The organism is Neisseriaceae bacterium CLB008 (assembly GCA_041228285.1).
In the GTDB taxonomy this organism is placed as follows: Bacteria; Pseudomonadota; Gammaproteobacteria; order Burkholderiales; family Neisseriaceae; genus JAGNPU01.
Genome location: CP166133.1, coordinates 1,382,523 through 2,305,268, shown reverse-complemented (window position 1 = coordinate 2,305,268; position 922,746 = coordinate 1,382,523). Strand labels below are relative to the sequence as shown.

At 50.4% G+C, this 922,746-nt stretch carries 824 protein-coding genes, 22 tRNA genes, 2 pseudogenes, 2 CRISPR repeat arrays and 3 riboswitches (2 of these 853 running past the window's edge); of the genes and pseudogenes, 498 read left to right on the top strand and 350 right to left on the bottom strand.

The window, feature by feature from the left end:
* Both uvrB and AB8Q18_10590 read left to right on the top strand, forming a co-directional pair.
* Positions 1-576 carry the end of an excinuclease ABC subunit UvrB gene (uvrB, locus tag AB8Q18_10595; GenBank protein XDZ50635.1) on the top strand. Its footprint begins 1,443 nt before the window's first position, so only the last 576 of its 2,019 coding nucleotides appear in the window; its start codon lies beyond the left edge, outside the window; its stop codon occupies positions 574-576.
* Between the two features lie 35 nt (positions 577-611).
* The gene (locus AB8Q18_10590; protein ID XDZ50634.1) at positions 612-1,091 is read left to right on the top strand and encodes a YbhB/YbcL family Raf kinase inhibitor-like protein; all 480 of its coding nucleotides are present in this window, start codon (positions 612-614) and stop codon (positions 1,089-1,091) included.
* Between the two features lie 69 nt (positions 1,092-1,160).
* Here AB8Q18_10590 and mgtA read toward each other — a convergent pair whose 3' ends face one another.
* Both mgtA and AB8Q18_10580 read right to left on the bottom strand, forming a co-directional pair.
* Positions 1,161-3,878 carry a magnesium-translocating P-type ATPase gene (gene mgtA / locus AB8Q18_10585; GenBank protein ID XDZ50633.1) on the bottom strand — a complete coding sequence of 906 codons (2,718 nt, stop codon included), beginning with the start codon at positions 3,876-3,878 and terminating at the stop codon, positions 1,161-1,163.
* Between the two features lie 1,001 nt (positions 3,879-4,879).
* On the bottom strand, positions 4,880-5,227 hold the full coding sequence (locus tag AB8Q18_10580) for a hypothetical protein (protein ID XDZ50632.1): 348 nt from the start codon (positions 5,225-5,227) through the stop codon (positions 4,880-4,882).
* 26 nt (positions 5,228-5,253) lie between these two features.
* On the opposite strand from AB8Q18_10580, the gene AB8Q18_10575 reads away from it, so the two are divergent.
* From AB8Q18_10575 to AB8Q18_10560, 4 genes are all read left to right on the top strand, one after another.
* The gene (locus AB8Q18_10575) at positions 5,254-5,865 is read left to right on the top strand and encodes a LemA family protein (GenBank protein ID XDZ50631.1); all 612 of its coding nucleotides are present in this window, start codon (positions 5,254-5,256) and stop codon (positions 5,863-5,865) included.
* 2 nt (positions 5,866-5,867) lie between these two features.
* The gene (locus AB8Q18_10570; GenBank protein XDZ50630.1) at positions 5,868-6,734 is read left to right on the top strand and encodes a YgcG family protein; all 867 of its coding nucleotides are present in this window, start codon (positions 5,868-5,870) and stop codon (positions 6,732-6,734) included.
* Complete coding sequence (locus tag AB8Q18_10565; protein ID XDZ50629.1) at positions 6,734-7,234, top strand: TPM domain-containing protein; 501 nt, start codon at positions 6,734-6,736, stop codon at positions 7,232-7,234. The genes AB8Q18_10570 and AB8Q18_10565 overlap by 1 nt, the downstream gene beginning before the upstream one ends.
* A gap of 76 nt (positions 7,235-7,310) precedes the next feature.
* Positions 7,311-8,657, top strand: a complete 1,347-nt coding sequence (locus AB8Q18_10560; GenBank protein XDZ50628.1) for a DUF445 domain-containing protein — start codon at positions 7,311-7,313, stop codon at positions 8,655-8,657.
* Between the two features lie 33 nt (positions 8,658-8,690).
* Here AB8Q18_10560 and acs (AB8Q18_10555) read toward each other — a convergent pair whose 3' ends face one another.
* From acs (AB8Q18_10555) to AB8Q18_10530, 6 genes are all read right to left on the bottom strand, one after another.
* Entirely contained in the window at positions 8,691-10,661 is a 1,971-nt protein-coding gene (gene acs / locus AB8Q18_10555; GenBank protein ID XDZ50627.1) for an acetate--CoA ligase, read from the bottom strand.
* A gap of 58 nt (positions 10,662-10,719) precedes the next feature.
* Complete coding sequence (locus AB8Q18_10550) at positions 10,720-12,366, bottom strand: cation acetate symporter (GenBank protein XDZ50626.1); 1,647 nt, start codon at positions 12,364-12,366, stop codon at positions 10,720-10,722.
* The gene (locus tag AB8Q18_10545; GenBank protein XDZ50625.1) at positions 12,359-12,688 is read right to left on the bottom strand and encodes a DUF485 domain-containing protein; all 330 of its coding nucleotides are present in this window, start codon (positions 12,686-12,688) and stop codon (positions 12,359-12,361) included. Before AB8Q18_10545 ends, AB8Q18_10550 begins: the two co-directional genes overlap by 8 nt.
* A gap of 225 nt (positions 12,689-12,913) precedes the next feature.
* Complete coding sequence (gene acs / locus AB8Q18_10540; protein ID XDZ50624.1) at positions 12,914-14,881, bottom strand: acetate--CoA ligase; 1,968 nt, start codon at positions 14,879-14,881, stop codon at positions 12,914-12,916.
* 95 nt (positions 14,882-14,976) lie between these two features.
* A complete protein-coding gene (locus AB8Q18_10535) occupies positions 14,977-16,632 on the bottom strand; it encodes a cation acetate symporter (protein XDZ50623.1) in 1,656 nt (551 codons plus the stop codon).
* Positions 16,625-16,945 carry a DUF485 domain-containing protein gene (locus AB8Q18_10530; GenBank protein ID XDZ50622.1) on the bottom strand — a complete coding sequence of 107 codons (321 nt, stop codon included), beginning with the start codon at positions 16,943-16,945 and terminating at the stop codon, positions 16,625-16,627. The genes AB8Q18_10535 and AB8Q18_10530 overlap by 8 nt, the downstream gene beginning before the upstream one ends.
* A gap of 609 nt (positions 16,946-17,554) precedes the next feature.
* On the opposite strand from AB8Q18_10530, the gene AB8Q18_10525 reads away from it, so the two are divergent.
* A complete protein-coding gene (locus AB8Q18_10525) occupies positions 17,555-17,887 on the top strand; it encodes a YegP family protein (GenBank protein ID XDZ50621.1) in 333 nt (110 codons plus the stop codon).
* Between the two features lie 61 nt (positions 17,888-17,948).
* Here the strand turns inward: AB8Q18_10525 and AB8Q18_10520 are convergent, their stop codons facing one another.
* Both AB8Q18_10520 and AB8Q18_10515 read right to left on the bottom strand, forming a co-directional pair.
* Complete coding sequence (locus AB8Q18_10520; protein XDZ50620.1) at positions 17,949-18,365, bottom strand: hypothetical protein; 417 nt, start codon at positions 18,363-18,365, stop codon at positions 17,949-17,951.
* A 10-nt stretch (positions 18,366-18,375) separates the two neighbouring features.
* Positions 18,376-19,566, bottom strand: coding sequence for an NAD(P)/FAD-dependent oxidoreductase (locus tag AB8Q18_10515; GenBank protein XDZ50619.1), 1,191 nt, complete (start codon positions 19,564-19,566; stop codon positions 18,376-18,378).
* A 572-nt stretch (positions 19,567-20,138) separates the two neighbouring features.
* Between AB8Q18_10515 and AB8Q18_10510 the strand changes: the two genes are divergently transcribed.
* Positions 20,139-21,026 (top strand): LysR family transcriptional regulator, encoded by an 888-nt coding sequence (locus AB8Q18_10510; protein ID XDZ50618.1) that lies wholly within the window; start codon positions 20,139-20,141, stop codon positions 21,024-21,026.
* Positions 21,027-21,124: 98 nt separating this feature from the next.
* A complete protein-coding gene (gene fabG / locus AB8Q18_10505; GenBank protein ID XDZ50617.1) occupies positions 21,125-21,880 on the top strand; it encodes a 3-oxoacyl-ACP reductase FabG in 756 nt (251 codons plus the stop codon).
* A gap of 63 nt (positions 21,881-21,943) precedes the next feature.
* On the opposite strand, the gene mscL is transcribed toward fabG, so the two are convergent.
* The 6 genes from mscL to AB8Q18_10475 all read right to left on the bottom strand — a co-directional run bounded on the left by mscL (position 21,944) and on the right by AB8Q18_10475 (position 26,290).
* On the bottom strand, positions 21,944-22,411 hold the full coding sequence (gene mscL / locus AB8Q18_10500; protein XDZ50616.1) for a large-conductance mechanosensitive channel protein MscL: 468 nt from the start codon (positions 22,409-22,411) through the stop codon (positions 21,944-21,946).
* Positions 22,412-22,483: 72 nt separating this feature from the next.
* The gene (locus tag AB8Q18_10495) at positions 22,484-22,720 is read right to left on the bottom strand and encodes a helix-hairpin-helix domain-containing protein (protein ID XDZ50615.1); all 237 of its coding nucleotides are present in this window, start codon (positions 22,718-22,720) and stop codon (positions 22,484-22,486) included.
* Between the two features lie 9 nt (positions 22,721-22,729).
* Positions 22,730-23,641 (bottom strand): aromatic amino acid DMT transporter YddG, encoded by a 912-nt coding sequence (yddG, locus tag AB8Q18_10490; protein XDZ50614.1) that lies wholly within the window; start codon positions 23,639-23,641, stop codon positions 22,730-22,732.
* A 161-nt stretch (positions 23,642-23,802) separates the two neighbouring features.
* Entirely contained in the window at positions 23,803-24,594 is a 792-nt protein-coding gene (gene fabI, locus AB8Q18_10485) for an enoyl-ACP reductase FabI (GenBank protein XDZ50613.1), read from the bottom strand.
* 116 nt (positions 24,595-24,710) lie between these two features.
* Positions 24,711-25,235: a lytic transglycosylase domain-containing protein gene (locus AB8Q18_10480; protein ID XDZ50612.1), complete on the bottom strand. Its 525-nt coding sequence runs from the start codon at positions 25,233-25,235 to the stop codon at positions 24,711-24,713.
* Positions 25,236-25,459: 224 nt separating this feature from the next.
* The gene (locus AB8Q18_10475; GenBank protein ID XDZ50611.1) at positions 25,460-26,290 is read right to left on the bottom strand and encodes a pyruvate, water dikinase regulatory protein; all 831 of its coding nucleotides are present in this window, start codon (positions 26,288-26,290) and stop codon (positions 25,460-25,462) included.
* 372 nt (positions 26,291-26,662) lie between these two features.
* On the opposite strand from AB8Q18_10475, the gene ppsA reads away from it, so the two are divergent.
* The 5 genes from ppsA (at position 26,663) to AB8Q18_10450 (ending at position 36,399) form a co-directional block, all read left to right on the top strand.
* Positions 26,663-29,056, top strand: coding sequence for a phosphoenolpyruvate synthase (ppsA, locus tag AB8Q18_10470; GenBank protein XDZ50610.1), 2,394 nt, complete (start codon positions 26,663-26,665; stop codon positions 29,054-29,056).
* A gap of 208 nt (positions 29,057-29,264) precedes the next feature.
* Positions 29,265-31,451 carry a TonB-dependent receptor gene (locus AB8Q18_10465; GenBank protein XDZ50609.1) on the top strand — a complete coding sequence of 729 codons (2,187 nt, stop codon included), beginning with the start codon at positions 29,265-29,267 and terminating at the stop codon, positions 31,449-31,451.
* 9 nt (positions 31,452-31,460) lie between these two features.
* Positions 31,461-32,306, top strand: coding sequence for a ChaN family lipoprotein (locus AB8Q18_10460; GenBank protein ID XDZ50608.1), 846 nt, complete (start codon positions 31,461-31,463; stop codon positions 32,304-32,306).
* Between the two features lie 55 nt (positions 32,307-32,361).
* Positions 32,362-34,437 (top strand): prolyl oligopeptidase family serine peptidase, encoded by a 2,076-nt coding sequence (locus tag AB8Q18_10455; protein XDZ50607.1) that lies wholly within the window; start codon positions 32,362-32,364, stop codon positions 34,435-34,437.
* Positions 34,438-35,028: 591 nt separating this feature from the next.
* Positions 35,029-36,399 carry an NAD(P)-binding domain-containing protein gene (locus AB8Q18_10450; GenBank protein XDZ50606.1) on the top strand — a complete coding sequence of 457 codons (1,371 nt, stop codon included), beginning with the start codon at positions 35,029-35,031 and terminating at the stop codon, positions 36,397-36,399.
* Positions 36,400-36,439: 40 nt separating this feature from the next.
* On the opposite strand, the gene AB8Q18_10445 is transcribed toward AB8Q18_10450, so the two are convergent.
* From AB8Q18_10445 to hemA, 3 genes are all read right to left on the bottom strand, one after another.
* Entirely contained in the window at positions 36,440-36,928 is a 489-nt protein-coding gene (locus AB8Q18_10445; protein XDZ50605.1) for a GNAT family N-acetyltransferase, read from the bottom strand.
* A 66-nt stretch (positions 36,929-36,994) separates the two neighbouring features.
* Positions 36,995-38,071, bottom strand: coding sequence for a peptide chain release factor 1 (gene prfA, locus AB8Q18_10440; GenBank protein XDZ50604.1), 1,077 nt, complete (start codon positions 38,069-38,071; stop codon positions 36,995-36,997).
* Between the two features lie 6 nt (positions 38,072-38,077).
* Positions 38,078-39,328, bottom strand: a complete 1,251-nt coding sequence (gene hemA, locus AB8Q18_10435; protein ID XDZ50603.1) for a glutamyl-tRNA reductase — start codon at positions 39,326-39,328, stop codon at positions 38,078-38,080.
* Positions 39,329-39,479: 151 nt separating this feature from the next.
* On the opposite strand from hemA, the gene pdxH reads away from it, so the two are divergent.
* On the top strand, positions 39,480-40,118 hold the full coding sequence (gene pdxH, locus AB8Q18_10430; GenBank protein XDZ52921.1) for a pyridoxamine 5'-phosphate oxidase: 639 nt from the start codon (positions 39,480-39,482) through the stop codon (positions 40,116-40,118).
* A 122-nt stretch (positions 40,119-40,240) separates the two neighbouring features.
* Here the strand turns inward: pdxH and recB are convergent, their stop codons facing one another.
* From recB to nrdR, 4 genes are all read right to left on the bottom strand, one after another.
* Positions 40,241-43,771: an exodeoxyribonuclease V subunit beta gene (recB, locus tag AB8Q18_10425; GenBank protein ID XDZ50602.1), complete on the bottom strand. Its 3,531-nt coding sequence runs from the start codon at positions 43,769-43,771 to the stop codon at positions 40,241-40,243.
* Positions 43,768-47,028: an exodeoxyribonuclease V subunit gamma gene (gene recC / locus AB8Q18_10420; protein ID XDZ50601.1), complete on the bottom strand. Its 3,261-nt coding sequence runs from the start codon at positions 47,026-47,028 to the stop codon at positions 43,768-43,770. The genes recB and recC overlap by 4 nt, the downstream gene beginning before the upstream one ends.
* Before the next feature lie 137 nt (positions 47,029-47,165).
* On the bottom strand, positions 47,166-48,233 hold the full coding sequence (gene ribD / locus AB8Q18_10415) for a bifunctional diaminohydroxyphosphoribosylaminopyrimidine deaminase/5-amino-6-(5-phosphoribosylamino)uracil reductase RibD (GenBank protein ID XDZ52920.1): 1,068 nt from the start codon (positions 48,231-48,233) through the stop codon (positions 47,166-47,168).
* A 140-nt stretch (positions 48,234-48,373) separates the two neighbouring features.
* A complete protein-coding gene (nrdR, locus tag AB8Q18_10410; protein ID XDZ50600.1) occupies positions 48,374-48,832 on the bottom strand; it encodes a transcriptional regulator NrdR in 459 nt (152 codons plus the stop codon).
* 337 nt (positions 48,833-49,169) lie between these two features.
* Between nrdR and AB8Q18_10405 the strand changes: the two genes are divergently transcribed.
* The 4 genes from AB8Q18_10405 (at position 49,170) to AB8Q18_10390 (ending at position 51,614) form a co-directional block, all read left to right on the top strand.
* A tRNA-Leu gene (locus tag AB8Q18_10405) sits at positions 49,170-49,254 on the top strand.
* A 608-nt stretch (positions 49,255-49,862) separates the two neighbouring features.
* Positions 49,863-49,947, top strand: a tRNA-Leu gene (locus tag AB8Q18_10400).
* Between the two features lie 634 nt (positions 49,948-50,581).
* Positions 50,582-50,974, top strand: a complete 393-nt coding sequence (locus AB8Q18_10395) for a VOC family protein (GenBank protein ID XDZ50599.1) — start codon at positions 50,582-50,584, stop codon at positions 50,972-50,974.
* 40 nt (positions 50,975-51,014) lie between these two features.
* Entirely contained in the window at positions 51,015-51,614 is a 600-nt protein-coding gene (locus AB8Q18_10390) for a hypothetical protein (GenBank protein XDZ50598.1), read from the top strand.
* Positions 51,615-51,685: 71 nt separating this feature from the next.
* Here AB8Q18_10390 and AB8Q18_10385 read toward each other — a convergent pair whose 3' ends face one another.
* Entirely contained in the window at positions 51,686-52,156 is a 471-nt protein-coding gene (locus tag AB8Q18_10385) for a hypothetical protein (protein ID XDZ50597.1), read from the bottom strand.
* A gap of 119 nt (positions 52,157-52,275) precedes the next feature.
* Complete coding sequence (gene typA / locus AB8Q18_10380; protein ID XDZ50596.1) at positions 52,276-54,090, bottom strand: translational GTPase TypA; 1,815 nt, start codon at positions 54,088-54,090, stop codon at positions 52,276-52,278.
* A 367-nt stretch (positions 54,091-54,457) separates the two neighbouring features.
* Between typA and radC the strand changes: the two genes are divergently transcribed.
* On the top strand, positions 54,458-55,153 hold the full coding sequence (gene radC, locus AB8Q18_10375) for a DNA repair protein RadC (protein ID XDZ50595.1): 696 nt from the start codon (positions 54,458-54,460) through the stop codon (positions 55,151-55,153).
* A 138-nt stretch (positions 55,154-55,291) separates the two neighbouring features.
* Here radC and mpl read toward each other — a convergent pair whose 3' ends face one another.
* Positions 55,292-56,668 carry a UDP-N-acetylmuramate:L-alanyl-gamma-D-glutamyl-meso-diaminopimelate ligase gene (gene mpl, locus AB8Q18_10370; GenBank protein ID XDZ50594.1) on the bottom strand — a complete coding sequence of 459 codons (1,377 nt, stop codon included), beginning with the start codon at positions 56,666-56,668 and terminating at the stop codon, positions 55,292-55,294.
* A 320-nt stretch (positions 56,669-56,988) separates the two neighbouring features.
* Here mpl and AB8Q18_10365 point away from each other — a divergent pair, with 320 nt between their 5' ends.
* Positions 56,989-58,506 (top strand): DEAD/DEAH box helicase, encoded by a 1,518-nt coding sequence (locus tag AB8Q18_10365; GenBank protein ID XDZ52919.1) that lies wholly within the window; start codon positions 56,989-56,991, stop codon positions 58,504-58,506.
* A gap of 82 nt (positions 58,507-58,588) precedes the next feature.
* Here AB8Q18_10365 and AB8Q18_10360 read toward each other — a convergent pair whose 3' ends face one another.
* A complete protein-coding gene (locus AB8Q18_10360; protein XDZ50593.1) occupies positions 58,589-59,389 on the bottom strand; it encodes an outer membrane protein assembly factor BamD in 801 nt (266 codons plus the stop codon).
* Between AB8Q18_10360 and AB8Q18_10355 the strand changes: the two genes are divergently transcribed.
* The 3 genes from AB8Q18_10355 to AB8Q18_10345 all read left to right on the top strand — a co-directional run bounded on the left by AB8Q18_10355 (position 59,388) and on the right by AB8Q18_10345 (position 62,422).
* Positions 59,388-60,506 (top strand): RluA family pseudouridine synthase, encoded by a 1,119-nt coding sequence (locus tag AB8Q18_10355; protein ID XDZ50592.1) that lies wholly within the window; start codon positions 59,388-59,390, stop codon positions 60,504-60,506. The two genes, AB8Q18_10360 and AB8Q18_10355, sit on opposite strands and share 2 nt — an antisense overlap.
* A gap of 16 nt (positions 60,507-60,522) precedes the next feature.
* Positions 60,523-61,284 carry a peptidoglycan editing factor PgeF gene (pgeF, locus tag AB8Q18_10350; GenBank protein XDZ52918.1) on the top strand — a complete coding sequence of 254 codons (762 nt, stop codon included), beginning with the start codon at positions 60,523-60,525 and terminating at the stop codon, positions 61,282-61,284.
* A 64-nt stretch (positions 61,285-61,348) separates the two neighbouring features.
* The gene (locus AB8Q18_10345; GenBank protein ID XDZ50591.1) at positions 61,349-62,422 is read left to right on the top strand and encodes a 3-deoxy-7-phosphoheptulonate synthase; all 1,074 of its coding nucleotides are present in this window, start codon (positions 61,349-61,351) and stop codon (positions 62,420-62,422) included.
* Between the two features lie 1,185 nt (positions 62,423-63,607).
* On the opposite strand, the gene guaB is transcribed toward AB8Q18_10345, so the two are convergent.
* The gene (guaB, locus tag AB8Q18_10340; protein ID XDZ50590.1) at positions 63,608-65,071 is read right to left on the bottom strand and encodes an IMP dehydrogenase; all 1,464 of its coding nucleotides are present in this window, start codon (positions 65,069-65,071) and stop codon (positions 63,608-63,610) included.
* Positions 65,072-65,276: 205 nt separating this feature from the next.
* On the opposite strand from guaB, the gene uvrC reads away from it, so the two are divergent.
* From uvrC to AB8Q18_10285, 11 genes are all read left to right on the top strand, one after another.
* Complete coding sequence (gene uvrC, locus AB8Q18_10335) at positions 65,277-67,151, top strand: excinuclease ABC subunit UvrC (protein ID XDZ50589.1); 1,875 nt, start codon at positions 65,277-65,279, stop codon at positions 67,149-67,151.
* 33 nt (positions 67,152-67,184) lie between these two features.
* Entirely contained in the window at positions 67,185-67,760 is a 576-nt protein-coding gene (gene pgsA, locus AB8Q18_10330; protein XDZ50588.1) for a CDP-diacylglycerol--glycerol-3-phosphate 3-phosphatidyltransferase, read from the top strand.
* 99 nt (positions 67,761-67,859) lie between these two features.
* Positions 67,860-67,935: transfer RNA gene (locus AB8Q18_10325), tRNA-Gly, on the top strand.
* 13 nt (positions 67,936-67,948) lie between these two features.
* Positions 67,949-68,024 (top strand) — tRNA-Gly (locus AB8Q18_10320).
* A gap of 15 nt (positions 68,025-68,039) precedes the next feature.
* Positions 68,040-68,115, top strand: a tRNA-Gly gene (locus AB8Q18_10315).
* 55 nt (positions 68,116-68,170) lie between these two features.
* Positions 68,171-68,244 (top strand) — tRNA-Cys (locus AB8Q18_10310).
* Between the two features lie 29 nt (positions 68,245-68,273).
* A tRNA-Leu gene (locus tag AB8Q18_10305) sits at positions 68,274-68,362 on the top strand.
* Between the two features lie 403 nt (positions 68,363-68,765).
* The gene (locus tag AB8Q18_10300) at positions 68,766-69,104 is read left to right on the top strand and encodes a hypothetical protein (GenBank protein ID XDZ50587.1); all 339 of its coding nucleotides are present in this window, start codon (positions 68,766-68,768) and stop codon (positions 69,102-69,104) included.
* An 80-nt stretch (positions 69,105-69,184) separates the two neighbouring features.
* Entirely contained in the window at positions 69,185-69,709 is a 525-nt protein-coding gene (locus AB8Q18_10295; protein ID XDZ50586.1) for a dihydrofolate reductase family protein, read from the top strand.
* Between the two features lie 54 nt (positions 69,710-69,763).
* On the top strand, positions 69,764-70,210 hold the full coding sequence (locus AB8Q18_10290; GenBank protein XDZ50585.1) for a hypothetical protein: 447 nt from the start codon (positions 69,764-69,766) through the stop codon (positions 70,208-70,210).
* Positions 70,211-70,354: 144 nt separating this feature from the next.
* Positions 70,355-70,975 (top strand): flavin reductase family protein, encoded by a 621-nt coding sequence (locus AB8Q18_10285; protein ID XDZ50584.1) that lies wholly within the window; start codon positions 70,355-70,357, stop codon positions 70,973-70,975.
* A 68-nt stretch (positions 70,976-71,043) separates the two neighbouring features.
* Here AB8Q18_10285 and AB8Q18_10280 read toward each other — a convergent pair whose 3' ends face one another.
* Together AB8Q18_10280 and AB8Q18_10275 are read right to left on the bottom strand one after the other, a co-directional pair.
* Positions 71,044-71,244 carry a DUF3955 domain-containing protein gene (locus AB8Q18_10280; protein XDZ50583.1) on the bottom strand — a complete coding sequence of 67 codons (201 nt, stop codon included), beginning with the start codon at positions 71,242-71,244 and terminating at the stop codon, positions 71,044-71,046.
* Between the two features lie 131 nt (positions 71,245-71,375).
* The gene (locus tag AB8Q18_10275; protein XDZ50582.1) at positions 71,376-72,149 is read right to left on the bottom strand and encodes an AraC family transcriptional regulator; all 774 of its coding nucleotides are present in this window, start codon (positions 72,147-72,149) and stop codon (positions 71,376-71,378) included.
* A gap of 166 nt (positions 72,150-72,315) precedes the next feature.
* Here AB8Q18_10275 and AB8Q18_10270 point away from each other — a divergent pair, with 166 nt between their 5' ends.
* From AB8Q18_10270 to AB8Q18_10250, 5 genes are all read left to right on the top strand, one after another.
* Entirely contained in the window at positions 72,316-73,269 is a 954-nt protein-coding gene (locus AB8Q18_10270) for a 4-hydroxyproline epimerase (protein ID XDZ50581.1), read from the top strand.
* Between the two features lie 12 nt (positions 73,270-73,281).
* Positions 73,282-74,535, top strand: a complete 1,254-nt coding sequence (locus AB8Q18_10265; protein ID XDZ50580.1) for an NAD(P)/FAD-dependent oxidoreductase — start codon at positions 73,282-73,284, stop codon at positions 74,533-74,535.
* 16 nt (positions 74,536-74,551) lie between these two features.
* Entirely contained in the window at positions 74,552-75,415 is an 864-nt protein-coding gene (dapA, locus tag AB8Q18_10260; protein XDZ50579.1) for a 4-hydroxy-tetrahydrodipicolinate synthase, read from the top strand.
* Between the two features lie 9 nt (positions 75,416-75,424).
* Positions 75,425-76,906, top strand: coding sequence for an aldehyde dehydrogenase (locus tag AB8Q18_10255; protein XDZ50578.1), 1,482 nt, complete (start codon positions 75,425-75,427; stop codon positions 76,904-76,906).
* Between the two features lie 86 nt (positions 76,907-76,992).
* A complete protein-coding gene (locus AB8Q18_10250) occupies positions 76,993-78,450 on the top strand; it encodes an alanine/glycine:cation symporter family protein (GenBank protein ID XDZ50577.1) in 1,458 nt (485 codons plus the stop codon).
* Between the two features lie 161 nt (positions 78,451-78,611).
* Here the strand turns inward: AB8Q18_10250 and AB8Q18_10245 are convergent, their stop codons facing one another.
* On the bottom strand, positions 78,612-79,172 hold the full coding sequence (locus AB8Q18_10245) for a hypothetical protein (GenBank protein XDZ50576.1): 561 nt from the start codon (positions 79,170-79,172) through the stop codon (positions 78,612-78,614).
* 5 nt (positions 79,173-79,177) lie between these two features.
* Positions 79,178-79,810: a uracil-DNA glycosylase family protein gene (locus AB8Q18_10240; GenBank protein XDZ50575.1), complete on the bottom strand. Its 633-nt coding sequence runs from the start codon at positions 79,808-79,810 to the stop codon at positions 79,178-79,180.
* A gap of 206 nt (positions 79,811-80,016) precedes the next feature.
* On the opposite strand from AB8Q18_10240, the gene AB8Q18_10235 reads away from it, so the two are divergent.
* The gene (locus AB8Q18_10235; protein XDZ50574.1) at positions 80,017-80,871 is read left to right on the top strand and encodes an alpha/beta fold hydrolase; all 855 of its coding nucleotides are present in this window, start codon (positions 80,017-80,019) and stop codon (positions 80,869-80,871) included.
* A 74-nt stretch (positions 80,872-80,945) separates the two neighbouring features.
* Here the strand turns inward: AB8Q18_10235 and dmpG are convergent, their stop codons facing one another.
* The 4 genes from dmpG to hcaR form a co-directional block, all read right to left on the bottom strand.
* On the bottom strand, positions 80,946-81,959 hold the full coding sequence (gene dmpG / locus AB8Q18_10230; protein ID XDZ50573.1) for a 4-hydroxy-2-oxovalerate aldolase: 1,014 nt from the start codon (positions 81,957-81,959) through the stop codon (positions 80,946-80,948).
* Positions 81,956-82,849, bottom strand: coding sequence for an acetaldehyde dehydrogenase (acetylating) (locus AB8Q18_10225; protein XDZ50572.1), 894 nt, complete (start codon positions 82,847-82,849; stop codon positions 81,956-81,958). The genes dmpG and AB8Q18_10225 overlap by 4 nt, the downstream gene beginning before the upstream one ends.
* A gap of 24 nt (positions 82,850-82,873) precedes the next feature.
* On the bottom strand, positions 82,874-83,671 hold the full coding sequence (locus AB8Q18_10220; GenBank protein ID XDZ50571.1) for a 2-keto-4-pentenoate hydratase: 798 nt from the start codon (positions 83,669-83,671) through the stop codon (positions 82,874-82,876).
* A 169-nt stretch (positions 83,672-83,840) separates the two neighbouring features.
* Complete coding sequence (gene hcaR, locus AB8Q18_10215; GenBank protein XDZ50570.1) at positions 83,841-84,722, bottom strand: DNA-binding transcriptional regulator HcaR; 882 nt, start codon at positions 84,720-84,722, stop codon at positions 83,841-83,843.
* A gap of 177 nt (positions 84,723-84,899) precedes the next feature.
* Here hcaR and hcaE point away from each other — a divergent pair, with 177 nt between their 5' ends.
* From hcaE to hcaD, 6 genes are read left to right on the top strand one after another with little or no spacing between them, the layout of a single operon-like run.
* Entirely contained in the window at positions 84,900-86,261 is a 1,362-nt protein-coding gene (hcaE, locus tag AB8Q18_10210) for a 3-phenylpropionate/cinnamic acid dioxygenase subunit alpha (GenBank protein ID XDZ50569.1), read from the top strand.
* On the top strand, positions 86,258-86,779 hold the full coding sequence (gene hcaF / locus AB8Q18_10205; GenBank protein XDZ50568.1) for a 3-phenylpropionate/cinnamic acid dioxygenase subunit beta: 522 nt from the start codon (positions 86,258-86,260) through the stop codon (positions 86,777-86,779). The genes hcaE and hcaF overlap by 4 nt, the downstream gene beginning before the upstream one ends.
* Positions 86,779-87,099: a 3-phenylpropionate/cinnamic acid dioxygenase ferredoxin subunit gene (hcaC, locus tag AB8Q18_10200; protein ID XDZ50567.1), complete on the top strand. Its 321-nt coding sequence runs from the start codon at positions 86,779-86,781 to the stop codon at positions 87,097-87,099. Before hcaF ends, hcaC begins: the two co-directional genes overlap by 1 nt.
* Positions 87,099-87,911 carry a 3-phenylpropionate-dihydrodiol/cinnamic acid-dihydrodiol dehydrogenase gene (gene hcaB, locus AB8Q18_10195; GenBank protein ID XDZ50566.1) on the top strand — a complete coding sequence of 271 codons (813 nt, stop codon included), beginning with the start codon at positions 87,099-87,101 and terminating at the stop codon, positions 87,909-87,911. The genes hcaC and hcaB overlap by 1 nt, the downstream gene beginning before the upstream one ends.
* A gap of 38 nt (positions 87,912-87,949) precedes the next feature.
* On the top strand, positions 87,950-88,897 hold the full coding sequence (locus AB8Q18_10190; protein ID XDZ50565.1) for a 3-carboxyethylcatechol 2,3-dioxygenase: 948 nt from the start codon (positions 87,950-87,952) through the stop codon (positions 88,895-88,897).
* A complete protein-coding gene (gene hcaD, locus AB8Q18_10185; protein XDZ50564.1) occupies positions 88,894-90,126 on the top strand; it encodes a 3-phenylpropionate/cinnamic acid dioxygenase ferredoxin--NAD(+) reductase subunit in 1,233 nt (410 codons plus the stop codon). The genes AB8Q18_10190 and hcaD overlap by 4 nt, the downstream gene beginning before the upstream one ends.
* A 58-nt stretch (positions 90,127-90,184) precedes the next feature.
* Here hcaD and AB8Q18_10180 read toward each other — a convergent pair whose 3' ends face one another.
* On the bottom strand, positions 90,185-91,222 hold the full coding sequence (locus tag AB8Q18_10180; protein ID XDZ50563.1) for an NADP-dependent oxidoreductase: 1,038 nt from the start codon (positions 91,220-91,222) through the stop codon (positions 90,185-90,187).
* A gap of 158 nt (positions 91,223-91,380) precedes the next feature.
* Positions 91,381-91,965 carry a TetR/AcrR family transcriptional regulator gene (locus tag AB8Q18_10175; protein ID XDZ50562.1) on the bottom strand — a complete coding sequence of 195 codons (585 nt, stop codon included), beginning with the start codon at positions 91,963-91,965 and terminating at the stop codon, positions 91,381-91,383.
* 270 nt (positions 91,966-92,235) lie between these two features.
* On the opposite strand from AB8Q18_10175, the gene AB8Q18_10170 reads away from it, so the two are divergent.
* From AB8Q18_10170 to AB8Q18_10155, 4 genes are read left to right on the top strand one after another with little or no spacing between them, the layout of a single operon-like run.
* The gene (locus AB8Q18_10170; protein XDZ50561.1) at positions 92,236-94,260 is read left to right on the top strand and encodes a TonB-dependent receptor; all 2,025 of its coding nucleotides are present in this window, start codon (positions 92,236-92,238) and stop codon (positions 94,258-94,260) included.
* A gap of 11 nt (positions 94,261-94,271) precedes the next feature.
* Positions 94,272-95,996, top strand: a complete 1,725-nt coding sequence (locus AB8Q18_10165) for an ABC transporter ATP-binding protein (GenBank protein XDZ50560.1) — start codon at positions 94,272-94,274, stop codon at positions 95,994-95,996.
* 13 nt (positions 95,997-96,009) lie between these two features.
* Complete coding sequence (locus tag AB8Q18_10160) at positions 96,010-97,803, top strand: ABC transporter ATP-binding protein (protein XDZ50559.1); 1,794 nt, start codon at positions 96,010-96,012, stop codon at positions 97,801-97,803.
* A 13-nt stretch (positions 97,804-97,816) separates the two neighbouring features.
* Positions 97,817-99,046: an MFS transporter gene (locus tag AB8Q18_10155; protein ID XDZ50558.1), complete on the top strand. Its 1,230-nt coding sequence runs from the start codon at positions 97,817-97,819 to the stop codon at positions 99,044-99,046.
* A 429-nt stretch (positions 99,047-99,475) separates the two neighbouring features.
* Here the strand turns inward: AB8Q18_10155 and AB8Q18_10150 are convergent, their stop codons facing one another.
* The 4 genes from AB8Q18_10150 to fahA form a co-directional block, all read right to left on the bottom strand.
* Positions 99,476-100,804 carry an MFS transporter gene (locus tag AB8Q18_10150; protein ID XDZ50557.1) on the bottom strand — a complete coding sequence of 443 codons (1,329 nt, stop codon included), beginning with the start codon at positions 100,802-100,804 and terminating at the stop codon, positions 99,476-99,478.
* A 184-nt stretch (positions 100,805-100,988) separates the two neighbouring features.
* Entirely contained in the window at positions 100,989-101,543 is a 555-nt protein-coding gene (locus tag AB8Q18_10145) for a VOC family protein (GenBank protein XDZ50556.1), read from the bottom strand.
* 14 nt (positions 101,544-101,557) lie between these two features.
* Positions 101,558-102,199, bottom strand: a complete 642-nt coding sequence (gene maiA, locus AB8Q18_10140) for a maleylacetoacetate isomerase (GenBank protein ID XDZ50555.1) — start codon at positions 102,197-102,199, stop codon at positions 101,558-101,560.
* A gap of 6 nt (positions 102,200-102,205) precedes the next feature.
* Positions 102,206-103,471, bottom strand: coding sequence for a fumarylacetoacetase (gene fahA / locus AB8Q18_10135; GenBank protein ID XDZ50554.1), 1,266 nt, complete (start codon positions 103,469-103,471; stop codon positions 102,206-102,208).
* A gap of 267 nt (positions 103,472-103,738) precedes the next feature.
* Between fahA and AB8Q18_10130 the strand changes: the two genes are divergently transcribed.
* Positions 103,739-104,524 (top strand): IclR family transcriptional regulator, encoded by a 786-nt coding sequence (locus AB8Q18_10130; GenBank protein ID XDZ50553.1) that lies wholly within the window; start codon positions 103,739-103,741, stop codon positions 104,522-104,524.
* Here the strand turns inward: AB8Q18_10130 and AB8Q18_10125 are convergent.
* Positions 104,521-105,162, bottom strand: a complete 642-nt coding sequence (locus AB8Q18_10125; protein XDZ50552.1) for an IclR family transcriptional regulator — start codon at positions 105,160-105,162, stop codon at positions 104,521-104,523. The genes AB8Q18_10130 and AB8Q18_10125 overlap by 4 nt on opposite strands.
* A 298-nt stretch (positions 105,163-105,460) precedes the next feature.
* Between AB8Q18_10125 and AB8Q18_10120 the strand changes: the two genes are divergently transcribed.
* From AB8Q18_10120 to AB8Q18_10105, 4 genes are all read left to right on the top strand, one after another.
* Positions 105,461-107,749 carry a cytochrome P450/oxidoreductase gene (locus AB8Q18_10120; protein XDZ50551.1) on the top strand — a complete coding sequence of 763 codons (2,289 nt, stop codon included), beginning with the start codon at positions 105,461-105,463 and terminating at the stop codon, positions 107,747-107,749.
* A gap of 152 nt (positions 107,750-107,901) precedes the next feature.
* Positions 107,902-108,249: a YkvA family protein gene (locus tag AB8Q18_10115; GenBank protein ID XDZ50550.1), complete on the top strand. Its 348-nt coding sequence runs from the start codon at positions 107,902-107,904 to the stop codon at positions 108,247-108,249.
* 319 nt (positions 108,250-108,568) lie between these two features.
* Positions 108,569-109,327, top strand: a complete 759-nt coding sequence (locus AB8Q18_10110) for an SdiA-regulated domain-containing protein (GenBank protein ID XDZ50549.1) — start codon at positions 108,569-108,571, stop codon at positions 109,325-109,327.
* Positions 109,328-109,685: 358 nt separating this feature from the next.
* Entirely contained in the window at positions 109,686-110,381 is a 696-nt protein-coding gene (locus AB8Q18_10105) for a lysoplasmalogenase family protein (protein XDZ50548.1), read from the top strand.
* Between the two features lie 75 nt (positions 110,382-110,456).
* Here the strand turns inward: AB8Q18_10105 and metF are convergent, their stop codons facing one another.
* Positions 110,457-111,362 carry a methylenetetrahydrofolate reductase gene (gene metF / locus AB8Q18_10100; protein XDZ50547.1) on the bottom strand — a complete coding sequence of 302 codons (906 nt, stop codon included), beginning with the start codon at positions 111,360-111,362 and terminating at the stop codon, positions 110,457-110,459.
* A gap of 27 nt (positions 111,363-111,389) precedes the next feature.
* Complete coding sequence (gene metE / locus AB8Q18_10095; GenBank protein ID XDZ50546.1) at positions 111,390-113,681, bottom strand: 5-methyltetrahydropteroyltriglutamate--homocysteine S-methyltransferase; 2,292 nt, start codon at positions 113,679-113,681, stop codon at positions 111,390-111,392.
* 83 nt (positions 113,682-113,764) lie between these two features.
* Positions 113,765-113,868, bottom strand: a riboswitch (SAM riboswitch).
* Positions 113,869-114,154: 286 nt separating this feature from the next.
* On the opposite strand from metE, the gene AB8Q18_10090 reads away from it, so the two are divergent.
* The 7 genes from AB8Q18_10090 (at position 114,155) to AB8Q18_10060 (ending at position 123,063) form a co-directional block, all read left to right on the top strand.
* A complete protein-coding gene (locus AB8Q18_10090) occupies positions 114,155-116,149 on the top strand; it encodes a UvrD-helicase domain-containing protein (protein XDZ50545.1) in 1,995 nt (664 codons plus the stop codon).
* A 127-nt stretch (positions 116,150-116,276) separates the two neighbouring features.
* Entirely contained in the window at positions 116,277-116,972 is a 696-nt protein-coding gene (locus tag AB8Q18_10085; GenBank protein XDZ50544.1) for an aspartate/glutamate racemase family protein, read from the top strand.
* A 239-nt stretch (positions 116,973-117,211) separates the two neighbouring features.
* Positions 117,212-118,585: an ATP-dependent RNA helicase RhlE gene (gene rhlE / locus AB8Q18_10080; protein XDZ50543.1), complete on the top strand. Its 1,374-nt coding sequence runs from the start codon at positions 117,212-117,214 to the stop codon at positions 118,583-118,585.
* Between the two features lie 423 nt (positions 118,586-119,008).
* Positions 119,009-119,656: a GntR family transcriptional regulator gene (locus AB8Q18_10075; GenBank protein ID XDZ50542.1), complete on the top strand. Its 648-nt coding sequence runs from the start codon at positions 119,009-119,011 to the stop codon at positions 119,654-119,656.
* A 56-nt stretch (positions 119,657-119,712) separates the two neighbouring features.
* On the top strand, positions 119,713-120,390 hold the full coding sequence (locus AB8Q18_10070; GenBank protein XDZ50541.1) for a DUF2848 domain-containing protein: 678 nt from the start codon (positions 119,713-119,715) through the stop codon (positions 120,388-120,390).
* Positions 120,391-121,716 (top strand): amidase, encoded by a 1,326-nt coding sequence (locus tag AB8Q18_10065; protein XDZ50540.1) that lies wholly within the window; start codon positions 120,391-120,393, stop codon positions 121,714-121,716. It abuts the gene before it with no gap.
* A gap of 30 nt (positions 121,717-121,746) precedes the next feature.
* Positions 121,747-123,063 (top strand): MFS transporter, encoded by a 1,317-nt coding sequence (locus tag AB8Q18_10060; GenBank protein ID XDZ50539.1) that lies wholly within the window; start codon positions 121,747-121,749, stop codon positions 123,061-123,063.
* Here AB8Q18_10060 and AB8Q18_10055 read toward each other — a convergent pair.
* Both AB8Q18_10055 and metB read right to left on the bottom strand, forming a co-directional pair.
* Positions 123,055-123,639, bottom strand: a complete 585-nt coding sequence (locus AB8Q18_10055) for an RBBP9/YdeN family alpha/beta hydrolase (protein XDZ50538.1) — start codon at positions 123,637-123,639, stop codon at positions 123,055-123,057. The genes AB8Q18_10060 and AB8Q18_10055 overlap by 9 nt on opposite strands.
* 81 nt (positions 123,640-123,720) lie before the next feature.
* Entirely contained in the window at positions 123,721-124,911 is a 1,191-nt protein-coding gene (gene metB, locus AB8Q18_10050; GenBank protein ID XDZ50537.1) for a cystathionine gamma-synthase, read from the bottom strand.
* A 172-nt stretch (positions 124,912-125,083) separates the two neighbouring features.
* Between metB and metJ the strand changes: the two genes are divergently transcribed.
* The 7 genes from metJ (at position 125,084) to ghrA (ending at position 133,581) form a co-directional block, all read left to right on the top strand.
* On the top strand, positions 125,084-125,323 hold the full coding sequence (gene metJ / locus AB8Q18_10045) for a met regulon transcriptional regulator MetJ (protein XDZ50536.1): 240 nt from the start codon (positions 125,084-125,086) through the stop codon (positions 125,321-125,323).
* A gap of 198 nt (positions 125,324-125,521) precedes the next feature.
* Complete coding sequence (locus AB8Q18_10040; protein XDZ50535.1) at positions 125,522-127,126, top strand: peptide chain release factor 3; 1,605 nt, start codon at positions 125,522-125,524, stop codon at positions 127,124-127,126.
* 69 nt (positions 127,127-127,195) lie between these two features.
* Positions 127,196-128,068, top strand: a complete 873-nt coding sequence (locus tag AB8Q18_10035) for a mechanosensitive ion channel domain-containing protein (GenBank protein ID XDZ50534.1) — start codon at positions 127,196-127,198, stop codon at positions 128,066-128,068.
* Positions 128,069-128,913: 845 nt separating this feature from the next.
* A complete protein-coding gene (gene nadA / locus AB8Q18_10030; protein XDZ52917.1) occupies positions 128,914-129,927 on the top strand; it encodes a quinolinate synthase NadA in 1,014 nt (337 codons plus the stop codon).
* A 276-nt stretch (positions 129,928-130,203) separates the two neighbouring features.
* On the top strand, positions 130,204-130,971 hold the full coding sequence (gene ddaH, locus AB8Q18_10025; GenBank protein XDZ50533.1) for a dimethylargininase: 768 nt from the start codon (positions 130,204-130,206) through the stop codon (positions 130,969-130,971).
* 125 nt (positions 130,972-131,096) lie between these two features.
* Positions 131,097-132,533, top strand: coding sequence for a basic amino acid/polyamine antiporter (locus tag AB8Q18_10020; protein XDZ50532.1), 1,437 nt, complete (start codon positions 131,097-131,099; stop codon positions 132,531-132,533).
* 106 nt (positions 132,534-132,639) lie between these two features.
* Entirely contained in the window at positions 132,640-133,581 is a 942-nt protein-coding gene (gene ghrA / locus AB8Q18_10015; protein XDZ50531.1) for a glyoxylate/hydroxypyruvate reductase GhrA, read from the top strand.
* Here ghrA and AB8Q18_10010 read toward each other — a convergent pair.
* The gene (locus AB8Q18_10010) at positions 133,575-133,814 is read right to left on the bottom strand and encodes a hypothetical protein (protein ID XDZ50530.1); all 240 of its coding nucleotides are present in this window, start codon (positions 133,812-133,814) and stop codon (positions 133,575-133,577) included. The genes ghrA and AB8Q18_10010 overlap by 7 nt on opposite strands.
* Positions 133,815-133,860: 46 nt before the next feature.
* On the opposite strand from AB8Q18_10010, the gene efeU reads away from it, so the two are divergent.
* Genes efeU through efeB form a run of 4 tightly spaced genes read left to right on the top strand, consistent with a single transcriptional unit; the run spans position 133,861 to position 138,081 of the window.
* Positions 133,861-134,685: an iron uptake transporter permease EfeU gene (efeU, locus tag AB8Q18_10005; GenBank protein XDZ50529.1), complete on the top strand. Its 825-nt coding sequence runs from the start codon at positions 133,861-133,863 to the stop codon at positions 134,683-134,685.
* Between the two features lie 18 nt (positions 134,686-134,703).
* Entirely contained in the window at positions 134,704-135,603 is a 900-nt protein-coding gene (gene efeO / locus AB8Q18_10000) for an iron uptake system protein EfeO (protein ID XDZ50528.1), read from the top strand.
* Positions 135,604-135,653: 50 nt separating this feature from the next.
* On the top strand, positions 135,654-136,793 hold the full coding sequence (efeO, locus tag AB8Q18_09995) for an iron uptake system protein EfeO (protein ID XDZ50527.1): 1,140 nt from the start codon (positions 135,654-135,656) through the stop codon (positions 136,791-136,793).
* Positions 136,794-136,803: 10 nt separating this feature from the next.
* Positions 136,804-138,081: an iron uptake transporter deferrochelatase/peroxidase subunit gene (gene efeB, locus AB8Q18_09990; GenBank protein ID XDZ50526.1), complete on the top strand. Its 1,278-nt coding sequence runs from the start codon at positions 136,804-136,806 to the stop codon at positions 138,079-138,081.
* Between the two features lie 316 nt (positions 138,082-138,397).
* On the opposite strand, the gene AB8Q18_09985 is transcribed toward efeB, so the two are convergent.
* Positions 138,398-139,588 (bottom strand): MFS transporter, encoded by a 1,191-nt coding sequence (locus tag AB8Q18_09985; GenBank protein ID XDZ50525.1) that lies wholly within the window; start codon positions 139,586-139,588, stop codon positions 138,398-138,400.
* A gap of 102 nt (positions 139,589-139,690) precedes the next feature.
* Here AB8Q18_09985 and AB8Q18_09980 point away from each other — a divergent pair, with 102 nt between their 5' ends.
* From AB8Q18_09980 to AB8Q18_09935, 10 genes are all read left to right on the top strand, one after another.
* Entirely contained in the window at positions 139,691-140,596 is a 906-nt protein-coding gene (locus tag AB8Q18_09980) for a LysR family transcriptional regulator (GenBank protein ID XDZ50524.1), read from the top strand.
* 163 nt (positions 140,597-140,759) lie between these two features.
* Entirely contained in the window at positions 140,760-140,849 is a 90-nt protein-coding gene (locus tag AB8Q18_09975) for a potassium-transporting ATPase subunit F (protein XDZ50523.1), read from the top strand.
* Between the two features lies 1 nt (position 140,850).
* Positions 140,851-142,557 (top strand): potassium-transporting ATPase subunit KdpA, encoded by a 1,707-nt coding sequence (gene kdpA, locus AB8Q18_09970; GenBank protein XDZ50522.1) that lies wholly within the window; start codon positions 140,851-140,853, stop codon positions 142,555-142,557.
* An 11-nt stretch (positions 142,558-142,568) separates the two neighbouring features.
* Positions 142,569-144,647 (top strand): potassium-transporting ATPase subunit KdpB, encoded by a 2,079-nt coding sequence (kdpB, locus tag AB8Q18_09965; protein XDZ50521.1) that lies wholly within the window; start codon positions 142,569-142,571, stop codon positions 144,645-144,647.
* A 25-nt stretch (positions 144,648-144,672) separates the two neighbouring features.
* The gene (gene kdpC, locus AB8Q18_09960) at positions 144,673-145,260 is read left to right on the top strand and encodes a potassium-transporting ATPase subunit KdpC (protein ID XDZ50520.1); all 588 of its coding nucleotides are present in this window, start codon (positions 144,673-144,675) and stop codon (positions 145,258-145,260) included.
* Positions 145,257-147,941: an ATP-binding protein gene (locus AB8Q18_09955; GenBank protein ID XDZ50519.1), complete on the top strand. Its 2,685-nt coding sequence runs from the start codon at positions 145,257-145,259 to the stop codon at positions 147,939-147,941. Before kdpC ends, AB8Q18_09955 begins: the two co-directional genes overlap by 4 nt.
* A gap of 3 nt (positions 147,942-147,944) precedes the next feature.
* On the top strand, positions 147,945-148,631 hold the full coding sequence (gene kdpE, locus AB8Q18_09950; GenBank protein XDZ50518.1) for a two-component system response regulator KdpE: 687 nt from the start codon (positions 147,945-147,947) through the stop codon (positions 148,629-148,631).
* Between the two features lie 24 nt (positions 148,632-148,655).
* Positions 148,656-149,108 (top strand): N-acetyltransferase family protein, encoded by a 453-nt coding sequence (locus tag AB8Q18_09945; GenBank protein XDZ50517.1) that lies wholly within the window; start codon positions 148,656-148,658, stop codon positions 149,106-149,108.
* Between the two features lie 401 nt (positions 149,109-149,509).
* Positions 149,510-149,728, top strand: a complete 219-nt coding sequence (locus AB8Q18_09940) for a YdcH family protein (GenBank protein ID XDZ50516.1) — start codon at positions 149,510-149,512, stop codon at positions 149,726-149,728.
* 265 nt (positions 149,729-149,993) lie between these two features.
* Entirely contained in the window at positions 149,994-150,686 is a 693-nt protein-coding gene (locus AB8Q18_09935; GenBank protein XDZ50515.1) for a thermonuclease family protein, read from the top strand.
* A 54-nt stretch (positions 150,687-150,740) separates the two neighbouring features.
* Here the strand turns inward: AB8Q18_09935 and nemA are convergent, their stop codons facing one another.
* The 3 genes from nemA to AB8Q18_09920 form a co-directional block, all read right to left on the bottom strand.
* A complete protein-coding gene (gene nemA, locus AB8Q18_09930; GenBank protein XDZ50514.1) occupies positions 150,741-151,835 on the bottom strand; it encodes an N-ethylmaleimide reductase in 1,095 nt (364 codons plus the stop codon).
* Between the two features lie 153 nt (positions 151,836-151,988).
* A complete protein-coding gene (locus AB8Q18_09925) occupies positions 151,989-152,336 on the bottom strand; it encodes a hypothetical protein (GenBank protein ID XDZ50513.1) in 348 nt (115 codons plus the stop codon).
* On the bottom strand, positions 152,336-152,824 hold the full coding sequence (locus tag AB8Q18_09920; protein ID XDZ50512.1) for a copper resistance protein NlpE: 489 nt from the start codon (positions 152,822-152,824) through the stop codon (positions 152,336-152,338). Before AB8Q18_09920 ends, AB8Q18_09925 begins: the two co-directional genes overlap by 1 nt.
* 234 nt (positions 152,825-153,058) lie before the next feature.
* Between AB8Q18_09920 and gyrA the strand changes: the two genes are divergently transcribed.
* From gyrA to AB8Q18_09905, 3 genes are all read left to right on the top strand, one after another.
* A complete protein-coding gene (gene gyrA, locus AB8Q18_09915) occupies positions 153,059-155,722 on the top strand; it encodes a DNA gyrase subunit A (GenBank protein XDZ50511.1) in 2,664 nt (887 codons plus the stop codon).
* 177 nt (positions 155,723-155,899) lie between these two features.
* Entirely contained in the window at positions 155,900-156,256 is a 357-nt protein-coding gene (locus tag AB8Q18_09910) for a hypothetical protein (protein XDZ50510.1), read from the top strand.
* A gap of 139 nt (positions 156,257-156,395) precedes the next feature.
* On the top strand, positions 156,396-156,758 hold the full coding sequence (locus AB8Q18_09905; protein XDZ50509.1) for a hypothetical protein: 363 nt from the start codon (positions 156,396-156,398) through the stop codon (positions 156,756-156,758).
* Between the two features lie 3 nt (positions 156,759-156,761).
* Here AB8Q18_09905 and cfa read toward each other — a convergent pair whose 3' ends face one another.
* The 7 genes from cfa to AB8Q18_09870 all read right to left on the bottom strand — a co-directional run bounded on the left by cfa (position 156,762) and on the right by AB8Q18_09870 (position 163,168).
* Positions 156,762-157,916, bottom strand: a complete 1,155-nt coding sequence (cfa, locus tag AB8Q18_09900; GenBank protein XDZ50508.1) for a cyclopropane fatty acyl phospholipid synthase — start codon at positions 157,914-157,916, stop codon at positions 156,762-156,764.
* A gap of 234 nt (positions 157,917-158,150) precedes the next feature.
* On the bottom strand, positions 158,151-159,812 hold the full coding sequence (recN, locus tag AB8Q18_09895) for a DNA repair protein RecN (GenBank protein XDZ50507.1): 1,662 nt from the start codon (positions 159,810-159,812) through the stop codon (positions 158,151-158,153).
* A gap of 8 nt (positions 159,813-159,820) precedes the next feature.
* On the bottom strand, positions 159,821-160,708 hold the full coding sequence (locus AB8Q18_09890) for an NAD(+) kinase (protein ID XDZ50506.1): 888 nt from the start codon (positions 160,706-160,708) through the stop codon (positions 159,821-159,823).
* A 152-nt stretch (positions 160,709-160,860) separates the two neighbouring features.
* Positions 160,861-161,397 carry a peptide-methionine (S)-S-oxide reductase MsrA gene (gene msrA / locus AB8Q18_09885; GenBank protein XDZ50505.1) on the bottom strand — a complete coding sequence of 179 codons (537 nt, stop codon included), beginning with the start codon at positions 161,395-161,397 and terminating at the stop codon, positions 160,861-160,863.
* 25 nt (positions 161,398-161,422) lie between these two features.
* Positions 161,423-161,950 (bottom strand): peptide-methionine (S)-S-oxide reductase MsrA, encoded by a 528-nt coding sequence (gene msrA, locus AB8Q18_09880; protein XDZ50504.1) that lies wholly within the window; start codon positions 161,948-161,950, stop codon positions 161,423-161,425.
* 23 nt (positions 161,951-161,973) lie between these two features.
* Complete coding sequence (locus tag AB8Q18_09875) at positions 161,974-162,192, bottom strand: DUF1653 domain-containing protein (protein ID XDZ50503.1); 219 nt, start codon at positions 162,190-162,192, stop codon at positions 161,974-161,976.
* A gap of 22 nt (positions 162,193-162,214) precedes the next feature.
* Positions 162,215-163,168 carry a nucleoside hydrolase gene (locus AB8Q18_09870; protein XDZ50502.1) on the bottom strand — a complete coding sequence of 318 codons (954 nt, stop codon included), beginning with the start codon at positions 163,166-163,168 and terminating at the stop codon, positions 162,215-162,217.
* 51 nt (positions 163,169-163,219) lie between these two features.
* Between AB8Q18_09870 and AB8Q18_09865 the strand changes: the two genes are divergently transcribed.
* From AB8Q18_09865 to AB8Q18_09855, 3 genes are read left to right on the top strand one after another with little or no spacing between them, the layout of a single operon-like run.
* Positions 163,220-164,182, top strand: a complete 963-nt coding sequence (locus AB8Q18_09865; protein ID XDZ50501.1) for a tRNA dihydrouridine synthase — start codon at positions 163,220-163,222, stop codon at positions 164,180-164,182.
* Between the two features lie 50 nt (positions 164,183-164,232).
* Positions 164,233-165,009 (top strand): TrmH family RNA methyltransferase, encoded by a 777-nt coding sequence (locus AB8Q18_09860; protein ID XDZ50500.1) that lies wholly within the window; start codon positions 164,233-164,235, stop codon positions 165,007-165,009.
* A 58-nt stretch (positions 165,010-165,067) separates the two neighbouring features.
* Positions 165,068-165,742: a UPF0149 family protein gene (locus AB8Q18_09855; protein XDZ50499.1), complete on the top strand. Its 675-nt coding sequence runs from the start codon at positions 165,068-165,070 to the stop codon at positions 165,740-165,742.
* A gap of 63 nt (positions 165,743-165,805) precedes the next feature.
* Here the strand turns inward: AB8Q18_09855 and AB8Q18_09850 are convergent, their stop codons facing one another.
* Together AB8Q18_09850 and AB8Q18_09845 are read right to left on the bottom strand one after the other, a co-directional pair.
* On the bottom strand, positions 165,806-166,969 hold the full coding sequence (locus AB8Q18_09850) for a glutathionylspermidine synthase family protein (protein XDZ50498.1): 1,164 nt from the start codon (positions 166,967-166,969) through the stop codon (positions 165,806-165,808).
* Positions 166,970-166,971: 2 nt separating this feature from the next.
* On the bottom strand, positions 166,972-167,691 hold the full coding sequence (locus AB8Q18_09845; protein XDZ50497.1) for a DUF1190 domain-containing protein: 720 nt from the start codon (positions 167,689-167,691) through the stop codon (positions 166,972-166,974).
* Between the two features lie 199 nt (positions 167,692-167,890).
* Between AB8Q18_09845 and surE the strand changes: the two genes are divergently transcribed.
* From surE to AB8Q18_09800, 9 genes are all read left to right on the top strand, one after another.
* The gene (gene surE / locus AB8Q18_09840) at positions 167,891-168,643 is read left to right on the top strand and encodes a 5'/3'-nucleotidase SurE (GenBank protein ID XDZ50496.1); all 753 of its coding nucleotides are present in this window, start codon (positions 167,891-167,893) and stop codon (positions 168,641-168,643) included.
* Positions 168,625-169,305, top strand: a complete 681-nt coding sequence (locus AB8Q18_09835) for a protein-L-isoaspartate(D-aspartate) O-methyltransferase (GenBank protein XDZ50495.1) — start codon at positions 168,625-168,627, stop codon at positions 169,303-169,305. The genes surE and AB8Q18_09835 overlap by 19 nt, the downstream gene beginning before the upstream one ends.
* Positions 169,306-169,394: 89 nt before the next feature.
* Positions 169,395-170,285 (top strand): peptidoglycan DD-metalloendopeptidase family protein, encoded by an 891-nt coding sequence (locus tag AB8Q18_09830; GenBank protein XDZ50494.1) that lies wholly within the window; start codon positions 169,395-169,397, stop codon positions 170,283-170,285.
* A 394-nt stretch (positions 170,286-170,679) separates the two neighbouring features.
* Complete coding sequence (locus tag AB8Q18_09825; GenBank protein XDZ50493.1) at positions 170,680-171,525, top strand: MurR/RpiR family transcriptional regulator; 846 nt, start codon at positions 170,680-170,682, stop codon at positions 171,523-171,525.
* Between the two features lie 76 nt (positions 171,526-171,601).
* Positions 171,602-172,306: a M15 family metallopeptidase gene (locus AB8Q18_09820; GenBank protein XDZ50492.1), complete on the top strand. Its 705-nt coding sequence runs from the start codon at positions 171,602-171,604 to the stop codon at positions 172,304-172,306.
* A gap of 57 nt (positions 172,307-172,363) precedes the next feature.
* Positions 172,364-173,581 carry a DUF819 domain-containing protein gene (locus AB8Q18_09815; protein ID XDZ50491.1) on the top strand — a complete coding sequence of 406 codons (1,218 nt, stop codon included), beginning with the start codon at positions 172,364-172,366 and terminating at the stop codon, positions 173,579-173,581.
* A 242-nt stretch (positions 173,582-173,823) separates the two neighbouring features.
* The gene (locus AB8Q18_09810; GenBank protein XDZ50490.1) at positions 173,824-175,533 is read left to right on the top strand and encodes a thiamine pyrophosphate-requiring protein; all 1,710 of its coding nucleotides are present in this window, start codon (positions 173,824-173,826) and stop codon (positions 175,531-175,533) included.
* A gap of 254 nt (positions 175,534-175,787) precedes the next feature.
* The gene (locus tag AB8Q18_09805) at positions 175,788-176,717 is read left to right on the top strand and encodes a ketopantoate reductase family protein (protein XDZ50489.1); all 930 of its coding nucleotides are present in this window, start codon (positions 175,788-175,790) and stop codon (positions 176,715-176,717) included.
* Complete coding sequence (locus AB8Q18_09800) at positions 176,714-178,045, top strand: MFS transporter (GenBank protein ID XDZ50488.1); 1,332 nt, start codon at positions 176,714-176,716, stop codon at positions 178,043-178,045. Before AB8Q18_09805 ends, AB8Q18_09800 begins: the two co-directional genes overlap by 4 nt.
* Positions 178,046-178,103: 58 nt before the next feature.
* Here AB8Q18_09800 and AB8Q18_09795 read toward each other — a convergent pair.
* The 3 genes from AB8Q18_09795 to AB8Q18_09785 form a co-directional block, all read right to left on the bottom strand.
* Positions 178,104-178,179 (bottom strand) — tRNA-Ala (locus tag AB8Q18_09795).
* Between the two features lie 296 nt (positions 178,180-178,475).
* Positions 178,476-178,961, bottom strand: a complete 486-nt coding sequence (locus AB8Q18_09790) for a peptidylprolyl isomerase (protein XDZ50487.1) — start codon at positions 178,959-178,961, stop codon at positions 178,476-178,478.
* Between the two features lie 98 nt (positions 178,962-179,059).
* Positions 179,060-179,845 (bottom strand): IclR family transcriptional regulator, encoded by a 786-nt coding sequence (locus AB8Q18_09785; protein XDZ50486.1) that lies wholly within the window; start codon positions 179,843-179,845, stop codon positions 179,060-179,062.
* Positions 179,846-179,990: 145 nt separating this feature from the next.
* On the opposite strand from AB8Q18_09785, the gene AB8Q18_09780 reads away from it, so the two are divergent.
* The 3 genes from AB8Q18_09780 to AB8Q18_09770 all read left to right on the top strand — a co-directional run bounded on the left by AB8Q18_09780 (position 179,991) and on the right by AB8Q18_09770 (position 184,117).
* Entirely contained in the window at positions 179,991-181,178 is a 1,188-nt protein-coding gene (locus tag AB8Q18_09780) for an acyl-CoA dehydrogenase (protein XDZ50485.1), read from the top strand.
* A gap of 77 nt (positions 181,179-181,255) precedes the next feature.
* Positions 181,256-182,449, top strand: coding sequence for a CaiB/BaiF CoA transferase family protein (locus AB8Q18_09775; protein ID XDZ50484.1), 1,194 nt, complete (start codon positions 181,256-181,258; stop codon positions 182,447-182,449).
* Between the two features lie 12 nt (positions 182,450-182,461).
* Positions 182,462-184,117 carry an electron transfer flavoprotein-ubiquinone oxidoreductase gene (locus AB8Q18_09770; protein XDZ50483.1) on the top strand — a complete coding sequence of 552 codons (1,656 nt, stop codon included), beginning with the start codon at positions 182,462-182,464 and terminating at the stop codon, positions 184,115-184,117.
* Between the two features lie 45 nt (positions 184,118-184,162).
* Here the strand turns inward: AB8Q18_09770 and AB8Q18_09765 are convergent, their stop codons facing one another.
* The 4 genes from AB8Q18_09765 to dapF all read right to left on the bottom strand — a co-directional run bounded on the left by AB8Q18_09765 (position 184,163) and on the right by dapF (position 186,917).
* Positions 184,163-184,765 carry a LysE family translocator gene (locus AB8Q18_09765; GenBank protein ID XDZ50482.1) on the bottom strand — a complete coding sequence of 201 codons (603 nt, stop codon included), beginning with the start codon at positions 184,763-184,765 and terminating at the stop codon, positions 184,163-184,165.
* Between the two features lie 67 nt (positions 184,766-184,832).
* On the bottom strand, positions 184,833-185,414 hold the full coding sequence (locus tag AB8Q18_09760) for a hypothetical protein (protein XDZ50481.1): 582 nt from the start codon (positions 185,412-185,414) through the stop codon (positions 184,833-184,835).
* A complete protein-coding gene (locus tag AB8Q18_09755) occupies positions 185,411-186,076 on the bottom strand; it encodes a DUF484 family protein (protein XDZ50480.1) in 666 nt (221 codons plus the stop codon). The genes AB8Q18_09760 and AB8Q18_09755 overlap by 4 nt, the downstream gene beginning before the upstream one ends.
* Positions 186,069-186,917, bottom strand: coding sequence for a diaminopimelate epimerase (gene dapF, locus AB8Q18_09750; protein ID XDZ50479.1), 849 nt, complete (start codon positions 186,915-186,917; stop codon positions 186,069-186,071). The genes AB8Q18_09755 and dapF overlap by 8 nt, the downstream gene beginning before the upstream one ends.
* Before the next feature lie 80 nt (positions 186,918-186,997).
* Between dapF and AB8Q18_09745 the strand changes: the two genes are divergently transcribed.
* From AB8Q18_09745 to AB8Q18_09730, 4 genes are all read left to right on the top strand, one after another.
* On the top strand, positions 186,998-187,495 hold the full coding sequence (locus tag AB8Q18_09745) for a DUF4442 domain-containing protein (GenBank protein ID XDZ50478.1): 498 nt from the start codon (positions 186,998-187,000) through the stop codon (positions 187,493-187,495).
* A gap of 111 nt (positions 187,496-187,606) precedes the next feature.
* The gene (locus tag AB8Q18_09740) at positions 187,607-187,999 is read left to right on the top strand and encodes an SgcJ/EcaC family oxidoreductase (GenBank protein XDZ50477.1); all 393 of its coding nucleotides are present in this window, start codon (positions 187,607-187,609) and stop codon (positions 187,997-187,999) included.
* Between the two features lie 189 nt (positions 188,000-188,188).
* Positions 188,189-188,383, top strand: a complete 195-nt coding sequence (locus tag AB8Q18_09735; protein ID XDZ50476.1) for a hypothetical protein — start codon at positions 188,189-188,191, stop codon at positions 188,381-188,383.
* Positions 188,384-188,424: 41 nt separating this feature from the next.
* Positions 188,425-188,886: a YaiI/YqxD family protein gene (locus AB8Q18_09730; protein ID XDZ50475.1), complete on the top strand. Its 462-nt coding sequence runs from the start codon at positions 188,425-188,427 to the stop codon at positions 188,884-188,886.
* A 67-nt stretch (positions 188,887-188,953) separates the two neighbouring features.
* On the opposite strand, the gene AB8Q18_09725 is transcribed toward AB8Q18_09730, so the two are convergent.
* The 3 genes from AB8Q18_09725 to AB8Q18_09715 form a co-directional block, all read right to left on the bottom strand.
* Entirely contained in the window at positions 188,954-190,072 is a 1,119-nt protein-coding gene (locus tag AB8Q18_09725) for a glycosyltransferase family 9 protein (protein ID XDZ50474.1), read from the bottom strand.
* Positions 190,073-190,324: 252 nt separating this feature from the next.
* A complete protein-coding gene (pta, locus tag AB8Q18_09720) occupies positions 190,325-191,971 on the bottom strand; it encodes a phosphate acetyltransferase (protein XDZ50473.1) in 1,647 nt (548 codons plus the stop codon).
* Between the two features lie 64 nt (positions 191,972-192,035).
* The gene (locus AB8Q18_09715) at positions 192,036-193,562 is read right to left on the bottom strand and encodes a helicase HerA-like domain-containing protein (GenBank protein ID XDZ50472.1); all 1,527 of its coding nucleotides are present in this window, start codon (positions 193,560-193,562) and stop codon (positions 192,036-192,038) included.
* A gap of 298 nt (positions 193,563-193,860) precedes the next feature.
* Here AB8Q18_09715 and AB8Q18_09710 point away from each other — a divergent pair, with 298 nt between their 5' ends.
* The 5 genes from AB8Q18_09710 to rfaD are packed head-to-tail and all read left to right on the top strand — an operon-like array spanning position 193,861 to position 198,171.
* On the top strand, positions 193,861-194,232 hold the full coding sequence (locus tag AB8Q18_09710) for a lipopolysaccharide assembly LapA domain-containing protein (GenBank protein ID XDZ50471.1): 372 nt from the start codon (positions 193,861-193,863) through the stop codon (positions 194,230-194,232).
* 4 nt (positions 194,233-194,236) lie between these two features.
* A complete protein-coding gene (gene lapB, locus AB8Q18_09705; protein XDZ50470.1) occupies positions 194,237-195,394 on the top strand; it encodes a lipopolysaccharide assembly protein LapB in 1,158 nt (385 codons plus the stop codon).
* Between the two features lie 4 nt (positions 195,395-195,398).
* Complete coding sequence (pyrF, locus tag AB8Q18_09700) at positions 195,399-196,130, top strand: orotidine-5'-phosphate decarboxylase (protein XDZ50469.1); 732 nt, start codon at positions 195,399-195,401, stop codon at positions 196,128-196,130.
* Between the two features lie 10 nt (positions 196,131-196,140).
* A complete protein-coding gene (gene rfaE1, locus AB8Q18_09695; GenBank protein XDZ50468.1) occupies positions 196,141-197,115 on the top strand; it encodes a D-glycero-beta-D-manno-heptose-7-phosphate kinase in 975 nt (324 codons plus the stop codon).
* Between the two features lie 45 nt (positions 197,116-197,160).
* On the top strand, positions 197,161-198,171 hold the full coding sequence (rfaD, locus tag AB8Q18_09690; protein ID XDZ50467.1) for an ADP-glyceromanno-heptose 6-epimerase: 1,011 nt from the start codon (positions 197,161-197,163) through the stop codon (positions 198,169-198,171).
* 65 nt (positions 198,172-198,236) lie between these two features.
* Here rfaD and AB8Q18_09685 read toward each other — a convergent pair whose 3' ends face one another.
* The 4 genes from AB8Q18_09685 to aroA form a co-directional block, all read right to left on the bottom strand.
* On the bottom strand, positions 198,237-199,604 hold the full coding sequence (locus AB8Q18_09685; protein XDZ50466.1) for an aldehyde dehydrogenase family protein: 1,368 nt from the start codon (positions 199,602-199,604) through the stop codon (positions 198,237-198,239).
* 138 nt (positions 199,605-199,742) lie between these two features.
* Positions 199,743-201,059 (bottom strand): MFS transporter, encoded by a 1,317-nt coding sequence (locus AB8Q18_09680; GenBank protein ID XDZ50465.1) that lies wholly within the window; start codon positions 201,057-201,059, stop codon positions 199,743-199,745.
* A gap of 78 nt (positions 201,060-201,137) precedes the next feature.
* On the bottom strand, positions 201,138-202,454 hold the full coding sequence (locus AB8Q18_09675; GenBank protein ID XDZ50464.1) for an MFS transporter: 1,317 nt from the start codon (positions 202,452-202,454) through the stop codon (positions 201,138-201,140).
* Positions 202,455-202,802: 348 nt separating this feature from the next.
* Complete coding sequence (gene aroA / locus AB8Q18_09670) at positions 202,803-204,125, bottom strand: 3-phosphoshikimate 1-carboxyvinyltransferase (GenBank protein ID XDZ50463.1); 1,323 nt, start codon at positions 204,123-204,125, stop codon at positions 202,803-202,805.
* 179 nt (positions 204,126-204,304) lie between these two features.
* Here aroA and cmk point away from each other — a divergent pair, with 179 nt between their 5' ends.
* From cmk to hflX, 15 genes are all read left to right on the top strand, one after another.
* The gene (gene cmk / locus AB8Q18_09665; GenBank protein ID XDZ50462.1) at positions 204,305-204,970 is read left to right on the top strand and encodes a (d)CMP kinase; all 666 of its coding nucleotides are present in this window, start codon (positions 204,305-204,307) and stop codon (positions 204,968-204,970) included.
* Between the two features lie 177 nt (positions 204,971-205,147).
* Positions 205,148-206,833, top strand: coding sequence for a 30S ribosomal protein S1 (gene rpsA / locus AB8Q18_09660; protein XDZ50461.1), 1,686 nt, complete (start codon positions 205,148-205,150; stop codon positions 206,831-206,833).
* Between the two features lie 8 nt (positions 206,834-206,841).
* A complete protein-coding gene (locus AB8Q18_09655; GenBank protein XDZ50460.1) occupies positions 206,842-207,153 on the top strand; it encodes an integration host factor subunit beta in 312 nt (103 codons plus the stop codon).
* A 207-nt stretch (positions 207,154-207,360) separates the two neighbouring features.
* Positions 207,361-208,491: a cell division protein ZapE gene (gene zapE, locus AB8Q18_09650; GenBank protein ID XDZ50459.1), complete on the top strand. Its 1,131-nt coding sequence runs from the start codon at positions 207,361-207,363 to the stop codon at positions 208,489-208,491.
* Positions 208,492-208,621: 130 nt separating this feature from the next.
* Complete coding sequence (gene ndk / locus AB8Q18_09645; protein ID XDZ50458.1) at positions 208,622-209,047, top strand: nucleoside-diphosphate kinase; 426 nt, start codon at positions 208,622-208,624, stop codon at positions 209,045-209,047.
* A 58-nt stretch (positions 209,048-209,105) separates the two neighbouring features.
* The gene (gene rlmN / locus AB8Q18_09640) at positions 209,106-210,197 is read left to right on the top strand and encodes a 23S rRNA (adenine(2503)-C(2))-methyltransferase RlmN (protein ID XDZ50457.1); all 1,092 of its coding nucleotides are present in this window, start codon (positions 209,106-209,108) and stop codon (positions 210,195-210,197) included.
* 4 nt (positions 210,198-210,201) lie between these two features.
* Positions 210,202-210,660, top strand: coding sequence for a tetratricopeptide repeat protein (locus AB8Q18_09635; protein XDZ50456.1), 459 nt, complete (start codon positions 210,202-210,204; stop codon positions 210,658-210,660).
* Positions 210,661-210,846: 186 nt separating this feature from the next.
* Positions 210,847-211,704, top strand: coding sequence for a helix-turn-helix domain-containing protein (locus AB8Q18_09630; protein ID XDZ50455.1), 858 nt, complete (start codon positions 210,847-210,849; stop codon positions 211,702-211,704).
* A gap of 1 nt (position 211,705) precedes the next feature.
* Positions 211,706-212,983, top strand: a complete 1,278-nt coding sequence (gene ispG / locus AB8Q18_09625) for a flavodoxin-dependent (E)-4-hydroxy-3-methylbut-2-enyl-diphosphate synthase (GenBank protein ID XDZ50454.1) — start codon at positions 211,706-211,708, stop codon at positions 212,981-212,983.
* 29 nt (positions 212,984-213,012) lie between these two features.
* On the top strand, positions 213,013-214,284 hold the full coding sequence (gene hisS / locus AB8Q18_09620; GenBank protein ID XDZ50453.1) for a histidine--tRNA ligase: 1,272 nt from the start codon (positions 213,013-213,015) through the stop codon (positions 214,282-214,284).
* Between the two features lie 3 nt (positions 214,285-214,287).
* A complete protein-coding gene (locus tag AB8Q18_09615; GenBank protein XDZ50452.1) occupies positions 214,288-214,914 on the top strand; it encodes a YfgM family protein in 627 nt (208 codons plus the stop codon).
* Positions 214,915-214,916: 2 nt separating this feature from the next.
* Positions 214,917-216,053 carry an outer membrane protein assembly factor BamB gene (gene bamB, locus AB8Q18_09610; protein ID XDZ50451.1) on the top strand — a complete coding sequence of 379 codons (1,137 nt, stop codon included), beginning with the start codon at positions 214,917-214,919 and terminating at the stop codon, positions 216,051-216,053.
* The gene (gene der / locus AB8Q18_09605) at positions 216,053-217,495 is read left to right on the top strand and encodes a ribosome biogenesis GTPase Der (GenBank protein ID XDZ50450.1); all 1,443 of its coding nucleotides are present in this window, start codon (positions 216,053-216,055) and stop codon (positions 217,493-217,495) included. The genes bamB and der overlap by 1 nt, the downstream gene beginning before the upstream one ends.
* An 81-nt stretch (positions 217,496-217,576) precedes the next feature.
* Positions 217,577-217,834, top strand: a complete 258-nt coding sequence (gene hfq, locus AB8Q18_09600) for an RNA chaperone Hfq (protein XDZ50449.1) — start codon at positions 217,577-217,579, stop codon at positions 217,832-217,834.
* Positions 217,835-217,853: 19 nt separating this feature from the next.
* Complete coding sequence (gene hflX, locus AB8Q18_09595) at positions 217,854-218,945, top strand: GTPase HflX (GenBank protein XDZ50448.1); 1,092 nt, start codon at positions 217,854-217,856, stop codon at positions 218,943-218,945.
* A 74-nt stretch (positions 218,946-219,019) separates the two neighbouring features.
* Here hflX and AB8Q18_09590 read toward each other — a convergent pair whose 3' ends face one another.
* The 3 genes from AB8Q18_09590 to AB8Q18_09580 are packed head-to-tail and all read right to left on the bottom strand — an operon-like array spanning position 219,020 to position 221,085.
* Positions 219,020-219,412 carry a hypothetical protein gene (locus tag AB8Q18_09590; GenBank protein ID XDZ50447.1) on the bottom strand — a complete coding sequence of 131 codons (393 nt, stop codon included), beginning with the start codon at positions 219,410-219,412 and terminating at the stop codon, positions 219,020-219,022.
* On the bottom strand, positions 219,399-219,782 hold the full coding sequence (locus AB8Q18_09585; GenBank protein ID XDZ50446.1) for a hypothetical protein: 384 nt from the start codon (positions 219,780-219,782) through the stop codon (positions 219,399-219,401). Before AB8Q18_09585 ends, AB8Q18_09590 begins: the two co-directional genes overlap by 14 nt.
* Entirely contained in the window at positions 219,775-221,085 is a 1,311-nt protein-coding gene (locus tag AB8Q18_09580; protein XDZ50445.1) for a homoserine dehydrogenase, read from the bottom strand. The genes AB8Q18_09585 and AB8Q18_09580 overlap by 8 nt, the downstream gene beginning before the upstream one ends.
* A gap of 124 nt (positions 221,086-221,209) precedes the next feature.
* On the opposite strand from AB8Q18_09580, the gene AB8Q18_09575 reads away from it, so the two are divergent.
* From AB8Q18_09575 to AB8Q18_09510, 14 genes are all read left to right on the top strand, one after another.
* Positions 221,210-221,578, top strand: coding sequence for an Mth938-like domain-containing protein (locus AB8Q18_09575; GenBank protein XDZ50444.1), 369 nt, complete (start codon positions 221,210-221,212; stop codon positions 221,576-221,578).
* Between the two features lie 95 nt (positions 221,579-221,673).
* Positions 221,674-222,648: a histone deacetylase family protein gene (locus AB8Q18_09570; protein XDZ50443.1), complete on the top strand. Its 975-nt coding sequence runs from the start codon at positions 221,674-221,676 to the stop codon at positions 222,646-222,648.
* Between the two features lie 41 nt (positions 222,649-222,689).
* Positions 222,690-223,115 carry a Spy/CpxP family protein refolding chaperone gene (locus AB8Q18_09565; GenBank protein ID XDZ50442.1) on the top strand — a complete coding sequence of 142 codons (426 nt, stop codon included), beginning with the start codon at positions 222,690-222,692 and terminating at the stop codon, positions 223,113-223,115.
* Positions 223,116-223,176: 61 nt separating this feature from the next.
* Positions 223,177-223,272, top strand: a riboswitch (TPP riboswitch).
* Positions 223,273-223,313: 41 nt separating this feature from the next.
* A complete protein-coding gene (gene thiM, locus AB8Q18_09560; protein XDZ50441.1) occupies positions 223,314-224,165 on the top strand; it encodes a hydroxyethylthiazole kinase in 852 nt (283 codons plus the stop codon).
* 2 nt (positions 224,166-224,167) lie between these two features.
* Entirely contained in the window at positions 224,168-224,965 is a 798-nt protein-coding gene (gene thiD / locus AB8Q18_09555; GenBank protein XDZ52916.1) for a bifunctional hydroxymethylpyrimidine kinase/phosphomethylpyrimidine kinase, read from the top strand.
* A gap of 109 nt (positions 224,966-225,074) precedes the next feature.
* Complete coding sequence (locus AB8Q18_09550) at positions 225,075-225,938, top strand: chorismate mutase (GenBank protein XDZ50440.1); 864 nt, start codon at positions 225,075-225,077, stop codon at positions 225,936-225,938.
* A 395-nt stretch (positions 225,939-226,333) separates the two neighbouring features.
* Positions 226,334-228,106 (top strand): biosynthetic-type acetolactate synthase large subunit, encoded by a 1,773-nt coding sequence (gene ilvB, locus AB8Q18_09545; protein ID XDZ50439.1) that lies wholly within the window; start codon positions 226,334-226,336, stop codon positions 228,104-228,106.
* A complete protein-coding gene (ilvN, locus tag AB8Q18_09540) occupies positions 228,103-228,594 on the top strand; it encodes an acetolactate synthase small subunit (GenBank protein XDZ50438.1) in 492 nt (163 codons plus the stop codon). The genes ilvB and ilvN overlap by 4 nt, the downstream gene beginning before the upstream one ends.
* Before the next feature lie 66 nt (positions 228,595-228,660).
* Positions 228,661-229,677: a ketol-acid reductoisomerase gene (gene ilvC, locus AB8Q18_09535; protein ID XDZ50437.1), complete on the top strand. Its 1,017-nt coding sequence runs from the start codon at positions 228,661-228,663 to the stop codon at positions 229,675-229,677.
* 221 nt (positions 229,678-229,898) lie between these two features.
* Positions 229,899-231,053 carry an ATP phosphoribosyltransferase regulatory subunit gene (locus tag AB8Q18_09530; protein ID XDZ50436.1) on the top strand — a complete coding sequence of 385 codons (1,155 nt, stop codon included), beginning with the start codon at positions 229,899-229,901 and terminating at the stop codon, positions 231,051-231,053.
* 30 nt (positions 231,054-231,083) lie between these two features.
* Positions 231,084-232,376 carry an adenylosuccinate synthase gene (locus AB8Q18_09525; protein ID XDZ50435.1) on the top strand — a complete coding sequence of 431 codons (1,293 nt, stop codon included), beginning with the start codon at positions 231,084-231,086 and terminating at the stop codon, positions 232,374-232,376.
* Positions 232,377-232,607: 231 nt separating this feature from the next.
* The gene (locus tag AB8Q18_09520) at positions 232,608-233,411 is read left to right on the top strand and encodes a basic amino acid ABC transporter substrate-binding protein (protein XDZ50434.1); all 804 of its coding nucleotides are present in this window, start codon (positions 232,608-232,610) and stop codon (positions 233,409-233,411) included.
* A 121-nt stretch (positions 233,412-233,532) separates the two neighbouring features.
* A complete protein-coding gene (locus AB8Q18_09515) occupies positions 233,533-234,336 on the top strand; it encodes a basic amino acid ABC transporter substrate-binding protein (protein XDZ50433.1) in 804 nt (267 codons plus the stop codon).
* 259 nt (positions 234,337-234,595) lie between these two features.
* The gene (locus AB8Q18_09510; GenBank protein ID XDZ50432.1) at positions 234,596-235,132 is read left to right on the top strand and encodes a cysteine hydrolase family protein; all 537 of its coding nucleotides are present in this window, start codon (positions 234,596-234,598) and stop codon (positions 235,130-235,132) included.
* 64 nt (positions 235,133-235,196) lie between these two features.
* Here AB8Q18_09510 and yciH read toward each other — a convergent pair whose 3' ends face one another.
* From yciH to AB8Q18_09490, 4 genes are all read right to left on the bottom strand, one after another.
* Entirely contained in the window at positions 235,197-235,523 is a 327-nt protein-coding gene (yciH, locus tag AB8Q18_09505) for a stress response translation initiation inhibitor YciH (protein ID XDZ50431.1), read from the bottom strand.
* Positions 235,524-235,630: 107 nt separating this feature from the next.
* Complete coding sequence (locus AB8Q18_09500; GenBank protein ID XDZ50430.1) at positions 235,631-236,407, bottom strand: acetoin reductase; 777 nt, start codon at positions 236,405-236,407, stop codon at positions 235,631-235,633.
* A 264-nt stretch (positions 236,408-236,671) separates the two neighbouring features.
* Positions 236,672-238,084 carry a pyruvate kinase PykF gene (pykF, locus tag AB8Q18_09495; GenBank protein XDZ50429.1) on the bottom strand — a complete coding sequence of 471 codons (1,413 nt, stop codon included), beginning with the start codon at positions 238,082-238,084 and terminating at the stop codon, positions 236,672-236,674.
* A gap of 32 nt (positions 238,085-238,116) precedes the next feature.
* Positions 238,117-238,878: a tyrosine-protein phosphatase gene (locus AB8Q18_09490; protein XDZ50428.1), complete on the bottom strand. Its 762-nt coding sequence runs from the start codon at positions 238,876-238,878 to the stop codon at positions 238,117-238,119.
* A gap of 197 nt (positions 238,879-239,075) precedes the next feature.
* Between AB8Q18_09490 and AB8Q18_09485 the strand changes: the two genes are divergently transcribed.
* Both AB8Q18_09485 and AB8Q18_09480 read left to right on the top strand, forming a co-directional pair.
* On the top strand, positions 239,076-240,764 hold the full coding sequence (locus tag AB8Q18_09485; GenBank protein XDZ50427.1) for a glutamine--tRNA ligase/YqeY domain fusion protein: 1,689 nt from the start codon (positions 239,076-239,078) through the stop codon (positions 240,762-240,764).
* A gap of 210 nt (positions 240,765-240,974) precedes the next feature.
* Positions 240,975-241,760, top strand: a complete 786-nt coding sequence (locus AB8Q18_09480; protein XDZ50426.1) for a pyrroline-5-carboxylate reductase — start codon at positions 240,975-240,977, stop codon at positions 241,758-241,760.
* Here AB8Q18_09480 and AB8Q18_09475 read toward each other — a convergent pair.
* Positions 241,757-243,157 (bottom strand): ATP-binding protein, encoded by a 1,401-nt coding sequence (locus AB8Q18_09475; GenBank protein ID XDZ50425.1) that lies wholly within the window; start codon positions 243,155-243,157, stop codon positions 241,757-241,759. The genes AB8Q18_09480 and AB8Q18_09475 overlap by 4 nt on opposite strands.
* On the bottom strand, positions 243,154-243,885 hold the full coding sequence (locus AB8Q18_09470) for a response regulator (GenBank protein ID XDZ50424.1): 732 nt from the start codon (positions 243,883-243,885) through the stop codon (positions 243,154-243,156). The genes AB8Q18_09475 and AB8Q18_09470 overlap by 4 nt, the downstream gene beginning before the upstream one ends.
* A 189-nt stretch (positions 243,886-244,074) precedes the next feature.
* Between AB8Q18_09470 and AB8Q18_09465 the strand changes: the two genes are divergently transcribed.
* On the top strand, positions 244,075-244,548 hold the full coding sequence (locus AB8Q18_09465) for a hypothetical protein (protein XDZ50423.1): 474 nt from the start codon (positions 244,075-244,077) through the stop codon (positions 244,546-244,548).
* A 54-nt stretch (positions 244,549-244,602) separates the two neighbouring features.
* Here AB8Q18_09465 and AB8Q18_09460 read toward each other — a convergent pair whose 3' ends face one another.
* Complete coding sequence (locus AB8Q18_09460) at positions 244,603-246,276, bottom strand: ABC1 kinase family protein (GenBank protein ID XDZ50422.1); 1,674 nt, start codon at positions 246,274-246,276, stop codon at positions 244,603-244,605.
* Positions 246,277-246,377: 101 nt separating this feature from the next.
* Between AB8Q18_09460 and AB8Q18_09455 the strand changes: the two genes are divergently transcribed.
* Both AB8Q18_09455 and AB8Q18_09450 read left to right on the top strand, forming a co-directional pair.
* Positions 246,378-246,962, top strand: coding sequence for a C40 family peptidase (locus tag AB8Q18_09455; GenBank protein ID XDZ50421.1), 585 nt, complete (start codon positions 246,378-246,380; stop codon positions 246,960-246,962).
* A 77-nt stretch (positions 246,963-247,039) separates the two neighbouring features.
* Positions 247,040-247,255, top strand: coding sequence for a hypothetical protein (locus tag AB8Q18_09450; GenBank protein ID XDZ50420.1), 216 nt, complete (start codon positions 247,040-247,042; stop codon positions 247,253-247,255).
* Positions 247,256-247,317: 62 nt separating this feature from the next.
* Here the strand turns inward: AB8Q18_09450 and coaD are convergent, their stop codons facing one another.
* Positions 247,318-247,836: a pantetheine-phosphate adenylyltransferase gene (gene coaD, locus AB8Q18_09445; protein ID XDZ50419.1), complete on the bottom strand. Its 519-nt coding sequence runs from the start codon at positions 247,834-247,836 to the stop codon at positions 247,318-247,320.
* Between the two features lie 5 nt (positions 247,837-247,841).
* Positions 247,842-248,969, bottom strand: coding sequence for a beta-ketoacyl-ACP synthase III (locus AB8Q18_09440; GenBank protein ID XDZ50418.1), 1,128 nt, complete (start codon positions 248,967-248,969; stop codon positions 247,842-247,844).
* Positions 248,970-249,171: 202 nt separating this feature from the next.
* Here AB8Q18_09440 and AB8Q18_09435 point away from each other — a divergent pair, with 202 nt between their 5' ends.
* Both AB8Q18_09435 and AB8Q18_09430 read left to right on the top strand, forming a co-directional pair.
* The gene (locus tag AB8Q18_09435; GenBank protein XDZ50417.1) at positions 249,172-249,534 is read left to right on the top strand and encodes a DUF4870 family protein; all 363 of its coding nucleotides are present in this window, start codon (positions 249,172-249,174) and stop codon (positions 249,532-249,534) included.
* Positions 249,535-249,539: 5 nt separating this feature from the next.
* Complete coding sequence (locus AB8Q18_09430) at positions 249,540-249,929, top strand: DUF4870 family protein (protein XDZ50416.1); 390 nt, start codon at positions 249,540-249,542, stop codon at positions 249,927-249,929.
* Positions 249,930-250,050: 121 nt separating this feature from the next.
* Here AB8Q18_09430 and AB8Q18_09425 read toward each other — a convergent pair whose 3' ends face one another.
* Both AB8Q18_09425 and lgt read right to left on the bottom strand, forming a co-directional pair.
* Positions 250,051-250,431 (bottom strand): YkgJ family cysteine cluster protein, encoded by a 381-nt coding sequence (locus tag AB8Q18_09425; protein XDZ50415.1) that lies wholly within the window; start codon positions 250,429-250,431, stop codon positions 250,051-250,053.
* A gap of 657 nt (positions 250,432-251,088) precedes the next feature.
* The gene (gene lgt / locus AB8Q18_09420) at positions 251,089-251,949 is read right to left on the bottom strand and encodes a prolipoprotein diacylglyceryl transferase (GenBank protein ID XDZ50414.1); all 861 of its coding nucleotides are present in this window, start codon (positions 251,947-251,949) and stop codon (positions 251,089-251,091) included.
* Between the two features lie 291 nt (positions 251,950-252,240).
* On the opposite strand from lgt, the gene AB8Q18_09415 reads away from it, so the two are divergent.
* The 9 genes from AB8Q18_09415 to AB8Q18_09375 all read left to right on the top strand — a co-directional run bounded on the left by AB8Q18_09415 (position 252,241) and on the right by AB8Q18_09375 (position 261,405).
* Positions 252,241-252,597, top strand: coding sequence for a hypothetical protein (locus AB8Q18_09415; GenBank protein XDZ50413.1), 357 nt, complete (start codon positions 252,241-252,243; stop codon positions 252,595-252,597).
* 392 nt (positions 252,598-252,989) lie between these two features.
* Entirely contained in the window at positions 252,990-254,846 is a 1,857-nt protein-coding gene (gene ilvD, locus AB8Q18_09410; protein XDZ50412.1) for a dihydroxy-acid dehydratase, read from the top strand.
* A 164-nt stretch (positions 254,847-255,010) separates the two neighbouring features.
* On the top strand, positions 255,011-255,313 hold the full coding sequence (locus tag AB8Q18_09405; GenBank protein ID XDZ50411.1) for a hypothetical protein: 303 nt from the start codon (positions 255,011-255,013) through the stop codon (positions 255,311-255,313).
* Positions 255,314-255,512: 199 nt separating this feature from the next.
* Positions 255,513-256,409, top strand: a complete 897-nt coding sequence (locus tag AB8Q18_09400; protein ID XDZ50410.1) for a radical SAM protein — start codon at positions 255,513-255,515, stop codon at positions 256,407-256,409.
* 138 nt (positions 256,410-256,547) lie between these two features.
* Entirely contained in the window at positions 256,548-256,844 is a 297-nt protein-coding gene (locus AB8Q18_09395) for a YciI family protein (GenBank protein XDZ50409.1), read from the top strand.
* Positions 256,845-257,044: 200 nt separating this feature from the next.
* Positions 257,045-258,034 carry an alpha/beta hydrolase gene (locus tag AB8Q18_09390; GenBank protein XDZ50408.1) on the top strand — a complete coding sequence of 330 codons (990 nt, stop codon included), beginning with the start codon at positions 257,045-257,047 and terminating at the stop codon, positions 258,032-258,034.
* A 300-nt stretch (positions 258,035-258,334) separates the two neighbouring features.
* Positions 258,335-259,027 carry a M15 family metallopeptidase gene (locus tag AB8Q18_09385; GenBank protein XDZ50407.1) on the top strand — a complete coding sequence of 231 codons (693 nt, stop codon included), beginning with the start codon at positions 258,335-258,337 and terminating at the stop codon, positions 259,025-259,027.
* A gap of 38 nt (positions 259,028-259,065) precedes the next feature.
* On the top strand, positions 259,066-260,523 hold the full coding sequence (locus AB8Q18_09380) for an APC family permease (protein XDZ50406.1): 1,458 nt from the start codon (positions 259,066-259,068) through the stop codon (positions 260,521-260,523).
* A gap of 105 nt (positions 260,524-260,628) precedes the next feature.
* Complete coding sequence (locus tag AB8Q18_09375) at positions 260,629-261,405, top strand: helix-turn-helix transcriptional regulator (protein ID XDZ50405.1); 777 nt, start codon at positions 260,629-260,631, stop codon at positions 261,403-261,405.
* A gap of 39 nt (positions 261,406-261,444) precedes the next feature.
* Here AB8Q18_09375 and AB8Q18_09370 read toward each other — a convergent pair whose 3' ends face one another.
* From AB8Q18_09370 to AB8Q18_09275, 20 genes are all read right to left on the bottom strand, one after another.
* Positions 261,445-262,752, bottom strand: a complete 1,308-nt coding sequence (locus AB8Q18_09370; GenBank protein ID XDZ50404.1) for an ammonium transporter — start codon at positions 262,750-262,752, stop codon at positions 261,445-261,447.
* Between the two features lie 20 nt (positions 262,753-262,772).
* Complete coding sequence (locus tag AB8Q18_09365; GenBank protein XDZ50403.1) at positions 262,773-263,111, bottom strand: P-II family nitrogen regulator; 339 nt, start codon at positions 263,109-263,111, stop codon at positions 262,773-262,775.
* A 510-nt stretch (positions 263,112-263,621) separates the two neighbouring features.
* Positions 263,622-265,304 (bottom strand): 2-isopropylmalate synthase, encoded by a 1,683-nt coding sequence (gene leuA / locus AB8Q18_09360; protein ID XDZ50402.1) that lies wholly within the window; start codon positions 265,302-265,304, stop codon positions 263,622-263,624.
* Between the two features lie 145 nt (positions 265,305-265,449).
* Positions 265,450-266,130 carry a GNAT family N-acetyltransferase gene (locus AB8Q18_09355; GenBank protein XDZ50401.1) on the bottom strand — a complete coding sequence of 227 codons (681 nt, stop codon included), beginning with the start codon at positions 266,128-266,130 and terminating at the stop codon, positions 265,450-265,452.
* Positions 266,131-266,257: 127 nt separating this feature from the next.
* On the bottom strand, positions 266,258-266,452 hold the full coding sequence (gene iscX / locus AB8Q18_09350; GenBank protein ID XDZ50400.1) for a Fe-S cluster assembly protein IscX: 195 nt from the start codon (positions 266,450-266,452) through the stop codon (positions 266,258-266,260).
* 21 nt (positions 266,453-266,473) lie between these two features.
* Positions 266,474-266,812: an ISC system 2Fe-2S type ferredoxin gene (gene fdx, locus AB8Q18_09345; GenBank protein XDZ50399.1), complete on the bottom strand. Its 339-nt coding sequence runs from the start codon at positions 266,810-266,812 to the stop codon at positions 266,474-266,476.
* A 47-nt stretch (positions 266,813-266,859) separates the two neighbouring features.
* Positions 266,860-268,725, bottom strand: a complete 1,866-nt coding sequence (hscA, locus tag AB8Q18_09340; protein XDZ50398.1) for a Fe-S protein assembly chaperone HscA — start codon at positions 268,723-268,725, stop codon at positions 266,860-266,862.
* 57 nt (positions 268,726-268,782) lie between these two features.
* Positions 268,783-269,298, bottom strand: coding sequence for a Fe-S protein assembly co-chaperone HscB (gene hscB, locus AB8Q18_09335; GenBank protein XDZ50397.1), 516 nt, complete (start codon positions 269,296-269,298; stop codon positions 268,783-268,785).
* Between the two features lie 57 nt (positions 269,299-269,355).
* On the bottom strand, positions 269,356-269,676 hold the full coding sequence (gene iscA, locus AB8Q18_09330) for an iron-sulfur cluster assembly protein IscA (GenBank protein ID XDZ50396.1): 321 nt from the start codon (positions 269,674-269,676) through the stop codon (positions 269,356-269,358).
* A 63-nt stretch (positions 269,677-269,739) separates the two neighbouring features.
* The gene (gene iscU / locus AB8Q18_09325) at positions 269,740-270,123 is read right to left on the bottom strand and encodes a Fe-S cluster assembly scaffold IscU (GenBank protein XDZ50395.1); all 384 of its coding nucleotides are present in this window, start codon (positions 270,121-270,123) and stop codon (positions 269,740-269,742) included.
* A gap of 85 nt (positions 270,124-270,208) precedes the next feature.
* Positions 270,209-271,426, bottom strand: coding sequence for an IscS subfamily cysteine desulfurase (locus tag AB8Q18_09320; protein ID XDZ50394.1), 1,218 nt, complete (start codon positions 271,424-271,426; stop codon positions 270,209-270,211).
* 25 nt (positions 271,427-271,451) lie between these two features.
* Complete coding sequence (locus AB8Q18_09315) at positions 271,452-271,919, bottom strand: Fe-S cluster assembly transcription factor (protein ID XDZ50393.1); 468 nt, start codon at positions 271,917-271,919, stop codon at positions 271,452-271,454.
* A 129-nt stretch (positions 271,920-272,048) separates the two neighbouring features.
* Positions 272,049-272,888, bottom strand: a complete 840-nt coding sequence (gene serB / locus AB8Q18_09310; GenBank protein XDZ50392.1) for a phosphoserine phosphatase SerB — start codon at positions 272,886-272,888, stop codon at positions 272,049-272,051.
* Positions 272,889-272,902: 14 nt separating this feature from the next.
* Entirely contained in the window at positions 272,903-274,369 is a 1,467-nt protein-coding gene (gene trpE / locus AB8Q18_09305; protein ID XDZ50391.1) for an anthranilate synthase component I, read from the bottom strand.
* 93 nt (positions 274,370-274,462) lie between these two features.
* A complete protein-coding gene (gene recA / locus AB8Q18_09300) occupies positions 274,463-275,509 on the bottom strand; it encodes a recombinase RecA (protein XDZ50390.1) in 1,047 nt (348 codons plus the stop codon).
* Positions 275,510-275,644: 135 nt separating this feature from the next.
* Positions 275,645-276,043 (bottom strand): hypothetical protein, encoded by a 399-nt coding sequence (locus AB8Q18_09295; GenBank protein XDZ50389.1) that lies wholly within the window; start codon positions 276,041-276,043, stop codon positions 275,645-275,647.
* Between the two features lie 143 nt (positions 276,044-276,186).
* Complete coding sequence (locus tag AB8Q18_09290; GenBank protein ID XDZ50388.1) at positions 276,187-277,578, bottom strand: DASS family sodium-coupled anion symporter; 1,392 nt, start codon at positions 277,576-277,578, stop codon at positions 276,187-276,189.
* A 268-nt stretch (positions 277,579-277,846) separates the two neighbouring features.
* Positions 277,847-278,338, bottom strand: coding sequence for a peptidylprolyl isomerase (locus tag AB8Q18_09285; protein ID XDZ50387.1), 492 nt, complete (start codon positions 278,336-278,338; stop codon positions 277,847-277,849).
* A 21-nt stretch (positions 278,339-278,359) separates the two neighbouring features.
* Positions 278,360-278,917, bottom strand: a complete 558-nt coding sequence (locus tag AB8Q18_09280; GenBank protein XDZ50386.1) for a peptidylprolyl isomerase — start codon at positions 278,915-278,917, stop codon at positions 278,360-278,362.
* A 107-nt stretch (positions 278,918-279,024) separates the two neighbouring features.
* Positions 279,025-279,486, bottom strand: a complete 462-nt coding sequence (locus AB8Q18_09275) for a histidine phosphatase family protein (GenBank protein XDZ50385.1) — start codon at positions 279,484-279,486, stop codon at positions 279,025-279,027.
* Positions 279,487-279,627: 141 nt separating this feature from the next.
* On the opposite strand from AB8Q18_09275, the gene AB8Q18_09270 reads away from it, so the two are divergent.
* The 7 genes from AB8Q18_09270 to ylqF all read left to right on the top strand — a co-directional run bounded on the left by AB8Q18_09270 (position 279,628) and on the right by ylqF (position 284,569).
* Positions 279,628-280,092, top strand: a complete 465-nt coding sequence (locus AB8Q18_09270; protein XDZ50384.1) for a chorismate lyase — start codon at positions 279,628-279,630, stop codon at positions 280,090-280,092.
* Entirely contained in the window at positions 280,089-280,985 is an 897-nt protein-coding gene (gene ubiA / locus AB8Q18_09265; GenBank protein ID XDZ50383.1) for a 4-hydroxybenzoate octaprenyltransferase, read from the top strand. Before AB8Q18_09270 ends, ubiA begins: the two co-directional genes overlap by 4 nt.
* A gap of 191 nt (positions 280,986-281,176) precedes the next feature.
* Positions 281,177-281,623, top strand: a complete 447-nt coding sequence (gene ptsN / locus AB8Q18_09260) for a PTS IIA-like nitrogen regulatory protein PtsN (GenBank protein XDZ50382.1) — start codon at positions 281,177-281,179, stop codon at positions 281,621-281,623.
* 3 nt (positions 281,624-281,626) lie between these two features.
* Positions 281,627-282,589, top strand: a complete 963-nt coding sequence (gene hprK / locus AB8Q18_09255) for an HPr(Ser) kinase/phosphatase (GenBank protein XDZ50381.1) — start codon at positions 281,627-281,629, stop codon at positions 282,587-282,589.
* Positions 282,570-283,421: an RNase adapter RapZ gene (rapZ, locus tag AB8Q18_09250; protein ID XDZ50380.1), complete on the top strand. Its 852-nt coding sequence runs from the start codon at positions 282,570-282,572 to the stop codon at positions 283,419-283,421. Before hprK ends, rapZ begins: the two co-directional genes overlap by 20 nt.
* Before the next feature lie 10 nt (positions 283,422-283,431).
* Complete coding sequence (locus AB8Q18_09245; protein ID XDZ50379.1) at positions 283,432-283,647, top strand: DUF3820 family protein; 216 nt, start codon at positions 283,432-283,434, stop codon at positions 283,645-283,647.
* Position 283,648: 1 nt separating this feature from the next.
* Positions 283,649-284,569 carry a ribosome biogenesis GTPase YlqF gene (ylqF, locus tag AB8Q18_09240; protein ID XDZ50378.1) on the top strand — a complete coding sequence of 307 codons (921 nt, stop codon included), beginning with the start codon at positions 283,649-283,651 and terminating at the stop codon, positions 284,567-284,569.
* Between the two features lie 139 nt (positions 284,570-284,708).
* On the opposite strand, the gene AB8Q18_09235 is transcribed toward ylqF, so the two are convergent.
* The 3 genes from AB8Q18_09235 to gpmI form a co-directional block, all read right to left on the bottom strand.
* Positions 284,709-286,247 (bottom strand): S41 family peptidase, encoded by a 1,539-nt coding sequence (locus AB8Q18_09235; protein XDZ50377.1) that lies wholly within the window; start codon positions 286,245-286,247, stop codon positions 284,709-284,711.
* A gap of 97 nt (positions 286,248-286,344) precedes the next feature.
* Positions 286,345-287,667: a murein hydrolase activator EnvC gene (locus AB8Q18_09230; GenBank protein ID XDZ50376.1), complete on the bottom strand. Its 1,323-nt coding sequence runs from the start codon at positions 287,665-287,667 to the stop codon at positions 286,345-286,347.
* Positions 287,668-287,705: 38 nt separating this feature from the next.
* Positions 287,706-289,223 (bottom strand): 2,3-bisphosphoglycerate-independent phosphoglycerate mutase, encoded by a 1,518-nt coding sequence (gene gpmI / locus AB8Q18_09225; GenBank protein XDZ50375.1) that lies wholly within the window; start codon positions 289,221-289,223, stop codon positions 287,706-287,708.
* A gap of 241 nt (positions 289,224-289,464) precedes the next feature.
* On the opposite strand from gpmI, the gene AB8Q18_09220 reads away from it, so the two are divergent.
* Together AB8Q18_09220 and ruvX are read left to right on the top strand one after the other, a co-directional pair.
* A complete protein-coding gene (locus AB8Q18_09220) occupies positions 289,465-290,031 on the top strand; it encodes a YqgE/AlgH family protein (GenBank protein ID XDZ50374.1) in 567 nt (188 codons plus the stop codon).
* Positions 290,024-290,470: a Holliday junction resolvase RuvX gene (ruvX, locus tag AB8Q18_09215; GenBank protein ID XDZ50373.1), complete on the top strand. Its 447-nt coding sequence runs from the start codon at positions 290,024-290,026 to the stop codon at positions 290,468-290,470. Before AB8Q18_09220 ends, ruvX begins: the two co-directional genes overlap by 8 nt.
* Positions 290,471-290,548: 78 nt before the next feature.
* Here ruvX and AB8Q18_09210 read toward each other — a convergent pair whose 3' ends face one another.
* Entirely contained in the window at positions 290,549-292,576 is a 2,028-nt protein-coding gene (locus AB8Q18_09210) for an LTA synthase family protein (protein ID XDZ50372.1), read from the bottom strand.
* Between the two features lie 144 nt (positions 292,577-292,720).
* Positions 292,721-293,905, bottom strand: a complete 1,185-nt coding sequence (locus AB8Q18_09205) for a fatty acid desaturase (GenBank protein ID XDZ50371.1) — start codon at positions 293,903-293,905, stop codon at positions 292,721-292,723.
* Between the two features lie 262 nt (positions 293,906-294,167).
* Here AB8Q18_09205 and AB8Q18_09200 point away from each other — a divergent pair, with 262 nt between their 5' ends.
* Positions 294,168-295,856 (top strand): YdgA family protein, encoded by a 1,689-nt coding sequence (locus AB8Q18_09200; protein ID XDZ50370.1) that lies wholly within the window; start codon positions 294,168-294,170, stop codon positions 295,854-295,856.
* Positions 295,857-295,915: 59 nt separating this feature from the next.
* Positions 295,916-296,749 carry a bifunctional hydroxymethylpyrimidine kinase/phosphomethylpyrimidine kinase gene (thiD, locus tag AB8Q18_09195; protein XDZ50369.1) on the top strand — a complete coding sequence of 278 codons (834 nt, stop codon included), beginning with the start codon at positions 295,916-295,918 and terminating at the stop codon, positions 296,747-296,749.
* Between the two features lie 62 nt (positions 296,750-296,811).
* Here thiD (AB8Q18_09195) and dapB read toward each other — a convergent pair whose 3' ends face one another.
* Positions 296,812-297,630: a 4-hydroxy-tetrahydrodipicolinate reductase gene (gene dapB, locus AB8Q18_09190; protein ID XDZ50368.1), complete on the bottom strand. Its 819-nt coding sequence runs from the start codon at positions 297,628-297,630 to the stop codon at positions 296,812-296,814.
* Positions 297,630-297,986, bottom strand: a complete 357-nt coding sequence (locus AB8Q18_09185) for an outer membrane protein assembly factor BamE (protein ID XDZ50367.1) — start codon at positions 297,984-297,986, stop codon at positions 297,630-297,632. The genes dapB and AB8Q18_09185 overlap by 1 nt, the downstream gene beginning before the upstream one ends.
* Before the next feature lie 121 nt (positions 297,987-298,107).
* Between AB8Q18_09185 and fur the strand changes: the two genes are divergently transcribed.
* From fur to dapD, 3 genes are read left to right on the top strand one after another with little or no spacing between them, the layout of a single operon-like run.
* Positions 298,108-298,542 (top strand): ferric iron uptake transcriptional regulator, encoded by a 435-nt coding sequence (gene fur, locus AB8Q18_09180; protein XDZ52915.1) that lies wholly within the window; start codon positions 298,108-298,110, stop codon positions 298,540-298,542.
* Positions 298,543-298,563: 21 nt separating this feature from the next.
* Positions 298,564-299,274, top strand: a complete 711-nt coding sequence (aat, locus tag AB8Q18_09175) for a leucyl/phenylalanyl-tRNA--protein transferase (protein XDZ50366.1) — start codon at positions 298,564-298,566, stop codon at positions 299,272-299,274.
* 12 nt (positions 299,275-299,286) lie between these two features.
* The gene (gene dapD / locus AB8Q18_09170) at positions 299,287-300,108 is read left to right on the top strand and encodes a 2,3,4,5-tetrahydropyridine-2,6-dicarboxylate N-succinyltransferase (protein ID XDZ50365.1); all 822 of its coding nucleotides are present in this window, start codon (positions 299,287-299,289) and stop codon (positions 300,106-300,108) included.
* A 115-nt stretch (positions 300,109-300,223) separates the two neighbouring features.
* Positions 300,224-301,271: direct repeats of the CRISPR family, unit length 28 nt; unit sequence TTTCTAAGCCGCCTATGCGGCGGAGAGC.
* A gap of 269 nt (positions 301,272-301,540) precedes the next feature.
* On the opposite strand, the gene cas6f is transcribed toward dapD, so the two are convergent.
* From cas6f to cas1f, 6 genes are all read right to left on the bottom strand, one after another.
* Positions 301,541-302,116, bottom strand: a complete 576-nt coding sequence (cas6f, locus tag AB8Q18_09165; GenBank protein ID XDZ50364.1) for a type I-F CRISPR-associated endoribonuclease Cas6/Csy4 — start codon at positions 302,114-302,116, stop codon at positions 301,541-301,543.
* 3 nt (positions 302,117-302,119) lie between these two features.
* Entirely contained in the window at positions 302,120-303,130 is a 1,011-nt protein-coding gene (gene csy3 / locus AB8Q18_09160; protein ID XDZ50363.1) for a type I-F CRISPR-associated protein Csy3, read from the bottom strand.
* A gap of 17 nt (positions 303,131-303,147) precedes the next feature.
* Positions 303,148-304,056, bottom strand: a complete 909-nt coding sequence (gene csy2, locus AB8Q18_09155; protein XDZ50362.1) for a type I-F CRISPR-associated protein Csy2 — start codon at positions 304,054-304,056, stop codon at positions 303,148-303,150.
* Positions 304,056-305,432: a type I-F CRISPR-associated protein Csy1 gene (gene csy1, locus AB8Q18_09150; protein ID XDZ50361.1), complete on the bottom strand. Its 1,377-nt coding sequence runs from the start codon at positions 305,430-305,432 to the stop codon at positions 304,056-304,058. The genes csy2 and csy1 overlap by 1 nt, the downstream gene beginning before the upstream one ends.
* Positions 305,433-305,641: 209 nt before the next feature.
* On the bottom strand, positions 305,642-308,968 hold the full coding sequence (gene cas3f, locus AB8Q18_09145) for a type I-F CRISPR-associated helicase Cas3f (GenBank protein ID XDZ50360.1): 3,327 nt from the start codon (positions 308,966-308,968) through the stop codon (positions 305,642-305,644).
* Complete coding sequence (gene cas1f / locus AB8Q18_09140; GenBank protein XDZ50359.1) at positions 308,965-309,924, bottom strand: type I-F CRISPR-associated endonuclease Cas1f; 960 nt, start codon at positions 309,922-309,924, stop codon at positions 308,965-308,967. The genes cas3f and cas1f overlap by 4 nt, the downstream gene beginning before the upstream one ends.
* A 709-nt stretch (positions 309,925-310,633) precedes the next feature.
* A CRISPR array of direct repeats spans positions 310,634-312,822; the repeat unit is 28 nt; unit sequence GTTCACCGCCGCATAGGCGGCTTAGAAA.
* A 161-nt stretch (positions 312,823-312,983) separates the two neighbouring features.
* On the opposite strand from cas1f, the gene AB8Q18_09135 reads away from it, so the two are divergent.
* Positions 312,984-314,162, top strand: a complete 1,179-nt coding sequence (locus tag AB8Q18_09135) for an MFS transporter (protein XDZ50358.1) — start codon at positions 312,984-312,986, stop codon at positions 314,160-314,162.
* A gap of 63 nt (positions 314,163-314,225) precedes the next feature.
* Here the strand turns inward: AB8Q18_09135 and alr are convergent, their stop codons facing one another.
* Both alr and AB8Q18_09125 read right to left on the bottom strand, forming a co-directional pair.
* Positions 314,226-315,455, bottom strand: a complete 1,230-nt coding sequence (gene alr / locus AB8Q18_09130; protein ID XDZ50357.1) for an alanine racemase — start codon at positions 315,453-315,455, stop codon at positions 314,226-314,228.
* Between the two features lie 328 nt (positions 315,456-315,783).
* Entirely contained in the window at positions 315,784-316,323 is a 540-nt protein-coding gene (locus tag AB8Q18_09125; GenBank protein XDZ50356.1) for a pyridoxamine 5'-phosphate oxidase family protein, read from the bottom strand.
* Between the two features lie 436 nt (positions 316,324-316,759).
* Between AB8Q18_09125 and AB8Q18_09120 the strand changes: the two genes are divergently transcribed.
* From AB8Q18_09120 to AB8Q18_09080, 9 genes are all read left to right on the top strand, one after another.
* A complete protein-coding gene (locus tag AB8Q18_09120) occupies positions 316,760-316,990 on the top strand; it encodes an autotransporter outer membrane beta-barrel domain-containing protein (protein ID XDZ50355.1) in 231 nt (76 codons plus the stop codon).
* Positions 316,991-317,757: 767 nt separating this feature from the next.
* Complete coding sequence (locus tag AB8Q18_09115) at positions 317,758-318,108, top strand: DNA-directed RNA polymerase subunit alpha C-terminal domain-containing protein (GenBank protein XDZ50354.1); 351 nt, start codon at positions 317,758-317,760, stop codon at positions 318,106-318,108.
* Between the two features lie 160 nt (positions 318,109-318,268).
* The gene (locus AB8Q18_09110) at positions 318,269-318,793 is read left to right on the top strand and encodes a fimbrial protein (protein ID XDZ50353.1); all 525 of its coding nucleotides are present in this window, start codon (positions 318,269-318,271) and stop codon (positions 318,791-318,793) included.
* 56 nt (positions 318,794-318,849) lie between these two features.
* Positions 318,850-319,377 (top strand): fimbrial protein, encoded by a 528-nt coding sequence (locus AB8Q18_09105; protein XDZ50352.1) that lies wholly within the window; start codon positions 318,850-318,852, stop codon positions 319,375-319,377.
* A 71-nt stretch (positions 319,378-319,448) separates the two neighbouring features.
* Positions 319,449-321,926 carry a fimbria/pilus outer membrane usher protein gene (locus tag AB8Q18_09100; GenBank protein XDZ50351.1) on the top strand — a complete coding sequence of 826 codons (2,478 nt, stop codon included), beginning with the start codon at positions 319,449-319,451 and terminating at the stop codon, positions 321,924-321,926.
* Positions 321,927-321,946: 20 nt separating this feature from the next.
* Positions 321,947-322,696, top strand: a complete 750-nt coding sequence (locus AB8Q18_09095) for a molecular chaperone (GenBank protein XDZ50350.1) — start codon at positions 321,947-321,949, stop codon at positions 322,694-322,696.
* Between the two features lie 30 nt (positions 322,697-322,726).
* Complete coding sequence (locus AB8Q18_09090) at positions 322,727-323,344, top strand: fimbrial protein (protein XDZ50349.1); 618 nt, start codon at positions 322,727-322,729, stop codon at positions 323,342-323,344.
* Positions 323,345-323,353: 9 nt separating this feature from the next.
* Positions 323,354-323,917: a fimbrial protein gene (locus AB8Q18_09085; GenBank protein ID XDZ50348.1), complete on the top strand. Its 564-nt coding sequence runs from the start codon at positions 323,354-323,356 to the stop codon at positions 323,915-323,917.
* Positions 323,918-323,946: 29 nt separating this feature from the next.
* Positions 323,947-324,975, top strand: a complete 1,029-nt coding sequence (locus tag AB8Q18_09080; GenBank protein XDZ50347.1) for a fimbrial protein — start codon at positions 323,947-323,949, stop codon at positions 324,973-324,975.
* Between the two features lie 68 nt (positions 324,976-325,043).
* Here the strand turns inward: AB8Q18_09080 and AB8Q18_09075 are convergent, their stop codons facing one another.
* Positions 325,044-325,292: a hypothetical protein gene (locus AB8Q18_09075; protein XDZ50346.1), complete on the bottom strand. Its 249-nt coding sequence runs from the start codon at positions 325,290-325,292 to the stop codon at positions 325,044-325,046.
* A gap of 167 nt (positions 325,293-325,459) precedes the next feature.
* Positions 325,460-326,029 (bottom strand): recombinase family protein, encoded by a 570-nt coding sequence (locus AB8Q18_09070; GenBank protein ID XDZ52914.1) that lies wholly within the window; start codon positions 326,027-326,029, stop codon positions 325,460-325,462.
* Positions 326,030-326,808: 779 nt separating this feature from the next.
* Between AB8Q18_09070 and AB8Q18_09065 the strand changes: the two genes are divergently transcribed.
* On the top strand, positions 326,809-327,486 hold the full coding sequence (locus AB8Q18_09065; GenBank protein XDZ50345.1) for a hydrolase: 678 nt from the start codon (positions 326,809-326,811) through the stop codon (positions 327,484-327,486).
* Positions 327,487-327,856: 370 nt separating this feature from the next.
* Positions 327,857-328,441 carry an FMN-dependent NADH-azoreductase gene (locus AB8Q18_09060; GenBank protein XDZ50344.1) on the top strand — a complete coding sequence of 195 codons (585 nt, stop codon included), beginning with the start codon at positions 327,857-327,859 and terminating at the stop codon, positions 328,439-328,441.
* A 48-nt stretch (positions 328,442-328,489) separates the two neighbouring features.
* On the opposite strand, the gene AB8Q18_09055 is transcribed toward AB8Q18_09060, so the two are convergent.
* The 8 genes from AB8Q18_09055 to AB8Q18_09020 all read right to left on the bottom strand — a co-directional run bounded on the left by AB8Q18_09055 (position 328,490) and on the right by AB8Q18_09020 (position 339,530).
* On the bottom strand, positions 328,490-328,966 hold the full coding sequence (locus AB8Q18_09055; GenBank protein XDZ50343.1) for a hypothetical protein: 477 nt from the start codon (positions 328,964-328,966) through the stop codon (positions 328,490-328,492).
* 124 nt (positions 328,967-329,090) lie between these two features.
* Entirely contained in the window at positions 329,091-330,731 is a 1,641-nt protein-coding gene (hutH, locus tag AB8Q18_09050) for a histidine ammonia-lyase (GenBank protein XDZ50342.1), read from the bottom strand.
* 23 nt (positions 330,732-330,754) lie between these two features.
* The gene (locus AB8Q18_09045; GenBank protein ID XDZ50341.1) at positions 330,755-332,662 is read right to left on the bottom strand and encodes a LysR substrate-binding domain-containing protein; all 1,908 of its coding nucleotides are present in this window, start codon (positions 332,660-332,662) and stop codon (positions 330,755-330,757) included.
* On the bottom strand, positions 332,655-333,974 hold the full coding sequence (locus AB8Q18_09040) for an MFS transporter (protein ID XDZ50340.1): 1,320 nt from the start codon (positions 333,972-333,974) through the stop codon (positions 332,655-332,657). Before AB8Q18_09040 ends, AB8Q18_09045 begins: the two co-directional genes overlap by 8 nt.
* A 114-nt stretch (positions 333,975-334,088) precedes the next feature.
* Complete coding sequence (locus tag AB8Q18_09035; protein ID XDZ50339.1) at positions 334,089-335,735, bottom strand: urocanate hydratase; 1,647 nt, start codon at positions 335,733-335,735, stop codon at positions 334,089-334,091.
* A 41-nt stretch (positions 335,736-335,776) separates the two neighbouring features.
* Positions 335,777-336,868 carry a DUF917 domain-containing protein gene (locus AB8Q18_09030; GenBank protein ID XDZ50338.1) on the bottom strand — a complete coding sequence of 364 codons (1,092 nt, stop codon included), beginning with the start codon at positions 336,866-336,868 and terminating at the stop codon, positions 335,777-335,779.
* A gap of 35 nt (positions 336,869-336,903) precedes the next feature.
* Complete coding sequence (locus AB8Q18_09025; protein XDZ50337.1) at positions 336,904-338,148, bottom strand: Zn-dependent hydrolase; 1,245 nt, start codon at positions 338,146-338,148, stop codon at positions 336,904-336,906.
* Positions 338,145-339,530 (bottom strand): dihydroorotase family protein, encoded by a 1,386-nt coding sequence (locus AB8Q18_09020; protein XDZ50336.1) that lies wholly within the window; start codon positions 339,528-339,530, stop codon positions 338,145-338,147. Before AB8Q18_09020 ends, AB8Q18_09025 begins: the two co-directional genes overlap by 4 nt.
* A 380-nt stretch (positions 339,531-339,910) precedes the next feature.
* On the opposite strand from AB8Q18_09020, the gene AB8Q18_09015 reads away from it, so the two are divergent.
* From AB8Q18_09015 to AB8Q18_08980, 8 genes are all read left to right on the top strand, one after another.
* Positions 339,911-341,137, top strand: a complete 1,227-nt coding sequence (locus AB8Q18_09015; GenBank protein ID XDZ50335.1) for a DUF418 domain-containing protein — start codon at positions 339,911-339,913, stop codon at positions 341,135-341,137.
* Positions 341,138-341,441: 304 nt separating this feature from the next.
* Positions 341,442-342,038: a TetR/AcrR family transcriptional regulator gene (locus tag AB8Q18_09010; protein ID XDZ50334.1), complete on the top strand. Its 597-nt coding sequence runs from the start codon at positions 341,442-341,444 to the stop codon at positions 342,036-342,038.
* Between the two features lie 88 nt (positions 342,039-342,126).
* The gene (locus AB8Q18_09005) at positions 342,127-342,321 is read left to right on the top strand and encodes a DUF3955 domain-containing protein (GenBank protein XDZ50333.1); all 195 of its coding nucleotides are present in this window, start codon (positions 342,127-342,129) and stop codon (positions 342,319-342,321) included.
* 265 nt (positions 342,322-342,586) lie between these two features.
* Positions 342,587-343,351, top strand: a complete 765-nt coding sequence (locus tag AB8Q18_09000) for an ABC transporter ATP-binding protein (protein XDZ50332.1) — start codon at positions 342,587-342,589, stop codon at positions 343,349-343,351.
* Entirely contained in the window at positions 343,348-344,220 is an 873-nt protein-coding gene (locus AB8Q18_08995) for an iron-siderophore ABC transporter substrate-binding protein (protein ID XDZ50331.1), read from the top strand. Before AB8Q18_09000 ends, AB8Q18_08995 begins: the two co-directional genes overlap by 4 nt.
* Positions 344,217-346,184 (top strand): Fe(3+)-hydroxamate ABC transporter permease FhuB, encoded by a 1,968-nt coding sequence (gene fhuB, locus AB8Q18_08990; protein XDZ50330.1) that lies wholly within the window; start codon positions 344,217-344,219, stop codon positions 346,182-346,184. The genes AB8Q18_08995 and fhuB overlap by 4 nt, the downstream gene beginning before the upstream one ends.
* A 13-nt stretch (positions 346,185-346,197) precedes the next feature.
* On the top strand, positions 346,198-347,838 hold the full coding sequence (locus AB8Q18_08985; GenBank protein XDZ50329.1) for a multidrug ABC transporter permease/ATP-binding protein: 1,641 nt from the start codon (positions 346,198-346,200) through the stop codon (positions 347,836-347,838).
* Positions 347,839-347,852: 14 nt separating this feature from the next.
* Positions 347,853-349,901: a TonB-dependent siderophore receptor gene (locus AB8Q18_08980; protein XDZ50328.1), complete on the top strand. Its 2,049-nt coding sequence runs from the start codon at positions 347,853-347,855 to the stop codon at positions 349,899-349,901.
* A 195-nt stretch (positions 349,902-350,096) separates the two neighbouring features.
* Here the strand turns inward: AB8Q18_08980 and AB8Q18_08975 are convergent, their stop codons facing one another.
* A complete protein-coding gene (locus AB8Q18_08975; GenBank protein XDZ50327.1) occupies positions 350,097-350,819 on the bottom strand; it encodes an ankyrin repeat domain-containing protein in 723 nt (240 codons plus the stop codon).
* Between the two features lie 516 nt (positions 350,820-351,335).
* Here AB8Q18_08975 and nhaA point away from each other — a divergent pair.
* Entirely contained in the window at positions 351,336-352,472 is a 1,137-nt protein-coding gene (gene nhaA, locus AB8Q18_08970; protein ID XDZ50326.1) for a Na+/H+ antiporter NhaA, read from the top strand.
* 123 nt (positions 352,473-352,595) lie between these two features.
* A complete protein-coding gene (locus AB8Q18_08965) occupies positions 352,596-353,477 on the top strand; it encodes a polysaccharide deacetylase family protein (GenBank protein XDZ50325.1) in 882 nt (293 codons plus the stop codon).
* 74 nt (positions 353,478-353,551) lie between these two features.
* On the opposite strand, the gene AB8Q18_08960 is transcribed toward AB8Q18_08965, so the two are convergent.
* Both AB8Q18_08960 and AB8Q18_08955 read right to left on the bottom strand, forming a co-directional pair.
* Entirely contained in the window at positions 353,552-354,106 is a 555-nt protein-coding gene (locus AB8Q18_08960; GenBank protein XDZ50324.1) for an NADPH-dependent FMN reductase, read from the bottom strand.
* 96 nt (positions 354,107-354,202) lie between these two features.
* On the bottom strand, positions 354,203-355,096 hold the full coding sequence (locus AB8Q18_08955) for a cation diffusion facilitator family transporter (GenBank protein ID XDZ50323.1): 894 nt from the start codon (positions 355,094-355,096) through the stop codon (positions 354,203-354,205).
* Between the two features lie 1,061 nt (positions 355,097-356,157).
* Here AB8Q18_08955 and AB8Q18_08950 point away from each other — a divergent pair.
* From AB8Q18_08950 to AB8Q18_08930, 5 genes are all read left to right on the top strand, one after another.
* A complete protein-coding gene (locus AB8Q18_08950; GenBank protein XDZ50322.1) occupies positions 356,158-356,499 on the top strand; it encodes a DNA-directed RNA polymerase subunit alpha C-terminal domain-containing protein in 342 nt (113 codons plus the stop codon).
* Positions 356,500-356,607: 108 nt separating this feature from the next.
* Complete coding sequence (locus tag AB8Q18_08945; protein ID XDZ50321.1) at positions 356,608-357,198, top strand: common pilus major fimbrillin subunit EcpA; 591 nt, start codon at positions 356,608-356,610, stop codon at positions 357,196-357,198.
* Between the two features lie 69 nt (positions 357,199-357,267).
* Positions 357,268-357,981, top strand: coding sequence for a hypothetical protein (locus AB8Q18_08940; GenBank protein XDZ50320.1), 714 nt, complete (start codon positions 357,268-357,270; stop codon positions 357,979-357,981).
* Positions 357,982-358,100: 119 nt separating this feature from the next.
* The gene (locus AB8Q18_08935) at positions 358,101-361,181 is read left to right on the top strand and encodes a CS1-pili formation C-terminal domain-containing protein (GenBank protein XDZ50319.1); all 3,081 of its coding nucleotides are present in this window, start codon (positions 358,101-358,103) and stop codon (positions 361,179-361,181) included.
* A gap of 9 nt (positions 361,182-361,190) precedes the next feature.
* On the top strand, positions 361,191-362,816 hold the full coding sequence (locus tag AB8Q18_08930) for a hypothetical protein (protein ID XDZ50318.1): 1,626 nt from the start codon (positions 361,191-361,193) through the stop codon (positions 362,814-362,816).
* A 136-nt stretch (positions 362,817-362,952) separates the two neighbouring features.
* Here AB8Q18_08930 and AB8Q18_08925 read toward each other — a convergent pair whose 3' ends face one another.
* The gene (locus tag AB8Q18_08925; protein ID XDZ50317.1) at positions 362,953-363,786 is read right to left on the bottom strand and encodes a helix-turn-helix domain-containing protein; all 834 of its coding nucleotides are present in this window, start codon (positions 363,784-363,786) and stop codon (positions 362,953-362,955) included.
* 163 nt (positions 363,787-363,949) lie between these two features.
* On the opposite strand from AB8Q18_08925, the gene AB8Q18_08920 reads away from it, so the two are divergent.
* The 19 genes from AB8Q18_08920 (at position 363,950) to AB8Q18_08830 (ending at position 386,011) form a co-directional block, all read left to right on the top strand.
* Complete coding sequence (locus AB8Q18_08920; protein XDZ50316.1) at positions 363,950-364,492, top strand: GNAT family N-acetyltransferase; 543 nt, start codon at positions 363,950-363,952, stop codon at positions 364,490-364,492.
* 101 nt (positions 364,493-364,593) lie between these two features.
* Positions 364,594-365,067: an N-acetyltransferase family protein gene (locus AB8Q18_08915; GenBank protein XDZ50315.1), complete on the top strand. Its 474-nt coding sequence runs from the start codon at positions 364,594-364,596 to the stop codon at positions 365,065-365,067.
* A gap of 814 nt (positions 365,068-365,881) precedes the next feature.
* Positions 365,882-366,214 carry a DNA-directed RNA polymerase subunit alpha C-terminal domain-containing protein gene (locus AB8Q18_08910; GenBank protein XDZ50314.1) on the top strand — a complete coding sequence of 111 codons (333 nt, stop codon included), beginning with the start codon at positions 365,882-365,884 and terminating at the stop codon, positions 366,212-366,214.
* A gap of 95 nt (positions 366,215-366,309) precedes the next feature.
* A complete protein-coding gene (locus tag AB8Q18_08905; protein XDZ50313.1) occupies positions 366,310-366,900 on the top strand; it encodes a common pilus major fimbrillin subunit EcpA in 591 nt (196 codons plus the stop codon).
* Positions 366,901-366,970: 70 nt separating this feature from the next.
* Positions 366,971-367,678 (top strand): hypothetical protein, encoded by a 708-nt coding sequence (locus AB8Q18_08900; protein ID XDZ50312.1) that lies wholly within the window; start codon positions 366,971-366,973, stop codon positions 367,676-367,678.
* A gap of 91 nt (positions 367,679-367,769) precedes the next feature.
* Positions 367,770-371,111 (top strand): CS1-pili formation C-terminal domain-containing protein, encoded by a 3,342-nt coding sequence (locus AB8Q18_08895; protein ID XDZ50311.1) that lies wholly within the window; start codon positions 367,770-367,772, stop codon positions 371,109-371,111.
* 167 nt (positions 371,112-371,278) lie between these two features.
* On the top strand, positions 371,279-372,886 hold the full coding sequence (locus tag AB8Q18_08890; protein XDZ50310.1) for a hypothetical protein: 1,608 nt from the start codon (positions 371,279-371,281) through the stop codon (positions 372,884-372,886).
* A gap of 55 nt (positions 372,887-372,941) precedes the next feature.
* Positions 372,942-373,640 carry a hypothetical protein gene (locus tag AB8Q18_08885; GenBank protein ID XDZ50309.1) on the top strand — a complete coding sequence of 233 codons (699 nt, stop codon included), beginning with the start codon at positions 372,942-372,944 and terminating at the stop codon, positions 373,638-373,640.
* Positions 373,641-373,897: 257 nt separating this feature from the next.
* Positions 373,898-373,974: transfer RNA gene (locus AB8Q18_08880), tRNA-Met, on the top strand.
* 68 nt (positions 373,975-374,042) lie between these two features.
* Positions 374,043-374,119 (top strand) — tRNA-Pro (locus AB8Q18_08875).
* A gap of 1,139 nt (positions 374,120-375,258) precedes the next feature.
* Positions 375,259-375,912: a hypothetical protein gene (locus tag AB8Q18_08870; GenBank protein XDZ50308.1), complete on the top strand. Its 654-nt coding sequence runs from the start codon at positions 375,259-375,261 to the stop codon at positions 375,910-375,912.
* Positions 375,913-375,974: 62 nt separating this feature from the next.
* The gene (locus AB8Q18_08865; GenBank protein ID XDZ50307.1) at positions 375,975-376,862 is read left to right on the top strand and encodes a helix-turn-helix transcriptional regulator; all 888 of its coding nucleotides are present in this window, start codon (positions 375,975-375,977) and stop codon (positions 376,860-376,862) included.
* A 254-nt stretch (positions 376,863-377,116) separates the two neighbouring features.
* Complete coding sequence (locus AB8Q18_08860; GenBank protein XDZ50306.1) at positions 377,117-377,461, top strand: hypothetical protein; 345 nt, start codon at positions 377,117-377,119, stop codon at positions 377,459-377,461.
* Positions 377,462-377,546: 85 nt separating this feature from the next.
* Positions 377,547-378,434 carry a dynamin family protein gene (locus AB8Q18_08855; GenBank protein ID XDZ50305.1) on the top strand — a complete coding sequence of 296 codons (888 nt, stop codon included), beginning with the start codon at positions 377,547-377,549 and terminating at the stop codon, positions 378,432-378,434.
* Positions 378,431-380,770 carry a dynamin family protein gene (locus tag AB8Q18_08850; GenBank protein ID XDZ50304.1) on the top strand — a complete coding sequence of 780 codons (2,340 nt, stop codon included), beginning with the start codon at positions 378,431-378,433 and terminating at the stop codon, positions 380,768-380,770. Before AB8Q18_08855 ends, AB8Q18_08850 begins: the two co-directional genes overlap by 4 nt.
* Positions 380,767-381,708, top strand: a complete 942-nt coding sequence (locus AB8Q18_08845; protein XDZ50303.1) for a hypothetical protein — start codon at positions 380,767-380,769, stop codon at positions 381,706-381,708. The genes AB8Q18_08850 and AB8Q18_08845 overlap by 4 nt, the downstream gene beginning before the upstream one ends.
* A 9-nt stretch (positions 381,709-381,717) precedes the next feature.
* Positions 381,718-384,990 carry a DUF87 domain-containing protein gene (locus AB8Q18_08840; protein ID XDZ50302.1) on the top strand — a complete coding sequence of 1,091 codons (3,273 nt, stop codon included), beginning with the start codon at positions 381,718-381,720 and terminating at the stop codon, positions 384,988-384,990.
* Entirely contained in the window at positions 384,990-385,619 is a 630-nt protein-coding gene (locus AB8Q18_08835) for an HNH endonuclease (protein XDZ50301.1), read from the top strand. Before AB8Q18_08840 ends, AB8Q18_08835 begins: the two co-directional genes overlap by 1 nt.
* On the top strand, positions 385,619-386,011 hold the full coding sequence (locus AB8Q18_08830) for a hypothetical protein (protein XDZ50300.1): 393 nt from the start codon (positions 385,619-385,621) through the stop codon (positions 386,009-386,011). Before AB8Q18_08835 ends, AB8Q18_08830 begins: the two co-directional genes overlap by 1 nt.
* A gap of 230 nt (positions 386,012-386,241) precedes the next feature.
* Here AB8Q18_08830 and AB8Q18_08825 read toward each other — a convergent pair whose 3' ends face one another.
* The 5 genes from AB8Q18_08825 to AB8Q18_08805 all read right to left on the bottom strand — a co-directional run bounded on the left by AB8Q18_08825 (position 386,242) and on the right by AB8Q18_08805 (position 391,045).
* Complete coding sequence (locus AB8Q18_08825; protein ID XDZ50299.1) at positions 386,242-386,685, bottom strand: transposase; 444 nt, start codon at positions 386,683-386,685, stop codon at positions 386,242-386,244.
* A 271-nt stretch (positions 386,686-386,956) separates the two neighbouring features.
* Positions 386,957-387,154, bottom strand: a complete 198-nt coding sequence (locus AB8Q18_08820) for a transposase (GenBank protein ID XDZ50298.1) — start codon at positions 387,152-387,154, stop codon at positions 386,957-386,959.
* Between the two features lie 298 nt (positions 387,155-387,452).
* Positions 387,453-388,562 (bottom strand): glycosyltransferase, encoded by a 1,110-nt coding sequence (locus AB8Q18_08815; protein XDZ50297.1) that lies wholly within the window; start codon positions 388,560-388,562, stop codon positions 387,453-387,455.
* A 424-nt stretch (positions 388,563-388,986) separates the two neighbouring features.
* Positions 388,987-389,586 (bottom strand): LysE/ArgO family amino acid transporter, encoded by a 600-nt coding sequence (locus tag AB8Q18_08810; protein ID XDZ50296.1) that lies wholly within the window; start codon positions 389,584-389,586, stop codon positions 388,987-388,989.
* An 88-nt stretch (positions 389,587-389,674) separates the two neighbouring features.
* On the bottom strand, positions 389,675-391,045 hold the full coding sequence (locus tag AB8Q18_08805) for a DEAD/DEAH box helicase (GenBank protein XDZ50295.1): 1,371 nt from the start codon (positions 391,043-391,045) through the stop codon (positions 389,675-389,677).
* 385 nt (positions 391,046-391,430) lie between these two features.
* On the opposite strand from AB8Q18_08805, the gene AB8Q18_08800 reads away from it, so the two are divergent.
* The gene (locus AB8Q18_08800; GenBank protein ID XDZ50294.1) at positions 391,431-392,378 is read left to right on the top strand and encodes a class I SAM-dependent methyltransferase; all 948 of its coding nucleotides are present in this window, start codon (positions 391,431-391,433) and stop codon (positions 392,376-392,378) included.
* A gap of 60 nt (positions 392,379-392,438) precedes the next feature.
* Here the strand turns inward: AB8Q18_08800 and AB8Q18_08795 are convergent, their stop codons facing one another.
* The 4 genes from AB8Q18_08795 to AB8Q18_08780 all read right to left on the bottom strand — a co-directional run bounded on the left by AB8Q18_08795 (position 392,439) and on the right by AB8Q18_08780 (position 395,706).
* Positions 392,439-392,909 carry a methylated-DNA--[protein]-cysteine S-methyltransferase gene (locus tag AB8Q18_08795; protein ID XDZ50293.1) on the bottom strand — a complete coding sequence of 157 codons (471 nt, stop codon included), beginning with the start codon at positions 392,907-392,909 and terminating at the stop codon, positions 392,439-392,441.
* Positions 392,906-394,300 carry an AlkA N-terminal domain-containing protein gene (locus AB8Q18_08790; GenBank protein XDZ50292.1) on the bottom strand — a complete coding sequence of 465 codons (1,395 nt, stop codon included), beginning with the start codon at positions 394,298-394,300 and terminating at the stop codon, positions 392,906-392,908. The genes AB8Q18_08795 and AB8Q18_08790 overlap by 4 nt, the downstream gene beginning before the upstream one ends.
* A 306-nt stretch (positions 394,301-394,606) precedes the next feature.
* The gene (locus AB8Q18_08785; protein ID XDZ50291.1) at positions 394,607-395,080 is read right to left on the bottom strand and encodes a ProQ/FINO family protein; all 474 of its coding nucleotides are present in this window, start codon (positions 395,078-395,080) and stop codon (positions 394,607-394,609) included.
* Between the two features lie 194 nt (positions 395,081-395,274).
* Positions 395,275-395,706: a hypothetical protein gene (locus AB8Q18_08780; protein XDZ50290.1), complete on the bottom strand. Its 432-nt coding sequence runs from the start codon at positions 395,704-395,706 to the stop codon at positions 395,275-395,277.
* Positions 395,707-395,960: 254 nt separating this feature from the next.
* On the opposite strand from AB8Q18_08780, the gene AB8Q18_08775 reads away from it, so the two are divergent.
* Together AB8Q18_08775 and AB8Q18_08770 are read left to right on the top strand one after the other, a co-directional pair.
* Complete coding sequence (locus AB8Q18_08775) at positions 395,961-396,578, top strand: flavin prenyltransferase UbiX (GenBank protein ID XDZ50289.1); 618 nt, start codon at positions 395,961-395,963, stop codon at positions 396,576-396,578.
* A gap of 264 nt (positions 396,579-396,842) precedes the next feature.
* Positions 396,843-397,361, top strand: a complete 519-nt coding sequence (locus AB8Q18_08770) for a hypothetical protein (protein XDZ50288.1) — start codon at positions 396,843-396,845, stop codon at positions 397,359-397,361.
* Here AB8Q18_08770 and AB8Q18_08765 read toward each other — a convergent pair.
* The gene (locus AB8Q18_08765; protein XDZ50287.1) at positions 397,358-398,761 is read right to left on the bottom strand and encodes a DHA2 family efflux MFS transporter permease subunit; all 1,404 of its coding nucleotides are present in this window, start codon (positions 398,759-398,761) and stop codon (positions 397,358-397,360) included. The two genes, AB8Q18_08770 and AB8Q18_08765, sit on opposite strands and share 4 nt — an antisense overlap.
* A 225-nt stretch (positions 398,762-398,986) precedes the next feature.
* Between AB8Q18_08765 and AB8Q18_08760 the strand changes: the two genes are divergently transcribed.
* Positions 398,987-399,274, top strand: a complete 288-nt coding sequence (locus tag AB8Q18_08760; protein XDZ50286.1) for a chorismate mutase — start codon at positions 398,987-398,989, stop codon at positions 399,272-399,274.
* A 52-nt stretch (positions 399,275-399,326) separates the two neighbouring features.
* Here the strand turns inward: AB8Q18_08760 and glnA are convergent, their stop codons facing one another.
* On the bottom strand, positions 399,327-400,745 hold the full coding sequence (glnA, locus tag AB8Q18_08755; GenBank protein XDZ50285.1) for a type I glutamate--ammonia ligase: 1,419 nt from the start codon (positions 400,743-400,745) through the stop codon (positions 399,327-399,329).
* Positions 400,746-401,094: 349 nt separating this feature from the next.
* Between glnA and aroE the strand changes: the two genes are divergently transcribed.
* Positions 401,095-401,919, top strand: a complete 825-nt coding sequence (aroE, locus tag AB8Q18_08750; GenBank protein ID XDZ50284.1) for a shikimate dehydrogenase — start codon at positions 401,095-401,097, stop codon at positions 401,917-401,919.
* A gap of 8 nt (positions 401,920-401,927) precedes the next feature.
* Positions 401,928-402,617 (top strand): monofunctional biosynthetic peptidoglycan transglycosylase, encoded by a 690-nt coding sequence (mtgA, locus tag AB8Q18_08745; GenBank protein XDZ50283.1) that lies wholly within the window; start codon positions 401,928-401,930, stop codon positions 402,615-402,617.
* Positions 402,618-402,763: 146 nt separating this feature from the next.
* Here the strand turns inward: mtgA and AB8Q18_08740 are convergent, their stop codons facing one another.
* The 7 genes from AB8Q18_08740 to AB8Q18_08710 all read right to left on the bottom strand — a co-directional run bounded on the left by AB8Q18_08740 (position 402,764) and on the right by AB8Q18_08710 (position 408,556).
* Complete coding sequence (locus tag AB8Q18_08740) at positions 402,764-403,285, bottom strand: HugZ family protein (protein XDZ50282.1); 522 nt, start codon at positions 403,283-403,285, stop codon at positions 402,764-402,766.
* Positions 403,286-403,828: 543 nt separating this feature from the next.
* Positions 403,829-404,611 (bottom strand): TSUP family transporter, encoded by a 783-nt coding sequence (locus AB8Q18_08735; protein XDZ50281.1) that lies wholly within the window; start codon positions 404,609-404,611, stop codon positions 403,829-403,831.
* Positions 404,612-404,733: 122 nt separating this feature from the next.
* Positions 404,734-405,285, bottom strand: coding sequence for a GbsR/MarR family transcriptional regulator (locus AB8Q18_08730; protein XDZ50280.1), 552 nt, complete (start codon positions 405,283-405,285; stop codon positions 404,734-404,736).
* 193 nt (positions 405,286-405,478) lie between these two features.
* Complete coding sequence (cydX, locus tag AB8Q18_08725) at positions 405,479-405,589, bottom strand: cytochrome bd-I oxidase subunit CydX (protein ID XDZ50279.1); 111 nt, start codon at positions 405,587-405,589, stop codon at positions 405,479-405,481.
* A gap of 37 nt (positions 405,590-405,626) precedes the next feature.
* On the bottom strand, positions 405,627-406,760 hold the full coding sequence (cydB, locus tag AB8Q18_08720; protein XDZ50278.1) for a cytochrome d ubiquinol oxidase subunit II: 1,134 nt from the start codon (positions 406,758-406,760) through the stop codon (positions 405,627-405,629).
* A gap of 19 nt (positions 406,761-406,779) precedes the next feature.
* The gene (locus AB8Q18_08715) at positions 406,780-408,336 is read right to left on the bottom strand and encodes a cytochrome ubiquinol oxidase subunit I (GenBank protein ID XDZ50277.1); all 1,557 of its coding nucleotides are present in this window, start codon (positions 408,334-408,336) and stop codon (positions 406,780-406,782) included.
* 19 nt (positions 408,337-408,355) lie between these two features.
* Positions 408,356-408,556: a hypothetical protein gene (locus tag AB8Q18_08710; protein XDZ50276.1), complete on the bottom strand. Its 201-nt coding sequence runs from the start codon at positions 408,554-408,556 to the stop codon at positions 408,356-408,358.
* A 319-nt stretch (positions 408,557-408,875) separates the two neighbouring features.
* Between AB8Q18_08710 and aroC the strand changes: the two genes are divergently transcribed.
* From aroC to AB8Q18_08690, 4 genes are all read left to right on the top strand, one after another.
* Positions 408,876-409,961, top strand: a complete 1,086-nt coding sequence (gene aroC / locus AB8Q18_08705; GenBank protein ID XDZ50275.1) for a chorismate synthase — start codon at positions 408,876-408,878, stop codon at positions 409,959-409,961.
* 57 nt (positions 409,962-410,018) lie between these two features.
* Positions 410,019-410,393 (top strand): rhodanese-like domain-containing protein, encoded by a 375-nt coding sequence (locus AB8Q18_08700; GenBank protein ID XDZ50274.1) that lies wholly within the window; start codon positions 410,019-410,021, stop codon positions 410,391-410,393.
* A 166-nt stretch (positions 410,394-410,559) separates the two neighbouring features.
* Complete coding sequence (locus AB8Q18_08695; GenBank protein XDZ50273.1) at positions 410,560-410,916, top strand: CidA/LrgA family protein; 357 nt, start codon at positions 410,560-410,562, stop codon at positions 410,914-410,916.
* Complete coding sequence (locus tag AB8Q18_08690; GenBank protein ID XDZ50272.1) at positions 410,909-411,637, top strand: LrgB family protein; 729 nt, start codon at positions 410,909-410,911, stop codon at positions 411,635-411,637. The genes AB8Q18_08695 and AB8Q18_08690 overlap by 8 nt, the downstream gene beginning before the upstream one ends.
* Positions 411,638-411,729: 92 nt before the next feature.
* Here AB8Q18_08690 and AB8Q18_08685 read toward each other — a convergent pair whose 3' ends face one another.
* The 3 genes from AB8Q18_08685 to gabT all read right to left on the bottom strand — a co-directional run bounded on the left by AB8Q18_08685 (position 411,730) and on the right by gabT (position 415,222).
* Entirely contained in the window at positions 411,730-412,296 is a 567-nt protein-coding gene (locus AB8Q18_08685) for a hypothetical protein (GenBank protein ID XDZ50271.1), read from the bottom strand.
* A gap of 123 nt (positions 412,297-412,419) precedes the next feature.
* Positions 412,420-413,871, bottom strand: a complete 1,452-nt coding sequence (locus AB8Q18_08680; protein ID XDZ50270.1) for an NAD-dependent succinate-semialdehyde dehydrogenase — start codon at positions 413,869-413,871, stop codon at positions 412,420-412,422.
* Positions 413,872-413,944: 73 nt separating this feature from the next.
* Entirely contained in the window at positions 413,945-415,222 is a 1,278-nt protein-coding gene (gabT, locus tag AB8Q18_08675) for a 4-aminobutyrate--2-oxoglutarate transaminase (protein XDZ50269.1), read from the bottom strand.
* A 324-nt stretch (positions 415,223-415,546) separates the two neighbouring features.
* Here gabT and yaaA point away from each other — a divergent pair, with 324 nt between their 5' ends.
* Together yaaA and AB8Q18_08665 are read left to right on the top strand one after the other, a co-directional pair.
* The gene (gene yaaA, locus AB8Q18_08670; protein ID XDZ50268.1) at positions 415,547-416,320 is read left to right on the top strand and encodes a peroxide stress protein YaaA; all 774 of its coding nucleotides are present in this window, start codon (positions 415,547-415,549) and stop codon (positions 416,318-416,320) included.
* Positions 416,321-416,413: 93 nt separating this feature from the next.
* A tRNA-Ser gene (locus tag AB8Q18_08665) sits at positions 416,414-416,504 on the top strand.
* 38 nt (positions 416,505-416,542) lie between these two features.
* Here the strand turns inward: AB8Q18_08665 and AB8Q18_08660 are convergent.
* The 8 genes from AB8Q18_08660 to AB8Q18_08625 form a co-directional block, all read right to left on the bottom strand.
* Positions 416,543-417,652, bottom strand: a complete 1,110-nt coding sequence (locus AB8Q18_08660; protein XDZ52913.1) for a tyrosine-type recombinase/integrase — start codon at positions 417,650-417,652, stop codon at positions 416,543-416,545.
* Complete coding sequence (locus AB8Q18_08655) at positions 417,535-417,858, bottom strand: helix-turn-helix domain-containing protein (GenBank protein ID XDZ50267.1); 324 nt, start codon at positions 417,856-417,858, stop codon at positions 417,535-417,537. The genes AB8Q18_08660 and AB8Q18_08655 overlap by 118 nt, the downstream gene beginning before the upstream one ends.
* 56 nt (positions 417,859-417,914) lie before the next feature.
* Positions 417,915-419,639, bottom strand: a complete 1,725-nt coding sequence (locus AB8Q18_08650) for a DNA cytosine methyltransferase (protein ID XDZ50266.1) — start codon at positions 419,637-419,639, stop codon at positions 417,915-417,917.
* A gap of 59 nt (positions 419,640-419,698) precedes the next feature.
* Entirely contained in the window at positions 419,699-420,118 is a 420-nt protein-coding gene (locus AB8Q18_08645) for a hypothetical protein (protein ID XDZ50265.1), read from the bottom strand.
* 358 nt (positions 420,119-420,476) lie between these two features.
* Positions 420,477-420,683, bottom strand: a complete 207-nt coding sequence (locus AB8Q18_08640) for a hypothetical protein (protein XDZ50264.1) — start codon at positions 420,681-420,683, stop codon at positions 420,477-420,479.
* Positions 420,684-420,854: 171 nt separating this feature from the next.
* Complete coding sequence (locus tag AB8Q18_08635) at positions 420,855-421,094, bottom strand: hypothetical protein (GenBank protein XDZ50263.1); 240 nt, start codon at positions 421,092-421,094, stop codon at positions 420,855-420,857.
* A gap of 267 nt (positions 421,095-421,361) precedes the next feature.
* Complete coding sequence (locus AB8Q18_08630) at positions 421,362-421,682, bottom strand: hypothetical protein (protein ID XDZ50262.1); 321 nt, start codon at positions 421,680-421,682, stop codon at positions 421,362-421,364.
* Positions 421,683-421,738: 56 nt separating this feature from the next.
* The gene (locus tag AB8Q18_08625) at positions 421,739-422,011 is read right to left on the bottom strand and encodes an HU family DNA-binding protein (protein ID XDZ50261.1); all 273 of its coding nucleotides are present in this window, start codon (positions 422,009-422,011) and stop codon (positions 421,739-421,741) included.
* Positions 422,012-422,146: 135 nt separating this feature from the next.
* Here AB8Q18_08625 and AB8Q18_08620 point away from each other — a divergent pair, with 135 nt between their 5' ends.
* Positions 422,147-422,755, top strand: coding sequence for a hypothetical protein (locus AB8Q18_08620; protein ID XDZ50260.1), 609 nt, complete (start codon positions 422,147-422,149; stop codon positions 422,753-422,755).
* A 51-nt stretch (positions 422,756-422,806) separates the two neighbouring features.
* On the opposite strand, the gene AB8Q18_08615 is transcribed toward AB8Q18_08620, so the two are convergent.
* The 6 genes from AB8Q18_08615 to AB8Q18_08590 form a co-directional block, all read right to left on the bottom strand.
* On the bottom strand, positions 422,807-423,247 hold the full coding sequence (locus AB8Q18_08615) for a single-stranded DNA-binding protein (GenBank protein XDZ50259.1): 441 nt from the start codon (positions 423,245-423,247) through the stop codon (positions 422,807-422,809).
* Complete coding sequence (locus AB8Q18_08610; GenBank protein ID XDZ50258.1) at positions 423,247-423,894, bottom strand: ERF family protein; 648 nt, start codon at positions 423,892-423,894, stop codon at positions 423,247-423,249. The genes AB8Q18_08615 and AB8Q18_08610 overlap by 1 nt, the downstream gene beginning before the upstream one ends.
* An 89-nt stretch (positions 423,895-423,983) precedes the next feature.
* Positions 423,984-424,211 (bottom strand): hypothetical protein, encoded by a 228-nt coding sequence (locus tag AB8Q18_08605; GenBank protein ID XDZ50257.1) that lies wholly within the window; start codon positions 424,209-424,211, stop codon positions 423,984-423,986.
* Entirely contained in the window at positions 424,211-424,474 is a 264-nt protein-coding gene (locus tag AB8Q18_08600) for a hypothetical protein (GenBank protein XDZ50256.1), read from the bottom strand. The genes AB8Q18_08605 and AB8Q18_08600 overlap by 1 nt, the downstream gene beginning before the upstream one ends.
* Positions 424,471-424,716 (bottom strand): hypothetical protein, encoded by a 246-nt coding sequence (locus AB8Q18_08595; protein ID XDZ50255.1) that lies wholly within the window; start codon positions 424,714-424,716, stop codon positions 424,471-424,473. The genes AB8Q18_08600 and AB8Q18_08595 overlap by 4 nt, the downstream gene beginning before the upstream one ends.
* Before the next feature lie 767 nt (positions 424,717-425,483).
* On the bottom strand, positions 425,484-425,735 hold the full coding sequence (locus AB8Q18_08590) for a helix-turn-helix domain-containing protein (GenBank protein ID XDZ50254.1): 252 nt from the start codon (positions 425,733-425,735) through the stop codon (positions 425,484-425,486).
* Between the two features lie 262 nt (positions 425,736-425,997).
* Between AB8Q18_08590 and AB8Q18_08585 the strand changes: the two genes are divergently transcribed.
* Complete coding sequence (locus AB8Q18_08585; GenBank protein XDZ50253.1) at positions 425,998-426,456, top strand: super-infection exclusion protein B; 459 nt, start codon at positions 425,998-426,000, stop codon at positions 426,454-426,456.
* Positions 426,457-426,507: 51 nt separating this feature from the next.
* On the opposite strand, the gene AB8Q18_08580 is transcribed toward AB8Q18_08585, so the two are convergent.
* The 4 genes from AB8Q18_08580 to AB8Q18_08565 all read right to left on the bottom strand — a co-directional run bounded on the left by AB8Q18_08580 (position 426,508) and on the right by AB8Q18_08565 (position 430,095).
* Positions 426,508-426,605, bottom strand: a tRNA-OTHER gene (locus tag AB8Q18_08580).
* Between the two features lie 1,228 nt (positions 426,606-427,833).
* Complete coding sequence (locus AB8Q18_08575; protein XDZ50252.1) at positions 427,834-428,610, bottom strand: DUF1828 domain-containing protein; 777 nt, start codon at positions 428,608-428,610, stop codon at positions 427,834-427,836.
* Position 428,611: 1 nt separating this feature from the next.
* Positions 428,612-429,103 carry a hypothetical protein gene (locus AB8Q18_08570; protein XDZ50251.1) on the bottom strand — a complete coding sequence of 164 codons (492 nt, stop codon included), beginning with the start codon at positions 429,101-429,103 and terminating at the stop codon, positions 428,612-428,614.
* 296 nt (positions 429,104-429,399) lie between these two features.
* Positions 429,400-430,095 (bottom strand): helix-turn-helix transcriptional regulator, encoded by a 696-nt coding sequence (locus AB8Q18_08565; GenBank protein XDZ50250.1) that lies wholly within the window; start codon positions 430,093-430,095, stop codon positions 429,400-429,402.
* A 126-nt stretch (positions 430,096-430,221) separates the two neighbouring features.
* On the opposite strand from AB8Q18_08565, the gene AB8Q18_08560 reads away from it, so the two are divergent.
* The 22 genes from AB8Q18_08560 (at position 430,222) to AB8Q18_08455 (ending at position 450,931) form a co-directional block, all read left to right on the top strand.
* Complete coding sequence (locus AB8Q18_08560) at positions 430,222-430,452, top strand: hypothetical protein (protein XDZ50249.1); 231 nt, start codon at positions 430,222-430,224, stop codon at positions 430,450-430,452.
* 57 nt (positions 430,453-430,509) lie between these two features.
* Complete coding sequence (locus AB8Q18_08555) at positions 430,510-430,971, top strand: phage regulatory CII family protein (protein ID XDZ50248.1); 462 nt, start codon at positions 430,510-430,512, stop codon at positions 430,969-430,971.
* Between the two features lie 111 nt (positions 430,972-431,082).
* Positions 431,083-431,994, top strand: coding sequence for a hypothetical protein (locus tag AB8Q18_08550; GenBank protein ID XDZ50247.1), 912 nt, complete (start codon positions 431,083-431,085; stop codon positions 431,992-431,994).
* Positions 431,991-432,560: a recombination protein NinG gene (locus AB8Q18_08545; GenBank protein ID XDZ50246.1), complete on the top strand. Its 570-nt coding sequence runs from the start codon at positions 431,991-431,993 to the stop codon at positions 432,558-432,560. Before AB8Q18_08550 ends, AB8Q18_08545 begins: the two co-directional genes overlap by 4 nt.
* Positions 432,550-433,158, top strand: a complete 609-nt coding sequence (locus AB8Q18_08540; GenBank protein XDZ50245.1) for a DUF1367 family protein — start codon at positions 432,550-432,552, stop codon at positions 433,156-433,158. The genes AB8Q18_08545 and AB8Q18_08540 overlap by 11 nt, the downstream gene beginning before the upstream one ends.
* A 38-nt stretch (positions 433,159-433,196) precedes the next feature.
* Positions 433,197-433,871, top strand: a complete 675-nt coding sequence (locus AB8Q18_08535) for a helix-turn-helix domain-containing protein (protein XDZ50244.1) — start codon at positions 433,197-433,199, stop codon at positions 433,869-433,871.
* A gap of 112 nt (positions 433,872-433,983) precedes the next feature.
* On the top strand, positions 433,984-434,520 hold the full coding sequence (locus tag AB8Q18_08530; protein XDZ50243.1) for a hypothetical protein: 537 nt from the start codon (positions 433,984-433,986) through the stop codon (positions 434,518-434,520).
* A 173-nt stretch (positions 434,521-434,693) separates the two neighbouring features.
* Entirely contained in the window at positions 434,694-435,302 is a 609-nt protein-coding gene (locus tag AB8Q18_08525; GenBank protein XDZ50242.1) for a hypothetical protein, read from the top strand.
* Positions 435,303-435,552: 250 nt separating this feature from the next.
* Complete coding sequence (locus AB8Q18_08520) at positions 435,553-435,843, top strand: type II toxin-antitoxin system RelE/ParE family toxin (protein XDZ50241.1); 291 nt, start codon at positions 435,553-435,555, stop codon at positions 435,841-435,843.
* Positions 435,844-435,845: 2 nt separating this feature from the next.
* Positions 435,846-436,142, top strand: a complete 297-nt coding sequence (locus AB8Q18_08515) for an addiction module antidote protein (GenBank protein ID XDZ50240.1) — start codon at positions 435,846-435,848, stop codon at positions 436,140-436,142.
* A gap of 286 nt (positions 436,143-436,428) precedes the next feature.
* Entirely contained in the window at positions 436,429-437,139 is a 711-nt protein-coding gene (locus tag AB8Q18_08510; protein XDZ50239.1) for a hypothetical protein, read from the top strand.
* 2 nt (positions 437,140-437,141) lie between these two features.
* The gene (locus AB8Q18_08505) at positions 437,142-437,963 is read left to right on the top strand and encodes a hypothetical protein (protein ID XDZ50238.1); all 822 of its coding nucleotides are present in this window, start codon (positions 437,142-437,144) and stop codon (positions 437,961-437,963) included.
* Complete coding sequence (locus tag AB8Q18_08500; GenBank protein ID XDZ50237.1) at positions 437,944-438,186, top strand: hypothetical protein; 243 nt, start codon at positions 437,944-437,946, stop codon at positions 438,184-438,186. Before AB8Q18_08505 ends, AB8Q18_08500 begins: the two co-directional genes overlap by 20 nt.
* A gap of 3 nt (positions 438,187-438,189) precedes the next feature.
* Positions 438,190-439,773: a hypothetical protein gene (locus tag AB8Q18_08495; GenBank protein ID XDZ50236.1), complete on the top strand. Its 1,584-nt coding sequence runs from the start codon at positions 438,190-438,192 to the stop codon at positions 439,771-439,773.
* 77 nt (positions 439,774-439,850) lie between these two features.
* A complete protein-coding gene (locus AB8Q18_08490; GenBank protein XDZ50235.1) occupies positions 439,851-440,336 on the top strand; it encodes a hypothetical protein in 486 nt (161 codons plus the stop codon).
* A complete protein-coding gene (locus AB8Q18_08485; protein ID XDZ50234.1) occupies positions 440,336-442,816 on the top strand; it encodes a hypothetical protein in 2,481 nt (826 codons plus the stop codon). The genes AB8Q18_08490 and AB8Q18_08485 overlap by 1 nt, the downstream gene beginning before the upstream one ends.
* Positions 442,817-443,407: 591 nt before the next feature.
* Positions 443,408-444,055: a DUF4760 domain-containing protein gene (locus tag AB8Q18_08480; GenBank protein ID XDZ50233.1), complete on the top strand. Its 648-nt coding sequence runs from the start codon at positions 443,408-443,410 to the stop codon at positions 444,053-444,055.
* A gap of 190 nt (positions 444,056-444,245) precedes the next feature.
* Positions 444,246-444,650, top strand: coding sequence for a hypothetical protein (locus AB8Q18_08475; protein ID XDZ50232.1), 405 nt, complete (start codon positions 444,246-444,248; stop codon positions 444,648-444,650).
* 205 nt (positions 444,651-444,855) lie between these two features.
* The gene (locus tag AB8Q18_08470; GenBank protein ID XDZ50231.1) at positions 444,856-445,527 is read left to right on the top strand and encodes a DUF4236 domain-containing protein; all 672 of its coding nucleotides are present in this window, start codon (positions 444,856-444,858) and stop codon (positions 445,525-445,527) included.
* A gap of 49 nt (positions 445,528-445,576) precedes the next feature.
* A complete protein-coding gene (locus tag AB8Q18_08465) occupies positions 445,577-448,216 on the top strand; it encodes a hypothetical protein (protein ID XDZ50230.1) in 2,640 nt (879 codons plus the stop codon).
* A 269-nt stretch (positions 448,217-448,485) separates the two neighbouring features.
* Positions 448,486-449,379 (top strand): Bro-N domain-containing protein, encoded by an 894-nt coding sequence (locus AB8Q18_08460; GenBank protein XDZ50229.1) that lies wholly within the window; start codon positions 448,486-448,488, stop codon positions 449,377-449,379.
* Between the two features lie 133 nt (positions 449,380-449,512).
* Complete coding sequence (locus AB8Q18_08455) at positions 449,513-450,931, top strand: DUF2971 domain-containing protein (GenBank protein XDZ50228.1); 1,419 nt, start codon at positions 449,513-449,515, stop codon at positions 450,929-450,931.
* A 72-nt stretch (positions 450,932-451,003) separates the two neighbouring features.
* Here AB8Q18_08455 and AB8Q18_08450 read toward each other — a convergent pair whose 3' ends face one another.
* Together AB8Q18_08450 and AB8Q18_08445 are read right to left on the bottom strand one after the other, a co-directional pair.
* Entirely contained in the window at positions 451,004-451,756 is a 753-nt protein-coding gene (locus AB8Q18_08450; GenBank protein ID XDZ50227.1) for a hypothetical protein, read from the bottom strand.
* A 59-nt stretch (positions 451,757-451,815) separates the two neighbouring features.
* The gene (locus AB8Q18_08445; protein XDZ50226.1) at positions 451,816-452,295 is read right to left on the bottom strand and encodes a hypothetical protein; all 480 of its coding nucleotides are present in this window, start codon (positions 452,293-452,295) and stop codon (positions 451,816-451,818) included.
* 74 nt (positions 452,296-452,369) lie between these two features.
* On the opposite strand from AB8Q18_08445, the gene AB8Q18_08440 reads away from it, so the two are divergent.
* Genes AB8Q18_08440 through AB8Q18_08430 form a run of 3 tightly spaced genes read left to right on the top strand, consistent with a single transcriptional unit; the run spans position 452,370 to position 454,202 of the window.
* Complete coding sequence (locus AB8Q18_08440) at positions 452,370-452,675, top strand: hypothetical protein (GenBank protein ID XDZ50225.1); 306 nt, start codon at positions 452,370-452,372, stop codon at positions 452,673-452,675.
* Between the two features lies 1 nt (position 452,676).
* A complete protein-coding gene (locus AB8Q18_08435; GenBank protein ID XDZ50224.1) occupies positions 452,677-453,729 on the top strand; it encodes a hypothetical protein in 1,053 nt (350 codons plus the stop codon).
* Positions 453,729-454,202: a hypothetical protein gene (locus AB8Q18_08430; protein ID XDZ50223.1), complete on the top strand. Its 474-nt coding sequence runs from the start codon at positions 453,729-453,731 to the stop codon at positions 454,200-454,202. Before AB8Q18_08435 ends, AB8Q18_08430 begins: the two co-directional genes overlap by 1 nt.
* Positions 454,203-454,303: 101 nt before the next feature.
* On the opposite strand, the gene AB8Q18_08425 is transcribed toward AB8Q18_08430, so the two are convergent.
* Positions 454,304-454,933, bottom strand: coding sequence for a glutathione S-transferase family protein (locus AB8Q18_08425; protein XDZ50222.1), 630 nt, complete (start codon positions 454,931-454,933; stop codon positions 454,304-454,306).
* Positions 454,934-455,222: 289 nt separating this feature from the next.
* Between AB8Q18_08425 and AB8Q18_08420 the strand changes: the two genes are divergently transcribed.
* The 13 genes from AB8Q18_08420 to AB8Q18_08360 all read left to right on the top strand — a co-directional run bounded on the left by AB8Q18_08420 (position 455,223) and on the right by AB8Q18_08360 (position 468,780).
* Positions 455,223-456,914 carry a hypothetical protein gene (locus tag AB8Q18_08420; GenBank protein ID XDZ50221.1) on the top strand — a complete coding sequence of 564 codons (1,692 nt, stop codon included), beginning with the start codon at positions 455,223-455,225 and terminating at the stop codon, positions 456,912-456,914.
* Between the two features lie 16 nt (positions 456,915-456,930).
* On the top strand, positions 456,931-457,581 hold the full coding sequence (locus tag AB8Q18_08415) for a hypothetical protein (protein ID XDZ50220.1): 651 nt from the start codon (positions 456,931-456,933) through the stop codon (positions 457,579-457,581).
* A 1-nt stretch (position 457,582) separates the two neighbouring features.
* Complete coding sequence (locus tag AB8Q18_08410) at positions 457,583-459,199, top strand: hypothetical protein (GenBank protein ID XDZ50219.1); 1,617 nt, start codon at positions 457,583-457,585, stop codon at positions 459,197-459,199.
* Positions 459,200-459,210: 11 nt separating this feature from the next.
* Complete coding sequence (locus tag AB8Q18_08405) at positions 459,211-459,918, top strand: hypothetical protein (protein ID XDZ50218.1); 708 nt, start codon at positions 459,211-459,213, stop codon at positions 459,916-459,918.
* A 21-nt stretch (positions 459,919-459,939) separates the two neighbouring features.
* Entirely contained in the window at positions 459,940-460,800 is an 861-nt protein-coding gene (locus tag AB8Q18_08400) for a hypothetical protein (GenBank protein XDZ50217.1), read from the top strand.
* Between the two features lie 10 nt (positions 460,801-460,810).
* Positions 460,811-461,308, top strand: a complete 498-nt coding sequence (locus AB8Q18_08395; protein XDZ50216.1) for a hypothetical protein — start codon at positions 460,811-460,813, stop codon at positions 461,306-461,308.
* A 2-nt stretch (positions 461,309-461,310) separates the two neighbouring features.
* On the top strand, positions 461,311-461,733 hold the full coding sequence (locus tag AB8Q18_08390; protein ID XDZ50215.1) for a hypothetical protein: 423 nt from the start codon (positions 461,311-461,313) through the stop codon (positions 461,731-461,733).
* A gap of 8 nt (positions 461,734-461,741) precedes the next feature.
* Positions 461,742-462,617: a hypothetical protein gene (locus AB8Q18_08385; GenBank protein XDZ50214.1), complete on the top strand. Its 876-nt coding sequence runs from the start codon at positions 461,742-461,744 to the stop codon at positions 462,615-462,617.
* A gap of 12 nt (positions 462,618-462,629) precedes the next feature.
* The gene (locus AB8Q18_08380) at positions 462,630-462,920 is read left to right on the top strand and encodes a hypothetical protein (GenBank protein XDZ50213.1); all 291 of its coding nucleotides are present in this window, start codon (positions 462,630-462,632) and stop codon (positions 462,918-462,920) included.
* Positions 462,921-462,990: 70 nt separating this feature from the next.
* Positions 462,991-464,421, top strand: coding sequence for a hypothetical protein (locus AB8Q18_08375; protein ID XDZ50212.1), 1,431 nt, complete (start codon positions 462,991-462,993; stop codon positions 464,419-464,421).
* Positions 464,422-464,423: 2 nt separating this feature from the next.
* Positions 464,424-465,047 carry a hypothetical protein gene (locus tag AB8Q18_08370; protein XDZ50211.1) on the top strand — a complete coding sequence of 208 codons (624 nt, stop codon included), beginning with the start codon at positions 464,424-464,426 and terminating at the stop codon, positions 465,045-465,047.
* Positions 465,048-465,079: 32 nt separating this feature from the next.
* Complete coding sequence (locus AB8Q18_08365; GenBank protein XDZ50210.1) at positions 465,080-468,370, top strand: pyocin knob domain-containing protein; 3,291 nt, start codon at positions 465,080-465,082, stop codon at positions 468,368-468,370.
* Positions 468,367-468,780, top strand: a complete 414-nt coding sequence (locus tag AB8Q18_08360; GenBank protein XDZ50209.1) for a tail fiber assembly protein — start codon at positions 468,367-468,369, stop codon at positions 468,778-468,780. Before AB8Q18_08365 ends, AB8Q18_08360 begins: the two co-directional genes overlap by 4 nt.
* A gap of 44 nt (positions 468,781-468,824) precedes the next feature.
* Here the strand turns inward: AB8Q18_08360 and AB8Q18_08355 are convergent, their stop codons facing one another.
* Positions 468,825-469,580 (bottom strand): glycosyltransferase family 25 protein, encoded by a 756-nt coding sequence (locus AB8Q18_08355; GenBank protein XDZ50208.1) that lies wholly within the window; start codon positions 469,578-469,580, stop codon positions 468,825-468,827.
* Between the two features lie 158 nt (positions 469,581-469,738).
* Here AB8Q18_08355 and AB8Q18_08350 point away from each other — a divergent pair, with 158 nt between their 5' ends.
* From AB8Q18_08350 to AB8Q18_08310, 9 genes are all read left to right on the top strand, one after another.
* A complete protein-coding gene (locus tag AB8Q18_08350; GenBank protein ID XDZ50207.1) occupies positions 469,739-470,230 on the top strand; it encodes a hypothetical protein in 492 nt (163 codons plus the stop codon).
* Positions 470,215-470,661: a hypothetical protein gene (locus tag AB8Q18_08345; protein ID XDZ50206.1), complete on the top strand. Its 447-nt coding sequence runs from the start codon at positions 470,215-470,217 to the stop codon at positions 470,659-470,661. Before AB8Q18_08350 ends, AB8Q18_08345 begins: the two co-directional genes overlap by 16 nt.
* Positions 470,662-470,748: 87 nt before the next feature.
* The gene (locus AB8Q18_08340; protein ID XDZ50205.1) at positions 470,749-472,254 is read left to right on the top strand and encodes a hypothetical protein; all 1,506 of its coding nucleotides are present in this window, start codon (positions 470,749-470,751) and stop codon (positions 472,252-472,254) included.
* Positions 472,255-472,260: 6 nt separating this feature from the next.
* Entirely contained in the window at positions 472,261-473,151 is an 891-nt protein-coding gene (locus AB8Q18_08335; protein XDZ50204.1) for a hypothetical protein, read from the top strand.
* A 177-nt stretch (positions 473,152-473,328) separates the two neighbouring features.
* A complete protein-coding gene (locus AB8Q18_08330; GenBank protein ID XDZ50203.1) occupies positions 473,329-473,859 on the top strand; it encodes a phage antirepressor N-terminal domain-containing protein in 531 nt (176 codons plus the stop codon).
* A gap of 192 nt (positions 473,860-474,051) precedes the next feature.
* Positions 474,052-474,561 (top strand): Rha family transcriptional regulator, encoded by a 510-nt coding sequence (locus AB8Q18_08325; protein XDZ50202.1) that lies wholly within the window; start codon positions 474,052-474,054, stop codon positions 474,559-474,561.
* 15 nt (positions 474,562-474,576) lie between these two features.
* The gene (locus tag AB8Q18_08320; protein XDZ50201.1) at positions 474,577-477,126 is read left to right on the top strand and encodes a hypothetical protein; all 2,550 of its coding nucleotides are present in this window, start codon (positions 474,577-474,579) and stop codon (positions 477,124-477,126) included.
* A 234-nt stretch (positions 477,127-477,360) separates the two neighbouring features.
* On the top strand, positions 477,361-478,029 hold the full coding sequence (locus AB8Q18_08315; GenBank protein XDZ50200.1) for a DUF4236 domain-containing protein: 669 nt from the start codon (positions 477,361-477,363) through the stop codon (positions 478,027-478,029).
* Positions 478,030-478,189: 160 nt separating this feature from the next.
* Entirely contained in the window at positions 478,190-479,863 is a 1,674-nt protein-coding gene (locus AB8Q18_08310; GenBank protein XDZ50199.1) for a hypothetical protein, read from the top strand.
* Positions 479,864-480,054: 191 nt separating this feature from the next.
* Here AB8Q18_08310 and AB8Q18_08305 read toward each other — a convergent pair whose 3' ends face one another.
* Complete coding sequence (locus AB8Q18_08305; GenBank protein ID XDZ50198.1) at positions 480,055-480,393, bottom strand: Arc family DNA-binding protein; 339 nt, start codon at positions 480,391-480,393, stop codon at positions 480,055-480,057.
* A gap of 76 nt (positions 480,394-480,469) precedes the next feature.
* On the opposite strand from AB8Q18_08305, the gene AB8Q18_08300 reads away from it, so the two are divergent.
* Positions 480,470-480,625: an Arc family DNA-binding protein gene (locus AB8Q18_08300; protein XDZ50197.1), complete on the top strand. Its 156-nt coding sequence runs from the start codon at positions 480,470-480,472 to the stop codon at positions 480,623-480,625.
* The gene (locus tag AB8Q18_08295; GenBank protein XDZ50196.1) at positions 480,606-481,649 is read left to right on the top strand and encodes a phage antirepressor N-terminal domain-containing protein; all 1,044 of its coding nucleotides are present in this window, start codon (positions 480,606-480,608) and stop codon (positions 481,647-481,649) included. The genes AB8Q18_08300 and AB8Q18_08295 overlap by 20 nt, the downstream gene beginning before the upstream one ends.
* Positions 481,650-481,694: 45 nt before the next feature.
* Here AB8Q18_08295 and AB8Q18_08290 read toward each other — a convergent pair whose 3' ends face one another.
* Both AB8Q18_08290 and AB8Q18_08285 read right to left on the bottom strand, forming a co-directional pair.
* Positions 481,695-482,687: an HNH endonuclease gene (locus AB8Q18_08290; GenBank protein XDZ50195.1), complete on the bottom strand. Its 993-nt coding sequence runs from the start codon at positions 482,685-482,687 to the stop codon at positions 481,695-481,697.
* Positions 482,688-482,689: 2 nt separating this feature from the next.
* Positions 482,690-483,037: a nucleotide pyrophosphohydrolase gene (locus AB8Q18_08285; protein XDZ50194.1), complete on the bottom strand. Its 348-nt coding sequence runs from the start codon at positions 483,035-483,037 to the stop codon at positions 482,690-482,692.
* 285 nt (positions 483,038-483,322) lie between these two features.
* Between AB8Q18_08285 and AB8Q18_08280 the strand changes: the two genes are divergently transcribed.
* From AB8Q18_08280 to AB8Q18_08245, 8 genes are all read left to right on the top strand, one after another.
* Positions 483,323-483,862, top strand: coding sequence for a phage antirepressor N-terminal domain-containing protein (locus AB8Q18_08280; GenBank protein ID XDZ50193.1), 540 nt, complete (start codon positions 483,323-483,325; stop codon positions 483,860-483,862).
* Between the two features lie 6 nt (positions 483,863-483,868).
* Complete coding sequence (locus AB8Q18_08275) at positions 483,869-484,651, top strand: hypothetical protein (GenBank protein XDZ50192.1); 783 nt, start codon at positions 483,869-483,871, stop codon at positions 484,649-484,651.
* On the top strand, positions 484,648-485,532 hold the full coding sequence (locus tag AB8Q18_08270) for a hypothetical protein (protein XDZ50191.1): 885 nt from the start codon (positions 484,648-484,650) through the stop codon (positions 485,530-485,532). Before AB8Q18_08275 ends, AB8Q18_08270 begins: the two co-directional genes overlap by 4 nt.
* Complete coding sequence (locus AB8Q18_08265) at positions 485,532-486,077, top strand: hypothetical protein (GenBank protein XDZ50190.1); 546 nt, start codon at positions 485,532-485,534, stop codon at positions 486,075-486,077. Before AB8Q18_08270 ends, AB8Q18_08265 begins: the two co-directional genes overlap by 1 nt.
* Before the next feature lie 69 nt (positions 486,078-486,146).
* Positions 486,147-486,572 carry a glycoside hydrolase family protein gene (locus AB8Q18_08260; GenBank protein ID XDZ50189.1) on the top strand — a complete coding sequence of 142 codons (426 nt, stop codon included), beginning with the start codon at positions 486,147-486,149 and terminating at the stop codon, positions 486,570-486,572.
* Between the two features lie 2 nt (positions 486,573-486,574).
* Positions 486,575-487,063, top strand: coding sequence for a hypothetical protein (locus AB8Q18_08255; GenBank protein XDZ50188.1), 489 nt, complete (start codon positions 486,575-486,577; stop codon positions 487,061-487,063).
* A 1,447-nt stretch (positions 487,064-488,510) separates the two neighbouring features.
* Positions 488,511-488,849: a YecR family lipoprotein gene (gene yecR / locus AB8Q18_08250; GenBank protein ID XDZ50187.1), complete on the top strand. Its 339-nt coding sequence runs from the start codon at positions 488,511-488,513 to the stop codon at positions 488,847-488,849.
* Between the two features lie 519 nt (positions 488,850-489,368).
* Entirely contained in the window at positions 489,369-489,620 is a 252-nt protein-coding gene (locus AB8Q18_08245; GenBank protein XDZ50186.1) for a hypothetical protein, read from the top strand.
* A gap of 1,049 nt (positions 489,621-490,669) precedes the next feature.
* Here AB8Q18_08245 and AB8Q18_08240 read toward each other — a convergent pair.
* A complete protein-coding gene (locus AB8Q18_08240; protein ID XDZ50185.1) occupies positions 490,670-491,515 on the bottom strand; it encodes a tetratricopeptide repeat protein in 846 nt (281 codons plus the stop codon).
* 614 nt (positions 491,516-492,129) lie between these two features.
* Here AB8Q18_08240 and AB8Q18_08235 point away from each other — a divergent pair.
* Positions 492,130-492,498, top strand: coding sequence for a hypothetical protein (locus AB8Q18_08235; GenBank protein XDZ50184.1), 369 nt, complete (start codon positions 492,130-492,132; stop codon positions 492,496-492,498).
* Between the two features lie 1,501 nt (positions 492,499-493,999).
* On the opposite strand, the gene AB8Q18_08230 is transcribed toward AB8Q18_08235, so the two are convergent.
* The 4 genes from AB8Q18_08230 to AB8Q18_08215 all read right to left on the bottom strand — a co-directional run bounded on the left by AB8Q18_08230 (position 494,000) and on the right by AB8Q18_08215 (position 497,598).
* The gene (locus tag AB8Q18_08230) at positions 494,000-494,149 is read right to left on the bottom strand and encodes a DUF333 domain-containing protein (GenBank protein XDZ52912.1); all 150 of its coding nucleotides are present in this window, start codon (positions 494,147-494,149) and stop codon (positions 494,000-494,002) included.
* A gap of 104 nt (positions 494,150-494,253) precedes the next feature.
* The gene (locus AB8Q18_08225) at positions 494,254-494,502 is read right to left on the bottom strand and encodes a hypothetical protein (GenBank protein ID XDZ50183.1); all 249 of its coding nucleotides are present in this window, start codon (positions 494,500-494,502) and stop codon (positions 494,254-494,256) included.
* 174 nt (positions 494,503-494,676) lie between these two features.
* Positions 494,677-495,717: a DUF2931 family protein gene (locus AB8Q18_08220; GenBank protein ID XDZ50182.1), complete on the bottom strand. Its 1,041-nt coding sequence runs from the start codon at positions 495,715-495,717 to the stop codon at positions 494,677-494,679.
* Positions 495,718-496,638: 921 nt separating this feature from the next.
* Positions 496,639-497,598 carry a GlxA family transcriptional regulator gene (locus AB8Q18_08215; protein ID XDZ50181.1) on the bottom strand — a complete coding sequence of 320 codons (960 nt, stop codon included), beginning with the start codon at positions 497,596-497,598 and terminating at the stop codon, positions 496,639-496,641.
* 193 nt (positions 497,599-497,791) lie between these two features.
* Between AB8Q18_08215 and AB8Q18_08210 the strand changes: the two genes are divergently transcribed.
* The 3 genes from AB8Q18_08210 (at position 497,792) to AB8Q18_08200 (ending at position 501,710) form a co-directional block, all read left to right on the top strand.
* Complete coding sequence (locus tag AB8Q18_08210; protein XDZ50180.1) at positions 497,792-499,012, top strand: M24 family metallopeptidase; 1,221 nt, start codon at positions 497,792-497,794, stop codon at positions 499,010-499,012.
* 53 nt (positions 499,013-499,065) lie between these two features.
* Complete coding sequence (locus AB8Q18_08205) at positions 499,066-500,370, top strand: MFS transporter (GenBank protein ID XDZ50179.1); 1,305 nt, start codon at positions 499,066-499,068, stop codon at positions 500,368-500,370.
* A 233-nt stretch (positions 500,371-500,603) separates the two neighbouring features.
* A complete protein-coding gene (locus AB8Q18_08200; protein ID XDZ50178.1) occupies positions 500,604-501,710 on the top strand; it encodes a hypothetical protein in 1,107 nt (368 codons plus the stop codon).
* Between the two features lie 52 nt (positions 501,711-501,762).
* Here the strand turns inward: AB8Q18_08200 and AB8Q18_08195 are convergent, their stop codons facing one another.
* From AB8Q18_08195 to purU, 3 genes are all read right to left on the bottom strand, one after another.
* Positions 501,763-502,161, bottom strand: coding sequence for a hypothetical protein (locus AB8Q18_08195; GenBank protein XDZ50177.1), 399 nt, complete (start codon positions 502,159-502,161; stop codon positions 501,763-501,765).
* A 167-nt stretch (positions 502,162-502,328) separates the two neighbouring features.
* Positions 502,329-503,579: a serine hydroxymethyltransferase gene (gene glyA, locus AB8Q18_08190; protein ID XDZ50176.1), complete on the bottom strand. Its 1,251-nt coding sequence runs from the start codon at positions 503,577-503,579 to the stop codon at positions 502,329-502,331.
* A 21-nt stretch (positions 503,580-503,600) separates the two neighbouring features.
* On the bottom strand, positions 503,601-504,452 hold the full coding sequence (purU, locus tag AB8Q18_08185) for a formyltetrahydrofolate deformylase (GenBank protein ID XDZ50175.1): 852 nt from the start codon (positions 504,450-504,452) through the stop codon (positions 503,601-503,603).
* Between the two features lie 244 nt (positions 504,453-504,696).
* Here purU and AB8Q18_08180 point away from each other — a divergent pair, with 244 nt between their 5' ends.
* From AB8Q18_08180 to AB8Q18_08140, 9 genes are all read left to right on the top strand, one after another.
* Positions 504,697-505,971: a sarcosine oxidase subunit beta family protein gene (locus AB8Q18_08180; GenBank protein XDZ50174.1), complete on the top strand. Its 1,275-nt coding sequence runs from the start codon at positions 504,697-504,699 to the stop codon at positions 505,969-505,971.
* 10 nt (positions 505,972-505,981) lie between these two features.
* A complete protein-coding gene (locus tag AB8Q18_08175) occupies positions 505,982-506,293 on the top strand; it encodes a sarcosine oxidase subunit delta (GenBank protein XDZ50173.1) in 312 nt (103 codons plus the stop codon).
* Complete coding sequence (locus tag AB8Q18_08170) at positions 506,290-509,316, top strand: sarcosine oxidase subunit alpha family protein (protein ID XDZ50172.1); 3,027 nt, start codon at positions 506,290-506,292, stop codon at positions 509,314-509,316. The genes AB8Q18_08175 and AB8Q18_08170 overlap by 4 nt, the downstream gene beginning before the upstream one ends.
* Positions 509,309-509,956 (top strand): sarcosine oxidase subunit gamma, encoded by a 648-nt coding sequence (locus tag AB8Q18_08165; GenBank protein XDZ50171.1) that lies wholly within the window; start codon positions 509,309-509,311, stop codon positions 509,954-509,956. The genes AB8Q18_08170 and AB8Q18_08165 overlap by 8 nt, the downstream gene beginning before the upstream one ends.
* 96 nt (positions 509,957-510,052) lie before the next feature.
* Positions 510,053-511,075 carry a GlxA family transcriptional regulator gene (locus tag AB8Q18_08160; protein XDZ50170.1) on the top strand — a complete coding sequence of 341 codons (1,023 nt, stop codon included), beginning with the start codon at positions 510,053-510,055 and terminating at the stop codon, positions 511,073-511,075.
* A gap of 113 nt (positions 511,076-511,188) precedes the next feature.
* The gene (locus AB8Q18_08155) at positions 511,189-511,539 is read left to right on the top strand and encodes a hypothetical protein (protein XDZ50169.1); all 351 of its coding nucleotides are present in this window, start codon (positions 511,189-511,191) and stop codon (positions 511,537-511,539) included.
* Positions 511,540-511,868: 329 nt separating this feature from the next.
* On the top strand, positions 511,869-512,216 hold the full coding sequence (locus AB8Q18_08150) for a hypothetical protein (GenBank protein ID XDZ50168.1): 348 nt from the start codon (positions 511,869-511,871) through the stop codon (positions 512,214-512,216).
* A 39-nt stretch (positions 512,217-512,255) separates the two neighbouring features.
* The gene (locus AB8Q18_08145; GenBank protein XDZ50167.1) at positions 512,256-512,891 is read left to right on the top strand and encodes a hypothetical protein; all 636 of its coding nucleotides are present in this window, start codon (positions 512,256-512,258) and stop codon (positions 512,889-512,891) included.
* 390 nt (positions 512,892-513,281) lie between these two features.
* Positions 513,282-513,584, top strand: coding sequence for a hypothetical protein (locus AB8Q18_08140; GenBank protein XDZ50166.1), 303 nt, complete (start codon positions 513,282-513,284; stop codon positions 513,582-513,584).
* 160 nt (positions 513,585-513,744) lie between these two features.
* Here AB8Q18_08140 and AB8Q18_08135 read toward each other — a convergent pair whose 3' ends face one another.
* Positions 513,745-514,206, bottom strand: a complete 462-nt coding sequence (locus AB8Q18_08135) for an aminoglycoside adenylyltransferase domain-containing protein (protein ID XDZ50165.1) — start codon at positions 514,204-514,206, stop codon at positions 513,745-513,747.
* Between the two features lie 407 nt (positions 514,207-514,613).
* Positions 514,614-514,862, bottom strand: coding sequence for a hypothetical protein (locus AB8Q18_08130; GenBank protein ID XDZ50164.1), 249 nt, complete (start codon positions 514,860-514,862; stop codon positions 514,614-514,616).
* A gap of 443 nt (positions 514,863-515,305) precedes the next feature.
* On the opposite strand from AB8Q18_08130, the gene AB8Q18_08125 reads away from it, so the two are divergent.
* The 5 genes from AB8Q18_08125 (at position 515,306) to AB8Q18_08105 (ending at position 521,827) form a co-directional block, all read left to right on the top strand.
* Positions 515,306-516,646 carry a cytochrome c gene (locus AB8Q18_08125; protein ID XDZ50163.1) on the top strand — a complete coding sequence of 447 codons (1,341 nt, stop codon included), beginning with the start codon at positions 515,306-515,308 and terminating at the stop codon, positions 516,644-516,646.
* Positions 516,643-517,539: a c-type cytochrome gene (locus AB8Q18_08120; protein ID XDZ50162.1), complete on the top strand. Its 897-nt coding sequence runs from the start codon at positions 516,643-516,645 to the stop codon at positions 517,537-517,539. The genes AB8Q18_08125 and AB8Q18_08120 overlap by 4 nt, the downstream gene beginning before the upstream one ends.
* A 348-nt stretch (positions 517,540-517,887) precedes the next feature.
* Positions 517,888-520,662 carry an autotransporter outer membrane beta-barrel domain-containing protein gene (locus tag AB8Q18_08115; GenBank protein XDZ50161.1) on the top strand — a complete coding sequence of 925 codons (2,775 nt, stop codon included), beginning with the start codon at positions 517,888-517,890 and terminating at the stop codon, positions 520,660-520,662.
* Between the two features lie 162 nt (positions 520,663-520,824).
* Positions 520,825-521,265, top strand: coding sequence for a hypothetical protein (locus AB8Q18_08110; protein XDZ50160.1), 441 nt, complete (start codon positions 520,825-520,827; stop codon positions 521,263-521,265).
* An 85-nt stretch (positions 521,266-521,350) separates the two neighbouring features.
* Entirely contained in the window at positions 521,351-521,827 is a 477-nt protein-coding gene (locus AB8Q18_08105) for a hypothetical protein (GenBank protein ID XDZ50159.1), read from the top strand.
* Between the two features lie 59 nt (positions 521,828-521,886).
* Here AB8Q18_08105 and map read toward each other — a convergent pair whose 3' ends face one another.
* From map to AB8Q18_08090, 3 genes are all read right to left on the bottom strand, one after another.
* Positions 521,887-522,654, bottom strand: coding sequence for a type I methionyl aminopeptidase (gene map, locus AB8Q18_08100; protein XDZ50158.1), 768 nt, complete (start codon positions 522,652-522,654; stop codon positions 521,887-521,889).
* Between the two features lie 234 nt (positions 522,655-522,888).
* Complete coding sequence (locus AB8Q18_08095) at positions 522,889-523,026, bottom strand: hypothetical protein (protein XDZ50157.1); 138 nt, start codon at positions 523,024-523,026, stop codon at positions 522,889-522,891.
* 12 nt (positions 523,027-523,038) lie between these two features.
* Positions 523,039-523,326, bottom strand: a complete 288-nt coding sequence (locus tag AB8Q18_08090) for a hypothetical protein (protein ID XDZ50156.1) — start codon at positions 523,324-523,326, stop codon at positions 523,039-523,041.
* 277 nt (positions 523,327-523,603) lie between these two features.
* Here AB8Q18_08090 and AB8Q18_08085 point away from each other — a divergent pair, with 277 nt between their 5' ends.
* The 7 genes from AB8Q18_08085 (at position 523,604) to AB8Q18_08055 (ending at position 527,101) form a co-directional block, all read left to right on the top strand.
* A complete protein-coding gene (locus AB8Q18_08085; protein ID XDZ50155.1) occupies positions 523,604-523,840 on the top strand; it encodes a hypothetical protein in 237 nt (78 codons plus the stop codon).
* 55 nt (positions 523,841-523,895) lie between these two features.
* Positions 523,896-524,225, top strand: coding sequence for a DUF1840 domain-containing protein (locus AB8Q18_08080; GenBank protein XDZ50154.1), 330 nt, complete (start codon positions 523,896-523,898; stop codon positions 524,223-524,225).
* Between the two features lie 71 nt (positions 524,226-524,296).
* Positions 524,297-524,497 carry a DUF3079 domain-containing protein gene (locus AB8Q18_08075; protein ID XDZ50153.1) on the top strand — a complete coding sequence of 67 codons (201 nt, stop codon included), beginning with the start codon at positions 524,297-524,299 and terminating at the stop codon, positions 524,495-524,497.
* 138 nt (positions 524,498-524,635) lie between these two features.
* On the top strand, positions 524,636-524,848 hold the full coding sequence (locus AB8Q18_08070) for a hypothetical protein (GenBank protein ID XDZ50152.1): 213 nt from the start codon (positions 524,636-524,638) through the stop codon (positions 524,846-524,848).
* Positions 524,849-524,963: 115 nt separating this feature from the next.
* Positions 524,964-525,377, top strand: a complete 414-nt coding sequence (locus AB8Q18_08065; protein ID XDZ50151.1) for a hotdog fold thioesterase — start codon at positions 524,964-524,966, stop codon at positions 525,375-525,377.
* Between the two features lie 69 nt (positions 525,378-525,446).
* Positions 525,447-525,971, top strand: a complete 525-nt coding sequence (locus AB8Q18_08060) for a hypothetical protein (protein XDZ50150.1) — start codon at positions 525,447-525,449, stop codon at positions 525,969-525,971.
* A 347-nt stretch (positions 525,972-526,318) separates the two neighbouring features.
* The gene (locus AB8Q18_08055) at positions 526,319-527,101 is read left to right on the top strand and encodes an SDR family oxidoreductase (GenBank protein ID XDZ50149.1); all 783 of its coding nucleotides are present in this window, start codon (positions 526,319-526,321) and stop codon (positions 527,099-527,101) included.
* 426 nt (positions 527,102-527,527) lie between these two features.
* Here the strand turns inward: AB8Q18_08055 and AB8Q18_08050 are convergent, their stop codons facing one another.
* Positions 527,528-528,655: a PAAR domain-containing protein gene (locus AB8Q18_08050; GenBank protein XDZ50148.1), complete on the bottom strand. Its 1,128-nt coding sequence runs from the start codon at positions 528,653-528,655 to the stop codon at positions 527,528-527,530.
* An 81-nt stretch (positions 528,656-528,736) separates the two neighbouring features.
* Between AB8Q18_08050 and AB8Q18_08045 the strand changes: the two genes are divergently transcribed.
* Together AB8Q18_08045 and AB8Q18_08040 are read left to right on the top strand one after the other, a co-directional pair.
* Entirely contained in the window at positions 528,737-529,510 is a 774-nt protein-coding gene (locus tag AB8Q18_08045) for a nucleotidyltransferase domain-containing protein (protein XDZ50147.1), read from the top strand.
* Positions 529,511-529,556: 46 nt separating this feature from the next.
* Positions 529,557-529,841 carry a DUF2798 domain-containing protein gene (locus AB8Q18_08040; protein XDZ50146.1) on the top strand — a complete coding sequence of 95 codons (285 nt, stop codon included), beginning with the start codon at positions 529,557-529,559 and terminating at the stop codon, positions 529,839-529,841.
* 44 nt (positions 529,842-529,885) lie between these two features.
* On the opposite strand, the gene AB8Q18_08035 is transcribed toward AB8Q18_08040, so the two are convergent.
* A complete protein-coding gene (locus AB8Q18_08035) occupies positions 529,886-530,653 on the bottom strand; it encodes a hypothetical protein (protein ID XDZ50145.1) in 768 nt (255 codons plus the stop codon).
* Positions 530,654-531,083: 430 nt separating this feature from the next.
* Here AB8Q18_08035 and AB8Q18_08030 point away from each other — a divergent pair, with 430 nt between their 5' ends.
* Entirely contained in the window at positions 531,084-532,763 is a 1,680-nt protein-coding gene (locus AB8Q18_08030; GenBank protein XDZ50144.1) for a formate--tetrahydrofolate ligase, read from the top strand.
* Here AB8Q18_08030 and AB8Q18_08025 read toward each other — a convergent pair.
* Together AB8Q18_08025 and serC are read right to left on the bottom strand one after the other, a co-directional pair.
* Positions 532,728-532,982 carry a hypothetical protein gene (locus tag AB8Q18_08025; GenBank protein XDZ50143.1) on the bottom strand — a complete coding sequence of 85 codons (255 nt, stop codon included), beginning with the start codon at positions 532,980-532,982 and terminating at the stop codon, positions 532,728-532,730. The two genes, AB8Q18_08030 and AB8Q18_08025, sit on opposite strands and share 36 nt — an antisense overlap.
* A 114-nt stretch (positions 532,983-533,096) precedes the next feature.
* On the bottom strand, positions 533,097-534,200 hold the full coding sequence (gene serC / locus AB8Q18_08020) for a 3-phosphoserine/phosphohydroxythreonine transaminase (GenBank protein ID XDZ50142.1): 1,104 nt from the start codon (positions 534,198-534,200) through the stop codon (positions 533,097-533,099).
* Positions 534,201-534,583: 383 nt separating this feature from the next.
* On the opposite strand from serC, the gene rimP reads away from it, so the two are divergent.
* The 10 genes from rimP to AB8Q18_07970 all read left to right on the top strand — a co-directional run bounded on the left by rimP (position 534,584) and on the right by AB8Q18_07970 (position 547,719).
* A complete protein-coding gene (gene rimP, locus AB8Q18_08015; protein XDZ50141.1) occupies positions 534,584-535,018 on the top strand; it encodes a ribosome maturation factor RimP in 435 nt (144 codons plus the stop codon).
* A gap of 30 nt (positions 535,019-535,048) precedes the next feature.
* A complete protein-coding gene (gene nusA / locus AB8Q18_08010) occupies positions 535,049-536,533 on the top strand; it encodes a transcription termination factor NusA (GenBank protein ID XDZ50140.1) in 1,485 nt (494 codons plus the stop codon).
* Positions 536,534-536,549: 16 nt separating this feature from the next.
* Positions 536,550-539,345, top strand: a complete 2,796-nt coding sequence (gene infB, locus AB8Q18_08005) for a translation initiation factor IF-2 (GenBank protein XDZ50139.1) — start codon at positions 536,550-536,552, stop codon at positions 539,343-539,345.
* Between the two features lie 71 nt (positions 539,346-539,416).
* Entirely contained in the window at positions 539,417-539,833 is a 417-nt protein-coding gene (rbfA, locus tag AB8Q18_08000; GenBank protein ID XDZ50138.1) for a 30S ribosome-binding factor RbfA, read from the top strand.
* A gap of 71 nt (positions 539,834-539,904) precedes the next feature.
* Positions 539,905-540,825, top strand: coding sequence for a tRNA pseudouridine(55) synthase TruB (gene truB / locus AB8Q18_07995; GenBank protein XDZ50137.1), 921 nt, complete (start codon positions 539,905-539,907; stop codon positions 540,823-540,825).
* An 87-nt stretch (positions 540,826-540,912) separates the two neighbouring features.
* The gene (gene rpsO / locus AB8Q18_07990; protein XDZ50136.1) at positions 540,913-541,182 is read left to right on the top strand and encodes a 30S ribosomal protein S15; all 270 of its coding nucleotides are present in this window, start codon (positions 540,913-540,915) and stop codon (positions 541,180-541,182) included.
* Between the two features lie 147 nt (positions 541,183-541,329).
* Positions 541,330-543,435: a polyribonucleotide nucleotidyltransferase gene (pnp, locus tag AB8Q18_07985; GenBank protein ID XDZ50135.1), complete on the top strand. Its 2,106-nt coding sequence runs from the start codon at positions 541,330-541,332 to the stop codon at positions 543,433-543,435.
* 131 nt (positions 543,436-543,566) lie between these two features.
* Positions 543,567-544,094, top strand: coding sequence for an RNA polymerase sigma factor (locus tag AB8Q18_07980; protein XDZ50134.1), 528 nt, complete (start codon positions 543,567-543,569; stop codon positions 544,092-544,094).
* On the top strand, positions 544,091-545,098 hold the full coding sequence (locus tag AB8Q18_07975; GenBank protein XDZ50133.1) for a FecR domain-containing protein: 1,008 nt from the start codon (positions 544,091-544,093) through the stop codon (positions 545,096-545,098). Before AB8Q18_07980 ends, AB8Q18_07975 begins: the two co-directional genes overlap by 4 nt.
* Before the next feature lie 113 nt (positions 545,099-545,211).
* Positions 545,212-547,719 (top strand): TonB-dependent receptor, encoded by a 2,508-nt coding sequence (locus AB8Q18_07970; protein ID XDZ50132.1) that lies wholly within the window; start codon positions 545,212-545,214, stop codon positions 547,717-547,719.
* Positions 547,720-547,772: 53 nt separating this feature from the next.
* Here the strand turns inward: AB8Q18_07970 and ppk1 are convergent, their stop codons facing one another.
* Positions 547,773-549,818, bottom strand: a complete 2,046-nt coding sequence (gene ppk1 / locus AB8Q18_07965) for a polyphosphate kinase 1 (GenBank protein ID XDZ50131.1) — start codon at positions 549,816-549,818, stop codon at positions 547,773-547,775.
* Positions 549,819-550,145: 327 nt separating this feature from the next.
* On the opposite strand from ppk1, the gene greB reads away from it, so the two are divergent.
* Positions 550,146-550,637 (top strand): transcription elongation factor GreB, encoded by a 492-nt coding sequence (gene greB / locus AB8Q18_07960; GenBank protein ID XDZ52911.1) that lies wholly within the window; start codon positions 550,146-550,148, stop codon positions 550,635-550,637.
* Positions 550,638-550,740: 103 nt separating this feature from the next.
* Positions 550,741-551,937: a hypothetical protein gene (locus tag AB8Q18_07955; GenBank protein ID XDZ50130.1), complete on the top strand. Its 1,197-nt coding sequence runs from the start codon at positions 550,741-550,743 to the stop codon at positions 551,935-551,937.
* Positions 551,938-551,989: 52 nt separating this feature from the next.
* On the opposite strand, the gene AB8Q18_07950 is transcribed toward AB8Q18_07955, so the two are convergent.
* Together AB8Q18_07950 and purL are read right to left on the bottom strand one after the other, a co-directional pair.
* Positions 551,990-554,470, bottom strand: coding sequence for an autotransporter outer membrane beta-barrel domain-containing protein (locus tag AB8Q18_07950; GenBank protein ID XDZ50129.1), 2,481 nt, complete (start codon positions 554,468-554,470; stop codon positions 551,990-551,992).
* Positions 554,471-554,742: 272 nt separating this feature from the next.
* Positions 554,743-558,648, bottom strand: coding sequence for a phosphoribosylformylglycinamidine synthase (gene purL / locus AB8Q18_07945; GenBank protein XDZ50128.1), 3,906 nt, complete (start codon positions 558,646-558,648; stop codon positions 554,743-554,745).
* Between the two features lie 229 nt (positions 558,649-558,877).
* On the opposite strand from purL, the gene AB8Q18_07940 reads away from it, so the two are divergent.
* Positions 558,878-559,216, top strand: a complete 339-nt coding sequence (locus AB8Q18_07940) for a P-II family nitrogen regulator (protein XDZ50127.1) — start codon at positions 558,878-558,880, stop codon at positions 559,214-559,216.
* Positions 559,217-559,363: 147 nt separating this feature from the next.
* On the opposite strand, the gene AB8Q18_07935 is transcribed toward AB8Q18_07940, so the two are convergent.
* Positions 559,364-559,510, bottom strand: coding sequence for a DUF3149 domain-containing protein (locus tag AB8Q18_07935; GenBank protein XDZ50126.1), 147 nt, complete (start codon positions 559,508-559,510; stop codon positions 559,364-559,366).
* A 208-nt stretch (positions 559,511-559,718) separates the two neighbouring features.
* Positions 559,719-560,726, bottom strand: a complete 1,008-nt coding sequence (locus AB8Q18_07930) for a 2Fe-2S iron-sulfur cluster-binding protein (GenBank protein XDZ50125.1) — start codon at positions 560,724-560,726, stop codon at positions 559,719-559,721.
* 155 nt (positions 560,727-560,881) lie between these two features.
* On the opposite strand from AB8Q18_07930, the gene trmB reads away from it, so the two are divergent.
* The 6 genes from trmB (at position 560,882) to AB8Q18_07900 (ending at position 566,574) form a co-directional block, all read left to right on the top strand.
* Complete coding sequence (gene trmB / locus AB8Q18_07925; GenBank protein XDZ50124.1) at positions 560,882-561,625, top strand: tRNA (guanosine(46)-N7)-methyltransferase TrmB; 744 nt, start codon at positions 560,882-560,884, stop codon at positions 561,623-561,625.
* Positions 561,626-561,651: 26 nt separating this feature from the next.
* A complete protein-coding gene (locus AB8Q18_07920; protein XDZ52910.1) occupies positions 561,652-562,581 on the top strand; it encodes a hypothetical protein in 930 nt (309 codons plus the stop codon).
* A gap of 195 nt (positions 562,582-562,776) precedes the next feature.
* On the top strand, positions 562,777-563,652 hold the full coding sequence (gene nadC, locus AB8Q18_07915) for a carboxylating nicotinate-nucleotide diphosphorylase (protein ID XDZ50123.1): 876 nt from the start codon (positions 562,777-562,779) through the stop codon (positions 563,650-563,652).
* Entirely contained in the window at positions 563,649-564,626 is a 978-nt protein-coding gene (locus AB8Q18_07910; protein XDZ50122.1) for a tripartite tricarboxylate transporter substrate binding protein, read from the top strand. Before nadC ends, AB8Q18_07910 begins: the two co-directional genes overlap by 4 nt.
* Positions 564,626-565,090: a tripartite tricarboxylate transporter TctB family protein gene (locus tag AB8Q18_07905; GenBank protein XDZ50121.1), complete on the top strand. Its 465-nt coding sequence runs from the start codon at positions 564,626-564,628 to the stop codon at positions 565,088-565,090. Before AB8Q18_07910 ends, AB8Q18_07905 begins: the two co-directional genes overlap by 1 nt.
* Positions 565,091-565,098: 8 nt before the next feature.
* Entirely contained in the window at positions 565,099-566,574 is a 1,476-nt protein-coding gene (locus tag AB8Q18_07900; GenBank protein XDZ50120.1) for a tripartite tricarboxylate transporter permease, read from the top strand.
* Between the two features lie 60 nt (positions 566,575-566,634).
* Here the strand turns inward: AB8Q18_07900 and AB8Q18_07895 are convergent, their stop codons facing one another.
* Complete coding sequence (locus tag AB8Q18_07895) at positions 566,635-567,357, bottom strand: UDP-2,3-diacylglucosamine diphosphatase (protein XDZ50119.1); 723 nt, start codon at positions 567,355-567,357, stop codon at positions 566,635-566,637.
* Positions 567,354-567,713 (bottom strand): arsenate reductase, encoded by a 360-nt coding sequence (locus tag AB8Q18_07890; protein ID XDZ50118.1) that lies wholly within the window; start codon positions 567,711-567,713, stop codon positions 567,354-567,356. Before AB8Q18_07890 ends, AB8Q18_07895 begins: the two co-directional genes overlap by 4 nt.
* A gap of 100 nt (positions 567,714-567,813) precedes the next feature.
* Here AB8Q18_07890 and AB8Q18_07885 point away from each other — a divergent pair, with 100 nt between their 5' ends.
* Positions 567,814-568,494, top strand: coding sequence for a hypothetical protein (locus AB8Q18_07885; protein XDZ50117.1), 681 nt, complete (start codon positions 567,814-567,816; stop codon positions 568,492-568,494).
* Between the two features lie 61 nt (positions 568,495-568,555).
* Here AB8Q18_07885 and AB8Q18_07880 read toward each other — a convergent pair whose 3' ends face one another.
* Both AB8Q18_07880 and AB8Q18_07875 read right to left on the bottom strand, forming a co-directional pair.
* On the bottom strand, positions 568,556-569,476 hold the full coding sequence (locus AB8Q18_07880; GenBank protein XDZ50116.1) for an AEC family transporter: 921 nt from the start codon (positions 569,474-569,476) through the stop codon (positions 568,556-568,558).
* A 164-nt stretch (positions 569,477-569,640) separates the two neighbouring features.
* A complete protein-coding gene (locus tag AB8Q18_07875; GenBank protein ID XDZ50115.1) occupies positions 569,641-570,252 on the bottom strand; it encodes an NAD(P)H-dependent oxidoreductase in 612 nt (203 codons plus the stop codon).
* Between the two features lie 668 nt (positions 570,253-570,920).
* Between AB8Q18_07875 and rnr the strand changes: the two genes are divergently transcribed.
* The 8 genes from rnr (at position 570,921) to AB8Q18_07835 (ending at position 574,313) form a co-directional block, all read left to right on the top strand.
* Positions 570,921-573,377 (top strand): ribonuclease R, encoded by a 2,457-nt coding sequence (gene rnr, locus AB8Q18_07870; GenBank protein ID XDZ50114.1) that lies wholly within the window; start codon positions 570,921-570,923, stop codon positions 573,375-573,377.
* Positions 573,378-573,586: 209 nt separating this feature from the next.
* Positions 573,587-573,678 (top strand) — tRNA-Ser (locus AB8Q18_07865).
* A gap of 5 nt (positions 573,679-573,683) precedes the next feature.
* Positions 573,684-573,760: transfer RNA gene (locus AB8Q18_07860), tRNA-Arg, on the top strand.
* A 25-nt stretch (positions 573,761-573,785) separates the two neighbouring features.
* Positions 573,786-573,860: transfer RNA gene (locus AB8Q18_07855), tRNA-Glu, on the top strand.
* A gap of 72 nt (positions 573,861-573,932) precedes the next feature.
* Positions 573,933-574,007: transfer RNA gene (locus AB8Q18_07850), tRNA-Glu, on the top strand.
* Between the two features lie 38 nt (positions 574,008-574,045).
* Positions 574,046-574,137, top strand: a tRNA-Ser gene (locus AB8Q18_07845).
* 6 nt (positions 574,138-574,143) lie between these two features.
* Positions 574,144-574,220, top strand: a tRNA-Arg gene (locus AB8Q18_07840).
* An 18-nt stretch (positions 574,221-574,238) separates the two neighbouring features.
* Positions 574,239-574,313 (top strand) — tRNA-Glu (locus tag AB8Q18_07835).
* Between the two features lie 1,158 nt (positions 574,314-575,471).
* On the opposite strand, the gene fghA is transcribed toward AB8Q18_07835, so the two are convergent.
* From fghA to gltP, 13 genes are all read right to left on the bottom strand, one after another.
* A complete protein-coding gene (gene fghA / locus AB8Q18_07830; protein ID XDZ52909.1) occupies positions 575,472-576,305 on the bottom strand; it encodes an S-formylglutathione hydrolase in 834 nt (277 codons plus the stop codon).
* A gap of 34 nt (positions 576,306-576,339) precedes the next feature.
* Complete coding sequence (locus tag AB8Q18_07825) at positions 576,340-577,458, bottom strand: S-(hydroxymethyl)glutathione dehydrogenase/class III alcohol dehydrogenase (protein ID XDZ52908.1); 1,119 nt, start codon at positions 577,456-577,458, stop codon at positions 576,340-576,342.
* 154 nt (positions 577,459-577,612) lie between these two features.
* The gene (gene queF, locus AB8Q18_07820) at positions 577,613-578,098 is read right to left on the bottom strand and encodes a preQ(1) synthase (protein XDZ50113.1); all 486 of its coding nucleotides are present in this window, start codon (positions 578,096-578,098) and stop codon (positions 577,613-577,615) included.
* Positions 578,099-578,101: 3 nt separating this feature from the next.
* A riboswitch (PreQ1 riboswitch) is annotated at positions 578,102-578,146 on the bottom strand.
* Between the two features lie 110 nt (positions 578,147-578,256).
* Positions 578,257-578,985: a fimbria/pilus chaperone family protein gene (locus tag AB8Q18_07815; protein XDZ50112.1), complete on the bottom strand. Its 729-nt coding sequence runs from the start codon at positions 578,983-578,985 to the stop codon at positions 578,257-578,259.
* A 94-nt stretch (positions 578,986-579,079) separates the two neighbouring features.
* The gene (locus AB8Q18_07810) at positions 579,080-581,512 is read right to left on the bottom strand and encodes a fimbria/pilus outer membrane usher protein (protein ID XDZ50111.1); all 2,433 of its coding nucleotides are present in this window, start codon (positions 581,510-581,512) and stop codon (positions 579,080-579,082) included.
* A gap of 85 nt (positions 581,513-581,597) precedes the next feature.
* Positions 581,598-582,233: a hypothetical protein gene (locus tag AB8Q18_07805; protein ID XDZ50110.1), complete on the bottom strand. Its 636-nt coding sequence runs from the start codon at positions 582,231-582,233 to the stop codon at positions 581,598-581,600.
* A 130-nt stretch (positions 582,234-582,363) separates the two neighbouring features.
* Positions 582,364-582,978 (bottom strand): DUF1120 domain-containing protein, encoded by a 615-nt coding sequence (locus AB8Q18_07800; GenBank protein XDZ50109.1) that lies wholly within the window; start codon positions 582,976-582,978, stop codon positions 582,364-582,366.
* 39 nt (positions 582,979-583,017) lie between these two features.
* Positions 583,018-583,680, bottom strand: coding sequence for a DUF1120 domain-containing protein (locus tag AB8Q18_07795; protein ID XDZ50108.1), 663 nt, complete (start codon positions 583,678-583,680; stop codon positions 583,018-583,020).
* A 1-nt stretch (position 583,681) separates the two neighbouring features.
* A complete protein-coding gene (locus AB8Q18_07790) occupies positions 583,682-584,329 on the bottom strand; it encodes a DUF1120 domain-containing protein (GenBank protein XDZ50107.1) in 648 nt (215 codons plus the stop codon).
* 17 nt (positions 584,330-584,346) lie between these two features.
* Positions 584,347-584,979, bottom strand: coding sequence for a DUF1120 domain-containing protein (locus AB8Q18_07785; GenBank protein XDZ50106.1), 633 nt, complete (start codon positions 584,977-584,979; stop codon positions 584,347-584,349).
* 35 nt (positions 584,980-585,014) lie between these two features.
* Complete coding sequence (locus AB8Q18_07780; GenBank protein XDZ50105.1) at positions 585,015-585,650, bottom strand: DUF1120 domain-containing protein; 636 nt, start codon at positions 585,648-585,650, stop codon at positions 585,015-585,017.
* 910 nt (positions 585,651-586,560) lie between these two features.
* Entirely contained in the window at positions 586,561-587,907 is a 1,347-nt protein-coding gene (gene xseA, locus AB8Q18_07775) for an exodeoxyribonuclease VII large subunit (GenBank protein XDZ50104.1), read from the bottom strand.
* 104 nt (positions 587,908-588,011) lie between these two features.
* Positions 588,012-589,358 (bottom strand): glutamate/aspartate:proton symporter GltP, encoded by a 1,347-nt coding sequence (gene gltP / locus AB8Q18_07770; GenBank protein XDZ50103.1) that lies wholly within the window; start codon positions 589,356-589,358, stop codon positions 588,012-588,014.
* A gap of 655 nt (positions 589,359-590,013) precedes the next feature.
* Here gltP and AB8Q18_07765 point away from each other — a divergent pair.
* From AB8Q18_07765 to AB8Q18_07720, 10 genes are all read left to right on the top strand, one after another.
* Positions 590,014-590,631, top strand: coding sequence for a MotA/TolQ/ExbB proton channel family protein (locus AB8Q18_07765; protein XDZ50102.1), 618 nt, complete (start codon positions 590,014-590,016; stop codon positions 590,629-590,631).
* Between the two features lie 3 nt (positions 590,632-590,634).
* A complete protein-coding gene (locus AB8Q18_07760; GenBank protein ID XDZ50101.1) occupies positions 590,635-591,063 on the top strand; it encodes an ExbD/TolR family protein in 429 nt (142 codons plus the stop codon).
* Positions 591,060-592,121, top strand: coding sequence for a tetraacyldisaccharide 4'-kinase (lpxK, locus tag AB8Q18_07755; GenBank protein ID XDZ50100.1), 1,062 nt, complete (start codon positions 591,060-591,062; stop codon positions 592,119-592,121). Before AB8Q18_07760 ends, lpxK begins: the two co-directional genes overlap by 4 nt.
* 15 nt (positions 592,122-592,136) lie before the next feature.
* Positions 592,137-592,316 (top strand): Trm112 family protein, encoded by a 180-nt coding sequence (locus AB8Q18_07750; protein XDZ50099.1) that lies wholly within the window; start codon positions 592,137-592,139, stop codon positions 592,314-592,316.
* Positions 592,313-593,086 (top strand): 3-deoxy-manno-octulosonate cytidylyltransferase, encoded by a 774-nt coding sequence (gene kdsB, locus AB8Q18_07745; GenBank protein XDZ50098.1) that lies wholly within the window; start codon positions 592,313-592,315, stop codon positions 593,084-593,086. The genes AB8Q18_07750 and kdsB overlap by 4 nt, the downstream gene beginning before the upstream one ends.
* Before the next feature lie 26 nt (positions 593,087-593,112).
* Positions 593,113-593,766, top strand: a complete 654-nt coding sequence (adk, locus tag AB8Q18_07740) for an adenylate kinase (GenBank protein XDZ50097.1) — start codon at positions 593,113-593,115, stop codon at positions 593,764-593,766.
* Between the two features lie 482 nt (positions 593,767-594,248).
* Positions 594,249-596,057, top strand: coding sequence for a ShlB/FhaC/HecB family hemolysin secretion/activation protein (locus tag AB8Q18_07735; protein ID XDZ50096.1), 1,809 nt, complete (start codon positions 594,249-594,251; stop codon positions 596,055-596,057).
* Between the two features lie 32 nt (positions 596,058-596,089).
* Positions 596,090-604,183, top strand: a complete 8,094-nt coding sequence (locus AB8Q18_07730) for a hemagglutinin repeat-containing protein (protein XDZ50095.1) — start codon at positions 596,090-596,092, stop codon at positions 604,181-604,183.
* Between the two features lie 2 nt (positions 604,184-604,185).
* A complete protein-coding gene (locus AB8Q18_07725; GenBank protein XDZ50094.1) occupies positions 604,186-604,548 on the top strand; it encodes a hypothetical protein in 363 nt (120 codons plus the stop codon).
* Positions 604,549-604,579: 31 nt separating this feature from the next.
* Positions 604,580-604,786, top strand: coding sequence for a hypothetical protein (locus AB8Q18_07720; GenBank protein XDZ50093.1), 207 nt, complete (start codon positions 604,580-604,582; stop codon positions 604,784-604,786).
* A 124-nt stretch (positions 604,787-604,910) separates the two neighbouring features.
* Here the strand turns inward: AB8Q18_07720 and AB8Q18_07715 are convergent, their stop codons facing one another.
* Entirely contained in the window at positions 604,911-606,050 is a 1,140-nt protein-coding gene (locus AB8Q18_07715) for a surface lipoprotein assembly modifier (GenBank protein ID XDZ50092.1), read from the bottom strand.
* 42 nt (positions 606,051-606,092) lie between these two features.
* On the opposite strand from AB8Q18_07715, the gene AB8Q18_07710 reads away from it, so the two are divergent.
* The 15 genes from AB8Q18_07710 to AB8Q18_07640 all read left to right on the top strand — a co-directional run bounded on the left by AB8Q18_07710 (position 606,093) and on the right by AB8Q18_07640 (position 617,545).
* On the top strand, positions 606,093-606,449 hold the full coding sequence (locus AB8Q18_07710) for a hypothetical protein (protein XDZ50091.1): 357 nt from the start codon (positions 606,093-606,095) through the stop codon (positions 606,447-606,449).
* Between the two features lie 76 nt (positions 606,450-606,525).
* Positions 606,526-606,861 carry a hypothetical protein gene (locus tag AB8Q18_07705; GenBank protein ID XDZ50090.1) on the top strand — a complete coding sequence of 112 codons (336 nt, stop codon included), beginning with the start codon at positions 606,526-606,528 and terminating at the stop codon, positions 606,859-606,861.
* Positions 606,862-607,337: 476 nt separating this feature from the next.
* Positions 607,338-607,613, top strand: a complete 276-nt coding sequence (locus tag AB8Q18_07700; protein XDZ50089.1) for a hypothetical protein — start codon at positions 607,338-607,340, stop codon at positions 607,611-607,613.
* A 10-nt stretch (positions 607,614-607,623) separates the two neighbouring features.
* Entirely contained in the window at positions 607,624-607,926 is a 303-nt protein-coding gene (locus AB8Q18_07695; GenBank protein ID XDZ50088.1) for a hypothetical protein, read from the top strand.
* A 176-nt stretch (positions 607,927-608,102) separates the two neighbouring features.
* On the top strand, positions 608,103-608,438 hold the full coding sequence (locus AB8Q18_07690) for a hypothetical protein (protein XDZ50087.1): 336 nt from the start codon (positions 608,103-608,105) through the stop codon (positions 608,436-608,438).
* 486 nt (positions 608,439-608,924) lie between these two features.
* Positions 608,925-609,176 (top strand): hypothetical protein, encoded by a 252-nt coding sequence (locus tag AB8Q18_07685; protein ID XDZ50086.1) that lies wholly within the window; start codon positions 608,925-608,927, stop codon positions 609,174-609,176.
* Between the two features lie 693 nt (positions 609,177-609,869).
* Positions 609,870-610,133 (top strand): hypothetical protein, encoded by a 264-nt coding sequence (locus AB8Q18_07680; GenBank protein XDZ50085.1) that lies wholly within the window; start codon positions 609,870-609,872, stop codon positions 610,131-610,133.
* 148 nt (positions 610,134-610,281) lie between these two features.
* Positions 610,282-610,611, top strand: coding sequence for a hypothetical protein (locus AB8Q18_07675; protein XDZ50084.1), 330 nt, complete (start codon positions 610,282-610,284; stop codon positions 610,609-610,611).
* Between the two features lie 849 nt (positions 610,612-611,460).
* Entirely contained in the window at positions 611,461-611,820 is a 360-nt protein-coding gene (locus AB8Q18_07670) for a hypothetical protein (protein ID XDZ50083.1), read from the top strand.
* Between the two features lie 155 nt (positions 611,821-611,975).
* Positions 611,976-612,497, top strand: a complete 522-nt coding sequence (locus tag AB8Q18_07665) for a transposase (GenBank protein ID XDZ50082.1) — start codon at positions 611,976-611,978, stop codon at positions 612,495-612,497.
* 97 nt (positions 612,498-612,594) lie between these two features.
* The gene (locus AB8Q18_07660) at positions 612,595-612,951 is read left to right on the top strand and encodes a hypothetical protein (GenBank protein ID XDZ50081.1); all 357 of its coding nucleotides are present in this window, start codon (positions 612,595-612,597) and stop codon (positions 612,949-612,951) included.
* Between the two features lie 303 nt (positions 612,952-613,254).
* Entirely contained in the window at positions 613,255-613,698 is a 444-nt protein-coding gene (locus AB8Q18_07655; GenBank protein XDZ50080.1) for a hypothetical protein, read from the top strand.
* A 132-nt stretch (positions 613,699-613,830) separates the two neighbouring features.
* Positions 613,831-614,847, top strand: a complete 1,017-nt coding sequence (locus AB8Q18_07650) for a LacI family DNA-binding transcriptional regulator (GenBank protein XDZ50079.1) — start codon at positions 613,831-613,833, stop codon at positions 614,845-614,847.
* Between the two features lie 95 nt (positions 614,848-614,942).
* Positions 614,943-616,361 (top strand): hypothetical protein, encoded by a 1,419-nt coding sequence (locus AB8Q18_07645; GenBank protein ID XDZ50078.1) that lies wholly within the window; start codon positions 614,943-614,945, stop codon positions 616,359-616,361.
* Between the two features lie 17 nt (positions 616,362-616,378).
* The gene (locus tag AB8Q18_07640) at positions 616,379-617,545 is read left to right on the top strand and encodes an iron-containing alcohol dehydrogenase (GenBank protein ID XDZ50077.1); all 1,167 of its coding nucleotides are present in this window, start codon (positions 616,379-616,381) and stop codon (positions 617,543-617,545) included.
* Between the two features lie 57 nt (positions 617,546-617,602).
* Here the strand turns inward: AB8Q18_07640 and AB8Q18_07635 are convergent, their stop codons facing one another.
* Positions 617,603-618,262 carry a GntR family transcriptional regulator gene (locus AB8Q18_07635; protein ID XDZ50076.1) on the bottom strand — a complete coding sequence of 220 codons (660 nt, stop codon included), beginning with the start codon at positions 618,260-618,262 and terminating at the stop codon, positions 617,603-617,605.
* Positions 618,263-618,479: 217 nt separating this feature from the next.
* On the opposite strand from AB8Q18_07635, the gene AB8Q18_07630 reads away from it, so the two are divergent.
* From AB8Q18_07630 to proP, 10 genes are all read left to right on the top strand, one after another.
* A complete protein-coding gene (locus tag AB8Q18_07630; protein ID XDZ50075.1) occupies positions 618,480-619,514 on the top strand; it encodes a phosphotransferase in 1,035 nt (344 codons plus the stop codon).
* A 27-nt stretch (positions 619,515-619,541) separates the two neighbouring features.
* Positions 619,542-620,783 (top strand): aspartate aminotransferase family protein, encoded by a 1,242-nt coding sequence (locus AB8Q18_07625; GenBank protein XDZ50074.1) that lies wholly within the window; start codon positions 619,542-619,544, stop codon positions 620,781-620,783.
* 111 nt (positions 620,784-620,894) lie between these two features.
* Positions 620,895-621,983 (top strand): extracellular solute-binding protein, encoded by a 1,089-nt coding sequence (locus AB8Q18_07620; protein XDZ50073.1) that lies wholly within the window; start codon positions 620,895-620,897, stop codon positions 621,981-621,983.
* Between the two features lie 102 nt (positions 621,984-622,085).
* Positions 622,086-623,153, top strand: coding sequence for an ABC transporter ATP-binding protein (locus tag AB8Q18_07615; GenBank protein XDZ50072.1), 1,068 nt, complete (start codon positions 622,086-622,088; stop codon positions 623,151-623,153).
* Positions 623,153-624,331 (top strand): ABC transporter permease, encoded by a 1,179-nt coding sequence (locus tag AB8Q18_07610; GenBank protein ID XDZ50071.1) that lies wholly within the window; start codon positions 623,153-623,155, stop codon positions 624,329-624,331. Before AB8Q18_07615 ends, AB8Q18_07610 begins: the two co-directional genes overlap by 1 nt.
* Entirely contained in the window at positions 624,331-625,122 is a 792-nt protein-coding gene (locus tag AB8Q18_07605) for an ABC transporter permease (protein ID XDZ50070.1), read from the top strand. Before AB8Q18_07610 ends, AB8Q18_07605 begins: the two co-directional genes overlap by 1 nt.
* A gap of 29 nt (positions 625,123-625,151) precedes the next feature.
* Positions 625,152-625,886, top strand: coding sequence for an SDR family NAD(P)-dependent oxidoreductase (locus AB8Q18_07600; GenBank protein ID XDZ50069.1), 735 nt, complete (start codon positions 625,152-625,154; stop codon positions 625,884-625,886).
* A gap of 29 nt (positions 625,887-625,915) precedes the next feature.
* Positions 625,916-626,671: a class II aldolase/adducin family protein gene (locus AB8Q18_07595; protein ID XDZ50068.1), complete on the top strand. Its 756-nt coding sequence runs from the start codon at positions 625,916-625,918 to the stop codon at positions 626,669-626,671.
* Positions 626,672-626,911: 240 nt separating this feature from the next.
* Positions 626,912-628,183 carry a RidA family protein gene (locus AB8Q18_07590; protein ID XDZ50067.1) on the top strand — a complete coding sequence of 424 codons (1,272 nt, stop codon included), beginning with the start codon at positions 626,912-626,914 and terminating at the stop codon, positions 628,181-628,183.
* Positions 628,184-628,752: 569 nt separating this feature from the next.
* A complete protein-coding gene (proP, locus tag AB8Q18_07585; GenBank protein XDZ50066.1) occupies positions 628,753-630,255 on the top strand; it encodes a glycine betaine/L-proline transporter ProP in 1,503 nt (500 codons plus the stop codon).
* Between the two features lie 71 nt (positions 630,256-630,326).
* On the opposite strand, the gene AB8Q18_07580 is transcribed toward proP, so the two are convergent.
* Positions 630,327-630,749: an HIT family protein gene (locus AB8Q18_07580; GenBank protein XDZ50065.1), complete on the bottom strand. Its 423-nt coding sequence runs from the start codon at positions 630,747-630,749 to the stop codon at positions 630,327-630,329.
* A 131-nt stretch (positions 630,750-630,880) separates the two neighbouring features.
* On the opposite strand from AB8Q18_07580, the gene AB8Q18_07575 reads away from it, so the two are divergent.
* Entirely contained in the window at positions 630,881-631,411 is a 531-nt protein-coding gene (locus tag AB8Q18_07575; GenBank protein XDZ50064.1) for an O-acetyl-ADP-ribose deacetylase, read from the top strand.
* A gap of 45 nt (positions 631,412-631,456) precedes the next feature.
* On the opposite strand, the gene AB8Q18_07570 is transcribed toward AB8Q18_07575, so the two are convergent.
* The 4 genes from AB8Q18_07570 to AB8Q18_07555 form a co-directional block, all read right to left on the bottom strand.
* On the bottom strand, positions 631,457-632,077 hold the full coding sequence (locus tag AB8Q18_07570; protein ID XDZ50063.1) for a response regulator transcription factor: 621 nt from the start codon (positions 632,075-632,077) through the stop codon (positions 631,457-631,459).
* A 96-nt stretch (positions 632,078-632,173) separates the two neighbouring features.
* Positions 632,174-633,736: a PAS domain S-box protein gene (locus AB8Q18_07565; protein ID XDZ50062.1), complete on the bottom strand. Its 1,563-nt coding sequence runs from the start codon at positions 633,734-633,736 to the stop codon at positions 632,174-632,176.
* 77 nt (positions 633,737-633,813) lie between these two features.
* Entirely contained in the window at positions 633,814-634,359 is a 546-nt protein-coding gene (locus AB8Q18_07560) for an isochorismatase family protein (GenBank protein XDZ50061.1), read from the bottom strand.
* A 24-nt stretch (positions 634,360-634,383) separates the two neighbouring features.
* Complete coding sequence (locus tag AB8Q18_07555) at positions 634,384-634,821, bottom strand: MaoC family dehydratase (protein ID XDZ50060.1); 438 nt, start codon at positions 634,819-634,821, stop codon at positions 634,384-634,386.
* 115 nt (positions 634,822-634,936) lie between these two features.
* Here AB8Q18_07555 and AB8Q18_07550 point away from each other — a divergent pair, with 115 nt between their 5' ends.
* From AB8Q18_07550 to AB8Q18_07520, 7 genes are all read left to right on the top strand, one after another.
* Positions 634,937-636,412 (top strand): malonyl-CoA decarboxylase, encoded by a 1,476-nt coding sequence (locus tag AB8Q18_07550; protein ID XDZ50059.1) that lies wholly within the window; start codon positions 634,937-634,939, stop codon positions 636,410-636,412.
* Positions 636,413-636,496: 84 nt separating this feature from the next.
* Positions 636,497-637,243: an acetoacetyl-CoA reductase gene (gene phbB / locus AB8Q18_07545; protein XDZ50058.1), complete on the top strand. Its 747-nt coding sequence runs from the start codon at positions 636,497-636,499 to the stop codon at positions 637,241-637,243.
* 13 nt (positions 637,244-637,256) lie between these two features.
* Positions 637,257-639,041: an acyl-CoA dehydrogenase gene (locus tag AB8Q18_07540; GenBank protein XDZ50057.1), complete on the top strand. Its 1,785-nt coding sequence runs from the start codon at positions 637,257-637,259 to the stop codon at positions 639,039-639,041.
* A 58-nt stretch (positions 639,042-639,099) separates the two neighbouring features.
* Positions 639,100-640,521 carry an NAD-dependent succinate-semialdehyde dehydrogenase gene (locus AB8Q18_07535; GenBank protein ID XDZ50056.1) on the top strand — a complete coding sequence of 474 codons (1,422 nt, stop codon included), beginning with the start codon at positions 639,100-639,102 and terminating at the stop codon, positions 640,519-640,521.
* Positions 640,522-640,604: 83 nt separating this feature from the next.
* The gene (locus AB8Q18_07530; GenBank protein ID XDZ50055.1) at positions 640,605-641,987 is read left to right on the top strand and encodes a hypothetical protein; all 1,383 of its coding nucleotides are present in this window, start codon (positions 640,605-640,607) and stop codon (positions 641,985-641,987) included.
* 17 nt (positions 641,988-642,004) lie between these two features.
* On the top strand, positions 642,005-643,645 hold the full coding sequence (locus AB8Q18_07525; protein ID XDZ50054.1) for an AMP-binding protein: 1,641 nt from the start codon (positions 642,005-642,007) through the stop codon (positions 643,643-643,645).
* A gap of 319 nt (positions 643,646-643,964) precedes the next feature.
* Positions 643,965-644,213 (top strand): hypothetical protein, encoded by a 249-nt coding sequence (locus AB8Q18_07520; protein ID XDZ50053.1) that lies wholly within the window; start codon positions 643,965-643,967, stop codon positions 644,211-644,213.
* Positions 644,214-644,305: 92 nt separating this feature from the next.
* Here the strand turns inward: AB8Q18_07520 and AB8Q18_07515 are convergent, their stop codons facing one another.
* Positions 644,306-645,157 (bottom strand): MurR/RpiR family transcriptional regulator, encoded by an 852-nt coding sequence (locus tag AB8Q18_07515; protein ID XDZ50052.1) that lies wholly within the window; start codon positions 645,155-645,157, stop codon positions 644,306-644,308.
* Positions 645,158-645,346: 189 nt separating this feature from the next.
* Here AB8Q18_07515 and AB8Q18_07510 point away from each other — a divergent pair, with 189 nt between their 5' ends.
* The 5 genes from AB8Q18_07510 (at position 645,347) to eutH (ending at position 651,627) form a co-directional block, all read left to right on the top strand.
* Entirely contained in the window at positions 645,347-646,726 is a 1,380-nt protein-coding gene (locus tag AB8Q18_07510) for a glutamine synthetase family protein (GenBank protein XDZ50051.1), read from the top strand.
* 35 nt (positions 646,727-646,761) lie between these two features.
* Complete coding sequence (locus AB8Q18_07505; protein ID XDZ50050.1) at positions 646,762-648,150, top strand: aldehyde dehydrogenase family protein; 1,389 nt, start codon at positions 646,762-646,764, stop codon at positions 648,148-648,150.
* Positions 648,151-648,189: 39 nt separating this feature from the next.
* Positions 648,190-649,350 (top strand): iron-containing alcohol dehydrogenase, encoded by a 1,161-nt coding sequence (locus tag AB8Q18_07500; GenBank protein XDZ50049.1) that lies wholly within the window; start codon positions 648,190-648,192, stop codon positions 649,348-649,350.
* Positions 649,347-650,063 carry a gamma-glutamyl-gamma-aminobutyrate hydrolase family protein gene (locus AB8Q18_07495; protein XDZ50048.1) on the top strand — a complete coding sequence of 239 codons (717 nt, stop codon included), beginning with the start codon at positions 649,347-649,349 and terminating at the stop codon, positions 650,061-650,063. Before AB8Q18_07500 ends, AB8Q18_07495 begins: the two co-directional genes overlap by 4 nt.
* 316 nt (positions 650,064-650,379) lie before the next feature.
* Positions 650,380-651,627, top strand: a complete 1,248-nt coding sequence (gene eutH, locus AB8Q18_07490) for an ethanolamine utilization protein EutH (GenBank protein ID XDZ50047.1) — start codon at positions 650,380-650,382, stop codon at positions 651,625-651,627.
* A gap of 93 nt (positions 651,628-651,720) precedes the next feature.
* Here eutH and AB8Q18_07485 read toward each other — a convergent pair whose 3' ends face one another.
* The 10 genes from AB8Q18_07485 to AB8Q18_07440 all read right to left on the bottom strand — a co-directional run bounded on the left by AB8Q18_07485 (position 651,721) and on the right by AB8Q18_07440 (position 662,896).
* Positions 651,721-652,257, bottom strand: a complete 537-nt coding sequence (locus AB8Q18_07485) for a hypothetical protein (GenBank protein XDZ50046.1) — start codon at positions 652,255-652,257, stop codon at positions 651,721-651,723.
* A 135-nt stretch (positions 652,258-652,392) separates the two neighbouring features.
* On the bottom strand, positions 652,393-653,478 hold the full coding sequence (locus AB8Q18_07480) for a sulfate/molybdate ABC transporter ATP-binding protein (protein XDZ50045.1): 1,086 nt from the start codon (positions 653,476-653,478) through the stop codon (positions 652,393-652,395).
* Positions 653,475-654,356, bottom strand: coding sequence for a sulfate ABC transporter permease subunit CysW (gene cysW / locus AB8Q18_07475; GenBank protein XDZ50044.1), 882 nt, complete (start codon positions 654,354-654,356; stop codon positions 653,475-653,477). Before cysW ends, AB8Q18_07480 begins: the two co-directional genes overlap by 4 nt.
* Positions 654,353-655,189: a sulfate ABC transporter permease subunit CysT gene (gene cysT / locus AB8Q18_07470; protein ID XDZ50043.1), complete on the bottom strand. Its 837-nt coding sequence runs from the start codon at positions 655,187-655,189 to the stop codon at positions 654,353-654,355. Before cysT ends, cysW begins: the two co-directional genes overlap by 4 nt.
* 14 nt (positions 655,190-655,203) lie before the next feature.
* Positions 655,204-656,244, bottom strand: coding sequence for a sulfate ABC transporter substrate-binding protein (locus AB8Q18_07465; GenBank protein XDZ50042.1), 1,041 nt, complete (start codon positions 656,242-656,244; stop codon positions 655,204-655,206).
* Positions 656,245-656,261: 17 nt separating this feature from the next.
* Complete coding sequence (gene cysI, locus AB8Q18_07460; GenBank protein ID XDZ50041.1) at positions 656,262-658,007, bottom strand: assimilatory sulfite reductase (NADPH) hemoprotein subunit; 1,746 nt, start codon at positions 658,005-658,007, stop codon at positions 656,262-656,264.
* A gap of 30 nt (positions 658,008-658,037) precedes the next feature.
* Positions 658,038-659,825: an assimilatory sulfite reductase (NADPH) flavoprotein subunit gene (locus AB8Q18_07455; GenBank protein XDZ50040.1), complete on the bottom strand. Its 1,788-nt coding sequence runs from the start codon at positions 659,823-659,825 to the stop codon at positions 658,038-658,040.
* Positions 659,826-659,868: 43 nt separating this feature from the next.
* Complete coding sequence (locus AB8Q18_07450) at positions 659,869-661,173, bottom strand: sulfate adenylyltransferase subunit 1 (GenBank protein XDZ50039.1); 1,305 nt, start codon at positions 661,171-661,173, stop codon at positions 659,869-659,871.
* Positions 661,174-661,215: 42 nt separating this feature from the next.
* The gene (gene cysD, locus AB8Q18_07445) at positions 661,216-662,133 is read right to left on the bottom strand and encodes a sulfate adenylyltransferase subunit CysD (protein XDZ50038.1); all 918 of its coding nucleotides are present in this window, start codon (positions 662,131-662,133) and stop codon (positions 661,216-661,218) included.
* Position 662,134: 1 nt separating this feature from the next.
* A complete protein-coding gene (locus tag AB8Q18_07440) occupies positions 662,135-662,896 on the bottom strand; it encodes a phosphoadenylyl-sulfate reductase (protein ID XDZ50037.1) in 762 nt (253 codons plus the stop codon).
* Positions 662,897-663,161: 265 nt separating this feature from the next.
* On the opposite strand from AB8Q18_07440, the gene cysG reads away from it, so the two are divergent.
* The 5 genes from cysG (at position 663,162) to AB8Q18_07415 (ending at position 668,904) form a co-directional block, all read left to right on the top strand.
* Entirely contained in the window at positions 663,162-664,583 is a 1,422-nt protein-coding gene (gene cysG, locus AB8Q18_07435; GenBank protein XDZ50036.1) for a siroheme synthase CysG, read from the top strand.
* Between the two features lie 68 nt (positions 664,584-664,651).
* Positions 664,652-664,894: a DUF4282 domain-containing protein gene (locus AB8Q18_07430; GenBank protein ID XDZ50035.1), complete on the top strand. Its 243-nt coding sequence runs from the start codon at positions 664,652-664,654 to the stop codon at positions 664,892-664,894.
* A gap of 585 nt (positions 664,895-665,479) precedes the next feature.
* Positions 665,480-666,673 (top strand): NAD-dependent formate dehydrogenase, encoded by a 1,194-nt coding sequence (locus AB8Q18_07425; protein XDZ50034.1) that lies wholly within the window; start codon positions 665,480-665,482, stop codon positions 666,671-666,673.
* A gap of 18 nt (positions 666,674-666,691) precedes the next feature.
* Positions 666,692-667,207: an HPP family protein gene (locus tag AB8Q18_07420; protein XDZ50033.1), complete on the top strand. Its 516-nt coding sequence runs from the start codon at positions 666,692-666,694 to the stop codon at positions 667,205-667,207.
* A 35-nt stretch (positions 667,208-667,242) separates the two neighbouring features.
* Positions 667,243-668,904, top strand: a complete 1,662-nt coding sequence (locus AB8Q18_07415; GenBank protein XDZ50032.1) for an OFA family MFS transporter — start codon at positions 667,243-667,245, stop codon at positions 668,902-668,904.
* A gap of 38 nt (positions 668,905-668,942) precedes the next feature.
* Here AB8Q18_07415 and AB8Q18_07410 read toward each other — a convergent pair whose 3' ends face one another.
* A complete protein-coding gene (locus AB8Q18_07410) occupies positions 668,943-669,851 on the bottom strand; it encodes a LysR family transcriptional regulator (GenBank protein XDZ50031.1) in 909 nt (302 codons plus the stop codon).
* Positions 669,852-670,121: 270 nt separating this feature from the next.
* On the opposite strand from AB8Q18_07410, the gene AB8Q18_07405 reads away from it, so the two are divergent.
* The 3 genes from AB8Q18_07405 (at position 670,122) to AB8Q18_07395 (ending at position 673,228) form a co-directional block, all read left to right on the top strand.
* Positions 670,122-671,063 carry a LysR family transcriptional regulator gene (locus AB8Q18_07405; GenBank protein XDZ50030.1) on the top strand — a complete coding sequence of 314 codons (942 nt, stop codon included), beginning with the start codon at positions 670,122-670,124 and terminating at the stop codon, positions 671,061-671,063.
* On the top strand, positions 671,041-672,003 hold the full coding sequence (locus AB8Q18_07400) for a LysR family transcriptional regulator (GenBank protein ID XDZ50029.1): 963 nt from the start codon (positions 671,041-671,043) through the stop codon (positions 672,001-672,003). Before AB8Q18_07405 ends, AB8Q18_07400 begins: the two co-directional genes overlap by 23 nt.
* 70 nt (positions 672,004-672,073) lie before the next feature.
* Positions 672,074-673,228: an MFS transporter gene (locus tag AB8Q18_07395; GenBank protein ID XDZ50028.1), complete on the top strand. Its 1,155-nt coding sequence runs from the start codon at positions 672,074-672,076 to the stop codon at positions 673,226-673,228.
* Here the strand turns inward: AB8Q18_07395 and AB8Q18_07390 are convergent.
* From AB8Q18_07390 to AB8Q18_07350, 9 genes and pseudogenes are all read right to left on the bottom strand, one after another.
* Complete coding sequence (locus AB8Q18_07390) at positions 673,206-674,345, bottom strand: glycerate kinase (GenBank protein XDZ50027.1); 1,140 nt, start codon at positions 674,343-674,345, stop codon at positions 673,206-673,208. The genes AB8Q18_07395 and AB8Q18_07390 overlap by 23 nt on opposite strands.
* 203 nt (positions 674,346-674,548) lie before the next feature.
* Positions 674,549-675,742 (bottom strand): beta-aspartyl-peptidase, encoded by a 1,194-nt coding sequence (gene iadA / locus AB8Q18_07385; GenBank protein ID XDZ50026.1) that lies wholly within the window; start codon positions 675,740-675,742, stop codon positions 674,549-674,551.
* 24 nt (positions 675,743-675,766) lie between these two features.
* Positions 675,767-676,444 carry a creatininase family protein gene (locus AB8Q18_07380; protein ID XDZ52876.1) on the bottom strand — a complete coding sequence of 226 codons (678 nt, stop codon included), beginning with the start codon at positions 676,442-676,444 and terminating at the stop codon, positions 675,767-675,769.
* A gap of 52 nt (positions 676,445-676,496) precedes the next feature.
* Positions 676,497-677,597: pseudogene (iadA, locus tag AB8Q18_07375) on the bottom strand (beta-aspartyl-peptidase).
* A gap of 24 nt (positions 677,598-677,621) precedes the next feature.
* Complete coding sequence (locus tag AB8Q18_07370) at positions 677,622-678,323, bottom strand: creatininase family protein (GenBank protein ID XDZ52875.1); 702 nt, start codon at positions 678,321-678,323, stop codon at positions 677,622-677,624.
* Positions 678,324-678,379: 56 nt separating this feature from the next.
* Positions 678,380-679,876: a sodium/solute symporter gene (locus AB8Q18_07365; protein ID XDZ52874.1), complete on the bottom strand. Its 1,497-nt coding sequence runs from the start codon at positions 679,874-679,876 to the stop codon at positions 678,380-678,382.
* Positions 679,866-680,147, bottom strand: a complete 282-nt coding sequence (locus tag AB8Q18_07360; GenBank protein ID XDZ52873.1) for a hypothetical protein — start codon at positions 680,145-680,147, stop codon at positions 679,866-679,868. Before AB8Q18_07360 ends, AB8Q18_07365 begins: the two co-directional genes overlap by 11 nt.
* 122 nt (positions 680,148-680,269) lie before the next feature.
* The gene (locus tag AB8Q18_07355) at positions 680,270-681,148 is read right to left on the bottom strand and encodes a MurR/RpiR family transcriptional regulator (protein XDZ52872.1); all 879 of its coding nucleotides are present in this window, start codon (positions 681,146-681,148) and stop codon (positions 680,270-680,272) included.
* 250 nt (positions 681,149-681,398) lie between these two features.
* Positions 681,399-682,586, bottom strand: coding sequence for an MFS transporter (locus AB8Q18_07350; protein XDZ52871.1), 1,188 nt, complete (start codon positions 682,584-682,586; stop codon positions 681,399-681,401).
* A gap of 93 nt (positions 682,587-682,679) precedes the next feature.
* Between AB8Q18_07350 and AB8Q18_07345 the strand changes: the two genes are divergently transcribed.
* On the top strand, positions 682,680-683,636 hold the full coding sequence (locus AB8Q18_07345) for a LysR family transcriptional regulator (protein XDZ52870.1): 957 nt from the start codon (positions 682,680-682,682) through the stop codon (positions 683,634-683,636).
* Here AB8Q18_07345 and AB8Q18_07340 read toward each other — a convergent pair.
* Positions 683,633-684,652 (bottom strand): hypothetical protein, encoded by a 1,020-nt coding sequence (locus AB8Q18_07340; GenBank protein ID XDZ52869.1) that lies wholly within the window; start codon positions 684,650-684,652, stop codon positions 683,633-683,635. The two genes, AB8Q18_07345 and AB8Q18_07340, sit on opposite strands and share 4 nt — an antisense overlap.
* A gap of 92 nt (positions 684,653-684,744) precedes the next feature.
* Here AB8Q18_07340 and AB8Q18_07335 point away from each other — a divergent pair, with 92 nt between their 5' ends.
* Positions 684,745-685,560, top strand: a complete 816-nt coding sequence (locus tag AB8Q18_07335; protein ID XDZ52868.1) for an APH(3') family aminoglycoside O-phosphotransferase — start codon at positions 684,745-684,747, stop codon at positions 685,558-685,560.
* Between the two features lie 141 nt (positions 685,561-685,701).
* On the opposite strand, the gene AB8Q18_07330 is transcribed toward AB8Q18_07335, so the two are convergent.
* The 3 genes from AB8Q18_07330 to AB8Q18_07320 form a co-directional block, all read right to left on the bottom strand.
* Entirely contained in the window at positions 685,702-686,517 is an 816-nt protein-coding gene (locus tag AB8Q18_07330; protein ID XDZ52867.1) for a siderophore-interacting protein, read from the bottom strand.
* A gap of 187 nt (positions 686,518-686,704) precedes the next feature.
* Positions 686,705-688,789, bottom strand: coding sequence for a heavy metal translocating P-type ATPase (locus AB8Q18_07325; GenBank protein ID XDZ52907.1), 2,085 nt, complete (start codon positions 688,787-688,789; stop codon positions 686,705-686,707).
* A 146-nt stretch (positions 688,790-688,935) separates the two neighbouring features.
* Entirely contained in the window at positions 688,936-689,304 is a 369-nt protein-coding gene (locus AB8Q18_07320; GenBank protein XDZ52866.1) for an ArsR/SmtB family transcription factor, read from the bottom strand.
* Between the two features lie 192 nt (positions 689,305-689,496).
* Between AB8Q18_07320 and earP the strand changes: the two genes are divergently transcribed.
* The 5 genes from earP to AB8Q18_07295 all read left to right on the top strand — a co-directional run bounded on the left by earP (position 689,497) and on the right by AB8Q18_07295 (position 694,813).
* Entirely contained in the window at positions 689,497-690,675 is a 1,179-nt protein-coding gene (gene earP / locus AB8Q18_07315) for an elongation factor P maturation arginine rhamnosyltransferase EarP (GenBank protein ID XDZ52865.1), read from the top strand.
* Positions 690,676-690,717: 42 nt separating this feature from the next.
* Entirely contained in the window at positions 690,718-691,278 is a 561-nt protein-coding gene (efp, locus tag AB8Q18_07310) for an elongation factor P (protein ID XDZ52864.1), read from the top strand.
* Positions 691,279-691,458: 180 nt separating this feature from the next.
* Entirely contained in the window at positions 691,459-692,481 is a 1,023-nt protein-coding gene (gene murB, locus AB8Q18_07305; protein XDZ52863.1) for a UDP-N-acetylmuramate dehydrogenase, read from the top strand.
* Between the two features lie 55 nt (positions 692,482-692,536).
* Positions 692,537-693,181, top strand: coding sequence for a TetR/AcrR family transcriptional regulator (locus AB8Q18_07300; protein ID XDZ52862.1), 645 nt, complete (start codon positions 692,537-692,539; stop codon positions 693,179-693,181).
* A gap of 765 nt (positions 693,182-693,946) precedes the next feature.
* The gene (locus AB8Q18_07295) at positions 693,947-694,813 is read left to right on the top strand and encodes a TraB/GumN family protein (GenBank protein XDZ52861.1); all 867 of its coding nucleotides are present in this window, start codon (positions 693,947-693,949) and stop codon (positions 694,811-694,813) included.
* 3 nt (positions 694,814-694,816) lie between these two features.
* Here the strand turns inward: AB8Q18_07295 and AB8Q18_07290 are convergent, their stop codons facing one another.
* On the bottom strand, positions 694,817-695,542 hold the full coding sequence (locus AB8Q18_07290) for a deaminase (GenBank protein ID XDZ52860.1): 726 nt from the start codon (positions 695,540-695,542) through the stop codon (positions 694,817-694,819).
* Positions 695,543-695,562: 20 nt separating this feature from the next.
* Positions 695,563-696,321, bottom strand: a pseudogene (locus AB8Q18_07285) (class II glutamine amidotransferase).
* A 44-nt stretch (positions 696,322-696,365) separates the two neighbouring features.
* Between AB8Q18_07285 and AB8Q18_07280 the strand changes: the two are divergent.
* The 4 genes from AB8Q18_07280 (at position 696,366) to AB8Q18_07265 (ending at position 699,689) form a co-directional block, all read left to right on the top strand.
* Entirely contained in the window at positions 696,366-696,950 is a 585-nt protein-coding gene (locus AB8Q18_07280) for an MFS transporter (GenBank protein XDZ52859.1), read from the top strand.
* An 80-nt stretch (positions 696,951-697,030) separates the two neighbouring features.
* The gene (gene hslO, locus AB8Q18_07275) at positions 697,031-697,924 is read left to right on the top strand and encodes an Hsp33 family molecular chaperone HslO (GenBank protein ID XDZ52858.1); all 894 of its coding nucleotides are present in this window, start codon (positions 697,031-697,033) and stop codon (positions 697,922-697,924) included.
* A gap of 60 nt (positions 697,925-697,984) precedes the next feature.
* The gene (locus AB8Q18_07270) at positions 697,985-698,557 is read left to right on the top strand and encodes an SMC-Scp complex subunit ScpB (protein XDZ52857.1); all 573 of its coding nucleotides are present in this window, start codon (positions 697,985-697,987) and stop codon (positions 698,555-698,557) included.
* A 31-nt stretch (positions 698,558-698,588) separates the two neighbouring features.
* Entirely contained in the window at positions 698,589-699,689 is a 1,101-nt protein-coding gene (locus AB8Q18_07265; GenBank protein ID XDZ52856.1) for a pseudouridine synthase, read from the top strand.
* Positions 699,690-699,767: 78 nt separating this feature from the next.
* On the opposite strand, the gene AB8Q18_07260 is transcribed toward AB8Q18_07265, so the two are convergent.
* The gene (locus AB8Q18_07260) at positions 699,768-701,171 is read right to left on the bottom strand and encodes an L-serine ammonia-lyase (GenBank protein ID XDZ52855.1); all 1,404 of its coding nucleotides are present in this window, start codon (positions 701,169-701,171) and stop codon (positions 699,768-699,770) included.
* Between the two features lie 261 nt (positions 701,172-701,432).
* Between AB8Q18_07260 and AB8Q18_07255 the strand changes: the two genes are divergently transcribed.
* On the top strand, positions 701,433-702,134 hold the full coding sequence (locus tag AB8Q18_07255; GenBank protein ID XDZ52854.1) for an SIMPL domain-containing protein: 702 nt from the start codon (positions 701,433-701,435) through the stop codon (positions 702,132-702,134).
* Between the two features lie 270 nt (positions 702,135-702,404).
* Here AB8Q18_07255 and AB8Q18_07250 read toward each other — a convergent pair whose 3' ends face one another.
* Both AB8Q18_07250 and AB8Q18_07245 read right to left on the bottom strand, forming a co-directional pair.
* Positions 702,405-702,644 (bottom strand): hypothetical protein, encoded by a 240-nt coding sequence (locus tag AB8Q18_07250; protein XDZ52853.1) that lies wholly within the window; start codon positions 702,642-702,644, stop codon positions 702,405-702,407.
* A 77-nt stretch (positions 702,645-702,721) separates the two neighbouring features.
* Positions 702,722-703,618: a LysR family transcriptional regulator gene (locus AB8Q18_07245; protein XDZ52852.1), complete on the bottom strand. Its 897-nt coding sequence runs from the start codon at positions 703,616-703,618 to the stop codon at positions 702,722-702,724.
* Positions 703,619-703,741: 123 nt separating this feature from the next.
* Here AB8Q18_07245 and AB8Q18_07240 point away from each other — a divergent pair, with 123 nt between their 5' ends.
* Positions 703,742-704,614 (top strand): MBL fold metallo-hydrolase, encoded by an 873-nt coding sequence (locus AB8Q18_07240; protein ID XDZ52851.1) that lies wholly within the window; start codon positions 703,742-703,744, stop codon positions 704,612-704,614.
* Between the two features lie 57 nt (positions 704,615-704,671).
* Here the strand turns inward: AB8Q18_07240 and AB8Q18_07235 are convergent, their stop codons facing one another.
* From AB8Q18_07235 to ttcA, 5 genes are all read right to left on the bottom strand, one after another.
* Positions 704,672-705,280 carry a LysE family translocator gene (locus AB8Q18_07235; GenBank protein XDZ52850.1) on the bottom strand — a complete coding sequence of 203 codons (609 nt, stop codon included), beginning with the start codon at positions 705,278-705,280 and terminating at the stop codon, positions 704,672-704,674.
* Positions 705,281-705,591: 311 nt separating this feature from the next.
* Positions 705,592-706,218: an alpha/beta hydrolase gene (locus AB8Q18_07230; GenBank protein ID XDZ52849.1), complete on the bottom strand. Its 627-nt coding sequence runs from the start codon at positions 706,216-706,218 to the stop codon at positions 705,592-705,594.
* Between the two features lie 44 nt (positions 706,219-706,262).
* A complete protein-coding gene (locus AB8Q18_07225; GenBank protein XDZ52848.1) occupies positions 706,263-706,580 on the bottom strand; it encodes a ferredoxin in 318 nt (105 codons plus the stop codon).
* 8 nt (positions 706,581-706,588) lie between these two features.
* The gene (locus AB8Q18_07220) at positions 706,589-707,380 is read right to left on the bottom strand and encodes a polyamine aminopropyltransferase (protein ID XDZ52847.1); all 792 of its coding nucleotides are present in this window, start codon (positions 707,378-707,380) and stop codon (positions 706,589-706,591) included.
* Positions 707,370-708,284 (bottom strand): tRNA 2-thiocytidine(32) synthetase TtcA, encoded by a 915-nt coding sequence (gene ttcA / locus AB8Q18_07215; protein XDZ52846.1) that lies wholly within the window; start codon positions 708,282-708,284, stop codon positions 707,370-707,372. Before ttcA ends, AB8Q18_07220 begins: the two co-directional genes overlap by 11 nt.
* A gap of 198 nt (positions 708,285-708,482) precedes the next feature.
* Between ttcA and AB8Q18_07210 the strand changes: the two genes are divergently transcribed.
* Genes AB8Q18_07210 through recD form a run of 3 tightly spaced genes read left to right on the top strand, consistent with a single transcriptional unit; the run spans position 708,483 to position 712,187 of the window.
* The gene (locus AB8Q18_07210; protein XDZ52906.1) at positions 708,483-709,733 is read left to right on the top strand and encodes a lipoprotein-releasing ABC transporter permease subunit; all 1,251 of its coding nucleotides are present in this window, start codon (positions 708,483-708,485) and stop codon (positions 709,731-709,733) included.
* Positions 709,726-710,412: a lipoprotein-releasing ABC transporter ATP-binding protein LolD gene (lolD, locus tag AB8Q18_07205; protein XDZ52845.1), complete on the top strand. Its 687-nt coding sequence runs from the start codon at positions 709,726-709,728 to the stop codon at positions 710,410-710,412. Before AB8Q18_07210 ends, lolD begins: the two co-directional genes overlap by 8 nt.
* 11 nt (positions 710,413-710,423) lie before the next feature.
* Positions 710,424-712,187 (top strand): exodeoxyribonuclease V subunit alpha, encoded by a 1,764-nt coding sequence (gene recD, locus AB8Q18_07200; GenBank protein XDZ52844.1) that lies wholly within the window; start codon positions 710,424-710,426, stop codon positions 712,185-712,187.
* Positions 712,188-712,249: 62 nt separating this feature from the next.
* On the opposite strand, the gene AB8Q18_07195 is transcribed toward recD, so the two are convergent.
* Positions 712,250-712,912, bottom strand: a complete 663-nt coding sequence (locus AB8Q18_07195) for an XRE family transcriptional regulator (GenBank protein XDZ52843.1) — start codon at positions 712,910-712,912, stop codon at positions 712,250-712,252.
* A 535-nt stretch (positions 712,913-713,447) separates the two neighbouring features.
* On the opposite strand from AB8Q18_07195, the gene AB8Q18_07190 reads away from it, so the two are divergent.
* From AB8Q18_07190 to AB8Q18_07155, 8 genes are all read left to right on the top strand, one after another.
* Positions 713,448-719,228: a YadA-like family protein gene (locus tag AB8Q18_07190; protein XDZ52842.1), complete on the top strand. Its 5,781-nt coding sequence runs from the start codon at positions 713,448-713,450 to the stop codon at positions 719,226-719,228.
* 37 nt (positions 719,229-719,265) lie between these two features.
* The gene (gene bamE, locus AB8Q18_07185; GenBank protein XDZ52841.1) at positions 719,266-720,078 is read left to right on the top strand and encodes an outer membrane protein assembly factor BamE; all 813 of its coding nucleotides are present in this window, start codon (positions 719,266-719,268) and stop codon (positions 720,076-720,078) included.
* 631 nt (positions 720,079-720,709) lie between these two features.
* Positions 720,710-730,201 carry a YadA-like family protein gene (locus tag AB8Q18_07180; protein XDZ52840.1) on the top strand — a complete coding sequence of 3,164 codons (9,492 nt, stop codon included), beginning with the start codon at positions 720,710-720,712 and terminating at the stop codon, positions 730,199-730,201.
* A 38-nt stretch (positions 730,202-730,239) separates the two neighbouring features.
* Entirely contained in the window at positions 730,240-731,049 is an 810-nt protein-coding gene (locus AB8Q18_07175; protein XDZ52839.1) for an OmpA family protein, read from the top strand.
* A 488-nt stretch (positions 731,050-731,537) separates the two neighbouring features.
* Complete coding sequence (locus tag AB8Q18_07170; GenBank protein XDZ52838.1) at positions 731,538-732,071, top strand: fimbrial protein; 534 nt, start codon at positions 731,538-731,540, stop codon at positions 732,069-732,071.
* Positions 732,072-732,144: 73 nt separating this feature from the next.
* Positions 732,145-732,870, top strand: coding sequence for a molecular chaperone (locus tag AB8Q18_07165; protein XDZ52837.1), 726 nt, complete (start codon positions 732,145-732,147; stop codon positions 732,868-732,870).
* A 12-nt stretch (positions 732,871-732,882) separates the two neighbouring features.
* Complete coding sequence (locus AB8Q18_07160) at positions 732,883-735,447, top strand: fimbria/pilus outer membrane usher protein (protein XDZ52836.1); 2,565 nt, start codon at positions 732,883-732,885, stop codon at positions 735,445-735,447.
* Positions 735,437-736,513 carry a fimbrial protein gene (locus AB8Q18_07155; protein XDZ52835.1) on the top strand — a complete coding sequence of 359 codons (1,077 nt, stop codon included), beginning with the start codon at positions 735,437-735,439 and terminating at the stop codon, positions 736,511-736,513. Before AB8Q18_07160 ends, AB8Q18_07155 begins: the two co-directional genes overlap by 11 nt.
* Before the next feature lie 58 nt (positions 736,514-736,571).
* On the opposite strand, the gene AB8Q18_07150 is transcribed toward AB8Q18_07155, so the two are convergent.
* From AB8Q18_07150 to AB8Q18_07135, 4 genes are all read right to left on the bottom strand, one after another.
* Positions 736,572-737,225 (bottom strand): fumarylacetoacetate hydrolase family protein, encoded by a 654-nt coding sequence (locus AB8Q18_07150; protein XDZ52834.1) that lies wholly within the window; start codon positions 737,223-737,225, stop codon positions 736,572-736,574.
* Between the two features lie 88 nt (positions 737,226-737,313).
* Positions 737,314-738,279 (bottom strand): agmatinase, encoded by a 966-nt coding sequence (gene speB / locus AB8Q18_07145; GenBank protein XDZ52833.1) that lies wholly within the window; start codon positions 738,277-738,279, stop codon positions 737,314-737,316.
* A 180-nt stretch (positions 738,280-738,459) separates the two neighbouring features.
* A complete protein-coding gene (locus tag AB8Q18_07140; protein ID XDZ52832.1) occupies positions 738,460-739,869 on the bottom strand; it encodes a PhoH family protein in 1,410 nt (469 codons plus the stop codon).
* A 70-nt stretch (positions 739,870-739,939) separates the two neighbouring features.
* Complete coding sequence (locus AB8Q18_07135) at positions 739,940-740,392, bottom strand: peroxiredoxin (protein XDZ52831.1); 453 nt, start codon at positions 740,390-740,392, stop codon at positions 739,940-739,942.
* Positions 740,393-740,585: 193 nt separating this feature from the next.
* Between AB8Q18_07135 and dnaQ the strand changes: the two genes are divergently transcribed.
* The 4 genes from dnaQ to rpiA all read left to right on the top strand — a co-directional run bounded on the left by dnaQ (position 740,586) and on the right by rpiA (position 743,302).
* The gene (gene dnaQ / locus AB8Q18_07130) at positions 740,586-741,299 is read left to right on the top strand and encodes a DNA polymerase III subunit epsilon (protein XDZ52830.1); all 714 of its coding nucleotides are present in this window, start codon (positions 740,586-740,588) and stop codon (positions 741,297-741,299) included.
* A complete protein-coding gene (gene ispD / locus AB8Q18_07125; GenBank protein XDZ52829.1) occupies positions 741,296-742,012 on the top strand; it encodes a 2-C-methyl-D-erythritol 4-phosphate cytidylyltransferase in 717 nt (238 codons plus the stop codon). Before dnaQ ends, ispD begins: the two co-directional genes overlap by 4 nt.
* On the top strand, positions 742,009-742,494 hold the full coding sequence (ispF, locus tag AB8Q18_07120) for a 2-C-methyl-D-erythritol 2,4-cyclodiphosphate synthase (GenBank protein XDZ52828.1): 486 nt from the start codon (positions 742,009-742,011) through the stop codon (positions 742,492-742,494). Before ispD ends, ispF begins: the two co-directional genes overlap by 4 nt.
* A gap of 133 nt (positions 742,495-742,627) precedes the next feature.
* A complete protein-coding gene (gene rpiA, locus AB8Q18_07115) occupies positions 742,628-743,302 on the top strand; it encodes a ribose-5-phosphate isomerase RpiA (GenBank protein XDZ52827.1) in 675 nt (224 codons plus the stop codon).
* A gap of 84 nt (positions 743,303-743,386) precedes the next feature.
* Here the strand turns inward: rpiA and AB8Q18_07110 are convergent, their stop codons facing one another.
* From AB8Q18_07110 to AB8Q18_07065, 10 genes are all read right to left on the bottom strand, one after another.
* Positions 743,387-743,962 (bottom strand): xanthine phosphoribosyltransferase, encoded by a 576-nt coding sequence (locus tag AB8Q18_07110; protein ID XDZ52826.1) that lies wholly within the window; start codon positions 743,960-743,962, stop codon positions 743,387-743,389.
* A gap of 83 nt (positions 743,963-744,045) precedes the next feature.
* Positions 744,046-744,564, bottom strand: coding sequence for an RDD family protein (locus AB8Q18_07105; protein ID XDZ52825.1), 519 nt, complete (start codon positions 744,562-744,564; stop codon positions 744,046-744,048).
* A complete protein-coding gene (gene miaA, locus AB8Q18_07100) occupies positions 744,561-745,502 on the bottom strand; it encodes a tRNA (adenosine(37)-N6)-dimethylallyltransferase MiaA (GenBank protein ID XDZ52824.1) in 942 nt (313 codons plus the stop codon). The genes AB8Q18_07105 and miaA overlap by 4 nt, the downstream gene beginning before the upstream one ends.
* Positions 745,502-747,382: a DNA mismatch repair endonuclease MutL gene (mutL, locus tag AB8Q18_07095; GenBank protein ID XDZ52823.1), complete on the bottom strand. Its 1,881-nt coding sequence runs from the start codon at positions 747,380-747,382 to the stop codon at positions 745,502-745,504. Before mutL ends, miaA begins: the two co-directional genes overlap by 1 nt.
* Positions 747,379-748,026 carry a DedA family protein gene (locus AB8Q18_07090; GenBank protein XDZ52822.1) on the bottom strand — a complete coding sequence of 216 codons (648 nt, stop codon included), beginning with the start codon at positions 748,024-748,026 and terminating at the stop codon, positions 747,379-747,381. Before AB8Q18_07090 ends, mutL begins: the two co-directional genes overlap by 4 nt.
* Positions 748,027-748,074: 48 nt before the next feature.
* Positions 748,075-749,010: a protein translocase subunit SecF gene (gene secF, locus AB8Q18_07085; protein ID XDZ52821.1), complete on the bottom strand. Its 936-nt coding sequence runs from the start codon at positions 749,008-749,010 to the stop codon at positions 748,075-748,077.
* A gap of 5 nt (positions 749,011-749,015) precedes the next feature.
* Complete coding sequence (gene secD, locus AB8Q18_07080) at positions 749,016-750,929, bottom strand: protein translocase subunit SecD (GenBank protein ID XDZ52820.1); 1,914 nt, start codon at positions 750,927-750,929, stop codon at positions 749,016-749,018.
* 58 nt (positions 750,930-750,987) lie between these two features.
* A complete protein-coding gene (gene yajC, locus AB8Q18_07075; GenBank protein XDZ52819.1) occupies positions 750,988-751,287 on the bottom strand; it encodes a preprotein translocase subunit YajC in 300 nt (99 codons plus the stop codon).
* A gap of 152 nt (positions 751,288-751,439) precedes the next feature.
* Positions 751,440-752,570 carry a tRNA guanosine(34) transglycosylase Tgt gene (tgt, locus tag AB8Q18_07070; GenBank protein ID XDZ52818.1) on the bottom strand — a complete coding sequence of 377 codons (1,131 nt, stop codon included), beginning with the start codon at positions 752,568-752,570 and terminating at the stop codon, positions 751,440-751,442.
* Between the two features lie 67 nt (positions 752,571-752,637).
* A complete protein-coding gene (locus AB8Q18_07065; GenBank protein ID XDZ52817.1) occupies positions 752,638-753,099 on the bottom strand; it encodes a GNAT family N-acetyltransferase in 462 nt (153 codons plus the stop codon).
* A gap of 439 nt (positions 753,100-753,538) precedes the next feature.
* On the opposite strand from AB8Q18_07065, the gene AB8Q18_07060 reads away from it, so the two are divergent.
* The 10 genes from AB8Q18_07060 (at position 753,539) to AB8Q18_07015 (ending at position 761,165) form a co-directional block, all read left to right on the top strand.
* A tRNA-Val gene (locus tag AB8Q18_07060) sits at positions 753,539-753,615 on the top strand.
* Between the two features lie 46 nt (positions 753,616-753,661).
* Positions 753,662-753,738, top strand: a tRNA-Val gene (locus AB8Q18_07055).
* 51 nt (positions 753,739-753,789) lie between these two features.
* The gene (thrS, locus tag AB8Q18_07050; GenBank protein ID XDZ52816.1) at positions 753,790-755,706 is read left to right on the top strand and encodes a threonine--tRNA ligase; all 1,917 of its coding nucleotides are present in this window, start codon (positions 753,790-753,792) and stop codon (positions 755,704-755,706) included.
* Positions 755,707-755,727: 21 nt separating this feature from the next.
* Positions 755,728-756,246 (top strand): translation initiation factor IF-3, encoded by a 519-nt coding sequence (gene infC, locus AB8Q18_07045; GenBank protein XDZ52905.1) that lies wholly within the window; start codon positions 755,728-755,730, stop codon positions 756,244-756,246.
* A 138-nt stretch (positions 756,247-756,384) separates the two neighbouring features.
* Positions 756,385-756,582, top strand: a complete 198-nt coding sequence (gene rpmI / locus AB8Q18_07040; protein ID XDZ52815.1) for a 50S ribosomal protein L35 — start codon at positions 756,385-756,387, stop codon at positions 756,580-756,582.
* 11 nt (positions 756,583-756,593) lie between these two features.
* Positions 756,594-756,950, top strand: coding sequence for a 50S ribosomal protein L20 (gene rplT, locus AB8Q18_07035; protein ID XDZ52814.1), 357 nt, complete (start codon positions 756,594-756,596; stop codon positions 756,948-756,950).
* A gap of 162 nt (positions 756,951-757,112) precedes the next feature.
* The gene (pheS, locus tag AB8Q18_07030) at positions 757,113-758,096 is read left to right on the top strand and encodes a phenylalanine--tRNA ligase subunit alpha (protein ID XDZ52813.1); all 984 of its coding nucleotides are present in this window, start codon (positions 757,113-757,115) and stop codon (positions 758,094-758,096) included.
* Between the two features lie 10 nt (positions 758,097-758,106).
* Entirely contained in the window at positions 758,107-760,467 is a 2,361-nt protein-coding gene (gene pheT, locus AB8Q18_07025; protein ID XDZ52812.1) for a phenylalanine--tRNA ligase subunit beta, read from the top strand.
* A gap of 91 nt (positions 760,468-760,558) precedes the next feature.
* Positions 760,559-760,858 (top strand): integration host factor subunit alpha, encoded by a 300-nt coding sequence (locus AB8Q18_07020; GenBank protein ID XDZ52811.1) that lies wholly within the window; start codon positions 760,559-760,561, stop codon positions 760,856-760,858.
* Entirely contained in the window at positions 760,842-761,165 is a 324-nt protein-coding gene (locus AB8Q18_07015) for a hypothetical protein (protein ID XDZ52810.1), read from the top strand. The genes AB8Q18_07020 and AB8Q18_07015 overlap by 17 nt, the downstream gene beginning before the upstream one ends.
* A gap of 167 nt (positions 761,166-761,332) precedes the next feature.
* Here AB8Q18_07015 and AB8Q18_07010 read toward each other — a convergent pair whose 3' ends face one another.
* Genes AB8Q18_07010 through AB8Q18_06995 form a run of 4 tightly spaced genes read right to left on the bottom strand, consistent with a single transcriptional unit; the run spans position 761,333 to position 765,097 of the window.
* Positions 761,333-761,599 carry a GNAT family N-acetyltransferase gene (locus AB8Q18_07010; protein ID XDZ52809.1) on the bottom strand — a complete coding sequence of 89 codons (267 nt, stop codon included), beginning with the start codon at positions 761,597-761,599 and terminating at the stop codon, positions 761,333-761,335.
* Positions 761,596-762,165: a membrane integrity-associated transporter subunit PqiC gene (locus AB8Q18_07005; GenBank protein ID XDZ52808.1), complete on the bottom strand. Its 570-nt coding sequence runs from the start codon at positions 762,163-762,165 to the stop codon at positions 761,596-761,598. Before AB8Q18_07005 ends, AB8Q18_07010 begins: the two co-directional genes overlap by 4 nt.
* Positions 762,165-763,811 carry an intermembrane transport protein PqiB gene (gene pqiB, locus AB8Q18_07000; protein XDZ52807.1) on the bottom strand — a complete coding sequence of 549 codons (1,647 nt, stop codon included), beginning with the start codon at positions 763,809-763,811 and terminating at the stop codon, positions 762,165-762,167. Before pqiB ends, AB8Q18_07005 begins: the two co-directional genes overlap by 1 nt.
* Positions 763,808-765,097: a PqiA/YebS family transporter subunit gene (locus tag AB8Q18_06995; GenBank protein ID XDZ52806.1), complete on the bottom strand. Its 1,290-nt coding sequence runs from the start codon at positions 765,095-765,097 to the stop codon at positions 763,808-763,810. The genes pqiB and AB8Q18_06995 overlap by 4 nt, the downstream gene beginning before the upstream one ends.
* Positions 765,098-765,276: 179 nt before the next feature.
* Between AB8Q18_06995 and AB8Q18_06990 the strand changes: the two genes are divergently transcribed.
* Positions 765,277-765,672: a DUF1090 family protein gene (locus AB8Q18_06990; protein ID XDZ52805.1), complete on the top strand. Its 396-nt coding sequence runs from the start codon at positions 765,277-765,279 to the stop codon at positions 765,670-765,672.
* Between the two features lie 65 nt (positions 765,673-765,737).
* Here AB8Q18_06990 and leuB read toward each other — a convergent pair whose 3' ends face one another.
* The 12 genes from leuB to folE2 all read right to left on the bottom strand — a co-directional run bounded on the left by leuB (position 765,738) and on the right by folE2 (position 777,374).
* Positions 765,738-766,817 (bottom strand): 3-isopropylmalate dehydrogenase, encoded by a 1,080-nt coding sequence (leuB, locus tag AB8Q18_06985; protein XDZ52804.1) that lies wholly within the window; start codon positions 766,815-766,817, stop codon positions 765,738-765,740.
* Between the two features lie 20 nt (positions 766,818-766,837).
* Positions 766,838-767,479, bottom strand: coding sequence for a 3-isopropylmalate dehydratase small subunit (gene leuD / locus AB8Q18_06980; GenBank protein ID XDZ52803.1), 642 nt, complete (start codon positions 767,477-767,479; stop codon positions 766,838-766,840).
* A gap of 83 nt (positions 767,480-767,562) precedes the next feature.
* Positions 767,563-767,688 (bottom strand): entericidin A/B family lipoprotein, encoded by a 126-nt coding sequence (locus AB8Q18_06975; protein ID XDZ52802.1) that lies wholly within the window; start codon positions 767,686-767,688, stop codon positions 767,563-767,565.
* 100 nt (positions 767,689-767,788) lie between these two features.
* Positions 767,789-769,201, bottom strand: a complete 1,413-nt coding sequence (leuC, locus tag AB8Q18_06970) for a 3-isopropylmalate dehydratase large subunit (GenBank protein XDZ52801.1) — start codon at positions 769,199-769,201, stop codon at positions 767,789-767,791.
* Positions 769,202-769,491: 290 nt separating this feature from the next.
* Positions 769,492-769,848, bottom strand: coding sequence for a hypothetical protein (locus tag AB8Q18_06965; protein ID XDZ52800.1), 357 nt, complete (start codon positions 769,846-769,848; stop codon positions 769,492-769,494).
* A 62-nt stretch (positions 769,849-769,910) separates the two neighbouring features.
* Positions 769,911-770,570: a cytochrome b/b6 domain-containing protein gene (locus AB8Q18_06960; protein ID XDZ52799.1), complete on the bottom strand. Its 660-nt coding sequence runs from the start codon at positions 770,568-770,570 to the stop codon at positions 769,911-769,913.
* A gap of 138 nt (positions 770,571-770,708) precedes the next feature.
* The gene (gene arcC / locus AB8Q18_06955) at positions 770,709-771,653 is read right to left on the bottom strand and encodes a carbamate kinase (protein XDZ52798.1); all 945 of its coding nucleotides are present in this window, start codon (positions 771,651-771,653) and stop codon (positions 770,709-770,711) included.
* A 23-nt stretch (positions 771,654-771,676) separates the two neighbouring features.
* A complete protein-coding gene (dapE, locus tag AB8Q18_06950; GenBank protein ID XDZ52797.1) occupies positions 771,677-772,825 on the bottom strand; it encodes a succinyl-diaminopimelate desuccinylase in 1,149 nt (382 codons plus the stop codon).
* A gap of 31 nt (positions 772,826-772,856) precedes the next feature.
* Positions 772,857-773,672 (bottom strand): squalene synthase HpnC, encoded by an 816-nt coding sequence (gene hpnC / locus AB8Q18_06945; protein XDZ52796.1) that lies wholly within the window; start codon positions 773,670-773,672, stop codon positions 772,857-772,859.
* A 95-nt stretch (positions 773,673-773,767) separates the two neighbouring features.
* Positions 773,768-774,703 carry a 50S ribosomal protein L3 N(5)-glutamine methyltransferase gene (prmB, locus tag AB8Q18_06940; GenBank protein ID XDZ52795.1) on the bottom strand — a complete coding sequence of 312 codons (936 nt, stop codon included), beginning with the start codon at positions 774,701-774,703 and terminating at the stop codon, positions 773,768-773,770.
* A gap of 104 nt (positions 774,704-774,807) precedes the next feature.
* On the bottom strand, positions 774,808-776,604 hold the full coding sequence (gene dsbD / locus AB8Q18_06935) for a protein-disulfide reductase DsbD (GenBank protein ID XDZ52794.1): 1,797 nt from the start codon (positions 776,602-776,604) through the stop codon (positions 774,808-774,810).
* The gene (gene folE2, locus AB8Q18_06930) at positions 776,601-777,374 is read right to left on the bottom strand and encodes a GTP cyclohydrolase FolE2 (protein ID XDZ52793.1); all 774 of its coding nucleotides are present in this window, start codon (positions 777,372-777,374) and stop codon (positions 776,601-776,603) included. Before folE2 ends, dsbD begins: the two co-directional genes overlap by 4 nt.
* A gap of 294 nt (positions 777,375-777,668) precedes the next feature.
* Here folE2 and AB8Q18_06925 point away from each other — a divergent pair, with 294 nt between their 5' ends.
* From AB8Q18_06925 to modD, 3 genes are read left to right on the top strand one after another with little or no spacing between them, the layout of a single operon-like run.
* Positions 777,669-778,445, top strand: a complete 777-nt coding sequence (locus AB8Q18_06925; GenBank protein XDZ52792.1) for a ferredoxin--NADP reductase — start codon at positions 777,669-777,671, stop codon at positions 778,443-778,445.
* Between the two features lie 23 nt (positions 778,446-778,468).
* On the top strand, positions 778,469-780,511 hold the full coding sequence (gene recG, locus AB8Q18_06920; GenBank protein ID XDZ52791.1) for an ATP-dependent DNA helicase RecG: 2,043 nt from the start codon (positions 778,469-778,471) through the stop codon (positions 780,509-780,511).
* A gap of 1 nt (position 780,512) precedes the next feature.
* Positions 780,513-781,364 (top strand): ModD protein, encoded by an 852-nt coding sequence (modD, locus tag AB8Q18_06915; protein ID XDZ52790.1) that lies wholly within the window; start codon positions 780,513-780,515, stop codon positions 781,362-781,364.
* Between the two features lie 64 nt (positions 781,365-781,428).
* On the opposite strand, the gene arfB is transcribed toward modD, so the two are convergent.
* Both arfB and AB8Q18_06905 read right to left on the bottom strand, forming a co-directional pair.
* Positions 781,429-781,845 (bottom strand): alternative ribosome rescue aminoacyl-tRNA hydrolase ArfB, encoded by a 417-nt coding sequence (gene arfB, locus AB8Q18_06910; GenBank protein XDZ52789.1) that lies wholly within the window; start codon positions 781,843-781,845, stop codon positions 781,429-781,431.
* Positions 781,846-782,394: a YaeQ family protein gene (locus AB8Q18_06905; protein XDZ52788.1), complete on the bottom strand. Its 549-nt coding sequence runs from the start codon at positions 782,392-782,394 to the stop codon at positions 781,846-781,848. It abuts the gene before it with no gap.
* A 343-nt stretch (positions 782,395-782,737) separates the two neighbouring features.
* Here AB8Q18_06905 and AB8Q18_06900 point away from each other — a divergent pair, with 343 nt between their 5' ends.
* From AB8Q18_06900 to AB8Q18_06890, 3 genes are all read left to right on the top strand, one after another.
* Positions 782,738-783,892, top strand: coding sequence for an MFS transporter (locus AB8Q18_06900; protein XDZ52787.1), 1,155 nt, complete (start codon positions 782,738-782,740; stop codon positions 783,890-783,892).
* Positions 783,893-783,979: 87 nt separating this feature from the next.
* A complete protein-coding gene (locus tag AB8Q18_06895) occupies positions 783,980-784,756 on the top strand; it encodes an SDR family NAD(P)-dependent oxidoreductase (protein ID XDZ52786.1) in 777 nt (258 codons plus the stop codon).
* Between the two features lie 129 nt (positions 784,757-784,885).
* Positions 784,886-785,515: a TetR/AcrR family transcriptional regulator gene (locus tag AB8Q18_06890; protein ID XDZ52785.1), complete on the top strand. Its 630-nt coding sequence runs from the start codon at positions 784,886-784,888 to the stop codon at positions 785,513-785,515.
* Positions 785,516-785,628: 113 nt separating this feature from the next.
* Here the strand turns inward: AB8Q18_06890 and AB8Q18_06885 are convergent, their stop codons facing one another.
* Complete coding sequence (locus AB8Q18_06885; protein XDZ52784.1) at positions 785,629-786,219, bottom strand: DUF2239 family protein; 591 nt, start codon at positions 786,217-786,219, stop codon at positions 785,629-785,631.
* A 403-nt stretch (positions 786,220-786,622) separates the two neighbouring features.
* On the opposite strand from AB8Q18_06885, the gene AB8Q18_06880 reads away from it, so the two are divergent.
* Together AB8Q18_06880 and AB8Q18_06875 are read left to right on the top strand one after the other, a co-directional pair.
* On the top strand, positions 786,623-787,912 hold the full coding sequence (locus AB8Q18_06880; GenBank protein XDZ52783.1) for an MFS transporter: 1,290 nt from the start codon (positions 786,623-786,625) through the stop codon (positions 787,910-787,912).
* 272 nt (positions 787,913-788,184) lie between these two features.
* On the top strand, positions 788,185-790,845 hold the full coding sequence (locus AB8Q18_06875) for an autotransporter outer membrane beta-barrel domain-containing protein (GenBank protein ID XDZ52782.1): 2,661 nt from the start codon (positions 788,185-788,187) through the stop codon (positions 790,843-790,845).
* Positions 790,846-791,013: 168 nt separating this feature from the next.
* On the opposite strand, the gene AB8Q18_06870 is transcribed toward AB8Q18_06875, so the two are convergent.
* A complete protein-coding gene (locus AB8Q18_06870; protein ID XDZ52781.1) occupies positions 791,014-792,345 on the bottom strand; it encodes an MFS transporter in 1,332 nt (443 codons plus the stop codon).
* 162 nt (positions 792,346-792,507) lie between these two features.
* Here AB8Q18_06870 and AB8Q18_06865 point away from each other — a divergent pair, with 162 nt between their 5' ends.
* From AB8Q18_06865 to AB8Q18_06845, 5 genes are all read left to right on the top strand, one after another.
* Positions 792,508-793,656: an isochorismate synthase MenF gene (locus tag AB8Q18_06865; GenBank protein XDZ52780.1), complete on the top strand. Its 1,149-nt coding sequence runs from the start codon at positions 792,508-792,510 to the stop codon at positions 793,654-793,656.
* A gap of 18 nt (positions 793,657-793,674) precedes the next feature.
* A complete protein-coding gene (locus AB8Q18_06860; protein XDZ52779.1) occupies positions 793,675-794,304 on the top strand; it encodes an isochorismatase family protein in 630 nt (209 codons plus the stop codon).
* The gene (dhbA, locus tag AB8Q18_06855) at positions 794,301-795,074 is read left to right on the top strand and encodes a 2,3-dihydro-2,3-dihydroxybenzoate dehydrogenase (GenBank protein XDZ52778.1); all 774 of its coding nucleotides are present in this window, start codon (positions 794,301-794,303) and stop codon (positions 795,072-795,074) included. The genes AB8Q18_06860 and dhbA overlap by 4 nt, the downstream gene beginning before the upstream one ends.
* Before the next feature lie 64 nt (positions 795,075-795,138).
* Complete coding sequence (locus AB8Q18_06850; GenBank protein XDZ52777.1) at positions 795,139-795,360, top strand: phosphopantetheine-binding protein; 222 nt, start codon at positions 795,139-795,141, stop codon at positions 795,358-795,360.
* Positions 795,361-795,462: 102 nt separating this feature from the next.
* The gene (locus tag AB8Q18_06845) at positions 795,463-796,725 is read left to right on the top strand and encodes a condensation domain-containing protein (GenBank protein XDZ52776.1); all 1,263 of its coding nucleotides are present in this window, start codon (positions 795,463-795,465) and stop codon (positions 796,723-796,725) included.
* A gap of 64 nt (positions 796,726-796,789) precedes the next feature.
* Here AB8Q18_06845 and AB8Q18_06840 read toward each other — a convergent pair whose 3' ends face one another.
* The 6 genes from AB8Q18_06840 to AB8Q18_06815 all read right to left on the bottom strand — a co-directional run bounded on the left by AB8Q18_06840 (position 796,790) and on the right by AB8Q18_06815 (position 805,510).
* Positions 796,790-798,391: a (2,3-dihydroxybenzoyl)adenylate synthase gene (locus tag AB8Q18_06840; GenBank protein XDZ52775.1), complete on the bottom strand. Its 1,602-nt coding sequence runs from the start codon at positions 798,389-798,391 to the stop codon at positions 796,790-796,792.
* 131 nt (positions 798,392-798,522) lie between these two features.
* Entirely contained in the window at positions 798,523-799,632 is a 1,110-nt protein-coding gene (locus AB8Q18_06835; GenBank protein ID XDZ52774.1) for an SIP domain-containing protein, read from the bottom strand.
* Between the two features lie 82 nt (positions 799,633-799,714).
* A complete protein-coding gene (locus AB8Q18_06830; protein XDZ52773.1) occupies positions 799,715-801,094 on the bottom strand; it encodes an MATE family efflux transporter in 1,380 nt (459 codons plus the stop codon).
* Entirely contained in the window at positions 801,091-802,320 is a 1,230-nt protein-coding gene (locus AB8Q18_06825) for an MFS transporter (protein XDZ52772.1), read from the bottom strand. Before AB8Q18_06825 ends, AB8Q18_06830 begins: the two co-directional genes overlap by 4 nt.
* A 92-nt stretch (positions 802,321-802,412) precedes the next feature.
* Complete coding sequence (locus AB8Q18_06820) at positions 802,413-804,662, bottom strand: TonB-dependent receptor (protein ID XDZ52771.1); 2,250 nt, start codon at positions 804,660-804,662, stop codon at positions 802,413-802,415.
* Positions 804,663-804,721: 59 nt separating this feature from the next.
* Complete coding sequence (locus AB8Q18_06815) at positions 804,722-805,510, bottom strand: thioesterase II family protein (protein ID XDZ52770.1); 789 nt, start codon at positions 805,508-805,510, stop codon at positions 804,722-804,724.
* Positions 805,511-805,860: 350 nt separating this feature from the next.
* On the opposite strand from AB8Q18_06815, the gene AB8Q18_06810 reads away from it, so the two are divergent.
* The 5 genes from AB8Q18_06810 (at position 805,861) to AB8Q18_06790 (ending at position 823,440) form a co-directional block, all read left to right on the top strand.
* Positions 805,861-808,794, top strand: coding sequence for a beta-ketoacyl synthase N-terminal-like domain-containing protein (locus tag AB8Q18_06810; protein XDZ52769.1), 2,934 nt, complete (start codon positions 805,861-805,863; stop codon positions 808,792-808,794).
* Positions 808,787-815,545, top strand: a complete 6,759-nt coding sequence (locus AB8Q18_06805; GenBank protein ID XDZ52768.1) for an amino acid adenylation domain-containing protein — start codon at positions 808,787-808,789, stop codon at positions 815,543-815,545. Before AB8Q18_06810 ends, AB8Q18_06805 begins: the two co-directional genes overlap by 8 nt.
* 55 nt (positions 815,546-815,600) lie before the next feature.
* Entirely contained in the window at positions 815,601-820,184 is a 4,584-nt protein-coding gene (locus tag AB8Q18_06800) for an amino acid adenylation domain-containing protein (GenBank protein XDZ52767.1), read from the top strand.
* Positions 820,185-820,252: 68 nt separating this feature from the next.
* A complete protein-coding gene (locus AB8Q18_06795; GenBank protein ID XDZ52766.1) occupies positions 820,253-821,848 on the top strand; it encodes a condensation domain-containing protein in 1,596 nt (531 codons plus the stop codon).
* Between the two features lie 53 nt (positions 821,849-821,901).
* Positions 821,902-823,440: an aminotransferase class V-fold PLP-dependent enzyme gene (locus AB8Q18_06790; GenBank protein XDZ52765.1), complete on the top strand. Its 1,539-nt coding sequence runs from the start codon at positions 821,902-821,904 to the stop codon at positions 823,438-823,440.
* 47 nt (positions 823,441-823,487) lie between these two features.
* Here AB8Q18_06790 and AB8Q18_06785 read toward each other — a convergent pair whose 3' ends face one another.
* Complete coding sequence (locus tag AB8Q18_06785; GenBank protein ID XDZ52764.1) at positions 823,488-824,192, bottom strand: 4'-phosphopantetheinyl transferase superfamily protein; 705 nt, start codon at positions 824,190-824,192, stop codon at positions 823,488-823,490.
* Between the two features lie 102 nt (positions 824,193-824,294).
* Positions 824,295-825,458 carry an MFS transporter gene (locus AB8Q18_06780; protein ID XDZ52763.1) on the bottom strand — a complete coding sequence of 388 codons (1,164 nt, stop codon included), beginning with the start codon at positions 825,456-825,458 and terminating at the stop codon, positions 824,295-824,297.
* Between the two features lie 316 nt (positions 825,459-825,774).
* Here AB8Q18_06780 and AB8Q18_06775 point away from each other — a divergent pair, with 316 nt between their 5' ends.
* Positions 825,775-826,950, top strand: coding sequence for a PLP-dependent aminotransferase family protein (locus AB8Q18_06775; protein XDZ52762.1), 1,176 nt, complete (start codon positions 825,775-825,777; stop codon positions 826,948-826,950).
* Positions 826,951-827,023: 73 nt separating this feature from the next.
* On the opposite strand, the gene AB8Q18_06770 is transcribed toward AB8Q18_06775, so the two are convergent.
* The 4 genes from AB8Q18_06770 to AB8Q18_06755 all read right to left on the bottom strand — a co-directional run bounded on the left by AB8Q18_06770 (position 827,024) and on the right by AB8Q18_06755 (position 836,202).
* On the bottom strand, positions 827,024-828,442 hold the full coding sequence (locus AB8Q18_06770) for a mechanosensitive ion channel family protein (GenBank protein XDZ52761.1): 1,419 nt from the start codon (positions 828,440-828,442) through the stop codon (positions 827,024-827,026).
* A gap of 130 nt (positions 828,443-828,572) precedes the next feature.
* Complete coding sequence (locus tag AB8Q18_06765; protein ID XDZ52760.1) at positions 828,573-831,443, bottom strand: FAD-binding and (Fe-S)-binding domain-containing protein; 2,871 nt, start codon at positions 831,441-831,443, stop codon at positions 828,573-828,575.
* 231 nt (positions 831,444-831,674) lie between these two features.
* Entirely contained in the window at positions 831,675-833,324 is a 1,650-nt protein-coding gene (locus AB8Q18_06760) for a lactate permease LctP family transporter (protein XDZ52759.1), read from the bottom strand.
* A 37-nt stretch (positions 833,325-833,361) separates the two neighbouring features.
* Positions 833,362-836,202: an FAD-binding and (Fe-S)-binding domain-containing protein gene (locus AB8Q18_06755; protein XDZ52758.1), complete on the bottom strand. Its 2,841-nt coding sequence runs from the start codon at positions 836,200-836,202 to the stop codon at positions 833,362-833,364.
* A gap of 319 nt (positions 836,203-836,521) precedes the next feature.
* On the opposite strand from AB8Q18_06755, the gene AB8Q18_06750 reads away from it, so the two are divergent.
* The gene (locus AB8Q18_06750) at positions 836,522-837,145 is read left to right on the top strand and encodes a glutathione S-transferase family protein (GenBank protein ID XDZ52757.1); all 624 of its coding nucleotides are present in this window, start codon (positions 836,522-836,524) and stop codon (positions 837,143-837,145) included.
* 36 nt (positions 837,146-837,181) lie between these two features.
* Positions 837,182-838,243 (top strand): LLM class oxidoreductase, encoded by a 1,062-nt coding sequence (locus tag AB8Q18_06745; protein XDZ52756.1) that lies wholly within the window; start codon positions 837,182-837,184, stop codon positions 838,241-838,243.
* A gap of 66 nt (positions 838,244-838,309) precedes the next feature.
* Here the strand turns inward: AB8Q18_06745 and AB8Q18_06740 are convergent, their stop codons facing one another.
* The gene (locus AB8Q18_06740) at positions 838,310-839,191 is read right to left on the bottom strand and encodes a LysR family transcriptional regulator (protein XDZ52755.1); all 882 of its coding nucleotides are present in this window, start codon (positions 839,189-839,191) and stop codon (positions 838,310-838,312) included.
* 172 nt (positions 839,192-839,363) lie between these two features.
* Between AB8Q18_06740 and AB8Q18_06735 the strand changes: the two genes are divergently transcribed.
* From AB8Q18_06735 to AB8Q18_06695, 9 genes are all read left to right on the top strand, one after another.
* The gene (locus AB8Q18_06735) at positions 839,364-841,121 is read left to right on the top strand and encodes an acyl-CoA dehydrogenase family protein (protein ID XDZ52754.1); all 1,758 of its coding nucleotides are present in this window, start codon (positions 839,364-839,366) and stop codon (positions 841,119-841,121) included.
* The gene (locus tag AB8Q18_06730) at positions 841,118-842,314 is read left to right on the top strand and encodes a CaiB/BaiF CoA transferase family protein (protein ID XDZ52753.1); all 1,197 of its coding nucleotides are present in this window, start codon (positions 841,118-841,120) and stop codon (positions 842,312-842,314) included. Before AB8Q18_06735 ends, AB8Q18_06730 begins: the two co-directional genes overlap by 4 nt.
* A gap of 97 nt (positions 842,315-842,411) precedes the next feature.
* Complete coding sequence (locus AB8Q18_06725; GenBank protein XDZ52752.1) at positions 842,412-843,575, top strand: ABC transporter substrate-binding protein; 1,164 nt, start codon at positions 842,412-842,414, stop codon at positions 843,573-843,575.
* A 72-nt stretch (positions 843,576-843,647) separates the two neighbouring features.
* Positions 843,648-844,517 (top strand): branched-chain amino acid ABC transporter permease, encoded by an 870-nt coding sequence (locus AB8Q18_06720; protein ID XDZ52751.1) that lies wholly within the window; start codon positions 843,648-843,650, stop codon positions 844,515-844,517.
* Positions 844,514-845,476 (top strand): branched-chain amino acid ABC transporter permease, encoded by a 963-nt coding sequence (locus AB8Q18_06715; GenBank protein ID XDZ52750.1) that lies wholly within the window; start codon positions 844,514-844,516, stop codon positions 845,474-845,476. The genes AB8Q18_06720 and AB8Q18_06715 overlap by 4 nt, the downstream gene beginning before the upstream one ends.
* On the top strand, positions 845,460-846,173 hold the full coding sequence (locus AB8Q18_06710) for an ABC transporter ATP-binding protein (GenBank protein ID XDZ52749.1): 714 nt from the start codon (positions 845,460-845,462) through the stop codon (positions 846,171-846,173). Before AB8Q18_06715 ends, AB8Q18_06710 begins: the two co-directional genes overlap by 17 nt.
* Positions 846,166-846,870: an ABC transporter ATP-binding protein gene (locus AB8Q18_06705; GenBank protein XDZ52748.1), complete on the top strand. Its 705-nt coding sequence runs from the start codon at positions 846,166-846,168 to the stop codon at positions 846,868-846,870. The genes AB8Q18_06710 and AB8Q18_06705 overlap by 8 nt, the downstream gene beginning before the upstream one ends.
* A gap of 17 nt (positions 846,871-846,887) precedes the next feature.
* Complete coding sequence (locus AB8Q18_06700) at positions 846,888-848,978, top strand: 3-hydroxyacyl-CoA dehydrogenase NAD-binding domain-containing protein (protein ID XDZ52747.1); 2,091 nt, start codon at positions 846,888-846,890, stop codon at positions 848,976-848,978.
* A 36-nt stretch (positions 848,979-849,014) separates the two neighbouring features.
* A complete protein-coding gene (locus AB8Q18_06695; protein ID XDZ52746.1) occupies positions 849,015-850,211 on the top strand; it encodes an acetyl-CoA C-acyltransferase in 1,197 nt (398 codons plus the stop codon).
* Positions 850,212-850,326: 115 nt separating this feature from the next.
* Here the strand turns inward: AB8Q18_06695 and AB8Q18_06690 are convergent.
* Positions 850,327-850,402, bottom strand: a tRNA-Asn gene (locus AB8Q18_06690).
* Positions 850,403-851,032: 630 nt separating this feature from the next.
* Between AB8Q18_06690 and glpK the strand changes: the two genes are divergently transcribed.
* The 11 genes from glpK to AB8Q18_06635 all read left to right on the top strand — a co-directional run bounded on the left by glpK (position 851,033) and on the right by AB8Q18_06635 (position 860,047).
* A complete protein-coding gene (glpK, locus tag AB8Q18_06685) occupies positions 851,033-852,556 on the top strand; it encodes a glycerol kinase GlpK (GenBank protein XDZ52745.1) in 1,524 nt (507 codons plus the stop codon).
* Positions 852,557-852,651: 95 nt separating this feature from the next.
* Positions 852,652-853,386, top strand: a complete 735-nt coding sequence (gene recO, locus AB8Q18_06680) for a DNA repair protein RecO (GenBank protein ID XDZ52744.1) — start codon at positions 852,652-852,654, stop codon at positions 853,384-853,386.
* A gap of 12 nt (positions 853,387-853,398) precedes the next feature.
* A complete protein-coding gene (pdxJ, locus tag AB8Q18_06675) occupies positions 853,399-854,139 on the top strand; it encodes a pyridoxine 5'-phosphate synthase (GenBank protein ID XDZ52743.1) in 741 nt (246 codons plus the stop codon).
* Positions 854,136-854,516 carry a holo-ACP synthase gene (gene acpS, locus AB8Q18_06670; protein ID XDZ52742.1) on the top strand — a complete coding sequence of 127 codons (381 nt, stop codon included), beginning with the start codon at positions 854,136-854,138 and terminating at the stop codon, positions 854,514-854,516. The genes pdxJ and acpS overlap by 4 nt, the downstream gene beginning before the upstream one ends.
* Positions 854,513-855,301 carry an NUDIX domain-containing protein gene (locus tag AB8Q18_06665; GenBank protein XDZ52741.1) on the top strand — a complete coding sequence of 263 codons (789 nt, stop codon included), beginning with the start codon at positions 854,513-854,515 and terminating at the stop codon, positions 855,299-855,301. The genes acpS and AB8Q18_06665 overlap by 4 nt, the downstream gene beginning before the upstream one ends.
* On the top strand, positions 855,291-855,740 hold the full coding sequence (locus AB8Q18_06660; GenBank protein ID XDZ52740.1) for a hypothetical protein: 450 nt from the start codon (positions 855,291-855,293) through the stop codon (positions 855,738-855,740). The genes AB8Q18_06665 and AB8Q18_06660 overlap by 11 nt, the downstream gene beginning before the upstream one ends.
* An 86-nt stretch (positions 855,741-855,826) precedes the next feature.
* A complete protein-coding gene (locus AB8Q18_06655) occupies positions 855,827-856,096 on the top strand; it encodes an accessory factor UbiK family protein (protein ID XDZ52739.1) in 270 nt (89 codons plus the stop codon).
* Position 856,097: 1 nt separating this feature from the next.
* Positions 856,098-857,588, top strand: a complete 1,491-nt coding sequence (locus AB8Q18_06650; GenBank protein ID XDZ52738.1) for a YifB family Mg chelatase-like AAA ATPase — start codon at positions 856,098-856,100, stop codon at positions 857,586-857,588.
* A gap of 40 nt (positions 857,589-857,628) precedes the next feature.
* The gene (locus AB8Q18_06645) at positions 857,629-858,420 is read left to right on the top strand and encodes an SPOR domain-containing protein (GenBank protein XDZ52737.1); all 792 of its coding nucleotides are present in this window, start codon (positions 857,629-857,631) and stop codon (positions 858,418-858,420) included.
* Positions 858,421-858,530: 110 nt separating this feature from the next.
* A complete protein-coding gene (locus tag AB8Q18_06640; protein ID XDZ52736.1) occupies positions 858,531-859,166 on the top strand; it encodes a thiol:disulfide interchange protein DsbA/DsbL in 636 nt (211 codons plus the stop codon).
* Between the two features lie 59 nt (positions 859,167-859,225).
* Positions 859,226-860,047 carry an undecaprenyl-diphosphate phosphatase gene (locus AB8Q18_06635; protein ID XDZ52735.1) on the top strand — a complete coding sequence of 274 codons (822 nt, stop codon included), beginning with the start codon at positions 859,226-859,228 and terminating at the stop codon, positions 860,045-860,047.
* Between the two features lie 83 nt (positions 860,048-860,130).
* Here the strand turns inward: AB8Q18_06635 and AB8Q18_06630 are convergent, their stop codons facing one another.
* Together AB8Q18_06630 and AB8Q18_06625 are read right to left on the bottom strand one after the other, a co-directional pair.
* Positions 860,131-861,282, bottom strand: a complete 1,152-nt coding sequence (locus AB8Q18_06630) for a pyridoxal phosphate-dependent aminotransferase (protein ID XDZ52734.1) — start codon at positions 861,280-861,282, stop codon at positions 860,131-860,133.
* 310 nt (positions 861,283-861,592) lie between these two features.
* Positions 861,593-862,897 (bottom strand): replication-associated recombination protein A, encoded by a 1,305-nt coding sequence (locus tag AB8Q18_06625; protein ID XDZ52733.1) that lies wholly within the window; start codon positions 862,895-862,897, stop codon positions 861,593-861,595.
* Positions 862,898-863,081: 184 nt separating this feature from the next.
* Between AB8Q18_06625 and AB8Q18_06620 the strand changes: the two genes are divergently transcribed.
* Together AB8Q18_06620 and AB8Q18_06615 are read left to right on the top strand one after the other, a co-directional pair.
* The gene (locus tag AB8Q18_06620) at positions 863,082-863,285 is read left to right on the top strand and encodes a DUF2892 domain-containing protein (GenBank protein XDZ52732.1); all 204 of its coding nucleotides are present in this window, start codon (positions 863,082-863,084) and stop codon (positions 863,283-863,285) included.
* 582 nt (positions 863,286-863,867) lie between these two features.
* The gene (locus AB8Q18_06615; protein XDZ52731.1) at positions 863,868-864,683 is read left to right on the top strand and encodes a siderophore-interacting protein; all 816 of its coding nucleotides are present in this window, start codon (positions 863,868-863,870) and stop codon (positions 864,681-864,683) included.
* Positions 864,684-864,754: 71 nt separating this feature from the next.
* Here AB8Q18_06615 and brnQ read toward each other — a convergent pair whose 3' ends face one another.
* From brnQ to AB8Q18_06570, 9 genes are all read right to left on the bottom strand, one after another.
* Entirely contained in the window at positions 864,755-866,065 is a 1,311-nt protein-coding gene (brnQ, locus tag AB8Q18_06610) for a branched-chain amino acid transport system II carrier protein (GenBank protein ID XDZ52730.1), read from the bottom strand.
* Between the two features lie 101 nt (positions 866,066-866,166).
* On the bottom strand, positions 866,167-867,117 hold the full coding sequence (gene trxB, locus AB8Q18_06605) for a thioredoxin-disulfide reductase (protein ID XDZ52729.1): 951 nt from the start codon (positions 867,115-867,117) through the stop codon (positions 866,167-866,169).
* Positions 867,118-867,189: 72 nt separating this feature from the next.
* Complete coding sequence (waaF, locus tag AB8Q18_06600) at positions 867,190-868,230, bottom strand: lipopolysaccharide heptosyltransferase II (GenBank protein XDZ52728.1); 1,041 nt, start codon at positions 868,228-868,230, stop codon at positions 867,190-867,192.
* Between the two features lie 6 nt (positions 868,231-868,236).
* A complete protein-coding gene (locus AB8Q18_06595) occupies positions 868,237-868,431 on the bottom strand; it encodes a zinc-finger domain-containing protein (GenBank protein ID XDZ52727.1) in 195 nt (64 codons plus the stop codon).
* Between the two features lie 57 nt (positions 868,432-868,488).
* Positions 868,489-869,412 (bottom strand): branched-chain amino acid transaminase, encoded by a 924-nt coding sequence (locus AB8Q18_06590; protein ID XDZ52726.1) that lies wholly within the window; start codon positions 869,410-869,412, stop codon positions 868,489-868,491.
* Positions 869,413-869,728: 316 nt separating this feature from the next.
* The gene (smc, locus tag AB8Q18_06585) at positions 869,729-873,226 is read right to left on the bottom strand and encodes a chromosome segregation protein SMC (GenBank protein ID XDZ52725.1); all 3,498 of its coding nucleotides are present in this window, start codon (positions 873,224-873,226) and stop codon (positions 869,729-869,731) included.
* A gap of 86 nt (positions 873,227-873,312) precedes the next feature.
* A complete protein-coding gene (locus tag AB8Q18_06580; protein ID XDZ52724.1) occupies positions 873,313-873,708 on the bottom strand; it encodes an RNA-binding S4 domain-containing protein in 396 nt (131 codons plus the stop codon).
* On the bottom strand, positions 873,692-875,590 hold the full coding sequence (locus AB8Q18_06575) for an acyltransferase family protein (protein XDZ52723.1): 1,899 nt from the start codon (positions 875,588-875,590) through the stop codon (positions 873,692-873,694). Before AB8Q18_06575 ends, AB8Q18_06580 begins: the two co-directional genes overlap by 17 nt.
* A 25-nt stretch (positions 875,591-875,615) precedes the next feature.
* Complete coding sequence (locus AB8Q18_06570; protein XDZ52722.1) at positions 875,616-876,167, bottom strand: pseudouridine synthase; 552 nt, start codon at positions 876,165-876,167, stop codon at positions 875,616-875,618.
* A 184-nt stretch (positions 876,168-876,351) separates the two neighbouring features.
* On the opposite strand from AB8Q18_06570, the gene icd reads away from it, so the two are divergent.
* Entirely contained in the window at positions 876,352-877,590 is a 1,239-nt protein-coding gene (gene icd / locus AB8Q18_06565; protein XDZ52721.1) for an NADP-dependent isocitrate dehydrogenase, read from the top strand.
* Positions 877,591-877,661: 71 nt separating this feature from the next.
* Here icd and AB8Q18_06560 read toward each other — a convergent pair whose 3' ends face one another.
* Positions 877,662-878,090 (bottom strand): polymer-forming cytoskeletal protein, encoded by a 429-nt coding sequence (locus tag AB8Q18_06560; GenBank protein ID XDZ52720.1) that lies wholly within the window; start codon positions 878,088-878,090, stop codon positions 877,662-877,664.
* Positions 878,060-878,899 (bottom strand): M23 family metallopeptidase, encoded by an 840-nt coding sequence (locus tag AB8Q18_06555; protein ID XDZ52719.1) that lies wholly within the window; start codon positions 878,897-878,899, stop codon positions 878,060-878,062. The genes AB8Q18_06560 and AB8Q18_06555 overlap by 31 nt, the downstream gene beginning before the upstream one ends.
* Positions 878,900-879,254: 355 nt before the next feature.
* Between AB8Q18_06555 and AB8Q18_06550 the strand changes: the two genes are divergently transcribed.
* Positions 879,255-879,797, top strand: coding sequence for an HdeD family acid-resistance protein (locus tag AB8Q18_06550; protein XDZ52718.1), 543 nt, complete (start codon positions 879,255-879,257; stop codon positions 879,795-879,797).
* A 69-nt stretch (positions 879,798-879,866) separates the two neighbouring features.
* Here the strand turns inward: AB8Q18_06550 and AB8Q18_06545 are convergent, their stop codons facing one another.
* The 3 genes from AB8Q18_06545 to AB8Q18_06535 form a co-directional block, all read right to left on the bottom strand.
* A complete protein-coding gene (locus tag AB8Q18_06545; GenBank protein ID XDZ52717.1) occupies positions 879,867-880,712 on the bottom strand; it encodes a DUF2931 family protein in 846 nt (281 codons plus the stop codon).
* A complete protein-coding gene (locus tag AB8Q18_06540) occupies positions 880,713-881,180 on the bottom strand; it encodes a MaoC family dehydratase (protein ID XDZ52716.1) in 468 nt (155 codons plus the stop codon).
* A gap of 64 nt (positions 881,181-881,244) precedes the next feature.
* A complete protein-coding gene (locus AB8Q18_06535; protein ID XDZ52715.1) occupies positions 881,245-882,126 on the bottom strand; it encodes a DMT family transporter in 882 nt (293 codons plus the stop codon).
* A 114-nt stretch (positions 882,127-882,240) separates the two neighbouring features.
* Here AB8Q18_06535 and AB8Q18_06530 point away from each other — a divergent pair, with 114 nt between their 5' ends.
* The gene (locus tag AB8Q18_06530; GenBank protein XDZ52714.1) at positions 882,241-883,575 is read left to right on the top strand and encodes a PLP-dependent aminotransferase family protein; all 1,335 of its coding nucleotides are present in this window, start codon (positions 882,241-882,243) and stop codon (positions 883,573-883,575) included.
* Positions 883,576-884,281: 706 nt separating this feature from the next.
* Here AB8Q18_06530 and AB8Q18_06525 read toward each other — a convergent pair.
* Complete coding sequence (locus AB8Q18_06525) at positions 884,282-885,073, bottom strand: alpha/beta fold hydrolase (GenBank protein XDZ52713.1); 792 nt, start codon at positions 885,071-885,073, stop codon at positions 884,282-884,284.
* Positions 885,074-885,443: 370 nt separating this feature from the next.
* On the opposite strand from AB8Q18_06525, the gene AB8Q18_06520 reads away from it, so the two are divergent.
* Entirely contained in the window at positions 885,444-886,961 is a 1,518-nt protein-coding gene (locus AB8Q18_06520) for a cation:proton antiporter (GenBank protein XDZ52712.1), read from the top strand.
* Positions 886,962-887,405: 444 nt separating this feature from the next.
* On the opposite strand, the gene AB8Q18_06515 is transcribed toward AB8Q18_06520, so the two are convergent.
* The 3 genes from AB8Q18_06515 to AB8Q18_06505 form a co-directional block, all read right to left on the bottom strand.
* On the bottom strand, positions 887,406-887,666 hold the full coding sequence (locus AB8Q18_06515; GenBank protein ID XDZ52711.1) for a DUF2164 domain-containing protein: 261 nt from the start codon (positions 887,664-887,666) through the stop codon (positions 887,406-887,408).
* Positions 887,667-887,669: 3 nt separating this feature from the next.
* Complete coding sequence (locus tag AB8Q18_06510; GenBank protein XDZ52710.1) at positions 887,670-888,902, bottom strand: MFS transporter; 1,233 nt, start codon at positions 888,900-888,902, stop codon at positions 887,670-887,672.
* A gap of 1,179 nt (positions 888,903-890,081) precedes the next feature.
* Positions 890,082-890,270 (bottom strand): hypothetical protein, encoded by a 189-nt coding sequence (locus AB8Q18_06505; protein ID XDZ52709.1) that lies wholly within the window; start codon positions 890,268-890,270, stop codon positions 890,082-890,084.
* 377 nt (positions 890,271-890,647) lie between these two features.
* Between AB8Q18_06505 and AB8Q18_06500 the strand changes: the two genes are divergently transcribed.
* Positions 890,648-891,478, top strand: a complete 831-nt coding sequence (locus AB8Q18_06500; protein XDZ52708.1) for a CoA ester lyase — start codon at positions 890,648-890,650, stop codon at positions 891,476-891,478.
* 60 nt (positions 891,479-891,538) lie between these two features.
* Here the strand turns inward: AB8Q18_06500 and AB8Q18_06495 are convergent, their stop codons facing one another.
* From AB8Q18_06495 to AB8Q18_06480, 4 genes are all read right to left on the bottom strand, one after another.
* Positions 891,539-893,314: an ABC transporter ATP-binding protein gene (locus AB8Q18_06495; GenBank protein ID XDZ52707.1), complete on the bottom strand. Its 1,776-nt coding sequence runs from the start codon at positions 893,312-893,314 to the stop codon at positions 891,539-891,541.
* A 135-nt stretch (positions 893,315-893,449) separates the two neighbouring features.
* Positions 893,450-894,919, bottom strand: coding sequence for an APC family permease (locus AB8Q18_06490; GenBank protein ID XDZ52706.1), 1,470 nt, complete (start codon positions 894,917-894,919; stop codon positions 893,450-893,452).
* 304 nt (positions 894,920-895,223) lie between these two features.
* Positions 895,224-895,748, bottom strand: a complete 525-nt coding sequence (locus AB8Q18_06485) for an OmpA family protein (GenBank protein ID XDZ52705.1) — start codon at positions 895,746-895,748, stop codon at positions 895,224-895,226.
* A 41-nt stretch (positions 895,749-895,789) separates the two neighbouring features.
* Positions 895,790-896,890: an autotransporter outer membrane beta-barrel domain-containing protein gene (locus AB8Q18_06480; protein XDZ52704.1), complete on the bottom strand. Its 1,101-nt coding sequence runs from the start codon at positions 896,888-896,890 to the stop codon at positions 895,790-895,792.
* Between the two features lie 673 nt (positions 896,891-897,563).
* Here AB8Q18_06480 and AB8Q18_06475 point away from each other — a divergent pair.
* The 5 genes from AB8Q18_06475 to phnX are packed head-to-tail and all read left to right on the top strand — an operon-like array spanning position 897,564 to position 902,848.
* Positions 897,564-898,328, top strand: a complete 765-nt coding sequence (locus AB8Q18_06475; GenBank protein XDZ52703.1) for an ABC transporter ATP-binding protein — start codon at positions 897,564-897,566, stop codon at positions 898,326-898,328.
* Positions 898,309-899,931 carry an ABC transporter permease subunit gene (locus AB8Q18_06470; GenBank protein ID XDZ52702.1) on the top strand — a complete coding sequence of 541 codons (1,623 nt, stop codon included), beginning with the start codon at positions 898,309-898,311 and terminating at the stop codon, positions 899,929-899,931. Before AB8Q18_06475 ends, AB8Q18_06470 begins: the two co-directional genes overlap by 20 nt.
* 25 nt (positions 899,932-899,956) lie before the next feature.
* Positions 899,957-900,955: an ABC transporter substrate-binding protein gene (locus tag AB8Q18_06465; protein ID XDZ52701.1), complete on the top strand. Its 999-nt coding sequence runs from the start codon at positions 899,957-899,959 to the stop codon at positions 900,953-900,955.
* 15 nt (positions 900,956-900,970) lie between these two features.
* Positions 900,971-902,056, top strand: a complete 1,086-nt coding sequence (gene phnW, locus AB8Q18_06460) for a 2-aminoethylphosphonate--pyruvate transaminase (protein ID XDZ52700.1) — start codon at positions 900,971-900,973, stop codon at positions 902,054-902,056.
* A gap of 6 nt (positions 902,057-902,062) precedes the next feature.
* Positions 902,063-902,848, top strand: coding sequence for a phosphonoacetaldehyde hydrolase (gene phnX / locus AB8Q18_06455; protein ID XDZ52699.1), 786 nt, complete (start codon positions 902,063-902,065; stop codon positions 902,846-902,848).
* Here the strand turns inward: phnX and AB8Q18_06450 are convergent.
* From AB8Q18_06450 to AB8Q18_06395, 12 genes are all read right to left on the bottom strand, one after another.
* Positions 902,845-905,022 (bottom strand): TonB-dependent receptor plug domain-containing protein, encoded by a 2,178-nt coding sequence (locus AB8Q18_06450; GenBank protein ID XDZ52698.1) that lies wholly within the window; start codon positions 905,020-905,022, stop codon positions 902,845-902,847. The two genes, phnX and AB8Q18_06450, sit on opposite strands and share 4 nt — an antisense overlap.
* 54 nt (positions 905,023-905,076) lie before the next feature.
* On the bottom strand, positions 905,077-905,865 hold the full coding sequence (locus AB8Q18_06445; GenBank protein XDZ52697.1) for a class I SAM-dependent methyltransferase: 789 nt from the start codon (positions 905,863-905,865) through the stop codon (positions 905,077-905,079).
* 10 nt (positions 905,866-905,875) lie between these two features.
* Positions 905,876-906,640, bottom strand: coding sequence for an ABC transporter ATP-binding protein (locus tag AB8Q18_06440; GenBank protein ID XDZ52696.1), 765 nt, complete (start codon positions 906,638-906,640; stop codon positions 905,876-905,878).
* Positions 906,633-907,652, bottom strand: coding sequence for a FecCD family ABC transporter permease (locus AB8Q18_06435; protein ID XDZ52695.1), 1,020 nt, complete (start codon positions 907,650-907,652; stop codon positions 906,633-906,635). The genes AB8Q18_06440 and AB8Q18_06435 overlap by 8 nt, the downstream gene beginning before the upstream one ends.
* Before the next feature lies 1 nt (position 907,653).
* Positions 907,654-908,664 carry an iron ABC transporter substrate-binding protein gene (locus tag AB8Q18_06430; protein XDZ52694.1) on the bottom strand — a complete coding sequence of 337 codons (1,011 nt, stop codon included), beginning with the start codon at positions 908,662-908,664 and terminating at the stop codon, positions 907,654-907,656.
* A gap of 213 nt (positions 908,665-908,877) precedes the next feature.
* A complete protein-coding gene (locus tag AB8Q18_06425) occupies positions 908,878-909,207 on the bottom strand; it encodes a hypothetical protein (GenBank protein ID XDZ52693.1) in 330 nt (109 codons plus the stop codon).
* 12 nt (positions 909,208-909,219) lie between these two features.
* Complete coding sequence (locus AB8Q18_06420) at positions 909,220-910,614, bottom strand: TolC family protein (protein XDZ52692.1); 1,395 nt, start codon at positions 910,612-910,614, stop codon at positions 909,220-909,222.
* Positions 910,615-910,634: 20 nt separating this feature from the next.
* Positions 910,635-912,578 carry a MacB family efflux pump subunit gene (locus AB8Q18_06415; GenBank protein ID XDZ52691.1) on the bottom strand — a complete coding sequence of 648 codons (1,944 nt, stop codon included), beginning with the start codon at positions 912,576-912,578 and terminating at the stop codon, positions 910,635-910,637.
* 1 nt (position 912,579) lies between these two features.
* Entirely contained in the window at positions 912,580-913,773 is a 1,194-nt protein-coding gene (locus tag AB8Q18_06410; protein XDZ52690.1) for an efflux RND transporter periplasmic adaptor subunit, read from the bottom strand.
* Positions 913,774-914,113: 340 nt separating this feature from the next.
* Positions 914,114-914,518 carry a YbaN family protein gene (locus AB8Q18_06405; protein ID XDZ52689.1) on the bottom strand — a complete coding sequence of 135 codons (405 nt, stop codon included), beginning with the start codon at positions 914,516-914,518 and terminating at the stop codon, positions 914,114-914,116.
* Between the two features lie 99 nt (positions 914,519-914,617).
* Positions 914,618-915,193, bottom strand: a complete 576-nt coding sequence (locus tag AB8Q18_06400) for a biliverdin-producing heme oxygenase (protein ID XDZ52688.1) — start codon at positions 915,191-915,193, stop codon at positions 914,618-914,620.
* 232 nt (positions 915,194-915,425) lie between these two features.
* On the bottom strand, positions 915,426-915,875 hold the full coding sequence (locus tag AB8Q18_06395) for a DUF441 domain-containing protein (protein ID XDZ52687.1): 450 nt from the start codon (positions 915,873-915,875) through the stop codon (positions 915,426-915,428).
* 513 nt (positions 915,876-916,388) lie between these two features.
* On the opposite strand from AB8Q18_06395, the gene AB8Q18_06390 reads away from it, so the two are divergent.
* The 7 genes in view from AB8Q18_06390 to pseG are tightly spaced (at most 33 nt apart) and all read left to right on the top strand, a layout consistent with a single transcriptional unit that may run on beyond the window.
* Positions 916,389-917,645, top strand: a complete 1,257-nt coding sequence (locus AB8Q18_06390; GenBank protein ID XDZ52686.1) for a sugar transferase — start codon at positions 916,389-916,391, stop codon at positions 917,643-917,645.
* 17 nt (positions 917,646-917,662) lie between these two features.
* Entirely contained in the window at positions 917,663-918,673 is a 1,011-nt protein-coding gene (galE, locus tag AB8Q18_06385; GenBank protein XDZ52685.1) for a UDP-glucose 4-epimerase GalE, read from the top strand.
* Positions 918,674-918,705: 32 nt separating this feature from the next.
* The gene (gene galU / locus AB8Q18_06380) at positions 918,706-919,560 is read left to right on the top strand and encodes a UTP--glucose-1-phosphate uridylyltransferase GalU (GenBank protein ID XDZ52684.1); all 855 of its coding nucleotides are present in this window, start codon (positions 918,706-918,708) and stop codon (positions 919,558-919,560) included.
* Positions 919,561-919,593: 33 nt separating this feature from the next.
* Entirely contained in the window at positions 919,594-920,592 is a 999-nt protein-coding gene (gene pseB, locus AB8Q18_06375; GenBank protein XDZ52683.1) for a UDP-N-acetylglucosamine 4,6-dehydratase (inverting), read from the top strand.
* Position 920,593: 1 nt separating this feature from the next.
* A complete protein-coding gene (pseC, locus tag AB8Q18_06370) occupies positions 920,594-921,754 on the top strand; it encodes a UDP-4-amino-4,6-dideoxy-N-acetyl-beta-L-altrosamine transaminase (GenBank protein XDZ52682.1) in 1,161 nt (386 codons plus the stop codon).
* A complete protein-coding gene (gene pseF / locus AB8Q18_06365) occupies positions 921,751-922,452 on the top strand; it encodes a pseudaminic acid cytidylyltransferase (GenBank protein ID XDZ52681.1) in 702 nt (233 codons plus the stop codon). Before pseC ends, pseF begins: the two co-directional genes overlap by 4 nt.
* A protein-coding gene (gene pseG / locus AB8Q18_06360) for a UDP-2,4-diacetamido-2,4,6-trideoxy-beta-L-altropyranose hydrolase (protein XDZ52680.1) crosses the window boundary here: on the top strand, positions 922,449-922,746 show its 5' portion. Its footprint extends 785 nt past the window's final position; only the first 298 of its 1,083 coding nucleotides appear in the window; the start codon lies at positions 922,449-922,451; the stop codon falls past the right edge of the window. The genes pseF and pseG overlap by 4 nt, the downstream gene beginning before the upstream one ends.

Sequence of the window (922,746 nt, the reverse complement as noted above, 5' to 3'; positions counted from 1 at the left end):
CACAGCGACATCGACACGGTAGAGCGGGTGGAAATCATTCGTGATTTACGCTTAGGCCTATTTGACGTTTTGGTCGGGATTAACCTCTTGCGCGAAGGCTTGGACATTCCTGAAGTGTCTTTGGTGGCGATTTTGGATGCCGATAAAGAGGGCTTTTTGCGTAGCCACCGCAGCCTGATTCAGACCATTGGCCGTGCCGCGCGTAATGTCAACGGCCAAGCTTTGCTGTATGCTAATAGAATTACCGAGTCGATGCGCTTAGCCATCGAAGAAACCGAGCGTCGGCGTGAGAAACAAATCGCCTTTAACCTAGCCAACGGCATTACCCCTACCCAGATTAATAAGAAGGTGCGCGACCTGATCGACGGCGTGTACGCCCACGACGACGGTAAAAAAGGCAGTAAAGGAAAGCTTAAGGGCACTGACATTCGCAGTGAAGAAGACGCCATTAAAGAAATCGCCAAGCTTGAAAAAGCCATGGCCCAAGCGGCGCGCGATTTGGCTTTTGAAGAAGCTGCGGCATTGCGTGACCGCATCCGCCACATTAAAGAGCACCTGTTGTTTGGTGCAGAATAAGGGCTCAGCCCTTTTGATCAGAATAGGAGTGTGACATGAGTGAATTTCGTTTAAGCAGCCCTTTAGTCGCAGACGGCGGTACCTTGCCGATGAGTGCTGTCTTTGAAGGTGGCAATCAGTCTTTACCCTTGAGCTGGAGCGGTGCGCCAGAGGGCACCAAGAGCTATGCCATCTCTTGCTATGATCCTGATGCCCCAACCGGCTCTGGTTTTTGGCATTGGATGGTGATCAATATTCCGGCCAGCGTGACAGAGTTGCCGGCCGATGCTGGGCGCGTGGACAACAGCTTACTGCCAGCCGGCGCGCGCCAAATGCGCAGCGATTACGGCGACTACTGTTTTGGCGGCGCTAATCCCCCTAAAGGTGATCAGCCGCATCGCTATATTTTCACCGTGATGGCGATCAGCGAAGAGGCTTTGGATTTACCTGCCGACATCACCACTGCGGCCACGGGCTTTAACCTGCATTTCAAAACTTTGGCTAAGGCGAGCTTCACCGCCTATTTTGGTCAGTAAATAAGCTGAATAAAAAACCCAGCCTAGGCTGGGTTTTTTTGCGTTTAGGGCTAAGGCTCGAGAAGGAGCTTAATACCAGGTTTTGAAGCGACGCAGGTAAATCGTTTTCATGCCCTGTGCCACGAGGCAATAGCTCAATAGGGTGAGAACGAGCCAAGGGAAGTAAGACCAAGGCAGCGGCTGTAGCCCCACCATCGCACCTAGGGGCGAGAAGGGGATGTAAATGCCCAGACCCATCACCACGATACTCATCAGCATGACCGGCAGCGTGGCCGTGCTTTGAATGAAGGGGATTTTACGGGTACGCAGCATGTGTACGACCAAGGTTTGCGACAGCAGCCCTTCAATAAACCAGCCAGATTGGAACAAGGACTGGAATTCTGGCGCATTGGCGGCAAATACATACCACATCAGCGCAAACGTGGTCATGTCGAAGATTGATGAGGTTGGCCCAATCCACAGCATGAAGCGGCCAATATTGGGAGCGTCCCATTTACGGGGCTTTTTCAAATATTCTTCGTCGACCGTATCCCAAGGCAATGCCAGCTGGGAAATGTCATACATCAGGTTTTGAATCAATAAATGGATGGCCAACATAGGGAGAAAAGGAATAAAGGCGCTGGCGACCAAAACGGAAAACACGTTGCCAAAATTAGAGCTGGCCGTCATGTTGAGGTATTTCATGATGTTGCCAAAGGTTTCTCGGCCTTTGAGCACGCCTTCTTCCAACACCATCAAGCTTTTTTCTAACAGAATGATGTCGGCTGACTCTTTGGCGATGTCGGTGCCGCTGTCGACCGAAATGCCGACGTCGGCATCGCGTAAGGCCGCAGCATCATTGATGCCGTCGCCTAAGAAACCGACGGTGTGGCCATTTTGCTGTAAGGCTTTTAAAACCCGTGATTTTTGCAGCGGCGTGAGCTTGGCGAAAATGGTGCGTTCTTCTACCACTTGTCGTAGGGCTTCGTCGTCCATGGCCTCGATCTCATGGCCGAGTATCGGCGTGCCCGGCATCAGGCCAACCTGCTGGCACACTTTGGCGCTGATCACTTCGTTGTCGCCGGTGAGGACTTTAACCGTAATGCCGATGTCGCTTAAAGCAGTTAAGGCCGGGCCAGCGGTTTCTTTGGGCGGATCAAGAAAGGTCAGTAGGCCTTCGATGACGAGGCCGTTTTCATCGCTGGTGTGGTAGTTGTCTTTGAGTGCGTCTGGGCCAAAGCGCTTGGTGGCGATCAGCAACACCCGAAACCCATCTTCATTATATTGCTGAGACAGGGCGTTCAGCGTGGCGCTGTTACCGGCATTCAGTGGCTCTACTTGGCCATTGAGCCGAATGTGGGTGCTGATGTGCAGCATTTCCTCTACCGCCCCTTTACAGATGAGCAGATGTTCGTTGGTTTGCTGTTGCACGATGATGGACAGACGCCGGCGTACAAAATCAAACGGCAGCTCATCGACTTTTAAATAGGCGTGGGGCTTGACTAAGTTGTGGTCGGCATCGGCGAACTGAATGACGGCCTTATCCATCAAGTTGCGCATGCCGCTTTGGTGATGGCTGTTCAGCCAGGCTAAGCTGAGGATGTGTGGGTCGGCATGGCCGCTGGTGTTGAGATGGTGGGCCAAGATGATTTGGTCTTGGGTGAGGGTGCCGGTTTTGTCGGTGCACAGCACGTCCATGGCGCCTAGGTTTTGAATCGCATTCAAGCGCTTGACGACGGCTTTGTTTTTGGCCATGGCCATTGCGCCCTTAGCCAAATTGGTGCTGACGATCATGGGCAACATTTCAGGCGTGAGGCCAACGGCTACGGCTAGGGCAAACAAAAATGCCTCGGTCCAATCGCCTTTAGTGAAGCCGTTAATCAATAAGACCACGGGCACCATCACCAGCATGAATCGAATCAACAGCCAACTGACGCTGTTCACGCCCTTGTCAAAAGAGGTTTGTGGGCGGCCGCCGGTAATGGATTTAGCCAAAGAGCCGAAATAGGTTTGCCCGCCGGTGGCGACGACTAGGGCCGTGGCGGTGCCGCTGACCACGTTGGTGCCCATGAAGCAGATATTGGGCTGATCCAGCGGACCTGTGTGCTGGTCGCCAGAGGCGGTGGCTGATTTTTCGGCCACGTCGCCTAATGTGTCGTACTTTTCCACCGGCAGCGATTCGCCGGTGAGGACGGCTTGGCTAATGTACAGATCGCGTGAATCGATGAGGCGGATGTCGGCGGGAATCATGTCACCGGCAGACAAATGGACGATGTCGCCTTTAACTAGGTCGGCCATGCCCACTTCGATGAGTTTTGAGGGAGAGCGTGAATCACGCCGTCGGCGTACCGTGGCCGTGGTTTTGACCATGGATTTAAGCGACTGAGCCGTTTTGGCCGAGCGGTATTCCTGCCAAAACCGCAACAGGCCGCTTAAGATCACCATGGTGAAAATGATTAAGGCGCCGGTGAGGTCGGTTTCTTCACCTTCCTGTAGCGGTAGCCAATAGTCGGTGACCACGCTGATGATGGCCAAGATCAACAGCACAAAGATAAAGGGGTTTTTAAACGCCAATAACAGCTGAATCAGGACAAAAGGCGGTTTGTCATGAGCCACTTCATTGGGGCCATTTTTTTGGAGGCGATCGGCCGCTTCAGCCTGAGTTAAACCGTCAGGATTACTGGCTAAGCGTTGAAAAGAGGCCTCAAGGCTGTGTTGGGTTTCCTGTAGCGCGAGCATGGAAAGTTTGTCTTGCTTGGGGGCGGCTTTGTTGTGTGGGTGAGCCGCGTTGTGTTGGGATTGCGTCATGACGCTTACTCCTTGTCGCAGACACCAACGCGCGACAGGGCGAGCCTAAGGACTAGGCGTCAGCTACGAGCGGTTGATGCGGATGCGAAGCAAATTAATGGGGCACAGGTTAGGTTGAATGCGCTCGACGCCGCTTGCTGTGCCGGCAAGGGCGCGATGAGCGGCCTGGGGTCGTCGTCCATGAGGGTTTCCTTTTTGTGGGTGGGGATAGCGGTTGCCGGCGTCAATCATCCGAGAACGATTGACGCAGCGCGTCCGATGAGGGTGATCATCCAGACGTGGGTGGGCGCAAAGTGTCGCGCCCATAGAGCCTTAGTCAGCGACTAGGGGGTTCTAAAGGGGGCGTGAGCGACGGGCGCAAAAAGGCTAAGGCCAAGCGCCGAGAAGCGAAAAAATAGGGAGTGAAGATCAATGGTTTTTGCATGGTGGTTACTCTGGCCTAAACAGTCGTCAGGCGTTCTGTAACCGAAAAATCGAGCACGAAGCAGCGTGACGAACCGTTAAGCGGGGTTCTTTAAATGAAATGAGGCTGCCGCAGTGGGCGCGCCGGCATAAGCGGGGTCAGGCATGGTGATTCACGTGCTTTCTGTTTATGATAATTAAGTAATGATGACTTAGTGGGTAGTACTTATACGCCCCTCAATGATGAGCGTCAACCATCAGGGTGCGAATGTGTGGCGCGCATGGATTAAGTGTCGTATGGATGCGGCAAGTCCGCTTGAGTCTATGGGGATAAGGCGTAGGACTTTATAATATGTGTTTAAGATTGCGTGTGGCTGAAAATGGTCGCTGTGGCGGGGGTAAAATGAGCTGAAGAAGATGGTTTGTTGGCATTGTGCGGAGGTATCTAAAATATGAAAACAACCGCTACTCCTTCGATTATTTTGCTATTGGTTGAAAGTTGCCTTTAGCTACCTTGTGTGACAACTCACCACGTCTCCATTAGGTGAAGTACCGTCCCCTTTTTAGCCGCCGAGGCGGTTCGTGCAGGGCCGGGGTGGTTAAGGCAAGCATGTTTGAGTATTTGGCCGAAGGCTCAAATATGAGTTCTTGCCGCCGGCAATGCGCGGGCCAACGAGGGCACCCGCGTAGCGGGCGGATAAAGTGGGGTGTTTTTTCTTTGCTTCGTTTCTTTTGGACATCCAAAAGAAATGACGTCGCCCAAGGGGCGAAACAAAACGACTAATCAATAGCGAAATAGCCGAAGCATTATGAAACAAATGATTCAAAATGGTGGGCACGCTACGCTTTGCCCACCCTACAAATGGCCAATAAACCATCCTTACGTTGACAAATAAGGCAATCATCTGTAAATAAATTATATGAAAGATACGTGTTTTACTTTTCATTCACTCCACTAAAAAAGAGGGCTAATATGTTCAAGAAATGGCTATTAATGGCGGTCATGGTGTTGGGTTTAAGCGGTTGTGGTTACAACACCATGCAGCAGCAAGATGAGGCAGCTAATGGCGCTTGGTCAGAAGTCCTGAACCAATATCAACGTCGTGCCGATTTAATTCCTAACCTAGTGAATACGGTTAAAGGTTATGCCAAGCATGAAGAAGGCGTGTTTGTGGCAGTGACCGAAGCGCGCGCCAAAGTAGGGCAAATGCAGATTAATGCCGACCAGCCTTTGGATGAGGCACAGCTGGCACAGTTTCAAGCGGCTCAAGGAGAGCTTAGCTCAGCCCTGTCGCGCTTGTTGGTGGTGTCGGAAAACTATCCTGCTTTGAAAGCCGACGCCAACTTCCGCGACCTACAGGCTCAGCTTGAAGGTACGGAAAACCGCATTGCCTTAGCGCGTAATCGCTACATTGAAACCGTTCGGGTATACAACACTACGGTCCGTTCGTTCCCGACCAACCTCGTGGCTAAAGTGACCGGCATGTCGATCCGCCCACAGTTTAAGGTTGAAAATGAGGCTGCAATCGCCAAGCCTGCGACGGTGAATTTTGATGACGTGGCACCTGCACCTGCAGGTCAATAGGCATGACGACATGGTTTAAATACGGCCTGCTGCTGGCGCTTAGCCTTTCATGGGGCTGGGCGCAGGCAGCCTTGGTGGCGGTGCCCACACTGAATGACCCAGTGATGGACACGGCTCAGATGCTCAGTGCGTCTGAACGCCAAGAGCTGTCGCAGCAGCTACGCACGTTTGCGCAGGAGCAAGGCAGCCAAGTGGTGGTGTTGACGGTGGCAACCATTGAGCCGGAAACGCCATTTGACTACGCCACCCGAGTGATGGATGCCTGGCGTTTGGGCCGTCAAGGCGTGGACGATGGTGTGCTGCTGTTATTGGTACGCGATGAACGCAAGAGCCACATTGCCGTGGGTCGCGGCCTAGAAGGCGCGATTCCCGACATCTACACCAAGCGGATTTTGATGGACACGCTGGCACCCTATATGCGTGAAAACCGTGTGTATGAAGGCTTGGTGGTGGCGACGCACCAATTGCAAAAGCTGATTTTAAATGAAGACTTGCCTGAGATTCAGCAGGGCCAAGCCGCTGATGAAGGCTTTGGCCTAGAGTCAGCGATGGTGCTGGTGTTCTTCTTGTGGGCTTTTGCTGGGCGCATTATTAAGGCTATTTTTGGCAAAACCTTCGGCAGCGTGGTCAGCGGCGGCCTAGGATTTGGTATTGCCTTATTGATGGGGCTGTCGCTGGGCTTTAGTGTTTTGATTGGTCTGGCGGTATTGGGCCTGAGCTTTTTAGTGTCGCCTGCCATTATTGGGTCTGGCGGCTTTGGCGGAGGATCTGGTGGCGGCTTCGGTGGCGGCGGATTCGGCGGTGGCGGTGGCGGCTTCTCTGGTGGCGGCGGCAGCTTTGGCGGCGGTGGTTCGTCGGGGAGTTGGTAATGAATAAAATAATGCGATGGTGTCGACACCTTGTAACGCCGACCTGGCGCGTACGGCAGCTGTTTCCGGAGACACTGTTGCGCGAGATTGAGGCGGGCATCAGTGCGTCTGAGCAGCAGCATCAAGGCCAGCTACGGTTTGTGATTGAGTCGTCATTTAATGCGGCCGCGATTTTTTCGGGCATGACGCCTCGGGAGCGGGCTTTAGAATGGTTTGGTTCGCTGCGGGTGTGGGACACCGAGCACAACAGCGGCGTTTTGGTCTACATCAGTATGGCCGATCATGCGATTGAAGTGATTGCCGATCGGGGCATTAACCGTCAGGTTGACCCCCAAGCGTGGGCCGAAGTGTGCGCTTTGATTCAGGCTAAGTTTGCCCAAAAAGCCTACGCTGATGGGCTGACTGAGGGTTTGGCGGCCATCAATGCTTTGCTGTTGGCCCATCTGCCGCGCGACACGCCGCTGGTGAATGAATTGGCGGATGAGGTGGTGTTAAAATAAGCCTTTGGGTGCACGCCTGCCCTGGGTTAAGAGCTGCCGGCGTGTTAGGCAGCTTTTTTGATGAAAAAGGAAGCGTATGTCTTTTTGGCGAACCAGCCCTCGTGCCTTAAGCATTGACCCTGATCGTGTGGCCAAAGCACAGCTGCGACGAATGCGGTTTTTTGCCACTGGCCTGTTGATTTTGGTGGCCTTGGTGTTTGTATTGGCCCATGTTTTTGGGGCTGCTTGGCAGGGCTTTGTCTATGTGAAAGCCTTTACTGAAGCGGCCATGGTGGGCGCCTTGGCCGATTGGTTTGCGGTGGTGGCGCTGTTTAAGCGGCCACTGGGCTTGCCGATTCCGCACACCGCTATTTTGCCGCGTAAACAGGCGCGCTTGGCGGCGCAAATTGGGGTGTTTATTGAGCGTAATTTCCTGCAGGGCAATGTGATTGCCAATCGGGTTTATCGACTACGTCCCTCGGATAAAGCTTTGGGGTGGCTGGCGCAAGACGCCAATCAGCAGCAGCTGGCAGAGGGTTTAGCCAAGCAGCTGCCGGTGCTGTTGCAGCAAGTGCCGCCAAACGTAATGGCTGAGTTTGCGGGCCAGCTATTAAAAAAACATTACTCGGGCGAGGCTTTGGCCTCTGCCTTGGCCAAGGGCTTAGTGTTTGTGCAAGGGCATGGTCAACACCGTTTGGCCACCGACGTGGTGCTGAAGCAGGCGCAAAAATGGCTACGCCTTGAGGCCACCCAAACCATGTTGGAGCACAACATCAATGAATGGGTGCGTAAGGTGAAAACCGATGCCCCCAGCACGTGGGACAAGATTGTGGCGGCGGTTAAAGGCAGCGCTGTAGACATGGTCGATGATTGGTTGGCCAAGAAAATCTTGGCCTGGGCCGATGATTATCTACAAAATGTCTTAGACAACCCTGAGCATGAGCTGCGGCAAAGCCTTGAGACACGTTTAAGCCTGATTGTGTTGCGGCTGTCGCGCAGTAAAAAATGGGCGCGTCAGCTGGGTGAATGGAAAGATCAGCTCAGCGACGATGCGCAGTTTCAGGCCATGCTGGCCGCGTTTTGGGTCAGCGTACAGGATTGGGCTGAGGCGGATGTGGCCAATCAACAGGGGTTTATGGCCTCGAAAATTCAGGCATTGCTTGGCTATGGCTGCCGCCAACTGCTGGCACAGCCGCGGTTGTTACGGCGCCTGGACATGCGTTTGGCGCTGTGGGTGAAGCAGCTGGTGAATCAGTATAAATCAGTGGTGAGTCAGTTTGTATCGGATAAGGTCGCCGCTTGGGATCAGCGGACCTGGGTGCAGAAGCTGGAGCTGAGTGTAGGCAAAGAACTACAGTACATCCGCATTAACGGGACCCTGGTTGGCGGCTTAGTAGGCCTGCTGATTTATTTTGTGAGTCATTATTTACCGCAGCTGCCCTAAGCTTAGGCCGTCACGTGTGACGGCCTTTTGGGTTTATTGACTGATGACTTTGGCTAACTGGGCCATGATTTGTGGGTTTTCAAGGGTGGAAATGTCTTGGGTCAGTTCTTCTCCTTTGGCTACGGTACGCAGCAGTCGGCGCATGATTTTGCCAGAACGGGTTTTGGGGAGGCCGTCGCCAAAGCGAATGTCGTGCGGCTGAGCGATTTTGCCGATTTCATGCGCCACCCATGTTTTGAGTTCTTGAGCAATGCGCTGAGCGTCTTCTGCTTCGGGTAAGGCGGCTTTAAGCACCACAAAGGCCACGATGGCCTCACCGGTAATCGGATCAGGCTTACTGACTACGGCGGCCTCGGCCACTAAGGGGTTGGCCACTAAAGCCGATTCTATCTCCATGGTGCCCAAGCGATGACCAGACACGCTGAGGACATCGTCGACGCGGCCCATGATCCAAAAATAGCCCTGTTCGTCTCGATAGGCAGAGTCGCCGGCTAAATAGGTTCGGCCACCTAATTCACTGGGGTAATAGGTTTTTTTGAACCGTTCCGGATCACGCCACAGCGTGCGCAATAAAAAGGGAAAGGGCTTTTTGATCACCAAGAGACCGCCCGTGCCTGCAGCCACGGGGTGACCTGCCTCATCCACAATGTCGGCGGCAATGCCGGGGAGCGGCAGGGTGCATGAGCCAGGCTTAGTGTCGACCACGCCTGGCAGGGGCGTAATGGCGTTGGCGCCGGTTTCGGTTTGCCACCAGGTGTCGACGATGGGGCAGCGGCCTTGGCCGACCACGTTGTGATACCACATCCATGCTTCAGGATTAATCGGTTCGCCCACGGTGCCCAAGAGCCGTAGGGAGGAAAGGTCGTGCTGGCTAGGGAAATCGTGGCCAAGCTTGATCAAGGCGCGAATGGCGGTGGGGGCAGTATAGAAAACCGACACCTGATGTTTGGCGATGACTTGCCAAAAACGGTGGGCGTTGGGGAAGGTTGGCACGCCCTCAAAAATGACTTGAGTAGCGCCTACGGCTAAGGGGCCATAGGCCACATAGGTGTGGCCAGTGATCCAGCCTACGTCGGCGGTACACCAAAAGACATCGTTGGCCCGGTGATCAAACACCCATTTCATGGTTAAGATGGCCCCGAGTAAGTAGCCGCCGACGCTGTGTACGACGCCTTTAGGTTTACCGGTGCTGCCTGAGGTGTACAAAATAAAGGCCACGTCTTCGGCGCTGAGCCATTCAGGCGTACAGCTGGCGGCTTCGTTGGCCACCAGCTCATGCCACCAATGATCCCGATGCGTTACCCAGTTAAGCTCAATGTCGGTGTGTCTGAGCACGACGACGGCGGTAACGCTGGGGCATTCGTCTGCCCCCAAGGCTTGATCCACCATGTTTTTTAAGGGAATGTGCTTACCGCCGCGAATGCCTTCGGTGGCGGTGATGACGACTTTGGCCTCAGCGTCTTGAATGCGTTCGCGTAAGGATGTGCCCGAAAAACCAGCAAACACTACGGAATGGATGGCGCCGATGCGGGCACAGGCCTGTATGGCGACAATGGCATCCGGCACCATGGGCAGATAAATCGCGACGCGATCGCCTTTGCCCACGCCCAGTTTTTTTAAGCCATTGGCAAAGCGACACACCCGTTCGTAAAGGCTTTGATAGCTGATGCGTTCGCTGGTGCCGTTGTCGTGTTCAAAAATCAACGCTGTTTGGTCGGCTTTTTCGGGGAGGTGGCGGTCGAGACAGTTGTAAGAGAGGTTGAGGGTGCCATCGCCGAACCATTGATATAAGGGGGCGTTGCTGCCGTCAAAGACTAGGGTAAACGGCGTTTGCCAGCTGATGTGGCGCCGCGCTAGCTGGGCCCAATAGCCTTCGTAATTAGCGTCTGCTTGCTCGCACAGCGCTTGGTATTGCGTCATGCCTTGAACATTGGCCTGAGCGACAAAGTCGGTGCTAGGAGAGAAGCGGCGGGTTTCTTTTAAAACGGAAGTGATGCCAGACATGATGAGTCTCCTTATGCTAGGGCGCACGTCCAGAGAGGGCGTGCGCCGATACGGATGATTAATGTTTTTCAGCGCCAGAGGCACCAATGCCGGTTACTGAGCGTACATATTGTTGTTCAAAGCCTGCTTTGTCGATGCGGGCGCGGTCAGACTTGTCGGTGACCGAGAACAGCCAGGCAACGATGAAGGCGGTCGGGATGCTGAATAAGGCAGGGTTACCGTAGGGGAAAATAGCTTGGTCATTGTGCATCACGGAGACCCAGACGGTGGGGCCCAAAATGATCAACACCACGGCGGCGATAAGGCCTGCAAACCCGCCCACGGTGGCGCCGCGCGTGGTTAAACCGCGCCAGAACATCGACAGGACCAAAATAGGGAAGTTAGCCGAGGCGGCAATGGCAAACGCAAGGCCAACCATAAAGGCCACGTTTTGAAACTCAAACGCCAGCCCCAGCACGATTGCAATCACCCCCAGCGCCAAGGTGGCCATGCGCGAGACCAACAGCTCTTGCTTTTGTGAGGCTTGGCCTTTTTTAATCACCGAGGCGTATAGGTCGTGGCTGACGGCTGATGCGCCGGAAAGGGTGAGGCCTGCGACCACGGCCAAAATCGTGGCAAAGGCCACGGCGGAAATAAAGCCGAGGAAGAGGTTGCCGCCAACGGCAGCTGCCAAATGCACGGCCGCCATATTGATGCCGCCAACCAAGTCTCCACCTTCGCCCATATAGGCAGGATTGTTAGACAAGAACATGATGGCGCCAAAGCCGATGATGAAGGTCAAAATATAGAAATAGCCAATAAAAGCCGTTGCCACAAAGACAGATTTACGTGCCTGTTTGGCGTCTTTGACGGTGAAAAAACGCATCAAAATATGCGGCAGACCCGCAGTGCCGAACATCAGGGCAATGCCGAGCGACAAGGCATCAATGGGATTGGCGACTAGCCCGCCAGGGCCCATGATTTTTTCGCCTTGGGTATGGGCATTAATGGCCGTAGTGAATAGGGTGTCAAAGCTAAAGTCTACGGCGATCAACACCATCAGCGACATAAAGCTGGCGCCAAACAGTAATAAAACGGCTTTGATGATCTGCACCCAAGTGGTGGCCAGCATACCGCCGAACAGGACGTAGAGGATCATCAACACGCTGACGATGATGACGGCCCAGTAGTATTGGATGCCAAATAAAAGCTCAATCAACTTGCCTGCGCCGACGACTTGGGCGATCAAATACACCAAGACGACGGACAAAGTGCCTGAGGCGGACAAAATGCGTAAAGGCGTGGCGCTGAGGCGGTAGGCAGCGACGTCGGAAAAGGTAAAGCGCCCTAAATTACGCAGGCGCTCGGCGATGATGAATAAGACGATGGGCCAACCGACTAAAAAGCCTGTGGAGTAAATTAGGCCATCGTAGCCTACTGCAAACACCATGCCGGAAATCCCTAAAAAGGACGCGGCCGACATATAGTCTCCAGCGATGGCCAAGCCATTTTTAAAGCCGGTGATGCCGCCACCTGCGGTGTAGAAGTCGCTGGTGGATTTATTGCGCTGGGCGGCCCAATAGGTGATGCCCAGCGTGGCGATGACGAAAATAAAGAACATGATGATGGCTGGGATGTTGGCCGCACGGCCATCAGCGGCATAGGCAATACCGGGGTAAAGGCTGAAGCTGAGTAAGGCCCATAGCAGCCCTGTGTGCTTATTCATGCGTCACCTCCGCTTGGGTGACTTCACGAACCACTTTTTGGGTGATGGTTTCATAAATACCGTTGGCGCGATGCACGTAGATGCCGGTAATCAGAATGGCGAACAGAATCACAAATAAGCCAGCATAGATGCCGACGGTGACGGCGCTGTCGCCCACGGTTTGGGCAAAAGTGGCGGGTGAAGCGCCGATATACAAAATATAAATCACGTATATGCTGATCATCATGGCCGTAAGCGACCATCCTAAGATGCTTTTTGCACGAGCCATGGCCTGAAATTCAGGATGCGCCATGACGCGGTGGTCAATATTGTTTTTATTCATCTATAGTCCCCTTTGAATGGCGCAGGATTACGCCAACTTAATTTTTACGGGGTAATCCTTTATGCTGTCTAATTTTTATTTTTGATGACCATCATTTGTGATGATTATGATTATGGAATTTAAAGGGCTGGTGGGGTGAATGGTTGAGGCTAGAGGGGGGAATGTTTTGGGCATAAAAAAGCAGCCCCGATCGGGGCTGCTAGAGGCTGCTGCTGAGGCCTGTGTTTACTTGGCTTCTTCGGACAGCTGTGCCATGATTTGTGGGTTTTCCAAGGTGGAAATGTCTTGGGTAATGGTTTCGCCTTTGGCTAATGAACGCAAGAGGCGACGCATGATCTTACCCGAGCGGGTTTTGGGTAGGTTTTCGCCAAAGCGAATGTCGTCCGGTTGGGCGATCTTACCGATTTCATGGGCGACCCAGCTCTTGAGTTCGGCCGCAATGCGTTTGGCTTCTTCACCTTCTGGACGGTCGTCTTTTAACACCACAAAGGCCACGACGGCTTCGCCTTTAATCTCATGCGGTTTACCCACGACGGCGGCTTCAGCCACCAGAGGGTTGGCCACTAAGGCAGATTCAATCTCCATCGTGCCTAAGCGATGGCCAGAGACGTTCAATACGTCGTCCATCCGACCCATGATCCAGATGTAGCCGTTTTCATCGCGGTAGGCTGAATCACCGGCCACATAGTATTGGCCACCGAACTCATCGGGGAAGTAGGTGCTGGCAAAACGCTTGTCGTCGCGCCAGATCGTGCGTAAGAGCGATGGAAACGGGCGTTTAATCACCAAAAAGCCGCCGTTGCCAGTGTCGACCGCAGCACCAGATTCATCCACAACGTCGGCCATGATGCCGGGCAGCGGTAGGGTACAAGAGCCGGGCTTAATCGCAATCGCGCCGGGCAGCGGGGCGATGCTGTTTGAACCGGTTTCGGTTTGCCACCAGGTGTCGACGATGGGGCAGCGACTGGCGCCCACGGTTTCGTAAAACCACATCCACGCTTCTGGGTTAATCGGCTCACCCACAGAGCCTAGGAGGCGCAATGAGGTCAGATCGTATTTTTTAGGCAGGTCGCTGCCCAGTTTAATCAAGGAGCGAATCGCCGTTGGCGCGGTGTAAAACACCGTGACTTTATGGCGCTCGATCATTTGCCAGAAGCGTCCCGCATCTGGGTAGGTGGGAATGCCTTCAAAAATCACTTGGGTGGTGCCAATGGCCAGTGGGCCGTAGCACACATAGGTGTGGCCGGTAATCCAGCCTACGTCGGCGGTACACCAGAAAACGTCGTTGTCTTTATTGTCGAATACCCACTTCATGGTGGTGATGCCGCCCAATAAATAGCCGCCAATGCTGTGCTGTACGCCTTTAGGCTTACCAGTACTGCCCGATGTGTACAAAATAAACAAAGGGTCTTCTGCACTCATCCATTCAGGCTCACACTCTTTGTCTTTATGGGCAATTAAGTCGTGCCACCAGATGTCGCGCTCGGCAAACCATTCGGTGTCTGAATCGGTGCGCTGTAGCACAACGACTTTTTCAACAGATGGGCATTTGCCATTAGCGACGGCCTCATCGACGGTAGATTTAAGTGGCGTTTTCTTACCCCCACGCAGGCCTTCATTGGCCGTGATGATGATTTTGGCTTCGGCGTCGTTCACGCGATCCGATACGGCACCAGAAGAAAACCCACCAAAAACCACCGAGTGAATGGCGCCAATACGGGCACAGGCCTGCATGGCCACAACGGCATCGGCCACCATGGGCATGTAGATCACCACGCGGTCGCCGCGGTTAACGCCTAGGCTTTTTAGGCCGTTGGCGAATTGGCATACGCGCTCGTATAGCTGTTTGTAGGTAATGTGTTCGCTGGTGCCGTCATCCTGTTCGAAAATAATGGCGGTTTTATTGGCCTTTTCGGGTAGGTGGCGGTCGATACAGTTGTAGGAAATATTCAGTTCGCCATCGGCAAACCATTTGAAATAGGGCGCATTGCTGCCGTCAAAGGTTTGGGTAAATGGCTTATGCCAGTCGATGTGTTCGCGTGCAAGGCCAGCCCAAAACCCTTCGTAATCTTCGTTGGCTTGGTCGCATAAGGCGTTGTATCCTGCCATGCCCTTAACGTTGGCGTGGGTGACGAACTCATCGGATGGATTGAAAATTCGCGTTTCTTTCAATACTGATTCAATTGCAGACATGACAACTCCTTTGTTTTTGTTGTGCAAATGGCGCATCAGGCATCATGTTGACCTGATGCGCCTTTGGTTTTGCTCCGTGCTATGGGTTCAATGCCTTAGTGGTCTTGGGCGTCAGAGGCGCCAATACCGGTCATCGAACGAACATATTGTTGCTCAAAGCCCGCTTTGTCAATTGCGGCGCGCTCAGAGCGATCGGTGATTGAGAACAACCAAGCCACGATGAAGGCCAGTGGAATGGTGAATAGTGCAGGGTTAGAGTAAGGGAAGATGGCTTTTTCATGATGCATCACCGACACCCAAACAGTTGGGCCTAAGATGATCAACACCACCGCCACGATTAAACCGGCTGCCCCACCCACAACGGCACCGCGTGTGGTCAAACCTTTCCAGAACATAGACAAGAATAGGATGGGGAAGTTTGCCGATGCTGCGATGGCAAAGGCCAAGCCCACCATAAACGCCACGTTTTGGTTTTCAAACGCAATCCCTAACACAATGGCCACAACGCCTAAGCCTAAGGTGGTCATGCGTGACACCAACATCTCTTCTTTTTGTGACGCTTTGCCTTTTTTAATCACTGAGGCGTATAGGTCATGGCTAACCGCTGACGCACCAGATAAGGTCAAACCTGCGACGACGGCTAAAATAGTGGCGAAGGCAACGGCTGAAATAAAGCCTAAGAAGAGGTTGCCGCCCACGGCTGCCGATAAATGTACTGCGGCCATATTCACGCCACCGATCAAGACATTGTCGCTGCCAGGCTCCATAAACTGAGGGTTGTTGTACACCAACATGATGGCGCCAAAGCCGATGATGAAGGTCAAAATGTAGAAGTAACCAATAAAGCCGGTGGCCACAAATACTGATTTACGGGCTTCTTTAGCGTCTTTGACGGTGAAGAAACGCATCAGAATATGAGGCAGGCCAGCGGTACCAAACATCAAGGCCAAGCCCAAGGACAATGCATCAATCGGATTGGCGACGAGTCCGCCAGGCTTCATGATGTCGATGCCTTTAGGGTGAACGTCAACGGCTTTCTTGAACATCGCTTCAGGGCTAAAGCCAACGGTTTTCAATACCATGAAGGCCATGAACGAGGCGCCAGACAGCAGCATCACGGCTTTGATGATTTGTACCCAAGTGGTGGCCAACATGCCGCCAAAAAGCACGTACAGCACCATCAACACGCCCACGATGATCACCGCCCAAATGTAATTCATGCCGAACAGTAATTGGATCAACTTGCCTGCACCCACCACTTGAGCAATTAAGTAAATTAACACCACAGACATGGTGCCGCCCGCGGCAAATAGGCGTACGGGGGTGCCTTTTAAGCGATAGGCGACTACGTCTGAAAACGTAAATTTACCTAAGTTGCGTAAGCGTTCTGCGATTAAGAACAGCACGATGGGCCAGCCCACTAAGAAGCCGGTTGAGTAGATCAAGCCATCGTAGCCGGTGGTGTACACCATGGCAGAAATACCCAGAAATGATGCGGCAGACATAAAGTCACCGGCAATGGCCAAGCCATTTTGGAAGCCAGAAATACCACCGCCAGCGGTGTAAAAGTCTTTGGTCGACTTGTTTTGTTTGGCCGCCCAATAGGTAATGTAGAGGGTGGCGGCCACAAAAATAAAGAACATCACAATGGCGGCTATATTGAGCGGTTGTTTTTCGACTTCGCCGGTTAAGGCATCGGCCCAAGCAGGTAAGCTAAAGCCCAATAGGGCAAGGGGTAGTAATTTATTCATGGTTCATAACCTCCTTAACGACTTTGCGCGTTGCGTCTTCGTATTTGCCATTGGCTTTACGAACGTAAATGCCGGTAATGGCAACGGCGAACACGATGATGAACAAACCAGCATAAATGCCAATGGTGGTGGTCATTCCGGCCGCAACGGGTTGGGCAAAGGTTTCGGGGCTAATGCCGATGTATAAAATATAGATCACGTAAAATACAAACATGACGAAGGAAAATGACCAGCCTAGACGGCTTTTTTGCTTGGCCATGGCCTTAAAGTCAGGGTTTTCCAGCACTTTCTTAACGACTTCTTGTTGTTCCATAATCGTTCTCCTGGTTGGTTCTCTCTTTTGTACACTTGACGCACTGATTATTTTGTTTGCGTAGGGCCATTTAAAATAAATTAGTGTAGATTGCCTAATTTTATTTTTTGATAGCGGGCATCGGTTTGGCTGATGATGTCTTATTAGTTGTTGATAAATAAGTTAAAAATGAATTATTTTAAATAAATTTAAGGTTGAAATTATTTATGCTGCACTGCGTTAAAAGGAGCGATAAGATGCGAAATTCATGAATACGGCAGCATGTTGTGGTGAGCTGACGGTGGTGATGTTGCGGATGATTGTGCCTATTGGCTGCTTAAATCTGTTGCTGGGCCAGTAGAGGCTGGTGGGTGAATCACAGCGTGCGCATAAAAACCTCGATGAGGCTTGGTTCGATAGGGGCTTACAGTCATAAAGCATATGGTTGAATGATATATAAATGGTATTTTAAACCACACATGGTGGGGTCAAAAAGCACGGTCGGATCGAAAATATTTACTTTTAATATCAACTGTGTTTAATTGATAAAGTAGGTAAAGTTCTCTGACCAAGCCGTTAAACGGACGGTGTTGGCAGTCATTCGGTTTCATTTTTGAAGGAGTCCAGGCCATGAGCAGCAAGTTCGAGATTTTTCAGAGTGAAAAAAGTAAGGAATTTTATTTTCGATTAAAGGCCGAAAATGGCCAAATCATTTTGCAAAGTGAAGGCTATACAACAAAGGCAAACTGTAAGAATGGGGTGGCTTCGGTCAAGAAAAACGCCCCGCACGATCACGCCTACGTCACCACCGACACCCATTTTAACCTTAAATCTTTGGATAATGGCCAAGTCATAGGCAGTAGCCAAAGCTATGCTTCAGCCAGTACGCGCGACAACGGCATCGCTTCAGTGAAGCGCAATGCCCCCATTGCTGAAGTCATCGATTTGACTGCGAAAGCATAAGCGATAAGGTGGGTACCAAAACAAGCCTCGTGTGTACACGAGGCTTGTTTGATTTTCAGGCCTAGGGCAAAGGCTGTTCGGGAATGCGCTTACCAATGATTTGCAAGGTACGCAGTACCAGAGCGATGCCTCTAAGTGTATCTGGCTGCTTGAGTAGGGCGTAGGTCGAGCGCAGTGTATGCTTCTCTTGGTTAAACTGTAGCTCGGTGTGAGCCATGCTTAGGGCGCTGCCGGCTTCCCATGTGGTGCTGACCACGCCTTCAAAAACGCCAGAGAGTTTTTCGACGATGGCGTTGTCGGAAATGTCTACCAAGTCGGACATGAGAGACAGGACATCGACTAAATTATGCAAGCGGTTGCCGGCGATCAGCGGATGTAATTTGGTCAGCAGCTCAGCCAAACCTTGATCATTCTCTAAGGTTTTTAAGATTGATAAAGGATCAGTATGGGTGCTGTTTGGGGTTGGGGTTTCGTTCATCTGATGCTCCTTAAACCAGACCGCGAATGGCGGCCCAGTATAGTCCACGATTAAAGCCGTTACGCAACATGCCGCCTACCTTGGTGGGCGGGGTTGGGATCACGTCGTTGAGGTAGTCATACTGTAACGGCATCCCAGCATTGAGGCCCATTTGGGCCACGGCCTGTACCTTGCCATCGTAGTGGCTGATGGGATAGCCAATGCGCAGTTCGGCGCAGATGTTGTCAGCAATGACGCCCGCCTGGTTGTGGCAGGTACCGCCAGCCTTGCTGACGGGTAGGTCCACCGTATCGCCGATGACGTAGACGCCCGGTTGGCCGTAAACCTGTAGCGTTTGGTGGTCGGTGGGCAGCCAGCCCTCGCCATTTTCATAGGGGCTGATGCCTAGATTACGCACGGCCTCGACTGCGGTGATCGGCGGCGTACTCATGAGAATGTCAAACGGCTCTTCCGTACCTTCTTTGGAATAGGCAATTTTGCGATCAGGATCTACTCGATCTAAGGTAAAACCGCGGTTGCTCTGGATGCCTTTGCTGGCAAATATGCTGGGCATGGCTTCGCCAACAGGGCGCTGTAAGAATAAGCAGTTGCGTAAGAGCTGAGACACGGTTGGGTAGGTGTAGACGATTTCAATGGCGTCACGAACGCCTCGCTTGCGTAGGTAGTCGTCCAGCATCAGCGTGGTTTCAATCGGGGCGATGCCACACTGGTGCGGCACGTTTGGCGTTTCAGGGAAGGTAACGGTGATGAAAATGCGGCCTTTTTCGATCGTGGCCAGTTTGTCCGCTAATTGGCGTGAAGCAGCGTATTGATAGAAATGGTCGCCCGCTTCGGATAGGCCCTCAATGCGGTCAGGACGAGGGACGCAGCCGGTAGCAAAGACCAAAATGTCGTAGCCGTATTGTTTGCCTGATTGGGTTTTTAAGGTGTTATTGGGTAGGTCGAAAGAAATGGCCTTATCCACAATGAAATTAATTTCTGGGCGCAACAGGCTTTGCTGTGGGCGCTGTAGTTCTTCTTTGAAGAACATATTAAAGGCCACATACATAAAGGCCGGTTTGTAATAGTGGACAGGCGAATCCGAGAGTAGGGTTAAGTCAACCTGTTTACCCAGGATTTCTTTTTGTAGCTTACGGGCCAATAGGTTGGCCAACATGGTACCGCCGGTGCCGCCACCGACGATTAAGATTCTTTTTTTCATGAGTACTCCAGCGTGTATGAAGGACATTAATCGGGACGAAACATGATGAAAGCTGAATAAACGACTGCGTAGGCCAATTAAAAGCTGATTGAATACACTCCTTTTTTGTGATTAAGCTATTGGGTAATCTGATTTTTATCATGTTATATATACAATATGAATGAATAGAACACAGCTGCTGTAAGAATGCAATCTTAACCTTGGTTAATTGAGGGTTTTTACTTGATTGTGGCGAAATTGGTGCAATTGCTCAAGGCTGAGGTGGGCAATGGGTATGTGGCTCAGGTGGGCGAGGGTTGATTGGCTAGATAAAGCACAGCATGGTCATTGATGAGCTTCAAAATACAGGCCTAGAGGACTGGCTGGCTAGAGGGTAATCAAGCTGCCTATAGGGTTTGATGCAGCATGACTCTGGAAAATACGCTGATGTGGTCGTGCGCATGATGGCTTTAAGATTGTGTGCTGCACAAACATTTGGCATAGATGCCCCAATGATTTTAGGGTAAAGTAGAGAGACAAAAAGAATCATAAAACCCTTTGTTCACTAGAGTAAAAGGGGAGAAAGGAGCTTTATGGATTTAAACCAGATCAAAAGTTTCATTGCGGTGGCCAACCACGGTAACCTCACTCAAGCGGCAGAAACCTTGCACTTGTCCCAGCCTGCCGTGACGGCACAGATCAAGGCCATGGAAAAAAAACTAGATGTGGCGCTGTTTTTGCGTACGGCACAAGGCATGGTGCCCACGCCCGCAGGAGCGGCCTTTTTACCTAAGGCCGAGCATCTCTTGAATCAGGTTTATCAAGTTGAACTGTTTGCTAAACGCTTGAGTGAAGACTATGTTGCTCAGGTGAAAATCGGCATGATCCATCCCACTCCTTCACTTAAGATCGGCCATCTGGTGCAGTTTTTACTGCAGCAAATCCCGACTCTAGACATTCAGTTGAGCATCGACATCAGCGGCGCTGTCTTGAATCAGGTGCGTAAAAAAGAATTGGACGCTGGCTTCTACCTGGGTAAAAACCCCTACCGTAACGTGCACAGTCTCGTGTTGTCAGAGTTTCGCTACGTGCTGATTTGCCCGGCTGCTTGGTATGGGGCCTTAGCTGATGCCGAAGATGACGCTTTGGCTCATTATCCATGGATTCAGTTTTCACAGTTTTTATCCCTAGGTAAACTCATGATCGAGTTTTATCGCCAACACAACTTTAGCCCCAAACACGTGACCACCTGCGACCACATCTCTGCCGCCATCGACTTGGTTGCAGCCGAAGTGGGCTTAGCTTTGGTGCGTGAGGATGAGGCTTTAGAGGCGCAGCAAAAGGGTTTGATTAAGGTATTGCCTGCGTATTTTATGACCGAGCAGCTGTCGTTTATTTACCCAGAAGGCCAAGAAGAAAATGAAATGCTACAGCTATTAAAGGCGGGCATTCATCACATCTGGGCGGATGCCGTCGTTTAGGTCAGGGCCAAATCAAGAGGGCGTGGTTGATTGATGGCCAGACGCTGGCTGAGGGATGGCGTAGGTTTGTTATTAATATTAATTAATAGGAGGCGTTAATGTTTAAATTAAATAATCAGGTGGCCTTAGTCACGGGCGGCGCCAACGGCATTGGTTTGGGCATTGCCACCGTATTGGCACGTGCTGGGGCAAAGGTGGTGATTGCCGATATTGACGCGATCGCAGGCCCTCAGGCGGCTGCGGCAATTAATGGGGTATTTAAGCCATTGAACGTCACTGATCAAAAAGCCTGCCAAGACGTGGTCAAAGAGATTGTGGCAGAAGAAGGGCGCTTAGATATTTTGTGTTCGAATACCGGTATTTTCCCGCAGGCCACTTTGGCCGACATGACGGAGGCAGATTGGGATTTAATGCACGACGTTAACCTCAAGGGTATGTTCTTTGTGGTTCAAGCAGCATTAAAAGTAATGGCCTCTCAAGGCTATGGTCGCGTGGTGATTACTTCTTCTATTACCGGGGCCGTGACCGGCTTTCCTGGTTGGAGCCATTATGGTGCGAGTAAGGCTGGCCAGCTCGGCTTTATGCGCAGCGCGGCGCTAGAATATGCCAAGGTGGGGGTTACGGTGAATGCGGTGATGCCGGGCAATATCTTAACCGCTGGCCTACAGGCTCAGGGCGATGCGTATTTAAATCAAATGAAGGCGGCAGTGCCCACCCATACTTTAGGTACGCCAGAGGATATTGGCCATGCAGCCTGCTTCTTAGCCTCTAAAGAGGCCGCATTCATCACCGGCCAAACCATTATTATTGATGGTGGCCAGATTCTGCCTGAGTCGCCAGAAGCCTTGCTGTAAGGATTTTTAGCCATAAATAAAGCCAGCATATGCTGGCTTTATTTATTTAAAAACGCCTAAACCTTATAGGTCAGAAGTACAGTGTGAACAGCGAGTGGCCTTGACCGGAATGTCGCTAGAAAGGCAGCGAGGGCATTCTTTGGTTTCGGGCGCTGGCGCCAGTTCGGCTTCTTTTTTCTGGGCATGGGTGATTTTATTGATGGCCTTAATCAGCATGAAAATGGCGAAGGCCACGATTAAGAAGCTGATGAGGGCATTGATAAAGAGACCAATGTTTAGGGTAACGGCACCGGCTGCCTGAGCGGCGGCAACGGAAGGATAGGGGCCAGCGACCGTGGCGCCTTCTTTAATGGTGAAAAACAGATTGGAAAAATCCACGCCGCCGAGGACATAGCCAATAGGTGGCATGATGACATCGTCCACCAGTGATTTCACGATGCCGCTGAATGCGCCACCGATCACCACACCCACTGCTAAATCAATAACGTTGCCACGCATGGCGAAATCGCGAAACTCTTTAACAAAAGACATGATTGGGTACCTATAAGTAATAGTTGGTTTAAGACAAAGCAATTCTAATCAATATTAGAGTAGAGAGCCAGATTAAATCTGACTTTTTGCATAATTTATTACAGAGGCTATAGCAGCCTTGGCCTGAGGACTGTTGCGCCAGCAGGTAGAACCCGTGATTTCAGACGCCATTTGGGTGATGTCGGCCACATTGGCCTGACTAAGCGCAGCCAAATCGTGAAAGCCCATTTCTTCTAGGCGTTTGATGATGGTAGGGCCGACGCCTTTAAGGGCCAGCAGGGCGGTTTTGTCTTGATCAGAAAAGGGCATGAGGCATCCTTAAGGTTTAATGGGGGGAGTGGGAGCGGGCGAACGAGTGGCTAACCAGCATAAGAGTGAGCCTAGCGTCACCATCAGTACGCCTTGCCAAAACGTCCACGACAGGCTTTGGCTGAGCAAGGTGGCGGCAAAAAAAGTAGACAACACCGGCGTAAAGTAAGACGCGGTGGCCAGTAGGGTGAGGTTGCCGCGCAACATGCCCACGTTCCACAGACCGTTGGCGCAGGCCATAGCTGCGCCAGCAAAGCCAACGGCTATGGCGCCCGACCAGTTAACGTGCAGTGCTGGTTCGTGGCTGGAACCATATTGTATCCACAGGGCCAGGGCAGTCAACATAAAGAAGAAGGTGATGCCATTGTGGCCCTTTGCCAGACGTTGAGTAAGGTTGCAGTAGATGGCCCAGATGACGGCGCCGCTAAAGGCGAGGCCATAGCTTAAGGGGTTGCTGATGACGTTGGCCAACATGTTTTGTGGCGACCAACTGCCTTCACCGCTGAGAATCCAGCCAATGCCAAACAGCGACAGCAGGATACCAGGGTAGAGCCACCAGCGTATTTTTTGACGGTTGAGTATGAGGGCCAGCACGAGGGTAAAGCAGGGCCATAAATAGTTCAGCATGCTGACCTCAATGGCCTGATGGCGATTGTCGGCAAAGCCAAGCGATAGCGACAAACACAGCTCATAAGCGACAAAGAGAAGGCTGCCAAGCCAGAGATAGGCTTTAGGAAATTGGCTGAGCCTTGGGCGACCTAGGACGAGCAATAAGCCAATGCTGCCCACGGTGTAGATCAGCGCTGCGCCACCAATAGGGCCAAAATGCTCACTGACGCTGCGGATCATGCCCACTACGGTGCTCCACAGTAAAATGGCGATTAAGCCGTAAAGGGTGGCTTTGGTGCTCGACGTCGGCATGCTGGCTTTCTGGTCAGGGGGTAGTTAGCAGTATGGCTTGGGCATGTCTGCCTCAGGCTTGCAGCGATTGTGCCATTTTTAAGCAGATTTTCCCAGTATGGGGCGATAAAAAACGACGCCTTAAGGTCAAGGCGTCGTTGTATGGAGTGTCTGATGATCGATTACTGTTCTTCAGGCACGCTTAAGGCATTGACGCTGTAGCCACCGTCAACATAGGTGATTTCACCGGTGACGCCAGAGGCTAAGTCAGACATCAAGAAGGCGGCTACGTTGCCGACTTCTTCAGTGGTCACGTTGCGGCCCAATGGGTTTTGTTCGGCTACGTGGCTCAATAATTTACCAAAGTTGGCGATGCCAGAGGCGGCCAAGGTTTTAATCGGGCCAGCAGAAATGCCATTACAGCGAATGCCGTCTTTACCGACTGCGGCAGCGGTGAAGCGAATCGAGGCTTCTAAGCTGGCTTTGGCCAAACCCATGACGTTGTAGTTCGGAATGGCGCGTACGGCGCCTAGGTAGGTTAAGGCCAATAGTGAGGATTTACGGCCTCGCATCATCGGGCGAGCGGCCTTAGCCAAGGCTGGGAAGCTGTAGCTAGACACATCGTGAGACACTTGGAAAGCTTCGCGGCTGAGGCTGTCTAGGAAGTCGCCGTTAAGTGATTCACGCGGTGCAAACGCAATGGCGTGAACCAGGCCGTCCAGACCATCCCAGTGCTTGGCGAGGTCGGTGAATAGGGCGGTGATTTCGTCGTCGTTCTGAACGTCGCAGCGGAACACCAAATCAGAACCAAACTCGGCGGCCATTTTGCGCACGCGTTCTTCTAATTTATCTACCACGTAGGTGAAGGCCAATTCAGCCCCTTGTTCATGACACGCTTTGGCGATGCCATGCGCAATAGAACGCTCTGAAATCATACCGGTGATTAAGATTTTTTTGCCTTGCAAAAAGCCCATGCTGTGCATCCTTGAGTATCAATAAAGATAAAGTTTGAATTATAGCCAAATACGGCCGTAAACACAAAACCCTATGGGTTTAATTGTTTTTCGACGGCATTATTTCTGGCATAGGGTTACAGCTGGTTGAGGTATTGCTGCACCCGCTGGCGATAATTCTGCGTAGATTGGGTCCAGTTTTCTCGATACAGGCCGCTGTTGTATTCACCGACGGCCGCATCAACGTTGCCCTGATTACGAATCAGATTCTCTTTTAATAAATAGCCGGCGCCAAGTGCGGCATGATAGGAAGATTGATATGGATCAACTTTATACAACTTAATTAAGGCGGCGCGGGTTTTGGGCAGAATTTGGTAGACGGTGCGGGCGCCAGAGCGTGAGATTTGGTTGGCGTTAGAGCGCTCGCCCGCCACACGGATGGCGCCAATTAAGCGGGGGTCTATGTTCAGCTCTAGCCCCACCATCATTTCTAAGCGGTCGTATTCAGGGTCTTGATAAGACAAGACGTGATTTTGATGGTTGTAGTTATAGGCAGTTGAGACTTGGTTCGGGCGGGGTTTAGTGATCGGCTTGGTTGATGATGAACAGCCTGCAACCACTAAAGTGGCCAGTAATAGTGCATATAATAAGTGTGTTTTCATTGTTGATTTTATTCACAAATGAGGGATGAAAAGATTAAATCATGATTGTACTGAGCCAGCAATAGGTAAAAGGTTCCATTGCTGGGTAGGGCAAAAGACGCTGGGTGTTGGGCTAAATACCCCGATATGAATGAGACAAAGCGTGCGGCATAGAAAAAGCGCCACGCCAGCGCTCGTGTGATTTTAGGCTGGGGTGACGCGATGGGAAGCGGGGCTAGCTCAGCTTAGCAGCGGCGCTCTAGGCCTGTTTGCTGCAAAATGCTGGCGGCCAATTCTTCGACCGATTTATGCGTGGTGCTGAGAAACTCAATGCCGTGCTGACGGAACATGGATTCCGCTTCGTTGACTTCAGAGCGACAGTTTTCAATACTGGCGTATTTAGAGTTTGGGCGACGCTCAGTCCGAATTTGGTGTAATCGTGCCGGTTCAATGGTGAGGCCAAACAGCTTGTGGCGGTAGGGCTTAAGCATTTTCGGCAGCTCGCTGCTGCCTAAATCCAAATCGTCAGGGGTTAAGGGATAGTTAGCGGCGCGAATGCCATACTGTAAGGCTAAGTATAAACAGGTTGGGGTTTTACCTGAGCGCGACACGCCCACTAAAATCACGTCGGCCAGCTGTAGCTCTTTCGAGCTGATGCCGTCGTCGTGGTTGAGGGTGAAGTTCACCGCATCCATACGGGCATCGTAGGCTTCTGTATTGCTGATGCCGTGGGTACGGCCGACGGCGCGGGTGGCTTTGGCCTGTAGTTCGTTTTCCATATTGGTGATGAAGGCATCGTAAAAGTCATAGTGAGTGGCCTTACTGGATTTAATTAAATCACGGGTGGCCTGGTCTACGATGCTGGAGAATACCAAGGGGTTCTTTTCGCTTTGGGTGGCCACTTCGTTGATTTTACGCACGACTTCACGGGCTTTTTCTTCAGAATCAACGAAAGGGAAGGTGGTTCTTTTAAATTGAAATTGTTCAAACTGATTTAAAAGCGCATCCCCTAGGCCTTCTGAAGTAATGCCGGTACGGTCGGAGACAAAAAAAGCGTGGCGGATAGGCTGCGTCATGATGGAGGTTCCTGAGTTAGGCTGATGTTGTTAAAAACAGCAGAGCAAAAGGCTTGATCTGGCATAATGTTTTTCCAGATGAATATTTTTCTTTATCTGCTTAAGAATTACGGTTGTTTTTGACATATTATATTAAATACAACGAATTGGTCGTTTTCTGTTTCAGGCCAATTTATGCGACAACTTTTGATTCTACTGTGTTTACAAGTGGATACAACCCCCTTTTAATCTTTATTGATGAAAATCAGCGGACCTTTAAAATTGACTGAGGGATTAAATTGACAAAAGGGCATGACATAAAAGCCTGTAAGGGCTAGAATGTACCCCTGAATTTTCTTTAATTTCCCCAATCTTCCTTCTGGATGTTACAACATGGCTGAAAACTACGTTATTTGGTTTGAAAACTTGCGCATGACTGATGTCGAAAGCGTGGGCGGTAAAAATGCCTCTTTAGGCGAAATGATTAGTCAATTGGCTTCTAAAGGCGTTCGCGTCCCAGGTGGTTTTGCGACCACTGCTGAAGCATACCGTGTCTTTTTGGCGCACAATGGCTTAAATGACAAAATTAACCAAGCATTAGATGCATTAGATGTCGATGATGTGAACGAACTTGCTCGAGTGGGCAAAGAAATCCGCCAATGGATTATCGACACGCCATTCCCAGAGCAGTTGGATGCCGACATTAAAGAGGCTTGGGACAAAATGGTGGCCGATGCTAATGGCGCAGAAATTTCTGTGGCCGTTCGTTCTTCTGCTACGGCTGAGGACTTGCCTGATGCGTCATTTGCGGGTCAGCAAGAGTCTTACCTAAACATTAATGGTTTGGACAACGTTAAAGAAGCCATGAAACACGTATTTGCTTCTTTATACAATGACCGCGCCATTTCTTACCGCGTGCACAAGGGCTTTGCCCATGCCGACGTGGCTTTGTCTGCTGGTGTACAGCGCATGGTTCGCTCTGATAAGGGTGCTTCTGGCGTGATGTTTACCATCGACACTGAGTCTGGTTTTGAAGACGTGGTGTTCATCACTTCATCTTACGGCCTAGGCGAAACCGTGGTTCAAGGTGCGGTGAATCCTGATGAATTCTACGTACACAAACCAACCTTAAAAGCCGGTCGCCCTGCGATTCTGCGCAAAACCATGGGTTCTAAATTAATCCGTATGGAATTCACCGATGCCGCTCAGGCCGGTCGTTCTGTACGCACCGTTGACGTTGATGAAGCTGATCGTAAACTGTTCTCGATCAACAACGAAGAAGTCAACGAATTGGCACAATACGCCTTGACCATTGAATCTCATTACGGTCGTCCGATGGACATCGAGTGGGGTCGTGATGGCTTGGATGGCAAAATCTACATTTTGCAAGCCCGTCCTGAAACCGTTAAATCTCAAGAAGGCCGCGTAGAGACCTTGCGTCGCTACCGCATTAACGAGAAATCTGCGGTGTTGTGTGAAGGCCGCGCGATTGGCCAAAAAGTAGGCCAAGGCCGCGTACGCTTGATTAAAGATGCGTCGCAAATGGATCAGGTTAAGCCTGGTGACGTGTTGGTGACCGACATGACTGACCCAGATTGGGAGCCAGTGATGAAGCGTGCTGCCGCCATCGTGACCAACCGTGGTGGTCGTACCTGTCACGCGGCGATTATCGCCCGTGAATTAGGCATTCCTGCCGTGGTGGGCTGTGGCGACGCTACTCAAGTCTTGACTGAAGGCCAAGAAGTGACCGTGAGCTGTGCCGAAGGCGACAGCGGCTTGATCTACGAAGGTTTGTTAAATGTTGAAGTGATTGATTTGGCCTTGGGCAATATGCCTGAGTCTCCAGTGAAAATCATGATGAACGTGGGCAATCCAGAGTTGGCGTTTAGCTTTGCCAGCCTGCCTAGCGAAGGCATTGGCCTGGCGCGTATGGAGTTCATCATCAACCGTCAAATCGGCATTCACCCGAAAGCTTTGATTGAGTTTGACAAGCAAGATTCTGGTTTGCAACAGGTGATCACTGACCGTATCGCCGGTTACGCCACGCCAGTTGACTTCTTCGTGGATAAAATCACCGAAGGCGTGTCTACTTTGGCCGCCTCTGTGTACCCACGTAAAGTGATTGTGCGCATGTCTGATTTTAAATCAAACGAATACGCGAACTTGATTGGTGGCGCTGCTTACGAACCACACGAAGAAAACCCAATGTTGGGCTTCCGTGGTGCAGCACGTTACGTGTCTGAAGACTTCAAAGACTGCTTCGCTTTAGAGTGCCAAGCCTTGAAACGCGTTCGTGACGAGATGGGTTTAACCAACGTCGAAATCATGATTCCGTTTGTGCGTACCCTAAAAGAAGCTGAATTAGTTGTGGCAGCACTGAAAGAGAATGGCTTAGAGCGCGGTAAAAACGGCCTACGCTTGATCATGATGTGCGAGTTGCCAACCAATGCGATTTTGGCTGACCAATTCTTGGCCTTCTTTGATGGTTTCTCTATCGGCTCTAACGACATGACCCAGCTAACCTTGGGCGTGGACCGTGACAGCGGTGGCCCAATTGCCGCGACCTTCGATGAGCGCGACCCTGCGGTGAAAGCCATGCTGCATTTGGCCATCAGCGCCTGTCGCAAAGCCAATAAGTACATCGGTATTTGTGGCCAAGGCCCCTCTGACCACCAAGACTTCGCTAAGTGGTTGGTTGAAGAAGGCATTGAAACCATCTCTTTGAACCCAGATACCGTGGTGGAAACCCATATGTATTTGGCTAAAGAAATGAATCCAGCAAAATAATCCATGTCTTGTGCATGTAGGAAGCCGCCTCGTTTGAGGCGGCTTTTTTTATGCCTGCCGCTTGGGTGTGACAACGGTGTGAACGAACGCGGCTAAAAAAGATTGCAGATTTACTTCATTCACTATAAACTTCGACCTTTTATTAAAATAATAATCGTTCTCATTCACATTACTATTTGCAATCACACACACCGGGTAGATAAAAATCATGACTGTTTCACCGTTTAAGCCCAATAAGATTTTATTGGGCTTGTTGTTGCCGTTTTTGGGTCAAAACATGGCTTGGGCCGACGAAGCCAAAGCAGAAGCCGACACCGCTAAATTAGACACCGTCGTCGTCATCGGCAAAAAGGTCACGCCTGCCGACAAACCGTTTAAAACCATAGGGGGCGTCAGCCATCGTGGTGAAGATACCCTAGGCGAGGGCGCCACCAGCATTTTAAGGGGCATTCCAGGCACGTTTACCCAGCACGACGTGGGCCAACCAGGGATACAGGTGAACATCCGTGGCATGGAAGGCTTTGGCCGCGTGAATACCATGATTGATGGCGTGCAGCAGGCTGGCTTTCAAAGTAATCCTGCGCATGGCTCTAGCGGCACGACGGCTTATGTTGATGAAAATCTTTTAGTAGGTATAGACGTGCAGCGCGGTGGCGTTAATGGTGCTGATGGTGCTGGCTCTTTGGGTGGTGCCGTGAATTTTAGAACCATTGGCGTAGATGATTTGGTTCAAGATGGCCGCCGCTGGGGGGCAAAGGCTCTGTATCGTTTTGGCAGTAATGGCTATGGTTATAATAATTTACTCAGTGCGGCATTTAAAGAAACCGCTTTTGGCGGGCAGGGTTCTGTGGGTGCCATTTTTGCAGGAACGCAGCGTAAAACGAGTCAGTATGAAAATGCTGCTGGAGAAGAAAATATTTATCAGAGCAGTAATAAAGATGCTCAGTCTGAATTGTTTAAAATTCATATTCGGCCAGATGAAGAACAAAGCATAGAGTTGAGCCATTTGGTGAATCGCAGTGAGTTTGAAAATAACTTAACCCCGATGAAGGTGGTGAATCGAACGAATTATTTGAAATATGAATATGACCCGATGTCTGATTGGGTGAAGGTGGCATTTAACCTCAACTATAATAAAATGTCGCAGTTTTATACGGACAAAAATACCCATGACCGTATGCATGGTAAAAAGACCACTAGCCCTGCTGTGGGGATGACGTTACAGAATACCAGTGAGTGGCAGGTGGGCGATGTAGATTTTAAATGGGTAAATGGCCTTAAGCTGCATCGAGTACGTTATGAAAGTAATTTGGCTCAAGAACAGCAGCGAGACCTATCGCATGGGGAAAGTCTACAAAAAAGCCTGTTTACGGCTTTGGATTGGGAAAAAGGCGCTTGGTCCGGTGCATTTGGGTTGGCTCATAATCGCTATCAGCTTAAAGGAAATACGGCAGCCTGTGGTGAATACGTTTTGGTGTGTGCTCAATTAACGGGTACCTTAGGCGGTGCTCAAGAATACACTAAATCCCATGACTTTAACCCCAGCGTGAGCCTAGCCTATCAGGCTACAGATTGGTTACAAGTTTATAGTAAATGGTCTAAAACAAGCCGTTCACCCACGATACAAGAAGTGTTTTACCCTGATTTGCATAATCGCCCCATTGGGATGAACATCTTTTTAAAGCCTGAAAGCTCAGAGAACCGAGAGCTAGGCTTTAACGTGTTTAAAAATGGATTTTTACACAGCGACGACAGCTTACGTTTAAAAGTAAACTATTTTAATAATAAAATTAAAAATTACATCTTTAATGAGCAGTACTACTTATGTGATACGGGTTTAGGCCTGCCTATCACATGTGGTATTGATGATGATGGCCTCGATGGCGCTTATGGCCTGTATGCAAATGCACCTGGGACATCAACCATTAAAGGTTTTGAGGTAGAAGGACGCTATGACATAGGTCGTGTGTATGCGACGGTGAGCTGGAGTAAAACAGAAACCAATTTGCCACGCGATTTTATGGCCGAATTTGGCGTAGGCCGCATCAGTGACTTGCCTGAAACGTATTGGGATGTAACTTTGGGCAGCCGCTGGCTAAATGATGCGTTGGTTTTGGGTACTCGAATCAGTCACACTGGTCATAGTTTAGCGCCTGGCGGCTATGATTTCGACAACCAAGAGTTAATTGACCAACCTTTGCGTAAAAATCCTAAACTGGTTGATTTGTTTGCGACTTATACCTTTGGTAAAGAGGCCGTTGTGACGGTAAACGTAACCAACGTCGCCAATAAACAGCATTCTCATGCCTTAAGCCGTGCGACCTTGGGTTCGCCTATGGACGCCGGCACCGGCAGCGGCCGTACCTACAGCCTTGGCCTATCAATGAAATTTTAAGGAGGCACCATGTTGAAAAAATTAGCCATCGTTTTGGCCAGCACCTTAGCCTTAAGCGCCTGCAGCAGCATTGCACCGCCGCCAGCGGTGGATCAAGCCAGCCTAGAAGCCGTTGCCAGCAGCGGCCGCATCGTGGATTTACGCACGCAAGCCACGCTGACGCCCGCGCAGTTGGCGGTTGAGTTGGCCAAGGCCGACATCGTGTTGGTGGGCGAGAAGCACGACCAGATCACACACCATCAGATGGAGCAGTGGCTGGTGGCTACTTTACCGCAAGCACGGCCTCAGGGGAGCTTTGTGTTGGAAATGCTGCAGCCCAAGCAACAGGCTAAAGTCAGCAAAACGCAGACATTTTTAAACGGTGGCGGTCATCTGCGTGCGGATAAAGTGGTGCAGGCGACCGACTGGCAAACGGGCTGGACGTGGACGCAGTACCGGGATCTGATGAATCAGCTGCTACGTCAGCCTGCGCCCGTACTGGAAGCCAATCTTGATCGTGAGCCGATGAGGCAGATTTATCAAGACAAACCGGTGCTGTCGGGCCGCTTACATGCTCGTCCCGAAGTGAAGGCTGAATTAGCCAAAGTCATTGATGGCATGCATGAAGGCGCCGACTTAGACGCCATGCTGGCGGTGCAGCAGCACCGTGACCGAAAAATGGCCGAGGCCGTGATGGCGGCACCTAAGCCAACGATGCTGATTGCTGGCGCCTACCATGTGGTGAAAAACCTAGGCGCGCCGCTGCATCTACAGGACTTGGGTAATCGGGCTGAGGTGAAAGTAGTGATTTTGGCCCAGCCCGAGGCCAAAGTATTGCCAGAGCATGCAGATTACGTTTGGTATGCCCCTAATTAAGGGATCAAAACACAGCCGTTGGAAACAGCGGCTTTTTTAATTAAAGTACGCCCATATGAATCAATCTATATCTTCTATTGTACTGCTGGCCGCGATGGCGGCTAGCCTCTCCAACGTTCAGGCGCGCACGCCAGTGAGCGATGACTGGCTGAAAAACAAAGGCGAAGCCTTAAGCGCGCCCGTGGCTGATTATTTGGCTCAAGAAAACCAGCTGAGTCAGGCCTATTTCAAACGCCATGACGGCCTATATCAAACGATTTTGGGCGAAATGCAGGCCCAAGTCAGCCCGCCTCAGGCGCAAGACTGCGACGTGACTTTAAGCGGTGCCTACCAATTGCAAAGCTGCCCCGTGGGCGGCCCACGCAGCGCGCAAAAAGCCTATCAGATCAGGCCGCTGGCTCAGTCTAACCAAGCCGCTCCGTGGCGCTCAGTGTATACGCCAAAGGTAGAAAAGGGCAGGTATTATGCCGCAGGCCAAGCTCGTTTGAATGCGCAAGGCACGGTGTTGGCCATTGGTGAGGATAGAGTGGGGACGCGTGAATACACGCTGCATTTTTATGATGCCCAAACCCAAAAAGCGCTGCCAGAAAAGATCGCCCAAACCAACGGTCAGGCCTATTTTTCACGCGATGGGGCTTGGGTGTATTACGTGAAAAACGAAGCCCAGACCATTCGGCCCTATCAAGTTTATCGCCACCGCTTAGGTTCGCCCGTCAGCGCCGATGTGTTGGTGTATGAGGCCATGAATGATCATCATAATCTGGGCCTGTATCTGAGCACTTCAGACGCCTATTTGGTGATTAATGATTCAGGCGCCACCGCCTCGCAAAGCCTGTTGATTGATCGTGGCCAAAATGCTGCCCAAGCTCAGCCACGCTTGGTACGGCCCTTGCAGGCCAAGGTTGAGTATTATGTGGCGCACGTGGGCGAAGATTTTTATCTGCACAGCAATCGCGATGGTGAGTTTGCGCTGTATACGGCCAAAAATTTGGCCGATGGCTGGCAGAACGTCAGTCAAGGTTTAGGTGAGGTCGAAGATTATGTGGTGTTAAAAGATTGGTGGGTGGTGCTTACCCGTGATCAAGGCCGCCCCGTGTTGACCAAGATTAACCGCCACAGCGCTCAGCGCGAGGCTTTAAGCTTTAATGATCCCAACTATTTGATTGAGTTAAAAACTGGCCACAGCGAGGGGGACAATACCTTACGCTATCAATACACGTCATTAACCACGCCGAGCCGCATTGAGGCGCTGGATTTAAGCAGCAATCACTTGCGCGTTGAGTCAGATAAAGCCGTCGCGAGCTATGTGGCGGCAGACTACGCCAGTGAATACCTGTGGTTGCCCAGCAGCGATGGCGTCAAGGTGCCGGTGACCTTGGTGTATAAAAAAAGCCTGTTTCAGGCGGGTAAAAACCCGTTGATTGTTTATGCCTACGGCGCCTATGGCAGCAATATGGCACCACGCTTTAGTGCCAATCGCTTAAGCTTTTTGGATCGCGGCTTTGTTTACGCCATTGTACACGTACGCGGCGGGGGTGAGCTTGGCAGCGCCTGGCATGAGGCAGGCAAAGGCTTGAGCAAAAAGCACAGCTTTGACGATTTTATTCAAAGCACCATTGGCCTACAGGCAGCCGGCTATGGCGACCCTAAGCGCACCTATGCCATGGGCGAAAGCGCGGGTGGGCTGGTGATGGGCGTGGTGGCGAATGAGGCGCCTGAGCGCTATCGAGCCATCGTGGCGCAGCGCCCGTTTGTGGATGTATTGAATACCTTGATGGACGATACTTTACCCCTGACTAAGCAAGAGTATTCAGAGTGGGGCAATCCTAATCAGCCTGAGTATGGCGCTTATATTCGTAGCTATGCGCCTTATGAGCAGGTTAAAAAACAGGCTTACCCAGCCCTTTTGGTGACTTCAGGCCGTTTTGACACGCAGGTGCCGTACTGGGAGCAGGCCAAGTGGGTGGCCAAACTGAAGCGTCATCAGCAGGGTAAGGCCCCCATCTTATTGCATACCGACATGAATAGCGGCCACAGCTATGGCCAAAATCGGCTCACCGAATTGGCCATGGCCTACAGCTTTATTGTGGCCGAAGACCAGGCTTATACCGGGGTAAAACGGGGTGATTAAGGTTAAAATCATCCTGTTTTAATGATTTTTGAATAAGAAAAGCGGCCGTCAAGGCCGTTTTTTTTTGGTTTTTGGCTGCGTTTTTTAAATAAAAAGGCTTTTTTTGATTGTAAATATTATCGAATATTTAAATATTGATAGTTATTGACAATCAATATAAGTGTGGTTTGACGGCGTTGAGACGGCTCTTTTAACGGCCTGTCGCCGCTATGAAACGGGCGCTTAGAAGTGCTCAAGCCGCAGCTGGATTGGCTTCTGTGTTCGCGGCCTAGGTTTTGGCCATCGATGTGACCTTGATTCGTCGCTAGGCTAGGTGGGCTAGGGGCACTCGCCGATTGAATGGGTGTTAGATAAGAGGCGAGTATGGGCTTTTAAAGGCGTGTTCACGGTGGTCTTTCTCTGGCTCTACCATGCGATTTTAACGGGGTAAAATCATGCCTATGAAATTTTATACTTTTGTCATTTTATGGTGTATTATAGGTGATTGAATAATATGGGGATTAACATGGATGGTGGTGTTTGGCAACATTGTGGCGCAAAAAAAATATCTGTAAGGTAAAGAGCGATTTAGTATGAATGAAGGAGAACCGTTTGAAAAAAAGAGTCGCTATTTTAGGTGCAGGCCCGAGTGGCTTAGCACAGTTACGAGCCTTTGCCGCGATGCGCGATCAAGGCCATGATATTCCCGACATTGTGTGCTTTGAAAAACAGGCCGACTGGGGCGGATTATGGCGTTACAACTGGGAGACCGGTTTGGATCGGCACGGAGAGCCCGTGCACGGCAGTATGTATCGCTACCTGTGGTCGAACGGCCCCAAGGAAGGCCTAGAGTTTGCCGACTATTCATTTGATCAACATTTTGAACAGCCTATGCCCTCGTATTTGCCACGGGCGGTGCTGAAAGACTATATTGTTGGGCGGGTAGAAAAAAACCACATTCGCCAATACATCCGCTTTAATACCGCCGTACGTTGGGTGGACTACTCGGCCGAAACCGAGACCTTTTCGGTCACGGTAATGGACCACGAAAAAGACGAACAGGTTACGGAAACGTTTGACTATGTAGTGGTGGCAACGGGCCACTTTTCCACGCCAAGCTATCCAGAAGTGGCCGGCTTAAGCCGCTTCCCCGGCCGCGTATTACACGCCCATGATTTTCGCGATGCGCAAGAGTTTACCGGCAAGCGTTTACTGCTGGTGGGCAGTAGCTATTCGGCTGAAGACATCGGCTCACAGTGTTATAAATATGGTGCTGATTCCATTGTCTACAGCTATCGCAGCCAACCCTTAGGCTTTGATTGGCCCGAAGGTTTTGAAGAGCGCCCGCAGCTGTCGCGCATTGAGGGCAAAACCGCCTACTTTATTGATGGCAGTCATACCGACGTTGACGCCATTGTATTTTGCACAGGCTATCAGTTTTCGTTTCCGTTTTTACCCGACCATTTACGCTTGCAGACGGATAATTGCCTCTATCCTAAAAAACTGTACAAAGGCATTTTCTATCAAAGCCAGCCTAAATTGATGTATCTGGGCATGCAAGATCAGTATTTCACCTTTAATATGTTTGACACTCAGGCTTGGTTTGCCCGCGATGTGATGTGTGGCCGCTTGCAGTTACCCAATATGGAAGAGCGTCAGCAGGATGAAGATGCTTGGTTGGCCAAATATGCGGCCACGGAAACTGATGATGAACACATTGATTTTCAGGCCGCCTATATTAAAGATCTGTGGGAAAAAACCGACTATCCAGAGTTTCACGTTGAGGCTCAGGGTGAGTTGTTTAAGCAATGGTTGCGTCACAAGCAAGAAGACATCATGGGGTTTAGGAACCGCTGCTATCGCTCAACCGTGACCGGTACCATGGCTCATGCCTTGCCTAAGCCGTGGCTAGACATTAAGGATGATTCCTTGGCTTCGTTTATGGCCCATGATTTTGTGCCCCCAGCAAAAAAATCGGCCTAAGGCTTTGGACGGATGAATATCAAAACCCATTAAGTTAAGCTTAATGGGTTTTTTGTGGATGAATGTCTGAACGCACTAAAGCCAAGCAATGGCTGTTGTGTTCAGAGGTGACGGGTAAAAAGCCATGGCGTTCATAAAAACGGGCTGATGCCTGGGTGCCTGGCGTTCTGAGCGTGAGGTGAGTGAAGTGTGGCACAGCAGCGTTAATTAAAGCCATCAATAGCGCAGAGCCTAGGCCTTGCTGGCGATGGGCCGATAAAACATAAAAGTGGCGTAGCCGACCCTGATGTGGTTTCTGTTGATAAGGGTCTTGATTCAAGCCGCCTATGGCCACCAGCTCATTGTCGTGAGTGAACATGCCGAGGAGGCATTCACCTGCTTGGTCAAAGCGATTGCTGCCTTGCTCATAGGCTTTGAGGAGCTTAGCCACGAAGCGAAAGCCTTCTGCTTGGCTTTCTGATAGTAGAGCATCTAGGCTTGGTGCTGCTAGCTGGGTGAGGGTATCGATACGGTACAGGGGAGACATCATCAGCTTCTGTGAGAGAGAGAAAAAAATACCCCAGCGCGGCTGGGGTAGAAGAATGAGGTTGGGGATTTAATCGCCTAGGCTAGCCAGTAGCTCGGCCTGATGTTCTGAAATCAAGGCGTCGGTCAGTTCGGTAAGATCGCCGTCCATAATGTAGTCTAATTTATGTAAGGTCAGGTTGATGCGGTGATCTGACACGCGGCCTTGTGGGTAGTTGTAGGTGCGGATGCGTTCAGAGCGATCGCCGCTGCCGATGAGGCTCTTGCGTTCGGCCGCTTCTTTGTCTTGCTGTTCGCGCCGCTTGATGTCGTTAATGCGCGCCGCTAAAACGCTTAAGGCTCGGGCTTTGTTTTTATGCTGCGAGCGGTCGTCTTGGCACTCTACCACGATGCCGCTGGGTAAGTGGGTGATGCGAATGGCTGAGTCGGTTTTGTTCACGTGCTGACCACCGGCGCCGCTGGCGCGGAAGGTATCGATGCGCAAGTCGGCTGGGTTTAAAATCACCTCGTCTAGTTCGTCTGCTTCGGGCATGACCGCAACGGTACAGGCCGAGGTGTGAATACGGCCTTGGCTTTCGGTGTCGGGCACACGCTGGACGCGGTGGCCGCCAGACTCAAACTTTAATTTACTGAAGGCGCCAAAGCCTTCAATACGCGCAATCACTTCTTTGTAGCCGCCTAGGTCGGATTCATGTTCAGACACAATTTCCACCTTCCAGCGGTTGCGCTCAGCAAAGCGGGTGTACATGCGTAAGAGGTCGCCTGCAAATAGGGCTGCCTCATCGCCGCCCGTGCCCGCACGCACCTCGATAAAGATGTTTTTGTCGTCGTCGGCATCTTTAGGCAACAGCTGTTTTTGTAGCTCAAATTCAATGTGCTCTAAGCGCTCTTTGGCGCTTTGAAGTTCTTCTTGCGCAAATTCTTTCATGTCCGGGTCGCTGAGCATTTCTTCGGCGTCGACCTGATCTTGTTTGGCCTGTAGGTATTGGTGGTAGGTTTCCACGATGGGGGTAATGTCCGAATGCTCACGAGTAAGCTTGCGGTATTGATCCATATCGTTGGTGGCCTGTTCGCTGGCCAAAAGGTGGGTGACCTCTTCAAGACGCTCAGAAAGGTGTTGAAGTTTCGATAATAAAGAAGCTTTCATGGGTGTTTAATCGTTCCGTAGGTGGTAGACCTGGGCAATGGCTTCTACCGTGTCGTTGTCTTGAGTTTGGGCTTGCGAGAGGGCGCGCGTAGGCGCATGTAAGAGCTTATTGGTGAGCTGCACCGACAAGCGTTCGAGCACGTCTTCAGGAGACATGCCTTTATTGAGCTGTTTGATGGCGTTGGCCAATACGTAGCGGCGCGCGCGCTCGCCTTCGTCTTTGAGCGAGACAATGAGGGGCACGTTTTTGCGTGCGGCCTGCCAGGCCAGAAAATCATGCACGCGCTCATCAATGATGCCTTCGGCCTCAGAAGCGGCCTGCTGGCGTGCTTCTTTGCCGATTTCGACAATGCTGGCAATGTCGTCGACGGTGTATAAGAAAGCGTCGCTTAATTCGCCCACTTCACGTTCAATGTCTAGCGGTACGGCTAAGTCGAGCAAGAACATGGGGTTTTTGCGGCGGCCTTTGAGGGCGCGCTCAACCATGCCTTTGCCGATGATGGGCAAAGGGCTAGCGGTGGAAGAAACCACCACATCGTAGCGGCTTAAAATGTCTGGCAAGTCATTGAGTAAGCAAGCTTGCGCATTTTGGCCAATCATTTGGCACAGTTCTTGCGCGCGCTTAAGGGTGCGGTTGGCGACCATCATGTGTTTGGGGTTTTTGGCCGCAAAATAGGTGGCCACTAGTTCAATCATTTCACCTGCGCCCACAAACAACACGTTTAAATCAGAAATGTCAGGGAAAATACGCTCGGCCATTTTGACCGAAGCGGCCGCCATAGACACCGAGCTTTCGCCTACCGCCGTGGTGGAGCGAACCTCTTTGGCCACTGCAAACGTGCGCTGAAATAAGGTGTTCAGCGTGGTTTCAATGGTGTTTTGTTCTTGCGCTATGCGCACCGCATCTTTAATTTGACCCAAAATTTGTGGTTCGCCCAAAACCATAGAATCCAAACCACAGGACACGCGAAAGGCGTGGCGAATGGTTTTTTCGCTGTCGAGGGTGTATAAATAAGGGCGGATGTCGGCTTCAGGGATGTGGTGGAATTTTGCCAGCCACTGAATGACGTGTTCGGGCTTGGCCACGCAGTAAATTTCAGTACGATTGCAGGTAGACAAGATCGCGGCCTCATTGGCCACGCGCTCTTTGACCATCTCTTGTAAAGCATCAGGCAACACTTGTGCCGCAAACGCCAAGCGTTCGCGAATACTGACGGGTGCTGTTTGATGATTTAAACCAATCACTGATAATTGCATGTCGGGGTCAAGTTTCAAGATAAAACACGGTATTATACGCCAAAAATGACAAGAAAACAAAGCCAAAGCATGCGTTTAAAAAGGCCGCTCTAAGGGCTGAAAACAGCGTATATTGGTGTCACTAATCGCTTTACGGGAGCAGAGAATGAGTTTGGATTTACACGAGATCAGACAGGATTACTCTAAGAAGGAGCTGTCCATTAAAGAGTGTTTGCCGTCGCCGGTGAGTCAGTTTGAAGTGTGGTTAAAAGAAGCCATGAATGCTCAAGTAAACGAGCCCACGGCCATGAATTTGGCCACGGTCGGCGCCGATGGTCGACCGACGGCGCGGGTGGTGTTGCTCAAAGAAGTGGCTGAGGGCGGCTTTGTGTTCTTTACCAATTACGAAAGCCGTAAAGGCCAGGCCTTAGGCGCTCATCCATTTGCGGCGCTGACGTTTTTTTGGCCGGAGCTAGAGCGCTCGGTGCGGATTGAGGGCACGGTGGCCAAGGCCAGCGAAGCTGTTTCAGATGAGTATTTTGCGTCCCGGCCCTATGCCTCTCGAGTGGGCGCTTGGGCCAGTGAACAAAGTAAAACCATCATCGGTAAATCGGTCTTGGTGACTCGTGCGGCTCAGTTTGGGTTAAAACACCCTATGTCGGTGCCGCGTCCACCTCATTGGGGTGGCTATGTACTGACCCCCGATCGGGTTGAATTTTGGCAAGGGCGGCCGAGTCGCCTGCATGATCGGGTGGTGTATTTATTAAACCCGGATCACAATGAGTGGGAAAAAGAGCGCTTAGCGCCTTAGGTTAATATGGTTGAACGAACAGGCCACGACGCATTGTCGTGGCCTGTTCGTTTTGTTTACTAGGGAGGCGCTGCCTAGCCACCGCCTTATTTAAAACTAAGTTAAAGAGACACTTCAGCAGCCTATTCGCTCAAACAGGCCTCTAGCTGCAGCAGCAGCGCCTCGTCTAAATCCCAGGACCAAATGCCATTTTGGCTTTCGGGTAGCAGGCCGCGTAAAAATAAATAGCGAATGTGTAGCGCCGGCAGCGCCATGTGGCGGCTACGGAAATAGCGGCGGGTGGCGACGGCGTAGAGCATGGCCTGTAAATAATAATGGTGTTCTGCCATGGCACCCACTAGCGCTTCGGGCGTGTAGCGCTCGCTCTCATAGCCTAGGTGATTGGATTTATAGTCGATGACGTAAACCGCGCCCTGTTCGTCTTGGCAAATCAGGTCAATGAAGCCGTTGATGTAGCCATTGACCTCTTTAAACGTGAGGGCGTCGATGGCCTGATGCATGGCCTCGGGTAGGCCGAACTGGCTTTGGCGTAGGGTGTGTTTTAACTGTTGCAGATTAAACCCTTGGGCCGAAAACAGGAAGTTGAGTTCGTCTAGTCGCTTACCCGGCTCAATCGCGCGTAGCTGGCTATGTCCAGCCGCGTTTAAATAGGCGCTGCTGGTGGCGTCTAACATCGGCATCAGCGGTTCGTACCAGCTGGGCTCGAAGCCGCTTTGGGCCAAAATGTCGCGCAAGGTATCGATATTAGGCTGATCGGCGGCGGCCAAGCGGAAGTCGTAATGCTCCAATAGACTATGCAGGCAAACGCCGGCATGGGCGCCTTTGGGAAAGGTGAACGAAGTGGGCGTGTCTAAATCGACGGCAGTCGAGAGGGTTTCCACGCTTTGTGTGCTGTGTTCGGCTGGGTCGAGCTGAGGCATGACGTCATCCGAGTTGCTGATGCTTTGGGTGTGGCGGCTGAGGCTGGAAAAGCTGGTGTGCAGCACAAACGGGCGAGGGCTCGCGGTGTAGTGGCGCGCCTGATGGCGCTCGCTGGCGTGGGCCTGAGGCACCTGTAGGGGGTCGTCTTGCGGCTGAGGCTGGCGCTGAAAATAGCGGCCTTCTGCATCAAAATTTAAAGGCTGCTCGGCCAATAGGTATTGAATGGCGCTGTGTTCGGCCGTTTCCGGGTTGCCTAAATTCAGCACCAGCAGTTCTTTCGCGCGGGTTAGGGCGACATACAGTAGGCGCAGCTGTTCAGCCTGCTGTTCCAGCAACACCTGTTCACGGTCTGCGTCGCTGACCTGTTCTTCGGTTAAGAGTAGGGTGCCTTTTTGCGCGTGATGAAGGCTGTAAAAAGCCTGTTGTTGGCGGCTAGGTGATTTGGCGTCCCACAAATAAGGACAATACACCAAGGGATATTGCAGGCCTTTGGAGGCATGAATGGTGATGATCTTCACCAGATGCTCATCGCTCTCTAGGCGCAGCTGCGCCGCTTCGGAGCGGGCCTTGCCTTCATGAGCGGCGATGATTTGCTGCTGTAGCCATTCGTGGAGGCCATGAATGCTGAAGTGCTTCGGTGCCTCTTCCGACAGTAATTCCATCATCTGGGTCAGATTGGTGAGGCTGCGCTCTTGTCGTTGGCTGAGCAGCCGCGCTTGAACCTGATGGCGGGCCGTGAAGTGCTGGTAGGCATAAAACACGCCTTTTCGTTGCCATAAGTCGTGGGCCTGCTGCGCCTCTTCAATCAGCTGTAGGGCCTGTGCTTCATTTTGGTTGAGGGCATAAATGGCCTCGGCGCTGTAGCCAAAAAATAGATTAGCCAGCACCAGCCGCATGCTGGCGTTGTGGGTCGGATTAAGCCACCAGCTGAGCAGCTCATAAATCGCCTTGGCCTCGCTGCTGGCGAAGACGGATTCTTGGCTGAGGGACACAGAGTCGATGTGGCGCTGGCGCAGCGCTTGGGCGATTTGTTTGCCCTGATTGTGGGTGCTGACCAGTACCGCAATGTCGCCGGCCTGTAGCGGCGCATCGCCGAGGCGATAATGGCCGTTGGCCGCAGTGGTTAATTTGACGGCGATGTCTTGGGCGCAATAATCAGCCGAGCGGGCTCGAGCCACGTCTTTATTGAGGTTGGGCTTGTCGTCGTCGGCTGTGTTTAGGCTATAGACCTGAATCGGGGTATCGTAGGGCGACACCACAGGATCGGCGCGGTGGGCCTTGACCTCGTTATAGCTAATATAGGGCAGTAAAAAAGGCTGCGGATGGCGCGTAAACAGCTGGCCAATGCCCTCAACCAAGGCTTGGTGGCTGCGAAAGTTGGTGGCTAAGGTGTAGCGATGATCGGCCGATTGGGCGGCTTCTAAATAGGCAAAAATGTCGGCGCCGCGAAATTTATAAATGGCCTGTTTGGGGTCGCCTACCAAAAACAGCGGCCGTTGGTTGGCGACAAAGGCACGCTGGAAAATGTCGTATTGAATTGGATCGGTGTCTTGGAACTCATCGATCAAGGCCACCTGCCATTCTTGCGCCATGCTGGCCGCCAGGGCTGGGCCTTGCTGCTCATGGCTGATGGCTTGGCCTAAGTCTAAGAGTAAATCATCAAAACGGCGTTGCTGATGGGTGCGGTTATAGGCCAGCATGCCGTCGTTGAGAAAGGCTAAAAAGGCCAGCTTCAGTCGGGTTAATTCATCGTTTACGGCGTTTTGGTAGCCCGACAGTGCGCGCAATAATGGCCCCAGTGGTAGAAACGCGCTGAGGTCTTGTAGCTGCTCAGCCATGCCTTTTTTGGCACCGGCCACCAAGGCTTCAGGGTCTAGCTTTAACAGATTGGCCTGCTGCGGCAGCAGGCGATGGACGTCCTGTTCTTGCTTGGCTCGAAGCAGGGTTTGAAACACGGCCTCGAAGGTGGTTTTGCGGTATTTATTGCCGTTGAGGCAGGCGTGAATGGCCCAAAACTGATCGCTCATGGCGCCGATGTCAGCCTCACTGAGGCTGTGCCACTGGGTTTGTAGTCGCTCAACGGCGTTGGCGAGGCTGCTTTCTGGCTGGTCGGTGATCAAATAAGGCTTACTCAGATGGGCTTTGATGGCCATTAATAAGGCTTGTGGATCGAGCTGGTGTTGATACACCAGTTGCGCCCAGATGGCGTCGTGGCTGACGTGGTGGCGCCAAAAGTCTTCGGCTAGGCGCAGCAAGACGTCATCCTGCTCTTGCACCAGCTTGACCTGAAACGGGCTGGCGCAGACAAAGGCGCTGTCTTTTAAGACCCGCTGGCAAAAGCCGTGAATGGTGTAAATGGCGGCGTTGTCAAACTGGCTGATGGCCGCTTTGAGGCGCAAAACCTGTTGGGGGACAGGCTCTTCGAGCTGGCCTAGGAGGGTGATTAAAAATTCATCCACCTGATCGTTACTGAGGCGACCTTCTAGATAATACAGAGCCTCGTTTAAACGCGCCCGCAGTCGGCTTTTAAGTTCGGCCGTGGCGGCGCGGGTGTAGGTCACCACCAAAATACTGGCCACGGGCAGACGCTGCTGTAGAACCAGCCGTAGGTAAAGGGCGGCAATGCTCCAGGTTTTGCCGGTGCCAGCGCTGGCCTCAACCAGATTAACGCCCGCAATGGGTACCGTCAGTGGGTCAAAAGGCTGGTAGGCAGGGGGGGCGGCTATGCTCATTCGTGTTGTCCTAAGGTCAATACCGGCACCAAAAGGTCGGTGACCAAGCGCATAAATTCTGGGTCGTCTATCGGGTCATGGCCGGCGAACACCATGGCAACTTCTTGGTCTTGCTGTTGGCCTGGGCTGTGGTGGTTGCCGATAAAGCGCTGATAGGCGGTTTTTACGGCCCGTTCTTGCGCCTGTGGTTCGCTGTCGGTTTTTTGTAGGGTTTCCCAATAGGCTTCGGCACAGGATAAGGACGTGCGGGCAAAAAACGGCAGTGGCCGCGCTAGCCCCGCATGATAATAAGCCAGCCACTGCTCGAGTAGATTATGCGCCTGTGGCTGCGGCAGCTCGGCATAGGTTTGGCTGACGCTGTTGCCGTCTTTATCCATGTAAAATACGTGGGTTTCATAAGCGTCGGGGCCTGTGGGCCTAACCGCATTGAGGACAAGGTGCAGCAATAGCTGGTTAATGCGCATGGGCGCGTTCATGCTTTGCGCCGCTAAAAATACTTGACCGGCCTGATGCAGCTCTCCCAGATAGCCGCTGATGAGGGTGTCGTTGACCCTGATTTGAATGGGCGTGTGCGGTAGCTTAGGGCTGAGAATGGCGTCGGGTAAGGCCAGCTTTTTGATGCTGTGCTGGGCGGCCTCGTTGATTAAAACGCCCAGCTCGCCCACAGGGAGGGCGTCGATGGCCTGTAGGTAGGCGCTGGTGTCGGCGTAGTCGTGATGAGCCAGTTTGGCCTGTAAAAAGGCTTGATGCACTCGGGCCTGCTGGCCTGAGTCGAGGCTGAAAGGCTCATGCGGGGTTTGGTCTTTGCCCCAATAGGTCGGGTAGAGGCCTAGCGTTTGGTTAAGCCAGGCGCGCACAGGATTACGCCAAAAGCTGAGGAGGTCGTTTAACGCCAATTGGGGCGATGCGTCTTGCTCGATGCTGAGGGCGTTTAAAAACGGTTGCGGCTCTGTCTCGGGTTGATTCAGGGCGGCGGCTAGGTCTTCGTCGTAGCTGATGAGGCGTGGATTATGCGCGTTGAAATAGCTTTTGGAAAAAGGCTGTAGTGGATGCGCGATGACCCAGTGGTCGTGCAGATCTTGCGGCAGTGCGCCGGTCATATTGGCCACCGTGTCGATGAGTTCGCTGACCAAGGTCGAGGGGGGCAGCGGGTCGTTGTTTTTAATGCTGCGGCCAACGTAGGAGAGATACAGCACTTCACGGGCGCTCATCAGGGCTTCTAAAAAGAGGTATTGGTCGTCATTGCGGCGGGAGCGATCGCCCTTTTTGGGATGGGCAGCGATTAAATCAAAGCTGTCGGCTTTTTCATCGCGTGGAAACTCGCCGTCGTTGAGGCCGATCAGGCACAGCACTTTAAACGGCAGGCTGCGCATCGGCACCATGCTGCAAAAAGTGATGCCGCCGCGTAAAAAGCTGGCGTCGTTTTTGCTATCCAGATAGCGCAAAATGTGGGCTTTAACGATGGGAAAGCCGACCGTCAGCTCATGGCTTTGGGCCAAGTGTACGCTTTCGATGAGTTTTTGCAGGCTTTGTTGCAAATGGCCGTCGGCGGTTTGGTCGTCGTCGGCAAATAAAAATAAGGCCTGGATGCTGTCTTGGATGCGCTGCCACCAGTCGTCCATGCTGGCGGGCTGCTGCCAAGCCTGATGAATGCTGCCTAAGGTGCGTAAGAGGGTGCTGAACTGGGCCAGCACCGTCATGTGTTGATGGCTGAGGCCGCTGGGCGCCTTATTGGCCCACAGCAAAGGGCTGCCGTTGCTGTGGTGGCTGGGGAGCATAAAGCCGAGAATCAGCCGCTCTAAACCCTGAGCCCAGGTAAAGGCATCGTCTTGGCCACCGTATTGGCGCCGCATGGTTTCGTCTAGGCCCCAGTGGATGTTCATTTGGGTGATGTGTTGGCGAATGACGTCAATGTCGCGCTCGGTCAAATCAAAGCGTCGCCGCAGTGGCTCAGCATCGAGCAGTGCCAACACCTGATCCAGTTCGAAACGACCGTCCAATAACTCTAAGAGCGCCGCGAAGGCGAAGAGAAACGGATGGCTGCTGAGGATCTTGGTGTCGGTTAAGGTAAAAGGCAAATAGGGCTGGTCGTCATGCTGGCCAAATAGGGCGTCGATAAAGGGCGCATAAGCGTCAATATTCGGAGTGAGCACGGCAATGTCTTGGTAGCTGAGGCTGGGATCGGCCTCGAGACGTGCCAGCAGCTGGTTTTTCAGAATTTGTAGTTCGCGTAGCGGGCTGTGGGCGCTGTGGATTTGAATCGAGCCATCGTGTAGTCGTGCCTGATGGCTGGCGTCAGGCAGACGTAAATGCAATAGGTCACCTTGTAGCTGTTGCAGCAATGTGCCGTCAGGCGTTTCTTCGAAGACGTCAATGTCGTGGCCCACCGTCATGTCGACGGCGAGGGCATCAAAGAAGTCACGGCCTTGCTTGCCTAGTGACGCCAATAAGGGATGGCCAGTTTCTAAAAGGGATTGTTGTTCGGGCGGCAGCTGTAAAATCATCGCCGGTTCAATCACGTGGCCCCAGTGTTCCGCACTCGGATTCAGGGCAAATAAATGCACGTCAATATACTGGGCCAGTTGATTAAACAGCTCAATGTACATGGGGGCCAGCGTGGCGATGCCAAAAATGTTGATGCGCTCTGGCAGGCGGCCATCGACTTGGGCCTGAGGCAGTGCCGCCAATAGCTGATCCCACATACGCACCCGATGCGGCGCCGGATGCTCGCTTAGGTATTGCCAGAGGCGTGCTTGCCAAGGCTCGTGTTCGCCCAGATCGTTCAGTCGACCCGCTTCCCATGTTTGAATCCAATGAGGGCGATACACCAAGTATTGGTCAAAAATATCCGCCAGCTTGTTGGCAAGATCGAAGGCGGCCTCTTCGCCCAGAGCCAAATAATGGCGCAGCGGTTCAAAAACGGGGTCGATGCTGGGGGCGCTAGGGTGTAGGTGGGCTTGGAAGTAGGCAAACAGGCGCCAAGCCATGGCTTCGGTAGCAAATGGGCTATTGGGTTGCAGGCCAGGCAAGACAGACACCATCAGTTGCCAGCTAAAGCTGGCCGGCAGGGTGAGCTTGAGGTTGGCGGCAATGCCGATTTCTTGAGCCAAAAAAACGTGTAGGTAGCGGCCCATGCCTCGGCTTTGCACCACAATCTGCTCTTTCGCAAACGGATTGCTTAAGGGCTGATTTTTTTGAAACGCCGTAAACGTGTGGGCTAGGTTTTCAAGGCGGTTAGACTGGTGTAAATAAAGCATGGGCAATAGGCTATGAGGTGGGCATCGATGGCCCATTATCACCTAGCTGCTCCTTCCATGCAATCAACCCTATAGGGCATGAAAAAGCCCGAATCAAAGGGATTCAGGCCGCGTTTGATTTGGGCGTGGGTGCAGGGCTAGGGCTGCGGGTGCAGTATCCATTTACTGTCGGCGCCGACAAGGGTGAGGCTTTGGGTCACCCACTGGCTACAGTCGGCCAAAACAGTGGCTTCGTCTAGGGCAAACAGCCCTTGGGCCTGATGGCCCAGAATTTTGGGCGCCTGGAACAGCACGATTTCATCCACCAGATTGGCCTGTAAAAAGGCGCCGTTGAGGATGCTGCCGGCTTCTACCATGAGCTCGCCAATGCCTAAAGCCGCCAGTTTAGTAACCGCGTCGAGTAAGTCTAAACGGTCGTTAACCAACGCCACCACAATGACTTGAACGCCACGATCTAAATAGGGCTGGTGTTGGGCAGCGTCGTTGACGGCTGTCATGATGAGGGTGGGGGCCTGGTGGGTGTCGAGGACTTGGGCGGTGAGGGGGGTGCGTAAATGGGTGTCTAACACCACGCGCGTGGGTTGGCGTAGCGTGGTCATTTCCCGTACGGTGAGTCTAGGGTCGTCGGCTAAAACCGTGCCTACGCCGGTGAGAACGGCGCAGCTTTGGGCGCGTAAGGCCTGCACTTCTTGGCGCGCCTCTGGGCCAGTGATCCATTGGCTGGCGCCGTTGTTGAGTGCGGTTTTACCGTCTAGGCTGGCGGCGCATTTTAAGAAGATAAACGGGCGTTGGCGCTCAATGCGGGATAAAAACCCACGATTCAGCGCGCGTGCGTCTTCTTCCAAGAGGCCGACTTGCGTGATGATGCCGGCCTGTTCCAGCATTTTCTGGCCGTTGCCGGCCACCAGTGGGTTGGGGTCGAGCTGTGCCATTACCACGCGGCTGATCTTGGCGTCGATTAAGGCTTGGGCACAGGGTGGCGTGCGGCCGTAGTGGCTACAAGGCTCTAGGGTGACGTAGGCTGTGGCGCCTTCGGCGGCATCGCCTGCCTGGGCTAGGGCGTGAACTTCGGCGTGAGGGGTGCCGGCCTGAAGATGAAAGCCTTCGCCAATGATCTGATTATCTTTGCTGATGACGCAGCCTACGCGAGGGTTGGGGCTGGTGCTGTTTTTGCCTTTTTCGGCCAGATGCAGCGCGCGGCACATGGTTTGTTGGTCGAATAGGCTAAAGGGTTGGGCATCCGGCGCGGTAATGAAATCAGACAAGGGAGGGCTTTCTATAAGGTGACGACCCTTTATTAGACGACAAGCGCACTGAAAAGTGCGCTTGTCGTCGGGACATTGGTTTATTTGTTTTCTTGGTCTAGCGTGGCGATGGTGTGGGTAAACTCATCTACGTCGGCAAAGCTTCGGTATACCGAAGCAAAACGGACATAGGCCACTTTATCTAGCTTGGCCAGTTCGGCCATGACCATTTCGCCCAGCGCGCGCGAAGTTACCTCGCGCTCGCCTAGTTGTAGCAGCTGTTGGATGATGCGGGCCACGGCTTCATCTACTAAGTGGGTTGAAACGGGTCGTTTGTGTAAGGCGCGCTCAAAGCTGGTTTGCAGCTTTTGCGGGTCAAACTCAGTGCGTTGGCCCGTGCTTTTGATGATATTGGGCAGACGCACCTCGGCGGTTTCAAACGTGTTAAAGCGTTTGTCGCACACGGCGCAACGACGGCGTCGACGCACGCTGTTGGTCTCTTCGATTAAACGAGAATCGACCACCTGTGTTTCAGTATGGGCACAAAATGGACATTTCATAGCGTATCAATATCAATAGTTATAAGTCATCAGAGTCCCTATTCTAATAGAAAATCATGCTTGATGGGAGTGGGTGCTGAAAAAATAGTCAGAAATAAGGGGAGTGTGCGTGGTAAAACTGCTCAGTTCAAGGAGCTGACTAGGGCTTGGGGGCCTTTAAAAGGAAGGGTTTGAGAGAAGGGGCGAAAATAATTGCTGTAATAGGGTTTTGATTTGCCATGGATAATTGTTGATTTGCCCTGAGGTGAATGAAAATAATGCAAAAGGGGCTTGCTAATGCGTGTATCTTTGCCTATAATTCGTTTCCTCAGTAAGGCGAATACGCCAAAGCTGAAATGCGAGAGTGGCGAAATTGGTAGACGCACTGGATTTAGGTTCCAGCGGGGCGACCCGTGAGAGTTCGAGTCTCTCCTTTCGCACCAATTCTAAAAAACCCAAATACGAAAGTATTTGGGTTTTTTACATTTAATATATTAAGTATGGTTTGATTCAGGCTCCAGCGGTGCGACCCGCAAGCGTTCGAGTCTCTCTTTCACGCCACGCTAAAACCCCCAGTACGAAAGTGTTCGGGGGTTTTACATTTAATATATATTGAATATATCAGGTATGGTTTGATTCAGGTTCCAGCGGTGCGGCCCGAAAGCGTTCGAGTCTCTCTTTTCACGCCACGCTAAAACCCCCAGTACGAATGTATTTGGGGTTTTTACATTTAATATATTAAGTATGGTTTGATTCAGGTTCCAGCGGTGCGACCCGCAAGCTTGTAGGGTGGGTAAAGCGCAGCGTGCCCACCGTTTTGCATCATTTTTTTCATAATGTTTCGGTTGTTTCGCTATTGATTGATGGTTTGCTGTAGAAGCGTGGCTGGATTCTGCAAGTAGGGTAGCGCTACTAGGATGCTGCTTGATGGGCATTAATGGTGAAGGGTTTGGGGGCTATCTGTAGGGGTTTGTTTAAAAGGGCTTGTAAGCTAAGAGGACTTATCTTATAATTCCTTTCCTCAGTTCGGCGAATAAGCTAAAGCTGAAAAGCGAAAGTGGCGAAATTGGTAGACGCACTGGATTTAGGTTCCAGCGGGGCGACCCGTGAGAGTTCGAGTCTCTCCTTTCGCACCAATTCTAAAACCCCCAAATACGAAAGTATTTGGGGGTTTTGCATTAAATATATTAAGTATGGTTTGATTCAGGTCCCAGCGGTGCAACCCGCAAGCGTTCGAGTCTCTCCTTTCGCACCAATTTAAAAACCCCCAAATACGAAAGTGTTTGGGGGTTTTGCATTTAATATATTAAGTATGGTTTGATTCAGGTTCCAGCGGTGCAACCGGCAAGCGTTCGAGTTTCTGCTTTCGTACCACATTAACCCCCAGTACAAACGTATTGGGGAGTTTTAAACAGAGTGGATTTTAGTGTGGCGATTCACGTGTGCCCAGGCTGCTTTTTTTATACCGGTGGCGCTAAAGTAGTTAGGTTTAATCAAGCTAAGGCTGAGTGGGTTTATTCGATGGGGCGGTAGGGGCATTACCACATAGAGGTACTGCCACAAGCGCTAAGGAGAAGTGTGGCGAGTGCAAAGCTAATGAACGTTTTATTCATGTCATTGTCCTTTTGTGTTTTTGCTAGCTTATCGCAAGCCTGTGTTAAAATCAATATGACATTGAGTTTTTTAAAAAAGGCGGTCGAAAGTACATCTTTTACCGCAAGGGGCAAAAGTTTGCTACGCTGTCAGGATTACTTATTTAAAGGTTAAATCATGAAGTTTGCTTATGCAATTTTGTATGTGCCCGACGTTTTGGCGGCCGTGGATTTTTTTGAACGTGCTTTGGGCGTGTCGCGCCGATTTGTGCATGAATCGCACACGTATGCAGAGTTGGAAACAGGCGCCACGGCTTTGGCTTTTGCCGATCTTGATGCGGCTCATGCCGTTGTGGCTGATGGCTGCGTGTTTGCGCATGAGTCGGCTAAGCCGCTGGGCATGGAGGTGGCTTTTGTGACCGATGATGTGACCGTGGCCTATGAGCGGGCGCTGGGGGCCGGCGCGGTAGCGGTGCTGGTGCCAACGATCAAGCCTTGGGGCCAGACGGTGGCCTATGTGCGCTCGCCAGAGGGCATATTGATTGAATTGTGTACGGCGGTTGGCGCCTGAAGATAGGGCGGATGGCGTGATGAGTGAAAGGAGGGCGTAAATGAAGTGGTTAGGCGTTAAAGTGGCGATGTTGGCTATGCTGCTGGCCGGCTGTAGCAGTACGGTTGCACCTGAATTGAGCCAGCACTATGAGCCGAGTGAATCGGCGCGTATTCGTCTGTTTGGGCAGAATCAAAAACCAACGACGATGTATGTTCAGGCAGCAGATGAGGCGGCGAAACCCATCAAAATCAGCGTGGGTGGCACAATGGGGGAGGCATTTAGCTCTTTTTTGCGTGTGGTGAAGAATCAAAGCCTTGGTATGGCGGCCACGGAGCATACCCGCAACTTACAGCAAAGAGATGGGATTTTATCTAAGGCTTTTTATCGTGAGTTTGTGATTCCTGCCGGGCGCCCGGTTAAGATCAATAATGCCTTTATTGGTTTGAGTAATGTCCACAATAATCAGGTGACGGGGATGCGGCAGGTGACACGAGAGTCTAGCTGTCGTAGCCAGGACATCACGTTTACGCCTCAGGCAGGTAAGGATTATGAGGTTACGACCTATGCTGATGGGCACCGCTGTGTGGTGCAGGTTTTTGAGCTGGTGGGCGGTGGTGATGGCATCGAGGCTGTTTTAGTGCCTGTATCGCAGCCTTAGCCTCTGTTGAATTTATGAAAATCGCCGGCTGGTATGGCCGGCGATTTTTTGTGGGTTATTTCTTCTCGGTCTTATTCGCCATTGCTGATACGCTGCGGAATTTGTCCTAGAAGGGTGCGGGCGGCTTGTCCGATCTTGTCTTGGCTGTCCACTACTTCACGTCCTTGCCAAACGGGTCGGCCGTTTTTGTCTTTAATGCTGAGGCTGACGTAGTTTTGTTCATAGGTACGGGTTTCGTAGCTGTCCCAGAAGGGGTCGTAGCCTATGCCGCCAAAGCCACCGTGGCGTCCGTGACGGCCATAACCGTAGCCCATGCTGATGTTGCTGCGTCGTGGTTCGGTCACGGTGAGCTTACCGCGCTCGATGTTGAAGCAAAGATCGTACTGTGCTTCTTGGGCGGGCACGACGTCTAGATTGACTAGATATAAATCGGTTTTTAAGCTGTCTAGATCGAGATTTTCATAACAGCTAATCGACACGTTGGCGGCCTGTAGGGGTAGGCTCAATAGGGCCAGCGTCGCGGCCATAAGTAATTTATTCATGCGGCAATCCTTAGTGATGGGTTTGCGTTGCGTCTCTTTGTGAGGCAGGGCTGCTTTGATTATAAGGCACCCAGCCAAAAAAAAGCAGCCCGTAGGCTGCTTTTGATCAAGCGTCGTGATTAATCCAATTTCTTGAAGTGTTTGCGACGTTCGTGTTCTTGTAGGTAGCGTTTGCGTAGGCGAATGCTTTGTGGGGTTAATTCCACTAGCTCGTCGTCAGCGATAAACTCTACGGCACTTTCTAGGGTTAGCTTAACAGGGGTAGTCAAGCGAACGGCTTCATCGGTACCGCTGGCGCGAACGTTGGTCAGTTTTTTGCCTTTTAGAGGGTTCACGATCAAGTCGTTGTCACGGCTGTGAATACCGATGATCATGCCTTCGTATAGTTTGTCGCCTGGGCTGATAAACATACGGCCACGGTCTTCTAAGTTCCAGATGGCGTAGGCTACGGCTTCACCGGCTTCTTGAGAAATCAATACGCCATTGTGACGGCCAGGCATGTCGGCTTTAACCGGTGCATAGTCATCAAACACGTGGGCCATTAGGCCAACACCGCGGGTCAAGGTCATGAACTCACCTTGGAAGCCAATCAAACCACGAGCAGGGATGTGGTATTCAAGACGCGTACGGCCTTTGCCGTCGCTTTCCATATTAACCAATTCACCACGACGACGACCTAGCTCTTCCATGATGGCGCCTTGGTTGCTGTCTTCTACGTCTACGGTTAGGTTTTCGTATGGCTCACATTTTTGACCGTCGATTTCACGGAACACCACGCGTGGTTTGGCTACGGCTAGCTCAAAGCCTTCACGACGCATGCTTTCTAGTAAAATGGTCAAGTGTAGTTCGCCACGACCAGATACGCGGAAGATATCAGCATCTTCAGTGTCTTCTACTTTTAAGGCCACGTTGGTCAATAATTCTTTGTTTAGACGGTCACGAATTTGACGGCTAGTCACAAACTTGCCTTCAGTACCGGCCAATGGTGAGGTGTTCACCATAAAGTCCATGGTCAGAGTCGGTTCGTCAACGGTTAACATTGGTACGCCAACAGGGTTTTCTTTGTCGCAGATGGTCACCCCGATGCCGATTTCGTCGATGCCTGACACGATGATGATGTCACCGGCTTGGGCTTCTTCAACCTCAACACGCTCTAGGCCTTTAATGCCTAAAACTTGGTTGATGCGGCCAGTAGCAACCTGTTTGTCGTGTTCCATGATGGCAACAGCTTGGCCTGATTTGATACGGCCATTCAATACGCGGCCAATGCCTAAGCGACCTGTGTAGGTTGAGTAGTCAAGGGCAGAGATTTGTAGCTGTAAAGGCGCGCTGGCATCACCAGATGGTTCTGGGGTGTGCGCAATAATGGTTTCGAATAGAGGACGCATGTCGCTAGATTCATCTTCTTCTTCTAGTTTCGCAAAGCCGTTAAGGCCAGATGCGTAAATGATCGGGAAGTCTAGCTGTTCGTCAGAGGCGCCAAGCTGGTCGAATAGTTCGAACGTTTGGTCAATCACCCAGCCCGGGCGCGCGCCTGGGCGGTCAACTTTGTTGATCACCACGATTGGGCGTAGGCCAAGAGCCAAGGCTTTTTTGGTCACAAAACGGGTTTGTGGCATGGGGCCTTCTTGGGCATCAACTAGCAGAACCACGCCATCAACCATGCCCATCACACGTTCTACTTCACCACCGAAGTCGGCGTGACCTGGGGTGTCAACGATGTTGATGTGAATGCCTTCGTAATCAACCGAAGTGTTTTTGGCCAGAATGGTAATGCCACGTTCTTTTTCAATGTCACCACTGTCCATCACGCGTTCAACCACTTGCTGGTTGTCGCGGAAGGTGCCGGCTTGACGAAGTAATTGGTCGACTAGAGTCGTTTTGCCATGATCGACGTGGGCGATGATGGCGACGTTACGGATATTTTTGCTCATGTTATTTATTGCTTTGACTTTGAATAAATGGGGGGAAATAAGTTAAGTCGGCCATTCTAACACTAAATTGCGAGATCTGTTTTATTTTTCTTGAATAATCATAAGTAGATGAATGATTTATTTTGTTTTTTGGGTCAGAAAAACGAACGTTTTCAAGGTGTAAAAACCCTGATTTAGGACAAGGTAAAGTGCATTAAGAAAATTGAAGTAAATAAGCTGTTTTGTGGTATTTGTGGTCTTAAATGCTTGTGTGGTCAGTGTTATGCTTTTATCATAACGGTTGATTTATAGGGCGGTAGCCGTTTGGTGGGGTATAGAGGCGGCGATGTGGTTCTATAGCAAGATGGATCCTGATTAGGAGAGTGTGATGAGCATTAAGTCTTGGCCTAAAGCCGAACGTCCGCGCGAAAAATTGCTGGAAAAGGGCGTCACAAATTTGAGCGATGCAGAATTGGTGGCGATTTTACTGCGCGTGGGCGTGCCCGGCAGTAGTGCGGTGGCGGTGGCGCGGCAGTTGATTCAAAAACATCAAACCTTGAGCCGTTTGTTTGCGCTGGGTTTGCCCGAATTTACCGCTGAAAAAGGCTTGGGCGTGGCGCAATATGCTCAGTTTGCGGCGGTGAAAGAGGTGGCGAAACGGATATTGAGTGAGGACATTCAAAGCATTGATGTGTGGCATGAGCCCGAACAGGTGCGCCAATATTTACGTTTGCATTTGGCTAATTTAAAGGTTGAGCAGTTTGTGGCGCTGTTTTTGAATCAGCAAAATCAAATCTTGGCGATAGAGGTGTTGAGCGAGGGCACCGTCAATCAGAACGTGGTTTACATTCGAGAAGTGGTGAAGCGAGCGCTGAATCATCACGCCACTGGCTTGATTGTGGCGCATAACCATCCTTCTGGCGGCCTGAAGCCGTCTACGGCCGACATCAACCTCACCCGAAAACTGGCAGAGGCCTTGTTGTTGGTGGATGTGGTGCTGTTAGACCATTTTGTCGTGTCGCCTGCTGGGATTCTATCGCTACAAGAGGCGGGCTATTGGCCCAAAAACAGCCAAAACGCTTGAGGCGGTTTGGCTGTGTTGAATGTCGCTGCATGACGCACTGTATGGTGCTTAGGGCTAGGCTTAACTCACGCTGACTTTACGCGGGGCAGAGAGATGACCCATGGCCGCAGTGGTTTCTGGGCTACTCCCCTCGAACGGTTAAGCCAGTGCGTCCAATAGTTTTTGGTGAATACCGCCAAAGCTGCCGTTGCTCATTACCAGGATGTGGTCGCCAGCTTGGGCGTAGGCGGCAATGTCTGCGACCATTTGCGCTAAATCTTGGGCGACGTGGCATTTGTCGCCTAAAGGTGCAAGGGCTTCATCTACCGCCCAATTGACGCCACCGGCGTAGCAGTAGACTTGGTCGGCGCCGGCCAGCGAGCCAGGCAGAGCGGCTTTCATGGCGCCTAGCTTCATGGTGTTAGAGCGTGGCTCGAGTACGGCGATGATGCGTGCGGCGCCGACTTTGGCGCGTAGGCCGTCCATGGTTAAAGTAATGGCGGTTGGGTGGTGGGCGAAGTCGTCGTAGACGGTGACGTTATTGACGACGCCTTTGGTTTCCATACGGCGCTTCACGTTTTGGAATTGGCTGAGGGCTTCGCAAGAGACTTCAGGCGTGACGCCAATGTGGCGTGCTGCCGCGATACAGGCAATGGCGTTTTGGCGATTGTGTTCGCCCATGAGCGCCCAGGTGATGCGGCCTTGTTTGGCGTCTTGATGGTAAACATCGAAATGACCGCTCACATGATCGATGTTGTCGGTGTGCCAGCCTGATTCGGTGGCAAAATGAGTCACTGGCGTCCATGCCCCCATGGCCAAGGTTTCATCTAGCGCAGGCGCTTGGCCGTTGCTGACGATGAGCCCGTCGCTGGGAATGGTGCGCACTAAATGGTGGAACTGGGTTTGAATCGCCGCCAGATTAGGAAAAATATCTGCATGGTCGTATTCGAGGTTATTTAAAATCGCGGTACGGGGACGGTAATGAACAAATTTGGAGCGTTTGTCAAAAAATGCCGTGTCGTATTCGTCTGCCTCAATCACAAAGAAGGGGCTGGTGCTCTTCGGGTCGAGCGTCGGTGCTTGGGGCAGGCGAGCGGACACGCCGAAGTTTTCAGGCACGCCGCCAATCAAGAAGCCTGGGGCCAAGCCGGCATACTCTAAAACCCACGCCAGCATGCTGGCGGTGGTGGTTTTGCCGTGGGTGCCGGCAACGGCCAAAACCCAGTGATGCTGTAACACCTGTTCTGAGAGCCATTGTGGGCCAGAGATATAAGGCAGGTTTTGATTCAGAATGGCTTCCATCAAGGGGTTGCCACGCTTGACCACGTTGCCAATCACGTAAACGTCGGGGTTTAGTTCTATTTGCTCTGGGGCAAAGCCTTCAATGACTTCAATGCCTAAGGCTTCTAGCTGGGTGCTCATGGGTGGATAAACCTGAGCGTCGCAGCCGGTAACGCGAAAACCGGCTTCTTTAGCGATGGCGGCAATGCCGCCCATAAAGGTGCCGCAAATGCCCACAATATGGATGTGTTTCATGATTGACTCTAGCAGGATCAAAAAAGAATTCATCATAGCTTAATTTCGGCCGTTTGTGTGGTTTGGCGCAGTAGTCAGAAGGCGTTGATGGGCCTATTCGTGCGTGTGGGTTTTCATGGCTGAAGGACGGCATGGCCGATGGGTTTTACTTTAGTAAAAGCGCTATCTGTGGTATGTTTAAGCCTTTAGTGATGGGCTAGTGCAGGTGCGCTGGCTTTAATTTATAACCAGTTGATCGGTGTCAGCATTGCCTTTAATGGACGTTCGCCCTTAAAGCATAGGCATTCAGTTGGTTTGTCCCAATTGCCTTGAGGAGTTTTCTGTTGAGTTCATTTGCATCATTAGGTTTGTCATCCGAGATTGTGCGCGCATTAGAGGCGCAAGGTTATGTGTCGCCAACGCCCATCCAAGCAGCAGCCATCCCCAAAGCACTTTCAGGCAAGGATCTTCTGGCCGCAGCCCAGACCGGTACCGGTAAAACCGCCGCCTTTATGCTGCCGAGCTTAGAACGCTTAAAAGGTTATGCCAACAGCAGTACATCGCCAGCCATGCACCCAGTGCGCATGCTGGTATTGACCCCGACGCGTGAGTTAGCCGACCAGATTTCGGTGAACACCAAGGCCTACACCGAACACTTAGCATTACGCCACACGGTGATTTTTGGCGGCGTGAACATGAACGATCAAACCAAGGCTTTGCGTGAAGGTTGTGAGATCGTGGTCGCAACCCTTGGTCGCCTCTTGGATCACGTACAGCAAAAAACCATTCAGCTGAATAAGGTTGATATTTTGGTGTTGGACGAAGCCGACCGGATGTTGGACATGGGCTTTATTGATGACATTCGTAAAGTCATCAAGCTATTGCCTAAAAATCGCCAAATCTTGCTGTTCTCGGCGACCTTTGCGCCAGAAATCAAAAAACTGGCGGCTGATTTTATGCAGTCGCCTGAAACCATCGAAGTGGCGCAGCAAAACGCCACCTCAGAGCGCGTAGAGCAACACATCATCGCCGTCGACGGCCACAATAAGCGCAATCTATTAGAGCGCTTGATTGTGGATTTGAAGATGGAGCAGGTCATTGTGTTCTGTAAAACCAAGCAGAGCGTTGATCAAGTGACCCGTGAATTGAAACGTCGTCGTATTTTGGCTGAGGCCATTCATGGCGATAAAAGCCAGAACAGTCGATTAGAAACCTTAGCCGCCTTTAAAGAGGGTAGCCTGCGCGTGTTGGTGGCCACCGACGTGGCCGCGCGCGGCTTGGACGTGACAGAGCTGCCGTTCGTGATCAACTATGAATTGCCTACCGCCCCCGAAGACTACGTACACCGCATTGGTCGTACGGGCCGTGCAGGCGCTGAGGGCGTCGCGATTTCGTTGATGGAAGAGTCAGAGCAGCGCATGTTTGAGTTGATTAAAAAGTTGATCAAAAAACCGTTGCTGGTGGAAAAAATTCAGGGTTTTGAGCCCAGCTGGATGGCGGCCGATGTACCCACGTCAGACAAACCTGTTTACGAAGGCCGTAAACCCAGCGCTGGGCGCGGTGCTCGTCAGCAAGGTGAGCAAACAGGTCGTGAGCGTACCGAGCGTGAACGAGACGGAAATAAAGAGCGCCGCGAAGCTCGTGAGCCTCGTGAGGCGAGGGGTTCTGCCAGTAATGGCCGCTCAGGCAGCCAGCAAAATAGCCGTTCAGCGGCCAATGCCAAAGCTGAGCCAGATGCCGGCGTTTTGTGCAGCAAAATTCCAGGGCGCCAGCGCCGTGGTCGCAAAAACATTGAGCGCTCGGCTCTATTGATGCCAAATTTTGGGGCGCCTAAAGCAGTATCTGCACCAAGCGCTTAAGCGAATAGGGCTCCTTCTATTAAAGGAGCCATAAAAAAAGCTGCCTTGATTCGGGCAGCTTTTTTGTGGCCAACGGGGGCAATTATTTCCAGTAACGCCACCAAGGAGCTTCGATGACTTTCCACGGCGTTTTTAAGTATTCGCTTTGTGGGTAGTTTAATTGCAACACTCGGTAAGCATCGTCACGCAGTTGCGTTTGGTTCATTTGGCCGTAGGCCGCCACCAAAATGGCCAAGCCTTCTTCAACGTAAGGCGTGTTGTTGAATTCTTGAATCACCACTTGGGCGCGGTTAGAGGCTGCCACATAGGCGCCGCGCTTCATGTAGTAGCGGGCCACGCCAATTTCATGGCCGCCAAGAGCGTCTAGTAGCTTGGTCATGCGCTCAACGGCGTCAGGCGTGTAGCGGCTATTGGGGTAGCGGGTCGTCAGCTCTTGGAAGACTCTAAACGCATCACGGTTGGCTTTGGGATCGCGTTCTGACCAGTCTTGCGCCGCTAATTTATTTAAGAAAGATTGATCTTCATTAAACAACACCAAGCCTTTCAAGTACAATACGTAGTCTAAGTTAGGGTGAGCCGGATGATTTCGTTCAAATCGATCCAGCGTGGCCAAGGCCAATTCGGGTTCACCGTCGCGATAGTGCGTGTAGGCCGTGTCTAGTTCTGCCTGTTGGGCATAACGACCAAACGGAAAGCGCGAACCTAAAATATCGTATAATTTAATCGCTCGGGTATAATTACCACTGTTCATTTCGTCATTGGCTTCAGAATAAAGCTTTTCTACGGTCCAGTCGCGAGTGATCTGAGCATCTTTATCTGCAGAACCACTGGCACAACCTGCCATTAATGCAGCCAAACTAATTACAAAAAGTGTTTTTTTCATGAAATCCACATCCTTAAATAATGCTGATGATTATAACGATGATTTTGAGTTTTCGGCAGACTTAAATGAACAAATTTGCAAATTTGTTGTGCCCAATGAACTTGGCGGCATGCGTTTAGACGCGGCTCTGGCCAAGTTAATGCCCGAATACTCTCGTTCTCGTTTGACTACCTGGATCAAAGAGGGCGCGGTTTTGGTGGATGGAAAAGCCGCCGCCCCCAAGCTTAAACTCATCGGCCAAGAGTCACTGGAAGTGACTGTTTTGCCCAGTGAGGAAAATTTAGCGTTCACGCCAGAAGACATCGAGATTCCTGTCGTATTTGAGGATGATACCGTTTTGGTGATCAATAAACCAGCCGGCTTGGTCGTTCATCCTGCTTCAGGCAATTGGACCGGCACTTTATTAAATGGTTTATTGTTCCATTATCCCGATCTGAGCCAAATTCCCCGCGCAGGTATTGTACACCGCTTAGATAAGGATACCAGCGGCCTGATGGTGGTGGCGAAAAGCCTGCCTGCTCAGAACGATTTGGTGCAGCAATTACAGGCGCGCACCGTGAAGCGTATTTATCGAGCCATCGCTGATGGCCTAGTGCCGTTTGATGGCAAAATTGAGACCAAAATTGGTCGCGATCCGCATAATCGCTTGAAAATGGCGGTGGTGAAGTACGGCGGCAAAGAAGCCATTACCCACATTAAAGTGTTGGAGCGTTACTTAAACCATACCTACGTTGAGTGCCGTTTAGAAACCGGCCGCACCCACCAAATTCGCGTGCACATGCGCGAAGCGCGCCATCCATTGAGCGGTGATCCGGTATACGGTAGCCCGCGGCATCAGTGTACCGATGCGGCCAAAGAGGCGGTCAAAGGACTAGCCAGACAGGCCTTACATGCGTATAAATTGAGCTTTATTCACCCTAAAACCAAAGAATTGGTTTCTTTTGAGGCCCCAATGGCGCCAGACATGCACCATGTGCTGTCGGTGCTGCGTCTGGAAAGCGGTAAGGATTCTCCTTTGAGCAGCGAGCCTGAATGGGCTGACGTGGCGATGGGTGAAGATGATGACGATTGGGATGAAGACGACTACGACGTAGAGGTAAGGTATGTCCGAGATTAACCTGTCTTTAAACAGTATGGAGCATGCGTTTGGTTTGGCTAAGCCTGACCAAGCCTTGTTTACCGCCAATTGGCCGGCACCAAAAAATGTCAAAACCTTGATCAGTACCCGTAACGGGGGCGTGAGCAAGGGTGAATACGCCAGCCTAAACGTGGGTGCCCACGTGGGGGATGATCCTCAGGCCGTGGCCGAAAATCGCCGTCGTGTACAGGCTCAAGTGCCGGTGCCTATGGTGTATTTGAATCAGATCCACTCGGCCACCGTGGTGGCCGCTGCCGCGCATCAGGATGTGGTGCCCGATGCGGACGCCAGCGTGGCCCATGATGGGTCAGTGGCCTGTGCGGTGATGACGGCAGACTGCTTACCGGTGCTGTTCTGCGATCGGCAGGGCACGGTCGTCGGCGCGGCGCATGCGGGCTGGCGCGGGCTGGCAGGCGACGTTTTGGCCCAGACCGTGGCTAAAATGGGCTGTGACCCTTTAGACGTTATGGCCTACTTAGGGCCGGCGATTGGTCCAGATGCTTTTGAAGTGGGCCAAGACGTATGGGATGCCTTTTGTGTGCCACACCCACACGCCATTACGGCATTCCAAGACATCGGTAACGATAAGTATTTGGCCAATATGTATGATCTGGCTAAGGTGAAATTAAAAGACATCGGCGTGACCCAAATTTACGGCGGTGATTATTGCACCGTGTTGCAACGCGATTTGTTCTTTTCCTATCGCCGCGACGGCCAAACCGGCCGCATGGTCAGCACCATTTGGCTACAAGATTAAATGAATGATTAACCCTAGCCGTATTGGGCGCCCGCAAGGGATTGAGTTGAAGTAAGGAATGAGGATGATGCAAAAAGACGTACTGAATAACGTACACATCAGTAATGAACAGGTATTGATTACGCCGGCCCAGCTAAAGCAAAAATTTCCCTTGAGCGCCGCCAATCAGCAGCAAATCGCCAGCGCGCGCGCCACCATTGCGGATATTTTACAAGGCCGTGATCATCGGCTTTTGGTGGTGTGTGGTCCCTGTTCGATTCATGATACGGAAGCGGCTTTGGCCTATGCTGAAAAGCTGAAGGTATTGGCAGATGAGTTTCAAGATCAGCTATACATAGTGATGCGGGTGTATTTTGAGAAGCCTCGTACCAGGGTGGGTTGGAAGGGTTTGATTAATGATCCGCATATGGACGGTTCATTTGATGTGGAAACCGGCCTGCACATTGCGCGTGAGCTGCTGTTGAAGCTGACCGATATGGGCCTGCCTTTGGCAACCGAGGCACTAGATCCCAATAGCCCACAGTATTTGGGCGATTTGTTTAGCTGGTCGGCCATTGGTGCGCGGACCACTGAGTCGCAAACGCACCGTGAAATGGCTTCGGGGTTATCGATGCCGGTTGGCTTTAAAAACGGCACCGACGGCAGTTTGGCCACGGCGATCAATGCGCTGCGCGCTGCATCTATGCCGCATCGTTTTATGGGCATTAACCAGGCGGGGCAGGTATGCCTGCTGCAAACTCAGGGTAATCCCAATGGCCACGTGATTTTACGCGGCGGCAAAACCCCTAATTATGGCCAAGAAGACGTACAGGCTTGCGAAGCTCAAATGGCGGCCGCAGGCTTGCGCCCATCGCTGATGGTGGATTGCAGCCACGGTAACTCTAATAAAGATTACCGTCGTCAGGTACCGGTGGCGCAGTCGGTGGTGACGCAAATTTTGGCGGGTAATCAATCCATCACTGGCATCATGTTGGAAAGCCATTTATATGCGGGCAATCAGCCTTCAGAACAGCCGCGTGCCGACATGAAGTATGGCGTGTCGATTACCGACGCCTGTATTGATTGGGACACCACGGATGCCTTATTGCGCGAGATGCATGCCGCGTTGAGCGGCGCCTTGGTTAAACGTTTGGCTTAATCAAGGTTAACGAATCATCCCCAAGCAATAGGCTTGGGGATTTTTTATGGGCGCTGGCGGCGTTTTGCTGTGGGCGGTATGATTTAAAGAATCAGCTTAATGGCACCAATACGGTATGGTTTGTTGTATCGTTCTCTATGCTCTTTTTTACGTCTACAGTGTAGGCCCTTAAGCGTAGGGTGGGTCGTGACCCACGCGGGTTTTAATGTGGGGACCTGAGCACGTTAGAAGTGATGGGTAGGCTACGCTTTACCCACCCTACGCGACGGTTAATAATCCATGGTTTGTTGGCTATTTGCAGGGTGGGCAAAGCGCAGCATGCCCACCGTTTTTAATCTTTTTTCTAATGCTTCGGTTATTATGCTATTGATTGGTCGTTTTGTTTCGCCCTCTGGGCGACGTCATTTCTTTTGGGTGTCCAAAAGAAACGAAGCAAAGAAAAAACACCCCACTTTATCCGCCCGCTACGCGGGTGCCCTCGTTGGCTCGCACAGCGCCGGCGGCAAGAACTCATATTTGGGCCTTCGGCCAAATACTCAGACATGCTTGCCTCAAAGACCCCGGCCCTGCACGAACCGCCTCGGCGGCTAAAAAGGGGACGGGTACTTCACTTAAAGGATACGCAGTGAGCTTAAATTTAAGCAGGTGACATTTTAGCTTGTACAAGACAAAATGTCATAACTGATCATCTAAAAACAACCCTTTAGGTTTGAGTCTAAGGTTTAAGGCTTGTTAATTCACTGATATCAATTTCATCTCACCACCTCAGCCTCCCAGTGACGTACCCGTCCCCTTTTAGTCGCCGAGGTGGCCTTTTCTTTGCGTACTTTCTTTTGGCCACCCAAAAGAAAGTATGTCGCCTACAGGCGAAAGGCAGCCTTTAATCAATAGCGAACTAACCGAAGCATTGAGGTAAGTTTTAACATCTAGAGGCACTCCTAACTTTGTACAAAACAAACCATGGTTTGTTCACTGCCGCATAGGGTGGGTTGCGTGCAGCAAACCCACCGTAATAGCTGAGGGCGTCGCCTAAGGATTCATCTAGTGGCCGTATGCTGTTGTGAGCGTATTGACGCGTTAAGCTCGCTGGATTAAATCTAAACGAAGCGCACGATATCAATCACTGAAGCCAATAAAAAAGCCCTGAGTGAACTCAGGGCTTTTAGGTACCGTCATCAGGTTTGCTTAACGTGCTGTATGGTAGTTAGGCGCTTCTTTAGTGATGGTCACGTCGTGAACGTGGGATTCATTCATGCCGGCAGAGGTGATTTCCACAAACTCGGCTTTTTCATGCATGGCCAAGATGTCAGGGCAACCTAGGTAGCCCATGCTCGAACGCAAGCCGCCGACCAATTGGTGGATGATTTGGGCGATTGGGCCTTTGTAGGCCACGCGGCCTTCGATGCCTTCAGGAACAAATTTGTCGCTATTGGCTTCATTGTCTTGGAAGTAGCGATCAGAAGAGCCTTGGCTCATCGCGCCCAAAGACCCCATGCCGCGGTAAGACTTGTATGAACGGCCTTGGTAAAGCTCAATTTCGCCAGGTGCTTCTTCAGTACCGGCAAACATGCCGCCCAGCATCACGCAGCTGGCGCCAGCGGCTAGGGCTTTGGCGATGTCGCCAGAGAAGCGAATGCCGCCGTCGGCAATCATCGGTACGCCCGTGCCTTTTAAGGCTTCAGAAACATTGTGGATGGCGGTTAGTTGAGGCACGCCCACGCCGGCAATGATGCGGGTGGTGCAGATTGAGCCTGGGCCAATACCCACTTTAACGCCGTCTGCGCCGGCTTCGGCCAAAGCTTTGGCAGCGGCTGCGGTGGCAATGTTGCCGCCGATGACGTCAATTTGTGGGAAGTGTTCTTTTACCCAGCGTACGCGGTCAATCACGCCTTGGCTGTGGCCGTGAGCAGTGTCTACAATCACCACGTCTACGCCAGCGGCGGCTAGGGCGGCCACGCGCTCTTCAGTTTCTTTACCCACGCCGACCGCTGCGCCTACGCGTAGGCTGCCGTTGTCGTCTTTATTGGCGTTTGGGAATTCGCTGGTTTTAAGAATGTCTTTAACCGTGATCAGGCCTTTTAGTTCCCAATTGGCGTTGACCACCAAGACACGCTCAACCTTGTGTTCGTGCATGATTTCACGGGCTTCATCGATGCCGGTGCCTTCAGGTACGGTCACCAATTGTGAACGTGGCGTCATAATAGACGCCACGGTTTGATCTAGTCGTTTTTCGAATCGTAGGTCACGGTTGGTGACAATGCCCACGACAGCGCCATCTTCAATGACGGGTAAGCCGGAAATCTTGTGGCGACGAGATAGGTCAATTAAGTCGCGCACCAACATATTGGGGCCAATGGTGATCGGCTCTTTCACGATGCCGCTTTCATGGCGCTTTACTTTGGCCACTTCGCGAGCCTGTTGCTCAATGCTCATGTTTTTATGGATGATGCCGATGCCACCTTCTTGAGCCAAAGCAATGGCTAGACGGGCTTCGGTTACGGTGTCCATAGCGGCAGAAACAAGGGGAAGATTAAGCGAGATATTACGGGTGAGGGGGGTTTTTAAGCTAACGTCACGAGGCAAGACTTGGGAGTGGGCTGGAACCAATAAGACGTCGTCGAATGTATATGCTTTTTCTATTATTCGCATGAGAGGGTACTTTCGTGTCAGAAGATGCGGGGGGTTGAATAATAGCACCGCATTGTATCAAAGAAATACGAATTAGGGGAAGAGAAATTTTTATGGCTGTGGTAGCGATGGCCTGTGTCCGCTTGATTAATCCTAGGATTGGCCTCATTTGAAAGATGAAGTCTTTTGTCTTAAAAAACGCTACAATAGGCCATCGGCGTGATGGGTGAATGAAGGAAGTGCTTTCTTGGAACAAGAACAGTTTAATATAAAAGAATTTTTAAATACCCTACCTAATTTACCCGGTGTCTACCGCATGTTAGACCGGGAAGGGCAGGTATTGTACGTGGGCAAGGCCATTAGCCTGAAGCGCCGCGTCAGCAGCTATTTTCAAAAAACCGATCTGTCACCACGCATTCAGCTGATGGTGAAACAGGTTGATCGTATTGACGTCACTGTCACCCGCTCCGAAGCCGAAGCCTTGATTTTGGAAAACAACTTAATCAAAGCGCTGGGGCCGAAATACAATATTTTGTTTCGGGACGATAAAAGCTATCCCTATCTGATTTTAAGCGCCCATGAGTTTCCGCAAATGGCTTATTACCGGGGCAGTTTAAAAAAGACCCATCAATATTTTGGCCCTTATCCCAATAGCTATGCGGTGCGGGACAGTATTCAGATCTTACAAAAAGTCTTCCAATTAAGAACCTGTGAGGATTCGGTGTTTCAGCACCGTGACCGGGCCTGCCTGCTGTATCAGATCAAGCGCTGTTCAGGGCCTTGCGTGGGCCATATCTCGGCCGCAGACTACGCCGACAGCGTCAGCGAAGCCGCCGCCTTTTTGAACGGAAAGGCGGATGAACTGTCTGAACGATTGAATCAGAAAATGCAAACGGCTTCAGATCATCTACAGTTTGAAGAGGCGGCCAAGTATCGTGACCAGCTACAGGCGCTCGGCCGCGTGCAGGAAAAGCAGTTCGTCGAATCCAATACCCAATACGGCGTGAAAAACTGTGACGTCTTGGCTGTGGTCACAGATGCTGGGCTGGTGTGCGTGCATTGGGTCAGCATTCGCGGTGGCCGCCACGTGGGCGATAAAAGCTTCTTTCCTAAAGTGCTGGCCGATGAAACGCCGGATTTGGCCGATTATTTAAATGCCTTTGTGGCCCAGCATTATTTGGGCAAGCCTAAGCCTGACATGCTGTTGACGAACCTGCCGTTGCCAGAGAGCCTGTGCGATGCCTTAAGCTCGGACGCGCCCAAAAAAATCTTGTTTGTGCATAAAACGGTTGGGGCGCGTAAGGTGTGGCTGAGTATGGCCGAACAAAATGCGCGCCTGGCGATTCATCAACAGTCGTCGCAAAGCAGCCATCAGCAGGCGCGCCTAGCGGCTCTGGCCGAAATCATGCAGATGGATGATTTGCAGCGCATTGAATGCTTTGACATCAGCCACACTCAAGGGGAGGCGACCATTGCCTCGTGCGTGGTGTATGACCAAGGGGCCATGCAACCCAGTGAATACAGACGCTTTAATATCGAAACCGCCAAGGCGGGCGATGATTATGCCGCCATGCGTGAGGTTTTAACCCGTCGCTATGGTAAACTACAGGCGCAGGCTGAGGCGGCAGAGGCCGCCGGTACACAGCCTGAAGGCAAGTGGCCTGACCTCGTCGTCATCGATGGGGGGAAGGGTCAGATCAGCATGGCGTTAGGCGTGTGGGCCGAGTTGGGCTTACACATTCCATTGGTCGGCGTGGCCAAAGGGCCAGAGCGTAAGGCAGGCTTAGAAGAGTTGATTTTGCCCGACACCAATAGGGTGATGCAGCTACCGCCGCATCATCCCGCTTTACACTTATTACAAACCGTTCGTGATGAATCACATCGGTTTGCGATTACGGGCCATCGCGCTAAACGCGCCAAAGCGCGGGTGACGTCTTCCCTAGAAAGTATTCCAGGGGTGGGCACCAAGCGACGGCAGCGGCTTTTAGCGCGCTTTGGTGGTCTGCGCGGCGTCGCAGCAGCCAGTGCCGACGATTTGGCCCAAGTGGAAGGCATTAGCCATGCCTTGGCCGAAAAAATTTATGAAGCCTTACATTCTTAACATTGTGATTAAAATACGAACAGGTTGGACATCATGCCGCTTAATTTTCCAATTTTATTGACTTGGGTAAGGGTGCTGTTAATCCCTGTTTTTGCCACCTTATTTTATTTGCCTGTGCATTGGATTAACCCTGCCATGGCGAACTGGATCGGCGCCGGTATTTTTGCCATCGCCGCCATCACCGACTGGTTTGATGGCTATCTGGCTCGGCGTTGGAATCAAGCCACTTCGTTTGGGGCCTTCCTAGACCCCGTTGCCGACAAGCTTATTGTGGCGGTGGCGTTGATCTTACTGGTTGATCTAGACCGTACGTATGCGGTGATGGCAATGATCATCATCGGCCGCGAGATCACCATATCGGCTTTAAGAGAGTGGATGGCTCAGATGGGCAAGCGTAATAACGTTGCCGTGGCCCAGATCGGTAAGATTAAAACCACGGCCCAAATGGTGGCCATTGTTCTGTTGCTGATTGGTTCTGAATCCTTTTACGGGATTAATTTCCTTATTTTAGGAAATATTTTGATGTTGGTTGCGTCAATTTTGACTTTGTGGTCAATGTTTTATTACCTGAATGCCGCATTTTCTGGGCATCAGGAGGAAAAAAATTAGTTCAAAACGCTTGACAGATTTTTATTAAACTCTATAATGACGACTCTCTTAAGCGACAAGCCGAAAGGCAAGAAGCAAGAGAGACAAGATACGCAAAATGCGGGAATAGCTCAGTTGGTAGAGCGCAACCTTGCCAAGGTTGAGGTCGCGAGTTCGAGCCTCGTTTCCCGCTCCACATTTTGCTTATTGCGGGAATAGCTCAGTTGGTAGAGCGCAACCTTGCCAAGGTTGAGGTCGCGAGTTCGAGCCTCGTTTCCCGCTCCAAATGTTTTACCCACCGCGGGAATAGCTCAGTTGGTAGAGCGCAACCTTGCCAAGGTTGAGGTCGCGAGTTCGAGCCTCGTTTCCCGCTCCAGTGCGTTTATTTGGCTTGCTTAGAATTGCCCGTTGTTTTGGCGACAACATCCCCTGGCGGGGTGGCAGAGTGGTTATGCAGCGGCCTGCAAAGCCGTGGACGCCGGTTCGATTCCGACCCCCGCCTCCAGTTATGACTTATTGCTTCGGCGGTCAGTCGCCCGGGTGGTGAAATAGGTAGACACAACGGACTTAAAATCCGTCGGCCCTAACAGGCCGTGCCGGTTCGATTCCGGCCCCGGGCACCACAAAGAATATAAAAAACCAGCTTTCGAGCTGGTTTTTTTGCGTCAAAATGGTATGGTTTATCGTATCGTTTCCTATGATTTTTTACGTCTACAGCGTGGGCCCTTAAGCGTAGGGTGGGTCGTGGACCCACGCGGGTTTAAAATATGGGCACGTGAGTACGTTAAGATCGGTGGGTAGGCTGCGCTTTACCGACCCTACGCGATGGTAAATAAACCATAAATTAATAGCGAAATAGCCAAGGCATTGAAACAAATGATTTAATGGCTCAAAGCGGTGGGCACGCTGCGCTTTGCGCCACCCTACAAAGAGTTAATCAACCATGGTTAGGTGGTTCATTGAGCCGTGCTATGCCGCAAGGCTGGTCGTGGCTTATTCTTATAACTTTAAATAAATAATGACCCTATGAATCTACAAAAATACTTAAAAACGTGTGTCTTAGTCCTTTGTCTACAGGCTTCTCCTGCCGTACTGGCCCAAGAGGGTTACCCTAAAGACGTTCAGGCCTTGATTGAGCGTGCCGATGGCTGTGCTGTCGTGGTTGAAGAAATCCGGCAAGAGTCGGGCCAGATGAATCCGCAAGATTTGGAGCGGCGGCTCAGCCTTTACTGTCGTGATTTAGATAAGCAAATAGTGGCGCTGAAGGCGCGCTATCCAGACCGTGCCGATGTCGCCCAGAAGCTGGCTGAATACGATGATGTTTTTCAGATGGTGCATTGGCTTCAGGTCAGTGGCTTGATGTGATGCTTATGACCGTAGCCCTTGACTTAAAGCACACTTAAAGTTGTATCATCAGGCTCACACAACGCTCATAAGGACAAAAAATGGCGATTAAGGGATACATTGCGGTGAGTGCCGATGGCTATATTGCCACAGCAGACGGCAACGTTGATTTTCTGAATGATTTTCAACATATTGACTGCGGTTATGAGGCGTTTATTGCCGGTATTCAAACCGTGGTGATGGGGCGCAAAACCTATGAGGCGATCTTGGGGTTTGGGGTGGATTGGCCCTATCCAGAACAGCGCTGTCTGATCGTCAGCACGCAGGCTGATTTGCCGTTGGCGGCTGAGAACGTGTCGGTGTGGGGGCAGGGGTTGCCGGCCTTAATCGAGGCCTTGCGCCAAGAAGCTTATGGCGATACCTGGGTCGTCGGTGGGGCGCAGCTACAGGCGGCGTTTATTGAACACGATTATCTGGATACCTTAGATGTTTATGAGCTGCCGATTTTCTTGGGCGGTGGGATACCGCTGTTTCCACAGTCTGAAAAAATGCATCTGCGTGCGGTGAAGATTGAGGCTGAGATGATCGATGCGACGATTGTGCATAAAACGCTGCATTTTAAATAGGCCAAAAGCTGGATTCAGCCTCTCTTGCGCCGTTTAACAGATATAGAGAACGATATGAAACAGACGATTATGGCCTTATGCCTAAGCTTGATGCTGTCCCCAGCCTTTGCTAACGAGGCCATCAGCCCTAAGTTGACTCATCTGATTAAGGCCTTGGTGGCCAGTCAGACCGAACGTGGCGTTGATGGTGAGCCCTTGGGCAAGGATGCAGAGGCGATTTTATTGAAGATTGCCCAAGAGGGCATTCATGATCCTGCCAACGCCGCCTTACTGGAACAAGTTGAGCAGGGCAGCTGGCTGCTGTACGTGGCCTTGTTGGCCGAGGTGCATACGCCGGCAGCGTTTTGCTTACATGATGATGTTGTCTGTCGTGAGGCGGTTGCTGCCGATGAAATACCCTTGGGGCAAGGTGACGAGGGTAGGACTGAAGCGGAGCAAGAGGCTTTGTTTCAAAAACGCTGGGCGGCTTTGGGCTTTGATAAAGTACGTTTTGGGCCTTGAACCGCAGCCGATTTGGCCCTTGGTCATCATCACGGGATGAGGGCTAGAGCGAGCTATTAGATTTTAGTCGTGTGATGGATGGGGTTCTTATATTAGGGACGATTAAGCCTGGATGGGCTGTGATTTATTGGATAGAAAAGATTTATGCCTAGCGTCGATGCACACAGTTTTAACGTTAATGAGGTTGGTCCTCCAGCCATTTATAAGCTAATGGTGGGGGCGATTACGCCGCGGCCGATTGCCTGGGTGTCGAGCCTAGGGCCTGATGGCGTGTTGAATTTAGCGCCGTTTAGCTTTTTTACCGTGGCGTCGCGCCAGCCGCCGACGCTGATGGTGTCGATTGGCCCTGGGGTGGAAGAGCGAGAGGGGACGATTAAAGACACGCTGAACAATATTCGTCTAGGTCGGGAATACGTCATCAATATTGCGGGTGAGGCCTTGATGCAAGAGCTGGCGCGCAGTTCGGCGTCGGTGCCATCTGATTGTGATGAGTTTCAGCTGGCGGGCTTAAGCCCCGAGCCATCTAAGCTGGTGAGCGTGCCTTCGGTGCGTGAGGCACCGATTGCGTTTGAGATGGTGTTGGATCAGATCATTCCTGTGGGCAGCGACCACATGATTTTGGGCCGAGTGGTGAACGTGCGCGTTGCCGCTGAGGTGTATGCCGGTCATCATAAGATAGACGTGGCTGCCTTGGCGCCTTTGGCAAGCGTGGTGGATCGCTTCAGCGGCATTACGCCCATGTATCGGCCTGACGAGCGCTCCTAAGCGTCAACAAGCAGCTAATAGGGTTAATCAGGCAATCAGGGCGTCCCGGTGAGGACGCCCTGATTTTTTTACGCCTGTCGTTGACGTTTGATGGTGCGCAAGAAGCGAAATAGGCTGATGCAAACGGCGCCCAACAGCAGCAGATAGCCAAGCGGTAAATAAACGGTGTCATGCAGTACACCATCACCGTCTAGGTAGGTATTTTGGGCATTGTAGACGAAGGCGGCAATGGCCAATAGACACAGCACCACCATGAGTTTAAGCGACATTAGGCGTCCCTATCATTTAAAAAAGAAGGACTATGAGTGTCATCATTTAGGAAAGTTCAGGTCGATGCTAAAGTGCCTGTTCGCAGAAGGTCGCTTGGGCGAAACCGTGGGTGTTTCTTTAAGATGATGGTCTAGAGACGCTTTTTAAACTGGCTGGGCGTTAGTGTGGTTAACTCTTTGAATTTTCGGCTAAAGGCGCTATGGTCGGTGTAGCCGCAGCGGCTGGCGATCTCGGTAATGGAAAGGTTTTGGGCCAGCAGTTCGATGGCGTACTCGAGGCGTTTTTTTTGGATCAGCTGCTGCGGCGTCATTTGAAAAATACTCTTAAACTGGCGGTCCAGCTGTGAGACCGACAGTTCGGCTAGCTCGGCCAAATGCTGTACCTTAATGGCGGTGTCAAATTTCTGGCTGATGTATTTTTCAACTCGGCTTAGCTTGGCGTTGATATTGGGGCGAATCAATTTTTCATCCTGTAAGTCTACCGAAATACCGGCCACGCCCACGACGTTTTGTTTTCTGTCGAGAATGGGGACTTTAGTGGTCAAGCACCAGCCTAATAGGCCAGACTGGTAGGAATGCAGCTCGAGCTGGTTGCTGATGCGTTTTTTGCTGCGCATGACGCCATGATCTTGTTCGGTATAGCCTAGGCCTAAGTCATAGTGGAACACGTCTTCGGCGCGTTTGCCAATGATGTTTTTGAGATGACCCACTTTACAGCGCTTGGCCAGATGCTCATTGGCGAGCTGGTAGCGCGCTTCGGTATTTTTGACAAAAAACGTCACGTTTGGGAGGGCGTTGATGAGGGGCATGATCAGGCCTAGGTGGGCCAAAAGGGCGTTTAAATGGTCCACCTCAAACGCTTGTTCGCCTTGGCTAATGGCCACTAGCTGGTTAATGTTTAGCATGATTTCTCCCGTTTTTATTTTTATATATTTGATTTTTTAGTGATTAATATAGGTTATTTTCACTATTGTGCTGAATTGCGCATCAGTTGAGGTAAAAGATATCAAGACCTAGGGGTTTAAATCAAGCACTCTATAAAAAACAATTCAATAATATAGAGGCGAGATCATGCAACAGCAACGTTATCATAAAATTCGTGTCATTGATTCTCACACCGAAGGTGAGCCCACCCGTTTAGTGGTTGAGGGCTTTCCTGATTTGGGCCAGGGCAGTATGGCTGAGCGCTTAGCCATTTTGCGCACTGAGCACGATCAATGGCGTAAAGCAGTCATTCTAGAGCCGCGCGGCAACGACATTCTGGTGGGGGCGCTTCTGTGCCCACCGCAAAACCCTAAGGCTACGGCCGGGGTAATCTTTTTCAATAATGAAGACTATTTAGGCATGTGCGGTCACGGCACCATTGGGCTGATGGCCTCGCTGCAACATTTGGGCTTGGCCGGCGTGGGCGAACACATCGTGGAAACCCCTGTGGGCGATGTCACCACCACCATTCATGCCGACGGCAGCGTCAGCATTAAAAACGTGTACGCCTATCGCTATCGCAAAGACGTGTCGGTGGACGTGCCGGGCTTAGGCTCGGTGAGCGGCGACATTGCTTGGGGCGGTAACTGGTTCTTCTTGGTCAGCCAAAAATTCATCGACATCAGCCTACAGAATGCGAAGGCATTGACCGACATTACCTTGGCCATTCGCGATGCTTTAGTGGCCCAGGGCATCACCGGTAAAGATGGTCAGATGATTGACCACATCGAATTGTTTCAGCCACACGCTACGGCCAACAGCCAAAGCTTTGTGCTGTGTCCAGGCGGCGCTTACGACCGCTCACCTTGCGGCACCGGCACCAGTGCTAAATTGGCCTGTTTGGCGGCCGATGGCAAGCTGGCCGAAGGAGAAGAGTGGATTCAGGCCAGCGTGATCGGTAGCCAGTTCCGTACCCGCTATGAGCGCGTTGACGCAGACGGGATTGTGCCGACCATTCAAGGCCACGCCTATATTTGTGCCGACAACACCTTATTAATCGATGCCAACGATCCATTTCGTTGGGGCATTGTGGCCAAGTAAGGGAGTAGGCAAATGCAGGCGCAACACAAACATTCTTTTGTCGTGGTCGGAGGGGGCGTGATTGGCTTAAGCATTGCGCTGTCCTTACAGGCGCGCGGCGTGGACGTCTTGCTGCTGGAGCAGGCAGACACCGTTGGCTCTGGCGCTTCTGTCGGCAATGCCGGCCACATCGCCACCGAGCAGGTGTTTCCGATTGCCGACCCGAGCATTTTAAAATCGTTGCCGAGCATGCTGTTTGACCCCTTAGGGCCGTTGCGCTTGGACTGGCGCTATTTATGCCAGATTACGCCTTGGTTTATGCGGCTTTTGGGCAATATGCGGCCTAAGCCTTTTCAACACATTCATGAGGCCTTAACCGCGATCAATGCGGCGGCTTTACCGGCTTGGCAAGCGTTTGCCGATCAATGGCGGCTGAATGATTTAATCCACATTGACGGCTCGCTGCTGGTGGCGGAAAAGGCCGCCACGGTGGCGAAGCTCAAACAGCATGGTGAGGCCTTAAATCGAATTGGCGTACGTAACCAGTGGTTGGACGCCGAAGCTTTAAAGGCACGTGAGCCACAGCTAGCGAATCAGTTGGGCGCCTTGTTTTACCCAGATACTGGCCATGTAGTGGATTTGGCGGCGCTGTTATCGCGGCTAGAGGCTGAGTTTTTAGCCTTGGGTGGTCAGGTATGGACGCAGGCAAAAGTCGAGACGATTGAGCCGCGTGGGCCTGAAAATATTTTGTTGCACAGTAGTAAAGGGCCGGTGTGGGCGAAAAACGTGGTGATTGCCTGCGGTGCTTATGCCAAAGACTTGGTACGCCAGGCCAGCGGCGTCACCGTGCCGCTAGAAACCGAACGTGGCTACCATTTAATGTTGCCACAAGAGACGGGGAGGCTGTCGGTGCCGGTGTCTAGCGCGGATCGGCGCTTCATCATGACGCCGATGACGCATGGCTTAAGACTGGCCGGTACGGTGGAGTACGCCGGGCTAGAGCGACCGGCCAATATGCAGCGGGCGCGTAATTTTGTGCCTCTGGCCAACCCTATGCTCGGCCAAGCGCTAGACACGCAAAGCGCGACTGAATGGATGGGCTTTCGGCCCACGATTGCCGATTCTTTGCCGGTATTGGATAAACAAGATCATTGTTACTTTGCCTTTGGGCATCAACATCTGGGCCTGACTCAGGCAGCCATCAGCGCCAAAGCGATTGTGGCCATGCATTTTAATGAGCCAAGCCCTTTAGATTGCTCAGCGTTTTCGCTGAATCGATTTTCATAACACTTAGGAGAGAAAAATGAATTTTCACGGTATTTTAGTGCCTTTGGTGACCCCATTTAAGGCCGACAAGAGCTTGGATTTAGACACCTTAAAAACCTTGACCGAAGCCTTTATTCAAAAAGGCGTGACCGGCTTAGTGGCCTGTGGCACCACGGGCGAATACTATGCGCTGAATGAGTCTGAGCGTGAGGCCGTGTTGACCACGGTGGCGGGCGTGGCCAAAGGCCGAGTGACCCTCATTGCCGGTATCAACGACTTATCCACAGAAGGCGCTTGCGCCCGTGCCCAGCAGGCGAAAAGCCTGGGTTATGAAGGTCTGATGTTGGCACCGCCACCTTACAGCCTGCCTGACCAAGCGGGCGTGATCGCCCACTACGAAACCGTAGCGGCGGCCACCGATTTACCCATCATCATGTACAACTTCCCAGCCCGTATCGGCATTGAATTGGAATATGAAACCGTGGTGCATTTGGCGAAAAACCCGAACATTGTGGCGATTAAGGAAAGCAGCGGCGACTTTAGCCGTGCCTTACGCTTGCTACAAACTGAGTTCGACGGTTTTGAAGTAATTTGCGGCTGTGACGATCAGCCGGTGGACTTCTTCTTTTGGGGTTCGAAAAGCTGGATTGCCGGCGCGGGCAACGTGTTCCCAGAAGAGCAAGTGGCGCTGTTTAAGGCGGCTCAGGCCGGCGACTGGGATCAAGCGCGCGACATCATGCGGGCGATTTATCCAGCTATTTACTCTATGGAATCGGGCAATTACAACCAAAAAGCCAAGTTGGGCTGCCTCAAAGGTACGCTTAATGTAGGTGCCGTGCGTTTGCCTTTATCTGATTTGTCGGCGGATGAACAAGCCGAATTTCAAGCTTTTTTTAAGTAAGGAGCCATGATGTCATTAACTAAAGAACAAGTATTCGCCCAAGCTCAGGCGGGCGAATTATGGGCAGGTAATTTGATTGCCGGCCATCAAGGTACGGGTGCCAAGTTGGTCAACCATACCCCCATCGACAATAGCTTGATTGGCTATATTGCCGACGGCGATGCCGCCGATGTAAACGCCGCCGTGGCTGTGGCACGCACGACGTTTGAGGCCGGCAGCTGGAGCCATTTGGCACCGAGCGAGCGTAAGCAAGTCATGCTGCGCTGGTCGCAATTGCTAGAGGCACACAGCGAAGAGTTGGCGGCCTTGGATTGCGTAGACGCGGGCAAGCCGATTACCGAGTGTTTGAACACCGACATGCCGGCCACGATTGACACGTTTTACTGGTATGCCGAAGCAGTGGACAAGCTGTTTGGTAAGGTGGCACCGACGGGGCGTGATGCTTTGGGCCTCATCGTGACCGAGCCAATTGGCGTGGTGGGTGCCGTGTTGCCGTGGAACTTCCCTGCCCAAATGTTTGCTTGGAAGGTAGCGCCTGCGCTGACTGCGGGTAACTCGGTGATCGTCAAACCTGCGGAGCTAACGTCTTTAAGCGCCTACCGCATGGTGCAGCTGGCCTATGAAGCTGGCGTGCCAGAAGGGGCTTTGAGCCTGGTGTGTGGCTTGGGCGAAAAAGTGGGTGAGCCTTTAGGCCGCCACATGGACGTCGACATTGTGTCGTTCACCGGCTCAACCGAAGTAGGCCGCTATTTCTTGAAGTATTCGGCCGAGAGTAATCTGAAAGAGGTGGTGCTGGAGTGTGGCGGTAAAAGCCCGCAGGTGGTGTTTGAAGACGCCGATCTGGATGGAGCCGTACCGCATATTTTGGCCGCTGCTTTTTGGAATATGAGCGAAAACTGTAGCTGTGGCTCACGCCTAATCGTACATGAATCAGTGAAAGAAGCGCTATTGGCCAAGCTGATTGAGGGTTTGAAAACGTGGAAAGTGGGCAACCCTATGGACGAATCGGTGTCGATTGGGCCCATGGTGGAAGAAGCGCACTTTAATAAAGTGAAATCCTTCCTCGACGTGACGCCTAAAGAAGGCGGTCGCCTCGTGGCCGGTGGTAAAATCCACGGCGATTTGGGCAGCGGCTGGTATTTAGAGCCCACGATTTTTGATCAGGTGACGGCCGACATGACGTTGTTCCAAAACGAAGTCTTTGGTCCGATTTTGGCCGTGACCACGTTTGCAACCGAGGCCGAAGCGATTGCCTTGGCTAACGATACGCATTATGGCTTGGCTGCTTCGTTCTACAGCCAAGACGTGAAGCGCACCATGCGCGTGGCCCGAGCCATTAAGGCCGGTACGGTGTCGATCAACGGCTTTAGTGAAGGAGACATTTCAACGCCGTTTGGCGGCTTTAAACAGTCTGGTTTTGGTGGTAAAGACAATGGCCTAGAGGCCTTTGAGCAGTATGTACAAACCAAAGTGATTTGGTACGTGAACTAATAACAACAAGACGGCCTGACTTTAGGGACATAAAGCAGGCCGATTTTGAACTATCTACAAATTGAGAAACAACGAAGGAGTACTTTATGGAAGCCATCGTTAACACCATAGTTGGTTATATTTGGGGCAATGCCTTAGTAGGTTTAGCCTTGGGCGTCGGCCTGTATTTCACCATTGCCACGCGGGGCGTGCAGTTCCGCTATTTATTGGAAATGGTCCGTTTATTAAGAGAGAACAAGTCGTCTAAAGAGGGCATCTCTTCATTTCAAGCATTTTGTTTGGCATTGTCTGGCCGCGTAGGCGTGGGCAATATTGCGGGCGTGGCCACGGCCATTGCTGCGGGTGGTCCAGGCGCCATTTTCTGGATGGTGGTGATGGGCCTATTGGGCGGTGCCAGTGCTTTTATTGAGTCGACTTTGGCTCAGGTGTATAAGCAGCGTGCCGACGGCCAGTATCGCGGTGGCTCGCCGTATTACATTGAAAAAGGCTTGAAGCTGAAGCCGTTTGCGATTGTGGTGGCGGCCGTGATTTGCTTATCTTACGGCGTGTTGGTGCCTGGCATTCAAGCCAACACCATTGCCGATTCATTTAAAACCGCGTTTGATATCCCGCCTATGGTGACGGGCATCATCGTGACCGTATTGATGGCGTATTTGATTTTTGGTGGCGTGAAGCGTATTGCCAGCGTGGCCGACAAAGTCGTGCCGATCATGGCCTTGGCCTACATCTTGCTGATGTTCATCATTTTGGGCAGCCACTACGAACAAGTACCCGCTATGTTTAGCCTGATCTTCCGCAGCGCCTTAGGTATGGATGCCGTTTTTGGTGGCATTGTGGGTACGGCCGTTTCTTGGGGCGTACGTCGTGCGGTGTTCTCTAACGTGGCTGGTGCCGGTGAGGCCACCTTTAGCTCGGCCGCAGCCGAAGTCAGCCACCCTGCCAAACAGGGTTTGATTCAGGCATTTTCGATCTACATCGACACGGTGGTGGTGTGTACTGCTTCTGGTTTGATGATGTTGGTAACCAATATGTACAACGTGTTCCCAGACGGCAGCAGCGTGGCCTTGGTTGAATATGTGCCTGGCGTGGCAGCGGGTACGGCGTGGACGCAAATGGCCGTGTCGACCGTGTTTACCGGTGCCGGCTCTGCCTTTGTATCGATTGCCGTGTTCTTGTTCGCGTTTACGACGCTGATGGCTTATTACTATATTGCTGAAACCACCATCGTTTATCTAGACCGTAAGCTGTCTTACCCTGTGTTGAAGCTATTGTTGAAGTTTGTGTTCTTGATCGTGTTGTTCTTTGGCAGCGTTCAGTCGGTGAGCCTGATGTGGAGCCTTGGCGACATTGGCTTTGGCAGCATGAGCTATTTGAACTTCATCGCCATCGTGCTGTTGTCTAAGCCTGCGTTTAGAACCTTGCGTGACTATGAACGGCAGAAAAAAATGGGCATCGACCCGATTTTTGATCCGCGCGTAGCCGGAGTGGAAAACGCCGAGCTGTGGGAAGAATTAAGCGACGAATATAAGAAAAAAGCCAAGTAATCCGTTTTGAGTACTTTCTCTTTTATGCCCATAACCTTGGTCGGTTATGGGCTTTTTTTTGTTATACAGGGTTGGTTGGGGTAGGTAAAGCGCAACCTCTCCACCGTTTTTGAGCCATCAGGCACCAAAACGTGTGGGTTATGACCACCTACGGTTGATGATTAAGTAATGTCACGTAGGTGTTGGTTATTGCTTAAGGCTAAATTAATTTGTTTATCAAATTCTGGCCATTGCTCATGATGGTCGAGAGTGTAGTTTTGATAGAGTTGTAAAAAATGTTGTAAAGCTTGCTGAAAGTCTATTGAGTGGTAGTTATGTAAATCTATTGCGTCATTTAGCCAATAAATAAATTCAAGCTCAGTTTCTGTGATAGTAGGTAGATTTCTTAATTGCCAGAGGTAACGGTCGACTTCTTGAGTTGTATGAGCAGCGGTTGTATAGGTGTGATGGAAATAGCAAAAGAAGGCCCTGATAGGGCAAGCAGATGTGTCATAGTTAAGATAATCATCTAAAATAAAGAGCATTTTCTGTGGAGTTGAGATGTCACATAATGATAGTTCAATTAATACTATATCTGGTACGTTTTGTTTGAGTATTTGGGCATCGGCCCACAGAATTACGTCTTCTGGTATGACAAGGCCAATGGAGAGTGCAGTATGTAGAAAACCAAAAACTGCCTCCGAAGAGTTGCTGGGGTTATTAATGAGTGGTGTGAGGATCATGTTCGTTATTCCTCATCTAGCCCAAACACCGGCGCGAGGGCGCGGCGATACAGCTCGGTTTTTTTCTCCAGCTTAAGCGGATAGGCGCGTGAGGACGAAGGCATGCGGTACAGCCTCAGCGTTTGGCCACGGTATTCGACTTCGACGTATTCGCTGGGCTTGGGGATTTTGGTGAGGCCAAACTGGCCGCAGGCGATGCTCATGGCTTTTTCGCCGGTAGTGAGTAGGGTGCGGCAGTCGGGAAGCTGATCCAGCAGCTGACGAATATTGCGTTCTTCGACGATGTCTAAAAACTGATCGGCGGCGTTGCCTTTGAGCCGATGGGCTTTGTAAACGGTATCGGATAGGGCAAAGCCTACGTGGTTCAAAAAGGCGGCGATGTCGTCGGCCTTAATGCTTTTGTGGGCCAAGTCTAGAAAATGGTCTTTGTCGTTAAAAAAGATCAGGCCCATGATGCGCCACATGTCGTTGGTGAAGTTGGGGTAGTAAAACGATTCGCTCCAGCGCTGGGCTGGTGGCGGAAAGGTGCCCATCATCAACACTTTGGCGTGCTTAGGCATAAAGGGTGCTAATGGATGGGTTTCAACGATTTTGTCGGCGTTGGCTTCGGCCTGGGTGGCAGGCATGGGTTTAGGCATGGTAAGGCTCCATAGTGATGGCCTGACTTTAAGGGGTTTTGCCTAAAATGGGAAGCCCAAGCCTTTTTTGGGGGGGCGGGGCAGCTGGATTGAGTTGATCGTTTCAACGTCTGATCTGAGCGTTATTTCATCTAAAACGGCCGTCTGATCTTGTTTACAATGAGGCTTCAGTGAATAAACTCAGACACACACGATAAGGAGAAATAATGAATAAGATTGCCATTCCTCATTACCAAACCGATGCTTTTTTTGGCTTACAAGATCAGTGGGTTGAAACCGCCGCCGGCGAGCTGACCCACTATCATGAGCTGGGCAGAGGCACGCCGATTTTGTTTTTACACGGCTCGGGTACTGGCGTCTCGGCGGCGGCAAACTGGTGGTTGAACCTGCCTGAGCTGGCCAGCTGTGGGCGCTGTATTGCGATCGATTCGATAGGCTATGGCCAAACCCTCACCCCTGACGATACCCCCTACGGCATTCGTGAGTGGGTGCAGCATGCGGTCCGAGTATTGGATGCTTTAGGGATTGAAAAAACCTGGATTGTGGGCAATTCTTTGGGCGGCTGGTTGGCGTTTCAGTTTGCCATCGATTATCCAGAACGCTTGTTGGGCATTGTGTCCATGGGCACGGGAGGCGCCAAAAAAACGGCGGCCTTGGCTGGCCACGCCAAACCTACTCTAACCGAAGACGGCATTCGCGAAACCTTAAAGCAGTTCGTGGTTGACGATGCGTTGATTACCGATGAGCTGGTGGCCGTGCGTTATCAGGCTGCCCTAAACGATTCGGCCTCCGACCGTTTAGTGAAGGTGATCACCGCTCGCGATCGAGATCGCGATGCGCTGCCGCTTGATTTTGAGGTCTTAGCCAAGCTGACGGTGCCGGTGTTGCTGATTCACGGCACGCAAGACGTGGTGATTCCTGTGTCGCGCACCTGGGATTTACTCAACGTCATCCCTAACGCCGATGCCCACATCTTTAGCCAGTGTGGTCATTGGTCACAAGTAGAGCGGGCGCAAGAGTTTAACCAAGTGGTGAAGCAGTATTTGGCTTTACATGCTTAAGATTTAAACGATTGCCGCCATAGGTAAAAAGGCCGCCCGATGATCCGGGCGGCCTTTTTTGTCGTGGCTTCAGCTTAGCGGGCTTTGGCCATGGTTAAAGCTAGGTCTTCGATCATGTCTTCTTGACCACCCACGGTGCCGCGGCGGCCAAGCTCTAGCAGGATGTCGCGGGCGGAGACGCCATACTGGGCCTCGGCACGTTTGGCGAATAATAAGAACGATGAGTAGACGCCTGCGTAGCCTAGGGTTAAGGCGTCTCGATCAAGGCGAATGGGGTGATCCATGATGGGGACCACTAAATCCTCGGCCACGTCTTGAACTTTAAATAGGTCAACGCCGGTGGTGATGCCCATGCGGTTGCACACAGCCACTAAGGCTTCGAGGGGCGTATTGCCCGCGCCTGCGCCTAGGCCTGCGGCGGCGGCGTCGATGCGGGTGGCGCCGGCCTCAATGGCGGCCACGGAGTTGGCCACGCCCATGGCCAGATTGTGGTGGCCGTGAAAGCCAATTTCTACCGCATCGCCAAAGGTTTGCTTCATTAGGCCGACGCGGGCTTTGACATCTTCAGGCAGCATGTAGCCGGCCGAATCGGTGACGTAGACGCAGTTCGCGCCATAGGCCACCATCAGCTGAGCCTGGCTTAAGAGCTGCTCAGGGCTGGCCATGTGGGCCATCATTAAAAACCCGACCACGTCCATGCCCAACGTTCGTGCCGCGCTGATGTGCTGTTCGGAAACGTCGGCCTCGGTGCTGTGGGTGGCCACGCGAATGCAGTGAACGCCGAGTTCATGCGCCATGTGTAGGTGGGCGGTGGTGCCGATGCCTGGCAGCAATAAAGCCGATACCTTGGCCTGATTGAGTAAAGGAATCACGGTCGATAGATAGTCTTCGTCGCTGTGGGCTGGGAAGCCGTAGTTGACTGAGCTGCCGCCTAGGCCATCGCCGTGGGTGATTTCAATCAGCGGCACGCCGGCGGCATCTAGGCCGGTGGCAATGTTTTTCATGTCGTCCAGCGTCATTTGATGGCGCTTAGGGTGCATGCCGTCGCGTAAGGTCATGTCGTGTAAACGAATCGTGGGTTGGCTCATTGAGATGCCCCTTTCAACATATTATTGGCAAAGATTTCAGCCGTTTTTGCAGCGGCGGCGGTCATGATGTCGAGGTTGCCGGCGTACGTTGGTAAGAAGTCGCCTAGGCCTGCGACCTCTAAAAAGATGGACACACGGTTGCCGTCGAATATGGGACCGTTGACCAGTCGATAGCCAGGGACATAGGTTTGCACCTGTTTGACCATGGCCAGAACCGAGGCGGTGATGGCTGCCTGATCAGGCTCTCCAGCGACCAGGCAATGCACGGTGTCGCGCATCATCAACGGCGGCTCAGCCGGGTTAATGATGATGATGGCCTTGCCTTCTTTGGCGCCGCCGACCTGTTCGATGGCGCTGGCGGTGGTGAGGGTGAATTCATCAATGTTTTTGCGGGTGCCTGGGCCAACCGAGCGGCTGGACACGGTGGCCACGATTTCGGCGTAGTCAACCGGCTGCACCTGAGAGACGGCTGCCACCATGGGGATGGTGGCTTGGCCACCGCAGGTCACCATATTGACGTTCATTAAGTCTAGGCTCAGGCCTTGGGCTAAGTTCACCGGCGGCACGCAAAAAGGGCCAATGGCGGCGGGGGTCAAGTCAATCATCACCACACCCAGCTCGTTGAGCTTGCGGCTGTTTTCAGCGTGGACATAGGCTGAAGTGGCGTCGAAGGCGATTTGAATGCCATCGGCGGCCACGTGCGGCAGCAGACCGTCCACACCTTCGGCAGTGGTTTTCAAACCCATGCTGGCGGCGCGGGCTAAGCCTTCTGAGGTGGGGTCGATGCCGACCATCCAGACGGGTTCTAGGACGGGGCTGCGTTGGAGCTTATACAGTAAATCGGTGCCGATGTTGCCAGGACCGATTAAGGCGCATTTGATTTTGTTCATGTTCCTCTTTCTATTTTTATGGGGTTATCGCACAAATTCTGTCGTCACCGTACCCAGTTGGGCGATGTTGACGCTAAAACGGTTAGGGGCGGTGACGGCCACCATGGGGCCAAGGGCGCCGGTCAAAATGATGTCGCCGGCCAATAGGGGGCGGCCGCGCGCCACCATCAGATCAGCCAGCCAAATGGCGGCATTTAAAGGGTTGTATAGGCATTGGGTGCCTTCGCCGCTGGCCACGATTTGGCCGTTCTGGTCGGTCATCTGCATGGCGCATTCGGCTACGTCTACGTCGCGCAGCAAAACTGGCTGGCTGCCTAAGACAAAGCGTGCGCTGGAGGCATTGTCGGCGACGGTGTCGAAGAGGCTGATGCGCCAGTCGGCGATGCGGCTGTCCACGATTTCAATGGCGGGTAGGGCGTATTCGGTGGCGCCGATGATGTCGGCGTAGGTGTGGCGCTCATGCTTGAGGTCGCGGCCGATGACGAGGGCGATTTCGGCCTCTACCTTGGGCAAAATCAGCGATTGCAGCGATACGGGCATGCCTTGGCCAACGGCCATGTCGGCGAACAGCATGCCAAAATCGGGTTCGCCTACGCCGAGCTGCTGCTGAACTTTGGGCGAGGTGAGGCCGATTTTACGACCGACTAAGCGTTGACCTGCGGCGAGGGCGTGCTCGGTGTTGGCTTCTTGAATGGCGTAGGCGATGTCGATGCTGTGTTGATCAGCACCAAAGCGGGCTTTAATGGGCTCGAGCGGCTGACGTTGCTGTTGAGCCGCGCGTAGAGCCGCCGCGGCGGCTTCAACGGTGAGGGGGGTAGACATAGTGATCCTTGTGTGAACGCAATGAAAACACTAAGAATCGGAAATTATGCCGATTTGCGCCAATACTTATTTTCTTTTAGTTCATAAGCCAGACGTATGAATGGCGTCGACGTAAAAAACCCCGCCGACCTGAAGCTTTGGTGGGCGGGGTGATTGTGGTTGGAATAGCCTAGGCGAAATGCTCTATGACCAAGGCTTTAAAGGCTTTAAGTTCCGGCATGGGGTGGTCTTTACGGGAGACCATCAAAAGGTCGATAGGGGGCGGCGGCGGATTGAGTGGGCGCACGCACACCTTATCGCTGATCAACGCCGTGGTGTAGGCCGGCAGTAGGGTACAGCCTAGGCCCATGCTGACTAGGTTGAGGTTGAGCAAAATATTGCTGGCGTTTTGAACCGTGTTGATGTGTACGCCGTGGTGGTCAAAATACTGGTTGATTAAGGGGTAGAGTCGGCCAGAGTACGCTGGGTCAGAGTGTACAAAGTCGACGTTGTTCAGTGCCGCCACGTCAATGACGGTTTTGGCCGCTAAGGGGTGGTTGGTCGGCAGCAGCAGGGCCAGTGGTTCTTGTAACACCACGGTGTGTTCATACTCATCGTTGTCGATGATTTGGCGCATAAAGGCGATGTCGATTTCGCCATTGAGTAAGGCCTGTTCCTGCTGGCCGGTGGGCAGGCTGTGCAGGTTGACCTCTAGATTGGGGAAGGCCGCGCGCAGCTGGGGAAAAAGGTGGGGGAAGACGCTCACCTCTGCGGCGGGCACAAAGCCGACCGACAAAAGGCGGCTGCGGTTTTGGTGGGCCTGACGCGTGAGCTGAATGGCCCGTTCGGCTTGCTCCAGCGTCAGCCTCGCTTCGCGCAGAAATATTTCCCCTTCGGGGGTCATGTCCACGCGTCGCTTGGTGCGCTCAAACAGCTGCACCCCAATTTCATCTTCTAGGTCTTTGATTTGCTGGCTCAGCGAGGGCTGGGAAGTGAATAGCCGTAAAGCGGCTTTACTAAAGTTCAGTTCCTCTGCCACCGCCACGAAATATCGTAGGTGTCGTAACTCCATCTGGTTCGCCTTTGTTTTTTTAATTATAGAAAAAAAGTATCAAGCGACATAAACAAAATATTTCACAGTTTACGCGTAAAGCTTGATGATCGAATCAGTCTTGTAGACACCTAATAAATGAGCGCTAGTTGGCAAACTGGAAGCGCAATCACGACCAAAAGAGGAGGAGTGCTTATTATGAGTACAACAATTGATTTCAATGCCTTAGTCGATGCAAAAAACGGACGGGTGACGCCGGTCATTTACACGGATCCAGCCATTTATGAGCTGGAGTTGGAACGGGTGTTCGGACGGTGTTGGTTGTTCTTGTGTCACGAAAGCCAAATTCCCAAGGCGGGCGACTTTTTTAATACATTTATGGGCGAAGATCCCGTGGTGATTGTACGACAAAAAGACGGCACAATCAAAGCCTTCCTGAATCAGTGCCGCCACCGCTCCATGCGGGTGAGCTATGCCGACTCGGGCAATACCCGCGCCTTCACCTGTCCTTATCACGGTTGGTCTTACGGTACCGATGGTGCCCTCATCGAGGTGCCGCTAGAAACCCGCGCCTACCCTCACGGGCTGTGTAAAGAAAAATGGGGCCTACAGGAAGTGACGCGCGTGGCCTCATATAAAGGCCTTATTTTTGGCAATTGGGACGAAGGCGCGCCAGATTTGGCGACCTATATGGGCGACATGGCCTGGTATTTAGACGGCGTATTGGATCGCCGTGAAGGCGGCACCGAAATCATCGGCGGGGTACAAAAATGGGAGATCGAGTGTAACTGGAAGTTTGCTGCCGAGCAGTTCGCCAGCGATCAATATCATGCGCTGTTCTCACATGCCTCTGCGGTTCAGGTGCTGGGTGCTAAGCCCGATGACGATGCCGACAAAAAGCTCGGCGCTGGCCAAACGGCCAGACCCGTTTGGGAAACCGCCAAAGACGCGATTCAATACGGCGAAGATGGCCACGGCTCTGGCTTTTTCTTCACCGAACAGCCCGACGCCAACGTGTGGGTGGATGGTGAAGTGTCGCAATATTTTCGCGACACCTATCAAGAGGCTGAGGACCGCTTGGGTGAAGTGCGGGCCTTGCGTTTGGCTGGCCACAACACCTTATTCCCGACTATGTCGTGGCTAAACGGCACGGCAACGCTGCGGGTTTGGCATCCTAAAGGCGCCAATAAGGTAGAGGTGTGGGCCTTTTGTATTGCCGATAAAGACGCGCCACAAGACGTTAAAGATGCGTTTGAACGCAGCGCCACGCGGGCGTTTGGTCCTGCTGGCTTCTTGGAGCAAGATGATTCAGAAAACTGGGTGGAGATTCAAAAAATCTTGCGCGGCCATCGTGCCCGCAACACGCCGCTGTGCATGGAAATGGGCATCGGCAACGAAAAACGTCGTGAAGACGGCATCCCCGGTATCACCAACTATATTTTCTCTGAAACCGCTGCGCGCGGCCTCTATCGCCGCTGGGCCGATCTCTTAATGTCAGACAATTGGGATGAGGTCATCGAACGCACAGAAGCTTTTAAAGCGGAGGTTTTGCAGCCATGAATACGGTCTCTTTAGCGCTTCATCATGAAATCAGCCAGTTTTTATACCATGAAATGACCTTGCTGGACGATTGGCTGTTCCGCGACTGGCTAGACGTGATGGCCAGCGACATTCACTACACCATGCGCACCTGCGTCAACGCCCAAACGCGCGACCGCCGTCGTTCGGTACAGCCGCCGACCACTTGGATTTTTAATGAAGACAAGCATCAGCTGGAACGGCGCATTGCGCGTTTGGAAACGGGCATGGCGTGGGCGGAAGAACCCCCTTCGCGCACCCGCCACTTGCTCACCAATATTCAGGTGACGCCGGTTGAAGGCAGTGAAGATGAGTTTGACATACGTCTAAACTATTTGCTGTATCGCTCCCAAAAAGAGCGAGACGAAACCTATTACGCCGGCATGCGCCAAGACCGCATTCGCCGCACCGACAGCGCCTTGGGTTGGCAGGTGTGCCGCCGCGACATCGTGTTGGATCAGGTTGTTTTAACATCACATAATATAAGCGTTTTATTTTAATGAGTACTCGATTATTGGTCTGCGCCGTGGCAGATTTAGACGAGGGCGAAGCCCTCAAAGTAGCGTGTCAGCCAGAAGCCATTGCGGTGTTTCATTCTGGCGGCAAATTTTACGCCATGAATGACCGCTGTAGCCACGGCAATGCGTCTATGTCTGATGGCTATGTGGAAGACGATGGCACGGTGGAATGCCCCTTACATGCGGCGCGGTTTTGCTTGAGTTCAGGGCAGGCGCTGTGTCTGCCGGCCACTGATCCGATTAAAACCTACCCCGTGGTGGTGGAAAACGATCAGGTCTACGTTGAATTGGGAGAAGCCTAATGGGATGGTTGAGCGAACAGTCGGTGCTGATTACCGGCGGTGGATCTGGCCTTGGGCTGGCTCTGGTGCAGCGCTTTATCGCTGAGGGCGCCAAGGTAACCGTTTTGGAAAAATCGGCCCAAAAAGTGGCCGATCTGCGCCAGCAGTTTGGTGCCGAAGTGGTGGCGGTTGAAGGTGACGTCAGCCGTTACGCTGACAATGAGCGTGCCGTTGCGGCGGCCATTGCGGCCTTTGGGCGCTTGGATTGCTTTATCGGCAATGCCGCGATTTGGGATCACGGTGCCAGCCTAGTGTCTTTATCGGGCGAGGCCTTAGACAGCGGCTTTGATGAGCTGTTTGCGGTGAACTTAAAAGGCTATCTATTGGGCGCTAAGGCGGCCTCGGCGGCTTTGATTGAGTCAGAGGGCAGCATGATTTTTAGCCTGTCTAATTCGGCTTTCTATCCTGGCGGCGGCGGGCCTTTATACACCGCCAGCAAGCATGCCGCCGTGGGCTTGATTCGAGAGCTAGCTTATGAATTGGCGCCTAAAGTGAGGGTGAACGGCGTGGGCCCTTGCGGCATGGCCAGTGATTTACGCGGCCCAGCAGCTCTGGGCCAGGCGGACACCAAAATCATGGATTCACGCACGCCAGAAGCGATTGCCAGCATTTTGCCGCTGCAGTTTTTCCCCAGCCCCGAAGATTTTACCGGGCCATTTGTGCTCTTGGCTTCGCGGGCAAACAACCGCACCCTCACCGGGGTAATGATTCAGGCCGATGCCGGCTTAGGCATACGCGGCATTCGCCATACGGCCGGTGGCTTTGATCTGTAAGCCGCGGTACATAATAAAAACACATCAAGGGAGTAATCATGAGCGTTAAGTTAATGTGCGTGTCGCACACGCCGATGATGGATTTTTGCCATCCACCGGCTGAGGTGGAAGTAGCAGCCAGAGCCGCATTTGCGCGACTGGCTGATGAAGTTAAAGCCTATGATCCCGAGCTTGTCGTGGTGTTTGGGCCCGATCACTTTAATGGTTTTTTTTACGATTTAATGCCGGCCGCCTGCATTGGCGTGCGTGCTCAGGCTGCTGGCGATTGGGACATTGGCTCAGGGCCTATTTCGGTGCCGCAAGATTTGGCGTTGAACTTGGTTGAACACGTTTTGAACAGCGATGTCGACGTGGCTTATTCCTATCAAATGCAGGCCGATCACGGCATGACTCAGCCGTTGACCTTATTGTGTGGCGACATCGATCGCTATCCGACGATTCCCGTATTTTTAAATGCGGCCGCTAACCCTTTAGCGCCTTGTCGACGAGCGGTGGCGTTGGGTCGTTCGGTCGGAAAATGGTTGGCTCAGCGGCAAGAGCGGATTTTGATCTTGGGTTCGGGTGGGCTATCACACGATCCGCCCACACCGCAAATGGGCAGCGTCCCGCCAGAGGTGGAGCAGTTTTTGATTGCAGGGCGCAATCCCAGCGCCGAAGCACGCGCCACTCGCCAGAATAAAATTGTGGCCGTTGGTCAAGCTTTGTCGCGTGGCGAAGGCCCGGCGATTCCGTTGAATCCAGCATGGGATAAAGCCTTGTTGCAAACGTTTAAAGATGGCGATTTTACGCGCTTGGCAGCCTTAAGTAATGAAGAGATTCTGCTTGAAGGCGGCAAGGGTGGGCAGGAAATTCGGGCCTGGATTGCGGCTTTTGCGGCGCTGTCTGAGTTTGGCGCCTACGACGCCACGATTGAATACTATGAGCCGATCCAAGAATGGATTGCCGGCATGGGTATGATGACGGCGGCGCCAGTGGAGTCGGTATGAACATGACTCATCCCATCATCATCGTGGGCGCAGGCCAAGCGGGCAGCATGGTGTGCGTGAACCTACGCCAAAATGGCTACGCTGGGCCCATCGTGCTGATCGGCGCTGAGGGCCATCACCCTTATGAACGTCCACCGCTGTCTAAGGATGCCTTATTGAATCCTGAAGCGGCGCCGACGCCGATCTTGCCGCCGACTTATTTTGCCGAACAAGCCATTGATTATCGTAGCGGTGCCACCGTGGTGGCGATCGACCGCGTGGCCGAAACGGTGACTTTAGACACGGGTGAAGTCTTGGCCTATGCCCAGCTGGTGTTGTGTATGGGGGCACGTATTCGCCAACTGCCGCTGCTGGATGCCTTGGGTACGGATAGAGTGCACACTTTACGTACTTTAGAAGATGCCCATAAACTGCGCTCGGTGCTACAGCCCAATCGGCGCGTGGCCCTGGTGGGTGGTGGTGTGATTGGCCTTGAGCTGGCGGCCAGCGCTATGGCTTTAGGTTGTGCTGAAGTGACGGTGATTGAGCAGGGCGGGCGCGTCATGCAGCGCATTGCGCCGGTGGCCATCAGTGATTATCTCTTGGCCTACCATCAGGCTCAGGGCGTGCGCGTTCACCTAGATGCCGACATCGTCAGTGCGACCAAGGATGCTGCTGGATCGATTCAGCTGACTCTGGCTAGTGGCCAAGTGATTAAGGCGGATGATGTGATTTACGGCATTGGCGTGGTGCCCAATATGGCGCTGGCAGAGGCCGCTGGCTTGGTGACGCAGCAGGGCATCGTGATTGACCACCGCCAAGCGCAAACCAATGACCCCAAAATCTACGCCGCTGGCGATGTGGCCACCTGCTTTAATGCGGCAGAAGGCAGCTACACTCGGCGTGAAACGTGGGAAAATGCCAACCTACAGGCGGCTAAAATCGCCCGTTCGATTTTGGGTTTGGCGCCTACCGAGGATCAAGCGGCCTGGTTTTGGACCGATCAATACACGCTTAATATTCAGTTTGTGGGCGACATGGCGGCCGATCGCTGGGTGTGCCGCGGTGAGATGGCGAATGATCAGTTCATCTTGTTTGGTTTAGATGACGCAGGTGTCTTGGTGGGGGCGGTGGCGGTGAACATGGGTCGTGACGTGCGCTTTTGCCGCCAGCTGATAGCGGCGCAAAAGCCATTAGACGCAACTTTGCTGAGCGATGAGGCGGTGAAGCTCAAAACCTTATGTATTTAAGCGGTCTTCGCGTGAACGCCAAAACCAGCCCTCGGGCTGGTTTTTTGTTGCTGGCGGGCTATTCATCAGGGCCGACCTGAATCACCACTTTGCCAAAATTGTGGCCGTTTAATACGTCGATTAAGGCCTGTGGTGCCTGTTCGAAGCCGTCTATTCTGTGCTCACGGTATTTCACTTGGCCTGAGGCCAGCCATTCGCTCATTTGCTGCATGAATTCAGGAAACTCGGGGCCGTAGTCATCAAACACGATGAAGCCACGCATACTGATGCGCTTGGTCAAAATGGTGGCCATGAGTAGAGACAGACGATCGGGCCCAGGCGGTAATTCGGTGAGGTTGTATTGTGAAATTAAGCCACAAACCGGGATGCGGGCACAGCTATTGAGCAGCGGCAAAACGGCGTCAAACACCTTACCACCGACGTTTTCATAATACACGTCAATGCCTTTAGGGCAGGCGGCTTTAAGCTGTTCGGCAAAGTCCGGCGCTCGATGGTCGAGGCAGGCGTCAAAGCCCAAAACGCCCACGGCGTGTTGGCATTTCTCTGGGCCACCGGCCACACCCACCACTTTTGCGCCTTTGATTTTGGCGATTTGCCCCACGGTGGCGCCGACGGGGCCAGTAGCGGCGGCCACGACCAAGGTTTCACCGATCTTGGGCTGGCCAATGTCGAGTAGGCCCATATAGGCGGTAAACCCAGGCATGCCTAAAATACCCAGGGCGTAAGAAGGGTGGGCTAAATCAGGCGGCAGCTTTAATAAATCGCTGCCGTTGCTGCAAAAATAGTCTTGCCAGCCGCCGTAGGCCACAACCCATTCACCGGCTTCAAAGTCGGGATGCTCCGATTGCTGTACGCGACAAACGGTGGCGCCGACCATGATGCCGCCCACGGCGACAGGTTCGGCGTAGGAAGGCGCATCGCTCATGCGGCCCCGCATATAGGGATCGATGGATAAATACACGGTGCGCAACAGAATCTCGCCGGCTTTAGGCGTCGGCAAGGTGGCTTGGTTTAAGCGAAAATGCTGCGGCTGAGGCTGGCCGTGCGGTCGAGCGGCCAATAGCCATTGACGGTTGTGGTGGGCATTCTGAGACATAGCTTGACTCCTGTAGCAGTGACGTTGTGTACGTCATCATGGGAATGGGCCACGCCATAGGCCCATTTTTAAGTCATTAGCATACAAGATTGGGGCGCAGATGTCAGAAAAATATGCGCTATGGGGTGGGTAAGGCGTAGCGTGCCTGCCGACGTCAACTAATCGCGCGGTGCAAACCCATAAATGATCAGCTGCAGCACATCTTCGGGTAGCTGGGTCAGCTTGTCTTGATACTCAGCCTGTACTGTGGGGCTGTGCATCATCTGATCGATGAGTTGCAGATAGGCGTTCATCAAGGGGACGGGAAAGCGCTCATTGATTAACTTCTTTTGCTGTAAACCGTGAAAAAACTGCGCCATGAAGGCGTATTTATCGGCTTCTAGAGCTTTAAAAAAAGCCGTCAGTTCTGGGTCTTTATGATGGGCCATGTCGTGCAGCATAGGCGGTGAGTACAGTGAATTCAAGGCCTGTTTTTGTAGGGCGTAAATGCCGGTAATAATGGCCTCTAGCGTGGATTCTTGATCGGCTAAGCGGGTGAAGCCGGCGCGGATTCGATCTTTGTGGTCGACCAGAATTTCTTTAAGTATGTCTTTTTTATTTCTAAAATATTTATAAAAGGTTACCCGACTGGTCTGCGCTTCGGCGCAGATGTCTTCAATCGACACCCGTAGCCAGCCGTGTTGCGAAAACAGCACGAGGGCGGCTTGGTAGAGGTCTTGCTGTGTCCGGTTGGTTTTTTGCATGCGGATCTCGGTCTAAGATTTTGTTATTTTTGATGATTGTTGGCCGCATTATATAACGCCCTGTCTAGAGGCGATACCGCGGCGGTGCTGAGTCTGATTTTTTTATGTCGATCTAAATAAGAATGATTTGCAATATTAACATTAAATGAGTATATTTACAAAATTAGTAAATTTATACGTATTTTGTAAAGTATCGTCGGTTCATTTCATCAATCTGTCTTTTAAGCTTGGCCGTGAGTGGCTTAAAAGATCCTTAATATGGTTTGCCTTGTGAACATAAAAAAACTCAGTTTGGCCCTTGCCGCGGGTGTATACACCCTTTCTCAACCCCATGCTTTAGCGGATACGCCAGAGCCGGAAGCGCAGCTGACGGATGTGGTGGTGATGGGCGAAAAAAATAAGCGTACGAAGTTTGACACCAGCACCAGCGTCGACGTTTTTGACCGTAAGCGTTTGAAAACCAGTGCCAATCCCACCACGGCCTCAGACGTATTGAAAATGACGGTCAACACCGTTGATTTAGGTTCGGGCAATGATTTGCCCACGGTTCGGGGCATTGATGGCTCAGGGCCGGCTCAAGGGGCGGTGGCGTTTTTTGCCGGAACGCGGCCACGGCTAAACCTTGCCGTGGATGGCCGTTCGGCCACTTATAATGAATTTGCCTTTGGTAGCCAGTCGCTGTGGGACATCAAGCAAGTTGAGGTTTTACGCGGGCCGCAAAGCTTGGCCCAAGGTAAGAACGCCATTGCTGGCGCCATTGTTTTAACCTCTAACGACCCGAGTGATGTGTGGGAGGGGGCAGTGAAGCTGGGCGTCGGCAATCAAAACAGCAGCCAGACCGCGGCCATGGTGTCGGGGCCGTTGATTGAAGAGGAACTGTCGTTCCGCCTCAGCGTCGACAGGCAAAAGCGTGAGAGCTTTGTGAAGCTGAAATATTACCCCGAGGCCGGTGACCCACGCAAAATTGAAACCACGACGACTCGCGCCAAGCTACTGTTTACGCCGTCAGCCTTCCCCGACTTTTACAGCCGTCTCACGATCAACCATGTGAAATCGCGCGCGCCGCAAAACGAGGCTTTAGACAACCCCGGCAGCATGCGCTATTCGCCCGAGCGCCCGGTGTTCGAAACCTCGGCCACCAGCGGCATTTGGGACGTGCATTATCGCCTCAATCCGCAGTGGTCGTTTGAAAACAAATTCATTTACACCCAGTTTGACAATGATCGCCTCGCTTTGCCGATGCCTAAGGGCACGCCGGCAAAGCTAGATGGACATGAAGTGCAGATCGAGCCGATGCTGCGGTTTAACACTGAAGACAAAAGGCTGAGCGGTTTGGTGGGGCTGCATTATTTTGCCGGTAAGCAGGATGAAACCGTGGATTTGATGCCGAATCGGAATTATTTCGATGACAAAACCAAAACACAGGCGATTTTTGGTGAATTGACGTTTGCCGCCACGCCAACGTTTGACGTGACCTTAGCCAGCCGCATTGAGCGGGAATCGCACCAGCGCCACGGCGGCAGCAACAATGTGCGCGTCGATCTGGATAAAACCCTAACGGTGTTTTTACCTCGCGTGGATTTGGCTTGGAAGCCTTCTGACCAGACGGTGGCGGGCGTTCAAGTGTCGCGCGGCTACAACCCTGGCGGCGCCGGCATTACGTTTGATCAACCCATTGTGAGCTATGCCTTTGATCCAGAATACGTGTGGAATTATGAGCTGTATCACCGTTACCGCAATGATGAGCGCCGCTTTGAGTTAAGCAGCAATGTATTCTTTAATGATTATAAAGACATGCAGCTGCCTTACTACTTGGGCGTGGGCTCGGTGGCGATTCGCAATGCCGAAAAAGTGCATACCTATGGCGCGGAATTTTCAGGCAGTTGGCATGCCACCGCTAAATTGAAAGTACTCGGTTCGGTCGGGGTGTTAAAAACCAAGATTAAGCGCTATGCCGACAGCGGCCTAGAAGGCAATCAGCTGACTCGAGCGCCGTCGTTGACCTTAAGTAGTGGTGTGGACTACCAGTTTGGCAACGGCTGGGACGTGGGCGGCGACGTGCGCTACATCGGTGATTATTACTCAAACTATCAAAACGACAGCCTAGGCAAGATTGATGCCTACACCCAGGTGAATCTGTATGCCGGCTATCGCTTCAAGTCTGGCCGAATTGGTCTTTATGCCCACAATATTTTTGATTCTGGCCACGACATTTTCATTCCTGCAAAAGATCGCCACGATGCGCTGGTACAGCGTCCTCGTGCCGTCGGCGTGACCGCAGAATATCAGTTTTAAAAGGTAGGTTTATGAAACACAAAACAATTTATGCTCCGGTGGCAGGGCAGTTACGCCGCTCGATGGTGCTGACATCGCTGGCGCAAGTCATGAAAATCGCCATTTGGCTGTTGATGGTGGCGGTGATCTACGTCTTGGGCCAAGGCATGGAAGGCAATCATTATTGGCTGGTGGGGGCGCTGTTGGCGCTGACGGTAGCGTATTACACCTTGAAGATTCGCGCCCACGATCAATCGCATTATGCCGCTTTTCGGCTCGAAGAAATTTTGCGCCAGCGGCTGGCTAAAAAAATCAGCCAGCTGCCTATAGGCTATGTGCGCCAAGTGGGGACGGGGGCTTTGGCTAAAGTCATGTTGGACGACGTGCAGGCGCTGCATTCTTATATTGCCGATGCGCCGCCGCTGAAAGCCGAAGCCTACGTGACGCCGGTATTGGTGTTTGTGGTGCTGTTTTACCTCGATTGGCGCCTGGCTTTAGCGGTGCTGGGGTTTTCGGTGTTGGTGTTTGTGACCTTAAAGCTGCTGATGCGCAAAGGCCGCGCCTATCGTCGGCTGTACAGCCAAGCTCTGGCTCAGGTGAATGGCGCCATCATTGAATACGTGCAGGGCATGGCCACGGTGCGTACTTTTGATGCCGGTGAAAGCTCTTACAGTCGCTACCACGATGCGCTGGAAAATTACGATAGCGTGATGCAGCGATGGCTGAATAAGATTGGCGTCACCATGCGCTTGGCGCGTACGCTGTTTACGCCCATGCCGATGCAGATTTTTTTGTTGCTGGTCGGTACCTATTTGTCGTTTCACTACGAGCTGTCGTTTACCACCTTCTTTGCCTTCTTGCTCTTGGCTGCCGGCATTGTGGAAACCATGCATCCCTATATGGGCCTGCACCAGCTGTTGGAAAAGTCGCGCGCGTCGATTGAGCGGATTTTTGAACTAGAAGCGCAGGCGGCTTTGGTTGAGCCTGATGTACCCCAAACCCCCATCAATCATCACATTCGCTATGAAAACGTGTCGTTTCGCTATCATGAGGCCGGCCCAGACGTCTTGAGTCAGGTGAGTCTCAGCATCCCCGAGCATAGCTTTACCGCCATCGTCGGCAGTTCTGGCTCGGGTAAAACCACGCTGATGAATCTGCTGCCGCGCTTTTGGGACGTCAGCGCTGGGCGCATCAGCATCGGTGGGGTAGACGTGCGTGAAATGACGCAGGACGAGCTGATGTCGCGCTGCTCGTTTGTGTTTCAAGACAACTTCTTATTTTCTTGCTCGATCGCCGACAATATTCGCTATGGCCTAGATGCCGATGATGAGGCTGTGGTGGCTGCGGCCAAGCTGGCGGAAATTCACGACTTCATCATGACCTTGCCTGAGCAGTATCACACCAAGGTGGGCGAACGTGGCCAGCTGCTGTCTGGCGGGCAAAAGCAGCGCCTGACGATTGCGCGCGCTTTTTTACAAGACCGTCCGATTTTGGTGTTGGATGAACCAACGGCGTTTTCCGACGCGCAAAATGAAGCCTTGTTGATGAAGGCGTTCAATCAGTTAATGCAGGATAAAACCGTGATCATGATTGCTCATCGACTTTCGACCATCATCCACGCCGATCAGATTGTGTATTTACAAGAGGGGCAGGTGATTGCTCAAGGCCGCCATGCAGCGCTTTTGGCCGAATCTGAGGCCTATCAACAGCTGTGGTCTGACTATCAGCAATCTCAATCGTGGTCACTCACCGTTTAAGGCAGGACAAGTGATGAAAAGAAACTATACCAATCAAAAAACCAGAACCGTGCAAACGGTCTGGAACACCTATGGCCAGCTGATTCATTCGGCCGGCGATCAAAAGGGCAAGCTGCTGCGCTGCCTGGGTTTGGCCACGCTGACAGCGGTGCTGTTCGGGGTGTCGCTGGGCTTACTCTATCCCTTTTTTGAGGCCTTGGTGGCGCAAGATTGGGCTCAAATACAGCCTATTTTAAGCCTGTTGGTGGGGCTGTTGCTGGTCAGCTGCCTCACGCGCATGTGGTCTGAGGATTACGACACTAAGGGCTACGCCAATAAGGCGATTCACCAGCTGCGCCACGATTTAGGCAAGAAGCTACGCGAGATTCCGCTGCTGCATTTGAGTAATCAGCGCTCGGGAGAGATCAACGCCATTTTGGTGCAAAGCGTGAATGAGGCGGCTGGCTATGCCTTTACCCTGATCACCAGCATCATCTACGGCATCGTGATTCCGCTGGCGGCAGCGCTGACCCTAGGCCTATACGACTGGCGTTTTGCCGCCATTATGTTAGTGGTGTTTCCTTTGGCAATCCCGTTATACCTATGGCGTCGGCGTGCGTTTCGGCGCGGCTTCAGTATTTTGGCTGAGGCCAATGGTCAATTGAAAGGCGAAGCGATTGAATACATTCAAGGCCTAGACGTTTTAAAGTCGACCGGCCAGGTCGACAGTAAGCAAAGCCAGTTTAGCCAAGTGGCCAAAGACGTGGCAGCGATACAGAGCTATGGTACCAAAAAAGGCGAAGTGCCGAACCTCATCATTACCTCTACGGTTCAAGTGGGCTTGGTGTTGATCATGCTGTTGGGCATGATTTGGGTGGGCGGTGGTTCGGCGTCGTATTTGCTGTTGGCGACGGCTTTGGTCATCGTGGCACGCGCATCGGACATGCTTAATTTCTTTGTGCAAATGTCGTCGCTGCTGGAGATTTTTGTGATTGGCAGCGAAAAGCTGCAAGACTTAATGGCTCAGCCTAGTCTGGTGGAAAAGCAGTGTGCGCAGATGCCCACACGTTACGACATTAAATTTGAAAACGTGGGCTTTGCTTATGGCGCCGACGCCAAGGCTTCGTTACGCAACGTGAATCTGACCATTCCGGAGCAATCCTTCACCGCTCTCGTGGGCAGCAGCGGTTCGGGTAAAACCACGTTGACGCGGATGATTTTACGTTACGCCGACCCCGATACGGGCTCAGTTAAAATTGGTGGCGTGGACGTGCGTGACATGAGCCAAAGCCAATTAATGAGCCTGATTGCGGTGGTGTTTCAAGACGTCTACCTGTTTCAAGACAGCATTTTGAACAATATTCGCATGGCCAAGCCCAATGCAGGTGATGAAGAAGTGATGGCCGCTGCCAAGCAGGCTCAGTGCCATGAGTTCATCAGCCGCTTACCAGAAGGCTATGCCACGCCTTTGGCCGACATCGGCAGCAGTCTATCGGGCGGTGAAAAGCAGCGCATCGCCATTGCGCGCGCCATTTTGAAAGATGCGCCCATCTTGATCTTAGATGAACCAACGGCTGCCTTAGACACTAAAAACGAATTAGCCGTTCAAAAGGCACTGGATGCTCTGGTGAAAAATAAAACCATCTTGGTGATTGCCCATCGATTGTCCACCGTGGTGGGCGCCCAGCAAATTTTTGTGTTGGACGACGGCGAAGTGGTGGAACAGGGTAGACACGCACAATTGTTGGCGTTGAAGGGCCAATACGCAGGCTTTTGGCAGGTACAACACCAAGGCGTGCTGTGGGGCGACCAGGCGCAAGAGGCCTAGAGAGGACATCGAGATGGGACAAGCAAATATGCGTCGTCGCGATTGGCTGCTGCTGTTGAGCCTGAGCAATTTTAAATTCACCATCGTGGGCTTTTACATGGTGGGCCTCATCACCATGCTTAAGCAAAGCGGCTTTAGTCTAAACCAGCTCAGCTGGGTGTATTTACTGGCGGCGGTGGAGCTGGGCAAGGTGTTTTTTTCCTTATTCATCGAACGCTTTCGCTGGGGCGCACATGGTCATTTTCGGTTTTGGTTGCTGTGCTCAACCAGCGTGATCTGGCTGGCCTTGGGCTTGCTGTGGCTGATTGACCCGCAGCAGCACTACGCCTTGCTGCTGCTGGCCTGTTTCACCCTCAGCGTCATGAGTGTGGTGTTTGGCTGTGCGACCTTGGGCCTGAACTGTGCTTTGCTGTCGTTTCAAGAACGCGGCTTCGGCGGGGTGATTCAAGTCTTGGCGGCGCGTTTGGGCAAGATGATCGGCGGAGGGCTGGTGCTGTTGGTATACCAGCGCTGGGGATGGCATGCGGCGATTGGTTTGGTGATGGGGCTGTCGATGCTGATATGGCTACAGCTGTATCGATACCGTACGCCTTTGGCCGTGCAGGTTGCCGCGAAGAGTGGTTATGGTTGGCGGCAGCTGTGTGGGCGCATTGTGTCGTATTGGCGCCAGCCCAATACGGGCCTGCCGTGGCTGTGGCTGCTGCTGTTTTCATGCATGCCCTATGGCCTGGTGGCGACCACGTTTATTCCACAGCTGAGCGATTTAGGCTGGACGGCCGCAAAAATTGGCACGGTGTTGGCGATTTACGTTCCCATTGCCTGCGTGGCGGTGGCGCCGCTGGCCGGGGTATTGATGCGCCGCTATACGCGCCATCAGCTGGTGTTGAGCATTCTATTGGGGCAGACGGTGATTTTGAGCGGGTTTATTTTTTTAGGCCAGTTATCAAGCCTGCACCCGAACATGATCATGGTGTTGGTGATCGCTTTGAGCATGGGGTATACCCTGTTGCTGCCGATTGTGATGGCTTTATTTATGGATAAGGCCAGCGCCGAATGGGCCACCTTAGACAGTTCGTTACAGTTTACCGTAATGATTGGTGGGGCTTATGTGGCGGGTTTTTTATCGCTGCGCATCGCCAACGCCAGCAGCTATCAAGTGGTGTATGTGCTGTCGACGGTGGTTGGCCTTTTGGTGTGTGCTTTGACGCTATGGCAGGGCAAAAAGCTTTTGGCGCCAGAATAAATGGTTTGACGCTGGTGCCAAACGGTGTCGGCCATAAGCTTCATGGGCTGGCATCTTTACCCTGCCGTTCGCGGCAGGGTTTTTTTTGTTTGGCTGTAGGGTCAGCCGTTGTACTGCATTAGAGCCATGATTAAAGGAGTGTAAAGCTGGCCAGCGCCAAGGCTGAGGTAGGAAAAGACGCCGATGGTCATCATGAGGATTCCTTGTTCATAATTGATTTAAAAGTATTCGGTTTGATTGTAAGCATAAATTCGGTTGCTTGCACGTCTTTGTCGTCGTGGCCATGTTGATGAAGGTCGATATAGGCCGAGGTGGCAATGATGGGTTAAGGGCTGGTCGTGATAGGGCGCTAAGACGATAGGGTTTTTAAGGGGCATAGGCACAAAAACGGCAGGCTAAAGGCCTGCCGTTTTTTGTTTCGAGCTGACTTTAAGCCATTTGGCGACGCTTCAAGCCTGATTTTTGGATCAGCAGCACGGCGATGATGGCCACCGACGGAATCGCGACAAAAATGAACAGCGACGACATGCCCAAGTTCATGGCCACTAATTGGCCGCCCAATACTGGGCCAATCACTGAGCCGATGCGGCCGATGCCCAAGCTCCAGCCCACGCCGGTGGTGCGTAGTTCGGTTGGGTAGAAGTTAGCGGCCAAGGCGTTAATTGCGGGCTGGCTGCCGATTACGGTAAAGCCGGCCACAAAAACGGTGGCGAAGAGGGCGGCGGTTGAGCCTACTAAAGTGCCAATCAAGCCCACTGAGCAAGTGGCCAGAATAAAAGACGGCACCAGAATTTTATAAAAGCCATTCTTATCAATCCAGCGGCCCAATAAGATCGTACCCAATAGCCCGCCCAGTTGCAGCATGGCGCCCAGTAAAACGGCTTGCTCTAAGTCGAAGCCCGAGGTTTTGGCCAAAGTAGGCAGCCAGTTGGATAAAAAGTATAGGCCGATCATGTTCAATAGGCTGATGAGCCAAATGGTCAGGGTGAAGAACGTGCGGTTGTGTTGGAACAACGCCACAAACGGCACTTTCGATTCGGTGCTGACGCTGGCTTCAATTTGGGTGTGCTCATCCATGGCCAAGTGTGGGAAAAACGCACGCAGGGTTTTCTTGATTTTGGGCGTATTTTCTGGCTTGGTTTTCAAGAATTGCAGCGATTCTGGTAGGGTAAACAGCATCAAAATGCTCAATAACATCGGCAGGATGCCGCCGATGATGAACACTGATTCCCAGCCCCAGCGCGGAATGATGGCGGCGGCAATCAGGCCGCCTAAAAGCGCCCCAGCGGTAAAGCCGCCTGAAATCAGCATCATCACTGAGATGCGCTGGTGTTTGGGGGTAATTTCACCCGACAGCGCCATGGCGTTGGGCATGATGGCGCCTAAGCCTAGGCCTGTGATGAAGCGAATCCATGCTAGGTGTTCGACCGTGTCGGCCAATGGCGTGATCAGCATGCACACAGAGAAGAAAAAGGTGGTGGCAATTAAAACCGGACGACGGCCAAGCTTGTCTGAGGCGACGCTGAAAATCAGCGAACCCAGCAACAGGCCAAAGAGGCCGGCACCAAAGATAGGGCCCAGCACTGCCTTGTCTAAATTCCATTCTTGCATGATGGCGGGGGCGACGTAGCCAATGGCCTGAATGTCAAAGCCATCTAAAATCATCAGCAATCCGCACATCAGTAAAATCATGATTTGGCGGCGCCCGAGCTTCTGCTCATCTATGACCGTGGTCACATTGAGGGTGTGGTGATTCATGGTTGATTCCTCCTAAGGGTTCTCTCTTTGTCGATGTTTCGTGCCCCGTTTTGACTATGATTATGGGGTGGCACGTTTTGGTTTTGTATTCTTATGATTATGGGTGATGCTTTGACGCTCCTTCGCCGAATAAGGTGAGGCGCATGCCTAGGCGCCTAGGCATGCGGGTAACCAATGCTGCGGCTTAATGGCTGCCGTCTAGTTCACTGGCGTGTAAAAAGTGTGTGTGTTTGGGTGCGCGTTTGGTTTGTGACCATTCTTCGAGCATTTCTTGCTTTAGTTCTTCGGTGATGCGGCTGATTTTTTCCGGCGCGGCTTCGTCGTCGTAGGTTAATTCAAGACGATGGCCGTTCGGGTCAAAAAAGTAAATCGAGTGGAAAATACCATGATTGGTGACGCCCAGTACTTTAACGCCGTTGGCTTCCAAATGGTCTTTGGCCTTAATCAGCTCTTCGCGGTCGGCCACCAATAGGGCCAAATGCTGTACCCATGACGGCGTGTTTTCATCGCGGCCCATGTCTGGCTGGGTGGGTAGCTCAAAAAAGGCCAAGACGTTGCCCATGCCGGCATCGAGGAAGACGTGCATATAAGGGTCGAAGGCTTTAGTCGACGGCACATGGTCTTCGGCAAAGGCCAAAATGAAGTCCATATTAAGCATTTTTTTATACCATTCGACGGTTTCTTTGGCGTCTTTGCAACGGTAGGCGACGTGGTGAATTTGTTTGATTTTAAAGCTCATTTTAGTTCTCCTTGTTAGACCGCATCGGGTTGATGTTCTGGTGCAGCTTGTTGGAATGCGTCTAGGGTGTGGCAATGCTGATCAATGCGCATCAGGGTGGGATAGGCGCTCAGATCAAGGTTAAAACGTTTGGCGTTGTAAAGCTGCGGTATTAAGCAGCAGTCGGCAAAGCTGGGCGTATCGCCAAAGCAAAACGGGCTGTCGCTGCCGCTCAACTGGGCTTCAAGGGCGCTGAAGCCTTGTTGTACCCAATGGGCGTACCAGGCTGACTTCTGTTCGGCGCTAACGGCCAACTGTTGGCTTAAATAGCCCAGCACGCGCAGATTGTTTAAAGGGTGGAGGTCGCAGGCAATGCTGGCGGCAAAGGCCCGTACCCTTGCTCGATCAGCCACTGGCTGCGGCAGCAGGGCAAGCGTGTGTGGATAGGCCTCCTCTAAATACTCGAGGATGGCCAGCGACTGACCCAAGGCCAAGTCGCCGTCCACCAGCGTCGGTACCAAGGCGCTGGGGTTCAGCGCCTTATAGGCATCGCTGCGTTGCTCGCCGCCGTTATTGAGTAAATGCACGCCTACGTGTTCATAGGTCAAACCTTTTAGGTTTAAGGCAATGCGCACGCGATAGGCGGCCGAGCTGTGAAAATAGCCATAGAGCTTCATGCGATATTAGGCCTGAAAAGGAAAGCTTAAGGCGGGTAAAATCTTGCCGCTGACTTCGCCAAAGCCCACTCTTAAACCTTCTTTTTGACAATGGCCACGCATGATTAACGTGTCGCCATCGGCAATAAAGGTACGCTCTTCACCGTTGTGTAGGGTGATGGGTTCGGTGCCGTTCCAGGTTAATTCCAAGAGGCTGCCGCGTGAATCCTTAGTGGGGCCAGAAATGGTGCCCGAGCCCATGACGTCACCGACGCGGACGTTACAGCCAGCGATGGTGTGGTGGGTCAGCTGTTGGGCCATGCTCCAATACATGTATTTGTAGTTGGTGTTGGCGATCACGGTATCGCCGCCGTCTACCGCAATGGAGACCTGTAGGTTGATGTCGTAATTGCCTTCGCCGCTGGTTTGTAAATAGGCCAAAGGCTTGGGGTCTTGCTCAGGGCCAGCGCAGCGAAACGGCTCTAAGGCGGCCATGGTGACGATCCAAGGAGAAATGGATGTGCCAAAGGTTTTGGCGTTAAACGGGCCTAGGGGCACGTATTCCCACTGCTGTAAATCACGTGCCGACCAGTCGTTTAACAACACCATGCCAAAAATATGGGCTTCGGCGTCATCGATGCTGATGGTTTCGCCTAGCTGGGTGGTTTTACCCACAATGAAGCCGGTTTCCAGTTCGATGTCTAGTTTACGACAGGCGCTGAATACGGGGCGCTCTTGATCCGGTAGCTTGATCTGGCCGCTGGGGCGCACGATGTCGGTGCCGCTGACGACCACAGAGCTGGCGCGACCGTTGTAGCCCACCGGCAGTTCGCTCCAGTTGGCGAGTAAAGCATTTTTGGGGTCGCGGAACATGCAGCCCACGTTGTAGGCGTGTTCTTTAGACGAATAAAAGTCAGTGTAGCCCGGTACGTCAACCGGTAAATGCATGGTGACATCGGCTTGCGGAATCAGCGCCTGAGCGCGCAAGTCGGCATCGTCGCGTAAAGTGGCCGTGTCGGCCGCCAATAGCTGCTGTAGCTCGGCGCGGGTGCGTTGCCACGTGTCGCGACCAAGGTCGATGAAGGCATTGAGCGTGGGTTGGTTAAATACGGGGGTGCTGCTGGGCTGTAACAGGCCACGCGCTTCTAGCAGCGCCAAGTCTAAGACGTAATCACCGATGGCTACGCCGGCTCTAGGAGCTGAGTCCTGTTGGCTGAAGATGCCGTAGGGCAGGTTCTGGATCGGAAAGTCGCAGTCAGGGGCGACGGCCACAAAAGAAGATTTTGGGGACATTGAGTGGTTCTCCTCTGTCAAAAATATTCGAAGTATGAATTTTTATTATTGTGGGTTGATTGTTTGTCAAACCGCTAGATCAAACAATGGCGTTTGTGTGCCCATTATATTCACACTATTTTGAATTACGCAAACAGTAATTTGATTACGAATAGCGTAATTTATTGTTATAATGGATTCAGAGCCGCAGCTGTCGTGGATCGCTTTCATTTGTGGCGGGTGTGGATAAGTTGGTACAATTCCGAAAGAATAATCTGGAAAGGTCGTATGCAAAAAGAAATCAAACAGCCGACGGGCGTGCAGTCGTTAGAGGTGGGCCTATCGGTATTTGACGTGTTGGCGACCGAGAGTCGGCCCATGATGTTGAAAGACATTGCCGAACAAATCGACATGCACCCGGCGAAAGTGCACCGCTATTTGGTTAGCTTAGTGCGCAGTGGCTATGCCCAGCAGTTCAGTAATGGCCGTTATGGCGTGGGTGATAAGGCTTTGGTCTTGGGCTTGGCCACGGTACGGCGCACCGAACATTTACAGCAGGCGCAAAAAGATTTACTGGCGTTGCAGCAAGAGATCAATGAGTGTGTGCAGGTGGCGAAATGGACGTCGCTTGGGCCGCTCGTGGTTCAGTTTTTGGAGCCGAATCATCCTGTGGTGATCACCGCTCGGGTGGGGTCGCTGATGCCGGTTTTGCGTTCGGCCACGGGCAATGTGTTTGCCAGCTATTTGCCTGAACACATGGTCAAACCGCTGATGCAGCAAGAGTGGGCAGAAAGCGCCGCTGGTGGCGTGGTGATTCGGCCGCGTGACTGGGCTGATTTTGAGCGGATGAAAGCACAGATTTTGCAAGAAGGTGTGGGCGCGATTGAGGGCAATCTGATCAGCGGCGTGAACGCCTTGAGTGCGCCTATTTTTGACGCCAACGGGGAAATGGTGTTCGCCATTACCTGCATGGGCAACGCCGAACACATACAGCTAGACCCTGAAGGCGCTCACGCCCAGGCGATTAAGGCCACAGCCGCCAAAATTTCCCGTCAACTCGGCCATCAGGCCTAAATTAACCGTTTGGCTGCCTCTTGCAATAGGGGCAGTACAGCGTCTACGTCCAAAGCCGACATCGTCACTAAGCCAATGGCCATGTGACGATGCGCCAGCGGCACAAATAGGCCGATGGCCCCAGGCTGTAACACATTTTCAGAGTGGGCATAGCCTAAACGCCTAGCTTCAACAACTTCAATCGGATCATCAGCTTGCGGTGCAAACGTGCTCATGACGGCCACGCCGGCTGCAGCTAAGCCCATGGGGTGGCGCGTGCCTAAACGATAGGTCACCTGTAAGACGGCGGTATTCTGGGCAGCCGTTTTAACCACCACGCACTCTGCTTGGTCGGCCATGACCAGGGCCGTACTGGCATTGGTTTGTAACGACAGCTGATCCAGCAAGGCCTGGCTATTGTAGGGCAGCTTTTGTTCAAACTGCTCATACAGATGCAGTATTTTGGCGCCGACTGAGAGGCCATCACGACCGTCTTGTTCGACATAGCCTTGCGCCTGCAAGGTTTTGACGATGCGATAGGCGATGGTGCGGTTTAAATCCAAGGCCAGCGCCAGCTTGGCGACCGTCAACTGTCCCTGTTGTTGGGCAATCACTTCCAAAGCCTGTAGGCCTCTTTCCAGCGTTTGTAATGTTTTCATTCCCCACCTTTAACGTGTGTTTCTGCTTCTATGGCCTTTATGAGCCGCCAAGGGCATTTGGTTCAGCCCCGATGGTACCTGTTTTACCCTTGGATAAACAGATGGCTCGGGCGTCCTGAAGCCAATTTAATCTGATTCAGCCATTCGGCGCCAGCCAAGCTGACGATGGCTGAGACTATTTTGCTGCTTGACAAAGCGATTGATATGGTTAATATTTCGTCCTGTGGTGCTAATATAGAAAATAATGTTCGATAATAGAACAGCCATAGAGAATAATCAACATCAAGAGGAGACACACATGAACCACGTTGACGCTGGGGCCAAAGGGTGCCCATTTCACGCAGCCCATGCTGCATCGACTTCAACTCAAGCACGCGATTTTGACATGTTTGACGCTGCCTACCAGGCTAATCCAGCCGAATCTCTGCGCTTTTCACGCGAAGGCGAACCGGTTTTTTACGCCGAGAAAATGGGCTATTGGATCGTCAGCCGCTACGAAGACGTGAAGGCTATTTTTCGCGATCCGATTACATTTTCACCGTGTAATGTTTTGGAAAAACTCGCGCCGGCCACGCCTGAAGCGAGTGAGGTTTTAAAATCCTATAATTACGCCATGAACCGCACCTTGGTGAATGAAGACGAGCCTGTGCACATGGCCAGACGCCGTGCGCTGATGGCTGCTTTTGAGCCGGCTAAGTTAGAGGTGAAGCGCGACATGGTGCGGCAGATGGTGGCCAAGCTGGTCGATGGTTTTGTGCATCAAGGTAAGGCCAACCTGATGCAGGAAATGCTGTGGGAAGTGCCGTTGGTGGTGGCGCTACAGTTTTTGGGCGTGCCCGACGACGACGTGGAAGAACTGAAAAAATTCTCAGTGGCGCACACGGTGAATACCTGGGGTCGACCCAGCGTGGCAGAACAAGTGCATGTGGCCACCGGCGTGGGGCAGTTTTGGGATTACTCAGGCAAGCTCTTGCAAAGAATGCGCGCCAACCCCAACGGTGAGGGTTGGATGTACGACATGATTGCGCAAAACCGCACCATGCCGGACATCGTGACCGATAACTATCTTCATTCTATGATGATGGCCATTATGGTGGCGGCGCATGAAACCACCTCTTTGGCTTCGGCCAACGCCATTAAAGAGTTGCTGTCACAGCCGAGCTTATGGCGTCGCCTTAGCGAGCAGCCTGAGCTGATTCCTGCGGCGGTGGAAGAATGTTTACGCCATTCTGGCTCAGTGGTGGCGTGGCGCCGTCAAGCCACTGTTGATACTGAGGTCGGTGGCGTGCGCATCCCAGCGGGGGCTAAAATTTTCATCGCTTCAGCGTCGGCCAACCACGATGGCCGTCACTTTGAAAATCCGGATGAACTAGACATCTATCGCGATAATGCGGTAGAGCATCTGACGTTTGGCTACGGTGCACACCAGTGCATGGGTAAGAACATTGGCCGTATGGAAATGTGCGTTTTCATTGAAGAGCTGAGCCGTCGTTTGCCCAATCTGCGCTTGGCCGAACAAACCTTCACCTATTTGCCCAATACGTCATTCCGTGGGCCGCAGGCATTGTGGGTGGAGTGGGATGTGGCCGAGGTTGTGTCAGACGCAGCGCCAACGGTCTTCCCTGTGGGCGCGCCAGACACCAAAAACCTCACTCGTTCGGTGTTGGTGAGCGACACGTTTGCCATGGCTAAAAACGTGATGGGCGTGCGCCTACGCGCCTTATCGGCTGAAGGGTTGCCTAAATGGACGCCTGGCGCCCACGTGGAGCTGATGCTGCCTAATGGCGACAGCCGTAAATATTCCCTATGTGGCCTGCCTGAAGAGGATGAATACCTCATTGCGATTCAAAAAGAGGTGGATGGGCGCGGCGGCTCTGTGTGGCTGCACGAGCATCTGCATACCGGCATGACGCTGGCGATTAAGGGACCGAAAAACTTCTTTAAATTAGATGATGATGCCCCTAACCATCTGCTTGTGGCCGGCGGGATCGGCATCACCCCCATCATCACCATGGCCAATCAGCTGCGGGCGCAAAATAAACCTTATCAACTGGTGTACTGTGGCAGCGAACGTGCCCGTATGGCTTTTTACCAAGAGGTAGAGGCGCATGGTCATACGGCGTCTATTTATGTGGCTGAGGAAGGTTGCCGTGCAGATTTGGCGGCTCTATTGGCGGCCTTGCCGGATCGCAGTCAAGTGTGTGCCTGTGGTCCCGAACGCTTGTTGGATGGTTTGAGTGCGCTGTTGGCCGATCAGTCGCGGTTGCGTCTGACGATTGAGCATTTCACCCCTGTGAATACGCTCTTGGATCCTGAGAATGAAACCGAGTTTTCGGTGGCACTGTTGGACAGCGGCATTACTTTGACGGTACCGAAAGACCGAACCTTGCTGGAAGTACTGCAAGAAAAAGGCATTGATGTAGCCAGCGATTGCTGTGAAGGCCTCTGCGGCAGCTGTGAAGTCAGCGTGGAAGAAGGCGAGCTAGATCACCGCGATCGGGTGCTGTCGGCGGCTGAAAAAGCCGATGGCCGCATGATGATGAGCTGCTGCTCTCGTGGTAAGGGCACGCTGCGCCTGCGCCTCTAAGCCTTACAGAACGGTATGGAGCCTTAGCCACTATTGGCTAAGGCTTTTTTTATGGGGCATAGGGTGATTAAACTTTAAGCCCTAATCCGTGTCTATACATCATGGCCACGTCAACTTGACTAGCCGGTATCCTGAATGAGGAGGGGTAGAGCATGACATCAACGCATCAATCGTATGATGACGAGCGTTTTTGGCGTAAAGTGCAGCGCTACGCGGTCAAAATGGGTGAAGTTGTTTTAGACCCAGCGCTGCGGCTGTATTATGCGGCTAAGGATCAAGACACGCCCAAGTGGGCGCGCGCCACCATTTATGGGGCTTTAGCCTATTTTATTTTACCCGTAGACGCCATTCCTGACGTGTTGCCGGGCGTGGGCTATAGCGATGATTTAAGCGTGTTGATGGCGGCTTTGGCCACCACGGCGGCCTACGTTAAAGCCGAGCACATAGCAGAAGCGCAACGGCAGCTGCAAAAATGGTTTCATGGCGGCGCTGTTGACTAGCGCTTCGGCGGCGTTGCTGAAACCAAAGTAAAGACAGGTAATAATCTCCCCCCAGCTTATTCAAAAGCCAGTATCATTGCATGCTGGCTTTTTTACTGCTGATTTTAAAGATAGGTTTGAATAACCAATGTATGCCGTTTCTCCCAAGAATGTAACCCGCTTATGCCGAGGTTTAGTCGTATTTTTATGCCTGTTGGTGGTGGGCTGGTGTGTGTTTGCGGCGGTGCGCTTTTTTCATTTAGATTACCAAATTAAATGCACTTTTTCTCGATGTGACACCCAGGAGCTGTCTACTTTAGAGAGGGGCCCGGCATCTGGCTTGAGCCTGAATGATTTGGTTTTTTACGTTTATGATCAGCCGATTCCAGAAGTCGACAAAAACCTATCAGGCTTGGCCTATATGCCTGAGCACGATCAGCTGGTGGCGGTGGTGAATCGTCCCGGTACGCTGTTGGTGTTAAGTACTGAAGGCAAACTACTGCGACGCCATCCACTCACGGGGGTGTCGGACACCGAAGGCGTGGCCTATTTAGGCCAAAATAAAGTGGCGGTGATGCAAGAAAAAAAACGCACGATTGCGGTTTTAACCTTGCCGAGCCAGGATGGTGTAGGCATTGTTGCGGATAAGGCACAAATGTATCCATTACCCATGCCCAAGCAAAGAAACAGCGGTCCAGAAGGCATTGGCTATGATGCTGAGACTGACACGCTGTATGTGGTTAAAGAAAAAGACCCGACCGGGCTATATGCGGTTCAAGGCGTTGGGCGAGGCGGCCCGATTGTGCACACTGATTTAAGCCATCTGCTGGCGCAAGCCGGGTTTGCCACCGACTTATCCAGCGTTGAATTCGATCCTGTGGGCCGGCGCTTGCTGTTGCTCAGTGACGAGGCTCAGGCCTTATTTACCTTATCTTTAGACGGTAAGGTTTTACAAAGAAAAAGCCTGTGGCCTAGTAAGGGCAGTGGCTTTGAGCTGCCCATGCCACAGCCTGAGGGCGTGGCCATTGGGGCCAATAGTTTTGTGTATGTGGTCAGCGAGCCGAATTTATTTTCGGTGTTGGGGCCAGCAAAGCATTGATGGTCTGGCTAGGCCAATCAGAGGCGTTGTTTGTGCGTTGTCTTAACCTTCATACGAGCCATTAGGGGGCCGCTTTATTATGGACCACTTTGAAAGAGATTGAATTAAAACCCGTCAAGCCGCAGAAGAGCTTGACGGGTTTTTTAGTGGTCAGGCCGTTTAGGCTTGTAGGCTTATTCGGCGGTAGTGGCGTATTGAGCCGCCGCTTTGAACAGCTGATCATTAAAGCAATAAGACGCTACTCTCGAAAACAGCCGCTAAAGTGTTGAATAATGAGGGCCTCAATGCCATGATGACGAAAACCTCAGCGTCGGCACAACGGCGCCCGCCTCTGGACTGTTTTGAAAGGTGAACTCATATGATGATCTTATTGCTGCTGGCTTTGGCTTTGGCCATGGTTTATACGGTGTATAAAACCCAAAAAATCAATGCGACCACCGTGGGCTTGAAAATGCTGTGCAGCACGGCGTTTTTGCTGATCCCGATTTGGGGTGGGGCCTTAGCAGGGCCTTGGGGCTATCCTCATTATGTATTTGTGGGCTTGGTTTTGGCTTTTTGGGGCGATTTATGGCTTGAACTGAAATTGTTGTGGGTTAAAACCGATGCTGTCTATAGCTATTTAGGCTTTGGCTCGTTTATTTTGACTCATCTGTGCTACCTCATGGCGTTGACGGTGGCGTTCGAGCCGCCCGTCGGCGTCTGGGGGGTGGCGGTGGCGGTGGCGCTATTGATTGTGGCCTTTGTTAAGCTTACCGAACGGCCTATGGGCCTAGACTATGGCCGCTTTCGGCCGATTACCTTGGTGTATACGGGGGTTTTGGGCTGCGGTTTTGCTTTGGCGCTGCTGTTGGCGTGGCAAAGCTCTGCGTTGGCGCCGGGCCAAGACTGGTTTTTGGCCGGCATTATTTTATTTTTGGTGTCGGATTTAGCCTTGAGTCAGCTGTATTTTGGGGCTCAACGCTGGGTGAAGAGCCACATCGCGGTGAATTGCCTGACGTATTACGTTGGCCAAATCGCCATCGCCTACAGCACGGTTTTGTGGGTCGGGCATTAAATGGCGACGAGGCTCGTCACGGCATAAAAAAACGCCCAGTGTCATCACTGGGCGTTTGTCTGGATCGTTGGTTGCTTAAGCCACGGCGGGCTCATACTCTGGCCGTAGGCCTAAGGTGTGGCAAATGGCGTAGGTGAGCTCGGAACGATTTAAAGTATAAAAATGAAAGTCCTTAACTCCTTCCTTACTCAAAACCCTCACCATGTCGATGGCGATACTGGCACCCACTAGGCTTCTGGTTTGTGGATCTTGGTCTAAGCCCTGGTAGCGTTGGTGAAGCCAGCGAGGGATTTTAATCCCCTGCGGCTGTGCAAACTTAAGCAGGGTGTTGTAGTTAGACACCGGTAAAATACCGGGAACAATTTCCGCATCAATGCCAACGGTGGCGCAGCGATCTCTAAAGCGTAGATAAGCATCCACGTCAAAGAAAAACTGGGTAATCGCCTGATTGGCGCCGGCATCGACCTTACGCTTGAGGTTAATTAAATCCGCTTGAGCGCTTTTGGCACCAGGGTGTACTTCGGGGTAGGCGGCCACTGAGATGTCAAAATCGGCCACGCCCTTGAGTAAACCCACCAGATCATTGGCGTAGACGTTGGGTTCTGCCACGCCGGACGGTACGTCACCGCGTAAAGCTAAAATATTGCGAATGCCGTTGTCCCAATAGTCTTTGGCGATGCCTTTGAGCGTTTCTGGATCAGCGTCAATACAGGTGAGGTGCGGCGCGGCCACGAGGCCGGTTCGATCCTGTATGTCTTTGATCACGTTGTGGGTACGATCCCTGGTACTGGCGTTGGCACCGTATGTCACCGAGACAAACTTAGGCGCCAATACCTTGAGTCGATTGATCGAATGCCATAGGGTCTGTTCCATCTCTTCGCCGTTTGGGGGGAAGAACTCAAAAGACACCTGAATGTCACCGGTCACATCTGCCAACGATTGGTTTAATGCTTCTACTTGAAGCGCGCTGCTAAAGCCCATGTTTGTCTCCTTTTCAATACCGTTTAACTAAGCTTCAGCATGAGCGTCGCGCAAGGCTTTTGCCGCAGACACCACATGACGTAAGGCTTCTCGTGTTTCAGGCCATTTGCGGGTTTTTAGGCCGCAGTCTGGATTGACCCAGATGCGCTCTTTAGGCAGGCGCTCTAAGGCTTTTTCTAATAGCTTGGTGACCTCCGTTGTGGTGGGCACGCGTGGCGAGTGAATGTCGTAGACGCCAGGGCCAATGTCGTTCGGATAAGCGAAGTCACGGAATACGTCCAATAGCTCCATGTCTGAGCGCGAGGTCTCAATGGTGATCACGTCGGCATCTAGGCGGGCGATGGATTCAATGATCTCGTTAAACTCCGAATAACACATATGGGTGTGAATCTGGGTGCCGTCGTTGACGCCAGAGGCGCTCAAGCGGAAGGCTTTTTCGGCCCAGTTTAAATAAGCTGGCTGCAAGGCCTTGCGTAAAGGCATGAGTTCACGAAACGCCGGCTCGTCAATTTGGATGATGCCCACGCCGGCGGCCTCTAAGTCGGTGACTTCGTCACGTAAGGCCAAAGCAATCTGGTAGGCGGTGTTGACGTCGCTTTCATCTTCGCGTGGGAACGACCAAGACAGAATGGTTACCGGGCCAGTCAACATGCCTTTGACTGGGCGGTCGGTCAGCGATTGAGCGTATTGCGTCCAGCCGACGGTCATGGCGTTGGGGCGCGACACGTCGCCATAAATCACTGGCGGCTTCACGCAGCGAGAGCCATAGCTTTGTACCCAGCCAAACTTGGTGAAGGCAAAGCCGTCCAGCAGCTCACCAAAGTATTCCACCATGTCGTTACGCTCGGCTTCGCCGTGTACTAAGACGTCTAGATCCAAAGCCTCTTGTTCTTCAATGGCCTGTTTGATGTGGGCCTGAATGCCTGCTTGATAAGCATCGGCATTGATTTCGCCCGCTTTGAATTCGCGCCGGATGGTGCGGATTTCTGGCGTTTGTGGGAAAGAACCAATAGTCGTGGTGGGAAACAACGGCAGGCCAAGTTTTTGCGCCTGAGTTTGGCTGCGGATGGCAAAAGCTGAGTCTCGCTGGTCGTCGCCGGCCTTAATCGCGGCCACGCGGGCGGTGACGCTGGCGTTGTGGATGCGTTTTGAGGCTTTACGGGCGGCTTGAATCTGGTCTGAATGGGTCAATTCGGCGGCAATGGCGGCTTCACCTTGATTCAGGCCGCGGGTAAGGGTGGCCACTTCGGTGATTTTTTGGGTGGCAAAAGCCAGCCAGGAAGTCAGTTCGGCATCAAGGTCGGTTTCTGAGGCCAAGTCTACCGGTACGTGCAGCAGCGAACAGGATGGGGCTACCCATAAATTGTCGCCATAGCGTGCGGCTAACGGCTGTAGGGCGTTCAAGGAGGCGCGTAAATCGTTGACCCAAATATTGCGGCCATTCACGATGCCCACCGACAATACCTTGTCTTGTGGCCAGGCCTGGGCAATGGTGGCTAAATCGTCGCCTAAAACGGCGTCAACGTGTAGGCCGGCTACGGGCAAGGCCTTAACCGTGTCTAAATTGTCGCCAATAGGGCCAAAATAAGTTGTTAATAGCAGTTTGATCTGGCTATTGGCTAGGGTTTGATAAGCCTGAGTAATCGCCTGCTGCCATTCAGGCGCTAGATCCAGCACCAAAACCGGCTCGTCGATTTGCACCCAGGTGACGCCTTGCTCGGCCAAGCGTGCCAAGATGGCTTGGTAGGTGGTCAATAAAGCGGGCAATAAGCTTAAGCGATCAAATGCGGTGCCTTTGACTTTGGCTAGGTATAACCAAGTCACGGGACCCAGCAAAACGGGTTTAACTTGATCGGCCTGTTTGGCCTCGGCTTGGGCTTCTTGTACTAAGTCAAACAGGCGTTGACTGGCGATGCGGAAGGTTTGGTCTTGGGTCAGTTCTGGGACTAAATAATGGTAGTTGGTGTCGAACCATTTGGTCATTTCGCTGGCAAAGGTGTCTGCGCCAGTGGGGGCTTGACCACGGGCCACGCGGAAGTAGGTGTCGAGGCTGACGTCGGTTTGAGGGTCTTGCGTAAAGCGTTCAGGAATCACGCCCAATAGCGCGCTGGTGTCGAGTACGTGGTCGTAGAGTGAGAAATCGCCAGCGCTTTGAATGTCTAACGCTGCTTGGCGTTGACGGTTGGCGGCGCGGGTGGCGGCGGCCACGTCCTGTAGGTCGCTGGCGCTGGCCTGTTTGCTCCAATAGGCTTCTTGGGCAAATTTTAATTGGCGGCGATCGCCGACGCGTGGAAAGCCTAGATTATGTGATAAAGCCATGATTGTTTTCTCCCATAGAGTAAATGTGATTGCTTGCGTTCTGAGCAGTTAAACCTTGTCAAAAGTGCGGGCATGGGAGCCGTTACTTATCTTTTAGGTCTTAGTTGGCCTAAAGGGAGCACCTTAATGATGTCATCAGGTTGCTGGGTTTCATGGGGTCTTGTCCCTTAACCACTCTTGATAAGATATTTAGCCATCTAGATGTCTAGTTGGTGTGTATTGAATATAGACGTCTTTACGGCTAAATGCAATGATTAAAAAAATCATTAGTCATTTTTTGTGGGCGATTTATGCTTTCTTGCTTATTTAGTTGTTTTAAATCAGTAGTTTGTTTTGTTTTGATGTTGTGGTTTATTTGGTCGGTGCGTCACGTTTTTGGCTTGTACGCTATCAATGCCGCCAGAGGCGTGGCGTTTGTGGCACAATTAAGGGCACCGATAAAAGAATAAATGATCAAAGAAAGTTAAAAACACATGAGTGCCAAGTTGAATCAGCCCCAGCAGGCCGCCATTGCCTATTTAGATGGGCCGCTATTGGTTCTGGCAGGAGCGGGCAGTGGTAAAACCCGGGTGATTACCCATAAAGTGGCCCATTTGATTAACGACATGGGCTATCAGGCCCACCACATTGCCGCCATTACCTTTACCAATAAGGCCGCCAAAGAAATGGGTGAGCGCTTGAACGCTATTTTGCCTAAGGCCAGCCTTAAGGGCTTAACCGTGTGTACCTTTCATGCCTTGGGGATGAAAATCTTGCGCGAAGAGGCCGCTCATGTGGACTATAAGTCAAAGTTTTCGGTATTGGATGGCACCGATGCGCAAAAAATATTGGTGGAGCTGATTCAAACCACTGGTAAAGAAGTGTTGTTTAACGCCCAAGGTCAGATTTCCAAGTGGAAGAATGAACTGATTAATCCTGAACAGGCCTTGATCTTGGCAGAAAATGAGTGGGAGCGGCAGATGGCTCAAGCCTATGCCAGCTATCAAGACACGCTGCGCGCCTATCAGGCGTTTGACTTTGATGATTTAATCAAAATTCCGACGGAATTACTGCGCGACAACGCCATCATTCGCAGCAAGTGGCAAAGCCGCCTGCGCTACATGCTCATCGATGAGTATCAAGACACCAACACCTGCCAATACGAATTAGTGAAGCTCTTGGCTGGAGACCAAGGGCTGTTTACCGCTGTAGGCGATGACGATCAGAGCATTTACGCTTGGCGCGGCGCCAATGTGGAAAACCTACGTCTCTTGCAAATGGACTTCCCTAGCCTGAAGGTCATTAAGCTGGAACAAAACTATCGTTCGACGGCGCGCATTCTAAAAGCGGCCAACCAAGTGATTAAAAATAACCCCGATAAGCTGTTTGAGAAAAAGCTTTGGAGTGAATTTGGCATGGGCGAAATGATCGACGTCATCGCCTGTACCAGTGAAGATCATGAGGCAGAAGTGGTGGTGAGTCGATTGCTGCGCCACAAAACCCTGCACAATAAGCTGTTTCAGGACTATGCGATTTTGTATCGAGGCAATCATCAAGCGCGTATTTTTGAGCAGGCGCTGCGCAATCAGCGCGTCCCATATCAGCTTTCTGGAGGCCAGAGCTATTTCGACAAGGCTGAGATCAAAGACGTGTTGGCCTATGTGCGCCTCTTGCAAAACCCTGATGATGATCCAGCCTTTATTCGAGCCTTAACCACGCCCAAGCGCGGCGTGGGCAATACCAGCTTAGAGAAGCTGAATCACTACGCGAAAGCGCATAATTTTAGCCTCTACGAGGCGGCTCAGCTGCCGGAGGCGATTGACGCTTTAGGCAAGGGGCCCGCCGAGTCGGTGTTGGCCTTTATGGACTTATTGCGTGACACCACGCGGGCGGCCGAGCGTGGTAATGCGGGTGACGTTTTACAAAAGTTGTTGTTGCAAATTGATTATGAAAACCATCTTTACCGTACTGAAGAATTGAAGCCAGCCGAAATTAAATGGCGTAATGTCCAAGACCTGTGTGCGTGGCTGGGGCGTAAAAGCGATGAAGACGATAAAAGCCTCATTGACCTAGCCCAAACCATGGCCTTGATGAGCCTATTAGAAGGGCAAAGTGAAGAAGAACAAGACGCCATTCGCCTGTCGACGCTGCACGCTTCTAAGGGCTTGGAATATCCACACGTGTATTTAATCGGCTGCGAAGAGGGCATTTTACCGCACGCCGAGTCGCAGGAACCGGGCAAGATCGAAGAAGAACGCCGCCTCATGTATGTGGGCATTACCCGCGCTAAAAGCACGCTGACCGTCAGCTATTGCGTGAAGCGCCGCCGTGCGGGCACCTGGCATTTTCCACAGCCGTCGCGGTTTATTGCCGAAATGCCGCAGGAAGACTTGATGATTTATGGTCGTAAAGGCAGCGCGCCGATTGTGAGTAAGGAAGAAGGCAAGGCGCGCCTGAGCGGTTTACGCGATATGTTGGCTAAAAAATAAGCCCATTGGGTCCAGAGGTATGATGGCTGTCCAGTATGCGGCTGGCGATCATGTTTTGCTGTGGCAAGACGGCGTGATTTAAAATGGGTTAGGATGACGTTTTTAACGATTAGAAAAGGCTTGGTAGATGAAAATCATCGGCATGATTGGTGGCATGAGCTGGGCGTCCAGCCAGGTGTATTATGAACAGGCAAATCGCTTGGTCGCGGCTCAACTAGGCGAGTTACACAGCGCCCGAGTGATTTTATACAGCGTTGACTTTGCCCACATCGCCCGCTTGCAAGAGCAGGGCGAGTGGGCGCAGGCGGGCGCCATCTTGGCCGATGCCGCCCAGGTTCTCGTACGGGCAGGGGCCGAGTTGATTGTATTGTGCACCAACACCATGCATAAAGTAGCCGATCAGATCACTGCCGGCCTTTCTGTGCCCTTCATTCACATTGCCGATGCGACGGGGCAGGCGATTCAGGCCGCAGGCTTGAAGACGGTGGCCCTATTGGGTACCGATTTCACCATGACTCAGGAGTTTTACCGTCAACGCTTGATCAATCAGTTTGGCCTCAGTGTGTTGACGCCAGACGCAGAGGGGCGCGCCGGCGTGCATCGGATCATTTATGAAGAGCTGTGCCGGGGCCAAGTCTTGCCGGTATCTAAGGCGTATTATCTGGCCCAAATTGAGGCTTTACGCCAAGCGGGCGCAGAAGGCGTGATATTGGGCTGCACCGAGATTGGCCTGTTGATTCAGCAAAGTGATTTGGCCTTGCCCGTATTCGACACCACAGGCTTACACATTGCCGCCGCCGTGCATCAAGCCTTAGCTGTCTAATCCATAGGGCATCTCAGCGTTTACCATCCTGATGAAATAAAACCACTGCGATTGGGTCATAATCTGCTACACTGGTGGCCATTCTCTGTCGGTAAGCCAGCGGCGTTTTCACCCGCATACGCACAGCGTTATCGATAGTCATTTGGTTTTACACGTTTATCAACCACAGATTCTACTCGCTCCGCGTCACATCAGACCTGCGTGGTAATCAATACAGCGGGTTCGGAGTATTCAACTTTATGTCTTTTAGTACCCTCGGCCTAGATGCCGATATTTTACGCGCCGTTGCCGAACAAGGTTACGACGCACCTACCCCTATTCAAGAACAAGCCATTCCTTTGGTTTTGGCCGGTCGCGACCTATTGGCCAGCGCCCAAACCGGTACCGGTAAAACCGCAGGCTTTACCTTGCCCACGCTACAGCACATCATCAATAAACCTTATGTTGGTAAAGGCCGCCGTCCGGTTCGTGCCTTGATCTTGACGCCAACGCGTGAGCTGGCGGCGCAAATTGGTGAAAACGTTAAAGAGTACAGCCGCTATTTGTCTGTACGCTCTTTAGTGGTGTTTGGTGGCGTGAGCATCAACCCACAAATGATGAAGCTGCGCGGTGGCGTGGATATTTTGGTGGCCACGCCTGGGCGACTATTGGATTTAGAGCAACAAAATGCGGTTGACCTGTCGCAAGTGGAAATATTGGTGCTGGATGAAGCCGACCGCATGTTGGACATGGGCTTTATTCACGACATTCGCCGTGTGTTGGCTAAATTGCCCAAACAGCGCCAAAACCTATTGTTCTCGGCCACGTTCTCAAATGAGATCAAAACCCTGTCAGACACCTTATTAAATAACCCCGCTTCGGTGGAGGTTGCGCGTCGCAATTCGGCTTCTGAGCTGATTGATCAAAAAGTCCACATGGTGGATAAAAAGCGCAAGCGTGAATTGCTGTCGTTGATGATTGGTCAAGGCAACTGGCGCCAAGTGCTGGTGTTTACCCGTACCAAGCATGGCGCTAACCGTTTGGCCGAGCAGCTAAATGAAGACGGCATCACCGCCGCAGCCATCCACGGTAATAAGAGTCAAGGCGCCCGTACTCGGGCCTTGGCCGACTTTAAATCGGGCGACATCAAAGTTTTGGTGGCCACCGACATTGCCGCGCGCGGGATCGACATTGAAGGTTTGCCGCATGTGGTGAACTATGAGCTGCCGAACGTGGCAGAAGACTATGTGCACCGTATTGGCCGTAGCGGTCGTGCTGAAACCCCAGGTGAGGCACTGTCTTTGGTGTGTGTGGATGAGCACAAGCTGTTGCGCGACATTGAGCAGTTGCTTAAGCGTGACATTCCCCGCATCGCCTTACCAGGCTTTGATCCAGACCCAAGTATTCCGGCTGAGCCAATTGTGAACGGTCGCGGTGGCAGCGGTGCGCGAGGCCAAAATAGTGGTGGTCGTGCGCCTGGTCGTGGCGGTAAGCCTCAAGGCCGCCGCCCTCAAGGCAGTGGTCAGTCGCAGCCGCGTCAAAAAGACGGCCAAGGGGCGCCTAAACCGCGCGCCAAGCCTCGTGCTAAGCCTAACGGCGGCAGCCCACGCGGTCGTGGTGGCCGTTCAGAATAAGCCTGTAACATTCAGGTCAAACCGGTTTAATCCTTGGTGATTAAGCCGGTTTTTTTATGCTTGATGGCGGCTAGGCTTCGCTTTGCCCACCCTGCACGGCGGGTGTTTATGAGTGTGTTGGCCGCTTTGGGTAGGGTGCCGTGACCCACGCATGGGTAATGCTTACCCATGTGGCTGCGTTGAAAAAAGGTGCTCGGCTGCGCTCGATGCCATTTTTAAAGGCGCTCATACGGCCAGTTTTCTTTGTTTTTTCGTTTTTTGGCCGGGTTCAAAAAATAATATTTTCTGCCGATATGGCCTTATTTGGCGCGTAAGCCGCTCTTTCTTCAATGGTGTTTGTGATATATCACTGATATATCACTTGCGTTTCAGATTGGGTTTATATTAATATGCGCCCATAACAAATAAATCAAAAGGACGACGATGTCTGCAAAAAAAGAGGGTGGCTACCTGCGTGAGCAAGCCTATAACGAGATCAAAAAACGCATTTTGGCCTGCGAATTTGCGCCGGGCGAGTTTTTAAACGAAGCGCAAATCGGCGAGGTCTTACAGCTGGGCCGCTCACCCATTCATCAAGCATTACACCGCCTAGAGGTGGAAGGCCTATTGACCATTTACCCGCGTAAAGGGGTGATGGTGTCGCAGCTGTCTTTGAATGAGGTCATCGACATGATTGAGGTGCGCCTCATCAATGAAGAAATGTCGGTGACACTGGCGGCTGAGCGGGCGCAGAAATCTGAAATCGAAGCCATGTATGACATTCTTAAAGGCACGGCCCTCGCTATTGAGCAGCGTGACCTTCAGGCTTTGATGACTATTGATCTTAAATTTCACAACGCCATTTCTGCCGCTTCACGTAATCGCGTGTTGGCCGAACTTTTGCGTGGCATTCATGAAAAACAGGCGCGTTTTTGGTTTTTATCGCTGTCTTCTGCCGAACACATGAAAAACGTACATCGAGAACACTTGGCCATTGTCGACCTATTGGCATCGCGTGACGTGGACGGGGTTCGAGAAATGATGGCCGAACACATCAATTCATTCCGTAAAAACATCATGACCGCCGTTTAAGTAAGGCGGTTGAAATCTTCTAAGAGCCATCAGGCTGATACTAACAAAGGGGTCGTATGAGTACATTGATTTTAAACGTAGTAGAGCACGGCAGCATTCACTTCCAACCCACTGCCTTGATTATTGGCGGCTGGGCTGGCCGTGATCAGGCGGCGGTTAATGCCCACATTAAAGAACTACAAGAAATGGGCATAGCGCCACCAAAGAAAACGCCGTGTTTTTATCCACTAGAGCCTAAGTTATTGACCAATGGTGAGCGCATTGACGTGCCCAGAAAAGACTCTTCTGGTGAAGTGGAGTGTGTGCTGTTTCAGCATGAGGGTGAGCTGTATGTGGGCGTGGGTTCAGACCACACTGATCGCAAAGTCGAAGCATACGACGTAACCGTGTCTAAGCAAATGTGTGCCAAGCCTTTTTCTAGCGACGTATGGCGCTTTGCCGATGTGGCCGATCATTGGGATCAGCTGCACATGCGTTGCTACCGCACGCTTAATGGTGAGCGTGCTCTCTATCAAGAAGGCAGCGTGACCTCCTTACTGCATCCACTGGAACTGTTTGAACAATGGTCGGGGCAGCGCAGCCTTGAGGATGGCCAAGTGATGTTCTGTGGCACTCAGGCGGTGATTGGCCAATTAGGCTATGGCGAAGCGTTTGAAGTCGAGCTGCACGATCCCGTACTGGGCCGCAGCCTTCAGCATACTTATCAACTGGCGTATTTAGCGGTGGACGAATAAATGCACACAACAGACATTACCTCGGTTCAATCCTTACTGGCAAACGGTAAGGTGAACAGCGTCGAGCTGGCGCAAGAAAGCTTACAAAAAATTAAACAACACCATCAAGAAGGCGGTAAGGCTTGGGTGAGCGTGGATGAAGCAGCGGTTTTGGCTCAGGCCGAAGCCGCTGATGCACAGCGCCGCGCAGGCTATGTGGCTTCGCCTTTGGCAGGGATCCCGGTATCGATTAAGGATTCTTTTGACGTCAAAGGTGAAGTGTCGGCCGCAGGATCTAAGCTTTTTGCCCAGCAGGGCGCTGCAACAGAAGACGCCCCTGCCATCAGCGCGTTACGCGCGGCAGGGGCGGTCTTGGTTGGCCGTACCAATATGAGCGAGTTTGCTTTTTCTGGCCTGGGTTACAATCCTCACCACGGCACGCCTTGCCATCCAGAGCGGCCAGAAGCCATTGCCGGGGGTTCGACTTCGGGCGGTGCAGTCAGCGTGGCCGGCGGCATGGTCTTGGCGGGCCTAGGCTCGGATACTGGTGGCTCTTTGCGTATACCAGCTGCGTTTTGTGATGTGGTGGGTTTCAAACCAACGGCAGCACGCATCAGCCGCAAAGGCGTCGTGCCCTTGTCACACAGCTTTGATTCGATTGGGGCAATCACCCATTCGGTGCGCGACTGCGGTTTGGTCGATGCGGCGTTGTCTGGTCAGGCACATGCGCTGACGGCGGCCCCATTGGCGGGCTTACGCCTGTTTGTGACGGAAGACTATGTGCTAGACCAGCTCGCCCCCGCTGTTGCCGCCGCCTATAGCCGCAGCCTCACCAAACTGAGCCAACTAGGCGCCCGTATTGTGCCGTTTGCGTTTTCAGAGCTGCACCGCATTCCTGAAATCAATGCCGCAGGTGGCTTAACCGCTGCGGAAGTGTGGTCGGAACATCAAGACTTTTTTGATGAGGTAAGGGCCGAATACGACCCCTTAGTGGCCACACGGATTGAGCGCGGTCGCCACATCAGTGCCGGTGATTATTTACGCGTGCAGCAGCAGCGCGCAGGCTTGATTGAATTAGCCCAAAGCCGCTTGGCTTACGCCGATGCGTGGTTGATGCCCACGGTGGCGATCGAACCACCACAGTTGGCTGATTTGGCCGATGAGGCGCGCTTCTTTAGCCTGAATGCCTTAGCGCTACGCAACACCACGGTGTTGAACTTTTTGGATGGCTGTGCCGTATCACTGCCCTTGGGCCAAGGCTTGGGCCTGAGCGTGGGTGGTATGGCAGGTCAAGATGAACACATTTTAAATGTCGCATTGAGCATTGAACAGGCCTTAGCTACGTAAAACAATTAAAGACAAACCGGAGAAAACCTTATGAGTCACGTGAACACAAGCATCAGCGCCGATGAGCTGCTGATTAAGGAACGGGCGTATAAAAAAATCACCAATCGCCTGGTGCCCTTTTTAATCTTTTTATTCCTCTTGGCCTGGCTGAATCGGGTCAACGTGGGCTTCGCCAAAATCACCATGCTGTCCGACCTGGGTTTCAGTGAGGCCATTTATGGCCTGGGTGCGGGTATTTTCTTTATCGGTTACTTCATTTTTGAAGTGCCCAGTAATTTGTATTTAGAGAAAATCGGTGCGCGTAAAACGCTGGCGCGGATCACCATTTTATGGGGCATTACCTCGGCAGCGATGATGTTTGTGACCACGCCGACGCAGTTTTACATCCTGCGGTTTTTATTGGGGGCTTTTGAAGCAGGCTTCTTCCCAGGCGTGGTGCTCTACATCACCTATTGGTTTCCATCGGCTCGACGCGCCAAGATCAATGGCTTATTCATGACGTCGTTCGCGATTGCGGGCGTGGTAGGGGGGCCTTTGGCCGGCTTGGTGATGAATAAAATGGTGGGCGTGGGCAGTTTGGCTAACTGGCAGTGGCTGTTCTTAATCGAGGGGATTCCTTCGGTGATTGCTGGCCTGTTCGTATTGAAATACCTACCCGATCGCCCAGACAGCACCAAGTGGTTAAACGCTGAAGAAAAACGCTTGGTAAACGCCGACGTGGCCGCCGACAATCAAGGCGTGGGCAAGCACTCTAGCTTCCGTGCCGTGATTAGGAATAAAGTGGTGTGGCTGTGTGCTGCGATTTACTTTTGTATTGTCAGCGGTAACGCCACCATTGCGTTTTGGTCGCCCAGCATCATTAAGGCTTTGGGCATCGACAACACCTTAACCATTGGTTTGATTTCGGCAGTGCCGTTCTTGTTTGGCACCATTGCGATGGTGTGGATTGGTGCGCATTCGGATAAAACCGGCGAGCGTAAGCTACACGTGTGTGCGGCGACGCTGTTGGCCAGTATTGGCTTGGTGATGACAGGCTTTTTTGCTCATAATGCAGTGATGGCGCTCATCGGTTTGACCATTGCGTCTGTCGGTATTTTGGCCGCTTTCCCGGTGTTTTGGTCTATTCCGTCGTTGTTCTTTACCGGCGCGGCGGCAGCTGGGTCGATTGCTTTGATTAACTCGGTGGGTAACCTGGCCGGTTTTGTGGCACCGTATATGATTGGCTTTTTGAAAGAGCAGTCAAATAGTTTGTCGGCAGGGCTGTATTTTGTGGCCGCGCTGGAGTTGATTGCGGTGGTACTGGTGTTTGGGTTTATTAAAATCAAAGCCGACAAACGTTCAAGTTAACATCATATCCCGTAGGATTTGATCCACAATGGGCAGTTTGGTAAAGCCCTCGCGATCTAAAAAATGCCCGCCATTGTCGATCAGATGATGGGGGGCATTGAGCTTTTGGGCCAAACGCAGAGTGTATTCGCTCGGCACGATGGTGTCGTTGCTGGAGGAAATGCAGACGCATTGGTTGACCTTGTGGCGTAGCAGCTCAAACTGTAATGGCTGAGCTTGGGCGTCTTCAAGGCTGCTGGCCAAATGGGGGGCAAGGGTGGGGATGGGGGGGAGGGGTTCGTAAAAACCAGACACCAGAACCATGCCACCAAACGGGCGGCTCAGCGGTGTGGTGGCTAGGTAATACAGCAACATGATGCAGCCCAAGCTGTGGGCGACAAAATAGGTATTGGCCGTTGGGGTGGTGATGCGTGCCTGTAGATGGCCCACCCATTCTTCGAGTTTAGGGTCGCTCGGATGGGGCATGGAGAGAACATGGGCATTTACGCGGCGTCGATTCAGCTGTAGCTTCAGCCAAGGAAACCAGTGGCTAGCCGGGCTGGCTTGAAAACCATGGATGATGTAAACAGTATTCATGGGCAGCCCTTTTGGCGTGTTCCTGCCGTGTTGTTGATGACGTTGATTAATCTACCATATTTACCTTTTCTTGTTTATTTTTTATGCGGCCGTGCTGTTTTTTTGTGGGTTTTGTGGTGACTTTACCGCATTGAGGGCCTGAGCCAAATCTGCCACTAAATCGTTTACGTCTTCTAGCCCGACCGATAGCCGTAAGAGACGCGCGCTGATCCCCGCTTGCTGCTGCGCTTGAGGGCTCATGCCGGCGTGGGTCATGCTGGCGGGGTGGGCGATTAAGCTTTCGACGCCGCCTAGCGACTCTGCCAGAGTAAAGAGCTTGAGTTGAGCTAAAAATTCGGCTAGCTGGGCTTCGTTGCCCTTGAGTTCAACGCTGATCATGGCGCCAAAACCGCGCTGTTGGCGTTTGGCAAGGGCGTGGCCTGGATGGCTCTTAAGGCCAGGGTAATACACTTTGGCGACCAAGGGGTGGCTGTTTAAAAAGGTCACGATGGCTGCGGCGTTGTGCTGCTGCTGGGTGATTCTGGGCACCAAGGTACGCAGGCCGCGCAGCAGTAAATAGCTGTCAAAGGCGCTACAGGTGACGCCCAAATTGTTGGCCCACCAGGTGAGCGTTTCGGTCAGTTCCGTGCTGCGACAGACGACGGCGCCGGCGACCACGTCGGAATGGCCGTTTAAATATTTGGTACACGAATGCAAGACTAAGTCGGCCCCAAGCTCAAAGGGGCGCTGCAATACGGGGCTTAAGAATGTATTGTCCACCACAGTCAGGGCGCCCGCCGCTTGGGCCGCTTGGCACAATGCCTGAATGTCGACCACGTTAAGCAGCGGGTTGCTAGGGGTTTCAATCAGCACCAGCTTAGGCTTTTGTGCCCAAGCCTGTTGTAATTCAGCCTCATTGCTTTGGTTGACGAAGCACACCTTAAAGGCGCCCTGTGCGCTGAGGCTGGTCAGCAGGCGATGGCTGCCGCCATAGCAGTCGTGTGGTGCGACCAAAAGGTCTTGAGGGGTTAAGAAGACGGTTAACAGCAGCAGCAGGGCAGACGTGCCACTGTTGGTTAAAATGGCGCCTGCACCGCCTTCGAGTTGGGCTAAGGCATGAATGCCGTGGTCTCGGCTGGGGTTGCCGCGGCGGGCATAATCATGGGCGCGCGGCTCTTTAAAGTTTTTAAAGTTGTACGTGCTGGATAAATGCAGCGGCGGCACCACGGCACCGTACTGCTCGTCGTCGTTTAAACCGCTGCGAATCGCCAGCGTGGCAATCTGAAAGCTCATGATTTTTTGGCCTTTTATGGTTCATCTATGAGGAAACAATAAACGGATAATTGATGGACGTCAAGATGTATAGATGGCTAAATAGATTTATTTCTGTACGGATGGATTGATAGGACGGCCATTAATGATTAAAATCAGGCATTAGTTAATGAATCAATGAAAAGGGCAGACAATGAAACAATGGAACGGCGAATACATCGACCCGTATGCAGAACACGGTAAGAAAACCGAACAAACCAAAAAAATCACCGTCTCAATTCCATTGCCTGTTTTGAAAGTGTTGACCGATGAGCGCACCCGCCGTCAGGTGAATAACTTAAAACATGCGACCAATAGTGAATTATTATGCGAAGCGTTTTTACATGCCTTTACCGGCCAGCCGTTGCCAACGGATGATGAACTGAAAAAATAAGCTTCAGCTGCACGCGCCCAGATGGTGGCTTAGCCCACGTCTGGGCGTGTTTGCGTCTGACGCCTCGTTGGGCGTGTATGGGGCCAAAAAAATTAGCGGCGGCGGTATTCGCCAAGCCTTAACATGCGTATAATGACGGCATTTGAATCTTAAAGGGTTGTTTGTGAAACAACCTTTTCCTCTAAAGTATTGTGAAACATGTCTAACCCAGAAATCTTAAAAAAAGCCCAACGTCGTCGGACGTTTGCGATTATTTCTCACCCTGATGCGGGTAAAACCACGCTGACCGAAAAGCTGCTGTTGTTTTCAGGCGCCATCCAAATGGCCGGTACGGTTAAAGGTAAAAAATCAGGTAAGTTCGCCACTTCCGATTGGATGGACATCGAGAAGCAGCGCGGCATTTCCGTGGCCTCCAGCGTGATGCAGTTTGAGTACCGCGACCACTCGGTGAACCTCTTGGACACCCCAGGCCACAAAGACTTCTCGGAAGACACCTATCGCGTGTTGACCGCCGTGGACAGTGCTTTGATGGTGATCGACGCCGGTAACGGCGTGGAAGAGCAAACGATTAAGCTTTTGAACGTGTGTCGCTTACGCAGTACGCCCATCGTTACCTTTATGAACAAGTATGACCGCGAAGTACGCGATTCGCTTGAGCTTTTGGACGAAGTGGAAAGCGTGTTGAAAATCCGCTGTGCGCCCGTTTCCTGGCCAATTGGCATGGGTAAAAACTTTAAGGGTGTGTACGACATCCTGAACGATCAGGTGCGCTTGTTCGAGGCTGGTACTGAAAAACTAACCGCCGACTTTGAAGTGATCGAAGGCATCAATAATCCTCGTTTGGATGAATTGTTCCCAATTGAAATGGAACAGCTGCGTGCTGAAATTGAATTGGTTCAGGCGGCATCGAATGAGTTTAATCTAGAAGAATTCTTGGCCGGTGAGTTAACCCCGGTATTCTTTGGCTCGGCGATTAACAATTTTGGCGTGCGTGAAATTTTAGATTCCTTGATCGACTGGGCGCCAGCGCCTAAGCCACGAGACGCGACGGTGCGGGTTGTGGAGCCTGGCGAGCCTAAGTTTTCTGGTTTTGTGTTTAAAATTCAGGCCAATATGGACCCGAAACACCGTGACCGCATCGCATTTTTACGCGTGTGTTCTGGCAAGTTTAGCCGCGGCATGAAAATGAAGCATCTGCGTCTGAATCGTGACATTGCGGCCTCGAGCGTGGTGACCTTCATGTCCCATGATCGTGAATTGGTGGAAGAAGCGTACGCGGGCGACATCATCGGCATCCCGAACCACGGCAACATCCAAATTGGCGACAGTTTCAGCGAAGGCGAACAGCTGGCCTTTACCGGCATTCCGTTTTTTGCGCCAGAGCTGTTCCGCAGCGTGCGCATCCGCAACCCATTGAAAATGAAGCAGCTGCAAAAAGGCTTGCAGCAGCTGGGTGAAGAAGGTGCGGTACAGGTATTTAAACCCCATAACGGCGGCGACTTGATTTTGGGCGCTGTGGGCGTGCTGCAGTTTGAAGTGGTGGCCTCACGGTTGGCGGCTGAATATGGCGTGGACGCGATGTTTGAAACCGCCTCGATTTGGTCGGCGCGTTGGGTGTCTTGCGCCAATGCCAAAAAACTGGCAGAGTTTGAGAAAGCCAATGAGCTTAACCTCAGCATCGATGCCGGTAATACCTTGGCCTATTTGGCCCCTAACCGAGTCAATCTACAGTTGACGCAAGAGCGTTGGCCAGACATTGTGTTCCACGAAACCCGCGAGCATTCGGTTAATTTAAACGATTAAGCCATAGGGCGAACACATTCACTGGGCAGCCTGCATTGCGTTAGGCTGCCCTTTTTTGATGGATACAGTATGAACGAATGGTTTAGTCAGTTTTTAAGCAGTGAATCACCTTTGTTTGCCGATGTGGTGCGCTCGGCGGTGTTGGTGTTTATTTTGGTGGTGGGGCGCTTTGCTTTATTGCGCACGGTGTTTAAGCGCAATCCTGGCATGCGTATTGAGAGTAAGCAGCGGTGGTATATCGGCAGCCGTAATGCAGTGATCTTAGGCGTGTTGGTCAGCATGCTGATCATTTGGGCCAGCGAGCTCCAAAGCTTTGCCTTGTCGATGATGGCGGTGGCGGCGGCGACGGTGTTGGCCACCAAGGAATTGATCATGTGCGTGTCGGGCGGCCTAGTGCGGGCCACCGGTAAGCTGTATCGCGCCGGTGACTATATTGAGATTGGCCAATATCGTGGCCGTGTGGTGGACATGAATGTGTTCAGTACCGTGTTGATGGAGGTGGGCCCTGGCCATTTGACTAATCAGACCACGGGGCGAACCACCAGCATCCCCAATAGCCTGCTGTTGAGTACGCCGGTGTTTCGAGAAAACCACATGGGTGAGTTTACCATTCACACCTTCATGATTCCCGCACCTTATAGTCTTGACCCCATCAAGGCCAGTAAAGTGCTGCAAGACAGCGCTGAAGAGCTGTGTATGCCTTATCTGGCTCAGGCCAAGGCCTACGTGAATGCTTTGGAGACGGAGCGGATGTATCAAGCGCCTTCGGCCGCGCCGCGCATCACCATTGTGGCGGTAGACGACAAGCATTATAAATTCATTGTGCGCATGGTGATCCCGGTGCGTGAACGCCAGCACATTCAGCAAAGCATCATGCAAACCTTTTTGTTTACTTCATACGGTCAGCCAGCGGATGAGCCGGATATTGTGGTGAAGCAATAAGCAAAACGGTCATTTTAAAGAGGCTTCGGCCTCTTTTTTGACGTCTAGAGGGTGGGTTAGGCTTTACACACAGAAAGCGGGGGTGGTTGTGTGGGTAAGTTGTGCATGAGTGTGCTTGGGTATTGATTTTAAATCATAAAAGTAGTTTGATTAAAAAATAGGCAATGACCAATTATTAAGGACAGATAGGGTGATGATGGGCGCTCAGCCCTATGGGGTTGATGCTTAGTGGGGCTTGCAGGTGAAAGTGGTGGGGTGATGGGCTGAGTAGAAGGCTGGTATGTGTACAGGGGTTTTACACAGAAACCGTGGGTGGCTGTGTGGATAAGTTGTGGGTGAGTGGAGTTTTCCCTTGTTTTTAAACTAAAAAATAGGTTTGATTAAAAAATAGGCAGGATGTGTGAAGGTCATCATAAATGGCTGTGTACGCTTTTATATTAGGGCTTTGGGCGGTTACGCACAGGAAGCGTGAACGAGTGTGTGGATAAGCTGTGGGCGTATGTATTATCTCATTGATTTAATGGGTATAAATTCAATTGATTAAAAAATAGGCAATTTAATGAAATAATCAAGACCTATAAAAGAAAGGCTTTACGGCGGGTTTTGCACAAAAGTCGGGGGTGGTTGTGTGGATAAGCTGTGGGTGTTGTGATTAAGCTATTGTTTTTAATTGTATAAATGAACCTGCTTAAAAAACGGGCGATTCGATTGATATTATTTAAAATAGGCCATTTAGTGCCGCGATCAGTGCGTGCTTGTATTGTTTTGTATTTAATGCTCAAATAGAGCATTAATAAAAGGAGCGCCACATGACTACTGAATTGAACACAAGGCCCGCTGCATGGATGGATGGCCACCTCGCCCGAGCATGGGCAAATACCCCCGCGGCCTTAAGCCAAGAGGCGCAGCAGGCGGCCATAACCGATATAGAGCAGCAACTACGGGCGAAAAATGCCGTGTTGGTGGCGCACTACTATGTGGCGCCTGTGCTGCAAGACTTGGCCTTGGCCAACGGTGGCTGTGTGGGCGATTCCTTAGAGATGGCTCGATTTGGTCAGACTCATCCCGCCTCGACCTTAGTGGTCGCAGGGGTGCGTTTTATGGGGGAAACCGCCAAAATATTGAGTCCTGCCAAACGCGTGATCATGCCTGATTTGGCGGCGACGTGTTCACTGGACCTAGGCTGCCCAGCGCCTGAATTTGCCGCATTTTGTGATGCCCACCCTGAGCGCATCGTGGTGGTCTACGCCAATACCAGTGCCGAAGTGAAGGCACGCGCGGATTGGGTGGTGACGTCGTCGATTGCGTTGGCGGTGGTGTCGTCGCTCAAACAGGCGGGGCATAAAATCATTTGGGGCCCCGATCGCCATTTGGGCGCCTACATTCAGGCCCAAACCGGCGCTGACATGGTGCTGTGGTCGGGCGCGTGCGTGGTGCATGATGAGTTTCAAGGCTTGGAGCTGGCTGCCTTAAAGCGGCAGTGGCCAGAAGCCAAGGTATTGGTGCATCCAGAATCGCCTGCGGCCGTAGTGGCTGAGGCCGATGTAGTGGGCTCGACCAGTGCCTTGTTAAAAGCGGTCAGCACCTTGTCGGCGTCAACGTTTATTGTGGCCACGGATCAAGGCATCTTGCATCAAATGCGGCAGCAACAGCCGCACAAACATTTTTTAGCGGCGCCGACAGCTGGCCATGGGGCGAGCTGTAAAAGCTGTGCCTTTTGCCCCTGGATGGCGATGAATGACTTGGCGCCGCTAAGCGCCGCGCTCACGGCAATGCCAGAGCATGAGATTGAGCTGGATGAGGCCTTAATGGCCAGAGCACGATTGCCGATTAAGCGCATGCTGGCCTTTCAAGCCTAGAGGTTAATTAATTGTTTTTGTTATATTTATAATCATTTGGTATGTAAGAAAGCGTGTTTTTATGTGTGATTAGGTAAAGCATTGAGGCTGAAAAGGCTTTTTTGATTTATCGCAAAGTGCCGTTGAGGGGAAGCGACTAGATTGAGGTTGTGAACTTTAAAACCAATAATGGTGTTTATTTGAAACATTGTGTCATTTGTGGTGATTGTTTGGTGAAATTGAGGCCGTGGTTGTGCTTTTTTATTTGAACTGACTCATAAGCTACGGAGGCTTATTATGACTAAATTTAACCACATTATCGCGCGTACCCCTTGTCCAGCTTTGGTTGATGGCCTGACATCCTCTAGCTTAGGCCAGCCGGTCTACAGCAAAGCCCTAGAGCAACATCATCGTTACATTGAAGCCCTACAGCAATGTGAAGTGGATATTTTAATTTTACCCCCTGCCAATGAATTTCCAGATTCGGTGTTTGTGGAAGACCCTGTCTTGTGTACCCCACATTGCGCCATCATCACGCGTCCAGGCGCCGAAAGCCGCCGCGGCGAAACCAAAATCATCGAAGATGCCGTGCGTCGTTACTATGAACATGTCGAGCACATTGAAGCCCCAGGAACCGTTGAAGCGGGCGACATCATGATGGTGGGCAGCCATTTTTACATTGGTGAATCGGCTCGGACCAATGCCGAGGGCGCACGCCAAATGATTGCCATTTTGGCAAAATATGGTTTGACCGGCTCGGTGGTGACGCTAGAAGAAGTGCTGCACCTAAAAACCGGCTTGGCCTATTTGGAAAACAATAATCTGGTGGCCTGCGGTGAGTTTGTCACCAAGCCCGAATTTCAGCAGTACAACATCATTGAAATTGACCCGGCCGAATCGTATGCGGCGAACTGCATTTGGGTGAATGGTCGCGTGATCATGCCTTCTGGATTTCCCAATGCCAGAAATAAAATTGCCGCCTTGGGCTATGAGGTGATTGAAGTGGATACCTCGGAATACCAAAAAATTGACGGTGGCGTCAGCTGTATGTCTCTACGCTTTTAAGCGTCCCGCTTATCATTAACTAACCGTATGGTAGCAGTGGCCGTTGGCGCTTAAAGCGCCAACGGGCTTCACTGTGCCTCACGTTGGCTGTGAATCGGGTGAGCATACGGGCGAGGGGTGTGGTTATGGAACAGGCAAATAAGGATGGTGGCAGTGGTAAAAAATTAGGGGTGGTGGCGTTAACCGCTTTAGTGGTGGGCGGCATCATCGGCAGCGGTATTTTCAGCTTACCGCAAAACATGGCCGAGGGCGCGGGCGCAGGCGCCATCATCATCGCCTGGGTCATTACATTTTTTGGCATGCTGTCGTTGGCCAAGATTTTTGAGTGGCTGTCGACCCATCGTCAAGACATTGATGATGGGGTATACGGTTATGCTCGTCATGGTTTTGGTGACTACCTCGGGTTTAATGCTGCTTGGGGGTATTGGATGTCGGTTTGGGTGGGGAATGCGGGTTATTTAGTGGTGTTGTTTAGCGCCCTAGGCTCATTCACCCTGTTTCAATTTTTTGGCGATGGCACGACGACTCCGGCGTTTATTGGCCAAGTGGTGGTGCTGTGGTTGGTGCATTTTTTTGTCCTTAAAGGCGTGCGCAGCGCCGCCTTGGTGAACACCGTCATCACCATTGCGAAAGTGGTGCCGATTGTGCTGTTTATCGTGTGCGTGGCTTTGGCCTTTAAAGTCGATGTGTTTACCGCTGATTTTTGGGGTACGCCGGCTTTGGGGGGCGTGATGGCGCAGGTGAAATCGACCATGCTGTTTACGGTGTGGGTGTTCTTGGGCATTGAAAGCGCCACTGTTTACGCTACACGGGCCGAAAATCCAAGCGTGGTCAGCCGGGCGACGCTGTATGGTTTTTTCATCACCGTGATTTTGATGGCCTGTGTGTCCATTCTGTCATTGGGCATTGTGCCTCAGCATGAGCTGGCGCAAATGCGTAATCCATCTATGGCCATGGTGATGTCGGCCGCTTTAGGGCCTTGGGGCGCCGCATTGATCAATATGGGGCTGGTGATTTCAGTGGCAGGGGCGCTGTTGGCCTGGACGCTATTGGCTTCAGAGATGCTCTATCTGAGTGGTCGAGGGCCACAGCATACGGCACCGGCTATTTTTGGACGCGTGAATCGAGCCCAAACGCCAGCACCGGCGATGTGGTTGACCAATGGCCTGATCACGCTGTTGCTGATTTATAATTTTTACAATGCTTCTGGCTACAATAAAATCATTCAGCTGGCGTCTTCTATGTGTTTGATTCCTTATTGGCTGTGTTCAGCATTTGCCTTGAAAGAGGCCTTTAAAGGGCAGGGCAATAAGGTGATGGCTTTGCTCTTCGCTGCGGTGTCGACGGTGTACAGTACCTGGCTGATTTATGCCGGAGGCCTTCAATTTGTGTTGTTAAGCATGATTCTCTATGCGCCAGGGCTGCTGTTTTTTCTTAAGGCCTGCCATGAGAAGAAAGTTGCCCCGTTTCCCACTTGGCCGGCTAAGCTCGCAGCAATCAGCATTGTGTGTTTAGGCGCGCTGGCGATTTATTGGGTGGCCATTGATAAATTAACCTTTTAGTCTATTACAGCAAGCTCTTTTGCATGCGGCCTAGGCGACGGTAAACGTCGTTGAGGCCGCATTTTTATGATAGGGTTGAGCACACACTCTCAATCAGAAGGGCCGTATGAACATTATTTTTTACCAACAGGGCAATGAGGCCGAATCTTGGCTGAGCGGCATGAAGGCACGGTTGCCTGAAGCGAACTTAAGGGTATGGCAACCTGGCGATCAAGGTCCTGCGGATTATGCCATGGTGTGGGCACCGCCCTACGAAATGCTGGCCAATCGTACCGACTTAAAAGGCATTATGGTGTTGGGCGCGGGCGTAGATGCCCTTTTGTCGCAAGAAGCAGGGCGCCCCGGCAGCTTGCCGACAGGGGTACCCATCATGCGTTTGGAAGACAACGGCATGGCCCAGCAAATGCAGGAATACGCTTTAGCGACGGCGCTGCGTTACTTTCGGCGCTTAGATGATTATCAGCGTTTGCAGCAGGCAGGCGTGTGGCAGCCGTTGCCAGCACGGGCCCATGCCGATTTTGTGATCGGGGTCATGGGGGCCGGTGTTTTAGGCGCGGCCGTAGCCAAAGCGCTGGTGGCGCAAGGGTTTCCGGTACGCTGCTGGAGCCGTTCAGCCAAGGACTTAACCGGCGTGACCAGCTTTGCAGGGGAGGAGGCCTTAGGCGCGTTTTTGCACGGTACGCAGATGTTGATCAATCTGTTACCCAATACGCCGGCAACGGTGGGGGTGATCAATGCCAGGCTGCTGGCGCAGCTGAATCCAGAAGCTTATGTGGTGAATCTGGCCCGAGGGGCCCATGTGGTTGAGACAGACTTATTGGCGGCTCTGGATTCAGGCCAGATCTCTGGAGCTGCTTTAGACGTTTTTGGGCAAGAACCTTTGATACCTAACCACGCTTTTTGGGCCCACCCGCGCGTGAGCATCACGCCACATACGGCTGCGATCACCTTGCAAGCACCGGCTATGGACGCCATCGCCGCCAATATTTTGGCGCTAGAGGCTGGGCAGAAGCCTACTGGCTTGGTGGATCTAAACCGAGGTTATTGAGCGGTTTCATGACCACAATGACGTAGTGACACAGGCCGTGGCTTTGCCGCGGCCTGTTTGTATTTGTGGTCAGCATGGCCGGTATTTGTAACAGATAATTTATAGTAGAGGGTTTTTAGTTGCTTGTTTTTACTTGGTTTATTTGATTGCTGTTTGGTGGAACTATTTTGAAAAGTCAACCCGTTGATTATTTGAGTAATCACAAAAAACTCTTTAAAATTGATTGCGGCCATTAATGATAATCATTACTATTGAACTTTCTGTATGCGAGTAGGCATCATGTTTTTAGCCACATTTTTAATTATGCTGCGTGAAGGTTTAGAAGCCTCACTCATCATCAGCATCATTGCCAGCTATTTAAACCGTACCGGCAACCAGCACTGGATGAAATACGTTTGGTTAGGCGTTACCGCTGCGGTGGGCCTGTGCGTGGTGGCTGGCGTTATTTTGTTTGTAACCGTCGGTGAAATGCCGCAGCGTAGCCAAGAGTTGTTTGAAGGCTCGGTAGCATTGATTGCGGTGGCGGTTTTGACCTATATGATTTTCTGGATGCGTAAAGCATCGCGTTCTTTGAAAGATTCACTGGCCAGCAGCATCGACAGTGCCCTTAATCAAAGCAAGGGCCAAGGTCTGATGATGGTCGGCATGGCTTTTTTTGCCCTCGCGCGTGAGGGCTTGGAGTCGCTCTTCTTTTTATTCAGCTTCTTTGAACAAGATGGCAGCCACCTGTTGGCCCTATCCGGGGCGATTTTAGGCGTGGTGGTGGCCATCTTATTGGGCGTGGCCATTTATAAAGGCAGCGTGCATTTGGATTTACGCCGTTTTTTCAAATACACCGGCCTATTGATTCTGTTTGTGGCCGCTGGCCTATTAGCCGGCGCTTTGAAGTCTTTTCACGAGGCTGGATTGTGGAATGGCTTACAAACCATCGTGTTCGATGCCTCCGATACCTTTATGTCGACGCATACGGTGTTGGGGTCAGTGTTAATGGGCTTATTTGGCTATAACGATCACCCAACCGTGGGTGAGTTGGTGGTGTATTTTGCCTATTTAATCCCCGCTTTAATCTTTTTCTTTTGGCCAGCCAAGAAGCAGGCTATTTAATAAACAGGAGTTTTAGCTATGTTGAAGTTATCCGTACGTAAAGCCGTTTTGGCTGGCGCCATTGCCAGCGTGTTTGCCTTGTCTGCCTGCGGTCAAAGCGAAAAAACAGAAGAAGCAAAAGTCACCACGGCCGAAGCCACCACCGCTGAAAAATCGGTACCCAGCGCCGAAGATTTTGTTGAGCCGGTGAGCCAATACAAGCTGTATGTTTTGGCCGAAGTCGATGAGTTCGTGATCAAAACCAAAGCCTTCACCGACGCCATCAAGGCCGGTAATCTAGAAGAAGCTCAGGCACTGTATGCGCCTGCTCGTTTGCATTACGAGCGCATTGAACCGGCTGCTGAAATGTTTGGTGACTTAGATCCGATCATTGATGCGCGTGAAGATGACTTCAAAAAAGGTGCTGAAGACCCAGAATTCGTAGGCTTTCACCGTTTAGAAAAAATCTTGTTTGAAGGCAATACCACCGATGGTGCTCAGGTGTATGCTGAGGGCTTGATGAAAAACGTATTGGAATTACAAAGCCGTCTACAGGAAGAGCAAATTCCAGTGGTGAAAATGGTTCAGGGCGCTGCTGATCTGATGGAAGAGATCGCCATGACCAAAATCACCGGTGAAGAAGATCGCTACAGCCGTACTGACCTATGGGACTTCAGCGGTAACCTAGAAGGTTCTATGAAAATTGTGGCCTTGTTGAAGCCGCTGATCCAAAAAGCCGACCCTGCTTTATTGACCAAGCTTGAAGCTGGCTTCACCGATGCTGAGGCGACGTTGAATAAATACCGCACCACAGATGGCCAAGGTTTCCAATCTTACGAAGCCGTCACCGAGCAAGATAAAGCATTGATGAAGTCACAAATCGCGGCCTTGGCCGAAGAGTTGGCGACTTTACGCGGCGCTTTAGGTTTGGATAACTAAGATTTAGTTGTTATTTTAAGATGTGATTTTGATTTCTGATAGGAATGAACATGAGTACTGCGTTGTTTGAATCGGTTTGGTGGCGTGGCGCGCTGTTGGCGCCTGTATTGGCTTTGGCTGCCTGTGGCGGCGAAGGTAAAGAGAAGGGCGCTGCCAAGGAAGACATTCAAGAAGTCAAAATCACCATCTTAGAGCATGAATGTGACCCGATGGAGTTGACCATTAAGTCAGGTAAAACCCGTTTTTTAATCAATAACCAAAGCAATCGTGCCGTAGAGTGGGAAATCTTAAAAGGCGTGCGCATCATTGACGAGCGCGAGAATATTCCGCCAGGATTTACCCAGAAAATGACCACGACCTTAGACCCAGATACCTATGAGATGGCCTGTGGCCTCTTATCTAACCCTCGCGGTAAGCTGATTGTGGAAGCCGCTGCGGGCGCAGACAGCACCCGCAAGCCAACGCCGGTAGAGCTAGTCGGAGCGGTAGCAGAATATAAAGTGTACGTGAGTACCGAAGTAGGGGCGTTATTACAGGGCGCGCGCGCCATGGTGGATGCGATTCAAGCCAATGACGTGAAGGCTGCTCAAGCCCTGTATGTGCCCACTTTAGCGCACTACGAAACCATTGAACCGGTTTTAAAACAGTTTTCTACTTTAGATATGGCGATTGCGGCCGATGAGTCGGTGTTTGCTGACCAGGCCGCCGACCCTAAATTTAAGGGCTTACACAAGCTTGAAAAAGGCCTATTTGGTGAAAAGAGCACCGCTGGCCTAGCCCCTGTGGCGGCTCAGCTGGTGAGCGATATTGAGGCCTTACAAAAAGAAGTGGCGGCCTTGTCCGTGCCTGCCGATCAAATGATCCAGTTTGCAGCGGCGCTGTTGCGTGAAGCTGAGCAGGGTAAATTACAAGGCCAAAAAAACCGCTATGCCAAAACCGATGTGGCCGGGGTTAAGGCCAATGTGGCGGGTTCATACCGCATTTATCGTCTGGTGGCGCCGATGTTGACTAAGGCGCATCCTGAGATGGCAAAAGAGATTAAAACTGCTTATGAAGCGCTGTTGGCGCTATTGCAGCCTTATGCCGATCAGACGCCTTTGAGCGCCGCTGATCAGGCCACTTTGAAACAGCAGTTGGCAGCACAAGAAGCCCGTCTGGCCGAATTGCCAGAAGCCTTGGGTTTGAATTAAAGGACGCATGATGTCAGAACCAAAAAAAGTGACGGCCGAACCCGTTAACCCTTCGCGCCGCCAAGCCTTAAAAGGCTTGAGCTTGGCCAGCGGCGGCTTGATTATTGGGGCCGTTGGGGGTTATGGCCTATTAAAAGGGCAACCAGCGGCAGAGCCTGCGGTTGAGGAAGATCCGACGTTGCAAAGCCTGCCGTTTAAGGGCGAGCATCAGTCCGGCATCATCGACCCTGAACAGCAAGAAGCGATTTTCATCACCTTTACCGTGGTGGCTAAAGACAAAGCTGGCGTGGCCGAATTGTTTCATAAGCTAAGCGACAAGATTGCGTTTTTAACTCAGGGCGGCGAACAGCCTACCCGAGATGGCCGCTATCCGCCGCCAGAATCAGGTATTTTAGGGGATTACATTCATCCTGATGGCCTCAGCATCACCGCTTCGGTGGGGGCTTCTTTGTTTGATGAGCGCTATGGTTTAGCGGCGCATAAGCCTAAGCACCTGATTGAAATGCCGTCTTTCCCTAACGATGCCCTCGACGCCACCTGGTGTGATGGCGATTTACTGTTGCAAATTTGTGCCAATAGTCGCGAAACGGTGATTTATGCGGTGCGCGACATCGTCAAAACCTTTTCTGGGCGCTTAGTTGCTCAGTGGAAGATGGACGGTTTTTTACCGGCGCGCGACATCCGTAACGGCCACACCCCGATCAATCTGTTTGGTTTTAAAGACGGCACCGGTAATGCACCTGGTAGCGATAAAAAGCTTATGGATGAGCTGGTGTGGGTGAATAAAGATTCGGGCGAGCCTGCCTGGGCCGTCGGCGGCAGCTATCACGTGGTGCGTTTGATTCGCTTTTTCTTAGAGTTTTGGGACCGCACGCCTTTGGGCGAACAAGAGGTTGATTTTGGCCGCCAAAAAGCCAGCGGTGCGGCTTTTGGTCAAAAAACCGAGTTTGACGATCCTGCCTTCCATCAAGACCCAGAAGGGAAAATCACGCCGCATGATTCACACATGCGCCGTGCCGAACCGCGCGATCCTCATCGCTACACGGCTAAGCTACGCCGTCGCAGCTACAGCTATTCTTTGGGTTTAACCAAATCCAGCCAGCTCGACATGGGCCTGATTTTTGTGTGCTTCCAGCAAGACCTTGACGCCGGTTTTGTCAGCACCCAAAAACGCCTAGACGGTGAGCCCTTAGAGGAATACATCAAGCCTTTTGGCGGTGGCTATTATTTTGCCCTGCCGGGCATTACCGACGATCGCTACTTAGGCCAGACGCTGTTTGAAGCCTAACATTTAGGTGGTTGGTCTGATTTTGAATTAAAGCCCCGGCTTGCTGGGGCTTTTTGTATCATGGGGGGGGGATATGTCAACGATCGTTCTCTGGTTTGTTGTATCTCTCTCTCTGCTCTTTTTTACGTCTACAGCGTAGGCCCTTAAGCGTAGGGTGGGTCGTGACCCACGCGGGTTTTAAATCTGGGCACGTAAGCACGTTAGGAGTGGTGGGTAGGCTACGCTTTACCCACCCTAGGCGACGGTAAATAATCCATCTATTAGCGACAAAAAACAAACATTAATCACCCGCTCATCCATCAAAAATACCGCTACCTTACTGAATGGATTCTGGCTGAGCCATGCCTTTAAGCTTGCTCAGATAAGGCAGTAAAGATAGGGCGCTGATGCCTGCTAGCAGGACTAAGGGCCATAGGTTGCTTTGGCTGAAGGCCTGATTGTGCAGCCACCACGCCGGTAAGCCGAAGGCGGCGCTGGCGCTGAGGTGGTTGCAGGCGGTTTGCAATACGCTAAAACCACCGCGCTGGGCGGCCGTCGGTATGGCTGCGGCGAGGACGGTGGCGGCGACCATGCGTCCATAGGTGCCGAACATAAAGAGCAGCATAAAGCCATAGGCTTTGAACGTAGTGGGTAGGGGTAGCGCTAACAGCAATAGGCTGAGCAGGAATAAAGCCGTGGCGGCCGTGGCGACGTTGAGTGGTGAATAGCGATCACAGGCCTTGCCGGCGAGCTTGGTGGCGGCCAAAGCGCTGAGGCCACCGCCAAGGAACAGCAGCGGTAGCTGGCTTAGCGGCTGGGCCAAAAGGTCGGTGAATAAGGGCGCCAATAAGGGAATCAGCAAGAACGGGCTGAAATTGGTCAGCGCGCTGGCGCCGACGCCCCAAAGCAAGCGTGGGCTGAGGCTTAGGGTTTGCTGGGGCTCTGGGCGTGAGGACGGGGCCTCTGCCGCCACCAGCGCATGCAATAAGGGCACACACAGTAAGCATAGTCCAGCCACTAGCCAGAATGACCACTGCCAGCCGAGATGATTGGCGACGAGTAAGGCCAGCGGCAGGCCCACAATACTGACTACGGAAAACGCTGCCAGCACGGTGGCGATGGCTTTGCCGCGTAGCGCCGGTGGGGTTTGGTTCAGCAGCAGCGCCATCCCGACACCCAAAGTCAGGCCGCCACATAGGCCGGCACCGAATCGAATTGCGATGAGGCTTGACCAGGAGGTGGCATAAGGCATCAGTGCCGTCATTAGGCCCAGTAGCAATAGGTTAAGCGTCAAGAGCTTTTTTTTAGGGAAGCGGTCCACGATCTTATAGGCCGCCAGTCCAGACAAGACACAAGCCAAGGTATACGCGCCAGAGACGTAGCCAGCATGGCTGACGGGTAGCTTTAGCGTATTGGCCATATAGGGGAATATAGGGTTAATCATCATGTATTCCAAGGCGTTGGCGAATTGGATTAGGGCAATGACAAACGCAGTGCGCAGGGCGGGCTGAGGATGAAATAGGGTCATGAGTCGTACCGATTAATGAGAAAGCATTAGGATAAATCATCGTTGATTTTGGGATTAGTCTGCTAAAATGGGTTTTATTGATATCGTAAACGGGATAGTGTCATGGCCGCTATGGATTTAAACGCGCTGCGCGTGTTTGTGCAGGTGGTTGCAGCGGGTAGCTTTATCGGTGCCGCTAAGGCCTTAAGCATGCCCAGCTCTAATGTGAGCCGAGCCGTCGCCCAGCTAGAAGCACACTTAGGGGCTTTGCTGCTGGTGCGCAGTACCCGCAGCATGCGCCTAACCGAAGCGGGGCGGTTGCTGTACGCCGATGCGCAGCCGCTGTTGGCGCAGCTGGCGCGCACCGAAGCCCAATTGGGTGCGGCTCAAGACGAGCTGGTCGGCACTTTACGCCTGTCCTTGCCAAGCGAAGGGGGGCCAGCGCTTTTGGGTGGAGTCTTGGCGGCGTTTGCACGGGCCCATCCGCGCCTACAGCTCAGTATTCAAACCAGTGCCGCGGGCGTGGAAATTTTACAAGAAAACGTCGATTTAGCCCTGTTGTTTCACCGTGGTGCGCTGGCTGATAGCAGCATTGTGGTGCGGCCGCTGGCTACGTTTCCCAGCGTGGTGGTGGCGGCGCCTGAGCTGATTGCCCGTGTGGGCCAGCCTAAAACCTTGGCTCAACTGAAGCGTTTGCCCTGCATCACCACGCTGAGTGCGCTTGAGGGTCTGCCGTGGCAATTTGCCCACGCCGATGGCCGCATTGAAACCGTCAATGTGCACAGTCACTACCGGGTCAACAGCGGCCTAATGGCGACAGAGGCAGCCTTGGCGGGGGTTGGGTTTGCGATTCTGGCTCAGTCGGCCTGCGCCGAAGCCGTTGCTGCTGGGCGCCTACAGATTTTGACCTTGCCTCAGGCGCCTTTGGCGCTGACGCTGTTGGCGGCTTATCCTACCCGAGACTATAGAGCGCCTGCTGTGGGCCAACTGCTTGACGTCTTGGTCACACATTTTCAAACGCTCGCTTAGGTCTAAGCGTTCGCTTCACCATAGGCATGGGCGTCTTTTCGGCGCCCTCATGCCGATTCTCCTTTATTTTTACACTATTTTTATACGCTGGCCCCGAGTCTTTACGTCATTTTGATGCGGTTTTTCCTATGATGAATCCTGTCCTCATCCTTAGGAAATACACATGACTGTGCTGTATGCATGCCTCGCGCTTGGCGTTGTGGCTCTGTTGGCGTACTTGCTGTACGCCTTACTTAAAGCGGAGGCATTTTAAAATGATGACTCAGGCTTTGGCTTTATTAATCAGCTATCTGGCGCTGTTAACCGTGCTTGGCTATCCCTTAGGCCTGTATTTGGCCAAGGTGGCCAGCCCTCTGCCGCTGACTCAGCGCGCACACGCATGGGCCGTGAAGGGGTATGCGTTATTGGGCGTAGATGCTGGCGCCAATATGAGCTGGCGGCGCTACGCCAGTGCACTTTTGTTGTTCAATGGTTTGGGCCTGCTGTGCCTTTTGGCTTTGCAGCTTGGCCAAGGCCATTTGGGCTTGAATCCAGAAGGTTTTGCCGCACCCAGCGTAGATTCTGCGCTGAACACTGCCGTCAGCTTTGTCACCAACACCAACTGGCAGGGTTATGCCGGTGAAAGCAGCATGAGCTACGTCACCCAAATGTTGGGCTTGGCGCTACAAAACTTTCTGTCTGCGGCTACCGGCATGGCGGTGGTGTTTGCCTTGATTCGGGGCTTATGCAGTCATGAAGCTGAGGGCGTGGGCAATTTTTGGGTAGACATGGTGCGCTTGTGCGTGTGGGTCTTGCTGCCGATTTCGGTGCTGGCGGCGCTCTTTTTTGTCAGCCAAGGGGTGATCCAAAACCTGGCAGATTACGTTCCTAGCCTTGGTTTAGAAGGCATGGCACAGGTATTGCCGATGGGGCCTAATGCCTCGCAAGAAGCGATTAAGCTTTTGGGCACCAACGGCGGTGGTTTTTTTAACGCCAACTCGGCTCATCCATTTTCAAATCCCACGGGTTTAACCAATTTTGTGCAAATCAGCCTGATTTTGCTGCTGCCCGTGTCTCTTTGCTTTTGTTTTGGCCGTATGGTCGGCGACGCCCGTCAAGGGTGGGCGCTGTACGCCACTATGACCACGCTGTTTGTGTTGCTGGTGATGGTGATTTTTTACTTCGAACAGCAGGCCAATCCCGTTCTGGGCTCCGCCGTTGACAGTAGTTGGCAAGCTGGCCTCCAGGCGGGCGGCAATATGGAGGGTAAGGAAACGCGCTTTGGCATCGTGGCGTCGGCTTTGTTTACCGCTGTGACCACGGCGGCTTCTTGTGGCGCCGTCAATAATATGCACGATTCGCTCCTGCCGTTAAGCGGCTTGGTGCCGATGGTGTTGATGCAAACCGGCGAAGTGATCTATGGCGGCGTGGGTTCTGGTCTCTATGGCATGCTGCTGTTGGTGATTTTGACGGTGTTCTTGGCTGGCTTGATGATTGGTCGCAGCCCAGAATATTTGGGCAAGAAAATTGAGGCAGGCGAAATGAAAGCCGTCTCGTTAGCGTTGTTGACGGTACCGTGCTTGGTGTTGCTGGGCAGCGCCGTGGCGGCAGTGACTGACGTGGGCCAAGCCGGCGTCACCAATCCAGGAGCGCATGGCTTTAGCCAAATTCTGTATGCCTTTACGTCGGCGGCCAACAATAACGGTAGTGCCTTTGCAGGCTTAGGTGCGAACACGCCGTTTTATAACTACGCTTTAGCGGCTGCCATGCTCATCGGGCGCTTTGGGGTGATTGTGGCGGTGTTGGCCGTCGCCGGTGGCATGGCCAAGAAAAAACGCACCCACTCTGACGGCGCTTTACCGACTCACGGCCCATTGTTTATGTGCCTCTTGCTGGGCGTCATTGTGTTAGTGGGCGCCTTAACCTATTTGCCGGCACTGGTGCTGGGTCCTGTGATTGAACATCTACAGTGGATGCATTAAAAGGAATGGCTATGTTAACTGAAAAAACGAGCGCTTTAACGACGGCAGCGACCATGCAAATGGTTAAAGACGCTTTGTGGAAATTCACCCCTCGGGCGCAGCTGCGCAATCCGGTAATGTTTGTGGTGTATGTGGGCAGTTTACTCAGTACCGGTTTAGCGCTACAGGCGCTGTGGCAAGGTGCGGATAATGCGAGCTTTGTGGTGACGTTAACCGCGTGGCTGTGGTTTACCTTGCTGTTTGCTAACTTTGCAGAAGCTTATGCCGAAGGTAAAAGTAAGGCTCAGGCCGCTTCGCTGAAGGAACTGAAGCAAACGGTGTCGGCTTGCCGTTTGCGCATGAAAAAAGGGCAAGAGCAGCAAGAAATTGTGGCCTCCAGCGACTTACGCATCAACGACGTGGTGTATGTTCAGGCGGGTGAGCTGGTGCCTATGGATGGTGAGGTGATCGAGGGCGTGGCTTCTGTGGACGAATCGGCGATTACGGGTGAATCGGCGCCCGTGATTCGGGCCGCGGGCAGTGATTTTTGCTCGGTGACGGGGGGCACAAGGCTGGTGTCGGACTGGTTGAAGGTGCGCATCAACGCCAATCCTGGCGAGTCATTCATTGACCAGATGATTGGCATGGTGGAAGGCGCTAAGCGCCAGAAAACCCCCAATGAGGTGGCTTTGACCATTGTGCTGGTGACCTTGACGGTAATCTTCTTGATGGTGGTGGCCACGCTACTGCCGTTTTCGGTATTTGCCGCTACCGTGGGCGATGCCACGGCGCCGCTGGCCATTGTGTCTTTGATCGCGCTGCTGGTGTGCTTGATTCCCACCACCATCGGTGGCTTATTGTCGGCCATTGGCGTAGCAGGGATGAGCCGCATGATGGCCAAAAACGTGGTGGCCAAATCAGGGCGGGCGGTGGAGACGGCGGGCAATATCGACGTCTTGCTGTTAGATAAAACCGGCACCATTACGTTTGGTAATCGCCAGGCCAGCGCTTTTTATCCGGCCGTGGGCATTCGCCCAGCTGATTTTGCTGAAAAAGCGTGGTTAGCCTCGCAGGCAGACGAAACGCCAGAAGGGCGCAGCATCGTGGCCTTGGCCCAAATCAAACAGCCAGAGCTGACCGCAGACGCTTTACAGCAGCAATGGCCTGCATTGACGGCGGTGCCGTTCACGGCGCAAACGCGCATGAGCGGTGTTGACATTGAGGTGGATGGCGCTTTGCTGGCGATTCGTAAAGGCGCATCGCAGGCGATTAAGGCTTACGTTGAGGCTCAAGGGGCAAGCTTTCCGAGCGCGGTGCAAAAACAGGTGGACTTCATTGCCGCAGAAGGCGCCACGCCCTTGGTGGTGGCCGTGGGCGATCGGGTGATCGGCTGTTTGGCCCTGAAAGACGTGGTGAAACCCAATATGAGCCGCCGTTTTGCCCAACTGCGGGAAATGGGCATCAAGACGGTGATGATTACCGGTGACAACCCTTTAACCGCTGCGGCAATCGCCTCTGAGGCGGGGGTGGATGATTATTTGGCCGAGGCCACGCCAGAAAACAAGCTCAATATGATTCGCAGCTATCAGCAGCAAGGCCTGCTGGTGGCCATGACGGGCGATGGCACCAACGATGCGCCTGCTTTGGCTCAAGCCGATGTGGCGGTGGCCATGAATTCGGGTACTCAGGCGGCAAAGGAGGCCGGCAATATGGTCGACATGGATTCCGACCCCACCAAGCTGATCGAAGTGGTGCAAACCGGCAAGCAGCTGTTGATGACGCGCGGTGCTCTGACCACGTTTTCCATCGCCAACGATGTGGCTAAATACTTTGCCATCATTCCGGCTTTATTTACCCCTTTATATCCGCAGCTGGCCGCGTTGAACGTGATGGGCTTACACAGCCCTGAGTCTGCTATTTTGGCGGCCGTGATTTTCAATGCCCTGATCATCATTGCGCTGATTCCTTTGGCAATGAAAGGGGTGCGCTACCGTGCCTTAAGCGCCGTCCAGCTGCTGCGCCAAAACATTTTTTGGTATGGGCTAGGGGGTTTGGTGGTGCCTTTTATCGGCATTAAATTGATTGACGTAGTCTTGACCTGGATGGCTTAAGCCAGAGGTTGAAAAAGGAAAAGAAATGCAAACAAATCATTCTTTGCTGCGCCCTGCGGTCAGCGTATTGGTGTTTCTGTCGCTGCTATTGGGCGTGGTTTACCCCTTGAGCGTGACGGCTTTAGGGCAATGGTGGTTTCCGCAGCAGGCCGCGGGCAGCCTGGTTTGGCGCGAAGGCAAAGTCATTGGCTCGGCTTTGATTGGGCAAAACTTTATTGGCCCTGAATACTTTTGGGGACGGCCATCGGGAGCGGGCGATCATGCCTACAATAGCCTAGCCTCTGGTGGCGCCAACCTAGGGCCGAGTAATCCACGTCTGACAGAATCAGTGGCTCAGCGCCTCAGTGCCTTAGCGCCAGCAGGGGCCGCTGCTCATTCGGTGCCGGTGGATTTAGTGACCCATTCGGCCAGCGGCCTAGATCCAGACATCAGCCTAGCGGCGGCCGAGTATCAGGTGCCGCGCGTGGCCCAGGCACGGGCGCTGGATGAAGCTCAGCTACGGGCTTTGATTGCCGAACAGGCAGTGCGATCGACATGGCTATTTGGTGAAAATAGGATTAATGTATTGTTATTAAATGACCGTTTAGATCAGTTAGCGAAGCCTACACCATGATGAATCAAACCCTAGACCCCGATCACTTGTTGCACACGTTACAGGCCGATGAGCGCGCCCAAAAGCGGGGTAAGCTGCGGATCTATGTGGGCGCTGTGGCCGGGGTTGGGAAAACCTACGCCATGTTACAGGCGGCCAAAGAGGTTCAGGCGGCTGGGGGAGACGTTTTAGTTGGCGTGGTGGAAACCCACGGGCGAGCGGCGACGATGGCGCAGGCAGAAGGTTTGCCAACGCTGCCCAAAAAAACGTGGTTGTTTCACGGTAAGCCCGTGCTGGAATTTGATTTGGATGCTGCCATTTTGGCTCGGCCCGAACTGCTGCTGGTGGATGAACTGGCCCACAGCAACGTGGTGGGATCGCGCCACCCTAAGCGCTGGCAGGATGTGGCCGAACTGTTGGATTTAGGCATCAACGTCTGGACCACTCTGAATGTGCAGCATCTAGACAGCCTGAATGCCGTGGTGGCCCACATTACCGGGGTGGCGATTCACGAAACCGTGCCCGATTCGTTTTTTGATGGTGCCAATGAGATCGTGCTGGTGGACGCCACGGCACAAGAGTTAACCAAGCGTCTACAAGATGGTCACATTTATGCCCAGGCTCAGGCGCAGCGGGCGCATCAGCATTTTTTTAAAAAAGGTAATTTAATCGCCTTGCGAGAGATTGCGCTGCGACGTACGGCTGAATGCATTGAGGCCGACGTGAAAACCCATCGTCAGCGCGAAGCCATTCACAGCGTCTGGCAGACCGATGCAGGCGTGCTGGTGTGCTTAAGCGGAGGGGCTGACGATGAGCATTTGATCCGCAGCGGCGCGCGTTTGGCTGGACAGTTGGGCGGTGAGTGGCATGTGTTGTTTGTCGACACGCCCAGCGGACATAAAGCGGCTCAGGCTCGGCAGGCGGCGGTGACGGCGCAGCTGCGCTTTGCGGCCAGTTTGGGGGCGCAAACAGCTTACACGCAAGGCGAACAGTCTGTGCCAGAGTGGGTTGCTTACGCACGGGCGCATAATCTTGCCCATGTGATGTGTTTAGTTGGATGGTCGCGCTGGCCGTGGCGGCGTAGCGTGGCGCAACAGATTCGCGCTCTGGCGCCTGAGATCAACGTGGTGCACGTTGGCAGCGGCGGGGCCGAGGCATCCAGTAAGGTGGAGCGCCAGGCTATGCCGACGGCGCCGGTGGCTGCGGCTAAGAGCGCTTGGCGCGCGCGCCTATGGCCCTACGGGGTGACGCTGCTGGCCAGCTGTGCCTTGAGTCTGTTGTTGTATCCGCTGGCCGATGTCTTGGACAACGCCAACATCATCATGCTGTTTTTGGTTTTGGTGGTCGCGATGAGCGTGCGCTATGGCCGCAGCGTAGGCATGTTTGCATCATTCATTACGGTGGCGCTGTTTGACTTTGGCTTTGTGATGCCGCGCCATTCTTTTGCCGTGGGCGATGTGCAGTATGTGATCACGTTCGTGGTGATGCTGGGGGTGGGGCTCTTGACCGGTCAATATGCCTTGTCGCTCAAGCTGCGCGCACGCATGGCCAATCGGCGCGAGCAACGTGCCATTTCGCTGTTTGAGTTTGCCAAAAACCTGTCCGGGCAGTTGGAGTTTGATGAGATCATTCGGCAAAGCCAGGCAATCTTGTTGCAAGAATTTAAAGGTAAAGTGGCCTTTTTGCTGCCTAATCTAGACGAACAATTACAACAGACGCAGTCGGCTGACGGCATTGATTTGCCCATTGCGCAGTGGGCGTATGCTCATCAACAAGAGGCCGGTTTTGGCACCCACACCTTGCCCAAACACCCTTATTTGTATTTGCCGCTCAAGGCCCCCATTCGTATTCGCGGCATTTTGGCGATTGCGCCTGATGATCCACAGTCCTTGTGGTTGCCCGAAAAGCGGCGTCAGCTCGATGTGCTGGCCAGCTTAGTAGCCTTAACCTTGGAACGGATTCACTTTGCCGCCGTGGCCCAGCAGGCCACGATGGGGATTGCTTCAGAACAAATGCGCAATACGCTGTTGGCGACGATTTCACACGATTTACGCACGCCGCTGACGGCGCTGATGGCGCAAGCCGAATGGTTGGCTAAAGCCCAGCAAAAGCTGGCGCCAGAGCAAGTGGGCGATAGCCTCAACGCCATTCATGACTGCGCTCAAAGGCTGTATGCCATGGTGTCTAATCTATTGGAAATGGCGCGCCTACAAAGCGCTGAATTTTCTTTACACAAGGAGTGGCATTCAATGGAAGAGCTGGTGGGCAGCGTGACGCGGGCCACCTTGTTTGCCCATCCAGAAGTGACGTTCCATACCCACATAGCAGCAGATTGCCCGTTGGTGGCCTGTGATGGGGTGTTGATTGAGCGCGTGTTAAGCAATCTGGTGGACAACGCCATTCACTATAGCCCTGCGCCGGCCGAAGTAACCATTGAGGTGAAGGTGTTGGCACAATGCTTGCAGGTGTCGGTCTTGGATCACGGTCAAGGCATACAGCCTGAGCAAGTGGCCGAACTGTTTCAAAAATTTAGCCGCGGCGAAAAAGAAAGCCACAAAGTCGGTACGGGTTTGGGTTTAAGTATTGCCAAAACCATCGTAACCGCTCATGCTGGGCACATTGATGCGGCGTTACGCAGCGACAGTGCTGGCAGCCATTTTTGGTTTACCTTGCCGCTACAGCCAGCACCTAGCCTAGAGTGAAGCATGGACGGACACAAAACCATTTTAATCGTTGAAGACGATCCTCACATTCGCCGTTTTTTGGCTTTGGCCTTAAGCGAAGAAGGCTGGCGCGTGTTTGAGGCCGATGGGGTGAAGCGGGGGCTGATTGAAGCGGCTTCACGCCAGCCAGATTGCGTGATCTTGGACTTGGGCTTGGGCGATGGCGATGGCAAACAGTTCATCAGTGCTTTTAGGCAATGGTCTCATGCACCGTTGATCGTGTTGACGGCGCGCCACGATGAGCCAGAAAAAGTAGCGGCCTTAGATGCGGGCGCCGATGATTACATGACTAAGCCGTTTGGCATTCCCGAATTTTTGGCACGGCTACGGGTACAGACACGGCGGATGCAGCCACAAGGTTTGCATCAGCCCTTAGTCAGCGGCGATTTGTCTATCGACGTGGTGAATCGGGTGGTGCAAAAAAATGGCCAAAACGTTCACCTAACCCCAACCGAATACGCTTTATTGATTGAATTGGTCAACCATAAGGGCAAGGTGTGTACTCAGCGCCATTTGCTCAACGCGGTGTGGGGCCCTAACTATGTGGAACAGCCGCATTATTTACGCATTTACATGGGGCATTTGCGCCAAAAATTAGAAACCAATCCTGCCATGCCGGTACATTTAATCACCGAAACAGGCGTTGGCTATCGTTTTGTCTCGATTTAAAGCACCCCCCTTAAGGAGAAAAGGATGTCGACACGACACATTCACATTCGGTTGGCCAACGAGGCTGATCAAGCGGCTTGGCTGCCATTGTGGCAAGGCTACCAAGTATTTTATCGGGCCGATTTAGGCGCTGAGCAGGCTCAGGTGAACTGGCAGCGCTTTATGGACGAGGCCGAGCCCATGTGGGCATTGGTGGCTGAAGCAGATGGGCGCATCGTAGGCTTTACTCATCTCATCGAGCATCGCAGCTGCTGGACGGTGCAAAATTATGGCTATTTACAGGATTTATACGTGGATGAATCTGTACGTGGTCAAGGCGTGGGTCGTGCCCTCATTGAGGCCGCCTATCAATGGGGTAAGGCCCAAAACTGGTCGCGAGTGCATTGGCTGACGGAAGAAACCAACCACACTGCCCAGCTATTGTATGACCGCATTGCCCAAAAAACGGGATTCATTCAGTATAAACACATGCTATAAGCTGATCCCAGGCTTATTGAGCCAACGCCAAAGGCAGACTTTGGCGTTTTTTGTTGGGGCTAGGATCTGTTGGGCTGGTGTGGATCAGAGCCATGGTTGAGCGCTGGGCTGGAAAAACTGTGGTCAAGATGCGTCAACCAGAATAAAGGGGCGTGAGGCGAGGTAGGGTCTGGTTGTGCGAATTGGTTCCCTATTATATTGTTTTTATTTTGATTTAAATCAATGGGATGGGTTGACTGGGACGGCTTTAAGAGACCATACTAAAACTTCCTTTAGTGTGAAAACGACTTAAAAAATCTGTAAAAAGAACGTGTTGAACCGCAGAAAGGCCGTCTATGAATATTGTGCAATGACCAGCGTGATCCTTCAGTCATGACCCATTATTAAATAGGAGCTGCATCATGTTTCCAGAATACCGTGATTTAATTTCTCAACTTAAAAGCACTCAGCCCAGATTCCAATCTCTTTTTGAAAAACATAATGCCTTAGATCATGAAATTGCCCGCATGGAGAAAACCCACGCCGATCATGATCAGATCATGAGGCTGAAAAAAGAGAAGCTTAATTTGAAAGATCAGCTATACGTATTTTTACAAGCGCATGATGTGACCCAAAACTGATTCCCGATTATTGGGCGTAAGCCCCATTGCCAACAACCACACTGAGCTGTGGTTGTTTTTATTTTGGCTGCATAATGTGCATGTGATCAGCCGTTTAGGCATGAATGTCCATCCGAGGCCTTTGCTGAATGGGCCACACTTGTTACCATGCCTGACGCTTGATTGGCTGGGGCTCTGGCTTGATCAGGCATTCGGGCAGTAAAGCCGTTTTGTTAGTCAACCGATGGGCATGAAGGCTCATCATCGAAGTATGGATTTGTGATCAGTGAAATTAAATAAAGTAATAGTGTGGTTGGGGCTATTGGGTTTAATGGCCACGGCTCAGGCTCAAGACATGGCGTGTAGGGTGGTGGGGGTTGCCGATGGCGATACCTTAACCTGTTTAACCGTGGCCAAAAAGCAGGTAAAGGTGCGCCTGGGTGAGATTGATGCCCCAGAAAACAAGCAGCCCTTTGGGACGGCGGCTAAAAAAGTGTTGTCCGATGCTGTGTTTGGTAAAGATGTGGTGATTAAAGGGGGCAGTACCGATCGCTATGGCCGTACTTTGGGGATTGTGTACATACAGAATAAAAACGTGAACCTGATGCTGGTGCAAAAAGGCATGGCCTGGGCCTATGTCGAATACGCTAAAGATCCGGCCTACTTGGCCGCTCAGCGTCAGGCAGAAGCCAAGCGCGTGGGGCTGTGGTCGGAGCCTAATCCTATTTATCCTCAGGATTGGCGTAAGGGCTATCGCCTGCAGGATGCGCGCACCCAAGTGGTGCCCAGTGAGCACACGCGTTCACGTGCCAGCAAAGGGCGGGCACAGCAGGCTAATTTTACCTGTGGTACCAAGCAATACTGTAAGGAGATGAACAGCTGTGAAGAAGCGCGTTATTTCTTAAACGTGTGTCGGGTGAAGCGCTTAGATGGCGACGGTGATGGGGTGCCTTGTGAGCAGCTGTGCCGAGGCGGCTAAAGCCGGATCAACAAAAAACCACGCTTTGAAGCGTGGTTTTTTACTGTGCATGGTTTAGGGCAAGAAAGGGTAGTCGGTATAGCCTTTTTCATCACCACCGTAAAACGTGGTTGGGTCGGGCTGATTGAGCGGCGCATCGTGGGCAAAGCGCTCAACCAAGTCAGGGTTGGCGATGTAGGCTCGACCAAAGGCCACGGCATCGGCAAGGCCGGTGCTCAGTAAGGCTTCGGCCTTGGCTTGGGTGTAGGCGCCGGCGGCAATGATGGGGCCGGTGAAGGTGGCGCGTACTTTTTGACGAAAATCGTCGGTATAAGGCTCACCGCCCGCCCAATCTGGCTCGGAAAGATGAACGTAGGCAATTTGGCGCTGATTGAGTTCACTGAGTAAATACAGGGCCGCTTCTTCTTGATCGACGCCGTTTTCAACACCGTTAAAGGGCCCCATGGGCGACAGGCGAATACCGATATGGTCTTTGCCCCAGGCCTTAATGGCCGCATCGACGACTTCTAGGGTAAGGCGGCTGCGGTTTTCGATGCTGCCACCGTATGCGTCGGTGCGCTGATTGGCGCTGGGCGATAGGAATTGGTGCAATAGATAGCCGTGGGCGCCGTGCAGCTCTAAAAAGTCAAAGCCTGCGGCTTTGGCCATGCTGCTGGCGTGGGCAAAATCGGCGATGACTTGCTGAATGCCTTCTTGGGTCAGTGCCTGTGGCTCAGAGCAATCCACGCGCGTGGCCAAGCCTTTTTCGTCGCGTAAAGAGGTGCGGCTTTTGGCTGCAATGGCAGAAGGGGCTACGGGCGGTTGCTGCTGTGGCTGTAGCGAAGAATGAGAAATTCGGCCGGTGTGCCAGAACTGAACCGCAATGTGGCCTTTTTTCGCGTGTACCTGGTCGACAATTTTTTGCCAAGCGGCCAGCTGCTCAGGCGAATGTAGGCCTGGTGCGCCGGCATAGCCTTTGGCCTGGGGTGAAATTTGAGTGGCTTCGGTGATGATTAAGCCAGCGCTGGCGCGTTGAGCGTAATAAGTGGCCATTAAGTCGGTAGGCAGATCACCTGGCTCAATGCTGCGTAAGCGCGTCAGCGGTGCCATGAATACACGGTTGGCTAAAGTGGTCTGACCGATGGTCAGAGGAGAGAGTAATAGGCTCATTAAGGCTCCTTAGGATGACAATGAATCATGAGTTGGGCAATATGATCTCTAGGTTGGGGTAGGTTCTCTAAATTCAATGGGATAGACGGCGACTCTTGCGTGGTGACCTATCTTGGATAGGCATAAAAAAACCAGCCTGGGCTGGTTTTTACATCAGGGCTGAGCATTAGCAGGGGTGCTGGCTTCAGCCTCTGGCGTAGGAATGGGTACCGGGTCTGCGGTGGCGTCAGGACCACGGCAAACGATGTTGAACATGGATTGATCGGCACTGTTGACTAGGGCGATGGATTCAAACGTGCCGCCGCTGTCTAGGCAGTTCTCGACAACCTGCTGGCAAGCGGCTTGGTCTTCAAAGCCTTGGCAGGCGAGGGTGATCTGATCACCCTCCTGCTCCGTGGCGCCTTCCTCATTCTGGCCTTGGGGTTGGCATGCAGCCAGGCCTAATGAGACAAACAGGCCCAGCAGCCCCAGCAGCCCCAGTCGCCAGGGCGTAGCGCTCATTACTCAGCTGCCTTTTGCAAGATGTAGTGTTCTGCTAACGCGCCCGTAATGGCTTCGCCTTCTTGGTCGCGCATTTCAAGACGGTTTTCAGCCACAAAGTATTGAGTTTTGTCTGCCGCTTCGTCCAAAATCACGATGTTGCCCGCTTGATTCCAAGTAAACTGACCTTTGTCGGTAAAGGTGGTTTCTTCACCGGGCTTCACTTCTTTCAAGTATTCGCTGGTGCGCTCATAGCTGCCGTCATCGTTTAACACTAATTTGGTTTTGATGCCTTCACAGTCGGCGCAAGGCAAGGTGCCTTCATAGGTGCCGGCCCAGTCTAGTGAGGTTTGGGCATTGTGTTCGGTGTCTACTGCTGCCTCGGTGGTGGCTTCTGGCGCCGCTTGGGTTAAAGCTTCGCTAGGGGCTTCGTCGGTAGCGGCACTTTCCTGTGAACACGCACCTAAAATAAACAGGCTACCCAGTACGGGGATCATGAATTTTTTCATATTGGTTTCCTTTTCGTTCGTTGAAAATGAGGCTGTAATGATTTCATCATACAGCTTTAAGCGTCGGAATATTTAGTGTGACCCTTTTCGAGCTTAAAAATTCAGTCAAAATTTGCGTCAAGCGCCACACGGCTTTCTTAAACCCGAGAAATCGTGGATATAAACGGCGTACATGATGTGAAGTAACCCTGTTTATGCTATAATTTATCACTATCTTATCAAGAAAAATATGCTATGACTGATCAAGTTTTTGCCAAGGAAACCATTGCCATTAGTCTAGAGGAGGAAATGCGTCGCTCCTACCTTGACTATGCAATGAGTGTGATTGTGGGGCGTGCGTTGCCTGATGTACGTGATGGTTTGAAACCCGTACACCGCCGCGTGCTTTTTGCGATGCATAAACTCAATAATGATTGGAATCGGGCGTATAAAAAATCTGCCCGTATCGTCGGCGACGTGATCGGTAAATACCATCCCCACGGTGATTCAGCCGTCTACGACACCATCGTGCGTATGGCCCAAGATTTCTCTATGCGCTATATGCTGGTCGATGGACAAGGTAACTTCGGTTCTGTCGACGGCGACAGCGCCGCTGCCATGCGTTATACCGAAATCAGAATGTCGCGCATTGCGCATGAGCTATTGGCCGACATCGACAAAGAAACCGTAGACTTTGGTCCTAACTACGATGGCTCTGAATACGAACCGTTGATTTTGCCGGCTAAAGTGCCAGGCCTGTTGGTCAACGGCAGCTCCGGCATTGCCGTGGGCATGGCCACCAACATTCCACCACACAATATCAAAGAAACCATCAACGCTTGCTTGGCCCTATTGGCTGATCCTGAGCTGAGCGTCGACGATTTGATCGAACACATTCCGGCACCAGACTTCCCAACCGGCGCCACCATTTATGGCTTGTCCGGCGTGCGCGAAGGCTACCGCACCGGCCGTGGTCGTGTATTGATGCGCGCCAAAACCCATATTGAGCCAGTAGGCCGGGGTGAAAAAGAAGCCATCATCGTGGATGAAATTCCTTACCAGGTGAATAAGGCCAAGCTGTTGGAGAAAATCAGCGTCTTGGTGAAAGAAAAGCTTATCGAAGGCATTGCAGATTTGCGTGATGAATCCGACAAATCCGGGATGCGTATTTACATCGAGCTTAAGCGCGGTGAAAACGCTGAAGTAGTGCTCAACCAGCTGTACAAAATGACCCAGCTACAGGACAGCTTCGGCATCAATATGGTGGCCTTGGTCGACGGTCAGCCTCGCCTCTTGAACCTCAAGCAGATTCTGCATGAATTCTTGCGCCATCGTCGTGAAGTGGTGACGCGTCGTACCCTGTTTGAACTACGTAAAGCCCGTGACCGCGGTCACGTCTTGGAAGGCTTGGCCGTGGCCTTGTCAAACGTGGATGAAATCATTGCCTTGATTAAATCTAGCGCCACGCCACCTGAAGCCAAAGCCGGTCTATTGGCCAAAGCTTGGCGCTCAGGCTTAGTGGAAGACATGTTGAGCCGCGTTGATTTAACCATGGCTCGCCCAGAAAGCGTGGGCCCAGAGTATGGCCTGAAAGAAGATGGCTATCACTTAAGTGAAATTCAGGCGCAGGCGATCTTGGATTTACGTTTGCAGCGCCTAACCGGCCTTGAGCAAGACAAGATTGTGGCTGAATACAAAGACATCATGGACATCATCATGGATTTGTTAGATATTCTGGCCCGACCTGAACGCGTCAACCAAATCATCAACGATGAGCTGGTGGCGGTTCAGACCCAGTTTGGCGACGAGCGTCGCTCGGAAATCAACCCATTTGGCGGCGACATTGCCGACGAAGATCTGATTCCGCCGCAGGAAATGGTCGTGACGTTGACCCACACCGGCTACATTAAAGCGCAGCCAACCGATGACTATCAGGCTCAGCGCCGTGGTGGCCGTGGTAAACAGGCAGCGGCAACCAAAGAAGAAGATTTTATCGAAACCTTGTTTGTGGCCAATACCCATGACTATCTATTGTGCTTTACCTCTTTAGGTAAGTGCCATTGGATTAAGGTGTATAAGCTGCCTCAAGGTGGCCGTAACAGTCGTGGTCGTCCGGTCAACAACGTGTTGGATTTACAAGAAGGTGAAAAAATCAGCGCCATCTTGCCGGTGAAAGAATTCACCGAACACGAATATGTGTTCATGGCGACGGCTTTAGGTACGGTTAAGAAAACCCCGCTGAACGACTTCTCGCGCCCACGCACCGCCGGCATCATTGCCTTGGCCTTGGATGAAGGCGACAGCTTGATTGGCGTGGCCAAGACCAGCGGCCAGCACGACGTGATGATGTTCTCAAGCGCTGGTAAGGCCGTGCGTTTTGATGAAAACGACGTTCGTCCTATGGGCCGTACTGCCCGTGGCGTGCGCGGCATGAATCTGACCGATCCGGATAATCGCGTCATCAGCCTTTTGGTGAGCGATCCAGCCGACGAAAGTGGGGCGCAGGTCTTAACCGCAACTGAAAACGGCTACGGCAAACGCACGCCGGTTGACGATTACCGTAAGGCCAATCGCGGTACCCAAGGGGTGATTGCGATCGACACCGGTGAGCGTAACGGTCAGCTCGTAGCGGCGACTTTAGTGGAAGACTCTGACGACTTGATGCTGATTACTTCTGGCGGCGTTCTGATTCGTACCAAGGTGGATCAAGTACGCGAAACCGGCCGTGCGGCTCTGGGCGTGAAGCTGATTAACCTCGATGAAAACGAACACTTGGTAAGCTTGACCAAGGTGGCGGAGACGGAAGAGGACGAGCTGGACGAAGAGGGCGATGGTGAGGTTTTGGCTGTTGATGCCGTAGCAAGCGCAGACGCCTCTGACAGCGCTGAGACGGCACCTAAAGACGAGGCTGAAGATTAATTGGTTTGATCATTTAAGCTTGGCCCACGATAGACCCTTTTTAGGGTCTATTTTTTTGTCTATTGTTATGCTATTGTATTATTATTTATTTTATGGCTGTGTGGCCAAGAGCCAGCATTCTGAAGCATTTTTAAAGCCAGATCAGCGTGTGGTAACGCCACCAGAAAAGGAAGGATGATGATGCACGTGATTGCCGATCAATCCTGGGATCATGCCCTAGACTTAACCGAGGGACAGCTTGCTCAGCTGTGTCGTTTACCCATTGGGGAGAGCTTATTTGAGTGTTTGGTGGTGGATTCGCATTATGGCCTTGAGGCTGAAATCGGCCAGCCTTTTTTAGCGGATAGGCTGGGCCATCATCAGCTTATTATTCAATATGAAGGCGTTTATTACGGCAAGCGCGTGATGGTGAAGCAGGGAGCATTTCCTTGGGATCGAGGGCAGGACGATGCCTTGCAGCGGCTTTATGGTTTGAGTTTAACCCCAAGCATTAAACAAACGCTGGGCTGTTACGTTTACAACATCCCGCAATGATGTCGCCTCTGCGGCCTAAGCTGGATTAAATCAACCCGCCATGAGCGGGTTTGTTTGGTTTTTGTGATCGATCAGGATAAGATGGGCGTGATCAGGCAGGTTTCTATTAAATTGAATCCATTCGGTTTTAGGAGGCACTATGTTTGAAGTGGCACTGGATGAACAAGGTAATCACTACATCAATATGACGGAGGCGCAGTTGGCTCAGCTGAGCCGCACCGCCGTGGGCGAGACCCTCTTTGGTTGTCAGGTGTTGCGTTCTGACTACATCGGCGGCGCCGTGGGCATTGACCAACCCTTTTTGGCCAATGGCGTGGGCGAGCACGTATTGGTGTTCCAGTATAAGGCGCGGCTGTTTGGCTGCCAAAGCGTGGTGCGCCCAGACGAGTTGCCGTGGGACACGGGCTTTGGCCATATGGTGCATCCGATATACGATCTGAATTTATCGCCTAAATCCCCGTCTTTATTGCTGCAAGGCTACGCGATTAAATCCCCGTCTTAAGGTTTAGCTTCTGGCCACCCGTAGCCCACCTGCGACACCTTGTGGGCTAAACATGATTTGCCACAGCTGTAGGTTGCGCGCCCGAAAAGCGCCCGCACAGGCGTGCAGGTAATAGGTAAACATGCGCTCAAAGCGATCACCATAATGGCTGGCTAAACTTGGCCAAGCTGCTTTAAATCGCTGTTGCCAAGCCATCAGGGTGAGGTCGTAGTCGGCACCAAAATTATGCCAGTCCTCCATAACGAAAAGGCCTTCGCTGGCCTGACCGATTTGGGCTAACGAAGGCAGCTTACCGTTTGGGAAAATGTATTTTTCTATCCACGGATCGACGCGCTGGCTGGTGTGGTTGGTGCCGATGCTGTGCAGCAAGAAGAGGCCATCGGCCCTGAGGCAGTGGCGCACACGCTGAAAGAAGGTGCGGTAATTTTTAGGGCCAACGTGTTCAAACATACCCACCGACACCACGCGATCAAACGTCTGCGCTAATGTTCTATAGTCTTGCAATCTAATGTCGACGTCTAGGCCTTGGCAATGGGTTTGGGCCAAGCGCTGCTGCGCTACTGATATGGTGAGGCCGACCACGCTGACACCATAGTGGCGTGCTGCATAGGCGGCGAGCCCACCCCAGCCGCAGCCAATGTCTAATAAGGTTTGGCCTGGCTTCAGGCACAGCTTCTCACAAATTAGGCGTAGCTTATGTTCTTGGGCTTCTTCTAAAGTGCTGGCTCTTAGCCAATAGGCGCAGGAGTATTGGAGATGAGGGTCGAGCATGAGGTTAAATAAATCATTGCCTAAATCATAGTGATGTTTTCCTACCTGCCAAGCACGCCGTAGGGATTGGTGGTTAAATAGGCGCGCGCTTAAGAGGCGTAGGCTATCTTGCCAGCGTAGCGGCATGGCGCATTCTAAATCGTTTCTTAACACACGTTCAAAAAACATGTCTAGGCGCTGGCACTGCCACCAACCATCCATATAGCTTTCACCGAGGCCTAAAGAGCCCTCTTTTAAAATGCGTTCAAATAGCTTGGGATGATGCACTTGCAGGTCAAAAGGCTCAACACCATTGATGGTGATGTCAGCCTGCTGTAGCAGCGTGTGCGCCATCCGATACCAGTGATTTTGAGGGGGCTGTATTGGCTCTAGGCAAGCGGTATTCATGCTCTGTCTCCACTAAGGGTTAGGGGCACCATAGAAGGGCGATGGGTCAGTACAACGGCAGTGGTTGTGCGCTAACCTTAGAATACGCTGCTTAAATGAGCCTGAAAACAGGGCTATCTGTTGATTCTATTGTATGTTTTTGTTTGTTATTGGGGGCGGTGGGCTGTCGCCCTGACGGGTAAACAAAAACGCCAGCCTCAAGGATGGGCTGGCGTTCGGTTTCAATGAGTCAAGCTATTGGGCCGATAGCAATTCTTTGGCGTGTTCCAATGTGGTGTCGGTCACCACTTCGCCGCCGAGCATGCGGGCGATTTCCGCCACCCTTTGCTCAGTGTTGAGAACATGAATCTGGCTGACCGTATGCTCTGCGGTTTCGTGTTTGGCCACCTGCCAATGCTGGTCGCCGCAGGCGGCAACCTGGGGTAGGTGGGTAATGGCCAAAACTTGATAGTGTAGGCCCAGCGTTTTTAATGCCTTGCCCACGATTTGCGCCACGCGCCCGCCGATGCCGGTGTCGACTTCGTCAAAAATCAAGGTGGGGACTTTGGTGTATTGGCTGGTGACCACCTGTAGGGCTAGGCTGATGCGCGAGAGCTCACCGCCAGAAGCCACTTTATTCAAGGCCCGCAGCGGCGCCCCCTTGTTCATGGCCACCTGATACTCCACTGACTCCAAACCATAGGCTTGAGGGTCGTCTAGCGGATGTAAAGAGATGGCGAACTGGGCGCCCGCCATGGCTAAGTCTTGCATGTGGGCCGTGGTTTCATCGGCCAGTTTTTGCGCCGCTTCGTTGCGTTTCTTGCTCAGCTTTTGGGCGATGGTGTGGTAGGCTTCATAGGCCTGTTCAACCTGTTTTTCTAAGCTGGCCAAATCATTGGCGGCTTCTAAAGTGGCCAATTCATCGCGCAGCTGCTGATATTTCTGCGGCAGAATTTCAGGTTCGATCCGGTATTTGCGCGCAATATTGACCAGCTCGTTGATGCGGGCCTCTTTTTTGGCCAATTCATTGGGGTCGATTTCAATTTGGCTGCTGACGTCGCGCATGGCGTGGGCCACCTCGCTCAGTTCGGCCTCAATTGAATTTAAGAGGGCGAGGCTTTCTTCAAATTTGGCGTGTACCTGTACCAGTGGACTGAGCTTGTTTTGGCATTGGTAGACCATGCGCAGTAAATTCAGCTCGTCCTCGTTCACCAGCTGTTCGACAAAGCCGGCGGCTTCGAGTAGGTCGGCGGCGTGGGCGAGGGTGTGGTGGCTTTGGCTCAGGTCGGCCCATTCGCCGGCGCTGAGGTTCAGCTCCGATAGCTCGTTGATTTGCCAGTTGAGGCGCTCGCGCTCAACTTCGAGTAGGTCGGATTGAGTTCGGGCTTTTTCTAGGGCCTGCTTTTGCTGCTGCCAGCCCTGATAGGCAAGGCGCACGTCTTTGGCGAGGCTTAAATTACCTGAATATTCGTCCAGTAAGGCACGCTGGGTGGCCTCATTGTTGAGCGAATGGTGGGCATTTTGGCCGTGAATGTCGATTAACTGCTCGCCAACGGTTTTCAGTTGGGCCAAGGTCACGGTTTGGTCGTTGATGAAGCTGCGGCTGCGGCCTTTGGCGTCGATGATGCGGCGAATGGCCAGCTCAGTCTCACCTTCTTGGATGAGGCCTTGTTCCAGCAACAGCGCTTGCGTGTGGGGCAGCTGGCTGATGTCGAAAAGGGCGGAGAATTGAGCATCTTTGGCGCCGTGGCGCACTTGGCTGTAGTCGGCTTTATCGCCCATCAGTAGGCCGAGCGCATCCAAGGTAATGGATTTACCCGCGCCGGTTTCACCGGTTAAAACGGTGAAGCCGGTGTCAAAATCAAGGTGGAGTTTATCCACAATCACAAAGTCAGAAAGCGTAAGCGTCAACAGCATGAATGATCCTAAACTAAGCGTTCGCCCCAATGAAGTTTTTGGCGTAAGGTGCCGTAATAATTGTAGTCTAGCGGATGGAGAATGCGCAGGCTATTTTGGTAGCGGCGGATGAAAATACGGTCTAATTCATCTAAGTCGTACAGCGATTGGCCGTCAAAGTGGATGCGGGTATCCAGCCCTTTGGTCAGCAATACTTCGACCTTGCAGGTGTCGGGAATGGCGATCGGTCGATTGTTCATCGATTGCGGGCAAATCGGCACCAGCGCAATGGCGGGTAAGGTAGGGTGCAGAATCGGGCCGCCAGCGGCCAGGGAGTAGGCGGTCGAGCCAGTTGGCGTGGACACAATGAGGCCATCTGAGCGTTGGGTGTAAACGAATTGACCGTCTACAAACACTTCAAACTCGACCATTTGGCCCATGCCGCTGCGGCTAAACACTACGTCGTTGAGCGCCAGCGAGGTCTTGATGGGTTGGCCTGCGCGCTCAATGGTGGCCTCTAGCAGGATGCGCTCTTCGGGCATGAATTCACCGAGGAACATGGGTTTTAAAACGTCGAGCATGTTCTCGCGCGGAATGTCGGTCATGAAACCCAGGCGACCTTGGTTGATGCCGATGAGGGGGACTTTATAGGGGGCGATTTTGCGCGCCACCGACAGCAAGGTGCCGTCGCCGCCCAGTACCAAGACGAGGTCGCAGACCTTGCCTAAGGTGTCTTTGTCTACGCTTAAGCATACGTCGGAAACGAAGTCGTTTAAGAAGTCGTTGTCGTGGTCTTTTTCTAGGTAAACCTTAATCCCTTGCGCGCACAAGAAGTCGATCAGCAGACTGACGTCTTCTTTTATATTGGGCGTGTCGGGGCGGGTCACCAAACCGACGTGTTTAAATAAGCTATTCATGGCTCTATTCTAAAGGGTTTTTTCATAGTCTCAAAGTGGCTTTGCTGCAAAAGCCATCAGATCGGCTTGCTTTGCTGGTTTTTACGGCAGCCGGCGCTAGACAATGAATCATAAAGAGACCGCCAAGGCGGTCTCTGTGGTGTTATTCGGCGCTAGGCATCGCGCCAAAATTCGGCAAACTTGGCCTTGGCTTTGACGAATTTGGGCGCCACCACGGCCTGGCAATAGCCGCCTGCCTCAGGGTTCTTCATAAAGTAGCCCTGGTGATATTCCTCAGCCGGGTAAAAGGTGGCCGCTGGTTTGACTGCGGTCACAATCGGCCGTTCGTAATGCGGTGCCAGCTCCTCGATGGTGGCTAAGGCCTGAGCCTTTTGGTCGGCATCGGTGTAGTACACGGCACTGCTGTACTGCTTACTGGGCGTGTCGCTGTAGTGTCGCTGATCCACTGCAGTCGGGTCGTGCAGAGCAAACAAGATATTTAACAAGTCTTGGTATTGGATGACTTCTGGGTCGAAGGTCACCTGCACCACTTCGGCATGATTGGTCTCGCCCGCGCAAACGGCTTCATAGCTGGGGTCGATCGTGTCGCCGTCGCTATAGCCAGAAATAGCGGATTCCACGCCTTTGAGTTGACTGAATACTGCTTCAATACACCAAAAACAGCCTGCTGCAAAAAGTGCTCGTGCCATGATGGTTCCTTTTCAAAGAGGGCGTTTAATCACGCCAAAATTCAGCAAACTTGGCCTTGGCGCGCACAAACTTAGGCGCCACCACGGCTTGGCAATAGCCGCCGCGTTCAGGATTCTTTAAGAAATAGCCTTGATGGTAGTCTTCTGCGGTGTAGAACGTCACCGCGGGTTTGACTTCGGTGACCAAGGGGTCAGGATAGTGTGGCGCCAGATCGGCCATAGTGGCTAGGATCTGAGCTTTTTGAGCCTCGTCATGATAATACATGGCGCTGCGGTATTGGGTGCCGACGTCGCCGCCCTGGCGGTTAAGCGAGGTCGGATCGTGTAGGGCAAAGACAATGTTTAATAAGTCTTGGTATTGAATAATATTGGGGTCGAAGCTGATCTGAACCGCTTCTGCATGGCCGGTGGCACCGGTACACACGGCTTCGTAGGTGGGTTTGGGGTCGGCGCCGTCGGTGTAGCCTGCGACGGCGCTGTGGACGCCTTTAAGCTGGCTAAATATAGCTTCGATACACCAAAAGCAGCCGGCGGCAAATGTAGCTTGTTCCATATGATTCCCTTGAGTGAATGTGTTTAATCGTTGTGGGCTTTGATCAGGGCAAAGCGTGGCCGTTCTTGGCCGTCTATATTGACGGTTTCGGCGAACATGTCTAGAGGGCGCACCCACAAATCATACTGGCCATAGAGGGTTCGGTAAACCACTAATTCAGCTTCTGTTTCACTGTGGCGGGCGATGCCCAAAACTTCGTAGTGGGCGCCTTTATAATGCTGGTAAATACCGCGTTTGATCATGGGGTTATCTTTAAGTTATGGATTAAGGTAGGGTGGCAATGGCGGCGGTCAGCTTGGCAAAGAGGCCGTCTGCATCCACGTCGGTGATCCAGTTAGCGTTGGCCGGCTGCGGACCTTTTTGCCACCAGTCAACCACGCTGGCACCCATGGTGAAGGTGCCGTGGGTTTCCACGTTGACGGCAACCTTCTTACCGCTGAAGAGCTCAGGGAACACCGCATAAGCGAGGGCGCAGGGGTCATGCAGAGGGCCGCCGTCTAAGCCAAACTGTTGAATGTCGTAGCGCTCATAGCTTTGCAAAATAGCCGCCAGGCGCGGGCCATTGGCATTGCCCAAGGCTTTGAGTGCGTTCATGCGCGGTTGCGTGACGCAGGCTTTGTGGGTCACGTCCAGCGGTAAGATCGTGATCGGCACGCCGCTTTGTAGCACGATTTGGGCTGCGTGAGGATCGACGAAAAAGTTAAATTCGGCGGCAGGCGTGATGTTGCCGGCTTCAAAATAGGTGCCGCCCATCAGAACGATCTCTTTAATGCCTTCTGCGCACTCCGGTGCCAAGCTTAAGGCTTGGGCAATATTGGTGAGCGGGCCGATGGGGCAGAGGGTAATGCTGTTGGGTGCCGCCGCGAGTAGGGTTTCGATTAAAAATGGCACGGCATGCAGGCTTTTGAGCGGGGTTTGGGGCTCGTGTAGCGGCACGCCGTCCAGGCCATTTTTGCCGTGAACGTCTTCTGCGGTGACCAGCTTTTCAATTAAAGGCTTGGCCGCTCCGGCGTAAACCGGCGTGTGTGGCTGATTGGCCCAGTCGCAAATAATGCGCGCGTTTTTACTGGTTAGTTCAAGGCCCACGTTACCCGCCACCGTGGTGATGGCGGCGATGTCGGCGAGGTTTTGATTGGCAAAGCCAAAGGCCATTAAAATGGCGGCGGCATCGTCTTGACCAGGGTCAGTGTCGATAATAATGATGGGTTTTTGGGTCATAATGGTGAAAAAGCGGTAAAATCGCTTTCTTTCTTCCTCATGAGCTTGTCAATGCGTTTAATTTTAGCCCCTATGCAAGGTTTAGTCGATGACGTGATGCGCATTTTGTTGACCGACATTGGTGGGTTTGATGCTTGCGTCAGCGAATTTGTGCGCATTACCCACACCGTGCACAGTAAACCGACCTGGCTGAAGCATGCGCCGGAGCTGGCCCACAATAGCCTCACCCCTAGCGGCGTGCCCTGCGTGGTGCAGCTTTTAGGCTCAGATGCCCCCAATATGCTGGCCAATGCGCTCAACGTGGTGGATTATGGCGCCCAGCAGATTGATCTGAACTTTGGTTGCCCAGCCCCTACGGTGAACAAGCATAAAGGTGGCGCGGTATTGCTCAAAGAGCCTGAAGCCATTTACGACATTGTGCGCACGCTGCGTCAAGGTCTGCCCGATCACATCGCGCTGACGGCGAAAATGCGCCTTGGTTATGAGGATAAGGCCTTGGCCATCGAGTGCGCCCAGGCGATAGAGGCGGGCGGCGCAGCTGAGCTGGTGGTGCATGCGCGCACCAAGGTGGAAGGCTATACGCCACCGGCCCATTGGATTTGGATTCGCAAGATTGCGCAGGCCATCAGTATCCCTGTGACGGCTAATGGTGATGTGTTTACCTTGGCCGACTATGTGCAAATCAAGCAAGAAACGGGCTGTGCCAGCGTGATGCTGGGCCGTGGTGCCTTGATGCGGCCTGATTTGGCCCGTCGCATTAAAACTTATGAGGCGGGTACGCCTATAGATGAAGTGGCCGAGGCCGACTGGGCACAAATCAATGCATGGTTGATTGAGTTTGTGCATCTGTGCGTGGCCAAAACCGGCAGCGACAGCAAGTATCCCGCGGCAAGGTTTAAGCAATGGCTGGGCATGCTCAAGCTGGTGCATCCCCAGGCGGCGGCGCTCTTTGGCCAGATCAAAACCCTGAAGCAGGCGGAAGACATTTTAGCGGTGCTACAGGCGCAAGCTTAATGGCGGCTAAACTGTTAAAATAAGCGGATCACTCACCACAAGGCGGCAGCATGAAACACATTGCCTCAGCGCAAAACGACACTTTAAAAAACCTGCGTAAATGGCTGAGCCAGACCAAGGCAAGAAAAGCCGATCGAGTCATGGTTTTAGAAGGCATTCATTTGCTCAGTGCCCTATTGGCATCCGGTCAGCGTCCACAGCAGGTGTTTGTACGTGAAGACTGCGTGGGCCACCCCGAAATCTCAGCGTGTCTGTCTCAGCTGCCCAGCGGTACCGCCGTGACGGTGGCGCTTGAGGCTTTTGCCAAGGTAACGGCTTTGACTCATGCGGCAGAAATCATCAGCGTGGTGGCTTGGCCCGAAGCGCTGACGCCGCCATTGTGTGGTTCGGTCGTGGTGTTGGAAAACGTACAAGACCCGGGCAATATGGGCACCATTTTACGCAGCGCCGCCGCTTCGGGCATTTGCGATGTGCTGTTGAGCCCTGAGTGCGTGGACGTGTATTCACCTAAGGTGTTACGCGCAGGCATGGGCGCTCATTTCTTGGTGCGAATCCACACCGAGGTAGCGCTCTTGCCGTGGCTGGCGGCCTACCAGGGCCGCTCATTAGCGACGGCTTTGGATGCGCGCGCTGTGTCAGTGTATGGCGAAGATTTACGTCAAGACGTGGCCTTGGTGTTTGGTAATGAGGGGGCGGGCGTGAGCGCCGCCACCATGGCGGCGGCCGACCAAACCGTGATCATTCCCATGCTGGGCCAAACTGAATCCCTAAACGTGGCGATGGCCGCCACCGTATGCCTGTTTGAGCGCATGCGCCAAATTCTTTAATCACCACTGCTGGTCGTGAGCAGCAGTGGTCATCTTTTCACAACGAGGTAAGACAAGCATGACAACCATGACTTTTGGGGCCGCCGAGCAAAAAGCGCTCGAAACTTTATTAAATCCACAGGCCATTGCCGGCGACTGCATGCGCGTTGACGAAGTGCAGGCTTTTTTTACCGCCTTGGTGTCGGGTCCTGATCCTGTGGTGGTGGCCGACTGGCTCACCGAGATCACGGGCGACGATGCCGGTTTTGACGCCGAAGAAGAGGCGCAAATCGTGGCCTTGGTCGACGCCATGGTGGCCGATCTAAAAACAACCTTGGCCGCTCGCCAGCCGGTGAGTCTGATTTTGTATCCAGACGCCGAGGCCGTGGATGGACTAGACTATTTAAGCTGGAGCAATGCTTATTTATGTGCGCTAGACGTCACCCAAACCGATTGGTTTGAGGCCATTGAGGCGGAAGAGTTTGAAGACTTATTAACCCCCATCATGGCGTTGGCCGGTATGTTTGATGAGCAGCCTGGCCAAGCGGCGCTATTGACGTTTACCGAGCGTGAAATCAAGGTGTTCCAACAGCAGCTGCCTGAAATTGTAGGCATGGTGTATGGCTATTGGCAGCACTTTATGAACCCGGTAAAAACCGTGCGCCGTGAGGGTGATAAGGTGGGTCGTAACGATCCTTGTCCATGCGGCAGCGGCAAGAAATTTAAGGCTTGCTGTAAGCAAAGCCAAGATTAAGCTTAGGCATAAAAAACCCCACGCTCAACCATGATTGAGCGTGGGGTTTTTATTGGCCGCAACTTAGTCCAAAATCACGTGGGGGTAGAAGCGTGATAGGTCTTGCGTGATTAAGCTGTGGTCTTCTCGAATGCACAGGCCGCAGGCTTCATCGCCGACCATCCAGCTGCCGACCAAGGTGTGGCTGTCGCCGAACTTGGGCAAGGGGTAATACTCTTGCACAATATAGCCTTCGGCGCCGTAGGGGCCTTCAGCCTTGGCGAGGGTTTGGCCGCGGTCGATGATTTCGATGTTGGCGCCTTCTCGTGAAAACAGTGGCTTACGTACATAGCGCGACAGCTTATCTGCCTGCTTGTCGCCCTCAAAATAGGCCGCTAATAAATAAGGATGATAGGGGAAAAGCTGCCACAATAAGGGCAGCAAGGCCTTGTTGGATAAAATGCTTTTCCAAGCGGGCTCAAGCCAACGGGTGGGGGCGTCTTTTAGGTGTGGGGCAAAATCTTCACGCAGCATGAATTCCCACGGGTACAGTTTAAACAGTGCGTCTAGATTTTGGTCTTGATAATCGGTGAACTGGCCCTGGGCATTTAGGCCAATGTCTTCAATAAATAAAAACGGTGCGGCCATGCCGGCCTCTTCGGCGCAGTCTTGCAGGTATTGCACCGTGCCGCGGTCTTCGACTGAGTCAAAGCAAGAGGCGAACGACAGCGTGCTCATGCCGTATTGCTGTTTTAAGGTTTTAAAGCGGGCAATCAGCTGTTCTTGAATGCTGTTGAATTGATCAGCTTCACGCGGCAATAGGCCTGCCTCTTGCTGTTCTTCCAGCCACAGCCATTGAAACAAAGCGGTTTCAAACAAAGACGTCGGCGTGTCGGCATTGTACTCCAACAGCTTGGGCGGGCGAATGCCGTCGTAGGCAAAGTCAAAGCGGCCGTATAAAGACGGCTCTTTATTGGCCCAAGAGGTTTTGATCACATCCCAGCTGGCTTCGGGCAGGCCAAACTGGGCCAATAAGGCTTCGCTGTCGACTACTTTTTGCACCGCTTCGAGCGCCATTTGGTGCAGTTCGTTGCTGGCGTCTTCTAATTCGTCAATTTGGCGTAGGGTAAATTGATAGTAAGCGTCTTCACACCAATAGGGCTCACCGTACATGGTGTGAAAGCTAAAGCCAAAGCTTTCCGCTTGCGCACGCCATTCTGGACGTTCGACAATGGGTAATCGATTCATGCCTAGCCCCCGAAGCTGCGACCGCTGCCGCTACGGCTGCCGCCGCTGCGCTGATTGCTGCTGCTCTTATTGCTGGCGGCCGGTGATTGCTTGGCCGCCATTTGGCCAAAGCCGCCGCGCTTGAGGGTTTGGCCAGAGGCCTTGCCAGGCGCTAGGTCGGATGATTTAACCGACATGCTGCGCCCGGAGACGGCAGGGCCGAAGGATTTGCCTTTGGCGTCAAAGAATTGGCCTTTGCCCGCGCCGGCTTTAGGCGTATACAGTGGCTTATTGGCGAACTGATTGGCGCCCATGCCGCCACTCATGCGGCCGAACATATAGGCGGCCATTAAGGGCATCCAGCTCATGCCGCTGCTGGCTTGTTGGGCGACTTCAGTGGTTTGGCCGTCGGCATTGGCCACGGCCGCAGGGGCTTCGGTGCAGCCATCTTTGCCAAACTCTTCCCAGCAAGACACAATGCTGTCGTATTTAGGCGCGGTGGCGGCGGCTTCTTTTTGGGCTTGTTCAAAGGCGGTGGCGCAGGCGGCGGCATCGCTCGGATTGGCGTCAACGCACTGTTGGGCGGTTTCGTAAATGGCCACGTTCTCTGTGGTTTCTGGTGCCGATTCAGTACAGGCGGCTAGGCCTAAAAGGCTGGTGACGGCAAGGGCCACTGGCGATAGGGTGGCGTATTTTTTAAACCGGGCTTTGTTGACGTTGGGGGTTCTTTTTAGAGTGCTCATAAGCTTGTGATTGGCCTGAGTGAATGGATTTGGGCTGATTATCGCATGGATTCAGGCGCTTGGCACGGTTTGCCCTGATATTTAGCCCGAAGGCGCTTAGGGCTGGTTGCTTGAGCGAAAATAAATTGCCGCAATAGGCGCTGTGGCTTTGATATGCAGGGCTTTATTGCGTACAATGGCTTAACAATAAAGGATGGGCATGAATGTATTAATCAGTAATGACGATGGCTATTTGTCGAAAGGCATCAAAACCTTGGCCGACGCCGCGGCGACCGTGGCTTCGGTGCGCGTGGTGGCGCCTGATCGCGACCGTAGCGCAGTGAGTAATTCACTCACTTTGGATCGGCCTTTAAGCATTCGTCAAGCCGATAATGGCTATTATTATGTCAACGGCACCCCAACTGATTGCGTGCATCTTGCCCTACACGCCATGGATGACTTTAAACCTGATATGGTGTTTTCTGGCGTGAATCATGGCGCCAATATGGGCGATGATACCCTGTATTCGGGTACCGTTGCGGCAGCGACGGAAGCCTATCTGATCGGCATTCCTGCGGTGGCGTTTTCGCTTAATGATCGCACCGATCGCTATTTAGACACGGCGGCCCATGTGGTGCGGTTATTTGCTGGTTTTTTTAGCAAGCACCTACCGCAGCAGCCGCTGCTGTGGAACATCAATATTCCGCCGGTGGATGTGGCCGACTTAAAAGGCATTAAAGTCACGCGCCTAGGCCGTCGTCACCACATGCAAAGCATCGTGCCAGCCACCAGCCCTAGGGGTGAAACCGTGTATTGGATCGGCCCGCCGGGCGCGGCGGCAGACAAAGAAGAGGGCACAGATTTTCTGGCCAATGAGCAGGGGTATGTCACCGTGACCCCAATTTCGATTGATTTAACTGACCATCATCAGTTGGGTTATTTATCACAAAGCTTATGTACACTCAAACTATGACGCCAATGAGCGGCCATCCTGCCGCCTATGAATTACGTCGCCAGCGGATGGTAGAGCGCTTGATGCGTCAAGGCGTTCGGCATGAGGCGGTGTTGGCGGCTATGAATCAAGTGCCGCGTCACCTGTTCGTGGAAGAGGCGCTGCGTTCGCGCGCCTATGACGACACGTCTTTGCCTTTGGGCTTGGGTCAGACCATCTCGCAGCCGTATACCGTGGGCCGCATGACGGAGCTGCTGCTGGGCCAGCGTGAAACATTGCCGTCTAAAGTGTTGGAAATTGGCACCGGCTGCGGCTATCAAACGGCGGTGCTGTTGGCCTTAGGTTTGAATGTGTATTCAATAGAGCGAATTCGGGCTTTAAATGAATTGGCCAAACAAAATTTGCGTCAGGCCAAACTTAATCGCGCGCGCTTGGTCTGTTCAGATGGGTACTTAGGTTTGCCGGGGGAGGCACCGTTCGACGCCATCTTGGTGGCGGCCGCGCCGCAAAGCATTCCCCATGAACTATTAATGCAGCTGGCCATAGGCGGGCGCATGGTATTGCCCTTAGAAGAAGAGGGCAAACAGTATTTGTGGCTGATTGAAAAAGAAGCCCGAGGCTATCGTGAAACCTGCATCGAAGAGGCCAATTTTGTGCCTTTGGTGGCAGGTAAGTTGTCATGATGGGTCAATGACGTTTATTATATGACCATCATGGCCAAAATCGATTGATTTTTGCAACAAACCCTTATTAGACATAGAGGTTTTAAGAGATGCGACCACAACAGATAAAGAGAACAGTATTATTCAGCGCCGTTTTGTTGACCACTACCGCGTGTAGCTGGTTGCAACAGCCGCCTGCACCGGTTGAAACGGGCAGCATCGGTGGTGGTACGACAACCCAACAGCCCGTCGTGACCGATCCTTACGGTACCGGCGCGGGCACCACAACGGTAACGCCGGTGGCGCCTCCTGCGACTGGTGGCACCTATACGCCCTCATACGCACCCGTCGACATCAATGCCCGTACCCACACCGTGGTGCGTGGCGACACGGTGTATAACCTGTCTAAACGATACAATGTGCCCCAAGAGTCGCTTCGTTCTTGGAATAATATGGCCGACAACACCTTGTCTTTGGGCCAGGTTGTAAACGTGAAATCACCAACGGCTCAAGGTGTGACTTCGGTGTCTGTGACGCCAGTAACCACCACGCCTCCAACCACTACAACTACGCCACCTACGACGACTACCCCACCGACCACCACGACGGCGGGTGCCGCGGGTGCGGTTTGGACGGTTGATGGCGTACAGTGGTCTCGACCCACTGAGGGCAATGTGGTGACGCGCTTTACCGCGGCCAATAAGGGCATCATTGTGGCGGGCACCATGGGCCAAGACGTGAAGGCGGCCGCCGACGGTAAAGTGGTGTACAGCGGCAGTGGTTTACGTGCCTACGGTAACTTGATCATCGTGCAGCACAACACCGTTTACTTTACGGCTTACGCCCACAACCAAAGCCTCTTAGCGAAAGAGGGTGCCATGGTGAAACGCGGCCAGGTCATTGCCAAAATGGGCAATAGCGACACCGATTCACCGAAGCTGCGCTTTGAAGTACGACAAAAAGGCCAGCCGGTTGATCCGCTTAAGTTTATTAAATACTAAGTCAATCTGTTTGAAAAGCGCACCCAAGGGTGCGCTTTTTTTATGGGTTAGGGCATGTGAAACAGCGTTAAGCAGGGTTGGCTGTTGGTCAAGATTTGCTCGATAGCGCCTTTTTTTGTCACTTAAGTAACATAGTGTGTTAATTTTTTGTCATTTAGTGGGGCATGATTTGAGCGCGGGTTTTATGACCCGTAAAAAAAGTGATTGCACCATGAAATAAGGCTTAAGTGTTAAGAAACGTTATTTTTTGGAGATTGAAAATGCAGCTGTTTTTTAATTTTTTCATAGATAAGTGTTTTACAAGGATTTTTTATTTCAATTTTTTGTTGACAAAATAAAGGCTTTAGATAAAATGTTAACAAAATAACAAGCACACACATCAAAAGAGAAACCAATGTCCAACAATCCCATTGCTCAGCGCATTGAGGCGCAGTTTGCTTCGATGACGCCTACGTTTAAAAAAGTCGCGACTTATATCTTGGCTAATTTAGACTACTTGCCTTACGAAACGGCTGAGACCATCAGTCATGCCGTTGGGGTGAGCGGTGTGACTGTTGGACGGTTTTTTCGCAGTTTAAATTTTAAAAATATTGAGGACGTGAAGCACGAGCTTCGCGCCAACGACGTCAAGCCTTGGCTGGTGACTGACCGCTATGCGGCCCAGCAGCAGCATGCGCCTGATTTGGATCATGCGCTTCAGCGCGAGATCGAAGCCATTCAGCACGCTCATTCCCTGCGTCAAAGCGCTGCCTTTCAACGCATTGTGCATCATTTAGTGCATGCCGATGCGGTGTTTGTGATCGGCGTGCAGTCTATGCGCGGGATCATGAATCATTTCTTTGCCTTGCTGGAATATCTGCGCCCCCGCGTGTATTACGCCGAGGGCAGCTCTGGCACCTATCTAGAATCGCTCAACAGCGAAATCGACAATCCCTACATCATCACTAGCGACATGCGCGCCTATGCTAAGCAAACCAAACGGTTGTGCCAGGCCGCGGCGGAGCAATCGCTGCCGTTTGCTCTCATTACCGACGTGTATTGTCCGTGGGCGCATGAGTTAGACGGCGATGTCTTGATGGTGCGTACCGAAACCGGCCAGTTTTGGGATTCGCTGTCGCCGCTGGTGTCGGTATTGAATCTATTGCTGAGCGAGGTTGCGCTACAGCGAGGAGGCGATTTAAAAGGTCGACTCGAGAAAAACAAACAGCTGCAGGCCTTTTTTGGCCAATTCGAAGCCTAGGTTTTATTTCTTCAGGCTGTCACACGGCAGCCACTCTTAACCATAAAAATAATCAAAGCATCAAGAGGAGACTGCTGTGTCAGCGACCCAATTACCTGCTATTGTGATCAAGGCCGAACCCGACTGGGCGGCCGTCATGCGCACACCCATTCAAGCCATCGCTGAGCCTTTAGTTAAGATCAGTGAACAGCCCCGTTTACAGATACGTTCAGCCTATTTTGCCGACCAAATCCGCGGCGCCTTGCCCGATATTTGGCTGCGTGCCGGCGTGGCGCAACGCTTAGAACATGCATTGAGCCTGTTGCCTCCTCATTTGGGCCTGCGTCTTTTAGACGGTTGGCGTCCGTATGAGGTGCAAGTGGCCTTACGTGACATCGTTGCGGATGAGCTATTGCTGAGCATGCCTGAGGCCAGTGTCAAAGAGCGCTTACAGGTTTTAAACCAGTTTGTGGCCATGCCCAGCACGGCAGCAGATGCGCCCAGCCCACACCTTACCGGCGGCTCGGTGGACTTAACCTTGTTTGACGTTGCAAGCGACGAAGCCATCGACATGGGCTCTGCCTTTGACAGCGCAGAATTGGCGTCGTGGACGGCTTTTTATGAGGCTGAGGCTACCCGCTCGGGGGCCATTAATCAACATCGACGTCTGCTGTGCCACGCCATGGCGCAGGCAGGCTTTACCAATTTACCGACAGAATGGTGGCACTTTGATTGTGGCAACCAGCTGTGGGCGCACTACTCGGGCCAAATGCATGCGGTTTATGCGGCAGCCGAGCTTTAATCGTCAATCATCAACAATAAAAACAACATATTAGTACTTTGTACTGAGGAGAATAGCATGACATCTTGGATTGCTGCAGACAACACGTTTGGCCTTTGGGCCTTCATTATGGTGAGCGCGACCGCTGCCATTGTTTTGGAACAACGCTATCAGTGGGCGGCAAAGCTCTCTGGCGCCGTGATCGCTTTGATCATTGCGTTATTTGCGTCTAACTTTGGCCTGGTGCCGACAGATGCCCCCGTGTATGACGTGGTGTGGGGCTATGTGGTGCCGTTGGCGATTCCCTTGCTGTTATTTCAAATCAACATTCACACGATTTTTAAAGAAAGTGGTCGCTTGCTGTTCATTTTCTTGCTCAGTTCCATCGGCACGATGGCCGGTGTGGTGTTGGCGTTCTTTGCCTTAAAAAACTACATTCCTGAGTTGGATAAAATCAGCGGCATGATTGGCGCTTCTTACACGGGTGGTGGGGTGAACTTTGCCGCCATGGTGGCCAAGCTTGAGCCTTCTCAAGACATGGTCGCTTCGACCACGGTGGCAGATAACTTGATGATGGTGGTTTACATCATCATCTTGATCGGCATGACCGGCATGCGTTTCTTCCGCAAGAACTACCCAACGCCACACATCAATGCATTTGAGAACGAAGCCAAAGAAGCCAGCGGCCAAACCTCTTCAGAAGCTTATTGGCAGCCGCGCGCCATTGGTTTGAAAGACATTGCGATTAACCTAGCGGCCTCTATGCTGTTGGTGGGCCTGTCATTTAAAGCATCGGCTTTGTTAAAAGGACATTTTTCACCAGAAGGCGGCATCGTTCAGGAAATGATTTTTGGCCTGTTTACCGATAAATACCTCTTGTTGACCAGCTTTACCTTCTTGGCTTTGTTGATCTTTAAAAAGCCATTCTCGAAGCTAAGCGGCAGCCAAGAGCTGGGTACTTACGGCATTTACATCTTCTTTGTGGTGATCGGCCTACCTGCTTCTATCCCCATGATTTTGGCTAATGCGCCGTTGCTGTTTGTGTTTGTGTTCATCGTGATGATCGTGAATCTATTGATCAGCTTGGGCTTTGGTAAGCTGTTTAAGTACAACCTCGAAGAAATTTTGTTGGTGTGCAACGCCAATATTGGTGGCCCAACCACGGCTGCGGCCTTGGCCATCAGTAAGGGTTGGAAAGCTTTGGTTGGCCCAATCTTAGTAGTGGGGACGGTGGGCTACATCATCGGTAACTACGTCGGTACGATTTTGCACATTGCTTTGTCTAAGTTTCTGTAAGTCATTTGATCAACAACCCCTAGGGATAAAACCCTAGGGGTTTTTTTGTGTTCGCTCGTGCGATCACTGTCTTCGTCTGTGGCTAGGCCAATGGTGAGCTATGTCGCTGTTGCATAACACTTAGTTTCCTTTTGCTCTGTTACAGAGGCCAGCCTCTTGCTCATAATGATTCTTGGATTCGGGTCGTTGCCCGATTGAGTAATGTTCACCGTCTTCTTTGGGGGCGGAGTAGGAGGCAAACCATGGCAGACATCACGGTATTACCGACAGAGGCGTTGTTACATCGTTTAGTGGCCCACGGCGTGGACTATGTGTTTATTAATTCAGGCACCGATCATCCTCCCTTAATTGAGAGCATGGCCAAACTACAGGCGCAGGGCCAAAAAATGCCCATCTTCATTAACTGCCCTCATGAAAATGCCGCTATGGGCTTGGCGAATGGCTATTATTTTGCCACCGGCAGGCCTCAGGCCGTGATGGTGCACACCAATGTGGGCCTAGCCAATGCGGTGACGGCCTTAATCAATGCACATTGTCAGAACATTCCCACGATTTTGCTGGGCGGCAGAACGCCCATTACCGAGCACGGCCACTTAGGCAGCCGCAATACGCCGATTGGCTATGGCCAAGAAATGCGTGATCAGGCGGCTTTGGTGCGCGAGTCGGTTAAGTGGGATTTTGAGCTGCGCGTGCCCGAGCAGATGCCTGAGCACTTGGACCGAGCTTTTGCCATTGCCCAGTCTTTACCGAAGGGGCCGGTGTATTTAAGCCTGCCGCGCGAGCCCTTGTGTACGCCTTATCGTACCGATGAGGCGACCTTATTGGCACCCACCCGACAGCAGCCCGTGGCTTACGAACCGACGCAAACAGCCCTAAGGCGTGCGGCTGAGTGTTTGGCGGGCGCCAAGCGTCCTGTGATTTTGGCCCAAAGAGGCGCAGGTTCGGCGGCTGGCGTGGCGACGCTGTCCGAACTTGCCAATGACTGGGGGGTGCCCGTGGTGGAGTTTTGGGCCACGGAGCTGGCCATTGCCAGCGATGATGCCATGGCTGCAGGGGGCGATCCCACGCCATGGCTGGCTGAGGCCGACGTGCTGCTGGTGGTCGACTCGCTGGCGCCGTGGGTGATGAATCAGGTGGCGCTGCCCGCTGATTGTCAGGTCATACAGCTGGGGCCTGATCCTTTGTTTACCGACTTCCCGGTGCGGGGGTATGCCGTTGATGTGGCTCTGGCCACAGCCGTAGACCTTGGTTTGAGCCTGTTGCAGGCCGCGCTGTTGCCGCTGTTGACGCCAGCCCAAAAGGCTTTCAATCAAACGCGGCATGATCAGGTCAGTGAACGCAATCGTGCTGCTCAGGCGGCGCGATTGGCCACGGCGCTGGCTGGCACTGGCGAGAAAGTCAGCAAGGCCTTCTTTAGCCACGCCGTTGGTCAGTTGGCGGAAAAGCATCAGGGCGTTTTGGTGACGGAGTTGGCCGTGGCAAAAGAGTACACGGGCCTAACCCGCGCCAATAGCTATTATCAAGAGGCCTTGTCTGGTGGTTTGGGAGAGGGCTTGGCAATTGCTTTAGGCGTGCAGCTGGCTGATCGAGAGCGCTTAGTGATTGCGGCCTTAGGCGACGGCAGCTATTTGTTTGGTAATCCCGCTGCCTGCCAGCAGATTTCGGCGGCAGCGACGCTTCCGATCCTCATTGTGATTGCCAATAATGCCCGTTGGGGGGCAGTGGCTCATTCGGTACGGGCGCTGTATCCCGATGGCCACGCCGCCCAATGTGATGATATGCCTGGCGTTGGCTTGGCGCCTACGCCAGAGTTTACCCAGTTGGTGGCGGCCAGCGGAGGCTTGGGCATTAAGGTGACGCATGGGGATGAGGTGGCGGCAGCCTTGGAGCAGGCGGTGGCGTTTATTCGAACCGAGCGGCGCCTAGCCTTGGTCGAAGTGCCTTATTTATAAACTTATCATGGTGGTGCTGGCTTAGGCTGGTGTAGCGGCCCTGTCAGAATTCGACCGGGCTTTTTTTGTGCGCGCTGGCCGCCTGCATGCTTCATAAAAGTGCTGCTGTGGGCCATATAGCAGCTATGTGGCTTAACCCGTCGCAAACTAAGGGGAAATTGATTAGGCTGATTTTATGTACGCTGATTTTAAAACAAGATGAAGCGGTGCGCTGGTCTAGGCATCAAGTTGAGGGTCAAATAAGGAGAAATACAATGAGGATCACGATATTGGGTGCCGGCAGCATGGGGGCACTATTTGGTGGGCTATTGGCTGAGCAGGGGGCTCAGGTTACCTTGGTCGACATTGATGCGCCGACGTTGCAACGCATCAGTCAAGAGGGCCTGCGCTTAGAGACCGATGCAGGACAGCGCATAGTGTCCCACATCCATTGCTGTCGGCCAGAGGATTTGGTTGAGCCCATTGAATGGCTGTGGGTGTTCACCAAAAGCCACCACACTTTAGCCGCCTTGAGTGGCGTCCAGTCTTGGCTCACCCCGCACACCTGGGTGATGAGCCTGCAAAACGGCCTAGGCCATTTGGCCCAGCTGGCCCGTTGCGTGCCCATGCAGCAGATACTCATCGGCACCACCACTTGGCCGGCCGATAAGCCTGATGTGAATCATGTGGTGACGCACGGTCAGGGCAATATTCGGTTTATGGCGGTGGAGGGGCCGGTACCTGACGTGGCCGCCAGTATGGAAGCGCTTTTGAACCAGGCCGGCTTAAACGCCAAAATCAGCCAAGACGTGTGGCCCACCATTTGGGCCAAGGTCGCCTTTAATTGTGCCTTAAATAGTCTGTGTACCGTTGTGAACGCTTCGGTTGATCGATTAGGCCTGCTGCCCGATGGGGAAGCTTTGGCACTGACCGTGGTGGCCGAAGTCGTGGCGGTGGCTACGGCTCAAGGTATTGTGGTGGATGAGGCCGAGGTTAGGGCAACGGTTCAGCACGCCATCACGCATCATCAAGGTCATTTGCCCTCTATGTTACAAGACTGGCGCTCAGGCCGACAAACTGAAATAGAAGCGCTGAATGGCGCCGTTGTGGCTTTGGCGCAGCAACATGACGTTAGCGTGCCGGTGACTGCCACGCTATTGGGTTTGGTGCGCTTATTGAGCGCTTTGCGTGAGGAGGTTATATGAACCAGCAATCGGTAGACATTGGCCAAGTCCTTGATCAAGGCGGCTACAGTCGTTTTCAAAAGCGGGTTTTTATTCTGGCTGCTTTGGCTATTGTGATGGATGGTTTTGACGGCCAGCTTATTGGCTACGCCATCCCGACTTTGTTACAAGAATGGGGTTTGAGTCGGAACGACTTTGCGCCTACGGTGGCCGTAGGGCTCGTGGGGATGGGTTTAGGCAGTGCGTCAGCGGGTTTTTTTGCCGACCGCTATGGCCGTCGCTGGGCCGTGATCTTAAGCGTATTGACGTTTGGTGTCGCCACGGGATTGATTGGATTGGCGGAAAACCTCACCCAGTTGACCATCTTGCGCTTTGTGGCTGGTCTGGGCATTGGTGGGGCCCTGCCGACGGCCACCACGATGACCGCTGAGTTTACCCCTAGTCGCCGTCGAACCCTGGCGATTACCGCCACCATTGTGTGCGTGCCCCTCGGAGGCATGTTGTCCGGCCTGTTTGCCGGCCAAGTGATCCCTTTATATGGTTGGCGCTGGCTATTTTTTAGCGGCGGCCTGTTGTCGATGGTGTTATTGGTGGTGTTGTATCTGCTGTTGCCAGAATCGCCTCGGTATTTGGTGCGCCACCCTAAACGGGCCGCCCAGCTGCGCCAGATCATGGCCAAAATGGGCCACCCTGTTGCCGAAGGCGTGTCTTTTACCGATCAGCTAGAGCAAGAAAAAGAAGCGCGTTCAGGCGTGGGTGCACTGTTTGCTAACGGCCTTGGGCGCGATACCTTGAGTATTTGGCTGGCGTTTTTTATGTGCTTATTAACCATTTATGCCGCCTTTAGCTGGCTGCCCACCATGCTCAGCGCCGAAGGTTTAAGCGTCAGCGTCGCCAGTAATGGTCTGGCGGCTTACAATATGGGCGGGGTATTGGGGGCTTTGGGCTGTGCGCTCATGGTGACTCGATTTGGTTCGCGCGTGCCCCTATTGATTTGCTGTGCTGGCGGTGCCATCAGCGCTTTTTTGCTGCTCGGCATTGATGTGACCAGCAGCAGTGGCCTGCTGATTTTTGGCATCGGCGTGCATGGCTTGTTTACCAATGCCGTACAGTCAGTGATGTATCCCTTGTGTGCTTATATTTATCCGACCAAGATTCGCGCCACAGGAACGGCGATGGCCTTGGTGTGGGGACGGCTAGGGACGGTGGTGAGTGCGTTTGCCGGGGCGGTGTTGATTACCTTAGGCGGATTAACGGCCTACGTCATCATGCTTGGGGTGGCGATGCTGCTGGTGTTATTGGCGCTGTCGTTAACGCGTCAGCACATTCCTGCGCGCAAACCAGAGTAGGCTGGCGACACAGACGTAAAAAAGGCTTAGATCGTGATCTAAGCCTTTTTCGAATTCGTGGTGGAGGTAAGCGGGATCGAACCGCTGACCTCTTGCATGCCATGCAAGCGCTCTACCAACTGAGCTATACCCCCACAAGAGAAGGGCGATTATAGAGGCTTTAAAGACTGATTGCAAGTGCTTATGCTCATTAAACGAGCTAAGCTTGGCCTTGGGTCAAATTTTTTTTACGTCGTGTTTTGGAAATAAAGTTTTAATTCAGTGCTTTGTGCCAGTTTTTTGTGCGGTTTTTGGGAAGTAGGGGGCAGGCGCACTTAGCCGAGCGATGAGATAAAGTCAGCGTGGGTTGTGTGCCAGAATGAAAAAAGGCCCCAATGGGGCCTTTGGTAAGAGGCTGGCGCTAAGCGAGCGAGCCTCTAGAAGGTATGGCTTAGTGTTGGTGGCCGTGGGCACCGTGTACGTGGCCATGAGCCAATTCTTCAGCAGACGCTTCGCGAACTTCTTGAACCTTGGCTTTGAAGCGAATTTTCATGCCGGCTAAAGGATGGTTAGCATCCACAACCGCTTTGCCGTCGGCAACGTCGGTCACGCGGAAGATCAATACTTCGCCAGTTTCAGGGTCGTCGGCTTCAAACATCATGCCGGCTTCTACTTCTACTGGGAAGTTGGCCACTTCTTCGATGCGTACCAATTCAGAATCTTGCTCACCAAACGCGTCGTCAGGTTGTAGCAACACGTCTACTTCGTCACCGGCAGCTTTGCCGTGAAGGGCTTCTTCAACCAAAGGGAAAATGCCATCGTAGCCGCCATGCAAGTAAGCAATAGGCTCTTCAGGCTTGGTTTGGTCGATTAATTGGTCGTTGGCATCGTACATTTCGTACTGAAGGGTCACTACAGAATTTTTGCTGATTTGCATGTTTCGACTTTCTCATCGTTTAAAGTGAATGAATTACAGGGCGATTGTAGCACTGCCCTTTCGCTCGGTACAAGGTAAAGCCCTAGACGAACCTAAACTCATAGTTCGATATGGGCGGCCAGTTCCTTTAATTTAGGCACGATAAACGAGGCATAGTCGGCTTCAGACCATAGGCTTGAGGGGGCGCTGGCGTTTAACGAGAAATGCTTATGGGGTTGGCTGATGTCTTTTAAACCGACGGCAGCAGCGATGATGTCGTAGGAAAAGTCGCCTTTTACCAACACATAGCCTTGTTGGGCATAATGCCTTGCGCCTTGCTGTAACAGCTCGATTTGTTTGTCGCGGTTGGCGCTGGGCAGGCGGGTAATCAAATCGGCGCGCGCATCGTCACTGGGGAGGCTGGCGTAATAGGCGCGGCCAATAGCCGAATAGGCCACCGGTACGCGTGAACCAATCTGTAGCTGTACGGCAAGCTTAGCGGGGCTACGCACGCTTTCTAGGTACAGCATTTCACCGCCGTCCTCTGTGGCCAGCGTCACCGACACCTGATGGGTTTGCGCAAACTGGCGTAATAAAGGCTGGGCGTGCTGAAATAAATGGAACTGCGTCAGTGCATGGCTGGCAAAGCGTCGTGCGTGCTTGCCCAGTTGATAGAGCCCCGTTTGCGGATTAAACATTAAAAACTGGGTTTGGCATAGGGTGTGGATCAACCGTGTCACGGTGGCCTTGGGCAGCTGTGTGCGTAGACACAACGCTTGGTGACTCAATTCAGTGTCTTCCTCAAAAGCGCTCAATAGGCTGAGGCCACGGGCCAGAGCGGTCACGAATTGACGGTCTTGTTCGGTTTGGGCCTGAGCCATGGTATTTAAAATTTGCGCCAGCATCTTTACAAGCTTTCTAAAATTCGGTAGATTGTTCTGCATTGTAAAACAAAATTTCGCACAGCGAAACTATTAAATCATAATCGTTTGTTTACCGCCGTTTATCGCTGCCTAGCTAGGCAAGATTCGGTGCCAAAGGAGAAACCAGATGAGCCAAACCAATCAACGTGCCCCTTTTTCTTGGGAAGACGCCTTTTTGCTACAAGCGCAGTTAACTGAAGAAGAACGCATGGTCCAAAGTTCTGCCGAAGCTTTTTGCCAAGACGTGCTGATGCCTGGCGTGTTAGAAGCCAACCGCCATGAACAGTTTGATCGCAACATCATGACCCAAATGGGCGAGCTAGGCCTATTGGGTTGTACCATTGAAGGTTATGGTTGTGCCGGCCTATCCAGCGTGGCCTATGGCCTGATTGCGCGTGAAGTTGAGCGCGTGGATTCTGGCTATCGCTCGGCGATGAGCGTGCAGTCTAGCCTGGTGATGCATCCGATTTGGGCCTATGGCTCTGAAGACCAACGAGAAAAATACCTGCCTAAATTGGCGTCTGGCGAATGGGTGGGCTGTTTTGGCCTGACAGAGCCTAATGCCGGTTCTGATCCTGCCAGCATGCAAACCCGCGCCAAGAGCGTACCGGGTGGCTATTCGATTTCTGGCGCTAAGATGTGGATCACCAATAGCCCCATCGCTGACGTATGCGTGGTGTGGGCTAAAGACGACGCCGGCGACATCCGTGGCTTTATTCTGGAAAAAGGCATGAAAGGCTTAAGCATGCCCGTGATTCACGGCAAATTCTCACTGCGTGCGTCGATTACCGGTGAAATTGTGATGGATGAAGTGTTTGTACCAGAAGAAAACCTATTGCCCAACGTCAAAGGCTTGAAAGGCCCGTTTGGCTGCTTGAATAAAGCCCGCTTTGGCATTGCCTGGGGCGCTATGGGTGCGGCGGAGTTCTGTTGGCAGGCGGCACGTCAATACACATTAGACAGACAGCAGTTTGGTCGTCCTTTGGCGGCGACTCAGCTAGTGCAGTTGAAATTGGCCAATATGCAAACTGAAATTACTCTGGGGCTACAGGCTGCGCTGCGCGTGGGTCGCTTGATGGATGAAGGTCAGGCCGCACCGGAAATGATCTCCTTAATTAAACGCAATAACTGTGGTAAAGCGTTGGACATTGCGCGGGTGTCTCGCGACATGCACGGCGGCAACGGTATTTCTGATGAATACCATGTGATTCGCCACGTGATGAACCTTGAAGCCGTGAATACCTATGAAGGTACTCATGACGTTCATGCCTTGATATTGGGCCGTGCCCAAACCGGCATTCAAGCGTTCGCCTAACTTTATTAATCAGTTATTCTCCCAACAGGCAGCTGTGGATTCGTCCTGGCTGCCTGTTGTGGTTTAAGGAGCACATCATGAGCACGCAAGCACTGGCAGGCATTAAGGTTTTGGATTTGTCTCGGGTTTTAGCTGGCCCTAGCTGTACCCAGCATTTGGCGGATTTAGGCGCCGAAGTGATTAAGATTGAGCGTCCTGAAGTCGGGGATGAAACCCGCACCTGGGCACCGCCTAGTTTTGCCGATGGGACTTCGGCTTATTTTGCCGGGGTGAATCGCAATAAGCGCTCGGTGACCGTCGACTTAAGCACGCCAGAGGGACAGGATTTAATCAAACAGATGATTGTTGAAGCCGATGTGTTGATGGAAAACTACAAAGTCGGTGGCCTGCAAAAATATGGTCTGGATTATCCACAGGTGCAGGCCTTAAACCCCCGTCTGATCTACTGTTCCTTAACGGGCTTTGGCCAAACGGGGCCAGACGCCAAGCGCCCCGGATATGATTACATCATTCAAGGGATGTCCGGGTTGATGAGTATTACTGGCCCATCCGAGGGTTTACCCTTTAAAGTTGGCGTGGCTGTGGTAGACTTATTCACAGGCTTACAGGCTACGGTGGGGATTCAGGCGGCGTTGATTGAACGCGCGCGCAGTGGTTTAGGCCAATGGATCGACGTCTCGCTCTTAGACTGTGCGGTGAATATGTTGGCCAATGTGGGCATGAATTACTTGGCCACAGGTGACGTGCCGCCGCGACTAGGGAACGCCCACCCGAATATTGTGCCTTATCAAGTGTTTGAAACGGGCCAGGATCAGCATTTGATTTTGGCCTGCGGTAATAATCAGCAGTTTGCTGCCGTGGCCGAGGCCTTAGGGCATCCTGAATGGGCGAGCGATTCACGGTTTATGACCAACCCTGATCGAGTGGCGCATCGTGAAGCCTTAATTGGGTTAATGGTGCCATGCTTTATGGACAAAAGCCGGGATGAATGGCTAAATCTATTGGAGGCCGCCAACGTCCCCTGTGGGCCGATTAACAATATTGCCGAGGCTTTTGCCATGCCGCAGGTGCAGGCCCGAGCGATGAGCGTGAGCCTAAGCGAGTCGGAGCGAGCCATGCAGTTGATTGGCAACCCTTTAAAATTGAGCCGAACCCCTGTGCAATATCAAAGCTTGCCGCCAAAGTTGGGGCAACATACAGAGGAAGTCTTAAAAGAGATGGGTATAAGTGACGAACTCATAGTACAATTGAAGAATAAAAAAATTATTTGAGGAACATAAACCATGGTGCAAGAAGAACGCGAGAGTATGTTGTTTGACGTCGTGATCGTCGGGGCAGGGCCTTCTGGTCTAACCACGGCCATTCGGCTGAAACAGTTAGCAGAGCAACGTAACCACGAAATCAACGTGTGCGTGGTTGAAAAAGGTTCTGAGGTGGGCGCCCATATTTTGTCGGGCGCCGTATTGGACACTAAGGCCTTAACCGAATTAATTCCCGATTGGCAGGCCAAAGGCGCGCCGGTGACGCGTACTGTCGTGAAAGATGAGCTGTTGTTCTTAACCAAGAATAAAGCCATTAAATCACCCGTGGTGCCGCCGAGCATGCAAAACGAAGGCAATTACATCATCAGTCTAGGTCAACTGACCCGTTGGTTAGCCGAGCAGGCCGAAGCCATGGGCGTCGAGATCTATCCTGGTTTTGCCGCCAGCGAGGTGCTTTATCATGAAGACGGTTCGGTAAAGGGCATTGCCACTGGTGACATGGGCATCGGTAAAGATGGCGAGCCTACCGGTAACTATCAGCGCGGTATGGAGCTACACGCTCACCAAACCGTGTTTGCCGAAGGGTGCCGTGGTTCGTTAAGTAAGCAAATCATCGAGAAATTTAAGTTGGCCCACGATTCCGACAAGCAAACCTATGGTTTGGGAATTAAAGAGATCTGGGAAGTGGACCCTGCGATGTCGGAGCCTGGTAAGGTAACCCACACCGTGGGTTGGCCTATGAACAGCAGCACCTACGGCGGCTCGTTTATCTATCATCTAGACGACAACCAAGTGGCGGTCGGCATGGTGGTGGGCTTGGATTATCAAAATACCTATTTGTCACCGTTTGAAGAGTTTCAGCGCTTCAAGACCCATCCTGACATTGCCAAGATTTTTAAAGGCGGCCGCCGTATTGCCTATGGCGCGCGATCTTTAGTGGAAGGCGGGATTCAAAGCCTGCCTAAGCTGCATTTTCCCGGCGGTTTATTGGTCGGCGATGCGGCTGGCTTCTTGAACGTGCCGCGCATTAAAGGCACCCACACGGCGATGAAGTCGGGCATGTTGGCCGCCGATGCTGTGTTTGTGACCTTAAGCACCATGGTGGATGGCGTAACTGGCCTAGAGTCATTTAGCTATCCTGAGCGGATGAAAAACAGCTGGCTGTACGATGAGCTCTGGCGCGTGCGCAACGTGCGCCCGGCGTTTAAATGGGGCATGTATGTGGCCTTTGCCTATGCTGCTTTAGATGATTACATCTTTAAGGGCTGCGCGCCGTGGACCTTAAAACATGGGCATTCGGATCATAAGGCTTTGAAAAAGGCCAAGAGCAGCCGCAAAATTGATTATCCTAAGCCTGATGGTGTGTTGACCTTCGACCGTTTGTCGAGCGTGTTTTTGTCGGCCACCAACCATGAGGAAAATCAGCCGGCTCACTTGAAGTTAAAAAATCCCGCCTTGGCCATCAGCGTGAATCTGGATGAGTATGACTCACCCGAAACCCGCTATTGTCCTGCTGGCGTGTACGAAATAGTGGAAAACGTTGAAGGCGAGAAGCAGTTGCAAATCAATGCGCAAAACTGCGTGCATTGTAAAACCTGCGACATTAAAGACCCGACGCAAAACATTGTCTGGGTTTGCCCAGAAGGCGGTGGTGGTCCTAACTACTCGGCCATGTAGCCTAAAAAAAAGAGCGCCTAAGGCGCTCTTTTTTTGTCTATCGTGTTACCACCAGACGAGGGGCACGCAAGCGGCAGTTAAGACGCCCATGGTGACGTTAAAAATGCGCCATGAAGTAGGGCTACTCAAAAATTGGCCAATTAAGGAACCAAAGCCAAGCCATACCGCGCTGGCGATGAGATTAACCCCAATCATGATTAAGCTGATGGCGATCACCGACGGCAGGTAGAGGGCGCCCACGAGGCTAAAGCTAGAAATAGAGCCTAAGGCCATCAGCCAGGCCTTGGGGTTTAAAAACTGCAATAAGGCCCCTTGATAAAACTTCACCGGTTTGGCCGGCGCCGTGGTGGTGTCTAGCGGTTCAAAGCGTGCCGAACCCAGCTTCCAGGCCAGCCACGCTAAGTAAATGCTGCCCATGATCTTTAAGGCCAGATGAATATTGGGGTGAAGAATGATCAGGCTGCCTACGCCTGAGGCCACCAATACAAGCAATACCTGCATGCCCAGCATAATGCCCAACATGGGGATGAGCGCCCTTACCAGGCCAAAGTTGGCGGCCGTGGTGGTGAGCAAAATATTATTTGGGCCGGGGGTAACCGCTGCAATCAACAGAAAGGTAAAGATGGATAAATATAAACTGAAAGACATAGCGGTGTAGACGTCCGGATTTCAAAGGAAATCATTATGAGCTTGCCAGCCGATGCTGGCAAGCTTTTTAAATGGCGTAAATCAAATCCAGAACAATGTATAAGGCCGTGCTGAAAAAGCCCCACAAAAAAGCGCACTGTAGCGCCGTGCCGGTTAAGGCGCGGGTATTTTTGGCGCGCGCGCGTATCATCATCAGGCCGGTGAGTGAGAGGGTCATGCCCATAAAATAGGTGGGCTGAAGCAGGTACAGCTGCGGCAGGCTATAGGCCGCAAAATAGGTCAGGCCCGCTGGGTACAGCCACCACACCCAAGCGGATAAGGCGGCGAAGCCAAGGTGCATGAAGACTAAGGCCATGGCCAAATAAGGCAAAAATGGCCCGCTGGCTGGATTAAAGCGGATCAGCCGATTTTTTTTGTCCCAGCGCACTTGATTGATGAAATAAATCAAACTGCCAATAAAAATGGCCACGTGGCTGTGATACAGCGCATTGCTGAAGGTATACACCGAGGGCAGGGTGCTGCTGAGGTTGAAGGTGAAGCCTAGCCATAAAATTAGGCTGGCCAATAGCCACTTGGTTTCGCGGTATTGGGCGCATTGCCACACAAAGAGGGCGGCAAAGAGCGCCGCCACGATCAGATTAATGTTCATGCAGTCCGTACGGTGAAAAGACGGTTAAGGGCGGCGCCTAGGTTTTGGGCCAGATGATCCATGTAGTGGGTATCTTGCTCTGGGCCAAAATGCTGAGGGTTAGGGCTGGCCACGATTAATACCCCCATAAAGCCTTGTTCGGGCGTGAGCAGCGGTACTTTTAAAAAGCTTTGTAATGTGGTGGCTGAAGGCGGTAGCCAAGCCAAAACATCGTCGGCCAAATACTGATCGCAAACGCTGCGCTTGAGCTGGTTAAGCTTTTCGTAAGCTTTGCCGCCTTCATTGAGCAGTAGCGCTGCCGGTAAAGTCGGCTGGATGCTGTGTGCAGGCTGTACGAGCTTCAGTACATAGTAGGGCAAATCAAAGCCTTCGGTCATGGCCTTGGTCAAGGCCGTGGTGATGTCTGCTAGGCTTGTGGCGCCAATTAGAGCATGGTCAAGATTGAATAGCGTTTCGATCAGAGCCTGATTGTGGCGCGCATTGTCGATGACGTCATTCAGGTGTTGTTCCATGCGCTGGGTACGGATTTCATTGGCCTGTAGTTTGACCTCGGCAAAGGCCGTGATCTTGTCATTATTGGGCTGAATGCCGAGTATCTTGGCGTGGGTCAATAAAAACTCAGGATGATTTTTTAAAAAATCCAATAGGCTGGCTTCATTCATGAATCACTAACTCCCCTTCAAAAACGGTTTGGGCTGGCCCCGTCATCATCACCGCCTGGCCTGGGGCCCAGCTGATGCGCAGGTCGCCGCCAGGTAGGTGGACCAAAACGGTGTGGTTTAATAAGCCTAGGCGGATGCCTGCTACCACGGCAGCGCAGGCGCCGGTGCCGCAGGCGAGGGTTTCGCCAACGCCGCGCTCGAACACGCGTAGGCGAATGGTGTCGGCATCTACAAGCTGCATAAAGCCCACGTTAACCCGTTCTGGAAACTGCGGATGACGCTCAATTTCGGCGCCCATAAGCGCCACCGGTGCGGCGTCGACATCATCGACCAACAGCACGGCATGGGGATTGCCCATGTTGACGGTGCTGATATTAATGCTGTCGTCGGTCAGGCTTAGGCGATGCTGTAGGGCATCGGTCGGTTCTGCTGCTGACTGTACAAAGGGAATCTCTTGGGCGCTGAGCCTAGGCTGGCCCATGTCGACGGTAATTAAGCCATTAGGCTCGAGGCGTGGCTCAATCACTCCTTTTTTGGTTTCGATGCGTAACTGTGTTTTGGTGGTCAGGCCTTTGTCGATGACAAAGCGAAAAAAACAGCGTGCGCCGTTGCCGCACTGCTCGACTTCAGAGCCGTCGGCGTTAAAAATTCGGTATTTAAAATCGTTGTCTGGCGAGGCTGGCGTTTCGATCAGCAGCAGTTGATCAAAGCCAATGCCAAAGTGACGGTCAGCCCATTGTTTTATAGAGGTTTTACTCGGTTTAAAAGATTGAGTAATCCCATCAACCACCATAAAATCATTACCTAGTCCATGCATTTTGGTGAATTTGAGCGTGTTCATCACATTTTAAGCCAAAGCAGATAAAAGAAGCTCATCATAACTTAAATTGGGCGCTGCGTTAACGTCAACAAGGAAGAAATATGCGCATAAAAAACAGAATGTCGGCCATGATGGCAAAGTTAGACCGATGGCCAGCGGGATTAGGCAATCGTGCCAAAACCATCGCCTTAGGGCGGGTGGTGCCTTTTTTAAGCACGGCGGGCTTAGCGTTTGATGAAGTCAGCCAAGAGCGGGTGATTGTACGGGTCAAAAATCAACGTAAAGTCCAAAACCACATTAAGGGCGTGCACGCGACCGCAATGGCTTTATTGGCCGAAACCGCTACAGGTTTTGTGGTGGGCATGAATACCCCTGACGACAAGCTGATGTTGCTTAAAAGTATGACTATCCACTACACCAAACGCTCCGTTGGCGACATGAAGGCCGTGGCGACCTTGCCTGAGGACATGGCCGCGCGTTTGGTTAATGAAGACAAGGGCGATTTTATCGTGCCCTGCATCGTCACCGATGAGCGTGGTGAAGTGCCGATAGAGGCCACGATGTGCTGGGCTTGGCTACCCAAAAAACGGCCAGAATAATGGCCGCGCACTGATTTTTTTGTTAGTCTAGATCGTGCTCAAGCGTAACCGAACGGCAGGCTTTGCGGTTCGGTTTTTTTATGGCCCTTAAAACAGTTAAAGGACAGCAGGATGCAGGCAATAAGAGACTTGATAAAGGCGTGCGATGAGGCGATTAGGCGTGAAGATTTTGACGGCCTGATGGCTCACTATACAGACGACGCGGTGCTGGTGGTGAAGGGCGACATGATTGCCCGCGGTAAAGACGAAATTAAAGCTGCCTTCATTAAGATTGCCGCTTACTTTCAAAACAGCCTGACGCCCACCCAGGGCGAAATGGTGTTTCTTGAGGCGGGCGACACGGTTTTGGTGCTGTCGCAAACGTTTTTAGATTCAGAAAAAGATGAGCAAGCCTACAGCATGGATAGGCGGGCGACCTATGTGTTTACGCGCAGCGCAGATGGTCGATGGCTGTGTGCGATTGATAATTCTTACGGAACCGATTTAATCGGCATGTCTGAGTAGTCGGGTTTGCCATAAATTAAGTGTAAGTTTAACCAAAGGGCCTGTGATTTTGTCATTTAAGGCCCTTTGTATTGGGCTGGAGAAAGAAGAACGTTTAGCGTCGAGTGTAGAATGCAACAAACCATAGATTATTTATCGTCGCGTAGGGTGGGTAAAGCGTAGCCTACCCACCACTCCTAACGTACTCAGGTGCCCCCATTTAAAACCCGCGTGGGTCACGACTCATCCTACATGATGAGCGTACCCATTAGCCTGGCGATTCAGCGTGCCGGTTTGAGCGAGCACAGTCATCCGGCCTTATGGCAATGGTGGCTGAGGATACAGGCACGCCCAGGGTATCAACGGGCCCACAAGCGCAGCCCACAAGCGGCGGGTTTGGGCTAAGGTGTGTTAGCATGTGTCAAAATGAAACGTAAAGGATGAAGATGCAAATTTGGGTTGATGCCGATGCCTGCCCCGTGGTGATTAAAGACATTTTATTTCGGGCAGCCGAACGAGAGCAGGTCAACGTCACGCTGGTGGCGAACCGCCCCATGCATACGCCGCCGTCGCCCTACATTAAGAATCGCGTGGTGGCACACGGTTTTGATGAGGCGGACAATGAGATTGTGCGCTTGATTGAGCCTAATGACCTGGTGATCACCGCCGACATTCCTTTGGCCTCCGATGCCTTAGCCAAAAAAGCCGTTGTGATCAGTTCTCGTGGTGAACCGTTTACTCTCGAGACCATACAGGAGCGGCTGACCATGCGTGATTTTATGGATACTTTACGCGGCAGCGGCATCCACACGGGTGGGCCAGCTGCGCTGTCGCCGAAAGATCGCCAGGCTTTTGGTCAAAGCTTAGACAAATGGCTGCATTTACGCCGCCGTTTAGGTCAAGCTTAAGCCACGCACCATTCTAATGAAAAACGCCTCAATCTTGACGATTGAGGCGTTTTTTGTGGCCAAGGCTTTAAGACAGGTGATGAGCCAAAACCGTGGCCTCGACGGCATCAACCGTAATCGCACTGATTGGGTCGTCAGCGTCTTGAGTGACGATGATGGTGCTGTGTTCGGTGTCAATTGGGTACCAGTCTGGCGTGGTCTGGTTCATCATGGCAATGACCGGTACCTTCATTGCGTTGGCCAGATGCATGACTGAGGTTTCTACCGACACAACCAGATCGCAGCGCCCAATCATCACCGGCAGCTCGAAAAAGCTGTTCAAGGCACTGAAAATGATGACGTTGCTCAGGCCGCTGGCGGCGAGGGCTGGTTTGATGCGGGCGATGTCGTCAGGCATGGCGTTGAAGATGAACCGCGTCTGTTGCCATTCAGGGTGCTGGTTTAAACGGGCAATCAGGCTGAGGGCGTGGTCGATGGGCCAGCAGCGATTAGGGTCTTTGGCAAAGGGATTAATAAAGATTAATCGTTCTGAGGCTTTGACTTGATGCTGGGCTAAGTAGGCACTGGCCTTGGTTTGCCAAATCTCAGGAATATTGTGGATAAACGGATAGCGCTCTTTTTTACTCAGTTGGATACCGGCTAAGGTCTGAAATAAATAAGCGTATTTATCGCTGATGTGGTCTTGCTCAGCGCTGTAGGCAAAAGGCGCAATGGTGGCGTCCATGGCGCGATAAATGCGGCGGCGCTTGTATTGAAACAGCCCTGTCTTGGCGCGTGTGGCGATGGTGTAGCTGCGCTCAGTGGCAATGGCCTTTACTAGCTGGGCCGATGCGTAATGGCCAATGGTCGCCAGCGAAATAACCACTGCGTAGTCTTCGGCGCGCGCTTGGGCAACGCTTTGGGCAAGGGTGGCGTTGTTATAGGTATGTTTATAAACCGTATGAAAAAATGGGCAGGTGTCGATCCAGTCAAACAAAACGTATTGTTGCAGCGCTGGCCATTGTTCAGCGTCTTCAGTGCGCCGGGTTTCATCAATGAATAGATCAATGCGCAGCTGTGGATAGGTTTGTGACAGGGCCAAGAAGAAATTTTGCAAATAGGTAAAATCACCGATGGCAAGGTGGGCAATAAACAATATTTTGGAATTGCTTGTTAACACATCTTTAGGGATGAGCGTTTTAATCATGAGATTCTCTGACGTGAGTCGTATGTGTGGGGCGTAACTATTATTATGGTGGCCATCATACCATAATCTCAACCGGATAGATTGTTAAGTTATGTAAAATGGATATAAAATGGCCGGTAATTGTTGAAGCGACAATAATAAAAATTATGAGTTTGGTTTGTTGAGTGTCTATTGCTATAAAAAAACCCAATAGTCAGCGCCTGGTTATGGGTGACTATTGGGTGGGTTTGACGGTTAAAACCGATTAAGGTTCTAAGCTTTAAGCTGAGTAGCCTGAATGGCGGTTAAGGCAATGGTGTATACGATGTCGTCAACGAGGGCACCACGAGACAAGTCGTTCACCGGCTTATTTAGCCCTTGCAGCATAGGCCCAACGCAGATGACGTTGGCGCTGCGCTGAACGGCCTTATAGGTTGTGTTGCCAGTATTTAAGTCAGGGAATACAAATACGGTCGCTTCACCTGCCACTTTGCTTTTAGGCGCTTTTTGCTTGCCCACGCTGGGCACGCTGGCGGCATCAAACTGTAAGGGGCCGTCAATGGCCAGGTGGGGGGCTTTTTGTTGAGCCAGAGCGGTGGCTTGGGCCACGGCTTCTACATCGGCACCAGCGCCGGAGGCACCCGTTGAGTAAGAGATCAATGCTACTTTAGCGTCTAGGCCAAAGGCCAAGGCTGATTCAGCGGATTGGATGGCAATGTCGGCCAGCTGTTCTGGCGTGGGGTTGGGGTTGATGGCGCAGTCGCCAAACACCAATACTTGCTCAGGCATCAGCATGAAGAACACGCTGGACACCAAGCTGGCGTTGGGTGCTGTTTTGATCAGCTGTAGCGCTGGTCGAACGGTGCTGGCGGTGGTGTGGACGGCGCCAGAAACCAGACCATCGACGTCGCCTTCTGCCAGCATCATGGTGCCTAACACCACCGTGTCTTGTAGCTGTTGGCGAGCGTCTTCTGGGCTTAAGCCTTTACTTTTACGGCGCTCAACCATGGGGCCGACATACTGTTCAATCAAGGTGTCAGGATGGATGATGCTCAGCTCTGGCGGCAAGGTGAGGCCAAGGTTTTGTGCTTGCAGGGTCACGGCGGCTGGGTCGGCCAATAGGACGCATTGAGCGATGTTTTTTTGGTGACAAATCAGCGCGGCCTGAATGGTTCTGGGCTCGTCGCCTTCAGGCAGCACCACACGCTTTTGCCCACGCTGGGCTAAGGTCATTAAGTGATGGCGAAAGGCTGGCGGGGACAGACGGCCAGTACGCGGCTGGGTCAATAGCTGTTTGAGTACGCTGGGTGAGAGGGCTTGTGCCAATGCCGGTACTGCTTCATCTAGCTGATTGGTTTGGGATTGGTAGGTGGCCAAGCAAGGGAGCGGTTTGGCCAATAGTGAGGTGACTTCGGCTTCAAAAGCAGTGGCTTCGTGGGCCACATTGCTTAAGGCAAAGGCGACTACTTGGGCGGGCTGCTGGCTGTATTCGGCTAAGGCTAAGTTTAAAGCGGTAGCCACTTCGGCCGCGCTGCGGGTTTTGACGTCGATGGCCAAAATGCAGCCCGCGTGTAAGGTGTTGGCGATGGGCACGCTTTGGGCCATTAGCTGAGGTTGGCTAATGCCTTCTAACACCAAAACGTCGGCTTCGCCATTACTCAGATGACCATAAATGGTTTCTAATAATTCATCTTGCGCTTGGTGACACACCAAAGCCACGGCCGCTTCGGCGCTGAGGCTGGTGTGGGCGTCAATGGCGCCGTGGCTTAAGGCATAGTCTTGCGCCTGCTCTGACTGCTTGTCGGCAATGGGTTTGGCGTAGCTAACGGTGTGTTGGGCGCGGATGGCGTCGATGAGGGCTAGGGTCAGAATATTGAGGTTTTGATGGGTTCCCACGGGAACCGTCATAAGGCGTAACATGTGTGCTCCTGTTCAGCCTTGACCAAAGCACTGCTGCTTTGGTCAAGGGCATTCGGGTTATGGGCTATTTCTTGCCGCCCAGAAGATTACTTAATACATTTTTAAGGGCCACTGAGATTTGCTTAGACAGGCTTTTGTATACGGTGTTGCCCATTTGGTGGGCGACATCGTTGACTAAGCCGCCGTTGGCGCGTTTACGTTGACCTGTGGCGCCTTTGACCAGCGCATCGAGCATAGAAGGATCTTGTTTTTGCGTGGCGCTGGCTTTTGCCGCTGTTTTGGCCTCTGCTTCGAGGGCGGCTTGAGCGGCCGCGGCTTCTTGCTGTTGAGTGATCCGCTCAAAGGCAGACTCGTCGTCGATTTCATCTTTGTAGTGGCGATACAGTATGTCTTGCTGATAAGACGCATCGCGTTCGGCGGCGCTGATGGGGGCTAACTGGCTTTTGGGCGGGTAGACAAAGGCGCGTTCCACCGGCGTGGGCATGCCTTTTTCGTCTAAGAACGACAGCAAGGCTTCACCCACGCCCAGCTCACTGATGGCGTCCACAACTTTAAACTTAGGATTGGCGCGGAAGGTGTCGGCGGCGGCCTTCACTGCTTTTTGGTCGCGAGGGGTAAAGGCGCGTAGGGCATGCTGGACGCGATTACCGAGCTGACCAAGGATGGTGTCGGGTAGGTCTAGTGGGTTTTGGGTGCAAAAATACACGCCTACGCCCTTAGAGCGAATCAATCGTACGACCTGCTCGACTTTGCCGATGAGGGCGGGTGAGGCGTTATCAAATAAAAGGTGGGCCTCATCGAAGAACATCACAAATTTGGGCTTTTCTGGGTCGCCTACTTCGGGCAGTTGATTAAATAGTTCGGTCAGCATCCATAGCAAGAAGGCGCTGAACAGGCGCGGCGACTGCATCAGCTTCTCAGCGTTCAGAACGTTGATTACGCCTTTGTTGCCATCAGTTTGGAGCCAATCGTTAAGGTCAAGCGCAGGCTTGCCAAACAAATGGGCACCGCCTTCGTTTTCCAGGGTCAATAGGCTGCGCTGAATGGCGCCCACGCTGGCGGCCGAAACGTTGCCGTAAGTGTTGCGGTATTCGGCGGCTTTACTGCCAACGTTTTGAAGTAAGGCGCGTAAGTCTTTTAAGTCATCAATCGCCATCTGATCGTCTTCGGCGACTTTGAATACCAAGTTTAATAAGCCTTCTTGAGTGTCGTTGAGGTTAAGCAGTCGCGCCAACAGCATGGGACCCATGCTGGCGATGGTCACCCGTACCGGAATGCCAGTTTGGCCAAACACATCCCAAAAGCGCACAGGGAAGCCGCTTAAGTAATCGGTGCCTAGCCCAAAGCTGTCGATGCGCTCCTGCACCTTACCGCTGGCTGCGCCGGGGCGAGTGAGGCCAGATAGATCGCCTTTAACGTCGACCAGAAAAACCGGTACGCCGTGTTCGCTAAATGATTCTGCTAGCTTGCGTAAGGTGACGGTCTTGCCTGTGCCCGTTGCGCCGGCAATCAGGCCGTGGCGGTTAGCCATGGGGGCACGAAGTTCGATCACCACGTTGTCTGGGCTTTGCGCAATAGGGTAGAGGGTCATCTCAATCATCCTTTAGTGGGTGTTTGGTTTAATGGTTCTGGCGCTGAGGTTAAGGCCATGATTAGGGTTGAGCCGGCTGTACGCACGATGCGCATGCGGCTGTCGTTAATATAGCAGAAATATAAACCCTTATTATAAAGATCTTCATGTAGAAATGTTTAAAACCGGCGCAGCCAATGCTCTTTCAGGCTTAATGCGGCCGTCAGCAGGGATAAAATAGGCCCAAATGTATCAAAAACCAGCTAAATCGTTTAAACTTTATGCTGTTTTCAGCCCAACCGTGAGATTAAGGCGTCTTATGAAATATTTATACCTAGTCATTAAGCTGGTTCTATTGTTATTTTTATTGATGTTAACCATTAATAATACCCATACCGTGGCGTTTAATTGGTTTATGCAGCAAACGGTACAATGGCCGCTGGTGGTGCTGCTGTTGATTTTCTTTGTGATCGGTGCCGTGCTAGGCGTATTGTCGATGTTGGGCCGTATTTTACGCCTGCGTAACGAGGTGAATCGTTTGCGTAAGGAAAATCATAAACACATTAAAGTATTCGAAGAAGACCCTTCGGTAGCGGCTTCTGTGGCCCAAAAAATGAATCAAAAAACCGTTGAGGCCAAGCAGCAATCTGGCCGTGTAGCCGCTGATCCCGTGACGCCAAAGGAACAATAAACGTATGGAATTTGAAATTTGGTGGATGATTTTACTGCCCATCTTTTTTGGCATGGGTTGGTTCGCTGCTCGCGTAGACATGCGAGCCGTCTTAAAGCAGGCAAAAGCGGTACCGATTGGGTTTTATAAAAGTTTAGATGCCTTAGTCGACGGCAAGACCGACGTTGCTGCTCGGGCGCTGGCCGAAGTCGTACAGGCTCACCCTACGGCGTTTGAACTGCAAATGACGTTAGGCAAGCTGTACCGCAAGCGCGGTGAGAATGACAAGGCCATTCGCCTGCATCAAGCCCTATTGGAGTCTGCCGACATTGTGGCGGATCGCCGTCAGCAAGTCTTATTTGAACTGGGCGAAAACTTCCAAAGCGCAGGTCTGGTGGATCGCGCCGAACAGATTTTTAACGGCCTCTTAGAAGGTAATATGGGTAAGCTTAGCCGTCAGGTCTTGTTGAGTATTTACCAACAGGATAGAGACTGGGAAAAAGCCATTGAAATGGCGCGCACCCTTAGTCACGATGAGCAAACCTATCAGTTTGAAATCGCCCAGTTTTACTGTGAACTGGCTCAGATGACGCTGTTTCAGTCCGACTTGGTTAAGGCCCGTTACTATGTGGCGCAGGCCTTGGAGGCGAATAAAAAATGTGCTCGCGCCAATATGATTTTGGGCGACATTGAGCAAAAAGCGCAAAATCACCAAGAGGCGATTGCCGCCTACAGCGCCATTGAAAAGCAAAATGCAGAATACCTCAGCATGGTGGGTGAGCGCTTGTATGACGCTTTTGATGCTCTAGGTAAGCCAGCGGAAGGTTTGGCGTTGTTAGAAGGCTATGTGCGTACCTTCCCGCAGCTGGATTTAATCGATGTGATTTACCAAAAAACCTTGCTGTTGCAAGGTGAGGCCCAAGCAGCCGAAACCGTGCGCCAGCTGGTGCAGCTACGGCCCACTCTGAATGGCGTGTATCGCTTATTGGGGGCCAACCTGCCGCAGGCTGATTTACTGTGGCGCGTAGACGCCGATTTAGTGCGCACCGTGGTGGGTAAGTATGCCCAAAAAGCCACCATGTATCGCTGTAAGCGCTGTAATTTTAAATCACAAGTTTTCTTCTGGCATTGTCCTGCTTGTAATGAGTGGGAAAGCTATAGCCCTAACCGCGTAGAGATTTAACCGAATGAACCCCTTAATGATGAACGACAGCCACACCCGTGACCAACGTACGCCCGTGATTGTGGCTTTGGATTTTGACAATGCGCCGGCGACCCTGGCCTTTGCCCGTCAGCTTAACCCCGAGCTGTGCCAATTGAAGATCGGTAAAGAACTGTTTACCGCCACCGGCCGTAGTTTGGCTGAGCAGCTGATACAGCAAGGCTTTAAGTTGTTTCTTGATTTGAAATACCACGACATCCCGAATACCGTGGCCCATGCCTGTAAAGTTGCGGCGCAAATGGGCGTGTGGATGGTAGACGTACACACCTTGGGCGGCCGCCGCATGATGGAAGCCGCTGCTGAGGCCGTGGCCAACGAAGCACACAAGCCTTTGTTAATTGGTGTGACGGTGTTAACCAGCATGGAAGCCAATGATTTAACTGAAGTCGGCATCAGCATCCCTGCGGATGAAATGGTGCTGCGCTTGGCCAAGCTGGCAAAAAGCTCAGGCCTAGACGGCGTGGTGTGCTCGGCTCAAGAAGCCAGCATGTTAAAACAGCAAGTCAACGATTGCCTTTTGGTGACCCCAGGCATTCGCCTGAGCCTAGACATCAACGACGACCAGCGCCGCGTGATGACGCCAGAAATGGCCTTAGCCGCGGGTTCTGATTATTTAGTGATGGGGCGCCCCGTGACTCAAGCGGCGGATCCTATTGCCGTTTTGAATCAGGTGAATGCCTTAGCCAATCTCGTTTAAGAGGATCATTATGTCTGAAGTCGATGTTAAGCTGCCGCTAACGGCCAGCAGCTTTACCCAGAACGTCAGCCAAGCGCGCGTTTTGGTGGTGGGCGATGTGATGCTGGATCGCTATTGGTTTGGTGACACCCACCGTATTTCGCCAGAGGCACCCGTGCCCGTGGCCAAAATTGAGCGGATTGAGCAGCGCGCCGGTGGCGCCGCCAACGTGGCGCGTAATATTGCCAGTATGGGTGGTCACGCCTGTTTGCTGTCGGTAACCGGTGATGATGAACCGGCGGACAGCCTGGATGCCTTAATGGCTGAAGCGGGCGTCCGTACCCAGTTGTTGCGCGACCCCAGCATTGCCACCACCATTAAGCTGCGCGTAGTGGCGCGGCAGCAGCAGTTGATCCGCCTGGACTTTGAAGACGCACCGGCTCACGAAGTGCTGTTGGAATGCATGAGCCAGTTTGAAGCCCTGTTGCCAGAATACGACGTGGTGATTTTGTCTGACTACGGTAAAGGCGGCCTGATTCACGTGCAAAAAATGATTCAAATGGCCAGAAGTTTGGGTAAGGCGGTGTTGATTGACCCTAAAGGTAATGATTACCAGAAATACCACGGCGCCAGCCTCATTACCCCGAATCGAGCCGAATTAAAAGAAGTGGTGGGCGCCTGGCACAGCGAAGCTTTACTGACCGAAAAAGCCCAGCAGCTACGCCATCGCTTAGGGCTAGATGGCCTGCTGTTGACCCGTAGCGAAGAAGGGCTGTCGCTGTTTAGAGACGAACAAATCGACCATCAAGGTACTCAGGCGCAAGAGGTGTTTGACGTGTCAGGTGCCGGCGACACGGTGATTGCCAGCATGGCGCTGGGCATGGCCGCAGGCTTTAGCCTGGTGGACGCCATGACTATTGCCAATAAGGCCGCTGGCGTGGTGGTGGCCAAAGTAGGCACCGCCGTGTGCACTAAAGAAGAACTATTGGCTAAGCTGGATGCCTAAGTAAGATGACTCGCTGGGCGTATGCCCCAGCCTAAAGGAAAGACTATGACGATTATCGTGACCGGTGCTGCTGGTTTTGTCGGCAGCAACATCATTAAAGGCTTAAATAATCGCGGCATCACCAATATCGTGGCCGTGGATAACTTAAGCAACGCCGAGAAGTTTAAGAATCTGGTGGATTGCGACATCCTCCACTACATGGACAAGCACGACTTTATTAAAGCCATTCGCAAGCACACGCTGCCTTTTCACAATATTGACGCTGTGTTTCATGAAGGCGCTTGTTCAGACACCATGAACCATGATGGTTTGTACATGATGTCGAATAACTATCAATATTCTTTGGATCTGCTCGATTGGTGCCAAGATGAAGGCATTCCCTTCCTCTACGCTTCTAGCGCTGCCGTGTATGGCAAGGGTACGGAGTTTGTCGAGAATCGCGCTTATGAAGGCCCGCTGAACGTTTACGGCTATTCTAAATTCCTATTCGATCAAGTGGTGCGCCAACGCAGTCGTGATGGCGATTTGACCACCCAAGTGGTGGGTTTTCGCTACTTCAACGTATATGGCATGCGTGAGCAGCATAAAGGCCGCATGGCCTCAGTGGCCTTTCATCACTTCAATCAATACCGTGAACGTGGCTACGTTGAGCTGTTCGGGGCATATGATGGCTATGGTCAAGGCGAACAGAGCCGCGACTTCGTCAGCGTGGAAGACGTGGTGAAGGTGAACCTACACTTTTTAGACCATCCTGAGCAATCCGGTATTTACAATTTAGGCACTGGCCGCAGCCAGCCTTTTAATGATTTGGCTGCCGCTACAGTGAATGCTTGTCGCGTGGCCAATGGTGAAGAGGCGTTGTCTTTGGCCGGCCTAGTCGATGCAGGCCTACTGCGCTACGTTGATTTTCCTGAAGCCTTAAAAGGTAAATATCAAAGCTTTACTCAAGCCAATATTGCCCATCTGCGCCAGGCAGGTTACGAGGAAGACTTCTTCACCGTTGAAGAAGGCGTTCAGCGTTACGTGAACTGGATGTTGCAGCAAGATTGGGCCTAAGCCTAAATTAAAAAACGCGCTCCGAGAACGGGCGCGTTTTTTTGTGTCTGTGGTGTTGCTTAGGGTTATAAAAAACGCTTCAGCCATTTAAGCTTTTTGGCGCTAAACGGAGCAAAGCGCAGCGGCAGCTCAAAGCGGAAGCCTCTTTGGTAGAGGCTTTTTTGATGGCTAAAGGTCAGAAAGCTGCTGTGGCCGTGGTAATGGCCCATGCCGCTGGCGCCCACGCCGCCAAAAGGCAGATGGATATTGGCCAAATGCATGATGGTGTCGTTGACGCAGGCGCCGCCAGAGGCGCATTGGCCTAATACTTGGTCGACCACATTTTGGTTGCGGCTAAAGACATACAGGGCTAAAGGTTTGGCGCGTGATTGGATGAGGGCAATGGCTTGGTCTAGGTCGGTATAGGTTAATACAGGCAGAATCGGGCCAAAAATTTCCTCGGCCATCAGCGGTGAGTCGGCGTTGTTTAAGTCGACCAAGGTGGGCGCGATTTTTAAAGTCTGGGCGTGACTGTCGCCGCCGTGGACGACGCCGGCTTCCGGCAGCAGTGCCTGTAGTCGCTCAAAGTGACGCTGATTGATGATCTTGGGATAGCTAGGGTTGCTGATGGGCTCTGGCCCATAGGCTGCGGTGAGGGCGGCCACGAGCTCGGCCATGAGGGCGGCGTGTTGGCTTTGGGCCACCAAAAGGTAGTCGGGCGCCACGCAGGTTTGGCCTGCGTTAAGCCACTTACCAAAGACGATGCGCCTAGCGGTGACCTTGAGGTCGACGTCAGCGTCGACAATACAAGGGCTTTTGCCGCCTAACTCTAGCGTGACAGGAATCAGCTGTTCCGCCGCCTGCCGTAAAACGGCCTTGCCGCCGCCTTCGCTACCGGTAAAAAACACGTAGTCTAGCGGCTCTGCCAATAAGGTATTGCTGACGTCGATGCCGCCTGCAATAAAAACAGCGTGCTCAGGGGTGAAGGCATGGGCCATGATTTTTTCGATGACGGCGCTGGTAGCGGGGGCATCGGGTGAGGGTTTGACGATACAGCAGTTGCCGGCCGCCAGAGCGCCGATTAAGGGGCTGAGGTTGAGCAGCAGTGGATAATTCCACGGCGCCATGATCAGGACTACGCCGTAAGGCTCATACAGTAGGCGGCTGCGTCCTGGCTGGTGGCTGAGCGGTGTTGGCTGGCGCTTAGGCCGCATCCATTGGGCCAGATGTTTTTGCACAAAGGCCAGCTCACTTTTGATGAGGGCGATTTCGCTCATATAGGCTTCTGGCTCGGATTTGTTTAAATCCTGGGCCAGCGCAGCGTAGCAGTCTGCTTCGTAAATGCTCAGCGCATCCGCCAAGCGCGCTAGGGCAGCGGCGCGAAAAGCGTAGGGCTTGGTATGCTGCTGCTGAAAAAATTGGCGCTGCTGTGCAACGAGCTGGGTAACCGACATGATGATGCCCTCAAAAAATCGCGTCTATAGCGCATGCCCTCAGTGTAGGGTGGGGGCTGGATTTTGTCGAGGGGCAGCAGCAGGCAAAAAAACACCGTGCTAAGCGACGTCAGCACGGTGTGGTGAAGATAGAGGAGGTTAAATCTTCCGTTTAAACAAATACAGGCCGATGGCCACGCCCATGACCGCCAAGAACGCCATATAGTAGGCAGCGCCTACGGGGCTCTTGTCGTTTAACCACACGATCAAAATTGGGGTGATGCCACCAAAAATGGCGTAGGCAATATTGTATGAGAACGAAATGCCTGAAAAACGAATATTGGCTGGATAGAGATGCACCATCACGTAAGGGATGCTGCCCAAGATGCCGCCAAAAAAGCCAGTCAGCGCGTATAGTGCGGCGATTTGTAGGGCTGAGGCCGTGCCTAGGCTGTGGTAAAACAGCCAGCTGCTGACCAATAGGGCCAAGGACCACAGCACAAACGTTTTGGCGGCGCCCATTTTGTCACACATCATGCCCGACACCACACAACCAATGCAGGTGGCTAAAATGGCGAAGCTTTGCATGGTGAAAATCTGGGTGCGGGGCATATTGAAGGTGCCGCTCATCAGATTAGGTGCCATCAGCAACATCACCACCACGCAACCGGTCAATAGCCAGGTCAGTAGGCCAGACAGCACCATGGCGCCTTTGTAGTTAGCAAAAATGGTTTTTAAAGGAATGCCGTCATGCAGGGCTTTACGCGCTTTCATTTCTTTAAAAATCGGGGTTTCTTCTAACCAGCGGCGTAAATACATGGCCACAAAGCCTAGCACGCCGCCCACAATAAAGGGCAGGCGCCAGGCCCATTCTTTAATGGCCTCTTCGCTGAATACCAAGCTCATGGCGAGAGCCATTAATGAACCCAGTAAAATGCCAGACACCAGACCCATGGTGAGGGTGCCGTCGGCTAGGCCAATGCGTTTTTTCGGTACGTGTTCGGCCACGAAGACCCAGGCAGCAGGAATTTCGCCACCAATGGCAATGCCTTGCAGCACGCGCATTAATAACAATAGAATCGGCGCTGCGTAACCAATACTGTCAAATGTAGGCAAAAAGCCGATGCACAGCGTCGGAATGGCCATTAATAAAATAGACAGGGTGAACATGCGCTTACGCCCCACTAAGTCGCCAAAGTGGGCCATCACAACGCCGCCAAGAGGGCGAGCAAAATAGCCAGCGGCAAAGGCGCCGTAGGTGTTTAATGAGGCCCAGAAAGGATCCAAAGTAGCGGGAAAGAACAGTTGGCTGATTACGTTCGCGTAAAACACGAAAATAATAAAGTCATAAAATTCTAAGGCGCCACCTAAAGCGGATAGGGATAAGGTTTTGGCATCGTTTCGATTCAGTTTTCTGGGGGGGTTATATTGCACATCCGCATCCGCGGCGGCACCCGACATCTGTGTGTGATTCATATAAGGTCGTCCAAAGTCGTAACATTAAGGTTCAAAAAAGGCCGCATTCTGTTGAGGGCGGCCTATTGTGCGATGGGGTTACATTTTCTTTTTCATCATATAGAGGCCACATCCCAAGGCGATGACGCACATAAATAAGATGTAGTAAGCAATGCCTAAATCGCTGTAACGACTTAATACTTGTATCAGAGGCAGGGTAATGCCCCCTAACACGGCATAGGAAACGTTATAAGAAAATGACACGCCCGTAAAGCGTACGGCAGCTGGGAATGAAAGAATCATGCCCATGGGCACCACGCCCACCACACCCACGGCGGCAACCGTCAGCATATAGGTTAGGAAAATGGTGTTGAGGTCGCCCCCCGCCAGACTGCCATAAAAGAAAAAGGAGCTGATCGCCAGCGCAATCGCGCCCACAATCAGGGTTTTACCCGCGCCGACCTTGTCAGCAATATAGCCGGTAAACACGCATAAAATGGCTTCGATGACGATGGCTGAGCTTTGCATGGTAAAGGCGGTCTCACGAGGAATGCCGTATTGGCCACTCATGATCTGCGGCGTAGCTAATAGGATGACCACAACGCCTGCGGTTAAAAACCAGGTTAGTAGGGCTGATAAAACGATGCCAGAGCGATGCTGTTTTAAGATGGTTTTAACCGGTAATTCACGGCTCAGCGCTTTTTTGGCCTGCATGGCTTGAAATACAGGGGTTTCTTTAAGCCAGCGGCGCAGATACATGGTCACCAAGCCCAATACGCCGCCTAAGATGAACGGCAAGCGCCAAGCCCAAGTGGCCAACTCTTCGCTGCTGAAGGATTTTTCCATAACCAATGCCACTACGGCACCAAATAAAATACCGGCCGATAGGCCGCAGGTTAGCAGGCCGTTGGCAAAGCCGACGCGCTTTTTAGGCACGTGTTCCGACACAAACGTCCAGGCGCCGGGGACTTCACCGCCGATGGCAATGCCTTGCAAAATGCGCATCAGTAACAGCAAGATGGGGGCTGCATAGCCGATGCTTGCAAAGGTGGGCATCAGGCCGATGGCCATCGTGGGCAGCGCCATCAACAGAATGGACAGCGCAAACATTTTTTTGCGCCCAATCATGTCGCCAAAGTGGGCCATGACGATGCCGCCCAGCGGGCGGGCGAAATAGCCGGCAGCAAAGGTGCCGTAGGTATTGAGCATGGCCCAAAACGGATCTAGGGTAGCGGGGAAAAATAAATGGCTGATGATTTGTGCGTAAAACACAAAAATAATAAAGTCGTAAAATTCCAGCGCACCGCCTAATGAGGCCAGGGATAAGGTTTTAAAGTCGTGCTTGTTTAATGGGCGTGGGGGAACAACGTCCAGCATGTCAGGGGCTGTAGATGGGTCGGTGGTGTGTGTGCTCATGGGTCTGTTTCGTCAATTCTGTTACAGGTCAAACAGACCATTGCCTTGTGAGCGCTGGTCTGTGGAAAATACTGAAAGGTGGCGCTAGGTTAAATCACATTATGCTTAATTTCAATTTATTTATTTAAATTAATTGCGTTTTTAAGGTTTTGATTTTATTTAATGCTAAAATTATAAGAATATAGCTTTGCTGTTGCGTCTATTTGCAATTTTTTAAATCAATGTGATTTGTTCTGGCGGAAATTTAAATTTATATGTGATTTTAATGCTGGATGAGCGGCGCTGAGTGCTGGATGAACATCGTGGCCAAGGAGGATGCGCCAGAGGGGTGGCCCTCTGGCGGTAGGCCTACTGGCCTAATTGGGCGAATACGGAGAAGTAATCGGGGAAGGTTTTGGCCACGCAGTCTGGCTCATTGATGACGACGGGCGTATCCAAAAGGCTGACCAAGGAGAAGCACATGGCCATACGGTGGTCGTCGTAGGTGTCGATGTGGGCGTTGGGCGTGAGCGTTGCCGGTGGGGTGATGAATAAATAGTCTTCCCCTTCTTCAACGGTGGCGCCAAGTTTGCGTAATTCGGTGGCCATAGCGCTGAGACGATCGGTTTCTTTCACTCGCCAGCTGGCAATATTGCGTAGGCGGCAAGGGCCATCCGCAGCAAGCGCAACGATGGCTAAAGTCATGGCGGCGTCGGGAATGTGGTTGAGGTCCAGGTCAAAGGCCTTGATGGCTTGGTCCTGTGCTCGAGAAACGGTGATTTGGTTTTCGCCCCAGGTGACTTCAGCGCCCAAAAGCGCCAGCGTGTCGGCAAACGCCACGTCGCCCTGAATGCTGTGCTTGCCAATGCCCTGTACCGTGATGGGAGCACCGGTCAATAGGCCTGCGGCCAAGAAATAAGACGCGCTGGAGGCATCGCCTTCAACGTGCATGACCGGTGGTGCTTGGTAATGGGCGTGTTTGGGAATTTGGAAGGACTGATAGTCGTGATGGTTGACCACCACGCCAAAGCGGGCCATGAGGTTTAAGGTAATGGCAATATAGGGTTTGGAGATCAAGGGGCCGTCGACTTCAATATTGAAGGCTTGGCCGGTGAGCGGTAGCGCCATCAAAAGTGCGGTGAGGAACTGGCTGGACACGTTGCCTTTGATCGGGATGGTGGGGCTGTGGGCATCGCCACGTTCGCCGATGCGTAAAGGTGGGTAGCCAGCCTCACCTAAGTAATCAATTTGGGCGCCGGCCAAGCGCAGGGCATCGACCAGGTCGCCGATGGGGCGCTCATGCATGCGCGCCACGCCGCTGAGGCGAAAGTCGCCGCCGATGATGGCGAGCGCTGCAGTGAGCGGGCGAAAGGCCGTCCCTGCATTGCCTAAGAATAGGTCGGCGCTGCGGTTGAATTGGCCTGATTTACCGGTGACTAAGTAATCGTGAGGCTGGGTTTGCTCGATGGGTACGCCAAGGGCTTTGAGCGCCGCCAACATGTAATGGGTGTCGTCTGAATGGAGTAAGTCTTTGACCTCGCAGTTGCCGTAGGCCAGTGCGGCCAGCAGCAGCACGCGGTTGCTGATGCTTTTGGAGCCGGGCAGCGTGACGGTGCTGGCTTTGAGGGTACGTGGGGCGAGGTGGAGGGAAGGGATGGCGTGCTCTGTACTCACAGCTTGGACTTCTTTCATAAGAATACTCAGTTTAAACGGCCGAAAACGGCGCCTGGATTAAGTTTGGAATGAATAGTGTGCCACTAGTGTAAACCAAGCCAGAATAGTTGCAAGTTTAAATTGGCCAAAACAGCGTTGGTGCTTAAGCGTGGTTTACTTTAAAATAACGGCATTATTGAGCCTTTTGTGAAGAAACCATGAACACAGTGCAAAAAGTGATTGCCATTGATGGGCCAAGTGCCTCGGGCAAGGGAACCATTGCCGCCAAAGTAGCGGCACAGTTGGGTTTTGATTATTTGGATTCTGGCGCTCTGTATCGCTTGAGCGCGCTATACGCTGAACGTCAAGGCGTAGCCTTAAACGATGAGGCGGCTTTAGCTCAGCTGGCGTTGTCCTTGCCGGTGACGTTTGCGGGTGATGAGGTTCTGTTGGCGGGCGAGGTGGTGACCGAAGCGATTCGCCAAGAGGCTGTGGGTTTAGGGGCTTCTGCCGTCGCAAAATTGCCACAGGTACGTGAAGCACTGTTGGCGCGCCAGCGGGCCTTTTTAGGGCCGAATGGTTTGGTGGCGGATGGCCGCGATATGGGTTCGGTGGTGTTTCCACAGGCTCAATTAAAAATTTTCCTTACCGCCAGCGCTGAAGTGCGCGCCCAGCGGCGTGTTTTGCAGCTAGAGGGTAAAGGCCAGAAAGCCGATTTTGAGACGATATTGGCCGACATTGAGCGCCGTGATGAGGCTGATCGCAGCCGCAAGGTCGCGCCTTTACGGCATGAGGCCGATGCCCATTACCTCGATACCTCGGCTTTAGGCGTAGAGGAAACCTTGGAAAAAGTACTTAAATGGTATCAAGAATCAAAAACTTAGTGTAGAATATTAGCCTTGCTATTACTAATGACGGCAAATGCGCGGTTTGGGCTTAGGCCTTAAGCCCCATTAGGCTATTATTTTTAATGCGTATTTTTTAGCTTGCGCTGCCAGGGAGCGCAAGTTTCACTAACGAACCCTATGACACTACCTTGGCTGTGTTTGAGATATTACTAAATGACAATGGAAAATTTTGCCCAATTACTTGAAGAAAGCTTAACCTTACAAGAAATGCGCGTTGGTGAAGTAATCACCGCCGAGGTTGTTGCGATCGACAATAACTTTGTAACTGTTAATGCTGGCTTGAAATCTGAATCATTGGTTGACATCAACGAATTTAAAAATGATGCAGGTGAAGTTGAAGTTCAAGTGGGTGATTTCGTAACAGTATCAATCGAATCTGTAGAGAACGGCTATGGTGAAACCAAGCTTTCTCGTGAAAAAGCCAAACGCGCTGCCGCTTGGATTGCCCTAGAAGAAGCCATGGAAAATGGCGACATCTTGTCTGGCATGATCAACGGTAAAGTAAAAGGTGGCTTGACCGTTATGGTTAATGGCATCCGTGCTTTCCTACCTGGTTCATTGGTAGACGTGCGCCCAGTTAAGGACACCACTCCTTACGAAGGCAAACAAATTGAATTCAAAGTAATCAAGCTAGACAAAAAACGCAACAACGTTGTGGTTTCTCGTCGCGCCGTGTTGGAAGCAACCTTGGGCGAAGAGCGCAAAGCGCTGCTTGAAAACCTACAAGAAGGTTCTGTGGTTAAAGGTATTGTTAAAAACATTACCGACTACGGTGCATTCGTTGACTTGGGCGGCATCGATGGTTTGCTGCACATCACCGACATCGCATGGCGTCGTGTGAAGCACCCAAGCGAAGTATTAGAAGTGGGTCAAGAAGTTGAAGCCAAAGTATTGAAATTCGACCAAGAGAAAAGCCGCGTGTCTCTAGGTATGAAACAATTGGGTGAAGATCCTTGGCACGGCCTAAGCCGTCGTTACCCACAAAGCACTCGCTTGTTCGGTAAAGTAAGCAACCTGACTGACTACGGTGCATTCGTTGAAATCGAACAAGGCATCGAAGGTTTGGTACACGTTTCTGAAATGGACTGGACCAACAAAAACGTACACCCAAGCAAAGTGGTTCAGCTAGGGGACGAAGTTGAAGTGATGATCTTGGACATCGACGAAGACCGTCGTCGTATTTCTCTAGGTATGAAACAATGCCAAGCTAACCCTTGGGAAGAGTTTGCTGCCTTGCAGAAAAAAGGCGATAAAATCACTGGCGCTATTAAATCAATCACCGACTTTGGCGTGTTCGTTGGCCTAAACGGCGGCATCGATGGTTTGGTTCACCTATCTGACCTTTCTTGGAGCGAAACTGGCGAAGAAGCCGTACGCAAATACAAAAAAGGTGACGAAGTTGAAACCGTGGTATTGGCGATCGATGTTGAAAAAGAACGCATCTCTTTGGGCATTAAACAGCTTGAAGGTGATCCATTCAACAACTACATCAGCGTAAACGACAAAGGTGCTTTGGTTAAAGGTACCGTTAAGTCTCTAGATGCTAAAGGCGCCGTTGTGGTTCTTGAAGCAGACGTAGAAGCTTACTTGCGCGCTTCTGAAGTGTCACGTGACCGCGTTGAAGACATTCGTAACCACCTAAACGAAGGTGACGAAGTTGAAGCCGTGATCATCGCCGTTGACCGTAAAAACCGTAACATCAGCTTGTCTATTAAAGCAAAAGACGCTAAAGACGAAGGCGAAGCCCTACGTACCGTGTCTGCTGCTTCTAGCAATGTAAACGCGGGTACGACTAGCCTAGGCGATTTGCTTAAAGCTAAGTTGTCTGGCGAGGAGTAAGCTGAGTTATGACCAAGTCGGAGTTAATGCTTCGTTTAGTTGATTTGTTTGCTGCTAAGCGTAACACTCAGTTGGTCGCAAAGGATGTGGAGCAGGGCGTTAAGGTGTTGGTTGATACCATGACGCGCTCCCTTGCGAAAGGTCAACGCATTGAGATTCGTGGTTTCGGTAGTTTTGATTTAAACCACCGACCAGCCCGCACCGGGCGTAACCCTAAAACTGGCGAAAAAGTGGACGTGCCTGAGAAATACGTACCCCACTTCAAACCAGGTAAAGAGTTGCGTGAGCGTGTTGATGGCGCAATGCAAAAAACCAATTAATATGTTTCTTTTGTGAATAAGCGCCGCCTAACCGCGGCGCTTTTTTTTGTTTTTAGGTTGTAAGCCCCTTGGTTTGTAAGGGATAACTGCGTCATTTAGTGTAAATAGATACCCTAAGTAGGGCTTTTTTTGCTATGGTGTATTCTTGGTGATGAGCGCATCACCCAAACATGAAAAAATAATCAATAAAAATAACGGGTTCAAACGATGACACAATCAGGACAATTAGTTCTTCCTGCTTATGAGGGGGAAACGCCGGTTTCTTGGTATCAAAAGGCCAGTCGCCTAGACGGTTTTATCAAGGATAAGGCGCAGTATCAGGCCATCGAGCTCTTAGATGATTTATGGCATGATTTAATGGATTTTAAAAAGCGCCGAAATCGCTTTTTAGGCCGTAGCTTTCGTTCGCCGCATGTGCCTAAGGGACTGTATTTTTATGGCGGCGTTGGGCGCGGTAAGAGTTTTGTAATGGATGCCTTTTTTGGTTGCTTGCCGTATAAGCGTAAGCGCCGCGTTCACTTCCACGCTTTTATGGCTGAGGTGCATGAGCGCCTAAGCACGCATAAAGGTGAAGCCAACCCGTTGACGGTAGTGGCTGAAGAAATTGCGCAAGAAGTGCGCCTATTGTGTTTTGATGAGTTTCACGTCAGCGACATTGCCGACGCCATGATTTTAGGGCGGCTCTTAGAGGGCCTGTTTGCTAAAGGGGTGGTGCTGGTGGCGACGTCTAACTATGCGCCCGGTGAGCTGTATCCGAACGGTCTACAAAGAAGCAATTTCTTGCCGACGATTAAGCTGATGGAAGACAAGTTGCACGTCGTGAATCTGGATGGCGGTGAAGACTATAGGATGCGTGCTTTGTCTAAGGCGGACATCTTTTTGGTGTCTACAGGCTCTGATTGTGATGCCAAGCTGTCGGCCTTATTTGCAGACGTGACGCGAGGTCAGGCTGCTCGCGAACAGGTGGTGACCATTCATGGGCGCCAGTTGACGACGCGAGGCCATACCGATGGCGTGATTTGGTTTGATTTTAAGGCATTGTGCTTTGGTCCACGCTCACAGGCAGATTATTTGTATTTGGCTCAGCACTATCACACCGTCTTTGTGTCTGATATTTTAAAGCTCGAAGCCGATAAGCGTAGTGAGGCGCGTCGCCTGACCTGGATGGTGGATGTATTCTATGATTACCGCGTGAAAATGATTGCCACTAGTGCTGCTGCGCCAGAGGATATTTACATCGAGGGTGATTTTGCCGCCGAGTTTGAGCGTACGGCCAGTCGTTTGATCGACATGCAAACAGAGCAATATCTGTCGCTGCCGCACCTGACTTTGGCATAAATCCCATGTGATTTATCATGTGGCTGAGAGATAAGACAAAATTTATGTAAAAAAGAGTGTCTGCTAGGGGTGAATTCTTGCTAAAATAACGCATTTTCCCTATCTAAACTTATAAGTTGGAGATTTACACATGGCGATTGAACGCACTATTTCTATTATTAAGCCTGATGCCGTAGCCAAAAATGTCATCGGTCAAATTTACGCTCGTTTCGAAAGCAATGGCCTTAAAGTGGTTGCTGCTAAAATGAAACAGCTGTCACAAGCCGATGCCGAAGGTTTTTACGCTGTGCACAAAGAGCGTCCTTTCTTTGCTGATTTGGTTAAATTCATGACCAGCGGCCCTGTGATGATTCAAGTGTTGGAAGGCGAAAATGCGGTTTTGAAAAACCGTGAACTAATGGGTGCAACCAACCCTAAAGAAGCAGCTGCTGGCACCATCCGTGCTGACTTTGCTGAATCTATTGATGCCAACGCAGTACATGGTTCTGATAGCTTGGAAAATGCCGCAATTGAAATTGCTTATTTTTTCAATGATTCAGAAATCTGTGCTCGTTAATTAAAGGAGTCCTTCAGGTAGGCCGTTTGCTTCGGTAGATTAGCCTACCTGAATTTGTATGCGTACCAATTTATTAAATTTTGATTTACCTGGGTTGACCCGCCATTTCGAAGAAATGGGTGAGAAACCTTTCCGTGCTAAACAGGTGATGCGTTGGATGCACCAAATGGGTGCTTCCAGTTTTGACGACATGACTGACTTGGCGAAATCACTGCGCGCAAAATTAGACGAGCAGGCCATCATTCAAGTCCCCGATTTGATGACGTCTCAGGCGTCTGTTGATGGTACCCGTAAATGGTTATTGGATGTGGGCACAGGCAATGGCGTGGAAACGGTGTTTATTCCCGAATCTGAACGCGGGACGCTGTGTATTTCCTCTCAGGTGGGTTGTGCGCTTGAGTGCACCTTCTGCTCCACCGGCCGTCAAGGGTTTAACCGTAACTTAAGCGCTGCCGAAATCATTGGTCAGCTGTGGTGGGCCAATAAAGCCATGGGCGTGACCCCGCGCAATGAGCGTGTGGTGTCTAACGTGGTGATGATGGGCATGGGTGAGCCGTTGGCGAACTACGACAATGTGGTGACCGCTTTGAACATCATGCTGGACGACCATGCATACGGCCTGTCGCGCCGTCGCGTGACGGTATCGACTTCTGGTATGGTGCCGCAAATGGACAGACTGAAAGAAGACTGTCCCGTGGCTTTGGCCGTGTCGCTACATGCGTCTAACGACGCAGTGCGCGACGAGATTGTGCCGCTGAATAAAAAATATCCGCTCAAAGAGCTGATGGCTGCTTGCCAACGCTATTTAGAGAAGGCGCCACGTGATTTTGTGACATTTGAATACGTGATGCTACAAGGCGTCAACGACTATGTGCAGCATGCGCATGAGTTGGTGGCCCTGGTGAAAGACGTGCCGTGTAAGTTTAACCTGATTCCGTTTAATCCCTTCCCTAATTCGGGCTATGATCGTTCCAGTAACGATCGCATCCGTGCCTTTAGGGATGTGTTGAAAGAAGCAGGCTTGATTGTGACCGTGCGCAAAACGCGCGGCGACGACATCGATGCCGCCTGTGGCCAGCTCGCTGGCCAAGTGAAGGATAAAACCAAGCGTCAGGCGAAGTGGCAACAAATTAATTTAGAGCAAAGTTAAGCAGATGAAGCGCCTACTCTACAGCATGATGATCATGACAGGGTGGGCGCTTACGGCGTGTGGGGCAGTGGGTGGGCCTAGCACGCAAGCGCCACAGGCCTTGGCCGCAGTTAAAGCCAGCCTTGCTCAAGCTTATTGGGCCCAGGGGCAAAGTGAAGAGGCCTTGCGCCAGATTGAGCAAGCAGTGGCGCTGACGCCGAATAACGCCGATTTATGGCTGTTGCGTGCCGAGCTGCATCGACAGCAAGGGTTGGCGCAGCCGGCTCAAGAAAGTTATGCACAGGCCTTACGCCTTGCGCCCGCCGCTGGCGCACCTAACCATCACTATGGATGGTATCTGTGCCACGTATTGGGGCAGCCAGACGCCGCTGCCGTGTATTTTGAGCGAGCAAGGCTAGATGCGGCTTATCCCCATCGGGCTCAGGTGGCTAAAGAACGTGCAGCATGCGTTCAAACCGATTAAGACTCATTGCGCTGAAAGGCGGGGTGAGGCAGTACACTGAATATAGAGGGTTAGGGCGTTTACCCTGAGGGTAGTGGCTTAACGCTCATTAACGCGAGTGGATGCTAGGGATAAAAGCATGATGAATGCCCAGCAGCCGCTTTAAATCATACCAAAGCATGACATAAGATATTTTAGGACGGGATTATGAGTGACGTGGAACAAACACAAACGACCGATACGGCTCCTGTAACCATGATGTTGGGCGATAAATTAAAACAGGCGCGATTGAATAAGGGTTTGAGCGTCGGCGAAGTGGCTGAACGCTTGAAGCTGGCCGTGTCGCAAGTAGAGGCGATGGAAACCAATGATCCAAGCCGCTTTACTGAACCTGTTTTTGCCCGTGGTTTTTTCCGTAGTTATGCCCGTTTTTTACAGCTGAATGAAGCTGAAGTTATTGCAGACTTGAATGAAATGTTTCCTAGCGAACGCGTGGCGGTGAATCATGCCCAGCAGGTGCATCAGCAAGCACCGGTACGCAATGGCGGTAGCGCTAAGAAATTGCCTAAATGGCTGTGGATGGCCGGTTTGGTCGTGGTGATTGTGGGCGTGGCGATCGCCTGGCCCAAGGGTGAGGCTGATGAAGCCGTCGCCAGCGACGAAGCGCCATTGGCTGTCGGTGAGCTGGCAGCGCCACAGGTGGCGCCTGTTGAGCCAGTGGTGCCAGTAGGGGCAGTTGAAGCCGAAGAAGGCACTGCTGAAGCCACTGCGGCCGATGCCGCCGCGGCCGAAACCGAAGCCAATGCGCCTGCTGTCGCTGGCACCGATGTTTTAGTGGTGAACATTGCCAGCCGTTCAATGTTGGTAGTAAAGAGTAAAGATGGCGAAGTTTTGATGAATCAAATTGTGCCCGCCCGCAGCGAACACAAGTTTGAAGGTGGGGCGCCCTACGATGTGCGTATCGGTTATGCACGCGGCGCCAGCATGACATTTAATGATGAAGCGGTTGATTTGTCTGGAGCGTTTGTAGATAAAATCACTGCGGCGGTAACGGTACCTAAATAACATGAATGATGAACGTAGTGTATTAGCAAGAAGGCAAACCCAGACCGTGGCGATTGACCACGTGTTGGTGGGTTCTGCTGCACCGGTTGTGGTGCAATCCATGACCAATACCGATACGGCCGATGCCGTCGGTACGGCGCAGCAAGTCTTTGAATTGGCCAACGCCGGTTCAGAAATGGTGCGCATCACCGTCAACAGCCCAGAAGCGGCGTCTAAAGTGGCAGAGATTCGCCAGCGCTTGGACGACATGGGCTGTAATGTGCCCCTAGTCGGCGACTTTCACTTTAACGGTGAGCGCCTCTTGCGCGATTACCAAGATTGCGCCAAAGCCTTATCTAAGTATCGGATTAATCCGGGCAACGTCGGTAAAGGCGTGAAGGGCGATGAAAAATTCAGCTACATGATCGAGCAGGCCATCGAGCACGATAAAGCCGTTCGAATTGGGGTGAACTGGGGCAGCCTAGATCAGTCCTTATCTAAACGCTTGATGGACGAAAACCTGGCCTTGGGCAGCCCGAAGAGCGCCGATCAGATCATGAAAGAAGCCTTGATTATTTCGGCCTTGGAGTCGGCGCAAAAAGCACGCGACATCGGTTTGGCGGCCAATAAAATTATTTTGTCTTGTAAAGTCAGCAACGTACAAGACTTAATCAGCGTCTACCGCGACTTGGGCTCACGCTGCGACTATCCGCTGCACCTTGGCTTGACCGAGGCCGGTATGGGCAGTAAAGGCATTGTGGCCTCAAGTGCCGCGCTGGCGGTTTTGTTGCAAGAGGGGATTGGTGATACCATTCGCATTTCTCTGACGCCGGAGCCTGGCAGTGCGCGGACCCAAGAAGTCATTGTGGCGCAAGAATTGTTGCAAACCATGGGGCTGCGTAACTTCACCCCGTTGGTGACGGCTTGTCCTGGCTGTGGCCGCACCACCAGTACGGTGTTCCAAGAGCTGGCGCAAGACATTCAGCAGTATTTACGCGAGCAAATGGTTGTTTGGCGTTTACAGTATCCAGGCGTTGAGGCCTTGAACGTGGCCGTCATGGGCTGTGTGGTGAATGGCCCTGGCGAAAGTAAGCTGGCCGACATCGGCATCAGCTTGCCCGGTACCGGCGAAGTGCCGGTGGCACCGGTTTACGTTGACGGTAAACGGCTGGTGACGCTGAAGGGCGACCAAATGGCAGAACAATTTATTCAAATTGTGGATGATTATGTGGTGACGCATTTTGGTGAAGGTGGCGATAGACGCAGCCGCAGCAAAATCATCCCCATTATTAATTCATAACAAAACCAATAAAGATAAAGACGAGAATCATGAGTGTAAAAGTACAGGCCATTAAAGGCATGAACGATTTATTGCCAGGCAACTCTGCCTATTGGCAGTGTTTTGAAGCAGAAGTGAACGAGTGGACGGCCAGCTACGGCGTGTCGTTGATCCGTACGCCGGTGGTGGAATCCACTCAGTTATTTGTGCGCTCTATCGGCGAGAACACCGATATTGTGGATAAAGAGATGTACACCTTTGTGGACAGCTTAAACGGCGACTCATTAACCCTGCGCCCAGAAGGTACCGCTTCTTGCCTGCGCGCTGTGGTCGAGCATAATCTGCTTTATAACGGCCCGCAGCGCCTATGGTATATGGGCCCGATGTTCCGTCACGAACGCCCGCAAAAAGGCCGCTACCGTCAATTTCACCAAATTGGGGTGGAGTGCATGGGTTTTGAAGGCCCGGACGTGGATGCTGAATTGATTGGCATGGCTTATGATTTATGGTGTCGTCTAGGCTTACAGGATTATTTAACTCTAGAAATCAACACGCTGGGCAATCGGGAAGAACGAGCCGCCCACCGCGAAGCTTTGATTAAGCACTTAGAGGCGCACGAGGCGATTTTGGATGAAGATGCGAAAAAGCGCATGTACACCAATCCTTTGCGCGTTTTGGACACTAAAAACCCTGATCTTCAGGCCATGGCCAATGCGGCGCCTAAGCTGATCGATTATTTAGGTGAGGCGTCTTTACAGCATTATGCTGATTATAAAGCCATGATTACCGCCCTAGGGATTCCCTATGTAGAAAACCCACGCTTGGTGCGTGGCTTGGATTATTATAATCTCAGCGTGTTTGAATGGGTCACCACCAAACTGGGCTCTCAGGGAACGGTTTGTGGTGGCGGCCGCTACGATGGTTTGATTGAAGAGCTTGGTGGCAAGCCGGCACCTTCAGTTGGCTTTGCCATTGGGGTAGAGCGTTTGATTTTATTGGCGCAGGAATTCGGCACCCTGACTGTGGATGCGGCGCCAGACGTGTATTTGCTACAGCAAGGCGAAGGCGCAGCCGTTGCGGCCTTGGTGTTGGCCAAGACTTTACGCCAGGCTGGCTTTAACGTGTTACAGCATGGCGGTGTGGCCAGCTTTAAGTCACAAATGAAAAAAGCCGACGGCAGCGGTGCGCATTACGCCGTCATCTTGGGTGAGAATGAATTAAGCACGGCTTCGGTGAGCATCAAAGACCTGCGTGGCGAAAAAGCTCAGGTGACCGTGGCTCAGGCAGATTTAGTCAAACAACTAACAGAATGGATGGAATAAGTAATGGCCTACGATTTACAAGCACATGAAGAAGTAGAAGGCTTTAAGCGTTTCTGGAAAAACTGGGGCCGCTGGTTGTTCTTGGCGCTGTTGGTTGCGGCGATCGCCTACGTGGGCAACTACGTCTATCAGCAAAAACAGTTGGATAAATCCGCTGAGGCCGCCGTGGTGTTGGATCAGCTGACTAAAGAAGTTCAGGCTTCTGATTTAACCAAGGCCAAAACGTCTTTGACCACCTTGCAAAACGATTATGCTAAAGTGTCGTTGACCACTCAGGCTACTTTAATGATGGCGGGGGTCTATTTTGATGCCGGCGATCTGGAAGCTGCCCAAAAAGAACTGAGCTGGGTGAAAGACAATCATAAAGATGCGCTGATTCAAGCCATCACGACGGAACGTCTGGCCATTGTGTTGTTACAGCAGAAAAAGTATGACGAAGCGCTGTTGATGACCAAGGCCAAAGTTGAGCCAGAATTTGAAGGTTTATTATTATCTGTACGCGGTGACATTTACGCCGCCCAAGGCAAAACTGCCGAAGCCAAAGAGGCTTATGATCTGGCGTTGGCCAAAACCGACGAAAAAGCACCGGGTCGTGCCGTGATAGAGCTGAAGCGTAATCAACAGGGGTAATCATGAAATATAAAGCACTTGTGATTGGTTTAATGGCGGTGGGCCTAGCGGCTTGCTCTTCCAAGGTTAAGCCGACCGATCCCGCTAAATTGCTAGAGATCAGTCAGCAAACCCAAATGGACGTGCAGTGGACGGCCGACATCGGCCCCACTAAAACCCTAGGTTTTACGCCGACACTGGTCGGCGATAAGGTGTATGCCGCCAACGAAAAAGGCCGCATTGTTGAGCTAGACCTACAAACTGGGCGCGTATTAAACAGCATCGACACCAAAGACAAGCTGGTGGCCGGTGTGGCCGTAGCCGGTGACTTGGTCTTTGTGGGCAGCGCCAGCGGTGACTTAGTCGCCTACAATATGAGCACTAAAGCCGAAGCTTGGCGAACCAATTTGACCAGCGTCTTGAGCGAAGCGCCCTTAATGCTGCAGTCGGTGCTGGTAGTGAAAACCAAAGACGGCCGTTTGACCGGCTTTAACCCGATGACGGGCGACATTGGTTGGTCGTTCGTGGGCGCGCAATCAGGCTTGCAGGTGCGCGGTACCGGTTCTATGACGCCTATGGATGAGCGCCATTTCTTAGTGGGACAAGACAGCGGTGTGCTGCAGCTGGTGGATGCCGGCGCCGGTGCCCCTGTGTTTGAAGCCCCGATCTCTTTCCCGCGTGGCGCCACCGATTTCGATCGCGTGACCGAAGTATTGAGTCGTCCGATCATGGATGGCCCGCAAATTTGCGCCGCTGCCTTCCAAGGCTATGTGACCTGTTACGACATGCGCAACTGGCAAGTGATGTGGTCTAAGCCACTGTCTTCCAGTAAGGGCATTGAAGTCTATGGTGATTTAGTGGTGGTGAGCGAAGACAATGGTGTGGTTTCGGCCTTTAATCGTGCCGATGGCGAAAGCGTTTGGCAAAACGACTCATTGAAAAACAGAAGAATCTCTGCGCCTATTTTATTGAAAAATGGTTTAGTAGTGGTGGATTTTGAAGGGTATGCCCATATTATGGACCCATTATCGGGTGCCTTTATTGGCCGTACAAAACTGCCGGTTGGCGCGCTAACGGCTCAGCCGCTACGCTTAAACGGCATGACTTTATTACAAGGCGCATCAGGTAAGTTGATGCTGGTTGGAGCAGGTGTTAGTTAATGAAACCCACGATTGTTTTGGTTGGACGTCCTAACGTAGGTAAGTCTACTTTATTTAATCGCCTCACGCGCACTAAAGATGCGCTGGTGGCAGACCTACCCGGTTTAACCCGTGACCGTCACTATGGCCACGGTAAGGGCGCCAGCAAGCCTTATTTGGTGGTGGATACCGGCGGTTTTGAGCCGGTGGTAGACAGCGGCATTCTGTTTGAGATGGCCAAGCAAACTTTACAGGCCGTCGATGAGGCCGATGCGGTGATTTTCTTGGTGGACGCCCGTGCCGGCCTCACGCCACAGGATAAAATGATTGCCAACCGTCTACGTCAAAGCGACCGGCCAGTATTCATCGCGGTGAATAAGGCTGAAGGCATGAATCGTGCCGTGGTATCGGCCGAGTTCTATGAGATGGGCTTGACTGAACCTGTGGTGATTTCTGGCGCCCACGGTGAGGGCGTGCGCGACCTCATCGAAGATGTATTGGAACATTTCCCTGATGCGGCAGAAGAAGAGGTGGCCAACGATCACCCTGTGTTTGCCATCATTGGCCGCCCTAATGTGGGTAAGTCCACTCTGGTAAACGCCATCTTAGGCGAAGAGCGCGTGATTGCGTTTGACCAAGCCGGCACTACGCGCGACAGTATTCACATCGACTTTGAGCGCCAAGGCAAGCCATACACCATCATCGACACCGCTGGCGTGCGCCGCCGTAGCAAAGTAGATGAAGCGATTGAAAAGTTTTCCGTGATCAAAACCATGCGCGCGATTGAAGCCGCTAACGTTGCGGTGCTGGTGCTGGATGCGCAGCAAGACATCGCCGATCAAGACGCCACCATCGCCGGGTTTGCGCTAGAAGCAGGGCGTGCCTTAGTGGTGGCGGTGAACAAATGGGACGACGTCAGCGAAGAGCGTAAGGCCGAGATCAAAAAAGAAATCGACCGCAAGCTGTATTTCTTAGATTTTGCCAAATTCCATTATATTTCGGCGCTGAAAGAGCGTGGCATTCCGGATTTATTTAAATCCATTAATCAGGCCTATAAAGCCGCCATGATTAAAATGCCGACGCCGAAGATCACCCGCGTGCTGCAATCTGCATTAGAGCGTCAGCAGCCTGCCCGTGCCGGCTTGATTCGCCCGAAAATGCGCTACGCCCACCAAGGCGGCAGCAACCCGCCAGTGATCGTGGTACACGGCAATGCTTTGCAAAAGATTTCCGATAGCTATACGCGCTATTTAGTCGCCACCTTCCGTAAGGCGTTTAACCTAGAAGGCACGCCCTTACGCGTGCAGTTTAAATCTTCAGATAATCCGTTTGCCAACGTGGACAATCAGGCCAATGCTGGCCCACGCCGAGCACAATTGAGTAATCGGATTGCCAAAAAAGAAGAAAAAAAACAACAAATATCACAGCGATTGACGCCGAAGAAGAAGGCAAAGCCGCGTTGATGTGTTAGCATGTAGTGGTGCAAAAGATGTAAAAGACCTTTTTAGGCCATAAATAATCACAATAAGATGGAGCAGTTAAATATGAATAATAAAGGGCAATTGTTACAAGATCCTTTTTTAAATGCTTTGCGTAAAGAGCATGTGCCCGTTTCAATTTACTTGGTAAACGGCATTAAACTACAAGGTCAAGTTGAATCATTTGACCAATACGTGGTTTTATTACGCAACACCAGTGTTACTCAAATGGTGTACAAACACGCAATTTCTACTGTGGTGCCCGCACGCGCAGTGAGCATCAGTCACGACAAACCTGCAGCAGGTACCGATTCTGCAGAATAATCGTCACGGGCTCGACACCTTGCAACCCCAATCAGAACGAGTACTTCTGGTTGGGGTTGATTTTCATGCTGCCGACTTCGAGAACGCCCTAGAAGAGGCCAAAGACCTGATTGCCGCCGTCGAAGGGGACTTGGTATCGGTCTTGACCTGTAAACGTGCTAGCCCGCACGCGGCGCTGTTTGTCGGCACGGGTAAGGCGCAAGAAATTGCTGCCTTGGTGCAAGAGCAGAACATTGACCTTGTGGTGTTTAACCATGAGCTAACCCCGACCCAGGAGCGTAACCTAGAGCAGGCCATGCAGTGCCGTGTTTTGGATCGCGTCGGCTTAATCTTGGCTATTTTTGCGATGCGTGCGCAAAGCCAAGAGGGCAAATTACAGGTTGAGCTGGCTCAGTTGACCCATTTGTCTAGTCGTTTGGTTCGAGGGTATAAACACCTGAAGAGTCAACGCGGCGGTATTGGTTTGAAAGGCCCAGGGGAAACCCAGCTCGAAACCGACCGACGCCTCATCGTCAACAAAATTGCGCGCCTTAAAGCGCGTTTGAAAGACGTTAAGAAGCAGCGCGCCACACAAAGAAAAGGCCGCGGTAAAAGCGGCCTGAAAACCTTTGCTTTGGTCGGCTACACCAACGCCGGTAAGTCGTCTTTATTTAACCGCTTGACCAAGTCTGAGGTGTTTGCGGCCGACCAGCTGTTTGCTACCCTAGACCCAACTGCGCGGCGACTGTATCTAAGCCCAGAGGCCAGTGTCATCATCACTGATACCGTTGGTTTTGTGCGCGATCTGCCACACAGCCTAGTGGCGGCGTTCTCAGCCACGTTAGAAGAAACGGCTATGGCCGACGTCTTGCTGCACGTGGTCGATGCTTCTAATGAGGATTACGAGCGTCAAATGGCCGATGTCAACGAGGTTTTGGTTGAGATTGGGGCAGCAGAAGTGCCGCAATTGATAGTGTACAATAAAATGGACTTAATCCCTGCGGATGCGCGTTTGCCAATTGGTCAAGTGCGTGGTCAAGAGGATGAGCTATTGGGCGTACGGGTGTCCATCAAGAGTGGCGAAGGCTTAGACGAGCTACGTGCGGCCATGATTGAGCTGGCTAACGCCTAAGGCTAGTCGGTATTAGGCGACTAAAAAGGTCACGCATTTGCGTGACCTTTTTTATTTCATGCCGCTTGCGGCCATTACTCTATGACAGTTACCCCTTGAAAAAGCTTTTGGACAAACGGCGGTAGATCGCCGGTTTGGCAGCGAATCATGACCTCGTTCATCTTGGTTTTTTGTTCCGGGTTGAGCTGGCCTTGTTTGAGCAATACCGTCACCAGCTCCGAAGTTTCAAATGCAGCCGTGGTTTCGGTGCCGACGCAGCCGCAGTTACTGACCAAGCTTTGTTTGACCTTGTCGCCGCCCAATAGGGCGACTTCAGGGCGCTGCCATACATCGTTGGCGCTGATGCTGGCTTCACATAGATTAGTCAGCTGGCTGGCCACCTGCTGGCGCGCCATGTCGTCGACCTGGGAACAGGCGCTTAGGCCAAGGACAAGGCTAACCAGCAGCAAGGGCTTAAGCGGGCGCATGTTCTGGCGCCTTTAAGTCTTGTAAACAACGTTGGTTGCGTGCCTCAATCGCGGCCATTCCGCCCATTTTTTCAATGCGCGCTTCTGGCGTCAGCTTGGAAAAAGCGCTGACTTCGTCGGCGTTCATTTGGTCGAATAGGCCCGCTATGGTGCATTCGCAATAAGGCTGCACCGCCCATTCGGCCTCACCACGGATGCCGACTTTTTCAAGTTCGGCCGGCCAGTTGGGGTCGAAGGGCGTATTTTGTACGCAGGCTTGAACCATGGCTTGGTTGGCTTCGTCTGCGCTGAGGCCTTTTTTTGACATCCAATAAAAGGCCGCCACCAAAATCAGAATGATGAAGAACCAAGGGCGCAGTTTTTTAATCATGCAGCGTTTCCATGCGGATGCGGGTGATTTTTTGGGTCACTGAAGGCAGGGCTTCCATGGCGGCGATGGCGTTATTGATGTCTTTTTCCACGGTGCGGTGGGTCAGAATCACGATCTCGGCATTGTCTTGATCGATCACGCCTTTTTGAATGAGGGCTTCAATCGAGATTTGACGGTGGGCCAAGAGGCTGGCGATTTCGGCCAGTACGCCGGGTTCGTCTTTCACGCACACGCGTAGATAGTAGCTGGTGCGTACTTCATCCATCGGTAAAATGGCGATGTCTTGGACAGCGCTTGGCTGGAAGGCAAAGTAGGGTACACGCTGGTGATTGTCGGCAGTGATCAGGCGGCCGATGTCGACGATGTCTGCCACCACGGCGCTGGCCGTCGGTAGGGCGCCAGCACCAGGGCCGTAATGTAATGTTGTGCCAACCATGTCGCCTTTAACCAAGACGGCGTTCATGGCGCCATTGACGTTGGCCAAGAGGCGGCTTTCTGGAATCAACGTCGGGTGAACGCGTAGTTCAACGCCTTGTTCGGTCTTGCGGGTGATGCCCAATAGCTTCACGCGATAGCCTAATTCTTCTGCGTAGCGAATGTCTTTGCCGTTGAGCTGGCTGATGCCTTCTAGGTAGCAATTGTTAAACTGCATCGGGATGCCAAAGGCGAGGGCGGCCATGATGGTGATTTTGTGGCCGGCGTCGTGGCCTTCTACGTCAAACGTTGGGTCGGCTTCGGCATAGCCAAGCGCTTGGGCTTCTTTTAAGACATCGGCAAAGTCGCTGCCGTGTTCGCGCATTTCGCTTAAGATAAAGTTGCTGGTGCCGTTGATGATGCCGGCAATCCATTCGATCTTGTTGGCCGATAGGCCTTCACGTAAGGCTTTAATGATGGGGATGCCGCCGGCCACAGCCGCTTCGAACATCACCATCACGCTGTGCTGTTCAGCCAAAGTGAAAATTTCATTGCCGTATTCAGCCAATAGTTTTTTGTTGGCAGTCACCACGTGCTTGCCGTTTTTAATGGCCGCAATCACCAAGTCTTTGGCGATGTCGGTGCCGCCAATGGTTTCGACCACGATGTCCACTTCAGGGTGGTTGACCACCTCGAAAGCGTCGGCGCTGATGAGGGTGTCTGCACCGCAGACGGCACGTGCGCGCTCTGTATTGCGGCTAGCGGCCATGAATAAGCGAACTTCGCGGCCAAGGCGGCGTCGAATTTCTGAAGCGTTCTGTTGAATGACTTGAGCGGTGCCTCCCCCGACGGTGCCCACGCCTAAAATGCCGATATTAATGGGTTGCATACATCCTCCTGGCTAGCTGCCAAATATTGTTGGTTTATTAGTCTGAAAATAAACGTATAATCGTAGCTGAAAACACGATGGTTTGCACGAAATATAAACAGTTCGCGTCAAAGAGAGGAAAATCATGCAAATTGACCAAAGTTTACCGCAGGATCAACTGTATTTTGCCAGCTACGATGAGGCAGGCGTTCAGGTGGGTGAGGTGCGCTACGAAACCCCGATTCGCCTAGATGAGACACAGGTTGTGTCGCTACCGGAACTGGTGTTTGCTGACGTGAATGAAGACACGTTTGCCGATGCTTTAGACGCTCGGCCGGAATTAATCATCTTTGGCTGTGGGCCGACGCAAAAATTTTTACACCCGAAAATCACCGCCCACTTAACCCGCCAAGGCATCGGCTTTGAGGTGATGATTACGCCGTCGGCTTGCCGGACGTTTAATATTTTGAAAGACGAAGGCCGCCGCGTCTGGGCCTGGATCATGCCACATTAATCAAACACAGCGGGATTAGGGATTGCTTCGTGATGGGCACAGCGTTTATATTGATTGCCTAAGGCGCATCCCTAAACCAATACGTGGAGACGGTTATGGCCATTGAGTGGCTTACGCAACATTTTACCCATCAAGGGTTAACAGCATACATTACCCATCCTGACTGCTTGTCATACGAAGTCGAGCCAGAAAATCCAGAATGCCCAGAGCGGCTGATGGCGATTAAAGACCAGTTGATGTCGGCGCGGGTGTTTGATTTTCTACAAGAATTCGAGGCCGAGCCGGTGACCGACATTCAGCTGTCACGGGTTCATCCACCGCGTTACATTCAGCACATCGAGGCCTTGGTGCCGAGCGAGCCGCACGTATTTAATCGTTTGAACTCTGATATGAGCATCAGTTCGGGCACTATGCGGGCCATTCGTTTGGCCGCTGGAGCGGTGGTTCAGGCGGTAGACTTGGTGTTGAATTTTCAAGTGCCGAATGCATTTTGCGCCATTCGTCCGCCCGGACATCATGCCTGTACCGAAGAAACCATGGGTTTTTGCTTTGTCAATAATGTGGCCATTGGCGCCATGCATGCCTTGGCAGAACACCGGCTTAGTCGCGTGGCCATTGTGGACTTTGACGTTCACCACGGCAACGGCACCGAAGAGATTTTTCAAGATGAAGATCGGGTCATGCTGCTGTCGGCCTTTCAGCAAGATTTATTCCCCTATTGCGGTGCTGAGCCTTTAGGCAGTAATCCGCATATTGTTAAGAGCCCGCTTAAGTCGGGCACTAAGAGCCAAGGCTTTCGTGACATGGTCGAGTCCGTTTGGCTACCTCAGTTAAACGAATTTAAGCCTGAGCTGATTTTGATTAGTGCAGGTTTTGATGGCCACTTAGAAGACGATATGGGTAATTTTGGCCTGGTTGAGGCCGATTATCAGTGGGTGACCGAACAAATCGTGGCCGTCGCCAATCAATATTGCGGCGGTAAAATTGTGTCTACCTTGGAGGGCGGCTACGATCCATCTTCTTTAGGGCGCAGCGTGGTGGCCCACATTAAGGCATTGATTGATGCCTAAGGCCTTGTGGCCGTGAGTTTATTTGATGGGAATATCTTAATATGAAGAAACAGTTTTCATTAATTATGGCCTTGGTCGCGCTGGCTGCATCGCCCGTGTGGGCCGAAGGTAAGTTTGGGGGGACGTATGGGCCACAGTGCGGCATCAAGCATTTAAACCTCACTAAATCCCAGTCGGATCGCTTGAAGAGCATGCGCCTGGCGCTAAAAAGTGAATACGATGGCCATGAAGCGTTTAAACGTAGCTATCAAAAAAGCTATAACGAGCGCATCAATAACCTCATGACGCGGCCCACGTTTGACGAGGCCACCGCGAAAAAGCTCATCACCGATTTTTATCGGGTTCAGTTACGCCGTGAGATCAGTGAGCTGAAGCTACAGCATGCGCTGTTTCAAATGCTCGACCCTGAGCAAAAGAAAGATTGGCTCAATGGTTGTGCCGGCGATCCGTTTGGCGTGGATGAGTAAGCCTGCGCTGGCCTAGATTGGCCAGCATCGATGTGATGCGTTAAGATACACAGTATTCGTTGTAAATGACTCGGGGCGCTTTGAAGACAAAGCTGAGACAGTACCCGTAACACCTGATCTGGTTAATACCAGCGGAGGGAAGTCACGGTTGTGTGGTGCTGCAATCGCTGTTCTCTCCTAATCTATATGGAGCAAGCGATGGTGGCAGAACCGATTGACCAAGAACCGATTTCCTATCCTTCTTTAGAGGGGGCAACCGCCGCCTCAATCTTTACCCAATTCAAACAAACCCCGCCATTGGTCCATTGCTTGACCAATGAAGTCGTACAGTCCTTTACCGCCAATATTTTATTGGCCCTTGGTGCGTCACCGGCCATGGTGGTGGAAGCCAGCGAGGCGACCGAGTTTGCCGGTATCGCTAATGCCGTCTTGGTGAACTTAGGCACGCTCTATCCTGAGCGTGAACGTGCCATGCTGGCCGCCATTACCGCGGCTAATGCGGCGCAGCGCCCGTGGGTGCTTGATCCGGTAGCCGTCGGGGCCTTGAGTTACCGTACTCAGTTTGCTCAAACCTTATTGACCTTAGCGCCCGCAGCCATTCGCGGTAACGCCTCTGAGATCATGGCTTTGGCGGGCTTGGCTGTGGGCGGGCGCGGCGTCGACAGTACGGCCGACTCAGCCGCGGCGATTCCCTCGGCTCGGGCGCTGGCCCAGCAAACGGGTGCAGTGGTGGCAGTAACCGGCTTGGTAGACTATGTGACCGATGGCGAAGCCGTGCTGGCCGTGCCCGGCGGTGCTGAGCTGATGACTCGTGTGGTGGGTACTGGCTGTGCTTTGTCGGCAGTGGTGGCGGCATTTTGCGGCCTGCCGCTGCCGAAGTCGATGCGTCTGGCCCAGGTGGCCACGGCCTGTCGCGTCATGGCCGACTGCGGTGCCGAGGCGACGGCCGCCGCGGCTGGTCCTGGCCATTTTGTGTCCTTATTTGTGGACGCGCTTTATCATTATCATCCCGCCTCGGTGCAGGCGGGGATTGCGGAGATTAATTTATGAGTATGCGTATTAACGCCTTAACCATTGCTGGCACGGATCCATCCGGTGGTGCCGGCATACAGGCCGATTTAAAAGCTTTTTCGGCGCTGGGTGCTTATGGCGCGAGCGTCATCACCGCCTTAGTGGCGCAAAACACCAAGGGCGTGCAGTCGGTGTATCCAATTGACACGGATTTTGTGGCGGCACAGCTGGACTCGGTGTTGACCGATGTGCGCATCGACAGCGCCAAAATCGGCATGCTGTTTAGCCAAGAGGTGGTGGCTGTGGTGGCGGCGAAGCTGGCGCAATATCCTTTGCCGTTTGTGGTATTAGATACCGTGATGATGGCCAAGAGTGGCGATGCTTTATTGGCGCCGGATGCGGTGGCGGCGATTCGCGACGTTTTGTTGCCCAAGGTGTCCTTGATCACGCCCAATTTACCAGAAGCTGCGGCGCTGTTGGATCAGCCTGTGGCCACTAATGAGGCACAAATGTGCCGCCAAGGCGAAGCTTTATTGGCTTTGGGTTGTCCTGCCGTACTGATGAAGGGCGGACATTTAAGCGAAGCAGAAAGTCCTGATTGGCTGTTTACGGCGACGGGCGCCGAACGCTTTAGCGCGCCACGCGTGGCGACGACGCATACTCACGGTACGGGCTGTACCTTGTCAGCGGCTTTGGCGGCTCTGCGGCCTCGGCATGAGGACTGGTCCAGTACCGTGGCCGCGGCCAAGGCTTATTTACAGCAGGCCTTGCTGGCGGCTGACAGTCTTGAGGTGGGTGAGGGCATTGGCCCGGTACATCATTTTCACGCATTTTGGTAGGTCGTGGGCTGAATGTGTTGATTAGTTGAGCCAAACCCCTCATTGGTACGTGGCAGCCTTGCCGTAGTTTGCTATGATGGACGAAAACGTACTCAGGGACAAAGAACCAATGATCATCGTAATGAAAAAGCAGGCCAGCGAAGTGGCCATTAATCAAGTGGTGGCCACCATCCACAGTCGCGGCCTGACCGAGCACGTGTCGCGCGGCATTGAATGCACCATTATTGGCGCCGTAGGGGATGAGCGCGTGTTTGACCCGAAAGAATTTGAATGCCTGCCTGAGGTGGAGCGGGCCATGCGGGTGCTGCACGATTGGCGCATGATTAGCCGCGAGGTCAAGCCTGAAAATACCTTGATCACCGTGCGAGGCGTCACGTTTGGGCAAGAGCAGCCGCTGTGTATCGGCATCGACGTTGGGCAAGCAGGTGTGGATGCCGTGTATCTCGATCCTTACTACATCAGCCTTAAGCCTTATGCTGAGCCCATGAGTGCGGCAGCGCAAAAGCAGGCCATGATGGCGCAAATCGACGCCGTACACGCCCAGGGTAAGCCGGCCATGGTGCGCATTCGCGATGTGCGCCAGCTAGACGCAGTGTTAAATGCTCAGGCTGATGTGCTGTATTTGGGCGGTGAGCTGATGGAAAATGTGTTTTTACAAAATGAAGTAGGTTGCTTGAATACGCCGGTGGTGCTGTGTAAGGACAAGCATCATGCGGTGGAAGCCTGGTTGAAGGCGGCTGAGCGCATCATGCTGCAAGGTAACCATTATGTCATGCTGGGTGAGGCGGGTACGCTGTCTTTGAACGATTTGTCTAATTATCGCTTGGACATTGAGGCGATTGCTGTGGCCAAAAGCGTCAGTCACTTGCCCATTGTGGCCAATGTGACGCAGTTGGCGCAAAAACACCTGCCTGAAACGTTGTTGAAAAACTGGGCGATTGCCGCTGGTTCTTCAGCAGTGATTGGTGGTTAGCGATTATTTAAAATTTTTTTAATTCTATTTAAAGCGACAAGTGTCTCATTTTGACACTTCGTCGCTTTTTTGTTTTTTGGATTAAATGTCTAAAATTGGCTTTATTTTGGACATTAAGGTGAAAATAAAGCCCTTATTTTGGACAGGGTTAAGTTTCTTAAAAATAAACCCAAAACGGGCTTGACGCTACTCAGGCCAAGCGCTAGATTAACAGTTCAATTCTTAAATAAGAAACCCATACGAGTTTGGGCAGTTGAGATTGTTGCCGTTGTTGTCCCGCTGTTTATGTGCGCGTACCCTAAATCGCTGTCATAAAGAGTAGTGTTACCCACACACCGACAAAACCAGACGATCACAACTTGGACCCGAAGCATTGAAACAATAAGAGGTTAACTATGCAAATATCTGGTGCACAAATCCTTGTGCAAAGTCTGCAAGCAGAAGGCGTGGAATACGTTTTTGGCTACCCCGGCGGCGCAGTACTGGAAATCTACGACGCCATGTTCCAGCAAGATAAATTCAAGCATATTCTGGTTCGTCATGAGCAAGCCGCGGTTCACGCTGCTGATGCTTATTCTCGTTCAAGTCAGAAAGTTGGCGTTGCGCTAGTGACTTCAGGTCCTGGTGCCACCAATGCGGTGACCGGCATTGCGACCGCTCACTTGGATTCAGTACCTTTGGTGGTGATTTCAGGTCAGGTTGGCACGCCCGCCATCGGTTCGGACGCGTTCCAAGAAGTGGACATGTTGGGCATTACCCGCCCATGTGTGAAGCATAACTTTTTGGTGACCGACGTACGTGACTTGGCCACTACGGTTAAGAAGGCGTTTGTGATCGCCCAAAGTGGTCGACCTGGCCCGGTTGTGATTGACGTCCCAAAAGACGTGACTCAAGCCTTGGCTAAGTTCCACTATCCTGAAGAAGTGTTTATCCGCTCTTACCAACCCGTGTCTAAAGGCCATACAGGGCAAATTAAAAAAGCCATGCAGGTTTTGGCCGGTGCCAAGCGTCCGATGATTTATTTCGGCGGTGGCGTGGTGTTGGGTAACGCCAGTCAGGAATTGATTGAATTTGTACAATTGTTGGGTGCCCCTTGTACGGGCACACTGATGGGGTTAGGTGCTTATCCGAGCACGCATTCACAATTCGTGGGTATGTTGGGCATGCATGGCACTTATGAAGCCAACTTGGCCACCCAGAACTGTGATGTGATCATCGCGATAGGGGCCAGATTCGACGACCGCGTGATTTCTGTGCCAAGCAAATTCACCGACGCACCGAAAAAAATCATTCACATTGACGTGGATCCTTCCAGCATCGCTAAGCGCGTGCCGGTGGATGTGCCCATCGTGGGTGACGTGAAGCAGGTGCTGCGCGAAATGATTCAGCTGTGGAAAGAGAAATCTTACGTGCTGAATCCTAGCCACCTTGAGAAATGGTGGCAGACCATTGAAGCTTGGCGTGCAAAAGACTGTATGTATTTTGAGCATGATGAGGCCAGTCAAATCATCAAGCCGCAGTTTGTGGTACAAACCTTGGCGCGCTTGACCGATAACGACGCCATCATTACGTCCGACGTAGGTCAACACCAAATGTATGCGGCACAATACTATCCGTTTATGCGACCACGCCAGTGGTTGAATTCGGGTGGCTTGGGCACCATGGGTGTGGGCTTACCGTATGCGATGGGCGCGAAAGTGGCCCATCCTGACGCCACCGTCGCCTGTATTACCGGCGAAGGTTCGATCCAAATGAACATTCAAGAGCTGTCGACCTGTCAGCAGTATAAATTGCCGATTAAGGTGATTAACTTGAACAACGGCTATTTGGGCATGGTGCGTCAGTGGCAAGAGTTTTACTACAGCGACCGTTATTCTGAATCGTATATGGATTCCTTACCCGATTTCGTGAAGCTGGCAGAGGCCTACGGCCACGTCGGCATGCGTATTGAAAAGAGCAGTGACGTAGAAGGGGCTTTGAAAGAAGCCTTGGCGATGAAAGATCGATTGGTGTTCATGGACTTCATTACCGACAAGAAACAGAACGTGTTTCCTATGGTGGGTAATGGCAAGGGCTTAGACGAAATGGTGTTGCCACCGCACATGGTGCAAGATGCCGAGCGTTACGAAGCCGATTTCCGTGAATACGATACAAGGAGTGTGCCATGAGACACATTTTGTCGATCTTGATTGAAAACGAACCAGGCGCTTTGTCTCGCGTGGTGGGCCTGTTTTCCGCACGCGGCTACAACATCGACGCACTGTCGGTGGCGCCTACGGAAGATGCTTCACTGTCTCGCTTGAGCGTGGTGACCACCGGTTCGCCCAGTCAAATGGAGCAGATGACCAAGCAGTTGAATAAACTGATTGAGGTGGTGAAAGTCACTGATTTGACCGAGAGCCGCTACGTCGAGCGCGAATTAATGTTGGTGAAGGTGCGTGCAGTGGGTAAGGACAGAGACGAAATGTTGCGGATGGCCGAGATTTATCGCGGCAGCATCGTTGACGTGACCGACAAAACTTACACCATTGAAGTCACCGGCACCACCGACAAGCTCAATACCTTTTTGGAATCCATCCAAAGCAGTTTGATTTTGGAAACCGTACGCACCGGAGCCTCAGGCATCGGTCGCGGTGAACGAATTTTACGCATTTAATGTGGCTCAGCCACCATTATTTAATACAACCAGTTAGTTGCAATTCATTATATTTAAGGAAATACCATGAAAGTTTTTTACGATAAAGATGCAGACCTATCATTGATCAAGGGCAAACAAGTAGCCATCATCGGCTACGGTTCACAAGGCCATGCGCACGCAGCCAACCTGAAAGAATCTGGCGTAAACGTGATTGTGGGCTTGCGTAAAAACGGCGTGTCTTGGAACAAAGCCGTCAGTGCCGGTCATGACGTACGTGAAGTGGCAGAAGCCACTAAGGCTGCTGATTTCGTGATGATTTTGCTGCCGGACGAAAGCCAGCCTGACGTGTACGCCAGTGAAATTGAGCCTAACCTAAAACAAGGCGCCGTATTGGCCTTTGCCCACGGTTTTAACGTGCATTACAATCAAATCGTGCCACGCGCCGACCTAGACGTGGTAATGGTTGCCCCTAAAGGCCCTGGCCACACCGTACGCAGCGAATACCTAAAAGGCGGCGGTGTACCAACGTTGATCGCCGTATACAAAGACGAATCTGGCAAAGCCCGTGATTTGGCCTTGTCTTACGCAGCGGCCAATGGCGGCACTAAAGGCGGCGTGATTCAAACCGACTTTAAAGAAGAAACCGAAACTGACCTGTTTGGTGAGCAAGCCGTATTGTGCGGTGGCGCGGTTGAATTGGTTAAAGCTGGTTTTGAAGTGTTGACTGAAGCCGGCTATGCGCCTGAAATGGCTTACTTTGAGTGCTTGCACGAATTGAAGTTGATCGTTGACTTGATGTACGAAGGCGGCATTGCCAACATGAACTACTCAATTTCGAACAACGCTGAGTACGGCGAATACGTAACGGGTCCTGAAGTGATCAACGCCGAGAGTAAAGAAGCCATGCGTAAAGCCTTGTACCGCATTCAATCTGGTGAATACGCGAAAATGTTCATCTTGGAAGGCAAAACCAACTATCCTTCAATGACGGCCCGTCGTCGCTTGAATGCCGAGCACCAAATTGAAATCGTGGGTAACCAATTGCGTTCAATGATGCCGTGGATTGCCAAGAACAAATTGGTAGACCAAGGTAAAAACTAAGCCACTTTAGCCAAATAGGCTTGAGTGTTGGATTTCGGGCAGTCTTTTAAAGACTGCCCGAATGCCGTCTAGGGCAAAGCCCGTGGGGCTGCCGTGAGGTTTGGGCTGGAAAAAGAGGGGTGCGACTATCCCCAAGCCAAAAAAACTATGGTAGTATCCCTATTTAAAATACAAAGGTGGGCTTGCGCCCGCTTTTATTTTGCGATAAATCGAGGATGATCATGCAAACTTGGCAATTACCCGAACACATTGCCGACATTTTGCCAGCTACTGCCCGTCAAGTAGAAAGTGCTAAAGAGTCACTGCTCAAGCTGTTTCGTGTATACGGCTATGAGTTAGTGAACCCACCGTTATTAGAGTACTCAGAATCATTGATGGCAGACCGTGATCCAGGCCTATCTTTAAAGACCATTCGTGTCGTTGATCAATTATCAGGTTTACAATTAGGCTTACGTGCCGACATCACGCCCCAGGTGGCGCGGATTGATGCGCACTTATTGGCCGCCAATGAAGGCATTAACCGTTTGTGTTATGCCGGATCGGTGCTGCACGCCCGTCCTGATAGCTTGATGAGCACAAGAGAGCCTTTACAAGTAGGTGCGGAGCTGTACGGCTGTGCCAGCGTGGAGGCGGACATTGAGTTAATCGACTTAATGCTGCGTGCGCTGCGTCAAAATAACGTCGCCGACGTGTTTTTATCCTTGGGCCACATTGGCGTGTTCCGTGCCTTGGCGAGCGAAGCTGCTTTGAGCGATGACGCTGCCGATGTGTTGTTACAAATCATGCAGACCAAAGACAAACAGCGCGTGGCCGAGTTCGTGGCCACCTTGACCTTGGCGCCAGAACTGCGCGAAGCCTTTATGCTGCTGCCTAGCCTATATGGTGACGCCAGCACGGTGGCGCGCGCCCAAGCGGCCTTGCCGGCCTTACCACAGGTGACGGCGGCCCTGGCTGAAGTCGAGGCCGTGTGTCAGGCTTATGCGGCTGAAACCATTCACGTCGACTTTGCCGACGTGCGCGTCGACACCTACCATACTGGCTTGCTGTTTGCAGCTTACGCACCGGGCTGGTCAGATGCGGTGGCGCGTGGGGGTCGTTACGATCAGCTTGGCGCTCAGTTTGGCCGTGGTCGTCCCGCCACAGGCTTTAGCTTGGATTTACGCGACTTAATTAAGGTCTTGCCGCACAATAAAATTCGTTGGGGCATTAAAGTGGCCGCCGACAAGCGCGTTCACGCGCAAGCATACATAGAACAATTACGCACGACCGGTGAAACCGTAGTGGTGGATTACTTGGGCCAAAGTGCGAAAAGTTTGAATTGCAATAGAGAATTAGTTCTTCAAGAAGGGCAGTGGCAGGTTGTGCCCTGTATTTAATATTTAACTTCAAGTTTGATTAGGTAAATCATGGCTAAGAATGTGGTGGTAATCGGCACTCAATGGGGTGACGAAGGTAAAGGTAAAATTGTTGACTGGCTAACTGAGCACGCCCAAGGCGTGGTGCGTTTCCAAGGCGGTCATAACGCAGGTCACACCCTGGTGGTGAATGGCGAGAAAACCGTTTTACACTTGATTCCATCTGGTATTTTACGCTCAGGCGTAGAATGCTTCATTGGCTCTGGTGTGGTGTTGTCTCCAGAAGCCCTATTAAAAGAAGTCGACGAATTAGAAGCCGCAGGCGTAGACGTAGTGGCGCGCATGAAAATTGCCCCGACCTGTCCTTTGATTCTGCCTTACCACGTGGCTTTAGACCAAGCCCGTGAAGCAGCCAAAGGCAGCGGCAAAATCGGCACCACCGGCCGCGGCATTGGCCCAGCTTACGAAGACAAAATTGCCCGTCGTGCGCTACGCGTGATCGATCTATTTGATCCTGCTGGCTTCGCGGCTAAGCTGAAAGAAAACGTTGAGCTGTATAACGTTCAATTGACGCATTTATACAAGCAAGACCCTGTTGATTTTGACTCTATTTTGCATCAAGCCATGCAGCACGCAGAACGCATCCGCCCAATGGTGGCCGACGTGTCTCGTACCCTGTATGAAATGAACAAAAAAGGCGACAACATCTTGTTTGAAGGTGCTCAAGGCACTTTACTGGACATCGACCACGGTACTTATCCATTTGTGACGTCTTCTAACTGTTCTGCCGGTGCTGCAGCGCCTGGCGCAGGCGTGGCCCCACAAATGTTGAACTACGTATTGGGCATTGTGAAAGCCTACACCACCCGCGTGGGTTCTGGTCCGTTCCCAACAGAGCTATTTGACGAAGTCGGCGCTGGCCTAGGTCAACGCGGCAATGAGTTTGGCGCGACCACTGGCCGTTCACGTCGTTGCGGTTGGTTTGACGCGGCTGCATTGAAACGCTCTATCCAAGTGAATGGCGTAACCGGCATGTGCGTGACCAAGCTTGACGTATTGGACGGCATGGACGAAATCAAAATCTGCGTGGGCTACAAACTAGACGGCGAAGTGGTAGACATCTTGCCATTTGGCGCTGATGCCGTGGCTAAATGTGAGCCGATTTACGAAAGCCTACCTGGCTGGACTGAAACCACGTTTGGCGTGAAAGACTACGATGCCTTGCCTGCAAACGCAAAACGTTACCTAGACCGCATGGCTGAGATCTGTGAAGCACCGATCGCTATGGTATCAACCGGCCCAGACCGTGAAGAAACCATCGTATTGAACCACCCATTTGCTTAATTAAGCGCATGCGTGTATCAGGCCACACCCTTAGGGGCGTGGCCTTTTTTGTGGACGACGTGTCCGCTGAATAAGGTTTTAACTGAAAGACATTAAATAATTGGCAGCAAACTCTTTTTTTTAGGTATATTGATGCTACAGTGTCATGATGACGCTGTGAAGCGCAGGATAAAAGGATGCGGCTTTGTTCGGCAAAGCCCACATAACAAGCCCTATGATGAGGAGAAATACATGTTCTTATTTGCTAAAAAAACTTGGCTGGTTGCCGTGGCCGCAGGTGCCTTAACCTTAAGCGCCTGTTCGCCCAAAGAAGATCAAGCTGCCACCACAGAGCCTAATGCCGGCGCTGAGGCGGTAGTGTATAAAGTAGCGGTAGATGCGGCCTATGCGCCGTTTGAGTATCAAGATGATAAAGGTCAGGTGATCGGCTTTTCTAAAGACGTATTACAGGCAGTAGCCGATAAGGCCGGTATTAAGGTCGACTTTATCCCCAACCCCTGGGAGGGCATTTTCGCGACCTTAGAGCAGGGCGATCGCGACATCGTCTTGGCCAGCGTGACCATCACGCCAGAGCGTCAACAAACCATGACGTTCTCCGAGCCTTATTTTGAAGCCACGCAAATGATTGCCGTGTCAGACAAGGCTGGTGATGTAACCGGGCTGAACGATTTAAAAGACAAAACCGTTTCGGTTCAAAACGGCACCACGGGTGACCTTGTGATGCAGAAGCTACAGGGCAAAACCAGCACCATGATTAAGCGTTTTGAAAGCATGCCGTTGGCGCTGAAAGAGCTATTGGCCGGTGGCGTCGTGGCTTCTGTAGGCGATAATGGGGTGATGCAAAACTTCATTAATAACAATCCAAACGCCAACTTGAAAGTGATTGTGGACGCTGATTTTGAGAAAGAGCACTACGGTTTTGTGGTGAAAAAAGGCCGTCAGGATTTGGCCGATAAAATCAACGAAGGCCTAAAAGGCATTCGTGAAGATGGCACCTACGACCAGATTTACGCTCAATGGTTTAGCGCTAAATAATCAAGCGTGACGCCCGGTTCTTTAATCAACCCGCCTAGGCGGGTTTTTTATTGGCGCTGAGCGTCAGAAGGTGCTAAAGTCAGCGGTCATAATAATAGTTTATCAACATAAAGGAGAGAGTATGTGGTCTACAGTCAAACAACGTTGGCACAGCGCCGTGGCGCTAGGGGCGATTGGTCTATTGGGTTTAAGCGGCTGCGGTCAAAACAGCAGCGAAGAAGCGGCAGCGATCGAAGCTGGGCAAATGCCGACTTATCAAGTGGCCGTCGACGCCACCTATGCCCCGTTTGAATACCAAAATGAGAAGGGTGAGATTGTTGGCTTTTCTAAGGATTTACTGCAGGCGATTGCCGATGAGGTCGGGGTGAAGTTGGTGTTCACCAGCAGCCCTTGGGAAGGCATTTTCGCCACTTTGGCGCGTGGCGACAGCGATATTGTGTTGGCCAGCGTCACCATCACGCCAGAGCGTGAAGAGGTGATGTCATTTTCTGAGCCTTATTTTGAGGCCACGCAGATGATTGCCGTGGCAGAGGGCAATACCGACATTCAAGGTTTGGCAGACTTAAAAGACCAAACCGTATCGGTTCAGACCGGCACCACTGGTGACTTAGTGATGCAAGAATTGCAGGGCAAAACCAGCACCTTGATTAAGCGCTTGGACAGCCTGCCTTTGGCGTTGAAAGAATTGATGGCGGGCGGGGTGACGGCTACGGTGGGCGATAATGGCGTGGTGCAAAATTTCATTACCCACAATCCCGACGCGAAAATGCGTACCCTGGTGGATCAGGATTTTGAAACCGAAGACTATGGTTTTGCGGTTAAGCTGGGGCGTCAAGAGCTGGTGGATCAGCTGAATGCAGGCCTACAGACGATTCGAGATAATGGTAAATACGATGAGATTCATCGGGCTTGGTTTAAAGATTAGTCACGAGTGTATTGAGAACCCGCCGTTTGGCGGGTTTTTTGATCCGCTGCAATGGGCTTGACGCGGTAGGGCGGCTACAGGTACAGTGAGTTTATGAACATTAATCTGATGACCACCCCAACCATGACCACCACCGAGGCAACTCGAGGGCGAAGGTTTGGGCGTGTTTGATCTTGATTTAAAACCGCATAACAGACACTAACCGCCCCAAGAGGCGGTTTTTTTAATGCCTCGGCGGCGGTCAAAAGGATGAGACACCATGATACTCGAACAGCAACAACACGCTCTGCTACTCATTGACCTGCAAGCTGGCCTGCTTAATGGGCCAGAAGAACCCTATCGTAAGGCGCAGTTTATGGTCCACATTAATCAATTAATTCGTCAGGCCCGTAAAGCATCGGTGCCGATTTTCTTTGCTCAGCATACCGGGCCTAAAGGCTCGTCGCTTGAGGCTGGCAGCGACCTTTGGCAGCTTGGGGCCGGCGTAGAGTGGGAGGCTAATGACACTATGTTTGAAAAAACGCGGCCCAGCTGCTTTGACGGCACGGCTTTGCAGGCTAGGCTCACGGCCTTGGGTATAGAAAGGCTAGTGATTGCTGGCATGAAGACTCAGTTCTGCGTCGATACCACCTGTCGCGCGGCACAGTCGCTTGGCTTTCAGCCGATTTTAGTGGTGGATGCCCACACCTGTATGGACACGAAGGCGGCCAGCGCTGAGCAAATCGTGGCCCACCATAACGCCACCTTAACCCAAGCGTTTGCCGAAGGCGTCCAGACGGCAGACTGTTTGTTTTAGGATGCATTGCATAAAAAACGCCGCGATCCGTAAGGATGCGGCGTTTCATTAGGGTGCCAGAGGCTCAGCCGCCGGCAAGCTTGACCCGCATGCCTTTGGCTTCGAGCAAGGTTTTGATGAGGTCGCGCTTGTCGCCCTGAATTTCTATCGTGCCATCTTTCACCGCGCCGCCGCAGCCACATTTTTTCTTCAGCTCGGCCGCCAGGGTGGCCAAGCCCGCATCGTCTAAATCTACGCCGCTGATGACGCACACCGCTTTGCCTTTACGCCCGCTGGTTTGGCGTTGAATGCGGACAATGCCATCGCCCTGAGGGCGTTCGATGGGCGCAGCTTCGGGGCGAATGCGGCCAGTTTCGGTGCTGTACACTAGTTGAGCGTAATCTTGGGACATGATGGTTACCTGATTAATGAGGCCTTAATGGTAAAGCAGAGCCGTCAAAAGCGCCAGCGTCATCGGCGTGGCTCGGCCCTGCTGTGAGGCGTGCGGTAGGTGCTGGTTTAACGGAAGACTAGGCCACCGTCGGTGAGGATGGATTGGCCAGTGATGTAGTCGGCGCCGTCAGAAGCGAGGAACGACACTAGGTTGGCCACGTCTTCAGGCTGCTGTGGGCGGCCGAGTAAAATGGCTTCTGAGTATTTCTTAAACGATTCGCCTTTTTTCGTGCCCATATGCTTCATCATGCCTTCGTCAATGCGGTCCCACATCTTGGTAGGGGCCACGCCGGGGCAGTAAGCATTAACGGTGATTTTGTGCTGAGCCAGCTCTTTGGCCGCTGACTGAGTGAAAGAGCGCACCGCATGTTTGGTGGCGGAGTAAGCGCCTAGGAGCTCATACGATTCATGTCCGGCAATGCTACAGGCGTTGATGATTTTACCGCCGTGGCCTTGTTTGATCATTTGTTCAGCAGCGGCCTGAATGCCGTACACCACACCGAACACGTTGATGTTAAAAATGGTGTCTAGGCTTTTAGGGGTGATGCCCAGAATGGGTTCGACTTCTTCGATGCCGGCGTTATTGATGAACACATCAAGGCGCCCAAATGTGCTGACGGCCTTTTGTACTAAAGCTTGCTGATCGGCCTGTTTGGAAACGTCGCCGACGAAGCTGGTGACGGCGTGACCTTGATCTTTAAATGCCTGCTCGGTTTTGGCTAAGGTGTCGGCGTTGATGTCGGATAAGACAATTTTAAAACCGTCTTTGGCCAGGCGCTCGGCAATGCCTTTACCTAAACCGTCGCCAGAACCGGTGATGACCGCTACTTTTTGTTGACTCATGACTGCTGCCTCCTATCGTGGTTAACGGCACGCATGGGCTGAATTCTGCCATGCGTGGAGTGAGGGCGGGGCGGCGCAGTTGATTTTGGGTCGCCATCAACCGGCCAAGCCCACGCTGATTTTGATCAAATCTTATTAAGGTGTTACTGAGTTTAATTTAGCCTGTTTGTCTGGAGTTGGCAAATCGGTGCCGCCTTTGTTTGCGCTAACCCCTAGTCAGGGCACAAACGAGCCAATAAAACGCCGCATAAGCGGCGTGGTGTGTTACAGCGTGTGTACGGACGAGGTATAGGTATCGTCTTGGTGGACTAGGGCGCTAGACACCAGCACGATGGCTTGGCCTGTTGTGGCTAGCTGGCTGGATAAGGCGGCGGCTTTGGCAACCCGATAGAAATCATCGGTTGAGGCAAAGGGTGCCACCAATTGCGGAGTCACGCCGCGGCACAGCAGCAATTGCTTGGCAACGTGGGGCATGGTGGTGAGCGCCAAAATATGGGCGCGCGGAAAATGTTGGCGCAGGGCGCGCGCCGACTTGCCGCTAAGGGTGGCGACCACGATTAAGGGGACATCGATTTTTTCGGCGATGTCGACGGCGCCTAGGCACACTGCTTCAATGACGCTGTAGGCCTGCTGGTGTGGGTAGGCATCCAGCTCACAGGCTTTGCGATCGTCGGTGTAGGCGCTGATGGTGGCCATGGTGCGCACAGCGGCAACCGGGTATTTGCCGTGGGCGCTTTCGCCCGAAAGCATGACGGCGTCGCTGCCGTCTAGAACGGCATTGGCCACGTCGCCGGCTTCTGCGCGGGTGGGTCGGGGGTGATTGATCATGGAGTCGAGCATCTGGGTGGCGGTGATCACCAGTTTACCGGCGCGATTGCATTTTTCGATCATCATTTTTTGGGCAAAAATCACTTCTTCTGCCGGAATTTCGACGCCCAGATCGCCACGCGCCACCATGATGCCGTCGGCTAAGGCCAAAATGTCGTCAAATCGGCTGAGGCCTTCTTGGTTTTCAATTTTGGCGATGATGTGGATGTTGTGGCCGCCGTGTTGATCCAAGAAGGCGCGCACGGCCTGCATGTCTTCTCGGTTGCGCACAAATGAGGCGGCCACAAAATCAAGCTGATGGGTGCAGGCAAAGCGTAAGTCGTCTTGGTCTTTGGCCGACAACGGCGGTAGGTTGACGCTGACGTTGGGCAAGTTAATGCCTTTATACGTGCCCAAGAGGCCTGGGTTCACTACTTCACACACGACTTCCTCGGGCTGAATCTCACACACGGTTAATTCAATTAAGCCATCATCGATCAGGACCGTATTGCCGGGGCTTAAGTCGGCGCAAAGGCCAGGATAGGTGACGGCCACGCCTGCCTGAGAGCCCAAAACGCTGGGGTCGGTGTAGAGGCTGAAGCGCTGGCCTGCTTGCAGGGCAACCGACTCATCGCTGGCTAGCTTCATGGTGCGAATCTCCGGGCCTTTATTGTCCAGCATGATGGCGGCGTTTAAACCGGTTTCGGCCATGACGGCGCGCAGAGTGTGGATGCGTTCCAGATGTTCGGCCTGGGTGCCGTGGGAAAAATTCAGGCGCATGACGTTCATGCCCGCGCGTAATAATTCGGTCAGAGTGGCGGCGTCACCGGTTTTGGGGCCGATGGTGCAGACGATCTTGGTTTTTCTCATGTCAAACTCACTTAATGGGGCAAGGGGTGGTGCTACTTGCTGAGGTAGCGATGGCGTAGCTCGGTCATGTCGGCAGGGGTAAGCTTTAAGGCTTGCAGCACATAGTTGGCAAAGCCACCGTATTCTGTTTGCATGCGATTAAACGCATGGGCCAGATAGTCGGCTTCGACGACCAAAACTTGGCTTAGGGCGCTGAGCTGATTGTCGTCCATGCCGCGATCTCGAGCCGCAGCCACGATGGCGAGATTGGCCTCATGGCGCTGAGCATTGGTGGCCAAATAGTCGTGCATGATGTCGGCTTCGGCGACGCCCAAGAGCTGTAGCACGATGGCGGCGGCCATACCGGTTCGGTCTTTGCCGGCAAAGCAGTGGAACAAGACTGCGCCTTCTTCTTTTTGGGTCAGCAATAGCTGGATGAAGTCATGATAGCCTTGCTGCGCCGAAGGGCTAACCACCAAGGTGTCGTAGATGTCGAACATGACTTGCTGAGCACTTTCATGGGTGATGCTTTGCATGAGGTCGCTCATGCTGGCGCTGTGGCCGGCCGTAGCCTGCATGATGTCGATGTGATGGTAATTGGTATGGGGGATGTTGACGTTGGGGCGGCTGGCCACTTCTTGTGAGCCGCGAAAATCGACGATGGTGCGGAGGCTATAGTCGTTCTGTAGGCTGAGGCTATCGGCGGCGTCTAGGCCAAACAGCTCCCCTGAGCGCAATAGGGTTTTGGGTTTCAGCGGGCGGCCATTGTGGCCACGATAGCCTTCAATGGCGCGAAAGTTAACCAAATGCTTCATACGACTCCTTGGCAAAAAAAGGGATGCAGCAAGCTTAACATGCAAATGGTTTTTTGTGGCCACGATTGCGCCGAGTAAGGCGCCTATGCATGTAGGCACAGGCCTTTTGTGCGTTTTAATCCCAGCCTAGCCATTCTTATTTTGCCTAATCTCGGTTACAATAACTTATTTACTTTAGCACCATAGACTGTAGAGCCATGAATCCAGATCAATTTGCAGACAATCATTTTATTCGCACCATTATTGAAGACGATTTAAAGAGCGGTAAGCACGCCAGCATCGTGACCCGCTTCCCCCCCGAGCCGAATGGCTATTTGCACATCGGTCACGCCAAAAGTATTTGTTTAAACTTTGGTTTGGCTTACATTTATGGTGGCAAGTGCAATCTGCGCTTTGACGACACCAATCCGGAAAAAGAATCGGATGAGTTTGTGCGCGCGATTCAAGAAGACGTGCGCTGGCTGGGCTTTCAGTGGGATGGTGAGGTACGCTTTGCGTCCGACTATTTTGAAGCCCTATACGATTTTGCGGTGCAATTGATTAAAGATGGTCATGCCTTTGTGTGTGAGCTGAATGCAGAAGAAATGCGCGCCTATCGCGGCTCTTTGACCGAGCCCGGTAAGGAAAGCCCTTACCGCAACCGTACCGTGGCAGAAAACTTGGATTTATTCACCCGCATGCGGGCGGGGGAGTTTGCCGACGGCAGCAAAACCCTGCGTTTGAAAATTGACATGGCCTCAGGCAACGTCAACTTGCGTGATCCGGTGATTTACCGCGTGCGTCGCGTGCATCATCACCGCACCGGTGACGCTTGGTGTATCTACCCAATGTATGACTACACCCACGCGATTTCTGACGCCATCGAACACATCACCCATTCATTGTGTACCTTAGAGTTTGAAAGCCATCGTCCTTTATACGACTGGGTGTTGGACAGCATCGCCACGCCGTCTCACCCACGCCAATATGAGTTTTCACGCCTAGAGTTGCTGTATTCAGTGACGTCTAAGCGTAAGCTGCAACAGCTGGTGGTACAAGAGAAGGTCAGCGGCTGGGACGACCCACGCATGCCGACCATTTCAGGCATGCGCCGTCGTGGCTATACGCCAGAAGGCCTGCGTTTGTTCTCTAAGCGCATCGGCATCTCTAAAAGCGAAAACATCATCGATATTTCGGTGTTGGAAGGCGCCGTTCGTGAAGAATTAGAAGGCGCATCACCGCGCATCATGGCGGTATTGAACCCAATTAAAGTAACCCTAACCAACTACGACGAAGCCTTGACTCAGTCGCGTAGCGCCCCGTTCCATCCGAAACGTCCAGAGTTGGGCGAGCGCGAAGTACCGATTAGCCGTACCCTGTACGTTGAGGCCGACGACTTTGCCTTAGAGGCGCCTAAAGGCTGGCAGCGCCTGACGCCGGGTGGCGAAGTGCGTTTACGCTATAGCTATGTGATTAAGTGTGATGAAGTGGTGCAAGATGAAGCCGGTAACGTGATTGAACTTAAATGCAGCATTGACCACGATACCTTGGGTAAATCGCCAGAAGGCCGTAAGGTCAAAGGCGTGATTCATTGGGTGTCTGAAGCGCACGCCGCGCCGATTAAGGTGCGTCTGTACGATCGCTTGTTTACCGAAGCACGCCCCGATGCGATCCGCGGTGAAGACGGTGAATACCTTGATTTTGTTGATTTCATCAATCCTGAGTCATTACAAGAAGTGACAGGCTTTGCCGAGTCGATTGTGAATGAATTGGCGCCAGAGTCGCACTACCAGTTTGAGCGCTTGGGCTATTTTGTGACCGATCGCCGCGACCATGCTTTGGGTGCACCCGTGTTTAACCGTACGGTGACCTTACGCGATACATGGAAGCCTGAAGAAGCGAAATAAATCAGCTGTTTCTTAAAATCCCCAGCCTGCTGGGGATTTTTTTTGCGTGCGCTGGTGTTGAGGCACTGCTGGTTAGCGAGGGTGGGTTAAGACCCACCTGATTTGGGCGTAGGGGAGCAAGGGCGCAGCAAGGCAAAATAGACGACTGCTTTTAATTCAGTTATAAATAAACGTTCTTATATGGATTGATGAAACGACGAGAGGGATGAGATGAGACTAGGTTTTATTGGCACGGGCGTCATTACCGACGCCATTATTCGAGGCTTGAGCCAAACGGCGATGCCAATCAGCTCAATTTTGATTTCGGCGCGCAATGCAGATATAGCGGCTGCTTTAGCCCAAGATGTGGCGACGGTAAGCATTGCCATCGATAATCAGCAGATTGTGGATGGGGCCGATATGGTGTTCGTGGCCTTGCGCACGCAAATGGCCGAAACGGTTTTGCGTGGGCTGAGGTTTAAGCCTGGGCAAAAAATCGTCAGTTTAATGGCAACGGCCACGCAAGCGACGGTCGAGGATTGGACCGGTGGCGTTGGGACGGTACTGCGGGCGGTGCCGCTGCCGTTTGTGGCGCAGCACCAAAGCATGACGCCGATTTATCCACAGGACGATGAACTGGCGCATATTTTTACCGCTTTAGGCGGCGTGGTGGTGGCGCAGACCGAGCATGAGCTGAATGTGTTCATGACCGCCGGCTCGTTTATGGGGGTGCATTACCACTTTATGGCTCAGTGTCAGGCGTGGTTAAGCGCTCAAGGTTTGGCACCCGAGGTGTGTGCCCCTTATTTGGCCAAGCTGTTTGTGAATTTAGCGCAGCAAATTCAGGGCGATCAAGTGGACTTTAAGGCTTTGCAGCAGGCACACTCTACGCCTGGCGGCACCAATGAGCTGATCGCCACTGCATTTAGCCAAAACGGCGGCGATCAGGCTCTGCGTCAGGCCATTGATGCGGCTTTTGTTAAAATTACTCAGCCGCAGGCCTGGGCGGGGGTTTAGTCGGGGGTATTGTAGGGCAGCTTAATGCTGACCTTGAGGCCGCCTTCTGGGCGGTTGTGCAGGCTGAGGTCGCCGCCGTGGCTGTGGATGATGTTGCGGGCAATGCTCAGGCCAAGGCCGGTGCCGCCAGTGTCTCGATTGCGTGAGGTTTCCACTCGGAAAAACGGTTGGAAAACCTTTTCTTGCACCTCGGCGCTGATGCCAGGGCCAGCGTCTAAAATGTCGATGCTCAGGCCGCTGGCATCGTGGTGTAGCTGGATGTCGGCACGCTGACCGTAGAAGAGGGCGTTGTCGATGAGGTTGACTAAGGCTCGCTTGAGTAAGGCGGCTTGTCCCCACAGCGGCGGCGTACTGTCGCCTTCGAGGCTGACAGGTTTATCGGCTTCGAGATAATCCGTTTGGATGCTTTGTAAAAGGGCCAGCGGATTGATGGCTTGAGCCGGAGTGTGGTTGTCTAAGCCCTTCATGAATGCCAGCGCCTCGGTGACCATGGTTTCCATTTCTTTCAAGTCTTTTTCAAAACGTTCCCGCAGTGCCTCATCGTCGAGTAAGTCAGTGCGTAAGCGCATGCGCGTGATCGGGGTTTTTAAATCGTGCGACATGGCTGAGAAGACGTGGGTACGGTCTTGAATATAGCTTTGTAAGCGACCTTGCATCAGGTTAAACGCACGCGCCACCTGGCGAATTTCGGTGGGGCCGGTTTCTGGGATCGGCGCTTGGTTGATGTTGCGTCCCAGTGCGTCGGCGGCCTTAGACAGTTTTTGTAGCGGCCGCGTGAGTGAGCGCACGGCCAGGTAGGAGAGGGCCAGAACCACCAGTAGCAATAGAGCAATATTGGTCAGGGCTCGTGAAGGCAACCAGCTTGAGGCTTTGGGAATACTGCTGTTAAAGAGCAGCCATTGGCCATCTTTAAGCGGTACTTGTACCAAGAAGGTGACGGCATCTGCTGGGTTAGCGCGCTCTTCTGGTCTGGGGCCATAAGGTCCGCCGCCGCGTTCGCCGCCCCCGCCGTGGTGTTCACCGCGCATCATGCGCCCTGGCATGGGGCTGACGCTGTAGCGATAGTCGGGCCCGAGGGTTTGGGCCAGCCAGGCGCTGAAGCGGTTCTCGGAGCGGCTGTTGCTAGGGTTACGGCCACGTAGGCTAAAGGGCTGGTCGCGTAGGCGAATATTGGGCCACAGCGCCACGGCGCGCGCCCGCGCTTCTGGGCTGAGCGGCTCCAGTAGCTGGACTGTGTCGGCAATGTGGTGGGCGGCTTGGCGGCTGGCGTTTTCAGACAGCAATAGGCCGCGCTCTTCATGGTTGATGAATTGGCTGATGAGCTGGGAAATCAAGAGGCCGGTAAACAGCACCAAGATTAAGCGCCCGAATAGGGAATTGGGCAAGAAGCGCTTCATGACACCAGCTCAACCGGTACGGCCAATACATAGCCTTCGTTACGAACGGTTTTGATGAGGGTTGGTTCTTTCGGGTCGTCTTGCAATCGTGCACGCAGGCGGCTGACCTGAACGTCGATGATGCGGTCCAGCGGGTTGGCGTCGCGGCCTTGGGTTAAGTCCATCAATTGATCGCGGCTTAAAACGTGTTCTGGGTGGTTGAGAAACACCAGCAATAAGCGATATTCAGTGCTGCTGAGCGCCGTCATCACGCCGTTGGCGTCGATGAGGTGGCGCTGGCTGCTGTCTAAGAGCCAGGGGCCGAAGCGCCATTTGGCTGGCGCCTGCTGTTTGTTTAGGCGCGAGCTAGGTGGCAAGGTGCGGGTACGGCGCAGCACGCCTTTAATCCGCGCCAATAGTTCGCGGGCACTAAATGGCTTGGGCAGATAGTCGTCGGCGCCCATCTCCAGACCGATGATGCGATCGGTTTCTTCACCAAGGGCCGTCAACATGATGACGGGAATATTGGACTGGGCCCTTAAGTTGCGGCATAAGGTGAGGCCGTCGTCGCCTGGCAGCATCAGGTCGAGCACGATGAGGTCGATGTGGGTGGTGTCCAGAATCTGCCACATGGCACGACCCTCGTGGGCAATGCTGGTTTTATAACCATTCTTATTTAAGTATTGGCTTAAAAGTTGGCAGATTTCGACGTCGTCGTCGACCACTAAAATATGATCTAAAGTATCCATGTGCTTATTCTATCTTGATTTGAAGCGAGAAACGGATGATTTTGTAACACTTTGTATCAAAGGCAGTCTTTGTTGCAATGGGTGACAAAATAGGGGTTTTTTGACATAGCCATGTTACATGTTTATGGTGTAATGGTGTCATCAAGTGATTGAGTTTGCAGTTTATTATTAATGACAGGAGACACCCTTATGAACAAGCACATGATTCTTAGCCTCTCTTTAGCCCTCACCATGGCCGCCACCGGTTTAGCCCAGGCCAATACCGTCAACGGCGCCATTCCTGGCGTCACCGTGGAGCGCGACAGTGGCACCAGCGCCACTCAAGGCCAGCGCCAATGGCAAGGTGGTCATTGGCAGGGTGGCCATCGGATGGGCCCTCGCGGCGATCATCAACGTGGTCAGCACTGGCAGCAAGGGCCTAATGGTCACCGTTCCGGCGGTGTGGCCGCAGGCTTATTGACCCAAGCTGAGGCGCAGACCTACCACGATCAGATTATGAACAGTAAGGATTACAACAGCTGTAAGCGCGTGCAGAATCAGCAGCACAAAACGCTGTTGCAGCGAGCCAAAGAAAAAGGCGTTGCCTTCCCAGCTGAACCACGCAAAGCTGGTATGTGTGAGCGTATGGCCGACCGTGGTTACTTTGATCGCAGTGGTCAGTAAGCGGGCGCTGTTGTGATGATGAAAAGCCACCTTTGCGGTGGCTTTTTGCGTGGTTTAGTTTTTGCTGGAACGCCAAATGGACCAAATCAGCCAGACGCTGTTGAAAAAGGCCAGCATATAGCCGATGAAGCCGAAAAAGGACAGGCCAAATATTTTGGGCCCGGCGTTGATGGACATCACGATAGATGAGCCGATGATCAGGGATCCTGTGACGATGCCCATGGTGAGTCGGTTGGCGCTTTTGTCGATTTGGTGGCCGAACTGCTCCAGCCGTTTGACGTCCAGATTCAGGCTGAGCTGGCCGCGTTTGAGCTTGCGGTTGAGGCCGACGATGTTGGCCGGTAAATCGCTGGCAAATTGGGCAAAGAGTCGACTTTGGGCCTTCAGTTTTTGCTGTAGATGGCGCGGACTGGCCTGGCTTTTGATGGCGGCCATGACCAGCGGCTTGGTGTGTTCTAGCAGTTGAAATTCGCCGTCTAGGTTTTTGACCACGCCTTCTAGGGTGATTAAGGTTTTAAACAGCATCACTAAATCAGGCGGCAGCGTGAGCTCGTGTTCGCGCATGACGCTGGTGATGTCGTGGATGACTTGGCTGATCTTTAAATCCTTCATCGGCAGATGTTCGTAGTTGAGCATCATTTCCAAGACGTCCATGCCCAGCTGGGTTTCGTCGGGCAGATCGCCTTGAGCCCAGTTGCTGAGCACAAACTGCATCTCCATTTGGTCGCGCTCCACCAGCGCGTTGATGAGGTTGATGAGCTCTTTGCGGCGAGTGTTGCTTAAATGCCCGACTAGACCAAAGTCGATGAAGGTGATCTTGTGGTCGGCGCCGACTAAAATATTGCCTGGATGTGGATCGGCGTGGAAGAAACCGTGCTTGAGGATCATGCTTAAAATGGCATCGGCAATGTGGCTGGCGATCTGGTGCCGATCATCGTGGCTAAGCGTGGCAAGGTCGAGATGGGTCAATAAGGTATCGGCCACAAAGCTTTCTACCAAGATGTCATGGCTAGAGTATTCTGGATACACCAAGGGAACGTTTACCGTTGGGTCGTGACTAAAGGTATCGTTAAAACGCTGTAAGTATCGGCGTTCTATTGATAAATTAAGCTCTTTGGCCAGGCTTTTGGTAAAGTAGTGCAGCATTTGTGTGGGCTGATATCGACGCAATTCTGGTATTTCTGATTCCATAAGTTTGGTTAAATAGGTTAAAATGCGTAGGTCGGCCTGAATTTTGGCTTCGATATTGGGTCTTTTGACCTTGACCACCACGTCCTCCCCCGTTTTGAGGGTGGCACGATGCACCTGAGCGATCGATGCACTGCCGATGGGCTCGGGGCTAAAATAATCAAATACCGAAGGGATAGGCTGTTTAAGCCGTTCGGTAACCAATACTTGAATGACTTCTGTGCCCATGGGTTGGACGTCATTTTGTAACTTGGCAAACTCGCTGGTCCATTCTGGCGGGAACATGTCGACCCGAGTAGACAGAATTTGTCCCAGCTTAATGAAGGTGGGGCCGAGTTCTTCGAAGGCCATACGAAACCGTTGTGGCGTGGTCAGATACTTTTTATGAGTGGTATTGTGTTCGCTTAAGGCTTTTCGGTTGAATAACTTCATCAACTTCATGCGTTGAATAAAGCTGCCCAGGCCATGTTTGGCCAAAATGCTCACAATTTGTTTGAGACGGGGCAAATCGCGCAGTGCAATGAAGGTTTTGGTGATCATAAACAGCCTTAGGATGGATGTAACACAATGCCTAGAGAATAACATACCCTAATCGTGCGTACATCACCTTACGGACGCTTGGGCTTTATATAGTGAACTTTATGAATAATTATTGGCACAAGGCGTTTGCCTTGGTGTTAGGCGCTTGGGTTGGCCTAGCGCCGGCGGACCCTCTAGATGATTTGATTGCCCAAAAGCAACAGCAAAGCATCGTGATTAAAGGCCGTGGCGAAGCGATGCCGGTGGCTTCTGCCGCAGACACGCGCGACATGAATAAAGAGCAGGTAGGTGATTTAATCATGAACGCCATGGGGCTTTTAGGCGTGGCCTATAAGTTTGGTGGCTCTTCCCCAGCCCAAGGTCTAGATTGCAGTGGTTTTATTCAATACATCTTCAAGCAGTCGTTTCGCATCAACTTACCACGCACTTCTGCTGAAATGGCTAAAGTTGGCCAAGCGGTGAGTCGATCTGATTTAATGCCGGGCGATTTGGTGTTTTTTAACACCCGCGGGTTTGCGAATTCGCACGTGGGCATGTATTTGGGCAATGATCGTTTTATTCAATCGCCCCGTACGGGCAAAACGGTTGAGATCACCAGCATGACCAACAGCTATTGGTCTAAGCGCTTTAACGGCGCTCGCCGCATTAATCACCAAACCATGAATACGGCGAAGTTTGTTAAGTAATTGAGTCAGTAGGGCGTGGGATGTGTATGCCTTCTGGCAGCGTTATGGCTGCCTGTTAATTGAGAAGAAGAGTGTCAATGAATTTACCTGAAATGCCCGTTTGGCGGGGCGAAGATGGCCAAATCGTGTCGTGTACCGAGAAAATCAAGGTGATGACAGAAAACCTAGAAGAGCTGCAACAGCTGGCTCAGGATGCGTTGGAAGACGCGATTTTAATGGGCTGTACTGAGGCTCAGGTTAAAGATTATTTGATGGTGTTGATGCAGGGTTTAACTAACCCCTATCAAAAATAGGCCAGTAAAGATGAAAAAACCGAAACGGGTCGCCGTTTCGGTTTTTTTGTCGCGATGAAAAGCTAGCGGGCTGAGTATAAATGATCCTGCATGATTTTTTCATACACGGCGTCGGGCACGTATTGCTTGATGACTTCTTGCCAGTCTTTTGGTCCTACCATGCCTTTGACCATGGTGGACGATACTTCCGCATACTCTCGCGGCGGCATGAGGAATACGGTGGCCACATCCGGCTGCATGTCTGAATTGATGTAGCGCATGGAGCGCTCGTATTCGTAGTCGGACGCCGTGCGGATGCCGCGCACAATGTAGTCAGCGTCAATGCTTTGGGCGTAGTTCACCAAAAACTGATGTTCAAATACGGCAATCCGAACGTTGGGAAAGCCGCGGGTGATTTCGCGCAGCATAAATTGGCGCTCATCAATGCTGAAGGTGCAGCGTTTGTCTGGATTGACGCCAATGGCCACCACCAACTCATCGAATAGGTCTTGCGCCTTACGGATCATCCACAGATGGCCGTTGGTGGGGGGGTCAAAGCTGCCGGCATAGACGGCGCGTTTTTTTTGCTTGCTGGGAGGCATGGGCTTTATCTCTTTTGTAGGATCACTGAGCCAATCGAATAACCGGCACCAAAGCTAGACACCACGCCATAATCACCAGGCTGCATGCCTTCGTGATGTAGGTGCAGAGCGATGATGGAGCCGGCAGAGCTGGTGTTGGCGTACTGGTCTAGAATGATGGGCGCTTCTTCACGGCTGGCGCTACGGCCCAGCACGCGTTTGGCGATCAATTCATTCATGCTCAGATTGGCCTGGTGCAGCCAAAAGCGGGTGACCTGTTCGGCCGGTAGGTTAACCGCGGCCAAATGGCTCACAATGTGTTCGCCCACGGCTGGGCAAACTTCTTTAAATACTTTACGGCCATTTTGCACGAATAATTTGTCGGCGTCTTGGGCGTGTTCAGGGGCGCAGCGATTTAAAAAGCCGGCATTGTTGCGAATACTGTTGGAAAACTGAGTCCACAGCTGACAGCCAATGATGTCAAAGCCCGCGTGGGCGTCAACCAGATCGGCGCGCTCGACGATGACGGCGGTGGCCGCATCGCCAAAAATAAAGTGGCTGTCGCGTTCGCGAAAGTTAAGGTGGGCCGAGCAAATTTCAGCATTCACCATCAACACGCGACGAGCAGAGCCAGCCAGTACGGCATTTTGTGCCGTTTGCAGGCCGAAGGTGGCGCTGGAGCAGGCCACGTTCATGTCGAAGGCAAAGCCTTGGCAGCCTAAGGCGGCTTGGATTTCGACCGAAATGGCGGGGTAGGCGCGCTGCATATTGGAGCAAGCCACGATCACCATGTCGATGTCGGCGCCGGTGAGGCCGGCCTTATTCAGTGCCGCTTTAGCTGCTTCTACACCCATTTCGGCCTGAATCGACAGCTCTTCGTTGCTGCGCTCAGGCAGATTAGGGCGCATGAGGTTGGGGTCTAGAATCCCCACTTTGTCTAACACGTAGCGACTCTTAATGCCGGAGGCTTTTTCAATAAACTCAGAGCTGGATTCGCGCAGAGCTTCCAACGTGCCGGCGGTGATGTCGGCCTGATGGGCTTCATTGTATTGGTTTACATAAGTATTAAACGCGTGCACCAGCTCGTCGTTGGAGATGGCGTGGGGCGGGGTATATAAACCAGTGGCGCTGATGACGGCTGTGTTGAGCGACATGGTGGTCCTCCTAAAAGACACGGTATGGCAAATAAAGGGTTATTTTGGCCGCAACAGGGGATTAAAGCAATATGAACCAGCAGAAAGATTAGTGTGATTAGTTTATAAATAAGCTGTCTTAAGCGGAATTTATTGGGCTTGCGCAGTGTCTTAGCGTAAGCTGTGTTTATTTGTTTAGATGATTGATTAAGAGGAATACACGATGCAAGAACCCATCATCATGCATGAAACGGGTCAGCCTGGCCCAACCTTAGACGCCCGTAAAGAAACCTTAATGGTCTACATCGCCATTGCGGCCGGTTTAGTGACGGGTGGCGTGGGTACCCTAGTGGGCTTGATTTATGCCTATATACGGCGCAACGACATTCAGGGCACCATTTATTATGGCCACATGAATTATTTGATTAAAACCATTTGGGTGACGTTTGGCCTCAGCGTGCTGGGTTTTTTAACCACGGTGATTTTGATTGGCTTTGTGATCATGTTCGCCGCCTTTGTGTGGTATGTGTATCGCGTCATCTTTGGTTTTGTGAAGTGGAATGACCATCAGGGCGTGGTGGGTTAAGGCTGGTGAATACTGTGGCTGAATCACCGACAATTAACGCCCGTCAAGAAACCTTAATGGTGTACATCATCTTTGTGGTCTCGCTGTTCTTGAGCACATTGGTGGCGGTGATCGGTGTGGTGTACGCCTATGTTCGGCGCGGTGACTTTAAAGGCACCCTGTATGAAAGCCACCTTAACTATTTAATTCGTCTATTTTGGTGGCAGCTGGCGCTGAGCCTAGTGCCCCTTTTGATGGTGGCCTATGGCTTGGTTTGGCCTTTGCTGTTGGATCAACTGCCGAGGTGGGGCTGGACGTTTGGCGCCATGGCGTGTGCGGGTTTGATCATGCTGTGGTTTTTGGTCAAGCTGTTACTGGGTTTGGTTCGTCTACAAGATGGCCGAGCCATGAGTTAGCCTAAGTCGCCATTGGTCTGGCTGAAACCTGTCTTCTGGACAGGTTTTTTTACGCCTATTGGCGGGGGTGCATGAGGAGGCATAAAAAAAGCCTGTCTATAAGACAGGCTGAGACAGGCAATTAGCTGGCGTGATCAAAATGGGCATCATCGTTGGCTCCTGGAGGGTGGGTAAGGGGTTGAGTGGGAATAGGGCTGAGGCCGTGGCGTAGGCGGGCCTGATTACATTTGGCTTCGCCGGCCTGTAGTTCGTGGCAAGGCCCAGGGCGCTGATGGTAAATTTGGCAGCGGGTTTCAGCGCCGATGTCGCCCTCTAGTGCTTGGCAGCGAGGCTGCGGTTGGTTGGTGCCGGCCATACAGCCGTAAAAAGCGTTGACCTGTTCGGTCAACTCGGGGGCGATGCTTAGGGCATCGGCTTCGGCCCAGTAAAACGACACCCGAAAGGTGGCGCAACAGGCGCCGCAGCTGACGCAGGGGTTGCTGCTTAAATGACGATCGCTCATGAGGATTCTTCGCATAAAAAGGCAGACCATGGACTCATGGTCCGGCCAAAATAGTAAATAATCTGCTTTTTTTCTGTCAATTTATTTTTGTAATTTGCCTGAGCGATGGGGCGTTGAGTGTTGGTTTTTTGCTCGGATTCGAGCAGTGCCCTGCGTTCAGGCGTGCAGATTGGCGATTGGGCCTTAATCGATTGATTTGATAAGGTTATGTGCTCTAGCATAGCATGCGGGGGGCAGTGTGTGGTGATTAGGTTAATATATTCAATAGGTTGGTTTTTTGGTGCGCGTTTAAGAGATGTTTTTCTGATAGGGATTCACTCTAAGGTCTGGTGCTGACGATACAATGGTTTATCGTATCGTTCCCTAGGCTTTTTTTTACGTCTACAGCGTCAGCCCTTAAGCGTAGGGTGGGTCGTGACCCACGCGGGTTTTAAATGTGGGCACCTGAGCACGTTAGGAGTGGTGGGTAGGCTACGCTTTACCCACCCTACGCGACGGTGAACAATCCATAGTTTTATAGGCTGGGTCACGACCGACCCAGGCTTGAGGCTCAATCCCCAATATGCTGGAGTCGTTTTGTGGCCCTTATTTTAGGAAACGCGCGATTGAACGCAAAACAGCCGCCCAAGAGGGCGGCTGTTGCGGTATGGGTTGGCCTTATACTTTGGATACGGCGCGGGTTTTGCCGAAATACACAAACAGCGCTAGGCCCGCCACGATCATGGGCAGGCTTAACCACTGGCCCATAGACAGATTAAACGCCAATAAGCCTAGGAAGTCATCAGGCTCGCGCGCAAACTCGGCCAAGAAGCGGAAGAAGCCATAGCCCAATAGGAATAAGGCCGACACTTGGCCCACTGGGCGTGGTTTACGCGAGAATAGCCAAACGATGATAAATAAGCACAGGCCTTCCAGCGCAAACTGATACAGCTGTGACGGGTGACGCGGCAGCATATTGTGCTCAACCAGCGTCGTCATCCACTGTGGGTGGGTGGTGGCGTAGGCGATGTCTTCGTGGGCAGCCTGAGGAAAGCCCATGGCCCACCATGCGTCAGGGCTGGTGACGCGACCCCATAGTTCACCGTTGATGAAGTTGCCGATGCGCCCTGAAGCCAAGCCCAGCGGTACTAAAGGGGCAATAAAGTCAGAGACCTCAAAGAAAGAGCGTTTTTGTTTGATGGCGAACAGCAAAATGGCCACCAGTACGCCGATGAAGCCACCGTGAAAGGCCATGCCGCCTTCCCAGACTTTGAAAATCGACAAAGGGTCGGCCAGATAGTCGCCGAATTTATAAAACAAGATGTAGCCTAAACGGCCGCCTAGGATCACGCCTAAAACGCCCCAGATCACGAAATCATCGAGCAGTTTTTCAGTGAAAAAGGTGTTGCCGGCCTTAATGCGGCGCTTACCCAAAAAGATGAATAGGGCAAAGCCCACGATGTAGCTCAGGGCGTACCAGCGGATGGGCAGCGGCCCTAACGACACGAGGATGGGGTCAAATTGAGGGTGAACAATCATATGGTGAATATATTCTCTTGTAAGGGGTTTAACGTCGTTTCGGCGATCGTCATCGAAACACCTAGCCGTTCAGACCATAGAAAAGGCAGTTGGTTTGCCTAAAAAGTCATTATGGCCGACCATAGTATGAAAACCTGTGTTGAGCCATGCTCATTATAGGGCAAGATAAGCGATTGGCGTAGGCTTTGTGTCTGAGGGGTATTTTAAGCTTCACTGGCGCGATTGCCAATCGGTATGCGTGGGAAGGGGCTAAGGCCTTCTTCGTGAATCGTAGGGTAAAGGAGTAAACGTATGAGCTGGGGTTGGATACCGTTGATTTGGGTGGCACTGATGGTGCTGTTGGCAGGGGTATTGCAGGTACGCACCAGACGCTTGATTAGCGCTTTAAAAACCGATGAAGCCCTGTATCGGCAGGCGGGTAGTCCCCGCGCCGACTACGTATGGCTCAGTCTCTTATGCCATCGTTACCAGCATCTTTTAAACTGGGTGGTGCAAAATAGGCAGCCGCCGCCCCAGATTGCCGCAGCCGTGCCCGATTACGCCCACATCCGATCGTTGAGTCGGATCCTGCGTGCCTTGGAGTGGGGATTTGTGGGCTATTTAGTGGGGCATTTCTTGCTGCGGCTATTGCTGCACATTTATGAATAGCGCAGCCATAGGCTGGCCATGGCGGCTCTACAAGCTGTCTAAGATGGCTAATCTCTATTGAGTTTTCCAACGGAATGCAGTAAAAAGGAAGACTGACCGAGCGCTTAAAAGCCTCTTTTTTTATCGGTTGCGCCCCTCACGCTGAGGGCCGTGGCCGAAGCCGCATTTTGACGTGTCGATGGGCTGGGGCTAAAAGATACCCGTTCATCACCATAGCCGACCATACTGGCCTGCAATTGCAGCCCAGTTGTACCCTTGTCGCGCTATGCATGGCCTTTACCCTTGGCCGTGACCACAGCAGAAACAATCAATAATAGCCTGCTGCGTCTGTTTGTTTATTTAAGGAACTGCAGGACGAACCCAGAAGCGTTCGCCTGCCTAAAGGAATCAGCATGCCACAATATCGTTCAAAAACGTCCACCCATGGTCGCAATATGGCTGGTGCACGGGCCCTATGGCGCGCCACCGGCATGACCGACACCGACTTCGGTAAGCCCATCATTGCCATTGCTAACTCGTTTACTCAGTTTGTGCCTGGCCACGTACATTTAAAAGATCTCGGCCAAATGGTGGCCCGCGAGATTGAAGCGCATGGCGGCGTCGCCAAAGAATTCAACACCATTGCCGTGGATGACGGCATTGCCATGGGCCATGGCGGCATGCTGTACAGCTTGCCTAGCCGCGACCTCATCGCCGATTCGGTTGAGTATATGGTCAATGCCCATTGCGCCGACGCATTAGTGTGTATTTCCAACTGCGACAAGATCACCCCAGGGATGTTGATGGCCGCGATGCGCCTCAATATTCCGGTTATTTTTGTGTCCGGTGGGCCAATGGAAGCCGGTAAAGTCATCAGCATTGACAACCAAATCCGTAAGCTAGACCTAGTAGACGCCATGGTGGATGCGGCCAACGACAAAATCAGCGACGCCCAAGTAGACGAAACCGAGCGTTCGGCTTGTCCTACCTGTGGCTCTTGTTCAGGCATGTTTACCGCCAACTCAATGAACTGCTTAACCGAAGCATTAGGCCTATCATTGCCGGGTAACGGCTCACTCTTGGCAACGCACGCCAAACGTAAGGCGTTATTCTTAGAAGCGGGCCGCACCATTGTGGATTTGGCCAAACGCTATTATGAGCAAGATGACGACAGCGTGTTGCCGCGTAACATCGCCACTAAACAGGCGTTTGAAAACGCCATGGCGCTAGATGTCTCTATGGGCGGTTCTACCAACACGGTTTTACACCTTTTGGCCGCGGCTTCCGAAGCCGGCTTAGATTTCAAAATGGCCGACATTGACCAAATCAGCCGTAAAGTACCGTGTTTGTGCAAAGTCGCGCCGTCTACGCAGAAGTATCACATGGAAGACGTGCACCGTGCGGGTGGCGTGATGGGTATTTTGGCAGAGTTGGATCGGGCTGGATTGATTCATAACCAGTTGCCAACGGTACACAGCCCAAGCATGGCAGAAGCCTTTAAGCGTTGGGATATTATGGTGAATGCACCTGACTCAGAAGCGCATCAACGCTTCTTGGCTGCGCCTGGCGGCATTCGCACCACTCAAGCTTTTAGCCAAGACCGTCATTACCCCAGCATTGACAACGATCGTGCTGAAGGCTGTATTCGCGATTTAGCGCACGCCTACTCACAGGACGGCGGTTTGGCCGTGCTGTACGGCAATATTGCTGAGCGTGGCTGTATTGTGAAAACCGCTGGCGTGGACGATAGCATCTTGAAATTTACCGGGCGTGCCCGCGTATATGAAAGTCAAGACGATGCGGTGGCCAGTATTTTAGCTGATCAAGTGGTGGCAGGGGACATCGTGATCATTCGTTACGAAGGGCCCAAAGGCGGTCCAGGCATGCAAGAGATGCTGTACCCAACGTCTTACCTTAAGTCAAAAGGCTTAGGCAAGGCCTGCGCCTTGTTGACCGATGGCCGCTTCTCTGGCGGTACGTCAGGCTTGTCGATTGGCCATGCGTCGCCAGAAGCGGCTGAGGGTGGGGCAATCGGTTTGGTGCATGAAGGCGATACGGTTGAAATTGACATTCCAAACCGCACCATCCATTTGGCGGTAAGCGACGCTGAGTTGGCTAGCCGCCGCGATGAGATGAACGCCCGCGGCAAACAAGCGTGGAAGCCAGTGAACCGTGAGCGCTATGTGTCTGCTGCCTTGCGCGCCTACGCTGCCATGACCACGAGTGCCGACACAGGTGCCGTACGTGACGTGAGTCAGGTCGAAAAATAAGCTTTAAAAGCTTGATTTAACCCACTAACTTAAAGGTTAGTGGGTTTTTTTAGCATTAATGATTTAGAATAGGATGACCCGTCAGATTAATCGTGACACCTTGGGGTGGATACGTTAACTTATGCTTTAGTCATGTTTTGTGGTGCCAACTTGAGGAGGCCCTTATGTCAGACAGTGCTTGGGTATACATCATGGTCAATAAACAGCAAAGCATCATGCACATTAGCTGCTGTGTCGATTTATGGGATCAGGTCACACAGCATAAAGCGTTGACGGGCACGCCGTTGCATGCGAGCCATCAAACGGTGTTCTTAGTCTATTTTGAACCACAGGAAAATCTGCTGGTGGCCGAGCAGCGTGCCAAGAAAATCAGGCGCTGGCCGCGCAATTGGCGCCTGGCGCTGATTGAACGTGAAAATCCTGAGTGGCTGGATCTGTATGCTGGTTTGAGTAATGAGCCGGCTTAAGGCTCAGACACGGTAGCAGGCCAGGGTGGATTAGGTTTGGCGTGATGAGCCTGATCAAGCCGATGCACGCATATTGAGGCGGCATGAAGAATGGCTGGTGAGGTTGAGTTGTCCTGTCCTACGCTTAGGCAGCAATGAATGATTGATAACGATAAGGCCAGCGTGGCTACCACGACTGGCCCAGAATTTAGGAGCCACTATGTTTCACCAAACGTTTCCCATCGACTACATTGAGCCGGTGTTTCGTCCGCCCAGCGAGGCGCGCTCGTTGATTTTACCGATCACCAATGGCTGTTCTTGGAATCAATGCACCTTTTGCGAAATGTACACGGCACCGCAAAAAAAATTCAGCGTGCGCCCTGAGGCACAGGTTTTATCTGAGCTACAGAAGGCAGCCCAAATGATGGACATACGGCGAATTTTCTTGGCTGATGGCGACGCCATGGCCTTGTCTACGCGGCGGCTGATGACGATTCTAGAAGGGATTAAAAAAGAGATTCCCAATATTGGCCGAGTGTCGAGCTATTGTCTGCCCAGTAACGTTAAAAATAAATCGGTGGCTGAGCTCAAAGAGCTGGTTGATGCTGGTTTAAGCATGGCCTATATTGGCTGTGAGTCGGGTGATGATGAGGTGTTGGCGATGGTGAATAAGGGCGAAACTTATGCTTCTTCGCTTAGCGCCTTAAATAAGTTAGGCGAGGCGGGCATGACCCGTTCGGTGATGATTCTGAACGGGCTTGGCGGCAGTCAGCTCAGTGCCCAACACGCAGATCGCTCAGCCCAGTTGATGAATGAGGCTCAACCAGAATACCTGTCGACGCTGGTGGTGAGCTTTCCCTTGGGTATGGAGCGCTTTAAAAGCCGTTACCCAGAGTTTAAGCCTTTGGATCAGGCCGAGTTGTTTATTGAGGTGGAGCGATTTTTACGCGAGCTCAATTTAGACAAAACCGTGTTTCGCAGCGACCATGCGTCGAATTACTTGGTGCTCAAAGGTCAGTTAGGGCGCGATAAAGAGGCGCTGTTGGCGCAGGTTCGACAAGCCATTGCCGCGCCTGAACACGTGCATCTGCGCCAAGAGTGGCAGCGTGGGCTGTAAGTGGCCGTTTGTTTGGCAGGCGGTTGAGTAAAGGCTTAGATTAAGTCAAAACGACGATGACACCGCTCAGGCTCGTGCTAAACTTAAGTTTTACCTATTTCAACCAGAGTAATACTTCACACGACTTAAGGAATCCTCATGTTATATGTTATCAGCGCCATTGATGCGCCGAACTCTTTGGCTCAACGCTTGGCCATTCGTCCCGAACATTTAGCCCGTTTAGAGGTTTTGCAGGCTGCTGGCCAGCTGGTATTGGCGGGGGCACATCCAGCTATTGACAGCGAAAATCCAGGTGAGGCAGGCTTTACTGGCTCAACCATTATTGCCGAATTTAGCGATTTGGCCGCAGCCGAGGCATGGGCACAGGCAGACCCTTTTGTGGCTGCCGGCATTTATCAAAGCGTGACGGTGAAGCCGTTTCGCCGTGCGTTCTAAGGCTTGAGCCAAGCCCGTTAAAGCATGCCGCACCCCGTTATATTTTGATGGTTGGGACGGCATTTTTTATGCTGGTTTTAGCCATGTCAATCCTGTATCACATGTTTTGTCGCCGATCGGATTGCTTGGCGCTAGCTTGCTACCGATCAATCCCAGTATATGCCCGCCTTTGATGCGTGGCTGTGTGAGCATGAGGCCTTATGACCAAACCTTTTCTGACCTTGCTTTTATCCACCAGCCTGGCTGTCGCCGGCTGTGTGTCACCCGCACCGACCTCATGGGCGGTGAAAAAGCTGATTGAATCTGTGCCGCTGGCCACGCCGCCGCTGGACTATGCCCAAATTCAGGACAATGTTGAGGTTTGGCCCAACCTCAGCTACCCATCGCAGCATCAAAACAATGTTTATGATGTTTATGCGCCCAGCACGATAAAGCCTGGCACTAAATTGCCCGTGCTGATTTGGGTGCACGGGGGCGCGTTTGTCGCTGGGGATAAAACCGATGTCCGTTATTTTGCACCAGCCTTGGCCAATCAAGGCTATATAGTGGTGGCGATGAACTATCAGTTGGCGCCTGCAGCGGTATACCCAACGCCTTTGGTGCAAATTCAAGAGGTTTATCAGGCCTTGTTAGAGCAGGCGCCTAAATATCAGGGCGATATGGGGCGGCTATTTTTTGCCGGCGATTCGGCGGGCGCGCAAATGGCGGCGCAGTTTGTGGCCATACAAACCAATCCTCAGTTGGCGGCCAGCATGGCCATGCCAGCGGTGGTGCCCAAGGCGCATATCAAAGGCGTGCTGCTTTATTGTGGGCCCTATGATTTAACTGCACTCAAAGGAGGCACCGATTCAAACCTCGTGAACTTTGTGCTGAATCAGCTGGGCTGGAGCTATTTAGGTGATCGAGATTGGTTGGCCAGTGAAGCCGTGCAGCAGGCCGATGTGGTGTCACACATTACGGCTGACTTTCCCCCAACTTACGTGACCGATGGCAACACCTTTTCTTTTGAGCCGCACGGGCGGGCCTTGGTGGCGGCGTTACAAAAACAAGACGTCGCGGTCAGCAGCCGTTTCTTTGATTTAGCTGATGTGGTCACTGAGCATGAATATCAGTTTAAGATGGATGGCGAGCCTGCTCAGCAGGCCTTTGCTGACAGCGTAGCCTTCTTAAGGCAGTATCAAGCCAGATAGGTATGGGTTATCAAAAAAGCAGCGCTGCGGCGCTGCTTTTTTTATGGGTGATCGCTAATCTTTAGAGGGTATTCGTCTCAGTCAGTGAGAAATGTTAGATTGATAACATTTTGGTTAAATTCTTTAATCAATAATCATTTAATAATGTTTTGAAAATTATTGAAATATATAGTTAATTTTGGTTTTTAATTTTTTTAAAAATGTTAATTGAGTTAACTATTTTGAAATAAAGAGTTTATATGTTTAGAAAGTAACAGGCGAGAAAGTTATAATGAAGGGTACTACAAAAAAGGAGAAGTCATGATTAATAAACCCATACCCGTGACGAAACCATTGTGCTGGGAAGCCATTTTGGCGCTACCTATTACGCCTAAGAGCGAGCCTTTAGTCGACACGAGCTGTTTATTAGATCAGCAAATTTACACACAGTCAGATTATTTTAAACAAGGTATCGCTCATGCTTTGCCTACGTGCTATGTGCGTGAGGGATTACTAGCACGTTTGCGTCGAGCGGCGTCGTTTTTGCCTGATGGTGTACATTTGTTGATCTTAGACGGTTGGCGTCCAGTGATGTTGCAGCAGGCGCTGATCGATCAAGTGGGGCTAGATATTAAAGCGCGCTTTGCGCATGAAAGCCCCGCCAAGCAGCAGGAAATTTTGGCGCAGTTTGTGGCCAAGCCCAGTACTGACCCACTTTGTCCTAGCCCGCATTTAACCGGTGGCTCGGTTGATTTAACCCTATGTAACAGTAAGGGTGAGTGGCTGGACATGGGTAGTGGTTTTGATGAGCCGGTTGAGGCTAGTTGGACGGCAGCTTTAGAAGAGCAGCCTGAAAGCATTGCTCAGCATAATCGTCGCCTACTGTATTGGGCGATGATTGAAGCAGGTTTTAGCAATTTATCGACGGAATGGTGGCATTACGACTACGGTAATCAGCTGTGGGCGTATTACACCGAGCAAGAACAAGCACTTTATAGTGTGGCACAACCATAATATTTAGCAATATGTGAAACAGAGGATTATTCTTTACTATGAGTCAATCATTAAAAAAATCATTAAGCTTCACCTCTTTGGTGACGCTGGGCACCGCAGGTGTCATCGGTTCGGGCTGGATTTACACCACCAGTTCATTCTTTTCTAGCTATGGCGCCGGTGGTGTGGTGTTGGGTATGTTGTTGGCCTGCGCATTGGCCGCCTGTATCGCCTTGGCTTACGCCGAATTGGCGGCGCAGTTTCCTCGCGCCGGTGGCGAGATTTTGTTTACCTTCATCGCCTATAACCGAACCTTGGCTTTCGTGATCGGGTGGCTGTTAATCGGCGCCTTCATCAGCAGTACCGCTTTTTACATGGCGGCTTTTGGGGGCTTGATTAGCCAGGGCATACCGTCCTTTAAGCCGGTGATGGAAAGCATACCGCTTTACAGCATTGCCGGTAGCCAAGTTTACCTTTGGGGGCTATTAGCTGGTATTGCCTTGGTGATCGCGTTTTATTTCTTGAACAGTAAAAGCGTGGACGTTGGTGCGGGCACCCAAAAAATTCTGTTCATCATTAAGGTGGCGCTTGGCGTGGCCTTAGCAGGTGCGGGTATTGCCTTGGGTGAGTGGGCTAACTTTTGGCCGGCTTTTGTGGCTTCAACGCCTGATGGTTCTGGGTTAGCGATGGAAGGGATTACCTCAACCATGCGCTTTGTGATTCCTGCGTTAACGTTTTTGACGGGTTTTAGCCTGGTGTCGTTATTGGCCGAAGAAGCCAATATTGCCCCGAAAAAAATTGGCGTGGCCATTGTTTTGACCATTTTCTTGGCGGGTGCTTACTACTGCTTAGTGCTGTTGGGCACCGCGATGATCATTCCTTGGCAAGAATCGGCCGCGATGGACTTCGGTGCCATCAGTACGTTTACCCACGCTGGCTATCCAGCCTTAGGCTATGCCGCTACTGGGATTGCGTTCTTAGGGATGGGTACGGGTTCTTTAGGAATGGCTATGGGCTGTTCGCGTATTATTTTTGCCATGGGCCGTGGTGGCTTACTGCCCGCATTCTTGGGTAAAGTGAATAAAAATGGCGTACCTGCCAACGCTTTGACCATGACCTTGGTGATTACCTTGGCTTTAGGGTGGTTGGGTAAAGGCGCCATGATTTGGTTCTTGGATACCGGTGGCGTGTACGTGGGTTTGTCTTGGGTGTTGACGGTGTTGTGCATGTATAAAATCCGTAAGCTTTATCCTAATAACGTGCGTCCTTACCAAACCCGCATTAGCTGGTTGCCGTTCTTGGGTGCCTTAGGTGCTTTAGGTATTATCTTGATGACCCTGATTCCAGGTACGTCAATGTCTTTGGCCCCAGCAGAGTACATTATTTTATTGTTGTGGATTGGCTTGGGTGCCGTTTTGTGTGCGGTACAGTTTAAACGCCATAAAATCAGTGATGATGATGCTTTACAGGCAATGTTGGGCGACAGCTATGATGAAATTAAAAAATTGAAAAAATAAAGCCATAAAGACATGTCGAATAAACCGTTGCTCAGAAAATTCTGGCAACGGTTTTTTTATTGATGCTAAGATGATAGGAGACGATTTTAGCCAAAGAAGAGCAGAGTGAGTGCTTTGTCACGATTCAACAGCAAGCCAGCCTTGACGGTTTATGTGAAAGATTATCCACACGGCACAGTGGAGCTGCCGCATGCGCATGATTGCGCCCAGCTGGTTCACGCACTGAGCGGCGTGGTCAGGGTAGAAACCGATGCCGGCGTGTGGATGGTGCCGCCAAACCGCGGCCTTTGGCTGCCGGCACGAACGGCGCATAGCCTGCGGGCCATTGGCTTGGTGCAGGCACGCACGCTGTTTGTCGATCCTTGGGCACGGGCTGACTTGCCTGAGAGCTGTGGGGTGGTGTCGATTAGCCCCTTGGTGAAAGCCTTGATCGTGGCGGCGATTGACATTCAAATGCCGCCGCCGCGGGGTGGACGAGAAGAGCGGGTGGTGGAGCTATTGCTGGATGAGCTGCGCCTGCTGCCGGTGTTGGGTTTTCATCTGCCTACGCCGAGTAGTCCAGAATTACAGCGCCTGTGTCAGACCGTGTCTGAGCGAATTGATCATCCGTGGACGGTGGCGGATGCTGCCCATATGTTGGGCGTGAGCGAGCGGACGGTGTCGCGCCAGTTTCAACGCGAGACGCAGGTCAGCTTTGTGGAGTGGTTGCGCACGCAGCGCCTGCTGTTGGCCTTGGAGCAATTGGCCTTGGGTGTAAGCGTGCTGGATGTGGCTTTAGCCGTGGGCTACGACAGTCCCAGTGCATTCAGCGCCATGTTTCGAAACCGCATGGGCAGCTCGCCCAGCGAATACGTCAGCAGCCTGATGGCTGAACGAAGATAAAGCCCCACCTGGAGATGGCCGGTGGGGCTTTTCTTTGCACTATTCGATGCGCTCGCCGTGGAGGCTGATGTCTAGGCCTTGGCGTTCTTCATCTTGGCTGACCCTCAAACCCATGGTCTTATCGATGAGTAACAGAATCAGCCCGCTGACGACAGCACTGTAGAAGACGGTAACCAATACGCCTACGAGCTGGGTCAGCACGCTGGCGTTCATGTTGCTTAAGTCGCTGTTGAAGAAAATGGCGGTTAAAAGCGCGCCCACTATTCCCCCGATGCCGTGAATGCCAAAAGCGTCTAAAGCATCGTCGTAACGCCACCAAATTTTCAGCTTGGTCACCGACCAGAAACACACGACGGCGGTGGCTAAACCAATGGCTAAAGCGCCTTGGGGGCCCACAAAGCCTGCGGCTGGGGTAATGCCCACCAGCCCTGCGAGAGCACCAGAAGCGAAGCCCAATGCCGAAGGTTTGTGCTGAGCAACGCGTTCACATAAAAGCCAGGTTAAAGCACCGATGGCGGCGGCGACCTGGGTATTGAGTAAGGCCATGCCCGCGATGGCGTTAGCGGCAAAGGCGGAGCCCGCATTGAAGCCAAACCAACCGATCCACAGCATGGCGGTACCGATTAAGGCCAAGGACAGATTAGCCGGTGCAAACGATTCTTTACCGTAACCGAGGCGACGCCCAAGCAGCAGGGCACCGACTAAACCAGCCATGCCCGCGTTAATGTGCACCACGGTGCCGCCAGCAAAGTCCAAAACGCCGTGGCTGGCTAACCAGCCGCCGCCTTCCCAAACCCAATGTGCGGTGGGAACATACACCAGCAACAGCCACACGCCGGTAAAGGATAAGAGGGCGGTGAATTTCATGCGCTCGGCAAAAGCGCCCGTAATGATGGCGGCGCTGATGATGGCGAACGCCATTTGGAAAATCATGAACACTGATTCGGGAATAGTGGCTGCGCCTGGATAAATGGTGAGGGTTTCATTGGCTTGCCAGACGTTTAAGCCCTTGAGCATGAATCGATCTAGGCCACCGATGAAGGGGTTGCCAGGGGTGAAGGCCAGGCTGTAACCAATCACCACCCATAAGACCGCCACCAGTGCGGCCACCGAAAAGCTTTGGAGCATAGTGGCCAAAATGTTCTTTTTTCGTACCATGCCTGCATAAAACAAGGCCAAGCCGGGCAAGGTCATGAATAAAACCAAGAGTGCCGACACCAAAATCCAAGCAGTGTCGCCACTGTCTAAGTCGGCATAAGGGCGGACCCAGTCGGTTTCGGCCGAGAGGGCGAGCGAGGGCAAAGCCCAGAGCGACAGAGCGCTCAGGCGGGGGGCAGTTAAGCTCATGATGGGGTTCCTGTATTGAGTTAGATGGCAGCGGGGCCAGATTCACCTGTGCGAATACGGATGACCTGTTCTAGGTCGGAGACGAAGATCTTGCCGTCGCCAATTTTGCCAGTTTGGGTGACCCTGATGATGGTTTCTATGACGCGTTCAACCTCATCTTGTGGTAGGGCAATCTCAATACGGATTTTGGGCAGAAAATCCACAGCATATTCTGCACCACGATAAATCTCGGTATGGCCCTTTTGTCGACCAAACCCTTTGACTTCCGATGTGGTGATGCCTTTTATGCCAGCCTCTGCCAATGCTTCGCGGAGGTCTTCTAGCTTGAAGGGCTTAATAATGGCGGTGATCATTTTCATGGTTCGATTCCAGTAACAGGGTTAAAAATAGGGGTGGAACGGTGGTTTGTATGGCCATGTGATGCGCTTCGTGTGGCACTGTTATTGTGCTTATGGGCGCGACGAAGCGGCGGGGACATGACCTAGCCTGTGACTGGACCCGTTGTCTAAATTACGCTTTTTTAAAGCAAAAAAAAAGGGGATGGCGAGGCGTACTGGGGGGGTGAATGAAACTAAACCATAATTATTTTTATTTGCGCATGAACATGCTGTAGATATGGCTTGGTTTTTTCTGTTTTTAGCATTATTTGATTAATTATTTAATAATAAAGCATTAGGTTTGTTTTTTATGTTTGTTTTTGAAATAAAGCGCCTTTGTTGTAGTTTTCGGAGCTACTTTGTTGTACAGTAAAAGAGCGTTTAGCTGGATTTTGAGTGGCTTTGCTGAGCGTGGCCATGAGGCGACCAAACGCCGAAACGCCTAGCGCCGTCATGGCCGCTAGGCGTTTTTATAGGGTTGGCCTATTGGGCTTAAGCCTCGACGGCTGTGGGCGCCAGCAGGCAGCTGGCGATGTTCAGCGCGGCCTGTAAGGAAGCCTTAGACGAGTCGGCGTCAATGCCCACGGCAAACGTGTGCGCGTTGTGGTGGCCGTGACATTCCAGATAGGCGACGGCTTTGCTGTGGGTACGCTGGCCTAAGGTGTGCTCTTGATAGTCAACAATGTTGAGCTTTAAATCAAAATGGCCGTGAATGGCGTCGATCATGGCCGACAGTAGACCGTTGCCTTGTCCTTCTAGGCTAAGGCTTTTACCTTGGTGCATCACGTTGGCGAATAGGCGTTGGCCGCCGTCGCAAGGTTCGGTGCGATAGTCTTGTAGTGACAGACTAGGGCGGTCGGTGAGGCCGTAAGCTTCGCGAAATAGGCCCCAGATTTCGGCCCCAGACATTTCTTGGCCACTGTCGTCGGTATAGTGTTTGACCAGTTGGCTAAAGTGAATCTGCATGGCGCGGGGCAGCTGTAGGCCATGATTTTGGGCCAAGAGCCAAGCCGCTCCGCTTTTGCCAGACTGGCTGTTGACGCGAATGACGGCTTCGTAGCTACAGCCTACGTCTTCAGGATCTAGGGGCAAATAAGGAATGGCCCATACGTCGCTTGGCTGATTGTGTTTGGCGGCAAAGCCTTTTTTAATGGCGTCTTGGTGAGAGCCCGAGAACGCGGTAAACACCAATTCACCGGCATAAGGGTGGCGCGGGTGTACCGGCAGCTCATTGCAATGCTGGACAATTTCGACGGTTTCTTTGATGTCAGAAAAATCTAGCTGTGGGTCGACGCCCTGAGTATAGAGATTCAGGGCCAAGGTCACCAAATCCACGTTGCCAGTGCGTTCGCCATTGCCAAATAGGCAGCCTTCGACGCGATGGGCGCCAGCCATCAGGGCCAGTTCGGCAGCGGCCACGCCGGTGCCGCGATCATTGTGTGGGTGTAGGCTGATCACCACATGCTCTTTCCGAGAGAAATGGCGTATAAACCATTCAATTTGATCGGCGTAGACGTTGGGCGTGTTGACTTCAACCGTCGCGGGCAGATTCAAAATCAAGGGCCTATCGGCTGTGGGTTGCCATACATCGGCGACGGCTTCGCAAATTTCTAGGGCAAAGTCCAATTCGGTAAAGCAAAACGTTTCCGGCGAGTATTCAAACGACCACTGAGTTTCGGGCCGCTGATCACACAAGCGACGAATGTGTTCCGCACCGCGCACAGCCAGCGCGATGGTGGCGGCCTTATCTTGATTAAACACCAGCTCGCGGAATAAGCGTGAGGTGGCGTTGTACAAATGCACAATGGCGCGCGGTGCGCCGGTCACGGCCTCTAGAGTGCGCTCGATGAGGTCGGGGCGCGATTGGGTGATGACTTGAATCCACACGTCTTCGGGAATGCGTTGCTCTTCGATCAGGCCGCGAACAAAGTCAAAGTCGGTCTGCGAAGCAGAAGGAAAAGAAACCTCAATTTCTTTAAAGCCACATTTAATCAGATGATCAAAAAACAGCGATTTTTTGGCGTTGTCCATGGGGTTGATCAAGGATTGATTGCCATCGCGTAAGTCGGTTGAGCACCAGCGCGGCGCATGGGTCAGGGTTTTCGATGGCCAGGTACGATCAGGTAGGTTGACGACGGGGGCGGCGGGGTATTTTTGGGATGGGTCGCGTAGCATGGCTGTCCTTTGGTTTATGTCGATGAAGTTGAGTCACCATCATAGCCAATCGATGCTGTATCTGCGCTTGCCTAAGCGACAGCCATCGTCGCGAACTGGACACGGGCACCCTAGGGCCGTAAAAAAGCCCTAACGGGCTTAGGGCTTAGTTGGTGGCGATGTTGAGGGCTTCAATTTGCACCCCTGAATCGCTAAAGTTTTTAGGATTAAGCCAGTTGAGATAGCGTTTTTGCAGCTGTGACCACTCCCCGTCAATGATGGAAAACCATTGGGTATCGCGGTTGCGGCCACGGTTGACGCGGTGTTGGCGAAACAGGCCTTCATATTGAAAGCCAAAGCGTAGGGCAGCTTTGGCCGAAGGCTGGTTCATGCTGTCGCATTTCCATTCGCAGCGTCGAAAGCCAAGATTAAAGGCCTGGTTGATTAATAAGTAAATGGCTTCGGTGCTGATGCGGCTGCGGCGCATGGCGTGACCAAAATGTACGTGGCCAATTTCAATGCTGCCGTGCTCTAGGCTGATGGCTAAATAGGCGACGAGGCCTAAGGCTCGACCTTGGGCGTCGCAAATGGCGTAAAACAAGAGGTCGGGATCACGGGCACTGTGTGCTAGCCAGATGGCGAATGCAGCCTGGTCGGCAAATGGCCCGTAGGCTAGGTAGGTCCAGCCGTCTTGGTTGGGTTGGGCGCATAGCGCTTCGTATAACTCATTTAAGTGGCGTTCAGGGTCAAGTGGCTCTAGGGTGCAGTAAAAGCCTTTGATGTTTTTAGGCGTGATGGGCGCTAGGGGTTGCCAGCTGACTTCGGCGCCGAGTGTCGGTGTGCTCATGTGTGTCTCTTTGATACGGTGTGGGCCTCATACTATAAGGCTTTAAGATGGCTGACAATAGGCTGATCTATGTGTGCTGAGGACGCCATCAAATAACCCGCCAAAAGGCGGGTGGTGGGGCGAGGCCTTAGGCCAGTTCGTCGATCCAAGCTTGTTGGATGGCTTCTAGGATGCGTTCGCCGCAGCGCTCAGGGTCGTCATCAAACTCTGGTAGGGCCATGACCAGGTCGCGTAGCTGGGTAAAGCGTACGGTTTTGGGATCGATGTCTTCATGGGTGTCGACCAAGGTTTCTGCGATGTAAAGGGTGTCAGTCCATTTCATGAGGATGCCTTTCGTGCCAGGTTAGTGTTCGCGTGCGTGGTTAATGGTGTATTTAGGAATTTCCACCACTAAGTCTTCTTGGCCTACTTCGGCTTGGCAGCTTAAGCGCGACTGCGCTTCTAGGCCCCAAGCTTGGTCAAGAAGGTCTTCTTCAATTTCGGTCGCTTCGTTTAGATTGTCGAAGCCCTGACGAATAATCACGTGGCAGGTGGTGCAGGCACACGATTTTTCGCAGGCATGATCGATGTGGATTTTGTGATCCAGCAAGACGTCACAAATGGTTTCGCCGATGGGCGCATCTTCAATCACTTTACCTTCTGGGCACAGTGTTTCGTGAGGCAATATGGTAATTTTTGGCATGAGTTTGTCTCTATGTAAAGGCCAATACTGCGATTGGCTCGCTATCGTTAAATACTGTCTATGCTTTGGCCGGTTAAGGCTTGGGCGATGTTGCGGTTCATTCGTTTGGCGGCAAAGCCATCGGTACTGTGGCTGAGCGCTTGGGTGTGCTGATTAATCACGGCGGCGTTGACGTCGGCGCTATTGAGGCTGGCCTTAAGCGCGTCGATGCTGGCGTGAATATGGGCCAGTTCCTTGGCATCGAGTAAATCGGCATCTTGAGCCAGTGCCGCAGTCACGGCTTCAATCAAGCCTTCTGCTTCAACGATGGCTTCTTGGCGGTTGCGTGCTTCAATGTCTTCTTTGGCGTAGGAGAGCGAATCTTTCAGCATCTTGGTGATGGTTTCGTCGTCGAGGCCATAAGACGGCTTGATTTCGACGGCGGCTTCCACGCCGGTGGTTTGTTCTTTGGCCGAAACCGATAATAGGCCATCGGCGTCTACTTGGAAGGTCACCCGAATACGGGCGGCACCGGCCACCATAGGCGGAATGCCTTTTAGGGTGAACTTGGCCAAGGAGCGGCAGTCGCTGACCAGCTCGCGCTCGCCTTGCAGCACGTGGATCATCATGCCAGTTTGGCCATCTTTAAAGGTGGTGAACTCTTGGGCGCGGGCAGTGGGTAAGGTGCTGTTGCGGGGAATGACTTTTTCCACCAGGCCGCCGTAGGTTTCTAGGCCTAAGGAGAGCGGCGTCACGTCTAATAGCAACCATTCGCCGTCGTTTTTATTGCCGGCTAATACGTTGGCCTGCATGGCGGCGCCCATGGCCACCACTTCATCTGGATTAAGGTTATTCAGCGGCGCTTGGTTGAAATACTGTTCTGCCGCGCTTTGGACGTGGGTCATGCGCGTGGCGCCACCGACCATGATGACGCCGTTGACGTCTTCTTTTTTCACCTTGGCGTCGCTGAGGGCCTTTTGCATTGGGATCAGGGTTTTATTCACCAGATGTTGGGTGATTTTTTGAAATTCATCGCGGCTGATGGTCACGTCCACAGAGCGATCGTCAGACAGCGTACAGTTAATCGTGGCGGTGTCGTTGTCGGTCAGGCTTTCTTTTGCGGCGCGTGCTAAGGCCAGCAACAGCTGGTTGTCGACTTCGTTCAGAGCCGATAATTCAGCGGTTTCCAGCACCCAGCAATATAGGCGATGGTCGAAGTCGTCGCCGCCGAGGGCGCTGTTGCCGTTTGTGGCCAGAACTTCAAAAATACCTTTAGAAAGCTTTAAAATAGACACGTCAAAGGTTCCGCCGCCTAAGTCGTACACCACGAAGGTGCCTTCTGAGGCATTGTCTAAGCCATAGGCGATGGCTGCAGCGGTGGGTTCATTCAATAAACGCAACACGTGTAGGCCGGCCAGCTTGGCGGCGTCTTTGGTGGCTTGACGCTGGGCATCATCAAAATAGGCGGGTACGGTGATCACTGCGCCCGTTAGTTCGCCGCCTAAACTGGTTTCGGCGCGCGCTTTGAGGGTGCGTAAGACTTCAGCGGATACCTCAACAGGGGTTTTTAAACCCTGACGGGTTTGGATTTCGATGATGTGGTCACTATGGCCAAAGCGGTACGGTAGGTGCTGTACATTGCCAATGTCGGCAAGGGCGCGGCCCAATAGACGCTTGGCCGAACTGATGGTGTTTTGGGGGTCTACCCGTTGAGCCATTAGGGCATCGTGGCCCACTTCAACGCGGCTGTCTTCGCAGTAGCGCACGACCGATGGCAGGCTGGTACGGCCTTGGGCGTCGGCTAGGCAGACAGCGCTGCCGCTGCGGACGGTTGCCATGAGGGTGTTGGTCGTGCCAAGGTCAATGCCGACGGCCAAGCGGTGTTGGTGTGGTGCGGTAGACATACCTGGTTCAGCAATTTGCAATAGTGCCATAAATCTACTTTAACTTTTGTGTTGATGACATCAAGCGGGGTACGCTGCCGAGTGTGGCTAGGCGAAGGCGTCGAGGGCTTGATGCACTTGTTGGGTAAGCTTATCCATAAATCGGCCTTGGCGAACCAGCGTCGCGGCTGCGGCATAATCTTCCTGTTGGAAGGTGGTGGATAAGGTGGTCAAGAGGTCAGACAGCTGTGCTTGCACGTCATCAGCTAACGCCAGTAGGGCAGGCACATCTTGCGCCTGCTGGGCGTCTTCTAAGGCTTCTCGCCAGCCCATTTGCTGCATCAAAAACTCAGGTTCAAACTGAGTGTGCAGAGGGTCGTCGGCGTCTATGTCGTGCAGGCTGAGCAGATAGCTGGCGCGATCAAGCGGCTGCTGGAGGGTGCGATAGGCTTCATTGACGTTGGAGGCCATCATCAGTGACTGTTTTTGTTCGAAGGCGCTGGCACCGGCAAATTTATCCGGGTGGCAGGCTGCCGCTAACTTTAGGTAGGTGGCGCTCAAAGCGGCCGTATCAAGATCAAAAGCGGTAGGCAGCCCAAACAGGCTGAAATGGTTTTGTGTCATGGAGTGATCATCGCTACGCTCAAGCTGGCTGTCCATCTTAAGCTGGTGTGAGACGGTTTAAACGTGGAAGCTTTCGCCACAGCCACATTCGTCAGTCACGTTTGGGTTTTCAAACTTAAAGCCTTCGTTCAGGCCTTCTTTTGTGTAGTCCAGCATGGTGCCATCAAGGTAGACGTGGCTTTTTGGGTCGGTGATGACTTTGACGCCAAAGTACTCAAAAACCATGTCGTCGGTGTTGGCTTCGTCGGCAAATTCCAATACGTAGGCCATGCCAGAACAACCGCTGGTGCGTACGCCTAGGCGGATGCCTATGCCTTTACCACGGCTGTTAAGAAAATTCTGAATATGATTCGCGGCTCGTTCAGATAAGGTAATCATATATTAATACCCCTAGTTGCAGTCATGGCTGCCTAAGCCTTGGCCTAGGCAGCGGTGAATCAATTATTGATTGTGTTTCTTTTTGTAGTCGCCCACTGCGGCTTTGATGGCGTCTTCGGCCAAAATAGAGCAGTGTACTTTTACCGGCGGTAACTCTAGTTCTTCAGCGATGGCGCTGTTTTTAATCGCCATAGCTTCGTCTAGGGTTTTGCCTTTCACCCATTCGGTGATCAAAGAAGAAGAGGCAATGGCAGAGCCACAACCGTAGGTTTTAAAGCGTGCGTCTTCGATCACGCCATCTTCGCTGACTTTAATTTGCAGCTTCATCACGTCGCCACAGGCTGGGGCGCCGACCATGCCGGTACCTACGCTGTCGTCGCCTTTTTCAAATGAACCCACGTTACGAGGATTCTCATAATGGTCAATTACTTTATCGCTATAAGCCATGTTTATGCTCCTAGTGCTGTCTGGCCAACCGTGGTTGGCCGATCGTTGTTATAAGTGTGTGTCCGAGGATGATCCTCAGGGCCGTTTAGTGCTCAGCCCATTCAACGGTGCTTAAGTCTACGCCGTCTAAGTGCATTTCCCATAGAGGCGATAGGTCGCGCAATTTGCCGATTTTATCTTTAATCAGCTGTGCTGCATAATCAATTTGTTCAATGGTGGTGAAGCGGCCAAAGGTAATGCGCAGCGAGCTGTGGGCCAATTCATCGTTACGCCCTAGAGCGCGCAAAACGTAAGAAGGCTCAAGGCTGGCCGAAGTACAGGCAGAACCGCTGGAAACGGCCAGTTCTTTAACCGCCATGATCAGGCTTTCACCTTCCACAAAGTTAAAGCTCACGTTTAGGTTTTGCGGTACGCGTTGGTCTAAGTCGCCGTTAACGTACACTTCTTCAATGTCTTTTACCGCGTCTAAGAAGCGGTTGCGCAACACAAGGGCGTGTTCACGGTCGGCGTCCATTTCTAAACGAGCTAGGCGATAGGCTTCGCCCATGCCAGCAATTTGATGGGTGGCTAAGGTGCCGCTGCGGAAGCCGCGTTCGTGGCCACCGCCGTGCATTTGTGCTTCTAGGCGAATGCGAGGTTTACGACGCACATATAGAGCGCCAATGCCTTTAGGACCGTAGGTTTTATGGCCAGACATGCTCAATAAATCGACTTTAACGTGGCTTAAATCGATGGCCACTTTGCCGGTTGCTTGTGCTGCGTCAACGTGGAAAATCACGCCTTTTTCACGGCAAATTGCGCCTAAGGCTTCAATGTCTTGAATCACGCCAATTTCGTTGTTGACCCACATCACAGAGGCCAAAATGGTGTCAGGGCGGATGGCCGCTTTGAATACTTCAAGGTCTAGTAGGCCATTGTCTTGCACGTCAAGATAGGTTACTTCAAAACCTTCACGCTCTAGCTCACGCATGGTGTCTAAAACGGCTTTGTGTTCGGTTTTAACGGTGATGAGGTGTTTGCCCTTGCTTTGGTAGAAATGAGCCGCACCTTTAATCGCTAAGTTGTTAGATTCTGTGGCGCCAGAAGTGAACACCACTTCTTTGCTGTCACAGTTTAACAATAGAGCGATCTCTTGACGGGCGTTTTCAACCGCTTCTTCAGCGGTCCAACCAAAACTATGGCTAGAGCTGGCAGGGTTGCCGAACTCTTCGTATAGGTAAGGAATCATTTTTTCCGCCACGCGTGGGTCGATCGGCGTGGTGGCTGCGTAGTCTAAGTAAATCGGTGTTTTAATTTGGCTCATGGTTTTTGCTCTTGTATGGTACGTGTTAGTTAGGGGTACTTACCACCACCGCCATCGGATGTGTTTGTGCAGTGTGTAAGCGCTGTTTGTTTTGGCCATGCTCGATTAAAGTTGCCAATGTGATGCCGGACAAATAGTCCCCTATGGTTTTGTTGAGGTTTTCCCAAAGGTCGTGGGTCAAGCATTGGGTGTGCCCCATGCAGTTTGATTTCCCATTACATTGGGTGGCGTCCAGCGAGTCATCGACGGCGTGCACAATGGCAGCGACGCTGATCTCGTGCAGGGGTTTATTCAATGAATAACCGCCGCCTGGGCCTCTTAAGCTGGCGACTAGGCCGGCTTTTCTCAGCTTGCTGAACAGTTGCTCTAAATAGGAGAGTGAAATCTGTCGGCGTTCACTAATCGCAGAAAGGCTAACGGGCCCTTCGTCGTGGTGCATGGCCACATCTAAGAGGGCCGTTACTGCAAATCGCCCCTTGGTTGTTAGGCGCATAATATTCACCTTGTAAATGCTTTACTGATCTGGATTATCCTATTTCCTACTAAATTAGTCAACTATTAAGCGAGGATGCGAGCAATGCTCAATAGTCAGCGACTATCGTGGTCGACGAGCTGCGAATCCTTAGCCAAAACAGCGGCTAATCTGGTCGAGGCCATAATGGTCTATAGCAAGAGTGGCATGGTTTTTGGTTTTTTCTTTGGCGTGAAAGGCCACGCCAATGCCGGCGGCTTCGAGCATGGGAATGTCGTTGGCGCCGTCGCCCATGGCGATGACTTGCTCGGGGCTGAGCCCTAATTCATCCCGGTGCTGACGCAATAATCGCGCCTTGGCTTCGGCGTCGATGATGTCGCCAATGACCTTGCCGGTGAGCACACCGTCGATGATTTCCAATTCATTGGCGTAGGCGTAGTCTAGGCCTAAGCGCTCTTTGAGGCGATCGGTAAAAAAGGTAAAACCGCCTGAGACCAGCATGAATTTAATGCCGTGGGTTTTAGCGGTTTTAATCAGCGCTTCGGCGCCAGGTGTCAGCTTGAGCTTGCGCTCATACACGTCAGCCAAGGCACTTTGTGGCAGGCCTTTTAATAGGGCGACACGTTCGATCAGGGAGGCGCGAAAATCCAGCTCGCCCTGCATGGCGCGTTCAGTGATGGCGGCAATTTGTGGCTTGATGCCCATTTGATCGGCGATTTCGTCAATACACTCAATGGTGATCAAGGTGGAGTCCATGTCGCTGACCATCAGGCCAATGCTGCTCAAGGGGCGATCAGGCAGGCAGGCGACTTCAATTTTTAAGGCCTGTAGTCGCTGATGCTGCTCGGCGCTTAGGGCGAACGGCTGCGGCTGGGTCAGGCGAATCACGCCGTCTTCCTGGTGATGAGGCGTTTGATCAAGCTCAGCCCAAAGCCAGCTTAAATCCAGCTGGGCCAGTTGTGGGTGCTGTAATACCAATGCATACTTCATGTGTTCGTTTTTCCTTATGCGTCTAGGCCAGCCTGAACCATGTGGGCTGCCTTTACCACGGCACGGGCTTTGTTTTGGGTTTCATCCCATTCTGATTGCGGGTCGGAGTCGGCGACAATGCCGGCGCCGCTTTGCACGTATAGGGTTTGGTTTTTGATGATGGCGGTACGAATCGCGATGGCCACGTCCATGTCGCCGCTAAAGCTCAAATAGCCGACAGCGCCGCCAAAGATGCCGCGTTTGCTGGGCTCTAGCTCATGAATGATTTCCATAGCCTTTACTTTTGGGGCACCTGAGAGGGTGCCGGCAGGGAAGGCGGCTTTAAGCACGTCCATCATCTTGGTTTGCGGCGGCAACTCACCTTCGACGCTAGAGACAATGTGCATGACGTGGGAGTATTTTTCGATGCACATTTTCTCGGTCACTTTGACTGCACCGGTTTTGGCCACGCGGCCGACGTCGTTTCGGCCTAGGTCGATCAGCATCACGTGTTCTGACACTTCTTTGGGGTCGCTTAAGAGGTCAGCCGCTAAAGCGGCATCCTCTTCCGGCGTTTGGCCGCGCACGCGGGTGCCAGCAATGGGGCGCACCGTCATGGTGTCGGCTTCTTTACGCACCAGAATCTCAGGCGAGGCGCCGACGATGTAAAAATCATCCATGTGGTAGTAATACATATAGGGTGATGGGTTAAGCGTACGCAGGGCGCGATAAAGGCTGATGGGGTTGTCGCTAAAAGGCATGCTCATGCGCTGTGATGGCACCACCTGCATGCAGTCGCCGGCCAAAATACGTTGTTTGATGTCGGCCACATCACGTTTGTAGTTGTCTTCGCCGTATTCGCTCACCGGCTGGGTTTGTTGGCTGCCAAACGACAGCGGTAGGGCGTAGCTTTGGCGGGTTTGGATGCGCAGTTCTTCTAAGCGGCTGCGGGCTTTTTGGTAGGCGTTAGGGTCTTCTGGATTGGCGTAGACAATGAGGTGAATCTTGCCTGATAGGTTGTCGATCACGGCCAGCTCTTCGGACAGCATGAGCATGATATCGGGGGTGCCGATGACGTCTTTTTTGTCGTTTTTAGGCAGCTTGGGCTCGAAGTAATGCACCGTTTCGTAGCCAAAGTAGCCGATGAGGCCGCCGGTGAAGCGCGGTAGGTTGGGGATGTCCGGGGTTTTAAAGCTGGCCTGATAGGCTTCAATAAAGCCCATCGGGTCGCCCTTGTGGGTCTGGGTCAGCTCGTGGTTTAGGTAGACGGAAGTGGTGTTGCCTTCGACTTTAAGATAGTCGCGACAGGGCAGGCCAATAAACGAATAGCGTCCAAAGCGCTCACCGCCCACGACCGATTCCAATAAATAGCTGAACGGTTTGTTGGCCAGCTTCAGGTATAAAGACAGCGGCGTGTCTAAGTCGGCGAGCACGGTTAAGGTCAAAGGAATGCGGTTATAGCCTTGGGCTACGTAGGCTTGATAGGTTTCTAAGCTCATCATGAGGTGCTGCTCCTTATGCAGGTGAAGCGATATTTTTATGTTTAGACGCAAAAAAACGGATGGCAGGCATCCGTTTTTGGGCGTATCGGTGCTTTATAAATCGTCTAAAGTGCCGTCCGTTTCGTCAAGCTTACCTTCGGTAATGTCAACGTTGAGGCCCACTACATCACGGATTTTGGTGGCAATTTCGGTCGCAACTTCTGGGTTATCTTTTAGCCAATTGCGGGTGTTGTCTTTGCCTTGGCCAATTTTTTGGCCGCCGTAGCTGTACCATGCGCCGGATTTTTCAACGATGTCGAACTTCACGCCTAGGTCAATGACTTCACCTTCCCAGCTCACGCCTTCGCCGTACAGAATGTCAAATTCAGCCTGGCGGAACGGTGGCGCAACCTTGTTTTTCACTACTTTAACACGGGTTTCGTTACCCAGCACGTCGTCGCCTTTTTTGATTTGACCGATGCGGCGAATGTCTAGGCGCACAGAGGCGTAGAACTTCAATGCGTTACCGCCAGTGGTGGTTTCAGGGCTACCAAACATCACGCCAATTTTCATGCGGATTTGGTTAATGAACACCACCAAGGTGTTGGTTTTTTTGATGTTGCCGGTCAGTTTACGCAGGGCTTGGCTCATTAAGCGCGCCTGTAGGCCCACGTGGCTGTCGCCCATGTCACCTTCGATTTCGGCTTTAGGCACTAGGGCCGCTACCGAGTCGATGACCACCATGTCGATGCCGCCTGAGCGCACCAACATGTCACAAATTTCTAGAGCTTGCTCACCGGTATCTGGTTGAGACACCAATAAGTCTTCGACGATCACGCCTAGTTTACGAGCGTAAACTGGGTCGAAGGCGTTTTCGGCGTCAATAAATGCGCACACGCCGCCGCTTTTTTGCGCTTGGGCAATGGCTTCTAGACACATGGTGGTTTTACCAGAAGATTCTGGGCCGTAGATTTCCACCACGCGGCCACGGGGTAGTCCGCCCACGCCTAAGGCTAAGTCAAGGCCCAAAGAACCGGTAGAGATCACCTGTAGGTTCTCGTCTTTGTGGCTGCCATCCATTTTCATGATGGAACCCTTACCAAATTGTTTTTCAATTTGCGACAGGGCGGCGCTTAAGGCTTTGCTTTTATCGTCTGACATGGGGCATGACTCCGTAAGTAGGGTGAAACAGATAATTAAACATAAGCTTTAATTATCGCACAAATTTACTGAATACGCACGGCTGAAGCCATTAAAAAAGCGCCCGTTAGGTGCGGGCGCTTGATTCACAAAAGATTAAATAATCGAGGTTTTTTTCTTTTGTTGTAGTCGGTAAGCAACATAATAAGCGAAGAGGGTGGGCACCACAAACAAGATGGTTTTGGTGGGCCAAGTGTTGTACCAAGGCGTGCTCAATAAGAAGGTTTCTTGTTGGCCTGCTGCGGTACCAGAAGCCCAATAGCTTAAGATTGGGAACCAGCAGGCAAAAAACAAACCGACCCAGATGGGCCATAGCCAGGTCATGGCGTTGTACTTCCACAGCATGAAGAGGGTGAGGGTCCAAAGGGCAATCGACAGCGAGCTGTATAGGCCAAAAGGCAGCGGTAGGGCGTAATAGCCGTGAATGAAATAAGCCATGCCGCCGATGAACAGCACGCCTAAGATCGCCAAAATAATTTCTTCGGGTTTATGCATCGAAGCGGCTCCTTGGTGTGAGGTGAAAAAAGCTGAGAACAGTGTGGGACCATTATAAGGGCTAGGCGATCGTCCAGCCTAGGGATATGGTACCCAAGCCATTCTAATACAAAAATGCCGCCCTGAGGCGGCATCGTGTGGGTTTACATCAAGAAGAAGTAGCCCCATAAAGACAGAACGATGATGCACATGATGTTCAGGACGCCCCCAGCCACAATCATGTCGCGCTGTTTGATGACGCCGGTGCCAAAGACGATGGCGTTAGGTGGCGTGGCCACGGGCAGCATAAAGGCACAAGAGGCGCCAATACCGATCATCATCACCAGTACTGAGGCGGGCATGCCCATTTGTTCGGCGATGCCGGCAAATACCGGTACCAATAGGGCGGCAGAAGCGGTGTTGCTGGTGAACTCAGTCAAAATAATGATGAAGGTGGTTACGGCTAAAATAATGATGAAGGGGTTGGCTGAGCCGAAAATGGCGGCCACTTGATCGCCCAAAACGGCAGACGCGCCTGACGATCTCAAGATGGCGCTCAAGGTCAAACCACCACCAAACAAGAATAAAACGCCCCAGTCGGTGTTGTCCGACACTTGACGCCAGGTGGTCACGCCAAACATCACCACCAGTACGGCGGCGCACAGGGCGATAAAGGTGTCAGGGCTGCTGATGCCTAAATGTTCTTGAATCCAGTTGCCGCCAATCCACGCGGCGGCGGTCAAAATGAAAATAGTCATGGCGATGATGCGTGAAGGCGTCCACGGAATGCTTTCGGTGTTGACTTCAATTTTGCGGTTTAGCTTGGGTTTGAACACTAGGTATAGGCTCAAAACCATCAACGGCATGAGCACCAGCATCAAGGGCAGACCGTGCTTCATCCAGCCCACGAAGTCTAGGCCCAGCGCTTTAGCGGCAATAGCGTTTGGGGGCGAGCCCACCAGCGTGCCCAAGCCACCAATACTGGCCGAGTAGGCAATACCCAATAGGATAAATAAGAACGTTGGGCGCTCAGATTTGGCGTCCATATGGCTCATCACGCCCATGGCCAGAGGCAGCATCATGGCGGCGGTGGCGGTATTGCTGATCCACATGGACAGCAGGGCCGTCACGCCAAAAATAGACAGAGCGGTTACGCCTAAGTGGGAGCCGGATAAGGAAATTAGCCAGAAGGCGATTTTTTTATCCAGTTTTTGCACGTGCAGCGCTGAGGCGAGGGCGAAGCCACCGAAGAAAAGAAAAATGATGGGGTCGGCAAAAGCAGAAACAGCCGTTTTGGTGTTCATTTCCGGGAGGCCAATGGCGATGGCAATCACGGGAATCAGTAGGGCGGTGATCGTGACGTGAATGGCTTCGGTCAACCACAGGATGGCGATTAACACCAATAGGGCGAGGCCTTTATTGGCGGCATCGTCGAACGGCAACACGCGGTAAACAACGAGGGCAGTAATCAGGGCAATGACGCAGATGACTAGACCCTTAACGATTTTGCGCTGATCCTTATTCGACATGTCGGTCGGATGAGGCTGTTGATCCATAATTTTTTCCTTGTATTTTTATAAAATAATAAACTATTGTTTTTATCTGTATTGATCATGCAATAAAGTCAGGACTCACAGAATGAGCGCCTGATTTTGCGCACATAGTACACCATCACGACATGATTTTGGCGTTAAATAATGATGATTTGCTAAATTTAAAATAACGATTAATGATTTAAATCAGACAAAGTGTAGATTAAAAAATAGGCCACTGAGCGGAGTCAGTGGCCTATTTGATGGCGCTTAAGCGCATCGCGCTGGGCGATTAGATGATTTCGGCTTTTTCAATCACTACGGCTTCTTTAGGCACATCTTGATGCATGCCTGCATTGCCGGTTTTCACTGCTTTGATGGCGTCTACAACGTCGGTGCCTTCAACCACTTTGCCAAATACGCAGTAGCCAAAGCCGTTTGCGTCAGCAGAAGTGAAGTTTAAAAAGGCGTTGTCTTTTACGTTGATGAAAAACTGTGAGCTGGCAGAGTGAGGTGCCATGGTACGCGCCATCGCAATGGTGTACTTGTCGTTTTTCAAGCCGTTAGCGGCTTCGTTTTCGATGGTGTCGTGGGTGGCTTTTTGATTCATGCTTTGATCAAAACCGCCGCCTTGGATCATGAAACCATCGATCACGCGGTGAAAAATGGTGCCATCGTAAAAGCCTTCAGAAACGTAGGTTTCGAAGTTTTTAGCGGTCACTGGGGCTTTTTCGTGGTCCAATTCAATAGTGATGTCACCAAAGTTGGTGGTTAGCTTAATCATGAGGCTTCCTTATGTGGGTGCTTAGTGCACGATGACTTTGTTGATGATGATGGGTTTAACCGGCACGTCTTGGTTAAAGCCAGAATTGCCGGTTGGGGTTTTAGCAATGTTGTTGACTACGTTCATGCCTTTGGTCACGCGACCAAAGACGGTGTAGCCATAGCCTTGCGGGGTTTTATTTTTGTGGTTCAAAAATTCGTTATTGCCCACGTTGATGAAGAACTGGGCAGTGGCTGATTGAGGATCAGCAGTGCGCGCCATGGCGATGGTACCGACGGTATTTTTTAAGCCGTTATCGGCTTCGTTGGCCACGGGGGCTTTGGTTGGTTTTTGGGTCATTTTTTGGTCAAAGCCACCGCCTTGGATCATGAAGTTATTGATCACGCGGTGAAAAATGGTGCCGTTGTAAAAGCCGCTTTTGGCGTAAGACACAAAGTTAGCTACGGTTTTTGGCGCTTTGGTTTCGTCTAGAACCAGCTCAATATCGCCAGACGACGTTTTGAGGGTGACTTGAGTTTGGGCTATGGCCAAAGTGCTGCTTAAGCCGATTAAGGCCACTAAACCGAGTTTTTTTAACATAACGGGCTCCAAAAGTTGAATGCAAATGTTAGGCGTGCGGGCATTTTACCATTAAATGATTAGATACACGGTTTTTTGCACCGAACGGCCTTGGTAGGGTTTAAGGGTTATGCCAAATCAGGTGGCATCATGGCTTTGAGGCGGCTACGCAGCTGAGGTTCCGTGGCGTCAATCTGAAACCACCACATCACACCTTTACTGACAGGGTAAAGTTGCACGCTGGTGTCGGTGCGGTTGAGCAGGCAGTGACATAGATGGCCCAGCCACGGCTGATGGCCAACCAGCACTAAGCTGGCGTCCAGGGGTTGTCTACTGATGAGGTGTAGGATGTCTTGGTAGCGCGCTTCTGGATTGAGGGCGCGCATCGGTAGCGCCGCTGGACTTAAGTAGGCTGCCGTTTGCTGAGTGCGGCGCGCTTCGGACGTCCATACTTGATGCGTCGGGGCCAGTCGCTGTTTGAGCCAGTTGGCCATGCGTTGGGCTTGCTCATGACCAAGCTCGGTTAGCCGCCTTGCCTCGTCAGGGGCTTCTTCGTGGGCTTGGGCGTGCCGCCATAAAATAATCTCCACTAATTGTCCTTGTCGTTGGATTGATCCGTTCCCTTTGAGGGGCATCTTTGGCATAATGCACGGATGAAATCCGTACACCCTCCTTACGCCCGCTGGCTGCCAACCATACCACGGTCAGCGCACCTGCCTATGGTACAAAATTTGTCAGAATTATGGCAAGTTAACTCATTGACTGCGGCCCTTAAGGCGCTGTCGCCTGATTTTAGTGTGACCGTATTAAAGCTGGATGACACCCAAGCCTACGCAGATGAGGGCCTTTTTGGCGCAGCAGATGCGCTGTTTTGTCGAGAAGTGACGCTGTCGCTGGCAGGCAAGGCTGTGGTGTGGGCGCGCAGCGTGTGTCGGCGCGACAGCCAGCATTGGCTGCCGATACTGGATTGTGGCACCCAGCCCTTAGGGCACCGCTTATTCGATGGCTCATTGCCGATCCGCCGCAGTGCTTTTGAGTATGCCTTGGTGCCAGTGGCGCACCCCATGCTGCCCGAGGCATTGGCTGCGGGCTTATCTGGGGTGGAGATGGGGGCTAGACGCTCCACGTTTTGGTGGGAGGGTGAGGCCTTATTATTAACAGAATGTTTTTTACCAGCGATTGAAGAGTATTTATGACCGTGCACACATTAAAAGACATTTGGGCGACCACTAAGGATCGCCTAGATGTATATGGACAACTGATGCGGGTGGAGAAGCCCATCGGCACGCTGTTGCTCTTGTGGCCCACTTATTGGGCGCTGTGGATTGCCAGTAAGGGCAACCCTGATTGGGTGTTGGTGCTGATGTTTACCCTGGGCACTTTCTTTATGCGCAGCGCCGGTTGCGTGGCCAACGACTTATTTGACCGCGATATTGACGGCGCCGTCGAGCGCACCAAAAACCGCCCCTTTGCCCTTGGGCGCGTCAGTAAAACAGAGGCGGTGCTGCTGATCGTGATTTTGTGCCTGCTGGCGGCCTTATGCTTATTGCCAATGAACCGTTTGACTTGGCTAATGAGCCTGCCGGCGCTTTTCTTGGCGATTACCTATCCGCTCACCAAGCGTTTCTTTCCGATGCCGCAGCTGTATTTGGGCTTGGCCTTTACCTTTGGGGTACCGATGGCGTTTACCGCCCAAATGGGCGAGTGGCCGCCTGTTGGCGCGTGGGTGATCTTTGCCGCCGGCGTGTTTTGGACTTTGGCCTACGACACCATTTATGCCTTGGTTGATAAGCCAGACGATATTCACCTCAATATTACCAGCACGGCGCTGACCTGGGGTCGTTACGACGTGGTCGGCATCATGATGTGCCACGCCGTGTTTACTGGCTTGATGGCGTTGGTGGGCTATTTATTGAACGCAACATGGCCATATTGGGTGGCCTTGGCTTTAGTGGTGGTGCATCAAGGCTATCAATACACCCAAATTAAAGACCGCGATCGCACTAAGTGCTTTAAGCAGTTTTTGCAAAACAATCAGGTTGGCATGCTGTTGTTTGCCGGTTTGGTGTTTCATTACCTCGTGGTTTGAGCCTAAGTCGGGTTAGATGATCCCGAAAAATAGGTTTAGGATAAAGCGGTAAAGCATTGCTGGGCATGACCTAGCTCGGCTTTGCCGCTTTTTTTCAGCCAGAGGCCAAGAATAAAGCGGGCACAAAGATTGTGTATGGGCGCTGGCAAGGGTAAAATGTTGGTTCTTTTTGTTTATTAGTGGCGATTGTTATGAGCCTAATTGGCAATATTTTACCTCTTGATCACATCATTCTTGATTTGGACGTGAGCAGTAAAAAACGCATTTTTGAACAAGTGGGTTTGCTGGTCGAAAATAAAATCGGCGTGGCCCGTAGTGAAGTGTTTGAATGCTTGTTTGCACGAGAGAAGTTGGGTTCAACCGGATTAGGGCAGGGCGTGGCGATTCCTCATGGCCGCACGCAAGGCTTAAAAGAAGCCATCGGCGTGTTTGTACGTGTGAAAGAGCCTGTGCCGTTTGATGCACCTGATGGCCAGCCGGTTAATTTATTGTTTATTTTGTTGGTGCCTGAAGAGGCTACCGACGTACACCTTCAAGTGTTGTCAGAGCTGGCGCAGAAGTTTTCCTCTAAAGAGATTCGCGAGCGTCTATTGAATGCCAAAGACCCACAAGCGGTCAAACTGGTGTTTGCAGAGTAAGCCATGCCCAGTATCAGCGTCCGCCAGCTTTATGAAGACAACCACGTCAAACTAAAATTGGCTTGGACCACGGGCATGATTGGGGCCGATAACCTTATCGGCCTAGACGTTGATCGCCCTAGTATGGCCTTAGTTGGCCATTTGAACTTTATTCATCCGAATAAAGTACAGGTGTTAGGCGTCGCCGAGGTGGAGTACTTAAACCATCTTGAATCCAGTAAGGTACAGGCATCGCTCGATGACTTGTTCAACCGCAGCATTCCCTTGGTGATTGTGGCCAATGATTTGACTGTGCCCTATATGTTGCGCGACTACTGCCACAAGCACAATGTACCGCTCATGACCTCGATGTTGGAAAGCCCATATTTAATGGACGTGTTGCGGATTTATTTGCAACGTTGTCTAGCGGCGTCGACCATTTTACATGGCGTATTCTTGGATGTATTTGAGGTGGGCGTGCTGCTGGTAGGGCAATCGGGCCTGGGTAAGAGTGAGTTGGCGCTAGAGTTGATTTCGCGCGGCCACGGCCTCGTGGCGGATGATGCGGTAGAAATTTATCGGATTGCGCCAGAAGCCTTAGAAGGGCGTTGCCCTAAAGTGCTGAAGGATTTTCTGGAAGTGCGCGGCTTGGGTATTTTAAACATTCGCGCCATGTTCGGTGAAACAGCGGTTCGGCCCAAAAAAATGCTCAAATTAATCATTAATTTGGTGCATGCCGACGATGCTTACATGAAAAGCTTAGACCGGCTTAGCATTCAAACCGAAACCCAAGACATTCTGCACGTGCACATTCGCAAGGTGACCTTGCCAGTGGCGGCGGGGCGCAACCTGGCGGTTTTGGTTGAGGCCGCGGTACGAAACTACATTTTACAGCTGCGTGGCGTAGACAGCACGCAAGAATTTATTGATCGACACACGACGCTATTGCGTGAAAGTGAGCATGATGATGAGGCTGGTTTTAGTTAGTGGGTTATCTGGTTCGGGCAAGTCGGTGGTGCTTAAGTTGTTGGAAGACTTAGGCTTTTTTTGTGTCGATAATTTACCCTTAAGCTTGGTCGGCGATTTGATCAGCCTGCACCAAGAAAACGGCGCCAAACGTCTTGCCGTCAGCGTGGACACACGTTCTGGCCATTCGTTTGAGTGTTTGCCAGCCACCATCGCCAGCTTAAAGGAAAAGGGCGTGGCGGTGGATCTCTTGTTCTTAGAGGCGAGTAAGGACATATTGGTGCAGCGCTTCTCAGAAACCCGCCGCCGTCATCCTTTGGCGCGGGCGGATCGAACCTTGGATGAGGCCATCGACATCGAGATCGAAGCCATGGCTGAAGTGCGTAATTTGGCCCACCGTATCGATACCAGCACCATGAGTACGCCGCTTTTGAAGCACTTTGTGACCGAATGGCTGCTGAAAGAGCACACCATGATTCACTTAGTGTTTGAGTCTTTTGGGTTCAAGTATGGATTACCATTGAACGCCGATTTTGTGTTCGACATGCGTAGCCTGCCTAACCCGCACTATGAGCGCGAGATCCGAGAGTTTAATGGCTTGGACGCGCCCATCATTGACTACTTTAAGGACAAGCAGGCAGTCTGGGCCATGATTGATGATGTAGAGGCCTTTATCCGCAAATGGTTGCCCAGTATGCAGTCGGAAAATCGCAGTTATGTGACGGTGGGCATTGGCTGTACCGGCGGCAAGCACCGTTCGGTGTTCATCAGTGAAGAATTGAAAAAGCGTTTTGCCGACGTGTCGGCACAGGTACGGCATCGTCAGCTGAATCATGAAATGAAACGTCGTTAAAAGGACCCTCATGGAACGTGCTGATTTATTAAAATTAGTGCGCTGGAAGATGCCTTATGGCAAATACAGTGGCTTACTGCTGTGTGATCTGCCCGAGCACTATGTGGCCTTTATGGTCCGATCCGCCTTGCCTGATGGACAGCTGGGTGGGTTAATATTATTGTTAAATGAAATACAAATCAACGGTTTGATGGATTTACTCAAGCCGTTAAGAGAGCAGAGTTAATATGGCAATACAATGGTTTCCAGGGCACATGCATAAGGCAAAAAAAGCCATTGCAGAGCGGATGAAGACAACCGATGTGGTGATTGAAGTGTTGGATGCCCGTTTGCCGGGCTCCAGCGCTAACCCGCTGTTGGAGAATCTGTCTGAACGTCGCCCTAAGTTGAAGATTTTGAATAAGCAAGACTTGGCTGATCCCGTGCGTACCGAGGCATGGTTGGCGCATTACAATAATCAGAGCAAAACCCAGGCCATCGCTTTAGACGCTTCCGAAAAAGCCACCCAGAAGCTGATTAAGGCCTGCCGAGACCTCGTGCCTAATCGCGGCGGCATCGATAAGCCACTGCGGGTTTTGATTTGCGGCATTCCCAACGTGGGTAAGTCGACATTGATCAACAGCATGATGGGCAAGCGCAGCGCCAAAACCGGTAACGAGCCGGGCATCACCAAGCAAGAACAGCGCATTTTCTTGGCCGATGACTTTTGGCTGTTTGACACGCCAGGCATGCTGTGGCCAAAGATCATCGTTGAAGAAGGGGGCTATAACCTGGCCGCCAGCGGCGCCGTTGGCCGCAATGCCTTGGACGAGGAAGAAGTATCGCTGGAGCTGCTGGATTATCTGCGCCAAAACTACCCTGAACAAATAGTGGCTCGCTTTAAGCTGGACGTGGGCGCTGAAGAGTACGCCGACTGGCACGATAATGATTGGTTTGATGCCATTGCGCGTAAGCGTGGGGCCTTACTCAGTGGTGGCCGTGTAGATTATCAAAAGGTGGCCGAAATCATCTTGACCGACTATCGTGCTGGCCTGATGGGACGTGTGACTTTAGAAACGCCAGAAGAGTGGATGCGTTGGCTAGAGGTCGCTAAAGAAAAAGAAGCGCTGTTGCGTGAAGAGCGCGCGGCCAAAAAGGCGGCTCGATAGACGCACTGTTTTGTGCTGCCAGCGTTAACAATGCCCAATCAAGATTGGGCATTTTTTGTGGCTGCCTAAGGAGTAAGCGCTAGGCCATAAAAACGCCCCTGTTGTGAGCAGGGGCGTGGGCGATTGGTCTCAGAAAAACTTATTTCTTGGCCTTTTCTTTGTCCTTGGCCTTCTTAAGGTCGTCTTTGCCAGGTTTGTTGACGGCAAGGCCAATGGATTTTTGCCATTGCTCTGGATCCTTAATCAGATCGATGGCGCGGGCTAGCTGCGCATCTTTGCTGGGGTTAGGGTCGCGAGGGTCAACGTCTGGCGTTTTGGTCGCTGGCTTGGCGTTCTTTTCTGCAGCAGCTGTTTTTTCGGCTTCGGCTTTTTTGGCCTCAGCCTCTAGGTCGGCTTTTTTCTTCTCTAATTCGGCGCGTTCTTCATCGCTCAATGACAGCTTGCCTTTGACTTCGGTGTCACCGTTAGGGTTAGAGATGTGGCCAGTTAGGTCGGCTTCACGCATTTCGAGTAAGCGGTCTTTATCTTTCACTAAAACGTCGGGCACAATGCCACGCGCCTGAATCGAATGGTTGTTCGGGGTGTAGTAAAGCGCCGTGGTGATTTTCAAGCCGCCGCCGTTGCTTAGCGGCAGAACGGTTTGTACCGAGCCTTTACCGAAGCTTTGGGTGCCGACGATGACGGCACGCTTGTGGTCTTGTAGGGCACCAGCCACGATTTCAGATGCAGAGGCCGTGCCAGAGTTGGTTAATACCACGATCGGCATGTCTTTGGCTTCTGCCGGTAGGCCAACCAATGGGTCTTTTTGAGACGCTTGGCTGAGGTAGTCTTGCGGCCGTGCTTTCAGCGTCATTTTGACTTCTTCGCCGCGGCCTTTGGTGCTGACGACTAAGGCATCTTGCGGTAAAAAGACGGCCGATACGCCCACAGCACCGTTTAGGATGCCGCCCGGATCGTCACGTAAGTCTAAAACCAGGCCTTTGAGCGGGCCTTTATTTTCGGTGCGCAGGCTGTTAAGCGCCGCCACCAGGTTGGCGGTGGTTGGGTCTTGGAATTGGGCAATGCGCACGTAGCCGTAGCCGCTTTCTAAAAGCTTGCTGCGTACGCTTTGGGTTTTGATGATGGCACGCGTCAGCTCAATGACCAAAGGCTGCTGATAATCGGTGCGTGACAGAGTCAGCTTGATTTTCGTGCCTGGTTTGCCGCGCATCAGCTTCACCGCTTCAGACAGGCTGAGGCCTTGTACGTTGGTGTCGTCGATTTTCACGATTAGGTCGCCGCTTTTAATGCCGGCCTTTTCCGCCGGTGCGCCTTCGATGGGGGAAATCACGCGCACCAAGCCATTTTCAGCACCGACCTCAAGGCCAAGGCCGCCAAATTCGCCGCTGGTGTTTTCCTGCAGGTCAAGATAGCCCTTAGTGTCCATGTATTCGGAGTGAGGGTCGAGGCTGGAAGCCATGCCTTTGATCGCGTCTTCGATCAATTTGCTGTCCGGCTTTTCTTCTACGTATTCGGCTTTAATGCGGCCGTAAACCTCAGCAAAGGTTCTTAGGTCTTGTACCGGCAGGTTGGTGTCGCTGGCTTGATTGGCATGAGCCTGTAAGCTGACGCTTAGGCCGATGCCGGTTAAGGCGCCCACGCAATATAAAGCAATTTTTTTAACAGTAGGGTAAGACATAAGTTCCTCTTCGGAAAAGTAAGTAGTACAAGTGCGCTTTGAGGCGGATAGTTTACCCCAGTAGCATCTTTAAGTGGCACAAATTTTTCGGGTTGCGCTATTTTGCCCAGGTTAGCGGGTTGATGGCCTGGCTTAAGTACCTGATTTCAAAGTATAGGCCGGTTTCGCCACTAGGCAACTGACCGCTTACGCCAATGCGCTGGCGGGCGGTGAGCTGCTGGCCAACGCTGACTGAAATCTGGCTTAAGCCGGTATACACGCTCAAATAATTATTACCGTGGTCAACAATCACCGTTTGGCCATAGCCTTGTAGGTCGTTAGCGTAGGCAACTTCACCGCCAGCTACCGTGGCTACGCCTTGAGGGGCGGTGTTGATGAACACGCCTTTCCAGTTGCCGCCAGATGGTTTAGGTGTTCCGTAGCGGCCCGTAATTTTGCCGGATACGGGCAATTGAACTTGGCCTTGTTGGCGGGCAAAGGATTCTACTTTGGCGACAGCCGGTTCGGCTGGCTTGCTCACCGGTTTTTCAATCACAACCGCCGGCTTTTCTTTGGCTACAGCGTTGGGTTTAGGTTCGACTACGGAAGCGTCTGACAGTTTCTTGGCGTCGGCTTTTTTTTGTGCCTCAGCCTGTTTTTTGGCTTGTGCTTCGGCCTGCTTTTTGGCCTGTGCCTCACGTTCGGCGGCGGCCTTTTTGGCCGCCTGCTCGGCCAGCGCTTTAGCGCGCGCTTGTGCCGCTTTTTTCTGGGCAAGGGCTGTGATGATGTTGTTGAGACGGCGCTCATTGCCGCGCAGCTCTTGGATGTGAGCGGTTTGGGCCTTGATGTCGGCGTCAATTTTTTGGCTGGCGCTGTTGGCGCTGCTGCCTTGATCTTTGAGCTTGCCCAGTACTTGGTTTTTGCTGCTGACCAAGGACTCTAGTTTTTTTAACTCGGCGTTTACTTCAGCTTGCTGTACCGCAATTTGTTGTTGCTGCTGGCGCAATTCATGGATGACGGTTTTGTCGGCATCCACGAGGTATTGCATATAGCGTAGGTTGCGGCCTTTTTTGTTTGGATCGTCGTTATTCAGTAGCAGGATGACTGCTTCGGGATAGCGATTTTTATAATAAGCGTTGAGCAATCGCGACAGTTGGGCGCGATTGTGTTGAGCTTTGAGCCTTAAGATATTCAAGGATTCTTGTAGGGCTTTGGCTTCGGCCCATTTGAGTTGGTGTTGCTGATTCAGCCGCTCGTATTCGCTCTGATGTTGTTTGATCTGGGCGGCGGTTTCGGTCAGGCTTTTTTGGATGGTTTTTTTTGCTTCTTGCCGTTCGATGATCGCTTTTTGGGCCGCTTCAATGGCGGCTTGGGTTTCTTTCAGCGCTTCCGGACTATCATCAGGCGCAGCCAGCAGCATGCTGCTGGCGCCAAGCGCCATACAGCATGCCCATACAGATAAAGATAATTTTATTTTAATCATTTAAAATTAATTAAGCTTTCACCGGTCATTTCAGCGGGTTTAGGAAGGCCCAGCATGGCCAATAGCGTCGGTGCAATGTCCTTGAGCGCGCCGCCTGGCGTGATGCTGGCGTCGCGGCCGATATATAGGAACGGCACTGGGTTGGTGGTGTGCTGAGTGTGTACTTGCTCATGCTGATGGTCAAACATATTCTCACAGTTGCCGTGGTCGGCGCTCACCAATACTTCACCACCGACTTTTTGGGCTGCCGTGACTACTTGATGCACGCAGCTGTCGAGGGTTTCAACGGCTTTAATGGTGGCGGCCATGTCGCCGGTGTGGCCAACCATGTCACCGTTGGCGTAGTTGCAAATGATTACGTCAAAACGATGGTGTTCAATGGCGTCGACGATGTGGTCGGTGACCTGCTGTGCATTCATCTCTGGCTGCAAGTCGTAGGTTTTGACTTTAGGAGACGGCACCAAAATACGCTCTTCGCCTGGGTAGGGTTGTTCGCGGCCGCCGCTGAAGAAATAAGTCACGTGTGGGTATTTTTCAGTTTCGGCGATGCGTAGCTGAGTGAGGCCTTGCGCGGCCAAGTATTCACCCAGGCCATTATTGATGGTAGATGGTGCAAACAGCACGGGGTTGGGGTATTGGTCGCCGTAGCTGGTAATGCTGGCAAAGTGCTTTAAGGTCACGCCGGCGGTAGGGAAACCGTCAAAGTCTGGCTTGGTTAGGGCGGCGGTCAATTCGCGCGCACGGTCGGCGCGGAAGTTGAGGAACAGAACGGTGTCGTTGTTCTGAATGCGCGCCTCTGGATTGATCAAGGTTGCTTGTACAAACTCGTCGTTTTCACCGCGCGCATAGGCGTCGGCTAAGGCTTGAGTGGCGCTGTTGGCTTGGAAGGGTGCCTGACCCATTAAGCCGTTATAGGCTTCTTGCACGCGTTCCCAGCGGTTGTCGCGGTCCATGGCGAAGAAGCGGCCCACCACGCTACCGATGGTGACTTGTGGGTGGGCTTGGCAATAGGCTTCTAGGCGCGCCAAATAGGGCTGGGCGCTTTGTGGCGGCGTGTCGCGACCATCCAAAAAAGGATGCACCACAATGCGCGTTAGGCCAAATGCCACGGCTGCGTCTAGAGTGGCGAAGAAATGGTCGATGTGGCTGTGAACGCCGCCGTCGGAGAATAGGCCTAGCAAATGTAGCTGGTGGCCTTGGGCTTGCTTGAAGGTGTCGATCAAGGCAGGGTTTTTTGCCAGCTGCTCGGTTTCGATGGCGACGTCAATTTTAGTGATGTCTTGCTCGACGATGCGGCCAGCACCAATGTTTAAGTGGCCCACTTCCGAGTTACCAAATTGGCCACGCGGTAGGCCCACCATACGTTCAGAAGCGTCGATCGTGCCGTAGGCAAAGCGTTTTTTAAGGTCATCTAAATAAGGTGTTTGGGCGTGTAAAAAAGCATTGTCTTCACCTTCTTCGCGGTGGCCGACACCATCTAAAATCAATAAAATAACAGGTTTTGTAAGTTGCACGGATGTACTTTCTGAGTTGTGTGGGGTTAAGGCATAGTCATCATTATTTGGCAGCCTGAGGCTGCTCATCTATTATAGTGTTTTTTACGGGTAAAACTCAATGATTGTGCCCAATCCTTGCGCAGGCCTAGTGCAATTGGCTTCATTAAAGGCATGAAGGGTGAAAGGATGCGGCTTTTTATGAGCAGTAATGCTAGAATGATTTTTAACCTATACCTATCAGATAACTTGAATCTTCTTAATGAATACAATTGACATCACCAGTTTGGCCAACCATTTTTTGGTGGCCATGCCTTCTATGACAGACCTGTTTTTTAAAGACAGTGTAGTTTATTTATGCGAACACAGCGATCAGGGGGCTATGGGCTTATTGATTAATAAGCCTTCTCCCATTATGTTGACGCAGCTATTCGACCAGGTAAAAACCTCGACGCCTACTCAGTTTCAGAGTGATTTAGCGTATTTTGGCGGGCCGCTGCACCCAGATCGTGGTTTTTTATTGCATACGCCGGTCGGCCAGTGGCAAACCAGCCTATTGGTGAGCGACGAGATTGCCTTGACGACGTCTAAAGACATCCTCACCCGCTTTAACGAGGCCGATCCTGGCATGAAAATGTTGGCCACACTGGGTTATTCTGGCTGGCAAAGTGGACAGCTAGAGCAGGAGTTGGCCAATAATGATTGGCTGATCGTGCCTGCTGATGCACGGATTATATTTGATTTACCCAGCGAAGAACGCTATTTAGCTGCCTTGGGTTTGATGGGCTTAGATCCTGCGAAATTGATGGCGGGGGTTGGTCATGCTTAATCCGATTCCGCAAGGCACAACTTTGGGTTTTGATTACGGTGAGGCACGCATTGGCGTGGCTGAAGGGGATGCCTTATTGGGAATTGCCCACCCCATCATGACCATTGCCGAGGTTGAAAACGACAAGAAATTTGCCAAAGTTGAGGCCTTGCTTAAAGAATGGCAGCCCAGCCAGCTAGTGGTGGGTTTGCCAACGCATGTGGACGGTACGCCTCATGACATGACTTTGGTGTGTCGTCGCTTTGCCCAGCGCCTGAACGGCCGCTTTCGTTTGCCTGTGTATTTGGTGGATGAGCGACTGTCATCGGTGGTGGCGGAAAGCCTGCTCAAAGAAGCGCAGGTGTTCGGTAAAAAGCAAAAGCCTTTTTTAGATCAGGTCGCCGCTCAAGCGATTTTGACCACGTTTTTTGAATCAGGTTACGTCGATTTGCTGCCGTAGCCCGAATCAATATAAAAAAGCCGTCGCTGCCTCATTCAGGCAGCGACGGCTTTTTTTGACCTGGTTAAGGTTAGGGGTTTAATGCGCCTGTGCGTCTTGGATCTGGCGGTTAAGCTGCCAGGCCAAAAGTGGCGTAAAGGCTGACCAGCGAGTGAGCTTAGATCGGGTGGCGCCGCTCGGTTCGCTGGCTTCGGCTTCTAGGGCCAAGCCTTGTGGCTGTAGCCAGCGTCTGAAGGTTTGGTTGTTGGTGTTGTAAGCCCCTTCTGATGTCAGTAAGACATTGGGGTTGTAGCCCACTTGGCACCAGCTGGGGTTAGGCGTGGCCGCGACTAAGTTGCAGCCCGTTTGGTAGAACGGCGTTTGCGACAGGCTCAGTGCATACAGCGTAGGCATGATGTCTTTATGGCTGCCGATGCGGCGTGCATCATAGTGGGTGCCAGTGCGGTAGGCCTCTGGCACGTATAGATAAAGCGGTACGGCATGGTGAAGCGCGACTTCTTTCGCCTCTGGGTAGTTGATGCCCCTAATGTTGTGGTCGCCGGTGGCCGCCAAGATGGTGTTTTGGCTGAGGACGTTTTGATCTTTCACCCAGCTGATGAATTGGCCTAGCTGATCGTTGGCGTAGCGGAAGGTGTTGAATACTTCAACCAGTTCTTCACCTTGGGCTAAATTGCTCAAGCGCGTGCGTTCATCAGCGCTGATGTCAAAATTTTGGCGCGTTTGGTGCTTAGGCAGACGATAGGGAGGGTGATGAGAGACCGACATCATCATGATGAAGACAGGCTGGCCTTCTTGTTCTGCTTGGGCTAAACGCTGCTCAGCAAAGCGGAACATATACTCATCGGGTAAGCCCCAAGGACCTACCTCGGCTTCTGGGTAATATTGCTTTAAGGTGCTTTGTTCGATAAATTCTGTCACGCCTAGGTTGGGCAAGAATTGATTTAAATTACGCCAAGCGCCATTGCCGGGTGTGATGTAAACAATGCGGTAGCCTTGATCAATATAAGGCTGGAATAAGTTGCTGGCAAAGGCCTGTTTTTGTGCCGATGATTGGCTGATGCTGGACATGGGGCTGCGCACAAAGAAACGATTCAAGGAATCGATGGTGCCGTCACCCTCGGAGACGAAGCGCTCAAAGCGCCAGTCTTGTTGCCAGTGCGAACGCAGCGCGCCATAGAGGTCACGTTCAGGGTTATCGTATTGGAGTAAGTGGCTGCCGAAGCTCTCCATGACGGCCAAAACCACGTTTGGCGGCGTATCTTGAGCAGCCTTATTGACCGCGGTCGTGGCTTTGAAAGGGCTTAAGCTCGGCGGCGTTGGACGCCCAAAAAAGGTGGTTAATAAGGCTTCGCCTTCTTCATCGCTAGCGGTGGGGAAGGTGCTGTTGTTTTGATAATCTTTATGCGCCCAGCTCAATGCAATGACGGCATTAGGCGTGAAGTCGTTAATGATCTTGATGCCCGAAATTTGGGCGTCGGCATGGCGTAGTGGAAACGTTGTCAAAGAGCCACGGGCGGCCACGGTGATCAGCAGCAGCGTCAATAAAATAGTGGGTAGCTGTACGTAAATGCTGTTTTTTTGGCTTAAGCGTTGCAAGATAAACTGTTGCCAGCGTACGTTGAGCCAATGCATGGCCCATGTAAATAGGGCAAGGCCCAATAGGCCGCGCACGATGGGATAGTCACTCCACAGCGTTTGTAAGATGGCCTTGGTGTCGTCTTCAAAAATGCCGAAGATGAATAAGTCGATGTGGCGATCGTAAGTGGCATAGTAATAGATATTGGCCACGGTTAATAAGCCAACCAGGCTCAATAAGAGGGCGTTCACCCAAGGCAGTGGCTTGAGCCAGTAGCGGTGCAGCGTCGCGTGGATTAAGCTGAGGGTGGAAATCAAAAACAGGCTGGCGAAAATAATAGTGGCCATGCGGATGTCAAAGCGTAGTCCTACTGTAAACAGCTTAAAGAGATCTTGACCATGTTCGGCCAGAGTCAGATTGCTGCCATAGCGCGCCAGCAAAACGGCACGGCCGGTTGATTGGATGAGGATGGCCACAACCCAAGGCAGTAAGAAAATACCCAATAGGCGTTTGAATTGGATGAATCGCATGGCAACGAATACTCTAGGAAGAAGAAGGAGGACGGCCTGATGGCATCGGATGACTGCATGGGCCGCTAAGGGAGCTTATTTTAGACTTTTGCAATAAAAAAGCCAGTGAAATCTTCACTGGCTTTTTAATGGGTGTTGCGGCGCTTAGGCTAATTTGGCCGCTTTTAGAGATTGAGCGTATCGGGCTAGTGATTCAATGCCTGAGGTTTCCGCTCGGTCACACCAGTCTTTCAGCTTAAACAACAGCTCTTCTTGGGTGAAGCTAGAGCGTTGCCAAAGCGTGCTGAGTTCTTGGCGCATGGCGTAGATTTTTTGCAACATATGGCTGTGTGACAGCAGTGATTGCAAATGGCTGTGCTCTTGTTCGTTCAGCGCAATGGCTTCTTTTTTAAATAGTTTGCTGGTCAGCTTTTCTAAATTGTGCGAAGCCAAAGAAGCGTCTAGCTTACATTTGATTTGCTCAAGTTCTGGCAAGTAGTCTGATTTCAGCTCTTTAGCAAAGCGGGTGGCGAGCAAGTAGCGATTATGGATGATGGCCTGTACCGTTTCGGCCGTAATCACGTGGTGGGCGTCTTGAGCCAGCTTAGGCGCCACTTTGCGCACTTTGGCTAGGCCAAAGAATTTCATGATGCTGATGTACATCCAGCCAAGGTCGAACTCATACCAATGGTAGGAGAACTTAGCCGAGCTGCCAAACGTATGGTGGTTGTTGTGTAGTTCTTCGCCACCGATGATGATGCCCCAAGGCACGAGATTGGTGGCCGCGTCTTCATTTTCAAAGTTGCGGTAGCCAAAGAAGTGACCAATACCGTTGACCACGCCCGCCGCCCAAAACGGAATCCACACCATTTGGATGGCCCAAATGGTGATGCCGATGAGGCCGAAGCACAAAAGATTAATCGCCAGCATCACAAAAATGCCTAGGCCAGAATGTTTGGTGTAAATGTTGCGTTCAACCCAGTCGTCAGGCGTGCCTTTACCAAACTGTTCTACCAGTTGTGGGTTTTTTGAGGCCACGCGATACAGCTCGGCGCCGCGCCATAAGACCGCTTTTAGGCCCAATACTTGGGGTGAATGAGGGTCTTCAGCGGTTTCGCAACGCGCATGGTGTTTGCGGTGGATGGCCACCCATTCTTTGGTGACCATGCCGGTAGTGAGCCAGAGCCAAAAGCGGAAGAAATGGCTGACTACAGGGTGTAGGTCAACGCCGCGATGTGCTTGGCTACGGTGCAGATAAATAGTAACAGACGCAATGGTAATGTGAGTCAAACCCAGGGTTACCAGCACCACGCCGTACCAAGGTAAGTCAAACAAGCCGTTCATGATCATGAGTATCCTTCATTAGCGTCAAGCGCTGCCGTTTATAAAGGGCATAGTCGCCGACGCAGAGTGTGTGTGAGTCAGTCGTGCATCTTCAAGCCCAAGCCGAAAGAGTTGAGCAAACGCACGTTTAATCATTATAGAGGGTTGTGGGTCAATAATCTAGAGAATTGGCTCTATTTGGCTTTAAGTCAGCGCGATACATATACATATTATGGGTGAACATGCTATGATTTTCTCTTTATCTAATCCTCGAAAGTTTGATTGGGACATGAGTAAAGTTTTTAAATTAGGCGTTGCGGGCATGGTAGTGGTTGTGGCTGCGGCGGCTTTGCTTTTGCCTTACTATTTTGGCGGTAAGGCCGAAGCGTCGTTGAATAAGCAGCATCAGCTATTGGCGAATTCGCCTATGGTTGACGTGCTGTCACGGCAGTATGAGCGTCGTTGGTTTTCGTCTACCGAAACCATGACCATTAAGCTTAAAGAAGATCTGATTAAAAGCCTGCCGTTAGATGTGGCAGAAAACATACGCCAGACCATGGGTGAAGGAGTGAAAATCACCAACAACATCCAGCATGGTCCTTTTGCCGGCGGTTTTTCTTTGGCGCGCGCCAAGATCGACAGCACCATCGAGTATCCTGATTTGATGAAACGTGGCCTGATGCTGCTGTTTACCGATGAAACGCCGTTGGTGATTAATCAAACCCTAGGCCTATTCGGTGGCGGTAGCATCAGCATCAACAGCCCAGCCTTTGATTTTAAAGGGTTGTCAGATACCAACATCAAATGGCAAGGTTTTGAGTTTTTTGCTGATTATAAGGGCGACTTTGATGAGATCGTGGCCAAGCTCAGCATGCCTGGCCTCGTGTGGCAGATGAGCAATCAATCCAGCGTGTCTTACGATGGTTTGGTGTATCAGTTGTCGGGTAAAGAAGCCGACTCTGGTTTATGGATGGGCCAGCACCAGCTAGACCTAAAGCGTTTGGCCGTGAGTTGGGGCGATGAAGACAAGGCCAAGGTCGACGAGCTATTAGGCCTGGTGACCAAGCTGCAGTTCGGTGCCTTGATTAAGCCGGTGCTGAACAGCGACACCAAGAGCATTGTGGTGGATGAGTTCCACATGAACAGTGATTTGGCCGCTGCCGATACCGCCGATTTTGTGACCGCTAAAGGTCAGGTACGCTTTGCAAAAGCCACCTTGGGTAAAGACGTGTATGGGCCTTTAGAAGTAGAAGTGGTCGCCGATCACCTACACGGTCCTAGTTTGGCGGCTTTAACCAGTGCTTTAGAAGACGTTTCCGCCAAAGCCTTGAGCGGCGAAGCCTACCATGATGAAGTGTTGAACATCATCAATAAAGAGGGCTTAGCCATCTTGATGTATGATCCTAAAATTAGCCTGAACACCTTTAAGCTGGACACGCCGCAAGGTCTGTTAGCGGCCAAAGGGCACATGAACTTTAAGGGCATTCAGGCCGCAGACATGAGCAGCTTCGCTTCGTTCTTGAATAAGATGGACGTGCAAATGGACGTGAACGTGCCTCAGGCCTTTCTTGAGCGCATGGCTGCGGCACAAGCCGCTAGCTTCTTTGACGTAGGCGAAGGGGAAGACAAAGACGAGCAGATTCGCCAAATTGAAGAAACCGCTAAATTTATGGTCGACAGCATGATCATCAATATGCGCGAAGAAGGCTACTTAACCGTAACCGACCGCATGGTGAACTTGAACTTGAGCCTAAAAGAAGGCAGCCTACTGTTTGGCGGCAAGCCGTTTGACGCTGGCGTGATGTTGGGCGGGAATTTTGATGAAGAAACGGAAGAAGACACGGCTGCGCCGCAGCCTGGTCAAACCGCACCCGCTCAAAATCCAAGCGCAGCGGTTGTGCCAGGCGCTGCCGCTAACGATGAGGCCAGCGCGCCTGAATCTGAAGCAGCCCCTGAGGCCGTTCCCGACGCAGCTTAAGCGAATTGACTCACCTAGCCAGCCTTCGGGCTGGCTTTTTATTGACTGAATGATGAGCCATGATGAAGCTAACTTCAACGCCTGTGCCGATTGTTCATGCCCTAACCATTGCTGGCTCTGATTCCAGCGCTGGTGCAGGCATACAGGCTGATTTAAAAACCTTTGCTGCGCTGGGCGCCTATGGCTGTAGTGCCATTACGGCGGTAACGGCCCAGAACACTCTGGGCGTGCGGGCGGTGCACCCCATTCCCGGTGACGTCATCGAAGCGCAGTGTGATGCTGTGTTCGCTGATGTACGCATTGATGTAGTGAAGGTGGGCATGTTGACCAATGTGGCCAGCGTGGGCGCTGTCATCAACGTCTTGCAGCGTTGGCAGCCTGAATTTGTGGTTTTGGACCCAGTACTGTCGGCAACGACGGGACAGGCGTTTCTCAGTGGTGAGGCCGGCGTTTTATTGGTACAAGAATTGCTGCCGCTAGTCGATGTGGTGACGCCTAATATTCCTGAGGCGGCGCGCTTACTGGGCGTGGCTGAAGCGTTGGATGTCGCGACCATGAAAGCGCAAGCGCAGGCCTTGTGTGATCTAGGGCTTAAGGCGGTGTTGTTGAAAGGGGGGCATCTGCCGATGACGGCGCCGGCGGTGGACTGTTTGAGTCGGCCAGGTCTTGAGCCACAGCTGTTCGTCGGCCCGCGTAGTGCCGCCAGCAGTACCCACGGCACAGGCTGTACCCTGTCGTCGGCTTTGGCCGTGGCCTATGCCCAATGTGACCGTGATCTGCCGCGTGCTGTCCAGCAGGCGAAAGACTATGTGGCGGTAGCTATTGCGCGCAGTGGAGAGCTGGATGTGGGTCAGGGCGAGGGCCCTTTACAGCATTTTCATCCTTGGTGTTGACGGCGAACGGGTAAAAAAAGCTGCGTGAATCACGCAGCTTTTTTATTGGGTGTTGCCTAGGCTTAAATATGCTTTAAGCTCAAAACGTCTTGCATGTCGAAGAGGCCGGTTTGGCCTTGTTGCTGTAGCCAAAGGGCTGAACGCACCGCGCCGTTGGCGAAGGTGGCTCGGCTTGAGGCCTTGTGGGTGATTTCGACGCGTTCGCCGTCGGTGGCGAATAAGGCGGTGTGGTCGCCGACCACGTCACCGCCACGCACGGTGGCAAAGCCGATGGTGTTAGGGTCTCGGGCACCAGTATAGCCTTCGCGGCCATAAACCGCACAGGTTTTAAGGTCGCGGCCCAGGGCGTCAGCGATGACTTCGCCCATGCGTAGGGCGGTGCCGGAGGGAGCATCCACTTTATGGCGGTGGTGGGCTTCGATGATTTCGATGTCGTAGCCTTCATTCAGGACGCGTGCAGTGAGATCAAGCAGGGCGAAGGATAGGTTCACGCCCACGCTAAAATTCGGGGCAAACACTACGCCAATGCTTTGAGAAGCCGCGGCGATGGCGACTTTGCCTTCGTCGCTAAAGCCAGTGGTGCCAATGATGATGTTGACCTTGTGCTTAATGCATAAGGCCAAATGAGCAAGGGTGCCTTCGGGTTGGGTGAAGTCGATCAACACATCGGCTTGGGTGAGCGCAGCATCTAGGTCTTGGCTAATCGCCACGCCGGTTTGATGGCCGCTGAACATACCCGCGTCTTGGCCAATGAAAGGGCTGTTGCCGTGCTCTACTGCCGCCACGAGGGTACAGGCAGGTTGGGCCACGATGGCCTCAATCAGGGCGCGGCCCATGCGGCCACTGGCCCCAACGATGGCCACGTTTAAAACTGAATTCATTATTTTTCCTCAGCTACTGCAGGCGAAGCTTCTAAAGCGCTGCCCCCTGCACGAACCAGAACGTCGTCTTCAAAGAACAACACCAAAGTTTTTTGGCTTTGCACCACGCCGTTACGGCTGATTAAGAAAGAGTAATCCCAGCGGTTGGCATGAAATGCATCTTGCAATAAAGGCGTGCCTAAGATACTTTGCACTTGTGCTTTGGTTAAACCAGCTTGTAGTTGCGATAACATTTCTTCTGTGACAACATTACCTTGTTCAACTTTGAGCTTGTAAGACGGGAAGTTGGAAATACGTTGGGCACTGCAAGCACTCAGTGCAACAAGACACCCAATTAAGAGAAGCTGTTTTTTCATCTGCGTGGCCTTTACTGTTTAAATGGAAGAATGCCAGGCGGCTAGGGAATGGGTTAAAATCATCTAGCGGTGGGCAAAAGCAGTTTAAGTAGGTATTATAACCGTAATTTATACTTGAGTGATATTCCTTATGAACCATGTGAATCATCTGAAAGACAGCGGCCTAAAAGTAACCGTTCCACGACTGAAAATTTTAGACCTGTTTGATAGCTGCCCTAATTGTCATTTGACTGCCGAAGACATTTATCGTTTATTGCTAGAAGAAGATGCAGATATTGGCGTGGCTACCATTTATCGCGTATTAACCCAATTCGAGCAGGCCGGCATTTTGGTCCGCCACCACTTCGAAACCGGTAAAGCCGTGTACGAGCTGAACCGTGGCGGTCACCACGACCACTTAGTGTGCGTCGAGTGTGGCAACATTACTGAATTCTTCGATAAGAAAATCGAAGAGCGTCAGGAGCAAATCGCTAAAGAGCAAGGTTACCGCATGATTGACCATGCTTTGTATATGTACGGTGTGTGTCCTGATTGCCAGGCTAAAGTTAAAGCCTAACCAACGATACTGAGGCCACGCTTGGGCGTATTTGAGTTTACCTTACCGATGATCGAACAAGCCATCGACACCAATGATGGTTTGATTGCGATCGGCGGTGAGCTCAGTGTGCCACAGCTGGTCGCAGCCTATGAGCACGGCGTATTCCCTTGGTTTTCTGAGGGCGAACCGATTTGTTGGTGGGCTTTAGCCCCACGAACTATTCTTCTACCACCCAAGCTGCACGTGGGTCGGTCACTGCAAAAAACCTTACGCAATACTGCCTATAAAGTCACCCTTAATCAAGCCTTTGATCAGGTCATACAGCACTGCGCCGACGTGGTGCGCCCCGAACAGGGCGGTACATGGATTACCGATCAGATGCGCAGCGCCTATTCGGCCTTACATAGGGCCGGCCATGCCCACTCGTTTGAATACTGGCGCCAAGACCCCGATGGGCAATGGCGGCTACAAGGTGGCCTTTACGGGGTTCAGATCGGTCGCGTGTTTTTTGGTGAATCCATGTTTGCATTAGCCGCAAATGCTTCTAAAATAGCGTTTGTGCACGCGGTAAGGCATCTACATGCCTGCGGCGTTGGGCTCATTGACTGCCAGATGGACACACCACATCTGGCGCGCTTTGGCTCTGAACTTTTGCCTTTTTTACCCTTCTATCACCATTTACAAACTGAATGTGCCCAGCCGTTGGCATCGCCCTTGGTGTCTGCTGATTTGGTCATTTCTCAGCCATAACTGCGAGAAAATATGAACAAATACCAACCTATTATTGAATCTGCTTTTGAAAACCGTGCGCAAATTACGCCCGAAACCGTTACGCCTGAGGTGGCCGAGGCCATTGAAGCCGTGATTACTGCTTTGGATCAAGGCACGTTAAGGGTGGCGGAAAAACAGGCAAAAAATTGGGTGGTGCATGAATGGGTGAAAAAAGCCGTGCTGCTGTCGTTTCGGATTAAACCCAACGCCGTCGCCGACGATGGGGTGAACCGCCTGTTTGATAAAGTCCCTACCAAGTTTGCTCAATGGGATCAGGCTCAGTTTGAGGCCGCTGGTATCCGCGTGGTGCCCGGTGCCATCGCCAGACGCGGTGCCTTTATTGCGCCTAATACGGTGTTGATGCCCTCATACGTGAACATTGGCGCCTACATTGATGAAGGAGCCATGATCGACACTTGGGCCACGGTAGGCTCCTGCGCCCAAATTGGTAAGGGCGTTCACCTGTCGGGCGGGGTGGGCATTGGCGGCGTGCTTGAGCCATTACAGGCAGGCCCAACCATTATTGAAGACCATTGCTTTATTGGTGCCCGTTCTGAAATCGTCGAAGGCGTGATTGTCGAAGAGGGCGCCGTGATCTCCATGGGCGTCTACATCGGCCAATCAACCAAGATCTACGACCGCGAAACCGGCACCGTTACCTATGGGCGTGTGCCCGCTGGGTCGGTTGTGGTGTCCGGTAGTTTGCCTGCTGCCGACGGCAGTCACAGCCTTTACTGTGCGGTGATCGTGAAAAAGGTCGACGCCAAAACCCGAGCCAAAGTAGGTGTAAATGAGCTGTTACGCGGCATTTAAGCACAGTTTTAATATACGTTATTTTGAAATCCAGCCCAGAGGCTGGATTTTTTTATGCGCTAGTGATGGTTTTAAGGGGTGGGCTGTTGTTTTATCGTTGGGGTGGGCGTGTGTTATTTGTTGCCGCCTATGCGGCGGAGAGCGGTTTTTCATAGAGTTATTGACACCAGTCCAATTTCTAAGCCGCCTATGCGGCGGTGAACATAGCCGGTACATAGCCCTCGAATTCGGTCTTTTTCTAAGCCGCCTATGCGGCGGAGAGCCAAGATTTGTTGCCGCTAGGGTAAACCCACAATTTCTAAGCCGCCTATGCGGCGGAGAGCGAGGACACCGTCGAGCAATACGTCCGTAACCTTTTCTAAGCCGCCTATGCGGCGGAGAGCGGGGTTGATGTGCGAAAAGAATTTACTCTTGATTTCTAAGCCGCCTATGCGGCGGAGAGCCCCACGTAAGCCCCTTGGTGGGGGCTTAGATTTTTCTAAGCCGCCTATGCGGCGGAGAGCTCAAACAAAACGTTGTATTCTGATTCGTTCATTTTCTAAGCCGCCTATGCGGCGGAGAGCGACAGGGATTTGACCTTATTGCATGAGGCCAATTTCTAAGCCGCCTATGCGGCGGAGAGCGGTTCGCTCAATATGAAATCAGAAGCAACGAATTTCTAAGCCGCCTATGCGGCGGAGAGCTATTCATTGTCGTAAAGCATCCACGCTTTTAATTTCTAAGCCGCCTATGCGGCGGAGAGCTGCGTGTAGCAGCATTCCTCATTAATTATTATTTTCTAAGCCGCCTATGCGGCGGAGAGCAAGGGCTTAATTCCTAAGCCATTACCGTTTAATTTCTAAGCCGCCTATGCGGCGGAGAGCTAAGACAGCTTGACGCTGATCATTTCGACATATTTCTAAGCCGCCTATGCGGCGGAGAGCCTGATAATTCCATCGTGCGCTTGTTACGATAATTTCTAAGCCGCCTATGCGGCGGAGAGCGCAAATACACAGTTGGTGCCTACATCAAAGGCTTTCTAAGCCGCCTATGCGGCGGAGAGCTTTTAGTCATTTATAAAAGGCTGGCAGGTGCATTTCTAAGCCGCCTATGCGGCGGAGAGCGATTATGATTATGCTGGCAACCCGTCGCACATTTTCTAAGCCGCCTATGCGGCGGAGAGCTGGTGCCCAAATATCAGAATGATTGGCGGCGTAAGGGTTGTAGCAGTTTTTTTATGAAAAGCCCTTTTTAAAAGTGCGGTTGTGGGGCCAGTCTGGATAAGGGTTAACGTAAGTGGTTAAAAAAAGGGTTAGTGTTCAGGGAGTGCTTAAGGCGTGTGGCGAATAAAAAAAGGCTAAGTTCAGAGGTGTGTGGTGTGAACGCACTAAACCAGCACTAAACCACAAACTATGGGCTGGTTTAATGCTGGTGTTTGCTAATTTATTACGTTCTAAAAAACCGGTACGCTGGCCTGTAGGCTTAACCCATAGGCATTAAAAGAGCCGTCGACGGCTTGCTTCAATTTACTGCGTTTGATGTACAGCATAAAATTGGGCTGTTTGGTGCTGAGGCTACGTAAATGGATATGAGGTAGGTTGGGTGAGCGGCTAAATTTTTCAGTCATGTTATGGGCCACCTCTTCCGACCATTTTCCCTGCGCCATCAGCCGCTTTTGGGCGCGTTTAAAATCACTTCGCCCTTTCGTATGTACGCGTTGAAAGCAATGGTGCTCGCTCACGGTTAAAGGAATGGCTTCTGGCTGGCTCAATAGGGCGTAGTCCATGCAGTCGGGTTGCTGCTGTAGAGCATGGGCTAAGTTGGCCACCTGAGTATGTGGCCCATGCACTCTAATAATGCCGCCCAAGGTATTCAATTGGCCATAGGCAGGGAAACCCAAACCCAGACTGCCTTCAAAAGCAGGGAGGTGCTGATGCAGAAGCTGCATTAAATGGCTGATGACCATGGTTTGGGTGAGCTCGGCATGGGGAATGGCTTTTAGCTCAAAGTAGTGTGTCAGCATCGACATGGTTTACTCCTTACCGCTGGCACCAAACACGCCGCCGCGAATCAAAACGCCCATTACGTAATGTTGCTGTGCCACTTCGGGCTGCTCATCCTTCAATACCCAGGCGTCAAAGTGGGTGTAAAAATCTTGCTTTTGTTTCGGCTGTCTAAAAGCAGTGCCTAACGTAGTCACGGCGCCGTAGGGCTCAATGGCGATTGGGAATGGTGCTTGGTCTTGATACCAGGTGTCGATGGTGCGAATGGCGTTGCTGATTTTTTGTGAGTGCATGCCTGCGTGGCCGTTGACTTGATACAAAACCTTGCTCTTTTCCTTACCAGTGTCCAAAATCAATTCTTGCGACGGATAGGCTTCTTGTCCATAGCCAATTTTGGCCTTGGCAGTGACGTATAGAATCACAAACTGCTCGCCATTCAGGCCTTTTTCGATCAGTTGTGCCAGTTGGTCAATATTAGCGTCTTGTTGGCTAAAGTCGTTGAGGCCGTATTGCTTGGCGTCGGTAAAGCTGAGCGTTTTGGTTGTGCCTGCTTCTTGATATTGCACGCTAACTTCAATGGTTTCCGCGCCCATGCGGTTACGCCAGAGCCAACGAGCATTGACAATGTTGGTGGCGTAGCGTCGGGCCAGTTCACTTAGGCCATGTTTGTTTAAGTATCCTTCAACCACCTGCATCAGTTTGGTTTGATAAGCTTGGTCATTACACACGCAAGGCTTGCCGGTAAAGGGCAAAACCTTACAGCTCCAGCTCACTATTAAGGTGTCTTGATCGTGATCTAGGGTGGCCACGTCGACTTTTTGCAGGTTGGCTTTTTCTGTTTCAGCATCCATTTTGGCCGGATCATTGCTGATGGCATTTTTTAAGCGATTAGAGATCGTCCCACGTACTGATTTTTCAGTCACCAGAACCGGCTTGATGGGGGCGTTGGCTTGGGCGCTGTCGGTTTGCTGAAAAATGGCGTCAGAAACATCTAGGTTGCGCTCAAAAGCCAAAACAGAAGCAGTTTGTAATTTAGACATCGTTGATTCCTTGTGAATTAATGTGCAGCAGGAGATTGTGAAAGTAAATAAACATGATCTTGAGGCTGGCTGTAGCGCCAAAAAGCCTGTTCAAAAGTGTCTTGTAAGCGGTAGGGGAAGACCCATTTGCCTAAACCGTAGAGGCATTCCACATAGTGGCTAGGATAGTCCTGATGGCGGCAGTTGGCTAAGACGCCTGCATCAAATCGATCGGTTAAGCCCTGATAGCCGACCGGCATGGGCACCAACCAGCCATAGCCGGATTTGATGCTGCTGGTTTGCCATTGATCATTATCCTGAGGGGTATGGTGTAGGGTTGATAGCTCGACAAAAACGTCTAGAGCGGTGGCGGAGGGGCGATTTTCTTGTAAATGAGCCGTCAGTTCTGAAAGGGCATCGCCGGCGTCCATTAACACAAAAGCAGGCATTAAAGCAGTACGCAACGCTTGATGAGCTTCAATTTCAAACAGTTCAACTTGGCCAATGCTCAAAATGCTGCCGCCGGCCATGCGTTGCTGCATTAGGCCTTCTCTACACTGCTGTAGAAAGGCCAGTTCGGCTTTATCTTCACGCAAGGTTTTACGGCTTTCGGTGTAGACCTCGACCACTAGGCTGACAATGAGGTGGGCCTTGCCTTCCTCGACGATGGCTGCGGTTTTGCCATCTTTTTTAATTGGGTTACGGCTTTGATTAAAGCTATAGTCAGCATAGGGATGGGGGCGATAGGCCTGGACGTCACAGCTATGACTGGCGATGAGTACACCATCTAAGGCAATTTTATCAGGTTGATTTAGGTGGCGGCTTAAGGCATGGATGGCGCCGATAAAGCCACTAATGGCTGGGAAGCCATAGGTGAGCGGGCTAGAAATCGCATTGGCGCCCTGAATGACCACACGATCAAACAATAAATAGTGGCGATGTTGCATCAAAATACTCCTTCTTGGCGCCGTTGGCTGGCTTTGATCGCGGTTTGTAACGCTTGGCGCCAGGCTAGACGTTCGGTGTCGGTAAAGTGATTGGCCTGCTTGGGAAAGGCTTTTTGTAAAATACCGTTTAGCCATAGGCCAAACAGCTGTTCAATGTCTTTTTGCCATGTGCCTAGAGCCTGCTGTTGTTGAAAAATAGTCTCGTCTTTAAGTGTGCCACGATGTGGATCTAGCCAATATTTTTCAGCCATACTGAGCTGATGGCCGCGGCTCCAGCCAGCAGGCAGGGTTTGTTGAAGGTGCTGAGCACTAGACAAAATCACGCCAATGATCATGTCGATACCGGCATCACGCTGCGCCCGAATGGCCATGGTGTTGTCCGAATGAGCCAAGGCTGCGAGCAAGGTTTCAATCCCAAAGTAGCAGTGGTATTTAAGGCTGTTATTGAAGAAGGTGGTTTGCTGTTTACTGGGCAATAAAGCCGTACCTGCATTCAGCCGTGGTGGTAAAGAGGGTAGTAAGTAGTTTTTACCGCCTTGGCTACTGGTCAGTTGGCTGATGTTTTGGGGTTTGGTGCCGCCTAGCTGGACATAAGCCAGATCATGCATGCTTAAGTAGGGCGTTTGAGTAGCGTTCTTTTTTTTGCGGTTGTCGCGTGCCTGCTTATTGGCTTCTGAATAGCGCTGAGAGTTAATGCGTTGATACAAAGCGTGGGTGAGTGCTGATGGGTGTAGCGGCACCAAGCAAACGTAGTCATCGGCGGCAATGGCATGATGACCTTGGCGTGGCCACAGTAGCTGCTTGTTACGTTCATGCGTGCTGGGCTGGGTGAGCGGCGTATTTAACGCCAGCTTAAATTGTGTCTGAAAGTCGTTGGAAGTAGCCATGTCACTGTGAAAGCAGCCAGAGAGTGCCGGATGGTCGTTTTGAATCAAGTCTCTGAGTTTGGTCTTGTTGATGATGGCATCAACTTCTAGGTTGAAAAAACTGGCTAAAGGCAAAGCAGCTGCATTGCCGTTGGCATCTAGGGCCGGTTTGGAAAGGATTTGGCTGCCTACTAAATGGTTGGGCAGCGGCATGAGCGCTGAGGCATTGACGTTGTCGCCTTTGGCGTCGGGGTGGATGCCTTTGCTGATGTGGGTGCCAAAGGTGAGCTGTTTGGCCATGCGATTGGCGGCGTCGGCCATCCAAACGTCGAGACTGTACTTTATCCCTAGTTCTTCAAGATTGGCTAAGGCTAATGCTTCGGTCTCCGGATCAGACAGGGCGAGTGCTTGGGCAAGCTTTTTTTGGTCCGAGTCACTTTTTTTATGCAGTTGCTCTGATAAGAACGCCTCAATGACCTGTTGTACTTTGGCGGTTGAAATTGAATTCATGTATACCTCTGTCTTGTGCGCTGACATTAAAGCGTCAGCTGTCATCATAGAATAGTAATAGGGCTAGTCTATGATGACATTTATGATTATGTCAATTAAGTCATATGGTATTTTTTTAATGTTTATATTAAAAAAATATTTTAAAAAATTATTAATAATATTTAATTATTAATGGGGCATTAGTAGTAGTGTTTGTCGTGCGAAAGTCCTCATTTTCGCCAACAGCCCAGCCAAGGGTGAAATAGCCAGACCTTTTCGTCCTCTAAATCCACCGTTGCATACTTAAGCGCCACCCGTGCCAAGTTTTCTTCCCCGAGCTTATTGGCCAAATTGTGTAAGGCTTGCTCTAAAGAAAGCGGCAGCCATGGTTGAACGGCGCCGTGAGGGTTAGGGTTAAATACTTCATGGCGTACCCAATCATTGGCGGTGTCAACATGGGTGTCGTTGGGGTTTAAATAGGCCAGCCTCGCTAGCCGAAAGCTAAAGCCGTGGAGCTGTGCTTCATCGGGCTGGCACACATAGCTGGCCTGTTTTCTACCGTGACGAAAAGGGCTAATCGTTTGTAAGTGAACGCAGGCCTGATGGGCGCTGCCTGGTTGCCAATAGGCCGTGACAAAGTTGGTTGTGGCAGGGTTTAGCAGCTTGGTCATCACATCGTGTTCCAAGTCGGCTAACCGAGTCTGGGCTTGAAGCGGCTGTGGTTGCACGATTCTGGCGACGGCATTGATGTGGGCCCGTTCTTCTGGGCTGATCAAGTCTTCAGTGAGGTGGGTGTTGAGTAAGGCGTTGGGCTTGGCTTCAAAACCAGGATAGCAAAATGACGGCTCACCCACGCCGAGGGCAGGGCCTTTTTTGAGCGCGCGTAGATTGCTGCTTAAAAGGCTGATGTTGGCGCTGGTGGCGACCTTATTCGGCCGATGACGCCAGACTCGGCCCGCCAGCTGGATCAGCGAACGCATAGAGGATGGCTCAACGATGGCCCAGTCATAGTCATGGTCGCGGCCTACTTCCGCCACCGGCGTGGCCAGGACGATGAACACATGGTGCTGAGCTGGGCTTTGGCGAATGGCGTCGATGATTTCGGGTTGCTGCCAAATGGCTTCTGGATCGTGTCGATCCAGTAGGCGATCCAGCTTTTCCTCTAGGGCACTGCGTAGCAGCAACAGCTGTTTGGCGTGGTAGCAACAAACGTGATAGTGCGTGTTGGCATCCGTAATAGGCTGTCGATGTAAGGCAAAGGTCGTCTGGATTAAGTCTTTGGTGTTGGCCATCCGAATCAGGCCAAGGCTGACCGTTTGGGCCAAGCTTGGGTGAGGGTTGCCGTGGCGGCGGTGTAATACCTGAGCTTGGTTTAGCAGCTGCGTCGCGAAAGCATCAAAAAAAGGCTCTGGAAAATCCTTATTATGGTCAGGTAAGGCCAAGGCCAAAATGTCGGCAGAGCGCCTAATCGGCACCTGTTGCAGCCGCTCGGCGCGCTTGTGGGCAAATGCCTGATGTGCCGTTATGTAGTCGGTTTTGTTGAGGCAAGCTTGGCTGCCTTGTTGGGCTTCGTCAAACCAAGCGCAGATAACGCCATTTTGTGGTAGTTGGTTTTGCTGTTGCCATAAGGCTCGGCCGGCTTGATAGGCATCGAATAGACCGGTGATTAAATCAGGGGTTAGGGTAGCAGAGGACAACAAGACCTTACTGCCAAACAGACCAGCTAAATGCACCAGTCGCGCGAGGGCGGGTAGGTCACGATGGTCGAAATCATCGGGCTCATCCAGCACAAGGTCGGCGCTCAGCAAGCGCAATATCGGTGCGATGTGCTTGCCACCGCGTGTGTTTTCGCTGGCGGCCATCAAATAATCGACGGTACAGCTGACAATGGGGGCATACAGGAGGTCACGGGCTTTTTTGTCGGCGACCACCGTACCTAAGTCGGCCTCATCTAAACCGCTTTCAGAAACGTTTACTTCACCAATGACCAGCTCCGTCGCCGATTCGCTGCCGCTTGCTTCTTGTGGGCTTTGGGTGGATTGATTTAGTTCAAAGAGCTGTCGGCTGGCCTGGCCGCCGACCAGAATGGCCAAATGCTCATCGCTGAGACTTAATTTGTCTCTTAAGGCCTGGCCGGTTTGTAAGGTTAACACCCTAAGCCCTAAGGCAATGGTGAAGCGCGCGCCGCGCTTGGGATCGGCTAAACCATACATAATGCGGGCATTGGCGAGGGTTTTACCGCAGCCAGTAGAAGCCATATTGACTCCGAAAAAACCTTGTTCTTGAGCCATTTCTTGCAGGTTTTTTGCCAAGTCAAACGCGTGATTTTGCCAAGTAAAGCGCTGTATCGCCGTGCGCTTGCTAAAGGCTCGATGCTTTTGAATGGCGGGCAGTAAATGACCTAGTTGTGGGAGCAGGCGGGCAAAACGGGCTGTGTTCTGGGCCACGCCAATTAAGTGTTCATCTAAGGCCTGCTTGGTTTGGCCGGTTTTTCGGTCGGTATTGGCAAATAGTTGGTAGCTTGGGTCTCCCTTAACGCAGTTTGGATGAAGAGGCGGTAAACTGGAGTAGTTGTGGTCGCCCACCATCAAGCAGAGGCGACTTAAATGAAACACAAATGGCTGCTGGATCATGCTTTCGCCTAAGGCCTTTAACGGCGGATGGGCCAAGGCTTTATTGGCCCAGCGGCTTAAGGTTTTTTGCCAAGGGCCGCTGGCAATGACGTCATCGGCCAGCTGCCAAAAATGCTGCGGTTGCGGATGGGTGCTGGTGCTGTTTTTAACCCAGCCGTCGATGGCGGCTAATTCTTCATAAAAATGCTCTAAAGCATAGTCCAGTACATAGTCATGATTTTTTCTGGCAGCAGGCCACTCTGGCTCTGTGTAGTATTGACGATAGGGCAGACGATGGTGGGTGACAATGAGCCAGCCTAAGAGCTGGGCAATTGGCGGCAGAGTGGTTAAGTCAAACCGTTCAATTGGGCTGAGCGATGCATGCCACTGGGGATGCTGCAGATCATAGTCTTTGAGATTAGCCAAGCGTTCGAGGCACTGCTGGTTTGTTTCACAGCCCTTTAATAGCTTGGTGAACAGCAACAGCGACAGCCATTCGTGTCGAAAGGGGTCTGCGGCAAATGCGTGATTGGGCTGAAGCTTGGCTTGAAAGCCAATGGTGGCCTTGCCTAAATCATGTAACAGCGCTGCTAGCGTGGCCAGTATTTGAACGCTGGTGCCGTATTGCCAAGCGCTTTCATCGTCACCGCGTAACACATTACGCCGAGTACGGTTGGTGGGCGTACGGCCTAAGTCATTAAATTGTTTTCTGTCGCCGACGATCCAAAGGAGTTCGGTAAGGTTCTTGCCGTGGGTCCAGTAGCAGGCTACGGCGGTGTTCTTTCTGGCACTTTGGCGAAGAAGCTTGTGTAGCGTGTCTAGCCCTGCCTGAGTCATCGGTGTTTGCCAGCTTCTGTCACCGCAGCGTTCGGCAAACTGGTCCAGAATACGGCGGGTTTCTTTAAGGGCATTTTTATGGCATTGGCTAATCAGTAAAATATTCATGAGTTTAAGGCAATGTGTTTTAAAGTATCGATCATGGTGTCTAGGGCGGTTAGCTGTGCAAACTGTTGGATGCAGGCTTGCCTAAACTCTCGTTCTGAATCTCCTTGTTGGGCTGAAATAAATGCCTGCGGTAAAATAATGGCGTCTTTAATGATGTCGGCTGCGTCAAATACTAAGCCACCGCGCCGGGTTTTACCGTGCAAAATTGCCATGCCGTGTGGCAGGCCTAAAACCCAGCATGCGGTTGCGCCTAGACCGTAGGCCAAATAATTACCATGATCTAAATAGGCATTGGCAGGATCGCGGCTTTGCCCACGGGTGCTGCGACTAAAGTCGGCGTCTTTTAAGGTGGCCTGGTTCGCCATGGCATAGAGTCGCATGGTTAAGCGGCCTTCGGCTGCCAATAAGGCTTGGCCGTCGGTAGCTTCGGCAAACAGCGTTTGATACTGTGTGACCACTTGCTCTAGAGCCGTCACATCAATCGACCAAGGGTGTTTGGGCCAGGTTTTGCGTAGCAAGGCTAATCGCATCGCCTGTAAAGATTTAGCTGCTTGCAGGCGGCGTTCATCCTCAAACCAGAATTGACACCATTTTTGTAGATATTCGGTGGGCCGATATTCGCTTTGCGGACTAAAAAACTGACAGGCAAAATCGGTTTCCGTACCGGCAAATAAAGGCGTGCCTCCGCCGCCAGAAAAGCCGATCATCACCCCTGCTTTTGAGAGCTCACGAACGGCTGCTTGGGTAATGGAGGTGCCACTGCCTAAAAGGATGCAAGTTGTATTGGCAATGGGAATATTCCAGTATAAAGATTGTTGGCCTTCATCCGTAATGTATTCAACCCGCCCCCCGTTCACCAGTACGCGGCAATATTCTAAATAGTACAGGTTAGCCCGTTTGGAGTGCAAAATAGTTTTGAGGTCTGAGGGCTGAATATAGCGCGCGGATTTGGCCATAAAAATCCTTATTGATATGGTTTAAAATAATCATGTCATCATATGACGACGATGGCGTGACTGTATAGTCTTGTGAGGTGGATTCTGTTAAAAAACGTGCTATTGGGTACAGTAAAACTAATCAATGAGGTGTGGTGCTTTGGGCTGGTGTGCAATCTAGTGAACTATCGTCGGATCGTATCGCACAAAGCCGTGGCATAGATGATTGTGAGCATGGTCTTGTGTTGAGGGCGGCTGATGGCCATCATCTTTGACGTTGCCGTAGGCTGGTAGTCTATTAGGTTTGATTGACTAAGGTGTAACTGGTTAAACATTGGGATCTTTAGGTCTTTTAATCGGGGGTGTAAAGCATGATGTGCCTAGTATTTAATGCCTAACGTTTATGATTCACCTTTTTATGTTTTAGGTATGTTGCTATGGTTGGCCTTTCTTGTTGCTGCATGTTTGATAATGGCTAGTTAATCAGCCGCCTATTCGGTGTGTTTTCAATCAGTATTTGAAATCATGAGGAAAGTATTTATCAGGAGCTATTGGTTGTTTCGCTAAAACGAAAAGGTGGTGGTCGATAAACTCGTTGCCGACCCTTTTTTTAGCAGTCGCCTACAAGCCTTGATTCTTCAAGCTTTTGGGTCTACCCCAAAAAAAGGGTGATTTTGTCAAAAGCAGGCTAATGAATTGTATAGACAGTCATTACAACGATACAATACCAGTTCACCGCCGTATAGGCGGCTTAGAAAACTGATCTGAAGCCTCTGCGTCATCATGGCTCGTTCACCGCCGTATAGGCGGCTTAGAAATCAGCCGCCTCAACCAAACCCTCAAAGACAACGTTCACCGCCGTATAGGCGGCTTAGAAACAACTTGGCCGCGTTTGCTGTTGCAATTTCTGGTTCACCGCCGTATAGGCGGCTTAGAAATTATAGAAGGTTCGGCCCAGTGCTCCTTCTTCGTTCACCGCCGCATAGGCGGCTTAGAAACAGTCTCGGGGCAAACAAAAGAAGTTGAATGTGTTCACCGCCGCATAGGCGGCTTAGAAAGTAACGTGAAGGCGTTCATGGACTCCGCATTGGTTCACCGCCGCATAGGCGGCTTAGAAAGTCTGGCTCAAAAATCGGCAAAGCAGAGGTGAGTTCACCGCCGCATAGGCGGCTTAGAAAAGATAGATTTATATGCCGTCACGTCCGTATCTGTTCACCGCCGCATAGGCGGCTTAGAAATAAAGCCCATTAGCTTTTCTTCTGCCATACTGGTTCACCGCCGCATAGGCGGCTTAGAAATTAGCCACCTGGGTCATGCCTCTAGCTTTAGCGTTCACCGCCGCATAGGCGGCTTAGAAATACGCCCCCGGCCTCGACGAATACGACACCACGTTCACCGCCGCATAGGCGGCTTAGAAAAGTTTGACGACAACGAAATTGAGGAACGCGCGGTTCACCGCCGCATAGGCGGCTTAGAAATCGTTACGCGACGGATTTCACTTACAAGCGTTGTTCACCGCCGCATAGGCGGCTTAGAAAACACGAGAGCAAGGTGCATGAAAATACGGGGAGTTCACCGCCGCATAGGCGGCTTAGAAATTTAGATCAAAAAAACTGATTTGATCGGAAAGGTTCACCGCCGCATAGGCGGCTTAGAAATATAAGCGTAGAAATAAAGGAACCCAAACGCTGTTCACCGCCGCATAGGCGGCTTAGAAATGAGGAATAAAACATCATCGGAGTGGCAGCGCGTTCACCGCCGCATAGGCGGCTTAGAAATTGCTCAATGTATACGTCGATTCCAACGGCGGGTTCACCGCCGCATAGGCGGCTTAGAAACACATGCTCTGCAATGTGTCAGACAAAAAGCCGTTCACCGCCGCATAGGCGGCTTAGAAAAGTCGGTAGAGTCATATAGGGCTGACCCGAACGTTCACCGCCGCATAGGCGGCTTAGAAAAAGCAGCTCAACGCCTTTGCCTACGCCCCTGCGTTCACCGCCGCATAGGCGGCTTAGAAAACGCGTACCTCATAGCGCCCCAGCGGTACATTGTTCACCGCCGCATAGGCGGCTTAGAAACGACGCTTGAGGACGACTGGCATTTTGCCGGGGTTCACCGCCGCATAGGCGGCTTAGAAATACACTTCGGGGGAAGTTTAGAGGCTTTAGTCGTTCACCGCCGCATAGGCGGCTTAGAAATTCTCGTCTTCGACAAGGATTGACGCTTGCTTGTTCACCGCCGCATAGGCGGCTTAGAAAGCGCCAAAACCGGCATGACCCCACGCATCCTCGTTCACCGCCGCATAGGCGGCTTAGAAAAACAGCGTCAAGGCGTGAGCCGTCTGGAAACAGTTCACCGCCGCATAGGCGGCTTAGAAAAAGAGTGCGGCCATTCACCATGCCAACAGCGTGTTCACCGCCGCATAGGCGGCTTAGAAATCTTCAGAGCTGGCTAAAGTGCTGGTTTCCACGTTCACCGCCGCATAGGCGGCTTAGAAAAGCGATACGCGCCTCTGTTTCAGTCACGATTGGTTCACCGCCGCATAGGCGGCTTAGAAAGCTGATGCCCTTATCGTTCGTCAGGCGCACCCGTTCACCGCCGCATAGGCGGCTTAGAAAACACGCAAGGCCATATCCGTCTCCAGCTCAGTGTTCACCGCCGCATAGGCGGCTTAGAAACATCTGCTCCACTCTCACCCCTCAGGCCTGTGTGTTCACCGCCGCATAGGCGGCTTAGAAATAAATTTGCAAGTGTAAAAGTTTGGACAATACGTTCACCGCCGCATAGGCGGCTTAGAAATAAATTTGCAAGTGTAAAAGTTTGGACAATACGTTCACCGCCGCATAGGCGGCTTAGAAAAGTACCCCTGTACTTTTATATAATTGATAGAAGTTCACCGCCGCATAGGCGGCTTAGAAATGCTTAAACAGACCTGCGTTAAAGTCCAACACGTTCACTGCCTATTGGTGGCCCGCACCGGCTTATAGTATGCTTAACGGGCTTTTGGCGGTTTTGAGCGCTTGACTTCAAGCTGGCTTTAAGTTGTACGCTGTCTTTTTTACCTCTTTGTATGGAACAACATGAAACTACCCTTTACCGTCTGGGGCCTGGCCCTGGCGCAAGCCTTACTCACCACAGGCAATACGCTTTTAGTGGCCGTTTCTGCGCTGATTGGCAGCCAGTTGGCGAGCCATCCTGCTTTGGTGACAGCGCCGATTGCGGCTCAGTTCTTAGGCTTGATCATGGCCACATTACCGGCGGCACATTTTATGCAAAAATATGGCCGTAAAAAAGGCTTTGTGATGGGTAATGTGTTGGGTTTAGTGGGCGCTTTAGTGGCGATGCAGGGTCTGTTTGCCCACAGTTTGGCGATTTTTGCCCTGGGTACGTTTTTAACTGGCTTGGCCATTGGCACTGCTCAACAGTATCGCTTTGCCGCCTTGGATGAATGCCCGAAGGCAATGCATGCTAAAGCGATTGGTTTGGTGATGGGCGGTGGTGTTTTGGCCGCGGTATTGGGGCCGAATATGGCGATTTGGTCACAGAGCTGGTATGCGGGCAATGCTTTTGTCGGGGCGTTTTTTGGACTGTTTGGCCTATATGTAGTGGCGCTGGTGTTGATCTTGCTGTTGCCGCTACAGCCGCCGCGTAGTCCTGCTCAGGCGGCGACTGATGCCAATACACGAAGCTATGCTGAATTGTTTCGACAGCCGGCTCTGTTGGCGGCGGTGGCTTCTGGGATCATTGGCTATGCAGTGATGGTGTTTTTGATGACGGCCACGCCTTTGGCTATGCATCATGACAATTTTTTATTTGAAGACATTGCCATCGTGATTCAGTGGCACGTATTGGGCATGTTTGTGCCGTCGTTCTTTACTGGGCACTTGATCAAACGTTTTGGCATCAAGGCCGTGGTTCAGGCCGGTTGTGTGCTGCTGCTGGCGGCCGCAGGAATTAATCTTTTGGGTCAAAGCTATGGCCATTATTTTGTGGCCTTAATTTTACTGGGCGTGGGCTGGAACTTCACCTTTATTGGCGCCACCAACTTACTCAGCTTTGCTTATCAAGATCATGAAAAAGGCAAAGTACAGGGTATGAATGACTTTATGGTGTTTACCGCTGCTGCGTTTGGCAGCCTGTTTGCTGGTCAAGCGGTGTCTAGCCTGGGCTGGGCCTGGGTGAATTTAATCAGCATTCCCTTGGTGATTGTGGTGATGCTGTTGATGATGCGCCTTAATTTTAAGGCAGCGATGCAATAGGCTTCGCTGCTGATATAGAAAAGCCGACGCGGTTGCGTCGGCTTTTTTGTGCTTATCTAGGGCCTAGTGAGGCAAATTGTATTTAGGCAATAAATTGCCCCATAACGCTTTTTCAACAAAGGCAGGGTTGGTTTCACTTAGCGACTCATAATCAATGCGCTCTTGGCCTTGCTGACCAAACAGCACCACTTCATCACCGGCTTTGACGTTGGGAATGTCTGAGACGTCGACCATGGTGGTGTTCATCGAAATCTTACCCACAATCGGCGCTTTTTGGCCGTGGATCAACACATAGTTAGGCTGGCCTGCATCGGTGTTGGTGAAGGAGCGGAGGTAGCCATCGGAATAGCCTATGGGTAAATTGGCCAAGCGCGAATCTTTTTTCAGCGTAAACGCCTTGTCGTAGCCCACGCTTGAGCCCTTGAGGTAAGGATTTACGCTGGCGATTTCGGTTTTTAGGGTGAAAATATGCTCGTAACGGTCATCGTCAAAATAGTTATAGGCCAGCGCACCTGGGCGCACCATGTCGAACCAGGCTTCGGGTACGTTGAGGGTGGTGTAAGAGTTGGCTGCATGCAAGGTGATGTGTTGGCGGTCTAGGCCACCGGCCTGAATCAGCCATTGGCTTTGTTCGGCAAACAGCTGGGCTTTTTCTCTCACTTCTTCGACTTCTTCCACCGCAAAATGAGTCATGATGCCGACGGGTTTTAAATGGCTGAGTTTTAAGATGGCTAGGGCATCTTTTTTACCTTGAGAATGGCCGACTTCTAAGCCGTTTCTATCCATGCCGCCAGAGTTAAGCATTAAGTGATAGGCAATGGTTTGCTGATTTTTTTTGGCAATGTCATTGGCGATACGAGCGGTGTCTAAGTTGCCCAACATTTCTTCAACCCGATAGGGTAAGGCGTCGGTCATTTCTTTGGCCGTGGCTGAGCGTAGGCGCACGAGCTGGCCGTTGAAACCGCCATCGCGTACGGCTTGGATTTCCCGATTGCTGGTCACGCCAATGCAGGGGATGTTTTCTGCCAACACAGTGGGCAATAGATTGGCAATGCCGTGGCCGTAAGCGTCTGCTTTCATCACCATACATACTTTACTTTGGTCATTGAGCATGTGTTTCATGGTTTGTAGATTGCGTTGAAACGCTTGGGTATCGATTTCCAGCCAGGCATTGCTGGCACGGGCTTGCTGTATTTGGTTCAGCGGTGGTTGTGGCTGAGCCCAGGCTGGCGCTAAGCTGGTGGCCAGCAATAGGGCGGCTAAGAGAGTGGGTTTATTTAGGATTGGTTTCACGCTTTGTCCTCTGTGTGACGATGTTTTTATGGGCTAGACCAAGGCTGGTTGGGCGTTTGCGCCTTATCTGCTTGGGACGGATAGCATAGCGGAAATTAAAGCATCGGCGGCACGAAAAACAAGGCGCCGCGAACATTTGCCACGTTACGGCGCATTAGGGCCTTGGTGCACAATAAAGCCTGTGAGCTATGACAGAGTGTGGCAGAAACCTAGGCCGATCATTTTTTTGGAATGTAAAAATACTGCGCCCAAGGCCGTTGAAAAGTGCTGAGGGCGGTAATTTGAAGGCCATTACTAGGCTAGCTTGATTTCATGTTTTGATGAGCCTTTAAAGTGGTGGAACCAGCTTGGGGATGCGCGCAGGGCAGTTGCCGTAGGCTTGCTCGATGTCGACATGAATGATGGACTGCGCCGTGGGCCAGACGCTAAGGATCTCGTCATCAATGGCCAGCAGCGTGGTTTTGCCGTTGACGCGTGCACGCCGCTGGCGACCAAAATCGACAAACAGCATGCCGATGTGTGGATTGGTGGCCATATTGCCGAGGCTGTTGTACAGGCCGTTGCCGCTGAAGTCAGGGAAGATTAAAGACCGTTCATCCAGCACGATCAGCGCGGGCAGTGGCTCGCCTTGATCGTTGCTGGCGCTGCCGCGAAAGCTGGCGTCGCAGTGGCCGTGCTGATTGGCGGTGGCGATAAAGAAGAATGGTTGTTGACTGATGAAGCGTGCGAGTGCCGCGGTTAGTGTGGGGCGCATCATCTGCGGCAAATTATGCTCATCCCATTCGTAGCTGCTGGGGAAGCGTCGCCGCATTTCGGTTTCACCAATGTGGTTTAAAGGCGAATCAATAATTAAGGGGTTGTTTATCATGATTTTTTCGCTTTTGAGTGGTGCCGTTATAGCAGGGGTTTATGTTGGGGTTAGTGGGCGGTTGTACCGTTTTTAGAGGAATGGGCCCGAATTTTATTTTTATGTATTTTGATTATTTTTAGGGGGTTAAGGGTGCTTTATTATGGATTGTTTTTATCTATTTAGGGGGTTTTTTATTTTTTTATTTTTTATTAAGTGACGGTTTTAAAATAATAAAAAATGAAATTTTGGTTTTGTTTTTTGGTATTTTTTATAATTGATGATATTTATATAAATAAAATAATCAAAGTGGTGGGTGGTCTTGGAGATTGCCTTTACGCTGCTTCATGACAACATCGCAATAGAGCATTATGGGGGCAAGGGATGAATATTCGTTGCCTATGCGGCTTCTTTTGGCATAGACATGAAAGGGCATTGGAGATGAAGTTAAAAAGCGATGAGCTTGTATGCTCGCGCTTCATTTGTACGTGAATTTTCAAGTGGTGCAGACTATGCTCTGAATCAAAGCCAGCAGCATCATTCATTTAAAGGCAATTGGTGGCAGTTTGGCGTGGGTGTGACTAGTCAGATCAATAAGCGCCATCATGTTTACCTTGATTTTGAACACAGTAATGGCCAGCGTTTTGATCAGCGCCAGCTTAATGCGGGCTATCGTTATCGTTTCTAGCGTTGCTAAATAATCTAAAAGCCCCTTTTGCGGTTGTAGGGGGCTTTTATGATTTTGAGGTTTTAATCGGTTTGGTATGTGGCGGATCTTTGATGATTCATGAGTGAAGGTTTATTGCCATGCTATTTTCAACTAAATATTTATAATGGAAACGATTATTGAGTCTTTTTACCAAAATTTTAGGGTATCTTTATAAATTTTAACTCAATTAGATTTCCGGGCTTTTTTGAGGTTTAATTTGTATTAAGTAATTGATATTAATTGATAAAGTTTTAAGGCATAAAAATAAGCGCATTTTTATTAAAAAATTGCGCTTATTTTTATGGATTGATTGTTTTTATCTTATTGAATTTTAATGTTTTGTTTTTGTTTTTTGCAATAAAACGGTCGTTTTATTGCAGTGCGCGAAAAAAATCTAAATACATATTCTGGCAGGTTTTTATGATGTTCCTGCTGTCTGTGAATGAGTTTTTAATGCGGTGAAATATAACATAGTAATTATTTTAGTAGATGAAATTTACATAATTTAACACGACAACAGTTTGTTTTCATTGGTTCGCAGGATAACACTAAACATTTTTTAAATCTATCCATTCTTTTAATTTTCATTATTTAAATTAAATATTTAAAAATCCAATCCATTTTTCTACGTTTTTTTTCACAGTAATAATGGTCACCTGAGCCATAAAAACAAACGACCGTTTGTTTTCATTAGATGTTTAATGATTTGACATGAGAAACCTAGGGTTCGCAACGTGGAGAAAAAAATGAAAATAGTTCAGATTACAAATGTTGAAGCCATGCTGTTTGCACTTTGCGAAGATGGCTCGCTCTGGTCAATGAATGCCGTCGAAAGGCGTTGGCATCGGTGTGCCGACATTCAATCTGAAGAAGAGGCGAGGATAGACAAGCAAAGCATGATGCTGAAGTCATTAAACCTGTCTAACCGGACCTTTCGGGCCTTGAGCAGCGCAGGCGTAGGCAATGTTCACCAGCTGATTAATCTGTCTGTGAAGGACTTAAGAGCCATCCCGAGACTGGGCGCTAAGTCTATTTATGAAATAGAAACGGCCCTGGTTGAGGTGGGTGAAACCTTATACGACGACGGCGATTTGTAGTGTTTTTAGGCAGATCGACGGTGTTAGCGTTCCGACGATGTTCACGGCGTGAGCCCTTTGGGCTGTGTTGTGAGGTTGTCTAATTGTGGGTGTGTTGTCACTTTGAATGATCTACCGTTTTGGTAGGTTAAATTTGTAAATTTAATATTAAGGAATTGTTATGAATGTTAGTAAATTAGCTGCACTTATGCTTGCTGCTGGCTTTGCCTCAACCGCTTTTGCTGCTGGTCAAGGCGGCGGTCAAATCGAGTTCTACGGTGACATCATCGATGCACCTTGCTCTGTCAACCCAGACTCTATCGACCAACGCATTCCTATGGGTCAAATCAGCAATAAAGAGTTGAACGGCGGTAAGGTTTCTCAAAGCACCAAACGTTTTGAAATTAAATTGGAAAACTGCAGCGTTGAAACCTTGAAAACTGTTGAAGTGACCTTTGGTGGTACTTCTGACGTGAATGATGCCGATCTATTGGCTTTGGTGGGCAACGCTAAAGGCGCCGGTATCCGTTTGGTTGACGGCTCTAACACCTTGATCAAATTGGGCCAAGCCACTCAACCAACTCAATTGGTTAACGGCAACAACACCTTGATCTTCGGTGCCAACTTGAAAGGTAGCGACGCTGCCGTTGACGTAACGCCTGGTGACTTTACTGCGGTAACCACGTTCGCACTAGAGTACAAATAATAAGTTAATCAAGCACGGCGTGTCCCTACACGCTGTGCTTTTTTGGGAGCATGGTTATGAGCATCCGTTTTCTGTCTTGCTTGGGCTTGATGTTGTTGTCTATGCCAGCCTTAAGTTGGGCCAGTCAGCAGGGGAGAGGACAGGTTGATTTTAACGGCGAAATCGTTGAAGTGCCGTGCAATATCGACACCAATAGCCTAGATCAAACCATCGACTACGGTGTGGTTTCTGCCCGTAATACCCAGCAATTACGCAGAGCATTCGAAGTAAAACTGGTTGATTGCCAGTTGGCCAGTCAAAGCAAGCCAGGCTATATCTACCGTAAGGCCAACATCACTTTTTACGGACAGCCTGATGCTGAAGATTTAACCCTATTAGGCGTCAATGGTAGCGCCAAAGGTTTAGCGATTAAGCTAACCGACCAAAATCAGCAGCACATTATGTTGGGAGAGGCCCATTACGATTACGAACTGGTGAATGGCGATAACCACATTCGATTTTTCACCGAGTTGAAAGTCAGCAATCAACACCGCAAAGCGGGTGAGTTTCAGGCTTTACTGCAGTTTATTGTGTCTTATTTATAAGATATTCATACAATTTTGCCGCTTGATTCACCGCTATTTTAGCCCCTTATTCGAAGATAGGTTCATCTGGTATGCCACAGTTATCGACACATTTAAAAACCATAACGGCCTGCGTTTCTATGGCGTTTGCTTCAGGCTATACCAGTGCCGCCGTTGAGTTTAATACCGACATTCTGGACATCAGTGAGCGCAGCAGTGTGGATTTGTCTCGATTCTCTGAAGTGGGCTACGTGATGCCCGGCACGTATGTGCTGGATGTCTACATTAATAAACGCGTCTTACCGCAGCAGCGGATTAACTATGTCAGCGTCGAGGGCGATGAACGCAAGACCGTGGCCTGTTTGCCCGTCAGCATCATTCCCAAAATGCTGTTAACCGACGACGTTCAAAAACTGATTAAGATTTCTGAAGATGGCCAATGCGCCGACGTGTCTGCCATTGAGGGCGTCACCATCACGACGCATTTAGGCGAAGCCGCGATGCGCATCAATGTCCCGCAGGCATGGCTTAAATACAGCGACCCAGACTGGACGCCTCCTGAACTTTGGGACGAGGGTATTCCAGGCGTGATGCTGGACTATAACGTCACGGCCAGAAGTAATAAACCCCATAATGGCGATCGCAATCGCGACATCAGCGTCTACGGTACAGTGGGCATGAATGCGGGCGCTTGGCGTTTACGTGGTGATTACCAAAGCTATGAGCGTCATGGCAATGGCCAGACTGAGCGTGATTTTACCTGGTCACAAGTTTATGCCTATCGTGCTTTACCGCAAATAGCGGCTAAGTTGACGTTGGGCGAACAATATCTAGATTCTGATCTGATTGATGGGTTTCGCTATATTGGTGCCAACCTGAAAACCGATGAGCGTATGCTGCCACCGTCTTTACAAGGCTATGCACCGCAGGTGCAGGGCGTGGCGACCACTAACTCTACCGTGACGGTGAGCCAAGAAGGCCGCGTGATTTATAAGACTACGGTGCCGGCTGGTCCATTTATGATTCAGGATTTAAGCAGTTCGGTGCGCGGTAAATTACAGGTGACGGTAGAGGGTGACGATGGCCGTATTGAAACTTTTGAGGTCGGCACGGCCAGCATTCCCTATCTCACGCGTCCAGGCCAAGTGCGCTATAACGTGTCTTTAGGGCGGCCTTCTGATTTTGATCACAAAATCGAAGGCCCGATGATTGCCACCGGCGATTTTTCTTGGGGCGTCAGTAATTCATGGTCTCTATTTGGTGGGGCTGTGGGCAGTCAAGACTACAATGCCATCGCCTTTGGTGTGGGTCGTGACTTAAGCGTTTTAGGCGCCGTTTCTGTCGACGTGACTCAGTCCAATGCGCATTTATCCAATGGCCGAAAACTCACTGGCCACTCGTTTCGCTTTAACTATGCCAAGCGTTTTGATGAGCTACACGGTCAAATTTCGTTTGCCGGTTATCGATTCTCAGAACGTCAGTTCATGACGGTGTCGCAGTTCTTAAATGCTTACAACAAAGAAGATGAGTATTTTCGCCGCGATAAAGAGCTGTATACGGTGACCGGGAGTAAGACGTTTTGGCCAGAAGAGCCCAGAAAAGCGATTACCGCTTACTTAAGCTATACCCGCCAAACCTATTGGGATGATAGCGCCCGGAACCGTTTGAGCCTTTCGGCCAGCAAGCTTTTTTCTGTCGGCCGCGTGAAAAACATTTCGGCGTCATTTAATGCTTACAGCAATAAGCAGTATGGTGAAAACACCAAGGGCTTTATGTTGAATTTGTCTATGCCGCTAGAAACGCAAAAACGGATCAACGTCGGCTATAGCCTCTCTAGCCAAGATGGTAAAACGTCGCACAATGCCAACTTAAGCGGCGGTGAGGGCTATAACAACTGGCAGGTTTCGGCCGGCATGAACAGCAATAATGACGCCAATGTACGTGGTTATTATAACCGTCAAACCAGTTTGGCCACCGTTGGCTTCAATGCCGACTGGCAGCAGCAGGGCTATCAGAGCATGGGCCTAGAGATTCGCGGCGGCATCACGGCCACCCTGAAAGGGGTCGCTTTGCACCCGAACAGCATCGGCGGCGGCACTCGGGTGTTGGTCGACACCGGTAAAGTGGCTGGCGTGCCGATTAACGATGGCGCTGCCTACAGTAACCGTTTCGGTAAGGCCGTGGTGGCCGACGTCGTGAGCTATGTCGACACCCGTACCCGGATTGACGTCGATCATTTAGACGATGAAGTAGATGCACCGCTCGCAATGGTGGAAAGCACGTTGACCGAAGGCGCCATTGGCTATCGGAAAATGGATGTGGTGAAAGGTTTGAAAATGTTGGCCACGATTACGCGAGCCGATGGCGATGTGCCGCCACCCTTTGGTGCCACCGTCATGAACGACAGTGGTAAAACCATTGCCGTCATCACCGATGGTGGATTGGTTTATCTGTCGGGCGTGCAAGAAAACGAAAGCTTAAAAGTGACCTGGGGCGATCGTCAACAGTGCCAGATTACAGTGCCAGTGGCCTCCGTGGCCTTCTCGAAAACGGTGCTCACTTGTCAATAATTCATTCAAAAGGAAGCAGCATGAACAAATCATTTCGTTGGGCCTGTATTTTAGGGCTGATGGTCAGCACGGCGGCTCAGGCAGCGATCACTATTGACCGTACACGGGTGGTGTATTCGGGCGATATGCGTTCGGTCAGCATTAATTTAAGCAACGACAATAAAGAGCTGCCTTTTTTGGCCCAAACCTGGCTAGAAGATGAACATTATCAAAAAATCACGTCGCCCTTAGTGGCGCTGCCGCCGCTGCAAAGGATGGAGCCGGGCAGCAAAAGCGTGATTCGCGTCACCACGCTGCCTGAAGTGAATACCTTGCCACAGGATAGGGAAAGCCTGTTCTTTTTCAATGTGCGCGAAGTACCGCCTAAAAGCGATAAAAGCAATGTATTGCAGCTGGCCCTACAAACGCGGGTGAAGCTGTTTTATCGACCTCAGGCCATTGTGCCTAAGCGCGGCACAATTTGGCAGGAGCAGTTAACGTTTAAACGCGCTCAAAATCAATTGACGGTGAATAACCCCACGCCGTTTTACATTGTGATGACTGGCTTTGCCAATGATTTTAGAGACAAGGGTGGCCGCGACATGGCTGGGTTTGGCGGTTTGATGCTGGCTCCTTTCGCCACCGAAACCATTACTTTGAAGAACCCAGTACCGTCAACGTTTGTATTGGACTACATCAACGATTATGGGGGCCATCCTGAGCTTAAGTTTGCCTGCGATGCACAGCAAAACTGTGTGGCACAGCCAGGCGCGGATGAAACGAAAAAATAGGCTTAATCTATGCTGATAAAGGACGGATTTATGAATCACCGCACACTGATTTTTTGTTTGTTGGGCCTGAGTGGCCTCTCCCATGCTGCGTCTTTACCGGATGACTACATTTCAGGCACGTTAGGCACGGTACGCATTATCGGTACTTTGGTGAGCAGCACGTGTGAGATGCGGATGGACACCATCACCCAGTCGGTTGATTTAGGCGTGGTGAGCGCTAAGGCGTTTAATCAGGCCGGTGCGCGCAGTGCCGCTGTGCCCATTCGTTTAAAGTTTTCTGGCTGTTTGCTGGGTGCTTATGATGCAAGAGGGCCGTTGATGCAGGGCGAACAGTTTGAGGCGCGCGCCGATGGGGTAGGCACCGATGTGTTTTTAAATGGCCAATACGGTGCCACGCTGACGTTTGTGGGTGAGTCTGATCGGCTCAACCCTCAGCTTTTGGCGGCACATGGTGAGGCACGTGGCGTTGGGGTGCGTTTTACCGATCAACAAGGGCGGGTGATTAAGCTGAATGAAGTGAATCAGGCTTATTTGCTTAATCCGGGCGAAAACGTGCTGCTGTTCTACGCCGGTTTGGAATCCACGCAAAAATCGGTTCGAGGGGGTGAGTTTAGTTCCGTCGTGAACATCCGTGTGAGTTATCTATAAGGAGCAGCGATGATGAACAAGCCATTAGCAGTGGTGCTGGGTCTAAGCGGGCTGCTGTTGCTGGGCAGCGCTCAGGCAGAAGAAATTCCCAGTAATAATCCACTGGAGCTGATTGGGTCTAAGGTGAATTTTAAGGGCACCGTCATTAAAAAAACCTGTGAATTGGATGTGGGTTCAGAGAAGCAGATCATTCAGCTACGCGAAGTCGACGTCAAAATGCTGTACAGCATCGGCAAGGGGCTGAAGCAGCCGTTTGAAATTCGGCTATTGAATTGCGACACCAGCATTTTAAATGATGTATCGGTGATGTTCATGGGGCTGGAAGATGGCGAGCTGCCTGGTCGATTGAAGGTGACTGGGGCTGACGACATCGCCATTGCCCTATTTGGCAAGGAAAACTCGGATGAGCTCTTGCCTTTAGGGGAGTGGACTGAAGCGCAAACTCTGAATTCAGGCAGCAACGTCCTTAAGTTTCATGCCCGAGTAGAAGGACATCCTTCTGCGGTGCAGGCGAAAAACATTAAAACGGGTGCTTTTCAGGCCATCACTAATTTTACCTTGGAATATCGATAATGATGATCTCATTGATTAAATGGCGATTCATGGCGCCGCTCATTGGCTGCTTGCTGTCTACTGCCGCTTGGGCCGGCCAGCCTGGGCAGGTCGAACCCTCAAAAGGCTCGCCTAACCTGTATCGAGTCACCTTGAGAGACGGGCAATTAGCCAACGTGGCCGGCAGCACTTTTCGGCATGATTTTTCTTTGTCGGGTACTTATCCTGGCACCTTTTATTGCTCTCAGCCAAGAGAAACGCTGTGGGGGCCGGTTCATTATCGTGCCTTAACCAATTTACCCGTGTCGGACATCAACGGCAATGCAGGCTACCATCGCCTCAATGACTACATCGATATTCGCATCGATATGTTTATTGCGGGTAACCGTAACACCTATTTCTTGGTGCCGTTTCCTGATCAAGACAACGACATGAGAATTTCGTTTGCCTGTAATGCCGCCAATCCACCGACGGCGAGCCATCCGACATTTGGCTCTGGTTCAAAAGGCTATGTGACGTTTAAGCTGCGTAAGCCAATTGTAAACGGTATTGACATCAATATGCGGGAAATTGTCGACATGTATGGCCGCGTTAATATTCCGGGGATCAATACCGATTACGGTGGCATTCCGATGGCGCGAGTGGTGATTGAAACTGCGTTATTGACGGTGCCTGATAAGTGCGTGGTGAACGATGGGCGTACCATTGAAGTAGATTTTAAAGACATCCCTCAGACCAGCCTAGATGGTAGCCGCTATGTGAAAAGCATTCCGGTTTCTTATCAATGCTCTGGCGGCAGTTTCGATAAAGGCATGAAGGGCATTGGTATTGGCTTGTCCGCACGTCCGGCTTCTTTTTCTAACGATTACGTGGCCAGCAGCATGGAAAATCTAGCGGTGGTGGTCAAGCATAAAGGGCAAGTCGTGAAGCCCAATGAATTCACCAAGATGCCAGAAACGCCGAGTAACAGCGGCAATTGGGATTTAACTGCGGCACCGATTACTCAGGGGTCTAACATTCCCTTGGGCGATTTTACCGCCTCCGCCACCATCGTGATGGAATTTTCTGAAGTGGATTAACCGACGCTAAGTGTGGTAGTTATTGCTTTGTAGGCCCTGATCATGCTTTATGGTCAGGGCCTCATGTCTTAGGCGAAGGCATACACCAATAATAAAGAGGCTGTCCAAATGGCAATGCCTGTAGCCGTTTGGCGCTGATAGTGTTGCGCCTTGAGGCCGATAAACACCGTCAGCATCATGTTGGCCAACGGCAGCAGGATGCCGCTGTTGACACAGATTAAACCATTTGCTGATAAGTGCGTGTCAATGGTACAAGCACTTAGCCATAAGCCACAGAAGCAGACGGTGACCATGGTCTGAAAAAGCGTGTATTTCAACGTGTACTACCATTATTGACGATGGTCTATTTTACGCTAAATCATACTCTTATAAGCTTATTTAATTTGACTATCATCACGCATTTGTTATGTATTTAATTGTTTCTATATGGCTTTTGGTTTTTTAACCAATTGGTGAGGCGTATTTTAGGGAGTAGATCATGGTATTAAAATGAAGCAGGCTTCCTCAGCTTATTGGAAATTGTGGTTCTAGAGACATTGTATTGCTGTGCCAAGTCCGAAATGGTGATTTTTTGGGTAAAAAAAAGATGATTAATCTCTTCAATTTGGCGTTCGTTTAGCTTAGGGCGGCGCCCGCCCACGCGGCCCCTGGCTTTTGCAGCCGCAAGGCCAGCAAATGTACGCTCACGAATCAGGTTGCGTTCAAACTCGGCCAGAGCAGCAAAAATATGAAAAATCAGCTTGCCAGTATTGCTTTTTGTGTCTATTTTTTCGGTAATGCTTTCAAAATAAATGGATTTTTCTTCCAGTTGCGTAATGATGCTGACCAAATCATTGACGCTGCGGCCGAGTCGATCTAAGCGCCAGACGATGAGCCGATCACCGGCTTTTAATTGGCTCAAGCATTTGATTAATTTAGGGCGTTGATGAGCATTTTTACCGCTGGCCACTTCATTATAAATCAGGCTACACCCAGATTTTTTTAAAGCATCGGTCTGTAAGTCTAAGGTTTGATCATCGGTTGAGATTCTGGCATAGCCGATGGTTTTAGGCATGTATTTCATAGTCCCCGTCCCCTATTAAAAGGCTCTGATTATAGAACAAAAAAAATAGCTTTGTCCCTAATAGATTTTTACCAAACAATTGTTTTTAATATAGTTTTTATAAATGTATATGATTTAGTTTAAGATATGGTGAATGCTTTTTTTCATCCTATTACTGTGAAGCCGTTGGGATGGGCAACTTAATTGCACCTTTCATTTCATCTACCTGAGTTGATTAAATATTAGCCATTGATGGCAAAGAGGCTCAACTAAATTCGGTTGAGGCAGATTGGATATTGATTAAGCATTTTTGGTTCAATGTGTAAGGCAGTTTATTTATCAATTTTTCAAAATTAAGTAGAAGTTGCATGAATACCGGTCATAACGGTATTCATTTGTCCATAAAAATCGGCTTTTGTATGTAATGCATCTTATCATGACTTAACTCATGATCGAAATGACAAATGATTTTGATGCGCTGTCACGCATTGGCACAGTCAAGTTAAAGGTGATGAATGGCGATTAGGCGTCTTTTCTGGTGTCCTCATGCATGGGTTTTGTGGGTTTTGTATGGTTGTTTGGATTTTTTATTGATGGGCGATTGTTCTTTTTATGAAACGATAAGTTGTGGAATCGTGGGCTACTGGGCACGTTTGCCGTGATTTAGAATGCATTCATCAAGTCCAGCAGCAAGACTCAGGAGTGGGTTTAGGCTGTGATGATTTGCCCTGAGGCCGATTGAGCGCCTTTAAATTTTAGATTGTTATTCTGTAAAAAAAAGGAGTCTTCTCATGTCACAACCTGCCAACTTCAACGGCCAACGCCCAGTGATTGACGCCAACGATGCAGTGATGCTGCTGATTGATCATCAAAGTGGCCTATTCCAAACCGTGGGCGATATGCCCATGACTGACTTACGTGAGCGTGCTACGGCTTTAGCTAAAGTGGCTACGTTAGCCAAGCTGCCGGTGATCACTACGGCCTCTGTGCCCCAAGGTCCGAATGGCCCTTTGATTCCTGAAATTCATGAGGCGGCACCACATGCACAATATGTGGCGCGTAAAGGGGAGATCAACGCTTGGGATAATGCCGATTTTGTTAATGCAGTCAAAGCCACTGGCCGTAAAACCCTCATCATTGCGGGCACCATCACCAGCGTGTGCATGGCTTTCCCAGCCATCAGTGCCATTGCCGACGGTTATAAAGTTTTTGTCGTGATTGATGCTTCTGGCACTTATTCTAAAATGGCGCAGGAAATCACCTTGGCCCGTATGGCTCAAGCAGGTGCGGTGCCGATGGACACTGCGGCTGTGGCCTCTGAATTACAGGGCACTTGGAATCGTGAAGATGCGGCTGAATGGGCCGAAGCCTATACCCATATTTTCCCTCACTACAAATTGTTAATCGAAAGCTATGCTAAAGCACAGCAGGTCGTGACCAATCATGAAGTGCTGGATTCACAGCGTTAATTTTGTGTCAGAAACACGATGCGGGTTACCGCATCGTGTTGTCATTTTGGGTGCCGTCTGTGGCTGCATCTGGCATGAGCCTCATTTAGGCCATGCTGCTGTGCTGAGGCGGGATTTAGCCTAGTCTGGTGTCAGCGGGATGGGCTATGGGCAGTCATTAGCCGATTGTTATTAATAGGGTTAAGGCGGCCTGAGTAGTGGCGGCTGAATGTTTCGGTAGCCGCGCGGGTCAATTGTTCTATTTTTGGCACGATCAGTTCTGGTCTTGGGCGTACTCAAACCCAGAGTATTCAAGGATAATAAACCTTAATCAAAGCGGGTTAGATCAGCTCGTGCCAACAGAATAAATCAATATTAGGACCAGAGTGCAATGAATATTTTACACATCGACAGCAGCATCATGGATACGGAGTCCGTTTCTAAAAAACTAACTGCCGCCGTGGTGGCTCAGTTAAAGCAGCAGCACACCGACGCCGAAGTGACGTATTTGGATTTAGACCAAAACCCCGTAGGCCACTTAAGCGGCACGGCTTTAATGAGCCCAACGGCAGAGCAGATGGCGTTAAGCGACCGATTAATTGAACAATACTTAAACGCCGACGTGTTGGTGCTAGGCGTGCCCATGTATAACTTTACCGTGCCATCAACCTTAAAAGCGTGGTTTGACCACGTTTTAGTGGCGCGCCGCACCTTTCGCTATACGGCTGAAGGCGTTGAAGGCTTAGCTGGTGATAAGAAAGTTTATCTGGTCAGCAGTCGCGGTGGCGTTTATGGCGATGAACACGCCTTAGATTTTCAAGAAGGCTTTGTGCGTACGGCCTTGGGCTTTACCGGCGTAACCGACATTGAAGTGATTCGTGCCGAAGGCGTGAATCTGTCTCCAGAAAGCAAGCAGCAGGCGATTAGCCAGGCTGCGCTTCAGGTTGAAGGGCTAGGCTTGGCCGCAGCGGTTTAAGTAAGCTGCTAGATTAAAAAGGACACCGTAAGGTGTCCTTTTTTGTGTTTAAGCGCCTGGAGTGAACGGGCGGGGGTCTAACTGGCGGCGGTCTAATGGTGCGGCTAGCTTGTGGTAGGTGCCTGCAAGGGTGGCGCCGCCAGAGCAGTAGTAGGCCAAGGCACTGTCGCCTTTCGCATGGTCGGCTTTAATGCTCAGTTGGGTCGGCGTGACGGTTAAGGTAATGGTTTGACCTTGGACGCTGAGGGCATAGGTTTGCGGCCCTGTTTGCTGGGCGTATCCGTCGAAAGTGCAGCTGGGTTGTTTGCGGTCGTTACGGGCGCGTACTGAAACGAGCAGTTGCCCTTGTTGCGTTGAACTTAAGCTTACGGCTAGCCAATCGTAGCCTGCGTCGCGTTGGTTGTAGTCGGCGCTGACGTAGTCGCCTGTTGCGGCTACAGATTGAGGCGACGTGGGTTGCGCGCAGCTCGCCAGTGCGAGCGTGAAGAGCGGTAGGGCCAGCCGACCAATGTTTTTGGGGTGCATGGGTTAGACTTTTTGAGGTGTGGTAAACGTGCCGTTAGGGCTGCAGTTGATTATAGCGGATTTATGGGAGAAGGGGTGTGAATGGCCCTTAGCCCCAATGTTTAGGGATTAAGGGCTTTAGGGCTTAATGAGGCTGATAGCTGCGCCAAAAACGCAGACTTTTTTCTATCAGCGGCGTGTAGGCTATGTCTTGCTCAATGAAGGGTACCTGCTGGCGATAGGCCTTCAGCAGTTTTTGAGTGCTGCGGCTGGGGGTGAAGTCGGGGCGTAGGGCCACCGCTTGGGCGCCATGCAACAGCTGGAAGGCAGCGATTTCGTATACGCCGTCGATGATGGCTTGTGTATTGGCTAGGGTTTGGTTGCTCATGCTGGCTGTGTCTTCGATGCTGCCGGCGAGGGTAACCGAATCAAACCAGAGTGGTTGAGCCAGCGTTTTGATGTGTTGGTTGGTGGCAACGAATGGTTTTTGAATGGCGCCGAAGGCATGGCCGTGGTTGTTGGGCGCCGCCAGAAACCGTGGCAGTTTGGTCAACTCGGGATTTTCCAGGCGAATCAATTGCTGAGTCATGATTTCGGCCAGCTTGGCTAAAGCTTCATTCAGCTGGGCGGCGCTTTGGGCCACCGGTAAAAAATTGAAGTTGGCGGTGGGCACAATGGCGCCTTCATGGCTGCCGGAGACGGCATATTGGTGCATCTGGCTACCTTCATCGGCATTGTTTAAACCATGGATTAAGACCACGGGATTGTCGTCACTGTGATTGATTTGCAAGGTTAAAGCTGTTTCGAGTTGGCTCATGGCTTGGCGCACTTCACCCAGGGTATAGGCCATAGAGCGATAGGATAAAGGGTCTTGCAGCGCACGCTGTGGGTGAGTTTGCCACAGATCGCTGCCATCCAGCTGGAGGCGAATGTCGGCCGCGGCGGCGCTGGCGGCGGGGAATGGGCGTGCTTGCATGGCGGTGTGGCTAAAGGGGGCAACGTTGCCGTTCATGCCTTCGAGCATCAGCACAAATAGGGCCAGTTCCTGCTGGTAGAGGCGTTGCGCTGAACGCAAGGTTTGCTGTGCTTGGGCGGCCATTAAAGCGTTGGTGCTGAGGATGGATAAAAAGTCTTTACCAATGGGCTGTAGGGGCTTAATGCCTAGCTTGGCCATGACTTTACTCGCCGGCTGGCGCTTACCTTGGTACCAAACGTCCCATTCACCGATCATGGCTAAGCCAATATGGGCAGCGAGGGTGATGTCGGCTTCGCCAACGCTGCCGCGGCTGGGCACGATGGGGGTGATGCCGTGGTTGAGAAAGGCGATGTATTGTTCGGCCACGGCGGCGGATACGCCGGCTTCACCGTTTAAAAACGTGTTCAGACGCATCAACATGGCGGCGCGCACTACGGCTTCGGGCAAGGGTTCGCCTAACCCAGCGCTGTGGGCGCGTAAAGACGATTGATTGAACTGGCGCGACAGCGTCAAGAGCTCAGGCGACAGAGTGCGCTGGCCGTGGTGCTCTTCAAAAACTGGGTGGTCTTTATTCCAGCCCACGCCCACGGTGAGGCCATAAACGGCTTGATTGTTCAAGGCTGCCTGTAGCACCACTTCATGGCCGGCGCGTACGTTGGCCCAGGCGGCGGCGTTAAGGCTGACGGCTTCGTGCTGCTGAGCCACGCTGTCAACTTGGGCTAGGGTCAGTTGGCGCTCGGGGGTGAGCGTGAGGTTGGCCCAAGCGAGGCTGTGGCCGCACAAAAGAGTCGCAATTAATAAGCGTTTCATCGATTTCTCCAAAGTCTTTGTTGTTATGGTGGGGTGCTGCTGTGATGGGGTGCGGCTTCGGCCTCTGCCAAAAGGCATTGCACCAGGCTTTGCTCGGTCGGGCTGAGCACCCGATTGCTTAAATAGGCGATGCGTAAGACGCGTTGTAAGGTAGGCGCCAGCGGAATGAAGGCCACTTTGCCTTGTTCAATCAGCTGGGAGACGGCTGAACGCGGCAAAATGGCAGCATAGCGGCCTTCGCTGAGCCAGTATTGGTTGATGTTGAGGCTGTCAGATTCCAGCGCCGGCCTTAGGGTCAAACCAAGGCTGAGGCAATGTTCGTCAATTAACAGCCGCATGCCGGTGCTTTTACGCGGCAACACCAAGGGATAGTCGCTTAATTGTGACCAGTCCAGCTGGCTGAGGCCTGCGTGTGGATGCTGGGTACTCAATACTAAGCCCATGGCCTCTGGGGCCAGCAGCGGTAGGTGGGTTACCCAAGGTGAATCGGCTTCGATGATGGCCAGGTGCAGCGCCTGACTGCGCAAGGCGTCGACTAAATAGCGATGGCGCTCTTCCACTATTTCTAAAAACACCTGAGGATTTTTTTGCTGCCAAGCTGTGACTTGATTGGCAATCAGCTGCAACAGCGTGCTTTTATTGTCGACGCTGGGCAATACGCCTAAGGAGAGGTGTTGTTGCTGATTCAGTCGTTGGCCTTCGCTATAGTCGATCAGGCGTAGGTGGGCATCGTGCAGGCCTTGGCACAGTTCGTAAAACAGCTGGCCAAACGGCGTCATGGTTAGGTGGCGCACGCCCATGCCGCGCTCTAAAAGCTTGGTGCCTAGGGCCTGTTCCAGCTGCTTGAGTTGAATGCTTAAAGCAGGCTGCGACATAAATAAGGCCTGAGCCCCTGCGCTGATGGAGCCGGAGCGAATGGTTTGATGCAGATAGTGCCAGTGCTTGAGCTGAGTCGCGGCGGGCCACACCACGCTGTCGTTGTGGCCGGTGTTGTGTACGGCGGCGCTAAAGACTTGTTCGAACTCGGCCACAATCGGGTGGTGGCCTTGGCTGTGGCTGTGCAGGCTGGCCAAGGGCAGGTGTTCAATGCGGCTGACCTGCCAGTCTGGCGCCATGATTTCGGGGTCGAGCAGCAGACTATTAACCAAAATCATGCGCTGTTCAGGATTGGGCTGGGTCATCAGCTGGCGATAGTCTTGGCTGATGTGCTCAAAAGACCAGGTGGCCGCAGCGGTGACGGCCGCGATTTGCTGGAGTAAGAGCCAGGGCATGCGTGGTAGATACAGTTTGAGGGTCTGCAGGTCTTCTGGATGCAGGCGGCTGTTGAGGCCTGAATCGACATGGCTTAGGACACACCATTGCCCCTGCGGCATCTGGGGCTGAAGCGGGGCATCGGGCGCCGCCCAGTCTATGCTGACTTCACCTGCTAGCGGCCAAGGTGGCTGCCATTGGGTGTCGTTGCTGGGGCGCACGTCATAGCTGTCTAAGGGTTGTGGCCACACCAATATCTGTGGGTAGCGCCTGTGGCAGTGGCGCAGTGCGACCTCTAGGGCATGGGTCAGCGGCCCGCCATAAAAGCGCAGCGGTAGGCGGACGCTGAGCCACTGCGGTGACAGCGGCTCAGCGTTTACGGTCACCGTGGCGCATTGGCTGGCAAACTGGGCCAATAGCAGCATGGGCAAAATGTGCTTGCCCAAGGTTAGCCCCTGTTCATTGACGTACAGTTTTTTGTGGGCGCGTTCAAACAAGGGGATATTTAAAGTTTGCTCAAATTTACTCAGGCGCTCACTCACGCCCGAGCGTGAGGCGCCTAAAAGCTGGGCGCTGATGCTCGGGCTATGGGTGCGGCACACCGACAAATAGCTGCTTAAGGTGACAAACTCTAAGCGTTTGCGCTGCGCCAAGCTGGTGAGGGCATTGGCCTTAACCATGTACGACGGCCTTTTTTAGGCGTGGGCCAGGCAGGTCAAACATTTTTTGCAGCGCAATTAAGGCGATCACGCAGGCGCCGGCTAAGTACAAGGAAGGCGCCATGACGTTATGGCTGGTGGCCCAAGTGAGCAGTGCAGGGGTAAAGCCGGCGAAGAAAATAGCGGCGATGTTGTAGGCCACGGCCATGCCGGTGGAGCGTACTTCTACCGGGAAAATGCTGGCTAAGGCGGAAGGCGCTGCGCCAGAAAATGCCGCCACCATCAGGCAGAACAGGATGTGTACGCACACCAAGGTACTCATTGCCGGATCGTGGTGAAGCCACATCAATAAGGGATAGCTGCCGACCATCAGCAAAATTGCGCTGTAGCGCAAGACTTTGGCCATGCCGATTTTGTCGGCGCAGCGCCCTGAAATCAAGCTGCCGATGACCATAAACACGTTGCCGATGAGAGAGGCGGTAAAGGCTTGGTTTTTGCTGAAGCCTAGCCCCACTACTTTAGACGTGTAATAGGTGGGCATGTAGATGATTAGGGCATACACGCACACCGTCCATAAAATGGAGAACATCGCGCCATACAGCAGATGCAAAGGGTAGCGGCGCACGATGTCAAACAAGGGGGTGTGTTCTTTGCTGGTGTGCTGTGCTTGGGCTTGAAATTCGGGCGTTTCATCGAGGTTGCGGCGAATGTAGATGCCTACGGGCACAATCAATAGGCCGATGATGAACGGCAAACGCCAGGCCCACTGCTGGATCTCGGGCTCGGTGAAAAAAGTCGTCACGCCAACGCCAACTAAGGCTGCCAAAATGTTGGAAATGCCCATGCTGGCCTGTAGCCATGAGGCGTAGCTGGCTTTTTTATCTTCGGGTGCCGATTCAACCAGAAAAGCAGTCGCGCCGCCGATTTCGCCGCCGGCAGAGAAGCCTTGCAGCAAACGACCGACCAGTAATAATAGCGGCGCACCGGCGCCAATCATCCATAAAGGTGGCGCCACCGCGATGATGAACGTACCCACGGCCATCAGGCTAATGGTTAAGGTGAGGGCGGCTTTGCGGCCGACACGATCACCGTATAGGCCTAAAAATAGCGCGCCTAAGGGGCGGGCAATAAAGCCGACGGCAAACACTAAAAAGGTTTTGATTAAGGCCGAGGTTTCATCCCCCTCGACAAAGAAACTATGGCCGATGTAAGCGGCAAAAAAGGCAAAAACGCTGAAGTCATACCATTCGAGCGCATTGCCCACAGAGGCCGCAGCGACGGCTTTACGGGCGCTTTGCGGTGTCGGCTTAGGGGCGGTTTGACTGGTGTTCATAAAATTCTCCTCGGTCCTGCGGTATTTTTTTATTATGAGGCCTTGTCTGTAGCAAGGCCTCTGCTGTGAATGCGTTCGCTGCGCCAAACCAAGGCTTGACGCGGCGGGTTCAGCTTATTGGGTGAGTGAAATGTACTGCAATCCTTTTTGCATGGCTTCGTCTAGGGCCTCTGGATAACCAGCGTCGGCATAGCGCATCACGCCTAGGCTGGTGTCGTTGGTCATGCTTAGCTGTAAGCGTTCTGCTGCGGCCTCGGTGCCGTCGGCAACGACGGTCACGCCGGCGGACGTCATGTAGCCGCTGTAGCCGCCGCCGCCAGAGTGAATCGCCACTAAATCAGCCTGTGAGGCACAGTTCACCATGGCATTGATCAGCGGCCAGTCGGCAATGGCGTCTGAGCCATCAATTAAATTCTCGGTCATGATGTTGGGGTGGGCCATCGCGCCGGCGTCTAAGTGATCGCGGGTAAAGGCGATCGGGGCCTGTAAGCGCCCATCGGCAACCATCTCGTTCACGGCTAAGGCCAAATCAGTACGCTCTTGATGACCCAGCCAGGCGATGCGTGCTGGTAAGCCTTCAAACGGCACAGAGTCACGGGCTAGGTTAATCCAATTGGTGACGATTTTATTGTCTGGGAAACGGGTCAGAATGTAGTCGTCAATCACGGCGATGTCTTGCGGATTATTCGACAGGGCCACCCAGCGGAAGGGACCAATCGCGCGGCAGAATAGCGGGCGTAGGAAGGCTTCGGTGAACACCGGGATGTCAAAAGCGTTGCTGACGCCAGCGTTGTGGGCATGGGTGCGAATCAGGTTGCCATTGTCAAAGACGATGGCGCCGCGCGCTTGGAACGTCAGCATGGCTTCAACGTGGGCCTTGATGCTGGCTAAGCTGGCCGCCATCAGCGTTGGGTGGTCATGCTCACGCATGGTTTTAATCGCTGCCATATCATAACCTTGAGGCACGTAGCCATAGACTAAATCGTGAGCCGAGGTTTGGTCGGTGACGATGTCGGGCGTGATGCCGCGGGCGACCAGCTCTGGATACACATCGGCGGCATTGCCCAATAGGCCCACTGAAATGGCTTCTTTTTTGGCCTGTGCAGCTTGGATTAAGGCCAGTGCTTCATCTAAGGTGTCGGCACGTTTTTGTAAATAGCCAATGCTGAGGCGCTTTTCAATCCGTTCTGGGTCGATTTCCACGACCAGCGTGGCGGCTTTGGCCATATAACCTGCTAAGGGCTGTGCGCCGCCCATGCCGCCAAGGCCTGCGGTCAGAATGAAGCGGCCGGCTAGGTTGCTGTCGAAATGGCGTTCGGCGATGCGGCTAAAGATTTCATAAGTGCCTTGAATCACGCCTTGCGAGCCAATGTATTGCCAGTCGCCAGCGGTGAGGCCGCCCCAGCAGATTAAGCCTTTTTTCTCCAGCTCATAAAACACTTCAGCCTTGGCCCATTGGCCTACGACATTACAGTTGGCCATGATCACTAAAGGGGCTTTGCTGTGGGTTTTTAAGAGGCCAATGGGTTTACCTGACTGGACAATCAAGGTGTAGTCTTCCGTCATGCTGGTCAGGGCATTGACGATGGCGTCGTGGCTAGGCCAATCGCGGGCGGCACGGCCCATGGCGGCGTAGACGATGAGGTTGTCAGGGTCTTCGCCAACGGCCAATACATTTTCTAGTAGGCGTAGCAGCGCTTCTTGGCGCCAGCCACGACAGCGTAAGGCGTTGCCGCCGGTGACGGTAAAGGTACGACTCATGTTTGATCCTTTGTATGCGCCCCTTGAGGGGCTGTTGATTATTAAGATTTAAGGGCGTAATCGCTGAGGTTGATGCCTAAAGTGGCTTCAACGTGGGGATAAACGCTGGGGTCGACCACGCTGGACGACAGCGGTAAATGCTGTTTGGCCACGTGCAGCACCAAAATGTCCATGCCTACGTGTACTTGGCCAGCGCTGATCGGTTGGCCATCGCGGTTCAGCGTGGTGATCACGTCAGGGTAAGTCGCCAAGCGATCGCCTTGGGTATTTTCGACCGCCATGTGTTCGTTCATGACGTGAATGCGCACTAGGTCTTTGCCGGTGCCCACTTCAATCACGCCCACATCAAAGGCTTCGTCGGTGTAGCGTAAGGTATTGGCGCTGACTTTACCCGAGGCGATGATGCTGCCCTGAGTGCTGTTGCAGATGGCGTCGACTACGGCGTTACCGCCTTTGGGCTCGGCCGCCATGATGGCTTGGCCTAGGGTCAGGGCTTTAGAAATACCGCCTAAGGCCGCGTTACGGCGCACGTATTCGGCGCGTAAAGGATTACGGCAGCTGGCAATGAAGCCGCCAGACATGTCTGAGGCTTTACGCAGAATCGGCGAGACTTTGGCGGTGGCGCCGCGGGTCACCAGTTCAATGTATTGATTATTGGCGCGATTGCCGCCGACAGCGGTTTGGATCATTTGTTCGGTGGAGTTTGCCATACCGATTGAGCCCATGTCACCGGTTGGATGAGCGCGAATGTCACCCACGGCGTCGATTACTTTGGTGCCCAAGACGGCAGAGGGTAGCCAAGCATTCATGGTGGATGACATGCCGTTTTGGCCGATGATCAGACCGTATAGTTTGTCGCCTAAGGCTTCTTGCAATAAGGACGCGGCTTTAACATAGTCCATGCCCAACATTTCCCAGTCGGTCAGTCCACCGGGTGCGCCGATGGCGGCAGCGGTGGCAATCCAAGCGTCGTCGGCGACCTCGTCTAGGCTCACCAGCTCAGGACGACCAATGGTGACCGCCATGGTGCCGAGCTCACGCCCGTGGGCCACCCAGCCACCGCCACCGCAGGCAAATACTGAGCCGCCGCGCAGGGCAAACTCAACGTCTTCTAAGGTTAAAATTCTGGCCATGTTTCATTCTCCGTTGTTGGTTTTATAGCAGCCGCTTAATCGGCCGCTGCATCTGTGTTCAATAGCGCCTGCATCAAGACAGCCACGCCCTTACTTAAATCTGCTTCTGGCGTCCATTCTTCTGGACAATGGCTTTTCCCCGCCACGCTGGGCACAAACACCATGGCGCTGGGGGCGACTTTGGCCAAGAAGGCTGCATCGTGGCCGGCGCCGCTGGGCATACGCTGCTGGCTGTGGCCTAAGGCCGTGGTGGCGGCTTCAATATGTTGCATCAAAGCTTCATCGCAGGCCATAGGGTAGGTGTCGGTTAGGCGTTCGAATTGCGTCATGGCCACGCCCGCTGCTTGGGCGTGCTGCACGGCAAGTATGTTCATGGCGTCGACGAATTCAGTCATCCAGCCGCGAGTGTCAGAGCGGATGTCGAAGACGACTTGAGTTCGTCCAGGCACCACGTTGCTGGCGTTGGGATGGTTGTGCACCTGGCCGCAGGTGGCGACAAAATAGCCTTCAGGGCGCGCGGCCATCTCTTGGGCCAGGTTTTGGGCCGACACAATGGTGTTGGCCGCTGCCGTCAGAGCGTCTTGGCGCAGCGTCATCGGCGTGGTGCCGGCATGGGCTGCTTGGCCTTGGAAGGTGATGCTCAGTCGAATGATGCCGACGATGCCAGTGACCACGCCGATGTCGATTTGGGTTTGTTCCAGTACTAGGCCTTGCTCAATGTGCAGCTCCAAAAAGGCGGCCACGTCGTGGCGAACCTGTAGCTTGCTGGCGTCACCGCCCATACGTGCCAAGGCATCGGCTAAAAGCTCTTGGGTTTTTGGATGAGGTGTTTGTAACAGTTCCGGCGTGAGGTAGCCGCTTAAACCACGGCTGCCGACGCAGGAGACGCCCCATTCGCTGGGTTCTTCGGCCAAAAAATCCACGATTTCTAAATCATGGTTCAATTCAATACCGTGCTGCTGTAAGGCTTGGGCGCACTCTAGGGCGGCAATCACCCCTGCAATGCCGTCAAAGCGTCCGCCGGAAGGCACAGAATCGCTGTGTGAGCCGAGCATGATGGCGCCTAGCTCTGGTTTTTTACCTGCTTTTCGGCCGATTAAATTGCCGGCGGCGTCCACATGAACGGTAAGGCCTGCGGCCTGCATTTGTTCGGTTAACCAGCTGCGGCCTTGTAAGAATAAGTCGCTAAACGAGCGGCGTGTGTAAGGCTGGTTAGGGTCGGTGATTTGACCTAAGGTCATCAGCTGCTGCCAATAGCGTTGGGTGTCGATTAAGCTCATGCTGATGCCTCCGCAGGCAGCGTGTGGGCTGGACGGACAAACTGGCCCGATCCCGGTTCGCTCAAAACCTGTTCGTTGGCAAAAATCCATTGGCCCCTCAGCATGGTGGCGCTGACCTGATAGTCGATGGTTAAGCCATCGTAAGGGCTCCAGTCGGCAAAATTATGGCCGCTGGCTTTGGCATCGTATTGGTAAGGCTCTTTACGCACAATGGCCAAATCCGCGTCGCAGCCTAATTCTAAAGCGCCTTTTTGGTGCTGTAGGCTGAATAAACGCGCTGGGTTGTAGGCCAGTACTTGGGCAATACGGGTCAGAGAAATGCCGCGCTTGGCTGCGCCATGAATCATCAACGGCAGCAGTAGGGCGAGGCCAGTGGCGCCAGAGGCGTTGTCAAAAATATTGGCGTGGGTTTTGCGGTCTAGCGACCAGCTGACGTGATCGGTCGACACTACAGTGATGTTGCCGGCGGCCAAGTGCTGCCAGAGGCCTTCACGCTCTTGCTGCGGCCGAATCGGTGGGTTGACCTTGGCGCGGCCACCCAGACGGGCAACGTCTTCATCCTCGCTTAACACCATATAGTGAAGGCAAGCTTCGATGGTGGTGGGAAAGCCTTGCTGCTGATAGCTTTGGCAAATGTCGTAGCCGCGCTTATTCGAACAGTGCACCACGTGGGTGCGGCAACCGGTGTCGGCGCCCAATTCATAAATTTGATGGATGGCGAGGTTTTCCGCATAAATGGGTCGGGTGGCGGCGTGGGCGGTGTAATCGGTGATGCCCGCCGCTTTGAATTCAGCGGTTAAGGTTTTGATGGTTTCATCGTCTTCGTTGTGGACGCCGCCAAATAGCCCATGCTTGGCGATTTGGGCAAAGCACTCATGCATGGTTTTCGGTGGAATGCGCGGAAAGCGCTCCGGATCGGTGCCAAACGTTGAGAATTTAAAGCCAATGGCGCCAGCGGCCACGATTTCATCAATCTTGCTCGCGCCTTCGTCAGGATGCACCGTACCGTATAGGGCAAAGTCGACCCGAGCTTGAGCCTGAGCCTCTTGTTTCTTTAGCTCAAAGCGTTCAGCGTCGCAGATCAAGCGACCAGAGTCGTAAGGCATATCAATGATGGTGCCCACGCCGCCGGCAGCTGCGGAACGGGTCGACCAAATGAAGTCTTCTTGATTGAGCTGGCTACGGCTGTGTACTTGGGCGTCAATGGCGGCAGGGAATACATAGCTACCGCGGTGGTCGTAAACGGTTTCAGCAGCAGGTAGGCCGGCGCTGGCGGCGCCAATGCGGGCGACTTTACCTTGATCGATAGCTACATAGCCATCAGGGATTTCGGTGTGGGCCAAGATTAAATGACCCCGTACCACGGTTTGATAAACGTGCATCGGTGTTCCTCTCTCTTCAGTGCATTGTTGTTGTTCATGCTAGATTGCCTGAATCTGTTTTTTTTGTCTTATGCTGTTTTGGCTTAAATTATATATATAAATACGAACCAAATTTTAAATTTATCCAGCCATATTCGATGGTGATATTTGGATAGACTTGATCTATGTGCACCTATATCGATTGAATTTATGAAGAAAATTTTTAGATGATGGTCAATTTATGTATTAATAAAGGCTTTTAGTCAGGCCTTATTCATGGGTTTATCGAACCATTATGGTCATGGTTAAGCGTTATGGGCGGTCTTCTATATAGAGTGCTCGACAAAATCCTTGTGTTAAATTAGACTGACTGGTCTAATTTTATTGTGGGTTTAAACATCATGGTTGAAGCCAAAAAGCGATTGATCAGCGTGCCTCAGTCGAGTGCGCCCAGACAGTTTTTTCTGGATGCGTTACGCGGTTTTGCTTTGTGGGGCATTTTACTGGTGAATATTTCGGTGTTTGCCTCGCCTTATTACGGCAGCGGTTTAACCAGTCCGATGGCGATCAGTGCAGGGGATAGGTTGGTGACCTTTATCGTGGCGGCATTTTTTGAAACCAAATTTTATCTTTTGTTTTCATTTTTGTTTGGCTACAGCTTCACTATTCAGATGATGTCGGCTCAGCGGCGGCAGGCGTCTTTTTTTACCTCATTTATGCGGCGTCTATTAGGCTTGGCGGTGATCGGAGCCTTACATGCAGTCTTCTTGTATCATGGCGATATTTTAACGACGTATGCTTTAGTCGGTGTTGTGCTCTACAGTATGCGGGCGCGATCGGAGCGATTTTTACTGGGCTTGGTGTTGAGCTTAATTATGGCGACGGCCGCTTGGTGGCTGTTTCTGGCGTTTCAGCGCGAAGGCGTACAGATGACAGAGGCCGCCCAGCTGGCTGAACTAGCGGCCATTACGGTAGGATTTCAAGGGGGCATGGCCAGCGTGATCGAACAGCATGTACTGGCTTTAAAATCGGTTTGGATCATCACCTGGATGATGCAGGGGCCGATGGCTTTGGCGATGTTTGGTTTAGGGTTGATTGCTGGGCGGCGTCAGGTCTTTCTGCATTTAGCGCAGTATGCCCGCTGTTTTAAACGCCTACGATTTTGGGGGCTGATGGTGGGGATGCCAATTGCGGTACTGTATGGCTACAGCAGCACTTACCATCCAGGCTCACGCTTAGAAATGGTGTCGCTGGCCTTGAGTGTTTTGACCGGTCCTGCCTTGAGCATGGCTTATATGGCCTTGGCGGTTGCAGTTTACCAAAGCCGATGGGGCACGGTGATCACAGAGTGGCTGGCGCCGGCAGGGAAAATGGCACTGTCTAACTATGTCTTGCAGTCGCTGTGGTGCAGCTTGATTTTTTACGGCATCGGCCTAGGCTTGATCGGTCAATGTGCCCCGACCACGATATTTTGGTTGGCCTGCGCATTGTTTTTAGGCCAAACCGCGTTGAGCCACTATTGGCTACGTTATTATGCTTATGGCCCGCTGGAATGGTGTTTACGAATGTGGACCAATGGTTGTTATGTACGGTTGCGTCAAAAAACAGAGCCCAAGGTTTTAAGGTGAATGGGGCGAATCATAATGAGCTGTTATGCGTTTGGGCATGAGTTAACTACGTTGGTTTTGGCATGGGATTAGGGACAGTTAAGTCTATGCGCTCTATGGTTAAATTCAGCCAAGCCCACTGCCGCCATTTTTGGGCTTGTGGAGGATAAGTTAGGTATTGTGAGCGCTGCCTAAAATTAAGGGGCGTACCTGCCTGCCGATTGTCGTAAAATAAGCTTATAATTAAAGATTCGAGACATGCGTCATGTGGCTGCATGATGCTTAACCCGTTGGCGCCATGTGCGCCATGATAGAAATGAAGACTATGAAGACAGAGCCAACACCGAAACAGCTGGCCAAAATGGCCCAAATCCTGACCGCTGCGATAAGCTGTTTTGCCCAAAAGGGCTTTCACCAAACGTCCACGGCGGAAATTTGTAAAGCTGCGGGGATGAGCCCTGGTAATTTATTTCATTATTTTCCCAGTAAAATGGCCATTATCGAGGCCATTGCGCAAGAGGATGGCCAGCTACTTGAGGCCATTTTTACCCAGCAAGGGCATCATCAACAGCCTCTTGAAGCCATTGTCCAGACTGTGTTGGCTATGATGGCCTACGTGAATAGCAGCACTGAATACGCCCAGATCAGCATGGAAATTGCCGCTGAAGCGGTGCGTAACCAAGAAGTGCGTCAGGTATTTTTGGCCACAGAAGAGGCCAATAAGCAAAAACTGGCGCAGTGGGTGAGTGCTGGGATCGCCGAGGGCACCATCGATGCCACGCTTGACCCTCTGATGACGGCTGGCTGGTTATTGACCCTAGTCGATGGCACTTTGGGGCGCAAAGTGTTGACGCCTGATTTTGATTGGGCCTCAGAGCAAATTGTTGTGACCAAAATCATCCGTAAGGCTTTGGCTGCCTAAGGCCTAAGGCATTGTTGCCCTTAATGGTTTGGTCGCATTTAAATGGTGTATGATAAGTCAGTTTTAATTATTTCTTAAAGGGATCTTTATGCCAGTTAAGTTGATTATTTTGCTGTTGTTTTTGGCGGTGAGCTCATTTGTCTATAATATGGAACAAACGTATCTAGATGATCAGGGCGTCCTGCACGAGACCATTTTCCTGCCTTTAGGCTATGCATTCTTGGCGTTAGCTCTGTTGGTTGGGGTAGTGAAATTCATACAGGTCATGCGTCGAAAAAAATAAGCCATACTCAGATTATGTACACAAAGCCCAGTCCGTGAGACTGGGCTTTGTGCTGTCAGCTGGCCATGATGATACGGTCATCGTTTTATCAATAATTAGTATAATCTAATTAAATTAATACTAATTTAATGGCTAAATAGTGTATTTGAATTGCGTTATTGGTTTTTTATGTGCCCTATTGAACTTCATTTTAAAATGAATGCTTCTTATTCGTGTTAAGATGGTCGCCGTTTAATTTGTTTGAGCAGATCTGCTCCCTCCGTCTATGTATCAACTTTATGAAGTGGGTTTTTCTGTGCCCACCCGCACCTTATTGCAACCATTGTCCGCCACCTTTGAAACGGGTCAGGTGTATGGTTTGGTCGGCCACAACGGCTCAGGTAAATCTACGTTGTTAAAGCTTTTGGCTAAGCAGCAAACGGCCACTACGGGTGAGTTACGACTGTTTGATCGGCCTATGGGGCAATGGGGTGCACGCGATTTTGCCCAGAAGGTGGCCTATTTGCCGCAGCACCTGCCTGCCGCACCCGGCCTTAGCGTGCGTGATTTGGTGGTGATGGGACGCTATGCCTGGCATGGTTTGGTGGGGCAATATGGCGCGGCCGATTGGGCGATGGTGGATGAGGCTTTAGCCCAAACCCATACTCAGGCATTTGCGGACGCGCAGGTTGATCAACTCTCTGGCGGCGAACGACAACGAGTTTGGTTGGCGATGTGTTTGGCGCAAAATACGCAGTATTTATTATTGGACGAGCCCCTTGCCGCCTTAGACCTACGCCATCAAATCGAAGTCATGGCCTTGGTGAAGCATCTGGCCCATAGCTTAAACATCGGCATTGTGGTGGTACTGCACGACATTAATTTAGCTGCGCAATACTGTGATCACATCATGGCCTTAAAGGGGGGCAGTCTGGTGTATCAAGGGCCGCCTAAATACATCATGCAACCAGAAATTCTGGCTGATATTTATGGGCTGGCGCTGCATCTGGTTCAGCACCCCATTACTAAAGCCTGGGTGGCCTTACCATGAGGCGCTGGTTCTGGCTGTGCTGGCTGAGTATCTCGAGCCTAGTTAGCTCACAAGCGATGGCTCAGGATGTACGCATCATTACATCGGATTGGACGGTAGCCGAAACTTTAGTGGCTTTGCAGCACCCACCGATTGGTGTGGGCGATAAACGCGCCTATGAGCGCTGGGTCATCGAACCGAAGCTGCCTGTCAGCAGTGTTGATTTAGGCTTACGTACCCAGCCCAATATTGAGTTGGTGCTGTCATTACAGCCAGACTATATTGTGAACGCTCAATGGCTACAACAGGCGCTGCCGAATCTGCCTAGTCTCGGTCAAAAAATCAATCTGGAATTCTATTCTGACAAGGGCCACAGCTGGGCCCAGAGCGTAGCTGCTACACGGACATTGGGGACGTTGATTAAGCGACCTCAGGCAGCGGAAAAACTAATTCACCAAACTCAAACCCAATTACGTCAACAAGGTCTTGCTGTTGCGGCGTGGCGTGATCGACCGCTGGCCGTCGTCCAATTTGTTGATGCGCGTCATTTGCGTATCTATGGCACTAATAGCCTATACGGCACCGTCTTAAGCATGATGTCTTTAAATAATGCCTGGCCCAAGGTTCATAACGCTTGGGGTGCAGAGCAGATCGATTTAACCCAGTTGGCTAAGTTACCGGTTAATACGCTGATGGTGATTGTGGCGCCGTATCCGCCACACTTAGCCCAACAAGTGGCCCAGAATAAGCTGTGGCTGCGGTTGCCGTTTGGGCAACCGCAGCACACGCTTAATTTGCCCGCAGTCTGGTCATTCGGAGGATTGCCTGCTATGGGGCGTTTTGCCGACGTTCTGAGTCAACGCTTACAGGCGCAAGGGGGGCAGTCATGATCCATTGGTCACCCAAAACGGCTCCGTGGCTACTGGCGCTTGGTTTACCTAGTCTCTGTGCGGTCGTGCTGGCGCTGTTTCTGCTTCAATATGGGCCGAGTAGTTGGGCTTTGTTTGGCGATCCTGCTGCCTTAACAATGACCGATTTTCTATTCAGCAATAATGTATGGCCACGTTTGGTAATGGCCTGCCTAGCCGGTGCTGGACTGGGCCTAGCGGCCTTGTTGTTGCAGCAACTGACGCACAATCCTTTGGCGGCTGACAGCACTTTGGCCGTGAGCAGTGGTGCACAGCTCAGCCTATTATTAGTGAGTGTGTTTTGGCCCGCTGGCTTAATGTGGTCGGAGGAATTATGGGCCTTCGTGGGGGCTGGATTAAGCTTGGCGCTGGTGTTGCTCCTTTGTGCTGGGCGGCATCAAGCGGCCAGTAAAATGATTTTAGCTGGGCTGGTGGTCAACCTATATTTTGGTGCCTTAGCTTCCGTGGTGTGGTTGTTTTTCTCAGAGGAGGCACGTAGCGTCATGCTGTGGGGCAGTGGTTCCTTAGTGCAGGATAGTTGGGGACAAGTACACACATTAGCTTGGCGTTTAGGTTTCAGCGTCGTGGGCGTGGGACTATTGCTGCGGCCACTGAGCATCATGAGCTTGGGCTCAGTGCAGGCACAAAGCTTAGGTGTGCCGGTGAGATGGATTCGCTTAGTCGGCTTTGGTTTGGCGGCCTATGTGTGCGCCAGTATTGTCAGCATGGTTGGCATGCTGGGTTTTGTGGGATTGGCGGCTGCGGCAACGGTACAGCAGTTGAGCCTACAGCGCCTATGGTTGCGCCTAGCCTTGGCCGCTTGGGTCGGTGCCTGCTTGCTGTTATTGACCGATGTGAGCGTGCAATGGGCGCAGCAACTGTGGGGCTGGCAGATGGGTACGGGTGCGGTCACAGCCCTCGTTGGTGCACCGTTGCTGCTGTGGCTGATTTTTAAAGCCATGCCGTTAGCCACGCCACACTTGTCTGGCCGCAGCCATGCCCAGCTGCCATTAGCTAGGCCTTACTTGCTGTGGCTATTGGGCGTGGCTGTTGTGGTTGGCGTGGCGTTCAGTCTGTTTGTCAGCCAAGGTGCCCAAGGATGGCAATGGACGGGTTGGCAGGAATTATTGCTGAACCTACGCTATCCCCGTCTTTTGGCCGCCATGGCGACAGGATTGATGTTGGCGATGGCCGGCGTGATATTGCAGCGCATGAGCCAAAACCCCATGGCCAGTCCTGAACTATTGGGCATCAGCGCCGGTACGGCTGGTGGCGTGCTGTTGGCTTTGTGGTTGTCTTTGGGTGGAGTGGTGATGCAGTGGCTATTGGGTGTGGCCGGTGCAGGGCTGGTTTTGTTGTTGGTGATGTGGCTGAATCATCGGCATGCTTTTGCCCCAGAAAAAGTCTTGTTAACCGGCATGGCGGTGGCGGCCTTATTTGATGCCTGCTTGCGTCTCTTTTTGGCTTCTGGCGATCCGCGTATCCAAAGCGTGCTGGTGTGGTTGGCAGGCTCAACCTATCAGGCCACGTCAACTTTAGCCCTCAGTTTAATGCTGATTGCGCTTTTGCTGTTTACGGCCTGCCTACCGTTGGCACGTTGGCTACAACTGTTAGATTTAGGCGCTGTTATGGCTCAAAGCTTGGGCGTAAGGGTGCCGCTGGCGCGGGTATTGATGATTGTGTTGAGCGCATTGTTGACGGTGGGCGCCACGCTGTTGATCGGCCCTTTAAGTTTTGTTGGCCTGTTGGCGCCACATATGGCGCGGGCTCTGGGCTGGCATAAGCCAGTGGTTCAATTAGTGGGCGCAGGCCTGATCGGCATGTTGATGATGATCGTGGCCGATTGGTTAGGGCGCTATCTTTTCTTTCCTTATGAGGTACCGGCGGGTTTGGTGGCCACCCTGTTGGGCGGTGCTTACTTTTTGACGCTGATGCGCAAACTATGATGATGGTGTTGAGATGAATGTGGTGAATTTAATGTTGGCGCAGCATAAGCGCGCCGTGGTGGCAGTATTGATTCTGAGCATCTTGGCCAGCCTAATGGGCGTGGGTGTGCTGATGTTTATTAATGGTTATTTATTGCACAGCACCGAGAATCTAAGCCTTGTTTTATTGAGCTTTATTGCGCTCTTGGTGGTGTATCTAGGCTTGACCACTTGGGCTCAAATCAGCCTGACGACGCTGGGTCACCGCTGTGTTTATGATTTACGGCGCCAGCTACTCAAGCAAATCATGGACACCGACTTAGTGCAGATTCAAGCCTTGGGTAAGGCCAAAATCATGGCCAGCCTCGCTAATGACATTCGCAGCGTGTCATATGCCTTTGTACGTCTGCCTGAGCTGTTGCAAGGTGGCTTATTTATCCTGTGCGCCAGCGTGTATCTGTGCTATCTGTCGCCTGGGTTGTTTTTGGTGACCTGCCTGTGGTTGGTCGCGACGTTAGGAGGCGGGCATTGGGCTGTCAAGAAAGTGTATGCTCATTTAAACGTCATGCGGGCTAAAGAGGATCAGCTTTACCAGCATTATGAATCGGCCTTAGATGGCCATAAAGAACTGGCCTTAAACCAAGCCCGTGCTGCTCGTTTTTATGAACATGAGTTCAGCGCCGACACCCAAGCCCATTTGCATCACATTATTCGTGCTGATAATCACCATGCTTTTGCGGGTAATTGGACCAATGTAATGATGCTGGGCGCTGTGGGCGTGATTTTCTACCTCACGGTGTTTCAAGGGTGGGCGAGTATCCAGGATGCCACCACAATTGCTTTAACTGTGCTGTTTATCCGCACGCCTTTATTGACGGCTGTCGGGGCATTCCCAACCCTGATTCAAGGGCAAGTGTCGCTACAGGCCTTAGCTAAACTGAAGCTGCGTCCGTTTGAGCCCGAATTTCAAACCACAGCGTCGCTGCCTCACGATTGGCAGCAAATACGCCTACAGCAGCTGACTTATGCTTATCCCGCTAGCGAGGGCGAACCTGGTTTTACCTTACAACCATTGGATTTTACGCTAAAACGCGGTGAAACCGTTTTTTTGGTAGGCGCCAACGGCAGCGGTAAGTCGACACTGTCTATGCTCCTCACCGGGCTGTATGCACCGAGCAGTGGCCAAGTATGGGTAGATGACGTGGCGATCAATGACGGTCATCGAAGCGCCTATCGACAACTATTCTCTGCCGTATTTGTGGATTTTTACCTCTTTCGAGATTTGTTGGATGGTGAGGGCATGCCCGCAGACACGGAACTCATCGAGGCCTGGTTACAGCATTTGCGCATGGATAAAAAAGCCAAAATCTCGGCTGGCCAGCTCTTAGAAACTGACTTGTCACAAGGGCAGCGTAAGCGTTTGGCGCTTTTGGTGGCGGCGATAGAGCGTCGCAGCGTTTTGGTGTTAGACGAATGGGCGGCGGATCAAGACCCACATTTTAGAAAAGTATTTTATGAGCAACTGCTGCCATTATTAAAGGCGCAAGGCCATACAGTGTTTGCCATCAGTCATGACGATAAGTATTTTCATCATGCGGATCGGGTGGTGCAAATGGCGCAAGGGGTATTGAGCCCCTTCCCAGACGCACAAAGCGGTATTCACGTTAATTTTTAAAGGATAGACACATCATGACTTTGTTTCAGAGACCTCGTCATAACAGCATCATCAGCACCTGCCTGCTTATGGCGTTTGGCCATGCTTACGCAGCTGAACCCGATACGCCAGAAGCCGCGCTTGACGACGTGGTGGTGGTTGGGTCTGCAGGCAAAGTGGGCGGCCTTAAGTATCGTACGCCAGGTTCAACGGCAGTGATTAGCGCAGCCGATATTGAAGCAGCCCAGGCGCATAAACTAGATCAAGCGCTGCATTACCAAGCCGGTATCTTGAGTGAACCTTATGGTGGGGATAATAAATCTGAATGGTTTAAAATTCGGGGCTTTGATGCCTCCGTGGCTTTAGACGGCACGCCGACAGCACCAAGTGCCTTTTTTGTTTGGCTACCGGAAATGTACGGCATTGAGAGCGTGGAAGTTGTGAAGGGCGCTAACTCCATGCTATACGGTTCGGCCGAGGCTGGTGGGGTGGTGAACCTCGTTACCAAACGGCCAAAAGATCAGCCTGCTGGCGAAATCAACATCAGTGGTGGCACCGATGATCGCCGCGGCATCAGCGCAGACTACAGCGGTGTTTTAAATGCCGACAACAGCTTGCGTTATCGCGTGGTGGGCCAATACCGTCGTGAAGACGGCATGCAAAACAGCACCGAAATGAAGCATTATTATTTTGCGCCCAGCCTTACATGGGACATCAGCGACAAGACTAATCTGACCTTCTTGGCCAGTTGGCAAAAAGAAAAGGGCACGCCGACCAATGGCTTCATGCCGGGCTACGGCTCACTCATCAACACACCCTATGGCAAAATTGATCGGCACACCAATCTGGGTGAACCCAGCCGTGATTACACCGATCGCGAGCAGCTGTCATTTGGTTATGAATTCCAGCACGCGTTTGACAATGGTTGGCAGTTCTCACAAAACTATCGCTACAGCCGCTTAGATCTGGATTTCTTGGGCGTGTTTGCTTGGAGCTCAGATCAAGACCGTTTGGCGAAGCGTGGCTATAGCTATAACCAAGGCATTTCGACGGTGCACAGCCTAGATAATCGCCTGCGTAAAACCTGGCACTTTGGCGCCTTAGACACCACGGTACTGCTGGGTACGGATTATATGCGCAGTAAAATTGATGGCGAGAATGAGCCATTTGGCACCGTTGGCCCCATCGACATGTTTAATCCCATGTATGGTCAGGATTTCAAGGTGAAAGGGCAGTATTATAAAATTAAGCAAACTCAATTGGGCCTTTATGGACAAACCCAGTTCGAGTGGGATAAGCGGGTGTTGCTGAACCTTGGCGTGCGCCATGATCAAGCCAAAAACGACGGCATCATGGGTAAGGTCCAGACCGATTACGACGTCAACAACACGGTTTGGCAAGGCGGGTTAATGTATAAGGCCAAGAATGGCCTGTCGCCTTATCTTAACTATTCAGAATCATTCCGCCCAACGGCGGGCGTCGATGGCTATGATCGCGCCTATCAGCCCTATGAGGCCAAGCAAACCGAAGTCGGCGTGAAATACACGCCGAGCTGGTTGGATGGCACTTTATCGTTGGCCTATTTTGACTTAAAAGAGAAAAATGCTCTCATGTCAGATAGCTCTAACGTATCGGTACAGGCTGGTGAACGTCAAAACAAAGGCGTTGAGCTGCAGGCAGATGTGGCCTTGAACGATGAGTGGGCCACCACTGTGTCGTATACTTATAACGATGCTACTCAAGACCTGAGCGCGAAACAAACCATTCGCGCGCCTATGGTGGCTCGACACATGGCCGCCGCACAGATTCGCTACACGCCTCAGCAAGGTGTTCTGCGTGGTTTAAGCTTGGCGACGGGCTTACGTTATGTTGGTTCAACCACGGATGAGGCTAATTATCCTGGTGAGAAAGTGCCTAGCTATACCCTGTGGGATGCTATGGCGCACTATCAGATGAATCGTAACTGGTCGCTCCAGGTGAATGCCCGTAATCTAACCGATAAAGAGTACGTCAGCGCTTGCTCGTTTTATTGCTATTACGGCGCAGGGCGGTCTGTTGAAGGCAAGCTGAGCTATAAGTGGTAACTGTGATGTCATCGATGCGGCCCTAGTGGCCGCATTTTTAATGACGGCCATAAGGTAGGAGACGAGATTGAAATCAAGCGCATACGGTGTGACGGTGTATGCAATAAAGATATTGTGCTGGATGGAAATCGGTGCCAATGCTTCATCAAAAGCTTGCTTGGCTGAAAATAGATAGAGCCGTTCAGTTCACAGGCCTTAAACGCAGCTGGCTTTACCCGTACGGTGATTGATGGCGCCGTTGGCAATCAATAGCTGCTGCATGTCGCTATAACCTCCTTGGCAGGCGTAAGAAAGCGCACTGTGGTTGTAAGAGAAACGTTTAGGGTCTTGAATGGTGGTCACCTTATTCAAGTCGACGCCTTGTGCAATGAAGTATTGAACCACCTCAAGACGGTTGTTGCTGGCGGCAACCATGACCAAGCTTTCGCCATCATCTTCATAGCTGACGTCATTGAGGTCGTATTGGCCTTTTAATAAGGTGTGCGCCTTTTTGACGATGTTGGCGTTTTTGCCTAATGCTGCTGATTTCAGCACGTGATACACATCGCCCTTATCTGTTGCCCAAAGATTGGCGCCTTGGGCAACTAAATAATCAAATAAGTCTTCGTAGCCGATAAATGCTGCCCAGCCTAAAGCCGTTTGGTCTAGGCTGCCGCTGTCTTTAGCTTCAATGTTTTGGCCTTGCGCCAGCATTTCTTTGACCAAGTTTAAGTTGCCTTGCTTTACTGCATCAAACCAAGCCGCATCTGGCCCAATAGAGGGCTTGGCGTAAAAAATACGGTGCGACAGCTTTTTTTCATTGGCGATGTCGTGCATTTGTTCTGCGCTGAATCGAAACTTAGCCTGCGTAGGCTCATTGGCTAGTGTGGGTAGGCTAAAGGCGGCGAGGGTGGTGATGAGGGCGATTTTTTTAAGCATGCTGTGACTCTTGATGGATTAGGTGAGGTTGAGTATAGCCTAAAGCTATCTGCAAACGTATGAAAGTTAAGGTCGATTTGCATGATTAACATTCATGTTGCTTAGATTGACTTAAGGTTAAAGATCATCATAGACCATGCTGTTTAAGTACAGAGCCAGAGGCCATTTTGTAAGGGGCAAGCTAAGCTTATCCACCATTTTTAATCTATCTTTTGACACCCCCACATCCGCGATTAAAACCGATCCAGGCCTCGATTCGCCCGACGCCTAGCGATAATCGTCGTCACCATTAAAAGAACGTACTGAATAGCTACAGGGCAAGCCATGGTTGATCTACGCAAAGACGTCTGATTTTATTGTCGTAAAGGGGGGGGGATGGCTGATTTTGAGTGCTGGCCATATTTTCGTTGAGAATCGGCGTTAAGTCGGAAACTAAGTTTGATTTTCATAGACTTATAGTGGTGTATCTGCCATCAGGTACAAACAATAACCATAATTTCTACACAAGGGGCGCCTATGTATGTCACGATTAAATCGTTTTTTGCACAAGAATCAGCTACGGGTATTTTACTCATTGTAGCGGCGCTGTTGGGGCTGTTATTGGCCAATAGCCCTTATGCGGCCGCTTATTTTCAGCTATTAAATCAATATTTTGCCGGCCTGTCTTTATTGCACTGGGTGAATGATGGTTTGATGGCACTGTTTTTCCTGTACGTGGGTTTGGAAGTTAAAAGAGAGTTTTTAAGCGGTGAATTGGCGACCATGAAGCAGCGTCTATTGCCGGGGGCCGCGGCTTTAGGCGGTTTATTGCTGCCGGCGTTGATTTATATTCTATGGGTGGGCTTGGGCACGGATCTAACGCGTGGCTGGGCGATTCCAACCGCTACCGACATTGCTTTTGCTTTAGGCATTTTGGCCTTATTAGGGGATAGAGTCCCTAATTCCATCAAAGTTTTTTTAACCGCCCTTGCAATCATTGATGACCTTGCCGCCATTGTGATCATTGCCGTGTTTTATACGGCCTCACTTCAGGCAGCCTATCTATTGGCCGCAGCGGCGGTGCTACTGATCCTGATCGCCTTTAACCGTCGCGGCGTCACCCAAACCTGGCCTTATGCGTTACTGGGCTTACTGTTGTGGTGGCTGGTGTTGCAATCAGGCCTACATGCCACATTAGCCGGCGTGGCTTTGGCCTTAACCATTCCATTACGGGTAGCTGGTTTATCTTCTCCCGATGCAGCGCCGCTCTTGGTCTGGGAACATGGTTTAACCAAGTGGGTCGCTTTCGGGGTCATTCCCATTTTTGGCTTCGCCAACGCCGGCGTGTCTTTTGCTGGCTTTAGCTGGCAGCAGCTCAGTCATCCCGTTGTGTTGGGCATCGCGACTGGCTTATTTGTGGGTAAGCAAGTGGGCATTTTTGCCGTCGTCTATCTGGGTGCTAAGCTAGGTTGGCTGGCACGGCCAGAAGGCGCCAGTTGGCGGCAGGTATATGGTGTTTCATTATTGTGTGGTGTGGGCTTTACCATGAGTTTATTCATTAGTCTTTTGGCCTTTACCGATCCACAGCTGCAAGACTTAAGCAAAATTGGGGTGTTCTTAGGCTCTATATTGGCTGGCTTAAGTGGGTTTTTAGTGCTTAGGTTTAATCGCTAGGCTAGGGCGTTAACCAGAGCGGTTGTCCATTGACCCTGGCTGTAGAGTATGATGCTTGCGTTTTAAACAATTTTTTGAAAGGTGTCGATCTTGATACGGTCAGTGTGTTTCGGCCTGATATTCATGGCCAGTGTCTCTTTAGTTGCGGCTAAGGAGTTGGCTTTAAGCTTTGATGATGGGGTTAATCCAGCCATAATGGCTGATGCCGCACAAGTAAACCAGAGCCTCTTGGATCAACTGGCCCTACAGCAGATTCAGGCGATTATGTACCCCTCTTTAGCCAAAACTGGTAGCGATGAAGCCGGGTTGGCCTTGGTGGCCGAGTGGGGGAAGGCGGGCCATAGGATAGGCAATCACAGTGCACAGCACACGAATTTAAATAAGGCAGAGGTGAGCTTAGCTGATTATTTGCACAGTATGGCTAAGGCTGATGAACGACTAAAAACCATGCATGGCTGGGTGGCGCGCTATCGGTTTCCCTATTTAAAAGAGGGCGATACGGCGCTCAAACGGGATGGGGTAAGGGCATGGCTACGGTCACATGGCTATCAATCAGGCGCCGTCACCATTGATGCCAGCGATTGGTATTATAACCAGCTTTTTCGACGCTATACGGCAAACGGCGATGATGCTTCGTTGGCTAAGCTAAAACAGGCCTATGTGGCCCACATAGTCGCTCGGGCCGATTATTACGATGCATTAGCACATCAAACCTTGGGTTATTCACCTAAGCATGTCTTGCTGCTGCACGTCAATCATATTAATGCCGCCTACCTCGATGCTGTGGTGGCGGCATTGCGACAGAAAAACTGGCGCTTCATCGACAGCGACACTGCTTATCAAGATCCTGTTTATGCTCAAGAATTAGACGTATTGCCTGCGGGCGAAAGTTTGATTTGGTCGATGGCTCAGTCTCAAGGCGTAGCAGGCTTAAGATATCCTGCGGAGGATGCCCCTTATGAACATGATCATCTCATTGCTTATGGTTTGGCGTTGACACCTTGATGTTTGAACGTCTTAAATAATCAGGCCTCTTCCTATATGTTCAAGAAGAGGCCTGATTGATTTCATCAGTGGGTTTATTTACCGGATTGGGTTTCGACCCAAGTGGTAAAGGCCGCTACCCATTTGCCGACAAATTTGGCGCTGCGATCGCTAAATACGCCGTGTGCATCCACCATGCCGTCTTCCCATTTTAGGAACATTTCTGGCTGATGTAGGGTGCGCATGTCTAGGAATGAGAATACGCCTCGCAATTGTTGCTGGGCTACTGCGGTGCCAATATTACCGGTTGACACACCTAATAGGCCTGCTGGCTTACCTTGCCAAGAATTTTGCCCCCAAGGACGTGAGCCCTGGTCTAGGGCATTCTTTAGTGGGGCGGGAATGCCGCGATTGTATTCAGGCGTCACCACAATGACCGCATCGGCAGCGGCAATTTGATTTTTAAACGCCATGACCACGCTAGGGACGTTGGCATCGGCATCTTGGTTGTATAGAGGTAATTGGCCAATTTCAACGATTTCGGCTTCAAAGTGCGACGGCAATAGCTTTAATAAAGCGGTCGCAACTTGGCGGTTGTAGGAGTCTTGGCGTAGGCTGCCGACAATCACTGCAATGCGGTAGGTACTCATGGATAATCCTTTAACTATAAAAAGAGGGTTATGTGTAATGGATACTTAATTGGTATGGTGGTCCTGGTACTCTGACTTAGGCCCTAGCTAATTGGTTCAATGGTCTAAATGTTCAACCGGCTCTCGATTTTCTTGCTCCATCTGTAAGGTCGTATGCGTTAATTTAAAGTCGGCCTGCAGCTTGGCTTCAATGGCGCGGCGAACTTGTTCGTGGTCGGCCAGAGGTTCTAACACGATATGGGCGGTTAACATGGGCTTATTTTGGGTCAGCGCCCATAGGTGTAAATCATGAACTTGAGCCACGCCATTGGTGCCCATCATTGTGGCCTCTACGTCCGCGACGCTCATCCCCGGAGGTACACCTTCTAAGAGTAAATTCAAACACGCCTTCAATAAAGTCCACGTCCGCGGAAACACCATAAAGCCAATGATCACGGCCAATACGGAATCGACCCACTGCCATCCGGTCAGCCAAATAATCAGGGCGCCGACAATCACTGCAACAGAGCCGAGCATGTCTGCCCAGACTTCTAAATAGGCGCCTTTAACGTTGAGGCTGTCGTCTTTTGCCTGAGTGAGTAGGCGCATCGAAATTAAATTGATGATTAAGCCCGCAATGGCGACGACCATCATCCCTATAGACTGAATGTCTTGTGGGGTGGACAGGCGTTTGATGGCTTCATACAAAATATAAAACGCCACGCCTAAGAGAATCAGAGCATTGAGTGCAGCCGCTAAAATTTCAAAGCGTGTATAGCCATAGGTGCGCAATAGGTCGGCCGCTTTACGCCCCGCATGAATGGCGATTAAGGCCAATAAAAGCGCAATGCTGTCGGTCAGCATGTGCATGGCGTCAGAAATTAAGGCGAGGCTGCCGGTAAGGTAACCCCCTATGAGTTCAATCAGCATGAATGAACCCGTGAGCATGAGCGCTAGGCGTAAGCGAGACTCAGGTAGGGCGCTGACATCATGATCGTGATCATGGGACATGGCACGGATCCATTTATTTATAGAGTGTGTTCATGATAATGCCGATTGTCTAAAAAACAAAGGAAACAATGGTCTTTAAGTGAGATATAGACGTTTAATAGGCCGATTTGAGTTGAGGTTGTTGTTCTTTGTTGGCTGTTGAGACAGGGCTCCTGACCCAGTAAGCGTGTCATGTTTTACATAGCCTTACTTTGAGACAGGCTTGGGTCGCGGCCTGATTTGGTGGCAGTGATCGGTCATGGATAGACAGCGGCCAGTTCAAAGATTATAGAGTCTATGCATTTTGTGGTGGGAGGCAGAATCAAATCAGTTTAATGGATTGGTATTTGTTTGGCATAATGTTCGGGGGGTACAGAAGGCAGGGCCAATATAGCGTTGACACGCTTGAATGGGAGGGGCAGAAGTGTATGTAGATCAGAAGTGTATAACGGTATATTTACTAGTTTAGTAGATTATTGTGCAGGTTTGTTTAATGAATGTTGAAAAAATCAGGGATCTAAGCAGTTTGTTTTTAACTTTTTGATTATTTTGAATTTAATTGATATTTGAATGGTGGCTGCATGGCTTTTGTATGGGGTTTATTAAATAAGGACATGCTGATATTTTTAAAATAAATTATAAGTAATTGATTATTAATATTAAAAATAAATTTAATGTTAATTAAACCCTCGTTTTTTTAACAACTGGATTTTTCTTAAGACACCCCAAGAGGAGGGGCAGAAAAATAATGGCCGTTAATTGTCAGGATTCGATTCTTGAATGACAACATAAAGACAATTTGAAGAGTCAATATTGATTGAGCCCAGAAGAAACCCTCAATAATTACAATGTATTGCGAGCAACTCTTCAGAATGACGAACGAAATAATAACCTAAAGTCATATTTATTACCACAAGCCTTTTTGTAAAGAAACGTAAAAATGCTGGTTTATTAGTTGTTATTTTTAATTAAATATTTGTTTTTAGCATTTATGGCCAATAAACGAGGGTTTGTTGGTCATTTTTTTGTTCTGTTTAGGCTTAATCTATTTAATAGTGGGCTATTTTTATTGTGAGAGTTAAATGCAGATGAAAATTGTTCAAATTGTCAGCGTAGAAAAAGCGCTATTTGCGCTCACGGAGGATGGCTGCTTATGGGAATTCGATATTCAAAAGCGTGAATGGCGCCGCTGTAAAGCAATTTTGAATGAAGAAGAGAATAAACAGTTAAAGGATGCCACGCTGATCTCTCAGCTGTTTGTTTCAGGGCGGGTACAAAAGGCTTTGCATGGTTACGGCCTTCAAACCGTCGGAGATTTATTAAGGGTTAGTGAGTCTGAACGCCAAAGAATTCCTCGTTTAGGCAGAAAATCCTTGTTTGAATTAGAAAAGGCGTTGAATCAGTTGGAAGCGCAATTTTTGTGATGTTGTATGGGCATAGCAAGAAGAGGTAGTCGCGTGTGTTGTCTGCGTTGTGGGTCGATGAGGCCTATGTTATTAAATTTTTTATGTATGTACTTAAAGGACTTTTTTATGAAGAAAATCACTCTGGCCGTGCTGTTAGCTGCAACATTAGGCACGGCTTCTGTTGCCCAAGCTGCGGAGCGAACCGCCTCTGCGATTGCCTCTTGGGATGCAAAAGCGATTAAAGACACACAAAGCATGTTGGTGGTGACCCCACTAAAATCTTTGACCTTTAATTATGCAGAAGGCCAACAGGCTTTTAACAACTTGGATGGTGCCTTTGACGTGACCATCGCCGGCCAATCGGGCGCCACTGATTTTAAATTGGCCTCTAAAATCATCTCTGCTACTTTGGCACGCGCTTCTGATGACTCAACTTTAGAGGTAGGCGTGAAATGGAACGGTCAAAATCTTTCTAAAACCGTTGATGTGGTGATGATTGACACTGCTAATGGCGTGAATACAGGGTTGACGGCCTTGACTGCTGGTGATGCCTTTAGCAACGCTGATCGTGTCAGTGCTTTGGGTCAATTCAATTTTAGCATTGCTTCAGCTACCGCTGGGAATGCCCCTGTGGCTTACCAGGCATTGGCCGATGGCCTATGGGATGGCAACGTCAACGTTCAATTTGTGGCCACTTGGACGGGTGATTTCATCTAATCGACGTGAGCGCATCAGCGTAGGTGCTTAATTGGGGGGCGTGTTCCCCCCAGTTTTAGGAGGCAGTTTATGCTTCATCGGTGTAAAGAGTGGCCTATAGGGTTGCTGTCACTATGGGCTTTAACCCCTGTGGCTCAGGCCATCAGCGTAGGTGAGATTACGTCATTAATTCATGCCGATCAGACCATGTTGGCTAAGGAGATTGAGAATACCGTTGATGGTGCTCGTTTGGTCAGCTTACGTATTGAGCGCATCAGCTCACCCATGGAGGGTGGCGCTGTCTTACCCCTAGAGCAAGAGGCAGAGATTTTATCGACACCCGCAAATCTGATCTTGCCTGGGAACGCCAAAGACATTTTTCGTATTTTTTATGATGGACCTAAGGACGATCAAGAGCGTTATTATCGGCTAAATTGGCAGGATAATCCGGTACAGGAAGACGCATTAACCAAGACTGCGAAGGCCGCCACCGCGACCACCTCTGCCAGCATCGGCACTATTTTGGTGGTGGCGCCAAGGCAAGAGCAGTTTCGCTATGAATATCAAAACGGCGCCGTTTATAACCGCGGTAACGTCACGTTTCGCGTGGTGGCCTTTGGCCCATGCAAGGGGCTTAACCTAAATGAACAAACCATCTGCCATGAACGTTATTACGTGATGCCTGATGTGGGCGTTAGGCTTAAGTTTGGCACCTTAACCGACAGGAAAGCCCACATAGGTATTTGGCATCGTGATCAATTCATCACGGTTAAGGACGGTGTATCGGCAGAGGCGGTTAAATAATGGCCTAAGGTGAGGTAAATAAGCAAAACGCACATATAACAAAAGGAAGGTAAAACTGTTTAAGCCCACATGGTACGGATTAGTTTTGTTTATTCACTTTTAAGCTTTAGGTCTGGGTTATGGGAAAACAGTTTATCTTTAATGTCAAAATCATCTCTGGCTCGGTGATGGTTGCCTTTGTCAGTACGCCAGCGCTGGCGGATCAGCCTTTAGGTGATGTGCGCTTGGGCGAATACGTCATCCCCGGTATGTTTGGGCAGGCGTTACAGCAAGGTTTGACCGTGCCTGTGTATTTACGCTTGGTGGGCGGTAATCCAGATGAGCGGCAAAAAGTAGCCGATGCGGCCATTGCTTTACAAGAAGGCCGATTATTGATTCAAGAGGTGGTTCTGCATCAAGACCCTAAGGGGGCGGTTCTGTCGTCTGAAACCGAAGCCATGATTTTGGGCATAGAAGCGCGCTATTTTGACAACAGTACTCACATCAAGCTGTCGGACGACGCGGCCTTAAATCTCAGCATTAAATCTTTTGTATTGACCCTAGACGTCAACGAAGAAGCGTTGTCTACAGCAGTCATTCCTCGGCAGTTTACTTTAGCAAAATCCTCGGTAGACAGCTTATCTGCTGTTTTGTCTTATGATCTGGGGGTGTACCAAACTCGGGTCAGAAATGGGGTCAATAGCAACAATAACTACGTGAATATCCGTAACACCATAGGCTATAAAGAACATCATTTTTCCTTAGATGGTTCGGTTTATGGTGTGGGTAAAGGCGCTGAGCAAAGTAGTGAAATTTATCGCGCCCTGTACGAACGCGACGTGAACGGCAATCGCTTGGCCTTGGGAATGTTCGATACCTGGAATCTGCAGTCTATTGCCAGTTTGTCAGCGCTCAATGCCAGTAAAGTTTACGGTGCGACTATGGGTAACCAGTCGTCTACTAAAATTAAAAGTAATCAATACTCCTTAACCCCCATCACTATTTTTATGCCGGCAGCGGGTGAGGCTCATGTTTATCGAAATGGCCGTTTACTCAGCATTGAAAACTTTCCCATGGGGAGTTTTGAAATTGATACCGGCCGATTGCCTTTTGGCATTTACGATGTCGACATAGAGGTCATGATTGACGGTGAGGTTCGATCCAGAACGACCCATCGCATCAATAAGGCTTTTTCGAACAGTAATGCGGACATGAATGAAGTCAGCTGGGAAGTCTATGGTGGCTACGTGGATTACGACCGCAAAGTCGAGCGCTTGACAGGTGGCACCAAAGAAACCTATTTACTGGGCGTTTCGGCCGCGGTTAATCTACCGGTTTTGTCTGGACTCTCGATACAAACGTCTAGCTATGTTTTTGACAGCCATTTTGTCAATGAAACAGCCTTGAGTTTGGCCGTGCTGGATTATGGTAGCGTGGGCTGGCAAGGTTTGATCTCCGAGAAAGGGCGTTATCGCAACATCGTTAACGCCACCGCCGTCATCCCCAAGGGCTATGGCTCAGTCTGGGCCAGTAAAGAGAAAAGCAATATTAAAGGTGATCTAGGCATTTACGACAGCGATGTCTATTCATTTGGCGGCACCCTTAATGTTAATCAATTCATCGATAAAGGTGGCTCGCTCACGTTTAGTCGTACCGTCGACAAGCGCGTCAACACCCGTTCGAATAACTTTGAATACGCCACGTCTTTATATTCCGGGCGCCGCGGCACCATGAACCTGCGTGCAGGCGTTCAGCGCTATCAGTACGGTAATGATGTACCAACGGATAATCGTAAATACATTTCTTTGGGCTTTTCTGTTCCGCTCTCGAACTGGGTCAACGTAGGTTTATCGTCAGACAACGGCGATGTGAATCTTGATTTGAGCGGCAGTAAAACCTTTGAAGATGGCCCAATCAGCGCCATCGGCATCAATACCGCTAAGCAGCTACGCGACAGAACGGGCCGTAATAGCGACTTCTCCACCAATGGCTATGCCATGTTCGATACGAAGTACAGCAGCGGTACTGTTTCGCTGTCGCGTCCTGACAGTCAGCGCCTCAGTGGTCACCTAACCGCAGGCGGCTCTGTGGGATTGGGCGCAGGTAAAGTGGTTCCAAGTGGCAAACGAGAAGATGCCGGCGTGATTATTCAAACCGATATGACCGGTGGCGCCTCGCTATCGGCGCAAATCAATGGACGTCACTATAGGCTTACCGGCAAGAACAATTTCATCCCTTTGGCACCGTATGCCGAATATAAGGTTGAGCTGATGAACGACAAGAACAGCATGGACAGCGTCAACATCGTGAAGGGCAAAACCCAAAATGTGACGCTGTACCCAGGCAATGTGGCGGTGTATCGCCCTGAAGTGAAACAGCTGGTCACCGTATTTGGTCGTTTAACCACGGCTCAAGGGGAGGCTTTGGCCTACACTGAAATTAAAAACCACATTGGTAAGACCATGACCGACAAGAGTGGCGCTTTTGCGATGGATGTCGATAAGCGCTATCCCACCATTAGTTTAGTGGATGAGCGCCAGAAGTGTGACGTTGAATTGGACCTAACAAAAGCTCAGGGTGTGTTATGGGTAGGGGATTTAGATTGCCGTACGGGTGCTCAGTTGGCTAAAACGAACGTCATGCCCAGAAGGGAGGCTGCTTTGCCGGTACCTACTTTGGAACAGCCTCAGATAGGCACACCGATGGCAGTGGTGCCGCCTCTTACCCTGTCGAGCCTAGCCGACGAAGCCATGGCCCCGCGGCCGCAAAGCTTAGCATGGCGAGCAAGCACGAATGAGCGGTTGATTGTGCCCACGATGCCACACGAGCTTAGCCCCTCAGCGCCTGAATCAGATCCTCGTCGATATGTACCCCGAGCATTAGCCCCCGCAGACGTCTCTGCGGCACAGGCTGTGCCGGTGATTTTTGATGTGCCTGTCGTGAAGGGTCTAGCTAGTGGCTTAGATGAGTTATTTGAGCATGCGTATGGGTACGAGCAAGCCTCTCAGTCAGGGATGTCCCAGCCTTATGCTCAGCTGAAACAAGAGGGGCAGGCTTATTTGAGTGAAGAAATAAAGTTGACGACAGTTTTCAGTGATATTGAGCGACGGCAAGACGCAGCATGTGAGGTGATGTTAGGGCTGGATCAGCCTCAAGTCGAAGAGTGGGTGAGTCAGGTGGCTTGTCAAAGCCACATCAATATCAATGTGGCGGCTAAATAAGGAATGATGATGAGTAAACTGCCAATATTGGGCATGGCACCGTGGCGCATCGCGTGTCTGTCATGGATGCTGTTGACGAGTACCGTCTACGCAGCGTCTGGCACTGAATCTTATGTGATGGTTAATAATGAAATCGATGGTGAGTTTTTTATTGCCGGTGAATTTCGAAGTGGGGAGCGCCGTTTTAACGGCACCAACGTGTTCAGTAAGTTCGCTAGTCGCCACAGCAGTTTAGGTTATGTGGGCGCGGGCAGCACGACGATGACGGCCGCGTATAAATATTACGATATTGTACTGAATTCGCCAGCCATACCATCACCGTTTCAGGGCAATCGCTGCATGACTTCCGCCAGCGGCTGTCCCTCAACAGGCCTCATTCATCCAAAAGTTGTGGGCGGTGATGGTGCTTATGGCATGGTGCGTGAAGGAACGCCAGGGCAGTCCAATTATGTACGGCCTATTTTAAGCGACAGCGCCTATCTTTATTTCAATCAACTCCCCGTGGGCGAAGTAACCAATATTGTGTTTACCAGCTGTGCCTCGCGGCAGCAATATGATCCTTCTCGAGGACAGAAATGTGCTGATTTTAATGACGTTCGAACCAATACCGATACCATGACCGTCACTAAGTTGGCTCAGCTAAATTTAAAATCGACCAATGCGTTACAAGAGTTATTTGTGGACAGTAATGGCAATACCACAGTGGGTTTGGGCTCTGAATTTTGTGCGGGGGCGTTTATACAAGGTAAAAATGGGGTGATGTGCCAGTTGGTGACCTATGATGTTCAGGGACGACCTCATGATCGATTTGGCGTTGGATTACGCTTAAATCCTGCTTTATTAGGAGGCATTTCGGTTTCGGCTTCGGATCTTTATTTTAGTGCCAATACGACTAATTGGTATCCATACAGTGCGACGGGCTATCGCACCGGCATGTTTACTCAAGGAACCACAGGGTTATATGTGTTTTTAACGCAAGACTTTCTCAGAAAGCTGGTGCGTAGCGGGATTGACCTACAGCAAAGCCAGCGATTTTTTACGTTCCAAATTCGAAATGAGCGCTATGTTCAGTCGGGTTATTATGATTTTACGCCGTCTAATACATTGCTGATTCGGCCTAGAGAGTACGGTATCAGCATCATCGATAAGGATTTTGTGCTCAATCCAAGCCGAACCGGAAAAGTAGGGTATGTCGAGCCGCCGATTGAGTTTGAATACATCGTCAGCACCAGCGGTCCGCGTCAGGCTAATGAGATTACCGCACAGGTGACCGGCCCTGCTCATCGCTCAAGTGGTGGGGTTAATTATTGTCTATTTTCTTCTGTGGACAATAAAATTAAGGTGCCTTTTTCAGCGTTCTTAAGTTATGTCGATCAGGCTGGCAATACGGTGCGTACGCGCAATAGTTGCGGCGATGAGCCCATAGACATCCTGTTCGCGCGTTGGGCCGAAACGCCATGGGTCAACGCACCACAAGAAGGCAGCTTTTTTAGAACTAATTTAAAGCTATCGTTTCCCATGAATGAAAATACTTCCTTATTTAGCCTGTCGGGTGAGGATTGGATTGGGGTGGTGCGGGCTCAAGGCGAGGTGAGGGTAAGGGCAGTTTGGCGTGGAAATGACGTGCTGCCTTAGTCAGATAGGGATGAGTATTGGGCTGACCAGACACTGAGGCAAGAATATTAAGTCTATTTAAAATCAAGTATCTTGATGTGAACGGTATTGAAAGGCCGGTTCGTCAACAGTATTGCTTAGAGAGGCTGAGCTCTTTTTAGTGCCCCTTCCGATATTGCCTTAGCGTGAGTCCTGTGTGCTTTTTGAAATAGCGATTCATATAGGATGGATCGTTAAAATGCATCTTGTCGGCAATACGTTGAATCGACAAACCATTGGTTTTTAAGAGCTGCTTAAGCTTCAGAATGACTTGGCGGTCAATGAGGGTTTTAGGATTGTCGTTTAAATAGTGTTGGCACAGTTGGGATAGATAATAGGGCGTAATGTGTAAGGCTCGGGCATAGAAAGCCACTTCGCGCTCTTGCTGGCTGTGCTGAGCCACCATGGCCCAAAACTGCCAGCAGAGCTTTTCTTTACGGCTGTGTTCATTTTGATTTAATGGCCGCTGGTCCCCAATGAGGTCGGCTAAAATCAAAAAGAAATTTTGCAGATGCTGCCGCCACAATATGCGTTGGTATTGCGTCGTCTCGTTTAAAATAAATTGGCTTTGTGTTTGCCAGGCCTGTAGTAGTATGGCGTGTTCTAAAATGGGCGAAAATACCGGTGTTTTTGACAGATAGGCGAAGAGTGAGTGCGGCAAGACATAGGCCACCTCGGCAGCGAAGTCTCGGTTTAATAAATAATATTGGCAGCTAAAATCGCCGGACTGGTTTTTGACTATGGCTAAGGAGTCTTCGGCAAGGATGAGCACGTCGCCAGCTTTGAGTAGATAGTCTTGAAACTGAATATTTAGGCGTATTTGGCCTTTTTCAACCACGATTAAGGAGACGTAGGCCAGAGCCAGAGGATGGTTTGAGAGGGGGGAAAGCTGGCCGGAGCCATAAACATAGCCTGCTTGGTTGTTTTGTAATGCATCTAGGGCGTTGTTCATGAGGTTTTGTTTTGGGTGTGAATAAACGTTTATATTAACCGATTTTCTTTATTTTGTTTTTAAAAGTACCGATATTGCTTTGATATGGTTCTTGGGGACGCGGCTTGTTGTGCTTAAAATAGCGCCGACAACAACGACAAAATATCAAGAAAGGGATTAAGTGATGATGTTGACCACAGAACGTTTGATTATTCGACCCTGGCAGGACAGCGACGCAGCCAGCCTGTATGAATACGCTAAAGATGACAGAGTAGGGCCTATTGCCGGTTGGCCTGTACATGAGAGTGAGGCACAAAGTTTAGAGATTATCCAAACCGTTTTTGCCCATGAAGAGGTGTATGCCGTTGCCTTGAAAGAAGATAATCGAGCCATTGGCATGGTGGGTCTTTTGATTGGTCAAGACAGTAATTTTGACATTGCCGATAACGAAGCTGAAGTGGCCTATTGGATTGGCGTGCCTTTTTGGGGTCAAGGTTTGATTCCAGAGGCGGTTAAAGCCATTATGCAGCATGCTTATGAATATTTGAACATGCAGGCCTTATGGTGCGGCTATTTTGCTGAGAATGAACAGTCATTTAAAGCTCAAGCAAAGTGTGGGTTCCAGCACCATCACACAGAAGTGCATCAATATAATCAGTTTTTAAATGATTATCGGACCGAGCACATTAGCTACTTATCTAAAGTAGACTGGCTGGCATTACCTTAAGCTGTTTTGTAAGAGTAGATGAGCGGTCCATAGGTTAAAACTTATGGACCTTTGTATTATGGTGGGTGACGTCGATGAGGCGCACTTGAGAAGGAAGCATAATGAATATTAGAGTGGCACAGCGACAAGACATGGCGTCGATACAGGCCTTATACCAAGTATTATTTCAACAGATGGCACAATATGAGCCGGAGTATCAGCAAGCCGCATCGCAAGACATTGGTTTTTTAGAGGCAGTCATCGCTCAAAAAGACAGCTTTATGGCTTATATTGCTGAAGTCGAAGGCGACGTAAAGGGGGTGATCATTTTGCAAAAGCAGCAGACGCTGCCCTATAACTGTTTGGTCCCCAAAAACAGCTGTTTTATTCTGGACGTGGTGGTGAGCGCAGACATGCGTGGTCAAGGGCTAGGTCATGCGCTCATTCAGCAGGCGAAGCAATGGGCGCAGGCACAAGGGGTTCATTATTTGGAACTCAGCGTTTTGGCTAAAAACGAACGGGCTATGGCGCTGTACGTGAAAGAAGGCTTCACTTCGTACAGTACCTTAATGCGCCTACCTTTGGCGCCCTTGTAGTCGGTTGACGAGCGAGGCCATCTGGAGCTGAAAAAAGCCCCTGATGGCCTCGGTCACCATCAGGGGAAATGCAGAAGTAACCACGTTACGGATGACTGCAATCCCCATCATAAATCAAGCCATTCTTCAGCACCATTCCCTATTAGCCTTAACGTATTAATTATTTAGAATAATGATAAAGTGTTTAAGTGCCTGTCTGATCTTGGCTGAAAGGCTTAGGTAGGATCGTTCCTTTTGAGCATAGGCCTGTAGAGCCAGGGTGCTCGCCAATGGTGTTCGTTTAAACACTTATTTTCATATCAATAGTGTAGGCCTAGCTCATGATGGGCTTGAGCCTTGGTGGTTCCTTTTGCGGCAGTACTTCGGAACAACTTGTTATCAAATAAACGGCTGCTGCTCCTATTTATCCTAGTGTACTTATTCAATTTATAGCCAATGCTCAGGCCGCCTGATCCGTAGGGGGTCTTGTTAGCTTGAGCCTGCATGCGGCCATCCCCACTCATCATCTCTAGTTATACCGCTCTCTATGGGCTTATTAGGTTAATAAATGTTATGTAGAGTTAATTTACGTAAAATTAAGCATAAAAATTCAAATATTAACGGGTTTTTTTATGATTTTTCCCTATATTGATAATATTTAGCATTTACTTACTATTATTAACAAATGCTGGACAAATATTTACATTGAGCTCGATATAATAGGCACAAGTTTAGTTGGCTATGTTGACTCATTAATAATAGACAGTTGATTTGTTGTGTACCTCAGCAAGTTGGCGATATTGAATCCCATATTTCTTACGATAGGTTCATCAAAATGAAAATTACACAAATGGTAGGCGTTGGTAATAGTTTATTTGCTTTAACCAGCAGTGGTGAACTGTGGGAGTTTGATACGCAAGAGAGGGCGTGGATGAAGTGTAAGAGCATGGTCAGCGATGAAGAGGTTTTAAAAGAAAAAAAACAGTTGTTGGTCGATAGCCTAGAAGTATCTAATCGTGTGTTGAACGCCTTGAAAAAAAATAAAATCAATACCGTAGGTGAATTATTGTCTTTAGATAAAAGCGGCATCAACAGTATTGCAGGCCTTGGCGAAAAGTCGATGTTTGAACTGAAGAATGCGCTGCTTCTTCTGGAGATGGATGTTTAAGTCGACAAGAACTACGTTTTAAAGGGTTTTTGTTGTTTGTCTATATGAGCACGCTCGCTTGTATATTTTTGTTGAAAGTGATTAAAGGAAATATTATGAAAAAATTAACACTGGCCGTATTGTTGGCTGCTTCTTTGGGGACTGTTTCTGTTGCGCAAGCTGCAGAACGTACTGCTTCAGCCATCGCTTCTTGGGATGCAAAAGCCATTAAAGACACACAAAGCATGTTAGTGGTTACTCCATTGAAATCTTTGACCTTTAACTATGCTGAAGGTCAACAATCATTTAACACTCTAGACGGCGCGTTTGACGTGACCATCGCAGGCCAATCAGGCGCGACCGACTTTAAATTGGCTTCTAAAGTGATTTCTTCTACTTTGGCTCGCTCTTCTGACGATTCTACTTTAGAAGTGGGCGTTAAATGGAACGGCGAAAAACTATCTAAAGACAGCGAAGTGGTGATGATTGATACCGCCAATGGCGTGAACTCTGGCTTGACCGCTTTAACCGCTGGTGATGCATTCGGTAAATCTGACCGCGTAAGCGCTTTGGGTCAATTCAACTTCAACATTACTTCTGCTTCTGTTGCTGGCGCCCCTGCAACCTATAAAGACCTAACCGACGGTTTGTGGGACGGTAACGTGAACGTTCAATTCGTTGCCACCTGGACTGGCGACTTTATCTAAAAAGTTTTCTAGCTTTTAGTGTGTGCTTGAGTTGAGGGGGCTAGGCCCCCTCAGTTTTAGGAGAAGATTTATGAAGCATATTTTTAAATATGGTTTTGCGTCTTCGGTATGGGCCGTCAGCGCTTTGGCTCAGGCGATCAGCGTGGGTGAAATCACCGCATTGATTCACACCGACCAGACCATGTTGGCTAAAGAAATTGAAAACACAGTGGATGGCGCGCGTTTGGTGAGTTTGAGTATTGAGCGCATTAGCTCACCGATGGAGGGTGGGGAAGCCTTGCCTTTGTCTTCGGCCAGCGAGATTTTGTCTACGCCCGCCAACCTTATCTTGCCTGGTAAGGGCAAAGATGTGTTCCGTATTTTTTATGATGGTCCTAAAGACGATCAAGAGCGTTATTACCGCCTTAATTGGCAAGACAATCCCGTACAGGAAGATGGTCTGTCGAAATCGGCTAAAGCCGCCACCGCCACGACTTCTGCCAGTATTGGCACTATTTTAGTGGTGGCGCCTCGGCAAGAAACCTTTGATTACGAATACCAGAATGGTGCCGTTTACAACCGCGGCAACGTTACTTTTCGCGTGGTGGCCTTTGGCCCTTGCAAGACCCCCAACCCCAGTGGTCAAAAAACCTGTCATGAGCGTTATTACGTCATGCCTGGCGTAGGCGTGAAGCTAAAGTTTGGTAATTTAACCGATAAGAAAGCCCACGTCGGTATTTGGCACCGCGATAATTTTATTACGGTGAATGAAGGCAAACCTCGTAACGTTGACCGTTAACGGCCCGATGAATAAAAACTTAGGAATCAAGCCAGACGACATCGTTTTGTTTGATTGTACAGCGTTACTTTTGAAAATTTAGGTTTGGGCCATGGAAAAACAGTTTATTTTTAATGTGAAGGTGATAGCTAGTTCGGTCATCATCGCGTTTTCATCGGCGGGTGTGGCTTCGGCCCAAGCGATAGGTGACGTGCGTTTGGGTGAATACATCATCCCTGGGATGTTTGGGCAAGCCTTACAGCAGGGTTTGACTGTACCCGTGTATCTGCGCTTTGTGGAGGGAGACCCCGAAGAGCGTCAAAAGGTGGCTGATGCCGCCATTGCGTTAAAAGACGGCAAGCTCTTCATTCAAGAGGTGGTGCTGAGCCAGGATCCGAAAGGCGCTACGCTGTCGGCCGAAACCCAGGCCATGATTTTGAATCTGGAAGAGCGGTTTTTTGACAACAGCACCCGTATTCACCTATCTGATGATGCGGCACTAAACCTCAATATCCAATCTTTTGTGCTGACGCTAGACGTCACCGCAGAAGCGTTGTCTACAGCAGTGATTCCCCGTCAGTTTATGTTGGGAGAGTCTTCCGTAGACAGCGTTTCTGCCGTCACCACCTACGACATGGGGGTGTATCAAACCCGTGTTAAAAATGGTGTTAATAATGACAATAACTATTTTAATATTCGCAACACCATTGGCTATAAAGAGCACCATTTTTCTTTAGACGGCTCGGTTTATGGCGTGGGCAAGGGCGACGGACAAAGCAGTGAGATTTATCGTGCCATGTATGAGCGCGACGTCAACGGCAATCGCCTGGCTTTGGGGATGTTCGATACCTGGAATTTGCAGTCTATTGCCAGCTTGTCCGCACTCAACGCCAGTAAAGTGTATGGCGCCACGTTTGGGAATAAGTCGTCCACTAAGCTACAAAACAACCAATACTCTTTAACCCCGATCACTATTTTTATGCCGGCAGCGGGTGAAGTGCACGTCTACCGTAATGGTCGCTTGCTGAGCATTGAAAACTTCCCGATGGGGAGCTTTGAAATTGATACTGGACGGCTGCCGTTTGGTATTTACGACGTCGACATTGACGTGATGATCGACGGTGAAGTGCGCTCAAAAACCACCCACCGCATCAATAAGGCCTTCTCGAGCAGCAATGCCGACATGAATGAGGTCAGCTGGGAAGTGTATGGCGGCTATGTTGATTACGACAGCAACGTCGAGCGCTTGACAGGAGGCACCAAAGAAACCTATTTGGCGGGCGTGTCGGCGGCGGTGAATTTACCCGTGCTGTCAGGCTTGTCACTGCAAACGTCTAATTACGCGTTTGACAAACATTTTGTTAATGAAACTTCGGCCAATCTAGCCGTACTGGATTATGGCACGGTAGGCGTGCAAGGCTTGGTTTCTGAAAAGGCACGCTGGCGTTACATCGCTAATGCTACCGCCACCCTGCCCAAGGGCTATGGTTCGGTTTGGGTGAGTAAAGAAAAAAGCAATATTAAAGGTGACCTGGGTATTTACGACAGCGACACCTATTCCTTTGGCGGCACCCTGAATTTCAATAAACTCATGAACAATGGTGGCTCGCTGACGTTTAGCCGTACCGTTGATCGTCGGGTGAATACGCGTTCCAACAACTTTGAATACGCCACTTCTTTGTATTCAGGGCGCCGTGGCACCATGAGCTTGCGTGCTGGGGTCCAGCGCTATCAATACGGGAACGACACGCCGGCGGACAATCGAAAATACATTTCTCTAGGCTTCTCGATTCCGCTCTCTAATTGGATTAACGCCGGTTTGTCATCGGATAACGGTGACGTGAACCTCGATTTGAGCGCCAGCAAAACGTTTGATGATGGCCCGATTAGCTCGATTGGCCTCAATACCTCGAAACAGCTGCGTGACAAAACCGGGCGTAACAGTGATTTCTCGACCAACGCCTACGCCATGTTTGACACTAAGTACAGCGCAGGTACGGTGTCGTTGTCGCGCCCAGACAGTAAGCGCCTCAGCGGCAACTTAACCGCCGGCGGCTCGATCGCCTTTGGCGGCGGCAAAGTGGTGCCCAGCGGCAAACGTGAAGAATCTGGGGTGATCATTCAAACCAATATGACCGGTGGCGCCTCGCTGTCGGCCCAAGTGAATGGTCGAAACTATAAGCTCACCGGCAAGAACAACTTTATTCCTTTGGCGCCGTATGCCGAATATAAAGTTGAGCTGATGAACGATAAAAACAGTATGGACAGCGTCAATATTGTGAAGGGTAAAACCCAAAACGTGACGCTCTATCCGGGCAACGTGGCAGTGTATCGCCCTGAGGTGAAGCAGCTGGTGACGGTATTTGGTCGGCTGACCACCGAGCAGGGTGAGGCCATGGCCAATGCCCAGATTAAGAACCACATTGGCAAAACCGTGACCGACAGCAGCGGTGCCTTCTCGATGGACGTCGACAAGCGCTACCCAACCATTAGCCTAGTAGATGAGAGCCAGAAATGTGATGTTGAGCTGGATCTACGTCAAGCCAAAGGCGTGTTATGGGTGGGGGATTTAGGGTGCGGTACGGCAACACAGCTGGCTAAAAGCAAGCCGTCGGCGCCATCGGCACCCGTGGCCGTTGACGACGCCCCCGTTCAGGTGATGGCGGCAGCTCAGCCTGCGCATGCACCTAAGCCACCGGTTGCGCCGCTGGTAAAACCGGTTGCCGTGAGTGAGCAGACGATTGTGCCTGTGGCTCAGCCGGTTGCCGTGAGTCAGCTGTCGCCACAGCATCCATCCCCGGCGCCTGGCCGTGCGTTTGACGTGAGTCGAGGCGAGGGTGACTTCCAGCCCATGCAGCTTCAGCGCCACGCCGCCTTGCCCGTTTCGGATGTTGAGACGCGTCAGCGGCTAGCGCAGCCACCACGCATGGTGGCGCCAGAGCCTGCTGTTGATCGTATCGTACCCGTCGCCACTGTGGTCACAGAACGGCCACAAAGCTTGGCCTGGCGCGCACCTGAAGTAAACCTCATGTCTCAGCCATCGGCTCAGATGCAGCCGTTGTCACGTTTAAGCCAAGAAAATGAACGTCGCTACATTCCTAAAGCCATGGCACCTGCTGCTGTGGTTGAGCAGTCTGTGGCGTCAAGAGCATTAAATCACATGCCGACAGAGGCAAGCCTTGCCTTACAGGCGAAGGTCGTTGCAGCAACAAAAGCTGCTGCAAATGACGCCCATTATTATGAGTGGGAACAACCAATTCGCTCGGGATCAGAACCTTATGTTCAAACCATGCAAGACGCTTCTGTTTATGTAAGCGAACAGATTCAGTTGAGTACAGTATTTCAAGACATTAGTTTATCGAGATTAAGTGGTTGCAGTGAATTTTTGAATGTTGATGAAGTCATGTGCGTGAGTGAACCTATGGGGATTCATGTCAGCTTGATGACACCTTAGTGGCGTGCCTACTAGTGATAGGTCATTAATAAATGGCTTATGTTGTTGAATTTGGCGTATTGATCGTTAACGAAGAAGCAAAACAAAAGATATTGGTGTTTAAGCAGACAGACTCAAGCGGCTGCTGACTTGATTGTGGTAGCCGGTATACATAATTAGGAATGTAAATGAAAACATATAAATTATTGATGGTGTTGGCATTGGGCCTGTCCTTTTTGAGTGCGGAAAGTATGGCTCGAAAAAATGCTTTTTTCTTTATCAATAATGAAGTTGATAATGAGTATTTTGTGACCGCAGAGCTTTTAGATCCACGTTTTTCGGGAGCGAATACCTTTGTGAAATATCGTCAAAAAGACCAAAGAAGTTTGGGCTATATGGGTAACAATGATTTGATTAGCACCAACAACTGGTTTGATATCTGGCTTGAAGGCTCACAAGTGAGTGAGCCCTTTGTAGGGTCTCGTTGCTTTAAAGGGGAGGGACGTTGCCCTAGTGATGGGATTGTACGACCAGAAAAAATTAAGCGTGATGGGATTTATAAGGTGCCGATGGATTACTGGGATGCACAAGCAGGCTACACTAGGGGTATTTTTAGTGAGAATATGTACACCTATCTTAAAAACATGGTAGTAGGAAGGCAAGAGCGTTTTAGTTTTAACTATTGTCATGTTTCTAAGAATAAAGCGTATAATGTTGAAGCTGGAGATACCTGTGTGAGCTTAGGGGGTACAACGCGTAAAGAGGATTTTGACATTACCAAAACAGGTCAGATTCGGCTGATTTCGACGAATGCCCTACAAGAGATTTTTGTTGATCAGAATGGGAATGCGACGGTTGGGTTGGGCAGTGAGTTTTGCCAAAATGGAAGGATTAATGACAAGGATGGGATTTCCTGCCGGTTTATCGATTATGAGCAAACGGGTCGATTTTATGGCCATGTAACAACTCGTATGTATATTGCGCCTGAAGGTGAGCCCAAGGGCATGGCTGGCGCTGATATTTATTTAGGCAGTGGTGATGGCACGGGTACGGCCACATGGAAAAATTATTCAACAGAATCAAAGTCAAATTTGTTTTTTAATAAAGACAAAGGCCATTTATATGTCTTTTTTACTCAAAAATATTTGAAAGCCCTTATTGTTCAAGGCATAGACTTAAGCCAAAGTTCAAATTTCTTTACCTTTAACTTTAGAAATAGCCGTTTGCCGGAATCTGGTTTTTATGAGTTCACGCCGTCTAATACCATTTTACTGCGCCCTAGAGATTACGGCATCAGCATCGTGGATAAAGACCTCATACTTAACCCAACCCGTACGGGTAAGGTAGGGCATATCGAACCGCCGATCGAGTTTGAATACATCGTCAGCACCAGCGGCCCACGCCAGGCCAATGAAATTACGGCTCAGGTGACCGGCCCCGTTCACCGTTCGAATAGGGGGGTGAACTACTGCCTGTTTTCATCGCCTGACAATAAGATTCAAGTGCCTTTTTCAGCATTCCTAAGCTATGTAGACGCCACCGGTCGTACGATCAAAGAGCGCAATAGCTGCGGTGATGAGCCAATGGACATCTTACCTGCACGTTGGGAAGAAACGCCGTGGTCCAATGCGCCGCAAGAGGGTAGCTTTTATCGGACCAATTTAAAGTTGACCTTCCCAATGAATGAAAGCAGCTCTTTGTTTAGCTTGTCCGGTGAAGATTGGATTGGCGTGGTCAGAGCTCAAGGTGAGGTGAAAGTGAAGGCGATCTGGCGCGGCAACGATGTATTACCTTAATAACCTAGAGCCTGAGCGTCTGACGCGAAAGAGCTGTTGATGGTGAAGGAATGACATGATGAAGACTTGGCTCGGACGCTTAATGCTGATGGTTTTAGGCTCATATAGTAGCCTAGCCCAAGCACTGTACGTGAGCGACGATGTATTTGTGGTTGAGGCGGATAAACCTTATATATCTCGTCAATTTTATAACGACAGCAAATCAACCAATATGTATTTGATCAATATGTATCAAATTGATCGCCCAGGTAAAACAGAGACGGCCAGGCCCATCCCCGACGGGGAAGTGATGTATAGCCCGTTACAAATGTTGGTGAATGCTGGCCAATTTGAGTATTTTAAGATTTTTTATCGCGGCCCCAGTGATGACCAAGAACGCTATTATCGAATGGTGATCCGTGAGGTGCCGTTGAGTGCCATTAAGGACGAGGCTGCGGTTAAGGATTCTATGGTATCCACCATTGTGGCATTGGATACTTATGCCGTGGTCCGGCCTCGGCAGCAAAAATTTGAGTACGCTTATGATGAGCGTGCCGGTACCTTAAAAAATACCGGCAACACGTTTTTTCGCGTATTGATTAACCGAGGCTGTAATACGAGCGATGATGACCAAGCCGTGGTGTTTGATCTCTTGCCGCAAGATACGGTTGAGCATGAGCTATTACGTGGCAATAACCAAAAATACATTGTCGCCTTTGGTAATTTTAAGCGCCTGGGAACACAGTGCTTTGATGAAGCCAGCGTGGGTGAGTGATGCGCTTACGTCACTGGTGGGTTGTATGAGACAAGGCTTCTGTAGCTTACTGTTTTGTCTACGGTGAAGGCAAGGCTAAGCGAAACTTAACCCCAAGGAGTCAGGCTTTAATATAGAGGCGTACCTAAGCATCTGAATTGTTATGGTTTAACCCTATCCTTATGCTAAAAAGCCCAGCCTTAAGCCGTTTGTGGGCAGATGGTGCACAAATAAACGTTGACAGAAAAGCGCACTTGGCGTACTATGTATTTCTCAGACGCGGGGTGGAGCAGCATGGTAGCTCGTCGGGCTCATAACCCGAAGGTCATAGGTTCAAATCCTGTCCCCGCAACCAAATACAAAAAAAGCCTTGATGAAATCTCAAGGCTTTTTTAACGATTTAGGCAATACTGTTTTAAATGTCGGAGTGTGGCGCAGCCTGGTAGCGCACTTGCATGGGGTGCAAGGGGTCGGAGGTTCGAATCCTCTCACTCCGACCAAAAGAATCAAGGACTTAAGCTTAATGCTTAGGTCCTTTTTTTACGTCTTTTATCTTGAGGAGTAAGCCAGAAATTGGTTGGGGTTAGCTCCCATTAGATAATGGTTGGAAAGATATTAATGTAGTGAGGGCATACTATTTGGAATTTTGATGGGCTGATATTCGGTAACGCTTCTCCTACGACTTTCTAACCTCAAGCTTTGACTTGGCCTCAAGTTTTCTCTTAATGTATTACACATGTACATAAGTACTTTGTTCTGAATACACAATCAACAGAAGCTCTTACCTAAGTGCCTAGGTATCTAGAGCTTATTCTTTAATGCGTAAATGGCAGTTCTGAAACTCTTCGGTAATTCTTTTATACCTAACGAAAGCATATTACCAGGCATTCTTTCGTCTTAATTTGAATGCACAACCTTTATTGGCTAATTACCTTTTGAAACCTCAACTAGGATTGACTGAGCACGGCTATAAGCTCAGGCCGACACTCTGGCTGTATTTCTTTCTCTTTGGAGGTCTCTAGCTATATGGCCTTTAAAGTATCAGTAATGTGATTTAGCTGTATTTTATTAATTAGTTTATGAACGATGATAGGAAAACATAAGTAGTAAGTGTTCTGATCCATTACTGAGCATATTTTTTGTGCTCATATGGTTATCGCTCAATATGCCTAGATTTAGTCATCTCTATGAATCTAGGCTTCTTCTGCCAGGTTGACAGCAGTATTTTTCTTCTAATGAGCCAAGTACTGTAGCGAACTGTTCTCGAAATATGATTACTCATTTTACGGTTCAATTAATACCTAACCTTGGGATACGGCCCAAGACCTGCATTTCTCTTTTTTATGCGATCAGACTAACAGTAATGTACTGCTCATCTACTTTTACGTTTGATTGTTTTGATAGGGCTTGCCTTGAGTTTGGCCTTCTAACGCAGGGTATCTAGAATATTATAAATGTTGAAATATAAACATATATCATTCAATGATTTGTTTTTTTATACGATAAATTTATGTGTTTGTATTTGTTTATTTAAGTGAATGGAATGATAATGCTAATACATTTTAAATAAATAATATTATGTCATGCACTTTTCTATAAAAATAACCAATTAGAAGATTACAGAGAGGGAGGATGTTTTATGGCATTAAACCAGTTAATTCATAAATATGAGGCCCAATGTCAGACTGTACCGGACACAATTCGTTTACGAATACACCGTTGCTTAAGTTGGTTAAAAAAAGCTGACAAATCACACGCAGACTTAGATATTCGTTTTATTAGTTTATGGATTGCCTTTAATGCTGCCTATGCTAAAGATTATGCGAATAATGAGAATGCGTTTGATCGTTTGGGTTTTCGTAACTTTATTGGTGTGATTACTCGCCAGGCACATGATGAGGCTAAGGAGTTAGTTTGGAAAAAATATCCGAATAGTGTCCGCTTATTAATGGACAATCAATATGTATTTCAACCATTTTGGCAATACCAAAACGGATTGATCACGGAAGATGTTTGGTTATTAAAATTTAAAGAATCTAAACAAAAAGCCCATCAATCGTTGGCTAATCAAGACATGGAGTCAGTTTTATTTATTGTTTTTGAGCGTTTATATACTTTACGTAATCAAATTTTTCATGGTGGTTCTAGTTATAACAGCAGTGTTAACCGTGAACAGCTCAAAGATGCGTGTAACCTATTGGCAGATTGTTTGTATTTATTTGTCAGCGTCATGATTGATCATGCTGACTTATCCGAATGGGGCAAACCATTTTACCCTTATATTGAAGAGTAGACACAAGCTGTCCATTAGGTTCGTTATGATGTAGCAATGATGATTAAAACCTTGAGATTGAGATGACAGAAGGTAAACACCAAAAATTAGCAACTCGCCTTGGCGAAATTTTACGACGCTTAAACGACGGAGAGCGTCTCACCATTAATAAATTGGCTGATGAGTTTGATGTTGATGCCCGAACCATCCGCCGAGATTTGCGTGAGCGATTGGTTTTTGTGGATTGGGTAGAGGAAGGTCCTTATTACAGTATTAATAAAGGTAAGTATGGGCATTTAAGTGATGATGATCTTAGTCGCTTGGCTAATTTTTTATGTGTACAAGGCTTATTTCCTCAAGTTGACCGAGATTTTTTTCTAACCCACCTTAAAAACAGTGTTTTGGTTAAAGGGGTGAATTACGAAGACATTCGCGAGCGATTAAGTGAATTTGATGCTTTGGCTAAGGCCATCAAAGCCAACCAAATTACCCAGTTTGTCTACACCAAAGTGAATGGCTTAGAGCGAAAAAGCTATTGTGTGCACCCTTATCATTTAGTGAATAAAAGTGGTATTTGGTATTTAATCGCTTTAGATAATGGCAAAAGAAAAACATTCTGCTTTTCACAAATTAATCAATTAGAGCTTCTTGATGAGTGGTTTCAGCCAGATAGCAATTTATTGGCTGAAATCCAAGAATCCGATAGTATTTCTTATGGAAATCAATTCAGTGAAATCGTTCTTCGGGCCAATGCCAGCGTCGCCATGTATTTTCAACGCCGCGCCTTATTGCCCAATCAAGAAATCACCCAAACCTTTGATGATGGTGCTTTGCTCATTACCTGCAAAGATGTGAACCCCATGGAAGTCGTTCCTGTCGTGCAGTATTGGCTCCCGCATATGCAAATTGTGAGCCCAATTGAATTGCAGACCAAATTAAAACAAATGCTCAAGCAATACTTGGCCAACTAGGACATAAGCTGTCCATGCCTATTGTTACACTGTGTCATTGATTGGATTAACAAGGATATTGCAGATGCCCATCGCTCCATACCCACCAAAATTATTATGCTGCCAAACTTGCTCTTGGAAAAGCCCAACCATCAAAAGTGATGCTTTGCCTGGCCTATCCAATTGCCCCAAATGTGGCAGCAGCCAAATCAAAATACAAGAAGCCAGCTCTTGGGATTTGGTAACGGAATGGTTCAAAAAATAAGGAAAATACCATGTTTTTTAAAAAGAAAAAACCAATAATTTTGCAGTTCAGTGATGTATCACAAATTGACAATCTGGTCGCAGAACGCAAAAGTTTTCACATTCATGGCATTGATTTTGAAAACACGTTTGATCAATGTACGTCAATAGAAGAAGCCATCGAAGCCGCTGGTTTAACTTGTCGCATTTACACCAAGGGCCGAATCGTGGCTGCTGCTACGGGTATCTTCTCAATGGGCGCAGGCCTGGCCGCTTTAACAGGCATTGCTGCACATAATATCCTTACATGGAATCCGCAATATGAAATTTGCCGAGATCTGGCAAATGGGCGGATTTTGGTGGAGTGGAAGAAGTAGATTATTTTATTGTGTGACATGGTTTTATTCAGTATCTGGGCCTATTTTAAATATTACTGTCTTATAAAATGAAGGTATTAATCAAGTGAGTACGGATTTATTTAGCATTGCCGTGGTTGCAACCATGAGCTCTGGCAAAACGACATTAATTAACAGCATATTGGGTATAGAGTTATTGTACTCTGCGAATGAAGCGACAACAGCTAAGATTACTGCTATTCGACAAGATAATGATTTACTTGATTTTCAAAAAAATGGTTTTGTTAAAAAAGCACGAAGTAAAAAAATAACGCCTGTAAAGCATATTAACAAAGAGATTTTGGTGGAGCTGAACCAAGATGTCGAGGTGTCTTATATTGAGGTAAGGGGGCCTTATCAGAACCTCGTTAACATGACTCAATCAGTAATGATTTATGACAGTCCAGGACCCAATAACAGTCAAGATAAAAGGCATCAGGTTATTTTAGAGCGGTTTATATCCGATACTAAATTAGATTTGATCATTTATGTGTTAAATGCAACTCAAATTGGTATTGAGGATGATAAGCGGCTATTGGAGTTTATTAAAAAGGTTGAGAATAACACAAAGCATATTATGTTTGTTATTAACAAAGTTGATTGCTTGGATGAGGAAAAAGGAGAAAATGCTGCAACAGCTTGTGAGAATGCTAAGCGGTATTTAAGCCAATTTAATCTGAGCAAGTTTGATAAGGCGGCAATCATCCCTATGTCTTCATTGGCTATTTTGACTGCCTCTAAATATTTAAATGGTCATCCAATGAGTCGCAGTGAAAGGCATCTTTTGGTCAATGTTATAAATAGTATGGATATTGGTCAAGAGCTAACTTTTAGTGACTTTCAAAGCATTAGTATAGAAAACAAACAAGAAATTTTTAAGCAACTTATTAGCAGTAGTGGCCTACTTGAATTTAATATTCAATTGGTAAATTATCAGAAAGGTTTAGCAGCATGATTACATTAAAAATTGAGCATAATCCATTTACTATTCAAACTAATATTTGGGTAAATGGTGAAATACCAGCCGAAAATTCAGAATTGTCTAGATTTAAATCACAGAGATTGCAATTTTGGATTGATAATTTTTTTGGTGATTTGTATGCTATTTTTGGCCAAGAACGAGAGTATGAGGTTGATTTTACTGGTGTTGAAAGTGATTGTATTGATGTGGAAGCAGCAGTAGAGAGCGCTAACACGAATGGTTTTAATATCAAGTTGGCTTTCCATCGAGTTGAGAATGGTGAGAATCGTTTATCAAAAATGAAACAGTTGATAGAAGAAGCCAAGGCCAATCCTTTATTCAGTGAATATTTTAATAGCAACAAAGAAACCCAAAAAAACCTAAATACAGCATTTGATAATAATTTTGATGTCTTTGTGGTCGCGACCATGTCGTCAGGTAAGTCAACATTCATTAACAGTATGTTAGGTTGCGATTTGCTTCCTGCACTAAATGAAGCAACTACTGCAACATTGGCACAAATCAACAATAATAAAGCCAGAAAACAAGGGCAATTTACTGTTTCTCGTCTTTCAAGAGAAGGCGATGAAATAGGGCCGCAGCGAGAAGTCAATATTAGTGATACTTCATCGAAGGATGAGGTTAGCTTTATTGCAGATTGGAATAAAGACCCTGAAACAGCTTGTATTTCAATTGATGGTAACTTAATTGGCATTGAGGAAAATGAAAATGTGCGTTTAGTGTTGACAGACACTCCAGGACCCAATAATAGCCAAGACAAAAGCCATGCAAAAACAACTATGGAACAAATTGAAAATACAGAACGAAGTCCTGTTATTTTATATATTTTGAATGCGTCACAATTGGGTATTCAAGATGATCAAGGTTTGTTAGATAGTATTTCAAAGGCAATGAGTAAGGGCGGGAAGCAAAGTAGAGACCGTTTTTTATTCATTTTAAATAAAGCAGATGTCTTTGATCCAGAAAAAGGTGAAGACTTACAAAAGATTGTTACCAGAGCCAAAGAGTATTTATGCAAGAATGGTATTGAGAATCCCAGAGTCTATCCAATATCGGCTCAATTTGCTTCATTGTTGCGAAAAAGGGGTTTAAGCCCTGATTTATTGACACGCAGTGAGCGTGGAGATTTAGCGAAATTTGAGGATTTATTCACTGAAGAAGATAGCATGGATTTAATTCAATACATGCCATTAAATCGCTCTGAGCAAATGACTCTCGATAACAAGAACCATTCAGAAGCTTTAAAACGCAGTGGAGTCCCTGCTGTAGAAGCTGTTATTAGTGAGTATATTAATAAGTATAACTTACCCCACCGTGTTAGCCGAGCACATGATGTTTTGAAGGAAGTCATCAAACTCAGTTCAAATAAAGAAATTATTACGAAAGCTTTAGAAACTGATGAAAAAGAGTTATCTATCATTGCAGATAGCTTAGAAGCTTTAAATAAGCAAAGGGACGAAGCATTAACTTCTAAAGGCTTCATTGCTGATTTGAATGACAGTGCAATTGCTGATGCCGTGGCTGATAATATTCTAAACTGTTTTGTAGATGTGCTTAGTGAGTTAAATAAAATTGGTGATACGGTTGCTCAAGGGGATGTTGAGCCGAGTCAAGCAAAAACCAGATTTACCAAACTAGAAGAGCGAGTTAACCATGTTTTGCTTAATTTAACCATTCAGTTGGAAAAAGCTCATGAGTCATCTAAAGAGTCTGTTGAAAAAGATTTATTAAATAAATACCAAGAGCATGTTAGTCGTGTGTTTGAGAGTGTTGAGGATATTCATACATTAAACCTTCCTGTTTTTGATAGTTTAAAAACACGAATCGGGCAACTTGCAGAAAAGGCGTTCGTTTTGGATGTTAGTGATCAAGATATTCAGAAACATGAACGTCAAGTAGAGCGTACTCTAATGGTGGAAAAAAGAACTTGGCGAAGCTTGTGGTTATGGAAATCTGAAGTGGAAGAAACCTATACAGCAACAGTGGTTGATGAAAAGGTTAATGTTGTCGACCTATGGGATCGTCATTTTGTTGATATTAAAATACATTTGGATAAGGTTTCTGACTTGGCGGTAGAGGAATCGAAAAAACAAGCTGGAGAGATAGTAGATAAACTTTGCAATTTCATGGCAATAGAGTTTGATAAAGCATTTTCTGATTTAACAGCAGATTTGTATGCACAAACTCAAGATAAAGCATTAAGAGAAAAAAATATTCAACAAGCCACACAGAATTTGGATGATATTAATAAATTTGAAGAAAAACTATTCCGTATTTTATCTATTAATGAAAATGGAGCAGCATCATGACCATGACCAAAGAAAAAGTGATATCCGAAATAACAAATAAAAAATCAGCTGCAGATAATGGTCAGCAGTTTCTGCACAAGCTCCCGAAAGATATTTTTGATAACAAATCATCAGAAGTTGATAACAAATCATCAGAAGAGTTTGATACAAACATTGTTTCTTGGGATGAGCGCTATTTCATGAAGCAAATAGGCACATTAATGAGTGAAGAGTTCACATACGAACGGTGTATGCATGCACTGGAAGTCAAAAGATACCTACAAGAAAAAGGTTACAAAGGCTTTACCGTGTTGGTTGACGGTGTAGAAGCAAGTGTTCACTCAGAAATCATGAATAATGAAGTTATGTCTTCGGAGGCTGGGCAATTGGATATCAATCAACTATTAAATGCAAACAAGAATTTATTAATGCAATACCAACCGACTGCTGATTTTAGTACTGCCATACAAGGTAATGATGTTGCTAAGATTAAGGCATTGTTATCTTTGTACATCAATACTAAAAGCTATTCAGTTGAAGATGTTTTGTTGTCGATTTTGTATGCTTATCAAGAATTGCCTAGTTTATTTGAAGCCTATGCAATCTCTAAGTTCAATAAAACCATTGATAATGATGAGGGTAGTTGGGATGAGCGTTACCTGTTGGAACAGCAAAGTTATTTGAATGCCAATTTTGCTATAGAGCGTTTATTACATTTAACCAATGTATTGGTGTCTTTGAATCAAAAAACAGCGCAATCACGTTTGGTTGTGAGTGAGGCAAATAAGACAAATATAAAAACCGAACCAAAAGCAGCAACGCCTGTTGCTACGCCTACTATTCGCCAAAGCCAAAGCCAAAGACAAAGCCAAAGACAAAATGATATTGTTAAGAAAATTTTTCTTATTGGTGGTGCTGTTTTGGCTGGTTTGTTGATTTTGTTTAAAATTGTTAAGTAAGGGGCTGCAATGAGTAGCAATATCGTAACGGCAAATCAATACGTGCAAAAGGCTGAACAAGCTTTGGCAGAAAGTAGTTTTGTGATTAACAAAGGCTATTTGGCGCAATTGAAAAATTGCCAAGTAGAGCCAATATTTCCCAGAAATACCTTAAATGTAAATGCAGATGTTAGTTTGTACAAAGTAGAACGAATTGTTTTAGACAATAAACAATCGGTATTAGAAAGTTTATCAGCAGCATACACAGCTTTGGGCATTGCTGGATTCTCTGTGTTTTTTTACATTGATTGTGATGGAGAAACCACAACGCTGTATATAGGTGCTCGTGGTGAACCCAATAAAATCCAAGGCTCTAATGCTGGTAGTTTGTTAACAGAAACATTTCAAGGCCATTTTGGCGGTAGCGCACTTAATAAACTAAATGGTCAAGAAATTTCGGGTATTTTGGAAAAAATCCAAAATCCTATTAACGGGCAATCTGCTGCTGCGTCCGTAACAGCTGTGTCAGGTGTTCCATCATTGGCTGTTGAGGAAAGAGAACACTTTATGCAAGGCATCGAGCGTTTTATTGATGCAGCAGAAGGGCGAAAATATCAAGCAATTATTTTGGCTGAACCTGTTTTAAAGCAAGATCTTGAAGTTATTCGAATGGGGTATGAACAAGTTGCCACACAATTATCGCCGTTGTTAAAACAAACAGCCTCATACAACGAAAATCAAAGTGAAGCCGTGAGTGATGCTCTTGGCTATAACTTGAGCCAATCCTTGGGTAAAAGTTTGAGTTTGACGGAGTCTCGAGGAGAAACGCTTACCGAGGGCTTGTCTACTACACAGGGAACGACCCAAAGTGAATCTACATCTCAGTCTTCATCAGTGAATAAAAATGGGCTGTGGGCAGCTTTACCCATTATTGGGACGTTGGCAACGACGGTTTTGAGAAGACCCATCTCGGAGTCTGAGTCCAATTCGCATTCGAGCACAACAGGCAGTAGTTACTCTGAAACAAAGTCATTAAGTACAGCTCAATCAAAAACCAATACCGAAGGTGTTACTGATACGACCACTGAAACAAGGGGTAGTAGTAAGACCAAAACAGATACTTCAACATATGGTAGTGGTAAAACACTGACCTTGGAAATGGTTGATAAGGGGATTGAGCAATTACTAGCCAAGGTCGATCACCAATTGGAGCGGGTTGAAGAAGCCAATCGTTATGGTGGTTGGAATACTGCAGCCTATTTTATTGGTGATAACTTTGCTTCATCTGAATCCTTAGCCAGTATTTTTCTTGGACTCATGAGAGGGCAAAATTCCAATACTGAAAATTTTGCTTTAACCACTTGGGATGCATCTCATAATGAGTTAAATGGTGTTTTGCGCTGGTTAAAAAACCTGTCTCATCCTCGATTGCATGCAGATTTTTTACCATCATTAGATATAGGATATTTAACACCAGCAACCTTAGTTTCAGGCCAGGAGATGGCTGTTCAGCTTAGTTTACCAAGACACTCTACATCAGGAACTGCTGTGATTAAAGCGCAGGCATTTGGTAGACAAGTTCAAAATCTAGATGGCTATTTAAAAACAAGTAATGCCATAAATAGCATTAGTTTGGGCTCTATTCACCATTTGTGGCGCGATACCAAACAAAAAGTTGAGCTGGATTTAAATAATTTAACCAGCCACATGTTTATTACTGGATCAACGGGTTCTGGTAAGAGCAATACAGTATATGAGATTTTAGGGCAGTTACAAGAGCACAATATTCCATTCATGATTATTGAACCTGCTAAAGGTGAGTATAAACATGTTTTTGGAAATCAAGATAATGTTTCGGTTTATGGCACCAATCCTAAGATTAACCATTTGCTTAGAATCAATCCATTTGCTTTTCCAGAAAATATACATGTTCTTGAGCATATTGATCGTTTAGTCGAGATTTTCAATGTTTGCTGGCCTATGTATGCGGCGATGCCTGCTATTTTAAAAGAAGCTATTTTAGATGCATATGATGGGTGTGGATGGTCGCTGGAGGAATCTATTAATCCTATAGGCTTCAATATTTTCCCATCTTTTTTTGATGTTCTACAATCGTTAGAAAAAGTAGTTCAGCAATCGAGCTTCTCTGAAGAGGTTAAATCTAATTATATTGGTTCATTGGTGACACGTGTTAAATCATTAACCAATGGTTTGAATGGGCAGATCTTTACACACAATGAAATTGACTCGGCAACATTGTTTGATAAGAGCTGTATTGTCGATTTAAGCCGAGTGGGTTCATCTGAAACAAAATCATTGATTATGGGTATTTTACTTGTTCGTTTAAATGAATACCGAATGAGTGAGGGTGGCATGAATCTGCCTTTGCGTCATGTTACTGTTCTGGAAGAAGCCCATAATATTCTCAAGGCCACGACTGCTTCAGGCCAAGAGGGAGGTGCTAGTCTAGAATCTAAATCAGTTGAGATGATTACCAATTCAATTGCTGAGATGAGAACCTATGGTGAAGGTTTTATGATTATTGACCAGTCGCCAGGTGCTGTGGATATTGCAGCAATTCGCAATACCAACACCAAGATTGTCATGAGGTTACCAGAAGAGTCAGATAGACGTGCAGCGGGTAAGTCTATTGGTTTAGATGATGAAAAACTAGATGAGCTATCAAAATTGCCGACAGGTGTCGCATTGGTCAATCAAAATAATTGGTTAGAGCCTGTTTTGTGTCGAATTAATTATTTTAATTCCCATGAAACTGTTTACCAGTTTGATGCATCTGATGCTTCTAATCGTGTTTCTACTCAAATGTTTAATTTACACGTATCACGTTTTCTTTTGCGAAAATACATGGCAGTAGTAGAAAAGGCTGATTTGCAAGTTATAACACAAGGGCTTGAATCTATAAACCTTCCGACTAATGTAAGAGTAAGTTTATTAAAAAATTTACAAGAATATCAGGAGACTGGGAAATTATCCTTGTGGAGTGACAATAAACAAATGGTGAATTTGTTGTTGCAAGTACTGGGTTCTAAATTGGCAGTAATGACAACTATAGAAAAACACCTAAAATCTGCCGTTAATCCAGACAATCCATTTCATTTGCTATCACAAAATTTGGTTGAAGTTGCTGATAACATAGTGGGTAGTGGTGCATCACGTGAAGTTTTGGATGCAGTACTTGGTTGCTATATTCAAGATTATGCCAATAAGAATTTAGAGTTGGGTAGTATGCACCATGAATGGCTTAAGTATTGTGCTGAAAGAAGCATTGGAGGGATGGTTTAATGATTGAGTCAATGGTACTTAAAGAGATTGCTAAAGAGGTTGTTAGTGAGGCAACATCGTTAAAAGATTTTTTTGTAGAAAAAACAAAAGCTGGTTTGTCAGATGCCATTTCTCAAGAGGCAAGCTTGGTTGATAATTGCCGATTACCGCGTACTGGAGGTGAGTGGGTTGAAATAAATAATGAAACCCATTGGAAACCCAATCCAGATGTTGTTCCTGATCCTGACAATGGTAAAAATGGTAATCCAAATGGTCTGACATGGGGTGAAATACTGGATAAATATGACATTGAAACCATTGTATTTAAGGATGGTTACCCAGATTTTAGTACAGTAATGGAGAGTGAAGTGAAAATTGATGACTTCACAACAGACCGCCGGATTAATTTCAATCAGGCCGATACCAAACAAGCTGAACAATGGAATGCTGAAGGAAAAGATGGCAAGACAGACTGGTCACCTGGTGATGTATCTCAATGGCGTAAAGATAATAATTATACCTGGCATGAGTGTGAGGATTGTGAAACCATGCAGCTTGTTCCTGCGGAGGTGCATAATAATATTCCCCATTCAGGGGGGATCTCTGTTGCCAAAGCCGAAGAATTATCTAAAGAAAATGAAGAGGTGTAATGATGAGTTATCACGATGAGCGGTTGGGCGAATTGTCTTTTTTTTACGGGTGGACTAAGGCACTTGGGCTTAATATAAACTCAAAAAAATATGTAATTCAATGCGTATTTGATGCATATTCTGAAAATGAAGTTGTTACTGATGAGCAGAAGAAATCATATCAACTTTTTATGGAAAAACAGGAATATTTTGAAGGACTTATTTTTGAAAACCTAACGAAATATATGCATAGTGGTGGCGTGCCCACTGGCACCGCTACTCCAAAGACATTACTCTTTAAGAGAAATGGTGACTTTGGGTTATTACTAGATTGTGATTGGGATATTGAAAATGGTGTTGTTATCGTTATTTATCCTGAGGTTAAAGTGGGAATTCAAGATATCTTTTTATAGGCTCCTATAATAATGATAATTTATTGAATCAGTGTGTGATTGGTTATTTTGGGGCCCTATTATGCAATGACCCAGCGGTTTCTGCATAACTTAAGCTGCTAAAGCATACGCTTCGGTAGGGGTTTTTATCTTTAAAGCCTGATGCGGCCGCCATGGTTATAGAATTAAAACCAGCGGCCCAGGGCTAGCCTAGCAGCACTGAGTGACTCAAAGTTATGTAGCCACGAGCATTACTCTTTGACCGTTCGAATAAGCCGTTCAACCATGCCGTTTTGCTGTGGCGTATGCGGACGTATAAACTCTTGGGCCAGACTATACTGATAGGCCATGGTGGTGTAGAGCCTAGAAGTAAATACCAAGCCATTATCGCTGCGAAGAGTTAAGCCAACCGTGGCCTGGCCTAATATGCCATAACGATTTAATAAGGCGTATTCTAAGGCGGCTACGGCAGACTTGGCATTGCCGTTTTTTCTTAAACTCCAACCCAGTAATTCTCTAGTATGGCAATCCATGACTAAGGTTAAAGCTGCCCAACGATCCTGATCACCACACCAAACTCTAACAATGTCTGTTGACCAGCGTTCATTAGGGGTGAATGCCTCAGATACGCTACTGGGCACCCTCGGTCTAAAGCCTATTTTTCGCTGCCGACACTGCCAATGTTTTAGCTTCATGATCCGCTGTACCGTCCATCTTTTCACCCAATAAGAAGGCAACAGTACGATAGCCGGCTTAAGGCAATGCCTCAATGGTCTGCTTGATTCTCGCAGCCAGCCACTGATTGATTTTAGGCTGCTTCTTGACCTTTTCGTAGTAGAAACTACGTCTGGGTAAGCCAGACCATAGACAGGCTTACGAAACCGTCACTTTAAAGCCTTCAGAGGCCATCTCGTCGATAGACGTTTGAATTGATTTTCGGTTTGGGGTTTGGCCAAGATGGCTCTATCACTTTTTTAAGAATAGAATTTGCAGCATTGCTTCGCCGTAGGCAGCATGCATTTTATCCAGCTTCTTCACTGCTGCAGGGGTAAGGTCGTGGGTGCGTGCCGCCTCGGCAATGTTGGTCTTGCCCTTGATGATTTCTTTGACGAGTTCAGCTTTACGCTTGGCGGTCCAACGCTGAATTTCTGATTCGTTGCTCATAATGACTCCTGAATAATTAAATACACAATATCATGTGCAGCTATTCTCTGGGTCATTACACCGGTTTATTGTAACTTTGGGATATTAATACACAGAATCAGGTGCAGTGATGCTTCGTTTCATGGCAAGGGCTTGGGCCTGTATTTTTAGGTGATAGGGTATTTGCCGATGATGGGATTAGCAGTCGATCAGGCCTGCTTAATTGTGTTGCGTTGGATTTAAAAAGAGGCTAGTTTTAGATGAGATAATGTCCTACCCCATCTAAATGATGGGGTAGAACTGTACTTCAAGATAACCATTATTGACGTTGTATTGTGTGTTCTAATGCCTGTATGAATCTATTTACGACGTTTGAGTATTCAAATTTTTGGACACTATTTTGTATTTCTTTTGCAGCAGGCAATGCTAAAGACCCATTAAGAATACTATTTAGAATAGTTAATAACTCATCTTCATTATCAGGATCAAATAACCAGCCATTATGGCCTGAATGAATAATATCAGCAGGACCAACCGGGCAATTGCTAGAAATGCATGGAATACCACGAGTCATCGCCTCAGCCAATACCAAAGCAAAACCCTCAGACTTTGAATTCAATAATAAAATACCAGCTTCTTCAACCTGAGACCAAGGGTCTTTTTTCCAGCCATGAAATACAATTTGTTGTCGTGTATTGTATTTGTTTATAAACTGAGAAAACTGCTTGTCTTGTTCTTTTTTACCCGTTGAGCCAATGATATCTAATGTCCATTCAGCGTCATCCAATCGGCTGACCAGCTGGACTAATTCATACACCCTTTTATTGTCATCTATTCTACCGATATAAAGCAATTTTTTAATATTTCGCTTAATGATGGGGGCTTGTGTAATAGGGTTATAAACGGTTGTAATGTTTTTTAAGCCCAGTTGATTCATTTCTTTGCTAAGCCCATCACTAATAGCAAAAATAGCATCAAAAATCTGCATTTTTTGAAAAAAATCTTGTTGTTGTTTAAGCATTTGCTTAATGGAGCCATGAGGCCATGCAATAATGGGGATATGGGTTGATTGTTTCAAGTCCGTAATCAGGGCGTGATGTTGCAAAAATGAGCTGTCTAAATCCAATACTAAAACGGCATCTAGCTTATCTTCTTTTATTTTATTGAATAGTTCAATCGTGTTTCTTTTAAAAAAATACTTGAATAAAAAACGAGGCCGTAATGGATGCTTATCTCGTAATAATCTCGGCACGGGGTAGCTGTTTGTATGCTTAAACTGGCGAGAAAACTCGACATGCTGTGGCTGATGAGTAAAATAAATGTGTGACTCAATCCCTTTTTGTTCGAAGCCGTGACAAATATCAATCAGCACTTGTTCTGTGCCACCGATGCCACCATGATTTTGAAGTAATAAAAATCCTATTTTCACGATACTTATGCCCCTTTAGGGTGTTTTTACGGCTGTTTGGTGCAGGTTTTATATGCTTTTTTAGACTGCGGTTTTATATGTAAATGAAATTTATTGTGTTTTTAATAATAAAATTTAGCTCCGAGTGGCCCTTTTTTTAGGTGGGTGAATAAAATAAAACCCATACAGTTCGTGCTGTTTGGGCTTTTTGTTATCCAAAATGGATTAACTGTAAATGTTGCAGTAAGTATATCAAATTCAAAATAAAATTTGCAAATTATTTGAAATGGGCGGTGGATGGTGTGTCTAATAAAGGAAACTTAGGGTTTTCTGCTTAAAGTTTCATGGTTTTGTCATTAAAGTGTTCTGCCAATTGGGATGTAATGAAGTCGCTGTTGCCATCAATGATGGGCAGGAAGCTAATAAACGGCTATTTTGATGGCCATTAGCTAAAGCACAACACATAGGCTAGCCCAAGCATCAATAGGCCTATGCTGATGTCCAGTACTTGCCATGCGCGGGGTTTGGCGAAAATGGGGCGCAGCAAGCGGGCGCCATAGCCGAGAGCGAAAAAGAATGAGACTGAGGCGGTGAGGGCGCCGGCGATGAATTGAGGTTGTTCGGCAGCGTATTGGGTTGAGAACGAGCCGATCAAAACGAGTGTGTCTAAATACACATGAGGATTGAGCCAGGTGAGCGCCAAGCAGGTTAGGATGGCGCTGCGGCGGCTAGTGCTGGGGGTGTTACTGGGGTTGAGGCTGTTGTGGTGTTTGAATCCGCCATAGAGGTTGCGCAGGCCATAGGCGGTAAGAAATAGGCCGCCAGCGAGACGCATAATGGCTTCTAAGCTAGGTAAGGTGCTCACGAGCCTACCAAAGCCTAAGACGCCGGCACTGATCAGAATGAAATCGGATAAGGCACAAACCAGGCACACCCAAAACACATGCTCTTTTTTTAAGCCTTGGCGTAAGATAAAGGCATTTTGGGCGCCGATGGCAAAGATCAACGAGAGCGACAGTAAAAAAGCCGTGATGAAGGTGTTCATGGGTACAGGGGCCGTAGTGGGGAGGGCTATTATGGCGCATAAAAAAAGCCGCATCAAGAAGATGCGGCTTTTCGCTTAAGCGAATGGCTTAGCCTTGGCTGCTGCCGCTAGAGCGACTGCGGCCACGAGGGGCGCCGGTGCCGGTACCACCGCTGCGTGGACGACCACTGCCGCCAGCATTGCCGCGGCCGCCGTAGCGTTTTTCACCAAAAGATGGCTTGCCGCCAGTACCTGGTGCGCCACCGCTGCGACGACGATCACCAAAGCTGCTGTTGCCACCGCGACGGCCAGAACCTGCTGATGGTTTTGGTTTGCGACGGGTTGGCTCCATGCCTTCAATGACGGCTTCAGGCAGTTTGCGGTTTAGGTAGCGTTCGATTTTGCTGACCTTCATATACTCTTTTACTTCAGCAAAAGAGATGGCAATGCCGCTGCGGCCTGCGCGGCCGGTACGGCCAATACGGTGTACGTAGTCTTCGGCTTGTTTGGGCAAGTCGTAGTTGATTACGTGGGTGATGGTGGGTACGTCAATGCCACGGGCTGCGACGTCGGTGGCCACCAAGATTTTGATGCGGCCAGTGCGTAAGTCATTTAGGGTGCGGTTACGCCAGTTTTGCGGCATGTCACCGTGTAAGCAGGCTGCGGCATAACCTTTTTCGTATAGGTCGTCGGCCAATTGTTCACTGAAGGCTTTGGTTGCGGTAAAGATCACGCATTGGTCGATGTTGGTGTCGCGCAAAATGTGGTCCATGATGCGGTCTTTGTGACGGAAGTCATCGCAGTACATCAACTGTTCTTCAATTTTGCTTTCTTCTTGCACGCGCTCTACTTCAATGCGTACTGGGTCGGTGGTCAAGCGCGCAGCTAATTTACCGACAGTGCCGTCTAGTGTGGCAGAGAACAATAGGGTTTGGCGCTCTTTAGGCGTAGCGGCCACGATGGTTTCGATGTCTTCGATGAAACCCATGTCCAACATGCGGTCAGCTTCGTCCAAAATCAATACTTCTAGACGACTGAAGTCAATGCGGCCTTGACGCATGTGGTCCATTAGGCGACCAGGAGTGGCCACGATGACGTCGATAGGACGGCTCAAGCTACGGGTTTGGTAGCCAAAAGAAGTACCGCCCACTAGGGTAACGGTGCGCAACCAACGCATGTTTTGGCCATAAACTTTAGCGTTTTCTTCAACCTGTTGTGCCAATTCGCGGGTTGGGGTTAAAACCAATACGCGAGGGCCTTTACCAGGCTTGGTGCTTTTTTGGATGACTTTTTCTAAAGAGGGCAGCAAGAAAGCTGCGGTTTTACCACTACCGGTTTGCGCTGAAACCAATAGGTCTTTGCCGTCTAAGGCGGCAGGAATCGATTGTAATTGTACGGGGGTAGGGCTGGTGTAGCCTGCATCGGCAAGTGCTGTGGCAATAGGGGCGCTGAGTTTTAAATCGGCAAATGAAATGGTCATAGTGATCCTAAAAATTCAGCAAAACACTGGCTTTGGCCCAGAATTAGGCACCAAAAGCGCACTGAATGGGATTCAGTGACGGCATAGGTTTCAAGCTTGGTTTTGCCTGAGAAGCCATTTTTTCAATGAGCGGCTTCTGCGTTAACTACATCGGCGACAACCAAAAACCTATACGGCAAGCATAAATAACTGATTTTTAATGAGAAATCACGTTGACTGGCGGCTAGCACAAGGTTGAAGACGATGGCTTCATAAAGAAGTAAAGAATCGGCATTGTACAAGCCATCATAGGAAACCGCAACCGCTTTATTGAAAAAGCCCTATAAAATGGTGATTTCGTGTAAAATGACGCCATTATTGACTGTAAGAAACCGAAGTGTGAACCATGACTGACTTCAGTCCCTTTGCCAATCGATTGGGTAAAAACATCAAACACCTGATGAAATGGGCGCGCCGCCAAGACATTGAAGCTTGGCGCTTGTACGATAAAGATGTGCCACAATTCCCTTTTGCCGTCGATATTTATGGGGACCGTATTCATCTGCAAGAATATGATACCGGTTGGTTGATGCATGAGGATGATCATAAGGTTTGGTTGCAAGGCGTGATCGATAGCATTTGTTTTGTGACTGGCTTTGATGAGTCTGCTGTTTCCATCAAAACCCGTCAGCGCCAAAAAGGCATTAATCAATATGAAAAAACGGGCTTGGCGGGCGAAGACTTTATCGTCAATGAACATGGCCGTCGCTTTTGGGTGAATCTGGAGAAATATTTAGACACCGGCCTGTTTCTTGATCATCGGCCCACACGTAAACGCGTGGGCGACTTGGCCGCAGGCAAGCGCTTTTTAAACCTGTTTGCGTATACTGGCAGCTTTAGCGTGTATGCGGCAACAGGTGGGGCGGCGTCTAGTGAGACCGTTGATTTATCTAATACATATTTAAATTGGACTAAGCGTAATTTTGAATTAAACGGTTTAGACTTGGAAAAACACCAAATCATTCGTGAGGATGTGTTTGTGTATTTAGACAATGCACGCTATGAGCGTAAGCGCTTTGATTTGATTGTGATGGATCCTCCTAGCTTTTCCAATAGCAAAAAAATGTTGGCAGACCTAGACGTTCAGCGCGATCACGTGGGCTTGATTGATGGTGCAATGACGTTATTGGATAAGCAGGGTAGCCTGTATTTTTCTAATAATTTGCGTACTTTTGAACTGGATGATGCTGTGGCCAAGCGCTATGTGGTGACTGATGTGTCGGGGGTGTCGGTGCCAGAAGATTTCCGTAATAAAAACATTCATCAATGTTGGTTGATTCAGCATCAGAAATAAACATTATTAAAAAGCTAATTTGAGCCGCCCTAGGGGCGGCTTTTTTGTGCACGTTTGGTTTTAGCCCATCATCTGCTGTTCATGCTGTAGTAGCCAGGCTTTAATATTGAGCCCGCCTGAATAGCCGGTGAGCTGACCGCTTTTGCCGATGACGCGGTGGCAAGGCACGATGATGGAGATGGGGTTCTTGCCATTGGCTGCGCCGACGGCCCGCTGGGCCTTGGGCCGCTGAATGTGTTGACTCACGTCTGCATAACTACAGGTATGCCCGTAGGGAATGGTTTGTAGTGCCTGCCAAACCTGTTGTTGGAAGGCCGTGCCGCCCATGTCGAGCGGTAGCGTAAAGTGTTGCAAGCGGTGATTAAAATAGGCATGCAGTTGGGCGCAGGCGGTGGCGGTCAGGTCGCTGGGCGTGGCCGGCTCGGCCATGGCCTCGACAAAGTCGACGCGGCATAGGCCTTTTTCGCTGGCGAGGATGCGGATGAGGCCGAGGTGTTCGGCTTGGTGGGGTAAGTAATAGTCTAGGTTCATGGGGTCATCTGCCATAGGTGAAAGGTGAGGTAGCTGCGCCAAGGTGCGGCCAAGCCAGATTCAAACGGGGGAAGCTGGGCCAGGCTTTTTTTGACGCCAAGGTCGGTGGCCAGCCAAATGTCGGGGTGGCTGGTACCGCGCATGAGGGCATAGTCTACCGTCCACGGGCCGATGCCTTTGAGGGTGAGCCAGTCGCTGGGATCTGGCCGTGGTTCGGTTTGATTGAAGGCCACAAAGCGGCGCAAGGTGTCTTTGCGGCTGTGGGTGGTAGCTAAGGTATTAAAGTCGGCGCTGGCTAGCTGCTGAGCCGTTGGAAAATAGTGGTGTGGCTCAGTTGCTCGATTCAGTTGCGGCGGTAGCTGGACTACTGGCCCATATTGTTGGGCGATGTGGCCGACCAGATTATGGGCGGCTTTAATGCTGACTTGCTGGCCACAGATGGCGCGAATACCGGCTTCAAACAGGGACCACACGCCAGGCAGCCTTAGTCCTTGCGTCAGCGGCAGTGACGGGCAGGCTTGGCGTAAATGGGCTTCAATGATGGTGGTGTCCGCATCTAGATCCAATACTCTGCGTATGTTTTGCACTACTGGGGCCAGATGACGTAGATCGCTTAAGCTGAGCTGGACGCTGAACCCATTTTTATCGGCTTGGTGGGTGGCGCTGAAGTAGCCGTGAGCGTCAGCCCAGGTAAAGGTGCGGCCATAGCTGTCTGGGCTCAACCATTCTAGTGGCGGCAGTAGGCGCGCTTGTAAGAAGTCATGTAAGGCCGTCCAGTGATAAGGTGGTCTATAGCTTAAAAACAGCGTTAAGCTTGATTCCGTATGGGCCGTGCTTTGTTTGCGTAAGGCACTGGGGGTTAGGCCAAGTTGGGCTTTAAATTGATGATTGAAATGGCTTAAGTCGTTAAAACCGCTGGCGTAGGCGACGGTGCTGATGGGTAACTGGGTTTGATGCAGCAGCTGTTTAGCAAACAGACATTTTTGGTATAAGGCATAGCCTTGGGCCGAAACGCCAAGGTGATTTTGGCACAGCTTGTTTAGGTAGCGTGGGCTAATGCCCAAGTGAGCGCTCAATTCAGCGATGGTGTGGTCATTGAGGTAGCCTTGGTGAATGAGGGCGAGCGCCTGCTGTAGCCGCGCAGTGGCGCCTTGCCAGCGCGTTGACTGTGGTGCACTGTCTGGATGGCAGCGTAGGCAAGGGCGTAGGCCAGCATTTGCGGCGGCTGCAGCGCTGGGAAAGTAGGCCACGTTTTTCTCTAGCGGTTGGCGAGCAGGACAGATGGTGCGGCAGTAGATGCCGGTGCTGAGGACCCCAATAAAAAACTGGCCGTCAAAGCGCGCGTCTCGGCTGAGTCTGGCCTGTTGGCATTGTTTGAGGTCGAGCATCATCTGGCTTCCTAAAGGTGGGTCACTTGAGCTTTAATATAAGCCATTTTGCTTAGGAATACTTGTGCTGATCGGTACTCAATAGTCAGAATGATACGATGTGTTGTTTGTTGAGATGAAGGGGGCGTTGATAGAGTGGGTTGTCGGCCGCTTGGTTTTATTTTGATGTGTGCTGCTGTGTAAGCGTAAGGGTTGAGCGACGCTTTAACCATCCAACGAAATGGTAATCGTTCATGGCTTTTAGGTTTTTATCGCGCCTAAACGCAAAAAGCCATCTGTAGACAGATGGCTTTAACAATCGAGTAAGGTTTACTCTTTAGCGGTTGTTGCGGTTTCTACCGCTTCTGCTGCTGCATCAGTTTCAACCACATCTGTAGCGGCATCAACGTCGATAACGGCAACGTCTGCTGTGGTTTCTGCTGCGTCAGCTTTAGGGGCTTCCGACTGCATGCAAGGGTGCGCCTTGGCGATCTCTTGCTCTTCTGCGGTCACTTCACCTTTGAAGCGGCCGTTCAAGTCAAAACGTTTGCCACCGCGGGCCAATGATTTGATGTAGCGGGGGCGACGGCAGTGGTTAGCCAGCACGCGAGACACCAATACGCTGTCGAACTGTGACAAGGTTTCAATCAAATCCTTGTCGATGCCGATGGCCAATGGCTTGAAACGACTAAATACATCATATTTCTTGTAGACATAATCAGCAATCATTTCTGTTTGCTTCTTTTTACTCATGGTTTGCACAGCGGCCTTAAGCGCGGCACCGAGAGAAGTTTCTGTACTCATGTGGGTGACATCCTTGGCAACAAGCGTTTTACTTGTTTGATCTAAAATTGATACAAAATTAAGGCACAATCAATATTCATTGGCTGTGCCTAGATTTAATAATACACAGATTTTCCCACAAAACCAGCGTGGTTGTCAGCTGTTTTATTTAAAAGGCTGAGTTCTGGCGCCAATCAGCGGCTAATCAATCAATGCTAAAGGCATTTTTTTGGTAGGTTTTGCCATGCACGAGAGAGCTCGGAACCGTTGGCGTAGAGCTTGATGGTGCTGGTGGCTGGGGTATTGCGCGTGATGTCTAGGGTGATCCCCATGCGCTGGCTAATCGGGTTCATCAGGCCAACGGAATAAGCCTGATGGTCGTAGCTGTGCTGACCAATAAACGACTCTGGTAGACGAAAAGACGTCTTGATTTGCGCTTGTAGACACTGCATGACGTCGTCTGATGGGCGGTTTGCGGTGTAGGTTTGATCGGGTGTGTCGGTGCGTAGGGGCAGCGCATTGCTGCGGATAATGGGCTTGGGCGTGATGCTGCTGGCCTTGGGTGTGCTGCTGGCGTGATTGCTGGGCGCGGCGCAGGCACCTAATAATAGGCTACCGGCCAGTATGAGGGGTAAGAACAGTCGCACAGATCCTCCTTGCTATGGTGTTGGGCGTGGGGCGCAAAGGCGCATGAGGCTGATAGAGTCTAGCCGCTATGTGCAGATAGAGTCAGAAAAATGCAAATGGTTGCATGATTCTTTTAAGCATAAAGTACTCGAACGGTGTCGACAAGCGTGGTTGCACTACTCGCTGTCTGTGCACGGAGCAGACAAAGGCAGCTTTTCGTGGCGGAGTGTTTTATAATGGGGTACTAAACAATCAGCAATGGATGATGGACATCATGAGGGTAATCAGACCAATCAATACTGTCTGTGTGGCATTAACCGGGGCATCGGGCATGCCTTACGGCATTCGCTTGATCGAAAGCCTGCTGGCGGCGAATAAGCGGGTATGGGTGCTGTATTCTCAGGCGGCGCAAATTGTGGCCAAGCAAGAGATGGACCTGACTTTGCCCTCGTCTCCTAAAGCCTGCGCTGAGATGCTGCGCGAAAAGTTTGGGGTGGCGCCAGAGCAGTTGAGCGTGTTTGGCAAAGAAGAGTGGTTTGCCCCTGTGGCGTCGGGCACTAATCCTGCCGATGCGATGGTGGTGTGCCCTGCAACCGTGGGGACAATGGCGGCGATTGCGCAAGGTTTGTCGGATAATTTGATTGAACGCGCAGCCGATGTATCCATTAAAGAGGGACGGCCATTGATTATTGTGCCTCGTGAAACTCCTCTGTCGACCATACACTTACGTAATATGCTGGCCTTGTCCGAGACAGGTGTGTGTATTTTACCGCCTTCACCAGGGTTTTATCATCATCCACAAAGCATTGAAGATATGGTGGATTTTGTAGTGGCGCGTATTTTGGATCAGCTGAATATTCCGCATCAGTTGATGAAGAAGTGGGCCGAATAAACCTCAGTTATTAAATAGTCTTGACAAGTTGATGCGCAGTGTTTAATCTAAAAGCCATGAATACCCAAACTAATTTCACCTTTTCTTTTTCATATTGGTACCGCACCTCGAGGGCGGGCCTTATGTGTGCATGGTGAATAGATTTAGTTTACGACACGAATACACAAAAAAGCCGCCTGATGATAGGGCGGCTTTTTTGATGGTCAATAATCAGTAAAGGCGCCCAAGCAGCAGCGGTAGGAACCACTAAAAAAGGACGAAAAAATGCTTGCCAGCGCCAAACAACTTCATCAAACAGCCCCTAAGCCTGAACAAGAAACGGTTCAGGCATGGCACCTCATTGTGGATGGCGATGCCGCCACGCCCATTACTATGCCCCCTAGTATCATGGCGCTGCCCAAAGTCAGCGAAGCCCTAGTGCCGCAAATTCGCATGGTCGCTTGCCTTGTAGCCGCTATGCGCCACGATTTTGAACAGGTCAGCCCGCATCGTTTTACTGAAGAGGCTGATTGGTTTGCCGCGCGTATCTTGGTGCTGCAGGCACGCCGTTTCTTCTTAGACGTCACCCTCTTGCCGATGTTGGCGCTGGCCAACCAGCGAGCGCAAGCGTTTGCCCAGCAGCATGGCCTTACATTTGTGGCGGCAGAGGGCTGCTTGAGCCTGCATTCTGGTCGGCCTGATCAAACCCTCATCGTGGAAACGCCAGCCCTGAATCATGGCCAATTGGACTTAGGCCTAGTGCAAAATAGCCTATTGCTGCGCCAGTTAAGCCGCTTAGCCTAGTGCTTCTGGGCCAAGTTGTCGCCGTCTTTTTGGTGTAAGCGGCTAAAGACCAGGCTCGAGGCCATGGTGGCGAGGCCCAAGATGACGAAGGTGATTCTGAAGGCGGTGTGGGTGTCGCCGACCCAGTTTTGGCCATCAAAAAAGCGTAGGCAAGCAGCGCCGATGGCAATGCCAAAACCAATGGATAACTGCTGATTCACCGCCACTAGGCTGTTGCCGCTGCTGGCCTGATGTGGCCGCAGATTAGATAAAGAAATGGTGTTCATGGCGGTAAACTGAATGGAGTTCGACGCGCCCATGACGAATAGCAAGGGAATCAAGTAATACAGCGGCGTGTTGGCCGTCGGTAGTGCCAGCAAAATAGACATAAAACCAATAAAGAGGGTGTTGCCCACTAAGACTTTACGATAACTGTAGCGGGTTAATAAGGGTTTGATAAAGGGCTTGATTAAGAGTGCTGCAATGGCCATCGGCGCCAGCATCCACCCTGCAGTACTGGCAGAATTTAAAAAAGCCACCTGTAGCAGCAGCGGCAGCAGTAGTGGCATGGCGCTGATGCCGACGCGGGTGACGAGGTTGCCCCAGATGCCGATGCGGAAGGTGCGAATTTTAAATAAATCCATTGAGAATAAAGGACTAGGCATGCGTTCAGCGTAGCGCACATAGCCCGCTAATAAGGCCAGGCCAATGGCCATGACGGTGACGGCAAACGGTAGGCCCGCTCCTTGACCAGCGAACTCTAGTCCTAAAGACAGCAGTACGACGGCCGAGCCAAATAGGGCGTAGCCAAGAAAATCCATGTGGACTTCAGGTTCGCGAAAATCGGGCATGAATTTATAAGCGCTGATGAGACCGAGCACGCCAATGGGGATGTTGATGAGGAATACCCAATGCCAACTGGCCACTTCAACTAAATAACCACCGACTAAAGGGCCAATAATAGGCCCAATCAGGGCAGGCATGGTGGCGTAGTTAATAACCGATAAAAACTCTGAACGATCATAGGCTTTGATGAGGGTGAGTCGCGCGATGGGCGTCATCATGGCGCCGCCGATGCCTTGAATGACTCGGGAAAAGACCAGGGTGGATAAGGTGGGTGACAGGGCGCACAGCAAGGAGCCAATGCAGAACAGTACCACGGCAACCATAAAGGTTTTTTTGGTGCCGTAGCGGTCGGCAAAATAGCCGCTGACGGGAATCAGTAGCGCGACGGTGAGGGCATAACTGATGATGGCCGATTGCATATTGAGCGGGGATTCATTTAAATCCCGTGCCATAGACGGTAGGGCGGTGTTCAAAATGGTGGCGTCTAACATCTGCATGAAAATGGCAGAGGCCACGATAATGGGCAGTATTTTTTTGACTTTCGCCGATATAACGGGCGCGACGTAGTTTTGCATAGATGATCACTCTATAGAGGAAGTGAAGAAGAACATGCTCGGTATCTGCCATGAATCAGTAATATCCAGCCATTTTGTGGCTGGATATTACTGATTCATGGCCATGCCGACAGGTGGGGTCAGTATACCTGATTTGCTAAGGCAGTGCCTGTGGTGATGCAAGGGTTTGTTTTAATTAGTGTGTATGTGATTGATGAGTTGGCCATTGGCCCAAAGGAGAAAAAGATGAAATGTACGTCTTTGACAGAAGTGAGGACGCAGATTGATGTGTTGGATAAGCAGTTGATTGCGCTGTTAGCGAAACGACAGGGGTATGTGACGCAAGCGGCAGGGTTTAAAACCGATGCTGCTGCGGTGCCTGCACCAGAGCGAGCGGCGGCGGTGATTGAGCAGGCGAAGACTGAAGCTCGGTTGGTTGGTGCGAGCCCTGAGGTGGTAGAGGCAGTGTATCGGGCCATGATTGGGGCGTTTATTGCTTACGAACATGAGCTTTTGGCGAGGCGATCGGTATAGAAAACGCGCCTGCTGGTTGAATCAGCCGGCGCGTTCGCATTGTGGGGTCGACTTAGAGGCTGTAGTACATTTCAAACTCTAAGGGGTGAGGCGCCATTTGCATGCGCGTCACGTCGGCCATTTTTAAGGTGATGTAGCTTTGTACCCAGTCTTCGCTGAACACACCGCCGCGGGTTAAGAACTCATGGTCGGCTTGTAGGGCAGCTAGGGCTTCTTCTAATGAAGTACACACGGTTGGGATTAACTTGTCTTCTTCCGGTGGTAGGTCGTAGAGGTTTTTATCCGCGGCATCGCCAGGGTGAATCTTGTTTTGAATGCCGTCTAGGCCAGCCATCAATAGCGCGGCAAAGCATAGGTAGGGGTTGGCCATTGGGTCTGGGAAGCGCGCTTCAATACGGCGACCTTTAGTGCTGGCCACGTAAGGAATGCGGATCGATGCCGAACGGTTTTTGGCTGAGTAGGCCAATTTGGTAGGGGCTTCATAATGCGGCACCAAACGTTTGTATGAGTTGGTGCTGGGATTGGTGATTGCGTTCAAGGCTTTGGCGTGCTTGATGATGCCGCCAATGTAGTAGAGCGCCGTATCGGATAGGCCGCCATAGCCGTCGCCAGCAAATAAGTTTTGGCCATCTTTCCAAATGGATTGATGCACGTGCATGCCAGAGCCGTTGTCGCCCATGATGGGTTTCGGCATGAAGGTTGCGGTTTTACCGTAGTTGTGGGCCACGTTGTGAATCACGTATTTCATGACTTGGGTCATGTCGGCGCGCTTGGTCAGCGTGCTGAAGCGAGTGCCGATTTCCATTTGGCCGGCGGTGCCGACTTCGTGGTGGTGAACCTCTACCGGTACGCCCATGGCTTCCATGGTCATGACCATGGCTGAACGCATGTCTTGGCCAGAATCAACCGGTGGTACTGGGAAATAGCCGCCTTTCATCATGGGGCGATGGCCTGTGTTGCCGCCGTTTAGGCTTTTGCCTGAGGACCAAGCGGCTTCTTCAGCGTTGATTTGGAAGCGCGTACCTGAGGCGTGGGTTTCAAACTCCACGCTGTCGAATACAAAGAATTCTGGCTCTGGGCCAAAAAAGGCGGTGTCGCCTATGCCAGAAGCTTTTAAATAATTTTCTGCACGCTTCGCCACCGAGCGTGGGCAACGGTCATAGCCTTGGCCGTTGGCTGGGTCAATCACATCACAGGTTAAAATGAGGGTTGGTTCGTCAAAGAACGGATCGATGTTGGCACTGTCTGGGTCGGCGATTAACAGCATGTCAGACGCCTGAACACCTTTCCAGCCGGCCATTGAAGAGCCGTCGAAGGGCTGGCCTGACTCAAACCATTCTTCTGGGTCTTCCAATAAAACATGGGCGGGAATGGTTACGTGGTGCTCTTTACCTTTAGTGTCGGTAAGGCGTAAATCGATGAAGCGAATTTTGTGTGCCTTTATCAACTCTACGACGTGTGCAACAGACATCTGTGTCTCCTAGTATGGGTGGGATGATGCGAGAGATAAAACGGTGACACCCGTTGTGTACTGGGCAGTCGGTCTATTGTGCCATAAGTATTTTGATAAAAGAATGGCTGCGAGAAAAAATAATCTGGCGTATGCCAAAATCACTAAGTTTACAGCCATAAAACGGTAAAATTCGGTTTTTACCAGACTTTATATTCTTACGTCATGATGATTGGTTGGCGCCTAAAACCAGCCAATAGGCGGTTTACTGGGCTAAAAAGGCAGAATATTGACGATAAGAGTTGAAAAAAGCCGCGTTTAAGGGCAAAGTATCGACACAATATAATTAATATCGCTATAGGGTTTGAATATGAAAGAACTACGTTATGCGGTTGTCGGTCACCCGATCGAACACAGCCGCTCGCCAGAAATTCATTTGGCGTTTGCCAAACAAGAAGGCATTGCGCTGGGCTATGAGCGCATTTTGGCGCCGTTAGACGGCTTTAAAGACGTTGCCGCGGCCTTTTTTGCCTCCGGTGGCTCCGGCCTCAATATTACCCTACCGTTTAAAGGGGATGCCTATGAATTTGTGGATGAGCGCACCGAGCGCGCCGAAGCAGCTCTAGCCGTCAACACCATCAGCATCTTGCCAAACGGACAGCTTTTGGGCGATAACACCGACGGTGTAGGCATTGTGAGCGATATTTTAAATAATTTAGACTGTCCTTTGATTGCGCGCCGGGTGTTGATCTTGGGCGCAGGCGGTGCCGTTCGCGGCGTGTTGCAGCCTATTTTGGCACAGCTACCGCTGTCGGTGACCATCGCGAACCGTAATTTGGATCGTGCTAAAGCTCTGGTGTCTCAGTTTGAGGGCCACCAAATTGACATCTTGCCGTATGAAGAACTGGCTGGTCATGAGTTTGACGTCATCATCAATGGGACTTCGAGCAGTTTGCATAATGAGTTGCCACCGATTCCTAAAGGCATCTTTACTGAGAAAACCTTGGCCTACGATATGGTGTATGGCTCTGGCTTAACTGAATTCTTAAAGCGTGCCCAGGCTGAGAAGGCCGGTATTTTAGCGGATGGTTTAGGCATGTTGGTTGAGCAAGCCGCGGCCTCATACGAAATTTGGCGTGGCTTCAAGCCTGAAACCCGTGCCATTACCAATGCTCTGCGTGAGCAGCTGGCTTAGGCTTTCCTATGTTTAAATGGCTTAAATGGCTCATCACCGCTGCTGTGGCAGCGGTGGTTTTGTTTAATGTCTACGCTTATGGGGCCATGCTGTTTTGGCGGGGTGTGGGGCCAGAGTCGACGGCATTTATGCGTGAACGCATGAGTGTCTTGAAGGCCGAAGACCCTGATGTCGTGCTTAAATATCAGTGGCGGCCTTATGATGAGCTGAGCAGTAACTTAAAGCATGCATTGATTGCCTCGGAAGACGCTAGCTTCTTGCGCCATGATGGTTTTGATTGGAACGGCATTCGTTATGCCATGCGCCGTAACGAAAAAAATGGCGAAGTCAAAGCCGGTGGCTCAACCATTACTCAGCAATTGGTTAAAAACTTGTTTTTGTGGGAGGCGCGTAGCTATGTGCGCAAAGGTGAAGAAGCCTGGCTCACACTGCTATTGGAAGGCAGCACCGATAAAAAACGCATTTATGAAATCTATTTAAACGTGATTGAATGGGGTCACGGTGTCTACGGCGCTGAGGCAGCCAGTCAGTATTACTTTAAACGTTCTGCTGATAATTTAACCAAAGCACAGGCTGCGCGTTTAGCCAGTATGGTCACGCGGCCGCGGTTTTATGATGAAAACCGTAAGTCTCGTGCCTTGTCTAACAAAACCAACATCATCAACCGCCGTATGAATGCGGTCACCGTGCCCAAATAAGGCTTGTGTGCGGGACGATGGGTGATGCTTGCTATGGGTGCATGACGTTTAGGGAGAGGGCGCCGTGTGGCAGCAGGCTATAGGCAAAAAAATGCCCCTTAGAGTATAAGGGGCTAGAAAAGGAACACAAACCACTACCAAAATCGTTACGTTGTTATGTGCGTCAGTTTGACGGCTTGTTCGTGCGCCATCACGGCGAGTAAATCTTCGGGCTTAATCTGATAAGCCTGTCCAAATCCTAAAACCAGCCGCCCATGTAGGGGCGCTAATTCAAATAAATCAAAATCATTGAGGCTCACCAGTAAGTTGATGGTTTGGCCGGTGCGTGCTTTTAATTGCGCGATGGCTAAATCAAATAAAGGCGTTTGTCGCTCAATTAAGCTAGCCTGTGCGACCCAGCTGAGCCTAGCGCGTGCATACAGATTACGCGTGTCCTGCTCATCTTCAATCAGCATGATGCTGGCCTGTGGCCGTTCCACTAAATGGCGTGTGTGGGCGGCGAGGGCAGATAAAAATACATAGTATTTACCTTCGATCAGGGCATACGGGCTATAGCTGATGTGGGGTGTGGCGTCTTCAGTCTGGGTGGCCATCATCACGGTTTTGCTGCGGCCATGTAAATCGATTAGGCTGTCGCTGAGTTGCTGCGCGGTTTTTTCGGTACTCATGGTGTGGTGCTTTCGTTGATGACCATGAACTGCATGATACAGGTCTTTTTTCTTTATGTGAATAGGAATTATTATCATTTGGACGTTTATTTTATTAAGTCTTTGAAATAAATCATGATAAAAGTGGTGGCAAGGGTTGTGGGTGTCACCGAGGGAAGATATTTGGCTTTGCCTGCCTCTAGAATGTAGCAGTGGAGGATGAGATGATTATCGAATGGATTTATTTGGCTTGCTTGTTGGCGTCTAGCTGTAGGGGGCGTTAAGGGGAGAATGCGTTAGGCAAAAAAATGCCCCTTGGTGGACCCAAGGGGCTTGAAAAGGAACACAAACCACTACCAAGCCCAAACTATACAGACTTTATTCTTGTTTGTGAATAGGAATTGTTATCATTCGCACGGTTATTTAATTAAGTCATTGAATTTTATTTAATTATATTTTATTTTTTGGTGCAGTAGTGTTCAGTCAGGCAGCTGGTGTGATCTTGAATCAAAAATAGGCCAATGCCTGAGTGGGCATTGGCCTAATTATGTGTGGCGCGTTGTCTTAGAACAGCTGAGCGAAAAAGAGTCGAATGGGGTGGTCGGCCTCCATCAGCAGCTTGATCGCCATCAGGCAGCAGATGGTGATCAGCATGGGCTTCACTACTTTGGCGCCAGCCTTCATGGCAAAACGTGCGCCCAGTTGGGCGCCAATGAATGAGCCTGCCGCCATGGCTAAGGCGAGGGCCCAAATGATTTTGCCGTAGGTCAGGAAAACCAGCAGGGCGCCGAGATTGGTGGCGGCATTTAACACTTTTGTGTGGCCGATGGACTTAATGATGCCATAGCCCATTAATGAGACGAAGCCTAAGGTTAAGAAAGAACCCGTGCCTGGGCCGAAAATGCCATCGTAAAAGCCGATGGCGGGTACGACGGTCAGGCCGAATGCAAACGCCGACATTTTGGGTTGGCCATCAAGGTCGCTCAATTTGGGTGAGAAAATAAAATACAGCGCCACGGCAATCAGTAAGATGGGCACAAAGCCCTTGAGTACCTCAGGAGGTAATAAATTGACCGATAAGGCACCGAGGAGGGAGCCAATGCCAGCGCTGAGGGCCATGGGCCAAATCTTACGCCAGCTAACGATGCCTTTACGAATAAAGGTTAAGGCTGCCGACACGCTGCCGACAGAGGCTTGTAGCTTATTGGTGGCTAGGGCAGATACGGGTTCAACACTGGCCAGCAGTAAGGCCGGTAACGTTAAGAGGCCACCACCGCCGGCGATCGCATCACAAAAACTGGCCACTAAGGCCACTAAAAACATTATAAATAATAGGTCGAGGCCCATGATCATCTCTGTCGGCGCCACCTTGTTGTTCGTCAAGGGCTGCGTCGTGCTAGGGTTTAAGGAGCAGCTGACGAAAAAAACACCAAGCAGCTAAGTGATTGGTGTCTTTGGCTAGGCTGGGTTTAGGAAGACTTAGAGCCGCCGAGCTTTAATTTTTCCATGGTTTCTAATAGGCGGTTAACCTTACTGCCTAATTTCATTAGCTTGGCCAGGGTTTCTGGAGAAAGCTTTTGAACATCATCAAACCAATTGCTGGCTAAGTCGATCAATTCGTGCATTTCGTGGATGCGTTCTTGCGCGTATTGTTCTTCTTTGTCTTCAGGTTTGACTAATAGGGTGTCGCGGAGCATGGATAAGGTAGGCTCTACCTCGCGGCGACGTTTTTCTTCAATGAGGGTCTTAAAGATTTGCCATACGTCTTCTGGAGTGGTGAAGTAATCGCGGCGGTCCTGTGGGTAGTGAACCAGGCGAATCAGTTTCCATGACTGTAACTCTTTTAGACCCACACTCACGTTTGAACGTGAAACTTGTAGTGCCTGAACTAGGTCATCGGCGTTGAGTGGCTTCTGGGATAGATACAGTAAGGCATACATCTGGCCCACTGTTCTATTAATGCCCCATAGACTACCCATTTCACCGAAATGTAGCACAAAGCGTTTAATAATTGGTTTCATAGTGTGCTTTTTTTTATTTTGGGAATAAGCTTGAAAGTTAAACGGCTGGCGCGATTTTGTCAAATTTGAAGTGGGTATGATTGACCACAGTTTGCCGTTAATTGTCTGTAGGTGCTTGCTTTCACTGATGATGCTTCAGCGCGAAGAAAATAAAAAGCAGCCTTCTATAAGGCTGCTTTTGAGGGGTAAACGATTAATCTTCCTTGCGGTCCTGGAAAGAAAACTGACTTTCTAGCCATAAAACCCCAATAATGCCGGTGCTGATGGCCAAACCAAGGCCGAGTAACCAAGCAAAATACCACATAAGGCTGTCCTTTCTAAAGCGGCCTAAGCCGCCTAAATTAATAGTTGTGTGTATCGTTGTGTAAGCGCTCTTCCGTCACCGGGCCGCGCATGACGCGATACACCCAGCTGGTGTAAAACAGAATGAGGGGCACGAAAATGACCGCTGCCAGCAGCATGATTTCTAGCGTTTTGTGGCTAGAAGCCGCATCGAAGAGGGTTAAGCTGGAAACAATGTGGGCTGAGGAGGGCAGGACGAATGGAAACAGCGCCACAGCGGGGGTTAAGATGGTGGTGGCAACGACCAATGAGCTCAAGATCATGCTGAGCTTGGGCTGGGTTTTAATGGCGGCAATGGCCCCAAGCGCGCTTACAATGGCCAGAATCGGGATCAGCCATAGAACGGGCAGGCTAAAATAGTTATGTAGCCAGCCGCCTTCGCTCTGAACCACGGTTTTGGCTAAGGGGGCGACGAAGCTGTTGCCGTTTGGTGCTGCGGTAATGGTGAGCCCAGGGATAAAATGGACCCAAACGCCACCCAAGATGAAAATCGTCACAAACGCCAAGCCAATGTTGCGGGTGGCTCGGTGGGCTCGGGCCTGTACTGCTCCTAGAGATTTATTGCTGAGGTAGACGCTGCCATGAAAGGCGAGTAAGGCCCAAGACATCAATCCCGCAAAAAAGGCAAAAGGGTTCAGTAGGTCGATAAAGCCGCCATGATAGCTAACCTGTAAGGCGTCGTTAAACTGAAACGGCAGGCCTAAAAATAAATTGCCACAGGCCACACCGAACACCACGGCGGGAACCGTACCGCCGACAAACAAGGCCCAGTCCCAGCTTTGGCGCCAGCGGGAGCTGCTAAGCTTACTGCGGTAGTCAAAGCCAACGGGGCGCATGAATAAGGCAAATAAGGTCAGCATCAAAGCGACGTATAGCGTGGAGAACGAGGTGGCATAGACCAAGGGCCAAGCGGCAAAGAGGGCGCCCGCCGCGGTGATGAACCATACTTGGTTGCCTTCCCAGACAGGGCCGACGCTGTTGATGATGATGCGGCGCTCAACGTCGGTTTTGCCTAAAAAAGGCAAGAGGCTGGCGACGCCCATGTCAAAACCGTCGGTGATGGCAAACCCAATGAATAACACAATGATGAGTCCCCACCAGATGAGCTTAATGGTTGCGTAATCGAAAATCATAATGGCTCCTTTATGGGTATTAAGCTTGGGTATCGGTTTCGCCACTATAGCGACCGGTTTTTAGGCTGGCAGGGCCAAGCTTGATGTACTTGAGCATCAAGTACATCTCGATGATAAAGAGCAGAGTATAAATGCTCAGTAGGCCAGCAAGGCTAAACCAAACTTGGCCAATGTCGAGCTGCGACACCGACAGATGGGTGGGTAAAATACCGGAAATAGTCCAAGGTTGTCGGCCCATCTCAGCGACAATCCAGCCCAGTTCGGCCGCAACCCATGGCAGGGGAATGGACCATAAACAGACTTTAAGAAACCAGCGCTTTTCCTGCAGTTTATTACTGTGCAAGTAGTAGTTGGCCATGATGAACACAATGATGAACCAGAAGCCTAAAGCCACCATGCCGCGGAAGCTCCAGAAAATGGTCGCCACGTGGGGAATGGTGTCTTTGGCCGCCGACAAGATTTGGGCTTCACTGGCGTCTACCACATCTGATGTGTATTTTTTCAACAGCAGGCCATAGCCTAAGTCTGCTTTGTGTTGGTCAAATAAGGACAGCGTTGATGCTGATTCATCACCGCTACGCAGTTGCTCTAGGGCGCCATAGGCAATCATGCCATTGCGAATACGGGCTTCGTTGGCGTGCTTGAGGTCGGTCAAACCCATCACTTCTTTATCTAGACTGCGGGTGGCGATGATGCCCATCACGTAGGGGATTTTCAGTGCGTACTGGGTGTGTTCCTGTTCTTGCTGGGGGAGGCCAACCACGGTAAACGAGGCCGGTGCTGGCTCTGTTCGCCATTCTGCCTCAATCGCCGCCAGTTTCACTTTTTGTACCTCACCTGATTCATAGCCGGATTCGTCGCCCAAGACCACGACAGACAGTGCAGAGGCTAGGCCAAAGGCCGCCGCAATGGCAAAGGAGCGTAGGGCAAATCCTTGGTCGCGTTTTTTCAGTAGATAGAGGGCCGAGATGCCCAGAACAAACATTGAAGCGGTTACGTAGGCGGCGGCTACGGTGTGGACGAATTTAACTTGAGCGACGGGATTAAAGAATACCTCGCTCATATTGGTTAGCTCCATGCGCATGGTCTGATAATTAAACTCTGCCCCAACGGGGTTCTGCATCCATGCGTTGGCGATCAGAATCCACAGTGCAGAGAGGTTAGAGCCAAGGGCCACCAAGAAGGTCACCATTAAGTGTTTATTTTTGGATAATCGGTCCCAGCCAAAGAAGAACAGCCCCACAAATGTGGACTCCAAAAAGAATGCCATTAAGCCTTCGACGGCCAATGGCACCCCAAAAATATCACCTACATAGTGAGAGTAATAGGCCCAGTTGGTGCCAAATTGAAACTCCAGGGTGATGCCGGTGGTGACGCCCATGGCAAAGTTAATCCCAAAGAGCTTGCCCCAAAAGCGCGTCATGTCTTTGTAGATCTGCTTACCGGTCATCACGTAAGCGCTTTCGCAAATCACCAAAATCCAAGAAAGCCCCATGGTGAGCGGGACGAATAAAAAGTGGAATAGGGCGGTCAGGCCAAACTGCAGCCGAGATAGGTCGACTAAATCAGTGAGCATAGTGAGTGTCTTTCGTGAGTTAGTAGGTTTGTGTCGCGCGGTCGAAAAAGTGGGTTTCGATCTCTGGTGGAGGGACGGTCATGTTTTTGGCCACGGGTTGAGAGAACCAGAAGTACCAAGCGCCATAGAGGAGCGACAGCTTAATGGCCAGCATCAGGCAGAGTTCTGCCCACAGCGGTAGCCGCCTGAGGCGTAAAGAAGGGAGGGTTTTAACGGGCATCGCGATTGCCTTTCTGTATTGGCCGAAACAATAGAGAACATGGCCTTATGCCTAAAGAGGTTAAGGGCCGCGTGCAAGTTGATGAGGTGTGGGTATTTTTAAAATACCTTGTTTTTGTTAGGTAAAGTTAAATGTTATATTTGTATTGATTATTAGTATAAAACACGACTTAAGTCAAATTCTGTCTCGGGCGGCTGTGGCTTTTTTGCTGTGATAAAAACCATGTTCGTGCTCGATATTGAGCCCCATCGAAAAGCCGATTGTGCTAAACTGAGCGATCAATAATAATCATCAACCTTCCACAATAAAAGGCGCATCAATGGCTGGGAATACATTTGGGCAGTTGTTTACTGTCACTACTTTTGGCGAAAGCCACGGTCCTGCATTAGGCTGCGTGATCGATGGCTGTCCCCCTTTGTTGGCATTGTCTGCTGAAGATATTCAGTTGGAATTAGATCGACGTAAGCCAGGCACAAGCCGCCACGTCACGCAAAGAAGAGAAGCAGACGAAGTTGAAATTTTATCGGGCGTTTTTGAAGGCAAAACCACAGGCACGCCTATTGCCTTATTGATTCGCAATACCGATCAGCGCAGCAAGGACTACGGCAATATTGCCGAAACCTTCCGTCCAGGCCATGCCGACTACACCTATTGGCATAAATACGGCATTCGCGACCACCGTGGCGGTGGCCGTAGCTCGGCGCGAGAAACCGCCGCCCGCGTGGCCGCTGGCGCCATTGCTAAAAAATGGTTGCAGCAGCAGTTTGGTACCCACATCGTGGCCTATGTGACCCAAATTGGGACGGAAGAAATTGCGTTTTCACGCTATGAAGACATCAACCAGAATCCTTTCTTTGTAGCCAATCAAAGCCGTGTGCCCGCTTTAGAAGACTATATGGATTCTGTACGCAAGAGCCTTGATTCAGTTGGCGCTAAACTGAAAATTGAAGCCTTTAACGTGCCCGTAGGCTTGGGCGAGCCGGTGTTTGATCGTCTTGATGCAGACATTGCCCACGCCATGATGAGTATTAATGCCGTTAAGGGTGTGGAAATCGGCGCCGGCTTTGAAGCCGTTGCACAGCGCGGCTCGGTGCACGGCGATGAATTAAGCCCGACAGGGTTTTTGAGCAATCACGCTGGCGGCATTTTGGGCGGCATCAGCACGGGCCAAAACCTCGACATCAAGATTGCGATTAAGCCCACGTCGAGCATCGCCACGCCGCGTCAATCAATCACCAAAGCCGGTGAGCCAATCGAAATGGCGACGCATGGCCGCCATGACCCTTGTGTCGGCCTAAGGGCAGCGCCCATCGCCGAAGCCATGCTGGCCATGGTGTTGATGGATCATGCCCTGCGGCTACGGGCTCAGTGCGCCGACGTGCGCGTAGACACCCCAGTATTGTAAGTTTTTGCGCTGAACACCAGAGGCTTCGTTTGAGGCCTCTGCCAATAAGGAGGTTTTATGCAACACAGTCCTAGATTTGAACAGTTGTGCCAAGAGGCACGTACCCAAATTGACGGCATCAGCGTCAGCGCCACCAAAGCCTTATTAGATGAAGGCCGGTTGCCGCTGTTTGTAGACGTACGTGAAGTGGTTGAATGGGACAAAAGCCACCTGCCTCAAGCCATCTATATGGGGAAGGGGATTTTAGAGCGTGACATTGAGGCTGCCGTCCCTGATTTTGGTACCCCAATGATTCTTTATTGTGGTGGCGGCTATCGTTCGGCGCTGGCGGCGCTAAATCTACAAAAAATGGGCTATACCCAAGTATTGTCTATGGACGGTGGTTTTCGTGAGTGGTGTGAGGCGGGTTATCCGCTAGAAACCAGCAAATAAAGGCCAATGTGTGGGGTGGTTGGCCCCTACGGCCTTTTTGTGGGTCGCTGAGCTATATAAAGGTTAACGGCTGAAACAATTAGTTGTATGATTGTTGTAACTGGTCACTTTAAATTATTAGGGTGACCTTTTGCATTTTGTTAATCATATATTAGGTTGTGACACCATGTTAGGCGCATTTGCTATTTTACTGGCATACCAAAGTATGGGTGAGTTACTGTCTCACTATCTGAACCTGCCGATTCCCGGCCCCGTTATTGGCATGCTGCTGTTATTTGTTAGTCTGTTGGTCTTCCCCCGATTACTAGATTATATTCAAGACACCAGTCGGCTGTTGATTGGCCATTTGTCGTTGCTGTTCGTGCCTGCTGGCGTGGGCATCATCAGCAGTGCCGCGCTTCTAGAGGGCCAGTGGACGGCGCTGATTGTCAGCATCGCCGGCAGTAGCCTCATCACCTTAGGCGTGACTGCCTGGGTGGTGCAAAGAATGATCAATAAGCAAAAAGAGGCCGAACATGAATAAGCCAGAGAGTATGTGGCTGTATCTGACCCAGTCACCTTTATTAGGCCTGACCATTACGCTGGCTGCTTATATGTTGGCGATGTTCTTACATCGCAAAAGCCGCTTTCATCCTTTAGTCAATCCTGTGGCCTTAACGGTGGGTATGGTGTCCTTGTTTTTGGTGAGCAATAACGTGCCCTATGATCGCTATTTTGACAGCGCTAAATTCATTCATTTTCTGTTAGGGCCGGCTACGGTGGCTTTGGCCGTGCCTTTAGCCTTGCAGATCAAAAAAATCCAGGATTACTTTAAACCGTTTATGGTAGGTTTAGTTGCAGGCTGTTTGACGTCTATCGTGTCGGCGGGGTTTTTGATGGCGCTGCTAGGCGGCAGCAAAGTGTTGGTGGCGACGATGACGGCTAAAGCCGTGACGACGCCGATTGCGATCGCCGTGACCGAACAGTTTGGCAGCGAGCCTTCCATCAGCACTTTAGTGGTGTTAACTACGGGTATGTTTGGTGCCATCATGGCTAAATATGTGTACCAATGGCTGAACATTACTTCAGATGAGGTTAAGGGCTTTGCCTTGGGGCTTAATTCCCACGGGGTGGGGACGGCCCACGCATTTAACATCAATCCGCACATGGGCGCCTTCGCCGGCCTAGCCATGGGGCTAAATGGGATTTTGACCACGCTGTTACTGCCTTATATGGTGCCGATGTTTGATTGGTTCATTCGCTAGCAGGAAGCGACAGCCTAAAACGCCTAGAAATGACGGATGTCACGTTTGTTTCTAGGCGTTTTTTATGAGTGAACGATGCACCTAAAAGGGCTTTAGCGACAAGGGGTGATCTCATCTAGAAGCGCTGAATGATTGAGCTTAAAGTTGATTGAGCGATTCAAGGCCAATGTCTCGGTGGCGGTTTCTGGATTGAATGCCGTGTCATAAACCTTTACGGTTAACGTCTTACCTTGTTTAAGAGCGGCGATGAGGCTTTGAGCCTCCTTAGCCGTTGCAGGCGTGAATGGGTCTTCAAAAGCATGGCCATCGACTTCAAATACCACTTTGGCGAACTGCTGCCGGCTTGAGCTAACCAAGTCAATGCCGTCAAAAGTGCCATCACGGTAGGCTCGGGCATATTCGATAAGATAGCTAGGCTGTTTTGAATCTTGGCAGGCAAGCGACAGCGTGTATTCTTGATTGGAAACATTTAGAAGGTATCGCTCTTCTTGATGCTGGATCAAAACCCAGCCATCAGTCGGAACGCTGGCGCGGATGTCCGACAGCTGCTCGTCGCTGTAGTCGCTGGTGTTGATGATTGAGGGCTGTGCATGAAGGCTGGTGGCGAGGCCAAGCCATAGCCAGCCGCTGAGTAATAGGGTTTTTTGCATGTGTTTCATGACGTTCATGGTAAATCGATCGGCGTGTGGACGCAGGTTAAGTGCCTAGAAGGGTAAAAAAACTGCACCCGATCAGTGACATCAATCGGGCGCAGTTTTGGCATGGTTATTGGAGGGGTGAGCCTAGAGGCCGCCCAATAGCGTGTATTTAATTTCTAGGTAATCTTCAATGCCGTACTTAGAGCCTTCACGACCAAGGCCAGATTCTTTGCTGCCACCGAAAGGGGCGGCTTCATTGGAAAGAATACCCGAGTTCACGGCCACCATGCCGTACTCTAAGCCTTCTGCTACGCGGAAAATACGGCCCACGTCACGAGCATAGAAGTAGCTGGCCAGGCCAAACTCAGTGTCGTTGGCGTATTGGATGGCTTCTTCTTCGGTTTTGAACTTAAATACCGGTGCTAAGGGGCCAAAGGTTTCTTCCTTCGCTACCTTCATGCTTTGCGTCACATTTTTCACAATGGTTGGCTCAAAGAAGTTACCGCCTAGAGCGTGGGGTTTACCGCCTAAGACCACTTCAGCGCCTTTGGCTACGGCATCGTCAATGTGCTCTTGGGTTTTTTTAACCGCCGCTGCGTCGATCATGGGGCCTTGCTGAACGCCGGCTTCAAAGCCATTGCCAACCTTCATTTGGCTAACGGCTGTGGTGAGCTTGGCTACAAACGCATCGTAGACGCCTTCTTGTACGTAGAGACGATTGGCGCACACGCAGGTTTGACCAACGTTGCGGAATTTAGAGATCAAGGCGCCTTCAACGGCTGCATCAATGTCTGCGTCGTCAAATACGATGAAGGGGGCGTTGCCGCCGAGTTCCATCGACACTTTTTTTACCGTGGTGGCGCACTGGGCAATCAGTTTTTTACCGACTTCGGTTGAGCCGGTGAAGCTGAATTTTTTCACCACAGGGTGTTCGGTCAATACCTGACCAATATCGGTTGAGCCGCCGGTGAGGATGCTCAATAAGCCTTTGGGTAAACCTGCGCGGTCAGCTAGCTCTGCAATAGCAAAAGCTGAATAGGGCGTGGCCGTGGCAGGGCGCACTACGATGGCACAGCCTGCTGCTAGCGCAGGCGCTACTTTGCGGGTAATCATTGCATTGGGGAAGTTCCAAGGGGTAATAGCGGCGCACACGCCAATTGGCTCTTTGGTCACCAAGACCCGTTGGTCGGGTGCATTGGCGGGAATGATGTCACCGTAGGCGCGTTTGCCTTCTTCGGCAAACCATTCAATGTAAGAGGCACCGTAAGCAATTTCACCTTTGGCTTCAGCCAATGGCTTGCCTTGTTCGGCGGTTAAAATAGCGGCTAAGTCGTCTTGGTTCGCCATCATGAGATCGAACCACTTGCGCAAAATATTGGCTCTGGCTTTAGCTGGCGTTTTTTTCCAGGTTTTCATCGCCGCTTCTGCCGCCGCAATGGCCTTTAAGGTTTCAGCTTGGCCCATTTTTGGCACAGTGCCCAATACTTCGCCCGTGGCGGGGTTAGTGACAGTTAGGGTTTGGCCGCTGTCGGCGTTTAGCCATTGCCCGTCAATGTAGCACTGCTGTTTAAATAAACTTTGATCTTTTAATTGCATTTTTCAACTCCTGTGTGGACATCTGGTCTACACGTTGTAATATCAGGCCAGCCCTTAGGCTGGCATTAATGGACTATTTGCTGGCGAACTGTAGGGCTGCTTCTAAGGTCGTCATGGCTTCATCAAACACGCTGTCTTCAATGGTCAGCGGGAATAAGAAGCGCATCACGTTGTAATACATCCCACAGGTCAATAAAATCAGGCCATGCTCGAGGGCGTAGGTTTGGGCTTTTTTAGCAAACTCAGGGTCAGGCTGAGTTGTGCCAGGCTGCATGAATTCTACGGCGACCATCGCGCCTAAACCACGTACGGCTTTAATGTGGGGAATGCTGGACTTTAAAGATTCTAGCTTAGCCATGAGTTTGTCGCCAAGGATTTGGGCGCGTTGGCACAGCTGTTCATCTTCAATGGCGTGAATCACGGCTTTGGCGGCGGCTAGGGCTAGAGGGCTACCGGCATAGGTGCCGCCTAGGCCGCCGGGTAAAGGCGCATCCATAATGTTGGCTTTGCCAATCACGCCGGATAGCGGGAAACCACCGGCCAAGGACTTGGCAATGGTGATCAGGTCTGGCGTGACGCCCGTGTGTTCGGTGGCAAACAGCTTACCTGTACGTGCAAAGCCAGACTGGACTTCATCAAAAATCAGCACAATGCCGTGTTCATCGCAAATGTCGCGTAGGGCTTTTAAGAACGAATAAGGCGTCACGTTAAAGCCACCTTCACCTTGAATTGGCTCAATGATGATGGCCGCAACATCGGTAGGGTCAATGTTTGATTTAAAGATTTTCTTTAAGCCAGTCAGCGCTTCTTCTTCGCTTACGCCATGCAGCTCATTCGGATAGGGGGCGTGAATGATGTCGGCTGGGAAGGGGCCAAAGCCTAATTTGTAGGGGGCAACCTTGCCGGTGAGGCCTAGAGTGAAGTTGGTGCGGCCGTGGTAGCCACCAAAGAATGAAATGACACCACGACGGCCGGTATGGCTACGGGCGATTTTAACGGCATTTTCGACCGCTTCGGCACCAGTGGTCAAAAAGACGGTTTTAGCGGTGCCACCGACGGGCGCACGCTCATTAATCAACTCGGCTACTTCAATATAGGCTTCATACGGCACGACCTGGTAGCAAGTGTGGCTGAACTTGTGTAGCTGTTCAGCGACAGCGGCTTTTACTTTAGGGTGTAGGTGACCCGTGTTTAATACCCCGATACCGCCAGCGAAATCAATGTAGCGATTGCCGTCAGTATCCCAAATCTCAGCATTTTTAGCTTTATCTGCATAGAAGCTACACATAATGCCAACGCCACGAGGCGTTGCGGCTTGGCGACGTTTTTCTAAATCTTGATTCTGAGACATGTTAAGACTCCTTTGTACGAAACGAATTATATTTATGGTGTCGCTAGTGGCTGCGCCACTAGGCCAAATAAAGCGGTAGGGATGGCTTCTGAGGGGCTGTTCTGCTAGTCGAAACAGAAACCATGCGTACATAAAATAAAGGCCTACAGCCATCATAAAGCAGGATTGAGGGGTTTGTATAGTCACTCTAATTTAAATTCATTTTGGCCTATATTTTTGATCATGACCTATAGTTAATCTTAATTATTTAACCCTATGAGGCCGGCTGAGGGGCTGATAGAATGAGCTTTACTATTTATGATTAATTAATGATAAGGGGGCCTTATGTTCTTTGTATTATCACCCGCAAAAACCCTAGATGAAACCACACCCGCACCCACTCAAACGTATACCCAAAGCCCTTTGTTGGCACATAGCGAAGCTTTAATTAAGGTTTGCCGCAAACTGTCGCCGCAGGCGATTGCCGAGCTGATGAAGGTGTCGGATAAGATTGCCTTATTGAATAGCGAGCGATTTGGTGAGTGGGCGACGCCATTTGATTTAAAAAATGCAAAACAGGCAGTGTATCTCTTTAAAGGTGATGTTTATGATGGCCTAGACGCCTACCATTTAACGCCAGCGGCCACCGACTATCTGCAACAGCATCTAGGCATTTTGTCAGGGCTGTATGGCATTTTAAAGCCTTTAGATTTAATGCAGCCTTACCGCTTAGAGATGGGCACTAAATTACAGAATGCTAAAGGCGCTAATCTATATGCTTATTGGGGCCAGACCATCGCCAAACAAATCAATCAGTACATGCGCGAAGGTGGCCACACAACGCTGATCAACCTGGCGTCTAATGAATACTTTAAAGCAGTAGACTTAAAAACCTTGGCTTATCCCATCATTACGCCTGTTTTTAAGGACAAAAAGAACGGTGAATACAAAATCATCAGCTTTTACGCCAAAAAAGCCCGAGGTTTGATGGTGAAATATGCCGCTGAAAATCAAATAAACACGCCAGAAGCCCTGAAGAACTTCGATCTAGCGGGCTATCGCTATAGCGATGAACACTCAAAAGCGCATGAGTGGGTGTACTTGAGAGAAGAACAATAACTTTATAAAGAATAGGTTATAAAATAAACCAATAAAAAAGTAAAAAAAGGCTTGGCAAGCCCGTGGTTATTAGGTACTATACGCATCTCTTAAGGAGGCGTGGCAGAGCGGTTGAATGCAACGGTCTTGAAAACCGTCGAAGGCTTATACCCTTCCGTGAGTTCGAATCTCACCGCCTCCGCCAGAACATTGATTTACATACGTAAATCTCCAAAAAATCCCCTAGTTTACTGTCCAAGGTAGCAGGGGATTTTTTACGTGTGCCAGATTTGTGACATCTTGTGCCAAACCCATGGCTCGTGGGGTCTCTAATAGAACAGCGTTTTTGTGTAAATGTTGTGGTGCTAAGTGAGCATACTTCTGGACCATCTCGACACTTTCCCAGCCACCCATTTCTTTTAACTCAAGTAAGCCAACGCCACTTTGGACTAACCAGCTTGCCCAGGTGTGCCTAATGTCGTGCCAACGAAAATCTTTAATACCTGCCTCATCGAGTGCCGCCTTCCAGATTTCTGAGCTAATGCTGGTCAATGGTCGTTTAGTTATGTCGCTTACAAAGACATATCTAGTAAAGTCCATTTTGAGCTGGCTAGCTCTAGGTAGGTTTGAGACAAATATTTGGTGCATTTTTCGAATGGCAAACCGGCGCCGTAGAACATTCATGGCGTTTTCGTTCAGCGGCACACCTATCGGTTTTCCTGCTTTGGCCTGGTCTGGGTGGATCCATGCGACCTGTCTTTCTAAATCGACTTGAGACCATTCCAAAGTAAGGGCATTAGACTGGCGTAGGCCGGTCATAAAGCTAAACTCGGCTAAATCAGCATAGACACGGTGTAAAACGGATATAAGCCTGTTAGCCTCATCGCGAGTAATCCAGCGAATCCGCTTTTTAGGCTCTTTGTATAAAGTCAACTTGGGCGCTCTATCAATCCATTCCCATTCGCCAGCGCACAGATTTAAGACTGTACGGATCAACGTGAGGTAGCGGTTTTTGGTAGAGTTTCCACAGCTGAGTTTCGATACAGTACCCATAATAAAATCACGGGTAATATCAGTTAAAAGCATTCCTCGAAGCTGTACCAATAAGCGCATTTTTTGCTTATCGTCTTCAAGGCTTTTTTTATGTGCTTTTTCTTGAAGAAAGCGCACACAGGCTTCATCCCATGTTCTTTTAGGTTTTTCGCCCAGTCTTTCGACGGCCCATAGTTCATGCTTTAGTTTATCGTGCAGCTCTTGGGCCTTTTTCTTGTCGCTGGTGCCAGAAGATCGTCTAATACGGTTCCCTGACGAGGTAACAATGTCGATATAGTAAATTCCGTTACGTAATCGGATTGGCATTTCTTACTCCCTTCCGCCCGCACTTCCTGCAAGCGTTCATTTTCTTTGTCTTTGATGTAATCTGCAAGAGCTTCTTTGGCAATTCGCCAGGCGCGACCAGATTTAAATGCTCTAATCTCACCTGATTTACACTTTCTGCGTAATGTCTCAGGATGCGCACCAAGAATGGGGGATGCCTCTTCTAGTGAAAAAGTAATCATGTTGGATGCTCCAAAAAAATACCCCGCAGGGCGGGGCGTGTTGATTCAATGATTTGTTAGGCTACTGCCAAAGCGGCAATCGTTAATGGTTGATAGTTGGCTCTGACAAGCGCCTCATACGGCGGCCGTGATACGCTATTGCCGCACATTCGAACCTGAGCGGTTTTTGTAAATGGCCTTCCTTGGCTGTCTCGGTCAAAAATATACGTGTCTGGGAAACCTTGAGCCTTGTACAGCTCTTTTGGCTCAAGCATTCTCAATCTAATATCAGTGATCAAATAAGGCTCGCCGCTGATGTGCACAGTGACTAGAGCTAATCGGTCTTTTGTGGTGATTGTGTCTAGTGGCCGCGCCAAATCACGAGCGTCGCCATTGCCGTAATAATTGATCATGAATGATGCTACGCGCAGTGCCTTGTCTTCTGATCCGCTTAGTTCACATTCAACTAGGCCGCACTTCCCAGCACCCTTGGTCATGATCGTTTGCAGTGGCTTGCTGATGTCTGCACCGGCGCCAGTGCGAAACTGTCGCTCAATAAATGCGGAGACAAGCTGCTGTTGTGATCCAGTGTTGGTGATTGTTGTCATTGGTGCGTCAGCTGCTCGGCCGACTGTTGTGTTAAACCCACCGTTGGCTTGCATCAAGTAGGCAGTGGCCACTCCGGTACCGCCAGAAGCAGTTACAGTGTTCAATGGTTGATCAATTGCTCTGCTTCCAATACCACGACGTTTAGTTGCTCCCTTACCTTCACCATGAGCCATTTGTATGGTCACAGGTGCGTACACCGGCATGGCTACCGCGAATGATCCGCCTTTAGGGGTGGCAGTAATGGTGCGTAGTGGCTCTAGGCCTGAGTGCACTGGTTCGCTACCATTAAAGTGGGCAATTGGCACGATGAATGGTTGTGGGTTATCTAAGACAAACTTTTGAATGCCTTTGGCGATACGTCGTTTTGTTGCTTCGGCTAGCTCTCGTTTACGCTCAAAGATAGATGTACCAGTGTTGCTGAAATCTATGCACTCGGCCGCAGTGCGCCAGGGTAATTGTCCTTTTTGTGGCTTTTCAAAATGAGTGGGGACCGGCCACACGATGGGCTGGCCGTCGCATCGGGCGACCATAAATAACCGCTTACGGGTGGTTGGGGCGCCATAGTCGGCAGCAACCACAACTCTCCATTCAACGGCATAGCCCATTCTTCTTAATGAGTTCACAAACTCTTTCCACGCTTTACCTTGGGCCTTCTTGTTAGGCACCAAGAATTGTTCGCTAAGCGGTACATACTCACCAGGCTTGGCTACTGATCGGTCTAGCTTGATAACGCGGCCTGTCACCTTGTCTCGCTTCGCCACAAGTGGGCCCCATTTAAGAATTTGCTCGACGTTTTCTAGAGTGATGACGCGCGGCTTTACTTGGCCCGCCCAACGCTTGCCGACCCAAGCCAATGATCGAATCACTTTGTCACGGGGCTGACCACCAGCTGCTTGGCTGTGATGAGTGCAGTCAGGGCTTAGATGTAAGAGGCCGACAGGGTAGCCGGCACACGCCTCTCTCGGGTCTACTTCAAACACATCCGCTTGATAATGTTTTGTTTGAGGATGGTTTACTGTGTGCATTGCAATGGCTTCTTCATCATGATTGCAGGCAGCATCAACGAATAGACCAGTCGCCTGCTCAATGGCGACACTGGCGCCACCGCCGCCAGCGAATAGGTCAATGATCACTTCATCTCTAAAGCCAAAATCTTGTTGGCGCATCTGTTGGCCAAGGGTTAGGTTTTTCATTTTCATTGTCCAAAAAAATACCGCCTAGTGGCGGGTGGTTGTTCATTACATTCGTGTCGTTATCTATTTAGCGCGGCTTCGTATTGCTCTTTAGTGACGATGGCGCTTGCCTGATCGGATGCCAACTGAAGGCGCCCTCCAATAAGGTGGTGCGGAATGGCTCCATTAAACTTAAGATAAGCGCACCCATCGTCAAGCTGGGAATACCATTCAACCCCTTCGGGCCAGCCGCCCAGTGCCGGCAGCTGATCCACCAGAATTTGTAAAAGTGTTTTAATCTTTCTCAGGTGCCAATCATTCACTGGAACCCATGAGTCATCAAAATTGTCACTTGTGCACTCCATGCCATTTTCAAACTCAACAACTCCTTTTTGATTTGAGACGACCTTGGATGGAGAGTCATCAACAACTAGCTCATGCTTATTATTGATAAACCACATAAATGCGGTATGGCTTTTTGGTCTAATCTTTACAGTCATCATTGGCCCCTAATTTATCGCCGCACATGGGGCAGTAGTTGATTTTAATTGATTCAGTATGCCCGTTGTAATACTGGCCCTGATCTATGCATAGGTGTGAATTAAAAATCTCAACTTCACTAAAGTAAAAACCAGTAGCGACTGAAATTAATTTTTTAACGCCATCACAATACTCACACATGCTTAAACCTCCCGCCACCCCAGCACGCCTTTGGCCATCTTGGCCGTCTCTGACGTGTTGCTGGTTAAAATATAGAAAGTGCCGCTTGCTAAGCCATACATGCCTAGATACTTACCGCTTTCGGTGTTGATCCAAATGTTGCGGCTGTGTTTTGGTGGCCGTTTGATTGAGCGCCATCTAGCCATTTTCTGGTGGCTCCGGTGTGATGTGGCCGCCGAAAACGGAAAGGGATTTGCTAGCATAGTAGCTGCGAAATCCATCTATAAACTTAAAAGCACCGCCAGATGTCAGGCCAACATATACAGCATTTGTCTGGTCTGGCGTAATAAAGGCATAATTATTATTTGCCATATGGTTTAACTCTTCATGCGTGTAAGTTTTCATATCACCCCAAAATATCTGTGATTGCTTCTTTGAACTTGCGATCTAAATCATGCCGCTTTCTAAGCCGTGCAAGCCGCTTATCAGCATTGCGTGCATTAGAGTAGGGTAAGCCTTCGATGATCGACTTTGCGTTGAACTGGCGGCCCAGTGTCACGGCCGGCTTGTTGTGCCTCATTGCAGGTGCCTTTCGCTTAACTCTTTATAGTAAGCATGGGCCAGTTCTTTATCCGTGAACTCGCGTGCTTCAAAGATCACATCCAAGCCTTTCTTGCTTTTGCAGAATAGGCCGACTTCGATAATCAGGATTTGTTTGTCGCTTGATAGGCCACGCTGAAAAGCTGTTTTGCGTGAATGAAAGACGCCTATTTTTGTCATTGTTTGCCTTTCTTTTTGTAGTTCCCAGCTGTGCACACTATGCACTTTTGCGTGCTGGTGTATTGTGGAGCCAGGTGCCCGTTTCGGCATGCCCAGCTGGTCTGGTATGTTTTTTCACCATTTTCAATTGCTTTTTGTCGAGCTTCTTTTGCGATACGGCACCAGTCTTTAGGTCTGTCTGGGCGTGGTTGGCGGGGAGGGTCGTTGTAGGTTTTGGCTGCTGCGTGATAGTTGGGTTTAAATTGTTTTTGGTACGCTAAAATATCTAACGGATGCATTTCAAACTCCCATAAAAAAAGCCACCTAATTGGTGGCGTGTGTTTTAAGATAATTGATGGCGTAGAGCAGGCGCTTGTGCTGTGACAATGAGAAGAAGCCTTTTGGGTAGGCAGGCTTTACTTCTTCCCAATTTGATTCGTCCCAGTTAGTTAGCTCCACAACGAAATCACAAAAGGCCATGTCAATGCAATCTATCTCATCGTAATCACCTTCTATTAAATCTGAAAACCAAACCCACCTGCCAATTTCGGCATCAAACAACACTTCGCCATGTGAGCGAATTTTTTCATCAATAAACCAGTCCGCCGCGGCTCGTGACATTTTCTTAAGCTGTCGATCATTCATACTCACCTCAATAAAAAAGCCCTCATATGAGGGCTTGTGGGTTACTGTAATTCTGCTTAGTTCAGCGCATCTTTCAGAGCCTTGCCAGCCTTGAAAGTTGGCACTTTTGCAGCAGCAATGGTAAGAGCTTCGCCAGTGGCTGGGTTGCGGCCTTGACGCTCTGCACGCTCACTTACTTTGTAGGTTCCAAAGCCTAAGATAGCGACTTCCTGACCCTTTGCTAGGGTGTCTGTTACAGCCTTGGTGAAACCATCGACAGCTTTGGCTGCGTCAGCTTTAGTTAGGCCTGAGTTTGCTGCTACTACGTCAATTAGTTCTGATTTATTCATGTTTCATTTCCTTGGTTAAGTTGCGTTGAGACTTGATAACTGCCTGCCAGTTCCATAAACGACGGCGGTGTTGAGTTTTAGTCATATAAATTTCCTTTCGCATACGAAAAAAGCACCCTTAAGGTGCTTGGTGATATGATTGGTAAATTTTTATTTAAGGTGATGAATATGGATAGCCAGGCTATTGCAGACCTTCTTAAGTTGATAATTCCATCAGCTATCGCTCTATTAGGAGTTTTTTTTACAGTTAATGTAACATTGAAAAATTACTATAGGCAAAAATGGTGGTCTCGCAAAGAGGAAAACTATGCAAATCTTATCAGTTTAAATTCTACGATATTGATTGATGCTTATAAATTTAATATGGCATCCCATCAGTCTGAAGATTTTGAAACTCTAGAAAAGATGAGGGTTAAATTTCACTATCAATTAACTGCTGTTGAAGAAGGTTATATTAAAAGTACAGCTTTCTTGAGTGAAGATGCAAGAAATGAACTCATGATCAAAATCTATCAATTAAAAGCCTTGGTTTCCGTATTTAGAATGAACATAAAAAGAATAGAAACAGGCGAACTATCTGACGTAAGAGCTAGGAATATTAGTGTTTCTATGTTTGGTCGAAACTGGGAGGATGAGAATAAGGATTTTCAAAAGATTCTCTGCTCTCATATGAATAGGGATCTTGAACTGATAGGTTACATCAAGCGAATTAATAATTATCTATCTAACTTTAAGAGAGGCTAATTGTACCTAACCCTGTATAAGGGCTGTTTTGATTTTGTAATAAATTCAAGTCTAAAATGGGATGTCGTCATCCAAGTCGTCCATGACTGGGGCAGGTTTAGTCTGCTGCCGTCTTGGCAGTTCAGCCTGATGGCCAGTTCCAGACTCTTGCTGCTGGCCGTTGCCGCGACCCCCGAGCATTTTCATCTCGTTGCCAATAATGTCGTAGGCCACGCGCTCAACGCCGTCCTTGCCGGTATATTTCCGTGACTGGATTCGGCCTTCAATGTAGACCATGACCCCTTTGGTTAGGTACTGGCCAGCAATTTCAGCCAGGCGGCGATGCAGGGTGATGTTGTGCCATTCGGTACGGGTCACGCGCTCACCAGACTTATCGCGCCATTGCTCGCTGGTGGCAATTGAGAAGTTGGCTACTGGGTCACCATTAGGCATGTAGCGAATTTCAGGGTCACGGCCAAGGTGGCCTAGCAGGATTACTTTATTTACTGACATTATGCGGCATCCTTTTTGACTTCACTGGGTTGGGTAATTTCTTTCTTACGGCGGTTGGTTGCGTCATTAATGTGGCTCATCACGTATTCATTCTTTGCATACTTTTCGTTCATAACGAGCCAGGCACTTTTAATGCTCTCCATCGTCTCTAGCATGTGTACGCTATCAATGTACTGTCTTGCATCGTTTGGTAGCTCAGGCTGTACATCCTTGTGGGTGGTAGCATCAGGGTCTAGGGAGTTATCCTCCGTAGGGATGCAGAATGTTTGAAAGGCCGCATACTTATAAGCAATAGACATGGCTTTGTTTGTAGCCTTGTCACCGCTATCCATTGCCTCGCCATATGTTGATACAGTCAGTTTGCTGCCATCGGACACTGCAATAAAATCGAACTCGGCTTTCACTGTTACATAAAATAATACGCCGCCGTTTTTTGTAACCCTCTCTGTTACTGTGCGCTCAGTCATGCGAGGGATGATGAGTAACCCATGAGTTACCAAAGCAGGGGCAAGGGCGTTATAGACGGAGTCAATTCCCCGAAACATAAAGCCCTGCTGTACGTTTTTTTGCCCTTTGGATATGCCTGTCAGTAGGTCATTTGAGATATTGCTGATGGCTTTATAGATAGCCTGAACGTTATTTTCCATTATCTTGCCTTTCTTCATATTCCTGTTGGCGCTGGTTTTGCTCGTAGAATTGTTGCCAGTCCATAATCGTTATCCAATAAAAAAGACCCTTATTCGGGTCTGTGTTTTTTGTTTTCAATACGCCATTTAAGATGAATGACTTGGTACATTGCACTGCGCTCACCAAGAAGAAATTTATCGGCAGCATGCTCTGCCTGCCGGCTTTCCCAGTAGGCAACATTATCAATTAGCTGTTGCAGTGGGTGTGATGCCCAGTCTTCATGTAAACGGCTCTTGTGCCAATCATTGGCCATTGATGTCGGTTGTACTAATTGCATCACTCTCTCCCATCATTTCTTGACGTGAAAGTCGGAACCCAGTCTCGCCCGTTATTTGGCAACCAGTGGGGACCATCAATTGATGCTAGAAACTCACGGACACTCATTGGTATTTCATCAATATGTTTTTTGGCTTCCATCTGAAGCATTACCTGATCTGGTGTTCGCTTCTTTCGCGCATAATCCTGTAAGAGCGGCAGGCCATCCTTTGGCACCATATTCAGCACAGCATTCACGCTCAATTCAATTGTTGGTTGTTTCATCGGTACACCTCGCATTCGTTATCATTAATTTCAATACAGATATTTCCCATCATCAGCTGATCGACAGTCACATTGCGGTACAGGCTTCGATAGTTCAGCTCTGTATCGACCGCTGTGAGGATTTCACCGACTGGGCTTTGCGTTGGTATTGGCGGTGGCGTGGCTGGCACTGCGTGGTCTATGAAGCCCCATACAAAGAACAGGAGAAGAGGGCCGAGCCAGTAGAAGATTCGTTTAGTCATATCGTTCACCCATAAAAAAAGGCCACCCAAGTTGGATTAGCTTGGATGGCCAGAAGCACTACTGCGCATAAAGTGCGTAATGCGCAAAGTCAGTTTACTCTAAATTATAACAAGTTCATTAAAAATCAAATATTTAATATAGTTTTTTGTGAGCTTGTTGTACAAATGTCAAATCGGTTTGGGTATAAAAACTACTTTGGAATGGTTTAATTTCTTGATCGATCTAATGGTTATATATATTTGTTTATAAATGATATATATAATATGATTATACTTAATGACTAAAAGAAGTACTCAGTTTTAATGATTTTAATATAATCATTTAGAACAATAAAAACTTCAAACCACATACCACTAGAAGGTGTCTAGATGTATAGCTTCGTTATAGCGTGCTATCCATGTGCCATCAAATGCTTGCCCTCCTTAGAGAGGGCCATTGGCGGTCTAGGTGCCATCCAAAAGGTGCAAGGGTCTATATGGCATATAGATACTAATTATTCAGCTTCCGCTGTGAAAGAGTTGGTCGGCGCTCATATTGAATCTAAAAACTATTGCCAAATAATCGATGTTTCCTTTTTGGATGCCGATGCCGTCATTCAGTACTTATCTACTCCATAAAATAATTTGCGAGTACTGGTGTTTATTCTAAAAAGTCTAAAACTCACGGCTGGGCACTCATTCGATTACGCAACGGACTTAATAGATATTCCATTAAAAGATTGAATGCCCATGCGTGAGGCCACCAGATGATGGCCAGTCAATTTTCACTACTTTGCCAATGCCCAGACCTTCTTGTGTGACTGAAGGTCGTCAGCAGGGGTTTTAGCCAAGTAAACAAGATGAATCATCATGGCTGTTGGGGTAGGGATGTTTCGCCCTGATTCGTAGCGGCTGCCACCTGACTGGGTTACGCCAACAGGTGACCAGAAGGCTGCTTGGTTAAGGCCAAGTCTGCGACGTAGGTTTTTAATTTCGGCGCCGGTTAGCTTTAAAGTGAGGGGTGATTTCTTAGTGCTCATGGATGCTGCTCCTTTTGGGTGATTTGTCTTAGATTACTTTCGTTGAAAACTTCACACAAAAGCCCACCGTAATGGGCTTTAATCATTGATGCCAGCCTTTTACTGGACTTGTCGGCTCTGAGTCCGATAGTTTTTCGTCATGTCCCCACACAACGAAATTTAAGGCATAATTAGCCATCCCCACACAACTAGAGAAATTGCAACTATGGATTTTATTAGGCTAATTGAAATTATTTTTAATAAAGTCCCCTTGGGGAAAATGATGTACACGATTTTATTAACTCTAGTTCTCTACCTTCTTGCTCCAGAGTCATGGCTCGATCTGGTGCCACGAAGCCTTCCGTTTGGGTCAGGGTCATTAACTACGCTGGCCCTAACCTTCGCTATATCTTATGCGTTGGTTGACTTAACCGTTCTTGCTTTTAGTTGGTTAGGGAAATCACTATCTTCCCGCATCGAAAAAAAGCGCATCAAGTCAGCAGAAGCTCAGGCGAAGAAAGTTTTTCTTGACCTGTCTGAGGATGAGGTGAACGTAGTAATGCTCTATCTGTATGAGAATTTTGAGCCGATAAAATTTGATAACACTGATATGGTTACTCTTACTCTCTCAAAAAGAAAAGTTATATTTCAAATTAAACAAAGCGATTACTATGAGTTGCATAATTGCTTTCACCAAATAGTGAAGGACCACTATATGGCTCATGGAAGCGCCTATAAATAAAACCTCACACAAAAGCACTCTGTTCTGAGTGCTTCAATTTAAAGTCTTGGTAGGGACTGGCAGGACTCGAACCTGCGACCGTGCAAGAGAGGGAAAAGCCACCCCTGGCAAACCCTCATAAGCCCCTCTACCATCTGAGCTACAGTCCCATATGCTACTGCTTTTATATCTAGCCAAATCGACCATTTGTAGGTTCGTTTTCGCATAAGCCGATCCAGTCGCGGCACTGGCACCGTCCAAGTTTCGCCTTGGCTGCTATTCATCTTTGCCGTGTCTCCGTCCCCTGTATTTGAGTACGTCCACTGTCGCCACGTTGAATACGTGTTCATAGCCATTTGTTCGACTTACCCCAAAGTATTACCTTTGTATGTACTCACTTGGATGCTTTCAAGTGGAAGGCTGGCTATTGCGTATGTAACTGTTAAAGACCGATGAACCAGTCTGTCCTGCCAGTGCTGCGCTGATTCGATGGGGTTATATTACTAAACGGTAATTGATTTATCAATACCAAAAGGTAATTTAAATGGAGGTGAAAGTAATTTATTTGGTAATTATTTGATTTAAAAAGATATATAAATGGTAATTTTTAGGTGATATTTTTACAACATATAGAAAAAAGGCCACCTCTCAGTGGTCTTAAGTGATTTAATTAATTCATGCATACGATCTTTATAAGAGGTTCCGTACTGAATTTATGCATAGATGTTGTAAATATATTTACGACATAAAAGATACATATCTAAATATATCAATTGGTTATTTTAAATTTTGTTGATTTTAATGCTTTTGGAATGATAAGCTAATATTGGGTTGAGTTTTAAAGTATGACTCAGAGAGAGCCCACTTACCCCAGCGTGTCTCGCTAACGCTGGGGTATTTTATTGACTTGAGAAAATTACATAGAGGCTGAGCAGGGAGGTGACTTATAAAAAATGATTACTTCTTGAAACTTGACCGTGTTTTTGCAGTCCTATGTTTATTCATTATATTTCCTTGATGCCCAGGCACCCTGATTGGTGTTTGGGTCTTTTTTTGGGTTATACAAAAGATTTAATACTTCATGAGTAGTTATTCATTTCAAGGGAAAGAGTATAGTAACTATGGGCTGTTTCATTGCCATAATGCCTAGCGGCCCACTTACCCCAATAACTTTGTGACCTTAGTTGTTGGGGTATTTCATTTAGTAGGCTTTTGAGTCGTTGTGTCATGGCCCTAGTATAAATGGCTTATTTACATATGATATTTGATAGGTATAATTTTACATCTAGGTTAAGCCGCAATTAGCAACTAGCTTAGAGAGAGACCCAGCAGCCTCAGGACTCACACACTCCTGGGGCTTTTCTGTGGGCAAAAAAATCCCCCTCGAGTGAGGGGGATTTATGCAGATAGTCGGTGATTAATTTTCTTGTGGATAGAAGCTGTGTCACTTATTGAGGGGACTATGTCATTGGCAGCATCCATAAGTCTAGCTAAATCAGATTTTGGTATATCATCCATCTTGCTTAAGACAACGATAGAATCAAAATTTTGATTCCATACTTCTAATTGTTTTAAAACAATTGTTGTTAGCCTTGCTTTTGATGAGTCGGGTACACCAAATAAATACAATGGTTTGCTACTTTCCCCTTGTAGGTAATAGTCAATAGGATAGTTGCTTGAATTAACCTGGTCTGGGATACAATAATCCTTATGAATATTATGCTTGTCTAGAATATCATCAAGTGTGCATTCTAAGTCTTCGTAAAATGTTGACTTAATTCTTCCTGCGGACCAGAGGCCAATATCTGACACTCTTGTTAGTGCTTGTCCAAGTTTAAAAACAGCACTGCCTATATTGCTCGCAATCGTTTCTGTGTAAATCTCACCATCATCATATAAGACACCTTGTTCATCCGTAATTTGAATCAAAGTTTCTTGTCGTGCACCAGTTAAAGTCTTTAAGTCTGTCTCATAACTTAGCCGCATAATGGTTGAACCGCGGTCAGATACTCTAACAATACCATTTTTTTGTTTTAAGAAAATGTTGTAGATATCACCATCGCGACCAACGAAAGGGGTGGATACTTGTATCCATCCATCTTTTCGTTCTCTGGTTTGAATATCTGTGCAAAAGCTGGTGCACAATATTCTTTCGATGTGTTCTGCTGTAATCATTTTAGTTAAACAAGTCCTGATTGGCCGCTGATATTGTATTAGCAAGTATACCTGTAATATTGCATATTTCACAGGCGTGAAGCAAGGCTCCTTCAACAGTGGTGTATTGATCTGTGACTAGGGCGTATCCCTCAGCTTTTAGCTTCGCTTTGATATAGCGCTCAGTTGCTTTGTGAATATGTTCATTAAAAGGAAATGACTCATCCTCTAGTACATTTTTATGCCCATGGCTACTACCATTAAATCTTACTAGAGTTAAGGGATTTTTTTCTTTGGGTAGGCTAACCCTTAGGCCCACAGTATAATCATCCTCCATCTCAAGGCTATGCCTAATGTAGAGAGTGAACTTATACTCAGGGTATTTGCTGGCGACTAAAGAAAAGTCTTTTTTTATATGCCGCTTATCAGGGATATCCCTGGCATTTTTAGTTGCCCTTTTATGGCATTTAATAAGATCGTCTAAATCTTGATCGGTTATGGTTTTAATATTCAACTTGCAGCCTCTATTTTAAATAGTTAGAAGTTAGTCTCCAAGAACACCCTCAGGCACACCTCCAGCCTGAGACAGTACCATCACTCTCCTGAGTTTATTATTCATTCTTTGCCTTGTAGAGTGACGAGTAACCTAAAATCCGAAACAATACTATCATAATAATAATTCAATATGTGATATGAATAGATGACAATGGCCAAAGCAAAAAAACACCCCTCAAAAGAGGGGTTTTCTGTTGTTTAAAGTGCTCAGTTGGGATTGTCGGCCCTGTATAGCTCCTACATATCGTTTGAGTTCTACACGTCCATGACTGACCAATTAAATACACGGCCAATGATCTCGACATCACCAGTAGGCTCGATTTCGTCTGGGTGTTCATCACCGTTATAGCTACTAATGCGGACTTTCCCACCAGGTAGAGCATAAAGGCGCTTCACTCGAAGCATGTCACCTTGGCAAATAGCGTAAATCTTGCCGTCCACGATGCGTTTGTCGGCCATGTTCACGCTAACGGTCGTGCCGTCTGGTAGGACTGGCTCCATTGAGTTGCCGCTCACGGTTACACATACAGCTTGGTCGTATTGAACGTTATGGCGTCTTAGTGTTGATTTAGCAAATGGCAGCTTATAGCCGTTGTGGTCATCCGTAGAAAAGCAGCCCGTGCCGGCAGAAAGGGCAATGTCTTTGTAGAATGGCAAAAAGACATAATCCTCTTCAGGTAATGGGTCGTTGCTACTCCATAGGTGAGGGCGGCCGATATCGCTGACGTTAGACTCCTTTGTTATCACTGGGGTGTCTAGCCACATTTCAGGCATGCCCGCAATCTTTTCTAGGGATCTAGCTTTTTTCTCTCCGAAGGACTTTTTATTTAGAAGCCCTGATAGCTCGCCCTGGTTAATGCCAGTTAGCGCAACAAAGCTGGCCTGTGTGCCATTGTGCTTTTCATCAATCCATTTTTTTAAATTCGCTCTGCGAATATCTGCCGTTGTCATTTAGTAGCCTCTTAAGATGCAGTCGTTATTCTCTCAATAATTACTAAAAAGGTAAAACACCAAAAGGTGTTGATCTTGATTTTGTTTTGGGTAATAATATTACCAATTAGTAATAGGAAAATTACCATGGAAGAGTTAATAAAATTTTTGAATTCTTTAAGCCAGGCAGGGAGAGAGGAGTTTGAGCGAAATACTCAGACGAGCATTAATTACCTCCGAAAATCCGCATCAACTAAGCGGCCACTTGGTACAAAGCTTTGTGTACGAATTGAGGCTGAAACAAGCGGATTAATTAACCGAAAAATGTTGCGCCCTCATGATTGGCATGAAAATTGGCCTGAGCTGATTGCTGCCTAACATCGACAGCTTAACAACCCATCCACGCAATAACACGTTTGAAGAAAGAGAAATGTCATGAGTGACGACTACGAAAGTCTTTACCGAGCACATAAGGATGCTGCGTTGAATGTCCGCGGGGGCATTACTGGCTTTGCACACATGACGGGCAAAAGCCCTGTGATTGTAAACAATAAGCTAAATCAAAATGGCCACAAACTGAACATTGAAGACAGCCAAGACCTGCAGGATCGTGATTCAAAGCATTTAATTTTAACCGAGATGGCTGCACGCCAAGGCCTCATGCTGGTTGATATCCCAAAGTTTAATGGAGAAATCACAACGGACAACCTTATGGCAGCAGCTAACCGGTTATCTGCCTACATGGGTGGTGTATCAAAAGCAGTGATTGAAGCCGTAGACCCGCATGGCAACGGAGGCGAGTCGGTGACGCGCACTGAGAGTGTATTGGTGATGGCTGCTTGTGATGAGCTTTTACAGCAGCTTTTACAGATAAAAATTGACTTGAATAGCAGATGAAAGAAAAGCCACTGCGTGAACAGTGGCTAATCATGTGTTTTGAAATAGGGGAAAACACAAATGAATAATGACATATTCAAAATAGAAAATCAAGATCGGCAGGGCTGATAAATGAAATACTTCTCAAACATCAATAATGAAAAGTGCCTTGAGTGGGGGTTAAACCTTACTCAGGGCGCTTTGATGGACTTGCTAAGCCAACTACCGGGCTGGGCAGAGGAATCCTTTATTGATGGCAAGGTTTACTACTGGGCATCACGCAACGAAGTTATTAAAGAGTTGCCTGTTGCTTATTCGAAGCCAGACACGGTTTATCGTCACATGATGGACCTAAAAAAATTGGGCTTAATTGACCATATTAAATTAGGCCAAAAAGACATGGTGGCGATCACTCAAAAAGGGAAAGAGTGGTCGTTCCGAGACTCGGAAATAAATCCGAGTGACGGAAATAAATCCGAAGAAACTCGGAAAAATATCCGAGAAAACTCGGAAATAAATCCGACATATAAGAACACTAACCCTGACACTAGAAAAGATATAGAAAATAAACAAAAGAAATCTGCAAAACAAACCAAACACGAAGCAGCTTTGGCAATTCTTGCTGAGCACGGCGTGACTGACCAGCTGGCTGAGGATTACATCACTGTCCGTGGCAACAAGACTCTGACCGTGACTGCGATGCAGGGCGTTGTGCGAGAGGCTAGCAAGGCAGGGCTGAGTGTAGAACAGGCTGTGACGGTCAGTGTTGAACGAGGGTGGGTGGGGTTTAAGCATGACTGGCTGCTGAATGCTCAGGCTGCCAAACAGGCGCCTACTTACCGTGTTGCTGACCAACGACCTGCTGTTGTCCCGCCTGATGCTCCGAAGGCTCAGGCAGCTGGGCCTGAGTTGGGCGAGGGTGCCAAGCAACTACTGGCAGCACAGGCTGCTGCCCGTGATGGCAGTGGAGGGGGATTAGGTGGATCAGCACCGATGAGACTTGGAGATGTGCTCAAAGGCGCCTTAGCTGGTGGTCGATCATGAGTCAGGTTAAGCAAAAGAAATGCCGAGTGTGCAAAGCTCTGTTTGCCCCAGTTAGACCGATGCAAGCCGTTTGCTCTCCAGCATGTGCCATCGCCAAGGTTAAGGCCGACAATACCAAAAAGGCTAAGGCCTCTTTAGCTGCAAAACGTAAAGAAACAGCATTACGCAAAGAGTCAATCAAGACTAAGCCAGTTTTAATCCGAGAGGCTCAGGCCGAGTTTAATAAATTCATTCGGGCGCGTGATAAGGGCAAGCCTTGTATCAGCTGCGGTAAACCAGATTCAGGCGTAGCTAACCAACGAGACGCAGGGCATTACAGAAGCGTCGGCTCATGTCCAGAGTTAAGATTTGATGAAGATAATACTTTTGGACAATGCATTTCGTGTAACCGATACCTGTCAGGCAACGCCGTTGATTACCGCCTTGGTCTTATCGTCAGAATCGGTCTAGAACGAGTCGAGCGGTTAGAGGGTAAACATCCCCCTAAGAATTACACGCACGATCAACTGAGGGCGATTAAGGCCACCTACCGAGCGAAATTAAAGGAGATCGAACGTGGCAACTAAGATCATGATGGTTAAAGCTCAAGACGGCTCACTTCGGCCTGCTACGGAATACGACGCAGAGCAGTTAAAACGGATAAGGATCGGTCAGGCTGTAAAGATGGAAATGGCCAGACAGACTGACAGGTCGTTACAGCATCACCGGTTGTTCTTTGGTGGCTTCCTACCTACTGTGTTTGAGTATTGGCAGCCAGAGGGTGGCCTGATCGCCCAGAATGAGATTGAAGTCGTGGATTGGGTCACAAAGCGAATTGATCGGCTATTAGGGATGGGCGGCCAAATTCACAATATGGGGAAGGAAGCACTCAAAGCCTTGGCCGTGGGTAGGGCAGAAAAGGTTGGACAAGTCCCATACAAAGACATTAATGGACTTCGTGACTGGTTAGCCAGAGAAGCAGGGCATTACGATCTGGTGGATACACCGGCAGGCTTTACTAAGAAAGTTAAATCGATCAGCTTTGCGCGTATGAACCAGGATGAGTTTAACGATTTCTATAAGCGTGTTTTTAACGTGGCATGGAGCATGGTTTTAAGTAAGACATTTAGTAGTGAAGCTGAGGCGCAGGCGGCGGTGGATCATTTAATGGCTCTTGGTAATTAACCAAGGACCGTAAACAGAATAGTAGGGAGGATTGCATCATGCCAATTTCTATTAAAACACCACCTAAGGTTAGTCCTAAGCAAGTCTCTGCGGATAACCAAACGATTAACCGGCTGATCGGTGAACGGCTTAAAACTGTTCGACAGCAGCTGGGTATGTCACCTCAACGTGTAAGAGAGGCACTGGGGATGCATAAATCCAATTTGTCTGAGTGGGAGAACGGTAAAAAGTCGATCCCTATTCGTTGGATCGTCCAGATGGCTGAATTTTATGGCGTGTCCATTGATTACCTGGTTGGCTCAAACAATATGCCTGTTGAGACCAGAACAAGCTTAGAGGTGACTGAGATGCTTCATGCAATGGGGAATGTGTACTTAGGCCAGATAGGCCAAATGGTGGGGCAGATCGCAAGCCAAGGGGTGCTCAAGGATCAGAAGATCAATAACCTTGTTGATGCTGGCCAAGAGCTGCTAATCGCCATGGAACGAATGATTGATGTGAACCCCGAATACTTTGAAAACGAAGTGCGTAATGGAGCCAAGGTTCAGGCTGGGCTAGAGCGTTTCAAGGCAAACCTTCAGGACACAAAAGAGGCAATTAAAAAGCAGCGTTTGATACACCAATGCCCTGAGCTGATTGTTGAAAGCGTAAGTGTCGTAGGCAACCAGAACTGCCAGCAAATGCTTGATTTAGGCCTTGGTGATGATGGCTAAATTTATAGACCAAGCTTAATGTTTTAGTAGTTTGGGAGATAGTAATATAATACTGTTTTATTTAATTTAAATATTAATAATATAAGTGAGTTTCTATGAAGAAAGTAATATTATGACTGGCTTAGATGATTTCTTGCTTAAGACATGCCGGCTATATACCCAACATTTATATAACACCTTAACATTCCAAAAGGATCGAGTGATCCATGATAATGATGGAAGCCTGCTTGGTTATCATTCAAGAGCTTTGACGTTATTGCTGCACCCTGAGAAAGCTTTGATTTTTAGAGGGTTTTCTAAAAAATATTACGCCACAAAAGAAAGTAGGCATTTAGAACATATTGTTCCATTATCATTTATATGTAATAAAGTTTGTGAGCTCTTTGATGGTAAGTTAGAGCTGGTAGGTGATGAGCTTGATAAGCTATTAGATGATGGAGCTAGATTAATGTACCAATGTCTTGGCATTGCTTTCATTACCAAGGAAGAATCTAAACTACTTGATAAAGCTAGTGGCTTGAAAGCAGATATGCCCAGTTGTTGGGATGATAATAAAGATCCAATCTGTAGGTTGCATGCGGTTGGAATTGAGTTGGTTGATGAGAATGGTAATGAGATACGAACACTAAAGGTTGAATTGCCGTTGTAGTTACGCCAATGATGGAAAGTAAGTAAACAGCTCACCTCGAAAGGGTGGGCTTTATTTATAAGGAAAACATTTATGAATTTAGGTTATAAACTGGTGGTAAACTGATAGAGTATAAAAATAAATTTACGGTGAATGGCTTGGTAAAAGAACTGATATTCTCGTTGGCGGCTAGTATGTTTTTAAGTAGCTGCGTTACTTCTACTGTTTATAAGCATAGTAGGGAAGAAAGTATCCAGGCGGTTTTTATTCAGGGGGATAAGCTCTATGCTGCAGGGCCGGAGTTTGAATATGAATTTAATGGAAACTCAGTAATTAGGCTGCAAAGTTTTTTAAATTCTACATATAAAAATAAAATATTATTTACTACTGCCAATTTTTGGGATTACACAAAGAATACAAATGAAATACGTGGGAACTACAGTATCTATTTAGATAAAGAAATTTTTACTAAGGAAGAAGTTGATGATTTAGTTAAAAATTACAAATTTGGTATTGTGAATGTACTGGGAACCGAGGGTACAAAAGCAATGAATAAACTGTTACCTGATCGGAATATAAATAAACCTTTGTTAAGTGGTAATTATTACTTAGAAGGTAGAGTGGTTAAGCTAGATAATCGTGATGAATTACTAGAAAAATATTTATTAAAAAAACCATTGGAAGTGACGGTTGAGTCTTATGGTAAGGAAGTTAGTGTAAATGGTAAGGCAATCTTGGGCCCTATGCTTGTTGCTCCTGCTTTTATCATGTGGGGAGTTGCATGTAAGACCCAAGGGTGCTAAATGAATAATGATAAGGCTTCAATTGTTTCAGCCATCCTTAAGGGGTGGCTTTTTTGGGCCAGCACAATACATCATAGAAGCCAAGCTGGCGCCACGAAACAGATACGCGCGCACGCGCGAGCCTGAGACGCATTGTGATTCGTTCTGGCTAGGGCAGGTGCCCCAGTAATAAAGGAAACTCTTTATTGTATGGCGTATGGCATTGGATGATATTACTTGCAATTGTATCTATTTGGATACATAATGAGGCATGTACAGTATTCAACAAACCGAGATGTTCGCTAAATGGCTGTCTAGCATGAGGGACAACCGAGCCAAAGCAAAAGTGCTTGTGCGCTTACGTAGGGCGATGGGGGGTAATTTGGGTGACATTAAAAGCCTTGGTGATGGCGTCAGTGAGATGCGTATCACAGAAGGCGCTGGTTATCGTCTTTATTACACCATGAGGGAAAATGTACTTATTATCATGTTGGCTGGTGGTGACAAAAGTAGCCAGCAGGCAGATATTGTAAAGGCCAAGGAAATGGCCAAGGAGGTATAGCTATGAACGATAAATTATTAAATTTTGATATTGCCGACTACCTAGACAATGAAGAGGTGATCGCTGAGTACATTAATGAGGCACTGGCCAGTGTAGAGCAAGACGGTGATCTTAATGTGTTGTTGGCTGCTATTTCTGACGTGGCTAAGGCTAGGGGTATGACGCAGGTAGCGAAAGATGCAGGGTTGGGCCGTGAAAGTCTTTATAAAACACTGGCTCCTGATGCTAAGCCACGTTATGAGACGGTAAGCAAACTATTAGCTGCTATGGGATTGCGTGTGGGAGTTGTACCAGTCTAGGCAGATGATTGTTGTTGTAAGAATTTACCCTATTTAACCATGGGGTATTTTTTCGCCTATACGTTCTGAATAGATGTTTTTCCGAGTTCATAAAAAGGTTTCGGCATACGTTAGGAAATGAGTTTTTTTGATATGTCAGATAGTAGGTTTTCTATATTGCCAGCAGTTTTTTAAAGTTAATTAGAACCGGCCTATTAAAGGGAACGCGTTAAAACCAGCACTCAAAAGTGAGGAACAATAAGCCCATTATGAAAATAGTGGGCTTATTTTTTATGGGAAGGATTGCATGAGTAAATCTGAAAGCAAAAAGACTGATTCTGCCCTGGCCGAAAAAACTAAAAAAACGGCCTCAAAGGCCAGTGCTACAAGTGCGAAGGCCCCGGCCAAAGAGCCTGCCTCAAAGCAGAAGGCACCGGTTAAGCCTAAAGCGGCCGCAAAGGCAAAGGTGGCCGCTAAAAGCGGGCCCAAATCGAAGCCTAAGTCTGAATTGCCTGGCCACACCATACCACCTGAAATATTCGCTCAGATGATGGAGTACATCATGGGCGGTATGTCTATTGCTGATGTTTGCCGAAAAGAGGGGATGCCGCCACGTATTCGGTTTTATCGGGCTCTACATGCTGATGAGAAAGGTGAGCTTCGCGGGCAGTACGATGATGCCTGTGCGATTCGAGCAGATTACCTGGCTGATGAGATTGTGCGTATTGCCGATGATTCGTCATTGGACGTTGAATTTAAGGCTAATGGGGATATTGATTACAGCAAGAAGAGCGTGGAGCGTTCCAAGCTGATGATTGAGGCCCGTAAATGGACGGCCTCTAAGTTGCGTCCGAAGCTGTGGGGCAACCAAGTGTCTGTTGATCTGAACGTTGACGCTAGCGAAGAGAGCATCCAAGCACTTCAGGCAATTGGTGAGAAGAATATGGCTTTGGCCATGGCTAAGGCCGAGGAGGTTCGACGCCGACTGGCCAATCAAAACTTAGATGATGAGGAATAACCATGCATATACCGCCATTCGTGACGTCACGCATTAATGCGACGTTTAAAGAGCTGAGTGTTGGCTCGATTATTGAGCTGTGCAAAATGCCCGTTGAGCACAATGAACTTGGGATCACCAAATCCATTGAAGCGTTCTTGTTGGACAGCAACCTAGCGCTGGCTCATTGGACGGCCCAAGAGCGGTACGCCGCGGTGATCCATTACCAAGTCCACCTTCACAACAAGGGCGAGGCATTCAATATTGGGCCAGACCTTGAGGCTACGATTATTGATTATTTGGGCCGTGACGGCGCCGACCATCCCATCACAAAAAACAAATACAGCGTTGGGCCTGATGAGCTGGTGTATCGTTTTGAATTGGATGCAGGGTCCGATGATCCAGACCAGCTGGAAATGCGCCCGTTAACCACGGCATGGGTTGAGGCTGTGGAGCGCGCCGTGTTGCGTGGGGATGTGCGGGGTGTATCAAATAAAGATGCAGCATGGGAGATGGCCTGTATCGCGGCACAAGTCCATGCGGCCGGTACCGACATGAATGTGTTTGACGAGGTGAGCATCGACAGCTTTATCAAGAACAACATTGAGACACTATTGGCCATGCCCGCCAGCTCATACAAAACCCTGTTGGGCGAGTTTTATACCGGTACGGCCATCATGGATCATATCGTGCGGTTGCGTGTTTTTGATGATGGATTTGTGTTGGTGCCATGGGATGAAGGGAAAGGGGGTGAGGGTTTGCCACCCTACCGATTTCAATTTGATTCCCTTATCAGCGAAGACGCGTTTGAAGCATGGGGCGGATATGATGTCGCTGGTGTCTAGCCTGGCACTTGAAGCACGACAGCCTTTTAGTGAAATTCTTAGTCAGCCGGTATCGTTCATTGATGACCTGGTCGCAACCAAGGCGTGGAAAAATCATATTGAAAACGACGATGAGGCCCAGAAAATGAAAATCATCGTTGAGAGCATTCAGCGCGCAGCAGAGGCGATTTGTAAAACCATAGCCAATGGGCTGTCCAACCTAATTAAAGGCCTTGGGAGATAACCTGTGGCCGCTAGACGTTCCATTTTAGACCTGCCGGCATACCACTCCTTTGTTGAGCGATACGCAACCAATTTTGAGTTGTTTTGCTACGAGGTGGCCGGCCTTGCTTTGTCTGAGGATCAGCAGGACTTTGCCCATGTGATTGTGGACCCACGAGCAAAAGTCAGCGTGGTGTCTGGTACCGGTACCGGCAAGACGACCGAGATTGCCCAGCTGCTGCTTTGGCACTTATGGTGCCATCCGGTTGCCTACTATGATGGCAAGTTAGAGATTGGCAGCAACGCGTACATCGGCGCGTCGTCTTTACAGCAGGTGACAGATGGTGTTTGGAAGGAGATGAACGACACCATCCAGCGCATTAAAATGACTGGCCACCTAAACTGGCTGATCCAACGCACCCAAATGAAGGCTGAGCGGGTATTCATTCAGGGCTACAAGGATCAGTGGTTCATCACCAAGGTGGCCATGGCCAAGGGCCAATCTATTTCGATTGCGGGTAAGCACCGGTATTGGCAGTTGATCGTGGTCGATGAGGCCGCTGGTGTTCAGGACGAGCACTTCAACGTGATCAACGGCACCCAGACGCAGGATGGTAACAGAACAGTTTTACTGTCTCAGGGCGCCAAGACCACGGGTTTTTTTTACGACAGCCACCACAATCTTTCGTTGGCCAACGATGGTGACTGGGTGAATCTATGCTTTAACTCGGAGCGGGCGCCGCATGTTTCGGTTGAGTATCTGCGCAGTATCGCTTTGCAGGCTGGTGGCCGAGACTCAGTGGAGTACCGCGTTCGTGTGCTGGGTAAGTTTGCCGAAAATGAAGAGCTCAACCTGATTCACCGGCGCATGATCGACGCCATCTACAATGAAAAGTCCCAGCTGATTGAGGATGGCGAGCCATGGGGCTGGTTTATGCTGGTGGACGTTGGCGCCGGCGAGTACCGAGATTATTCGGTGTGCACTTTGGCTAGAGTGACCGGTGACGACGACATCACTGGGCCCAACCCGCGCCGCGTTGAGTATGTGGGTATTCCCTTGCACATCAACACCACGACCGTGGCCAAGTTTAAGGGCCTGCTGCTGGAGATTTACGGAGAGTTGTCGAATGCCCGCATGTTGATTGACTCGGGCGGTAATGGCCTTGAACTGTGTAAAGCTTTGGAGGATGAGGGCGTCGATGTGCACCGCGTGCGTTGGGGTGATCCATGCTTTAAGAAGGAGAACAAAAAGCGCTTCGTGAATCTGCGGGCTCAGTGCTATGTGCACTTACGTGATGCCATGAGGCAGAAAAATGTACGGTTCGCCTACAAGGAGATGAGCCCCGCATTACGTGCCAGCTTTATCTACCAGGCTACACACCTGCCGTATTTCTTCACCGAGAAGGTTCAGTACCAGATGATGAAGAAAGAAGACATGCGTAAGCAGGGCATTAAGTCACCAGACATTATGGACACCAAGGCTTTCGCTTTTCTTGAAGGGGTGCATTACAACGTTAGTGAGGCAGCTTTTGCTGGCGGCACCAAGAAGGACAAGCGTAAAGAGCGCATGCTGGCTGCTAAAAAGAAAATGATGGGAGAGGTGGCCTAGAGAAAGGGAACGGGGCCATTAAGCCTATTTAAACAAACTCATAATAAGCCCATTGTTAACGCACAGTGGGCTTTTTTATGTCGAACGATCTATTTTCTTGGGACGAGTTGATCCCAAATCCTAAAACAGCACCTAAAAAACTGGTGTCTGTATTCAAGCGCGCGGGCGCCGAAATCGCCTCATCATGGGTGGGCGATAAAACCAAGCGCGAAAACAGTATTTCATACCGTGAAATTTGTATTGCCTTGGCCGATAGTCAGCAGCTGGTGTTGCGCGTCAAGTCCACCGGTGACATCTATCAAGTCCGCCTGAACGGTAAAATCCTGCCCATCAAAGAGCAGGACGACGTCCGTAAATCAATCGCAGAAATCATCAAGTCGGCCGAAGCCAATTCGACCCGCTTTCAGAAGGCCTTGTCTCGTAAAAGAGTGGTGATGCCCAAGGGTCTTAAATCAACAACCAAACGCAAAGAAGAAGCTTTTGCCAGTGAATTGGAAGAGCTAGATCAGCTGATCGCCGAAGCTGATACAGAGATTGTCCGCCTAAAAGAAGGTGGTGCGTAATGGCTGTTATTCGTGATCAAGAAGGCCATGTGAGTGAGTTGCATGGTCTGCCTATTCAGCTAGAGGCCTATGCGGGCACCTACCGTACTAAGCCTGGTAAGCAGCCCATATTGATTGCCTCGGACTACGGCGAAATTGTGGGTACCGTTGGCGCTGATGGTGATCCGCTGGATTGCTATGTAGGCGTTTTCCCTGAAGTGCTCAACATCTATGTGATTAATCAGGCCACGGCCGCTGGCACCTTTGATGAACACAAAGTGATGTTTGGGTTCTTGAGCCAAGCTGATGCGGTGATGGCGTACCAGCTGAGCACCTTCAATAAGGAGCCATTGAGTGTCATTCCATGCACCATGGCCCAGTTTAATTGGTGGCTAAAGTTCGGTAATAAAAAAGCCGAAGTCACCGCACAGTCATTTCCGTTTGATCCAGAAAGTGAGATTGCCATGCAGCAGAATATTTTTGATTGGGGCCAGCCTAAAGCTGCTGCCGGCCTCGCGATTTACGACATGGGCCGCGTTGACCAGGCTGAAGAGCTAAACGAAGCGGTGACCTACGACGACATGATGGAAACCATCTTGGCCGAGGGCGGTGAGTTTAGCCCAGAGGTTGTGATGGATGCGCTGGTGATTCAGCAGCAAATGCTGAGCCGTAAAGCACGCCAAATTGGTATGGCCTTAAACCGGCTTGCTGGTGGTGATATTCAGGTGAAGGAAGAGGGTATTCAGGTAAGTGAGCCTTACAAGGTCAATGGCACCATCAATGTGGCCGTGATCTTTGAAATGACTGATGGCCAAACCATCAGTGTATTCATGCATAACCCTGATGCCTCACCCAAGACAATCAAACCAACTGACAACTTGATTGCCTGGCGCTGGTTGTTGAACCGCAAAGACATCACGACTGTGGTGGCCAAAGAGAATGGCCGTGATCAACAAATCAACATTATTGCCAGAAAAGTGATGGCTTTGGTTGAAGCAAATGCTGGGCGTTTCCTGCGGGCCAATAAGCGCCGTACAGAGCGTGAAGCGGCCTTGGGTGAGATGCAGGCACAGGTTGAGGCTAAGCGCGCCGTGTTGGTGGCAAAGCTGGCTGAGATTGAGCAGTTGAAAGCTGGTGTGGTACCGGCTGAGCCGTCAGTTGACCCCGTAGAGCCTACTGAAGCCCCCGCGTCAGTAGTGGACCCTGAGGGGGTGAACCCTAGTAACGAGGGGTTAAACCCAGTAGATGCAATGGTTCCTGCCTCAGAAGTGCCGAAAGAAGGGAATGGCCTCAATGAGGGGGTTAAACCCATGGCTAGTGGCGTGGTGACGTTGACGGGGAATGAGTTGGGCCATGTTGATGAAAACACCAAAGAGGGTAAGCAACAGCTTAGAACTCAGGCCAAGGCTTTATTTGAAGAAATGCTTGGCGACTGGGTGGACTGCCCGGCATTGGGTGGCAAGGTCGAAATTAGAAAGCGCGGCATGAAAAAAGTATTGAGCGCGAGCCGCGATCCTCGAAAACTGAAGGTGGTTGCTGGGCTTAAAAACCTGATTACAGCTGCCAACAAAGTGAAAACAATTGAGCCATATAACGTTAATGAAGACCCAAGTGCCGTGGCGTACCATATTTTACAGGCGCCCGTGCAGCTCGGTGATGAGCCATTGAGTGTGCGGATCGTTGTGAAAGAGGACCACCAAGGTGAGTTCCACTATGACCACTCTGTCCACCCAAATCAGGCTGTGTTGGATTCTGCCCAAGAAAAAAGCCCAACAGACGTTGAGCTTAATTCTGTGACTACTTCCAACGACAGGGGGACGTACCCTTCCCGTATAGCGAGCCACGAGCTGGACTCCAGTATCTCTGTATTGGATGCAGTTGTCAATAATGGCTTGGTTCTAAACCTGTTTTTTGTGGATGAAAATGGCGTGGTGATCCCTGATGTAGTTGACGATATCGACCTGGATGAAGAGGCTGAGGAGTCTGCCGGCGACGTTGAGCCAGGAAGTGATGTTGTTGTGGATGCTGTAATCAATACTGAGCCAGACTTAGTTACTGAGGGCCTAGTAGAGGAGGTTGCTGTGCTAGATGAAGCTGGGGATGTAAGTAACCCTGTTGATCAAGAGGGTGAACCAGAACCAGAACCAGAACCAGAACCAGAACCAGAACCAGAACCAGAACCAGAACCAGAACCAGAACCAGAACCAGAACCAGAACCTAAGGATACTTACGTACTTGAGTCTGATACTCAACCAGAAGGGCCAGAAGCATCTGTGGTGCAAGATTCGGTTCAGGATGATAACGAGGTTGAGCCTGTGGTGTTGGATGACACACAGTTGGCTGAGGACGTGTTAAAGGCATCCTTAGTGGTAGCTGAGAATAATGCACCGATTAGCTTGGCTGAAGGAGATTTAGAACAGGCTACGCTTGAGGCTGATACGGCTGAATCTATACGGGAAGCTTTGGACGTTTTAGATTCAGAGCCTGAGTTGCCGTCATGAGTAGGTAGTTTGTTGCTGTGTGAGGATATTGGCTCGATCCAGTGGCTTGAGCTGCTGGGTCGAGTATGACTTAAAGAGAAATGTTCATCGTGTGTTATTGGGCCAGCGGGGCTAAAAATGCTCTAATTTCTAGGTCAGTTTTAGCGAGAACTCAATGTTTATGGGTAGTCTGACCATAGTTCAGTAGTTTTTTTGATACAAATTTGGTGACAAGTGTCAAAATTAGCCATTGGCTACAGGGCAGACCCCGTAATGCTTACAGTTGGCTTTCTTCATAAAACAGGGCAAAAAGCCAGTAAACTCTGGGTTCTCGTGTATATTTCGGCTGGTAATATTGGCGAATTTGTCTTACTATTACTGCATAGTAAGTAGCAATGCTAAAAGGTAATTACATAAGTGATTTCGAAGCGTCGTAGCTTACGTCGTTCTTTTTATAGCATGTATATGCACTCAGCTTAACAAGCAACTTGTTAAGTTTTTTTGTGTCTATACATTCTACTTAAGGTAGTTTTGCAATAATAGAGTAAGGGAGTATTAATATGAAATTCATGACGAGAAAATTAAACATTCAATTAGTTTCTGAGGGATATGATGACTAAGAAAAGTTTTGTTAAACAGGTTAAAGTAGGCGGATGGGTGTCAGTTTTGGCACTAGCCGCCTTCTTTTTATCAAGTTTAACTTTTCTTCAGTCTTACTTAGCTAAGTTACACCTAGCCTCTTGGGAGAGAGGGGAGTGGCTTAGTCTGGCTCAACTAGTTATTATTTTTATAACTGCAGTGATAGCTATTATCACGATGAGGTCGAATAGACGTACATCTTGTGAAGTTGCGACATTAAGTGCTATTTTGAATGATTATCAAGATACCGTTTTTTATGAGGCAAAGATGCAGGTGTATGATTATAATAAGAAACATAAAAACACTCATCAGTCATTAACTAGTTTGTTTGAGCAGAATTTAGAAGATTTAGAATCAGATTTAATGAAAGAAGTAAAGACAAGCTCTATGTTAGTGCTGAATAGAAGTGAGTTTTTTGCTAGTGCTATAAACGCCAAAGTAATTGATGAGGCGCTTTATAAGCGTGTACATTGTTCAAATATTCTTAGGCTGTGGTCTGTCATGTCAGGTCCTGTGGACCGGTTGAGGGTAAAAACCGGAAAGAAAACCTTATTTCTGGATTTGGAAATGTTGGCGAACAAATGGGAAGCCAACCCGTTAAAAGAAGAAGATTTACGTTAGCCTAGCGCTAAAAAAAGCCACCGCCCAGGTGGTTTTTTTACGTCTAATTGTTGCGATAGTTATGTTTGCGTAATAAGCCAAGATAAGCTATAAATTACTATCAACGGGCGGCACTATAAGGCTCTATGGGGATGTATATATGAACCGATATTTGTATAAGGACTACTGTAAAAGCATTGATGATCACGAAATGATTGGAATCATCAATCATGCTCTATTTTTAGCTCAAAATGCTGGTGGTAGAGTTGTTTTTTCAACAACTTTAAAAGATAACTTTCCGAATAATGAATTGCTTAAAGCAGAAAGTATAGCCGGTTTAGATGATGGTTTTTTTAAAAGGCTACTTAAAGGTTCAAATGTTTTAGCTGGCGTTGAAATTGCTTACGTAGTGGCAAAAGACCTTTCTAGCCATTTAATTCATGATAAGGATGTTGTAATTTTAATATATTGCCCACTGGTTAAATTATTAGAGTTAGAGAAAAAGATTTTTGCGCACGACTTAATTTATTTAGCTCCATATGTGCAGCACCATAAAGGTGAGGATAACAGTTGGGAAACGGTTTGGGATGGGCAGGTTACCGTGATGGATGCTTAATCCCCAAATTGTATGGGGAATATGTCTGCTACCGAGTAATATCTCAAACAAAGCCCAGTATTGCTGGGCTTTTTTATTTGCTCTGATTATTCATAGAATACTTAACTATTTCATGTAGTGTCTAGCACTGTACCCAATATAAATACGTTATAATCATATAATAAAAATTATTGTGATTAAAAATTCATTGCGTGGGAGATAGGTAATGGGATTCAGGTTTAGAAAATCAATTAAGCTAGGAAAAGGGCTGAAGTTGAATCTAGGTAAGAAAGGCTTCACTAGTGTAACGATCGGTGGGCGAGGCGCTAGCGTTAATATTGGGAAGAGAGGGACTCATCTTAATGCAGGTATACCTGGCACAGGCTTATCATATAGAACCAAGTTAAGTGGCAATAAAAGTAGGGCTACTCCATCAGGACCAAGAGCTACTAGGGCCTCAGTTAGTAATGAGTTAACACGATTATCTAAGTTGTATGATAAAGGTGTTCTGTCTGAATCAGAGTTTGAACTGGAAAAAGACAGGGTACTTGGATATTACCAGGAAGAACCGGTTAAAAAGAAAAGTACGTTCTGGAAGCTGATTAAAACTATTTTCTGGGTATTCCTCTTTTTCGCTATTATTTCTCAATGCTCGAAGAGCAATAAGGATGAAGCATCAACAGCTAGCAGCCCTAAGAGTACTTCTGAGGCAGCGACTGAAAGTAATCGTACTCGTTCATCTAATGTGGGCTCAGCTAGTAATACCGTTGATAGAAATGCAGTGAAAAGTCGTGAGTCAGGCAAGAATAAGGCTAATGTGCTAGATGAAAAACCACATCCTAAGTATGAGAATAAAGACCCCGGTAGAGATGGGGCTGAGATTGATAATTTGTTTTAAGTAGTGTCTAAGTGAAGCTTTTTTTAATTTTTATATAGTAAGGGATCATGTGTTTATTTCTACATCGTTGATAAATGAAATTAAGTGCTCTATAGAAAGTAATCTTTTTGGGGCAGAGCGATTGCTTGAGATTTGCATTGAAGTAAATGACTTATATAAAAATCAACATTTTGGGGCTTGTCATGGTTCTATAAGGCTACTAGTGGACTTTACTTTAGAAAGGCTTGGGATTGATAAGTTTCATAAGCTTGGAGATAGTAAATATTGGAAGGGTGAACTGCATAAAGATTTAGCTATCTATCAAGAAATATTAGGTAATATAAATAATAAATTAAATAAAACTTCTTTTTTGTGGGAAGGTAAAGAGGACTTTATTGCTAATGACTTAAATGAAGTTTATCAAACTCGAGTGTTTGCTAATAATAATCTACATAAATTAGCCGGTATGCATAAGATTAGTTTAGATGAAAATACTCTTCCATCTAAACAACAGGTACATTTATTAATTTCAGTGTGTTTAACATCAATGATACATCGCTCTAAAAGCATAGAGAGCAAAAATATTCATTACGAGAAGTTTACTAAAGGTCTATCCTTCGAAACGTTTAAAACAACTGATGAAAAAATTGATTATTATTTTCATTTTTATAATGTAGCTTTTGAGAATAAGTCCATAGCCAAATTAAAAGGTATTTTAGGAAAAACAGAATCTGTGACAATTGCCTTACATATATGTAGAGGAGCCTATGATGAAGCCCAAAGGTATATAAATAAAGCTATAGATCAGTATTTAAAGGATAATAAAAATAAAAAAGATAAAGATTTAAATCGATTAGTACAGTTAAAAACGTGTTTGCTAAATGTTTATTTGTTTAAAAGACAGTTCAAGAGTGCAGATAAGCTTGCTCAAGAGATGTTTAGTCAATTTTATGATAAGTATCCTACTTATGTGAAGTTAATATCAAATAAAATGTGGCTATATTCTGTGAATAATAATGTGGGTGAGAAACAAGTAGAGGATTGGGCCGAAAAATATAAATCTTGTTTAGGCCCTTGGCAACTACCAGATGATATTGAACCTGATTATAAGTATATTTTTGATGAAGTATGGAAAGACATACATCATAAAAAAAATAATATTATAACTTATGGTCGGTATGGCAATAGAATTTTAGGGCCTGCAATTCAAATATTTTGTAAGTCAATAATAGATACATGCTCATATGGCTTACTAGATAATATCCCGAAATATATTGAAAGTATGATTCAAAGTACTATTCTTGAATTAGAAGTACAAGAGTGGAGTAATTATAAGGATCTTGACACTTTTGTTTTAAATATGCTTTATACTTATTTTTTGTTTCAGCCTTATATGAAACTAGAAACTTATAAAATGATAGTTTCTATTTATAACAATTACAACATTGATGACTCACTTCCTGTTAAATTTATTAATCTAGTCGGGGATCGTTGTAGTATCGAGTTAATAGAATTTTTAATAGATAATAGCCATAAGTTAGAGATTGATCATATATCTACCCTCAAAGATAAAGTTAAACAAGTTTATTTAAATAAAAAATTTCCACTTCGACACGCTAGATGGTCCTCTGAGCCTCAATTTCTTAAATTATTTACAGTTTTGACTTTAACTCAAAAGTCTATATTAAAAAACGATATTGATTTTATTATCATAGAAATTGATAGATTAGATTTACTACCATCACAAAGAATTATTGGTTCTATAATTGAGGAAATGGTTATAACGTTAACTGATTTAAAAAGAATTGAATTTTATTTTAATCTACGGGAGCTATTAATCGATTTTATTCAGAAAGAGCGCGGGGATAAATTATTTAATGCATTCTATTTTTATAGGTTACAAGGCGAATATAACGATTTGACTTTTTGTGAGTCACTATCTTTGCAAAAATGGTATCAATATTATGCAGCTACAGATAAGGTTGATGGACTGACAAGTATTGAGTTAGTTACTCAGCTAGAAAAAACTATTGATTTAATGGGGACCTCTAAAGAGACTAGAGAGTGGATAATAGATTCATATCATAGAGTTTTTTCAAGGGTCATTAAGCATTTGATTCAACAAGATTATAATGACTTTAAACTGGTTGGCCAAATTATGTCCAGCTTATTAGATAAAATATTTCAAAGTCAGCCTATTAAGTCAGATAAGGATGTTGATGTTTTGTATGGTCCATTATATGGCTTGCTATGCTCGGAGTTACCAGTAGACTTATGCATTATTTTTTATGAAAAAGTGCAGGAGATACTATCCGCTTGTGATGAAAACCCCACGGGTAATGGGAAAAATGGGGAAGGTAATATTTATTATTTTTATAGCTTATTAATTGGCTCTGTGGTTAATAATAAAAAAATTAATAATGAAGAACTCTATCAATTACTGTTTCAACTCGAAACAGTTGAAGAGTATAGAAACTTAGCAGTATCTTTATTCTATTTATTTAAAAGATTAGAAAAAGAAAATAGAGTTATTTTGAATAATGTAATGATTAATATATTACTAGATAAAACTAAAAGTTTTCAAAATCAACAATCTATTGCAACCATATATAGAAAAATGTGTGACATAGATCCATTTTCGTTGAAGTGTTTTGAGTTAAAGAAACATTTATTTTCACCTATTATTCAGAAAATTATATTGGGTACATAGATGGGATATTCGTCCCTTGACTATCATCAGTTAAATTAGTACTATTGCTGCACGAGGTGTCGTAGCCTCCAGTAGCGTTTATTCACCACGATAGTGTGATTTTTTTGCGTCCATAGATTCCTTTCGTTGAAAAAAAGATTTCTTATGGCCGAGAGGGTGGCTAATACAAGACCTGACTTGTCAGGGAATACGCCCATCCTACTTACTGGGACTACGAACCTCTTGGCCGCCCATTTGGGCTTATCTCGTAGATAAAGTAAGGAGTCATCATGAACGCAAAATTAACATTCAACAAAGTGTCATTCAATGCTGTAAATAACCCTAGCGATACAACTCAAATTTGGATTACATCTGCTGACTTGGCCAAGGCACTCGGTTATGCTCGACAGGACTCTGTGAACAAGATTTATGAACGTAACAAGGATGAGTTCATAGGATCGATGTCACAGAACGTCAAATTGACGTTCAGCGGGGAAATCAACGGGTTACGTCATCAAACTACAAAAGTTTTCTCACTGAGAGGGTGCCATTTAGTGGCCATGTTTGCAAAGACATCAGTAGCAAAAGAGTTCCGGCGGTGGGTATTAGACATCATTGAGAAGAGTGGCGAGCAAAGTAATATCGAAAGCCGGCTTAGTACACCAACTGACCGAGTACCTTTAAAAGACGCTGTGAATGTTTTAGTAGCCCGCCGCAAGATAAACTACCCAACAGCTTATGGAATGGTTAATAGCCACTTTGGAGTTGAGTCATCAAAAGAGCTGACTATCGATCAATTGGCTAGTGCTGTTAAGTATGCCTATGATTTAGCATTGGATGGAGAGGTTATGGATGACGACTTCCAACACCCATTATTTAATGAGCCAAATACAAAGCCCTTAGAGTTAGATATGAGACCATTCCCAGCAAGCATCTTAGAGGATGACTTCGGGGAGAGGGCGTTGACGTATAAAGGCTTAGTTGATCTTTACGGTGAGCGTTATAGAGGGCAGGTGCCAATAGCTAGCTTACTGCGCCAGCTGGAAAGCCATGGCTATGATACTAGCGGTTGCTGGATGGAATATTCAGGTTTGAGACACTTATTACGGAGTACGCATCAGCGCCTGGAGAGGGTACAGGATTTTCTATATATGCCGGTAAGTGCAAAGTTAGCTTCTAATTAATTGAAAGGCCACCTTCGGGTGGTTTTTTTGTTATGTATATGTTGTATTAATTATATGATGATTCGGGTATATTGTGTGATTCTAAAAAGTGTTAATTTATTATTAAGTTATAAGTGTTTTATTGGATCACAACATGAGTAAGAAATTCTATCGATTTCGAAGTATTGATAATTTATTTGGAGAGTATAAAGAATTAGAGAGGCAAAGTATTTTTTTTGCTGCTCCGGACTCTTTGAATGATCCAATGGAAGGTTTTCGAGACATCTATTGGAAAGGTGACTATATCATTTGGCGAAATTTATTTCGGCACTATTTTCGTTGTCTAGAGGATTACTTCATAAAAGTTGTTTTATATAGCGAGACTATTTTAACTGGAAATGATATTAATGTTTTTTTAGGAATGCAAGATGATGATTTTCAAACTACTAAGCATGCTGAATCTTTTAAGAAAATATCGGAAACTTTCTTAAATAATGAATATATTGATACCTTGATTCAGAAAATAGCAAGCAGATCAACGGTGATACGGAAATCCGAGCTACTCTTATATATTAATACAATTAATTCTTATGCTGTAGGGGTGTTAGAGAGTCATTTTAATGGTGGTGACAGTAGTAAGATAGAAGCCAGCTTAAAGGGTATTCAACATATCTTGGATGGTAAGTTTTTTGAAAATTTCGAAGCAATGATTGATTCGGAGGAAAGCTTTAAATTATCTAGCCCTAAAATGCTTCAAGGTTATATGTTTTTGTCAGAACAGCAGGCTTTAATGCATAAATATAATTTGCTAAAGAATAACTTAAGCATTAGAAGTTATATGCTTTTGGATTTTCCGAAATTATACGTAGAGCAAATTCAAAAATTAATGTATCCAGACTGGTACACGGCTTGCTTTATGACAGAGTGTGCAAATTCATCGATTTGGGCGCATTATGCTAAAAATCATACTGGTGTTTGTTTGGTTTATGAAGCGCAAGATGGCCAAGATGGTTCTAGTCTATTAAGTCTGAGATGGAAAGAAAACCCAGATCAAAGAGTAAACTATGCAGAGAGAAGTAGCTTTCAGTTTAGACCTATTGATTATGTTGATGGTGCAGGTGAGATTGATTTTTTCAGATCATTAGGTAGATTGCCATATCCTGGCCTACTTTCCACATGGTATTTTTCTAATGATGAAGAAAGTATATGTGCTAATGCAATATTGAATGATGAAGATGCTTGGCGCGATACATATTGGGCTAGCTTTTATAGAGATATAGTTAAAAAAACGAAAGATTGGGCCTATGAGAATGAGCATCGGTTAATACTGACAAGCATGTTTCGTGACTTATCTAGTCCTGAGGACAGAACTTTGACCTATGAGTTTCAAGATCTTCATGGGCTAATATTTGGCATTAATACTTCAACAGAAGATAAGATCAAGGTTGTGAAGTGTATAGAAAAAAAATGTATAGAGCACTCAAGGAAAGAATTTGAGTTTTACCAGGCATATTATTGTCATGATAGTAAGTCAATACTTCATTACCCATTATCATTGATAAAGTTCACATGATTGATAATGTAGTTATCTGGATTATTCTTTTGTTGCAAAGTTTAAAAAGCCGCGCTGATCCGCGGTTTTTTGTTATTTCGTTTCTGGGTCTGGTTTGGAAAGCTTGGCCTGAATCTTGACGGCCTCAGATTTAAGGGATTCGACCTTAGCTTCAAGACGGATGACCTCTTGGTTTAAGGCATCAATTTTTTCTGAATTTATGGCCATGGGTAACGGTGGTGTTTTGTCATGGATTGTGATGGCAGTTGGCTTTAATGAATAGAAAGCTGGTCCTATAATTGATATTCCTAAAGCGAAATATGCAAAAATTGCTTGAAGTCTTAAATATTTAATTTGTTTCTCATGCGCGATTTTATCTGCGGAAACATATTTATTTCTTTTTAGTTCTAAAAGCGCGCCAGAGGGGATAATTATAGAGCAAATATAATCTAACTCATGATTCATTTCTGTAAAAACCCCAAACATCTCATCAAACATGCCGTCAATTATTTGGTCTTGTTTCTTTTCTTTCTGTAGTCGAGTAAAGGTGATGCTTGGTTTGGTAAAAATTAATCCTTTTTGCTCTAATCGTTTTAACGTGGAGTAAATAGTGACAATACGAATTTTGATTTGATGAATAATTTTTTGTTTAAATTTGTTTTCTGGATCGATGAATGTAAGGTCATAAGTGTCTTTATTAATAACTGATGGAGCAACAATGATGGCACATATTTTACTGAGATCTTTACTGAGCCATTGTGTTGTTTCGTTTGATTCTCTGTTTTCTTGATATTGGTCCAAAAAAAAATCAATGATGCCTTGCTCTTCTGCGCTGAACTCGCTCATTTTTGATAGCAGCCTGGTTGATTATAATGTCTGATATGATATCAAAATATCATACCTATTCAAATGGTCTTAAAGAACCCCATAAACGACTCAGCCATGCCCATGGCTGAATCAATACTGCGCTGTTTCTTGAAGTACAGGCAAATGGCCAGTACGGCCACATGGCCATTCCCCAATTCTTGAATGCTGTAGTTAAGCCGTCCACTTTCTTTGATGCCATCCACCTCAATTTTATTGTTGATTAATAGACGTTTGGCATCGTCATCAAACTCAATCGCATCAGCTCCTTTTAATTCACGGTATGCCTCCAGAGCAGCTTGAAAGTCATCAGGCTTAAACAGCATGTCACGGTTGCTGGATGTTGGAATGTCGGTGATTAAAACGTAATCCTCTTGCCTGGTTAAATCAAACTCAGTTTCCCCCAGAATCAGTAAAACACTTTCGCCATCAATGTTGTCGATCAGAGCCAGAACCGATGTGGCGCCGCCAGAGTATTGGCCAAAGGCCGCGTTGATTTGTTTGGGTTCATGCTCATTCATGGGAACAGCCTAAATGTGGGTGAGTAATGGCATTTATTATCACATGGTCTAAAAATCAACTTTAAGGGGTTCTCATGGCGATTGATTCTATGCAGGTGGCCATTGCCTTCCGTGAAATGCGAACGGCCTCACAAGACACTAAGGCGCATCAGCCACACCTTCCCTATGATGTACAGCGGGCACAGACGCTTGATCCAAGCCTGACTAATCAGTTTGTGTATGGCAACCGCTCTGACTGGATCGCCACCGCGGCCCAAGTTGGCTTTGTTGATGTTGATCTGCCGATCACCGAGGGTACACGACGCTTTCTTACGCCTGATCGATTGGTGGCCATCATCAACCGTGGCAAGAAGAAAAAAACTGGTATGAGTCTGTATTAAGATGGCCCAGAATATTAAAAGCCAGCTTGATCTGGTCAAGCAACGCGAACAGATTGCCGACAGCAAACGTTCTGGCGCCGGCAATATTTTGAACCTTGGTGATGTGCTTAATTTGCCGCCAACGCGTGCGGAACGAGTGCTGAGCAAGATCAACCGAGATAAAGGGGCGATGACTGAGGCCTTGCAGCTTGAGGACTTAAAGCGTTTTGAGGCATCGATGCGAGGCCTTCAAGATGAGTTTAAGCGCATGGGTGTGCAAGGTGGCATTCATCCGCGCACGGTCATTAATAAAAGCCTCAAAATCGACATTAAGCGGTGCCAAGATGAAATTACCTTGGCGGCGCCGGTGCGGCAGGATCGAAATGGTACTGTTGTCTTTAGGACAAATGCCAGCCATAAAAGCGGTGACTCGCACCACATTGTTACTGTCGAATTCTTGAACTTTCAGGCGGCGCTGGCTGGTGGCAACATCACCAATGAACTGGCTAATCAAGTGAGCCGCGGCGCCATACGTTTTGACTGTGATTGTGGCAGGCATCGATTCTGGTACCGCTACATTGCCTCTGTCGGTGGGTATGCACAGGGTAAGCCAGAGACTGGTTTCCCGAAGGTGCGCAACCCCAACACGAAGGGCATCGCCTGTAAGCATGCTTTGCGTGTGATGCTGGTGTTGACAAAGTCCCCATCTTTTACCAGGTACATGAAGGACTATTTGGCGAACTACCGACAAAAGCCCTTGGCCCGCGCCAAAACGGCCGGTAAGCGCCAGGCTGACAGTATGGCCCAAACGTTGGCCAAAGAGTCTTGGACAAGTAAAGCTGTGCGCCGTCGTAAAAATGCAGTGCCACCGGCGGACATTCGAGATGCTTTTAAAGGCGGGGCTGGGCAATCTATCGCTGGCACCGGCATGTCGCCGGCTGATTTGGCCAGAGCCAAGGCTAAAGCCATGAGTGCATCAGACGTGGCCCGAGAAATTAAGCGCAGCGTGGATAGCGGTAAGTTGTCGGCTGAACAGGTAAGCGCCATTCAAAAAATATTAGAAGGTGGGAAGTAATGAAGAACCCAATCAATGCTGTTTTAAATAGGGCCGTTCGTCAGCTCACATTAGCCCACATCAATGCAGTGGACGTGGCCATATATCGCAAGGTGGGGAAGGACGCCGGCAGTGATCCACAGACCATTGGTGGCGCAATGGAGCTAGGCATGGATGATGAGGCCGAATATCAGATTGATCTATTGGGCGCGGCAAAAATGCTTCACACCGAGCGCTTACCTGGTTCAGAACATGCTGGTGAGGGCTTTACCTACGCAGACGGCCAGATACTGGTCAACATTGAGCCAGTCATTGAAAGTGAGTTTGAGGTTCAGAAGTATGATCGCGTGTACCAAATATTGCCCAACATGACTATTGCTTATCAGGTATTAAAGGTTATTTCACCGACCAGTTTGCCAGGCAGTCGCACGACGGTTTATTTGCTACAACCTTTGGAACAGCAAATTTATTCAGAAGGTGACGAGCGCTATTAGAGACTATTGAATATTTAATAGGCTATATCATCTCATAGCCAAGTCATATGAAAAATGCTAGCCAATCGACTAGCATTTTTATTTACCTAGCTTATTACTTGCTATAGCCCCATTTCCTTAGCCATATTGGTATTCAGTTTTTGTGCCTCTATAAAAGCAGGGCGAGTAATGGCCTTCTGGTAGTAAGCTGCCAAAACATCATTTAATGGCATGATTTTTGTGTACTCACTCGCTGCGGCCAGTAAGGCTACAAGCATTATGTCTACCGCCGAAAAATCCTTTCCTAATAAATAAGGACGCTTACTCAAAACATCAGTGACTTGCTTTTCCAATACGCTTAACTCGGGATAGCCCAAGGCAAAGCGCATTTCATCACTCAATTTAATTTTATATTTCACATCAGTCATAGCGGGTTCAAACTGGTTACAAATAATAAACAACCACTTGTAGTACTCACCGCGTAAAGGATTGTCTAGTGAAGGTGCCAGTTTTTTATCAAGGTGTAAATCTGCCAAGTACGCAACAATTGCTGCGGTTTCACTGATAACAATATCGTCATGTACTAGTGTAGGTACTTTGCCAGCGGGGTTCAATTTTAAATATTCAGCTGATTTCATCTCAGTTTTGAATGCCAAAGGTATGTATTCGTGTGTTTGGCCACATTCAGCCAACATCCAAGAAACTGTTACTCCACGGGAATGGGGGTTAGTATAAAGAGTCATAGTAGACATGGCTTTTCCTTTAAGTTAAGGGTGTTGTTAATGGACAAAGAATAAAGGAAGTGGGTGTCAGAAACTGTCAGCATGGTTTCATTTGAACAGTATATGGCTTGGAGAATTAATACGGAGAAGCCATTTTTGAGGTAATTGTGCTCATGAATAACCCACCCTTTGGGGTGGTTTTTTTACATCTTTTCACAGGTAGGGAACGCGACAAAAAGCCCCTTGTAATCCATATGAGAATACGTTCACTGCAGTACTGTAATCAGTTTGTGATTGTTAATTTTATGGAGAACAACATATGTCTAAGGCTATTTCTGCAAATCCCGCAGATCAACAAACCACCGCCCGCGTGCTAAAGGCAGGTATTGCTGCAGCACTCAATGCTGGCGGTGCCGCGTCTGTTGCAACGTTTGACAGCGTGGGTATCGAAAATCAATTAGCGAGTTCTGAATCAGGCGTCGTTGGCACCTTGCTGACGGCTTTGCCTGATTCCATCAATTATGGCGGTTCTGATCGTTCTACTGCCGCTGTCGTTATGGATGCAGTGGCTAAAGGTGCTGCGCTTTATGAGCGTGAACACGGCCACGCCGCACCTTACTGGGTGATGGATAGTGCCATTCGTTCTAACTTGGCCAGCGTAGACAAAGACTACGCTAGCCAAATCGGTTTAGACAGCAGCTATACCGCTACCTTGGATGATGCTTCAAGCGTATCAGGTGGAGCTATGTCTGTGTCCAGTATTGTTACTGCGGTTTACCGTGCTTTCGCTGACATCATTCCCTTTGGTGGCCAGATCGCCATGGATAAGGGCTTAGAAGGCCGCATCATCTTGGCCGGTCATCGTGCCCAGCGTGCTACGGGCGATTACGATCGTTTTGAGTCATTAGATGGTCGTAATGCTGGTAAGACCTTTATGGGCGGTACCCGCAATGTCGATGCAGAAACTACTGATAATGCGAAGTACGAAGGCACCATCAAGCTGTCTGTGGGTGATGCTACTGGCTCGCCCATCTTGCCATCGTTGATCAAAGTTTTGGTGAATGGCTTTATTGTCGCTTCTGCGCCAACGGCCTCTAGTCGTGGCACTTTGGTATCAACATTCTCTGGCAACATCAAGCTTCCCCAAGGTAAAGCGATTTCTGTATCAGCTGTCGCAAATTGTGAAACCGGCAAGATTGACGCCACGTTTACGCCGGCATTGGAAGCCTTTGACTCTGTTGTGTTTGAAGCTGAAGTTGACTTTGAGCATGAAAAACTCAAAGACAAACGCCCTCGTGTTGAAGCCTATGCTGAGCACCATGCCATCCGTGCTAAGTACATGACTGGCTTCTATGTGGCGACTGAAGAAGCACGTCACCAATGGAATAGTGAAGTTCGCTTAGACCAGGGTGCAGAAAGTCTTTATGCATTGCGTGCCCAATCTGGTGCAGAGCGTCATTTCAATGCGGTGAAGTCTATGTACCGCATCGGTAAAAACTTCAATTACAACTTCAAAATGGATTTGGCCAATCGCCTTAATGAGCGTTCGCGTGAAAGCGTGTGGCGTGACTTTAACTTCCAGTTAACTGCGGTTGATATGGATATGGTCAGCCGTACCAATCTAAATGGCGTAAGCGTACTTTACGTGGGCGAGCAGGGCGCTGCTGAATTCGCCTCAATGCCGGCCGAAGTATTCCAGCCGTCAGGTATCCCATTCCGCCCAGGCATTTTCCGTTTGGGGACTTACTTAGGTAAGTACGAAGTTTATTTCATTCCCAATACCATGAAAGAAGAAAAAGAAGTTGGCTTCGACATCTTGTGTGTCGGCCGCTCTGAGCAGGTGGGCGCTAACCCATACATCACTGGTGACTCACTGGGTATTCGCGTCACCCCAATTGCCGCCAATCAAAGTGGCGAAAGTGGTCAGTTCTACTTCCAGGCTTTAGCGGGCACCGTGAATCCTCACACTCAAGCTGCCGCGGCCGCTTCTGTGATCAGCGTAGTTTACTAAAAGAAAGGTGGGCTTTATGTCTGAATTAGATAAACAGCTCACTACTGACGTTGCTGGCTCGGGGGAAACCCCGGCGCCGGTGGCTGACGTAAGTGAAAGCGTAGAAACCAAAGTGCCAGAAACTGAACAAGAATATCGTGATTTTTTGGCGTCTGTCGGTGTGTCTGTTCGCAAAAATGCCAGCATGGAGGCTCTTGTGGCCGCTTGTGAAGAGTACCAACAAAGCCAAGCCCCGGCCCCAGCTGCTGCTGAAGCTGGCGGTGCTGATGCCTCAAATGAGCAAGTTGATGCTGAGCAAGAACAGTCTGTTGATGAATTCGCAGGCGGCGCCGGTACCGACCAGGTGTTGGACGAAGAAAAGTCAGCGGCTGAAGCAGGTGGTGCTGATGGTCAAGGCGAAAGTGGCGGCGACCAAGAGGCTACGGCAGCAGCTGAAACAGTGGACTTCCCCGTCACGGGCACAGTGCACAACCTGACCATTTCAGATTGTGCGTTTCCAGAGCTGGGCAAACAGCCAGGTCGCTTTATCAAATCTGGTGGCTCTGCTGCCGTTAAGTTTGACAATGCTGATCAGCTCAATAAGTTTCAGTTGAACATCGCAAAACTGCGTGTGCTGAACAGCTGGAAAGCTGGTGTGGGCATTATTTTAGAGTTGGAAGGGGCATAGCATGGCTCAAACAATTTATAAGCGGCAGGTGATTGGCCAAGCGTCTGGTGTGCAAATCAACATGCCAGTGGACCGAACCGATCGAATGCTGCCACAGCTGGGCGACCAGACACTGGCGACAGTGGGTCAGTTTAGCCGTGGTCGTATTGATAAGCCCTTTTTGGTGCTGTCATCGAAGCTGAAGCAAAAGCTGGGCGTGGCCAAGTCTATTCGCTTGTCGCGCTCAAATGAAACCTACATTCAAATTTTTGACGCTTTTCGTACCGGTGCGGCTGCGGCCGTAGTGATGCGTCTGGCCAGTAAAGCCGCGGTGAACAGCTGGGTGGTCTTGAATCATGGTTCTGAGGATGTGTTGACAACCTCAGAAGACTTGCCTGATGCAGGGGACAGCAAATGGCTCATGGCCATGAAGTTCGCTGACTGCATCAATGAGGGCGTGTACGTGTCAATTGCCCAAGGTGCAACCAAAGACTGGCTGAAAGTAGTGGTGCGTGAACGCTATTACAACAGCAAGGGCATTGAAAAAGATCAGGGCGATGTACTTTATGAGTTTGAAGGCTCGACTGACTACGGCGCCATCGATGAGCAAAACAACTCGGCCTTTATTGGTGATGTGGTTGAAAAGCTTTATCCCGATATGGTTGAGATTGAAGTCAGCAAAGCGCCGTTGGTGGCAGAAGGTGATGCATTGGCCAAAGGTAAGGTTGGCGCCGGCATCGTGGCCTTTGTGGATGATGGCACCTTAACCAATGAAGACTATCAGGCCGCGGCCACTCAGCTTGGTAAAACCAGCATTCCGTATCGCTACATTATGTCGGAAGGCGAAGTCATTGTGTTGGTCAGTGGCCTGGTTGAAACGGCGCAGAAATACAACCGCAAAATGTTCCAAGAAGTGTCGGGTGATTTGTCGCCAGAGGCTGCGGTGGCATGGGTTGAAAACAACTTTGAATTTGATGCCCAGGGCGGCATGTATTGCGATTGGATTTGGACGCCGATTAAGCGCCAAGACCCAACGGGTGTATCGGGTGTGGTGCGTTTGTCGAGCGTTGGCCAAAAGGTCGGCTACTCGTGTGCCCGCAACTCAATCACTAATGGGCACGGTATGTCTCCATTGAATCAGCCCGTGGCCGGTAAAGACTTTTACCTGTCTGGTAGCCAGTTTCAACAGACCTACCATCCAGAAGACGAAGAATTGGCATTGTTGGCCGAGGCCAAGATCAATCCTTGCATCTACTCTGAGTACCACGATGGTAGCGGCTATGTCTGGGAAGACTCGTTGTCTGGGGCTAAGAAATCAGGCATCAGCAAGTTGTCTAGCGTGTCCGAAATGTCGATTTGGTTCCAAGACTATCTTGGCCGCTACTCAAAAAGCTTGTTGCAAAAACCAATGAGTGAAGCGCTGGTGTTGATGGAGCGTGAAATTCGAGCCGTGTGCGATCGTGCCTTTGCCAGTAATTGGCTGGTGGAAAGCGTCAACTTGGGCGGTGCGCCTTATGGCTATGAAGTATTCCCAAATGATCGCTACCCAGACGACCAGATGGACTGGACGATTAACCTGGCTTTTGATGGTGTGGTTCGTGTCATCAAGGGTTCTCAAAACATGTTTTCTAGAAAGTAAAGGAAAAGACAATGGATGATTTTCTATTAGGCGCGCGCAATGCGTTTGCGGCGCCAGTAGCAAAACCAAAAGCAGTCGCCGTATTTGATGGCGTGGAGGTGACGGCTACGGACGCCGCCTCTCAATACGAAATCATTGATCTACGCCTGAGCGTGGCTGCGTTAATGGCTGAGTGGGCCGAAACTGTGGACGATGATTTGGACGATGGTGAGAGCCTAAATGATCGTCTGGATGCGTTGTTTATCGGTTTGTGTGACACCAATAAAGACGGTGAAATCGACGACGATGAAGCCAAAATCTTGAACATGGGCTATGAGCTGGCGGCCGAGTGCTTGACCAAGAAAGGCGTATCAGACGAAGACATTGATGCCTTAATCAATGACGCTGACGATGATGCTGCCGAGCGTGTCCGTGACTTGCTGCTGAATTTGTTGCCTGACGGTGAAGACGCTGTCGGCGATGAAATCCATGGCTTTGCGTTCGATGACGACAGTGATGCTTCTGTATTGGATGGTGCCACGATGGATGCGGTGTACAAAAAACGCATCGTGGTGCGTGCCGGCAAAAAGGTCAAGATTCGCAAGCGCATTTCTGGCCGTGTACGCCTGAGCAGTAAGCAGAAAGTGGCCATTGGTAAGGCGCAACGTAAATCACATAGTGGCGGTGCCCGAGCGCGTCGTGCTCGATCTATGCGTAAGCGTAGCGCGCTTGGTTTGTAGTCAGCATAAAGGGGGCATTGTATGGCTTGGGTAGATCAGATTATTGGTGGCGTGACTCAAATGGTGGGCAAGCAGTTATCCGTCTCGTCCAACTGGGGCTCATTACATCCTGATTTAATCGGCAACATTGCCCCTTGCAGCGTTGATGGCATAGCGGACCCCATCGGTGGTGTGTCAGCACCTTTTCAAGAACTCAATTTTGAACAGGAATTTAACTGGCAGTCTGCGTTTGAGAACATGTCGAGCGATTCCAAGCATCCCACCATCGCCGCGGCCATTCAGTCAGCCTCTATGGTTCAGTCCATCCAGGTGTTAAAGCAGGTGGCCGCGAATGGTGAGGGTGGGCAGGAAGAGCAGCAGGGCATGTTAGCCAAAGGCACTCAGTACCTTGAAGACCTGTTTCAGAAAGGGCAGGGCCGGACGGGGATCACTAAGCTGAACTCACGGCAAGTGTTTACTGGTAACGCCCCATTGAAGCTGAGTGGCACGCTGGTGTTTCGGGCCTACCAAGACCCAATTAGTGAAGTGGTTGGCCCAATCAATCAGCTGATTGCCATGGCTTACCCCAAAAGCCTTGCTGATGGCTTTATTCAAGGGGCGGTTCAAAGTAAAGACGTGGTGAGTTTGTTGTTTCCATCGGAGGCGCCAGGCTATGTTGCTTTAACGTACAAGGGTGTGACGTACAAGCCTTTGGTTATTGAGAACATTAGCCGGCCATTGGTGAACCCGTATAGCCCCATGGGTGATGTTTTTGCTACGGTGCAGATCGCTTTAGGGTCTCATCAGTCTTGGGACACTAAGGATTATATGGCGGCACAGCAGGGCATGTTTGGTGGTTTGGTTAGCGATGTGGTCAACGCGGCATCATCATTATTTAAATAAAGGATTAACAATGTTTGATATTAAAGAACAGAAACGGGCCATTAGCCAGCTTGATGCGCTGGGGCAGCTGGCGCTGTCGTGTGAATACTCAATGGTTATTCATGGCTATGAGGGCCTGATGGTTTTAACCAAAGGTTTTGCTTTGCCGGTGATTGCCCCAGAGGAAAAGATTGACGTGCCGATTGTGGGTGGTGTCATGACTCATACTCAGGCATTGCCACGTACTGATTTTACTCATCAGCTCACCATGTATGAAACGGTGGCTGGCCATTTAACCCGGTTCCATGAAGAGCTTGCCAAAGGTCGAGCGATTAATAATCGGCCCACTTTTTCATTCACTGTGTATATGGGCTCGCCTGAAAAACACACTCATAAATGGGAATGTACGCACGGGATTTTGTTTGGCATCGAGCCGCCCGAAATTGACGTTGAAAACCGTACCGGTTTGATGATGTTTAATGGCCAGATTGCTTACCATTGTTTTGGCAGTGAGAAAGGCAATATCTAGCCATGGCCGGTAAAACCATCCAAGAGTTGGCCCAAGCTTACACCGAGGATCATGTAACCAATCTATTGCCGGTTAGTCAGGTAGCCAAGCTGTTTCTTAAGGCCGTGGCGGAATACCAGGCGCGCGGTAATTTAGCGCAAGAACACCAACGGATTGTTAAAAATGATGCTGGTGTGGCCCAGCTGGTCAGTGAGGTGGTGGTTATTGATGAGTCCTCAGTCATTCATGTGTCTGACTGGGGCGTCATCAAGGTTTTGGCTGAGCTGTTTTGTGAGAAAGAGGGGGCACTCTTGCAGGAGGCCAGCAAAAACCACTCTCATGATCCATTTGGTCGCAATAGCTCGGAAATTGAAGCGGACATCCAGCGTTATCGGGATGAACGTTTGGGCAAGCTGGCCTTCAGTGTTTTGGCCACGACGATTTAAGGAGCCTTATGTCTATCTACAAACCTAGCCCAGTATCGAGTGCCGTTGGTGGCCTATCTAGCCTTGGTGGCAGCTTGTTGGGTGGGTTGAGCCAAGGCTTAGGCCAAGGGGTTGCCGGCTTACTGGGTGATTCGGCGCTGGGTAAGTTTGGTTCACAGGTTGCCGGCGCCGCCATTGGCATGGCCACCAATGAGGCATCGAAGCGGATCAGCAGCGCGGCGCAAATATGGGCGTCTGGTGTTGACCAGAAGCTTGAGGATGGCACCAGAGATGTTTTAAGCGGCTTGGGGCTAAATATTTTTGGCAATCAGGGCATCAACCGTGATGCCCTAATGTTTGCTGGTGGCCTGTCTTTGAGTGACATGAAGCAAATCATTGATGAGGTGCAGGCTGATACTCTGGCACGTAAAAACTTCTATGTTTTGCAGATCAATGACCGATCTGGCCGCGGGCCCGTTGAGGGCGCTGACGGCAACCGTAGCTTATTCAACCTGTTTACCACGCAGCTATCGGTCAATGCTTTTGATATTGGCGGCGAAACGGTGCAGATCGGGTCCGGTGAATTGGATGTGATCAATACGTCGGCACGCTCTGAATTAAACCTGACCGTGATGGATACCGCCGACGGCATCATTAAAGAGTGGGTCACGCGCAAGGCATCTTACACGACGCCAAGTGATGGCACAGTGATGCCGCCTTATTATTACTTGTTTGATGTGCGCATTGTGTACGGCACCAACGTCGCCTATAAGCAGTTTTATGATCAGGTCTACACCATGCGTGTAGCTGGGATGCAGAACGATCTTGGCCGCTCAGAGCAAGGGCTAGAAGAGGTGCCACTGCGCTTTGTACAGAGCGACACGTTTATGCCGCACTGGCTGTAAAAAGGGGACACCATGGATAATGGCATCACTAATTTTTTGTTTGGCCAAATAGACCATTGGATGGGGACCAAGCAAAATGGCTATCTAGGTTCAAATTACGGGGTGGATTTTAAGCAGTATCTGCATCGCCCCATGAGCACCGCTGACGCCAATGCGATCATCGCTAAAATGCGTCAAGACATACCGGCATTAAATAGTGCACCAGAAGGTGCGGTGGCCGTTTATATTGATGATGAGAAATTCGATGCGAAGCACCTGCATATCGCCCTGTTTGATAAAGTACGGACCTATCCCATAGGTTAGGGAACGGTTAAATTTTCATTCCATAAACTCAGCTACGATGAGCCCAATATCAAATTATTGGGCTTTTTTTATGGGCGACCTGTACGAGAAAAAAGATTTTTATGATGCGGCTATGGCCGAGCTGGCCAACTTCCCCGCATTAGCCGAGCGCATCGCTATTGGTGATGTGACGATCACCCAGCAATTTGGCGCCATGGCTCAGATGCTGGGCATGTTGTCGATGCAAATCGGGCTGGCTGAAACGGAGCCATGGACCAAGGCCCGAGACTCAATGGTTTTAGCTGATGCCGCGGCTAAGGGCATCTTGCCCTTTGGCCAAGCGCCCGTTTACCAAATCAATATCCGCAATCAGGAAGACGTGCCTGTGACTATTTCAGCTGGCCGTCGTTTACTGGACAACAAAAGTCGGGTGTGGGTGGTGCGTGACGGGGCCACAATCGGGCCACATGAGGTCAAAACGGTGACGGCCATACAACGGGAGCAGTCCGAGTTTGTGCATGAAGTAGCCGCCTACAAATCGTTTTACCAAGTGGACGTGCCAGAGCCTGGTGCCAATCAGTACTTACTGGGTGTGGATGTGGTCCGCGTTGATGGTGGCAAAACCCTAAAGCGTATTGAGGACTTTAACAACATTGGTGCCGAAACTGACTGCTACCACTTGGGTGTGGATGAAATCATGCGTCTGCATGTGACATTTGGCCTGATGAATAAGTTTGGCTATGTGCCCAAGATTGGCGAGCAATTGAAAATCATCACTTACTTTACGGGTGGTGATATTGGGCTTGAGGGCGGCAGTGAACTGACCTTTGAGTATGCCAGCGAAGACGTGTCAGAGAAAAACTTGCGCGCCTTCTCGGGGGACATTGTGGCCAAAGGCGCCATGCCACAAAGCATTTCGCAGATGCGTGAGATGGCCAAATACCCCTCTATCTATAACAACAACGCAGTGTATTTGGGTGAGTTTGCCTATTTAGTTAAACGTGAGCTAAACCCTTTTGTGTTCTTGTCCATTTGGAATGAGCGGGTTGAGGAATTGGTTAGAAAGCCTGATGTTTTAAACATCAATAAGCTTTTTGTTGCGTTTATCAAGGACGACATGAGCGTGGCCGAAGCGCAGGCCAACATCACTAGAGTCATTGGCCGTGCCGATGATTCTTACGCCATTAAATTTGTGAAGGCCACTGAAAAAACCATCAAGATCGATGTGAAGCTCCGGCTGTCGCCGCTGCATGATGCCGAAGCGGTTAAGGCCAAGGTCAAACTGTGGTTGATTGGCGAGTACGGCCGCGATTCTTCTTGGGCCAAGATGGGCGGCCGGCGAATCAACTGGCAAGAGACTCAAAAGGGGCTGCGTGAAAACGTGTATGAGCTATCGGATGGCACCAGTGACCTGTATTTGACGATTGAAGAGGTGGGCAGCAATTTGCCTGAGGTATTTCAGTATGTCGATAGTGCATCCGTCACCGTGAAGAATGAGCCAATGCTGATGTGGGAGCGCTAGCCATGAAAGCGTTATTGCCACTGGCGCACTCTCACTCACATGACCAGCTAGAAGAAGAGTTGAAAAACTTGATGATCCTGCTGTACCAGAAGCACCTTGAGCCGCGTGCCCGCGACGTCAACGTCACCGGTGCGCCTTTTCTTGGGACCAGCAACATTCAAACCAAGGCGTTGATTCATGACGGCATTGGTAATTTTAATTCCAGCGTGCTGTCTAGCGAATCGCTTCGATACCTGTTGTTGGCCTACAAATACCGCAATGGGAAAAGGGGGCTTGGGTTTCTAAAAACCTTTCTTACCGTGACCTGGGGCAGTGATTTTGAGATCAATCAGCTATGGCAAAAAAAGGGTGGGGTTTACCCATCAGAGCTGAAGACCTTAGCCGAAATTGAGGGAGCGGGTCTTAATGCGAACGACTACTTTCTGACCTCTCGGCTCCAGTTAGTATTGTCTGAAGAAGTGACAGAGTTTCCTGCTGACATTGCTCGAAATCTAGACAGCACTTTGCCTGCACGACTTTTTATCACCGATATTTTTAGAAGCATTGGCTTTGATACAACGATTGCCTTTGGATTTAGTGCGCCGGTGAGCTCAATTAATTTTGCGTATGGCTCGACTGAGCCGTAACGATGGATTTACATTTATTTTAGGTTGCCATGATGAGCAAAAACGAAAAACCAGAAGAAAAATTAGTAGTTAAAATTACCGATGGCGGGTATGTCGCCGCGCTCAATAACCCTAAGGATAAAAATGGCTTTAGGGTTGAAATTACGAAGGCGGTCGTCTTGTCGAAGGGCAAAACCATGGGCACGTTTAACACGATTGGCACCGTGATTGGGCCCCAGCAAATTCGCATTCGCATCAACATTTTTTCAAAGGACCAAGAGTACAGCATTGACCAGGTGAACCTGATTGATGGGGTTTCTGGCGTGGTGTTCTGTACCATCAAGCGAAAAGATGGTGGTGTGATCGACTTTGTGAACCCCTCTAAGCGCACCGTGTTGTCGTGGAACTTAACGTTCGATACCTTTGATGCGAACACCGTGACGATCATTGAGAACAATAGCCAAGACTTGGCTTTGACCGCTTTAGAGCACCACATTGATGATCCAGAAGCCCACCCGCAGTATTTCAAGAAGGCGAATATTTCTCATAAAGTGGATGGTACCGCCAAAGACCTTGTGGCCAGTGAGCTGGCAGTGGGGGACGTGACACGCCGGCTGAATGATTCGGGTATTGCGGGTGATGGTAAAAAAATGAACTCAGTGGCCGAGGCCATTATGTCAGGATTTTATGCCGCGACATCTAGTGTCAAAGATGGCTGGCCTGGCCTTCAAAGTGGTGACGCTATGATTCACTCGCAGTGGAGTGCTAGTCATGGGCTTAATTTTGCTGGGGCCAATTCCAATAATCGCTTTTATGGCCAGACCATATTTAAATCAGTTGCCAGCCCTTGGCTAGAGTTCCTGACTGAGAAGCACCTGTCTAACGTCATCAATGGCACCAGTAAGCGCATGGTGGCCACGGAGTTTGCCTTAAGCACGTTGGCCAATAATATTGCTCAAGTGATTAAGGATGAGGTGTGGACGTCTAAGGTCACTTATTACTCAACAGCGGTATCTATTTTAAGCATTAAAGAGGCTTCAGCTTTGAGTCGGTTGACTGATGGCCCTCTTACCAATGCCATCTTTTTCTATGTGAATCGCCGTAATTACACTGACAATGCCTATTTGATTGAGCTGTCGGAATACAGTGCGAAGAATCCTCGCAAGTGGCAGGGCAACGTTGTGGCTGGCAAGCTACAGGGCTGGGCCGAAGTGACTGGTAGTGATTGGAGTGCCATCCGAGGCCTTCCAGAGCTGATTACTGATCCATCTAAGGGCACTAATACCAATATTGCGTCTGGTACAGCCGTGAAGGTGGTGAATGATATTTTGGACAACCAGGGTTACAGTGCTACTAAATTACAGACTTTAGCTTACTTATTTGGTAATCCAGCGAATGGTAAATATTACTGCTTGGATTCGGACGCTACATTCCTTCCCATGACCCCAGAGGGGAGAACTGCGGCATATGTGGAGGTAACGCACCACTCAAGTAGTAATGATAAATATAGCAAAATGGTATGGACATATGCCACAGGTTCATGCAAATCCTATGAAATTCTAAAAAATAATGGTGTTTGGCAAAAGCCAGATCAGATTATTAAAGCAAAGGATTTTACCAAGGCAACTGGTGGATCTTCTTCGTGGCCGATGTTAAATATCTTAGATTTATATGCAGACGGCGACGACGTTATGGCTAAGCTTACTCAGGCAAGCAAACCAAAAAGTGAGACCTCTGACGGTACTATATGGCATATATGGTTTAAGAGAGCCTCGGATAAAGACGGCCTTGTTTTTATAACGTCGTATCGATCTGAGGTTCCGCGGAGCTATTGTGGCACCATTAATAATGGTGCTCTTCCAGTCTGGGTTCGCCTTGATGGCGTAGATTGGGCCGACATTCGTAACATGAAAACCACTCCACTGGGTACATCAGGGACAGACCTAAATGACCTTAAGTCCATGGGCTTCTACATGCAAACGGCTAACGTTCAGGCCAAACCAGAGCTCAATTACCCCCTAACGTTGGCCGGTACCTTAATTGTTTTAGCAAGCCCCAACACCTCAATCGTCAGCCAGCTATACATGGTTTACAACTCTGGTCGGATTTATTCACGTGGTTGCTATAACGGTGCGTGGAGTAAGTGGGACAAGTATTTAAACGACAGCGATATTTCTCATAAAACCGATGGCACGGCAAAAGACAAGGTTGCATCCGAGTGGGCGCTGGGGGCTGTGGGCATGGTGGCCAATAATGCTGCTCCTAAGCAAACCAAGGTGGTCGCTGGTAACGGTTTAACTGGCGGGGGCGCCTTAACGGGTGATGTTACGGTGACATTAGGCCTGCCAGGTAACATTACCAGCGTCTCAACCAATTCAGTAACCGTGACAGGGCACACCCACGCGATCACCAAGGCCACTACGGCTGCCGCAGGCATCGTGCAGCTCAACAATACACTGACAGGGACCAGTACCGCCCAAGCCCTCACAGCGGCTCAGGGCAAAGCATTAAATGAAGCGATCTTGGCCGTGGCCAATGCGGCGTTGATGAAGGCTGGCGGCATAATGACGGGGCCGCTGGTTGTTCCTGATTTAACTGTACTCGGGCTGCCAACCGGTGGCGGATGCATCGTACCTAGTGGAATAACCGTTACTAACGAGAATGGATCAAGCAATAGTAATTTTACTAGCCTCCAGCTTCAGAATATAGCTGTCGGTGAGGATACTTTGGGTCGTAGATGGTGGTTTGAAGCAGATAGCCGTGGCGTGATGTCATTAAAGGCACGCAAAGAGGACTACGTGACAGGGGATCAGTCGGTATTTGAATTCGCCCCGAATGGGTATGCTCTTTTCCAAGGCATCACGTCACAAACATCTATGTATGTGAATGCAAATTGGGGCAGTTTTTGCATTGATATCCCCTCAATGGCCGCCACAGCGGTCGGGTCTCGCATCCAGTTTTCTAATCAAAATGGCACTGCGGCCATTATTCAAGTTAGAAAAGATGGGAATTCTGCTGGGCAGTTTGTAAATAGTTTTCCTAAGAAAACGGGCACCGTCGCATTAACGAATGATCTGCTTGGTGTTGGGCAAAAATGGCAAAACGTAACAGAAAGTAGATCCCTTGGTGTGACTTATACAAATACGACAGGACAACCAATAATGGTAACAGTTAGTGGTGACTTCAATACCGGGTCATATAACATTGGTGGGGTATCATTCCCAATACAAGATGGGAATGAGTGGTTAAGCATCAGTTTCGTGGTTCCAGCAGGAGTGACCTATTCGGTACATAAACAATCGAACGCGAACGGTATTAAAAGCTGGGGGGAATTGAGATCATGAAACATTTTATTAATGTAGAGACAACCGAGGTATTTGGATTTGAGTCAGACGGCTCTCAAGATATGTTGATTACAGATGATATGATCGAGATGACTAAGGATCAATTTTTGGCATATCAGCAGTACCCAAGCAAATACCATAAATTTAATGTTAATACCATGCAATGGGAAATTAGCAAGTCCGCAAAAGTTAGGCTAGATGAAGAGTTGGCTGATAGTGACAAGGACTTAGCTCTTCAAAGAGTGGCAACTCTTCGTGCTGAGTGCGATCGAGATATTTTGCCATTACAGGATGCTGTTGATTTAGATGAGGCTACGCCAGAAGAGGTTGAACGACTTAAAGATCTAAAGCGTTTTCGGATTGCGTTAAATCGATGGGAACATCCAGAAGAAATCCCCAAGCTGGATTAAAAATGTCCCCATCCATTAAAACGGCGGGGACTTACGGCAAAGAGTTAAAGCCATTTTTTTTTGGTTATAGGTTTCTTGATAATGCGTTTAAGGTGGTAATTAAGGTACTGATAAAAAGGGATGCTATTTTTGGCTATGGCTTGATAATGGTCATCCCTTTTTTGCTCCACTAGAGACCGGTCTGCTTCTAAGTCGGATTTTATTTTGTCAGGGTCATGGTCAGAAACAAGCGCGGGAATTATACAACTAATATTTGTGTAGCCAGCATGCTTAAAGTGTTTCCAGTGATCAGCTACTAGGAATATAGGGCTAAGAGCTTTAGCCATTTTTGAAGCGGCCTTGATATTCATTACATAGCCATGAGCATTCCACGCATCTAAGAGTTCAAAAGACTGGTAGTTACCGTAAATTTGAGTAGGATTTAATTCGTTGTAGCATTGTGGCGAAGTAAGTAGGTAAACATGAGGCTTGTGATTGATACCTTTTAGTTCTAGAGAAGTAAGTACGTTAGGAAGGTCATCGCTTAGAAGTGCATCATCCTCAAGAATTAGGGCGTGTTTAATATTTTCAGAAACCATTTTTTTATAAATAGAAATATGGCTTAGAGAACAGCCCACTTCACCAGCAGTTAAGCAGCAGTCGTCGTAATTATACACAGCCTCTCTTAATTGATCAGCAGACATGGACTTCCCATTAACAGCAGCAATAAACTCAGCCTCAAGACCAAGGCGGTCTAACTGTTCCTGCATGAACTGGCGTTTTTCTGTTTGGTGCTCAAGGTTGATGATGAAGATTTTCATTTAAGTTTATAGTTAAATTATTGATGCAGGATTATAGCATCACACTGGCCAGCTTTAGATTGCTTTTTGTCATACGTAATTAGAGAACACTACCAATCGTGAGGGTTGTGCCCTTTTATAATTTCTAGCATCAGTTCAAATTTTATTAAGGGCACCACATGTTGAATCGTAAAAAGCGTTTCAGAGACCAGCTGAGCATGAGTTTATTTTTGATGAGGGCAGCGTATGGCTTGCTGGCCATGTATACCGTCATTGCTGGTGTGTTTTTGAGTGATAGCGCGCTCAGTCAATTAGTCACTCAAGGCTTGGTTGTAAAGGTCTCGTTGAAAGTGCTGTTTGTGTCATCGGTTATTTTCTTACTCGATGTCGTCATTGGCACGTACAACATTTTAGGGCGCCACCGGCGCATCATGGAAAAGCTATGTGCACTGGGCAATAAATTGCGGCCATGGGGTTATGCCCCATCAGTTGTTTGCTATTTAGGGCTTTGTTACCAGGTAATTGATAATCGCTTGAGTATTTTAGGGTGGCAGGAGCTGTCAATATTTACGGGGCTTTTAAGCGTCATCGGGGCAATCTTTTGGTATCACGAAAGCGTTGTCGTCAACCAAGCAAATAGACACAAGGATGACGTATGTTGCATCGATTAAAAGAAAACCAATTTCGTTGGTTGTCCTATATTAGCCTTGCCTTGGTTTATGCTTTATTTGCGGCACCCAGCTTGGCCAGAGCCCAAAGCCTAAACGAAGCTCTGATGAGTGGTGATGTTTTGATTGATTATGGCTTTAACCTGATTGGTGGCATCTTTGGTGGCGTCGCTCAAATTTGTTTTACATTGAGCAGCCAAAAGAATTACGTCACCAGCACTAAAAAGTTGTGGGTTTATAACCTGGTGATCAGCTCATTTGTGGCGACAGTCACGTTTTTTGCGACTGAGGCATCCAGCAGATGGCAAATTGAAGATAATTTTTTACAGCTGGTCATTGTCTGTATCAGCGGCGCTGCCGGTAGTGAGCTACTGCAAAAATGGCGGGCAGCTGTGGTGAAACTATCAGTTGATGATGGCAATAAAAAAGTATAGCACTGACGTCTCTATATAAAGGGAACCACAAGTAAATTGGGGTTCCCTTTTGTTCATAATAAACCCAATTAATTTGGGTTATTTCACATGAAGAAAACAACGATTGTGGGCATGGATGGTGAGCCTTTTGAGTATTCGACCGCGCCTGAATTAGAGCAGGCTGGGTATCGAACAGGTTCGCAGATGGATACGGTGACGATTAGCCAAATGCTATCATCTCAGGAAACGCCGGCGCGCTCACGAATGGCGATATACCAGATCTATTCATACATGATTGGTGATCCGATCATTTCGACAGCACTGAAGCTGCATATCACTCAGTCTCTGGGCGCTAACGAAACGACGAGCGAGGTCGTTTTTATTGAAGAGCGACCCAACCTATTAAGCAATGAGAAAAAGGTCGTAGAGGACATCCAGAAGGTCCTGCTGCCGATGATTAACCGCTGTGCCTACCAGCTGGCGTACTGGGCGGCGGGCTACGGCGATTCTTATGCCAGGCTGTATGGCAAGGCTAAAGTAGGCATCACTCAGATTGAGGTGTCGGACTTTTTGTTGCCGCCGCTGGTGCAGCCTTTTGAAATTGCGGGGGTGAATGCTGGCTACCACCTGAGTATTGACGCCAAGCGGCCAGTGCCGATGACAAACATGCAGATTGCACGGCTAAAAATGCCACGTATGGGTTTTGTGCCTCAGTTGCGAATGCTGCATAACCACTGGCAAAGCAATATCTTGGACGATGATCCTGCCAACCATTTGCCATTGCCAGCGACGATTGGCGGCAGCTTTTGTGAAGACGCAGAGCGGCCATTCTTCATGCTGCAAAATGCCTTGGTGGGCCTTAACTCTAGCCGTATTTTAGACTCTATTCGGGAAAATATTCTGGGCCTGAACATGGAAGACATGACGGCGCGGCAGCAAAAAGACTTCTTTAATGCGATCACCGGTGTTCTGAAAGCCTCCAAAGACCGTGCCACTGAAGCCATTAAAAAACGCGAGCCGATTGTCGAAAAAATTACCCATATCGTGCCCATTTTTAATGAGAAACAGCTTGTGGCTGTGGACCAAGGCGGCTCGGTTGGCGCCACCAATGCCAATAGCTACAACATCGATGACGTGATGCTGTACGCCAAAATGCTGGCTGCGTCGCTTGGCCAAGACCTGTCCATGCTTGGGTTCGCGGATATTTTATCCGGTGGCTTGGGCGATGGCGGCTTTTTCAGGGTGTCGGCCCAGGGCGCCCAGCGGGCCATATTGATTCGCCAAGGGCTCACTAATTTGATTAACGACATCATTGATGTGCATTGCCAGCATAAATATGGTGGGGTGTTCAAGAAGGGTGAGCGGCCGTTTGAGATTAACTTTGTCGGTGCCCAGACTGCCTTGGAACGTGAAATCCAAGAGACGAAAGAGCGTAAGGCCGTGGCGTCCTCAACCATGCTGCAGGTGTTTCAGCAGCTAAAAGAAGTGGGTTTCTCTGAAGAGGCGGCGATCCAGTTCTTACGTAAGGATTTGGGCTATGACCAAGAGTATGCCGAGCTATATGTTAAGGGTGGCCTGATGCAGCCAAACCAAAATAATCAGATGATGGAGTAGGAAACAATGAAAACAGCTTTAATTAAATACAATGTTTTAGAGCGTGGCCGCAAATACATTGGCCAGCCGCGGAATTTTAATGCGTCACGTATCGCTCAGGTTATCAACTCGCCCAAAACCCAAGAGCTGGTTGAGTCTGGTGACATGGTCGGCTATCTTGGTCACGGCACTCGAGAAGAGTTTGGCTTGCTGCCCTCAGAGGTCGGCTTTAAAAACGGAAAAATGGTGTCGATTGATCCAGCCTTCAAGACTACTTATTTAAAGGCCTATGAGGATGGCACTATCGAGCACATGGCTGAGTTTGCCGATAACGATCTGGGTCGCGCCGCCTATAGTTGGTATTGCAGCAAGCTTGGGGGCTTCTCGAGTGTGGTGGTGCCAAATGAGCAAAATCCAATAGGTTTTTTAGGGTTTGACTATGTGCGAATGCCTAATTTTAATGGCAATCGTGGCTATGTAATGGATTCGGCCGATATTGCTTTCGATTTTGAACGGCTGACGTCTCGGCAGAGCAGCTTGTTGATGCAAGAACGCATGATTGAGCGTCAGGTCATTCTGGACTCTGTCGTGAGCAAGCATCAGCAACTGCAAGAGCGGGTAGATGCTGGCGATATGATTCAGGCCCAGCTGTTAAATGATTTGGAAAGCGTAACAGCCAAATATGATGAAGCTAAATGGGATTTGCAAAATGCTAAGTTTGAGCTTGAGCAGGCTCAAATTGCTTATGAACCGATGATGCGTCTCAGTGTGTCGCCTAGTGACAACTGGTTGGCCCAGACGGCAGTGGCCATGGATTCCTTGGATAGCCGTGAATTCTTGGTTGCCACGGAACGGGACCGCCGGCGTGTGGCGTCAGACCTGCCGTTTGTGCCAGTGTTAGATCACATTATTAAGTAAAAGTAGTGTGGGGAACGCCACGATTTACCACTTGAAGAGTACGGAACAATAAGCCTACTGCCCATGCAGTGGGCTTTTTTTGTTTTTTACGTGTTCAGCCGTCTGCATACGGTGGGGGTGGTTGCTCTATCAGCCACCCCTGCGAGCACGTACTTTATATAGAGATAAGGTAATCATATGGATTTATTTAAAGTACCATTTTTAGGTAATCAAATTATGGTCGTGGCACATAATGGTGAGCCATATGTGGCTATGCGTTCAATTGCTGAGGGTATGGATTTAGCTTGGCAACCTCAGCATGAAAAGATAAAAAGCAAGTTTCATACCTGTGTCACTGAAATCGTGATGCAGGTATCAGGTGACGCTCAGCGTCGTGCTTATACATGCATGCCGCTTCGTAAGCTTCCAGCCTGGCTGTATAGCATTCAGCCAAACAAAGTTAAGGCTGAAAAGCGCGACATGATTATTCGTTATCAAGAAGAGTGTGACGAAGTTCTATGGCGATACTGGACGACGGGCTATGTGCGTCGTGAAGAAATCAAGGCGAATATGGCTGAGCTGGCAGAATTAGAATTAGAGTCAAAGACAAAAGGAAGTGATGCTGGCCGAGCCTTACAGCGCCGTAAGGTTGAAAAGCAATCTATTGAAAGCCAAGTTAAAGTTTTAGAAGGGTTCATGGATCAACTTGAGTTATTTTTTGAGCGTTGAACGTACTATTGTTCTGTAGGGAACGCCACGAATTACCTCTATACAAGTACGGAACAATAAGCCTACTGCCCATGCAGTGGGCTTTTTTGTTTTGCGTAATCGCCAAGTGCATTTGGTAGGGCCACGCTAACCCCTAAATAGGCGTGGCCCGTGATTGCGTATTTATTTGAATAGGGGGTTAGGACGATGAATATGACAAATTTATTATTAAATCCAGCGGCACTGGTGTTTGCTGACGGTGAAAATCTTAAGACTGATAGCCGTAAGGTTGCTAAGGCGTTTGGTAAGCGACACGATAACGTCATCCGTGCCATTGAAAAGTTAGAATGTACCCAAGGATTTGCTGTCCTCAATTTTGAGGTTTGCCACGAAATCAGCAACTTGCAGAATGGTAAGCCATCCAAGTTTTATAGTATCACTAGAGAAGGTGCCATGATGTTGATCATGGGTTTTACTGGCAAAAAGGCTGCTTTGATTAAAGAAGCTTTTGTGACGGCGTTTAAATATATGGAGCAGCAGATAGGCTTTTTGACTCGTTACACTCAAATTTGCCAAATTGAAGAGCAAGAAAAGGTGAGTGCTTCAGGATGTGGCCGAGGCCTTAATGCGTGGAAAGGTATTAAGAGGGAAATCGACACAGTTAAGGATGAGCTGGAAGCCAAGCTTCAGCCTGATCTATTCGTTGGCATTGGCCTATCTTAAATTAAGGGCCATACCATGCAAACGAGCTTAAAACATGATGAAGAAGGCTTTTTGATTGGGCGCTTCAAGGCAGGCCTAATTGATCAGAAACTACAAACGGTGGTCGACAATACCGAGGCAACGCTAAAACTACTCAAGGGCCGAGTAGATGGCAACCGTGTCATTGTATCTGGCCGTGTGCGCGTGACTGGTATGGCTGCCAATGCAGCCAACTTTGGTAAGAAGCCAGCAGTGGCGCCAGTTTATCGAATGGCTGCTAATCAATCACCGATGCTACGGGACAGTCTCATCAGAGGCGGTAGAAGGGCTGACGGTAAAGATGCCAACAAATCGCTGGTTAAATCAATTAAGGCCGCGACGCCGGCGGCCGCTAGAATGCCGTTGGCCAAACAGGGTGACCAACACCTAACTAAGAGCGAGCTGCGTCGCCAGCGGCGTCAACAGGCCATAGAACTGCGTGAAAGTCAGAAGCAGACGAAGCTACTCAAAGACATTAAGGCTAAGTCTGATAGCACCAGTGGGCTTCTGAAAATGTTATTGCCGTTCCTTTTGGGCGGTGGCCTATTGAAGTCTATTTTGAAGGCGCCGGCTGCAATTTTAGGTGGTAAGGCGGCAAAAGGTATTTTGCGTGGAGCGGACGGGAAATTTATTAAAGGTGGTGCCGCCGCCGGTGGTTTGGCCAAAGGCAGTTTTTTTAAAGGGCTTGGGCGCGCCGGCATCATCGGAGCTCTAGTTTCTGCGTGGAATGGCATCAATGTTGAATCGTCTGACCTTAGCCGAGAAGACAAGAATAAAGCGCATACTAAAAATTTAGTAGTCTCTGCTGGCGGTATTGGAGGGGCAATAGCTGGCGCGAAGGCCGGCGCCCTGATGGGTTCTGTTGTGCCTGGATGGGGTACGGCTGTTGGCGGGGTGGTGGGTGGTGTTCTTGGCGGCTTCGGCGGCGCAGAGCTGACTTCGTTAGTCATCGAAAAAGTGGATCAGGTTTTCCCTGAAGGCTTTGGCCAAATGATGGGCAGCTGGGATGGTTTTGTTGGTGGTCTAAAAACCCTTGGCGCGGGGGCCATGGGCCAAATGAGTGCGGGTACCCAGTATGTTTATTATGAGGTGCTGCCCTCTGAGGTGGCTATTGCCATGGGCACCATTACAGGCATCGGTCGGGATGCTTGGGCATCAATTACGGGCTTCGCCAGTGATAGTTGGTCGGAAGTTACTCGCTTAGCCACGCCGTATTACAATGCTGCAACCCAGTTCGCCTCTGATGCATGGACTGCATTTAAAAGTACGGTGGGACCTTGGTTTGAAACCATTGGCGGCTATGCCCAATCTGCGTTTGATACGTTTAGCCAGCTATCTGGGCAGTTCTTTACCTGGTTAGGTAATACATGGCTTGGCCAACAAGCAGGGGCTGCATGGGATGGTGTTAAAAGTGCCGCTAATTCGGTCGCAGATTGGGCGAGTGAGAAATACGATAAAGCCGCTGATTATGTTAACTCAAAGAAAAGGCAGGCTAGTCAAGATTATCAGGCGGGTAAGAAGGGGCGTGGCCAATCTGCTGGCACGAGCGTGGCTGTTGGTGGTGCCATGGTGATGGGGAATGTTGCAGCCGTTAATGCACGTGGTAAGCAAGGTTCTCTGGGTGGAGAGCTTGGTTCTGTCTCGGCAAAATACGAAGGTCGTATTGATAGTGCTAATAGAGATACTGATCAAAATGGTAATCCAGCAGGCTGGGCTTATGGGAAGTTTCAGTTTAATAGTGCAAAAGGCGGACTAAATAGATTTTTTGCTGATAATCCAGCTATAGCGGGGATGTTTACAGGGCTAATACCAGGCACCAAAGCTTTTAATCAAAAATGGAAAGCTGTAGCCAAAGCAGATCCAAAGGGCTTTGAAGTTGCTCAAAATAAAAGTGCTGAAAATCTTTGGTATAAGCCCGCACGAGAGACCTATGCTAAACATGGTTTTGACTTGAATGATCGCGGTGTGCAAGAGGCTGTATTTAGTGGATCTATTCAACACGGAGGCATGAGCACTATTAAATTTAAGGGAGGTAAACTTGGTGTTTTGGGTATCGCTAAACGAATGGCTGGCGGGCGAGATATTCGGAGTTTATCTCCAGAAGAGCAGATCCGTTTGATTTATGCTGCTAGGACTGAATACCACGAGAATGGGAAAAGTCGTTACATCAGTGAGGCTAATGATGCTATTTCTTATAGCAGGAATAAAAACTCTGGGCAGAAAACAAATGCAATACCATCTATAGCTAATAAGGTGGCGCCAGTTGCTATGGCAGCTCCTTTATTACCGCACCTTAATCTTGGGATGGCACAAAAAAGTAACAAAGCATTTCAAATTAATCCTGCCTCTGTTGAGAGTATGACTAAAAATGTATCAATTCCTGTAATGGCTAAATCTCCTACTCAACAGAAGCCGAGGACTAGTGGCCAAAGTCAGGAGTTGGTAGCTACGATTGATGGGTCTATTGCCCATATGCCAAAGGTTAGCCGTTCAGTTACTAATAAACATATTGCCAGTATAGCCAGTGGTGGCATAGTGATGTCTTGATGATACTTACGAAAGGTTTGCCCCTGATGTTGATTAGGCTTGTTTAAAGCGTGAAGATAGTAATGTAGGAACCAAAAAGTTCAGCGTCGCTGGGCTTTTTTTATGTACTCTGACTACTCATGGAATACTTATCTAGTTCATGTCGTGCTTAGTACCTATACCCAATATAAATACGTTATAATCATATAATAAAAAATTACTGTGATTAAAAGTTTATTGCGTGGGAGAGAGGTAATGGGATTCAGGTTTAGAAAATCAATTAAGCTAGGAAAAGGGCTTAAGTTGAATCTAGGTAAGAAAGGCTTCACTAGTGTAACGATTGGTGGGCGAGGTGCTAGCGTTAATATTGGGAAGAGAGGGACTCATCTTAATACAGGTATACCTGGAACAGGACTATCATACAGAACGAAGCTCAGTGGTAATAAAGGTCGGGCTATGGCCTCAGGCTCAAGAAATACTAGGGCTTCTGTTAGTAATGAGCTAACAAGGTTGTCTAAGCTGCACGATAAAGGTGTTCTGTCTGATTTAGAGTTCGAGATAGAGAAAGATCGAGTGCTTGGATACTATCAGGAAGAACCCGTTAAGAAGAAAAGTACGCTCTGGAAGCTGATTAAAACTATTTTTTGGATGTTTATCTTTTTCGCTATCATCTCTCAATGCTCAAAGAGCAGTAAGGATAATACCGCTACGAGTACAACTAGCGGTTCCAGTGTGACCTCAGAGAGGGTTGTTGATAGTGATGATACTAATTCATCGAGTGTTGGTGCTATAGCTGACACTAATACATCTAAAAGTCGTGAGACTGGTAAGAATAAGGCTAATGTATTAGACGACAAGCCACATCCTAAGTATGAGAATAAAGCCCCCGGTAGAGAAGGGGCTGAGATTGATAATTTGTTTTAGTAAACAGATAGTTTTATTATAATTGGAATCTTTTTGTTTTATTTAATTGTACTAATTGTTCGGGATATCGATGAGTCAGGTTCTTCTTGAATCGTATGATAAGGTGTAAAGTGTTAATCGGCCTCGATATCTTAATATATTTAAATATGGGGAAGAAATCATGGGAAATGAAGAGCAGGAATTATACGAGGAAAGACTCAGATATAGATTGAAAATACTTCAAGAGAAACTAAAAGAAGGAAAAGTTTTTATTGCTGAGCATTTAGAAAAAGAGCTTCTAAAAAGCATTAGTCAAATTGAATATGATGATGCCGGTGAGGTCGTTCTAGAGTCAGTAGATGGCCGTCTCCGTTCAATGGCTTTAGCGGTAGAACATTTTGATACTAGGGATAAATTAAAAAAAGAGATTTCTTTAGAAGAAATTCAAAACCTATACTTTGAAATCATAGAAAGAAATTTTGGTGACTTTTATCGTCAGATGAATGAATCTGAAGCTACTCCTCATGATGTGGCCCAATACTTTTCTAGAAATAAAGAGTTTGTCGAAGATATCGTTCATCAGATTCCTGATTTTATAGATATGCTTTTTAATTTTTGGAGAAATATTGGAGATATTGGGTATTGGCATTTAGAGGGTAAACCTGAAAATATAACGGGTGTATTTGGTGGAGATTTATTTCCAACACATAATGAAAATATAGCTTCTAAATGTGGCATTTACACAGATACTATAGTTTTACCTGATCCCTATATAAGGTCTACTCATATATTTCAGAGTTATGCTTCAGAAGGTAAAGTATATTATTTTATTAAACATGGTTTGAATTTATTAAAATATAAAAAATTAGCATGTACAGATATTGATACTCCTATCGTAGTTATTCTCCCTGATTTGCCATACTTAGAAGAAAATGGCATAGATTTTATTTATAACTTGTCACAAGATGATGCTCTAATTCATGCAAGTAAACTGTTTGATATTGATTTTGAAAATCTAGGTGATTTTAACGAGTTCTGTTTAAGTCTAAATACTGTTGAAAAAGCAGTAAAAGCTATTAAGGATAAAAGTAGAGTTTTATTTGATACAAATTGGCATGGTAGTCTTGAGGAGCAAATAGTAAAAGCATTAGGAAGTCGTGATTTTAATCCTTTAAGTATGACCGAGCCGGGCTTGTTATTTCAGATGCAAGCAGAAGGAAGAATGTGTGTAAGTAATGAGTTATTACTTAAATCACGTCAACTTTCAGGTACACCAATTATTGAAGCAGAAACTTCTTGGAAATTTTTTAACTGGAAATTGGAGTATGATGCCGAGAAAGCTCAAAAATATTATCAATCAGAAAATCTACATATTCTGAAGGGTCTGAATGATTTATCTCATACTAGTTTGCCTTGGTTAGGAAATATTCCACCTGAATCTTTATTGGAGTTAAGGAAACAAGGAGCTTTAGAGGAGGTTAGGAATATTCTAGGAAATAATATTAACGAGTTAATAAGTACTAATCCCACCAATTGTCATAGGACGAGAGATCAAATATTAGAAAATATTGAGCAAAGCTTTGCTTCTCATAGAAAGAAGCTAGATGAGTTGAAAGCAAAAAATTGGAGGTTTGCTGGTAAAGATATTGGCTCATGGGTGGTAATGGGTACTATAGGAATTGGTGCTGCTCTAACTGGAACTCCAGCATGGGGGCTTGCAGCTTTTGCTGTTGATCAAGTTCTTGATGCTCCTAAGTTAAAAGAAATTCCTCAACGATATCGTGATTTAATTGAGCAAAATAGAAAAGTAAAGAAATCTCCAGTTGGTATTCTTTTTAAGGTTAGTCAATATTAAATACAGAAAAAGTAATTTATTTGGTGGGATGGTTGTGATGATATGTTGGTCGGAGTAGGATGATTTTATGTGGATTTAGCCTCTGTTACATAAAAGCCTTCTGAAATCAGAAAGTATTAGTAGAAATATTATTGTGAATGTAAAAAGCCCAGCATTGCTGGGCTTTTTGTTTGACTGATCAAAAGCTCATCTTATTTCTTATTAGAAGGAGTTTTAACCCATAATTTTATTTTTTCCTCAAACTCAGCACTAAGTTCTTTACTGATTTCCTTTTTTACTCGAGCAATCATTTCTTGCATGTACTCTTCATCCGTGATGTTTTTATCTACTACCAAGGGGTCTTTAGACTTGTGATTTGGGTCGTGTACATAAAAGCGAGGGTTTAATTTGTCGCGAAGATCAAGCCCTTCCTCTAAAAGAAGGATGAGTTCAGCATTTAGTGATCGACTGTTATTGTCAGCACTTTGCTTTAGTCTCAAGTATAGGTCATATGGCAACCGAAATTGCGATCTGTAAGTATCTTTTTCCATGTCACTATTTGACACTAACTTAAATATTACGTAAAGTGACTGTGTGTCACTAAATAGTGACAGAAAAGGAAAGAAAATGACAGAGAGTAAATTGCACCGTTCGCAATACCGCATACCAACAGGAATTATTGAGTGGGTACGTGAAAATGCGACAAAGAATCGCCGAAGCTTGAATAGTGAAATTATTTATATTCTGGAAAAGGCGATGAAGAATGATCAAAAAACAGCGTAGAAATGAAAATGCCTCAAAGGCGGCAACCTTTGAGGCAATAAACTTAAACCAAGCGAAGGAAAAAGTTATGCCTAATAATACCACGTTAGTACCGTTTTATGGAAGCAACCTGATCACTGCAAAGGTTGGTGAAGTTGTTTATGTTGCAATGAGGCCAATTGTCGAAGCGATGGGATTAAATTGGGGGGCTCAGGCGAAAAAGCTTGAAAATTCCAAGTTGAAACATGGGTGTACTGATATCAGTACACCTACTAAAAGTGGGATTCAGGATATGCTTTACATCCCAATTAGAAAACTTAACGGCTGGCTATTCAGTATTAACCCAGCCAAAGTAAAAGAGTCAATCCGCGACACTGTTATAAAGTATCAAGAAGAATGTTTCGAAGTTTTGCATGACTACTGGACTAAGGGTGAGGCAATTAACCCACGCCTTAGAAAAGAGAAAACTCGCAAAGCTTTACCAAATGGCCTAACCATTGAACAGCAAGATACGATTAAAGCTTTTCACAAAGAGCTAGTGGGTAAAGTGCCAAAGGATAAACAAGCCAGTATGGCGATAACACTTTGGAGTTCGATTAAGGCAAAGTATGGCGTCTCGTATAAAGAAGTACCACCAGAAGAGTTTACTTCTATTGTGTCACTTATGAGCCGTGTTGCGGTAGAAAAGGGTGTGTTGCATGGTGAATTGTTAGACGATGACTTTACTCACCCGTTGTTTGATGAGCCTAAGAAGAAGCCACTCGAGCTTAATATGCAACCATTTCCGGAGAGTGTTTTTTATGATGATTTCGGTGAACAAGCTCTGACTTATAAAAGCTTAGTTGATCTTTACGGTGAGCGTTATAGAGGGCAGGTGCCAATAGTTAGCTTATTACGCCAACTTGAAAGCAAAGGCTATGATACCCGTGGCTGCTGGATGGAGTATTCTGGTTTGCGACATTTATTACGAAATACACATCAACGGTTAGAACGAGTACAGGACTTTCTATATATGCCGGTATGTGCAAAAGTAGTTTCTAATTGATTGAAAGGCCACCTTCGGGTGGCCTTTATGTTGGTCTCTATTATCTTAAGAATCGAAGTGAGCTTTTAATGCTTTTGGACTAGGCCAAAATGTTTTATCACTAGGATAGTTAATTTTTTGATTATGGTATTGGGCATATTCGGTCTTTAATAACTCTTCAGATACATGGATGGTTCCATTGATATTAATTCTAATGAGTTTCAGGTCATATAAAGTGTGTATATCAGCACGAAGTAAAATACCGTTGCTGATATGGTTAGTTTCCTCACCAAGGTAAGGCGTAATGTGTGCCGCCTCTAATACTGACTCCACTGTTGTTTGAGTGATCGCACAAGTGTTGCTATAGGCTTTTAAAACCGCTTTTCTAAATTTAGGTTGTCCTTGTCGGCGCACGATTTCAGTAATTACTTTTTTTCGACCATCTGCCATATCTTTTGGGTCATAAGTCTTTTCATCTTCGATATTTTCTGCCTGTTGAATTTCGTTATTTTGAATAACATTTTGAGGTAACGTACTTGTGATATTGCAGTTGAACTGTTGATTCAAAAACTCTTCAATAGAGTTGTATTTACTATAAATACTCGCAATTTTTGCATCACTGATTTTTGTAAATCCTCTATAGGCTTTATTTAAGTCGTTAATTAAGCCTACATTCTTCTGAATTGAAGTGGGGGTAGTTAGTAAATACATGTATTCCCATGTCTGACCAGTAGGGTCTATTCCCCAGATTGCTTTTGCCACTTCAGGGCTATGAAATTTTGTGATGACTCGACTGATAAAGTGATATTCATTGTCATAAACTGTCAAAACATAATCACCAGGAACCATGGCCGACCATGTTGTAGGATTTCTTTGTCCAGGAACGGCTCCCCAGGCGTAAAAGTCTTTTTTGCCACCAAGCGTTAGGGCAGTATTTTTGCTCAGTAATGGGTCTTTTGATAATGCTAATTTGCTGAAGCTTACAGGTTTTAAAATGGAGTCTTGTAAGTGTGTACGTGCTTCTTTATTACCGGCAGTAAAAACAAAAATTTGATGCATACTTATAGCTCCGTATACTTTTTAGAATTGCCTTTACTTAATTCAATAGGATATTTTTGCTCATTGATTTTTAGTTTTTTTGTAGCAAGCTCATCCAGGTCGACATTAAGAATACTGGCTAGCTTTAAAAGATAAATATAAACATCGGCCATTTCATGCTGGATATTTACTAGCTTTTTTTCTGAGTATTGATCAGGTGTATCTGCATCTCTATCCCATTGGAAGTTTTCCATTAATTCGCTTGCTTCAACACTTAGTGCCATTGAGATATTTTTAGGGGTATGAAATTGATCCCAATCTCGTAATCGTGAGAATTCGCTTATACGATTCATTAAATCTAAATTTGTCATTTTAGGGCCCTGTTTGTTTATCTATTGATAATATATACATTATCTTTTTTCACAAGACTTAATTCATCATAATAGTAATTTAATGCCTAGATTTTTTGTCTTTTAAAGAAGGGAACGCCACGATTTACCCGATTAAAAGTACGGAACAATAAGCCTACTGCCCATGCAGTGGGCTTTTTTTACATAACCGCCATTTGCAAGTGGTAGAGGTGGCCTAAATCCTTTATAACGGCCGCCTCGTGGTTATGTTTCCTATTTAAGTGATAAAGGGTTAAGGACGACATAATGAATCAAACATTACTGGTGCCATTTTGTGGACGAAAATTAGTAGCTGTAGAAAAAGATGGTGAGGTGTTTGTGGCTATGAGGCCAATTGTTGAAGCGATGGGTTTAGATTGGAAGAGCCAGCATAGAAAACTTGCTAAAAGCTCTACAAGATTTAGTTGTGGCGATATGACCACGACTGGATCAGATCTTAAGCAATACAAGATGTTATGTATCCCGCTTAAAAAGCTAAATGGTTGGCTCTTCAGCATCAACCCATCTAAAGTACGTGAGGATTTGCGTGACCTGATTATTCGGTATCAGGAAGAGTGTTTCATGGTTTTATATGAGTACTGGACAACAGGTAAAGCCATTAAAGAAGATATTCAACGACAAATAGATGAATGGTTAAAACGAGATGAGAAATCCTTTAAAGAGGGGAGCATCGCCGGCCGTGCTTTAAATGACCGCAAGAAAGAAAAGCATTTTATTGCAGGCAATGTCACTAAACTTCAAATGACACTATCTCAGCCAGATTTGTTTGTTAGTGAAGGGCTGTAGGTGTCTATGATGAAAAACAGTAACCTTGGCCGTTCCAAAGCCGTGCGTGAAGCCTTCATTAAGCACGTCATGGCCGGCATTGATCAACTAATGCCCATTACTGATCAGTTAGGAAAAATGATTAGCCGGCCGCGTGAAACTCGCATGGCTGTTTGTCCCGCACGCATGGTTGACGACGTCAATAAGATGTTAGACCAGTACCAACGGGCAAGTAATGGTGGTGACGGTTCAGCGATTAATGCGCCGCTGCCAGTCGTTCTGCTGGCGTTCGCCAAAGGCATGAACCCTATCACCGTTGATCGTGGCCGAAGCCTAGCTGACATTAACGAAGTGATGCTGCGTGACGATTCTGGCGCCTATTACCCAGTAAAAATGGCTCACAATGAATGGCGGGTTCAGCTGTGCTTTATTGCTCATGAGCAAGAAACGGCTATTGCCATCACGAATCAACTTCGGCTTTACATCCAAGAATTTCAAAATAAGCGTTGGCCAATCAATTGGCACCATGACGGCAATGAGTTCACAACAACGTGCTCATTAGATAATTACGAGCCTATGGATGACACTGTGGACGTGCCCGATAGAACCAACCTGATTATTTATGTGTGGGACTTAACGCTGACCTTCCCAATGCCTTTTGTTTATGGAAACCCAAAAGGGACAGTGCAACAAGTCAATATGGACATCCACGACAAGCATGATCAACACATTAATGGTGGATATGTGAATGCAAGCCCTGGCCAACTGCCGCATGGTGAGTGGAACCACGAGCATGGTGACCAAGGATGATCATCCAGCTGGACAGTGGCCTCGTTGTATCGGGTGAGGCCATACTTGAAAACACCTTGCGCAGTAGCTTAGAGCCCATTCCCGTTACCTTTGAAGCCAAGCTAAGGCTTGATGAAAGTATTGCCTTGGGGCTGCTGGAAGGGAGTGAAATAAAGGTGGGCCGCAACCTAACACCCGTCACAATTGTGTTTGCTCGAGACAGCGTGAGTCCTGTTTACCAGGCAGGCGAAGTGAAGGTTAGACACATTATTGCCTTGCACTCAAATAGCCGTGGCATTGGGTACCGGTTAGAGCGAGCTTTCGTAGGCGAGCGGATCAGCCTTTCTGCGGCCTATAAAGCTTGTGGCGGTAAGTCGGCCATTGAAAAAGATTTTATCATTGATCGATTCTACTGCTATAAGGGCATGACCCCCAGCTATCAGATTTCACGAATTTGTCAGGAATATGGTGGCGTTGTCCGCTGGGGCCCAGAAAATGACGCGCTTTCTTTTGCGCGAATCAATGACCTTTTTAATCAAGAACCGGTGATGTCTTTGCCGGCCTTCACTGACAGCACAAAAAAGAGTGGTTTTCTTGAGCGGCATGAGGTGCCTTCCTACATCAGCACCAGTACCAGCGGTGGCATCACCAAGGGGGACTTTGCGAAGCCTCGGGCCGTGGAATTTAGTCCCCACAAAACCACGGCTCAGCTACATGCAATGTCTCAGGTTTTATTGAATGCTAAAGAGGTGCCTTGTCGTTATTCGCCAGAGGTGCATGCCGGCGATATTATTTTACAGGGCGACGTAAAGTTCATCGTGATCAGTGCCGCACATTCCTTTATGAGGATGCCCAGTGGCCAAGAAGAATCGCGATCAATATTTTGGTTAGGGGTTAAATAATGGCGCTATGGCCAGGTGTGATTAAAAGCTATGACGGCGACCGCCGTAAGGTACGAATTGAAGTGACAGGACTCACAGATGGGGCGGAGCTATTGCCTGAAGCTGATCTGCTGTATGCGCTGGGGGATAGTCACGACAATACTGAGGTGCAAATTAAGGGTGGGGAATTGGTTTGGATCGACTTCTTGGCCAATGATGAACGCTACCCGATCATTATGGGTTTTCGTCAGCCAGAGAGTGGGAACATCACCGGTATTCGTCGGTGGCAGCAAGACACGATTGAGTTGATTGCAGGGAAGAATATTTTGCTGAAGGCGCCAGACATTAAGTTTGAGTGCACAGCGTTGCAATCAACCGGCGTGAATACTTTTGATAAGGCCTCGAATATGGATGGTGGGATGCAAACGACTGAGGGTGGGGCCGTTGCATCCAAAGGCGGTTTAGCACTTAAGGGTGGCACTATTACGCACAATGGCATCGATATTGGCGATTCACATTACCATACAGCCCAAGGCGAGTTCGCCGACACGTCAACAGCCAAGTAAGGGAACAGCACGATTTAAGGCCTAGTGGCCTAGATAACATGTCCTTGTTTTTAATTGAAAGGGCATGTTATGGACATGAATAAAATGGTAGCCGAGCTGCGACGCGATGAAGGCGTGATGCCTAGTGCTTACCAAGACAGTCTAGGTTGGTGGACGATTGGCGTTGGCCGGCTGATTGATAAACGTAAAGGTGGCAAGCTCAGTGATGACGAAATCAATTACCTATTGAATAACGACATTGAGCGATTTTCTAAGTTACTGGATATCAACATTCCTTGGTGGCGTACGCTTGATGATGTTCGTCAGCGTGTGCTGTTGAATATGGCATTCAATCTAGGTGTTAATGGTTTGCTCAGTTTCAAAAATACCTTGGCCTATGTGAAGTCAGGCGATTACACCAAGGCAGCCAGCAACATGCTTCTAAGTAAATGGGCGACGCAGGTTAAAGGACGAGCTACACGACTGTCTGAAATGATGCGTACTGGTCAGGCTTAGCTATGGCTAACAAAACCATTTACACGGTTGCGGCTGGCTTCATGCTGGCCATTTTGTGCGCCGCCGCTGTTTACATTTATGGCATCTATGAATATCGGACAGGCTACAAAAGTGGCAAGGCAGACACTGTATCGAAGCAGAATCAGGATCACATTAATGCCATAGCCAAGGTTAATGCTGAGAACCAAAAACGGGCTAATGCTTATCTGGCAAAACAAAAGGAGTTAGAACGTGAAAAACAAAAGCTTGAAAGTAGTTTGTCTGGCATGCGCACTATTGCTAACAGCTTGCAGCAGCAACTCAATGCCGCAAGTGCTACAAGTGTGCCCTGTGATGCCAGCGCCGCTTGTGAGCGTTACAGAAGCGAAGCTGAAGCCTATCGACTACTATTCGGAGAAAGTGCGCGCCGATATGTTGAGCTGGGAGAAGAGGCTACCGCCGATTTAATTTTGCTGCACGAGGCAAAAGATTGGATTTTGGTTTTGCCATAGAGTTTGGTGGGCAAAGGCTCGAGTCTATACTTTGAGGTGCGCACCAAAGCATTCGCCGGCACCTGGCTTGGCAATCGATTAAATCCTCTGGATTATTTTGAGTTGGATTGATGGTAGACTCAGGAAACAAGTGAGCCGCCTAGATTGCATTGCTAGGCGGCTCATGTAGGGTTCAATAATTGATTTAGTGGGAAATAGCAAAAATGCCGAGTATTTATAAAATAACATACCCTAACGGTAAAATTTATATTGGGCAAGACTCTACTGATAGTGTTAATTATTTTGGCAGCGCTTCTAGCGATCTTATAGAAAAAGATTTAACACATGAGCAGCTTGTTAAATTAACTATTACCAAAGAAATACTATGGTACGTAGAAAGCGTTGACTCTGTGGCTTTAAACGCGAAGGAAACGGAATGGATCCTAAAGCTAGAGTCCAACAATCCAAGCATTGGGTACAATAGATGGCCGAAATTTAAGCTAGCTGATGATTAGGGCTGTTTAATAAGCTTGTAAGCATGGTTCACATATTTAACCTGGTGTAGGGCATCATCAACGGCACAGATAAGGCGCAATTGATTGCCGGCTATGCTGTGAAATTTGAGACGGCTTTTCAGGCATGAGGCGAAGGATTGGGTTTTGATTTTGCTGTAGGATGTGGCGGACAAAGTGAGATTCGAATTGGCGGAGAGTGTGAGGTGACACTTGTGTTGTCGTGTGTGACTAAATTGTGACTGGATGTGACTTATATAGGCAGCTCTACACTGGGTTTGCAGGAAGTGAAAGCCTTATATTTCAATAGTTTAGTTCTGATGCGAGGGACTTGAAAACCGTCGAAGGCTTATACCCTTCCGTGAGTTCGAATCTCACCGCCTCCGCCAGATACTTGGCGGGATGTTTTAAGAAAACATCTTCTCCTAAAGAAAGAACCCCAAAGCATAAGGCTTTTGGGGTTCTTTTTCGTCCTTTTTTCTAAGGTTCTCTGAGTTTCTCTAGATCATTTAGTTTGTTTTGGAGGCAAGGAATCTGCCTCTGTTAATGATTAATCTATTTGTTTTGTATGAGTTTTATTAATTTTACGAGAGTGGAATCCGGTTTGAATTGACTCTAGGATTTGTCTCTCGCTTTTATGTTCTAGCTGAGTAGCCCTAAGCTATAGGTAATACATTCGAATATATTTATGTTTTTGACATTTGTGGGGGTAGTCAATAATGGCGTCACATTATTTTTTAGTGCCCATGGATGTTGTTCCTTTGGGGTGGTTTGGCACACAATATGGGGCTCCTACCTGTAACCGTCCGCTTATAAGGCGGATGCTCCATCCAACTGAGTTAATCGTGTACATGTCTTAAATTACTTTCGTTGAAAATTTTATAGAAAAGCTTATTTTTATCCTGACTAAAGCCTGTTACTATTTAAATTATTTTTAATTTTAAAGAGCCATTGTTATGACTATTTTGAAAAATATAATCAGTGTTGCCTTCGTTGTCTCATTGCTCTCGGGTTGTGCTGATAATTTCAGGATGCTCAGAGTGATGAATGAAGATCAGCGCGCTGGCATTGTTAACGTTGGCTATACTTATAAAGTAAGTCGTCGTGGGGAGCCTCCTCGCGATATTATTGAAACAACGGATAAAATTTCGACTAAGCGCTGCCAGAAGTGGGGCTATAACGAGGCGAAACGGTTAGGTGGCCCTAAAGAAAGCTGTATTGGCCATAGCGGATGGGTGAATAGAACTTGTAGTAACTACGAGGTGACTGTTAAATACCAATGTTTAAGTAGTTAAGCTTCCTAGTAATCATTGGTTTTTATTGGGTAGTCACATCAAGGCGCACGATTAAATGCGCCTTATCTGAACCCTGTATGGTTTACTTAATTTCTAGGCGGCTATCCGATCCAATGACGGTATGGGTACCGTCCATTCACCTTGGCTACTATTCAACTTGGCTGGGTCTTCTTCCTGGCCAAGAACGGGCTCATCACTATGGAACGAATGATCGATGTAAACTCGATACTTTGTGACGTGTGTAATGGGGCCAATGTTTAGGCGGGGTTATAACGCTTTAAAGCTAATTGACAGGATAAAAAGAGGCAATTAAAAAGCAATGTTGGATACTTCGGTACCCTGAGCGGACTGTTGGAAGCATGAGTGTTGTAAGCAAACAAAATCACTAGCCCATGCGTGCTTGAGGCCTTGTGACGATGATTAATCCTTTAGAGTAAGCTTGATATTTTAGTGGTTTAGACTAGAGGAATATGATATTGTTTTATTTATTTTGAATATTAATGATATGAGCGAGTTTTTATGAAGAAAATATTCATGATGTTGGCTGCGATAAGCTTATTGAATGGTTGTGTTGTGATGAGTGGCAACTATGAGGTGATTGCTTATGATGAATCTGGCCAGGTGATTAAAGGGCCTCGTATGATGGCATCTGGCCGTGGCATCTACACCGCTAAGATAGCCTTGTGTCAGGTACATCCTAAAGCCTCTTTAAAGGTGATGAATACTGATACTGGTGAAGAGCTTAAAAGTGAGTCAAAGCGTTGTTCTTAATGCTTAGTAAATTAGTTTTGAAAATATTTAATTCTGAGCACATTTTATAAGGCGTGTCTTTTACTTAACTGGAGCGTCTTGATGACAATATTTGCATCTTTCGCATATCTATATTTTGTTACTAGGTCACTCAAGGTCCAATCGCCATGGCAGTCTTCCCTTTATAGGGCCTCTTATTAAAGAATAATGCCGATATTTCCCTGTTGCTATGTGGTATGCGGTTCCAATGCGGTGCGTTAGGTGTAGGCGGCCTGTCGTGGCGCCGCGCCGCGGAATCAGCTGGGGGTAAAGGTAGGTTGTCGCGACCAATATTAAAAAAAGCCCACGAGTAGTGTCGTGGGCTTTTTTTGTCTATCTCAATAAAAAATACTAGACTAATTTATTTTATGTGATATTATGAATCTAAATAGGAATCATTATCGTTTGATTGATTCTTATTGGATTGTAAAGTGACCGTGCGATGCTGTACTTAGAACCACGGTTACCTCCAGTTGTAATGGTAGTGGTTTGTGTTTCTCCATTGATGGTTTCATGGTAGTGCCATCAGCGTAGGATATACGTAGGAGAGTGTTCTCTTCTTAGCTCACGATATTTATCGTGGGCTTTTTTTTTGTACCACTAAAATTGAGTAATCGGCAGATAACAGAGAAAGGTGGGGGCCCTCTTTGTTATTCATTCGAATAAGGGCCTGCTAAGGACGTTTTCCATGCTTACATCTCAACGCTTACTTCCTCAGCTGGCGTGAGGCTGTGGCTGCGTGTCGCTTCGGTTGTTGGCCTTGCCTCTGATGATTCTTTTGGTGAGCTCAGCTTTACGTTTAACGATCCAACGCTGAATGTTGGGTTCATTGCTTATCATGACGTCTCATTCGTATAGTACACGCTATTATGTGCAGCTATTCTTTGGGGCATGACGGAGGGGCAGGCCTCTGTCAAAGAGCATAGCTAAGCATATCTACATTTATGATTAACATACGATGTGATTAACGTAAGGTGTCTGAAGCTTGAGCCTAAAAAAGGCGCCCATCTTTGTTGGATGAGCGCCTAATTTTAATCCTTTCGTCCTTGAGCTTCTGCTTTTTTCAGCCACTCTAACGCTTTGGCTTCGCTTTTAGGTACGCCTTCCCCTTTTTGATACATCAGCCCCAGATTGTATTGGGCTTTGGGTTGACCCTGTTCGGCCGCTTTGGCATACCATTTGGCGGCTGTTTTCGGATCGTGCTGAGTCCCAAGGCCTTTATCGTACATGAGGCCGAGGTTATACAAGGCGTCTGTATGGCCTTGAGCGGCAGCCTTATTCAGCCAGATTAAGGCTTGGCCATAGTCTTGTGGTAGGCCTTGGCCATCTTTATAGGCGACGCCTAGATTATTTTGGGCGTTGGCATGGCCTTGCTTGGCGGCTTGAGCATACCACTTCAGCGCCAAGGCTTTATTTTGAACCGTGGGGCTCATATCATAGAGTAAGGCAAGGTTAAATTGGGCCGCCGCAATGCCTTGCTCTGCCGCTTGGGTATACCATTTGATGGCCTGAGCATCACTTTGCGGCGTACCCTCACCATGCTTGTGCTTATAGCCTAGGTTGAACTGCGCCTTAGCATGGCTTTGTTCAGCTGCTTTGGTATACCACTTGACTGCTTCGGGTAGGTTTTGAGCCACGCCGCGGCCTTCATCATAGAGTTGGCCAAGGACATATTGGGCTTCGGCATGACCTTGTTCGGCTGCCTTGGTCATCCATTTTACTGCCTCTTGATCATTCTGAGGCACCTCACCAGAACCGTTTAGATACAGTTTGGCAATGGCATGTTGAGCCTTGACGTCCATCGGTGCGGCTTGAATGAATGCAGCATGGCACAGCAAAGCTAGGGCAAGAGGCGCTAAAAAAGAAGGTTTCATCATTATCTATCTATTTAATGGGCATCCTAAGCTGGGTCTAAGGCGTTGGTCAAGATGCATGGGTTTATATATTAGGCGTACGCTGCGGCGGCAGGGCGAGCCCATTCGGATAAGGATTAATTTTACCTATTGTGATTACTTTTACAAGGGGGGGGGAAGGGTTCAGCGGCGTCCGTTTTTTAGGTGCCGGACTGTTCTTTGGGTTCGCGCCAGTAGGTAAGCTTTGAAGAGCTTGTATCGCCGAACTTAATGCGCTATTTATAACAATCGCGCTGCTCACGTGGTGTTTACAGCATTGTTCTGCAACGAGCAGTGCGACTTCTGACAGTTTTGGGATGGCCGTGATTTGACTGTCCAAATATCGAGGCTCCTTTATATAGCATTCCTGTTTTATTGTGATGCGAGCAAACGCTATCGAAGAGTACGTTTATTGGTAGGGAGGATTGGGTTGCTGCAGGCCACCTATGTGTTGTGTTGGGTGTGAGTTGCTTCATGCTTTAGCTAGCTGAATATTCAAGGTCGGGGCACTAAGCGGCGTCCGTAGCTGAGTACGATATCTGACTGCTTTCGTTTAAGTTTAAGGTATGATTAAAGTACGATTATTTTGGGTTTTAGTAATGAATAAATTATTGATCTTGTTTGCAGGGCTATTTTTAGTAAGTGCGTCCTATGCTGCCGACCTGATAGAAATGACCGGGCCTGATGATGGGACTAAATATTATGTGTTGCCTGATACCAAGACGAGTAATGGGGTTTGGGTCCGATTTGAAAATCCTAAATTCAAAAGTTTAAACGGTGACTTTATCAGTGATGCTTTTTTGGCATTTAATTGTCAATCGCGCTCTTTTAAGATGGGGTGGGTAAGGGCAATTGATTTTAATGGGCAGATTTTATTCAATGAGAAGTTGAATGAATCTTTGGCACCTGTTGTTCCGGAGATGATCATGGCCCAATTATCGAATTATGCCTGTAGAAATAGCCCATAAGCTTGTACAGATCTGATAAGCAGCATCCAATTACCTTGCGTGTATCTAGCTTTTTGCCTCAGATTTAATCGGGACGTGAGATTCATCTTGATGTACTGAAGCAGGTTGATTGCTTTAGGGTGAAGCGTGCTGTTCGTAAAAAAGAGTAATCTGATTGGCTGAGCATGCCCGATATTGCTTGATCAATAAATCTTTGTGTAAGGGCATGGTGCCGAAGCCGCAGCGTGAGTTTGGTCATAGGAACGTGCTGACAAGGAGGCTAGTCATTGTTTGATCATTATTCTTTAGCTTTAGTGAGCAGGAGAAGCATAGAGTATATATATTTTATTGTGTAAATACGTGTAAATAATGTGTAATGCATTGTGCTTAAATAATACTATGTACGAATAAATTACATTATATTGTTTGGCATGAAGACGTTTTATGAAATATACGGTGATACAAGCAATGATTTGTGCCCTCTCTAGTACCTATTGGTTATCAAGCTGCGGTAAAGTTTTTGATTTTTTTGAAAATGGCCGTATTTGCGCGCTCTTGGCCATGCCTATGCCCTTTATCAGTTTAATGGGCGTTGTGGTTGTGGGGCTAACGGCCCCAAGGGGATTTTTACATTTATATTTGGGCCTCGTGTATTGGACGCTATCGGCTTTTTTTGTATTTTATTTTATTTGAATCAAGTTAATAGGCTGCTGGCTGGCCGTGTCTGAATCGGAGTGAGGTATTTGTACTGGCATGCTGACCATGCGCAATTGATTTTGATCGGAAGTTGGTCATTTAAAAATAAACGAGAGCAGAATCAAACAAAAACACACCTTGACTATATTGGCACAAAATAGGCTCAATTCCTGATGCTTAGAAAAATCAATGCGTCAGTATCTCAATGACTATTTTTAATATGTCACCGCCTCGACAATCCATCAATCGCAGCATCAATGTCTAGATCTGCAAAGACTTATGCTGACATACTCTCTACTCACGGCCTTTCATAGGGGTTGTGTTTTGAACGTTTGAGCCAGAGATAGCCTACTTATCCCAGCATGTTTTGCTAGCGCTGGGTATTTTAGTGAGTATAGAAGGCTTGTCTGCGCTCTAAATGAGGTGGTGAGGGATAAAAATTGATGGTGCTATGAAACTTGTCTTTATGTTGATAGTCCTATAATCATTCATAACATTTCCTTAATGCCCAAATGCCTTGAACGGTGTTTGGGCTTTTTTTAAACCGAACAAATGATGAAACCAGCAATGATTAAGAAACCGTGGTGCTTGTTTGAGAAAAGAAAGTCGGTCGGCGTTTTGTGGCTGCAGCCTAATCATTGAGTGAACCGAGTGGTTTTTGTGAGGCATTTGATGATCATCACTATGTGATCATGGCTGGTGTGTTACGGTATCTATGGGCTTATTACTTACGAGAGAGTGGCCCGCAGCCCTAAGGAAGCGCAATATTCCTGGGGCTTTTTTTGTGGGCAATGCCTCCGCTGAAAAGAGGGGGAGGGTGTAAATACTAGCTTGGATTATGGGCTCTGTAGAGTGCCCACTCTTCAATCACGCGACCGTCAGGTAGGTGGCACATGCCTACGTCACCCAACGGTATTTTTCGGATCTCAGTCTGACCGCCGTTCTCGACGCAGAAGACAGATGCTGGATTAGCCATCCCAATCATCGGCTCTTGATCTTGGTTCATGACTTGGCACCCTGTTAATAGGGTGAATGTCACAACTACAGCTGCATATGTCTTCATGATAAAGCTCCTTAAGGTTAATCGCCTAATATGCCTTCGGGTACAGTTCCTGCTTGTAAAAGTACCTCCATTCGGCCAAATTCATTGCTTTCGTCGTCGTATTCTTGCGATAGCGCGATTACCCCAGCAAAACGCTCTGCATCTCGCTGTGCTCGACTGATGGCTTCGGCTTTAGTATTGACTTGGCGTGGGGTATTGGCAACCAGAGTTGGCTTGCCAAGCCTCATTTCTTCGCTGAAGGACTGTACGATGTAGCTTATTTTCATATCATACCTTATGAATTGATAAAATTTAATGGGTTCAACGTGGCTAGATCACAATGGGTGAACTGCCTTGGCTGACAAATCATCTTCCAAGCGACGCATCATGAATTTTTAAGGCTTCCTTCAGTATGGCGTATTCCCATCCCCATTGGTTTTATTTTTGAATGATAGGAGGGGTTAAGGCGTCATTTCTTCAACTTCTATCTTCTTAAATTCGATCTTTTGTGTCCCTTGTTTTAAATATAACCTGGCCTCGTTTGGATTTGGGAAGTCTAGATTAAAATTTATATGGTTTTGAAGATTAAACTGTTTATCCAAAAAAGCCTCAATTTCAGGCGCCAACTTTACGCGATAACGCTTTATTTCTAATCCTTTTTTTACGTCAAAAATCAACAGCTTTGGTGTGGCGTTTAAAATTGCTTGGTCAAGATGATTTAAAATGGTTTGATCTTCGCCATTCATCATTTGAGCCGTATACGCCATCAATTCGTTCGGCTGGTTGACGGTTAGCCGCCATTTAATAGTACGGAATATTTTTTCATCAAACTGTTCGGCCTGACTTAGGGTGTCTTGACGTGATGACTGAATATTTTTGACATATTGGCTTTGAGTCACAGGGTGAGCGGGTGCGCTGGACCACGTTTCTTTGACGTGTGTTGCCCAAGGAATGTCTATTTGCTTACCTTGATATTGGCCAATGAGCTTAATGTCGACGCCACCAAGAAATACATACACGGCGCCTTTAGGGCCGACATTCACAACCAGCTTATCGTATCTTGGCACTTTTTGCTGGGGCCGTGACACAAAAACCCCTTGAATACGCTCATTAAGCCACTGCGTTATTTGTTTTTCGGGCAAATTGATGTTCGCTTGCCAAAAATGGCCATCCTTAAACGATAACCAAGTGACCTGCATGGTGCTTGGTGTGGGGAAGTCTGCCTTGGGGCTGTTTTGTACGCCCGTACCTAGTGCACCACCGGCAGAGTTTCTACCGCCAAAGTGGGTGATGACCTTGCCTGCTGAATCTGCAATGTATGTTTGCGCATAATTGTATTCTGAAATAAATCCAGGTGCCCAGCCGATATCAACTTGGTAGGCATTGGCTATGCTGGGCTGGAGTAGGAAGCCAAATAGAAGTAAAAAAGATTGTGTGCACCTTTTAAAAAGCGGTGTGTTAGGGACCTTCATACGGTTATCCTTTTTTGGGGCTTTATCCATGATTGATGCTTTTGTTATGGATGGGTATGCCCAGTGTATCTTGAGGGGGATTCGGGGGTGCGATTGCGGCGCCTCTTTATCTGTCCCTATCTGGCACCAAGGCGCAACCGCATGATTATATATTATTTAACTAGATATATTTATAATGGTGTATATGTCATTGTGATTGTTTTTAAGGAAAAGCATTTTGAGGTGAATAAATTTAAATTTATGGCGAGTATGGTGTGCTTGGTGCTGTTGTCAGGGTGTGCAAAATATTTAAAAGTTATTAACCATACAGGGCCGAATAATGAGGTGAAAATTGGTTATGGTTATAAGCTACGTGATCCCTATCCGATATAAGATTTTGACAAAGCAGCAGCAATGGCTGGTTTGAAATGCCAAAAATTGGGCTATGCCTAAGCAACGGGTCAGCGGGCAAGAGTCTGACTGTATCGGGCATCGTAATCTGTGGGCGAATGATTGCACCCATTATCAAATGTACATTAAATATCAATGTATTAATCCTTAATGGAAAGAAGGGGATTGCTGAAGCAGCGGCTTTTCTTCTCAGACTTTCTGCTCTGAGTACCCTCTTAGTCTGAGTGCCAGACCGTATCCGATCTTGCTGTTGGCCTAACTGAGGTGACTGTTGTGAGGGAGCATGCTTGGCTGCCTTCGCAGTAGGGTGTGTGCGAAGGGCTGCGGCGTCCATAAATGGCATCTGATGAGGATTGGGCAGTATTGCGTTAATTCTTTGCAGCACTGAGGCATAACGACCTGAAAGACGATGGGGGCATAAGGTGTAAGTCAAACAAGAGAAGCTGACGAGGGAGCGTACAGATGCGGATGGCCTAACGGATGTTCTTTGGGCCTCAAGCATCGGCTTGGTGCCCAAAGGAATGCGACAGGCTGCACGACTGGTGAGGCCGTGCAACCGCTTTAAAGGGCGACTCGGGTGGCCCTTGGTGTGAGTTGAAACTGTGATCGATAGGCTTTACTGAAGCTAGAAGGGTTGGAAAAGCCGCAGGCCAAAGAAATGTCCATAATGCTCATATTGGTTTGTTTGAGCAGTCTTTTTGCATGCTGTAATCTGAGCTCGGTATAGTATTGTTGCGGCGGCTTGCTGAAATAAGTCTTAAACCAGCGCTCTAGCTGGCGTACTGAAATGTTCAGAAATTGTGCCAGTTCGCGGATAGGCAATGGGTCTTCTAAATTAGCGTCCATTAAGGCCAAGGCTTCGATCACGTAATTGTAACCGCTGTTATTTTGTACCGGTAGGGGGATGTGCTGCAGCTCATCCTCTTTTCTAAGCGTTGACAGCGTGAATTGCTCGGCAATCTCTTCTGAGAGCTTACGCCCATGATGCAGCTTCACAATGTTGATGCATAAGTCTAAGGGCGCGGAGCCGCCTGAGCAGGTGTATCGATCCCGATCAATGGTGAAAATGGTGAGATTGAATTGGACGTGTTTAAACTTCTCTTTTGCCGTTAGCATGTTTTCCCAATGGATGCTGGCTTGATAGTTGGACATGAGCCCAGCATCGGCAAGGGCGTATGACCCCGTGCATAAGCCACCCAGCGGAATAGATTGCTGTGCCAGTCGTTGTAGCCAAGTCTTGAGTGAATGGTTGTTCAGCTTTTGTAGGTCAAATCCCCCACACACAAACACTAAGTCACAGGTGAGTAGTTGATGCATTTGTGCCGTATGGATGACGGCAATATTGTTGCTGGCTAGGCTATGGGAGCCTACGAGGCCGGCGACGTGAAAGTGATACAGCTCTTGTTGACGTACATAATTGGCCATGCGAAATGCCTCAATGGCATTTGAAAAGGCGATCATACTGAATCCGTCTAGGACGATGAATCCAATACGGTGTTTCTTGAAATCCTGTTCAGACATGGCTTTCTCCTAATGTGTTTTATTTCTCTTATTGTTTTTACTTATTTAGTTGCTTTTGCCAATTAGGACATGAAAATGTCGTTTTAGGCATGTTTTGAGCGGACTAGGCTTCTTATTATGACTACAGATGATGAGTGTAGACCGATACATTGTCAATCATTGAATACATTGAAAAACTAAGGAGAAATTGATCATGAATATTGCTGAAATGCCTAGCTTATTGACCATCGAGAATGGGCAAAAAGTCAATTCAACGTTTAGCTTGGCGGAGTACGAGCGCCGCCAAACGCTGTTGCGCCAAACCATGAATGATTTGCAGTTGGATGGGGTGTTATTTTCATCTGTGCATAATATTAATTATTATGCAGATTTTCTCTACTGTTCATTTGGGCGCTTTTATGGCTTGGTGGTGACACAGGATAAAGTGGTGTCGATTTCTGCCAATATTGACGGTGGTCAGCCTTGGCGCCGCACCGTTGGCGATTACAACGTGGTCTACACCGATTGGCAGCGCGATAACTATTTCCGTGCGTGTGCGAAAGAGCTGCCTCAGTCTGGGCGGGTGGGGATTGAGTTTGATCACTTGCCCTTAGAGCGGCTAGAGAAGTTAAAGCAAGCCATGCCCAAGGTTGAGTTTGTGGATGTGGGCGCGGCGTGTATGAAGCTGCGCATGATGAAATCAAAGGAAGAAATTGATTTTATTCGGCATGGTGCCAATGTCTGCGACGTTGGGGGCTTTGCTTTACGTGATGCCGTAGTGGCGGGCATACCCGAGTATGAGGTGGCCTTGCAGTCGACTCAGGCCATGGTGAGAGAAATTGCCAAACGCTTTCCTGACAGTGAGCTAATGGATACGTGGACTTGGTTTCAGTCGGGCATCAATACCGATGGTGCACACAATCCGGTGACCAGCCGTCGGGTGCAAAACGGCGATATTTTAAGCCTAAATTGTTTTTCAATGATTGCTGGTTACTACACCGCACTTGAGCGGACCATGTTCTTGGACCACTGTGATGATGCTTCGTTACGACTATGGGAGGTGAACGTCAAGGTTCATGAGGCGGGGCTGGCCATGGTGAAACCTGGCGTGCGCTGTTGTGACATTGCGCATGAGCTGAATAAGATTTACCAAGAGCATGACCTGTTGCAGTATCGAACGTTCGGCTATGGCCATTCTTTTGGGGTGCTGTCGCATTATTATGGGCGAGAGCAGGGCCTGGAGTTTAGGGAAGACATTGAAACCGTTTTAGAGCCCGGCATGGTGGTGTCTATCGAGCCCATGATTATGATGCCAGAAGGCATGCCCGGGGCTGGGGGCTATAGAGAGCACGACATCTTGGTCGTGACGGAAGATGGAGCGGAAAACATCACAAAATTCCCATATGGTCCTGAGCATAATATTATTCAGCGCTAAGGGGCATTAACATGCCCACCTTTGTGGGCATGTTAAGACAAAGGAGAAATGGTATGACGTTATCTACAAAGGCCAATATAGGCACTGAACACAATCATAATATTGAACAATCAAAAAAATTAAAAAAGGCCGCAACGGCTTGTTTCATTGGTAATTTTGTGGAGTGGTTTGATTACGCCGCTTATGGTTATTTAGCGGCAGTCATTGCGGTGGTGTTTTTTCCGAGCGCAGACGGCGCCATCGATTTGATGTCGGCCTATGCGGTGTTTGCTTTGTCGTTTGTGGTTCGTCCTATCGGTGGTATTTTTTGGGGCTATATTGGCGATAAATTTGGGCGCCGGCCGGCATTGTCTTGGTCTATTTTAATCATGACGGTTTCCACTTTTTGTATTGCCTTATTGCCTAGTCACCAGAGCGTCGGCTATTGGGCACCTGTAGGTTTATTGGTGTTGCGCATGATTCAAGGGTTTTCCGCCTCTGGAGAGTATGCGGGTGCGGCCACGTTCTTGGCGGAATACGCGCCTCAGCATAAGCGCGGGTTTTATACCAGTTTGGTGCCGGCCAGTACGGCCTGTGGTTTATTTTTAGGCTCTTTAATGGTGGCCGCTATGTATGCCTTAATGAGCACGGAAACCTTACACAGCTGGGGGTGGAGAATTCCGTTTTTATTGGCCGCACCACTAGGGCTAATTGGGCGCTACATCCGCCTGCGTTTGGAAGAAACCCCTGATTTTGCCAAATTTCAAGAGTCGCATACGGAAAAAAATACGCCCATTGTGCAGCTGTTTCGGCATCACCGTAAGGCCATGGTCATTGCGTTTACCGTGTCTTGCTTGAATGCCGTTGGTTTTTATTTGATTCTTAGCTATATGCCGACCTATTTGTCTTCGGAAATGGGGATGAATAAAGTAGAGTCCTTTATTTCCACCACTTTGTCTTTGTTAACGTATATCGGATTTATTTTCTTCATTGGTAAGATATCCGATAAAGTAGGGCGCAAAAAGATGCTCATCATTGCCTCGGTGATTTTTATCGTGGGCACCGTTCCCTTGTTTATGCTGTTCGAGGGTGCTGCTTTTTGGTCTATTGTTGCCATTCAAATTGCGTTTGGCTTTATGCTGGCGATGAATGATGGCAATTTGCCGGCTCTATTGAGTGAGCTGTTTCCAACCGACGTGCGTTACTCTGGCTTTGCGTTTACCTTCAATACCGCTCAGTCTTTTTTAGGCGGCACCTCACCATTAATCGCCACTTGGCTCATTCATCAAACGCATTCGGCTTTAGCGCCTGCGTGGTATTTAATGGCCGTTGCCGCAATTGCTTTGGTTGCTTTATTTAAAATCAAAAAGCTCTATTAATTTTCTCGTCCTCTGACTCTTTATGCCCAATGCTTGTCCAGTATTGGGCTTTTTTGTGGCCTTTATCCCGGTTTTTTAGGGCAGTTTAAACCTATTAGGCACTATGTGGTTTTGTAAGCTGATGATTCATATGTCGAATAATGCCTCAAACGTGTCGTAATTCAGACCACGATGACTCATCAGTTCCCTTAGATTAGAGAAACAAAAAAGATTCTAACAAGGAGGGTAGAGAGATGGTTGATTCAAAGATCAGTTATTTGAAAGTGTTGGCCTATGCAGGGACATTCATTGCATTTTTGATTGGCTCAGGGTTTGCGACCGGTCAAGAGGTGGTGCAATACTTTAGCGGTTATGGCTTGGCTGGCCTATTAGGCATTTTGGTGGTGTTGGTTTTATTTGTTTACATAGGCAAAGCCTTGGTGTCGATTGGCCACGCGCAGAAGTTTGAACACGGCGGGCAGATCTATCATTATTTGTGCGGGCCTATTTTGGGCCGATTCTTTGATTATTTTTCCATAGTGTTTATTTATATGTCGTTTATGGTCATGATCGGCGGAGCGGGTGCGACCATTGGGCAGCAATATCAGGTATCGCCTTGGATGGGGGCGGTGGTGATGGCGGTCTTGGTTGCGGTGACGGTGATTTGTGGCCTCACCAGCATCGTGGGGGTATTGGGTAAGGTCGGGCCGATTATTGTGCTGTTGACCATTGTTTTGGGCTTGGCCGCCGTTGCGAAAAATCCAGCGGGTTTGATGAATCTGGATGAGGTTTTGCCTCAATTGACGATCTTAACCGCTTCTAGCCATTGGTTTTTTGCTGCCCTGTCTTATGTTGGCTTTTGTATGCTGTGGCTGGCTGGTTTTATGAGCCTGATGGGCAGCTCGGCCAGAAACCTCAAAGAAATTGCCGTGGGCACGGTGCTGGGGGCGGTCGGATTTAGCCTGGCCTTATTCATCATTGCTTTAGGCTTAATGGCGAATATACAGCTGGTTGCGGGTACCATGGTGCCCTCATTACAGCTGGCCGCGAGCATCCATCCCATCTTGGCCAGCTTCTTCTTTGTGATCGTCTTGGCGGGCATCTACACTACGGCGGTGCCTTTATTATGGCAGGCGGCTAAGCGTTTTACGGGGGAGAACCAAGGAGCATTCCGGTGGGTGACGATGATCTTATCTGTTCTGGGGACGTGGGTGGCATTAAAAGTTCCTTTTGATCAATTGATTAATGTGATTTACGTGATGAATGGCTATATTGGGTTTGTGCTGCTGTTCTTTATCGTGCTGCACAGCGTCCGTAGTCGTGCGGCCAAAAGAGCTAAGATCATCAGCGTGATTGACTAAGACAAAAAAGCCCATGCAATGCATGGGCTTTTTTTGAGGCCGACAATCGTCCTTACTTTTCTAGATAGGCGGGCACGGCTGCGGTATTTTTAAAGTAAACCGCTTCGCCATCGCTTTCTCCATCAAAAATCACTGGGGTATCGGGCATGAAAACCAAAACATCGCCTACATGCGCGGTGAATTTTTGATTGTGCTGATCACGCACCACCATGGTGCCCTTAGTGATAATTTTGACCTCAATAAAATCAAATTGGGCCTCATAGCTGACCGAAGGCTGCAAAGCAAAATAGCCCAGCGTGAGAGGGGCATTCTGGCTGTGCGCCAAGGGGATGTCCAGGATTTGGCCTTTGAGTTCAGGGGTCTGACGAATGTCGCTGAGTTGGTTCATGCTGTAGGTGCCCGCCTTAATCAAGTAAATGCCGGGGGCTTGGTCAATAAAGCTTTTAATCATAATTTTCTCCTATATTAATCAATCATCTTTAACAAAAATAGTTTAAAGACGACTTCAGTATAGGAAATCCCACCCGCTGCGAACCCGACAAATACCCCATATATCTGTCCAAATGCGACATTGAGCCCTAAGGGTAATAAAAATCCCCAATAAAGGGGATGAAGGGTTTAATCCAGATAGACGGGGTGCTGATCACAGAGCGCTTGAATGCGTTTTTGAACCTGTTGAATGACGGCTTCGTCCTGTGGGTGATCCAAGACATCGGCGATGAGGTGGCCTAAAGCTTGCGTGCTGTGTTCGTCGAAGCCTCGGGTGGTGATGGCAGGGGTGCCCAGCCGGATGCCTGACGTCACAAATGGTTTTTCTGGATCATTGGGAATGGCATTTTTATTGACGGTGATGTGGGCGGCGCCAAGGATGGCTTCAGCTTCTTTACCGGTAATGTTTTTGCTTCTTAAATCCACCAGAAAAACGTGGCTTTCGGTTCTGCCTGAGACAATTCGTAAGCCGCGCTCGGTCAACGTCTTAGCCAGCACCACCGCATTTTTTTTGACTTGCTGTGCATAGTCTTTCCAGCCTGGCTCCAGCGCCTCTTTAAAGGCGACGGCTTTGGCGGCAATGACATGCATCAGTGGGCCGCCTTGCAATGAGGGGAAGATGGCTGAATTGATTTTTTTGGCTAAGTCCTCATCGTTGGTGAGGATGATGCCGCCTCTGGGGCCACGCAAGGTCTTATGGGTAGTTGAGGTAACAAAATGGGCGTGGGGCATGGGGTTAGGATATTCACCGGCGGCAATCAACCCTGCATAGTGGGCCATGTCGACGAATAAGTAGGCATTGATCCGATCGGCGATGGCACGAAAACGCGCGAAGTCAATTTCGAGGGCGTAGGCGCTGGCCCCAGCAATAATCATCTTGGGGCGATGCTCTAGAGCCAGTCTTTCTACTTCATCGTAGTCTATGGCTTCATCGGCACCTAAACCATAGGGGATGACATGGTAGAGCTTGCCTGAAATGTTGACGTGTGCGCCGTGGGTTAGGTGGCCGCCGTGAGCGAGATTCATGCCGAGTATGGTGTCGCCCGGCTGTAGTACGCAGGTATACACGGCTTGGTTGGCTTGTGAGCCTGAATGCGCTTGGACGTTGGCAAATTGTGCGCCAAATAGTTGTTTGACCCGATCGATGGCCAGATTTTCGACCACGTCGACAAACTCACAGCCGCCATAATAGCGTTTTTCAGGATAGCCTTCGGCGTATTTATTGGTTAGCTGAGAGCCTTGGGCCTGCATTACGGCTGGGCTGACGTAGTTTTCAGAGGCAATGAGCTCAACGTGGTCTTGTTGACGTTGGTTTTCATTGTTCATGGCGGCGGCTAATTCGAGGTCGTATTGCGCCAGAGTGACTTGACGGGAAAACATGATTTGCTCCTTTGAGGTGATTTATTTTAAAACAACGGTCTTGTCTACGTTAATAAATACTCGGCGCTCTAAAACGTATTGCAATGCGCGCTCTAACACCATGCTTTCGCTATGACGTCCGGTTCTGAGTAAATCTTGCGGTGAATGAGCATGGTCAACCCGCTCTACGCCTTGTTCAATAATCGGGCCTTCATCTAAGTCGGGCGTCACGAAATGGGCGGTGGCGCCAATGAGCTTGACGCCGCGCTCGTGGGCCTGTTCATAGGGCCTCGCGCCACGAAAGCCGGGTAAAAAGGAATGGTGAATATTAATGGCCTGCTGGCTTAAGCGCTGGCAAGTCTCTGGGCTCAGAATTTGCATATAGCGGGCCAATACCACGAATTCTGCATTCAGCTGGTCTTTTAAGGCCAATATTTGCTGCTCTTGCTGGGCACGATTGTCGTTATTCACGGGTAAGTAGTGGTAGGGAATGTTGTGGTGGTCGGCGGTGGGCTTTAAGTCCAGATGGTTAGACGCAATGCCGACAATGGCCATGTTTAAGCCACCTAATTTGGTGGCACCGATTAAGGTGTGCAGACAATGATCGGTTTTCGACACGAGGATCAGCACTTTGGTGGGTTGGGATAGGTCCCAAATGTGGCCTTCAGCATCTTGTCTCAGGATGAACTGTTGATACTGGTTTTGCAAAGGCATCAATTCATGTTCATGAATTTGAAACACGCAGCGCACATAAAAGTGCTGGCTGTGGGCGTCGTCAAAAACGGAAAACTGCTCAATATAGGCTCCGTGATTTTCTAAAATACTCGTTAATTCACTCACTTGACCCTGTTGGCTGGGCGCTGAGAAATTTAAAACATAGCGTTGATTCATCATCTCAAAATCCTTTGAGTCATCAGGAAACCGTGTCGCTTGGGACACGAAATGTGATTCATCATCTCAGCTTGCGTAATTTTAAACATATCCAAAACGACATCTAATGCTTGATATGCGACTCGGGGCACTTGAATTTCGAATGTCGCTTTTTGAATAGTTTGTGTCTTAGCGCGACGGTTTGGAAACGGCAGAATCACAATAATGACAGAAGCAGTCTAGCCGTGAGACATACGAGGAGGTAGTGATGAGTAGTGAATATTTCGATAAAAAAAACCGATACTCTTGGAAATCATTATTAAAAAATAGTTTTTCAGGGCATCAAAATTGGCCTCAGGCCCGACGCATGGCCACCTTACAAAGCCAGTATGACGTCATCATCATTGGTGGCGGCGGGCATGGTTTGGCCACGGCCTATTATTTAGCCAAAGAGCACAATGTTGGCAAAATAGCGGTGCTGGAAAAAGGCTATTTAGGCGGCGGGAATACCGCTCGCAACACGACGTTGGTGCGTTCAAATTATCTGTGGGAAGACGCCGCTAACTTATTTGAGCATTCATTAAAGCTGTGGGAAGGCTTGTCGGCAGACCTGAATTTCAACACTTTTTTTAGCCAGCGAGGGGTGTTTAATTTAGGCCATAATTTGCAAGACATGCGTGACATTGAGCGCCGTGTGAATGCCAATACATTGTTGGGCATCGACGCTTACGTCCTCAATGCCCAAGAAGTCCAAGACAAGATCCCGATTTTGGACTGTTCCAAACGCTCACGCTATCCCATTTTGGGCGCCAGCTGGCAGCCGCGGGGCGGCATTGCGCATCATGATGCGGTTGCCCGTGGTTTTGCCCGTGCCGCCAGTCATTTGGGCGTGGATTTGATTGAGAATTGTGAAGTCATCGGTATGGATATAGCCGAAGGCCGCATTCAAGGTTTGGAAACCACGCATGGCTATGTAAAGGCGAATCAAGTTGGCGTGGTGGCGGCTGGCCATACCTCGGTATTGGCGAATATGGCAGGGCTTCGTTTCCCCATTGAAAGCCATCCTTTGCAAGCTTTTGTGTCGGAGTCGATGCAAAAAGTATTAGACACGGTGGTGATGTCTAATGCCGTACATGGTTATTTGAGCCAGTCCGACAAAGGCGAGTTGGTCATCGGCGCCGGCATCGACAGCCATTTGGGCTACGGCCAACGAGGTAGCCCCCACTTGATTGAGCATACGGCGGCCGCGATTAAAGAGCTGTTTCCGCAGTTTTCACGCGTGCGCATGAATCGGCAATGGGGCGGTATTGTCGACACCACGCCCGATGCCAGCCCGATCATCAGCAAAACCCCCATTAAGGGCCTGTATTTTAACTGTGGCTGGGGCACGGGTGGCTTTAAAGCCACGCCTGGCTCGGGCCATGTCTTTGCCCACACCATCGCTCATGATGAACCCCATCCCTTGAATCGAGCTTTTACTTTGGAACGATTCAGTACGGGCCGACTCATCGACGAACACGGCGCAGCCGGCGTGGCGCATTAGGAGTATTAATATGTTGAATATCTATTGTCCATATTGTGCCGAAAAGCGGGATGAACAAGAGTTCCGCTATGCGGGCGAAGCCTATATTGCCCGCCCTGAGCGCCCCGATGAAGTTTCAGATGAAGAGTGGGGTGACTATGTTTTTATGCGCAGCAACCACAAGGGCTTGATTTGGGAGCAGTGGGAGCACGTTGCCGGCTGCCGTAAAGTGGTGGTGGTGAATCGTCATAACGTCAGTAATGTGATTCAAGCAACCTATACGCTTATTGGCGGTAAAGAGGCCTTTTTAGCCCGAGAACAAACGACACAGGGGGTTGTATGAGTGCACAGCGCGTTTTGAATGCATCGATGCAAATCAATGCCAAACAGGCCGTACAGTTTGAGTTTGATGGTCAAACCTATACGGGATTTGAGGGCGATACTCTGGCCTCCGCCTTATTGGCTAATGGCGTACGAGGCCTAGCACGCAGCTATAAGTATGGTCGTCTGCGTGGCATCATGAGTGCGGGGGCCGAAGAGCCGAATGCTCTGGTTCAATTAGAAACGGGTGGGTTTACCACCCCCAATATTAAGGCCACTCAGGCTGAGCTGTATCCTGGCCTCATTGCCAAAAGAACCTCAGGCTGGCCCAGCTTGGATTTCGACGTCAAAGGCTTCATCGGTCAGGTTGGCAAAGGCATGATGCCCCCTGGTTTTTATAGCAAAACCTTTATGTGGCCCCAGTCTATGTGGCCCAAATATGAGCATGTGATCAGAAGCTTTGCTGGCTTTGGGTCTGCGCCGGCTGTGGCGGATGAGGAATGGTATGACCATCTTCATCATCATGTTGACGTATTGGTAGTCGGCGGTGGTTTAGCCGGTTTATTGGCTGCGCTAAATGCGGCAAAAGCAGGCTTTTCTGTCCTGCTGGTTGACGAGCAAAATCAACTGGGCGGATGGTTATTGTCTGATGCGCGTAGTCAGTTTGATGGCCTGTTCGGCCATGAGTATGTGCAGGCGCTGGTGCAGCAATTGGCTCAGTACGATCAGGTGACGGTGCTCACGCGCACCACGGCTTTTGCGCTACATGATCACAATTTGATTCAAGCCGTAGAGCTGCTGCAGGATCATGTGCCGATTGCCCAAAGAGATGCGGAGCAGCCCAGACAAAGGCTGCATCGTATTCGCGCCGAAAAAGTAATTTTGGCCAGCGGCGCCATCGAACGGCCTTTGGTTTTTGGCAACAATGACTTACCCGGTGTGTTTACCGTATCGGCGGCCCAAACCTATTTAAATCGCTATGGCGTGTTGCTGGGCCAGAAAATCGTGATCTGTGGCAATAATGACGAAATTTACTTGGCCGCACGAGACCTACATCAAGCAGGGGCGGCCGTGGTGGTGGCGGATGCACGCCGAGTCAGCACGGTGCCGTCTTACTTACCTAAGGAAGTACGGGTGTATTTAAAGACGGGGATTGCCACCGTTAAGGGTAAGAAAGAAGTGACGGGGGTCAAGCTGATTGACGTGGTGACGCAGCAAACGAATACGCTCGACTGCGACGTTGTGTTAAGCAGTGGTGGGTTGTCGCCAACGGTGCATCTGTATTGCCATGACATCAGCCGACCGATTTGGGACCAGGATAAGATGGCGTTTGTGGTGCCTCATCGCTATGCTGATTGTAAGCCAGCCATCTGTTGCGTGGGCGCCGTCACCGGTGAAAAAACCTGGCGGGGCAGCATCGAGCAAACTCAGCACATGCTCACCGATTTTTTCCAGGCTTACGATAAGGACGGTTCGCTCTTGCTGCCAGAGGCGGTAGAAGAGGCGCATCAAGCCATGGAATTGGTCGTGGCTTTACCCAGTGGCGCTGCGCCAGGTAAGGGTGACAAGGCGTTTGTAGACTACCAAAACGACGTCACCGCGGAAGACATTAAAATCACGATTCAAGAGAATTATCGCCACATTGAACACGTGAAACGCTATACCGCCTTTGGTTTTGGTACCGATCAAGGCAAGCTTTCTAGCGTGAATAGCTTTATTTTAACCGCAGAAGCCATGCAGGTGCCGATTGAAGAGGTCAGCACGACGACTTATCGCCCGGCCTATACGCCGGTTAGCTTAGGCGTTTTAGCGGGCTTGGATTCGGACACGACCTTTGACCCGGAGCGCATCACGGCGATGCATGAGCATCATCAAGCGCAGGGAGCCTTGTTTGAAGAAGTAGGCCAATGGTTACGCCCGTGGTATTTCCCTTTGGCAGGCGAAAGCATGACTGATGCCGTCAATCGTGAGTGCCTAGCCACGCGCACGTCGGTGGGCATCATGGATGCCTCGACGCTGGGGAAAATTCAAATTGATGGTCCTGACGCACGCGAGTTCTTAAACCGTATTTACAGCAACGCCTGGACTAAGTTAGAGCCTGGTAAGTGTCGTTATGGTTTGATGCTGGACGAAAACGGCATGGTCATTGACGATGGCGTGACCGCTTGCATCCATGATGAACAGTTTTACATGACCACCACAACCGGCGGGGCCGCCAATGTTTTAAGCTGGCTGGAGCGTTGGCATCAAACAGAATGGCCTGAGCTTAAGGTTTGGATGACTTCTGTGACCGATCATTGGGGCACGATTGCCGTGGTTGGGCCTAATGCTCGAGCCGTGATGACGCAGCTGTGTGACGACATTGATTTTGCCGCGGATCAATTTGCCTTTATGGATTGGCGTAGCGGCACCGTTGCTGGCATTCCAGCACGGGTGTTCCGCGTGAGTTTTTCGGGTGAGCTGGCGTATGAAATCAATATTGAGGCAGGCTTTGCGCATCACGTTTGGGCCCAAGTCATGCAAGCTGGCGCAGCGTTTGACATCACCCCCTACGGTACGGAGACGATGCACGTATTGCGCGCTGAAAAAGGCTTTATTATCGTCGGCCAGGATACTGATGGTTCGGTGACGCCGATTGATTTAGGGATGGCATGGGCCGTGGGCATGAAAAAACCATTTTCTTTCTTGGGGCGACGCTCTTTATCGCGTAGCGATACTGCGCGCAGCGACAGAAAACATTTAGTGGGGCTCTTGCCGCACGATGTGCATGCAGTGATTCCGGAGGGTGCACAGGTGGTTGCCTCTAATCAATTCACCCCGCCTAAGGCCGGCAGTCACGATGCCAAGATTCCATTCATGGGCCACATCACCTCTAGCTATTTTAGCGCCTTCTTAGGGCGGTCAATCGCCATGGCCGTGGTTGAAAATGGTCGTGAACTGATTGGCCAAACCTTATATGCGTTTGCGGGTGGCCAGCTCATTCCGTTTACCGTTGCACAAAGTGCGATTTTTGTTGATGAAAAGGGAGAACGTCAACATGCTTAATTCATCCATTATAAAACAGTGGCAGATGCCTTTACACGCTCAGTGGCAAAGCCTGCCAGAGCAGGCCGCCAATACGCGCTTGAACTACAGCAGTGGTGGGGCATTGGGCTTCATTAATTTACGTGGTCTGGTGGGTGATCCGGCCTTTGTTGAGGCGGTGGCGTCGGTTTTAGCCTGCGCCTTGCCGACCGAGCCTAAAGGCATGGTTTATGCCCAAGAGGCCGCCGTGTGTTGGCAATCTCCCGATGAGTGGACGCTGATTTGTGCTTATGGCGTGAAAGATCGGCTTTTGTCTCAGCTACAGCTTGCCTTAAAAGGGGTGCATGCCCAAGTGGTCGATAACAGCGGCGGCCTCATGATGCTGAGGATTCATGGGTCGGATGCGGCCACCGTGCTGCGGCATTTGTCTCCTTATCCTATTTTGAGCATACAAAAAGGCAGGTGTGTGCAAACCATAGGTAAAAAAACGCCGTTTTTAATATGTTGTATTGATCAAGGCGATTATGCTTTAATTTTCAGAAGGAGTTTTGCCGAGTACCTTTGGAAGATTTTAGACAAAACAGCCAGGCCATACGGATTCTCTTTACAAAAAAAATGGGCGATTGAAGAAGAAAACTGGCAAAGATACACCCAGCCATAATGAAGAAAACCCTGATCCTTTTGTGATTAGGGTTTTGTTGTCTATAAGAATAGGGTGATCTTGATCTGGTGATGAGCGATAAAAGAGGAGAATGACATGCAGCATAAAAAAATACCCCAGCATGATACACAGAAAATAGGCTTCATCTTGTTACAAGGCTTCACCTTTATTACCTTTGCGAGCGCAGTCGATGTTTTGAGAATGACCAATTACTTAAGCCAGAAGGAAGGGTATGAATGGTCGGTGTTTCAAGAGCCAGGCGTATTGGCCAGTAATGGTTTAAGCATAGGCGCCACGACAGACGCCAAAGGCCTGTTTGCATGTGACATGGTTTTTGTCTGTGCGGGTGTCGATGTACAAGAGGCAACTACGCCAGCGATTAAGGTTTTGCTACAACAGTTGGCCCAAAAAGGCATTGTATTGGGCGGATTATGCAATGGCTCCATTGCTTTAGCGCTGGCTAAATTGATGGACGGCTACGAGGGAACGGTTCATTGGGAGAGCCTGCCTGCGGCCAAAGAGGTCTTTCCTAAAGTCCATTTTACGGATCAACTGTACGTCATCGACCGAGATCGTTTAACCTGTTCCGGTGGTCATGCCGCCATGGACATGATGTTGCAATTAGTCAGACTGCATCACGGCAAAAATTTGGCCCATTCTGTGGCCGAACAGTTCGTCATGGATAGAATCCGCGAAGGGGAGTCAATTCGTTATAAAAACAATCCCAATACGGTTGGTCCGGGTTTTGATTATGTAGAAACAGCGGTGGCTTTAATGCAGGCCAATTTGGATGAAGTGCTGACGATGCAAGAAATTGCAGAGCTTATCCCCTTATCGTTACGGCAGCTAGAAAGGCTATTTAAGCGTTATTATGACACCACGCCAGCACAGTATTATTTACAGCTACGGTTACGCTATGCCAAAGACTTATTGTCGCAAACCAGCCTGTCCATCATGCAAATCACCGTGGCGTGTGGCTTTTTAACGTCTTCTCATTTTGCCAAAGCGTATCGGAATTTTCATGGGTATTCGCCGCGAGAACAGCGTAAGCCGCTGAATCCTGCGTTTAAATACAAAGCCGAAGGCTCTGCTGGCGTGTTTGTCAATGGCGTCAGCTAGCCAAGACAATGTCGTTTGTGCTATGTTTTATATGCTAGTGGATTTTTATGTTACGGCGCCAGCCTGAGGCCTTTCTCTCTATGTCGGGGTAGGTGTTAGCTATGAAAGGAAGCATGATGTTATCAAGACGGCAAGGATGCGGTTTAGCGATGGTGATGCTGTTGGCCGGTTGCGCGATGAGTCCTCAGTTTGCTGGGGAAAGTGCTTCATTTGGCAGTCATACTTTAAAAGCCGACGTGTTGAAGTCGATCAAAAATTTTGAGCAGATACGGCAAGGTTGTCGTCAGATCACCTCGGTACGCAGCCAAATCGTGGACCAGAAAGTGGACGGCAGCGGTCGTCCGATCAGCTCAACTGAAGTGTGGCAGATAGATGCCTGTGGGCAGCAAAGCCAATACCAAGTCGGGTTAAGAGAGGATGGCCAGGGGGGCACGTTTATCAACACCCGCCGTCTCCAACCCTAAGGGGTTTTAATGCCCCTTAAATCATGGCTCATAGAGCTTGAAGTGCAGGAAAAGGCAGTGCGGGGCGGTGCCGTGGCTGTGTTGGCGTTAGAAAAAGCGTGGTTTTTTTGGTCGTACTTGTGAGGCATTTATCTATCTAGATCTAAATTTAAGTTATTATTCTAATTTTTAAGTTGGGCGATCAGCCTTGGGGTCAGGCCGAAGCTTAAGGGTTTGATGTAGGGCGAGGATGTTTTGATTCTACGTGCTCGGATTTAAACAACTTTAGAGTGATGGTTGGCGAAGCAAAGCATGCTGATGCTTAGTAAACATGAGGGTTGTTGCGGTTGATGAATCAAAAAATCACTTCATTGGGTGTGATCATGGCATGGCCATTGTTGGTTTTTATGGCCATGTGTTGGTACAACGTTTGGTTTGTCCAACGAGACTTCTTTAATAGTTGGTCATTTGTGGCTTTAGCCCTGTTTTTTGTATACCTAGAGCTGGCCATTGTGCTGGTGTGGTTGTGCTGCATTGGCTATCGTCAACAGAAGTTCATGAAGTCAGCAATAGGCCTAAGCATTTTGTTTGTTTTACTCAGCGCCGTATTGCTGCCCGCATGGTTTACTGGCTTGTTAACGGTGGCCTTGGGCTTGACTTGGTGGGTGACCCACCGCAATCTTAATGCCAACGCCTAGACGGGTGTTGGCAATCATTAAATAGTCTACGCTGGACGTTTGGTTTATTCAGGGCTTGGCCAGCCAGAGCGCACCTTAAGCGGTCATATTCCGGCTAAGAAGCCTGTTGTTTATTATGGAAATAGCAAAGTTATGAGTTTGATTGATTGTGAAGTAGATTTAAGCCAGGTGTTTAAAAAAGTGTATGTGGATGAATCCCCCCAATTGATAGACGTCATTCGGAAATTTACTTTTTTATGGATGTGTTTTGACAAAAGTTTTATTTCTAATCCCAGAAGTTCGAGTAAAAATGCGCAGATTAAAGGGTTTTCTCGCCAGTATTATCGAGAAATCAATAGGCATTTACCCCTCTATGAGGCCTATATTGGCTGCGCACGGTATTTTCATGAGCGCTATCAAGATCCTGATTTACGTGAGAAACTAGGCTATTCTTTGAATGCAAAGGGCTTGCCCAATCAGGCGCAGCTTGGGCTAAATCAATTTTTTGACGGTGACTTTGAGCGAATTTTGGACATCAAGAAATTAGAGTGCAGTCTACAGATCATTTATCGATTTTCCTGCAACCTTTTCGATGGAAAAGCGCGAGACAAAGGCTTTGGCTGCCAAATTGAGAACGTGAAGCAGGCGAATAATCTACTCTATCACTTAAATATGGCCTTGTTGCCAGAGCTATAGGCCATGCTAATGGCTGGCTGATGCAGCCGATGTTGTCGGAGAATAGAGGTTAAAAATAGTCATGGCGTGTGAATTTTAGGAAAAAAACGGCTATGAGCAGCAGCATCGTTGGTTAAAACGATGTGATAGGGGGGCGCTTCAGTACCTGTTAATGGCGGTGGCCTCGCTGTGATCTGGGCTTACTCCCTTCTTTTTATTTCAATGGTTTAAGATGCTTTGGGCGAGCCGCCCCTTGGGCTAAGGGCGATCGGCGCGATGAAGACCGAGAAGATAGAGTAAAGGCCCATAGTTTTTTATCTTGGCTGACTATGTTCATTGAATATAAACTATTGGTTGTCTTTATAGTTAATGATTTATAATTGTTTTTTATCAAATATAGTGATTAATAAAATGAAAAAAACCTTACTGATGATTGCAGCATCTTTGGCTTTGGCCGCTTGTGGTTCTGAGAAGGAAGGCGATAAAGCCGAATCTGTTGTGTCTGCAGAATCTGCGATGCCGCAAGAGTGTAAAGCTTACCTAGATCAAATGAATGAGCTCATCAGCGCCAACCCAGCCATGGCTGAGCAGTTTAAAGAAGCGATTAAAGCAACTGAGGATCAATGGAAAGACATTCCTGAAGCATCTAAAGCCGCCGCTATTGAGGCGTGTAAACAAGCGACTGAGCAATTTAAGTTAATCCCTAAGGGTTAATGTCGAGTTAATCTGACTTAATGGCCATCCAGAGGGTGGCCATTTTTAATGTTTAACCGTGTGCCACTGAGCAGCGCGGCTTCCACGGAGATGACCACCTTAGGGTGGTTTTTTTGATCCAGGCGTGGCAGATAACTGTAAGAGCGAGCATCTTTCCTTATCATTCTTTTAAGCCGGTGGTGATAAGGAGGTTGAGGCGCGTTTGGGCATGGGCTACAAAATCAATAACTTGGGATAGAGCTGAATGCCAGTCATGGGTTGTGTGCCCTAAGTATTCGGCACAGGCGGTTGCCAACAGCTGAGCGTGTTGGGCAGGCAGCTGAGAGGCGGCGGTTTGGCCTTTGGTGGTGATTTTGTGGGTGTGGACGCTGTACCAGATACGCCCTATGGCCAGAATGATGTTGCGCTCGTCACCGCTTAAGTCGTCGGGGCTTCGCCATTGGTTTAGCGTGTGTTGAAACGTACTTAAGAGGTCTTCTTTGGGGATGGGATTAAACAGAGTCTTTGCGTCTGGCCCAATAAGACGGTGGCTGGCTTGGCCGGCCTGCGCCAATAAAATAGCTAAGCCAGGGTCTGGCTGTGGGGGGCATAGGTGTGGGCCAGAATGTCGTCTCGTAACCATTCGCCAAACTGTAGGTCACTTATGGGGGGAACCGCGAGGGCTGCACATGAGCATATACGACGACGGTCACCTCTAGCGCACGCAGTGTTGCGAATGTTGCCCGAAAGGCCGATTGCGCCAGTAAGCCTTGCATTAAGGCATGGGGGTTGATCTTGACTAAGAGGCTGGCGTACGGTGACCAATAGGTCGATATCGCTATAGTATTTTAAACCGCCGTCAATGGCTGAGCCATAGAGGTGAATCGCCAGAACATTTTACGCCATAGGTTGAGTGATGAAGGTTTGGACGGCAGCGATTTGGCGCTGGTCGGTATTTGAGAGATGGGTGAGCATGGGCTGAGTTAGTGAGTATGCATCATATTGATTGAAGCACATAAGCGCGCTTTGGTCGAAAGCAAGGGTAGGCGTTTAGGAAAGCTGTAGATAGTGAATCACGGCATCGGCATCTAGATAGGTGACGTTGATCACTTGATGGGCATGATTTGGCCCAGTATGGGCCTCGATACGGCTACGCACAAAAGTCACGGAGTGGATTGTGTCTAGGTGCCAGATCAATCCCTGTATTTTTCTAACCGAACCCAGCGTCAATACTTCTTGTTCTAAAGTATCTAAGCACTTAACGGCACAAGGAGCGCAAGCGATAACTAAACTAAGCATAGTTATTCCTTCGGGGTATGTGGTTTTAAGTTCGAGTTCGTTTTAAAGCACCACTACGGAGGATACTAAAAGCGTAGCTGGCTTTATTATTAAATACTTATTTATAAATCATCATACTATAACCATCGGAAATATCTATATATTTTATTTGAAAATAGTGATTTTGGTTTGGGTTGTGCGTGGCTGGGGGCCTTATTTTTAAGGGAAACGGTTTCATGCAGGCTATTTATAGCGTGTAGAGGGTGTGTTGTCTTAGAGTTGAACTGGATGGTTAACGTTTTCTTTTTGCTTTCAAGAGCCTATGTGATCCGCTATTTAGGAGAAAGAAAAGGGCAGAGATTGTCTGCTTGATGCACATCAATAGGCTAAGGGGTATGTGGTTTTCCACAATATACGCGTACAGGGCAAAAGGGAAAAATAGGCGCAACAATAAGGAACATCCTATGAAAAAAATCTATTTCACATTGAGTGCCTTGGCCGTGATTGGCGTTGTTGCCGCCTACGGTGGATCGCATGCCCTGATGTCTGCTCGACAACAAACCATTGAGCCTAAATTAACTGCCAGTGCCGATGTGGTACAGCGGGGCCAATACGTGGCGCAAAGCTCCGACTGCTTTGCCTGTCATAGTGTGCCTGGTGGCGCGCCCTACGCAGGCGGGCTGGCGATGCAAACCCCAGTTGGGGCGATTTACTCGACCAATATTACGCCTGACGTGGAGACAGGTATTGGTGGCTACTCATTGGCCCAGTTTGCCAATGCGGTAAAACATGGGGTACGTCAAGACGGTGCCCCCTTGTATCCTGCTATGCCTTATCCTTCTTATACCATTATGCCGGATGAAGACGTGGAGGCGATGTACGCCTACTTTATGACTGAAGTGAAGCCAGTGAAGCAAGAGAACCAAGCGTCTACCTTGCCAACGGTAATGAGTATGCGTTGGCCAGTTGCTTATTGGCAGGCGCTGTTTGCGCCCTCGCGTGAGTTTAAGCCTCATTCTGAGTGGGATGCACAAACCAAGCGTGGTGCCTATCTAGTAGAAGGCCCTGGACACTGTGGTGCTTGCCATACACCACGTGGTGTGGCCTACCAAGAAAAAGCCATGAGTATGGCCGATAACGACAGCTTCTTGTCTGGTGCGGTAGTGGATGGCTGGCGAGCGAAGAGCTTGCGCGGTGAGGGCAATGGTTTGGGCGAGTGGAGCGAGGCGGATATTACTCAGTTCTTGCAAACCGGCCGCACCGATAAGATCATTGCGTTCGGCGCCATGGCCGATGTGGTGGAACACAGCACTCAACACATGACCACTGAAGACCTAGGCGCCATGGCGAAATATTTAAAATCTTTGCCTGCTACCTCGGGTCGTCCCCTAGAGCGACCGACTCAAGAAGATAAAACCACCCAAGCCTTATTGGACGGTACGGATACCAGCCGCGGTGCTTTGCTGTACACAGAAAATTGTATTGTTTGCCATCGGGCTGATGGTAAGGGTGTCCCACGGATTTTCCCAGCCATGGATGACAACAGTGCCGTCGTGGCCAACAATGCCCAGTCGGTGATCCAAGTGACCTTAGAGGGTGGCCGTATGGCGGACACGCCGCACGACAAGATGGCATTTACCATGCCGGCGTTTAATAAGCTCAGCGATGAAGACGTGAAAGACATTGTCAACTTTGTGCGCACCGAGTGGACCAATAATGCGCCGCGTATTGAGACTAAGGACGTGACTGAAATCCGTCGCTTCTTAGAGAAGAAATCACCCCATTATTTGGGAGAGAAACAATGAAACCATTGAAACTAGCCTCCTTGCTGGCCGCCATTCCCTTAATGCTTGCCGTTGCAGCCTGTTCTGATCAGCCTACTGCGGCCAAGCCTAGTCAATATGAAGTTAAGGTGGGCGATGAAATTGTCAAAACGGATTACAGCGTACCTAATCAGAAAGATTTAGCTGAGCATGAGAACCGTGATTTGATTTTGTACGGTGGTCGTCTATTGAATGAAACCAAGCGGCTGTTGCCCAATAATGTAGGCGCACAAATGAACTGTAACAGCTGCCACATGGGTAATGGTAAGGAAGAAAAAGGAGCGCACTATGTGAATGCCTATAATAGCTACCCTAAGAAAATGCCGCGGGCGGGTAAAATGGTGGATTTGCCGATGCGTATTAATGGTTGCTTCCAACGCTCGATGAACGGTAAGCCGCTTGCGGTGGACAGTAGAGAAATGCAGGCGATGCTGGCCTATATGGCCTGGCTGAGCGAAGGTTTGCCTAAAGGTGCGCAGGTACAGATCGATGTGGGGGGGAAGATTGATGACAGCATTGAACCCAACCCTGAGCGTGGTAAACAGCTTTATGCCCAGCAGTGTGCCAGCTGTCATGGTGATAACGGCGAAGGCATGAATGATGCGCGCGGTAACGCAGTGTTCCCACCGTTATGGGGTGAGCAGTCCTTTAATATTGGTGCTGGTTTGGCCAGAACCTATAAGGCAGCCGCCTTTATTCGAGACAATATGCCCATGTCGGTGCAAAAGCATGGCGTGTGGGGTCAAGGTGGGGTGCTGACGGATCAAGATGCCGTAGACATTGCCGAATACTTTACCCATCAGCCACGGCCTGATTTTGCCGGCAAAGTGAATGATTGGCCTAATGGTAACAAGCCCAAAGATGCACGTTATTAAGTAAGTAGGAGAAAGAGGAAGCGAAAGCCGTGTGAATACACGGCTTTTTTTGTGGGTGTTTGAAGGGGAAACTGTGTGAATCTTGCGCGATTAACGCTGTTTTTTCTACCCGTCTCGCCTTTGTAGGACAGTGATTTTGACGATAGATGGGCATGAGCTTAGTGGCCAGTTTCTGTAAAAATGCGGCATGAAATAGGCTGGGCTAGGCGGTTGTTTTGAGTCTAAATAAATTACATAAATATACGTAAAATTGCTTTAATTTACAGTTTGTTAACATTTCATAACACTTCTGATTCGTATACTAAATATATCATAAATATTATTGTAAACAACGATTAGGAGTGTGTCATGAAACCTTCAATGCCCCACAAAAAAATCGCGATCTTAATTTCCTCGTTAACCATGGTGATGGGCGGTGCTGTTTGGGCCGATAATGTGGTCTGCAGCAATACTTTGTATTACTGCGGTGCAAAATCGGGTGATGACGTGTTTATTTACACGGATAAGCCTGGTGGGATTAAACCATTACAGGGTTACGGCGTGTATTTGAGTTCAACGAAGCATAACTTTAATGACTTGACCATTGAAACCACGGGCAGTAAGGCCGATGGGATTCGAAGTAATGGCAATAAAGGCAGTTTTTTTGTTGCTCAAGGTAAGGTAGACATTTCTGCCTCTGGCTCTGGCTCTGATGGCATTAATTTAGGCGCCAAAGGTGGACCTGGTAGTGATCCTAATGAAGTGGCCAACAATACGGTGATCTTAAGCGGCTCCGAAGGTAAAATCAGCGCCGATGCCATTGCCGTTCGGGCCAATAATAACCTCGGAGCTGGGTCGGAATCCATCATCATCTTGGGGGATAACTTCACCATTGAGCAAACCGGCACTAAGGTGGACAACAAGACTGAATCGACAGGTTATGCTGTTTATGCGGGTAACCGAGATGAGGACATCAGTGGTTTTGGCACACTAGATTGGCTGCTTAAGGGGCACCGTAACAACAATAAAGGCAGGTCCTACGTCTTTATCGGTGACAATGCAGTGATTTCATCCGCAGGGCAGTCAAGCGCAAACCAGCAAGGTGCTGCGGTTTATGCCAATAAAGGTGGCTTGATTCAGCTGGGCAATAATGTGACCGTTACGGCGCCGGAAGGGGCTTACCATCTGTATGCGTCGACTGAGAAACAAAACACCGGCACCAACAATGCTGGGCAGGTGGCGGAGGAGCGCTCCGGCACGATTTTGCTGACGGGTGATGCCAATATCAATCAATCAGGCTCTGCTACTGAAGTGGTCATGCAGGCTAAGGGCGCAGGCTCGGTGATCCAAAGTGGCTATGTAGATTTGGCCTATACCGACACCGACACCACCATTGGTACCGAGGTTCATGCCTCTGGCGGTCGATTTTTGATGAATGGTGGACTCTCTGCTGTCGAGGGCGGTACGGTTGATTTAAACATGACGAATGGCTCTCAGTTTAAAGGCTTTACCACACAAGATGTCGATTCTACGGTTAATGTGGCACTGTCTGGCGATCAAAGCCGCTGGCAGATGACGCAAGAATCAACGTTAAATCAGCTCATCTTGGCGGACGGTGCTGTCTTAGACGTGACCTCAGGAGTCGCTGATCCTACGCAAAAAGACTTTGTGCTCAATGGTGACGTCACCAGCGCCTCTGGCGTGATTTCCTTAGCTGGCCCTAACAACCGCTACCAGAATACGTTCACCATTAATGGAGACTACACGGGTAAAAATGGTGTGGTGCAGATGAATACCGAATGGCTAGCGCCAGGCGGACCTAATGGAGAAGATTCTCAATCTGATGTGCTGATCATTACGGGCCAAGCGAGTGGTAACACACAGGTTGTTCCCATTGGCAAAGACGGTAAGGTGATGGTGATTGATGGTGATGTGGCCCCAAGCCAAGATGTGCTGAACAGTGTGTATGTGGTGAAAACCGGCGGTGCCAGCGACGGCGCATTTGTCGGGACGATCAGAACCAAAGGCCTGGGTGAGGCGCAGCTGGCCCGCGTCGGCGATGATTTTCGCTGGACCTTAGAGGCGCTGGACCCTGATCCGCCAATTGATCCGCCCATTGATCCGCCTATCGATCCCCCGATTGATCCTCCCATCATTGATCCTCCAATTGTGAAGCCTGAAATTATTGCGCCTGAAGTGTCCGCCTATGCCCAAATGGCTTATGCGAATATGGAGCTAGGCTACACCACCTTGGGTACGCTGCATGAACGGGTGGGGGATGGTCAGGCGCAAAAAACACGGCCACAAAGCTGGGGCCGCGTGGTGGTGAAACATTTGGAGGCCGAAGGTAAGGGCCGATTGAATCAAGACGGTGAGCAGGTTGTGCTGCAGTTTGGTCGCGATGTTGCCGTCAACCACAATGAAGCCGATGGCTCTAGCCAACATACTGGCCTGATGGCCTCGTATGGTCACTATGCCAATGATTATTTTGATCGCCACCATGTACAAAATGGCGTTGTGGTGGGCCAGCGTTACACTGGCAAGACCCAAACGGATGCGGCTACTGTGGGTGTTTACCATACCTATTATGCCCAGAGCGGTGGTTATGTGGATTGGGTGGGCCAGGTTTCGTATTTGCGTAACCGCTATAAAGCCCGTAATGGTGTGGATGCGAGCCAGCATGGTTGGGGCGCAGCCGCATCGGTCGAAGTGGGCCAGCCTTACTTAATTAAAAACAGCCAATGGACGGTTGAGCCGCAGGCACAGCTGGTGTATCAATACCTTAATTTGGATAGCTTTAATGATGGCTTGAAATCCATTAGCCAAGACAGTAACCACGGCGTGCGTGGCCGCTTAGGAACTCGAGTGGTGTATCAGCCTAGTGAAGCGCCAGAGCAAGGCCAACAGTTTTATGGCCTGGTGAACGTATGGCATGATTTTGTTAAGCCTAAAGCGGTTCGTATTGACCACGCTTCGATTCGGGAGACGTATAACCAAACCTGGGGTGAATTAGGCCTGGGCTTGCAAATACCCACCAGTGAAGCTTCTTACGTTTATGCCGATGCACGTTATGAGCATTCATTTGGCGGCGATAAGCGTGAAGGTTATCGTGGCACGGTAGGCTTTAAATATTCATGGAAATGATGAGTGAGCCCATCATTGGTTCAGGAACCCCTCAAGTGAGGGGTTTTTTTATGCTGAATGGCGGTTGATATACATTGACGCTTGAATAATCATATGGCATTTTATAATGGTGCCGTGTAGCATGATCCGCATGTGTTCAGTACGGCGAATGAGGAGGCAATCATGTATCAGTATAAACAAAGTGGCATGGCGAATGTTTGGTTGGCCAACGGTTATGTGAGGGTGGCCGGCGAGGATGCTGAGCAGGCTCAGGTGGAGTCGATTCAAGGGTTAGACCGTGAGATTGCACGTATTTTATTTTTGTCGGACGCTGTGCTAACGGGGCGCGCAGTGCGTTTTTTACGTTTGCAGCTGGGACTTAACCGCCCAGAATTGGGCGCAATGATTGGCGTAGGCGCAGAGTCCATTATTCAATGGGAGCAGGAAGTGACGGTGATCCCTGTGGCTGCTGACTTTATGATCAGAACCTTATACATCAGTAAGATTCAGCCGAATTTGACGGTAGAGGCTTTGTTGGCGATGTTGAAAAAGGTGGACCGTAGTAAACGTTATCGTCTGATGTGTCATTGGGCAGGTCAGGCGTGGCAGGTGCACGAAGCCTAAAGGGTTAAACCGTAGGCAAAAATCTTGATGGTGATGGTTTTTAAAATCGGCTAGAATTCAGCTTATTTTAACTGAGTCAGTCATTATGGTGAAACAGCTGGTTTTGATCTATATGGGGCTTTGTAGTGGGATGGTCGGCGCGAAGACGGCAGCAGTTCCCAAACAAGCCATTCAGGTGTTTGAAGCGTACGCCGATAAGGCCTTTTGTGCGAGACAGGCCGACGCCGAACTGCAATACATTGGCCATGCAACGTACTTGGCCACCCATGCCGATTTTTGTGGTCATGGCGGCAACGGCATGCCAAGGCAGGTGATTACAGCCTTGCAGGGTAAGCCTAGTGGTTCAGGGGCGTTGCGTTATCAGATTGTGGCGGCGAATATTTTGGCCGACCTAGACATTTGGGGCAGCGTTGAGTCCATTGCTTCTGATGAGCAAACCATTCAGGTCACCATGAGACAAATGGCGCCGGATGACGCGCGCTGCTGCCCCAGCTTATTGACTCGCTACACGATTGAGATCGGTAGCTGGCGGTTGCTGCGCCAAGAACAGCTGGCGCCATAGTAAGCTGAGGCGTTAGGCCCAAGGCATCTGATGTAGTGCCGTGGCCTACAGGCCTGAGGCTAGGCGTCTGGCCAAGGCGTCAAAATCTCAAATCCGCTGTCGGTCACCGCTACCATGTGCTCCCATTGGGCGGAAAGCGAATGGTCTTGGGTGATGACGGTCCAGCCATCGGCAAGCTCTTTGCTGTGGCGTTTACCGGCATTAATCATGGGTTCAATGGTAAACACCATGCCGGTTTCTAATTTCACACCTTTACCAGGCGTGCCGTAATGCAATACCTGTGGTTCATCATGGTAAATCTTACCAATGCCGTGGCCGCAATATTCGCGTACCACGCTAAAACCAGCCTGGTGGGCCACGGTTTGGATGGCGTAGCCCACGTCACCCAAGGTAGCGCCGGGTTTGACCTGTTCAATCCCCGCCATCATGGCGTCAAACGTGGTGTCACACAGCTTGCGCGCCAGCGGGCTGGGTTCGCCGACGTAATACATGCGGCTGGTGTCGCCAAACCATCCATCTTTAATAATGGCGACGTCAATATTGATGATGTCCCCGTCTTTTAATACTTGATCAGAAGGAATGCCGTGGCAGATAACGTGGTTCACGGACGTGCATAAAGTATGCTGAAAACCATGGTAGCCAATGTTGGCGGGAATGGTTTTTTGTTTATGCACGATATAGTCATGACAGATTCGGTCTAGTTCTGCTGTGGTCACACCGGCTTGAACATGGGGGGCAATCATACTCAATACTTCGGCAGCGAGCTTGCCCGCACGGCGTGCGCAGGCGATTTCTTCGGGAGACTTAAGGGTAATGCGGCGATTCATGAATGAGGATCCTTGGCCAACTAGGCGTTGTGTGTCGATCTGTGGCGCTGCGGCCATGCTGCCAAGCGTCTCAGATGGAAGAGGGCTTTTATTGTATCAGTTTACGGGTCAGGGCGTCCAAGGGGCGCGATCGCAGCGTAAAAGTGGGCCAGAAAATAAACCCGATCGTTTGGTCGCAGCGCTTTTAACCCTAGCGGGCAAGAATGTGGCTTGGCTGGAGGGTGCCGGGCTGATTTAGCTTAGGTCATGGGGCGCATGATCGTGCTGTTTGTGCGCATCATAGCGTTTTTTGATGAGGTAGGCCCCTAAAACGCTGCCGCCTGGGATAATTAAAATCAACAGGCCCAACATGATTTTTTTAATCGTATTCATAGGTGACTGTGCTTAGGATTGAGCATGGGCCGGCAGAGGTAGCCAGCGAATCAGTTGAATGGGGCGTAAGGCTTCTAACGGACCTTGGTGTTGGTGCATGAGTTGACGGACTTCAGCCAGCTCGAAGCGGTAGGCAAAGGCAATTTTGCCTAAACCCATCATGGGCTGCTGACAGGATTGACACTGGCCGATGAGGGCGAAATTAAGCGATTCAGTGGCTGAAAAATCAATGCGGTTAACCGTTCCTGGCGCATTCAAGCGTGTGCAGTGGGGGCATTGAGGCAAAGAAAAAGTCAGCATGGGGAACCCCTTTAGGCTAGGAATGATTAACAGTCAAGTATGATAGCATATCTTTGCGCCATGTAGGTTAAGTAATTGATCAAACAGGTTCTTTAGGTTGGTTTGGGTATTTGGGTACGGGTTAATCATTTGGCGTTTTTTCTGGCTGGGGCGGTGATTCGTGCGTGCATCGGCGAGGGTTCATGCTAGAATTAATCATCGATTGATGGGCGTGAAGCGTGTCGTCACGCCTGTCCTCAAAACGCCAACACCGACTATATTTTGAAGAGGTATTTAGATGATTTTACAAGACGCATTGCAATTGGCCGCGACGTTAATGGCTGGCCAAATGTCTGAAAAGCAAAACAAGCAGGCGCTCATTGCGGAAATGCTGGACTTGGCGGATTTGATCTTGGTCGAGAATGCCAAGCGTAATCCCACTCGTAGTGGTTTGATTTTGAAAGAAATAGCTAGAATTAAGGCTGAGCAAGACCAGCTTTCTGCCAATATCAGCAAGGTTGCTGATGCTAAGTAAGGTCTAAGAGCCATTTAGTCATGGATGTCAGTCTTTTCTGACGTAAGGAGGGATTATGTTGTATACCTTTCAATCGCGCGCCGCTTCTGATGTGATTTTTCTGGAGGCCGATGGCCGTCAGCTATTGCAACTCATTGGTAAGGATCCTGACGTGCGCCCTGGCGTGTTGACCGTGGCGCAGATGCCGGCGGCCATTGCCGCTTTGGCTGCCGCCATGGCAGAAGAATCAAAGCAGCCACAGACCAACGCCGCAGAGCCTGACGATGGCCAGGCCGAGGATGAAGAGAACGATGCTGCAGAAACAGTGCTGCTCAGACAAAGAGTGGTGCCGTTTATCGAGTGGCTACAGCGCAGCTTGGCCGAAGGGCATGATGTGATGTGGTAACGAATTTGGCTTAGATCAAATATCGTTAGACTAGCGCTTGGTTTTGCTGGGGCGAAAGACTAGGATAAGGTATGGAAAAAAGAGCCAGCCGTTTCCCCATCCATCCGAAACATCCTGAACGCCTGTGTTGGGGGTGTGATAAATATTGTCCGGCCACAGAGCTGCAGTGTGGCAATGGTTCTGGACGTACCCTACACCCAGTAGAGCTCTTTGGTGAAGATTGGTATGACCCCGAAGATGACTTTGTCGGTTCTAGGGTAGTGGTGAAGTAATTAGCGCATAAGCTTTTGCTAGCGACCCTTAGGGTCGCTTTTTTGTGGCTGGTTGGTTATGGCTACACCGATGGTGCTTGGAACTATTTGAGACATATCAGACTCTGACTGCATGAACAATCACGCATGAGGAAAGACATGAGGAAACAACTGACGGTGCTGATGGCCGCATTGGCTTTAAGTGCCTGTACGGTGACGGCCGATGTACCCAATCGGGTTACCATTGATGCCGACAAGGTAACGATTCATCGAGATGATGATCATCGACAGGGGCATCAACAAAAATACAAACATAAGCACAAAAAACAGCAGCATTGTCCTTATGGCCAATATAAAAAAGGCCGTTGTTAACCACCAACCCCGCAAGGGGTTTTTATGTGTTGAGGCGGCATCGAATGGGTTACGATGAATGAGATGCTATGGCGGCCGAGCCCTCATTCAGCCGCCGCGACCAAAGGAGAACCTTATGTGGCAACGTAGAGTAGATTTAGCAGCATTGAATGCCCGATCAGAGGGCACGATGGTGGCCCATCTTGGGATTGTGTTTACCCGATTGGGCGATGATTGTTTAGAGGCGACCATGCCGGTTGATGAGCGAACCAAGCAGCCATTTGGCCTCTTGCATGGCGGCGCATCGGTGGTATTGGCGGAAACCCTAGGGTCGATGGCGGGCTATCTCATGACTCAGGGCGACGACAAAGTGGTCGGCCTAGAAATCAACGCCAATCATATGGCAGCTGCACGATCAGGCTTGGTGCGGGGCGAATGCCGCGCCCTACATCTTGGCCGCAGCAGCCAGGTTTGGGACATCAAGATTTATAATGAAGCCAACAAGCTTTGCTGCGTGTCTCGTTTGACCATTGCCGTGTTGCATGCCTAAAGGCATTGAGTGGCGATCAGGCGATTGCTACAATGGCGCTTTTCGATTATCACGAATAGAGGGTTGGCCGTGGCCATTGCACTGATTAACGAAGGTTATACTGTTTTTCCTTATCCTGCGGGCTATGATGACGATGAAAGCAACATTGGCGGCATCGACCTATTGCAGGCGCCTGAACGCAGCGTTGAGATTCCTGAAACGGCGGGCTTATATTATCTGCCCTCATTATTGCAGAGCCTGAATCAGCCAGAGGCCGAGACGCTGACCTTGGGCTGTGGTTTTTGGCAAGATCAGGGTGTGTATTATTCTTACTTAGAGTTTGCTTGGCGTGATGCTGAGGCCATGCCCGACGTGAATCGTTTGGATGAGGCATTTTTGGACTGGGCCGTCGCGCACTGTGAAGAGTTTGATAATATCCACGGCATCATTAAGGCCAATACCGAATGGGGCCGACGCTCGGTTCAGCATCAAGGTTTAGGCCGTGAGGTCATGCTGCTAGAGTTCTTGGTGTGTGGTCTAACCGTTTATGAAGTGGAATATGTGTACCAGGCTTTGGGCCTGTTCTTGGATCAGCTACAGGCAGCACAACGCTAAAGCGTTGTTTTGGGCGGCGAGGGAATTGTTTTTTGCAATGAGTACCCCATATAAGTATACGTCGGCTGACGATGTCGTTAAAATGAACTAGGCACCGATCAGGCTGATTCTGTGGTTTGGGAAAGCTGTATGGCGTGGCCATTCATTCATTTAGATAGGCAGGGATATGTATAAAAAACTCATGGTGGTGGTGCTGATGGCTGTGGCCAAACGCGTTATCCAAAAAAAATTTCGTTAACCAGCCTGAGCGGGCAGAAGCAGCGGGGCTGAATGCGCTTCAATATGGGTGATGGCCCCTCCTTGTGAGGGGCCTATTCATGTGCCGAGCTCGCTAGGTAAGGACTAAGATGCAAAGAAGTATTTTGATTACTGGCTGCTCCAGCGGCATTGGCCTCATCGCGGCTTTGGATTTAAAACAGCGCGGCTATCGTGTATTCGCCGCCTGTCGTCGCCCTGAAGACGTGACCCGTATGGACGAATTGGGCTTAGAGGGGGTACTTCTGGACTTAGACGATGAGGTCAGCGTCGCCACGGCAGCGGCCGAAGTCGTCGATAAAACGGCGGGGCGGCTTTACGCATTGTTTAATAATGCTGGTTATGGCGTATATGGGCCTTTGAACAGCATTTCGCGCCAGCAGCTACAGCAACAGTTTTCTGCCAATTTGTTTGGCGTACATCAGCTGACCCAGCTGCTGTTGCCCGCGATGCTGCCTCATGGCGAGGGGCGGATCATCCAAACCAGCTCTATCATGGGCTTGGTCACCACGCCGAAGCGAGGGGCTTATGCGGCCAGTAAATATGCCTTAGAAGCGTGGAGCGACGCTTTACGCATGGAGTTGCACGGCAGCGGCGTTCAGGTGAGTTTGATTGAGCCTGGGCCATTGACCACATCGTTTGGCCAAAATGTTCGCCAAACCAGAACCGATCAGCCCGTCAGTAATCCAGGTATTGCGCGGTTTTTAACCTTAGGGCCTGAGGCGGTGCTGCCGAAGTTGCATCATGCCTTGGAGCACAAGCGGCCTAAGCTGCGTTATCCCATTACTTACGTTGCGCATGGCCTACGTTTTTTAAAGTGGGCTTTGCCAGCAAGATGGCTTGATGGGCTGTTACGGCGACAAAGCGGTGGCTAAATAAAACAGTATTGGTTATATTTAGTTTAAAGTATAAGGAAGATTGAGCGGCATGATTCACGACGTTGGTCTTTTATAGGCGGTAAGGTTCAGATAGTTCAGTTGTTATTGAAAATGCATTTCTGAGACACTTTTACTTATTTGTTAATAAATAATTTAAAATAGGTGGACTTGTGATTCGCATAAGTACTATGATGAATCTGTGACTTGGTGGGAACCGTGGTAGTTGGCCAGGTCACAACATTCTCCGTGTGAAGTTGATTTTGGTCAGGCTTTCGGGCCTGACTCCTTTTTTCGTGCTTTTGCGTTAAGGTCCTTAGGGCGCAAGGAAGCATGACCATCATGGCCCGATATGAGTTTACTGAATCTCATATCGGGCCATGATGTTTTTGTGGGTTAGTGGGAAAAGTAACGTGTCGGGCAAGCTTAAGGGATTTGACCATAAGACCAAACGCCATACAGGTGTTGTTTAAAACTTTTAAAAGTTAAGTTTAGACGCCCTTGTTCGCTACATTGTCCCCAGGAAAAGAGCTGTAAGCGCGTATGGGTGTCGGCCAGAGGTGGCTGCTGGGCGTAGACAGGGGGCTTGGTGAGCACGATCCAATGGTTGCTCAGACGGCCGTGACCGTTGTGTAAGAGCCCAGCGCCCACTAGGGCGATGAGGTGATGATCGGGGTGTTGCTGATTGAGCTGCGCGATTTGGCGTGAGTGGCTGCCTAAAGGCGCATAGTAATGATTAAGCTTTGGTGCGCCAACGGCATGAAACCACCTATCTAAATGAAACCAAAAGGTGATGCCTGCGGTTTTGTGGTGTGGCGTGGCATAAGGCAATAATTTATTGCTGCTGTCTTTGAGGCTGGCCAGAAAAATCCAGTCAATGATGGGTAGGTGAGTGCGCTGCCCATGGCTGTCGGCGCGGGTGAAATTTTTCGGCCGTAGGGTGGTGGGTCGAGGCTGTAGGCGTTGCTGGCCGAGCTGAGCCTGTCCGTGCTGCCACAGAGACAGAATGGTGGCGACATAGTGATCAGGCCGATCTTGTAGTAGGCAAAAGGCAAAGCAGGCGGGCCCGCATAGGCTAGAGGGGCCTTGCTGAATAGAGGGGCTGGCTAAATTAGGCAGGTCGAGGTGCCGCCGTAGGCGGGCTCTAAGCTGTCGGATCAGAATGGTTTTGGCGAAAGGGTGTTGCTGTGTGCTGGCAGGGTATTGAGGATCTTCGAAGGCTGAGGCTTGGCTCGGTGCTAGTGCGAATACATCAATGAGCTCATGTGCCAAAGCCAAAAAATCCACGCTTAGAGACTGCTGCTTTTGGCTGGCTTGTAGAATGGCGCCGCAAGCAGTGACCATGCCTTCTGCGGCGGGCATGCCCTTGCTTAGTGGAGGATTGGCGTGCCAGCCCACAATGGGAAAGACGCCGTTGCAACGAGGACAGAAAACGGGATCACCGACTAAGGCTTGCGCTTGCCCCGCAATCAATGTTCTATTGGGTTGCGGTATAATGGTGCCGTCGTGGTTGCTGCCGTCGTGGGCGCGCATGAGATAACGAAAGCTAGGCATGATGAGTTTTGGCGCAAAGTGGCTAAGACAGAAATCATCGCTTAAACAGACCAAAATGGCAATGGTGTCAGAGGAGCCAGCATGCAAGGCGTGGACGAACGAGGCTATATTAGTCGGATGCCGCAAGGGCCATGGCTTCAAGCTTATCAACCTTTATTGGACGAGGTGAGCGTGCGCTTAATTGAGGCCTTGCCCGAGCTGGTGCACAGTCTTTACGTATATGGCAGCGTGGCTAGGGGTACTGCTGTGCCGGGGCGATCTGATTTGGATTTGACGGTGGTGTTGCAAAAAGTGCCGAATGAGGCACAGGCACGTATTCTGGCGGACATACGGCAAGGTTTAGCGGCAGATTATCCTATCGTGAGTAAAGTGGATTTTGATCTGGGCGTGTTGGCTGATGTCTTGGCCCCTGAATCAGCGCTGCGTTGGGGCGGTTGGCTTAAGCATTATTGTCGTCATTTGGCCGGTCCTGATTTGTCTTTAAGCTTTGACTTATTGAAGCCGTCTCGTGATCTGGCCTTGGCTTTAAATGGCGATTGCGTCGAGCGGCTAAGTGATTATGTGACGGCGCTGATGGCGGCCACCGAGCATGCTGAGGTGGTCCGGCTACAGCGTGAAGCGTCGCGGCTGTTGATTCGTGCCACCATGGTGTTACGGCAAGAGACAGACACTACCTGGCCCAACAGCCTGTCCGAATACGTGGCTTTGGCGGGGCAGCAGCATCACGAACAGGCGCCAGTATGGGCCTATTTTCTGGCTCAGGCCGAACAGCCCCGCGCGGATTTAGGGCTGTTTGTGACTAAACTTGAGACCTATTTAAGCTGGCTGCGGCAGAGTATGGCGGCCATGGCTTAGGTGAAAGGCCACCCTCTGTGTTTATGGTAAAGGATGTTATTTAGGTATGAATGAAGTGGAAAAAAATTATTTTGGATTTAATAAATTGCACCCTCGTTTTTTAGGGATTGTGATGCCGCTGATCTTGTCATGCATCATGAGTGCCGTGGTGTCTTTGGTGAGTATTTTAAGGCATGTAGGCTTTATAGACGGGCTTTGGTCACTCTGGCTAGGCTCTTGGCTCACGTCGTGGGTCATTGCGTTTCCGACCGTGCTGGTGATGTTGCCTGTGGCGCGCAAGCTGGCTTTTGTTTTTGTGCGAGAGCCCAGTTTTTCGCGTAAATCGTCGTGATAGACAAAAAAACCAACCTTAGCGGTTGGTTTTTTTGAGCCGGTTTAGTATAAACGGTAAGGCGTGGCTTCCGGTGCCTGAGTGTTTTGGTTGGTGGCGCGGATGGTTTTGCGCGGTGTGGCTACGGCCTCTGGCGCGATGCCTGCGTCGGATTCAGCCGCAGGATAAGCGTGATTAATGCCGTTGCCGCCTTCATGAGGCTTGAGCTCCGAGAGTGCCGATAAAATTTGCTGTAACAAAGCCTTATTATCGGAATTGTTTTGCAATAAAGCGGCGGAGCTGGCCAGGCTTTTTTCAACCTGAGCGTTGGTAGTGGCAATGGTGAGCTCTTTACTGTAGGTGTCGCTGTCTTCCAGTAGATCAAGCGTGTACTTGATGATGTTGAGCTGGCTGATTTGAATCTTGAATAGGCGTGCCATCTGCTGGCAGGCCTTAATGTGTACGTTTAAACCCGTGTAGGTTTCGTTGGCCTGGCTGAGCAAGGATTCTAACGAGTCGATCTGGGCGACCCAGCTTTGATCTTGGCCTAGCTTTTCCACAATGGCGCTTAAAGATGGATAGTTGGTGATGTTTTCATTTAATGAAACCAACTGATTTTTCATTTGGGTGCTGACGGCGCTGCCAGTGTTGTAAAGCGCTTCTAAATGGCGCTTGCTCATCGGGTCTTTAATGTTGTTGACGATTTGCCAATCCTCATTGTTAGCCAATTCGGTCCAGCGTGTTTCATATTTTGAAAATTCTTGACCGATGGTGATGAGTCGATTGATCAAATCCGACACTTCTTTAAAGTCTTCGCGAATGATTAGTGCCATTTATTAGGTTTCCTTCATGACGTTATCGGGCTATTGCATGGTGTTGTTAGTCGTAGGGTGCTTTGGGTGTGGTCCTTTCCTTAAGGGGATGATTAAAATAAGGAAAACGAAACCTTCTAAAGCTGTCTTGGGCGATTCTACCGATTGTTGCGCTCTTTTAGTTAGTTTTAACCTGATTTAACCTTTGTAAAGGTTTTGTAGCCTATTGGTTTTTTATGTTTGTTTTTACAAAACAATCAGTTAATGATTTTTTAAATGTTTGTATGTTAATTGCAAATACTTGTTTATATTGTGGAAAAATACGGATTTTTGCGTAGAACTACTAGTATGTTCACGCTGTGTCAGGGTGTTTGTTCGGCTGCTTTAATGGTATAAATAGGGTTTTGGGCGTGTTGTCTTTTTAGGTGGCTCATAACTTTTAAGGTGAAGCATGAAAACCGATATTGAAATTGCGCGTTCTGTGACGTTGCAGCCTATTAGTGAAGTGGCAGCGAAGCTACAGTTGGGTGCGGCAGATTTGGTGCCGTATGGTCACACCAAGGCCAAATTAGCGCCACACGTGGTTGAGGCGGCGCAACAAAACGCAGCCAAGGGTAAGCTGATTTTGGTGACGGCGGTCAGCCCTACACCTGCAGGCGAAGGCAAAACCACAGTGTCTGTTGGTTTGGCCGACGGCATGAACCATATTGGCCATCAAACCATGGTGTGTTTGCGCGAGCCCAGTTTGGGGCCATGCTTTGGCATGAAGGGTGGCGCTGCTGGCGGTGGGCGCGCTCAGGTTTTGCCTATGGAGGAGATTAACCTTCATTTTACCGGCGATTTTCATGCGATTACCTCGGCGCATAATTTGCTCGCAGCCCTCATCGACAACCACATTCACTGGGGTAATGCTCTAGGTTTTGATACCCGAAAAGTGGCGTGGCGTCGCGTGGTCGACATGAACGACCGCGCATTGCGCGACGTGGTGGTGGCTTTAGGCGGTAGCGGTAATGGCTATCCGCGCGAGTCTGGGTTTGACATCACCGTGGCCTCTGAGATCATGGCGATTTTTTGTTTGGCGACCAGTTTGGCGGATTTGCAGCAGCGCCTGGGCGACATTATTGTGGGCTATGACGGTGTAGGGCAGGCGATTCATGCACGTCAGCTGGAGGCTGATGGGGCGATGACGGTCTTGCTGAAAGATGCCTTTATGCCTAATTTGGTCCAAACCATGGCGCATAATCCAGCCTTGATTCACGGCGGGCCATTCGCCAACATCGCCCATGGGTGTAATTCTGTTGTGGCCACTCAGACGGCCTTAGGCTTGGCTGACTATGTGGTGACCGAGGCGGGTTTTGGGGCCGACCTAGGCGCTGAAAAGTTTTTTGACATCAAATGTCGTCAGTCGGGGTTAAGCCCTGATGCGGTGGTGTTGGTGGCGACGGTACGCTCTTTAAAGATGCACGGTGGTGTGGCTAAAGATGCGCTGCAAACGGAAGATTTAGCGGCTCTTGAGCGCGGCATGGTGAACTTAAATCGACATTTAAGCAATTTGCGCCAGTTTGGCGTGCCGGTGCTGGTGGCGATTAACCACTTTGTATTCGATACCGACGCAGAAATCGCTTTATTGCAGCGCTTAGTGGCTGAGCAAGGCGCTCAGGCCTATGTGTGTACGCATTGGGCCGATGGTGGTGCCGGCGCGGCAGATTTAGCCGCCGCGGTGGTGGCTGCTGTAGAGGCGCCGGTGGCTGGTTCGGGGTTTGAAGTTTTGTATCCAGACGAGATGCCGTTGATCGACAAAATTACCCAAGTGGCCACTAAATTATATGGTGCGAAGAGCGTTCAGGCCACGCCGGCTATTTTGGCACAGCTGGCGCAGTGGACGCAGATGGGTTTTGGGCACTTACCTGTGTGCATTGCGAAAACTCAGTACAGTTTTTCTGCCGATCCTAGCTTATTGGGCGCGCCAGAAGGGCATGAGTTGCCGATTCGGGAAGTGCGGTTGGCGGCCGGCGCTGGTTTTGTGGTGGTGGTGTGTGGCAGCATCATGACCATGCCTGGTTTGCCTAGGGTGCCGGCGGCTAACCAGATTCATTTAGATGCTCGTGGCGACATTGAGGGCCTGTTTTAGGCGAGAGAAGGAATGCGCTGCTTGTGCTCCTGGTGCAGCAGCCATTAAAAAAGAGGTGGGGTTTTGAAAACCCACCTCTTTTTTAATGGCTGAACGTAAATGTTGTTTGGCTTGTTGGCGCTTGGCCTTATTGGTTTTTTCATGCGCCCCTGCTGAGCGTTGCTTGGCCAAAACGGTGTAGGGGTTTCTGGGAGCTAGGGTTTTGCCTCTGGTTTTCATACGTAATCCTTTTGGTTAAGGGTGTGCCGATCAGACGCCCTAAAAGATTATAGGTTCCCCTCGGGCATAAAAAAGCCACCGACAGGGGGTCGGTGGCGATGATGTGATCCAGGCTTAAGCGTTGCGTGCTTTAAACTCATCCATGAAGTTAATTAAGGCATCTACGCCAGCCAGCGGCATAGCGTTGTAAATGCTGGCGCGCATGCCGCCCATAGATTTGTAGCCTTTTAATAGCTTCAGGCCCATCTGGTCTGCCTCTTTGGCGAAGAGTGCATCGCGTTCGGCTGACTCGGTGTGGAAGATGACGTTCATTTTAGAGCGCGCATCGGGGTGGATGGTGTTTTTGTAATAGCCATCGCTGCTGTCGATATAGGCATACAGGCGCGCGGCTTTTTCTTCGTTTTTGGCTTCAATGGCGCTGACGCCGCCTTGCTGAATCAGCCAGTCGAACACCAAGCCCGCAATGTAGACAGGGTAGGTGGCAGGCGTGTTGTACATGCCTTCCTTGCTGACGTGGCTTTGGTAGTTCCACACGCTGGGTACGGCAGCCGTAGAGCGCTCAAGCAGATCTTCACGAATGATGACAATGGTGGCGCCGGCTGGGCCAATGTTTTTCTGGGCGCCAGCATAAATCACGCCAAAGTCATTGACGTTGACTGGGCGCGAGATGATGTCGCTCGACATGTCGCAGACTAAAGGCGTGTTGGTGAGTGCGGCGGTTGGTAGCGCTTGATACTGTAGCCCGTGTACCGTCTCGTTCGACGTATAGTGGGTGTAGGCGGCGCTTTCGTCTAGCTGCCAAGCGCTGGGGCTGGGCAGATTGTTGTAGTTGTACAGTTCACCAGCGTGGGCCGCGACGTGAATTTTGGCGTCAACCAGTTTACCCATCTCGTTGTTGGCCATCAGGCTCCAGTTGCCGGTTACGACAGAGTTGATGCTTTTAAAGCCTTGAGACAGGTTAAGCGACAGCATATTGAACTGAGCGCTGGCACCGCCTTGTAGGAATAAGACTTTATAATTGTTTGGAATGTTCATTAACTGACGCAGGCTGTTTTCTGCGCGCTGCATGATGTCCATGAATAAATCACTGCGGTGGCTCATGGTCATGACCGAGAAGCCTGTTCCCTGATAATCTAACAGTTCCGCCTGCGCCTGCTTCAGAACGTCTTCAGGTAAGGTTGCGGGGCCTGCGGAAAAATTATAAATCGGGGTGCTCATGTGGGTGCCTTTGTAGTAGGGGGGGTTGTCTAGCAGTAGGAGGCGTGGGATCACTTTTGGTCACATCACCTATAGTAAAAGCGAAACCTAGAAAGCAAGGTGCTTTAGGGTTTCGCAACACCTGATTCTAGTAGGTTGTGACGGAATCTTCAATAGCCAAAATGGCCTCCGGTCGTTTTTGGGGGCAACTAAATGCTGAAGCTGAATCGGGCGGAATTTAAGCGTTTCATTTTATTTGTAAAAAAGAGTTTTTAGGTCGGCATGACGTTGGCGCAGAAAGATTTCTAAGGAGGTTTCTTTTTGGGCCCACTTAAGGTAGAATAAAGGCGTTTTTCGATTCTGAGAGATGGGCTTTTGCCCATTTTTTTATTTGTGGGAGTGCAATGGACGTTCGTTCTATTTTAGAAAAAACCTTACCTGGGTTAGGGTACGAGTTGGTTGACTATGAGCTATTGCCTAATGGCGATATGCGTATTTTTATTGACAAGCCAGGCGGTATCACCGTAGAGGATTGCGTCACCGTGAGTCATCACATGAGCCGATTATTCATGGTGGAAGACGTCGATTATAACCGTTTGGAAGTGTCTAGCCCTGGGTTGGATCGTCCATTGAAGAAAGAGGCTGACTTTATTCGCTTTTCAGGACAGCTTGCTAAGATTAAAACCCGCTTGCCGGTGGATGGCCAGAAAAAATTTGAAGGCCGCATGGTGTCATTTGATGAGGCCACTCAGACGCTGACGCTCCAAACGGCGGAAAATAAAACAGTGCAGTTGGAATTAACAAATATTGATAAAGCCCGGTTAAAACCTGAGTTTTAATTTAAGCCTAAAGGCTTCGGAGGAAAGTGCATGAGCCGCGAAATTTTATTGTTAGTTGATGCCTTGGCAAGTGAAAAAAACGTCAGCCAAGATGTGGTGTTTAGTGCGTTGGAATTTGCACTGGCTAGTGCGACTAAAAAGAAATTCAATCAAGAAAACATTGATGTGCGCGTTGAGATTGACCGTGAAACGGGTGAATACCAAAACTATCGTCGCTGGTTAGTGGTGAATGATGAAGATTTGATGGATGAAGAGCTACAGCTAACCATCGAAGAAGTGCAAGAGCAATACCCTGATTCAGACGTTGAAGTGGGCGGTTACATCGAAGAGCCTATTGAAAATGTGGAATTTGGTCGCATTGGTGCGCAAACCGCCAAACAGGTGATTTTGCAACGCATTCGTGATGCCGAACGAGAGCAGATTTTGAATGAGTTCTTGCAACGTAAAGAACATTTGGTGTTGGGTACTGTAAAACGCGTTGAGCGTCACGGCGCCGTCATCGAATGCGGTCGTTTAGAGGCCTTGTTGCCGCGCGACCAAATGATCCCTAAAGAAAACCTACGTTCGGGTGACCGCGTTCGCGCCTACTTGTTGCGTGTGGATCAACACGGTACACGTCCACAGGTGATCTTAACCCGTACGTCCCGCGACTTTTTGGCCAAGCTATTTGAAATGGAAGTGCCAGAAATTGAAGACGGTCTATTAGAGATTAAAGAAGCCGCTCGCGACCCAGGCATGCGTGCCAAGATTGCCGTGAAGGCCAATGATGCCCGCATCGATCCACAGGGTACCTGTATCGGCGTGCGTGGTTCACGCGTTAATGCGGTGACCAATGAGTTGGCTGGTGAGCGGATTGACGTGGTGCTGTGGTCGCCTGATACGGCTCAGTTCATCATCAATGCCTTGTCGCCAGCTGAGGTGACCCGCATCTTGATCGATGAAGACAAACATTCGGTTGACGTTGTCGTGGCTGAAGATCAGTTGGCCTTGGCCATTGGTCGTGGCGGTCAGAACGTTCGTTTGGCCGCTGAGCTGACGGGTTGGAACTTGAACATCATGACCGTTGCAGAAGCAGAAGAGCAGCATGAAGCTGAAGACGCTGCGGTACGCGAACTGTTCGTGACCCAATTAAATATTGAGGCCGATATGGCCAACAAGCTGGTGCAAGAAGGTTTTGTAACGCTTGAAGAAGTCGCATATGTACCCGTTAATGAGCTGTTGGAAATTGACGGTTTGGACGAAGCAGCGGTAGACATGCTTCGTGCTCGTGCGCGAGACGCAATTTTGACTTTAGCCATCGCCACCGAAGAGCAGTTGGGTGCGGTTTCTGAAGATCTGAAGAGTTTAGATGGTGTGGATTCAGACATGTTGCGCGAATTGGCGCAGGCTGAAATCACCACTCGTGATGACCTGGCAGAATTGTCAGTCGACGAGTTAATTGAGATTACTGGTGTCACCGAAGATGAAGCTAAAAACATCATCATGAATGCGCGCGCACACTGGTTTACTGAGTAAGAAAAAGGGGGTTGGTATGGATAGTAATAATGTAGAGCAACTGGCAAGAGAATTAAACTTAACACCCGAGCGCTTACTTGAGCAGTTAAATGCAGCTGGCGTGCGTAAAAGCACAGTGAATGATGGTGTTTCTTCTGCAGACAAGCAGCAATTGCTGTCTTTTTTGCAGCAAGGCAGTGGTGAAGGCCAAGGGAATAATATTACCCTGATGCAAAAGAAAACGTCTGAAATTCAAACGGCGGCAGGGACTGTTCAAGTAGAAACGCGCCGTCGTCGTCGTGTGGCTGTAGAGCCTGCAGCGATTGACGTGGAAGCTGCGAAAAAGGCCCAAGAAGCTGTGGCTGAGCAGGCAAAAGCCGAAGCCGCTTCTGCAGCGAAGGCCGCACAAGAGGCTGCTGCTGCAAAAGCAGAGGCCGAAGCTAAAGCAGCTGCTGAAGAAGCTGCGAAGCGTGCAACAGAAGCCAAAGCGGCTGAGGCGAAAGCCGCACCCGTTAAAGCCGAAGTGAAGGCTGAGCCAGCTCCTGCCGCTCTTGAGCCAGTAGAAGCAGTTAAACCAGCGCCAGCCAAAGTGGCTGAGCCTGTGCAAGTGATTAGCGAAGCTGAGCGTGCACAGCGTGAAGACGAAGCCAAACGTGCTGAAGCCTTACGTGCCCACCAAGAAGCTTTGCTTAAGTCTAAGCAAGATCGTGAAGCGCGCCGCGTGGCTGCGCGTCAAGCAGCAGAGCAAGAGGCTAAGGATGCCTCTGCTAAAAAAGCGGATCGCTCTGCTTCTGTGACCGAAAAAGCGCCTTTGGCCAAAACCGGCCCGGCTGCTAAACCTGCTGAGGTTAAGCCGACCGTCAATGCGGTTAAAGAAGTGAAGAACGACAAGAATGAACGCGGCAGCTGGGGTGATAACCGTGGCGGCAAGGGTCGTGCACCTGCTAAAGGCAAGGGCGGCGCTCGTGGCGGCGATGACAGTCGTTGGAAAACAGGCAAGCGCGGTGGCGGTCGTCGTCATCAAACGCGTCACGATGAAAACAACCAGCACGCCTTTAATGCACCGACTGAGCCAGTTGTGCATGAAGTATTGGTGCCAGAAACCATTTCCGTGGCCGACTTGTCACACAAAATGGCGGTTAAAGCCGTTGAAGTGATTAAAGTGCTGATGAATATGGGCATGATGGTGACGATTAACCAAGTATTGGACCAAGAGACCGCCCTGATTGTGGTGGGTGAAATGGGCCATATTGGTAAAGCGGCTGAGCCGGATGATCCTGATGCCTTCTTGATGGATGGCGAAGCCTTGGCTGAAGGTGAGTTATTGCCACGTCCTCCAGTAGTGACGGTTATGGGTCACGTTGACCATGGTAAAACCTCATTGCTAGACTACATTCGTCGCGCCAAAGTGGCTACCGGCGAAGCTGGTGGTATTACTCAGCACATTGGTGCCTACCATGTACAAACCGAGCGTGGTGTGGTGACCTTCTTGGATACCCCAGGTCACGAGGCGTTTACCGCCATGCGTGCCCGTGGTGCCAAGGCTACTGATATTGTGATCTTGGTGGTGGCCGCCGACGACGGCGTGATGCCACAAACCATTGAGGCCGTGCACCATGCGAAAGCAGCGGGCGTGCCTTTGGTGGTAGCCGTGAACAAGATTGATAAAGAGTCAGCCAATCCTGAAAAAATTCGTCAAGAGTTGGTGGCTCATGAAGTGGTTCCAGAAGAATGGGGCGGCCCGACTCAGTTCATCGACGTGTCTGCCAAGCAAGGCCTCAATATTGATGCATTGCTAGAAGCGGTACTGCTGGAAGCGGAAGTGTTGGAATTAACCGCACCGGTTGAAGCACCTGCTAAAGGCATCATCGTGGAAGCCCGTTTGGACAAAGGCCGTGGCCCTGTGTCAACGCTATTGGTTCAATCAGGCACGTTGCGTAAAGGCGACATGCTGCTGGCCGGTTCTGCCTACGGTAAGATTCGCGCCATGATCGACGAAAACGGTAAGAGCATCGACTCTGCTGGCCCGTCTATCCCGGTTGAAATCTTAGGTTTATCTGATGTCCCTAACGCTGGCGAAGACGCCATGGTGTTGACCGACGAGAAGAAAGCCCGTGAAGTGGCCTTGTTCCGTCAAGGTAAATACCGTGACGTACGCTTGGCTCGCCAACAGGCTGCTAACTTGGAAAGCGTGTTTGCCAATATGGGTGCCGGCGAAGCCAGCCACTTATCGGTGATCATCAAGGCCGACGTACAGGGTTCTTACGAAGCCTTGTCTAGCAGCCTGCAAAAAATGTCGACCGATGAAGTGAAAGTGGACGTATTGCACAGCGGCGTAGGCGGTATCAGTGAGTCTGACGTGAACTTGGCGATTGCTTCACACGCGGTCATCATTGGCTTTAACACCCGTGCCGATGCGGCTGCGCGTAAGCTGGCAGAAGCTGAAGGCGTGGACATTCGCTACTACAACATCATCTATGACGCCATCGATGACGTGAAAGCAGCCATGTCAGGCATGTTGGCACCAGAGCAGAAAGAGCAAATCTTGGGTACTGTTGAGATCCGTCAGGTGATTAACGTGTCTAAAGTGGGCAATATTGCTGGTTGTATGGTGACCGATGGCCTAGTGAAACGCGATGCCATGGTACGTTTGATCCGCAACAACGTGGTGATTCACACCGGTCAGCTTGATTCATTGAAACGTTATAAAGATGACGTTAAAGAAGTGAAGCAAGGTTACGAATGTGGTTTGATGTTGAAAAACTACAACGAGATCGAAGTGGGCGACCAGCTGGAAGTTTACGAAATGATTGAAGTGGCTCGTACCCTATAATATTAGGGCCTAGCCATCCAAGCACGGCGCCCAACTTGTGCGTCGTGCTTTTTACATGATAAAGGAAGATTATGCCCAAACACAGCCGTGGTTATGCCCGTGTTGACCGTGTTAAAGAGCAGATTTTACGCGAATTAGCCGAGTTGATTCGCACTGGGTTGAAAGATCCGCGTGCCGCCAGCTTCATTACTTTGAATGAAGTGGAAGTGACGCGCGACTACTCTCACGCCAAAGTGTTTTACACCATCTTTGATGAAGACAAACGCGAAGTGACGCAAGAAGCTTTGGAGCACGCTGCGGGCTATTTACGCAGCGAATTGGCCAAACGCTTGACCGTATTTAATACGCCGCAGCTGCACTTTGTTTACGATGAATCGATTGAGCGTGGTCTTCATATCTCTAATCTGATTGATCAAGTGGCCAGCGATGATCAAGCCGCTGCCCAAGAAGCCGATGATGCGTCTGATGTGGATAAGGATCAGGCTTAATAAATGGCTGCTTAAAGAGAAGCTGAACTCAGGTTCGGCTTTTTTACGTTAAACAGAATAGATGGATGGTTATGAATCAAGCAAGAAGCAAACCCATTAAGCGGGCGGTGAACGGCGTGCTGCTGTTGGACAAGGCCTTAAACATCACCAGTAATACGGCCTTGCAGCAGGTGAAGCGCCTATATCGTGCTGAAAAGGCAGGCCATACCGGCGTTTTAGATCCGTTGGCCACGGGGCTATTGCCCATTTGTTTTGGTGAGGCGACTAAATTTGCCCAGTATTTATTGGATGCAGATAAGGCTTATGTGGCCTCTTTAAAGTTTGGTGAACGAACCGAAACGGGCGATGTAGAAGGCGCTGTGGTGGCCACGGCGGCCGTGGATTTTGATGAAGCCAAGTTGCAGGATACCTTGCAAAGCTTTGTGCGTGAGATTGAGCAGCTGCCGCCCATGTATTCGGCTTTGAAGCATCAGGGTAAGGCGCTGTATGAGTACGCGCGCCAAGGCATTGAGATCGAGCGCAAGAAGCGGTTGATTACCATCCATCGCATTGAGCTCTTGTCGTGTGCCTTGCCCCTCGCCAGCATCGACGTACAGTGTTCTAAAGGCACTTATATTCGCACCTTGGCGGAAGACATTGCCAAGGCGATGAATACTGAGGCGCATTTGGTTGGCCTACGCCGTACCCAAACCGCTGGCTTTAGCCTAGATGAGGCGCATGGCTACGAAGCTCTGAGCCAGCTGTCAGAGGCTGATTTGGATGGCTTATTGCTGCCGTGTGACGTTTTGGTGGCGCATTTGCCACGGATTACCTTAGATGAAACGCAAGTAATACGCTTACAGCTAGGACAAAGTGTGCATTTGGCGCCATTGTGTGGCACAATAACGCTTCACCGAGTGTACTCGGAAGATGAAAGATTCATCGGTTTGGTGAATTGGCAGGCCAACGGCCTGCTTAAAGTTGCCAGATTGATGTCTACCGCTGCGGTTTAAGGCCCGGCGGCTTTATGGAGTTGGTTGGGGTAGTAATGCTCTGCCAACTTGTCAGACTTCGGTCTATTTTTAATTGGAGTTCCAAAAATGGCATTAACTGTCGATCAAAAAGCACAGATTGTAAAAGATTTTCAACGTAAAGAAGGCGATACCGGTTCTAGCGAAGTGCAAGTAGCTTTGTTGACCTTCCGTATCAACGACTTGACCCCTCACTTCAAAGCAAACATGAAAGACCATCACAGCCGTCGTGGTTTGTTGCACATGGTGAGCCAACGTCGTCGTTTACTAGACTACTTAAAACGCACTGATGCTGAAAAATACCGCGAATTGATTACTCGCTTAGGTTTACGTAAGTAAGCATTTAAGGTCGCAATGGCTGAGGCCATTGCGATTTTTTCATTGATTCATGAAGACAGTGATGACTGAGGCTCTAGCCATGCACATTTGCGTGTGCATCACTAGGGTTTTAGCCACATCGTTGTCTTCCTTAAAAAGGACGTCTAAATGTTCCAAAAAATTGTTAAAAGTTTTACCTACGGTGACCAAACCGTTACCCTAGAAACCGGTGAAATCGCGCGCCAAGCGTCTGCTGCGGTTAAAGTTTCTATGGGCGATACCGTGGTATTGGTGAGCGTGGTTGCGGCTAAAAACGTCAAAGCAGGCCAAGATTTCTTCCCTTTGACCGTAGATTACCTAGAGCGTACCTACGCTGCGGGTAAAATCCCTGGTGGCTTCTTCAAGCGTGAAGGTCGTCAAAGCGAAAAAGAAATTTTAACCAGTCGTTTGATCGACCGTCCGATTCGTCCTTTATTCCCAGAAGGTTTCTACCACGACATCCAAGTGGTGGCGATGGTGATCTCTATGGATCCAGAAATTGATTCTGACATTCCTGCCTTGCTGGGTGCTTCTGCCGCCATGTTGCTGTCTGGCGTACCGTTTGCTGGCCCAATTGGTGCCGCGCGCGTGGCCTATGTTGACGGTCAATATGTATTGAACCCAAGCAAAACCCAATTGGTTGATAGCCAATTAGATTTAGTGGTTGCCGGTACTGAAAAAGCCGTATTGATGGTTGAGTCTGAAGCCAACGAATTGTCAGAAGAAGTGATGTTGGGCGCCGTAGTGTACGGTCATGACCAAATGCAAGTGGCGATTAAGGCCATCAACGAATTTGCCGACGAAGTGAACCCAGCCGTTTGGGATTGGGCACCGCAAGAAGTCAATGCTGACGTGGCCGCTAAAGTACGTGAATTAGCCGGTGAGTCTGTAAAAGAAGCGTTTAAAATTCGTGAAAAACAAGCCCGCACCCAAAAAATCAACGAAGCTTGGGCCGTGGTAGAAGCTGCCTTGATTACTGAAGACACCGATACTTTGACCGCGAACCAAATTAAAGGTTTGTTTAAAGCTTTGGAATCAGACGTGGTTCGTAGCCAAATTTTGGCCGGTGAGCCTCGCATTGACGGTCGCGATACCCGCACCATTCGTCCGATCGACATTCAAACCAGCGTGTTGCCACGCACCCACGGTTCTGCTTTGTTTACCCGTGGTGAAACCCAAGCCTTGGCCGTGGCCACTTTGGGCACGCAACGTGACGAACAAATCATTGACGCTTTGAGCGGCGAATACACCGACCGCTTCATGCTGCATTACAACTTCCCTCCGTACTCTACGGGTGAAGTAGGCCGTATGATGGGCCCTAAACGCCGCGAAATCGGTCATGGTCGCTTGGCCAAACGTGCTTTGTTGGCGGTATTGCCTCCTGCTGAAGAATTCAGCTACACCATGCGTGTGGTGAGCGAAATTACCGAATCTAACGGTTCTTCTTCAATGGCCTCTGTATGTGGCGGTTGCTTGGCGCTATTGTCTGCTGGCGTGCCTTTGAAAGATCACGTTGCTGGCGTGGCCATGGGCTTGATCCTAGAAGACAGCCGCTTTGCCGTATTGAGCGACATCTTGGGTGACGAAGACCACTTGGGCGACATGGACTTCAAAGTAGCCGGTACCAAAAACGGTATTACTGCTTTGCAAATGGACATCAAAATCCAAGGCATTACCAAAGAGATCATGAACGTGGCGCTAGACCAAGCCAAAGAAGGCCGTATGCACATCTTGGCACAAATGGCTGAAGCCGTTGACGGCCCGCAAGAGCTGTCTACGCACGCACCTCGCTTGTTCACCATGAAAATTAACCAAGACAAGATCCGTGACGTGATCGGTAAAGGTGGCGAAACCATCCGTGGTTTGATTAAAGAAACCAATACCGAGATCAATATTGAAGACGACGGCACCATCGTGATTGCAGCAACTACGCAAGAAAGCGCTGACGAAGCACGCCGCCGTATTGAAGAAATCACCGCTGAAGTTGAAGTGGGTAAAACCTATCAAGGCGTTGTGGTGAAAATCTTGGACAACAACGTGGGCGCCATCGTGTCTGTGATGCCTGGTAAAGATGGCCTTGTGCACATCAGCCAGATCGCTCATGAACGTATTAAAAACGTGAGCGACTACTTGAAAGAAGGCCAAGACGTGACCGTTAAAGCCATCGAAGTAGATGATCGTGGCCGCGTTCGCTTGTCGATCAAAGCATTGCTAGACGCGCCTGCTGCTGAGTAATCAGCGCTGCGTCATCAAGCCGCCTTAGGGCGGCTTTTTTGCGTCTGGCGTTGAGAACAGCTAGCGTCGCGCGGATTATTTAATATATAATGATAATCATTATTACTAACGGCTGCGTTTTAATTCAAAGTATGGTGATTCAATCAACCCTGACCATGCCCGAGTGGGATGGCTTCTATCGGCTGCATGCGCCGTGGCTGCTACAGCTTATCCGTTTTCAAACCGGTAATGTGCACGTGGCTGAAGACATCACGCAAGATACGTTTGTAAAGGTGATGGTGACGGTGAGCCAACAAACCTCGCAGGCGATTCGGGAGAATCCGCGTGCCTTATTACAGGTGGTGGCGAAGCGTTTGTTTATTGATAAGATTCGCCATGACGTGATCGAGCAAGGTTATTGGGCTAGCCTGAGAGACTTACACGGCGGGGCCAGCGAATACGATGTTGAGGCGCATGTGATGGCGATTCAAACCCTGACCTCGCTGTCACAGGCGCTAGAGCAGTGTAGCGATCGGCAAAAGCAAATATTCTGGTGCTTCTATTTTGAGGGCCTCAAACAGTTAGACATTGGTCACCGTCTAGGCTTGTCTTTAGCCACCGTTAAGCGCGAGCTTAGCCAATGTTTGTTTCGCTGTTATCATATCTACCAAGCCTCATGATGCAACCGACCGACGAACAAATTAAGGCCGCCATTGAATGGCACCTACACTTTATCGATACCGAACAGGATGCCGCTCAGGATCAGGCTTTTCAAGCTTGGTTAGCGGCTGACGGGCGGCATCAAGCTGCTTGGGCCACCTTGGCCAGTATGCACCAAGGCTGGCAGGCAGGCAGCGAACCGGCGGCTGCTGCCTTACAAAAGCTGGCTGTTTTACAGGCCGAGCCGAATGTGTTTGCTTCGGCGCGGCCTTATTTACGCCAGCAGGCTAAGCGGCATAAGCAGACATTGGCTTCTGCCGTATTGCTGTGCTTGGGCCTTGGGGTGCTGTTGCAAAGCCATTGGGGCACTTGGCTGATGGCCGACCATCGCAGTGGCCTAGGAGAGCGTCAGCAGGTACGCTTGGCCGATGGCAGTGAGCTGATTTTGGGTAGCGACACGGCGATTGACGTGGCCTATACGGATAACCGCCGTCAAATCACCTTATTGCAGGGAACGGTGTATGCGCGCGTGGCTAAAAACCCGCAGCGGCCTTTTGTCATTGTAACCGAACATGGTCAAGCCCAGGCTTTGGGCACAGCCTTCAGCGTACAGCGTACGCCACAGCAGACAGCGGTTACCGTAGTTGAATCGCGGGTGCGCAGCTGCGTGCCTCGGGCCGTGAACGCGCCGGCAAACTGTGTCGACCTTGGGCCGAATCAACGCAGTGTGTTGTCGGCTGCTGGCGTCGGTCCTGTTATGGCGGTGGACGCAGATGATGAGGTGGCTTGGACGCAAGGACAGCTGGTGGCCAAAGACATGCCGCTGTCGGTGTTGCTGCAGCATTTAAATCAGCATCACCGTGGCCTGATTCGTTACGATGAGGCCCAGATGAGGCAATATCGTATCTCCGGCGTCTTCCCCCTTAACGATGCCGTAGCGGCGTTGCGGACCATTCAAAGCGCCTACCCGATTCAGATCGGGGGCTTTACATCTTATTATCTGACCGTCTCGTTCGCTGATTAGTTAAATCATCTATCAAAACAATTATTTATGATTATTTCTTGTGTTTGTTTGAGCTACTTATCGATTTGGTTCGTTAATTAGGCATCAGAACTCATTCACAAGAAAGCACACACATGACTCAAAATAAAATAGCGCTGTTGGTGTCTGGCCTGCTGGCGATGGGGCTAGGGCAAGCGCAGGCAGCTCAGGGCGAAGAAGTTGCCACGAGCTACGCCATACCGGCTGGACAGCTGGCGAATGCTTTAAATCAATTCGCTCAGGCCAGCCGCATCAATCTTGCCTTTTCACCCAGCCTGACTCAGGGTTTAACCACCAAGGGCCTACAAGGCTCGTATACACCGGCTAAAGGGCTGCGTCAGCTATTGGCGGGACATAACCTGCGATTGGTCGCCGAGAATGGCACCTATAGCATCCGTTCGGCCCAGGATACTGCCGCTACCGGAGCAGGCAATATCGAGGATGTGATCGTCATCGGCAGCCGCCAAGTAAACCCAAGCCCTGGCCGGGTTTATTTAGATAAAGAACAGCTTGAGCGCTATCGGGGCACCGGTAACGGCGATGTGTTCCAAGGGATTTCTGGGGTTCAGGTGAATAGTTTGCGCAATGAGGCGGGGGCTTTGGACATCGGCATTCGTGGGGTGCAGGGCGAAGGACGCGTGCCGGTATACATTGACGGCAGTTTGCAGTCGACCCATACCTTTCGAGGCTATCAAGGCGAGAGCGATCGCACCTATGTGGACATGGACTTAATCAGTTCTGTGGTCACCGATAAGGGGGCGAGCGCGAGCAAGTACGGCACGGGGGCGATTGGCGGATTGGTGCAAATGAAAACCCTGGGCGTGGACGACATCTTGCTGCCCGGGCAATCATATGGTGTCTTGTTAAAGGGCAGCTTGTTTAACAATAATAAAACCCCGAACGTGCCAAGTGATGAGCGGGGGCAGCAGAGCTATGCCTTAAGCGATGGCCAAAAGTCGCGTCATTTTAAGAACGGTGCGTTTACGGTGGGTTTTGCCTATCAAGACGAACGCTTTGACTTTGTTACGGCCTATAACCACCGTAAAGTCGGCAATTATTTTGCCGGTAAAAAAGGCCGAGACCGATTCAACCCCGATCAAGCCATGATCAGCCCAGGTCAAGAGGTGGTGAATACCAGCTACGAAAGCGATTCTGGCATTGCCAAACTGGGCATTAATCTGACCGACTCACAGCGTTTAGAGCTGAATTTCCGCCGCCACCTGCAAAAAGCCGGCGAGGTATTGTCCTTTTACTGGTTTAAAAGCGAGCGGCCCGATGGCGATCACATGCCGCAATGGATGCCGGGCTCAGCACGCGTCAGTGCCTCCAGCGTCGAGCATCGATATCAGCCAGCGGACAATCCTTTAATCAATTTAACCACCAGCTTTTGGCAGACGAAGGCCAAAATGCATCAGTATAATGGTTTAAGTATGAGTCCAGGCGCCATGTATGGCAATCAATACCTAGGCAGTGCCGCCGATGACCGACATGGCTTGAACATACAAAACATCAGCGTTTTGTCGAGCCTACCCTTGACGCTTAACTATGGCGTCACGTTGGATCAGCAGCGCATGCAGCCGCGCAATTTATATCAAAGAGAGTCTAGTCGCGACGCGAAGCGGGAAGAGCAATCGATGTTCTTAAATCTTAATTATGCTGCGGCTGTGGCCGATGTCAATCTGAATAGCCGCCTGCATAAAGGCAGGATTACCGATTTTAATGGCTCTAAGCTCTATCAAACGACAGATACTTTAAAATATGATTATCATACGAAGTTTGATTGGCTTGGCCATTTGGCGGTCCATCTGGACGACCACTTAGATGTGTTTGCTCAATACAGCAATAGTTATCGTAACCCCAGCCTGTTTGAAGGGTCTAGTTCGAATGAGACCTTTAGCTTTGATTGGCACTATCCCCTTAAGCCGGAAAATGCGCGTAGCTATGAATTAGGCTTTAAAGGTCAGTATCAAAACTTAATCAACAACAGCGATAGGCTCACTTTTAAGGCCAATTATTTTCACAATGACATCAAGAATTTTGTGACGGCCGGCACCCATAAGAGTGCGCCTGGCGCGGCTTGGTGGGCTTCGACCAGCTATACTTTTGTGAACTACAACCGTTTCTTGATGAAGGGATATGAGCTGAGCTTAGCCTATGACAGCCCTAGATTCTTTATTGATGTTAATGCCACTTTATACAATAAACCCAAAATTTGCCCAGACAGCGCCAATGTGTGCTCTGAGGCCGGTGGGGAGTGGAGCCTGATTCCAGCTAGGATCGCGCCTAAGCGCTTGCTGAACCTAGCCGTTGGCGCCTATTTCCTCGATCGAGATTTAAGCGTCGGCGCCCGTTTGCGCTACCATTCGGCCAAGCACAATCCTAAGGGGTGGTTGAACGGTACCGGCATCAGTGGCCGCGCCGTAGAGGAAATTCCAGCGGAGAAAATCGTGGATTTATTTGCTAAGTATAAGGTGAATAAGCACGCAGAAGTGACCGTCAACGTGGACAACTTAACCAACCGTTATACCTTTGATCCGGGCACCGTGATTGGCATGCCGATGCCAGGGCGGACGGTGAAAATGGGTTTGAGCATGCGCTTCTAAGCAGGTTCAAATACTAAAAAGCTGCCTTTGCGGGCAGCTTTTTTGTGGCGTGGTTATTTTTGATATTGAGCCAAGAGGCTCAGCTGGGTGTCGATGGGCTCGCCGTCGACCGGAAGCTTGTGGTAATCGCCGTGTTCGTCCATTTGCCAAGCCTTGATGTTGTCCTGTAAGAAGATGCTTAGGCCTTCTTTGATGATGCGTTTTTTGACTTTGGCATCGAGGATGGGCACGCAGGTTTCAATGCGGCGTAAGAGGTTACGGCCCATCCAGTCGGCGCTGGCGATGTAAAGGTCTTCTGCGCCTTGGTTGTAGAAGTAATACACTCGCGAATGCTCTAGGAAGCGCCCGATGATGGAGCGCACCCGTATGTTCTCGGACAGGCCTTCGATGCCGGGCTGTAAAATACACATGCCGCGCACAATGAGGTCAATTTGCACGCCGGCCTGGCTGGCTTCATAGAGTGCAGCGATGACTTGGGGCTCAATTAAGGCGTTCATCTTGGCGATGATCTTGGCGTGCTTGCCGGCCCGTGCCGCCGCGGTTTCGGCGGCGATGCTGGTTAAGATCATTTTGTGCAGGGTGAAAGGGCTTTGGAACAGCTTGTTGAGCTTGCTGGCGTGGCCTAGGCCGGTGATTTGAATGAATAAATCATTAGCGTCAGAGGCAAATTCATCATCGCAGGTAAAGAGGCCAAAATCGGTGTAGGCGCGCGCCGTGCTTTGATGGTAGTTACCGGTGCTGAAGTGGACGTAGCGTTTTAATTCGTTGCGTTCTTTACGCACGATTAAGGCCATTTTGGCGTGAACCTTATAGCCAAAGACACCGTACACCACGTGGGCACCAGCATCTTCTAAGCGGCTGGCCCAGCGCAGGTTGGCCTCTTCATCAAAGCGGGCCATCAGCTCGACCACAACGGTGACCTGCTTGCCGGCTAGGGCGGCAGACACCAAGGCTTCGACCAGTTCAGAATCTGAGCCGGTACGGTAAATAGTCATTTTAATGGCCACGACGGTAGGGTCGGTGGCGGCCTGTTGCACAAAATTCAACACCGGCGTAAATGATTGATAGGGGTGGTGCAGCAAGATGTCTTGCTTTTTAATCGCTGCAAAAATACTGCGGTTGTTCTTTTTGAATTCTGGCGGCTGAGCAGGCGTGAACGGCGTAAACTTAAGGTCGGGGCGGTTCACCAGCGCGTGAACGGCGTTAAGGCGCACCAGATTAACCGGACCGTCGACCTGATATAAATCTTCTTCGGTTAGGTTGACCTGACGCAGTAGAAATTGGCTGACGTGCTCGGGGCAGTTATCCGCCACTTCTAGGCGAACGCCTTCGCCGTACTGTCGATCACGTAGCTCACCGATGATGGCCGTGCGTAAATTGGTGAGCTCCTCTTCGTCGACGGTTAAGTCGCTGTCGCGGGTGAGCCTAAACTGGTAGCAGCCCTTGACCGTCATGCCTAAGAATAGGGGGTGGACATGGGCGTGCAGGATGGATGATAAAAACACAAAGCCAGTTTTGTCACCGGTTAATTCTTTGGGCAGCGCCACGATGCGCGGCAAAATGCGCGGCGCTTGTACGATGGCCATGCCCGACGGGCGGCCAAACGCATCCTTGCCTTCTAATTCGATGGCAAAGTTAAGCGACTTATTCAGCAGTTTGGGAAAGGGATGCGATGGGTCTAGCCCAATGGGCGTCAGAATCGGCAACAGCTCTCGGTCGAAATAGGCCTTAATCCAATCGCGCTGAGCATCGTTCCATTCACGACGGCGATAAAATTTAATCCCTTCTGCTTCTAAAGCCGGGAACAGCTGGTCACGCAAAATGGCGTATTGGTCGCGGATAAGGTTTTTGCTGACGGCCAGTACTTTGTCCAGGGTTTCTTTGGCCGTGGTGCCGTCGACTAAAATGCGCTCGGGAGTGGCGCGATGGGTCTGTTTTAGCCAGGCCACGCGGACTTCAAAAAACTCATCCAGATTAGAGGACACAATGCACAGATAGCGAAGCCGTTCCAGTAACGGGATCGAGGGGTCTTCGGCCTGCGCCATGACGCGCTGATTAAAGGCCAATAGGCTTAGTTCTCGACACAAAAGCTGTGACATTTTGTAGGGGTTCCTCTGATCTATTGTACTATAGGGGGTGACAGACAGCATGCTTGGGGCATGCTGTAACTTAGGGTTTAAAGATACGCTGTTTTGTGGCACAAGAAAAGGGCTTAAGCGCCGAAAAGAGGGGTTTCTTGCTGAAATGGCCCAGGGTTTGGGAAATCAAGTGAGGGCGCCGACTCAATGGGCGAAATTTGCTATGATGTGATAATGAATGATCAAGGATTGAAGCCTTAATTTTAGGCGTCAAGAGAGGGCAGAATGAATAAAGCGTTTACCAAAGAAAATGATGATGAAGATTTAGATCCTGTGGTGGAAGTGAGCATGCCGCAGGTGCGCAAAAATTACATGACGCCTCAAGGCTGGCAGGCGCTGAAAGATGAGCTGTCGTTCTTAGTGCATAAGGATCGCCCCGAGGTGGTGAATATTGTGAACTGGGCGGCGGGTAACGGCGACCGTAGTGAGAATGGTGACTATATTTATGGTAAGCGCCGCTTACGCGAAATCGATAGGCGCATTCGATTTTTAACCAAACGCTTGGAAGAAGTGCTGGTTGTCGACCCGGAAACCCGAGAGAAGACCGATCAGGTGTTTTTTGGCGCCACAGTGACGATAGAGCGTGAAGTATTGGGCGTACAGGTGATTAAAATTGTAGGCGTGGATGAACTGGACTTAAGTAAGGGCAAAATCAGCTGGGTGTCGCCCTTGGCCAAAGCTTTGATTAAGCAATACGAAGGCGACGTGATTTTATTTAGAACGCCCGATGGCGAAGAAGAGATTGAAATCGTGTCGGTCGAGTACATCAAGATCGATTAGTTCGGCTGAGGCTGTGATTAAAGCCGTTGGCCATTTATTAAGTATAAATAAATATTGTAATCAATGATTTTATGAATATGGCGCAAGCTTGAGGAGAGTCACCATGGCATCTATTCCTACTCCCGAACCGACTGTTGAGCCTGCTGACCCGCCTAAGGCCGGCCTGCACCTAGGCTTGCCGAGTTTGCCAGCGCTGTCGGCGGCTTTGGGTAATGTGGCGTCGGCACTGTCGGTGATGGCGGCTTTGGCCGTGGTCTTAGGCGGTACGGTGATTTACTTTTACCTGAAGAGCCTGGGGCAGGCCAGCTTCATGTTGAATGCGTTTAATTACACGTCTTTACTGTTGATCGTGTCGGCGCTGTTTTTCAGCATGGCCTTGGCGATTTTAGCGGTGTTGCTGAGCCCTTATTTTTTTATTTGGCTGATCGACGATGTGATGCGGCTGTCGGCTAAGCGACACCCTATTGATTTGGCGCGGCGGCGGGCACACGCCCAGATTCGCCCACACTGGCTGAATCATCAGGGGGTGTTAAGCCTGGTGTTGGTTTTGGTTTGTATTGCCTTATGGGATCACCCCACTTGGGCTTTGTTGTGGGCCGGGCTGGCTTTATGGTTATTGGCTTTGCGTCACCACGGCCGACCGCTCATGCGCCTGCTGGTGGATAAGCCCACAGGCTTTAAAATACTGAGCCTAGCCTTACTGACCTTGTTTACCTGGGCCATCTATGCCGCTTTGGCCTTCTTTTTGATGATGGTGTTTGTGTCCTTGGATTTTGCCCATTTTGGCAGTCATCTGAAAATGGGCTTATTGCTGCTGTTTGTGCTGGCCCATTGCGTGCTGATCGACAGTGAGTATTTAAACGTGGTGTATCGAGGTGACCGGGATTACTTTAAGCATAAGTTCAAATATTCGCTGCTGTCGGCCTTTATGGTGTTTTTGTCGGTGGTGTTCATCGTGGAAAGCTTCCCGTTTGGTTTGTTCAGTAAAATGGGCTTGGCCGAAGACAAAAGCGAGCCAGCCTATTATTTATTGGATGAGACGGTGATGCACAGCAGTGAGCTACAGCTAAACTTGGCTCATTGGCGCGTGGCGCACATTGAGCTACAGGGAGCAGATACGGATGGGGCCAAGCTGGTGCGTCAAACGGCGCCAAGTGAAGCATCCCAACCTTATATCTTGGGCTATGCGGCGCTGAAATTGTCGGATACGACTATTTTGTGCGCGGTAGAAAAGCGGCAGACCTGTATCGTGCTCAGAAGCTTATCCATTAAGGATACCTTTCAGCCCAGCTGGCTATAGCCAGCAGAATAAAAAAAACGACCGAGAGGTCGTCTTTTTATGGCCTCAATACTTAGAACAGCTGCTTGATGCCCAACATACCGGCAATGTCACGGTGGCTATTTTTGCCAAATTGGTAGCCAACGTTGGCCCAGATCTGGGTGCGAGGGGCCAACTTGGCCTCAAGGCCAAGCTTGAGTTCACCCACATTGTTTAAGCCATCGATGTGGCTTTTGGTTTGATCCATCTTAATGGCGTAGTCACGGCTGTTGTGCAGCCAGTTGAGCTCGGCATAATATTGCTGGCTTTGCTGTTTCTGGGCAGCCTCATTTTGCGCATACAGGCGCACCCCAAGGCGGGTTTGTAGATTGTTGTCACCTTGATGTTGAATGCGGGTGCCGTTTTGCTCGACAACGTCCCCAGTTTTGACGCCCATCCACGTCAGTTGAGCTTTGGGCTGTACATAAAGGCGGGTGCTGTGGGTACCCACAGTGCCCAGAGGGTGGGTGTAGCCAGATTCAACCGAGGCCGTCCAGCCGCTGGCGTTGTAGCGTTCGGTGGGTAGGTCTTGGCCCTCAATCTTGTTTTTGAAGTGGTTGTACATTAACCAGCCGTCGACGTAGAGGCCGGCTTCGTTATCTAGGCCTTGATACCAAGTGCCGTATAGGCCGACGTGATAGCCTTCAAGCTTGCCGGTGGACGAATAGCCGGTGAGGCTGGCATCGGATTTGGCTTTGTTGTCGCCATAGCCGGCCATCACCCCAAGGTGAACCCGCTGACGATCATCCGTCAGCCATTGGGCTACATCGGTACCCAGTTGAATCACTTTGTGGTCCGACTTGGTTTTGATCTGGCCACTGTTGTCCTTAAAGCGGGTTTGGCCCGCCACAATACGTGTCCAGACGGCGCCCACTTTTTGTTGGCTTAATAAGGCTTCGGTGAAGCCACCTTCACCCACGCGATCCTGCAAGCGTAGGTTGAAGAGGGTGTTGCTGGCTAAATAATTACCTAAGTAGCTGCCGACCTCAGGTCGCCCTGTATCGGGTGGCGTGATGGGCGGCTCAATAGGGGGTTCGACAGGGGGTTCAACGGGAGGGTCAATCGGCGGATCAATGGGGGGGTCAATTGGCGGATCAACGGGCGAGAGCTTGCTGGTCAGCGACCAATCTTTATTGTTGGCTGCATCACGGGCCAGGTGGTAATCGTAGGTGCCGGCGACGACACGGCCCTGTTGCACAAAGGTACCGTCGGATGCGCCGGCCACTTCAATCAGTTTAATGCCGTTTTCGGCCACGGCCCCTTCACCACCAGATGCCTTAATGAAGACTTTGGTGCTGCCCTTAGTGTTACCGCCAATGATCAGTTTGTCGGTAGCCGAAGTGTCATCGCCTAAGACGGTGTTGAAGTGTAGGGCGCCGTCTTGCCCTTCGTAGTTTTGCTTCACTGTGAGGGTTTTAAAGGCGCCATCATCATGGTTGAACATCATGGCGGCCTGATTGAGGGTGAGGTTGCTGACGTTGGCGTCGCCAATCAAGTCCCATTTACTGCTGGCGCCGCTGATGCTGAGGTCGACCTGGCCGTCTTTGCCTGTGTCGCTTAAGCCGGTAAATAGGCTGCCGTCGCTCATTTTAAGGTCGACCAGCGCAGAGGCGTCGGCGCCGATATTGCCGTTGATGGTGAAGACGCTAGGAGCGGTGGATGTAATGGTAGAGTTCACGCCTTTGGCAAAAATAGTTTTGCCGCTGGGGAGGCCAGTAATGTCGACGTTGCCGTTAAGGTTAATGCTGCTGCCGCGGGCGTTTAGGGTTTCGGCGTACAGGCCGTAGGCGCCTTTGGTGGCGGTACTGATTTTAGTGTGGCCGAGATTGATCTGGCCACCACGGTTGGCGTAGACGGCGTGGGCGTTGTTGCCGTGAGTGATGATGGTGCTGTTGTCACCGATGTTCACGATGGCGTTCCCCTTGGCATTGGCACCACCGCTATTGCGGTTGCCGGCGTAGACGGCGTAGCCAACGGAGTCAATGAAATTGCTGCCGCTGCCTTGGGTTTCGATGTGGGCATTCTTACCTAGGGTAATGACGTTGTTTTTACCCACCTCGGTGCCAGAGTTGGCGCGCACAGCCACACCGCTTTGGGTGCGTATTTCAGCGTGGTCGCCAACGGTGATGGTGCTGCCGCGGGCGTCTTCGGTCATGTTGATGCCATCAGCAGAGCTGCCGCTGGTGTTGATGATTAATTTATCGATGACCATCGAGGCCGTGAGTCGGGTGCGCAAGGCGTCGGCAGCGCTGCCGCTGGTGGTGACGTTGAGGGTTTTGAAGTCAAAATGGGTGTTGTTATTACCGTAGACGCCAAAGCCCCCTAAAGGTGTGGTGCCACCGGCAAGGGTGGTGGTGATGTTGACGGTTGCGTATTTAGCATCAGGTGAGCCGCTGATGGTGTTGTCACAGTCCAGCGTGGTGCCGTTGTCGATGCAGGCGGCATAGCTGCTGAGGTGTAAGGTGTATAAAAATAGGCCTATGCTCAATTGTAGGGTGCGGGTAGAGGTCATCATGGGATTATCCTGTTAGTGGCATCCCTGTAATAGTAACAAAGACTTATGTAATGTCATGGTTCTATTTGTTTAAAATGGGGTCTTTGAAATTTAATGGTGACGTCGCCGTTGGGGCCCATGTTGCGCTTTATGTGCTATAGCTCAGTGTTAAGGCTTTAATAATATTAAATTTCTAATTTAAAATAGTGGATAAAAGACAACAGTCAAGAGGCCCTGACCTTTCGTAGGCCTAAAAAAAACCGCCCCTGAGGGCGGTTTGCGTTGAATTAAGATTAAGCAAAATGACGTCTGGCGGTGGCAAACATGCGATACCAGGCGCTGTTTTCGCCCCAATCTTCAGGATGCCAGCTCATTTGCTGGGTGCGGAACACGCGCTCTGGATGCGGCATCATGATGGTAACGCGGCCGTCGGGCGTGGTGACGCCGGCAATACCGGCTGGTGCGCCATTGGGGTTGAGTGGGTAACGTTGGGTCACGTTACCTAAGCCATCAACGTATTGCAAGGCAATGCTTAAGTCCGCTGGTAGGGTGCCGTTTTGGAATTCGGCGCGGCCCTCACCATGGCTCACCACAACCGGTAGCTCGCTGCCCACCATGTCTTGCAGTAACAAGGAAGGAGAGGCGGCAATTTTTACCATGCTCAAACGGGCTTCGAACTGCTCTGACTCGTTGCGTTTGAACTTCGGCCAAGCGTCGGCACCAGGCACGATGCTGGCGAGGTTGCTCATCATTTGACAGCCGTTGCACACGCCTAGCGATAGGGTGTCTGGACGGGCAAAGAATTGGCTAAAGGCGTCGCGTACGGCGTCGTTAAACAAGATGCTTTTGGCCCAGCCTTCACCAGCGCCTAAAACGTCACCGTAGCTAAAGCCGCCACAGGCCGCCAGAGCTTGGAAGTCGGCCAAGGCCACACGACCGCTTAAAATGTCGCTCATGTGAACGTCGTAGGCATCAAAGCCTGCGCGGGTAAATGCGGCCGCCATTTCAACCTGGCCGTTCACGCCTTGTTCACGTAATACAGCTACTTTAGGCGCCACGCCTTTATTCAAGAACGGTGCGGCCACGTCTTCGTGTACGTCAAAGCTGGCTTGAGCGCGTAGGGCGGTGAGGCCGTCTTCTTGCAAGAGGGCAAACTCGCTGTCGGCGCCTGCAGGGTTGTCACGCAAACGCTGCATTTTATGGCTGGTTTCGGTCCAGGCCGTTTGTAGGGCCAAACGGCTTTCGGCGATCAAGGGGCTGCCGCCGAGGCTGATGTTCAGCGCATCGCTGGCGTTGCTGCTGCCTAGATCGTGTACCAAGTGGGCAATGCCGTTGGCGGCAAAAACCGACATGACGTGCTCAGCATCGGCGGCATTGATTTGGATCACAGCGCCCAGCTCTTCGTTAAATAAAGCGTCGACAAAGTTGTCGTTAACCTGTGCAGCCATCACGGCGTCTAGCGTCACGTCTAGGCCGACGTGGGCCGCGAACGTCATTTCCGCTAGGGTGGTGAATAAGCCACCGTCACCGCGGTCGTGGTAGGCCAATAGGTTTTTCGACTGTAGCAAGGCTTGGATGGCGTTAAAGAAGCCGGCCAAAATGTGGCTTTCTGGCAAGTCAGGTGCAGAACCAGACAAGTCTTTCCATACTTGACTTAAGGCGCTGCCGCCCATGCGGGCATGGCCTTGGCCTAAGTCGATGAGCAAGACTTTATCGGCAGCCACGGCTTTAAGTTCTGGCGTCACGGTTAAGCGCACGTCTTGTACTGGGGCAAACGCAGTGATCACCAAAGATAAAGGTGAGGTCACTGATTTTTGAGCATCGCCTTCAGACCAAACGGTTTTCATCGATAAAGAGTCTTTGCCCACTGGAATACTTAATTTCAGTGCTTGGCAGTATTCAGACACGGCTTGAACCGTCTCGTATAGGCGCGCATCTTCACCTTCGTTACCGCAAGGGGCCATCCAGTTGGCTGATAGTTTGATTAAGCCTAGATCGCCAATGTCGGTGCTGGCAATATTGGTGATCGCTTCACCCACGGCCATGCGGCCAGAGGCGGCGCCGTTAAAGAGGGCAATCGGAGCCTTCTCGCCCATGCTCATGGCTTCACCTTTATAGGTATTAAAGCCCATCATGGTGACGGCAGCGTTGGCCACCGGCGTTTGGAAGCGGCCAACCATTTGGTCACGATGGGTCATGCCGCCGACGCTGCGATCCCCGATGGTGATCAAGAAGTTCTTGTTCGCTACAGTCGGTAAGCGTAATACACGATAAGCGCTTTCCTTCAAGTCTAGGCCGGAGCTTTTGAATTCAGTGTGAATCGCTGGTTTGCTGACATCGCTGCGCGTCGTGCGTGGGGGTTTACCCAGTAACACGTTTAGCGGTAAATCAACGGGATCGTTATCAAATAAGTCATCACGCACCTGCAGGTGACCATCATCGGTAGCCGTACCGACTACAGAGAATGGACAACGTTCGCGGGCGCAGATTTCGGTAAATAGGTCTAGGTCTTTGGGCATGATGGCCAAGACGTAACGCTCTTGTGCTTCGTTACACCAGATTTGCATGGGCGTGAGGCCATGTTCTTCTAGGGCGATGTCGCGTAGCTTGAAAATCGCGCCGCGACCTGCGTCGTTGACCAACTCAGGGAAGGCGTTAGACAAGCCGCCGGCGCCGACGTCGTGAATCGACACGATGGGGTTGCCTTCGCTAAGCTGCCAGCAACGGTCGATCACTTCTTGAGCACGACGCTCAATTTCTGGGTTGCCACGCTGTACCGAATCGAAGTCTAAGTCGGCGCTGTTGGCGCCAGTGGCCATGCTGGAAGCAGCACCGCCGCCAAGGCCAATCAACATGCCTGGGCCGCCTAGCTGAATCAGCAAGGCGCCTTCGGGAATGATGTCTTTTTCAACTTGGCCGCCTTGAATATTGCCTAAGCCACCGGCCAACATAATGGGCTTGTGGTAGCCGCGCACGTCGTCGGCAAAGCTTTCTTCAAAGGTACGGAAATAGCCTAATAGGTTAGGGCGACCGAATTCGTTGTTGAACGCTGCGCCGCCAATAGGGCCATCAATCATGATGTCTAGGGCGCTGGAAATGCGTTCGGGCTTGCCATATTCGGCCTCGGTGGCTGAATACTGCTCCCAAGGCTGTTTGAAGCCAGGGATGTTGAGGTTGGACACGCTAAAGCCGGTTAGGCCTGCTTTAGGGCGGGCGCCTTTACCGGTGGCGCCTTCGTCACGGATCTCACCGCCAGAACCAGTGGCCGCGCCGGCAAATGGGGCAATGGCGGTGGGGTGGTTGTGGGTTTCCACTTTCATGACGATGTGGGTGTCTTCTTCGCTAAAGCGATAGCCTTGTTGTTCGGCAGCTTTAGGATAGAAACGGTCAATTTTGGCGCCTTCAATGATGGAGGCGTTGTCTTTATAGGCCACCACGGTGCCGTGAGGATGTGCTTTGTGGGTGTCGCGAATCATGCCGAACAGGCTTTTTTCTTTGGCTTCGCCATCAAGAATAAAGTCGGCGTTGAAGATTTTGTGGCGGCAATGCTCAGAGTTAGCCTGGGCAAACATCATGAGTTCGACGTCGCTGGGGTCGCGGTTCAGCTTTTGGTAGTTTTCTACTAAATAGTCGATTTCGTCTTCTGATAGGGCCAGGCCTAAATCTAAGTTGGCGGCCACTAAGGCAGAACGGCCTTCGCTCAGTACGGCGACGGTAGAGAAGGTTTTTTCTTCCGGGCGGCTAAACAACCATTGTGCGTCATCGAAGTGATGCAGGACGCTTTCGGTCATGCGGTCGTGTACCAAGGTTTGGAACACGGCCAGTTGTTCGGCGTTTAGACCACTCACCCACAAGGCCATGCCGCGTTCGATGCGGCTGACAACATTAAGCCCACAGTTGTGGGCAATGTTGGTGGCTTTAGAAGCCCAAGGAGAAATAGTGCCAATACGGGGTACCACTAACAGCAAAGATGCCTCACTAATAGGAGGCACCGGGGGTTCTGTTACCGCATCAATTAATTGGCACAACGCGTCTGTTTGCGCGGCCGCCAAAGGGGCTTCGGCGTCAACAAAATACCAATATTCTGAGCGGATGGTTAGGTTGGTAGGAAGGTTAAGCTCTAGAGCTTTTTGATGTAACTTCTCGAGTCGGAATGCAGACAGTGCAGCGGCACCACGCAAGGGCAAAACTAGCGACATGAATCTCTCTCACAAAGCAGTTTGGGGAAAGCCGTTATGATACCTTAAGTTGGCTGTTTTGGCTCTTAAAATTTGCGAAATCGCTTTTAAAAATGAATCCCCTTGATATAGAATGATTTCTATACCCAAGCCAGATTGATTTGCAGAATCAGGGCCTGCCGCTTGGCTGTGGCCCGCTGGCGGAATCTGCTTGGTTGAACGATTTAGTGTCTAGACTTAGGAGCGTTACATGAAGAAGATTGAAGCCATCATCAAGCCGTTTAAATTGGACGACGTGAGAGAGGCATTAACTGAAATTGGGGTAAATGGTTTGACCGTGACTGAAGTCAAGGGTTTTGGTCGCCAAAAAGGGCACACTGAAATTTACCGTGGGGCTGAATATGCGGTGGACTTTTTACCGAAGGTTAAAGTTGAGCTGGTCTTACCAGAAGACATGGTTGAGCGCGCGATTGAAGCCATCATTCAGGTGGCCAGAACGGGCAAGATTGGTGACGGTAAAATTTTCGTGTCGTCGGTGGAAGAGTGCATCCGTATTCGTACAGGTGAGCGCGACGAGCAGGCCGTATAACCTAGTATATAAACGCCGACTAAATAAAGCCGCTGCGCATTAAGCAGCGGTTTTATTGTGGCCATTAAGCGGAAAAAAGCGAAAAAAAAGGTGCAGCTTTCGCCGCACCCAAACACACACATCAAGAGGAAACTTTTCGCTATACTACTACTCTTCGCCCTCAGGTGGGGTGGCTTTGCGTACTTTTACAATAAAGCCAATGCCCACGACGACAGGAATTAAAAAGGTTATGGCAATTGTAATTAAGCTCATAACGCCAAAATCAGTTTGAAATAAATGTTGCCAAGCTGCCATGCCCATCTCCCTTACTAGGATTAGATTGTGTTCAATAAGGCGCGGATCGATCTGCTTTGGTCCTTCAATACTGTCATTATAAGGTTTTAAAAATAAAGCGCTTTGATTTGAATCAAGCGAACGCTTTAGCTGAAAACGTTTATAAAAATCGCATCACACACAGTATGCGGATGCGGTATTGCTGGCCTTATTGGGGCAGGCTGGGGTATTACACGCTGGGGGTAAAGGCATCCGCATAAAAAGCGTCGGTGGCCAGTTTACCTTCAACAGTTAGTTTAAGCTGTGCTGCTTCAATCATACTCGGCGAACCACAGGCATAGACTTCATAATCGCTTAAATCAGTAAAATCTGTCAAGACGGCATCTTGTATATAGCCTGTTCTACCTTGCCAAGCGTCGGTTTCTGGGGCTTGTGACAGTACCGGAATCAAGGTGGCATTAGGCAGTTGGGCGATTAGGGCTTGAGCTGCGGCTAAATCATACAGGCCGTTCAACGATCTTGCCCCCCAATATACCGTGATTTTTTCATTTATACTAGTATCAATTAATGATTGTAACATACTTTTTATCGGCGCAAAACCTGTTCCTGTCGCCATGAAAATTTTTGGTTTATGGCTGTCCTTGGCTAAAGTGAAGGTGCCAAGGGGTGCTTTGACTCTAAATATGGCTTTTTCTTGCAAGCCCCCAAACACAATATTGGAGAATAAACCATCTGGTTGCTGGCGAATGTGTAGTTCGATAAATTCGCTCTGCGATGGGGCCGTGGCAATGGAATAACTACGAGTTTGGTTATCTTTAAGTAAAACATCTAAATACTGGCCAGGCCAGAAGGTAAACTGGTTGTTGGCTGGAAGCGCCAATTGCAGTACGGCCACGTCGGCACGAATGTCAATGGCTTTCACCCGTACTGGGAAGGTTTTAACCTGAGGGGCGTCGGCGCCTAAAAATTCTGGCATGGACACGACCATGTCTTCTGTGGCCGTGGTTTGGCACAGCAAGACTTTGCCTTGAGTGCGTTCTTCGGCCGATAGGGCGCGTTCTTTGTAGTCGCCCATATTGAACGAACCAGACACGACGGTGGCCTTGCAGGCGCCGCAGTTACCGCTTTGACAAGAGTGGGGGAGGTTTAAATTTTGCCGTTTGGCGGCCATTAAAACCGGTTCGTTGGGTAGAGTATCAAAACTGATGTTGCTGGGGGTGAGGGTGATGGTGCTCATGAATGGGGCTGACCGAAAAAAGGATTAAAGTGCTTATTCTAACATGAAAGTACGCGCTGATTGAGGCTGTTCGGGTGCGCTTGGGAGAGAATAGATTGGCGTAGCCTGACTGATCACTTATAATTGCTTTTTTTGTTTTTCAAAGTTTACCGAGCATGAGCCAGACAGACCCATTAAATACAGCGGCCACCGCCGTGGATTCAGACGCTAACGCTGAGGCCGAAGTGTTACATAAACGCAGCATTAAGAGCTTCGTGCTGCGTCAAGGCCATTTGTCGCCGTCGCAGCAGCGTGCCATTGATACCTTTATGCCTTTGTATGGGGTGGCTTATCAAGACCAGTTCGTTAGTCTTGACGACACGTTTGGCCGCAGCGCCCCAAAAATTTTGGAAATTGGTTTTGGCATGGGCACTGCCACCGCCCAAATTGCCAGCGTTCAGCCAGAGCGTGATTTTTTGGGTGTGGAAGTGCATGGCCCCGGCGTGGGCAATCTATTGAAGCTAATTGATGAGGCGCAGCTGACGAATTTAAAGGTGATGCGTCACGATGCGGTTGAGGTGGTAGAGCAAATGTTGGCGCCAGAAAGCTTGGACGGCATTCATATTTTCTTCCCCGACCCTTGGCATAAAAAACGTCACAATAAGCGCCGCCTGATCCAGCTGCCCTTTATTCAGAAGCTGGTGCCGCGCTTAAAAATTGGCGGCTATATTCATTTAGCCACTGACTGGGCTGAATACGCTGAGCAAATGCTGGCGGTGCTGAATGAGCATCCTGGCTTAGCCAATACGGCTGTTGATTATGCTGAAAAACCGGCCTATCGCCCCTTAACCAAGTTTGAAGCGCGAGGCTTGAAGCTGGGTCATGGCGTGTGGGATTTGGTATTTAAGCGAGTGGCCTAATGACCGACGCACATCAGAGCCCAACCATGGCCGCATCCGCTGCTGGCGCGACCGAACTGGTGGCGGTGCTGGTGGCGGTCACGCAAGGTGTGGCGAAGGTGTTGACGGTGGCTCAGGGGCGCGCTTTACCCAGTGGCCCACTATCGCCCATCCATCGTTCCTTGCAGGCCGGCGTGCGTGCGTGGGTGGCTTCTCAGACCCACCATCCTTTGGGTTATGTGGAGCAGCTGTATACCTTTGCCGACACGCAGCGACTCACCGAGGCGGGTCATTGCGTGGTGTACGTCAGCTATCTGGGTTTGGTGCGTGAGGCGGCTGAAAGTTTAGACGAGCAGGCGACATGGCAGGCTTGGTATGATTACTTTCCTTGGGAAGATCATCGCGAAGGTCGCCCTGTGTGGCTGGATACACAGCTACTGCCACAGTTGGGGCGGTGGGTGGCGCAGGCAAAGGAGCCCGCGCAGCGCCAGTATCGCGCTCAGCGAGTGGCGATGTGCTTTGCAGAGGCGGGCAGCTCTTGGAACGATGAGTATGTGTTGCAGCGCTATGAATTATTGTACGAGGCGGGCCTGGTGCCTGAGTCATCAGTTTACGTGGCCCAAACGGCCGATGCTTTAACCATTCTGCTGGGGCGTTCGATGTGGCACGATCATCGACGGGTGTTGGCTACGGCTATGGCGCGACTGCGCGCCAAAATTAAATATCGTCCGGTGGTGTTTGAGCTGATGCCGCCTGAGTTTACCTTGCTACAGCTACAGCAAAACGTTGAGGCGCTGGCGGGCATGGGCTTACACAAGCAGAACTTTCGCCGCTTGATGGCGCATCAAAACCTCATCGAGCCCACTGGGGCGATGGCGGCGCAGGAGCGTGGTCGGCCGGCCCAGCTGTATCGATTTAAGGAAAACGTCTTGCTGGAGCGACTGATGTCCGGCAGTAAACTACCGGTCTCTAAATAAGGCTGGTGTCGCGTTTAGTGGCGCTAGATGGATCAGAATCCCTCATGTATTCGCATGAGGGATTTTTGCGTTTGGGCTTGATTTTTGCTTGACAGTCTGTGGTGGGGCTCTTATGATTTGCGCTTCATTTAATTAATGCTCTACTAGAGTATTAATTAAATGCTCATTAGGAGTATTAGTATAAAGGAGAAGCGTGTGCCACAACAGGAAATAGGGCTGCCAGACAGCCTGCTACAGCCGCTGATCAATGCGGCCCTGCAAGAAGATTTAGGACGCCGCGGGGACGTTACCAGCCAAGCCACGGTGGCAGCTACCCGTCAGGCGACGCTGCATTTGGTGACGCGCCAAGCGGGCGTGGTAGCTGGTTTGGGTTTGGCGCGGTTAACGTTTCAAACCGTATCGGCCCAGAGCGTGTTTCAGGCGCAAGTGGCCGACGGCGACGCCATCGAAGCGGGACAGGTGCTGGCGGTAGTGAGCGGGTCTGCTCAAGCCTTGTTAACGGCGGAGCGCACGGCCTTGAATTTTATGACCCACCTCAGCGGCATTGCCAGCCAGACGGCGCTGATCGTGGCGGCGATTGAGCCGTTCGGGACGGTGCTGACCTGTACCCGTAAAACCATACCCGGCTTACGCATGCTGCAAAAATACGCCGTTAGGATGGGCGGTGGCCGCAACCACCGCATGGGCTTAGACGATGCCATACTGATTAAAGACAACCACATTGCGTTGGCGGGCGGGCTTGCGCCAGCGCTACAGGCGGCTAAAGCCTATGCCGGCCATTTGATTCCAGTTGAAATCGAAGTCGATACCCTAGCTCAGCTACAGCAAGCGCTAGCCATCGGCGTGGACTTGGTTCTGTTGGACAATATGAGTTTGGCTGACATGAAAACGGCGGTTCAGCTGTGTGCGGGCAAGGCGCGTACTGAGGCCTCGGGCGGCATTACGCCGGAGCAGGCGGTGGCTGTGGCCCAAACTGGCGTAGATTTTATGGCTATGGGCTGGTTAACCCACAGCAGCAAAGCGTTGGATATTGGTTTTGACGTGCTGGATGATGGCGAGGAGGCGAAATGAAACGCGTGATCTCAATAATGGCGTTAGTGGGCCTGGGCCTGTTGGCAGGCTGTCAGCCTAGCTCTGATGAATCTGCGTCGGCATTTCCTAGCCGCAGCGTGACGCTGGTGGTGCCGTTTCCACCGGGTGGCGGTACCGACGCCTTGGCGCGCCAGCTGGCGCCTAAGCTATCTGAATCTTGGGGTCAGGCTGTGGTGGTGAAGAACCTAGCCGGTGCCAGTGGTCAGATTGCCGAACAGCAGGTATTGAGTGCGCCCCACGATGGCTATACGATTTTGTTTAATAACAGCTCTCAGGTAATGAGTCCAGCCGTTTTGGCGCCAGAGCAGGCGGCTAAGCCGTCACCTTTGGTCGCTTTGGGGCAGGTGGCTTTGTCTTCTTCGGTGTTGATTGTGCCGCAAAATTCACCGTTTCACAGCGTGGCCGACGTGTTGCAAGCGGCGCAGCAGCAAACGGTGTTTTATGCCTCATGCGGCATCGGCACACCGCAGCACTGGATGGGCATGGCTTTGGAGGCGCAAGATGCAGCAGGATTGAAACATGTGCCTTATAAAGGCTGTGCGCCCGCCCTGATTGATGTGGTCAGCGCTCAGGTGGCGGTGGGGATGGTGACGGAATCCAGTGCTTTGCCGATGATTCAAGCGGGTAAGGTGCGGGCTTTGGGCGTGACCGCTGCCGAGCCCTCGCCCTGGCTACCAGAGGTGCCTGTGCAGTCGCAGTGGTTGGCATCCGAGGTGAGCCTCGATCAGTGGTATGGTTTTTTTGTGCCTGCTGATGTGGCTGAGGAGACGCAAAAAGCTTTGAGCCAAGCGTTATTGGCCAGCGTGGGTGATGAGGCCATGCAAGAGCGCCTGCGGCCGCTTGGATTTACGGTCAGTGTGATGGCGGCGGATGCATTTCAGCAGTTAGTACAACAGCAGACGCAGTATTTTAACCAAGAAGCGCAAAAGCAGCGTTCAGCAGGGCGTGTGTAATGGCACTGACACAGCTGCATCGGCGCGATTTTGTGGTGGGCCTGACGTTTGTGGCGCTGGGCGGTGCTTATGCTGTGGCGGCGCTGTCGACGCTGCATATGGGCACGGCGGCGCGTATGGGGTCGGGTTTTTTGCCTTTTTTTGTGGCGCTAGGCCTTTTGGCCTGTGGTTTGGTGTTGTTGTATCAAGTGGGCCGCACTACCCATCCGGTCGCGGTTCGCCCGAGCATTGCTTGGGGGGTGTTGCTGAAGCTGTCTAGCCTGTTTTTAGCCTATGGTGGGGCACTTTATTATCTTGGCCTGTTGCCGGCGGTGGGGTTGCTGCTGCTGGGGAGCCGGCTATTTTACCCCGATTTAGGCTGGCGCCGTTTGCTGGGCTTATTGGTGTTGACGCTGCTGGCACTATGGGCTTTGGTGGTGTGGGTGTTGCAGTTGAATGTCCCACTGTGGCCTGGACAGGCTTAGGAGATGGGATGAACGCTTGGGATGCATTGATTTTTGGGTTGAAGGTTGCGACCGAGCCTGAAAATTTGTTTTATGGCTTTATCGGCTGCCTGTTGGGCACTGTGGTGGGCGTATTGCCGGGTATTGGCACAATGTCGGTGATTGCGATGCTGCTGCCGCTGACCTATGTGCTGTCGCCTGTGGCCGGCATCATCATGCTGGCAGGCATTTACTACGGCGCCCAATATGGCGGCAATACGTCGGCGGTTTTGTTGGGCGTGCCGGGCGAAAGTTCGGCGGCCGTGTCAACGTTTGACGGCCATCAGATGGCTAAGAATGGGCGTGCGGGTTCGGCGCTGGCGATTGCCGCGCTGAGCTCTTTTTTGGGTGGCTGTGCGGCCACTTTAGCCATGTTGCTGCTGTCGCCAAGCCTAGCTAAGGTGGCCTTGCTGTTTGGTTCGGCGGAATATTGCCTGTTGATGCTGCTGGGTCTGATTGGGGCGATGACGTTTGCCAATGGGCACTGGGCCAAAACCTTGGGCATGACGCTGTTGGGCCTATTGCTCAGTACCGTGGGCATGGATGAGCAAACGGGCATGCGCCGTTTTGATCTAGGCCTACTGTCGCTGCAAGATGGTTTTGATGTGGCGGTGGTGGCCATGGGTTTGTTTGGTTTGGCTGAAGTGATTCAGCAGCTGGTGACCAAGCATGGTCCAGCTGAAGCCATACCGCCTTTGCCTTTGCGCTCATGCTATCCCAATCGCACCGAGGTGCGTCAAGCGGCACCGGCGGCGGCTAGGGGGACGGTGTTGGGAATTGTCTTGGGGGTGCTGCCGGGCATTGGCGCCACCATTGCCTCATTCGCGGCCTACACCATGGAGAAGCGCGTGAATCCGAACCGCCACCTTTTGGGTACGGGTCATCCTGCCGGCTTGGCCGCTCCGGAGGCTGCCAATAATGCTTCGGCACAAACCTCGTTAATTCCGCTGTTGACCTTAGGGATTCCCGGTGGCGTGGTGGTGGCTTTGATGGTCGGGGCATTGACCGTACACCACATACAGCCGGGGCCCAACCTAATGGTGCAGCACCCAGAGCTATTTTGGGGCTTGATTGCGTCGATGTGGGTGGGGAACGTGATTTTGTTGGTGCTGAATTTGCCTTTGATTGGCCTTTGGGTAAAGCTGTTGCGCTTGCCTTATCCGCTCTTATTTCCGTTGATTCTGGTGTTTTCAACCTTCGGTGTGTATGCCTTAAATGGTCAAGTGGCCGACGTGTATTGGTTGTTGGCGTTTGGCGTATTGGGTTATTTGATGCGGCTGTTTCAGTGTGAAGTGGCGCCTTTGCTGTTGGGCTTTATTTTGGGACCGCTGTTAGAAGAGCACCTGCGTCGGGCGCTTTTGCTGTCGGAAGGCTCATTTTCAGTGTTTGTGACTCGCCCGCTGGCATTAGCGCTGTTGGCGCTGTGCATACTGACGATGTGGCTGATGTTTCGACGTGGCCGTTAATCGTGACGGTATTGATCAAGCTAAAAAAACCGCCGAGAGGCGGTTTTTTGTACGGTTTATTTAGAGCGCTTTGGCGTGTACGCCGTCTGCGTCAATCTGCAAATAGCCCCCTTCGTGGCCGTACCAGTCTTGAATGACAAAGCGGCATAGGGTTTCGCCATTGACCACGTGTTGATGCGCATCAGGACGATGCGTGTGGCCATGGATGAGGTCGGCGCTAGGGTATTGGCTCATCAGTGCTTGTATCCCGGCTTCGGTTGCATCCGAGATGGCCGTTTTGCCGTTGTCGGCCTTTGCGCCTTCCGACATTTGGCGAATCTGCGCCGCCAAAACGCGGCGTTCGGCCAAGGATTTGCTGAGGATCATGGCCTGCCATTGTGGATTGCGCGCCTGTAGGCGGAACTGCTGATAGGCTAAATCGTCGGTGCATAGGCTGTCGCCGTGGCACAAGACATAGCGACGGCCATAGAGGCTGACTTGGTGCGGCTCTTCCAGTAAGGTTGCGCCAGTGGTTTGGGCAAAATCAGCCCCAAATAAGAAGTCGCGGTTGCCGCGCATGACGTAAAGCGGCGTGTGTTGGCTAAACGCATGCAGCAGCTGTAGCTGGCTCTGAATGAAAGGACTGTCGTCATCGTCGCCAATCCAGGCGTCGAATAAATCGCCCAAAATATATAAGGCGTCGATCTGGCCTTGCCAGTCTTGCAGTTTTTGGGCAAATAGGGCGTTAAGCTCTGGGGTGTCGGCGGCGAGGTGTAGGTCCGCAATCATGATGGTTTGGGTCATGCGCCGGCCTTTTCGAAGGTTTGAGCGTACGCTTCTTCACTGAAGCCCACTTGGGCATGTTGGTTGTGCACCAAAACCGGACGCTTGATGATGGAGGGATGAGCCATCATTAAGGCGGTGGCGGCGTTGACGTCTTCGGCGCTGGCCTGCTCTTCGGCGCTGAGTTTGCGCCACGTGGTGCCACGCTTATTGATGAGGGTGGCTAAGGGGACGTCTTTGAGCCAAGTGGCAATCAAATCAGCAGTGGGCGCTTGTTTTTTGAAATCAACAAACGTATAAAGATGGGATTGTTCGTCCAGCCACGTGCGGGCTTTCTTGACGGTGCTACAGTTGGGAATGCCATAGAGGGTGGTCATGTGGTAGGCTCCTATGAATGGTTTGTGGCTATTGTAGCGAATTTGCGCGAGATTGCCGACCCTTCCTTTTAACTGAATTTTTACTATAGTTTCGTGAGATATGTTAAAAAAATTATCTGTGGCTGCCGGTGTGTTGACATTAATGCTGGGGCTGGGTGGTTGCGGCGAAGATGAGACCGACGCCAGTAATGAAGTATTGCAGCAAGTGATCGATGGTTTTTTAAAGGAAAAGTCTGTCTGTATGCCCTTATCTCTCACTGAGCCTGATGGTGAGCTTAGCCCTGGTGTACAGGGAATGTTGGGCGAGCCTATTGTCAAAGTGGCTCTGCCCCAGGGCGTGGCTAAGGAGCAGGTGGCTGCCTTTAAACAAATGCAGGCTTTGGTGGCGGCGGGGATTTATGCCCCCTTTGTTGAGGATGTGGTGTTTCGTTCGTCAGGCGAGCGAGGGGTGGTCGCTGCCCAGGTTTATCAGTTGACGGATAAAGGCCGTTCCTATGTGTACGACTCACGCTTTGGCGACCTGTTTTGCATGGGCCATGAGCAGGTAAAGCGCATTTTGATGCGCGAAGACGCCATCGAGAAAACGCCTAAGGGCCGCTATTTAGTGCATATTAGCTACGAACCAGAGTTTATTATGGTCCCCTGGGCTGAAGCGCTGGCGGCAGCAGGCAATCAGCAGCTGGCCCAGCAAATTGCCCCCGGCCAAGTGTCGCGTACGACTTTGGTGTATGCGGACAAGGTATGGCAAGATAGTCGCCAATTTTATAAGTTGAATAAATAAGTCACTAGTGGCAAGACATTAAAAAACCGATGCGCTTAGGCATCGGTTTTTTTGTGGCCGCTTATTGGAGGCTAAACAGCATGAGCACAACGGGGATGGTGACGATAGAGCATACCGTTGACCACGTCACCATGCTGGCCATGCTTTGGTCGTCGCCGCCCATCTGCTTGGCCAAAATGTAGGCATTGCCTGCCGTAGGTAGGGCAGCAAAAATAATCGCCACTTGCGCTGCTGTGCCGCTGAGTCCGGCGAGGCTTAAGAGTACCCATAAAACCATAGGCAAGGCCAATAGTTTGAGTGCGCCTGCCAAAGTGATGGCGGTCAGCTGCTGCATATTGACGCGGATGGTGAGTCCAGCGCCGACGGCCAATAGGCTTAGGGGGGTGGCAGCGGCGCCAATTTGGCTCAGGAACAGGCTTAATACTTTGGGTAGGCTCAGCTCGAAGGTGGCCAGAAAGAGGCCGATGGCTGAGCCGACGATTAAGGGGTTTTTAACCAGCGTCAGTAACAAGGTTAAGAGAGACTGCTTTTTACTGTCGCAGCATTTACTGAGGACCATGACGCTGGTGATGTTGGCGAAAATAATGCAGTAGGCGAGAAAAATACCAGAAAGCGCTAAGCCTTCCGCGCCGAGTAAAGAGCCGCTGAGGCTGATGAACATAAAGGTATTAAAGCGAGTGGCGCCTTGGAAAATGGAGCTCAGCGTGGGTAGGGGAAACTTAAACAGCCGCTGGCTGGCTAGGGCGCACAGCCCAATGGTGGCGGTGGCCACAAGGGTCAGTACAATGATGAGCTTAATGTTGCTGACGGCAAAATCAGCCTGGCTGATGCTCATGATTAATAGAGAGGGGAACAGTAGGTAATAGGTGAGGCGCTCGGCGCCATGCCAAAAAAAACCATCGGTGATGAAGTTTCTTTTTAAGATAAAGCCTAGGGCGATTTGAAAGAAAGTGGGCAGTACGGCTAAGACGGTAAACAGCATATCAGGCTCTTTTGTAAGATGGGCATATTGGTTTTATGGGCTGATTATAGGCCTGTTGGCCTGAGAGTTATAGCCTTAACTGCTTGCTGGTCTGAGGAGGGTGATGGCCGCGGGCATGAAAAAAGCAAAGGCTAAGCCTTTGCTTTGGCTGTCAGGGTATCGATTTACTGACCGTTAAGATAGGCGCTGGTAATGCTTAATAGGCGCTTGATTTGGTCGGTGGTGGCCGCCTTAACTGCGGTAGCATGTTGCATCACGCCCTCACCATCAATGGTGGCGCTGGTGCCGTAGGGGTTGCCGCCCGCGGCAAACGTGCTGGTGTTGACGTAGCCTGCGGGCACAATGATGGCGCCCCAGTGTTGCATCACGGTATAAATACTGTGAATGACGTGCTCTTGACCGCCGTTGGGGTTTTGCGCCGTTGAGAGGGCGGTCACAAATTTATTCGCCAGCTTGCCTTGGGCCCATAGGCCACCTTGTAGGTCTAAAAACTGCTTCATCTGGCTGGCCATGATGCCAAAGCGCGAAGGGGCAGAGAACACGATGGCGTCGGCCCATTCTAAATCTGTGCCGCTGGCTTCGGGAATGTTGGCGGTGGCGTCGGTGTTTTTACGCCATAAAGGGTTGCTGTCGATGGCTGCGGCAGGCGCCAGTTCATGAACCTTGCGTAGGCGTACTTCGGCACCGGCTGCTTCGCCGGCCACTTGGGCCCATTTCGCCAGCTGAGTATTGCTGCCGGTTGCGCTGTAAAAGACAATTAACATTTTAGTGGCCATGGCGTGATTCCTTTAAATTATTGTAAATAAAAGTAAGATGCACTGAATCCATCCTACGACATATTTTTTTATGATGCAATGATTTTGGTCTGGATGGGTGTTGATGTGACCGTTTGATTTAAATCAGTATTTTTTGGTTTTTGGCTAGCTATGGCTAGGGATTGTCAACGTTGGGTTGCTCTGTTGGTGGATCTGAAGCTCGGTAGAGTCTCTTATGCATTGTGGCTGATTGATGAGGGCTGAGGCCGTTAATTTACGGCTTGTGGCCGTTGTGTATGGTGTTTTGGTGGAACTTAAGCTTATAATGGGCTTCTAAAGCCTGTCTTTATGTTTTTTAACACACCATTTCTTCTGCGTCCCGTCATATATATTTCACTATGTGAATGTATCTTTTAAATGCTAATATAAAATCATCAAAGTTATTGGTTTCAGACACGATATTGTTTTGGGATGCCGACCAAGAAATGGCTAGCCTGAGCACGTTTTCGAGCCATCATATCCGTTGCCATCTATTCGTGCTTCAGCCAGATGAATGCCAAACCGCCGCGCGTGGCGTCGGTTGCCTCCTGGGCTTAATGCCCATAGTTTCAGTATGTGTTCCTTGATTTGCTGGCTTAACCAGCTATAGGGCGCATAAATTTTAAGAATAACCGTAACTGAGAAAGTTAATGACTAAAAATAAGAACAATACCCATTTAAGAGCGCAAGATCCGTTTTTAGAACGTGAGCGCCAAAAATATGAAGCCCCATTGCCTAGCCGCGAATGGGTCATCCAACTATTAGAAGAGGCTGGTGTACCGACAGCCGTGGCCGACTTGGCCGAAAAACTGGGCATTACCGAAGAAGAGTATGCTTTTTTTGAACGCCGTATTGGCGCCATGGTCCGCGATGGCCAGGTGTACATCAACCGCCGCGGCCTGGTGTGCGTGGCCGAAAAGCTGGCCTTGGCGCAGTGCCGTATCGAAGCCCATAAGGATGGCTTTGGTTTTGCCGTGCCGCTGACGCCGACGGGTGAGGGCGATTTCGTTCTGTATGAACGCCAAATGCGTGGGCTCATGCATGGCGACATCGTCACCGTTCGTCCTGCTGGCTTAGACCGTCGCGGTCGTCGGGAAGGCCGCGTGCTAGACATTGTTCAGCGTGCGCACAGTGAAGTAGTGGGTCGCCTGTACTTTGACCGTGGCGTGTACGGCGTGGCGCCAGAAGACAAGCGTCTCACGCAAGACATCATCTTAACTCCTGGCGGTGAGCGTCAGGCCGAAGATGGCCAAGTGGTGGTGGTGGAGATGATCAGCTATCCTGAAGCCAACCGTCCGGGCATTGGTCAAGTGAAAGAAATCTTGGGCGATTATGGCGACTCAGGCATGGAAATTGAGATTGCCGTACGCAAGCATCATCTGCCGCATGAGTTCAGCGCTGAATGTTTGGCCGCAACCAAAAAAATTCCCAAAGCCGTACGTAAGCTAGACCTGAAAGGCCGCGAAGATTTGCGTGACCTGCCGTTGGTGACCATTGATGGCGAAACCGCACGCGACTTTGACGATGCGGTTTACGCCGCGAAAAATGCCGACGGCTATCGTTTGGTGGTGGCCATTGCCGACGTGAGTCACTATGTTACCCCCGGCAATGGTTTGGATGCTGACGCTGAAGAGCGCGGCACCAGCGTGTATTTCCCACGACGCGTGATCCCCATGTTGCCAGAAGCTTTGTCTAACGGCATTTGCTCACTCAATCCCGAGGTGGATCGCCTGTGCATGGTGTGCGACATTCAGTTTGATCGCGAAGGCATGATGAAGTCTTATCGTTTTTATCCTGCGGTGATGAATTCTAAGGCGCGCCTAACCTACACCCAGGTGTGGGACTGGATCGAAGCCGGTACCGAGCACAGTTTGAAAACCGAAATCGACACGCTGTATGGTCTATTCAAGCTGTTGCTGCGTAACCGTCATGCGCGCGGTGCGATGGAGTTTGAAAGCACCGAAACCCAAATGATCTTTAACGATGATGGCAAAATTGAGCGCATTGTGCCGGTGGTGCGTAATGAAGCCCACCGCCTGATCGAAGAGTGTATGCTGGCGGCCAACGTGTGTGCGGCCCAGTTCTTGTTGGAACACAAGCACCCAGCCCTGTACCGCAGCCATTTAGGCCCGAACCCAGAGAAGTTGGCCGCCTTACGTGAGCAGTTGGCTTTGACCGGCCTGTCTTTAGGCGGAGGTGATGATCCTAAACCTAAAGATTATGCTAAATTATTTGAGCAGTTTAAGGGGCGCCCCGATCAGTCTGTGTTGCAGGTGATGATGTTGCGTTCGATGCAGCAAGCGATTTACGAACCGAAAAATGAAGGTCACTTTGGCTTGGCCTATGAGGCTTATACTCATTTTACTTCACCGATTCGTCGCTACCCAGACTTAACCGTTCATCGTGCGATTAAAGCGGTATTGAAAGGTGAACAGTATAAGCCTAAGTCTTGGCAGTCTTTAGGCGTGCACTGCTCGATGGCCGAGCGCCGCGCCGACGACGCTAGCCGCGACGTAGAAAACTGGCTCAAAACCTATTACATGAAAGATAAGGTTGGTGAAGTGTTTGAAGGCACCATCACCGGCATGGCCCAATTTGGCCTGTTTGTGACCTTAGACGACATTTACGTTGAGGGCATGGTCCACATCAGTGATTTGGGCCAAGACTACTTTAACTACCGCCCTGAAATCATGGCGATCGAAGGTGAGCGCACCAAGGTTCGTTTTAGCTTGTCTAGTAAAGTGGTGGTCAAAGTAGCTAAAGCTGACTTAGATACTAGCCGCATTGATTTGGTGCTGATTTCTGGAGGTGAGGTCGGCAAGGGTAAAGACAAGGCTCCGTTTGTTAATGACGATGCCTTGCCCGGTAAAAAAGGCAAGCCTGCTAAACGCCAAGGAGGCAGGCGGGGCGGCTCCGACGGTAAGCCCGGCGCCCCAACCGATGAGCAGCCTAAATCGTCTCGCCGCAAGCGCTCTGGCGCGCCTAAAGGCCCTAAGGCGGTAGCATCGCAGGCGCCTAAGGCGAATACCAAGGGTAAAACCAAGCCCAAGGCACAAAAACGTCAGGCCATCGCCAGCGCCAAGAAAAAAACCGTTAAAAAAGCGTAATCACGGTTTTGGGCATACGATTTAACCTAAGCCAGAGCGGTTGCTCTGGCTTTTTTAGTGAGGGGATAGGGTGGGCTGTGGCGCCATTTTCAAATAGGTGATTGGAATAATAACAGGCATCGCAATAGGTTATTGGATATTTCAAAAATATTGTCAGATAAGGGCTTGACAGTAAATCGCCCAGTCGTTATTATGGCGACTTCCTAAACGGAGAAGTGGCCGAGTGGTCGAAGGCACACCCCTGCTAAGGGTGCATACGGGTTAAACTGTATCGAGAGTTCGAATCTCTTCTTCTCCGCCATAGCCGCACCCGTAGCTCAGTTGGATAGAGTATCTGGCTACGAACCAGAGGGTCGGGCGTTCGAATCGCTCCGGGTGCGCCACTATAGGTTCATTGTTTGGGAATATGCGCTCATCGTCTAGCGGTTAGGACACCGCCCTTTCACGGCGGCAGCCGGGGTTCGATTCCCCGTGGGCGTACCAGTATTGTTAAATCTAGCTCAATCTTCGGATTGAGCTATTTTTTCCCAGAAGTTAAGCAGTAATAGATTTAATGCGCTCATCGTCTAGCGGTTAGGACACCGCCCTTTCACGGCGGCAGCCGGGGTTCGATTCCCCGTGGGCGTACCAAGCATTAAGAACTTAGGTAACTAGGTTTTTGCTAGGTTGGAGAAGTGGCCGAGTGGTCGAAGGCACACCCCTGCTAAGGGTGCATATGGGTTAAACTGTATCGAGAGTTCGAATCTCTTCTTCTCCGCCAATCAGCGCACCCGTAGCTCAGTTGGATAGAGTATCTGGCTACGAACCAGAGGGTCGGGCGTTCGAATCGCTCCGGGTGCGCCACCCAATTAGTTGTACATTGCGCTCATCGTCTAGCGGTTAGGACACCGCCCTTTCACGGCGGCAGCCGGGGTTCGATTCCCCGTGGGCGTACCAGTGATACCAAAAAAGCTCAATCTTCGGATTGAGCTTTTTTGCGTCTGTAGTCATGGTTAAAAGCCGTGGGGTGGGCTGCGCCCTGACCCATATTAACCAACCATGGTTTGCGGTATTCATCCTCGAAATATTCTTTAACGACTACGACGCTTACCGTTGAGTCGTAGGGTGGGTCGTGACCCACGCGGTTTTTTGATTTTGGCGTGTTGTCATATTGGAGTGATGGGCAGGCTTCGCTTTACTCGCTCTACAGCAGTGATAAATCATGGTTTGCTGACCGCTTGTAGGGTGGTGTAAAGCGCAGCGTGCCCACCGTATTTAATCATTCATTTCATAATGCTTCGGTTATTTCGCTATTGATTAATCGTTTTGTTTCGCCCTCTGGGCGACGTCCAACTTTTGGATGTCCAAAAGAAACGAAGCAAAGAAAAAACACCCCACTTTATGATGCCCGTTGCGATCCGCCTGCTACACGGGTGCCCTCGTTGGCTCGCACAGTGCCGGCGGCAAGAAGCCATGCTTGCCTCAAGAACCCCGGCCCTGCACGAACCGCCTCGGCGGCTAAAAAGGGGACGGCACTTCACTTAAAGGGATACGCGGTGAGCTTAGAGTTAGTTGGATGATGTTTCAGCTTTTACAAAGAAAAAGATAAAACATTATGTTTAATTATCTAAAAATAACCCTTTAGGTTTGAGTTTAAAGTGTGTGGATTTACTAATATTAATTTCATCTCACCACCTCAGCCCCTCAGTGAAGTACCCGTCCCCTTTTAGTCGCCGAGACGGGTTCTATTGGACCAGATGAAGCGGGCAAGACGCTTGTGGCGGCCGACCGCGCTTTTATAGGAGGGCGCCACTTTTGCACGCGCTGGGCCAATAGGTTCCGCCGAGGGAACCCCCTTCAGAGAAGGGGGCGAATAAGCAGGGGTGGCCTTTTCTTTGCGTACTTTCTTTTGGCCACCCAAAAGAAAGTATGTCGCCTACAGGCGAAAGGCAACCTTTAATCAATAGCGATATAACCGAAGCATTAGGGGTGATTTTAACATCGGCAGAGATGTCAAAAGTGGTATAAAGCAAACCATGGTTTATTGATTGATGCGTTGAAAAGCCAATAAAAAGCCCGACCACTAGGGTCGGGCGGGTAGGAATCGTTACGAGTCTATTTGGCTAAATGCTGGGCATGAAAGCGCAGGTGATCTTCAATAAAGGTCGCGATGAAGTAGTAGCTGTGATCGTAGCCCGGCTGTAGGCGCACCGTGATCGGCCAATTATGGCTTTTGGCAATGTCGGCAAACGCCTGAGGCTGGAGCTGTTCCGGCATAAAGCCATCTGCTTCACCTTGATCGATGAGCATCGGCAGCTTGTGGCCGCTGCTGCTTAACAGCGCACAGCTGTCGTAGGCCATCCATGCGCTTTCGTCGCTGCCCAAATAGGCCGTAAAGGCTTTACGGCCCCAAGGGACATCGGCCGGGTTGACGATGGGCGCAAAAGCAGACACCGAAGCGTAGCGTAGAGGATGGCGTAAGGCCATCATAATCGCACCGTGACCGCCCATAGAGTGGCCGCTGATGGATTGCTTAGGGCCGGCCTTAAAGTTGGCCTTGATCACGCTCGGGAGCTCTTCGGCAACGTAGTCAAACATTTTGAAATGTTCCGACCACGGTGCTTGCGTGGCGTTGACGTAAAAGCCCGCGCCTTGGCCTAGATCGTAGCCCTCATCGTTGGGCACGCCTTCACCACGCGGACTGGTGTCGGGCATCACCAAAATCAAGCCTAGCTCAGCGGCTATGCGCTGGGCGCCTGCTTTGTGGGTGAAGTTCTCATCGGTACAGGTCAGGCCTGATAGCCAATACAATACTGGTAGCTCGGCCTGTTGTTCATACTGCGGTGGCAGAAAAATGCTGAAAGTCATGGCGCATTTTAGGCTACTGGATGTATGGCGACAGCGTAATTGCTGCCCGCCAAACATTTGGTGCGCTTCGATGCGTTCAATGGCGTGACTCATCTCACTGTCTCCTTTGAATGGCTTATTTGTCAAAATGAATCACTGAACGAATCGACTTGCCTTCGTGCATCAAGTCGAATGCTTCGTTGATGCCGTCTAGGCCCATGGTGTGGGTAATAAAATCGTTCAATGGGAATTCGCCCGCTAAGTAGCGCTCGACGATGCCTGGTAGCTCACTGCGGCCTTTAACGCCGCCGAAGGCTGAGCCACGCCACACGCGGCCGGTCACTAATTGGAAGGGGCGGGTGCTGATTTCTTTGCCGGCACCGGCCACGCCGATGATGACAGATTCGCCCCAGCCTTTGTGACAGCACTCTAGCGCCGAACGCATGACGTCGACGTTGCCAATGCACTCAAACGAATAGTCTACGCCGCCATCGGTGAGCGCCACGATCACGTCTTGAATCGGCTCTGCATGGTCTTTGGGGTTGATTAAATCGGTCGCACCTAGCTTTTTAGCTAAGTCAAACTTGCTTTCATTGATGTCGATGCCGATGATGCGGCTGGCGCCAGCCATTTGGGCACCGATGATGGCCGATAGGCCAATGCCGCCGAGGCCGAAGATCGCCACGGTGTCGCCTTTTTTAACCTTGGCTGTGTTCATCACAGCGCCCATGCCGGTGGTCACGCCACAGCCTAATAGACATACTTCTTCTAGCGGGGCTTCTTTATTGATTTTGGCTAGGGAAATCTCAGGAATCACAGTGTATTCAGAAAAGGTTGAGGTGCCCATGTAATGGTAGATCGGTTGACCGTTCTTGGAAAAACGAGTGGTGCCGTCTGGCATTAAGCCTTTACCTTGGGTCGTACGAATGGCTTGGCATAAATTGGTTTTACCCGAGGTACAGAATTTACATTCGCCGCATTCTGGCGTGTACAGCGGAATCACGTGATCGCCCACGGCCACGCTGGTGACGCCTTCGCCAATGGCTTCAACCACGCCGCCGCCTTCGTGGCCTAAAATGGTTGGGAACACGCCTTCAGGGTCTTCACCTGATAGAGTGTAGGCATCGGTGTGGCAAACGCCAGAGGCCACGATGCGCACCAGAACTTCGCCTTTTTGTGGCGGCATTAAGTCTACTTCTTCAATGGTCAGGGGTTGGTTTGGGCCCCAAGCAACGGCGGCACGGGTTTTGATCATGTTCATAGAGAAACTCCTGTAAAGGGGCTAACAATAGGGGGCGTGGCGGCCAAGCCCGAATAGGACTGAGCCTAACGGGCGCGTGAGCGCACGGTCAAATGCAGACAGTCTACCACAGCCTTAAAGTTCGTTGTGTTCTGCTGGAACGCTTGGTTTAAGGGTGTTGCCAAGGCTGGCGGTCATGGCTAAATAAACGCTGCTTGGCCATGTCGGCCCATTCGGTTTGGGGGCGGCCATGATTGGCGTAGGGATGGATGGCAATGCCGCCGCGAGGGGTGAAAATGCCCCATACTTCAATGTATTTGGGGTCCATTAGCTGAATTAAATCTTTCATGATGATGTTGATGCAGTCTTCGTGAAAGTCGCCGTGGTTGCGAAAGCTAAATAGATAGAGCTTGAGTGATTTGCTTTCGACCATCTTTTCGCCTGGGATGTAGGAGATGTAAATATTGGCGAAATCAGGCTGGCCGGTCATTGGGCACAGGCTGGTGAATTCTGGGCAGGTAAACTTAACGAAATAATCGTTATGGGGATGCTTATTGGGAAAGGCTTCCAGAATCTCGGGGGCATAAGTGGTTGGGTAGGCGACTTTTTGATCGCCTAATAGGGTAAGGCTGGTTAAATCTTCGGCTTGACGCATGAGGAGTCCTTAGTTTTTTTAAGTGGGAGGATTTCGAACCACAAAGGGAAATGAGGCTCCATTATACGGGAAAAGGCAGGCGTGGGGGCCGAGGGTAGAGAGAAGACAAATGACGCTGCCCGCCATATAGGCGGGCAGCGTGCGGCAAACAGATGGGCTTATGGATTCACTGGTAAGGTGACGTCTGGTAGCTTGAAGCCATAGCGGCTTAAGGGAATAACGGTCACTGACGTGGGTGGGGTGCTGATGCTGATCTGCTCGCTTTGGCCTGGCAATAAATAAAAGTTGGTCAGCGGTACGGTTTTATTACCGGGCTGTAGCGTGACCTGTGGCGCCATACGGATGACGTGCTTGCTCGGGTTGCTGATGGTGAGCTGGTTTTGGGCCACGCTGAAGCGTAGGCCTTCCCAAGGTGTTTTGTTTTGGGCTACGGCGGCTGGCTGAATCAGAAAGCCAATGTCTTGGCGCACCGGCATTTTAGCGGTATTTTCTGCGGCTTGGCTGACGCCTTCAAAAGCGGCTTTGAGCAAGACTTCCTCGGTGAGCTTAGGGCCGTCCTTCAACACAAAGTTAACCTGTTGGCTTTGGCCTGCGTCGATGCGGGTGATGGGGGGCGAGATCAAGATGCGCTTGCTGTAATCTTTGCCGTCTAAATCAATCAGCTTGGTCACCAATAAGATGGGGGCGGAAGAGATGTTTTGGATGTTGAAGCTGACGCGCTTTTCCGACTCGGGCAGGATGATGCCGGTGCTTTCTAGTTGGAAAGAAGCCTGTGCGGTAGTACAGAACATCATGCTTAAGGTGGCGAACAACGCGAAGCGCGCACGGGCGCGTAAACGTTGGCCTAAGCTGCTGCGTGATGCCTGTTTGGAGAGAGTGTGAATCATGGCTATTCCTTGGGTCATAGGGTTTATTTGAATGTAATCACTTATCAATATATTTGTCAAAATAAGCGCTTGTCTGGCATAGGGCTAGGTAACATTAGCGACACACTGCTGCCGTTTCTTCGTAGGTGGCGTTGGGGTTAAATTGCTTCGGCGTTTCATATTCCACCACGCATTCGCTGATGTTGGCCGCCTTAATTCGTATCGGCTGGCCAATGTCATCATTGATCAACATGACATTGCCGTCGCCAACAACAGTGCTTAAAAACTGCCCCGCCATATTCAACACGCTGGCGCCGGTTGAGATGGCTTGACCATCCGGTGTGCGGATAGACAGCAACAGCTGTCGGGTTTCGGTGACGGTAAAGGTTTTGGTGGCGACGGTGCCGCGCGCCAATAGTAAATCTGTCGTGGTGCTGCTCAGGCGGACGTTCAGCGGCAAGGTCTTGGTGTCAATTTGGGCCAATACTTGGCTGTAGGGCTGAATTCTGGGCAAAATCGCGGTGCCAAAAGGATTGGTGAGCGTGCCGCTGGCGCCAGATGCCTGAACCTTTAAGTTACTTTGTTTGGGCACTTTAATTAGGGCAAAGGTGTCGCCAATAGGTTGTGACGAAGTGGCAAAGGTTTGGTTGGCGTAGGCCAGGGCGCCGCTAGCGGTCAGCGACATTGAGCGGCTGTCGGTATTGTTGGTCGAGGCACTGGCGGTGAGCTGAGTCAACGAAGTGTTCATATTCAGCGACGCATTATAGCGCTGCTGCTGGTCTGATTTTGTGGCACCAATGGTGTAGCCATGATTGTTGCCGAGCTGACCTTGATAGGTACTGCCCAAGGTCAACTCTTCACCAACGTATTGAGCACGGCTGCTGAATGTGCCGCGTCCTAAAGGTAGGCTGAGGCTGGCGTAGGCTGACTTGGTGCCCAAAGACGTTTTTTGGACGCTGAAATTGAATGAAGCCCGTCCCCAGCGATGATTGCTGGACAACATATGGGTCAAGTCGCTGCCGCCGTGTTCGTGGTAGCGATTCTGGGTGGCCACATAGGAGAAGGCGCCGAAACGAGGGTGTGACCAGGTCAGCGAGGCGCTGGCTGCATAGCGCAGCTTAGACTCACCGTCTTCTGCTGTTTGCCAGACGTAGCCACCAAAGGCCTCGTCAGGGCTTAAAAAGTCCGGCGTGCGATACAGTGCCGACAGCGAGGCGTTAAGGTTAGAGAGCAGGCTGATCTGGCCTTGAACATCAGCTTGCGCGCCTTTTTGGCGATCGGCGTTAAACAAGGCTTGAGCAGAGGAATGGCGCCAGTTGCTTGGCCGCTTGGCATGGGCGACGTTGAGGCCAGCGCTGATCCAATGGCCTAGAGGGCTGGTATAGCTGCCTTTAGCCACCAAGCTTTGGTAGTCGTTGGCAAACAATGCGGCCGTGGTGTAGCGCTGTCTGGCCGTTGGGCTGAAGGCGACTTCGCCCATGCCGAGTAACGGCGTATGGTTGGGCTCGTCGTCGATGGCCTGAATTGGGTTGTGGTAGCGGCCCAGTGCCACTTGATAAGTAGTGGCTTCTTGATAGCTGTTGGCATCCATGGCGCTGGCCACGCTAAACTGGTGGCGATGCCCATCTTCTTCTAATACCGTTACTTCAGCCGGTAGGCCGTTGATGAAATTGCTGACATTGCGTAAAGAGAAGGGGCCTGAGGGCACGATGGTGCGATAAATTAAGCGGCCGCGCTGACGAACCTCAATGGTGGCATTGGTGTTGGCCATGCCTTCTATAGGCACAATCAGTTCAGACGATTGGGTTTGTGCGCTGTCGCTGTGTAGCTCTAGGCCACGAATGGGCAGGCCTGAGAAGGCTTCACTGCGGCTGCTGAATTGGCCAATTTTGACCATGGACTTAATCGCCTCAAACGTGTGAGCCGCGTACAGTTCTTCTGAGCGAAATTCGTCGTTGTCGAGGCCACGGGTGAAGTTGCTGCGGTTGCGGATGATCCAGTTCTTGAAGTTAATGCCGGGTTCTAGCCGGCCTTGCACAAAATTAAAGTCGCTATTTTTACTGCTGATCTTTTGCGCGTAGATATTATAGTTAAGCAACAGAGCATGGCCACCGGTTTCAATGTGGTCATTGGCTTTGGCTGGATCAAATGCGGTTTCGGGCAGCATGAGTTCAACCCGAAATTGGCCGGGATAGGCCTTAACGCTGGCCGTGGGCCAAAGCGTGGTCACCGGCAGGCATTGGCTACCGTGTGGGCTGGGGCGAAGCTTTAGCGTGTTCAAAAGTGCTGCATCTAGGCACAGCTGTCCCTCTTGGTCGAAGGTCGCTTCAGTTTGGTAAACGTTGGCCGCATTCACGACCAAGGTGACATTGTTTTTTCCGGGTAAAAAACGGGCTTCACGATTAAAAAATTCCGCCACCTCCGTACTGTAGCCCAAGGCTTCGAGCGTTTTGGTGTCGAAGCCTTTATTATCGGCATAGGCCGTCCCTGCCAGCAGCAATGCCGAGCAGGTAAGTGATGGCGTAAGGGGTGATCGTAAAGAGAACAAAGTGTGTTCGCCTATGGAATAAGTTAATGAAGCTGTTTTAGTTTCTTGTTTAAAGATGGCCTGCTCTAACCCAACATCGGCAGGGTTAAATACCAAAGGCAAAGTTGAGGCTCATGGAGCCATCAATTAGGGTGCGATCGGTAATCGGGCCATTCATTTGTGCCACAGACGCCAACGTCGGCAGCACTTCTAATTCCGCGGTAAAAACTCGGCCACTTTTTTGCACATTATTGGCGTTGGCCCAGCCAATGGCGCGATGGGTGGTGGTCAAAGTCAGGGAAGACACGACGTTAAACGCGGTGCTGTTAGTGCTGAATAGACGGGTGGGGTCGCCGTCAACGGTGGCGTTTTTCATGGTGACCCGATAAAAGCCGATTTTACCGCTGCCGTTTACTTGACCGAGGCCGTAGTGGCCCAAGCCTGGCGTACTGGCGCTGCTGGCGCGATTGTCTACGGTACTAAAGGTTAAATAGGTTTCGGCGTCGCAGCTGATGTGCCAGACCTTATTGATCGGCGCCAAAGGTGTATTGGCGTTGGCTTTTAATAAGGAGCCTGAGAGCCGCCCGACGCTATAGCCGCCGTCGTTGGGTGACGAAACGGTGCAGTGCTGGTCATGACCGGCATCTTGGCTGTGCGGGGTCAGTGGCGATAGCGCATAGGCCTCAGGGGCAAATAGGGTTAAAGCCCACAGCATGGTCAGTAAACGAATAGAGAGGTGCATGATTAATTTGCCTTGGTTTGTTTAATGCCCTGTAAATATATTTGTTAAGCTGATGTAAAAAGGGGTAAAGCTTAGGAGGCCCTCAGGCATTATGGCGGTAATTTATGCCGAATTCAATCGTGGCAATGAGCTAAATACCAAAAGCGAAATTCAAGGTCATCGCACCGTCAATATTGCTGTCCTCAGTGATCGAGCCTTGCATCATGCTAGAAGAAGCCAGTGTGGGGTAAATGATTAAGTTCGCCCCAAAAACGCGGCCGTTTTGCAGACGGTTGGTGCCAGCGGCCCAGCCACTGACATAGCCCTTATGGATGTAAGTGGTGGCTTTGGGGGCGATGGCGCTGGATGAGGTGGTAAAAAGGCTGGTTGGCGTACCGTCTACGGTGCCGTTGGCCATTTCAACATAATAGGTGCCGATTTTACCGCTGCCGTTAATATTGCCAAGACCATAATAGCCACTGGCGCTATTGGTTGATGAGTCGGCACGATGGTCGGTGGGCGTGAGCGTGAGGTAGGTATCGGCATCGCAGCTAATGGTCCAATGCTTGCTCATTGGCGTCAGCTGGGTATCGGCGTTGGGCTTAATGAGCGTGGCCGAAATCTTACCCAGATCATAAACACCATCGTCAGCCGCCGCCACCGTGCACGAGGGGACCACCATTTCGCCATGGACCGTCAGCTCGGCGGTTGGCGGGGCCGCTTGAGCCGTTGGCATCGCCACGAAAGTTGCGATTATGAGGCTCATAGTGTTCAGCGTGCGCTTCATCATCAGTGTGCTTTCAGGTTAAATGCCATAGGCAAAGTTAAGGGTCATTGAGCCATCGATATTGGCATCGTCGGTAATCGGGCCATTCATTACGGCAGATGAGGCCAAAGTGGGCGTGACCACAAAATCAGCAGTAAATACTTTACCACTTTGTTGCGTGTCCTGTCTGGCAGATGCCCAACCATGGCGGTTTTCCTTGTGAACACTCAGATAGGGCACAATATTTTCCTTGCCCACGGTGTTGGTCATGGTGGAAAAGACCCGCGTTGTGGCGCCATCGACGGTTGGGTTGATGACCTCGACCGTATAAAATCCAAGTTTGCCTGTACCGTTGACGTTGCCTAGACCAAAGTTTGGGCGGGCCACGGTGCTGGCGCTTTCGGCACGATTGTCAACGTGAGAAAAATTCAAATAGGTTTCCGCATCGCAGGTGATGGTCCACGTTTTACTGATGCTGGGTAAAACGGTATCTGATTGGGATTTCACCATCGTGGACGATAGTTTACCAATATTGTAGACACCGTTATCTGTGGCGGTAACGGTACAAACAGGTACCGCCAATTTGCCTTTAACCGTCAAATCGGCTGTCGGTGGCGCAGCGTGAGCCCCCGGCATGGCCAACATAAACCATGCAAAGGCTGTACTGCAAAGTAATAAATGATTCATGTTGGTGATTTTCATATTAAATGCCGTAGGCAAAGCTTAACGTTAATGAACCATCTAGGTTGGTGTCATCGGTAATCGGCCCTTGCATGATGGCGCTAGAAGCTAGGTAAGGCTGTACCGTGATGTCTGCGCTAAATACTTTACCACTTTTTTGGGTGGTTGAAGATGCTGCCCAACCAGAGCGCCCGCCAGTGGCAATGGCGGTGGTGGCCGCTACGTCGGCTGATGCAATGACGTTGTTGCGCGTGCTGAATAAAGACGTGCTGGCATTGTCAACGGTCGCTTTACTCATGGTGGCGGTGTAATAACCGATTTTGCCATCGGTATTGACTTTACCCAAACCAAAATTCGCATTGGCGACGGCGCTGGTGCTGTCGGCACGGTTGTCGGTTGGGGTTAGGTTTAAATAGGTTTCCGCATCGCACGTCACGGTCCAGGTTTTCACCATCGGCGTTAAATTGGTATAGGCATTAGGTTTGACTAAGGTGGCAGACTGCTTACCGAAGTCATACACGCCATCATCGCTGGCGGCGACGGTACATACTGGCACCACTAACTGGCCTTTGACTTTTAATTCGGCTACTGGAGGGGCAGCATAGGCGTTTGCCATGCTGAACGCCATTAGGGCGAAGGCAATGCTGGATAAGGTTTTATGATGACTCATGATTTAGCCTTTTTAGGTTAAATGCCGTAGGCAAAGTTAAGGGTCAAAGAGCCATCAATATTGGCGTCTTCCGTAATGGCACCATTCATGCTGATGGTCGAGCCTAAGAAGGGGGCGACTTCTAGGTCGGCAACAAAGGTTTTACCACTTTTTTGTACCGTGCCGCTTGACCAGCCGTTGCGGTTAGCTGAGCTCACGGCCACGGCGTTTGCGGTGGCGATGGTGGCACTAGGCGAGCTAAACAAATTAGAGGCGGCGCCGTCGACGGTGCCGTTTTTCATGGTGACAGTGTAGTAACCAATTTTACCGCTCTCATTCACCTGGCCTAGGCCAAATGAAGTGGCATTGGCTACAACGGCAGAGTCGGCGCGGTTGTCTACGGGTTTAAAGTTCAAATACGTTTCGGCATCGCAGTTGACCGTCCAGGTTTTGCTCATGGTAGACAAGGCTGTATTTGCATTGGGTTTAACCAAGGTGGCGGAAATTTTACCCATGTCGTAAACGCCGTCGTCGGTGGCCGCAACGGTACAGGTAGGAACGGTCAGAGTACCGATGACTTTTAATTCTGCTGTCGGCGGGGCTGCGTGAGCAGTGGCCATGGCTAATAGTAGGGCGGATGCGGTGCTGAATAAAGTAATGTTCTTGTTCATTTAGATTGTCCTTATTATGGGTTATGGGTGGTTAATTAAATGCCGTAGGCAAAGTTAAGGGTTAAAGAGCCATCAATATTGGTGTCTTCAGTAATGGGGCCATTCATGTGGCTGGTCGAGCCTAGTACTGGGGCGACTTCAAGGTCGGCGACAAAAATCTTGCCGCTTTTTTGACTGGTGCCACTAGACCAGCCATTACGGTGGGTTGTGCTGATGTAAACAGAGGTATTTGAGGAGATGCTGGTGTTGGCGGCACTAAAAACATTAGAAGCCACGGAGTCAACGCTGCCGTTTTTCATGATGACGCTGTAAAAGCCAATTTTGCCTGTTTCATTGACTGAACCTAGACCAAAAGAAACTGGGTCGCCGCCCAGATTGGTTTCGGCGCGGTTGTCGACGGGCCTGAAGTTTAAATAGGTTTCGGCATCACAGGTTACGGTCCAGGTTTTACTTATGTTATTTAATGTGGTGGTGGTCGCGGGCTTGACCATGGTGGCGGAAATTTTGCCTAAGTCATACACGCCATCATCGGCCGACGCGACTGTACAGGTGGGAACGGTGAGGGTGCCGATGACTTTTAGCTCAGCCACAGGGGCCGCTGCTTGGGCCGTAGCAAGGCCAAAGGCAAGAGTGGCTAAAAATGCAGAAGCAGCATGAATTGGTCGAGTCATAAAGAATGTCCTTTATCTTTGTTATCAGAAATATGCTTAATATTTAAATGGTTTAGTTCTGGTGAGGCTGATGTGTGCCCTTGGGTGCTGCCTGTTGGGGCTAAGTGTTAATTTATGATAGTAATTAAGTGAGTCTGGAACAAATATGCCAATGACTTATGTTAAGAAGAGAAAGTTCAGGTAAAAAAAAGCATTTTTAAGTAAAATAGTTCTGCTTAGAGGGCGTTTTTAGCGGGAGGCAATAAGATTTCTCTGGTGCTTTTTTAGACGTTTTTTTTGAAGTTTTTTTAAATTAATTTATAATAAACAAGTTGTTATGATTTTTTATTGAGTGTGGTGATGGGGTTGGATCGTGTTGTTCTGCTTATCGATGGCGAAGGGGGCCCTGACAGAAAAATCAAAAAAAGGACGAGGATGTATTTAGGATTAAATATCCTATTATCATTGCATTGGTTTTTTTAAATTCACCTAACTTTGCAAAATTTAACGTAGAAAGACATTTCTTAACCAACAGGCGCGCTGTAAAACGGTGATTTCGACTTTTGGGCGTGGGGCGTTGATGATTAAGGCACGATTGAGCGCAAAAAGCCGCTTGATGTGGGGATATAGATGCTTACCGTTTAGTCGTAGGGTGGGTCGCGACCCACGTGGGTTTTAAGGTAGGCAGGGGGGTACGTTAAGAGCGGTGGGCAGGCTAGGCTTTCCCCACCTTACGCAACGTTTAATAAACCATGGTTTGCGGTATTCATCCTCAAAATACTCTTTACCAACTACGATGCTTACCGTTGAGTCGTAGGGTGGGTCGCGCCCACGCCATTTGTCGTTGGGTATTGTGTGGCGATTTGGCGGGTAGGCCACGCTGTACCCGCCTACGAAAGCATCACCGTAGGGCCATGCAATGCATAAAGCCCTAGAACAGCTCGCCTTGGCCGCCATCGCCCTGCACCCTAACCTTGGCTTCGCCTTCGGCAAAACGAAGGTTGAGGCTTTGGCCCAGTTTAAGCTGGTTGGCGCGGGTGATGACTTTGCCTTTGCTATCGGTGACGATGCTGAAGCCTCGAGCCAAGACGTTGTTGGGGCTGATGGCTTCCAATAAGCCCATGCTGCGCTGAAGCTGCTGCTGTTTGTGTTGCAGCAGCTGCTGCCAAGCCTGGCTGAGATTGGTTTGTTGCTGGCTCAGTTGGCGCTTGGCCTGCTCTGTGTTGGGCTGCTGATGACGCAGCTGTAGCGCCAGCCGCTCTATTTTTTGACTGTGCCAGAAGTGGTTATGGCGCAGTGCCTGAGTGAGGTTGAGCTGGTGTTGTTGGAGCCGTTCACGTTGCTGTTGCAGCGTTTGGCGTGGATGTGGCAGGTGGCTGCTGAGCCAGTCTAATTTTTGGCTGGCGTCAAAATAACGCTGCTGTAACGATCGGTACAGCTGCTGCTGTGCCACACCGACCTTGTGCAAAAGATCGGCCTTATTTGGGCTGACCAGCTCGGCAGCGCCAGTGGGCGTGGGCGCACGGAGGTCGGCGACAAAGTCGGCAATGGTAAAGTCGGTCTCGTGGCCAACGCCGCTGACGATGGGTAGGGTGCTGGCGGCGATGGCGCGCGCGACAACCTCTTCGTTAAAGGCCCACAGATCTTCGATGCTGCCGCCACCGCGGCAGACCAGCAGCACGCTGACCTCTTGGCGTTGATTGGCTTTATGGATGGCTGCGGCGATTTGCTGTTCGCTGCCCGCGCCCTGTACCGGCGTGGGGTAGACGATGACGGGGATGTTGCTCATGCGTCGTTTGAGGGTGCTGACCACGTCGCGTAAAGCCGCTGCGGCGAGGCTGGTGACGATGCCGATGGCCTTGGGATGGCTAGGGATGGCCTGTTTGCGCTCTGGTGCAAACAAACCTTCCATTTGTAGCTGTGTTTTGAGTCGTTCGTAGGCTTCAAACAAGCGGCCAAGGCCGGCCAATCGGCATTCGGTTACGCTGATTTGGTATTCGCCACGGGCTTCATAAATGCTGATCTTGCCAGTCAACTCAACCTGATCGCCTTCTTTTAAAGGGGTGGCCAAGCGACTCACGTAGGATTTAAACATGGCACAGCGTATTTGTGCCTTGCTGTCTTTGAGTGAAAAATAATAGTGACCGCTGGCGGCTCGGGTTAGGTTCGACACTTCACCGCTGACCCATAGGCCCCGTAAATGGTTTTCCAATAGGTTTTTGGCCATCGCGTTCAGTTCAGAAACGGCCACCGGCGCTGGGCTAAATAATTCACTCATACACAACTCAATCTATGAAAAGGCTTGCAATAGGGCAATTATAACCAAAAAGCCGCCCGATTGTGCATCAGGGCGGCTGGCGTTGTTGAATACGGGTTTAAAGCTTAGTGTTTTTGCGGCGTGGGTGCGCGGCCTAACATTTCTTCTTCATAGCGTTTGCCTTTTTCAGCATCGTAGACGCCTTCCCATTTAGCGATCACCAAAGAGGCCAGAGAGTTGCCCACCACGTTCACGGCGGTGCGGCCCATATCCAGAATACGATCGACGCCTAGGATAAAGGCCAGCGCCTCTACGGGTAGGTTCATCGTGGTCAATACCGTGGTCAAGACCACAAATGACACGCCCGGTACCCCGGCAATGCCTTTAGATGCGACCATAAGGGTAATCACCATGGTGATTTCTTCTAACAGCGTTAATTGAATGCCAGAGATTTGGGCAATGAAGATCACCGCAATACTTTGGTACAGGGTCGAGCCGTCTAGGTTAAACGAATAGCCGGTGGGGATTACAAAGCCAGTGATGGATTTGGGTACGCCGTAGGCTTCCATTTTTTGCATCACCGTGGGTAAAACGGCTTCTGAGCTGGCGGTTGAGTAGGCCAGAATCAATTCGTTTTTGAGGATCTTCATCAACGTGATGATGTTTAGTTTGCAGTAATAAGCCACGCCGCCCAAAATCACAAACACAAAGAAGATCATGGCGCCATACACCAATAAAATCAGCTTGCCCAACGGCAGTAGAGCGCTAAAGCCAAACTGGGCGATGGTCACTGAAATCAAGCCAAATACACCGATTGGCGCATAGCGCATGATGATGTTGGTGAGGCGGAACATGGTGTCGGAAATGGCTTTTAAAACGTCTAAAAGCGGCTGTTTTTGTTGATTAGGTAGGCCTAATAAGGCCACGCCGAACAGCACCGAGAAGAAAATCACCGGCAGCATTTCGCCTGATGCCATAGACGAAATCACGTTGGTCGGAATCATGTCCAAAATCATCACCACAATACCGTGGGGCTGGTTTTCTAAAGCCGCGGCAGTGGTTTTGTATTGGTCTAAGCTCTGCGCCGCCGGCGTTAGCGAATGTAGATCAATGCCCACGCCGGGTTGGAAAACATTGGCCGCAAATAGGCCCACTACGATGGCCACGGTGGTGATGAGTTCAAAGTATAGGAGCGTTTTGCCGCCTAAGGTGCCGAGTTTTTTGGCGCTTTCCATGCTGGCAATGCCGACGATGAGGGTCGATACCACGATGGGAATGACGATCATCTTGATTAGGCTAATGAAAATGTCGCCTAAGGGCTTCAGAACATTAATATGAATGGTTTGGTAATATTGGTGCCAAGCGTGCTCGGCATTCATATTAACGCTGTGTAGGAACGCCCCAAATAAGACGCCTAGGATTAAGGCCAGGCCGATTTGCCAGGCGAGGCTGGTTTTTAAAGACTTCATCATGCTGTTGAACATTGCGGTATTCTTCCCTTCTATTTAGGAAATATTTTTGTCGTTTTATTATGTGGTTAAAAAATGCCAGAATCGGGCAGAATCAGTAGACGCAGCTTGCAGAGAAGTCGGGCATTTTATCACTGTGCGAGAATTTTTTAATACAGTTAATGTAAAGATTTGTTAATCCTTTGAATTATCGTGCTAATTAATTTAGGGTTTTTGGACTAAAAAATTCGTTTTTGTAGTTGTATTGGCGGTTTTGATCGCTACGGAAATCTGTTAAAACAAGGGTTTATGAGAATGGGCTGCTGATTGAGTGAGCGAAGCATGGGATGAGGCAAGCGCGCTAAGGCCCTCTATCGCTGGAGGGTAGACAATCATCGGGTCGGGCAACGCAAAGCGCATTCACTATTTTGGCCCGCAGTGGGCAACGATGCAGCGTTCAGCTTGTTTAGGGCAAATCATTTTTAAGCTGCATGCTAACCTTGATGGGGCATGGCCTGAAGCTTTGGGCGGCCTGGTCGGTTACAGTAAATGCTTCGGTTTGAGCGCCGATGAGGCCCATAGGCCTGTGTCAAAATGGCGGTTAAAGCACAAAAGGGCTTGCTTAGACTTAGGCCTTACCTTTAAAGTATTTCTTTTTAAGCCTAAAGGGTGTGTGCCTGTGTGGACGATTATTCAGCAAGCGGGCTGGCCAATTTGGCTGATCATTGCCGCCTCTGTCACCTCGGTGGCGATTATTTTGGATCGTTTAGTGGCCTTAAGGCGCAGCGTGGTGATGCCGCTGAGCATCGTGCCAGAGTTTGAACAAAAAGCGACTCACCCCGATCATGCCTTGACGCCAGCAGCGTCGGCTTCATCGCTAGGACGTATTTTAAGCGCTGCCTGGCTAGACGAAGGCGCCCATAGCGCCATTCGCCAAGACAATATGGTGAATCAAGCCAACCTCGAAACGGTGGTGTTGGAAAAAAACCTCACCCTCTTAGGCACGATCGCCGCCATGGCGCCGCTGTTAGGCTTATTAGGGACGGTGATCGGCATGATTGAGATTTTTGCCGCCCAATCGCCTTCCGGTACCGACCCACAGCAGCTGGCCCGCGGCATTTCTGTGGCGCTCTACAATACAGCGTTTGGCCTACTGGTGGCCATTCCCAGCATGATGTTTTACCGTCATTTTCGGGCCAAGGTGGAGGTTTACCTAACCGACATGGAAGTCATCGCTAACCGACTTTGGCATCAGCTAGACTCAGCCTCGGGCGAGCGGCCTCAGAATAAAGGGTAGGGCATGAATTTTAGACGGCGTAGATCATACGAAGAGCCGGAAATTAATTTCATTCCACTCATCGACGTACTGCTGGTGATCCTCATCTTTTTAATGGTCACCACCAGCTACAGTCGGTTCACCGCACTAGACATTAAACTGCCCGCTGCTGATGCAGTGGCCCAAAACCCAGAAGACACAGCGCAACAGCCGATCTGGGTGGGCGTGGCCAAAGATGGGCGCTGGCAGGTGGATCAAATCGACGTGGACGGCGGCGATGAGGCCGCGCTTCAGGCGGCTTTAAAAGCACGCCTAGCCGATGCCGCCGAGCCATTGGTGGTGATTCAGGCCGACGCCGATGCCTCGCATCAGTCGGTGGTGAAGGTGATGGAAGCCGCGCGAGCGGTGGGCATCAGTGATTTAAGTTTTGCAACGGATAAACACAAGCCATGATGAGCAGCAAGATTCAGCGGCATTGGCAGGCACCCAGCTTCGGGCTGAGCTGTCTGTTGTGGCCGCTCAGCTTGATTTTTTCAGGCGTGAGCCGATTTCGGCGGCTGGCCTACCGATGCGGCTGGCAAAAACAGGCTAAATTGCCCATACCCGTAGTGGTGGTGGGCAATATTCATGTCGGCGGCGTGGGCAAAACCCCCATCGTCATGGCCTTAGTGCGGGATTTTCAAGCCATGGGCTTAAAAGTCGGCGTGATCAGCCGTGGCTATGGGCGCAGCAGCCGCATGACGGCCTGCGTGTCGGTCGGCGGCAGTGCGGCCGATTATGGCGACGAGCCTTTGTTGATCGCTCAAAGCACGGGTGTACCCGTGGCCGTGGGCAGCCAGCGCTACGATGCTGGCCTATGCCTGTTGGCGGCGCATCCAGATTTAGACGTCATTTTAACCGACGACGGCCTGCAGCATTACGCCCTAGCGCGCGACTTTGAAATCGTGGTGCTCAGCGCGGCTTACGGCTTAGCCAATACCGGCCTGCTGCCGCAAGGCCCGCTGCGTGAACCCATGAGCCGCATCAGCCAAGCTGATGCCCTAGTGGTGACCCAGGCCGAAGCGTTGGCCAAGGTTGAGGCGCAGCTGCCCAAAACGGCGCCACGCTTTGTGTCGCGGCTTAAGCCCGGTGCTTTTTATCGTTTAGACGATCCCAGTCAAACGGCCACCGTGGCGCAATTGCAGGCACTAGAGGTGACGGCAGTGGCTGGGATTGGCCAGCCGCAGAAGTTTTTTAATACCTTGGCTACCCTTGGCTTAAGCCCGCGTGAAACGTTGGTGTTTCCCGACCATCACGAGTATCAAGCCAGTGACTTTATCGATGCCGATGCCGTTTTTGTGGTGACTGAAAAAGATGCCGTGAAGCTGAAAAATATCCCCCTATCACAGGTGTGGGTGTTGCCAGTTAGTGCTACAATAGAGCCTAATTTGGCCGTCTTTGTGTGTGCCGAGCTGGGCCTTAAGGCCCACGCCACGCCAGCGTCCAGACCGACTCATCCTTACTCTGAATAATAGGTGGAATACCCAATGGATCAAAAATATTTAGATATTTTGGTTTGCCCCATCACCAAAGCCCCTTTGGTGTATAAGCCAGAAACCCAAGAACTCATCAGTAAAGCCGCCCGTTTGGCCTTCCCAATCGTAGACGGCATCCCGATGATGTTGGAAACCGAAGCCCGTGAGCTTGGCCCTGAGGAGACGGTGTGACTGAAGCCTTTGTGGTGGTGATTCCGGCCCGTTTGGCCTCGAGTCGATTGCCCAATAAGCCTTTGGCCGACATTGGTGGTAAGCCTATGGTGGTGCGGGTGGCCGAGCAGGCGCGTAAAAGCGCTGCCACCGACGTCATTGTCGCCACCGACCACGAGCTGATTTTAGCCGCCTGTGCCGAACACAAGGTTAAAGCCGTGTTAACCCAGCCAGACCATCCCAGCGGAACCGATCGCTTGGCCGAAGTGGTGGATCTTTTGGCCTTACCAGCAGAAACCTTGGTGGTGAACGTGCAGGGTGACGAGCCCTTAATCGACCCTCAGCTGATTGACCAGCTGGCCTTGAGCCTTGCCAACAGCGCCGCCCCGATGGCCAGTGCGGCTCACCCGATTCACGACGCTGCGGAGTTTTTTAACCCCAACGTGGTGAAGGTGGTGTTGAACGCCAAGAACGAGGCGATTTACTTCAGCCGTGCGCCGATTCCGTGGGCGCGCGATGCATTTGCCCATGATCAAACCCAACTGCCTCAAAATGGCGCCGTGTATCGCCACATTGGCATCTATGCTTACCGCGCAGGTTTTTTACAAACCTATCAGCAGCTGGCAGTGTCGCCCTTAGAGCAGATTGAGGCGCTGGAGCAGCTACGGGTGTTGTGGCACGGTGAAAAAATCGCCATGACGGTGGTGGCTGAAGCTCCCGCTGCGGGCGTGGATACTGCCGAAGATTTAGTGCGTGTGCAGGCGCTATTTGCACAGCAACACAATGATTAACCAAAACAACAGATCAAAGGATCGATATGAAAATTTTGCTATTAGGCGCCCCTGGCGCAGGTAAAGGTACCCAAGCGCAATACATTACGTCTGCGTTTAACATCCCCCAAATCTCGACGGGCGATATGTTGCGCGCTGCGGTTAAAGCCGGCACGCCACTAGGCCTAGAAGCCAAAAAAATCATGGACGCCGGCCAATTGGTTCGCGACGACATCATTATTGGCTTAGTGAAAGAGCGCATTCAAGAGGCTGATTGTGCCAACGGCTTCTTGTTTGACGGTTTTCCACGTACCCTAGCTCAAGCCGAAGCCATGGTTGCCGCAGGCGTGGACCTAGACTATGTGGTGGAAATCAATGTCCCCGACGAAGCCATCATCACCCGTATGTCAGGCCGCCGCGTTCACTTGGCGTCAGGCCGTACCTACCACTTAGTGTACAACCCACCTAAAGTAGAAGGTAAAGACGACGTGACCGGTGAAGACTTGATTCAACGTGAAGACGACCATGCCGACACGGTTAAAAAACGCCTTGACGTTTACCATGAGCAAACCGAAGTATTGGTGGGCTTCTACAATGGCATGATTAGCCAAGGTGTGGCCAACGCGCCTAAATACATCAAAGTAGACGGTACTCAAGCCGTTGAAGCCGTTAAAGACGAGATTTTGGCTCAGCTTAAATAAGCGCCGCTGAATCAGACTTAGCCCCTGTGCTCACCGATGGTGTGGCGCAGGGGCTTTATTGTTGTTGGATAAAGCGTTTTTACTTCGGATGATATGCTGGTTTTGGGCTGAGTATTGGCATAATCATGCGTTGTGTTGCGCCTCAGGTGACTAGGCAATATGCTTTTTTGGTTGTCATTTTATTAAACTAATGATTATAAATACATCAATTTCTCGTGGCGGACGTATTTTTTTACACTTCTAATATAATATCTAGCCAATCAAATCCTTGTTTGTCATATTGTCATGACAAATGACGTTTCAATTTAAACTTAATGTTTTAAGATAAATGGATATGTATTTTGAATTGTAGTCATAAGAGAGCCTAATCATTTAATTTAAAGGCATATGATGTTGGCAATAAATGGTTATTGCTTATCTTGCCTTTGGCTTCATCTGCCCAGAAGTTTATAGTACAGCATAAATGTTAATAGAATAATTTTATGCGCCCTTTATACAACTTCCGCCTTAAACCCCTGTCGTGTTTTTGTGCCGCCCTCATGCTGTCAGCGCCTGCTTGGGCGCAAGAACCCGTGACGCCTAGCGTGCTGCGTGCCCCCATCAGCACCCCAGCTCAAGAAGAGCAGCGGGCCCGTGATCGCCAACAACAGCTACAGCAGCAGGTTCAGCCGCCACGCGACGTACGCCTCAATGCTGATGAGGTCACCGCGCCAGCCATGCTGTCTTATCAGCTGCCCCAAGATGAATCTCCTTGCTTTGCCGTGCAGTCTGTTGTCCTGGATGGGGAAGCAGCAGAGCGCTTTCAGTTTGCTTTAAAGGCGGTTTTACGCAAGACCAGCTTTAAAGCCGGCCAGTGCCTTGGCGCCCAAGGCGTGAATCAGCTGATGACGCTGATCCAAAACCACATCATCGAGGCAGGCTACACCACCACGAGGGTGCTGGCCGCCCCGCAAGATTTGGCCAGCGGTACCTTGGTTTTGACCATCTTTCCTGGGCGCATCGGCGCCCTTAAGTTTGACGACAGCCAGCCCGAACAAACCCACGTCGGCCGCATTCAGGCCTCACACAATGCCTTTCCACTAAACGATGGCGATATTCTGAATTTGCATGCGCTAGAGCAGGGCTTAGAAAACCTCAAGCGCGTGCCCACGGCTGAGGCCGACATTCAAATCGTGCCCACGAACGACCCCAACGATCCCAATACCAGCGATGTGGTGGTGAGCTGGGCGCAGCGTACCGTGCCGTATCGGCTTAACTTCAGCGTCGACGATTCTGGCAGTAAATCGACCGGCAAGTATCAGGGCAGCGTGACGGTTTCTATTGATAACCCTCTGGGTTTAAGCGACCTCTTATACGCCAGCTACAACCAAGACCTCGGCTATGCCTCTAAAGCCGTCGACGAGCACGGCAATAAAGACAGCAGTGGCACCCACGGCTACGCGTTTCATTACTCGGTGCCTTACGACAACTGGCTGTTTGCCTTCAACGCCAACCGTCACAGCTACGATCAGGCCATTGCGGGTGTGAATGGCCATTACAACTACAGTGGCACCAGCGAAAACACCGATCTGTCGATGACCCGCTTACTGTTTCGCAACGCCAAACATAAAACCAGCGCCACCCTTAAAGGCTGGCTGCGTACTTCCACGAGCTTCATTGACGATGCCGAGCTCACCGATTCAAACCGCCGCGTGGCCGGCTGGACAGCACAGTTAAATCATAGAGCTTATTTGGGCAGCAACACCCTTGATTTGGGCCTAGGCTACAAGCGCGGCACCGGCGGTAAAGAAGCCGAACGGGCGATTGAGGAAACGTTTGGCGAAGGCACTAGCCGCATGAAGGTCATTACGCTCGATGCTTCCTTGCTGGTGCCGTTTCAGCTAGGTCAACAAAACCTCAGCTACGACACGGCCGTACGAGCGCAATGGCATAAGACACCGTTACTCACGCAAGACATGATGAGCATTGGCGGCCGCTACAGCGTGCGCGGCTTTGATGGCGAAGTCACCTTAATGGCCGAACGCGGCTGGACCTGGCAAAACACCTTAACGTGGACTTATGCCGGTAGCCATCAAACCTACTTAGGCGTAGACATGGGCCATGTGTCTGGGCCATCGGCTGGGAATCTGTTGGGGCAGAATCTCATCGGTGGCGTGTTTGGGCTGAAAGGTCAGTTCGGCGGCTTTGGCAATCTGTACTACGACTTATTTGCCGGCAAAGCCATCAAGAAGCCGCAGTACTTCCAAACGGCCAACATCGCCTATGGGTTTAATCTTTCTTATTCTTTTTAAAATAAACACCAACGCAGTCGCTGGGGACAGTCATGAACAAGCAATGTTATCAAATCATCTTCAATAAAAAACGGGGCCAGATGATGGTCGTGGCGGAGAACACCGTGCGCGAAGGCAAGAGCACGGCCGATGGCGAAACCGGCTTTAACGGCGCCACCACCACATCGTCACGACGTGGCTTTAAATTGCTGTCGTTCTCATTGATGTTGGCGTTGGGCAGTGCCGTCATTCTCAGCCCCATCGCCGACGCCCGCGTGGTGGCCGATCCTAATGCTCCAGGCAATCAGCGCCCGACGATTTTGCCCTCGGCTAATGGCACGCCTCAGGTAAATATCCAAAAGCCGACTAAGGGCGGCGTGTCGATGAACCAGTATCAGCAGTTCGACGTGGATAAAAAAGGCGTCATCCTCAACAACAGCCGTAAGAACACCCAAACCCAGCTTGGCGGCATGGTTCAGGCCAACCCTTGGCTGGCCGGCGGGTCGGCTAAAGTCATCGTCAACCAGGTCAACAGCCGCAACCCCAGCCAGCTCAACGGCTATGTCGAAGTGGCCGGGCAAAAGGCCGACGTCATCATCGCCAACCAGGCAGGCCTCAGCATTAACGGCGGCGGCTTCATCAACGCCCCGCGGGTGACCCTCACCACCGGCAATCCCATCATTAAAGACGGCCTCGTGGCTGGCTATGCCGTGCAGGGCGGTGCCGTGAATATTCACGGCGAAGGTCTCGACGTGCGCGACGCCAACTACACCCGCATTTTAACCGCCGCCGCCAACATTAACGGCGGCGTGTGGGGCCAAAACGTTGACGTGGTCGCAGGCCATTATGATTTAGACGCCAACGACCAAATCAGCACCACCGCTGCCGATCAAAGCGCGCCAGCCTTCGCCATCGACACAGGCGCCTTAGGCGGCATGTACGCTGGTAAAATCACCTTGGTCAGCACCGATCGCGGCCGCGGTATTCAACACCAAGGCCAATTATTTGCCAGCGCTGGCGGCGTAAGCCTCAGCGCCGACGGTCAGCTCAGCAACAGCGGCGTGATCAACAGCAACGGCAAGACTGATGACGTGAACATTCTGGCCACGTCGGTTCACAACAGCGGCACCGTGTCGTCGCAGCACAATCAAAGCATTCAAACCCAAGACCTCACTAATACAGGCCTCTTGGCCAGCGCCCAAGAACTAAACGTTCAGGCCACCGACATCGTTAACGACAAAGGCACCTTCAGCGCAGGGCGCTTGGATCTTAGCGCCAATACATTGAGCAATCTTAACGGCGAATTAATCCAAACCGGGCAACAGTCGCTGCTCATTGAAGCCGGACAATTGAGCAATACCGATCAAGGCCATATTGGCGCCGTGCCGCTTAAAGATACAGGCGGCGAGACGCCTGGCTCAGGCGAAGGCCCAAGCACTGGCCCAGAGCAGCCGAGCGGCCCGAATATTGATCAGCCCACCACGCCACCGAGTACCGGCAGCGCTGGCGGCGGCGTGGAAACCGCGCCCACCGTACCGGTGACCTTGGCCACGGGGCAGATCAACATTGCCCAAACCCTAGTGAATCAGGGCGGCGTGATCAGCGGCAGCGGTGGCGTGGATTTGGTCGCTCAAGAGGGTTTGAGCAATCAAGCGACGCTTCATTTAAATAAGCTCAGCGTCAGCGGCGACCAGCTGGATAACCGTGGCGGTGAACTGAGTGCCAACGACATCAAGGTGAATACTGACGCCGTTCACAACCAGCAAGGCCGCATGACGGCATTTGCCCACTTTGACACGAACACCGGACAATTTAATAATCAGAAAGGCGTTGTATTGGTCGGTAAACAGGCCCAAATCAACGCCGACGTGCTCGACAACAGCCAAAAAGGGCAAATCGCCAGTAATGAAACCCTCAGCGTGATGGCTCAAACCCTCAATAATCAAGATGGTGAGCTGCTGTCGGGCAGCAGCCTTAACCTATCGGGCCAGCAGCTAGACAACCGCAGCGGCACCATTGAATCGCAGCAGCTGGATCTGGCCTTTGCACGCATCGACAATCAGCAGCAGGGCGCCATTCGCGCCAATGAAGCCCTCAACATCAAAGCCACACAGGCGTTGGCTAACCAGCAGGGCCAAATCAGCTCAGCCAACAGCGTCACCATTCATGATGGCGGGGCCCAAACCCTCAGTCTAAGCAATACCCAAGGCGAAATCCTGGCCGGAACGGATGCTCACATTCAGGCTAAATTCCTCAGCGGCGACGGTATGGTGGCAGCAGGGCAAGACTTGAGCATCGGCCTGAAAGACGACTTTGTGGCCCAAACCGACATCGAGGCCAACCGCAACCTCAGCATCAGCACCGAAGGCAGGCTCATCAATCAGGCCAGCATCCAAAGCGGTGCTGAAATCCAAATTGACGCTAAAAACGTAGACAATCAGGCCAGCGGCATCATTCAGGCCGAAAACCACACCCAGCTAAACGTGGCTGAAAACCTCAGCAACCGCGGCCTCATCAACAGCAACGGCTTAACCCTTTTGCAGGTCGGACAAAAACTGGATAACGTCGGCACCGGTAAGGTTTATGGCGATCACGTCGCCATTGCCGCCCATACCGTGCACAACCGTGAAGAAGCCGTGGCCGGCGTCACCACCGCCGCCACCATTGCCGCACGAGAACGCTTAGACATCGGCGCCCAACACATCATCAACCAAGAGCATGCCCTGTTGTTCAGCGGCGACAGCATGCATCTGGGCGGCAGCCTCGACGCCAATCATCAAGCCACCGGCAGCGCCAATCTGATCGAAAATAAAAGCGCCACCATCGAAAGCTTGGGCGACATGGCCATTGCCGCCGTGAAGTTGGTCAACAGCAATGAGCATTTCAGCACCGAAACGGTTTTAGTGAAGGGGCCGACAAACGTGTTTTTGATCAGCCCAGAAGGCGACGCCAATAAATATGATGGTTCAAACTTTCAGTGGCAAAACTGGAGCCGCGCAGGCCGCTACGTGTGGAAAAACAGTCCCAGCGTCGGCACCGGGACGATTCTCGGCAAAACGCCGATTTTACGCCTAGGGGAGGAAAGCTGTAGCAACCCCCTAGATGAGTCTACCTGCGTGCCGATTCCTGGTTCTGAATACGCGGCCGACAATCCTGCTTGGGCCTATTTCAACCTCACCGCTCCGGCGGGCGAGCCTGCTGAACCGAACCTAGTGGCGCCCATTGCGCCCACGATGCTGAAACCGATTGCCCCTGAGGTACCGGCCGGCGAAAGCTGCGATGGCAGCAGCTCGGCCGCGTGCGTGGCCTATGCGCAAGCCCTAAGCAAATATGAAGCAGATTTGGCAGTGTATACCGAGGTCAATCAAGCGTATGCCCAGCAAAAAGCAGCTTATGATTTGGCCATCAATGCCTATCATGATGCCTTAGAGACATGGTATGACCAAAACGAAGCTCAGTTCGATGCCCTAGACGAAGCGATTGAGCGCTATAACGGTCAATTCAATCAGCAGTTCACCCGCTGGACCCAATACGAGATTGTGCGTAGAGAGTACGAAGATCAAGTAAAAACCTCCGACCCCGGGCGCATCGTGTCCGGTGGCAATATGACCCTCAGCGGCAGCGTCATCAACGACAAGAGCACCATCATCGCCGGTAAAACCATGATCGGCGGCCTCGACAACATTCAAAACATCGACGCCACCGGTGAATACATCATCACCGATGAAGGCACCAGCCAATACACCCGCAGCCGCTGGCGTGGCGGCTTTAAGCGCTATCATCAGCGCAAATGGGATGGCAAACAGAAGTATGCCGACGAACAGCGCCAAACCATCACCCTCAGCGTCGCCAACAAGCAAGAAAACGCCTCATACGTTAGCGACAGCCACAATCAACGGCCCACCGACGTGGGTTCGGTGAACAGCATTAACGGCGTCGGCGCCCAAAACGGCGCGCCCAACGTCATCAACAGCACCCAGCCGAACACGCGCCTGCCCAACAGCAGCCTGTACAGCATCAACCCCAACGGCCAAGATTATTTGGTGGAAACCGACCCACGCTTCACCAACGGCAAGCAGTGGCTAGGCAGCGACTACATGCTTAAAATGATGGGCGCCAACCCCGACAATATGCACAAGCGCCTGGGCGACGGCTATTACGAGCAGCGCCTGGTGAATGAGCAAGTGGCGCAATTAACCGGCAACCGCTACCTTGGCGGCTACGAAAACGATGAGGCCCAGTTTAAAGCCCTAATGAACAGTGGCGCCACCTTTGCTCAAGCCCACAACCTCGCCCCCGGCGTCAGCCTCAGCAAAGAAATGGTGGCCCAGCTCACCAGCGACATGGTGTGGCTAGAAACCCAAACCGTGACCTTGGCCGATGGCCGCACCCAGTCGGTACTGGTGCCCAAGCTGTACGTCGTGGCTCGCTCAGGCGACTTAAGCCACGGCGGTACCTTGATTGCCGCCAACGACATGCAGCTTAACGTCAGCGGCGACCTCGACAACAGCGGCACCATCGCCGGGCGCAACATTACGGCGCTGAATGCCCAGAACATCAACAACATCGGTGGCCGCATCCAAGGCGCTCAGGTTCAGCTACAGGCCAAAGAAGACATCAACGTTGTGGGCGGCAGCGTCATCGGCCAAAAAAGCCTGGCCCTAGACGCAGGACGAGACCTCAACGTGATCACCACCACCAGCAGCACCGAGCAGCAGGGCGGCGGTTTTAACGGCAGCCGCACCAGCATCGATCGCGTGGCCGGGCTATACGTCACCGAAGATGCAGGCATTCTGCTGGCCCAAAGCGGCCGCGACATCAATCTGGCTGCCGCCAACGTCAGCAACAGCGGCGCTGAAGGCCAAACCTATTTATTGGCCGGCAACGACCTCAATGTGGGTACTGTTACCACCGGCCGTCAAGAATCAACGGTACAAGACGCCAAGAACTACCGCATTCAGAACAACAGCCAAGAAGTCGGCAGCAACCTCAATAGCCAAGGCGATATGACGTTACAGGCGCAGGGTCAGGTGACCGTAACCGCATCAGACCTCAACAGCGAGGCCGGCGCCTTGTCCATCCTCGGCGTTAAAGGCGTGACCATTCAATCGGGCCTGGCCACCGATGAATTTGCCGAAGGCCGCTACCATAAAGACAGCGGCGCATTGAGCAGCAAATCACGCGAAGTGCGCTACACCGACGACAATACCCAAGCAGTGAGCAGCAACGTCACCGGCGCCAGCGTGCAGATCCACAGTGATCAAGACGTCAATATTAAAGGCAGCAACGTGGTCGCCGACCAAAAGCTCACCCTCAGCGCCGGCCAAAACATCAGCATTGAGGCCGCCGAAGAAACCAACCGCAACAGCCAGTTCCACGAAAGCAAAAAGTCGGGGCTGATGAGCAGCGGTGGGGTGGGCTTTACCATCGGCAAGAACCAGCTGTCGACGGATAGCCAAAACACCAACCTGACACACCAAGGCAGCATGGTTGGCAGCCTCGGCGGCGACGTGACCATGGTGGCGGGAGAGGCTTATCGCCAAATAGGCAGTACCGTGTCGGCGCAACAGGGCGATGTGACCATCATGGCCAAACAGGTTGATATTGTAGCGGCTGAAGATCGTTACAGCAGCGACTTTGTACAGAAGCAAAAACAAAGTGGTTTAACCGTGGCGTTGAGTGCACCGGCCATCAGTGCAGCGATGCAGGCAAAAGACACGATCGACAGCAGTAAAAAAGTGGGCCAAAGTAAGAATACTCGCGTCAATGCAATGGCCGCAGCCAATACCGCGATGGATGGTTATAAAAGCGTAGGGGCAGCAAAAGATGCGATCAGCAATGGCATGTCGGCCAATAATGTCAGCGTGAGCATCACTTATGGTTCAAGTAAATCAGAGCAGAGCACCAAAGTGGCTGGAACAGAGGCTGCTGGAAGTACCATTTACGCAGGTGGTAACGTGAACATTGTGGCTGCTGGTGCTGATAAAGCTTCAAATATCAATATTGTTGGTTCAGAAGTGGCTGGTGGCATGAGTACAAATTTATTGGCTGATAATGAAGTAAATATTTTAGCGGCCGAACAAACTCATACCGAGCGCAGCGACAATAAATCATCTGGTTGGAATGCCGGCGTGGCGATTAGTTACGGCTCCAATGGCCCAGCATTTGGCGTGACAGCCGGAGGCAATAAGGGCAAAGGTTATGGCGACGGTGATGAGGTGAGCTATGTGAATAGCCACGTTGGCAGCAGCACCGGCCAAACCAGCATTGTCAGCGGTGGCGCTACGAACATCATTGGTGGTCAGGTCATCGGTAAAGGCGTGGCCATTGATGCGGCTGAGTTGAATATAGAAAGCCTGCAAGACACCGCCACGTTTAAAGGCAAACAGCAAGACATCAGCGGCCAGGTGACCGTAGGCTATGGGGCTTCTGCCAGTGGTAGTTTTAGTAAATCAAAAATTAACGCAGACTACGCCAGCGTCAACGAGCAAAGCGGTATTTTAGCGGGCGACGATGGTTATCAAATCAATGTTAAAGGCAATACCGATCTTAAGGGTGGCTTGATTACCTCGACCCAATTAGCACAAGACCAGGCACGTAACCAGTTAACCACGGGTACCTTAACCAGCAGTGACATTCAAAACCATGCTGATTATGAAGGCAGTAGTTTTGGCATCAGTGGTGGCGGAAGCATCGGCGGTGGGAAAGGGCCTAAAGAAGTCGGCGGTATGAACTTGGCTCAGGTTGGTCAGAATACATCAACCACAGACTTAAAGACTGGCGAAACATCGGCCTCTGGTGCATTAAGTGGTTCTAAATCAATTGGTTTTGGTGCAGATAGTGGTCATGATAAGAGTACGACATACTCCGGAATCAATACGCAGAATATCAACATTGTAGATGTAAATGGACAGCAGTTAACGGGTAAAAATGCAGAAGCAATTATTGCCCAAATTCAAACCTCGGTGACTACTGATACGGCAGCACAAAACAGTGGCCATATCGGGAATAATTTTGACAAAGATAAGGTTCAAAAAGAGTTAGATTTACAGCGAGAAGTCAGTCAGGCCTTTGATCAGAATCGGCAGGAAGTCAAAGATAGATTATATAGTGCAATTAAAGACAAGCGTGACGAAGCAACAGCGCTGAGGATGGCTAATAATGGCTTCCCTACTGATGAGTCTAAGCGATTAGATGCAGAGGCAGATGCCTTAGCTAAAAATACAATGTATTTTGATTTGGCTGTTGGTGGTGTCTGGGGTGGTTTAGACGTTAGTAATTTAGTGTCAATGGGTTTATTAACTCAGTCTGACTTAGTTTATCAAGCAGCTACAGCTGATAAAAAATATTTTTTACAAACGTGTAAAGGGCCAAATGTTGATTGTCAATATCGAGAAGTTTTATTGACGGATATTCATCCTGATGAGCGTACAAATTTAATTACGGTCTCTAATCCAGGTATTTTGAATGATTTGGATGCTTCTTTGAAAAATGCATCAAAGCAAAATGCGACGGAGATAAACCAGGGCGGTATTATTGTGATTCCCAATCCTGAAACAGGAAACCCTGTTGCCGAGTTGATGTACGCAGCATATGATAAAGTTAATAACTTAACTGGGGCGAAATTCTTACCACTTACCAATTCCCAGCAAGCTAATTTAGACTTATTACAGTGGGCACAAATAAATCAGTATGTTATTGATACGAGTAACCATAGTCGTGGTGGTTTGACCGCGAGTATCAGTTCACAAGCGTTCATCAATAAAGGTTATGGTGTATTGCCAATTAATCAGGCTAGGTTTTATGGTACGGCTACTAACGTGCAAGACTATGCGAATTTATTAGCAAAAAATGGTTCTGGTCAGGCTTACTCGGCAGTGCATGAGACCGACTTTGTGGGTCGCTCCCCCTTAATTGCCCTCCGGAGTAAATATGTTACGGGTGGGAATCCTCCGACCGGGGGGATTTATCAACCATGGTTTTATAGTCATAGCAGTTATTTCTATGAGATGCCGCCTGAGAAAATTATTATAAATGGGAAAATACAAGAAAATCCACTTTATAAAGAGTATATAAGCGCATGGGGTAATGATCCTGATGCGTCTAAACCTAAATTAGTAAAACCTACTGTAACGAAGGGGATGTAATTATGCATTTTATTAAAAAGATTACTTTAGTGGCGTTAGTGCTTTTTTTGTATGGATGCAACTCTCTTATGACTGATATCTTTGTTGGAAATATTCCGACAGAGGAAGATAGTTGGTATAAAAAAGATATGACCCAAAAAACTCAGATCAATGATTTTGATGAATGTTATCGAGCAGCGGAATACAAATATAATAAAAAAGAACAGTTTGAAGAAAGACATAGATTGAATCAAGAATGTTTACTAGGTAAAGGGTACAAATTTTATCCTCGGGGCTTGGATGGTTCTAAAGCATCTCGTTGTACCGCAGGTGGAGATGGTGATGGGCCAGCTTGCCAATCATTGAAGAACGTTAGAAACAGATAATTTTTAAGCCATGAGCTAGAACAGGCATTAAATGCATTTACAAAATAAATTAATACCGTTGTTTTTAATCAGTACAATTCTTTTAAGCGGCTGCTCTATTGTGTCTGATTTATATTATGAAGATTGTGCTGTACATCCAGATTATTTTAAGCAGCTGTCGCAAGAAGAGCAGGCAGCGTTTGTTAAAAAATGTGGTGGCCCACCACGTATGGTTCAAGTTGTCCCAGTGGGTAAATAGTGAATTAAGACGTTTCAGCTGACCGAGTGAAAGCTAATGTAAAAATGATGTAATATTTTTGGTGAGAGTCATGTCCTTGCTATTTTGCTCGTAGTTGGTCTTTTTCGTCCGTGAGCTTATGTGTTTAAAACGTTTTTTCCAACGATACATACCACTGTTGGCTTTGGCGAGAGTAAAAGGCGGGCAGATTACTATTTATTTTTAGATACCGATAGTTAAGCTTAGGGGTAATGCCTTTAAAGTGGAGCTGCCTGTGCCAAAGGGCTACGTTTGCCTGGTATTCGGTGTCTCTACGGATTTGACCTAGAAAAAAGTGAGGGGCATCAAATCGGCGTTGGCCGTAACGCATTGCGGTCCTGGCTGATAATCCACCAGTAAACTCTTTAATTACGCCAAGTCGTACACTGGTTTTACGCGAGGACTCATCCTCTGCATTAAGATGGTCAATCTGATGGTCTATGCCACCGTTGAACACCAATGTTGACGACACAAAATAGGCGATGCCGCTAGAAAGTCCGTGTAAGTTGCCTTCATAGCGTTGTAGACCCTGATCGTGATAGCGTTTATGGGCGTAGGTATAGGCTCCGATGACTTGGGTTTTGGATGATAACCATCGGCTGTATTCAGAAACGAGCCCAATATTGTGGCTATAACGAGCGTCTCCTAACCAGCTTTGCTCATAAAAGGGGCTAAGACTAAAACTGGTTTTAATATCTTGATTTTTGTATCCACCTTCTAGTCTTAGCGTGTGCTCATTGTACTCAGATTCATCCCAATAGCGTGTACCCTTAAGCTGTGCGGCTATTGTGGCATAGTGATTGCCTTCAATATTGATGTCTCGATCTAAGGCTAGAAATGCACTGAGGCCTTTGGCTTTTTTGGGCATTGCCTCTTCATTTTTAATGAAGACATAGGGGCCTATATTGAATTCTTTGACAGAAGAGGCATTGTTGACGTTACTGTTTTGAACGTATTGTGCACCAGCCTGTAGATTCCAACCTATTTTACGCTGTATTTGCGTTAGGTATCGTTCAGCAATGTACCTAAGGTGTTCATCTATATCATCGGCTTTGACTTTAGTAAATTGATCTTTGGCTGCTTCATATTCTTTATTTTCGTAGAGCATCGCGGCTAGATCGAAGCGGACGTAAACCAGATCTGGTTGCTGGGCAATAATGCTCCGGTAAGCCTTGACTGCCAAAGTGTGTTGGCCACGTTGCCGCGCTAGAGCAAGTGTAGGGTGGGCAAAGCCTGTGTTGCCCACTCTGTTTCTTTACAGGTTTCATTATCGACAAGAAAGAAACCCATGAAAAGCTGGCTGGTTTTAATGAGTATTGCCTTGAGCGGCTGTATCCCCATTCGGGCCATACCGAAATACAACCCTAATATTTATGGTCTTCCGCCACCTGTTGAGGGGTATCAAAAAGCTGAGACTATTGGTTATACAAATACAGATCAGAGGTGGAAGGACCTACAGGCATGTGGTGTCAGGAAATATAATGAAGGCTTATTAGATTTAAATGGCCAAGGACCAGGAGTGACTGTGAAGCAAGTTATTGTGCGTAGGGATAAAGTGAATGGTTGTATGAAAGAAAAAGGTTATGTGATTTACAGCCCCGAACGTTGCATGAAGAACAAAAAGCCGACGGGTTTATGTAATTAGCTAACGTATAAGGAGGCAAACTTTATTTACCTCCTTATAGACAAGAAAGAAATCCATGAAAAGGTGGCTGGTTTTAATGAGTATTGCCTTGAGTGGCTGTATCCCCATTCGGGTCATACCGAAATATAATCCCGATATTTATTTGGTTCCGCCGGCAGTTCAAGGATATCAAAAAAACGATACGATTGGGCATACAGATACTGAACAAAGATGGAAAGATTTACAAGTTTGTGGGGTCAGACAATACAATGAAGGCTTATTAGATTTAAATGGGCAAGGACCTGGGGTAACGGTAGAACAAGTGATTGCCCGCAGAGATAGAATTAATAGCTGTATGAAAGCAAAGGGATATGTTATTTACAGCAATTTGCGGTGTGTCAAAAATAAAAAGCCGACGGGTTTGTGTAATTAGTGGACTGTTCTAAGGAAAGTAAAAAGAATGCATGTGCTCACTAAGTTAATGCCATTATATATGGCCCAAGTATTGGCCGTGTTTAACTAGCGCATTTAGATACGGTGGTTTTCCGTAGCATATAATCACATTGGTTGGAATGGGTAGGTTGAGGCTGCCCATTTTTTTGAGTAATGTATATGCCAAATGATTTTATTGGGTTGACTTTAAAAGGTGTAAAAATCTGAATTTAGCTATTATACGAATCATCCCATAGTAAGCGTTACAAAAAATCTAATGGAAAATATGGTCAATCAGGCATACATTTTGATGGTCATAGTCGTGGTAGCCTCACGGTGGGCAATGCTTTGGAATCGATTAGTAGAAATCCGAATAGTGTAGGGCAATATGGTGGCTTGACTATTAATATGGTAGGGCCTGCTTATAATGCGTTAAAAGCTGATGGGCTATTGTCTTCATTACAGGGTCGGGACAAAATGAGTGAAGCAGAAGCAAGGGTGAAAGAGATTCAATATCAATCACATAAGGATGATTTTGTTGGGACGGTGTTGGGTGGAAATAAACCGACAGGTGGAGATAGGCCAGAGGGCACGACGAAATGGGGGCAATATTTGAATATCTTGACGGGTACGGAGACGCCGCATAATTGTTATGTTTCTGGGAGTCCAGAGTGTTTGCGAGCAGGATTTTGGTCGAATTCTCCTAATGGACAGGCATTATATTTTCCAGCTAGTTATCAAAAAATTAAGTAAGGATTGTTAAGTGACTATAAAGGTAATCAGTGTTTTATTATTATGTAGTGCTTGTACTTTGACTATTGATCAACCTCCCCGGACAGCTATTGAGAGTTGGAAACGACATGATACGACAAGAGAGCAAGTAGGGATTGATCTAAAAAAATGTGGTTTAAGTATTGGGTATAACTCTATGCCTATTAATTTACATTTAAAAGCATCCATATGTATGGAGAACAAAGGGTATTATTTAGGAAAGCCGGGAGATAAGACTTGTAATATTAAACACCTTCAAAAATATGAGGCTTGTGGTGGTTTACAGACAGAATAAGACATAAATGAAAAGTATGTCTGAGTAGTTTTATATTGCATGAGTGATTTGTTAAAAGTTGGAATGCTTAGGCGCTTGGCAGCAGTAGGGCGGGCAAAGCCTGTGTTGCCCAGGCTGTTTCTTTACGGATTTTATTACCAACAAGAAAGACATCCATGAAAAGGTGGCTAGTTGTAATGAGTATTGCCTTGAGTGGCTGTATCCCTATTCGGGTTATACCGAAATATAATCCCGATATTTATTTGGTTCCGCCGGCAGTTCAAGGATATCAAAAAACCGATACGATTGGGCATACGGATACTGAACAAAGATGGAAAGATTTACAGGTTTGTGGTGTGAGACAGTATGATGAAGGTCGCTTAGATTTGAATGCTTTTGGTCCTGATGATACTACTCAGCAAGTGATTGCACGTAGAGATAGAATTAATAGCTGTATGAAAGCAAAGGGCTATGTTATTTACAGCAATTTGCGGTGTGTCAAAAATAAAAAGCCGACGGGTTTGTGTAATTAGTGGACTGTTATAAGGGGAGTGAAAGAATGCCTGTGCCCACTAAATTAATGCCATTATATATGGCCCAAGTATTGGCCGTGTTTAGCGAGCGTATTTAGATACGGTGATTGTTTCGTAGAGTCTAATCACATTGGGGGAATGGGTAGGTTGAGGCTGCCCATTTTTTTTGAGCAATGTATATGCCAAATGATTTTATTGGGTTGGCTTTAAAAAGAATGAAAACCTGAATTTTAGCTATTATGTGAATAATCCTGCAGCCCAGGCTGACCGTTTTATTGATAGAGCAGGACAGATAACAGACCCTAAAAACATTTATATTTGGGCACCGAGTAATGACCCCGTGGTCACGTTTGCAGGCGGCTATGGCAATGATTACTGGAGTGGTTTGTCAGCAGCAACAGCGTTCACAGTAGTCCAGGCTCTGGTGCGCTTGGCAGTAAAACCGAGTATGTGCCTACGCCAATCAGCTATCCTAAAGACGATAAAGTGCTTAATCAATTACGGGAAAAGCATCGAGAGAAAATGCAGGGGGTTTACCAACAGGTTTTAGACAAGCCAAAACAGGTACCTGTGGCCAAACAACCTGATGGCACTCAAATATTACAGGAGCAGGTACAAAAGCAAAGTAATAGGGACATGAATCAACTAGGTAATCAAAATAGCCAGAATGTCATGATGATTAATGTACCTTCTGCCACGGTCCAGAAAATTCAACAATTGCAGCGGCATTTAAATTAAAAGGTGTAGGACGTGAATAAAATTCAAATATGTTTTATGGTTATTTTTTCATTGATATTGACAAGTTGTATGAATACAACCAATGGACCCGTATATAGAGACGGCTGGAAGGGTCGCCATGTTGATGAGTTTAGTAAAGAGTGGCAAGGCAAAGGGTACTCTTGTAGTAAAAGGAAGGCTAGAGAGGATGCAGGAATAGTGGAATGTTATATTAGATATAATCAACCAATTTGTCCTAAGACTATTAGGAAGGGAGCGGTTTATAATTTGGCAACAGAAAGGATTTTAGGGAAGTCAAGTCATGAGGTTACTGCTAATTGTTTTTAGAAAAAATTGCATATTTTAAATGGGTAGGGATTTCTTGGTTTAATAGACTCTAAGTGAGTTTGGTGCGCCTGGGTCGTGTTTAACTAGCGTGTTTAGATACGGCGATTGTTTCGTAGAGTCTAATCACATTTGATGGAATGGGTAGATTGAGGCGGCCCATTTTTTTGAGTAATACATATGCCAAATAAGTTTTTTGGTTTGGTTTTAAAAAGTGTAAAAACCCTAATCTTAGCTGTTATGTGAATAATCCTGCGGCTAAAGCAGACCGTTTTATTGATAAAGTAGGACAGGTAACAGACCCTAAAAACATTTACATTTGGGCACCGAGTAATGACCCCGTGGCTACGTTTGCAGGCGGCTATGGCAATGATTACTGGAATTCGATTAAGGCTTCCCCAGTGGTTTGTCAGCAGCAACAGCGTTCACAGTAGCCCTGGGTCTGGTGCACTTGGCAGTAAAACCGAGTATGTGCCGACGCCAATCAGCTATCCTAAAGACGATAAAGTGCTTAAGCAACTACAGGACAAGCACCGTGAGAACATGCAAGAAGTTTATCAGCAAGTACTAGATAAGCCCAAAGTAGTGCATGTGGCCAAGCAACCTGATGGTGCTCAAAGCTTACAAGATTAGATACAAAAGCAAAGTAATCGGGATATGAATCAGCTGAGCAATCAAAATAGCCAGAATGTTATGATGATTAACGTGTCTTCTGAGACAGTTCAGAAGATTCAACAATTACAGCAGTATCTAAAATAAAGGCTAAGAAGGTCAAGTATGTATGAATAAATTTAAAGCATATAGAGTACTGTTGTTTTTACTATTTTTTTCAGCTTGTACTACAACAACAAATACTCCTGTTTATAAGGATGACTGGAAGGGACAGCATGTAAACCAGTTTGTTGAAAAATGGACAAATAACGGATACCAATGTCGTAAGCGGCAAGAGAGAGCGTTTGATACAGGAAATGTTTTAGGAATGGCTGAGTGCTATACTTATTCAAAAGCATTGTTTTGCCCGAAGACAATTAGACGGGGGGTGGTATATGATCTGGATACAAACGCTATTTTAGGAAAGTCTAGTTATTATGTTGATGAAAAATGTTTTTAGCAATATTTTTTAACAATAATAGGATGGACAAAGCCTGCGTTCCTACGTTGTTTCTTTAAATACTTTCATTATCTGCATGAAAGAAACCCATGAAAAGCTGGCTGGTTTTAATGAGTATTGCCTTGAGTGGCTGTATCCCCATACGGGTTATACCTAAATATAATCCTGATATATATTTAGCCCCCCAGTGATTCAAGGATATCAAAAAACCGATACGATTGGGCATACTGATCCAGATCAGCGATGGAAGGATTTACAGGTTTGTGGTGTGGTTGACTATAATAGAGGTGATTTGGATTTGAATGCCTCAGCTCCCGGTGAATCATCTAAGCAAGTAATTGCTCGACGTGAAAATATATCGGCCTGTATGAAAGCAAAGGGCTACGTTATTTACAGCAATTTGCGGTGTGTCAAAAATAAAAAACCGACAGGTTTGTGTAATTAGTGGGCTGTTATAAGGGGAGTGAAAGAATGCATGTGCCAGCTGTATATGCTGTTGATGTTATATATAGCCCAAGTATTAGCCGTGTTTAACTAGCGCATTTAGATACGGCGATTGTCTCGTAGAGTCTAATCACATTGGTTGGAATGGGTAGATTGAGGCTACCCATTTTTTTGAGTAATGTATATGCCAAATGACTTTATTGGATTGGCTTTAAAAAGGGTGAAAACCTGAATTTTAGCTATTATACGTATCATCCCATAGTGAAAGAAGCGTGTTTTGTTAAGTAGCCAAGCTAAGGAACGGAGTCCGAAAATATTCATATTTGAGCACCGAGTATTAACCGTGTCTTCAAACCGTTCAAGGCGGATTGTCATGCAGTTGATTTTTAAATTTGGTAAATAAATATGAATAAATGGTTGATATTAATGTTAAGTGGGACAGTATTAAGTGGCTGCCTCATCCGAGTTGTAACGCCAGTTAACCTTGATGCTGAGTATTATCCTCCCCCGATTCAAGGGTATCAAAAGACAGACACTATAGGCCATACTGATCCTGATCGTAGATGGCATGATTTACAAACCTGTGGTGTTCAAAAATATAATGGAGGAAGATTAGATTTAAATGGGCAAGGTCCAGAGGAGACTGTAAAGCAAGTGATCGCTAGAAGAGATAAAATATATCAGTGTATGGAAGCAAAAGGCTATGTGATTTATAGTATTGAGCGTTGTATCAAAAATAGGAAACCCACAGGACTGTGTAATTAAACAGGCGTAGGGCAGCAAGAGTTGGGTGGGCAAAGCTTGCGTGCCCACGCGGTTGATTGTCATTCCTATACCTCTTAACGAAGATAGACATTTTTACTTTTCAATGTAGTTGCAAAAGCGTGATATAGTTATTTGTCATTTAAATTAAGTACCCTATGTCACATTATCGTCGCAGCCTCATACATGGAGGCACCTATTTTTTCACGGTTGTTTTGGCCGATCGCCGTTCGACGCTATTGGTTGATGAGATTTTACACTTTAAAAGGGTTTATAAGCAGGTGGCTTCGCGTTATCCCTTTGTGACGGAAGCTATTTGCGTTTTGCCTGATCATTTGCATGCTATTTGGCGCATGCCTGCGGATGATGCCAACTATGCTTTGCGTTGGGGCCAAATAAAAAGCTTGTTTTCGAGGGCCTATCCGCATACGGCACGTAGTGCGAGTAAAATAAGAAAGCGAGAAAAGGGGATTTGGCAAAGGCGTTATTGGGAACACCAAATTCGTGATGAGAAAGATTTACAGCGTCATATTGATTACATACATCATAATCCTGTGAAGCATGGTTTGGTGGTGCAGGTACGAGACTGGCCTTATTCAAGTTTTCATCGCTATGTGCGTGAGGGTTTCTTGCCACTGAATTGGGGCGATCATGATGATTTAGGTCAGTTTGGTGAGTAGGTGTGTGCATTGATGGTGGTTCGGTGGGCACGCAAGCTTTGCCCACCCTACGTTTGCTGTTTCTTTACGGATTTTATTACCAACAAGAAAGAAACCCATGAAAAGCTGGCTGGTTTTAATGAGTATTGCCTTGAGCGGCTGTATCCCCATACGGGTTATACCTAAATATAATCCTGATATATATTTAGCCCCCCCAGTGATTCAAGGATATCAAAAAACCGATACGATTGGACATACGGATACTGAACAAAGATGGAAAGATCTACAGGCTTGTGGTGTTAAGAATTATAGTGATGGCCGTTTAGATTTATCCGTTGCTTATTCAGGTATGACTACTCAGGATGTGATAGAGAGACGTAAAGCAATATCAACATGTATGGAGGAGAAAGGCTATGTTATTTATAATAGATCAAAGTGTATCAAAAACAAAAAACTAACGGGTTTGTGTAATTAGTGGACTGTTATAAGGGGAGTGAAAGAATGCCTGTGCCCACTAAATTAATGCCATTATATATGGCCCAAGTATTGGCCGTGTTTAGCGAGCGTATTTAGATACGGTGATTGTTTCGTAGAGTCTAATCACATTGGGGGAATGGGTAGGTTGAGGCTGCCCATTTTTTGAGTAACCTATATGCTAAATAGTTTTAATGGGTTTGCTTTAAAAGGTGTAAAAATCTGAATTTAGCTATTATACGAATCATCCCATAGCAAGTGTAGATATCATCTACGTTTGTTCAATTAAAACAAGGATAAGTGCATGAAACAATGGGTGATATTGGCCGCTGCATTATGGTTGGCGGCTTGTGCAACGGTAAATCCAGCCGAGCAGCGCCAGCGTTTGAGCGCGTTGATGATGAGCAGTGGCGAAGTCAATCCTCAGGGGCAGATAATGGTGTTGGCTTCAAACTCGGCGGGTAATCCGCTTTCGAACGCGATGATGGCTTTGGCCACGGCAACGGTGGCCCAGAGCAATACAGAAAAAGCGTTGAATCAGCTGATGGCGCTGCCGAACATCAATATTGGGATTCATGGCGCCAGTAGTGCGGTGGATGCAACCTTAATCAAAAATGCTTTAAATCGATACACCCCCCGAGCCAATCCGCCGACGCTGTTTTACTATGGTACTCGCTCCGATCAGTTTGCGGCGATTGAAGAGCTGGCCAAAACCAAGCAGGTGAAGTTTGTGTATTTGGTTGATTAAAGTGGCTTAGCGCCTCAAGTACTGAGGCCTGCGTGGGCAGTGGGCTTAAAATCGGGTAAGATTGTGGCCTAAGGGCTGGCGGCTCATGGCCGCGCCTGATTTTTTGATCTTATTTGCCCTTGAAAGGACGCCATGCCTTCTTCTAAAGACGTTGCCAAGCTGGCCGGTGTGTCCCAGGCCACCGTGTCGCGAGTGTTGAACACGCCCGAACTGGTGCGGGATGAGACGCGGCTGCGGGTTGAGGAGGCGATTGCGCGCTTAAACTACATTCCTGACGCCAGCGCCCGCCAGCTGGTCAGCGGCAAAACGCAAACCATTACGCTGTTGTCTGGCCCCTTGGACAATCCTTTTTTTGTGGATTCTACGGCGGCCATCGTGCGCTATGCCAACCAAAGTGGCTATGCGGTGAACGTTCATTTTGTCACCGACAATAAAATCAAGGAAGTTTATCAAGCTGCCTTGGCCAATAAGGCCGACGGCATCATCATGTCATGCGTTTTATGGGACGATCCTATTTTTGCGCAATTGTCGCGTTTAAATATGCCTTTTGTAACCTACAACCGTAAACATCAAAATAACCGCTGTTTCGTGGAAATGGACAATGTTCAGGCCGGTCGGCTGGTGTATTCATTTTTGTTTGAGCACGGCCATCGGCGCATGCTGTGGCTGGGGGGCGCAAGCAATACCAGCACGTTTGCCAATCGTCTTCAGGGTTTTCAAAGCGCCTACCAAACGCATGTGCTCAACCATGCTGAAGAAACCATCCCCGAGCCGTGGGTGGTGAATCGTGACGATGTTGATCAGGCAGGGTTACGGCAGTTGCTGTGGGCGTCGCAGCAGCGAGAGGACAGGCCTACGGCCATTGTGGCGGCAACGGATGCGATTGCGATTGAGGTTTTAGACGCTTTAAGCGCTTTAGGCATTGATTGCCCGCAGACGGTGAGCGTGACCGGCATCGACAATGTGGGTTTAAGCCAACACCACGCGATTGGCTTGACGACGGTAGGGGTGGAAAGTGAGCAAAACCTAGGGCTGGTGGCGATTCAAGCCTTGGTGGCGCAGCTGAAAAACCCAGCTATTGAGCCGGTGGCGTTAACCCTGCCGGTGACTATTTTTGCGCGAAAGACCACGCGGGACTTGTCGGATTGAAATTTTTTAGCTTAGAATGTATACGTATTCATTTGTAAATGAATACGTATACATAACAATGAAACGCATGAGATACGTCATGTAAGGAGAATGCCATGGGCTTTGCTAAATGGAAAGATCGTGTAGAAGGAGAGGAGGCGCCCCATATTCCCTTGGGGCCATTCCACTTACGCCTGCCGTTTATACATTATAAATTTGAGTGGCCGGATTACATCCAAGGCCTGTTGATGTGCGCCGTCGATTTGGCGGCGATTCCGCTGTTGATTCAGCTATTGGGCATGCCGTTTGAGGTGGCCTTGGCGATTGTGATGCTGAATGGCCTGTTTTACTTGGCCCACCATTTATTGGGTGATCCTTGCGTACCGGGATGGATTACGCCGGCGATTCCATTGATCATCATGTATTGCCAGCAGTTTCCTGAGGGGCCGGAGCGGGTGCATTCGCTCATTGCTTTTCAGATGACCTTAGGCGTCATGTGTATTTTGCTGGGTACAACGGGCTTGGCGTCTAAGCTGATTCGGTTTATTCCCAGCGCGATGAAGGCTGGGATTGTGATGGGCGCAGGCTTGGCCGCGATCATTTCCATCTTCCAAGTAGGCGGGCGGTTTGAAACCTTCCCTGTGAGCATCACCATTGCGGTGGGCATCGCGTTTTACGTGCTGTTTTCTAAGCATTTTAGTGAATGGCAAAAGCGCAATAAGGTTTTGGGCATGGTGGCCAAGCTGGGTATTTTCCCCATCATCTTATTGGCCGTGGTGGTGGCGCCTTTGGCGGGCGAAGCCAGTTGGCCGAGCATTCAATGGGGCATTTCGGCACCAGATTTTGGGCGCTTATGGCGTGAATACACGGTGTTTGGCTTGGGCATGCCGCCTTTGATGATGTTTGTCACGGCTTTACCGACGGTTTTGGCGGCCTATATTGTGCTGTTTGGCGACATCTTGCAAAACAAGGCTTTGCTGGCCGATGGGCAAAAATACCGTCCGGATGAAAAAGTGGAATATAAGTCAGAACGCGCCCATTTGGTGTTTGGTGGCCGCAACGCGTTCATGAGTATTTTAGGACCAGACGTGACCATGTGTGGGCCGATTTGGTCGGCGATGCAGGTGGTGATGGTGGAGCGATGGAAAAAAGGCCGCAAGGCGATGGATTCTTTTTTTGGCGGCGTGGGGTCTTTCCGTTGGGGCACGAATACCGGCCTATTGCTGTTGCCGATCGTGAGCCTGGTTGAGCCTATTTTAGGGGTGGCCTTGGCGTTGACGCTGTTGATTCAAGGCTATGTCAACGTGAAAATCGGCGTTTTGGAAGCAAAAAGCCAAACCGATTTGGGCATTGCGGGCGTGATTGCGGCGATTTTGTGTATTAAAGGCGCCAGCTGGGCGTTTGCGGCTGGGGTGTTGATGTGTTTGCTGATTTACGGCAAGGACTTCTTTAAAGGCTCTGTTGACGCAACCTTCACCAAAGATCAGGCTGATCAGCCTCAGGCCACGACTGAACAAACCCATCAAGAGCCTTAAAGGCCGAAGGAGGATGCATGACGCAATATCAAACTAAATTAGTGGGCACCAGCCATAATGGCTGGGGCGCGTTACAAGCCTTACCGAGTGAGGTAGCCAAGTTCCAGGCCCAGCGTGTGTTAATCGTGACCGATCCCTTTTTGGCACAATCAGGCTTGGCTGAGCAGATCAAGGCCCAGCTGCTGGATTGTGGCTGTGAGGTGTTCATCAATAGCGAAGTGGTGGCCGAACCGCCCCTAGCTGTGGGCGAGCGGCTCGTGGCCGAGACCAAGGCTTTAAACTGCGATTTGGTGATTGGTTTAGGCGGCGGCAGCGCCATTGATTTGGCTAAGCTGGTGGCGGTTTTGGCAACGCACGAGGGCTTGGTGGCTGATTATCTAAACCTCAGCGGCCATAAGCAATTGAGCAATAAGGGCCTGCCGACCATCATGATTCCGACCACGTCAGGTACGGGCTCTGAGGTCACCAATATTTCGGTATTGTCTTTGGCCAGCAGTAAAGACGTGATTGCCCATGATTATTTATTGGCGGATGTGGCGATTGTGGATCCAGCATTAACCGTGACGGTACCGCCTAAGGTGACGGCAGCAACGGGGATTGATGCGTTGACGCATGCGGTGGAAGCCTATGTGTCGGTTAACGCCAATCCGATCACCGATGCTTTTGCCTTACAGGCAATTAGCTTGATCAGCGGTGCTTTACGCCAGGCCGTGAACCAGGGGGCGGATCGGCAGGCGCGTAGCGACATGAGCTATGGGAGCTATTTGGCTGGGGTGGCGTTTTTTAATGCGGGGGTGTCTGGAGTGCATGCTTTGGCCTATCCTTTAGGCGGCCAGTTTCACATCAGCCACGGTGAATCGAATGCGGTATTGCTGCCGTTTGTGATGGACCATATTCGCTCTGCCTGCGCCGCTAGACTACGGACGGTTTATCACGCCATGGGTTTTGAGGTGGCGGATCTGTCTGATGAAGAGGCTTCGCAGCGTTGCGTGGTGGCATTGCGTACCTTGGTGCGCGACGTTGGTATTGCCCAATCGCTACAGGCCTATGGGATTGAGGCAGATGCCATTGCCTCTTTGACTACAGATGCTTTAAAGCAAACGCGGCTATTGGCACGAAGCCCGATGCCGTTGGATGAGGCAGGCGTGACGGCGATTTACACCGCCGCTTGGCAGGGGGCTTAGGCCCGGTTTTAAGTTTAAGCGCGACGGCCTTGCTAGGATGATCTAGCAAGGCCGTTTTTATTTGGCCATTTTGTGTTGCAGCAGCACCTTGCCGCCCGACAAAATGTCGGTTTGAATGCTGATGCGGGCGGCTTGGGGGTCTTTATTCTTGATGGCCTGCAAGATGGGGTAGTGGTGATCAATCATTTCTCGGCCGCCTAGCAGATAAACCTGGGCGATCAAGGGCCCAATCTTGATCCACAGCTGGCGCAAAACGTCCATGAGAATCGGCATTTGGGCGATGCGGCACATTTCAAAGTGAAATTTCTGATTCAAGATAATGCAGGTTTGGCCCTGAGTATTCATTAGTGCCTGTTCATTTTCTTCCAATATACCCTCTAAAATCGCAATATCTTGGTCGCTGGCCATCAGCGCAGCTTTGCCCGCAGCCATGCCTTCAAGCTCGAGGCGGATGCTGCGAATTTCTAAGTATTCGGCCAGGGTTAAGTCGATGACGCGGATGTCGCGGGGCGAATGGAGCACGAAGGCGCCTTCTTGCACCATGCGTAAAACGGCATCGCGCACGGGGGTCACGCTGGTGCCCATGGCTTGGGCCAATTCTCTTATTTTTAAGCGTTCGTTGGGCAGTAATTCGCCCATGATTAAGTTATTGGCCAACTGGTTGTAAACGTAATCACCCTTATTGTCGAAGCGGTCAATATTGTCCACGATAAGCATATTTTATGCCTTTCAAAACGTTAAGATGCATCATGAAATTTTGACTAATTTAAATTTATATATAAATCAAATAGTTAAATATTTAGTATGTTTAATCCAAGGCCATTATATTGACTATGATGCATTATGGTCAATATACTGATTTTCAGGTTCAGACGCGATCGAGGCGCATCATGGACGTGCCGATCAGGTCAATCAATTCATAGGGTTAAACACAATGAGCATGAATGAACGGGTAAGCCATCAGAATCATAATACAGATGCAGGCTATGTTGAAGTGTTGACCATTGCGCCGCCAGACATAGAGCTAGTGGATGCTGTATCCGTGGCGCAAACAGCCTACGGCTATGTTGGTGCGGTTAAGCCCTTAGGCGGCGAGCGGGACAAAAATTATTTGGTTGAATCGCATGGCCGCCCGCCCATGGTATTGAAGTTCATCAATATTGCCGAAACGGCCGATGAAATAGACGTGCAAATTCAGGTGTTGAACTGGTTGGCGAAGCAGCCGCATCAGGTATGCATGCCGCAGAACTTAGCCACGCTAGACGGTGAAGATCTGTTTTGGTTCGAAAAAAACAATCAAGTCATCCGCGTGCGCGCCTACACGTTTATTGAGGGTCAATCTATTTTGGGCTTGGCTGAACCACAGGCATTGTATGGGGCGTTTGGCGCCACTGCGGCGCAGATGGTCACGGCTCTAAAGGGTTTTGATCACCCGGCGTTGGAACGGGTGTTGCTGTGGGACATGATGCATTTAATGCAGCTGACCGAATGGCTGGCGCAAATTGATTTAGAGGATGCTTTGAAAATAGAAATAGCGGCTTTTTTCGAACATTTTGGCCGCAACGTGTGGCCGCAGCTTCAGGCTTTGCCGCAGCAGGTGATTCACGGCGATTTATCCAAGAGCAATACGGTGGCGTCTGCCGCCCAGCCTGACCAGATACACGGGGTATTGGATTTTGGCGATTTGTGCCGCGGGCCGCGGGTGGTGGAGTTGGCCATTGCAGCGTCTTATGCCATTGATGAATCGGATCAAGCCTTATTGGCTTTGCCCAAGGTAATGGCTGGCTATGAGTCTTTATTGCCGTTGACGGCGCAGGAGCGGGCATTGCTACCTGATCTCGTGAAGGCGCGCCTGGTGCAGCGGATGGTGATTTCCAAGTGGCGGGCGCAGAAGTTTCCCAACAACGAGCGCTACATTTTACGGGCGACCAATCAGGCGGTCGCCTTATTCAAGCAATTCATTCAATAGTTACACCCACACTACGAGGAGTTGACGGTGGTTACTGCGACGGATTTATTGGCAAGACGTAAAGTATTGGGGCCGGCCTATCGCCTGTTTTATCAGGAGCCGTTTTATCCGGTTCGGGGCGAGGACGTTTGGCTTTATGACGAGCGTGGTCAGCGGTTTTTGGATGCCTACAATAATGTGCCGGTGGTAGGGCATTGCAATGCCCGAGTGGTAGCGGCCATGGCCGAGCAGGCATCGGTGCTGTGCACCCACACGCGTTATCTACACCATTTAATTTTAGACTATGCGGACCGGCTGTTAAGCCGCTTTCCCGCTGAATTGGATCAGCTGATGCTGACCTGTACCGGCAGCGAAGCCAATGATTTGGCCATTCGCATTGCCGAGGCGGTGACCGGTGGGCGCGGCATTGTGGTCACCCACAATGCTTATCACGGCGTCAGCCACTTATTGGCGCAGATGTCGCCTTCTTTAGCGCCGATCTCATCTTTTGTGCGCACGGTGACGCCGCCTAGCAGTCAGGCGTCGGCGGACGAGGCAGAACGCTTTGGCCGCGAGGTGGCGGATGCGTTTGCCGACTTGGCGCAAGCGGGCATTCGGCCTTGCGCCTTGATCATCGACCCAGTATTGGCCAGTGACGGCATTGATCTTTGCGCACCCGATAGCTTGGCGCCAGCGGTGGCGGCCACGCATGCGGCAGGGGCCTTGGTGATCATCGATGAAGTGCAAACAGGCTTTGCTCGCCTAGGCTCGCAATGGTGGGGCTTTAATCAGGTTGGGGTACGGCCAGACATTGTCACCATGGGTAAGCCTATGGGCAATGGCTATCCGATAGCCGGCGTGGTGGCCAGCGCAGATTTAGTGCAGCAGTTTGCCAATAAGGGGCGTTACTTTAATACCTTTGGCGGCAATCCTGTGGCTGTGGCCGCAGCGATGGCGGTGTTGGATGAGCTAGAAACGCGCCAACTGCCGGCTCAAGTAGATCGAGTGGGCGCAGAAATACGCCAGCAGTTCGAGCAGCGTTTGGCACCTCTAGGGGTGAAGGCCATTCGCGGCGAGGGCCTGTATTGGGGCATTGAAATGGCCGCCGATGGGCGTGAGTCGGGGCAGGATCGAGCCATTCGGGTGGTGAATGCGGTGCGGGCGGCCGGGGTGTTGTTAAACCATTGTGGGCCCAATGGCGATGTATTGAAAATTCGCCCACCGCTGACCTTTAATAGTGAGCATGCGGTGCTGTTAACCGATAGCCTGGTGCAGGCTTTGAATCAATGAGTCACAAACGAACAAAAAAAACAGTGTTTTCGCAGTAGAACTTCAGAGAAGTAGACTTAAAAAAGCTAGAGGAAAAACTTATGCGCCTTGAGCGTTGAAAGGATACGAGCAATGAAAGCGACACATCTTTTTTTGATGATGGGCAGCCTGTTGGTGGCTGCGTGTAACAACGGTAGCGGTGGCGATGCGTCGACGTCTGGGCAGGCGAGTTCAGCCCCAAGCGGTGGTCGCGACCTCACCGTGGCGTCTTGGGGCGGTACTTATCAAGACGCTCAGCGGGAGATTTATTTCAAACCCTTTACTGCCGAAACAGGTCGGCGCATTTTGGATGAAAACTATGATGGCGGTTACGGCGTACTGCAGGCTAAGGTGCAGGGCGGTAACCCGAACTGGGACGTGGTGCAGGTTGAATCTGAAGATTTGGCCCGTAGCTGCGACGATGGCCTGTTGGAAAAATTAGATTGGGACAAGCTGGGCGGTAAAGACAAATTCATCGACAGTGCGGTGAATGATTGTGGCGTTGGCTCTATCGTGTGGACGACGGCCATTGCCTATGACGCTGATCGTTTGAAACAAGCGCCGCAATCGTGGGCAGATTTTTGGGACGTGAACAAATTCCCGGGTAAGCGCTCGCTGCGCAAAACGCCTAAATACGCCTTAGAGTTTGCGCTGTTGGCCGATGGGGTGAATAAAGACGACATTTACACCACCTTGGCCACGCCCGCTGGCGTTGACCGCGCTTTTAAAAAGCTGGATGAGCTGAAGCCCCACATTGTGTGGTGGGAAGCTGGCGCCCAGCCGCTACAGCTGCTGGTGTCTAAGGAAGTGGTCATGGCCACCGCTTACAATGGGCGGATTGCTGGCCTGAACCGCAGCGATGGCACCAACTTTAAAGTCGTGTGGCCAGGCAGTATTTATGCGGTCGACAGCTGGGCCATCTTAAAAGGGGCGGCCAATAAAGAGGCAGGTATGGACTTTATCGCCTTCGCCAGCAAGCCTGAGCATCAGGTGAAGCTACCTCAGTACGTGGCTTATGGTCTACCGAATAAAGAAGCCGCCGCACAAGTGCCGGCCGACTTGGCCGCTGATCTACCGACTACAGCAGCCAATATGAAGGACGCCATTCCCTTAAACATTGATTTTTGGATCGATCATTCCGAAGAACTGACTGAGCGCTTCAACGCTTGGTTGTCTAAATAAATCACTTTGATGTTGCCCATCTAGGCTGAAGCGCCTGGATGGGCCCATCAGCCAAATCAGCACTAAACAATAATAACGACTACGAGATACGAGGAGAACGTCATGCAAGAAGCATACATTCGATTTGACAAGGTGAGTAAGTTTTATGGGGATCAGTGCATTATTGAAGACCTCAGTTTAGACGTACATAAGGGTGAATTCATCAGCTTACTGGGCCCTTCTGGCTCGGGCAAGACCACGATTTTAATGCTGTTGGCGGGCTTTGAAGCGGTGTCGGCCGGTAGCGTGTTGCTCAACGGCCAGGTGTTAAACGACATTCCCGCCTATAAGCGTAATATTGGCGTGGTGTTTCAAAATTACGCCCTGTTTCCCCACATGAGTATCGCCGACAATATTGCGTTTCCCTTGCGGATGCGCGGTGTGGCTAAGAGCGTGATTCAAGAGAAGGTGCATAAGGTTTTAGACATGGTCAAGCTACTGGCCTTAAAAGACCGCAAACCGGCTCAGCTCTCCGGTGGACAACAGCAGCGTGTGGCCTTGGCGCGCGCCTTGGTGTTTGAGCCCGAAGTGGTGTTGATGGATGAGCCGTTAGGCGCGCTAGACAAACAGCTGCGCGAACAGATGCAGCTAGACATTCGCGAACTGCATCGACAGCTGGGTTTGACCATTGTGTTTGTCACCCATGATCAAGAAGAAGCCTTAACCATGTCTGACCGCATTGCGGTATTCAATAAGGGCCAGATTGAGCAGATTGCCACCCCACGCGAGATTTATGACTGTCCTCAAACTCAATTTGTGGCTGAATTCATCGGCGCCACCAATTTAATCCGCGGCGTGATTGATCGATTCGAACAAGGCCAATCGGTGGTCAGCATCGGTGGCGGTAAAAACATCGTGGTGCCGCAGCAAGAGGGGATGCAGGTAGGCCAAGAAGTGCTGCTGTCGGTGCGGCCAGAGCGCATCACTTTAGGCCATGAGGCCAATGGCGCCGACAATCATTTTTACGCCAAAGTGCGCGACAGCGTGTATTTGGGCAACCATCTACGGGTGCAGCTAGCCGCCGAAGACCTAGGCTTGATCGTTAAATCCAACCGAAGCTCGGTGGAATGGGCGGTGAATACGCCGGTGGTGGCCAGCTTTGCGTCAAAAGACTGTTGGGTGGTGCGCTGATGAACCTATTTAAAACCAAAAAAGGCAAAGCCTACGCCTTGATCGCGCCCTTGTTTTTGTTTTTATTGGTGTTTTTTCTGTGGCCGCTGTTGGCCATGATGAAGCAATCGGTGTCGGATGACGCCGTGGCCAAAGTCATGGATCGCACTGCGGTGGCGATACAGGATTGGGACGGGCAGTCGGTGCCGAGCGTGGCGGTGCAGCAGGCGGTGATGGCCGACATTCAAGCCACCGATGACGAACAGGCATTGGGTGATATGGTGCGCAAGCTCAATAGTGAGCAGGCGGGTTTTCGAACCCTCATGACCAAAACCATTACCGCGGTAAAGAGCCAGAGTGCGCCGACGGGCCGCTTAACCGACATCGATGCGCGTTGGGCCGAGCTGCCTTATTGGCAGGCCATTAATAAGCTGATGGCGCCGCTGACCGCCCGCTATTTATTGGCGGCGGTGGATTTAGGCCAAAACCAGCAAGGCCAGATTGAGGCGTTGCCGGCCAGCCAGTCGGCTAACCGCGACATTTTACTGCGCACCTTCAGCATTGCCGCCATGGTGACGGTGTTTTGCGTGTTGATCGGCTACCCTTATGCGCTGCTGTTGGCGTCTGCAAGCGGTTGGTGGCGTAACCTATTGTTTATGGCGGTGCTGCTGCCGCTGTGGACGTCGCTATTGGTGCGCACCGCGGCTTGGTTTATTTTATTGCAAAATCGGGGCTTGATTAACGATGCTTTGATTGGTCTGGGCCTAATTGACCAGCCGCTGGCCTTAATCTTTAACCGTGTAGGGGTGGTGATCGCCATGACCCACGTGTTGTTACCGTTTATGGTGTTGCCGATCTACAGCGTATTAAAGACCATTCCGCCCAATCTCATGCCGGCTGCTTCATCGTTAGGCGCGGCGCCGTGGCGTGCGTTTGTCACCATTTTATTGCCCTTAAGCTATCGCGGCATTTTATCGGGCATGCTGCTGGTGTTCATGACGGCCATTGGCTACTACATTACCCCAGCCTTAATCGGTGGGCCGGGCGATCAGATGATCAGCTCCATCATTGCCTACTACGCCACTGGCGCAGCGAACTGGGGCATGGCGGGCGCCTTGGGCATCATTTTGCTGGTGACGTGTTTGATTCTGTTTAGCATCTATAGCCACATGACGGCAGAAAAGCGGGAGGCCCACTAATGTTAGGGAAAATCGTCAAAATCATGTTTGGGGCGGCGGCCGTGGCCTTTTTACTCGGTCCTTTGGTGGCCATCTTGCCACTGGGCTTTACGTCGAGCAGTTTTTTGACCTATCCGATGCCTGGGTGGTCGATGAAGTGGCTGCAAGAGCTGTTCGTGGCGGATTCATGGCGCCGTTCCATCATCAATAGCTTAATCATCAGCGGCGGCACCACGCTGTTGGCCACGACATTGGGCACGATGGCGGCCTTGGGCCTGCGCCATAAGGGCATCATGCTGGCGGCGCCGATTCGGACGCTGTTTATTCTGCCTATGGTGGTGCCGGCCGTGGTTTTGGGCGTGGGCATGCAGCTGTTATTTACCCGCTTAGGCATCGCCAATACCTATATGGGGGTGATTGTGGCCCACACCATTGTGGCGATTCCGCTGGTGTTGATCAGCGTCAGTGGCTCATTGGCTGGGATTGATGGGCGCCTTGAGCTGGCGGCGGAAAGCCTAGGAGCGGCGCCTTTTACCGTGTTTCGCACCGTGACCTTACCCTTGGCGATGCCGGGGGTGGCGTCGGGCGCGGTATTGGCTTTCGCCACCTCGCTGGATGAAGTGGTGTTGACCTTATTTGTGGCCGGACCGAATCAACGGACTTTGGCGCGGCAAATGTTCTCAACCATTCGTGAGAACATCAGCCCGACGATCGCCTCGGCGGCCTTCTTATTCATTGTGGCCACCATTGTGATCGGTATGGCGACGGTGGTGTTTAAAAAACGGGTGAAAAAACTCAGCGCGGCGGCCTAGGGCCGCAGCCAAGGAAAAGAGGTGAGGCAATGAAAACCAAGTGTTTATTGTTAACCGGCGCGAGCCGCGGCATCGGCCACGCCACGGTTAAGGCGTTTGAGCAGGCTGGGTGGCGGGTTTTGACCATTTCACGCCAGCCGTTTGCCGAAAACTGCCGCTGGGCCCAAGGTAAAGAAAACCACATTCAGGCTGATTTAGAAGACTTAGCCCGCATTGAAGATATTGCGGCCTTGGTGCGCAGTAAGCTGCCCGATGGTGAGCTGGCGGCCTTGGTGAACAACGCCGGCATTTCGCCTAAAAATGCCGCCGGCGATAAGCTCGACGTGCAGGGCACGGATGCCGAAACCTGGACGCGGGTATTGAATGTGAATCTGGTGTCGACGGCGCTGCTGGTGCGGGCTTTGCTGCCCGAGTTAATCAAGGCGAAGGGGGCGGTGGTGAACGTGACGTCGATTGTGGGGTCGCGCGTGCATCCGTTTGCCGGCGTGGCCTATGCGGCTTCAAAGGCTGGTTTAGCGGCGCTGACGCGAGAAATGGCGTTTGAGTTTGGGGGCATGGGCGTGCGGGTCAATGCCATTGCCCCTGGCGAAATCAGCACCAATATTTTATCGCCGGGCACCGATGCCTTGGTGGCCAGTGAGGTGCCGATGCGGCGCTTAGGCACGCCGTCTGAAGTAGCGCAAACGATTGTGTTTCTGTGTTCGGAGGCGTCGTCATACATCAATGGCGCTGAGATCCACATCAACGGCGGCCAGCATGTGTGATGCTTGGCAACCTAAGGAAAGGAGTGGCTGTGAGCTTAAGCTATGAACAACAGGTCAGTGCGGCTGAATGGCAGGCGCGCTGTGATTTAGCGGCGCTGTATCGGCTGATGGCCTATTACCGCATGACCGACCTCATCGACACCCACATCAGCCTCAGGGTGCCGGGCGAGCCCCATCATTTTTTGATCAACCATTATGGGGTGACCTTTAATCAAATGAAGGCTTCTGATCTGGTTAAAATCGACGAAGAAGGGCGGATCGTGTCGGATTTGGATCGCCATAAAACAGTCAATCCTGCCGGTTTTGTGATCCATTCGGCGATTCATGCGGCCCGCGCCGACGTGCATTGCGTGGTGCACACGCATACCGCTGATGGCATTGCGGTGTCGACCCAAGCGCAGGGGCTGCTGCCGATTAGTCAACATGCGCTGAAGTTTTACGGCAAGCTGTCGTATCATCCGTATGAAGGCATTGCGCTGTGCACCGATGAGCGGGTGCGCTTAGTGCAAGACCTAGGCGATAATCAGGCCATGATTTTAGCCAACCACGGGCTGTTGGCGGTAGGCGGAACGGTATACGAAGCGTTTAATCAAATCTACTTTTTAGAAGCCGCTTGCCAAATCCAGAATAAGGCGTTAGCAGGAGGGCAGGCGCTGATTTATCCGAGCGAGGCAGTGTGTCTTAAAACCGCGCAGCAGCATTTGAGCGACTATGATGTGTATGTGCGCCAGTGCTGGGATGCGGCGGTGTCGTTATTGAATCAGGCGGCGGACTATTGTCGTTAGCCTTAAGCTTTTGGCTTAGCCATCGCCACCGCTTGCGGTGGCTTTTTTTGTGTCAGTCGCGTCATGTGATTGATCTGGTGGTGAAAATGGCTGAATGTGGTCAGTTTGGTCTCAATGATGGCGTCGGCGGTTGCGTTGGGTCAGGTGGATGAATATCGGCGCTGACATTGATTGACAATCGGGGTGGGGTGCATCACTATGAATATTCCAATCAATTGATTTCAATGGGAGAATGCAATCGTGAGCGATTTAAATGCAGTCTTGGCAAGAAATACGGCACATGCGCCAACAGACCTTGGCCTCCAGTCACAAACGGTGGCCTTTTCTCATTACAATCACCTATCCGCCCAGCTGCCGATTGACCCTCAATCGGGTCAGTTGGTGGCGGGCGGTATTAAAGCGCAGGCGGCGCAATGTTTACACAATATTAAAGCCATTGTTGAGGGTATTGATCATGTGATGAGCGATGTGGTTCGGCTGACCATATTTGTGACCAATATCAAAGATCTAGACCTTGTTGATGAGGTGTATCAAACGTTTTTTTCCAGCTATGTGCCGACGCGCACCACCGTAGCGGTGGATGCCTTGCCTATGGGCGCCTTGGTGCAAATTGAGGCGCTGTTGTCCAATGGTGAGGGCACGATTCCGAATGCGCCCCAGGCGGGTGACTTAATTAAGCTGGGGAACAACACTGCCCATGCGCCTCTTTGTCGGCTGTCGACGCAGGCGGTGGCGTTTTCACATTACAATCATCTGACGGCGCAGCTGCCGATCGACCCTAAGTCTGGACGGGTGATTGCTGGCGACGTGAACACGCAAACGGCTCAGTGTTTAAAGAATATTAAAGCGATTCTGGAAAGCCTAGACGTGCCTTTTGACGACATCGTCAAAACCAGTGTGTTTCTGAAAGACCTCGCTGACCTTGACGCTGTGAATGAGGCATACCGCACGTTTTTTCCTGACTCTGCGATTGCCCGAGCCGTGGCCTATGTGCCGGCGCGTACCGTGATTGCGGCGGCGGATTTGCCCATGGGGGCCTGGGTGCAGATTGAGGCGATCGTGTCGCATGGCGACGGTACGCCACCGCAGGCGGTAGAAGACCGACACGGGCTGATCATCGAGGCGCACAATACGCCTCAAGCGCCGATCAATGCGCTGGCCACGCAAACGGTGGTGTTCTCCCACTACAATCATGTGTCGGCCCAGCTGCCGATTGATCCTCAATCAGGCCGCTTAGTCGAAGGCGGGATAAAGGCGCAGACAGAGCAGTGCTTGAATAACATCAAGGCCATTGTAGAAAGCATCGGTCATGCCATGAGCGACGTGGTTAAAGTGAATCTGTATGTGAAAAACCTTGCCGATATGGATGCGGTGAACGCGGTGTACCAAGGTTTTTTCCCCGGCGGTATCCCAGCGCGACGGGTGGTGGGCGTGGGCGCCATGCTTCATGATGCCTTGATTCAAATAGAAGTGGTGGTGTCGAATGCGGAAGGCACGCCGCCAACCGTGTGAAGAAGCCCCTTAAGCGCTGATCAAGCTAACCCCATTTTGTGAGGACGAAATGGGGTTTTTGCTTATGGGGCTCGGGTGTCGTGTAGACGCTTCAGCATGGTTCACCCAGTCAGACACGCTGCCATAAACCCTGTGCCTGGCGGGTGGTCGGTACGCATCTGAGCATGGCTGGTTTCGTTTTACGGCTTCATTTTGTGGGGGAGTTCGGGGTGGATAGCCGATATTTATTTGGCACTGGGCCATTTATTTTGGTTATTTCTTTAAGATCAAAGGGTAACCACCCTGTATTCAAGGGCATTTAGCCTAGATTTGCTTGAAAATGAGCCATTTATTTGCCTCAAAACTTGAACATTGGTTTAAGCCTGTGTTAGTTTAAAAAGCATAAATGATTTATGCCAATCTCTATGTAGGTGTTTTGTTTCATTTTATTAAAACCCTTACATGTCTCATCTGCTGCCGTTGCAGCGTTTCGTTTTCTGGATCAAAGTATCGTGTGGTTCAATGATTGCCTGAGGGGTTAATCAAATAAGCAAAAGGATTGGTCTTTTTTCAACATTACAAGGATGGTTATGCGTAAGAAGAAAAAAGCAGTACCGATGCACATCAATGATATTACCATCATTGAAAATCAAAAATTAAAGAAGGCCATTACCGCCGCTGCACTGGGTAATGCCATGGAGTGGTTCGACTTTGGGGTGTATGGCTTCTTAGCCTACGTCTTGGGTAAGGTGTTTTTCCCAGACGCTAGCCCCAGCGTCCAACTGGTGGCGTCATTGGCCACGTTTTCGGTGCCGTTTTTGGTCCGGCCTTTGGGCGGGGTGGTGTTTGGGATCTTGGGCGATCGGCTCGGGCGGCAGAAGGTTTTGGCCGTCACCATCATCATCATGTCGGTCAGTACCTTCGCGATTGGCTTGATCCCTTCCTATGCCAGTATTGGCATCTGGGCGCCGATATTGCTGTTAATCGCCAAGCTGGCGCAGGGCTTTTCGGTGGGGGGCGAGTACACGGGCGCGGCAGTGTTTGTGGCCGAATACGCGCCGGACAATCGACGCGGCTTCTTGGGTAGCTGGTTGGATTTTGGTTCGATCGCCGGCTTTGTGCTTGGCGCCGGTGTGGTGGTGTTGATTTCTGCCATCGTGGGCGAGCAAGATTTTGAAGCCTGGGGTTGGCGCATCCCGTTCTTTATTGCCGGGCCTTTGGGCTTGATTGGCCTGTATTTACGCCATGCGCTGGAAGAAACGCCGGCGTTTCAGCAACACGTTGATCAACTCACTGAAGACGACAAACGCAATATTAAAGCGCCAGCGAAAATTTCGTTTAAAGAGGTGGTGCGCAATAACTGGCAAGGCTTATTGGTGTGCGTGGGCTTGGTAATCGCCACCAACGTGACGTATTACATGCTGTTAACCTATATGCCCAGCTATCTGTCGCATAACCTGCATTATTCTGCTGATCATGGCGTGTTGATCATCATCGCGATCATGTGTGGCATGCTGTTTGTGCAGCCGATTATTGGCCTGTTGAGCGACCGCTTTGGCCGTAAGCCCTTTGTGATTGGCGGCAGCTTGGGCCTGTTGCTGCTGTCGATTCCGTGTTTTTATCTGATTAACAGCGGTTCAGTAGGCTTGATTTTCTTGGGCTTATTGCTGTTGGCGGTGATGCTGAACTGTTTTACGGGCGTGGTGGCGTCGATTTTGCCGGCCATTTTCCCGACGGCGATTCGCTACAGCGCCATGGCCATTGCGTTTAATATTTCGGTCTTGGTGGCGGGCTTTACGCCGACGGCGATCGCCTGGCTGGTGGAAGCAACGCAAAACCTCTACATGCCGGCCTATTATTTAATGGTGGTGGCGGTGATCGGCTTGATTACGGGCCTACGCATGATTGAAACCGCCAATAAACCCCTAAAAGGGGCCACGCCGGCGGCGTCGAGTAAGGAAGAAGCGCGCGAGATTTTACAGGCGCATTACGACCACATCGAAGGCCGAATCGAAAACATCGATGAGGAGATTGAGCGCTTGCAGAAAAAACGGGCCACTTTGGTGGATCAGCATCCAGAGATCAACCATTAAACTAGGTTAAGTGGTTCCGTGAAAAAAACGGCACGCGATCAGGCGTGCCGTTTTGTGTGTGCGGGCTAGGATTAAGCGGCGATGGCGGCGGCGATTTGTTCGCCTAAGGCCTTGATGGCGTCTAGATCGCCTACTTCTTTGGCATGTAGGTTCATGCTTTCGCCTTCATAGCGGGGAATTAAATGATAATGGACGTGGTCGACGGTTTGGCCGGCTACTGCACCATTAAACTGGCACATGGTTAAGCCTTGGGCACCGGTGACGGCCATCAACGCCGGGGCGATTTTTTTGGCGGTGGCAATGCAGGCTTGGGCGCCTTCGGTCGACAGTTCAAACAGGGTCACGGCAGGCTCTTTGGTCAGGATGAGCGTGTGGCCTGTGGATTGCGGCATGATGTCCATGAGCACATAAGTGTGCTCGTCTTCATAGACTTTAAAAGAGGGGGCTTCGCCGCGGATGATTTTGGCGAAAATATTATTGCTGTCGTAGCTCATGATGGTCTCCTTGGGAAGCATCTATGGTCTCATCAAATCGTGGCTGAGACAATCCTATTGCGGTCAGAATACGGCTGGCGTATTGGTTTGGCTTGGCTTAAGATAAAGCTTGGTTAAATAGGAGGATGGCAATGGGGACGGTACAAGTGTGCTTGGGCGACATAACCCAGATGAAGGTAGACGCAATCGTGAATGCGGCCAATACGTCTTTATTGGGCGGTGGTGGCGTTGATGGTGCGATTCACCGCGCTGGCGGGCCAGCGATTTTGGCCGAGTGCCATGCGATTCGCGCCAAACAGGGCGGCTGTGCCGTGGGCGAGGCGGTGATCACTACGGCGGGGCTGTTGCCGGCGCATCATGTGATTCACACGGTAGGCCCTGTATGGCAGGGTGGTCAGCAACAGGAGGCGGCCTTATTGCGCCAAGCCTACGACAATTGCTTTGCCGTGGCGGCAGCGCATGGCTTGAAGTCGTTGGCGTTTCCCAATATCAGCACCGGCGTGTATCGCTTTCCTAAGCCTGAAGCCGCACGCATTGCGTGGGCGGCGATGACGGAAAACCTGCGTCGTTATCCTGAGATTGAGACGGTTTGGGCGGTGTGCTTTGATGAAGAAAATTGGGCGCTGTACGAGGCGCTGGCGGCAAGGCCTTTGCCGTCCTAAACAAAAAACCACCCTAGGGTGGTTTTTTTATGGGTCATGGTTGGCCTAGAGTAGCTCGAGGGCGACCGCCGCTTGAACCAGATCGGCCAAAGAGGGCGAGGCCATTTTGGCGATCATATTGGCGCGGTGACCTTCAACGGTTTTACGGTTGACGCCTAGGGCGTCGGCGGTTTCCTGATTGGACAGGCCGCGCACCACGTGTTGGAACACTTCTTTTTCACGCTTGGTCAAGGTGTTGTAGCGGGCTTTTAAGGCCTGTTTTTCGTGCACGCTGGCTTTGTGCGCTTTGTCTTGCGTTAAGGCCATCTGAACGTGGTCGATCAACACTTGGTCGTCGAAGGGTTTTTCTAAAAAGGTCAGCGCGCCTTGCTGTAAGGCGGTGACGGCGGTGTCGATGCTGCCATGAGCAGAAATCATGATCAGCGGCAGGTCGATGTGGTATTTGGCCAGATTTTTTTGCGCGTTGATGCCGCTTAAGCCCGGCATGCGTAAATCCATGATGATACAGCCTTCGGCGTCGCTTGGGCATTGCTCCAGAAAATCTTGGGCATTGTCAAAGCACACGACGTCTAAATGGACGGAATTAAGCAACCATTTAAGCGAATCGCGCACATCTACATCATCGTCGATGATGTACACGCGTTGCGGGGTGTCTGCTGGATTCATGAGTGGCCTTTGCGAAAAAACGGTCGAACGGCGTATTTTAACATAAGCGCTTTGGCCTGGCTGCGAGATTTGCCGCTAAGCTGTGGCGCGCTGGGTTTAAATGCTGGTCATTAAAGTAAAGTAAAAGCTAGTGCCGCCTTCGGGGTTGTTTTGCGCCCACAGTTCGCCCCCCAATGCCTCGATCAGCGAGCGGCTGATGGCCAAGCCTATGCCCAGACCTGAGGATTTAGTGGTGAAAAAGCGCTCAAACACTTTGTCGGCTTCAGCCGGTAGGCCCATGCCAAAATCTTTGACCTGTACCTGAAGATGGGCGGTGTCGTATTGGCTGACGGTGATTTGGATGACTTTATCGCGACCGTCTGGGCAGTCGGCGTAGGCTTCGATGGCGTTGACCATCAGATTGAGCAACACTTGTTCGACCTGAATGCGGTCGGTTTCGACTAGGGGGATGTCGGCCGGTACCGTGGTTTCAAAGCGGACGTGCTGGCGTTTGGCCTTGGGGTGGCAAAATTCGACTAAATCTTCGATGACGTCGCCGAGGCCGAACAGCTCTTTTTTAAATGGTTCGCGTTGGCGGGTGAAGTCCATCATGCGGTGAATTATTTCGCCAGCGCGCAGCGCCGTAGCGGTGGCTTTTTTGATTGGATATTCCACATCGGCCCAAGCAATATTGGCCTCTTGGCCAAAACGCCGTTCGATGCCCCGCAGATAATTGACGATGGCGGTGAGCGGCTGATTCAGCTCATGCGCTAGGCTCGATGCGAGTTCGCCCATGGCCACCATGCGGCCGGCGTGGTTGATCTCTGTTTGGTATTGGGTCAGCTTGGCCTCGGCGGCACGGGCCTCGGTTAAGTCGTGGGCAACGAGGGAAAAATAGTCCAGCTCGGCCGTCATCGACATATGCGCCAAAACCTCTATAGAAACGGGGATGGCCACGCTTGAATTCAGCTGGCGCATCGAGAGTTCGCCGCGCCAGCTGCCGTGTAGGCTGGCTTTAACTAGGGCGTGTTGCAGTAGCTGCTGATAGTCGGCCTCGGGGAATAATTCACTCAGTTCGAGGTTTTCTGGCTGCTTGTGGTGGAGCGATAAGGTGTTGCGGGCGGCTTCGTTGATGTATTTAACCCGATGCTGCAAAGATGCAAAAATCACCATGTCGCTGGTGCTTTCCATGACTTGAACCAGTCGGCGGTTGGTCTGGTCGGCCAAAATACGGTGGCTGATGTCGCGTGACACCACCAGGATTTCTTTGATTTCGCCGCTGTGCTTGTCGCGAATGGTGCGGCTGGTGCTTTCTAGCCAAATGTATTCGCCGCTTTTACTGCGAAACCGATAGGTATGGGTATACAGGCCGCGGCTGTAGTTGACGTTGCGGGTGCGGCGTTTAAAGTTTTCGACGTCGTCAGGATGATATAAATCGTAGGCAGATACGCCGATGATTTCCTCCACGCTGTAGCCCAATAAGTGGGTGATGGCCGGAGAGGCGTAAATAAAGCAGCCACGGTCAGGTGTGTGGCGAGAAATCATGTCGGTCGATTGTTCGGCCATTTCTGCCAGCATGCGGTTGCGTTCGGTTTCGTCGGCTAAGGCCGTCAGTTTGGTCTGCTGTGCCATGCTCAACATGTTCAAAGAACTGAGTTGTCGGAACGGGAGAGTATACATGATCTGCCTGCTTTTCAATACGGTGGCCAAAGCGCTCAAAAGGACGGCGCCCATCATGAAGATGGGCGCCGCTGGGTTTAACGTAACAGCAGTTTGCTGAACAGCTTAAACTGAGGGTGGCTGGAGTCGCGCACCCACTCAAAGCCCAGCATTTCAGCCGTGATGATGTGGATGCCGGCAGCGCGCATGCGTTGACAGGCCAGCTCGGTTTCTAGAGGGTTACGCGCCGAGATGGCATCGGCCACCACGTAGACGGTTTTACCCTGTGCTAAGAAGCCAAAGGCGGTTTGAATGATGCAGGCTTGGGCTTCCATGCCGCATAAAATCACGCTGTTTTTAGCGGTTTTGGCCAAGCGGTCGCAAAATTCAGTGGATTCGGCGCAGGAAAACACGGTTTTGCCGACGAAGGCGTCTTGACCTAATAGCTCAACCAAGGGCTCTGCGCTGTGGCCTAGGCCTTGTGGGTATTGCTCTGAGCCTAAAACAGGTACATCTAGGGCCTGGGCTAGGGTGATCAATGCCTGGCATTTTTGCACCAAGGCTTCGCTTTGGTGAATGCCGCCCAATAGTCGGCCTTGCACGTCGATGACCAATAAGGCGCTGTCTTGTACGTTGACTAACATAGTCTCTCCTTAATCAATAAAGCCTTAAGCTTCTTTCGGACGACGATCCACCATATTGGTGGCCACGCCGGTGGCGACCACTTGGCCTTTGACCGTGCACACGGTTTCTAATTTCACGCGACGACGTTCGGTGTCGATCTCAATCACGGTGGCGGTGGCGGTGACGGTGTCGCCAATGTGTACCGGAGCCTTAAAGCTGAGCTGTTGATCCACATAGATGGCGCCAGGGCCAGGCAGGCGTGTGCCTAAAACGGCAGAAATCAAGCCAGCGCTGAACATGCCGTGCACGATGCGTTGACCAAAGCGAGTGGTCTCGGCGTATTCGGCATTGATGTGAACAGGATTGTCGTCACCGGTGACGCCGGCAAACAGCACCACGTCCGCGTCGGTAATGGTTTTGGCGTAGGCAGCGCTCATGCCAACTGTTAAGTCTTCTAAATAGTAACCATGTAGATTTGTCATATAGGCTTTCTTAGTCGTTGTTGTTCGGGTTAGTGAGTGTCACTGTAAGGGTATTCCAACATAAAAGCAAGTATTAATACTTGATTTATATTTTTGACTCTGTTAGCCTGAAATCATGTTCGGTCGACAGATCGAAGCGCCAAAGAATCACCCACAGGGAGAACTCAAAATGAGCAATACGTCGATTAGCCTATTTGATAAAGCGTTAAAGAGCTGGCTGCCTAAGAGCTGGCGAGGCCAGGAGGGTGCGGCGGTGCTGAGCGCCTCTTCAACGCTGTCGCCTAATCTTGACGGTAAAGACATTGAGACCCTGCGCCAGTGGATCGACAGCTGTTTGGCTAAAGATGGCTGCCAGGTGACGGCACGCTCTCGTGCGGCCACCTTGGGCACGCATTTCTTACATTTGAGCGACGTCGGTCGACTGCGTTTTTTACGCCTTTTGGCCCAAAACGACTATGGCGTGGAAGAAGATAAGGTTCAGGCCGCCATCACCGCATGGCAAAACTGTAGCGTGGGCGGGGCCTGTGCCGAGCCTGAAAGCAGAGTGGCCGCAGAAGAAGCCTTGCGCCAAGCTTTAGAACCACGTCGGATTAAGCTGTTGAAACAGTTTAACGGCCTCCAGTCTGGGGTAAAGTTTTTAGTTGACCTGCGTGCAGAAGTGTTGCGTTTACGTAAAAAGCATCCAGAGCTGGCGCCTTTAGAAGTGGATTTAAAAAGCCTGCTCAGCAGCTGGTTTGATATTGGCCTGTTACAGCTAGAGCAGATCGGCTGGCATTCCAGCGCCGAAACCCTAGAAAAGCTGATTGCCTACGAAGCAGTTCACACGATTAAAAGCTGGAAGGATTTAAAAAATCGCTTGGATTCTGATCGCCGCTGCTTTGCTTTCTTCCACCCCAATATGCCAAAAGAGCCATTGATTTTTGTGGAAGTGGCCTTGGTGAACGGGATTGCCGATAGCGTGCAAAAGTTGTTGGATGAAGAAGCCCCTTTAGAGGATTTGAATAAGGCCGATACGGCGATTTTCTATTCGATATCCAATGCGCAAATGGGCTTAGCGGGCATCAGCTTTGGTAATTTTTTGATCAAACAAGTGGTGCAAGAGCTGCGTGAAGAGTTTGCGCAATTGAAAAACTTCGCCACCTTGTCGCCGATTCCAGGTTTTAACCGTTGGTTGGCGCAGCAAGATGCCGACACATTGATGACTTTGCCCGGCGGTAAGGAATGGCTGGCGTTGCAAGACAACGAAGCCGGTGGCGGTGCCAAAGTCACCAAGGCGAAACCTAAAAAGGTAGCTAAGGGCGAAGACCCTAAAAAAGAAGCCTTGCTGCGGCTGGTGGCGCACTACCTCAGCGTAGAGAAGCGCGGGGGCAAAACGGCTAAAGACCCTGTGGCTCATTTTCACCTCAGTAACGGCGCCCAGCTGTGTCAAATCAACTGGCAGGCCGATACGTCGGACAAAGGCGAGAAAGAGGCTGCCGGCATGATGGTTAACTATTTATATGAGCTGCCAAAAATTGAAGCGCGCAGCCAGCAGTATTCTGAACGAGGCACCGTGGCGCTGTCGCGTCCAGTGCAAAAATTACTCAAGTAGGCTGCCTACGAGCGGCCTAGATTAAACCCTACTGAGGCGGCAACCTGCCCCCAGTACCCATGATTGAATAAAAGGAGCTTGACGATGGAACAAAAAATTGCAGTGGTGACCGGTGCGCACGGTGGTTTGGGCGAAGCTATGTGTAAAGCCTTGATTGAACAAGGCCGTAAAGTGATTGGCACCTATTATCCGGGCGCTGAAACCGAAGCCGCGGCTTTGGCTTGGCAAAAAGACATGCAGGCGGCGGGTTTTGAGCTGGCTCTGTACGCGCTTGACGTGACCGACGCCGATGCCTGTGTGGCGTTTTATGCTCAAGCGCAAGCCGAGCATGGCCCTGTAAGCATCTTGGTGAACAACGCCGGCATTACCCGTGACGCACCAGTGAAGCGCATGAAAGTTGAGCAATGGCGCGCCGTCATCGACACCAACCTAAGCGCCATGTTCAATATGGTTCAGCCCGTGTTTGACGCCATGTGTACTCAAGGCTGGGGCCGCATCGTGAACATTTCTTCTTTAAACGGTGAAAAAGGCCAGTTTGGTCAAGCCAACTATGCTGCGGCTAAAGCGGGCGTATATGGCTTAACCAAATCTTTGGCGCAAGAGGGCGCACGTAAAGGCGTGACCGCCAACGCCGTGTCTCCTGGCTACATCGACACGCCGATGGTGCGCCAAGTACCGGAAGACATCTTGAACAAGATCATTGCTGGGGTACCTGTAGGCCGTTTGGGCACGCCTGAAGACATTTCACGCGCCGTGGCCTTCTTGACCGCTGACGATGCAGGCTTCATGACCGGTACCAATTTGTCGATTAACGGCGGCCAATACATGTAAGGAGTAGTTGACCATGGCATACCAAGCCCCTATCAGCGACATGCTGTTTGTGCTGAATGATTTACACGACTTTGCCGCCGTGGTCGACGCTTGCGCCTGTGAAGACGCGAGTGCCGATCTGGTTGAGGCGATTCTGGAAGAGGGCGGCAAGCTGGCCGCCGAAGTGATTGCGCCCTTGAACCACAGCGGCGACATGGCGGGCGTGACCTTAGACGGTGACGGCCGCATCACCACCCCCGCAGGGTTTAAAGAGGCTTACCAAGCCTTTGTTGACGGCGGCTGGGGCGGCATTCAGTTTGGCAGCGACTATGAAGGCCAAGGCCTACCGTTTGCGCTGGCCACGCCGATTCAAGAAATGATTCACGCCGCCAATATGGCGTGGGGCTTGTGTCCATTGTTGACTCAAGGCGCGGTTGAGGCGATTGAGCAAAACGCCTCAGCGGCCCTTAAAGAAAAGTTTTTACCCAATATGGTGAGCGCTCGCTGGAGCGGCACCATGAACTTGACCGAGCCTCAGGCCGGGTCTGACTTATCGAATATCCGCACCACGGCCAAGGCCGAGGGCGATCATTACTTAATTCAAGGCCAAAAGTGCTTCATCACCTGGGGTGAGCACGACATGGCCGAAAACATCGTGCATCTGGTCTTGGCCAGATTACCGGGGGCACCTGAAGGCGTGCGCGGTATTTCGCTGTTTTTAGTGCCCAAAATCATGGTCAACGCCGACGGCAGCCTGGGCGAGGCCAACGACTGTCGCGTGCTGTCGATTGAGCACAAAATGGGCATCCACGCCAGCCCAACCTGTGTGATGAGCTTTGGCGACAACGGCGGCGCCGTGGGCTATTTAGTCGGTGCTGAAAACCGTGGTCTGGCCTGCATGTTCACCATGATGAACAATGCCCGCCTCACCGTTGGCCTGCAAGGCGTGTCGATTTCAGAGCGTGCTTATCAGCATGCCTTGGCCTATAGCCAAGAGCGGGTTCAGGGCGTGGCACCAGGCTTTAGCGAACCAGGCCCCATCATTCGCCATCCCGACGTGCGCCGTATGCTGCTGTTGATGCGCAGCTTAACCGAAGCCGGTCGCGCCTTGGCCTATTTGGCCTGTCGCGAAGTGGATTTAGCCAAGCATGTCGCCGATCCTGACGCCTTAGCCCGCCATCAGCGGCGCTTGGACTTACTCACGCCCTTGGTGAAGGGCTGGTGTACCGAGATGGCGCAAGAGGTGACGGCTTTAGGCGTACAGTGCCACGGCGGCAGCGGCTTTGTGGAAGAGGCCGGCGCGGCGCAGCATCAGCGCGATGCACGCATTTTGCCGATTTACGAAGGCACCAACGGCATTCAGGCCATGGACTTAGTGGGCCGTAAGGTGTTGCGCGATCAGGGCTTGGCGATGAATGAGCTGCTGGCAGAAATGCAGCAAGACGCCGCCGCGTGGTCAGGCCTGGCCGCGATTGACGGTGCCTATGTGGCCTTGTTTGGCCAGTCGCTACAGGCGCTGGAAGCGGCGACGGCAACGCTATTATCCCAAGGCGAAGCCGACCCTAACTTGCCGGGTGCTATGGCGTTTAACTATTTAATGCTGGCGTCAACCGTGGTGACTTCGTGGCAGATGCTGCGCGCTTGGGCACTGGTGGCGGATGAGACGCGCAGCGCGCATCTGTCGGAACCGTTTAAACGCAGCAAGCAACACACCTGTGGTTTTTACCTGGCCCACGTTTTGCCTCGCTATTTGGCGTATGCGCAAATCATCGCCTTTGGCAGCAAAGACGTGATGGCCTTGGCTGAGGCTGATTTTTAAGCTACCGCAGACAATCTAAGCAGCGCACGGATAATAAACCATAATAGAGGAGAACGTGATGTTGATTAATGGCCAATGGCGTTTAGCCGAAAACCGCTTTTCGGTTCACAACCCAGCCACCGGTGCGTGGCTGGGGGATGTGGGCGACGCCACCCCTGCCGATATTGAGGCGGCGATCGCCGCCGCCCACCAGGCTTTTCCCGCCTGGTCGGGCACCAACCCTTATGAACGTGCCCGTCTATTAGGCGAGGCGCACCGCCTGATGCTGGCGCAAAAAACCGAGCTGGCTGAGCTCATGAGCCAAGAGCAGGGCAAGCCCTTGAAGGCGGCTCTGAACGAGGTGCAGTACGGCGCCGATTTTTTGAGCTGGTATGCCGAGGAGGCTAAGCGCATCTATGGCGAGACCATTCCATCTGGCCGTGATAATCAGCGCTTTTTGGTACAGCACCAGGCCGTCGGCGTGGTCGGTGCCATCACGCCTTGGAATTATCCGATTTCCATGATTACCCGAAAGCTGGCGCCAGCCTTAGCGGCCGGCTGTACCGTGGTGCTGAAACCGGCCGAAAGCACACCGCTGTGCGCCGTGGCGATGATGAAAATCTTTGAAGCCGCTGGCTTTCCTGCCGGCGTGGTGAATTTAATCACCGTGAGTCGTCCCGACGCGGTTGGCGAGGCGTTTTGCCAAGACCCCAGAATACAAAAACTGACCTTCACCGGCTCTACGGCCGTGGGTAAAAAGCTGAATGCGCTCGCTGCGGCCCATTTAAAGCGGGTGTCGCTAGAGTTGGGTGGCCATGCGCCGGCCATTGTGTGTGCCGATGCCGACCCAGTACATGCGGCCAAAGGCTTGGCGCTGGTGAAATTCCTGAATACCGGCCAGGCCTGCATCAGCCCTAACCGTCTGTTTGTGCATCAAGACATCATGGCACCTTTTTTGGCCGAGCTGGTGAAACGCGTGAGCGCACTTAAAGCAGGGCCAGGCTTAGAGCCGGGCAACAGCATTGGCCCCCTCATCAATGCAGCTGCGCTGAATAAGGTTGATGCTCAGGTCAAAGACGCTGTGGCCAAAGGCGCCACGCTGCTGTGCGGCGGCCAACGGTTGCTGCATGACGGGCTTGATCAAGGCTATTTCTATGCGCCCACGGTGTTGGCGGGCGTGACTGAGGAGATGCGTATTTACCGTGAAGAAACCTTTGGCCCAGTGGCCGCCGTGTTGGCATTTGATTCGGAAGAAGCGGTCTTGCGCCAAGCCAACGACACCCAATATGGGTTGGCGGCCTATGTGTATACAGAACAATTGGCGCGCGCCATGCGGTTATTTGAAGGCTTGCGCTTTGGCATTATTGGACTAAACGACATTAACCCCACCAGTGCGGCGGCGCCATTTGGCGGCATGCAGCACAGTGGTTTAGGACGAGAAGGAGGACGTGCAGGCATTCATGAATATTTAGAAACCAAGTTAGCAGGCATGGTGATTTAGCAGTTGATATAGAGGAAATAAACTTAAAACGAAAAAACTTATAGGTGACGCAGTGGAACGCGCGCATCTGGAGGGTCATAACAATGAGCATTAAAAAACGTGCCGATGGCGCAGAACAGCCGTACTCTTTGGGCATTCTGAAGCTTAGACTACCCTTTATTCACTACAAACTGGAGATTCCCGATATTTTACAGGGCATGATTTTATGCGTCGTGCCCTTGAGCATCACGGCTTTAATGACCCAAATCTTGGGCATTCCGTTCGAGATTGCAGTGGCGTTTGTGGTCTTGAACAATTTCTTATACTTAATGCACACCAGCTTTGGTGATCCCTCTGTTGCGGGTTGGATTACCGCAGGGCTGCCGCTCTATGTGGCCTTCCTATTGGGCTATCCCGAAGGTGAGGCGCGTATCTTGGCGCTGATTGCCTTACAGCTCACGCTGGCGGTGATTTTCCTAGGACTGGGGGTGTTTAAAGGCGCCGACGCGATGGTGAAACGCATGCCGGAGTCGATTAAGGCGGGGATTTTGATTGGCGCGGGCGTGTCGTCGATTATTTCTCAATTTGGCACCGATGGCCGCATTTGGAGCATGCCGATCACCGGCCTGTTTGGCTCTGCCTTTGCCTTCTTTATGCTGTTTTCGGAAACCGCTGCGCCGCTGCGTAAACGTTATCCCTTATTCCGCTACGTGGCCCAATACGGCATTGCCGTACCGTTCTTGGTGGCCTATGTGTTCGGGATTGTGATCGGTGAAGTGGCCATGCCGACCTTAGAATGGGGCGTGGTGTCGTTCCCGGTTACAGAAATCATCCAGAACTACTCGGTGTTTGGTCTAGGCCTGCCGTCGCTACAGTATTTTATTGATGCGCTGCCTTTGGCTTTTGCCGCCTACATCATTGCCTTTGGCGATATTTTGGTGATCGACTCTATGTTTAAGCGTGCCGATGAGGCGCGCCCAGACGAGAAACTAACCTTTAGCCCGCAGCGTAACAGCATTATTTGTGCCATTCGTAACTTTATTCACGGCATGGTGGCACCAATGTTGGGCTTGTCTGGTCCGTCTTGGACCGGCGGTCAGGTTTTGGTGATCAATCGCTACGCCAGTAATCCGCGTAAAGTGGTCGACAGCTATTGGGGCGGTGCCACCAGCTTGTTCTGGGGCATGAGTATCGCCATGATGTTTGTGCCGATTGTGTCTTTACTCAAGCCTGGCTTAAACTTAGGCATGGTGATTACCTTGTTGATTCAGGGCTATTTATGTGGTTATTTGGCTATTGAAATGTTGGCCAATCGCAGCAATGTGGAGCGCGGCGTGGCCATCATGATCGGCGCCATCTTGGCGGTGAAGGGCGCGACCTGGGGTTTAGGCATTGGGATTGTGCTGTACATCTTATTAGAGCGCAATTGGCTGCAAGGCCGTGGCGAGCCTAGCGGCGAGCCTGAGCATGAGACGAAGGAATCTTGAGCATGGGAGTACACAGCATGAACGCAATCAACCGTTTTAACGACGCTTTGCCGCCCAATCCGGCCAACTTCTCAGCCTTGACGCCGCTGACCTTCTTGCGCCGCAGCGCTATGGCGCACCGCGATCGCTTGGCCGTGATTCACGGCCCGGTTCAGCGCACTTGGGGGGAAACCTATGCACGCTGTCGCCAAATGGCAGATGCTTTGGCCCAGCAAGGCATTGGCACGGGCGACGTGGTGTCGACGCTGTTGCCCAATGTGCCGGAAATGTTGGAGCTACATTTTGCCGTGGCGATGGTGGGCGGGGTGTTGAACACCATGAACACCCGCTTAGACGCTAAGACGCTGGCCTACATCTTGGATCACAGCGGCACCAAGGTGTTGTTTACCGATAAGGAGTTTCACGCCACGGCCAGCGGTGCTTTGGCCAGCTGCCAGCAAAAACCGCTGGTGGTAGACGTTGATGACGTGAATTACAGCGGCGGGGCCCTCATTGGCAGCATCGACTACGAAACCTTGCGGGCTAAGGGCAGCGTGGATTATGCCTATGCCGAAGTGGCCGACGAATGGCAGGCCATCTCACTGAACTACACCTCGGGCACCACCGGCCAGCCTAAGGGCGTGGTTTACCACCATCGTGGTGCTCACCTCAATGCCTTAAGCAATATCATCGGCATTGGGCTGTTGCCAGGATCGGTGTATTTGTGGACGCTGCCGATGTTTCACTGCAACGGCTGGTGTTACCCTTGGGCGGTAGCGGCGATTGCCGGCACCAGCGTGTGCCTGCGTCAGCCGCGGCCGGAAGCGATTTTTAACGCCATCGCCACTCATAAAGTCACCCATATGTGTGCCGCACCCATCGTGCTCAACATGATGGTGAATGCCCCGAAAGAGGTGCAAAAGCCGTTCGACCATGCGGTTAAAATCGCCACTGGTGGCGCGGCACCGGCTTCGGCCACCATTGCCAAAATGGAGGCCTTGGGCATTAACGTGGTGCACCTGTATGGCTTAACCGAAACCTATGGGCCAAGCTTGGTGTGCGAGCCTCAAGACGATTGGGTGGGGCTAGACGCCACCCAAAAAGCCACCAAAATGGCGCGCCAAGGCGTGTATTCCTTATCCATGAGCGACATGAAGGTGGCCGACGAGGAAGGGCGCGCCGTGCCTAAAGATGGCGACACCGTGGGTGAGTTATGGGTACGCGGCAACAGCGTGATGAAAGGGTATTTAGACAATCCTGCCGAAACCGCCAAAGCCTTTGAACAGGATTGGTTTCACACGGGTGACGTGGGTGTGTGGTACGAAGATGGCTATGTGCAGATTCGCGATCGCTCTAAGGACATCATTATTTCGGGCGGCGAAAATATTTCCAGCCTTGAAGTAGAAAATGCCTTATACAACCATCCTGCCATTTTGGAAGTGGCCGTGGTGGCTGCACCCGACGACTATTGGGGCGAAGTGCCTTGTGCCTTCATTACCTTGAAGTCAGGTCAAGAGCAGGTCACCAAAGACGACATCGTGGCCTATTGCCGTGAACATTTAGCCAGCTTTAAAGTGGTGAAAAAAGTGGTGTTCACCGAGGACATCCCGAAAACCTCAACCGGTAAAATCCAGAAAAAGGTGTTGCGGGCGATGTTGGTGGAAGAAGAACCTAAGTAAGCTGTGTGTGAGAGAAGCCGCCTGCGGGCGGCTTTTTTGTGGCTGCATCTGGTAGGGTGGGTAAAGCGCAGCCTACCCACGGCCTTTGAACCATAAGGCATAAAAACCGCGTGGGTCACGACCCACCCTACGGTAAAGCAGCCGCTGAGAATCAATACATCGCATCGGGTGGGTAAAGCGCAGCCTACCCACCGATTGACTGAATACCCCTGACAGCACCAGCCCACGGGCTATAGGCCGTTTTGTCAAAATAATCGAAAATCATGCGATGTCTTGAGAAGGGTGATATAGTCATGATTCTACACAAGGAGTTTATAACATGAGTTACGATAAAATCAGACGGCAAGAACTCATAGAACAATATGAGGCAGACGCACAGTTTCGGGCCCAATATGCCCAGCTGCAAGAGGCTTTTTTCAAGGCATTCGTGCATGCGCAAAAGTTAGTTGACGGCGGTACGGCCGCCATGCCAGAAGTGCATGGCGTATTGGAGCAGGCCAAACGAGGCTTCCCAGAAGACGTGGTCGAATACTTTACCTTAGAAGGCCGCGCCCGCGAATCCAAATAAGGCAGCCTAGGCCGGTAATCAACCATGCCCCCGCACAACGCAGATAGCGTGTTGGCGGGGGCATGGTCCATTCTGGCCGATTAAAAAGTGGCTTAATCCAGCTGAAACTGCTTGCGCAGGTTTTCCAACTGCTGCAAACGGCTTTTGGTTTCTTCCCAGTCGCGGTTATTTAAGGCGGCGATCAGCGTGTCGATCAACAGCATCACTGACACGTTGGTGTCCCAGCCAGAACGCCCTTCAGTATAGGCGGTGAGCACGACGTCGGCCTGGCTGGCCACGGGCGATGTCCATTGGTCGGTGATGAGGACAATGCGGCATTTACGCTCTTTTGCCAGCGTCACCAAGGTGGCCAACTCAGGCCAATAGCGGCGAATATCAAACACAATCAACACATCATTTTTACCCATGTCGACGATGTGCTCAACCCAGGTTCTGGGCATCGGGCGCAATAGCGACACCTGCGGGCGGATAGCCTGTAGGTGATGGCCGAAATATTCGGCCAAAGAGCCGGTGATGTAGCCACCGATGATCCATAAGCGATGGCGTGGTTGGCCCAACCACTCGACCACGGTTTCAAAATCAGCCAGCAATAAATGCTCGGCCGTCTGTTGCAATAACTGCTGAATATTATTGATAAACCCATGCGCAAAGCCTTGGTTGTCGGTCATGAGGTTGGGATCGCGCCGCAAGAGCGGCGACTGTAGCTTGGCGTCTAGCTCTGCGCGCAGCGCCTCTTGGAAGGCCACATAGCCATTAAAGCCGAGCTTGGCGACTAGACGCAATACGGTGGGGCCGCTGGCGGCAGATTTTTGCGCCAGTTGGGCGATGGTCTCGAGGCCGGCGAGTGGATATTGATTCAGTAACACACGGGCGACTTTGCGTTCAGCCGGTGTGTAAGCGTTGTAATCTTCGCGCAAACGCACGGCTATGGTGTTGTTGGGCATAGGCGCTTTCATCTTCAAACATGACGGGATGATTGCATTATATCGCTTTTAAGGGGCATGACCGCAATGTTTGGAATTTTTGTTCCAAATTGTTCTTGATTTTATCAAATATAATGTTTATTCTATTTTTAAGAGGCGAAGATACGCCCGTAAAACGTAGAAAAACCCTTAAAAACAAAGGAGATTTACATGGAAACAGAGATTAAGGCCAACCGCGAACGTGCTGTGGCTGATTTACGTCAACTGATTGCCGATCGCGAGATTAAACACGTCAAAGTGGGCTTTTTTGATCTGGATGGCGTGATGGCGGGCAAGTTCATGGCGACCGAGAAGTTCTTATCGGCATTAGACAATCATTTTGCGTTCTGCGACGTGGTGTTTGGCTGGGACGTCAACGATGAGCTGTTTGACAACATCAATCTATCGGGCTGGGCCACGGGCTACGCCGATGCTCAAGTGCAGCTATTGCCTGAGCTATGGCGCGAGCTACCGCTAGAGCAGGGCACGATCTTGGTGCCGGGGCAAATTATTGGCCACATGAAGCCGCTGTGTCCGCGACAAATTCTGAATAAAGTATTGGCGCGTGCTCAGGAGATGGGTTTTGAAACCGCCGCCGGCTTTGAATATGAAATGCTGGTCACCAATGAGTCGCATGAATCCTTACGCGCCCGCGATTTTTATGAGCCCATTCCTCTGGGGCATGGCCCGTTTGGTTATTCCATTTTGCGTACCGGCGTGAACAATGATTTTTATGAAGGCCTTTTAGGCGTGTGTAACCACATGCAAATTCCAGTAGAAAGCTTCCATGAAGAAACGGGCCCAGGCCAGCTAGAAGTGGCCCTTCAGGTGATGGAAACCCATTTGGCTGCCGACAATGCGGCCTTGTTTAAAACCTATTCTAAAGTATTGGCACAAAAGCAGGGCCGCATGGTGTCGTTCATGGCTAAGTGGCATCAAGATCATGCGGGTCAGGGCGGTCATGTACACGTGTCGCTCAAACGCTCTGATGGCAGCAGCGCTTTTTACGACGATACTCAGCCGGGCAACATCAGCCAGGAGATGCGCTGGTTTGTCGGCGGCTTACAGAACATGGCGGCCGATTTAATGGCCATTCATGCACCGACCATCAACAGCTATCGCCGCTTGGTGCCCGGCTATTGGGCGCCGACCTCTGCCTTATGGGGCTTAGACAACCGCACCACGGCGATTCGCGCCATCAGCGGCAGCCCTAAATCACAGCGTATTGAATATCGAGTGCCAGGGGCAGACTGCAATCCTTATCTGGTGGCGGCCGCCATTTTTGCTGCCGGCCTACACGGCATTGCCAACCAGATTGAGCCAGATGCCGCCTATAAGGGCAACGCCTATGCAGCGACGCCGCCGCCAGAATTAACGCTGCCGCGTAGCCTATGGGATGCGGCTCAGCGGCTACGCGCCTCAGACACGGCGCGTGAATGGCTGGGCGATGACTTTGTGGATCATTACGCCAGTACCCGCGAATGGGAAGAGCGAGAGTTTCAAAAACACGTCAGCGATTGGGAACGCCGTCGCTATTTTGAAATTATTTAAACGATATGGTCTCGATAGACCCCTAAGGATTGAATATGAAGCAAACATTTACCGTGGTTTCACCTATTGATGGGCAAGCGCTTTACACCAAAAACTACGCCGATAAAGCCGGTATTGATGCGGCCATTGCCGCCGCTAAAAGTGCCCAAGGGGGCTGGAACAACACGCCGCTGGCCGAACGCAAGCGCTTGATTGGTGCCGCCATTGATTGGCTGGTGGCTCATCAAGATGACGTTGCCCACACCATTACCCAAAGCATGGGCCGCCCGATTAGCCAATCGCCGGGCGAGGTCAGGGGTTTAGAGGAACGCGCCCGCCACATGTTGGCGATTGCCGAAGAGGCGTTAGCCGATGTGGTGCCGGCTGAAAAGGCAGGGTTCAAGCGCTTTTTACGGCACGAGCCGGTGGGCACGGTCTTGGTGGTGGCGCCTTGGAATTATCCTTTCTTAACCGCAGTCAACAGCATTGTGCCCGCGCTGGCGGCAGGGAATGTGGTGTTGCTGAAACACTCCTCACAAACGCCGGCCGTGGCCGAATGGTTTCAAGCCGCGTTTGATGCGGCAGGCCTGCCTGCCGGCGTGTTTCAGCATCTACATTTAAGCCATCAGGATACAGATGCCTTATTGCGCTCTGAGGCAGTAGATTTTGTGGCCTTTACCGGCTCGGTGAGCGGCGGCCATCAAGTACAGGCCGCGCTCAGCCAGCGCTTTATTGGCGCCGGCTTGGAGCTTGGCGGTAAAGACCCTGCCTACGTTCGGGCCGATGCCGATGTGGCCGTTGCGGCCGAAAACTTAGTCGATGGCGCCTTCTTTAATTCTGGCCAGTCTTGCTGTGGCATTGAGCGTATTTATGTAGACGCAGCCGTCTACGATGACTTTGTCGCGGCCTTTGTGGGCCATACGCGCCAATACCGTCTGGGCAATCCCAGCGAGGCCAACACCAATTTAGGGCCGCTGGTGAAGGTGTCGGCGGCTGATTTTGTTCGGGGCCAAATTGCCGAGGCGGTGCAGCAGGGTGCTAAGGCGTTGATTGATGAGGCCGACTTCCCGTTGAGTCAAGCCGGGACGCCGTATCTGGCACCGCAGGTTTTGGTGGGGGTTGACCACACGATGCGGGTGATGACGGAAGAGAGCTTTGGCCCGGTAGTCGGCATCATGAAGGTCGAAGGGGATGCAGAGGCGGTTCGCCTCATGAACGACAGCGACTATGGCTTGACCGCATCCATCTGGACTCAGGACGAGACGGCGGCGGCGCGCCTGGCCGCCGAGATTGAAACCGGCACCGTATTCATGAATCGCTGTGATTATCTTGATCCAGCGCTGGCGTGGACCGGCGTGAAAGACACCGGCCACGGCATTTCTTTATCCAGCTTGGGCTATGCCCAGCTGACGCGGGTGAAGTCTTACCATTTTCGTATTGCCTAAGGCTGATGAACATTAACTAAATGAGATGAGGAGTTGAACATGAACTTAACCGCCAACTGGCACTACCCAACCGCCATTCGTTTTGGCGCTGGCCGCATTAAAGAACTGCCTGCGCTGTGTGCCGAATTAAACATTAAAAAACCATTATTGGTGACGGATTCGGGCTTGGCCAAGCTGCCCATTCTGACCGATTTAAAAGCCTTATTACAGTCTGCCTTGCCTGACTTTGGCCTATTCGACCAGGTTCGCCCAAACCCTGGCGGCATCGACGTCAACAATGGCGTGACGCTGTATCGAGATGGCGGCCACGATGGCGTGATCGCCATTGGCGGCGGCAGTGCTTTAGACGTGGGCAAGGCGATTGCGCTGATGGCGGGACAAACGCGGCCGCTGTGGGACTTTGAAGATGAAGGCGACAATTGGACGCGGGTGAACGAGGCGGGCGTGGCGCCCTCCATCGCCATCCCTACCACGGCCGGGACGGGCTCAGAAGTGGGGCGCGCTTCTCTCATCATCGATGAAGCGGCGCATCGTAAAGTCATTATTTTTCACCCCAGCATGCTGCCCAAAATCGTCTTGGCCGATCCAGAGCTCACCGTGGGCCTACCGCAGCACTTAACTGCGGCCACCGGCATTGACGCCTTTGTCCATAACTTAGAGGCTTATTGCTCACCGTTTTATCATCCGCTGGCGCAAGGGGTGGCTTTAGAGGGCATGAAGCTGGTGCACGATTGGCTGCCACGAGCTTGTGCGGATGGCGGCGACTTAGAAGCGCGCTCGCACATGCTGGCCGCGTCGATTATGGGCGCCACCGCTTTTCAAAAAGGTCTAGGTGGCGTGCATGCGCTGTCGCATCCCATTGGTGCGGTGTTTGATACCCATCACGGATTGGCCAATGCCATTATGTTGCCTTATGTGCTGGTGCGCAACCGTCCTGCGATTGCCGAACGCTTGGCCGATGCCGCTCGCTATATCGGGCTGACAGACCCGACGTTCGAAGGCTTTTTGGCGTGGATTGTGGCGCTGCGGGCCAGCTTGAATATTCCGCACAGCTTGGCTGAAATCGGCATAGACGCCAGTCGCGCAGCAGAAATTGGGGCGGCGGCAAAATTAGACCCAAGCGATGGTGGCAACCCCATCAACTTGAGCGCAGACGATTATGCGGCGATTTTTGTGGCGGCGGTAAAGGGGCAGCTATGAAGAAACCCGTTATTGGCTTGACCACGTATCCTGCCAGCGCCGACCACGGCTGGCACACGCCCGTCCCCTATGTGGATGCCGTGATGAGGGCGGGCGGGGTGCCGGTGTTATTGCCCAGCCAATGTACCGATGGGGCGCAAGAGTGGCTTAGCTGCGTCGATGCGGTGGTGCTCATTGGCGGGGGCGACATCGACCCAAAGCGCTATGGCGGCGCCGATCACGAGACGATTTACGGCCTCAGTCCTGAACGGGACAGCGCTGAAGCCGCCTTGGTGGAGGCCTTATTGGCTCAACCGAAGCCAGTCTTGGCGATTTGTCGCGGCATGCAGGTTTTAAATACGGTCTTGGGCGGCACGCTGCATGTTCATCTATCCGATGTTTTTGGCGAGACGGTGCGCCACCGCGATGAGCAGCGTCAGCCCATAAAGCATGGGGTGGATGTCGCTGGCGATAGCCATCTGGCCGAACTCATCGGCACGCAGGTGGAAACGGTGTCCTGGCATCACCAGGCGATTAAACAATTAGGTCAAGGCCTTGAAGCGATTGCCTGGGCGCCAGATGGCGTGATTGAGGCCGTGGCTCTGGCTGATCAGCCTAATTGGTTAGTGGTGCAGTGGCATCCAGAGCTGAGCGCCACCGAGGATCAAGACCAACAAGGGTTGTTTGACTGGCTCATTGCCCGCGCGCAACAGGCCAATCAGCCAGCAAAATAACCTTTGGCTGGCCATGCCAGAGCTTTGGGCTCGAAGGCCATAGTCGCTGCCTTCGAGCCTGTTCTACAGAGGCCGTACCTCAATCAAGCCTTAAAGCGACACCATAACAACCATAATCAAACCAGGAGAAAGTCATGTTAGAAACCCTCAACCCGCCGTAATTGGCATCATTAAGCCCAAGAATTTGATGCGAAAACAAACCCATCCAAAGGGTGGGTAGGGATGCTTTTGACTCAAAATACTGACGCTTGGCCGTTCCGCTTCACCTAGCAAGCGATGCAGGACGGCCAGATAAGTAAAATAGAGGAGTAGACTCATGGAAGTAATTGGCACGGTGATTGTGTACATCATCATGATTTGTGCGGTAATGGGCGCCTTCGGGGCGATTCGAAATCCTGAACACGGCATTGGTCGGGAATTCATGAATGGCGTTCACACCGTTGGTCACATTTTCGTTCCCGCGGCCGGCATTATGGCGGCCATTCCGTATTTAACTTGGTTTATCAGCCAGTTTATCAGCCCGGTGTTTGAACTGATCGGCGCCGATCCTGCCTTAGCGGCCACAGCCATATTGGCTTCAGACATGGGCGGCTATCAGCTAGCCAACGCTTTAAAGGCCTCTTATGAGGGTTGGGTGATGGCGATGGTGGTGGGCTTTATGTCGGGCGCCACCATTGTGTTTTCCATTCCCATGGGCTTGGCCATGCTGAATCGGCGCGATCATAAATACATGGCCTTGGGCATTATGTCGGGCGTTTTATCTATTCCGATTGGGGCCTTCATTGCCACGGTTTTGATTGTGACGTTTGACACCGACATTCGCACCATCATCAGCACCACGGCGGCGCCCACGCACGTGTTTGCCATCTCGATTATGCAAATCTTGATTAACCTGCTGCCGCTGTTTGTGTTTGTGGCCTTGATTGCCTTGGGGCTGAAGTTGGTGCCGAATGCGATGATTGCGGGTTTTATGCTGTTCGGCCGCATCATGGATGCCTTGATTAAGCTGGTGTTGGTGTTTTCGATCGTGGAAATTTTTACCGGCTTTTTCAGCAGCGTGCTGGGTTCGTGGGGGTTCGACCCGATTATGGCGGATGAACTGGATCAGTTTCGAGCCCTAGAAACGGCAGGCTATATTGGCATCATGCTCGCCGGCGCTTTCCCCATGGTGTATTTGATTCGCAAACATGCGGCTAGGCCGCTGGCCGTGGTGGGCGATTGGTTGGGGCTGTCGCCAGCGGGTAGTGCAGGCTTGTTGGCGACCATGGCCAATATTTTGGCGATGTTTACCTTGATTCGCGACATGCCGCCTAAGGATAAAGTCATCAATATTTCGTTTGGGGTGTGTGCCGCGTTTTTATTGGGCGACCATCTGTCTTTTGCCGCCAACTTCCAGCCCACCATTATCTTGCCCTTAATCATTGGTAAATTCAGCGCCGGCGCCATCGCCATTTTCTTGGCTTATAAGCTGTCGGTGCCGGCGGCCTTGGTTTTGGCTGAGCAAGATAAGCTGAATGATCGGCATTTAGGTGATGAGACGCAAGAACAGGATGATGTGCCCTAACGGATGTTGATGGGCCGATGGCAAGAGGCCAGCGTGGACACCTTAGGCGTCTATGCTGGCCTTCATGCTGTTTGCAGCTTGAATCTGCCCCGATTAAGGGATCAGGGTGATTTCTTGAAACCGCAGATGGTGTAGCCATTCGCGCAAAATCAAGGTGGCGGCCATAAACGGTTTGTTGGTGGGAAGGCCCTCGATGCTGGCGGGGCGCCCTTCGATGATGTAGGTGAGCCGATTAAATAGCTGTTCGACGGCGTCGGTGGGCAAGACCCAAATCGGCGTGCCCTGTAGAGGGGCCTGGGCCAGCTGAGCGACCTCATGCAGACAGGCATCGCGGCTAAACAGCTGCGGGGCCTCTAAGCGTTGAATCGAGGGCCAAGCCTTGGCTACTTCGTCTTCAACGTAGGCAATGGCCGCTTCCATTTCTAAGGCATTGGGCAGATCGTGTTGAAAAAACTGCTTGGGCAGGCTGAGGGTGCCGAAGGCGAGGCTGATGCGTTCGTGGGCGCCGATGCGGCATTCGCTGCGGTGCTGGCCGATGTGCAGCACCACACGATTGGGCTCATCATTGTGGGCCAAGCATTTGGGCCAGCGCGAGCCTAGGCTCGCCTGTGCTAATGAGGATTGTGCCATTGCGTGTACACCTCGTTGTCAAAAAGCGAAGTCTTCTAACTAGAAGGTCTAGCTTAGCACAGGCTTGGTTAAATCGGTGAATGAAGGCGAGGCGTCATGCTTTAAAACAAGTGTTTATGTCGCTCGCGGTCAACGTTAAATCATGAAGCCCACCAGTTCGGTTTCGGTAAAAATTTTGGCCTGGCGCGGTGTCACCGCCACCCAATCGCCCTGTTGGTATCGAGCCTGCTGTTGTTCGGCATGAGTCAGCAAGACGTCGATGGGTTTACCGTCGCCGCTGCTGCGCTTGAGGCTGAGGCGCACCATGGGGCCAAAGGCGTCAATGTGGCTGATTTGGCCTTGGGCTAAGGCAGGCTGATCAAGCGCGCGCGAGAGCAGTAGCTCATGTGGGCGCACATAGGCGACGGCGGCTTGCTGCACCGAGGCAGCAAAGCCGGCGGCGGGGTAGCGATAGGCACCCACGACAAACTCTGGCCCTTGCTGGCGGCCGTGAAAGGCATTCACGTCGCCTAAAAACTCAGTCACGAAGGCATTGTCAGGCTGCTGATACAGCGTTTCGGGGGCGCCTATTTGGGCGATGCGGCCTTGGTTCATAACCACAATTTGGTCGGCAATGGCTAAAGCCTCTTCTTGGTCGTGGGTCACTAAAAGGCTGGTGATGCCTAGCTCATGGTGGATGTCGCGTAGCCAGGTGCGTAGTTCTTTACGCACTTTGGCGTCGAGGGCGCCAAACGGCTCGTCTAATAGTAAGAGTTTGGGCGAGACGGCCAAAGAACGCGCCAGCGCAACGCGTTGGCGTTGGCCGCCAGAGAGGCTGCTGGGATAGGCGTGGGCCAGATGGGCCAGCTGCACCAGCTGCAGTAAATCCATCACCTTCTGGTGGATGCTTGCTTTATTTGGCCGCTGGGCCCGTGGCTGCACCTGTAGGCCAAAGGCGACGTTGTCGAACACGCTCATGTGGCGGAACAAGGCATAGTTTTGGAACATAAAGCCAATGCCACGCTGGTTGACGCTGTGTTGGCTGACGTCAACGTCATCGAGAAAAATGTGGCCAGAGGTGGCGGCTTCTAGGCCGGCGATGGTGCGCAGCAGCGTGGTTTTGCCGCAGCCGCTGGGGCCCAGTAAGGCCACTAGCTGGCCGCTGGGCACGGTGAGGCTGATGTCGTGCAAGGCTTGGGTGGTGCCATAGTGTTTGTTTAAGTGTTGAATGCGGATGCTCATGAGGGGGACCTTTCAATGACGGCGGTGGCGCGTTGGGCTCGATCGTATTGGCGTTGCTGCCAATAGGCGAGGCCATGCTGCAGGGCGAGGGTGATCAGCGCTAAAAAGGCCAAGAGGCTGGCGGCGGCAAAGGCCGCCACAAAATTGTATTCGTTGTACATGATCTCAACGAACAGCGGGATGGTGTTGGTTTGGCCGCGAATGTGGCCAGACACCACGCTGACGGCGCCAAATTCACCCATGGCGCGGGCGTTGGTGAGGATGACACCGTAGAGCAAGGCCCATTTAATATTGGGCAAGGTGATGCGCCAGAACATCTGCCAACCGCTGGCGCCTAAGATCAACGCCGCTTGCTCTTCTTCATCTCCTTGGGCCTGCATCACCGGCATCAGTTCGCGCGCCACAAAGGGGAAGGTGACAAAGAGGGTGGCCAAGACAATGCCGGGCAGGGCAAAAATAATGCGGACATTATGTGCCTCCAAATAGCCGCCGATGATGCTGTGACTGCCAAACAACAGCACGAACATCAACCCCGCCACCACGGGTGACACCGAAAACGGCAAGTCCAATAAGGTGGTCAACCACGCTTTGCCTCTGAATTGAAAGCGCGTCAACAACCACGCCATGGCCACGCCCAGTACAGCGTTGATGGGCACCACGATGGCTGCAGTTAAGAGCGTTAAGCGGATGGCAGCGAGGGCATCGGCTTCGGTGAGCGCCGCCACATACAGACGCCAGCCTTGCCGCAACGCTTCCATGAATACCGAGATCAGCGGCACGATCAGCATCAGGCCGACAAAGGCCAGCGCCAGCGTCAGCAGCAGGATGCGCACCCACCGCGGTTCGGTCAGGCGGGTATTGTGTGATTGAGGGCTCATGAGCGACGCTCCATGCGTTGGGTTAACAGCCATTGGCTGACGTTAAGGGTCAATAAAATCACAAAGGAGATCAGCAGCATAAAGAGGGCCACGGCGGCCGCACCTTGTACGTCAAACTGTTCCAATTTGGCGTTGATGATGAGGGGCAGAATTTCTGACACAAACGGCAGATTGCCGGCGATGAAGATCACTGAGCCATATTCTCCTGTGGCGCGCGCAAACATCATGCCCGATCCCATCAATAAGGCCGGCATCAGTTCGGGCAGCAGCACCCGCCGAAAAATCGTCCAGCGCGTGGCCCCGAGCGTGGTGGCGGCTTCTTCCCATTCTGGCTGTAGCTGTGCCAAAACCGGCTGCACCGCCCGCACCACAAACGGCAGGCTGACGACGATGAGGGCCAATAAAATACCGTTGGGGGTAAAGGCCACCTTGACGTTGATTTTCGCCAGCCATTGGCCAATCAGGCCGTTAGGCGCATACAGGGTGGCTAGGGCGATGCCGGTGACCGCCGTGGGAAGGGCAAACGGCAGGTCGACTAGCGCATTTAGCAGGCTTTTGCCCCAAAAGTCATAGCGCACCAAGACCCAGGCCAACAGCGTGCCAAACACCATATTGATGAGGGTGGCGTATAGCGACAGCTTGAGGGTAAGCCACAGCGCCGCCAGCACGCGGGCGTCGGTGACGGTGTGCCACGCATTGGCCCAGCCCATATTGCCTATGCTTAAGGCCAGCATGATGAAGGGTAAAAACACCAGCAGCGACAGCCATAAAATCGACACGGCCAGGCTGAGGCGAAAGCCAGGTAGAACGGTGGCGGTGGTCAATAAGCGCATAGTGGGCTCCGAATTCAGCGCGGCGGTTGGCTGATTTGATCCAGCACGCCGCCATCGGCAAAATAAGTGGTCATGATGCTGTCCCAGCTGCCAAAAACGTCTTGGGCCAAGAAGCGTTCAATATTAGGAAACTGCGCGGTATGGGCGGCCAAAACCTCAGGGTCTTGCGGGCGTAGAAACAGCGAGGCGGCTAAATCTTGCGCAGGCTTAGCCCAGTGGCCTTGTAAATACGCCGTGGCGACGGCCTGGCTGCCTTTTTTTTGCGTCACCGGCTGAACCACTGCCATGGGGCTTTCGATGACGATGGAGTAGCTGGGATAGACCACTTCAAAAGCGTCTGGGCCGAATTCACGTCTGGCCAGTTGGGCCTCATTTTCAGGCGCAACGAGTACGTCGCCAATTTGTCGCTGCACAAAGGTGGTGGTGGCAGCACGCCCGCCGCTGTCTAAAACAGGGATGTTTTGGAATAGAGTGCGCATATAGGCTCGGGCGGCGTCATGATCGCCGTGATGGGTTTTTAAGGCGCTGCCATAGGCGGCCAAAAAAGCGTAGCGACCGTTGCCAGAGGTTTTCGGATTGGCAAAAATCACTTGGGCATCGTGGCCGACAAGGTCGGCCCAGTCGCGGATGTTTTTGGGGTTGCCAGTGCGCACTAAAAACACCGTGGTGCTGGTGTAGGGCATGGCGCCATTGGGTAGTTGCTTAGCCCAGTCGGGCGCGACCAGCTGGCGCGACACCAGCAAATTGAGGTCGCTGCTTTGGTTCATGGTCACGACATCGGCCGGCAAGCCGTTGGCCACGGCCAAGGTTTGTTTGGTTGAGCCGCCGTGAGATTGAGCAATGCGCACGCGGCTACCGGGATGGGCCGCCTCATATTCGGCCACAAACATCGGGTTATAGGCTTGGTAGAAGTCGCGGGTGACGTCGTAGGACACGTTCATGAGTTCAATGTCGTGGCCATTGGTGGTGTCGGGCGCGCTGCCGCAGGCCGCCAAGGAGAGGCTAAGAGCCAGGGCAGTGAGGCGTTGGCGCCAGCGTTGGGTGAAGATAGACATAAGGGCATCCTTCCGGGCTAGGCGCTGACGCGCTCAGGGTGGTAAAAGTCGAGGGCGGGATTGAGTACAGGCTTAATTACGCCGCTGCGGATGACAAAATCGCCAAAGTCTTCGTGGGGGCTGCGCGAGCGCGCCCAAGCGCCGATCAGTTCGTCCAGCCGTGTCAGAATTTCGGCGACGGTGATGTTCTCGCGATCCAAGCGGGGGATGCGTGTGCCGGTGCGGTTGCCGCCTAGATGGAGGTTGTAGCGGCCAACGGCCTTGCCGACTAGGGCTATTTCGGCCAGCATGGCGCGGCCACAGCCGTTGGGACAGCCCGTAACGCGTAGAACAATGTCGTCTTCGGCCACGCCGTGACGGCCCATAATGGCCTCAATCTGGTCGACGAATTCGGGCAAGAAGCGTTCGGCCTCGGCCATGGCTAATGGGCAGGTGGGCAAAGACACGCAGGCCATCGAGGCTTGCCGCTGCGGCGTCAGCTCGGCGCGGATGAGGCCGTGGGCGCGGGCAATGGCTTCAATGTCGGCTTTGTCGGCCTCAGCCACATTGGCCACAATGAGGTTCTGGTTGGCGGTGAGGCGAAAATCGCCTTGGTGAACTTTAGCCAGCTCACGCACGCCTGTTTTCAGCGGCTGGTCGGCGTCGATGAGGCGGCCGTTTTCGATGAATAAGGTTAAATGCCAGCGGCCATCCGTGCCCGCTACCCAGCCAATGCGGTCGCCGCGGGCGTCAAAGTGATAGGGCCGAATCGGTGCAAAAGCGGTTTCCATGCGCGCTTCCACCTCGGCAATAAAGGCTTCTGTGCCCACCCGCTCTAAGGTGTAGCGGGTTTTGGCGGCCTTACGGTTGCTGCGGTCGCCCCAGTCACGTTGCGTGGTGACCACGGCCGCTGCCGCAGCGAGGGTATGGCTTAAGGGGATGAAGCCGAATTCACGGGCGGTATTGGGGTAGGTGGCTTGGTTGCCGTGCTCCATGGATAGGCCACCGCCTACCAATACGTTAAAGCCTACTAGCTCACCGTCTTCGGCAATGGCGACAAAGTTTAAGTCATTGGCGTGGATGTCGACGTCGTTTAAGGGCGGAATCACCACCGTGGTTTTAAATTTACGCGGCAGATAGTGGTCGCCCAAAATCGGCTCGACCACGCTTTGGTCTTCGCTGCTGTGCAGCTTTTCGCCGTCTAGCCAAATTTCGGCATAGGCACGGGTTTGCGGCAATAGATGCTCAGAAATCTTCTTGGCCCATTCATAAGCTTGTTGATGCAGCTTAGATTCAACCGGATTCGACGTGCACAACACGTTGCGATTGACGTCGCCGGCGGTGGCGATGGAGTCAAGGCCCAGCTGGTGCAGCCATTGGTGCATGGGCTTGATGTCGTCTTTGAGCACGCCATGAAACTGAAAGGTTTGGCGATTGGTGAGGCGAATGCTTTGGTATAGGGTGTGTTCGCTGGCAAATTGGTCGATGCCTAGCCATTGCTGGGGGCTGATGATGCCGCCAGGCAGGCGGCAGCGCAGCATCACGTTTTTTAGCGGCTCCAGCTTTTGGGCCACGCGCTCGGCGCGGATGTCGCGGTCGTCTTGTTCATACATGCCGTGAAAGCGAATCAACTGGAAATTATCGCCGTTAAAACCACCGGTGAGGCCGTCGTGGAGGTCGGCGGCAATGCTGCCGCGCAGGTGTTGGCTCTGGCCTTTAAGGCGCTCGTTATCGGACAGCGGTGCATTGGGCAGCTTGGCTTTGGGGTCGGGGGTGGTAGACATAATGTGGGTTCCTAGGGTCATCTTATGGGTTTAATACACGTCGCGCTGATAGCGCCCTTGTTCGCGTAAGTCGTTTAAATAGTCGCGGGCGTCGTCGGCATCGAGCTGGCCTTGTGCGGCGATCAGCTCAAGTAAGGTCGCTTCAACGTCGCGCGCCATGCGATTGGCGTCGCCGCAAACATAGAGGTGGGCACCGTTTTGCAGCCATTGCCATAGCTGTACAGCTTCTTGACGCAGCCGATCTTGAACATAGGTTTTTTGCTGTGGATTCTGGCGCGACCAGGCCAGGCTAACTTGGTGCAGCAGGCCTTGCTTGTGCCATTGCTGCCATTCGGTTTGGTATAAAAAATCATCGATGAAGCGTTGATTGCCGAACACCAGCCAGTTCTTGCCGCTGGCGGCTTCATATTCGCGCTGCTGCATGAAGGCGCGATAGGGAGCCACGCCGGTACCGGCGCCGATCATGATGATGTCGGTGGCGGGGTCGTGGGGCAGACGAAAATGCGGATTGGGCTCAATGTAAACCTGAACCGATTCGTCTTCTTGCAAGCGGGCGCCCAAAAATCCCGAGGCGGTGCCGTTAAAGGATTCACCTTCGTGTTCAAAATGGGTCAGGGCCACCGTGAGGTGTACTTCGTTGTCCACTTCCGCTTGGGCCGAGGCGATGGAGTACAGGCGGGGCGTCAGCGGCCGCAGCAGGCTGTAAAAAGTTTGGGCATCAAGGACGCTGGGCGACAAAGGATGGCGGCGCAAAATGGCGACAATGGGCGTGCTGGCTATGTAGTCATTCAAGGCCTTGGCGTCGTCGATGAAGGCCAGTAAGGGCTCAATCTGGCCCAGTTGGGCATAGCCTTTCACGAATTGCGGCGTGTTTTGGGTCAGTTCGGCATGGTGTAACAGCACGGCGCGCAGCGGCTGTTGTTGGCCGTCGGTGAGGGTGACCAGGTCATCGCCGTTAAAGCCAGTCGCGGCCAGAATGGCGTCGACTAATGCTGGCTCATTGCTGGGCCAAACGCCAAGCGCATCTCCGGGCTGATAGTGGATGCCGGAATCGCCTAAGTCGATGACCACGTGCTGAATGTCTTTGGCGGCGCCGCTGGCGGTGATTTTTTGGCGCAGCGACAGGGTGGCGTGATACGGCTGGGCTTTCGTGTAGGCGCTGGCCGGTGCTGTGGCGGTCGCGACCGTTGCGGCGGCCGTCTGCGTCGGCGCCAGTGCGGCCAAGGTCTGGCTGATTTGGGCACACCAAGCGTCGGCGTCGGCTTCGTGGTCAAGGTCGCAATCTTGCCGTGGGCTCAGGCGGGTAGCGCCTAGGCGTGTCAGTTGCTCATCAAAGTCTTTGCCGGCCTGACAAAAATCAGGGTAAGAGCTGTCGCCTAAGGACAAAACGGCATAGCTCAAGGCGCTCAGGTCGGGCGCTTTTTTACCGAATAGATATTGATATAGGGGAATGGCTTCTTCCGGCGGCTCGCCTTCGCCTTGGGTGGAGGTCACCAACAGCACGATGTCCTCTTGGCTCAGTTGCTTACTTTTGTAGTCGGCCACGCCGCTTAGGCGCACTTTAAGGCCCAAGCCATCGAGGCGCAACAGTAAGGCTTCGGCAACGCGGCGCGCATTGCCGGTTTGTGAGGCCGATAAAATGGTGATTTGCCGTGCCGCCACTTCGGTGGCCGTCGGCGTCAACAGCGCCTCTAGATTGAGAGGGTCGGTTTGGCTTTGTGCCCAACAATAGCCGGATAGCCAGGCAAGCTGGGTGGCGTTCAGCGCCGTCAGCTGCTGGGCAAGTGCAGGGTCAAGCGGAAAAGCAAGCGCGCTCATGAGAATCCTTTGTGGTCGTGTTCTTAGATGAATGGGAAGGAGCTTATTGGCTCAGCGCCGTGATCATGCCTGCCGCCACGGTTTGGTTGGTGGCTTCATCGATGAGGATGAAAGCGCCGGTATTGGGGTTGTCTTGGTACAGCGTGGGCACAATGGCCTGCTGTAGGCTGAGCTGGACGCTGCCGATGTCGTTTAAGGCTAAGGTTTCGGCTTCGCTACCGTGGCTGAGGGTGTGGACGTCCCAGACGCTCAGCACTTGACTGACCTTGGCGTACACGGTTTGAGTGCCGTGTTTGAGCCAATAGCGCCGAGCCGGATTGAGCGGACGTTGGTCAAACCAGCACAGAGAGGCGGTCAACCGTTTGGTGGCTAGATAGGGTGAATTGGCCGCCACAATGGTGTCGCCGCGCGACACATCAATGTCTTCGGTTAAGGTTAAGGTGAGGAGGTCGCCTGCTTGGGCGTGGGTCACGGCGCCTTCTAGGCCGAGCAAGGATTGAATGTGGCTGAGCTTGCCCGCAGGTTCGATCCATACCGGCTGGCCTACGCTGAGCTGGCCTTGTTCTAGCCGTCCTTGGTAGCCGCGAAAATCATCGGCGGCGCTGCCATCCTGTCTGGCCACGCGCTGGACGGGGAAAATGGCGGCTTTAGCGTCGTCGGGTAGACTGCGGTCGGTGCTCAGGCCAGACAATAAGCTCAATAAGGCTGGGCCTTGATACCAAGGTAAATTGGTGCTGGCGGCGACAATATTGTCGCCGTAGAGCGCCGAAATCGGTACATAGTGGATCTGCTCAGGCTGTAGGCCTAGGCTGTCAGCCAAGCGCGCATAGGCGGCGGTAATCGCCTCAAAAGCGCCTTGATCGTGATTGAGTAAGTCCAGCTTATTAACCGCCACCACAATGTGAGGGCAACCCAATAGCTTCAATAAGGCGCTGTGGCGCTTAGTTTGGGGCAATAGCTGCGGCTCGCTCTGGCTTAAGTCGAGGCGGCTGGCGTCGATCAGCACAATGGCGGCGTGGGCAGTGGAGGCGCCGGTGACCATATTGCGGGTGTATTGTTCATGGCCAGGCGTGTCGGCAATGATGAATTTACGCTCAGCGGTGTTGAAGTAGCGATAGGCCACGTCGATGGTGATGCCTTGTTCTCGTTCCGCCGCAAGGCCGTCGGTGAGCGAGGCAAAATCTGGCACGCCGTCGTCGGTGCGCTTGCTGTGGTCGTGATGAAGTCGATCCAGCTGGTCGCTTAAGAGGGCGTGGCTGTCGTACAGCAGACGGCCAATCAAGGTCGATTTACCATCGTCGACGCTGCCGGCGGTGATGAATCTTAAAACAGAAGGTTGGGTGCTCATAAGGGTCCTTTTCGTGCTGCAATGGGGCGGTTGGGTCTGGGCTTAAAAATAGCCGGCGCGTTTACGTTCTTCCATGGCGACTTCAGAAACCTGGTCGTCTAGGCGGGTGGCGCTGCGCTCAGAAATCTGGCTCAGGGCGGTTTCGCGGATGATGTCGGCGGGCGTGGCCGCTTCGCTGGCCACAGGGCAGGTGCAGCTGATGTCGCCGACGGTGCGAAACCGTACCGAGCGCACGCTGCTGTCTTCGTTGGCCGCCTTTGGCGTGTAGGCCGTCACCGGCACCAACAGGCCGCGGCGCTCGACCACCTCGCGCCGATGGGCGTAATAAATGTCGGGCAGCGCCAAACCTTCGCGCTCGATGTATTGCCAGATGTCTAGCTCGGTCCAGTTGGAAATAGGGAAAACGCGCATGTGTTCGCCCGCGTTCAGGCGAGTGTTGTAGAGCGACCAAAGCTCTGGACGCTGAGCTTTAGGATCCCATTGGCCGAATTCATCCCGAAAAGAAAAAATACGTTCTTTGGCGCGGGCTTTTTCTTCATCGCGTCTAGCCCCGCCCATTAGGGCATCAAACCCTTGCTCGGCAATGGTTTCTAGCAGCGTCACGGCTTGAGCTGCATTGCGTGAATCGGTGGCGTGGCGCAGCACCACCGTGCCTTTGGCGATGGAGTCTTCTACGTGGCCAATCACCAAAGGTGCGCCTACGCGCGCCGCGGTTTGGTCGCGAAAGGCAATGACTTCGGGGTAGTTGTGGCCGGTGTCGATGTGCACCAGCGTAAACGGCAGCCGCAAGGGCCGATCACCAAAAGTAAAGGCTTTACAGGCTAGGGCCAGCAGCACGACAGAATCTTTGCCGCCGGAAAACAACAGCGCGGGGTGGCGGGCTTCGGCTGCCACTTCACGAATGATGTGGATGGCTTCGGCTTCAAGCCAGTCAAGGTGGGTAGTGTGTAATGTGGTCATACTAAGACTCGCTTGGGTTGGATTGAGAGGAAGGGTGGAGGCCACACTCTTTGCTGTCTTGTTGCTCCCACCACCAGCGGCCGGCACGGATGTCTTGGTCGGCGCGTACGGCTTTGGTGCAAGGGTCGCAGCCAATGCTGGGATAACCCTGTTGGTATAAAGCGTTGCAGGGCACGTCGAAATGCTGGATGTAGGCCCAAACGTCAGCCTCTGACCAATCAAACAGCGGGTTGAATTTGGCCATTTGCCGTTCGTCATCAAGCTGATGAAACGACAGCGTGGCGCGGGTCACCGATTGCGCCTGACGTTGGCCGGTAAGCCAAGCATCGGCGCCTACTAAGGCGCGATTTAAGGGTTCAATTTTACGAATGTGACAGCAGCGCTGGCGCAGCGGCACGCTGTCGTAAAAAGCGAACGCACCATGCTTGGCTTCGTAGGCAGCAGTAGCCTCTGGGTCTGGTGCTACGGTGGTCACAGTGAGTCCGTAGCGGCGCTGAACCTGAGGCAGTAAGGCCAAGGTTTCGAGCGGTAGCTTGCCGGTGGCTAGGGTGAAGATGGTAATCGGCAGCTGCTGGCGCGCAATGGCATCGGTGAGCACCATGTCTTCGGCGGCGAGGCTGGAGGCCAAGCGGCTGTCTAGCGCTTGCTCGGTGATGTAGCGCAGGCGAATGTCTAAGAGGCGGATTTTATCTGCCAAGGCATTTAGTACTGCAGTCGTTGCCTGCGGGGGTTGCCACGGCAAGGGGTTGATTTGGCTGACCATAAAAGTCACTCCATGCTTGTTTTTGTCATAAGGCCATCGTAGCAACAGACGTCTAGACGTGTAAAATAACATTAACAGCTGTGCTTATAACCAAAAACCATATGGGGTAAAGATGACTGAATAAGCCAAAGTGAAGAAGGGGTTTAGAGCGGTGAGTGTGGCGTGCGTATATAACGTTTGGTTGTGAGCTAAGGCCAATTGGGTATTTTACTATTTACGTCTAGATGGCTAAATTAGGGTTTTGGTTTCGCTTTAAGGACGCCGTATGGCCTATTTCCCTTTGTTTGCAGATTTAACCGACAAGCCCGTCTTAGTGGTGGGCGGCGGCATGGTGGCAGAGCGTAAGATCGCAGCCCTATTAAACAGCCAAGCGCAGGTGCAGTTGGTGGCACCCAAGGTCAATCAGGCCATTCAGGGCTGGTTAGATGCCGGTACGGTGTCGTGGCTGGCAGCCGATTTTGAGCCGGCCCAGATCGACGGGGTGTGGCTGGTGATTGCGGCCACCGACGATCAAGCCTTAAATCAGCAAGTATTTTTGGCCGCTGAAGCGCGCCATCGCCTGGTGAATGTGGTGGACGATCAGGCGCTGTGCCGCTTTATTACCCCTGCCGTGATTGAGCGCGGGCCGATTCAGATCGCCGTTTCCAGTGGAGGCGCGGCGCCCGTTTTGGCACGCCAGTGGCGTGAACGCATTGAAGCCATATTGCCCCAGCATTTGGGCAGTATGGCTACTTTAGCCGCGGCTTGGCGCACGCGGGTGAAGGCGCGTATTCACAGTTTTAATGAACGGCGCTATTTTTGGGAGCGCCTCTTCAACGGCCCATTCGAACAAGCCGCGCGCAGCGGTCAATTGCAGGCGGCAGAAGCCGTACTTGAAGCGCAGCTAGATGGCCATCAACCCAGCCTTGGATCGGTGACTTTGGTCGGGGCCGGGCCAGGAGACGCTGGGTTGTTGACCCTCAATGGTCTACAGGCGATTCAAAGCGCCGATGTGGTGTTTTATGATGCCCTAGTTGGGCCCGAGGTATTGAAGCTGATTCGCCGCGATGCCGATCAAATCGCCGTGGGCAAGCGCGCCGGCGGCCACCAAGTGGCGCAGCAGCAAACCAATCAGCTGCTGCTGGACTATGCCTTGGCGGGTAAGCGCGTGGTGCGGCTAAAAGGCGGCGACCCATTCGTATTCGGCCGTGGTGGCGAAGAGCTGAGCGTGTTGGCCAAGGCCGGCATTCCCTTTACGGTGGTGCCAGGCATTACTGCGGCTTTAGGTGCGACGGCTTATGCCGGCATTCCGTTAACGCACCGTGACCATGCCCAAACGGCGCTGTTCGTGACCGGCCACTGCCGCCCCGACGGTGACGAGCTAGACTGGGCCACGCTGGCGCGTGGGCGGCAAACTTTGGTGGTGTATATGGGTACGATTAAAGCCGCCGACATCAGCGCTGCCTTAATTCAATATGGCCGCGGCCACGACACGCCAGTGGCCATCATCAGTCACGGCACTTTGCCGACGCAAAGCGTCCGCATCGGCACGCTGGCCGAACTGGCCTCTTTAGCCGAAGGCGCACCGACGCCGGCCTTGATCGTGATTGGAGAAGTGGTGGCATTACAGCCTGAATTGGCCTGGTTTGGGGCGGCGGCCAGCGACCAACCAACACAGAAGGCGACACAAAGATTGGCTTGTGTTTGAAAAGTAGTGTGTTATTTTTAAGGATGCTATGATATGACGATTAATTTTACCAGACGTCAGGATGATTTATGAAAGATTTATTAGGTTTTGATCGGTTGATTACCCCCAGTATTTTAGTGTTTTTTTACTGGATTTCCAGCGCGCTGATTATTATAAGCGGCGTCTTGATGCTGTTCAGTGGCCATGCAGGTCAAGGCATCGCTGTGTTGGTGTTGGGCCTCATTAGCTGTCGCATCAGCTTCGAGTTGATCATGATTGCGTTTAAGAACAATGAATACTTGAAAAAAATTGCCGAGCAAACCCAACGTTGATGGGTGGCGATGAGTGAAGCGTGACTGAGTCACGCTTTTTTTGTGGGTAAGCATAGGCTTTGAGCATTATGGGGTTTGTCTGATCGACCCATTGATGAATCATGGTTTATTGCGATTGGGTCGGGTGGGTAAGGCGAAGTGTGCCCACGATCTCAAATGAGCCAGTGCTCCTGAATCATCTGCATGGGCCGCGGGCCAGCCTACGCATAACGGTCAACGTGATGGCTATTAAATAGTGGACACAGTAAACCTTGGTATGTCACTGCGTTCTTTGATCGTCGCGGCGCTTATTGCTGAGTTGTAGGGTGGCGTAAAGCGCAGCGTGCCTAATCGTTACTGCCTAATGCCATTCGTTTCCTCATGCCTTGGTGATTTTGTTTTGGGTTTGAGGGCGCCGCCATAAAAAACCTGCGCCCACGCTCATCACCCACAGCGATCACCTCATCAGATCAAACGATTAGCCAGAGGGGCGACTTTATGCAAAATTAGGCAAGACGGCGAAACATAAAATAATGTTGAAACAATGTGTTGGGGCTTTATGAGCCTAAGCCGCTTGTCTACTTTTACTCAATGAGGAGCAACATCATGGCAAAAATCATTTGCGTTTTATACGATGATCCAATCTCAGGCTATCCCACCCGCTACGCGCGTGACGGCCTCCCGAAATTAGAGCGCTATCCCGATGGGCAAACGCTGCCAACGCCTAAGGCCATCGATTTTACCCCAGGTACACTATTGGGCAGCGTGTCCGGCGCTTTGGGCCTACGGGATTATTTAGAAGGTTTGGGGCATGAGTTCATTGTCACGGCCAGCAAAGATGGCGACCACAGCGTGTTAGATCAAGAGTTGGCCGATGCTGAAATCGTCATTTCCCAACCGTTTTGGCCAGCCTATATGACGGCGGCGCGTTTTGAAAAAGCCAAAAAATTAAAAATGATCGTCACCGCCGGTATTGGCTCGGATCATACCGATTTACAGGCGGCAATTGATCACAACGTCACCGTGGCAGAGGTGACTTATTGCAACAGCAACAGCGTGGCGGAACATGTGGTGATGATGATTTTAGGCCTGGTGCGAAATTACATTCCGTCCTATAACTGGGTGATGAAAGGCGGCTGGAACATCGCCGACTGTGTGGCGCGGTCCTATGACTTAGAAGGCATGAGCGTCGGTACTGTGGCGGCAGGGCGCATCGGCTTAAGAGTGTTGCGTTTACTGAAGCCGTTTGACGTAGACTTACACTATATGGATCGGCACCGCTTGCCAGAAAGCGTGGAGGCAGAGCTTAACCTCACTCATCACGACAGCCTCGCGAGCTTAGCCCAAGCGTGCGATGTGGTGACCCTCAACTGTCCTTTGCATCCCGAAACCGAAGGCATGGTGAACGCCGAGTCATTGCAGGCATTTAAGCGAGGGGCTTATTTAATCAATACTGCCCGCGGCAAACTGTGTGATGCACACGCCATTGCCGAGGCGCTCGAAACGGGGCAGCTAGCTGGCTATGCGGGAGACGTGTGGTTTCCGCAACCGGCACCGGCCGACCATCCTTGGCGCAGCATGCCGAACCATGGCATGACGCCGCACATTTCTGGCACCAGCTTGTCGGCTCAGGCTCGCTATGCCGCAGGCGTGCGCGAAATCTTGGAATGCTATTTCGCCAACGAGCCGATTCGTCATGAATATCTAATCGTTCAAAATGGGGCTTTAGCCGGCGTGGGCGCGCATTCATACAGCGCAGGCAATACCACGACAGGCTCTGAAGAAGCGGCCCGCTATTAAGACGAAAAGTGGGGGATCATGTTGACACATATTTGGCGTATGCTGCGGGCTCAACTAAAGCCTGCAGCATCGGCATCCCCGTCTTTGAAAAAGGTGGTGCTGGTGGGCGCAGGGGTGTTTTTGGGGCTAGCGGTGGTGGCTTTCTTGGCCGTGTTGAGCGGCCAGCCTTGGCTATTGGGTTCGTTTGGGGCCAGCTGTGTGTTATTGTTTGGTTTTCCGAATGTGCCGTTTTCGCAGCCCCGTAACGTCATTGGTGGGCACATGCTTAGCTCGGCCTTAGGCCTCGCCTTTCTGTGGCTCTTAGGCCCTAGCTGGTGGGCCTTAGCCGCTGCTGGCGCCGCGGCCGCGATGCTGATGCTGTACACGCAGACCGTGCACCCGCCCGCAGGCAGCAATCCCGTGATCGTGTTTTTAAGCGATCCTGGCTGGGGCTTTTTATGGCTACCGACTTTATTTGGCGCAATCTTGCTGGTTTTGCTGGCTAAAGCCTATGCGGTGCTGCTGCGACGCTGGGCGCCCGCGGTAGTGGGCTAATGCATGCGCCGATGACTTTTAAAAAGGAAACGGTTATGTCTGAATCGACTCAAACAGCGGCAGCGCCCACTCGGGCCGCCGCTTTTTTATCCAAAGAACGCATCATCGCTAAGCCGGGGTTTAATCGCTGGCTGGTGCCGCCCGCGGCATTGGCGATTCATTTGTGCATTGGGATGGCCTATGGTTTTTCAGTGTTTTGGCTGCCCTTATCGCGCGCTTTGGGCGTCGATGCGCCCTTAGTATGTGGTCCAGAGGTGGGCTTTTGGCGCGAGTTGTTTACCACGCAATGCGATTGGAAAATTTCTACCCTAGGTTGGATGTATACCCTGTTTTTTGTGTTGCTGGGCAGTTCGGCGGCGCTGTGGGGCGGTTGGCTAGAGCGTGCTGGGCCGCGTAAAGCCGGCGTGGTCAGCGCCTGTTGTTGGGCCGGCGGCATGCTGGTGTCGGCACTGGGCGTGTATCTGCACCAGTTTTGGCTGATGATTGTGGGCTCCGGCATCATTGGCGGCATTGGCCTTGGCTTAGGGTATATTTCGCCGGTCAGTACTTTAATCAAATGGTTTCCGGATCGGCGCGGCATGGCCACCGGTATGGCGATTATGGGTTTTGGTGGCGGTGCCATGATTGGCTCGCCGCTGGCGGCTGAGCTAATGGCTCGATTTTCGGGGCCAACCAGCGTCGGTGTGACCGCGACGTTTGTGGTGATGGCCTTGATTTATTTTGTGTTCATGATGGGTGGGGCGTTGTCGTATCGCGTGCCGCCTTCTGGCTGGCAGCCCCAAGGCTGGACGGCACCCGTGCAAAAAAGCAATGCCATGATGACCAAGCAGCACGTGCACGTGAAGCGGGTGTGGGGTATTCCTCAGTTTTGGTTGGTGTGGATGGTGCTGTGTATGAATGTGTCGGCTGGTATTGGGGTGTTGGGCATGGCCAGCCCCATGCTGCAGGAAGTATTCGGGGGCTCGCTGATTGGGCTGTCGTTGAGCTTTACCGAACTGAATGCCGAACAGTTGACTGCCATTGCAGGCGTGGCGGCAGGATTTACGGCTTTACTCAGCCTGTTTAATATTGGGGGTCGCTTTGTCTGGGCCAGTTTTTCTGATCGTTTGGGCCGTAAGCTGACCTATACCGTGTTCTTTATTTTGGGCGGCTTGCTGTATGCCAGCATCCCTGGCGCTGCGGCTACGGAAAACCGCTTCTTGTTTATGGCCGCTTTTTGCATCATCTTAAGCATGTACGGTGGTGGCTTTGCCACGGTGCCCGCTTATTTAGCCGACCTATTTGGTACCCAGATGGTGGGCGCCATTCATGGGCGGTTGCTGACGGCTTGGGCCACGGCCGGTATTTTGGGGCCGGTGGTGGTGAATTATATGCGTGATTATCAGCTGTCATTAGGCATTCCACCGGCGCAGGTGTACAGCCAAACCATGTATATCTTGGTGGGCATGTTGGTGATTGGTTTGGTGTGTAATGTGCTGATTCGGCCGCTGAATCCTAAATACTTCATGACTGATGACGAGTTGGCGCAAGAAAAACGTTTAGCGCATGATCAAGCGCCTGTGGCCGTGACCGCAACCGTGACGTCGGCGCCTGAACGCAGCCACACAGGCCTAGTGGTCTTAGCCTGGCTGGCGGTTGGCTTGCCCATGGCTTGGGGCGTGTATCAAACCTTAGTGAGCGTGAGGGCGTTTTTATAAAGCCGGCGCGCCGTCTGCGTGGGTGCCTGAAGAGGGGCTTAAGGCAGGCGGGCGTCTGCCTGAGCCTGTAGGTCAACGCTCTGGAACGCCTGAATCGTGGCCTCAACCAAGGGCGCATGGGGACGGCCAGCACGCACGATGAAGCCAATCCTACGCTGTAGCTGTGGCTGTAGCGGTAGGGCGACTAAGGCGTGGCTTAAGTGGTTAAGACAGAAAATACTGTGCGGCATAATGCTGTAGAGGCCTAGCTGTTGGACGTGACCACACAAAACCATGAGGGAATCTGATTCCAGCTTGGGGGTGGCGATGACGCCGGCGTGGGCAAAAGCGCGATCAATGCCGTGGCGGCTTTGCATATTGGGCGTGAGTAAGCACAAAGGCAGTTTGGCCGCTTCGACCCAGCTCATGCTTTGGCGGCCAGCAAAGGCATCGGCGTGTTGAGCGACGACTAAATACCGTTCTTGGAACAGTGCCGTGGTCTCCAGGCCGAAGGGTTGTTGGTTGTCTAAATAACTGATGCCTATGTCTAATTCAAACGTGGTGAGCTTGCGTAATATCTCGGTGGCGGCCAGATTAAACACCTGATACTGTATGCGTTCATGCTGCTTCAGGCAGGCATCAATTAAAAAGGGCACCAGCGGTAGCGCAGTGGGAATGCTGCCTAAGCGCAATGTGCCGCTGAGGCCTTCGCTTGGGCGTTGTACGGCCTGTTTAAGGGCAGCGCAGTCGGCCAATATGCGCCTAGCCCACAACAACACTTCTTCTCCTTCTGCGGTAAATCCTTCGAAACGTCGACTGCGTTGGACGATGACGACGCCTAGTTCTTGTTCTAGCTTCTGAATGGCGCCGGATAAAGCCGGTTGTGAGACATGACAAGCTTTGGCGGCGCGGCCAAAGTGGCGCTCCGTTGCCAGGGTATTCAAATAGGTCAACTGTCGAATAAACATGGTCAAAGCCATCCCCATGATGGGGCCGAATAGGCCATTGTGTCTCTATATGCTTTTGGTATATCATAGCGGTAAATCAACGCCGGCTCAAGGCTTGACTTTAGGCTGGCAAGGCTGTGCATTTGGTTTATTGTATCTGGGTAAGCCGAACGATCAGGACAGCAAGCCATACAGCTAGGGTCATGATTGAGTACAGACGAGCCCGTTTTAATCAGGGCTATTCCTGAAATGAGCTTATCGCTAGATAACGCTGAAGCAGAGACTCTCACCATGGCTTTTAATCAACACCTGGCTTTAAGTATTTTCAAAAGCGTTGCTCAGCAGCAAAGCTTTAGCCGCGCAGCGGTTGAACTAGGCCTATCGGCGTCGGCCGTGAGTCAGGCCATTCGGCAAATGGAAACAGAATTAGGCACGCGGCTGGTCAACCGAACCACTCGCTCGGTCAGCTTGACCGAAGCGGGGGCATTGCTGTTGGCACAGATTGCCCCTTTGTTGACGGATATGGCCGAGGTTTTAGACAGTGCGAAAGTGCGCCCACAAAGCCTAAAAGGCGTGCTGAAGCTGTCTATGCCTTACGTTGTGTGGCAAGGCGTGGTGTGTCCGATGCTGGCTGATTTTGGCCAAGCCTATCCTGATATTGAGCCATTTATTGAACTGGCCGATGGCCTGGTTGACATTGCCGGCAGTGGCTTTGATGCTGGCATTCGCTTACAGCAACAGCTGTACCCCAATATGCTGGCGCTGGCGTTGCCGCTGAATTTTCAGTCGCTGTTAGTGGCCAGCCCTGATTATCTCAGCCGCTATGGTCGGCCTGAGCGGCCAGAACAACTGGCGCAACATCGCTGTATCGGCTATCGTAGTGATGCTCAAGACGTGGTGCTGTCGTGGCGGCTCAAGGCCGTGTCTGGGCCGTTCACCCATCAATTTAGTCCCAGATCACTGTTGTTAAATGATGAGCGTAGCTTAGTCGAAGCGGCGAAGTTAGGCTTAGGCATTGCCCAGGTTTACCGCTTAGGCGTCGCTGATGCTTTGGCTATGGGCCAATTGCGCCCAATTTTACCGGATTGGCTCAGCCCTAGCCATCGCTTTAGCCTGTATTATCCTAACCGCCAATATTTATCTACCCGCCTTCAAGTGTTCATCAGCATGCTGAAACAGCAGGTGACGCGTATGGCACAGAGTCAGGACGATGATGAATCGCAGCAATCCTAAAAACCTAGTTGATTTAGAAACCTTTGTGCAAGTCGTCGACAGCGGTGGGTTTTCAGCCGCGGCGCGGGTGTTAAACCTCAGCGCCAGCACCGTCAGCAAACAGGTTAAACGACTCGAAGCTGCTTTGGGTACCGATTTGTTTACCCGCAGTACACGCCACATCTACGTGACCGAAAAAGGTCGGCAGATCTATGCTTCGGTGCGGCTAGCCTTGAGCCAGCTAGATGAGGCCTATGCTGTGGCCGAAGCTGGCCAAGTGCAGATGTCGGGGCCGATCGCCATCAGCAGCCCTTCGGTGTTTAACCAAGCTTTTTTAATCGGGGCGATGCAGGCGTTTAAAACCCTGCACCCGCAGGTGAGCTTTTATCTGAACAATTCCAGCCGTTTAGTGGACATGTACGCCGACGGCATCGACATCGCGATTCGCATCGGCCATTTATCCGATTCTCAGCTGGTGTTGCGTAAAATATTTGATGCCCACCGGGTACTGGTGTGCGCCCCAAACTATGTAGACGCTGCTTCAGGTCGGCGGGCGCCGGTTAATCTTGAGGAGCTACAGGCCTTACCGGCGTTGATGTTCGCTTATCCTGGCCACGACAGTGGTCAGTGGGCGCTGGAGCATGATGGCGGCGAGGGCGGTACGCAGGTTGTTAGCATGAATAAAGCCATGGGTGCCGATGATGGACACATCTTATTGCAGTGGGCGCTGGCCGGTCACGGTGTGGCATTATTGGAGCCGTGGGTGGTGGCGGACGACTTAGCCGCTGGACGTTTGCAGCGTTTGCTGCCCAATTGGATTGGGCCTGCGCGCCCCGTGCAGGTGGTGCGTACTCAAAAGCATGCGGTCTTGGGGCGAGTCGCCCAGTTCACTGAGTTTTTGGTTGATTATTGCCGAGCGCGGCACAGCCAGATTTATGACTATTCGTCACAAGTATTGTGATTATTTGCGACTAGTAAGGCAGGGTTGAGCAGATTAGCATGGCGGTTCTTTATCGATCATAGGAATTGCGATGCCTTTAGCCTTACTAGCCTTAGCCATTTGTGCCTTTGCCATTGGCACTACCGAGTTTGTGGCCACCGGCCTATTGCCCGATTTTGTGCAAGACTTTCAGATTTCCATCCCCCAGGCGGGCTACATCACTATGGGTTATGCCCTAGGTGTGGTGGTCAGTGCGCCCATTTTTACCTTATTACTCTTACGCTTTAACCGTAAAAAAGTCCTGATTTTTTTACTGTTGCTGTTCATCGGTGGCAGCCTGCTGTCGGCGCTGGCGGCTGGTTTTAATCAGCTGATGCTGGGGCGCATCGTGTCGTCGCTGTGCCACGGTGCCTTCTTTGGCATTGGCTCTGTTGTGGCCACACGTTTAGTGGCGCCCAATAAGCAGGCCAGTGCCATTGCGCTGATGTTTTCCGGGCTGACCTTGGCCAATGTGGTGGGCGTGCCCTTAGGCACTTTATTTGGGCAAAGCTTGGGCTGGCGCTCGGCCTTTTGGGCCATTGCAGTCTTGGGCCTAGTGGGCTTGATTGGCTTATGGCGACTGGTTCCAGCACAAGAGGTTGAGCGCGTGTCGGTTAAAGGCGAGCTGGGCGAATTTAGAAAACCACGACTGTGGCTGGCGTTGATGGTGACGGCGGCAGGCTTCAGCGGTTTGTTTGCCATGTTTGCCTATATTGCTCCCTTGGTTGTCGAAATAGCCGGCTTTGCGCCGAGCAGCTTGGCTTGGGTTTTGGCGCTCTTCGGTGTGGGCTTGGTGGTGGGTAACTTGGTCTCGGGGCGTTTGGCGGATCGCTATTTAAAACAGACCTTGTTGGGTATGCTGGCTCTTTTGATGCTGCTGTTATTGTTGTTGACGCTGAGCGTGCACAGCCCAGGCTGGCTATTGCTGAACGTGTTTTTATTGGGCGCCATTGGTTTTGGGACGGTGCCGCCGCTGCAATTGTATTTAATGGCCCAGGCAGAGGGCGCGCCCACGCTGGCGTCGGCGGCTAATATCTCAGCGTTTAATTTGGGTGCGGCGGCTGGCGTTTGGCTGGGAGGTGAGGCGATTGCTCAAGGTTGGGGCCTGTTGTCGCCCAGCTGGGTGGGCGCTGGCATGACCGGCGTGGGTTTGTTGCTGGCGCTGTACGCCTGCGCTCGCTCGGTTAAACAGGCTGAGCCAGCTTGATGACGGCAGCCACGTTGCGTGCGGTTTGGCGCACATTGGCGGCGGCATTGGCGAGGGCGGCGTCTAGGGTTGATGGCTCATGCACGGCGCTGAACACCGCATCGATACCGTGCTGGTGGACTAAGTAGGCGTCATCGCCGTAGCCACCTGCAATGGCGATGACGGGCTTGCCATATTGTTTGGCTAAGGTGGCCACGCCCATCGGTGTTTTGCCAAAAATAGTCTGGCCGTCGATGCGGCCTTCGCCAGTGATCACCCAGTCGGCCTCGGCCACGTGTTGCGCTAAGCCCACTGCCTCGGCAATTAATTCATGGCCGGGGCGTAGCCGGCCTTTTAAAAAAGCCATTAACGCGGCGCCCATGCCGCCGGCAGCGCCAGTGCCGGCTAAATCGGCTACGGCAAGGTTTAAAGTGTGCTGAATTTTGTGGGCGTAATGGTTTAAGGCCTGATCGAGTAAGGCAACGTCGGCGGCGGTCGCGCCTTTTTGCGGCCCAAAAATCACCGCCGCGCCGTTGGGCCCGACTAAGGGATTGGTCACGTCGCAGGCAATGTCGATCTGGCAGTCGGCCAGCCGCGGGTCTAAGCCTTGCACATCAATGGTTTCTAAGCGCGCCAATGCGGCGCCTCCAGGGCCTAAGCTTTGGCCATCTTGGGCCAAAAACCGAACCCCTAAAGCCTGCAATAATCCCATGCCGCCATCGGTAGTGGCGCTGCCACCAATGCACAACAGCAATCGACGCGCCCCACGATCAAGCGCCGCCAAGATGGCCTCGCCCATGCCTTGGCTGCTGCTGGTTAAGGGTTGTCGTTCTGAGGGTGACACTAGCTGTAGGCCACTACAGGCGGCCATCTCAATAATGGCCGTGGCGCCATCAGGGCTGAGGCCGTAGTGGGCAACGATGGGGCGTCCTAGAGGATCGTGTACTGTTACGGGCAGTAGTTGTCCGCCAAGGGCGGTGGTGATGGTGGCGGCAGAGCCTTCGCCGCCATCGGCCATGGGAATGTTAATCAGCTTGGCCGATGGCAGGACATCGGTAAAACCAGCGGCTATGGCTTGAGCGACCTCAACGGCACTGAGGCTTTCTTTATAGGCATCGGGGGCGATGACGATGTTCATAGGGGTTGAGCCTTTGTCTTGAAAGGGCCGATACAGTCGGTGTGGGATAGATAGGCTGTTGTGTTCAGCATTTTGTGCGGGCAGGTTTAGGCGCCAGCCACTTTGTTTTGAGTATAGAGGCTAAGCCTGTGGGCGACAAGGGGCGGCCTAGAATCTAAAAAGGCCACGCTTTGGGCGTGGCCTTTAAGGCGGGTGTTGACGCATTAGGCTTCAAACGTGCCTTTAACAATGGCTTTGCCGTTGGCCACCATTTGACGGCCTTTGGCGAATACGGTTTGAATCTTGAGGTTTGCATCCAACACCAATAAATCAGCGTCTAGGCCAGGCTTAAGGCGGCCTTTATGCGGCAGCTGTAATAAATCAGCCACGGAACTGGTGAAGGGGCGTAAGGCCTCTGATAACGGCATGTGCTCTTGGTTGACGAGGTCACGCAGCGACTTCATCAAGCTGTCAAAGCCAGCGACCGATAGGCCGACTAAGCGGCCTTCGGCGTCAAACTTGGGCATGCTGCCATTGCCATCGGAGCTAATGGTGAGCTTGGCCATGGCCACGCCAGCGGCCAAGGCTTGGCTAATGGCATGGCTGGGTTTGACGGCGTTGCGCGCGCCGATATCAGGGTCGATGCCGCTGGTGATGTCGATGCTGCCGCCTTTTAGGGCAAAGGCAATGGCGTCGTCAAACAACGGTTGGTTGCGGTTCACGTGGGTGGGCAGGAGTTTGCTAATGGGCACATCCGAGGCATCCAGAAGCGCATACAGCGGCGTAAAGGTTTGGCTGCTGCTGCCCAAATGTAAGACCGTGATGCCGGCCTTATTGCCCAAAAGTCCGCCTACGCGCGCTTGCGTGCTGAGTCGGGCCAGTTCGGCGGGGCTTGGAGCCGATGAGCGATGGTCGGATACCGCCGTTTTGACGCCAATGATGGGGTCGATGAAGGCCACGTCTTGTTCGATGTGGCCGGTGATGGTGGGGCTGGGTACGGCGTAGGCACCGGTAAACATATAAGCGCTGATGCCCTCATGGTTTAAGGCATTCACCTTAGCCAACAGTGAGGCGGGATGGCGGGTGATGCCATCGGTGCCTAAAAGGCCAACGGCGGTGGTGATGCCGGCCTCGACCAGCGCCGATAGATTGGCCTCTGGTGTACGGGTGTGTGGGCCGGCTTCACCGCCGCCACCGATTAAATGAATGTGCTGATCAATGAAGCCTGGGCACAAGGTTTGACCACTTAAGTCGATGATGGTGCAGTTGGGCAAGCTAGCGGCGTCGATACTGGGTTCAATGGCCACAATCTGCTGCTGACACAGCAAAACGTCTTGAATGCCTAAGGCTTCAGGCGCGAATACAGTGGCGCCTCGCAGTAAGGTGAAGCGTAAAGAGAGAGAGGGAATGGCGTTCATGGCTGGCTTTTTCTGTGTGTGGGCTTAGGCCCAGTGGTCTTCAATTTGGGCACGGGTTTCGGCCACGCCTATGGCCCAGAGCTCATGCATGAGGGCGTCGTCTTTGTAATAATCGCCGCCATAATTGCCGTCGCCAACATAGTCGCGCACGCCTTGGGCGCTGAGCTGGCGCATGTGCTCAAGGTTAATCATGGGTTTTTGGGCGTCAGGCAATGCCACATTGGCGATGCGTGTCCAAGGAAAGTTTTCCATCCATGAGGCATGCGAGGCGACAGGATCAATGGCTTTGACTTTGGCCATGGTTTGCGGCGCCGCCCACCAGTTGTGTAGTTTGACCCGCGCGTCGGGATGGGTGTTCAGCCAGGTTTGTAGCTCGTTCAGTACGGGGCTGTTGCCGCCGTGGCCGTTGACCAATAAAATGCGCCGAAACCCCGCTTGGTAAACGCTGTCAAGGATGTCGGTAATTAAAGCAAAATAGGTGCTGCTGCGTAGTGAAATGGTGCCAGGATAAGCTGTGAAATAGGGCGCTAGGCCATAGGGTACAACCGGCAATACGGGCACATTGAGTGGTTCGGCGGCATCGGCGGCGACTTTTTCCGCCAAAATGGTGTCGGTCATGAGGCTTAGGTAGGCGTGCTGTTCGGTACTGCCGATGGGCAATACGATGCGGTCGTCGGTGTGCAGATGGTCGGCCACCTGCATCCAGCATTTGACGGCCTTTGGCGAATACGGTTTGAATCTTGAGGTTTGCATCCAACACCAATAAATCAGCGTCTAGGCCAGGCTTAAGGCGGCCTTTATGCGGCAGCTGTAATAAATCAGCCACGGAACTGGTGAAGGGGCGTAAGGCCTCTGATAACGGCATGTGCTCTTGGTTGACGAGGTCACGCAGCGACTTCATCAAGCTGTCAAAGCCAGCGACCGATAGGCCGACTAAGCGGCCTTCGGCGTCAAACTTGGGCATGCTGCCATTGCCATCGGAGCTAATGGTGAGCTTGGCCATGGCCACGCCAGCGGCCAAGGCTTGGCTAATGGCATGGCTGGGTTTGACGGCGTTGCGCGCGCCGATATCAGGGTCGATGCCGCTGGTGATGTCGATGCTGCCGCCTTTTAGGGCAAAGGCAATGGCGTCGTCAAACAACGGTTGGTTGCGGTTCACGTGGGTGGGCAGGAGTTTGCTAATGGGCACATCCGAGGCATCCAGAAGCGCATACAGCGGCGTAAAGGTTTGGCTGCTGCTGCCCAAATGTAAGACCGTGATGCCGGCCTTATTGCCCAAAAGTCCGCCTACGCGCGCTTGCGTGCTGAGTCGGGCCAGTTCGGCGGGGCTTGGAGCCGATGAGCGATGGTCGGATACCGCCGTTTTGACGCCAATGATGGGGTCGATGAAGGCCACGTCTTGTTCGATGTGGCCGGTGATGGTGGGGCTGGGTACGGCGTAGGCACCGGTAAACATATAAGCGCTGATGCCCTCATGGTTTAAGGCATTCACCTTAGCCAACAGTGAGGCGGGATGGCGGGTGATGCCATCGGTGCCTAAAAGGCCAACGGCGGTGGTGATGCCGGCCTCGACCAGCGCCGATAGATTGGCCTCTGGTGTACGGGTGTGTGGGCCGGCTTCACCGCCGCCACCGATTAAATGAATGTGCTGATCAATGAAGCCTGGGCACAAGGTTTGACCACTTAAGTCGATGATGGTGCAGTTGGGCAAGCTAGCGGCGTCGATACTGGGTTCAATGGCCACAATCTGCTGCTGACACAGCAAAACGTCTTGAATGCCTAAGGCTTCAGGCGCGAATACAGTGGCGCCTCGCAGTAAGGTGAAGCGTAAAGAGAGAGAGGGAATGGCGTTCATGGCTGGCTTTTTCTGTGTGTGGGCTTAGGCCCAGTGGTCTTCAATTTGGGCACGGGTTTCGGCCACGCCTATGGCCCAGAGCTCATGCATGAGGGCGTCGTCTTTGTAATAATCGCCGCCATAATTGCCGTCGCCAACATAGTCGCGCACGCCTTGGGCGCTGAGCTGGCGCATGTGCTCAAGGTTAATCATGGGTTTTTGGGCGTCAGGCAATGCCACATTGGCGATGCGTGTCCAAGGAAAGTTTTCCATCCATGAGGCATGCGAGGCGACAGGATCAATGGCTTTGACTTTGGCCATGGTTTGCGGCGCCGCCCACCAGTTGTGTAGTTTGACCCGCGCGTCGGGATGGGTGTTCAGCCAGGTTTGTAGCTCGTTCAGTACGGGGCTGTTGCCGCCGTGGCCGTTGACCAATAAAATGCGCCGAAACCCCGCTTGGTAAACGCTGTCAAGGATGTCGGTAATTAAAGCAAAATAGGTGCTGCTGCGTAGTGAAATGGTGCCAGGATAAGCTGTGAAATAGGGCGCTAGGCCATAGGGTACAACCGGCAATACGGGCACATTGAGTGGTTCGGCGGCATCGGCGGCGACTTTTTCCGCCAAAATGGTGTCGGTCATGAGGCTTAGGTAGGCGTGCTGTTCGGTACTGCCGATGGGCAATACGATGCGGTCGTCGGTGTGCAGATGGTCGGCCACCTGCATCCAGTTCATTTCTTTAATTAACATGGTTTGTAGTCCTTGCGCCCTTCGCCGTATTCAGGCGGCGAAGGGCGGTGGTGTGGTTATGTGTTCGAGCTGAAATGACGAGCCAAGACGCTTGGGTCTACTTTTTTGGTGTAGCGGCTGACCAGCATGGCGACGATCATGCCAAAGCCCCAGGCTGGGATCAGCGGATCGAGATGCAAAGCAAACGACTGGCTCAACCAGCCTAATTTGACGGCTACATAGTAACATTCACCCAAGATCACGCCGGTCAAGACGCCGGCTGTGGTGGCTTTACGCCAATACATGCCCAGAATCACGGCAATGACCCAAATGCCCAAGCCACCAAAGGAAAACCGCACGATTTCAAAAATACTGGCGGGCTTCATGATCCCAATGACGATGCTGATGATGCCGATGAGCACGGTGACCACTTGGGAGAGACGGAACACAGTTTTGTCGCTGGCGGCCGGATTAATCAGCTTTTGGTAAATGTCGCGGGAGACGCCGCCGGTGGCCACCACCATGAGGGCCGATACGGTCGACATCCCAGCCGACACAATGCCGGCAATCATCACCGAAGCCAAGATCGGGTTTAGCGACTGCTGTAGCATGATGGGCACAATGAAATCGGCGTCTTTGCCCTGTAGACCAATGACGGATACGAAGGCATTGACGCCAGACCATTCGATCATGGTGGCTGAAATCAACATGCCCAAGGTGCCTAAAATCACGCTTTTAAACAGTACTGAGTAGTTTTTCATGGAAAAAAACTTGGTGAATAAGGTGGGCTGGCCGATGGTGAAAAAGCTCCACATCAAAATCATCGACACATACACGCCAAACCCGTATTCACCTTTAGCACCTGGATGGGTTAAGTGATCGGGGCTGGTTTGCACCAATTGGCTGGTGATGGCTTCTAGGCCACCGCCTGCACGTACCGACATCACAAATGTCACCACGGCGGTTAACACCATGAGGCTACCCTGTAACACGTCGGTCAGCATGGCGCCGCGCATACCGCCATACATACAGTAGACCATCACCACCGCACCAGTAATGACTACGCCAGTCCATTCTGGGTAGCCGGTAAAGGTTTTGACGATGACGCCGGCGCCGACTAGCTGGGCGCCTGAGAGGGCGATCAAAAACAGGACCATCACCACGGCGTGGATGACGCGCATGGTATCCGACTGATAGCGATCGGCCAAATAGTCGGTCATGGTGAGGAAATTGTTGTGCTGGCGTAGCTGCATCAGTTTGCGGCCGACGAGGAGGGCGGGGATCAGCATGGAAAATGCCACCCCAGGAATGGTGATGCTCATGCCGGCAAAGCCATTATTGTAGGCGATGGCGGGCACGCCCATAAAGGTACTCATGCTGTATTGAGTGGCAAAATAGGCGATGCCGGATACGACGGCGCCAGCCTTGCCGCCCATCACCAAAAAGTCTTTCATGTTTTTGGTTTGGCGTGCGGCCACATAGCCGATGGCGGCGATGATGACAAAATAAATCAATAAGGTGATGATGAACGGCCCAGGCGTGGGCGTCAGAAACTGCTCAACGTTAGCGTTCATGATGTGGGCCCTCGCTACGATGGTCCTCATGACCTAGTTCAAAGTCTTGATATTCGGGTCGTTTCAAGCATTGGCGCGCATAGACTGCGGTCAAGATTAAAACCACCACCCCATGTGCTAACCAGCCAAAGACAAACAGCGGTACGCCCCAGAAACTAGGGATGTACGCTTCGCTGTAATACCAAGGCAGCGGCAGCATAATGAGCGCGTATAAAACCAAAAACACAATAAGCCAGTTTCGTTCGAAATGACTTTTAGGCTGAGTGACCATCGTCGATTCTCCAGGGAGCCGTGCTTTTTTTAAAGCATTTTTTATATTTTTATAGGTATTGTTGTGTGTGTTGGGTGCGTCTTCTTGATGTCTTACTTGTCTTATAAGGTGTCAGTCTCCTTTCAGGGTTGGTCAGTCGGTAAGTATAGGTATGGCAGTACCGATTCGGTTTGTTGGGCTAAGCGCTCGGCCGATTGCTTAACCTGTAAGGCTACGGCGGCACATAAGCCTTCAATTAAAGCAATTAAAGCGGCGCTGGATGCGTATAAAACCGGCTGCTCGGCCGAAGCAAACAGACACACGTCGGTTTGGCCAGCTAGTGGCGCGGTAGGGGTATCGGAAATACCCACTACATAGGCTTGTTGCGCCTTAGCCAAGTGCACCATTTCCAAAATGCTTTTTGAGTAGCGTGGCAGAGAAATGGCGATCATGACGTCGTTGGCGCCGAGCATGCTGATTTTACGAATCGCGCGCTCCGGGCCGCCTAAATTGTTTAATTCTTGTACTTTAGGGCCTAAAAAAGGCTCCAATATTTCAGTCATAAAGGTCGCGTGTAAGGCGCTGACCCCCATGCCAATAATAAAAATTCGTTCTGCGTTTAACAGGTGCTCAATGATGGGCTGTACAGATTTTTGGGCCAGCCACTCCTTGCTTTGGGCAATATTGCTGGCGAGGGCGTCAAAAGAAGCCTGTACGACTTCATCTTCTGCATGGTTTTGTAAAGCACCCATGCGCAGTTTTTCAGCAGGTTCAAATACTTTTTCAAAGACCGCCCTGAGTTCAGCGCGAAACAGCGGGTAGCCGTTGAATCCACATTCATGGGCAAATCGATTAACGGTTGCGACGGAAACGTCGGCAGCCTTGGCCAACTCTTCAATGCTCATGCTGGATACGGCAAAAGGCTTGCTGAGAATAAATTCAGCCAATTGCGTAAACGCGCGCGAGTAAGTCGGTAGGGCTTCAGTAATGTGCTTGATCAAATTCGTGTTCACGGGTTCCATCGTTGCACCTTATGCCTGATGAGTGATTAAAAGCATCCTAGCATGCATTGCAAAGTTATGTAAATAAATTTCCAAAAAAAGTAATTATTTTACAAAAAGCGTGGCTTAATTGAGACTGTTTTATTTTGTTTATTGTTTACAATGGCTTGATTTGTTTTCTGGGTTTTCATTCAAGAGCTGTTTATGTTTACGGTTTATTTTCATGGGATTGTTTTGACCGAACGGCATATGCTATTCGGTCGGATCGTGCTTAATTTTGGCCATGATGCCGTTGTGGACGCATCAGCCACAGCGACAGTAATGCCGCAGCGAGGGCCAGTAGGGCCGCGAGGTTCAGATTAGCGCTTAAGCCTTTGACGTCCATGATGCGCCCGCCAGCAAAGGCGCCAACGGCAATGGCCAGATAAAAAGCGCTGATGTAAAGCGCGGTTACTGCTTCGATGGCCTGTGGCGCGGCGCGCATCATCCAGCTCATTAAGCCAATGGACACCCCGCCATAGGCTGCGCCCCACAATAATAAAATCAGCATGGCGCGGGTGAGGCTGGTTATGGGTAGGTGATTAAGCCCGAAGAGTGCCAGGCTAATGCTGCTGGCTAAGACAAAGAGCAGCATGGCGATTTTGGTCGAATTGAAGTAGCCAATGAGTAGGTTACTGAACATGCCGATGGCGCCATAGGCAAGAAGAACTAGGCTTAACCATTGTGGTTGTAAGCTTAGGAGGGTGAGGGAAATGGGGCGAATATAGGTAAAAGCCATGAAGTGGCCGCCTACCAGCAAGAATGTCAGTAGCAATCCTAATAGTACGTTTGGGCGCTGCATTAGGTGGCGATAGGCGCTGAAGGATACCTGAGTGGTGACCGGTAATTTGGGCAGGCAGCGGATATTGAGCCACAGCACCATGAGGCTAAGGCCAGCCATGACGATAAAGGCGCTGCGCCAGCCGAACAGGTCGCCAATACCCGTACCAAGGGGGACGCCCAAGACTGATGCAGCCGCGACGCCGCCCACTATGATGGCAGTGGCAAAGCCAATTTTCTGAGGCTGCACCAATTGGGCAGCCACGCCGCCGGCGATGCTCCAAATGCCGCCAATGGCGAAGCCAACGAATACGCGCGCCGTGAGCATAAAAGCCATATTGGGTGCTAATGCGGTGGCGAGGTTGGCGGCCACGAGGAGGATCAATAGGCCACACAGTAAATGTTTACGATCTAGTGTTCCGGCCGCCAGCAGGCTAATGGGTGCGAACAGGCCGCCTAAAATAGCCGGGGCGGAGACGCTTAAGCCTGCGTAGCCTGTGCTGACGTTTAGCTCGCTGGCGATGGCGCTTAATAGGCCGATGGGCAGCATTTCTGATGTGATGACGGTAAAAGTAGCCATCGCCATGGCCAAAACAGCCGACCATTGATTGCGGTGCTGGTGTGCATGAGGGTGAGACATGACAAAGTCCATAGAGAGTGAAATAAGCCGCTAGTTTAACTAGATGGGAATATGATATAAATGGGCTATTTGTAGCAATATTGGGGACAATTTGTGTCTAATAAAAGCCTACCCTTGATTGATCACGTCAGTGATTTGTGGGTATTTGTACGGGTTGTGGAAACCCAAAATTTTACCCGAGCGGCTGAGCTGCTTGGTTTATCACGCTCAGCCATCGGCAAGAGTATTGTGCGCTTGGAATCGCGCTTGCAGACGCGGTTATTGCATCGCACCACCCGTCAGGTCAGCGTCAGTGATGAAGGTGCGGTGTTTTATCAGCATGCGCTACGCATTTTGGCCGAAGTGGCAGATGCGGAAGCGGTGCTATTGCAGCGACAGCTCAGCCCAAATGGCCGACTGCGTCTGGCCGTGCCCGCCACATTTGGTCGTTTGCAGGTGCTGCCGATTGTGACTGCTTATCTGGCTAAATACCCTGAGGTCAGCGTAGAGGTGATTTTTGCGGATCGCTATCACGACCTCATCGGTGAAGGCATTGATGTGGCCGTTCGCATTGGCGGCGAAGTCGACAGCGGTTTACGGCAGCGGGTATTGGCGCCCCATCGCTTGGTAACCTGTGCGTCGCCCGCGTATTTGGCCCAGTATGGGGCGCCGCAAACGCCGGCCGATCTGGCCCAGCATGAGGCGATTGTGTACATGCATTCGGGTCGGGCCGTGGCTTGGCGGTTTGATCAAGCTGGGTCAGATGCGACGGTGGCGGTACAGGGGCGTTTGCGCTTGGACAGCGTTGAGGCGATGCAGGCGGCGGCAGAATCAGGCTTGGGCGTGATCCAGGCTGGCGCCTACCTAGTGGCAGGGGCCGTACAGGCGGGCCATTTGGTGCCGATCCTGGAGGGGCATGCGGCCATAGGCGCACCGGTGTGCGCCGTTTATCCGAGCCGCCATCACTTAACGCCCAAGGTGCGCTGCTTCATCGACATGCTGGTGACGGCTTGGCAGCCTCAGCCACCGTGGTTGATGGCGCCCATGCGTGCACAGAAGTCAGAGGCTTAATCATATTCAGTACGAAACGGAGACGGTCGTCTGATGGGCGCTGCTGGTTTGACGCTTGGGGCCGCAGGGGCGGCAACGGGCACAATGGGTGCAGGGCACACCAAAGCGTAGAGGCTGTCTTCTTCTGCCGTTAACGGTAGGTAGTCTGCGTTTGCTTGAGGACGGTATTCTAAGAGTAATGACGTGGGCTCATAAGTGGCCGTGATGGCGCGATGGTTGGAGCGCATGCTGCGCGCCTGACAATTGATGGAGCGATCAAACACTAAGGTGAACTGGTCTAGCCCGTAAGGCTCAGTGGCTTGAGCAAACTGAGGATCGTCTTTAGGCATGTGGTAGACAATATTGAAGTCGTGAATGTGGGGTGCGTCAACGTGCTGCTTGATTGAGGCTTGATCAAGGAATTTATCTGGGTAATTGACCAGAGGGATTAATTGGGCAGCATGGCTGACGCTGGGCACGGCCTGGTTGAGCTGAGCCAGACTCAGCTGGGTGTCGGCCGTTAACGGTGCCGTGGATTGGCACAGCAGCTGCGCGTAGCGTTGCGCCTCAGCCTCACTGGAGATGGCTTCAAAACTAGGGTTGCTGTGGCGGTCGTATTCAATTAATTGGTCTAATTCAAACGGCTGGTAGGGGCGGCCGTTGGGGTCGCGCCTAGGGGTTTGGAAATGGCCATAGGCGATGCCGTTGCTTTCTTCACGTACGGTGATGTCGCTACAGTTGATGGTTGCGTGGTTAAAAAAGCTTTTCGGCTCAGCGCCAAAAAATGCGTTTAACTCCACGGCGTCTTCTTGGCTGTCAGGGACGGGGGTGTTTAACACCATGTTAAATTCAACCCAGCGTTCTCCTGCTGGCGCGTTTGGGCTAAGCGTGAATGAGGCCGTATCCACAAATAGGGATTTCCCCTCAATCACTGGGGCCCAGTTAGGTGCTTGCGCCCAGGCGGTGCTGGCGAAGAATGTGCTGACGGCGACTAGGGCAAGGTGACAGCGAGTGAGGCGAAAAGCAGGTGTGTGCATGGGTCATCCAACTGTGATTTAATGGTGTATGGGCTTGAGTATACCGACATCTTCAGGCCGCGCCGATCCCCTCTAACCAAAAAGATTAAGCCATGCCGATACAGCCTACCTTACCGCTAGCGTTTTTACGCCATTTAAATTCAGATCAGCCCATTAAATGGCAGATGGATGAGGTTGGCCTCTCTAGCGCTCAAGTGTGGCGAGGGGTGTCGCAAAAAACGGCCGCGGTTTGGTATTTGAAACAGCAAGCAACGCCTTGTTTACCGAGCGATTCATTGTTATTAGAGGCGCAGAAGCTACAGTATTTTTCTGGGTTGCAGCTGGCTCCGCGTGCGGCGTTGGTGATGGCCGCAGCAGGCCAAGAGCATTTATTATTGCCATGTGCTGAAGGCGTGCTGTTGGAAGACCTGGTGATGTCTGCTGCGGATACTGCGTCTCAAACCACCGCCATTCAAGCTTATGCCCTGATTTTGCGGCAGATTCATGCCTTGCCCATTGATGCTTGTCCGTTTAGCCAACGTTTGGCCGATAAAATACCGCTGGTGCAGGCCAGAATCGAGGCTGGTTTGGTCGATGCAGAAGACGTGGCGGCAGAAAATCCAGGTCATGATGTGGCCAGCTTGCAGCGTGAATGGCTGAGTTTACGCCCTATGAATGAGGACTTAGTCGTGGTGCATGGAGACTACACGCTCAGCAATGTATTTTATGGGCCCAAAACCGGGCGCGGCCAAGTCATTGATGTGGGACGCTCGGGGGTGGGCGATCGCCATCAGGACTTGGCCATTGCTTTACGTGAGCTGGCGGATTTAGGGCCCGCAGCGCAGACATTGTTTTTACAGGCTTATGGTTTGGCGCCATTAGATGAAGCAAAACGACACTTTTATCATCTGATGGATGAATTTTTTTAAGCTTTGAGTTTCATCAGCCAGCGCCATTTGGCTCTGTAAATAAGTGCTGCGGGGGCCTTTAGCTGCGCTGTTTTTGGGTTTTGGCGCGGCTGCTGGTTCGCGAACAAGCCAAGCCCTCTGCAGCATATTTAACCCTTTACTTTAATCATCCATCAATGGCGGGGTTTTACTTTCACCTTCTCGACGACCGATCTGCCAATAGGCGCAGGCATAGCACTCTTCACGCGTCCATCCTTGCTCCTTACGTAAGAAGTTGCGGCTGGCGCGTACGGTGGCGTGCTCGGCGGCAATGTGGGCAAAGCGGCTGTCTTGTAGCCGTGCTATGTCGGCATGGGCCTTTAAGGCCGTGGTGATGGCGCTGCCCTGGCTCGGGTCGGCATTGTGTAGCCACTGTATGTCTAGCTGGGCTGGACTACTGAGCGCTAACTCATCTTCTGGGCCATGTACTTCGGCGATCACATAGGCGTGGGCACTGGCTGGTAGCCGCTCCAATAGGGCGGCGGTGGCGGGAAGGCCAGAGGCGTCGCATAAGAATACATAGTGTTGAACATTGTCTGGCACTAGGCTAATGGCTTCGGTGGCCATTACCACGCCTAACTCATCGCCGAGCTGGGCGGCATCAGCCCAGGCGCTGGCCGTACTGTGGCCGTCGTGTAGCGCAAAGTCTATGGTGAGGGTTTGTTTGTCGATGTCGATGCTGCGATGGGTGTAGGTTCGCACAATCGGGCGCTGGCGTTCGTCTTGCACCATCCACTTCATGGTGGTGAAGTCAAAATCAGGCAGTTCAAAGTCTTTTTGGCCTGGTGGCGGCAGGAAAATTTTATTGTTGCTGCCTAAGGTTGTGTGGGCAAAGCGGGCAACGTCATCGGCAGTAAACACGATGCTGACGTAGTGTGGCGTGAGGTGGTTTTTGGCCACCACGCGTAAACGGGTTTTATGGGTTTCGGGAAAGCGCATAGTCAGGTTCTTTATCGATTTGGTGAATAAGGATGAGAACCGTAGTGTAATGAAAATCATTATCGATTGCAAATTAAAAACGATTAAAATCAATGACTAAACGCGAGTTATTTTCAAGTTAAGGCGGTAAATGATTGATGGGCCACAAAAAAACCAGCCCGAAGGCTGGCGTGGCAGGATAGACCGATTATTTATCCCGTAACCGCAACAGACGTAGGCTGTTAAGGGTGACCAATAAGGTGGCGCCCATGTCGGCAAACACCGCAATCCATAAGGTTAACCAGCCTGGAATCACCAGCAATAGCGCAATCAGTTTGACGATTAAAGAAAAACTGATGTTTTCTTTAATGATGCGCACTGCTTTACGGCTGAGGCGAATGGTGTAGGGCAGTTGATCTAGGTCGTCTTTCATGAAGGCAATGTTGGCGGTTTCTAGCGCGGTGTCGGTACCGGCCTGGCCCATGGCAATGCCTAGGGTTGCGGCGGCAAGCGCCGGCGCATCGTTGACGCCGTCTCCCACCATGGCCACTTTGCCATGCTTGGCTAACAAGGCCTTCATCTTCGTTAGCTTGTCTTCAGGCAACAGGTTGGCGTGCACTTCGTCAATGCCTACTTGGCTGGCCACTTTGGCCGCGGTTTGGGCGTTGTCGCCAGTCAGCATAATGGTGGTCAAGCCTTGTTGGTGCAGGGCTTTTAAGACCGCTGGCGCGCTGGCACGTAGTTTGTCGCGTACTGCAATGATGGCGGTGACGGCGGTTTGAGTACCCATAATCATCACGGTTTTTTGCTCTTGCAATAAGGCGTCTACCTGAGCGCTCAGCGTGTCACTCCAAGACTGCTGTAGGTTGTCGAGGAAGAGCGAAGGGTTGCCAATATAGTGGGTGATCCCGTCGATGTCGGCCTGAATGCCTTTGCCAGTAATCGACTGAAAATGACTGATATTGGTCTGGGTTAGGACCTCAGTTTGTAAAGCGTAGCGAACAATGGCCTGTGACAAGGGATGCTGTGAATTTTGCTCCATGTCATGGGCGATGGCCAAGGTATCTGCCTCGGGGGCGGCGCCCGTGAAGATAAAGTCGGTGACTTCGGGCTTGCCTTCGGTGAGGGTGCCGGTTTTGTCAAACGCAATGGCTTTTAGCGTGCCGGCTTCTTCTAGGTGAATGCCACCCTTAATCAAAATGCCCTGTTTGGCGGCATTGCCGATGGCGGTGACGATGGCAATGGGGGTCGAAATCACCAGGGCACAAGGGCAGCCCACAACCAGTACGGCCAAGCCTTGATAAATCCATTTATGCCATTCCCCGCCAAAGAATAGGGGGGGCACGACGGCGATTAAGGCGGCAATGATCATGATGATCGGGGTGTAATAGCGGGCAAATTTGTCTACAAATTGCTGTGCTGGGGCTTTTTGGGCCTGAGCTTCTTCTACAAGGCTGATGATTTTGGCCAAGGTAGAGTCTTTGGCCGCTTTGCTGACGGTGACTTCCAAAACCCCTTCTTCATTTAAGGTGCCGGCAAATACTTCATCGCCTACGGTTTTGTTAACCGGCATGGATTCGCCGGTGATCGGTGCTTGGTTAATGGTCGATAGACCAAGGCTGATCACGCCATCCATGGCAATTTTTTGGCCTGGCTTGATCAATAAAACGTCACCAATGCCGATGGCTTCTACGGGCGTCGATACCCAGTCACCACCTTGTTTGACCAAGGCCTCGTTGGGGGCAATGTCCATCAAAGACTGAATCGACTTGCGCGCCTTATTCATTGAATAGGCCTCAAGAGCTTCACTGATGGCGAAGAGAATCACCACCGTGGCGCCTTCTAACCATTCGCCGATGATGGCCGCGCCCAGAATGGCGACGGTGATTAAGGTATTGATGTCAAAAATAAACTTAGACAGGTTTTGTAGGCCTTGTCTGAATAGGCTTAAACCACCGATCAGCATCGTGGCTGCGTAGCCTAAGGTGACCCAAAACTCTGGTACCGCTTCATTCTTGCTGAGTACATAGGTGATTAACAGCACCACGGCTGCAATGACAACCTTGATGTTTTCCGGCTGGCGCCAAAATGGTTTGTGCTCAAATACGCGCGGCTGTTCGCCCTCAGGGTGTACAACCAGGCTTTCAAAGGCGCCGGCCTTGGTGATGTCGGCTAGGCTGACCGAGCCGCTCACGGTCACTTTGGAGGCTGCGAAGTTCACCGTGGCGTTGGTGACGTTGCCTAGCTTTTTGAGGTTGTCTTCAAATTGACCGGCACAGTGGGCGCAGGTCATGCCTTCAACAAAATAAGTTTTTTTGCTGTCGTCATGGGCCGATGCGTTTCCAGCGTTAGGGCTGGCTGGCGTTTGGCAATGACCGTGTTCATCGTGGTCATGGTCATGGTCATGGCCGTGGGGGATATGTTTATCGTGTCGTTCGCTCATGGTTTTACCTCGTTCTTATGGGTGAGTGCGATCAGGATTAACTCACGAATGTGATCGTCGTCTAAAGAGTAATAGGCCATTTTGCCGTCTTTACGGTTTTTCAAAATGGCTTGCTTGTGTAGGGTGCGTAAATGGTGGGACGTGGTGGCCACGCTGGCGTCGATGATGTAGGCCAGATCGCACACGCACATTTCTTCGGTTTGGGTTAAAGCATAGGCGATTTTGGCGCGATTTTCGTCGGCTAAGGCTTTAAATAATTGCGCGACGCCGCCGAGGTTTTCGCTGCTTAGTGCGCGATGCACGAGGGCGACTTTTTCAGGCTCATGTGGCGCTGGCGAGTTGTGATGGTGGTCTGGATGGGTCATGGTTATTCATTCAAATGGTTATTTGATTGTTAGTCTAGGCTATCTTGGTCTTTTATTCAAGCCTTCGTTTGAATGATTGGGTGCAGTGTGTCAGATCTGGTCCCATTCAGGCCTGAATCTGGCGCCAATAGCTGTTAAAATAAGCGCATTCCGAGCGACTGCTCGATTTGACTGGATGAGAAGGTAGGCGTGATGGTGTCGATAAAAAGCAGCTGGCTGTTTTGTCAGGTGATTGATAATTTTGGTGACATAGGGGTGTGCTGGCGTTTGGCTCAAGACTTGCAGTCTCAGGCGCCTGTTGTGCTGTGGGTAGATGATTTAGTGCGGTTTCAAGCCTTGTGCCCAGCGGTTGATCTGAAGCAATGGCAGCAAATCATTAATGGCGTCTGTGTGATTCATTGGACGCCAGAGACGCTACAGCACGTTGCTTTAGCCAAGTTGCCTACGCCGACGGTGTTGATCGAAGCGTTTGCCTGTGAGGTGCCTACGATGGTGACCGCCTATGCCCAAACTCAGAATAGCCTGTGGCTGAATTTAGATTACTTAAGCGCCGAGGCTTGGGCGGCTGACGTACACCTTTTGCCTTCTTTGCAGGCCAACGGTATGGCCAAATATTTTTATTTTCCGGGTTTTACGCCCGAGTCGGGCGGATTGATTCGTGAACAGGGCTTGATTGCCGCGCGCGATGCTTTTTGCGCCAGCCCCAGTGCCCAAGCGGCGGTGCGCCTGCGTCTAGGGCTGCCAAAGCGGCGTGAGGCGGATGAGTTAACGGTGTTTCTATTTACCTATACATCAGCGGCCTTGCCGCTGTGGCTACGGGCGTGGCAGGCGTCTGAGCGGCCGATCACGGTGTGGGTGAATCCAGGCCAAAGTCTAGACAGCCTCAAGCCAGCCCTGGGTTTGGCACCAGAGGCTGTTGTGGCGGTGGGAGATGAATACCACTTAGGCCAAGTACGGGTGTGCGTTTTACCGTTTGTGGCGCAAGATGATTTTGACTATCTGTTGTGGCTGGCCGACCTCAATATCATCCGTGGCGAAGACAGTTTTGTGCGGGCACTATGGGCGGGGAAGCCTTATTTATGGCATATTTATCAGCAAGATGAGGCGGCACATCTGCCCAAGCTGGCGGCATTTTGGTCGGCCGCCTTGGCTGCGGCGAGTCCGGCTTTGCGCGAAGCGCATGAAGCCGTGAGTGTGGCGTTGAATGCGGCAGAAGAACGAGGCCAAGAGGACTGGACGCACGCTTGGTCTAAGCTATTGTCTTTATTGCCGCATTGGCAGATAATGGCGGCCGAGTACAGTCGCGCACAGGCAGGCTTACCGAGCTTGCGACAAAAATTAACTGCTTTTGTAAAAAATAAGTTAGAATAACGCGTTTTGTATTACTTTATATATTTTCAGGACGGAACATTAATGAAAACAGCTCAAGAACTTCGCCCAGGCAACGTGTTTATGTTAGGTACGGAGCCAATGGTTGTACAAAAAACTGAGTACAATAAATCTGGCCGTAACTCTGCCGTGGTTAAAATGAAGTTGAAAAACTTATTAAGCGGTAACGCCACCGAAGCCGTTTACAAAGCTGACGAAAAATTTGAAGTTGTGGTGCTAGAACGTAAAGAATGTACCTATACTTATTTCGCTGACCCAATGTATGTGTTCATGGACACAGAGTTTGAACAGTATGAAGTTGAAGCCGACGACATGGGCGACGCCATCAACTACATCATTGACGGCATGACCGACGTATGTGAAGTGACTTTCTACAACGGTAAAGCCATCTCTGTTGAATTGCCTACCATCGTGGTGCGTGAAGTGGAATACACTGAGCCAGCGGTTAAAGGCGATACTTCTGGTAAAGTGATGAAGCCTGCCCGTTTAATCGGTGGTTTCGAAATCAGCGTACCAGCTTTCGTTGAAATCGGCGATAAAATTGAAATTGACACCCGCAGTGATGAGTTCCGCAAACGCGCATAAGCCATCAGTACTGCTTAAAGGGGCTGCCTTAGGGCGGCCTTTTTTTATGCCTTTAGGCATAAGCCACGAGCCAGCCACGCTTAATCATGTTAGGATTCGGTTGGAATACGTTGATGGTCCTGTTAGTCATGGCGCTTTCAGCCCTTGATTGGCCGGTTATTTTACCTTTAGGAAACACGCATGCAGTTGCAAACAGACGTTGATTTAACCCCCTATAATACTTTTGGTTTGTCGGTACGGGCGCAGCATTTTGTCTCGTTGACGGATGTGACTCAGTTGCCCGAAGTATTGGCCTGCGATGAGTACCTCACTGGGCCTGTTTTATGGCTTGGCGGTGGCAGTAACGTCATTCTTACCCAGGATGTTCGTGGCCTAGTGGTGCACATGGCGACCAAGGGCGTGGCGTTTGAGGCTGTAGATGAAGAGACGGTTTGGGTAGATGCGGCCGCAGGTGAAGTTTGGCATGATTTTGTGCAACAGACGTTGGCCGAAGGCTATTGTGGTCTAGAAAATTTAAGCTTAATTCCTGGCACCGTGGGCGCTGCGCCGGTGCAAAATATTGGTGCCTATGGGGTTGAGGTAAAAGACCTCATCGAACATGTGGTGTGCTTTGATCTTCATGAATACCAAGTGGTGACGCTGAAGAATGATGAATGCGCTTTTGCTTACCGCGACAGTATTTTTAAACAATCGGGTAAGGGTCGCTACGTGATCCTGAATGTACGGTTTAAGTTGGGTCGTCGGTTTAACCCGCAAACCCAATATGGCGATATTGAACGGGCGCTATTGGGCCGTTTGCCGGATCGTCAGCAGTGGACGGCCATTGATGTGGCCCAGACGGTGTGCGCCATTCGGGCTGAAAAATTGCCCGATCCCCAAGTATTGGGTAATGCCGGTAGCTTTTTCAAAAATCCCATTGTCACGGCTGAAGCCGCCACCGCTTTTTTGCAGCACCACCCCGAAGCGCCGCATTATCCCATGCCGGATGGTCAGGTGAAGCTGGCGGCAGGCTGGTTGATTGATCAGCTAGGGTTAAAAGGGCATCAGATTGGCGGGGCTGCCGTTCATGCTAAACAGGCTTTGGTCTTGGTGAATAAAGCCCAAGCGACGGCGGCCGATGTCGTGGCGTTGGCGGCCGATATCCAGGCTAAAGTCTGGGCCGCTTATCAAGTATCATTAGAGTCAGAACCTAATTTCATATAATATATGGCTGTATGAGACATGCAGCCAATAAATACCATATGCAAAGGAATGTTTTATGGCAAAAGAAGTAAAACAGAATACCTACAATAAAATTGTGGATGCCAGTTTAGATTTATTTAATGAGCAAGGTGAGCGCAACATCAGCACCAACCACATTGCGGCTCATTTGAGCATTAGCCCAGGTAATTTGTACTATCATTTTAGAAACAAAGACGAGATCATCCTGCAGCTGTTTAAGCGCTACCGTCAGGATACCTTGCAGTATTTAAAAGAATATCAAGCACCGTCTAGTACTGATTCGGTTTGGAATTTTGTCCATAATGTGTTTGACGTGATGTGGCGTTATCGCTTCTTATTCGCCGACACCAATACCTTATTGGCTCGCAGCGACGAGCTGGCGCAAGAATACCACGAGTTTACCGAAACCGAAGTGACGCCGGCCATTGCCAAGCAGTGTCAGGTGTTAATTGACTGTGGTTTCATCAGCATCGATGAAGCGTCGCTTAAGCGTTGTGCCACCAATATTTGGTTGATCTCCAAATATTGGTTCGTCTTTGAAAGCTCGGCGCAACAGCAGCAGCCTTTGGACGAGCAGGCCAAGTTCCGTGGGATTAAGCAGGTGATGAGCATTGTGCAGCCCTATGTGACCGACGAATACAAGGTGGCCTATGAGGCCATCATTAACCGTGAAGACATCTAAGCGACGTTGATGGTGACGCCTAAAAGCAGCTGAGGCTGCTTTTTTTATGGCCGTCGCGTATCGGCTCTTGCTGCTGTGGTTGTTTTCTGGTCAGCATTATGGCAAAAGAGCGCTTGGAGGGAGCAGAAAAGGATGGTTTATCGAATCATTCGCTATTTTTTTACGTCTACAGCATAGGCCCTGAGGCGTAGGGTGGTGCAAAGCGTAGCGTGCCCACCGTTTTGAATCAAAAAATCATTAAATCATTTGTTTCAATGCTTCGGTTGTTTCGCTGTTACTCAATCGTTTTGTTTCGCCCCTTGGGCGACGTCATTTCTTTTGGATGTCCAAAAGAAACGAAGCAAAGAAAAAACACCCCACTTTATCCGCCCGCTTTGCGGGTGCCCTCGTTGGCCCGCACATTGCCGGCGGCAAGAACTCATATTTGGGCCTTCGGCCAAATACTCAAACATGCTTGCCTTAAAAGCCCCGGCCCTGCACGAACCGCCTCGGCGGCTAAAAAGGGGATGGTACTTCACCTACGGGAGACGTGGTGAGTTGTCATACAGGGTAGTGAAAGGCAATCTTCAATCAAGATCGAAATAACCGAAGCATTGGTGGTTTTTCATATTTGGATACCTCTGTATCAATCAATAAACCATGGTTTTCAGTTAGGAACGGTATACCAACAAACCATAGGTTAATGCGGCCTATTAAAAGCTGCTGAGGTTGAGTATTGGCCTTATAATGAGGGCTTCATGAATGAATCAAGTAAAGGGCTGAGCGTTGAAACAGTTATCAATATGGCTATGTTTGGGCTGGTTGTTTGTCAGTGCTTGGGCGCAGGCGCAAAGCAGCGTGTGGCGCGTGCACAAAGACGGCAAAGCAGTGATTGTGGCCGGCAGTATTCATGCGTTAAAACCCACGCAGCTGCCGTTGCCGCTCGAATATGATCGAGCCTTAGCAGCAGCGGATAGAGTGGTGTTTGAGGTGGATATTGAGGCGGCTAATCAACCCGAAGCGGCTGAGTATCTGTTGCAGCCATTTCGGCTGCCCCCGGGCGTCACGCTACAGCAAACGCTAGCGCCTAAGGTGTGGGCACAATGGCAGGCCAAATTATTCAAGCAGCAGCTACCGCAGCAGTTTTTCAGTGAATTTGACGCCGCCATGGCCAGTGTATTATTGCCGTTGACCGTGTTGAATCAAGCCGGCTATACAGACGGGATTGATCAAATCCTCTACGCCCGGGCCAAGCAAGCTGGTAAAACCATGGCTACCTTAGAGGACATGGCGGTTCAGCGCCAGGCTTTGCAAACCTTACAGGCCATTGATGGCAATGTGCTGATTCAGAATATGCTGGCGGATCTGGAGAACCCAGATAAAGACATCAGCATTTTGGTTGATGCTGTTTATGCCGGCGACACCGAGACGTTGGCGCCGTTTTTGGCCGACCTCAAACAGCCTGTTTTTGCTGCCTTTTACGACGCTTTGTTGACGGCGCGTAACCGCGCCTGGGTGCCGCAGATTGAAGCATGGATGGGTGAGGAAAAGCAGTCCACTTTAGTGGTGGTTGGGGCTTTACACTTAGTGGGGCCAGACAGCGTCTTGGCCATGCTGGCGGCCAAGGGCTATCAGGTCGATTATTACCAATAAGGCTTAACGTTGCTGGCGCTGGCGCTGAAAAAAAGCCTGTAAGAGTGCGACAGAGGCTTCATTTGCAGTAGGGATGGGGCCAAAGATGGCGGTGTGTTTATTGAGCGGGTGGTGGAACAGGTTGATGGCGCTGCCGGCGGCGCCCATTTTGGGCTCGGTTGCCGCGTAGATCACGCGGCGAATACGCGCCTGAGTGAGGGCGCTGGCGCACATGGGGCAAGGCTCTAGAGTCACATAAAGGTCGCAGTCGTCGAGACGGTAATTGTCAAGAGCGGCGCTGGCCTCTGCGAGGGCCACCAGTTCAGCATGCTGGGCCACATAGTGGTTGCTGATGCATTGATTAAAACCGCGGCCAATCACCACGCCATTTTTGACCACAATGGCGCCCACCGGCACTTCATTGGCGGCAAAGGCTAATTCGGCCTCTTCTTGCGCTAAACCCAAAAAATATGCCATCTCTGCCGCACTAGGGCGCGGCGCCACCGGTGGGTGTTGTTTTAGCTGCTGCAATAGCTCGGCGCGCTCCTCAGCGTTGATTTGCTCTGGCGTACAGGCTTTGACGCTGGCGGCGAGGGCCCACAGTGCCGAGTGGGTTAAGGTGAGGCCCTGAGCTTTAAGGCATAAAAAGGCGCTAACGGCGCCCAGCTCGATCAGTTCGGCGCGATTAGAAACCCCATCTTGCTTGAGGGCCTGAATTAATTTAGGCGCGAGCGGTGGTGTGGTGAGCATGATTAAGTCAGGGCCTTGTGAATGACCTGGCCATCTTTAAACAGTAATAGCTCGTTTTCCAACACCGGCGTCCACGCTTCATTGAGGGTTAAGGGTTGGGTGGCGATCACCGCTACTCGATCGTTGGGCGTGGTGTAATGAGCGAAATCAACCTGGACATCGTCGTCAACGAGCCGGGCTTCACCAAACGGCGCCTGGCGAATAATGTAATGAAGATGGGTCGTGGCGTGGGCAAAAAACACCACGCCATTGGACAACATAAAGTTAAACGTCCCGTGGGGGCGAATCTGGGCCGTTTTTTCCTGAACCGCGGCGAATAGGCTGGCTTCGTCTGGCTGGGCCTCAAAACGCTCGGCCAAATGGTTCATGAGGTCGCAAAAAGCGGCTTCAGAGTCGGTCGTGCCTACCGGCGTGTATCGCCCCGAGCTAACCGGATGATAGTCTTCTAGGTTGCCGTTGTGGGCAAACACCCAGTACTGGCCCCATAGCTCACGCACGAAGGGATGGGTGTTGGCCAACATGACTTCGCCTTGGGTGGCTTTGCGAATGTGGGCAATGACGTTTTCAGACTTGATCTGATATTGCTTGATTAAGTCGGCCACTGGGGATGAGGCGCTGGGCTGGTCGTCGTGGAACATACGCACCCCGCGACCTTCAAAAAAAGCGATGCCAAAGCCATCGGCATGGTGGTCGGTGAGGCCGCCACGGCGCCGAAAGCCTTCAAAAGAAAAAACAATATCGGTAGGCGTGTTACAATTCATACCCAGTAATTGACACATAAAACCCTCTTTTCTAACCTAAAGCGTAAAGCATCATAAACCTTATGACGACCATTACAATCGTACACAAACAAAATCAAATCGCGATTGCTGCCGATACCCAAACCACGTTTGGGGACGATCAGCGTTTGAGTCAGCGCTATGATCATTATTGTAGCAAAATCATGAAGCATAAAGGCAGCTACATTGCCATTGCAGGCAGTGCTGCCCATGACTTGGTGCTGCGTGCGGCCTTAAAAACGGTGAAAAAAGCCGATTTAATGGGCCGCGAAAATATTTTTAATACGTTTTGTAAGCTACACCCAAAACTGAAAGAGCATTTCTTTTTGCGACCGGAAGAAGAGGAAGATGATCCCTATGAATCCAGCCAGATGATGCTCTTGATCGCCAATGAAAGCGGTATTTATGGCGTGTATCCTATGCGCGAAGTGTACCAATTTAAACGCTTTTGGTCGATTGGCAGCGGTAGGAAATTTGCCATGGGGGCGATGTATGCGGCTTATGAGCAAGAGCAAATGACGGCTAAGGCCTTGGCCGAGCTGGGCGTTCACGCAGGTGCCGAGTTTGACGTCAGCACCGGCATGCCGCTAGAAAGTTTTACCTTGAAAGCACTGGCGCCAGAGGCTTGATGGCCTGCGTATTGAAAAATACGCCTTAGGCCTTATATTAATCCCTTAGCGCTTACGCCTCACACAGTTAAAGAATAATCATGGAAAATTTAAACCAAAAACAACGCTTTTTGTTCGATCATGCGCCAGTGCGCGGCATTCACGTACAGTTAAATAATGTTTGGCAAGACATCTTGCAGCAAAAAGCCTATCCCAAAGCCATTGAAAAAGCGCTTGGGGAGCTCTTGGCGGCTGGTGTGCTGTTGGCCAGTAACCTTAAATTTGACGGCCAGCTGATCCTTCAGGTGCAAGGCCAAGGCGTGTTGAAAATGTTGGTGGTGGAAGCCACCAGCGACCACACCTGTCGTGCCACCGCACGTTGGGATGAAAGCCAGACGCCCGCAGACGATGCCGATTTAAAAAGTCTGTTGGGCGAAGGTGGCGTGTTTGTGATGACGCTTCAGCCTAAGGGTGGGGAGCAGTGGCAGGGTATTGTGGCCTTAAGTGGCGACAGCATTGCCCAGATGTTGATGGACTATATGAAGCAGTCGGAACAGTTGGCCACCCACATCAGCCTGGCGCATTCGGATCAAGCCGTTGCAGGTTTGTTGTTGCAAAAATTGCCGCAAGAGGCGTTTGAAGATCCGAACGAATGGCAAAATCTTGAGGCCTTAACCCAAACGGTGAAGGCTGAGGAGCTGTTGACCTTGCCGGCAGAAACCGTGTTGTATCGCTTATACCACGAAAGCCCACCGCGCCTATTTGAGGCAGAAGACGTGGCCTTTGCGTGCACTTGCTCGCAGCAAAAAGTCAGCGACATGCTGTTGCTGATCGGTGGAGAAGAAGTCGGCAGCGTGCTGAACGAGCAAGGCAGCATTCAAATCAACTGTGATTTTTGTCACAAGGCCTACGTGTTTGATGAGGCAGACGTGACTGAACTGTTTGGGATGGATGTGGGCGCCGCCGTGGCCGCAGAGCAGCAGCGCAACCAATAAAAAAGCTGTTGTCCTGAGGCATTTGGTGTAAAATAAACGAACTTTATTCGGAAACCATGCATGAGTGTGACTGTTGAAACCTTAATTGAAGCAGCCCTGTTGACCAGCGAAAGCCCGTTGACGGATAAGCAGTTGCGACAGTTATGGACCCCAACATTGCCACAAGATGCTTTGGTAGACGTGTTGGCTAACCTGCAAGCGCGCTGGTCTGAGCGCGCATTACGGTTGGTCCACACCGTCGAAGGTTGGCGTTTTCAAATAGTGGCTGAGGCTTTTAGCGAACTCAAAGAAAAACTGGAGCCTGAAAAGGCACCGCGTTATTCGCGAGCGGTACTGGAAACCTTAGCCATTATTGCGTATCAACAACCGGCTACTCGGGGTGATATTGAGGCCATTCGTGGCGTCAATGTATCCACCCAAGTGATGCAAACCCTGAGTGAGCGTGGCTGGATCGAAGTGATTGGCCACAAAGAAGTATTGGGCCGTCCCGCACTTTGGGCGACGACCCCGCAGTTTTTAATGGATTTAGGCTTGGATGATTTAACTCATTTGCCGCCATTAACAGAGTTGGGTGAATTGGTTTTGCCCGACATAACCCCACCTGCCGCTAACCACGCCGCAGAAGAAGAATAAAAGATCCCTTTTATTGCTTAAGGAAAGACTCATGTCAAAAAGAAACGCGGCCCCTGGCCGATCGAAACCGGCTGCCCCTGGCGCAGCCACCAAACGACGCAGCGGTCCTCGTAGCGTTGAAAGCCTAAACATCGGTTCTGCTCAGCAACGCCGCAGCGGTCCACGCAGCAGCGAAACCTTTGATTCCATTGAAACCAAACGCCAAGGCGAACGCCCTGTGGCAGAGGCAACTTCTGCGCGTGCGCCCAAGCAGCGTACCACCCGTGCTAAGCGTTTGGTGGTTCGTAGCCCCAATCAAGAAATCAAAGACCGTGCCCGTAACCTTAAAGAAAAACGCACCGATTTAGACCGCTTAGAGCCAATGCGCCTACAAAAAGCCTTGGCTGCCTCGGGCGTGGGCTCACGTCGCGAAATGGAAGATTGGATTAAGCAAGGCCTAGTCAACATCAATGGCCACGTGGCCGTCTTAGGCGATAAGGTCCACCCACGTGACCGTGTGACGGTAAAAGGTAAGCAGGTCAATGTGAAATGGCCCGACCGTCTGCCCCGTATTTTGCTGTACTATAAACAAGAAGGCGAAATTGTGAGCCGCGATGACCCACAAGGCCGCGTGACCATTTTTGACCGTCTGCCGCAGGCCAATAGCTCGCGTTGGGTGGCCATTGGCCGTTTGGACGTAAACACCAGTGGCCTGTTGATTCTAACGACCTCTGGCGAGTTGGTGAATCGATTTGCCCATCCAAGCTTTGAGGTTGAGCGTGAATACGCTGTGCGTATTTTGGGTGAGGTCAGCACTGACACCATGAAGCTTTTATGTGAAGGCATTGAGTTGGAAGATGGTCCAGCTAAGGTCGAGCGCATGCAAGAACAAGGTGGTGAAGGCGTGAATAAATGGTATAACGTGGTGATTAAAGAAGGCCGTAACCGTGAAGTGCGCCGTATCTTTGAAAGCCAAGAGTTAACCGTTAGCCGCCTAGTGCGTACTCGCTTTGGCCCCATCGGCCTGCCTGCGCGCTTGAAGCGTGGCCAGTTCTATGAGCTGAACGAGTACGAAGTAGCGAATATTGTGAAATGGGCACAAATGCCATTGCCGGGCGAACGCATTCGCCGTTCGGCGCCTGCGGCCGAATAAGCCAGCGCACAATCAATATAGCCTACCGATGGATGACATCGGTAGGCTATTTTTTTGCTGGCTCGGACTAGCCTGGGTTTAGCATTCAATCACGCTGACCGAAACCGCAATCGCTTTTTGTTTCAGTGTGGTGGCTAAGCCGGCTAAGGACGTTTCTTTATAGGTTGACTTCATGTCGCGGCCCGTTTGCAGCATGGTTTTGATGACCATGTCTAAGGTCACTTTTTTATGGGTGCCGTCTTCCAGTAGCGAGAGTGCGCCCAGCTTAATGGCTTTTTCGGCGGCAATGCCGTTGCGTTCAATGCAGGGGATTTGCACCAAGCCGGCAACGGGGTCGCAGGTGAGGCCTAGATGATGTTCCATGGCCATTTCTGCAGCGTTTTCGATTTGAGCCAGGGTGCCGCCGCTGACGGCTGAAAAAGCACCAGCGGCCATGGAGCAGGCCACGCCTACTTCGCCTTGGCAGCCAACGTCGGCGCCAGAGATGGACGCATTGTTTTTATAGAGGATGCCAATCACGCCGGCGGTCAATAAAAAGTCGGCAATCGTGTCTTCGTCGGCATTGGGGTGGAAGGTGGCAAAATACTTCAGCACAGAAGGAATGATGCCGGCTGCGCCGTTAGTGGGTGCCGTCACCACACGACCACCGGCCGCGTTTTCTTCATTCACGGCCATGGCGTAGACCATGGGCCAAAGCTGGGTATTGATCTGGCCATTCTCACGCAGCGCCGAGATTTTTTCGGCCAAGGCCGGCGCGCGGCGGGTAACTTTAAGGCCGCCGGGCAAGATGCCTTTAATGGTGAGGCCGCGGTCGATGCAGGCGAACATCACGTCTTTGATTTGGCGAATGCCGGCTTTTACTGCTGCTTCATCGCGGCCAGAAAGCGCAACCTCATTGGCCATGACCAACTCGCTCACGCTGAGTTGATGTTCGGCGCACAGCGCAAACAGTTCGGTGGCGTTGCTGAACGGATAAGGTACGGCGACAGCGTCGGCATTTTCTTGACCGAAGGCCTCGTCAGTAACGATGAAGCCGCCACCGATGGAGTAGTACACCTGGCTAAGAAGCTTGTTTTCCTGATCATCGTAGGCAATAAAGCACAGACCATTTGGGTGTTTCGGCAGCGATTCGGTGACGCAAATCACCAGGTCGCGCGCGACTTCAAAGTGGATGCTTTTTTCGGGCGTCAGCTGTAGCTGGCCTTGGCTGTTGATTTGCTCAAGGCGTTCGGAAATGCTGTTGAGGTCGATGTCGTGGGGTAAGCTGCCTTCTAGGCCCAGCAATAGGGCGTCAAAGGTCGCGTGGCCCATGCCGGTTAGGGCCAATGAGCCGTATACCTCAACGGCAATTCGCTCGGTGGCCGCGAGATTTTGGGTTTGTTGCAGTAGGTCAACAAAAGCGACGGCGGCCTTCATGGGGCCGACGGTGTGTGAACTAGAAGGGCCAAGGCCAACTTTAAATATATCAAAAATACTGATCATGATTTGCTCCTGAGAGACGCTGGTAACGTGGTTGGATGCTTAGTCGACAACCTATTGGTTTGAGCCTAGAGTATACACGTTAATGAGAAAAGTCAGCAGCCTGCACCGACTTGTGGCATAAATAGCAATGATCTGTTACAGAAATAGGGTGCAGTTGTAAGTAAAGGAACTTTATTGGTCAGCAATTGACTAAATGACGGTAAACTGACGTGCGTGACACACGTTAACATCAGACTAAAATACACAGAAAGTGAAAGCACCATGAAGAAAAAACTATTGGTTCCTGTTTTGCTGGGTTTGGGCGTGAGCGCCCAAAGCGTGATGGCTGAAGGCCTTAATTACAACGTTGTGTCGATTAACGAGCAAGTCAGCAAAGAGGTGGTGCGTGATACATTAAACGTGCGTTTGTCTGTACGTGAAGAAGGTCGCGATCCTGCCGTGATCGCGCAGGCAGTCACCAAAAAGATGAATCAGGTATTGGCTCAAGCCAAGGCCTATCCTAAGGTAGAAGTGGCCGTGAGCGGCCGTAGCAGCTACCCGAGTAACAATAAAAAAGATCAAACCATTTGGTACGATCAGGCCACTATTAGCTTGAAAAGCCAAGATTTTCAAGCTTTAAACAAGCTTATTGCGACGGTGCAAGGGCAGGCTCAGATTCAAAATATGCATTATTCAGTTTCTGATAAGAAAATGAAGTCTTTTGAAGAAGACTTGATGACCACGGCCATTGAGCGCTTTCGCTATAAGGCCAACCACATCGCTAAAGGCCTAGGCGGTAAAGGCTATCGTATTGTGAACATCGACATGGGCTCTACGCCCGCTTCTTATAATGCTGGCTATGCCCCTAAAATGATGCGTGCCGCAGCGCCGGCAATGGATGAGATGGCGGTGATGGATGCTGAACCAGGTAATGAGCAGGTGTCGTTGAGTATTTCTGGCCAAGTACAGGTGAACGGCCTGTAATGAATGATGGATGCGTTCGCGCCTCCTTCTACGATTGTTTTTCTCGTATGGGCCGCTTCAACCGACAATTAGCCTAGGCCTGATTCAAGGGCCAGCATGTTGGCTATAAAAGGTAAGAGCCATGCGATAAGCCATCATCAAAGTTGAGTATTGATTAAAGCCCACCGTATGCGGTGGGCTTTTTGTGTTGTTAGGGCTGGTTTTTGGTGGCCCGCTCAAACGCATAGAGTGCGCCAGCTACGAGGCTAGCTAAGATGATTAAACCTAGAGTCATGATGAAGCTCCTGTTTGATGCAGCCGATATTGGCGAATGCGTCGACTCAATAATAGGCTGCCGTAGCTGATGAAGAGTAGGAGGATGGCATTAAGGCTTTTTGCTATGTTTGAGCTGTCGCCATAAAGGACAACCGGCAGCGCGATTAAGGCGACTTTAGCGATGTCTTCAATAAAGTGGGCCCAAGCGTTTAAGGTGTCTACTTCAAATGGTGGCTTTAAGAGATTAAACCACATGGTTAGCCTGCTTTGGCTGGGGTCATTTAGGCTTTTAGTGTAATGCCTTTTTTATGCTTTTGCAATATTGTTGCGCGTCACAGGGGATGATTCTGAAACCAGATACTCAAAAAATCCAACAGTGCGCGTAGCGCCTGTGGCATATGCTTGCGTGAGGTATAAAGGCCATAAATACCCAGTGGCTGTGGTTGGTAGTCGGTTAGAAGCGCCACGATGGTGCCGCTGTCGATGGCGCTGCGAACCGAGTAAGCAGGTTGTAGGCTGATGCCGGCATGGGCTAGGGTGGCGCTTAAAAGCACGACGGATTCGTTAGCGCTGAGGTTGCCGCTCACCAATACGGCTTCTGGCTCTTGGCGTTGCACGTGCTGAAAGGCCCATAGGCTTTTACCGAAATAAGAATAGGTCAGGCAATTGTGTTGACTAAGCTCGGCTAGGCTGTTCGGTGTGCCGTGGGTGGCTAAATAACTGGGGGTGGCGCAAACGATGGAATGGCAGGTGGCTAAGGGTTTCGCAATGATATTGGGGTCTAGATCATTGGTAATGCGCAGCGCTAAGTCGATGCGCGATTCAATGAGGTTGACGGCCTGATTGTCGATGTTTAAATCAATGCGTAGCCCAGGGTGCTGGCTTAAAAATTGGGTGATCGCAGGCGCAATCGCGGATTGAGCAAGTGACTGGGAGCAGCTGATACGCAGTAAGCCATGGAGTTGATGGGCGTTTTGGTCTTCAATCAGGTCGATTTCAGTGGCCAGCGCCAAGATCTTCTCACAGCGTAATAAGGCCTGTTCGCCGGCGTCGGTGAGGGTGAGCTTGCGAGTGCTGCGATGGAGGAGCCGTGCTTTGGCCCAGCGCTCCATGGTGGCTAAATGGCGCGTGACCATGGCGCGCGACATGTCGAGGGTGTCGGCAGCGGCAGAGAGGCTGCCTTTTTCGACAATGGTGAGAAAGACTTTGGCGGCTAAAATGCGGTCCATGGCTTGATTTGCTCGTTTTATGAAACAGACTAGTGCATATTATGCGGTTTTTTAACCAAATCATGCAACTTATAATGGCTGCATTGATTTATTTAGTTAATTAAACAGAATAGTGAGTGCAGCATGATGATTCAGAAAGTTTTGTTGAGTACCATTTTGGCGACGGCCATGAGCCTGAGTATGGCGGCGCAGCTGCGGTTGTCGGTTTACAATCCCGGTGAGGAAAGCGTTTTTCCCGTTTCGTCTAACATCATCAGCGGATCGACAGAGGTTGCCTTAATCGACGCGCAATTTCAAAAAAATGATGCCGAGGCTTTGGTGCAGCAGATTAAGGCCACCGGTAAGCGTTTGACAACGGTTTACATCAGTCATTCTGATCCAGATTTCTATTTCGGTTTGGACGTGATTCAGGCTGCGTTCCCGCAGGCGAAGATTGTGGCTACGCCAGCGACGGTGGCCGCCATCAACGCCACTCAGGCGGGTAAAGTGGCTTATTGGGCACCGATGATGAAAGAGAATGCCCCTAAGCACATTGTGGTGCCTCAAGTATTAAAGGCAGACCATTTTACCGTTGACGGTGAGCGCATTGAGGTTAAAGGGCTGAATGGGCCTAATCCGGCAGAAACCTATTTGTGGGTGCCATCATTAAAAGCCGTGGTGGGCGGTGTGGTGGTTTACGGCAACAATATGCACGTATGGTTGGCTGATGCGCAAACGCCTGCGGCGCGCCAGCATTGGCGTGAAACATTACGCAGCATCATCGCGCTACAGCCGGAAGTTGTGGTGCCAGGACATTTCTTACCCGGAGCTGCTCAGAATTTGACATCGGTACGCTTTACCGATGGTTATTTAGCCACGGTGGAGCAGCTGCTGCCACAAACCCAAAATTCGGCAGAGCTGGTTCAAGGGTTGACGCGTGCCTATCCTGATTTTGTCGCAGGTGATGACGTGACCTTGGGCGCTAAAGTACTTAAAGGGGAAATGCAATGGCCGTAAGCTGAGGCCATGATTAAGGGGCAAACGGCCTAGGGTGAACCCTAGGCCGTTTTTTGTTTATGCGGTGAATAGCTGCTGCCACAGCATGGACAGGGCGGAGAGAATCAGGAGTGCGCCTAGGCATTGATTAAACCAACGCAAATGTCGTGGTTGGCTCAGGATGTGACGCATTTTAGCGCCGACAAAGGCCCATGCCAGCAAAGACAGATAACAGACCACAAGGTAGATCATGGCAAAAGTAAAGAGCGGCGTCATGGTGTTTGGCTGACTAAAGAGCGAGACGCCAGAAGCGCAGGCAATCCAGGCTTTAGGGTTGAGCCACTGTAATAATGCCCCTTGGCCAAAATTGGGTACGGGCCGTTTAACCGCTTGTATGACAGGCGTGGCGCGCGCGATTTTGATCCCGACATAGACCAAAAAGGCCGTGCCGACGATGGTGAGGCTGGTTAAAAACAGTGGGTGACCGTTGATCAGCTGCATCAAGCCAAGGCTGACGGTGAGCAATAAGGCAATAAAGCCTAGGGTTGCGCCGCAGATAAACCCTTGCGTGGGCCGAACGCCGTGGCTGGTACCAGAAGACAGGATCACCATATTGACGGGGCCGGGGGTGATGGACATGGTTAGGGCGAAGATGGCCATGGCCAGCATGATGGAGAAAGAAAGCATGGGTTCCTAAGTAGCGTGATGTTGTTATTTTGATGTCAGTGCTGCTGAAGCTTAGCTCATTTTGGGGCGAGACCAAACAAAAATAGAATGGCTGGAAAGTAAATAGTGTGGCTGCACGTCAAAAAGCAACAGCCGTGCAACCTATTAGACTAAGTGTCTGCTGATCAAGATGAGGGCAGGGTGAGTAGATGGGGCATGCGTGAAGTGCTGACCAGCAGCTAGTGAGTGGATCAGGCAAAGACTGATGGTGGTGATTGTTTGGCAGCTAACCGGCGAGGCCGGTTAGCATGGGTGAGCTGAGCAGGTTCGGCTCAGTGCTCGAAGTAGCGCTCAATGGTTTTGCCTAATAGAATCAGCTGGCCGTGGAAGAAGTGGCCTGCTTGAGGAATGATGACGATGGGTAGGTTTTGTGGCTTGGCCCAAGCGGTCACCATGGTTAAGGGCACCACGTCATCGATTTCACCATGAATGATTAAGGTGTCGTCTACTGAGGGTACGTTGGGTGAATGGATTTTATAGGTAGCCACGGCTGGGCCAATCAATAATAGCTTGTCGGCGTGTACGCGATGTACCACCTGTGACGCCACAAAGCCACCAAAAGAAAAGCCAGCAACGGCCAGTTTGGCGCTTTCTTGTGGGTGAGCGGCTTTGGCGTAAGCGACTACGGCGAGGGCATCGTCTACTTCACCTTGGCCATAGTTGTGTTCGCCGTCGCTTTCGCCCACGCCGCGTAGGTTGGGTAAATAGCAATGGTAGCCCAGTTTGCTTAAGGCCTTGGCCGCAGTTTGAATGACTTTATTGGTGTTGGTGCCACCTTGAGTGGGGTTAGGGTGGTTTAACACCGCCACGCCTTGCGCTTGGCCTTGGGCTGGAATGTAAATGGTTTCTAGGCGGCCGACTGGGCCCTCTACCCAAACGATGTTGTTGGCTCGTAACATATTAGTCCTTTATCTATGCTGTTTTATTGTTATGGTGCGGTGCGTTATTGTGGGTCAACCAGAAGGCGGTTGACGATGTTGCCTTTAGTCAAATGCTCGTCCAGAATTTCCTGTACGTCGGCCTCATCAACATAAGTATACCAAGTGGCTTCAGGGTAAATGACCATCACCGGGCCGACTTCACAGCGCCCGAGACAGCCGGCTTTGCTGATGCGGTTTTTGCCTTCGCCAATCAGGCCCATGGCTTTGGCCTGACCGCGCATATAGTCCATCATGGCGTCGGCGTTGCAGTCGCCACAGCTTTGGCGGCCATTGGTGCGGGTATTGTTGCAAATGAACACGTGGCGTTTAAAGAAGCTCATATAAAATCCTATAAGAATAGCGTCTTGCCGTTGTTTAAATTGCTGCTGGTAATGGTATCCAGCATTTGCTTGAAGTCTAAATGGTATTGCTCGGACAGACGTTCGGCACGCAGCGCCAGCTCATTCAGCTTGACGATGGCTGGCGTGTCCTTAAAGGCCATGACCGCAATATTGCCGTGGCTGGCGGCAGGTACTTCTAGCACGAGGCCGTTGAAGACCGACAAGAGTCGTTCGACAAACATCTGATAGCGCTTGTCGCCGCTCCACCAGTTGGTGATGAACACGCCTTGATCGCTTAGGGCCGTTTTGCAGTGCTCAAAAAAATCTTCGCTGACTAAGTCGTCTACAATTTGTTCGCCATCGAAGCCGTCCACCATAATGACGTCGGTGCTGGCGCGACAGATCTTAATGTACTCAGCGCCGTCACCTTCGACAATATTGAATCGTTCGCCTTCAAACGGCAGTTCAAAGAAGGCCCGCGCCACAGCGATGACCTGGGGATTAATTTCTACCGCTACAGACTGGGTATCGGGTAAGTATAAATCGATCCAGCGGGTAAATGAGCCGCCGCCCAGACCAATTTGAGTAATGTGCTCAGGGGCATCCATGAACAACAGCCACGCCATCATGGAGCGGCTATAAGACAACACCAGTTCAGCTGGGTCGTCCAAATTCATTGAGCTTTGCACCGTAGCGCTGCCAAGGTGCAAAGAGCGAATATTGCCTTCTTCAGAAATGTCTACTTCAGGCAGGTGGTCTTGGCTAGGCCGTACGCGTCGACGGTAGGGGTTACGCGCCATGGTCACCTCCAGTGAGAATGCGGTTGTCTAAAATGCTGATGGTTTTGGGGGCGGAGGTAAAGCTGTCGTCTTTGTCAAAAGCCGTGTCGCCGCCGCCGGCGGGGATTTCGCCGCGCTGTAGCTGGGCAAAATTAAATAGCTGTGGGTCGGCCAAATGCGACGGTACAACGTTTTGCAAGGCGCTGAACATGGTTTCTAGGCGGCCAGGAAACTGCTTGTCCCAGGTTTGCATTAATTCTTTGATGACCTGGCGCTGTAAGTTAGGCTGTGAGCCGCATAGATTGCACGGAATAATTGGGAATGCCTTCATTTCAGCAAAGCGCACTAAGTCTTTTTCTTTTACGTAGGCCAAAGGGCGAATCACCATGTGCTCACCGTTGTCGGACACCAGTTTAGGCGGCATGGATTTTAATTTACCGCCGTAGAACATGTTCAAGAAGAGGGTTTCCAAAATGTCGTCACGGTGGTGGCCTAGGGCGATCTTGCTGCAGCCTAATTCTTTGGCCACGCGATAGAGTACGCCTCGGCGTAGGCGGCTACACAGGCTACAGGTGGTTTTACCTTCAGGAATCACCCGCTTCACAATGCTGTAAGTGTCTTCTTCGATGATGTGGTAAGGCACGCCCAAGCCTTCTAAATAGGTCGGCAAAATGTCGGCTGGAAAACCAGGTTGCTTTTGGTCTAGGTTGACCGCCACCAGTTCGAAGTTGATGGGTGCTGAGCGCTGTAGGCCCATGAGGATGTCTAATAACGCATAGCTATCCTTGCCGCCGGATAGACACACCATGATTTTGTCGCCTTCTTCAATCATTTTGAAGTCGTTAATGGCGTCGCCCACCTGATGGCGCAGGCGCTTATTTAGCTTGTTGCTTTCGTATTGTTGTTTTTTTTCAATATCTTGCATGGCGTATCGGTCTCGAAGCAGGGGTTAATGTAAACTCATCATTATAAGGCAAAATAGGGCTGTTAGGCCATTAAGTGTATAAGGTACAATGAGGCGGCCATGATGGGCTAAACTTTTTAGGGTTTTGAGCCTCTATCAGAGGGCGCACCAGACAGGCTTCTGGGCGATATTTTATTGACGGCTTTTATGGGACATACAGTGGCTTCATTAGAGACATGGATAGGCCTACGCTATTTGCGGGCAAAAAAACGAAATGGGTTTGTGTCATTCATCAGCTTGGTGTCGGTGTTGGGCATCGCCTTAGGGGTGATGGCACTGATTGTGGTGTTGTCGGTGATGAATGGCTTTCAAAAAGAAATTCGCGGCCAATTGCTGAATGTGGCCCCCCATGTGGAAGTCGGTTATTTCTCGTATGAAGAACACAATGGCTGGCAAAGCTTGGCCAAGCTGGCTCAGGATCGACCTGAAGTCATCAGCACGGCGCCGTATATTGCCGAGCAAGGCCTGCTGGTTAATTCGGGCGTGGTGCGCGGCGCGCAGATCAAAGGCATTGACCCCGTTGCCGAAAACACCGTAGTCGACTATGGGCAGAATATGCCCATTGGCCAATTCAGTGATTTAAAAGCGGGTGAGTTTGGCATTATTTTGGGCCAAGATTTGGCTCAGGCCTTGGGTGCGAATATGGGTGACAAGGTCACCGTGATCACGCCAGAAGGCAATAATACCCCAGCAGGCATGGTGCCGCGGCTAAAACGCTTTACCGTGGTGGGCTTGGTGAAAACCAAAGTGTTTGAAATGGACAGCACTTTGGCGATGATTCATTTGGCCGATGCCCAAGTTTTATTTCATTATGGCGAAGACGTTTCTGGCGTACGCTTAAAAATTAAAGACCCGCAAAATGCGCCTAGCTTCTTGCGTTCGTTCATGACGCCCGATCGACAAACTCAGATGTGGGCAGAAGACTGGACGGCTAAAAACCGCAGCTATTTTGAGGCAGTGGAACTAGAAAAGCGGATGATGTTCATCATTTTAACCCTGATCATTGCCGTGGCTGCGTTTAACCTGGTGTCGTCGTTGGTGATGGCGGTGAACGAGAAACAGGCCGACATCGCTATTTTGCGCACCGTTGGCCTGTCGCCACGCGGTGTCATGAAAATATTCATGATTCAAGGCGCTATTTCTGGCTTTATGGGTACTTTGGCCGGCGTGTTTTTTGGCGTTTTGACGGCTTATAACGTTGGCTACATTGTGTCTGGCATCGAAAAGCTTTTGGGCCGGCAGCTGATTAATTCGCAGGTGTATTTTTTAGATTATCTACCTTCGGACGTGCGCTTAAGCGACGTGGTGGTGATTGCTGTGGTGTCTTTGGTGCTGTCTTTCTTGGCCACTTTATACCCCAGCTATCGTGCGTCGAAAACCCAACCAGCGGAGGCTTTACGCTATGAGTAATTTGGTATTGCAGTGTGACGCCTTAAGTAAGTCTTATCGCGATGGTGAAGTATCGGTGGACGTGATTCAAAATCTATCCTTATCCGTGTATGAAGGCGAAAGCCTAAGCATTGTGGGCAGCTCTGGCAGCGGTAAGTCAACGCTCTTACATTTACTCGGCGGCTTAGACGCGCCGACGTCAGGCCGTATCAGCCTCAAAGGCCAGGATTATGCCAAGCTGAGCCAGAAAAAACTGGGCGATCTACGCAATCAGTATTTGGGTTTTGTGTATCAATTCCATCACCTATTGCTAGAGTTTTCGGCCCTTGAAAACGTGATGATCCCCTTGCTTATTGGTAAAAAATCTCGCGCTGAAGCGGAAGCTTTAGCGATGGCCATTTTGACTCAGGTCGGTTTGAAAGATAGGGTGAAGCATCGCCCTAGCGAGCTGTCTGGCGGTGAGCGTCAGCGCGCGGCCATTGCTCGGGCGCTGGTGACGCGCCCAGCCTGCATCTTGGCAGACGAACCAACGGGCAATCTAGACCGTAAAAATGCCCAAAACGTGTTGAGTTTGATGCTGGAATTAAAGCAAGAGTATCAGACCAGCCTGGTGGTGGTGACCCACGACGATGAGCTGGCGACCCGTTTTGATCGCGTCTTTACCATGCAAGAGGGCCACTTAGTGGCGGTGCTCAGCTAATGACTGGCGCCGTGGCAGGTGTAACGCAAACTTCGTTCGACGTCGTGCGGGCTGAGCATTCTGTGTATCAAGCCACCGCAGCGGTTTTGGCGCCGATTGCCCCACAAGCGTTCGCCACGGTGGCGCCTTATTTACGCCAGCTGGTGCATGGCCTAGATGAAGGGCACACCTGCTTGTCTTTGGCGCCTTGGCAAGCCCAAGCGTTGGGTAACGCCATGCCTTTGGTTAGCACCACGCCCGAAGTGGTGGCGCCCTTGCTGCTGTGGCGCCAGCGCTTAAGCTTTATGCGCCAATGGCAGGAAGAGGCCGAATTAGCCCAGCGGCTATTGGCATTGAGCCAACAGCCTGCGCTGGAGTTTCATCCGGCAGAAGCGCAGCTGGTGTTGACGGCGCTGTTTGGCGCAGACAACCACGATCGCCAAAAGCAGGCGGCGGCTTTGTCTTTATTGCAGGCATTCTTATTGATCAGCGGTGGCCCCGGTACCGGTAAAACCACCACCGTGGCCAAAATTGTGGCGACGCTATTGTTGGTGTTGAAGCAAAAAATCAGCATTGCTTTGGCAGCCCCTACTGGCAAGGCCGCTGCCCATATGGCTGCGGCTTTTCAAAAGGCCTTTACTAGCCTACAAGGTCGGCTTGACTGGGTCATGCAGGATGAGCTGTTGTCTTTTGTGCCCTTGGTTGAAGGACTACAGGGCCAGACTTTGCATCGCCTCCTAAAATTGAATCCGCTGACGCAGCAGGCGCGCTACCATCAGGATCAGCCTTTGCCCTATGATTTAATCATCGTCGACGAAGCCTCTATGATCGACAGCGGCATGATGCGGCAGCTGTTGGCCGCCACCGCGCCGAACAGCCGCCTTATTTTGTTGGGCGACAAAGATCAGCTACCTTCCGTAGGCGCTGGTGCCGTGGTGCAGACGCTGTTTCGGCCAACGGCGTTGTCTGCGACAACGGCGGCACAGCTGAATGCTTATTTACCCAAGCACGGCATACCCAGCGTGGCTGACCCGGGACTTGCACAGTGCGTCTTGGCTTTAACCCATAGCCATCGCTTTGATGCCCAAAGCGGCATTGGCGCCTTGGCGCGAGCTGTGAATGAAGCGCCCGATGACGTGGCGGATATTTTAAATGACTTTCCCGAGCAGCTGCGCCTATTGCCGCAAACGGCGGCCCTATACCCCGATCTATATCAGGCCCAGGCCCAGTATTGGCAGGCCATTCAGGCCAATGATGTGTCCCAAGCGTTTATCCATCAACAAGACGTCATCGTACTCAGTGCCTTAAAGGATGACGCCCTACGGTTTAATGAAACGTATGAAGGCTATTTGGCTAAGCGTGGCCATCGACAGGCACAAGAGGTGTTCTATCCAGGTAAAGTGATCATGATCAGCGCCAACGATTATCCACTTAATCTGTTTAATGGCGACATCGGGATTGTGCTGCTGGATGAAGCGGGCACGCTTAAGGTGTATTTTCCCAGCGCCGAAGGTTTTCGCGCTTTACCGCTCAGTATGTTGCCCGAGCATGAGAGTGCATTTGCGTTTACCGTACATAAAAGCCAAGGATCGGAGTATCAGGCTGTATGGCTGCTACCGCCTAGCTACAGCATTGATGAGCAAGATCAGGCCTATGCTTTGATGAATCGCGCTTTGGTGTATACCGCGATTACGCGCGCCAGAACGACATTTGGTTTTGTGGGCGAACCGTCAGCATTGGTCGCCGCCGCACGCCAGGTGGCCGAGCGTGACAGCCTATTGCCGTTATTGCTGTAGTTTTTGCTGTTGGCTATTGATTGAAAAGAAAAGCCCAAGCAGATGCTTGGGCTTTTTGTCGTTTAAAGCTTACGCGACAGCCAGATGACTCTGCCAATGATGGTGATGTCTTTGCCTAAGTCGTCAATATTGACATCAAACGGCAAGAATAAGGGGTTGTTGCTGCTGATGCGCATGATGTTGCCGGGTAAGGATTGGGTGTGCTTAATCATTCTGTTTTGATTAATGGCCAGCGCATAGAGGCCGTCTCCAGCTTGATTGTCGGCTAGATTAACCAAAACCTCATCTTGATCTTCAACAATGCCGGTCATGGCATTGCCTTTAACCGTCATTAAGATTAGATCGGCAGGGTCAGCCTGTAGCCTTGACGATAACCAGTTCTTGGTAAAGAGGGCGTAATTTGATAGGGCTGATTGTCCCTGATGACTGCTGTCTAGAGGGATTTTGACATGAGTGGCCAGAGGGTCTGAAGTGGTTTGACTCGATTTTTTTATGCCCGTCATCAACCAGTCTAAGTCCGCATCGCTTAGTTTGGCCAAGTTAACCATAAAGGTAGTGCTTGGGTCGCGGGTACCGTATTCATAATTTTGCAATGTGGTCAGCGACACCTGAAGCAACTGTGCTAGGTTGGCTCGGGATAGTTTTAAGTGTTGTTCTCTGGTCTCACGTATGCGGTCACCTAGTGACTTTAATGAGGCCTCATGGGTTTCGTTTGTGGTTGTCACTGTGGTATTTTATCCGTTTAAAAAGACTTTATATTTCAATTGCTTGGTTTGATTCTAACGCAAACGTGAGATTCTAACAACAATTAAAACACATTAAGGGTTGTTAATAGTTCCTTTTGTGGTAGTATTGCATGAAACAAGCACCTTATTGTGGTTGATGGCGTGGAGGCCAGTTTAAAAATCAACTGATAGAGGCAAACATTGCGGCGAAAGTGATCTATGGCTTGGCAATATAGAAGCGCTTGTTTTGTAACTATTTAATTTAATGAGTTAAGTGATTAATTTCACTGATTAGCATGCAAATAAAGGCTTGGTTGTCAGGCCCATATTAGCATGCTTGATATTGATTGTCTTATTTATTGCGATAGCTTTTAAGTATTGCGAATTATTTTTAAATAGTTTTAATAAATTTAAATACAAGGCACGGTGACATGCTAAATCGTGATTGAGTCTTTTTGTGGTTGCTTTAAGGCATCACGAGACGAAAGAGCATTGATGATGTGGCTGCTTGTACAACACAGTTGAGGGTTGACAAATGAATAAGGTCTTTAAAATTGTCTGGAGTCAGGCATTAAAAACATGGGTAGTGGCTTCTGAGCTGACTAAGAGCAAAAGCAAAAGTAAATCCACGGTTGATGCCAAAACGGCATGGGCGGTTGTGTCAGCTTTGGCCACTTTGAGTGGGACTGTCTACGCGGCCTCAGGCATCGATGGTGGGGCCACGTCTGGTGGTAGTAATGGCACTGCGATTTCTGCCTGTAAAGGCGGCTCGCAAGCGCAGGCGATTGGCAGCAATGCCATTGCGATTGGCTGTGATTCAGAGGCGAATAATAATGATGGAAAGTCAGGCGACACCAATATTCAATTGGTGAACCGTAAAAACCCGGGTAATCCCTATACCGGCACTGAATACCTCATGCAAAATGCCGCCAGCACGGCCATTGGCTATCGAGCCAAAGCCGCTAATGCTTCTATTGCCTTAGGTGATAAAGCGCAAGCGACAGATGTGGGCATTGCCATTGGTTTAGGTGCTGAGTCGTTGGCGAATTCTGCGATTGCGCTAGGTTCAATGGCGCAAGCAAAAGGCAATACTGCGTTTGCGCTTGGGCGTCAATCGGTTGCCGCAGGACATTATGCAACGGCGATTGGTAACGTGGCTTACGCCAAGAGTGACAGCAGTATCGCCATGGGCCATTCTGCCACCGCCGATGGTTATCGTGCCATTGCCATTGGTGGGGCTGATTCGAAAAAAGCGCCCAGTGATGGGGTATCAGACGGTGCAGGTTATCAAGCCAGCACGCAAACCTTAGCCAAAGGCGAGCAAGCCATTGCCGTTGGGAGCGGCGCCAGCGCCACTCAAAATAATGCGCTGGCTTTAGGCTCTGGCGCTGTCGCCAGCCTGGTCGGTGGCGTGGCCATCGGCCAAGATTCGCAGACGACAGCGTCTAATAAACAAGCTTACCTTACCGGTGCGGGCGCACCTAAAGCGGTTGTGTCTATAGGCGCCAAAGGCAGCGAGCGCCGTATGCAGCACGTGTCTGCCGGTGCAGAAGACACCGATGCCGTGAACGTGAGCCAATTGAAAGCGGTACACACGCTGGCGGAAAAAGGCTGGAAAGTCAGCGCCCAAGGGGCGAACACAAGCACAGTGGCGCCTGGTGATGTTGTAGATTTCAGCAATACGGACGGTAATTTAAAGGTAGCGAAAGGTGCTGCTAATCAGAAATTGACCATTGATTTGAATAAAGACATCAAGCTAGACAGTTTGACCATTAATAATGGTGGTCCCGTGTTAAATAAAACGGGCATTAACCTCAATAATCAAAAAATCATTAATGTTAAAGAAGGCACGAATGAAGGCGATGCCGTCAACGTATTTCAGCTGGATAAGTCAATTAAAAACCTAAACATTGAGCTGACCGGCAAAGGCCTGAACTTTTTGACCAATGATGGCACCCTCATCCATAGAGATTTAGGCACAACATTGGTGGTTAAGGGCGATGCGATCACAGACGGCACTTATTCCGGCAATAACATCAAAACCATCGCGGGTAAAGAAGGGGCTTTGGCCGTACAAATTGCGGATTCTCCCAAGTTTGGTGAAATCGTCATTAATGATGAAGGCCGTATCAGCGGACTTAAAGCCGGTGTGGCTGGTACTGATGCAGTCAACGTCGATCAGCTAAAAGAGGCTGCAGGTAAAGGCTGGAGCGTCACCGCTCAGGGCAAAGACAGCAGCGTAGTGGCGCCAGAAAGCACGGTTGACTTTAGTAACGCCGACGGCAATATTGTGGTGAGCAAAGAAGGCAATAACTTAAAGTTTGATTTAGCCAAAGACCTCACCGGCGACAGCTTGACCATCAATAACGGTGGCCCGGTGATTAACCGTACTGGCATCAATCTAAACAACACCAAGATTGTGAATTTGACCGAAGGCACGAATGATGGCGATGCGGTCAACGTGAAGCAGCTGACTAAGCAGATCACTTATGTGACCAATAACCTGACTGCTAAAGGCCTAAACTTCTCGGGCAATGAAGGCGGCGCGATTCACCGTGATCTAGGCACTACTTTAGCGATTAAAGGTGCGGCCACAACGGCTGGCGAATACAGCGGCCATAACCTAAAAACGGTGGCCAACGCCGATGGCTCGATGGCGTTGCAAATGGCGGAATCACCTAAGTTTGGCAACGTCACCATCAATGATGCTGGCCGCATCACAGGCTTAGAAAAAGGGGTTGAAGACACCGACGCCGTAAACGTGAGCCAATTAAAAGATGCGTCTGGTAAAGGCTGGAACGTCACCGCTCAAGGCAAAGACATGAGCTTAGTGGCGCCAGAAAGCACGGTTGACTTTGGCAACACCGACGGCAACATTGTGGTGAGCAAAGAAGGCAATAACTTAAAGTTTGATTTAGCCAAAGACCTCACTGGCGACAGCTTGACCATCAATAACGGTGGCCCGGTGATTAACCGTACTGGCATCAATCTAAACAACACCAAGATTGTGAATTTGACCGAAGGCACGAATGATGGCGATGCGGTCAACGTGAAGCAGCTGACTAAGCAGATCACTTATGTGACCAATAACCTGACTGCTAAAGGCCTAAACTTCTCGGGCAATGAAGGCGGCGCGATTCACCGTGATCTAGGCACTACTTTAGCGATTAAAGGTGCGGCCACAACGGCCGGCGAATACAGCGGCCATAACCTAAAAACGGTGGCCAACGCCGATGGCTCGATGGCGTTGCAAATGGCGGAATCACCTAAGTTTGGCAACGTCACCATCAATGACGCTGGCCGCATCACAGGCTTAGAAAAAGGGGTTGAAGACACCGACGCTGTAAACGTGAGTCAATTAAAAGATGCGTCTGGTAAAGGATGGAACGTCACCGCTCAAGGCAAAGACATGAGCTTAGTGGCGCCAGAAAGCACGGTTGACTTTGGCAACGCCGACGGCAACATCTTGGTGAGCAAAGAAGGCAATAACTTAAAGTTTGATTTAGCTAAAGATCTCACCGGCGACAGCTTGACCATCAATAACGGTGGCCCGGTGATTAACCGTACTGGCATCAATCTAAACAATACCAAGATTGTGAATTTGACCGAAGGCACAAATGATGGCGATGCGGTCAACGTGAAGCAGCTGACTAAGCAGATCACTTATGTGACCAATAACCTGACTGCTAAAGGCCTAAACTTCTCGGGCAATGAAGGCGGCGCGATTCACCGTGATCTAGGCACTACTTTAGCGATTAAAGGTGCGGCCACAACGGCCGGTGAATACAGCGGCCATAACCTAAAAACGGTGGCCAACGCCGATGGCTCGATGGCGTTGCAAATGGCAGAGTCGCCTAAGTTTGGCAACGTCACCATCAATAATGCTGGCCGTATCACGGGCTTAGAAAAAGGGGTTGAAGACACCGACGCCGTAAACGTGAGCCAATTAAAAGATGCGTCTGGTAAAGGCTGGAACGTCACCGCTCAAGGCAAAGACATGAGCTTAGTGGCGCCAGAAAGCACGGTTGACTTTGGCAACGCCGACGGCAACATCGTGGTGAGCAAAGAAGGCAATAATTTAAAGTTTGATTTAGCTAAAGACCTCACCGGCGACAGCTTGACCATCAACAACGGTGGCCCGGTGTTGAGTAAGACAGGCTTAAATTTAAACCACACCAAAATCACCAATCTTCAGGCAGGTAGTGAAGATACGGATGGCGTGAACGTTAAACAGTTGAAAGATTTAAAAGCTGAAGGCTTAAACTTTACCGCCAATGAAGGCAGTCCTATTCACCGTGATCTAGGCACTACTTTAGCGATTAAAGGTGCGGCCACAACGGCCGGCGAATACAGCGGCCATAACCTAAAAACGGTGGCCAACGCCGATGGCTCGATGGCGTTGCAAATGGCGGAATCACCTAAGTTTGGCAACGTCACCATCAATGACGCTGGCCGCATCACAGGCTTAGAAAAAGGGGTTGAAGACACCGACGCCGTAAACGTGAGCCAATTAAAAGATGCGTCTGGTAAAGGCTGGAACGTCACCGCTCAAGGCAAAGACATGAGCTTAGTGGCGCCAGAAAGCACGGTTGACTTTGGCAACGCCGACGGCAACATCGTGGTAACCAAAGAAGGCAATAACTTAAAGTTTGATTTAGCCAAAGACCTCACTGGCGACAGCTTGACCATCAACAACGGTGGCCCGGTGTTGAGTAAGACAGGCTTAAATTTAAACCACACCAAAATCACCAATCTTCAGGCAGGTAGTGAAGATACGGATGGTGTGAACGTTAAACAGTTGAAAGATTTAAAAGCTGAAGGCTTAAACTTTACCGCCAATGAAGGCAGTCCTATTCATCGTGATCTAGGCACTACTTTAGCGATTAAAGGTGCGGCCACAACGGCCGGCGAATACAGCGGCCATAACCTAAAAACGGTGGCCAACGCCGATGGCTCGATGGCGTTGCAGATGGCAGAATCGCCTAAGTTTGGCAACGTCACCATCAATAATGCTGGCCGTATCACGGGCTTAGAAAAAGGCGTGGAGGCGACAGATGCGGTGAACGTGAGCCAATTGACGGACACTGTGGGTGAGCTGGGCTGGACGTTAACGGACGAAGAGAATCAAAAGGCCAAAATTGGCGACAAAGCCACGATTGCATTAAAAGGGGATCAAAACGTGTCCGTTCGTCAGACGGGCCAAGATCAGGCTGGTCAAATCAGCGTGGCTTTGAATAAGGCGCTGACGCTTGAAAGCATTACCGGCATCGACAATAAAGCCCTGAATGTCCTGAGTGGATTGAATGTCGCGGGTGGGTTCAGTGTCGCTAAAAACAGCGTCATCAATATGGGCGGCAATGTGGTTAATAATATTGGCCAAGGCGTTGCGGGCACCGATGCTGTGAACGTGGATCAGTTGAAAAACGAGATCAGCAAGGTGAAGTGGTACGTCGACGGTAAAGGCGGTGAAATTGAAGTCACCCCCGGTACGGGTAATGGCTCTGGTGGGGTTAATCCAGGACCAGGTGAAGGCGGCAGCCAGCCGGGTAAACCAGGCGGCAATACAGTGACCATGAATGGTGCGGACAATATTGACGTTAATGTCAATGGCGAAACCAATACTGTGACCGTTGGCACCGCGGGTAAAGGCAGCATTACCGCCGGCAGTAAAGATGTGATTACCGGAGGCCAGGTTCATGATTTTGCGGAAAGCGTGCGCCAAATTGTGGGTGGGTTGCAAACCACGTTTACCACGCGTGATGGTTCTGTGAAGCATGTGGCGGAGTTTGACATGGCAGGCGGTACGCAAACCACGATTAACGATGCGATGAAGGCCATCGACAACAGCGCCGTTCACTACGATAAAAAAGCAGATGGCAGCATAGACAAGACCAAGGTGACTTTGGGCGAAAAAGGCACGCCAGTGACCGTGGGCAATGTAGCCGAAGGCAAAGAAGACACAGATGCGGTGAACGTCAAGCAGCTTAAAGGCGTTGAAAGTAAAGTGCTTAACTTTGATAACAGCATTAAAAACCTTTCTAAGAGCGTGAATCACTTGTCGCAAAAAATTGATGACATTGATAAAGACAGCCGTGCCGGTGTGGCAGCAGCCATGGCCGCAGCAGGTTTGCCACAAGCCTACCTACCAGGTAAGAGCATGATGGCGATCGCTGGCAGTACTTGGCGCGGTGAAAGTGGTTACGCAATTGGTGTGTCAACCATTTCTGACAACGGTAATTGGGTGGTTAAAGCCAATATGTCTGGTAACGCACGCAGTCAGTACGGCGCATCAGCCGGCGTTGGCTACCAGTGGTAAACCCATTACTCAGACAGAAATGATCAAAGGAATAAACATGAAGAAAATGAATAAAACCCTGCTGGGCTTGACCACGGTTGCTGCGATGTTGTTGAGCGCCTGTACCAGCGTGAGTCACGTTAAATCGAACGGCACCACCGATGAGGTGGTTTGGCCGGACGCCGAAAACGTGAGCTTTAAAACCGGTAGTTTCCCAGTGGTGAACGCATTGAAACTGGTGCGCCCAGGCATGACCAAAGATCAGCTGTACAATCTTTTGGGTCGCCCACACTTTAATGAAGGCCTGATTGGCGTGGTGGAGTGGGATTACTTATTCCATTTTCCACTGCCTAACGGTGAAGTGGTGACCTGTCAGTACAAGGTATTGTTTGATCAAGATAAATTGGCGCAAAGCTTTTTCTGGCGTGAGCCAGCCTGTGCTGATTTGATCAACGGTCGTCCGGTTGTGGCTGCGAAAGCAGAGCAGATCGAGCTGTCAGCCGATGCCTTGTTCCAGTTTAATGGCGCTTCAGGCGAGGAGCTGCTGCCAAAAGGTAAGGCACAGCTCAATGAATTGGTGGCAAAAATTCAGTCAGGCTATGTCAGCGTGGCGAATATTGAACTGACCGGTCATACGGATCGCTTAGGCAGTGAGGCTTATAACCAGCGTTTGGGTATGCAGCGGGCTGAAACGGTTAAAGCTTATTTACAGGCTCAGGGGTTGAATGCACCGATCCATACCAGCAGTGCCGGTAAAAGCATGCCGAAATCGCTAGGCTGTTCGGGCCAGAAAGCAACGCCAGAATTGATTAGTTGCTTACAGCCCGATCGGCGGGTGACGGTCGAAATTCAGGGCCAAAAGAAAAACTAAATCAGCGCAGGGCGCAATCAAAAAACCAGAAATCAGCTTGGCTGATTTCTGGTTTTTATTTTTTAACGTTCCAGCAAGAATGTTCAGCATGCATCAATAATAGGCTTTGAAATTACGTAACACGGCGCCCATAAAGTCATACGCTCTGTCCGTGTGATGCTCACTTCAACAACTGGCTGTCGCAAGATACGCCACACTTTCATTATTAAATATATCTATCGATGCGTTTGGTTTGATAAATATTTCGGTATCATAATTAAAACTGTCGACAATCTGCAAAGTAATCACGAGCGCTTATGCTTCAATTGTTAATTAATGTAAATAATTTAAACGTCATCAATTTACAACACTAAAAACAATGTTAATTAATTTACATATATTTACAATATTTAAAATTTGATCTTAGTCAAGACTGTTTATAAAAATAATCGCTGGTAAGATGCGACACCGAAATGGAGCGAGTTTTCAATGGGTAAGTACCCAGTTAGCTAAACAGAATGCAACAGTATCAAGATTATTTATTCATTCTGTTTAGTTAATTCAAATAAAAGTATCCATTTTAAATATCGTTTTGATTTTAGTTTAGTAACATTTCTTCAGTATTTATTTAATTATTTTTAAGGTTTTATTAATGAATAAGATTTTCAAGATTGTCTGGAGCCAAGCGACCAGAACCTGGACGGTGACTTCAGAGTTGTCAAAAGCAAAAGGTAAGTCGTGCAGCAGCAAGACCGTAGTAGGTGCTGTATTGATGGGGTTGTCGTTGTCTGCGGGTGCAGTGACGCTAGATGAAATGGGCGAAGTGGTTGAGCAACATACGGCCGCTATTGGTGAAAATACAGCCGCTATTGCTCAGAATACAGGCAAAATTAATCAAAATACAGCTGATATCGGTGCAAATACCGCTGCTATTGAGCAAAATGCAGCCGCCATCGAGCAAAATGCAGTTGAAATTGGTAACAATAAAGACGCAACCGAGGCCAACACGGCAGCCATTGGCCAAAACACAGCCGCCATTGGTGAAAGTAAAACGGCTATCGAGCAAAACAAAGTTGCCATCGGCGAAAACAAAGCGGCTATTACCGCTGCTGATCAAAAAATCAACGCTTTGAGTCAAAGCAGCGCTGATGGTTTGGCTCAGCTAGATACTAAAGTGACAGAAGCTAAAAAAGAAGCTGCTGATAATTTAAAAGAAGCAACCAAGCACTTTAAAGCAACTTCTGGCAAAGCTGATGCCAATGCTGCTGGCACAGACAGCGTTGCCGTAGGCCCTGCGGCTCAAGCGTTAGCTCAAAGTGCTGTGGCCGTAGGTGATGAAGCAACAGCTGCCGGCGAAAATGCGGTCGCCATGGGCACTAAGAGCAATGCCGCCGCTAATGCAGTGGCCATGGGTACCATGAGTAATGCAGCTGCGGATGCTGTGGCCATCGGTACTCAAACTAAGGCCGCCGCTAATGCGATTGCCATGGGTAATACGGCTAATGCTGCTGGCAACTCTATTGCCATGGGTAATAAGGCTCAAGCCATAGAGTCAAACTCTGTGGCCATGGGGCATGGCGCACAAGCCAACACCAAAAATAGTATTGCAATTGGTTTAGACGCAGGTCAAGGGACGAGCACGAGTATTGAGTCTGCTGACTATTCAAATGTGGCCATTGGTACAAAAGCAGGGCAAAACGTTAACGGCAGTTTTAACACGGCCGTAGGTCATTTGACAGGCCGTAAAGTTGAGGGTCAGTACAACGTTGTGTTGGGCAATGAGGCTGGCAATAACCTTAAAGGCGATGGCAATATTTCGATCGGTCACCAAGCCAATAAAAATATTGATCAAGACAATAATGATGTTCCCCAGAATGTAGAGTGGGCCATTGCCATTGGTAAAGACACAAAATCAACGGGTAATGACAGTATTGCCATGGGTTCTGGCGCACGTGCACAAGGCGTAAGCGGTATTGCTCTTGGTCAAAGTTCATTTGCGAAGGGCGACACTGGTGTGGCCATTGGTCAAGGCGCGCGAGCAAATGATGCTGGCGTGGCTTTAGGCGCTGGTTCAATGACTGATTCAATGTTGAAAGCCCCTGGCTCATATCTATCTGGTGAAGCAGCGCCTGGTAGTGCCGTTTCTATTGGCTTGTCTGAAGGCTCAACGGCCTTTACCCGTCGTATTACTAATGTGTCTGGCGGTGCTGCTGACCATGATGCGGTCAACGTGAAACAGCTTAAACAGGCACAGCAGGCCGTTGCGAATCTGGTTGGTGACGGTACCGGCGTACGTGCTGATGGCTCTTTTGCCTATATGTTTGATGGCAAAAGCTATTCAACGATTAATGACGCCATTCGCGCGATTCAAAGCGGCACTGTACCAGGCAGCCCTATGGATAATGCCGTACTTTATGATGCTACTGGCTCGGTGATTACCCTTAAAGGTTTGCACGGGACTAAAATTACAGGTGTGGCGGACGGCCAAGCCGATGGTGATGCAGTGAATCTAGGTCAGTTAAAGAAAGTCGTAGATGAGGGTAAAACCCACTACTTCTCGATCAAGACTGAAGAAGGTTTAGCTGGCAGTAATTTTGCTAATGAAGGCGCTAAAGGCAAGAACTCAATGGCGATTGGCCCTTCGGCTCGTGCTGAAAGCGAGCTGGGTACGGCCATTGGCTATGGCGCGCTTGCTGGCCTAGAAAAAAATGAAGGCCAAAACACCAATACGGCCGTTAGTCTAAGTGCTACTGCTGTGGGCAATCATGCGCGTGCAGAACAATCATCCAGTACCGCAATGGGTCATAATAGCCGTGCCTATGGCGAAAGCAGTGTTGCCGTCGGCCATAACACTAAAGCGAATGCTGAGCGTTCGATTGCTATGGGTAAAAATGCCGAAGTGATGCAAGCCGAAGACAATGGTAAAGCTGCTGGTGATGGCATTGCCATCGGTGTGGACTCATTGGTGACTCGTAATGAAGGGATCGCCTTCGGTACCCGTGCTAAATCACAAGACTATAGCGCCATGGCATTAGGTGTGGGGGCACATGCAAAAGAAAAAGCACTTCAGTCAACTGCTATCGGTTATAAAGCAATAACAGAAGCTGAGGGTGCTTTAGCCACAGGTCGTGAAGCTTTGGCTTCGGGTTTTGACAGTACGGCAATTGGTACTAAATCGAAAGCAGTTGCAAAAGACAGCAATGCCTTCGGTACGGGTGCAGAATCTAACGGCGTGAATGGTACTGCCATCGGTACGGGCGCTATAGATTATGCCGTGAGCGGTATTGCCATCGGTACGGGCGCTATCGCTGGTAATAAAAACAACAGTGGTGCTGCTGAAGAAGCCGTGGCCATTGGTAATAAAGCAGTTGCTGAGGGTAAACAGGCCAATGCGTGGGGCAGTAGCGCCAAAGTAACCGCTGAACGCGGTGTGGCCATGGGTACCAAAGCTGAAGTGCGCGTTGGCGCAACTGATGGTTTGGCCATGGGTACGGGCGCAATCGTTCATGATAATGCGACTAAAGCCATCGCGATGGGTGCTGGTTCACAAGTTAATGCCAAAAATGGTGCGGCATTAGGTAGTGGCGCACAAGTTAATCGTGCCGACTCTATCGCCTTAGGTTCGAACTCAAAAACCGATGATGTCTTGTACAATTCTGAAGCGGCATACAGCAAGGTTAAGCATGACGACGCCAAAACAGGCATTGTGTCTGTTGGTGCAAAAGGTGCCGAACGCCGCATCACCAACGTTGCTGGTGGTCAAAGTGACACTGATGGCGTGAACGTGGCGCAGCTAAAAGCCCTTGACAAAGTGTTGACTGAACGTGGCATGAATTTTGCGGGCAATACCGGTGCTGTTGAACACCGTAATCTGGGTGAAACCCTAGCGATTACGGGCGGTATTAAAGATGCAGCCACCGAAACCAGTGGTGAAAATCTGATTACCCGTATGACCGACAATGGTTTGTCGATTGAAATGGCTAAAAATGCCAAGTTCACCAGCGTGACCACTGGCAATACCGTGATGAACAACGAAGGCCTAACTATTAACGGTGGCCCAAGCATCACCACTGGTGGCATCAATGCCGGTGATCAAGTGATCAAGAACGTGGCTCCAGGTAAAAAAGGCACTGACGCCGTCAACGTTGATCAGTTGACTGAAGTGAACAAAGTGGCCAATAAAGGCTGGCAAGTTAAGTCTGACAATGTTTTAGGCAGCACTCAAGTGAAGCCAGGCGACACGGTTGACATTGGTTTGGCAGCAGATGAGAAAAACCTAAGCGTTGCGGCAAAAACCGACAAAGCTACTGGTGAAACCACCATTGATTTTGCGTTAAACAAAGAACTAAAGTTGACCAGCGTGACCACGGGCAATACCGTGATGAACAACAATGGCCTAACCATTAACGATGGCCCAAGCATCACCACTGGCGGTATCAACGCTGGTGATCAAGTGATCAAAAACGTGGCCCCGGGTCAAAAAGGCACTGACGCAGTCAACGTTGACCAGCTGACTAAAGTAAGTGACGTGGCCAATAAAGGTTGGAATGTAACCACTCAAGGCGCTAACAGCAGCAACGTTAAACCTGGCGATACGGTTGACTTTAAAAACACCGATGGCAACATTAAAATCACTAACAAGGGTAACGAGCTGACCTTTGACTTGGCTAAAAACTTGACTGGTCTAGATAAAGTTGAAACCAAAGAGCTGATCATTAAAGACGGCAAACCTGGTGCAGACGGTAAGCCTAGCCAAGACTTGAACGTAGGCGCTGAGTTGAACAAAGGTCTGAACTTTGTGACCAACGAAGGCAAGTTTAACCGTCAATTGGGTGAAACCACCACGATTAAAGGTCTGGCCTCTACTGCCGGTACCTTCAGCGGTAACAACCTGAAAACCGTTGCTGATGCAGAAGGCAATATTAATCTGCTAATGGCCGACGCGCCTAAGTTTGGCGACATCACCATTAACCAAGATGGCAAAATTACAGGCGTTCAAGATGGTGTAGCCGGTAAAGATGCGGTTAACGTTGACCAGCTGACTAAAGTAAGCGAAGTGGCCAATAAAGGTTGGAATGTAACCACTCAAGGCGCTAACAGCAGCAACGTTAAGCCTGGCGACACGGTTGACTTCAAAAACACCGATGGCAACATCAAAATCGCTAACAAGGGTAACGAGCTGACCTTTGACTTGGCTAAAAACTTGACCGGTCTAGATAAAGTTGAAACCAAAGAGCTGATCATTAAAGACGGCAAACCTGGTGCAGACGGTAAGCCTAGCCAAGACTTGAACGTAGGCGCTGAGTTGAACAAAGGTCTGAACTTTGTGACCAACGAAGGCAAGTTTAACCGTCAATTGGGTGAAACCACCACGGTTAAAGGTTTGGCCTCTACTGCCGGTACCTTCAGCGGTAACAACCTGAAAACCGTTGCTGATGCAGAAGGCAATATTAATCTGCTAATGGCCGACGCGCCTAAGTTTGGCGACATCACCATTAACCAAGATGGCAAAATTACAGGCGTTCAAGATGGTGTAGCCGGTAAAGATGCGGTTAACGTTGACCAGCTGACTAAAGTAAGCGAAGTGGCCAATAAAGGTTGGAATGTAACCACTCAAGGCGCTAACAGCAGCAACGTTAAGCCTGGCGACACGGTTGACTTCAAAAACACCGATGGCAACATCAAAATCGCTAACAAGGGTAACGAGCTGACCTTTGACTTGGCTAAAAACTTGACCGGTCTAGATAAAGTTGAAACCAAAGAGCTGATCATTAAAGACGGCAAACCTGGTGCAGACGGTAAGCCTAGCCAAGACTTGAACGTAGGCGCTGAGTTGAACAAAGGTCTGAACTTTGTGACCAACGAAGGCAAGTTTAACCGTCAATTGGGTGAAACCACCACGGTTAAAGGTTTGGCCTCTACTGCCGGTACCTTCAGCGGTAACAACCTGAAAACCGTTGCTGATGCAGAAGGCAATATTAATCTGCTAATGGCCGACGCACCTAAGTTTGGCGACATCACCATTAACAAAGATGGCAAAATTACAGGCGTTCAAGATGGTGTAGCCGGTAAAGATGCGGTTAACGTTGATCAGCTGACTAAAGTAAGCGAAGTAGCCAATAAAGGTTGGAATGTAACCACTCAAGGCGCTAACAGCAGCAACGTTAAGCCTGGCGACACCGTTGACTTCAAAAACACCGATGGCAACATCAAAATCTCTAACGCTGGCAATAACTTGACCTTTGACTTGGCTAAAAACTTGACTGGTCTAGATAAAGTTGAAACCAAAGAGCTGATCATTAAAGACGGCAAACCTGGTGCAGACGGTAAGCCTAGCAAAGACCTAAACGTAGGTGAAGAGCTGAACAAAGGCCTAGATTTTGCTGGTAACACGGGTGAGTTCAACCGTCAGTTAGGTGAAAAAACCACCATTAAAGGTGAAGCCACTACGGCCGGTACTTACGTTGGTAAAAACCTGAAAACCGTGGCAGACGAAAAAGGCAACATCAACCTACAAATGGCTGAACGTCCTGAGTTCTCTGGCCTAGTATTGAATGGCGCAGACGGCAAAGATGCTTCTATTGCCTTCAACGGTAAAGACGGTAAGCCTGGCATGTCGTTAGTGGGTAAAGATGGCGGTCTAGGTCTACAAGGTGCAGACGGCAAAGCAGGCATTGGCTTTAGCGATGATGGCCGCATCACCAACGTTACTGCTGGTAAAGATGGCAAAGACGCTGTCAACGTAGATCAACTAGGTGAATTAGGTACTGATCTGACCAATAAAGGCCTAAATTTTGCCGGTAACGACGGTGAATTCCATCGTAACCTGGGCGAAAAAACCACCATTAAAGGTGAAGCCACTACTGAAGGCGCTTACGTTGGTAAGAACCTGAAAACTGTAGCGGACGATAAGGGCAACATCAACCTACAAATGGCTGAACGTCCTGAGTTCTCTGGCCTAGTATTGAATGGCGCAGACGGTAAAGATGCTTCTATTGCCTTCAACGGTAAAGACGGCAAGCCTGGCATGTCATTAGTGGGTAAAGATGGCGGTCTAGGTCTACAAGGTGCAGACGGCAAAGCGGGCATTGGCTTTAGCGAAGACGGCCGCATCACCAACGTTACTGCTGGTAAAGATGGTAAAGACGCTGTCAACATGGACCAATTGGGCGAGTTTAATACTGACTTGACCACTAAAGGCCTGGATTTTGCGGGTAACGACGGTGAATTCCATCGTAACCTAGGCGAAAAAACCACCATTAAAGGTGAAGCCACTACTGAAGGTGCTTACGTTGGTAAAAACCTGAAAACCGTAGCAGACGAAAAAGGCAACATCAACCTACAAATGGCTGAACGTCCTGAGTTCTCTGGCCTAGTATTGAATGGCGCAGACGGCAAAGATGCTTCTATTGCCTTCAACGGTAAAGACGGCAAGCCAGGCATGTCATTAGTGGGTAAAGATGGCGGTCTTGGTCTACAAGGTGCAGACGGCAAAGCGGGCATTGGCTTTAGCGAAGACGGCCGCATCACCAACGTTGCCCCAGGCATCGATGGTAAAGACGCTGTTAATATGGATCAATTGGGTGAATTAGGTACTGATTTAACCAATAAAGGTCTAAATTTTGCCGGTAACGACGGTGAATTCCATCGTAACCTAGGCGAAAAAACCACCATTAAAGGTGAAGCCACTACAGAAGGTACTTACGTTGGTAAGAACCTAAAAACTGTGGCAGACGCTGAAGGCAACATCAACCTACAAATGGCTGAACGTCCTGAGTTCTCTGGCCTAGTATTGAATGGTGCAGACGGTAAAGATGCTTCTATTGCCTTCAACGGTAAAGACGGCAAGCCTGGCATGTCATTGGTGGGTAAAGATGGCGGTCTAGGTCTACAAGGTGCAGACGGCAAAGCGGGCATTGGCTTTAGCGAAGACGGCCGCATCACCAACGTTGCCCCAGGCAAAGATGGTAAAGACGCTGTCAACATGGACCAATTGGGCGAGTTTAATACTGACTTGACCGCTAAAGGTATGGATTTTGCGGGTAACGACGGTGAATTCCATCGTAACCTAGGCGAAAAAACCACCATTAAAGGTGAAGCCACTACTGAAGGTGCTTACGTTGGTAAAAACCTGAAAACCGTAGCAGACGAAAAAGGCAACATCAACCTACAAATGGCTGAACGTCCTGAGTTCTCTGGCCTAGTATTGAATGGCGCAGATGGCAAAGATGCTTCTATTACCTTCAATGGTAAAGACGGCAAGCCTGGCATGTCATTAGTGGGTAAAGATGGCGGTCTAGGTCTACAAGGTGCAGACGGTAAAGCCGGCGTTGGCTTTAGTGAAGATGGCCGCATCACCAACGTTGCCGCTGGTAAAGACGGTACCGATGCTGTCAATGTCGATCAACTGGGTGAATTAGGTACTGATTTAACCAATAAAGGCATGGATTTTGCGGGTAACGACGGTGAATTCCATCGTAACCTAGGCGAAAAAACCACCATTAAAGGTGAAGCCACTACAGAAGGTACTTACGTTGGTAAGAACCTAAAAACTGTGGCAGACGCTGAAGGCAACATCAACCTACAAATGGCTGAACGTCCTGAGTTCTCTGGCCTAGTATTGAATGGTGCAGACGGTAAAGATGCTTCTATTGCCTTCAACGGTAAAGACGGTAAGCCTGGCATGTCATTAGTGGGTAAAGATGGCGGTTTAGGTCTACAAGGTGCAGACGGTAAGGCAGGCATTGGCTTTAGCGAAGACGGCCGCATCACCAACGTTGCCCCAGGCAAAGATGGTAAAGACGCTGTCAACGTTGATCAGTTGGGTGAAGTGACTCAAGTGGCTAACAAAGGCTGGAATATTAAGTCTGACAATGCCTTGACCAGTAAACAGATTAAACCAGGTGAAACAGTAGATATTGGTTTGGCTGATACTGAAAGCAACTTGAAAGTGGCTGCTAAGTATGAAAATGGTATTGCCACAATTGACTTCTCGTTGAACAAAAACCTGACGGTTAATAGCTTCACTAGCAGTACCGGTAAGCCTATTGATGTCCATGGTGGCTTTAACATTCTTAATGGCGGCTTGACGATTGCAAAAGGTCCTGCAGGTACCGTGAACATGGGCGGTAATCAAATTACTGGCGTGGGTGCGGGTACGCTGAATGATCATGCTGTGAATCTTGGTCAATTGAATCAAGCGATCAATGATCTACAGTGGCGCCTAGAAGGTGAAGGCGATGGTAATGGCGGTGCCGTGGTTAACCCTGGTAACCCAGGTAACGGTAACGGCAGCAAGCCTGGCGAGAAGGAAAATGGCGGTAATACTGGTGGCAGTGGCACTGACAGCAGCGATACCGGTAATCCAAAAGATAACCCTAACACTGGCGTTGGCAACAGCAATACCGTGGTGATGAAAGGTGAGAACAACATCAAAGTGACCGTTGATAAGGGCAGCAATACGGTGACCATCGGGACCAATGGTAATGGTGACGTGAGCAGCGGTAGTAAAGACGTCATTACAGGCGGTCAGCTAAACAACTTGGCTGAAGAAGTTCAGAAGACCTTTGGTAGTGGTGTGACGTATGTGTCTAAAGACGGTAAGGTTAGCCTTGAAACCAAGTTTGAAGTGGCTGGCGGTAAGCAAGACAACGTCACCGATGCTTTGAATGATTTAGACAACAGCGCCGTTCATTACGACAAAACTGCAGACGGTAAAGTAGACAAGTCTAAAGTAACGTTGGGTGAAAAAGGCAAAGAAGTCACCGTGGGTAACGTAGCAGCCGGCGTGAAAGACAACGATGCTGTGAACGTGAGCCAGTTGAAAGGCGCTGTCACTAAGATTGATAACCAATTTAACGAAGTTCATCAAAACATGGGCAAAATGAACCAACGTATTGATGACATCGATAAAGACAGCCGTGCCGGCGTGGCAGCAGCCATGGCCGCAGCAGGTTTGCCACAAGCCTACCTACCAGGTAAGAGCATGATGGCGATTGCTGGCAGTACTTGGCGCGGTGAAAGTGGTTACGCAATTGGTGTGTCAACCATTTCTGACAACGGTAATTGGGTGGTTAAAGCCAATATGTCTGGTAATGCACGCAGTCAGTACGGCGCATCAGCCGGCGTTGGCTACCAGTGGTAAACCCCATTACTCAGACAGAAATGATCAAAGGAATAAACATGAAGAAAATGAATAAAACCCTGCTGGGCTTGACCACGGTTGCTGCGATGTTGTTGAGTGCCTGTACCAGCGTGAGTCACGTTAAATCGAACGGCACCACCGATGAGGTGGTTTGGCCGGACGCCGAAAGCGTGAGCTTTAAAACCGGTAGTTTCCCTGTAGTGAACGCATTGAAACTGGTGCGCCCAGGCATGACCAAAGATCAGCTGTACAATCTTTTGGGTCGCCCACACTTTAATGAAGGCCTGATTGGTGTGGTGGAGTGGGATTACCTATTCCATTTCCCACTATCTAACGGCGAAGTGGTGACCTGTCAGTACAAGGTATTGTTTGATCAAGATAAATTGGCGCAAAGCTTTTTCTGGCGTGAGCCAGCCTGTGCTGATTTGATCAACGGTCGCCCGGTTGTGGCTGCGAAAGCAGAGCAGATCGAGCTGTCAGCCGATGCCTTGTTCCAGTTTAATGGCTCACAGGCAAATGAGTTGTTGCCACAAGGTCAAGAGGCTTTGGCTCAGCTGGCTCGCCAACTCAAGCAAAACTATGCTTCAATCAGCAGCATCGTTTTGACTGGCCATACCGATCGCTTAGGCAGCGATGCTTATAACCAACGCTTGGGCCAAGAGCGTGCCAATACCGTACGCATGGTATTGCAGCAGCAGGGCGTTGATGCACCGATCAGCACCCGTAGTGCAGGTAAGAGCATGCCTAAAACGACGAGCTGTGTAGGACAAAATGCTAATGCTGCTTTGAAAGCATGCTTGCAACAAGATCGTCGTGTAACGGTAGACATCGTTGGGACTAAAAAATAAACCTAGCTAGGTTGCATGAAAACGCCTGCTGATTATCAGCAGGCGTTTTTTTTATTGCTTTTTAAGATTAATACATTTTACATATATCATTTGAAAACAATGAACCCCGTTCATTTGTACTGTCGTTGCATATATGCGATTAAATTAATAAATCATGCCTTTAGTTTTAATAGAAATTAAATTAAAGGAGCAATTGTTGTCGACAATTTCTGTAATCTTTGTAAGTTTGTGATAATAAAGAGTTAATTTTTGTAAAGATTTATATCGATGTCAATACAGAACACAATAGGCAGGATTCCCATTTTGGGGCGTAAAGACTTTAGGCATATGAGGCTCTTGTGCCATCTGGTGTAATGAAAAAATACGTGTATGATTCGATTCAGCAATTAACTTGACTGATTGTTGAGTCTAAAAATATAGGGTGTGACTTTATAAACTTTAGGCCACAATTATATACATCACATATATTCTTTATTAAAGGTTTATTAATGAATTTCCGTTCTTTAGCTCTGGGTTTAGCGTTGTCTTCATTAACCACTTATGGTTTTGCCGCGGATGGTACTATTGAAATTAATGGCATGGTGACGGCTGCAACCTGTAAAGTCAATGCAGGCAGCACGAATAACATCAAAGTTTCTTTACCTGTAGTCAGCGCTCAGTCGTTTAAAGCCGTTGGGGATACCGCTGGTAAAACACCTTTTAGTATTAAATTAACTGAATGTTCAGAGGACAGCAAAGATGTTTCGGTGGCTTTTTCTGCTGCTCAAGCAAGTTTGTTTAATGCGACGGGTCACATTGTAAATCAAGCACAAGATCCTGCGGCCAACGTGAACATTGTTTTATTCGATGAACAAAATGGTGGCCAAAAACTTAAACTGGCACAAGGTGCCGAAGGTAAAGCGGTTAAGGTCGTTAATAAAGGTGCGGTGTTCAACTATACTGCTGCTTACATTGCTGAAGATAAAACCGTTGGTGCCGGCCAAGTGCGTGCATTGATGACGTACGACATTGCCTATAAATAAGTCGCTTTGTTGATATGGTTAAGTAATGCCTGGGTGCATTACTTAACCTTTTTTTATGATTATAGGTGTTGGTATGCGCGTATTGAGTTTTCTATTGTTGATGTTGATTTCGCTACCAAGTGTGGCCAGCGTGGTCATAACGGGTACCAGAGTGATTTATTCTGGACATCAGAATGAGGTGGGCATTGAGTTGAAAAATGATGCCAGCCAACCTGCTTTGGTACAATCCTGGGTGGACTATTTTGATGAGCCTAAAAATAAAGCTAATCTGGCCGTTCCTTTTGTGGTGATGCCGCCAGTGTTTCGGATGGAAGCCAACGAAGGCCAAAGTTTACGCCTGATGTATACGCAAGAGCCTTTGCCTACCGATAGAGAAACCCTTTTTCGCTTTAATGTATTGGAAATTCCACCCACACCAGAAGCGGGTGCTGCGAATTATTTGCTGATGGCCATTCGTAATCAGCTTAAATTGTTTTATCGTCCGGCCGAAATCAAGCAAAAACCAGATCAGGTCGAACAAGACTATATATGGCGGTTGCAAAAAGACGCAACCGGGCAATTTATCCTCAGCGTTGATAATCCAACGCCTTTTTATCTCAACCTTAGTGAGGTAAACCTGATTAATCAGGCTGGTGCTTTGGTGGCTTATGAGGCCGATATGATTGCGCCTAAAAGCCATCAGCAGATTGTGGTGAAAAACATCCCGTCCGCTCAAGTGCAACAGTTAAAAACCTTTCAGTTTGTGTACATCAATGATTATGGTGCACGTGTGCTTGTGACTGCACCGTTTCAACGTTAGGTCGTTACGTAGATGAATCAGGCGTTGCTTAAAGTCTTCATGTGCGGCCTTCCTGCGTTGACAATGTGGTCCACCGTGTCTGCTGTAGCCCTAGATGAAGGTATGGCTGAATCATTGAACACACAGCAGGTTGAACCCACCCTTAAAAAGCCTCAGCCAGCACCGGCACAGTTTGATGAAGATTTGTTGCGTTTGTCGAGCGTTTATCCGATGGTGGATTTAACCAAATTTGCGCAAGCCGATGCCGTTTTGCCTGGGCGTTATTTATTGGATGTGTTCGTTAATAATCAGTGGCAAAAAAACACCTTAGTAACGTTTAAACAAACGTCGGCGTCGACCGTTTCATTATGCGTTGATGATGCCTTGTTATTGGCGTTAAATGTTGCACCACGTGCCATCTCAGAGGCGGAAGCTGCTTGCCCGACGCTACAAGAGCGCTTGCCGGGTGCGAGCGATCAGCTTAATTTTTCCAGTTTGCGATTGAATTTAGTCGTGCCTCAAGCTTGGTTAAACGATACGGGATACACCATGATCCCGCCAGCCTTGTGGGATAAAGGCGATGTTGCAGCCTATTTTGATTACAATGCCAATAGCTACGGGACATGGCCAGATGAGGGGCGACGCCAAGTCGATCATGCTTTAGGCATTCGTACGGGCCTGCATTTTGGCAGTTGGGCACTGCGTCATAGTGGTTATTATAATCGTCCTTCACAGCGCTCTGGACATTATCAAAGCAATGATACTTATTTGCAAACTGAGCTATCCAACTGGCGATCACAGCTAAAAATCGGTGATTTCTACGGTTATAGCCAATTCATTGATGGGGTTAAACTGAGAGGGATTGAGCTTAAGACAGATGATCGTATGCTGCCGGCGCAGTGGCGTGGTTATGCCCCAGTGGTGAGGGGGGTGGCCATGACGCATGCGAAGGTGACGATTAGGCAACAGCAGCGCATTATTTATGAAAGCACGGTTCCGCCTGGTGCTTTTGCGATTAGAGATTTAAGCCCTTTGGGCTATGCGGGCGATTTAAACGTGACGGTCACCGAGGCAGATGGTCGTGAGGTCAGTTTCATTGTACCTTTCTCCAGTGTGGCGCAGTTGATTCGACCGGGCTCGGTTTATTACAGTATGGCGTTGGGTCGTTTACATTATGCTGATTCGGTCACAAATGATTCTGTTTGGCAGGGCAGTATGCAATACGGGCTTACCAATTATGTGACAGTTAACAGTGCGTTTCAATTGCATCCGGATTTTCAGGTTTTATTAGTGGGTTCCGCTTTTAATACCCAGCTTGGCGCCTTTGGTATCGATTTTCTTCAGACGACGGCTAAAATGGGCAATGGTCAGAATGAGCGGGGGCAACAGCTTAAACTAAACTACCATAAATATGTGGCACCAACGGCGACGACCTTGAATGTGACGGCCTATCGCTATAGTGAAAAAGGTTTTAGAAATTTAGATGCTTATTTGGGTGCATCGAATCATCACACAGAACGCCAGGAATATGCTGGGCGGCCCAAGCAGGAATTAGCGTTTTCCGTCAGTCAAGAACTACCAGAGCGTTGGGGGACATTTTATATGTCGGGTCTTTTTAGGCAAAGCTGGGCGCAATCTGGCTATGATAAGGAAGTTCAGTTTGGTTATAGCAATAGCTATAAACGTTTGGGATATGGGGTCTCGTTTAATCAAGTCGCCGATGTTAATAGTGGAGACAAAAAGAATCGCTTATTGTTAACTTTATCTATGCCGTTTGATGTGGCGAGTAGGCCTCAATACATCCATGTAAATCATAATCATAGTGAACAGGAGCAAGGCTATACTCAAATTGGGGTGAGTGGCGCACTAGATCAGCATAATCGTTGGTCGTATCAGGTGTCTGCCAATAAACAAAAAACTGACCACAGTTTGAGCGCTGGGACTTACTATCGTTCTGGTAAGGGTAATCTCAGTGCGTCGGTGACGACGACTAAATACAGCCATCAAGTTTCGTTAGGGGCTTCGGGTGCCGTGGTTTTACATCCTTACGGACTCACATTGTCCGAGAGTTTGGGGGACGCGTTTGCGATTGTCTATGCTCAAGGCGCTAAGGGTGCGGAGTTAAGAAACATGCCGGGGACGTTTTTGAATCATCAGGGCATCGCCGTCTTGTCTTCGGTCAATCCCTACGAAGTGAACGAAATTGGGATTAATCCTGCGAATATGCCTTTAGGGGTTAGTTTAAAGCAGAGCCATAAACAGTTAGTGCCACGTGGTAATACGGTTTCCCTGGTGCGATTCCAAACAAAAATAGGGCGAATGGTCTTGTTTGAACTGAATGATGTTGAGGGCAAACGGTTGCCGATGGGCGCTGATGTTGTTAATGCTGAGGGTGAGTCTTTGGGTTTTGTTGGGCAGGGGGGAAGAACTTTGCTGCAGCTGTCGCAGACACAGGGCATATTTTGGGTGAAATGGGGTGTGGATGAAACACAGAAATGCCAATTTCAGTACCAGCTTAACGCACAAGCGCCTAGTCAAGGCCCAGAAAAACACGTTTTGAACTGCCAAAAAGTGGAGTATAAAGAACATGATGAGTAATTTGTTCCGGCTGGTGGTGCTGCTTTTTTTGGCAGGCCCAACCTATGCCGCATGGGAGATTTGTCCTGGGCCGTCTAACTACCATGCCCAGCGAATACCAGCGCCACATTTAGAAACAATTGCCTCTTATACACCTAGGGGTAGCATAGATTTAAACACGCAACAGACTGCCTATGAAATTGTGGTTAAAGAAGGCAACAATGGTCAGATCGAGTTGAGCGATAAGCGTTTGATCAGTAAGTCTTTAGTCATGGAGGTAAAGCCGGCTTGCAATACTTCTGGTACTTATCACGCTAAATCTAAGGTTGAATTTGTGCCAGAAAAAGGCATGGGTGATAGTGGCCAGATGCAAGTGAGTACGGCGAGTGGCCTGGATTTAACCTTTAAAGTTATGTTTGACATTGATGGGCAGAAAATAGGCAGTAACCCTACTTCGAATAGATATGGTAATAAGTTTGGCCTACAGCTGGAAATCACTAAGATTCGCCAAACCGGCCCGATTAAAGGGGGGGGGGAGCAATATCAAAGAATTAAAGTCGGCCATTATAAGTTAGGCGTGATTGAAGAAGGTACGGGGTGGGATGGGGCGCAAATGGATATTTACCTTTGGATCAAAGTGAATAATCATCAGCAAACATGTAAAATAGTGGGCAGTAGTCATGTTCGAGCCGACCTGAAGCCCATTATGTTGAGTGAGCTGATGGCTAGGGGCGGCCCTGTTAAAGGTGGCGTTAGTGGCAGCATTAAGCTGAGCTGTCCTAAAAATTTGAAAGTGGCTGCCATTTTAACGGATCCTTATAGCCGCCAAGTCGTGAGTGACTATTTAAACAGCAGTGAAGATAATGGGGTGGTCTTTAAATTAAAGCGTAATAGTGTTGATGGGCCATATTTGCAGTTTGGCCCCAACACTTTTGGCAGCGATAATCGACATCAGTTTTTGATAGAGGCCAAACAGGGCGATGTTACGGCAACTTTTGATGTATATTATGCGCTGAAACCAGGCGTGACAAAAGTCAAGCCAGGGCCAGTGAGTGGCCGGGCTGAAATCACCTTTTCTTACCAATAGTCCCATCATTTAAAAAGCTGCCATCAAGGCAGCTTTTTTTTACATTCACAGAGGCCGCTTAAGCCGCTACTTTGAACTCGGCCTGGATGTGGCCATGTAAGTCTAGGCTCATGATGTCGCCAGGATGGACTTCGCCAACGCCTGCGGGCGTACCGGTGTAAATGAGGTCGCCTTTTTGTAGACCGTAGTATTGTGACAGATGGCTGATGATTTTTTGGACGGAAAAGATCATTAAGTCGGTGTTGCCGCTTTGGCGGGTTTGGCCGTTAATTTTCAGATCGAAGGTCAGGCCGCTGGGATCGTCAACAATCTGGCTGGAAACGAAATGGGTGATGCAGGCTGCGCCACGAAAGCCTTTACACTGGGTCCAGGGGTGGCCTTGGCTTTTGGCTTTGTCTTGCAGATCGCGTGCGGTCAAATCTAGGCCAATGCTGTAGCCGGCCACGTAGTTTAAGGCCTCTGCTTCACTGACGTTGTGGGCGTCTTCTTTAATCAGAATCACCAGCTCACATTCGTAATGAATGCTCTGAGAATAGCTGGGTAAAATTACAGGGCTAGTGGGGTGCAGTAAGGCCGAGGTGGGCTTTAAAAACACCATGGGCTCAGTTGGCACGTCATTGTTGAGCTCTTTAGCGTGGGCGACATAGTTGCGGCCGATGCAGAAAATATTGCTGACGGGGGTGTCTAAACCATTCAGTGAAACGGAAGCCATGTTGTTTTCCTCGTGTTTTTGTTGATTTTATGATGATAAGGCGGTTTGGGCGTCGAGGCCCAAACCGCATGTTTGGCGTTAAGCCACGTTAAAAGGTGCCGTTGACCTTTTTGTTGCGCATCAAGCACAGCATGTCGGCGGCGATGTGGGCTGCGGCCAGAGCGGTGATTTCGCTTTGGTCGTAGCTAGGGGCCACTTCAACTACGTCCATGCCGACGATGTTTAACGACTCTAGACCACGCAAAATGCTTAAGGCTTGAGCCGTGGTTAAACCACCAGGAACGGGGGTGCCGGTGCCCGGAGCAAAGGCTGGGTCGAGGCAGTCGATGTCGAAGGTCAAGTAGACAGGATTATTGCCAATGATGTCTTTGATGCGGCTAATGGTTTCTTTGACGCCGTTTTCATGTACCCACGGGGCGAATAGCATGTTCATGCTCATGAAGTCATCGTTCCAGGTGCGGATGCCTACTTGGGCCGATGTGGTGGGGTCGATTAAGCCATCTTTAACGGCCTTATAGAACATCGTCCCATGGTTCAATGAATCGGGATTGTCGTCTGGCCAAGTGTCGCAATGGGCATCAAAATGCAGCAGCGACAATGGTTTGCCGTATTTTTCAGCGTGTGCGATCAAGAGCGGATAGGTGACGTAATGGTCGCCGCCAAAGGTTAGCATCTTGGCGTTGCTGTTGTTTAAAATGTGGCGAGCATGATTGATGATGCTGTCTTTAATTGTCAGCGGATTGTGGGCATCAAACCAGCAGTCACCATAATCAATCACGGCCAAATCGTCAAAAGGATCAAAGCCCCAGGGAAAAGGTTTGAGTTCGGCCAGCTGTACGCTGGCGGCACGGATGGCGGCGGGCCCTTGACGGGCGCCGGAGCGAAAAGTAGTGGCTAGGTCTAGTGGAACACCAGACACGACAATGTCGCTGCCGCTTAAATCTTTGCTGTAATTACGACGCATGAAAGACAAAACACCTGAATAGGTATTTTCAATAGAAGAGCCATAGAGTGAGGTGCGGCTAATGGCACCGTCGCCAATGATTTCTGACATGCTTTTTTCTCCGAGAAAACGACGCATGAAGCACATGCGGTTACTGTCCATCTTTAAAACGGGGCACAGCCGACAGTTTGAGGCTGTACTGCTTTGTTAGCGCCCAAAGTTTGCCTGTTTTAACCCATAAAAGCAACCTTAAAAAAGCCCATGCCGCACTAGGCGGCATGGGCTAGGGGCTTATAAAATTTCGATGGCGTGATCGGCTAGGCGCGAACGCTCGCCGCGGCGTAGGGTGATGTGGCCAGAATGGGCCCAGCCCTTAAAACGATCGACGGCGTAGGTGAGGCCGTTACTGCCTTCGGTCAGATAGGGCGAGTCGATTTGCGCCAGATTGCCCATGCACACCACTTTGGTGCCGGCGCCGGCACGGGTGATCAAGGTTTTCATTTGCTTTTGGGTGAGGTTTTGTGCCTCGTCGATGATCACGAACTTATTGTGGAAGGTGCGCCCACGCATAAAATTCATCGACTTGATTTTAATGCGGGTGCGCATCATGTCTTGAGTGGCGGCCTTGGCCCAGTCGCCTGAGTCGTCTTCGCCTTTGCCCAGTACCTCAAGGTTGTCTTCCAGACCACCCATCCAAGGGTTCATTTTCTCTTCTTCTGTGCCGGGTAAGAAGCCAATGTCGTCGCCAACGGGGATGGTTGCTCTAGTGACAATAATTTCGTCATATTGTTTATAATCAAAGGTTAAGCTTAAGGCAGCGGCTAGGGTCAGCAAGGTCTTGCCGGTGCCGGCCTGGCCCAAAATGGTGACGAGGTCGAGGTTGGGGTTCATCAATAGGTTTAAGGCGTAGTTCTGTTCGGTGTTGCGAGCGTTAATGCCCCACACGGAGTGTTTGTTAGAACTGTAGTCTTTGATGGTTTGTAAGGTGGCCACATCGCCTTGGATGTCGATGACCTGAACGTAAAACGGTGATTCACCTTCGTCACTCCATAAGAGCTCGTTGATGGTGAACTCACGTACGTCTTTGCCTTTAACTTTATAGAAGACCGTGCCGTTTTCTTGCCAAGAGCTTAAGTCGGCGCCGTTGCGTAGCCAAAAGCTGTTGTCGAGTTCACGGTGGCCGGTGTACAGCATGTCGCTGTCGTCGATGATTTTATCGTTGCGATAGTCTTCGGCGGCCAAGCCTAGGGCTTTGGCCTTAATACGCATATTGATGTCTTTAGAAACCAGCGCAATATAGGTGTTTTTGACCTTCTTTTCAAGCGACAGCATAACGCTGAGGATTTTGTTGTCGCCGCCGGCCAGCGGCAGGCCTTCAGGCAGTGGCTCGGCCTCAATAGAGGTTTGTAAAATGAGTTTGCCGGTGGCTTCTTTATGGCCGGTCCCATTGAGGGGAATACCGGTGCTGATGGCGTCGTTGTTGCTGCTGATGAGGTCATCGAGGATACGGCTGGCTTGACGGGCGTTACGGGCGACTTCACTGAGCCCTTTTTTGTGAGCGTCCATTTCCTCTAGGGTGGTGAGGGGGATGTAGACGTCGTGCTCTTCAAAACGAAACAGACTATTGGGGTCGTGCAGCAACACATTGGTGTCGAGCACGAATAGGCGTCTTTTAGCAGTATTACGAGGGGAGTTGACCATTATGAATATCCTTACTTTGAGTGAATAATCGAAAACAGCAGCACCAACGGTTCATACAGGATAAGGCGTGTTACTTGTCGGCCTCCGACTTAAGAAAGGCCAATACTTCTGCGACATGGTCAGGAACGCGTACTTTGCGCCATTCTTTGCTGATGACTCCTTCTGAGTTGAGGATAAAGGTGGATCGTTCGATGCCTCTGACTTGTTTACCATACATGTTTTTCATTTTGATGACATCAAACAGGTTACAGACGGTTTCGTCGGCATCTGAGAGCAGAGTGAAATTGAGGCCTTGCTTGGCCTTGAAGTTTGCATGCGACTTAAGGCTGTCGCGGGAGATGCCGACAACGGTGTAGCCAAGTTCGGTAAATTCGGACAGGTGATCTTTAAAATCGTTGGCTTCTGTGGTGCAGCCTGGAGTGCTGTCTTTGGGATAAAAATAAACCACTAAAGGAAGGTGCTCATCGCTGTTGAACTGGACGTCGTCGGTCGCGGGCAGGGTGAAGCTGATTTTTTGGGTCATATTGGGTCTCCTTTAGACGGTTATGATGATGACAATAGCCTGATACCTCAACATTAAGCGTTATTGTTTTATCTGGCAAGTAGATAAACCGAATAATTAGGCTAAAAGCCTGTTGTAAGTGGCCATAAAGGTGTTCATAAAGGCCTCGCTCAAGTATCATTTAGGTTGAATTCATCTAGGATAGATAAGAGCCATGACGCGACAAATAATTTTGGATACCGAAACCACGGGCCTAAGCGCCAGAAATGGGGACCGGTTGGTGGAGTTTGCCGGGGTTGAGATGATCGACCGCCAGCTGACAGGGCGTTATTTACATTTGTACGTCAATCCAGAACGCGACATTCCTGCTGAGGCATCGAATATTCACGGGATTTATGATAAAGACGTAGTGGGTAAACCCATTTTTAAAGACGTTGGTCAGCAAATCATTGATTTTTTAGCCGACAGCGAACTGATCATCCACAACGCACCGTTTGACGTGGGTTTTTTAAACAGCGAGTTTGCCCGCGTTGGCATGCCGATGGTAGGGGATTTTACCGCTAAAGTCATCGACACCCTGAAAATGGCCAAAACCATGTTCCCAGGTAAAAAGGCGACGCTGGACGCTTTGTGTGACCGTTTTGAGGTGGACCGCAGCAACCGTATTTTGCACGGCGCCTTGATTGACTGTGAGCTGTTGGCCGGCGTGTACATTGGCATGACGCGGGGGCAGTATGGTTTAGACATGGGTGATCAAGAAGCCAGCGGTCACGATGCTGATTTGGTTCAAACCATTGTGCGACCGAGCCATTTAAACGTGATCTTGGCCGATGCTGAAGAGCTGGCCGCTCATGAAGCCTATGTCCAAGCCTTGGATAAGGCTGTCGGTGGGGCCAGCCTGTATCGCCAAGCGGCGCAGCCTGAATGAGCCCGCGTCACGTTGCCTTAATACCTGCGGCAGGCGTTGGCGCGCGGTTTGGTGCTGGTTTGCCCAAGCAGTACAGCCAGCTCTTAGGCCAGACCGTGCTGCACCATACCTTGGCGGTGTTACAGGCGGAAGCCAAGATTGACCAGGTGGTGGTGGTGATTGCGCCGGATGATCCTTATTTTGATCAGTATGACTGGCCGCAGGAGAAATTGACGGTGTTGCGCTGTGGCGGCGTTAGCCGCGCTCAAACCGTTCAGCAAGGCTTGGCTGAGCTATTGGCATTAGGAGCGGTGCAGGATCAAGACTGGGTGTTGGTACACGATGCAGCGCGTTGCTGCTTGAGCGCCACGGCCTTGTCTGGATTGATAGGCCATTTACACGGCCATACCATTGGCGGGCTGCTGGCGCTGCCGGTAGCGGACACGCTTAAGCGCGCCAATGCTGAAGGAGATGTGGCAGCCACCGTCGATAGAGCGGGGCTATGGCAGGCGCAAACGCCACAAATGTTTCGGGCACGGCTATTGGCCGATGCCTTAGCCTTAGGCGATCTGAATCAGGTGACGGATGAAGCGTCCGCCATTGAAGCCTTAGGCCTTCAGCCCAAGCTGGTCTTGGGTGAAGCCAGTAATTTTAAACTCACATTACAACAAGACCGTTTATTGGCCGAAGCGGTACTCAGCGCCAGACGGATGGAAGAAAAAGGAAGAGCATGACGATTCGCGTAGGCCAAGGCTATGACGTGCACCAATTGGTGGCAGGTCGCCCATTAATTTTAGGCGGGGTTGAAATCCCTTTTGATAAAGGCCTATTAGGCCATTCTGATGCCGACGCATTGCTGCATGCGATCACCGACGCTATTTTAGGCGCGGCGGGGATGGGCGATATTGGCCATCATTTTCCCGACACCAGTGCCGATTTTAAAGATGCTGATAGCCGCGTGTTGTTGCGTGAAGCCTATGCCGCCGTTCAGGCCGCTGGCTGGACCTTGGTGAACGTGGACAGCACCATTATTGCCCAGCAGCCTAAGTTGGCGCCGCATATGGCGGCCATTAAGGCCAATTTAAGCGCTGATTTAGGCCTGCCCGTGAGCGCCATCAACGTCAAAGGCAAAACCAATGAAAAATTGGGTTATTTAGGCCGACAAGAGGCGATTGAAGCGCAGGCCGTCGTGCTTTTAGTGGCGGCTCAGGCGTAAAAACTACTGGTCAGCGGGTAAAGAACGTTCTACACTGGTCTGGCAGTGATGCACGGCATGCAGATAGGCTATGCGCATGTCAGACACGCGAGAACGTGGTGAATGAGACAAAATCATAACCGGGAGAACATCTATGAAACAGCTCGATAAAGAAAAACAAGATGCTTTAAAAAAACAGGCTGCCGAAAAAGCATTAGAATTTATTCCTAATAATGAATACATCGGCATCGGTACGGGCTCGACGGTTAATTTTTTTATTGAAGCCTTGGCTAAATCAGACATTAAAGTCAAAGGGGCCGTGTCGACTTCAGAAAAAACGTCTGCTTTATTGGCCCAATACGGCATTCCTGAAGTCACCCTAAACGAAGTGGCGCATCTGCCGGTCTATGTGGACGGTGCCGATGAGATCAACCATTCACTCCACATGATTAAAGGCGGCGGTGGCGCTTTATTGTACGAGAAAATCGTGGCGGCCGCTTCAGACCAGTTCATCTGCATTGCCGACGAGAGTAAATATAAGTCGCGCCTCGGCCATTTTCCCTTGCCGGTAGAGGTGCTGCCACCCGCGCGCTCTTTTGTGGCGCGCCAGCTGGTGAAACTAGGCGGTATGCCAGAGCTGCGCACCGACTTTAAGACCGATAGCGGCAACTACATCTTAGACGTGCATGATTTTTTTGTGGACAAGCCGGTGACGCTAGAAGACGAAATCAACCGTATTCCTGGCGTGATGGATAACGGCATTTTTGCGCATCAACGGGCGCATGTGTTGATTTTGGCGACGGCCGACGGCGTGGACATTTTACGTTAGGCCTATTCGCTCGGTGTGAGTTGAGTAAGCCATAAAAAAGCGCTTCCCGAAGGAGGCGCTTTTTATTTGGCTGGCTGATGAGGTTTAAGCCAAGAATTCAATGGTCCCGTTTTCGATGGGGCCCAATACGGCTAATGATTCAAGCTGTACGCCAGCATCACGGATGGCTTTGCCGCCGTCTTGGAAGCCTTTCTCGATCACGATGCCCACGCCCACTGGCGTCGCGCCTGCTTGTTTAACCAAGTCGATGAGGCCTAGGCTGGCGTTGCCGTGCGCTAGGAAATCATCCATGATCAAAACGCGTTCGCCCTGATGCAGGTAGCGATGCGACACACGAACTTTATAGCCTTGTTGCTTGGTGTAGGAAAACACTTCGCTCTCATAAGCTTCTTGATCCATGTTCAGGCTTTGGGTTTTTTTGGCAAACACCACAGGCACGTTGTTAAAATGACGTGCGGCCATGCAGGCAACGGCGATGCCAGAAGCTTCAATGGTCAAAATTTTGTCAATTTCAACACCGGCAAAGCGCTCAGCAAAGGCTTTACCCATATTGTCTAAAAGCTGTACATCTAGCTGATGATTTAAAAAATTATCGACTTTTAAAATATAGCCATCAAGTAGGCGGCCGTCGTTTAAAATGCGTTGTTTGAGTTCTTCCATTGCGTGGTGGGCCAAATCAGTTAAGTGAAGTCGGAGATTATAGCGTTTTTTTGCCCTGGTTTACAGGGTTAAAGCTTAATAATTCATTTACGCGGGGTTTTCTCAATCAAAATCTGACGAGTGCCCGCTAATTTATCATGTAAAAACTGTTTGTCACGATTACAAAAAGCGTAGCCCCAGGTGAGAATCCACCAAAAGCTGGCTAAATAAAATGAAGTCTGGCTGGGTAAACCTTTGTTGCGGGCGGCCAGATAAGCAATGGCGGGAATGCCGGCCATAAAGGTCAGCATCCAGGCCAGACGAATCACAATGTGTGGGCGGCTTAACAGCTGGTCGCGCTGGTCGACGAGGCGAATACGCCAAACCTTCATCGGCAAGGTTTGGCCGCTCTTGGCCCAAGATAGGCCAAAGTATAGGCCCCAGGCGAGACATAAGATCAAGCCGGAAATTACCTGAGGCACCATGCTGGTGGTGGGGAATACATAGGTAAAGGGCACTGAAATCAATAGGGCGACGAGGGAGACGGCGGTCACCAGCAGCGATTCATACACAATGGCAAACAGGCGGCGGATAATGGGGGCGGGAGGGGTGGTCAAACTCATGCAAGATTCTTTCGCGCTAAGAGCGCCAAGGTTGGCGCCAGTAAATCGGTTTCGGTATAGGGGTCTAGAGCCAGCTCATAGTCTAGGCTGCGTAGCCAGGTCAGCTGGCGCTTAGCCAGCTGACGGGTGGCGATGATGCTTTTTTCTGTCATGCCAGCTAGATCGTCTTCACCGGCTAAATAAGCCCAAGCTTGACGATAGCCCACGCAGCGAATCGACGGCAAGTCAGGATTCAGGCTTGGATATTTGGCCTGTAGCTGACGAACTTCGTCAAGAAAGCCGCCTGCCATCATGGCGTCAAACCGTTTTTTGATTTGCGCATGCAGCAGGCTGCGGGTTTCTGGGATTAAGGCCAGCGTGGTTAAATTCAGCGCCGGCTTTTGCGCCTCTTGCTCTTGAAAATGCTGGCTCATTGGTTTGCCGGTGAGCATGAATACTTCCAAGGCACGCTCGATGCGTTGGCTGTCGCCTGCCTTGAGTCGCTCAGCGGTGAGGGGATCAACCGTCTGTAGGCGTTGGTATAGGGCCAAGAGCCCTAGGGTGGTTTTGTCGGCTTGGAGCTGAGCACGTATTGCAGGGTCGGCCGCTGGTAAGTCGTTTAAGCCCTCGGTGAGGGCTTTGTAATACATCATGGTGCCGCCCACGATAACGGGCAGCTTGCCGCGCGCCTGAATATCTTGAATCAAGGCCAGGGCATCGCGACAAAAATCAGCGGCACTGTAGCTGTCTAACGGCGAAATGATGTCGATCAAATGGTGGGGCACTTGAGCCAGTTCAGCCGCATTGGGCTTGGCAGTGCCAATGTTCATGTCGCGATAGATGAGGGCCGAGTCAAGACTGATGATTTCAATGGCGTGTACTTGAGCCAGGTCTAAGGCCAGCTGAGTTTTGCCCGAGGCGGTCGGGCCCAAAATAGCTAAGGCGGAAGGGTGCATCACTATTGCCCCCTCATGAATAGACCATCCAGCTCATTGATGGTTAATTTAACCCAGGTCGGGCGGCCATGATTGCACTGGTTTGAGCGCGGGGTTTGCTCCATATCGCGTAACAGCGCATTCATTTCTGGCAGCGTCAGCTGTCGACCTGCGCGAATCGAGCCGTGGCAGGCCATGGTGGCCAGCAGTTCATTGCGTTTCTCAGTGAGTACGTGGCTGGCGCCATAGCTTTGAATGTCGGCCAAAATAGATTGGGCCAAGCCTACGTAATCGCCCTTGGCCAGCATTAACGGCACAGAACGCACGGCAATGGTGTGTTCGCCCAGTAGAGACAGTGATAGGCCAAGCTGTTGTAAGGTGTCTTGGTGTTCGGCGGCGGTGGCGGCTTCGAGTGCGGTGGCTTCAAACGAGGCCGGAATCAGCAGCGTTTGGGTGGCAATATCGCCTTCGTCTAGCTGGGTTTTTAGGCGCTCATAGGTCACGCGTTCGTGGGCGGCATGCATGTCGACCAAGATCAAGCTGTTGTCCGCCTGGGCCAAGATGTAGATGCCGCATAGCTGGGCGATGGCGTAGCCAAGTGGATGTTCAGGTGCGGCTTCATCCCCAGGCTGGGGCTCGGCCAAAGCGGCTTGAGCCGCGCTGATTTGATCCAGCTCAGCAGGGCGTTGATACAGAGATTCGTAGGCGTTTAAAGCTTCTTTTGACTGCGCCAAGCTCAGCGGGCGCTGATAACTGGCACCGCCGCTTTGGGGGCGAAACGGTGCTGGGCTCACGCCGCCGCTTGCGGCAGAGCCGCTACTTGGGCGAGTGTTCATGCTGGTAGGCAGGGTGGGCTCTGGGCTCGCATCGACGCCTAGACCAAGCGCCGGCTGGCTAATCGAGGGGCGTACGTCGGCGCGGGTGTCGGCTAAAACGCGGTTGAGGGCGTGAAACACCAGTTGGTGAATGGCCTGGCCTTCACGAAAACGTACCTCAGTCTTGGTGGGGTGCACGTTCACGTCGACCATCTCTGGCGGCATGCTTAAAAACAAGGCAAAAGCAGGCGTGAGCTCATGGTGTAAGACATCTCGATAGGCTTGCTTGGCGGCGTGGAATAATACCTTATCGCGCACAAAGCGACCGTTGACGTAAAAATATTGTTTGTCCGTCTTGCCCTTGCTGTAGGTGGGGCTAGAAATATAGCCGCTTAAAGACAAGACGCCTTCTTGTGCCGGAACCGTCAGTGCGGCGGCTTTAAAGTCTTCCCCTAAGATGGCGGCAGCGCGGTCTAGCCCAGACTGTAGCGGCAGGCTTAAGGTTTGCTTGCCGTTGTGGCGTACGCTGAAGGCGATCTGAGGATTAGCCAAAGCAATGCGCTCAATGGCGCTGAGGCAGTGGGCGTATTCGGTGTTGTCAGACTTTAAAAACTTGCGCCGCGCAGGGGTGTTGAAATAGATGTCGACGATTTCGACCGTGGTGCCCAGATTGTGAGCGGTGGCGGTCACGGGGTGGAGCTTGCCGTCGATGGCCACGATTTGGTGGCCGTGTTCACTATCGGCGTGTTTGCTGCTGAGGGTAAGGCGGCTGACCGCAGCAATACTGGCCAAGCCTTCGCCGCGAAAACCCATGGATTGAACGTGTTCTAGATCGTGTAGGCTTTTAATTTTGCTGGTGGCGTGGCGATGCAGGGCCAAAGACAGGTCTGCCTCTAACATGCCGCCGCCGTTGTCGCTGACGCGCATTAATTTCGTGCCGCCGTTGACCAGTTCGATTTGTATGTCGGTGGCGCCGGCGTCAATGCTGTTCTCTAAGATTTCTTTGAGGGCATTGGCTGGCCGCTCCACCACTTCACCCGCCGCAATCTGGTTGATGAGGTGGTCGGGTAATTGAATGATGTGACTCATTGTTTTTGGCTACCTTTACGATGGCGTAGGTATTCCACCACGCCTGGCATAATGGATAAAATAATGATGCCCAGCATGATGACTGAGAGGTTTTTCTTCACGATTTCTAGATTACCAAATAAATAACCCGCCGTGGCGAACAGCAAGACCCAAATGATGGCGCCGCTGACGTTATAGGTAATGAATTTACGATAAGACATACTGCCCATGCCCGCCACAAACGGTGCAAACGTACGCACAATGGGCACGAATCGGGCAATGATGATGGTTTTGCCACCGTGTTTTTCATAAAAAGCATGGGTTTTGGCCAGATGGCTTTGCTTGAAAAACTTGGAGTGGGGGTTGCTGAAGAGCTTGGCGCCGATGGCCTTGCCGATGCTGTAGTTGACGGTGTCGCCCAAAATGGCGGCCACGATCAATAAGGCCATCATTAAATAGATGTTCATTTCGCCAAGGGCGGCGATGCTGCCTGCCATAAACAGCAGTGAATCACCCGGTAAAAATGGGGTGACGATGAGGCCGGTTTCGCAAAAAATGATGAGGAATAAAATCAGGTAGATGTAGGTGCCGTAGTTTTGGCTGAGTTCTAATAGATGAACGTCAAGGTGTAAGAAATAATCCATTAAGGTGGTGATTAATTCCATGGGAGCCTCTAGGAAAAAGGTTGCCCGAAGGCAACCTTATGTGTGGGGTTAAACGACGGCTTCTTCTTTTTTCTTGATCGGCTTGATCAGGCTTTCGCGGCTGAGTCCGAAGAACATCAGCATCGGGCTGGCCACCAAGACCGATGAGTACACGCCAAAGACAATGCCGATGGTCAGCGCCATGGCAAAGCCGTGTAGGGCGTCGCCACCAAAAACCAGCATCGAGATCACCATCGCTTCGGTTGAGGCGTGGGTGATGATGGTACGGCTCATGGTGGAGGTAATGGCGTTGTCGATGACTTCAGGCACGGTGTGGCCACGCATGCCGGGTTTGCGGAAGTTTTCGCGAATCCGGTCAAACACCACCACCGATTCGTTCACCGAGTAGCCCAGTACTGCGAGAATACCCGCCAATACGGTCAGCGAGAATTCCCACTGGAACAAGGCGAAACAGCCCAAAATAATCACCACGTCGTGCATATTGGCAATAATGGCCGATACGGCAAAGCGCCACTCAAAACGTACCGATAGGTAGATGATGATGCCGATACACACAAAGCTGATCGCCCATAGGCCGCTGCGCACCAGCTCATCGCCCACCTGCGGGCCAATGAACTCTACTTTACGCAGCTGTACATTGGCGTCTTGGGTTTTCAATAGCTGCATGACTTGCTCAGACAGCTGCGCTGAGTTCATGCCTTCTTTGTTCGGCAGACGAATCATCACGTCTTTAGTGGTGCCTAGGGCCTGTACCGAAGCCGTACCTAAATTTAAGGTGTTGACCTCATCACGGATCTTATTGAGGTCACTGCCTTGGCTATACTGCACTTCCATTACCGTACCGCCGGTAAACTCCACCGAAAAGTTAAGGCCTTTGGTGAATAAAAACACCACGGCCAAAATAAAGGTGGCCAGCGAGATAAAGGTAGTGAGCTTGCCATAGCTCATAAACGGAATGTCGCGTTTAATCTTAAAGAATTCCATTGTGCTTATTCCTTATTGCTGCCAGCGCGAAGGCTGTCATTTTCTGGACGCCACACTGAGCCAATCGACACTTCTTTGAGGCGATGACGGCGACCGTACCAAATGTTGACGAATGAGCGGGACACCATTACAGAGGTGAACATCGAGGTCATGATGCCGATACAGTGCACCACGGCAAAGCCACGAACGGGGCCTGAACCGAATACCAAAAGGGCGATACCGGCAATGAGCGAGGTCACGTTGGAGTCCACGATCGTTGCCCAAGCGTGTTTGTAACCTGCGCTGATGGCCATTTGAGGGGCCATGCCGGCGCGCAGCTCTTCACGAATCCGCTCGTTAATCAGAACGTTGGCGTCAATGGCCATGCCTAAGGTTAGGGCGATGGCGGCAATCCCTGGTAGGGTTAGGGTGGCCTGTAACATGGATAAAATGGCAATCAGCAGCACTAAGTTATAGGTTAATGACAGCACTGAGAACACGCCAAAGGTGCGGTAGTACAAAATCATGAACCCGCCCACGGCGATAAAGCCCCATAGGGTTGAGTGGAAGCCCTTAGTGATGTTTTCTTGGCCTAGGCTTGGGCCAATGGTGCGTTCTTCCGCGATGTTCATCGGTGCGGCTAGCGAGCCTGAGCGCAACAGCAGTGACACATCGTTGGCTTCGGCGGTGCTCATGCTGCCCGAAATCTGTACGCGGCCGTTAGGGATTTCGGTACGAATCACCGGGGCAGTCACTACTTCTGATTTCTTTTCAAACACCACAGGTGCGGCTGGATCGTCATTCTTTTGAGGAATTTGTTCGATCAATACCATGGCCATACGCTTGCCACGATTTTCGCGGGTTAGGTCACGGAAGATGCTGGCGCCAGTTGAGTCTAGGTTAATCGCTACGGCAGCGGCGCCGTTTTCGTCAAAAGACGGCTGGGCATCATTGATGTTGTCGCCGGTTAGCTCAACCTGGCGATTGATCAAGATGGGGCTGTTGCCCATTTGGCTTGGTTGATACAAGAGCTCATAGCCCATTGGCACGTTGCCATCCAAGGCTTGCTGCATCAGAGCGGCGTCGTCTTCGACCATGCGCACTTCTAAGGTGGCGGTACGGCCTAAGATGTCCTTGGCCTTGGCGGTGTCTTGAATGCCAGGCAGTTGCACCACGATGCGATCAGGGCCAGCCTGTTGGATCACGGGCTCAGCCACGCCTAATTCGTTGACACGGTTATGCAAGGTGCCCATGTTTTGCTTTACGGCATCGTCTTGAATTTTGGTAATCAAGGCCGGGGTCAGCGCGATTTTAATTGAGCGGTCGCCTTCGGCCTGAACGCCTAGTTCAGGTAAATCTTTGGCCAATACGCGTAAGGCCTGAGTTTGGCTGGCAGCGTCTTGCAACGGTACAATCAGGTTGTTCTCGGTTTGGCGAATGTTGCCATAGCGAATTTTTTGGGTTTTAAGGCTACGGCGAATGTCGCCAGCGTAGCGTTCCAGCTTTTTCTCAACCGCGGCCTTTTTGTCTACTTGCAGCAAGAAATGCACGCCGCCACGTAGGTCTAAGCCCAAGAACATAGGATTGGCTCTGATTTTGGCCATCCATGTTGGGCTGTCAGGCAATAGGTTCAAGGCAGTGATGTAGCCTTCACCCAGGTTATTCTCGATGATGTCGCGGGCTTTAAGCTGTGCCTCGGCATCGTGTAGGCGCACTTTAAGGCTGTTGCCGTCTAGGTAAATGCCGTTGGTACGGATGTTGTTTTGCTGCAGTTCATTTTCGATCTGCGCCATAGTGTCTTCGTTGATGACGATTGACTGGCGGTTGGTGGATACTTGTACGGCAGGCGTCTCGCCAAATAAATTGGGTACGGCGTAGACGCAGCTCACCACAAATACCACGAGGATAATGAGGTATTTCCAAATGGGATATCGGTTCATTGTCAACCTTACAAAAAGCAATAAGCCGCAACGAGTGCGGCCATAAAACGAGGGTTTTTTAGTTTTCCACTACGCTGGCGATGGCAGAACGTTCGATTTGAACTTCAACACCAGAAGCAATTTCAATGGTAAAGAAACGTTCGTCTACCTTGGTGATTTTACCCACGATGCCTGAGCTGGTGATCACTTTGGTGCCGCGGCTTAGTTCTGAAATCATTTTTTGATGATTTTTAAATTTCTTTTGCTGAGGGCGCATGATTAAGAAGTAAAACACCACCAAAATCAATACTAATGGGGCGAACTGGGCAATCAAGCTGCTAGAGCTAGCGGCGTCGGCGGCGTATGCAAAATCGATCATCTTTTTTCCTGTACGTCAAAATTATAAACAATGGGCTATTTTATAGGGGGCAGCCCAATTTTCCAAGTCATTTTGTCAATATTCCGCGGCTGTTTTCGAAAATACAAAAAAACCGCTGGAATAAACGCCATAATCTCGTGATGCCTCAATGTTTAAGGGTTTTTGGGACTGTTCACGCCCATAGCTCGCTCTTCGGCAAACTGTAGGCGGAAGGTTTCAAAACGACCTTCATCTAAGGCATCACGCACATCTTGCATCAGCTGCTGGTAATAATGCAAGTTGTGAATGGTGTTTAGCTGGGCGCCCAAGATTTCTTGAGTGCGGTGTAAGTGGTGCAAATAGGCACGACTGAAGTTTTGACAAGCATAGCAGCCACAGGTTTCATCAATCGGACGATGGTCCATCTTGTAAGTGGCGTTTTTGATTTTTAAATCGCCAAAGCGAGTGAATAGCCAGCCGTTACGCGCATTGCGGGTAGGCATGACGCAGTCGAACATGTCAATGCCGTGTGCTACGCCGTAAATCAAGTCTTCTGGTGTGCCCACGCCCATTAAGTAGTGTGGCTTGTCTTCTGGCAGCATCGGTGCGATTTCGCGCATCATGCGGTACATCTCTGGCTTCGGTTCGCCGACCGATAGGCCGCCTACGGCAATGCCGTCAAAATCCATGTCGATTAACGCCGCGGCGGATTCTTGGCGTAGGTTGCCGTACATTGACCCTTGGATGATGCCAAAGAGTGCGTTGGGGTTTTTTAAGTCTTCAAAGGCCTTTTTCGAACGTTCGGCCCAGCGCAGGCTCATCAGCATAGATTCGCGCGCGGTTTTCTCATCGGCTTCACCAGGCGTGCATTCGTCTAACTGCATGACGATGTCGGAATTCAGCGTGGTTTGAATTTGCATCGAAATTTCTGGCGATAAGAACAGCTTGTCGCCGTTGATGGGGCTTTTAAAGGTACAGCCTTCTTCGGTTAGCTGGCGCATGTCTTTTAAGGAAAATACTTGAAAGCCGCCAGAGTCGGTCAAGATGGGTTTGTCCCAGCCCATAAAGCCATGCAGGCCGCCGAAGCTTTCAATAATCTCTAGGCCGGGGCGTAGCCATAGATGGAAGGTGTTGCCCAAAATAATCTGCGCTTTAATGTCATGCAGATTTTGCGGCGTCATGGCCTTCACCGAGCCATAGGTGCCAACCGGCTGAAATACGGGGGTTTCAACCGTGCCGTGATTAAGGGTGAGGGTGCCGCGGCGGGCGTAGCCTTCTTTTTTGTGTACTTTGAATGACAGCATGGTGTATGTAAACGCAGTAAAAATAAAGCGCCTATTATAACCATGAATGAGGCGCTTTGTCCGCAGCTTATGCGTGGGGTTTAATCATGTCTATATGGGGGATGTCATCTTCCAGGTAGGGCCCAGAGACGGCCATAAAGCCGTGACGCTCGTAAAAAGTTTGTAGATACAGCTGGGCACCGATTTGAATATCTTGAGCGGGCCAGGCCTTCTGGGTTTGGCTCAGTGCCTCTTGAATGAGGTGGTGTCCTAGGCCGCTGCCGCGCTGCGTATGGTCGATGGCCACGCGGCCAATGCTGGGTTGCGGATAGCTGAGACCCGGCGGCAGGAGTCGGGCATAGGCCACCAACGTGCCGTCAGCGTCGTAGCCTAAGAGGTGGCGGCTGTCGGGATGGGTGTCTTTACCATCTAGTTCGGGATAGGCACAGTTTTGCTCAACCACAAATATGGCCACGCGCAGGCGCAGTAAGGTGTATAGCTCAAGCGTGTTGAGTTGGGCGAAGGTTAGGGTTTGCCAAGTGAGGGTCATGATAATGCTCCGTCGTGATGAAGTCGTGCGGCAAGGGTGAGGATTGGGGGCGGTCCATTCGTTGGCACTACGGTGCCGTTTTCAATGTTCCGATGGCTGGCTCTGCCGATCATATTCACCAGCTTACCGCGTGAGGCGGGTAGAGTCGAGGCCTATATTTGGGCGGTTAATAAGGGGAGGGCATTCGGTGCGGCGTTAGGCGAATGATGTTGAGATTTTAATCGATAAGGTCGGTGAATCACGAGCCAGATCGAGGCCAATGATGCAGAATAATGGGGCCTCTACGCCTATTTTCTTGCAAAAGCTTTTTTATGTGGGGTACAATCGTGATCTAGTCTCTTTTTAAGGAGGCTGTTTTTTGTTATTGCTTGAATGGATGGCGCCGCACGCGGTTGCTGTAAAGGGCAAAAAACAGCATCGCTTCAAGAGTTGGTTCATTAGGCACGTAGCTCAGTTGGTTAGAGCACCACCTTGACATGGTGGGGGTCGTTGGTTCGAATCCGATCGTGCCTACCATTAATGAACGTCTAGACAGTAATAATTTAAACTTTGTGGGTCCTATAGGCACGTAGCTCAGTTGGTTAGAGCACCACCTTGACATGGTGGGGGTCGTTGGTTCGAATCCAATCGTGCCTACCAATAGGCCATGAATCATTTTTTTGACGGCTTTTGATTTAGGAGTGTTGTTGCATGCTTAATGTTACCTTACCGGACGGTTCCGTTCGCCAATTTGATGCCCCTGTGAGCGTGTATGATGTGGCGGCTTCGATCGGCACGGGATTGGCTCGTGCAGCGATCGCGGGCAAGGTTGATGGCAAGCTAGTAGACACTTCATACGTGATGACAGAAGACGCACAGCTGGCCATCATCACCGCAAAAGACGACGAAGGCCTTGGTATTTTACGTCACTCGACAGCTCACCTATTGGCATTTGCCGTGAAAGAGCTGTTTCCGACCGCTCAGGTGACCATTGGCCCTGAGATCGAAGACGGTTTTTATTACGACTTTAGCTATGAGCGTCCGTTTACGCCCGAAGACTTGGCGGCGATTGAAAAGAAAATGGCTGAGCTGGCTAAGGCTGACTTGCCGGTTGAGCGCTTTGAGTTGTCTCGCGATGAGGCCATCAAGTTCTTTGAAGATCAAGGCGAAAAATACAAGGCTGAAATCATCCGCGACATTCCGCAGGGCGAAGTATTGTCTTTGTATCAAGAAGGCAGCTTTACCGACCTGTGCCGTGGCCCGCACGTACCGTCAACTGGCAAGTTAAAAGTATTTAAATTGATGAAGGTTGCAGGCGCTTACTGGCGTGGCAACAGCAACAACGAAATGTTGCAGCGTATTTATGGCACTGCTTGGGCCAATAAAGATGATTTAAAAGCCTATTTATTCCGTTTGGAAGAGGCTGAAAAGCGCGATCACCGTAAGCTAGGCCGTCAGCTAGACTTGTTTCATCTGCAAGACGAAGCGCCAGGTATGGTGTTCTGGCACCCTAAAGGCTGGTCGCTGTGGCAAACCATTGAACAGCACATGCGCCATGAGCTAGACAATGCCGGCTACAAAGAAGTGCGTACGCCGATGATCATGGACCGTAATTTGTGGGAAAAATCAGGCCACTGGGACAACTATCAAGAAAATATGTTTACCACTGAGTCGGAAAAGCGCGACTATGCCGTGAAACCGATGAACTGTCCTGGCCACGTTCAGATTTTCAACCAAGGCCTACGCTCATATCGTGACCTGCCTTTGCGTATGTCTGAATTCGGCTCTTGCCATCGTAATGAGCCTTCTGGCGCTTTGCACGGTTTGATGCGCGTGCGTGGTTTTGTGCAAGATGATGCCCATATCTTCTGTACAGAAGAGCAAATTGGTTCTGAAGCGCGTGAATTTAACCGCCTGATCATGAAGGTGTATCGCCAGTTTGGGTTTAACGATGTGGCCATTAAGCTGTCGCTACGTCCAGAAAAGCGTGCTGGTTCAGATGAAACATGGGATTTGGCTGAACAAGGTTTGCGTGAAGCCTTGCGCGACTGTGGCATGGAGTGGACTGAGCTTCCGGGTGAAGGAGCATTTTATGGTCCGAAAATCGAATACCATGTGAAGGATGCGCTGGGTCGTTCATGGCAGTGTGGTACACTACAGTTGGATTTGGTGTTGCCAGAGCGCTTGGATGCGGAATACGTGTCTGAAGACAATACCCGTAAACGCCCGGTGATGTTGCACCGCGCGGTCTTGGGTTCGCTAGAGCGCTTTATTGGCATGCTGATTGAAAACCATGCGGGTGCATTCCCCTTGTGGTTGGCGCCGGTGCAAATGGTGATCATGAACATCACGGATGCACAGGCTGATTATTGCAAAGACTTAGCGGCAGAATTAAAGGCGGCTGGGTTTAGGGTGGAGTTGGATTTACGTAATGAAAAAATCGGTTACAAAATCCGCGAACACAGCTTGCAAAAACTACCTTATCAAATTGTGATTGGTGATAAGGAACAACAGGAAGGCAAAGTGGCCGTTCGTCGTCGTGGTGGCGAAGATTTGGGTCAATTGACCGTGAGCGAGTTCTTGTTACTATTAAAACAAGAAATTGCTGCTTCACTTGCCGTAGACTAATTATTTAAAGGAGTATGAGCTATCGCCCAAGAACGCGAAGCACGAATCAATGGCGAAATTCGCGCCAACGAAGTGCGTTTAATTAATCACGACGGTGAACAAATGGGCATCGTTGATTTAAAAGTAGCCTTGGCCTTGGCCGAAGAGCATGATTTGGATTTGGTAGAAATTTCGCCGAATGCAAAACCGCCCGTGTGCAAGGTAATGGACCTTGGTAAGTTTAAGTACGAAGAAGCCAAACGACGTGACGAAGCACGTAAAAAGCAAAAACAGATCCAGGTTAAGGAAATCAAATTCCGCCCAGGTACGGATTCTGGCGACTACGCGATTAAAATGCGTAACATCGTGCGCTTTTTGACGGACGGCGACAAGGTGAAAGTGACTTTGCGTTTCCGTGGCCGTGAGATGGCCCACCAAGATTTGGGTATGGCCTTGTTGAAACGCGTACAGGCTGACCTAGAAGAAATCGGTACAGTTGAGCAGTTTCCAAAATTAGAGGGTCGCCAAATGGTTATGGTGATTGCCCCTAAGAAAAAATAACGTTATAATCTCGGGATTGGCTAAACGTCGCGTTAGCCAATCTTTATTATTGCGACAAAAATCGTGATGCATGGGTCCCTAAGCGTTGGCTTGCCAACCACCTTGCGTCTTATCTAAAAAAACTCATTGGAGCAGATCATGCCTAAAATGAAAACCAAGTCGAGCGCGAAAAAACGCTTTAAAGTACTAGGTAATGGTGGTGTTAAACGTGCGCACGCTTTCAAGCGTCACATCTTGACCAAACGCACCACAAAAAATAAACGTCAATTACGCGGTACCACTATGGTGAACGCCCGTGATATGGCTTCTATTTCTAAAATGTTACCGTACGCTTAAGGAGTTAATATATGCCACGCGTAAAACGCGGTGTTACCGCACGTGCTCGTCACAAAAAAGTTATAGCGTTAGCCAAAGGCTACCGCGGTCGTCGCAAGAACGTCTATCGTATTGCTAAACAAGCAGTAATGAAAGCTGGTCAGTACGCTTACCGCGACCGTCGTCAACGTAAACGTCAATTCCGTCAATTGTGGATCATCCGTATTAATGCGGCTGCCCGTGAATGCGGTTTGTCTTACAGCAAATTCATGAACGGCTTGAAAAAAGCATCAATTGAAATCGATCGTAAAGTTTTGGCCGACATGGCTGTATTTGACAAAGCTGCCTTTGCTCAAATCGCTGAAAAAGCCAAAGCCAGTCTTGTATAAGGACTGAGATATTTCTCAGGGAGGCTTAACGGCCTCCCTTTTTTATCGTTAATCGATTTTCTTAGCTTGAGAATCTGGTTCTTAGATCAGGTTGCAAAGGTTAATTTTTGTTGTACATTCAATACTTAACCTTTGCATAAGCTAAACTCAATGGGTAGACCTATGGAACAAGTGGAACACATTGTCGCGGCCGGGATTGCCGCAATCAACGCTGCGGCAGATTTAAATGAGCTAGAGTTAGTCAAGGCTCAATACCTAGGTAAAACGGGTGAATTAACCGGTTTATTGAAAAACTTAGGTAAGCTGCCGCCAGAAGAGCGTAAAACGCAGGGCGCGTACATTAATGAGCAAAAAGGCCACTTTCAAGAGGCCTTTAATCAAAAGCGTGATGGGTTTAATGAGGCTAAGCTAGCTGCTCAGCTCTCTGCCGAAGCGTTAGACGTGACCTTGCCCGGTCGCGGCAACGATGAAGCTGGTCTACACCCTGTGACGTTAACCATTAGCCGCGTCAGTGAATTGTTCCGCAGCATGGGTTTTGCCGTGGCTGACGGCCCCGAAATTGAAAAAGATTATTATAATTTCGAAGCCTTAAACATTCCTAAAAACCATCCCGCTCGTGCGATGGCCGATACTTTTTACGTTGAAAATGGCGATGTATTGCGTACCCATACGTCTCCGATTCAGGCACGCTACATGGAAGCCAATCGTCCGCCGATTAAAATCATTGCGCCTGGGCGCGTGTATCGCGTGGATTCTGACGCTACCCATTCACCGATGTTCCATCAGTGTGAAGGTTTGTGGGTTGATGAGGGCGTGACGTTTGCTGATTTAAAAGCCGTGATGACCGACTTTATTCGTCGCTTTTTTGAGCGCGATGACCTACAAGTGCGCTTTCGCCCTTCGTTCTTCCCGTTTACTGAGCCTTCTGCCGAAATCGACATTTTAGGCGAAAAAGGCTGGCTTGAAGTGGGTGGCTGTGGTGTGGTGCACCCCAATGTCTTGACCAATATGAACATTGATCCAGAAGTCTTTACCGGCTTTGCGTTTGGCATGGGCATGGATCGATTTACGATGCTGCGCTACGGGGTGAACGACTTACGCTTGTTCTTCGATAATGATTTGGCTTTCTTAAAACAATTTAAATAAGGGTGACGACATGCAATTTTCTTACGATTGGTTAAAAACTTGGGTTAACCCCAACTTAGCAGCCGATAAGTTTGCCCATGTCCTCACCATGGCAGGGCTTGAAGTGGAAGAGGCCGAGCGCCCAGCGCCAGACTTCAGCGGCGTGGTTGTGGCTGAAGTGAAGTCTGTCGTGCCACATCCTAACGCTGATCGCCTACGCATCACCCAAGTCGACATTGGTAGCGGTGAGCTGGTCCAAATCGTGTGTGGTGCCCCCAATGTGGTGGAAGGGGCGAAAGTGCCGTGTGCGACCTCTGGTGCCTTATTGCCCGGCGATTTTAAAATCAAGCCGACTAAAATGCGTGGTGAAGTGTCTAACGGTATGCTGTGCTCGGGTAAAGAGCTTGGCCTACCTGACGATGTTGATGGCCTGTTGATTCTGCCTAGCGATGCCCCTGTAGGCACCGACATTCGTGAGTATTTACAGCTAAACGACGATGTGTTTACCTTGAAAATCACCCCTAATCGCGCCGATTGCTTGAGCATTCGCGGTATTGCGCGTGAGGTTGCGGCCTTAACCCATCTGCCGGTTAACGAAGTGGCGATTAAAGAAGTGGCCGTGGGCCATGATCAAGCTGTGCATGCCACTATTGCGGCACCAGAACACTGTGGTCGCTTTTTAACCCGTCAAATTAACTTGGTGAATGCACAGGCAGCGACGCCTGATTGGATGAAGCAGCGTTTATTGCGCTCTGGCGTACGCAGCATCAGCGCCTTGGTTGACATCACCAACTACGTGATGCTGGAGCTAGGCCAACCAATGCACGCATTTGATGCCGACACCCTACAGGGTGATTTGGTGGTGCGTATGGCCAATGAAGGCGAAGTGCTTGAGTGCCTGAATGAAAAAACCGTGACCCTTAGCGCCAATACCTTGGTGGTGGCGGATGAAGAGCAAGCATTGAGCATTGCCGGCCTAATGGGCGGGGAAGCCAGCTCAGTAACCGACGCAACCCAAAACATCGTGTTGGAATCGGCATTTTTTGCCCCCGACAGTATTGCGGGTAAATCACGTCAATATGGTTTTGGGTCTGATTCTTCTTTTCGCTTTGAACGCGGCGTGGATTTTGAACTACAGGCTTTGGCTATGGCCCGTGCCAGCGAATTGGTGATCGACATCTGTGGCGGCGATGCCGGCCCTGTGATTGAAGCTTTAGGTCAATTACCGCAGCAAGAAGCCGTTAATGTGCGCACAGCGCGCGTGAATAAGATTTTGGGCACCGACATCAGCGCCGAACAAATCCACACCATCTTGACCGATTTAGGCTTACAGCCACAGGCTAATGCTGAAGGCTTTGCTACCTTTGCCCCGAGCTTTCGTTTTGACATCACGCGTGAAGTCGATTTAATCGAAGAGGTCGCACGCGTTTACGGCTATGAGAATATTCCGAGCGACCAGCTACAGGGTCGATTGGCTATGTTGCCTTTGTCCGAAACCATGAAGCCGCGCCAGCAAGTGTACCGCCAAATGGCCGGTAAAGGCTATCAAGAAGTCATTAACTACGCCTTTGTGGATGAAGCGTGGGAGCAAGATTTTGCGCATAACCTAGACCCGATTCGGCTGAAAAACCCGATCGCCAGCCACATGAACGTGATGCGCTCTACGTTGTTGGGCGGCTTGGTGGATGCTCTGGTCAGCAATCTTAACCGCAAACAAAACCGCGTGCGGGTGTTTGAAGTGGCGCGTGTGTTTGCCAAAACGGCAGCGGGTGAATACGATCAAACCGAAAAATTAGCCGCCTTGGCCTATGGTACGGTTTTGCCGGAGCAATGGGGCGCCGCCAGCACTAAGGTTGATTTTTACACGGTTAAGGCCGACGTTGAGAATCTATTGGCCGGTAAGGACGTACGGTTTGAGGCCGCCACGCATCCTGCGCTACATCCAGGTCGCTGCGCTGATATTTTATTGGATGGCCAAAAAATTGGCTTCATGGGTGAGCTGCATCCTTCATGGGTGCATAAATATGATTTGCCACAGGCGCCCATCGTGTTTGAACTGAATTTTGCCGCGACCTTGGCCCAAGCTAAGGTAACCTATGCGCCTACGTCTAAATATCAAGCAGGTCGCCGTGACTTAGCCTTTGTCTTGCCGCAAGACCAAAGTGCCCAAAGCCTGCTGGATGCTTTGAAACAGGTGAAACATGAGCTGATTCAAGACGTTCGTATTTTTGACCTTTACCAAGGCGATAGCCTGGCAGAAGGCATGAAAAGCTTGGCCGTGTCGGTGCACTTGCAAGACATGCATAAAACGCTGGTGGACGAAGAAGTGGACCAATTGATCACGAAATTGATTGATTCTGCAAAATTAGCCGGCGCTCACTTGCGTAACTAACCAAAAAAAACTAAAATACAGGCGCAAAATATTGATATTAAAAAATATTTTGCGTCGGTCGCACATAAATACTGATAAGGGTAATCGTTTCATGACACTAACAAAAGCCGAGTTGGCTGAGATTTTATTTGACAAAGTAGGTATTAACAAGAATGATGCTAAAGAGCTGGTTGAGATGTTCTTTGAGCAAATTCGCAGTACGTTAGAAAACGGTGAAGAAGTTAAAATCTCTGGATTTGGTAACTTCCAACTGCGCGATAAGCCGCAACGTCCTGGCCGTAACCCTAAAACTGGCGAAGAAGTGGCCATTAGCGCCCGTCGCGTGGTGACATTCCACGCAAGCCAAAAATTAAAAGGTATGGTTGAAAACTACTATGCAAAACAAAAATAATCATTTGCCCCCGGTCCCGCAACAGCGTTATTTTACCCTGCTTGAAGTGTGCGAGTTGGCGCAAATTGATGCGCACAATTTTGAACAATGGCAGTATCAAAATGGCGTGGTCTTGGGCTATGGTGGTAATGTTTATTCGCGTCAAGATGTGCTGAAAGTGCGCCAATTGCGCGCGAGCTTTGAGCCCAGCGTTGATCCGTTTACCCATGATCAGCTTGATGCTGCGGGTGAGCCAGCGATTGATGCTCAAGCTGCTAAAGAAGCGTTGGCCGCCGTGTTGGCTCGGCTAGAGGCTGCTTTGGTTTAAGGCTTTAACACATAAAAAAAGACATGCTTGGGCATGTCTTTTTTTATGGCTGCCGCTCATGAATAGGGCGCAGGCATTGTATTAACCCTGAGCAGCGTCGTGATTAAAAAGCCCATCCCAGATGGTGCTTGGGACGGGCCAGAAGACGTCGTTCTGAGATAGGGGCTTTAATCCGTGCTGCGGCGGCCCATTTTTTTAGCGATATAGCTACAGCTGGGCTCTACCGTCAATTGCGCCTCTTGGGTGAATGCCATTAAGGCATCGTACAGTCGGCCAGCAACGCCTTGGCCACGTAAAGAGTCATCCACGTGGGTGCGATAAGCATCGATTTGGGTCGGGCTTAAAAAACGATAGTTTAGTTCGGCGACAATCTGGCCTTGTTCGGCTAAATAAAAACGACCTTCTGCTTCTTGGGCTTCATGTTCTATTTTCATAGTAAAAATCCTTTCACATTGGGCTTACTGGGTAGTTGGCTGGCAATGCTTTGCGCTAGCTGCGCTAAGCCTTGGTCTAGCGCTTGTACCATAGCACGATAGCCATCGCCTTCTTGAGCGATGCTGATGCTAAACGGCTGGGTGATGGGTTTCAGGCCGGCGCTTTGAATGGTGAACTGGCCGCTGAGCTTTACTTGGCCATGATGGCTGCCTTGAAACTGATCTAACTGTACCAAAATGTCGTTCGGGCGGCTACCACGGGTATAGAAGCCGGCCTTGCTTTGGGCCTGGTTGAGCTTGTAGGCGAGGTTGCGGGCAACCGACTGCTCTGGGTTTTCGGCCCAAAGGTTTTGTTTCGATAGAACCACCTCGACGTCGCTGACCTCATACACCATGCTGCTGCTGTTTAAAAAGTCAGCCATGCGTACCTTCACGCTGTAGTTAACCTGGGCCTGGTTCGGGGCGGCAGAAACCTGTACCGGCAGCTGATAATAGGTGGGCGCATTGCTGGCGCAGGCGCTGAGTAAGCCTAATGACGTTAATAATAGGGGGAGATAACGCATCATTATCGGGCTCCTTTCGGGGTAGGGTCAGCCTGGGAGTTATTGAAAATTAAGGCATTAGGCTTTTCGTTCAGGGTGCGAATCACCGGCTTGACGTCTTGCAATGTCTGATTAATTTGCTTAATGGTTTCCTGTGCTTCTTGATAGATCGGTGCGTCTGGTGACACGCCTTTTAACAAGGTTTCTACCTGGCGCATGGTTTGGTTTAGCTGCTTGGGTAGGTTGCGCGTCTCATCGCTGTCGACGACTTTATTGACGCTATTTAAGGTGAGTTTTAGCTCGTTTAGGGTGCCGTTAAGTTCGCTCATGCTTTTCTCAATGGGTAGGTTATTGAGCTTGTCCAAGAGGCGTAAAATTTGATCTTCAAGGCGGTTTAGGCCTGATGCCGCAGTCGGAATCATGGTGTAGCCATGATATTGCTGACGCGTGCGGTTGGCACGGTTTTGCGGTTGCTGGCTCAGTTCGACAAACAACGAGCCCGTAATTAGGCTGTTGCTTTCGAGCTTGGCCGTTAGCCCTTGCTCAATGGCGCCTTCAAAGCGTTGTACCCATTGCTTTTGGGTTTGTTCGTCGGCGTTCAGCTCCATATTGCCTGGTTCGATGCGTAAGAGTACCGGGATTTTGCCGCTGTGGAACATGTTTAAGCTGTCGTTACGTTCAAAGAACGGCACTTGGCTAACCGACCCAATGGTTACGCCCTGGAACTGAATGTCGGCACCCGTCTCAAGGCCACGAATGGATTGATCAAATACGGCCACATAGTATAGAGCTCGTTCGGAAGGCTGCTGTAATACCTTGTCGACATCAGAATAGAGCACAAAGGGCTGGCCATTTTTGACGCTGCCGCCTTTACCGATTTCTTTGGGTGAAGAAAAGCTGATGGCGCCATTGATGAGGGAGGTAATGGGGCCAGAGCGAATTTTAATGCCCGCGCCAGTGGCTTGAATGTCAAAACCGTTCAACACCCAAAACTGAGTATTTTTACCGATCAGCTCATCGTAAGGTTTATTGATAAAAACCTCATAGTTAATGGTTTCGTCTTTGGGATTGAAGTCGGCGCGTTCAATGCGGCCTACGGTGATGTCGCGATACAGAATGGGGTTGCCTACGGGCAGCATGCGGCTGTCTTGGCCGCTGAGTTTCAGGCTGAGGCCAGGCTTGTTTGACACCATGCTAGGCGGATCTTCAGACACGACGAAGGTGGATTCCTCGAGCTCATCTTTGCCCGGGGTAAACTCAATATAGGCGCCAGAAACTAAGGTGCCAAGGCCGGTCACGCCTTCTAAGCCGATGCGTGGCTTAACGATCCAGAACTTAGTGTCTTTACGCAGATATTCTGCCATGCCCGATTTGAGGCGCGCTTTGACTTCAACGCCGTCGTTGCCAGGCCTTAAGTCAATGCTGGTGACGCGGCCGACCTCTACGCTGAGGATTTTCACCACGGTCTGATCGACCTGTATGCCTTCAGCACTGTTTAGGATTAAGGTAACTTCCGGCCCAATTTTTTGAATGTGGTTGATGATCAACCAGCCGCCGGTGATTAAGGCGATGAGGGGGATGATCCACACCACCGAAATAAATTTATTGGCCGTGACCTTAGGGGTCACAGCTTCTTCCGTGTTTGGGGTTTGCTGATCGGGTTGAGTCATAAAGAGGTACCTGGTTCTTGGGCAGCTTGCTTATCCCAAATTAAACGAATGTCAAAAATCATGGCGGCCACCATGCTTAAAAAGACCACGGCGCAAAAATACACCACGGCTGGGCCGGGTAAGACGGTGGCTAAAGGCACTTGCATTAAGGCCATTAAAATAATGATCACGAATACGTCGATCATGGACCAGCGGCCCACCAGCTCAATGAGGCGGTAAATCGTAGTGAGGCGTTTGGCTGATGCAATTGGTTTAAAATGAGCGCTCAATAATAATACCATTAAGCCGATCATTTTGGTCAGGGGCAATAAGATACTGGCCACGAAAATAATGATGGCGATGGGTTGGTCACCACTGTGCCAAAGCGTGATCACGCCGTCTAAAATATTTGACGCCTGGTAAAAAAATACGCTTTTGGTAATCATGATGGGCAAAATATTGGCCGGTAAATACAAAATTGCGGCGCCAATTAAAAACGCGCTGGATTTTTGGAGGCTCTGTGGTTTACGGTGCGACAGCTTGCTGTGGCAAACCTGACAATGGCTATGCTCGGCAGGGCTGGAAAAATAGCAGTCGGTGCAGCTGATGTCGCCTGCGTGGTGATTCGGTAGCGGGCGCTGTTGCAGCATCAAAACTTGGGCTTGGGCCCAGTGGGCGCGTACAAAAAACGAGGTGCGAATCAGGCAGATTGATAGGGCGGCCACCAGCCAAAAGCCTGGGCCGAAGGACAGGATGGCCAAAGACTGCATTTTCACCGACGCCACCAATACCGAAACGATGAATACGTCGACCATGATCCATGGCTTTAAGCGCATCATGATTTTGATGGCCTGAGCCATATAGGGCAGCGGTTTACAAAAGCGTAGCGCACCAAACACGTAGATGCTTAAGAGAGAAAAAACCAGTGGCGTGAGGAAAATCAACACCAAGGTGGCATTGGCTAGATAGCCATAATCCTGTTGGTGCAGCACTTTCATGATGCCCAATAAGTTGATTTCGACGTTGCTGCCGCCAAGATTGGCGCCCATGAACATAAACCACGCTGACAGCCACAGCAACACCAAACTGGCCAAGGCATAGGAAATCGGGCCGGAGTACGGGTTGTATTCAATGCGCACCAAAGCGTAGCCACAGCGAGGGCAGGCACAGCTTTCACCTTGATACATATCGGGTAGGTCGACCTTGAGCCCACAGTCAGGACAGGCCACGGCATGTGCCGGCAATCTGGCTTGCGCCATGCGGGGGTGCTGATAGGATAAGCGCCAGTGGGTAAGCAATCTATTCATAAGCATGTCATTTTAATGAGTTTTGGCCAAAATTGATATGATTTTTATGGCCATCTGCCGGCCGTGCCGTTAGCGCCTTGTTTTTAATGCGGGGTTTAAAGATAGGTAAAGATGATTGTACTAAAAAAAAGCCCTGCTATGGTGTCTGGTCATGATTAAGGCAAAAAGAAGGAAAAGACATGCTGTTTCGCTTAGTTTGTAGTGGGGTATTGAGTTTGACCCTGTTTTTCAGTTTAAGTGCCCCGACCATGGCCGCTCCTCGCTGTGGGCTGAAGATTCAGCAGTTGGAGCGCCAAATCGGTTACGCTAAGGCGCAAGGGCAGCAGCATCGCTTGCGCGGCCTACAGCGGGCTTTGGCCAATGTGCGGGCCCGCTGTCATGCCACACCTCAAGCGGCGCAATCTGTAACCGAGCAGCAGGCTTGGCGCGAAGTGGACATCGCCAAGCAGCGCTTGCGTATTCAAGAACGGCAGCTAGACCTACAGCAGACACGCTCAGTCGGCTATGCGGCCTGGTTGCGCTGGCAGCTACAGCAAGATGAAGCGGTGTTGCGCGAGCAATATGGCGTAGACTGAAGCTTAACGGGATAAAAAAAGGGCCTGTCGCTATTACAGCGGCAGGCCCTGAGTTTGGGTGTGTATTAGGCGTTTAGCGCCGCAATCACGGCATCGCCCATTTCGCTACAGCTCACCATTTGGCAGCCATCTTCGTAAATGTCGCCCGTGCGTAAGCCTTGTTGCAAGACTTTTTGTACCGCCGCTTCAATGCGGTCGGCAATAGCATCTTGGTTGAAGGTGTAGCGCATCATCATCGCGGCCGACAAAATGGTGGCCAAAGGATTGGCTTTGTTTTGGCCGGCAATGTCGGGCGCTGAACCGTGTGACGGCTCGTAGAGGCCTTGGCCACTTTCGTTCAAGGAAGCAGAAGGCAGCATGCCGATAGAGCCTGTCAACATTGAGGCTTGATCCGACAAGATGTCGCCAAAGATGTTGCCGGTCACAATCACGTCAAACTGTTTGGGGGCACGCACCAGCTGCATGGCGGCATTGTCGACGTACATATGGCTTAACTCAACGTCTGGGTAGTCTTTCGCCACTTCAATAAAGATCTCTTTCCACAGTTCTGTGGTTTCTAAGACGTTGGCCTTGTCTACAGAGCACACTTTTTTATGGCGTTTCTGGGCAATTTTAAAGGCTACGTGGGCGATGCGTTTGATTTCGCTTTCGCTGTAGCGCATGGTGTTAAAGCCTTCGCGCTCACCGTTTTCAAGCGTACGGATACCGCGTGGTTCCCCGAAGTAGATGTCCCCGGTTAATTCACGCACAATCATGATGTTTAGCCCAGCCACCACTTCTGGTTTTAAGGTCGAGGCATTGGCCAGCTCTGGGTACAGCACTGCTGGACGCAGATTGCCAAACAGGCCTAAGTCTTTGCGAATCGCCAATAGGCCGCGCTCTGGGCGCAATGGACGATCTAGCTGGTCGTATTGAGGGCTACCGACGGCGCCTAATAAGATGGCATCTGCCTGGCGGCAGATGGTTTGGGTAAATTCTGGATAGGGATGGCCATATTCATCGTAGGCGGCACCGCCTAAAGGCGCATAGGTGAAGTTAATGTCTAGGCCTTCGTTTTGAAACACGCCCAGAACGCGCGTGGCTTGTTCGATGATTTCTGGGCCGATGCCGTCACCGGGCAAAATGGCAATATTCATTGTGGTCATGAAACGCTTTCTTATCTGGATTATGCTTGGTACAGCCAAGGTTGGCTGGCTTGATGTTTGGCTTCAAAAGCCTTGATGTCGTCGGTATGGGCCAAGGTTAGGCCGATTTCGTCTAGGCCGTTCAATAAGCAGTGCTTGCGGTGTTCGGTGATGTCAAAGGCAAAGCTTTGACCTTCGGGCGTGACCACCTGCTGATTGGCCAAATCCACGGTGAGCGTATAGCCTTCGGTGGCGGCTACGGCCTGGAACAGCTGTTCTACTACGTCAGCGCTCAAGATAATGGGCAATAGGCCATTTTTGTAGCAGTTATTGAAGAAAATGTCGGCAAAACTGGGTGCGATGACGGCGCGAAAGCCGTAGTCATCTAGCGCCCAAGGCGCATGTTCTCGGCTAGAGCCGCAGCCAAAGTTTTCACGCGTCAGCAGGATTTGAGCACCTTGATAGCGTGGCTGATTCAGGCTGAAGTCAGGATTTAAGGGGCGCTTACTGTTGTCCATGCCGGGTTCGCCATGGTCTAAGTAGCGCCACTCATCAAAGCAGTTGGGCCCAAAGCCGGTGCGCTTAATTGATTTGAGAAACTGTTTGGGGATGATCGCATCGGTGTCGACGTTGGCACGATCAAGAGGGGCAACTTTGCCTACTACGGTGGTAAATGCTTTCATGTTTCGTCCTTAAAGCAAGGCTGCCCTAAAGGCAGCCTTGTTGTGTCCGTACAGTCAGTGCATTTCTAGGGGGTACGAGAGGCTTATTTGCCGCCCGCATTTTCGATGGCTTGGCCGCCACCTTTAATGTCTTTACCCACACCAGAAATGGTGTTGCAACCGGTTAAAATAAAGGCTGCTGTACAAAGTAACAAGATTGTTTTTTTCATGAAAGAGTCCTTTTCGATTTAAGAGGCTGTACTAATGTACCCATTCATTCTAAAGAATATTCTTAAATTTTAAAAGACTCTTTGCGTCTTTGCGGCTGATTTAGTTGATTAGGGTGCGTACATCCACAAAGTGGCCGCATACGGCCGCTGCTGCTGCCATGGCTGGGCTAACCAAATGAGTGCGCCCGCCATTACCTTGACGGCCTTCAAAGTTACGGTTTGAGGTTGAGGCGCAGCGCTCTTGCGGCGCGAGGCGGTCGGCATTCATGGCCAAGCACATAGAGCAGCCAGGCTCACGCCATTCAAAACCCGCTTCTTTAAAAATCACGTCAAGGCCTTCTGCTTCAGCCTGTTTTTTCACTAGGCCAGAGCCGGGCACAATCATCACTCGTTTCACCGAATCAGCCTTGTGGCGACCCTTGGCCACAACGGCGGCTTCGCGCAAGTCTTCAATGCGGCCATTGGTGCAAGAGCCAATAAACACCACGTCAACCGGCACTTGATTGATCGGCGCATCTGCTTCTAGGCCCATATACTGTAGGGCGCGGGTAATGCCTTGCTCTTTGGTTGCGTCGGTGGCCTGAGCTGGGTTGGGGACGGCTTGGTCAATCGACAACACCATTTCTGGTGATGTGCCCCAGGTTACTTGCGGTGCGATGTCGGCAGCTTCAAGTTCGATGACGCGATCAAAGTGGGCACCTTCGTCAGAAACCAAGGTGCGCCAGTAGGCAACGGCTTGATCCCAGTGCTCTGCGCTTGGGGCGAAAGGGCGGCCTTGTACGTAGTCTATGGTTTTTTGGTCTACTGCCACTAGGCCAGAACGGGCGCCCGCTTCAATGGCCATATTGCAGAGGGTCATGCGGCCTTCCATGCTGAGGTCTTGTACGGCGCTGCCGGCAAACTCAATCGCGTAGCCTGTGCCGCCAGCGGTGCCAATTTGGCCAATGATGTATAGGGCCATGTCTTTGGCGGTCACGCCGGCGCCGAGTTGGCCGTTGACCTTAATCATCATGTTTTTAGACTTCTTGGCGGTGATGCACTGCGTAGCCATCACGTGTTCGACTTCGCTGGTGCCGATGCCGTGGGCCAAAGCGCCAAAAGCACCGTGGGTAGAGGTATGCGAATCACCACACACCACGGTCATGCCTGGCAAGGTTGCGCCTTGTTCTGGGCCCATGACGTGGACAATGCCTTGGCCTTCATCTTTAAAGGGGAAGTAGGCCAGTGCGCCAAAAGACAAAATATTGTCGTTTAGAGTATCTACCTGTAGTTTGGAAATCGGATCCTTAATGCCCTCATCCCAGTGGTCGGTTGGGGTGTTGTGATCGGCGGTTGCGACAATGCTGTTCTTACGCCATAACGGACGATTCGCCATTTTTAAGCCTTCGAAAGCTTGAGGACTGGTTACCTCGTGGACAAGATGTCTATCAATGTACAAAAGCACGGTGCCATCAGCTTCTTCTTGCACCACATGGCTGTGCCAAAGTTTGTCGTATAGCGTATTTGGGTTCATGTCTATCCTAGTGTTTTGTTTGTTATGTTTGTGTCGATACCTTGATATTAAGCGCAAACAGGGCTTGAGTTCAAGTGCTATTCATCAAAATGTCTAAATTATTTAAAATATAGTCGATATTTTATAAAATACAGCCGTTATTTACCTTTTGTTGGACTGTTTGTCTAGTAAAGTGTGTCTAAATGGACAACGCGTGTTGCTGCGTCATGGTGCACTGTAGAGGTGTTTGGTCATGGCCCATAAAAAAAGCCCCTGCAAGCAGGGGCGATTGAATGAGGTGGGTGGGGGCTTTAGCGGGTACGGCTGCTGCTGACGCCGCCGACGATCTCGCCAAATAGTTGAACCTCACCCGTTGGGGTGTCGTTATTGAGGGTGACAATTGCCTCGCCATTGACGTTCTTACCGCGGCCATTGCTTTTGCCGCTGTATTGGCCGATTGGGCGCAGGCGCCTGTCGTCAGCAGGCTTGGCCGTCGGTGTTTTGGCTGTGTCTGGGGCCTCACCAACCAGAGGCGTGGCCTGCCATGCCGTGCTGGCGGGCTCGGTGGATAGGTTGTAAGGGGTATTCGCTTCTGCTGCCAGAGCGAGGCTGCTGAAGCCCAGCGTGCTCAATAGGGCTAAAGCAGACGTATAGATAATCGTTTTCATGAGCGTGTTCTCGTTGCCGTTAAAAGGTCATATGAGCTATGACCTTGATTATGGGCTTAAGTTCAGGCATTGGCAATCAGGTAGACCACGGCCGCACTGATGGCAACGCAGAGAAGAAACATGCCCCAGCCAGCAAACTTAAGCGGTGGGTTAACCGGCTGGCTCAGCTGTTTAAAGCCTGTAATCATGGGGCGGATCAGATTGTGCTTCTTGATGAGAAGATAGGCAAACACGGCCACAATATGGGCTGCAATCAAGCCAACCAGCACCCAAAATAAGGTGAGGTGAACACGGTACATGCTGTTGGCGGTGGATTCGCTGACTAAGTGGTTTAAATAACCAGGGTTGAGCCAAGTGTTGTTGTCTGGTGCGAAGAGGCCAGTCACCAGCTGAGCAATGACCATGCCCAGAAGTGCCACCACGCTTAGGGCGCCGACGGGGTTGTGGCCTGGTTGCTCGTGTTCGGGCATCTGGCCTTTCAAATAGCGCTGCATGCCGCTTTTACCGGTTAGAAAATTGCTGAAGCGAGCGGTTTGGCTGCCGCCAAACCCCCATAAAATACGGAAAATAATCAGGGCACAAACCACTAAGCCTAGGCGTTTATGCCAGGCTAACCAAGGGCCGCCCGTGGTGGCCGTCCACCACATAGCTGGAATACTGAAGGCCAATAGCCAGTGAAAAAGACGGGTGGGTGCATCCCAGACGCGTACTTTGGTGTGCATAGTGATCCTTAATCGTGACAAATTTAATTCGGGTATTTTACTCGAGTTTGTTGGGTTTGACCTTGTTTAGACGCAAAAATGCCCTAGGTGGGCAAAATAAACCCGAACGGTAGGCTGGCTACGGTTCGGGTGGTGAGGTTAGGCGTAGGTGATGCCGTCAAACTGGGTGCTGATGAGGGTGCCCGCACCTTGGGCCAGCATCTCGGTGATGTCTTCTAGAGCGCCAATGACGGCGGTTTGGCTAGATGCTTTGGCGAAGGCACAAGCCGCTGCCACTTTCGGCCCCATGCTGCCGCTGGCAAAATCCATGGCCATTAGGGCATCGGGATGAGCGTAGCGAATGGCTTTTTGCTCTGGCGTGCCCCAGTTCACCATGACGGCGGCCACATCGGTGGCAATGATGAAGTATTCAGCGTCGATATTGTGGGCCAAGAGGCCAGAAGCTAAATCTTTGTCGATGACGGCTTCAACGCCGGTCAGCTGGCCTTGATTTTTCAGCACAGGAATGCCGCCGCCGCCCACGGCAATCACAATCACTTGATTGTCAATGAGTAGCTTAATTTGGGCTAATTCATTAATCGCTTGCGGTAGTGGGCTGGCCACCACGCGGCGAAAATAGGCGCCGTCGGCTTTGATTTGCCAGCCTTGCTCGGCGGCCAGCTGTTCGGCCTCGGCCTGATTGTAAACAGGGCCAACAAACTTGGTGGGGTTTTGAAAGGCAGGATCATCTTGAGCCACCACGGTTTGGGTTAAAAGGTTGCAGATGTGACTGTCGGTAGGCAGATGATTGGCCAACTCTTGTGCCAGCATATAGCCAATCATGCCTTGGGTTTCAGCGCCTAGAACGTCGAGCGGATAAGGCGTGACCTTAGGGTCGACGTAGCGGCTATAGGCATCATTTTGCAGGCCTAATAGGCCCACTTGGGGGCCGTTGCCGTGGGCCAAAACCATTTGGTGGCCAAGACCATGTACTTTCGCCAGCTGTTGGCAGGCGATGACGACGTTGGCGCGTTGGTTTTGCGCGCTCATGACTTCACCACGTTTTTGTAAGGCATTTCCGCCTAAGGCAATCACTACTTTCATTTCTGTCCTTTTGAGGGTTTATTTTAGGTTTCGTTTAGGGCTGATGCGAACAGCAGCTGTTGGATGATGTCTGCGTAAATGTCAGACAATACGGGGATGTCAGCCAGCCGTATGGATTCGTTAATCTGGTGAATGGTGGCGTTGCTCGGGCCCAGTTCGACTAGCTCGGTAGCAATGTGCTTGATGAAGCGGCCATCAGAAGTCCCGCCCGTTGTCGATAATTGCGCTTGAGTGCCGGTGTGTGCCGCAATGGCGTGGCGACACACGTCGGTCAAGCGGCCTGCCGGAGTTAAAAACGGTAGGCCTGATAAAGACCAATCCAAGCGGTAATTTAGGCCATGGGCGTCGAGTAAGGCGTGCACGCGGCTTTTGAGTTGGTCGACGCTGGATTCGGTGCTGAAGCGAAAGTTAAAGGCTACGTTCAGGCTGCCGGGAATCACATTGCTGGCGCCGGTGCCGGCGTGAAGGTTGGAAATCTGCATGCTGGTGGCGGGAAAATACTCATTGCCGTGGTCCCATACTTCGCGGGTTAAGGCTAACAGCGCCGCGGCAAACTCATGCACCGGGTTTTGGGCCAGCTGCGGATAGGCGATGTGGCCTTGCTTGCCGATGATGGTTAAGGCGCCAGAAAGCGAGCCGCGCCGGCCGTTTTTAATCGTGTCGCCTAAGGTGTCGCTGCTGGTGGGTTCACCCACGAGGCAATAGTCGATGTGTTCGCCGCGCGCCTGTAGCGCTGCGACTACTTTTTGAGTGCCGTCGTGGGCGTCGCCTTCTTCGTCGGACGTGATCAATAGGGCGAGTCGCCCTGGATGATCGGGATGGGCGGCGACAAAGCGTTCGCAAGCGGTCACGAAGGCGGCGATGCTGGTTTTCATGTCGGCGCTGCCGCGGCCATATAAATAGCCATCGTGTTCGGTCGGAGTGAAGGGATCAAAGCGCCACTCATCGAGTGGTCCGGCTGGCACCACGTCGGTGTGGCCGGCAAAGCAAAATAATGGTCCGCCGCTGCCGTGGGTGGCCCAGAAATTGTCGGTGTCGCCAAAGCGCATGGTGTCGACCTGAAAGCCGATGGCTTCGAGGCGTTGACGCAATAGCGCTTGGCAGCCCGCATCATGAGGGGTGATGCTGGGCGCACGGATTAAAGCTTTCGTTAGTTCGAGGGTTTGATTCATCAGGTTCTCGCTTAAGGAAGTTCTTTGAGGGTTATTTTTTGCTGAAGCTGCGCTTAATCATGTGCCACCAGTCTTTGCGGTTTAAAGTGGGGCGGCGATTAAATACATCATATTTGTTTTCGTCGATGCGGTGCAGGATGCGCTGGCCGCCGAGAATGATCATGCGCAGCTCAAATCCGAGCCGGCCTTTTAAGACGGTGCCCAGCGGTGAGCCAGCCTTAAGTAGGCTGTGCGCCCGTTCACATTCATGATGCAATAGACGCTGAAAGGCAAAATTAACTTTTTTCTGGGCGATGTCGTCTTCGGTGACGCCAAAGCGCACTAGGTCATCTAGCGGGATGTATAAACGGCCTTTTTCCCAGTCGACGCCAACATCTTGCCAGAAGTTAATCAGCTGTAGGGCGGTGCAGATGCCGTCGCTGTAGGCTAAGGAGCGTGGGTCGTCCTCACCATATAGGGCCAGCAGCAGGCGACCCACTGGATTGGCCGAATGACGGGCGTAGTTAATGAGGTCGGAGAAATTTTGGTAGCGGGTGACGGTGACATCTTGCTCAAACGCCACCAGCAAGTCGTAGAAATGCTTCAGCGGCAGTTGAAAGGGCGCAATCGCTTCACGGTTCAGGCGCTGCATTAAGTCAGTGGTGGGCTCTTGGCCGGCTTCGATTAGGGCTAATTCGTCACGCAAGGCCTGTAGCTGGGCCAAGCGAGTAGCGGCGTCGGCATCGCCTTCATCGGCAATGTCGTCGGCGGTGCGGGCAAAGCGATAAATGGCGTGAATGGGTTTGCGTAGGCGTCTGGGCAGAATGAAAGAGCCGACGGGAAAGTTTTCGTAATGATTGATCGACATGGTTCCTCGCATGGTGGTCGCCAACGTCAAGCAGGCGGTCATAAAGACAGGGCGACGAGGCGCCCTGTGTTGGTTTGGCCTTAAGGGCGCTGCGCTTAATAGCCTGGTGGCAAGAGGTCTTCGCGGGTTAATAAGAACACAAAGCCATCGCCGCTGGCGGTTTCCATCCAAGTGAACGGCAGCTCAGGGTAGGCCGCTTCTAAAACGTCACGGTTGTGGCCAATTTCGACCAGCAGCACGCCGCGAGGGTTTAAGAACTTAGCCGCTTGGTCGATGATTTGACGGGTGGCGTCTAGGCCATCCTCACCAGAGCCTAAGGCCATTTCCGGCTCGTGTAGGTATTCATCAGGTAATTCGTCAACCGATGGCGCGTCCACATAGGGTGGGTTGGAAATGATTAAGTCGTAAGTGTCTTCGATGCCTTCAAATAAATCGGTGTGGATGAGGCTGATTTGCTCATCCAAATGATAATCTTGAATGTTGATGCTGGCGACCTCCAGCGCATCGAGGCTTAGGTCGACGGCGTCGATGTGGGCATCTGGATAATGGTGGGCCATTTGAATCGCCAGGCAGCCGCTGCCGGTGCACAGATCAAGGGCGTTGTGTACCAGTTCTGCATGCTCAATCCACGGGCTGAGGGGCTCACCCAATAGCTCGTAGATGAACGAGCGAGGCACTAAAACGCGCTCATCCACGTAAAAGTCGAATTCACCTTGCCAAGCTTGGTTGGTTAAATAGGCAACGGGCACATGCTCAGTGACGCGGCGCTCGATGAGGTGGAGCAAGAGGTTTAATTCGTCTGGCAATAAGGTGGCACCTAAATAAGGCTCTAGCCGATCCAAGGGTAAGTCCAGGGTATGCAAAATTAAATAGGCGGCTTCGTCATGAGCGTTGTCGGTGCCGTGGCCAAAATGCAGTTCGGCCTGATTGAATTGGCTAACCGCAAAACGCAGTACGTCGGCAATGGTTTTTAAATGCTGCTGGGCTTGGATGAAGAGTTCTGGAGTGGCTTCTACGACAACGTCAGTCATGGTTTCAACGCTTATTAAGTACGAAAAGCGCCATTATACACCAGCGCTTGTGGGATACAGTAAAAAAGGCGGCTAATCCTTGAAGATTAGCCGCCTTTTTTGCTTTAAATAAAGTCTTCATACCACTGAATGAACTCATCTACATTGGCAAAGCCGAGTAAGGGTTGGCTTTTGCTGCCGTCGGCCTTGATGATGAAAATGCCGGGTGGGCCAAACAAGCCATATTCTTTCAGCAACGCCTGATGTTCTGGCGTGTTGGCGGTGACGTCAACGGTAAAGAAGCGCTTCATGTCGATGGCCTCAGACACTTTAGGCTGATTGAGGGTTAGGTTTTCCATTTCAATGCAGGTCACGCACCAGTCGGCATAAAAATCCAACAAAATAGGCTGGTCAGGCTGTTCCTCTAAGGCCATGGTCATGGTTTCTTTGAGTTCGGCGACGTCGGTAAATTTATGCCCCGCAGGGGTTTCGTGCTTGCCGTACAGATTAAGGAAGCGGTGCATGGTGGTGGTGTGTTGGTTCAGGCTCTGATAAACAAAATAAACCGAGCCTATGCTCAAGGCTGCGCCGATCACCAAGATCACAAAACCGGTGGTGTGTTTGGCGCCAATTTTCAAGCCGCTGCGCAGGAACAATACCCCACCAGCCAGCAGTAAGAGTGCATAGAGCGCAATCACCAGATAGTAAGGTAGGAAGGCGGTAGACAGGTAAACCGCTGTCGCCAAAATGGCCAGGCCGAAGAAATATTTTACCGTGTCCATCCAGTAGCCGGCTTTAGGCATGATTTGCTTACCGAAGGTGCCCACCAGCATCAGCGGTACGCCCATGCCTAATGCCAAAGCGTATAGGGCAATGCCGCCCAGAGCCGCATCACCGGTTTGGCCAATATAGCCCAAGGCAAAAGCCAGAGGGGGCGCCACGCAAGGGCCGATGATTAAGGCCGAAAACATGCCCATGGCAAATACGGAAGTGATTTTGCCACCGCTTAGGTTTTGGGTTTTTTGGCTGAAATAGTTTTGAATCCAAGAAGGCATTTGCAGTTGGTACACGCCAAACATGCCTAAGGCTAAGATGACCAGCAGTAACGCGCTGGTTAACACTACGGCAGGCTGCTGTAGCCACACGGTTAATAAAGCACCGGTGAGGCCGGCGATGACGCCGACGACGGTATAGGTTAAGGCCAGGCCTTGAACGTAGATGAAGGACAGAGTCAGGCCACGCTTTTTGCTGGCGTTGCCTTGGTCGCCTACGATGATGCTGGAGACAATGGGTAACAGGGGGTACATACAAGCGGTAAAGCTTAAGCCCATGCCGGCGATGAAAAACGCCAGCAGGCTTTTGGTGAGGGTATCGCGTGATAACGCAAAATCATCGCTGCCGGTGGCGGCGTTATCACTACCTAAAAAAAAAGGGCTTTTACCGTTGCTTTGGGCTTCGCCTTCGGCAGTGATCACCCCCACGGTATTAACCTTATAAGTCTTTTTCGTGGGCGGATAGCAAATGCCTAAGTCGGAACAGCCTTGATAGCCCAAGGTCAAAGTGTAGTAATTAGCTTGATTGGGCTTAAGGTAGGGGTAGTTGACCACGGCGTCTTGGTAGAAGACGGTTTGGGTCCCGAAGAACTCGTCGGTTTTGGTGACGCCATCGCTAAAGCTGGGTGCCCCTATTAGGTCAGGTTCGTCGGTGTTGACCGATACCTGAGCCTGGTAGAGGTAATAACCATCAGCGACGTCAAAGTGCACCTTCACGCCCTCGGCCGTATTGGTTAGGGTTGGTATAAAAGCTTTCTCTGGCGGCAGCAAATCATCAGGATTGACGTTGGCTTGTGCAAAAGACCAGGCGAATAGGCCGAAAAACAGGAGCGTGACGGCTTGTGACGAGTGCTTCAGTAGTTTAATCATGGATATTGTATGTACGCATAAGCGGAGTGGTTATGAATGGATTCGAAGTTTTCACTTTCAACAACAAATGCTGTGACTGTAGAAAGCTTACGAAGTTCGGCCGCAATGTCGCGGACCATGTCTTCTACGAATTTAGGGTTTTCATAAGCACGCTCGGTGACGTATTTTTCGTCTGGGCGTTTTAACAGGCCGTAGAGCTGGCAAGAGGCCTGTGCTTCCACCATGTCGATTAAGTCTTCGATCGCCACATTGGCGGTGGTGGTGATGTCTAAGGTGACGTGTGAGCGTTGATTGTGGGCGCCGTATTGTGAGATTTGCTTAGAGCAAGGGCACAGGCTGGTTACCGGAATCAATACTTTTAAACGATGACTATAGGCGCCGTCTTTGACTTCGCCGACTAAGGTCACGTCGTAGTCCAATAGGCTTTTAATGCCGGACACGGGCGCGGTTTTTTGACGGAAAAACGGCATGCTGACTTCAATTTTACCTGCGTCAGAGTCCAGCTTGCCCAGCATGTCGTGGGTTAACTGCGTAAAGCTGTCAAAGTTAAGCGGCTGTTGATTGTCTTCTAAAAGAGCCACAAAGCGCGACATGTGGGTGCCTTTTTGGTCGGCAGGTAGGCGTACCGTCATGGCGAAAAGGCCGACGGTTTGCTGGCTGCCTTCTTTACTTTGAATGGCAACGGGCATGCGTAACCCTTTAATGCCCACTTGATTGATCGGTAAGTTTCTTAAATCTTTGCTGCTTTGGATGTCTGGAATGGCATTCATGTATGGAATCCTGTTGACGTTGGTGGTCGCTCTTATGTAAAAGGCGCATCATTTTGTGGTGCAAGTATACGCTAGCTGCTAAATCCGAGCAAACTACTCAAGAATAGGTGAATAAGGTATATTGTCAAACTAAATCGGCGCCATAAGATATGACAGCAATGACAGGCTGGACGGGCTTAAGGGCGACATTGACCATAAATATTTGTTATAGTAAGAAGCAAATAAAGATAAATTAAAACGAACCCATCCGATTGGGGTGGTTCAATTTTGACGCCAAAATAAAAGGAATTCAGCATGAGTGCGCCTTTAGAAACCAAGTACACCGAAGAAACGGTTTTATGGATTAAACGCCATACCGACAAATTAATGAGTTTTGGCATCACCCGACCCGAATCGTATCGCTTTTCGGCGGGCCAGTTTTCACGTCTGGGCTTTCAACAAGCCCACGGTTTTATTTGGCGTGCTTATTCAGTGGTTTCGGCAGAGTATGAAGACACGCTGGAGTTTTTTGCGGTCTTGATCGAGGGCGGTCCTTTTAGTGAGTACTTTAAAACCCTAGCCGTAGGTGATCAGATTTTATTGGATAAAAACGCCACCGGCTTTTTGTTGCCCGAACGTTTTACCGACGGCAGCGATTTGGTGATGCTCAGCACCGGCTCAGGCATTGCGCCGTTTATGTCGATTTTAAAGCAGCCCAGCATTTGGACGCGCTTTGAACGGCTGGTGTTGGTGCATTCGGTCAGCCATAAAAATGACTTAGTGTTTAATCAACAGGTGGCTGATTTGAAAGACCACCCATTGGTGGGCGAGTATTTTGATCGGTTGATCTTCCAGCCCGTTGTCACCCGAGAAAAAGTCGAGGGTGCTTTAAATGCGCGCTTGCCTGATTTAATCAAGGACGATACCCTGAGTACAGCCATTGGCCTACCGTTCACCCAAGACGCGACACGCTTTATGATTTGCGGCAATCCAGACATGGTGATGGATACCCATAAGGCCTTAAGCGGTAAGGGGTTTAACCTGAATCGGGTGCGTGTGCCGGGCCACATCTTATTAGAAAACGGGTTTTAACAACTAAGGTTGACAGTAACAGCATGGATGAGCACACCTTAAAGGCTTTAAACATCAGCGAGGCAGCGGCCAAAAAATTGGCCAAGCTCAACCTGCACGACGCCTGGGATTTGATTTTACATTTGCCGCTGCGTTACGAGGACGAAACCCACATCACCCCCATCGCCAATGCGCCTTTTGGCCAAAGCTGTATGGTTGAAGGCACGGTGATTGCGCAAGAGGTTCAGTTTCGGCCCCGTAAGCAGCTGTTGGTGCAAATTGAAGATGCCTCGGGCCACAGCCTGATTCTACGTTTCATTCATTTCTACCCCAGTCAGCAAAAACAAATGGCCCAGGGTAAGACCATTCGCGCGCTCGGCGAAATCAAACGCGGTTTTTTGGGCGATGAAATGATTCACCCCAAAATCAAAGATGTGGCGGTGGAAGGCTCCTTGCCCGACAGCCTGACCCCGATTTATCCCACCGTCAGCGGCCTGACCCAGCCGGTTTTACGCCGTATCATTCGGCAAGCCCTCGAACACACCTCCTTGGCAGACACCTTGCCGCAAAGCTTACTCGATCAGCTAAAGCTGCCTGCATTTGGGCCATCCATCGGCCTCTTGCATGCGCCGTCGCCCGAATATCGGATTCAAGACTTAAGCAATGGTGCATTGCCCGCATGGCAGCGCTTAAAGTTTGATGAGCTGTTGGCGCAGCAGCTGTCGATGCGGCTGGCCTACCAAAAGCGCCGCAGCGGCGTGGCCCAGCCTTTAGTGGGTACGGGCGAGCTGTATCAGGGTTTGGTGAACCAGCTGCCGTTTTCCCTAACCGGTGCGCAGCAAAAAGTATTGGCCGAGATCAAGCATGACTTGGCTCAAGGCTATCCCATGCATCGGCTCTTGCAGGGCGATGTGGGCAGCGGCAAGACTATTGTGGCTGCGCTTAGCGCTTTAACCGCCATCGAAGCGGGTTATCAGGTGGCGCTGATGGCGCCGACCGAGATTTTGGCTGAACAGCATTACCTTAAGTTTAAGCTGTGGTTTGAGCCGCTGGGCCTAAAAGTGTCGTGGCTGTCTGGTAGCCTGCGTAAGAAAGCCAAAGACGCCGCCAAGGCGGAAATCGCCGCCCATGAGGTTCACATTGCCATCGGTACTCATGCCTTATTTCAAGACGATGTGGTGTTTGCCAGCATGGGCCTAGTCATCGTGGACGAGCAGCACCGATTTGGTGTGGCTCAGCGTTTGGCCCTCAAGAATAAAGGCCAAAGCGTGCATCAGCTGATGATGTCGGCTACGCCGATTCCCCGCACCTTGGCCATGAGCTTTTTTGCCGATCTGGACGTATCCGTCATTGACGAGCTGCCGCCCAATCGTAGCCCCATCGTCACTAAGCTCATCAACGCCGCTCGGCGCCAGCAGGTGGAAGAATTTGTCTATCAGACCGGCCACAAAGGTGAGCAAGTGTATTGGGTGTGCCCCTTAATCGAAGAGAGCGAAGCCCTAGAGCTGCAAACCGCGGTTGACACCCATGCTTATTTGTCGGATTTGCTTAACGGCCTCAAAGTGGGCCTCGTACACGGCAAGCAAAAGCCGCAGGAAAAGGCCGAGGTGATGGCCCAGTTCGCCGCTGGCGAATTAAACGTATTGGTGGCCACCACCGTCATCGAAGTCGGGGTGGATGTGCCGAACGCCAGTTTGATGGTAATCGAACACGCCGAGCGCATGGGCCTGTCGCAGCTGCATCAGCTGCGTGGGCGCGTGGGCCGTGGTGCAGCGAAAAGCATGTGCGTGCTGCTGTTTGAAGAGCCGTTGAGTGATTTGGCTAAGGCGCGGCTGAAAGTCATTTACGAACACACCGATGGTTTTGAGATCGCTCGTCAGGATTTAAACATCCGTGGCCCTGGCGAATTCTTGGGCGCGCGCCAAAGCGGCGCACCCATGCTGCGCTTTGCCAATTTAGAAGAAGATTTGGCCCTATTAGAGCAGGCGCGCCAGCTGGCACCTGAATTGATTCAAAACCATCCCGATATTGTCGCCACCCATCTACAGCGGTGGCTGGCGCATAAAGAAGGTTATTTAGGGGTTTAATATGCTGTTGATACCGACCGCAACGCTTGACGCTTGGTTGCTTGAAGACGTCAATATGGGTGATTTAACCACCCGGACTTTAGGTTTGGCGCACACGCCGGGCGAGATGACGTTTCGCTGTCGCCATGATGTGTGCGTATCTGGCGTGATCGCGGCCAAGGCCGTGCTGGCCAGGCTAGAGCTGACCGTTGTGGCCAGCCTAAACGAAGGCGATTTGGCCACAGCAGGCAGCGTTTTATTACAGGTTCAAGGCCCAGTGGAACGGCTACAGCAGGGCTGGAAAGTGGCGCAGAATATTTTGGAATGGGCCTGTGGTGTGGCCACCCAAACCCACCAAATGGTGGCGCTGGCGCGCAGCATTAACCCTAAGGTGAACCTCGCCTGTACCCGTAAAAGCATCCCCGGAACGCGATTGTTGGCCACCCAGGCTATTTTGGCGGGTGGCGCAGTGATTCACCGAGCGGGCACGGCCGAAACCATTTTGCTGTTTGCCAATCATCGCCATTTCTTAGCCGATCCCCATGACTGGGTTGCCCATGTGGCGCAGCTGCGCGCCGGGGCACCAGAAACCAAAATCATCGTTGAAGCCGACACCTTAGCTGAAGCTAAAGCGGCTTACCAGGCTCAGCCTGATGTGATTCAGCTGGATAAATTCAGCTGTGCCGATGCGGCCAAGATTAAAGCTTATTGTGAGGCAGGGCCTCATGCCGTGACGCTTTCCTTGGCGGGTGGGATTAATCTTGCGACGGTGGCTGAATATGCCGCTACCGGCATCAATGTCTTGGTGACGTCGTCACCGTATTACGCCAAGCCCGCTGATGTGGGCGTGCGTCTACAGCCGCTGCCGGCGTAATGCTTCAGCCGTTAATGAAAAACAGCGCTGTTGAGCGCTGTTTTTTTATGGGCGAATGGCCAAATCAATCAAGGCGGACCTTGCCGCGTAGTGCCTTAGTCGCGCCCTTGCGAGATTTGCCTTCTAAACGTCTTTTTTTAGAGCCGAGGGTAGGCCGAGTGGGGCGCCGGGTTTTTTCCACCACCATGGCTTCTTGGATTAAGGCCACGAGACGGGCCAAAGCCGCCTCTTTATTCAATTCTTGACTGCGATGGGCCTGGGCCTTAATCACCACCACACCGGCAGGGCTAATCAAATGATGATTCATGGCCAGTAAGCGCTGCTGATGGTATTCGGGCAGGCTAGAAGTCTTGATGTCAAAGCGCAAATGAATCGCGGTCGAGGTTTTATTCACGTGCTGGCCACCCGCGCCCTGAGCGCGGATGGCCGTGAGTTCAATTTCGTCTAGGCTGATGCGGGCCTGATTCGAAATCACCAGCATTTATACCGCCACTTCTTGCCAAGGCGTAAATTTAAAGCCTACGTGCTGTTCCGTGTCGGACAGCCAAATGGTGTCTTCCTGTAAGGTCGCCTGAATCACCATGCTGCGTTTGGCTAAAGAAGCCAGCTGTGCCATGTGCTCGTCGTCTAAAAACAGCACGCTGAGGTTTTTGTGTTGGCTTAATTTGCTTTGATTTTGCTGCCACCAAATCGGGCCGGCACGGTCGCCGTAGGCGTACAGAATCACCTGTTCAGACTGGTTACAGGCCTTGCGTAGGCGCTTTTCATCCGGTAGCCCTAATTCAATCCATAAATCTGGCTCGTTGTAATCGTTTAAGCGCCACAGTTCAGGCTCATCATCAGCGGCCAAGCCCTTAGTAAACACCAGCCGTTCATCCGCATGACAAATCCACGCCAATAGCCTCAGCATCATTCGCTGCTCACTTTCTGAAGGGTGTTGTGCCAGCGTCAGCTGGACATCCTCATAGTGGTTGCGGTTCATGTCAGCGATGTTGATGTTTGCTTTGAAAATGGTTGCTTTTAAGGCCATGGTGGATTTTCTAGTCTGCTAGGGAAGGCGCTAGTGTACTTGATTTTGCTTGCAACGGATACGGGTGGCCGTGCTCGGTGTTTGGTTTAATGAGCTTAAAAAGGCTGAAGACCGTCGTCAGTATTTTCTTTTTTGCTGGTTGGCTTGTGCTGAATTTATTGTTTTGACAAATAGGCCTAATTGCGACATATTAGATATAGAACGTTCGTTTTCTAATGTTTGATTTGGGGCGTTGAACCTGTTTGTGCTCATGAGCGATGGCCATAAAGATTGGATGAAGGCGTTACGGCAACCGCAGGGCAATCAACGTTGATTTTTGTGTAGTGACACAAAGGAAATGGTTATGCCTTTAGTTGTTTACATATTGGGTTTGGCAATTTTTGCCTTAACCACATCAGAATTTATGGTGGCAGGCATGATGCCATCGCTGAGTAAGGCTTTTGGGGTGACGCTTGCCGAGGTCGGTAATTTGATTTCGCTGTATGCGCTGGGGATGGTCGTGGGTGGGCCCATCCTGACCGTGGGCTTGTTGAAGTTTAAAGTGTCCAATAAGAAAGGATTTTTGGGCCTGTTGCTGATCTACGTTGTTTCCCAGCTCATTTCAGCGGGGGCGCAGGATTATGGCGTGATGGCCGTGTCGCGCGTTGTGGCGGGCGTGGCGGCTTCGGCCTGTTTTGGCATCGCTTTGGCCATCAGTGCAGACATTGTTAACGTTCAATCAAGGGGCAGAGCCGCGTCGATCGTGATTAGTGGGTTAATGCTGGCCACGGTTGTGGGTGTGCCTATGGCGACGCTGATTGATCAACATCTCGGCTGGCGTGAGAGCTTTTGGCTGGTGGCGGTTTTGGCGAGCCTGTGCGTGATCATGGTTGGGCTGATGGTGCCTAATCAACCCAAAACGGCTACGGCTAGCTTAGGACAGGAGTTGGCAGAGTTTAAAAAGGGGGCCTTATGGGCGGCTTACGCCACTAGTGGCTTGGTTTTGGGGGCAACGTTTGCGGCGTTTAGCTATTTTTATCCGATTTTGACGCAGGTGTCTCGGTTTGAGTCTGCGACCATCCCTATTTTGTTTGCTGCTTATGGGGTGGCCAGTGTGGTGGGTAATTTAATCGTGGGGCGGTGGTTTGCCGATCGGCACACGATTTCTATAGTGGTGGCTGGGCTGTCTTTATTGGCCTTCAGCCTATTGCTGTTTGCGTGGTTGGCTGAGTATCGGTCAATTAGTGTCATGGCGCTATTGCTTATTGGCTTGGCTGGTTTGCCCATGAATCCCGCCATGATTACGCGCGTCATGAATGTGGCCCATCCAGGTCCGCTGGTGAATACGGTACACACCTCGGTCATCAATATTGGTTTGGGTATGGGGTCTTGGCTGGGCGGACTAGGCATCGCTCTGGGCTATGGCTTACGTGCGCCTTTATGGGTGGGCTTGGTTTTAGCGGTATTAGGCTTAATCAGCATTTTGCCTTTTTTAAAGAAGGATCGTTATCCTCATTAGATCGAGTATTTAAGGGCTGTCTATTAGAGCGATGTCGTTACAGCCGGTTAAGGGTGGTTTCTGTTTTGGTTAAATAAAGGAGGGGTGATGTTAAACCATTTTTCAGGGAAGGTGGCGCTGGTCACTGGCGGGGGTCGAGGCATTGGTCGTGCCGTGGTTCAGCAATTGGCATTGGGTGGGGCTGCATTTATTGGCATTCATTACGCGAATGACCAAGAAGCGGCTGAAACAGCGGTTGTGGCGGTTAGGGCATTAGGGGGTAAGGCCGAAGCCCTACCGGCTCAATTTACGCCCGATGCACAAAAGGGCGCTGAGGATTTATGGGCGGCTTTTAATCAGGCGGCGAACAAATATGTGGGCGGGGCTTCATTGGACATTCTCGTCAACAATGCCGGCATCGTACATGTGGCCTCTTTAGCGCAAACCACGGCCGCCATGGTTAAGGAAACGCTGGCGGTGAATCTGGAGGCGCCTTTTTATTTGATTCAGGCCGCGGCGCCTTATTTGGCAGAAGGGGGACGAATCATCAATGTGTCGAGTGCCCTAACGAGAATAGCCGATGCTGAACGGGCAATGTATAGTGCCTCGAAAGCCGCTATTGAATCATTGACGCTGTCGCTTGCCGCCGAGTTTGGACCCAAAGGCATCACGGTGAATGCGGTGGCGCCAGGCGTGATTGATACGGACATGAATGCCGATTACTTAGCCATTCCAGAGGCACGCCAGGCGGCTGAACGGTTTTCTGTTTTTGCACGCCTGGGTGGGGTAGATGAGGTGGCGAACTTGATTCGTTATTTGGCCTCGCCGGACAGCGGTTGGACGACGGGGCAAATCATCGACGTTTCGGGCGGCACGCATCTGTAACGCATGGCCCCTAAGCTTCAGGGTGCCGTTTGCTCTGGCGTCATGGCTTGGGTTGTGGCATGCTGTTTTAAAGTAAGGGGCTGTTAGTCAGCTGGCTGATGTAGGCATTTAAGGAGTATGAAACGAACCATGATGAAGCATAATGACTTGTCCGGCCAAATAGTGGCCAAACCTTTAGGGCGACCACGAGCCTATGATTTAGATGAAGCTTTGGATCGGGCAATTGATGTGTTTTGTGAGCGTGGTTACAGCGGCGCATCGATTAATGCACTGGCTGAGGCCATGGGGCTCGTCACGGGTAGTCTCTATAAAGCCTTTAAAGATAAAGAAGCGCTGTTCTTGGCCAGTTTGCAGCGATATCGGGCTAAAAATCGTGTGGCGGCTCAAGAGATTCTGGTGACAGAAGCTTCTGGCATGGCCCAGTTGCAGGCCTTGTTAAGGCTGTATGTGCGGATTTCTAATGGTGAACAGGGCATTAAGGGCTGTTTGGTGGTGACCAGTGCGGTTGAATTGACGACGTTTAGTGCGCAAGTGGCCAAACTGGTGACAGAAAGCATGGAGGATTTAAAGCGCTTACTCGAGCAGATTGTCTTGCAAGGTCAGGCAGATGGTTCGATTAGCCGCAGCATTGAGGCCACGGTGGCGGTTTCTTTTGTTTTATGCCACCTACAGGGCATGCGGGTGGTAGGCAAATTAAATCCTACCGCGCATGAACTCACTCAGGCTTCGGCCTTGGTGATTGCGGCCTTAAAGCCCTAAGGTGTTGGCACTTTAAGCACAGGCTAGTTGGGTAGAAAAAGCACCCCGACGATTCAATCGTCGGGGTGCTTTTTTATTCAAGGCGACGCCAGGCTGTGGCGGGATGAAGCAGGCTAAGCGTCCAGCGGCGTCGCTAAATGCAAAACATGGTGGCGGATGTCGTTAGGCCAGTTTTGCATGGCGTCGCTTAATTGAGCGGGCTGTTGCGCAAAGAGGGCACGGCTAGCCGCTTCGAACTGCGGTAAGTCGCCAGCCATTGCCACCATGAAGTGGTAGGCGCGCTCTTGTGCTTGGCGCAGTAAATCTTGGCCGTTGTGCTCACGGCGGGCCTGATCCACCAGCTTGCGTAGGGTGACCGATGCGCCGCCAGGCTGTTGGGCAAGCCAATCCCAATGCCGAGGCAATAGGGTGATCTCTTTAGGCACCACCCCTAATTTGGGTCGGCCTCGACCGCGCGGCAGGGACTGGCTGGGTGCTGGCTCGGCCTCTGTTGAAGGATGGGTGGCAAAGCGGGCCAATACCTCGTCATAGCTGCCTTGGGTATTGATGTCGATGCTGCGGCCGCTTTGATCGTCAAAAATAAGCAGCTGGTGTTGGTCTTCATTCTCGGCCACTTGCTTCACGGCCATGGCCACGGTTTGCAAAGTGCCAGAGACCATACGGTTGTGACCGTTAAAACAGGTGTAGCTAGGGCTATTAGGCATAGGGCCTCCTTTGTTATTACCCGTATATTAATATCAGCGGCTAATGAGTGTCAATATTATACGGGTAATAATCAGTAATGGCTGATGTGTCTGTGGCTTAATGGCATCTGAGTCGTGATTCATGTAATCAGCAGATGGGCATAAGGTTTAATAATCTTTTGGCATAAATGATACAAACGTAATTTTTATTACAAAAAACACTTGATTTGCATAAATGTACTATTTATTCTATTTGCATAAGTGTGCTTTGAATGAGGTTGGCCTCGCTAGGCTGAAGGCCGATGGAATGGGCCGCAGTTTAAGCCCGTGGCAATCGGCAATGTTGAATAGCCATTGGGCGCTTATCGGCAGTGGTCGACTCATATAAACAAGAATAAACACGTCTAAAAATAGGGGGAGCAGCATGAATACCATTAATCAGAATCACCCATCAGGTGGCCTAGCGCCTTTACGCTATTGGCAGGTGCGCATTTTTATGGTGACGTGGGTAGCCTATGCTGCCTTTTACTTAACTCGGCAGGCGCTTTCTGGCGCCAAACTGGGTATTTTGGCTGACCCCATTGCCAGTCAAATACTCTCTCGGGAAATGTTGGGCACGATGGACGCCATTTATCTGACCGTCTATGCCGTGGGCCAATTTGTATGGGGTGGGAGCGCTGACCGTTGGGGTGTACGTGTGGTCGTGTTGACGGGGCTATTGGTATCGGCGGCCACGGCTTTGGTGATGGGCCTGATCCCGGCTTTGATCTTATTTCTGCCGCTGATTGCCATTCAGGCCGCGGCGCAGTCGACTGGTTGGGCCGCTTTGTGTAAGAACGTGAATGCGTTTTATCCCTTACGCACGCGGGGGCGCATGATGGGGCTGTGGTCGACCTGCTTTATTTTTGGCGGCCTCATCGGCACGCCTTTTGCAGGCTGGCTCGCCTATGGCCTGTTTGATTCTTGGCGCATGGCTTTTGTGGGTTCGTCACTGGTGCTGTTTGTCATCGCCGGCGTATTTTATTTGGCGCAGCGCAATACTTTAAGCGACGTGGGGCTGACAGCAGAGGTTATTGAGGATGGTTCTGAGGAGGAGGCAAAAGATCGGCCGCCGCTGCGTGACACGCTGTTGGCGCCGCTGCGTAACGCGATGGTGTTTAAGTTGGGGCTGTCGTATTTATTGTTAAAGCCCGCTCGCTATGCCATTTTGTTTTGGGGCCCGGTGATTGCTTTTGAGGCCATCCCCAGCCTAAGTTTCTTGGGGGCTACGGTATTACCACTGGCGTTTGGCTTGGCTGGCCTAATCGCACCTGTGGTTTTGGGTTGGGTGTCCGATAAGGTGTTTGACGGCAAGCGCATTCCCGTCGCGGTCTTGTCTTTAGCCTTCACCATCTTGATTCTGGTGTTGTTTATGCCTTTGGCGAGTACCGGCTCGATTGCGCTCTTTGTTTTGGCTTTGGCGTTACTGGGCTTTTTCTTATATGGCGCAGAGGCGATTATCTCGGCGGTGGCCGCCATTGATTTTGGTACCCAGCGTCATGCAGGGGCGGCCGTGGGATTCATTAATGGTTGCGGCGCTGTGGGGGCGATTTTAGGCGGCTGGCTGCCCGGCTTTATGTCGGAAGGCACTCTGTTTATCGTGTTTGCGGTGGCGGCAGGACTCTCAACGCTGATTTTACTGCCGTCATGGCACCGTCGAGCAGAGCAGGCTTGAGCTTGATTCAATATGATGGGTTTGGGTGCGGTTGGCTCACTGCAAAAAAAAGCTGCGCGGTGAGTGCTGTGCTCATGAATCATTGCTGTTGAGGCTGGGCAAGGTATCGCAAGGTGATGAGCGTGAAAGAGGCGGATCACCTTGCGGCTTAAGTGAGTGACGTTAACATTAAACATCTCTTTTTTAACAATTATTTGCAATATATTAAATAATCCTTACATTTTGTGGCCTGATAATGGTGACCTAAATTCATCAATAAACGAGGACGCAATATGAAGTTATCGAGAGTGGCTGTCGCCTTATCTGGTATTTTTGCGATGGCTTACCCAACGGTTCAAGCAGCACAGCTGCCAGAGGGTTTTCCGCCCAAAGTAGCGACCCCAAACATCAACGACATCATTAATAATGCCGGGTATGCAGACGCATGGGCTCAGGTGCAAGACAGCTGGGCCAACACGCCGAATAAAAATATCAAAGTGAGTGAGCAGAAGTTTATTAATGGTCAGACGTTAACCAGCAGCCACCAGCATCAGGTCATTTATTTTGCTAAAGACAGCCACTTAATCAATAGCGAGATTGATTCGGTTCAGGTCACCATGAACGACTCCATGTCTGATTTAGACGTCAGTAGCGCGATTGGCACCAGCATTAAAGGTAAAGAAGGCCAATTGGGCGTGCTGATGCTGCGATATGGCACCAAAGCGTACGATACCGTGGTGGGAGAGTATGGTAGCTTGACGCTTGACTACGATACCGAGGCCTATAACACCTTGGTGAAAAAAGGCGGTCGGCAAACGCTGGGCGGGCGCAGCTATGCTCAAGCCAATATCATCGATGGCGGGACGCAAACGGTTGGTAAAGGCGGATTAGCCGAGGATAACCTCATCATAAATGGTGGGCAGCAGCTGATTTACTTTGATGGTGGCGAGGTAAAGAATTCCCATATTGGCGACGGCAGCTACCAGCTGACGTCAGGATTGGCGACCGACACCCATATTTACGATGGCGGCTACCAATTGGTTTATAAATCTAGCGGCGACGGCATTGGCGCCAAAGACACTAAAATCTATGAGGGCGGTACTCAGCGGGTGCAGTATGGTGAAGCCCATGATAGCCAAGTTTTTGGTGAGCAAATTATATCAGGCCAAGAGGGTGATTGGGAAAATGGCCAATGGGTTGCGGAAGATCACTGGACTTCGGGTGCCTATCCGGCCTCACGCAATGCCACTATTTATGGTCCAGGGACGCAGACAGTAGGCTATTACGGGGGCGCCTATGGCACCACCATCGAAGGGGGAACCCAACGCGTCAACGAGTTTGGCGATATTGCCAATACCAAGATTAACAAGGGTGGTGAGTCTCACCTAGCCTATGGGGCATTTTCTCGCGGTGCGCTAGACGTGGCATCTGGTTCCGTGTTGATGCAGGGCGGTGATCTGCATGAGTGGACCGATCTGAACGTTGGCGCTAAAAAAGGTGCATACGCAAAACAGCTGAATCTGATGGGTAACGAGGCAGCTTTATACATCGTACATAATGCCGATACGGCAGAGTCGGTGGTCAGCGTTGATGAGCTCATTAATGATGGTCAGGTGGTGTTTGGCCATCGAGACGGTCGTGATGAAGGCCGCTTTAGCCAGTTAGACATTGAGCGTTTAAGCGGCTCTGGCCTATTTGTGATGAATACCCACTTAGAGGGCGAGCAAGGTGACTTCTTGAACGTCACCGAAAGCATTGATGGCCGTTTTGACGTGAGGGTGAGAGATTCGGGACAAGAACTAAAAAGCAATACGGCTGATGCTCGTGCTTATCACTTAATTCATGCGAACAACAGCAATAGCGACCACTTTACTTTGGTCAACGGCAGCGTCGATTTAGGGGCGTATAAATATTATTTGAATCAAGATCAGGCCGATAGCGACAATTGGTATTTGTCGCCCATTAAAAATGAGCCCGGTCCCAACCCGGATCCAGATCCTAATCCAGATCCTAGCCCTAATCCTGACCCCAAGCCTGATCCAAAACCTGACCCTTCCGAAAGCACTAAAAACGCCTTGGCCCTAGCCAATGTGACGCCAGCGATTTGGAACAGCGAACTGTCTACTCTGCGCGTGCGCTTAGGTGAGCTACGTGATGATGGCGCAGCTTCAACCGGCGTCTGGTCGAAAGCCATTGCTAGCCGTCATCGTGTGTCTGGTCAAGCAGGTTATGAGCAAGACTTAAGTGGCATCATGGTGGGTGGTGATCGAGCCATTGAGTTGGACGACGCTCGTTTACACCTAGGGGGCTTATTTTCGTTTAGCCACTCTAAGCTGGATGCTGAGCACAGTGACGGTAAAGTGGACAGCTATGCATTAGGTCTGTATGCAACATGGTTACACAACAGTGGCTATTATGTGGATGGGGTGTTGAAAGCCAATCGCTTTAATACGGAAAACAGCGCTCGATTTAATCTCGGTAAAACCAAAGCCAAAGACCATACCAATGGCGTAGGCTTGTCGGTTGAAGCGGGTAAACACATTAAGCTCAATGATTACTTTGTCGAGCCCTATGTGCTGGCTTCTGTGTTTCATGGCCAAAAAACGGCTTACCAGTTCGACAGTGGCCTAAGCGTGCAGGCTGATGCGGCAGAATCGGTTCGTGCTGAAGTAGGCGCTACCATGGGTAAGTCTTTTGTCACTGCAAAAGGCGGATTGATTAAGCCTTACCTACGTTTAGCCGTGAGCCACGAGTTCAAGAAAAACAACGGCGTGACCATAAACGGTACGGAGCGATTTGATCATGACGTATCTGGTACCGTGGGCAAATACGGTGTTGGTGTCACGGCGATGATGAACAAGCAGTGGGCAGCGTATGGTGAACTTAACTATGCGAAAGGCAATAAAACAGAAAGCCCTTATGGCGGCTCTGTTGGCCTACGCTATAGCTTTTAATTAAATGCATAGTGCTGTTGAAAAGGCCTGTAATCATACAGGCCTTTTTTGTGGGCGTGGTTTCGTGACTCTTGAGTGGTATCCGCATATAGCCTTTGCGGCCAGTATATTAGGATTGAATATGACTTAAATAAAATATTTTTACGATATGCCGTTAGGGATTTATTCTTAAGTTGAACGGTTATGGCGGCGTTCGCGCCAAAAGAGGCCAAGAATAGCTATTGAGGTCATCAATGTGATTATGGCTAAGTGATGAAAGAAACCTTCTAAACTATTACTGTAGGCAATTAACCATGCACCTATGATGGAACCAATAAGTGAGCCTAAGCGTCCACTTGCCATTGCCCAAGCGATACCGGTGGCTTTCGAGTGTTGCGGATAAATGGTTGCGGCAACTAGGTTTAGTCCATTTTGTGCTCCTGCGATGGTAAAACCAATGAAGAAAACAAAACTAAATAGACTGACTAAGTTATGTATCATATATTCTACAGCAAACATGGCAATGGCTGCACTAAAATAAGCGATTGAAAGAATTAGAAAAGATGATTTATAACGATCGATTAATAAAGCAAAGGTGATGGCGCCAATGGTCCCGCCTAGAGGGAGCATTGAGGCGATCAGATTAATGTATCGTGTATCAAAATCTTGACTTAAAAGAATTGGAATCCAATAGGTTAATAGGTAAAAGGCATATAAAGATGTGAAGAATGCTACCCATAGTAACAAAGTCATTCGACGATTCACGGCTGAAAATAAAGTATGCAGAGGATTAGTGGTAGTTGGATTATTTGAATTTAGAGTTAATGAATCAATTGTAAGTTGATGATGCATGATGCGGTTTAGAACAGACTGTAATTTTTGATGATATGACTTATTACGCAACATAAACTGAAGTGATTCAGGTAAAAGTAAAATAATAAAGGGGAGGAGGGCTAAAGGAAGGATGCCACCGATAATAAGTAAGAAACGCCAACCATATAAAGGCACAATATAGCTGGCGACTAAACCACCTAGTGTAATACCTGCTGTAAAACCACTCCAGCTGAGTGTCGCAATGATCATACGCCTTTTTATTGGAGCGTATTCGGTACTTAAAGCGATACAAATTGGCATGGTTCCGCCTAGGCCTAGGCCGGTAATGAATCTGAGCGCTGTTAGCAGCGTTATGCCTTGGGCGTTTGCTGACAATAGGGTGCCAAAAGAAAAGACAAGCATGGCTATGATTAATACTTTTTTTGAGCCTATTCTATCGGCAAGAGGGCCCAAAATCATACTGCCGAGCATTAGGCCTAAGAGGCTAGCACCAAAAACATAAGAGAGTTTAGCTGCTGTTATGCTCCATTCTTGCATGATGGATGGGCCGATATAGGCAATTAGTGAAACATCAAAGCCATCAACTGTCGCAATCACGAAGAGTAAAATGAAGATTATTTTCTGATAAGAGGAAACGTTGGATCGGTCAATCACTGTATTGATGTTTATGTTTTTTGTATTTGACATATTTCTTGCGCTCATTGCCTATGAAGATGATATTGAGGAAGGATCATTCCGATGAGTTGGTGAGTTTCGAATTATTATGATTTTGAAATTTAAATTGTTTACACAGGTATTCCTTTGTATTATTATGAATGATAATCATTATCATAAGCGTTATTATTTATCATGACAATAAATTTTAATCCAAATCAAGATTTTCTCTTCGCTTCACCATGGCGAAATGTTTATACACATTCCTATTTAAAGCCTCTGGCCTATCCACCAAATACTGTGTTTAACATTAATTCATCCCAATTGACTCAAACGGTACGGGATTGCTTTAGCCGTCTTGATTCAGCTATTGCTTCACATGCCATTATTGCAGGCTGTATGCCGTTTGATGCCATGGAGCCAGCTAGCCTGTATCTCATTGAGCAACCTTACTTTTGTCAGCGTGATGAGTTGTTAGCCATGATGCGGGCTTCCATGCCTTCAAACTCAGTATCGAATGCCATTATGCATCGACAGCCTTTAATGTCGGAGTCGGTATATAAGATGGCGGTCACACAGGCCGTTGAAGCCATTCAGCAGCAGCGATTAAGTAAAGTGGTTTTGGCACAGGCTCAGGTTTTAACGTTGCATCATCCCGTTAATATGGCCAAGGTCTTAACTCATTTATTGATAGAAAATCCTTTTTGCTATACCTATTCGGTTCCTGTCGTGGGGGAGCAAGTATTCATTGGCGCGAGCCCTGAATTATTGGTACGCAAAGAGGGGAATCTCATTGAATGCTTTCCATTAGCAGGCACAGCACCTAGGGATGCAGACCCTAAGCAGGATCAATTAAATGCATCAATGCTTTTATCTTCGATGAAAAATAAGCATGAACATCAACTAGTGGTGGAAGACATTGTGCGTAAAGTAGCACCGTTGGTGACAAATTTGACGGTTTCTGAATCTCCTGAGCTGGTGTGCACCAGTAAAGTATGGCATTTGGGCAGTAAAGTTAAAGCTGTTGTGGCGGATGACTATTCCGTCCTTGATTTTGTTGCATTATTTCATCCTACGCCGGCACTGTGCGGTACGCCTAGAGAAGAGGCTGCGGCATTCATTCAAGTAGCTGAGCCTTTTTCACGGCACTATTTTTCAGGTGCTGTTGGCTGGTGTGATGCTCAGGGCAATGGTGAATGGGCGGTGGCCATCCGCTGTGCTTTAATTAAAGAGCATCAAGCTATTATCTATGCTGGCGCGGGGATAGTCTCAGAATCAGATCCCGAAGAAGAATGGGTGGAAACCATGAATAAGCAGAAAGTCATCATTGATTCGATTATCTAAAATGAGGAAAGGTAAGAAATGAGTATTCCCAGAATTCCGGCATATGAGTTACCAACGATTTCAGAAATAGTACCGAATAAGGTGAGCTGGCACTTAGACATAGATCGAGCCGCTTTATTAATCCATGATATGCAGGATTATTTCGTTCAGTTTTATGGCACTGATAATGCTTTACTTGAGTTGATTATTCGTAATATGGCTAAAGTGCTGGCTTTTTGTCGCGAGCATGACGTACCTGTTTATTATACGGCTCAAAAAGCAGCTCAAACGCCACAGGAGCGGGCGTTATTGTCAGATATGTGGGGTCAGGGAATGACTGGCCTAACGCATTTAGAAGGGATTATTGCTGATTTGAAGCCGCTTCACTCAGAGCCAATATTGGTTAAACATCGTTACAGTGCTTTCCAGCGCAGCGATTTAGAGGAGCGCTTACAAAAGGCGAATAGGGATCAGCTGATGATTTGTGGCATTTACGCCAATATTGGCTGCGTGACTACGGCAGTAGATGCCTTTATGAGAGATGTTAAGCCTTTTATGGTGATGGATGCCATCGCCGACTTTTCCAAACAAGAACATGTGACTGCTTTAAATTATTTGGCCAGTAAGGTAGGAGTGGTTGTAGAGACTGAAGGGGTGCTGTCATCATGAGTTTAAACCATATCATCACAGCATTAGACTTTAAGGGAAAAAACGTTTGGGTGACCGGTGCTGGTAGTGGGATTGGGTTTGAAGTGGCAGAGGCTTTTTCGAAATTGGGGGCTCATGTTATTGGTTTGGATAGGGTATTTCCCATGGAGTCCAAAAATATTCAATGTGAAGCAGTTGACCTTTCATTGAATACGGAGGTTCAAGCGCTCTGTGAGCGTTTATTGCAAACAGAGTCTCGCATAGACGTTTTGGTGCATGCAGCAGGTGTGCTACGTAGCGGAGGGTTGATGCAGCTTTGTGAGGATGATTGGACCGTTAGCATGGCATGTAATGCTTCTGCTATTTTTTATTTATCCCAGCAAATAGCGCCGCTATTTCAAAAACAAGCCTCAGGCGTGATGGTCACAATTGCATCTAATGCAGCGACTACATCTCGGCTGAATATGGCAGCCTATTGTGCCTCTAAAGCCGCGGCTTTGAGTTTGACAAATTGTATTGCATTGGAATTGGCTCCTTACAATATACGCTGTAACACAGTATCCCCTGGCTCAACAGATACGCCTATGTTACGTGAGATGGCCTCCGGCCCAAGCGGCTTTTCACAATTGATTTCGGGGATACCGAATCAGTATAAATTGGGTATTCCACTCCAAAAAATTGCGACAACCCAAGAGATTACCCAAACTGTTTTGTTTCTGGCTTCAGATATGGCTTCTCACATTACCATGCAAAACATCATTGTTGATGGTGGGGCGACTTTGAATGCTTAATATTTAATTAAACTTTAATAGCCGCTCTATTGAGTGACTTGACCTTGTTAGAAAGTATTTAATTATGGAACGAATGATTCGTGACGAGATTAGTAAAACATTGAACATTTATGCTAATGACATAAATGGGTCGGATAATTTAATCGAATTTGGCCTACACTCATTGGCGATCATGCAATTAGTAGAAACATTTTCTAAGCATACAAATGAACGTTTCAAATATACAGATTTTGCGTTATCACCAACTATTGATGCTTGGGTTCAACTCACTCAAAAAAATAGGTAAGATTTTTAAATCTATGTTTGAATAAAATGGTATTTGGCGTAATTACATGGTTTAGAGCAATGGCATTTATTTGCATATTGCTTCTAATTTTAAAGGTGTTTTATGAATATTAATAATGGCCAACTTAGTCCTATACAAATTGCTTACATTATTGGGCGTACCCATTACTTACCTCTGGGCGGGGTTGGCATGCATGATTTTAGGGTGTTCAATGGTGATCTTGATGGCCAAATACTACATAAATGTTTGCTGATATTGGTTCAAAAATACGCAGCGCTTCGCACCCTTATTGACGCAGACTCTTTTTCGCAAAAAGTTTTGCCTCAAGGCGCGGTGCAATTGACTGAAATTTGCTTCAGAGATAAATCTCGTGTAGAGGCTGTAAGGGAGGCAGATCGTTTAATTGCACAGTATGAGCATTATGTGCATGCTTTGAAAAGCCCCCCCTGGCAGCTATGGTTGATTCAATTGCCAGATGGTGAGGTTGGTGCTGATAAAAGTATGCTAATGGTGAGCTTTGACGCTTTAATTTTGGATGGATATGCAATCTCTAAGCTGTTGTCAGAATTGTTTGAACACTATGATATGGCTTGCCTTGGCCTATTAGAGGAAAAAGAGACAACACCTATGATAGGAGCGTTGTCAGAGATCGATTTCTTTGAAAATAAGCCTGAAGATGCCGTTTATTGGCAACAAAAAGTGCAAACCATGACGCAGGAAATGGATTTCCCTTGGTTAAAGCCGCTAGCATCAATTATTTGTTCAAAATATAAGCGACAGACGAAGGTCATTGATCAGCAAGATTGGCAACACTTAAGTCAGATTGCTGCAAAGCAGGGTATATTGCCCAATGCTTTGCTTAATGGAATAATTTTGCAGGCATTAGCGGCTCAAAACGAGGGGGGAAGGGTGTATGTTGCTGTGCCTGTTTCCTTGTCTTTATATCAGGAGCATCTCAGTAATCACTCAACAGTTTTAGCGATTACTTATGAGGGTGCTGAGGAAGATTCATTCTTTGATAGAGTGAAAGTACTTCAGGTCGAGACCTTTGATGCACTTGCCCATATCTCCTTTTCTGGTATTGAAATTGCACGATTAATTTGTGATCAAATGAAAACCAGTGTGCCATTTCCTATTGTGCTAACTAATGGGTTGTCGTGGCAAAGGCCGCCACGAAGAGAGTACATTCGCTACACCTCGGGGCAGACGCAGACGCCTCAGGTGGCGATGGATGTTCGCTCGTCGTACGCTCATGAAGGGCACCTATTGATTGATGTTGATTATGCTGTGGAGGCGGTATCAGAAGAAGTGGTGGCGTCTATCCATGAAGCCATTACGAGGCACATTGACCGGCTTTTGTTGTAGCCAGAAGGAGTGAATGATTAAGCGCGTTCATGATTGTTGATAAAGCCATGAACGCGCTTAATTTTTATTTTTTTACCTTTCCGATCAAGGTTTGCTGGAATGATGTCATTATTTCTATGACATCAGGTAACTTATAGGGCGCCACATTTTTGCCCATGAGGTATTTTCTGATGTCTAATAGGGAAAGTGTTGATTCGGGGCGTGCCAGAATGATGTTTACTTTGATTTTTTCACCTAAATGCACATCTTTGATGCCCACTACGTTTACGTTTTGAATTAAGGGGTGAGTGATTAAAAGGTTTTCTAATTCGCTAGGCGCTATTTTTTCTCCCGCCCGATTGATTTGGCTTTTAGCCCGGCCAGTGACCACGATGTTCTGCTGCTCATCTATATAGCCTAGATCCCCTGTAATATAGAATCCGTCAGCCGTAAATGCATTTTGATTAATGTCATGGGCGTTATAGTAACCATTAATGGTATAGGGGCCGCGTGTCAAGATATGACCAATAGTATGATGGCCTACGGGCTCTCCTTCATCATTGACAATTAAGCGTTCGTCACTGGGTGATAATTTTTTTCCTTGAGTATGTATGACAGTATGAAGATCATCACTTAGGTGTGTAAAATTAACCAGGCCTTCGGCCATGCCGTACACTTGTTGAAGCTTAATGTTGAATGTTTGAATCAATCTTTGTGCGATTTCAGGAAGTAACTCAGCCCCCCCTACCTGTATGACTTCTAGGCTAGACAAATCATAGTCTTCTTTTAATGCTGAATTTAGCCAGAGTAGCGCTAATGATGGCACGAGCGATACTTGAGTGACTTTGTGCTGTTCAATTAAAGTGAAACAGCTATCTGGGCTACCGTTTTCCGCCAATACAATAGTTGCTCCAGCAGACAAAGCTCCTAAAACACCTGGCGAACTCATGGTGAAGTTGTGTGAGATGGGTAGGGCAACTAATTGAACTGAATCTGAGTGTAATCCGCTAACAGCTACACTGCACCGAACAGAATATAAATAGTCGTCGTGGGTGCGCGGAATGAGCTTAGGTAAGCCAGTAGTACCGCCCGATAATTGTAGAAAAGCGATATCTTCAGACGATACTTTTTGTGGCTCATCCAAGACATGATTTGGGCTAGACGTCATCATTGACTCCAAAGGCTCATGACCATAAATGGTTTGTATATAGGTTAGAGACTTTTGTGGTTCAACGAATTTATGAACGATGGTAGGCGCATCATCTTTAGCCCCAGACTGAGATAAAATACGAATATAACCTTTTGCCGCACTGGCTTTAGCAATATTCTCTACTTCATATGCGCCATGCCCATCAAGTGCAAAAATGGGTCGTGCACCTGCATGGAAAATGCCAAAAAGAGCAATAAAAAAAGCCATGACGTTGGCTGATTGAAGAATAATAAAATCACCCTGATTAATGCCTTGAGAGGTTAAGTAATGGCCGTAGGCGGAAGACTTTTGATGAAGCTCAGAGTAGGAAAGCTGCCGATCATTCTGAATAACGGCAATCTTATGGCCGTATTGATCATGCGTTTGGCGCAAGAAGTCGGTATGAGTTTGACCTATCCAATAACCTGCTCGCCTATAGGCTTCAGCTCGTTCGGGTGCGTAGGGTACATAGTGTTTAGATTTTCTGTAGGCATGCATGTATGGTTATCCTGTTTAATATTAATTATGGATTGTTTGTCATTGTTTGTATTGGACTTTTTGATCGTGCCTTGCTGAAAGCAATTTAAAATGTGATCACAGTGTTGCAACAAAGCACGATACGCCTAAGCCTAAGTTTGACTCCAATAAGCCTTGACGCGATTGAAACGACCGCTGAGTCCGCGTTCATCGCGTAAATATTTACGTATGGCTCGTGCTTCTAGGTTTTCAATGGCCCCCCAGGCAGAATCAATTTGTGGCATTGAAGCTAATAGTTTAATGACGGTGGTACTGATGTCCTCTGCTGGCAATCGAAAGAGCTTGGCTTGATCGGCTACCATGTCATCGGGTAAGTAAGCTTGATCATCTTCATGCCGCGTAATCGAAATGATGTAAGGACTAATTGGATTCTGCCAGTTCTCTAACAGTGCCAAGACGGTTGGCAATGAGGTTTCATCGGCAATCAGTACAGTTTGTCCTTCAGTGAGGTGATCACAGCGCTCTGGTGTTTCGGAAATACTGCGGATGATGTCACCAGGATTGAGGCTCTTGGCCCAAAGTCCACCTGGCGTGTCACCATGAATAAAGATGTCAATATGGCCAATGTCATAGGACTCTTGCTGAGGCTGGCTTTTATGTGCCTCGCGAAGCGTGTAGTAGCGAGTATCTTTGGCAAAGGCTAGCATGCGTTCTAAGCGATCCTGAGAAGACATTTTGCGAACGCGCCAAAGAAATAATTTGTATAACCACTGCCGTAGTTTTGACAGTTTTTCACTGTCTTGTTTGATGGATTGCGGCATGGCTTCAAGCTTACTTAGTGACAAAAGATAAGCGTAGCCTGGCTGATCAAAGGGCAGGCTTAAAGCACTTTTGACGATGAGACGAATCATGTTTCTGCTCACCATTTTGGTTTCCAATACTTCAAAATATTGTTTTTTGCTGCTGATGGGAGACTCTCCTAGTTTGACCATGGCATTGTAGGCCAGATAAAGCACGTTTTCCTCTAAATCACCTTTAAGGAGAAAAGGGATAAAGGATTCCTTGGTCTCAGTTTCTGTGGCGACGGATATCAGCATGCCTTCTTCAAAAATATCCATAAGTTTAGCTGAGGTGATGTGCTTAAATGCGGTGTAACCCCGTGCAATGCTCAACACTTCAGAGAGGTGGTCATCATTAATGTGGTCAATAACGTCAATTTTTTTATCAACGTTTTCAATTGGCGTGTATTTGTTTTGAAGCATTTCTGTCCTTTGTGATGAAGATGGGTTAATTATTTACTGCTAGACGGTTAATGAGTTGTTAGCTGTAAATTAGGTTTTAGTCTCAAGCTAAGGCGATACGTTGTTTCATGACTATGCATAACCGTGTACAGGCTAGGCAGGCGCTGATAAAGGTTGAAAGAGATAAGGCGTGCCACCACCCTAAAACACCTTGTGCCTCGACGAGGTAAGAGGTGCTGCTGAGGGTGTAGCCAAGAGGGATAAAAATTAGCCAAGAGGTTGTAAACAAGATGCAGAATACGACGAAGAAGTCGCTTAAGCCTTTTAAAGCAAAGCAGAAAATATTATTAAGCCCCATACAAAAAGCCACCCAAATCATATAAGGGTAAATAATTTTGGCATTTTTTAATAAGGCCTCGCTCGGTTGATAAAGCCCTATGATTTGGTTAGAAAATAAGGATAAAGATAAGCAGATGATGGCCAGTAAAGCCACGCATAGCGTGGTGCCAACGATCAGGGTTTGCTTCAGCATTTGATGCTGGTCTTGATGTTGTGCGACTAAAATAGCGATCGACCGGCACAAGGCCGTGACGACGACTAAAGAAATGGGCATGATGCTATAAACAATACCGTTAGCACCTACCTCGTGTACGCCTAATCTTGCCAGCATTAAGCCCATCACCATGACGGCGCCCCATTCTGATAGATAGGAAAGGGAAATGGGTATGCCTTTCAGCGTATTTTGAGTCATGCGTTTGATTGATAAATTAAGGCGTCGGAGAGGGTGGTGCCAAATGATTCTAAATTTTTTATAAGTTAATATAATAGGTAGCAGAATAAAAAATTTTGACCAAGCAAAAATGACAGAGGCCAAACCAAAGCCGGCAATACCCCAAGATGACTGTACAAAATCAGAAAACACCAGTAAATAAATAACCAAACCTTTAATGCAGAAGCTCAGAAATACGGTAATAGTGGCAAAAACAGGAAAGCCATAGGATTCACTAAAATAGTAAAAATTGTTAAAGGCAATCATGCCCAAGATATAAGGCAATAAAAATGTTAAATAGGTTTTTACTAAGGGAATGATGTTTGGATCGACGCCAATGAATTTGAGCACATAAGGCACGCCGAGTATAAACAGCACGGATAATAGAGTGCCTAAAACAAAGCCAATAATCAAAAACTCGATGATTAAATTAAAAACCTCATCGGTTTTTCCTTGCTGCTTTAAATGACTGTATAAAGGCACGGCAGTGTAGGCAATGCCATTAACTGTGGCCAAAGGTAAAATACCTACGATGGTGGCCACCGAAATGGCCGCAAGCGTTGTGGCATCATATTGACTACTGAAAACGGTATCAATCGTGTCAGACAAAATGATGAAAGCAAACGTTAACGTAATAGGGACGGTTAACTGAAAAAGCTTTTTACTGATGGCCTGGCGGGCGACTGGGTCTAAACTAAAAAAAGAGCGGCTCATGAGTTTGGATCCGTTGATTGATTGGTGTCATCGATGCTGCGTTTAAGAAGGTACAGGCAAAGCGCCACAATCACGGCCGCTAGGATGAAGGGGTAGCCGTCGCTAAGCGGCATTTCTAAGGCAACGCTGTAGCGAAATAAATAAACCGCAAGTATGGGGCCAACGACTACGCACATACTGCTGATGGATTCAATGATGCCCATTAACTGACCCTGCTCAGAGGCAGATACTTTAGAGGAGTAAATGCTGGTAATGGCGGCATTGCTGATGCCGGCTAGGCCATAGAGGCATAGGGCTAGATAGAATTGCCAATTGTAGGATGATAGTGCAATCAATAATAAGCCTAAGCCAAAGGCGCTAAAGCCTAAATAGGCAATTTTTTTATTACCGAGGATGGGGTACAGTTTTTTGACCAAATAAATTTGGACAAAAAAACCAATCATGCCCAATGCTATGAATGATTTTGCAACATCGGCATCACTCCAACCAAAGCGATATTTTGTAAAAAATGACCATAGGGTAATCGGTACTTGGACGGCGAGCACAAATAATAATTGTACGATCAATAGGCTGAGCATGCCTTTGTATTTGTTGAAATATAAGAATGCTTTGAGTGGGCTTTGGATAGAAAAAGGCCGTCTGTTGTCTACTGCTAAAGTTTCTTTAAAGAAGAACGTGATGGTTAAAAGGCTGACTACACTCAATAAACCAGCGATATAAAAAGGTGTCCGAATCCCATACTGAACGGTAAATGAGGCAATGGTGGGGCCTAAAATAAAGCCGAGGCTCATAGTGGCAAAAATATAGGCGTAGTGCTTGGTTTTGTTCTCAGCATTGCTGATGTCGGCAATGCCGGCTAAAGACACGACGATAGAGGAGCCTGCAATCCCCGCGATCATGCGTGCAAAGAACAAGAGGTAGAGATTGTCCGCAATGGCATACAATAAATAATCAATGGCAAATGCCATAAAACAAATGATGAGGACAATCTTTCGCCCAAAGCGATCCGAAACGGCACCCATAATGGGCGCAAAAATAAATTGCATGAGGCCATAAATGGCAATAAGCCAGCCGCCGATAATGGCATTATCTACTAAAGAATGATGGGTGATGTCGGCCAATAGTGACGGAATGATAGGTAAGATAAGAGAGATGCCTACCTGATCTAAAAAAACGGTGAGCAAAAGGCATAAGAACGTCAGGCGAGTAGGGGTATGGGATGACATGGTTAATGGTTTCTCAAATGTAAACAACAGGCCTAGTGAAGCGGCAAGGGTAATGGCGTTATGGGCAGAGCGTCATAACGCCATCTTAGGGTTTATAGTTTGGTTTTCAGTGTCAATAACAGGGAACGCGGCGTGGCATGATCTAAGACGGCAACGTTGGTGTCGTTAAAATCGCCGACGCTCCAATAGCGCTTGTTAAATGCATTTTCTACCGTGAGCTGTAGCGTCGTTTCTTTGCCTAAGAGGTTGTTGAATTTGCCCGCAACGCCTAGGTCGACGCGCGTCCATGCCGGTACTTTGGTTGGCACGGTAGCGCCCGTGTAAAAGTCATGACCATCGATGATGGCCTTGCCCGTGTGAATAACAGAAGCTAAAAGCGTGATCTGATTGGTTTTGGGCACATCCCACTCTAGGTTTAATTTGCTAGAGAATTTGGGTGCTGGGAAAATATCTTGGCCACCAAAAGCCTTTTTGTCATAGTTAATACGTTTAGACTGAATCCATGCAGTGCTTGAGCTAAGACGCAGGCCAGAAATAGGCTCCCCTGCTAAGCTTAACTCCACGCCTCGGTTGCGCCGTTTACCATCGGATGAATACACTAAAGTCTCGTGATCAAGTAAACCACTCGCGCGCTCAATTTCAAACACGGCAGCTGAAGCCAACCAAGAACCAAAATCTTTTTTAATGCCCAGTTCTTTTTGCTTGGTTTTGTATGGACTCATGACCTCACCGGCATTAGAGGCGCTAATGGGGGCGGCATCACCAGGAGCCAAGGCCTCAACGTAATTGCCATAGATTGATAAATCATTGACGGGTTTAAACACGATCCCAATGGAAGGGGTGGTTGCCGTTTGCTCGCGATTGGTTTGTTTGCCGTTAGAGTTGGATTTATTTTTGATTTGTTGTTGTCGAACGCCTAGCGTGGTTTGTAACTTACCATCCCAAAAAGTAATGGTGTCAGCAATGGCCACGCTGGCTAAACGGCCACGTATTTTATTATCGATCACGAATAAGGGCTTACTGCCACCTATATCAAATTCACAGCTGGTGACATCATAAATAGTTGATCCATGGCAGCTAGTTGGGAGGATATAGAGTGAAGTACCAACGTTTTCTTTATATTGTGACAGCGTACCGGCTAAAGCCCATTGATGCTGAGTTTGTCCTATCGAGAAGCTGCCATTTAATCCCACCTCGCTGCTGACTGTTTTACGCTTGGTTTGGAAATTAGACAGCGCGGCTGGTCTAAAGCTACCAAAGCTAGCATTCGGATCCATTTTTTGGGTTAAAAACCAGTTGCCGATATTAGGGGCCGCTAAAAAGTTGGTAGCATAACCAACTGTGCCATACGCCATAAGTTGATCGGTTAAATCTGCTTCTAGGCGGCCCATAATCATCCGATCTCTACTTTTTTGTTTAATCCAGCTTTGGTCAAAGTTGGCTTTTCCTTTTGGAGGCGAAGGTAGTTGACCATTAATACTGGCTACGGCTTGAGAAGAATCACTCATCAATACGCCGCGGTTAGCGGATGCATTACTGTTATTGACCATGGCGTCAATCGATGCCCGAATGCGTTCCGAGCGATAGTCCAACGCCAAAGCATTCAGCGTGGTTTTTTCCTCTTGTTTCTGGCGGATGCCATCACCTTCGCGATATTCTGAGTTAAAACGAACCCCCCATTCTTTCTCTGAGCCAAATCTACGGCCCACGTCTACCGACCCCCCTAAACGGTTGCGCGCTAAAAATGATAGACCTAACTCGTTCAGAGGCTCATTGCCTGCACGCTTAGTGGTGAGGTTGACGTCACCGCCTACTGAGTTTGAAAGCGAAGCTCCTTTAAGCATAGCGGAGGGCCCTTTCGTCACCTGAATGGCTTCAATGCCATTTGAGGGAATTTTATGGTAGCCGGCCATGCCGGCTAATCCATTTACGCTGGTGCCCATAGGGCTCACAAAAATCCCCCTGACCGTAATCAAGTCAACTGCATAAGTATCGCTTCCAAGTACATTAATGGAAGCGTCGTATTTGTTAATAAAGCCACCGACGCTTCGAGCCTGCTGTTTTTGAATGGCGCTATTGCCGTAACTGGTAACGTTATACGGATTATCCATATAGTCAAGATTGCCTAGAAGGCCAACATTAGCCTTGCGGTTAATGATGCCAGCCGGTAGAGACTTTGCGGGCGCCATGACCACAACCGATTCAATTTCTGCTTCCGGAGTAGTTGTTTTCGATTCAGGCTCTTGGGCATAGAGTGTGATGGGTAGGCATAGGGTTGCTAGAAAAGCTCCCTCTAGAAGGGTCACGAGTTTTTTTTGCGGATATAAAGGATGTTGGCACATGTTTTCCACCATGGTTGGTATATGTAAGTTTTTTAGTAAAGTGAGTAGGTCAAGCTTAATTAAGATTGTGGTAAAAAATTTGGGCTCTGATTACGAGGAATGAAATAAGCATAATCAGTAATCAGCGCCATTATTTTTTTAACATTCGTTAAATGATTGAGGTAAAAATGGTCGCCAGGTAAAGGGTGGTAGCCAAGCCAGGTTCTTGAATAAGCCGCCCATTTATTCATCATCTCGGCAGAGGGAATGTCGGGATCACTTTCTCCAGCAATGGCTATGAGGGGGCAAGAAGTGAGTGTTGGCGCATCATCCATTAGGAAATCATTTAGATGAAAGTCATTCCTTAAGATGGGCAAAAAGAAATCCAGAATTTCGTCTTGTACCAATAATTCTTGAGGCAGGCCAGCATATCTAGAGACGGCGCGAATAAAATCTGGCCGCGGCAATAAGTGTCTATTTTTTAGCTCTTGTTTTAATGTGCTGGTTTCTCGTCGGCCACTGATGACTATAAGTCCTAGTAAAGTTTCTAAATTTCTGCTCTGTAGTTCTTTCACGATACGCCAGATGAGTGCAGTGCCTAAACTGTGACCAAAGAGCGCAAATTTTTGATGCCCATGCGCTAAAATTGTCTCAACCAGCTCATGGGTAAGGAGCATTGGATCATGCACTAGGTGCTCATTGATTCGAGCGCCGTGCCCTGGATATTCAATCGGACAAACCTTAAGCCATTTAGGAGCATGTTTTGCCCAGCTGGCATACATGGAGGCGCTGCTACCTGCTGAAGGTAGGCAGAATAAATTAATTGACTGCTCAGTTTGTTGGTTCGTCATATGTGTTGTGTTTTGCATACTCGTCTACTTGAAGGTTGAGGGTTCAATAGAAGCGGTTTGTTTTGTTGCCTTTATTTCAGATATTTGAGCTTGTCCTGATAGAGCATCAATTTAGCGCTTCACCCTGAAAGCATGACTCAGCTGAAATAATTTATTTTTAATCCATTGTTATTTATCTATTATTTAATATTTTTCCCGTAACCATGCCATCTGATTGTTGACTCATTATAGATAAACTATTTATGATGTCAATATTAATGATAATCATTATTAATTGCGTTCGTATTAAATTTTGGATGCCTTGCGTTGATTATCATGTGATTAATTGCTGGGTTTATTTTTGAAGTCATACGAAGAAAGGCCGTATTTTGGATATTTCTGAGAAAGAGGAAGCAATTGCGATTGTTGGGGTCGATGGCGTCTTTCCTAAGACGGCAGATTTAAGTGAGTTTTGGGCCCATTTAATGGATGGCAATGAATTGAGTACGATACTCGATCGATCAACTTTACTGAATGCTGGTGTGGATGAGGCTTTGATTGATCACCCAGACTATGTGCCTAGAGTCATGAAGCTGGATGATGTCGCTGATTTTGATGCTGAATTTTTTGGAATCAGCCCACAAATGGCTAAGGTTTTTGATCCACAAAATCGAAAAATGCTTGAGTCTGTATGGCATGCTATTGAAAATGCGGGTTATGTGCCTTCGGAACTTGGGCAAAACCAAACGGTTGGGGTATTTGCTGGGAAGGATTTCTCAGAGTACCTGCTTGAAAAATTAATGCCCGATTATTTAAATGATCGGAGTAACTTACCTAAATTATTAGAGGCCTTTACTCAAAATGGTCAAGATTTTTTAGCCAGCTGGATTGCTTATAAATTAGGTTTCTCAGGACCTGTTTTGAATATTCAAACGGCTTGTTCTACAGGTTTGTCGGCACTCTCTGTTGCGTGTCAAAACTTGCAATTAAAAGCCTGTGATGTTGCCGTGGTTTCTGCATCGAGGTTGGCCATCAATGATGCCGGCTATCTCTATCAACCAGGGCTGATGTATGCGAAAGAGGGTATTTGCAGTCCTTTAGACAATGACGCAAGTGGGATTGTGGTCGGCAGTGCTGTGGTTACCGTGATTTTAAAGCGGCTACCAGAAGCGATTGTCGATCAGGACCATATTTGGGGTGTGATCCGGGGTGTTGGAGTCAATAATGATGGTAATCAGAAACAAGACTTTATGGCGCCTGGTGTTAAAGGGCAAGTCGAAGCAATTAAGTCAGCATTCAAACGGTCAGGACTGGCTCCTCAAGATATTGATTATGTCGAGTTACATGGTACGGGCACCAAGTTGGGTGACCCAGTTGAAATAACGGCCTTAAAAAGTGTTTATGGTAAGACTCGTCCTCATCCTTGTTATTTAGGGTCGGTTAAGGCCAATATTGGTCATACTTCGTCTTGTGCAGGCCTATCAGGTTTACTGAAAATCCTTTTATGTTTTAAGCACGATGCAATTCCGCCTTTGGCTCATTTTAAACAGCTTAATACGCATATGACGCTAAATGAGGCCCACTTTCGCGTCAACCAAAAAACAGTACCTTGGCCTCGCCATGAAAATCGAGTCAGGCGGGCGGGCTTAAGTTCATTTGGCTTTGGTGGGACCAATGTTCATGTTCTTATAGAAGAGCCGCCATTATTACCAAGGCATGTGGTTGGACAAGACAAGGGACCTATACTGGTTTTTGCATCGGCCCAAAGTGAGGGACAGCTTGAGACTTTGATTCCTTCGTTAAGCGCTGATTTGATACAAGACCCTACTAAGGCGAGGGCTGTGGCTTACACATCACTCGTAGGGCGAAAACATTTTAAAGTGCGTTCTGCCTGCATCATTGAGCCGCTTGATGATTTTGAACAGATTCATTTTTTGAAGCCTAAAGATGTTAAAGAGGAAGCTCGGTATGGCTTGATTTTTACTGGTCAGGGTGGGCAGTTAACGTCAGAAATTGGGCGACAGCTATACGAAGCTTATTCAGTTTTTCGCCGGGCGATTGATGAATGCCGAGAGATTTTAGGTCCGCAGCGTGCCGATCTAATTTGGCCTCTTGGGACAAGTCAGTGGCATTTAACCAAACCTTCAGTACTGCAACCTGCTCTTTTCATGTATCAATATGCCCAATTTAAGTTATGGCAAGCTTTGGGTTTACCCATTGACTGTGTTATGGGGCACAGTATCGGGGAGATTGCGGCGGCCTGTGCTGCTGAAGCGTTATCTGTTGGGGATGCGTTAACCTTAGCCAGATTAAGAGGGGAGGCATTCGAGCAGTTGGCTGAGGGTGAGGGGGGCATGTTGGTGGTTTTTGCACCGCTTCAGAACCTCCCTATATTGCCCTCAGGGCTTACAGTGGCAGCCAAGAATGCCCCCAATGTTCAGGTTGTTTCGGGCCTAAAAAAAGAACTTTATTTGTATGAGCAGCAGTGTCAAAAGAATGGCTTTGCCATTTCTCCTTTGAATGTCACCCATGCGTTTCATTCTCCTTTACTCCAGCTGGTAGCAGAACAATTAAAACAGCAACTATTAGATTTAGATTGGTGCCCAACAGGATCGCCCAAAATCTCAATGTATAGCACGTTGACCGGCGCTCGTTTACGCAGTGCGCCCGATATTGACCATTGGATTCAGCATTTACTTGCCCCCACACTGTTTGATGATGCCTTATCTAGTGCGATGGAGGATGCAGCTTTTAATTGTGCCATTGAAGTTGGGCCGGTTTCTTCATTGGCAGCATTATTGCATGCAAAAGGGCTGGCCGTAATGGCCAGTGCCAAACAGCCTGAACATGAAGTGGTTCAATTTTTACATGCTGTGGCTGGCTTGTATCAAGCGGGTTTTGTGCCTAAGGCCAATCTATTTGATGTATCAATGGCTAAAGTGCCTTTTTGCGGGTATCCATTTAAAAAAACACGGTATTGGATTGAGCCAACTTTGAACTTAACCGCTAGTACAGAGCCTGATCTGGCCGTTGATGATTCGGTTACGCCTAGCTCAATGCCTATGGGTACAGCATCGTCAGAGGCTGATTTGTTAGATCAAGTTTGTCAGTGCTGGCAAGATTACCTAGGTCGAGAGGTGGTGGCCGATGATGACTTTTTCTTAATGGGCGGCAGTTCTTTGGCTGCCATTCAAATCCAAGCCGAATTGACAAAATCTCTTAATGTAAACATCGATATGCTTGAATTTATGACCTCTAGGACGCCTAGAAGTTTAAGTCAGTTACTTTGGGCAAAATTAGAGGGTGTAAACACGCATGCTTAATACCAATAGCTTTACCGATCAAGCGCAATTATCAGCGCAGTTAGTGATTCGTCATCAATTCAATCATATGCCGCAGCCTTATGATCAGCGGCCTTTATATCAGCAGTTTGTGACCCGACTAGATCAACCAGGACAAGCAGATCAGGTTGCGGTTATTGCGGGTGACGGTCAATTGAGTTATGGAGATTTGTACCAGCAAAGCAGCCGACTCGGTGGCTATCTTAGTCAGGCTGTAGGGGCCTCCTCGAAACCAGCCATTGTGGCTATTTTATTGCCCAAGAGCCAGTTACAAGCGGTTTCAGTATGGGGGGCTTTGGCCGCAGGTGCAGCTTATTTGCCTTTAGACTGCGACCAGCCCCAAGCACGTCTACACGCTATTCTGGAAGATGCACAGCCTGATGTCATCATCGTCAATGAGCAAACTGAGGGCTTACTAGCCGGGCATTCATCAGGCTCTGTTTTAAACTTATCTCAGCGCGCTAAGGTGCTATTTGCAGGAGCCGTACCGGCCCCACAGTCTTTACCAGGCTACCACACAAAGTTAGATGATTTGGCCTATGTGATTTATACCTCTGGTACTACTGGCCAGCCCAAAGGCGTCATGATTGAGTGGCGTGGGGTATTGAATGCTATTGATTACAGCTTGAAACATTTATTTACAGCTTCAGAGCGTTTGGTCATGTTGGGCGTCTCGGCACTGCATCATGATATGTCTGTCTTCGATGTATTAGGCGTCATGGTCAGTGGTGGGGTTCTGGTTTTACCAGCCGAGGGAGACCGCAAAAATCCAGAAGCGTGGGCACAGTTAATGCATCAATACGATGTGAATGGCTGGGTGTCGGTGCCTGCGATGATGGAGATGTTGTTGACCTGGGGCGAGTATAAACAGTATTGCTTTGGTCATCTAAGGACGGTTTTATTGGGCGGCGATTGGCTACCCTTGCCGTTGGCCGATCGGATCCGCGCTTTAAGCAGTGAAGAAACAGTGGTGTACAGCGTAGGTGGGCCGACAGAAACGACGATGTGGAATATTGCGCATAAGATTGAAGGCATAGAGGCCGGTTGGTCTAGCGTCCCTTATGGGCGCCCGATTGCAAACTGTGGCTACCATATATTGGATGAATCCCTTTCTGATGTGCCTGATTGGGTGGTATCTGAACTTTATTGTAGCGGGGTGTCTTTGGCTCGAGGGTATTTAAATGATGCTGAACGTACGGCGGAGCGGTTTATCACTCACCCCGTGAGTCAGGAGCGTCTGTATCGTACTGGTGATTTAGGATTTTATCACCCAGATGGACGAATCGAGTTTGTTGGTCGCGCAGATGGCCAGCTTAAGGTTAGAGGCAATCGAGTTGAAGCTGGTGAAGTTCGGGCACATTTAGAGGGTTGGCCAGAGGTTAGCCGTGCCGTGGTTTATTTGAGTGAGCAACAGCAGTTAGTGGCGGCGTTATTGCTGTCTCCAGGGGTAGTTCAGCTCGAGCAAGAGCAACTATACGCTCGAGCCAAGGCAGTTTTATCAGAGGCGATGATTCCATCAGTTTGGCTCCAGTTGACAGAGTTTCCGTTGACAAGTAATGGCAAGGTCGACATGAAGGCCTTGTTAGCCTTAGCAGCTCAGCCAGCAGATCAGGGGCCGCGAGAGCTGCAGGCAGAAGGTTCTGATCGAGCCTTAAATGAAGTAGAGAGTAAGCTGGCACGACTATGGTCGGCGCTTTTAGGCCAAGGGCCAGAACATTCGGGCGATAATTTTTTTGCATTGGGTGGTGATTCACTTTTATTGATTCGCCTGCTTTCACGAATCCAGTCTGAATTTCAAGTATCGGTGACGCTGCCTGATTTATTGACTCATTTAAAATTGTGGGAACAGGCAGAATTGATTGCCTCGAAAAATAATGCGTCGTCGGTTTCTCATCAATCGTTGTCGGTGGCTAGACACCAAAGGATACCCTTATCTTCCTCTCAAAGAGGTTTTTGGTTCCAGATGACGTTAGACAAGGCTTCTGATCGTGCTAAATATAACATTCCATTAAGTTTTGAAATACGCGGTTTTTTGGCACCCTCTAAATTTAAGCGGGCCCTACACAATTTAATTCAACGACATAGACTATTAAACAGTCGGATAGTGACCACTGATGCAGGCGAACCTTGCTTACAGATGGATGCATATGATATTGAGTTAAGATTTAGTGATTGGTCCGATTTTTCACCAGCAGAGCAGCAACAAAAAATTCACATGGATTATTTAACTGGTTGCGCACGTGAATTAGATGTCTATAAGGATCCGTTATTTCACGCTCATTTAATTAAATTATCTGAAGAATCACATTATTTACACTTATTGGTACACCACATTGTGTTTGATGGCGTTTCTTGCGATGTATTGGTGCGCGAGCTACTGACTCTTTATCATGATAAAAGCTTGCCAGAGTTATCGTTTGATTATATTGACTATATTCAATGGGAGCGTTCGCCGGAACAGCAAGAGAGTTTGCAGTCAGGTATGGCCTATTGGCAGCAGAGATTACAAGACATGGAGCCGTTAGTCTTGCCGTATGCAGCGGCTGAATCAGATGATACGACGAATGGCACGATGTTCAGGCAGATTGAAAAAGCGGATGTTGATGCTCTGAGAGCGTTTGCTCGTCAGCATCAAACAACATTATTTACGGCATTTTCAGTAGCATTACAATTAGTCTTATCTCGGTTTAAAACAGAGGGGGACGTGACATTCGGCACCTATGTCTCAAATCGGGTTAATAGTGACTTTGAAAAAAGTGTAGGTAATTTCATTAACTTATTGACCTTACGCTTTGACTTTAACGTACATGCAACCTTATCGGAAGCCATGCAGTGTAGCCACCAACAGATAGTGGCAGACTTTGCCTGGCAGCATGTGCCATTTGAGGCAGTGGTTGAAGCCTGCAATCCCGTTCGTACGGTTGGGCAACATCCATTTTTTGATGTGGCTTTGATATTTAATGATGGAGTGCTGGAAAAAACCTATGAAGAAGATGGCCTTACTCTATCATTAAAGACGGGTGGTGATTTCGGTATGGGCTCCCATCGGACTGCCATTGAATTTTGGTTATACCCAACAAATGAAGGCTTGTTATGTGAAGTTAATTATGCAAAACATCAAGTTGGGGACCATTTGGTCGCAATGATGCTTGAGGGATTTAAGCATGTTTTGACGATGATGGTGAGGGCTAAAGATCAGACTTTACTCAGTCAACTACCTTTATATCCAGCAAACAAAGCTATGTCGACGTTAGCCGGGACGCTTGATCCGTTTGAGAATTTACCGATTAGTGAGTTATTAGATAGGCAGGTAAAAGCACAGCCAAACCAAATTATTTTTACTGACCAAGGGGTGAACTATACCTATTTAGACTTATGGCAACGTAGTCAGGTATTGGCGGCTGCACTGCAGTCGAAAGGGGTGAAACAGACTGATCGGGTTGGGATTCTCTTGCCTTATGGTGTCTCGATGGTGATTGCGTCATTGGCAGTGCTAAGGCTGGGCGGCACATTATTACTGTTAGATACCATTGATACGCCTGAGAGAATCAATGAGTTAACAAAAAGAGCCCAGGTCGTGCTGGTGGTTACAAACGATGAGTTCGTGGTTAACGTACCTAATCAACAACCTTTCTTTTCTTTAAGCCTGTTTAATTTTTTGTCGTCAACTGAGCCGGTGCCTTCTGCGGAGACAGAGGTTGTTTATCTGGTCTACACCTCGGGCTCAACTGGAGCATCTAAAGCCATTGAAGGCCGTCGTTTTGGTTTGCTCAATCGGATTTATTGGGGCGAAAGAGCTTATCCTAGTGATCAAACTGATGTGTTTGTGCTGAAGACATCTGTGAGTTTTGTGGACATCTACGCAGAGCTATTTATGCCAATTGTTATTGGGCGTAGAGCAGTTATTGCAAAGGACGATGTACGTAAGGATCCGATTGCCTTGGTTGAATATGTGCGGGCACAACAAGCCACTAGAATCACTTTAACGCCTACGTTACTGTCAGAAATGTGTGCGGAGCTTGAACGACGGGAGGATGCGTTAACCTCGTTAACGCACATTATTGTCAGTGGGGAGCTATTGTTTAGTCAACTGACCGAGCGTGCGAGATTATGCATGCCTCAGGCAAAAATCATTAATATTTATGGCTCTTCAGAAATGAGTGCAGACATCATTGCCTATGAAGTCAAGGGCTCTGAGAACGGGTTGATTCCTGCAGGGACACTGCTTAGTCATGCTGCAGCCCGCATCGTTAACCCCGATGGCTGGATATTGCCTAGGGGATGTGTTGGTGAGTTATGTTGTGGCGGGCCGGTTTTGGCTCATGGTTATGCGCTTGCTCAACCAGAGCAGGAAACAAAGTTTTTTAGAGAGCAGGGGCAGTATTGGTTTAAAACTGGTGATTTTGGTTTAATTAATGAGGCTGGTCAAATGGTGGTTTTGGGACGCCGTGACGATCAGATTAAAATTCGCGGGGTGAGGATTGATCTGCGCGCTATTGATAGGATCGTGTGCGACTGTGCCGGCGTGTTAGCTGCTTGTTCCGCTACGGTGCTGGCTCATAATGGTGACCTTGTATTAGGCGTATTGGTAGTTGCCAGTCAAGGGATTGATCAAACGCAGATTTATGAAGAACTGCAAAGAGTCCTACCTCGTTCATCAATGCCCAGTATTATTATGCTTATCCCTGACATTCCTAAATTGAGAGGTGGAAAGGTTGATCGTCGAGCGGTCGCCATGCTTCTTGCAGAAAATTATCTGCTTGTTCGAGGAGAGCAGGCTGATGTGGTGCTCCCTAGAAATGACATCGAACAAAAAATTGCCCAGCTATGGCGTACATTACTAGGGACAGATGGCAACATTGACATTCATCAGAATTTTTTTATGCTGGGCGGCCACTCAGTTTTAGCAACGCGCTTGCTAAATAGCTTGAAGTCTGAGTTCAATGTGGATTTATCGCTGGTTGATGTGTTTCATGCTCCAACCATTGCTCAGCAATCCGAGTTAATTCAAACCTTGCCCATGGTTCAAGAGCAATCTTGGCCAATAGCCGATAGAGCGATTCACCACTCATTGTCCGAAAATCAGTTAGGGGCCTGGTATACGAGTAAAACTAGTAAACAGCATAGTCTTTCTAACCATTTAGGGCTAATGTATTCAATTGATGGTATTTTGGATGCTCAGCAATTACAGCAGGCATTAAATCAATTGGTCATGCGCCATGAAGCGTTGAGAACAGCCTTCGATATTGTAGGCAATGCGCCTGCGAAATTGATTCATCCTTTCGGCGTTATCGGCTTAACGTATCGAATGTGTGACGATACTGTGGCGGATTCTTTGGTTGAATATAACCGGTTGATGTCAGAGCCCTTTGATTTGAGTTGCCCTCCATTGATGAAGATGATGCTATTGACGCCCAAAATGGGTGGCAAGCAGGGCCGAGCAAAAAGCATTTTGATTCTTGTGGCTCATCACATTATTGTAGATGCATGGTCATTACAGGTTTTCTTTAGGGATTTAAATCGTTTATACCATGGTGAGGTGCTGGAACCACTTTTGCATCAAGGTATTGATTATGAGTATTTCAAACGTAATGACCCAGCCTTGTTAGTGCAGATTGATAAGGCGGCAGCTTTCTGGAAGCAGCATTTAAAAGACATGCCGCATTGTCTCAACCTACCTTTAGACTATCCTCGTTCAGAAGGCCGAACTTTATCTGGGCGTACATTATGTATGGACGTTCCTGATACGCTGTTGGAAGCGGTTCGCCTGCTGGCCATCAAACATCAGGTTGGTGGTTATCATGTATTGATGAGCGCCTTTATGATGACTCTATCGCTTTGGTGTAATGAGCGAGACATCGTGATTGGTGGAGGTGTTTCGGGCCGTGATCAGGGTGCATTGGATGAGGTCGTTGACTTTTTTAGTGACGTCGTCCTTTTTCGCGCTCAGCTATCTGAACAGGGCTCCTTATCAGAACACCTTGAGCGCTTATTGACAACAGTGTCTCAATCTTTAGCACATCAACCTTACTCTTTTACCCAGATTACCCAGCAGGTCAATCATCCTCGTTCGGCTTTATACCATCCCGTGGTGCAAGTGATCTGCACACATCAGAATTTAGTTGAAGATCTTGTCTTTGATGAGACCTCCTTATCGCTCTTTATGCATCCGGAGCAAACGCAGAAAACCGTTCGTTTTGACCTTAATTTGTTTTTATTTGAGCATAACCAACACATGAAATTAGTGATTGATTATGCCGATGAGCTTTTCGATGAGTTCAGCATCAATGTTCTATTAAAAGCTTATATACAGATGTTGCAAAACTTAGTGACGATGCCAGAGCTAGCATTAAATAAATTGTCATTATTCACCTCGGAACCAGCCCAGAACAGAGCTCAGTACGCGTTAAGAGATGAAGGTGGGCTTGTTCAGCCACCCGTTGTGGCAAGGGGGGCTGAGCATTTGAATCAGGTAAGTAACCGAGCCGTGATGGATAAAAAAATGCTGAGGCAAGTGTTGAGCGACGGTATGGAAGAAGTATTGGGCAGGGTTGTGCGTACGGACGTCAGTATGTTTGAACAAGGCGGTAATTCGATGAACATTATTGCTTATCAGATATACATCCATAAAGCTTTGGCATTTGATATTGATATTGGCATTTTGATTGGCTATCCAACGATCGACCTTTTGGTGGATTATCTTTTTGAAACCTTAGCTGGGGATCAGGCTTAACCAGTTTTTGACTAGGTAAGCATTAAGCATCTTAAATCACAAAGTGGGAAAACAAATGGAAGATAGAAACACAGTATTGAATGCATCTGATTCAAATACACGAGAAAAAGACATTAAGGCAAAACAAAATCCAACCGCTTTTCCTATGTCTGATATGCAGCAGGCATATTGGGTGGGGCGGCAGGATGTTTTGGCTGAGGATGCCAGCGCCATGCATGTGTATTTTGAAATTGACGTTCCTCATTTTAATTTAGGGCAATTTCGGCATGCCTGGGATTGTCTGTTGGCTCGGCATGATATGTTGAGAGTGGTTGCGTTACCGGATGGGCAACAGGTGATTTTAAACGACTTACCCGCTTATGAGATACGATGTGAGGATTTGTCTGGGTGGACAGAGGCTGAGCAAGAGGTTTTTTTGTTGGCTTCTCGCGATCAGCAGGCGCAAAGAAAAGCGGATATTGCCAGTTGGCCACAATTTTCAATTTGCGTATTTAAACTTGGGACGCTTAGTCGCTTAACGTTGAGTTTAGATATTTGGTGTATCGATGGTCGAAGTATTAATATTTTATTTCATGAGCTTAATCTTTTGTACCAACGGCCTGAAACTACCTTACCTGGGTTGAGTTACACGTTTCAAGATTACATACATTGGACTAAAGAACAGGAGAAAACGCCAGAATATCAGGCCGCTTTGGCCTATTGGCAAGAAAGAATAGAGACCTTTCATCCCGCACCTAAGTTACCTACGACCCAATTCACCGGTAAAGGCAAGTTCGCTCGCGTAGCGCACCAGTTCTCCTCGGAGGAAACGAAACGGCTATTGAACATCAGTGCCTCCTTAGGTGTGACGCTGAATGGTTTGCTCTTAGGTGCCTTTGCCGAAGTGATGAGTTATTGGGCTAATACTAATCAGTTTACATTAAATATTCCTAGATTTAACCGCCCGCAAATACATTCTGACATTAATCATGTGATAGGTGAGTTCGCAACGTTTAGCTTATTAAGCTTAGATTTAACGAATCATGCCTCGTGGCAAGACCGAATCGTGGGTATTCAAAGACAGCTTTGGGCCGAGATGGCTTTTGGCCAGGTTTCTGGCGTCAGACTATTACGGGAAATGATGAAGCGTTCAGGAGCCTCTTCTTTTGGGGCCATGCCGGTTGTTTTCACGCCAGCGCCAGACAGCGTCAATCCTCATGGTGCTTCTGATTTAGAATGGTTCGGAGAAATGGTGTTTTCACTGTCACAAACGCCTCAGGTATGGTTAGACAGCCAATATCATTTTGCTAAGGGTCAATTGAATGTGAATTGGGATTACGTTCAGGAGCGTTTTCCTGCCCATTTGATACAGGCTATGTTTACTGCCTATCAATGGCTTTTACAGCAACTAGGCCAAGAAGGAGGGCAAATATGGCTATCTCATTCATCACCTTTGGCTGTATCCATTAATCAATCAACCGTCCGTCATCAATTTAACCATATGCCGCAGCCTTATGATCAGCGGCCTTTATATCAGCAGTTTGTGACCCGACTAGATCAACCAGGACAAGCAGATCAGGTTGCGGTTATTGCGGGTGACGGTCAATTGAGTTATGGAGATTTGTACCAGCAAAGCAGCCGACTCGGTAGCTATCTTAGTCAGGCTGTAGGGGCCTCCTCGAAACCAGCCATTGTGGCTATTTTATTGCCCAAGAGCCAGTTACAAGCGGTTTCAGTATGGGGGGCTTTGGCCGCAGGTGCAGCTTATTTGCCTTTAGACTGCGACCAGCCCCAAGCACGTCTACACGCTATTCTGGAAGATGCACAGCCTGATGTCATCATCGTCAATGAGCAAACTGAGGGCTTACTAGCCGGGCATTCATCAGGCTCTGTTTTACACTTATCTCAGCACGCGAAGGTGCTATTTGCAGGAGCCGTACCGGCCCCACAGTCTTTACCAGGCTACCACACAAAGTTAGATGATTTGGCCTATGTGATTTATACCTCTGGTACTACTGGCCAGCCCAAAGGCGTCATGATTGAGTGGCGTGGGGTATTGAATGCTATTGATTACAGCTTGAAACATTTATTTACAGCTTCAGAGCGTTTGGTCATGTTGGGCGTCTCGGCACTGCATCATGATATGTCTGTCTTCGATGTATTAGGCGTCATGGTCAGTGGTGGGGTTCTGGTTTTACCAGCCGAGGGAGACCGCAAAAATCCAGAAGCGTGGGCACAGTTAATGCATCAATACGATGTGAATGGCTGGGTGTCGGTGCCTGCGATGATGGAGATGTTGTTGACCTGGGGCGAGTATAAACAGTATTGCTTTGGTCATCTAAGGACGGTTTTATTGGGCGGCGATTGGCTACCCTTGCCGTTGGCCGATCGGATCCGCGCTTTAAGCAGTGAAGAAACAGTGGTGTACAGCGTAGGTGGGCCGACAGAAACGACGATGTGGAATATTGCGCATAAGATTGAAGGCATAGAGGCCGGTTGGTCTAGCGTCCCTTATGGGCGCCCGATTGCAAACTGTGGCTACCATATATTGGATGAATCCCTTTCTGATGTGCCTGATTGGGTGGTATCTGAACTTTATTGTAGCGGGGTGTCTTTGGCTCGAGGGTATTTAAATGATGCTGAACGTACGGCGGAGCGGTTTATCACTCACCCCGTGAGTCAGGAGCGTCTGTATCGTACTGGTGATTTAGGATTTTATCACCCAGATGGACGAATCGAGTTTGTTGGTCGCGCAGATGGCCAGCTTAAGGTTAGAGGCAATCGAGTTGAAGCTGGTGAAGTTCGGGCACATTTAGAGGGTTGGCCAGAGGTTAGCCGTGCCGTGGTTTATTTGAGTGAGCAACAGCAGTTAGTGGCGGCGTTATTGCTGTCTCCAGGGGTAGTTCAGCTCGAGCAAGAGCAACTATACGCTCGAGCCAAGGCAGTTTTATCAGAGGCGATGATTCCATCAGTTTGGCTCCAGTTGACAGAGTTTCCGTTGACAAGTAATGGCAAGGTCGACATGAAGGCCTTGTTAGCCTTAGCAGCTCAGCCAGCAGATCAGGGGCCGCGAGAGCTGCAGGCAGAAGGTTCTGATCGAGCCTTAAATGAAGTAGAGAGTAAGCTGGCACGACTATGGTCGGCGCTTTTAGGCCAAGGGCCAGAACATTCGGGCGATAATTTTTTTGCATTGGGTGGTGATTCGCTTTTATTGATTCGCCTGCTTTCACAAATCCAGTCTGAATTTCAAGTATCGGTAGCATTACCTGATTTATTTACATACTTGACGTTAGGTCAGCAAGCAGATTTGGTGTTGAGGCTTAAAATAAAAGACGTAGATGCTGGTGATGATTTGATTCAACCGTTGGGGCAGGCACAATACCCGCTAACCTATGGACAAGAAGATATGTGGTTGGCAGAGCAGATGTCTTCTGGTCGAATGCGGTTCCGGATTACGTTAGGCTTTATGTGTGCAGAATCATTGGATTTAGACGTTTTACATTTATCATTGAATAGTTTGAAAAATAGGCACTTTGCTTTATCCAGTCTCTTTTCGTTGACGGTTGCGGGGCTCGCACAACAGGTGAACCAAGAACTGAATGCCCCGGTTTATTACGAGCAGTCCATTGCAAGGTCTGAGTTGAATTATGCTGTCGCCGAAGTGGTGCGGCAGCCATTTGATTTATTAAAAGAATATGGATGGCGCGTCCATGTTTTGCCCTTCAAAGAAGGTGGCTATGGTTTGGTGTTTAATTTTCACCACGTGGTTTTTGACGCCTGGTCGGCGCCTATTTTTTTTAATGAGTTGAATAATCTTTATAAAAATAAGGGCATATCTTCGTTTAATTTGGTCGAGCCAACCATTAATTATGGCGATTATGCTGTATGGCAGCGCGCCTTAGTCGATGCACAAGAAGCCCATGCTACACCTTCTTGGCTAACACAAGGATCTGAGGTGGAAGCCTTGATTCCGATTCAGGCTGATGTGGCACCCATCGCGAAAACGCTTAGGCTGACGTTGCCAAAGGAAGTGGGTGTTGAGATACAGATACTGGGCCAGGAGCAAGCTTTGACTTCGTTTATTGTCCTGCTTAGCACTTTTCAGGTGACGCTTGCTACATTTTTTAATCAAAATAATTTCTTGATCGGTACCTCAAGCTCGGGGCGCGAGAATAGCCAGATTCATGACATGTTAGGCTGTTTTATCAGTAATCCTATCTTTCACGCACAGCACAACCCTGGCGCCACATTTTATGACTTAGTGCATCAAGTAAATGAACAATACAAACAGATGCTGCAACACCAAGCTTTGTCTTTTGCTCAAGTGACTGAAAAGACAGGTAAGAGTGGAGTGGGGGCTGGGGTGAACCAGCTGTGTCAGGTGTGTTTTGTCATGCAACCGATGAGTGATGAGATGCTGTATTTAGGAGATTGTGCTTTAACGAGTGTGGCTGTTGCTGGTGATGATGTGCGCTTAGTGTATGAATTGTCTTGTTGGCAAAGTGCAGGTCAATTTGAATTTAATTTGAAATATGACCATGCAAGAGCGTCTGACGATGAAGCAGCAAATTTATTGGCTCAATATGAAGCTGATTTAGTGCGGCTACTGGGGCAGCCTGAAACCATATTGCGCAATGTATTAACGTCCTCTGAGGCATAAGGCGATTATTTTATAAAGCGGGCATTTAAGCCATATGGCATGGCGTTAATTTAATAAAGGCAAGAGATATGAAGACATCTATTAGTACAAACGAAGTGGCATTGGCCAATATTTGGCAGCAGCTGTTGGGCCAACAACCGAATCCGGATAGCCATTTTTTTGCTATGGGGGGGAATTCCTTATTATTGATCCGGCTCAGTATAGGCCTGTCTGAACGTGTGGGCTTCTCAGTTGACGTCAGTGGTTTGCTTCAAAATCCCAAATTCAGTGACATGATTAAGCATATTGAACAAAAAGCTGGCGCGAAGTCACCTCAATATGATGATAGCCATTGCTTTAATGGCTTGTCAGTCCCCCTCTCTTTTGCACAGAGAGCCGTTTGGCAAGCCATTCAGAATGGGGCAGGTTCGATGAATCATAATATGCCGTTCAGTTTGCATATTTTAAATCAGCTCAATCTTGATAGATTTAAAACAGCTATGGCACATCTGATGATGCGGCATCAAATCTTTCGGGCGCAGGTCGAAATGAACGCACAGAGTCAGCCGATGATGACTTTAAATGGCGAACCACTAACGCTAAATATTTTGGATTTGTCCGGTAGCTTAAAGGCCGATAAAGCAAAGTGTCTTACTGATTTGGAATATGATTTATTTAATACCCCCATTCAAGTATTCAATGCGCCTTTAGCAATATTACAGTTAGTTAAGCTGTCAGAGGATGAATATTATTTTTATTTTAATATTCATCATATTGTGTTCGATGGTGTGTCTTGTGAATTATTCATTAAGGAGTTGATGGATCTTTATAGTGGAAAATCGTTACCGGCCTTGTCTGTTGATTATTTTGATTACATCCAATGGGAGTCCAGCCCATCTTATCGCGATGCTCTTCAGCCAGGACTAAGCTACTGGCAACAAAAATTAGCAGGTTATAAGCCGTTAATTCTGCCATTTTCAGATCATCAAAGTCAGGATGAGTCTGGAGAGTTAATGGTCAGACAACTATCGGTCAGACATGTACAGGCTTTAAGGATACTGGCACAAACTCATCGAACAACGCTATTTGGTATTTTTACTTTGGCCTTACAGATAATGTTAGAGCGACACAAAGTAGCGGGTGATACTGTATTTGGTGCGTATACCGCCCAAAGGGTTTATTCAGAATTCGCGCAGACTCTGGGAAATTTTATTAATCCTATGATGGTGTTAAAGAGTTGGCAGAATGATCAATCGTTTGCTCAAGCGCTGGCGACACATCAAGAAAAAATGGCCCAAGATTTTGCATGGCAACACATACCTCATGAAACCATTATGGATGCATTAGCTGCAAATACTGGGCTTGAGACAGGCTCTGCATTGAGCGTGTCATTGGTATTTAATGAACAAGTCTTACAAAAAGAGCATAGACAAGGGGATCTACACTTGAAATTAGAAAGCTGTGCTGATCACAAAATTGATTTTGCTTTTAGTACCGATATTGAGTTTATGGTTCACACCGATGCTGAAGGTCTTGTTGTTTCTGCCGCTTATAAGCTCAATAAAGTGGGCACCCCATTTATGCAAATGCTGTTAGATGAATTACTAGCATTACTGATTAGGTTTTCCGACATAGACCCTACCATCGTTATGGCTCAAGTGATGCACGGTGAGGAGACACCATAACACCTAAGTTACCCTCCGCCATAATGCGCTATTTTATCTATGAAAGGAATTTTATGATTGAACCCGTTAGTGTATCTGAGGCTGATCAGTTTCAATATGATCGGCCATTTGCAGAGATTCAGGCCTTGTTTACTCAACCCAACGATGCATTATCTAAGCGTATTAATCAGGGGATTACACGCTTTTTCAATGATACGGATGATCAGGCACCATTTAATAAGGATAGTTTAATTAAGAAATATTCATTATTTGAAATCCCTTTAGAGGGGCAAACATTTGATGATTATTTGGACTATCTGGAACATCAAATTATTCCAGATAGTGCCCATTTAGCTTCTCCACGCTTTCTCGGGCACATGACTAGCCCATTGCCGCGCTTTATTCCAGAGATTGGACGGCTCATACAGTCTTTAAATCAAAACATGGTAAAAATGGAAACCAGTCGCGGTTTAACCATGCTAGAACGACAAACGCTGGGTTTGATACATAAAGAGTTGTTCGATCTTGAGCCATCTTTCTATGAGGCTTGCGTTAATGATTTTACAACGACCTTAGGGATTTTCACCAGTGGGGGGACGCTGGCCAATATCAGTGCCCTTTGGGCTGCTTGCAGACAAGCAGCTTCATACGAGCAAGCGACTAAAGTTAGCAGTCGAGTCGTGATCGGTTCTGAGCTGATGCACTACTCATTTGATAAGGCTGCAGAGATATTTGGTTTAGAGTTAATTAAATTACCTGTGAATCATGAGAACAGTATAGATATTGAAGTAATGACACAAATGGTGCAAAAATGTGCGGCGCTCGATAAGCAAGTAATTGCTTTGGTTGGGATTGCGGGTACAACAGACTTTGGTAGTATTGATCCACTGGCAGACATTTGTCGCTTGGGCCAGCAGCACCATATTTATGTCCATATTGATGCTGCTTGGGGTGGGGGGTTTGTTTTAAGTGAGTATAAAAATAGTGTTTTGGGTGGGGCTGCTCAAGCTGACTCTATTACCATTGATGGTCATAAGCAACTCATGATGCCTATAGGTTGTGGCTTGCTATTGTTTAGAAACCCGAAGCTTTCCCAAAAAATTGCTCATCATGCGCCATATGCTGTCAGAGAGAAATCCTTGGATCAAGGAAAATACACTCTAGAAGGGACTAGGCCTGCGAACGCCTTGTATTTACATGCTTGCTTAAGCATTTTGGGACGGAAAGGTTATCATCAAATTTTTCAAAGAGCGATGGAAAATACCGAATTTATGGCGCAGCAGATTAAAGATAGTGAGGCATTTGAGCTGATTTCCGAGCCTAAAATCAATATTCTCACTTATCGATATATTCCAAGGGCTTATCGAGGAAGGGAACTCACAGAACAGGATAATGTAGAGATTAATGGATTCAATGAGGCATTACAAAAAATGCAAAGGGCACGTGGGCGATCTTTTATTTCACGGACCACGCGTGCAGTCGCTCAGTATGGCCCACAAAAGTTGACTTTGTTGCGTGCCGTATTATTGAATCCTTTATCTGATAGGGATGATATTCAATATGTTTTAGATGATCAGCTATCTATTGCCTCGGTATTAGAAGCTCAGCAATAGTGGATAAGGGCTAATGTAGTTTAGCTTCCTGCGTTAGCCCTTTTTATTTACTTGGATGTGGGATCAGAAAGAATGACTAAAGAAGCTATGTGTTGCTGATCGACTTCAATGCTCGTGGCTATATAAGTTGTCTGCTTACCTTGATCGATGATGTACTCCTCACTTGTGTCTATTAAATTTAAGTGATTTACTAAGCCTGTGCCGATGGCCTTTAAGTAAGCTTCTTTTCTGGTCCAACAGTGTAGAAAATATGCCTCTTGAGCTATTTTTTTAAGCTGCTGATGAACAGATGATTCTTTATGTGATAAGACAAATGCACTTAAATCATCTTGATAGATTGTGTTCAGACGTTCTATGTCAATACCGATTACGTGCCTATGACTAACGGCAATCACTAATAGGCTATCGCAGTGAGAAACAGAAAAGTGTACTAAATCATCGTGTAAATAGGGTTTACCATAGGTGTGGTATTGAAGATTAATGTCTCTGGGATGGATGTTTTTAATGTATTGAGCCAGAATCAGGCGCAATAGTCCTCTAGAAAGAATAGCGTTGGCTTTTAGTTTGTCGGTTTGATAGCTAAGTGTTTTTTCTTGCTCTGCTGATGTGAGTAGAGTTTGTAAAAATATCACATGCTTATCAAGCAACGTGGCCTGAGATAATGGACAAGCATAAAGATCAACGTCAAGATGAGGGGAAGACAAAGCCGTTAAGTTAAATTGATTTAATAAGTCAGGATTGAGATTGATCATGAGCCTATGTAGTTAAATGGTAATATCTATCATTATCATTGATTGTACGCCCTATAGCCAGAATAGTGAATGATTTCTTCTGGCTATGGAGCTAGGTTGAACTTAATCTACTAGGGGCCGCCGTGCCAACATCTTCAAAAACCACACGCTTAAAGCCGCACCGCATAGAGCCATGACCATGCCCACTAGGGAAGGTGCTTTGAAGCTTAAGCCGAAAACCATAGGCAAACCGCCGAGAAAGGCACCGAGGGCGTTACCGATATTGAAGCAAGCTTGGCCTGTGGCGGCGGCGATGGTTTCTGAGCCGCGAGCGTTGCCGATCAGCATCATCTGTAACGGTGCGCTGATGATGAACGCGCCAAAGCCGGTGATGAATGACATGAGGTAGGCTAAAAACACATTGCCGGCGCTTAAGTACACCAGCAATAGGCATATGGCCATGCTGATAAAGGCGCCGATGGCGGCCTTGGTGGGGGCAACGCGGTCGGCGAGGCGGCCGCCGAAAATATTGCCAAAAAGCATGCCTAGGCCAACTAAAATCATGATAAAGGGCACGTGGCGTTCGCTGATGCCGGTTTCCTGAGTCATGAGTGGGGCGATGTAGCTGATCCAGGCAAAGAGGCCGCCGGTGCCGATGGAAATGATGGCGATCAGCAGCCAAGCTTCTTTACGGGCAAAGAAGGATAGCTGATGGCGCATCGACATATTGGACTTTGGCGCCAGGTTGGGGATCCAGCGATGGGTGGCGTAGAGCGTCACTAAGCCAAACAGGCTGATGATGAAAAACGTCACCCGCCAAGAAAAGTGTTGGCCGATGAAGGTGCCTATGGGTACGCCGATGAGGTTGGCCAGGGTGAGGCCGGTGAACATAGTGGCAATGGCCTGGGCTTCTTTGCCTTTGCTGGCGAGCTGGCTAGCAACAACGGCGCCGACGCCAAAATAGGCACCGTGCGGTAGGCCGGCCATAAATCGGGCCAGTAACAGCGTGTTGTTGTCTGGGGCGAATACAAAGAGGCCGTTAAAAATGGTAAACATCAGCATGAACAGCATGAGGATTTTCTTGGGCGCCATTTTGCTGGTCAAGACCACCAACAAGGGGGCGCCAATGACCACGCCGAGGGCGTAGATGGAAATGTAGTGGCCGGCGCTGGGGATGCTGATGTTTAAATCACGGGCAAATTCTTCCAATAGCCCCATCATGGTGAATTCGGTCATGCCAATGGCCAAACCGCCGAGGGTTAGGGCCAATAAACTTTTTTTGATCATAGGGATGCTTGTCGCGAGTGGTTAGGGGTGGGGGTAACGTGACGCCGCAAAAAGCGGGCGGATGCCAACCCTTAATGGTAACACTAAATGATTTCAGCCCACAAATGCCCAGCCGCTGGAAGCGTTATGTGTTTAGGTTGGCGAGAGGGAGACGTTTGGGCCATTTTGTCGCGTGGTGCGGATGTTAAAAAAACGGGTAGAAACAGAATGTACATGAACATTTTGTCCAATTAAAATAATCGCTTCAGCCCTTATGAGGCACTGGGTTTAGGCGTATAATGATTGGTTTTATTCGAATAGTAGGTAAGGTGTCCTCATGCAGTGGAAATTCTCAGCGCGCGCCCAGGCTTTTCAAAGTACGGCCATTCAAGAAGTGTTAAAAGTGACCGAACAGCCCGATATTATTTCATTTGCTGGCGGCTTGCCTTCTGCCGATGCGTTCCCAGTGCCAGAAATTCAAGCGGCGGTGGCGAAGGTCATGAGCGGTGCTGATGTGTTTGGCGCTTTACAGTATGGGCCAACCGAGGGTTACGGGCCATTGCGTGAGTGGGTGGCGGCACATGTTTCAAGCGATGGCGTAGCGGTGACGGCAAGCCAAGTGCTGATCGTGACCGGTTCACAGCAGGCTTTGGACTTAATTGGCAAGGCGTTGATCGATGACGACAGTACGGTTTTGGTCGAAACGCCTACCTATTTGGGTGCATTGCAGTCGTTTAATCAATACGCACCGCGCTATGTGTCGGTGGCTTCGGACGAAGAGGGCTTAGATCCTGCGGCCTTGTCGCCAGAATTGATGGCCGATGCGCGCTTCTTGTACACCATCCCTAACTTCCAGAACCCAACCGGTCGTCGCATGCCTTTAGCGCGTCGCCAAGCGCTGGCTGCTCAAGCTCAGGCGCAGGGTTTAATTGTGGTTGAAGACGACCCCTACGGTGAATTGGATTATGAAGGCAATCGCTTACCCAGCTTGTATAGCTTATCGCCTGAAAACACGGTGTATTTGGGCTCGTTTTCTAAAGTCTTGGCGCCGGGCTTTCGCCTCGGCTACATCGTGGCCTCTGAAACCTTCATTAATAAATTAATCCAGCTGAAGCAGGCAACCGATTTAAATACCCCTAGTCTGACCCAGCGCGTGGCTTATGAAGTGGTGAAAGATGGCTTTTTGGCGCGTCACATTCCAGCGATTCGTGCGCTCTATTCGGCTCGCTGCCGTAGCATGTTGACGGCGTTGACTCAATACATGCCCACCGGCGTGCGCTTTACCCAACCAGAGGGCGGTATGTTTATTTGGCTGACCTTGCCTGAACACATCAATACTTCGGTGCTGCTGGCTAAAGCCATCGAGCGTAAAGTGGCGTTTGTGCCTGGTGAGCCATTCTTTGCCACCGACGTGCAGCACAACTGCCTGCGTTTGGCCTTTGTGACCGTAACCGAAGACAAAATCGATGCGGGCATCAAGATTTTGGCTGAATTGATCCAAGAAATGCTTTAAGCCCTACGCATCATCAGGCATAAAAAAACCGCAGAGCCTATTCATGAGGCGCTGCGGTTTTTTGTGGTCGATCTTAACGCGGGGTTTGGATCTCGCTGACTTCGGGAATGGTTTTCTTGACTTCGGAAAACTCATTGTGGGTGTCCATGTCTTGCTTCACTTTTTCGACTTTAGCTTCAGACTCTCGGTGCTCTTGGGCTGAACGTGATGGCTGTGGATGGCTGGGCTCGTTCAAAATACGCACCTCTTGCTGTGGGAACGGCATTTCAATGCCGTGCTCTTTAAATTGGTGCCAAATGTCGAGCATGATGGCCGATTTAATCCCCAGCATGCCTAAAGAGGGATTTTCAACCCAGTAGTTAAGGCCTAGATCGATGCCGGAGTCACCAAAGTTTTTAATGTAGGCAAAAGGAGCAGGATCTTTTTGAATGCGCTGGTGTTTGGTGGCGGCCTCGTTTAATAAGGTTAAGGCTTGCGGAATGTCGGTGCCGTAGGCGACGGCCACATGGACGGAGTCGAGAATGGCAGTGTCGGTAAAGGATTGGTTGATGACGGTGTCGGCGATGAAGCGTTCATTCGGCACCAGAATCTCGGCGCCGTCGGTGCCTTTGAGGACGACGTAGCGAGAGTTGATGCGTGAGACATAGCCCACTCGGTTATCGATGAGGAGACGGTCGCCGACGCGGATGGAGCGGTCTAGTAAAATGATGAAGCCAGACACATAGTTGCTGGCAATTTTTTGTAAGCCAAAAGCCAAGCCGACGCCAAGCGCGCCCCCAAATACCGAAATAATGGTCAGATCAATGCCGACCATGGGCAGGGTGATGATGACGGCTAAAATGATCAAAATGCTGCGCACTAATTTGCTGATGACGAACTTAGAGTTAAGATCGACATTGCGCATGCCCATGACACGCTTGTCTATGGTGCGCCCCAGCGACAATGCCGCAATGATGGCCACGCAGACCCAAAGTAGGCCGGTGGCCAGCATCATCAGGCTTAGGGAGGATGAACCTATGGTTAAAGACGTGCGGTTCAGCCAATCAATGACCACGCTGTCTAGGCCGATTAGCCACACTACGTAGCCGCCCCACAAGAGGCCGGCTAGAAAATACTCCAAAGAACGTTCTAAAAACTTATTCGGTAACACATGGCTGATGACGGCCATGATGGTGCGCACACCCGCCAGCCATGGTGAAATCACGGCTGCAAGTAGCAGCCATAAGGGTTGCAAGCCGGCTAAATGCCATAGATAGGCGACGATGGAGCTAACCACGCAGACCGATAGCGGCCAAACGATGCGATGCATGATGTGGCGGCCCAGATTGAGGCGGGCATTGGGCGTTTCGCGCTTGGACAACCAATTGAGAACGAAGTGACGCACCACCAGGCCGATGGCAATGGCCAAGAAAAATTCAATCCAGCCAGCGGTGCTGTTAAAGCTTTGCTCCAACAGATTGCTGGCAAACATTTTGCGTTGATCGGCTAACATAGGCACCTTGATAGACGGCGGTTGTTGGGATACTGGCATTATAGAGGAAACCGCAAACTTTATGCTATTTCTTTAAAGTGAAAAGCCTCATGTTGCGGCACATGAGGCTTTTAAGGGCGCTGTAAACGGCCTATTGGCTACATTGGTCAAGCAGCGCTTCGATGCTTTGATAGGGTCGGCCGGAGTGAGTGGTTAAGCCAATCTGGCAGGTTTTACTCATGGAGACGCCGTGCTGGCAGCTTTCTGGCAGAGCTTGGTTAAGATTGCGTAAACCATTGGCATTAAGCTCTGGCAGGCTAAAGCCTTTGCTGCCGGCAAAACCACAGCAGGCTATATCTGGCGTGGTGAGGCTGTTAGTACAGGCGTTGGCCAAGGTTTTTAAGGCATGCCCAGCGCCCATTTTGGTGGCAGAGCAAGGAATGTGTAAGGCCAGCTCGGGCAGTGGCTTACTGAGGGTGAGCTTAGGCAATACCTGTTCGGCCAGAAAACTGGCGGCGTCGTAGAGCTGTAGTCGGGCATCGATCAGGCCTTGTTGCTGTGCCTCTTTCACTCTTAAGGCGCAGGGCGCGTTGTCTAGATAAACGGGATACAGGCCATAGTTAGATGCCGATAACAGTGCCTGATTCAACGAGGTGGCGCTGTCGCTGGCGGCCGAGGCGGCCTTGGCCGATTCAAAGGGTTGGCCGCAACAGAGCTGGTTCATTTGGTCGGGATAGATGGCGTTAAAACCGGCTTTCCGAAACAAATTTAAAGTATGTTGGGCCAAATGTTGGCCGGGTGTACGACCATCTCCTTCGGCCACCACGCGGTTAACGCAGGAAACAAAATACACCACTGGATCACAACCATTGACGCTGGCTTGCGGCAGCTTGGGCGCCGCCTGAGGCAGGCTGAGGGGCACGATAGGCAATGTCGGATAGCGACGGTGGGCTTTTTGGCTGAGCTGATGAGCGGTGTCTAGGCCCACCATGTGGGCGGCCTTGATGCCGAAGCGCGCTAAGGCTGTGGTGCTGGCCATGTGGTTTTTGACCCAGTTGGCGGCGCCGAGGCGTTTGCTTTCTGGCCGGAGCTGCTTGATTAGGGTGCCCGTATTGATGCTGACTGGGCAGCGCGTCGCACACATGCCGGTTTCGGCACAGGTTTGGATGCCCTTGTAGTCGAAGCTGTCTTGGTAAGCGTTCAATAAGGAAGGGCTGAGGCCTTGGCGCGAGAGCTGGCTGAGGTAGCGATAGGCGGTGATGCGTTGTCTCGGCGTAAGGGTGAGGCCATTAGATGGGCAGGCCGGCTCGCAAAAGCCACATTCCATACAGTGGTCGATCAGTTCGTTGGCCTGAGGCATGTCTTTGAGCGAGCTGACGTGAATGCGCTCATTGCTGCTGATGATGACGTCGGGGTTGAGGGCGTTATGCGGATCGAGCAAGGTCTTGAGGTCGCACATGATGGCATAGAGCTCATCGCCCCATTCGGTGCGCACAAACGGCGCAATATTGCGGCCGGTGCCGTGCTCGCCTTTGAGGGAGCCTTGGAAGTCAATTGCCACCAGCTGCGCCAGTGCCTGCATGAAGTCTTCAAAGCGCTGAACTTCGGTGGGGTCGTCCATCATCGGCGTCAAAATAAAATGCAGATTGCCCTCAAGAGCATGGCCCATCACCATGGCCTCATCGTAGCCGAACTGGACTAATAGCTGGGTTAATTCGCGCACGCCTTCGGCCAGACGCTCAATGGGGAAGACCACGTCTTCGGTGATGAGGTTGCTGCCTTTGGGGCGGCTGCCGGCCACGATGGGTAAATAGCCTTTACGCACGGCCCAGTATTGATCGGTGATGGCGTGATCGGTTTGAAATCCGGTGTGTTCGGCGTAGTCAAAGCCTTTTAATAAGGCATTGATGGCGCTGATTTGCTGTTGCAGTAAAGCGCCGTTTTCGGCCTTGGTTTCAATTAATAAGCATGCGGCATCGTCGTCAAAGTCGGCATAGAACAGGCTGGGTAAGCCGCTTTTTTCACGGCCGATGTAGCGAAGGCTAAGGGCATCGAATAGCTCTACCGCATCCACTTGATCTTGCTGGCGTAGTGCCGTCACGGCACGACAGCAGGTATCGAGTGATTCAAAAAAGATGAAGGCCGAGGCCTTATTTTGATGATCGGGTACGGTGTGATAGACCACTTCTGAAATAAAGCCCAGCGTGCCCTCTGAACCAATCATCAGATGGGTGAGCATGTCGATGGGGTCGTCAAAATCCAGTAAGGCATTGATGCCGTAGCCTGTGGTGTTTTTCATGCGGTACTTATGCCGCACGCGCTCGGCTAAGGCGGGATTTTCCTTAATGTTTTGCGCCAGTGTCTGTACTTGGTTCAATAATGGACCGTGGCTGTGCCTAAAGACATCGATGCTGGCCTGATCAGCTGTATCCAAAATGGCGCCGTCGGCGAACACTATACGCAGGCTGTCTAGGGTGTGGTAACTATTGGCGCGCGTGCCGCAGCACATGCCACTGCTGTTGTTGGCGGCGATGCCGCCAATGCGGGCGGTATTGATCGACGCTGGATCGGGGCCGATTTTACGCCCAAATGGCAATAGGGTTTGGTTGGCGGCGGCGCCGATGACCATGGGGCCTAATTTGATCCTGAGGCCGTCGTCTAAAACTTCTTGGGTCAGGAAGCCATCTCCCATCAAGACCAAAACGGATTGGGAGCAGGCCTGGCCAGACAGCGACGTACCTGAGGCGCGAAAGGTCACCGCGACTTGATGGCTTTGGGCTAAGCGCAGGATGGTTTGGACTTCGGTTTCGTTGTGGGCGCGCACCACCACTTGGGGTACGTAGCGATAAAAACTGGCGTCAGTGCCATAGGCATAGCGGCTGATGAGATCGCTGTGAATTTGCGCCGCGGGTAATACTTGGCCCAGCGCTTGGATAAAGGCCTGGTGGGCAGCGTCAATCGGGTGTTCTTGGGTCATTTCTGGGCCTTTGAGGCTTACCGTGGTGAGGTTTGGGGTGGTCATGCTGTTCCTTTTTAGACGCTTTATTTTTTTGTGCTGCTCCATGTCATGTGCTCAGACAGCGGCAGCTTATTCAGGAAATAGAGGGTTAATCTAGTAGCAGCACCGCGGTTTGTCAATGTGGCCTTGCTCGGCTGCGTCAGGATTTACCGCTTTTAGTGGATGATATAAGAGAAATGGGGCAGTGTTGGGCGCCAGCTGCACCCGCCTTGAAGGTCGTGGCGCAGCTGGTTTTTAACGGGTAAATAATATAATGCTCCACGGCATGACGTAGGCTTGAAGTACCGTCATGATACCGACGAAGGTACAGAAAATCAGGCTGTGCTTTAAGGTAAAGCGAAACAAGCTGGATTCTTGCCCAACCAGCCCCACTGCCGCGCAAGCCACCGAGATAGACTGCGGTGAGATCATTTTTCCGGTGACGCCGCCGGTGGTGTTGGCCGCGACAAGGAGCTCGGGAGACACGCCGATCTGGTGGGCGGTATTGCCCTGTAGCGCGCCGAATAAGGCGTTTGAAGACGTATCGGAACCGGTTAAAAAAACGCCTAGCCAGCCTAAGAACGGTGAGAAAAATGGAAAGGCCACACCCGTGCCGGCCAAAACCAAGGCCATGGTGGATGACATACCTGAATCATTGGCGACAAAGGCAAAGGCCAATACGAAACCAATGGATAAAGCTGGCCATTTTAAATTATTGAGGTTTTGTAGGAACAGCCGGCAGGCTGTGGCCGGCTTCATGCCAACGATGGTTAATGAAATCAGCGCGGTGATGAAAATGGCCGTACCTACGGCACCCAAGATGTTCCAGCTGTACACCACTGAATAGGTGCTGGCGTCGGCTACAATCGGTGCGGTTTTCGCAATCATGTGGCTGATGGGTAGCTCAAACGTCAGGGTACCCATGGCTAATAGCGTCTTGACGCTGGGTAAGGTCCACAGCACCACCATGGCGGTGAGGATGATGAAGGGCATCCAGGCTCGGCTCAGCTGGCCGAAGCTAAAAGCACTGGGTACTCTGGCGGCCTTGGTGTCTAAGCCAGGGAGCATACCTTCAAAGGTAAAGCGTTCTTTGGGCTGCCAGTAACGCAGGAATACGGTTAAGGCAAATAGGCTGACCAGTGCCGACGTAATATCGGGGAGTTCGTGGCCAATAAAGTTAGCGGTCAGAAACTGGGTGATGGCGAAGGTGATGCCGCAGACAAAGGCTGCCGGCCACGTTTGACGCAATCCACGCCAGCCGTCCATCATGGCAATCAGCCAAAAAGGCACGATGATGGACATTACCGGCAGCTGGCGCCCAGCCAGTTGCCCGACATCATAGGGGTCTAGCCCTGAGACTTGTGCGGCCACGGTGATGGGAATACCCATTGCGCCAAAGGCTACGGGCGCGGTGTTGGCGATGAGGCATAGGCCTGCTGCGTAGAGGGGCTTAAAGCCGAGGCCGACTAATAGCGCGGCGGTGATCGCCACCGGCGCACCAAAACCCGCCGCGCCTTCTAGAAAAGCACCAAAACTGAAACCGACCAAGAGCAGCTGAATGCGCTGATCGGCAGTGACGCTAATGATGGAGGCTCGGATGATGTCAAACTGGCCAGACTCGACCGTGATGCGATACAAAAAGACGGCGGTGATGATGATCCATGCCACGGGCCACAAGCCATATACAAAGTCGTGCAGTGCTGAACTTAAAGCAAGGCTGGCGGGCATTTGATAGGCAATGATGGCCACTAAAAGAGCGAGGATTAAGGTGCCCAGTGCCGCCACGTGGCCTTTGAGTTTAAGGACGGTTAAGGCTGCAAAAAAGAATATGATCGGGATGGCAGCTGCCAGAGCCGACCAGCCGAGGCTACCCCCTAACGGGGTATAAGATTGTGACCAAACCATGTTGCATCTCCTTTAAGCAGAGGGAGTACTGCAAAACTTAAGGAGCTCGACTGCATTGATCGAGCAGGGCTTCGATGCTGTGGTAAGGCAGGCCGGAATGGCTGGTTAGGCCAACCTGACAGGTTTTACTCATGGACACGCCATGTTGACAGGCCGATGGCAAGAGCCTGGGGAGATTACGTAGTCCATTGGCGTTAAGTTCGGGTAGGGTAAAGCCTTTGAGCCCAGCAAAACCGCAGCAGGCAATATCGGGTACGCTGAGGGTATCTGTGCAGGCTTGAGCCAGCAACTTTAATGCTGCGCCCGTATGCATCTTGCTGGCCGAGCAGGGAATGTGTAGGGCCAAGTGGGGCAGCGTTTGATGGATGGTGAGCTGGGGTAAGACGTGTTGGCTTAAAAATTCGGCGGCATCGTAGAGGACTAGCCGACTGTCGATCAGGCCTTGCTGTTGTGCTTCTTTAATGCGTAAGGCGCACGGGCCGTTGTCCAGGTAAACAGGATGTTTACCTTGTTTTGAGGCCTGTAATAGGGCGTTATTCAGTGCTTGGGTTGCTGTGGCCGCCACGCTGTTGGCCTTGGCTGAGGCGAAAGGCTGACCACAACATAGTTGGGTTAGGTTGGCTGGGTATATGGCCTTGAAGCCTGATTTCTTAAAGAGATTCAGTGTGTGGCTGGCCGTGTGGCGATCCGCGCCACGTTCACCTACTTCTGCCATGACGCGGTTGACGCAGGAAACAAAATACACCACCGGTTGATGGCCTTGAATGGTATCGCTACTGGGTAATCTAGGAGAGGCGGTGGGCATGCCCAAGGGGATGATGGGCAAGGACGGATAGCGTCGATGAATGGCTTTGCTGATGCGCCCGGCCGCCGGTAGGCCAATGCCGTGGGCGGTTTTGAGGCCGAGTCGCGCTAAAACACTGAGGTTGCTCAATTGTTTTTGGGCGTGTGCCATTGTGGTGATGTTGGGGGCGTCTTGCCGCAGTTTGTTCATCAGGCTGCCGGTATCGATGCCTATTGGGCATCGGGTGGCGCACATACCGGTTTCGGCACAGGATTGAATGCCTTTTAAAGCATAGCTGGCCTGATACTCCGCCAAGACCTCGGGTAGGGTGTTGGGATGACGCTTGAGGGCGCTGAGGTAGCGATGGGTGGTGATGCGCTGGCGCGGCGTGAGGGTGTAACCGTTGGCCGGGCAGGCTGACTCGCAAAAGCCACATTCAATGCAGTCATCGACGATGGGGTCGCTCACGGGCATGTTTTTGAGTGAGGTGACGTGGAGTCGCTCGTTGGCGTTGATCAAAACCTCTGGGTTTAAAATGCGATCGGGGTCGAATAAATCTTTAATGGCGCACATCACCGCGTATAAATCATCGCCCCATTCGGTGCGCACAAATGGCGCGATGTTGCGGCCAGTGCCGTGTTCGCCCTTAAGCGAGCCGCCGTAGTCTATTGCCACAATGTTTGCTAAATCTTGCATGAAGTCATCGAAGCGCTGCACCTCTTTGGGCTCATCCATGTTTGGGGTCAGAATGAAGTGTAAATTGCCTTCGAGGGCGTGCCCCATGATCATTGCATCATCGTATTCATACTGTAGGAATAACTGCGTCAAGCGGCGAACGCCCTCGGCCAGTCGTTCAATGGGCAGCACCACGTCTTCGGTAATAAAACTCGTGCCTTTGGGGCGGTTAGCGGCAGAAATCGGCATCAAGCCTTTTCGTACAGCCCAGAATTGATCGCTAACCCCATGATTGAGCTGAAAACCAGTGTGAGCCACTGGCCCAAATTCAGCCAACAGTTGATCAATGGCGTTGATTTGTTGCAGAAGTAAATCAGAGTTGGGTGCCTTGGTTTCAATCAGCAAACTGGCCGCATCGTCGCTGAAGTCAGCATAAAAGAAGTCGGGCAAACCCGTTTTTTCTTGGCCAGTGCGGCGAATGCTTAAGGCATCCAGTAGCTCAACGGCATCGACGGTGGCGCGTTTTCGTAGCGCAGTCACGGCTTGGCAACAGGCTTCTAGTGAGTCAAAAAACACAAAGGCTGATGCCTTGTCTGGATAGTCTGGCACGGTTCGGTACACGGCCTCGGAAACAAAGGCCAGAGTGCCTTCTGAGCCGATGATTAAATGCCACAGCATGTCTATTGGATCCTCAAAGTCAACCAAAGCATTGACGCTGTAGCCAGTGGTGTTTTTCATCTGATACTTGTGGGCGATGCGCCGCATCATGGCGTCATCTTGGCGTACGTGCTGAGATAAAGCTTGGAGCTCAGCTAATAGGCTGGCATGGCTGAGTCGAAACGCAGCCACGCTGGCGTCGTCGGCCGTATCCAAAACAGTACCATCGGCCAAGACGAGGCGCATGCTGTCCAAGGTTCTGTAGGTATTCTCTTTGGTGCCGCAGCACATGCCGCTGCTGTTGTTGGCCACGATGCCGCCTATGCGGGCGGTGTTGATCGAAGCAGGGTCAGGGCCGATTTTTCGATGATAGGGCGATAAGGTGGCGTTGGCCGTCGCACCGATCACCATGGGCCCCAGACGAATCTTCAAACCATGGTCTAAAATTTCTTGGGTTAAAAAACCATCACCGAGCATGACCAAGACGGAGTCGGTACAGGCTTGCCCTGAAAGTGAGCTGCCAGAGGTTCGAAACGTAACGGCAACCTGATGGCGTTTAGCCAAAGCCATACACAAGCTGACTTCGGTTTCATTATGGGCGCGTACGGCAACCTGTGGCACATAACGATAAAAACTGGCGTCGGTGCCATAGGCATAGCGGCTGATGGGATCGGTGTAGATTTGCTTTGCTGGCAGGCCTTGGGCGGCCAATGCGTCGGCAAATGCCTGATGGCGAGCATCTGGCGGGGGAATGATGTGCATAAGGGCTCCTTCGTCAGGCTATTTTTTTAATGGTTTTATTATGCTTTATGTATAATTTAAGATGGTTGCAAAGATTCGTCAAGCACGATCATGACTTTTTAGTTGTGTTCGGTCGTCCTGTAAGTTGTTGTTATTTATGGATTAATTCTTTTATTCGTAATCGCTGAGTCGAGGGGCTAAGGGTGTTGGGTTGAATTCGATTTGAGTTTAGTTTTTCTAAACTATGGTATCAAAATACATCGTTTCTCAAAGCTGTCGGATTGTTGGATGATGAGGGCCATTCCCCTTTTGTTGTTCCCATTCACTTCAGGAGTGCCGCATGATTCAGCTATACACCGATAGCTCCCCTAATGGTTTTAAAATGACCATTGCTTTAGAGGAGTTGGGCCTGCCTTATCGTCTTCATCACGTACGCGTGGATGAGGGCGAGCACAAAACAGCCGATTTTTTACAGATTAACCCTCATGGTCGGATTCCGGCCTTGATTGATGACGATGAGGACGTGGTGCTGTTTGAATCCGCTGCCATCCTCCTGTATTTAGCCGAAAAAACCGGCCAGCTACTGCCTAAAGAGACGCATACGCGGTGGGAAGCGATTAAATGGTTGCTGTTTCATGCAGCAAGCGTTGGGCCCTTGTTGGGCCAGCGGGTGCATTTTGAAGTATTTGCCGAGGCCAAAGATCCGGTCTTAATTGAACGCTATCGACGCCTCACAGAGGAGGCTTTCGCCACCTTGGACCAACATTTGGCGCAGCACGCTTATATGGCCGGTCGTGAATACTCGATTGCTGACATTGCTCATTTTGGCTGGCTGCACATTGCCCGCATTGTTTCGTTTGATTTTAGTGCATATGTCCATTTAAGCGATTGGTTTGAGCGCGTAGCAGCACGGCCCGCGGTACAGCGTGGCATGGTGTTACCAGAGCCAGCAACGGGGGCTTAAGGGCCGGAATAATTTTTGATGCAAAGGATGCACCATATGAATACAACAACCCTAAGCTTCGATGCAGCGCAAAGCTTAACGCCGCCAGGGAGGTCTGCTGACGCATTTGCTCAGCATGCGGGCTATCGGCGGATGTTTGCGCCCAACCAGCTGACGCTGGGCGTTTTTTTGCCACAGCGTGTTTATCAGGGCGACATGAGCGTGCTGGCAGGCCAGGCCGATTGGGTCCAGCAGATTGATGCGGCGGGATTTGCCGCGGTGTGGGTGCGCGATGTGCCCTTGTTTGATCCTGGTTTTGGTGACGCAGGCCAGCTGTTCGATCCGTTTACCTATCTGGCCTATTTAGCCGCTCAGACGCGATCGGTGGCGTTGGCGACAGGGAGCGCCATTTTCAGTTTGCGCCATCCTCTGGATTTGGCGAAGGCCGCCAATACGCTGGACCAACTGTCTGGTGGGCGGCTGGTATTGGGCATTGCCTCTGGCGATCGAGCCATTGAGTTTCCTGCCTATGGTTTAGAACACGATAGCCGGGGTGAGCGTTTTGCAGAGTCGGTACACTACTTTCGTCAACTTTATACCGAGGGTTTATTGTCGATTGATTCGCCGCTAGGGCGCTTTAACGGCGCTGAATTTTTGCCTAAACCGGTTCAGGGTAGCGTGCCGCTGATTGTGACCGGCGCGTCGCGTCAATCGTTGGATTGGGTGGGGCGCTACGCGGATGGATGGTTAACCTATCCTGAAGCGACTCATGATCAAGCAGGCCCCTTGCGCTTGGCCAGTAAAATTCAGGCTTGGCGGCGATTGATTCCAGACGGTGGTTTTCGGCCCCACATGACCAACGAATGGGTCGACCTGGTGGAGGATCCTGATTACCCGCGCACGCCCGAATATGGCGGCTATGTATTGAAAACAGGGCGAAAGGGCTTGATTGATTTGTTGCATGCTTGGCAGGGGGCTGGCGTGAATCATGGGATTTTGGGCTTTCATTTGGGGCAGCGCCCCGTGAATGAAGTGATTCAAGAGTTGGCCGAAGAAGTGTTGCCCTTGTTCCCATCACATACTGATCCTGCCGTTAGGCCCGCGACCATGCGTTGGTAGTCTATTCCTTTCCTTGCGCCCTCATGAGCGGCCATTCGGCCATCATGAGGGCGTTTTATCAGGCCATCACGCTGCCGGGAACGGTAAGTCGTTCAAAAAACCTTGTAGCAAGGGGGAATCATTTAGCGGATTCCAAATGCAATGGGTTTCAGATTTAATCTCGCTGTGCATAATGGGGCGATAGGCCACCAGCTCAGTGTCACTTTTTTGCATGGAGGCCGGCACCAGCGCAATGCCTAAGCCTTGACCGACAAATTCAACAATGGTTAGCCAGTTACGCACTTCATGACACACATAGGGGCTAAAGCCTGCATTAATGCAAATCGCGGTGATGCGGTCATGATAGTGGGGTGACAACGCTCGTGGAAACAGCAGCAGGCTGTCATGGGCTAAATCGGCAACGTCTATAGAGGGCGATTGGCTTAAAGGGTGATGTTTGGGGAGGCAGCATATAAACGGCTCTACCATTAATAACTTAGAAGCCATGTGGGTGCTTAAATGGCTGGTGTGAATAAACCCTAGATCAATTTGGCCACGGCTAAGCGCATCCACTTGCTCGGCGGTATTCATCTCGCGCAGCACCACTTCAGCGCCGCTGCGCTGCTGCTCAAACTGGCGCACGCTCTGGGCCAGTCCTCGAAACAGCATAGACCCCACAAAACCAATCCGTAGTCTGCCCATAAACCCTTGAGCCACACGAGCGCTGACGTCTTTCATGTCTTGTGCATGACGCAACAAGGTGATGGCCTCTTTATAAAAGACGGCCCCAGCCGTCGTGAGCCTGACGGATTTATTGTTGCGTACCAAGAGGGAAAAGCCAAGGCTCTTTTCGAGCTGTTGAATGCTCAGGCTTAACGGTGGCTGAGAAATGTGTAGTTTCTGGGCGGCGCGCCCAAAGTGTAGCTCTTCGGCGACGGCCACGAAATGGCGCAGCTGTTTCAAATTCATTGATGGCTCCTCTTGCGCTCAATGCAGACAACGATATGCTTTTTATATCAAACGATGCAAATTATGTATTTTATTTTCATCTGGGCTGCGGCTAATAATGATTCAACTAGATCAATAAGATCAAGTGGCTACCCATCAAAAAATAATCGTTGATCATGAAGGAGCATACATTATGGCAACCCAAGTTAATTTAACACAGGCTGCTGCTGCTGACATCCCTGACCGGTATGGGAGTAATGTTTTTGAACAAGACCCTACGCTGGTGCGCTTATTGGATGTTTATCTGGAGGCAGATTTAAAAGCCTATTTATTGCCTTATTTAAACCAGTTAGGGGCAGAGGTGGGCGGTCAGCTAGATGATTTGGCCCTCAGTGCGGATAAACACCCGCCTACATTGCAGTATCGCAATCGCCAGGGGTTTAACGAACAGAAAATCAATAAACATCCAGATTACGTCAGCTTAGAAAAAAAGGCCTATATCGAATGGCGTTTGGCCAGTATGTCGCACACTGTTGGCGCCCTAGGTTGGGGCGAAACCATGCCCCCTATGGCGAAATACGCCTTCACCTTTTTATTCGTACAGGCTGAGTTTGGCCTCTGTTGTCCCGTCAGCATGACGGATTCTTTAACCCATACGCTACGCCGATACGGCGATGAAGAGCTGGTGAGTCGCTATCTACCTAATTTAATCACCGATGATTTTGACGCATTGACCCAAGGCGCGATGTTTATTACCGAGCAGGGCGCCGGCTCTGACGTGTCGCGAATCACCACCGTCGCCACTGAACACAATGGTGAGTGGACGCTGAGTGGAGACAAATGGTTTTGTTCTAATCCCGACGCTGGCTTGGCCATGGTTTTGGCCCACGTCGAGGGTGCGCCAGCTGGCCTAAAGGGGTTAGGACTGTTTTTGATGCCGCGCCTGCGTCCAGATGGGACGCCTAATGATTATCAGATTTTGCGCCTAAAAGACAAGTTGGGCACGCGTTCTATGGCCAGTGGCGAGATCAGCCTCAACGGCGCCAGCGCCTATCTCATTGGCGAAGTGGGTCGTGGTTTTCAGCAAATGGCTGACATGATTAATCTGTCGCGCTTATCCAATGGTGTCCGTGCAGCTGGATTGATGCGCCGGGCAGTGGGCGAGGCATTGTACATCTGCCAGCATCGGCGGGCATTTGGTCGGGCCTTAATCGACATGCCGTTACAGCAAAAACAGCTGTTGAAAATGATGCTGCCGGCCGAGCAGGCGCGGTCTATGTTTTTACACACGGCTTTGTCGATGCACGCCAGCCAGCAAGGCGAGCCAGAAGCGGCCAAGCGCGTGCGCGTGATGACGCCGCTGATTAAGTTTCGTGCCTGCCGGGATGCGCGCAAAGTCACTGGCGATGCCATGGAAGTGCGCGGTGGCTGTGGGTTTATTGAAGAATGGTCAGACCCTCGCATCGTCCGAGATGCACATTTGGGCTCAATCTGGGAAGGCACCAGCAATATCGTGGCCCTGGACGTGATGAGAGCCATTACGCGCAACGATGCGCTGGTGTATTTAACCACGTATTTGCGTGGCCTATTGGCTGTTGAGGGCCTACCTGAGGTTTCGGCTCAGGCTCTGGGTCGGAAACTGATTGAGGTGGAGGCGTTTGTGGCCGCCACAGCTGCTGCTGAGGTGCAAACCGATGTGCGTAAAGCCGCCTCAGCGCTCTACCACATCACCACCGCCATTATTATGGCGTGGGAAGCCACGCAAATGGGTGAGGATTGGCAGCGGTTGGCTTGGGCACATTTGGTGTTGCAGCACAAGCTGAGCCCCGTTCATCCCCTTCGGGCAGATTTAAACCCCGCGCATGCGCTGGTGTTGCAGGCCTTATTGGCGCAGCAGCCTGTGTCTGAGGCGATGGCATTAAGCCTGTTACCGGTTCAGGAGGAAGCATGACGAAAACGATGGGCTCTTTACAAGGCATTAAGGTGATTGATTTGAGCCGCGTTTTGGGCGGGCCTTTTTGCACTCAAGTGTTGGCTGATCATGGTGCGGACGTCATTAAAATTGAGCCACCACAAGGGGACGAGACACGGCTGTGGGGGCCGCCGTTCCAGCACGGTAGCGCGGCCTATTTTGGTGGGGTCAATCGCAATAAGCAGGGGATGGTGTTGGATTTAACTCAGCCAGAAGGCCGCGCGGTGTTGCATACGCTGCTCGCCGATGCCGACGTTCTGGTGGAAAACTTTAAAACCGGCACCTTAGCGAAATGGGGGATTGGGGACGATGCGGCGCTGGCTCAGGATTTTCCTCGGCTGATTCATTGCCGCATTACGGGCTTTGGTGCAGATGGCCCCTTGGGTGGCTTACCTGGTTATGATTCAGTGATTCAGGCAATGGCGGGCATCATGAGCATGAATGGCGACGCCGATGGCGCGCCGTTAAGAGTTGGCCTGCCAGTGGTAGACATGGTCACCGGCCTTAATGCCAGTATCGGCATCTTATTGGCTCTGCAGGCGCGCTTAGCCAGCGGTCAAGGCCAGCTTGTAGAAGCGGCACTGTACGACAGCGGCGTGTCTTTACTGCATCCTCACGTGCCCAATCATTTGGTGTCGGGCCAAGTGCCGGTGCGCAGTGGTAACGCCCACCCCAATATTGCCCCCTATGATGTGTTTGCAACGCGGACTGAGCCTGTGTACATCGCCGTAGGCAATGATGCACAGTTTGCGAAGCTGTGTCAGCACATTGGCCGGCCAGAGTTAATCAATGATGCACGCTTTAGTGACAATGGTTTGCGCTGTCAGCATCGTGAAGCGTTGAAAGCCACGATGGAGGCGACCTTAAGCCAGTATGACGGGCCTCAGCTGGCCCATGAGCTGATACAGGCTGGCGTACCTTCTGGTCCGATCTTAAACGTTGCCGACGTGGTGGCGCATCCGCACACGGCGCATCGGCACATGCTGGTCAATATTGGGCCAGACTATCAGGGTTTAGGGTCACCGATTAAGCTTGGCGCCAATCCTGCTAGCTATCGATTAGCGCCGCCGCAGTTTGGCGCCGACAGTGTGGCAATTCTTCGTCAGCATGGTTTTGATGCTGATCGCATTGCGGTTTTAATTGAGAAAGGAGTCGTCAAACAAGCACATTAATCCAGCATGAGCCAAGCCCAGTCGAGGCACCATACCAATAATTGATCGCTCGTGCGCATGGTTGAGCATGCAAAACAACAAATAGAGGAGAAATAAGATGAAGTCTATCTGCATCACGCTTTTGACCACGATGTTCCTGAGTGCAGGCATGGCCGTGGCGGCGCCACAAGAAATCCGCGTCGGCTCGGTGATATCGCTTACCGGGGGTAATGCCCGTGGCGGTACCGGCATGCATGAAGGCATGTTGACCGCCGTCGATATATTCAATAAGCAACAGTCCAAATACGCCATTCGTCTGATCACCGTTGACGATGAGTCTGCGCCGGCTAAAGCCATTGCGGCGGTGGCCAGACTGGCGTCACAAAAAGTGGTGGCCATCACTGGTGGCGCCACATCCGATTTGGTGGCGCCGGCTTCGTCGGCTGCTAATAAGGTTGGCCTGGTCTACATCACGTCAGGGGGGACCAGCGAAGAGTTTGTCAATCAAGGCTACCGTAAATTTTTTCGCATCAACAACACCAATGGCTATGTTAAAGCCATGACGGGGATGTTTATCGATTTAAAGGTGAAGCGTTTGGCCGTGGTGTACTCCACCCAAAAGTCGACTTTTGAGCTGGCGCGTGACGTGAATAAAATCATGAGCGAGCGCGGCGTGGTCGTCACCATGCATCCGTTTGATCCTGCCATCCGGGATTTCAAGCCCATCATCAACAAGGTCAAGCTGCTGGATAAGCCAGACGTGATCAATATGTTGGGCTATGAAAACGACTACGTTGGCCTATTGCGGGCGGCGCGGGTGTTGAAGCCTAACGTCACCGCCTTGGTAGGCGTATGGCAAATTGCCAACGCCAAAATGGCCAGAGAGTTTCCCGACTTAGTTAAAAACATCTCCGGTACGGAAATGCTGCCTTATCCAGTTCAGTTTAGCGACCCAGAGGGGCAGCTGTTTGAAGCAAGCTTTAAAGCCCTATATCAAAAAAGCCCAGATTATCTCAATGAATATGGCTACGTTCAATCGACCATTTTGTTTGAGGCCATTGCCCGCGCCGCCGATAAGGGCACTTTGGATCGTGATGGTTTAGCAGATGAAATGCGCCGAACCGATAGAGACACGCTGATTGGTCGTCTGAATTTCTTAGACAACGGCGACAACCCCAACTTCATGCCTAATATTGGCCAGCATCAAAACGGTCGTGTAGAGCTGGTTTGGCCGCCTGCTGCCGCTACGGGTCAGTTGGTTGTGCCGGGCGTGCCGTGGTAGCGATGACGGCCCAAAAAGTCGATTGAAGTTAAATGTCTGGCTGGGGATCACCAGCCGCAAGAGGGGGCAAAAATGTTTGAATTGATTATCCAAGCCATCTTTTCAGGTGTGCTGACGGGCGGCGCCTACGCTTTAATTGCGTTGGGGTTGGCCTTGGTGTTCGGCACCATGAAAATCATTAATTTGGCGCATGGCGAATTAGTGCTGTTGGCGGCTTACATCGCCTATATGACGGAACTGTGGCTCAACGTCAATCCGATTGTGGCCATACCGCTGGCCTTAACCGTGGTGTGTTCGCTGTCGATATTGATTTACTTTATGGTCAGCAAAATCAAACTGGATCGTGAGCTGAATTCACTGCTCTTAACCTATGGCGTGGCCATTGTGCTGACCAATGCCATTTTGCTGATTTGGCAGTCAGATGTACACGCCAGCACTACGCCTTGGTTTCAGGAGGCTTTTATTGTGGGCAACCTTTACAGCATGAACAGTGAATGGTCATTTTTTGGCCTGAGCGTGGTGTTGATGGCTTTGGGCTGGTGGTGGCTGCGTAAAAGCTGGTATGGCCGCGCGGTTCGGGCCGTAGCCAGCAATCGCGACGCCGCCAAGCTGATGGGGATTAACCCACGTTACACCGAGCTGATCTCGTTTTTGGTGTCTGGTATTTTGGCTACCTTTGCAGGTATTGCGCTTTACAGTACCAATTTCATTCAGCCTGAATTGGGCGATTCGCTGACTGTAAAAGCGTTCATCATCACCGTTTTGGCAGGGGTTGGGTCTATTCCTGGGGTATTGGTTGGGGCCGTGCTGCTGGGTATTGTCGAATCCTTAACCATTACTTTATTTAGCTCATCGCTGCAAGAATTAACCGGCATGCTGTTATTTTTATTGGTGTTGTTTGTCATGCCGAATGGCCTATTTGGTCAAAGGAGGGCGTCATGAAAGCGAATCATTGGACCTATCTGGGTTTGGCCGTGCTGTTTTATTTATTGGTGCCGTTATTCTTAGGGTCGAACTTTTATTTGCTGAGCCTATTGATTGCGGCCTTAACCATTGGCGGCATTGCGTTGGCTTGGGCGCTATTGGGTAATTTGGGCGGCATGGTGAGCTTTGGTCAGGCGGCATTTTTTGGCGTGGGTTCTTACGCATCCGCTTTGTTGACCTTAAATTATGGCCTACCCGTTTTGCCCGCGATGCTGCTGGGCGGCATCGGTGCGGCGATTGCGTCCTTGGCGATGCTGCCGGCATTGAGGCTGTCTGGCCCATATTTTGCCTTATCCATTTTGGCCTATGCGCAAATCTTTCGTATTTTGGCCACGGAGCTGCGGGGCATCACCGGCGGTGCCGGCGGCCTAACCGGCATCCCTGAATTGCCGATGCTATTGGGCTTTGACTTAAGCAGTAATTTGGGCAGCTACCTGCTGATTTTAACCATTGTGGTGCTGTTTGTGTGGGTGTATGCCCGCATCAGTAAAAGCCATTACGGGGTGGCATTGAAGGCCATGCATGAGTCGGAGTCGGCGACCCAAGTCGTGGGCGTCAACAGCACTTTACTGAAGGCGGCGATGCTGTTGGTGTCGGCCTTTATGACGGGGGTAGTGGGGGCGTTTAATGCGCATTACATCAATTTTTTAGAGCCTAACTATGCATTTGATGCTAGCTGGACCTTGGTGCCGATCATTGCCGCCATTTTTGGTGGCTATCGCAGCATATTCGGGCCGCTGATTGGGGCCATCGTCATCTATATGATCGATCAGCTCGTGTTTAAAAACATCATACCCACTGGGCATCAAATTGTATTGGGGGCTTTATTGGTCGCGATGATCATCTTTAGTCCATCGGGCCTTGTGCCTTTGTTGGCCAAAAAATTTAAAGGAGGACGACATGCTCCATCTCAATAACGTCACCATTCGATTTGGCGGATTGGTGGCCGTCAACAACGTCAGCATGTCCGTGGGGCGTGATGAAGTCGTGGGTTTGGTGGGGCCGAACGGTGCTGGTAAAACCACGCTGTTTAATGCGGTCTCTGGCCTAGTCAAGCCCAGCGGCGGCGACATTAATTTTAACCACCAAAACATGTTGAAAACCTCTTTGCATCAGCGCGCCCGCCTAGGCATTGGTCGATCGTTTCAGATTCCTCAGCCCATGCATGAGTTAAGCGTACGCGAAAATCTGATCGTGGCGCAGCGCTTTGGTACGGGGAAGGTGGATCCAGACAAGATTGACGATATTTTAACCTTTATGGGCCTGATGGATAAGGCCAATAGCGCGGCTGCTACCGATTTGGCTTTGACCGAGCTGAAGGCGTTAGAAGTGGCTAAAGCCTTGGCGACAGAGCCTACGCTCTTGCTCCTAGATGAGGTATTGGCTGGCCTGGAAACCACGGGAAAGCGTCAATTCATGCAGCTGCTGCAATCACTGCATGAAGAGCGGCAGGTGGGGATCTTAATCATCGAGCACGACATTGAAACGATTTCACACATGTGTAGCCGCGTGTGCGTGCTGAATTTTGGTGAGCTGATCGCCAATGGGACGCCAGAAGAGGTGTTTAACCATCCAGAAGTTATTAAAAGCTATACCGGAGAAAGCCATGCTTAAAGTAGACCACATTCGGGCGGGCTATGGCGCCATCAACATCTTGTGGGATGTTTCATTGGAAATGCCCAAAGGCGCGCTGACCACCATTATCGGTACCAATGGCGCCGGTAAAACCACCTTACTGCGCGCCATCATGGGGCTGATCCCGCTGACGCAGGGCCACATTAGCTTAGAGGATGCGCCTTTAGATGTCGTGCCGACATGGGACATGCCTGGCCTGGGCCTGTGCTTGATTCCCGAAGGACGAATGATTTTTAAAGACATGAGCGTGGAAGAAAACCTGTTGATGGGCGCCTATCCTAAGCACAGTCGTGAGCACATCATGGCTAACTTGGCGCTGAACTATCAACGCTTTCCGCGCTTAAAAGAACGCTATAAACAGCTGGCTGGCTCACTTTCTGGCGGCGAGGCGCAGATGTTGGCCATGGGGCGCGGCCTAATGTCAAATCCTGAGGTGCTGTTGATTGATGAGCCTTCGTTGGGATTAGCGCCCGTCATCGTCAGCGCCATTTTCGACATCATGCAAGGCTTAAAAGAGGAAGGGAAGACTATTGTCTTGGTGGAGCAAAATACCCATCGTGCTGTGGGCATCGCCGATCACGTGTACTTAATGCAAAGCGGCAAGGTGCTGTTGTCTCAGACCGCGGCCAATGTTGACTTGGCTGAGCTGCATCGGCTGTATTTTGCACGGCAGTGATGATGAAGGGAGACAAAATGAACCACAAGACACATTTTCAAATGCTGAGTACGGTGGCGTTGATCGATTTTCAGCAGGGCCGTGTCAATAGCCTGTCGCTGGCGTTACGCCAGCGTTTACAGCAGGCGCTCACGGCTGCGCTGGCGGACGATGCCGTCACCGCCATCGTGCTTTATGGTCGCGGTGGTGTGTTCAGCGCGGGGGCTGACGTCACCGAATTCAATACCCCAGCGGCCAGCGCAGAGCCCAGTTTGGTCAGCGTGTTGACCTTAGTGGCTCAGAGCCAGAAGCCAATTGTGGCCGCGATTGAGGGGGTGGCCTACGGTGGTGGTTTGGAGTTGGCCTTGGCGGCCAGCCATAGGCTGTTGAGCCCGACGGCGCAGCTGGCCTTGCCTGAGGTCTCTTTAGGCCTAGTGCCCGGCGCTGGTGGCACCCAGCGTCTGCCGCGACTGGTAGGCCTTGCTCACGCCCTAGATTTGATCAGCAGTGGCCGTAGCATTGGCGCTGAGGAAGCATTACGCATCGGCTTGGCCGAAGCTGTGATGGACGTTGGCCTTGCCGAAGGTGCCTGCCTTTATGCCGCTAAAGTGGTGGCCGATTTTGTGCCTCTGTCACTGGATGCCCCGCCTTTGGTTGGCGCCGACGATGCAGAGGCCCTAGTGAGCCAAGCTTATGCTGACGTCGCCAAGCGTAAGCGCGGGTTTAAGGCGCCAAAGGTAGCCATTGACTGTGTGGCCGCCAGCCTGAGACTACCGTTAAATGAAGGCTTAGCCTTTGAGCGGGCTCGGTTTGAAAGTCTGCTGCTGGGGCCAGAAACACAGGCACTGCGCCATTTGTTTTTTGCGCAAAGGTTGGCTGCAAAAACCGTGATGGCTACGTCGCTGCCGCCGATTGAGGCGGTGGGCGTTGTGGGTGGCGGCCTAATGGGTAGGGGCATCAGTATTAATTGTGCCGATGCAGGGCTGTCAGTGTGTTTGCTGGAGCAAAATGAGGCGGCGTTGGCTAAAGCGCTAGAGCACATCAAACAGCATTATCAGGGTTTAGAGGCTAAGGGTCGGCTCACGACGGTGCAATGTGCCGAACGGCTGGCCCTGATTCGGGGGAGCGTCCACATCGAGGCGCTGGCCGATATGGATTTGGTGGTAGAAGCTATTTTTGAAGACATGGCGGCAAAGCAGGCGTTGTTGCGGCAGCTTGATGCCGTGTGTGGCCCGAAAACGCTGTTGGCTAGTAATACGTCGCGCTTGAATATTGATGCATTAGCTGGCAGCACCACGCGGCCACAGCAGGTGTTGGGGCTACATTTTTTTAGCCCTGCCAACCTGATGCGTTTATTGGAAGTGGTACGGGGCGAGCAAACCGCCCCTATGGTGGTGGCGCGCGCCATGGCCTTGGCCAAGCGATTGCAAAAAATTGCCGTGGTGGTGGGCGTCTGTGAAGGTTTTGTGGGCAACCGCATGCTGGCGCCGTATCAGCAAGAGGCGTTGTTTTTGCTGGAGGAGGGGGCAACGGTTACCGAAGTGGATCAGGCGCTTTTTGAATTTGGCATGGCCATGGGGCCGTTTGTGATGAGCGATATGGCCGGCCTCGACATTGGCTGGGCGGCGCGTAAACGGCTGGCATCTAGCCGAGACCCAGCTAAACGCTACAGCGACATCGCCGATCACTTATGCCTGCTGGGCCGCTTTGGTCAAAAAACCGGCGCAGGATTTTATCGTTACGAAGGTGGCAGTCGGACGCCATTGCCGGATGCAGAGGTCACCGCGGTGATACAGGCAGCGGCTTCCGCTGTGGGGCGCTCGCCAGAGTCGATGGATGCGGCTGAGGCAGTGGCGCGTACGGTTTATGCATTGATTAATGAAGGCGCCAAAATCTTGGCTGAAGGCATTGTGGCCCACGCCAGCGACATTGATTTGGTCTATGTTCACGGCTATGGCTTTCCGGCCTATCGGGGCGGCCCTTTATTTTATGCTGATTCGATTGGGCTGGATAAGGTATTGGCGCAGATGCAGCAGTGGCAGCAACGGCATGGTGAAGTGTGGCGGCCTGCTGCGCTGATTGAAGCGTTAGTGGCATCGGGGCAAGGATTTTATGGACCATTGGTTTAAAGGTGTTTTTGGCCTATCAAGATGAGGAGCAGCAGGATGACTCAGCAGGATGAAGCGGTGATTGTGGCGTCGGTACGCACGCCCATTGGTAAGGCGTATAAAGGCGCGTTTAACCATACCTATGGTGCTGCACTAGGGGCTCATGTGGTTTCGGCTAGTCTGGCACGAGCCGGTATTTTGCCAGATCAGGTAGACGATGTGATTTTTGGCGTGGGTAGGCCCGAGGGCACGACGGGCGGCAATATTGCGCGCCAAATAGCCTTGCACGCGGGGCTGCCCGTCACGACTGCTGGCATGGTCGTCAGTCGATTTTGCGCTTCGGGGCTACAGGCGATCGTGAGCGCTGCTCAGCGGGTATTGGTCGACGGTGTGCCGATTACCGTTGCGGGTGGCTTGGATGTTTTAAGCTTGAGCATGAATGAACACACCAATACTTGGTACCAACAGGCGCCTTGGCTGCGTGAGCATCGGCCTGACGTTTACACCACCATGCTGCAAACGGCGGAAAATGTGGCGATTCGTTACGGCATCAGTAGGGCGCAGCAAGATGAATATGGCCTGCAAAGCCAAGAACGGGTGGCGGCTGCAGTTACCGCAGGCCGATTGGCGACGGAAATCGTGCCGATGCCCACGCATAAACTCGTGCCCGATCCAAGCGGTGAGGCGGCGGTTGAGGTGGCTGTTTGCCTGGCTCAAGATGAAGGCATTCGGGCCACCACGGCGGCTGGGTTAGCTAGGCTTAAGCCCGTTTTAGAGGGGGGGAGCGTCACGGCAGGAAATGCCAGCCAGCTGTCTGACGGTGCCAGCGCCTGCGTGGTCATGAGCCGTCGCGAGGCTGAACGTTTAGGCGTGACACCGCTGGGCATTTTTAGAGGCTATGCCGTGGCTGGCTGCGAACCGAGTGAAATGGGGGTCGGCCCTATTTATGCCGTGCCTAAGCTATTGCGGCAGACTGGACTGAGTATGGCCGACATTGGTTTATGGGAGCTAAACGAGGCCTTTGCGGCACAGGTGATCCATTGTCGCGATGTTTTAGGCATACCTAATGAGGCTTTAAACGTAAACGGCGGGGCCATCGCCATTGGTCATCCTTTTGGCATGTCGGGTGCCCGAATGGTGGGGCATGCGCTGATCGAAGGGCGGCGCCGAGGCATCCGCTATGCCGTGGTGACCATGTGTGTAGGGGGCGGTATGGGCGCCGCTGGCTTGTTTGAAGTGTGGCCAGAAGCCTGAGGGCGTAACGTAAAAAGTAGGGGACTATTTAAGCGCAAAAGGCTGATGGCTTATGTTGAGGAAGGCGTTGACGCAGCAAAAAGGCCTTATCTTTCGATAAGGCCTTTTTGATATTTGGCTCCCCGACCTGGGCTCGAACCAGGGACCTGCGGATTAACAGTCCGTCGCTCTACCGACTGAGCTATCAGGGAATAGGCGTGCATTTTGCGTAATTTTGGCCAAGCTGTCAAGCGCTGATGCGTGAATAAATCAGCATAAATCTTAAGAGGGTTGATTTTAATCGGATAATAATTAGCAAGACGCCTGCTTTTAAAGGCTTTGAGGCGGTTTTTGGGATGCGTTTATTGGTTTGAGGGCGGCCATTTTTTATGGAGCTGGCGCCGTAAATCGTAAAATCTGGATAAAAAGGGCTTGGTTAATAATACTTAATAGTTAAAATTTAACATAACGCATGTTAAGGGTGATCAGTTTGCCCACTTAGCTGATCGGCCAGCCTCTACCCCTGTAAGCAATGAATAATAGGGTGACTAGCTGCGTGTCTGGAAGCGCTGCCTAAGAAGCATGATCCAGCCCTTTGAACAAAAAGCATAAGCTCACGGCTAGTGCCCAGAACCAGCAAGCATTGTGTGTTCATAACTAGCTCACACACCGTCGTCAGGTCAAGAGTCGGCATAAGAGATCGAGGAGAGGGCATTTTCTGCCCCATACCTGTTAGGTTGAATTAATTTACGTTATCCTTAGCCTTTATTGTCTATGTATTCGCTCAATGATGTTCAATGAGCGAATATTGACGACGCCTTAAACCATGAGAAGTTAGGCACATGAGTCAAGAAAAATACATATTGGCCATCGACCAAGGCACCACCAGCACCCGCGCGATTTTGTTTAACCGTCAGGGCGCCATTGTGCATCAGGCACAAAAAGAGTTTCGTCAGTATTTCCCCCAGCCAGGCTGGGTAGAACACGACGCCAATGAAATTTGGGCTTCAGTACAGACGGTGTTGGCGGCGGTGTTAACCGAATCCCAAACCAGTCCGGCGCAAATTGCGGCCATTGGCATCACCAATCAGCGTGAAACCACGGTTATTTGGGATAAAAAAACGGGGCTACCGATTCACAGAGCCTTGGTGTGGCAGTCACGTCAAACCAGCGACATTGCTGATGCGCTCATCGAGGCCGGTTATGAGGAAACGATTCAAGCGAAAACAGGCCTGCGTGTGGATGCGTACTTCTCAGCCACTAAAATCAAATGGCTCTTAGAGCATGTTCCAGGCGCCCGTGAGCGGGCGGAGCAAGGCGATTTATTATTCGGAACCATCGACACCTGGTTAATTTGGCAGCTCAGCGGCGGCCAAGCCCACGTGACCGACGTCACCAATGCGTCGCGGACCATGATTTACAATATCCACACTTTGTCTTGGGATGAGGATTTATTGCGGCTGTTGAACATTCCTAAGGCTATTTTGCCGCAGGTTCGTCCTTCTTCGGAGGTGTATGCAACTACGGCGGCGAGCCACTTGTTTGGTCAAGAGGTGCCCATTGCGGGCGCGGCGGGTGACCAGCAGGCGGCGCTGTTTGGTCAGGCCTGTTTCAACGCCGGCGAGCTGAAAAACACCTACGGCACAGGCTGCTTTATGCTGATGCACACGGGCACCACGCCGATTCAATCTCAACATGGCTTAATCACCACCATTGCGGCCAGCGTGGGCCCGATGGTGCAGTATGCGCTTGAGGGCAGCGTCTTTGTCGCCGGTTCGGCGGTGCAGTGGCTGCGCGATGGGCTACAGATGATTGATGACAGCGCCGAGACCGAGCAGTATGCCCTCAGCGTGGCCTCAACCGAAGGCGTTTACGTGGTGCCGGCCTTTGTGGGTTTAGGCGCGCCTCATTGGGATTCTAGCGCGCGAGGGGCAATCTTTGGTCTCACCCGCGGCACCAGTAAAGAAATCCTGATTCGCGCGACGCTTGAGGCCATCGCCTACCAAACCAAAGACGTCATGGAAACCATGCGGCTCGATGCAGGCATGCCGATTACCGGCATGCGCGTAGATGGCGGCGCGGCCCAGAATCATTTTTTAATGCAGTATCAAAGCGATATTTTGAATCTGCCCATTGAACGGCCGATGGTGAACGAAACCACGGCATTGGGCGCAGCCTACCTAGCCGGCCTGGCGATCGGCTACTGGCGCAGCTTAGATGAAATTAAGGCCAACTGGCAGCTGGCTCAGGCCTATATGCCTCAGATGTCGGCGACCATGCGTCAGCATCGATATGCCGGTTGGCAGCGAGCGGTTAAGGCCACGCAGGCATTTGAGTGCGTTGATGCGCCGTTGCCGGAGGCCTAAGTGGCCTTATTCCTGCGGCCGCTTAAGCGCCAGCCCCAATACTGTAGGGGATTCGGTTATAATCGGGTTTTCTCGTCGATTGATTTTGCCTACCCATGACCAAAGCCAGTAAAGCCAAGCGTATTGATCACCAGCCAGCCTTTGTGCTCACCAGCTACCCTTGGCGCGAAAGCAGCCTGTGGGTGGAGGTGTATAGCCAAGATTATGGTCGTGTGCCTCTGCTGGCGCGTAGTGCCCGTAAACCACAGTCGGCATTGCGTGGCGTGATGATGCCGTTTGCACCGCTGACGCTGTCTTGGTTTGGTCAGAATGAGTTACGCACCCTACACACGGCTCAATGGCAGGGCGGTTGGCCACAGCCCCAAGGCGCGGCGTTGATGAGCGGCTTTTACGTGAACGAGCTGATGCTGAAGCTGACCATTCGCGACGATCCGAGCCCCAGCTTGTTTGCCGCTTTAAGCACGGTCTTGGCGGCGATTTGCCGCAATGAACGATTGGCTGAAGCGCTGAGGCTGTTTGAATGGGCGCTGCTGACGGCCTTAGGCGTGGCGCCTAGCATCGTCAGCGATGAATTAGGCTTGGCCATTGAGGCTGATGCCTATTATTTGATGGCGCCGGAACACAATCCTAAACGCTGGCGTAATGAAGTGGTTCAGCCGCATCAACTTTTGGTTGAGGGCCATAGCCTGTTGGCCTTGGCTGGAGGCAAATTAACCAGCACCCAAAGCTTACAAGATGTATTATTACTGAACCGAATGTTATTGGCTTTTCGCTTGCCCGAAGGCTTACACAGCCGCCACATTATGGCGCAGCTGCACTCACTTAAATAAAAGGAGTTTTTCATGTTGTTAGGCGTGAACATCGATCACATTGCCACCGTGCGTAATGCCCGCGGCACCATTTACCCAAGCCCAGTTGAAGCGGCGCTACTGGCCGAAACCCACGGCGCAGACTCCATTACCGTGCATTTACGCGAAGACCGCCGCCACATTAAAGACGACGACGTTTACGCCATTAAAAACAGCATGAAAACGCGCATGAACTTAGAAATGGCGTTAACCGAAGAAATGTTACAAAACGCTTTAAATGTGTTGCCAGAAGACGTGTGCCTGGTGCCAGAAAAGCGTGAAGAAGTCACCACCGAAGGCGGCTTAGACGTGATCGGCCAGTTTGAGCTGGTGAAACAATACGTCCAGTCTTTGACCGAAGCAGGCATTCGCGTGTCTTTATTCATCGATGCCGACCTTAAGCAAATCGATGCCGCCGTGGCCGTAGGCGCGCCGGTGATCGAAATTCACACCGGTGCCTATGCCGATGCAGCACATCCAGAAGACAAAGAGCGAGAACTACAACGCATTCAAACCGCAGCAGCTTACGCCGATGCTCAAGGCCTAACCGTGCATGCTGGCCACGGCTTAACCATTCACAACGTAAAGCCTATTGCCCAGATCCTAGCGATTAAAGAGCTGAATATCGGCCATGCTTTGATTGCCCAAGCTTTATTCCTAGGCCTACCAGAAGCCATTAAGCAAATGCGCCAAGCCATTTTACAAGCCCGCTTGAGCCTGGCCTGGACCGAATGATTTACGGCATTGGCACCGACATTGCGGCCATTCACCGCTTTGAAACGCTGTTGGCCAAGCATGATCAAGCTTTGGTGAAGAAAATCTTAACCGAGGCTGAACAACGTGACTACACTGCCCAAAAGCAACCGGCGGTGTTTTTAGCCAAGCGTTTTGCCGCCAAAGAGGCGTTCGCCAAGGCCGTAGGTCAAGGCTTACGCCATCCGGTGACCTTGCATAACGTGGGCGTGGGCCACGGCCCCTTAGGTAAGCCGGTGTACGTCTGTGCCCCCGAATTGGCCGATTGGCTGGCCGAGCGCGGCATCAGCACGGTACACCTCAGTATTTCTGACGAACGAGACAATGTGGTGGCCTTCGCCATCGCCGAGCAAAGATGACACAAACCAAACAATGGACAGAAGTCGTGGCAGGGGTGTTGTATAACGACGTCGGCCAATTTTTATTAAGTTCACGCCCCGAGGGCAAGGCCTACGCTGGCTACTGGGAATTTGCCGGCGGTAAAGTAGAGCCTGGCGAGGATGAGTTGAGCGCATTGCAGCGTGAATTTAAAGAAGAGCTGGGCATCGACGTGGGTGCCGCCACGCCATGGTTAACCAAACGCCACGTGTACGAGCACGCCAGCGTGTGCCTGCGGTTTTATAAAATTCATGACTGGCAGGGCACAATCCAGGCCTTGGAGCAGCAAGACTATTGTTGGCAAGACAGCGGCGCCTTGACGGTGGAGCCCATGCTGCCGGCCAATGCCCCTATTTTAAAGGGGCTGGCTTTGCCTACGTCTTTACAAGGGAACCTCAGTCAAGGACTGCGCGGCCACAACCAACGTGGTGAATGGTCGGTGCTGCCGGTTCAGCAGGTCATGACGCCGCCGACGCATGGCTTATTTAATGTGGCGCAGCTGCGCCAGCTTCAGGCGCGACCAGAGACGATGCAGTGGGCCGTGGCTGAAGTCGCTACGGCTGACGATGTAGCCCAAGCACAGGCTTTAGGTTTAGACGCCATGGTGTGTCGTTTGGTCGATGCAGAGGCGGTAGCGCAGGCGCGCATCTGGTTGAATGAAGGCTGTGCCATTCCCTTGATCGGCCTGTATACACCCAATGTGGCGGCTGAGGCGCTCTTGCCCCTTGGACTGCATGCCTTGGTTCAGGATGCATATGATGAATAAATTAACGCGCGGTCAGAAATGGGCCATTGCCATTGCCTTACTGGCCTTCGCCGCCGTAAAAGTGGCGATGCTGTTATGGTGGCAGCAAGAGCAGGGGACTAAAAACGTCCAAGTGCTCGACTGTAACGTACGCAGTGGCTGCACCTTACCCGATGGTAACGGTGCCGTATTTCGCATGAGTGCGCCGATCTCGGCCCAAACACCGTTTAACATCACCCTCAGCGGGGTGGATGTCACGCAAGAGGCGAGCGTGAGCTTTGAGATGGTCGACATGGATATGGGCTTTAACCGCTATCGTTTGATACCTGCCGCCGAGGGCGCCGATACACTAGAAGCCCAGCAGGTTCGTCTACCGGTATGCGTGAGCCAACGTACGGATTACATCGCCCTCTTAAGCACTGAGCAAGGCCAATATAAAATACATTTCAATGCGGACTAAAAGCCGTATAATGACGCCAGAGTGTCGGTGAGCGGCTGATGCCGCTTGATGCCGACCCCATAATCACCGTAGTTAAGGAGTAAGCCATGATCGGCCAAAAATTATTTGATGAGTTGTCTGCTAAACTAGGCGAAACCATCGCCAATAGCCCAGCTAAAGATGTTGAAAAAAACATCAAAACCCTGATGTCTGCTTCTTTCACCAAAATGGATTTGGTGACGCGTTCTGAATTTGACATCCAGCAGCAGGTTTTGCTCAAAACCCGTGCGCAATTAGCCGCCCTAGAAAGCCGCTTGGCCGCTTTAGAAGCTCAGCAAGCACCCGTCGTGGTTGAGGCGGAAACGCCCGAGGCCTAATATGAGCCTGGCGGTGGTGTATGGCCGCGCTTTAAACGGCATGCAGGCGCCTTTGGTCGAGGTGGAAGCACACCTGGCCAACGGCCTGCCCGTATTTAACATCGTCGGCTTGCCCGACACCGAAGTCAAAGAAAGCCGTGACCGCGTACGGGCCGCGATTTTACAATCAGGCTTTGATTTTCCCGCCAAGCGCATCACCGTCAACCTAGCCCCCGCCGACCTACCTAAAGAATCCAGCCGTTTAGACTTGCCCATCGCCATCGGTATTTTGGCCGCCTCCGGCCAAGTTTTAAGCGATGGCTTGGCCGACTATGAATTCGCTGGCGAGCTGGCGCTGTCAGGCCAAATCAGGCCTGTACGTGGGGTTTTGGCCATGGTGTGGCAAGCGTTTAAAGCCCAGCGTGGCTTTATTTTACCGCGGGAGAATACCGCCATGGCCACCTTGGTGGCCGAGGCACAGGTTTATCCAGCACACAGTTTGGCAGCAGTGGCGGCGCATCTGAATGGCTTAACCCAAATAGAACCTGCCCAGGGACGCGCACCTACCGTGGTTACGGGCTTAGGGATGCCAGACTTAAAAGACATCAAAGGGCAGCACACGGCACGCTTGGCCTTGGAAATTGCCGCCGCAGGTGGCCATAGTCTGCTGTTGGTCGGCCCGCCGGGCACAGGTAAGTCGATGTTGGCCAGCCGGCTACCCAGTATTTTACCGCCTCTAAGCAATGAAGAAATGATTGAATCGGCGGCTTTGCGTTCGCTGTACCACAACATTGATGAGGCTAGCCTACACGTGCGGCCGTTTCGGTCGCCGCATCACAGCGCTTCGGCGGTGGCTTTGGTCGGCGGCGGCTCCGATCCGCGCCCGGGAGAGATTTCTTTGGCTCACCACGGCGTGCTGTTTTTAGACGAGCTGCCAGAGTTTGGCCGTAACGTTTTAGAGGTGTTACGGGAGCCGTTGGAATCAGGGGAAATCCATATTTCTCGGGCGGCTCGACAGGCGACGTTTCCGGCGCGTTTTCAGCTGGTGGCGGCGATGAACCCATGCCCGTGTGGCTATTTGGGCCACATCAGTAAGCCTTGCCGCTGTAGTCAAGAAACCGTTGCACGCTATCAGGGGAAAATATCCGGCCCCTTATTGGATCGAATTGATCTTAGCATTAACGTACCCAGCTTAGACCAGGCCGATTTAGCAGACCAGGCGCCAGGCGAGGGCAGTGATCAGGTGAAAGAGCGAGTAGCCGTGGCCAGAGCAAGGCAAATGGCACGCCAAGGCGTGATTAACGCTCGTCTATCCGTCACCGAATTGGATGAGGTCGCGCTTATTAGCCCAGAAGCGAAGCAATGTTTAGGGCAGCTGATGACTAAATTGGCTTTGTCTGCCCGTAGTTATCACCGTCTTTTACGGGTAGCGCGAACTGTTGCCGATTTGGACGATCACACGATGGTGGCGGAACAACATTTATTAAAAGCCGTCAGTTTTAGGCGAATATAATATAATATCTTTTTAATGATTAATTTTCTGGAATGAACGCATGAACAGCATGAAGCGACAACAAGGCCAAACCCTAGGGGGCATGATTTTAGGGATCCTCATCGCAGTGGTGATTTTAGGCGGCGCCTTTTGGTTTTTTAGCCAACAAAAAGCCCCTTTTCAACCTGAAGTGGTTAAAAAAGAAACCCCGGTGCCTGAGCCAGAAATCATTGTGCCCAACGATGGCTTGGAATCTATATTACATAAAGATCCTAGTGAATGGCTAGGCGGTGAAGAAGAGCCAACGGCGCCAGAGTCCGTACCGGATACTAAGCCTGAGCAGCCTCAGACTGATAAACCCATAGAGTCGACGCCAGCCACAACGCCGAAACAAGGCAGTAGCAAACCTGCGCCCGATGAGCTAGGGGCGTTCATTGAAAAAGATTTGGCCAAAAAAGAGAACCTAGTCGTCGAGACCAAGCCTGCCGTACCGGCAAAAGCCGATCCTAAGCCAGTGGAGAAAAAGCCTGAGCCTGACGCAAAACCGGCCGCCGAGAAAAAACCAGAGCCTGAAAAGAAAGCCGACACGCCGCCTAAAGCAGACAAAAAACCGGCTGAACAACCAAAAGTAGCAGGCAAGCAAGGCACTTTACAGGCTGGCGCCTACCGCACACCCGAACAAGCAGAAGAACAGAAAGTGAAATTGGCCTTAATGGGGTATACTGCCAATGTCATCAAGAGTGATTTAGGTGAAAAAGGCATTATGTATCGTGTCCGTATGGGCGTTGCCGATACCCAGAGCGCGAAAGCGGATCTGGCCGGTAAGGGCGTTGATGTCATGGTGGTGCGTTAGTGATTTTCGGCCTGAATGGAACCTTCAGGCCGAGCTGTCGGTCTCTTAGGACGACTGCCACGTTGTTAACGCCCGTATCCGTTTATTATTAACCCATCGTAGGAAATAACATGAATTTTAAACAATGGCTATTCCCAGCAGCAATGATGCTGTCTTTCTCTGTGGCCCAAGCGGCGATTGTTGAAGGCCGTGATTATGAAGTTTTAAAAGCGCCGATTGCGCAAAGCAATAAAACCAAAGTAGAAGTATTGGAATTCTTTTCATACACCTGTATTCATTGTCGTAACTTAGAGCCTCATTTTGTTAAATACACCCAAAAAGCTCCTTCAGACGTGACGTTCCGTCAGGTGCACATTGTTTGGGGTGACAATATGTTGCCTTGGGCCAAATTGGCCGCGGCGGTAAACATGAGTAAAGCCAATACCACTGTTGGTCCTGCTATTTTCAATACCGTGTTTAATGAAAAACGCAATTTAGCCAACCCGAAAGTCATGAAAGAGTGGTTAGATAAGCAAACCACGCCAGCCGGTAAATTAGTGGCCAAAAACTTTAATTCTTTTGCCGCCGCCAATGAAGCCAAAGCCATGCAAAAGATGACTATGGATTACAAGATCGACTCCACTCCTCGCCTCATCGTGGGTGGCAAGTACCAAGTCATTATGCGTGACGTGAACACCGCCATGAACGTAGTGGATGAGTTAGTGCAAAAAGTGCGCCAAGAGCGCGGCATGAAAAAACCTGCTTAATTAAGCAACCCGAACAGGCAACCTTTTGGTTGCCTGTTCTTTACGACTGGGCGTAGACCGTGGACATCTATCTGTTTTTTAAAGCTTTAATTTTAGGTATTATAGAAGGGTTAACGGAGTTTCTGCCCGTTTCCAGTACTGGCCACTTAATTGTAGTGGGTGATTTATTAAATTTTCAGAGTAATGGCAAGGTGTTTGAAATTGCCATTCAGCTCGGTGCCGTGTTGGCGATTGTGTTTGAATACCGCAGCCGCTTTACCCACGTTTTAACCCATATTGGCCGTGACCGTACGGTCAATCGCTTTGTGTTACACCTATTTATTGCTTTTTTACCGGCTGCCATTGTCGGTTTGTCTTTCATTAAAGAAATTAAGACGATCTTGTTTAATCCAGTAAGCGTGGCGACGGCATTAGTGATCGGCGGCATCGTGATTTTACTGATTGAACGTCGCCAAGCGCATCGTCCAGCCCGTGTTTTGGCGGTAGAAGACATGCGTGCGAAAGACGCCTTAGTGGTGGGTTTGGCCCAATGTTTGGCTTTGATTCCCGGTACATCTCGTTCCGGCAGCACCATTATGGGCGGCATGGCTTATGGGCTAGACCGTAAGGTGGCGACTGAATTTTCGTTTTTCTTGGCCGTGCCAGTGATGTTTGCTGCCACCATTTATGACGTGTATAAAAACTTCAGCGCGTTTAGCGCCGATGACGTGGCCGTGATTGCGGTCGGGTTTGTAGCGGCCTTTATCAGTGGCCTTGTGGCGGTTAGGGCGCTGCTTAAATTTGTGTCCCATCGAAACTATGTGCCGTTCGCCTGGTATCGCATTATTTTTGGGGGCGTAATTTTGGCCACCTGGTATTTTGGCTGGGTAAGCTGGTCTTAAGCGGCTGACGCTTGATCATTAATTAAATAGCCTCATGCGGCGTTAGCGCATGAGGCTATTTTTATGCTTTTGCCTGAGTGTGTTTAAACCGCAGCCAGCAGCTCGCCCGCTTGCGCCAGGGTTTCTGGTCGTTTGGCAAAGCACACCCGCAGCAATCTCTGGCCCACCGGCGGCTGTTGGTAAAATGCCGACAAGGGAATCGTGGCCAAGCCTTTTTCCTGAGTCAGCCATTGGGCCATGGCAAAATCGTCTAAATCATTGCGAATGGCGCTGTAGTCGACAATCTGGAAATAGGTACTGCGGCTGGGCGTATAGGTGAAACGAGAGGGTGCTAGAGCCTCTATGAGCTGGTCGCGCTTAGTTTGATAAAAGCCTGGCAGCTCATCAATGTGTTCAGGATGTTGCTGCATGAAATCGGCTAAGGCATATTGGATGGGGCTGGTGGCACAGAAGTTTAGGTATTGATAAACCTTGCGTAATTCGGCCGTCAACGCGGGTGGCGCCACCATATAGCCCGTTTTCCAACCGGTGACGTGATAGGTTTTACCAAAAGAGCTGACCACGCAGGCGCGTTGATACAGTTCGGGGTGGGCCAACACGCTGGCGTGCTGGGCGCCATCAAAAACCAAGTGTTCGTATACTTCATCGCTCAGTAGATAAATATCTCGACTACGGATTAATGCAGCTAGGGTATCTAGATCGGCGGCGCTGATTAAGGCACCGCTAGGGTTGTGAGGGCTATTTAAAATGATCAGGCGGGTTTTTTCTGTCAGGGCATCGCCAAGACGCTGCCAGTCGATGCTGAAATCATTGGCCTGTAATGGAATATGGACGCTTTTGGCGCCGGCCAGGGTAATCGCCGGCGCATAGCTGTCGTAACAAGGATCAAACACGATGACTTCATCGCCCGGATGGACTAAAGCTTGAATGGCGCAAAACAGTGCTTGAGTAGCGCCGCCAGTGATGGTGATTTCGTGTTCCGCACTGACCAGATTATGGTCGCGTTGGGCAATTTTGGCCGCTACGGCTTCTCTGAGCGATAAAATGCCGGGCATCGGTGGATACTGGTTTTGGCCAGCAAGGGCGTGGCGCCCAAGCGCCTCTAAGAGAGGTTGTGGGGCTTCAAAATCTGGGAAGCCTTGGGCCAAGTTCAGCGCTTGGTGGGTTTGGGCCAGCTGGGTCATCTGGCTAAAAATGGTGGTACCGAACTGAGCCAGTTTGCTTTTTGGGTGCATGCGGACGTGCCTCTTGATGGTTGATGGGCGCCTAGGATAGATTTTATGGATTTATTGGCGTCTAGATGTCTAAAAGATAATTTAGCACAGTGCGATCAGGTGGGCAACTGCTTGATGAGTCCGGTGGCTGTTTGGGATGGGGCGTGAACAGCGTAAGAAGAATATACGGTGGGCACGCTGGGCTGTCAGGCCAGAATTTTAGCCGTCATGTGGGCGTGACCCATGCAGATGGTTGGTTTAGACGAGCTGGGGTATTGGAAAGGGTGGATAGGCTACGCTTTACCCACCCTATGCTAGGGCTGATCACAGATTATTCTGTGGCGTCTTCGTCAAGCTGCTTCAAAAAGGCCAGTTTTTGCGCCAGTTTAATTTCTAGGCCTCGATCTACTGGCTGATAGAAATCAGGCTCGTCCATGCCGTCGGGCATATAGGTTTCACCTGCGCTGTAGCCGTGCGGCTCATCGTGGCTGTAGCGGTAGGCCTTGCCATAGCCTAGCTCTTTCATCAGCTTGGTGGGCGCGTTGCGTAGGTGGACGGGCACGGCGCTAGAACCTTGCTCGGCCACAAAAGCGCGCATTTTGTTATAGGCCATATAGCCTGCATTACTTTTGGCGGCGCTGGCCAAATACAGCACGGCTTGTGCTAAGGCCAGTTCACCTTCAGGGCTACCCAAACGCTCAAAGGTTAAGGCGGCATCATTGGCGATCTGTAGGGCGCGTGGATCAGCCAGGCCGATGTCTTCCCAAGCCATTCTGACAATGCGCCGTGACAGATAGCGTGGGTCTGCACCGCCATCAAGCATGCGGCAGAACCAATACAAAGCGGCATTAGGGTGGGAACCACGCACCGACTTGTGTAGGGCGGAAATCTGCTCGTAAAAGCCGTCTCCACCTTTGTCGAACTGCCGCACGTTGGCCGTGAGCGTGGCTTCGAGGAAGGCTGAGTCCACGCTGCTGACGCCTTGGGTGGCCGCGGCAGTGTGGGTTTGCTCCACCAGATTCAATAACCGTCGAGCGTCACCATCGGCTAGCTGGGCCAATACTTGACGCGCTGCCGGCACAATGGCCACATCTTGATAATCAGGTAAGGCCAGCGCCTTATCTACTAATTCGATCAGTTCTTCTTCACTCAAGGCTTTTAAAACATACACCTGAGCACGGCTCAATAGGGCTGGATTAACCTCAAACGAAGGGTTTTCAGTGGTGGCACCTATGAACGTGATCAAGCCGTTTTCAACATAAGGTAAAAAAGCATCTTGCTGCGCCTTATTGAAACGATGCACCTCATCTACAAATAAAATCGTGTGCTGGCCGCGCTGAAGGGCGTGCTGAGCCTTTTCTAAGGCTTCGCGAATGTCTTTGACGCCGCTGAATACCGCTGAAATGGGTAAAAATTGGGCGTCAAAGCTATTGGCCAAAATACGCGCAAGCGTGGTTTTGCCAACGCCAGGAGGCCCCCAAAACAGCATAGAATGCGGTTTACCGCTTTGAACCGCGAGGCTTAATGGCTTATTTGGGCCGACCAAATGGCGTTGACCGCTGACTTCGGCAAGGGTCTTGGGGCGCAGCTGTTCGGCTAAAGGGGCGGTGGGTTCGCGGGTAAATAAGTCGTTCATGGATTAGCGGCGGCAAAGGTCAATAAAGCCTAAGTTTATCATGTTCCGGTTTAACGTGTTTTTAATAGGCCAGTAAAAAGTGCTCTGTGCTTGACATAGTCATGATATATATTATATAAATATACATAATATAAAACTATATATTATATTATCGTTAAACCATTAAACTTGAAAAGGAATCATCATGCGTCAAAACGTTGGCTGTATCGATAGGGGTATTCGCATTGTTGTGGGCTTGGCCCTCGTGATTGCAGCATTCAGTGGCGCCTTAGGCGCTTGGGCTTATCTGGGGGCGATCCCGTTACTGGCGGGTTTGCTGGGTTCATGCCCACTGTATAGCCTGGCCGGTATCAGCACGAAGAAGGGGTGTGGAACCAAATGTGGTTAAAGCCTAATGTTGGGCTTAGGTAATGGGTAAGGCGTTGGCCACTCAGTAAATGATGATTTTTTGTATCGTTCCCTATGCTCTTTTTGACGTCTACACTGTAGGCCCTTAAGCGAGGCCCTTAAGCGTAGGGTGGGTCGCGACCCACGCGGGTTTTAAATGTAGACAGGGGGATACGCTAAGAGGAGTGGATAGTCTACGCTTTACCTGCCCTATGTGACGGTAACAAACCATGGTTTCCTTTGTACCGCTTTCGACATCTCTGCCGATGTTAAAATCACCTCTAATGCTTCAAAACGGTGGGCACGCTGCGCTTTGCCCACCTTACCAATGGCCAATAAACTATTCTTTATGAATTATGGATATAATGGCTCGCATTGTATTCGTATGGCGCGTCTGGTCTTGAATTTCATTAACACCTTGTCTTTAAATAAATTATTGTATTTCTTGGCGAGGGATCGCCGCAGGCATTGAATACAGTACTACTATTCACTCGCATTGAGCTGTTTTAAATGATAATGATTTGTATTTGTGGGCCTTTCAGGGCATAATAAGCGCTACCGATAATGAAAAAAGAAAGAGGCCATGATGACCCCAGTTGCACCTAAAAAAACCAAATTAAGCGTGGTTGAAAAGCATTACATTACCCCTAATTACTTAAGCGTTGTCCTCACTGGTGACGACGTGCCCCTTTACGCTGACGCGACCTTAGGCGCCAACAATAAAATTTTTGTGCCGCCATTAGGCCATAAAACCGTTGTGTTACCTACTCACGACCCTGAGCAGGGTTGGATTGTGGATGATCCTGCCTTTTTGCCCACGGTGCGTACCTATACCCACCGCGCCATTGATTTGGACAAAAACACCATGACCATCGATTTTGCCGTGCATGAAGGCGACAGCATCGCCTGCCAGTGGGCGGTTAATGCTCAAGTGGGTGATGAGCTGGGCGTGACCATGAAGGCGGGTAAGCAAAAGTTGCTGCCGGAGGTGGGCCATTATGTGTTTGTCACTGACCCAACCGGCATTCCGGTGACGGCAGCCTTATTGGAGCGCTTGCCTGCTGGCAGTAAGGCTGTGGTCATCGCTGAAGTGACGACTGAAGCCGACCACTATCCCTTTACCAGCGCCGCAGAGTTAAGCGTTGAGTGGTTGTATAACCCACATCCAGATCAAGGCAGCGCTTTGGCTGATGCCTTAAAGGCTAATCCAGACGTCTTGGCCTGGCCGGCTGAAAATCGCTTTGCCCACATCACTGCCGAACACGGTACGGTACGGATGGCGCGTAATTACCTGCGTAAAGAACAAGGTTGGCAACGCGAAGAGTGTTACGCTTGTGCCTACTGGCAAATCGGTCGTCGTGAAGGTGAAATGAAGGGCCGTAAAGTCATCGACGATTAATCGTCGGCGCTGAAATCAAAAATCACGATCTTAGATCGTGATTTTTTTTGTTTTGAATCAGGCGCTGTGCTTTAGATGGGTTGTGGCTTTGGCGTGATACGGTCGTATGCTGCCGCCAATAGGAACACCAGCAGCGAAGGCAATAGCCAAGCCAGGCTTTGTTCCGCCAAAGGCAGGTGCTGTAACCACTGCGGCAAGAAAACCGTCCAGCCTAAGCCTTGCAGTGCATCTAAAACGCCAAACACTAAGCTCACCAGCATCACCGGGGCCAACACGCGGTTGCGGTGCTGCCACCATTTTAGGGTAAAGCTGAGCAGCACCAAGACAATGCAGGGCGGGTAGATGATGGTCATCACGGGAATCGACACTTGAATCAAATGACTCAAGCCCAAATTCGACACTAGGGCGGAGAAAAGGCTTAGCCCCCACACCAGCGACCGATAAGAAAACGGCAGGTGTTGCGCAAAAAATTCAGCGCAGGCACAGGTGAGGCCGACCGCCGTGACCATGCAGGCGATGAAGATTAAGGCTGCTAAAAAGAGGCTGCCCAAGTGGCCAAACGTCGCCTGTACATAGGCGTGGAGGATGTTGGCGCCATTTTGCGCCGCAGGAACCAAAGTACCGCTGCCTTCGCCTAGTTTAAATAAGCTTAAGTAAATCAAGGTTAGGCCAATACCGGCGATCAGGCCTGCCTTGACGGTGTAGCGAGTCAAGAGTTTGGGGTCGCCAATGCCGCGAGAGCGCGCCGCATTCACGATCACGATGCCAAACACTAAGGCGCCTAAAGTGTCCATAGTGAGGTAGCCGTTTACAAAGCCTAGGGATAAGGGTTGCTGTTGATAAGCAGCGGTGGCTTCTATGGGCGGACCTGCAGGCCACAGTACTGCGGCGATGCCTAATATGGCTAAGGCCAGAATCTTTAACGGTGCTAAAAAATGGCCCACTACATCGAGCAGCTTGCCTGGATACAGAGAAATCAGCGTGATGATGGCGAAATAAACCACGCTGTACACCAATAGTGGCATGGGGCCTGAACCAACTAGGTGGGCAATGCCGACTTCAAACGATACAGTGGCGGTGCGAGGAGTGGCAAAGAGGGGGCCAACGGCTAAATAGCAAGCGGTGGCCAAGATTAAGCCAGCGGTTCGGCCAATAGGTGCGCTCAAGGCTTCAATGCCGCCGCCAACGCGGGCTAAGGCGATGATGGTTAACACCGGTAGGCCAACGGCGGTGATTAAAAAGCCGAGGGCCGCGATCCAGACGTGGTCACCTGATTGTAGGCCAACCATAGGAGGGAAAATAATGTTGCCGGCGCCCACGAAAAGGGCGAACGTCATGAAGCCAAGGGCCATGATGTCCTTGGTGGTTAAGCGTGCGTGCATGTACAGGGATCACCTTATGCGAAAACGAAAGAATCCGGCATCATGTGGGCAGATTGTGTCTGCGCATGATGCCGGTATCGGGTATGGCTTAGTGCTAAGGCTTATAGGCCGTCAAGAAAACGCTCTACGTCTAGCGCCGCTTGGCAACCGCTGGCGGCGCTGGTAATGGCTTGACGATAAATGTGGTCTTGCACGTCGCCTGCGGCAAACACGCCTTTAATGCTGGTTTGGCCGGCATTGCCTTCGCGCCCACCTTCAGTGATCAGATAGCCAGTTTCATCCATTTCTAGCTGACCTTTGAAAATGTCGGTGTTGGGATTGTGACCAATGGCGATGAATACGCCTTGAACTTTGATGTCTTCAGTGCTGCCATCGTTAAACTTCACGCGGGCACCGTTGACGCCGCTGTTGTCGCCTAAAATTTCATCTAGGTTGGCGTTTAGCTTCAAGGTAATTTTGCCTTCAGCCACGCGCGACATCAGTTTGTCGACCATGATTTTTTCCGCGCGGAAGGTTTCGCGGCGGTGGATCAAGGTCACGTGGTTGGTGATGTTGGCTAGGTATAAGGCTTCTTCTAGGGCAGTGTTACCGCCGCCGACAACGGCCACGTCTTGGTTTTTGTAGAAAAACCCGTCACAGGTGGCGCAGGCAGACACGCCTTTACCAGCGAAGGTTTCTTCGCTTGGCAAACCAAGGTATTTGGCTGAGGCACCGGTGGCAATGATCAGGGCGTCGCAGGTGTATTCACCCATGTCGCCAACTAAACGGAAAGGACGCTGTTGTAGTTCAGCAGTATGAATTTGGTCAAACACCATTTCGGTACCAAAGCGCTCAGCATGGGCTAAGAAACGCGCCATTAGTTCTGGGCCTTCTACGCCATTAGGGTCTGCTGGCCAGTTGTCCACGTCGGTGGTGGTCATCAATTGACCGCCTTGGGCAATACCGGTAATTAAGGTAGGGCTTAGGTTGGCGCGGGCGGCGTAAACGGCGGCCGTGTAGCCGGCAGGGCCAGAACCCAAAATAATTAATTTACTGTGTTTGGCTTCGCTCATGAGGGCGTCCTTTCAATAGTCAGTCTTAAATATAGCTAGACAGTATCGGCCACTGGGGCAAATACGTCTAATTTATTCTTTTATCAGTCCGATAGCGTTTTTTGATAGCAGCTCGATGCTGGCTGCATGCACTTGATCGGGCAGTAAATCGTGTAAACACTTGGTATGGCCTAGGGGGCAAACCCGTTCAAAACACGGGCTGCAGTCTAGGTTTAAGGTCATGATTTTGGCTTCATCGCTGAGCGGGGGGGTAAAGTCGGGGCTGGATGAGCCATACAGTGCCACTAAAGGCTTTTGTAGGGCGGCCGCGACGTGCATCAAACCGGAGTCGTTACACACCACCCATTCGCTCAAGGCTAAGAGGTCAATGGCTTCGGCTAAGCCGGTCTGGCCGCATAGGTTCACGCACTGATTGCCGCTTTGTTCATTGATGTCGTTGGCGATGGTGTCGGCGTCTTTTTTCGAGCCAAAGATCCACACCTGCTTGCCCTCATTCAAACAACGTTGTGCCAGAGCGGCAAAGTGATGGGCTGGCCATTGCTTGGCTGGGCCGTATTCGGCGCCAGGGCAAAACGCCACAATGGGTTTATCTAGGCTCAGGCCAAACTTAGCCACGGCTTCTGCTTGAGCATCAGGATTAACGCTCAAACGTGGATGCGGTACTTTAGGTAAAGGAAAGCCGTGTGGTTCGGAGAGGGCGAAAAAACGCTGCACCATTTTGGGCAGAGCCACTTCATCCAATAGATAAATGTCGTTGAGTAAAATGCGGCGAGACTCGCCTAAATAGCCGGTACGTACTTTAATGCCGGCAAAAAACGGCACCAGGGCAGACTTAAGCGAATTAGGTAATACGATGACTTGATCAAACCGTTCGGCGCGCAAGCTTTTACCGTTGCGGTAACGATCCATCAAGCGCAGTTCACCGTGCCCAAAAGGATTTAAGTGGGTTTGCTGTACTTCAGGCATACGGCTCAGCAGGGGGAAGGTCCAGGCCGATGCGTATACGTGAAGCTCTAACTTAGGGTGTTGCTCATGCAGGCGTCGAAACAAGGGCTGTGCCATGACACAGTCCCCAATCCACGACGGGGCAATGATGAGGATTTTTTGCGTCATCAGGCTTTAATGTCCTGCGGGCATTTCGCCAACAAATTTGTACAGGGTGCCGCAATAAGGGCAACGCGCTTGGCCATGCTCTAGCGGCAAGAAAACGCGAGGGTGGTTGCTCCAAAGCGCCACGTCGGCGGTGGGGCAATGTAGGGGTAAATCTTTGGCAGTGACTTCAATCACATTATTGGGGCGAACGTTGGTAGACATAAGTACTCCTAAAACAACAGGCAACCGAGCGTTGCCTGTGATGCGTCAAAACAAAGGTTAGTCGATGTAGGTTAACCAAGACTCGTAGGCTGGATTTTCGCCTTTAACAATGGCGAAGTAGCGTTTTTGAATCTCTTCGGTAATCGGGCCGCGGCTGCCGCTGCCGATTTGGCGACGGTCTAATTCGCGAATAGGGGTTACTTCAGCGGCGGTACCGCAGAAGAAGGCCTCATCAGCAGAATACATTTCGTCACGGGTGATGCGTTTTTCAACCACTTCTAGGCCCATGTCTTTAGCAATGTGCAAAATGGTGTCGCGGGTAATGCCTTCTAGGGCCGCAGTTAAATCTGGGGTGTAGAGCTTACCATTGCGGTAGATGAACACGTTTTCGCCCGAGCCTTCGGCCACATAGCCGTCAACGTCAAGGAGCAGCGCTTCATCGTAACCGTCAGCGGTGGCTTCGTTATTGGCTAAAATTGAGTTCATGTAGTTGCCGCTGGCCTTGGCTTTACACATGGTCACGTTCACGTGATGGCGTGAGAATGAGCTGGTTTTAATGCGGATGCCACGGGTCATGCCTTCTTCGCCTAGATAGGCGCCCCAAGCCCAAGCGGCCACAATAGCGTTGACGTCTTTAACCGCAGGCGCCACGCCCAGTTTTTCCGAGCCATAAAACGCCATCGGGCGGAAATAGCATTCGTTCAAATTGTTGGCTTTGACCACGTCAATGTGGGCCTGATTGATTTGCTCTTTGGTGTAAGGCAGCTTCATGTTCAAAATATGGGCAGAGCGGAACAGGCGGTCGGTATGGTCTTGTAGACGATAAATAGCCGTTCCTTTTGGGGTTTTATAGGCACGAACGCCTTCAAAAATACCCAAACCGTAATGCAAAGAATGCGTTAAAACGTGTGTATTGGCGTCGCGCCAATCTACTAACTGCCCGTTGTACCAGATGAATCCATCTCTATCTGCCATTGACATGATGTACTGCTCCTATTGATCAAAAAGTTTTTTATTAACCGGCCCTATGATGCCCAAAGAAAGAGGGGCTTATAGTGCGCCTTATCGTCTGATTATACATGCCCTGTCGCTCAATAGAATACCCAAACGCACACACCGTTGTGAATTTTGGCAATCTCTATGAAAAACTTAAAGATATTGCTTCTGTTTCGACTTTGTACTTGGGCCGCCACACCCGATCAAAACCCGTATTCTTGGCATTTATGATACGCACTTTCCCTATTTTGATGGTTCTGGCGCCGTAAAAAGAGAAATTTAGGTGCTTTACTGCGCAGCTTTAGTCGGTTTCACGCATGGATAGGGCCTGTTTGATGTCAACGGCGACGATGCGCGACACGCCTTTTTCCTGCATGGTGACGCCGACCAGCTGCTCGGCCATTTCCATGGTCAAGCGGTTGTGGGAAATGTATAAGAACTGCGTGTTGACGCTCATTTCTTTCACCAGCTGACAAAAACGGCTGGTATTGGCGTCATCCAGCGGCGCATCAACCTCATCCAATAAACAGAACGGGGCAGGATTGAGGCTAAATAGGGCAAACACCAAACTCATGGCGGTTAAGGCTTTCTCACCGCCAGACAATAGGTGAATGGTGCTGTTTTTCTTACCTGGCGGCCGCGCCATGATCGACACACCGGCGCTGAGCAGATCGTCGCCGACCATTTCTAATTTGGCCTCACCGCCGCCAAATAGGGTGGGGAAGAATTTTTGTACTTTCTCATTGACGGCATCAAAGGTTTCTTTAAATAGCGCCTTACTTTCATCGTCAATCTTGGCGATGGCGTCGGTCAGCGCGGCCATCGCTTGCTGTAAGTCTTCGCTTTGGGTTTGATAATACAGTGCCCGCTGTTCCGCCTCGTCTAGTTCCTCTAGGGCTGCCAAATTCACCGCGCCGAGGCCCTCAAGCAGGCGGGCCAAGGCCACAATCTCTTGTGACAGCTCTTCTGGGCTGGTGGTCAGCTCGCTGCGCTGGGCACGTAGCAGCGCCAAATCGACGTCGTGGGCGGTTAATTCTTCGCCAAACCGTTCGGCTTGGAGTTTGGCCTCTTGCTGGGCCAAAAGCTGTGCCTGTAGCGCTTGCTGTAGCTGCGGCTGACGGGCACTCAATTGCTGTTGTTGGGCATTCAATTGTTGGCTGTGCTGGCGGATCTGTTCTAATTCGTTTTGGGCATCTTGTAACTGGGTTTGGACCGTCTCTTGGGCCGCTTCTAGCGTCAATAAGGCCTGCTGCTGGTCTTCATGCTGCTGGGCGTCATCGTGGCCTAAGGCCAGCTCGCTTTGGCGTTGGCTTAGGGCTTGATGTTGGCTGGCGATATGGGCCAGTTCTTGTTCGGCTTGGGCAATGTTTTGCAGCAGCTTTTGTTCGGCGATCTGTTCTAGGCCCAGCTGGCGGTTGGCCTCAAACACCGTGGCGCGGGCCTGTTTTAACGCATGCTGCTGTGCCTGGCGTTGAGTCTGGGTGTGCTGATGGTCTTCACCCAGGGCGTAGAGCGCTTCTTCTAGCTCCATTACACTCATGGTTAAGGTTTCCAACGCCAGGGCTAATTCCTCCAGGCTGGCCTCATTTTGCGCCTGCTCTTGCTCAATGTGCTGCTGGCGCAGCTGGGTTTGGTTGGCGCGCGCCAGCAGCTGCGTGGCCTGATTGTTGGCTTCACGCAACGTGTCGCTGAGCTGCTGTAGCTGCTGCTTGTGCTGGCGCTGAATTTGCTGCTGCTGCACGTGTTGTGCCTGTAATTGGGCAACACGATCGGCCGCCTGATCACATTCTGGCGCCAGCTGGGTCAAGGCTGCTTGTAGCTCAGTCACCTTGTGCTGACGCACCAGCTGGTTGTCTGCTTGATTCTGACTTTGCAGGCTGACGCTGTGGGCGCTCACTACATGGCCTTCCGGCGTGAGCCAGCATTGCTGGCCCTGTAATTGTGATTGTTGTGCTAAGGCCTCAGTGAGGCTGTCGGCGCAATAGACGGCGCCCAGCCAGTCGGCCAAAGCAGCGGTGAAATCGCCTTGCTGGTCGATGTGCTGTAACACACATTGAGCGGCCCCCATATCGGCTGCGATCGCAGGCGAACCCTTTTGAGTCAACACCACGGTGGGCGCTGTTTTTGCCGCAGCCGCCGCGACCCGCGGGTCTGCCATGCGTGCTTGCAGGCGTTCGCCTAAATAAGCCGCCACTGCCTGCTGCCATTTAGGCGCCACTTGAATGGTTTGCCATAGGGCCGCGGCCTCCCCAAGACCGTGCTCGGCCCAAAACGGCGTGGCTGATTCGCTGTCGCTGTTTAACAGCGCTGCTAGAGCATCATGTTGGGCGCTGAGGCGCAGTTGCTGGGCCTGGCACTCATGCTGTTGGGCCTGTGCCGCTTGAATGTTGGTGGCTAGGGTGTCTAATGTGTCTTCGCTATGCTGTAAGAGCTCACTTAAGGTGTTGTGCTGGTATTGCGCTTCTTCAACCTGCTGCTGGGCCGCAGCAACTTGGGCCGCATCGGGGACGTTTAAGGCCGCTAGCTCTGCGCTTAAAGCCTGTTGGCGCTGGCTGATTTGCTGCTGCTGTTGGCGCTTGTGCTGCTGGGTTTGCTGATTCAATTCAAGGCTGCGCTTGAGCCGGTTGTGTTCATCACTTTGGCTGGTATAAGCGCTGTCTAGCTGGCCAGCTTGATCTTCAAGCATAGGCAGCTGCATCTGCGCTTCTTCAACCTTCAGCGCCCATTCTTCAACAATGATTTGTTTTTCGGCCAACACCATTTGCGCCTGTGCTAGGCGCTCGGTGGCGGCCTCGTTTGCTTGACTCAGCTGGGCCAGCTGTACATCGGCCTGCTGCTGCTCACGCAGGCGCCGCTGCTGTGTGTCTTGCTGATGTCGAATCTGTTCTTCTAGTCTGGCCAGTTGTTCACGGGTCATGGCCCCCTGGGTTTGAATTTGATTAACGGCGTTTTGAGCGTCGTATTCGCTCAGCTGCTGCTGGTAAAGGGCCTCATTGATTTGGGTGAGGCCTAGGCTGATTTCGGCCTGTTCCGTTTCTAAGGCGGCCAGGGCGACCCGTGCCGTTTGTTCGGCGCTTTGAGCCTCATCATGACGTACGAGGGCCAATAGGTTTTGTTTATGGTGAAGATCGGTTTTTAGATGTTGGTAGCGTGATGCTACTTTGGCCTGGCGCGCCAGACGTTCCATTTGTCGTTCTAGCTCGGTTTGTAAGTCTTGCAAGCGGGCCAAGTTATCGTGGGTGTCTTTTAGGCGTGCTTCGGTTTCTTTACGGCGCTCTTTATATTTCGACACGCCAGCCGCTTCTTCCAGATAGGCGCGTAAATCTTCAGGGCGGGCTTCAATGATGCGCGAAATCATGCCTTGCTCGATCACCGCATAGCCGCGGGCGCCGACGCCAGTGCCTAGAAACAGATCGGTGATGTCTTTACGGCGTACCTGCTGTTGGTTGATGAAATAGGCCGAATCACCCTGGCGATTGAGGGTCCGTTTGATGGCGATTTCGCCATATTGGCCCCAGGCCCCTTGCAGGACATGGTCTGAGTTATCGAAAACCAGTTCGACGGCGGCGCGAGAAACCGGCTTACGGGTGTTGGCGCCGTTGAAAATCACGTCTTGCATGTTTTGACCGCGTAGCTGCTTGGCCGAGGCTTCGCCCAGTACCCAGCGCACGGCGTCGATCACATTACTCTTGCCGCAACCATTGGGGCCAATCACCGCCACCAGTTGGCCAGGCACATGGATGTTGGTTGGATCAACAAAAGACTTAAAGCCAGCAAGTTTGATATGGGTAAGGCGCACGAACAACCCCTGAATACGGTAGAGAGAAGCGGATTTTAACCGAAAACCCGACAACATGCTCGTCGGGTGTGAAGGCTATACTAACTTTAATCAGCCCAGTCGCGTTTGACCCGGTCGAGCTGGCGCCGATCGCGCTTGGTTGGCCGTCCGTCAGGATAGGCTTGTGAGCCTCTGGCGGCTTGATTTAACGCCTGTAATTCATCACGCTTGGCGACCACGGTGGCGTCTTCTTGATACAGTAGGCGCGCTTCAGGAGCCGGCCGGCGCTGCGGATTCAGGCCCTGAACCGTGAGCTTATACGGCAGTGAATTCAGCGTCATGTCGATGACGTTGCCGACCACTATGTATTTGCTGTTTTTGACCTTGTCGCCATTAACCTGTACTCGGCCTAGCTCAATGTGTTTTTGCGCTAAGGCGCGGGTTTTAAAAAAGCGAGCGGCCCAAAGCCATTTGTCTAGGCGCATTTCAGTGAGTTGATTCATCAGCATTCTTTCTCAAGGTTTCGTGTTGGCTAAAGCGCAGGCCTAATTCACGGCTACCAAAAGCGTTTAAATGGTTATTGTTCATGAACATGGGCTTGCCGTTTATCGTCAGCGAAGCCGGTATATAGGGCTCAATGTCGACCCAATGGACGTTGGGAATGTCGGCGATCAAGGCCTTCATACGGGCATTGGCCTGTTGCGTGGCGGCATCGGGTTTAGGCCGATTGGCCGTTTCTAAAGCATCTAGGCCGAGCTGATTTAATTTGATCGACCGTACCGGATTATAGTCAGCATTTTGTACCGATGAAAATACATAAATGGGTTTTTGGCGCGACAGCAGCTGCACCGTGGTGATGAATTTTTGCTCATAATCTGGGTCGGCGTAGCGGCTATTGGTTAAACCCAGTTGATAAGACCAGCGCGAGGCTAGAAAAATCACGTCATACTCATCCCAGTGTTGTTTGATGTAATTTTGTAATTCTTGGCACAAAGCCAAGACCGAATCATCTAGAGCGGTGTCAAAGTCGTAGTGGCGAACCGGCGAACAGGCGCTGACGGAACGCACGTCGGCGCGCCAGCCTTCTTTGCGCCCAACGATGTCAATGAATTTAGCCAAATGAGCCGTATAGGAATCGCCGACCATCAACACCGACACGGGCGCTTTGGGATCACCTTGGCTACAGTCGGCATCGAAACGGTCATAACAGACATCGTCGCCCAAATAAGTAAGCTCCGTCGAGGGATACAGCTTGGCCTGCCAAGGCGGTAAATGGCTGGCGGCCACTAGCCCCCAAATCAAAGCGGCTGGCGCCACATAAATCAGCATAAAGCTTGGCCACAGGTTTAGGCGCGTATGGCGTACAGGCTTTTCGACGCCATAATAGCTGAGTATCGACAGCAACAGCATGAGCGCGACCGCCACGCTCAGCCAGCTTAAGGGCAGGGCATCGGCACCATATACATAGCGCATCAATGCCAAGATGGGCCAATGCCACAGATACAAAGAGAACGACCACAGGCCAACCAAAATGACCCAGGGCTGTTGAAACAGCCATTTACTGCGGTGGCTGAGGCCATCATCGTAAATGAATAAAGTCACGCCAAGGGTCGGCAATAAGGCGCTCAGGCCGGGAAAGCGCATATCCGGTTTATAAAACACCAAACAGCCCAGCATGATGGCCAGGCCTAAATAGCCTAAGATGCGGCGATAAGGCCGCTGCCGATAGGGCCATAGGGCCATGGCGCAGCCCAGCAGCAGCTCAGGTGCGCGCACCCACGGCATGTAATAAGCTTGTTCAGGATGAACGTTGACCTGCCATTGGGCCAAGGCCGTGAATGCCAGCAACAGCAGCAGCGTTGTGACAAAGAGGCCACGGCCTTGATTAAAGCGGCGCAGGAGCCAGAATAAGGCCAAGAGCAGTAGGGGCCAGACAAAATAAAACTGCTCCTCAACCGCCAACGACCATAGATGCAGCAGGGGCTTCTCATTGACGCCGACATCGAAATAGCTGCTTTGGCCAAAAGCAAAGTTGGCGCGAAACTGCACCGCATAGGTGGCTGTATGCAGATAGCTGTCTAAGTCATGAGCCACCAAGAGCAAGAGACTGGCGACGGTGGTGACGGTTAAAACGGTAAAAAACAGCGGTAAAATACGCTTGATGCGGCGCGTGTAAAAGGTCACAAAAGAAAAACGCCCCGCGATCACCTGTTTGTGGATGATGGCGGTGATTAAAAAACCCGAGATCACAAAGAAAAAATCCACGCCCAAAAAACCACCCGGCAGCCAAGCGGGGTTGAGGTGGAACACGATCACCGCCACGACAGCGAGGGCGCGTAGGCCATCGATGTCAGGACGGTATTGAATAGTAGGAGGGGCAGACACGTTTAAAGCACACCTTTTTATACAGTTAAGGGCGTTGTGGGCAGTATTGCCATTGTCCCAAAGCTAAGTCTAAATCAAATAAATTGATTGAACCGATGGCAACGCGCACCAGGCGTAAGCAGGGAAAGCCTGCCTTGGCACACATCCGGCGCACTTGACGGTTTTTGCCTTCGCTGATTTTGATTTCCAACCAAAAATCCGGCACAGTTTGGCGGACGCGAATCGGCGGCTCACGGTGCCATAAATTGTTCGGCTCGACAACCCTCACTTTGGCTGGCGCGGTGACAAAATCACCTAAATCAACGCCCTTGGCCAACATGGCTAGGCCTGCTTCAGTGGGCACGCCTTCTACCTGCGCCCAATAGGTTTTCTCTAGTTTGTACTTGGGTTCGGCAATCTGCGCCTGCAGGCGGCCATTATTCGTGAGTAGCAATAGCCCCTCGCTATCGGTGTCTAAACGGCCGGCGGGATAAAAGCCGGGTTGGTCAATATAAGCCTTAAGCGTTTGATGTTTTTCATGTTTGCTAAATTGACAGATGACGCCGTAGGGCTTATTCAGGGCGATTAAATCATTCATGGGTTTTGGGCTTCTATGGTTTTTTCTGGGGTAATGTCTAATTATCGTGGATTTTGTGCGATGCATCTAGCCATAAGTTGGGATTTCTAGGATAATGAGGCCTGATTGATCAATGCATCACTTTCCTATTATTACAAGCATGAGCTTTGTAATGACTTCAAAAATAATATATCAGGAGCAGAGAATGAGTCATATTAAAGTGCCTGAAGGCGGCCAAAAGATTGTACCAGGTCAAGCCATCCCTAATAACCCAATCATTCCTTTCATCGAAGGTGACGGTATCGGTATCGACATCACCCCAGTGATGAAAGACGTGATTAATGCTGCGGTTAAAAAAGCCTATAACGGCAGCAAAGAAATCCATTGGATGGAAGTATTTGCGGGCGAAAAAGCCACCAAAGTATACGGTGACAACGTTTGGTTGCCTGAAGAAACGCTAGAAGCGCTTAAAGCTTATTCTGTTTCTATTAAAGGCCCAATGACCACGCCAGTAGGCGGCGGTATTCGTTCATTGAACGTGGCCTTGCGCCAAGAACTAGACCTGTTCCAGTGCGTGCGTCCTGTACGTTACTTCTCTGGCGTGCCTTCGCCATTGAAAGATCCTACGCAAACTGACATGGTGATCTTCCGCGAAAACACTGAAGACATCTACTGCGGCATCGAATGGCAAGCCGAATCTGGCGATGCTAAAAAAGTCATCGACTTCTTGCAAAAAGAAATGGGCGTAAACAAGATCCGCTTCCCTGAAACTTCAGGCATCGGCATCAAACCTGTTTCTAAACAAGGTACCCAACGTTTGGTACGTGCGGCCATGCAATACGTGATCGACAACGATCGCGATAGCTTGACCATCGTACACAAAGGCAACATCATGAAGTACACCGAAGGTGGCTTCCGTGACTGGGCCTACGAATTAGCCCAAACTGAGTTTGGCGCTGAATTGATCGACGGCGGCCCTTGGTGCCAGTTCAAGAACCCTAAAACCGGTAAAAACATCATCGTTAAAGATGCGATTGCCGACGCGTTCTTGCAACAAATCTTATTACGTCCTGCTGAATACGATGTGATTGCCACATTGAACCTAAACGGTGACTACGTATCTGACGCCTTAGCGGCTCAAGTGGGCGGTATTGGTATTGCTCCAGGCGCCAACATCTCTGATCAGTACGCTATTTTTGAAGCCACCCACGGTACCGCACCTAAATACGCAGGCCAAGACAAAGTGAACCCAGGTTCATTGATTCTGTCTGCTGAAATGATGTTGCGCCACTTAGGCTGGACTGAAGCGGCCGATCTAGTGATCAGCTCTATGGAAAAAGCCATTGCCGACAAGCAAGTGACTTACGACTTTGCCCGCCTAATGGACGGTGCTAACGAAGTAAGCTGCTCTGCCTTCGGTAACGCCATGATCGAACGCATGTAATTGCTCTTTCATGTAAAAAAGCCAAACGCTTAGCGTTTGGCTTTTTTTTGTTCTTTTCAATCCAATAAGACTTAGGCGACGTGCTCATCATTGACTAAGGCCGTTGCCACCAAGGGCGTGAGGGCAGTAGGCTGGGTTGCGGCATCTTCGCTGGCGTATTCTTTTTTCTCACCAATGTAGCGGCCGCCTTCCATGATCACCAAGTGTTCGGCGATGATGGTGGCGTTAACCAAGCCCTTATGGCCAATGATGACCTTATTAGCCGTGATTTTACCGTTGATGTTGCCAAATACACTGACTTCTTGGGCCACAACCTCACCGGTTAAGACGCCGCCTTCGCTGATCATCACCCGCGTTTGTGAGTTGGCTAGGCCTTCAAAAACGCCGTCAATTTGCACCATGTGGTCGCTGTTGATTTCGCCTTTAAGCGTTGTGGCGACCGCTACAATGGTTAAATGCTTGTCGTTGCCTAAATGACTTCGTTTACGAAAAACGCCCATTCTACTTCCTTTTCATTTTTAAAAACATAATCAAAATTGTGCTGATCCCAGCGAATAAAATTAGCGCTGTCTAACGGCGTGTTCCTGAAGCGAACTTCATAATGTAGATGAGGGCCTGTACTGCGTCCGGTGTTGCCGCTGGCGGCGATGACCATGCCTTTTTTGACCAAGTCTCCAGGCTGCACCAAAATGTCATCAAGATGGGCAAAAACCGTCTGAAAGCCAAAGGCATGGTCAATCTTCACCACTTTACCGTAGCCATTTTGGCTTTCTGCTACGCTGACCATGCCGTTGGCCGTGGCCTGCACCTTGGTGCCAATGGCGGCGCGAATATCTAGGCCGCTGTGGGCCAAGACTTCACCCAGGACAGGGTGGTTGCGCCGCCCAAAACCACTGGTGACCTGTACCTTAACCTCTGGTAGCGGGGTGCCGCTTGGGATGAGCTGCAAAAACGCCTGTTTTTTGACTGCTGCGGTTTGGTTGATGTCACCAATGCTAAAGCGTCTGCCCTCACGCACCTGTTCCGCTTCCATATCGGCCTTATAGGTTAGCAGCGTTTGGTTTTGGCGCCACAGCAGGGCAGAATGCCGATATTGATCAAATAAAAAAATACCCGCACCCGTCATGAGGGCGCAATAGCCCAGTAAGAGGCCCATGCCCCAATATAGTTTTAGCTTTAAATTTTGCTTGGCCGTAAACGTACGGCTACCGGCCGCACTGCTGATGGTAATGATCATGCTGCGCTGCTGCGGTTTGGCGCTGGCCTGCCGATGACGACGCCAGCGCCAGATAGAATCTTCTTGAGCCATAATGTCACCAAATCAATCGTCATATATTGCACTTTACGAGTCGCATTCTAAAACAGAATCGTCCTAGTGGCAACTGCTCTGTTTTTTAAATACTTTTATAAAACAATAGGATAATAGAACTGTGACCACGCATTAAAGGCGTTTATCCTGAAGGACGATCATGGTTTTTTGATTTGAATCGACTAATAAAGGCAATGCTCATGCCCGATGTATGGCACATGAACAATGTATTTCTACTTTGGAATGAAATAACGGTTTGTTATTTAAATTACCTAGTGCTTTGAGGCTAAAAGTGATATTTTAAATGGGTAGACGGATTATTAACGTGATTATTTGGGCAAAGGAAAGGACAACTATGGGCAGTTTAATTAAGAACTGGTGGATCCTCACCATCATGGGCATCTTGTTTGTGCTATTGGGCATTTATGTGATGATGCAACCCTTGATCAGCTTCATTATTTTGGCACAAATCATTGCCGCTTACTTCTTGGTGACCGGTATTTTTGAAGTGGCGTTTGCTTTGAGCAACACCAAAATAGCTGGGTGGGGTTGGCGCTTGGCTAAGGGGGCATTAGACATCATTATTGGTGCCTATCTATTGAAAAACCCAGGTTTACCTGAGGCCTTTTTGCTATTTTTGACTGCGTTTTGGATTTTATTTTACGGGGCTTCTTTAGTGTCTTTTTCATTCGACATCAAGAATTTAGGCATCTCAGGCTGGGCGTTTTGGCTAATCATCGGCATCATCACGATTCTGGCCGCCTGCTACCTCTTGTTTAATCCTGGCGGTGGCGTGCTGTTTGTCGCGTCGTTCCTGGCCATCTCTTCGATTATTTTAGGGCTGTTTAACCTATACGCCGGCCAACGGCTACGCAAAATCGGCCGCTTTTATCATTAAAGCATGACCGCTATGCCCCTGCGTTGCAGCCGCCACGCAGGGGCATGTTTGCGTCTGGGGTCAGCGGTTTTAAGGCTTTAGATTGATTGGCTGCGCCAGGGTGCGTATTAAGGCACAGCCGTCTTCGGTGGCCGTCATGTAAAACGTTTGTTCTTCTAGGACGCTGATGAATTCTCGCGTTTCTCCTTGCCGATCAGTTATACCGCAGTAATAGCGTCGGCCTTGAGCGGTATCGGTAAACACCTCATAGGCAGAGCCTACGGCGGGTTCATCGTCTTCATACACGCGCTTAAAACGTAAATTATAAAAGGGTTTTGGCGTCAAGGCTTGAATACTGGCGCGCCATGCTTCACGGCCTATGCCTTGCTGTAACAGTGGCCAATGCTGGGTAAACTGGGCCCAATCATGGTTCAGAGCCCGCGCTTGAACCTCATTACTCAGCTGTATTTCATGGGTTTCATTACCTAACCACACGCTGACCCAACCGCCGGTTTTGACGGTGACAATAAGACGGTTAAATACAGACAAATCGTCACGCCCATCTTTTAGGCTATGCCTGACATACTGTTGCAGCTTCTTGGTCGGCAAGGGTAGGCGAATGGACCAGAATTGATCCTCCTCAGCAGCAGAAAACCAACGTAGCCGCAACAGGCTAGGTAATTGTTTTAAATCATTGATGGCTAAAGCAGGGCCAGCATCAAGCTCAGGCCACACGGGCCAGGCATCGAGATTGAGGCGATGCTGCCCATCGGCGCTGATGAAATACGCTTGCGGCGCATCCAGCACAAAACCACTGCTACTGGGGTGGGTAAAGCGCGCATGAAGCTCTAGCAGCGGCTGTGCACCGCTGAGTAGGGGAAGGCATAGGGCTAGGCCTAAACCCAGCCTCGCCAAGGTGCAGGCTAAACGAGGCATTTATGCGGCAGGCCGACGAAAAACCAATAGCTTGGCGGTCAGTTTCTGCACCACTTGTTGGTTTTGGTTAAACGTTTCGCAATAGAGGGTAATCATGCCACGGTCGGGCTTGGAATGAGAAGGTTTAATCTCTTTCAGCGTCGCCACCACGTTTAAAACGTCGCCAGGACGAGTAGGGCGTGGCCATGAGGTGGTGGTTTCAGCGCCGACAATGCCAGCGGCTAAAGGCAAGGTTTGCACCAAGAGGCGCATGGTGACGCCGGCCGTGTGCCAGCCGCTGGCGGCTAAGCCTTGGAAAAAGCTTTGTGCTGCCGCGACTTCATCTAAATGAAAGGGCTGTGGATCGTAGCGCTGCGCAAAGTCCTTAATTTCAGCAGCGGTCATTTCATAATGGCCACTTAAGAATTGATCGCCGACGACGAGGTCATCGAGATAGCGTTTGTGAGTATAGTCAGGTGCAGCCGTCATGTTGTCCTCGAAATAATGAGCGTAAGCTTTAAAGATACCTTAAATAACAGCATAAGCAAACCAACTAGCGTCCAAATCGTTTAGAGCCTGCTACACAGAGGATGACGCCGAGGGTGGTGAACAGCATGGTTGGGCTTACAGCCTCGTGCAATAGCCAGGCTGCCAAAGCAAGGCCAAAGAAGGGCTGCAACAGCTGTAATTGGCCCACCGCAGCAATGCCGCCTTGAGCCAAGCCTTTGTACCAAAAGAAAAAGCCGATTAACATGCTGAATAAAGAAACATAGGCTAGGCCAAGCCATGCCGCCAGATCAACCTGGGCCACGGTTTCGGGCTGCAGCAGCCACGCCATCATGATCATTAAGGGCAAAGACAGCACAAGAGCCCAACAAATCACTTGCCAGCCGCCCATGCTTCGTGACAGCTTGGCACCTTCCGCATAGCCTAAGCCACAGATGACGACGGCTGCCAACATCAATAAATCGCCCACTAATGAGGCGCTACCGCCTTGGCTTAAGGCAAAGCCCATGACCAATAGGCTGCCGACAATGGAAAATCCCCAAAAAGCAGGGCGCGGACGTTCACCGCCCCGGATGACGCCAAAAGTGGCCGTGGTCAGCGGTAGCAGGCCCAAGAAAACGATGGAATGTGCCGAGGTAACGTGCTGTAATGCCAGGGCTGTCAATAAAGGAAAGCCAATCACCACGCCAATGGAGACGATGATTAACGGGCCAATTTGATTGGCTGACGGCCATGATTGTTTCAGCTTGAGCAACAGCAGCAACGCCACACCACCCGCAATGCTGGCGCGGGCGGCGGTTAGGAAAACAGGATCAAAGGCCAACACGGCCACGCGGGTGGCCGGTAATGAACCGCTGAAAATCAGCATGCCGATAAAGCCGTTTAGCCAGCCGCTGGCCGAAGAGGGAATGTGTTTATTTTGGGACATGGGGGCTCCGGATGCATGAGTGTATACATAAAGGTCTGTTGGCTCAGGCCATGAATAGGCATAATAGATTTAGCAGTCAGTACAATCAAATTATTGTCATGGATACATTACACAATGCCCCGATTACGTTATAAACATTGGGTCGACGCTTTTGCCGCCGACATTCGCTCTGGCCAGTTAGTAGCGGGCACGCAATTGCCCACGCATCGGCGTTTGGCCGCAGATAAAGGCATGTCTTTGGCGACGGCCAGCCGCGTTTACGCCGAACTAGAGGCCATGGGCCTTGTCAGCGGTGAAGCAGGCCGCGGGACCTTTGTACGAGAAATAGGGTTGCCAGCAGGACAGGGCGTAGAACAGCCGGTAAGCCAAGATTTAATCGATTTAAGCTTTAATTATCCGGCTTTGCCTTCGCAAACCGAAGCCTTGCGGCTGGCCTTACGTCAGTTGACTACTGCGGGAGAGCTGGCGGCCTTATTACGCTATCAACCCCACGGTGGACGGCCACATGAACGGGCCCAGATCGCGCAATACCTTAATAAAAAAGGGTTAAACGTGGCCGCAGAGCAGGTGTTAATCGTCAGCGGTGCTCAGCATGGTTTAGCCACCGTGATCATGGCCTTATTTAAACCAGGGGATGTGATTGCTGTGGATGCCTTAACATACAGTGGTTTTAAGCTTCTGGCGCAGACGTTTCATCTAGAGCTAGTGGCCATTCCTGCCACGCCAGATGGCCCCGATTTAGCCGCATTAGCGCAGTTGTGCAGCCAAAGACGCATACGTGCCGTGTACTGTATGCCCACGCTACACAATCCATTAGGATGGGTTTTAACCCTAGAGCAACGGCTAGCCTTAATTAAATTGGCGCGCCAGCATAATGTAGTGCTAATAGAAGACGCAGCCTATGCGTTTTTAATTGAAGATGCGCCTGCGCCATTGGCTGCGTTGGCGCCAGACATCACGCTATACGTATCGGGGTTTTCCAAGAGCGTGGCCACCGGTTTACGGGTAGGGTGTGTTGCCGCACCAATGGCCTATATTGCTGCTTTAGAACGGGTGATTCGGGCCACTATCTGGAACACGCCCGCCATGATGACGGGCATAGTCTGTGACTGGTTGGCCGACGGTACGGTGGCGGTATTTGAAGCTGAAAAACGCGCTGACGCAGAGGCGCGTCAAGCCATGGCGCAGGCTATATTTGCCGAACAGGGCTTTGTATCACATCCGCAGTCGTATTTTATATGGCTGCCGCTGCCTGAAGGCGTGCGTGCCGACCAAGTCGCCATGGCCTTAATGCACCTTGGCATTGCCGTGTCGACGGCAGAGCCATTTGCAACGACAACGCATGTACCACGCGCCATTAGATTAGCCTTAGGCTCAGTAGCCATGGGCCAACTGCAAGAGACTTTAGAAAAAGTACGCGATCTGATCGAGGTTCACAGTTATGGGTAAAAAATCGGTTGGCTGACCATGGTGGCTAGGGTTCGATCTGGCAGCATAAAAGCAAGACGGTTGATTTCGACTGAAAACGGCTAGACGTTTTCTTTGCATCAGGCTGAAAACATCGGGATTGGGCCAGAAGAGTGGTGTTCTTTGCCATTTATATCAATAAAATTTAACATAATATATATTATGCGAAGTATACATAAGGGTTTCAGAATGGCTTTTGAGCCATTATTAAGCGATTAAAGCTTATTTAAGCTTTAAAATTAACCATATCATTGAAACAGTCTTTAATGGTCAGCCTGTGATGATCACACGATAAACGCTCTATGAATCTATGAATCTATGAATCATCGCATGATCATTCACATACTGAGTCTGATTAGACACTGGTTTTTTTAATCATCATTGCGCCCGTGACATGTATCACTGAATGGATGTATTTTCATGTTCAGCCTGTGAAGTTCTGGCTTAATGCATTAAACAATTTAACCATATGCACATAGCTGTCACCAACGCCGCTGGGCTCAAAATGCTGCGCGCTTAGCCAAAGCCATATGCGCTCAAGTCATGCGTGCCAAACAGTATGGCATACGCTCAAGCACGTGGCCCATGAAGAAAATAAGTAGATGTCGCCTTAATCCTTCGTGGTCAATCTAGCCATTAACCTGATCTTAAATTTAACATAATCAAGCCTACGTACCAGACACTGCCTCTAATGCGCGCTGATATGGGCTTGAATAAAGCCTTTGATGGCCTTAATCATCGGTTCTGGCTGTTCTAAGTGTGGTACGTGGCCGCAGTCAGACAACACTGCAATCTCATTGCGATACGCAGATAAGCCTTGATAACGCTGCGCTTGGGCGGCGCTATTGTATTCATCATGCTCACCCTGAATGCTGAGTATGGGACAAGCCAGCTGGCTAAGGTATTGATCAATGTCCCAGCCCTCAAAATCTTTTCTTAACCAATTGTTTATCCAAGAATTCAAGACCCATTCGGTTTTGTGCTGATGGTGTTTGGCCAGACGTTCAAAATGGGCTGAATCACTAAAATAGGCCTGCGCCGCCAGCACGCCAGCACGAATTTTGGCTTCCATATACGCCGGCGCACCGGCAGTGATTAAGCCCAAGCATTGAGTGGGCTTTGTTGCAGCCATTACTGCCGCCATAACGCCACCGACGCTGTGGCCTAAGAGCATGAATTCATTGAATCCTAAGGCGTCACGCACTTGGGCAAACATGGCCGCTTCGTCTAGCATGAAGCTAGTCGGCTGAACACCTGGATAATCAGTAGATAAGCCATAGCCTAAGCGATCATAGCTGATCACGGTTCTGGCCGTGGCCTGAGCTAAATCATGCGGAAACTGGCGCCATTGTTGGGTCGAGCCTAAAGATTCATGGATTAAAACAATGGGGCTAGCCGTATTGGGATAGGCCCATACTTTGGCATACAGGCTGCCGCCGGCTGCTTCAATACGATGTTCTGTAACCGCGAGTGTCGCCATCCTTACCCTCCTCTATGGTGTTTTGCTGGCCTTAACCTTGTTAAGCCGAATTCAGATAAAGCTGAATGGCCTAGGCCTTATGATTGTTGTGTTGAGGCTATTCTAGCATTGCTTAAGCTAACTTTAATCAGTTCAGATTGAATTTAAAGGATTATTTGCCAAAACCATCGGCAGGCTGTTCGTCATATCCCGCCAATTTGGCGCCCTAATCATCATGACTTTAAACAACTAGTTGAGTGGTTCACCCTGCTCTAACAGCGATTAAACGCATAATTTCATGTTATCCCGCTTGGTTTTAACGTAAAATACCCTACAATTGTTCAGCATTATTGATCAATTGTCCTTATTCAACCCAATAGGCCAATCACATATGGGCAGCTATTCCTTTTTACAGATTTTCACCGTGGTGTTTTCCTTATCCATTGCCACAACCTTATTCAACAAGCGCGTTTTAGGCTTGCCAGCCGCTATTGGCGTACCCATTGTATCCGCTATTTTTGTGTTTTTATTGCAATGGGCCGTCAGCCTGTTTGGCCAAAATGACTACATTAAGATTAATATTGATGAAATTGAATCGGCCGTGCGCCACATCAACTTCTACGACTTCTTAATCAATGGCGTGATTTGTTTCATTCTGACGTCGTCGGCGCTTAAGTTTCGCATTTCAGACCTGAAAACCTATTTTAAACCCATTGCCATTCTGGCCAGCATTGCCTTGATTCTGTGCGCCCTCTTTTTCGGCTTTGCCCTGTATGGCTATCAAATGGCCACCGGCCACACCGTTGGCCTCTTGGTGCTGTTGCTGCTTGGTTCGGCTTTAGGCGCCACCGACCCGATTGGGATTAAAGGCGTGCTCAGCTCGGTCAAGGCACCGCATCACCTCATGGTTAAGTTAGAAGGCGAATCCTTGTTTAACGATGCCGTGTGTATCGCTTTATTCATGACGATTCTGGCCATTGTCAAAGGGGGCCATTTTACCTTCATCGGCTCTTTAACCAATTTAGCCTATGAAATCGTTGTGGCGGTGGTAATCGGCATGGCCTTTGGTTGGTTTGTCCTACGCTTATTAAAGGGCAAACACGAAATGGAGTCGTTGATTTTGTCGACCGCTTTCTTGGCCACCGGCTCGTATTTGGTGGCGCTTTATGCTCACGCTTCTGGCCCAATCGCCAGCGTGGTAGCGGGCCTCATGGTAGGCAATCGCTGGCAGGAAATTTTGTCACAGCAAGAAGTCAACGAAGTGAATCACTTCTGGCATACGGTTGAAGGCATCATTAATTCGTTCTTGTTTACCTTGATCGGTATGGAGCTGTTCATCATTGATTTTCACGCCAACTTGCTGATCGGTGGCGTGGTGGCGTTTATTATTTTGCACCTAGCGCGTTTTGCCGGCAATTTCTTGGCGTTTATTCCCTTTCGTCGGGTTAAAAGCAAGAGCTACCACGGCAGCCTCACCATCCTGTCCTGGGGCGGCGTCCGCGGCGGCATTTCTTTGGCCCTTATCTTGGCCGTAGCCAATATGCCGCAGCTAGCGGAATACAGCGATATCTTAATTGGCTATACTTTTATTTGCGTGTTGCTGTCTGGCTTGGTGTGTGGGCTAGGCCTGCCGGGCGTGATGAATGCTTTTTATTACAATCCGGATGAGCCTAAAACGGGTTTTGCTGGCTGGTATCAGCGCATGTGCCACAAGATGAATCGCAGCGGCCTGCAATATGTGGTGACTGAAGACGCTGACGGTAAGGAAAGCATTGCCGTGTTTAATCCTGAATGCTTGGGCTCAGAGGCAGAAATGACGGATGATCAAACCAGCGAAGCGCCAGATGACGATGCAGACGTTGATCTGGCTGAAAAAGTGAAGCGCTTAGAAGATCCTCATAATTTTTAATGCGCCTTTACTTTATATGCTATTAAAACGACTTAGACTTATTCGTCTGAGTCGTTTTTTTTTGGGTGATTGATCGCCGCAACTGCGCGCCTTGTTGAGAGCAGTTAAACTGCCCTATTAAGTTGGCCCCATCAAGAGCTGCTTATGCTATATCTTATGATTGTTTTACACAGGGCTTTTTAGGACGACCTGCATCGCGGGTATTAATTGTGGGCTGTTTGGAATGGCTAAAAAGGGATGAACGGCATGAGTTTTGCTGCTTTGAAGATGGTTAAACCTTGACGTGTCAGCCCGATAGGCCTATTGCTGACTGGTCCCTCCCTACTGCAGACTGAACCTTGGCCTTTAAGTTAGCTTAGATATTAAGTTACTTCACTTAAATACGTTATGTTAAATTTTAACGACAATATCCATTATTAACCCCTGTCTGAGCAATATAGGCTATTAGCGTTTGTGTTTTTTGGCCCAATAGCTGGTTTCATCAGCAAATACTTCGGCATCAATTTCATTGACTCGCTGTAGTAACCGCGTCTGTACGTCTCTCACAGCTTGATTGTAAATGCTTGGGCCTACCTCAGTAAGGATGAAATCTAATAGAAAAGCAGTTTCTAGATTCCCTATCTCAAAATTGAGATCTTGCTCACAGTATTTGGCTAAAGACGCCTCTAACAGCGTTCTTTGGTGTTTGTCTAAGCTAATCGTCATCGCTTACGCTCCTTCTTTACCTGCGCGGGTATATTTTTTGGTGTTGGGCAGGAACAGTGTGAAAATGCCCAGAAGCGGTAAATAAGCGCACAGCTGATAGACAAACACGATGCTGGTTTTATCGGCAATATAGCCTAACACAGCCGCCCCTAGCCCACCCATGCCAAAGGCTAAACCGAAGAATAAGCCCGATACCATACCGATGCGTCCAGGCACCAGTTCTTGCGCATAAACTAAAATCGCTGAAAAAGCCGACGCCAAAATCAACCCAATAATGATGGTCAGCACCCCCGTCCAATATAAAGACGCATACGGCAACAGCAGCGTAAACGGTGCAACCCCGAGAATGGAGCCCCAAATCACGTATTTACGGCCAATCTTATCGCCCAGCGGCCCACCCAAAACCGTTCCAGCGGCCACGGCAAATAAGAATAAAAACAGGTGAAACTGGGCATTTTGGATGGTTAGGCCAAATTTTTCCATTAGGTAAAAGGTGTAGTAGCTGCTGAGGCTAGCCATGTAAAAATATTTTGAAAAAATTAACAGCAGCAAAATCAGCATGGATTTCAGTACCATTGCCCGTGGGTATGGGCTAATGATGTCTATTTGGGGTTTACTTTTGGCCACACGATGCTGGGCTTGATACCAACGGCTAACCTGCAACAGCACAATGATGGCCAGTAGCGCCGCTAAAGAAAACCACGCCACTCGGCCACGTCCGTAGGGCGCAATCAATAAGGCCGCCAGCAACGGTCCTAAAGAGCTACCTAAATTGCCCCCTACTTGGAATAGCGATTGAGCCAAGCCATGTCGACCGCCTGAAGCCATGCGTGCTACTCGTGATGATTCGGGGTGAAACACGGAAGACCCAGTACCGACTAGTGCGGCTGCGATCAATACAATACTGAAACTGGGGGCGACTGCCAGCAGCAAAACGCCGCTTAAGGTAAACCCCATGCCGATGGGTAAGGAATAGGGCTGAGGGTGTTTATCCGTGTATAAACCGATGACGGGCTGCAATAAAGAGGCCGTAATTTGATAGGTCAAAGTGATCAGCCCTACCTGCATGAAGCTGAGGGTAAATTCAGCCTGTAGTAAGGGATACAACGCAAGAATCAGAGATTGAACCATATCGTTCAGCAAGTGGGAAACGCTGATGGCCCCAATGATTTTGAATACGGTTTTCTGTGGTTTGATGGGTGGCGTGGCTGATTTAGAGTGGGTGGTTGTAGACATGGGCTATTTTTATTGGGTTAGATGGTTTTAGCCGTTGATCTTACACCTCAATGCTGGCGCTTGAACAGCCTCCTGCCCTTCTTTGTTGGTGACTATTGTCTGTATCCGTTCAGTAGCCTGATTATTTTAGCAACCTATTAAATGCGTTATGTTAAATTATAACGATAATAATAAATCCCTATCCGTAGACGACATTCATGATGGGCCTGATCCTTCTGCATCTGCCTCGATCCCGACGGTACACCGTATGCTTTGTACGCTGTCTCGCAAGCCCAACCACAGACCAAACCTATGCCAGCGTGCCTGGTTAAAATAAGGGCCTAGCTGACGTTGATGAAGCCCTAGCCGAGTAATCAGCTGTGTTGGCTGGTCGATAGACTGATCCACCCAACGAAATGATAAATCATGCTCTAGCCAAATCCATGTAGCGAACGGCCCTAACGTGTGGCCCACGATGAAGCGATGTCGCCCTGTGCCGGTGCCAAGTGGACTTTGTAATGCACAAAATACCCCACTACTGCCCTCTTGCGCATGGGTCGTAGGCCAAACCCAGCGGTTCGTCCATCGTGGCGATTGACCCGAAACCCACATCATAAGGGGCCATAAACACACGACTAAAATGAGACTACCCCCTGCCCAAAGCATTATTTGACGGCTCAAGGATGAGCCAATGGCTCTGATTGCCTGATACAGGCGGTGCCCAATCAGTCCAGTACTGCCCCACACTAAGATTATGGCGATGAAGGGATAGCTAAAATCAATAAAGCCTAAAAGCCATAGCGTGGTTAGGGCAAGCCACATTAATTGGCCTAACCTAAGACAAAACTGAAGCCATCTAGGCCGTTGAAGGTTCATGCTGATGGATGCTCGCTTTGATTTAAATACATTCAGCCTCGAACTTTAAGCCATTTTACCTGCCTTGTCGCCCCATGAATGCCAGCATGCCTGAACATTAATCGGCTATTGCCCTTACGGCCACGACGGCAAATCCATCCCTCTGAGCCAAAAACAACAGCCGAGTGGCGACCAATGCCCCCTTTAACTTAGGGTAAAAAATTCTAGGACGCTGACTGCTCTGGGTGTTTGATGTGGCCGGCCTACTTAGCCCGCGACAATAAGCAATGGCACAACCGCTTTTTGATCGACTCTTTAAGGCAGCTTCGCGATTAAAAAAACCCGTTAAGCGGCCTCGTCCACTACAGCCATCGCCACGACGATGCCCACTAAAACGCCTATTACCATGCCTAATATCGCGCCTAAAATGGCCCCTTCATCCCCCTGCGTGACCCCACCGATTACGCCCCCTAATATCGCGCCCACGATGCCGCCCACAACGGCCCCAACCATACTGCTTTGTTTCACCGCCATGTGACCTCCCCTTGTCATTATTTATAGGTGCTGAGCGAGCCTGTGCCCGAAATAAATAATCATGAGGCCTTTTTAATGACAATGTCAACATTATATTTTATTTAATATGTTTAAATTGAAATACTTATTAAAAACGAAAACAATTTAACACGACAAAGACAAAACACGGCCAAGCCGCTTAGCCACCCAATAACCGCCATTAGTGTCACCTTGGCCAAGCTATTCTAGGCCGCTAATAGTCTTATATGCTCAAGAATCTGGATTTATCCTTTATACTGTGCTTGAACCCATGCAGCGCTGCGGTATTGGTCAAGAACGGTTCTAGACACTATGGCCCATTTATGGGCGGTTTCAACATCTTTATTAGGAGCACTGACATGACTGCTGTCGTTTTACCCTTGCGTAGCCTTTTGTTTGTGCCTGCTACACGCCTTGAGCGCATTGAAAAGGCCATCAATACTGGCGCCGATGCGGTGGTGGTGGATTGGGAAGACGCGGTGGCTGATGCAGATAAAGTCCAAGCCAGAGCGGCTACTATAGCCTATTTGGCGACCCAACCGGCCATCAAGGTTTGGGTGCGCGTGAATGCAGCACACAGCGCCTATCATGCAGATGATGTGCTGGCCTGTCAGCACTGTGAAGGCATTGTCGGCGTTTTATTACCCAAGGCTGAGCGCATGGCTGACGTTGAGGCAGTTGCCAAAAAGACAAACAAGCCCATCATCGCCCTCATCGAATCTCCTCGCGGCTTAATTAATCTGCCTCAAATTGCCCAAGCCCAAGGCCTAAGTCGGCTCAGTTTTGGCGCTTTAGATCTGGCCCACGCTCTGGGCGTGACGCCCGACACCCCAGGTGGCGATTTCATCATGCATCAAATTCGTTATCAGCTTCTGCTGCACACCCAGGTTAACGATCTCGCTGCGCCAATTGATACGGTTTATCCCGATTTTAACGATGAGGCAGGCCTAAGCCATAGGGTTGAGCTTTGGCAACAAATGGGGTTTGCCGGCATGTTGTGCATTCATCCACGCCAAATTGCCTCAGTACACGCCCATTTACAGCCAGACCCTGCACTCTTGGCCTGGGCCTCGGCGGTCGTGATCGCGGCCGATGAACGCGGCCAAGTGGCTTTTCAACTCGATGGTGAAATGATTGATGCACCCGTGATTGCTCGCGCTAGGCGCTTATTGGCCCAAGCTAATCAATAACGCCTGCTCGGTTTCAGCGGCGCGGCGCCAACCCTGAGACTGAGGCAGGGCCGAGCATAGCTACATTTTCTGGGTGATTTTGTCTAAATTTAGGCTACGCGCCATGGCGTCGAAAATCTTGGTATAGCTACCGCCTTCTGCGTAGATAGATTCATGCGTGCCCGACTCCACCACGCGACCATCCTCTAAAACATACATATAGTCTGCATCAATGATTTGCGAAATACTGTGCGAAATCATGATCACGGTGCGGTCTTTTTTGATCGCATCTAAACTATTTTTGATTTGCTCGGTAGCCACCGCATCGAGGCTGGCGGTCGGTTCATCCAAGAAAATAATCGGTGGATCTTTAATGAACATCCGGGCAATGGCAATGCGCTGCTGCTGGCCGCCTGAAAGCTGTAGCGCACGCGACTGGTATTGATCAGGCAGGGCCATGATTTGATCGTGGATATAGGCTTTTTTTGCCGCGGCAACAACGTCCTCAAAGCTGGCGGCAGCGTCGCCATAGCGAATATTCTCTTCAATGCTGCCGCTGAAAATATGGTTTTTTTGCAGCACCAAGCCAATGTGATCACGCAAAAAACGGGTGTCGTAATCCTCTAATGCTACGCCGTCTAGCGTAATGGAACCCGAATCAGGCTGATAAAACTTATCCAGCAGGCTGATCAAAGTGCTTTTACCGGCGCCAGAGAGGCCTACTAAAGCGGTGATTTTGCCTTTGGCGATGGTCATATTGACGTTGTGCAGGGCTTTCGTGCCGTTCGGGTAGGTGAAGTCGACGTTTTGTAAGACAAACTCGCCCCTAGGTGTCTCGCCCTGATAATCACCGGTCTGCTCAGTTTCTTCTTCGGCGTTGAGAATTTTAAAATAGCTTTCCGAGTAAATCAGGGCATCGTTCATTTCATCGTAAATACGATGTAGCTGGCGGATCGGCGCCGAGACATTATTAAACAATAAAATATGGAACATGATGGCGCCAATGGTCATGTCGCCTTTGAGTACCAAATAAGCGGTGAGAATAATCACCAACACCACGCCAAACTGTTCTACAAACGACTTTAAACCATCAAAAAGAAAGCTTAATCGTCGCGTTTGCAGCTGGTTGTCGGTTAAGTCTTTTTGCAGATTCAGCTGTTTGGTGCCTTCTTGCTGCTCGCGGTTAAACGACTTAATCACGGTGATCGAATCAATGATGCTGATGATGCCTTGGCTTTTAGATTCTCGATCGCGCCTAAGGGTGCGGCGCCAGCCTTTTAGCTTGCTGGCTTGGCGCTTGGAAATGTAAAAATAAACCGGGATGATACACAGGCCGACTAAGCCAACGTAAACATTGGCATAAAACATCAGCGCCAATGCCATTAAGGAGTTAGCAAACAGCGGCAAGATGTCGATGAAAAAGTTTTGCACCAGCCGCGTCAGGCTACCGATGCCGCCATCAATCCGGGTTTGTAATCGGCCCGCCTCATTGTCATTATCGGCAAAGAATGACAGCTTATAGGTGAGGATTTTAACAATAATGGCCTGGGCTAAATCTTGCGACACCAAAATACGCAGCCGTTCACCGTAGAACTTTTGCCCAAACTGCACCACGGCGCTGATTAACTCTTTGCCCAATAAAATAGCGCTGATGACCAACAGTAGCTGGCCACCTTCGGCTAAGCCCTGCCCTTCATTCACCATGGTGCTGATGGTGTCGACCACATAGCGCAGCACTAAGGCATTCACCTGAGCGGCTCCAGCACCAATAAACGTCAAGACTAAAGTGGCCATGACCAGCCAGCGGTAAGGCCGTACAAACCTGCGTAGATTGCGAAACAGTTCAAATAAAGTCATAAGGTTTAGCGCTGCACCAAAAGATATTAAGAATGATTAACTATAGTACAAAAGACAACTGAGCAATACTCGCATTTATGTCGCACAGTAGAGGCAAAAACGGCCAGCAAAGCTGGCCGTTGGCTCGTAAAACAATTAATAATAGGCGCTGATAAGGTAGCCTATCACCACCACGGCAAACAGGCCAAACACCACGCTTGCCCATATTTTGAACTCGGCGTCTAGTTGGCGCTTGTCCTCTGGTGAAATGGCCTCTGGCGTCACAAACACCGGCTTACCAAATTTGGTTCGCTTATGACTGCGGGCAAAATAAATCACGCCACCTAAGACACACCACAAGAAGCCGCTGATGAAGGCCGCGCGATCTAACTGCGACATCAAAATCAAATACACCAGCACGCTGAATACGGCGCCGAAAATCGCCATCGGCGCTTTAAATGGACGCGGCATGTCCGGATAGCGCCAGCGCAAGAAAATCGACGCCACGAGGCCAATCACGTAGTAAAACAGATCGGCAAACAGGCTGAGTGAGGCAATGTAAATAATGGATTTAGTGCTGATCAAGCCCACAATCACCACGCCCATAAACGCCACCGCCACGTGTGGGGTTTTAAAGCGCGGGTGTAGCTTACCCAAGGCCGCCGGTAAGACGCCGTCTTTAGCCATACTGAACAAATAACGTGCAGGCGCCGCCACGCTTGGGTTTAAGGTTGAAAAGTTACCGCCAATGGTGATGCCCAAGCACAGCATGATCAAGGGAAAGCCTAAAATACCAGCCTGCTTCATGGCTTCAGCGTAAGGCGCTTCTGCCGCCACCAGCATGGCTAATTTTTCTGGCGGCACAATGCCGATTAAGAACCACTGAAAGCTGGCGGTAACAATGAACACAATAAACGGTGCTAATAATAAGGCGCGCGGAATGTTGACCTGAGGATGCTTGATTTCAGAGCCCAAAGAGCAGCAGGTTTCGAAACCGGCAAAACACCACCAAACCAAGCCCGTGGCGGCGATAAAGGTTGCAACGTCTAGATTGCCTGCGCCCAAAGGCACCACGGCTTGATAGTTGGCAAAGTCGAGGTGAGACCACATGCTGATGAACCACACGATGGCCACGCCCCAGAAGAAAAACATAAACGCATTTTGCAGCTTGCCCGACAGCTTCACCCCACGCCAGTTGATGACAATGAAAATCGACACCGCCAGAACGGCGATGATGCGATCATCGAGATTCAACGGCAGGCCAATGACTTCAAACAGGGTTTTAAGATAAAACGAAAACGCTAAGGCTTCCGCACTGGCCACCGCGATCAAGGAGATCACAAAACTCCAGCCTGCCTGCATGCCCCAAAAATTGTTGATGCCACGAGTCGCATATTGATAGGTACCGCCTTCGTAAGGCATGGCCGCACCCAGTTCACCATAAATCAAGGCTGGAAAAATACTCACCAATAGCGCCACCAAGGTCGCATAAAAAGTGGCGCTGCCTAATGTACCCACCACGCTGGAGCCAACGGTGAATAGTCCCACCCCAATCACGGTGCCCACCGTTAGGGTAATCGCTTCTTTTAAACCCAGCGAACGTGCTAGGCCAACTGCCTCTGGCATGATGACTTCCTTCTTGAGTGTGCTGCAACAATCGCAACAAAATGGCCATCATAGTGCCACTTAGGGGTAAAAAGCAAAAATAAATGGCCGTCTAGAATGCTTCGTTTTTAAATCTAATGCGTCTTGAGTGCTCCTTACGCCAGCAATCGCCTCAATTTTCTTTATTTGTCTTACATCATTGTGTGCCGTTGCAGCATTTTGATTCAAAATAGCCTAATCCTGATCATGCCCAACAGCCCCATACCCACAGCGCTGGATACAAAAAAACCGCCCCAGAGGGCGGCGGTTGGTGTCTTCATAAAGCCTATTGCAGTTTTTTAACCCCTTTGATGTCCAAAGTGACGCGACGATCTGGCTGTAAACACGCTTTAAGCTCGGCCGTGGCCTTATTGCCCACACAGTTGGTTGTCACAGGTTCGTTTGCCCCCGCGCTGTTTACCGTCATCGCTGCATTAATGCCTTTAGACTTTAAGTAGTCATGTACGGTTTGCGCCCGCGCCAAACCAAGCTTTTGGTTGTAAGTTGTGGGGCCTAGCCGATCGGTGTGCCCCGTAAGGTCAATACTGGCGATTTGTACATAACCTTCGTTGATTCGGCTCACCAGTTCATCCAAGACGCGCCGCCCTTCTGGGAGCATGTCGTTGAGGTCAGAGCGATCAAACTTAAACAAGGCGTCGGCAGAAACATTGATGCGTTCACTTTGCGCTACGGGTACTGCCGCCGCAGGAGTGGGACACCAGCTATTATTGACATCCTTTAGGCTACCGCAGGCACTTAACAGTAAGGCACTGCCCAAAAGGCTTAATTTCACCATGGTTTTGGTATTCATAATCTATCCTTTACGTTCTAACGGCTTTGTTAAACAACGCCTTACCACATGTGTTTCAAACCGAGGGTGCCGCCGTAGCCTTCACGCTTGGCGCCGTCAAATGAATGCTCGTAACGGGCATCCGCGTATAGATAGGCCGACTTCGCGATCGGCAGCTGCATCCCTACCGCAACTTCCCCCCAAGTATTGCCGTAGCGCTCACGCAGCGCCACGCCTTCTAAATTCACCTTAGCGGGCTTGATGAAATCATGCAGCACATTAAACGAGGTATAGAATGTTTTGGTGCGGAACGCTTCGGTTGGTGCGTTATAGGCCAAACGCGCCCCTAAACGCCCGCGCACGGCGTGGGTGTTCTTTTGATCAACGTCTAAAGCATCATCTTTCGGGTCTTTTAATCGTAGATACTGGTAGGTTAACTGTGCCTGAGGCTCGACTAACCAACGCGATTCGCCCAACTGGAATGGGCGACCGATTTCAGCCGACAAGGCCGCGCCGTAGCCATTTTGCTTGACGCTTCCATCGCCTTCTTCCAGCTTATACTTATTGCGAACATAGTTTACTTGGCCGACCAAATCTAAATAGGTGCCGTTTTTCGCATAAGTGGTTGAGTACAGGCCTAATGAACCAAGGTGACTTTTGGCCGTACCGGTTTTCTCATCCTCGTGATGGGCACCCTTTTGGTCAAAGAACTTGGTCTTGCCATAGCCATAAGATGCCATGATGCCCGTATGGCGGCGGCTACCGGTGGCTTCGTCGACGTTGATGCTGAGGTCTTGTCCTAGCTGGAAGCCATACATGCTGATGTCGCTATCGAACTGTTCTTTACCGGTTTGCTTTAATCGCTTGCCGTAGAGTCGTCCCCAGGTTTGGGCATCTACTTGATTTTGACATTGGCTACAGTCATCCCAAGCCATGACTTGATTCTCCCCAACGCGCTGATGCAGGCTCCCTATATTCGTGTAAATCATTTCCGTATTGGCATTAGCCATTTGAGCATAACCGGGTATTTCAGGTGCAAATGGCTCAGCGGCCCAGACGGCAGGGCTGGCTAGCGCCATGGTCACGGCTAGAGCGACGGTTTTAGGGGCCAGCATACGGCCATCTTCTGTCGTCTGCCAATTGGCTTTATCGATCTGATTCATAGCGTTCTTCCTTTATGAAACGGAGCACCAAACATCTCTGCTCCGATGAGCAAACAACCCTGTCGTGTCTAAAATAGAAACCATGTCACAAAGAACTCAAGCAAAAAATAAACTCATGCCATCAATACTTTAGAGTGTTGATCCATCATGCCGTTTTATACTAGTACCATATATGACAAAAAGTCATGTCATTCAGTATGCCAAAGCTAAAATAACAGCTTAAACCCCTATTTTCACAGCGTAATCTTCACTTTTTAAGCCTCATGACATGGCCGTCTAGACCCTATACACCACACTTACAGCCTAAACAGCTGAGATATATGACAAAAAAACCACACTTATGGGCCATAACTGCCCATAAGTGTGGTAATTGGGGTCTATATGAATGGGACTTCTCATGAATGAACACGTGATGATCCCTCCCGTAGAGTCCACTGTGTTCACTTCGTCATCATAGTGTCACATCATGCTTTCGCCTTCTGTCCATTAAGTCTCTATCCTTTTCAGCCCCTTCACCAACCATGACAAAATAATGAAGCCCTATATTCACTAAAGCTATGTTCACATCCCTGTCACATTCCCTCTCTATACTCACTCGCAATGATTCAGGTACTGGGCATCTAGTCCCGAAACCCCTCTTAATTAACGTCAGCGCACACAGGAGTCGAATGACATGCTGTCCTTACAAAACATCAGCAAAAGCTATGGCCTGCACCCCGTGCTCGCCAACATTAGCTTTGACGTAGAGCCAGGGGCCATCGTGTCCATCTTAGGGCCTTCCGGCTGCGGCAAGACCACTCTTTTAAACATGATCTTGGGCCTAGTCACGGGTGACGCCGGTAAAATTGTTTTCCAAGGTGAAGACGTCAGCCACAAGGCCATGAACCAGCGTGGCTTTAATATTGTGTTTCAAGACTATGCTTTATTCCCCCATTTAAGCACCCGCAAAAATATTGAATACGGCTTAAGAAACCTCAAAATCAAGCCAGACCAAGCCCACATTGATGAGTTGATCGAGTTATTAGGCTTGGCCCCCCACTTAGACAAAAACATTGACCTACTGTCTGGTGGCCAGAAACAACGCGTTGCCCTAGCCCGTACCTTGGTCATGCAGCCTAAGGTTTTGCTATTAGATGAGCCTTTAAGCGCTTTAGATGGCGTCATTAAAGAATCTATTAAAGAGCGCATTAAAACCATCGCCAAAACCCTCAAGCTCACCACCTTAATCGTGACCCACGACCCCGAAGAAGCCATGACGCTGTCGGACAAAATCTTAATTTTAAATGAAGGCCAAATCGCTCAATACGGCACTCCTGCCGAGATCATCCATCGGCCAGCTAATGACTTTATCTCTTCATTTATTTTGAATCAGCTACACATTAAGCGTCACAATATTTTGCACTTGTTTGGAGCAGTAGATGAACCACAAACAGCCTGAGCTAAAGTTAATCTACGCCGTCGTACTGCTGGTATTTGCGGTTTTTCTCTTAGGCCCGATGGCCGTCTTGCTGCAACGCGCATTTCACCTCGATACGGGTTGGGGTTTGGCTCACTTTAGCAGCATGCTTCACAACCCCAGCTTCATCCAAGCGTTTAAAAATAGCCTTGTGGTGTCGATCAGCACCGCTTTTCTGGCCACGTTTTTAGCCTTCATCGTGGCTTATGCCGTCAATATGACCCATATCCCCAAATGGCTAAAGAAAACCCTGTACATGCTGGCTCAGTTTCCCATGCTGCTGCCCACCATCACCTACGGCTTTGTGATCATCTATACCTTTGGGAAGCAAGGTTTACTCACGCAAATCATTGGGGTGCAAATATTCAGCGACATCTACGGCTTTAAAGGCTTACTGCTGGGCTATACACTTTATACCTTACCCATCTGCTTTATCTTGATTAACAATACTTTTAGGTATTTAGATAAGAAGTTTGTGGTGGTCTCTATCGTCATGCAGGACAGCGCTTGGCGCCGATGCCGCACCACGCTGTTGCGGCCATTATTGGGCACGTTTGCGGCGGCATTGATTCAGGCCTTTTTCTTATCCTTTACCGACTATGGCATTCCCGCTTCGGTAGGCGGACGCTTTGAGGTCGTGGCCACGCATCTGTATCAAGAGATGCTAGGGGTCAATCCATCGTTTGAACGCGGCGCCGTGATCGCTTTATTCATGCTGGCACCCTCACTCATCAGCATTGCCCTGTTGCAATACCTAGAGCGCTACAACATCCGCTATCAAAAAGTCTCGCAGTTAGAGCTGCCTCGCTCACCCGTACAGGATTGGCTTTTTGGCGGCCTCGCCACGCTAATCGTCACCGCGATGATGGCCATCTTCTTGGTGATGTTCATTGCGCCAATGACGGAAAACTGGCCCTACATCTTGAGATTCAACGCTTTTGCATTGAAAGACGTACTGACCTCCCACACCATGATGACCGTGTATCAAAACGCGTTATGGGTCGCCTTAGCTACGGCGGTTTTGGGCACGATCTTGGCCTTTGGCGCGGCCCTGACCACGGCACGCTCAGGCATGGCTCAGAGTTTAAAAACCATCATGGAAGCCCTGATTCTGATTACCAGTAGCGTACCGGGCATGGTTTTGGGCATTGCCTTCCTACTGATTTTTGCCGGCACCAGCCTGCATAACACTTTGATGATCATCGTGCTGTGTAACATCGTGCACTTTTTCTCAACGCCTTACCTCATGGCCAAGAACGCCCTAGGCAAAATGAACCACAACTGGGAAAGCACGGCAGCCTTAATGGGCGATCGCTGGTTACAAACCATATGGCGCATTCTGCTGCCCAATGCCAAGACGACGCTGGCCCATATGTTCACCTATTTTTTCATCAACGCCATGGTTACCGTTAGTGCTGTGATTTTCATCACTGGCGCCCGCACCATGGTCATCACCACCAAGATTAAAGAATTACAGCATTTTGCTAAATTTGATGAAATTTTTATTCTGTCGATTTTTATTTTACTCACCAATCTAGCCCTCTTGGCCATTATGAAGGCCAGCAGCAAGCTAAGCACTCGTTAAACCTTACTCACGAAAAGGACACACCATGCACTCAACCCTAAAAAAACTGACCCTAGCCTGCTCTGTTGCCTTACTGCTAAGTGCCTGCGGCGGCAGCGACAACGGCACCACGGCCAGCAATGAACAAATCATCATCTACACCAATGCCGATGACGAAGCTAAAACCGCCATGGCCGATGCCTTAAATGGTGCAGGCATGGAAGGCAAATACCTGATGCAAACCTTTGGTACCTCCGAACTGGGCGGGCGCCTCTTAGCCGAGGGTAAAAACATCGAGGCCGACATGGTCACCATGAGCTCGTATTTTCTAGACAGTGCCCAAGCCCAAAACCAAATGTTTGTGCCGCTGACGTTTGAGCGCAAAACCTTAACCGCCTACCCTGATTTTTACGCCCCGATTACCAGCCAAGAAGGCACCATCATCGTCAATACGCAGGAGTTGGCCGCCAAGAATCTGGCCAAGCCTACTTCGCTGAAAGACTTAGGCAAGCCCGAGTACAAAGATTTGGTGTCGATTTCCGACCCTAACGGTTCCTCTACCGCCTGGTTGTTGACCCAAGCCATCGTCAGCGCCTACGGCGACGGCCCTGCTGGTAAGGACGTCATGAACAGCATCATCCACAACGCCGGCCCTCACGTCGAACAATCTGGCTCAGCCCCGCTCAAGAAAACCCGTGCCGGTGAAGTGGCCCTTGGTTTTGGCCTACGCCAACAGGTAGTGGCCGATAAGGTAAAAGGCCTACCGATTGATTTAGTGGACCCGACTGAAGGCAACTTTGCCCTTACGGAAGCTGTGGCCGTCGTCGACAAAGGCGACAAAACCAATCCCTTGGCCAGACAAATGGCCGAGATCATCGTTAAAGAAGGCCGCAAGGGTTTGATTAAATACTATCCAAATGCCCTCTACGAAGGTGAGACCACCGACGCCAGCCAGCGCTCGGCCCACCCCAAGCAATTTGCCCAGCCCTTGACCACAGACTTACTAGAACAGCACAAAGCATTTTTTCACAACCAAAAACCATAAGGCTTAGGATTCTTCATGTTAGCGTATAAATTACTGACCCCCGGCCCCTTAACCACCAGCACCAGCGTTAAGGCCGCCATGATGGTCGATCACTGCACTTGGGACGATGATTACAAAATCATCACCCGCGACATCCGCCAGCAGCTGCTGGCCCTGGCCCACGCCCCAAACAGCGACTACACTGCTGTGTTGATGCAAGGCAGCGGCAGCTTTGGCGTGGAGTCGGTGTTGACCAGCGTGGTAAAGGCCGACGAGACCGTTCTGGTGGCCAGCAACGGTGCCTATGGTGAACGCATCGTCGACATGCTTAACTATGCCGGTATCAAGCACGTCGTGCTGGCACAGACCTATCATGAGCCCATTGATGCCGCGGCCATCGCGGCTAAGCTTACGGCCCAACCAGAGATCCAGCACGTAGTCATGGTACATTGCGAAACCACTACCGGTATTTTGAACGACATCGCCGCCGTCGGTAAGGTGGTAAATGCACACCAAAAAACCTTCATCGTTGACGCCATGAGTAGCTTTGGCGGCATCGACATCCCCATGCCGACCTGGCACATTGACTACCTCATCAGCAGCGCCAATAAATGTATTCAAGGCGTGCCTGGGTTTGCCTTCATTTTAGCCAAGCGCGACAAGCTGGCGGCCAGCAAGGGCCATGCCCGTAGCCTGAGCCTAGACCTGCATGCCCAGCATGAGGCCATGGAGCAAGATGGCAAATGGCGCTTTACGTCGCCGACCCACACCGTCTTGGCCTTTGCCCAAGCACTGAAAGAGCTAGAAGCCGAGGGCGGCATTACCGCGCGCCAGCAACGTTACGCCAGCAATAACGCCTTACTGCGCCAGCTACTGGCTGAAGTCAATATTCGGCCCTACCTAAAGCCAGAACATCAATCGCCCTTTATCAGCACATTTTTATTCCCCCACGATGACTTTGACTTTGCCCAGCTCTACGCCTACGTTAAAGCCCGTGGCTATGCCATTTATCCAGGCAAACTGACCGAAGTGGATACGTTCAGGCTTGGCAATATTGGCGAGATCTACGCCGAAGACATCGTGCGCGTGGCCAATATCATTAAAGACTTTTTACAGGAGTAAGCCATCATGGCAGCGATTACAGGCGTTATTTTTGACTGGGCCGGCACCACCGTTGATTTTGGCTGCATGGCCCCAGTACAGGCTTTTGTAGACACTTTTCAGCGCTGGGACATGGCCGTGACTTTAGACGAAACGCGGGTGCCTATGGGCATGGCCAAGCGCGACCACATTGAGACCATACTGATGATGCCGCGCATCGAGGCTTTGTTCCAAGCCGCCCACGGCCGTTCCTTTACCCAGGCCGACATCGATCTGATGTATGGTCAATTTGAAGCTCAATTGATGGCCAGCTTAAGTGACTACGCCAGCCCCAAACCCCACGTTCTAGACACCATAGACATGTTGAAAGCACGCGGCCTGAAAATTGGCTCTACCACCGGCTACAACGCGAAGATGATGGCGGTGGTGGTCGAAGAAGCGGCGCGCCAAGGCTATTCGCCCGAGCACTGGTGCTGCGCCGATCATGTAGACGGCCACGGCCGGCCTTATCCGTATATGATTTTTCAAAACATGCAGGTCTTAGGCTTGAGCGACGTCGCCAGCGTCATTAAAGTGGGCGATACGGCCAGCGACATCGCCGAAGGCAAAGCGGCCGGCGTTTGGACGGTCGGCATCGTCGAGGGCAGCTCAGAAATGGGCCTAAGCGAAGCAGAATGGCAAGCCTGTAACGAAGACGAAAAAATAGCCCATAGACAGCGTACGGAAGCTGCCTATAGGGCTTATGGTGCTGATTTTGTGATTCAAGACGCCAGTGGTCTCGTGCGCGTTATTGACGCCCTGAATCAAGCCTAAAACGTCATCCGCACATTGGTGTAATAGCTACGCCCCTCACTGGGATAGGCATCTTCGTAGGTGGCGTAGTTTTTATTAAATAGATTGGTGCTGCCCACGCTCCAGGTTAGGTTTTTAAGGCTGCGCGGCGTCACGCTGATTTTTAAATCCGCAATCGCAGCGCCACCGTTGCGATTCAAATTTGCCGTGTCGGCGGCGCTAGAGGAATAAAAACGCACCGACGGCATGATTTTTACCCCCTCAACCGGCGTCACAATCGCTAAAGCAGAACCCGTATGCTTGGCAATGTCTCGGAAGTAATGGCTGCTGTCGTCCTTATCCTTCATGCTTAAATAAGCATAGTTTAAGCTGGCGGCGAACAAGGAGTTAAACTCATAGTCCACGCTCAGATCAAACCCTTTACGCACCACCTTCCCTTGAGTATTCACGGTTTGCTCCACGCCATAACCCGGATAGGTGATGAAATCCGTGTCGGAGCGCTCGATGTGGTTCTTGGTGCGGCTGTAATAAACGCTAGCGGCCAAATTCATCCCAGCCATCGGCTGACCGGCATAGCCAATCTCTTGATGAATCGCGGTTTCTGGCTTCAAGTCAGGATTCTGTAAAATAATCAGCGGCACTTTGGCATTGTTGCTGCATTTTTTGGCGTTATCAGGGCAGATCAGCTTATCGCCCCCAAAGCCTGAAAACTGCTGCTTAATGGTCGGAAACTTAGTTTTTTTAGCGATGTTGTAATACCATCGGCCTTGCTCATTGGGCCGATACACAATCGCCAACTGCGGATCTAAAGTGTCAATATCGGGGCTGAGCCAATCTTTGCGATTGGGATGGGCCTGCTCAAAGATTTGGTTATAGCGGTTATCGCCCTGCTCGATTTTGCCCATTTTACGCTTGCTGTAGGCCAAGCCCAGCTGAGCTTCCCATTGCTCGTTAAAACGATGCGTGTCTTCTAGGGCAAACGACCAGGTTTTTTGCTCCACCGTTTGCTCGGTACCGGCTATTTTGGTTTGGCTCAGACCCAGGGTGTCATAGCTGCCATGATGGTCAAACTTATAGTACACCAGCGCTTTTAAGGTGTTATTCGGCACGATCTGGGTGCCGAACTCAACCGAGCCACCCCAAGCGTAATCATCGTAGCGGCTGGCGTTGGGGGATGGCTTAGCGCCCGCACCAGCTTTTTTACCCAAAAAGCCGACTAAGGCATTTTGGTATTGATCGTAATACAGACGAGGCTTGACGTAGCTGTGTTCGCCCAGTTGGGTGTGCGACACCAGCGACACGGTTTCTCGGTCCCAAACTGGCCAGCTAAACGTAGTCGGTACAAAGCCTTTATCGGTGTCTTTGGGGCCTTGGCGGCCTTCTTGCTTTAAATAGCTCAGGGCGTATTCGTCGGTTTCATTTGGCGTAAAGCCTAGCTTGAAGCTGATTTTTTTATCGCGTGCCATCATGCTTTTGCGATCGGTGTCTTTGATGCGCTGCTCAGACGGTTGTTTATATCCATCTCCATCATCAACACCATGAAACTTAGCCGCCGCGCGCGTATAGTCGTGTTCCGCATAAGCGGTACTCAATTGGGCATACCATTTTTCTTGCAAGGTACCCAGATGAATGCTGGATTCAAAGCCCTTGCCGGTAAAGGCACCGGCCATGACTTCCGCTTCAAACGCTTTGCTGGGCTTGCGCGACACCACGTTGATGACGCCACCGTAGGCATTAGGGCCATAAATTACTGAGCTATACCCCTTAGCCAGCTTAATGCTGGCCACGTCTTCGGTGCGAAAACGGCTTAAGTCCATCATGCCATCATAGGGTACATAGGCCGGCACGCCATCAATGTAGATGGGCACATCGCCGCTGCCGTAGCCGCGGATGCTGATGCTGGATTCATGGCGCCGGCCAGAAGCCGCATGCCACTGCACGCCTGGCAAGTGCGCCAAGGCTTGGCCTACGTCTTTGGCTTCCAGTTGCTGAATGCGCTTTTGGTCAATCTTCTGCTCCAAAGCGGCGGCAGGGTCTTTTGCCTGACCATAGACGGTGATGGTACCGAGCTGGAATTCAGCTGCTTCGGTAGCGGTGTTGTCTGGGTTTTGTGCCCAGGCGGCGCTAGACAGGACGCTTAAAGCGTATAAAACATGCATATTGATCCGCTTAGGCGGTAAAGTGTGTTGTGACAAAATGGTCATCCTTGAGTATCGATAGGCTGCAATAAATTAAAGAAGGGTTAGGGGTTAAACATCCCAAGACACAAAGGCCCAGACGCGTGAGCGCTGTAAGGGCTGCTGTTGATAATCGCCGTGAAAATAAGCGCTGAGTTTTTCGATTTCCTCAGGGCTTAGTGCCCCAATCGACCAAGAAACGGAACGAATAAAATCGTCTACAGCGGGCACTCGTTTGGCTTCAAACGGCGTTTCAATATAAGAAACCTGAGGCATATAGCCCATCTGGGCCAAAATATTGACGGCGTACAGATAATTCGGAAACCCAACCCCATCGCGGCCCAAGCGGGCCACAATGTCGGGGGCTAGGAAATGCTTATCTACCGTATGGGTGGTGTACACCCGCTTTCTCGCCTTTTGGCTCAGCTTGGCTAAAGCATCCGCCATATCGACACACATGGTCGAACGCGAAGCCACCACGATGTCGCATACGGGCACATCAGCCCAATCATCGGTCCATGACTTCAAAATTGGCTGAAACTGAGTGATGCCCATCTGCGCCGCGCGCTGGCTCGCAACGGCCAACATCCCAGAGCTGTAATCTAGGCCATAAACGGCCTCAAATTGATGCGCTAAAGGCAAAGAAATCGTGGCTGGACCACAGCCCACGTCCAATAGGCTGGTGGCGTCTTCGATTTTCATCTTGGCGATAAATGCCTGAACATAGGGGTTATCTGGATCGGCACAGCTAGCGGCCATCGCCTCTGCTCGTTGATCCCATGCGCTGGCAGGCTTGGGCTGGCGCTCAGCCAAGGCCACGTGTTGGCGATACAGTTCGCCAAAGTCAATTTCATCAATCATCTGTTGTCTTTCAAAAAGTCGGCGTTAAAAAGGCTAGATGGTCGCGCATCAACGACTCCTCTAAGCCATATAAGGTAGCCAAATGAGCAGCGCTTAAAGCCGCCTCTTTGGGGCCATTAGCCAATATTTGGCCCTGATGCAACAGCACCACGCGATCGGCTACGCGGTGGGCATGCTCGGGCTGGTGGGTGGTCAATAAAATGGCCAAGCCCTGCGCTTTTAAACGCTCGATCACAGCTAAAACCCGAATTTGATTGCCAAAATCTAAGCTGGCCGTGGGTTCATCCATGATCAACAGCTGTGGCTGCTGCGCCAAGGCACGGGCAATCAGCACCAGCTGGCGCTCACCACCGCTGAGCTGGGGATAGCGCCGCTGCGCCAAATGTTCAATGCCCAGCTGGCGCAAACAATCTAGAGCGATGGCCCTATCCTTAGGCCCAGGCGTGCTGAGCCACGACACATGCGCCGTGCGCCCCATCAACACCATCTCCAGTGCGGTATAGGGAAACAGATCCGACTGTGCCTGTGGCACATAGCCAACCCATTGAGCCAATTGCTTGGCACTGATGGCCGAGAGGCGCTGTTGCCCTAGCCACACGGTTCCCGCCAGCGGCGGCAATAGGCCTAATAAGGTTTTCAAGAGCGTGGTTTTGCCACAGCCGTTGGCGCCTAACAGACAGGTGACTTCACCAGCAGCAACCGTAAAGCTGAGGTTCTGCCCCACGATGTGGCCACGATAGCCGGTCGACAGCGACTCTAATGAAAGCTCAACCATGACGCCCGCCCTTCATCAATAAGCTCAAAAAGAACGGCGCACCCAAAAACGAAGTCAGAATGCCCAACGGCAGCTCTATCGACGCCAGCGTGCGCGCCAAGGTATCGGTTAACACCAAGAACGCCGCGCCCATAAAGAGAGCCGTTGGCAGCAAACGGGTGAAATTGGGCCCAACCCACAACCGGGCAATGTGCGGAATCACGAGGCCAATCCAGCCGATGATGCCGGTGATGGAGACGGCGGCGGCAGTCATCAGCGTGGCCGACAAAATAAACCACAGCCGCGTTTGCACCACGTTAACGCCCAAGGCCGTGGCCTCTTCATCACTCAGGCTGAGAACATTCATGCGCCAACGCAATAAGATCAGCGGCACCAGCCCCAGCAACATAATCGGCACCGTCGTGGCGACATCGGCCAAGGTCACCGCATTTAAGCCACCTAAAAGCCAAAAGGTGATGGACGGCAGCTCGGTATAGGGATCGGCTAAGATTTTCAATAGCGAAATGCCCGCGCCCAATAAAGAGCCAATAGCAATACCGGACAGCGCCATGGCCAAAGTCGAGCCGTGGTGGCGCGCAAATCGCGCCACGGCATAAACCAAGGCTACGGCCACAAGGCCACCGACAAACGCCAACAGCTGCACCCACAGCATAGACAGGCCTAAAAAAATCCCGACCACTGCGCCTAAGCCCGCGCCAGCAGAGACGCCCAAGATATCCGGCGACACCAGCGGATTACGAAACATGCCCTGATAGGCTGTTCCCGCAACGGCCAAAGCCGCCCCTACCGAGACCGCCGCCAAAATACGCGGCAGACGAATCTGCACAATGATGGTTTCTACGGTGGCACTCGCTTCACTGCTCGGACCCGACACGACTAAACTCATCACATAGCCCCATAGCTCGGGCAGGCTGACGGCAAACTGCCCCGAACCAAAGGCCACCACCACCGCAATCAGTAATGCAATCGGCGGCAAAGCCAGACGCGCCTTCATGCCATACACAGCACGCATGCTAAAACGCCCCTTTGGCTAAGTCATGGCCATAAAATAATTTAAAGTAACGCTGGACCTTAGCCTCATAAGCAGGCTGACTGAGGTCGTTCAGCAATGTTTTCTGTAACCACAGCACCCCCAATAAACGATTGATGCTCGGCGGGCCATCGAGCCAGCCATAAGGTAAGGTCGGTACCAGATACGCTCGTTGATTTTTCAGCGCCGGCACGCCCTGCCAAACTTTATGCTTGGCCAAGCTTTGATAAAACTGAGGATCTTGGGTCAACACGACCTCTGGCTGCCACAGCAACACCTGTTCCAGCGACACTCGGGTCAGCATTTTTTGGCCGCCGGCACGCGCCACATTGGTTAAGCCTAGATATTCAATGGCCTCAGAATGAATCGAGCCTGCCAAGCCGGTCTCCAAACCATCGCTGCCCCGGCCAAAATACACCCGTAAGGGCTTGCCCTTGTGCGCCGCAGCGCTTTGGCGAGCGCTGGTTAGAATCTCTTGCGCCATGGTTGCCAGCGCATTGGCCCGTGCCTGCACGCCCAATAGCTGACCCACTTCACGCAGCTGCTGCGGCGCATCGGCCAGACGGCCATCCACCAAAACATAGGGAATCTTGGTTTGGGCCGCCAAGCGCTGCGCCTGAGAACGGTAGGAGGCCGTGACATTGCCTACATCAATGATGACGTCAGGCTTCAGCGCAATCAGCTTTTCTATGGGTAAAGTGCTGCCACGCCCAGACAAACGCCCTAGCGTAGGCAATTTCGCTACGCTAGGCGTAAAATAAGCACGTCGTTTAGGATCATTATTGGCTGAGGCCAAGCCCAACAGCTTTTCAGGCGCCAGGCTCAACAGCAATACGTCAGCTGGCCCCCCTGCACTGATCACCCGGGTAATCGGTTTATTGGTCGGCAAGGTGCCGTAAACATAGAGTAACTGCTGGGTAGCGGCCCCACTCAATGGCAACCACAGGCTTAAGGCCAGCCCTATCAGAGCGTGTAAAAAGAGACGACGTTGCATGCGCGGTTTCCTCGACGAACCATTAAAAAAGCCACCGTATGCGGGCCCTGTAGGCCGACGCAGCCGGTAGCGCCTTATCATGTGTTCTGGTCAGATGATGAATGAAGGCATCTTAAAGAGGTTCCGCGGTGATGAACATACGCCAGATGGCGTAGAACACGCATGAAAAAACCGCCTCAAGGGCGGTTGATGGGAAGCAGATAGCCGTAGCGGCTAACCTAAACTAAGCGGTGGTTCGATGGCTGCGAGCCGCGGCGCCCATAAAGTTGACTGAGCCGGCGTGACTACGCTCAAGCCGGCTGTTCCTGGGCCAGCCAAGGCATGGTGCAACCGCACCAGCTCGGCCAAAACCTTTGGCCGATAAACGTCCACCGACCACAGCGTGGGATAATCAAACCCTATTTCCAAGAACGGCGTTTTGCGTTCATGATAAAAACGCACTTTGACCACTTGATCGTAGGCAATGATGCTGTACACCAAAGCCACATCGTCCACCACCAAGCGCCTATTTTTAACCTGTCGAAATTTACGCACGCCGCTCATGACCTTCCCTTTTTAATCGGCGGTGGCATAACGCCCAGCCATGGCCTTATAAATCGTATTGGCCTGTTTAATGAGCTGATAGCGATTATTCAGCACCGCCAGTTCAGAGCTGTTTTGGGTATTAATCGCCCCTAGCCAATCTTTAAACTCATTCTTGCCCAAGTCATAGCGAATTTTATAATAACGCGTGCTCTCTTGATCTAGGGCCAGCTTGGCCACGGTATTTTGGCTGATCTGCTGCGCATTGCGGTAGGCGTTGTAGGCCACATCGACTTCATTTAAAGCCGTCACCAAACTTTGGCTAAAGCTAAGCTGAGCCTGTTCTCGCTCGGCCTCTGAAATTTTGATGTTCCAGCGGATTTTATGCCAGTTCAAAAACGGCAGATTCAGGGTGACCCCCAAAGTCCCTACCGGCACGTTAAACGCCGAACGAAACTGATCGGAAGAAGCATTAATCGCCCCGCTCAAAGAAATGCTGGGATACCAGCTTTTTTCCGTCGCGCTTAGTTGACTACTCGCCTGCTCTAGGCGATACACTGCGGCACGCAAATCGGGGCGATTCGCCAACACCTGTAAAGGTACGTTTAAATCCACCTGAGGAATCAAGACGCTGGCAAAATCACGGTATTGAATCGGCAGCGCCGCCGTTGGGCCAAGGTTGAGCAAATCGCGCAAGCCTTGCTCTGCAGTTTTACGCTGGGTATTGAGGTCCAGCAAGCTGTTTTGGGTGCTTAAAACGGTTTGGCCAGCTTGCACATAGGCGATTTTATCGATTTTACCGGCAGCATACTTCACTTGATTCAGCTGCTGAATCTTCTGATGCTGCTTTAGATTGTCTTCACTCAAGCGAATCGCCGCCTGCAAATAATGTAGATGATAATAAGCATCCACCACATTATTCACTAAAGCAAGCTGGGTGGCCTCTTTATCCGCCACCGTAGCTTGATAGGCCCACTGCTGCGCATTGGCACTGTCGCTCAAACGACGCCACAAGTCTACTTCATAGCTGATGCCCACATTACCGCCAAAGGTACGGGTGGACGCATCGCCGGTTTTAAGCTGATCTCGCACCGAGGCGTTGGCGCCGGCAGAATAGCTGGGCACCAGTTCGGCGCCCACTAATCTCGCCTGATACAGCGCCTTATTGACGTTGATGGCGCTCTTGGCCAAGTCAATGTTCTGCGCCAGCGCCATCTCCACTAAAGCATCCAGCTGTGGGTCTTGATACACACGCCACCATTGCTCATTAGGCGCATAGCGGCCAAGATCTAACTGCTCATAGTGTAAAGCTTGAGTCAGCGTGGTGTTGTTCTGGGGCTGAATGCTGGCACAGCCGCCCAAGAGGGCTAAGGCCAACAAAGAGGCGCCAAGCGTGGTTAAACGCGTATTGTGCAATCTAGGCTTCATCACCAAATACTTTCTATAGGTTAATCACGCGACAAGGCGTCAATCGGGTTCAACTTCGAAGCGTTACGCGCAGGCATAAAGCCAAACAACACCCCAATTAAGGTCGAGCAAAATAAGGCCAACACAATAGACCAGCCAGAGAATGACATCGGGAAATTGGCTGAAAACGTATTGAACAACCAGGCAATCACATACGACAGCAACACCCCTACCGCGCCACCAATCAGGCAGATCAAAATCGCCTCGATCAAAAATTGCTGCAGAATATTGTACTGCCGTGCCCCAATGGCCATGCGCACGCCAATTTCTTTGGTGCGCTCAGTCACCGACACCAGCATGATGTTCATCACCCCGATGCCCCCGACCACCAAAGAGATCAAGGCGATGCTGGAAATCAATAAGGTCATGGTTTCTGAAGTGCTTTCAATCGTTTGCTTGATGCTATCGGTGTTCATGGTAAAGAAGTCTTCTTGACCGCCATGCATGATGGTTAAGAGCTGGGTCAAGTTTTTCTCCGCCACCTGCGAGCTAACCTGATCATTCACTTTCACAATGATGCCGCTGATGTTTTTTTGGCCGGTGATTTTATTCATCACCGTCGAATACGGCGCTAATAAGCTTAAATTGCTGCTGCCGCCAGAAAAAGCATCTTGCTTAGCGGTCACGCCTACAATTTCCAGCGGTTTTTTATCAAAAATAATGACCTTACCCAAAGGGTTGACCCCATCGGGAAACAGCTTTTCTTGCGTCAGGCTATCAATCACCACCACCGAAGCATTTTGGCGTATGTCGTCAAGATTCAGCATACGGCCTTGCTCGATTTTCAAGCCCCGCACGTCAAAATACTGCGCCCCTACGCCGCTGAGCTGTGCAGTGGCAGAAATATTTTGATACACAACGGTACCGTTCGCCGACGTCGTGGGCGTTGAGCTATCCAAGTAGCTTTGCTGCGCCAAGACGTTAGAGTCGGCCACCGTCAATGTTTTCACTCGACCGGAGTGCCGATCGCCAAAACCACGGCCAGGATAAATATTGATGGTATTGGTGCCAAGAGAATTGATGTTCTGCATGATTTGCTCTTGCGAGCCTCGGCCCAAAGCCACCACCGACACCACGGAGGCAATGCCGATGATGATGCCCAGCATCGTCAATAAGGAGCGCAGCTTATGGGCCACAATGGCCTGAATCGACATTTTAAAAGACTCTAAAAACTGGTCTTTATAGAACAGCAGGCTATTACGCGACCCCACCGTGCTTTGCTTGGTATTGGTGTATTGTTCGTTCTTCTTACGCTCATCGGCAATGATCACGCCGTCTTTAATCTCAATGACACGGTTGGCGTAATTGGCAATGCGTGGATCGTGCGTCACCAGAATAATGCTGTGGCCTTGCTGGTGTAGGTCGGTCAAAATATCCAAAACCATGTCGCCACTGTGCGAGTCCAAAGCACCGGTTGGCTCGTCGGCTAGGATCACCTCCCCGCCATTCATCAATGCCCGCGCGATGCTGACCCGCTGTTGCTGGCCGCCCGACAACTCATTGGGCTTATTGCCCAACTTGTCGCCCAAGCCCAGATCCGTCAGCAGCTGCTTGGCCCGTTCGGTGCGCTCATGCAGCAGCGCACCAGAATACACCGCCGGCAACGCCACATTGTCGAGGGCGCTAAGGCTGCTCAATAAGTTGTAGCGTTGAAAAATAAAGCCAAACTTTTTACTGCGTAGCGCCGCCAGCTCATTCGGATCGCGATTGAGGGTTTCTTGGCCATCAATCTTGTATGAGCCCGACGTTGGCGTGTCTAGACACCCAAGCGTATTCATTAAGGTCGACTTGCCCGAGCCAGACTGGCCTATGATGGCCACGAAGTCGCCTTTTTGAATGCTTAAATCAATGTCTTTTAATATGTGTACTCGGTTGTCACCCTCACCGAAATACTTATTCAGGCCTTTGATTTCAATAATGTTCATATTAAATTCTCATGCCGCGGCCACCGCCACTACCACGAGGCGTCATGCTGTTGGCGCCTTTTTCACCGGCCGCCATTTGTGACGCCACCACTTTGTCACCCTCTTTTAAGCCACTGATGATCTGCGTATTCATATTGTCTGACAAGCCGGTTTTCACTTCACGTTCAGTGACTTGGTTGTCTGCACCTAAAACGCTGACCATAGACTTGCCGCGCTGTTTGCGGATCACAATCGATGGCACGATCAATACTTTTTGCTCGCTGGCCACTTCAATGACGTTTTGAGTGGTCATGCCAATGCTGAGCTTACGGTCTTCGTTCGGCACCAATAGTTTGCCATAATAGTAAACGGCAGCATCTGAAGTACTGCTGTCGCTGTATTTGCCGTCACTCAAGGTGGTGTAGCCTGGGTCAATCGACGCAAGATCAGTGTGGAACACTTCGTCGGGTTCAGACAAAATGGTGTAGCTCACTTTCATGCCTGGCTTAACCTTGGTCACGTCGCCTTCGGCAATTTGCAGCTTGATTTCCATTTTGCTTAAGTCGGCCAACTGTACGATGTTGGGCGTGGTTTGATTGGCGTTGACCGTTTGGCCTTCTTCCACAATCACGGCCACAACGGTGCCGTCAAACGGCGCCACGATACGGGTATAGCCCAAATTGGTTTCCGACGTATTCACCGCAATTTGCATCTGCTTGATTAACGAGCGTACTTCAGCCACCCGAGCCTTAGCACTGGCAAGCGTGGTGTTGGCGTTTTCTAGGCTTTCACGACTGGTGGCATCATTGGCCATCAGCTTGACCTCGCGCTGTTGCTGAATCGTGGCTGCATCTAGGGCAATCTGTGCCGACACCAGCTGCGCCTGATAGGTTTCTAATTTAGCTTTGTCATTGGCCAAATTATTGCGCTGAGTCGTGGAATCAATTTCAGCAATCAAATCCCCCTTCTTGATCTCCTGGCCCAGCACCACATGCAGCTTCTGCACCTGACCAGAGGCCTGTGCGCCCACGCTCACTAATTGAGCGGGCGCCACTTCCCCCGTGGCGTTTACGGTGCGGCTGATGTTACCGATACGGGCGGTCTCAGTAAGGTAGTTCACCTGATTTTCTGACTTCAAGAACAGGGCGTAGACGCCATAGGCCAGCGCCGCCACGATAAGGATGGCCACCACCCATTTTATTTTGATTTTTTTCATGCGTTCGTTAATCCAAGCTGATGACACTCAAAAAGTGGGCCCATACTTAATGAACCCACCCATTTAAAAACAACCAAAGCAATGGTCTAACTCCCCAGGCTTCAACTTAATCACTTGCTGACAGCATTACACCATAACCATGTAACAAAGCGATATCAAAAACCCACTATTTTGTCACAACATGCGACAAAGTTACTTTCTGATACATTTTGTTACAAAAAAGCCCAATAAATCCGCTAGACGGGCCCACAATCACAAAAACCATCTAAGCCTGCCCTGCACTTAAATGGTTTTATTGTAAATAGGTTCATTTTGCTAAATCACCTATGGCCTTTATCGCTCAAGCATTAGGCAACCGCCCCATCCACACGCCCACCGCCAAGCAAACCGCCGAGACGCTGCCTGCCAACCAAGGCCATTCAGGAAACCGCCACCACACAATGAGACAAGAAATCGTCATCATGCTCCAAGCCAACCATTTAGCCTTTTTCGGCACCGCACGATGATGCTCCCAGTTTTTCACCATAGGGCCAAACGTCTTATGACGGTGCAGCCAAGCATGAAACCGCGGTGAACTGCGTGACCAGCACGCTGCCGTCAACAGAATGAACGGCGTCGTTGGCAATATCGGCAAAAAGATGCCTAAAATACCCAAAAACAGCGACACAGCACCGGCGCTTAGCAATAGCCAACGCAGGGTTGGCGAGATATGGTTTAATTTCGGACTTAATTCATTTTTCAACATAGTTTGACCTAACGTCCACGTACAAGGCCCAGCATACAGGATGACTGGGCCTTGTGGCAGCGATTTCAGTGACAGGCTACGCCGCCCATTACAGGCTCATCATGCCGTGGCGGCATCAGCCTCAAATACAGTACGAATCACTTGCTTGTAATAAGCAAATGCTTCTTTGGCGCCCTCTACAGCTTCGGCGGCTTCAGCTTCACTCAAAGGCAAAGCGTTGAGCTGAGCACAAAATTGGCGCCAGTGTGGCGCACGGCCATCGGCATGACCCACAAGGTGGCTGGCACCATTGTGTTCATCAATGCTGATTTTCTTGGCTTCTTTAAACAAAATAGCCGCACCCAAATTAGATCCCTCTGCACAGTACAACCAGCCCAAAGCGCGAGGGAACGTAGGGGCAGGCAAAGCTTCAGCCATGGTCACTTCTTCGCTCTCTAAAGCGTTTAGGTCTACCAAAACCGCTTCATAGCGAGCTAAGGCCAACAATTCTGGGATGTGCTGATTCAGCTGGGCATCGCGATACACCGGCTCCAGAATCTTATGGAATACGGCCTGAGCCTGTAAAAATTTAGCGTAGTTTTCTTTTTTATCAAAAGGCTTAACCGACATCACTAAATTATCGACGCTGTCATGATTGGTGCGCGTTTGCTCGCGTAGGCGTTCTGTGGTGTTCATGCTGCTTTTTCCTATTGGCTGTCTGTGGGCGACCAGCACACACGATGCCGATCAAATATCAATACGAATGATAGTAATTCCTATTTAAAGGCTAGTCAATCATAAATTATCGTACTGGGCCAATCTGGTTGTTTTGTTTGTTTAAATAAATCTCTGAGCACACGCCACATCCAACCATCGCCCACAAGGCCTTAAGCCATCAGTATTTCATAGTCATCAACGCGCTCATGCATCAGCCCTTACCAATGATTAGGGACAGCATACCCGCCGCGATCAAAGGCCCAACCGGTACGCCACGAAACAGCGCCACCCCAAGCACCGTCCCTACCAATAAACCAGCAACGGTGGAAGGCTGGTTGCTCATCAAACTGACGCCACGCCCGCCCAGCCACGACACCATCACACCAATCACGATGGCCAAAATCGACTGCCACTGAAAAAACGAGCCGATGATTTCTTGCGCCGTTATTTTACCGCTTGCCAATGGCGCCAACACCCCAATCGTTAAGACCACAATGCCAATGGTGAGGCCATGCTTCTCCACCCAAGGAAAAAACGTCGCCAACGGCGTGATGCGAATGACCAACAGCACCAAAATTGCCAAAGTAACCGTCATGTTTTGGCTGATGATGCCTAAGCCAGCCAAAACCAATAAAATTAACAGGGTGGAATCGAATACCATCTTAAAACCTTAAAAAATGATCAGAAAATAAAAACGGCACACAGTGCCCTTTTGCTATGGTACACCCAAATAGATGCACAAATGACCTCTTTTATGGCCCCACATGCCCATACTCTTGCTTATTTATAAATAAACTTTACCTTTTAAAGTATGAATACTTTATTATAGGACATTGACTCAAATCAAAGCGCCCTTCATGACAGCGGCGAGACCATGATCATATTTTTCTGATTAATAATAATAGATGACAGACGTACGAGTTTTTCAACCAAACATCTTAAAGACAATAAACCTAATAGAACCAATGACTCAGCACAAAATGCAACGAGACATTTAAACGATTGTTCCTCAATGACGAAGATTAATGGCAGATTAAAGCGCAGTAGCCGTGATTTAGACTGCCTAAAGCCCCGAAATTTTGTTAAAATGCGTTTGTTTTATCAAGCAGTATTACCTATTGTTGATGAACACGTACATAAAAACAGTAACTTTATTATTGAAGCCTAAATAAACGTGCATAACCATACCTACCACCATACCGAATCCATCCTCACTACCCTACTGATTTTTGGTGTGGGGCTATTACTGACCACTGTGGTTCCTAGCTATTTGATTTGGGGGGCCAACATCCCCACCACGTCTTATGTATTTACTCATAATGCGACGTTGATTGGCACCACTTTTACCCTAGTGTTTGTCTCGCTGCGCCAGCTTAGCCGCTATCCGGGCTCACAGGCTACGGCCTACACCATACCAACGGTGACGTTTTGGTATGCTGGCCTCTTTGCCTACTTACTCTTCACCCGTACCTATTATTCGATTTACTTCATCACCTACAGCTTCGCCGTAACGATTCTGTATTGTTTTGCCAGTTATTTCTTAATAACGCGCATCAAAAAAACCATCATTGCCTATCCAGGCTACGGCAAAACAGCTTCGCTAAAGGAAATCCCAGGCGTTCGCTGGGTGGAGTTCAAGCGCCCGCGCCTGCCCAATATTCACATTGATGGGATTGCAGCCGACTTAAACACCAAGGCCGCGCCTGAGTGGCAGCATTTTTACGCCACTTGCGCCCTTAATCGCATTCCCGTCTTCAACCACAAGCAGCTGCGCGAATCATTAACGGGTCGCGTCAAAATCGAACACCTCTACGAAAACCAATTGGGCGCCGTCATGCCGTCCATCCCCTACCAACTCCTTAAGCGTTTACTGGATACGGCCATGGTCTTAGTGAGCTTTCCCATCGTTCTGCCCATCATGTTGCTCACGGCCATCATCATTAAATTAGAAAGCCCTGGCCCCATCATGTTTATCCAAAAACGCGTGGGTCAAGGCAATAAAGTTTTTAAGATTTATAAATTTCGCAGCATGTGTCAGGATTCAGAAAAGTCTGGCGCCCAGTTTGCCAGCAGCAACGACTTTCGCGTCACCCGCGTGGGTAAATTTATTCGTAAAACCCGTATTGACGAACTGCCGCAGTTTTTCAACGTCCTTAAAGGGGACATGAGCCTGATCGGCCCACGGCCAGAGCAAAAAGTTTTTGTTGATCAATTTACCCAGGAAATCCCCTTTTACGCCTATCGCCACATGGTGAAACCCGGTATTTCTGGCTGGGCCCAAGTGATGCACGGCTACGCAGCGGATGCAGACGAAACCCAAGTCAAAATCGAGCACGATTTTTACTACATTAAATATTTCTCTTTGTGGTTAGATATTTTGATTATTTTCAAAACCATTAAGACCATGCTTTCAGGCTTTGGCGCCCGTTAACAGGATATAGGACAGACATGAGCATTTTAATTACCGGTGGCGCAGGCTATATTGGCTCCCACACCATTATCGAGCTATTGCAACAAGGCCATGACCTAGTCGCCTTAGACAACCTCAGTAACGCTGATCAAGCCGTGTTTGAGCGCATCACCACCATCACAGGTAAAACCGTGCCTTTTTACGAGGGTGACATCCGTGATCGCGCCTTGTTACAAACCATTTTTCAGCAACACCAAATCAGCGCCGTGATTCATTTTGCTGGCTTAAAAGCAGTCGGTGAAAGCGTCCAAAAGCCGATTAAGTATTACGACAACAACGTGAATGGCAGCCTAGTGTTGGCCGAAGAAATGGCCAAGGCTGGGGTTTATCAATTAATCTTCAGCTCTTCAGCCACCGTATACGGCAACCCCACCAGCGTGCCCATCAGTGAATCGGCCACAGTGGGCGGCACCACCAATCCATACGGCACTTCTAAACTCATGGTTGAGCAAATGCTGCGCGACATTGCCAAAGCAGATCCTAAATGGTCGATCACGCTACTGCGTTACTTTAATCCAGTCGGCGCCCATGAAAGCGGCCTCATTGGAGAAAACCCCAACGGCATCCCCAATAATCTATTGCCTTACATCACCCAGGTAGCCGTCGGCAAACTGGATGAATTGGCCATTTTTGGCGACGACTACCCCACGCCAGACGGCACCGGCGTGCGCGACTACATTCATGTCTGCGACTTGGCCAACGGCCACCTTAAGGCGCTCGAAGCTCATAAACATGACCAAGGTGTTTTTATTTACAATCTGGGTACTGGCCAAGGCTATTCCGTCTTGGACATTGTTAAAGCGTTTGAAGCCGCTACCGGCGAACGCGTCCCGTATAAAATTGCCCCCCAACGCACCGGCGACATCGCCAGCTGCTATGCCGACGCCAGCCTCGCCCAACAAAAATTAGGTTGGCATTGCCGCCGTGATCTGCTAGCCATGATGCAAGACGCTTGGCGCTGGCAAAAAAGCAATCCTAATGGTTATTAATTAAGCCATTTCAAATACTAGGAACCTAAACAATGACCAAAAAAATCACCAAAGTCGTTTTCCCCGTGGCCGGCATGGGCACACGCTTTTTGCCCGCCACCAAGGCCAGCCCCAAAGAGATGCTACCGATTGTCGACAAGCCTTTGATTCAGTATGCTGTTGAAGAGGCTGTTGAAGCTGGCTGTACCGAAATGGTGTTCATCACTGGGCGTAATAAACGCAGCATTGAAGATCATTTCGACAAGGCCTACGAGTTAGAAACCGAATTGGCCTATAAAAACAAAACGGCACTATTAGAACACGTTCAAAATATTCTACCCAGCAATGTCAGCTGTTTATTTATCCGCCAAGCAGAGGCCTTGGGCCTTGGCCACGCCGTTGCCTGCGCCAAACCCGCGGTAGGCAATGAGCCTTTTGCCGTGATTCTAGCCGACGATTTAATCGATGCGCCTAAAGGCGCCCTGTCACAAATGGTGGCCCAATATGAAGCCACGGGTGCCAGTATTTTGGCAGTCGAACCGGTGCACCCGAGTGAGACAGGCTCTTATGGCATTGTTGAGCTGGATGCGCAAGATCAAATCACCAGCATCGTTGAAAAACCACACCCCGATGTCGCACCGTCAAATTTAGCCGTTGTGGGCCGCTACATTTTAACGCCCACTATTTTTGAGCTCCTAGCCACTACCCAGCGCGGCGCCGGCGGCGAGATTCAATTAACCGACGCCATTGCCCAACTGTTGAAGCACGAACCTGTTCTCGCTAACCGATTTGAAGGCATTCGCTACGATTGCGGCAGTAAATTAGGCTATCTTAAAGCCACTGTTGAATTTGCTCTAAAACATCCGGAAGTAAAAGATCAATTTAAAAATTACTTAGAAACAATTTAAAACATTATTTTAATTTAATTAGGTATATTCATTATGTTTACTAATAAAACCATACTTATTACAGGCGGCACAGGCTCATTCGGAAACACATTTGTCCCCATGACTCTGGCGAAATACAACCCCAAAAAAATCATTATTTTTTCGCGTGATGAAATGAAACAGTGGGATATGGCGAAGAAATTTCAAAACGACAACCGTGTTCGTTTTTTCATTGGCGATGTACGGGATAAGGAGCGCCTATATCGTGCGCTCGATGGTGTTGACTACGTTGTCCATGCAGCGGCAACTAAAATTGTACCTACTGCTGAATACAACCCTTTTGAATGTGTCAAAACAAATGTTAATGGTGCGATGAATCTAATTGATGCCTGTATCGATAAAGGCGTTAAACGTGTTGTCGCACTCTCTACCGACAAAGCAAGCAGCCCCATTAATCTATATGGAGCAACAAAGTTGGCTTCAGATAAATTATTTGTTGCTGGTAACGCCTACTCTGGTGAACACGGCACAGAGTTTTCAGTAGTACGCTATGGCAATGTAATGGGTTCTCGTGGATCAGTCATTCCTTTCTTTATGTCGATTAAAGATCAAGGCACACTACCTATTACAGACCCACGTATGACGCGCTTTATGATTTCCCTTGAACAAGGGGTTGAGCTAGTATGGCATGCATTTGAAGATATGGTTGGTGGCGAAATTTATGTTAAAAAAATTCCGTCGATGAAGGTAACAGACTTAGCGAATGTCGTAGCACCGGCAGCAAAGCAAGAAGTCATTGGTATTCGCCCAGGCGAAAAACTTCATGAGCAAATGATTAGCGCAGAGGATTCTCACTATACATATGAATATCCAGAGCACTTCAAAATTTTACCTGTAATCAACGACTGGGCAACGTCTCCTGAGCGCATTAAAGACGGCCAAAAAGTGCCAGAGAATTTTGTTTATTCAAGTGACAATAATACCGAATGGATGAGTCAAGATGATCTTGCCGAGTGGATTAACTTAAACCGTCAAAAAATTGGAAATATTTAATATGATTCCTTATGGTCGCCAAGAAATTACGCAAGCAGATATTGATGCCGTTGTGGCCGTTTTGAAATCTGACTTTTTAACTCAAGGCCCTAAAGTCCCCGCTTTTGAAGAAGCCATAGCAAAATACTGCGACGTTAAACATGCACTAGCCGTAAACAGTGCTACATCGGCATTGCATATTGCCTGCATGGCACTAGGTTTAAAGCAGGGTGATTGGCTATGGACCACACCAGTTACATTTGTTGCATCCGCTAACTGTGGCTTATATTGTGGTGCACAAGTAGACTTTGTGGACATTGATCCAAGCACTTACAACCTCTGCCCCAAAAAATTGTCAGATAAGCTGGTCTTGGCTAAAAAGCAAAATCGCTTACCTAAAGTCATCGTAGCTGTACACCTCTGTGGCCAACCCTGCGATATGGCGGCCATTCATGCACTTTCACAAGAGTATGGTTTTAAGATTATTGAGGATGCCTCCCATGCTATTGGAGGCAAATATAAAAACCAACCTATTGGACAATGCCAATATAGTGACATCACGGTTTTTAGTTTCCATCCCGTAAAAATCATTACCTCAGCAGAAGGTGGCATGTGCGTTACTAATAATCTTAAACTAGCAGACAAAATGGCTTTGGCGCGCAGCCATGGCATCACTCGTGACAACAGCCTGATGACGCACACACCTGACGGTGACTGGTATTACCAACAAGTAGACATTGGTTACAACTATCGCATGACCGAATTGCAAGCAGCACTTGGCCTTAGCCAAATGGATCGCTTAGATGAGTACATTTCAACCCGACATAACATTGCCAAATATTATGACGAAAAACTAAAACCCCTACCAGTCATTACGCCATGGCAACATGAGGACGGCTACTCAGGCCTTCACCTATACGTTATCAAACTTAAATTAAATGAAATTGCCTTGTCGCGCAAAGAGGTATTTGATGCTTTGCGTTCGGCTAATATCATGGTTAATGTACACTATATTCCTGTGCATACTCAGCCTTACTATGCTCAAATGGGCTTTAAACCAACTGACTTCCCAAATTCTTTGGCATATTATGAAGCGGCAATTAGCCTCCCGATGTACCCAACACTGACGCATGAGAACCTAGATTTTATTATTAAAACGCTACACGATATTATCATGCCATGAACATAGCCATCATTCCTGCCCGGGGTGGCAGCAAACGTATTCCCCATAAAAACATCAAGATTTTCCATGGGAAACCAATGATTGCTTGGTCAATTCAAGCCGCTTTAGAAAGCGGCTGCTTTGACCAAGTCATCGTCTCAACTGATGATCCAGAAATTACAGCTATTGCTCAAGCATATGGTGCTTTGACTCCTTTCGTGCGACCAGCAGAGTTGGCTGATGATTATGCGACAACCGCAGACGTGATGGCTCATGCAGTAGAATGGCTCACAGAATATGGCATTCAAGCCAAGCATATTTGCTGCTTATATGCTACTGCGCCTTTTGTTCAGTCGAATGATTTAATACAGGGTCTCTTACGCCTAGAAGAAAGTGGTGCAAATTATGCTTTTAGTGCAGCCAGTTTTTCTTTCCCGATACAGCGGGCCATAACTTTAATGCCAGATGCACGTGTAAAGATGCTGTTTCCTGAACACATGAACACACGCTCACAAGATTTAGTTGAGGCATATCACGACGCTGGTCAATTTTACTGGGGAACAGCATATGCTTGGCAAGCCAAGTTGCCAATTTTCTCTGCCCAATCATGTGCACTTGTCTTACCACGGCATAGGGTGCAAGACATAGATACTCCTGAGGATTGGATCATGGCAGAGCACTTATTTGACACATTACAACGACTGCAGGCATTATCATGATGATTTGCTTTCGTGCTGATGCCTCTTTGGAGATTGGTACTGGGCACGTCATGCGGTGCCTGACACTAGCCCAGCTACTTCAGACTCAAGGCCACTCCTGTATATTTCTATGCAAAAGACACGAAGGACATCTTGTTGAACACATTGAAAGCCTAGATTTTCATGTGGAGATAATTGAAACACCACCCAGACTACAGCAGCAATTTTCTTTAACTCATGCCAGCTGGCTCGGTAGTACACAAGAAGAAGATGCAAAGGCTTGCGCTTCTATTTTAGAGCGTTTAAAACCTCATT

Coding starts and splice junctions, on each gene's coding strand:
- AB8Q18_06885 (XDZ52784.1), bottom strand. CDS start 786,219: ATGCCTAATAGCCCTAGCTACACCTGTTTTAACGGTCACAACCGTATG.
- AB8Q18_08805 (XDZ50295.1), bottom strand. CDS start 391,045: ATGACCATTTCATTTGCCGATTTAAAACTCAGCGCCCCTATTGCCACA.
- AB8Q18_07505 (XDZ50050.1), top strand. CDS start 646,762: ATGAAGCAAACATTTACCGTGGTTTCACCTATTGATGGGCAAGCGCTT.
- recO (XDZ52744.1), top strand. CDS start 852,652: ATGACCAAAGCCAGTAAAGCCAAGCGTATTGATCACCAGCCAGCCTTT.
- AB8Q18_10355 (XDZ50592.1), top strand. CDS start 59,388: ATGAAATCCACATCCTTAAATAATGCTGATGATTATAACGATGATTTT.
- AB8Q18_06465 (XDZ52701.1), top strand. CDS start 899,957: ATGCACTCAACCCTAAAAAAACTGACCCTAGCCTGCTCTGTTGCCTTA.
- AB8Q18_08920 (XDZ50316.1), top strand. CDS start 363,950: ATGATGTTGACCACAGAACGTTTGATTATTCGACCCTGGCAGGACAGC.
- AB8Q18_06720 (XDZ52751.1), top strand. CDS start 843,648: ATGTTTGAATTGATTATCCAAGCCATCTTTTCAGGTGTGCTGACGGGC.
- AB8Q18_09015 (XDZ50335.1), top strand. CDS start 339,911: ATGGTTGAAGCCAAAAAGCGATTGATCAGCGTGCCTCAGTCGAGTGCG.
- AB8Q18_08735 (XDZ50281.1), bottom strand. CDS start 404,611: ATGGGCCTCGACCTATTATTTATAATGTTTTTAGTGGCCTTAGTGGCC.
- AB8Q18_08995 (XDZ50331.1), top strand. CDS start 343,348: ATGAGGCGCTGGTTCTGGCTGTGCTGGCTGAGTATCTCGAGCCTAGTT.
- pgeF (XDZ52918.1), top strand. CDS start 60,523: ATGGAGCATGCGTTTGGTTTGGCTAAGCCTGACCAAGCCTTGTTTACC.
- fhuB (XDZ50330.1), top strand. CDS start 344,217: ATGATCCATTGGTCACCCAAAACGGCTCCGTGGCTACTGGCGCTTGGT.
- recB (XDZ50602.1), bottom strand. CDS start 43,771: ATGAGCATAGCCGCCCCCCCTGCCTACCAGCCTTTTGACCCACTGACG.
- AB8Q18_10055 (XDZ50538.1), bottom strand. CDS start 123,639: ATGAATACTGTTTACATCATCCATGGTTTTCAAGCCAGCCCGGCTAGC.
- AB8Q18_07565 (XDZ50062.1), bottom strand. CDS start 633,736: ATGTATACTCTCCCGTTCCGACAACTCAGTTCTTTGAACATGTTGAGC.
- AB8Q18_09285 (XDZ50387.1), bottom strand. CDS start 278,338: ATGATTAAGCTAACCACCAACTTTGGTGACATCACTATTGAATTGGAC.
- AB8Q18_06880 (XDZ52783.1), top strand. CDS start 786,623: ATGAATACCATTAATCAGAATCACCCATCAGGTGGCCTAGCGCCTTTA.
- AB8Q18_06660 (XDZ52740.1), top strand. CDS start 855,291: ATGATGAATAAATTAACGCGCGGTCAGAAATGGGCCATTGCCATTGCC.
- AB8Q18_07300 (XDZ52862.1), top strand. CDS start 692,537: ATGGCAAAAGAAGTAAAACAGAATACCTACAATAAAATTGTGGATGCC.
- queF (XDZ50113.1), bottom strand. CDS start 578,098: ATGCGTCAAGCCGAAGATTTAACCAGCCTTACCCTATTAGGCGATCAA.
- AB8Q18_08615 (XDZ50259.1), bottom strand. CDS start 423,247: ATGTCAGTAAATAAAGTAATCCTGCTAGGCCACCTTGGCCGTGACCCT.
- AB8Q18_09440 (XDZ50418.1), bottom strand. CDS start 248,969: ATGTCGCTCAACACAGCCGTCATCAGCGCCACTGGTTTATATACCCCG.
- AB8Q18_10105 (XDZ50548.1), top strand. CDS start 109,686: ATGATGATCTTATTGCTGCTGGCTTTGGCTTTGGCCATGGTTTATACG.
- AB8Q18_07675 (XDZ50084.1), top strand. CDS start 610,282: ATGAATAAATTTAAAGCATATAGAGTACTGTTGTTTTTACTATTTTTT.
- AB8Q18_07250 (XDZ52853.1), bottom strand. CDS start 702,644: ATGTGGTTTAATCTCTTAAAGCCACCATTTGAAGTAGACACCTTAAAC.
- AB8Q18_07005 (XDZ52808.1), bottom strand. CDS start 762,165: ATGATGCGTTATCTCCCCCTATTATTAACGTCATTAGGCTTACTCAGC.
- AB8Q18_07410 (XDZ50031.1), bottom strand. CDS start 669,851: ATGTTTATTCGACAGTTGACCTATTTGAATACCCTGGCAACGGAGCGC.
- rplT (XDZ52814.1), top strand. CDS start 756,594: ATGCCACGCGTAAAACGCGGTGTTACCGCACGTGCTCGTCACAAAAAA.
- AB8Q18_09865 (XDZ50501.1), top strand. CDS start 163,220: ATGCGTTTAATTTTAGCCCCTATGCAAGGTTTAGTCGATGACGTGATG.
- AB8Q18_08450 (XDZ50227.1), bottom strand. CDS start 451,756: ATGAGCGAGTTCAGCGCAGAAGAGCAAGGCATCATTGATTTTTTTTTG.
- AB8Q18_07700 (XDZ50089.1), top strand. CDS start 607,338: ATGAGTGAAGCAGAAGCAAGGGTGAAAGAGATTCAATATCAATCACAT.
- cysT (XDZ50043.1), bottom strand. CDS start 655,189: ATGCGCTTATTGACCACCGCCACCGTTCTACCTGGCTTTCGCCTCAGC.
- AB8Q18_07430 (XDZ50035.1), top strand. CDS start 664,652: ATGAAAGATTTATTAGGTTTTGATCGGTTGATTACCCCCAGTATTTTA.
- AB8Q18_08200 (XDZ50178.1), top strand. CDS start 500,604: ATGGTTGATTCAAAGATCAGTTATTTGAAAGTGTTGGCCTATGCAGGG.
- csy2 (XDZ50362.1), bottom strand. CDS start 304,056: ATGCAACATCGCCACTATTTATTGTTTGATCGTGTGGTCATTCAGGGC.
- lolD (XDZ52845.1), top strand. CDS start 709,726: ATGAGTAATTTGGTATTGCAGTGTGACGCCTTAAGTAAGTCTTATCGC.
- AB8Q18_07875 (XDZ50115.1), bottom strand. CDS start 570,252: ATGGCCACTAAAATGTTAATTGTCTTTTACAGCGCAACCGGCAGCAAT.
- AB8Q18_08825 (XDZ50299.1), bottom strand. CDS start 386,685: ATGAAGCTAAAACATTGGCAGTGTCGGCAGCGAAAAATAGGCTTTAGA.
- AB8Q18_07515 (XDZ50052.1), bottom strand. CDS start 645,157: ATGCCCAACAACACCATAGCCGTGCGTTTGCGCGAAGATTACAACGCT.
- AB8Q18_09575 (XDZ50444.1), top strand. CDS start 221,210: ATGCAAATTGACCAAAGTTTACCGCAGGATCAACTGTATTTTGCCAGC.
- AB8Q18_08290 (XDZ50195.1), bottom strand. CDS start 482,687: ATGCATCAAATTTTTGTTTTTACTGCCGGTAATAAAGAAGCACGTACA.
- AB8Q18_06525 (XDZ52713.1), bottom strand. CDS start 885,073: ATGGCGACACTCGCGGTTACAGAACATCGTATTGAAGCAGCCGGCGGC.
- AB8Q18_10020 (XDZ50532.1), top strand. CDS start 131,097: ATGGAACAGGCAAATAAGGATGGTGGCAGTGGTAAAAAATTAGGGGTG.
- iscX (XDZ50400.1), bottom strand. CDS start 266,452: ATGAAATGGACTGACACCCTTTACATCGCAGAAACCTTGGTCGACACC.
- pnp (XDZ50135.1), top strand. CDS start 541,330: ATGTTCCAAAAAATTGTTAAAAGTTTTACCTACGGTGACCAAACCGTT.
- AB8Q18_10120 (XDZ50551.1), top strand. CDS start 105,461: ATGAACCACGTTGACGCTGGGGCCAAAGGGTGCCCATTTCACGCAGCC.
- AB8Q18_09675 (XDZ50464.1), bottom strand. CDS start 202,454: ATGAGCACACACACCACCGACCCATCTACAGCCCCTGACATGCTGGAC.
- AB8Q18_09580 (XDZ50445.1), bottom strand. CDS start 221,085: ATGCAACCCATTAATATCGGCATTTTAGGCGTGGGCACCGTCGGGGGA.
- AB8Q18_08455 (XDZ50228.1), top strand. CDS start 449,513: ATGAGTAAGAAATTCTATCGATTTCGAAGTATTGATAATTTATTTGGA.
- AB8Q18_08365 (XDZ50210.1), top strand. CDS start 465,080: ATGAGCAAAAACGAAAAACCAGAAGAAAAATTAGTAGTTAAAATTACC.
- AB8Q18_10360 (XDZ50593.1), bottom strand. CDS start 59,389: ATGAAAAAAACACTTTTTGTAATTAGTTTGGCTGCATTAATGGCAGGT.
- AB8Q18_09830 (XDZ50494.1), top strand. CDS start 169,395: ATGCGACCACAACAGATAAAGAGAACAGTATTATTCAGCGCCGTTTTG.
- arfB (XDZ52789.1), bottom strand. CDS start 781,845: ATGCTGGTGATTTCGAATCAGGCCCGCATCAGCCTAGACGAAATTGAA.
- AB8Q18_09320 (XDZ50394.1), bottom strand. CDS start 271,426: ATGAGCCAAATTAAAACACCGATTTACTTAGACTACGCAGCCACCACG.
- AB8Q18_08795 (XDZ50293.1), bottom strand. CDS start 392,909: ATGAACCTAGACTATTACTTACCCCACCAAGCCGAACACCTCGGCCTC.
- AB8Q18_10550 (XDZ50626.1), bottom strand. CDS start 12,366: ATGAATAAGCACACAGGGCTGCTATGGGCCTTACTCAGCTTCAGCCTT.
- AB8Q18_06540 (XDZ52716.1), bottom strand. CDS start 881,180: ATGACGGCTGCACCTGACTATACTCACAAACGCTATCTCGATGACCTC.
- AB8Q18_09090 (XDZ50349.1), top strand. CDS start 322,727: ATGAATCACCGCACACTGATTTTTTGTTTGTTGGGCCTGAGTGGCCTC.
- cmk (XDZ50462.1), top strand. CDS start 204,305: ATGAACACAGTGCAAAAAGTGATTGCCATTGATGGGCCAAGTGCCTCG.
- AB8Q18_08225 (XDZ50183.1), bottom strand. CDS start 494,502: ATGAAAATAAGCTACATCGTACAGTCCTTCAGCGAAGAAATGAGGCTT.
- AB8Q18_08480 (XDZ50233.1), top strand. CDS start 443,408: ATGACTAAGAAAAGTTTTGTTAAACAGGTTAAAGTAGGCGGATGGGTG.
- efeO (XDZ50528.1), top strand. CDS start 134,704: ATGTTGAAGTTATCCGTACGTAAAGCCGTTTTGGCTGGCGCCATTGCC.
- hcaD (XDZ50564.1), top strand. CDS start 88,894: ATGAACATGACTCATCCCATCATCATCGTGGGCGCAGGCCAAGCGGGC.
- AB8Q18_07235 (XDZ52850.1), bottom strand. CDS start 705,280: ATGCTTTCTTTCTCCATCATGCTGGCCATGGCCATCTTCGCCCTAACC.
- glyA (XDZ50176.1), bottom strand. CDS start 503,579: ATGTTTTCCCGTCAAGTCACTCTGGCGCAATACGACCTCGAATTAGCC.
- AB8Q18_08295 (XDZ50196.1), top strand. CDS start 480,606: ATGATCAAAAAACAGCGTAGAAATGAAAATGCCTCAAAGGCGGCAACC.
- greB (XDZ52911.1), top strand. CDS start 550,146: ATGCCGCAGGTGCGCAAAAATTACATGACGCCTCAAGGCTGGCAGGCG.
- AB8Q18_09570 (XDZ50443.1), top strand. CDS start 221,674: ATGGCCATTGAGTGGCTTACGCAACATTTTACCCATCAAGGGTTAACA.
- AB8Q18_06480 (XDZ52704.1), bottom strand. CDS start 896,890: ATGAATCAGATCGATAAAGCCAATTGGCAGACGACAGAAGATGGCCGT.
- AB8Q18_09510 (XDZ50432.1), top strand. CDS start 234,596: ATGATACTCGAACAGCAACAACACGCTCTGCTACTCATTGACCTGCAA.
- AB8Q18_09815 (XDZ50491.1), top strand. CDS start 172,364: ATGACATCTTGGATTGCTGCAGACAACACGTTTGGCCTTTGGGCCTTC.
- AB8Q18_06925 (XDZ52792.1), top strand. CDS start 777,669: ATGAGTGCGCCTTTAGAAACCAAGTACACCGAAGAAACGGTTTTATGG.
- AB8Q18_09785 (XDZ50486.1), bottom strand. CDS start 179,845: ATGCTGGCGCAAATTTTAAATACCATGGCTCAGGCCCAAACCGAACAA.
- AB8Q18_10270 (XDZ50581.1), top strand. CDS start 72,316: ATGCAACAGCAACGTTATCATAAAATTCGTGTCATTGATTCTCACACC.
- AB8Q18_09115 (XDZ50354.1), top strand. CDS start 317,758: ATGAAAATAGTTCAGATTACAAATGTTGAAGCCATGCTGTTTGCACTT.
- AB8Q18_10280 (XDZ50583.1), bottom strand. CDS start 71,244: ATGTCGCTTAAACTCATGGTGGTGCTGTGTCTATTGGCCATTGCCGCC.
- AB8Q18_09390 (XDZ50408.1), top strand. CDS start 257,045: ATGACCAAACCTTTTCTGACCTTGCTTTTATCCACCAGCCTGGCTGTC.
- AB8Q18_09120 (XDZ50355.1), top strand. CDS start 316,760: ATGAGCTTGTATGCTCGCGCTTCATTTGTACGTGAATTTTCAAGTGGT.
- AB8Q18_08470 (XDZ50231.1), top strand. CDS start 444,856: ATGGGATTCAGGTTTAGAAAATCAATTAAGCTAGGAAAAGGGCTGAAG.
- AB8Q18_09810 (XDZ50490.1), top strand. CDS start 173,824: ATGGCAGACATCACGGTATTACCGACAGAGGCGTTGTTACATCGTTTA.
- gabT (XDZ50269.1), bottom strand. CDS start 415,222: ATGTCTCAGAATCAAGATTTAGAAAAACGTCGCCAAGCCGCAACGCCT.
- AB8Q18_08850 (XDZ50304.1), top strand. CDS start 378,431: ATGATTACATTAAAAATTGAGCATAATCCATTTACTATTCAAACTAAT.
- AB8Q18_07425 (XDZ50034.1), top strand. CDS start 665,480: ATGGCAAAAATCATTTGCGTTTTATACGATGATCCAATCTCAGGCTAT.
- AB8Q18_07780 (XDZ50105.1), bottom strand. CDS start 585,650: ATGACTCGACCAATTCATGCTGCTTCTGCATTTTTAGCCACTCTTGCC.
- AB8Q18_08650 (XDZ50266.1), bottom strand. CDS start 419,639: ATGAAAAACCTAACCCTTGGCCAACAGATGCGCCAACAAGATTTTGGC.
- AB8Q18_06795 (XDZ52766.1), top strand. CDS start 820,253: ATGAAGACATCTATTAGTACAAACGAAGTGGCATTGGCCAATATTTGG.
- dapF (XDZ50479.1), bottom strand. CDS start 186,917: ATGAACACGCTCAAATTCACCAAAATGCATGGACTAGGTAATGATTTT.
- AB8Q18_06960 (XDZ52799.1), bottom strand. CDS start 770,570: ATGCACACCAAAGTACGCGTCTGGGATGCACCCACCCGTCTTTTTCAC.
- lapB (XDZ50470.1), top strand. CDS start 194,237: ATGGAATTTGAAATTTGGTGGATGATTTTACTGCCCATCTTTTTTGGC.
- AB8Q18_07750 (XDZ50099.1), top strand. CDS start 592,137: ATGGATCAAAAATATTTAGATATTTTGGTTTGCCCCATCACCAAAGCC.
- AB8Q18_08170 (XDZ50172.1), top strand. CDS start 506,290: ATGAGTGCACAGCGCGTTTTGAATGCATCGATGCAAATCAATGCCAAA.
- AB8Q18_08625 (XDZ50261.1), bottom strand. CDS start 422,011: ATGAATAAATCAGAACTAATTGACGTAGTAGCAGCAAACTCAGGCCTA.
- AB8Q18_10290 (XDZ50585.1), top strand. CDS start 69,764: ATGAAACAGACGATTATGGCCTTATGCCTAAGCTTGATGCTGTCCCCA.
- AB8Q18_08595 (XDZ50255.1), bottom strand. CDS start 424,716: ATGACTAAACGAATCTTCTACTGGCTCGGCCCTCTTCTCCTGTTCTTT.
- AB8Q18_08110 (XDZ50160.1), top strand. CDS start 520,825: ATGTATCAGTATAAACAAAGTGGCATGGCGAATGTTTGGTTGGCCAAC.
- map (XDZ50158.1), bottom strand. CDS start 522,654: ATGAATCGCCGCATTACCCTTAAGTCTCCCGAAGAAATCGCCTGCGCA.
- AB8Q18_10130 (XDZ50553.1), top strand. CDS start 103,739: ATGCAAAAAGAAATCAAACAGCCGACGGGCGTGCAGTCGTTAGAGGTG.
- AB8Q18_09315 (XDZ50393.1), bottom strand. CDS start 271,919: ATGCGCCTAACAACCAAGGGGCGATTTGCAGTAACGGCCCTCTTAGAT.
- hscB (XDZ50397.1), bottom strand. CDS start 269,298: ATGACACAAAACCATTTCAGCCTGTTTGGGCTGCCTACCGCTTTTGAT.
- cydX (XDZ50279.1), bottom strand. CDS start 405,589: ATGTGGTATTTTGCTTGGTTACTCGGCCTTGGTTTGGCCATCAGCACC.
- AB8Q18_06775 (XDZ52762.1), top strand. CDS start 825,775: ATGCAGTGGAAATTCTCAGCGCGCGCCCAGGCTTTTCAAAGTACGGCC.
- AB8Q18_07920 (XDZ52910.1), top strand. CDS start 561,652: ATGGCCGCATCCGCTGCTGGCGCGACCGAACTGGTGGCGGTGCTGGTG.
- AB8Q18_08640 (XDZ50264.1), bottom strand. CDS start 420,683: ATGAAAACTTACACGCATGAAGAGTTAAACCATATGGCAAATAATAAT.
- AB8Q18_08510 (XDZ50239.1), top strand. CDS start 436,429: ATGAGTAAATCTGAAAGCAAAAAGACTGATTCTGCCCTGGCCGAAAAA.
- AB8Q18_09875 (XDZ50503.1), bottom strand. CDS start 162,192: ATGATCAAACGCGGTATTTACCAGCATTATAAAGGCGCCCACTACGAA.
- gyrA (XDZ50511.1), top strand. CDS start 153,059: ATGACTGATCAAGTTTTTGCCAAGGAAACCATTGCCATTAGTCTAGAG.
- AB8Q18_09040 (XDZ50340.1), bottom strand. CDS start 333,974: ATGAACACCAGTCAAACCGCCCCTAAGCCGACACCGCAAAGCGCCCGT.
- AB8Q18_08460 (XDZ50229.1), top strand. CDS start 448,486: ATGAACGCAAAATTAACATTCAACAAAGTGTCATTCAATGCTGTAAAT.
- AB8Q18_06715 (XDZ52750.1), top strand. CDS start 844,514: ATGAAAGCGAATCATTGGACCTATCTGGGTTTGGCCGTGCTGTTTTAT.
- AB8Q18_07650 (XDZ50079.1), top strand. CDS start 613,831: ATGCCTTCTTCTAAAGACGTTGCCAAGCTGGCCGGTGTGTCCCAGGCC.
- AB8Q18_08275 (XDZ50192.1), top strand. CDS start 483,869: ATGATGAAAAACAGTAACCTTGGCCGTTCCAAAGCCGTGCGTGAAGCC.
- AB8Q18_06630 (XDZ52734.1), bottom strand. CDS start 861,282: ATGCACCCAAAAAGCAAACTGGCTCAGTTCGGTACCACCATTTTTAGC.
- AB8Q18_06750 (XDZ52757.1), top strand. CDS start 836,522: ATGATTCAGCTATACACCGATAGCTCCCCTAATGGTTTTAAAATGACC.
- AB8Q18_06730 (XDZ52753.1), top strand. CDS start 841,118: ATGACGAAAACGATGGGCTCTTTACAAGGCATTAAGGTGATTGATTTG.
- AB8Q18_08335 (XDZ50204.1), top strand. CDS start 472,261: ATGAAAACAGCTTTAATTAAATACAATGTTTTAGAGCGTGGCCGCAAA.
- AB8Q18_09030 (XDZ50338.1), bottom strand. CDS start 336,868: ATGGCCAGAATTTTAACCTTAGAAGACGTTGAGTTTGCCCTGCGCGGC.
- pseB (XDZ52683.1), top strand. CDS start 919,594: ATGTTTACTAATAAAACCATACTTATTACAGGCGGCACAGGCTCATTC.
- AB8Q18_06890 (XDZ52785.1), top strand. CDS start 784,886: ATGATGAAGCATAATGACTTGTCCGGCCAAATAGTGGCCAAACCTTTA.
- AB8Q18_07905 (XDZ50121.1), top strand. CDS start 564,626: ATGGCACTGACACAGCTGCATCGGCGCGATTTTGTGGTGGGCCTGACG.
- AB8Q18_10385 (XDZ50597.1), bottom strand. CDS start 52,156: ATGAATAAATTACTTATGGCCGCGACGCTGGCCCTATTGAGCCTACCC.
- lpxK (XDZ50100.1), top strand. CDS start 591,060: ATGATGAGCAGCAAGATTCAGCGGCATTGGCAGGCACCCAGCTTCGGG.
- AB8Q18_08645 (XDZ50265.1), bottom strand. CDS start 420,118: ATGACTGTAAAGATTAGACCAAAAAGCCATACCGCATTTATGTGGTTT.
- AB8Q18_06800 (XDZ52767.1), top strand. CDS start 815,601: ATGGAAGATAGAAACACAGTATTGAATGCATCTGATTCAAATACACGA.
- AB8Q18_08900 (XDZ50312.1), top strand. CDS start 366,971: ATGAAGCATATTTTTAAATATGGTTTTGCGTCTTCGGTATGGGCCGTC.
- ruvX (XDZ50373.1), top strand. CDS start 290,024: ATGCTTAATCCGATTCCGCAAGGCACAACTTTGGGTTTTGATTACGGT.
- AB8Q18_07355 (XDZ52872.1), bottom strand. CDS start 681,148: ATGGAACCCGTGAACACGAATTTGATCAAGCACATTACTGAAGCCCTA.
- rpsA (XDZ50461.1), top strand. CDS start 205,148: ATGACAATGGAAAATTTTGCCCAATTACTTGAAGAAAGCTTAACCTTA.
- AB8Q18_08340 (XDZ50205.1), top strand. CDS start 470,749: ATGAAGAAAACAACGATTGTGGGCATGGATGGTGAGCCTTTTGAGTAT.
- dapB (XDZ50368.1), bottom strand. CDS start 297,630: ATGAATTCAGTTTTAAACGTGGCCATCGTTGGGGCCAGTGGCCGCATG.
- AB8Q18_09290 (XDZ50388.1), bottom strand. CDS start 277,578: ATGGATCAACAGCCTCATCCGACCGACATGTCGAATAAGGATCAGCGC.
- AB8Q18_06875 (XDZ52782.1), top strand. CDS start 788,185: ATGAAGTTATCGAGAGTGGCTGTCGCCTTATCTGGTATTTTTGCGATG.
- AB8Q18_08940 (XDZ50320.1), top strand. CDS start 357,268: ATGCTTCATCGGTGTAAAGAGTGGCCTATAGGGTTGCTGTCACTATGG.
- rbfA (XDZ50138.1), top strand. CDS start 539,417: ATGCCCAAACACAGCCGTGGTTATGCCCGTGTTGACCGTGTTAAAGAG.
- ilvN (XDZ50438.1), top strand. CDS start 228,103: ATGAGACACATTTTGTCGATCTTGATTGAAAACGAACCAGGCGCTTTG.
- AB8Q18_06825 (XDZ52772.1), bottom strand. CDS start 802,320: ATGTCATCCCATACCCCTACTCGCCTGACGTTCTTATGCCTTTTGCTC.
- AB8Q18_10190 (XDZ50565.1), top strand. CDS start 87,950: ATGAGCGTTAAGTTAATGTGCGTGTCGCACACGCCGATGATGGATTTT.
- arcC (XDZ52798.1), bottom strand. CDS start 771,653: ATGAAAGTAGTGATTGCCTTAGGCGGAAATGCCTTACAAAAACGTGGT.
- AB8Q18_07610 (XDZ50071.1), top strand. CDS start 623,153: ATGAACCTATTTAAAACCAAAAAAGGCAAAGCCTACGCCTTGATCGCG.
- AB8Q18_08930 (XDZ50318.1), top strand. CDS start 361,191: ATGAGTAAACTGCCAATATTGGGCATGGCACCGTGGCGCATCGCGTGT.
- AB8Q18_07890 (XDZ50118.1), bottom strand. CDS start 567,713: ATGACCACCCTCTATGGCATTCCCAACTGTAGCACCGTCAAGAAAGCC.
- AB8Q18_07690 (XDZ50087.1), top strand. CDS start 608,103: ATGAGTATTGCCTTGAGTGGCTGTATCCCTATTCGGGTTATACCGAAA.
- AB8Q18_09185 (XDZ50367.1), bottom strand. CDS start 297,986: ATGAAAAAACAGCTTCTCTTAATTGGGTGTCTTGTTGCACTGAGTGCT.
- AB8Q18_10565 (XDZ50629.1), top strand. CDS start 6,734: ATGAATAAAATAATGCGATGGTGTCGACACCTTGTAACGCCGACCTGG.
- AB8Q18_07825 (XDZ52908.1), bottom strand. CDS start 577,458: ATGATCAAAACCCGTGCCGCCGTTGCTTGGGGCCCAAACCAACCCCTG.
- recC (XDZ50601.1), bottom strand. CDS start 47,028: ATGCTTTATTTACACCAGTCTAACCGCCTTGAAAACCTAGCCCACACG.
- brnQ (XDZ52730.1), bottom strand. CDS start 866,065: ATGCACGCACGCTTAACCACCAAGGACATCATGGCCCTTGGCTTCATG.
- AB8Q18_08600 (XDZ50256.1), bottom strand. CDS start 424,474: ATGAAACAACCAACAATTGAATTGAGCGTGAATGCTGTGCTGAATATG.
- AB8Q18_07935 (XDZ50126.1), bottom strand. CDS start 559,510: ATGGCAGCTTGGCAACATTTATTTCAAACTGATTTTGGCGTTATGAGC.
- AB8Q18_10510 (XDZ50618.1), top strand. CDS start 20,139: ATGGATTTAAACCAGATCAAAAGTTTCATTGCGGTGGCCAACCACGGT.
- AB8Q18_10285 (XDZ50584.1), top strand. CDS start 70,355: ATGCCTAGCGTCGATGCACACAGTTTTAACGTTAATGAGGTTGGTCCT.
- AB8Q18_07160 (XDZ52836.1), top strand. CDS start 732,883: ATGAATCAGGCGTTGCTTAAAGTCTTCATGTGCGGCCTTCCTGCGTTG.
- AB8Q18_08845 (XDZ50303.1), top strand. CDS start 380,767: ATGACCATGACCAAAGAAAAAGTGATATCCGAAATAACAAATAAAAAA.
- AB8Q18_09370 (XDZ50404.1), bottom strand. CDS start 262,752: ATGAGCTTAACTGCCCCCCGCCTGAGCGCTCTGTCGCTCTGGGCTTTG.
- hisS (XDZ50453.1), top strand. CDS start 213,013: ATGAGTGTAAAAGTACAGGCCATTAAAGGCATGAACGATTTATTGCCA.
- AB8Q18_09870 (XDZ50502.1), bottom strand. CDS start 163,168: ATGACCCAAAAACCCATCATTATTATCGACACTGACCCTGGTCAAGAC.
- AB8Q18_07395 (XDZ50028.1), top strand. CDS start 672,074: ATGCCTTTAGCCTTACTAGCCTTAGCCATTTGTGCCTTTGCCATTGGC.
- AB8Q18_06840 (XDZ52775.1), bottom strand. CDS start 798,391: ATGCATGCCTACAGAAAATCTAAACACTATGTACCCTACGCACCCGAA.
- AB8Q18_07885 (XDZ50117.1), top strand. CDS start 567,814: ATGTTAAAAAAATTATCTGTGGCTGCCGGTGTGTTGACATTAATGCTG.
- AB8Q18_08395 (XDZ50216.1), top strand. CDS start 460,811: ATGTTTGATATTAAAGAACAGAAACGGGCCATTAGCCAGCTTGATGCG.
- AB8Q18_10165 (XDZ50560.1), top strand. CDS start 94,272: ATGAAACACAAAACAATTTATGCTCCGGTGGCAGGGCAGTTACGCCGC.
- AB8Q18_08415 (XDZ50220.1), top strand. CDS start 456,931: ATGTCTGAATTAGATAAACAGCTCACTACTGACGTTGCTGGCTCGGGG.
- AB8Q18_08125 (XDZ50163.1), top strand. CDS start 515,306: ATGAAAAAAATCTATTTCACATTGAGTGCCTTGGCCGTGATTGGCGTT.
- AB8Q18_07390 (XDZ50027.1), bottom strand. CDS start 674,345: ATGAACATCGTCATCGCCCCCGATGCCTATAAAGAAAGCCTCAGTGCC.
- AB8Q18_08500 (XDZ50237.1), top strand. CDS start 437,944: ATGATGTCGCTGGTGTCTAGCCTGGCACTTGAAGCACGACAGCCTTTT.
- yddG (XDZ50614.1), bottom strand. CDS start 23,641: ATGCCGACGTCGAGCACCAAAGCCACCCTTTACGGCTTAATCGCCATT.
- nadA (XDZ52917.1), top strand. CDS start 128,914: ATGGATGGCCACCTCGCCCGAGCATGGGCAAATACCCCCGCGGCCTTA.
- AB8Q18_08945 (XDZ50321.1), top strand. CDS start 356,608: ATGAAGAAAATCACTCTGGCCGTGCTGTTAGCTGCAACATTAGGCACG.
- AB8Q18_07600 (XDZ50069.1), top strand. CDS start 625,152: ATGAAAACCAAGTGTTTATTGTTAACCGGCGCGAGCCGCGGCATCGGC.
- AB8Q18_07010 (XDZ52809.1), bottom strand. CDS start 761,599: ATGAAAATAGAACATGAAGCCCAAGAAGCAGAAGGTCGTTTTTATTTA.
- AB8Q18_07540 (XDZ50057.1), top strand. CDS start 637,257: ATGGCATACCAAGCCCCTATCAGCGACATGCTGTTTGTGCTGAATGAT.
- cysI (XDZ50041.1), bottom strand. CDS start 658,007: ATGTCTACCACCCCCGACCCCAAAGCCAAGCTGCCCAATGCACCGCTG.
- AB8Q18_08520 (XDZ50241.1), top strand. CDS start 435,553: ATGTACAGTATTCAACAAACCGAGATGTTCGCTAAATGGCTGTCTAGC.
- aroE (XDZ50284.1), top strand. CDS start 401,095: ATGAAAGAACTACGTTATGCGGTTGTCGGTCACCCGATCGAACACAGC.
- rapZ (XDZ50380.1), top strand. CDS start 282,570: ATGAGGCTGGTTTTAGTTAGTGGGTTATCTGGTTCGGGCAAGTCGGTG.
- AB8Q18_09100 (XDZ50351.1), top strand. CDS start 319,449: ATGCCACAGTTATCGACACATTTAAAAACCATAACGGCCTGCGTTTCT.
- AB8Q18_06590 (XDZ52726.1), bottom strand. CDS start 869,412: ATGTCAATGGCAGATAGAGATGGATTCATCTGGTACAACGGGCAGTTA.
- AB8Q18_08960 (XDZ50324.1), bottom strand. CDS start 354,106: ATGAGTACCTACCGCATTGCAGTGATTGTCGGCAGCCTACGCCAAGAC.
- phbB (XDZ50058.1), top strand. CDS start 636,497: ATGGAACAAAAAATTGCAGTGGTGACCGGTGCGCACGGTGGTTTGGGC.
- AB8Q18_08090 (XDZ50156.1), bottom strand. CDS start 523,326: ATGCTGACTTTTTCTTTGCCTCAATGCCCCCACTGCACACGCTTGAAT.
- AB8Q18_10475 (XDZ50611.1), bottom strand. CDS start 26,290: ATGACGCAGCCTATCCGCCACGCTTTTTTTGTCTCCGACCGTACCGGC.
- ppsA (XDZ50610.1), top strand. CDS start 26,663: ATGGCTGAAAACTACGTTATTTGGTTTGAAAACTTGCGCATGACTGAT.
- AB8Q18_09080 (XDZ50347.1), top strand. CDS start 323,947: ATGGCGCCGCTCATTGGCTGCTTGCTGTCTACTGCCGCTTGGGCCGGC.
- zapE (XDZ50459.1), top strand. CDS start 207,361: ATGACACAATCAGGACAATTAGTTCTTCCTGCTTATGAGGGGGAAACG.
- AB8Q18_07270 (XDZ52857.1), top strand. CDS start 697,985: ATGAGTGTGACTGTTGAAACCTTAATTGAAGCAGCCCTGTTGACCAGC.
- trmB (XDZ50124.1), top strand. CDS start 560,882: ATGAGCCAGACAGACCCATTAAATACAGCGGCCACCGCCGTGGATTCA.
- AB8Q18_09205 (XDZ50371.1), bottom strand. CDS start 293,905: ATGATCATGAACGGCTTGTTTGACTTACCTTGGTACGGCGTGGTGCTG.
- ndk (XDZ50458.1), top strand. CDS start 208,622: ATGGCGATTGAACGCACTATTTCTATTATTAAGCCTGATGCCGTAGCC.
- AB8Q18_10515 (XDZ50619.1), bottom strand. CDS start 19,566: ATGAAAAAAAGAATCTTAATCGTCGGTGGCGGCACCGGCGGTACCATG.
- pheT (XDZ52812.1), top strand. CDS start 758,107: ATGCAATTTTCTTACGATTGGTTAAAAACTTGGGTTAACCCCAACTTA.
- AB8Q18_06495 (XDZ52707.1), bottom strand. CDS start 893,314: ATGACTTTATTTGAACTGTTTCGCAATCTACGCAGGTTTGTACGGCCT.
- AB8Q18_07320 (XDZ52866.1), bottom strand. CDS start 689,304: ATGACCCATCCAGACCACCATCACAACTCGCCAGCGCCACATGAGCCT.
- pdxJ (XDZ52743.1), top strand. CDS start 853,399: ATGTTGTTAGGCGTGAACATCGATCACATTGCCACCGTGCGTAATGCC.
- AB8Q18_07135 (XDZ52831.1), bottom strand. CDS start 740,392: ATGACCCAAAAAATCAGCTTCACCCTGCCCGCGACCGACGACGTCCAG.
- ilvD (XDZ50412.1), top strand. CDS start 252,990: ATGCCACAATATCGTTCAAAAACGTCCACCCATGGTCGCAATATGGCT.
- AB8Q18_07640 (XDZ50077.1), top strand. CDS start 616,379: ATGACGCAATATCAAACTAAATTAGTGGGCACCAGCCATAATGGCTGG.
- AB8Q18_07955 (XDZ50130.1), top strand. CDS start 550,741: ATGGCATCTATTCCTACTCCCGAACCGACTGTTGAGCCTGCTGACCCG.
- AB8Q18_06830 (XDZ52773.1), bottom strand. CDS start 801,094: ATGAGCCGCTCTTTTTTTAGTTTAGACCCAGTCGCCCGCCAGGCCATC.
- mscL (XDZ50616.1), bottom strand. CDS start 22,411: ATGTCTTTTGTTAAAGAGTTTCGCGATTTCGCCATGCGTGGCAACGTT.
- dmpG (XDZ50573.1), bottom strand. CDS start 81,959: ATGAGCCAACCCACGATTCGTTTACACGACATGACCTTACGCGACGGC.
- AB8Q18_06860 (XDZ52779.1), top strand. CDS start 793,675: ATGAGTATTCCCAGAATTCCGGCATATGAGTTACCAACGATTTCAGAA.
- AB8Q18_08115 (XDZ50161.1), top strand. CDS start 517,888: ATGAAACCTTCAATGCCCCACAAAAAAATCGCGATCTTAATTTCCTCG.
- AB8Q18_08965 (XDZ50325.1), top strand. CDS start 352,596: ATGGCCAGTGTCTCTTTAGTTGCGGCTAAGGAGTTGGCTTTAAGCTTT.
- AB8Q18_09655 (XDZ50460.1), top strand. CDS start 206,842: ATGACCAAGTCGGAGTTAATGCTTCGTTTAGTTGATTTGTTTGCTGCT.
- AB8Q18_07480 (XDZ50045.1), bottom strand. CDS start 653,478: ATGAGCATCCGCATTCAACACTTAAACAAACACTATGGCACCACCCAA.
- AB8Q18_07175 (XDZ52839.1), top strand. CDS start 730,240: ATGAAGAAAATGAATAAAACCCTGCTGGGCTTGACCACGGTTGCTGCG.
- AB8Q18_08585 (XDZ50253.1), top strand. CDS start 425,998: ATGTACACGATTTTATTAACTCTAGTTCTCTACCTTCTTGCTCCAGAG.
- AB8Q18_10390 (XDZ50598.1), top strand. CDS start 51,015: ATGAAGTGGTTAGGCGTTAAAGTGGCGATGTTGGCTATGCTGCTGGCC.
- AB8Q18_07630 (XDZ50075.1), top strand. CDS start 618,480: ATGAGCATGAATGAACGGGTAAGCCATCAGAATCATAATACAGATGCA.
- metJ (XDZ50536.1), top strand. CDS start 125,084: ATGAAACAATGGAACGGCGAATACATCGACCCGTATGCAGAACACGGT.
- AB8Q18_08240 (XDZ50185.1), bottom strand. CDS start 491,515: ATGATGAAACCTTCTTTTTTAGCGCCTCTTGCCCTAGCTTTGCTGTGC.
- acs (XDZ50624.1), bottom strand. CDS start 14,881: ATGTCTGCAATTGAATCAGTATTGAAAGAAACGCGAATTTTCAATCCA.
- AB8Q18_08835 (XDZ50301.1), top strand. CDS start 384,990: ATGATTGAGTCAATGGTACTTAAAGAGATTGCTAAAGAGGTTGTTAGT.
- galE (XDZ52685.1), top strand. CDS start 917,663: ATGAGCATTTTAATTACCGGTGGCGCAGGCTATATTGGCTCCCACACC.
- ghrA (XDZ50531.1), top strand. CDS start 132,640: ATGAACATTATTTTTTACCAACAGGGCAATGAGGCCGAATCTTGGCTG.
- AB8Q18_06440 (XDZ52696.1), bottom strand. CDS start 906,640: ATGGTTGAGCTTTCATTAGAGTCGCTGTCGACCGGCTATCGTGGCCAC.
- AB8Q18_08910 (XDZ50314.1), top strand. CDS start 365,882: ATGAAAATTACACAAATGGTAGGCGTTGGTAATAGTTTATTTGCTTTA.
- AB8Q18_08255 (XDZ50188.1), top strand. CDS start 486,575: ATGGCTAACAAAACCATTTACACGGTTGCGGCTGGCTTCATGCTGGCC.
- kdpA (XDZ50522.1), top strand. CDS start 140,851: ATGATGACTCAGGCTTTGGCTTTATTAATCAGCTATCTGGCGCTGTTA.
- cydB (XDZ50278.1), bottom strand. CDS start 406,760: ATGATTTTCGATTACGCAACCATTAAGCTCATCTGGTGGGGACTCATC.
- infB (XDZ50139.1), top strand. CDS start 536,550: ATGGATAGTAATAATGTAGAGCAACTGGCAAGAGAATTAAACTTAACA.
- AB8Q18_09860 (XDZ50500.1), top strand. CDS start 164,233: ATGAAACACATTGCCTCAGCGCAAAACGACACTTTAAAAAACCTGCGT.
- AB8Q18_07815 (XDZ50112.1), bottom strand. CDS start 578,985: ATGATTCACACTCTCTCCAAACAGGCATCACGCAGCAGCTTAGGCCAA.
- AB8Q18_08210 (XDZ50180.1), top strand. CDS start 497,792: ATGAATATTGCTGAAATGCCTAGCTTATTGACCATCGAGAATGGGCAA.
- AB8Q18_06425 (XDZ52693.1), bottom strand. CDS start 909,207: ATGAGCGGCGTGCGTAAATTTCGACAGGTTAAAAATAGGCGCTTGGTG.
- AB8Q18_08180 (XDZ50174.1), top strand. CDS start 504,697: ATGAGTAGTGAATATTTCGATAAAAAAAACCGATACTCTTGGAAATCA.
- AB8Q18_08775 (XDZ50289.1), top strand. CDS start 395,961: ATGAGGGTAATCAGACCAATCAATACTGTCTGTGTGGCATTAACCGGG.
- AB8Q18_09780 (XDZ50485.1), top strand. CDS start 179,991: ATGAGCCAAACCAATCAACGTGCCCCTTTTTCTTGGGAAGACGCCTTT.
- AB8Q18_06505 (XDZ52709.1), bottom strand. CDS start 890,270: ATGGCGGTGAAACAAAGCAGTATGGTTGGGGCCGTTGTGGGCGGCATC.
- AB8Q18_09200 (XDZ50370.1), top strand. CDS start 294,168: ATGAGTAAAGTTTTTAAATTAGGCGTTGCGGGCATGGTAGTGGTTGTG.
- AB8Q18_10115 (XDZ50550.1), top strand. CDS start 107,902: ATGACATCAACGCATCAATCGTATGATGACGAGCGTTTTTGGCGTAAA.
- AB8Q18_08790 (XDZ50292.1), bottom strand. CDS start 394,300: ATGATGCTCGACCTCAAACAATGCCAACAGGCCAGACTCAGCCGAGAC.
- AB8Q18_10545 (XDZ50625.1), bottom strand. CDS start 12,688: ATGAATAAAAACAATATTGACCACCGCGTCATGGCGCATCCTGAATTT.
- AB8Q18_07670 (XDZ50083.1), top strand. CDS start 611,461: ATGAATAAATGGTTGATATTAATGTTAAGTGGGACAGTATTAAGTGGC.
- metB (XDZ50537.1), bottom strand. CDS start 124,911: ATGAGCTTTCAGATTGCCACGCTGGCGATTCGCAGCGGTTTAAACGAC.
- AB8Q18_07015 (XDZ52810.1), top strand. CDS start 760,842: ATGCAAAACAAAAATAATCATTTGCCCCCGGTCCCGCAACAGCGTTAT.
- AB8Q18_08935 (XDZ50319.1), top strand. CDS start 358,101: ATGGGAAAACAGTTTATCTTTAATGTCAAAATCATCTCTGGCTCGGTG.
- AB8Q18_07655 (XDZ50080.1), top strand. CDS start 613,255: ATGAAACAATGGGTGATATTGGCCGCTGCATTATGGTTGGCGGCTTGT.
- AB8Q18_08620 (XDZ50260.1), top strand. CDS start 422,147: ATGATTGGTAAATTTTTATTTAAGGTGATGAATATGGATAGCCAGGCT.
- AB8Q18_08655 (XDZ50267.1), bottom strand. CDS start 417,858: ATGATTACTTTTTCACTAGAAGAGGCATCCCCCATTCTTGGTGCGCAT.
- AB8Q18_07255 (XDZ52854.1), top strand. CDS start 701,433: ATGAAGAAAAAACTATTGGTTCCTGTTTTGCTGGGTTTGGGCGTGAGC.
- AB8Q18_09020 (XDZ50336.1), bottom strand. CDS start 339,530: ATGCACGTTTATCAAACCGTGGTACGGGGTCATTTAATCTTGGCCCAC.
- yajC (XDZ52819.1), bottom strand. CDS start 751,287: ATGATCGATTTTGCATACGCCGCCGACGCCGCTAGCTCTAGCAGCTTG.
- hprK (XDZ50381.1), top strand. CDS start 281,627: ATGCCCAGTATCAGCGTCCGCCAGCTTTATGAAGACAACCACGTCAAA.
- surE (XDZ50496.1), top strand. CDS start 167,891: ATGAATGTATTAATCAGTAATGACGATGGCTATTTGTCGAAAGGCATC.
- AB8Q18_09220 (XDZ50374.1), top strand. CDS start 289,465: ATGAATACAATTGACATCACCAGTTTGGCCAACCATTTTTTGGTGGCC.
- AB8Q18_09850 (XDZ50498.1), bottom strand. CDS start 166,969: ATGAATCGATTACCCATTGTCGAACGTCCAGAATGGCGTGCGCAAGCG.
- AB8Q18_08120 (XDZ50162.1), top strand. CDS start 516,643: ATGAAACCATTGAAACTAGCCTCCTTGCTGGCCGCCATTCCCTTAATG.
- AB8Q18_09715 (XDZ50472.1), bottom strand. CDS start 193,562: ATGACCCTCTACCCTATTGCGCAAAGCCCAGACAACGTGGTGATCGAA.
- AB8Q18_10065 (XDZ50540.1), top strand. CDS start 120,391: ATGCACACAACAGACATTACCTCGGTTCAATCCTTACTGGCAAACGGT.
- AB8Q18_08765 (XDZ50287.1), bottom strand. CDS start 398,761: ATGCAAAACTACGTCGCGCCCGTTATATCGGCGAAAGTCAAAAAAATA.
- AB8Q18_06740 (XDZ52755.1), bottom strand. CDS start 839,191: ATGAATTTGAAACAGCTGCGCCATTTCGTGGCCGTCGCCGAAGAGCTA.
- AB8Q18_06515 (XDZ52711.1), bottom strand. CDS start 887,666: ATGACGATTAGCTTAGACAAACACCAAAGAACGCTGTTAGAGGCGTCT.
- AB8Q18_09475 (XDZ50425.1), bottom strand. CDS start 243,157: ATGAAGCGCTTCTTGCCCAATTCCCTATTCGGGCGCTTAATCTTGGTG.
- AB8Q18_07975 (XDZ50133.1), top strand. CDS start 544,091: ATGATGCAACCGACCGACGAACAAATTAAGGCCGCCATTGAATGGCAC.
- AB8Q18_08360 (XDZ50209.1), top strand. CDS start 468,367: ATGAAACATTTTATTAATGTAGAGACAACCGAGGTATTTGGATTTGAG.
- AB8Q18_08310 (XDZ50199.1), top strand. CDS start 478,190: ATGGGAAATGAAGAGCAGGAATTATACGAGGAAAGACTCAGATATAGA.
- AB8Q18_07525 (XDZ50054.1), top strand. CDS start 642,005: ATGAACGCAATCAACCGTTTTAACGACGCTTTGCCGCCCAATCCGGCC.
- AB8Q18_09520 (XDZ50434.1), top strand. CDS start 232,608: ATGTTCTTATTTGCTAAAAAAACTTGGCTGGTTGCCGTGGCCGCAGGT.
- kdpB (XDZ50521.1), top strand. CDS start 142,569: ATGTTAACTGAAAAAACGAGCGCTTTAACGACGGCAGCGACCATGCAA.
- AB8Q18_08030 (XDZ50144.1), top strand. CDS start 531,084: ATGAAAACCGATATTGAAATTGCGCGTTCTGTGACGTTGCAGCCTATT.
- AB8Q18_08385 (XDZ50214.1), top strand. CDS start 461,742: ATGTCTATCTACAAACCTAGCCCAGTATCGAGTGCCGTTGGTGGCCTA.
- speB (XDZ52833.1), bottom strand. CDS start 738,279: ATGTCAGAAATCATTGGCGACGGTGCCATTAGCCGCACCTCACTCTAT.
- AB8Q18_07760 (XDZ50101.1), top strand. CDS start 590,635: ATGAATTTTAGACGGCGTAGATCATACGAAGAGCCGGAAATTAATTTC.
- AB8Q18_08085 (XDZ50155.1), top strand. CDS start 523,604: ATGATTTTACAAGACGCATTGCAATTGGCCGCGACGTTAATGGCTGGC.
- AB8Q18_08980 (XDZ50328.1), top strand. CDS start 347,853: ATGACTTTGTTTCAGAGACCTCGTCATAACAGCATCATCAGCACCTGC.
- AB8Q18_08690 (XDZ50272.1), top strand. CDS start 410,909: ATGAATAAGCCAGAGAGTATGTGGCTGTATCTGACCCAGTCACCTTTA.
- prmB (XDZ52795.1), bottom strand. CDS start 774,703: ATGACTGACGTTGTCGTAGAAGCCACTCCAGAACTCTTCATCCAAGCC.
- AB8Q18_08285 (XDZ50194.1), bottom strand. CDS start 483,037: ATGACAAATTTAGATTTAATGAATCGTATAAGCGAATTCTCACGATTA.
- AB8Q18_07220 (XDZ52847.1), bottom strand. CDS start 707,380: ATGGCGCGTAACCCCTACCGTCGACGCGTACGGCCTAGCCAAGACCAC.
- AB8Q18_08265 (XDZ50190.1), top strand. CDS start 485,532: ATGGCGCTATGGCCAGGTGTGATTAAAAGCTATGACGGCGACCGCCGT.
- AB8Q18_08605 (XDZ50257.1), bottom strand. CDS start 424,211: ATGCAATTAGTACAACCGACATCAATGGCCAATGATTGGCACAAGAGC.
- AB8Q18_09060 (XDZ50344.1), top strand. CDS start 327,857: ATGAATATTTTACACATCGACAGCAGCATCATGGATACGGAGTCCGTT.
- AB8Q18_06770 (XDZ52761.1), bottom strand. CDS start 828,442: ATGTTAGCCGATCAACGCAAAATGTTTGCCAGCAATCTGTTGGAGCAA.
- AB8Q18_09005 (XDZ50333.1), top strand. CDS start 342,127: ATGCCAGTTAAGTTGATTATTTTGCTGTTGTTTTTGGCGGTGAGCTCA.
- AB8Q18_08560 (XDZ50249.1), top strand. CDS start 430,222: ATGGAAGAGTTAATAAAATTTTTGAATTCTTTAAGCCAGGCAGGGAGA.
- AB8Q18_10570 (XDZ50630.1), top strand. CDS start 5,868: ATGACGACATGGTTTAAATACGGCCTGCTGCTGGCGCTTAGCCTTTCA.
- AB8Q18_10560 (XDZ50628.1), top strand. CDS start 7,311: ATGTCTTTTTGGCGAACCAGCCCTCGTGCCTTAAGCATTGACCCTGAT.
- AB8Q18_08410 (XDZ50219.1), top strand. CDS start 457,583: ATGGCTCAAACAATTTATAAGCGGCAGGTGATTGGCCAAGCGTCTGGT.
- recA (XDZ50390.1), bottom strand. CDS start 275,509: ATGTCAGACGATAAAAGCAAAGCCTTAAGCGCCGCCCTGTCGCAAATT.
- AB8Q18_10395 (XDZ50599.1), top strand. CDS start 50,582: ATGAAGTTTGCTTATGCAATTTTGTATGTGCCCGACGTTTTGGCGGCC.
- AB8Q18_07615 (XDZ50072.1), top strand. CDS start 622,086: ATGCAAGAAGCATACATTCGATTTGACAAGGTGAGTAAGTTTTATGGG.
- AB8Q18_08485 (XDZ50234.1), top strand. CDS start 440,336: ATGGCTGTTATTCGTGATCAAGAAGGCCATGTGAGTGAGTTGCATGGT.
- AB8Q18_08895 (XDZ50311.1), top strand. CDS start 367,770: ATGGAAAAACAGTTTATTTTTAATGTGAAGGTGATAGCTAGTTCGGTC.
- AB8Q18_06735 (XDZ52754.1), top strand. CDS start 839,364: ATGGCAACCCAAGTTAATTTAACACAGGCTGCTGCTGCTGACATCCCT.
- AB8Q18_06665 (XDZ52741.1), top strand. CDS start 854,513: ATGACACAAACCAAACAATGGACAGAAGTCGTGGCAGGGGTGTTGTAT.
- AB8Q18_09010 (XDZ50334.1), top strand. CDS start 341,442: ATGAAGACAGAGCCAACACCGAAACAGCTGGCCAAAATGGCCCAAATC.
- AB8Q18_08955 (XDZ50323.1), bottom strand. CDS start 355,096: ATGTCCCATGATCACGATCATGATGTCAGCGCCCTACCTGAGTCTCGC.
- AB8Q18_08345 (XDZ50206.1), top strand. CDS start 470,215: ATGTTGCATCGATTAAAAGAAAACCAATTTCGTTGGTTGTCCTATATT.
- AB8Q18_10255 (XDZ50578.1), top strand. CDS start 75,425: ATGTCATTAACTAAAGAACAAGTATTCGCCCAAGCTCAGGCGGGCGAA.
- AB8Q18_06655 (XDZ52739.1), top strand. CDS start 855,827: ATGATCGGCCAAAAATTATTTGATGAGTTGTCTGCTAAACTAGGCGAA.
- rnr (XDZ50114.1), top strand. CDS start 570,921: ATGACTAAAAATAAGAACAATACCCATTTAAGAGCGCAAGATCCGTTT.
- AB8Q18_09355 (XDZ50401.1), bottom strand. CDS start 266,130: ATGAGCACACCGACACTCGGCGCCGAAGTCAGCTGGCAACCCCTAGCG.
- AB8Q18_08890 (XDZ50310.1), top strand. CDS start 371,279: ATGAAAACATATAAATTATTGATGGTGTTGGCATTGGGCCTGTCCTTT.
- AB8Q18_07495 (XDZ50048.1), top strand. CDS start 649,347: ATGAAGAAACCCGTTATTGGCTTGACCACGTATCCTGCCAGCGCCGAC.
- AB8Q18_08810 (XDZ50296.1), bottom strand. CDS start 389,586: ATGAACACCTTCATCACGGCTTTTTTACTGTCGCTCTCGTTGATCTTT.
- pta (XDZ50473.1), bottom strand. CDS start 191,971: ATGTTACGCCTTATGACGGTTCCCGTGGGAACCCATCAAAACCTCAAT.
- trpE (XDZ50391.1), bottom strand. CDS start 274,369: ATGATGAGCTTAGAAACCTATCAAGCCTACGTAGCCCAAGGCTATAAC.
- AB8Q18_10085 (XDZ50544.1), top strand. CDS start 116,277: ATGAAAATCATCGGCATGATTGGTGGCATGAGCTGGGCGTCCAGCCAG.
- AB8Q18_07400 (XDZ50029.1), top strand. CDS start 671,041: ATGATGAATCGCAGCAATCCTAAAAACCTAGTTGATTTAGAAACCTTT.
- AB8Q18_07365 (XDZ52874.1), bottom strand. CDS start 679,876: ATGAACGCTAACGTTGAGCAGTTTCTGACGCCCACGCCTGGGCCGTTC.
- AB8Q18_08400 (XDZ50217.1), top strand. CDS start 459,940: ATGGCTTGGGTAGATCAGATTATTGGTGGCGTGACTCAAATGGTGGGC.
- AB8Q18_09945 (XDZ50517.1), top strand. CDS start 148,656: ATGTCGACACGACACATTCACATTCGGTTGGCCAACGAGGCTGATCAA.
- AB8Q18_10250 (XDZ50577.1), top strand. CDS start 76,993: ATGGAAGCCATCGTTAACACCATAGTTGGTTATATTTGGGGCAATGCC.
- AB8Q18_08380 (XDZ50213.1), top strand. CDS start 462,630: ATGGATAATGGCATCACTAATTTTTTGTTTGGCCAAATAGACCATTGG.
- AB8Q18_06435 (XDZ52695.1), bottom strand. CDS start 907,652: ATGCGTGCTGTGTATGGCATGAAGGCGCGTCTGGCTTTGCCGCCGATT.
- AB8Q18_10245 (XDZ50576.1), bottom strand. CDS start 79,172: ATGATCCTCACACCACTCATTAATAACCCCAGCAACTCTTCGGAGGCA.
- AB8Q18_08630 (XDZ50262.1), bottom strand. CDS start 421,682: ATGAATGATCGACAGCTTAAGAAAATGTCACGAGCCGCGGCGGACTGG.
- AB8Q18_06545 (XDZ52717.1), bottom strand. CDS start 880,712: ATGCCTCGTTTAGCCTGCACCTTGGCGAGGCTGGGTTTAGGCCTAGCC.
- radC (XDZ50595.1), top strand. CDS start 54,458: ATGAGCATTAAGTCTTGGCCTAAAGCCGAACGTCCGCGCGAAAAATTG.
- AB8Q18_09745 (XDZ50478.1), top strand. CDS start 186,998: ATGCGCATAAAAAACAGAATGTCGGCCATGATGGCAAAGTTAGACCGA.
- pyrF (XDZ50469.1), top strand. CDS start 195,399: ATGAACCCCTTAATGATGAACGACAGCCACACCCGTGACCAACGTACG.
- AB8Q18_06725 (XDZ52752.1), top strand. CDS start 842,412: ATGAAGTCTATCTGCATCACGCTTTTGACCACGATGTTCCTGAGTGCA.
- AB8Q18_07980 (XDZ50134.1), top strand. CDS start 543,567: ATGGTGATTCAATCAACCCTGACCATGCCCGAGTGGGATGGCTTCTAT.
- AB8Q18_07370 (XDZ52875.1), bottom strand. CDS start 678,323: ATGTTAATTAAAGAAATGAACTGGATGCAGGTGGCCGACCATCTGCAC.
- AB8Q18_09615 (XDZ50452.1), top strand. CDS start 214,288: ATGGCCTACGATTTACAAGCACATGAAGAAGTAGAAGGCTTTAAGCGT.
- cas6f (XDZ50364.1), bottom strand. CDS start 302,116: ATGTCGATGCTGACACACTACTTTGAGCTAAAAGCCATTCCCCATGCC.
- AB8Q18_09095 (XDZ50350.1), top strand. CDS start 321,947: ATGAACAAATCATTTCGTTGGGCCTGTATTTTAGGGCTGATGGTCAGC.
- AB8Q18_06405 (XDZ52689.1), bottom strand. CDS start 914,518: ATGTTGAAAAATGAATTAAGTCCGAAATTAAACCATATCTCGCCAACC.
- AB8Q18_06845 (XDZ52776.1), top strand. CDS start 795,463: ATGAATATTAATAATGGCCAACTTAGTCCTATACAAATTGCTTACATT.
- dhbA (XDZ52778.1), top strand. CDS start 794,301: ATGAGTTTAAACCATATCATCACAGCATTAGACTTTAAGGGAAAAAAC.
- AB8Q18_08680 (XDZ50270.1), bottom strand. CDS start 413,871: ATGCAATTAAAAGATCAAAGTTTATTTAAACAGCAGTGCTACATTGAC.
- AB8Q18_09210 (XDZ50372.1), bottom strand. CDS start 292,576: ATGCGATTCATCCAATTCAAACGCCTATTGGGTATTTTCTTACTGCCT.
- serB (XDZ50392.1), bottom strand. CDS start 272,888: ATGAAGTATGCATTGGTATTACAGCACCCACAACTGGCCCAGCTGGAT.
- mutL (XDZ52823.1), bottom strand. CDS start 747,382: ATGAGTCACATCATTCAATTACCCGACCACCTCATCAACCAGATTGCG.
- AB8Q18_08195 (XDZ50177.1), bottom strand. CDS start 502,161: ATGATTAAAAGCTTTATTGACCAAGCCCCCGGCATTTACTTGATTAAG.
- AB8Q18_10075 (XDZ50542.1), top strand. CDS start 119,009: ATGTCTGCAAAAAAAGAGGGTGGCTACCTGCGTGAGCAAGCCTATAAC.
- AB8Q18_08080 (XDZ50154.1), top strand. CDS start 523,896: ATGTTGTATACCTTTCAATCGCGCGCCGCTTCTGATGTGATTTTTCTG.
- AB8Q18_06510 (XDZ52710.1), bottom strand. CDS start 888,902: ATGTCTACAACCACCCACTCTAAATCAGCCACGCCACCCATCAAACCA.
- AB8Q18_08555 (XDZ50248.1), top strand. CDS start 430,510: ATGAGTGACGACTACGAAAGTCTTTACCGAGCACATAAGGATGCTGCG.
- AB8Q18_08050 (XDZ50148.1), bottom strand. CDS start 528,655: ATGCCTAGCTTTCGTTATCTCATGCGCGCCCACGACGGCAGCAACCAC.
- coaD (XDZ50419.1), bottom strand. CDS start 247,836: ATGCCTCCCAGCAAGCAAAAAAAACGCGCCGTCTATGCCGGCAGCTTT.
- AB8Q18_10150 (XDZ50557.1), bottom strand. CDS start 100,804: ATGAATCACCACACCCTCAATGTGACCACGGTCATAGATGAGCAGAAG.
- AB8Q18_07405 (XDZ50030.1), top strand. CDS start 670,122: ATGGCTTTTAATCAACACCTGGCTTTAAGTATTTTCAAAAGCGTTGCT.
- hcaR (XDZ50570.1), bottom strand. CDS start 84,722: ATGGAGTTACGACACCTACGATATTTCGTGGCGGTGGCAGAGGAACTG.
- AB8Q18_09890 (XDZ50506.1), bottom strand. CDS start 160,708: ATGAATAGCTTATTTAAACACGTCGGTTTGGTGACCCGCCCCGACACG.
- acs (XDZ50627.1), bottom strand. CDS start 10,661: ATGTCTGGCATCACTTCCGTTTTAAAAGAAACCCGCCGCTTCTCTCCT.
- AB8Q18_10060 (XDZ50539.1), top strand. CDS start 121,747: ATGAGTCACGTGAACACAAGCATCAGCGCCGATGAGCTGCTGATTAAG.
- AB8Q18_07900 (XDZ50120.1), top strand. CDS start 565,099: ATGAACGCTTGGGATGCATTGATTTTTGGGTTGAAGGTTGCGACCGAG.
- fabG (XDZ50617.1), top strand. CDS start 21,125: ATGTTTAAATTAAATAATCAGGTGGCCTTAGTCACGGGCGGCGCCAAC.
- thiM (XDZ50441.1), top strand. CDS start 223,314: ATGGTGGCAGAACCGATTGACCAAGAACCGATTTCCTATCCTTCTTTA.
- AB8Q18_10070 (XDZ50541.1), top strand. CDS start 119,713: ATGAGTACATTGATTTTAAACGTAGTAGAGCACGGCAGCATTCACTTC.
- AB8Q18_09085 (XDZ50348.1), top strand. CDS start 323,354: ATGATGAACAAGCCATTAGCAGTGGTGCTGGGTCTAAGCGGGCTGCTG.
- AB8Q18_06870 (XDZ52781.1), bottom strand. CDS start 792,345: ATGTCAAATACAAAAAACATAAACATCAATACAGTGATTGACCGATCC.
- AB8Q18_07325 (XDZ52907.1), bottom strand. CDS start 688,789: ATGACCTGCGCCCACTGTGCCGGTCAATTTGAAGACAACCTCAAAAAG.
- yaaA (XDZ50268.1), top strand. CDS start 415,547: ATGTTCTTTGTATTATCACCCGCAAAAACCCTAGATGAAACCACACCC.
- AB8Q18_09710 (XDZ50471.1), top strand. CDS start 193,861: ATGAAATATTTATACCTAGTCATTAAGCTGGTTCTATTGTTATTTTTA.
- AB8Q18_06780 (XDZ52763.1), bottom strand. CDS start 825,458: ATGATCAAAAAAAGTTTATTGGCCCTAACCCTCGGCGGTTTGGCCATT.
- AB8Q18_06705 (XDZ52748.1), top strand. CDS start 846,166: ATGCTTAAAGTAGACCACATTCGGGCGGGCTATGGCGCCATCAACATC.
- hslO (XDZ52858.1), top strand. CDS start 697,031: ATGGAAAATTTAAACCAAAAACAACGCTTTTTGTTCGATCATGCGCCA.
- AB8Q18_10225 (XDZ50572.1), bottom strand. CDS start 82,849: ATGAACAAAATCAAATGCGCCTTAATCGGTCCTGGCAACATCGGCACC.
- AB8Q18_07230 (XDZ52849.1), bottom strand. CDS start 706,218: ATGTTACGAGCCAACAACATCGTTTGGGTAGAGGGCCCAGTCGGCCGC.
- AB8Q18_08390 (XDZ50215.1), top strand. CDS start 461,311: ATGGCCGGTAAAACCATCCAAGAGTTGGCCCAAGCTTACACCGAGGAT.
- murB (XDZ52863.1), top strand. CDS start 691,459: ATGCAGTTGCAAACAGACGTTGATTTAACCCCCTATAATACTTTTGGT.
- AB8Q18_08440 (XDZ50225.1), top strand. CDS start 452,370: ATGGCGATTGATTCTATGCAGGTGGCCATTGCCTTCCGTGAAATGCGA.
- AB8Q18_10460 (XDZ50608.1), top strand. CDS start 31,461: ATGTTGAAAAAATTAGCCATCGTTTTGGCCAGCACCTTAGCCTTAAGC.
- AB8Q18_06580 (XDZ52724.1), bottom strand. CDS start 873,708: ATGAATCAACTCACTGAAATGCGCCTAGACAAATGGCTTTGGGCCGCT.
- AB8Q18_07225 (XDZ52848.1), bottom strand. CDS start 706,580: ATGAGCTTCTTTAAACGCCACGTGTTCATTTGCAACAATACCCGCACC.
- glnA (XDZ50285.1), bottom strand. CDS start 400,745: ATGTCTGTTGCACACGTCGTAGAGTTGATAAAGGCACACAAAATTCGC.
- AB8Q18_07190 (XDZ52842.1), top strand. CDS start 713,448: ATGAATAAGGTCTTTAAAATTGTCTGGAGTCAGGCATTAAAAACATGG.
- AB8Q18_09525 (XDZ50435.1), top strand. CDS start 231,084: ATGGCTAAGAATGTGGTGGTAATCGGCACTCAATGGGGTGACGAAGGT.
- AB8Q18_06625 (XDZ52733.1), bottom strand. CDS start 862,897: ATGAACGACTTATTTACCCGCGAACCCACCGCCCCTTTAGCCGAACAG.
- AB8Q18_07155 (XDZ52835.1), top strand. CDS start 735,437: ATGATGAGTAATTTGTTCCGGCTGGTGGTGCTGCTTTTTTTGGCAGGC.
- AB8Q18_06765 (XDZ52760.1), bottom strand. CDS start 831,443: ATGACCACCCCAAACCTCACCACGGTAAGCCTCAAAGGCCCAGAAATG.
- AB8Q18_08135 (XDZ50165.1), bottom strand. CDS start 514,206: ATGGTTACGAGACGACATTCTGGCCCACACCTATGCCCCCCACAGCCA.
- AB8Q18_08175 (XDZ50173.1), top strand. CDS start 505,982: ATGTTGAATATCTATTGTCCATATTGTGCCGAAAAGCGGGATGAACAA.
- pgsA (XDZ50588.1), top strand. CDS start 67,185: ATGCCGCTTAATTTTCCAATTTTATTGACTTGGGTAAGGGTGCTGTTA.
- AB8Q18_08260 (XDZ50189.1), top strand. CDS start 486,147: ATGGACATGAATAAAATGGTAGCCGAGCTGCGACGCGATGAAGGCGTG.
- AB8Q18_07735 (XDZ50096.1), top strand. CDS start 594,249: ATGCGCCCTTTATACAACTTCCGCCTTAAACCCCTGTCGTGTTTTTGT.
- AB8Q18_09235 (XDZ50377.1), bottom strand. CDS start 286,247: ATGTCTTACCCTACTGTTAAAAAAATTGCTTTATATTGCGTGGGCGCC.
- AB8Q18_07570 (XDZ50063.1), bottom strand. CDS start 632,077: ATGAATCCAGCAGACACCCCGCAACGCGTGTACATCATCGACGATGAT.
- AB8Q18_08565 (XDZ50250.1), bottom strand. CDS start 430,095: ATGACAACGGCAGATATTCGCAGAGCGAATTTAAAAAAATGGATTGAT.
- AB8Q18_09035 (XDZ50339.1), bottom strand. CDS start 335,735: ATGAGTCGTACCTTTACCGTCACCGGCGGCAACGCCTTACGCTGTCGT.
- adk (XDZ50097.1), top strand. CDS start 593,113: ATGAAAATTTTGCTATTAGGCGCCCCTGGCGCAGGTAAAGGTACCCAA.
- pykF (XDZ50429.1), bottom strand. CDS start 238,084: ATGAGAAAAACCAAGATCGTCTGCACCATCGGCCCCAAAACCGGTGAC.
- AB8Q18_08095 (XDZ50157.1), bottom strand. CDS start 523,026: ATGAATACGATTAAAAAAATCATGTTGGGCCTGTTGATTTTAATTATC.
- AB8Q18_09125 (XDZ50356.1), bottom strand. CDS start 316,323: ATGATAAACAACCCCTTAATTATTGATTCGCCTTTAAACCACATTGGT.
- AB8Q18_06620 (XDZ52732.1), top strand. CDS start 863,082: ATGCGTCAAAACGTTGGCTGTATCGATAGGGGTATTCGCATTGTTGTG.
- AB8Q18_07530 (XDZ50055.1), top strand. CDS start 640,605: ATGAGCATTAAAAAACGTGCCGATGGCGCAGAACAGCCGTACTCTTTG.
- fahA (XDZ50554.1), bottom strand. CDS start 103,471: ATGTCCCCAAAATCTTCTTTTGTGGCCGTCGCCCCTGACTGCGACTTT.
- mgtA (XDZ50633.1), bottom strand. CDS start 3,878: ATGACGCAATCCCAACACAACGCGGCTCACCCACACAACAAAGCCGCC.
- pseF (XDZ52681.1), top strand. CDS start 921,751: ATGAACATAGCCATCATTCCTGCCCGGGGTGGCAGCAAACGTATTCCC.
- AB8Q18_09925 (XDZ50513.1), bottom strand. CDS start 152,336: ATGAGCGCTACGCCCTGGCGACTGGGGCTGCTGGGGCTGCTGGGCCTG.
- leuB (XDZ52804.1), bottom strand. CDS start 766,817: ATGACCACAATGAATATTGCCATTTTGCCCGGTGACGGCATCGGCCCA.
- rfaE1 (XDZ50468.1), top strand. CDS start 196,141: ATGTCTGAAGTCGATGTTAAGCTGCCGCTAACGGCCAGCAGCTTTACC.
- AB8Q18_07265 (XDZ52856.1), top strand. CDS start 698,589: ATGTCAAAAAGAAACGCGGCCCCTGGCCGATCGAAACCGGCTGCCCCT.
- bamE (XDZ52841.1), top strand. CDS start 719,266: ATGAAGAAAATGAATAAAACCCTGCTGGGCTTGACCACGGTTGCTGCG.
- hemA (XDZ50603.1), bottom strand. CDS start 39,328: ATGCAATTATCAGTGATTGGTTTAAATCATCAAACAGCACCCGTCAGT.
- AB8Q18_10125 (XDZ50552.1), bottom strand. CDS start 105,162: ATGAAAACATTACAAACGCTGGAAAGAGGCCTACAGGCTTTGGAAGTG.
- rhlE (XDZ50543.1), top strand. CDS start 117,212: ATGTCTTTTAGTACCCTCGGCCTAGATGCCGATATTTTACGCGCCGTT.
- AB8Q18_08430 (XDZ50223.1), top strand. CDS start 453,729: ATGAAGAACCCAATCAATGCTGTTTTAAATAGGGCCGTTCGTCAGCTC.
- AB8Q18_10300 (XDZ50587.1), top strand. CDS start 68,766: ATGAATCTACAAAAATACTTAAAAACGTGTGTCTTAGTCCTTTGTCTA.
- nusA (XDZ50140.1), top strand. CDS start 535,049: ATGAGCCGCGAAATTTTATTGTTAGTTGATGCCTTGGCAAGTGAAAAA.
- AB8Q18_08785 (XDZ50291.1), bottom strand. CDS start 395,080: ATGAGTACAGAAACTTCTCTCGGTGCCGCGCTTAAGGCCGCTGTGCAA.
- AB8Q18_09530 (XDZ50436.1), top strand. CDS start 229,899: ATGCAAACTTGGCAATTACCCGAACACATTGCCGACATTTTGCCAGCT.
- AB8Q18_08575 (XDZ50252.1), bottom strand. CDS start 428,610: ATGATTACAGCAGAACACATCGAAAGAATATTGTGCACCAGCTTTTGC.
- AB8Q18_08830 (XDZ50300.1), top strand. CDS start 385,619: ATGATGAGTTATCACGATGAGCGGTTGGGCGAATTGTCTTTTTTTTAC.
- AB8Q18_09385 (XDZ50407.1), top strand. CDS start 258,335: ATGATTAATAAACCCATACCCGTGACGAAACCATTGTGCTGGGAAGCC.
- prfA (XDZ50604.1), bottom strand. CDS start 38,071: ATGAAAGCTTCTTTATTATCGAAACTTCAACACCTTTCTGAGCGTCTT.
- AB8Q18_06815 (XDZ52770.1), bottom strand. CDS start 805,510: ATGCAAAACACAACACATATGACGAACCAACAAACTGAGCAGTCAATT.
- ilvC (XDZ50437.1), top strand. CDS start 228,661: ATGAAAGTTTTTTACGATAAAGATGCAGACCTATCATTGATCAAGGGC.
- efeU (XDZ50529.1), top strand. CDS start 133,861: ATGTTTTTAGCCACATTTTTAATTATGCTGCGTGAAGGTTTAGAAGCC.
- AB8Q18_06745 (XDZ52756.1), top strand. CDS start 837,182: ATGAATACAACAACCCTAAGCTTCGATGCAGCGCAAAGCTTAACGCCG.
- AB8Q18_07165 (XDZ52837.1), top strand. CDS start 732,145: ATGCGCGTATTGAGTTTTCTATTGTTGATGTTGATTTCGCTACCAAGT.
- AB8Q18_07605 (XDZ50070.1), top strand. CDS start 624,331: ATGTTAGGGAAAATCGTCAAAATCATGTTTGGGGCGGCGGCCGTGGCC.
- AB8Q18_07660 (XDZ50081.1), top strand. CDS start 612,595: ATGAAAAGCTGGCTGGTTTTAATGAGTATTGCCTTGAGCGGCTGTATC.
- AB8Q18_06475 (XDZ52703.1), top strand. CDS start 897,564: ATGCTGTCCTTACAAAACATCAGCAAAAGCTATGGCCTGCACCCCGTG.
- msrA (XDZ50505.1), bottom strand. CDS start 161,397: ATGGCACGAGCACTTTTTGCAGCAGGCTGTTTTTGGTGTATTGAAGCA.
- AB8Q18_09045 (XDZ50341.1), bottom strand. CDS start 332,662: ATGGTTAAGGCCAATGCCCTCACCAGCTTGGCGCAGCGCAAACGCTTA.
- pheS (XDZ52813.1), top strand. CDS start 757,113: ATGGAACAAGTGGAACACATTGTCGCGGCCGGGATTGCCGCAATCAAC.
- AB8Q18_07340 (XDZ52869.1), bottom strand. CDS start 684,652: ATGCACACACCTGCTTTTCGCCTCACTCGCTGTCACCTTGCCCTAGTC.
- AB8Q18_09280 (XDZ50386.1), bottom strand. CDS start 278,917: ATGTTAAAAAAACTCGGTTTAGTGGCCTTAATCGGCTTAAGCAGCACT.
- AB8Q18_08535 (XDZ50244.1), top strand. CDS start 433,197: ATGCCAATTTCTATTAAAACACCACCTAAGGTTAGTCCTAAGCAAGTC.
- AB8Q18_07580 (XDZ50065.1), bottom strand. CDS start 630,749: ATGAGCTACGACAGCAATAATATTTTCGCCAAAATCATCCGCGGCGAA.
- recN (XDZ50507.1), bottom strand. CDS start 159,812: ATGCTGTTGACGCTTACGCTTTCTGACTTTGTGATTGTGGATAAACTC.
- AB8Q18_06445 (XDZ52697.1), bottom strand. CDS start 905,865: ATGATTGATGAAATTGACTTTGGCGAACTGTATCGCCAACACGTGGCC.
- AB8Q18_08370 (XDZ50211.1), top strand. CDS start 464,424: ATGAAAGCGTTATTGCCACTGGCGCACTCTCACTCACATGACCAGCTA.
- AB8Q18_09630 (XDZ50455.1), top strand. CDS start 210,847: ATGAGTGACGTGGAACAAACACAAACGACCGATACGGCTCCTGTAACC.
- AB8Q18_08865 (XDZ50307.1), top strand. CDS start 375,975: ATGACAGAAGGTAAACACCAAAAATTAGCAACTCGCCTTGGCGAAATT.
- AB8Q18_06905 (XDZ52788.1), bottom strand. CDS start 782,394: ATGGCCTTAAAAGCAACCATTTTCAAAGCAAACATCAACATCGCTGAC.
- AB8Q18_08490 (XDZ50235.1), top strand. CDS start 439,851: ATGTCGAACGATCTATTTTCTTGGGACGAGTTGATCCCAAATCCTAAA.
- leuC (XDZ52801.1), bottom strand. CDS start 769,201: ATGAACCCAAATACGCTATACGACAAACTTTGGCACAGCCATGTGGTG.
- acpS (XDZ52742.1), top strand. CDS start 854,136: ATGATTTACGGCATTGGCACCGACATTGCGGCCATTCACCGCTTTGAA.
- AB8Q18_10180 (XDZ50563.1), bottom strand. CDS start 91,222: ATGTCTCAGAATGCCCACCACAACCGTCAATGGCTATTGGCCGCTCGA.
- AB8Q18_07280 (XDZ52859.1), top strand. CDS start 696,366: ATGACGACCATTACAATCGTACACAAACAAAATCAAATCGCGATTGCT.
- AB8Q18_06410 (XDZ52690.1), bottom strand. CDS start 913,773: ATGAAAAAAATCAAAATAAAATGGGTGGTGGCCATCCTTATCGTGGCG.
- mpl (XDZ50594.1), bottom strand. CDS start 56,668: ATGAAACACATCCATATTGTGGGCATTTGCGGCACCTTTATGGGCGGC.
- AB8Q18_08710 (XDZ50276.1), bottom strand. CDS start 408,556: ATGCCCGTTAAAACCCTCCCTTCTTTACGCCTCAGGCGGCTACCGCTG.
- cysD (XDZ50038.1), bottom strand. CDS start 662,133: ATGACCACATTACACACTACCCACCTTGACTGGCTTGAAGCCGAAGCC.
- AB8Q18_08905 (XDZ50313.1), top strand. CDS start 366,310: ATGAAAAAATTAACACTGGCCGTATTGTTGGCTGCTTCTTTGGGGACT.
- AB8Q18_07260 (XDZ52855.1), bottom strand. CDS start 701,171: ATGATCAGTATTTTTGATATATTTAAAGTTGGCCTTGGCCCTTCTAGT.
- AB8Q18_06555 (XDZ52719.1), bottom strand. CDS start 878,899: ATGGCTCAAGAAGATTCTATCTGGCGCTGGCGTCGTCATCGGCAGGCC.
- AB8Q18_08760 (XDZ50286.1), top strand. CDS start 398,987: ATGAAATGTACGTCTTTGACAGAAGTGAGGACGCAGATTGATGTGTTG.
- AB8Q18_07560 (XDZ50061.1), bottom strand. CDS start 634,359: ATGTTAGTCAACGTACAAGACAGCGCCTTATTGGTCATCGACGTGCAA.
- aroC (XDZ50275.1), top strand. CDS start 408,876: ATGGCTGGGAATACATTTGGGCAGTTGTTTACTGTCACTACTTTTGGC.
- AB8Q18_08150 (XDZ50168.1), top strand. CDS start 511,869: ATGAATCAAAAAATCACTTCATTGGGTGTGATCATGGCATGGCCATTG.
- AB8Q18_07575 (XDZ50064.1), top strand. CDS start 630,881: ATGGGGACGGTACAAGTGTGCTTGGGCGACATAACCCAGATGAAGGTA.
- ptsN (XDZ50382.1), top strand. CDS start 281,177: ATGAGCCTAATTGGCAATATTTTACCTCTTGATCACATCATTCTTGAT.
- AB8Q18_08330 (XDZ50203.1), top strand. CDS start 473,329: ATGGATTTATTTAAAGTACCATTTTTAGGTAATCAAATTATGGTCGTG.
- efp (XDZ52864.1), top strand. CDS start 690,718: ATGAAAACAGCTCAAGAACTTCGCCCAGGCAACGTGTTTATGTTAGGT.
- AB8Q18_06900 (XDZ52787.1), top strand. CDS start 782,738: ATGCCTTTAGTTGTTTACATATTGGGTTTGGCAATTTTTGCCTTAACC.
- purL (XDZ50128.1), bottom strand. CDS start 558,648: ATGTCGCTAGTTTTGCCCTTGCGTGGTGCCGCTGCACTGTCTGCATTC.
- AB8Q18_08525 (XDZ50242.1), top strand. CDS start 434,694: ATGTTTTTAAGTAGCTGCGTTACTTCTACTGTTTATAAGCATAGTAGG.
- AB8Q18_07450 (XDZ50039.1), bottom strand. CDS start 661,173: ATGAGCACCCAACCTTCTGTTTTAAGATTCATCACCGCCGGCAGCGTC.
- dapD (XDZ50365.1), top strand. CDS start 299,287: ATGAACAAATACCAACCTATTATTGAATCTGCTTTTGAAAACCGTGCG.
- AB8Q18_09070 (XDZ52914.1), bottom strand. CDS start 326,029: ATGCCTAAAACCATCGGCTATGCCAGAATCTCAACCGATGATCAAACC.
- AB8Q18_07465 (XDZ50042.1), bottom strand. CDS start 656,244: ATGTCTATCTTCACCCAACGCTGGCGCCAACGCCTCACTGCCCTGGCT.
- AB8Q18_10345 (XDZ50591.1), top strand. CDS start 61,349: ATGATGCAAAAAGACGTACTGAATAACGTACACATCAGTAATGAACAG.
- hcaB (XDZ50566.1), top strand. CDS start 87,099: ATGGGATGGTTGAGCGAACAGTCGGTGCTGATTACCGGCGGTGGATCT.
- leuD (XDZ52803.1), bottom strand. CDS start 767,479: ATGAAAGCATTTACCACCGTAGTAGGCAAAGTTGCCCCTCTTGATCGT.
- AB8Q18_09835 (XDZ50495.1), top strand. CDS start 168,625: ATGTACACTCAAACTATGACGCCAATGAGCGGCCATCCTGCCGCCTAT.
- AB8Q18_10295 (XDZ50586.1), top strand. CDS start 69,185: ATGGCGATTAAGGGATACATTGCGGTGAGTGCCGATGGCTATATTGCC.
- AB8Q18_09400 (XDZ50410.1), top strand. CDS start 255,513: ATGTTTCACCAAACGTTTCCCATCGACTACATTGAGCCGGTGTTTCGT.
- csy3 (XDZ50363.1), bottom strand. CDS start 303,130: ATGTCTAAATTACAAACTGCTTCTGTTTTGGCTTTTGAGCGCAACCTA.
- AB8Q18_08475 (XDZ50232.1), top strand. CDS start 444,246: ATGATTGGAATCATCAATCATGCTCTATTTTTAGCTCAAAATGCTGGT.
- AB8Q18_08040 (XDZ50146.1), top strand. CDS start 529,557: ATGAATGAAGTGGAAAAAAATTATTTTGGATTTAATAAATTGCACCCT.
- aroA (XDZ50463.1), bottom strand. CDS start 204,125: ATGAAAGAAGTCCAAGCTGTGAGTACAGAGCACGCCATCCCTTCCCTC.
- AB8Q18_07500 (XDZ50049.1), top strand. CDS start 648,190: ATGAACTTAACCGCCAACTGGCACTACCCAACCGCCATTCGTTTTGGC.
- recG (XDZ52791.1), top strand. CDS start 778,469: ATGGATGAGCACACCTTAAAGGCTTTAAACATCAGCGAGGCAGCGGCC.
- AB8Q18_08160 (XDZ50170.1), top strand. CDS start 510,053: ATGCAGCATAAAAAAATACCCCAGCATGATACACAGAAAATAGGCTTC.
- AB8Q18_07795 (XDZ50108.1), bottom strand. CDS start 583,680: ATGAAAATCACCAACATGAATCATTTATTACTTTGCAGTACAGCCTTT.
- AB8Q18_07910 (XDZ50122.1), top strand. CDS start 563,649: ATGAAACGCGTGATCTCAATAATGGCGTTAGTGGGCCTGGGCCTGTTG.
- secD (XDZ52820.1), bottom strand. CDS start 750,929: ATGAACCGATATCCCATTTGGAAATACCTCATTATCCTCGTGGTATTT.
- AB8Q18_07440 (XDZ50037.1), bottom strand. CDS start 662,896: ATGGTCAGCCAAATCAACCCCTTGCCGTGGCAACCCCCGCAGGCAACG.
- tgt (XDZ52818.1), bottom strand. CDS start 752,570: ATGCTGTCATTCAAAGTACACAAAAAAGAAGGCTACGCCCGCCGCGGC.
- ppk1 (XDZ50131.1), bottom strand. CDS start 549,818: ATGTCACAGCTTTTGTGTCGAGAACTAAGCCTATTGGCCTTTAATCAG.
- AB8Q18_07420 (XDZ50033.1), top strand. CDS start 666,692: ATGTTGACACATATTTGGCGTATGCTGCGGGCTCAACTAAAGCCTGCA.
- AB8Q18_09765 (XDZ50482.1), bottom strand. CDS start 184,765: ATGTCTTTCAGTTTATATTTATCCATCTTTACCTTTCTGTTGATTGCA.
- AB8Q18_09805 (XDZ50489.1), top strand. CDS start 175,788: ATGAGGATCACGATATTGGGTGCCGGCAGCATGGGGGCACTATTTGGT.
- AB8Q18_09685 (XDZ50466.1), bottom strand. CDS start 199,604: ATGTCGGTTACCCAGCTCGTTGCACAGCAGCGCCAATTTTTTCAGCAG.
- AB8Q18_07065 (XDZ52817.1), bottom strand. CDS start 753,099: ATGACCCTCACTTGGCAAACCCTAACCTTCGCCCAACTCAACACGCTT.
- AB8Q18_07485 (XDZ50046.1), bottom strand. CDS start 652,257: ATGGCACAATCCTCATTAGCACAGGCGAGCCTAGGCTCGCGCTGGCCC.
- AB8Q18_08730 (XDZ50280.1), bottom strand. CDS start 405,285: ATGAAACCAATTATTAAACGCTTTGTGCTACATTTCGGTGAAATGGGT.
- AB8Q18_08350 (XDZ50207.1), top strand. CDS start 469,739: ATGTTGAATCGTAAAAAGCGTTTCAGAGACCAGCTGAGCATGAGTTTA.
- rimP (XDZ50141.1), top strand. CDS start 534,584: ATGGACGTTCGTTCTATTTTAGAAAAAACCTTACCTGGGTTAGGGTAC.
- hcaC (XDZ50567.1), top strand. CDS start 86,779: ATGAGTACTCGATTATTGGTCTGCGCCGTGGCAGATTTAGACGAGGGC.
- AB8Q18_08425 (XDZ50222.1), bottom strand. CDS start 454,933: ATGTCTACTATGACTCTTTATACTAACCCCCATTCCCGTGGAGTAACA.
- AB8Q18_06820 (XDZ52771.1), bottom strand. CDS start 804,662: ATGTGCCAACATCCTTTATATCCGCAAAAAAAACTCGTGACCCTTCTA.
- AB8Q18_09975 (XDZ50523.1), top strand. CDS start 140,760: ATGACTGTGCTGTATGCATGCCTCGCGCTTGGCGTTGTGGCTCTGTTG.
- AB8Q18_10155 (XDZ50558.1), top strand. CDS start 97,817: ATGGGACAAGCAAATATGCGTCGTCGCGATTGGCTGCTGCTGTTGAGC.
- modD (XDZ52790.1), top strand. CDS start 780,513: ATGCTGTTGATACCGACCGCAACGCTTGACGCTTGGTTGCTTGAAGAC.
- AB8Q18_08375 (XDZ50212.1), top strand. CDS start 462,991: ATGGGCGACCTGTACGAGAAAAAAGATTTTTATGATGCGGCTATGGCC.
- AB8Q18_09565 (XDZ50442.1), top strand. CDS start 222,690: ATGAAGAAACAGTTTTCATTAATTATGGCCTTGGTCGCGCTGGCTGCA.
- AB8Q18_09790 (XDZ50487.1), bottom strand. CDS start 178,961: ATGCAAATCAGCAAAAATTCTGTAGTGACCCTTCAGTACGAAATGTAC.
- eutH (XDZ50047.1), top strand. CDS start 650,380: ATGGAAGTAATTGGCACGGTGATTGTGTACATCATCATGATTTGTGCG.
- AB8Q18_07380 (XDZ52876.1), bottom strand. CDS start 676,444: ATGCAGGTGGCCGACCATCTGCACACCGACGACCGCATCGTATTGCCC.
- AB8Q18_09055 (XDZ50343.1), bottom strand. CDS start 328,966: ATGCACCCCAAAAACATTGGTCGGCTGGCCCTACCGCTCTTCACGCTC.
- AB8Q18_09395 (XDZ50409.1), top strand. CDS start 256,548: ATGTTATATGTTATCAGCGCCATTGATGCGCCGAACTCTTTGGCTCAA.
- fdx (XDZ50399.1), bottom strand. CDS start 266,812: ATGCCAAAAATTACCATATTGCCTCACGAAACACTGTGCCCAGAAGGT.
- AB8Q18_07140 (XDZ52832.1), bottom strand. CDS start 739,869: ATGGTCAACTCCCCTCGTAATACTGCTAAAAGACGCCTATTCGTGCTC.
- hfq (XDZ50449.1), top strand. CDS start 217,577: ATGAATAATAAAGGGCAATTGTTACAAGATCCTTTTTTAAATGCTTTG.
- AB8Q18_09730 (XDZ50475.1), top strand. CDS start 188,425: ATGCAAATTTGGGTTGATGCCGATGCCTGCCCCGTGGTGATTAAAGAC.
- AB8Q18_06400 (XDZ52688.1), bottom strand. CDS start 915,193: ATGAACACCACAGAACGCCTACGCGAGCAAACGCGCACCAATCATGAC.
- AB8Q18_10480 (XDZ50612.1), bottom strand. CDS start 25,235: ATGAAAACACACTTATTATATGCACTATTACTGGCCACTTTAGTGGTT.
- AB8Q18_09760 (XDZ50481.1), bottom strand. CDS start 185,414: ATGAACATTAATCTGATCGTGGCGGCGCTCTTTGCCGCCCTCTTTGTG.
- AB8Q18_07550 (XDZ50059.1), top strand. CDS start 634,937: ATGTTCGGTCGACAGATCGAAGCGCCAAAGAATCACCCACAGGGAGAA.
- AB8Q18_06560 (XDZ52720.1), bottom strand. CDS start 878,090: ATGGGCGTTTTTCGTAAACGAAGTCATTTAGGCAACGACAAGCATTTA.
- AB8Q18_09490 (XDZ50428.1), bottom strand. CDS start 238,878: ATGAAGCATTTGGTTAACTTTCGCGCCATTGAAGGCTATCGTGGCCAC.
- maiA (XDZ50555.1), bottom strand. CDS start 102,199: ATGAAGCTCTATGGCTATTTTCACAGCTCGGCCGCCTATCGCGTGCGC.
- AB8Q18_06790 (XDZ52765.1), top strand. CDS start 821,902: ATGATTGAACCCGTTAGTGTATCTGAGGCTGATCAGTTTCAATATGAT.
- AB8Q18_08230 (XDZ52912.1), bottom strand. CDS start 494,149: ATGGCTAATCCAGCATCTGTCTTCTGCGTCGAGAACGGCGGTCAGACT.
- waaF (XDZ52728.1), bottom strand. CDS start 868,230: ATGACGCAAAAAATCCTCATCATTGCCCCGTCGTGGATTGGGGACTGT.
- AB8Q18_06865 (XDZ52780.1), top strand. CDS start 792,508: ATGACAATAAATTTTAATCCAAATCAAGATTTTCTCTTCGCTTCACCA.
- AB8Q18_09380 (XDZ50406.1), top strand. CDS start 259,066: ATGAGTCAATCATTAAAAAAATCATTAAGCTTCACCTCTTTGGTGACG.
- AB8Q18_06710 (XDZ52749.1), top strand. CDS start 845,460: ATGCTCCATCTCAATAACGTCACCATTCGATTTGGCGGATTGGTGGCC.
- AB8Q18_07180 (XDZ52840.1), top strand. CDS start 720,710: ATGAATAAGATTTTCAAGATTGTCTGGAGCCAAGCGACCAGAACCTGG.
- AB8Q18_06415 (XDZ52691.1), bottom strand. CDS start 912,578: ATGAACATTATTGAAATCAAAGGCCTGAATAAGTATTTCGGTGAGGGT.
- AB8Q18_08925 (XDZ50317.1), bottom strand. CDS start 363,786: ATGAACAACGCCCTAGATGCATTACAAAACAACCAAGCAGGCTATGTT.
- AB8Q18_08950 (XDZ50322.1), top strand. CDS start 356,158: ATGCAGATGAAAATTGTTCAAATTGTCAGCGTAGAAAAAGCGCTATTT.
- dnaQ (XDZ52830.1), top strand. CDS start 740,586: ATGACGCGACAAATAATTTTGGATACCGAAACCACGGGCCTAAGCGCC.
- guaB (XDZ50590.1), bottom strand. CDS start 65,071: ATGCGAATAATAGAAAAAGCATATACATTCGACGACGTCTTATTGGTT.
- icd (XDZ52721.1), top strand. CDS start 876,352: ATGAGTCATATTAAAGTGCCTGAAGGCGGCCAAAAGATTGTACCAGGT.
- AB8Q18_07455 (XDZ50040.1), bottom strand. CDS start 659,825: ATGAGCGCGCTTGCTTTTCCGCTTGACCCTGCACTTGCCCAGCAGCTG.
- thrS (XDZ52816.1), top strand. CDS start 753,790: ATGCTTAATGTTACCTTACCGGACGGTTCCGTTCGCCAATTTGATGCC.
- AB8Q18_08055 (XDZ50149.1), top strand. CDS start 526,319: ATGCAAAGAAGTATTTTGATTACTGGCTGCTCCAGCGGCATTGGCCTC.
- AB8Q18_06835 (XDZ52774.1), bottom strand. CDS start 799,632: ATGCTTCAAAACAAATACACGCCAATTGAAAACGTTGATAAAAAAATT.
- dapA (XDZ50579.1), top strand. CDS start 74,552: ATGAATTTTCACGGTATTTTAGTGCCTTTGGTGACCCCATTTAAGGCC.
- AB8Q18_06995 (XDZ52806.1), bottom strand. CDS start 765,097: ATGAATAGATTGCTTACCCACTGGCGCTTATCCTATCAGCACCCCCGC.
- galU (XDZ52684.1), top strand. CDS start 918,706: ATGACCAAAAAAATCACCAAAGTCGTTTTCCCCGTGGCCGGCATGGGC.
- mtgA (XDZ50283.1), top strand. CDS start 401,928: ATGTTTAAATGGCTTAAATGGCTCATCACCGCTGCTGTGGCAGCGGTG.
- AB8Q18_08700 (XDZ50274.1), top strand. CDS start 410,019: ATGCAACACAGTCCTAGATTTGAACAGTTGTGCCAAGAGGCACGTACC.
- ilvB (XDZ50439.1), top strand. CDS start 226,334: ATGCAAATATCTGGTGCACAAATCCTTGTGCAAAGTCTGCAAGCAGAA.
- AB8Q18_10520 (XDZ50620.1), bottom strand. CDS start 18,365: ATGAACGAAACCCCAACCCCAAACAGCACCCATACTGATCCTTTATCA.
- AB8Q18_07150 (XDZ52834.1), bottom strand. CDS start 737,225: ATGGCTTCCGTTTCACTGAATGGTTTAGACACCCCCGTCAGCAATATT.
- AB8Q18_08740 (XDZ50282.1), bottom strand. CDS start 403,285: ATGAGTACCGAAAAAACCGCGCAGCAACTCAGCGACAGCCTAATCGAT.
- thiD (XDZ52916.1), top strand. CDS start 224,168: ATGCGTATTAACGCCTTAACCATTGCTGGCACGGATCCATCCGGTGGT.
- AB8Q18_07350 (XDZ52871.1), bottom strand. CDS start 682,586: ATGTCTCACCCTCATGCACACCAGCACCGCAATCAATGGTCGGCTGTT.
- ispD (XDZ52829.1), top strand. CDS start 741,296: ATGAGCCCGCGTCACGTTGCCTTAATACCTGCGGCAGGCGTTGGCGCG.
- cysW (XDZ50044.1), bottom strand. CDS start 654,356: ATGAGCCCTCAATCACACAATACCCGCCTGACCGAACCGCGGTGGGTG.
- AB8Q18_09105 (XDZ50352.1), top strand. CDS start 318,850: ATGAGCATCCGTTTTCTGTCTTGCTTGGGCTTGATGTTGTTGTCTATG.
- AB8Q18_09775 (XDZ50484.1), top strand. CDS start 181,256: ATGAGCACGCAAGCACTGGCAGGCATTAAGGTTTTGGATTTGTCTCGG.
- dsbD (XDZ52794.1), bottom strand. CDS start 776,604: ATGATTAAACTACTGAAGCACTCGTCACAAGCCGTCACGCTCCTGTTT.
- ubiA (XDZ50383.1), top strand. CDS start 280,089: ATGACCGTGCACACATTAAAAGACATTTGGGCGACCACTAAGGATCGC.
- AB8Q18_08695 (XDZ50273.1), top strand. CDS start 410,560: ATGTTAGGCGCATTTGCTATTTTACTGGCATACCAAAGTATGGGTGAG.
- pqiB (XDZ52807.1), bottom strand. CDS start 763,811: ATGACTCAACCCGATCAGCAAACCCCAAACACGGAAGAAGCTGTGACC.
- AB8Q18_06550 (XDZ52718.1), top strand. CDS start 879,255: ATGGGCAGTTTAATTAAGAACTGGTGGATCCTCACCATCATGGGCATC.
- AB8Q18_10455 (XDZ50607.1), top strand. CDS start 32,362: ATGAATCAATCTATATCTTCTATTGTACTGCTGGCCGCGATGGCGGCT.
- AB8Q18_08405 (XDZ50218.1), top strand. CDS start 459,211: ATGGATGATTTTCTATTAGGCGCGCGCAATGCGTTTGCGGCGCCAGTA.
- metF (XDZ50547.1), bottom strand. CDS start 111,362: ATGGGCTTTAGCAGCGCGCTTCAAGTAGAAGCATTAAACCAATCGTTG.
- proP (XDZ50066.1), top strand. CDS start 628,753: ATGCGTAAGAAGAAAAAAGCAGTACCGATGCACATCAATGATATTACC.
- AB8Q18_09230 (XDZ50376.1), bottom strand. CDS start 287,667: ATGGCGCTTGGCGCCAGCAGCATGCTGCTGGCTGCGCCTGATGATAGT.
- AB8Q18_08300 (XDZ50197.1), top strand. CDS start 480,470: ATGACAGAGAGTAAATTGCACCGTTCGCAATACCGCATACCAACAGGA.
- AB8Q18_08025 (XDZ50143.1), bottom strand. CDS start 532,982: ATGAAAACCAGAGGCAAAACCCTAGCTCCCAGAAACCCCTACACCGTT.
- cysG (XDZ50036.1), top strand. CDS start 663,162: ATGGCCTATTTCCCTTTGTTTGCAGATTTAACCGACAAGCCCGTCTTA.
- AB8Q18_08820 (XDZ50298.1), bottom strand. CDS start 387,154: ATGAGCAACGAATCAGAAATTCAGCGTTGGACCGCCAAGCGTAAAGCT.
- AB8Q18_07360 (XDZ52873.1), bottom strand. CDS start 680,147: ATGGTCACTCAGCCTAAAAGTCATTTCGAACGAAACTGGCTTATTGTG.
- AB8Q18_08870 (XDZ50308.1), top strand. CDS start 375,259: ATGGCATTAAACCAGTTAATTCATAAATATGAGGCCCAATGTCAGACT.
- AB8Q18_07930 (XDZ50125.1), bottom strand. CDS start 560,726: ATGAGCACCATCACCCTCACCCCCAGCAACATCAGTTTTGATACTCTA.
- rpmI (XDZ52815.1), top strand. CDS start 756,385: ATGCCTAAAATGAAAACCAAGTCGAGCGCGAAAAAACGCTTTAAAGTA.
- der (XDZ50450.1), top strand. CDS start 216,053: ATGAAACCCACGATTGTTTTGGTTGGACGTCCTAACGTAGGTAAGTCT.
- AB8Q18_09365 (XDZ50403.1), bottom strand. CDS start 263,111: ATGAAAATGATCACCGCCATTATTAAGCCCTTCAAGCTAGAAGACCTC.
- AB8Q18_09955 (XDZ50519.1), top strand. CDS start 145,257: ATGATGAATCAAACCCTAGACCCCGATCACTTGTTGCACACGTTACAG.
- nemA (XDZ50514.1), bottom strand. CDS start 151,835: ATGAGCCTATTACTCTCTCCTCTGACCATCGGTCAGACCACTTTAGCC.
- AB8Q18_08355 (XDZ50208.1), bottom strand. CDS start 469,580: ATGAAAATCTTCATCATCAACCTTGAGCACCAAACAGAAAAACGCCAG.
- AB8Q18_06535 (XDZ52715.1), bottom strand. CDS start 882,126: ATGTCCCAAAATAAACACATTCCCTCTTCGGCCAGCGGCTGGCTAAAC.
- AB8Q18_07950 (XDZ50129.1), bottom strand. CDS start 554,470: ATGATGACCTCTACCCGCACCCTACAATTGAGCATAGGCCTATTTTTA.
- AB8Q18_09920 (XDZ50512.1), bottom strand. CDS start 152,824: ATGAAAAAATTCATGATCCCCGTACTGGGTAGCCTGTTTATTTTAGGT.
- AB8Q18_09585 (XDZ50446.1), bottom strand. CDS start 219,782: ATGATTAAAAAACTGCGCCCTTGGTTCTTCATCATTCTGATTTTGGTG.
- AB8Q18_09000 (XDZ50332.1), top strand. CDS start 342,587: ATGTATCAACTTTATGAAGTGGGTTTTTCTGTGCCCACCCGCACCTTA.
- AB8Q18_09985 (XDZ50525.1), bottom strand. CDS start 139,588: ATGACCCTATTTCATCCTCAGCCCGCCCTGCGCACTGCGTTTGTCATT.
- AB8Q18_10575 (XDZ50631.1), top strand. CDS start 5,254: ATGTTCAAGAAATGGCTATTAATGGCGGTCATGGTGTTGGGTTTAAGC.
- AB8Q18_10580 (XDZ50632.1), bottom strand. CDS start 5,227: ATGAAAAGTAAAACACGTATCTTTCATATAATTTATTTACAGATGATT.
- folE2 (XDZ52793.1), bottom strand. CDS start 777,374: ATGAATGCCATTCCAGACATCCAAAGCAGCAAAGATTTAAGAAACTTA.
- AB8Q18_09755 (XDZ50480.1), bottom strand. CDS start 186,076: ATGAATGAAGCCAGCCTATTGGATTTTTTAAAAAATCATCCTGAGTTT.
- AB8Q18_07645 (XDZ50078.1), top strand. CDS start 614,943: ATGGGCTTTGCTAAATGGAAAGATCGTGTAGAAGGAGAGGAGGCGCCC.
- AB8Q18_06485 (XDZ52705.1), bottom strand. CDS start 895,748: ATGAATACCAAAACCATGGTGAAATTAAGCCTTTTGGGCAGTGCCTTA.
- AB8Q18_06755 (XDZ52758.1), bottom strand. CDS start 836,202: ATGCACATCATTCCCCCGCCAGATGCTCGCCATCAGGCATTTGCCGAC.
- yecR (XDZ50187.1), top strand. CDS start 488,511: ATGACTATTTTGAAAAATATAATCAGTGTTGCCTTCGTTGTCTCATTG.
- AB8Q18_07170 (XDZ52838.1), top strand. CDS start 731,538: ATGAATTTCCGTTCTTTAGCTCTGGGTTTAGCGTTGTCTTCATTAACC.
- AB8Q18_10235 (XDZ50574.1), top strand. CDS start 80,017: ATGAATAAGATTGCCATTCCTCATTACCAAACCGATGCTTTTTTTGGC.
- AB8Q18_08445 (XDZ50226.1), bottom strand. CDS start 452,295: ATGAATGAGCATGAACCCAAACAAATCAACGCGGCCTTTGGCCAATAC.
- AB8Q18_09910 (XDZ50510.1), top strand. CDS start 155,900: ATGATGCACGTGATTGCCGATCAATCCTGGGATCATGCCCTAGACTTA.
- AB8Q18_09635 (XDZ50456.1), top strand. CDS start 210,202: ATGAAGCGCCTACTCTACAGCATGATGATCATGACAGGGTGGGCGCTT.
- AB8Q18_09905 (XDZ50509.1), top strand. CDS start 156,396: ATGTTTGAAGTGGCACTGGATGAACAAGGTAATCACTACATCAATATG.
- AB8Q18_10090 (XDZ50545.1), top strand. CDS start 114,155: ATGAGTGCCAAGTTGAATCAGCCCCAGCAGGCCGCCATTGCCTATTTA.
- AB8Q18_06640 (XDZ52736.1), top strand. CDS start 858,531: ATGAATTTTAAACAATGGCTATTCCCAGCAGCAATGATGCTGTCTTTC.
- AB8Q18_08315 (XDZ50200.1), top strand. CDS start 477,361: ATGGGATTCAGGTTTAGAAAATCAATTAAGCTAGGAAAAGGGCTTAAG.
- AB8Q18_07785 (XDZ50106.1), bottom strand. CDS start 584,979: ATGAACAAGAACATTACTTTATTCAGCACCGCATCCGCCCTACTATTA.
- hutH (XDZ50342.1), bottom strand. CDS start 330,731: ATGAAACGCTTATTAATTGCGACTCTTTTGTGCGGCCACAGCCTCGCT.
- glpK (XDZ52745.1), top strand. CDS start 851,033: ATGAGTCAAGAAAAATACATATTGGCCATCGACCAAGGCACCACCAGC.
- AB8Q18_08915 (XDZ50315.1), top strand. CDS start 364,594: ATGAATATTAGAGTGGCACAGCGACAAGACATGGCGTCGATACAGGCC.
- AB8Q18_07330 (XDZ52867.1), bottom strand. CDS start 686,517: ATGCGCTTTCCCGAAACCCATAAAACCCGTTTACGCGTGGTGGCCAAA.
- fabI (XDZ50613.1), bottom strand. CDS start 24,594: ATGGGCTTTTTGCAAGGCAAAAAAATCTTAATCACCGGTATGATTTCA.
- AB8Q18_09480 (XDZ50426.1), top strand. CDS start 240,975: ATGAGACTAGGTTTTATTGGCACGGGCGTCATTACCGACGCCATTATT.
- ispF (XDZ52828.1), top strand. CDS start 742,009: ATGACGATTCGCGTAGGCCAAGGCTATGACGTGCACCAATTGGTGGCA.
- lgt (XDZ50414.1), bottom strand. CDS start 251,949: ATGATTGTTCACCCTCAATTTGACCCCATCCTCGTGTCGTTAGGGCCG.
- metE (XDZ50546.1), bottom strand. CDS start 113,681: ATGGCTTTATCACATAATCTAGGCTTTCCACGCGTCGGCGATCGCCGC.
- AB8Q18_08985 (XDZ50329.1), top strand. CDS start 346,198: ATGAATGTGGTGAATTTAATGTTGGCGCAGCATAAGCGCGCCGTGGTG.
- hpnC (XDZ52796.1), bottom strand. CDS start 773,672: ATGTCGATCAATCATTACGAAAACTTTCCCGTCGGCTCTTTCATTCTG.
- AB8Q18_09855 (XDZ50499.1), top strand. CDS start 165,068: ATGACAACCATGACTTTTGGGGCCGCCGAGCAAAAAGCGCTCGAAACT.
- AB8Q18_07240 (XDZ52851.1), top strand. CDS start 703,742: ATGATGATTCAGAAAGTTTTGTTGAGTACCATTTTGGCGACGGCCATG.
- AB8Q18_06595 (XDZ52727.1), bottom strand. CDS start 868,431: ATGTCTACCAACGTTCGCCCCAATAATGTGATTGAAGTCACTGCCAAA.
- leuA (XDZ50402.1), bottom strand. CDS start 265,304: ATGCTACGCGACCCATCCCAAAAATACCCCGCCGCCCCCGTCGTCAAC.
- AB8Q18_06530 (XDZ52714.1), top strand. CDS start 882,241: ATGCCCCGATTACGTTATAAACATTGGGTCGACGCTTTTGCCGCCGAC.
- AB8Q18_08245 (XDZ50186.1), top strand. CDS start 489,369: ATGAAGAAAATATTCATGATGTTGGCTGCGATAAGCTTATTGAATGGT.
- AB8Q18_07110 (XDZ52826.1), bottom strand. CDS start 743,962: ATGGAAGAACTCAAACAACGCATTTTAAACGACGGCCGCCTACTTGAT.
- cas1f (XDZ50359.1), bottom strand. CDS start 309,924: ATGGCCAAATCCGCGCGCTATATTCAGCCCTCAGACCTCAAAACTATT.
- AB8Q18_07720 (XDZ50093.1), top strand. CDS start 604,580: ATGCATTTACAAAATAAATTAATACCGTTGTTTTTAATCAGTACAATT.
- AB8Q18_09435 (XDZ50417.1), top strand. CDS start 249,172: ATGCAAGAACCCATCATCATGCATGAAACGGGTCAGCCTGGCCCAACC.
- AB8Q18_08325 (XDZ50202.1), top strand. CDS start 474,052: ATGACAAATTTATTATTAAATCCAGCGGCACTGGTGTTTGCTGACGGT.
- AB8Q18_09245 (XDZ50379.1), top strand. CDS start 283,432: ATGGAACGTGCTGATTTATTAAAATTAGTGCGCTGGAAGATGCCTTAT.
- AB8Q18_07290 (XDZ52860.1), bottom strand. CDS start 695,542: ATGCTCACCACACCACCGCTCGCGCCTAAATTAATTCAGGCCCTCAAG.
- nrdR (XDZ50600.1), bottom strand. CDS start 48,832: ATGAAATGTCCATTTTGTGCCCATACTGAAACACAGGTGGTCGATTCT.
- msrA (XDZ50504.1), bottom strand. CDS start 161,950: ATGGAACAAGCTACATTTGCCGCCGGCTGCTTTTGGTGTATCGAAGCT.
- truB (XDZ50137.1), top strand. CDS start 539,905: ATGAATCAAGCAAGAAGCAAACCCATTAAGCGGGCGGTGAACGGCGTG.
- AB8Q18_09295 (XDZ50389.1), bottom strand. CDS start 276,043: ATGCATAAACCCGAAGAAATTATTTTGGCGATCTTAGGCGTGCTGTTC.
- rpiA (XDZ52827.1), top strand. CDS start 742,628: ATGAAACAGCTCGATAAAGAAAAACAAGATGCTTTAAAAAAACAGGCT.
- AB8Q18_06645 (XDZ52737.1), top strand. CDS start 857,629: ATGAACAGCATGAAGCGACAACAAGGCCAAACCCTAGGGGGCATGATT.
- AB8Q18_06490 (XDZ52706.1), bottom strand. CDS start 894,919: ATGCCAGAGGCAGTTGGCCTAGCACGTTCGCTGGGTTTAAAAGAAGCG.
- secF (XDZ52821.1), bottom strand. CDS start 749,010: ATGGAATTCTTTAAGATTAAACGCGACATTCCGTTTATGAGCTATGGC.
- AB8Q18_08305 (XDZ50198.1), bottom strand. CDS start 480,393: ATGGAAAAAGATACTTACAGATCGCAATTTCGGTTGCCATATGACCTA.
- AB8Q18_08155 (XDZ50169.1), top strand. CDS start 511,189: ATGATGTTATCAAGACGGCAAGGATGCGGTTTAGCGATGGTGATGCTG.
- AB8Q18_08065 (XDZ50151.1), top strand. CDS start 524,964: ATGTGGCAACGTAGAGTAGATTTAGCAGCATTGAATGCCCGATCAGAG.
- AB8Q18_10220 (XDZ50571.1), bottom strand. CDS start 83,671: ATGTCTACCCCCCTCACCGTTGAAGCCGCCGCGGCGGCTCTACGCGCG.
- AB8Q18_10145 (XDZ50556.1), bottom strand. CDS start 101,543: ATGAGCTTTAAAATCAAACAAATTCACCACGTCGCCTACCGTTGCAAA.
- iscA (XDZ50396.1), bottom strand. CDS start 269,676: ATGATTACCTTATCTGAACGAGCCGCGAATCATATTCAGAATTTTCTT.
- AB8Q18_10495 (XDZ50615.1), bottom strand. CDS start 22,720: ATGCCCTTTTCTGATCAAGACAAAACCGCCCTGCTGGCCCTTAAAGGC.
- AB8Q18_07800 (XDZ50109.1), bottom strand. CDS start 582,978: ATGAGCCTCATAATCGCAACTTTCGTGGCGATGCCAACGGCTCAAGCG.
- AB8Q18_07805 (XDZ50110.1), bottom strand. CDS start 582,233: ATGCACCTCTCTATTCGTTTACTGACCATGCTGTGGGCTTTAACCCTA.
- AB8Q18_06615 (XDZ52731.1), top strand. CDS start 863,868: ATGATGACCCCAGTTGCACCTAAAAAAACCAAATTAAGCGTGGTTGAA.
- AB8Q18_06650 (XDZ52738.1), top strand. CDS start 856,098: ATGAGCCTGGCGGTGGTGTATGGCCGCGCTTTAAACGGCATGCAGGCG.
- AB8Q18_06975 (XDZ52802.1), bottom strand. CDS start 767,688: ATGAAAAAAACAATCTTGTTACTTTGTACAGCAGCCTTTATTTTAACC.
- AB8Q18_06420 (XDZ52692.1), bottom strand. CDS start 910,614: ATGAAGCCTAGATTGCACAATACGCGTTTAACCACGCTTGGCGCCTCT.
- AB8Q18_06990 (XDZ52805.1), top strand. CDS start 765,277: ATGCTGTTTCGCTTAGTTTGTAGTGGGGTATTGAGTTTGACCCTGTTT.
- AB8Q18_09590 (XDZ50447.1), bottom strand. CDS start 219,412: ATGCGCCCGCTTAAGCCCTTGCTGCTGGTTAGCCTTGTCCTTGGCCTA.
- AB8Q18_08515 (XDZ50240.1), top strand. CDS start 435,846: ATGAACGATAAATTATTAAATTTTGATATTGCCGACTACCTAGACAAT.
- AB8Q18_06695 (XDZ52746.1), top strand. CDS start 849,015: ATGACTCAGCAGGATGAAGCGGTGATTGTGGCGTCGGTACGCACGCCC.
- AB8Q18_09825 (XDZ50493.1), top strand. CDS start 170,680: ATGTCCAACAATCCCATTGCTCAGCGCATTGAGGCGCAGTTTGCTTCG.
- AB8Q18_09500 (XDZ50430.1), bottom strand. CDS start 236,407: ATGAGTCAACAAAAAGTAGCGGTCATCACCGGTTCTGGCGACGGTTTA.
- ddaH (XDZ50533.1), top strand. CDS start 130,204: ATGACTAAATTTAACCACATTATCGCGCGTACCCCTTGTCCAGCTTTG.
- AB8Q18_08220 (XDZ50182.1), bottom strand. CDS start 495,717: ATGGATAAAGCCCCAAAAAAGGATAACCGTATGAAGGTCCCTAACACA.
- AB8Q18_09515 (XDZ50433.1), top strand. CDS start 233,533: ATGTGGTCTACAGTCAAACAACGTTGGCACAGCGCCGTGGCGCTAGGG.
- AB8Q18_08545 (XDZ50246.1), top strand. CDS start 431,991: ATGAGTCAGGTTAAGCAAAAGAAATGCCGAGTGTGCAAAGCTCTGTTT.
- AB8Q18_09485 (XDZ50427.1), top strand. CDS start 239,076: ATGAATCCAGATCAATTTGCAGACAATCATTTTATTCGCACCATTATT.
- AB8Q18_08590 (XDZ50254.1), bottom strand. CDS start 425,735: ATGAGCACTAAGAAATCACCCCTCACTTTAAAGCTAACCGGCGCCGAA.
- AB8Q18_08420 (XDZ50221.1), top strand. CDS start 455,223: ATGTCTAAGGCTATTTCTGCAAATCCCGCAGATCAACAAACCACCGCC.
- ylqF (XDZ50378.1), top strand. CDS start 283,649: ATGGCAATACAATGGTTTCCAGGGCACATGCATAAGGCAAAAAAAGCC.
- AB8Q18_10040 (XDZ50535.1), top strand. CDS start 125,522: ATGTCTAACCCAGAAATCTTAAAAAAAGCCCAACGTCGTCGGACGTTT.
- AB8Q18_07520 (XDZ50053.1), top strand. CDS start 643,965: ATGAGTTACGATAAAATCAGACGGCAAGAACTCATAGAACAATATGAG.
- AB8Q18_09470 (XDZ50424.1), bottom strand. CDS start 243,885: ATGGATACTTTAGATCATATTTTAGTGGTCGACGACGACGTCGAAATC.
- AB8Q18_10160 (XDZ50559.1), top strand. CDS start 96,010: ATGAAAAGAAACTATACCAATCAAAAAACCAGAACCGTGCAAACGGTC.
- rlmN (XDZ50457.1), top strand. CDS start 209,106: ATGCGTACCAATTTATTAAATTTTGATTTACCTGGGTTGACCCGCCAT.
- AB8Q18_08505 (XDZ50238.1), top strand. CDS start 437,142: ATGCATATACCGCCATTCGTGACGTCACGCATTAATGCGACGTTTAAA.
- AB8Q18_09980 (XDZ50524.1), top strand. CDS start 139,691: ATGGCCGCTATGGATTTAAACGCGCTGCGCGTGTTTGTGCAGGTGGTT.
- AB8Q18_08320 (XDZ50201.1), top strand. CDS start 474,577: ATGCAAACGAGCTTAAAACATGATGAAGAAGGCTTTTTGATTGGGCGC.
- AB8Q18_07725 (XDZ50094.1), top strand. CDS start 604,186: ATGCATTTTATTAAAAAGATTACTTTAGTGGCGTTAGTGCTTTTTTTG.
- AB8Q18_07710 (XDZ50091.1), top strand. CDS start 606,093: ATGAAAAGCTGGCTGGTTTTAATGAGTATTGCCTTGAGCGGCTGTATC.
- AB8Q18_07970 (XDZ50132.1), top strand. CDS start 545,212: ATGACTCAAAATAAAATAGCGCTGTTGGTGTCTGGCCTGCTGGCGATG.
- AB8Q18_10275 (XDZ50582.1), bottom strand. CDS start 72,149: ATGCTAAACATTAACCAGCTAGTGGCCATTAGCCAAGGCGAACAAGCG.
- AB8Q18_07895 (XDZ50119.1), bottom strand. CDS start 567,357: ATGACCCAAACCATCATGATTGCGGACCTACACCTCGCCGCCGACACC.
- csy1 (XDZ50361.1), bottom strand. CDS start 305,432: ATGAATTCAATTTCAACCGCCAAAGTACAACAGGTCATTGAGGCGTTC.
- AB8Q18_08435 (XDZ50224.1), top strand. CDS start 452,677: ATGGCCCAGAATATTAAAAGCCAGCTTGATCTGGTCAAGCAACGCGAA.
- AB8Q18_08800 (XDZ50294.1), top strand. CDS start 391,431: ATGACTGACTTCAGTCCCTTTGCCAATCGATTGGGTAAAAACATCAAA.
- AB8Q18_07020 (XDZ52811.1), top strand. CDS start 760,559: ATGACACTAACAAAAGCCGAGTTGGCTGAGATTTTATTTGACAAAGTA.
- ribD (XDZ52920.1), bottom strand. CDS start 48,233: ATGTGCCGCGCGCTGCATCTGGCCGAAAAAGGCAAAAACAGCACCAGC.
- AB8Q18_08860 (XDZ50306.1), top strand. CDS start 377,117: ATGTTTTTTAAAAAGAAAAAACCAATAATTTTGCAGTTCAGTGATGTA.
- phnX (XDZ52699.1), top strand. CDS start 902,063: ATGGCAGCGATTACAGGCGTTATTTTTGACTGGGCCGGCACCACCGTT.
- AB8Q18_08770 (XDZ50288.1), top strand. CDS start 396,843: ATGCTTGCCAGCGCCAAACAACTTCATCAAACAGCCCCTAAGCCTGAA.
- AB8Q18_07665 (XDZ50082.1), top strand. CDS start 611,976: ATGTCACATTATCGTCGCAGCCTCATACATGGAGGCACCTATTTTTTC.
- AB8Q18_08215 (XDZ50181.1), bottom strand. CDS start 497,598: ATGTCTGAACAGGATTTCAAGAAACACCGTATTGGATTCATCGTCCTA.
- AB8Q18_10035 (XDZ50534.1), top strand. CDS start 127,196: ATGAACGAATGGTTTAGTCAGTTTTTAAGCAGTGAATCACCTTTGTTT.
- AB8Q18_09460 (XDZ50422.1), bottom strand. CDS start 246,276: ATGATCACCAAAACCTTCATTGCACTGCGCGATTTGCCCCGTCTCAAA.
- AB8Q18_08105 (XDZ50159.1), top strand. CDS start 521,351: ATGGTGAAACAGCTGGTTTTGATCTATATGGGGCTTTGTAGTGGGATG.
- AB8Q18_06850 (XDZ52777.1), top strand. CDS start 795,139: ATGGAACGAATGATTCGTGACGAGATTAGTAAAACATTGAACATTTAT.
- efeO (XDZ50527.1), top strand. CDS start 135,654: ATGAGTACTGCGTTGTTTGAATCGGTTTGGTGGCGTGGCGCGCTGTTG.
- AB8Q18_09110 (XDZ50353.1), top strand. CDS start 318,269: ATGAATGTTAGTAAATTAGCTGCACTTATGCTTGCTGCTGGCTTTGCC.
- AB8Q18_07105 (XDZ52825.1), bottom strand. CDS start 744,564: ATGAGTTTGACCACCCCTCCCGCCCCCATTATCCGCCGCCTGTTTGCC.
- AB8Q18_10535 (XDZ50623.1), bottom strand. CDS start 16,632: ATGAATAAATTACTACCCCTTGCCCTATTGGGCTTTAGCTTACCTGCT.
- AB8Q18_10530 (XDZ50622.1), bottom strand. CDS start 16,945: ATGGAACAACAAGAAGTCGTTAAGAAAGTGCTGGAAAACCCTGACTTT.
- AB8Q18_07535 (XDZ50056.1), top strand. CDS start 639,100: ATGTTGATTAATGGCCAATGGCGTTTAGCCGAAAACCGCTTTTCGGTT.
- AB8Q18_08045 (XDZ50147.1), top strand. CDS start 528,737: ATGCAAGGCGTGGACGAACGAGGCTATATTAGTCGGATGCCGCAAGGG.
- AB8Q18_06520 (XDZ52712.1), top strand. CDS start 885,444: ATGGGCAGCTATTCCTTTTTACAGATTTTCACCGTGGTGTTTTCCTTA.
- purU (XDZ50175.1), bottom strand. CDS start 504,452: ATGATGAATCAACGCTATGTTTTAAATTTCTCAGCGCCCAGCCAACAG.
- AB8Q18_08075 (XDZ50153.1), top strand. CDS start 524,297: ATGGAAAAAAGAGCCAGCCGTTTCCCCATCCATCCGAAACATCCTGAA.
- kdpE (XDZ50518.1), top strand. CDS start 147,945: ATGGACGGACACAAAACCATTTTAATCGTTGAAGACGATCCTCACATT.
- AB8Q18_06965 (XDZ52800.1), bottom strand. CDS start 769,848: ATGAAAACGATTATCTATACGTCTGCTTTAGCCCTATTGAGCACGCTG.
- AB8Q18_09025 (XDZ50337.1), bottom strand. CDS start 338,148: ATGAGCTTAATCGACACCCAACGCTATTGGCAGCAGCTGATGACCTTA.
- AB8Q18_10445 (XDZ50605.1), bottom strand. CDS start 36,928: ATGATGTCTCCCCTGTACCGTATCGATACCCTCACCCAGCTAGCAGCA.
- AB8Q18_09845 (XDZ50497.1), bottom strand. CDS start 167,691: ATGAGCACTCTAAAAAGAACCCCCAACGTCAACAAAGCCCGGTTTAAA.
- iscU (XDZ50395.1), bottom strand. CDS start 270,123: ATGGCTTATAGCGATAAAGTAATTGACCATTATGAGAATCCTCGTAAC.
- earP (XDZ52865.1), top strand. CDS start 689,497: ATGGTGTCGATAAAAAGCAGCTGGCTGTTTTGTCAGGTGATTGATAAT.
- AB8Q18_07705 (XDZ50090.1), top strand. CDS start 606,526: ATGAGTATTGCCTTGAGTGGCTGTATCCCCATTCGGGTCATACCGAAA.
- trxB (XDZ52729.1), bottom strand. CDS start 867,117: ATGAGCGAAGCCAAACACAGTAAATTAATTATTTTGGGTTCTGGCCCT.
- AB8Q18_08070 (XDZ50152.1), top strand. CDS start 524,636: ATGAGGAAACAACTGACGGTGCTGATGGCCGCATTGGCTTTAAGTGCC.
- AB8Q18_09940 (XDZ50516.1), top strand. CDS start 149,510: ATGTTTCCAGAATACCGTGATTTAATTTCTCAACTTAAAAGCACTCAG.
- AB8Q18_09065 (XDZ50345.1), top strand. CDS start 326,809: ATGTCACAACCTGCCAACTTCAACGGCCAACGCCCAGTGATTGACGCC.
- AB8Q18_10010 (XDZ50530.1), bottom strand. CDS start 133,814: ATGGCCGCAATCAATTTTAAAGAGTTTTTTGTGATTACTCAAATAATC.
- AB8Q18_08530 (XDZ50243.1), top strand. CDS start 433,984: ATGACTGGCTTAGATGATTTCTTGCTTAAGACATGCCGGCTATATACC.
- AB8Q18_09550 (XDZ50440.1), top strand. CDS start 225,075: ATGATCATCGTAATGAAAAAGCAGGCCAGCGAAGTGGCCATTAATCAA.
- AB8Q18_06395 (XDZ52687.1), bottom strand. CDS start 915,875: ATGGTATTCGATTCCACCCTGTTAATTTTATTGGTTTTGGCTGGCTTA.
- AB8Q18_08130 (XDZ50164.1), bottom strand. CDS start 514,862: ATGCTTAGTTTAGTTATCGCTTGCGCTCCTTGTGCCGTTAAGTGCTTA.
- AB8Q18_07510 (XDZ50051.1), top strand. CDS start 645,347: ATGGAAACAGAGATTAAGGCCAACCGCGAACGTGCTGTGGCTGATTTA.
- AB8Q18_08035 (XDZ50145.1), bottom strand. CDS start 530,653: ATGGCACTAATCATTCGCGAAGACTTTAAAGAAGTGTCGGATTTGATC.
- cas3f (XDZ50360.1), bottom strand. CDS start 308,968: ATGAATATTTTACTGATTAGCCAATGCCATAAAAATGCCCTTAAAGAA.
- AB8Q18_06895 (XDZ52786.1), top strand. CDS start 783,980: ATGTTAAACCATTTTTCAGGGAAGGTGGCGCTGGTCACTGGCGGGGGT.
- AB8Q18_09450 (XDZ50420.1), top strand. CDS start 247,040: ATGAATTTACCTGAAATGCCCGTTTGGCGGGGCGAAGATGGCCAAATC.
- AB8Q18_09415 (XDZ50413.1), top strand. CDS start 252,241: ATGAGCTGGGGTTGGATACCGTTGATTTGGGTGGCACTGATGGTGCTG.
- AB8Q18_10465 (XDZ50609.1), top strand. CDS start 29,265: ATGACTGTTTCACCGTTTAAGCCCAATAAGATTTTATTGGGCTTGTTG.
- hscA (XDZ50398.1), bottom strand. CDS start 268,725: ATGGCACTATTGCAAATTGCTGAACCAGGTATGTCTACCGCACCACAC.
- AB8Q18_07680 (XDZ50085.1), top strand. CDS start 609,870: ATGATTACTGGAATTCGATTAAGGCTTCCCCAGTGGTTTGTCAGCAGC.
- gltP (XDZ50103.1), bottom strand. CDS start 589,358: ATGATGAAGTCTTTAAAAACCAGCCTCGCCTGGCAAATCGGCCTGGCC.
- AB8Q18_08270 (XDZ50191.1), top strand. CDS start 484,648: ATGATCATCCAGCTGGACAGTGGCCTCGTTGTATCGGGTGAGGCCATA.
- AB8Q18_06570 (XDZ52722.1), bottom strand. CDS start 876,167: ATGAATGATTTAATCGCCCTGAATAAGCCCTACGGCGTCATCTGTCAA.
- phnW (XDZ52700.1), top strand. CDS start 900,971: ATGTTAGCGTATAAATTACTGACCCCCGGCCCCTTAACCACCAGCACC.
- efeB (XDZ50526.1), top strand. CDS start 136,804: ATGTCAGAACCAAAAAAAGTGACGGCCGAACCCGTTAACCCTTCGCGC.
- AB8Q18_09800 (XDZ50488.1), top strand. CDS start 176,714: ATGAACCAGCAATCGGTAGACATTGGCCAAGTCCTTGATCAAGGCGGC.
- kdpC (XDZ50520.1), top strand. CDS start 144,673: ATGCAAACAAATCATTCTTTGCTGCGCCCTGCGGTCAGCGTATTGGTG.
- pseC (XDZ52682.1), top strand. CDS start 920,594: ATGATTCCTTATGGTCGCCAAGAAATTACGCAAGCAGATATTGATGCC.
- AB8Q18_07090 (XDZ52822.1), bottom strand. CDS start 748,026: ATGGAATTAATCACCACCTTAATGGATTATTTCTTACACCTTGACGTT.
- AB8Q18_07790 (XDZ50107.1), bottom strand. CDS start 584,329: ATGAGTCATCATAAAACCTTATCCAGCATTGCCTTCGCCCTAATGGCG.
- rpsO (XDZ50136.1), top strand. CDS start 540,913: ATGGCATTAACTGTCGATCAAAAAGCACAGATTGTAAAAGATTTTCAA.
- AB8Q18_07555 (XDZ50060.1), bottom strand. CDS start 634,821: ATGACAAATCTACATGGTTACTATTTAGAAGACTTAACAGTTGGCATG.
- xseA (XDZ50104.1), bottom strand. CDS start 587,907: ATGAGTGAATTATTTAGCCCAGCGCCGGTGGCCGTTTCTGAACTGAAC.
- AB8Q18_07730 (XDZ50095.1), top strand. CDS start 596,090: ATGAACAAGCAATGTTATCAAATCATCTTCAATAAAAAACGGGGCCAG.
- AB8Q18_06430 (XDZ52694.1), bottom strand. CDS start 908,664: ATGCAACGTCGTCTCTTTTTACACGCTCTGATAGGGCTGGCCTTAAGC.
- ttcA (XDZ52846.1), bottom strand. CDS start 708,284: ATGCAAGATATTGAAAAAAAACAACAATACGAAAGCAACAAGCTAAAT.
- yciH (XDZ50431.1), bottom strand. CDS start 235,523: ATGTCCCAAGATTACGCTCAACTAGTGTACAGCACCGAAACTGGCCGC.
- AB8Q18_09135 (XDZ50358.1), top strand. CDS start 312,984: ATGAAACTACCCTTTACCGTCTGGGGCCTGGCCCTGGCGCAAGCCTTA.
- AB8Q18_09405 (XDZ50411.1), top strand. CDS start 255,011: ATGTCAGACAGTGCTTGGGTATACATCATGGTCAATAAACAGCAAAGC.
- AB8Q18_08715 (XDZ50277.1), bottom strand. CDS start 408,336: ATGCTCACTGATTTAGTCGACCTATCTCGGCTGCAGTTTGGCCTGACC.
- AB8Q18_09680 (XDZ50465.1), bottom strand. CDS start 201,059: ATGAATCACACACAGATGTCGGGTGCCGCCGCGGATGCGGATGTGCAA.
- AB8Q18_09455 (XDZ50421.1), top strand. CDS start 246,378: ATGAATAATTATTGGCACAAGGCGTTTGCCTTGGTGTTAGGCGCTTGG.
- AB8Q18_08140 (XDZ50166.1), top strand. CDS start 513,282: ATGAAAAAAACCTTACTGATGATTGCAGCATCTTTGGCTTTGGCCGCT.
- serC (XDZ50142.1), bottom strand. CDS start 534,200: ATGAGCACCCCGATTTATAATTTTTCCGCAGGCCCCGCAACCTTACCT.
- AB8Q18_08610 (XDZ50258.1), bottom strand. CDS start 423,894: ATGGAAAATAACGTTCAGGCTATCTATAAAGCCATCAGCAATATCTCA.
- AB8Q18_08280 (XDZ50193.1), top strand. CDS start 483,323: ATGAATCAAACATTACTGGTGCCATTTTGTGGACGAAAATTAGTAGCT.
- AB8Q18_09770 (XDZ50483.1), top strand. CDS start 182,462: ATGGTGCAAGAAGAACGCGAGAGTATGTTGTTTGACGTCGTGATCGTC.
- AB8Q18_09740 (XDZ50477.1), top strand. CDS start 187,607: ATGCAGGCAATAAGAGACTTGATAAAGGCGTGCGATGAGGCGATTAGG.
- rfaD (XDZ50467.1), top strand. CDS start 197,161: ATGACGATTATCGTGACCGGTGCTGCTGGTTTTGTCGGCAGCAACATC.
- AB8Q18_06470 (XDZ52702.1), top strand. CDS start 898,309: ATGAACCACAAACAGCCTGAGCTAAAGTTAATCTACGCCGTCGTACTG.
- hcaE (XDZ50569.1), top strand. CDS start 84,900: ATGAGTACAACAATTGATTTCAATGCCTTAGTCGATGCAAAAAACGGA.
- cfa (XDZ50508.1), bottom strand. CDS start 157,916: ATGAATACCGCTTGCCTAGAGCCAATACAGCCCCCTCAAAATCACTGG.
- AB8Q18_10175 (XDZ50562.1), bottom strand. CDS start 91,965: ATGCAAAAAACCAACCGGACACAGCAAGACCTCTACCAAGCCGCCCTC.
- typA (XDZ50596.1), bottom strand. CDS start 54,090: ATGAGCAAAAATATCCGTAACGTCGCCATCATCGCCCACGTCGATCAT.
- AB8Q18_10525 (XDZ50621.1), top strand. CDS start 17,555: ATGAGCAGCAAGTTCGAGATTTTTCAGAGTGAAAAAAGTAAGGAATTT.
- AB8Q18_10265 (XDZ50580.1), top strand. CDS start 73,282: ATGCAGGCGCAACACAAACATTCTTTTGTCGTGGTCGGAGGGGGCGTG.
- dapE (XDZ52797.1), bottom strand. CDS start 772,825: ATGAATCAAACCCTCGAACTAACGAAAGCTTTAATCCGTGCGCCCAGC.
- AB8Q18_06760 (XDZ52759.1), bottom strand. CDS start 833,324: ATGGTTTGGTCACAATCTTATACCCCGTTAGGGGGTAGCCTCGGCTGG.
- AB8Q18_07415 (XDZ50032.1), top strand. CDS start 667,243: ATGTCTGAATCGACTCAAACAGCGGCAGCGCCCACTCGGGCCGCCGCT.
- AB8Q18_07620 (XDZ50073.1), top strand. CDS start 620,895: ATGAAAGCGACACATCTTTTTTTGATGATGGGCAGCCTGTTGGTGGCT.
- AB8Q18_08885 (XDZ50309.1), top strand. CDS start 372,942: ATGATGAAGACTTGGCTCGGACGCTTAATGCTGATGGTTTTAGGCTCA.
- AB8Q18_10240 (XDZ50575.1), bottom strand. CDS start 79,810: ATGCCTAAACCCATGCCTGCCACCCAGGCCGAAGCCAACGCCGACAAA.
- AB8Q18_06500 (XDZ52708.1), top strand. CDS start 890,648: ATGACTGCTGTCGTTTTACCCTTGCGTAGCCTTTTGTTTGTGCCTGCT.
- AB8Q18_07335 (XDZ52868.1), top strand. CDS start 684,745: ATGCCGATACAGCCTACCTTACCGCTAGCGTTTTTACGCCATTTAAAT.
- AB8Q18_06805 (XDZ52768.1), top strand. CDS start 808,787: ATGCTTAATACCAATAGCTTTACCGATCAAGCGCAATTATCAGCGCAG.
- iadA (XDZ50026.1), bottom strand. CDS start 675,742: ATGAACGCCATTCCCTCTCTCTCTTTACGCTTCACCTTACTGCGAGGC.
- AB8Q18_08235 (XDZ50184.1), top strand. CDS start 492,130: ATGAATAAATTATTGATCTTGTTTGCAGGGCTATTTTTAGTAAGTGCG.
- AB8Q18_09465 (XDZ50423.1), top strand. CDS start 244,075: ATGAACAAGCACATGATTCTTAGCCTCTCTTTAGCCCTCACCATGGCC.
- AB8Q18_08840 (XDZ50302.1), top strand. CDS start 381,718: ATGAGTAGCAATATCGTAACGGCAAATCAATACGTGCAAAAGGCTGAA.
- AB8Q18_08205 (XDZ50179.1), top strand. CDS start 499,066: ATGACGTTATCTACAAAGGCCAATATAGGCACTGAACACAATCATAAT.
- hcaF (XDZ50568.1), top strand. CDS start 86,258: ATGAATACGGTCTCTTTAGCGCTTCATCATGAAATCAGCCAGTTTTTA.
- AB8Q18_08550 (XDZ50247.1), top strand. CDS start 431,083: ATGAAATACTTCTCAAACATCAATAATGAAAAGTGCCTTGAGTGGGGG.
- AB8Q18_09425 (XDZ50415.1), bottom strand. CDS start 250,431: ATGAGCGATCGTCATTTAAGCAGCAACCCCTGCGTCAGCTGCGGCGCC.
- nhaA (XDZ50326.1), top strand. CDS start 351,336: ATGTATGTCACGATTAAATCGTTTTTTGCACAAGAATCAGCTACGGGT.
- AB8Q18_07940 (XDZ50127.1), top strand. CDS start 558,878: ATGAAGAAGATTGAAGCCATCATCAAGCCGTTTAAATTGGACGACGTG.
- AB8Q18_08685 (XDZ50271.1), bottom strand. CDS start 412,296: ATGAAACACATGCAAAAAACCCTATTACTCAGCGGCTGGCTATGGCTT.
- AB8Q18_07880 (XDZ50116.1), bottom strand. CDS start 569,476: ATGCTGTTTACCGTCTTAGCCGTACTGCCCACTTTCTTTCAAATCGCC.
- AB8Q18_09725 (XDZ50474.1), bottom strand. CDS start 190,072: ATGATTAAAACGCTCATCCCTAAAGATGTGTTAACAAGCAATTCCAAA.
- ispG (XDZ50454.1), top strand. CDS start 211,706: ATGAATGATGAACGTAGTGTATTAGCAAGAAGGCAAACCCAGACCGTG.
- bamB (XDZ50451.1), top strand. CDS start 214,917: ATGAAATATAAAGCACTTGTGATTGGTTTAATGGCGGTGGGCCTAGCG.
- AB8Q18_06785 (XDZ52764.1), bottom strand. CDS start 824,192: ATGATCAATCTCAATCCTGACTTATTAAATCAATTTAACTTAACGGCT.
- AB8Q18_08165 (XDZ50171.1), top strand. CDS start 509,309: ATGCTTAATTCATCCATTATAAAACAGTGGCAGATGCCTTTACACGCT.
- AB8Q18_10590 (XDZ50634.1), top strand. CDS start 612: ATGAGTGAATTTCGTTTAAGCAGCCCTTTAGTCGCAGACGGCGGTACC.
- thiD (XDZ50369.1), top strand. CDS start 295,916: ATGATGAAGCTAACTTCAACGCCTGTGCCGATTGTTCATGCCCTAACC.
- AB8Q18_08975 (XDZ50327.1), bottom strand. CDS start 350,819: ATGCTTAAAAAAATCGCCCTCATCACCACCCTCGCCGCCTTTAGCCTA.
- AB8Q18_06700 (XDZ52747.1), top strand. CDS start 846,888: ATGAACCACAAGACACATTTTCAAATGCTGAGTACGGTGGCGTTGATC.
- AB8Q18_07635 (XDZ50076.1), bottom strand. CDS start 618,262: ATGCTTATCGTGGACAATATTGACCGCTTCGACAATAAGGGTGATTAC.
- AB8Q18_07245 (XDZ52852.1), bottom strand. CDS start 703,618: ATGGACCGCATTTTAGCCGCCAAAGTCTTTCTCACCATTGTCGAAAAA.